This is a genomic window from Williamsia sp. DF01-3, assembly GCF_023051145.1.
GTDB lineage: Bacteria > Actinomycetota > Actinomycetes > Mycobacteriales > Mycobacteriaceae > Williamsia.
Genome location: NZ_JALKFS010000005.1, coordinates 912,286 through 1,835,031, shown reverse-complemented (window position 1 = coordinate 1,835,031; position 922,746 = coordinate 912,286). Strand labels below are relative to the sequence as shown.

Here is a 922,746-nt window from a genome sequence, read left to right as displayed (position 1 = left end):
CGCACGGCGTGGACTGCAGCACGCGAAAAGCTCAGGACGAGGATTTCACTCGACGCCGAGAGTCCGTCGCTGTCGATCAGATGTGCGATACGTGACGCGACTACCTCGGTTTTGCCCTGGCCGGCACCTGCGAGCACCACGAGACGCGCTTCGGCGTCTGCTTCGACGACGCGGCGCTGATCCTCGTCGAGCTCGATCGCCACCACATCCGTCATCAGCTTCACTCTCTCAAAGACCCTGACTGCGCGGCGGTTGTTTCTCAGACCGGGCGGCATCCCTGACTTCGATGATTCGGAGCCACTCGATGTATTACTACCCTCCCACACCGACAATGGGGCTCAGCGACACCTCAATTTCGCTCCAGCAGAGGCAATCTGGGCGCCACGACGTTCTTGTGGTCCGAACGATGGCTGTGCAAGTTGCTGGCGAACAGATAGCATCACTCGCCTCAAACTCAGGGCAGAATCTTGGATGAGCTGTCCAACAGGTCAGCCAGTGACCATCTGCTCGTCTTGAACGGATTGTTCCGCTTCGGCCGAGGTTTGTGCTCGAGGACGATGGGCTTGGGCTCAAGGACGAACACGCGCAGCTGTTCGTCTGCGACCAGGGTCCCGTTCAACCGATCCGCGAAGTAGCCCCTCATCCGTGCTCCGACAGCGGGATCCTCTTCGTCGATCCGAGCGATCTGTTCTTTCAGCTGGGCATCCGACACGTCATAGACCTTGAGGACGCGGTAGAGCTTCGGGATCGCGCCACCACCTCCCTGCCGCGGTGCCAGGAACAGGCAAATCGGCGCAGAGTAGTGCTGCGGAAACGCATGGACGAAGTGCTCCTCGATCGCCGTTGCAGTGCCGGCCGCCGGCACGCTGTAGACCTCTACCTCGAAGTGTTTCAGACTCATGCTCTCCCTCACATGCATTGCAAATTGATGTGCCAGCGTCGACTTCGATGCGCTGAGGATCTCTGTCAAGCGGGTCCAGGTGATCGATGCGATGCCCGCGGACACCGGCACCAGCTGCGCCTTGGTGAGCGTCAGCCCGACCTTTCGGTCGTCTTGCATGTCCAACTTGCCCTCGACGTCGACGTAACCAGCGAGTTGGTCCAGGACCGTGTCGTTCGCCTTGAGATCCGTGTGTTTGGCTTCAATGATGACCGTCAAGAGTCGGGCTCCGTCACGGAGGAAGCGAAGAACGAGATCCCGACGTGGACCAACGCCGGCGACCTGACGTTCTTCGGAGTCGACTGTCAGGTCCGTCGAAGTCCTCAACTCATCCAGATCGACGCCAACGCTGAGGGCGCCGTCCTTCAAAGGGGTCTTCTCGATCAGGTCGACAGCCAAGGACGGCGAGTCAGCCAAGACCGCAGCCAGGCCCTTCGTCATATCGAGCTCTCCCCGGCCAAGCGCCGTGAAGATCGACTGAGATCGTTGGTCCAGTCCGAGATGCCGGGACCTGTAGTAGTTGAGGCTACTTCTCACCTGTTCCCCTCGTTCCGCAAGCCCCTGAGAACTGCGACTATGGCGTCGGCGACGTCAGCCGGAGCTTGATGCTCCCAGAATCTGAGCACCGTCCACCCTCGATCGGCGAGAATCGCGTCCGTGCGCCGATCACGGGCAATGTTGCCGTCCAGCTTGACTGCCCACCACTCGGCGTTCGCGGCGGGCCGCGTCGCATGTTCGGGGCAGCCGTGCCAGAAGCATCCGTCGATGAAGATTGCGAGTTTCAGCCGACGCCAAGCAATGTCAGCCCTGGTTCGTAGATCTCGTTCGAGTTTGACATCGGTTCGGAACCGCACGCCCCTTGCGTGCAGCTCGCGGCGTACCTCAACCTCGGGTGCGGTGTTCTTTCTACGCTGACGACTCATCCGGCTACGAACGGATTCCGAAGATGCACGCGGCCGACCGGAGGCAAACCCGGGCGGTTGTTCGTCCTCCATCACCGGAGACTACGACAAACCTCTAGTCATCGATGAGCAAGAGGTGGCGGCGTCAAGACCCGGCGCATCCGAGCGGTTCTACAAGAGCACGCCCCACGTGCGCCAGGCGCGCGTGGAACCGGTCAGAGTCGCGCAATTTCAGGCGGTTTTCCTGGCCCCTGACCCCTTCGTTTCGAACTGAGGCGAACCTCCGTTGACACGACCTCAAATTCATTGCCCTCATTTGAACCGAGAGCGACACCACAACCGATCTGCGACGATGGGCTTCGTGACCAAGTCAGCCATGTCTGCAGAACAGCTCAGAAAGATCGTTGTTTCACTGTCCGAGCGTTGCCCCGTGACCGACGATTACGAGCGCCGTCACAATCTGGGCGCGTTTGGGGGGCACGTTTGGTATAAGAGTCAGAAAGAGCACGTCGAAGGCTGGCTAGGGCAATACAATTCTCCTGGTTTCTACAACCGCCAGAGCTTCGATCGCGACGCTCGGTTCTTCTACACCCACTTCAAGTGCGCTGCGGGACTCCTGTGGCTCGCCGAAGCGCTCGGCGAGGACCCGAAGACCGTCGGACGCGCCGTGTCAGCGGTCGAGGCCGCCGGCAAAAATCCCGCGTCGCAGTGTGGCGCGCTCAGACGAATCATTTCGTGGCAACGGATCGAGGAGTTGATAGAGGCCGGCTCGTATACCAAGACTTCCTCTGCACTTGGTCATTTCGCTCAGAAGTTGAGTCGCACGAAGAGCTGACCAACCGGCCGGCGAGTGATACGCAGACCAACTTCGTTGGTCGCACGCTCGACAGCGTTGTCGAACATGCCAGCGCCCGGGCAGCCAAGCTGGGGATACACGGCAACTTCGTTCAGGCGGAGAGAACGCCAGCTCGGACGCCAATGTCCTGGCGCAGTGGACCAACACTCAGTACTCAACAGAAGCGCGAGCGGCAGAAACCGCCCCCTCCTCCGCCACTGCCACCGCCCGTTCCCGGGACGTAGCCCGGAACGTTGTAGTTGTTGTTCGGATCGTCGTCGGTATCGGGAATCCCGTCAGGGCCGTAGATCCGCCGTTGTGACTCCTCCGCCTCACGCGCTATCTTTTCCCAACTCGCACGGCAGACGCCGGCCAAGCCAACGCGCTCGTCCCAAGCTTTGATGTCCGCGGCAGCAATCGGGTCGACATAAGGCTCCGACTGAACAGGAACGGAAGCGCGGACCGTCTCAATCTGTACTGACAGCGCCGGCGCATCCGGAGCTCGATCAAACCCGGGCATGAGCGATGCCGATCCCTGTGCGACAAGCTGTTCGTTTACGCTCGGCCCAAAAGCGGTGTCGGTAGCCATATTGCCCGGGGCCGCGAGATGAATGAAAGCTTCGTCGCCTAGCTCAGTGCTCGATGCTTTCTCTGCAGTTCTGACGACCGTGACATGTGAACCGACCGGCAACGCCTCGACCACCGCCTTACCCAGCGGTTCGGACATTGCGTAGCACTTGGCGGCCCCGATCAGCGCCAGCTCGAAATCCATCGACGTCTTCGCGGTGTCGTCTTCGTCTACCTCGAAGCCGACGGAAACCTCGCTAAACGAAATCGATTCGACAGTTCCGACCAAGATTTGCTTCGTATCCAATTCATCGAAGGTGTAGCCATCAGCCGCGCCAGGCGGTGGCGGCGACGTTGTAGAAGTATCAGACACTGTCGCCGCACCCGGCGTCTTGTTGTCGCTCGGTGAGTCGATGCAGCTTCCGATGATCGCAAATATCAGAACTCCGACGGCACCTACCGCGAACAGTCTCGGTTTTGTCCAGCGCTTTTGGGGCACCGGTGGTCGATTCCACTCGAACGATTGTCCCGACGGCTGGTACGGACCATGCGGGCCACTCATCTGGCAACCGACTGTGACACCTGCACGTTGATCAATTGTCTCGCGTCGGCAACGGAACTCAGACCCGTCGCTGCGGGCGGGATCTTCGCGGTCGATTCCCCGTGGCCTCGTGGGCACGCCATGTGTATCACGTGGAGATCGTCGCAGATTCAGCTCGCGCCGTTACCGATACGGTCAAGTCTTCAATCACACCCGGTACCGAGCCCGCTGTAAACTCGCCGGAGTCGTGGCGGGCCCAAAGTCAACCCGTGGGTACTTTCTTCGACCGACCCGCGACAGACGGTGATCATTCGACATCGATTGTGTAGCGCCACTCTCCGCCGTCGCGCATAACCGTCACCAGGAACACCGCAGCACTACCCGTGCCGGTCGAGGCCGTACAGCGTGCGACGTCGCCGTCTCCGTAATCTTTCGACACAGGGCATCGGATGGTGCTCACGACGACGGGAGATCCTGCAGCGGGGGCAAGATTACCTCGAAGCTCTGATTGCAGTGCGGATCCGGAAATGGTTGGGCGAGCGCCATCTTTGGTGTCTGCGATGCCGACGATCGCAACAAGCGCTGCCAAAACGATGGTGATCGTCAGCGTCGTTCTATACGTGGTACTCCTATTGCTCTGACCAAAATGTGTTGCATAGGTCGCAATCCTCAGCGCGGTCATTCTCGCAAGAAACCAAAGACCGAATAGTAGAGCCGGGGACAGCACGGCACCCACGTAATTTTCGGGTCTGCCCATACCGCCGAAGATCAAGGAGACGTTGTTGACAAATCCGGAGATCAGCAGACCAGAAGCAATCGCGACCAGCAGCGCGACAAGCAACCGCACCATCAATCGACCGCGATAGGAGTTCCGGTACGTGTTGAGGGTCGGCCACCTGCGTGCGGAAGGCGAGTTGAAGACCACGGCAGGCTGCGTCGGCATCTGAGGTGGCAGCATGTGGCCCTGGGGCGGGGAAACATGCTGAGTCCAGTTACACCCATCCCACCAACGTATTCCCGCGGACTGCGGGTCCGGATACCATCCCGGGGCAGCACTTGGCGGTTCGAACGTCATGGTGAAAGTAGCTCCCTTCTCAACACAATCCGCGACTTCTTGATTGAGGGCAGCCGTTCGTCCCGCCGTCAGGGCGACGGACTCCATTGCTGCACCGCGACCGTGATGTCCGTCAGGTTCGACGCGTCGCCGCTCTCGGCGAACTCGAATTGTGGTGTGAGGCAGCCATCCAAGTCCATTCGGCCCGCAGAGCCGGTTGCGTTGTTGACCACCGTTCCGTTGACGTCTGCGAGCGAGGCGACAACCGTCGCGTCGGGATTGAGGACCCGCCACCGCACCAGGAACCGCTGGTTGTCGCAGCCGTTCATCGTTGCCGGGAATTTCGTGAAGCCGGGACCTGGTACTGCTGTCTCCTGGCCCTTGAACGCGCGCGGGGTCGCGTCCCAGGTCTGCTGCAGCGCCCACTGCTCGAGACGTGTCGGAAACTCAGGTGGGTCACCAGTTTCGATCAAGTCGACCTGTTGGGATTCCGCCCAAGCCCTGCCTGGTAGCGGGTCGCGCGGTAATGGGTTGGCTGTTGCCGGGTTGTCGGCACCTGATGCGATTTCCCCGTCGTTGTCTGCGATCACAAAAGAGACCGCTATCAGCGCCCCGACGATCAAAACGATGACCGCCCCGATGATGGCCACGTACCGTCCCGCCCGACCACGCTGCGGACCCGTAGGCGGTCCGCGATAGCCAAGAGACGGGTTGGGCAAAGGTTGGGTATCGGACGTCCAGTGCTGACCATCCCACCAGCGCAATTCCGGTGAAGAGGGGCGGGATACCAGCCTGGCGATCGTTGATGTCGGGGCGGATGAGAGTCCAAACGGGATCACTCCTTCGTGTTGGTCTTTATTCGTGCCCGTCTCGCACGGCGTTACACATCGTGCCAACAGCTGCCTGAGTGCCTGAGGAATACACCGCCGAAAGGAGTTGGGCCGCACGGCCAGCAGCGGGCCACTACCCACTGTTGCCCATACGCCGGAGGCCTCTGTCGGCAGAAAGCACGCAATCTACGACAGCATCGCGGGGACGCTCACCGAGTCTGATTTTGCACGGCCAGAATGACACACAGACCCGTGAGAACCCGTTCACCGAGGCGCGTGACAGCACGAAAGGGCCCTCTCAGGTCGCCTGCTTGTCCTCAGCCTCAGTGACCACATCGCCGCTGGGCCCGCGTTGAAAGCGACCACCCAGGGACCGCATCCCCTTCTCTCCAAGCTTCACGCCAGTCCCCCACGTCCGTGAGATTTGGGTCCCGATCTCCGAGATGGTCTCCTGTACCGAGGGAACCTTGTGGTCCTCCCAGCCGAGAACCTGCATGCGCCGGGCAGCACCAAACGCGTCGAGGTCGTCCTGCAACGCCTTCACATCCTGCTTGAACTTGTCGATGCCGAAGAAGTGAACGCGGTCGAGCGGTGCGATCCGTCCATAGGTTTCCATCTCTTTCCCGATCGCGTTCCAGAGCTCGCCGTCACGCGCCACTTGCTCGCGGAGTACCTCGCGCACCGAGACCGCAACCGCTTCGCGATTGCGCGGATCGGTGTCAATCACCCTCCGCAGACGCAGCTGCTGCCACAGAAAAAGTGACTGCTCCGCGATAACCAGCAGTTGCAGAGCCTCACCAATCTTGTTGTCAGCGACCAACTTGTGAACCACGACGGCGCGGTCCTGTACAGAGTTGTCGGCATCGAGGGGGCGGACTTTCTGCGTGATGTATGCCCGCAAGCGTTCGATTCCGACTTCCAGGCCAGGGCCTAGGCCCGCTATCGATTCCCAGTCGGCCGTCGGCAATGAGTCGTTGCGTTTCACCTCGGAGTCGAGACGCTTCAGCACTCCGTGATTGCCGATGACGTCGCCGGCGACCTGTGCCTTCGCCAAGGCCAGTACCTCGTCGACCTTGTCTTCCACCCGCTCAACTGCCTCTTCGACCGAGGCGATCGCAGTCTTGAGCGCCATCTGCACCGCAAGCATTTGCACCGCCGCCACCTGCGACGGGCCGATGGGAACACGCTTCCAGGCCAGTTGTCCGCGAAACTGCTTCGCCGAATCAACGACCGTCATCCGGTTGTACCCGTTCCCCGCGGGAACGACGTTGTACTTCCTGAGATTCGCCATGCTGTTCGGGGAGAGCATCACGAACCGCCCTCGTTGCATGGCAATGTTGGCTACACCGGCAGCAGCCGCGCCAGCCGTTGCCACCCCAGCTGCGTCAAGACCGACATCCTTCGCTTCATCACCGGAGATGTCTCGAATCCTTCTGATGTACGAATCAACGACTTCGGGTGCGCCGACTACCAGGACCCCCTCCTCTTCGACGTTGACGGTCAGTTCGGTGGCCGCATCAATCGGCGTCAGCTCTTCGCTCATTCGCCTATCGTCTCAGAGGGTCCCGACACCGTCTCTGCAACAGACGAAATGCGCGGTCGGTTCAGGATGCGTAGCCAAAGTTTTTCGACTGACGAGTACATGCGGCGCAGGCTCACAACGCTGCTGACGAAGCGCGGCTCGAGTTGCGTTGCGAACCTTTCCCGCGAATGACCTGCGTGGAGCGGTCCACCTGGACTTAATGCTGACGCGTCCGCGTCGATCCGGGCGAGATGAAGCGTGAGGGTCGACGCGTCCCGAACGACCTGCCGCTGTCGGGCGCACCTGGTCGTTGGCGCCGTGCCCGCAACCCTCAGATGCATTCACGAGATTGCAGCGCAGGAGCACACCGGACGGGCACCGACCGATTCGGCGCAATCGAACTGCTGGTGTCACACCGTGCCGCGATAATCAGCGGTGTGACGGAGCAAGCAGCAACCAAGAAGATCCTGTACATCGACATGGACAACACCCTCGTCGACTTCAAGCACGGGATATCCCTCCTCAGCGAGGAGGATGCCGACACGTACAGAGATGCGTACGACGATGCACCCGGGATCTTCGGCACCATGATCCCGCTTGACGGCGCGATCGAGGCGTTCACGACGCTGTCGACGGTCTACGACACTTACATCCTGTCGACAGCACCCTGGAACAACCCCACTGCCTGGTCAGACAAGCTTGAGTGGGTTCAGAAGTACTTCGGCAAGGACGAGGGGACCCCGGCCTGGAAGCGGTTGATCTTGTCCCACCATAAGAACCTCAACCACGGGGACTACATTGTCGATGACCGAGACAAGAACGGCGTCAAGGACTTCAACGGGGAGCACGTCCACTTCGGCTCTGACAAGTTCCCTGACTGGCCGGCCGTGACCAGTTACCTCCTCGACAAAGCAGAAACGTCCGCGTAAGCGATCGGCACCCTCTTGTGACCCTCTTGCCGCCGTTAGTGTCGACATCGACTACCGCTGGCAGCATGTCGTGCCCTTCGAAGATGAGATTCGGAAAGCATTCGACAGACAGCCGCTAACGTTCCAGACGTCCCGTGTCCACAAAATCCGAGTGACTTTTTCCATGCCTGTTGAGAATGGATGAAGCCGGGGACGGAAGTCCAGTAACTGGCCGGGAGACTCGCAGAGGCCAGCTTTCCGGTCGTCGATGGATCATCTCGCGACTCGACCTTTGGCACGCCCAAGGAGCGCTTGACCAGTACGGTTAGACCGCGAAGCGAACGAAGGACGATTGCCCGGTCGAGCCCACCAATTGCTCGTAGAAGTTGTTGGTCAGCTGGATACAGTCACAGTGATCGAACTCCTCGACCTACCTGGCATACATTTAGAAGCTGACCGAGAAGCGTTGCAGCGGGGAGTATCTCACCACCACCCTGATGCCCTGGGACGGAGAAATGCGGGCGGTTCGACGAACACAGACATCGCAGAAACCCTGGGGACCGAATCCAGCCGCGCCCGTCCGTAGATCCGCAACGAGAAGGAGACCGCGATGGCAAACGCCGACTCGGAGTTGTCGGAACTCACGCGCGTGGTCTCCGACAAAGGCTTCAGGGGTGTCAGCTATTCACGTCGACTCGGCCGGCAGATTCGAAACCGTAGCTATTGGGCAAAAGTGGTGACAGGCTGGATATATGAGCTCACCCGTTACGCTTGGCAGGTTGGTACCGGTAAGTCCCGAAACCGTGTGGCCACACGAAGCACGTGACTTCACGCCTTGGCTGCTGCAGAATGCCGATGTCCTGGGCGACCTACTCGGGATGGACTTGATTCTGGAGATAGCCGAGCATCCGGTCGGTGGGTTCAGGCTGGACTTGAAGGGCCGCGACCAATCGAGCGGTGAAACTGTGATCGTGGAGAACCAGCTCCAGCCCTCCGATCACACTCACCTCGGTCAGCTGCTCACATACGCAGCGGGAACTGACCCCACGACAGTCGTTTGGATCGCCGCATCGATCCGTCCGGAACATCGGGCCGCGCTCGATTGGCTGAACACCCGAACAGACGAAGACACCCGGTTTTTCGGCGTTGAACTGGGAGTAGTCAGAATCGGCGACTCGCAGCCCGCACCTGCGTTTCGGCTGGTCGCCGAGCCAAACGACTGGGAGAAGACGGTCCGAGCTGCTACCAACCAAGCGGACGCCCTGTCAGGGAAACAACAATTATACCGCGAGTTCTGGACAAGGTGGCTGGGTCGCCTTCGTGCCGAACAACTCCACTGGTCAGGAGTCAATCGTCCCCCGAAAGACAATTGGTTAAGAGTTCCCACAGGCGTGTCGAATGCAACCTACTACACCACCTTCACAAAGCAAGGATTGTCGAGTGAGCTGGTGTTTGAGTCTGCAGACGCAGCAATCAACACCGCGCGACTGAATATCCTCCAAACACAGAAGGCATCGCTGGAAGCAGCTTACGGCAGCCCTCTCGAATGGCAAGCTATTCCGTCTCGCAAGTCAACGCGAATCGCGGATTACCTTCCCGGTGCAGATGTTGAGAATGCGGGCGAGTGGAATGACTACATCGATTGGCTTCTTGATCGTCAAATACGTCTTAGAAGAGCCATTTCATCGGTGGGCGGGGCGCCGGACGCGATCCCCTCCTAGGTTTCATCGGAACCCCTCAGCCAGGCAGGGGACAAAATGGCGGTTAACTACCTGAGATTTCAACTATCCGAGCGAGTGGCAAATCCCGATCGACCATCCCGTTCGAGACTCGCACCTTTGGACCGATCGGACTCTCGACCGTAGACTTGGCCAGCCGCCGGAAATACTACGACACCAATGAATAGAAAACACCGCATTCATCGCTGTGATTAGGCATACCTCGCAAAGCGCATATACATCTTCTTCGATGCATTAAACCCCACCGATCGCTCAATTCCCCAATTGATTATCTCCCGACGCGCGGTCGACGATAGGAGCCTCGTCAGCCCTTATGTGCGTCGTTCGCCGCCTGAACCGCGATCGTTCGGTCAGAAGACCACCGCGAGTGCGCCATTCGAAATCCGAGCTTATTTGTGAGGTCTGGGTACTCGCGAGTCAGCCAATCGTAAGCCGGTTTCATGTTTTTGGCCCACGCGAGCTTTTGTACGAGGAGGATCTCAAAGGCCGCGGCTTCAACCCAATCAACATCCCGAGTGAATCCCACGACAGCCCGAGCACTCGTCGTGCGACAGAATCGCTGAAGGACTTCGCCCTCAGCTTTCAACACACTGCACGATCCAAAATAGATGACCCTGCCTTCACAGCGGCCAGCGAGCATCTCTTCGAGCTCGGACAAAGCAAGTTCATCGTCGCCGATGTAGAGCGTTTCAGCACTACCATGAAAACCGAAATATCCAAATGTATAACCGCGCATCTGGGCCCCTAACCAACGCGCGAGGTAGTATTTCAATTCAGCTAGCGTCGCGACATCGCGATGAACCAAACGGATGGAGTCCTGCGCCTCCAACAGGCGGAGCGCTGGTTCGACGCTGATACGACTCTCCATCGATAGCTCCCAGTCTCCCTCTAAGCAAAATACCCCTGGAGCCTTGCTCATATAGTTGCCTACCCTTGCTGCCATTGAGATGCTGTCTTCCATAAAATCGACGCAACGGGCCGTTTCGTTACTGCTGCACCTAGCTCGCGCGAGGTGCACTCCGGTGAGGTGGTCGGAGCAGACCTGAGACCGTCCATATACTTTCAGAGTTGAGGATCGCCTCTGTCGAATCGCCATACTAATCACAGGGCCGAGTCAATCGATAAGAAAAAGCCTCTATCTCTACATGAACGACACCGTCGTCGACTTCGTGCATGGCATCTCCCTCCCTTCTGAGCCCAGAGGGCTTCGAGAGACATAGGTAGACGCGCGCAACTGCCGCCCAGGCATCTCCGGACCGATGAGCACGATCGAAGTGGCGGCCGAGGCCTAGGAGTCCTGTTCAAGGGTCGAAGGACATCCGCCCGACGGCGCCGTGGAACGGCGCCAGGGCCTGGCCGGACGAACATGAGCGTGGCTTCGGTCGAGACATGCGGCGCAGGACTCGCTTGACGACTCGGCGATGCTGATCTGCCAATCAACGGCGGCTTCGCACCGTGGTCGGACTACTACAAAGTGCAGGCCCGTTGAAACTTGTCGCGACCCGACAGAGGCAAGCTTTGTCAGCCGGCCCCTAGGCCGCAAGAACTGCCTGGACAAAACACCCCAGTTCCTCACCCTAGGACCGAAAGCAACGTAACGCCTCGGGCCTTTACCTCACATACGCTGTGCCAACCGTGTCGCGAGGTCCTCCCGACCCAACGCACGGTACGCCTTCGTGTACTTCGTGATCAGCTTGCGTTGCGTCGCCTCATCCAACAACCCCAATCGGGCTGGGTCGGTGTTGTCAGCGAGGTCTGCCAGCTTCACCTGCAGTGCCACAGGGTCTTTCGCAATAGCTTCGTAGTAGTCACCGTCCGGAACGTTACGACGTCGAGTGAGCAGCTCGACAGCTGCGATCACATTCGCAGGAATGCCGCGTTCCGCCAGGTCCTCCGGCGTCACATCCGAATCCTCGACGACATCATGCAGGAGCGCCGCAGCTACGGCGACGTCATCGCTCTGGTCCACCCGCCGTGCAACGGATCTCGGATGGTGAATGTACTCATTACCAAGCTTGTCAGTTTGGCCTGCGTGCGCCTCGACCGCTATGGCGTCCGCGATGGCGACGATGCCGGAACTCATGTCCTCATTCATGGTCAAACCCACCTCTGTTTTCCTTTTGTGACTGATTGACGATCCACCGGTCACGCGCCAGAACCGCGGTCTCCACGCGGTCACACAGATCTCGCAGTGGCACGTCCCGATTGTTTTTGATGAGCTCGCCCAGCGCGCGGTACTTCCTCACACTCGGACCGAACCGCCGGTTCAGATAGTCCCCCTCGTCGGCGTAGATCGAATAACCCAGCGGGACAACACCTGCCTCGCCGAACGTCAACAGACGCTCGGTCGCCCACCGACGTGGCCGCGTATACACCTGGTCGATGTATGCCCGAAGGATCGGGCGAAGCACCGACAACGTCTCCCCCAGCCCCTCGTCGCTGTGTTGGTACGTCGACGCACCACGGCCGAGAACCAGCAGGTACTGCACCGTCACCCAGTCCGCGTCCTCGGGACGAGCTGCCACCGAGCCCCGACCGAACAAGCAGGCACGAAGCGCCTGCAGCTGGTCGGCCGGCTCCATCATGCGAGCTCTAGCAGCCCGTGCAATCAGTCCGTCCTCCCGCTCTATCTGTGCGACCGCCTGCCAAGTCTTGGCTTCGCGATCGACTACTGCTTCCCGCGCGGACGTCCGGTAGCGCTCGATCAGCGCGATTTCCCGCGGACCGACATGTTCCTCCCGTGTCGAACCCGGTGGCGGCTCGGCGACGATCTCTCGACAAACCAGGTCGCTGCCACCAAGCTGAGTGACCGCCCGCAACAGGTCGATTCGACGAAGCTGGTCCACATCGAGTCGGGTTCGCAGCAACGTAATCCGACCTGAGGGCACATTCGGTCGCGACAGATACAGAGCCACTGACCCGGCCAAGTCTTCCGACCTCGCGTTCGCCGTCCACTTGCCCGGAATCTTCATCGCCGACTTGATCAACGCGTCGTCACGCCACAGGCAGTCCCACGCTTGCTGGTCAGTGAGTTCAGGCCGACGCACGAGGTCACACCATGGCTGAAGCAACGGGCTGGCCGTACCGACCATCCACTCGATCACCGGTTTGGGCAATGTGGTTGTCGCTCTGCACAGTGCGTGCATCAACTCTTCCACGGGCACTCCTCACAAACAGCAATCGAGCGGTGTGAAGCCCAGACACCGTCAACGACCCCAGACCGACACCACTACGGTGGCGGCAATCTCAGTCGGTCGGCGGGAGAAGCTCGTCCGGGTAGCGGTATTCCATACCGAGGTCATCGGTGGAGCGGGCACCGCCGTTGTCGCGGAACCAGGTGACGCAGACGTCGGCCAGGAGCTGCACGTCGCGACTGAAGATGTAGCCGTCGGTGCAGTCGTCGAAGTTGTCGTTGAACAGCCAGGTGTTCAACGGCAGCTTGTCGGAGGAAAAGTCCGCAATGAGCAAGTGCCCCAGCACCGATCGTGATCGCCGCAGCATCATCACTCCGTCTGCGAGCATCTGGATCTGGACGCACACAACATCGTCTTCGTCGTCGTCCGTGCCGTCATAGTCGACGTACCCACTCGGACCCATCTCGACGATGAAACCGACCGGTTTGTCGACGAGTGACTCAGCGAGCCATGACGCCATGTCGGACCAGTCATGAATGTCCGATGTTTGATCTGGCTCATCCATGCTGGGCCCCTCTCGATGTGCTGTCTGCTGACAACATAGCTCCAGGTACCGACAGAATCGGTGACAAACCAGCCGCTACCTGAGGCGTGCGGCACTCAATCGAATGTCGAGACGGCGCACTTACCGGTTCACGCACAGGTTCGAGTCGCAGAAGAATGTCCGACCCCGTTGACACACTCACTCCATGAGCACTCCCCCAGTCACGATCACCGTTCGCGGACATGCCAGGCGTCAGTTCGCCCCGAATCGCTGCACCGTTCGTGTGCGTGTGAGTGCCGACGGGTCGAGCCGCGCAGCAGCTGCCGACCGTGCAGATACGGCTGTCAGGGAGGTAACCGACATCGTCACAACCCTGCACGATCGGCCGGCCAGCCCTGTTTCTCGGTGGACATTTGACCAGGTCCAGCACAGCAGGCACCGACCGTATGATCGAGACGGCAAGAAGCGTGCTTGGCAGTACTACTCGTCCGCCACGATCACCGTGACCTTCGTCGAATTCGAGGCAATCGCGCCCTTTGTTGCGCAGGTTGCGGACGTCGAGTCAGTTACCGTCGGGCACCTGGACTGGTGGCTGATGCGGAAGGCGACGCTCAAGCGCACTGCCCGCGTCCGCGATCAAGCGGTACTCGACGCGCTGGCAAAGGCCAAGGGCTACACAGCAAGTTTGGGCTACAACACGTTTCATGCGGTGGCCATCGCTGATCCCGGAATGCTGGGTATCGTGGCGGCCGAGCCCCACCACGAGAGAATTATGGCAGCGCCACCCGCAGCAATGGGACTACCGGCCGACATGGGCGGTGAGGATCAACCTTCCCCGTCCCTACGGCCTGAGCGCATCAGTATTTCGGCGTCGGTCGAGGCTCGGTTCGAAGCCCTGATGCCTGACTAGCCGCTTGGACAGAAGCGGCATCTGCTATGACTCACGTTTCCGATGACGCCCCCACACTGCATACCGAACGATCGCGATGACCAGGCTGAACATCGGTACTGTGATGTAGCAGGTTCCGATGAAGATGACTGTGCCCCAAAGTATTCCCGCTCCCACCACGTTGACATAGTCGCCGAACCCATCCGGGTAGCTGACGCGGATCATTAGGATCACGAACGCAGCCACTGTGCCAAAAGCGCAGACAATGTACGTAGCTGGTATTGCCCACATCAACGACGATCCCCACAGGCGCCAGAAGGAGCGCCTCCTTGGCTGCAGCGTCATTTTCGATGCTCGACGAGTTTCAGCCGCGGTGGGTCAACATGGGACCGAAGCTCGATACTAGGCCGTGGCGACGTGCCCGGCTGCGATCCCGTAGGCAATCGACAATCTGTAGATCGTCCGATCCGGCTTTGGGTTTCGGGGTCAACAGAAAAATCCTTGAGTGGCCCCCACTCGAGAGTCGTCCAACCGCAGTTCGTCAGAGTGCTGGCCATCCCGTCTTGACTGTATGGCAGACGCCTGCCGACATGCTGCCTTCGTATGCCGACGTCGTCAGTAACCCGCTTCTCGATTGTCAACGTGCTCTCCACCAATCTGACGCACCCAACGTTGTCTCGGTTTCGTCCCTCATAGTCTTTCGCAGCGACCCATGGAGAAGGTCAACAGCTAGTCGGCGATCGACCAGGCAATCTTGGTCTTGTCCTTGACGCAGTCCGGGAAGGCAACCACACCGCGGTAATTTCCGCCGATGCGATCGGAAGCTTGGTAGCCGGGAGTCACTGCCGGGTTGCGTGTTGTATGTCTGTTCACATTCGATCAGAGTGTTCCCGCACGAGGTAGCGACGTTGAACGTCGGTTCCAGCGTCGCAACATCGACGTACTCGCCGACATACTCGCGCCATTCGGCCGTCGGCATCAAGAACTCCACACCTGAACATCCACCCTGCAGCGCAACAGCTGGATCGTCGGTGATGACGTCGGACGCGTTCGAAGGGATGTCGATGCCAAGTTGCTTCGTGATGTCCGCTGCCTGATCATCGCCCGGACGGAGGAGCCACCACATTGCTGCAACGAATGCCAGCAGAACGCAGGTGAGTAGAATCCCGAACTTGCCTGTGTACCAACGCCAAACCGCACGGATCGCACGCTGAATCTCACCGCTCATCGTGGATACCCGACGGCAAAGGTGTCCGATGATCCCGCGACGTCGAAGTTCCGAGCCCACCGCTCGTGGAGCGGATCGCCCCGGCCCGGGGACTGCTCGGGTGGTGAGCTATCCGTCGTATCCCCGATGTAGTAGTCGCAGACACTGCTCTGGTAGTGGGAATTCGATCTTCGGGCCCCAGTGCGGTCCGACATCCGACGATGCGACATACGTCGACCAAGCTGCAACACCAACTCTGGATCTACCCACACCATGCCCCCCGGCAGACGAAACGACTGTTCCCAACAGCCGATCCTAGTCGCAGTCGACTTACTGGCACACGCGGCCAACGTCAGTGAACAACCTGAGAATCTTCGGTGGCCCTGACGATGCCGTCCCTGAACCGGACCGCGGTGTACCCAATACACAGTCCGTGAAGACTAGTTCGCGGACGATTGCCGATCTTCCGACAGGAGGCACATGCGCGCAGACAAACGACCGAAGGCTCTATTAGACAACCACTCTCGGACGTCCGCGGAATGCCAGGCCGCACGTCCCTGCCGCGGACTACGCGCGAACCGCCGCAAGGAACCGGGACACGTCGACTGCTGGCACAGTGCCACCGCCACGCGCACTGCGGTTGTGGTGGCCCCTGTAAAGTTCACCCAATGGGGGAACTACTAGTACATTCGGCTGACTTACTTCACGCAGCGAAACAAGTTCGCACCTGGCACGACGACTGTGCGGCGGTGTTCGCGGACTCGCTGCAAGTAATCGGCGTGGCGACCGAACAGGGCTGGACTGGGAGCTCGAAAGAGTCGATGACCAGCCTGTCGGCTCGATGGCAAGGTAAACACCGCGCGTTGCTCAGCCAAGTTCTCGTGCACTCCCAGGGGTTTTCATCAGCGGCGCTTGAGTACACCGACACCGACGACGCTTCCAGCCATGCGATAGAGCTGGCGGCCACCAACACGTCGTCGCTGAATCTCTAAGACGTACTGTGGTCACCGTTGCAGACATAGACCGCTGGAACTCCGAGCAGGTAAGGGAAGTCTTTCACCGAACCCAGAAGCAGATCGCCGCGTGCGACACCATGGTCGCCCAGTTCACCAACTTGTCGGTCTTCGGACAATGGTCCGGCCAGACCGCCGAAGCGGCCAAAACATCAGTCAGCGGAACCATCCTGGATTTCACTGACCACAAGGAAGAGGCCGCGGTAATTGCAAACGCCGCGAAGGAAGCGGCCGACGATATCGACGCCGTCAAGCAGAAGCTTGCCGCCATCCGAACGGATGCCGCAGCGCAGTCGTTGACCGTTTCGCCAGATGGCCGGGTCGACGGGCCACTTCCGGCGAGTTTCGATTCGTGGGACAGTGCAGCCCAATCGAAGTATTACGCCATCAAGGCTCAGCTGCAGGAGCAGCTCGACGGCCTGTTGTTGTCCGCTGAGAACGTGGACAAGAATCTCGCGGCTGCGATCGACGGCGCCGACGGTGACTTACCCGTCAAGGATGTAGACCCACTAGACGGCACAAGTAGCATCGCGCGGAAGGCAAATCAGACGCAAGCATTCAATGATCAGTTCGGCCGCAACCCGGTGTCGGCCAACGATTGGCGAATGGCAGAGATGCTCGATACGAACACTTACCATCCAAAATATAAGGGGCTCGACTCTGCCGTTGTCGTGAAGACGATCGATAAAGTTCCAGGCGGCGGGCTGCAGCGAATCAACGCCTTCATTCCGCGCGATAATGTGCACAACATTCCCCATCTAAACCGTGGTGACGACCGCGGGTTCGATCCCGCAGCCGACGCCGAGGACAGCAGGGTCTCGATCTACGTTGATTACGACAACGGCGTCGTCGTGATGCGACAGAACCCCTCTATCGAAACCCACTCCGGTGCAGTTAAAGTCGACACACCAACCTTCGGCGTTGCTCAAGATGATGAGCGCGTTCAGGTTACGTTCGAGGCCTTGGACCCGTTTGCGCCATTTCATGATCAGAAGGTGGGCGACTACGTCGCCAGTACGTTAGGGGTGACTGTCCGTGGGACCTTGATCACCTCGCCTCTTGACGGCGCTCCCGAAGTCGAGGGTCAACTCTCGAATTATCCCGCGTGGGAGGTGTACAACGATAGCCCTTCAGGGGTGACCACTCCGATGTACCAATACATGCCCGCCAGAACCGACCCTTGGGGCCCACTGCGGCACTTGCCCGGCCACCACGAGGTGCCGTAAGTCATGAAAAGGTTGTTGCGGCCCTTTTCTTTTGGTCTGTTTGTTCTGTCGGTGCCGATCAGTTACGTCGCGTTTGTGTTCGGCCTTATCGTCCTGCTCATGCTCGTGGAGCGCACATTCTTTGACATATCCGATGGACTGTTCTACTTCAGCATCTTGTACGGACTGGGCTGCTACCTCTGGATACCAGGAACATGGTTGCTTCTGTCGATAGGAGGCCGGTTCCTCCTAAAGCGCAGGGCAAGAAGCCCGCAGCAGGAGTAGTTGAACGGCCACCCGGGGTGCGGACGCCACTGGCCGACGGTGCGACCAAGTGCGTATTCGACCCCGCGTGGTCCGTGCCAGTGGACCACTGGCATATTGGTAACTGATCGGTTACCATTATGTTGTGAGCGTGTTCGAGGCACTGGCCGATCCCGTGCGGCGCAGCATCCTGCTCACACTCGTCGGCGGCCCCACGCGGGTGGTCGATCTCTGTTCGAATCTGTCTGAGGCGCGGCCGATCTCACGTCCCGCGGTGAGCCGCCACCTACGGGTGCTCACAGAAGCCGGACTGGTGATTGCCGAAGACAGAGGACGTGAGCGGCACTACCGACTGGACGCACGGCCCATCGACGAAGTCCGTCGGTTCATCGACGAACTGACGTCCGCAGAGGAGATCCAGCCGGCGCCAAGTGCCAGCGAGGGTCGCCTGCCGATCCCCGAATCAGCCCTCGACGCTCTCGACACCGAGGTGCGCCGCACCGTCAAGCAACGTCGCAGCACACCGCGTCAAGCCCGATCCACCACCCACGACGAGGAGTCCGCATGACCATCACACCGACTGGATCGTTTACCCCGCGCGACGAGGGCGACGCAGTGGCGTTCGTCCGCACCTTCCGCGCCCCGATAGACGATGTGTGGGCAGCCGTCACCGAATCCGACCGGCTCGCACGGTGGATCGGCTTCTTCACCGGCGACCCTGAACAGGGCTACGTCGAGTTCACCATGAACGCCGAAGGCGACGACGTCACGCCCGCCCGCTACAACATCGAACGCTGCGAGCCACCACGAGTGCTGCGGGTGCGCACCACTGATGACTTCGGGACGTGGGACCTCATCGTCGAACTGTCAGAGGCCGACGGGGTCACAACCCTGACGCTGAGTCAAATCATCGACGACGCAACAACAATCGAGAACACCGGGCCAGGGTGGGAGTACTACCTCGACCGCTTGGTCGCCGCACTGACCGGTGCCGACCCGAGTGCCATCGACTTCGAAGACTACTACCCCGCCCAGCAGGAGTACTACCGAGGAATCCAGCGACAGGTGACCGGCGGGAACTAGTGCCCACGCCCATATCGCCCGGCGGGGCGGACGTCAGGATTCGAACCGCTCCCCCAGCCATCCACCGATCTCAGCAGCAGCCAGACTCGCCCCGGTCGGTGCCTCGTCGCGAATGGGCCCACCAAAGTGAGTCCCTTCCACCCGCACATGCGTCACGTCATCCGACCCCATGGCACCAACCATCTCAAGGGCATCCTCCGGGAAACATGCTTGATCCCCGGTCAATTCGACGAACAACGTCGGCACCTGCACCCCCGGCGCACAACGAACGAAGGCGGCATTGCTCGACAACCCCGACCACGTCGACAACCACGCATCCGCAGTAGACAGCCGGCCAAACCCGACCAACCCGTAGTTCGTCAGGTCCGGCCGTCGACCGAACAACGAACCATACGGCCGGTCATTCGGACTCAGTGACGGGTCCACAAACCGCAGATCCGCGTCCGTTCGATACACCGTCATCAGCCGCGGGGCCAACGCCGCACGTCGATCCACCGGATCACCCGAAACCTTGAATCGCGCACGCGCATCGGCACTCAGCGCAACACGCGCCCGAGCGACGTCATCAAGCCGCTCCACCCGCGCACGCTGAGCCACCCGATACCGGTCGATGAACTCCGGCGCGTACGACGACGCACCAGGAGCATCCACGAATCCGTTGGCCGGATCAAACGGATTCAGCGCCGGGTCCACACTCAACGGATCGTTCTCGTCAACCACCGACGGATCGATCAACCGCAGGAGCAACGCCCCCTGCCCAGGATGCGGCGCCATGAACAACGCACCGTCGGGCACCGGCATCTCCGCCGACGCAAGATCAATCGGCCTGCCAGCCGGGGTCCGCGTCAGCCGATCCCCGGGCGCCAACCCCGCCTGCTGATGGTAGAACGCAAACAACGTCCCACCCCCGGAATGCCCTAGCGACACCACCGACTCGAAGCCGCTGTCCCGCAGAAACACCTGGCCCGCCGCGACATCCAGCAGCGCCTGCTCGTGAATCAGATTCAGATCGTTGTTCACTGACCTCGTGCCCTGCGTCCACACCGCAAACCCGCGGGCCAGCAGTTCAGGAACCAGCACGTGATGGGTCAGATCCTGACGCGGATGCATCAACGCGACCACGGTCCGCGCCGACGGCACGGTCCGCAGCACCCCAGACACCTTGGCGCCGTCAGACGTGGTCAGCTCGTGCACCGACGTCACCGTGTTCGACGGTTGCTCCGCGGACTCGATGTACCGGCCTGCGCCTAACCGCTCGCCAACATCAGCAACACTCACAGCGGCTCCACCTTCAAGGCGTCTTTGTCCCATTGGGTGATTCGCGACGCTGCCAGACCAGAGACACAGCTGTACCAGACCGCATGGCGACAACCGGTGGCTCGCCGGTCGACCACGATGGCCGAATCAGCCGACACCCGGTAGTACGGCCCCACGTGATCCACGGTGACATCCGGATCCTCGCCCGCCACCGCAGCGACCGCCTTGTTCTCGGGCACATCCAAGATGAAGAACGTGGTCATCGTCCGGCCTCCACCACATCAAGCGCCGACTGCGCGTCCTGCTCCTCTTGCCACTGCGCTGCACGCTGAACGATCAGCTCAGCCTTGCGGGTCAGCAGACCGGCCATACTCGGATTCGGCGCAGACACAACGTCGATCAACGCGTCAATGGTCAAGTTTGCATCAAGATCCTCCTGGGGTGTCACCGGACGCATCGCTCGGGTGATCTCGATCATGTAGCCGTTGGGGTCATGGGTGTAGATCGACTCGATGGTCTCGTGCTGGATCTGCATCTCTACCGGCCAGTCACTGCCGTCGAGGCGCCGACGGTATTCGAGCAAGTCGTCCTCGTTGTCGACGTGGATGGCCAGGTGCCGCGACCGAATGAAGAAGATCGGAACGTCCTCGGCGAAGCGGGAATACGAGTCGCCCTGTGGTCCACCCTCGAACGGTTCGAGGCCGAAGTAATAGAAGAACGCCAGCCGGTCGTCGTTCCCGATGTCGAAAAAGAAGTGGATGAAGTCGGGATGCTTGTCCGGACCCCAGCCAGCGGCGCAAATCGAATGCACCACAGGGAAACCGAGCACGTCGCGGTAAAAGCGGACCGTGCCCGCCGGGTCGAATGTTGGGTACGCGACGTGGTCAACACCGCGCACCTTGTGGTCGAGTTCGCTCATGAGTACGTCCTTCTGTTGAGCTTGGGATGTCAGGCGGGAACGGATGCGACGTCTGCGCGTAGCAGACTTCCGGCGCCGTCGATGGCCACGGGCAGGCCGAGACCACGCAGCAGGCTGTACGCGCCGGCGGTCGCAGCCGACAGCACGGGAATACCGAACTCACGCTCGGCGTCGTCGATCAGTGCAAGTGACGGCATCTGCACGCAGCACGAGAGCACCACAGCGTCCACGTCGGTGAGGTCAAGTGACCGGGCGGCTTCCATGACGCGTTCGCCGGGGATGCAGCCGACCTCGGCGTTGTCAGCCACTTCAAGTGCGCGCCAGTCGACCACCGCGAAGTCCTCGGCCTCGAGGTATTCGACAACCTTCTCGGCCAGCGGTCGCAGGTACGGCGTCACGATGGCAATGCGCTTGGCATCGAGGGCACGCAAACCCTCAACCAACGCTCCGGCACTCGACCGGATGATCGCCTCCGAACCACCCGTCGCCAACTGCTCGGCAACGGCACCTTCCACCCGCTGGTGCTCCCCCGGTCCACCGACCATCAGCGCCACCAGGCAGGCGTAGAGGATCGCCTCCGGCGCGGCGTCGGCAATCTCCATCACGCACCGCTCACGCTGGGCATTCATAGCCGCGAGTTCCTCCGGCGACACCCGGTGCATCCGCATGCGGGTCGAGTGAAACGAGAACTCCGAGGTGGGATGTCGCCGCAACAGGGCCGGCATCTCGGTTTCGACGGTGACGTTGGAGCTTGGCACCACCAGGCCGATTCGGTGAACGCTCATCTGGCCGTCCTTTCGAGTTCAGGCGCCGAACACGGCGCCATCGAACGTCGCGTTGACGTCTACGACGATTATTCGACGCGTACGACAATTCGTCAAGCCGCAATCTCGACGGTCCTGAGCTGCACAAACCTCGAAGCACGCGGCACAATCGGTGAGGCGGCTCACATTTTCTGCTTGACAGTCGAGCATCGGCGTCGAATACTCAACGTCGACGTAAATGAACGAACTGCGCGGCAACTGAAGGAGAACCTGGCCATGGCATACGTGATCGGAGTGGACGTCGGAGGGACGTTCACCGATGCCGTCCTCGATGACGGGAACGGCCTGCTGATCGGCGGCAAGTCGCCGTCGACGCCCCCGGACTACTCACAGGGCGTCATGGACGTCCTCGGTGTGCTGGCGGAGCAATTGGGTCAGCCGCTCGACGAGATGCTGGCGAACACCCACCACATCGCGCACGGCACCACGTCGTCGCTGAACGCCCTGGTGATGGGCAACGTGCCCGACGTCGGGTTCCTGACCACCAAAGGCCACCGCGACTCGATCTACATCATGAACGTGGAGGGCCGGTATCTGGGCCGCTCCCCCGAGCAGCTGCAGAACGTGATGGCGCAGAGCAAGTCTCACGGTCTTGTGCACAAGCGACACGCGCTCGAGGTCACCGAGCGGGTCGACCGCGACGGCCGCGTGGTGGTGGCGCTCGACGAAAACGAGGTACGCGCCACTGTCAGAACCCTCCTCGACGACGGCATCACAGCCATCGCGGTGTCGCTCCTGTGGTCGTTCCGCAATCCCGCACACGAACAACGCATCCGCGACATCGTCCACGAAATCGACCCCACCGTCTTCGTGTCCCTCTCCAGCGAAGTCAGCCCGCGCATCCGCGAGTTCGCGCGCAACGCAACAACAATCATGAGCACCCAGATCGGGCCCGGCCTGCGCGACTACCTCGGTGAACTCGAAGGAAAGCTGCGCAACCACAAGCTCGCCGGTCCCCTGCTGGTGATGCAGAGCAACGGTGGCGCGGTCGCCGCGTCGGAAGCTCCCGGCAACGCGATCTCCACCGTGGGTTCGGTGCTGACGGGAGGTGTTGTCGGGTCGGTGTCCCTCGGACGCCAACTGGGACACAGCAACATCATTGCCACCGATGCCGGCGGCACCACGTTCCTCGTCGGCATGATCGTCGACGGTGAACCGGTCCGATCGTCCAGCACCATCATCAACCATCACCCCATCAACGTGCCGACGCTTGAAGTCCACGCGATCGGCGCGGGCGGCGGAGCAATCGCCTGGCTCGATGCCGGCGGCAACCTGCAGATCGGACCGCACAGTGCGCAGGCTGTTCCCGGTCCGGCGTGTTACGGCCAGGGCGGCACCGAGCCCACCAATACCGATGCCAACCTGGTCCTCGGCATCCTGCCCGAACGCGGCCTGCTCGGCGGCCGTAAAGCGCTGGACCTCAACCTCGCTCGCGAAGCCATCCGCACCCGCATCGCCGAGCCGCTCGGACTCTCGGTCGAAGAAGCCGCCGCAGCGATCTATGCGGTACAGAACGCTCAAACCGGAGATCTGCTGCGCAAGACGGTGGTGGAGGCGGGACACGATCCCCGCAACTTCATCGTCTACGCCTTCGGCGGTTCCGGCCCCGCGCACTGCGGGCTCTACGCCCAGGAGATCGGGGTGTCGCAGGTGGTGGTGCCCCTCGGCCAGGTGGCCTCCGCCTTCTCGGCCTACGGCCTGGCCTCCTCCGACATCGTTCTCGCCCGGGAACTCTCGGACCCAGCTGCGTTACCGCTCGATCCCGCGCGCGTGGAGCAGAACTTCAAGGTCTTGGAAGAGCAGGTCCGCGAACAGCTCGACCGGCAGGGCCTGACGTTCAAATCGGTGGAGATCGAACGCGAGATCGACATGCGGTACGCGATGCAGCTGGCCGAGGTGGCCACACCGATTCCGTCGGGCTCGTTGACCTCTGCTGAAGTCGCGACTGCAGCAGAGACATTCGAGAACCGGTACGCCGAGCTCTACGGCAAAGACAGCGGTTTCCGCGAGGCCGGGATACAGGCCATCACCTACCGGGTGCGCGGCACCGGCGTCCTCCCCTTCACCCCGGAGCTCCCTGAACTGGAGGTCGCCGACTCACCGGACGCGAGCGCGGCCCACCTCGGAGTTCGGAAGGTGTGCCTCGACGGCCGACAGGGATACGTCGACACCGACATCTACGACTACGCAGGCCTGCGTGCCGGCCACGTACTGCGCGGACCCGCGGTGATCGAGGTACCCACCACCACTGTTGTTGTGCCGCATAACACCACGGGCGAGATCGATCGCCTCGGCAACCTCATCATCACGGTCGACCAGACCTAAAGCCACAGGAGCCCATTCATGACCGCACCGATCCCCGGCTCAGAAGTCTTCTCCAGCCGGCCGATAGATGTCGACGCCCTCGCCAGGTCGTTGCCCCCGTCACTCCCCGTTCACACCGTCACCCAGGAACAGATCGACCAGCTCGATCCGCTCACCTACGAGGTGATCCGGCACCGTCTGTGGTCGGTCACCGACGAGATGGGCGACGCCCTCAAGCGCATGTCCGGGTCGCCGATCGTCACCGACGCCAACGACTTCGACTTCGCCGTCAGCGACGAACTCGGACAAGAAGTGCAGGTGGGCCTCTACAACACCATGCTCGTCGGCGCCGTCGACCTCGCCATCTACTGGACCCTGCAGCACCGTTCCACCAACCCTGGCATCACCGAGGGTGACATGTTCCTCTGCAACGACCCGTGGGTGGGCGGCGGACTGCACCAGAGTGACGTCATGGTGTACCAACCGGTCTTCTACGACGGCATGCTGTTCGGCTGGACGAGTGCCATCTGCCACGAGCCCGACCTCGGTGGCTCAGGACTCGGCTCGTTCGACCCCGCGGCCAAAGACGTCTTCTCCGAATCACTTCCGACGCCACCGATCAAGGTGGTCCGGGACTTCCAGCTACAACGCGACGTCGCCGACGTGTGGGTACGACGCTCCCGCGTACCGATGCTGGTGGGGCTGGACCTGCGCGCGAAGATCGGCGCGAACAGCGTCGGCCGTGAGCGGCTGCTCGCAGTCATCGAACAGTACGGCGCCGACACCGTCAAAGCGGTCATGAAGCGCATGATGGCCGACGCCGAAAGTCGGCTGCGCGCCAAGTTGACCGACCTGCCCGACGGCACCTGGCACGCCACCGGCTATCAGGACCAGTCGAGCGTCGGCGACCGGGAGGTCCACAAGATCACCCTCGCAATGACCAAGCAGGACAACCATCTCTCCTTCGACTTCACCGGCACCGACCCGCAAACCGGCGTCATCAACTGCACGTACGCCGGCATGCGCGGCGGGGTGATGCTCGCGCTTCTGCCGATCCTCGCGGGCGACATCCCCTGGTCTGCGGGCGGTTTGATGCGATGCTTCGATCTGATCGCCGAAGAGGGCACCATCAACAACGCGACGTTCCCAGCCGCGGTCAGTCGCGGTCCGATCGGGCCGGCGTGGCTAACAGGAAACCTCGTTGCCGAGTGCCTGGCGCAGATGCTCGACCGCCACATCGAACTCGGCAAGAACGTGATGGCGTCGTGCTGCGGTACCTGGGATACCGCGGTGGTCGCGGGCCTCGACGAACGCGGGGAACAACCGGTGCCCTTCCTGAACATCCTGATGGAGCCGATGAGCGGTGGCTACGGCGGGCGACCTGTCGCCGACGGCATGGACACCGGCGGCTTGTTCTGCATCCCCATGGGTCGCATCCCCGACACCGAGATGACCGAGTTCCTCTACCCGCTGCTCACGTTGTGGCGCAAAGAAGAACCCGATTCCGGCGGCCCCGGCCGTCATCGTGGCGGCGTGAGCGCATCGTTGGCCGTGACCCCGTACGGCACAAGTCTGCCGATGGGATTGATCTTCGCCTCCGCCGGCAAGGCGGTTGCGCAGAACTCCGGATTGGCCGGCGGTCTGCCCGGCAACACCGGACTGGAGATCCTCGCGCGTAACTCCGGAATCACCGAGTTGCTGGCGGGCGGCACCATCCCGGGCTCGCTCGATGATCTGGGTGACAACAAGGAGATCGGAGCCTGCTACGCCGAGAGCTACCTCGCGCCGGGTGAGGTGCTGTACATGCACTGGCAGGGCGGTGGTGGCTACGGCGACCCCCTGCGCCGCGACCCCGAGTCGGTGGCGCTGGATGTCCGCAATGGCAAGGTGACGGTGGACGGCGCTGCAGTGGGTTACGGCGTGGTGGTGCAAGACGGTGAGCTGGATACCGACGCCACTGAACAACACCGTGCTGCACTGAAAGACGAGCGCCGTGAGCGTTCCGATGTGCCCACCGGGCAGGAGTCCACGCTTGACCTGACCCGGGCCAGGCGGCTCGACGACAACCTCGTGGAAGTGACCATCGGCGACGCCCGAGTGGTTGGTTGCGCGCACTGCGGGCGCCTCCTCGGCGACACCAAGACGGGCAAGCTGTCGCTGGCGCTGTACGAGGGCCCCTCCCACACCGCCGGACCGCAGGTCACATCGGATCCTGCCGAATACGTCGACAGTCCAGTGGTTTTCCGTCAGCAGTGCTGCCCAGGATGCTGGACCGCGGTGTACTCGGGCATCGTGCCCGCCGACCATCCCGACCACGTGGCCGAGCTGACCCAGCTCCTCCCGGCGGTGGCAGGCGAATGACGGTTGCCACGCCGACCGGCCGCTCCCGCTGGGGAGCTCGGCTGGTCGACTATCCCGACGAGCGGGCCGAACGGTACCGGCGGTCAGGGTCGTGGACCGACCAGACCGTCGCCGATCGACTGCACGACACGGTGCAACGCCACCACGACCGGGTCGCCGTGGTCACCGAATCCGGGTCGCTCACCTACGGCGAACTGGACCGGCGCACGAACCAAATCGCCGCGGGTCTGGCCGACTTGGGTCTCGAACCCGGTGATCCGGTGCTGTTCCAGGCCACCAACCGCATCGAAACCGTTCTCGCCTGGTACGGCTGCCTCAAGGCCGGATTGGTGCCGGTGGCAACACTTGCCGCGCACCGTGGGCACGAGATCGGACACATCAGTCGAGCCGTGGGCGCGGTCGCCCATGTGGTGGAGGTGGGTCTCTCCTTCGATCTGGTGTCGTTCGCACAAGAGCAAGCCGACGGGCATCCGACGATGCGGACGGTTCTGACGGTCGGGGCGACTGACGTTGCAGCCGGAACGCATGCGGTGGAGACCTTGGGTGCGGATATTGCCGACGACATCGCACGTGAACGAGTCGAACGCATCCAGGCCACGATCGATCCACTCGACGTCTGTGCGTTCCAGTTGTCCGGCGGCACAACCGGCGTACCCAAGGTGATCCCCCGCCGGCACGTCGAATACTGGGACAACGCACGGCTCTACGCCGAGCGACTCGGCTGGACCGAGGAATCCCGAGTCGCGCATCTCATTCCGCTGATCCACAACGCAGGCATCACGTGCGCATTGCATGCCGCACATGCGGTGGGAGCGTGCCTCGTCCTGGCTACTCCCGATGCGCCGAGCGCATTCCGGTTGATGGCTCGCGAACGCGCGACCGATGTGCTCATCGGGCACGGGCATTACCAGGCAGTGACGAGCGCAGCATTCGACGAACCACGACCGCATCTGCGAACTGTTGTGCTGTCCGGCGCGAAGCCGAGTTCCGGATTGTTTGCGCGCGCCGACGGTGACGTGGACCAGCGGGCGGGCCAACTGTTCGGGATGTCCGAGGGCCTGTTCCTGGTGACCCCTCTGGACGCGCCGGCATCGGCCAGATCGACCACCGTTGGCACTCCGGTCGCCGAAGACGACGAAGTGCGGATTCTCGAGCCGGGGTCAGAGACTGTTCTCGCTGACGGCGAGGTGGGTGAATTGTGTTGTCGCGGGCCGTACACCATCCCGGGGTACTTCGACGCGCCCGACCACAACCGCACAGCGTTCACGTCCGACGGTTTCTACCGGACCGGCGATCTGGCCCGCGTCACGGTGATCGACGGGGTCCGTTACGTGTCGATCGAGGGGCGGATCAAAGACCTGATCAACCGTGGCGGCGAGAAGATCAACGCCGAGGAGATCGAGCTGCTGCTCGTCAAGCATCCTGGCATCGCCAATGCCGCGGTGGTGGCTATGCCCGACCCCCGGCTCGGAGAGAGAACATGTGCCTACCTCGTTGCCGCAGAGGGTGATCAGCTGTCGATGGCTGACGTGCAAAACCATCTGAATGCGCTGGGAGTGGCGAAGTTCAAGTGGCCCGAACGGCTCGAATGGCTGACAGCCCTGCCGCAAACCAACGTGGGAAAGATCGACAAGAAGCAGCTGCGCGCCGATGTGGCGACCAAGCTCGGCGCGTCGGTCCCCGTGACCCAGTGAGGACAGAACGATGAAATTGCAGCGCGTCGCCGTGCTCGGCGGTGGCCCCGGCGGGCTTTACGCCGCCCGGCTCTTCAAACGCAGTCACCCCGACGCCGAGGTGACCGTGTACGAACAGGGTTCTCCCGATACGACTTTCGGGTTCGGCGTGGGACTCGCGTCGAGGACTCAGCGCAATCTCCGAGAAGCCGACCCGGCTTCGCTCGATGCGATCGTCGACGTTTCTCACGCGCATGAGATGTCGATGCGAGTCGGTGATTCCGTGGCCCGGCTCTCGCACGGCGAACTGCTGGCCATCGCCCGCACATCCCTGCTGGATGTGCTGCAACGGCACGCGACCGAGGCAGGGGTGCGCCTGGAGTTCGGACAGCGACGCACTGTCGCGGACCTCGACGCCGACCTGATCATCGCTGCTGACGGTGTGGGTAGCGCGACGCGGGCTGAGATGTCAGATCTGTTTCGCCCCAACATCACCACCGGCAAGGGCTTGTACCTGTGGTGTGGAACAGACTTTGCACTGCCGAGCGCTATTTTCACCCCGGCGACCACCGAACACGGCACCTTTGTTGCTCACGCGTACCCGTACGCACCCGATCGGAGCACATTCCTCATCGAGACCGACGAGACCACCTGGCGCAATGCCGGTTTCGATGTGACCACCGAGAACGTCGGGCCCCTGGACAGCGACACCCAGTCGCTGAAGTATCTCCAGGATGCCTTTGCCGACACTCTCGGAGGCCATGCCCTCATCGGCAACCGCACACGGTGGCTGAGGTTCCGCACCGTGACGTGCGAACGCTGGCACGCGGGCAATGTCGTGTTGCTGGGCGATGCTGCGCATACAGCGCACTATTCGATCGGGTCTGGCACCAAGCTGGCCATGGAAGACGCAATCGCCCTGAATCGGTCTGTGCGAGAGGCAGAATCGCTGGACGAGGCGTTAACGGCCTACGAGGCGGCGCGCCGGCCTGGTGTCGAGTATCTGCAGACCATCGCGACCCGTAGCGAAGTGTGGTGGGAGTCGTTCCCCACCCGCACCGACATGCCCGTCGATCAATTGATGGTGGCGTACATGACCCGCGCGGGAAAGGTCAGCTTGGATCGATTCGCGGAATCGGCTCCAGACGTGGCGCGACGCGGGCTCGCCGACTACGCGGGCGTGCCGTCCGACGAAGTTCCGGACAGTGGTGTCAGTGAGTGGGCGCTGGTGCAGCCCTTCACACGGGATGGGTTCTTCGCCGACAGCCGGTTGGCCGACGCGTCGCTACGGTCGGATCCGGACACCGCTGTTGTCAGTGTTGACCTCGAATCAGCATGGGGTGCTCCGGCCGACGAACTACTCGCCGGCCTGCATGGGCGAGTTGTGTGGCTGACCGGTGCGCCGCACCGCGACGCCGTGCTCACGCGTCTCGACCTGGGCGAACGGGCGCGCAGCACGGGGCGCGTGGTCGTTGTGGAGGCCCCCGAGGCGTACCGCAGTGATCTGGCCGCGGGGTTGGCGAGTCAGCGGACGGACCTGGTGCACATCGTTGATGAGGCCGCGATCGATGGCGCAGTCGAGGACGTTCACGCGGCAACGGTGTGACGCGCACTATTGTTCGCTCATGACCAAGTCGACGCCGGACGGGACACCGTCGACCGCGACCGGGAAGCCGGGCGTCCGCAGTAACTCGCGCCGCGAGTTGGTTGAGCGCGAGATCATGGAGCAGGCCACCCGGCTTTTCGCCGAGAAGGGGCTGGCCAGCACCACGTTGCAGGACATCGCTGACGCCACCGGCCTGACCCGTCCGGCGATGTACCACTACGTCAAGAACAAGGACGAGTTGTTCGCCCGGCTGGTCAGTGAGATCGCCGAAGAGCCGGCGGTGTTGCTGCACGACATCAACCAGCGCACTGACCTCGACCCGGCTGCCAAGATCCGCGAGATGGCGATGTCGATTGCTTTGCACCAGATGCAGACTCAGGACCGCTTCCGGCTGCTCATCCGTTCTGAGGCCGAGCTACCGTCGGCGCTGGCCGAAACCTATCGCCAGAGCCGTCGTCGGGTGTTGCGGGAGATGACCACCGCGATGAACGAGGGAATTGCAGCCGGGGTGTTCCGTGCGGCAGATCCGCGTGTCGCGGCACTCGGCATCATCGGAATGCTGAATTGGATCGCCTGGTGGCATCATCCCGGAGACACCGACGGCGACCGTGACGTCGCCCAACAACTCGCGGACATGGCCGTCAGCTCCGTTCTCGAACCCGACGCGGATGAAACAGAACCCGGGCCTGACCGCATCATCGCGAGGATGCGGCAGAACCTGGACTATCTGGAACAGTCGTTGCGGGTTGAGGAGTGAGTCGGCCTATTGGGCCGCTTCCCCACGAGGGGTCTCGGTCAATCCAAGCGACGGATGTCCGTCCCCGAACAACATCTGTTACCCAAGGGCCGTCCGCAGCGGAACCACCGTCGCTGTCAGTGCGTCAAAGGTGACATCAGCACCTGGTGCTCGCACTACTGCAACAAAGCCGAGGGGGAATCGTGCCAAGTAGAGACCTCAGGGTCGACCCGGATCAGCTGAGAGTTAGCGGCGCCGTAATCACTGACTGCCGCGACACCTGCGGCCCCAAGTTCGCCGAAGCCACCGCGACAATTGCCAGCGTTCAGGGATCCTGGAACGGACGCACCGCGAACGCTCTGTTGCATTTGCACGATTTGTGGGGCCAGTCAGATACCACCATTTCACGGCGGCTGACTCAGTTGGCAGAAAGCTACCAGTCATCTTCAGACGAGTACACAAAGGTCGAGACCAACTCCAGACGGTCCTTTGAGGATGTTCGCGGCGGCGATCAGTCGCTAAATCTCTAATGATCACGACGTTCACTCAAATCGACCAGTGGGAACTCAACCAACTGGCATCTGCACTCGAATCGTGCGGCGTCCGCGGCAACCAGTGCACGCACGCAGTCACTGAACTTGACGCGCTAGCTTCCGTCGCCGACTGGGCCGGTGAAGGCGGACGTGCGGCGAAGTCAGCCATCGGTCAAGTCCGAAAGGACCTCGATGAACACGGGCAGCAAGCTGCGAGCGTCGCAGCAGGCCTGCAAAATGCCATCAGCGAGATGTCAGCGGTTCAGCTCCTAGTTGCAGACACCCGCACGTTCGCTTTCCTCCATGGGCTCGTTTTGGTCGACGATGAGGGAGCAACGACGGCAAAGCCTGTCGGGCCGTTCTTCAGTGCGCGAGATAAGGACCTTGCGGAGGCCAATGCAGACACCGCCAACGAAATCATCGCCGACATCCTCGTCAAGGCGAACGACGCGGATCGTGACCTGGCAACGGCCATCATGGCGGCCGCCGGACGGGTCCCTGTCAGCGAAGCTGACCGCCAGCAGAATCAAATAGCTGCGTTTGAAAAGACATACCGGCGAAAGCCGGTAACGGAGTCCGAGTGGGCACTCGCCGAGTTTCTCGATGAGAACACCAGTAAGGACCTATACGGCGGAATGGACTCGAATGTAGTCGTGGCAAAGATCAACCCAATTCCCGGACAAGGAATCGTCCGTGGCTCACTATTCATCAAAGAAAAGACCGTGCTCAACCCTGGCATGTCTGAGCCGTCACTAGATTCGATGTTTTCGACACGGGACTACGGCAACGACCGCACATTCGATCCCAACTTCGATCCGCAAGACGCTAAGGGCGCATTCGTCATCGACTACGAGAATGGGTTCGTGATCTACCGGCAAAATCCGACCGTCGACACTTCGGGCGCCAAGACCATAGGTAACCCCGACGTACGCGTTGACCAGGCATCCGACGGCACTGTGCGGCTCGACTACAATTCGCCCAATCCCGCGGCGAACGTTGCGGGAGTGAATGGAGCTGATCTCCTTGGCAAACAGGTGAAAGGAACCTTGTTGGTGGCGCCCGGCGATGACGGTCCGCAGGTGTCCGGGACAATAGGCGACTATCCGTCTACGGAAATTTACGTCGATCGTCCGGACGGATCAACAGCAACGTTGTTGCAAGATGACCAAGACAACCACACAGAGTTTGGCCCCGCCCTCGAACTCGGCTCGTACCATATTGTCGGACAACTCCCGCCCCAGGACGTCCAGAACGAACTCGACTACGACGCCATGGACAGGAAGTTTGGTCCCCGAATCGTCACCGACCCGATGGTGAACGAACCGTCCTTCGGCTCCGGCACAACCAAACTCACACCACCGTGAGGCGCCTAAAGGCTCGGCCCCGTCGTGGTTCGTCGCGCGCATTCACGCCCATAGTTGCCTTGGCAACCGGCCTGACGTTGAGCGTCCTAATTCGAATCGCGAACGAATGGGGTGACGAAGTCACATTCGCCGTTGCGGCGTCTTTAATGGGTCTCCTACTCTTAATTGCGGGCGGCTTAAAAATCAGTCGACTCGCAGCTCCAGAGTCGCTCGTCATCGCATTTTGTTCGCTTATGCTTCCGGCGTTCATGGCGTTCTGTTTTGCCGGATTATTCACGATCATAGGATCCTCATGACGTCGACCGAATCTCTTTCATCTCGCCACGATGACCCGCTCACCAAATCGACCGGCATAGTCGTCGGTGTACTGATCCTGTTGGCCGGCCTCGCGACCTATGGCCTTCTGCTAATTCTTTACGCTTTCACTTCCTTCCTCTTGTTCTCACAGCGGTGGGCATCTCTTGGGTGGGCCATACTCAGTGGAGCACTTGTCGGCGTCGGATTCGCCGCCGGCAACCTTGTGATGAACGCTGTGTGGTGAGTGGCTCAGCCGAGACCCGTTTTGCGAGGTCCTAGATAACACCAGCGGTGGGCATCCCGTGGGTCGGACAACGAACTCACGTCGATTACGCGCGTACACCGCGCGGCGGCTCCCGCTGCCGCCCCTTTCTGCGGCTCGTTACCCGAACGGCAACTTCAGTCACAGCTCGCTCACAAAACCCGAGGTTGCTCGGTCCGTAGAACGAGCAACCTCGAAAACAGTGAGCAAATGCGTCGCGTTAGCGGACTGTCAGGACACCACATGCCGGTCGGCAACGGTGAGCGCAGCATCGAGGATGGCCAGGCCCTCGCGCACCTCGTCGTCGCTCACCGTGCACGGCGGCACCGCGTGGATGCGGTTGAAGTTGGCAAACGGCAACAGCCCGTTCGACTTACACGCACCGATCACCTCGTTCATGGCAGTGCTGGTACCTCCATATGGCGCCATCGGCTCACGCGTGGCCGGGTTGGCCACCAACTCGATGGCCCAGAACACTCCGAGCCCTCGTACTTCGCCGACCGACGGGTGACGGGCAGCCAAGTGCCGCAGTCCCGGTCCGAGGATGTCGGTACCGATACGCGCTGCATTCTGGACGATCTGCTCGTCCTCCATCGCATTGATGGTGGCAACCGCTGCCGCAGTGGCGAGTGGATGACCGGAGTACGTCAGACCGCCAGGGTACGGTCGGTCGGCGAAGGTCGCGGCGATGGCGTCGCTGATGGCAACACCGCCGAGTGGGACATAGCCGGAATTCACACCTTTGGCGAAAGTGATGAGATCCGGGGTGACGTCGAAGTTGTCGATGGCGAACCACTGTCCGGTCCGTCCGAACCCGGCCATCACCTCATCGGCGATGTAGATGATCCCGTAGCGGTCGCAGATCTCACGGACTCCCGCCAGATATCCCGGTGGCGGCACCATGATTCCAGCGGTCCCGGGCACCGACTCGAGGATGATCGCCGCTATCGAAGCGGGACCTTCCATGGCGATCAATCTGTCGAGATGCTCGAGCGCCCGCTGACACTCCTGCTGCTCGTCAGCGGAATGAAATGAGGAGCGGTACAGGAAAGGACCATCGAAATGGACTGTGCCACTGGTGCCGTAGTCGTTGGGCCAACGCCGGGGATCGCCGGTCAGATTGATCGCGGTGTCGGTACCACCATGGTAGGAGCGATACCGCGAGAGCACCTTGTATCGCCCGGTGTGAAGTCGCGCCATGCGCACCGCATGCTCCACCGCATCGGCACCACCATTGGTGAAGAACACGCGGTTGAGGTCGCCGGGTGTTCGCTCGGCGATCAGCCGTGCGGCCTCCGATCGTGCCGAGTTGACGTGCTGTGGCGCGACGGTGCACAGCTTCGCCGCCTGTTCGGCAATCGCGGCAACAACCTTCGGATGCTGGTGTCCGATGTTGGTGTTGACCAGCTGCGAGGAAAAGTCGAGCAACCGGTTGCCTTCGCCGTCCCAGATGTACGAACCCTGCGCGGCAACGATTGTCATCGGGTCGATCTTGGCCTGTGCCGACCACGAATGGAACACGTGTGCACGATCGAGTTCGTAAGCACGGCGACCTTCGGCCAATGCGGAGTCGGTGTCTTGGCCACTGGGAAGAGTGGAAGCTACTGCAGTCATGGGAAACTCCGTGCGTCAGTTGTTCTGCGGGAAGCCGAGATTGATGCCGCCGTGGCTCGGGTCGAGCCAGCGTGTGGTGACCACCTTGGCGCGGGTGTAGAAGTGCACGCCTTCGGTGCCGTGGGCGTGCGTGTCGCCGAACAGCGAGTTCTTCCAGCCGCCGAAGCTGTAGTACGCGGTGGGCACCGGGATCGGAACGTTGATGCCCACCATGCCGACCTCGATCTCGTTCTGGAACCGACGTGCCGCGCCACCGTCGTTGGTGAAGATGGCCGTGCCGTTGCCGAACGGCCCGGAGTTCACCAGATCGATGGCCTCGTCGTAGGTGTCCACGCGAACAACGGACAGGACGGGACCGAAGATCTCGTCGGTGTACACACTCATGTCGGTGGTCACGTGGTCGATGAGCGTTGGGCCGAGCCAAAATCCGCCCTCGCCACCGTCGGCCTGCACCTGGCGTCCGTCCACCACGATGGTGGCGCCGTCGGCTTCACCGGCATCGACGTAGGAGGCAACCTTGTCGCGGTGGGCCTTGGTGACCAGCGGCCCCATGTCGGTGCCGCGTGTGCCGTCGCCGATCTTCAGGCCCACGGTGCGGTCTGCGATCTTCGCGACGAGTTCATCGGCGATACCGCCGACGGCGACGAGCGCGGAGATGGCCATACACCGCTCGCCCGCCGAGCCGAACCCGGCGTTCACCATGGCGTCGGCTGCCAGATCGAGATCTGCATCGGGAAGAACGATGGCGTGGTTCTTGGCGCCGCCGAGCGCCTGCACTCGCTTGCCGTGAGCTGTTGCCGTCGAATACACGTACTGCGCAATGGGAGTGGAGCCGACAAACGAGATGGCTTTGACCGCAGGATTGGTCAGCAATTCATCGACCGCGACCGTGTCGCCCTGCAACACGTTGAACACGCCCGCCGGCAGACCTGCCTCGGCCCACAATTCCGCGAGCCACAACGCCGCCGACGGGTCCTTCTCACTCGGCTTGAGCACCACGGTGTTTCCCGCGGCGATGGCGATCGGGAAGAACCACATCGGGACCATGGCCGGGAAATTGAACGGGGAGATGATGCCGACCGGTCCGAGCGGCTGACGAAGCGAGGCGACATCGACCTTGGTCGAGGCGTTCTCGGTCATCCCGCCCTTGAGCAGATGGGCTATGCCACAAGCGAACTCGACCACTTCCTGGCCACGGCTGATCTCGCCGAGCGCATCACTGACCACCTTGCCGTGCTCGGCGGTGATGATCTCGGCCAGCTCGCCCTTGCGCGAGTTCAGCAGCTCACGGAAGGCGAAGAGCACCGACGTGCGCTTGGCCAGTGATGTGTCCCGCCAGTCCGGAAATGCCGCTCGCGCCGAATAGATCACCGCACGGGCGTCGGCGACATCCGCCAATGCCACGTTCCCGGTGACCTCACCGGTCGCGGGATTGGTGACCGGGGCAGTGCGGTCGGCCGCGCCGGCGAAGGCTTGGCCCCCACTCCAATGGCCGATGGTCGACGCGGTGGTGGCGGGTTTGTCGGCAACGGTCTGCGTCACGGGGGTCCTATCGTCAAAGGGACTTCTCTGGTTCCAGCATCCACGCTGACCAGCCCCTACGAGTCCGACAGTATGTATCTTTTAACTGCGATTGCCTTACACTATGTCAATGCAGCCAACCGTCGCGGACATCCTCGCACTCCCGGTGGTGCAAGCCGGGCAGCCCGAACTGATCTCCGACGGCTCCCTTGATGTGCCGGTCCGCTGGGTGCACGTCAGCGACCTCGCCGACCTGTCCGATCTGCTCGAGGGCGGCGAGCTGGTACTCACCACCGGCCGCGCGCTGACCGACACGCCTACGCGGGACACCTACCTGCACGGGCTGGTTGCGGCGGGCGCCGTCGGACTGATCATCGAGCTGGGCGTCCACGTCGACGAGGTGCCGAGATCAGTCATCGAGGCGGGACATTCACTCGCCTTCCCTGTCATCGCCCTGCACCGGCAGATCCGGTTCGTGCAGCTCACCGAGCAGGTGCATCGCACCATCGTCGCCGATCAATACGGTGAACTGGAGTTCGCCCGCAGCGCTCACGAGACCTTCACCGATCTCAGCATGCGTCGTGCGACTGTCGACGAAATCGTTACGGCTGCGGCGCACATGCTCGGGTCACCAGTGGTGCTCGAAGATCTGAACCGGCAGGTTGTCGCCTTCTCCGGCACCGAGCCCGCAACACTGTTGGCCGACTGGGACCGTCGATCCCGCCTGACCCCTGAGGTCGGCGCCCAACGCGACGCCGACCCCGACGCTTGGCTGGCCCGGCCCGTGGGCGCGCATCCACAGACCTGGGGCCGGTTGATCGCGCCGCAGACGCACGACGCCGACAACCGGTCGGTTGTGATCGTCGAACGAGCCGCTCAGGCCATCGCCCTCAACCGGATGACCGAACAAGACCGCAGCTCGCTAGAACTTCGTGCGCAGGGCGGCCTGATAGACGACCTGCGGCACAACCGCATTCGCACCGAGGCAGAGGCAACGGCCAGGGCGTTCGCGCTGGGGCTTCGACGCGCCCCCGCGTACATCGCAATGACCATACGACTCCGTGATGCCGGTGGCGCCGATCAGGTGCTGGTGCAGCAACGCCGAGCCCGCATCCTCGACTCGGTCACGCATACGATCAAGATCGAACGGCACACCGCGCTCACCACGGCATCTGAGGGCGGGCGACGTATCGACGTGCTGCTGGCCCAGCGACACACCGCTTCAGCCGCCCAGGGTCTCGGAGAGTTGACCAACGTGTGCGTCGCGATCCGGCAGACCATCATGCGGGTCGAAGGCGTGACGAGATGCGCGATCGGAGTCGGCCCCGAGTCAACTCAGATCACCGATGCGTCACAGGGATTCGACGAATCCGGCCACGTTGCCGACGTTGCCCTCGCCCTCCCCGACGACCGCCCGTTCCATCGATCATCCGACACCCGCCTTCGTGGACTGGTCGCCTTGATCCGCGACGATCCGCGCGTGCAAGCTTTCGCTGAAACGGAATTGCGGGGACTGCTCGAACACCGCGCCAAACATGGTGACGAACTGTTCGCGCTACTGCGTCGCTACCTCGACCTCGGCGGCAACAAAGCCGAGCTCGCCAAATCGATGAGGCTTTCGCGGCCCACCCTCTATGCCCGCCTGGACACGCTGTCGCGACTACTCGGTGTCGACCTCAACGACGCCGAGTCGCGCACGTCGCTCCACGCAGCACTGATGATCATCGACCCATCGTGAGTGGCTCACCCGAGGAGATCCGGCAGTCCGTCGGACACTTTCATCGGGAACTCCGGCGCACGCTTCTCGAGAAATGAGTTCACGCCCTCGCGAACGTCGTCGGAGGTACCGCGAACAAAGATCGCCGTCGACTCGGCGCGATGAGCGACCTCTGGGCTGTCCGCACCTAGCATCGCCCACATCAACTGACGAGTCAGCGCCACCGAGACAGGAGCGGTACCCGTGACCAGATTTGTCGCGACCTCGATGGCCCGGTCCAAGACTTGATCCACTGGCACCACTTCACGGACCAGCCCGCGTTCCAGTGCCTCTGCGGCCGAGACCATCTTGCCGCCCATCGCCCACTCCAAAGCTGTTGAGATACCCACGATGCGGGGCAGGAACCAGTTCGAACAGGCTTCGGGCACCAAACCGCGACGGACGAACACAAAGCCGAATTTGGCTGTCTCCGAAGCGATTCGAATGTCCGCCGGCAAACTCATCGTCACTCCGACACCGGCCGCCGGGCCGTTGATGGCCGCGACCACAGGCTTGGTGGACCGATAGATACGCAAACTCACCCGTCCACCCTCATCCGGCGGGGCCTCGCCGGTACCCCCGTCATCGAGAACAAAGGTGTCACCACCGCCACCCAGGTCGGCGCCCGCACAGAACGCCCTCCCCCGCCCGGTGATCACCACTGCCCGAATCGAATCGTCGGCATCACATTGGTCGAACACGTCGATGATTTGACGATGCATCTCGCTGGTGAACGCGTTGAGCCGATCCGGGCGGTTCAGCCAGACGAGCGCGATCTCACCCCGGCGCTCCAGTTCGACAACGGGTTCCGACTTCGCCTCTGCCACCGCAGCTCCTCAGATTGCCTCAAGACACATCCAACTGCGAACAAGACAATCACCAGGCGGGGTGTGAGAGCGCACCGACCCGCCGATGGCAGTCAGTCGAGAACGGTCGCCAGGTCAGCGAGAGTCTCGGCTGCGGAGTACTTGGGCTCCCAGCCGAGTACGTCACGTGCCTTGGAGGTGTCCATCACCACCGACGTTTTCAAGATGTTCACCCACTCGGCGTCCGAGGGCTTCACCGGAAGGCGGTTGATCACCTCCGCGACCACATTGATAGACGACGACGGAACCTTGACCGGTTGGGCACCGAGGACCCTGCCGATGTCCGAGAGCGAGACGGTTCCCGAACCGGCGATGTTGTAGGCACCGGCAGGCGCATCGGTGGTCGCGCACAAGGCGATGGCCCGCGCGACGTCGTCGTGGTGGACCAGTTGCACGGGCACCCCGGTGTCCGGGAACGGCACCTTTGCAAAAGGGATCGAGCCGGCCACTTTACGTACGGGCTCGGGAATGTAGTTCCACGGCATCGCGTCTGCCAGGGCTGTCGCCTTCGGCCCGGCAACGATGCACGGGCGAAGCATGAAGAGCTCGATCGTCGAACCCTTGGTGATCTCCGCGATGACCTTCTCGACCTCAGCCTTCTGCTCGGAGTAGTAGTGCTCACTCGAGCCGCGCGTGGGTACGTCCTCGGTCAGCGGCACAGGGTTGTCGGAGTGATAGCCGTACGCCGCGACCGACGAGGTGTAGACGATCCGTTTGGGGCGCTCGGCCGCAATGGTCGCCTCGAACACGTTGCGGGTGCCGGCGAGGTTGATGCGCTGCCCTTCGCTGCGCGAACCCAGGACGAGGAACGCGAGGTGCACCACCACGTCGGCGTCACCGACCAGGGCGTCAACTGCGTCGCGGTCGAGGATGTCACCCTGGCGGTACTCGGTTTTGGTCCAGCCGTGCGATGACGGGTCGAACTCCCGCCGTGCCATCCCGAGGATCCGATCCACCCCCGGATCGGCCTCCAAGGCCGTAACTGCCGATATCCCGATTTCCCCTGTCGGCCCTGTGACCGCAACTGTGAGTCCCATGACCGGGGAGGTACCCCGGCGCCACCGGGAGTATGCGTATACACCCACGGAACGGGGCTCATTCCTGCAGTCGGGACACTTGCTGGGTCGCAACATCGCGGACAACGAGGGCAGTGCTGAACTCCGCCAGCGCCGCAGGGTCGCCGAGATCCGCCCCGGCCAGTTGTTCGATCCGGCGGACGCGCTGTTTCAGCGTGTTGGGGTGAACGTGCAGTTCGGTCGCAGCCAGTGTCCGATTCATCCTGCGTTGCAGCAACACTCGCAGGGTCGACATCAGCTCGGTGCCGTGGAGCTGGTCGTAGCGCACCAAGGCCCCGAGCGTGCGGTCGGCGAAAGCAAGTAGCTGGTCGGCGTCGTCCAGCTGCAGCAGCAGCCCGCTGATCCCCAGCGCGGGCAGCGTCACCACGCCGCCGGCGCGACCGGCATGCACCGCGATGTCCAACGCACCGCGGGCGGCGCGGTAGCCCTGCTGATGGGTCCGGTGCCCCGCGCCGGACACGGCTACCGTCGCCTCGGAGCCCCCCGCCACACGCGCCACCGCCCGGTGCACGGCCGCAGCCGACTCTGCGATCGAATCAGTCTGTCCAGCAGATTGATCCACACCTGTTCCGGCATCGGGCTCGGGTATCGGCCACAGCACCACGATCATTCCCCGATACATCGCCGCCAGCGGGCGCGGCTGGTTCGAGCGCGCCACATCGGCCACTGCGGTCAACGCTCGCCGGTAGACCCGCGTTCGCTGCGCATCGTCGTCCACGGCGATCGACGCGACGATTGCCACGTGTGTCCGGGTCAGATCATGGCCGAGTCTCGCGGCCCGGGCGGTGACCTGTGCCGGCACGCTCGCTCCTGCTGCCAGCACATCGGCGAGCAACTCGCCCCGCAGCCGGTGTTCCACCTCGATGCCGGTCTGGAACCGGAACATCTCGAGCGAGATGACCAGAGACGCGTGCTCGATCGCCCGCTCCCCCGTGGGGTCGAGCGGCCCCGGAGCGCCGGGAAACCAGATGCGGGCCACCACCTCACCTGCGAGCAGAACAGTCGATACCCAGCAGTGCCGCCCAGCCGCATCGCCAGTAGGGACCTGTATCGGTTTCGCTGACTGGGCGTCATCAACCGGAGTCGCGGCGCGGCTGTGCGCGTCCGGGAGACCAGAGACTTCGCCGGCGGTCGCCAGGACGTTGCCCTGCGCGTCTTCCACCAGCACGGGCCTGGCGATCAGACCCGTGAGAACCTGTGCAACACCGTCGATTCCACCAGAGCGCAGCGTCACCGCGAACAACTGCTCGTGAATCTGCTCCGAGCGGGTGAGCAGGTCGCGTTGTGCGCGCAGCGATTCGTTGAGGTTGCGCAGTTCGTCCAGTCGCCGGGCCGACGTCACGGCGATGGCCGCGTGGTTGGCGAGCAGCCCGAGTCGCTCCACTTCCGCAGTGGTGAACGTATGAATGGGTTGGTAGTAACCGTTGAGTGTCCCGATCACTTCGTCCTGAGCGATCAGAGGTACCGCGACTATCGCCCGGTAGCCCTGTTCGCGCGCCGGCCACCCCCAGGGAGTGAAGCCGGGCTCGGCCGTGATGTCACGGATGTGCACGGGCTCTCCGGTGTGAAAAGCCCGCGCCGACGGAGATGTGCTGTCGAGACCGATGGGATGGTCGGCATTGACCCGGTTGACGTATTCCTCGGACAGCCCCGACCACCCCGTGATCACCAGTTCGGTCGCGGCATCGTTGGGAGTGAGCACGCCGCAGAAGTCGAAGCCCAAGAGCGCCCGGGCGGTCGAGGCGACCAAACCCAGTACTTCTCGTAGGTCAGCGGCCGATGTGGCCGCCGAACTCAGTTCCCGCAGTCCGCGCAGCCACATCACCAACTCGGTGGACGGTTTGCCGGGTGCGGTGGTCACCACCCCAGATTGCCACCACCTGCAGTGTCCCGAGTGGACATACATCGATTGAAATGGTGTCCACCGCGACATTGATCCAGATCACACTGCACGGACAGACTCAGATCAGTTCACCGACGAACCCGCCACCAGTGGCAACTACCCGGTGACCGGACGATCAGTCGAGACAAAGGATCAGGCATGACGCAGACAGCCCCCACCTCACCCGCCGGCGCAGCCCCCACCGAGGCAGCGACACGCGAGATCATCAACCCGGCCACCGGCCAGGTGATCGAGATCCTGCCCGAGCAGGGTGCCGCGGAGGTCGACGCCGCCGTTCGCTCTGCACTGAAGGCGTTCGAGTCCGGACCGTGGGCCACGATGGTGCGCAGTGAACGCGCCCGGCTACTGCTGCGTTGCGCCGACGCGATCGAGGCAGCCTCCGAGAACCTCTTTCGGCTCGAGACGGTGAACAACGGTCGCCCGGTCACCGAGACCCGCGCCCAGCTGTCGCGGGTGCCGGAGTGGTTTCGTTACAACGCGGGCTTGCTCAGCGCGCAACGCAATGCAGTCTTGCCCAGCGACGGACCCTATCTGACCTACCAGGAGCGAACCCCGCTCGGTGTGTGCGGCATCATCACCCCGTTCAACCATCCGATGCTGATCCTGGCGCGCAGCCTGTCCGCAGCACTGGCCAACGGCAACACGGTGGTGGTCAAGCCATCTGAGCTCACACCATTGACGACGTTGGCCCTGGTCCGGATCCTCGCCGATGCCGGCGTACCGGACGGGGTGGTCACCGTGGTCACCGGCGGCCGCGAAGCGGGCATCCGGCTCACCAACCATCCCGACGTCGCCAAGATCACCCTCACCGGAGGCACCGAGGCCGGCCGAGCGGCCGCAATGGCAACCGCCTCCCGATTCGCCCGCGTAACAGCAGAATTGGGCGGCAAGACCCCTGTGTTGGTGTTCGACGACGTCGACCCGGTGGTCGCGGCCGAAGGCGCGGCCTTCTCCGCATTCGTCGCTGCCGGGCAATCCTGTGTCGCAGGGTCACGCTTCCTCGTCCAGCGCGGGATCTATGACGACTTCGTCGCCGCGTTGAGCGCTCGTGCAACCGCCATCCGCATCGGCGACCCCACCGACCCGGCCACCCAGATGGGCCCACTCATCAGCGAGATGCAACGCGGCAAGGTCACCGCACTGCTCGCCACCGGAATCGAAGAGGGCGCCCGCGTGGCGGCCGGCGGATCAGTCCCCGACCTCACCGCCGACCTTCAGCACGGCTACTTCCTGCAGCCCACCGTCCTGGCCGACGCCACGATGGAGATGACTGTGGCACAACAAGAGATCTTCGGACCCGTCGCCGTGGTGGTCCCCTTCGATGACGAAGCCGAAGCAATCTCGATGGCCAACAACAACCGTTACGGCCTCGGCGCAGGCGTCTGGACCCGAGACATCGCTCGTGGACACCGGGTGGCAAGCCGCATCGTCGCCGGAATGGTGTGGGTGAACGACCACCACCGGCTCGAACCGTCGCTCCCCTGGGGCGGCGTGAAGGAATCGGGCACCGGCAAGGACGCTGGCACCGAATCGTTTGACGACTTCTCTTGGATCAAAACGGTTGTCGTGCGCACCGCCGACGACCACGTCGACTGGTACGGCGACACCGAGCAACAGCGCCTCAACTAGTCGAACGGCCGGCCCGGGACTCAGCGATTTGTCTCGGTGCCAACACTTCTCCTGTTGCACGTGGGTGCTGCAGCGCTGAACGCTGCCCACCCGAACCCGAAAGGAGCGTCGATGATGACGCCACACACCACCCCCGACCCGGTCCGACCGAGCTGGCGCACCGAGATCAGCCGAATGCAATGGCTGGTCCTTGTCGGAACCACACTCGGATGGGGACTCGACGGCTTCGCCGGCAGTCTCTACGTCCTCGTCTTGGGCCCCGCGATGCGGGAACTGCTCCCGCACAGCGACATCGCCGCCGACTCGAGTGCCATCGGCTTCTACGGCGGTCTGACCGTTGCGCTGTTCCTGGTCGGATGGGCACTCGGCGCCATCCTCTTCGGCATACTCGCCGACTATTTCGGCCGCACCCGGGTACTTTCGCTGGGCATCCTCACCTATGCGGTGTTCACCGCCGCGGCCGCCTTCGCCGACACCTGGTGGCAACTGGGCATCCTGCGATTCATCGCGGGCCTCGGCTCCGGTGTCGAGGCACCGGTGGGCGCCGCTCTCATCGCCGAAACCTGGCGCAACCGACACCGGGCTCGCGCCGGCGGCGTGATGATGTCCGGGTACGCCGGTGGCTTCTTCATCGCATCCGCGGTCTACGCGCTCTGGGGCAGCCTGGGTTGGCGATTCATGATGGGACTGGCCGTCATTCCCGCACTACTGGTCTGGTTCATCCGCCGCTACGTTCCCGAACCCCCCGAGATCGAAGCCGGCATCCAGGCACGCAAAGAGCGGAAAGCGCGCGGGCAGGCCACCCACGAAGACAGCTTCGTGCTCCGCAGACTGTTCGCACCTCCGCTCCTCAAACCCACCCTGGTCTGCACCGCGCTGGCCACCGGATCGCTGATCGCCTTCTGGAGTGTGTCCACCTGGTACCCGCAGATCATCCGGAACATGACCGAGGACAGCTCACTCCCCGATTCTCTGGCTGACCACCGTGTCGCCGTCGCCTCGATGCTCTTCAACGCCGGCGGCATCATCGGGTACGCATCCTGGGGCTTTCTCGCCGATGCACTGGGCCGCCGCAAGACATTTGCGTTGAGCTTCATCGTCTCGGCTGCAGCCATCGCCTACGTGTTCCCCTTCGGCCACTCATACACCGAATACGTTGTCGCCATGCCCATCCTGGGCTTCGGGTTGTTCGGCGCCCTGTCCGGAACATTCATCTACGGTCCCGAACTGTTCCCACCCACCGTTCGCGCCACCGCCCTGGCGCTGAGCAACAGCGTCGGCCGGATAATCACGGCGTCGGGACCCCTCATCGCAGGAGTCATCGCCACTTCCTGGTTCAGCGGCAACCTCGGCCTGGCAACCGCGACGATCGCCGCCGTCGGGCTCATCGCGGCCATCGGCTTGCTCTTCGCTCCGGAAACCCGCGGCAAGGCGATGCCCACCGATACCTCGGCCACCACTGAACCTCCCCACACCGATCCACCCCGGCCGGCCCTGACCCGAGAGGACAGCCACTCATGAGTAGTTACCGCAACGCCACCGCAATCGTCATCGGAGGATCCATCGGTGGCCTCACCACCGCCCTGCTCCTGCGCGACCTCGGATTCACCGTCGACGTCTACGAGCGCACCGCATCCGCCCTCGACGGACGGGGCAGTGGAATCGTCTTGCAACCCGACACCATGCGCTGGTTCACCGAACGGAGCGATCAGCAACCCACCGCATTGAGCACCTCCACGTCCAAGGTCCAGTATCTCGGCGATGGCAACGACGTGGTCTACAGCGAAGACCGAACATGGACCTACACATCGTGGGGGACGTTCTACCGGGCATTGCTCGCCGACTTCGGCACCGACCACTACCACCTCGGCGAGTTGGCCTGTGGCTTCGACCAATCCGACAACAGTGTCACAGTTCGGTTCGTCAGTGGACGGGTCGGAACGGCTGATCTGGTGGTCTTCGCCGACGGCATCACCTCGTTGGCCCGCGAACGCTTCGATCCCGAGTCCTCGCTGCACTATTCGGGCTACGTCGGCTGGCGGGGCACCGTTCTGCTGGCGTCGCTGTCCGGACCCACTCAAGACCTGATGCACGACGCGATCAGCTACTGCGTGATCCCCAATTCACACATCACCCTCTACCCGATACCCGGTGAGGAGGGCGTCGAGCGACAGCACCGGTTGATGAACTACGTCTGGTACCGCAACGTCGCACCTGGACCCGAACTGAGCGAAATGCTGGTCGACAAGCGCGGTTTCAGCGGATCGGTGTCCATCCATCCGGGCCAGGTCCAAGACCGTTACGTCGACGAGATGCGCGATACCGCCGCCCGAATGTTGGCACCGGCCGCGGCCGAGGTGGTCACCTCCACCGAACAGCCGTACCTGCAGGTGGTGTCGGACGCCCGCTCGTCACGGATGGCGCAGGGCCGCGTGGCCCTGGTCGGCGACGCCGCATGCAGCGCCCGGCCGCACGCCGCGGCCGGCACGGCCAAAGCTGCTGCCGACGCCTGGGCACTGGCCGCTGCACTCGAGTCGGCCGACGGCGACATCGCCACGGCACTGCGCAAGTGGGAACCCGGTCAACTCGAGCTCAGTGAGTCACTGCTGCGGCGGGTCATCGACATGGGTGAGCGCTCCCAATTCCTCAACAGCTGGGTTCCCGGCGACCCCGACCTCCGGTTCGGCCTCTACGGCCCAGGCCGGTAACGCAGACAACCACCCGTCACCATCTTCGAAAGAGCAAACACCATGACCGAGAACAGCTTTCTGAACGACCTGCCGCTGGCCGGCGACCTCGTGGCCACAGACTTCCAGGGCTGGCCCGAATGGCTCAAGACCGAGTTCGCCGAGAACGCCCACGACGGCAACGTGGGCTCACGGCTTCTCAGCGAGAACGACCGCGTGCGGGTCTGGGAGATCCGACTCGCGCCGGGCGAACGCTGGCACGCGCACCGGCACGTACTCGATTACTTCTGGACGGCCATCAATGCCGGCCGAAGCCGTCAGCACACCCACGACGGTACGGTGCGCGAGGTCTCGTACTCCGCAGGCGAAACCCGGCACTTCCACTTCGCCGAGGGCGAGTTCCTGCTCCACGACATCGAGAACATCGGCGACACCGACCTGGTCTTCTCCACAGTCGAACACCTCGACAGTGCAAACGAGCCGTTGCCTCTGACTGCCGCTGACGGAAACATCTGAAGACATGATCACCGAACCCATCGCCTCCGGCGTGATCGACGTCCACGCCCATTGGCTACCTCGCGAACTGTTCGGGCTGCCGCCGGGCTCCCCGTTCGGAGCGATGCACGACCGCGAGGGACAGCTGTATCTGGGCGACACCCCCTATCGATCGACGCCTCGGCCATGAGCGATGTTCCAGCCATCCTGGGCGACATGGCGCGCAACAACATCGGGGTGCGGGTGCTGTCCGCACCTCCGTTCGCCTTCCCGATGCAGGCAGCCGATTCCGAGACCTACGTGGACAACTTCAACAATGCACTGGCCGACGTGGTCGCCGCATCCGATGGAGCACTGGTCGGCCTGGGCATGGTGCCGATCGGAGATCCCGACGCCGCCATCGCACAGATGAAGAAGCTGGCTTCGGTCCCCGGCATCGCCGGGGTCGCCATTCCACCGCTGCTGGGACACGACTCCCTGGACCGGGGCCCGCTGCGCCACGTCCTGGCCACCGCAGCGCAACTGCAACTCTCGGTACTCGTGCATCCGATGCAACTGCCCCGACCCGAGTGGTCGGACCACTACCTGGCCAATCTCATCGGCAACCCTGTCGAGACCGCGACGGCAGTGGCTTCCCTCATCCTCGGAGGCGTCAAGGATGAATTACCCGATCTGCGAATCTGTTTCGTGCACGGTGGTGGTTGCTCGGCAGATCTACTCGGCCGGTGGACGCACGGTTGGCGAAGCCGACCCGATGTCCGCCGGTGTTCGTCGCGTTCGCCCACCGAGGCATTCTCGGAACTGTACTTCGACACCGTCACCCATGATGCCGGTGCACTCCGCCTGCTGATGAAACACGCTGCCGACGACCACATCGTCTGCGGCAGTGACTATCCCTTCGACATGGCAGAGTCCGACCCCGTCGGATTCGCCGCCGCGCACGGACCCGGGTCGGCGTCGCTGACCTCGGCCGCGCGGGCATTCCTCGGCTTGTAGAAAGGGCACATTCGTGAGCCACCTCTTCGAACCCCTGACGCTGCGAGACGTCACCTTCGCCCATCGGGCGTGGATGTCGCCGATGATGCAGTTCGCGGCCGTCCCCGACGGGCCCGACACAGGCAGTATCACCGACTGGCATCTGCAGCACCTGGGCTCCCGGGCGGCGGCGGCGCGGCATTGGTGATGTCTGAAGCCACCGCCATCGCTCCCGACGGCCGTAGCAGCGACTACGACCTCGGGTTGTGGAACAACCGGCAACGGGACGCGTTCCGCCGCCTCACCGGTTTCCTCGCGGCGCAGGGCGCCGTGCCCGGCATCCAACTGGTGCACGCCGGCCGCAAAGGGTCCACCGGAAGGCCGTGGCCCGATCAGGATCGCGTCGAAAATCATTGGCCCACAGTAGGTGCGAGCAATGTTCCCTTCGGTCGGCTACCTGCGGCCCGTGAGCTGGGAGTGGAGGAGATCAGCGGAATCGTCGACGACTTCGCTTCGGCGGCACGCCGGGCGGCTGATGCGGGATTCCGTGTGCTCGAGCTACACGGTGCCCACGGATATCTGATCCATCAATTCCTGTCGCCGCACTCGAACACCCGTTCCGACCACTACGGGGGCTCATTCCACAACCGCATTCGTTTCGCACTCGAGGTGGTGACCGCCGTCCGCGCGCAGTGGCCGGCCGAGTTCCCCTTGTTCTTCCGCGTATCGGCCACCGATTGGCTCGCGGGCGACACCACCGACCACCGCGAGGGATGGACGGCCGACGAAACGGTCAAGCTGGCCATCGAGCTCAAGGAGCTGGGCGTCGACCTGTTCGATGTGTCGACAGGCGGAACCGTGCCCGACGCCCCCATCCCGGTGTCACCGGGTTATCAGGTGCCGTTCGCCGCCCGAGTCCGGAGCGAAGCCGACCTCGCCACAGCGGCAGTCGGAATGATCACCCGAGCTGAACAAGCCGAAGCGATCATCGCCGATGGGCAGGCGGATGCGGTGTTCCTGGCCAGAGAACTGCTGCGCAACCCTTCGTGGTTCAGGCAGGCCGCAGACCAGCTCGGGGCGACACTGGCCCACCCACCGCAGTACGCGAGGGCGTTCCGACGCTGATCAGCTGCCGAGCACCGCTTCCAACTTCTCGCCCATCTTGTCGGCGAACGCGTGCGTGGCCTTCATCGGACGCAGCATCACCGTGAACTCGTCTATCTCGCGGTCGGGGTTCTCGTGGATGAAGTCGCACCCGTGGACGTCGAGGCCGTCGACCTTCGCCTTGAACACCAGGCCGGTGTAGCCATCAAGCGGTGAGTCCAGCTCACGGATGTATTCGAAGTCCTCGAACGTCTCGAACGCGGTGCGCAAGATGGCGGCCACCGTCTCGCGCCCTTCGTAGGGATGAAACGCCACCGGACTGTGAAAGGTGACCGATTCGGACAGCAGTGACTCGATGTCGTCGATGTTCTTCGCCTCGACTGCAGCACGGAATGCGTGCACAGGGAACCTCCTCGTCGTCGCCGTGCAACCACGCTAACGGCAGGTGCTGCCAGACGGGCAGGATTCGGCAAACAGGACCGCGTTCACACGACAAGCGCTACGCAGCGATCACAACAGCAACTTCTTCTGCACCTTGCCCATCGCATTGCGTGGCAGCGACTCGAGCACCCGAATCTCTCTGGGTCGCTTGTGGTTCGACAGCTCTGTCGCAACCAGGTCGATGAGGTCTTGCTCCACGATGCCCTCACCCACCACGCAGGCGACGATCCGCTGACCGAGGTCATCGTCCGGAACGCCGATCACCGCGGCCTCACGCACGCTCGGATGCCCCAGCAACACGGTCTCGATCTCACCTGCCCCGACGCGGTAGCCGCCGGTTTTGATCAGATCTGTGGATGACCGACCAACGATTCGGTGCATGCCGTCCGCATCGATCACCGCGACGTCGCCGGTGGCAAACCACCCGTCTTCCAACCACGAGTCTGCGGTGGCGTCGGGCCGGTTGAGGTATCCGGCCGCCACCATCGGCCCGCGAAGCTGAAGCGCGCCAATGCTTTCCCCATCGTGCTGGACGTCTGCTCCGTCGTCGTCGCGCAGGCGCGTCTCGACGCCGGCCACCGGGGTACCCACCCAGCCGGGTCGCCGCTCGCCGTCGGCACGAGTGCTCACGGTGATCAGTGTTTCGGTCATGCCATACCGTTCGACGATCTCGTGGCCGGTGAGGTCTTTGATGGTGGTGAACACCGGGACCGGAAGCGGGGCACTCCCGGACACCAGGAGCCGGGCCGTTGCGAGCGCTCGCGCCGAGACCTCGTCCGCGGCGATCCGAGCCCACACCGTGGGGACCCCGAAATACATCGATCCGTGTGCCGCCGCGTAGGCCTCGGGGGTCGGCTTCACGGTGTGCACCAGCGAACCGCCGACGCGGAGCGGGCCAAGAACACCCAGTACCAGACCGTGCACGTGAAACAGCGGAAGACCATGGACAAGAACATCATCCGCAGTCCAGGCCCAGGCATCGATGAGGGCGTCGAGCCCAGCCGCTATCGCACGGCGGGTCACCGGCACACCTTTGGGCAAGCCTGTTGTTCCCGATGTGTAGATGATCAGGGCCGTGGAGTCCGGGTGCGGCTCCGGATGGCTGTGCCACGACCGCGCGTACATCCGAACCGGAACCACCGGCAGACCCGGTTCAGCGGGCGCGGCCCCCAGCCACGCCTGCGCACCGGAGTCGGCGAGGATGTGCTCACGCTCGGCCGTGCCTGAGTCGGGCGGCACCGGCACCACAGCAACACCCGCGATGAGGGCGCCAACGATGGCGACCACCGTCTGGGCGGTGGGTTCGGCGAGTACCGCGACGCGCCGGGCACCGCGGATACGTTCGGCGACCGACGTCGCGGCACCGACGAGGTCGCTGCGGGACAACACCACATCCCCTACGGTCACCACCGCAGGTTTGTCGGCGCCGTTGGCGAGAGCAGACTGATTCAGCGTCGGGAAGAGAACCACGGGTTTCACCTTGTCACATCGGTGTGCGGCCCCAGTGGTCAGCCGCCGCCCAGCATCGACTCCGGACGGAACAACTCGGGCACCGAACCGGCCGTCACCGACTGCGCCAGGGTCTCACCCAACACCGGCGCGTGTTTGAAGAGATTGTGACCGGCCAGGACAAAGATGTGATCGGCCTGCCAGATGGCAACGCCGTCATCACCCCAGGGCAAGGTGGTGATCCAGCAACTGATGGGCTGCAACGGCTTCGGGTCAAGGCCCGGGAGCGCCCTCGCCACATAGACCGCGGCGCGGTCGATGAGCTCTGCCAAGGCATCCGGATCAGCCACGCCACCGGGCCCACTCGTTTCCACCTCACGCGCAATGCCCAGTCCGAACGCCGACCGATCAGGGTGCGCCGCCGCGTAGATACCGGCCTCCTCGAACACACCACTGCCATCTTGCAGATTCGGCAGGGCCGCAAGGGTGTCGTCACGCACCCGGAACGACGCCCGGGCATGCGCCTTCACCGTCACCGGCAGCGAGAGTCCGATACCGGCTGCCAACTGGACGGTGCCGCGGCCGGCGCACACCACCACGTCACTGTGGACACTCGCGTTCGAGCCGGCGCGTACTTCGACCCCGGCTTCACCCAGCGGACGCACCGCCAGAACGTGGTCTGTGACAACGGGTGTGGCCAAGCTGTTCGCCAGTGCACCGATGGCGGCCTGGGTGCGGATCGCACCCGCACGTTCGTCGAACACGGCGGGGCCGTCATACGGCGCGAGAATGGGCATCAGCGAACGCAATTCGTCTCCGGACAGATGCCGTACCGGGATGCCCGGACGCGACCGCAGCGTGTCGACCCGGCCGGCTGCGACCTCTCCGAGTGCGATCGACCCGTCTGCCGAGATGAGCTCGGTGCCGAGATCAGCGGACCAGCGGTCCCAGAGCGTCCGCGCCTCGACCGCGAGATCCACCATGCGTGGATCGTCATGCGCGTGCCGGAAAAGTCGTGATGCGCCCACCGATTGGCCGCCACCCGGCGGGCCGCTGTCGTACACGGTGACGGACAGACCGCTGCGCTGGAGTGCGTACGCTGTGGACAGGCCCACAATGCCCGCTCCGATGACAGCTACGTCTGAGGTCGGTTGCACCTCGTCCACGATAGTGCCGAAGGTTCGGAGGAGTCAGCGTGCGGGCGACGCCGCCGCGAGTTCGACCAGGAAGTCGATACCCGCCAGATCGGTTCCACCGCCTCGCTCCGATGCCGTACCCAGCAGCGCCTGCAATCTGGTGTTCAGGGGAGCGTCCACGCCGTGCAATCGGGCGAGCAGTGCAATCTCGCCGTTGAGGTGGTCCACCTCGTGCGAGCCCGCACCGCGCGCGAAACTCTGCCAGGTGGACTGCTGCCCCGCGACCACGTCGATGTCGGGATCGAAGCTGGTCTGTTCGGCGTTGATGACCAGGTCGCGGGTGGCTCCGTACTGGATTCCCGCTGCGGTGAGCACCCTGCGCGCCTCTGCCTCGAGTGCTGCCCCGATCCGGACCCGATCGGACTCGTCACCCGCCAGCACCTCGAGGCCGTTCTTCACACTGTGGAGAATCTTGGTTGCCTTGATCTTGGTGATGTCGGCGGTCTCCGAGACGTCGATGTTCACCGCCCGCAGATCTGCGGCGAACCCCCGAGCGGCGTCGGCACCGATGTCGGTGGAGCGATAGGGCTCCCCCAGGTGAACGCCGCCCAGGCTGGGCCTGCCCCCGACCCTCACTTCGCCGACCTCGGTGTAGCGCGCCGCGATCAGGACCGTGGCACCGATGATGTGCGCGAACCATCGCGCCACGGCTCGCTCGGCGTCGAGACCGTTCTGCAAGGTCACCACCGGCAGCGTCTCCGCGGCCGATCCGACCACCTCACCGGCCGGTGAGTGAACGGGCTTCCACGCCAGAGTTTCCGCGACGTCGCCCACGTGCTGGGTCTTGACGGCCAGCAGCAGCACATCACCGCTGCGCAACTGCAGTTCGTCGATCGCGACGGTGTCGAGTCGAACACTTCGGGTGCCCGCAGAGGTGCGGAAGGTCAGCGGGTTGTCGCGCAGATGGTCGAGGTTCGTGCCTCGGGCCACCACCACGACATCGGCGCGGTCACTCAAGGCGGCAGCGAAGCTGGCTCCGACTGCCCCGGCTCCGACGATCACGTATCTCGACATGAGCTGAAGCTACCGCCGGCCCCGCAGAATCGACAGGTGACAAGCGCTTTCGGATCAATCCGGTTCCATATGGCCGACCGATCAGACATTGCGATCATCCGGAATTGGTGATCACACCACTGGGGTGGACATGATGAAGCGTGACCTCCTTTGCCCTGTGGGAACAATCGCTGACCGGTACCGTCCGCACTGGCGCGCAGATCCCTGACGAGTACCGCATCGACCGTTCGGGATTCAACCCGGTCGGAGCACCAGAAGTACTGGTGCAGGCGAAGACCGTCGACGATGTCCAGAACGCGGTGATCTACGCGGCGGACACCGACTTGTCGGTGGTGATCCGGGGCGCCGGAACAGGTTTGGCCGGGGGCGTCAGTGCCGGATCGGGCTCACTTGTCCTCGACGTCAGCGGCCTGAACCGCATCACCGATATCTCGCCCGCCGACGAACTCGCAGTGGTGGAACCGGGTGTCATCACGGCCGCATTGGACGCCGAAGCGGGTCGATACGGATTGCGTTACGCCCCCGACCCGGCCAGCGCCTCGATCTCCACCATCGGCGGCAACATCGCCACCAACGCAGGCGGTCTCCGATGCGTCAAATACGGCGTGACCGGTGATTCGGTCTTGGGTCTGAGCGTTGTGCTGGCCGATGGCCGGTTGATCCACACCGGCCGTCGCACTGCCAAAGGTGTTGCAGGCCTCGACCTCACCAGTCTGTTCACTGGTTCGGAAGGAACGCTCGGGGTGATCGTCTCGGCGACGGTCCGCCTGCAGCCGACCCCCATCGACACGGTCACCATCGCTGCATACTTCGACGATGTCGAGCAGGCAGCGGCGGCCACCACTGCAGTCCTGGCCGCGCGTGTTCGTCCCTCGATCATGGAGCTGCTCGACGAGGCGTCGCTGCGGCAGAGCCGCGACTTCCTCGGTCTTCCCTCGGATGCCGCGGGCCCTTTTGTGGTCGCGCAGACCGACGGGTTCGGAGCTCACACCGAGGCGCGCATCGTGCAAGAAGTGTTCGGGCAGTTCAGCTCTCGAGTCAGCGTAGGCGACGACCCGCAGGTCTCCGACGAGCTGCTGGCGATTCGCCGGGCGGCGTTACCTGCGCTGGAACGCCACGGCCGAGCGCTCATCGAAGACATTGCGGTACCTCGTACCCGCATTGCCGACGCGATTCGGGCGGTCGCCGAGATCGCCACGCGCCACCGCACCGCCATTTACACGTTCGGCCACGCCGGCGACGGTAACCTGCACCCCATCATCGTCGTGGACCGCGATGACCCGGATGCGTATGACCGTGCCGTCGCCGCTGCCGACGAGATCTTTGGTACCGCACTGGCTTTGGGCGGAACCATCACCGGCGAACACGGCGTCGGTGTACTCAAGCGGCGATGGCTCGAACGGGAGCTGGGGCCCGACGGTGTCGAACTACAACGGACCATCCGTCGGGCACTCGACCCGACGGGGCTGTTCAACCCCGGCAAAACGGTCTGATCGCCCGGCGGGCAGCCCAGGTCGGGCGCTCAGGCAGGCCCGGTGGCGACCGGGTTGGCGGGGTCAGCACTCCACTGCGACCACGAACCCGGGAACAGCGCCGCGTCCACGCCTGCGACCTTCAGCGCGACCAGGTCGACGGCCGCTGTGACTCCCGAGCCGCAGTAGACACCAACCGGCGCGGAACCATCAGCACCGGCGGAGGCGAACAGCTCACGCAATTCATCTGCGTCACGGAAGGTTCCGTCGTCACCCAGGGTCGCGGTGCTCGGCGCGTTCCCGGCGCCGGGGATGTGACCGGCGACCGGATCGACGGGTTCGACCTCTCCGCGGAACCGTTCGGGTGCGCGGGCGTCCACCAGAACACCCGAATCGGTGAACGTGGCGACTTCATCGGCGGTCAGGGTGGCCAGGGCCCCGCTGTGGAGATCGGTATGGGCCAGCGTGACGTCGCCGGCGGCCGGTGACTCAGCACCCTTCGACAGCTCCTCACCGGCGGCCACCCACGCACTCAATCCGCCGTCGAGGATGCGTACGCCTGTGATGCCGGCAGCTCTCAGTACCCACCACGCCCGGGCCGACCCGGCACGATTCCAGTCGTCGTAGACCACCACAGGAACGTCGTCACGCAATCCCCACCGGCGAGCGGCCGTCTGCAAGACGTCACCGCTGGGCAAGGGGTGGCGGCCGCGGCCGGTCACCGAATGATCGGACAGCTCCGTCTCGAGGTCGACGTACACCGCGCCGGGGATGTGCCCCGTCTCGTAGTCGTCGCGGCCGTCCGGACGGTCGAGTCGCCAACGGACGTCGAGCACTGTCACCGGGGCGTCGCCGGCAATCAGCGACGCCAATTCGGTTGTGGTGATCAGGATTTCGTCGCGCGAGGTCATCAGGCAACTCCTTGTAGGTGTGTTCCGGCGTCGCCGGCCTTGTCGGCAATCGTCCGGTAGTGCGCGGTGACCGCTTCGACGGCAGCCTGCTCCACATCGGTGTCGATGCCACGCCGGGCGACGAGCCGGACGTCGATGTCGCCCATGTCCGGCAACGCTTCAACCTCCACGAGGCCTTCGGGAACCGGGCCCGAAAACGGTAACAGGGCGATTCCGAGACCGGCACGCGCGGCGGCGAGAACCCCGTCGAGATTCCCGGACTCGGCACTGACCGTCACCGCGTAGCCGAGGTTGTCGAGCTGGGCGAGCGCGCGGCGCCGCAGTCCACATGGTTCTTCGAAGGCCACCAACGGGATCGAGCCGTCGACCTCAGTGATGTCCCAACCCGTCGCCGCCACCCACCGGAGCGCGAGCGCTCCGACTTCGGTGCCGATCGGCTCGGCGTTGCCGCCCAGCACCACGGCGAGATCGATCGCGCCCTTGCCGACCGAGTCGGCCAGCGAGGTGGACCGCTCGATGCGGAACTGCAACCAGACATCCGGGTATGCGCCACGTAGCGCTGTCAGCAGTTCAGGCAGCAGACCATCCGCGGCGTGTTCGGTGGAACCGATGGTGAGCTTGTCCGGTACAGCCATCGAGAACCGTTGCAGCACCTCGTCTTGCGCCGCAAGCAACTTCCGGGCCTCCAGGACCAGGCGCTCCCCCGGCTGCGGTGAACCGGGACCCGCGGCCGTCCTTGACCACCAGGGACTGCTTCAGTCGCTTCTCGAGCAGTCGGACGTGCTGGCTCACCGTCGGCTGACTCAGATGGAGAGAATCTGCCGCGCGTCGAAAGCCCCCTGTTTCGGCTATCGCGACAAGGGTGCGCAAATGCACCAAGTCCAACGGATCCGCCATCACACACTCACCTGTTCCCGCAAAGTCCTGGCCTGAGATATCTGGGTATGGACTACAGAATCCCCTATCGGCGACGACGATGCGCAGTTTGATTCGCAGCGCGTAAAACCCTGGCGCATCGGCCCGATGTAGGGCTATCTGATGGCATCGGCGAATGCTCTGACCTGCACAGATGAGATCAGTACAACCAATTGATTCCGATCGGCAATACGAATCGGAATCGGTGATCTCAACCCTGGTCCAGGGGTCCGAACGCCCCTAGCATCCATTTCCGAACCAGGCCCGGTCTTTCGGTCCTGCTCGCCACAGACACGTCAGGAAGGACCCCCCCACATGACCGCCGATCCGTCCCAGGAGTCGTTGCCGGTGCCGGCCAGTGCCGCATCGAAGGTCGAGTTCATCAGCCTCACGCACCTGAACCCGTCCACCGAGCTCAACCCGATCCCGTCTCGTGGCATCGACCTTCCGTTCTTCCGTCGCTACGTCCGGTCCCTCGAGGACGGTGGCTTCGACATGACGCTGCTGCCGTACGGGTCCAACACCGCCGACTCGTTCGTGATGGCGTCGGCCGTAGGCCAGCTCAGCGACACGATCAAACCGATCGTCGCCCTGCGCCCCAACACCGTGTTCCCGACGGTGGCTGCGCAGCAGCTGGCTACCCTCGACCAGCTGACCGAAGGTCGCGCGCTGGTCCACCTGATCTCCGGTGGCAACGACACCGAGCAGGCCCGCCAGGGTGACTACCTCACCAAGGAGCAGCGCTACACCCGCACCGACGAGTTCGTCGACATCCTGCGCGACTCGTGGACCAAGACAGAACCGTTCTCCCACAGTGGAACCCACTACAAGTTCGACAACTTCGGTCCCGGCTTCGCCCCCTACGGCGCCCAGATCCCGATCTCGATCGGCGGACAGTCCGACGCCGCTTTCGAGATCGGCGGACGCAAGGCCGACATCTTCAGCTTCTGGGGAGAACCGCTGGCGGACATCAAGAGTCAGATCGAGCGGGTGCACCGCATCGCCGCCGAGTCCGGCCGCACAGACCGGCCGCGCATCTGGGTCACGTTCCGTCCCATCATCGACCGCACCGACGATCTCGCCTGGGCCAAGGCCCACGACTACGTCGACCGCATCGAGGCCAACTTCTCGAAGAACCCTGTGTACAAGACCATCGCCGGCAACACCCCGCAGAACGTCGGATCGCAGCGCGCACTGGACTTCGCGAACCGTAAAGACATCTACGACCGAGCGCTGTGGACCCGGACCGCAGCCGCCGTCAACGGCGCGGGCGCGTCCACGGCTCTGGTCGGCAGCGCCGAGACGGTGGCGGCCGCCATCCTCGACTACATCGACCTGGGCGCCGATCTGGTCTCCATCCGTGGATACGACACCCTCAATGACGCGATCGACTACGGCCGTTATGTGGTGCCGCTGGTCCGTCAGGAACTCGCCCACCGCGAGGCGACCGGCAAGCGCGGCACCCTGCAGTCCGATCACCTCGGCGCCTTCGCGACGGCCGGACAGGCATGACCGTCACCTCGGTGCGGGGCGTGACGCTCCCAACACCCGACCTCTCACCGTCGGGCCTCAAGGCGCTGACCGCCGAAGTCGCCTCCACCGCTGAGCAATACGACCGAAGTGGAGATATCCCGGTGGCCGGCCTGGCTGCTGCCCATCGGGGCGGGTACCTCACGGCCACCGTGGCGGCACGATTCGGCGGTCCCGAGGCCGGACCGTTCGAGGTTGTGCAGATCCTCTCCGCGCTCGGTGAAGGCGACCCGTCTGTGGCACTCATCGCCGCCAACAACCTGGCGATCCACCAGATGCAGGCGGCCACGAACTCGTGGCCCGCCGACCTCTACGACAACCTGCTCCGGCAGTCGGTGCAGGGACCGGCCCCGGTCAACGTGATCCGCGCCGAGCCGGAACTGGGCGCACCGGCCCGCGGCGGTCTGCCCAAGACCATCGCGCGGCGGACGGCGAACGGTTGGACCCTCACCGGTCGCAAGACCTTTGCCACCGGAGGGACGGCACTGGCGTACCACCTGGTCTGGGCGATCACCGATGAAGAGGAGCCGAGGGTCGGGCACGTGATCGTTCCCGCCGACTCCGCCGGGATCACCTGGCACCAGACCTGGGATCACCTGGGGCTGCGCGCCTCCAACACCCATGACGTCAGCTACGCAGGTGTCGAGGTCGGCGAGGAGAACTTCCTCGAGATCCCGAAGACCGATGGCGTCTACCGCGACCCCGCAGTGGCCACCGGCCCAACGGGTTTCGGCCATCCCGCGCTGTACGTCGGAGTTGCGCGGGCGGCCCGTACGGCATTCGTGACATACGCCCGTGAACGCGTACCGACCGCGTTGGGCCGTCCCATTGCCGAGACCGAACGCATCCAGGCCATCGCCGGTGAGATCGACGCCCAGATAGTGCAGGCCGAAACCCTGCTCTACGGAACACTTCTGCGCGTCGCCGCCGACGATCCCGCCGCGGCGGCAGGCCTGTCACTGGTCAAGGTCCAGATCGCCCGGTCGGTGATCGCCGCGGTCCAGACCGCGGTCGCCGCACTCGGCAACGCCGCACTGACCCGGCACAATCCGCTCGAACGACACCTGCGCGATGTGCTCTGTGTTCGCGTGCATCCGCCCCAGGAAGACACCGCCCTGCTGGCCGCCGGTCGCGCGCTCCTGCGCGCCTGATCCTGCTCGACCGCTTCATCAACTCACCCGAAAGTAGAACCACGACAATGCGTCAACACACCCGCACGAGATCCGGCCGCTGGAAGGTCGCAGGCGCGCTCGCCCTGATGTCGACTCTGGTCGCGACCGCGTGCAGCGCCGGCGGAAACGCCGAATCCGGCCCCAGCGGCGACGCCGCCAATCCCGTCAAGGGCGGCACACTCGACATCGCCTACTTCCCGGACAACCCCACCTTCACGTGCGTCGACCCGTTCCAGACCTACTGGATCGAGCACCGTTCGGTGATCCGCAACATCGCGGACTCGTTGACCGACCAGAACCCGGACACAGGTGAGATCGTGCCCTGGCTGGCCAGCAAGTGGGAGATCAGCCCGGACGGCCTCGACTACACCTTCACCCTGCGCGACGGCGTGACCTTCTCCGATGGAGCACCCTTGGACGCCGCAGCGGTCAAGACCAACTTCGACGGGTTCATCGACCTGGCCAAGACCAGCGGCGGCACTGCCTTCGGCGCCAGCTACATCCTGGGACTCGAATCGACCACCGTCGTCGATCCGCAGACAGTGAAGTTCCACTTCACCCAGCCGAACTCATCCTTCTTGCAGGCGACGTCCACCACAAATCTCGCCCTCATCTCGCCGGCGTCGTTCCAGAAGACCCCGGAAGAGCGGTGCCTCGGCCAGTTCAGCGGTTCCGGTCTGTTCAAGCTCGACAACTACACCCCCGGCCAGGGCATCTCGCTCAGCCGGAGGGCCGGATACACCTGGGGATCGAGCCTCAACAAGAACACCGGCGAGGCGTACCTCGACGCGGTCAAGTACAGCTACGTCGCCGAAGACAGCGTCCGCACCGGCAACCTCGTCAGCGGCGCCGTCGACATCACCTGGCCCCGCAATCCGCTGACCGTCGAAGATCAGGAACAGATCAAGAACTCCGGCGGCTACATCGAGTCGCGGTCACTTCCCGGTGTCTCGAACACGTTGTTCCCCAACGTCAGTGCCGGCAAGCCACTGGCGGATCCGCAGGTCCGCCAAGCCCTCTACAAGGCGACCGACCTCAAGACCAATGCCGCCACCGTGTACGGACCCGACTACCCGGTGGTGGAAGGCGCCTTCGACACCACCACCCCGTTCTTCCAGTCACAAGCCGACATGCTGGGCTTCGACCCCGAAGGTGCCGGCAAGCTGCTCGACGCCGCCGGCTGGACCAAGCCCGCCGGCAGTGAGTACCGGTCCAAAAACGGTCAGCAGCTGACCCTCACCCTGACCATCGTCGGACAGTTCGCCGCCGGTAACGAGCTCCTGCAGGATCAGTGGCGTCAGGTCGGCATCGACCTTCAGTTGAAGGTGGTCACTCAGGCCGAGTCGATCGGTCTACTCAAGAGTGGCGGCTACGATCTGATCGGAACCTACTTCACCCGCGCCGATCCCGGTGCGCTGCAGTTCATCCTGGTCGAAGCGCTCGCCAACCAGAAGGCAATCGCCAAGAACGCGGCCACCCCCGAGGTGGCGGCGCAGATCCAGCAGTTGTTCACCAAGGCCGTGCAGACCACCGACGAGGCCCAGACCAAACAGGCCTACGACGATCTGCAGAACCTGCTGATCGATCAGGGTGTCAGCTTCCCGCTGTTCGAACGCCAGCAGTTGGCCGGCGTCAGCAACAAGGTCAACGGCTTCCGGTTCACATCCGAGAGCTTCTTGGCACTCAACGACACGTTCCTTCAGCCGTAATCGACCACGCATCAACCGAGCTCGACCGGTTGGCCCCGGGTGAAGACCACCGGGGCCAACCGCCACAGGAAGGAACCGCAGCCATGCGCAGGTACATAGCAGGCCGAATCGCCCAGGCGGTTGTGGTGTTGTGGGCAGCATTCACGTTGACGTTCGTGATCCTCTATCTCCTGCCCAGCGATGCCGTCGGCATCCAGCTGGGCGCGGCCGGACTCGACCCGGACACCATGTCGCCGGAAGAGTTGCTGGCGGTCAAGTCCAAGTACGGACTCGACAAATCCATGATCGACCAATACTTCTCACTGCTGAGCGGCGCCGTCCGCGGAGAATGGGGCCTGTCGATCTCCAAGCAGGCACCGGTATCCGACCTGATTGCCGAACGCCTCGGCGGCACGCTGACCCTCAGTGTGCTGGCCGGACTACTCGCAGTCATCGCCGGGACCGCCCTCGCGTACCTCGCCGCCTTCGTCCAGTTCAAGCCCGTCCGGATCCTGCTGGACCGCTTGCCCGCGTTCGGCGTTGCGGTTCCGTCCTTCCTGATCGCCCTGATCCTCATCCAGGTCTTCGCATTCAACCTCGGCTGGTTGCCCTCGCAGGGATCAGGTGGTGCCGAGTACCTCATCTTGCCGGTGATCACGATGGCCATCCCCACCACGGCGGCGTTGGCGCAGGTGCTGACCCGGAGTTTCAACGAAACGCTGAGCGAGCAGTACATCGTGACCGCCAGGGCCAAGGGCCTGTCCCGCGGTGCCGTCCAGCGCAAGCATGCGTTCCGCAACGCCGCCCTGCCGGCGCTGACCATCTTCGGTCTGCTCGTCGGGGTGACGGTGACGAGCGCGATCGTGACCGAGACCGTGTTCAACCGCAACGGGATCGGCAAGCTGGCACAGGAAGCGGTTCTCGCCCAGGACATCCCGGTGGTACTGGCCATCGTGACGCTGGCCGCCGCCGCGTTCGTCCTGGTCAACCTGATCGTCGATCTCCTCTACCCGCTGCTGGATCCGCGCATCGCCCACACGACGAAAGTCCGCACGAAGACAAAGGTGAGCTGACATGACCGAGACGCTGAAAGACCGCATCGAGAATGGTCGAGCTCCGCTTCGCTCCGTCTCCGACACATCCAGCTCGAGTGCCAGTGCACTGGGGATCGACCTGCCGGTGGAGCGGCCTGTCGCGAAACCCGACCATTCGCTGACTCCGCCGGGCGCAACCGAACCCGGAGGACGCTGGGGTCCGTTGCGGGCAACCACTGCGAAAGCTGTCAGGCGGCCTCTATTCGTCCTCACCGTGCTGTTCATCGCGTTTGTCGGGGTGTCGGCGTTCTTTCCGTCCTGGTTCACTTCCTACGACCCCTACCGCACCGCCCCCGCCGACCGACTGTTGGCGCCGAGCACAACGCACCTGTTCGGTACCGACGAGATGGGCCGCGACCTGTGGACGCGGACACTGTACGGATCGACCTTGACGATCGAAGCGGCTCTGATCGCCCTGGCCATCGCAGTCGTGGCCGGCCTCACGCTCGGCGTGATCTCGGGGTTCTTCAGCGGCGTCACCGATTCGGTGATCATGCGGTTCGTCGATGTGCTGCTGGCCATTCCCGGTCTGCTGCTGGCCTTGGCGATCGTCACCGCGCTCGGCTTCGGCACCGTCCCCGTCGCCATCGCCGTGGGTATCGGCATCGTCCCCGGTTTCGCCCGGACGACCCGCGCCGAGGTGCTGAGGGTCAAGACCCTCCCCTACGTGGAGGCGGCCCGTGCGGGTGGCGCCTCGTGGACGCGGGTCCTGTTGCGGCACATCTTGCCCAACTCGTGGGGTCCGGTCGCGGTTCTCGCCGTCCTCGACTTCGGTGTTGCGATCATCGCGATCGCCGCACTGAGCTTCCTCGGCTTCGGTGCCGCACCACCGCAGGCCGAGTGGGGCACCCTCGTCTCCACCGGACGCAACTTCCTTGTCACCGCCCCGTGGGTCTCGCTGATGCCTGGTCTGTTCATCGCGATCACAGTGCTTTCGCTCAACCACATCTCCAAGACCCTTCAGGAACTCGAACGATGACCACCAACCTCAGCAAGTCGGCATCTGATGCTCGCGTCCCGATCGTCGACATCCGTGGCCTGAACATCGGTTACCGACGGAACCGGCAGGTGACGCCCGCCGTCCACGGCCTGGATCTGCAGGTGAATCCCGGCGAGGTGGTTGCGGTCGTCGGCGAGTCGGGTTCCGGCAAGACCACCACCGCGAACGCGATCATCGGGTTGTTGCCCGCCAACGGGCGAGTGACGTCTGGATCGATCAAGGTCGGCGGTGTGGAGATCGCCGGCGCCAAGGAGAAAGTGGTTCGGCGACTGCGTGGTTCGGTGGTCGGACTCATCCCGCAGGACCCGATGGTGGGGCTGAACCCCACTCAGCGCATCGGGGTCCAGGTCGCCGAAGCCGTGAAACTGCGTGGTGTCCGCGGAGCCGAGATCGGTGACGAGGTGATCGACGCTCTCACCAAGGCGGGCCTCGACGACCCCGCCGAGCGCATCCGCCGCTACCCACACGAACTCTCCGGAGGTCAACGTCAGCGTGTTCTGATCGCGATCGCGCTCGCGGGCAAACCCGACCTGATCATCGCCGATGAACCGACCAGCGCGCTCGACGTCACCGTGCAGGCCCGCATCCTCGACCACCTCGAGTCACTCGTACGCGACACCGGCACCGCCCTGTTGATCATCACCCACGATCTGGCGGTCGCCGCGGACCGTGCCGACCGGGTGATCGTCATGCAGCACGGGCACATCGTCGAAGAGGGTTCGCCGGCAACCATTCTCGTCGAGCCCGACAACTCGTATACCCGCCGGCTGATCGCCGCGGCACCCGCCCTCGCCCAGGGCGGCGTCATCACACCCCGCTTTGTGGTCGCTCCTGACCAGGTCGAGGTCGACAACCCCGTCATCGAACTCGCCTCGGTGACCAAGCGATTCCCCGTCAGCGGGGGCGAGCCGTTCACTGCCCTCGACGACATCTCCGTTCGCGTAGCCGCCGGCCGAACCCACGCCCTCGTCGGAGAGTCCGGATCGGGCAAAACCACCACTCTGCGGGTGGCCATGGGCCTGGAGAAGCCGACATCAGGCCGGGTTCGCTTCGACGGCACCGACATCACCGATCTTTCCTGGCGTGAACTGCGACCGCTGCGCCGACGATTCCAGCTGGTTCACCAGGATCCGTTCGCCTCACTCGATCCACGCTTCACCGTGCGCGACAGCATCATCGAGCCGCTGGTGTCGTTCCGGATCGGTGATCGTCGCTCCCGCCATCACAAGGCCGCGGAACTGCTCGACCAGGTGGGACTGCCCCGCGACCACCTCGATCGGTTGCCGGTCGAGTTGTCGGGTGGCCAACGCCAACGTGTGGCCATCGCCCGTTCCCTGGTGCTCGAACCGGAAGTGGTACTCCTCGACGAACCCGTGTCGGCGCTCGACGTCTCGGTGCAGGAACAGATCCTCGAACTGCTCGCCGAACTGCAGGAGCGTCTCGGCCTGACCTATCTGTTCATCTCCCACGACCTCGCCGTCGTCGCTCAGGTGGCGCACACCGTGTCCTTGTTCGAGAAGGGCAATATCGTCGAATCAGGCTCCGTCGCAGACGTATTCCAGCATCCGTCGAACCCGTACACCCAGCGCCTGCTCGACGCCATCCCAGGCAAACGCGCAGCCGCACGCACCGCTTCGCTGACCCACTGATCAACAGAACGTCCACTCTCGCGATACCGACCCGAACCGAAAGGCATCACGGTGACCACTTCCGCCACCACAACAGATCACTGGCTCGACCAGTGGAATCTCTGGCGCGCCGACCGCGACGTCGCCGCGACCGCACCCCACGGTCTGGCTTCGGTCACCGGCACGTACTGGCTCGATGATCAACCGCAGACCATCAATCCGCTTCCCGGCTCGTGGACCGCCGTCGACGGCACGGCCGTTGTCAGCCGTCCCGGCGAGTCCGATGCCTCCCTCGAGCCCGGATCAAAGCAGGAATTCGATGACGTGACGGTGGCTGTGCTCGCCCGGGCAGGACACGTGGCAGTCCGGGTCTTCGACCCGCAGGCGCCCACCCGCCTGGCACTGTCAGGCATCGACGCTTTTGACCCGAATCCGTCGTGGGTTCTGGATGGGACCATCGAACTCGACAGTGACGAATTGCCGTTCGATCACGTCGACGGGTTTGTCGGATCCAAGGCCACCGCGACCATACGGGTCACAGTGGATGGGGCGGCGCTGACGTTGTCGGGCATCGCAAGGCCGGACGGGGGCGCTCAACTCGTGTTCGCCGACTCGACAAACGGCAGCGAAACACAGCGGTTCCGATTTCTCGACGTCGAACCGGCGGATGCGGACGGCCGCGTGGTGGTGGACTTCAACCGGGCTTACCTGCCGCCCTGCACGTTCACCGATCACTACCTGTGTCCGCTGCCGCCGCAGAACAACCGGTTCGACTTCCCGGTACGGGCCGGCGAACGCCGCCTGATCGCCAAGGGCTGACCAGGCGGCGGCCGGTGATTTCAGGTCAGACGCGCTCGAGAACCACCACGGGGATAGGACGCGACGTCTTGGTCTGGTAATCGTCGTAGTCTGGCCACACCTCGACCATGCGGGACCACATCGCCGGCTTCTCCTCGTCGGTGGCCACTCGCGCCCGAACGGGAATCCGCTCGTCTTTGACCTGGATCTCCGCTTCGGGGTTGTCCTGCAAATTGAGGAACCAGGCAGGCGGCGCGTCTGCCCCACCCTTTGATGCCACAACCAGATAGCCATTGTCTTCCCAGGTGCGGAAGATCAAGGCATGTCGTCGCTCGTCGCCGGACTTTCGACCCTTGGTGAACAGGATGAGGATCTCGGTCCCCTTCCAGTGGAAGCCTTCTTCCCCATTCGTCTCGAGATAACGCTGGACGTGCGCTTCGCCGTGTAGTTCATCAACATTTGCCATCACTACAGCGTGCCAGCGAAGTGGTGATCAGTCGAGCATGTGCCGGATGTCGTCTGCGCTGACGGTCGAGGAGAACGTGTTCCCGTCGTCGACGACGGCGCTGAACAGCTCCCGTTTTCGGTTCTGTAGCGCAACGACTTTCGCTTCGATGGTGTCTGCCGACACCAGCCGGTACACGGTGACCGGCCGGGTCTGGCCGATTCGATGGGTGCGGTCGACGGCCTGCGCCTCGGCTGCCGGATTCCACCAGGGGTCGCACACGAAGCAGTAGTCGGCTTCGGTCAGGTTGAGTCCGAAACCGCCCGCTTTGAGGCTGATCAGGAAGACCTGGGTGGTGCCCTCGGTGAACGCGCTGACCGCTTCGGTGCGTTCACGCGAGGACAGTGAGCCGTCAAGGTAGCTGTAGGTGATGCCGTCACCGTCGAGTCCGCGCCGCAGCACGTCCAGGAAGCCGGTGAACGAACTGAAGATCAGGGCACTGTGCCCCTCGGCGATGAGCTCGGGAAGCTGCTCTCGGATGAAGTCGACCTTCGCCGACGCAACCTCGGCGTCGGCCGGATCGACGAGCCCGGCGTGCAGACTCAGCTGCCGGAGCATGGTCAACGAGCGGAAGATCTGGAAGCGGTTCTTCTCGAGGTCGCCCAGCAGCCCGAGGACGATCTCGCGTTCGCGCACCAGACGGGTGTCGTAGATCTTGCGGTGCCTTGCCGACAGCTCGACGTGCAGTATCTGCTCCTGCTTGGCAGGAAGATCGCGGGCCACCTGATCTTTGGTACGTCGCAACATCACCGGTTTGATCCGCTTGCGCAGCACCGGGAGACGTTCGGGGTCTTCGCCCTTCTCGATGGGTTTGCGGAAATAGTCTGCGAATGCCTTGGGATCGGGGAACAGTCCCGGCACGGTGATCGACAGCAGTGACCACAGTTCCATCAGGCTGTTCTCCATCGGCGTACCGGTGATGGCCAGTTTGAACGGTGTGTTCAAGCGCCGCGCACACAGATGCGCTTTCGAGTTGCGATTCTTGACGAACTGGGCCTCATCGAGCACCAGTGCCGCCCACTGCTGTTCGTCGTAGGCGGGGAAATCGATACGCAGCAATGCGTAGGTGGTGATCACAACATCGGAGTCGGCAATGATCTCGGCCAGAGGTGTACGCCCACGCGCTTGCGTCGCTGTGACGGTGACCGCATGCAGATCCGTGAACCGGTGGCATTCGGACGCCCAGTTGTTCACCACACTCGTGGGTGCGACCACAAGGAACCGGCCGGTCTCACCGCTCTCCCGGGCCCGGCCGAACAGGGCGAGCGTCTGCAGTGTCTTGCCCAGCCCCATGTCGTCGGCCAGTACGCCTCCGAAGCCGTTGTCCCACAAAAAGGACAGCCAGTTGAGCCCGTCCAGCTGGTAGTCACGCAAAGTCGCGTGAAGCATCGCCGGTGGTTGGACCGGTTCCGGTGGCCGTGCCGCACTGAGCGTCGCGATGCGCTCCTGCCATACCTGCAGCTGTTCATCGACCACGCCGAGTTCGAGCAGTTCCTCCCACAGTGTGACGTTTGAGGGTACCGCGGGCACCCTCCCTGACTCGGCTTCACCGAGGACCTCCGCTTCGTCCATCAGCTGCCGCAGCTTCACGAGTTCGGGCGAGTCCAGCGGGAAGTAGACGCCCGATGGCAACAACATGTGCGTTGCGCCGGTGGACAATTCGGCCAGCACCTCCGAAATCGGCACCTGCTCACCGTCGACGTCCATGGTGATGTCGAGATCAAGCCAATCGGTGTCGGCAGATTGCGAGCCCGCGATGCGCAGCCGTGCCCGCTCGGTGACCTGCCGGTACCGCTGCGCCACCTCGGCGACCTCGACGATCAGGTCGTCGCGGCCCGCGAGTGCCGGTAATACCTCGGCGCACAGCCGCGCTGTTTCAAGGGGGTTCAGGTGTACGTCGTGTCGCAAGAAATGCGTGGTGACACCGTTGAGGGCCTCCTCGTAGTCGGTAGGTTCCACCTCGTCTGCCTGCCGGACCCGGCCAGAGCCCCGCTGTGCGTCGAAGGCCGCGATCAGTCGCCGGCCCGCCGCGCCCGATGTGAGGGCGACCGCAGCCAGCGCATCGCGAATCGACTCCCAGATCTGCTCCTCGATTACGCGGTCTCGCCACGACGGCTGTGTGCCGATGGCGTCGTCGAGGTCGCGGGGTGTGTTGTTGACCAGATAGCGCATCGCCCAATGGGTATGCGCGACATCGCCGGTGAAACGGACGGTCAGCACAGGCGTCGGGCCAGAGATGCTGGGCGCCACGAACACCGAGTCGTCGACTCGGATCGGTACCGACTCGCGGAGCCGAGGCAACACCACATCGGCGAATCTGGAAACGTCCGCGGCGGGGATGACAATCGGTTGATCACCTTGCAGCAACGCCGCGGCAGGCGCGTCGGCCGAGTCGAACGGGGCGAGGGTCAGGACGCCCTCGGCATCGAGATAACTGATCCCATGTGGATCGGCCTTTCCGAGAATGGTCACCTCAGACATCGGCACCACGTTGCCGTCGATGGTCACCTCGACCGAGACGTGGGCATCGGCACCGACCTCTCCGCTGACCGAGACGGTGAGCCCAGCCCGTTTGGCGACCTGCACGATACTGATCCCCGAGGCCGGATCGCCGAGCAGAGGGATACCCGCTGCTGCCGCCGCGTCGAGTTGTTGCCAGATGGTGGCAGGCGCGTCGGCGAGGATCAGCCCGTGCGGAAGTCCGTACGGGGTGGTGCGCATGGAGTCGCGCGCCATCGACTGCAACACCGAGAGCTGCTGTGCCGCAAATGTTCCAGGCTTGAGATCGACGATGGCCGGCCAGTCGACACCGGACTTGATCCAGGCGCTCCGGGTGCCCGGTCGCATCGGACGCAACGCGAGCTGGGCCCGGCGAGCGCGCGATGCGAACAGCGAAGGCGAGCTGAGGAACGCCTGCAGCGCAAGCTTTTCGGGAGGTTTCGGGTGATTTTCAGAATAGAGCACCTGCAGCGTGCGCTCCCATTGCGGCGAACGCTGGACCGGCGGAGTGGCTGCGGTGGCGGCCTCATCCGCGAAGGTCAGCAGTAGCGCGACGGCATGCTTACAGAAATAGCCGACCGGACACGTGCACCCGGCATCGGCGAGCTTCCAGCCGGGACCGAGGTGGCTGAAGGCGACGCGCACCGAATACGTGGCGACGCCCGTGCCCTGACAGCGCCCAGTGAGTCTGCGTTTGTCGTCGTCCCATTGCACGGCAGCGACACGGCGTTGTCGCGCATACGCCGACCCACGCTGAATCGCCCCGGCATCGAAGTCGTCCTTCAACGCTTCCGGGGTGATGGTGTGCGCCCACTCGGTGGTCATTGGTTGCAGGTTATCGCCGCACGCAGACACAACCAGGCCGGCCGGGGTCAAGCCTGCAAATCGGGTTGACGCGGCGGGGCGCTCCTGGGAAGTTGTGCGTGCACCGACGACAAAGGGACTCACCGTGGACCAACTCAATCGCCGCAAAGAACGTCAGGGCGATCGCGCACTGCTCGATCAGATTCTCGACGAAGCCAAGGTGGCCACCGTGACCACAGTGGTCGACGGCCTGCCGTGGTCTGTTCCCATGCTCTTCGCTCGGCACGGTGACGAGATCCTCCTGCACGGTTCCACGGGAGCGGGCGCTCTGCGACACATCGCGGCAGGTGCCCCGGTGGCGCTGTCAGCGTTCATCGCCGATGGACTCGTGGTGGCCGACACGCTCTTCGATCACTCCATGAACTACCGGTCGGCCGTTGTTCGCGGTGTCATCAAGAAGTCGTCGCTCGACCCGGCGCAGGCCCTGACCGCCCTCAGCGACAGCATTCTCCCGGGCCGCAGTGCCGAGGTCCCACCGCACACGAACAAACAACTCGCCGCCACACTGGTGCTGTCACTTCCCATCATCGATGGGCAATGGATCACGAAGGCGCGCAAGGGCGGCCCCGGTGACGACGATGCTGCCGGCTGGACCGGCGAGGTGCCGATGCGAGTGGTCTACGGCGAGCCCGTCACCCATACCGCCGGTGACGTTCCCGAGTCGGTGCGGCGGCTGGGGTGACGGGGCGGCCAATCGCTCCACTCGCCTGCGTTCGATCCGGTTGCACCGGGCTCGAACGCAAGTAGGTGGAGCGAATTCGGTCAGTGGGTCGAGCTCGGGTGATTGTCAGACCCCTCTTTTATAATCGAACACATGAGCGAAACGGCCGATCTGATCGCCGCCATCCAGCAACTGGATGCCGGTGCGTTGGTGGCTGTTCGCGAAGCCGTCTCGCGGCAAATGCTGACGGTGCCGTTGTCGTCGATGACCGACGACGAGGTGGTCGCGGCCACCGCCATGGTCGAGACGGGCGCGCGCCGAGATGATGCGGTGAAGATTCGGTGGGCTGTGGAACTGCGTGAGCGTGGTGTCGCGGCAAAGCGCGGACTCAAGCCGGCCAGGTTTCTGTCGACACTGCTGCGGCTCACCCCCTCCGAAGCCAGTGCGCGCAGCAAAGCCGCTGAGCGAGTGGGGTATTGGCACGAACTCAATGGAGAACTGCGGCCCGCCGCGTATCCGGCCGCCGCGGCGGCGATGGACGCCGGTCACATGGAGTTTGCGCACTACCGGGTGATTCATCGCGCACTGGCCAAGTTGCCCACTTCTCTACGGACGCCAGAACACTGGTCGACCATCGAATCGGATCTGGCGAACCAGGCCTGCGCGCTGTCGCCAGATCAGCTGGAAAGCGTTGCGCAGCGGTTACTCGCCTACCTCAACCCCGATGGCGAATACACGGACGACGCCGACCGGGCCCGCCGTCGCGACCTGATGCCGGGACGCCAAGACGTCGACCACATGAGTGGGATCTCCGGGACGCTGGATCCCGCGACCCGTGCACTCTGGGACGTTGTCGCGGCGAAATGGGCGCAGCCAGGCATGAACAACCCCGAGGATCCCGAATCGCCGATGGGCGACTCCGATCTCGCTGACAGTACGGTTCTCGCTGCCGCCGCTGAACGAGACAACCGCACACAGGGTCAGCGCAACCATGACGCGTTCAAGAAGATGCTGGAGACGGTCGTCGGGTCGGGCACCCTCGGAAAGCACCGCGGACAGCCGGCCATCGTCGTGGCAACCATGACACTCGACGAGCTGGAGACCGAAACCGGTATTGCCACCACCGCATCGGGAGGCACTCTCCCCGTCCGGGATGCACTCGCGCTGGCAGGTAGCAACCGGAAGTTCCTTGCACTGCTCGACAACGCACACCGGCCGCTGTTCCTCGGCCGCGAAAAACGTCTGGCATCGGCGATTCAGCGAATTGCCTTGATCGCGGCCGAACGCGGATGTTCGCGACCCGGCTGCGATCAGCCTGCCACCCGCACCGCAGTGCATCACATGCACGAATGGAAAGACGGTGGACGCACAGACATCACCGTCCTGACCCTCGTATGCGACGGCGACCACGCACAGGTCCACGACGGCGACGGTGGCTGGATCACCGAGATCATCACCTCCGGAAACGGACCCCCAGAATGGGTTGGACGCGTCGGGTGGAGGCAACGCGGCACCGACGACGCGCTGACTCCGAACGACACGCATTTCCCCGACCGGCGATACCAGCGAATGGTGGACGAACGGCGCGAAAAAGAAGAAGCTCACGCCGCATGGTTTCGCCAGCGAGCGAAAGATGAAATCGCCGAGCAACAATGGCGGATCGAGCACCCGATCTGGCATCGAGAAGAACGACGCTGGCTCGACGAGGTGGCACAGCTACCCGACCCCTGCCCACCTCCGGAGAGTTGGTACGAGGATGTCGCATAGACGGCTGGCCGAAACTGGGTCAACCAGTTCAGATCTCGACACCACCGATACGCCGGAGGCGTTCCGTCCGCCACCCGGCGCGGGCTTCAACCGTGCTGTCGTCCAACGCATCGATCTCGGCGGCGAGCCGGTCACCCAGCTCCGGCAGAAAGCCGCCCAACGCGGCCTCGGGGACCACCACATCCACGATGCCGGCGGCGTGCAGATCAGTCGCACGGATTCCCTGGCTCCGTGCCATGTCGGCTGCATGGTCGGTGTCCCGATAGACGATCAGGCTGGCGCCCTCCGGCGGCAGCGGAGACAACCACGAGTTCTCCATGGCCACCACCCGATCCGCAGGGAACAGTGCCAGCGCGGCTCCCCCAGCTCCCTGACCCAGCAGCACCGCCACAGTCGGCACCGTCAACGCAGTCAGCTCCGCGATGCAATGAGCGATCTCGTTGGCCAGGCCCGACTCTTCGGCGTCAGCGGACAGATCGGCGCCCGGAGTGTCGATCACCGTCACCAGGGGCAGATGCAAACTCTGCGCCAACCTCATACCCCGGCGGGCAAGCCGCAGGTCGGCAGGTCCCACCAGCGATCCGGGCACCTGACGGTTGCGGTCCTGCCCGACCACCACTACCGAATGCCCACCAAAGCGTGCCAAGGCGAGAATGATGCCGCTGCGCGAATCCAGTTCGCCGCCACCGGCCAGTTCCACCGCCTCGTCGGCCGACTCGCGCAGCAACTGACTCACGCCTGGTCGGCCGGGAACCCTCGACTGCTCCACCACATCCCAGGCCGACGACTCAACAACCGTCGCCCCGGACAGCCCCGGCGCAGAAGACGGCCCGGCCGGCTCACGTCGCGAGTGCTCGGCGTCCACCAGCGGGTCGACCAGAAGTCTGATGATGCGTGATGCGGTTGATCCCAATCCATCCACAGCCACAACAAGATCCACCAGACCGTGTGAACGCAGGTTCTCCGACACCTGGACGCCCTCGGGAAACGCCTCGCCGTACAAGCCCTCGTACACTCGCGGGCCGAGAAAACCGACAAGAGCGCCCGGCTCGGCCAACGTCACATGTCCCAGCGAGCCCCACGACGCGAACACCCCACCGGTGGTCGGATGACGCAAATACACCACGTATGGAAGATGCGCGGCCTTGTGATCCACGACTGCCGCCGTGATGTTCACCATCTGCAGAAAAGCCGCAGTCCCCTCCTGCATCCGCGTCCCGCCCGACGCCGGAAGGGCGAGCAACGGCAGACCTTCAGCAGTCGCTCGGCGGATCGCCGTGACCACGCGACGTCCTGCATCCCGGCCGATCGACCCGCCCAGAAAACCGAACTCACTGACAACAACGGCCACCCGCACGCCGTTGACGTCCGCTTCACCACAGATGATCGACTCGTCGAGTCCGGTCTTCTCGCGGGCCCGTCCAATGTCCTCGGCGTACCCGGCATCGTCGGGAAGCGCGGTGATCTGCGAGTCCCACGGGTGCCAACTGCCCTCGTCAGCGAGCTTGGCCAGCAATTGCGTCGCCGAGATGCGCTCGGGTCGATCCGTCCGATCAGTCACCCATCAACCGTAGAACCCCTGCCCACGATTGCTAGGGCAGATGGCAGATTCCTCGAACCACGGTCAGAAGTACTGGGCACCGCCATCGACCGAGATGTGTTCGGCAGTCATGAACGACGACTCGTCCGACGCCAAGAACGCGACCACGTTGGACACCTCATCCGGGTCGGCGGCGTACTGGTTGAGAAACGGTGTACCCATGGGCGCCAATCGCGGATTGGCGCATTGGTCTCCTCGATGCGGGCCACCATGTCGCCCGACCCCATCGGAGTGGCGACGGCACCCGGATGCACGCTGTTGACCCTGACATTGTGCGCACCCAATTCGGCAGCGAACGCCCGGGTCATGCCGGTGACGGCATGCTTGCTGGTGGTGTAGTGCACCATGAATGGCTGCACCTTTTTTCCGGCATACGAGCTGATCAGAATGATCGACCCGCGTCCGCGCTCGACGAGATGAGGCGCCGTCGCCATCACGGTGTTCCACACGCCGGTGACGTTGATGTCCATGTGATCGCGGAACATCTCCGGGGTCGCCTCGTCCCAGGTGGCCGGAATACAGATGCCCGCGTTGGCGACCACGATGTCGAGTCCACCCAACTGCGCCACTGCATCGGCGGCGAGGGACCGTAGCCCCTCGAGATCGCGAACGTCGCCCTGACGAAGAAGTGCTCTGCGACCCTCGGCCTCGACCAAGCCCGCGGTCTCGGCGAGATCGGCCGGCGTCGCCGAGTCGTACGGAACACCCGGCAACGGCCCGGCAAGATCAACACCCACGATGTCGGCGCCTTCACGTGCCAGCCGCACCGCATGCGCGCGACCCTGTCCGCGGGCCACTCCCGTGATGAATGCGACCCTGTTCGCCAGCTGTGTCACTACGCCCACCAATCGTTGATTCCCGCGGCACGTCGCGTCGCGAGTGCTCGAACCGACTGTAATTGGCCTGCATGAGCTGAGCCGCCGTGTTTGCTGAGATGCAGTGTTCGCTCAGATGCAGTGTTCGCTGAGAGGCACTTAACTTCGGCCTGAGTCGAATCCTTCCGCGGTATCGCGAATCGGCGAATGCTCACCGGCATGAGATTCGACGGCCTGACTATTTCCACCGAGGTCCCCTGGGGTGCCGGAACACGGCGATGTACCTGCGCGACTGCCGGACAGTCATGACGTCGCCGCATCGTAGTCATTCCGTATTCGATTCTCGAACAACATCATTCGCACAAACACAGGAGATCGTTGCATGAGCAACACCAACCGTTCCGTCGCCATCATCGGAGCAGGCCAAACAGGCGTCTCGGCGGCCGTCGGCTTCCTCAACGCAGGATTCGACGTGACCGTCTACAGCGAGCGTGATCAGCGAAGCCTGCTGCACGACGTATCCGCCACCGGTACCGCGGTGACGTTCGGCCTTTCGCAGCAATCCGAGACGGCCTTGGGTGTCGACAACTTCGCCGGCCGGGCGCCGCAGGTCACCGGGATCAGCGCTCGCACCATCACGGGCAGCGGGCACGACTACACAGAGCTCCTCGACTTCGACGCCGAGTTCCCCGGATTCGAGGCGATCGGTGTCGACACCAGGCTCAAGGTCGACGAGCGTCTCACCCTGTTCCTCGAAAAGGGTGGTCGCTTCGTGGTCGAGAACGTCGATCCGGGCCGCCTCGACTCCATCGCAGCCGAGAACGACCTGACCTTCGTCGCCACCGGCAAGGCCGGACTGTCCAGCCTGTTCACCGTCGACGAATCACGATCCCCCTACAAGAGCCCACAACGCAGCGTCCTCCTGCTCACCGTGGCCGGGCTTGGTCACGACCCAGATGTGTTCGCCCACCGCAGCCCCGCGGGCCCGAAGCACCAGGCGTTCAACTTCGCCGACCAGGGCGAGGGCTGGTGGGGCCCCTACCTGCACAAAGACGCCGGGCCGTCATGGTCGTTCCTCGGGTGGGCGCAACCCGGCAGTGAATGGGAACGCCGGTTCCAGTCGGTCACCGACGCGCATTCTGCCCACAAAGTAGTGATCGACTTGCATCGCGAATACTTCGATTGGGACCTGCCCGAGGTGCTCAGCACCCAGGTCATCGAAGAGGACCCGCACTCATGGCTCCAGGGAGCGGTCACGCCCACCGTGCGAAACGCGCTCGGGCACACCGCAAGCGGACACCGCGTGGTTGCGCTGGGCGATACGGCCGTGGCCTACGACCCCATCACGGGCCAGGGCGCGCAGAGCGGGTTCATCCAGGCCGCACAGTTCGTGGCCGCCGCCAAGGACCACGAGGGCGAGTTCGACGACGCCTGGATCACCGCTACCTACAACAACTTCCTGACCAGCCGCGTAGACGCCGCCAACCTTGCGACCCGGATCTTCCTGCGCGACCCGGTGTTCCAGGAATACGCCGCGGTGCTGTTCCCTGCCGCAGCAACCAATCCGAAGTTCGGCTCAGCGCTGTTCGGCCTGCTCTCGGATCCGTCGCCGGTGCTCTCCATCAACTCCGTGGACGACGCCAAGTCGCTGATCACCCAGGTGACCGGCGAGGACGCCGACTCCATCCTCGCGAAGTTCGAACCGGCAGGGAGGTTCTCACGGTCGACGTACCGTTCGCTGACCCCGGTCGGATGAACACCTGAACCAACGGGCGATGGCGGCGATCCGTGATGGATCGTCGCCATCGCCCGTTATTGTCAGCACCATGACTGTCGAAGAGCGGCGAGCGGATCTGGTCGACGCCGCGCACCGTCTCGCCGCACGGCGCCTGGTGATCAGCACGGGCGGCAACCTGTCGACGAGGGTCGGCGACCAGGTGGTCGTCACAGCCAGCGGCGCCGTTCTCGAATCACTCACCGCCGACCAGTTGGTGGTGACCGACCTCGACGGACATATGGTCGAGGACACCGATCACGTCCCGACGTCCGAGCTGCTCCTGCACCTGGAAATCTACCGCTCCACTGACGCGACCGCGGTGGCGCACGCCCATCCGGTGGCTTCCATCGCGGTGGCCAACCTCGTCGATGAACTGCCCGCGGTGCACTACACCGCTGCGTTGGTCGGTGGCGCGGTGCGCGTGGCGCCCCACGAGATCTTCGGCACCCAGGAGCTCACCGATGCGGTGGCCGAGGCTCTGACCGAGCGGACTGCCGCCCTGATGCGCAACCACGGTTCGGTCGCCTATGGCCCTACAGTCGAAGCAGCTTGTGAGCGCATCGAATTGGTGGAATGGCTGGCCGAGATCTACCTACGAACAGCCGCCGTCGGCAATGGCGCCGTGCTCAGCCGAGACCAGCTGATCGCGGTGGCCGTCGCCGCGGCGAACCGCGGCTACTCACCGCTACCCAGGAGATGATGCATGCAGGTCGTGACGTTCGGTGCCCATGTGCTCGATGTGGTTGTCCACCCGGTTGATTCGATACCTGACGGCCAGGGCGCAGCCCTTGTCCCCCACATCCGGTTGGTGCCCGCGGGCCCTGCCGGCGGCACCGCCATCACGCTGGCCAAACTCGGAGCGGCGGTGTCGACGGTCGGCGCCGTAGGTCGCGACGACTCCGCCGACCTGCTCACCACCATGCTGCAGCGTCACGGTGTGGTCACCGAACACCTTCTGCGAGTTGATGATCAGCCGACCTCGATGAGCGTGTTGCCCATCCGCAGCAACGGCGACCGGCCCGCATTGCACATGCCCGGAGCCAACCTTGCCTACCCGCTCGATCGTGTGCCGCTGGACCTTCTCACGTCCGCGGATCACGTGCACATCGGCGCGCCCGAGCTACTCAACCCATCGGAACTGGCGGGCGTGCTCGAACGGATCCGGGCTGCGGGCGTCCGCGTCTCGGCCGACATCCTGGCGCCAGGTGATCCCGGGGTGTTGTCGTGGATCGAACCCGTTCTGCCACACCTGGATTACCTGCTGCCGAACGACGAGCAGGTGCTGGGCTTCACGGGTGCCACCGACCTGGTCGACGGTTGTCGCGCCCTCATCGACCGGGGTGTTGCCTGCGTCGCCGCCACTGCCGGCGCGGACGGCGCCTGGGTTGTCACCGGCGACGGTGCCGAACACGCCGCAGCCACCGAGGTCCAGGTTGTGGACACCAGTGGCTGCGGGGATGCGTTCTCGGCCGGATTCATCGCGGGTCGTCTCCACGACTTCAGCCTGCTGCGGTCAGCGCAACTCGGTTGCGCGGTGGCCGGAGTGGTCGCCGCCGGGCTCGGCAGCGATCACGGCGACTTCGACTGGGAATCGGCAACCGCCGGCCTACCAGCCTGAAGTTGCCCCCGGCCTACCGGCCTGAGGTTCCCCCGGCAGGTCCGTCAGACGCCTTTCACGGCGTCGGCGATCGGCGTCTGACCACGGGTGAACTCCACCGTGGTTCCAACGCTGGACTGCGTCTCGAGGACCGCAGCCAGCACCTCTGCCACATCGTCGCGCGACACGCTGGTTCCGGCTTCGGCGCCGCGTTCCTTGGTGGCGATACGGCCCGTGCCGGGCTCATCGGTGAGGGCGCTTGGTCCCACGATCGTCCAGAGAAGTGTGGTCTTACGGAGATGCTCATCGGCTGCCGCCTTGGCCTCGGCGTAGGCGTGGAACGAATTGTCCTCGGGAACACCATGATCCGGTCCGGCACCGAAGTACGACACCTGGACGTAGCGGGTGATACCGGCCTGCTGCGCCGCGTCGATGCTGCGGATGGCGGCGTCACGGTCGACGGCGTATGTGCGCTCGGGGCTGCCACCCCCGGCACCGGCAGAGAACACCACGGCGTCGTGGCCCTTGATGGCTTCGGCGATCTCGTCGGTCGAGAGGTTTTCCACATCTGCGATGACCGGAGTGGCCCCGGTCTGCGTGATGTCGTCCGACTGGTCGGGATTACGGATCAGGGAGCTGACCTGATGTCCCTGACCGGTCAAGATCTTGGCCAGCTTGAGCGCGATCTTGCCGTGGCCTCCGATGATGGCGATTCGTGACATGCATCGTTCCCTTCGTCGTTGATGGGCCCTGCGTGTTGGAGCACTTAGGAGCACAACAAGAAGAGGAGCCGAGGCATTCCGATGGTTGCGACAGGAAGACCGACAGCTCCACCCGCCCTTGTCGCAGAACGGGTGGAGCTGACGGGTCAGAGCAGGCGCGCTACTTCTGGGCAGGCAACACGTGCTCACCGGTCTTGTCGCAGGACAGAGCCAGCGAGCTGATGTACTGCTTCTCCCCGTTCGGGCCGGGTTTGTTCGAGGCGAGCATGTCGGGGCGCTCGAACTCGATACCGGTCACCGAACACAGCAACTTGGCGTCGGAAGGGTTGCCGTATTCGTCGAACATCGGCAGGTCGATACCGTCGTCGGTGCGTCGCAGGTAGTACTTGCCCTTGGTGATGACCGCGATGATCGGCGGCAACACCAGCGCGAGGATGGTTGCGACGATCGGCGAGTACGGCTGGATGGCGTCACCGAAAGCGTGGAAGTACACCAGCACCGACAATCCGCCGGCGAGGATCACGCTGATGAACCCGACCGGGTTGAAGTTGTACAGCATGCCCCTGCGGAACTCGGGCACCTTGGGCGAGAGCTTCAGGACGTACTTGTTGAACACGATGTCCGATGCCACCACGACGATCCATGCGATGGCGATGTTCGCGTAGAAGTTGAGGATGTTGTTCAAGAAGCTGAACATGTTGGCTTCCATCAACACCAGAGCGATCGCGACGTTGAAGAAGACGAAGAACAGCCGACCCGGGTAGGTCTTGGTGATGCGGGTGAAGCTGTTGGTCCAGGCCAGCGATCCCGAATACGCATTGGTCACGTTGATCTTGATCTGCGAGATGACCACGAGGATGACGGCGAGGGTCATCGCCAGCCAGTGCGGCATGAACTCCTCGTAGACCGCGAGGAACTGCTCCACGGGTTCGTTGGCGACGCCGGCCTGGTCGGCGAAGTTCATGATCAGGTAGACGGCCAGGAACAGGCCCACGATCTGTTTGATCGCGCCGAAGAACACCCAGCCCGGGCCGGCGGTGATCACCGCGATCCACCAGCGGCGCGAGTTCTCCGGCGTCTTGGGAGGCATGAACCGCAAGTAGTCGATCTGCTCGGCGATCTGGGCGATCAGCGACAGACACACACCGGCCGCGAGCATGATGCCGGCGAAGTTCACGCCGTGTCCGCCCTGGGCGTCGGTGCCACCACTGAATGCCAGGAAGTCTCCGATCGCGTCAGGGTGCTTGATCACGAGGTAGACAAACGGCAGCACCATCATCACCAGCCACAACGGAGTGGTCCACACCTGCAGTTTTGCCAGTGTGTTCATGCCGTAGATGACCAACGGGATCACCATCACCGATGAGATGAGGTAGCCCAACCACAGCGGGATGTGGAGACCCAGTTTGAGGCCCTGCGCCATGATCGAGCCCTCGAGGGCAAAGAAGATGAACGTGAACGACGCGAAGATGACGTTGGTGACCACCGAGCCGTAGTAGCCGAAGCCGCTGCCACGGGTGATCAGGTCGAGGTCGATGTTGTACCGGGCGGCGTAGTACGCCAGCGGGTAGCCGGTGAGGACGATGACCACCGCGAAGATGAGAATGCCCCACAACGCGTTTCCCGTGCCGTTGGCGATGCCGATGTTGGCGCCGATGGCGAAGTCGGCCAGGTAGGCGATGCCACCCAGAGCCGAGGTGGCGACCACCGCGGGGCCCCACTTGCGATAGCTGCGGGGCGCGAAACGAAGGGTGTAGTCCTCCAGTGTCTCGCTCATCGCGTTGATGTTGGTCGGCAATTCCCCCGCGGCTATCGGGTCCACCGTTTTGTCTGCAGACATATCTCTCCCTCGCGTCATGCCCACGTTTCCTCTGAACCAGAGACTGCGAGGAACGTAAGGCCGCCGTGTATCTGGGAGGCTGCAGCCGTGTTACCACCACGAAAACCCACTTGAGCGCGGGTATCGTCGAGGGGTCGTGCCCAGCACCGGGTTGGGGTAGGCCGGGGAAGCCTTACTTCCCGATGAAGTTCGGCTGACGTCGCTCGGCCCGAGCGGCGCGCCCTTCGGCCACGTCCTGGCTCTGCCAGGCCCTGAGCATCGCTGCCACGTGGTCAGGCGCGGCCTCGTCGCGAGCGCCATCGTCGCCGAGAACCAGCTTGTAGTGCTGCAGGGTCAGCGGGGCCAGCGCGGCGATGCTCGCGGCCCACTGCTGCGCCTCGGCCAGGTCGCCGATCCGATTGGCAAAACCGACGGCAGCAGCCCGGTCGGCACTGAGTGAGTCACAACCGATCAGGATGCCCGCCGCATCACCCGCACCGACCAGCGAGACGAGACGCTTGATGGTCCATTCGTCAACTGTCACACCGATCTTTGCAGCGGGGATGCCACACCATGCCGATGGCGACATCACCCGCAGATCAGCGGCCATCGCCAGCTGGAGTCCGGCCCCCAACGCGGCGCCGTTCAGCGCGGCGATCACCGGCACCGGGATGCTCTCGACAACTCGGAGCATCGCCAGCAGTTCGTCGAGGAAAGACTGTTCGTAGACCGGTCCGGACAGATCCGCGCCCGCACAGAAAACGGTTCCCTGACCGGTGAGGACGATGGCCCGCACACCCGCGCCTGCCGCGTCGGTCATCGCCACCGACAGCGCTTCCACCAGTTCGTAATTGAGTGCGTTCCGCTGCCGCTCCCGCTGCAGTTCGATGGTCAGCACATCGCCATCCCGGCTGGTCCCAATCATGGGCGTCAGCGTACCGCTATTGTTCAACAGGTGAACTCCAACGCCTTCGGAGACCGGGCGCGTACCGATGTACTCGTCATCGGTGCGGGGCAGGCGGGCCTGTCGGCCGGGTATTACCTGGGCAAATACGGCCTCGGTGATCGAACCATGATGGTCGACCACTCCCCCGGACCCGGAGGTGCGTGGCAGTTCCGTTGGCCGACATTGACTTTGGCCGGAGCCAACAACGTGCACGACCTTCCCGGCTTCGGCCTGTCGGAAGCGCTCGGCGTCGAATGCGACCAGTGGCCGGCGTCCACGGCGGTGCCCGATTACTTCGATCAGTACGAACAGCGGTTCGGGCTCGACGTGCGTCGACCTGTCGACGTCCGGTCGGTGTCGCTCGACGGCGACGACTTCCTGGTCTCGGCCTCTGATGGCTCACAGCTGATGGCGCGCACCGCGATCAACGCAACCGGGACCTGGGATCGGCCGTTCATCCCGTATGTGCCGGGTATCGAAACGTTCACCGGGACACAACTGCACACCCACGACTACAACAGGCCGACCGATTTCGACGGCAAGCGCGTTCTCGTGGTGGGGGCCGGAATCTCGGCCATCCAGCTGCTGATCGAGATCGCGCGCAATGCCGAAGGCGCACAGACCTTCTGGTGCAGTCGCACCGAACCCCATTTCAGCAGTGCACCGTTCACCCCCGAACATGGCCGCGCCGCAGTGGCGCGCGTCGAGGAACGGGTGCGTGCCGGGCTACCGCCCGGGTCGGTGGTGTCGGTGACGGGGCTGCCCGAGAACGACGCGATACGCGCCGCACGCGCAGACGGCATCCTCGCGTGGCGACCGATGTTCACCCGCATCACACCGACGGGAGTGTGCTGGGACTGTGGGACACCCGAGGGCGTAGGTGGCGGTGGTGATCATCTGGATGTCGACGTCATCCTGTGGTGCACCGGTTTTCGGAGCGCCCTGGACCATCTGGCGCCACTGAAGTTGCGGGCTCCGGGCGGCGGAATCGTGATGACCGGCCGACTGGCGACCGTCGTGGCATCCACTCCTCGTCTGCAACTACTGGGCTATGGCCCGTCAGCGTCCACCATCGGCGCCAACCGCGCGGGCCGCGAGGCAGCCCGGGTGGTGCAGGACATTCTCGCCTGACCGCCCCGCCGGCTGGTGCCGCGGCCGCAACACAGTGGCCGTGCACTGCAACGTTCAGACCACATTCCGCCCGAAATCCGGCTACTCATCAGCTGAGATGGTCAAATCGATCTACAGCAGGTCGGGCCGAGGTGAGGTGTGCGATGCGATACACGGACAGCAGACGTGGCCCGGGTCGACGCCGGAGTTTGTGCGCGGCGGCAACGATTTCCGTGCTTCTCGCCTTCATCTCGATTTCCCCGGCGGCGGCCGACAGCAGCCAGGGATCAGACAACATCCAGGGATCAGGCAGCGTCCAAAGTTCAACGGCGTCACTGTGGGAAGTACCCGCCCTTCCCGGGCCGGCGCAGAACACTCATCATGAGGCCTCCCGTCATGCCGGCGATCACCCGGGTTCGGTGCCGCCGGGCGTCAACGACTTCGCCTGCACCCCATCACCGACACACCCGCGGCCGGTTCTTCTACTCCACGGCACGGATTCGAGCGCGTACTCCGACTGGGCGAAGATCGGGCCCCGGCTCGCTGCCGAGGGCTTCTGCGTGTTCGCCGTGAACTTCGGCGGACGTGCGGGTGGCGACAACTTCGGGACCGAAGACATCGTGGAGAGCGCTCGGCAGGTCGGCGGCTTCGCGGCCGAGGTACTGGACGAAACCGGAGCCACCAGGCTGGACATCGTCGGGTATTCGCAGGGCGCAACGGTCGGCCGGTACTTCGTCAACAGGCTGGGTGGGTCGACGATGGTCGGGCATTGGGTGGGTCTGGCATCCCCGTCGTACGGCAGCTCCCTGTACGGCTTGGTGCCGATTGCCACCCAGATCCCCGGCGCGCTCGACGTCGCGGCCACCGTGATCCCACCTGAGCTGGTCTCCACCGCACTGTGGCAGCAGGTTCAGGGCTCACCGCTGCTCGCCGAACTCAACAACGGTGGCAAGGACACGGTCCCCAGCGTCGAGTACACCACCATCGGCACGCAGGTGGACGAAGTGATCCAGCCGGCGGCGACCGTTGCACTCAAAGGTGCCGGCGCAACAAATCTGTTCATCCAGGATCGCTGCCCGGCCGATCTGAGCGGCCATTTCCGCCTGCCGTACGACGACTACGCCGTCGGGCTTGTACTCAATGCCCTCGATCCGGCCTCGGCGGCACCCACCTGCAGGCCGGTCGCGCTGGGCACGGACATCCTCGAGATGGTGATCGCAGAGAATTCGTGAGGCTGGCGATCACAAAGCGCCCTCCATGTATGGCAAACATTGACATTCTGTTGTGTTTTCCCAACACTTAACCCTGTGAGTCCGGTCAAGAAGGCAGGCCACCTGCCGATCTACAACCGCATCGGCGTACTACGCGCCGAGCGCCGGATGTCACGCGCGCAACTTGCCGAGCTGGTGGGCGTGAACGTCCAGTCCATCGGCTCGCTCGAACGGGGTGACAACTATCCCAGCCTCGACCTGGCCTTTCGCATCTGCGATGTGTTCGGGCTCCCGGTGGAGGCTGTCTTCAGTCGCCGCGAGTTCGGGGCGATGTCGACGCAGTTGTATCGCACGAATGGAGGGCCGTCGTGAACGATCCGAACAGCGTGATCCCCGAGTCCGCGAAACCGGCGTGGTGGCGTGGATACGAAGAATGGCAGGTACGTAGGCACGAGAAGTTCCTGCGTCGTTATGGCCACCGGTTCCCCCGTCTGCGGAATCGGCGCAGTGCCCGCAAGCTCGTGGTCGCGCTTGTCATTTCGGTGATCCTGGTGATCGCCAGTGCAATCGTCATGTTCTTCACCATGTGGGCGGCCCCGGCGTTCATCGTCCTCATCTCGTTTGTCATGCTCCCGCTCGTCTACGTGCTGCGGGCCGTGACACGCAATGTCAGCGATGCACCGGCCTCGGCCCTCGACGAGTTCGAACTCGCCAGCCGCAATGCCGCCCGATCGATCGCTTACACCGCCCTGTGGGTCTCGATGTTCGTCCCGTACCTCGTGCTCATCATCCTGTCGGGCGGAGGCGACAACAGCGTCGATGGCCAGGTGATCTACGGCAGCGCGGTGCTCCTCATCGTGCTGGTCACCGGGGCCACCTGCATTCCCACCTGTCTGATCGGATGGTGGTTGCCCGACCCCGATCCAGAGGATTTCGCCACCTATCCCCAGGTGGTGGCCAATGAAAACGTCAGCCAATCAGGAGGATTCGAACAGTGACCGCTCCCCTCATCGTCGACGGTCTGAGTAAGAGATACGGCTCCCTCAAGGCCCTCGACAACATGTCCTTCACCGTCGCCCCCGGCGAGATCTTCGGATTCGTCGGTTCGAACGGCGCCGGAAAATCCACCACGATGCGCATCATCCTCGGTGTGCTGTCGGCCGATTCGGGTCGAGTACTTCTCGGCGACTCCCCCATCGACCTCGACACGCGACGTCGCATCGGATACATGCCTGAAGAACGCGGCCTGTATCCCAAGATGAAAGTGGGCAAACAGCTCTCGTTCCTCGCCCAGCTGCACGGCCTGTCTCGCGCCGAAGCCGACGACCAAGTGGAGACCTGGGTACGACGGCTGGGTGTGTACGAGCGGATCAACGACGACGTGAACAGCCTGAGCCTGGGCAATCAGCAGCGTGTGCAGCTGGCGGCCGCCCTGGTTCACAGCCCCGATGTGCTGGTGCTCGACGAACCGTTCTCGGGCTTAGACCCCGTCGCCGTCGACGTGATGAGCGACGTGCTCAAAGAAAAAGCCGCCCAGGGTGTTCCGGTCATCTTCTCCAGCCACCAACTGGAACTCGTGCAGCGCCTGTGTGACCGGGTCGGCATCATCTCCTCCGGCACGATGCGGGCACTGGGAACTGTGGATGAACTACGGTCGGCCGGCGAGATCCGGCTCGACGTCGGCGCGCCACAGGCCCCGGCCGGATGGGCCGACCACCTGCCAGGGGTACTCGGCACCATCCAGAACGGGTCGATCACCACCGTCAGCATGACGCCTGGAACCGATGAGCAGGCAATTCTGACCGCTGCCCTCGCCACGGGGCCGGTCACACACTTCGCCCAATCCCGACCCGACCTGACCGAACTCTTCCGAGAGGTTGTATCCGCATGAGTGTGAACGCTTCCGATCCGAACAAGCACCCGAAGTCCGGCTCGGGCCGGATGAGCGCGTGGCGGGCCATCAACCTGGTGGCCAGGCGCGAGATCACCACCCGCGCGGCCACCAAGTCGTTTCTCATCACCAACGTGATCCTGCTGGTCGTCATCGTTGCGGGCATCATCGTTCTCTCGATTTTCACCGGCGACGACAAAGCGACGAAAGTCGGACTGGTAGGCGACAACTCGCAGCTGTCGGAAACAATCGTGGCGGTTGGCGACGCATCCGGGGAGAACATCGAGATCGTGCCCATCGGCAACGCCGACGAGGCGCGCGCCCAGGCGAAGGAAGGCGACGTGAAGGTGGCGTTGGTCCCCGGCGACGCCGGAACCAACAACTACGAAGCCGTCACCAAAGACGACCTCGACGGCAGCCTCGAAGGTGTGTTGCGAACGGCCGTCAGTCAGGACGGTCTGACCAAGGCCCTGGCCGCGGAGAACGTGGACCTTTCGGCCATCAGCGCCGACTCCACACTCACCGTCAGCGAGACAGACCCCGCCAAACCCAATGAGGGTCAACGTATTGCTGTGGCGCTCGTCGGCGTCTCACTGCTGATGTTCGCTGTACTGCAAGGCGGTTCGATGGTCGCGGCCGGAGTCGTCGAAGAGAAGACATCTCGGGTGGTCGAGCTGCTGCTGGCAACGATCAAACCGCTACATCTGTTGTGGGGCAAGATCGTCGGCATCGGATTGATGGCCTTTGCGCAGGTGGTCCTGTTGGGCGGTACCGCTCTCGTAGCCGCCCTTGCCACCGGCATTCTCGACGTGCCCACGGCGGCAGGCTCGATGTTCGCCGCGGTTGTCATCTGGTTCGTGCTGGGATTCGTCTTCTTCGCAACCCTGTACGCCGCAACGGGCGCAGTGGTGTCGCGACAGGAAGAGCTCGGCTCGAGTTCGGCCCCGCTCACCATCCTCGCGATGGCGGTTGTGTACTCGGCCTACTTCGGCATCGGCTCCCTCGACAGCACGTTGATGCAGACCCTGGCATGGATACCGCCGTTCTCGGCGTCGATCATGCCGGTGCGGATTGCAACCGGGGACGCAACGCTGGTCCAGGTGATCGTCACCATCGTTCTGATGATGATCGCTTGCGCGGTGGCAGCGTGGCTCGCCGCCCGCATCTACCAGCGGAACATCCTGCGCACAGGGGCCCGCGTGAAGTGGAAGGAAGCCATCAAGGGCTGACCGAGACCCCGGGCGAGGGGGACGTAGTTCGGCGGCACGACCATCCTGACGTCATGGCCGCGACGCTGCAGTTCGAGCCCGAAGGCCAGACCCGCCAATCTCATTCCCGCACGATAGACAACGAAAAGCGTTGTCGCTGCGCGGAATGAGGCCCACGGCGAGGTCCGGACGAGCGCGGTAACGCGGGTGTAACCGCGAAGAAACTCCAGACGCCTAGCGTCGCCCGATATGACCCACGCTGACTCTCCGTCGATGAGTGTTACGGACGAATCGCCCACCGCACCCAAGGCTGCCCGGCCGCTGGGCACCGGTATCAACATCTCCGGGCTGACCAAGGAGTTCAAGTCCGCGGGACTGCGGGGCGGGTCGTCGGTGACCGCACTCGACAACGTCGACCTGCAGACCTCGGAAGGCGCGTTCCTGTCGCTTCTCGGGCCATCGGGATGCGGGAAATCCACGGTCCTGCGCATCCTGGCGGGTCTCGAGGATGCCACCGCCGGCACGGCACTGATGAATGGGCGCTCACCGAAAGAACTCCAGTCGCAACACGGGCTGGGCATCGCCTTCCAGGACTCCGCGCTGCTGCCGTGGCGCAGTGTCGAATCGAACATCAAGCTGCCGTTGCAGGTCGCGGGAATCTCCGTCGACAAAGGTTTCATCGACGAGCTGATCGACCTGGTCGGCCTCAAGGGCTTCGAGAAGGCCAAGCCGGCCACCCTGTCCGGAGGTATGCGACAGCGCGTATCCATCGCCCGCGCTCTGGTCGTCAAACCCACAGCACTGTTGCTCGACGAACCGTTCGGCGCCCTCGATGACATGACCCGCCAGCGCCTGAACATCGAGCTGCTGCGCATCTGGACCGAGAAACCGGCCACCACACTCATGGTCACCCACGGCATCGCCGAGGCGGTCTTCCTCTCCGATGTCGTCGCCGTGATGAGCCCCCGGCCAGGACGGGTCCTGGAGACGGTCACCATCGACCTGCCCCGCCCGCGGGTACCCGACATGATGCGGACGCCGGAGTTCCACGCCCTGCACGACCACCTCAGCGGCCTGCTGTTCGGCAACAAGGGATCGGCGGGCGTCGCGTGACCACCCTGACCGCAGGCAAAGGGATAGGCGGTGCGCAGTTCACCGGGCGGGCGCAACTGGCCGGGAAGCGCTGGGGTGCAGGAGCAATCGGCATTGTCGCGGTCCTCATCATCTGGACGATGGCCGGGTACTTCGAGTGGTTCAAAGGCACCATCCCCACCCCGCTGGCCGTCATCGACGCCATTGGGGACGAGGGTTGGGACTACTACATCAACAACTTCACACCCACGATCGAGCTGTCCCTACGAGGGTTTCTGTGGGGCAACGTACTCGCCATCGTCCTGGCGCTGCTGGTGGTGATCATCCCGTTGATCGAGGGCGTCGCCACGCAGCTGGCCATCATCAGCTACTGCACGCCGATCATCGCGGTGGCACCCATCGTGCAGGTGGCGTTCGCCGAGGTACAGACCATGATCGTGTTCCTCGCGGCGATCTCGGTGTTCTTCACCACCATGATCGGAACGTTGTCGGGCCTGCGCTCGCCACACCAAGCCAGCCTCGACCTCGTCAAAGTCTATGGCGGAGGCACCTTTTCGCAGCTGGTACGGGTACGCATCATCTCAGCTCTGCCGAGCACCTTCGGCGCGTTGAAGATCGCCGCACCGGCAGCGGTTCTCGGTGCCGTGCTCGGCGAGTTCCTGGCGATGCCGGAAAAGGGTGCGGGGCCGGCGCTCATCATCGCCCAGCAGAGCGGCGACATACCGGCCGTGTGGGCGATCGCTCTCGTCGCGGGAGCAGTCGCCGGGATCGGCTACGGCATCGTGGCGTTCTTCTCGGTCTTCGTCACCCGCTACAGCACCGGAATGGCAGGCAGCAAATGACCGCCACCACCACGTCCCAAGCTCCACCGACCGCACCGGTTCCCGCGGCGGCAGCGGCCCGGGCGAACGCCGGCAACGGCAAGGCGATCGCCTGGGAGATCGCCAAGTTCATCGGCTCGCTCGTGATCTCGTTCTTCCTGATCCTGGCCATCTGGTGGTTGTTTTTGCTGGCGTACCCGGACATCGGTCCGATCATCGGGAAGACCCCGGTGGATGTGTTCCACTACCTGTTCACCGACCCGACGGCCTCGGCCGACCGCAGCGCGATCCTCGACAATTTGTGGATCACGCTGAAAGACGCCGGGATCGGGTTCGTGTGCGGCATGGGCGCAGCAGTGGTCGCCGCCGCACTGTTCGTGATGTTCCGCCCGGTTGCCCAGACGTTCATGCCGATCGCCATGTTGCTGCGGTCGGTACCGCTGGTGGCGATGACCCCGCTGATCACTCTTGTGGTGGGGCGCGGTGTGGCCGTCGTCGCGGTGATGGGCGGGATCGTCGTGTTCTTCCCCGCATTGGTGATGATCATGACCGGTCTGGCCAATGCGCCGCGGCAGATCAACGACGTGATCGTGGCCTACGGCGGAACCCGCCTGACGGCGATGAGGATGGCGGCGTTGCCCTCGGCTGTTCCAGCACTGTTCGCCGCGGCCAAGGTCTCGGTGCCCGGCGCCATGATCGGAGCCACCGTTGCCGAATGGCTCGGCACCAACAAGGGTTTGGGCGCCACCCTCCAGCAGGCGTTGCCCGCGGCGGCCTACAACGAGCTGTGGGCGTCGGTGCTGGTCATCACGGTCGCGTCCATCGTGCTCTATGCGTTTGTCGGTGTCGCCGAGAAGCTCGTGCTGGCGCAGATGGGCACCACACCGACGTAGATCAGCTGCCGGTGGGCAGATTCACAACTCGTTACAAACAAACGCACGTGCGCAATGTGGCCGAAACCGCGCCACCTTAAGTTCTGCCGAAGGCGGATCTCGATCTGAAGTACCGCCGACGTTCACTGAAAACAGGAGTCTGCACATGGCTTACACGTTCGACCGCCGATCTTTCCTTCGGTACTCCCTGATCGCCGGTGGCGCTGTCGGAAGCGCCAGTGTTCTCGCTGCCTGCAGCTCCGGCAGCAGCGACAGTGGCGGAGACAGCACCACCAATCCCAAGGTGCAGTTGTCGTGGCAGAAGAACATCGAGTTCGCCGGCGAGTACTTCGCCATCGAAAACGGTTACTACGAAGCCGCCGGACTCGGCACCCCTGAACTGATCACCGGCGGCGGACCGGGCACCGGCGTCGAGACGGGCCTGACGTCGAACAAGGTGTGGATCGGCATGACCGCCCCGCAGCTGACCGCTCCCGTCATCCTGCAGGGCGCCAAGCTCAAGACCGTCGCCGCGACGTTCCAGAAAAACCCCTTCTGCATCGTGTCGTCGGCGGGTAGCCCGATCCTGAGTCCCGAGGAGATGAAGGGCAAGAAGATCGGCGTCCAGGCGTCGAACGAGAACGTCTTCAAGGCCCTGCTCACCGCAAATGGCATGACCGACTCGGACATTCAGAAGATCACCGTGCAGTACGACCCGACCCCACTGACCAAGGGTGAGGTCGACGGCTGGGTCTCGTACGTCACCAACGAGCCGATCACGTTGGCGGAGGGCGGTTTCCCCAACGCGAACTTCCTGTTCGCCGACTTCAATCTGCCCCTCGTCGCCGAGACACTCGTGGTCCGGCAGGAGACCATCGACAACGAGCGCGACAAGCTCAAAGCCTTCATCAAGGCCGACATCCAGGGCTGGTACGACGCGGTGGCCGACCCCGCCAAGTCGGCCGAGCTGGCCGTCACCAAGTACGGCAAGGATCTCGGCCTCGAACTCGGCGAGCAGATCAAGGAAGCCGAAGCCCAGAACACCCTGGTGGTGTCGGACGAGACCAAAGCCAATGGCCTGCTGACGATGTCAGATGAGCTGATCGAGCTGAACATCGAAGCGCTTGCCAAGGCGGGCTACGACATCAAACCGGCCGACATCTTCGACATGTCGATCGTCAACGAGATCTACGCGGAAAACCCGGAGCTGAAGAAGCCGATCTGACACTCCTGCGGAGGGAGTGTCGGCCCGAATGATGGCAGCATTCAGTCGAGTTGGTTGTAGCGATCCAACGCGACCCGACGCTGTGCCGAGTGGTCCACGATCGGCTCGGGGTAGTCGTCGGGCCGCAGCGCGCCGGGTTCGTGGACAGCACTACCGGGAATGGAGCGGAGCTCGGGAACCCAGCGGCGTACGTAGTCCCCGGAGGGATCGAACTTCTTGCCCTGCGTGGTGGGGTTGAACACCCGGAAGTACGGCGCCGCATCGGTTCCCGACCCCGCGACCCATTGCCAACCGTGCTGGTTGCTCGCCATGTCGCCGTCGATGAGTTGATCGAGGAACCATGCGGCGCCGCGCTGCCATGGCAGATGGAGGTCCTTCACCAGGAATGAGGCGACGATCATGCGCAGCCGATTGTGCATGAACCCACTCCCCGAGAGCTGACGCATACCGGCATCGACGATCGGGTATCCGGTCTTTCCCTCGCGCCACGCATCGAAGTCCGCATCGGCGTCCGATCCCGAGTCGTGCTCCATCGCATCGAACTTCTTGTTCAGGTTCCACCACACCGAGTCCGGTCGCTGGTACAGCACATCGGCATAGAAGTCCCGGAACGCCAATTCCCTGACGTAGGCGGCCTGTCCGGCCCCCTCGGACTTGTCGAGTTCGACAAGCATCGCTCGCGGATGGATGTTGCCGTACTTCAGATACGCCGACATCCGGCTGGACGCCTCGAGATCGGGCCGGTTGCGGTCCTGCTCGTATCCGAGCACGCCATCGGCGACGAACTCGGCAAAACGCTCGTGCGCGGCGTGCTCGCCGGCAGGGATGTCGAGTGTGGCCGGCGGGTCGGGAATGTCGATGGACTCGACACCTGCGACGTCACCGGGGTCGATCCAGTCCGCGGACTCCACTCCGGTGTCGGCCGGCTCCCGCCATCCGTGTGCCTTCCACGTACGGAAGTAGGGGGTGAACACCCGGTACGGCTCGCCGTCGTCTTTGCGGACGCGACCGGGCGTCACCGCGTAGGGCGATCCTTCGGCGCGTAGCGGCACGTCGCCCAGCGCTTCGGCCACCTTGCGGTCTCGGCGGCGGCCGTACGGGGCGAAGTCGGCGGTGATGTGCACCGCCTCGGCGTCGATGGCTTTCGCGATGGCGGGAATCTGTTCCTCGGGCGCACCGCGGACGACGAGGAGTCTGCCGTCGAGCTGGTTGTGCAGATCACGGAGCGACTCGAACAAGAACGCCAGTCGTCGATCGCCCGACGATGCCTCGAGTTTGGGGTCGAGGACAAAGCAGGCCAGGACGCGCCTGCCCTCCGCGGCCAGCAGCGGTGGCAGATCACCCAGCCGCAGGTCTCGACGAAGCCAGAGCAGGATCGGTTGTTGGTCCATTCACCCATCCTGCCGAAAACAACAGCGAAGGGTGGTACATCAATGTCGCGAATGCTTCGGCGGATGCAGCAGCAGGTCGATGACCAGCGCAGTCCACCCCGTTTGGTGACTCGCACCGAGACCGGCCCCGTTGTCTCCGTGGAAGTACTCGTTGAACAACAGGTTGTCTTTCCACGCGGGATCGGTCTGGAAGATCTCCGTTCCCCCGTACACAGGACGGCGGCCGTCCGCGTCGGGCAACCAGATCGACACCAGTCGGTCCGCCAGGTCTTGGGCGATCTCGAAGAAGTCGGACTCGGCGTCCGCGCCGGTGGGGTAAGCCATCGTCGCCTCGGTGCCGAAGAAGCGCCCGTATTGCACCAGCGCCCGGATCGCCAGGTAGTTGATCGGGAACCACACCGGTCCCCGCCAGTTCGAGTTGCCGCCGTACATGGCGGTCCGCGACTCCGCGGGCTCGTAGTCGATGACCGCCCCGGTGGCACCGGGCAACGTGTACGGCTCGCGGTACTTCTTCGACAACGAGCGGAGACCGTAGTCGGAGAGCATTGCGTCCTCGTCGAACACCGTGCGCATCAACGACCGCAACTGGTCGGCAGACAGCACCGACAGCAGGATGCGCGGTGTGTCGTCGTCGGTGCGGATCCGCCACGATTGCGCACCCCCGATGCCCAGAGCCGTGAACCGCCGGGTGAATCGTTTCCGTAATCTGCTCATCCGCGTGGCATTGCGCGCCGGGATCTCCGCGGCGGCCAGCGCCGGGATCAGCCCGACAAGACTCTGCACCTTGATGGATTCGCAGGTGCCGTCAGGGTCGGTCAGCCGGTCGTAATAGAAGCCGTCGTCCACGTCGTACAGACCGGATTCCTTGAGCGACTGCGCAATCAGGGTGAAGTGCTCGAGGAACTTGATCACCATGTCCTCGTAGACCGGGTCGTGGTCGGCCAGTGCGAGCGCGATGCCCAGCATGGCCTCGGCATAGAACGCCATCCACCCCGTTCCGTCGGACTGCTCGAGCGTGGTGCCCGGCGGCAGGTGTGAACGGTCGACAGGGCTGATGTTGTCGAGTCCGAGGAACCCGCCACCGAAAACGTTGTTGCCGTGCGGATCCTGTCGATTCACCCACCAGGTGAAGTTGAGCAGCAGCTTCTGGAAGACCCGTTCGAGGAACTCGATGTCGTTGCCGCCGTCGATGTTGAACACCCGCAGCGCCGCGAGGGCATGCACCGGCGGGTTGACGTCGTCGAAATTCCACTCATAGGCGGGCAGAGCACCATTGGGGTGCAGGAACCACTCCCGCAGGAGCACGATCAACTGGTACTTCGCGAATGCCGGATCCAGATGCGCCCAAGAGATGGAGTGAAAAGCCAGGTCCCAGGCAGCAAACCACGGATATTCCCACGGGTCCGGCATCGCCAGGATGTCGAAGGCATCGAGGTGTCGCCAATCGGTGTTGCGACCGTGTTGATGTCCCGCTGGGGGCGGCGGCTCCGCGGGATCACCGTCGAGCCATCGCGCGACCTGATAGGAGTACATCTGCTTGCTCCAGATCAAACCCGCGGCGGCCTGGGTGAGGATCCGCATCTGCTCGGTGTCGAGATCGGGGCCGATGGCGGTATAGAACTCGTTCGCCTCGCTTTGCCGCAGCGCGGCGATTCTGCCGAAGTCGTCTCCCGCCCAGTCACTCCCACTGGAGCCGGCGGTGTCCGGTCCGGACAACCGCACCCGCGCCTGCACCGTATGTCCCGCGGGCACGTCCAGGTGGTACCACCAGGCTGCCTTGCTTCCGTGTTGCGCCGGATTGACCGTCGCGGCGCCCGCGACCACGTGGTCGTTGATCCCGTCTTTCGGGTACGGCGTGATCGGGTCGCCGCCGAAGATCTTGGGTATGTTGGTCTCGTTGTCGCAGAACAGAACCCGTGGCTCGGTCCCATCACTTGCCGGCGCCGCCCGCAGTCGGTAGCCGTTGAGCCGATCGTGTTCGAGGACCACCGCATCACCGTCGGCGGCCAAACCCGGGATGTTCTGCTCGCCCCCTGCGCGCCAGGTGTTCCGGAACCAGCCGGTGGGCAGCACGTCGATCGACGCGTCGACCGCGCCGTTGTTGGTGACGCTGATGGTCATCAGGATATCGGTCGGACCGGCTTTGGCATAGGTGACATCGACAACCCAGTAGCGGCCGTCGTCGAAGACCCCGGTGTCGAGCAGTTCGTACTCGAAGTCGTCGCGTCCACGCCGGGCGTTCTCCGCCACCAGTTGTTCGTAGGGGAACGCCGCCTGCGGGTAGTGGTAACGCCATTGCAGCAGAGCATGACTCGGCAAACCCTGCAGATACCACCAATATTCTTTGACGTCTTCACCGTGATTGCCCTGCGGGCCGGTGAGTCCGAACATGCGCTCTTTGAGGATCGGGTCGACGCCGTTCCACAGTGCCAACGACAGGCAGAACTCGTGCCCGATGTCGGAGATCCCGGCCATACCGTCTTCGTTCCAGCGGTAGGCACGGGAACGCGCATGCTCGTGAGGGAAATAGTCCCATGCGTTTCCGTCGTCGCTGTAATCCTCGCGCACCGTCCCCCATGCCCGCTCGGACAGGTACGGACCCCACAGGTACCACGGGTTCGCATCGTGCAACCCGTCTTCGAGACGACCGGTGGCTTCGGCGAGACGCTGATGCTCGGCCGTACCACCCGGCCGGCGGTGTTGCCGGTTCACTCAGATCGCCTCGCGTTCAGCATCATCGGAAGTGTCCTCAGCAGGGACCGGCTCCACACGGAACAGGTGCCACAGCCTGGGGCCCAGCTCGACGAACAGGCCGTCGGTCAGATCGGCGGTGCTCCGGCGATATCGCAGGTCGCGGGTGTCGTCGACGAGATCGACCTCATCGACCTGCGGGTCCAGTGCCCCAAGGCCGTCCCATCGCGCTCGCACCATGCCACTGGCGACCTGGTCGCCGAGGTTCACCACGACGAGCCAGCGGGCGTCACCGTGCCAGGTCCACGCCAGCAGATCCGCTGTTGTGGCGTTGTCGTCCCATCCGGTGATGTCGGCCGCGGCCCACGATCCGGTACGGAAAGTGTTGTCGCGCAAGATGTTCGTCAGCCGTCCGTAGAAGTCGAGCAACTCGTTGTCGACCTCCTCAGCCGGGCTGCGGCCCAGTTGCACAGGGAGATGCACGCGCCTGCCCTCGAACTGGCCGTCGTAGACCAACCTCGCGCCGGGCTGGGTGAACGACGTGACTGCCGCAATCTTGTGCCCCTCGAGCGAGAACACCGAAGCAGCCCTGGGCTCGTCGTGATTTTCGAGGAATCGGACGAGCCGGCTGAGATGATCCGGCTCGGCATCGAGTTGCCTTCTGACCGCGGCAGCGTCGCCGCCTTCGACGAAGCGGTCGTACAGACCCTTGTCGTAGCAATAGTCGAATCCCTGCTCCTGCAGGGCGGCCTCGAGGTCCCAGTACGCCTCCGCGATGAATGTGAAGTCGGGGTGTACCGACCTCACAGCTCCGATCACGAGTGGCCAATACTCTTGTGACGGAACATCTCCCGCGCGTTCACCCCAGGTTCTGGCGAACACGTCGTTCATCATCAGCATCGCCATGTCGCACCGCACGCCATCACACTGTTCGGCGATTCGCGTGAGGGTGGTGATGACGGCCGCACGCAATTCGGTGGAGAAGGCGTTGAGTTGCACGACGTCGGGCCACGCCGGGAAGTAGGGGTCGCGGCCGTTCGCGAGGACCTTGCCGCCGACCTCGATGAAGGAGGCCGGTTCCTCGCGCAGGTCATCGGCGGTGCCGCCGACGAAGAACTCCGGATGCGCGGTGGTCCACGAGTGGTCGGGCGCAACATGGTTGGGCACGAAGTCCAAGATCAAGCGAATCCCGCGGTCGGCAAGCGCCTGCCGTGCCGACGCCAGCCCGTTGGGGCCGCCGAGCATCGGGTCCACCTCGTATCCACGGATGCAGTACGGCGAACCGACGATGTCGTCGATGGTGAAGTCGGGCAGGATGTCCCGGCAATGCTGCACCAGGGACTCGTCCGCTCTGGCGATCGCGACACCGGCCGGGCTGCGCTGCCACACCCCCATCAGCCACACCACATCAGCACCGGACGCCGCGATCGCGTCCCACACCTCGCCGGGGACATCACCCAGTTCGACGCGCCGACCGCACCTCCTGCTGAGCTCGTCGAGCCACGGCCACGTGTTGATCTCGTAGATGAACGGGTGCGCGATCACCCCGTAAACCTATCGCGCACAAAGCCGTCAGTGGCTGTGAACGCCCAGGAGATCACCGCCCGTTCACCGAGGGAGACCAGGTAGGTGCTGGAGACAGCAAACAGCCCCGCACGGTGACCATGCGGGGCTGCTGCGAAAGATGCGTACCGGGACCTAGGAAACGCCGAGCAGATCGATCACAAAGATCAGCGTCTTACCCGACAGCCGGTGTCCGGCGCCCTCGGGCCCGTAAGCGAGCTCGGGCGGCACGGTGAGCTGGCGGCGACCGCCGACCTTCATGCCGGGGATACCCTCCTGCCAGCCGGGGATCAGCCGGTCGAGCGGGAAGTTGGCTGACTGGCCGCGATTCCACGAGGAGTCGAACTCCTCGCCTGTCTCGTACTCGACGCCGACGTAGTGGACGTCGACCACTCCGCCGGCGACAGCGACGTCGCCGTCACCGATCACCAGGTCGGTGCTCACCAGTTCGGTGGGTGCGGGGCCTTGCGGGAATTCGATCTCAGGTTTTGTCATGGTTCAGCGCTGATCCATATTCAGGTAGTCACGTTCGGTGTATCCGGTGTAGATCTGCCGGGGACGGCCGATCTTCCCGGTCGGGTCGGCGTTCATTTCACGCCAGTGCGCAATCCAGCCGGGCAGCCGGCCGAGTGCGAACAGCACGGTGAACATCCGGGTGGGGAACCCCATCGCGCGGTAGATCAAACCGGTGTAGAAATCCACGTTCGGGTACAGCTTGCGCGAGATGAAGTAGTCGTCGCTCAGGGCCACTTCTTCGAGCCCCTTGGCGATGTCGAGGAGGTCGTCGTTGACGCCGAGGAGCTCCAAGATCTGGTCGGCGGTCTCCTTGACGATCGCGGCCCGCGGGTCGTAGTTCTTGTAGACCCGGTGCCCGAAGCCCATGAGCTTGACGCCGTCTTCTTTGTTCTTGACCTTGTTCATGAACTCCTTGGTGTCGCCACCGGAGGCCTTGATGTCGTCGAGCATCTCGAGCACGGCCTGGTTGGCACCGCCGTGCAGCGGACCCCAGAGTGCGTTGATGCCACCGGAGATCGAGGTGAACAAGTTGGCCTGCGACGACCCCACCAGGCGGACCGTGGAGGTGGAGCAGTTCTGCTCGTGGTCGGCGTGCAGGATGAACAGCATGTCGAGGGCCTTGACCACGTCCGGGTTGACCTCGTAGGGCTCCGCGGGGAAACCGAAGGTCATCCGCAGGAAGTTCTCGACCAGGTTCAGCGAGTTGTCCGGGTACAGGAACGGCTGTCCGGTGGACTTCTTGTAGGCGTACGCCGCGATGGTGGGCAGCTTCGCCAGCAGGCGGATGGTCGAAAGCTCGACCTGCTCGGGATCTTTCGGGTCCAGGGAATCCTGGTAGTACGCGCTCAGGGCGTTCACTGCGCTGGACAGCACCGGCATGGGGTGCGCGTTGCGCGGGAAACCGTCGAAGAATCGTTTGAGGTCTTCGTGCAGCAGCGTGTGGCGGCTGATCTTGTTGGTGAACTCGTCCAGTTCGGACGGGGTCGGGAGCTCGCCGTTGATCAGGAGGTAGCTGACCTCGAGGAAGCTCGATCCCTTCGCCAACTGCTCGATGGGGTATCCGCGGTAGCGCAGGATTCCGGCATCGCCGTCGATGTAGGTGATCGCGGACTTGGTGGACGCCGTGTTGACGAAACCGCCGTCGAACGTGGTGAGTCCGGTCTCGGCGAGGAACTTCCCGAGTCCGACGCCGTTGGCGCCTTCTGTCGCTTCGACGATGGGAAGCTTGATCTCGCCGCCGGGATAGCTGAACGTGGCCTTGGCCTCCGCTGCCGATCCGTTGGCAGACACTGTTTCGGCGGACACTTGGTCCTCCCCTTTTCGACGGGCTGCACCGATCTCGTGAACCGGTGCAGGTGTTTTACCTCCGGGGTCGTCGTAACGATCGTGCGACCCGGTTAATAACCTAGTCGGTTTCAAGCTCGCCCGCCCACGGAGGGTCCGCGCCGGGCCGCGACACGGTGATCGCGGCTGCCCGGGCGGCGAACTGCAGGGCCTCTGACCAGTCGTTTTCGGTCATCGTGCGGAGCAGCGCGGGGTCGAGGAAGCGGTGCGTCCCCAGCCAGTGCAGCAGGGCGCCACAAATCGTGTCACCTGCCCCTATGGTGTCGATCACATCGACTCTCCGGCCGGGTACATGCGCGGTGAGGTCGGGCGTGCGAACACTGAGTCCATCGCCGCCGTGCGTGATGACAACCGCGCCCACGCCGGCTTCGATCCAGCGGTCCGGATCTGTTCCGGCGGCGCCGTCGGCCAGCCATTCGGCGTCGTCGTCGGACACCTTGACGATGTCGAGCGACGGCAACCACGAGGCAAAGCGCTTGCGGTAGGCGTCGGGGTCATCGATCACACCGGCGCGGATGTTGGGGTCGAGCAGTGTGAGGCGGCCCTCGCCATGACTGCGGTGCAGGAGCTTCTCGTAGGCGCTTGCGCCGGGCTCGAGGACCATCGACAAGGTTCCGAAAGCGAGAGCGGCGACCGTGCGTGGCAGCTCACCCGGATCGGTGACCAACCGGTCGGCGGTGCCCTGCAGATAGAAGTTGTACTGCGCCGATCCGTCGTCGCCGATGCTGGTGAGAGCAAGCGTGGTCGGTTCCGGACCACGTTGCAGCAGAGAGAGTTCACGCCAGCGGAACGAAGTGCATCAGCGAGCGCATCGCCGAACGCGTCGGTGGACACCCGCGAGCACAACGACACCGCGGACCCGAGCCGGCCCAAGGTGATCGCGGCGTTGAACGGGCCGCCGCCCAAGGCAGGTGTGAGTGGACTGAGCGCACCGGGTGCAGACGGCACCAGGTCCACCAGCGCTTCTCCACACACGACGATTTCTCTCACGGCGCCACCCTCATTCCCGGAATCGCAGGCCCCAGCGGCCGGTCCAGATCTGGCCCGGTTCGAGCACGATCAGATCGGTTCCGGTGGCAAGCGCGTTGGGCGGCGCGGTCATCGGTTCGATGGCCACGGCTCTGCCGCGACCGGGGTACGGCTGGTCGTGGCCCGGGTCGGCGGTGAACGCCTGGACCCACGAGAAGTTGAGGTCGGTCCACAGTTCGGTGGTCCCGTCCGAGCCGATCAGGCGATGGGTGATGATGCCGTCGTCATCCGCCATCGCGGTGAACGGGGTGTCGAGCCACACTCCCTCGACCCGTCGTGGTGTCCGGAAGTCGAACTCGGTGCGGCGACGTCGACGGGGTCGCCGTCGGGGAGCTGGCGTTCGGGGTCGAGCGGCTGATACTTCTCAGCTGCCAGCTGCAGTGAGCAGTCGTCGGCAGGGACGTCGCCCACGCGGACGAAGGTGTGCTGGCCCAATGCGTACGGCGCGCGGATGGTTCCGGTGTTGGTGGTGGTGTGCGTGACGGTGAGGCCATCGGGCCCCACCGCGTAGGTCGCGGTCAGCTGCAGATCGAACGGCCAACCGGGATGCTGCCCCACGGCGACGCCGAGGGTGACCGACGTCGCGGTCTGGTCGAGGACATTCCAGTCCACCATCCGCACGAAGCCATGGTTGGCGTTGTTCCGCCCGGCTTCGGTGATCGGGAGCTCGTACGACGTGCCGTCGAAGGTGTATCGGCCGTCGCCTGTGCGGTTCGGCCACGGCGAGAGCACCAATCCGCACGAGAGCGGCGGCTTGACCCCTGGTTCGATCTCCCAGGTCTCGGTGAGGAGCCGGCCGCGCCATCTGACGGCCCGCAGCCCGGCGCCGGTCGCGGCGATCTGTGCGCTGTATCCATCCGCTTCGATGCTGTGCCCGGCCACATCGGTCAGCTTAGCCGCCACCTGTGGTCGCGATGCGAAGTTGTCGCCCCGGCAAAAGGTTTCATCCATTCGGCCGAGACGGTTGACACTGCCGGTGAGACGGATCTACAGTTTCGTCTCATTGGTGTCCCACGGCACCGGCCGTCGACGAAGGATGTCTCCCGTGACCGACCTGCGCGATACCCGACCGATCACCACGCCCGCCCCGCCCGCATCAGAGCCCGTGCCACAACTGCTCGGCCCGGATTCGGTGACCTGGAAGTTCTTCGGCGGCTGGCACGGGATGCTCATCGGCCTGTGGTCGGGCTCGATGCAGAACATGCACCCCAAGCTCGGTGCGGCAGTGTGGGAGCACTCCGACTTCTTCGGCGAACGCTGGGAGCGGTTGATGCGGTCGCTCTATCCGATCATCGGGGTGGTGTTCGACGGTACCGAGGACACCGGCCGCGAGGTTCGTGACTACCACCGCGAGATCAAGGGTGCGATGCCTGACGGCAGCCGCTATCACGCGCTCGATCCAGACGTCTTCTACTGGGCGCACGCCACCTTCTGGTACGGCAACATCCGGTGCGCGGAGGTCTTCGGACCACCGATCACCGAAGCGGAGAAACGTCAGCTGTTCGAGGAGTCACGCACCTGGTACGCGATGTACGGGGTGAGCACCCGGCCCTGCCCGGATACCTACGAGGAGTTCCTCGAGTACTGGGATGACATGTGCCGCAACGTCCTTCAAGATCATCCCGCCGTCCGCACGGTACTGGACATCTCCGAACTGCCGCCGCCCCCGTGGATGTCGTGGATGCCCCGGCCGATCTGGAAACAACTGGTCCGCCCCACCGAACGGTTCTTCACCTGGCTGACGGTGGGCCTGTACGACCAGCCGGTTCGCGATCTCATGGGCTTCACGTGGTCAGAACGTGACGAACGCCGTTTCCGCCGGTTCGGCAAGGCCGTCAACACCTTCATGCACTTGTTGCCCGAGCGCTACCGCAAACATCCACGTTGCCGCGACGCCTGGGATCGGCTGGCCGGAGCCGTGCCCGCCGACGCACCACTGCTGGACACCCCGGTGCGCAATCTGCCTCCCGAAGCCGTCCGTGGCGAGCCGATGCACTACTGCCCGGTGACGGCGGCGCGAAGGGCAAACCTGCCCTGGCAGTCCAACGAGACCGCACCCTGAGAGCTCGACCGGGCTTCGGGCCCAGCGTCATGAAGATCACCGGTGTCATGAAGACCACACCGGTCGACCGTAACGCGGCCACCTGGGGATTCGACTAGTCCTGCAGCACCGAGACAAGCCGACTGGCGCTCACGGCCAGATGCCCTACCATGTCCGGCGGAGCATCGACCATCGGCCGTCCCCAAAACCGGGACGGCCTGCCCCGGCGACAAGTCGCATGCGGAGGACCATGACCATCACGACAGCCGAGCCACGACCGACACTGCAGAAGGTGCCGCTGACCACCGAGGCAGCGCGCATCGGCGCCACTGCCTGGCACGCCGTCTGCGGAGGCGCGCGCTTCGCCACCCGGGTACGCCACAAGCAGGACGCGGCCGCAATCGGAGCCGGCGAGACGCGCAACACGTTCGCCGCCCTCGGCCCGACCTACGTCAAGCTCGGGCAGCTCATCGCCTCGAGTCCAGGCGTGTTCCCCAAGGTGCTCTCCGATGAGTTCCGGTCGCTGCTCGACAGGGTGCCCCCTGCCGACCCCGAGCAGGTTCGTGCGCTGCTGACCAGTCAGCTCGGCCGCGACCCCGACGAGGTGTTCGACGACTTCGACGCCGAGCCGATCGCCTCCGCGTCCATCTCACAGGTCCACACCGCGACGCTGAAGACCGGCGAGTCGGTGGTCGTCAAGATCCAGCGCCCCGGCATCAAGGCCCGGCTGGCCGCCGACCTGCAGATCCTGCAGCGCACCGCCGCGCTCGTGGAACTGTCGTCGTACGGACGCATGCTCAGCGCCAGAGCGGTGATCGAGGACTTCACCGCCAACCTCCATTCCGAGCTGGACTTCCGCACCGAAGCGGCCGCCATGGAGGAGTGGACCGCGGCGATCTCGGGGTCGAAGTACGCCGACAAAGTGCGTGTTCCCAAGGTGTACTGGGACCACACCACCGAGCGGGTACTCACCCTCGAGCGGGTGGACGCCATTCGCATCGACGACGTCAAGGCCATCCGCCGCGCGGGTCACGACGGCACCGAGATCGTCAAGACGCTGCTGATGTCGTTGCTCGAGTCGGCCTTCACCGACGGGATCTTCCACGGCGATCTGCATGCCGGGAACGTTCTCGTCGACGCCGACGGGCGCATCGTGTTCCTCGACTGGGGCATCGTCGGCCGCTTCGACGACAGCACCCGCATGATCGTCCGCGAACTGCTCGGCAACCTGATGCGCAGCAACTACGAGGCCGCCGGTCAGGCCCTGGCTGCCCTCGGCACATTCGGGAAACCGGGTTCGGTCCGCGAGACCGCCAAGGACCTGCGACGCGTCGCTGCTCCCATCGGCGGAACCGAACTGGGGAACATGGCGTACGCCGACCTGGGCCGCCAACTCGCGAACCTCGCCAAGAACTACGACGCCCGACTCCCCCGTGAACTGGTACTCGTCGGCAAGCAGCTGCTCTACGTCGAGCGCTACATGAAACTGCTCGCGCCGCGGTGGAAGGCGATGGCCGACCCCCAGGTTGTCGGGTACACCGCAGGCCTGCTCAAGGATTCGGCCCCCAGCCGCACCCGCGCCGCGGCCCGGTGATCGTCAGCGGGTGATCGTCAGCGCGTGATGCGGTAGCGGACGAAGGCGGGGACGGCGAGGGCAGCGAGAACTGTTCCGATCACAACGAGGATGCCGCCGCCGGCGGTGGCGACGGCGGTGCCGACCGATGCGGCCGCGGCGCCGTGTGCGACGTCGGCAATACGCGGCCCGCCCGCGACGACAACGATGAAGACGCCCTGAAGGCGGCCTCGCACATCGTCATTCGCGGCCGCCTGCAGCATCGACATCCGGAACGCTGCCGACGCCATGTCGGCCGCGCCGCCGACCATGAGCAACGCCACCGCGATCGGGAGCATCGGCAACGCCGACCCTGAGGCGAACCCGACACAGATCCCCACCCCGGTGATCGCCACACCCCAGATGAGGATGCAGATGATCACCGCGTAACCCTGACGCTGCACCCGCGAGACCCAGCCGGAGAACACTCCCCCGATCACCGCACCCGCGGCGATGGCCGAGAACAAGAGAGCGAAGGCCACACCGCCGCCGTCTGGTCCGCCGAAACTCTCGTGCGCCATCTGCGGGAACAGCGCCCTGGGCATACCGAAGATCATCGCGATCAGGTCCACCAGGAACGACATCATCAAGACCTTGTGACCGCCGAGATAGCGGAACCCCTCGATCACCGACTTCAAGCCCGGCGTGCCCCGTTTGTCCGGTCCCTCCGGACGCAGCGACGGCAACCGGATCACCGCCCAGATCGTGGCGAACAGGAACAACGTGTCCACCAGGTACAGCACGGAATAACCCAGGACCGGGATGAGCGCCCCACCCACCAGCGGGCCGGCGATCCCGCCGGCCTGCATCACCGTCATGTTCAGCGAATTGGCAGCGGGCAGTTCGGTTTTCGACATCAACTTGGGCAGGATCGCCGACCGCGTCGGCTGATTGACCGCAAAAAGGCCTGCTGTACCGCGAACACGACGAGGATGAACCACACGTTGCCGAAGCCAAGCGCCGACTGCACAAAAAACAGAGCGCTGGTCGCGATCAACCCGAATGTCGTGATGATCAACAGGATTCGCCGGTCCATCACATCGGCGACCGCCCCGCCCCAGAGGCCGAAGATCACCAGTGGGACAAGGCCGAACAATCCGGTCAGCCCGACGTAGGCCGAACTGCCGGTGAGTTGATAGATCTGTGCGGGAACCGCCACCACCGTCAGTTGCGCACCGATGACCGTGACGATGTTCGCCCACCACAGGCGTCGGAAATCAGGGTGTTGCAGCGGGGTGGTGTCGGCGAGGAACCGGCGTGTCACCTCGTCCGTGCCCCGGAACCCGAACCCGGCAGGACCTGCCAGGTGAGCGTGGTCGGTGTCACGGCTGCAATCTCACACTGCGCCAACGTCCGTCGACGAGCGTGCACCGAACCCGGTTGTGCAACCTGTTGGCCCGGCCCTGCCAGAACTCCACCTCGGTGGGCGTCAGGCGATAGCCACCCCAGCGCGGCGGCACCGGAACCGGTTGATCTCCGTCCGCGCCGCCGAATTGATCGGCGATCGCCGCCGCACGCTCCTCGAGCGCCGTGCGTGACTCGATGGGTGCCGACTGTTCGGACGCGTAGGCACTGAGCTGAGAACCACGTGGCCGCCTGACCCAGTAGTTCTCGGTGGCCTCGGCGGGCACCTTGCTGACGGGCCCGCGGAAGTGCACCTGCCGCTCCATCCCGATCCACGGGAAGGTGACCGAGGCATACGGAGTGGACGCCAGATGGTTCGCCTTGTCGGAGTCGTAGCCGGTGAAGAACACCACGCCGTCGGCATCGGCAGCCTTGCACAGCACCGTGCGGGTGGACGGATGGCCGTCGGCATCAACCGTGCCGAGGACCATCGCATTGGGTTCGGCGATCGCGGCATCGATGGCTTCGCGCAGCCATTGACCGAACAGGGCCAGCCACGGCGGATCCCCTGCGAGCCAGCTCGGGTCGAGGTTGCCGCGAACCCCGTCCGCACCCGCCGCGTCGTCACCGCCCGATGCCGAATAGGCCACCCGCATGCTCGACAGATCCACCGGTTCGTTCGTCACGACGAATAACGCTACTCCCGGGTAACCGCGGCTGGAACGGGCTACTACAGTCCATATGCAAGTACGGCAGTCGGTGCCCCGAGACCGCGGGTGACAGCGCGGCCGCAGTGTGCAGCTCGAACCGCGAGGAGTGCGATCGATGGCAGTCAATGTGCAGGTACCGGACGGATTCGTCGAAGGTCTCGAGGGCGTCACCGCCTTCACCACCGAGATCGCCGAGCCGGACAAGAACGGCGGAAACCTCCGTTACCGCGGTGTCGACATCGAAGACCTGGTCGAGAACAACGTGACCTTCTCCGATGTCTGGGCGCTGCTGGTGGACGGGAAGTTCGGTGACGGCCTTCCCCCGGCCGAACCCTTCCCGCTGCCCATCCACACCGGAGACGTCCGCGTCGACGTACAGGCCGGGCTGGCCATGCTGGCTCCGATCTGGGGCTACAAGCCGCTGCTCGACATCGACGAGTCCACCGCACGCAACAACCTCGCCCGCGCCTCGGTGATGGCGCTGTCGTACGTCGCCCAGTCGGCACGCGGCATCCATCGTCCCGCCGTGCCGCAGGACGTGATCGACGAATGCGACACCGTCACAGCACGTTTCATGACCCGATGGAAGGGTGAGCCGGACCCCGCGCACATCCGCGCCATCGATGCCTACTGGGTCAGCGCCGCCGAGCACGGCATGAACGCCTCCACGTTCACCGCCCGCGTCATCGCCTCCACGGGCGCCGATGTCGCGGCCTCGCTGTCGGGTGCCATCGGCGCGATGTCCGGCCCGCTGCACGGCGGCGCACCGGCCCGCGTGCTGCCGATGATCGAAGAGGTCGAGCGCACCGACGATGCCCGCGGCCTGGTCAAGGGCATCCTCGACCGCAAAGAAAAGCTGATGGGTTTCGGGCATCGCGTCTACCGCGCCGAAGATCCCCGGGCCCGGGTCCTGCGCCGCACGGCCCAGGAACTCAATGCCCCTCGCTATGAGGTTGCTGCCGCTCTGGAGCAGGCCGCACTGACCGAACTACGCGAGCGCCGCCCCGACCGCGCCATCGAGACCAACGTGGAGTTCTGGGCCGCGGTCATCCTCGATTTCGCCGAGGTGCCGCCGCACATGATGCCCGCCATGTTCACCTGCGGGCGCACCGCCGGTTGGTGCGCACACATCCTCGAACAGAAGCGTCTGGGCAAACTCGTCCGTCCTGCCGCGCTGTACGTGGGCGCCGCACCTCGTCGCCCAGAAGACGTCGAAGGCTGGGCCACCATCGCCGGCTGACCCGGAAGTGGTGGGTTCGGGCGGACAAAACCCCAGGTCGCGTTCGCCAAAACCCACCATCATCGGGGTCGGGGGCGGTCTCTAGACTGGTCGCATGAGCGAAACGATCACCATTCCGGCCGACCTCCTGCCCGCTGACGGCCGATTCGGTTGCGGCCCTTCCAAAGTCCGCCCCGAACAGCTGCAGTCGCTCGTCGACACCGGTGCATCGGTGTTCGGCACCAGCCACCGGCAGGCTCCGGTCAAGAACGTTGTCGGCTCCATCCGCAGCGGTCTCGCCGACCTGTTCAACCTGCCCGACGGTTACGAGGTGGTGCTGTCCAACGGTGGTACCACCGCCTTCTGGGACGCCGCGGCGTTCGGTCTCATCTCCAAGCGGTCGCTGAACCTCACCTACGGCGAGTTCTCCAGCAAGTTCGCCACCGTCGCGAAGAAGGCCCCGTTCCTCGACGACCCGATTGTCGTCTCCACCGAGCCGGGCACCGCGCCGAGCATCGCGACCATCGGCGCCGAGCAGTACGAGGGCGTCGACCTGGTCGGTTGGGCCCACAACGAGACCTCCACCGGTGTCGCGGTCCCGGTGACGCGCCCCGATCTCGCCGGTGACGCCCTGATCGCCATCGACGCCACCTCCGGCGCCGGCGGTCTGCCGGTGAATGTCGCCGACGCAGACGTCTACTACTTCGCCCCGCAGAAATCGTTCGCGTCCGACGGCGGCCTCTGGATCGCGTTGATGAGCCCCGCCGCCCTCGATCGGATCGCCACCATCGGTGCCTCCGATCGCTGGTGTCCCGAATTCCTGTCGCTGCCGACCGCGGTGGACAACAGCAGCAAGAACCAGACGTACAACACCCCTGCTGTCGGATCCCTGCTCCTGCTGGCCAACCAGATCGAGTGGATGAACAACCAGGGCGGCCTCGACTGGTGCACCGCCCGGACCGCAGACAGCTCCAGCCGGCTCTACGACTGGGCCGAGGCCAGCGAGTTCGCCAGCCCGTTCGTCGCCGACAAGGCCTACCGGAGTCAGGTGGTCGGCACCATCGACTTCAACGACGACGTCGACGCCGCCGCAGTCGCGAAGATCCTGCGCGCCAACGGCGTGGTGGACACCGAGCCATACCGCAAGCTCGGCCGAAATCAACTGCGCGTCGGCATGTTCCCGGCCGTCGAGCCCGATGACGTCAGCAAGCTCACGGCGTGCATCGACTACGTGGTAGGCGCTCTGTAAAGGCCAAACCATCGCTCAACACACCCCCGCTGAGCTGGGATTTTTCGGGCGTGTCACAGCATGCGATCTGCTGAATCTGCATTACGCTGTCGCTAATGCAGACCGACGCAAGTGTAAGGCTGGCTCCCTGACGTGAAGGAGGAGCAGATGCGTGAGCTTCGAGTCATCGGCCTGGAGCCGGACGGCAAAAAGGTGATCCTGCAGGACACCGAGTCGAGCGAAAAGTTCCGCATCCCCGCCGACGACACCTTGCGCGCCGCCGCTCGCGGCGATCTGACCCGGATGGGTCAGATCGAGATCGAGATGGAGAGCACGCTGCGTCCGCGAGAGATCCAGTCGCGCATCCGCTCCGGGGCGTCGGTCGCCCAGGTCGCCGCCGCTGCCGGCGTGCCCATCGATCGCGTCGAGCGTTTTGCGCATCCGGTTCTCCTCGAACGCGCACGTGCCACCGAACTCGCCGCTCAAGCGCACCCGCTCCGCTACGACGGTCCGGCACTGTCCACGTTGGCAGAGGTGGTCGCCGCCGCACTCGGAGCCCGCGGGCACAACCCGGACGACACCGAGTGGGACGCCTGGAAGGGCGACGACAACCGCTGGGTGGTGCAGGTGAGCTGGCGGGTCGGCCGGTCGGTGAACCGCGCGCATTGGCGTTACGTTCCGGGGTCCAACTCGGGCACCGTCGAGGCCATCGACGAAGTGGCCGACGAGCTGACTGATCCGGACATGAGCCGGCCGCTGCGGAGCGTGATCGCCGTCGCGCCGGTTTCCGAGGACAACACCTACGACTACGACCACCCCGAGCTCGCCTTCGACTACACACCTCCCCCTGCGGCACAGGTGACACCCGTCTCGCGGCCCGCACGTCTGACCGTGAAATCCGACGGAACCGAAGCCGTGACCGTGGACGCCGACTCCCTGACCGGTGCCCAGACGGCCCGACGCATACCGGCGAGGCGGGCCGAACCCGTGCCCGCGCCGCAGGTCGACAGCGAGCCGACGATCACCGAGCCCGCGCCGACCACCACCGACGATCATGACGACCACCACGACCACGACGACGCCCCGGAGGCCCCTGCGGCCGAGCAGCAGCCACCCGCGCCGCGTAAGCGTGCTCGCAACAGCCGCAAACCCGCCGTGCCGACCTGGGAAGATGTGCTGCTCGGTGTCCGGAGCAGTGGCAACACCTGACGCAGGCTAAGTTGTTTGATGCACCTCATGTCGGACAGCAATCACGGAAAGGCTTGAATTGGCAGCGAAGGCGTCCATGCTCTGGTTCGTCAATTCGAGCGATCCGGCGGCCGAGATCCGCGAGGGCGTGACCAACGACGAGAATGCGGCGCAGGCTCTGGCCACGGATTTGCTCCCCGACATGACCCTGCTGCCGATCGGACAGTGCGATCTGGTGGAGGCCGCAACCCCGGCAGCCGACCAGCTCTTCGTCGGCGTCTACCGCTCCTTGGCCGTGGTGACCGGACCGATCCTGCGGACAAGTAGTCCGTCCACTCTCCCCGAGCAATGGACCGCCGCACTGCCCGCGCAGGCAACCGTGTTCCTCAACACCGACCCCGAGTACTCGGTCGGTGCATTCGCGCGCTGGGAGGACGGGATACTGCGGCGGTCGTTCGCGGCCAACCCTGTCGACATCTACGAGAACATCGGCCTCCCGTTCATCTTCGAGGGTCCGTTCTGGGCCGGTGAACGCCCGCTCGTCTACGCCGAGGGCGCCATCCCGGACCCCCAGGCGCTCCCCTTCCACCCGCAGGAGTTCGCCGAGGAGGCCATGCGGAGCTGGCTGGGCTTCCGCATCACCACCCCACGCGACCCGTCGGACTCCGATCCGCACTCGATCCAGTTGTCGGGCTTTGCGATTCGGCCGAAGGGTTACCAACCCGACCAGCGTTCGGATGAGCGGAACCTCGCCGAACAGCACCCGTCTGACGATCAGTACCCGACCGAGCATCCGCAGCGACCCGTCGAGGAGTCGACGCCCGCACCTGCGGTCAAGCGCGTGGCCCGGTGGTTCGGATTCGGACCCAAGGCTTGATGCGGGCCTGACGCGCGAACTGGTTCAACGGGCCCGCTCAGCGAGCCCGCTCGTAGAACGCGAGGGCGGCGGCGGTCGCGACGTTCAGCGAATCCGTTCCGCGCGCCATCGGGATGCGGGCGCGCACATCGCCCGCACGCATCGCGGTCTCTGTCAGTCCCGGCCCTTCGGCCCCCACCATGAACGCCACGCGCGGGGCATCCACCACCTGGGACAGGGTTGCCACCTCAGGGTCGGGGGTGAGTGAGATGATGCGAAAGTCGTTGCTACGCACTATGTCCAGGTCTGCCGGCCAACTCGTGGCGTGGGCGAACGGAACCAGCAGTACGTGGCCCATCGACACCCGGACCGATCGGCGGTAGAGCGGATCGGCGCATGCCCCACCGAAGATCACCGCGTCCACGCCCAGGCCTGCCGCGTTACGGAAGATGCTGCCGATGTTCTCGTGGTCGTTCACACCTTCGAGCACCGCGACGGTGCGCGCGTCGGACAGGATGTCAGGCAGCGCAAGGGGTTCGGGGCGGCGCGCCACGGCGAGCACACCACGATTGAGGTGGAAACCCACCACCTGGGCCATCACGTCTGCGTCAGCGCGAAAGAACGGCACCCCGCTGACCGCAGGATCGGTGAGTGTCTCACCGAGTTCACGCAACCGCTTGTCCACGCCGAAGAATGCGTGCGGCGCGAACCGGGAAGCGACCATCCGCTGTGCCACGAGCACACCCTCCGCGATGACCAGCCCCCTTCCGGGGCGTCCTCCGGCGAGGACCGGGAGATCCGGACGCCGGTCGACCGAGTTGAGGTCGCGGAAGTCGTCAACGCGTGGGTCGTCGGGGTCGTCGATGTCGATGACCGTCACTGCGAGGTCAGAGATTGGTTCTGCCTGGTGAGCGCGCGATCCGACCATCCGACTAGTTTGCCCGACGGCCGATATGGCAGGTTGAACGGGTGAGCAAAGGTAATCTGACGCTTCGTCGCGCAAATGAATCCGACTGGCCGGCCATCGCGACCGCAGATGCCCGGGCCTTCGCGTTCGTCAACCCCCTCGACGAAGAGGCGCTGGCCGACATCCGCTCGAAGGTGCGTGATGACGACGTCATCGTGGTGCACGACATGTCCGATCCCGAGCGGCCGACGTTGGTCGGTGTGTCGATGTTCTTCCGGATGACGATGTCGGTTCCCGGCGGACATCGGGTATCGCTGCCCGGGTTGTCCTGGGTGTCGGTGGCCTCGACGCACCGCCGCCGCGGCATCCTGCGGATGATGATCACCGAGCTGTTCGAGCAATGGGAGCGCGAGCAGTCCGTGTTCTCGATCCTCACCGCATCAGAGGGCACCATTTACGAGCGATTCGGTTACGGCCCTGCCGCTTTCGAGCAGCAGGTGCGTATCGACCTGCGCCGCGCACAACTGCGCGCACCGGCCCCCGAGGATTCGCGGGTTCGCTACGCCGACCCGGACCAGATCCGCGACCGGGTTCCCGAACTCCACGACCGCTGGGTCTCCACCAGGCCTGGCGCGATCGTCCGGGCGCCTGTGTGGTGGAACATGATCTTCGCCGACCGTCCGATCCTGCGTGACGGACGCAGCGGTCTGCACTACCTGCTGCATCCCGACGGGTACGCCAGCTACCGGATCCACCACGAATCGGAAAGTACTTCGGTGGCGGAGGTCTCGGAGTTGTTCGCCGTCACCGACGAAGCGCATTCCGATCTCTGGCGGGTGCTGGTCGGCCTGGATCTGCTGCCCGCCATCACCGCGACAACGCCGGTCGACGACCCGCTGCCGCTGAAGCTGACCGATCTGCGCGCTCCGTCCGTGACCGGGATCCGCGACAGCATGTGGCTGCGGATCCTCGACGTGCCGGCGGCCCTGACCATGCGCGAGTACGGTCTCGACGCCGAGTTCGTGATCGAGGTGTCCGACAAGTTCCGTCAGTCGGGGGGTCGCTTCAAGCTCGCCATCACCAACGGACGGGCCGAGGTCACCGAGACGGACGCCGAACCGACGGTCACCATGGACATCTCCGTGCTGGGCAGCCTCTACCTCGGGGCGTACCGCGCAGTGGACTTCGCGTCGGCAGAACGGCTCTGGGCCGTAGACGGCCCCACACTGCATGCGCTGGATCAGGCGCTGAGCACCGATCGCAAGCCGGTGGCAGGCACGTTCTTCTAGTCCCGTTCAGGTGCGCGGCGTTCAGTCGCTCTCTGCGACGATCGATTCGATGATGCCGACGGCGTCCCGCAACGTCGCCATCTGGTCGTCGTCGAGGCGTTTGAGCTGGGCACGCAACCATTCCTCACGGGCATTCGCCTCGTCGACCACCACGTCGGTTCCCGACGGGGACAGCGTCACGATGACTTGACGCCCGTCGGTGGGGTGTGGTTCGCGCTTGACCAGGCCGAGGTCGGCGAGCGATGCGATGACCCTGGTCATCGACGGGGGTTGCACACGCTCCCTCGCCGCGATGGCGCCAGGGGTCATCGGGCCTTCCCTGTTGAGGGTTGCCAACGCCGAAAGCTGTGTCAGCGACACCGGCGACGCCGACCGGCGACCGCGGAGATGCCTGGTCAGCCGGACAACGGCGATCGCCAGATCGCTCGCGAGCTTTTCGTCATTGTGATCCACGCGATCAAGGATAGGTGAGCCCGCGCTGAATGCACCATGAACCGGCGATGTTCATGTGTTCGGTTCACGAGTGAATGCTCGTTAACTTTTTAAAAGACAGTTCGTATTGTAGCGCTGCACAAGCCCGCCTCAGCTCGGACAACGCGACTTAGACGAGCGCCTGAATGAGTGAACTTTCGACTGCGTACGAGTTGGTTGGTCGACTTTTCGCCACTAGCCTGTGGGTATGTCCGAACCCGTACCCGCTCTACCGCGTGCACTGACGGCTCCAGAGCCCGTGATCGTGGTGGGCATGGTCGGTTTCCTCATCGCGACCGTGCTGGTCGCCGTGTGGGACCTGGGAACCGACAACACGCTCACGATCTGTCTGGTGGGCCTGGGCGTGGGTTTGTTCGGCTGCTTTGTGGTGTCTCTACAGCGCTGGGCGATCCGTCGAGGGAGCCGCGCCGCTCAGGACGGTCTGTCCTGAACGCGAGATAGGTCGCCGACGCCACGAAGACCACGCCCAGTAGCCAGCCTGTAACGACATCGGTCATCCAGTGGACCCCGAGGTACACGCGACTCCAGCCGATCGACACGGCCAGCGCAGGAGCCACCAGGAGCACCAGGCGGTGCGCTCTCAACCACGAACTGCTGTGATATACGGCGACAGCGATCAGGCCGTAGACGATCGTCGCCATCATCGCGTGTCCGGACGGCATCGAAAACGTGTCGATGTCCAGCAAGCGGGCTTCCGCGGGCGGCCGTTCCCGTCCGATCAGATGCTTGAGTCCGACCATCAGTCCGTACCCGATCAGCGACCCGGCTCCGACCAGCACGGCCGACCGCGCTTGTCGCAGCATGAGCAGGGCGATGGTCACCAGTACCGCCACCACGGTCAAGGTGACGGTGTCGCCGAGGGTGGTGACGATCTTCATCGTCCGGGTCCACGCGTCGGTCCGGTTGGCCACCGACCATTCCCAGACAGAACGGTCCGGCCCAAAGGCAAGGGACTCGGTTCGGAGAACACCCGTCGGGTCAGTCAGCGATGACGTGGAACTCGGCATCGATGTGGAGCGCCCCCTTCTGATCGCGCCAGAACGGAACCCGGCGTCGACTCGTGGTGCCGTCGTGGTGCACCTCGACAACCAATTCATCATGTACCCGGATGGGACCGGTGGGCAGCGGCCTGCTCTGCATCAACGCCGATCGCAACGCGCCGGGCTCGGACTCCCACGTGGACGGCCTGCCCTCCTGCACCGGTTCGGCAGTGAACTCCTCGGTTGCCAGCGGCATGTCGAGCAGGTCGGCGAGCGACGACGCCAGCCCGATCTGCGACGGCACCACGGTGATGAGTCGACCGGGGTCGATGGCGGCGGCCAGCCAGGGGGCGTCGAGAACAACCGCGTCCTGCGCCACGTCTCCGGCGAGAGTTTTTGCCGCTGTTGGCGGTTCGACGTCGTCCAGCTCGATGCGGCCGGCCCGCAGCGCCTCGGCGAGGGCAGTGTGTGCCGTGGCCGCCACCAGTGGTGAGACCGCGCGGTCTGCCTCGGACAGCCGGCGCAGGATGAGCCGAGCCGCGTCGATGTCCTCGACATCGGCATTGCCCAGCGCGCCGGCGAGCTCATCACCGTGCGGGTGATCGACGGGGTCGAGCAGGCCTGCGACGGTCAGGTCGCTCGGCGCGCGCCAGCCACCGAGCGGTACACCGTCGACCACCGCATAATGCCGCAGCCACCAGCAGGTGTATCCCGAGCGATCGGCCAACAACGTTGCCGCGTCGGCAGATTCGACCAGCAAACTCAGCGCCGCCGCCAGCGGTCGGGGTCGACCAGGTCGAGATCGCGGACGGCCGACAGCGTCTGCGGCGGATCGTCCAGGGTGCTCCACCACTGCTCTTCGTCGGGCAGGTCGTGGTCGGGGCCGGTCGGATACTCCTCGCGCAGCACCGTGAAGTCCCAACCCACGCCAAGAGCGCGGAACGCCGCCTGGCCGAACTCCTCCACCAGATCGGCCGAGACGATCCCGAACGGCGAATCATCGATCAGCACAGCCGAAAGTGGACTGCCCGGCAACAGCAGCTCGTCTGCCGGCCGCACGTCGTCGTCATCGGCGGGGAGCTGCAACTGGCCCAGCCACGTCGGGACCACCACGTCCGGAGCTGCACGGAGCAGACCGAGCACACTGCGCACCAGACGTTCATCGGCCGGATCCTCGTCGATCTCAGCGCGTAGGGCAGGGTCGGACAGCATCTCCCCCACCGTGATCCGCTGAGCACCGAGCCGTTCGAGCAGATCGTGGTTTGCCGCAGGATGGACGGTCGGGAGCCAGCTGGGGGCGACAACGTCGGCATCCTCGTCGCCGCGGTACGGCGGCAGCACGGTTCCGCGGGCACCGGGAAGGGTCCGTCCGTCGGCCAAGGGCACCGGGAGCGCCCCGAGTTCGTCAACCTGGCCCTGCGCTACCACCGACAATTCGGCGTAGAGGTCACCCCACCACCGTGGTTCGCGTTCCAGACCGGTGAGCCGTTCGGCCACCTCGGCCAGACCGATCTCGGTCACACCCACCGACCTCAGCGTGCTGAGCGAGCCCCGGCCGGACAGGTCGGGGTGCACCAGTGTCGTGATGACCTCGCCCAAGAGGTCGGCGAGCCCGGCGGTGAGGTCGGGCAGTACCTCGGCCCGGGAGGCGATCAGGTCGTCGCCCTCGGCACCCGGAACCCAGGCGTGCCCGGCCAACTCGGCGATCAGCGCTTCACGCAGTCGTTCGTCGTCGCGTCCGGCCGCGAATCCCGGCGCCGGGACGAGCCCCATTCGCTGATCGATGGGCAGCTCGGCCACGATCTGTGCGTAACCCTCTGCCAACACGGCGATGTCGGCGTCGGGGTGCAGTCCACGACGATCAGCCGTCAGCTGCACATCGCCGACACAGATGGCCGGCACGGTGAGCTCGACGTCGGTGCGGGTCGGTGCACGCAGCACATCGCGACGCACACGAACCGGCCTGCCCTCGCGCAGCGGCAGCAACCAGCGGGCACGCGGCGCCACGAGCTCACGCCAGCTCGCACCGCCGACGGAGATGATGTCGCCCTCGCGAACGCGTCGAAAGGTGTTGTCGGGCAGGGTTATCGTGTCGATCGATTCGAGCTCGAGCAGCAATTGCACACTTTCGGCGGCAAAACCGTCGAACATCGCGGCCATGTCGATCGACTTGTCGATCTCCATCACCACCTCGGTGTCGAAGCCGTCGATCGGCGGGGTGTCGATCGGCCAGGCCAGGCGCAGCGTCGGCACCTGCTCCACAACCACCCCGTTCGCGGCGAGTTCGGCACGCGTGCGTTCGGCTGAGAACTCGAATGATCCGGTTCTCGAACGGATCTCGACATGACGCGTCACCGCGGCAACAGCGGTGAACCCCACCCCGAACCGCCCGATCAAGCCGCCGCCGTGTTTGCTCGAGGAACGCAGCGCCGTCAGGGCAGCGGCACCGTCGGAGTCGACAGGTGCGCCGGTGTTCGCGATGTGCAGCCACCGACCGTCGTGCCACACACGAACCGAACCGATGATCCCGGCAGCCGTCGCGGCATCGGCGGCGTTGGCGACCAGCTCGGTCAACAGGCGATCGCGATACCCGACGCCGACGAGATCTGTTTCGGCAGCAGTGTCTTCACGCAGGCGGGTGGGCGAGGTGAGCCACGACCCGAGAATCGAGTCGCGCAGACGGCCCAGGCCGAACGGGTCGGACGGCTGCACGACAGGGTCAGGAGTTGGCGTGGATCTCAACCGCGCCGTCGTCGTAGGCATCGTAGGCAGGGCTTCCGCCGCCGGTGGGCGCCTCGACATCCGAGTGGGCGCCGCACCCGTACTCGGCGTGCACCACACGGCCGTCCGCGGCGTATTCGTTGGCGCACACACCGAACGCGGCGCGCAGCGAACCGACAACGGGGAGGTAGAAACCGCAGGTGCCGCAGTTGTGCCGGGCGCTCCTGGCCATCTCGGAAGCGGGACCGTGCTCACCATCGACCCACCGCGAAGCCGCCTCGAGCCGCCCCTCGCGACTCAGCAGTCGTTTGCGGCCGAGACCCAGTTCGGTCGCCACAGCGGACTCTTCGCTCAAGGGGTCGTTGTCGTCGTTGTCGACGTAACCCGGGACCAGGCGTGGGTCGTCGGTGGGCGTCGCCAGCAGGTCTCCGGGGTTCAGGTCTCCCGGGCGAACCCGCTCGGCCCACGGAACCCATTCCGGCGCGGTCAGCGCAGTGGAACCCGGCAGCAAGGCCACCTCGTTGACCGTGACGTCGTCGCAGCCAGGACATCCGGCCAGGACGACACACCACTGCCATCCGCGATAGCCAGGCACGTGGGCGGCGAAGTAGTGGGTGACCGTGAAAGCGGCCTCGGTGACCGCTTCGAGGTGGTCACCGACCTCTTTGTCGTCGGCGTCGATCGCGGCCCTCGCCTGCGGGACGGCTGCGGTCAGCAGCGCTTCCACGCGTTTCTGCTCGGCGTCATCCCTCTCCTGGTCGACATGATCGCCGGGCCCGTCGTGATCAGTCAGTGCATCTGTCTGCTCGGTAACCGCGTTCACGCCCTCCAGTGTGCCGTATCGGGGCGCGCCGCAAGTGCCCGAGGGTTGGTAGGCCTGCGTCGGATAGGGAACAATCGGGAAAGTGAACCGAGGAAATCAACCACACGATCCTCGTACGACCTCCTCGGGCAGGGGCAGAGGCACTCGGGGCCCCGCCGACCCCGCCGGGCAAGACCCCCGCCAGCCGCCACGACCGGGCCCAGCAGCGCATCCAGGTTCGGCCAATTATCCGGTGGACGGCTCGACGCCGGGAACCCGCCAGCCACGCCCCGGGGGTCAGCCCTCCTATCCGCGCGGCGGCCAGCCCCCCATGCCACCGCGTGGACCGCGACCTCCCAGTGGCCCGCCCAACGGTGGTCCTGCTCAAGGCGGTCCGCCGCCCGCGTCCACCGCTGCGTTCCCCCCTCACGACGACAGCCGCCGGAACGACACCCGCCAGCAGACATCGCGCAACCCGCATCTGCCGCCACTGGACGAGACCGACTACCACCGCGAGGAATCCGGCGGCCGGGCAATGCCCCGCAAGCTCACCGTCACCCGCGTTGCCGCGCTTCGAGGCCGGGAGCTGACATCGAAGGGCCTGGGCAAGATTCATCAGGCCGCCACCGCCGACGGTGCCGACCGTTCTGGTCTGACCGCGTTGACCTATCCGACGGTGGTCAACTTCGCGGTCGACGCCGCGATGACGATCGCGTTGGCCAACACCTTGTTCTTCGCCGCCGCAAGCGCGGAATCCAAAGGCAAGGTCGGCCTCTACCTGTTGCTGACCATCGCGCCGTTCGCGGTCATCGCCCCACTGATCGGGCCGATGCTCGACAAACTCCAGCGGGGCCGTCGGATCGCGATGGCCGGCACCTTCGCCGGGCGGACCGTGTTGGCCCTGCTGGTGATGGCGAACTGCGGCTGGGACGACGCCGCAAACCAGCTGACCTACGACCCCTGGGTGCTCTACCCATGCGCACTCGGAATGTTGGTGCTGTCCAAGTCATTCGGCGTGCTCAAGTCGGCCGTCACACCGCGTGTCCTGCCACCGACCATCGACCTGGTCAGGGTCAACTCCCGACTGACCACATTCGGGTTGGTGGGCGGAACGATCCTCGGCGGTGGTGTGGCAGCACTGTGTGAAGTGTTGCTGGCCAAGGTCCTTCCCCTGCACCTGCCCGGGGCCATGGTGTGGCTGGCCATCATCACCGTCGCCGGCGCCGTGCTGTGCATGCGCATCCCGTCGTGGGTGGAGGTCACCGCGGGCGAGGTCCCCACCACGCTGACCTACCACGGCGAACCGGCACGCGATCCGTTGCGGCGCCCTGATCCTGCCCAGTTCCCCCGCCGGGTGGCGTGCAGACACCGGGCGCAAAACAATCCGGCGAGAAGGCCTCTCCGGTCAAGGCCCTGGCAGCCACGATGCGTCAGCCCCTGGGCCGCAACGTCCTCGTCGGTCTCTGGGGCAACGGCACCATCCGCATCCTGACCGGCTTCCTGACACTGTTCATCGCCTTTTACGCGAAGTCGCAGCAGGGCGGCGGCAGCGGTTGGGCCCAGGTCGCCATGCTCGGCGCGGTCGGCGCGGCAGCCGGCATCGGGAACTTCATCGGGAACGCCACCGGTACACGACTGGAGCTGAAGAACCCCGAGCGCATCATCGTGATGGTGACCGGTGCCTGCGTCGCGGTCGCGGCGTTGGCCGCAGCGTTCGGCAGCCTGCTGTTCGTGGCCATCGCGGCGCTCGTGGCCTCGGGAACCAGCGCCATCGGCAAGGTCTGCCTCGACTCGTCCATCCAGAACGATCTCCCGGACGAATCCCGGGCATCGGCTTTTGGTCGCTCCGAGACCGTCCTGCAGATGAGCTGGGTGTTCGGCGCATCCCTCGGTGTGCTGCTCCCGCCGAACCTCACCATCGGCTTCGGAGTCGTAGCAGGACTGCTGGCCCTGGGCCTGGTGCAGACCTTCGTCACCAACCGGGGCTCTACGCTGGTCCCCGGATTCGGCGGCAAACGGCCAGACATGACCATGCCCACCGGCGCAATCCATGTCGATCCGCACATCCGCGAGGCCTGGAACAAGGGCGGCGGAGACCGATGAGTTGGGATACATGAGCGCACGCTTGACCACAGGCGAGAAGAAGTTCTTCGCGATCGCCGTCATCACCGTTCTGTTGCTCGTCGCCGTCATCGGCGGCTCGGTGGCCGCGTTGGCCTCCGGACACGAAGACAACGACGTTCCGTATCTGCATGTCGCGAACGGCACAACACTGATCACCGTTGAGCCGCTGATCTATTGCTCCATCGAGGTGACGAACTGCGAAGGATCGCCGACCAACAAGCCGGCGCGGATCCCCGTGCAGGTCGGCGACGCGGTGATGGTGTCGCTGTCGAGCGACCTGTCCGTCGGGCCCTGGACGCTTGTGGTGCAGTACCTCACCAAAGACGGGTTCGACAACACCGCCGAGGTCTTCTACCGCAGCGACAGCAAACGCACATTCACCCTCGCCTCGACGCGCGACCGGATCCTGGCGACCATCGAGATCAAGCAGCCGTCACAGAAGGAAGACGCGGGCGGCTTCATCCCACGCGGGATCTGGGGCATCGACACCCTTCCCGACGGTGTCGATGTCCCAGCGTCCGACTAATTCGAAATCCGGCTAATTCAAGATCCGGCCGGTCGGAGAACCGGCGGCGGTGCCACACGAGAACTGCTAGGTCTCGAGCTCCCGGGCAACGGCCCGCACCACCTCGGAGATCCGGGCGGCGGTCTTGCGGTCGGGGTACCGACCCTTGCGCAGATCTGGCTGAATCTTGCCTTCCAGCAACGTGATCAGGTCGGCAACCATGCCGTGCAGCTCATCAGGACTGTGCCGCTTGGGCTGTTCCTTGCGCGCTTCCCGCGTGTTCTTGGCAACGCTGGGAGCCGGATCGAGAACCTTGACCGTCAACGCCTGTGGGCCGCGGCGACCCGCTGCCATGCCGAACTCGACCCGCTGGCCGGGTTTGAGCGCCTCGGTCCCATCGGGGAGCGCGGACGAGCGCACATAGACGTCTTCGCCCTCATCTTGCGAGAGAAAGCCGAAGCCCTTCTCCGCGTCGTACCATTTCACCTTGCCGGTAGGCACTGTGCTCACCCTCATCTACTCGCATTGCCCAAAACGAAAGCGCCCGCTGCGGGCAACTGGCCCAGCCGGACGCGTTCGGTCAGTCTAGCGCCTCGGCCAACCCCCGAGCACACGGGTTTTCGGCCGCCTCGAACCTGCACTACCGTTGTCTACATGCGCAAAGCCGAAGGCAGCCTGTTGCTGCGGGCCGCTGTGGGACTGTTCGGCGTCGGAGTCATCGCACTGCTCTGGCTGTTTCTGAGTACGCCGATCACCGGTGAGACCGCTCCCCTGTTCGTCTATCTGCTCACCATGTGTGCCCCGCTCGGCTTTTTGCTCGGGCTGATTTTTGCGTTGCGATCAGGGCGACGCTATCGAGACGCCGCTGCGCACCAGGGCGGCGGCTCGAGGTCGCCACTACAGTGACTGACGACATGACGCTCTCAATCGACGGAGCCTTGACTCCCACCAGTGACGGCACGGCACTCCGCGCTGCGTACAGCTGCTTTCCGACCGGTGTGGTCGCCGTATGCCACCAGGGCGACGGCGAGCCCATCGGCATGGCCGCCAGCTCGTTCGCCACGGTGTCGCTCAACCCGCCACTGGTCTCGCTCTGTGTCCAGAACGAATCGACGACGTGGCCCAAGTTGCGCAGCGCTCCCGTCATCGGGCTGTCGGTGTTCGCCCATGATCAGGACGCCGAGTGCAAGCAGCTCGCGGGCCGGGCCGATGCGCGATTCACCGGGCTGCGGGTGGAGACGACCGACGACGGCGCTCTCTTCATCGGCGGAGCGGTGGCCCAGCTGTCCTGCACCATCTACAACGAGATACCGGCCGGCGATCACAGCCTGGTCCTGCTCAAGGTCGAGGCGTTACGCGCCGACCCGTCGCAGGAGCCGCTCGTCTTCCACGCCAGCGCCTTCCGTGCCCTGGAACGACGACCGTAGCGATCACGACGTCGGAGCCCATCAGAGAACGTCTGTAGTCAGTTTTCCCCGGGGATCCGACCTCGATCGGGCGACCACCGTAGGCTTGTACAGGTGACCGCCATCGCTCTGGGTATGCCAGCCGGCTTATCCGTCCGCCCGCCTGTCGGGACAGACGCCATCATGCCCACCAGCGGTCCCATGGTGGACACCTTCGGGCGCGCTGTTCGCGACCTCCGCGTCTCGGTGACCGACCGCTGCAATCTGCGCTGTACGTACTGCATGCCCGCCGAAGGCCTCGACTGGCTCGACCGCGACGACGTACTGACAGCTGCCGAGATCGTGCGGGCGGTCTCGGTGGGCGTGCGCGAACTCGGAGTACGAGCCGTCCGGTTCACCGGAGGCGAGCCACTGCTGCGCAAAGACCTCCCTGAGATCATCGAAGCGGTTGCCGCCCTCGACCCCCGACCCGAGATCGCGCTGACCACCAACGGCCTGGGCCTGGCCCGGCAGGCGAAACGATTGGCAGCTGCCGGCCTGGACAGGGTGAATGTCTCCCTGGACACCGTCGACCCCGCCAAGTTCGCTGCCATCACCCGTCGCGACCGCCTTCCCGACGTGCTGGCGGGCCTCGAGGCCGCGGCCGACGCCGGGTTGACCCCGGTGAAGGTCAATGCCGTGCTCGACACCGCCGGCGGCCTCGACGACGCCGCCGCCCTTCTGAAGATGTGCCTGGACAAGGGCTACCAACTGCGGATCATCGAACAGATGCCGCTTGACGCCGAACACCACTGGTCACGCACCTCGATGATCACCGCCGACCAGATCCTGGCCCACCTGCAGCAGGACTTCGATCTGCGGCCCGACGACGTGGCGCGCGGGTCGGCCCCGGCGGAACGCTGGATCGTAGAGGGTCATACCGGGCTCGATGGGAGGCCTGCCCGAGTCGGGGTCATCGCCTCCGTGACCCGCCCGTTCTGTGGCGATTGCGACCGGACCCGGCTCACCGCGGACGGACAGCTTCGCAATTGCCTGTTCGCCACCTCGGAGACAGACCTGCGCAGTTTGCTGAAATCAACTGGCACTACAGATCAGGAAATCGCGCTGCGGTGGCGACAGTCCACGTGGGGCAAGCTCCCGGGCCATGGGGTCAACGAGCCAGGCTTCCTCCAACCCGCACGGTCGATGTCGGCGATCGGGGGCTGACAATGCGTATCTGCGTCCGATTTTTTGCCGCCGCCCAAGCAGCAGCGGGTGTCGAACAAAGTGTGGTCGAACTCACTGACAAAGCCACTCTTGCGGATCTGGAAATCCAATTGGGTCAAAGCAATCCACAGTTGGCCGAAGTGTTGGAGAGATGCTCGTATCTGCATGAGTCCGTCGCCGTTCGCGACCGCTCACGGGTGCTCTCGAGCGGAGACACCGTCGACGTCCTACCGCCGTTCGCGGGCGGTTGAGCGGGTTTCACGCCGCACGAGAGCGGGTCGATCGCCCCACATCGGCTCCTCATTCCTTCGGATGATGCTGTGACGTTCCTCACATAACGGTTGGGTTACGGTACGGACACAGGACGACAGTCATACCGATGAGCAGCAGGAATGCCGAAACCGTCGAAAACGGGCCCGCCGACACGTCGAAAAGGCCGTCGAAGAAGTTATGTGTAACCACGGATTAACCCGTACCGTCTGACTCGGTCGACCTGATCGGCCAGACCGCAAGTGAATATTCCCGGCTCGCCGCGCCCAACCTCGTCCCGCGAACCGAGAAACTCCAAACGCATTTCAGGGACGAGGACGGGGGACCCAACATCTCCTGGAGATCACCGGGTTCCGAGAAATCGGAGCCCTTGGGGTGAAGCCCGCGCAAGCGGACCGAGCAACCTCTCGCTCGAACCCGACAGCTGACTTCGTAGGCGCGTGGAGAGAGGAAGTACAACCATGTCCGGACGTCATCGTCAGCCGACCACCACCGGTCGCACCATTGCCAAGTTCGCCCTCACCTCTGCCGTCATCGGCGGCGGCGCCACCCTCGCCTTCGCAGGCGGCGGCAACGCCGGTGCAGCCACCGACGCCGAGTGGGACCAGGTCGCCTCGTGCGAGTCGGGTAACAACTGGGCCATCAACACCGGCAACGGCTACCAGGGTGGGCTGCAGTTCAGCCCCAGCACCTGGACCGGCCACGGCGGCGGCGAGTTCGCCCCCTCCGCCGACCAGGCAACCCGTGAGCAGCAGATCGCTGTCGCCGAGCGTGTTCTCGCCAGCCAGGGACCCGGCGCATGGCCGACCTGCGGCACCGGCCTGAGTGGAGCCACCCCGCGCAACGCCCCTGCTGCAGCTCCGAGCCTCGAGATCCCCGCAGCACCGGCTGCGCCCCAGGCTCCTGACCTCGCGGCTCAGACCGACGAGATCGCGAACGACCTGAAGTCCGTGTTCAACGATCCCACCGTCCATGCGCTGATCGATCAGGCCAATGCGGCCGGTGACCTCGACGCCGGAACGATTGCGTTCTACAACCAGTACCGGGACATCCTGCCCCTCCCCTGATCCTCGGGGAGCCCAGACGAAGGGCCTCGCACGCGACCATGAGTCCGTGCGGGGCCCTTTTCCAGATTCCGATGATGGTGGGTTCGGGCGAGCATTCGCCCAGGTCATCCCCGCCCGAACCCACCAATTCCGGGCGGGTGGGGCGTCGGGATCAGGCGGAGCCGACCCATTCGTCGGTGCCGTCGGCGAAGATCTGGTGCTTCCACACCGGCAGTTGGGCCTTGACCTCATCCACCAGCAGGGCGCAGGTGGCGAAAGCTGCTTGACGATGATCGGCCGCCACCGCGACCACCAGCGCGGCGTCGCCGATCGCCAGCGGACCCACCCGGTGCGACACGGCGACCGCGCGCACGCCGTCGGCCCCGGCCGCGATCTGTGCCACGACCTTCTCGACAACCTCACCGGCCGTGGGATGCGCGCTGTAGTTCAGCGCGGTGACGTCGCGGCCGCCGTCGTGGTTGCGTACCGCGCCGACAAAACTCACGATGGCCCCAGCTGTTCCGCCTGACGCCTCGGCCGCGACGGCCTCATGGTCGGAGGTGGACAGGGGGTCGTCGGTGACCACGGCACGGGCGACGATGGCAGCCATCAGTGGTCGCCCCCGTTGATCTGGTCCAGGGCGTGGGTGAGCACAGGTGCGAGCACCTCGAGGCCGTCACGGACCCCACCCGTGGAACCGGGCAGATTGACGATCAGGGTGCGGCCCGCGACACCGGCCGTGCCCCGCGACAGTACGGCTGTGGGGACCTTGGGCAACCCGCTGTTGCGGATGGCGTCGGCCAGACCGGGTATTTCGCGTTCGATCACCGCGGCGGTCTGTTCGGGAGTCTGATCGGTCGGGTTCAGACCGGTGCCGCCGGTGGTGAGGATCAGAGCTGTCTCATCCCCGACTGCTGTTCGCAGCGCTGCGCCGACCTGGTCACCGTCGGGAACCACCACCGGGTCGTTCACCACGAACCCGCGGTCACGCAACCATTCGACGATGATCGGCCCCGAGCGGTCGGCGTACACACCGCCGGCGGCGCGCGTCGACGCCACGACAACCACTGCGGTGCGGGGGTCGGCGGCATGGGGATCGGCGGCCATTCAGACCCCTCCGTTCGCGGAGCCGGTCTCGTCAACCGGCCGGTCGTCCCGGGTCCAGTGACCCTTCTTGCCGCCGGTCTTTTCCTGGAGACAGATGTCGGTCATCTGCGCGCGCGGATCGACCGCCTTGACCATGTCGTGCAGGGTGAGTCCGGTCACCGCCACAGCAGTGAGGGCTTCCATCTCGACGCCGGTGCGGTCGGTGGTGACCGCGGTCGCGCGCACCTCGATGGAGTCCGTGCCGAGCACGAAATCGACGCTCACGGTGCTGAGCGCGACCTGATGGCACAGCGGGATCAGCTCGGGCGTCTTCTTGGCGGCCATGATGCCGGCGATGCGAGCCGTTGCCAGCGCATCCCCTTTGGGCAACCCGCCCGTCGACAACAGCGAGATCACGTCGGCGGTGGTGCGAAAAACTCCGGTGGCCAGCGCCTTACGCGTGGTGGCGGCCTTGCCGCCGACATCGACCATCTGCGCCGCCCCCGCCTCGTCGAGATGGCTGAGACGTCCCGGGCCGGGCCGGTCGGTCGGCGCGCTCACCGATCAGCGATTGACGGTGGTTCGCGGGTGAAGGTAAGGCAGGTCGTCGACCGGGAGCGGGAAGGTGACCTCACCGAACGGTGACAGTGCGCCGGAGACGTGCGCGGCGAACTCACTGACGGCATGCTCGCCCTCGGGAACCTCGGGCCAACCATTATCGACGTACTTCTTCTTTTCAGCCACGGGCGTCATTCTGCCATGAGTGGCCCGCATATCATCTACTGGATGAGCCCCGACCAGCCAATCAGTCTGGCCGACGACCTCGCCCGCCGCGACGACGACCAACTGCTCGATCTCCTGCAGTCCCGGCCGGATCTGGCCAGCCCTCCCCCACCCGGGGTCGAGGTGCTTGCGCAGCGCGCGATGTCGGCGGCCTCGATCAACCGATGTGGCGAAGACCTGGACCTGCTGGCGGTGGCGGTGCTCGAGACGATCGCGGCACTGGGTTCGCGATCCGACCAGAGCCGTGGGCTGTCACCCGTGTCCACCGACGCCATCGTCGAGGCGCTGTCGGAGCGGGCCGCACCCGACGCGATCCGGGCGCGCATCGACAACCTCGTCGACCTCGCGCTGCTGTGGGGGCCACCCGATGCGCTGGTCACCGGACCGCACATGGCTGCGGCGTGGCCGTGGCGTTCACGTCTGGCGACCGCCCCTGTCAACGCGTTGTCGCTCGCCGAGATCCGCGCGAAGATCGACGCCCTCGGCGACCGGGAGCGTGACCTGTTGTCCACCCTGGCGTCGGGACCCGGCCTGGGGCGAACCCGTGACGCCGGGCTCGGACCCGAGTCGGATCGGCCGGTCCCGAGGCTGGTCCATCAGGGACTGCTGCTGGTGGTGGATGAGCAGACCGTCGAATTGCCGGTGGTGATCGGCCAGCTCATCCGCGGCGAGGATCCAGCGGAGCCATTCGAGTTGCGGCCGCCGGAGCTCTCCGGTGGCGGTGGTCGCAAGGTCGGGCTGGCCGAGGTCGATGCCGCGGCCGGGGGCGAAGCGCTCGAGTTTCTCCGGCACAGCGGTGACGCCATCGAGACCCTCGGTGCCCACCCGGCAGCGGTTCTTCGCGCCGGCGGCATGGGCGTCCGGGAGATCCGTCGACTCGCCAAGGCCCTGTCCGTGGACGAGAAACGGGTCGGCCTGGTCATCGAGGTACTCGCCGGGCTCCGCCTCATCGATTCCGGATTCCCCGTGCCCGACCCGTCGGACGGTCTCGAACCGTCGTGGGCCCCGACCACGTCCGTCGACAGTTGGTCGCATCAGGCACCCGAGCGCCGGTGGTTCTCCATCGCCTCGGGGTGGCTGGATCTGCACCGCAGGCCGTGGCAGATCGGCGGACGCACCCCCGACGGCACATTGATCGGCGCGCTGGTCGGTGCGATGCCCGAAGGTGCAGCCCGCGCCGAACGGCTTCTTGTGCTCCAGGCGCTGGCCGAGGCCAAACCCGGCGCAGACGTCACGCCGGTGGCCCTGGGCAGGCACATCGCGTGGCGGCATCCCCGGTGGCTTCGCCGCATGCCGCAGTCGACGATCATCGAAACACTCGCCGAGGCCCAGTCGCTGGGCCTGGTGGCTCACGGCGCCCTGACGTCGGCGGGCCGCGAACTCATCGCAACCGGTACGCCCGACGAGGTCGAGGCCGCCACAGTCGCGGCGATGGCCAAGTCCATCCCCGCTCCCATCGACTTCTTCTTGGCTCAGGCGGATCTGACCGTGACCGCCCCGGGACCGCTGACCCCGGAACTCGCCGCCGATCTGGCTCTGGTCGCGGACCTGGAGTCCGGTGGGGCGGCCTCGGTGTACCGGGTGTCGGAGTCGTCTGTTCGCCGCGCACTTGATGCGGGCCGTACCGGCACCGAGCTGATGACACTGTTCACGTCCCACTCGAAGACCCCTGTGCCGCAGTCGCTCTCGTATCTCATCGACGATGTCGCCCGTAAGCACGGACAGCTGCGCGTCGGCGTGGCCAGTACGTTCATCCGTTGCGAGGACCCGACGACACTCGCGGCGGTGCTCAATTCACCGGTGGCCGAACAGTTGTCGCTGCGTGCATTGGCCCCGACCGTCGCAGTGTGCGACGACCCCATCATCGATGTTCTGGACATCCTGCGGGCGGGCGGATTCGCCCCGGCGGGCGAGGATTCGGCCGGTGAACTGGTGGACCTGCGCACGCGCGGGGCTCGGCTGCCGACCCCACGGGAACGACGCGCATCGGCACGCAAGCCGTCACTCAGCTCACCCGCTCGCGATCGGCTGGCTGCGGTGGTCGGCCACATGCGATCGCAGGACGCGGCGAACGCGGCCACACTCACCGCGGCCGGAGCCGGAGGGTCGTCGGTGACCGGCGGCGGCCTGCCTGCGACCGCATTGCTGCAGACCGCGTTGGCGAACAAGCAGTCGGTACGCTTGGGGTACGTCAACGCCGAGGGCTTCGCGTCCAAGCACGTGGTCGTGCCCCGGATGATCGGCGCCGGCCAGGTGATCGCCCTGGATCCGGGCAGCAACGACGAGCACCGGTTCTCACTTCACCGGATCACCAGTGTGGAGATCGTCGACTGATTCCGAGCACGGCCATCACGTCGCTGACCTTCGCCTACGTCCACGACGTCTCGGGCCGATGCCGCCGGGAAGTTCGGCGGCCTGTTGACTGTTGATCACGAAGCGAGTTGCCACATGTAGCAGCTCTCGATCCCCCGGCCACCGCTCGTGGCACAAACTGCTGCTTCTGAGGAGAATGGTTCCTTGTGACTGACGGACCGTTGATCGTGCAATCGGACAAGACCCTTCTACTGGAGGTCGACCACCCCCAGGCTGCCGAGGCGAGGGCTGCGATTGCGCCGTTCGCCGAGCTCGAAAGGGCTCCCGAGCACGTGCACACCTACCGGGTGACCCCGCTCGCGTTGTGGAACGCGCGCGCTGCCGGGCACGACGCCGAGCAGGTGGTCGATGCGCTGGTGACGTTCTCCCGCTATGCGGTGCCGCAGCCTCTCCTGATGGACGTCGTCGACACCATGGGCCGCTTCGGGCGGCTGCAGCTGGTGAAGAGTCCGGTGCACGGATTGACCCTGGTCAGCTTCGATCGCGCGGTGCTGGTCGAGATCATGCGCAACAAAAAGGTGGCGCCGATGCTGGGCGCCCGGGTGGACGACGACACGGTCATAGTTCATCCCTCCGAGCGCGGCCGGCTCAAGCAGATCCTGCTGAAGGTGGGCTGGCCTGCCGAGGACCTCGCCGGGTACGTCGACGGCGAAGCCCACGAGATCAAGCTGGACGAGAACGGCTGGGAGCTGCGTGACTACCAGCAGCTGGCCGCCGAGTCGTTCTGGGCGGGCGGATCCGGTGTGGTGGTGCTGCCCTGTGGTGCAGGCAAGACCATGGTCGGTGCGGCCGCGATGGCAACGGCACAGGCCACCACGCTCATCCTCGTCACCAACACGGTCGCCGGCAGGCAGTGGAAGCGCGAGCTCATCGCACGTACGTCGCTGACCGAAGAAGAGATCGGTGAGTACTCGGGTGAACGCAAGGAGATCCGCCCCGTCACCATCGCCACCTATCAGGTGATGACCCGCAAATCCAAGGGCGAGTACCGCAATCTTGATCTGTTCGACTCCCGCGACTGGGGCCTGATCATCTATGACGAGGTCCACCTGTTGCCCGCGCCGGTGTTCCGGATGACGGCCGATCTGCAGTCGCGGCGCCGCCTCGGTCTCACCGCCACCCTGGTCCGTGAGGACGGCCGGGAAGGCGACGTCTTCAGCCTGATCGGACCCAAGCGCTACGACGCGCCGTGGAAGGACATCGAGGCGCAGGGCTGGATCGCCCCCGCCGAGTGCATCGAGGTGCGGGTGACACTCACCGACAACGAGCGCCTCGAATACGCGGTCGCCGAGCCGGAGGAGAAGTACAAACTCTGTTCGACAGCGCATACCAAGATCAATGTGGTGAAGTCGATCCTCGAGCAGCACAAGGACTCTCAGACACTGATCATCGGCGCCTATCTGGATCAGCTCGACGAACTCGGCGCTGCCCTCGACGCGCCCGTGATCAAGGGGTCGACGAAGAACAAGGAGCGCGAGGAGTTGTTCGCAAAGTTCCGCACCGGGGAGATCCAGACGCTGGTGGTCTCGAAGGTCGCGAACTTCTCGATCGATCTCCCCGAGGCGTCGGTCGCGGTCCAGGTGTCGGGCACATTCGGTTCTCGCCAGGAAGAAGCTCAGCGCCTGGGGCGTTTGCTGCGTCCGAAGGCCGACGGTGGTCAGGCGCACTTCTATTCGGTGGTCTCCCGCGACACGGTGGACGCCGATTACGCGGCACACCGCCAGCGGTTCCTCGCTGAGCAGGGGTACGCATACCGGATCACCGATGCCGACGATCTTCTCGGACCCGCCGTCGGCTGACGAACTGAGAAGGCGAGGTCGACGACGCGGAGGTGGAACCACCGGCAATGGGCATCTGACCATCGGCAAACTGTAAGCTGTCGAGGTGTCCACTGCGACGTTCGAGCGGAGTGACCCGCAGCTGTTGTCGGTCGGCTATCGGCTCACCGGCAGTGTTGTCGCTGCCCTCGGGATTGCGGCCGACGGCGGTTCCACCTCAGACCCGGCAGACCGCTTGGTCCGCACAGTGCGGGCCGCTCTCGCGGCACTGCAGGCGGCTGCAGTACGCAAACAGACCTATACCGGGCCATGGCTTCCCGAACCCATTGTCCTCGAACCCGATTCGTTCGAGGATCCGCTGGCGTCGGCCGTCGCAGGCGACGGCGCACGCCTGGCCACCATGGTGGCCCTCGAATCACTGTCCCCCACGACCCGCATCTCGTACGTGCTGCGGGATTGTTTCGGAACAGACGCCGGGCAGATCGCCGGCGCCTTGGCGATCTCGGCCGACAAGGTCAACCGGCTCGCCGACAAGGGTGCCGAGCTGATGGCCGACACGCTGCAGCCCGACAGCATCGAAGACCATAACGAGGTGGTCGCGCAAGGCGTGCTCGCGTTGACATTGGGCGACATGGAATCGCTTGCCGCACTTGCTCACCCGGATCTGACGTACTTTGCCGACAGCAACGGGGTCACGAGGTCGGCAACCGGCCCGATCGTCGGCTCGGCCACCGTCCTGCGACTGCTCTCCACCGTGATGACGCGGTACGGCAGCGAGATGACCCGCCACACGCGTCCCGTGCTGATCAACGGCGAGATGGGCCTGCTCACCGACGCCGGGATCCGTGAACAGAGCCCGCTGCATCGGCGGGTGACGGCGCTGGCCGTCAGCGGCGGCAAGATCGTCGCGGTGTACGACCTGTCGAATCCGGACAAGCTCACCGGGACACCACTCTTCCGATGACCAGCGAAAAGAAGCCGGCAGCCCGCATGCGGACGGTCAAGCGCCTACAGCCGTTCTCGTCCACCATCTTCGCCGAGATGTCGCAGCTGGCGGCCGAGCACGATGCCATCAATCTCGGTCAGGGATTCCCGGACACCGACGGCCCGGCGGCGATGCTCGCCGCGGCGCAAGAGGCCATCGCGACCGGCCAGAACCAGTACCCGCCCGGTCCAGGCATCCCGGCCCTGCGGGAGGCGGTGGCCCAGCACCAACTCGATCACTATGGCCTGCAGTACGATCCGGCCACCGAGGTACTGATCACGGTCGGCGCCACCGAGGCGATCGCCGGAGCAATCATCGGGCTGGTCGAGCCCGGCGAACGGGTGGTGCTGATCGAACCGTATTACGACGCCTACGCCGCCGCGACAGCGATGGCCGGTGCCGAGCGGGTGACCATCCCTCTGATCGCCGATGGCGACGGTTTTGCACTCGACCACGACGCCCTTCGCACGGCCGTCACCCCCGAGACGGCCATGGTGGTGATCAACAGTCCGCACAACCCCACCGGCACAGTGCTTTCCGATGAAGATCTGAGGGCCATCGCCAAGGTCTGCATCGACAACGACGTGCTGGTACTGACCGACGAGGTCTACGAGCACCTGGTGTTCGACGGGCGGGTACACACGCCTCTGGCGACGCTGCCCGGGATGCGCGAGCGCACGTTGCGGGTGTCATCGGCAGGCAAGACCTTCAACGTCACCGGATGGAAGGTCGGGTGGATCAGTGGTCCGGCCGAGTTGATCGCAGCGGCCCGAGCCGCCAAGCAGTTCATGAGCTTTGTCGGCAGCGGCCCGTTCCAGCCGGCAATCGCCGTCGCTCTGGGCACGGAGATGGAATGGGTCCGGCGATCGTCGGCCGGGTTGCAGCGCAAGCGTGACCTCATCTCCGCCGCGCTGACGGACGTGGGCTTCGGCGTCCACCGCAGCGAGGGCACCTACTTTGTCTGCGCCGACCCCCGGCCACTCGGCTACCACGACGGCGCCCAGTTCTGCCGCGATCTGCCTGCTCGCATCGGGGTCGCCGCGGTCCCGGTCAGCGCGTTCGTGGACCACCCCGAGCAGTGGACCCATCTGGTGCGGTTCGCGTTCGCCAAGGAGGACGCCGTGATCGAACAGGCAGCCGAGCGCCTCCGCGCCCTGTCCTGACGGTCGAATACCCTGGTCAGCGCCGACTCACGATCAGGCGTCGGCACCCACCGGCAGCAACCGCAGCAGCACATCGTTCACCGTGAGGATTCCCGGCTCACGGTTGCTGTCGTCGACGACCACCATCACGTGGTTGCTCTCGGCCTTGGCCCGCTGCAGCGCCTCGTAGACCGGGGTTGTCCCGGGCAGGGTCAGCACCGGGCGCATCAGCTCCAGAGCAGGACCGCTCTGCGGCACCCCGATGGTGTCGCGCACGTGGACCATTCCCTCCACCGTGTGGCGACCCCTGACCAGGATCCGCAGATGTCCACTGCCGGTGGCGGCTTCACGAACCTGCGCCACGGTCGCATCGGCTCGGACACTCACCGGCTCGATGCCCGGCGTCAGCAGTTCCCCGATCGTCACACTCTCCAACTCCAGGGCGGCCATCAACTGGCCGTGGTAGCGCTCGTCGAGTGTGCCGACCGTCGCCGAGTGCTCGACGAGATGCCGTAGCGTTGCCGAGTCCTGCCCGGACTCGAGCTCGTCGACCGGTTCGACTCCCACCTTGGCCAAGAACCAGTTCGCCATGTGGTTGAGCGCCAACAAGATCGGCCGGGTGAGCACCATGAAACCCCTCATCGGCAGGGCGAGCAGCGTGGCCGATCGTTCGGGATGTGCAATGGCCCACGACTTCGGTGCCATCTCACCGACAACCAGGTGCAGGAAGGTGACGATGATGAGGGCCAGAACGAATCCGGCGACGTCCGCGAGCCATGAGGGTGCGCCCCAGTCATCGAACAGTGGGGTGAGCCAGTGGTGCACAGCGGGTTTGGTGACCGCACCGAGCGCCAGGGTGCAGACGGTGATGCCCAACTGTGAACCCGCCAGCAACACCGACAGTTCGGAAGCACTGCGCAGGGCGGCGCGGGCCGCACGGCTGTCGGGTGCGGCATCCTCGAGTCGGTGACGGCGTGCGGCTATCAGCGCGAACTCGACGGCGACGAAGAAGGCACTGGCAGCGATCAACGCCACCGTGATGGCCAGGACAATCCATGGATTACTCATGAGTGGATCTCCGTACCGCTGATCGTCACCAGGAGCGATGACGGGACCCGGTTGTCGATGGCCAGCACCTGTGCCTTCAGAAGTCGCGGGGCCGGGGTCGACTCGTCGACCAGGTCGGCCGGGTCGGGCGAAAGAGGGATGGCGACAACGTCGTTCACGGCGGGAAAGTCGGCGAACCTGGAAACCACCAGACCCGAGAGCGTTTCGACATCGCCTTCCGGTATCCGGTGTCCCACCAGTCGCTCCACCTCGTCGAGGTGCACATCCCCGGCGATCGTCCAGCCGTCCTCGCGCGACCCGCTGATCGCGACGTGACCGTCGTCGTGTTCATCGGCGATGTCACCCACCAGCTCTTCAGCGATGTCCTCGATGGTGATGACTCCGGCAAATCCGCCGTACTCGTCCACCACGAGTGCCATCTCCGCCGATGCGCCCACCAATCGCGAGACCACCTGCGGCAGAGGAAGACTGGTGGGTACGATCACCGCTTCACGCATGCAGGACGCAGCGTCGGCACCGTCCGGCTGCACCGACAGCAGGTCATGCAGATCGATCACACCCAGCAGATCATCGGAAGTCGTACCGACCACGGGGTAACGCGTGTGGCCACTCCCCATGGTTGTCAGCACCTGCGTCACCGGGGCGTCGGCACTCACGGTGTCCACCCGGGCGCGCGGCACCATCGCGTGTTCGGCGGTGCGATCGGGGAAGTCGAGGATCCGGTCGAGCAGCGCGGAGAGTTCCGCGGGCAACTCGCCGACTTCGCGAGACCTGGCGACGATGTGCTCGAGATCGCGAGCGGTCGCCGAGTGCTCCACGTCGTGCACCGGTTCGATGCGCAGGGCTCGCAGCAACAGGTTCGATGACTGGTCGAACAACCAGATCAGCCAGCCGAAGAGCGAGAGGTAGATGGTGGTCGACAGGGCGAGCCGGCGCGCGACGGGTTCGGGGCGCGCGATCGCGAGGTTCTTCGGGAACAGCTCGCCGAAGAGCATCTGGACGAAGGTCGAGAACACCACCGCGATGACAGCGCCGACGGCGATACCTACGCCGGTGGGGATGCCGACTCCGCCGAGCAATTCCCCCAATCCCCGGCCGATGAGCGGTTCGGCGACATAGCCGACCAGCAGGCCGGTCACGGTGATCCCCAGCTGCGCCCCGGACAACATGAACGATGTGCGCCGGGTGACCTTGAGCGCGCGGGCGGCTCCCGCATCACCTGCCTCGGCCCGCGCCTTGAGACGGGATCGGTCAACCGACATGAAAGCGAACTCTTGGGCGACAAAATAGCCGGTCATCGCGGTGATGAGCAGGACGACGCCGACACCGAGGGCGATGGTCAGGACAATCAACGTCGGGTCAGCCCCGCTCGCGGTTGTTCACTGGTGATGCTGGACAAGAATGGGCGCGATGCGCTCGACATGACTCTTTCTGGCAGATGGCGCGTTCGTCGGCGACGAACCGTCGTTGGTAAAGAGTTACTTTACCTAAGGTCTGACAGTCTCGTCAATCATTCTATTCGCACGCGTGTTCGATAGCGGCTATCCTGGAACCATGAATGCCGGTCGCCAGGCCTCACTGTTCGAGGAAGCATCCACGGACCCGGCGCTGTCGGAGCTGGGAAGCGCAGTCGTCAGGCGCCCGCTCACGCACGGCGCCTGGGTGGACCTGCGGCCCGGCTGGATAGTCGGCGCGGACGAACTGTTCAGCCGCCTGTCCGCCGACGTGCCCTGGCGCGACGAGCGACGCACGATGTACGACCGAGTACTCGATGTGCCCCGTCTGCTGTGCCACTACGGGGAACATGCGCAACTGCCGCATCCCCTCTTGGACAGATGTCGCGAGGCCCTCGGCCATCACTACCGCCGCGAGCTACCCGAAGGGTTCGCCACTGCCGGACTCTGTCTGTATCGCAATGGAAACGACAGTGTCGCGTGGCATGGAGACAAGATCGGCCGGGGCAAGACCGAGGACACGATGGTCGCCATCGTGTCCCTCGGCTCACCCCGGCCACTCCTGTTACGTCCGGTCGGCGGCGGCGCGTCGTTGAAGTTCACCGTCGGCCACGGCGACCTGCTCGTCATGGGCGGCAGCTGCCAGCGCACGTGGGAGCACGCGGTGCCCAAGACCACCGGTGTGGGGCCTCGCGTCAGCGTGCAGTTCCGGCCGCGCGGCGTGCTGTGAGCTCGATTATCGCGATACCTGCTCGAACGAGTACTCGACCCCGGTGAGTGATTCGGACAGGTCCCACAGCCCGGCTGCCATCAGCTCATCGTGTGATCGCTTGTTCGACTTGGCGGGTCCGGGTGCCCCGCGCATCCCACCCAACTGGGTCGGACCATAGAAGGCACCCGAACGCGCCTGCGGGGACGTCGCCGCATACAGCTGCGGAAGTGCGCCGTCGGCAGCGGACTGGGCGAAGTAGGAGCCACCCAGCGCCATCACGCGATCCCAGATCGACTCGGTGTGCGACTGAAGCTCCGTCGATGCGTAACCGGGGTGCGCCACAATTGATTTCACGTGCGAACCCACCGCGGTGAGGCGCTTGGCCAATTCATACCCGAACAGCAGGTTGGCCAGTTTGGACTGACCGTAGGCGGGCCACCGCGAGTACCGACGCTGGCGGTAGTTGGGGTCCTCGAGGTTCATCTTGCCGATCTGGTGCATGGACGACGACAACGTCACGACCCGGTCGGACACCTTGGGCAGGAGCAGACCGGTGAGCGCGAAGTGCCCGAGATGATTTGTGCCGAACTGCATTTCGAACCCATCTGCGGTGCGCCCCTGCGGGACCGCCATCACGCCGGCGTTGTTGATCAGCACGTCGATCGGCCCCGTTCGTTCGGCGCATGCACGAACCGAGTCCAGGCTCGCCAGGTCGAGTTCGGTGATCGTGGCGTTGTCGCCGATTCGCGCGGCGACCGGCTCCGCCTTGGCGACGTTGCGGCAGGCGAGGATCACCCGCGCGCCGGCGGCGCCCAACGCGAGTGCGCTCTGCTCACCGAGCCCGCTGTTCGCTCCGGTGATGAAAAAGTCCGTCCGGTTTGGTCAGGAATATCCGATGTGTTCCAGCTCATGCTCACAACCTACCTTCGTTCGGATCCCGCTCGGTTCGTTCGAAACATCTCATTGCCGAGGACGCAGCCCCAACACCGTCGCCGGTATCTTCAGTGCACCCTCGACCAGCGTCCTGAGGTTCCACTCTTCCGAATCATTCGCCACGGCAACGGTGTACAGCTTGGTGGGTTCGGCGCGACCACGTAGCACCAGGGACCCGATCGAGTTCCACTCTCCGGCCTCGACCTCGGACGACGCGAGCGCCGAACCACTGGCCAGTACATGAGACCGCACTGACTTGGCGGCCTCCGACAGTCGTGCCGATTCGTTGACGGCGTCCCCCACCACGGTGTACTCGTACCGCGTGGTCGCGCCGATGTTGCCGGCAAACACCACACCTGCCGAGACGCCGATCGAAAATCGCAGTGGCCGCAGAACTTGGAGTTCGGAATGCAGATCGCGCGCCGCGGCGAGCGCAGCTCCCGCCGGGTCGTCCACCGGGCTGGGCGCCCCGAAGATCGCCAGCGCCGCATCACCCTCGAACTTGTTGATGAAGCCGCTGTGCCGATCGACGACGTCGGCGACGATCGCGAAGAAGCTGTTCAAGATGGCCGCCACGGTGTCCGGGGCTTCGCGTTCGGCGAGTCGGGTGGATCCCTGGATGTCGACGAAAAGGACTCCGACAAAGGTGTTCTCGCCGTGGAAGCCATCGCCGCGTTCCATCGCGAGCTTGGCGACACCGTCGCCCACATGTCGTTCGAAGAGTTCGCGGATCTGTTCGCGCTCGGCGAGTCCGCTGACCATGTCGTTGAATCCCTGCTGCAGGATGCCGAGTTCGGACGAATCGTAGACGTCGAGTACGGGATACGTGTGCGCCACCTGCACCTCCTCCATACCCACGCGGATCTCACGCAGCGGGTCGGTGATGGACCGCGACACCAGGAAGGTGGCACGGATACCACCGAGGAGGCAGAACGTCGCCAGCACGACGGTGGGGGCGTCCAGTACATAGCGATTTTCGGGCAGCCAACCCGTCGCGCGGCCCACGTTGATGGCGATGATGCCCAGCAACGGCACCGCGGAGAACACGATCCACACGGCGAGAAGCCGTTCACGGACGCCGAGCAGCGACCCAGCGAGAACCCCATCACGCATCGCGATGGCGACGATCGGCCGCGAAACACGTTCGACGAGAAGGTACGTGAGACAACCGGCAGATGTTCCCGCCATCAGGAACGCAGAGCCGAACACCACGAACTCGACTGCGGTACCGCCCAGCCCGAAGGGTATGTAGATCGCGGCCCCGGTTGTCCAGGTGACCATTGCCGCACTTGCCTGCTGCAACGGCATCATCTGGATCGATCGTCGCCGGGCGGGTGAGGCCGCGACGGCCTTGGTGAACCACATCAACTGCGGATACACCAGGTAGGCGCTCAGGCTCCCACCGATGAGAAGAGCGCCGACCACGGAGGCGATGATGACCGGAACATTCGACGTGTCGACCATCCCCCACACACTCAACTCGCCACCGGTCATCACCAGCCGCACCATGACGACCATCTCGATGGCCGCGAAGGTGTTACTGGCCACCAGGCCGAGACCGGCGAGGATGAGGAAGCGATTGGCCACGTGCCGCCGGGCTGGCCGGGCCGTCTTGACTGGGATCGGGGACGCCGATCAGGAACTCGTCGATTCGCCGAACCGCCCGTGACGCGCCGACAAGCGGTGAGGAGGCGGCGTGAGCCCGGGCGATGCGGCGGCGACGCGACAACCTGGCCACCGCGGCACGCTTGCCGGAGACACCACTGAGCAGCGATCGCCAGCCGATCGGGTGCGCCATCGTCGGATTCCGCCTTCTCTCGCCGCTGATCATGCCCCCGGACGTGGCCAGATCGCGATCGAAGTCACGGCTGAGTATACATAGCGCAACTCGAGTTGCGTTAGAGTCGATCAGTGACCCAGTCCAGTTCGCCGAAGCGGCCGGCGCGCTCCCATCGTCGCGGTGCGGCGGTGCGCGACGGGGTCATGTCGGCGGCGGTCCACGAGCTGCTCAATGTGGGATTCGACGGACTCACCATCGCGCAGGTGGCCGACCGCGCAGGCGTGCACGTCACCTCGGTCTACCGACGATGGAAGACCAAGGAGCAACTGGTCACCGACGCGCTGATCAACCACCTCGACCCATCGATACCCGCGCCCGACACCGGTTCGCTGCGGGGCGACCTGATCGCCATGTGTGTCGATCTCAACGTGTCGCTCACCAGCCCACAGATGAAGGCACTGCTGAGGTTGTCTGCGATGCCGGTGGAGATCGACCCACTCGGCGACGCCCGGCGGCGCATCATCGACGCCAGGACCGAGGCACTCAAGACGGTCTTCGCGCGGGCCGTCGACCGCGGTGAGCTCAGTGCGGACAATCAGCCCGACTATTCCATCGCAGTCGAGGTGATCCATGCGCCGATCTACGCGCGGGTGTTGCTCAATCGCGAGCCTGTGACCGGCGACTTCGTGGCCTCACTGGTCGACATGCTGCTGACCGGACTCGGCGGGACCCGCTCCCCCACATGAAATTCGCGCCGCCTACCGACGGACGCTCCGGTTGTAACGGGCGCGTACGTCGACAGGCGGCGCGAATCTCAGGAGGGCCGGGGGCCCAGATCAGGCTTCGGCTTTGCCGGCCTCGATCTCGAGTGTGATGGTCACCTTGTCGCCGACGACGGTGCCGCCGGTTTCCAGGGGCATGTCGATGTCGATGCCGAAGTCCTTGCGGTTGAGCACAACCGAGGCCTCGAAGCCTGCGACCGGACCGTTGCCCATGCCGGGGTTCACGCCGTTGAACTCGAGCTTGAGGGTGACGGGCCGGGTGACACCGTGAAGGGTGAAATCACCTTCGAGGAGGTAGTCGCCGCCGTCGGGCTTGACCGAGGTGGAGGTGAAGGTGGCGGTCGGGTACTTCTCGACCTCGAAGAAGTCAGCAGACTTGATGTGTCCGTCGCGCTGTTCGTTGCCGGTGTTGATCGAGTTGACGTCGATCTCGGCGGTGACGGCGGGGTTGCCGTTCTCGTCGACCGTGATGGCGCCGGAGAAGTTCTCGAACTTGCCGCGAACCTTGCTCACCATGAGGTGACGTACGGAGAAGTTGACGGCCGAGTGAACCGGGTCGATGGTCCAGGTGCCGGTCTCGAGTGCGTTGTTTACTGCAGTGCTCATTGTGGTGGTCTCCCTTGTCGAGCTGTGGTTTCGCCTACGTGAAGTGTAAACGGACCTCGGTCCGAATAATTCCCGAGTCATCAAACCAGTGCGCCTGGGGTTCACTGATCTGCACTTATGTCCGGCAAATGTGACCGGAACCACAGTCTCCGAGTCGGAGTTGCCGCATAATTCGGTGCATTCAGACGGCTCGAGAACAGGTGGTAAGCATGGCCGACACGGACGTCCTCATCGCGGGCGCAGGACCGATCGGCCTCACCGCCGCAATCGAACTACGACGGCACGGCGTGCGATGCCGCATCGTCGACCCGTTGCTCCAACCCCCGCAGTACGCAAAAGCTGTGGGTGTCCAGCCGCGCACCCTGGAGATCTTCGAGGGGATGGGTGTTCTGCGCCAGGTCCTGGACGCGGCCATCCAGATGCGTGGCCAGATCGTGTACGTCAACGGCGAGCGCGTCAGCCAACTCGAATTGACACTGCCCGACGACATCCCCTTCGGGTTCACAGCCATCCCCCAGTACGACACCGAACGCATCCTGCGCGACCGGCTGGCCACCCTCGACCTTCCCGTCGAGCGAGGTCTGCGGCTGACCGGCTTCGAGCAGGACGCCGACGGTGTGCGGGCGACTCTGGCCGGCGACGACGGCGAGCAGACGGTTCGAGCGCGCTACCTCATCGGCTGCGACGGCGCGCACAGCATCACCCGCAAGACACTGGGCCTGACGTTCGAGGGCGCGGCGTTTGAGGAGCAGTACATGCTCGGTGATGTCGAGGTCGATTGGGATCAGCCGGCCGGATTCGGAATCCGCTCCATGCACCAGACCGACGGAGCCACCGACGACGTCCTGGTCTGCATCCCGCTACCTGGCCGCGGCCGCTACCGCATGTCGATGCTGGTGCCCGACGAACTGACGGCGAAGAGCACGACCACCGACTCCGGTGCGGTCGCGCACGGATTCGAAGCGGGCCGGCAGCCCGAACTCCACCACATCCAGGACGTGCTGGACCGGCTTGCGCCCGAGCCCACCCGTGCGACGAACCTGCGGTGGTCGTCGGTGTTCCGCATCAGTCATCGCATCGTCGATTCCTATGGCGCACAGCGGGTGTTCGTCGCGGGCGACGCCGCGCACATCCATCCCCCGACCGGCGCGCAGGGCATGAACACCGGTATCCAGGACGCGCACAATCTGGCCTGGAAGATCGCCTTGGCCGTCGACGGGCATGCGTCGCCCGACCTGCTCGCCAGCTACGACGCGGAGCGTCGTCCGGTCGGGGAAGAGGTGGTGGGCAGAACTGTTCGCAGTGCCCGCGAGGGCATCGGTGCCGACTCCGACGACCTGACCCACATCATGAAGCGTGAGGCCCAGCTCCTCATCGACTACGCAGGCAGTCCGATTCTCGGGAACGCCCCGACTGGCCGGGCGCTCGTCGCGGCAGGGCTGCGGGCTCCCGACGCCACCGGCCTCACCCGACCGGCCGTCAGTGGGACCTTTCGACTGTTCTCGCTGCTCGATCGTCTTCGGCACACCGCAATCCTCTACGTGGACAACATCTCCGGCATCGACGACCTCACACAGCTGGAAGATGTCGCGACAACCGCGGCCGACGCAGCCCACGACCTTCTCGACACCTACCTGGTGGTTGCCCCGGGCGTCGATCCTGGGCAGAGCCTGCTGCCCGTCATCACAGATTCCGATGGACTGTTCGCTGCGGCATACGGTCCGGGTGACAGGTCGCTGTACGTCATCCGCCCCGACGGGTACCTCGGATACGCCCAGCACGGCATCGACGCCGGCGCGGTGGTGGACCACCTGAAGAAGACCTTCAGCTGACTCGTTCGCGTTGTCCCGCCCAAACGGCCTGTGTGGGCGATGATGAGGCGGTGATCGCGCGATCCCTTGCTGACGGTTCAGGACCCCGGTGGTGGGTCAGAGATGTGGTCGTGGCCGGGATCGTCGCGGTCTTCGTCAGTGTCGCCACGATGATCGGCCAGAAGATCATCGACGACGTGCGCGCCGACCGAGACCACGAGATCTCGGACCGCCAGAGTCAACGTGCCGAGCGCCTCGAGAATCTCCGCTTCATCCGCGGTCGCTCCAATGCCGATCCCTCTGTGGAGCGGCCGTTCTACGGACTGGACCTCGCCGGACTGAGCCTCTCCGGCCTGGACCTGCCGGGAGCGAACTTCAGTGAGGCCGACCTGCACGGGTGCGATCTGCTCTCGACCAACCTGCAGGGGGCCAATCTCTCCTACGCGAAGCTCGGGGACACCATTCTGCTGGGCGTCGATCTGCGTGATGCCAACCTCGTGGGCGCCGAGTTCACCGACGTCACCATCGACAACGAGGTGGCCGCCAATCCTGCGCCCGGGCAGGCAGGCCGGCTGACCAGTTTCGACGGCGCCGCGCTACAGGCGGTCGACTTCAGCGGGGCGGTGCTGTGGGATGTCAGCTTCGCGGGCCACGACCTGAGTCACGCGAAGTTCACCGGCGCAGAGCTTTTCGGAGTGGACTTCACCGGCGCCAACCTCACCGACGTCGACTTCGACGAGGTCAAGTACGACGGTGCCACCATGTGGCCCGAAGGTTTCACCCCGCCACCGAGCACCGACTGACTCACTCGTGGTGGATACGGCCGTCGGTCTGCGACAGTGGCCGGCCGGCTCCGCCCCAGCGGCGGGCGATGATCTCGGCGGCGATCGAGACCGCCGTCTCTTCCGGGGTGCGGGCTCCCAGATCGAGCCCGATGGGACTGGCGAGCCGACTCAGTTCGTCGTCGGTGAGGCCTGCTGCCCGCAAACGCTCGACCCGGTCGTCGTGGGTGCGGCGTGACCCCATGGCACCGATGTACCCGACATCCGGTATGCGCAAAGCGACTTCGAGTAGCGGCACATCGAACTTCGGGTCATGGGTGAGAACGCAGATGACACTGCGCGCATCGAGTGCATCGGCCTCCACCTGCCCGGCGAGATACCGGTGCGGCCAGTCGACGATCACCTCGTCCGCGGTCGGAAACCGTGCGGACGTGGCGAACACCGAACGCGCGTCGCAGACGGTGACGCGATATCCGAGGAACGAACCCTGCTCGGCGACGGCCGCCGCGAAGTCGATCGCGCCGAACACCAGCATCCTCGGCCGCGGCGCGAAGCTGGAGACGAACACCGACATACCTTCGCCGCGGCGCTGGCCATCGGGGCCATAGGTGAGGACCTCACTGCGTCCGGCAACAAGCAGCCCGCGTGCGTCGTCGACGACAGCGCTGTCCATCCGGTCCGACCCCAGTGTGCCGCTGACCTTCTCCGGCGTGATGATCAGCCGGCGTCCCACCTCGTCGGTGTCGGTGTGGTCGATCACGGTCGCGACTGCCACGGGCCGATGGTGCTCGATATGGTCGGCGACGTCGCCGAGTTCGGGAAACGTTTGCTGTGAAACGGCCTCGGCGAACACGTCGATCACACCGCCGCACGTCAGGCCCACGGCAAATGCGTCGTCGTCGGTGATCCCGTAACGCTGCAGCACAGGAATGCCGGTGCGCGTCGAGTCGGTTGCGAGTTCGTAGACGGCGCCTTCCACACATCCACCCGACACCGAACCGCTCACCGTTCCGTCCGAAGCGACCACCATCGATGCGCCTGGCGGTCGCGGGGCCGAACGAAAGGTCCGCACAACGGTTCCCACACCGGCCGTCCCGCCCGAACGCCAGATCGTCATCAGATCCGTCAGCACATCCTGCATGTTCACCTTCACGCCGAGGTCGTGGAAAATTCCACAGATCAGGTCGATGTGTTCTCTCGTGCCACGCCCAGCGCCATGACCGCGGTGTCGTCTTCCAGACCGGTTCCGAAGCTTGCCAACAGTTCACGCAGGTCATCGACGATCGCTTCGGCGGTGGTCGGTGCGTGCGCTGCCGCGAACTCGATCAGCGCACCGTCGTCATCGTATCGCTCTGTACCAGGCCCGATTCGGGCCTCGGTCAACCCGTCCGTGTAGAGCACAAGAGTATCGCCGGCCGACAGGTGCACCCGTTTCGAGACGAACTTGGGGTCGCGAAGGATGCCGACGAACTGGCCCCCGCGGTGCTGATGTACTCCGCCTCCCCGTCCGCGGTGAGCAACAGCGCCGGAGGATGCCCACCGCTGGCGAGGTGGACGTCGAACCCGTCGTCGCGACGGGTCAGAACACCGAAAACAACTGTGCAGAAACGTGGTTCGTCACCGTGATAGTTCGAGTGCAGTACCGCGTCGAGGTTGTGCAGCACGGCAACGGGGTCGTCGTCGAACACCGCAGCGGACCGCAACGTGTACCGGGTCAACGATGTGACCGCCGCCGCCGTTGCCCCCTTGCCGCACACATCTCCGAGGAAGAATCCCCACTTGTGGTCGGACAGGGCGAACAGGTCGTAGAAGTCGCCGCCGACGTCGTCGGTGGACGCGGGGTGGTAGTAGGCCGCCGCATCCATACCGGCGGGCGGGGTGAGCGACGGTGGCAGAAGCGATCGTCGCAAGGTCGAGGCGAGTACCTGTACACGGGCCCGTTCGTGCTCTGCCATTCGCCGCTCTTCGAGCAGTTGTTTCTCGTACGCTCTGCGGTCGCGGGCATCCTGAAGGGTGATGCGTACCAGCACCACCGACCCCGAGGCGTCGGTCTTGACGTTGGCGGTGACGAAGACGGGAAGTCGTTCACCCTGCGCCGCAACAAGGTCGACGGTGATCCCGCTGAGCTCGCCTTCGAGCTGCAGCAAGGGCGCGAAGTGGGTTTCGTAGTGGATTCGACCGCCTGCGGTGAGCAGATCGGTGAACGGCTCATCCAGCAACGCGTCCCGCTCGAATCCGAGCCACGAAGCGAGCGTGGCGTTGATCCGAGCGATGCGGCCGTCGGGCCATGTCGACAGGTACCCGCAGGGCGCGTTCTCGTAGAGATCTTCGAGGTTCTCCTCGAGGATGTCCGCGTGCTCGATGGAACGGTCGCCTGGTTGCCGGAGTTCGCGTGGATCCCGCTGCATCAGCGGTGGCCGGCAAACGCGGTGATTGCCTCCGTGGTGGCCTCAGGCGCACTGAGCTGAGGACAGTGGCCGCTCGCGTCGAGTGTCACCAGTTCACTCCCGTCGATGCGTTCGTGAACATAGGCGCCGACGTGGCGCGGGGCCAGCGAGTCCCTGGCGCACTCGATGACGAGGGTCGGAATGCTCACCCGCGCGAGGTCCTCACGGTTGTCGGACAGGAAGGTGGTGCGCGCGAACACAAGCGCCTTGGCCGGATCGGTGCGGCAGAAACTCTCGGTCAGTTCGCCGCCGAGCTGGGGCCGATCGGGATTGCCCATGATGTTCGGGGCCATGGTCTGCGACCACCCCAGGTAGTTGGCTTCCAGCGACTCGAGCAGTTCATCGATGTCGGCCCGAGTGAATCCGCCCCGGTAGCCGTCGGACTCGTCGTCCACATACCGCGGCGAAGGAGTGAGGAGCACGAGTTTGGCGAACCTGCTCGGATCGGCCGCGACGGCGAGGACACCGATCATCGAAGCGACGGAGTGGCCGACGAACACGACGTCGCGCAGGTCGAGACCTTCGACCAAGGCGAGAACGTCCTCGGCGTAGGCATCGAGTGTGGAATAGCGCTCGGCGTCCCACGCCGAGGGGTCCGAGGCGCCGGCTCCGACATGGTCGAAGAGCACAACGCGGTAGTCCGCGACCAGTCGTTCGGTGACCAACCGCCACAGATTCTGATCGCATCCGAAACCGTGTGCCAACACGATCGTCGGGCCACCGTCCCGCCCGACGATCTTCACATTGTTCTTGGCACGCACATCCACGTCCCACATCTTCTCATCCGACACGTGGGTCGTGGTGACGCAAGTGCCGAAAACGTGCCGCGTACCGCCGTGCGCGGGGCCGGGTCGTCGACGTCGAGACCCGGCGCCGACGACACCGAGACGACCCGGAGACGAGCTGGACGCGACTAAGCGGTCTCGGTGGAGTCCGCTGCAGCAGACGCCTGCGCGACGGCCTTCTGACGCCGGGCCACCACATATCCTGCTCCGGCACCCGCAGCCGCCAAGGCGCCGATGGCCACTCGGCTGGTGTTGAGGCGATGCCCGAGAGCCGCGTCGACGGAGTACTTGCCCGGTCCGGTGAGAGCCAGCGCTGCGGCGGCAAGGCCCAGCGTGGCCGGGTATTCGTAGCCACCTGCGGTCGCGAAGAAGCCGGCCGGCTTGTGCACCGCGGCCGCGCCGATCATCGCACCGACAGCACCGGCGGCGGCCACAGGAGTGGCAGCTCCGATTGCGATGAGCGCTCCCCCGGCTTCGCTGATACCCGCGACGGCAGCAGAGGGCTTGGCCGGCTTGAACCCCATCCCGTCGAACGCGCCGGCGGTGGCGTCGAGGCCGTGTCCGCCGAACCAGCCGAAGAGTTTCTGGGTGCCGTGGGCGAACAGGGTGCCGCCCACGCCGACTCGCAGTGCCAACAGACCGATGTCCAAGGTGGACCGTTTTTGTGCAGATGCCATTGTTTTGTCTCCTAACGACACCGAAACGATACTCCGGTCCGTTTAGGTGGAGACGCGACCACCCCCGCCTCCCGGGGGCGACGTCGTTCAGGCGCTTTTGTCGTCCAGCGTCACCTTCACCGAGACCTGGCCGCGATCGTTCCGCCGACTGATCGCGTGCCCGGTTCGTTCCGCGCCGTGAAGCGTCACCGTCACAGGGCCGCCCTCGCCGGAGAAGTTCCGCCACCAGTTCTTCTTGTCGGGGAGCGCAACGCCGATGAGCAACTCGTCACCCCGCTGCTTGTAGCTCACCGGCAGACTGAAAGTCTTTCCCGACTTACGGCCCGTGTAGGTGAGCATCAGCATCGATCCGCCGGCGACCTTGTCGACCCCGGGCGCCTTCATCGCCGCGACGACAACTTTGTTGACCGCGCCGGCGACCTTCTGGAATGTGTTCACGTCCGTACCTCTTCTCGATCGGTCCATGTTGTCCGATCTCACCGTAATCACCCCGACCCGCGACGGCCCTGATTCACCATTGCCTCGATTGGGATCGCGAAGCGCAGGTGATGCACAGACGGGCGGCGGGGAGGGCTTCGAGCCGGGCTTCGCCGATCTCGTTCCCGCACTGTTCGCAGATGCCATAGGTTCCCAGTCCGAGCCGCGCCATCGCGGCATCGATCTCCGTCAGCCGTGCCTTCGAGCGGGCCACCTGCGCAACCAGTTGTCCGCGTTCGAATGCGAGGGTGGAACCTTCCGGATCATGTTCGTCGTCGGAACTCGCATCGGCGCCGGCCTCCACCACCGACCGCAGCCGCGCCGACATGGTCTCGATCAGCGCCAGCGTCGCCGCGCGTTCGTCGACCAGGGCCTTGCGATCGAGGTCGTGATTCATGCTGCGATGGTACGGATCTCCACTGACATCGGGTGCATATTGCCCGTTCGCGACGAGCACCCACACAAACGTCCGGCCCCGCACCGTCGGTACAGGGCCGGACGTTTCGCCGAGCGAACTCTACTTCTTGAGCAACGACGCCAGGTGGGTCGCCGACTTGAGACCCAGACGTGGCTCCGCCCTGCGGATTTCAGCGATCGCCTCGACCTGCTTGTCCGCCGGGATCCCAGCGGCGTTCAGCACACCCTGCGCCCATGTGGTGGCGCGGGCGATCGCTTGTGGGTCCTCGGTGCTTTGATGTTCGCCGAAGATCGCGACAATCTCTTCTCGGGGGTTGCGATGGTCACCGACGATCAAGTCCTTGAACGACATCGTGTTTCTCCTTTCGGTTCCCCGACATGCGATTTGCACGCCAGAACTACAACGGGTGCTCGGAGTTCAGTAGCCCCGCGCGGCACGACGCTGCGCGAGGGCTTCCAGGCGAGCACCTGACTGGCGGCGGGTCATCACCCGCAACGCCCGCGGCGCCAGGACAAGCCCCAGCACCGCCCACGCCACGGGTACCCCGATCGCCAGCACCACCTGTCCGACACCGTCGAACGTGGTGCCGGGGACCAGCGTCACCCGTGACAACAATCCCAGCCAGTAGACCGGGAAGAACTTGATGGGAACCGTCAGCCAATCCGGGAGGTCCCCGATGGAGAAGAAGATGCCCGACACCGACATCAGGGCATACGCCACCAACGAGATCGGGAAGATCGCCAGCGGCGACTTCACCAGGCTTCCGGCGACGGCACCGATGGGCACGGTCGCGAACAACGTCAACGCCGCGACACCGGCCAACGCGACCCATCCCGCGACCGTCCCGGGCAGGATCGGGGCGACGAAAATGTGGGCTGGGATGAGGATCAGCAACGCGGTCACCACACCGGTCACCAACAGACTCAACGTCTTTCCGATCAGATGCCCTGCGAGCCCGTAGGGCAGCGTCCGGACCCTGAGCATGGTTCCGTCGTCCTGTTCGGAGACGAGCTCCCCGCAGATCCCGACGAATCCACCGACGAACAGCGACGCGGCCGCGATCCCGGCGAGCATCCCGACGGCGCCTTGCCCACCCAGGACATCGCTGACGTCCACGTTCGTGAAGATCAGGACCAAGGCGATCGGAACGATCAGGTGACCCAGTGCGCTCGGCCGGGTGAAGCGGATGACCAGTTCCACCTTGGCCTGCAACGCCCCGAACTTCACCACACCGAGACTGCCGGCGCCCGCTCGCGAAGCGATTGTTGTCATGGTCAGACCTCCTCGGCTGTGTTGTTCTCGCGCACGATCGACAGGTACACCTGCTCGAGGGTGCCGCGCTGAACCTCTAGATTCCAGGCCCGCTCGGGGCCCGTGACCAGTTCGCGCACCAGCGAATCGGAGTCCGCGACCACACGACGCCGTGGACCCTGCTCTGACATCCACGACACGGTGCTGGTCGAGGCCAGCGTGGCGCGTAGTTCGGTCGGACTCCCGTCGGCCACCACCCGACCGTGATTCAGGATGATGATGCGCTCGCACATCTCTTCGGCTTCGTACAGATTGTGTGTGGCCCAGATGATCGTCGTGGAGTGCGCCAGGCTTCGGACCAGTTCGTAGAACGACTGCCGGATCTCCGGATCGAAACCTGTTGTCGGCTCGTCGAGAAAGAGCAGTTCCGGTCGGCTGATCAGTGCGGCGGCGACGTCGACCCGACGGCGTTGACCTCCCGAGAGGGATCGGATCTGCTGATTCGCGCGGTCGCCCAGTTCGACTGCTTCGAGCAACTCGTCCACCGGCCAGAGATTCGCCACACCCGCTGCCCGATGGGCCGCACTGATGTACCGCAGGAAGTCACCGATCTTCCACGTCCCGTGATCCCGCCACGCCTGCAGCACCACGCCGAGGCGCGACCGCCACTGCTCGGGCGCATCGTCGGGGCGGTGGCCCAGCACGGATACGTTGCCCCCGGACGGCTTTCGCAGACCCTCGAGGATCTCGATCAGAGTGCTCTTCCCAGCACCGTTGGGGCCCAGTACGGCGACTTTTTGGCCGGAAGGGATCTCGAACCCCACGTCTTTCAGCACATCGGTTGTGCCATAACGCATGGTGAGTCCGTCTACGCGAACGCTCGTCGATCCGGTTCGACTCGAATCGAGGACGTTCATGGACGTCTGACTTCTCATGATCGTGTCCCATCGTCGGGTTCGGTGTTGTCGTGCATGTGTTGTCGTCGGGTCAACCACGTCACAAACGGGGCAAGGCCCGCAAGGTGGTCCGTGCGGCCGGTGGTCCGCACGAAGTCGAACATGTGGAGTGCGATGCGAGCAGCCACCACATCGTCGAGGCGTCGTCGATCGACCTCTCGACCGGATTCAGCCGAGTAGCCGTCGAGCAGGGCCTGCGATGCTCGTCCGAACGGCGCCGAGTGCGCGGCACCGAGAGACCTACCCGAGTTCGCGGCGGTGTATTCGAACTCCGTCAGTTCACCGATCATCCAACCCAGATCGAGTTCAGAAGGCCCACTGCACATCTCCGGCCCGATCGCGACCTGTACGGTCTTGTGATCGTCGTCGGTGAACACCGACCCCAGGCTGAAACCGCCGTGGCAGGTCAGGTGCGGCCCGTCGGTGATCGTCCGGGCGATCGACCGGAGCGCGCCCAGCGTCTGCTCTGGTAGCGCTGTGTGCACTGCCGACACGTCCGCCTGCGCATCGGTGGCCAACAGGTAGGAACGCAGTCGTCGCACGTGGGGACTCACGAGATCTCCGGGCGGATGCGGACCGGCGCCGTGCAGGCGAGCTATGAGTCGCCCGAGGTCGGCCATGCTCTGCAATCCGTTGTCGGTCAGGAACGCCGGGCTCACCACAGGCCACAGCTGGTTGGCGAGTTGGTCGCCGACAGTCAGGTCGAACCGGAACTCGCTGTCATCCACCCATACCCCGCAAACGAACGCGGCGCGTCCGACAGACGGGGGCACGGCTTGGTCCCATTGTTGTTCGGTCCCACACTGTTGCCGAAAGCGGCGGGTCAGTGTAAACGACGAGCCGGTGTGCAAGAGCCGCTGGTACCAGGCCGCGGTGTCGAACTCCCAGACCGTGGTGGCAGTGTTCAATTCAGCAGTGTTCAAGTCAGCAGTGTTCAATTCGGCACTGTCCATCCCTGTGCCGTTCATTCCGAGCCCTCCAGCTGGGACTGATCGGCCAGTGCGGACGACAACGCCTGCGCTGCAATTGGAAACAGCACCGGCGGCAAGCCCTCCAGATCCGGATCGCTCACGCTGAAGCCCTTCATCGGCGCCAGCAACTCGACGTTGGGACGATCCTCCAGGGCTCGGCGATGCCGATGCCATATCGGTGTCTGGGTGAAACCCGGTGGCGCCGAGGCGGCCACCACCACCGGGGAGGTACTGCCCTGAATGGCCAGCATCGCCGGCGAATCACAGAGTCCGGCAGAGAGTCTGGACACGAAGTTCATGGTGGCCGGGTGAACGAGATACCCCTGCGCCCACTGTGTGAGATCCACGTGAATCGGCCGGTGCTCGTTGTCCTGCCAGCTGTCGATCACCGGTTCGTACCCAAACCCTCGGATGGTGCCCAGCCCGACGAACTGCAGGGCGGCGGGGGTGAGAACCACCCGGACCTGCGTGGACGGGGATGTCGAGCGCAACCATCCCAACCACGAGTGCAGGAAGGCCGAGCCGAGCGCTCCCGTAGCCATCACCACGATCCGGCGTTCGGCGAGACCGTCGATCCGGTACGACTGTGGGTCCGCGCCGTCCATCAGGCAACCACCCCGGTGGATCGGGCAGACATCCGCGGGATCGCGTACTCGGGGATCGTCAGGCGCGCAGATGATTTGGCGTGGAGCGCAGCCAGGATCTCCTCGAGATCCTCGACCGCCTGGCCGGCGCCATGGAGTTTGGCGACACCGAAGACGTTCAGGACAACCTCGTGCACGCCACTCCGGTGCAGGTCGGCGACCGACTCGACGAGTTCGTCAGCAGACCCGTACAAGTAGGTCCCGGACGAGACCAGTTCACCGGCGCCCGCCCACGGATCGGATTGATCGACGGCCACACCACCCTGTCGGAGCATGTCGGTGTAGTGCGGCGCGCTCAGGTGAGCTCCGACCGCGGCATGTGCGAGCTTCTGCGGATCTCGCCCCGGACGGCGGATGGCCATGTGGACAACAGCGGCGACTCGAGGCGCGGGTCGGTCGTGTTGTGCTGCGCTCTGCCGCATCTCGGGGATCAGGACATTCTCCAGGTACCCGGCTGGAGTGAGCCAGGTGATCGCCCATTCCGCGGCCCGCCCGGCACACCGGGCCATACTCGGACGAAGAACTCCTAACCCGGTTTCGACCGAGCCGAACATCTTGTCGACCCGCTCCGGGCCGTCAGCCGGACCCGTCTGCAGAGGTCCGGGAATGATCTCTTTCACCTGATCCAAGAACTTTTGCGCCGAACTGACCGGCGCCTTCATCGGCGCGCCATAGAGGCTCTGCTGCAACTGCGCACTTCCCGGACCGATCCCGGCCACGTAGGTCTGGCCGGTCAGCCGCCCCACCGATTGGGATTGGACAGCAAATCCGTGAGGCTGAAAAAGGGGATAAAGCGCCACAGCACTGCCGAATTGGAGCGGATATCCCCGGCCGGCCAGCGCAGCCATCGTGAGATGGGAATCGACGGTCGATGAGTGCCCGAACCACAGACGATGACCGCCTCTGCGGGCCGCCTCCGCGTACGGCACCACCGGACCGATGGCAACAGGCATCTCCGGATACATGATTCCGATGTTCGAGTTCACAATTCAACCCACTTTCCATTGGAGCGGTCAGGTGAGAGCACCACAGCACCGAACCCATCTGGCGCGTAGAGAGTTTCGACCGTACGCGTGAGTGTGTCGGCGTCGGCGCGAGCGACCAGATCCTCTGGCGACCCGGTGGTGTCCAGCGCCGAATCCAGAGAACCTTCGTATAACGCCGCCCGTTCGTCCACCGCCGACTGCAAGGAATCACGGTCGACGATCGTGCGACCGATCAGATAGCGCGCCGAGTCCACCATGCTGTGCCGCGTGAGCTTTCGATGCGCGAACTGGTCGAGAGCGGTCCGGATGGCGTCGTCGCAGGCATTTTCATCGCCCGGCGTGGTCTGTACATCGACGACCAGCAGATGCCGTCCGTCGCGCTGCAACAACGTGGACTGAGGGCTGTAGCTCAAACCGCGCTGTCGCCGAACACAATCGACGAGGTGTGAGCCGTACACGCCCCCGAATGCCACATTCACCAGGCTCCGCGCGAGTCTCTCGCCGGGGTCTGTCGGTGGGTCGATGAACCGATACCACCGCACCCACGATGACCTGACCGGGACCTGGGCCCAACGCCGTGTGGGCACGTCCGGCCGCCGAGGTGTTCGGCGCCCGGATTCCCGCTTCGGCTTCACGCCGTTCGCCACCGCGGTGTTGGCCGCGTCGCAGATTCGGTCACGGGCCGAGCGGAGCGCGGATTCGCAGTCGCCGCCCCCGACAACCACTTCGAAGGACAGCGTGGTCAGGATGGACGTCAATTCACCTTCGGTGGGGTCGGTCTCGTCGTGGGCGTCGAAGGTCAGGGCGGTGATCAGTTCGGCCGGCGAGGTCGGCGGAGACGCTGGTGCGATCATGTTGTCGTCAAACGTATTTCGCCACGTTTGGAGTCTGGACACCAGCTCATCGACAGCGCGGGGATCCGTTCGCCACGTCGCGGTGACAAAGATTCCTTCGGAGCCGGCGTGGGCGCGACCCGAAACGATACCGGCCCGGTGAAGTCCCTCGGTGAGGGTGCGGGCCAGACGCGACCGCGCACCCCATCCCACCGCCGGTGTTGTCACGAGCGAGATGTACATCAGGTCGGTGTTGCCCCGCACCAGTACGTCCTCGGTCAGCAGGCCCGTCACGATCGACCCACCCCTATCGGCGCCGCCGAACTCACCGTCCCGGCCGCACACTCGCGCGCATGCCCGAGGTACTGATCGATCTCTTCAGGTGTTGTGTGTGCGACGGCGCAGCGGCGTGCCCACGTCTGTATGCCGAATGCGCTGTCTCGAGCCAGCATCGCGGCGTGGGTTGCCGTACTCGACAGTTCCTTGTCGATGTTGTCCAGCGCGCGCTGCTGTGCGTGCACAAAAAGCTCGGAGCGTAGATCCGAGGGCGTATCGGTCCACTGCGGAACCGCGAGGTCGGCGCCGTGAGGCCGACTTCCGATGAGAACACGGTGGTCCGGTCCCATCGTTGCGCCGAACAGCCCTGCTTGCCAGTGTGTTCCGGGCGAAACCGCGTTGGCCCATTCGACCGCGATCATGGAGTGCGCTTGTGCCGATTCCGGGGCGGCCCCGTGTGCGTCGGGTACGTATCGAATCGACGAGTACATGGGAATCTGGGTCGCAACAGAACTCTGCCGATGGTGCGGACCATCGATCAGGTCACCGAAAGCCGCGGTGTAGGCGTCCGACGCGGCTGTTTCCGGTTCACCCTCTTCACAACCGAGGAGATCCAGCATGAGGTCGGGACTCCACGGCCCGGCAACACCCACGGCCACCGGTGCTGGCGAGTACGTGCGACCCAGGAAGTTCTCGATTACCTCCGGCGTGGCCGCTTCGATGTCGGCGAGATCCGAGAATCCGTTGTGGCGCAGTCCGAAGTCCGTCGACAACACGCCCAGTGCGTCGATCCAGGGAAATCCCGCCGTCGGCGAGGTCGACATACGGCGTGCCACCTCCTGCCGGATGATCCGGCCCTCGCATTCGATGTCGACTGACGTGATGCGCGGTGGTGCAACCCGTGCGATCGCCCGGTCGATCCAGTTCGGGATCTCGGCTTCGGCGGGCGCCGGGATGACAAAGCTGTATTCGGTATGAAACGGGTAGGTCTGCGCGTTCGAGATGCCGCCGACACGGACTATCTGGTCTTCGACTGTCTCGCCCAGGTGATCTCGAGCGTGCTGATGCATCAGATGCTCACTCAGATGGGCGAAGCCGGCCTCTCCGGGTCGCTCGTGGGCGGTCCCCACCGGGATCACCACACTCAGTCCCATCGTGTGCGCGGACTGCACCCGGCTCGCAGTGATGTGACACCGACCCCGACGCCGGCAGGTCATCGTGAACACGCCATGCCTCGGCATGGTCTGAACTCCACTGCTGTTCAACGCTTCTGCCCGTCCCTTCGTGATGTTCGACTGGACTGTGTTCGTCGCCGCCCGATCACCCGGCGCCGCCACGGAGACGGCACAGCGCGTCTCCGTGGCAGGCCTGGAGTGCTACGTCAGCAACCTGCGCCGACGGTGATGCTGGTGCTGGTGACAACACCGGCGCTGGCACCGACCGAGAACGCCGCGCATTCGGGGCTGGAGGCCGACACGAACGCCGAGACCGGGCTGATGCCGGGTGCCGATTCCGCGTTGACGTGAGCGAGCTCTTCGCTGCGGACGTAGTTGGCGTATCCGGAGATGAGTGACTGGGAGTTGGTCATGATGCTCCTTCGAGAGTGGATGGTCTGGTCTTTGATTCTCGGATCGAGAGGGTCAGGCGTGTCGAGCGTGGTGGAGCGGTCAGCAACCCCAGGTGATGGTTGCTCCGACACCGCCGGAGCTGATGACGCTCACTGCGGTTCCACACGCGGTCGACGACGTGCCGATGAAGCTCAGAATGCCGGGCGTCGCGGACGGAGCTGCTTCACTCATCTCGGTCAATTCCGGTGCTGCCGCGTAGCTGCGGTATCCAGCCACCAGGGACTTCGTAACTGCCTCTGACATGATGTCCTTCCTTTCGTTCGTTCGGTCATTTCCTGATGTCGAGGAGCAGATGCCCCTCGCCTGGCCGTGTGGCCAAGTCTTCGGGTTGCCGACTCTTCTAGTGCGCCGGCGAGTCGAGGTTGCGGTACACCGCGGCAGGGTCGATGTTGGCCGTGATGAGCTGCCGTCGAACGGCTTTGGCGAGATCGGGTGCGGCCGTCAGCCCCTCGGTCACGATCGCTTTGGCAATGGTGTTGCTGCGGTGTTCTCCGAAGCTCGTCCCACCGCGTGGGGTCGAGATGTCGGCAGGCTCCCACGCCATCGATACGCCGTTGGTCACCTGATGGCAGAACAGTGAGCCCGGGGCGTGTGGCCGGTCGCTGCGGAGATGGTCCGCGATCTCGTCGACCGCGTGCCAGCTCTCGGACGGCAGGTACACCACCATCCCGTCGTTGCGCGGGAACCCCGAGCGCCGCGACACGATCTTGACACGCAACGGCAGGCGTCGATCTTCGATCCATCTGGTGAACGATCCCCACACCTCGACGGCTTCTTCGGCGTCCCCGAGGTGGCGGTACAGGCGGAGCAGACGGGACGTGTGCCCGGCACCCGCCGTGGACGTGTAGAACATGAACCCCAACGACAGTCGACTCTCCACCGAGGGCACCGCGGCCACAACGGTGTGCTCGCCCTCTGAGAGAATGGTGTTCGATTCGAAGAAGACCCGAACACCGTTGATCGACAACACAACTCCGGAGTCGCCGGGAGCGCGTTCGACGAGGGTCATCGTGGAAGCTCGATGTTTGACCGGCGTCGCCTCGTACAACCGCGACTCGAGTTCGGGATCCTCGAGAAGCGCAGGGATGAACTCGCTGTCACCTGCGCCTGCGGACATGCCCGCATGCAGGTTGCGGTAGAGGTGCCCGCCGAGATCGCGCTGCAGCTCGGCCGGGGACTCGGCACTGAGTTCGGTTCCGTCGAAAGTCACTTCGCAAGAACCGGATTCAGCAACCCTCAATGCACTTGTCCGCGCGATCAACCACCGAACCGCCTGATCGAGTTCGACGTGTGAGGTGCCGCCGGCCGGTTCTTCATGTCGTAGTTGTTCATGTCGTTGCACTGTGGTCACGCCGCGACCCTCCCCTCGGTCATGCCGAGCGCCTCGGCGTAGTCGCCGCCGCCGAGAATGGCCTCGCGGCCGATGCCTGCCAGCGCGCGATCGAGTGCAGACAACCGACCGAAGTACGTTCCGGCCGCAAGCGCCCGATCGAACAGTTGCCAGCCGAAGTACTGAACACTTCGCGCAACGAACTCGGGGTCGGCCGCGTCGGCCCGGACCGCGCGGTATGCGTCCCATACCGCACGGGCACCCGGCGTCGCCTCGGCCAGTGCAGTCGTACCCCGCTCGATGATCTCGGTGTCGGTGACCGATTCTTCGTCGCCGCCTGCAAACGAGGCCAGGCTCTTTCGCATCCGATGGTAGAACACCTCGCCCATCAGAGCGCCGACGTCGCGGGCGCCGTCCTGGAGCCGGAAATCCTCCCAGTCGAGGATCCAGTTGGTCTCGCCGGCCAGCAGGATCTGGTCCCCGCGCAGATCTCCGTGGATGGGCACCTTCGGCGTCGATGTGGTCGCGAGCTGGTCGAGCGCTGCCCGTAAACCTGAATCGGACTGGATTATTCGCCACATGTCGAGCTGGCCCATGGTGGACCCGTAGTACATCTGGGTGGAGATGGCGTTCGGTCCGTGTGGCGGGAAGAACGGTGTGGTGTGGTCGGTCACCGAGGCATCGCGCACCGGCAGGCAATGCAGTCCCGCGACGCATCGGCCGACACGTTCGAGGGTTGCGAAGTCGATGTCGTCGTCTCGAAGCAGTTGACCCGCACTGACCGCGTCGTCGATGAACTCGTACACCACCGTGTGACTATCGTTGTCGCGAGCGAGAAGTGCGGGCGTCGCAGTGTGAGCGGGCGCGTCGGACACATCGATCGCATCGTGGAAGGACACACTTCGGGTGTACCGGTCCACCGCGCCCAGTCCGGTCATGCGTTTGATGAACACGGTGCGCGAGCCCTCGAAGGTGATCTGGCCGCTGATGTTGCGGCCGAGCAGGGGTTTGACCTCAGTGATCTCATCGACATCTCGGCCCAACTGCGGGATCACGTGCGCGATCGAGGAGAGGAGTTGCTTCTCTTGCCGCCGGAACACGGGTTTTGTCATGACGGCACGTCTTTGCGGTACAGCGACAGGCAGCGTGGGCTGTCGGGGCCGAAAGGTGTACTGCCCCAATCAGCCCAGCGCTCGGCCAATGTCAGACCCGCGTTGCGGGCAACGGCGTCCATCTCGTAGGGGAACAGGTATCTGAGGACGTGCGTGTAATTGAACTGTTCGCCATCTCGGAAGACGAGGTTCTGGGCGATGAGCAACTGCCGGCTCGGCTCGGCCACGTACTGCTCCAGCTGGGTGGTGGAGGCGTCGAGCTGGCGCATCTGCACGTCCGGTTGGCGAAGACCATGGTAGTGGTTGGGATTGAAGGTCTCCACCAAGAAGAACCCGTCGTCAGTGAGATTGGCTGCGGCATTGGCGAATACCGCGACCTGCTCGTCCAGGGTCTTCGCGACGAACAGGGTGTTTATCATGAGCAGGACGGCATCGAATGTTCCTTCGACCCTCTCGGTGATGAAGTCTTGCTCCACCACCTCGACCCTCCCATCAACGTCTTTCTCCTTCAACTTCGCCAGCATTTCGCTGGAGACATCGAGGCCGGTCACCTCAAACCCGTTTTCTACCAATGGCATTGCGATCCGGCCCGTCCCCACTCCGAACTCGAGAACTCGATTGCCCTTGGCCCGCGACCTGACGAACTCACAGAATGTTGCGGTGTCATTGAAAAAGTCCGGATAGAGCAGATCGTAGATCTGTGCGATCCGGGCGGGGTAGAGATCTTCTCCAGACATGCGAAAAACCCTCTCTCACACCGATTGTTGGCGGCTGCACTCTGCGGTGACTCGTGACGGAAGTGCCGGTTCAACCTAGGCCTTGCTTCGTTCTCGCCGCGATCCACGTTATTGATGAACTACCCGGGCTTCAACGTCGATAACGCCCACACGGGCCTATTAAGGAGTTGTTCACATTGCATCCACGAGGGCTTTACCGCGAGCGGCGGCAACCGGACCGGCGTCTCACATATTCCTTATGACTTCGGGTAAGTGCGAAGTATTCTTTACAATTGAGAGAGGCTGGTTCATCCCGAATTGACTTACCGAATCACTTTCTTGCTAATTCAAATTGCTGGGCTGATCGGCGTCCGAATCCCAGCTCCACAGGCGCCTGCTGCGCGCGTGGCCGCGGCTCGACGACATCAAAAACCGCGGGCCCGACACGGGCCGCAGCCGGACCGACGACTCGTCGCTCGGGCCGAACGTCGGCCGTGGCCACGTAGACTGGTTGCAAATGATTAATGTCGAGCGTCACTCCATTAATCCAGTCACCGACTGGAGCGATGCCCGACGCGTGGCTCGCCTTCGATCGACCCGGCTCGGCAGCAATTGGCGACGGTTCGGCCGTCTGCGGCGCGGGGCTCTGCGTGTAGGGCTCTTGCTCGTTGCGCTGTCGATTCTGTGCGCCCACTACTACGCGCTGGATGTGCAGCCCGAGCGCGAACGTCTGGCGTTGACCCATCCCCGCCTCCATCACGTCCACGATGCTCGGGATCCACTCGACAGCGGTACAGCAGTGGTCGACCTGGTCGGACTGGGCAATGTCGACGCCAGTGACACGGCGCGGTCCCTCCCGGCATTCACGGCCATCGGCCAGGTGTGGGCGGTGCAGTACGACAATGCAGGTCTGGACACGGCCGTCATCAGCCGGCTGGTCACTCAGCATTCCCGTCGGGCGGGCGTCAGCAAGATCGTTGTCGCCGGCCACAGCATGGGCGGCATCATCGCCTTGGAAGTCGCCAAGCACCTCTACGAGGACGGGGACCTCGAAGTCCGGGCCGTGATACTCGACTGCACGCCGATCGACCTGCACGCCGTGCGCGCTGAGAGCCGAGACGCAGGCGAGGACATGCTGCGCTGGATGGGGTGGGTTCCGGGTGCCCGGGAGAGCCGCGCTCTGCGCCTGGTGGTGGAGACCGTCGCGCGTAGAGATCGATACCTCTTCCGCCCGTCCGACGGGCATCCGCTGATGGATACCGGAGAGCTCACCGGCGTGGTGAAAGAAGTGCTTCGCAAGAAATTGCTGTCCGACGACACGGCCAGCAACGGGTTGATCGAATCCCAATTCAAGGCAATAGTTGCCTCGGGTGCACAGAATGACCTGCAGACCCTCACCACCGAGTCGGGCGACCGCACTCCCCCGGCGATCATCTTCATGCGTCCGGCATTCGGCGCAGACGACCCGGTGGTCGACGTCGACTACAGCCAGCAGGTGTTGCTCGACGACATCGCCGGCACCGACGCCCGGCTTCTCGTGGTGCGGATGGCCGGGACCGGACACGCGAATCCCAAGCAGCAGCCGGGGATCTACAACGCTGCCATCGACACCAAGGTGGCACCGTTCCTCGACCGGATGGACAAGCGTACGGACACATCGGTGATGATCACGCCGGACATAGACGTCGCGGGGGCAGTCAGCTCGCCGTGAGGCAGCGCCCCTCTGACACAAGAAGACCATCGACGCAGAAGAACCTCCGACTCCTGCTTCATCCTCCGGTTGCAACCGGAGGATGAGACAGATGTCGGAGGTTCTTTGCGGGTGGTGCCAGAGGATCTACTCGGCGACAGCATGCTCCGGTTCGACGTCGGCTTCGGATGCCGCCGGTCGTTTCGCCGATCGCACCATCGTCGCCGCGAGGACCAGGACCACCGACATGATCCCACCGACGAGGAACGCGAGGTGGATACCGTCGGCGTTCGCGACGACCGCATTGCTGCCGTCGTCGAACGACGACTCCGTTCCCCGCGTCATCAATGTGATGAACAAGGCGGTACCCGCGGCTCCGGCGACCTGTTGCACTGTGCTCACGGTTGCGCTGCCGTGCGAGTACAGCTCCGGCGGAAGCGATCCCAGCGCCGATGTCATCAACGGGGTGAGCCCGAAAGCGATTCCCGCGCTCAGGATCACATGCGCGATGATGACGGTGTACAGCTCGGATTCGGAGTCGAGGGTGGCCAGCAGCCACGTGCCCGCACTCATCGCGATCGCGCCGGGGAGCACCAGTGGCCGGGCACCCCATTTGTCGTAGAGACCACCCACCAGAGGTCCGAGCAGACCCATCACCAGACCACCGGGCAGCAACACCAAACCGGTTGTCAGTACGTCTTTGTCGAGCACGTTCTGCAGGTACAGCGGCAACAGGATGAGGGCGCCGAACAACGTCAACATGAATCCGCCCATCAGGCCCACGGCCAGACGGAACGACCCGACCGCAAAGGTGCGCAGATCGAGAAGCGCGCGGCCCTTCTGGACGAGCTTGAGCTGGCGGGCGACGAACAGTGCCAGCGACACCACGCCGATGGTCAGCGGCAGCCACGGTGGCACCGGTGCGTGCCCGGACGCAGACTCGCCGATGCTGCTCAGCCCGTAGACGATTCCACCGAATCCGAGGGCGGACAACGGAACAGAGATCACGTCGAGGTGCGCGGCCCGCGGCTCGGTGACATTGCGGACGAAGATCCCGCCCATGATGGTGACCACCACGGCGATCGGCAGGACGATCCAGAACATCGCTCGCCAACTCAGCGACTGGAGGATCAAACCGGACACGGTGGGTCCGATCGCCGGTGCCACCGAGATCACGATGGTCACCAAGCCCATCACCCGCCCACGGGAGTGCTCGGGTACGACGGTCAGGATGGTGGTCATCAGTAGCGGGATCATGAGCGCGGTGCCCGAGGCCTGGATGACGCGAGCGACCATCAACAGCTCGAAACCGGGCGCCAACGCAGCGACCAGCGTTCCCACGGTGAACGCGGCCATCGCCGCTATGTAGACGGACCTGAGCGCGAAGCGCTGCAGGATGAACCCGGTGGTCGGGATCAGGATCGCCATGGTCAGCAAGAAGCCGCTGGTCAACCACTGCGCCGTGGGCGCACTGATGTCCAGATCCACCATCAGGGTCGGTAGTGCAACGCTGAGGATCGTCTCGTTCAGGATCACCACGAAAGTCGCCACGAGCAGGAGGCTGATCAAAAGCACGCTGCCCGCGGGACTTCCGCCATTCTTCCGTGGCGCCTCAGCGCCCACGGTCACGTTTTCGGTCACAGGTTTCATCCCCCACTAGTCCTTCACAACTCGTGCAGCATATACCAACTGTCAGTGACTGCCACATTGGCAGAGGGTGACGAAAAACCATTTGACAGCTAAGCTCCGCACCATGACAGCCCAGCCGCTCGCCGCGCCCGATCTGCGCACGCGACGTCGCACCGAGACTCGCTTGCAGATTCAGCAGGCCGCGCTGGACCTGTTCGAGCAGCAGGGCTTCGAGGTGACCACCGTCGACGAGATCGCGGCCTCTGCGGGCGTGTCCTCGCGGACCTTCTTCCGCTATTTCGCCACCAAAGAGGACTCGGTCCTGTTCGACATGTACGGCTTCGACGAGGCCTTGCGAGCCTGCGTCGCAGGCGCCGAACCCGGACGATTTGAACTCGCGGACGTCGAGCGGGCCCTCGAGGGCGTCATCGCGAGCATTCGCGAAGAGCAGGGTGAACTGGCAACCACGATCCTGCGAATTCAGAAACTGGTGTCGGCCAATCCGTCGTTGAGCAAAGCGGCCATGGGCCGGTGCGCGGACTCATCGCATCACCTACTCACACTGATCGACGACGACGGTACGCCCGGGCGGCGCTCCCACATCCGGATGATCCTCGAGATCGCACAGTTGGCCCTGCAATGTGCCTTCGACGAGTGGGTCAACTCGTGCGCCCCGAGCCTGCCGGACGCCGACTTGCTGACCATCTATCGCCAGGTGTGCGCACGGGTTCGCCAGCTCTGAGGGTCCTCGGATCGCACCCCCGGTTGCACTCCGGACACGGCCTCGCCTGACCTACCCCTTCGCGATATGCCACGGTGATCACATGCTCTACGAATACCGCTTCGACGTGGTGTCGTTTCTCGTCTCCCCCGCCCACGCGTACTTCGGTCGAGCGAAAGACGGACCTGCGGCGCACGTTGCCACCCAGACACCCGATTCCGTCGAGATCGTGGCAGACAAGGGTATTCGCGGTGACCGCTTCTTCGGCGTCCGTGCCCATACCGAAGCAGCGGTGACCTTTCTGGCGCTCGAAGCGTGGGAGGCCGCGGCTGGTGGTGTCGACCCCGCCGTGGCCCGGCGCAACGTGATGGTGCGCGGACTCGAGCTCGATCCGCTGCGCGCTGAGGAGTTCGAGATCGACTCCGGTGACGGCCCGGTTCGGTTCCGTGGCGGCCGGCCCGCACATCCGTGCAGCTGGATGGATTCGATGGCCGGCGACGGCACCAGAAAAGCGCTCATCGGCCGGGGTGGGTTGCGTGCGCAGCCACTGACCTCCGGGATCCTCACAACTGGCCCCGCGATCATTCGATGCAACACGGAACTGGATCCTTCCCGGGCCGCAGATCAGGTGCGCCGGGCGCAACCGACCTGAGTGCGCGGCCATCCGGACGGTGCCGCCCGAACACCGCCGGAGACGTGCCAGACTTCGCGCATGACCGAGAGCAAACCCGACCTGGTCCTACTCCACGGCGTGACGATGTCCGGATCGGCGTGGTCCGACGTGATCCCACTGTTGTCGCAGGCTCACCGAGTACATGCGCCCACCGCACTCGGTCATCGAGGCGGCGCGCCGGCACCGGACCGCCGACCTGTCACCCTCGGCGACATGGTCGACGATGCCGAGCGCATCCTCGACGATCTCGGTCTCGACCGACCACATCTGGCAGGCAACTCGATGGGTGGCTGGATGTCCATCGAATTGGCACGCCGCGGTCGCGCTGCAAGCGTTTGTGCGTTGTCTCCGGCAGGTATGTGGTCGATCGGGAGCGCAAGCCAGGATCACGCGGTTGCGCGTCTACGTCGCGAGGTCGCTCTGACAAGGGTCAGCAGGCCGATCGCCCCACTGGCACTGAAACTCGCAGCCGTGCGGCGAATTGCCATGCGCGACATCGCCTGGCGCGCGGATCGACTGACACCTGCCGCGGCTCTCACTGCGGCAGATGACCTTCTGGGGTGCGCGGTGACCGTCGATCTCCTCGGTACCCGCGAGCACCTCGAACCGCTCGACCCCCTGCCGTGCCCGATCACTGTCGCATGGGGGCAGCACGACCGGATCTTCCCTGTCGACGTCAACGGCGCCATCGCGCGAGATCGCATTCCGCAGGCCGCGTTCACGGTGCTGACCGGCGTCGGTCATGTTCCGATGATCGACGACCCGGCTCTCGTGGCCGACACCATCATCGGCACCATCGGTGCGGCCCGTTCGAACTGAAGGATCCGGCCCCGCATCAGCGCGCTACAGCGTTGTCGCCATCCCGCCGTCCACCGGAATCACTGTGCCGGTGAGATAGGAGCCCGCACGGCTCGCCAGGTAGATGACAGCGCCGACCATGTCGTCCGGACGGCCGATCCGACCCAACGGCGACGCAGCCTCGATCTCGGCGCGAAGGTCTTTGAGGATGGGCGCCATCATCCGCGACTCGAATGGTCCTGGCGCTATGGCGTTGACGGTCACGTGACGCTCGCTGAGATCGCGGGCCAGGTGGCGCGTGAGCTGGTGTACGGCGGCCTTGCTCGCCGAGTAGGAGTAGGAAGCTGTGCGCGGCACGCGGATTCCGTCGATGCTGCCGATCATGACCACCCGCGAAGGATCGTCTGCGGTGGCCGTTCGCTCCAGCATCGGGAGCAGGGCCTGCGTCAGGACAAACGGCGCCCGAACATTCAGATCCAGGACGCGGGACCACGCCGAGTCCGGGAATTCATCCAGCGGAGCACCCCACGTGGCGCCGGCGTTGTTGACCAGGATGTCCAGACCGTCCACCCGGTCGGCAACCTTCTCGGCCAGTTCGCGACAGCCTTCTGTTGTCGAGAGATCGGCCTGGATCGCCATCAAGCCGTCGGCCTCGGCCGCTTCGAGCGCCGGCTGCTTTCGTCCTGCGATGACAACGCGTGCGCCGTGATCGTGCAGTCCGTGGGCGATCATCGCCCCTATACCGCTGGTACCGCCGGTGACCAGCGCAGTCTTGCCTGCGACGTCAAATAGGTTGCGGCTCATGCCCTGAGTCACTTCAGTCATATCTTCAGGTTCTATCATCCGGGCGGGGCTTCACGTGCCGCTTCGAGCGCCCCGGTGTCAGCAACGGCTAAGGGTAGGACTACCAGTCCCTGACTAGGTCCCACGATCGCGGATACCGTGGCGACCATGGAACTCGGATTGCATATCGCGGACTTCACCTACCCTGCCGGACCGTCCGGACTGGCCGACGATCTGGTCACCATCGCGCAGACAGCTGAGGCGCAGGGATTCGCCAAGCTCAGCGTGATGGACCACCTCTGGCAGATCGGCCCCGTCGGCCCTGTCGACACCGACATGCTCGAGGCCTACACGGCGCTCGGCTACCTGGCCGCCGTGACCGAGAAGGTCGACCTCCTCGCCTGGGTGACGGCCACCGTCTATCGCGAGCCCGGACTGCTCGCCAAAGCAGTCACGACTCTTGATGTGCTGTCCAAGGGTCGGGCCTATCTGGGCATCGGCGCGGCCTGGAACGAAGAAGAATGCGTGGGCCTGGGTCTGCCGTTCCCGAGCACGGCCGAGCGGTTCGAGCGCCTCGAAGAGACCTTGCAGATCTGCCTCCAGATGTGGAGCGATGACAACGGGGCCTACGACGGCAAGCACTACCGTCTTGGAAGCACACTCAATGTGCCACAAGCGTTGCGCCGGCCCCACCCGCCGATCCTGATCGGCGGCAGCGGAGAGAAGAAGACCCTGCGGATGGTCGCTCAGTATGCGCAGGCGTGCAACCTGTTCGGCGGACCCGATGTGGAACACAAGCTGAATGTCCTTCGCTCGCACTGTGAGTCACTCGGCACCGACTATGACGCGATCGAGAAAACCGTCATGTTCCCTCTCGACCCGGGGACAGGTGGCGCGAACGTCGACGAGCTGCTCGGGCAACTCAAACCGCTGGCAGATCTGGGTGTCACCCACGTTCACGGCTGGGTTCCGGGGGTTGCCGAAATCACGCCGCTGGAGATCCTCGGTGACCGCGTCATTCCCGTGATCGCGGACTGGTAGAGGTAGGGCGACGGCCCGATCCGGGTCGTGGGCGGACGAAAGCTCAACGCAGACAGAGGCTTTTCTCGACCACCCGAGGTGACCCCACCCGCCGATTTGCGGACTTCCCCGCCTGCACGTTGTTCGAATGTATGTTCGACAACACCCAGTTCTGTTGGTAGACTTGAGGCAAGGGGTTCGAGGGCTGGGGGGGCTTGTCGATGACTGATTCGGTGACGGTGGATCCACCGTCAATGCCTGTGTTGGTGGGGTTGTATCGCGATCTCGATGCGCTGTTGCAGCGGATTGCTGGCGCGTCATCGGCTGATGTTGATGATGTGCAGGTTGCTGAGTTGGTGCGGGTGAACGAGAGAGTGGTTCGGGCACTGACCTTCCAGGCCTTCGGCGGTTGCAGGAGGTGAACGACCGCGGCTTGTTCCGTAAGGCTGGTCATTCGACGTTGCACCGGTTTGTGATGAATGAACTGCGGGTCTCTCGTGGCGATGCCTCCTCGCGGTTGAAAGCACTTGATGCTGCCGGTGAGTTGTTGTCGATGCAGGGCGAGGCACTGCCCGCGAAATGCCCGGCCGCGGCCGAAGCGTTGGCCGACGGTGCGATTGGGTTGGCGCACATGGATGTGATGCTCAAAGTGCGTGACAAAATCCCGCACAAGTCAGCGCCGGAAGTGTATGACGTGGTCGATGCCTGGATGACCGACAACGCCCGCACCCTGGGGCCCACCGAACTCGAAGTATGCGGGCGGGAAGTATTGGCCCGGGTCGACCCGGACGGATCGCTCACTGACGACACCGACCGCCAACGCAACCGCGGCCTATCGGACGGTGCGCAGGGGTTGGACATGACAGCCAAGCTGTCCGGAAACCTTGACCCGGCGACGTTGGCGCTGTTTCGGACGGTGATGGATGTTTGGGCAGCACCGGGAATGAACAACCCTGACGACCCGAACTCACCGACCGGTGCCGTCGACGACCCAAGCATGGATCCAGCGATCATCGAAGCCGCGGCCGGGCGTGACACCCGTTCGCGTGCCCAACGTCAACATGATGCGTTCAAAGCGATCCTGAAGACCATCCTCGAGTACAAGCTGTTGGGTACTTCCCATCGTGGCCTGCCGGTGCAGGTGATCGTCACGATGACCAAGCAGCAGCTTGATGAGGCTGCGGGTATCGCGCATACCGCGTCGGGGGTGGATGTACCGGTGAAGGATGCGCTGGAGTTGGCGGTGCGGTCGGAGTGGTCGTTGGCGGTGTTCGCCGACCATTCCGCGGACGTTCTCTACTTCGCTCGGGCTAAACGCACTGCCCAGCAAGGTCAGCGGATGGCGTTGTTCGCCAAAGACCGAGGGTGCACCAGCCCAGGCTGCCGTAACCCCATCTCCTGGACCGAAATCCACCACACCACCGCCTGGGCCGACGGCGGACACACCGACATCGACGAGCTCGCACCCGCGTGTCCGCCTCACCACAAGATGATCGGACCCGGCGACGACCAATGGCAAACGGAGATGGTCACCGACGGCCCCGACGCCGGCCGCGTCGCGTGGATCCCACCGAAATACATCGATCCCGACCAACAACCCCGGATCAACCGGGCCCACCACACCGACCACACCATCGAGGCGGCATGGCAGCGAATCATCACCGAACGCCAAGCGGCACTCAACGAACGCGAAGAACGCATGCAGCTCCAGCAACACAACACGGCCGAGTTGATTGCGGACGCAAACGACACCGCCGACGACCCGGTAGAACAGGTCGAAGAATAGCGGCCACCAGAACCCCCACTTTCCTGTGATCTCGGGCGCTTTGCGCTGGATCTGAACATGGCTGTCGCGCAGCGACTTAGACGTCAGACGCCACTGCCACTGCCACTGCCACTGCGACCGCGATCAACAAACGCTCTTCGACTATGCGAGCAGACCGTTCTCGTCGAGGTCGCTCGGCGGTCGGCGGCGAGTCAGGAAAGCAACGGCCATTCCGCACGCGGCAACGGTGACTACGGCCAGGATCACTTCAGTGGTGGTGGGCTGATAACCGTCGAAGCCCGATGAGCCCGACGAGCTCGAGAAACTGTAGGCGACCGTAATGCCGGCGACAGGGAACAGAGTGGCCGGCCCGGCGACCGCGATCGTGCTGACAGGTGCGGTCGTGGGTAAGCAAGCTGCGACCGCGTGCGCTCCAGCTACGGGAACGATGAATGCGACGACAATCCCCGCGGTGTTCCAGGGCGATTCATCTATCGCGGTCATGAGTGTGCAGGCCAGGAGCACGCCCATGGCGATCATGGGGTGTGTCCAGCGGCGTCCGGAGACCAGACCACCAGCGATCAAAGGACGAAGACAAGGAGCATCGGCCATGATCCTTGCCATTTGGGTAGGCCAGCTGCGACGGTTAACGTCGCGAGCATCGCCAGTAACACCAGACCGTTGCGGTGCGGCAACCACCACACGCCGACGATGACCACCGGCAGCAAGACCATGCCATATGCCCACGTACCGCCCTCGATGCCGTCGCCGGAAGCCAGGGTGGCGATGAACCACCACCATGACAACAACGCGACGACCGGCACACCGATGCCGAGCATAAAACTGGGCCCCAGAGCAGATCGCTGCGTAGCTGATCGGCCGTTCTCGTCGGGGAATCGGGAGTGTGGAGGTGCCGTGAACCAGGCGGCAGCGAACAGCACGAGTGCGGCAACTACACCGACAACCAGCGGCCAGTCCGGGGGCGTGCCAGTTGAGGTGTAGGCGCCGGAGTACGTGACCGATGAACGGTACTGCTCGAGAGGCCGGGCCAACCAAGCGCCGACCAAGGCACCAGCAAAGAGCCAACTCTGCAACAACTCTCGGCTGTCTCCTTGTACTGCCAACGATCCCGTCGCAGCGATCAACAGTCCCGCGGCCACGGCGCTGGCGTAGCTTGCCCAATTCGTTGAGGTGCCAACGGCAGCCACGGCACCAAGGGCCACCAAGCCGGCGCCGCCGACGAAGAACCCAAGAGAACGATCCATCAACACACTGACAACAACCGCGACCACTGCACACAACGCAACACACGCGACGTCACCCTGGTACAGCACTCGCCACGGATCTGACTCGAACACCGACTCTCCGCCACCGAGACGGGTCAGGAGCACCACAACGGAGATGAACGCACCCACTGCGACCGCGGCCGAGACCAGCACCCTATTCACCATGCTGAATCCTCGATGTGCGCGCAGCAGTATTGGTCTCGCGCCTGCAGCTCATACGCCGCAGTGTGTCAGAAAGCCTCAGCTCTGAGGCGCGAGGGCCGTACCCGCACCCACCACGCTGGTCGATCTCGGCACGCCACGCGGTCTATACCGGATCGCCGACAACTTTTTGGTGCGTGTTCGCCCAAACGTGTCGAACGTCGTACGCGCGGAGGGCATTATGAGACGGTTCTGACGCGCTCACACGACTCAAGGGCAACATGAAAACACACAAGCGACTTGGTTCAGCCATCACCGTGATGGCATTGGTCTCATTGGTACTCAGCGGCTGCTCGTCCTCATCAGAGGAGTCGACAGCATCGTCGACGACAACGCCCACAACGACTGTGGCCCCCTCCGAAGCCGCCGCATTTCAAAAGGTTCTCGACGACACCCGCAGCCAGGCAGGTTTTCCCGGCGTCATCGCGCAAGTCGCCTCGCCTGACGGAACCTGGACCGGCACATCGGGAACCATCGGTCAGGGAAAGACCCAGGCACCCGCGGTCACCGACAAGACCCGGATCGGATCCTTGACCAAGACGATGACCGCGACGGTCCTGCTGCAGTTGGTACAAGAAGGCAAGCTTTCCCTCGATGAGACCATCGACAAGTACGTGCCGGGTTTGCCCAACGGCGACGTCGCAACTCTGCTGCAACTGTCCGACATGACCAGCGGTATCCCGAGCTACACGAAGTCCGACGCGATCGTGAACAAGTTCTTCGCGAATCCCGAATATGCCTGGCCTCCACAGGAACTGGTGGACGGCGTCAAGGGACTCCCGGCCGACTTCGCTCCGGGCCAAGGGTGGGAGTACTCGAACACCAATTACGTGCTCTTGGGCATGGTGATCGAGAAGGTGCTGGGTCAGCCGATTGCCGACGTGTTCGAACAGCGACTGTTCGGCCCTCTGGGGATGGCCGACACCTCGTTCCCCGGCGGCTCCACCGAGATCGGCAATCCACACATGGACGGTTTGACCGACCAGAACCAGCCGCCCGGGCAGAACGTCGACTCCACCCGTTGGAACCCATCGTTCGCCTTCACCGCGGGCGCGGTCATCTCGACTCTCGACGACCTGAAGAAATGGGGGCACGCGCTGTTCACCGGCGAAGGTGTCCTGGACGCATCGAGCCAACAGTTCCGGAGGGATTCGATCATCCGCGACATCCCACCGAACACCGCGACGGCGGGGTACGGCATCGGGATCGGCGATCGGGGCGGCTGGTGGGGCCACGACGGCGACATCCCCGGATACAACAGCGTGTTGTTCCACAGCTACGAGTCCGACACCACGATCATCGTGCTGACCAACAGCGACAACACGTTCACGGTCGACGGCAAGGAAGCGTTTCCGGCCCCGGCCGTATCGGCGGGACTACAGCAGGCAGTGGGCTGAAGCCCTCCGCAACCGGCCCGTTTGTGAACCGTTGCGGGTGGGTAAAGGCTCTTCGCCTCTGACAGCACCGGAAAGGACGCCATGAGCAACCCCAATTACGATGCAGCCCCACCCGCGACGACCACCACCACTGCCCCCGCGTCCGGCAGCGGCCGAAAGATCTCCACGATTCTGGGGCTCATCCTCGCTGCGCTTCTGGTGATCGCGCTGATCGTCTTCGTAGTCCAGAACACCGAGCAAGTACATATCGAGTTCTTCGGACTCAACCTCGACATGGCGCAAGGTGTCGCCCTGCTCCTCGCCGCCGTGGTCGGATTCCTGATCGCGCTGCTCGGTAGCGGCATCCTGCGGCTGCGGCGCAAGGTGCGGGACCGTCACCGCTGATGGTCCCGGTCGAGTCTGCGTACGCGTAGCCGTTGTTGGACGTGGGTGACCAGACACCGACAGCACCCACCACTAAGCTCGGCAAGATGACAGTGCGGGCAGGAATCGTGGTGACCGGTACCGAAGTCCTCACCGGCCGGGTCACCGACCAGAACGGCCCGTGGGTCGCTCAGCATCTCCTCGACCTCGGTGTCGACGTCGCGCACATCACCGTGTGCGGCGACCGCCCGGATGACCTCACCGCACAGCTCCAGTTTCTGGCCGACCAGCGCGTGGACCTCATCGTCACCACGGGTGGTCTCGGCCCGACCGCCGACGACCTGACCGTTGCAACGGTTGCCGCGTTCTGCGGTCGCGAACTGCACCTCGACACCGAACTCGAGCAGCACATCGATTCCATCGTGCAACGGTGGCGTGGACGGATGACTTCTGCGCCCGACGCTGCGCCACTGCGTGAGGGTATCCGCAAGCAGGCGATGGTTCCCGAAGGCGCAGAATCCATTCCGCCTACCGGCACCGCCCCCGGAGTGGCCATCGCCGCCGAGGTGGTCGATTCCGTTCCGGTTCGGCCCGCCATCCTGGTGTTGCCGGGGCCGCCCCGAGAACTCCAGACGATGTGGCCGACGGCGCTCGATACCGCCCCGGTGGTCGAAGCTCTGGCGGGTCGGTCGGAGTTCAATCAGTCGACGATCTTCGCGTACGGCTTGTCCGAAGCAGATCTGGCAGCAACGCTTCGGACCATCGAGCACGAGGTCAGCGGCTTCGATGATCTGGAGATCACCACCTGCCTGCGGCTCGGCGAGCTCGAGATGGTGACTCGCTACCCAGAGTCTGCTGCGGGGGCGTACTCCCGATTGGCAGAGCAGGTCACCGCCCGTCATGGCGACCGGATCTTCTCGACCGATGGGTCGACCATCGACGATCTGGTGGCGACAGCGCTCGCCGGCCGTCGTATCGCGACCGCAGAATCATGCACTGGCGGCCTCGTCGCGGCCCGACTCACCGAACGGCCCGGATCATCGGCATACGTAATGGGCGGCGTCGTCTCGTACGCGAATGAGGTGAAGTCCGGCCTTCTCGACGTCCCCGCGGAGATGATCGCCGAGCACGGCGCCGTGAGTGAACAGGTCGCCGCACGGATGGCCGAGGGTGCGCTGAGCCGGGTCGGCGCTGACGTGGCGGTGTCCACAACCGGGATCGCCGGGCCCGGCGGTGGATCCGACCTCAAACCGGTGGGCACGGTGTGCTTCGGCGTCGCGGTGACGGGTCAGCCGACCGTCACGAGGACTCGACGCCTGCCCGGCGACCGGACGAGCGTCCGGGCACTGTCCACGACAGTTGCCATGCACATGCTTGCGGAAGTGCTGCGCACACCCTGACCTCAATCAGAACAAGGTTGACGTGGGGCAGATCGACGCACACGTCATTCGGTCGGCCGCATATCGGTCTGCGATCACGCGTCGAGAGCAAAATTGATTGCCCGGCCCTCCCCGCCGCGCAACACTGGGCGCGGCAGATCGAGCATCGAAGAGACGGCGAGGAGAGCGGGCCATGAAGACGTTGGGGCTGATCGGTGGAATGAGCTGGGTCAGCACTGCCGAGTACTACCGCATGATCAACGAACTCGTCGCGGATCGGCTCGGCGGGCTTCATTCGGCGCAGATAATCCTGGAGTCCGTCGACTTCGGTGAGATCGAGAAGCTGAAACTCGCCGGGCGATGGGCCGACGTCGGAGCCCACCTCGCCGCGGCGGCCACCCGGCTCGAGTCGCATGGAGCAGACGCGATCGTGCTGTGCACCAACACGATGCACTACGTGGCCGAGACCATCGAGGATGCGGTGTCCATCCCGTTCATCCACATCGCCGATACAACAGCCAGGGCAATCACCGCGGCGGGTTCATCGCGCGTGGGGTTACTGGCCACCGCATTCACGATGGAGTCGTCGTTTTACCGTGACCGCGTCGCCTCTCACGGTCTCGACGTGTTGACGCCAGACGCCGCAGACCGCGACCAGGTCAGTTCGATCATCTACAACGAGCTCTGCCACAACGTCATACGTCCTGAGTCGCGCGCGCTCTACCTTGAGGTGGTCGGCCGATTGCTGGCCGAGGGCGTCGAAGGGATCATTCTCGGGTGCACCGAGGTCGAATTGCTGATCGGCCCGGAGGACGTCACCGTCCCTGTGTTCCCGACAACCCTCTTGCACGCGCAGGCCGCCGTCGACTTCGCGCTGTCCGACCGGTAGGCCAGTAAAACACCGAGAACCACACGTCCCCGCGACAAATCGCATTTTGCTGCCTGCACACAACCACTTCGTTTACGGTCGCGACAGACGATGGCCGCGATTTGTCAAGAAGGTGATTGTGCAATGGGATTCACCACGCCAACTCTGCCCAGTCTCGAGATGGACGAGTGGAGCCGCGGGACCCGCGCGGAGAAGATCCGCCCGTTGGCCCGGCATTGGGCGGAGATCGGCTTCGGCACTCCTGTTGTGCTGCACCTCTTCTACGTGGTGAAGATCCTCCTGTACATCGTGGTGGGTGGGCTGATCGCCGGGTCGACGTCCGGCCTCGGCGGCGTCACGCAGATCAGCAGTTGGTGGGACGAGCCCATCGTCTTCCAGAAGATCGTGATCTACACCCTGCTCTTCGAAGTGCTCGGCCTCGGCTGCGGATTCGGCCCACTCAACAACCGGTACTCGCCCCCGATGGGATCGGCCCTCTATTGGCTGCGACCGAACACCATTCGACTGCCGCCGTGGCCTCGGGTGATCCCATTCACCGCGGGCAGCAACCGAACTCCCGTCGATGTACTGCTCTACGCTGCGCTCCTCGTGACGTGCGTGCTCGCTTTGTTCTCGGGCGGTGACGGACCGGCGCCCGATCTCGGCAGCGATGTCGGCCCGCTTCCCATCTGGATCCCGATTGCTGTGCTTCTCGCGCTCGCGCTGATCGGGCTGAGAGACAAGACGGTCTTCCTCGCAGCTCGCGGTGAGGTCTACGGCGCACTCGTGGTGACTTTCTTGCTCGCAGGCGCCGACATGATCCTTGCCGCGAAGATCGTCTTTGTCATCATCTGGATGGGCGCGGCGACCTCCAAACTGAACAAGCACTTCCCGTTTGTGGTGTCCACGATGATGTCGAACAACCCGATCGTGCGACCACAGAGGATCAAGCGAAAGTTCTTCGAGCACTTCCCCGATGACCTGCGCCCAGGCCGCCTCTCACGTGTGGTGGCGCACGGTGCCACAGTGATCGAGATGGGTGTGCCCCTGATCCTCTTCTTCTCGCACGGCGGCTGGCCCACTGCCATCGCGGCCACCGTGATGGTGGTCTTCCATCTGGGCATTCTCAGTGCCATCCCGATGGGCGTGCCGCTGGAGTGGAACGTCTTCATGATCTTCGGGCTGCTGTTCCTGTTTGTCGGCCACGCGGACGTCGCACCCTCCGATGCCGACCATCTCTGGCTTGTTCTTGCACTCACCGGTGTGAGCGCGGCGGTAGTGGTGGCGGGCAACCTCTTTCCCGGCAAGATCTCGTTCCTGCCGGCAATGCGTTACTACGCAGGCAATTGGGACACCACCCTGTGGTGCATCACGCCCTCCGGCTCGGCCAAGATCGAAGCAGGCATCGTCTCGATCGCCAGCATGCCCGCCGCCCAGCTCGAGCGTGTCTACGGCAAGGAACGCCTGGAGATCCCGTTGTATCTCGGCTACGCCTTCCGCGCGATGAACACACACGGCCGCGCCCTGTTCACCCTGGCGCATCGAGCGATGACCGGACGCAACGAGTCGGACTACCTGCTCACGGACGGAGAACGCATCTGCAGCACGGCGCTCGGATGGAACTTCGGTGACGGCCACCTCCACAGCGAACAGCTCATCGCAGCGCTACAGGAGAGGTGTCATTTCGACCCCGGCGAGGTACGGATCGTGCTGCTCGAAGCCCAGCCGATCCACCGCGGAACCCAGCAGTACCGGCTCGTCGACGCAGCCACAGGAGAGTTCGAGCGCGGCGAGGTTCGGGTGGCCGACATGGTGACCCGTCAGCCGTGGGACGACGACGTACCGGTGCACGTACACTCGGCAGTCGCGCCCTGAATTCCGCTCGCGCTCAGCGGTATCCGTTGCCCAGATCGGCACTGAACTCCTGCGCCACCGATACCAGGAACCCGGCGGTGTCGGCGGCAAACGACTCCGCCGTGGCACGCGCCGACGATGTCGAGCACGCCAATGCGCCGACCACCGATCCGCCGGCGTCGCGAACCGGCGCGGCCAGTGAGATCAGGCCCACCTCCAGTTCCTGCTCGGTCAGTGCGTAACCCTGCTCTCGCACCCTGGCCAGCTCGCGTTGGAGCTCTTCACCTGACGTCACCGTCGCAGGCGTCAGAGCATGCGCAAAATCCGAGTTCTCGATCACCGACCGGACCACACCGGCCGGAGCCCAGGCAAGCAAAACCCGGCCCATCGATGTGGCGTATGCAGGGATCCGGGTTCCCACCGACACGTTGATGCTCATGATCCGGCGCACCGGAACGCGCGCTGCGTACACCACTTCGGCTCCGTCGAGCACGCCGAGCGATGCTGACTCGTGAACGGTCTCGACGATCTTGAGCAGATGCGGCATCGCGGTATCGGCAAGCGAATGCGACGCGGTGTAGTGCTGGCCGATGCTCAGGACGCGCGGGGTGAGCGACCAGCGGCCGTCGCCACCGGACACGTAACCGAGCCGCTGCAGTGTCAGCAGTATGCGACGTACCGCGGGCCGAGAAAGCGAAGTGGCTGCGGCCAATTCCGCCAACGTCGGGTTGGGACGATCAGCGTTGAAGGCCAGAAGGACCGCAAAGCCGCGCTCGATGCTCTGGATGTGGTCCCGATCCCGCTCGGCCCCGACTTCGGTCACCATTGCCCCCTCGGTAGTCGCGGTTCAACCGTACGCAATGCGGGCAGTTGGTGGCCGCTCAGGTTGTGCGTTCGAAGACCGCGGCCAGACCTTGTCCGCCACCGATACACATGGTCTCCAGGGCGTACCGGCCTTCTCGACGGTCCAGTTCGCGCAGCAGGGTCGCCAGGATCCGCGCACCCGTGGCCCCGACCGGATGACCCAGCGAGATGCCTGACCCGTGCGGATTGAGTCGCTCATCGCCGGCGTCGATCCCCCATGCCTGCACAACGGCCAGCACCTGCGCCGCAAAGGCCTCGTTCAGCTCGATCACGTCCATGTCCCCAAGCGTGAGATCGAGTCGACCCAGCACCTTCTCGACCGCGCCCACCGGTCCCAAACCCATCCGCCCCGGCTCCACCCCGGTTGTCGCCCACCCGGCCAACCGGGCCAGCGGACGCAGTCCGAGCGCCGCCGCCTTCGCCGGGGTCGTCACCACACACGCTGCGGCACCGTCGTTCTGACCACTGGCGTTACCCGCAGTCACCGTCGAGTCGGCATCAACTGCACTCCGGATCGGCCGCAACGCCGCCAACGACTCGATCGTGGTGTCCGCACGTGGATGCTCATCTCGACCGACCAACACCGCCGCGCCCCGCCGCTGCGGCACCTCGACACCGACAATCTCTTCTGCGAACACACCGTTGTCCTGCGCCGCAACGGACCGACGGTGCGATTGGACAGCCAACGCATCCTGGTCGGCGCGACTGATGCCGAACTCGGCCCGCAGGTTCTCCGCGGTCTCGATCATCCCGCCCGGGACAGGGAAGTTGACGCCACCGGCAGTGACGCGAGCCCGCGCGAGGCGATCGGCCAGTTCCACCCCGGCGCCCTTGACACCCCACCGAATCGAATCGGTATAGAACTCCGCCTGACTCATCGATTCGGTACCACCGCCAATCACCACCTCACCAGCCCCAGTCATCACCTGCATACACGCCACAAGAACTGCCTGCAGACCCGATCCGCACCGTCGATCCACCTGCATACCCGGCACCGAGATCCCCAGGCCGGCGTCGAGAGCCGCGACCCGGCCGATCGCCGGAGCCTCACCACCCGGCGTCGCCTGACCCAAGATCACGTCGTCGATCTGATTGCCCGATATCCCGGTACGCTGCAGCAACTCCCGGATGAGAGTCGCCGCCAACGTCTGCGGTGGAACATCTTTCAACAAACCACCAAAACGCCCGACGGGTGTACGCAACGGTTCACAGATGACGGCGTCTGGCATGGGTGGCTCCTGAATCGGTCTGCGGGGAATCGTTTTGCGGGAATTCGTTCAGTGCGAGTTCGGGGTTCGGGCGAGGTCGGCCGTGATCTCCGCGGCCGTCGTCTGTAAGTGCGGGAGCAGATCAGCGTGGACGGCGTCGACGCTGTATCGAGCCGACTGGGTCGATATGTTGATCGCTGCGATCACCGCTCCGTCACGTCCGTGCACCGGCGCGGCGAGCGAGCGCAATCCCAGTTCGAGTTCCTCGTCGACGATGCAATAGCCGTCGTGGCGGACCCGGTCGATCTCCTCTCGGAGCTCGCGCACAGTGGTTTTGGTGTGTTCGGTCAGTGCCACGGGCGAAACCCTGGCGAGGTGATCGTCCAGCTCGTGGTCGTTCAGACCCGCCAGCAGCACGCGCCCCATCGATGTGGCGTATGCCGGAAACCGGGTGCCGATGGTGATGGAGACCGCCATGATGCGACTCACCGGAACACGTGCGACGTAGACGATGTCGTCGCCGTCGAGAATCGACACCGACGCCGACTCATGCACTTTCGCGGTGAGCGCCTCCAGGTGCGGGCCCGCCAGTTCCGGGAGGGACAGACTTGACAGATAGCTGTACCCCAGGTCGAGAACGCGTGGTGTGAGCCAGAAGGCGTTACCGTCCGAGCGCACATAGCCGAGGTCGACGAGCGTGAGGAGAAACCTCCGCGCCGCCGGCCGGGACAGTCCGGTTGCTGCCGCGACCTCGCTGACCGTCTGCCTCGGGTGGTCTGCATCGAATGCCCGGATCACCGCCAGCCCTCGGGCCAGTGACTGGACATGATCGCCAGGAGTGGGTGTCATGCGTCCACGATATGAGCCCGGAGCAGAGCCGAGACCTCTGTTGCCCGTTCCAGGTTCACCAGGTGGGCGCCGGGGTCGAGCACTTCGAACCGGGCCCCGGTGATGCCATCGGCCAGGATTTGCACCGTGTCGGGTGGGGTGGAAGGGTCTTGCGCTCCCGCGATGGCCAGGGTGCGGGCCGAGATCGCCGTCAGATCGGCACGCGAATCCCACTCCGCGAGAGCTTCGCAGCATGCCGCGTACCCCTCGTCGTCGGTACCTCGCACCATGGCGACCGCCTCGTCGACAACGCCTGGATGCGACTCGGCAAAATCGGCCGTGAACCACCGACCGACAACAGCATCGGTGATCGCACCTGTCCCCTGTGCCCGCACGGTTGCCGCCCGTTCTATCCACCCCGCCGGCTCCCCGAACTTTGCAGCGGTACACAGCAGCGACAAGGTGGCGACCCGGTCTGCGGCCGATATCGAGATGTGCTGCGCCACAGCGCCGCCGAGCGACAACCCCACCAGGTGAAACCGCTCGACACCGAGGGCACCGAGGGTCGACAGCACGTCGGTGGCAAGGTCGTCCACCGAATACGGCCCCGGTGGAGTCGGTGAATCCCCGTGTCCGCGATGCTCAAAGGCGATCACGTGCAGCCCGCCATCGGCAAGCGCTTCGATCTGCGGGTTCCACATGGAGCGGTTCGAGCCCAGCGACCCGAGGAGCACCACCGTGTCCCGGCCGTCCTGTGCCCCGGCCACCGTGCGCGCGAGATCAATCGACATGCACAACCCTCCTCGTTGAAGTGTTCGTTTGTCTGTACGTACTGCGTACGACTGTACTTGTAGCGTACACCACGCTATTCTTGCGCCATGCTCGACAAAGTGATCAGCACAGCAGCGGCCGCAGTCGCCGACATACCCGACGGCGCATCCATCGCCGTCGGTGGATTCGGCCTGGTCGGCGTACCCGAGGTACTCATCCGCGCCGTCCTCGATCAAGGTGCGACCAACCTGGAAACGGTCAGCAACAATTGCGGCACAAACGGATTCGGCTTGGGAATGCTGCTCGCCGAACACCGGATCCGCAGGACCATCTCCTCCTACGTCGGGTCGAACGAGGAATTCGCCCGGCAGTATCTGTCCGGTGAACTGGAGGTCGAATTGACCCCACAGGGCACACTGGCCGAGCGGATGCGCGCCGGCGGCGCAGGAATACCCGCATTCTTCACCCCCGCGGGAGTCGGAACGCCCGTCGCCGAGGGTGGTCTTCCCCTGCGATACGACGGAACCGGCGGCGTCCTCACAGCCAGCCCGCCGAAAGAAACCCGCGAGTTCGACGGCACCACATACGTTCTCGAACACGGCATCGTCACCGACTTCGCCCTGGTGCACGCATGGAAGGGCGACCGCCACGGCAACCTGGTCTACCGCCGCAGCGCCCGCAACTTCAATCCCCCCGCCGCGACCGCAGGACGGATCACCATCGCCCAGGTCGAAGAACTCGTCGAACCCGGCGAGATCGACCCCGACGCGGTACACACCCCCGGCATCCACGTGCAACGCGTTGTGCACGTCGGCAAGGTCGAGGTAGGCATCGAGAAAAGGACGGTACGCCCATGAGCTGGACACGCGAAGAGATGGCTGCACGCGTCGCCGACGAACTCGAGAACGGGCAATACGTCAACCTCGGCATCGGCATGCCCACGTTGGTCCCCAACTACATCTCACCCGGCATCTCGGTCGAATTGCACTCGGAGAACGGAGTTCTCGGAGTCGGCCCCTATCCCACCGAGCACGAACTCGACCCCGAACTCATCAACGCCGGCAAAGAGACCATCACCGTCAACCCCGGCGCCTCGTACTTCGACTCCGCCGCCTCGTTCGGCATGATCCGCGGAGGCCACGTCGATGTCGCGGTACTCGGCGCAATGCAGGTCAGCGCCACCGGCGATCTCGCCAACTGGATGGTCCCGGGCCAGATGGTCAAGGGGATGGGAGGCGCCATGGACCTGGTCCACGGTGCCCGCAAGGTCATCGTCATGATGGAGCACGTCACCCGCAAAGGCGCCCCCAAGATCCTCGAGCACTGCACGTTGCCCCTCACGGGCAAGGCGTGTGTTCAGCGCATCATCACCGACCTCGCCGTCCTCGACATCACCGGCAAGGGACTGCGTTTGGTGCAACTGGCACCCGGAGTGGGTATCGACGAAGTCCACGGCAAGACCGGGGCAACGATCCTCGTCGACAGCGTTGTGTGAGAAGTGCGTAAGGGTGTGGTCCCGCGGCCAGCACCTCGCACAACGCATTCCAGCCACATCAGCCGGCGTTGAACCGGCCGATGTGGCTGGATGTCTTTGGGCTGTCTACTTGATCGAAGATCCGTGCTTGGCCAACGGGGTGACCACGATGTCCATGTACGGGAACAAGGGCAATCCCCAGAGCAGGTCGTTGAGCTCGTCGGGATCGGCGACATCGAAGATGCTGATGTTGCTGTACTGACCCGCGATGCGCCACAGGTGAACCCACTTGCCCTGCCGCTGCAGGTCCTGCGAGTAGGCCTTTTCTCGCGCGATGGTCTCGCCCCGCTGGTCGGGGTCGAGGTCACGCGGGATGTTCACATCCATACTAACATGGAAGAGTGCCAACGGTTTGTCCTTTCGGTTCGAGTGTTGTCACTCGCGGGTCAGCGAGTTGACGACGTCCATGTCGAGCTCGATGCCCAGCCCGGGACCTTCGGGGAGCGCGACCGCACCGTTCGAATACCGAAGTGGCTCTTGTAGCAACTCGACCGAGAACAGTAGCGGACCGAACAGTTCGCTTCCATAGTTGATCGCGGGCTCCGAACACGCGAAATGGATCGACGCGGCGGTCCCGATCGGGCCTTCGATGGACGTGGCACCATGACACGCAACACCGGCCGCCTTGGCGATCGCGGCGATCTCCTTGCTGCGTTGCAGACCACCACATTTGGTGGTCTTGACAGCGATTACGTCGGCCGCGCTTTGGCGCACCACATCGAGTGCATCGTGTGGGGTCTGCACACTCTCGTCGGCCATCACCGGGATCGGCAGCAGGTGATTCAACTCGGCCAGCACCTCGATCTGCTCGCCGGGCGTGGGTTGTTCGATCAACTCGACGCCACCATCAGCCAGAGCCGGTAGATACCGCAGCGCGGTGAACCGATCCCACCGGGCATTGATGTCCACCCGTACCCCGGCCCTGCCTTTGAGGCCTTCTGCGATGGCAAGGACTCGCGCCGTGTCGTCGGCCGGCTCGATGGCGCCCATCTTCAGTTTGAAGCTGAAGTGCTCTCTGCGGTCGAGCTTCTCGGCAGCCTCGGCGAGGATCTCCTCGACCGGCGCGGCCCCCAGCGCCCACGTGACATCGATGCTGCTTCGAAATGCACCACCGAGCAACGTGTGTACCGGCACATCCAGACACCGCGCCCACGCATCGTGCAGCGCTATCTCGACAGCGGCCTTCGCGAAGCGAGCACCTGCGACCACTCGCTCGATGTCGAGCATGATCCCGGTGATGTCGTCTACGGTGCGGCCCACCAGCACCGGGGCGATGTAGCGGTCGACGAGGACTTTCATCGTCTCGACCGACTCACCGCCCCACCACGGCCCACCGGGGACAACACCCTCGCCCACGCCGGTGACCCCACCGTCGACACGAACCGACACCAGCAGGATCGGCTGGGCGTCCATCGATGTGGTGGCGAACTTGTGCGGGCGAACAAGCGGGACGTCGATGATGCGGGTGTCGACGCCGACGATCTTCAGATCCGGCACAGCCCGCTTACCCGGCTGCCGGGTCGAGTACGAAGTCGTAGGTCACCCGGTTGACCCCGTCGTCACCCGAGGTCGGTCGCAAGACGAGTTCGGGCTTGGTGGCAGAGGCGACATCGCTGTCGAGCCACTCCCCACCGTCGAAGTACAGCTGCGTGGTCACCGATTCGTGCTTCGGTGCCGACACGATCAGGTGCAGATGCGCCGGCCGCCAGGGATGACCATTCTGGGCCGCGATGAACGCACCGGTCGGGCCGTCGGTCGGGATCTGGTACGGCGCAGGCTGAATGGTCGTCACCTGGTAACGGCCTTCACCGTCGGTGATGATCTTTCCGCGCAGGTTCCACTCCGGCAGATGATCGGCGAACTGCGAGTAGTAGCCATCGGCATCGGCGTGCCACAACTCGACGATCGCCCCGCCGATACCTTTGCCGTCCAGATCGGTGACCTGACCGGAGAAGACGAGAGGGGTCTCCTTCGTGTCGACCTCACGCATCGGCAGCGTGCACACCGACGGCAACTCGGGAGCGTCGGCCACGTAGTACGGCCCCTCGATGCTGCCCTTGGTGCCTTTGCGGCTGCGCGCAAGGACTTCTTCCACAGCGTGCTCGATGAACACGTCGAGGAACAGCGGCCACTCGCCGCCCTCGCCCACATCGATGAGCCACTGCTTGAGCACACGATATTCCGGATACGTGACGTTGTGATCGAGGATCACCTTGTGCAGCGCGCTCAACGCGTCTCTCGCGATGGCAGCAACTCGTTCCGGGGAGGTGTCGGCACTGACCCGCTCGTTCTTGAACTTGTCGGTGGCGGCGGTGCCAGATCCCACCGCGGTGGGGCTCTCGTGTTCGGTGGTCGTCATGTCGTGTCTCCTGCTCAGCAGATAGTTAAGAGGTGTGACCGCTATGCGTACAGGACTGCCGCAGTGCGTACGTACACTGTGCGTCCAGTCACACGTGATGTCAAGCACCCGCGCGCTCGCCCATCACGGTGGAGTCAACGAACGGGGACATCGTTCGCCTATTAAGCCGTTGATGAGTGGTGCTGCAACACAATGGTATTCGACCTTGATCGGCATCGCCCTGCCCTCATGGCCATTGGCAGACCCGATACTCCCTGCGTCTCGCTAAGGGAATTCCCAATTGCCTCGCATCTGTGACAGCAGTCACGATCACGTACGCAGAAGGTCAGCCATGTACGCATCGCGTACCCCACCTTGGAGTTTCGATGAACTATCTCAAAGGGCATGCCAGCCCCTGGATCACCGGAGTCGCGGCCTGTCCGCGGCCGACGGCAGAGGTACCCCATGACCGTGCATGAACACCCCCGCGCCGATCGCGCGGACTACTACGCGTTGAGCAAAGAGCGCACTCGACTCACACTCACCCTGAGCGCAGCAGTGTTGGCTTTCTTCCTGCCGCTGCCCATCCTCGGTGGATTCACCTCTGTACTCGACGGGGTGCTCTTCCAGGGACTCACCGTCGCCTGGGTCTATGCGTTTGCCCAGTTCGTCGTCGCAATCGTCGTCGCCCGCTGGTATTCGCATTGGTCGGCTCGGTTCGACCAGCGACTCGCGGCCCTGACCACCGGAGAGACCAGCTCATGACACTTTCCTCAGCACTGCTCTTCGGCGCCCTTGTGGTGGTCACCCTGATCATCACGTGGTGGGCGTCCAAGCGGAACAAGACAGCCGCCGACCACTATGTCGCCGGCGGTCGACTCTCCGGCAGACAGAACGGCGTCGCGATCGCTGGTGACTTCATCTCGGCCGCATCATTTCTCGGTGTGACCGGAGCCATCGCGCTCACCGGATTCAACGGGTTCTATCTGGCTGTCTTCGTCCCGATCGCTTTCCTGCTCGCGATGTTGATCGTCGCCGAACCCTTGCGCAACCTCGGGCGCTTCACCCTCGCCGACGTTCTCGCGACGCGCTTTCAGGGGTCGGCCGTGCGCTCCGCCATGGCCACCAGCACCGTTGTGATCAGCGTGGTCTACCTGGTTGCGCAACTCGTCGGAGCCGCGCTCATCGTGTCGCTGCTGTTCGACATCAAGTACTACGTGGCCGTACTCATCATCGGCGTGCTGACCACGGCGTACACCATGATCGGTGGCATGCTGGCGACCAGCTGGATCCAGATCATCAAGACGGGACTTCTGATCTGCTGCGCGGTCGCGATGTTCCTGCTGGTGCTCTTTCGGTTCGACTTCAACCCCCTGGGCCCGTTCTCGTCGGCGCTCAGCGAGTTCGGCAAGTCGTTTGTCGGCCCGGCCCGGTCGTCGGACATGGCCTCGTTCGATCAGCTGTCGCAGATCGTCGGACTGGTTTTGGGTGTTCTCGGTCTGCCGCACGTGATGATCCGCTTCCTCACCGTCCCGGATTCGAAGCAGGCCAGATCATCTGCCTACACGGCGATCTGGGTGTTCTTCGCGTTCTATCTCATGATTCCGATCCTGGGTTACGGAGCCGCCAACATCGTCGGACGTGAGGACATCGCCAAGGAGAACAAGGGCGGAAACCTGGCCGTGGCTCAGCTGGCCGAATCACTGGGTGGCTCACTGCTTCTCGCCTTCGTGGCCGCAGTCGCCTTCGTCACCATCCTCGCCGCACTCTCCGGTCTGGTCATCGCCACGTCGGGCGCGATCGCCCACGATCTCTATGCGCAGGTGTTCCGGCGCGGCAAGGTGTCCGAGGTGGGTCAGCATCGCGCCGCCCGCATCGCCACTGTGGCCACATGCGCCATCGGCGTCCTCATCGCACTCGCGGCGGAGAAGCAGAACGTGGCGTTCCTGGCCTCCCTCGGAATGTCGATCGCGGCATGCGCCAACCTGCCGGCATTGTTGTTGACGATGTACTGGCGCCGGATGACGGCATCTGCGGTGATCAGCGGAATCGTTGTGGGACTGACGTTGTCGATCGCGATCATCCTCGCGAGCCCGGCCATCCACGGCCCCGATGCGCCTCTCGGCTTCTCCAACCCGGCTCTTGTTGTCGCGCCGATCGCGCTCATCGTCTCCATCGTGGTCGCGTTGATGACGGCACCGCGCGGAGACCGTGCGAAAGACGCCACCGAGACGTTCGACGACATGCGGATCACCGCGCTCACCGGCAAACCGCCCGTGGTGCGGACACCGGATTCGGCCCAGGTCAGCTGATCCGGGCGGCAGCCGCCGACCTTTCGACACCAGGCACCTCCCGGCCGGGCACCCAGCCCGCGGGAGGTGTCTTGTGTTGTGCCCAGCCCAAACCCTCCGACTTCAAGCAGATCCTCCGGTTGCAACCGGAGGAAATGGCCACAGTCGGAGGGTTTGGCCGGCGGGCACAGGTCCTCCGACCCCATGCAGTCCCTCCGACTTCAAGCAGATCCTCCGGTTGCAACCGGAGGAAATGGCCACAGTCGGAGGGTTTGGCCGGCGGGCACAGGTCCTCCGACTCCATGCAGACCCTCCCGTTGCAACCGGAGGAAGTCGCCGGAGTCGGAGGGAATGGCCACCGCACTCAGTCCCGCAACAAGAACGGGCACCACATCGTCACTACGATGTGGTGCCCGTATCGGGTGCCTGTTCGCTCAGTAGAGCTCGATCACCAGTTTCTCCGACAACGCTCGTGACACGCAGAGCGCCATCTGATTCCCCGCGGCCTTGTCTGCCGCAGACAGGCAGTTGTCGCGGTGGTCCGGCGTCCCTTCGAGCACACCGGATACACACGAACCGCAGATGCCTTCCTCACAGGACTTGAACACCTCGATGCCGTTGTCCTCGAGGACTTCGAGGATGGACCGGTCGGCCGGGATCTCGAACTCTTCACCGGTGTCCAGCTCCACAGCAAAGGCTTTGTCGTCACTCGAGTCGATCACCGTCGCGACGAAGTGCTCGGTGTGAACGTGATCCTCTCCGACCACCGGTGCAAACACGGCTGCGACCTGCTCCATGAATCCGTCCGGACCACAGGTGTAGACGTGGGTCGCGCTTGTCACGGTTGACGCCACGTCGGCGAGCACACCGGGCTGCTCCGACCGCGGTGTCCCGAAATGCAGGTGCACGCGCTCGGAGAAGTCGACCCGGTTCTCCAGCAGGTCCACGAATGCCGCCTGATCACGCGATCGGGCGAAGTAGTGAAGCTCGAATTCCTCTCCCCACGAATAGATCTCGTAGGCCATACTAAGCAACGGCGTCACACCGATGCCTCCGGCAATCAAGATGTGCCGGTCGGCGCCCTTCGCGATCGTGAGCAGATTTCGCGGCTCGCTGATCTTGATGTGGTCGCCGGTGCTCACCTCGTGCAACGCCACCGATCCACCACGGGACTTCGCTTCCCGCTTCACGGCGATCAGCAACGACGACGGGTCGCTCGGCGGGCTGCACAGCGAGTACTGCCGCAGCACACCGGTGGGGCCGACCACGTCGATGTGGGCGCCCGCCTCATACCGGACGAACGGGGTGCCGTCCTCGCGAGTCAACCGGAGAGTGCGGATGTCCGGCGTCTCCTCGACGACCTCCGCCACCCGTACGAGCACGCTCATAGCAGGAATCCGGCCGCCGGGACCTCGTCCCTGCCGTCGATGAGGCGAATCACCTTACGGACGATCTTGTCCTCCTGCGCAGTCGCCGCCACCCGAATCGTGTAGTCGACGTTGGCTGCCCAGATGTCATGCCTGCCACGCTTGTACGCGATCAGGACCTGCGCGGCGCGAACCTCGACGGTGGAGCCGTCCTCGGTGTCGACAACGCCGGCCGGGACGAAGCGCGAGACGGTGCGCGCTGTCGTCGCCGAGTCGACCGCCGCGATCGCGTAACCCTCGGTCATCCGCGTCACGCGCAACTGACGCATTCGGGCGTCGTCGTAGACCATGTTCAGGCTGTTGGCGAAGTCTTCTTCGTCCGGGTCGATCGGGATGACGTAGAGGGCATCATCGGAGTAGAGCTGCTGCCAGGGCTCGTACGATTTCTGGTCCAGTAGTTCGGCCTCGCGCGCGATGAGGTCGGTGGCCCGCACGATGCGGGGATCCGTTGTCGGCACGAAGGAGACAGGAAGATCGCGGCCCTCGGTGGCGGCTGCCCACGCCCCCGGCTGGGTTTCGCCTTGGGCTTCGAGGTGGTGACCGTGTCAGTCATCGCTCATCATCTCCTTCCATTTGCCGTATGCAGCGCGCATACCGGTTTCGTCTGTGACGTGTGAGGTGGGCCAGCCCTCGGGTGAGAGTTGTTCCCGGCCGAGACCACGATTGACCATGATCGGCAGTTCGGGTCCGCCGATCGCGCCCCGCTGCACACGGTCCCAGCCCTCCGCATCGTCAGGGGTTCCGAAACCGAAGGGGCCCTGGAAGTGCTCGTGCACCCTGAGCCGCTCACGGTTGACCGGGCCGACGATGTCGGCCGGGCCGTCCGATCCGAGCGCGACGTGTTCGATCCATGTCTCGTCCACCGAGATCGGCCGGATGACCCGGAAGAACGAGATCGACATCGACACATTCGGGAACAGGTTGAGGTTGAACCCTGTTCCGTGCATGGCCCGCACCAGCTTTCGAACCGCGGAGTCGTCGAGACCGGCCGACTTCAGTTCGGAGACCAGGCCGTCGAAACGCGCCTGCAGGGGCTCGCTGCCGTCGTCGATGTCGAGATCGGAGTGCTCGGGCACCATCTGCATGACCGAGTGACCGTTGCCGAGGTCGTGGGTGATGGCCGCCGGGTCGGTCATGAAGCTCATCATGTCCGAGGTCTCGGAGTCGACCGAGGCCATCCACGAACGGTGGACGATCGGGAAATGATAACCGTCGGTGGTGTTCTCGAGCTGGATCTTCCAGTTGCCCCGGAACTTGAACCGGTGTGTGCCGAGGACCTTGACGGGGTAACCGCCACCCTGCTTGAAGAATCTGTCCATCCAGAGTTTGGCATCGCCCAGGAAATCCTCGAGAGGCGCAGCATCGTGGTCGAGCGTGGCGAACACCATGCCCGCGTACGACTCGGTCCGCAGCTTCTTCAGGCCCATGCCTTCCTTGCCCATGACGTCTTCGTAACCGTCGGGGTAAGGAATGCCGCGTAGCGTTCCGTCCAGTCCGTACGACCACGCGTGGTAGGGACAGGTGAAGCCATTGGTGGTGCCCGAACGCTTCTCGCACACGCTGGCCCCGCGGTGGCGGCACCTGTTGAGCAGCGTGTGGATGTTGCCCTTGCGGTCACAGCTGACGATGACGGGCTGGCGTCCGACGTGCGTCGACTTGAAGCTGCCGGCCTTGGGGAGCTCACTCTCGTGTGCAACCCACACCCATGTCTTCTCGAAGATCTTTGTCATCTCGAGCTCGAAGATCTCGGGGTCGGTGTACATACGGCCCGCTACGCGATCTTCGCGCACCAGGTCGGCGGGAGGGAGGTCAAAGACCTTCTCCGCGGAGAAGTCGATGGTCATCGGTGATCGCTCCAGTGGATAGACTATGTGCGTCGCAAGACGAAACGGGTTGTGGCACTGCGTTACCGGATGCGCACACCTACCGCGATCTTGCGACTTCTCGCACCTTCCCCGCCCACGGTACGGGGGCGCGGCCGGGTGCGAAATCAGAAAAGACACAACCGCGGGTAGGTGATTTCCTTACCCCCGCAGTGGGCCCGGACGAGCCTCTTCCGCCGTAGACTCGGGCAGTGGCCGGCCGCACGCTCAGGCAGCGACAGAGCCGAACTCGTAGATGCCACAACCCATGCGAGGAAAGATCCACGGAATCGAAATGACCTCAACAGCCCGCACTGCCGTCGCCGGCGAGCACCGGATGACCCTCACCTGTTACAACGACACCTTTGGGTACGGATGGCGGCACGTCGATCTCTTCACCCGTGATGCTTCCGGTCGGGAGCTGAACTGGGTCCACTGGACGGTGCCGGCCGACGGGCCCGACGCCGCCGACGCGGTGACCGCCCGTGTCGAGCCGACCCTTCGGCGCACGTCTGACTGGCGCCACAAGGTCAGCGCCGGCGGAATGGACTACTGGGAAGCCGATGCAGTCTGGGCGGACGACGACGTATAGGCGCTCCCGCACGAACAACGCCCCCGGATCCGGTCGAGACTCGGGGGCGTTTGTTTCTTCGGGAACGTTTGTTTCTTCGGGCAGAAAGCCCTGCGTGAGAACGACTCAGGGCTTCATGACCACGGAGGTGGATGGGTAGCTCTCGGCGAACTCCTCGGGCAGCGGCGCGATGAAAACGTTCTCGGTGCGGGTCCTTGATATCTTCCAGGTCCCGGACTCTTTCCGGAACGCGTTGTTCAACCGACTCGACCGCAGCAGACTCCTGCCGTCGGAGAACAACCACGGCTGCATGTGAATCCAGTGACCCTCTGCCGTGTCACCGTCGACGTGGACTTGTTCCGAGGTGAGGTAGTGCGCGTTCAACAGCAGGGCGGGATCTTGCTTCTCACCCCAGAAGTTCTGGAAGTGGGCCCGTATTGCATCGCGGCCCACCGCGCGACCGAACTGACCGTTGTAGTACTCGCCAACGCCTTCCCACACGGCGTCGGCGGTGTAGAGATCGACGATCGCCTCGATGCGCTGGGCGTCATCGACTATGCCGGGGTCAGGGCAGGGCGTGTCGCACAAGAGCATGTAACGTGCCTGCAGTCTTCGTATCTCGGCCTCTGCTTCGAGTACCTCGACGCGTGCGGCGAGGGCCGCCAACGCTTCGTCTCCACCGGCGTCGGTCGTGTTCATCGTCATCGTCAGTTCCTCCTCATCCGGCTTCCAGCACGCGGACGACTGCCCGCGCCTCGTCCAGCCAGGTGTTGATCGTGGACCCCGCGCTCTGGGGCGGCAGCTGGCCCAGGCGCAGCGTCAATGAGTACTCACCCGCAGGGTCTCGCACCGGCAACACGATCGAGCCGACGTCGTAGACCTGCTGCTCGTCGACCTCGCGGACCCGATAGTCGACCGATGCCCGGCCGATCGATTCGCGTATGTTGCGCTCCTGCGATGGGGTCAACCGGCCCTTCTCGTAACGTTTTGTCGCGTCCCGCATCTCGTCGTACGCCGCGCTCCCCTCCACGGGCAGGAACGACAGCAGGTAGCCATGCTCACGCACGAACTCGAGCCGCATCCGATGCATGTCCTTGATCTCTGCACTTGCCTCGCGCAGTTTGTCGACCCAGCGCTCCTGCTCCTCGATGGGCCGGGAGAAGACGTAGCTGTCCCCGATCGGCGGGACCATCGGCACCCGGTGGGCAAGCCCTTCTTCTCGGTCGACTCCTACCCCGGTGGCAGACAGCACGGTGGCCATCTCGTCGCAGCTGACCGCGGTGAACACCGACACCTCGCATCCGATCGAGTTGGCCAGCGCCTCGACCTCGGCACGAGCACCGTGAGCGGCGTGGATGGCAGGCAGGATCTCGTGATCCATGCGTGCCATCAACGACGTGGATACGAAACTGCCGTAGCCGCCCTGGAAGAAGATCAGGGGGGACACCGGATTCGCCACCGCCATGTCGTTGACCCGACACAGGACGATCCAATGATCGCCTGCCTCAACGGTGTTCCAGATGGTCGTGTCGATCCATGCGATCGATTCCGACAGCACGGGGTCGCCCGACGGCGAGGGGAACCAATCGATGCCATCGAGCTTGTTCTCCCAACGCTGCGCGATGGTCAGCACGATGTCTTCCTGTTCCCCTCCCAGGATGTTGATGCACAGCGACGAGCACTCACGCATCTTCGCAAAAGTGCGCGAGGTCATCATCGGCATGAACGACACCAGAGGCGGATCAAGAGACACCGAGTTGAACGTGCCGACGACCATGGCGAGGATGTCGCCTTCACTGTCGCGGCCGGTCACCACCACGACGCCGGTCGGGTAGTGTCCCATCACTTCTCGGAACACGTGCGGGTCCACCGGAGCCGTAGCGGGATGGGACATGATTGCCTTCCTGTGGTCAGGATGCGAGCTGGACACTGTGCTGGCAGCAACGTATTGCTCACCTCCCCTACACCGGTAGGAGAGAAATCTTTACTGTTCCCCGTCGCCGCGGGCGGGCACACTGGCGGCACCGGAGATGGAGGAGACAATGGTGATCGCTGAGCACCTGACACGGTCGATCGAGGATCAGGCGGCCGCCGTCGGCAACGGTGACGTGACCGCCGAGGAACTCGCCTCAGCAGTCCGCCAGGAGATCGAAGCCGCCGAAACGCGTATCGCGGCTTGGGTTCACCTGTCGACCGAGACGGTGGACGAAGCACGCGAACGAGACCGGGACCGGGATCGGGACAACGGCTCACTGCCACTGCGCGGAGTCTCCGTGGGGGTCAAGGACCTCATCGACGTCGCCGGAATCCCTACGCGCGCCGGATCGTCGACCACGTCGGCCGACCCTGTCCTCGCCGACGCACCCTGCGTCGCCCGGCTGCGCGAGCTCGGCGCCGTGGTCCAGGGCAAAACCGTCACAACCGAATTCGGGTACTTCGCACCAGGTCCGACGCGAAACCCCTTCGCGATCGATCACACGCCTGGCGGTTCTTCGAGCGGCTCCGCGGCTGCCGTGGGAGCCGGCGCGGTGCCGCTTGCCTTGGGTACCCAAACCGCAGGGTCACTCACCCGTCCGGCGTCGTTCTGCGGCGCGGCAGGAATGGTATTCGCGCACGGCACAACCGACCTGGCGGGTGTGTGCGGATTGAGCGAATCGCTCGATTCGCTGGGGATGCTCACCCGTACGGTGTCCGACCTGGCGTACGTGTACTCGTCGTTCACCGGCCGGGAACTGCAGCCGAGCAGCACAGACACCAACACCGTATTCGTCTGGGACGGAACGGCACTCGGGGACATCGAACCGCCGATGGCGCGATTGATCGAGCAGGCGCCCACGCTCTTCCGTGAAGCAGGCCGTGCGACTGCACGTTTGGAGTGGGATGATCAGGTGCGTGAGCTCGCCCGAGATCACCTCACCGTGATGGCCCATGAAGCGGCCATCACGCTCGACGCCGTGTACAACCAGCACTCCCAGACTCTGAGCGATCCTCTTCGACAGCTGATCGACGACGGCCGGAACACATCAGAAGGTGACCGTGATGCCGCCCTCGACCGACGTGAGCGTTTGCGAGAGCAACTCGTGGACCGCATCGGGCGATCGATCATCGTCGGCCCGGCCGCACTCGGGCCGGCACCCGCCGGCCTCGCTGCCACCGGATCGCCTGTCTTGAGTCGGCCGTGGCAGTTACTCGGGGCCCCGGTGGTGACCGTGCCCGGTGCACGTACTGTCGCCGGGCTTCCACTCGGACTGCAACTCATCGGCCATCCTGGCCACGAGGGCGAGCTCTTCGACGTTGCGATTGCCCTCGAAGCCGTCCTACGGTCTCTGCCGCCGGTTCAGGGCTGACGCGCAGCAGAGAGGGTAGAGTCGACTCGTCTCCATTGCCAGGTTCGAGATGCGGAGATCCGAGGAGAAATGTCCGATCAGCCAACCGATGACCCACGACCGGCAACGGTCTACGTTGTCGATGACGACCCCGAACTCTGCGAGTCGGTGGCTTGGTTACTCGACAGCATCGGCATCACTCCGCGGATCTTCCACAGCGCCGACGAGTTCCTGTCGGCGTACAACGGCGACCACGCGGCGTGCATCGTGCTCGATGTCCGGATGCCCCAGATCAGCGGAACCCGCTTGCAGGAGAAGCTGACTGCGTTTGCGCCCCACGTGGCGATCATCTTCGTCTCCGCCCACGGCGACATCCGGATGTCGGTGAGTACCCTGCAGGCCGGGGCACTCGACTTCCTCGAGAAACCATACGAACCGCAGCGCTTGCTCGACGCGGTGCAGGCGGGCGTCGAGAAGGCCGACAGCAGGTTCCGGCAGTTCCGTCTGCAGCAGGCGGTGCAGCTCAAGGTGGCGTCGCTGACACCTCGAGAACGCCAGATCCTCGCGCTGGTGGTCGAGGGGCTACCCAGCCAGAACATCGCCCGTCGTCTCGGGATGAGTGTCAAGACGGTCGACGTGCACCGCGCGCGGATCAAGAGCAAGACCGACGCGGACAGCATCAGCACGCTGGTGCGTGACGTCCTGCGCTTCGACGTCGACATCGCCGTCGACCACGACTAGAGCCCCCACGCCGCCGTCCTTCCCACGGCAGGTCAGCGAAGGTAGAGACCGCCGTTGACGTCCCAGCATGCGCCCGTGACAAAACTCGCGCCGACGGAGGTCAGCAAACTGACCACGTCACCGATGAACGCCGGGTCGCCGAGCCTGCCGACCGGGATACCCGCGATCACCGCATCCAGCTTCTCGGGCGGTACGGTGGCGCGGACCACCGGAAGATCATGTGGGCCAGGCGCTATGGCGTTCACCGTCACCCCCTGCGCTGCGAGCTCTCGGGCAAAGATCTTGGTGGCCGTGAGGATCGCGCCTTTCGACGACGCATAGTGACCACCCGTCGCGGTCCCACCGTTCTGACCGGCCAGCGAGGCCATGTTGACGATTCGGCCGTACCCCTCCGCGGCCATTGCCGCACCGAATATCTGGCAACCGAAGAAGATGCTGTTGACGTTTGTCGTCAGCACCCGCGTGAAGTCCTCTTCGCCGAGGGTCATCAGGTCGGCAGCCTGGGTGACTGCGGCGTTGTTCACCAGAATGGTTGGTACACCCCAGAGTTCGCGGCACTCGTCGAGCACGCGGGCGAACTCTGCTCGGTGGGCCACATCCAGTGCCACCGCACGTGCGGTGGTGCCATCGGGTGACAGTTCGGCCGCGAACGACTCGGCCGCATCAACCGCGATGTCGGTGAGGAGAACTTGATGGCCGTCCGCGTGCAGTCGGCTGGCGATGTGACGGCCCATCCCCCCTGCCGCCCCGGTCACCACCGCGATCCCGGTCTGTGTGGCGTGCTCGTCTCGCATCATCGATTCACCTCGTGGTCGGCGCTCGTGTGGTCAGTCAAGTGCGACGTCGTCGCGAATAGTCAACTCGCGGCCCATCCGGGCCTCGATCTTGAAGTACTTCCACAGGGCGTACTCGCCGATCATGGTGGTGCGAAGCAGGTTGCAGGCTTCCTTGACCGTCGGCTGATCACGCACATCGGCCAGCACGTAACACGTCCAGGGCCAACCGTCCGACGGTCCCACCATGTGCGAATCGTCGTCGAACGTGCCGATGATGTCGACGCCGTCCATGTTCTTGAGGTTCGACAGCATCGTCGAGATGGCGACCCAGACGGGGCCGATCTCGGACTTCGGCAGGTCGAAGAAATTCTGGTTGTTGCCGATGCAGAAGAGTGTGCGTAGCGGCTCGGTGGCCATGATGTCCTACTCCTTGGTCGAGGTGAATGTTGCTGCTGCACAATGCCTGGGGAAGGCAGGGTTCAGGGGAAGCTGGGAATCCCGGCGTCCAGCCCGAGGATCAGCGCGCCGGCTGCCTCGTACGTATGGGTCTGCAGCATGGCGTGCTGTGCGGGAACAAGTGCGTCCTGCACATATCTCTGCAGTGGGTGGGTCTCGTAGATCGCGCCGGTGCCCGCAAGGTCGAACGCCTGCAGCACCACAGCACGCCCGACATGCGCGGCGTGTGTTGCACACAGCCTCAACATCGCGCGGTCCGTGTCCGAGATGGGCTCATCGGCAACAGCTTTGCGCCATACCTGCTCGGAGGTCTCGTAGAAGAACGCGCGCGCCGACCGCAACTCCGCCTCGGCCTTGGCAACTCCCGACTTGTAGGCGGGCCGATTGCCCTTCGCCTCTCCGCCGGTGATGGACGACTTGGCCGCCCCCACCTCGATGACGTGATCGAGAGCTCCCCTGGCCGCGCCCAGCGCCACCACCGCAAGCACCTGCGCGGCGTAGGCCAGCGACGGATACCGGGTGAGGGGTTCGTCGACCTGCGGGGCCCCGCCCCGGACGAAGGTCATCTCGTCGGGGACGAACAGCCTCTCAGCGCGGATCGAGTGGCTTCCGGTGGCCTTCATCCCGGCCACCGACCAGTTGTCGACGATCTCCACATCGTCGGGGTGGACGAGGGCGGTCAGTGGCTTGCCTCCGGTGTCCGGCCCACCGACGAGTCCGATGCCCAGGATGTCCGCGCCGCGGCATCCGCTGGCGAACTGCCATACGCCCGAGCAGAGGAAGCCACCGTCGACCCTCTCGGCCTTCTGCATCGGGAAAAGACCACCGGCATAGGCGACATCGGGCCCTTCGGCATAGATCTTCTCCTGGGTCTCGACGGGCAGAGCCGCGAAGTAGACCAGCGCCGAACCGAAGCTCGAGACCCATCCCGTGGCCGGATCGACAGCGGAGATGCGCTCGATCAGTCGCATGAAGTCGGCGGGCGGCACGGGCTCACCGCCGAACGCGGCAGGCGTGGAGGCCCGATAGATCCCGGCGCGCTTGAGGAGTTCGATGTAGTCCTTCGGCACAAACCGCTGCTCGTTGAACTCGTCGCGACGTGCTCGGAGCACCTCGAGTGCGTGATCAAAAGCCGCGTCTCGTGCCGGACCCGCCGGTTCCGCGGACACCTTCTGCGTCACGCTCTCGGTCGTCATCGCTGTCTCCCATTCGTTCGAAATCGCTCTGCCGCAAACGCTATGGACGCGGCCGATTCCGCGGTATCGGGACTTCCCGCGTGGCGACTAAGCAATTCCTTACTTGCACCCCGGCCCCGGGCACCCGATGCTGAAGGCCTGCAAAGGAGGCGGATGTGCCCGAATTGACGGCAAGCGACTACGAGCGCCTGGTCAGGTCATTGCGGTACTGCGTCCTCGTACACGACGCGGTGACGAAAGACATCCTGTGGGCCAACCCGGCGGCCGCCGAACTCCTGGAGTTCAGCGTGGAAGAACTGCGTCCCCTCAAGGCACCGGACATGAGTGCCCGCGAACGCCGGTACCGGCGGTCGGTCGGCCGCCAATGGCTGCAGGACGCCGCGGACAACGGTGTGGCGGTCACCGAATGGGCGTACCGGGCCAAGAGCGGCCGGGTCATCCTCACCGAGGCGATCGCCATTCGCGTCGAGCTGTCCGCCCGCCCGGTGGTGATGGTCCAGTTCCGCGACATCGAGCACGAAGCGCTGATGCGTAGCAACCTGGTACGCACCGAGGCCGACCTGACCAGAACCGAGGCACGTCTGGCGGCCTTTCTACGGAGCATGAGCGAAGGCATTCTTGTCCTCGACGACGACGGCCTGATCACGTACGCCAGTGAGGCAGCGGCCGCGTTGCTCGACTCGTCGGTCGACGACCTGGTCGGCGCACAGTTCATCAACTTCTGCCGCCCGGGAGAATCCAGACTGAGCGTGCAGGCCGCGCTGGGGCGCACAGCGCGCCACGGTGAACCAGAGAGCATCCGCTATGAGCTGGCTCTGCCGAGTGGACGTGTGCGATGGCATTCGGGTAGTTGTCAGCACATCGAGATCGAGAACGACCTCAGCGGTTCTCTTCTGCTGTGTCATGACGTGACCGAGCACGTCCTCACCGAGCAAGCGCATCGCCGTGACGCCCAGTACCTCAATCATCTGGCCCGGTACAACGCGATGGGCGACATGGCCATGGCCATCGCTCATGAACTCGCCCAGCCGCTCGCTGCCGCCACCAACTACCTGGCGGGTACACAGAGCCGCCTCGGCGACAGCCAGTCGGGGCAGGAAGACATCCACCGCGGACTCGAACATGCACGCAGACAACTCGATCGGGCCAACAACATCGTGCGGAGCCTTCGGGAGTACGTCACCACTCTCGAGGAGTCACAGCAGCACACCGACCTCAACGACATCGTCGCGGAGTGTGCCTATTTCATCGACCTGCGCGCCCGGGAGCGCGGCGTCATCGTGCAGTACGCCCCAGCCGAAGACCCGGTCGAAGTGGTGTGCGAGCGGGTGCTGACCGGGCAGGTGGTGCTCAACCTGTGTTTCAACGCCATCGAGGAGATGGCGGAGTGGCCGGCGGAGCAACGAGTGGTGTCGGTGGCGGTGCGGCGGGAGCGCGACTTCGGCGTCTTCACCGTCACCGATCAAGGGAAAGGCTTGTCACACATGCCTTCCGGCCGCATTTTCGACGGCGCGTTCACCGACAAGTCGACCGGCCACGGCATCGGGCTGGCCCTGAGCCACCGGATCATCACCCGCCAGGGTGGCACCCTGTCGGCGCGCGAGAACTTCCCTCGAGGCGCCGTGTTCGAGTTCCATCTCCCCCTCGGCGACGATCCGGATCCGACTGGTCAGAACGCGTAGCGGACAGTCAGCCACGGGGCGTGCGTCGCGATCAGCTCGACCATCGTGTGCACGGCGTCGGCTTTGACGGTGTTGCGATACCGCACGTTGATACCGCCCGTCTGCGACCGCTTGGTCTGCTGGATGCCCGGAGTCCACAACACCTCTTCGGCCTTGGGGTGCCAGCCGAGGTTCACCTCGTGCAGGTCGCGGTTGTGGGTGAGCGTGATGATCTCGACAGCCGCCTGCTGTTTGAAGCGTTCATCCGTCGCATCGTCCAGACGGCGGAGCAGCTCCGTCCAGCGCTCCCGCCATCCGGCCGAGAGGACCACCGGCGAGAAGTTCAGGTGCACCTGGTACCCGGCGTCGACGAAGTCGTTCAACACCGCAAGGCGGTCGTCGATGGTCGACGTACGGATGTCGAGCAACCTCGAGTCCGCCTCCGGCATCAGCGAGAACCGGATGCGGGTGCCCCGCCTCGGGTCGAGGTCGAGCAGGTCCCGGTTCACGTACTTGGTGGCAAAGCTGGCCTTGGCGCCGGCCTGTCTGGCGAAGAACGCGATGAGGTCGGCGACGTTGTCGCTGATGGTCGCATCCACGCTGCAGTCGCTGTTCTCGCCGATGTCGTAGACCCAATCAATCGGGTCGCACTGATTGGGCGCGGGCTTGGCGCCCTGCCGCCGGATGTGCCTGCCGAGATAGCCGATGATGGCGTCGATGTTGGTGAACACGGTGACCGGGTTGGCGTAACCCTTCCGCCGCGGTACGTAGCAGTAGGCGCAGGCCATGGCGCACCCGTTGGCCGTCGACGGCGCGATCCAGTCAGCCGACCTCCCGTTGGGTCGCGCCGTCAGCGACTTCTTCACACCGAGGACAAGATCTTCGGTCTTGACCCTCACCCATCGATCGACATTGCCCTCGTTGCCGTGCAACGACGGGATCTGCCAGTGCGACTCGACGTCGATGATCTCGGCGTCGGGGAATCGCGCGAGCACCTGCTGGCCGCGCAGATCGGCTTGGGCCTCCGGCTCGGCCCAGATCCGGCGCACCTGCAGCAGCGGTGAGTGGGGGTGCGCAGACGACGGAGAGGTCACGGCCGACATCTATCACGGGCCTCTGACACACGGCCTCTGACAACCGGCCGCCGGACAACAGTCCCGGTCGAGCGGACGCCACGGTCACTCGCCGAGTCCGTCACCCCAATCCATGTCGCCGGAGATGGCCGACATGGTGCTCTGACCGTCGAGCGCCTCGCGGATGATGTCGGCATGGCCGCAGTGGTGCGCGGTCTCACGGAGCAGATGCAGCGCCATCTTGCGGACCGACCACCACTCCCGCTCGGGCTGCCAGGGTGCGGTCGGCTGGGGGATCAGATCGTCGAGACTCTCCACCTCCGCGATCACACGGTCGTAGTCCGCGGCGGCCCGGTCGTATTCGTCCAGCCAATCCGCGAGCGTCTCGCCCTCATTGAGGGCGTACGCGTCCACAGCCGCGTTCATGTCGAACTCGGCGTTCTCGTCGCGCTCGCGGATGGTCGCGGCATGTTCGCGTTCGCCACGGGCGAGGTGCTTGATCAAGCCGCCGATGGTGAGTCCACTGACCGTCGACCGCGTGCGGGACTGAGCGTCGGTGAGGCCGCGTGCGGTGACCTTCAGCAGCGCTCGCTGATCGGCGAGCAGCGTCAGGATGTCGGCTTTCTCGCCGGTGACGGGGACGCTGAGGGTGACGGGGGTGTATGTGCCGCCATGGTGTGGTCCTTTCGGGGAGGGAACTGAACGCCCATGACGTTATGGCCGATTGCGGACAGGAACGGTCCGCGATCGCCCGCCGTTCACACACCGGTTTGCGGGCGGTCAGCACCCACCCACCCCTTTGCTCGCATGATGTCCCATTCGCCGTGATACTGGTAACTAGGGGCAAAACCCCTCTTGAAAACGCTACGGAAACCGGAGACGAAGCAAATTATGAACGCTAAGCAGCCCACCATCATCTACACACTGACGGACGAGGCGCCGATGCTTGCGACCCACGCATTCCTGCCGGTGGTCCGTGCTTTCGCCGGTGCGGCTGACATCAACGTCGAATCAACCGACATCTCCGTGGCGAGCCGCATCCTCGCCGAGTTCCCCGATTACCTGCCAGAAGATCAGCGCATTCCGGACAACCTGGGCGAGCTGGGCCGGCTCACCCAACTGCCCGACACCAACATCATCAAGCTGCCCAACATCAGTGCCTCTGTGCCGCAGTTGCTCGCCGCGATCAAGGAGCTCAAGTCCAAGGGGTACAAACTCCCCGACTACCCGGGCAACCCGAAGACGGACGAAGAAAAAGAGATCCACGATCGCTACGTCAAGTGCCTCGGCAGTGCGGTCAATCCCGTTCTGCGCGAAGGCAATTCGGACCGGCGCGCACCCAAGGCAGTAAAAGAGTACGCGCGCAAACACCCTCACAGCATGGGCGAGTGGTCGATGGCGTCACGCACCCACGTGGCACACATGCGCGAGGGCGATTTCTACCACGGCGAGAAGTCGATGACCGTCGACAGTGACCGCGAGGTCAAGATGGAACTGCTGACCGAGAGCGGCCAGACACTTGTGCTCAAGCCCAAGGTGACGCTCAACGCCGGCGACGTGATCGACAGCATGTTCATGAGCAAGAAGGCCCTGATCCAGTTCTACGAAGAACAGATGGAAGACGCCTACAAGACGGGCGTCATGTTCTCGCTCCACGTCAAGGCGACCATGATGCGGGTGTCGCATCCCATCGTCTTCGGGCACGCGGTGCGGGTCTTCTACAAGGACGCGTTCGCCAAGCACGGCGAGCTGTTCGATGAGCTGGGTGTCAATGTCAACAACGGCTTGTCCGATCTGTACGACAAGATCGAGTCACTCCCGGCGTCGAAAAAAGAAGAGATCATCGACGACCTGCACAAGTGCCACGAGCACCGTCCCGAGCTGGCCATGGTGGATTCGGCCCGTGGCATCTCGAACTTCCATTCGCCGAGCGACGTGATCGTCGATGCCTCCATGCCGGCGATGATCCGGGCCGGCGGCAAGATGTACGGCGCCGATGGCCGCCCCAAGGACACCAAGGCCGTGAACCCTGAATCCACTTTCTCCCGCATCTACCAGGAGATGGTGAACTTCTGTAAGACCAACGGCGCGTTCGACCCGGCGACGATGGGCACCGTCCCCAATGTCGGCCTGATGGCACAGAAGGCCGAGGAATACGGTTCACACGACAAGACCTTCGAGGTTCCCGAAGGCGGCGTCGCGAACATCACCGACCTCGCCACGGGCGAGGTGCTCTTGACCCAGAACGTGGAAGAAGGCGACATCTGGCGCCTCTGCATCGTCAAGGACGCGCCGATCCGCGACTGGGTGGCGCTGGCCGTTCGGCGTTCACGTGAGTCGGGGATGCCCGTGGTGTTCTGGCTCGATCCCTACCGTCCGCACGAGAACGAACTGATCACGAAGGTGAAGACGTACCTCGCCGATCACGACACCGAGGGACTCGACATCCAGATCATGTCGCAGGTGCGGGCCATCCGGTACACGATGGAACGGCTTGTCCGCGGTCTCGACACCATCTCCGCGACCGGCAACATCCTGCGCGACTACCTCACCGACCTGTTCCCGATCCTCGAGCTGGGCACGAGCGCCAAGATGCTCTCGATCGTGCCGCTGATGGCCGGCGGCGGACTGTATGAGACGGGCGCCGGCGGTTCGGCACCCAAGCACGTCAAGCAGCTGCTCGAAGAGAACCACCTGCGGTGGGATTCGCTCGGCGAGTACCTGGCGCTCGCCGTCAGCCTGGAGGACCTCGGCACCAAGACCGGCGACAAGCGGTCGACCATTCTGGCGAAGACACTCGATGCCGCAACCGGAAAGCTGCTGGAGAACAGCAAGGGGCCCTCGCGCAACACCGGCGAACTCGACAACCGGGGCAGCCAGTTCTATCTCGCGATGTACTGGGCTCAGGAGCTGGCCGACCAAACCGAGGACGAGGAACTGCGCAAGCACTTCGCACCGCTGGCCAAGACGCTGGCCGAGAACGAGGACACCATCGTCAAGGAGTTCAACGAGGCCCAGGGACAACCAGCGGACATCGGCGGGTACTACGCGCCCGACCCCGAGCTCGCGACCGCCGTCATGCGGCCGAGCAAGACCTTCAACGAGGCCCTGGAGTCTGTCCAGAAGTGACGTGCCCGCAGCGCTGACGGACAAAATCGTCTGAACAGCAACCCTTTTGACATGGACGGATCGTGGGAGACCTGAGGTTTCCCGTGATCCGTCCTTGTCGTTTCCGGGTGCCACCGATCCGCACCGCGGTCTCGAACCAACACCCGGCATCGGACGCGCGCAATCCATGAATGGAAAATCGGTGCGTTCTATGGCAAAGTGACTGCCGTCACACCGGCTCCAAGAACGCGGGTCGCCGCCAGACACCGGAATCTGTCTGCGCCGATGTTCGTGCCCCGCGCTGGTGAATCGAAACCAAACCAAACCCGTGTGGGCGGCATCCGCCGCAGGCATGGAAGGAATGCCTTCGATGACCGAATTGACGCCGTTCTACGATGACGTGCAGTCCCACTACGACTTGTCAGACGAGTTCTTCGCGTTGTTCCTCGACCCCACCCGCACATACAGTTGCGCGTATTTCGAGCGCGACGACATGACACTCGAGGAAGCAGAGATCGCCAAAATCGATCTGGCACTGGGCAAATGCGACCTGGAGCCGGGGATGACACTGCTCGACGTCGGCTGCGGGTGGGGATCGACCCTGCTCCACGCAGTAGAGAAGTACGACGTGAACGTCATCGGACTCACCCTCAGCCGCAATCAGCATCGTTACGCCAGCGAATTGCTGGAGAACCGGACCGCCACAAATCGCACTGCAGAGGTGCGATTGCAAGGCTGGGAGGATTTTGACCAACCGGTTGACCGGATCGTGTCGATCGGCGCATTCGAGCACTTCCGGCGCGAACGCTACGACGCATTCTTCGACCGCTGCACTACGCTTCTGCCCGACGACGGCCGGATGTTGCTGCACACCATCGTCGGCTTCAACCGTCACCAGATCCGGGACAAGGGCCTGCCGATCAACCGGGAGATCATGGAGTTCGGGAAGTTCATCCAGTTCGAGATCTTCCCCGGTGGCCAACTGCCCGAACCACAGTGGGTGGTGGACGGCGCGAATCGAGCCGGCTTCAACGTCGAGCGCGTCCATCCGCTGCAGTTGCATTACGCGCGCACGCTCGATTGCTGGGCGGAGACGTTGCAGAAGCGGCGCGACGAGGCGATCGAGGTCGCCTCGGTGGACACCTACAACACCTACGTAAAGTACTTGACCGGTTGCGCCGATTACTTCCGTAAGGGATACATCGACATCATGCAGTTCAGTCTCGCCAAGCCGACCGCGCGGCCGCTTCCAGCGAAGTTCTCGCAGGGCTGAGAACCAGTGCCCTACTTGGACAAAGACGGCGAGGTGTCGGTTCTCCATTTCGGCGGACACGACTCCCCCGATCCCCAGAACCGTTTCAATCCGGACTGGCTCAAGACGGTTCATGCTCTGCTCGACGAGGTGGAAGCCGAGGCCGGGCCGCGCGCGCTGGTCACAACCGGCCACGGCAAGTACTACTCCACCGGAGCAGACCTGAGCTGGGGCGCGCAGAATCCGGACCAAATCGACCGGTGCCTGAGTGAGATCCAGGCTCTGCTCGCGCGTTTCCTGGCGTTTCCGATGCCGACGGTGGCGGCGATGCAAGGTCACGCTTTCGGCGCAGGTGCCTTTCTCGCCATCGCCCACGACCACTCGGTGATGCGGGCCGACCGCGGTTATCTCTGCTTCCCCGGCATCACCCTGGGTGCAGCCTACGCACCCGGGGTGCTGGCGCTGACCGCTGCGCGTCTGCCTGCACGTGCCGGACATGAAGCATTGATGACAGGCCGGCGATACGGCGGAGAAGAGGCACTTCGGTCAGGGCTGGTCGACGAGGTCGCGGAAGAGGCCGACGTGCTGACCGCGGCGGTCGAGTGGGCTCGCTCCAACGCCAGCACCCGGTCTGAGGTACTCGGTGACATCAAACGTGGTCTGCATCCAGGGGTGTTCGAAGCACTGAAGCAGCCGGTCAGCGGATACAACCAGTAGCGCGACAAGCGGCGGCCGCTGCCGATTACGTTCTTGTGCAGGACAACCCGGGTTCACCGTGACGTTGTAGGGTGCCCCCGTCTGGGTAGCCGAGTACAGGGGCGGGCGGTGGCGAGAGCCGATGACAGCGACTGATCGGGATGGCCGCCCGACAACGGTGCAGCAGTACATCGACGAGGTGCCGGCCTGGCGCGACGGCACACCGGCCACCGCCGGGGCGATGACCTCGATGCAGAAGCGCATCTGGCTGTTGGCGTCGGCAGGCAAGTTCTTCGAGGGAATGATCGTCTTCATGGTCGGGGTGGCGCTGCCGCTGATCACCGCCGAGTTCGACCTGACCTCCGCCCAGGCCGGATTGACAACGGCCGCACCACTGCTCGGCATCATGATCGGCGCGAGCGCCCTCGGCGGTCTGTCCGACCGATGGGGACGCCGCCAGATGTTCCTAGCCGAGATGGCGCTGTTCACGGTTTTCCTGGTGGGCGTCACCGTCAGCCCGGGGTACGGCAGCCTCGTCGTGTGCCTGATCGGTATGGGTCTGGCGCTGGGTTGTGACTACCCCACCGCCCACACCATGATCTCGGAGACGATGCCGACCAGCGTGCGCGGCCGAGGGGTGTTGGCGGCCTTCGGCTTCCAAGCCGTCGGAGCGCTGGCGGGCACTCTGGTCGGCGTGCTCATCCTCGGCAATCGAGACGAGCTGTCCGACTGGCGCTGGATGTTCGCCGTGGTGGTCATCCCATCGCTGCTGGTGATGATCGGGCGCGTGTTCATCGTGCAGAGCCCCCACTGGCTGCTCCACATCGGACGAGTCGACGAGGCCGAAGCCGAGCTCCAGCGCCTGCTTGCCCGGGAGCCGGTGTATCCCGCCACGGTGACGTTGGACCGCAGCGATCCGGCCACTGGAGCACCCTCCCGTTCCGGCGTCGGAATGTTGCTGCGCGCACCATGGCGACGGTCGACCATTCTCGCGAGTGTTCCCTGGTTTCTCCAAGACCTCGGCACCTACGGCATCGGTATCTTCACACCTACCGTCATCGCCGCGACTGTGGGCACGGCCACCGCGAACGAGTCGACCGTCACCGCCGTCGTCGACGCCGACCTCCAGGGCACCGAAGGTGCCGTGATGATCGACGCCTTCTTGTTGATCGGCATCGTCCTCGCTGTCATCCTGGTGGACAGGTTCGGCCGCATCCGACTGCAGGTCTTTGGATTCCTCGGCTGCGCAGTCGGTCTCCTCATCGCAGCCCTGTCGACGGTCATGACGGGAACCCTGCAGATCGTCCTGGTGTTTGCCGGGTTCATGTTGTTCAACCTGATGACCAATCTCGGCCCGAACTCGATGACATACCTGTTGGCAGGCGAGGTGTTCCCCACCCACCTGCGAGGCACCGGCGCAGGCATGGCGGCCTCGGTGGCAAAGGTGGGCGCTGTCCTCACCGCCTTCCTGTTCCCGATCCTTCTCGAAGAATGGGGCACGGCCGTCATCGTCCTGATCCTGGCGGGCACCTCAATGCTCGGCGCCCTGATCACCTGGAGATTCCGGGTCGAGACGACGGGGATCAGTCTGGAGCAGGTCGACCGGATGCACGACCTCTCGCCGCCTGCCGGGTCTCCCAGCCTTCCGCTGACCAGCAATCGCAGCTAGCGCCGCCTGGGTTCGAAGGCATTCGGGAAGCGATCTCGCAGGGCTTTGATCTGGCGCTGGACGTCGTACAACTCGCGGCGCTTGGCGTGCTGCACGGCAACCGGCACCGCCGCTCGGCCCGACAGCTCGGCCTCGAGTTGGTCCGCCCACCGCTCGAGCTGGTCTGCGAAGTACCGCGCTTGCTCTTCGCTGGGACTGACGCTATCGGACACTGACGGCATGGTCGTAGATCCTATGCGCTACGCAGCCGCTGATTACAAATCCTTTGAAGAGCCTCGTGCACCTCGGGGGACAAACCACCGGCACCGACGTCGAGCGCATCGGACAACCGTTCGAAGAAAGCGTCCACGGTGAGCCCGAATTCGACAAAGATGTCCTCGGCCGAGCCTCCCCCGAACGGGTACCACCGCTCTGCGAACTCAACCAAACGCGCATGATCCGCTGGCGGGATACGTGGGGTCATACCTCAAGTCTCTACCGCGACCGGGGAATTCGCGGCATGGAGCGGGGATTCGGGTGCGCCGGAGAACGTCAGACGAACAAGGCGTGAATGTTCAGCGAACTCTGCACCATCATCTGACCATTCCGCGATACATCACCCGGTCGCCGATGACACCGCTGTGATCGGCACGATGCATCACAACCCGGTTGTCCCACATCACGACGTCTCCCCCGGACCAGGTGTGTGTCAGCACATTGCCCGGCGCAGTCGAATGCGCGACGAGAAGGTGCACGATGCGCGCCGTCTCCGTCGCGGACTTGCCACTGATGGCCCGGCACCTGGCCGGAGCCGTCAGGTACAGCGCAACGCGCCGCGAGAGTGGGTGCGTGAGGAAAATCGGGTGCTCGGCACAGGTCTCCGCACCCGCACCCGGGTCGACACCGGTGACCACATGCGTCATCAACCGCCCCTCGAGATCGTTCCGAAGGTCTGACGGCAATGAATCGTAAGCCGCGTACTGGTTGCTGAACAACGTGTGCCCGCCGACGGCGGGTACACGAACCGCACGCAGAGCCGTATACGCCGGAGGATGCGAGACGTAGGTGGTGTCGACGTGGAATGTGGACCTCGGAGCAGTTGTACGTCCGACATTGCTGATGACGTTGAGATCTGGGAAGTCCGGAACGGGGGTCTCGCCCGCGGTGAACATCAACTCGCCGAACGATTGCAGAAAGGCGAGGAAAGTTGGGGTGTCGATGTTCTGGCCATCGAACACGACCACCCCGTGTTCGGCGAGGAGTCCCCGGATGTCCTCAGCGAGTGCCGGATCGCACTTGTCGAGCGGTGCCCCCGTGACGCGGACTCCGATCGGATCGAGTACCTGCTGGTGCATCAACGCCCCTCACGTTCCAGTTCTCGAAGGCTGCCGGCGAACAGTTCCTCGACGGAAATCCCAGCCGCGGAGGCCATCACAGCGATCACACTGCTCGGTGAGTACGAGCAGTACAACCCCGCCTCGAGAAACCAGGGTGTCCCCGCCGGGTCGATACGGAAGTCGAACAGACTGTAATGACGACATCCGAGCGCGGCATGGCATCGCCGGGCGGCATCCCACACCACCTCGGTGACCGGGTCGTCGACGTCGACAATCCACGCTTTGGCGGTGTCCTTGGCCACCAGATACAACTGCCCGTCCGCGTTGCGCTCCAATTTGTCGGCCCGAGAGCGGATGGGATGATCGTACTCGTCGACCGAGTACTCCTCGAGAGGCAAGCAAACAAGTTCCCCGTCCCGAACAATGATGCCGCAGCGGACTTCTCGTCCCAGTGGGACATACGTCTCGACGAGCGCAGACGTGGAGTACACCAGCGCATCGCCGATCGCAGCCTTCAGCGCGGACCCCTCCCGCACCAGCGACACCCCCATCGAGTTGTCCGAATCAACAGGTTTCACCACTGCGGGCAGGTGGCCGCTGTAGTTCTCTCCTTCCCGGAGCACCTCACCCGCCGGAACCGCGACGCCTGCTGCGGCAACCACTGCGCGGGTCAGCCGTTTGTCAGCACTCAGAGCCATCAGGTCGGAACGATTGCCGAGGTGGGCCACACCCAACAGATCGAACAACGAGCGATAGGACGTCATCCCTGGAAGACAGAACATCTCGGGAACCATGACGTCGTAACCCCGGTCGAAGACATACGTCATCGCGTCGGGAATCGACACAGGTTGCGATGCAGCGATATCCGCGTCAGTCAGGCCGGACGGAAACCTCCAGTCCCCGTCCGGTAACACATAAGCGATCTCGATCCGGTAGTCGACATGCCCGGAGAACGTGGCAAGAAACCCGTGCGCATAGACACGACTGAGGTCGGCGCGGAATTCATCGACCGGTGACCCCACGAGCACGAGGACATTCAGCGGTCCCATCAGTCGCCGCCCATCTCGACAAGCTTTCCGATGTTGAAGTCGATCCGCGACCATTCGGTTCCCTGGTACAGACTCCTGAAGAGCAGGATGGGTATCTGCAGGTGATGAACCATCAGATACGGCAACGGATCCCACGATTCGTAGATGGCGTCGCGACCCCGGCGGAGGACACCGAAGCATCGCTTCTTGCCGGGTTCGGTGAGCAGCCGCCACAATTCGTGATAGATCCAGTACGTGGGCCGCGAACCCGGAACCGGGGTGATCATGGGGTGGTCGTCGTCCAGGTATGCCGCTGCGAGGTCAGGGTGGCCGGCGAACATCGTGATGGCGGAGTGGGTGCGCGGGTTGCATTCGATTGCGTACACCCGGCCGTCCACGTCTTCGATGAAGTCAAACGAGTACTGGCCCGTGGCGCCGAGTTGCCCGACGAATGCCTCGACCCACGAATAGATCTCGGGTCTGCTGACCATCTGGTAGTTGACCTGGAAGGCCGATGACTCGCAGCACGCGTAGGCCTGCAGGCGTCCGGAGCGCGACGTTCCATGTGTGCAGTACTCCTGCCCCTCCACATACTGCTGCAGAATCCACGGGTCGTCCTCGGTGATGTCCAGAGACCGCGCGAACTCCACATTCCACTCAGGCGTCTCGCGCGAGAGCTTGCGCAGGTCCATCCGACCGACAGGGTTGTAGGCGATCCTCTTGAGGATGTACTCACGGCCTGCGGGGAAGTCGAACTCGGCGATCTGCTGTGGGTCGGTGATCCGCCGCGAATCGGGCACTCGGACCCCATAGGAACGCGAGATCTCAGAGAACCGGGCCTTGTCGTCGACGGTGCGCACAGTTCGGGAGTTGCCGTGGACCACTTCGCAGAACCCGGCCAGCAACTCGCCGGCGTCGGCATCGTGAACGCTGGACGCGGGACTGGAGACCGGAACGAACACGTCGACTTCTTCACGCTTGACCACATCGAGCAGGGCGTCGGCGTAGTGCGGCGAGGTGGATTCGGGAATGCAGTGGAACCGGTCGACCGCTTTCGAGAACCGGTGACCGGAGAACCGGTATTTCGGCGACTCAACCAGCACCACACGATGTCCGGCAAGGTGAAAGGCACGGGCGAGCGTGAGTGCCTTTGTCATCTTCCCGCCGGTGATCAGAACCGTCCGGCGCCTCGGCGCCCGTGAGGCGTGCGGACGCGCGGGCCGGCGAATCAGTGCACAGGCGACGATCGCAACATCCACCGGCAGCGTGCCGAGCAATGCGGCCAGTGCACCGAGGGTGCGTGTCGCCGAGTTGAGGCTCATCGCATTTACTCCGTGCCGCTTCGCCGGATAAGCGTCACTCCATCACGCAGCGGGAGCATCACCTGCTCCACCCGCGGGTCGTCGGCGACGATCCAGTTGAAGTCGGCGATCGCCTGTCCGTTGACCGACCTGGTCATGCTCGGCGCGTAGGGCTCTCCCTGGAGCAACGTGTTGTCGACGACGATCACGGCGTTCGGCGCGAGCAGATCGCTGTCGACGATCTGATGAAAGTACTCGAGATAGCCCGCCTTGTCGGCATCGATGAAGACGAGGTCGAATCGACCGGTGAGGCGCTGCAGGGTGTCGAGTGCGGGGCCGATCTCAACGATGATGCGCGCACCCGCGACCGACTCGGCAAAGCCCTGCCGGGCGATGTCGGCCGCGAACGGGTCCACTTCGCACGCCACCACCTCCCCGTCAGCGGGTACCGCTTCAGCCATGGCGAGCGCCGAGTACCCCGTGAACATACCGATGTCGAGAACCCGCCGAGCTCGCGTGATGTGTACGAGAAACTTCAACAGCTGGCCTTCCACGTGCCCGGACAGCATCTCTTGCTCCAGGGACCGCGACCCGGACACCGGTTCATGCTCGTCCCATGCCACCTCTCGCGTCCGTTCGGCAAGCGCTGCCAGCTCAGGAGACTGCGGGGTCGTGCACTCGTCGAGGTAGGGGTCCAGTCCGGCAGCGAGATCTCTGGCCTTGCGCAACCGTGCCTTGAGTCCCGGGTCCAGATCTGGTGCGCTGTTGAGCAATCGGGACAATTCCGTCAACTCGGCCGCGAGGATCGTCGACGGCGTGACGGGCCGTGGAACGGTGGCCACGGCCTCAGCCATCGATGTCGGCCAGTTGCGCACCGGTGAACATCTCGATCCCTGCACCCTCGCGGTCGAACTCCGAGCAGATCTTCCGGTGAGCGGTGAGAACGTCGGCCAGTTCATCGGTGGTGACATCGTTGAGGAACTCGCACCGACCGATCGGCTTCGGAACTGCAGCTCGAAGGAGACCGTCGCGAGTCCTGAGAATGGAATCGGTTGCCGACACCAGCAACTCAGTTGTGAGATAAGGACTGTCCAAAGCCAGGCCGAGGCGGCTCATGACACCGAGCACGCGGTCGCGGTCGTTCACCGAAATGAGGCCGCGCCGTTCGGCGAGTGTTGTGGACAACGCCATGTCGATATTTATGGCATGGCCGTGAAAGAACGGCGCCGGCGGAGTCAGTTCCAGAGTCGGACTCCAGGTGTGACCGAACGCGATGACACGGTCGAGCATGAGCTCATGCAGATTCGGTGCCTCGAGCTCAAGCATGGTCTCGATGGCCAGATAGGTCAGACGGTCTGCCACGGCGCGCAATTCGGCGCTGCCGTCCAGATGGCCGAACCGTGTGCGCAGCAGTTCGGGTCCGTGCTCATCGAGCATGTCGAAGATCTCGGCGTTGCCGACCGTGGCGATCTTGATCAGCTCGGCCATGCCGTTGCGTACCTGATCCTCGGGCAGGCTGTGTAGGAAAGCGAAGTCCAACAACACCTTCTGCGATGCGTGGTAGGCGCCCAGACGGTTCTTGTGCTTGCCGTGGTTGACCGCCACCTTGATCGACACACTCGCGTCGATCAACCCGATGAGCGTGGTCGGGATACGAATATAGGGCGTGTTGCGGCGGTAGCTGGCGCACGCGAAACCGGCAACGTCCGTGGTGAGCCCACCGCCCACCACCAACACGGGCTCGGTTCGGACGAGCCCGAACTCGTCGAACTTCTGCACGATGGTCTCAAAGGTGCTGAGCGACTTCGCAGTTTCGGCGATTCCGACCGGAACGATCACCAGGTCCAACCCGTGATGGTCGAAGTACCGGTGGATGTCCTGCCCATAGATCGAATAGACCGTCTCGTCTATCACCATCAGGCAGCGCCCGTACCGACGATAGCTGTCTGCCAGTTCCGGCTGGTCCACGGAGAAGACCCCGTCGACATACAGCAGGTCGTACTCGATCTTTTCGTAACCCTCGACATGGAAGGCGCGGTCGGTGGCAGTGACGTGTGCTTCGATGGCGCTCACGGAGATACCTTTCTTTCGCAGATCAGGGGCACTATCGGCGGCTGGTCAGCGCGCGCAGGTGGTCGGCGTCGAGGGTGTCGACGACTTCGCTTGCCTGTGCAAAGTCGCCGCCCGCGGTGTTCTCGTTCGGGAAGGCCACACACGTGACCGAAGCCGCATTGGCCGACTTCACCCCACCGACGTTGTCCTCGATCGCAATACACGACCCCGCGTCCTCCCCGAGTTGATCGAGTGCGTACAGGTAGGACGCAGGGTCCGGCTTGCCCGCGTCCACGCTGGCCGAATCGACCACCACGTCGAATGCCTCGCGGGAGACGTCCGGGAGTGCGCCGAGGAGCGCAGCGACATTGTCGGGCGATGTCGTGGTGACCAGGCCCAGCTTGACGTTGTTGGCCTGTGCGGCTGTGATCACGTCCGTGACGCCCGGTCGCGGCGAGACCGGCGTGTTCTTCAGAAGTTCCTGAAATATCTCCGACTTCGTGGCATGGATCCCATCGGCGTCGACCTGCTCGCCACGGAGCTGGGCATAATCGGCGATCCGCTGCGCACCGCCGTTACCGGACAGCATCGATCGGTATTCTTCGCGGTCCCACGTCCAGTCCAGACCGTGTGCGGCGAAGGCTTCGTTGAATGCACGACGCTGAAACTCTGAGGTGTCGACGAGAGTGCTGATTGATCCGAACAGAATGGCAGCCATCGTGTCCCTTTCGAAAAACGTTCGGTAGCAATGCCTTTGCTAGACCAACTCGAGTGTGGACAGCCGATGTGTCGACATGATGGGACCGCAAGTAACGGAAAGGTAACGAAAAGTCACAGAACTATAAAGCAAGCGTCGTTCGGAAAAGGAGGTTCGCCTTGCGCACTCAGCGCCGTGCGGCGGCGTTCACAGTCGTGAGAACCGAATGCAGCCGCTCGAGCGTGTCCAGGTCGACGCCGAGAGCCTCGACGACCGCATCGGGAATGAGAAGTGCTTTCTCGCGGACTCGGAGACCCTGTGCGGTGAGATCGATGACGGCCAATCGCTCGTCTGCCGGATCGCGGCGGCGGGTCAGGTACCCGGTTGTCTCCAGTCTTTTCAGGAGCGGCGAGAGCGTGGCCGAGTCGAGTTGCAGGGCGTGGCCGATCTCTTTGACCGAGCGCGGCGACTGCTCCCACAGCGCGAGCATCACAAGGTATTGCGGGTGGGTCAGATTGAGCGGTTCGAGCAACGGCCGGTAGACAGCCAGCACCGAGCGGTTGGCGACGGCCAACGCGAAACAGACCTGCCGTTCGAGAGCCAGGGGATCAACATGGTCTGCTTCTTGCTTCGAACTTGTGCTCACGAAACTCTTCCTCGATCGAACGGTCAGCACCGCTTGCAGCGCATGATGACCCGAATTGACACCCAATCTACTGCATCGCACGCGATTCAATCGCGCCTTATTCACTCGTTGACTCGACGTTGTGACCTCTATCATCATCACTGGCTCCCGCCCTGCCATCGGCGTAGCGTGCTATTAAATAGCGCACTATATATTGCCGGTGCGCACCAGTGGCGAGTCCGGTTCAGCCCGATCGAACTCAGACCGACGCCGTCCCACCTGGCGACGCCGGAGACTTAGAAGTGGAGTGAGCGTGACATCCGAGGCAGATCGACCGGCCTTTTTCCAGTACGTGAAGTACTGCTACGGAGCCAAATTGCCCGACAGCATGAGTGAGTGGGTGGCCAACGACCAGGCCGGCCCCGGCGCCACCCGGCGGATGATCACTCGCTGGGCGATACCCTGCATCCTCCTACTCGCGCCGATGTTCTTCGTGGACGCGTCGATCTACGTCCGCCTGAACATGACGGTTCCCATCTTCTTGCCGTACGTCATGTTCTCGATCGCTCTGAACCGCGTGTACCGCCGTCACCGGCTGGCCCAACACGGGTTGGATCCCGACCTTGTCAACGCGATCGCCCGAAAGCGCGATGCCCATCTCTACGAAGCGTACGAACAGAAATACCGGGGTAAGTAGAGCAGTCAAGTCCGGACCGCTGCCACCACTGGTTCACAATCGTCGATTCGGGTACTCGTCACCCATGCCTGCTGACGCTCCTGAGAACTCCAAGTACGAACCACAGAACCCCGAACCCAACAACACCACGGGGCTCGAAGCCGGGGGCAGCGTCACTCCCGGTGACACCCCGCCCGCCGAAACAGGTGTCGGTGGCCCGAATCATGAGCCGCCTCAACGTGGCCGCACCGGGCCGATCATCGCCATCGGCGTGATCTCGTTCATCGTGCTCCTCATTGCGATCGGTCTCATCGCTCGCGTCGTAGGCCTGTTCTGATGTCGGCGTCCGACAAGAAGCAAACGGCGTCCCGCCACTGTCGATCGCTACCCTCGGCTGATGGCTGAAACACCGCATCCCCCAGTGGACACAAAGGCCGCGATAGCCGACCTCGAGAGCACATTCGCCGACGAGCTGACCGCACTCACCGTTCCATGGCAGGGCGCTCCCGCACCCGACCCCACCCTGCTGGTGCTGAACGAGCAACTCGCCGAGTCGCTGCATCTCGATGTAGACACGTTGCGCACCGCCGACGGAGTCGCCGTCCTATCCGGGACGTCAGCGCCACCCGGGGCAAAGCCCGTCGCGATGGCGTACGCAGGCCACCAGTTCGGGGGATACACGCCGCTCCTCGGCGACGGTCGGGCACTGCTCCTCGGCGAACTGATGACCGACGACGGTCGCCGCCTCGACCTGCACCTCAAGGGTTCAGGACGTACACCGTTCTCCCGCGGCGGCGATGGCTTCGCCGTGGTCGGGCCGATGCTGCGCGAATACCTCGTCAGCGAGGCCATGCACGCCCTCGCAATCCCCACGACCCGCTCATTGTCGGTGGTTGCCACCGGACAAGCCGTTCGCCGAAACGGGCTCGAGCCAGGAGCCGTCCTCGCGCGGGTTGCGTCAAGCCACCTGCGCGTGGGCACCTTCGAGTTCGCGGTTCGACAGGGCGAGATCCTGCAGCCACTCGCCGACTACGCGATCGCCCGCCATTACCCGGCAGTGGCCGATCTGCCCGCGCAAGGTGCAGACAGTCGATACCTGGCCTTCTTCGATGCGGTGGTGGATGCGCAGGCCTCGCTGGTTGCGCAGTGGATGCTCGCAGGCTTTGTGCACGGCGTGATGAATACGGACAACACGACGATCTCGGGCGAGACCATCGACTACGGCCCCTGCGCCTTTCTCGACGCATTCGACCCGAACGCAGTCTTCAGCTCCATCGACCGCGGTGGCCGGTATGCGTTCGGCAACCAACCTGCCGTTGTGAAGTGGAACCTGGCTCGCCTCGCAGAAACCCTACTGACACTGATCGACTCTGAACCAGACGCCGCCATTGCCGCGGTGACCGAAGTGCTGAACACTTTTGATGCGCGCTACGCGAGTCACTACTCGGCGGGCATGGCGGCAAAACTCGGCTTGGCCGGCGCAGCCGTCGACCAAGAATTGATCGACGACTTCCTCGCTCTGTTGGCCGACCACGGCGTCGATTGGACGAGCACCTTCCGCGCCCTCTCCGATGAACTCCGCGGGGACTCCGCACCCCTGGACAATCTGTTGTCTCGTGAGCGCACCGCTTTGTGGTTACAACGATGGCGCGGCGCTCTGGCGGACGCGGGGGTGGAGCTGCCGGAAGCCGCGGATGCGATGGACCGCGTGAACCCGATCTACATTCCGCGCAATCACCACCTCGACGCCGCGTTGCGCGCCGCCACGGACGGCGATCTCGGTCCCTTCGCGAGGTTGCTGGAAGTGGTCACGCATCCGTTCGAGCGGCGCGACGAGTGGTCCGAATACAGCGGGCCCGCCCCGCTGGTGTTCAGCGAGAACTTTCAGACGTTCTGCGGCACGTGAGGACAGGTGTCATTCACCCTTCCCTGCCCTGACGCACCACGGCTTTGAGGATCTCCTCGGTACGGCCGCGCGATGTATCGGCCGGACTGACGGTGTCGGGCCATGAATCGGTCTCCGACAATGCCCACTCCGCCCACTCGATGATGTGGGCGTAGTGCCCGACCATGTAGCGGTTGGCCAAGGTCAGCAGATGGCGGCGTTCAGGATGTGAACCCCGATCCGGTTCCAACATCCGTTCGGCGTTGGAGATGAACAGGTTCCGGGCCGCCTCGGCCTGATCACGCATGTTGCGCAGGTTCGCCCGCAGATCCTCGATCGACCCTTGTTCCGCGAAGCACACCCGGATCATTCCCTCGAAAACCAAAGCAGGCGGCTGCGACTGGGTGGCCAGCCATTCGGTGAGCGCGGCACGCCCCTGTGGCGTGATCGAGTAGATCGTCCGATTGCGGCGCTTACCCGCCGGTTCGGTTCGCGCAGTGACGAGGCCACGTTCGAGGAGTCGCTTCGGTGCGTTGTAGCGCTGCCTGTCGGCACGCGGCCACAGCGCGGAGACCCCGCGTCCGACCTGCTCGGCGATTTCGTAGGCCGATCTGTCCTTGGCCGTCAGGAGACCCAAGATCACATACGACGTCGTGTTGAGGTCGCCCTGGGCCACTGATCTCCTTCCCGCGGAGCGTCGTGTTTCGATACGGCCGCGAGAGCCAATCCTACCGAGACGCTGCCGCGAGCCGCCGCGACCGCCGGCTGCTAGCCGCCGCTTGTGTCCTCTGCCGCATCATCGATGTCCTCACCGGTGTCGGTGGCCGGGCCGGCGTAAATCAAGGGAACCAAGGACTTGGCAACCATCGCGGCCGGCGGGAACCCTTCTGCGGTCGGAGCAAGATTGCCCCACACCACGATGGTGACGTCGTTCACCGGGTCATAGCCCATGAAGGAGTTGTAGCCGGGCATCTCGCCGATGTGTCCGTACATCGGTCCCATCTGGGCGATCCCGTAGCCGTAGCTACTCCCCGATGGGTCCTCGGGATCAGACGGTTGCACGCTGTCCATCCGCAGCTTCTGGGTCTTCTCGTCGAGCAGATCGCCCTTACCGATCGCCTTGACCCAGGTGGCCAGGTCGTTGGCGGTCGAAATGCCTTGTCCTGCAGCCCATGTCCACGACGGGTTGTCGTTGGTTGTCGTCCGCGGTGTGACCGTACCCGCCTCGATCGCCGCCAGCCTCTCCGGCGACAGCGACTCCTTGCCTTCACCCAACGTCTCGACGTTGCCGCTGTACGAGTAACCGTTGACGTAGGTCGCCGGAATGGAGGTGTCCGTGTTGGCCGGGAAGGACGTGCCGGTCATTCCGAGTTTGGAGAAGAAGCGGTCCTGAAAGATCTGGGCAAGGGGCTTGCCGTCGAGCTCCTCGGCGATGAGGCCCAGCAACACCGTGTTGGTGTTGGAGTAGTTGTACTCGGTACCGGGCGGCGCCAAGGGCGGGTTCGCGAACGCCAGAGCCAGCAATTGCTCAGGCGTCCAAACCTTTTGGGGCTCGGTGTCGAGTGCTGTGTTGAGCTCCAGCGTGGCGGTGTAGTTGTAGAGTCCGCTGCGCATGTCCAGCAGCTGGCCGATTGTGATGTTCTGCCCATTGGGGACATCGGGCCGGTATTTGCTGACCGGGTCGTCCACGGAGATCTTGCCCTCTTGGACCATCTGCATGATGGCCGTGCCGGTCCAGGTCTTGGTGTTCGAACCGATTCGTACCTTCGTATCGGCCGTCGGCGCTTCGGTGGAACCGATTCCGAGGGTGCCCCATGACTTCGTGTAGTCGCCCTCGGGCGTCCGGACCAAAACCATCATGCCGATCTCGCGGAACTCGGTCGCCATCTCGTCGACCAGCTTGTCCATCGCGGCAGGGTCGAGAGGCACCAGCGCACCACCTGGCGCGGCACTGCTCGGCGACGACGACGTCGACGAACTACTCGAGTCGGACGAGCATGCGGTGGCGACAAGAGCCGCTGTGAGCATCACGGCGACGGCCGCGGCCTTTCGGTTCCGGCGCCGCCGCCTACGCGGATCAAAGTAGAAGGTGATGACATGTGCTCTCTCCTGGTGTGGCGGTCGACTTCGGTAGGGCTGCAGAGATCTTCGGTGGCGTGTTCGTGGTTCATGCCGGAACCTTCGTGAAGGTACCGAGGCCCTGCGCGTCGAGATACTCGACGGTGAATGACGCGGCAGTGCCGTCAGCGGCGGCGAACTGGATACTCGTGGGCCCGACTGCGTTCTCCCCCGACGTCTGGAACCAGTAGGTATCACCGTCGTAGTGGATGAGCGGATAGCTCAGCTGTTGATCTCGGCCCAGCCTCAACACGAGATCACCACCCTCGTTCACCACTTCGGCGGCGCCATAGAACGGGCTCACGAACTTGCCCACGTACACCGAGGCGTCTTGTGGCGGCATGGCACCGGCCGGCGGGCTGGTGTAATCGGTCTCGGAGCGACCATGTTCGACGAGCTGTTTGAACTGGCCTGACACGTGTGGCACCCAGTCGACGGTCAGCTCGCCGTTTTTTGCGTAGTCCATGAATTGAGCGGAAATCGCTTCCGAGACCCCGATGGGTGCGGTGTTGGCGAGCACCACGATCCCGAGATCTTCACTCGACAACAACTCGACATCGGTGCTGGCGCCCAGCGCGAACGCGCCGGCGTGAGCAACCTGCACGCGGCCTCGATCATCGGTGTTGATCGAGAAGCCGGTGCCGTAGAAGCTTTCTCGTGCACCGGGTTCGGTCGCCGGACGGGAGAACGAGTGGGCCTGGTGTGTGTACTGAAGCGCTTCGGGATCCACTATCTGACGACCGTCGAACATCCCATCGGCGAGCTCCATGCGAATCCAGGCGGCCATGTCGTCGACCGACGAACTCGCGCCGCCCGCCGGTGATTGCGCTTCCGGATTGCTGACGTACTTCGCCTCCCACGTGTTGGTTGTGGGATCGGTGAGCACGTGGTTGTACGCGTGGTTCGGAGCGTTTCGCCACTCGTCGGTACTCGATGTCGTGTTCGACATCCCCAGCGGTTCGTAGATCGTCTGCTCCGACAACTCGGCCCACGTCGTGTTCTCGGATTTGGCAGCAGCAACTCCGGCGACGGTGAAGCCATAGTTCGAGTAGGCGTAGTTGTCCCGGAAACGATCGAGTGGAAGCTGATCGAGCCGCGACACTATCTCCTCGTAGCCGTAGCCGAGGTCTTCGAGCAGGTCGCCGCCGTGGTCGGGAAGACCCGATCGATGCGACAGCAGATCGGTGAAGGTGGCGTTCTCCGTGACATACGGGTCTGCGACGACAAATCCTGGCTCGTACATCTTCACCGGCTCATCCCAAGAAATCTTGCCATCGCCGACGAGTGTGGCGATCACGCTGGAAGCCAAAGGCTTTGACACCGATGCGAGCTGAAACATCGTGCTGGTGTCCACCGGTTCGGGTTCACCCACTTTGCGGACACCGAAACCCTTGGCGTAGACCACCTCGTTCTTGTAGACGACCGCCACGGCGATACCCGGGGCCCCCGTACGGGACATCATGTCGCCCACGAACCCGTCGATCTGATCGGTCGCCGCATCCACCGCTGCCCGATCGATCTGTGGTGCGGAAACATTGGTCGGCGACTCTGCGAGTGACCTCGACGACCCCTCAGACGACGAACTGCACCCGGAGAGAACAAGTGTGATCGAGACTCCCAGCACCAGCGAATAGGTGAGCGGAGGCCGTCTTCGTTGCCCAGGTCGGGTGAGAAGGGCCGGCCGAGTGGTCATTTCTTCGCTCCGTCACACAAGGCGGCCCGCCGTGGCGACCCGTCGAAACCCGATACGGCACGCGCCGATCCACCCCGCCGTGGACGCTTCGAGCCAATGTGCTGACCATAATCGCATCAAATGCAACTTGCACGGTGTAATTTACAGTAATTACCGCCCACGTCGGGAGTGGGTGTCGAGTCGGACCCAGGAAGTGGTGCGCCACCATGCCATCAGTCGAACCCCAAACAAAGACGTATCGCGCAAGGACGACGCTGGCTGCATTCGCCGTCGGTGGTCTGCTCTTCGCCGCCGCGTGCTCAGGCGACTCGTCGGAATCCGACAAGAAGTCGCCTAGTGGGCAAGGTCAGGCGCTGCCTGCCGCCGCGACGGCGATCATGGAGACCGAACAGTACAAGGCTGCGCGGTGGTCATATCTGGTGGTGGACCCGGAGACCGACGAGGTCGTCTACAGCAATTTGGCCGACGAGTTCATGTTCATGGCCTCACAGACAAAGCATTTCACCGTCGGGACGGTCTACCAGAATCTAGGCGTAGACCGGCGACTGACCAGTCCTGTCTACGCAACAGAAGCTCCTGTGGGAGGAACGCTCAGTGGAGACCTCGTCCTGGTGGGTTCCGGCGATCTGGCGCTCGGCGGGCGCAATGCACCCGACGGCAGGTTCGACTTCGCCACCGACGGCATCGACCACGTGTACGCCGATGCCATCCCGGGTGCCGTACTGGCACCCGGCGATCCACTCGCCGGACTCGATGACCTCGCCGCCCAGGTTGTCGCATCCGGGGTCACCCGCGTCGACGGTGACGTACTCGTCGACCCGCGGTTGTGGGAGCGCTACACAACGGTCGAAGGGGTGGTCCCGTCGATTTACGTCAACGACAACCTGGTCGACATCCAAGCCACACCAGGGCAGCCCGGACAGCCGGCGACCATCCAGATGCTGCCTGGCAACGGGCTTTTCAGACTCGACTCGCAAGTCACCACGGGCGCGGCCGACAGCGACTCCACCATGACGGTCAGCGCGGACGAGCTCGATCCCACCCTCATCCGGGTGACCGGATCGGTACCCGCGGGCAAGTCGACTCTGACGGTCTTCCGCATCACCGACGCTCCGACCTGGGCGCGGCAGCTGTTCATCGAAGCCCTGCAGCGCAAGGGCGTAACGGTCTCATCGACTGCCAAGGTGAACGAGCAGGCCGCACTCCCGGCCGAGAACAGCTATCGAGACGATCTGCGCCTCGCGAAACTCGAATCCGTACCGCTCCAAGAGATGGGTTCGATGATCCTGGCCACCAGCTACAACACGGGCGCAAACGATTTCCTCTGCCTGCTGGCGGTCGAGGCAGGGTCGAAGGACTGTTCCGACGGCCTGCCCGCGATCCGGGACCTCGCTACCGAAGCCGGCATCTCGCCGTCCGACTTCGTCATCGTCGACGGGCAGGGCAGCGACCCGTCGTCGGCCACGCCCACCGCGATCACACAGTGGTTCAAGTGGGTGGACGGACGACCGTGGGCCGACACCTTCTGGGCGGGACAACCCATCCTGGGCGAGCGCGGCTCCCTCAGTGGGGTGGGGGTCGACAGTCCCGCCAAGGGAAAGGTCGTCGGTAAGACGGGAACCTCCGCCGACGCCGAGCCCGTCACGGGACGGTTGGTGATGACGATCCAGGGGCTGTCGGGCTATCTCGAAGTCGCTGACGGCCGTCGACTGCTCTTCGTCGTCGGGGTCAGCAACGCGGTGTTCCCTGATCTCCCCCGCGGGATCTTCCAGGTAGGTGACGACGTGGGTATGGTCGCGGCTGCGTTCCAGCAGGCCCAGAGCAAGTGATGCGCAGGGACTCACCTCTCCACGTCCTGACACACGCATGCCCCACTCCCCACGAGATCGTCGGCTAGGCTTTCGACGACAGCTCGGCAGGCCTGCTGACAGCGGAGATACGCGCCCATGACGGACCGAAGTGAAGATCCACCGTCGGGGATCCTCACTGTTCCCGTCGTATGCGTCTACCAGCCGATCGTCGACTTGCGCGACGGGGAGACAGCCGGGTACGAGGCACTCGCACGGTGGCCCAGCCGACCAGACCTGAACCCAGGCAACGTGTTTGGTTCTGCTCGGGACGACGGCACACTGGCAACCCTTGATCGCGCGGCGCAGCGAGCTGCGTTGCGCGGAGCGTGCGATGCGGGGCTACCCGGCTCGTACACCCTCTTCATCAACGTCGAAGCCGACACATCGTCGAGCCTGTCGCCGACCGCAGGCGTGGCGTCGAACGGTGACGCGTGGCCTGGCCGCGTGGTCATCGAGATCACTGAGCGCGCGCTGCTTGTCGACCCCGGTCGTGTTCTGGAAATCGCCGACGAAGCCAGGGCGCTCGGATGGGGGGTGGCCCTCGACGACGTCGGCTCCAATCCGGACTGCCTCACCATGCTGGACTTCGTTGCACCGGAGATCATCAAGATCGACGGCCCACTGACCCGGACTCGCCGCCCGACCCCGATACACACTGCGACCCTCGCTGCCATCGCCGCCTACATCGAAGCCACCCCTGCCACCGAGCTGATCGCGGAGGGTATCGAAACCGAGGCCGACCTCGAACAGGCTCTGGCGCTCGGCGCGACACACGGCCAAGGTTGGCTGTTCGGACATCCCGCACCCCTGCCCCACGTCTTCCCAGCGGTGTCGAACAGGATGCTCCCACTCACTGACGTGCGCAACGCGCCGCCGAGCCCACCGTCGGAGGCCCTGAAGACGATCAGACCGCGCATCGGCCGCAAGAGCCTGCTCATCACGCTGTCCCGCCACCTCGAGGACATGGCCGCGACACTTCGGGCCCCGGTCACGGTCCTGGCCACCTTTCAAGACGCCACAAGCTTCGGACCCGTTGTCGCAGCGCGATTCTCAGCCCTGGCCGCAACCCACTCCCATGCCTTTGTTGCAGCCTTCGGCGTCGGCATGCCGACTCGTCCGGCGCGCGGCGTCATCGGGGTCCCACTAGGCATCGACGACGACCTGGTCAACGAGTGGACGATCACGGTCACCGGCCCGCACTTCTTCGGAGCGCTCATCGCCCGCGACCTCGGCGACCCTCCTGACGACCCGGACCGCCGGTATGCGTACACGCTCACACACGACCGGACCACTGTGACCACCGCTGCCCGAGCCCTCATGCGACGGATACACCATCGGAATGACTCTGCGTCACAACATCATCACTGAAATCGATCGTGCTGCGGCGAGGCTCCGTCAGTCGACGTAAGCCTTCGGAACCCGCCACGTTCGACCGAACTCTCGATCGAACGACTCCGGGTGGAAGGGACTCTCCCCACCGGCGGGGTAGTTCGTCATCTCGCCGAACACCACTCGCCCGTCGACGACGTACAGGTCGACCCGGACGAAATCGGTGGAGGCGGCCAGTTTCTCGGCCACGATGATCATCTCGTCCAAGCACGCCGGTGCCGCCTGGGGATGCTCAGCGGGCGGAGGACCACCACTCAGCGGCAAAAGGGTCCAGGGCCTTCGGTAGAAGTTCTGGGTTCTCTTGCCAAAACGCCCTGTGTCGACCTGAATGAACTCACATCTGCCGTGGAAGACGAAGAACTTGTAGTCGTCGGGTACGTTACCGAGGTCATTCATCAGCAGTTCTTCGACGATGACCCGCCGAGGAACATGGCCATATGCCCACTCCCGGTTCGGGCCCTGCCCGTACAACTGCTGTACCCAGTAGCGCGCGATCGCCGTCAACTGGCCACGGTCTGCGTGCTCGGGGCGGACATGGATGTAGGACCAGCACGCCTCCACACCGGGTAGACGTGCGCCGAGATCGGCAGCGTCGGAGACCACCACGACAGCCCCGCTCCCGTGGGACGGCTTCACGACATATTGTCGCGGCAAAGCTTCGGCGAGAAGCTGCTCCGGATCGTCCACGATCGCATACACCGTCGGAAGGTACCCCGTGCCAACGGTGGTCGCGACGTGGTCTCGTACAGCGACCTTGTCAGCGAACGTCACCACGAGTTCGCGATGGTCTCGCAGCATTTTGTAACGGACTTTCTCGGTGAACGTTCCCGGCTTCCGTGTCTGCGTGAGCCGCCACCATCGAACAAGCATGCTGCGTTCGCGCCACCGCGCGTGTCTCATACCCGGTCCTCAACCGGCCACGGAGCACAGCCGTGCCGGTGGGCGCATATACATACTCATCGGGGTAGAAGCTACACACGTCGTCCGGCCGCCTCAGCGGCGGCGGAACACATCGCGAAGCCCGCGGTGGTGTTCGCGGCGGCGCAGGGCCTCGGCTTCGTCTTCGAGATCGGCATGGCTGATCACACGCGCAACAACAACTGCGACGCCGATCGACAAGACCACCCAGACGACGGCTCCGACGCCGATCCACCACCACACCAGAGAAAGTATGTCGTACCGAAAAATCTGCCGAACAGACAATGGTCATAGTGATCTTTACGGTCAGCGCGTGACGGTCAAATCATCGTGGTTCGCCTTCTACGCAGCCAGAAGCGCACAATGGAGTTTCACGCAGGCATCCTTCGGTGTCGCATCGAACAAGGGAACCCCGCATGGGCACCAGTAGTGGGCTCGACGGCGTATTGATCGAGCGGCACGTCATCGCAATCGCCGTCGGGATGCTGATGCAACGATGCAAGCTCAGACGCACTGATGCAGCGCGGCGACTGACGCAGGTCGCGACTGTGTCGAAGGTGTCGTTGTTCGATGCCGCGTCGGTCTTGATCGACACGCACCCGAGACCACTGCGGCCCGAATACAACTAAGGGGTTATCGGCCGTCGAAATAGCGGCGGCCTCGCACCGCGGATGCGAGACAAGTTGTCCGATAGATGGATCCGGGCAGGTTGCCCGCGCGGGAATTCGGTGGGGGTGGTTGAGTTGTCATCCAACCCGAGGAGTGTGGTCATGGCCGAAGACGACCGACGCGCGCAGTCGGCGTCGCACTACACGCGGATCACACCTTCTCGCGGACTCACTTCTGTGCTCGCACTCGCTGCGCAGGTGACCGGGTGCCCGATCGCGTTGATCAACGTGATCGACGGGACGCACCAATACACTGTGGCCGCTCACGGATTCGACACCGGGATCGTCGTTCCGCTGGACATGTCCGCGTGTGCCGGCGTGATCGCACGGGGCACACCGGTCGTCATTCCCGACGCAGCCAGCCCTGATGCTGACGAGATCGTCGCCGATTCATTGCGCCGCTTGGGGTTTCGAGCATACGCCGGCATTCCCCTGCTGAGCCGTGAGAATCTGCCCGTCGCCACACTGTGCGTCCTCGACACCACGCCGCACGCGGCACAGGACTTCGATCTGGTGGCACTGCAACATTGCGCAGTCTTGGCGGGTGAGGCCCTCGACGCGGCACGGTCACTGAGCAGTCGGATAGCCACCGACGCCCGGACACCCCGTGACCACGGCGATGCCGCGCTCGGCATCGGTGAGGTTGCCGCGGCGATCGACAACGGCCAGATCGTGCCGTGGTACATGCCGATCGTCGACCTGCAGACCGGCGAGCTGACGGCCGTCGAAGCGTTGGCCCGGTGGCTGCACCCTGAGCGCAGGGTACTGGCCGCCGACGCCTTCATCCCTCTGGTCGAGAACACCGATCTCATCATCGAGTTCGACCTGACCATGCTGGCCCGAGCAGTCGCCGATCTGCAGCGGTGGCGCAGCGAACGTACCGATGCCGACCACGTCGGCGTCGCCGTCAACTTCTCCGCCCACCACTTCTACCGTCCCGACTGCGCCGACCGGATCGACAAGGTGACCACAGCGGCCGGCGTGGCCCCCGGATCGGTCACCCTCGAGATCACCGAATCCGTCGCCGTACCCACCACGGCGCTCATCGATGCCCACGTGATCGATGATCTCCGGGAGCGCGGCTACCTCGTCGTCTTCGACGACATCGGTGGGCCGTGGCTACCTGCCGAACACCTGCTTGCGATCGGCGTCAACGGCCTCAAAGCCGACCGCACCGTCGGGTCGTCGCTACACACGCCGACCGGACGTGCGATCGCCCGCGCCTTGACCGCACTCACCGCCGAGCTCGGCCAGTTCCTGGTCATCGAGGGCATCGAGACCGCTGAACAGGCACACCAGGCGCGCGTCGTCGGGGCCCGCTATGGGCAGGGCTATCACTGGTCTCCCGCGCAGCCCGCAGACGCTTTCCCGATGCTCTCGAGTGCGCGGCCATAGCGGCTGGCCAGTCAAGGTCAGGGAGTCAGCTCGACTCAGAATGGCGGGGCGACGCGCAGTTCTACAGAAGGCGTGGGGCACGCTTCGATCACGGTGACAGCCAACATCTACGCTGACCTATACGACGAACTCGACGTCGTTGCAATCGCGCTTGATTCGTTTAGTTAGGCGAGCGCACATGCGATTAGTGCTCTCGCAACGGTTGCGGCGGGCTTCGAGCCGCGATCAAAAAGTTGCAGAAAGCTGGACCGTAGATTATCAGCACGAGCCCCCATCGATTGCCGATGGCCTACAGGTCTCATGCGAACGCAAGAACGACTGCTGCCTCGCCTCGGCGTCCCAGTTTGCCGGCATCGACGTACACCGGTTCTACTCAGCGATGAACCACGGAGCTGACGTGGTACGCGGTAGAATCGGTCATGCGCAAGTTCATGCTTCGAATGCGGGACAAAGTGGTCCGTCAGGTGACGGCGACCCCCAACGACCAGCAAGGAGCGATCGGCAACGGAAAAAACGGTGACGCGCAGGCTAACGACTCGGAGCCTGATTACCGGGAAAGCCTCAAGGACAGCCAGATCCAAAAGTTTGGCAAACGCGGAGATGAATAGCGTGGTCGACGTTCATGGCGCCGACGCTGCCAACTACAAAATACTATCCGACTTCATCGATAAGGAAGTATCGGACGCTTGGGCTAGAAAAAGCTCTTTTGAAACTCGATCCTTTTCGATCGTCATGGCCACAATTTCTTTAATATCCCTCTATTTCGTTCTTCAAACTCAACTCAAACTCTCACCGAGCGACTATCAAGGGTGGGTGGCGGGCCTGTTCGTCACTTCGTTGATTGCATCGTTCGTGGCTTTAGTTTGTGCAGTGGCCGCCGCTCTCCCAATGAAGTATCCACTTTCCCCTGTCGCTACGCTCGAGAAAATGCTGTCCGAGACCCAGATATCAAACATCGACCACAGTTTCGAGATTTTGGAGGCACGAATTGATCAGCTCGCGCATATTACCGCGCGCAATTCAGTGAAAGCTTTCTTTGCTGTGTCAGCGTTCGCGTCATTCTTCCTAGCAGGCGCTATGCTGGTCGCGACGCTGGCAGTCGCTCTTTTAACTCAATGAAGTCACTTCAGAACGAGCCGAGCGATTTCGCTCGACCAGCAAAGCGGTCAGACGACATAACTTCGACCCGAGTGTGGCTGTATCGTCCCGTCGGGTATGGAGCGATCGAGGTCTTGAACCAACTGTCGTCTAACTCAAGACTCCATCCAATAACCGGAGGTATCACCGATGCTTGACCCGGTAGCTGCGCGAGGAGCGGCTTGACGCTAACACCTTTGCGATAGCCTACCGTCACGTCACTAGCGTCCATAACTATAGTGGCCACAACTGGTGGCTTGTCATTTGCTCTAAGTTTACGATCTATGGCCTCTGCAACCCAAACATACTTCGGAAGTTGAAGCAAGTTCAATCGTCGGATTAGGTTTTTATCGTCAACCCGGGCGGCCATATTATCTTTAAGGTCCCTTCCGAGCATGGCGTATGTTCGAATTGTGACGGAATTTGATTCGGCCGAGGCAGTTCCTTCGGCGAGCGATGTCATCGCCGAAAAATACGTTTGATGCTCACTCTCGCCGATTCCAATTTCCGACCAGTCTGACTGCTCAGTTATCCTCTCGTTAACCAAGTCAGTAATCATACGGATTGCGGCTCGCTCTGCAGTGGCGCCATCTAATATCAGCCCATGCGAAAGCGGTACTATTATTGACGTCAAGTCCCGTCGTTCGTGGGTCTGCAAGACTAATTCGTTCACACTCTCGAATCCGTACGGTTGTTTTTGATCGTCGCTCACGATGAACTCAGCAACATCAGAGTGCAGAGACCTAGCTCCACTCCCTTCTTTGAGATCCTCCTTTCGAAGGTACCCGAGGATTACCTTGGTATGCTCTACTGCATCCCGCGAAATGATGACAGGGATGCCAGAGTTCAAGTATCGACACACCGAGCTCCCGATATTCGCCCGAGTCCAGAACTCCTCCGCGCGTTTCTTCGCTTCGGGCCCCTCTAGGATAGTGTGCAACTCCTTCTTGAACTCCTCGCTGTCAGCCCAAGTGGTAGGTCTCGAACTGATTAACAGAGCTCTATCAATGACTTCGGGAGGCAAATCAAACCGTCGAAGCGCCGTGCACATGACGTTTGTCGACAATCCATTAGAAGGATACGAACGGCCATACGACTCGAATTGCTGGGCGGCCCGATGAAAGCTTGCCGTAGATCGACGCTGAACTAGACCACGTAAGACAGCGGAGTAGTGACACTGCCACGCACTAACGTGAGCGCATCGCAGAAGGTGTCCATCCTGCTCCATGAAAGGCACCCCGACCGCTACAATCGAGACACCAAACACCTGCACGTGCTCAGTCACCGCTGTTCGGATGTGAGGCGAGAGCGTTTGCCGGCCTTCAGCGAGATCCTTAACCCAAACATTTGTCGTAATCATCGAGCGACCGACGATTCCCGGGGATTGCGGCCTAATTATAACGTACCCGAGGTACTCTCCCTGGTTGGCCAACGGAATCGGGCCGTCCGGATATCGATACTGTTGTCCGAACGAACTCAAACTCTGGTACTTGAGCGAGAGTCGCCCTGGTCGTCTACGCGAGAAAAAATGCAAACGGACGGCAGATGGTTCCCTTACGCGGAAGATCATCTCGTGCGTCGCGCTGTACTCGCTTCTGTAATCGAGGTCGAAATAGTCATCCTCTACCATCATGTACGCCGCCTCTGCGGCCTTGAAAGTATCGAAGACGGCCGTCGCAACGATGCTAGCGCCGTTCACAAGCCGGTCTGGGCCCCCATTTTCGGGTACTAGGCTCGGCTTGTCTATATCTAAGTAATCGAGTGTGCAGTCAGTACTGTTACTACACAGCTTCCGCAACGCACCGTAGGATTCCTCATCCGGGGGCAGCGCAATTGACTCACACATTGCGTGCTCTCTCTCGAACTGCTCGTCTAAACGCTCTGCTTGTGCTTCCGGCCTGCTTGAGCCGACGAAGCGGCTATGTCGTCAGCTGAGGCAGGACGTGGGATCCGGGACTCGCTTGACGTAGCGACAGTTACCCGAACTCGGCGACCGTCGGAACGGGTTATGTAGCGTTTTGAAGAACCCGGCAACAACGGACTGGGCTGCTTGCGGCGTTTGGTCATCAGCAGTTCCGAAGGGCACAAGAGTAGATGCCGAAGCGGCGTAAGACTGCCACGAGAGACCTGGGGGAGTTGGCGCTCAAAGCCAACGTGCTCCGCATTGAACCAGGCTAGCAGCTCTCACTGACCCATATTGCATCAGCGTCCAGCGTGTTTACATGGGGACCCAGCGACAGGTGCTTGCTTCGGGGCGCGTTCATGAGCCGTTGACAGGTGTCCCTCAATAGGTGGGCATCCGTCGACCGACAATGCTGACCCGGTTCGACGACTGCCACTTCGTACCAGATGACTTTCTTCCCGGCAGCGGACGCTCACGAGTGTTTGCCTCATGGAGCGCCAAAATCCGGGACCTCATGGAGAGACCGAACTCGAAGGCTTTGAGCCTGTGACCTGGAATAACTTACGGTGGCCAGAGTCGGGATCGAACCGACGACCTTCCGCTTTTCAGATGGAAGTAACCCCAGGTGAAACCGGTTGTCCCAGGTCAGACCGGTCTAGACCCGCCCGTTCAGACCCCTCGGACCACTTCATCCAAGATTTTCGCCCCATATTTGCCCCATGACGGGTGCCCCATATGCCCCATGGACAGCCGTCCGCCGACTGACCAGGGGGTCCGTCCGTAACGTCGAATAGTTTTCGGGTTGCTCCGACCGGCCATCGAACGGCCGGCCCTCCGCTAATAATAACTACATATCTGGGCAAGTATGGGAAAAGCTAGATACTCCACCAGACATCCCCAGATATCCGCAGTTGACGATCAGCGCCTGCTCGGTCCGCGCAGGGCACCGGCGTCGAATGAGAGTCTCCCGTATTGGGCGCCCCGAGTTCGCCGGTGACATCGTCTCAGTCAAGGCCAGAGCCTTGAGCCGACGTAATATATATTATCGGCGTAAAACTCTCGGGAGTAGTGGTAGGTGCGGTTACTGCCGTCTACCTGGGATGATGGGGTTTGCGCTGGTGGGCGGCGGGGTTGGCTGGCGTGGTGTCGGCGCCGCGGATGTGATGCTTGTGCGTCGGTCCAGCGCCCTGTAGGTTTCTTGCATTAGATGCAGGTTTCCACGGGTCGGAGGTCGGCGTGGACGGTGTCCCGGGATTCGTTCCGCGGTTGTTGCGCGACGGTGAGGTCGGCCTGTTCCGTGCCGAGGACCGCGTGTTTGAAGCAATGGTCGAGGGTTGGCGGGCGCAGATGCTGGCGCGTGGGCTGACGAGAGCAACGATCGACGGGCGCTGCGGGGTGCTGCGCCGGTTCCAGGAGTTCGCCGGGACGTTCCCGTGGTCGTGGAGGCCGGTCGATCTGGATGACTACATGGCTGGGCGGCGCTCGGGTGAGAAGCCGGTGAGCTGGACGACGCTGCGTTCGGACAGCAATGCCATCGCGATGTTCTGTGCCTACGTCTCGAGCTCGAGTTACGGGTGGGGTGCGCTGTGCCAACGGGTCTTCGACGATGTTCCGGCGCAGATCGCGTTCGAGTGGAACACCCCGCGGCACACCTGCGAGGATGCTGTTCCGGCTGGCCGCCGGGCCTTCACGGCCACGGAGCTGCAGAGACTCTTTGATGACGTGGACGACCGGGTCGATCGTGAGTTCGCTGCTGGGAGTAAGCGCTGGCTTCCCCTGTTGCGGGACTCGATCGCGTTCAAGGTCTGCTACGCCTTTGGGCTTCGGCGTCGCGAGGTGGCGATGCTGGACGTGCAGGATTTCGGCCCCAACCCGCATGTGCCTGCGTACGGCGACTTCGGCGCGGTGACCGTCCGATGGGCCAAAGGCACCACCGGGTCGGGGCCGCGACGACGCACCGTGTTGACGGTCCCGGAGTTCGACTGGGTGGTTGACCTGCTCCGATTCTGGATCACCGAGCGTGGCCGGCGGCACTTCGCCACCGCTGACCGATCGGCGGCGCTATGGCCGAGCGAGCGCGCCGAGCGGATAAGAGTGGGTAGCTTGAGTGATGCCTTCGCTGCCGCCCGCGAGGGCGCCGGCTTGCCGAAAGAGCTCGGACTGCACTGCCTGCGACACTCCTACGTCACGCACTTGATCGAGGCCGGCTACGACCCGGCGTTCGTGCAGACTCAAGTCGGTCATGCCTATGCGTCGGTCACCGGGCTGTACACCTCGGTCGGCAACGATTTCAAACAGAAAACCATCCAGCACATGATCGCTTCGCGGCTGGACGGCCACGGCAGGAAGCAGGACGGAGACGCTGATGGCTGAGCAACGACGCATCGGGTATCGCTGGAATCTGCGGACGCAGATGGCGCAGCGCAACCTGTGGAAGAGCACCGAACTGGTGCCGTTGTTGAGGGCTCGGGGCATCAACCTGTCCGAGAGTCAAGTCTACCGGCTGGTGACCGGCACACCAGAGCGGATCCCGGCACGCACGTTCGCCGCGCTCTGCGACATCCTCGACTGCGAACCCGGCGAGTTGTTCGAGCCGTTCGTGGAGATGCGGGCAGCGGCCACCGCCCAGGCGCCGAAGCGGCCGGAAGACCTGGGGGTGGCACCCGGCCAGCCGATCGCCCCCCGGGTGAGACTCGTCCGGGACGACAACGAGGACTGACCGATACCGATGGCCAGGCCCCGCAAACCCGACGACCCGGACCTACGTCGCGTGTGTCCGTGTGATCGCTGCGGCTTGGGCTACCCGCTGGTGGTCACCTGGGGCCCGGAGGATCAGATCTGCGGCTACTGCTACCAGCAGGCCAAACGCACCCGCGGCACCTGCGACTGCGGCCACATCGGCGTCTTACCGGGCCGAGTAGATGGGCGCCCGGCCTGCCGGGCGTGCGCCCAGATCACCCTCAACATCGATTGCGTGCGCTGCGGCGCCGAGGACGAGATCTACCGCGCCGGCCTGTGCTGGCCATGCGCACTGAGCGAGACCGTCGACGGACTGCTGACCAACCCGGACACCGGCACCATCGCCGAGAGGCTTATCCCCCTGGCTGAGGCGTTGAAATCGATGAAACGCGCCAACAGTGGACTGACCTGGATCCGCCAGCGGCACGTGACCGACTTCCTGAAACAGTTGGCCACCCTCCCGGAGCTCACGCACGAGGCGATCGATGCACTTCCACGCTCGCGCACCCGCGACTACGTGCGCGGGCTCCTAGTCGAGCACGGTGGCCTGCCCCGACGTGATGAGCTGCTTGTCCGCTACCAAGCCTGGGCGGACACAGCACTGGAGAGGCTGACCGAGGACACCAACCGGGCCGTCATTGACCGCTATATCCGCTGGCACCATCTACGGCGCATGAACAAGATGGACCCCGTCCCCCACGGCACCTTCCTGCGCAGCAAGCAGACCGTCACCGTCGCGATCAACTTCCTCAACTGGCTCGGCGAGCGCGACATCGCGCTCGCCGACGTCGGCCAGGGCGAGGTTGACGCCTGGATCGCCGGCGGGCCGACCACGCGACTGCTCGTCGATCGGTTCCTCGGCTGGGCCATGGACACCAAGAACGCCCCACAAGGGCTCACCGTGCCCCGCCATCGCCGCGGTAACAGCACCACACTCAGCGCCACCGACCAGGCCGCCGCCCTGGACCGAATAGTGGACGGCGACACCCTGACCGCACGAGACAAGGCCGCGGCGATTCTAGTCCTTGTCTTCGGCCAACAGATCCAAGATATTGCCGCGCTGAACTGGGACGACATCACCGTGACCGAGGACCTGGCGACCATTACGCTCGGCAGCGGCCCGATCGTGTTGCCCGCCCCGCTCGACGGGCCGTGGCGTGAACTCCTGGCTAACCCTGGCCACGATCAGACCGCCGCTCACCCGAGAAGCAACTGGGTCTTCAGAGGGCATTCCCCCGGCATGCACATCGATCCGATGCACCTACGCCTCCGGCTACGAGACCACCTCGTCAGCGCCCGCGCCGCCCGACTCGGCACACTGCATGAACTCAGCAAGACCGCCCCGGCCGCCATCATCGCCGATGTCCTGGGCTATCACCCATCGACCATTGAGCGCCACGCTGTTGACGCGGCAGGTACGTACGCCGAATACATCGCCGCCGTACGCGAGTACGGCCAGAGGTGATTCTGCGGCGAATTACCGAGCCATCGGTAACAGGGGAAATAGGTAACAGGGAACAAGTACTGTTACCGGCGTGGAGAGGGCCACAGAGTAATTCGCCGCTCGAGACACCGCGATCAGATCGCCTACTCCCGACTTACGAACACCCGCTCCTGCCAGCAGAAATTGCGACACAATGTATTTCGTCACCAGTGACGAAATACATCCATGCTCGCATACGATGGGCCTTGGTCAGACGAACAGAACGTAGAGCTGCCAGGCTGTTTCGGGTGGGTCTGTGCGTGCTGGCTGAGACAGCATGGCTGCACCACCAAGGCCTAGCAACGCTCTCGGAGCGATCAGTTGTCACAGTGCATTACGTCACAAAGACAAATGAAGTCAGCTCCATCCGGGCGTCACAGCTGCAGAGATCCTTTCTCGCCAGCTTCGATGGCCAACAGCCTCGTAATGGCAAGCGGTTTGGCGAGTTTGCCATCGAGTGCTGCACCGATTCGCGTCAAGCTCGGAGCGCTCATATGCGTTTCTAACGCGTCCTCCGACGCCCATTCTTCCACGAAGACGAAGTCAGTCGAGTCGACGGCCTCGTGCATGACGTACCGGATGCATCCTGGTTCGGAGTGAACGATGGCGTACTGGCGGCCGGTGCTGCAGACGCCGCGGCAGCCGACGAACCGGTGCTGGTGCGTGAGGAGCACCGTCAGGTACGCCGACACGTAGCCGCGCTCAGCGCCCTGCAACGGCAGAGCATCACGCTGGTGTACTTCGCTGGCCTCACCCACACACAGGGCGCACAGCGACTCAACGTTCCGGTGCCGACGTTCAAAAGCCGCCTTCGAGACGGGCTCGTCCGGCTACGTGGGCTGCACGCCGACAGCGACCGCGAGGACCTCTGCGCCTAGCGGTCGCCGGCCTGCTCGTAGTAGGCGGCCACAATGTGTTTCGCGATGCGTCCGCGGTCGCCGATGCCGCCATATCCGTGGTCGCGGGCCCATGCACGAATGACCGGACGGTCGCCGGCATCGTCGACGGAACCGTTACTGCCAGCGGCTCGGCGAGGGGCCGACCCGGACCGCCGCCGGCCGCCCACCCGGGTCGACTTACTCAGCAGCGTCGTGACAGCCATCTTGCCGTTCTCGATCTTCTCGAGATTGGTTGTGCTGGTGTCAAAGACGTAGTCGACGCCTCGCCATGACCACTCGATCGTGTTCAGATCATCAATCTCGATGGGCTTGCCATCGAGATCATCAACGAACTCCACGACCGTCTTCTTCGCCATAAACTAAAGATAGCCAATGTCAGCCGACCGCGCCCAACCAAAAAGACATTCCGTCTAAACTGTCGGGTCGTGTCCCAACCGGTAATGACAGCGGTTTGTTGCCTATTCGGGGCTACCGCCACTCATCACGCTTCCCGAACATTCGCCCCGTACGATGACGGTCGCTGTAGAACGCAAACAGAAGGAGAGCTCGTGCATGTAGACAAAGCTGCCGGACTTTCCACCACCGACAGCGCCATCGCTACGGGCAATGATGCGTTGTCGATCCTCACCGTCGAGCGCGACAACATCGCAATCCTCACTGTGCACGGCAGCCTTGACTTACTCACCGCCACGCACCTCACCACGGCGGTAGGCGACGCGCTTAAAAGTCAACCGCACGGTGTGATCATCGACCTCACCGCCACCGAGTTTCTGGCCTCGGCCGGAATGACTGCACTGTTCACCGCCTACGAGGCAACCACCCCAGTACCCTTTGGTGTCGTCGCCGCCGGACCCTCCACCGCCCGCCCCCTCAAGCTGGTCGGACTTGACCACACGTTCGCCCTCTATCCGACCCTGGACGAAGCACTCACCGCCACAGCGGCCGCCTCACCGAAGCCATAACCAGACTTATCCGCCCTATCCGCGCCCACATCCGCCACATGACATTCCTCGCGCGCACGGTCCGGCCCGTCGCGTGCCTGGAGATCGCCGGGCGAGTCATCTGTCGCCCGACAAGAGGATTGAGCTAAGGACAGTAACCGGGTTCGACTTATTGCAGTTCGGTCAGCATCGCGAGGCCGACCATGGTGCCCATGAGTGCCGGGAGGGTCAGCAACATCGCCAGATCACCGCCGACGGGAGTGAACGGCGACGAGGCCGTCGTCGGCCGCACACGTCGCCTGGGTGTTCCCGTGTGCAGGCGCCTCGGCGATTCTAAAAACATCACGCTGTTCATTATGCCGGTGTTTGTGTACCCGTCAGCGCCAATCGTCCAGAATTCATCTAGACGATGTAGTCCTTGCATCTTAATGCCGTCTGCACACGGGTGGCCCGTGGTGGATATGGCGATCAACGAGCATGGTGTGCTGACCGAGGGCAGGGCCATGGAGAGGCGGTGGGTGCCGTGATCGCGCGCATGGGGTCGCTGTGCGGCCGCGCAATATCGTTTTCGCGGCGCGACCCGCGCAGGGCACGGCGCCGTCAGGTGTCGCTATGGCTGTTTCCGACACGACTATCGGAGTGAGACGCACCGCTGTTTAGTAGGGTCGGTGCAAGTGGTCAGCATTTTCCGGCCGCGTAGTCGCGGACCGCGCGAACATAGGTGTCGAGGCGGTCGGCGGGCGCCGGTCTCGTTCCGCGAGGACGGCGACTGGTAGCAGAAACCTGCTGCACGCGGCGGGCAGCATTTAACGCCTTCCCGTGCACCGCCCGGTGATCTTGGATGCCTGTCGGCAGTTGAATGCAGCGGACGCGGTCGCCGCCGGCCTGCCCGCGCCGCCGGACGCCACGCCCGGTAACACCGAATAGACGGCTTCCAGTCGGACCCGGCGAACCACATGAAGTATCAACACCTTCCGCAGCGGGGCAAGTTCCGACGAGCTGCGGCAACGACACCTTGTTCGGGTGTCGTTGCCGTAGCCCCGGGTGGTTAGCGTTGCTGGTCGGCGACGGTGGTGGTCGCGTCCTGGGCGTGGGTTTGCACGTCCTGGGCCGCTGAGGTTCCTTCGTCCTTGACCGTTGCGGCGGCGTCGGTCGCGGTGTCCTTGATCGCGGCCGCCGCCTCCTGCGCCGGTTGCTGCAGCTTCTGGGCGGTTTGCTTGGCGATGTCGGTCACTTCGTCGGTCAACGGCTGCGCTTTGTCCTGCAAAGCGGCAGCGGCCTGCTGTTCGCGGTCACTGGCCGGGATCAGCGCCGACACGAGCAGCCCGGCGCCGAACGCGATCAGCCCGGCGGCGAGCGGGTTGCCCTGGGTCTGGGCTTTGACTGCGCCCGGCGCCGATTGCACCGCGTCGCTGGCGGACTGGGCCGTTTCGGAGACCGAGGCCATCGCCGAACTCGTTGCGCCGGAGGTGCTCTGGGCGGTGTCGGTGGCTGAGCCCATCACTTTGTCGCGGACGCTACCGAGGGTGCTGGCGGCGCGGCCGACTTTGCGTTTGGCCATCGTCGTCGGGTTGGCTTCATAGGCCAGGGTGTTGACGTCCGAGCTCAAGGTGGCGCGGGTGCGTTCGATGTCGGCGCGGATCTGGTCGGGATCGGAACTACTGGTGGTCATGGCTTCTCCTGAGGATGCGGCGCCAGAGCGCCGGGAATTTTGGTGACGGTGTCGGTGGTCTGGGGCAGACCCTTAGCTGTGCGTAGCGCCGAGCGGCCCAGGACAGCGAGGACGGCGCCGATGATCGCCCACACGAGTACGACGATCAGTGCGGACCAGCCGTGCCCGATCGCGCTGCCCAGAGCGGCCCACAGCGCGACCGAGAGGAACAGCAGCACGAAATAGCCGGCGACGGCGGCGCCGACGAGCATGCCGGATCCGGTGCCGACGCGGCGGGCGGTCTGGGTGGCTTCGGCTTTGGCCAAGGCGAGTTCCTGGCGGACCAGAACGGACAGGTCTTCGCTGACATTGGACAGTAACTCGCCCAGCGATGGGGGGTCGTTTTCGCTGTGGGTGTGCGGCTGGGGTGGGGGCGGGATGGTCATCGCGCCGCGCCCGGGGCCGGATGGGTCGGGTATCCCGGTTGCGGGGTCGAGGCGGGCGGCACCGTGTACGGCGAGTCCACCGGTCCGCCGGTTCCTCCGGCCCCGGTCGCGTGTTGTCCGGTGGCGTATCCCGCCGGTGGTGCCGCATACCCGGCGGCCGGGGTCTGCAGCGGCGGCAGGGGTGCAGTCGGGGTGTCCTCAGCGTGCGGCGGCGCAGCGACAGCACGCGGACCCGAACCGGTGGTGTCGCCATCGCTGTTGGCGGCGGTGAGGCCGCGGCCCAGGCGTCCGGCGAGCAGGCCGGCGCCGGCAGCCAAAGCTAAGAAGGTGCCGGGTTTGCGGCGGGCGAAGCGGGTGACCTCGTCGAGGACCTGGCCGGGTTCGCGGTCCTCGAGCCAGGAGGCGACGGTGTGGGCGTGCTGGGAGGCCTGGCGGGTGAGATCGGTGGCGATACCGGGGTTCTCGGAGCCATCGGCCATGGAGCTGAACTCATCGGACAAGGCCCGCAGGCCGCCGGCGACGCGTTGTTGCTGCGCCGCGGCCTGGGTGGTCAGTTCCTCACGGGTCTGGCCGATCAGATCCTGGGCCTGGGTTTTCACTTCGCCGGCCACCTGCTGGGCCTGATCGCCGGCCACGTTCGCCACATGCTTGCCGGCATCGGTGGCGGTACCAGCAACCGCACCCGCCTGCTCCTTGGCGACACCGGTGGTCGACGAATCGGCGCCCGTGCTGGACGGCGCAGTGGGTGGGGGCGTGCTGTGATCGGGGAACGGAACTCCACTAGAAGTGGTCATGAGAACAACTCGCATTCGGATTCGGCGATCGCGCGGACAGCAGGCCGGTGGCTTCGACCTGACAGGCGAGTACCCCGCTTCGTAGAACCCATGCATGAGGGGGCCTGGCCACTAGGCGGCGCCGTGGGCTGTGGTCGTCAGTTACGTTGTTGCCGAACAGATGTCAGTGGTAGCGCAATCCGCTGAGGCACCTGCCGGGGACCGGTCAGTTTATCGATGGCGTGCGGCGGTCGCTCTGTGATGCAGTGGTGGGGTCCGCTCGGTGCAAGCACCGCTGCGACCGGCACGCAGTTGTCGTTCATTGTTGGGGCGGGATGCAGCCGGTAGTCGTGATTAGTTTTTCGATGCAAGGAACGGGTGTGTGAAATCCCTGCGGCTCGAGTGTTCATCGCGTTGTTGGGCCTGGCGTGGTGTGCGATTGACCCCGGTACGCGGCGAGCCGCCGCCCCGGCGTGGAGCGCGGGAGCGGCGGCTGGCTGTAGCGAACGGTGGTCGGACTATTTTGTGGTGTCGTCGTCGAGTTCGACGCGTTCTTTGCGGACTTCGTCGGTGACGGTGGCTTCCTCAGAGATTGTTTCGGTGTTGAGTCGGACCCGTTCGACGGCTTCGACGTCTTTGGCGACGACGGGCACTTCGCTGTGTAGGACGACTTCGTGTTCTTCTTCGCTGATGGCGGGTCCGTCATGGGCGGCGCCGCGGTTGGCATCGGTGATGGGTTCGCGTTCGATACGAACCTCTTCGTGGCTGACCGGGACTGTGGTGGTGACGTTTTCGGTGACGACGTACTTGCGCAGCCGGGCTCGGCCGGTTTCTTGTTGGGTGGTTCCGACCCGGAGCTTTTCCTCCGAGACGGTCATAGCGTCGTCGGTGGTGGGCCCGGAGGTGTCATGTCCGACGACCCCTGCATCTTGCGAGGTGTCGGTGTGGTCGGCGGTGGGTGCGCTCAGGCCGTAGTGCTCGTACAGACGGTTCTCTTCCTGCGGTGAAAGGTTGCCGTCAGGTTCTACCCGGGGGCGTCTTTGATGGTGTCCTTGTCGTAGTCCACGGAGATGTCATCGCCCTCGACGGTGGCTGCGGCCAAGGGGACGAATGATTCTGAGGTGCCGAACAGCCCGGTTTTGACGGTGACCCAGGACGGTTGATCGGTGGCGTAGTCGAGGTAGATCTGGCCGATGTTGCCGATTTTGGTGCCTCCGGTGGACACGACGTTGCCACCGGCGGAGGTCAGGGCGTTCGCTTGCTGGGTGGTGATGCTCATGAGGGGCTCCTTGCCATGAAGACTGTGAAGATGAGCGCCGTGGGTTACAGCAATTCGCATCATGTGCAGGGTGCCCGCGGTCTGACGCGGGCAAACATGCTTTCCTGAGATGCGGACATAGAACTGCCCAGCACCCCTGACGACGCCGCACGACCACTCAAAGCTGTTGTTGCTCAGACTTTTAGGCCTGCGTACGTGAGCGGGAGGCAGCGTCCGGAACCGCGCACGCCCCGTGCAGACCCTGCCTCATGCGTGTGCTCTTCTTCGCCTCGTTGTGCGGCCCCTTCAGAACGTGGGTGGGCCGGAATGGCGCGTTTACTACGGGTGAACGAACGGAAAATGCTGCACCAGCGCTTATTTCGTCTGCCTGGCTGAGTTGTGTGGTGTCTCGGGGGTCAGGGGTCTCCGACGGCGACGTCGGTGATGATGATGTCGATGTGGGCGCGTGCGGTGGCGCCGTGGTGGGCGTAGAGGTCGGTGATGATGTCGGCGGTGGTGGCGCGGATGCGCTCGGCCAGGGTGCGTAGGTGTGCGCCGTAGCTGCCAGTGACGTGGATGGTCAGTGCGCGTAGTTCGGTGCCGTGGAAGTCGATGTCGATGGCGGTGGGCTGGCACAGGTAGGTGCGGCGCAGTTCGCGGGCCACCGTCGAGCGCAGGACGTGGTCGGTGATGTAGACCGAGCCTTCGCCGGGCGGGCCTGGTGGGGTGGCGCTGCGCAGGGGCCAGCCGTGGCGGGGGGCGGCGCGCACGGCAGCGATGATCTTCTCGCTGGCCGCATCCCACCCGGGGTCGGGTGTGGATCGCAAGATGGCGGCGGCGCGGTCGAGGATCGGGTCGGGTTTTGTCATTGCCACCTCCGCAGTCGCACTTTCAAGTTGCTGGTTGCTCGATGGTGCTGCCCGCGCGCGGCGTCCGGACTGAGCCGTAGCGCCGCGCCGATCTCGGGAAACGTCATTGCCTCGACCTCATGCATTATCCATGCCGCGCGTTGACGCACGGGCAGTTCGGTCAGGGCCGCGTCCAGGGCGCGCAAGAACTCCCCGCCCGCGGCCGCGAGGAAGGGGTCACGAGCGGCGTCGGTGTCGGGGACCGCGGCCAGCAGCTCGTCGTTGATCGGTGCGGCATGTTTGAGCCGATAGGTGTCGACAATTTTGCGGGAGCAGATCGAAAACAGCCACGTCTTGAGCGAAGACTCGCCGCGGAACGTGTCGAGCTGTCGCCAGGCGGCGATGAACGTCTCCTGCACAGCGTCCGCGACGTCGGCGTCGTTGGCCAGCATCTGCACCCCGTACCGGTACAGGGCCGGACCGTAGCGGTGAACCAGCACCTCGAACGCTTCGCGGTCACCGAGCCGGGCCGCCTGCCGCAACACGTCATCACCGGCATCGGTGAGTGCAAGGTCGGTCCGGTCGTACACGTGCACACCACTCCCGTCCCGCCGCGAACGATCCCCGTCGAGCAGGCATGCCCCAAATCGAAACCGGGCACACCACCGCCCAGTTATGTGACGTAGATCACCCATCTGAGACGTTCGGTTTCTGGCAGCTGGCGCGACTGCAGTTCGTAGACATTCGCACCAGAAAGAGGCAGTCCATGACCAGCACGCAGCAAGCCAGCTCGACCAGTCCAGTCAAGACCCCCGATAGTGAGTCGGCGCTCCTGACCTCCGAGGGCAAGACATCGATCGCGGACACGGTGGTCTCGAAGATCGCCGGCATCTCCGCCCGCGAGGTCAACGGGGTGTACAGCCTGGGCGGCGGTGCGACGCGGGCGGTTGGCGCGCTGCGCGAACGGATTCCCGGCGCGAGCGTCAATCACGCCCAGGGAGTGTCGGTGGAAGTCGGTGAGAAGCAGGCCGCCATCGACATCGACATCGTCGCCGACTACGGCGTCTCCATCGCCGATCTCGCCGCAGGTATCCGCCGCAACACCATCGCCGCCATCGAACGGATGACCGGCCTTGAGGTCACCGAGGTCAACATCACCGTCCACGATGTGCACCTCGACGACGACAGCGACAGCGCTGATACCCCCGCGCGCGTGGAATGAGCCCCACCCACCCGTTCGGTGGCTCGCCTGAGATCGCCGAACAGCGTGACCCGGCACAAGGACCCAGGCACATGACGAGCACCGAGGCACAGGTCGATCAGATCGCCGCCGTGGTCACCGCAGTGCCTGGTGTTGCCGGGCTGCACGCCGGAATGTTCGGTGAGGTCGCGACCTACCTGCCCGGCCGCCGGGTGCCCGGAGTGCGGATTGCCGACGCGGGCGCCATCGATGTCCATGTCAGTGTGCGGATCGGCGCGCCGATCCGTGACACTGCCGCGGCGATACGGCGGGCCGTGAGCGCTGTGCACGACGGTGCGGTGAATGTGACCGTCGAAGATGTCGTCCCAGTCGGTGAGGGTGAAGGCGCGAAGAGATGACCGAGCGCGAGTGGGCCACCTACAGCAGTCGGGCTGCCGCCCGGCGGGCGGCCGCTCGCCGTTCGCATCCCGATCGGGGTGGTGACCCGGCCGAGCTGATAGCCGCCTTCGCCGACATCGACACCCTCCTCGGGCCCTCCCGGGCCGCTCGACCCGCATCGACGGTCACCGTTTTTCACCGCCGTCGCAGGCCGCTGCGCCGGTGGATCCACCGCACCCGCCTTCGATCCCGCCGGCGGCGCCGCTACGTCGACATCTGACCGACCACACGGTTCACCCCAACCCCTTCGCCGCACCCACCGGTGCCGCATACCGATCCCTTTTACGGAGGTTTTTATGACCACCTCGTCACTCGGCCTGATTGCTGGGCTGCTGCTCGGTGTCGCCGCCGCAGCCGGCGGCTTCACCGGTTTTCTGATCGCCCTGGTCCTGGGCGTTGCCGGGTACCTCCTCGGCGGCCAGCGCGACGGCGAACTCGACCTGTCCGCTCTGCTGCGGGGGCGCGGCCGTGGATAGCCGCGGCGCCACCCTTACCGACCCCGAACCCGAGTCCGCACCTGCGAGCACCGCCCCCGCCGGCGCGGCGCCGCAGGCCACCGAACCAGGCCAGCGGGGCCGGCTGGTGGTGCGCGATAAAGTCGCTCAACGGGTAGCCGAACGCGCCGCCCTGGACAGTCCCGACATCGAAGCCCACGCCGGCGGACTCGACAAGCTCACCGGCCGGGACCTGCCGCGGGTACGGGTGGTCATCGCCGGAGACCGGGTCCGCGCCCACCTCGAGGTCGCCGCGGCCTGGCCGTGCGCCCTGCCCGAGGTCGCACGCCGGCTGCAAGACAACGTCGCCGACGCCCTCGAACAGTTCGCCGGTCTGCACGTCGACGCCGTCGATGTGGCCATCACCCGCGTCCTCTCGGTCGACGACACAGCACCGATTAGGCGGGTGCAATGAGTACCGACACCACCGACTCGCAGACCATGCCGGCTGCGGGGCGAGCGCCCGCGGCGCCGCCGGCCGCCGGATACATCGGGGCGCTGCTCGCGGTGCTGCTCATCGCCGCCGGATGCATAGCGATGCGCGATGCGTGCATCGCCGCCGGCTGGCTGGGCGGCCCGTTGTGGATCGACGCCGCCATCGACTGGATCGATGGGCTCGAGTTCACCGGCTGGATGATCGCCGCCGGTATCGCGCTGGTGCTCCTGGGCGCTTGGATGCTGTACAGCGCGGTGCGGCCGCGTCGCACCACAGCGCTACAACTCGATGCCCGGTCGGCGGTCTGGATCAGACCCGCCGATCTCGCCCGGGCCGCCTCGGCGACCGCCCACCGGGTTCCCGGCGTGCTCGAGGCAACCTCGCGGGCCACCCGCCGCACCCTGGTCATCACCGCCCACACCACCGATCCCGCCAACCCCGACATCGCCGCACAGACCCAACACGCCGTGCGCACCTCGGTCGCTCAGGTTCTGGCGAATGAACCGAACGTTGTTGTCCGCGTACGAAAGGCCGAACGGTGACCCGCACAGCAAGCACCCTGGACCGCATTGCCGCCGCCCTGATCGGGCTGCTGGTGATCGCGGTCGGCGCCGGCGCCCTGATCTGGAACACCACCCTGTCCTCCGGCTTCCCTGACCGCATCACCGCCGCGCCGCTGATGAGCGCCACCTCGCAACCGTGGTGGCCCTGGGCCGTGGCCGGCGCCGGAGTCCTGCTCGTGATCATCGGCGTGCGATGGCTGCTCACCCACACCCCGGCAGCCAAAACCAAACCCCTGCCGCTGCACGACGCGGACGATCGCGGCACCATCACCGTGGACCTCACAGCTGTGGTCGACGCCGCCGCCTACGCCCTCGCCCAGCGACCAGATGTCCGCTCCGCGAAAGGCAAAGCCGTCATCGACCGGGGCACCCGCACCCTGGACCTGACCGTGTCAGTCGCCGCAGAGGAGAACCTGTCCGAGCTGACCGACGCCATCGACGCGGTCTGCGCCGACCTCGCCCGCGCCACCGGCGACCCGACCCTAGCCACGCGCACCACCGTGCGCATCGACACCTCCGCCGGCGCCGCCCGCCGCGTCGCATGAAGAACACCCCGCCGCACACCCCACCCGCCCGCGACCCCGCGCAGACACAGGCGACCACAAACAACCCCGCCGATCTCGAACTACCGGTGCCCGTCCACCTCGCCCGCGCACGCCAGCGCCGCGAGAAACATGAACATGAACCAGACACCTACCCCACCGAGGACCCGGCGGCATAAACCCCGCCCGACCACGCAAGCCTCTCCGGGCCCCTCGCTCCGGGGCGTACCCCACAATGTGCTGTGCTGCAACCGCTTCCGGGTCAACCGCGACCCGCGCCCTGGGGGGATCACTAGTACACACGAGGCTAGCAGACATCCATACTTGGGCTACTCAGCTACGCCGATGAGCGACGAAAACGACAAGGACACCGTCATGACATCAGCCTCCACGAGTGAGGGTGTTGTGCCCACCGCCGGCGGCGACCACGGCACCGAGGCGGCGCACGTTGCGCTTGCTGACCTGGCCCGCGCCCTGCACGCCAAAACCCGGACCGGGCCGCTCGCAGTGCTCAACGACGCCGTCGCCGCGGCGCTGACGCTGATCCCCGGCGCCACCTCGGCCGCAGTCACCACAGTCAAGGGCCGCACCATCATCGAGACCCTGGCAGCCACCGACGAACACGCTACCCAGTTCGATCACCTGCAGCAGCGCAGCGGGCAAGGACCCTGCCTTGATGCCGCCGCCGGCCAGTACACCATCGAGGTCAGCGACCTGGGCACCGACGATCGGTGGCCCACCCTCGCCGCCGACGCCGCCGCGCACTCACCCATCAGAGCAATGGTGTCCTACCCGCTGTTCACCCACACCGAAAATTTGGGTGTGCTCACGGTGTATTGCACTGCCCCGCACGCCATCACCGACGACGCGCTATCGGTCGGGTACGCCCTCGCCGCCCACGCGGCACTGGCGTATGACGCCGCACGCAGATACGAACAGTTCCACCGCGCGCTCACCTCACGCGACTCCATCGGTCAAGCAAAAGGCATCACCATGGAACGCTTCAACATCGACGCCGAGGCCGCGTTTGCTCTGCTGGCCACCCTGTCCCAAGACACCAACGTCTCCGTTGCACAGATCGCCCAACAACTGGCCCAGAGCAAACCCGACTCCACCACCTGAACACCATGTAGGCACGGCCGGTACCTCATCACCGCTTCCACGTCGACTCCCGTGTACGTGACCGTGATCGCTGCGTCGCAACGTGTTTCAGGAGTGACCCCGCACTGTCTTGGTGTTGGTCAGAGGAGATGGGGCGGCAGACCTTGTCGGCACTGCCGCCGCGCGGCATACGTCGGTGGCGGGCGGCGCCTGGCTCACGGGCTAAACCAGACGCCTGAGGCCTGTAAGACACTGTTACGACTAAGACAGGCCCTACAGTGGGCATACCGCAGACATCGGGGCGGAAAACCTGATGCAGCAGCGGCCAGCGTCCCCGACGATCAAACCCGCGCCTTCCTCATCGCACAAGAACACACCAGCTGGTGGCCCACCGCCACCCCCGACCACCTCGACACCTACGAACGAGCCGTCCGCGACTTCACCGCCGGCAAATGCTGAAGCCCATATTAACCAGCGAGGTATCTCCAGCGTAACAAAGCCTTGCTGACGGAACGTGTCACGATGTCAGCTGTGGGTGCTATACCTAGGTGATACTCGACACGTCCACCAAACATCCTGGGAGATATGCAATCTCGCTAGTTTCCCAAATGGGTATTGTGGTGTTGGACCGTGATGATGTGCCAGCTTCTCCCCCGGCCTTGTCGACCCCGGCCGGACGGTTCAAATCCCGCCGACTGGCCTTCTTGGTGCCAACGACGAGTTGATCTATATTATCGGCGTAACCCATTGTGACTCAATCATTTTCGTCACCAGTGACGAAACACAACGCGAACGAGTGAGCCCATGCGGGCTGGGTTCGCGTGGGACGATCGCGAAAGTCGACTTCGCCCCTATGAAACTGCCCCTAATCAGACAAGGTTGATGGGCAGGGTTTGGTGTGCCAGAGCGCATCCTGCCAGTGATGCACGCTCTGTCCGACCTGGATCTCGTGCTGGCAATGAGGGCAGATTGCCGTACCTCGATCCCAGCCCTCGATGATTGGCGCGGGATAGTCGAAACAGCACCCTGCAGACGGCCGTCGAGAGCATCCGTCCGAAGGGGACGGCGTTCAATGTGGCGATTTGGGAGAAGCCGGCCACGTTCGACGTGAACTCGCTGGTACTGGGAGGAAAGAAGCTTGCGTCGACTCTAGGATTCGCGGGCGTGCATCCCAGTGTTCTATCGGCTCTCGATGACGGTCGCATCAAGCCAGCCGGCATGGTCACCGCGAGGATTTCGCTCGAGGATGTCGTTGAGGGCGGGTTCGAAGAGCTGATCCGCAACAAGGATGAGCACATCAAGATCATCGTAGGTGTTGCCGCGATCGGTGTGTTGGCTGCCGGCATGGTCTCCTGCAGCTCGCCGGCGAACGAGACGCCCGCATGGGTCGCTGATACCTATTGCAGCACAATGTGTTTCGTAACCAGTGACGAAATGAACCTTGCCGTCGGGCGCGATGGCACCGACGATCATGCAGTGGATGCTGGCCTACGGGTTGGTTCGGCGTCGTCGTCGAACGATCGTGACGGTCCACCACAGCGCTCCGAGAACCACGACACTCGCCAGGCCCATCAGGGGCACCGGCACCGCGGCCGTGGCCCGTGTCCACCACGTGATGTCTGTGGTCGGGGCTGAGGTCAGGCGGATGGGGTGGCCCCAGCACTTGTTCGAGTTGCCCTCGTATGTCGGACACCCAATGGGGGCTTGGTTTGTGGCACAGACCGGTTTCGAAGGCCCGACCGATTCCTTGTCCATCGGTCACGAACAGCAGGTATTCCTGCCCCACCTCGAAAGTCACGCCGCACGAAGCACTCTCACCAGCTCGGTGTCTGCTTCGGCCCATTCGGCTATGTAGCCGATGCTGTAGGTGCTGGTGTCGAGTCCGAGAAGGCCGGCCAGGACGTAGGCGACTGATTCGGCTTCGACTTCGCGGATGCCTCGGTGTAGCTGGTGGCGGTCGGTGCGGGTGAGTTCGGCGTGGAGCAGGGCGTGGGCTGCTTCGTGGATCATCGTTTTCGCGGTTTGGGCAGGTTCTAGGGCGGTTTCGATGACGATCTGGCGGGTGCCGTCGCAGGTAGTGTAGCCGTTGGTGTGGCCGTCGAGCTCGCGGTGGGTGATGGTCCAGCCTCGGGCGGCCATCACGTTGTGGATCTGGGTGTAGATGCCGCCGGGGTCGGCGCCAGTAAGGCGTTGGGATGGGTGCTGTTCGATGTCTGCCCAGAGCTTTGCTTTGGGGTTGGCTTCGCCGGCCCAAACTGACCACCCGTTGACGGCCTGTCACGATCGCCGGGTCTCGTGCGGAATGACCGCATCGGACCAGCTTGGCCTCGCAGAAGACCTGGTGTCCCGCAGCAGGCCCCATTGCACGGGCTATCGAGGCGGCAACGAACCGGCCACCTGCACGGGCGGAGTAATTGATTAGTATATTCAACTTCTATGAAGCGATTGTTAGTCGGTGTGTGCTGTACAGCATCGCTAGTGGCATGTGGCAGCGATACGCACGCGGCCGATCCGGCAGTTGTGGGTTCAGATGAGGTCCCGATGGCTGCCGTAGTGGATACGGGCATAGCTGGCGTTGTCATGCCGCCTGAGGCGATCGCTATCGGTGAGCCAACGGCGTCTACGGCGGCGTACGACCTGCCTGGCTGGCAGTTCGAGGACGCGACGAAGTGGATTGGAGATCGGCTTCCGCCAAAGCAGATCGAAGAGCTGCAGCTTCGCACTGCGCAGGCACAGCCCAATTCCAGCTTTGAGTGGTGCTGGCAGTCGCCCGACCGCCCGTTTGAGGTGTTGCTTGTCTCTGTCTTTCCGAGCGATCCCGTTAACGTGGTTGTCGCCGATACAGACGACAACCCGGCGGGGTGCTGACCTCTCAACTGATCGCTTACCCAGCCGTCTACGGCCGGGATTCGGTGAAGCCGCTCGCGGCGTCTGATTACGACCAGCCTTCATCAGGCCCTGAATGACCTGATCAGCGGCCGAAGTGGATGCGGGCCGACTAGCGGCGCTTCCCATTGGCACACGGTCGTGCGGAGTTCACACACCACCACAGGCACATGGGGTCGGGACGAAGATAGGCGTGCAGCGATGGAGCGTTGTTACGATCTTTCGTGTCGGCACAGCCGATTCATTAGTCTTCCAACTCGAAGTTCTGAGGCAGCAGTAGCTATGGCGAAGAAGCAGACCGTGCAGTTCATCGATGATCTCGACGGTGCGGTGCTCGAGGAGTTCGTCACCATTCGGTGGGCGCTCGACGGGAAGCACTACGAGTTCGACACCTCACCGGAGCACGCTGCGCAATTTCGCAAGGCCATCGATAAATACCTGACCGCCTCACGCCGGGTGAACAATACCGCTAAGACAAACGGGTGGCCTGCCGCTACATCGGCCACAGGCGCAGCCGCCATCAGCGCCTGGGCCACAGCAAACGGGTACGACGTCAACGTTCGCGGACGATTACCGGAATCGGTGATTGCGGCCTACAACCAACGCCGCTGACCCAGTGGCCGCCCGCCTAGCGATCGCCGAACTTTATCCAGTCTGATCTAATCGTGTGATGCCCACCTACGACCGCCCCATGGGAACGGCACCTGTCGCCGTCGGAGCGCGTGTCCGCGTGTCCTCCAGCGCCGGCGGCGGTTTCGGCTTTATCGCAGAAGATTTCGGTGAACTCCCCGACGGCACGGTCAAACTCGACCGCACCACGCTCATTCGACCTCGCCGCTACGCGGTGGCACTCGACAACGGTGCCCTCATCTTCCTCGACCGAGCCGACTTCACCACTGACACTGACGAATAACAACGCAGCAGCAGAAACCTAGGGGTAAAGCCGCGTAGCAGCACAGCCCGGCTGCGTCCGATTTGTTCGCCACCTGGTACACCTTGCCTCCTAGAGTTCAGGTCTGTTGCCGCTACACCACCGCGATGCGGCGTCAGCGTTTCGTGGACAACGGCCAGTCGGCGTCGTACTGCAAGATTGCGTACGCAGTGACCTCATCGACTCCGAATCGTCGGGCGAACGCGGTGATCATGCGAGCTGAGCCGCGGGCTCGTGCATGCGCCAACCGGTCGGCAGTGTCGACCCCCGAGACAGCGTTGTCGCTGTAATCGACCACGTGACAGATAATGAGGTCCGGCGACGCGGACCGTTGGACCGTCATCACCACCGGCTGGCGAGCGAGCCCATCGGCCTTGCTAAGCACGACACGGGTTGGGTATTTCGCGCTCAACACCGTAGTCACCTCAGGCCGTAATTCGACCTGGCCCGAGGCCGGGTGATGTACGTACCTATCGACGGCCTGCACGAACCGCTCACCCAACATCATGTCCGCAACCGGACACGCTGTAACCGCCGACTGCGCGAGGTCGACGACCACCCTGCCGACCGACGGCAACTCGCCGCCACCCGTTCTGGTGATGTCGTCAGCGACAGCCACGCACTCTCCTTCGTTAAGCACCCCTGGCTCCAAAATGGATGATCGGGCGACGTCGCTTCATAAACAGTATCGGTCATTCAGAGGCCGCACGCCCCGAGACATTCCTCAACAGCTGATCGCAGGGCACTCGTGGCGCCACCCACATCGATATCGCCACCACAGCGGGCGGATCGTCATCGCCCGACACCGCCTCGCCGCCGAAGGGTCGGGGGCGATGGTCCGCGACCACGGCCACGTCCACGCGCTCAATACCGAGGCGATGGCCACGGCCAATACCGGTGGCCCACCGCACCGCCGCAAACAACGCATCCCACCGGGTAAGAGTGCACTTGCAGCTGCAGATCTATTGCTGAACAACAACTCCCGTACGGCAGCCGCGGCCGAAGAGTCCGCCACCGTGATCGACATGAGCGCCTACGAGCGCGCCACACAGAACAGGACCACCCTTCGATGACCCGCACCAAAACGACTACCACCAACGCGGCCTCTGAGCCGGCGCCGCAGGCCGAGATCTCGGTCTATCAGCAACTGCGCCGCCACCTCGCCGTGCTCAAGCTCCACGCGGCCGCCGAGGCTCTGCCAGGGATGCTTGAGCGGGCCCACGGCGAGGGGTGGTCGATGACCAGCACCCTTGAACAACTCCTAGCCGTGGAAGTCGAGGAGAATCAGGCCCGGCGCCTGGCCGGCCGGTTGCGGTTCGCGAGCCTGCCCACCCCAGCCACGCTCGATGGGTTCGACTACGACGCTGCCCCCGGTGTGGATCGCCAGCTGATCGCCGAACTCGGGACCTGCGGCTACCTCGAATCAGCGACAAATGTGCTGCTCATGGGTCCGCCCGGACCAGCAAGACGCATCTGGCGGTCGGCTTGGCCCGGGCTGCGGTGCACGCCGGGTACCGCACGTACGTCACCACCGCGGCGGATCTAGCGGCCCGCTGCCACAAAGCTGCGATCGAGGGCCGGTGGGCCACCTGCATGCGATTTTATGCCGGACCGACACTTCTGGTGATCGACGAGCTGGGGTACCTGCCGTTGCCGGCTGAGGCTGCTTCCGCGTTGTTTCAGGTTGTGGCGCAACGGTATTTGAAGACATCAATCGTGATCACCACCAACCGCAGCGTCTCCGAATGGGGAGAAGTCCTCGGCGACACCACCGTCGCCGCGGCCATGCTCGATAGGCTCCTGCATCGCTCGGTGGTCCTCAAACTCGACGGCGATTCCTACCGCCTGCGTGACCACCACGCCCGATCAGAAAGCCACCGGACCGCTGCCGGAGCCATCCGCCGGCCGCTACAGTAGAACCGCCTCACGAGTGGGGAATTTCGGTGAGCACCACTGGGGATATTTCTTGAGCCTCGTCAACATCGAGCGCGACTACCGTGACCTCGCCCAACGCGATGATCTAGCCGTCGACACTCTCGGCGCACCCACGACACCCGCCGAAGCCATCGCGAGCATCACCGAAGCCCTCGCATCCCTTCGCGACACACTCCGCGCCGCCGAAGAGCACCAAGCCGCCGCCAAACGGCACGCAGCACGCCTCTACATCGACCGCTAGCCCCTTGAGACCCGATATAGCGGGGGCCGGGTTCAGAGTGCCCCGGCCCCTGCTTTCTTTGTCTCTAGCCGCGGGCCACGATCACTGAATTGAAGGGATCGCTGATCACACCTCGATAAGTCACAACGTGAGCACTTCGAGGGCCGAAGAGACCGGGAGCCAATGCTCCAATCGGGACCTGCGGACGATCTGAACTACACACCCGGGCACAGATGCTTCCGGGCGGCCGCGATCGGGAGTGTTTCTTAATCGGTGTTTCGGCCCGACACGCTGGGTGAAAGCTCGGCGAGAAGGGTGCCGTGATGACGACACTGGATGATGTGACGAAGAAGAAATCGACACCACCGTCGGCCGAGGAGGCGGCGGCAGCGGAGCTCGTGCGCTTGGCGAAAGAGCAGGGCCTGTCGCTGACAGGCCCGGACGGGCTGCTCAAGCAGTTCACCAAAACAGTCCTGGAAACGGCGTTGAACGAAGAGATGACTGAGCATCTCGGGCACGACAAAAACCAAGCCAACCCGGATCGGGCATCAACGAATATCCGCAACGGCACTCGACCGAAAACAGTGCTGACCGAGTCCACCGGGCAGGTCCCGATCGAAGTCCCCCGAGACCGCGAAGGGACGTTCGAACCGCAGATCGTCAAGAAGCGGCAGCGTCGGCTCAACGGCGTTGATGAGATCGTTTTATCGTTGTACGCCAAAGGGTTAACGACTGGGGAGATCAGCGCGCACTTCGCTGAAATCTACGGTGCATCGGTCTCGAAGGAGACGATTTCTCGGATCACCGACAAGGTGATCGAGGAGATGCAGGATTGGTCTGCACGTCCGCTCGATGAGGTGTACGCCGCGATCTTCATCGATGCCATCGTGGTCAAGATCCGCGACGGCCAGGTCGCGAACAGGCCGATCTACGCGGCCATCGGGGTGAGCCTGGACGGGCGCCGCGACGTGCTTGGTTTGTGGGCCGGCACGGGCGGCGAGGGCGCCAAGTTCTGGATGAGCGTGCTCACTGACATCCGTAACCGTGGCACCAAAGACGTTTTCTTTCTCGTCTGCGACGGTCTCAAGGGCCTGCCGGAGGTTGTCGAGCATGTGTGGCCGGCCACCACGGTCCAGACCTGTGTGGTGCACCTGATCCGCAACACCTTTCGGCTCTCGGCACGTCAGCACTGGGACGCACTCAAGCGGGAACTGAAGCCGATCTACACCGCGCCGAGTGAGGCAGCGGCGCGGGCTGCTTTCGACGACCTTGCCGAGAACTGGGGCAAGCGGTATCCGGCGATCATCCGGCTATGGGACAACGCGTGGGAGGAGTTCATCCCGTTCCTTGACTATGACACGGAGATACGTCGAGTCATATGCTCTACCAATGCTATTGAGTCGCTGAATGCGCGCTACCGGAGGGCGGTCAAAGCTCGCGGCCATTTCCCGAGCGAGCAAGCCGCGCTCAAGTGTTTGTACCTGGTGACCCGTTCGCTGGACCCGACCGGCAAAGGTCAGGCACGATGGATCACACGGTGGAAGCCCGCACTCAACGCCTTCGCGATCACCTTCGCGGACCGTTGGCCTGGATCAGAAACCTACTGATGAAAAACGGCCGAAACACCGTTAACGAGATAGTCCCCCGCGATCTGCCGTTGATGTCGTTCTAGCACCGACTCCGGCACCTTTCCGTACTTGCTACTGTACTTTTCCCCCAGATCCCTGGCCACATCTTGTTCCGAGTGCCCGACACGCAGTAGATCGCATGCGGCGTAACCCTGCTCAACGTATGGCTTCTCTGGGAGCCATACAACCATCCTCCTCGACTCGAAAAGGAGGCGGCGGGAAACCTGGGGCGGTTCAGTTCACACTGTGAGTCTTGGGGTAGCTGGTCGGGGGCGGTTGCGGTGGTGGCGATTGTTGGGCGGCGTGAGGCGTAGCCTGATGATGGCCTCCATTCACTTGACGCGGCGTCGTCCCAGTGTGAGTGTGAGGAAGTCAGAGGTTCACCAAGCACAACCATTGGAGACTCGCATGAAGGCTGTCGTCTATCAGGGGCCCAGAGATGTCGCGGTCACAGATGTTCCGGACGCGAAGATCGAACGTCCCACCGATGTGCTAGTCAAGATGACAACGACCAATATCTGCGGCTCGGACCTGCACATGTATGAGGGCCGGACCTCCTTCGAGCAGGGCCGCACGTTCGGCCACGAGAACATGGGGGAGGTGGTGGAGGTCGGTCAGGGCGTGGAGAAGGTCAAGGTGGGCGACCGGGTCGTGCTGCCCTTCAACATCTCGTGCGGGTTCTGCAAGAACTGCGAGCGCGGTCTCACGAATTACTGCCTGACCACGCAGCCTGACCCGTCGGCCGCCGGTGCGGCATACGGATTTGCAGACATGGGCTCGTACGGCGGAGGCCAAGCGGAGCTGCTCCGGGTCCCCTTCGGCGACCACAACGCGCTGCGCCTGGGTGAGGATGCGCAGGAGAAGGAGAACGACTACGTCATGCTCTCCGACATCTTCCCCACCGGTTACCACGCCACCGAGATGGCCGGCGTGATCCCGGGCGACAGCGTCGTGATCGCCGGGGCCGGACCGGTGGGCCTGATGGCTGCCCTGTCCGCGACGATCAAGGGGGCCGCGAAGGTCATGGTGGTCGACCGCCACCCCGACCGGCTCGCGCTGGCCGAGCAGATCGGAGCAATCGCCATCGACGACTCCAAGACCGACCCGGTGCAGGCGGTGCTGGACGAGACGATGGGGCTCGGAGCCGACCGTGGCTGCGAGTGCGTGGGCTATCAGGCCCATGATCCTCAGGGCAACGAAGACACGGCTGCCACCTTGAACATGCTCATCAACGCGGTGCGCTTCACCGGCGGGATCGGCACCGTCGGCGTGTTCGTCCCCCAGGATCCAGGCGCCAAGGACGACTTGGCCAAGCAGGGCAAGGCGGCCATCGACTTCGGCACCCACTGGTTCAAGGGGCAGACCATGGGCAACGGTCAGTGCCCGGTCAAGAAGTACAACCGCCGGCTCCGGGACCTCATCGCGGCTGACAAGGCGAAGCCGTCCTGGATCGTCTCCCACGAGATCTCGCTGGAAGAGGCCGCCGACGCCTACAGGAACTTCGACGCCAGGTCCGAGGGCTGGACCAAGGTCGTCATCAAGCCAGGTATGTCCAGCGGAAAGAAGGCGAACTGACGTGGCAGCAGATCTGCACGGCAGGAGAGTCGCGATCCTCGCCGCGGACGGGGTCGAACGCGTCGAGCTCGAGCAACCCCGCGAGGCACTGGACCGGGCCGGCGCCCGGACAGAGGTCCTCTCGGTCGGCGAAGGCGAGATCCAGGCCCGCGATAACGATCTGGATCCGGCGGGGACGTTCAGCGTCGACGGGCTGGTGGCCGAGGCCTCGGTGGCCGATTACGACGCCTTGGTGCTTCCGGGCGGGACGGTGAACCCCGACAAGCTCCGGGTCGAACAAGACGCTGTCGCGTTCGTCCGCGACTTCGTCGAGAGCGGTAAGCCAGTGGCGGCGATCTGTCACGGGCCTTGGACGTTGATCGAGGCCGGTGTGGTCACTGGTCGCACCCTGACGTCCTTCCCGAGCATCCGCACGGACCTGCGCAACGCCGGCGCCGACGTCGTCGACCAGGACGTGGTGGTCGACAAGAATCTCATCACCAGCCGCTCGCCCGACGATCTGTCGGCGTTCTGCGACGCGATCGTGTCCCAAATCGCGGGCACTTCGGTACAGGAAGAGGTGTCGTCATGAGTGTGACAAAGGGACTGCTGGTCAGGTTCGACGCGTTGCCCGGGAAGGAGGACGAGGTGAGGGACTTCCTTGACAGCGGCCGTGGGCTTGTCGAGGGATAGCAGGCCACCACCGCGTGGTTCGCGATCCGCCTCGGGCCGACCTCGTTCGGTATCTTCGACGTCTTTCCGGACGACGCCGGACGTGATGCCCACCTGTCCGGAACCGTGGCGGTAGCGCTCGGCGAAAACACCGGCATGACGTCGAACTTAAGCGAGACAGCCCTAGCCCATCGGTCGACGCGATTGGCATTTGGCACACAACCAGGAGGTACTCATGACCGTCAGGCTCGAATCCGTATCGCTCGAGGACGCTCAGCGCGTGATCGCCGCCGCTCAGGCTAAGGCGGAAGAGATCGGGTCGCCGAGCAACATTGCGGTGGTCGACGCGGGTGCTAACTTAGTTTCCCACATTCGCATGGACAACGCGTGGGTGGGCAGCGTCGACATCTCGATCAACAAGGCCTTTACGGCGCGCGCCTTCGACATCGCCACCAAGGACCTGGCCGAAAATGCTCAGCCCGGCGAGCAGTTCTACGGCATCCAGGGCTCGAACCATGGCAGGGTCATGGTCTTCGCTGGCGGCATCCCACTGCGCCGCGACGGCCTGGTCGTCGGCGCGGTAGGAGTGAGCGGGGGTAGCGGCGAGCAGGATCAGACGGTCGCCGAGGCAGCTGTAGCGGCGTTCTAATCCATCCCAGAGAACGCAAAACCGAGCAAAGGATAGATTCAAGATGGCAACAACAAAGGTCAGCAAAGCGCTTCTGGTGCGCCTCGAAGCACTGCCCGGCAGGGAGGACGAAGTCCGCGACTTCTTGAACCAGGGGCTGTCAATCGTAGAGGGTGAGCCCAAGACCGTCCGGTGGTTCGCGATACAATTCGGACCCTCGTCGTTCGGGATCTTTGACGCATTTCCCGACGACGACGGGCGCCAGGCGCACCTGTCGGGTGAGGTCGCGAAAGCGCTCGGTGAGAAAACGGGTGAGCTCTTCGAGGAGCCCGTGATCGAGCAGCTCGATGTCGTCGCGGAGAAGCAGCCCGCATAGAGCAAGCGGCCGCCCGCGGCGGCCACAGGACTTGGCGCTCGCCATGCGTGCGCAGACGCCAGGCTAGAAGCCTACCGCCTCGCTGTAGCAGCACCATGACCCTGAGTTCCCGTATTCGTCTTCGGGGCTGCGGCTTCCGTGACTCTTGCCCCGGGTCGTCACCCGTCTAAATGCAGGTAGCACATGACATGAGTTGTGAACACAGTGGTCCTGGCTGGCTTGGGCGTTTGCAGGGTCGTCCTCGTCCGCCGCATTCTCCAGTCGTCGGGGGAACCTCTGGCGTCCGTGATCCGGATGGTCAGCGATGCTCTCATGCGCTACGGCATCGAGACCGACCACCGCGCCGTGGTCGCCCGCTGCGACCAGCCCGCCCCCTACCGCGACCTGATCACAGGCGAAACCGGCGGCCTCAGCAGCGACTACCGCGACAGTTTCGCCGCAGCGAACCGAGTCCTGGACGGGCAACCCATCCAGCAGACCCGTGACGATCTGCGAGCAAGCCTCGACACCACCGACGAGATCGACACCGAAGGCATCGAGCTGCAACCCGAACTTGCCGCCAAGGCCATCGTCTCGGCAATGGTGCACTGGCCCACCGACGTCCCCCGCGAGCTCTCCGCCCAGGTCGCCGCGATGACGGTCGCCACGTCGTATACCGAGACGCCCTGTTGCGCACCGCCGCCTACGACACTCGCGCCGCCGCCGCCGTGTTCACCGAACTTGCCCGCCCCCTGCGCGGTGCCAACCGCGCAAACGTGCTCCCCCTCGCAGCAGCCTGCCACTACCTCGGCGGAAACGGCGTAATGGTCGGAGTGACTCTCGACCACATCGCCGAGGACACCGAACTGCCACGCCTCGCCCAGCTACTCGACCAGGCAATCCGCGCCGGCATCCGTCCCGAGCAGCTTGCCGACCTCATCCCCACCGCAGAGGCGGTCAATGAACTGTTCGGCGGCCACTTCCCCACCTATCGAACGTGATCCGACTTTCGACCCGGATCAGTCAAACGGTTAGCCTCTCAATTTTCCGCCTGTCCACCGGATGAGAGATTTAGCGGTGATTCAAGCCTGGCCGGGGACCGCCAGATACTCTGCGTGCAACAACTTTTCGTCACTCGTGACGAAACTACAAGAGATGGCTCTGAACACCTCCGCCGACTGCACCCCGCACCAGTTTCAACTATCTGCCAGCACTTGCCGATTGGGACAGGTACTGCTCGATTTCTTTGCGCATCGTCACGACGATCGCGGTGGGCATTCCGATCTGGGAGCTGATGTGTTCGTCGTCGAGGCCGTCGACGAATGCTCCGATGAGTACCGGCCGCAGTTGCGGGGACATCTGCTCGAGGTAGCTGGTCAGTGTGGGCCAGTCTGGTAGCTCGGCCGCTCGCTCTGCAGGGCCAGCGAGGATCGATTCTGCGACAGCTCCGATGCGCCCTGAGTAGGGCAGCCCTTGATAGCGAAATACTCTGGGCTTGGCGAGCATTTCGACGACTACCTGGATAGACACAGCCTCGGCACGCTCCCAGTCCCCATGTAGGCGGTGCCCGACGGTGAATCGGACAGCGTCATGAGTGTCGCGGACGCGATCGAGCCAGTGTTGGAACTCTTTTTGTGTGAAATCGCACCCTTGATGTGGCACCGGAACTTCCTTCTATCGATCGCGCAGTCGTACAGACGAGTGTTGTTCCCCTGTACGACCTGAGAAACATGGTTGATACAACCGGGATGGAGGGCAATCCCCTCGATCAAGGTGTCCACCATTTAGGGAGGTACCCCGCCGTTGCAAGCAAGTCCGGGCCGGGACGAACTCCACAAGCCTGGTGGGGGCGCCTATCGCTCGACTAGACCTCCCCCACCAGGGATAATGCGTGAGCTGGTCAGCTGACCAACGCCGACTCCGGGGTGCTGATGTTGGCGCGTCGTGCGATTCGTGTGAGTGCGAGTGTGAACACGATTCCCAGGACCGTCCAGAGGACCACTTGGTTGATGACGGAGTAGAACCGGAAATCAGCCAGGGTGGCGGCGGGGAATCCATCAAAGAGAATTTCGTTGCCGTCAGTGAGTGCTGTGGGTACGTCGTTGTAGGACGGGAGCACTACGATAGAGATTGCTACCGCGACCACATAGAACGCGCCGGCGCTGATGGCGGCCAGGAGCCCACCGAGTTTGCCCACCAGCCACAATCCGAGTACCGCTGCAGCGATCGCGAACCCGACCGAGAGCAGGGTGATCGTCAGATACGCCCCGGTGCGCTCCCCGATCGTCTCGTCGTTTCCCACACCGGGCGGGTTCGCTGGATAGGCAGCAAAGGGCACGAGGTACACCGCGACAAATCCGGCCGCTGCCAGCAATGCAGCCACCAGCCGCGGGTCGGCTCCTCGGTGGCGGCGACCGACGTAGCCCCACACGACGGTGAACGCGACGGCGAACAAGGCGCCCATGACCAGCCCGAAGACAATCGAACCGACCCCCGCACCGATGTTCTCCTGGACCGACCGGCTGAACACCTCATGTTCGTGGGCGTGCTCACCGGTAATAGCCGACTCGGCGTGCGAGCGCGCCTCCTCATAATCGATCCCCTTCGTCACCAAGGGTTCGAGGACAATGCGGGCGAACACATATGCGGCGATCCCGGCCAGCAGGCCTGCGAGCAGGCCGCTGCGGATGAACTTGTATTCCATGATGCTGGGTCCTGTTCAGTGGCAGGGGAAGCCGAGGAAGTGACGGGAATCGTGGACGAACTCGTGCACGTGAGTGTCGCTCCCGAACACCGATACCGCCCCCTGGTCATAGCCCAGGAAGTAGTAGGCCAATAGCGCCAGGACAGTGGTCATGGTCAGCATCAGTGCCACGTTGATGGCCGACACTGTCGGGGTGTCCAGGGTCAGCCCCTTGGTCAAGGTCTGTGGCAATGCGCCATGTTCAGCAGCCGTGCTCATCGTGATATCTCCTAGGTTGGTGTCTTCACCAAGGATCTGGGTCGATCGTTGGTGGTGAAGCGGATGCAACGGCGGACCGAGTTGCCATCGCCGTCGGGCGTTGGCAACTCTGGTCGGCCGCAAGGCCGGGTCAGGGTGTGGGAACCACTGTCTTGACAACCTCGGTCATGACTTCGGTGGTGTAGTCGACCGCTGTCGCGGGCAGGTCAGCGTCGGCGTTGCCGAACTCTTCGATAGTGAGGTGGGTGTTCCACCCTGGCGATCCGGGCAACGCTTGTCCCATGATCCCTTCGAACTGGTCGGAGGGCTCTGAGAGAACAATGCCCAGTTCCAGCAGCCAGGACGACAGTTCGATGCGTTCGGCTGTCGGTACGGCGTCGTAGAGTTTCTTTGCCTCGGCGAACGCGGTGAGGTCGGCTTTGGCAACACCCGGGATGATGATGTTGGTGTACAGCGTCAGCTCGTCGAAGAACTCGTGGTCGGAGGTCCGCAAGAATCCGTCTTCGCCGGGAAGAAGGTATCGGCTCAGGGTTTCCTCGAGTGTGCGCTGGAGCGTGGGATTCCACTTGGTCCGTGCCGAATAGGTATGCGCTTCCAGGTATTCGGTTTTGAATCCCTCCCGCAGGCCCATCCACTTGGGCATATAGCCGATCCAATCGCTGATCGCGGCCCTCCACTTGCTCATCGGCTCGCCCGGCAACACCTCCACGCCAGGGTGCATCAACTTGGCGACGTTGAAGATGGTGAAGTTTCGGGGACCGAAGCTGATGCGTTCGTGCGGCGCCCCGGTAAAGCCCCCCGCGCGAAGGACACGGAAGATCTCCCTGCCGTAGTCATGGACCACATACCGGGCGAATGAGTCATCGACGAACTTGTTCGTGACATGCAGAGCCTGCTGGTGGCGAACCTCGGGCAAGACACCCTTTTTGATCGTCGTGTACCGGAACAACCGCTCCCACGACTGCTCCTGGGGCAGGGCCAGGAATCCACCGTTGAAGGGGTTCTTGTACATATCACCCCAGATCGCGGTGATCTTGTCGTTCTTGCGTTCGTCGAGCATGCAATCGATTTCATTGAGCGTGGTGTACACCGATGCACCGCGTTGGTATTGCGGATCGCCTGAGCACGGCAGGAAACCCGCGCCGATCACCGGGACCCGGCGGCCCAAGGCGCCGTTGGTCAAGTGCCGGGCCAGGTCCACGACCATGCCGCTGCCGGTGCCACCGCCGATGCCGAACGCGACCAAGACCATCGACGGCAGGCCCGTCTTGTCGATGCTGTCCGCGAAATCGCGGATCTCGGTGTACAGCGGGCGGTCCCCGTCGTAGTACGCCCGGCCGTAGATGGCCTTGGCCAGTGAACGCGGAATGTGCTCATCGGCAGAGGGAACTTCGAGCTGGGCGACGTAGTTCTTCTCACCTGTGGGCAGGTTCGCGGTGGACGGCAGCCACGAGAAGGTGTCGGGCGCGGGCTCGTTCCAGTCAAAGCGCGGGAACTCGCGGCCCAGGAACTGAGGGAACCGGTTGACGGTCTCAGCTAGCTCGTCGGCGGAGGGAACATCGAGGCTGACCGTGCGTATTTGCGCACGTTCGGAGGGAATGCCTCGTTCCTCCAGGCGTGAATGGAAGGAGTCTGCGTACTGCCGCAGCTGGCGCATGTCGCCTTCACCGATGTCCACTGCCAAGGCGGTGAATCGAGCACGGGGATCTTCGAGTAGGTCTTCGATCTCGCCGGTGCGCAAGAACGCGTCGATGAGTTGCGCTCCTGCCTTTCCGATGCCGACGATGTTGATGCAGTGTGGGGATTGTTTACCGGTGGCGCTGTGGTACATAGAAAATGCCATGGTGTGGTCTCGCTTTCTCTCTAGTCCAGGTAGCCGAGGTCTTTGAGGACAGTGGCGGTCACCGTCGGACGCTCGTCGGCAATGGTGGTGCGGTATTGGTCGATGAACTCGTTGGCGACGCGGGTCATGGTGCCTGCGTTGACCATGTCGATCGCCCGCTCCAGGTTCGAGCGGGTGAGGGAGGCTTTCCACAGTCGATGTGTGACATGGATGTGCTCGTCGTCGACGCCGCTGACCGAGATCTTCGCCCCTCCCGGCAACGAGTCGACTTCGGCTCCGTCCCCGTATTTGGCGACGATCATGTCCCAGTCGAGCTTGTCGCCGTCCAGTCTGGCCATCTGTCAGCCGGCCACGAGATCGAGTTCGCCGCGAATCGCCGCGTGCGGGACAACGACCCAGCACGCGCATCCGAGCAGGCATTCACCGCCGACACCTTCGAACCGTGTCGAGGGCTCACAGAGCAGCACACCCAGATCCAACAGCCAGGAGTGGCGCATGAGCTTCTCTTCCCATTCCAGGCTGTCGTAGGCCACGCGGCTCGGGACGAAGGACTTCAGGTCCAGCTTGCTCAGTCGCGGGATGTACAGACTCACCGCCTCGGGTCCGGAGGTGGCGAATCCGAGTCCGGTCGGACCGACAAGAGTCGAGACGACAGCGGTGACACCCTGCGCGGCATCCGATGCCGCAGAATCGTCGGCTTGCGCCCCGAAGAGACGGACCTCCGCGAACTCGGGCACCGCCGTGTCGGTCAGCTCCTGGGTGCTGAGCAGGGTGCCCGCGGAGGCGCCGACGCTGAGCAGGCTGATCCACTTGTCGGTCTGGTCACCGCGGGTCGCCGGGTGCCAGGCGTTGGCCGGGACGTTGAGCCAGTTGAGCGCTTTGATGGACTCATACAGATGCACGCCGCCGTCGCGGAGCACAAAATCGCTCAGACCTTGATCGATCCGGGCGTGAGTTTGCTCGACGCTGCCGGTCTCCTCGTACACCGCGTTTTGTGGCACGGCGAAAAAGCCTGCTGTGAAGGGGTTCTTGTACAGGTCGCCCCACACCGTCATGACGCCCTTGTTCTTGTCGGCGTCGACCATGCAGTCGAGTTCGTTGATGGTGATGAAGGTACGCCCGTCGCTGAGTTCGACCGGATCGCCGTCGGACGGCAGGACCCCGATGCCCAACACCAGAGCCCGTCGACCGAGGCGGATGTTGGACAGGTGACGAGCCAGCTCCACGACGATGCCGCTGCCGGTGCCGCCGGCGAGCGAGAACACCACGCACACGATCGGGGTGTCTTTGCTGTCGAGGACCTTGTCCGCGAACCCATCAAGAGCTACCGAAACGTCCCCGCCGGTGTAATAGTCGACGCCGTACAACGCTTTGGACACCGCTCGCGGGAAGTGTGAACCGGCGGCGGGGATGTCGAGGTCGTTCGGCAACCAGGGCTCGTAGTTGGGGTTCCAGTAATAGCGGGGGTACTCGGTCTTGAGGAACTCGCGATACCGGCGCAACCCGTTGAACAAGGTGGCGTTGTCCAGGGCGGGAATGTTCACGATCTGTCCGCTGACGCGGTCCGGGGCAGCGGCCAGCGCCTCGGTGACCGAGGTCAGTTCGGCGTCTCCGATGTCGATGGCCAGGGCATCGAAGGCGACATCCGTGCCGGCCGCTACACCGCCACCCGAATGTGATGCGATCATGCTCTCGATCACGTTGGCGCCGGTCTTCCCGATTCCCAACACGTGCAGGGAGAACGGGCCCTCGTGGTCGCCGATGCGGTGAACTCCCTGACCCACCAGCGCTTCAATCCGGGACAGGTCGGTGGTCAGTCCCAAAGACTCACTGTCGCAGGCATCGTGGGAATGGCCGTGGTCGTGGCCGTGGTCGTGTCCAGAGGTAGACATTATTTTCCTTCCATTGGTGAAACCAAAAATCCTTCGGCGGCCTGCTCCGGCCCCACCGTCGTCGGGGAGCAAGAGTGTGATGGACGGCATGCGATCATCTGGCCGCTGTCGACCACCACATGTAGAGCGGCGGGGTCGCGTCGTGTCGCGGCAATCGCGTCCACAGCATCGGCGATCGCCGGCAGTAGATGGCGACGTATCGATCTGCGCAATGCGCGTGCGCCATACCGCGGATCGAAGCCCTGCTCGACGAGGTAACCGACGAGGCTGTCGTCGAAGTCGATGTGCACGTACCGTCTAGCGAGCACCTGGGTGATGCGGCCAAGCTCGAGGTCAACGATCTGACGCGCGGCTCCGCGGTCGATCGCCGCAAACCTGACGACCTCGTCAATCCGATTGAAAAACTCCGGGTCGAAGAAGCTCTCGATCGCCTTCCCGATGGCATCGTCGGGCGAACGAAAGCTCCACCACGGTCGGCGCGCCACCGATCGGCGGCTTCCCAGGTTGGTGGTCAAGATGACGTGACAGTTCCGGAATCCGATGGTCCCGGCCCCCGAACTGAGCCGCAGCACACCGTTGTCGAGCACATGGAGCAAGGCCCTGATCACGACCGGATGCGCTTTCTCGACCTCATCGAAGAGCACTAACCCCGGCGTGTACGGATCGCCCTCAATCCTGCTCTTGTCGAAAAGAGTCGTCGACTCCTTGCTTCCGGAATATCCCGGGGGCGCACCGGAAAACGACGCAGCATAGTGCTCCTGAGCCAACGCGCTCATGTCGATCCGGCAGTAGTCTTCGGGTCCTGCTCGTAGTGCGCCCGCCAGCGCCCGCACCATCGAGGTCTTGCCCACACCGGTGGGGCCGGCGAACAACAGCACCGACAAGGGCCGGTCGTGGTGGCCCAGGCCAGCGCGTGCGATGCGCACCGCTCGGCTCACCGCATCGACCGCACCGTGTTGCCCGATCACCGTTGCTGCCAGATGGGCAGCAAGGGGGTCCTCGGGCTGGTGAATCTCGGTTCCTGGTGTGGTGGACACGGCAGTCTCAGACTTCCTGAACCTTCTCCACCGGCAGGTCGCCCACCGGGCAATCGGCGACGCCGATGGTGTCCCGGGTGAACGCCTCGACGTTCTCCTGCGCCTTCTGCGCATCAGTCACCCAGGTCTTGTAAAAGTCGAAGGGACAGTCAGCGATCCCTTTGTCGCCGTCGCCGGCGGCGTGAACGCCGGTGTATCCGCGGTGCAGCAGTTTGAACAGATGGTTCTGCGACTGATCGTTCTTACGAGCGTCGCGGATCTCGTTAATTGACAGCTGGGCGTACTGGATTCCGTACTCTTCAGCACCGGTCTCTCCGAGAGTCCGGCCATCGAAACCGATGACCGCCGAGTGCCCAAAATAGGTGTAGACCCCGTCGAAGCCGGCAGCGTTGGCGACCGCCACGTAGACGTTGTTGGCCCAGGCCATCGCCTTGGCCATCATCACGGTCTGGTCGGCGGCGGGGTACATGTACCCCTGCCCCCGAACGATGAGTTCTGCTCCCTTCATGGCGCAGTCACGCCAGATCTCGGGATAGTTGCCGTCATCGCAGACGATCAGCGAGACCTTCATCCCCTTCGGCCCATCGCACACGTAGGTGCCCGACCCCGGGTACCACGGTTCGATAGGAGTCCATGGCAGCACCTTTCGGTACTTTTGTACGATCTCACCCTGATCATTCATGAGAATGAGAGTGTTGTAGGGCGGCTTATGGGGATGATCTTCGTGCTGCTCACCGGTCAGCGAAAAGACACCCCAGGTCTTGGCATCGCGGCAAGCCTGGGCGAAGACCTGGGTCTCGGGGCCCGGAATCGAGGCCGCGGTGTCGTACATCTCGTCTGTGTCGTACATGATTCCCTGAGTGGAGTACTCCGGGAACACAATGAGATCCATGCCGGGGATGCCCTGTTTGATGCCGCGAACCATCTCGGCGATCTTCTCGGCGTTCGCCAACACCTCGGCCCTGGTGTGCAGCCGAGGCATCTTGTAGTTGACTACCGCCACACCCACAGTGTCTGGGCTCGACGAAATATCTCCATGGCGCATACCTGAGCTCACTTTCGACCAGGCGCATCACCCGAAACCCGCAGGCTCCGAACAACACACACTCCGACGCGGCGATACGACTATCGACCACCCAACTACTTCCAGGTGAAGTAGTACCAGATGGAATCATTTCATAGGCTGGATTGCCGAAAGGTACGAACGAGGTAAATACTGTGTTTCGCGTCAGGCGCACAGAGGTCGACAGCAGCTACCGCACTGCGGAATGCCAAGGTTGCCTGCCACTCATGCGCAGGAATCGGGGCCGCGAATTGCTACCTGATGGAGGCGGGCACCGTTGACGCGAGTAACTCGGCCAGAGCCCTCACCGCCCGGGTGTCTGCCTGCGGGAGCTGCGTGAGAACGCGGGCTTCAGCCGAGTGCAGACGGGCAGCGAGCTCAGCGCCAGGTTTGGTCAACAGTGCCACGACCTTGCGCCGATCGAAGGGATCGATCTGGCGAATAACGACCCCCGAGGACACCAACCGGTCCAGATTTCTCGTCAACGACGCCGCCGGCAGGGCAGCGATCTGCGCCAGCTCGGTCATAGGCAGAACCTCATGCTCGCGCAACGCACCCACGATGCGCCACTGCTCGGGCGAGACACCCTCAACGTCGCTGGTGGACCGCAGCGCCCCAAAAAGCGCGCGCTCACACTGTGCAAGCACCAGCAACAAACTAGGATCAGAGGTGATCTTGACCGCCGAACTCACGCCTGCCCTCCCCCGATACTGGTCCGAACCAACAACTGCCGAGGCTGATCGCACATGAACCACCCTCCTGTTGAACGTACCCGAGGATCGGCACATTCGAGACCCAACCACCCAGGCCAGTCGTATCGCATCGGCTACATCTACCCCCAATCAGGACCGGCCGGCATCTACGGCCCCTCCTGCCACTCCTGCGGCCAACTCGCCGTCGACAGACTCAACGCAACCGACGGAATACGCTCACGACCAGTCGAACTGGTACCCATCGACGGAGGCCTCACCCCGCCCCAGGTCGCCCACCACGTCGACACCCTCATCACACAAGGCGCCATCGACGCCATCACCGGGTGGCACATCTCCACCGTACGAGCCGAGGTAGCACGCACCACCGCAAGCCGCATCCCCTACGTCTACGCCGCGCTCCACGAAGGAGGGACACTAAGCCCACACGTGGTCTACGCCGGCGAAAGTCCCGCCATGCAAATCGGACCCGCCCTCCACTGGCTACACACAGAAATGGGACTTCAACGCTGGGCCATCGTCGGAAACGACTACATCTGGCCCCACAACACCGCCCAGTACGTCCGCCACTACACCCGAACCAACAACCTCACCATCACCGGCGAAAAGTACGTACCCCTCGGAACAGACAACTACGACACCGTCGTCCACGACCTCACCACCAACCCACCCGACGGAGTCATCATGCTCCTCGTCGGCCAAGACTCAGTGTCCTTCAGCCGAGCATTCACCAACGCCGGACTCACCAGCGACATAGCCAGATTCAGCCCCATCATCGAAGAAAACGTCCTCCTGGCCACCGACTCAAACAGCAACCACAACCTCTACGCCAGCGCCGGCTACTTCGACACCCTCCTCACCAGCCAAGCCCTCGACTTCGCCACCACCTACCAAAACACCTACGGCGACCGCTCCCCCGACTCAACAGCATCGGCGAATCCTGCTACGAAGCAATCATGCTCCTCGCCGCCCTACAAACCCCACCCAACAACCCCCCACACGACCGAGTATTCGAATCCCCCCGCGGACGAACCACCCTCACCGGCAACCAAATAAACCAAGACATCTACATCGCACAAGCCGACGGACTCGAATTCGACGTACTCGACAGAATCAACCACCCCAACTTAACGTAATATAGATTATCGGCGCGCTAAATATATTGCATGCCAACAGTTTTCGCGGACTGGCGACGTAATCGCACTGAGCACTCACTTTGCTGTCGAGATCCCTGGGTCAGCCCGGGGATCTGCATAGGCGCTCGTCCCATATCCCAACGTGGCTCTGTTTCGCTTCGTTTTCGTCGCTGCCGTAGTTCAGTTCCTGTTCGTGTTAGTCGCCGCGATGAATCGTTTCGGCATACCCCGCTCGCAACTGTTCCGCCCCCGCCTGCGTGCCCGTGGCCAGGAGCCGCACGTGTGCAAACCGCCTGCCTTTGTCGTCCGTCCGCGCTTGACTTGGGTCGAAGAAGAGGCGAACTCCGCCGCCTGCCTCCTTGTCCCGAAGATGCGCAGTCGACAGTCTCCCGAGACACTGCTCGACCGCATCGACCGCGTCGACGCGGGGCGCCTTTATACCGATGATCGCAACCTCAACGTCATCACCGTCGACAGTCACACGCAACGCATCCCCTGAAAGCACTTTCGAGACCGTCAGCGCGTCTGGGTCTATGCGAGCCCACTCACCCGACGCCGCCGGTGATTGCGGCTGCTGCCGCAGTTCCCCCTGACTCGACGATGCGCACCCGCTTACCAGAAAGCCAACTGCCAGAAACACTAAAATGCGCTTTACGCCCACGTCTTCCCTACAATCCAGGAATCCCAACCACAAATGTGCAATAGCTAAAACCGCCCACACCTCAACGTTGGAGTCAACCTTAGCAGCGTTAACCCGGCAACCGTCCGTCCTTTGTTGTCCGTACGCGATCGACTTTGGGTCAAAGAGAATGTGCGGGGTGGCAAATTCCGAGATTCCTCGGCCGCGGTCGTGTTTGTCCGATATTGGCAGCGCAAACCTCGCCCCTAAAGCGGGTGACCCCATTTCTGGGGACACCCCCTTTCACATACATCTAGACACACCGATTCGCAGATAACGTTAAGGTAACAATCACCTTGCAACGGGGGCCTATTACCCACCAGTTTGATCAGCTAAGAGCTCCGACATCATCTGATATTGAGGGGTTCAAGTGATGGATATACAAATTCAGACGACCACGGAAGTCGTCGTATCACTTCACGCACGCACAAGGCACTTGTCGTCGCAAGAGCTGACATTTGGGGGATTTTGATGAGCGTTCGTCTCAAGAAATACGTCAGCCGATCGATAGCAGCCACGGTGACCGCACTCGTCGCGTCAGCCGCATTGACAGCACCCGCCTCTGGCGATCCGCGCTGCCAAAACAACGATCCTTTTTATGGGTACTGCGTCGGCGGCAAAATCCTCGAGGAGTTCAACCAGGCAGGAGGCCTCGGATTCTTCGGGAACGCGACGAACACCGAGCTACCAGCCCTCAACGGTGGACGGTGGCAGCCCTTTGCAAAGGGCAGCTCTATCTACTGGCACCGTGATGTGTCAGGTGGCCACGCGAACCAGATTGGGGGACTGATCCGCGATAAGTGGGGTGAGCTTGGCTACGAAGGCGGATCGCTCGGATACCCGACCACTCGTGAGCGCCCGACACGAGTGCCCGGACGGTTCAATCACTTCCAAGGCGGGTCGGTGTACTGGTCCACTGCCACCGGCGCCCATTCCGTATGGGGCGAGATCCGAGACTCCTGGGCGATCTCAGACTGGGAAGCCGGCCCATTGGGATTCCCTACGTCCGACGAATACGACTACAACGGAGGCAAACGGCAGGACTTTCAAGGCGGCCACATCAGCTGGAACGCAATGGACGTCGAGGACGGACTCACCGACGACACAACAGGCGTGACCCAAAGTCTCAGTTTCGAGCCAAGCGACGTGGATGCACGCACGGCCCCTCCACCCGCCGAAACAACAACCCCCGGCCAGAGCGACACGTCTCAACCAACCCCGCAAACGCCGGCATCTGCTGAGTCTTCCGAACCCCAGGAGCCGACGTCGGGCGTCATGCAGCCACGGTCACCTGCAGCAACAACAACGACGCTCAACCCGCCGACATCTGACACCACAGTTGCTCCATCATCGCCACAGCCGCCGGCAGAATCCCTCGAACCAGGAGCGCCCGATGCTCAGCGTGCAACCAGAACCGTGGCATGCAATCTGACAGCGCACGACCCTCATGACTCCAGCCACCGCAGAGGCACCGCGAATGCAGAGATGACCATCACCTGCGCTCCTAAAGAGAACAGCATCGGATTTACCTACACCGTTTCTTTCCAGCTTTTCCGAGATGGGACCCGCGTGGTCTCACCAAGCCCTCAAACAAAAACGGTCCAAGGAAACACCTCTGGCACCACCAAGTTCAATGTGGGAACAAAATGCGTCCCTGGGCAATACCAAGCATTTGTTGCCTACACCATTCGCACCACTCCCGGATGGAAGCCGAGCACAGCGACCGGACTGCTGACGTCAAACAAAAGGGAGGTCAAATGCGACAAAATGCCGTGACGGCCGCCCGCAGCATCACGTAGAGTCAAGGCCGTGCAATCAGCGCCCCGCAGCAACCTGGTGACCCAATCTGGTGCTGCGAGGTGCTGATGCCCTACTCAACGAGCCTAAACGCAACCGCACCGGGCCAATATTTTTGCCACCAGCTCTATGCCGATTACGTCGCCTCACAACAACTGCACACCCAGAGTCAGCAGCAGTACCTCAAACGCACCACCCGACGAACCACTGTCGAAATCGCCCAACACGCAGTCCTACAATATCTCCACGGGCCCGCGCCATCGTCTATCGAAGATAGCCCCGCTTTCCAGGACTTCTGCTCACACCTCGCCGCGCGCCTGGCCGAAGTTGACCAGCATCAGCTGAGTTCTCCACAGATTCACCACGGTTACGTAGACCAGCTGCGTCCGCCTGTAATTCACCCGCCGTCACTCGAACACCCGACATCACTTCCCAGGGGAGCGTTCTGGACTGCAGACGTAATCGACCACGACACCGACACCTGGAGCCTCTACGAAGGTGATCTCCTCCTAGGCGACCGCCATGTGTTCCACTTCTCTGCAGCCGATGTCAATGTCGCAGTGATCGATTCGCCCAGGAGCTGGGGAGCACTTGTGCACGAGTTCCCGGCCATGCTGTCAGGCACCATCGTCCCCGACTGGCCCGCCGCCGCCAGAAAGTATGACGCTGTCTACCTGACCATCACCGGCCTGCTGACCGCGCACCCGCCCAACCTGCCACCAAACGTTGCCGGGGTTGCCGAGTGGTCAACCGTCTCTACAGCCTGGCTCAAACTGCCTGAATCAGCAGAACTAGCTACGTAGCAACTCGAACAACCGCTACCAACGATCAACCAGGACGCAGCCTGACATGACGATGAATCGGCGCATTGATAGCAGCACAATACATTTCGTCACCAATGATGAAATTCAGAGAGCCTGTCAACACGGGGCGTTCCATCGCCCACGCTGGACGGCCATGACTACCAGGGCGCCGACTGAGTCGCCGGTGGTGAACAGTTCAAACGAGGCGATCGAACGGATGGGAGTCTGGGCCAGCGCCTCGACACGAAAGTCCGGCCACCGCGCCTCGGTCACCAGGTTGCTGACGAAATAACTGTCGTGCCCGATCGCCGCATCAAAGCAAGGGCCCTGCCGGAGCTTTGCCTGGATGGAATCGAGCGTGCGCGCATGCTCATGGGTGGCGACCGGGGTGGCAACCTCATCGCGGCGCGCCACCACGGTGATTCCGGCGTATTGAGCTCCGGCGATATGCACGACTGCGTTGGAGACCAGTTCGTCGAAAGCGGTCACCGAACTCTCCGGCAGATGTTCATTCATCTCCCGTGCCAGCGCAGCGATCTGCTTATACACGTCACTGTGATCACTGCCCACGCTTCGAGCCTTCCGCTGACCGAATCCAACGATGAGACTAACTGTATTCGATCGTCGACGCCGCGACCGGCTTAGTTAGCGAAATCAAACTATCTCCGGGACCCCCTCAGACACTTCGTTCGCCCCGTTGGCGCAGCCCTCAAGTCTGTTGTATGCCGCGTTTGACTCATAGCCGCTACCGATCCGCGCTGCGGAGGTTGGCAGACCTCCACGCCGTCACTACCGACGGGCTACACACGCGATCGGAAAACGAGGGCTGACCAAGTTTGAGACAACGTGTAACGGATAGCTCTCTGGGTGCTATATCTGTGTGACGCCGGTTCCGGTCTGGTTGTGGTGCAGTTGCACACCGGCCTGCACCAGCGGCCCGGTCGCCGCCCAATCCTGGGCGCCTTGGCCGCGGTCGAGGACACCGCGGAGCCGGGTCAATTCTGGTGCCAGCCGGATCATGGTGTCGTCGATACCTGAGGACTGGGAGAAGGTGAACATCGCGAAGTCGACACTGGTCGCCGCTTTGAGCATCTGTTTCATGATTTCCATTTCCGGCCCGTGCCGGGGGCAAACAACGGTTTGACCCGCACGGTGCCGAGCGTAAACTCCTGCGGCCGCGGCTCGACTCGTTCCCGCAACGCCCCGAACGTGCCCGCACGCATCCGTTCGAACTCCACCCCATACTGCGCGGCGGCTCGTTTGCCCCGCAAGATCAGCACATGGTTGAGGTTGTTGCCGCGCACCGACCCCGAGCTCTCAGTGTTCATGCCGGTGTCGGTGAGGGTGAAGTTCGTCGACCCGGTCAGGACCGCAGCACTGGCCTCCCCGGCGTCGCGGACCACGAACTTTTGGTGGAAGATCTCCGGGTTCAGATCGGTGATGACGTCGATACCGGCACGCAGCAACGCTGCATAGATCACCCGGTTGTCCTCGTTGCCGCCGCCGGCGGTCCATGGATCGGTCTGTGGGGGTTTCTCGACCAGGTAGTCACCTTCGAGGATGACCCGGACCCGCACACCAGCGGCTTTCGCGGCGACTATTGCCTCGGCGATCGAGCGAGAATCCAACTCCTGCACCGCGATCGCCAGCGAGTGCTTCGCCCCGGCAATGAACTCCCGGATGACCGCATCCACATCGTCGGGCCCACCCAGTACCGGTGGACCCATGAACAGCTCAATTCCCCTACCGCAATCCCCACGACCCAGTCCCCCTCCGTGTGTCGGTATCGCACCGTACGAGTCAGCCTCCACCCCCAATTGTCATCGCGCAACCAGACCCGTAACTATTGCCGCGCGGGCGTACGCGGCAGCAACCCCCGCTGAAATGATGGCGATATCCAGCGACGGCCGTCATCCACCGGGTGCCGAAAATGATTGTCAGGTCGGCTGGCTGTCGACGTGTCGCGCGGATGGGAGAAGATGGGGAGGTGAGTGAGGCGGGTCTGACACCGGATGGGTACGGCGATCTTCTTGCCCAGCTCAAAGCGCACGTGCGTGGTGCTCGCCTCAAGGCCACTCGGGCGGTCAACACCGAATTGTTGGTGTTGTACTGGAACATTGGCCGTGCGATCCTCGACCGCCAGGACGCCCAGGGGTGGGGCACCAAAGTGGTCGAACGCCTCGCCGCCGACCTGCGGGCCGAGTTCCCGGATATGCGGGGGTTTTCCCGCAGCAACCTGCACTACATGCGCACCGCCGCCGGCAGTTGGTCGCGGGAGGCATTTGTCCAACAGCCTGTTGGACAACTTCCGTGGGGCCACATCACCACCCTCATCGACAAACTCGACGACCCGGCCCTGCGGGATTGGTATGCCGCTGCTGCGGTCGATCATGGCTGGTCCCGGGCAGTGTTGACCCATCAGATCCGCACCCAACTCGACCGCCGGGTCGGTGCGGCACCAACGAACTTTAACGAGCATCTACCACCAGGCGATTCGGACCTGGCCCATCAACTGGTCCGCGACCCGTACGTGTTCGACTTCCTCGACATCAATGAACGCGTCGCGGAACGCGAACTCGAAGCCGCACTGATGAGCCGGCTCCAACGTTTCCTCCTCGAACTCGGCCACGGATTCGCCTTCGCCGGCCGCCAATACCACTTCACCGCAGGCGGCGACGACTTCTATATCGACCTGCTGTTCTTCAACTGGATCCAGTCACGATTCGTCGTCGTCGAACTCAAAGTCGGCAAGTTCGAACCCGAATACCTCGGGAAACTCGGCTTCTACGTGTCCTGGGTGGATGACAATCTGCGCGACCACACCCAGCACGCCCCCACCATCGGGATCCTGCTCTGCGCCGGCCGCAACGACCAGGTCGTGCGGTACTCCCTGGCCGGAACCACCGCCCCACTGGCAGTGGCCGACTACACCTACGACACCCTGCCCGCCCCGGTCCGCGAGCTCGTCCCCACCGACGACGACCTCGCCACCGCCGTCGCCGAAACCATCACTAACCTCGACTCGCACACCTAACCAGCCGCCCGACGCGCCCCGGCCAAGCACATTAGACGTTCGCGACGACGTGTGAAGAACATCGCGTCGTCGACATCGTCAGCGCCACAACCCGTTTGCTGAACCCATACCGACAACACCTGGCCCCAGCCGGCTTGCGCCCGGCTGCTTAGCTAGCGTCGTTGTAGGCGTCGACGATCGCGTTCGGGATGCGGCCGCGGTCTGACACTTCATACCCGTTGGCGCGTGCCCACTCCCGAATTGCTGCCAGTTGCGCCTTGTCGGTACGCGGCGCCGAGACAGCAGCGGCCTGCCTGCTGGTGGAACGTTTCTGTCGGCCACCGATCTTGGTGGCCTTGTCGATCCATTTACCCATGTCTTTGTTGAACTTCTCGGCCGAGTTAGCGCCCAGGTCGAGGGAGTAGTCCACACCATTGACAGTGAACATTGCCACCGTCACCTCGGCGGGGTCGAGATCCGAACCGTCAAAATCGTCGGTGATCTGTTCGATGGTCGTGCGTGCCACAATGCCTACCTCAAGTCTTGATAATCGCGCTCCACTCCCGAGTGGGCGGAACGTCTCTTCCTTTCCCGAACATACCGGCCGCGGCGCCACAGCCGCGCACTCGTTCAAAAAATGCCGCCGATGGTGCTACGCGGCTTTACTCTCCCGCCATGCTAGTGGCGCCCCTTTGTGGCGGGACTCGGGTGCCATCACGAGATAGCTAGAGCGCCAATTGCCCTGTGGCGATATCGAACTCGACACCGGTGAGCGGCGCGTCACCATCGTTATATCCCCGCAACAGCCCACGCCACTGAAAGCTCACCGACGACGACAACGCCAATCCCTCTCCGTGGACGCCACGTCTGAGACGCCCGAACCTCACACGGCTCTAGCCCGACTTGCGCGCATTCACCTTTGAACACGTAGACAGGGAAAGCCATGCCCTGCAGGCGAAAAATCTAAGCGCGACATCACACACCCAGGCGTCACTACCACCTCACTCGTAGCAGCGCCCACCGCGTCCACGCAATGGTGTTGTCTTTCAGACAATCTGGGAGAGGAGGTGTTCGGTGCGCGCCAGGAGCTCAGCGGTTTGCTGGTCGAGGGCGGTGAAGATGTCGTCGAGGTCGCCCAGGTCAGCTGTAGCGCGGTGGCGCGCGGAAACCCCGTCGTCGTAGGTGTCGGGCAGATCAACGACAGGCATTGCGGGGCTATCGTTTTCGGTGGGCGTGGCGTGGCGATCGGCCAGTGTTTGTGCCCACAGTCCGCGGTCGGTGACGGGTCTGCCGCTCGCGCGTAGGTGGGTGTGCAGGATCGCCGAGACCGCCCGCGGTGACAGGCCGGTGGTGGTGTCGCCGATGGGTGCAGTCGGGTTGCCCCACCGATCGAACGCTGGCAACAACACAGCGTCGGAATCGGCAGGTTCATAGGCGACGAGGCTGGGTGCGGGTGGTCGGGCGGGGGCCTGATGGAGAACCGGTGCCCAGGACAAGGGTGAGGGTCGGCGGAGGGTGAGGTCTCGGAGCAGGGCCCAGCGTGTCCAGACCGCGTACAGCCCATATCGATCATCGAGATTGGGTGCGGCGGTGATGTGGTGGTGTCGGCCAATGTGCACAGTGCCGTCGACGGGGTCGACGGCGATGTCTCCGCACCGCAACTCCCCCACCTCCCCGACTGGGACACCCAACTGGCAGACCAGGGTGAGGATGAGGGCGTCGCGGCGGCCGAACAACCCGGCCGGCCACCCATGCGTCGGCAACCGCGTTATCGCCTGTACTGCGTTGTGTTGGTGGCGTTCTCGGGTGGACAGCAGAGCCCGCACCGCGGTGATCGTGCCCGGCGGCGTCCGTCCGGTGAGGCGGTGGGCGGTGTTGATGGCCGAGACCCGGCGGCGCAGCGTGGCCCGCGACAGCCCGGGCTCAAAAGCTAAGTATCGGGCTGTCGTGATCGGCGACGACCCGATTGGGTCAAGGTCAAAGGCGGTGCACCAGTCGATGTAGAGCTGCCAATCCCCGCGGTAGGACCGCGGCAACCGATAAGCCAGCTCGCTGTCAGGCCCAGCGAGCGATGGTTGGTGGCTGGTCATCGGAGTTACATGCCGATGGTGGTGGCGGCGTTCTGGACGTGAATGTTGTTGTCCCGGGCATAGTTCAGCAGCGACTCGACGGATTTGTGGCCGGTCTGCTTCATGATCGTGGTCGGTTCGTGGCCGGTGCGGAACGCTTCGGTCACGAACCCCGCACGCAGACTGTGGGCGCCGTAGCGGGTGATGTCCAGATCCGGGCGGGCCGCCGCCAGGCGTCGGCGGACCAGGGTGTGGATGAGTTGCCCGACCGGTGCGGTGTCGGCGAGGTCACTGGCCGCGGTCACCGACCGAAACAGGTCCGACCCTGCCGGCACCTCCGGAAGCGGGCCGGCGCAGACATGGTGGTCGTGTGGGCGGTCGGCAGCCAGCAGTCGGATCAGCCCGGCCCGCCCTAACCGGTCAAACGCATTGTGGCAGTGCAGCCACCGCACATACGCGCACGGTCCGCACGTCTCCAAATGTTCCCCGGTCGGGAGGGCTTTGCGTTGACCGGTGCCGTCTTGGTCGGTTTTCGATTTGCGGACGGTGATGATCCAGCCGTCGCGGGTCCGCCGGACATCCCCGACTGCGAGTCCGACGATTTCTGAGCGGCGCATCGCACCGGCCCACCCCAGCACCAACGCGGCGGTGTCGCGGCGCTCCCGCAGCTTGGTGCGCCACGTCGTCGCCGAGGCGCGGGCGGTGTGCACCATCGCCCGCAAATCCACCAAATCCAGCGGGTCTTCGGGTTGGCGGGGCCGGCGCCCACTCGCCGCGCCGCGGCGGCGGATTGCTGACAAGGTGCCCGCGACCACTGGACTGAGCCACAACGGTGTCTCATCAGGCGTCGATTGTTGTTGGGGCGCATGGGCTTTGTGGACGAACTTGATCGCCGCTGCCGCGCCCTCGATCGCCGACATCGAATACGCCGCATTCCCGCGGGCGTCCACGGTGTTCTCCAGCGCGAGAAGGTAATCGGCCACCACATGCGGATGTGCCGGCAACGCCCGATGCCCGTGCTGGTCGCAGTACTTTTCGAACACCGCCCACGCCCGCGTGTAGTTCCGGCGCGTGGACGGTGCCCGGGTATCGAGCAGCGAGGTGTCCACCCGCCGCCGCACCTCCGCCGACACCACCAAATCAGGCGCCGGACCAGGAGCAGCGGATGACAGTAACTCCGTCACGCCACAACACCTTTCGGCTCCAGCGCGTCACATGCTCGAGGCCCTCGACGCCGCCGTGCACACGGGGCAACTTCCACAGCGAGTGATGGTGCTCTCGCGCGCTGAGGGACAGCGCTTTTCGCGGCTCGAGTTCGGGCCGACCAAACGGATCCTCGACGACAACTCACTCGACCTCGACGAACTGACGCTGTGGGTGGCCCGGCAACACTCAAGCGCTCACGCGGTGGCCCTGCACTGCGTGACGGTCGTGCAACTCGTCGTCGCCCTCACCGCCCTACGAACTGCAGGTGTACGTACGGGCGATCGGATCGAGCACGCGGCGATGGTGCCGGGCGACATGCTCGACGATCTGGCCGGTCTCGGAATCACCGTGGTGACACAACCCAATTTCGTCGCCGAACGGGGCGAGGAGTACGTCGTCGACGTACCCGCCGCCGAGCAGCACGAGTTGTGGAGGGTCGCAAGCCTGTATCGGGCGGGTGTGCCGGTCGCGGGAAGTACCGATGCGCCCTTCGGCGACCTGGATCCGTGGGCGTCCATGCGCGCGGCCAGAGACCGGCTCACCACATCGGGAACTCTCCTCTCGCCCGACGAACGTGTTTCCGCGGCAACAGCATTGGCGGTGTTCCTCGGCGATCCGCACACTCCGGCACGACCGCGCGACCTGGTCGCGGGAGAACGCGCCGATCTGTGCCTCATGTCCGCCGGGCCCGACGCCGTCCTCGCCGAACTCTCCGCCGAACTGGTTGCGGCCACGGTCATCGACGGACGCGTCCGTCACAGCGTCGACCTATGACGGAGGTACCGTCCGAGAACTCTCACTCACCTCATCGACCAAGCCCCATCGCAGCGCGGTGGCCGTGTCGATCCGGCGCCCGGTCAGGACGAGGTAAGCGGTACGCCAGCGGCCGATCCGCCGAGGAATGCTCACCGTGCCACCGGCACCCGGAACCAACCCCAGGTTCAACTCCGGTAGGCCGAACACCGTATCCGGATGCGCGGCAACAACACCGCAGTAGGCCGCCATCTCCATCCCACTGCCCAGAACAGCGCCATGAACATTAGCCCGACAACGTGCGCCCAATCGATGAGTCAGGGCGTCGAGGAGCAATGCCGGGCTGTGCCGCGTACGGGCGAGGTGGGCGTCGGCGGGATCGGAGAACATCCCGAACTCCGAGAGGTCACCACCGCTGCAGAAGGAGCGGCCCCGACCACTCAACCTCACCGACTCGACCGAAGGGTCCGCCAGTGCCACCGTCAAGCCATCGATTAACCCGGCGCGCAGGGCATTGCTGAAGGCGTTATGACGATCCGAGCGATTGAAGGTGATGTCCATGTCTGAACCATTGCGAGACAACACCACCGCATCATTCTGCTCGTGACGACGCCGCGGACCCTGGGCTGCGAGCCACCCACCGAACTCGGCGCCGGCCTGCAAGGTCGAGTAGGCCAGCGACTCGGCGATCAACCCACCGGAGGTGCTACCGGTAGGCGACCCGGCCCGCAAGACGTCATCGCAGATGGCCGCCGCGACCGGCCGCGCCGCGACCCTGTCGGACAACAAGGTAATGGTCTCGTCGAGGTCCGAGACCGGCACCACCCGTCGATCATCAGACGCCGTGTCGGTCACAGTGAAGGTACTCACATCGAGCCACCGGTCTGCGCTGTCGGAGCGCGGGACGCCACCTCGGCACACACCCACCACCACACCGGGCAGCGACCACTCCCCCACCGCGGGAACAGCCGGATCGATGAGATCGACGACCGTCAAATCACCTGTCACACTGGGCCTCCCCTGATCGAGTGCCGAACAGCCGGACAGTCAGACTACCGGGGCGCTGCTACCGCACCACGGTGCTCATTTTCTATCTGCCCATGACTGGACTCATTTGGAAGGGCGGTAGAACAGGGCCAACTGCGCGGCGGCGGCGGCGATTCCCACACCAGCCGCCAGGGCCGCTGAGGAGTTGCCGCTGAACTTCGGTTCGAGTCCAAGAGCCTTGTCAACACTCCAGGGGCCTGGACCAATGCCCGCAAGAGCCACCGCTCCGACGGCCATGTTCGCGACATACTCCCATCCCTCTGCCGTGATGAAGAACCCGTTCGACAGGTGCACCGAACGAGCGGCCACCGCCATAGTGCCGACAACAGCGGCTGCGGCCACAGGTGTGGCGGCACCTGCGAGGATCGCCGCGCCCGCGCCCACTTCGACGACCGCGCTGGCGCGGGCCTGCGACGTGGGGTGCCGAAAGCCGATCGATTGGAACCAACCGGCAGTACCGTCAAGGGACCTGCCGTGCTTCAGCCCGTGCGCCAATATGGTTCCGCCCACTGCGACGCGGAGCAGCAAGGCGGCACCCGCGGTATCTGAACTGCCTCGAGCCATCGAGCGCACAACCTTCATAAATGGTCCAATCTGCGGAACCTCGCCCGCCTCACTCGTGACCAGCTACTCACAGTCACGTCGGTACGTCTGCGTACACCATACTGACGTAGGAAACTAGGTGTCAGACGTGCCCGGTATTTATGTCGAGTGCCAACCCCGCGGCGAATCCGCGACTTGTCGGCCTACTTGAGACTGAACCCCGCATCCACCTTGATCTCGGTGCCGGTGATCCACTTGGCCTGATTACCCTCTGGACCAGCGAATGCTCAACGAGCGCAGCGCCGGCGTCCGGCGCTCAACCATCACTTAAGACCTGAACATATCGACACTGGCCGCGATGGGAGCCTTTGGCGTTGATGGGGTACCGATGTCGCAGCGATGGCGTCGTACCGCCGTGTCTCACGGACATTCCGATAGGTGCTGAGCAGCTTGCGCTGGTGCCGAATTTCCTGCAAGCCCATGAACGGTCAGCGGGACTACCGCCCAGCCTCATACGCCCTGGTCGGTGTCGACGAGCACGACCGAATCGAGCTGCCCAAGAACCTCCATCAGGTCCTCAAGCGCGTGGTCGAGGCGATGTCGCATGGCCGAGCCGTCACCGCTGGGCTAGAACAACTGAGATGCGCTAGACGTACAGCATCGCGCGCGCACACCGCTCGTCCCATCGCCTATCTGCACAGACCTCGCTGCATAGTCCACGTAAGTAGGGTAATCGCGTGATCAGCTCGGTACCGCATTCTCTGCAAAACAGCGATCTCGCCGTCACCCGCAGCCGCCACTGGTCGGCCAGCCGCCGCAGGCGTTCATTCACGAGAAATGTCCGACGAAAGTAAGTACCGCCCGACATGACGCACCCTGCGGCTCGGCCATCTGGAACACATCGCGAACGCTTACCGTGGACCGGGGGTCGCATCTGCGAGATCGTCCGGGTCGTCGCGGTGCTCGTCGTCGCGTGCGTCAGGGGTGGTCTCTGTCGGACGCTGGTTCGCTGGGATCACTGTATTCTCGAGACTTACCTGGTCGGTCACGTTCTGACTGTTGTCCAAGCCTGACAACGTTCTACCTTTCGTCGTGAGTCGCTGATTCGGGATTCCGAGTTATACCGGTGCCGGAAAGTTCAACATGGTCCGCGCGTTCGTCTCGCAGATCTTTTCGCACTCGTCATCCGGCACATGAACGAGGACTTCTGCTGCACGCTTCCGGCTGTTGGGCCAGTTTGAATCCGAATGCGGGTAGTCGATCTCGAGCATGATGCGATCAATTCCGACTTTGTGGCGGTTCTCGACCCCAAAGTCGTCATCTATGAAACATCCCCAGAAGTGCTCTCGAAACAGGTCCGAGGGGCGGGTATCGAAATCAATCTCCTGATAATGGCGGTGTCGCTCCCAGACGAAGTCCGTCCGCTCTAGGATGTAGGGAATCCACCCGATGCCACCCTCTGCCAGTGAGAACTGAAGCTTCGGATGCTTCTGAAGTACGCCGGAGAACAGAAGATCGATGGTGCTCCACATCAGGTTCGTGGAAAAGGTCGCGATGGCAACTGCGAATGGCGCGTCAGGAAGCGCCATCTCCCCTGCTATCGCTTTGGTCCCCGAAAACGAGAACCCGGGAACGAAACCACCAGAACCGAAGTGGAGTGAGATGACAGTGCCGGTTTCTTCACACGCATGCCAAAAAGGGTCCCAGTGGGAGTTGTGGAAGGACGGCAGTCCCAGCGGTACCGGACTGTCCGGGAACGAGATCGTCCTGGAACCCATCGCAGCAGTGCGCCGTACTTCGGCGGCCGCGAGTTGAGGATCCCAGGTAGGGACGATCGACAGCGGGACGAACCGCGACCGATCTGTAGCGCACCATTCGTCGATATAGAAGTCGTTCCACGCTCGTACACAAAGGAGGGCCAGATCTTTGTCCTGGGCGCGCTGAAAGACTCCTCCACCGAAGCCGGGGAAGGATGGGAAGCACAAGGCGGCCTCGACACCGTCGACGTCCATGTCCTTTAGCCGTGCAGATGGATCGTAACAACCCGGAATCATGTCTTCGTACCGGACTGGATCCATACCCCACTCCTCTGGGGGCTTGCCGGCAACTGCGTTCAATCCCACGGTCGGAAAGGCGGTGCCGTCGTAGTTCCAGACATGGTTGCCGTTCGCCTCGACGATCCGCGGCCCGCGGTCGCGGAACGTTTCCGGCAATCGATCCTGCCAGACGCGGGGGTGTTCGATCAGATGGTCGTCCACGGAGACGATCTTGTGGTGATCCTGAAGCGGCACAACTAATTCCGATCTACTCGGTGTTCCCGACGATGTTCGTCTACGTCGGCGATCTTCGATATAAAGGACAGATCCCGTTTGACTCTTGTCAGACGGTCTTCAGATGAGGAGCACATGCGATGGCAGACCATAGTTCCGATCCCGCGCCTCGCCGCGAGGAGTCCGACGACCACGATCTCCTGACTTACAGCGAGGCGGGGGTGCGTGTTTTTACAGAAGTGACGAATCAGCGGAAGTTGCTTCACGACCTGGACTCGACAGGTGCGCCTGAGGACCAGGTCGTTCTTCGGCTATAAAGGCACACCGCGCCGCAACACCTGAACCGCAGGCCAGGACCGCCCATCAGGCGTCGGCACCTGTCAATACCGGGGGGCCGCCGCCGATGGGTCTGGGTTGGCGATCGGCAGCTTGAGGAATCGACGGGCGTTGTCGCCCATGAAGTCGTACGTTCGACGCTTGTCCATTCCTTCGGCGTACTTCGCAAATCCCCTGGGCTCGGTGAGTCCCTCTGGGTGCGGGTAGTCCGAGCCGAACATGACCTTGTCCCAGCCGACGGTGTTGACCACATCGGAGACCGAGCCTTCCCAGAAGGGGCTGACCCAGATGTTGCGACGGAACACGTCAAGGGGATGTTCGGGAAAGTTCTGCGGCATCTTCTTGTGGACGTCCTCGAGGTCATGGAAGAGCGGATGGATCCACGCAGAACCGTTCTCGACACTCGCGATCTGCAGCTTCGGGAATCGAGTCAATGTTCCGTGACAGATCAAGCTGCCGATCATGTCGGCGATTTCGCGGTGGCCGAGCGCGAGCCAGCGGAAGGAGCTCATCGCCATGAAGTTATTGGTGTTCGGCGGCTCCCACTTGTTGATGTACTCATCGAGTGGCGGCTGGCTGGCGTGCAGCACCACCGGCATGTTGGCGTCCTGCACATCACTCCAGAACGGGTCGAACTCGGGTAGCGCGGGCGAACGCCACCCACGCAGCCCCTTGACCGGGGCCGGCTTGATCAGCACCACCTTCGCACCGTTCTCGACGAGGTACTCGAGTTCACGTCGAGCGTCGTCGACGAGGGCACAGCTGATGACCGGAGTCATGAACAGCCGGTCCTCGTAGGTGAACTGCCAATGCTCGAGCATCCACCGATTCAGCGCGTGGATCATTGCGACCACGAGCTCTGGGTCCTCGGCGGCGGAATGCTCCACCAGATTCGCCAGCGTCGGGTAGACGAGCGCCTCCTGCACGCCCTGACGATCAATCTCCTTGATCCGGTCCACCGGATTGCGCGACGCGGGCGGTGCGTCGATAGCCTCGCCGGTCATCTCGCGCAGCGTCTGTCCTTCGTGATTCTCACCGGCATAGAACTTCTCGTGTGACCCCGGAGCGGCGACACGGTCGAAGGTCGGGTTCGGAATGTACTCGGTGATCTTGTTCATGATGGAGATGCGCGTGCGCTTCCCGACCTGCACGAACTGCACAGCCTCCTTGTACTTCTCTGGCAAATACTTCGTCAGCGCTTCCGGCGTCTCGTACATGTGCGTGTCGGCGTCGAAGATCGGTGCCTCGTTCAGGTGACTCTCGGTCATGGCGTCCTCTCCATCCAGGGTGTGACTCAGGTCTCTGTCACCAGTGTCGCATGAATCTAACAAACTAGTCAACAACTCCTGGTGTTCCGACCCTGTCCCGAAGATGAACGCGGGATCCGAACTCGGTCATAGGCTTCGAGCACCAATTCGAGATCGCGGGATCAGCATCGGGAGCAATCATCCCGCCTGCCTACAATGGGGTCATCGCCGATGTCTGGGTACGGTCGGCAGTCGGGCGGCCGCCGTGAGCCCACATCCGCCGACTGGATAAATGTTAGAATGCCACCCTGCTCAAGATCTCGGCCACGAGCGCGGGCTTCGGGGCATCCTTTATCTCTACGATTTGCTCGACGGTCAGTTGCAGCGACCCGTCCTTGATATCAGCGACATCGGTGAGCGTCGAGAGCAGGCGGATTTGCGCTCCAACGGGAACGGGCGCCGGGAATCTCACTCTGTTGGACCCATAGTTGATGCCCATCTTGGCACCCTCGATGCTGTAGACCTGCGCGCCGAACATCGGCAAAAGCGAGAGGGTCAAATATCCGTGGACGATAGGACCACCGAATGGACTCTCGGCCTGAGCTCTTTCGACGTCCACATGGATCCATTGGTTGTCACCCGTTGCTGCGCCGAACTGGTTCACACGTTCCTGCGTAACCGCCAACCAATCACTGGCACCCAAGGTTTCGCCCACCGCAGCCTTGAGATCGTCGGCCGAACTAAACACCCGCAAGAGCACCGCCTTCGAACAGCCCGATGGCTTTTGCAATCCGCTCCCGGTGAAACGCCGGAGAACCAAATAGCACATCGGAACTCTTCGCACGCTTGAAGTAGAGGTGTGCCTGGTGTTCCCAGGTGAACCCAATACCTCCGTGCATCTGAATACTCTCTGCTGCAACGTGATAGAAAGTGCGCGAGCAATATGTCTTGGCGATCGAAGCCGCAACCGCTACGTCATCGGCACCCGAACTGATCGCGGCAATCGCGTACGCGGCCGCCGATCTGGCCGACTCGAGTTCAACGAGCAAATCGGCGCACCGGTGTTTTATCGCTTGAAACGAGCCGATCGGGCGGCCGAACTGGTGTCGTAACCGGAGATAGTCGATTGTCGAGTCCAATACGGCAGCAGCACCGCCGACCTGCTCTGCGGCAAGAGCCACCAGAGCCCGGTCGTACAGCTCTTTCAGTACGGGCCATCCGTTGCCATCTTTGCCCAGGAGGTCTGCCTGTGTGTCTTCCAGGGTGACTGCCGAATGCCGCCGAGTCATGTCCATCGAGGTGTGTCGATCTACGCCGACACCTGCGGCGTCCGCGTTCACGCCGAACAGCGAGACGCCGGCGTCGGTACGGGCGGCGACTATCAGCAGGCGGGCCTCGAAGCCGTCGAGGACATACGGCTTTGCGCCTGTCAGCCTCCAGCTGGCGCCCGAACGTCGCGCCACAGTCTGGATATCATCCTCTTGCCATTGCGCCTTCTTCTCTGCCACAGCGACAGTCGATATCAACTCGCCTGATGCGATCTGGGGCAGAAAGGTCGCGCAAGCTTGTTCATCGCCGGAAAGCAAGAGCGCACTGGAAGACAGCACGACTGTGGACAGCAACGGAGCCGGAAACAATGTCCGTCCGGCTTCTTCCATCACTACCGCGAGATCGTCGAACCCGAAGCCACCGCCGCCGTACTGCTCGGGAATCGCCAAAGCTTGCACACCAATTTGCTCCGCGAGCGCGGTCCACGCCCTGGGGTCGTAGCCCAAGTCGCCATCCATAACTTTTCGAACGTCGTCCTCACTCGAGAATTTGGCAAGATACGCACGCATTACGTCGCGCAGTGCCTCTTGCTCGGCGGTCGTTGTGAGTGCCATCTCTCTCCTGACCCGCGACGTAGGCGCGAGATCTATATAGTGTAATTCAAGTACCATATCAGAGTGCTTAGCACAGACGTGGCTGGTCAGAGCTCGAGCTCAACCTTTCGCAACTTCCCGTTGGGGTCCAGTCGTGCCTGACGAGTAGAGGAGAAAGCCCTTCCGATTGGTCCGCCATCGAGGCCGGGGGCAGGACGAGTACTCGAAGATCGCCCACCCGGGTGTAGCTGACTCGTCCAGCATTATTCGATAATCGACAACGCCGTCCTCAGGAAACAGAGCTATGCACGATTCTGAGGTCACCAGAACACTCGCGCCCGAATCTGCCGAAATGTATTGTGCCTTCGCAGGCGCCAGATGCGTGTTCACCACCACGTAGTACTGCCCGCTGCGTTGAGCGGCAAAGGTGAGTGCCGTGTGTCTTCAAGGTTCTGGACCGTTCTCCGTTGTGGATCACCGAGTCAGAATCGTGACCGCTCCAGTGCCCGGCGAACCGTAGAGATGTGTGTAACCGACCCTTGGATCCCCCGGCACCTGCCGGGCACCGCCTCTGCCACGAAGTTGCACAACAATCTCGTGGATCTGCCGCAGCCCCGATGCACCAATCGGCTCGCCGTTGGCCATCAGCCCACCGTCTGTGTTCACCGGCAAAGTGCCGTCGATTTCCGTGTAGCCTTCGCCGATCAATCTCTCCTGTTCCCCGTCCCCGCAGAAACCATTCTCTGCCATATGGATCACCTCAGAACCTGCATCTGTGTCCTGTAGTTGCGCGACATCGACGTCGGAAGGTCCAATCCCGGCAATTTCGAAAGCTGCGCGCGAGGCGTCCACGGAAGGACTTGCCACAGCTTCAGTCGGCAGGGAAGGACTTTGCATCTCGAAGGCCCCGTCACGTCGGGTGCGTAGGACGCTGGCCTCGAGATGTACCGGTGCGTTCGAGAACTGGGCGGCCAGATCGCGACGGCACAGCACCACCGCCGCAGCACCTTCGTCTGGCGCGCAGTACATGTACTGCGTCAAGGGGTAGTTCAGATATGGAGCATCCAGTATCTGCTGCTCTGACATCTCTCGCCGACGCCAGGCCTTATCGTTCCGGGCACCGTTGCGAAAGTTCTTTGCAGCCACGCGCGCAAGAGTCTCGCGCGAGATGCCGAACTCTTGCATGTAGCGATTGATCTTCATGCCGAAGTAGTGCGTAGTGAGGAACAATCCTGTCTGGGCGTACCACTCGGGTAGTCCCAGCACCGCCGGATCGGCGGAGAACGCGCCCTTGGGGTGCTTGTCGAAACCCATCGCGATCGCCACATCCGCTTCGCCGTGCTCGATGGCTTTCGCCGCCATGCTGATCGAGGTGTTGCCCGTGGCGCACCCGTTGAAGACGCCATAGACAGGAATCCCCGTCAAACCAAGTTTCGCCACCACCGCATCCGGATTCGAGACCTCAAGGCTGCCCGCGAAGCCGATCTGAACGCGGGGCCATTCCACGCCGGCATCTGCGAGTGCGAGTTTGGCTGCCTCGGCACCCATATCGAGCGCCTGCTTCCCGGCGAACCGGCCGAAAGGATGCAACCCGACCCCGATGATTGATACGCCACTCATCGAGTACTCCTCGCCTGGTTCGAGTCCTCGACCGGTTCGAACGCGAACGTGACAGCTTCACCAAACGGGATCACCACTGTGCGCATCCGTTGCCCGATGGCGAGCTCGGCCGGGTCGCAAGTGGTCAACCGACCTTCTACCCGGACCCCCTCGGGAAAGTCGACGTACCCGACTCCGAATCGGGTGAACTGTTCGGGGCCTATGTACGGCGGCGCGGGCGGCCGAAACTCCTGACTGGTCCAGGTATAGAGCCGTCCTTCGGTATTCAGCGAAATCACGTCTCGCCCCGGCTCGGCAGGAAAGACCAGATGAGGCGACGTCGACGACGTGGACACCAAGAGCCGAACCTCGTCCCCATCTTCGACAAACAGATTCTCCGCAATCGGTTGCCGAGTCATGATGTGATCCGTCGCATGGCTGAAACTCCTTTTGAGGTTGGTCATGAAGCTCTATCGAGGTCCGAAACGTTGCGCACCGTCAAGACGTATGACTTCTCCGTTCGCGTAGCCGTTCTGAAGCAGGAACATTGCCGTGTCGGCAAACTCATCTGGTTCACCGAGCCTCTTCGGAAATGGAACGTTGGCGGCGAACTTAGCAATAGCCTCTTCGCCCACCGACTCCATGGTTGGCGTGCGCATGGTTCCGGGTGCGATCGTGTTGAACCGCACACCAACAGAACTCAGATCACGGGCTGCAGCGATGGTGAGTCCGATGACACCGGCTTTGGCGGCTGCATAAGCAGTTTGGCCAATTTGTCCCTCATAACCCGCGATCGACGCGGTGGCCACAACCGCTCCCCGCTCGCCGGTGCCGTCTGGGTCCAACGTTGCCATCTGAGCTGCGACCAAACGCAACACGTTGTACGTTCCGGTAAGATACAGATCTAAGGTCTTGGTGAACCCCGACAGACTTGCAGGGCTCCCGTCCCGGCCCACTACTTTCTCGACAACACCCCAACCGCCGTGCGCTATAACGGCCGCGCGCAGGTGACCCAGCCCGTTCGCGAGCGCAATCGTCGCGGCGACACTGTCCTCATCGGTGACATCGGTGGCGGAGTACACCACTCGCTCACCCAGCTCTTCGGCCAGCGAATGTGCCTTCTCCTCTGCGAGATCCGCGACGACAACGTGAGCGCCGGCCGCATGCAGCCGACGCACGACGGCTTCGCCGAGACCTCCGGCACCACCGGTGACGATGGCAACTGATTCTGAGATGTTCATCCTGGTCCTTTCTTAAGTTTCTGTTGCACAACTGGTTCGACTAGATCAACGCGGCAGTCCGAGCACTCGTTCGGCGATGATGTTTCGTTGTATCTCGGAGGTCCCCCCGTAGATGGTCTCCGCACGGGAGTTGAGGAACAGCTTGCGCGCTGCGGCAGCACCCCTGCGTCCGGACTCGAACAACGCCTCGGCTCCATATAGTTCCACCGCGAGTTCACCGATCTTCTGATGCTGCACCGAAGCGAACAACTTGCTGCACGTGGCGGCAGCTGCGGTGGCAACGCCCGGATTCGTCGATTGGGTGTCGAGGAGATCGCCGACAACACGTAGATTGGTCGACCGCATCAGGTTGACACCGATGTAGGCGTCGACCAAAGAGTGGCGAATCTGAGGGTCATCAACAGCTCCAGACATTTTCGCTGAGTCGATCAGTTCCGAGACCTCACGCTGCATCGACAGCTGAAGTGGCATGAGAGCACTGCCACGTTCCATTCCCAGCGTCGCCATCACCACTTCCCACCCTCCGTCGACGGACCCCACGACGTGATCGGCTGGGGTGAGCGCACCGTTGAAAAAGCACTCACTGAATTCGGTGGAGCCTGCCAGATTTTCGATAGGATGGATTTGCAATCCGGGCTGATCTACGGCGACCAAAAGAAGCGTCAACCCCTTGTGGCGGCGCGAGATGTCGGGATCGGTTCGGCACAACACATATAGCCAATCGGCGTGACTTCCGAAGGTGGTCCACACCTTTTGTCCGTCAACGCACCATTCGTTGTCTCGGAGCACGGCCTTCGTCCGAACCGAGGCCAGATCCGATCCGGCACCTGGCTCGCTGAATCCCTGACCCCACATTTCCTCGACCGCCAGAATCGGCGGTAGGAACCGGTCTTTCTGTTCATCGGTCCCGTACGCCAGCAGTGTTGGACCCAACAACTCGAGCGCCTGGGTGTTGACCCGCGCAGGGGCCGCCGCCCGCGCATATTCATACTCGAAGACGATCTCGTGGGCCAGCGAGGCGTTCCTGCCACCGTACTGTTCCGGCCAGCTGATGCCGAGCCACTGCCCTGCCGAGAGCTCTTTCTCCCAGGCGACCCGCACATCCCAGGCGGTATCGTCGGTAGGGCTACCGACTCCACGGTGTTCGGCAAAGTCGCCGACAAGGTGCTCCGAGAGCCAGGTGCGGATCTCGTCGCGGAATTCGACGAGGTCGGGAGCAATGTCAAAATCCATGGGTTCGTCTCTTCTAGAAGTGAAGCGGTGTGTAGGGATCGAACTGCGGTTGGCGACGTTCGACCAGACTCCGAACACCCTCGTCGAAATCTGTCTGCTTCTTAGCGACGGTCAGCAGATACTGTGCCCGCACACGCGCCGCTTCCAGCGTGCTCTCGCTGTCCCGCCACACCTGCGACTTGATCATTGCCATCGCTACAGGCGAGACGTTCTCTGCCAAGGTGTGAGCGAACAACAACGCGTCGGCGACGACAACTTCGGGGTCCGAAAGCTGCTGCACCACACCGAGGTCGAAAGCTTCTTCTGCCAGGAATACGCGCCCGGTGGCAAGTAGGTCGAATGCGTGTGCCGGACCGACCAGCCGGGTGAGAACCCAGGCACTTGCATCCTCGGCAGGCAGACCGCGTTTGGAAAACGCAGTACTGAACTTCGCACCGCGAGCGGCGAATCGATAGTCGAAGTTCAAGGCCTGTGCCAAACCGATGCCGGCACAAGTGCCGTTGATCGCCCCGATGATCGGTTTCGGGATCGTCGTGGCATAGGTCTGCGGACGACGGTTGGCCGTGTAGGTTGAGCCCGCTCGCAGCTCGTCGAGCACTGTCGGATCCAAACCCGGCACGAATGACGTGCCTTCTCCGGTGACCACGATCGCACGTACACTTTCGTCGGCCGCCGCGGTGTCCAGCGCGTCGTAGAACTCGAGTTCCATCTGAGCTGTCCACATGTTGCGCCGCTCTGGACGACTCAGGGTCAGCAGCACCGCACCTGAATCGTCAGCGTTGTAACGAACTGTCGCAGCCATCACCATTCCTCCAGCCCGCCGGGAACTCCGGCACCTCGACGTTCTTCGGTTGTGCAAATTCCGGGGGCGCTTCTCCACGAAAGAGGCAACGCCCTCCGCCGAGTCGGGGTGAGACCCCATCCACCGAAATGTTTCCCATTCCCGTGCGAAGGCAGCTTCGCGATCGGTCTCACCGAGCAGCTCGTACGCCAGTTGTTTGGTGATCCCCACCGCCGCGGGAGCGGTGGTCGCCGCCAGATCGGCAGCGATCTCCAGGGCTCTGAGGAGTACGGAGCCGGCAGGAACGGCCTCATTGGCAAGGCCGAAACGCACCGCGTCGGTCCCAGAGAAGAGCCTGCCGGTCAACAGCAGCTCCAACGCTGTGCCGAGGCCGACCAGGCGTGGGAGCATCCACAGCGAGTTCTGCTCCGGAATGAGGCCCCGGCGAGTGAAAACAAATCCGTATTTGGCATCCTCTGCCACCACCCGGATGTCCCACTGCATCGGGAATGTGAGTCCGAGGCCAACCGCCGACCCGTTGAGAGCACCGATGATGGGCGTCCGCATCTTCCACGGACGGCCACGCGCGGTCATCTCCTCCCTCGCCCGGTTATGCTGCTCCTCGTCGAACGCGAAGTTGGAACCGCCCGGCTCCAGATCGGCGCCGGTCGAGAAGAACCGGCCGCGGCCGGTCACCACGATCGCGCGGACGGCATCGTCTGCGTCGAGGCGACCCAGTTGACGGTGAAGCTCTGTCTGCATTGCCGCGATGAACCCGTTGCCACGCTCGGGCCGATCCAGCCAAACGACGGCAACATCACCGTGGTGCTCCACCGAGATCCCATCCACCGGCTCAGGTGTCACATCGCTACACACGGGGTTTACCTGAGCCGTCGGAGTTCGACCGAGCCCGCGCCACCAGCCCAGGAATCACCTCGCCGAGTTCGCCGGCCTGCCATGGTGATTCCCGATCGACACCCGGCCCGGCCACCCAGGTCTCCGCGACCGAGATGGACCCGCCTTTGACGTTGAAGACCCGGCCGGTGATCCCGGACGCTTCCGCCGAAGCAAGCCATACCACCGGCGGCGAGATGTTCGCCGGCGACCCTGCATCGAATCCGGTCCGCTTCTTGATCTCTGCCATCTTGGCGACGTACGCGTCCAGTCCTTCGGTCATCTGCGTCAGCGCACTGGGGGCAATAGCGTTCACCGTGATGCCGAGTCTGCCGAGTTCATCGGCCAAAATCACCGTGAACGACGCGATAGCAGCTTTCGCAGCACCGTAATTTGCCTGTCCGACGTTGCCGTACAACCCTGAAGGCGACGAGGTGTTGACCACACGGGGGTGCGACACCGGGTCACCCGCTTTGAACTTTCGCCGCCAGTAGTCGACAGCGTGCCGGGTCGGTGCGAATGTTCCTCGCAGGTGCACTTTCATCACCGCGTCCCACATGTCGATGTCCATGTTGACAAACATTTTGTCGCGCAAGATACCGGCGTTGTTGACCAGAACATGCAGATCGCCGTAGGTGTCCAACGCGGTATCGATGAGTCGGCCTGCGCCCTCCCAATCGGAGATGTCGTCGGAGTTCGCCACGGCTTCCCCACCCATCTCCCGTATCTCGTCCACAACGCCCTGGGCGGGGCCCACGTCGTTGACGACAACCTTGCCGCCTTGGCGCGCGAACTCGAGAGCATGCTCCCGTCCGATTCCGCCTGCTGCACCGGTGACGACAACTACTCGTCCGTCATGAAGTCCCATCTGGGCTTCCTCCCTTTCTTCTGGTCGTCAGACCGGTTCACCGAACACCGACAATGCGTTCTCACCGAGATAGCCCGAGCGTGCCTGACCGCTGAGTCCCAGTTCCGATCCCTCGTTGAAGGTGCGGTCAATTGGCAGGATCGGATAGTCCGATGCCCACATGAGCTTCTTCGTGTTTCGCCGCTCGGCAAATCGAACAATGTCGGCTGGAACATATTTCGGAGCCCAGCCCGCCGTCATCGCATACACATTGGGATGTTTCAACAGCATGGCAATGGTCTCCGAGATCCATGGATCACCGAGGTGACTCATCACGATCTTCAACTCCGGAAACGCCAACGCCACCTCGTCCACCAGAATCGTGCGCTGGAGCTTGGCAGGCTTCATCGGTCCGGGCACCCCGACATTGATGGACACGACAGCACCTTCATCGCAGGCCGCTGTGTACAGGGGGAATGCCAGTTTGTCGTCGATCGCTATGCCGGTGAACATGGGGATGATGCGAATACACTTGATGCCGTACTCGCGGACTGCGATTCTCACGTGCTTCGCTGCCTCATAACCGAGGCACGGGTCGATGCCGACGGACGTGACGAACCGTCCAGGAAAGTTCTTCTGGTATCCCGCAAGACGCTCACAGGTCTGTCGCAGAACATCCTCACCCGACTTGGTTCCGTGAATGAAGGGCGGAGTAATGTCACGTGGCGCTTTCGACAGGACGCCACCGAAGATGTCGAGACGATCCATCTCGGCAACCACGTCTTCCATGGTCTCGCCCCCTTCGTATGCGCTGTTCCCACGCTTGAATCGCGCAACCACAGATGGGTCAGGGGTCACCTCCCCCGCCGCGTACGGAAGATTGATCCACGCGTCGAAGACGCGCGTACACGTCGATTCAGACATTCAGTACTCCTAACGGCCGGTGTAGTGTGGCGCGCGTTTCTCGGTCATCGCAGCCAGCGCCTCGGCAGAGTCTTGCGTCGCTGCGACAACGGCGAAGTGAGATGAGATCAGGTCGAGTGCGGTTCGGAGATCCGTCTCCGAAGACTGATATGTCGCGCGTTTGATCATCCGTACCGTGACCGGCGGATGTTGCGCAATCGATTTCGCCAGTCTGGCGGTCTCGGCGCGGAAGTCGATTGGGGCGGCGATCCGATTCACGAGGCCGATGCGCAGCGCTTCGCTAGCGTCGATGAACTCGCCGGTCAGAAGCAGTTCAAGGGCTTTGGATGTGCCAACGATACGTGGCAGGTAGTATGCCCCACCATCCCCCGGCGTCAGGCCTACCCGTACATACCCCTCAGATAGGCGGGCCTGCGCCGACATGATCCGCAGGTCGCACATCAGCGCCATATCAAGTCCGGCACCGACTGCCACACCGTTAATGGCCGCGATCACTGGTTTGTCCAGGTCACTCATTGCCAGCGCCACCCGGTGCACCTCGTCATGCAACTGGAGCTTGCGTTCGAGCGGCGTCAGATCGGGATTCGCATTCGAGATCGACCCGAGGTCTATTCCCGAGCAAAACGCGCGGTCACCTGCGCCGGTCAGCACCACCACCCGAACATCGCCGTCTCGCCTGGCCTCCAGTAGCAGACGCTCCCATTCTCGAATCATCGGGAATGTAAATGCGTTTCGCTGTTCTGGCCGATTGAGAGTGATGGTGCCCACCCCATCTTCGACGGACCAATTCAGCTCATCCACGCTGTCTCCTCGTCAACCCCGAGGGGCTCGTTCGCATCGATCGAACCCCACAGGCGGCTTTTTAATTCGTCCACTAGTTGTACTATACGCACATGGCAGTTTCGCTGGACGGTATCGCCGCACTACCCCTCTCATCGGCAGATCAAGAGTTTCGCGAGGAGTTGCAAACCTGGCTCGCTGAACACCTTGTCGGTGATTTCGCTGGGCAGGCCGACCGAGGCGGCCCTGATGATGACGACAACTGGGAGCTCCGACGGGAGTGGGAGAGAGAACTCGGTGCCGGCAACTGGCTGGGCCTGTCCTGGCCCCTCGAGTACGGCGGCCGTAGCGCGTCCATGACCCAGGAGATCGTCTTCGCCATGGAATACGCCCGAGCGGGTGCACCGCCACGTGCCGCATTCCACGGGGAATCGCTGATGGCCCCGACCGCTCTCGCACATGGCACGGACGAGCAGAAAACTCGCTTGCTCCTTCCAATGTCCCGATCGGAAGTGGTGTGGTGTCAAGGATATTCGGAGCCCGATGCCGGCTCGGATCTCGCCAACATCTCCACCAAAGCAGTCCGAGAGGGCGACGTGTGGGTAATCAATGGCCAGAAGATCTGGACCACGTTCGCCCATCATGCCGATTGGATCTTTGCAATCGTTCGCACTGAGGCCGGTTCTGCACGTCATGACGGCCTTTCGTACATGCTCATCCCGCTCGATCAGCCCGGCGTCCGCGTCGTGCCCATCCGGACCATGCTCGGCGACAGTGGATTCAACGAGGTTTTCTTCGACCACGCCCGCACCTCGGCCACGAACGTTCTCGGACAGGAAGGCGACGGGTGGAGTGCGGCTATGACCACACTTGGTCACGAACGCGCCACCTCTGTCCTCAACTACCAGTTCTCGTTCGCACGCGAAATGGGATACCTGCAAACACTGGCGCGTAGCCGAGGCGCTCTCGCTGATCCCGTCCTTCGTGACCGGATCGTCGATTCGTACATCGGTCTGGAAATCATGGCCTACAACAACTTGCGGTCGCTGACTACCGCGCTCCAACAAGGCAAGTTCGGCCCCGAGGCCTCCATCGGCAAGTACTACTGGTCTCGTTGGCATCAAGAGTTCACGGAAGTCGCCATGGATGTGCTCGGGCCTGATGCGCTCCTCGGCACCAACTGGGGGACGGGACCGGACAGCACAGCCGAAACGATGCGCCGGTCGTTCATCCGAGCCCGCGCGGAGACGATCTACGCCGGCTCCAGCGAGATCCAGAAGAACATCATCAGCGAAAGGGTCCTGAAAATGCCCCGCGAGCCCAAGGGAACCGGCCGATGAGCGGACCACTGAACGGGATCAGGGTGCTTGATCTGAGCCGGATTCTGGCAGCCCCGTTCGCCACGCAACTCCTCGGCGACCTCGGCGCCGAGGTGATCAAAGTCGAGCGACCCCTGGTCGGCGACGACGCCCGACAGTACGGGCCACCGTTTCTCGACGATCACCCCGCAGAGTCCGGATTCTATCTGAGCTGCAATCGCAACAAGCGATCGATCACCATCGATCATTCACTGCCAGAAGGGGCTGAACTGATTCATGAGCTCGCCGACACGTCCGATGTGATCATCGAGAACTATCGTGCGGGAGTACTCGAGAAATACGGGCTCGACTACGCCAGCTTGCACGCCACCAATCCGCACCTCATCTACTGCTCGGTGACCGGGTTCGGCCAAGACGGGCCCTATGCGATGCGCGCGGGCTACGACGGCGTGTTCCAAGCCATGAGCGGCATGATGAGCGTCTCCGGGATACCCGACGGTGAACCCGGCGCGGGACCGATGAAAGTCGGCGTCTCGATGGTCGACATCCTCACCGGTCTTTATGCATCGAACGCGGTCCTCGCCGCCCTCCACCACCGCGATTCTGAAGGCGTCATCGGCCAATACATCGATCTCGCACTCCTCGACTGCGGTGTCGCCGCGCTTTCTCACTATGCCCAGAACTACCTCGTTTCAGGTGTAGCCGCGCCACGACGCGGCAATGGCGGCTTCGGCGGTATCCCTTCCCAAGCGTTCACGTGCGCCGATGGCGCCGAGATCTTTGTCGTCGCCAGCACACCAAAACAGTTTTCGGCGCTGGCCACTGCACTGGGCAGGCCTGAACTCGCCGACAGGGAGGAGTTTGCAGGGGTGTCGGCTCGAATTGCGAACCGCGACCTTGTTCTCGACACCTTGGAAGACATCTTCTTGCAGCGCGACGCTTCTGACTGGGTCGCCGCCCTCGAGGATGCGGACGTACCGGTCAGTCCCGTGAACACCATGGATGGGGTCTTCTCGAACCCCCAAGTAATCCACCATGAGTTGCGCACACCCATCAAGCACCCGGCCGGATCGGTCGATGTCATTCGCAACCCTATCCGTTACTCGGAATCCGTGATCGACAACTACTCACCGCCGCCAACTCTCGGGCAACACACCGACGAGTTGCTCAGCGAAATCCTCGAGAGGAGACCCGATCAGATCGAACAACTTCGTCACAGCGGAGTTATTTGATGCGGGACGGCCATCCTCTGGGGAAACTAAGTCAGGTAGGACAATCAACATGACTTCCACCATCATGTACGAGACGTTCGACTCCGGTCGAATTGCGCGCGTGACAATGAACCGGCCCCAAGCGCGTAACGCACAGAACCGAGCTCTCCTCGTAGAACTCGACGAAGCCCTGCTGCGTGCCGAAGCCGATGATGCGGTGCGGGTGATCATTCTTGCCGGCAACGGACCAAGCTTCTCAGCCGGTCACGACATGGGGTCCCGAGAGGCCATCGAAGAGGCCGAGCCAGGACCAGGGCAACATCCCACCTTCGGGGTCAACGGCGGCACCAGAGATAGTCCCGTCGAGAATCGGACGCTTCAGGAGTGGCGCCACTATTTCGACAACACCCGGCGGTGGCGTGACCTGCGGAAGATCACAATCGCGCAGGTCCACGGGAATGTGGTGTCAGCAGGACTCATGCTCATGTGGTGCTGCGACCTGATCGTCGCTGCCGATGACACCGTTTTCTCCGACGTAGTCGGCGCGAGACTGGGATGCCCGGCGTGGAGTACCTCGCACATCCTTGGGAGTTCGGACCGCGCAAGGCCAAAGAGTTATTGCTTACCGGGGATTCGATTGATGCCGAAGAAGGCTACCGACTAGGCATGGTATCCAAACTTTTCACGCGAGATACTCTGTCGGACAATACGCTCGAGTTTGCGCGCAGGATCGCAGCACGGCCGACCTTCGCGAGCTTGCTCGTCAAGGACTCCGTGAACGACACGGTCGACGCAATGGGATTTTCCGAATCCCTCAAGCACAGCTTTTATCTGCATCAACTCGGCCACGCACACTGGATGGCGATCAACGACGACAAGTTCCCTGCGGGCAAGCCTGGTCCCGACATCACCGACTGGCGAACGGCGGGACCGGCTTCGCCTGCACGCAAAAATGTTCCATGAGACCACAGAACTCGTTCGTCTGTTACTCCGAGATTCTCCAAGGCGCGGGAGAGCGGTGGCCGGACCAGATTGCCTTGCGTTTTCACGACGAGATCTGGACTTACTCCGAACTCGCCTCGGCTGCGGCCATCGCCACATCGCGGATGATCGAGGCGGGAATCGGTGAGAACACACGGGTTCTCCTACTCATGGAGAACCGGCCCGAGTATCTGATCGCGCAGTTTGCGCTTTCTCATATCGGCGCGGTGTTCGTGACGCCCAACCCATACTGGACCCCGAGTGAGATTGAAAATGCGATTGCGGCGACCGCAGCGACCGCAGCTGTCTACGAACCCCGGTTCGCCGCGCTGACGAAGCGGTTCATCCACTCCATACCAGTTGATGAGTTGCTCAAATTTTCTCCCCACCAACCACCATCACCACCGTCTACCCAGCACTCGAACAGCGCACGGTACATCCCGTTCTCATCTGGATCCACCGGCCTCCCCAAAGGCGTTGTCCACACCGACGCAAGTCTGTGTGGAGGTGTTGACCAGCTTCGCCGCCACCTCGCGTTGACGAGTAGGGACGTTCTCCAGATCTCACTTCCCCTGTGCCATGTTTTCGGCGCGACCATGTGCGCAGCCGCAATCAGTGTCGGCGCGCAGATGACCTTGTTCCAGCGCTTCAATCTTGACACGTCACTGGCCCATGTCCGGTCGGCCGGGGTCACGATCTGGCCTCTGGCAGGGGCGGTGGCCCACAAATTGGCCCAACGATCAGATCTCAAACCATCGGCGTTCGCGACACTTCGATACTTCATGTGGGGCGGGTCGTCGGTCCCGCCCGAGTTGGCACGCGACATCACCGCCCGGACCGGCGTGCAATTCCTGTGTTCGTACGGAATGACCGAGGCAATGATGGTCGCGTTCAACCCGGTCGACCGGCCCAGCGATTGGAAACTGGAATCGCCTGGGTATCCGACCCACGGCACTGAGGTGCGCTTGGGATCGGGAGGCGAACTGGAGGTCCGGGGGGTCAGCGTCGCAACCGGTTACGCGGCTACCGCATCCGATTCGTTTCTCGACGACGGCTGGTTCCGAACCGGTGATCTGGTCACCTTCGATCCCGACGGACGGATGAACATCGTCGGAAGGCGCAAGGAGATGCTGAAGGTCTCGGGCTTCCAAGTGTCACCGACAGAGGTGGAAGACGCGATCCTCGCGCACCCAGATGTGATCGATGTCGGGGTGGTCGGACACCCTGATGGAAAGACCGGGGAAGCACCGGTGGCGTTTGTCGTTCGCGCCTCGGCAGACCTATCCGCCGACGCGCTCACAACTTGGGCGGCGACCCGACTCGCGTCCTACAAGCTCCCGCGCGTATACCATTTCGTATCCGCATTACCGCGGACGCCCGGTGGCAAGCTCCAGCGCCATAAGCTCCAACCAACGGACACATGATCAGACCGGATCGAACTTCTCGATAAGCCACTTGCCGTCAACCTTTTTCAACTCGACCCGCACACTGCTCGCAGACAAGGTCGGACTGACATTGTCGATAGTTGTCGTCGATTGGTTGACGAATACCAGTGCGACCGCGTGATCGGCTTCGGCACTCTCCACTGCCGTTCCGGCGATCGTCGCCTGGGTATCAACTTTCTTCTCTTTGGCAGCCGGAGAAACGACCTCAGCCGTGAAGTCTTTGTAATAGTCAGCGAACTCCCCGGTCAGAAGTGACTGCGCGCGTTGCAGGTCTTGATCGATGGAGTCGTGCTTGTATGACAGGATGGCGACCGCGCCGTCGGCAGCGACACGTCCGACATCACTTTGTGTCTGATCCACCTGCTGGTTGTTGTTGTAGACGCTCCAATACTGGTAGCCGGCGAGACCCAGCAGCACCGCGAGCACCACGACTGCCGCTGCGACGACGAACTTGATCTGGCGCAAGGTGATTTCCATGGCCAACCGAGCTTTACGGCTGCGTATTCGGGAGAGTGTGCGCTTGCTGGCCCCCGCGCTCTCTCGCGTGTCATCAGCCGCACCCGATTTGTTGGCGGTCGCGTCCTCTTCCGCCGCGTCGTCCACTTCCGCCGCCTGTGTGAGTTCGTGGGGCACGACATCGTCCTCGATCCCTGCATCATCTCCACTCCCCGACTCGGGAGATTTATCTGAGGTATCGCCGATACTGCTGCTTTTCACGCTGGCCTTCATGGCACGAACTCCACTTTCGACATTTTCAGCTGACCTTCTGAGGGCATGACGGTGACCCGCAATCGCCACGCTCGTTGTTCGTTCTGCGCGCCGGCCTCGTTGTTCACCTTGGAGGTCGACGCGATCAGCACGACAGCGGATCCGTCGCTGTTCACCTTCTCGATCCCTGCGTTCTGGATCTCACCTTCGGTCGAGACCTTCGACTTCGTGACTACGTCGACGAAGGATGCGGATCGTCCCTCGAAGTCCTTGCGGAACTCGCCCGTTGAGCCGTCGATGACACGCTGGACATCGCGTCGTGCATTGTTGAAATCAATTGACGTCATGTTGACCACGCCTTGCTTCGCTGCCTGCACAAAGGCGATACGGTCGTCCTGCTCGGCGGAGTGGTCACGATCTGCGGTGAAGAGTAGTACGTTGATCACGGCGACGCCGACCACGAGAATTAGCAGCAGCGCCGACAGCACGACAAGCTTCTTCCGTACGGGTGTCGACCCATCCGGTGGTTTCGGACCAAGAGTGTCTCTTGCTATCGACCGCCTCGACGTGCGGCCTCGTCGTCGTAGCGCAGGACGGCTCTTGGTGGGTGAAACACCTCCAACCTCCTGCACCTCGTCTGGAGGGCTTCCACCGTCCACGAGCGCGTCTCCAGGGGAGGCTTCGTCCGCGTCGTCCTCGGCCTCTCCCGCAAGCGCGCGCTCGGCTGCCTTCGCCGCAGTTTCGGCCGCGGCCGCGGCGACAGCCGCGGCATCAGCGGCCTTACGTGCCGCATCAGCGCGGTCTTGCGCTGTCATCTTCGACACCTTGAACCTCCCGACTACTTCGCCGGATCCATCATCTGTTGCCATGTTGCACCACCCTCTGTTTGCTGCTTGTCCGCGAGGTCGGATTGCGTATAGACCGATCCATCCGGTGCGATGTACTGGCCGCTGTCCGGATCATATTTCGCGGTTGCGACCGGACCTGCGGACTCACTGTCCCGAAATCCGGACGGCGCGCCCTGCTGGGCCAGCGCGGGATTGTCCACCGTGGGTGTCGGGTCGCCGATCCAGGGGTTGTCACCGAGCGGAACGTACGATTCGTCGCTCTTGCACATGGTCACGGTCGGCGCACGTTTTCCAGGCTTGTCCATGCACGGAAGGTTCCGCGCACCACGGACCGAGTTCGTCGAATCCTGCGGAATTGAACAGTAGAGGTCTTCATCGGTGCGGGGTGGCGAATCCACTGCGGAACCGTCACGTCTCTCCGACGCCGGAAGAAAGCCAGTTGTGCAGGGCGGCAACGAGTTCAGGGTCGGCGTGTTGAACGACAGAAAGCCACGATCGGTCCCGTCCAAGTTCGGGACCGCAATCGCCGCCAACGCGCTCATCCCCTGCGGGATGATAACCAAAACCTGCTCGAGACTGGCGTTGTAGGTCACCCCGACCTGGCCCAGGCTGACCAGATTCGAGAGCAATATGGGTAAGGTCGGCTGCAGCTGTTGAAACAGCGCATTGACCTGTCCTGCAGCGTCGGGCGTGTTCTTCAAGATTCCCCGCAGCGCGTCGTCATTGTCGGCGGCCTGGGCGCTTAGTGAGCTCAGGGAGCTCGCCCAAGTACGGATCGAGTCGCTCGTGACGACCTGCGAGTTAAGCACCGGACCGAGGTCTTTGATCAGGGTATTGACGGCGGCGACATTGCCGTTTGCGTCGCTGATCAGCTTGTTCGCCGAATCGAGCAGCCGTCGCAGATCCTCTTCGGATCCATTGACGGCATCGTAGGATTCGTCGATCAGCACGTCCAGTTTGTCCTGCGGAATCTGCTGGAGGCTCTTGTTCACCGTATCGATCAGAGGTGCGATGTCCTGCGGGACAGTTGTCTGCTCGACGGGAATCACATTGTCATCAGAGAAGTAGGGCCCAGCTGTCGATTGAGGAACGAGGTCGATGTATTGCTCACCGATCGCCGACCGACTGTGTACTTCCGCGATGCTGCTCTTCGGCACCTTGGTTCCGCTGTCCATGCTGAGGACGGCCTCGACGCCGCCGTTGGCCAGCTGCACACTTGTGACCTGCCCGACAGTTTGCCCACGGTAGGTCACGTTAGAACTCGTATACAACCCACCGGTGTCAGCCAATTCGACCTTCAACGTGTATCGACCGATACCCACCGAGGCCGGGACCCTCATGAACCACACGGCCATGATCACCAGCGACACGACGGTGAGAAACGCGAAAATCCGCAACTGCCATCGGACGAACCGAGTCATCCTCATGACGTTCCTCGCAAGATCGGCGCGGTCAACGGATTCTTGGTCTGTGGTGTCGGTTGTCGACCGGCCGTGCGTCCCAGCATCGTTTCCAACTGAGTGAGCTTCCCGTCGGCCGGAGTCATCTGCAGCAACGAATTGTCGAGCCTACCCAGCGTCAAATCGATTGTGGCACTCAGGTTTGCCGCATCGCCACGGATGAACTGTTTGATTCCGGCCTGCGGCCAGGGAAACGTTGCGAGAAGTCCCAGCGATTTGGTCAGGTTGGGCCCGGCGTCGGCGAGCTGTTGCAGTACAGGCCCGATGCTCGCAAGATTCTCGGTGACGCTGGTGCTGCTTGCCGCTATTACCTCATCGGCTCTGGTAGCGAAATTGCCGATGGCAAGTATCGCATCCCGCAGGGTGTCGCGATCCTTGGCCAGTACATCCAGTGCCGGCGGAATGCTGTTAAGCGCGTTGTCCAGTACATCCGCGCGGGCATTGAGCTGCCCCGCCAGCCGGTCCAGGCCCTCAGAGGCCGCAATGATGTCCTGCTTCTGTTCGTCCATGGATGAAGTGAAGGTATCCAGTTGCGTGATCAAACCGCGGGCATCTGACTCATGGCCGGAAAGCGCAGCATTGAGTTGTTGGTTTATCTGCTGCAGTTGCGCCAGTCCGCTCCCGTTGAGGACAACCGACACTGACGAAAGCGTCTGTTCCGTCGACGGATATTCGCCGGCGCGATCCAGTTGAATCACTCCACCAGCGTCGAGGTGGCCTTGCGCGGGTTCACCCAGGGGCTCGGCCAACTCGACGTGCACGGTACCCAACAGGCTCGTCTGACCGAGTTTGGCAGTCGCATTCGCCGGCAACGACACCTCCTCACCGAGTCTGACGGTCACCAGGGCGTGCCACCCTTGACGTTCGACCCCCGTGACGGTTCCGACGTTGACATCGTTGACCTTCACCTGAGAGTTCTCCTCCAAAGTGCTCACATCGGGCATCTGGATCTGTACCTCATAGGACCCGTCGCCTCCCCCCTCTGTACCGGGGAGGGGCAGTGAATTGGCGCCGCGCCAGTCCGAACAGGCCGACAAAAATATCAACGCGGAAACGACGGTGACAACCGCGGATACTCTGCGCCGGCGCATAATAAGACCTTTAGTTACCGTCATCGTGGCCCGCCCACAACGGCAGGTTGCATCAACCCTCTGAGTCCGGATCCACCCTGGACTTGCGACCGCGGTGTGTCCGCCGGCTCGAAGACGCCGGGCACCGATGTGTTTGTCTGACCCGCGGGCGGCTTCAAACCCGCCTCGCTGTAGTCGATCTGCTCCGGTCGGAGCTGGACGCCTTTGATCGGATTGATGCCGACCGGGGGATAGTTGAACTGGAGATTCTTCAACACCGGCCCGAGGTGCTGCGCGCAGCGCTGCGCAGATACTTCAGCTCCTTCGCCAGACGCGGCCTGTATTGCACCGCAAATGAACTGAATAGGATTCTGAAACTGGGTGACCGCAAGCGCACCGGTCAACGTGCCCTGCGCCGGTTGATAGATGTTGTAGAAGTTCGAGAAGGCGGTGGGGCCCACATGCAGTAGCTGTTCGATATCAGGCTGACTCTGCTGTAGCGACGTGGTCACCCTCGAGAGACGCTCAACTGATGTCGACAGTTGGTCGCGATTGTCTGCCACGAACTTCTCGAGCTCCCCGAGCACTTCGTTGACACTGTTCATCGCGTTACCGAGTTCGTTATCGCTGTTGGACAGCACTGACGTGACCGAAGCCAGATCTTGGTTGAACTGAGCCATCTGCTGGTCACTGGTCGCCAGTGCGCTGACGAAGACCTGGAGGTTTCGAACAGTCGCGAAGAGGTCGTCACGTCCGTCTGACAGGGTTGTGGTCGCCTTGGAGAGACTGCCGAGTGTGTCGTTGATCTGGTTCCCTCTGTCGTCGAGCGCCGATGCGGCCGAATCGACGAACTCTCCCAGCGGCCCATCTGGGTTGTTTGTCGTATCACTGAGCGCCGAGGTCAGTTGTTCGAGCTGAGCTCGAAAGTCGTCCCACTCCACAGGAACGGCTGTCCGCTCGATCGGAATGTTGTCGCCAGACTTCATCTTCGGGCCACCGGTGTACGCCGGAGCAAGTTGAATTGACCTGGCGGACACCAAAGTCGGTGACAATATGACTGCTTTCGCATCGCCAGGCACCGGATGCGAGCTGTCGACACGCAACTCCACCTTCATTTTGTCGCCGGCTGCGGTGATCGATCCGACCTTGCCGACCTCCACACCCATAATCTTCACCGTGTCACCCGCGTACAGCCCGTTGGTGTTGGCAAAATATGCCGTGACCGTGGTGGTGGTTGCCTTCGAATACACATGCCAGCCCAGGAGTGCGGCGGCGCACAGTATAACGATGGTCGACGCAGCGAGTAGCGCGCGCCTGTTCGAGCTCGCGAAACCGCGCGCCTTCAAAGCTAATCGATCAGCCGATAGTCGACTCACTGGCTATCCTCCACCTGTACGGGGTATGCCCTGGGGACAACCGTCGCCTGTTGCCGGTGCGTCTCCGCCGGCAGGAATAGTTCCGGGAGGGGTGTTGTCACCGCAGGGGACCGGGTAGGTCGTCTGTCCGAGCTTGCTGGGGTCGATACCCTCACCTTCGAAGGCGGCGTCGATGAACGGCTGCAGGAATTGTCCCGGAAGCAGATTCATCACATACGCATTGAAGAAAGGTCCGGACGCGACCGACTCGCCGAGCGACGTCGCGTACTGCTGCAACGGCTTCAAAGAAGCCTGAATATCGCCCCGATGACGGTCGAGCAGTTCAACGACCCGGTTGAGTTGGTCCAGACTGGGGCGCAGTTGCGCTTGATTCTCGTCGATGAGCCCCTGCACCTGCTGCGTCACGGCGACAATGTTGCCCAAGAGTGCGTCAATAGCCTGGCGCCGCTGGTCAAGCGCCGAAAACAACACTCCGCCATCAAGAATCATGCGGTTGACCTGTTCCGAACGTCTTGACAGAACGCCTGTGACCGACTCCGCGTTCGAAAGCAGGCTCTGTATCAAATCATCGCGAGACCCGATCGTATTGGAAAACCGATTGACGCCGTCGAGGGCGGATTCGAGATTCGGAGCAGTTTTCTGGAGTGTGTCACCCAGCGTCTCCATCGCGGTGGTCACCTGTTCGGTGTCGAGATCGGAAATCGTATTTGTCAGATCTGCCAGAGAGTCGGTCAACAGGTAGGGGGTGGTCGTTCGCGACAGCGGGACCACCTGGCCCGGATCGAGTTTGCCCATACCGCGTGAGTTGATCTGCAGAAACTTGGTACCCAGGACGGTTTCGGTTTTGATCGCGAGTTCGGTCTGAGACCCGAGTTCCATCCCGTCGGCCGAGAACTCCACCTTGACCTTGTCGCCAGAGATGCTGACGTCTGCAACTGTCCCGACCTTGATGCCGGCGACCTGCACTCCATCCCCGGATTTCAGACCTCCGGTGTCGCCGAAGTAGCCGCTGTAAACCAGATGCGATGAAACCAGGGGCACTTTGTCATAGTTCTGCGCGGCGAGCACAACTAACAAAGTCAGCAGGATACCCAACGTACCCATCCGGGCGTTGACCACTTGGAGATTTTTCACTTACGCCGTACACCTCCCCGCTCGTTGGCCAATAATATCGATGTACACCGGATCACCCTGGGGGCCATTGACTTTCAACGTGGCATCGCAAAGGAAGAATGTGAAGAAGTTTCCGTACAGGCCGAGGCGACTGAGCGTTCTGTAGCTCTGCGGGAGTTCAGTCAACAGGTTGTCGACGTAGTCATAATCATTGTTGACCGTCGTTGCCACGCGGTTGATCTGACTGACGTCATTTGCGATGTCGGGCCGCGTTTTGTCGAGTAGCGACGCGATCGTCTCCGAGGCGTTTGATATCCCGGCTACAGCCGATGTCAGCTGGTCCGAACGCTCGGACAGCCCACTGATGAGTTGCTGCAGTTTGTCGATTCCGTTGTCGAACTGTTCGTTGTGCCGTGACACCGTGCCGAGCAGATCGTTGAGGTTCTTGATCACCGACCCGATCAGGGCGTCCCTGTCCGCCAGAGCGTTCGTCACCTCTGCGGTATGCCGAAGAATGCTTGCGATCGAGCCACCCTGCCCCTGAAACACCTGGACCAGTGACATCGAGACTGTGTTGACCTGGTCCGGATCAAGCGCTTTCAGAAGGGGACGAAACCCACCGATGAGGGCATCCAGATCGAGAGCTGGAGCAGTCTGTTCAATCGGTATCTGGCCTCCGGGAGCCAACCGCAGCGGATCGCCGGCGCCCTCCATTATTTCCAGGTACCGGTCGCCGATGAGGTTCTGATAACGGACCGCCGCCCGGGATGCGCGAGTCAGATCTACGGACGAATCGAGAGTGAAATCGACCTGCGCCGCTGTTCCGTCGACAACCCTCACCTCTTTCACTCGCCCGACGTCCACTCCGGCGATGCGAACGAATTGGCCGCTCTTGAGACCCGACACCGACGTGAAGCGCGCGCTGTAACTGTTCGATGAACCGAATCGAAACTGCCCGAAGACAACGACCAATATCGCCAGCACGAGCACCATCACCGTCGCGAACGCCATGAACTTCGCTATCGTTCCACCGATTTTCATCGCGATCCACCTCCGACCGCATCCCCGAACAAGTACTGGATGAACAGTGGACTACCCGGCTCTAGTGTGGTCGCATCGGCGATGCTGGCCCCGGTGTCCATCACCAGGTACGGAGCCGGATAATTGGTGGCGCTGATCTGCGAGTAACACCCAGGGGCACCGCGCGGACCGCCTTGAGCTCCGACCTTCGGGAGATTGCCGGGGTAGGTATATCCATTGTCACCCGCCAGCAACGCGACGTCGAGGTCAATCGAGTACCCGTTGTTCTTTCCACCGAATCGGCCCATACCGTACTCGAGATTCCAGGCTGCCTGGTCGGCAACGCACTTGTACTCGGGCGAATACTCTTCGAGCAATGCGGTCGTCGGCACGAGTAGCCGGGAGGCGTCCACGAATGAGGTCCCGGAGGCGCGCAACAGATTGGACCCAGAATTCCCCAGACCTATCGCCGAGACCAGCATCGCATCGAGATTTGTCTGCTCGTCCACAATCGTATTCGATGTGACAGTCGCGTTGTCGAGCAACGAGATCAGGTCCGATGCCGCATCGCCGTACGTGTTTGTCACGGCGGCGGACAACTTGAAGTCGTTTTGCAGCGCATCCATTGACGGATTCGTCTGGGACAAGAACCGGTTGGCGTCGGTGATGGTCTCCCCTAGTTGGGCGCCGCGGTCGCGCAGAGCACCCGACACAGCACCGAGAATCAAATTGAGTTTCGCGGGATCGATGCTGTTCATCACCCCGTTCAGATTTTCGAACAACGTATTGACCTCTGTCGTCACGTTGTTCGACACGATTCGCTGGCCGGACCGAACGCTCTGGGTGTGCGGATTCTTCGGCGGTATCAACGAGACATATTTTGCGCCGAACGCCGTCGATGCCTTGATCTCGGCGGTGACGTTCGCAGGAATGTCACCGAAGCTGGTCGGATCGATATTCAGTTGCAGCGCAGCGGTGCCGTTGACTATCTCCACACTGTCGACCGACCCGACGGTGACGCCGCGCAACTTGACCTTGGCGCCCTTGTTCATCACCAAGCCCGCCCGGTCCGACTCGATGGTCAGATGTTCTTCCTTCTTGAAGTCACCGCGGAAAGATGCGATTGCCACCACCACCAGCGCCACGATGAGGACCAACAGCACCGCGCCGGCAGCGAGGTAGTTGGGCTCACTACGATGCGAGCGCACTCTTCTCGCAACAGACGGTTTCACGCGCGTCACCCGGCCAGATTGAAATTGCCGGAGGTGCCGTAGATGGCCAACGACACCAATAGGCACACCATCACAACAGCGATCAACGATGACCGCACCGCACGACCCACCGCCTCCCCCACACCCGCCGGGCCACCTGAGGCGTTGAACCCGTGATAACTGTGGATCCCCATCACCACGATGCCCATCACAACGGCCTGCAAGAATGACCATGCGAGGTCAGCGGGACGCAAAAACGTCGCGAAGTAGTGGTCATAGACGCCGCAGATTGCCCGTTGACAAAAATGGTGTAAGTGCGAGATGCCAGGAACGACATGAGCACCGCGATCGAATACAGCGGAATGATTGCGATGACACCACTGATCATCCGGGTGGCAACGAGATAGGACATCGAGTTGATCGCCATCACCTCGAGCGCGTCGATCTCCTCGGAGATTCGCATGGCGCCGAGCTGCGCCGTTGCTCCGGCGCCGATGGTCGCCGCCAGCGCAATGCCGGCCGTGACCGGTGCAGCGATCCGGACGTTTATGTACGCGGCGAAGAATCCGGTCAAGGCCTCGACGCCGATGTCGCCGAGAGAGGCGAATCCCTGTATGGCGAGCAGGGTTCCCGCGGAGAAGGTCATGAAACCGACGATCACCACTGTGCCGCCCACCACCGCAAGAGCGCCGGTCCCCATTCCGATTTCGGCGATGAGGCGAACTGTCTCCATGGTGTACCTGGACAGCGCATGCGGAATCTGCCGGACCGCGTCGCGATAGAAGACCGCTTGCTTGCCCAAGCCCCGCAACGCGTTTGTCGGAGCCGAAATTCTGCGCCACGTTCGCGGATATCTGGTCTGGATGATGTCCGTCATCGGTTCTATCCCACCCGTCTCAACCTGCAGTGACCTTGACGCCCACAGCCGTGAGAACCACGTTCACTGCGAATAAGGCCACGAATGCGTACACGACTGTCTCGTTGACCGCGGTCCCAACCCCCTTGGGACCTCCACTGACCGTCAGTCCTCGGTAACACGCGACAAGAGCCGCGATCAACCCGAACGATGCCGCCTTCAGTTCCGACAAGACCACCTCCGGAAGCCCGGTCACCAGTGTCAAACTCGAAACATACGCGCCCGGAGTCACGTTCTGGACGTATACCGAGAAGAAGTACCCACCGACAAGGCCAATGGCGACGACGAGCCCGTTGAGCAAGAGCGCCACGACACATGAGGCAACCACTCTGGGAACCACCAATCGATGGATCGGGTCGATGCCGAGTACCCGCATCGCATCGATCTCTTCCCTGATCGTGCGGGCGCCCAGATCCGCGCAGATGGCTGTGGCGCCTGCGCCCGCGACTATCAAAACTGTTACCAGCGGACCGATCTGGGTCACGGCCCCGAGTGCTGCACCAGCACCCGAGAGATCCGCGGCCCCGAACTCGACGAGCAGAATATTGAGCGTGAAGATCACCAGCACGGTGAAGGGGAGTGCCACCAACAGGGTGGGCACCAGTGCGACGGTGACAAGGAACCAGCCCTGGATGAACGCTTCGCGCCATTGAAACGGCAGCCGGCCCAGAGCCTTGAACGTTTCGAACGTCATTGCGAACAGACCCCCGACAGCTGCCAGTACCGGCTGGAAACGGACGCTCATGAGGTCGGGCCACCGCGCATCACGCCAGCCTCCCGCGCATCGATCTCGGAGTAAGAGTTCACGTTAATTAGGAAAACCATTGGACTTCTTAGCTGTGTTAACTTCTCTTAAAGTCGCTCATAGATGGTCGCGTTGGCCGTGCCACCGCCCTCACACATGGTCTGCAGGCCGTACCGTCCGCCTGTGCGCGCGAGATGATGGATGAGAGTCGTGGCCAGCCGCGCTCCGGAGCATCCCAGGGGGTGCCCCAATGCAATCGCCCCGCCGAGTGGATTGAGACGATCGATCTTTGCACCCGTGGCCATCTGCCAGGCGAGCGGAACCGACGCAAATGCCTCGTTCACCTCGAACGCGTCGATCTCGTCGATGGTCAGTCCCGAACGTGCCAGCGCCAGCGCCGTCGCCGGGATCGGCCCCGTCAGCATTCGCACCGGATCGTCGCCCGTGACCACTGCCGTGTGTACCCGCGCCATCGGGGTGAGCCCGAGCTGATCAGCCTTTTCGCTGGTCGTGACAAGCACGGCTGCGGCGCCGTCGGAGATCTGCGACGCATTGCCGGCGGTGATTACGCCGTCCTCGACAAAGGGAGCCTTCAGGGTGGCCAGCTTTTCCAACGTCGATCCGCGACGGATACCCTCATCGGCGCTGATCCGTTGCCCACCAACTGGGACGCTCACGATCTCGTCGTCGAACGCTCCACTGTCCACCGCGGCCGCCGCCAGGGCGTGCGACTTGAGCGAGTACTCATCGAGCTGGGTACGAGAGAGGTGGTTTTCGCGCGCGATCAGCTCGGCGCCGGCCCCCTGGTTGAATCGACCGTTGAACCCCGCCTGCCGCAACTGCACCGCGTACCGTTCAACTGCCTCACCACCGAGCTCACCGGTACCTTCGACCGAAGACGCGCCCATGGGAACCGCTGACATCATTTCGACGCCACCGGCCACGACGACGTCCGCCTGACCGGAGACGACCGCGGCTGCCGCGGTCGAGATCGCCTGCTGGGACGAACCGCACTGCCTGTCGATCGTGAATCCCGGGACCGATTCTGGCCAGCCCGCAGCCAGAACCGCCATCCGCCCGATGTTCCCCGACTGCTGGCCGACGCTGAGAACATTTCCCCAGTGGACGTCGTCGACTACCGCCGGATCAATGCCCGACCGCCGGGCCAGTTCCTGCAAGACTAGGGCTGACAGGTCGGCGGCATGAACACCGGCCAGGCCACCATTCCGCTTCCCGACCGGGGTGCGTACTGCACAAACGATAACTGCATCACGCATGTTGATTCTCCATCAAGGGGCTCGTCCGGCGACCGAATGTGTGGACACCAGGTTTGCAATCAATTAGGTCACTAGATAGACCATATGGGCCAAGTCACACAAACGCAAGGAGGCGCGCGTCCCCCGAGGGGGACGTAGCTGATAACCAGAGTTACGTTCCGCGTTCACTCCGAAAATTGCTTCTGCAACAAGTGCTTCCGCGCCTTCCCGGTGCTCGTAACCGGGAGTTCGTCGACGATGTGCCATTCGACCGGAACCTTGTGCTTGCTGAGGCGCTCGGAAGTGAAGCTATGCAAGCCATCCGGCGTGATGGAGCCGCTCACGGTGGGCACAACCGCGGCCGCCACCCGCTCCCCGAGTCGCGCATCAGGCAATCCGAAGACGGCAACCGCGGCCACGGACGAGTGCTCCGAGATCACAGTTTCGACCTCGGCGGGGTAGATGTTCGATCCGCCGCGGACGATGACCTCTCGAAGTCTGCCCGCAAAGGTCAAGACACCCCGACGATCCAGCGAACAGAGGTCTCCGCTGTGGATCCAACCGTTCTCGTCGCAAACGTTCGTGACCTCGCCATCGTCCTGCAGGTAGCCGGACATGATCAGTGGACCCCGCATGCACAACTCGCCGACCTCTCCGGGTTCGGCGATCGAGTTGTCACTTCTTGCGATGCAATAGTCCCGCCCAGGAAGTGGGTGTCCTAGGGTTCTGGTCCTGATCAACGTCGGATCTGACGCCATACTCATCGTGAGACAAGGTGCTTCACTCTGCCCGTAGCCGACGAGGAACACAATGCTCAGGCGACGCTCGATCTCCTCGATCAGGTCCGGATCAACGGAGGTCGCTCCTCCCACGACAGTCTTGACACTTGCGAAGTCGGCTTCGGAGACTTCGTGCATCGCCAACAGGTCGATCAGCATTGTCGGGACCATCCCCAGGATCTCGGGCCGGATTTCTTTGACGATCCGGATCGCGTCCTGCGATCTGAAACGTTCCATGACCACGTAGGTTCCGGCGGTCCACAGTGCCGACAGCACTCCGGCCACAGTTCCGCCGACGTGATGGAGTGGCAACGGATTGAACCAGCCATCACCGACCTCGGCCAACGCGCCCTCTGCGTAGAACCGCGCGGAATTGACCGCTGCGGTGTGCGACAGGACCGCCGCCTTCGGATGTCCGGTTGTCCCGGACGTGTACTGGATCAAGAACTCGTCGGTGCCGATCCGCTCGTGGGCAAGCACCTCGCTGCCCTCACCGGTGTCGAGAAGATTCATCAGATCGAGCACAAGCGGTTTCAGTGGAAGCTCCTCGGCTATTTTCACCAGGACATCACGCACTGGAGCGCCCGCGAACACAGAAACCGCCAGCACAACACCGACTTCGGATTGTCGGAGGACATGTGCGGCCTCGGCCGGGCTGGACCCGGCATTGAGCGGGACAATCGCCATGCCGGACAAAGCGCAGCCGAACATAGCGGTCACCCATTGCACGCTGTTCGGCGCCGCGATCGCCACCCTCATTCCAGAAGGATTCAGTTGCAACAGTCTTCGTGCCACGGCCTGTGACTCGGCCAGCACCTGAGACCAGGTCATACCGGACACCCCGGTATTCGCGAGCCAAGCCAGTGCGCGATTGTCTCCGTGTTCACTCCCGACCTGTCGTAGCAGTGATGCCACCGATCCTTCCCACAGTGCCTCTCGAGTGATCGCTGTCAGATATGCGCGATCATCCCGCTCGGGCGCACCATACGGCGGTAGCCCAAATGACGTGGCGCTCATCAGCTCCTCTTCCTCCGCCCGGATCCGTCTGCGGCATCCCAATCCATTGGTATATGGTCTAAAGAGTAGAACACTTCGACTTACTGAGTGACCATCCACGAGCCGAGAGGCAACGCGGTGAACATCGGGATCGTTCCCCCTACAACGCACTTCCCCCCACACGCGAGAACTGCGCGCAGAGGTACGGGAGTTCATCCGCCAGGATCAGGCAGAGTTTGGATGGCAGGCGCATGTCGACTCGTGGATAGCGTCCTGGGATCCGGCATTCAGCCGGCGACTCGGCGACCAGGGATGGCTCGGCTTGACGATCCCGAAGAAGTTCGGCGGTCACGGTCGCAGCCACCTCGACCGATACGTCGTAACCGAAGAGCTACTCGCCGCGGGCGCACCGGTGGCCGCCCACTGGGTCGCCGATCGCCAGGTCGGGCCGGCATTGACGAAGTACGGCAATCGTTACCAGTGCGAGCGCTACCTTCCCGCCATCTCACGTGGTGAATGCTATTTCGCCATCGGTATGAGTGAACCGGAATCCGGATCTGATCTCGCCAACGTACAAACCCGCGGAGTCCAAGTCGACGGAGGATGGGAGGTCTCGGGTACCAAGGTGTGGACGTCCGGCGCCCACCACGCGCATGCATTCTTCGTCCTGGCCCGCACGGAGCCACTCGACACGACCAAGCGGCACCGCGGCCTGAGCCAGTTCGTTATCGAACTCGACGCACCCGGTATCGAGATTCGGCCGATCCGGCTTCTCACCGGCCAACATCACTTCAACGAAGTGGTACTGGACCGCGTGTTCGTCGGCGACGACATGGTCTTGGGGCACCCTGGGCAGGGGTGGGCCCAAGTCACCTCGGAATTGGGCTTTGAGCGCAGCGGCCCCGAAAGACTACTGTCGACGACACCACTCATCGATGAGCTTGCCAACGAGATGCGGCGCAGGCCGAACGCTCACGACTCGACAGCCGAACTCGGCGCTCTGATATCCAGACTATCGACGCTGCGTCAGCTTTCTGCATCGATTGCCGGGTGCCTGTCCGTCGGGGAGCCCGCAGACCTGGCAGCCGCTGTTGTCAAAGACCTCGGCACACAGTACGAAGCCTCCGTGGTCGAGGTTGCGGCTACAACTTTTGACGACGCGTTACCCGATATCTCCTCAGACAAGGATTTCCCCAGATTGTTGGCGGAAGGGATTCTGCACACCCCCGGCTTCACCTTGCGCGGGGGTACCAGTGAGATCCTGCGCGGTGTGGTCGCACGTGGAATGGGTCTGCGATGAACAATCCACGCGAAGAGCCGTCCGACCTGGCAGCACTCCGGGAAGTCGCCGACGACATATTCGGCACGGCGACCGAAGACGTCCTCGATGTCCAACAGGTCTCAATCGATTTCGATCCGACTCTGTGGAGAACCCTCGAGGGCTCAGGGCTCACATTGCTGACCACTCCGGATACAGAGGGCGGCAGCGCCGCGTCGTTGTATGCGCTGGCGGTCGTTCTTGAGAGTTGCGGCTACCACGGCGCACCTGCCCCGATCGCAGAAACCGACCTGCTCGCGTCATGGATGCTGCGGTCGGTCGGCCTTCCGGTGCCGTCGGGGCCGCTGAGCTGCGCTTCCGCCGACGTCGTTGTCAATGGGTCCAGAGTGACAGGAGAGATCACCCACGTTCCGTGGATCAGCTCGGCCGCGGGGCTAGTGATCGCCGGCAGCGGCGTGGTCGCGTACATTCCGGCCTTGGATCTCTCTGTCACGACACAACACGACATCGGCGGACACCCTTCGGGCAGGGTAGTGCTGAATCACACACTGCCCAAGGAACAGATTCGCGAGCAGACCTCAGAGCTCAAGACAGAGTTCTGGTTGCGCGGCGCACTCGCGCGATCCCTCCAAACGTGCGGTGCGCTTCAACGGGCGCTCGACCTGTCGGTGACCCATGCGGGCGAGAGAGTTCAATTCGGTCGCCCGTTGGGGCGGTTCCAGGCAGTGCAGGGGCTGATCGCCGAGGCGGCGGGATCCGTCGCGATGGCAAAGGCCGCGAGCGAGTACGCCGTGGACACTGCCGCACGTAACGGCTTCGAGGCCGCCGAGACAAAGTGTGCAATCGCAGCAGCCAAGATCGAGGCGGCTCGCGCGGCGACCACCGTCAGTCGCAATTCGCACCAGGTCCACGGCGCCATCGGCTTCACCCTCGATCATCGACTCAGACATTTCACCACTCATGCCCTGGCCTGGCGGTCAGAGTTCGGGGGACAGCGAGCGTGGGAGCGGATCCTCGGCAACATGGTGCTCGACAGTGGAACTAACGGCATCTGGGAATTCATCACGTCGGGGCGCATATCCGCAGACGACAAGGAAGGAGTCGACTATGAGAGTGTCAGTCGATCGTGAGAAATGTGTAGGTCATGCACAGTGCTTCGCCGTGGCGGCCGACATTTACGACATAGACGACGACGGGTATTGCACTGTCGACCGCGCCCCGGTGCCGCCCGGACTCGAACCGCTGGCCCGCGACGGTGCCGCGGCATGTCCAGAACAGGCCATCATCCTCGAAACTAGCAGGGGCCGATCGTGAGCCTCAACCTGAGCCATCATATTTAATGACTCAGTTGAGTACCTCGACCAAGGTCGTGTCGCCGTCGCCGACCATGAACTTCTCAACCGCCTCGAGGTGGCGGCGCCAATGGCGCTGCGCACCTTCGACGTCTTCTTCTCGGAGTAGCTTGACCAGCTTGACGTAAGCGCGCTGGGCCGATCTGTTGGCTGTGACCTCGTATCCCCTGGGGTGTTGTTCGATGAATATCGAATTGTGAGCCTCGATGATGTGGAAAAGGATCTTCGCCAGCACTGTTGACGTCGAACTTCCAGCGCTCTCCACCACCGAGAGGTGGAATCGGAGGCTGTACTTGGCGAACTCGCTTTCGTTGGCGACCAAGGCTGCACCCTCTCGCACGAGGTCCTCCAACCCATTCAGACTGGAGTTACCCCGCCGACCAGCAATGATGCCGACCGCGGACACCTCGAGTTCAGTTCGAGAGCCGTACACGTCGCTGAGCGGCGTCCCCTCGTACTGCAGAAGCAACCCCGTGTAGCGCGCCGCCACCGAGGCATCTGGCTTTAAAACCCGCGCTCCCCGCGAGCGCCACGAAGGACCGTGATGATCGATTCTGATTCCAGAATTCGGAACGCTTCGCGCATGGTGGCCCGGGATACGCCGAACTCTTCCATCAGCACCGGCTCGGTCGGCAGTGGTGCACCGGCTTCCACCTCACCGGTGATGATTCTCCGCCGCAGCTCGGTGGCGACGAGCTCACCCGCCTTTGGAATCTTGACGATCGCGGACTTCTGCGCAGAAGGCACTGTGTTCCTTTCCGGACCGGATATGCATGTTCGTCAATACTATGACACTCGATTGTTTCACCAGTCGAATCAGTAGTACTGTTGGACTAATTGAAAGTGATGTCCGCCTCGGTTGCCGGAGCGCTGTCCAACCCCAGGAGGTCCCTCATGAGAAGAAACATATTCGAGCCCGAGCATGACGAGTTTCGTTCCACCGCAAAGTCGTTTTTCGAAACGGTGTGTGCGCCGAACAGCCAGGAGTGGGAGGACCGCGGCTATGTCGACCGAAGTGCGTGGCTTGAAGCCGGCAAGCTGGGCCTGATCGGATGGGAGATGCCCGAGAAGTTCGGCGGAGCCGACATTCAGGACTTCCGGTTCAACGCAATCCTGAACGAGGAGTATCACGCGACGGGTTCGGTCGGCATCGGCCTGGGAGTTCAAAATGACATTCTATCCGGGTATTTTCGCGACCTCACCACAGACGAACAGAAGGACCGATGGCTACCGAAGTACGTTTCGGGCGAATACATCACAGCCATCGCCATGTCCGAACCCGGCGCCGGATCTGACCTGGCCAACATCAAGACGACCGCCAAACGCGATGGTGATCATTACATCGTCAATGGGTCGAAGACCTTCATCTCCAACGGCCTTCTGGCCGACCTCGTGGTGGTCGTGTGTCGCACAGACCCCGACGCAGCCAAGCCCCATAAGGGGATCAGTCTCATCGTCGTCGAGACCGGCATGGAGGGCTTCACCCGAGGCCGCAAGCTCGACAAGATCGGACAGCGGGCCGCGGATACCGCAGAACTGTTCTTCGAGAACGTCCGGGTGCCGGTCGAGAACTTGATCGGCGAGGAGAACCGCGGCTTCTACCACCTGATGCGCAATCTGCCGGCCGAGCGTCTGGGTATCGCCATTCACGCCGTGGCGCAGGCCAAGCGGGCGGTCGAGTTGTCCACCGAATACGCCCACGAACGCAAAGCATTCGGCCAGCCAATCGGAGAATTTCAGGTCAACAGACATGCCCTGGCACAGATGCACACCGAAGTGAACGTGATGCAGACTTATATCGATCAGTGCATCGTGGCCGTCAATGCCAATTCACTGACCGGCGACGAAGCCGCGGGTGCCAAGTGGTGGGCGACAGACACCCAATGGCGGATAATAGATCGCTGCCTACAATTGCATGGTGGCTACGGCTACATCAACGAATACGAGATCGCACGGTTGTGGCGGGACGCACGCGTCCAGCGCATCTACGGCGGCACCAACGAGATCATGCTTGACATCGTCGGTAAAGGTCTCGGTTTCTAACCCTTCGCCCGCTTCCTCGAGCCGTCGACGAGGGCTGCAACCCTCGCGACGTGCTCGGGCGAGGTGACACTCTGTCGCTCAGCGGCGATTGCGTAGTCCAGGGACGTCGAAACCATCTGTGCAGCAGATTGATTCATCAGACGTTTGGTGTCTTGCATCGCACGTCGGGGCACCTGAGCGAGCCGGTGTGCAAGCTCGACGGCCACCGGTAGAGTCTCGTCTCGCGGTACAACGCGGTTGATCAGTCCGAACTCCAGCGCGCTGGCGGCACTGATCCGCTCACCGAGGAAGACAAACTCCTTCGCCCGGGAGAGTCCTGCCATCAGCGGCCACAAAAACGCCGCACCGTCCGCAGGAACCAGGCCCACCTCCAGATGCGGATCGCAGAGAAACGCGTCATCGGCAGCGACCGCCAGGTCACTGAGGGCCACGAGGCTCGCCCCCAGTCCCACCGCGGGACCGTTCACGGCGGCGACCAGAGGCTGCGGCAGGTTCAGCATACCCAGAACCGTTCTCCGCGCCTCGCCGAAGACTTCATCCTGAATGCTCGGGTCATTCTGCGTTGCAATCATCCTGGGGAAGTCACCGCCTGCGCTGAACGCACGCCCCGCGCCTGTGAGCACCACCGCACCCACCGACGCATCCAGTGCAACCTCGTCCCAGACACTCGCCAGTTCACGGTGCATCTGCGCGTCTGCTGCGTTGAAGTCGCGGGGGCGGTTCATTGTGATGATCCGAACCGGCCCGTCATTCTCGATCTTGAGCACTGTTTGAACGCTCATCATCACACCCTTCTCGTTCTACCGTTTACACTGAAAAACCCATTGCTGCGCCTGCCCCGCACGTCATCCCACCCGCCGTACCAGGCCTTCCTGCATGACGGTGGCCACGTGAAGTCCACCCTCGGTGAAGAATCGCCCGTGGCAGATGCTTCGGCCCGCGTGCGCCGAGGGTGAAGTCTGGTCATAGAGGAGCCACTCGTCCATCCGGAACTCCCGATGAAACCAGAGGCAATGATCCAATGACGCGACCAGGAATCCAGGATGTGCATGAGACACCCCGTGCGGAACAAGCGAAACCGACAGCAACGTGAGATCTGACGCACAGGCGAGAATGCTGCTGTGTAACGCCTGACCACCGTGAACCGGGCCGTTGGTTCGAAGCCACACCTGGGAATGCGACGCCACGCCGGTGTCGGTGGCCTCTCCGGCAATGTGTTTCTTTGGGACATAGCGAATCTCCATGGACTCCCAATCCCGGTAAAGGCTCGGCCACTCATCGGGACTCAGCGCCGCCAACGTGGCGATCCGTGGTGTATCCAACGGCGCAATCGATCTCGGCGCATCGTACTGATGACTCAGGCCTGCCTCCGGATGGTGATATGACGCCTGCATCTCGAAGATGAGCCTGCCTGCCTGGCAGGCGCTGACCCTCCGATTCGAGAAGGCGCGACTGTCGCGGGATCGTTCGATCTCATACCGAATCGATTCACCCGGCCTACCCGGTCGTAAGAACTCAGAGCGAATCGAGATGGGAATCTTCCCTGCCGACACCGTTTTCGAGGCGGCATTGAGCGCTTGTCCGGCTACCAGACCACCGAACACGCGCGGTAGCGACCCGTCAAGCGTCATTCCCTCGTACACGTTCTCATCGAGTTGCTTGACGTCGAGCAACTCGATCAAAAGATCTAAAGTGGCCGACATCGAACTCCAAGCTTGCTAGTAGGATTGATCTAATATAGTCGAATCCGTAGTCTAATTCAAAGGTGGTACCTCCGTGGCCGAAGCCGTAATCGTCGCAGCTGCACGCACACCCATCGGACGAGCGTTCAAAGGCTCCCTGACGGCAGCGCGTGGTGACGACTTGTCCGCCGCGGCAATACGGAGCGCGATGGAGCAGGTACCGCAACTCGACCCCACTGAGATCAACGACTTGATCGTGGGATGCGGAGCGCCCGGCGGAGAACAAGGATTCAATCTGGCCCGTGTGGTCGCAGTGCTACTCGGCTGGGACTCGGTCCCCGGGACGACTGTGACGAGATACTGCGCGTCAAGTCTGCAGGCCGCTCGGATGGCCATGCACGCGATCCGCGCCGGCGAGGGCGACGTGTTCGTCATCGCCGGAGTGGAGACTGTCAGTCGATCGCGACGTGGCACGAGCGACAGTCCACCGGTGCCCGAGGACCGTGATCCACGCGACCGCGCTGCGAACCCGTGGGTCAACGCCGCGTTCGCGGCGGCTCAGTCCCGAAGTCGGGCACGCGCGGCCGGAGCCATCGAAAGCTGGTCAGATCCAAGAGAGTCCGGAGAGTTGCCGGATGTCTACATAGCCATGGGCCAGACCGCAGAGAACGTCGCACAGATCGATGCCGTCTCCCGCAAAGATCAGGACGAGTTCGCCGCGTTATCCCAGCAGCGGACCGGGCGTGCCATCGCCTCAGGCTTCTGGCACCGCGAGATCACGCCCTACACCTTGCCGAACGGATCGACGGTCGACGCTGACGACTGCCCACGTCCCGACAGCACGGTCGAGAAGCTGAGCGAACTCAAACCCGTTTTCCGAAGCGAGGGAACCGTCACTGCAGGGAACGCCTGTCCACTGAATGATGGGGCGGCGGCACTGGTGATCATGAGCGATCAGCGAGCCAGAGAACTCCGAATCGACCCACTTGCCAGAATCGTGTCCACCGGCCTGACCGCGCTCTCGCCCGAAATCATGGGCCTCGGACCGGTCGATGCCACCCGGCAGGCTCTTTCCCGCGCAGGTATGACGATCGCAGACGTCGACCTCTTCGAGATCAACGAGGCCTTTGCCTCCCAAGTGGTCGCGAGTTGCCGTCGACTGGACCTCGACATGGGCAAGGTCAACATCAATGGCGGAGCGATCGCGGTCGGGCACCCGTTCGGCATGACCGGCGCCAGAATCGCGACAACGCTGATCAATTCACTGCGTTGGCACAACGCATCCGTGGGCGTCGAGACGATGTGTGTGGGTGGCGGCCAGGGTATGGCAATGGTGTTGGAGCGAATGGCGGACTGACCGCGCCGCATCACATCCTCGAGAGGCATTCAGTCACTCGATGGTAGTGGTGTTGTCGCCTTCAACTGCAGTGGTATACCGCCGATTGCGAGAGTGCCTGCGCCGGCTTTGGTCACCAGTATCTCCGCAGACCCCGAACCATCCGTGTAGCGCTTCCCGATCGCGGCACCCGAGGCGAATCCGCCGTCGAGCACCAGACCCGTGTCGGGATCGTCCCCCAACGCGATCATCAGGTGACCGCCACATGTCAGGGTGAGGTCGACAGATCCAGCCCGCACCACGATGACCTCGGTGCTACACACCTGGCTGCGTAGTCGGGCACCACTTTTCAACATTCAGACTCCTGGGTGATCAATTCGTTTTGTGTCACATCGGCGAGAATGAGCCCTCGCTGAAACTTGCCGGTTGCGGTCGCGGGTAGTCCCGCCCGGACGAATACGTGCTGCGGAGTGCGAGAACCTCGTAACCGCGATCGGACGAACCGTTTAAGGCTCTCGGCGTCCGGGATGGCGCCGGTCTGGGGCACGACGACCGCTACGATCTGCTCTCCCCAGCGGTCGTCCGGGACCCCGATTACGATCGCGGTGCGAACGTCGGGATGCTCGACGAGTACGTCCTCGATCTCGGCAGGCGCAATGTTCTCGCCGCCTCTGATGATGGTGTCGTCACTGCGGCCATGAACGTAGAGGTAGCCGTGTAGGTCCACGCTGGCCCTGTCTTTTGTCGGAAACCACCCGTCGGGATCAAGCACGGAGCCGATCCCGAGATAGTGACCAGACACCTGTGGACCGCGAACCCAGAGCTCACCGACTTCACCGTCGGGCACGATGCTTCCGTCCTCGTGGGTGACCTTGATCTCGATGCCAGGTACCGGTTGTCCGACCGACGACAGCCTCGCGGCAATCTCGGGGTCGTCGGACTCCAGCGCCCGGCGGTGGTCATCGGGGCCGAGGACCGCGATCGTCGAACTCGTCTCGGTCAATCCGTACGCGTTGACGAAGCCAACATCAGGAAACGCCGACAGGGCCGATTCCAGTATTGGTCTGGGCATTCGCGCGCCGCCGTAGGCCAGCGAGCGCAGGGACGGGACCGACGCCTGTCGATCACCCAGTTCCTTCACGATCGAGTCGAGCATGGTCGGGACGACCATTGCCGACGTCACCTGTTCCCGCTCGGCGATATCCAACCATCCTGCCGGATCGAATGCTGCCAGGTAGACCATCCGCCGCCCTGCGTAGACGTTGGTCAGAATCGTCCCGATGCCGCCACGTGGTAGGGCGGAACACAGATCAAGGCGCCTTCATCATCGGCGGCGTGGCCGAATTCGACCGTCTGCATCACGTAGCTCGTCAGATTTTCATGGCTGAGCGAAACGGCTTTGGGTGCCGAGGTGGTTCCGCTCGTGTACAGAACTACCGCGGTCGGCGAAGCCGTCTGCTGCGCGACCTGCGAATGACCCGCATCGACGCCGTCCCTCAACGCGGTGACCTCAACCACATCGGTCCCAACCTGTCGCGCGACATCGAGGTAGTCGTGGTCTGCCAGAATCACCGGGTCATCAAGTCGTGCGATCAAGGCACACACCTGCTGGTTTGACAACCGGTAATTGATCGGTGCGAACGGTAGCCCGGCTGCTGCGGCAGCAAACAACCCGATGACGAAGTCGGCGCCACCCACACCGAGGTAGGCGACACTTCGTCGGCCGGTCTCGGCCAGCAGATCCGCCCCCGCGGAGGCCTGCGCAGCAAGCTGCGCATAGGTTATCGTTCGCTCACCCTCGACGAGCGCGATGCGGTCGGGGTGACCGGAAACTGCCATCTCGAGCAACAACGAGACAGTCATCGACCCTCACCCCGCCCCGTCGCATCCGTCTCAACCGCAATGGCGTGTAACAGGATTGGCAACGGATGGTCGGAGACAACGTCTGTCACACCCGTTGACAGTGCCGCCTCTACCGCCACGGCAGACGTCAACGAGGTTCCGTCGACGGCGTCTGCCGGGGCCTCGTCCGGAGTCCAGACCCGAAGCGATGTGCGCTCGCGAGCCCACGTCAACAGTTTCGCGAGATCGGGATCGGTGGACTCCGATCGCGCGGACAATTTTAACTCGCCGGCGTAGATCGTCCCCGCGCTGCCGTCGACGGTGATCTTCGAACCCGTCAACCCACGAAGCGTTCCGCTCCCACACCCGACCACACACGGCAACCCCAGATCCCGGCTGACCACCGCTGCATGAGACGTCCGGCCACCCAGTTCGGTTACAAGCGCTTTGGCGGCGATCATCCCGTGAACGTCGTCAGGACTGGTCGTCTCCCGGCACAGAATCACCGAAACACCCTCCTCGGCAGCATCTTCGGCCAGATCCGGATCATCGAACACAACCCCCGAGGCGAATCCCGGACACGCCGCAAGACCTGAGGCCAATATCTCGGCACTCTTCACATCGACAGGGTCGAGTTGCGGCAGCAGTACCTGACGGACCTGCTCGGGTGTCACCAGACGCAGCGCGCCATCCTTGTCGATCCTCCCCGATTCCTGCATCCCGACCGCTATTCGCACCGCCGCGAACGGTGACCTCTTCGCCGATCGGGTCTGGAGCAGCCACAGCCGTCCGTCTTCGACCGTAAATTCGACATCTTGCACGTCACCGGTGGCTGCCTCGAGCCGTGCGGCGTGTTCAAGCAACTGTTGATACGCAGCCGGCATAGAGACCTCCAGAGAATCGATGGGTTCCGGCGTGTGCGTACCGGATACGACATCCTCACCCTGGCCTCGTGACAGCCACTCCCCGTACGGCTCGCCGGAACCGGTTGCGGGGTTGCGGGTGAACAAAACGCCCGTACCGGATTTCTCATTCAAGTTCCCGAAGACCATCGCCTGCACGGTAACGGCGGTCCCGCCGATATCTTCGATTCCGCGGCTGCGGCGATAGGCGAATGCGCGTTCACTACGCCACGAACGAAACACTGCGACGATCGCGGTGCGAAGCTGATCCCACGGGTCGGCTGACGGCGCCTCGCCGACGATACGGTTGAACTGCTGATCGAAAGCCTCCCGAGTACGAGACGCGTATTCCTCGCCACCGAATGCGACGAGCCCCCGCTCGACGTCGGCATTGATACCCAGGTTGAGAATCGTATCCATCATCCCTGGCATGCTCACGGGTGCTCCACTCCGGACCGACACCAACAGTGGCTTGTCTGCCCCGCCGAACACCCTGCCCGTCGACGTCTCCAGTCGACCGATCGCGGCCTCGACCTCGGACCACAGCTCATCAACGATCTTGGGTCCATACTCCTGAAATCGTGCGCAGACGGGCGTGGTAAGCGCGAAGGCCGGCGGCACCGGCAGACCCATTTCGTGCATTGCGACGATGCCGGCGGCCTTGCCCCCGAGTATCTTTCGCCCCAGCTGGACAGTCCTGTCCAGATCCACCAATCGCGGCGGGGCCGAAACACGATCGGTCAGGCTGTACGTGGCGTCGTCGGTTTGTGCGGGAGATACCTGGTTCACTCGAGGCAACCTCAATTCTGGAAAATCGTCTGTCGGTGGGCTGGCATGGGTGATTGTCAGTCGGTGTCCGCTCGAAGCTCGGCCGCCATTTCCGACATCGCGTCGATGCGGCGCTGGACAAGCGTCAATGCACTCTGCTGCGCATGCGCCGCCTCGAGGCCCGCAAGACGTTCACGGTCATCGGCAATTTCGGCGTCAAGTCTTTCGGCCGCGTCAGATCTGGTGAGCAGGTCCTGATCGACCCAGTCCGGTGCATCAATTGGTTCCATGTGGACGTCCTCGCCTACTGAACTCGTGGGAAATTGAACAGCTTTCGCGCGTTGAGTTCCACCATCTTGTGAACCTCCTCGTCGGGGACCTCGAGCATCATTTCCTCGACCACCTTGCGACTGTTGGGCCAGTTCGAATCCGAATGCGGGTAGTCGCATTCCCAGGTGATGTTGTCAATGCCGACCTCATGCCGATTCTTGATGCCACCATGGTCCGAGATGAAGCACCCATAGATGTGCTTACGGAAAAGATCCGACGGTCGCGCGTCATGACTGATGTTCTGATACCAGCGGTGACGTTCCCAGGTTTCGTCAAGTCTTTCGAGCATGTAGGGAATCCATCCGATACCACCCTCGGACATCGCGATCTTTAGGTTCGGGTGTCGATGGAATACCGGCGAGAAGACCAGGTCAGCGGTCGCGTACATCGAGTTGCAGCCGAACAGTGCGATCATCACCGCCATCGGCGCTTCCTTGGAGGTGAAAGGTGGGTTTCCCGAGCTACCGAAATGCATGCACAACGGCATCGACGTCTCTTCGGCCGCACTGAACACCTTGTCCCAATGGTCAGTATAGAAGGACGGCAACCCTAGCGGCACAGGGTTTTCCGGGAAGCTGATCGCTCGAGCTCCCTTCGCCGCGGTGCGATGGATCTCGGCGACGCATGCGTCAGTATCCCAAAGAGGCAGGATGTTCATGGGGATGATCCGCTCCGGACCGGCTGCCGCCCATTCGTCGGTCTGAAAATCGTTCCACGCCTGGACACAAAGCAACGCCAGGTCCTTGTCCTTGGCCCCGGCGAACCGCGTGCCGGCAAATCTCGGAAAGGACGGGAAACACAGTGCCGCCTCGACACCGTCGACATCCATATCCCGAATTCGTGGCGCAGCCTGGTAGCAGCCCGGCAACATGTCATCGAATCTTATCGGTTCGGCCCCGTATTCCTGAGGTCGCTTACCTGCGACGGCGTTCAAGCCGATGTTCGGGTGTTCAGTCCCGTCGTAACGCCAGACCTGCGCCGGCGGGTTTCCCTCGTGCAGAACTTTTTCCACGATGTGCGGACCGAGTTCCGCGTATTTTGCCGGCAATCGGTCCACCCACAGATTCGGCGGCTCCACCAGATGATCATCGGTGGAAATCAGCTGCATGTGGTCGCGTAGCGGCATCGGTGCTCCTCGAGATCGTCGACGTGAGTTTTCGCGGGCGCCAGGCCTTGGCGTCTCGCATGGCCGGGCTTGACGACCCCACCAATTTCTAACATCATAGTCGACAAGTGCCGCATGTCACAATCTTGGAGGAGAACAGTGCACCCCACTTCCGACGATGCTTGCAAACTGCAGGTGTTACAGACAGTCAGGCTCAAAGGACGCACGAACCTCGAAGCCCTGGTCGAGAGACTGGCGCTACCTGCCGACGTGTTGACCGATACCGTCTCCGAACTGCAAGTAGCCGAATTGATCACAACAAATCCGGCCGGCAAGGTCCGGCTCGGGTCCGAGGGCCGAGGCCACCTCGAAGAGATGCTGAACATCGAAAGAGATGCACTCGACCCCGCCGCCGTCGACGCGGCGTACGGCGACTTCAGCGTCCTGAACACCGAGTTCAAGGCGCTCATCACCTCGTGGCAGATGCGTGATGAAGACACGCCCAACGACCACCGGGACGACGAGTACGACGCTGTGATCATCTCCCGGCTCGTCCAATTCCACGGGCGGGCAGCACGTACATTCGATCAGATCGCCGAGCGGATACCCCGACTCGCTCACTACCGATTGCTATTCGAGGCCGCCATCACGAATATCGTTGCCGGTGACAAGAACTGGATCTCGGGTCCCCTTCTGGACTCGTATCACACCCTATGGTTCGAGCTCCATGAGGAACTGATCTCTGTCAGCGGCAAGACCCGGGCGGTTGAAGCGGCGGCCGGTCATGCCGGCTGACTCACACCCGGCCCTGGCCCCGTCCAGCAGCCCCGAGATCAACAAGCTCGCTGCGGCACAAGGCGAACATCGGCTCCTCATCAACGGCGAACTGACGGAGAGCTCGACAGGTGAGTCATTTGACAACGTGAGCCCCGCCACCGGAGAGGTGCTCGGAACGACGTCGGCCGCCACCGCCTCTGACATGCAGCGGGCGATCGCGGGCGCCCGCCGCGCATTCGATGAGTCTTCCTGGTCGACCGATCGCGATCTGAGGACACGCTGCCTTCAGCAACTACAGCAGGCTCTAGACGCCGAGGTCGAAGACCTTCGAAACGAGTTGATCGCCGAGGCCGGAGCGCCCCACATGATGACCCGGACCGCGCAGCTCGACTGGCCGCTCGACGACGGCCTGCGCTTTCCGATGCAGATGATCAAGGACTTCGAGTGGGAACGCACCCTGCCAACGTCCGAGCTGCGCGGAGTGCGGAGCTCACGTGCAGTCCGGAAGGAGCCAGTAGGCGTCGTCGCGGCGATTACGCCCTGGAACTTCCCGTTCGAGATCGTGATCAACAAGCTGGGGCCCGCGCTTGCTGCGGGCAATTCGGTGATCCTCAAGCCGGCGTCGCTGACCCCTTGGAATGCGACACGGTTGGGTCGAATCGTCGCGGAGAAGACTGATATACCCCCGGGCGTGCTGCAAGTTCTGCCGACGCCCGATGCCTCGGTGACCGAGATTCTGTCGGTCGACGATCGGGTAGACATGGTGTCGTTTACCGGGTCCACCGGGGTCGGACGCCGGATCGTCGAAAAATCTGCCGGCAACCTGAAGCGGACGTTCCTCGAACTCGGCGGCAAGTCCGCGATGATCGTGCTCGACGACGCGGAGTTCGCGACGGCGCTGCCGCATGCCGCGCAGGCCTGCACCCACGCGGGACAGGGCTGCGCGCTGTCGACGCGGCTCCTCGTTCCACGTGCCCGGTATTCCGAGGCTGTCGACTTCGTCACCCATGTCTTCCAATCACTATCGATAGGTGACCCCGCAGACCCCCGCGTCTACGTCGGACCGGTGATCAGCGCCCGTCAGCGCGATTCGATTCTCGGATACATTGCCCAGGGCGTCAGCGAGGGTGGGCAAGTGACCACCGGTGGAACGTCCGCACCCGAACTGCCCGATCACCTGTCCGGTGGGTTCTTCGTCTCTCCGACCGTCATTGCCGGCTTGGACAATTCGTCTACACCGGCGCGTGAGGAGATCTTCGGACCGGTGATGACGGTCATCGCGTACGACTCGGAGGAAGACGCTATCGCGATCGCCAACGACAGTCCCTACGGATTGGCAGGCAGCATCTTCTCTGCCTCGACCGAACGTGCGCTCGCGGTGGCGCACCGGATCAGAACAGGTTCAATCTCCATCAACGGCGGGCTGTATTACGGCGCTGATTCCCCCTACGGCGGCTACAAGACAAGCGGCGTGGGCCGGCAGAACGGCATCGAAGGCTTTGAGCAGTACCTCGAGACGAAGTCGATTGCGTGGATTGCGCACCAGGAAGGTCAACTGCATGACTGACAGCAAAGGACGGGTGGCCGGAAAGGTCGCCTTCATAACGGGGGCTGCCCGCGGCCAAGGGCGAAGTCACGCAGTGACGCTCGCGGCCGAGGGTGCCGATATCATCGCCATCGACCTCTGCGAGGACATCGAGTCCAACAAGTACCCACTGGCGAGCACGGAGGACCTCGAAGAAACTCGCCTTCTGGTAGAAAAGGAGGGGCGCAAGGTCATCTCGGCGGTCATCGATGTGCGCGACCGCGCGGCAATTGAGTCATTTCTGAGCAAGGCGGTCTCCGACCTGGGCGGGCTGCACATCGTCGTGGCAAACGCCGGTATCGCACCATTGACCAAAGGGCTCCCCCCATGGCGTTCACCGACGCGGTCGATGTCGACCTCGTCGGGGTGCTCAACACGGTGCACGCCGCTTTGCCGCACCTGCAATCGGGCGCGTCGATCGTCGCCACCGGTTCGCTTGCCGGATTCCTCGGCGGAACTTCCAATCAAGGCGCGGGCGGCGCCGGTTACAGCTTTGCCAAACGCGTGGTTGCTCACTACGTCAACGATCTCGCCCTACAGTTGGCTCCCGCCGCATGCGGGTCAACGCCATACATCCGGGAAATTGCAACACAGATATGCTGCAGAGCGAACCGATGTACCGGAGCTTCCGCCCTGACCTGGAAAATCCCACACGCGAGGATGCGGAAATTGCGTTCCCCGTGCTCCAGGCGATGTCGGTGCCCTACGTTGAGCCCACCGACATCTCGCAGGCCGTCCTATACCTGTCGTCTGACGAATCACGGTATGTCACAGGTGCACAACTGCATGTCGATGCCGGTGCGTATGTCAAGGCCGTGCCGTGGAAGCAGTGACAGCAGAAAGAACGCCGGTCAACGATTCCGAGCGGAGACGATCAAGGTGAGTCAGATTCTCAATGGCATCCGAGTGGTAGAACTCGCCACTTGGGGTTTCATGCCGTCGGCAGGTGTGGTGCTCAGCGATTGGGGCGCGGAAGTCATCAAGGTTGAACACCCCGCGCACGGTGATCCCATGCGGGGTCTCGTCACCGGCGGGTTGTTGTCTCTGGGCGGCACGAGCGAAGCGAACTTCATGTGGGAGGCGACGTCTCGCGGAAAGCGGAGCATCGGCCTCGACCTCAAGCAACCGGCAGCCCGTGAAGCCTTCCTCAAGTTAATCGAAACCGCGGACGTGTTCCTGACGAACTATCTACCTGACGTCCGGGAGAAGCTCGGAATCGACGTGGACGATCTCCGTTCTCGCAATCCGCGCCTTGTCTATGCTCGCGCGAGCGGGCTGGGACCCGATGGTGACGAAAAAAACAGCGGCGGATTCGATCTCGCCGCCTACTGGGCTCGCAGTGGGGTCGCACATGCGACTACGCCAGCGTCGCTCGACTACCCACTTCCGATGCCCGGTCCGGCTTTCGGCGATCTCCAGGGGGGACAATACGCTGCCGGCGGAGTTGTCGGCGCGCTGTTTCAGCGGGAACGGACGGGCGAGGCGCCAGTTGTCGACGTGAGTCTGCTCGCCGCTGGTATTTGGTCGATGGGACCCCACATCTCCGCCAGTAGCGTGTACGGCATGGACATGGTTCCCGCTTCTGATCGCACCAAGCCCTCCAACCCGCTGTCGAGCACCTACCGAACCTCGGACGGGCGATTCGTTTCCCTGGTGATGTTGGAGAGTGACCGATTCTGGCCCGGGTTGGTGGCAGCACTCGGACGCCCCGAACTAGCCGACGACCCCCGGTTCGTCGACGCCGGCGCGCGGAAGGACAACAACGTCGAGTGCGTGAGGGTACTGGACAACATGTTCAATGAACTAACTCTCGACGCCGCCGCCCGGGCCCTGGGTTCGCAAAGGGGCGTGTGGGCGGTCGTCGCGACACCCAAGGAAGCTGCCTCCGACCCGCAGGCTCAGGCCAACGGATATGTCCAATACGTTGAGCTGCACGGCGGGCAGACAGTTGCCGTGGCGACGTCGCCGGTTCAATTCGACCAGTACACCCCTGCGGTGACACCCGGACCCGAGTTGGGCGAGAGCACCGAGATCCTGCTGCTCGAACTCGGTGTCGATTGGGATGACATCTCCGCGATGAAGGATAAAGGCGCTGTCAGCTGAGTATTCGGATACGACCGGACAGTGGGTAGCGTCAACCGGTATGACAGATCGCGAATCGCCCACGAGGCGCTCCCCTTACGGCAACAATTCGACATTGGGCGCCCTGGGGAACCGCACTCGGATGGAGATCGTCGAGGCCGCCCGCCACCTGTTCTCGGAACGCGGCTATCACGCGGTAACCGTGGAGATGATCGGTGAGCGGGCGGGCCGGTCCGGACCATCGGTGTACCAGTACTTCAAGAATAAGGGCGAGATCTTCCGCATATTCGTCGATGAGCTCGGCGGTGAACTCCTCGCGCACGCCCGAACGCTGGGCGACCTGACCGGAGCCGACGGACAGATCGTGATGTACGAGTTCATCTCAGGGCTGTCCCGGATTTTCGCACAGCACCGTGTCACGGCCATCGAATGGCCGGTGGCGGAAGAGGCCGAGCATCGCTTGCGCAGCCCGGCGGAGAACTTTCTGGAGGCTTTCTCGCGAGAGGTGCGGCCGCAGCTAGAACCCCTGGTGCCGGCATATGCCGGCGGGTATCGGCCTTTCGCCTTCGCCGTCTTGTCTATCGTCCAGTGGTCTGAATACACCCGCAGATCGCGAATGCCCCAATTGCCGCAGAGCGCACTCGATCGATATCTCGCGACGATTCTCCACCGGATCCTCTCGCCGCACCACCTTATCGAGGACGCGCAGCCCTCACACAGGCAGTCAGCTCAACCGAACAACTTCTTGACACCCGACGCGGACTTACCCCGACCGCCCGGCCTCCGCAAGCCGATCACCACGCGAAGTCGCGCCACCGTCGAGCGGATACTCACCGCCGCCACTGCGGTTTTCGCCCAAAATAGCTACGCGGGTACGACCATTCAACAGATCGCCGATCGGGCGCGGGTCGCGAAGCCGTCCGTGTACACCTACTGGGTCGACCAACGAGCGCTGTTCTCAACGCTTGCCTACAATGCGTCGACCGCCATCGAGAAGCTCTTGGCCGACGGCCTTCAGGGCGAAATATTCGAAAACGAGTCCGGCGGGCAGGCGTGGATCGACGAATGGCTGGACTTGATCGTCGAGCACGGCGCGGTGTTGCACATCTGGACACACGAGGTGGTCGAAGATGCCGAGTTGGGCCCCACTGCCGAGCAGATGTATGCCTTGGTCGCCGCCCGATTGAACAGCCTCATCGACAGCTCGCCCTTTGGCCGTGGCGACCCGGATCCGGCGGTGCCGCATCCCGGCACCATTCTCCTGTGGGCCTTGCTGGTCGAGTTTCCGTACACCCTCGCCGTCCAGCTCCCCGAGCTGGACCGGACACAGGTGCGCGATGTCATCTTTATGATGCTCAAGCGCGGATATCTGAGCGGCGGTTGACCTTTCATTCACGAGTATGGAGAACCGATGACGAACAACGATCTGGCCCGGCGCTTTCTACACACAAACCTCAATTGCACGGACACAGCAGCGGCGGCAGAATTCTACGCCGACGCCCTGGGCCTGAGCTGCAGGATGCGGACCGAGGCCCAACCGGGTCCCGGGACACTCTTCGGAATGGATCAAACAATCCATAACGACGCCTGGTTTCTGTACGACGACCGTGGGCCACGGCGGATCTGCGCCATCGAACTCCTCGACTGGTACGACCCCGTAGTGTACGGAGAGGTCTACCCTGACCTCGATCACGTCGGCCTGCACCGTTTGGGTTTTGTCGTAACTTCGACCACAGATGCCGAGCGCGCACTCGTCGCCGCCGGCGCGACGATTCGCTCCCACCGGGTTGGACCAGCCGTGCTGCAACCGGATTCGACGAGAGTCCTGATAGCCGAAGACCCTAACGGAATCGGGATCGAAGTGATTGAAGTACCCACCCATGACACCGACCCGCGCAGTTCGCGCATCACGGCGACGTGCTCGGATCTGGAACGGTCCGTGCAGTTCTACCGGGCCATCGGGTTCAACGAGGTCGAACGAGTCGACACCACCGCCGCCGACATCGACGCGGCCGCAGTCGCGCCGGAGCAGCCCGTGATCGCGGTGAAAATGCAGCTGCCCGATCACGATTACGCGCTTGTACTTCTCGGTTGGCCCCAGGGCGACGCACATGGTCAGGCATACCAGGAAGCGAATCACCGTGGACTCTTTCGCATGGCGCTGTCCGTCGACACGATCACTGCTGCGCGCGCCGAGATGGATCCGAGCATCATCGGTGCCGCCGACGAACCTATCTGGTGCGAGATGCCCGGAACCCCGCTCGGCGGGTTATTTGTGCAGTTCTTGAAGGACCCCGACGGTGTCACCGTCGAACTCGTCGAGCGCGCCCGGTCCGAGTTCAAGGCTGCTGGCGAATGATTGCGGACCAATCACATCCGGCGGGTGGCGAACCGCCATCGTCGAACCGAGCTCTGCCCGACCCATCCCCGTGGGCCGAGCAGTACTGGCGGTCGGGTGAACAGGGCATTCTCCAAGTGCAGCGCTGCCGGGCATGCGATCAGTGGTCGTTCCCACCGTCGCCGCGGTGCCGGTCTTGTTGGTCTGCCGACCTGGGATACGACGAGGTCGCCGGAACCGGGAAACTGCTCACCTGGACACGTAACGACCAACCCTGGCAGGAAGACCCGAAGCCGCCCTACTGGGTCGCTCTGATCGTGCTGGACGAAGGGATCCGGATTCTGATGAACATCATCAATGCCGACGAAGCGGCACTGACGAGAGGCACACGACTAGCAGTAGTTTTCCAGAACATCGGAGAGGGCGTCTGGCTTCCCCAGGCACGACTGGTTGGTGCATTCTCGTGACCGGGTTCGGCGAACGTGATGTCGTCATCAGCGGAGTCGGCCAGTCACAGGTGGGTCGGCGACTCAACGTTGCGCCGCTCGAGCTGACACTTCAAGCGGTACTGGCTGCCGCGGCCGAAGCGGGCCTGTCCAGGACGGATATAGACGGCATCTGCACGTGGCCGGGCGCCATGGAGTCGGCACCAGGTTTCTCAGGCGTCGGCACCACTGAGCTCCAGGATGCGCTCGGATTGGAGCTATCGTGGTACTTCGCCGGACCAGACGGTCCCGGCCAGTTGTCGCAGGTGGTCACCGCGGCGGCCGCAGTCAGTGCCGGCCTTGCCAATCACGTGGTGTGCTTTCGCACCGTATGGGAGGCATCTGCGCGATCCCGGCCTATAGGGTCCACCACGCGCGGGACGTCGCCGCGACGACGTGCCGCTGGATGGCGACAGTGGCAACAGCCCTACGGTGCCGGAGTCCCTTCGGTCTGGACCGCGTTGTACGCACGCCACTACATGGAAGAGTTCGGTCTCACTCGTGAACAGTTGGCTCAGGTCGCGCTGACCGCACGGGCCAATGCCGGATTCAACGACTCCGCTGTCTATACCGATCCGTTGAGCATGTCCGATTACTTGGAGAGCCGGACCATCTCCGACCCGTTGTGCCTCTTCGACTGCGACGTGCCCGTCGACGGCGCGACCGCGCTCATCGTGAGCCATCGGGACACAGTTGCCGATCTCGCTTGTACACCGATCGAAATAGCTGCGGTCGGTAGTGCGCAGCGCGACAGCCCCCTGTGGGAACAACGAACTGACCTGTCCACCATGGCCGCTCACGACGCCGCCGATATGATGTGGTCTCGCACCGACCTCCGGGCCACCGACGTAGATGTTGCCGAGTTGTACGACGGATTCAGTTTTCTGACAATAATGTGGCTCGAGGCGCTGGGCTTCTGCGGTCGTGGCGAGGCCGGTGGGTTCGTCGATGGTGGGCTCCGGATCGCCCGCGATGGTACGTTGCCGCTGAACACCCAGGGCGGTCAGTTATCCGGCGGGCGCCTCCATGGACTCGGATTCGCGGTCGAGGCAGTCCGACAGCTTCGTGGAGTTGCCGGCCGCCACCAGCTCCAACGCCGGCCTGAGGTCGCGGTCGCGTCGGCCGGTGGCGGCCCCCTCGCTGGGTGCCTACTCTTGACGCGCTGACATGCGTCAGGTCGGCTGACCGGTCTCGAACTCGATCGGCAGCGAATTGATCTTACGCACACCGGCCGGCCACTCGATTCGCAGATCCGTATCGGGTGCCAAGCGATAATTGGGGATTCGCTTGTGAAACTCCTCGATCACGAGCTTCAGCTCGAGCCGTGCCAGGTGGCTTCCCAGGCACCGATGCGGTCCTCCCCCGAAGGTGTAGTGGGGCTGGCGTCCGCGATCAAAACGAATCTCATCGGCATCTTCGTAGGTCTCTGGATCGCGGTTTGCCGCCCCGAGGACAACACGGACTCGCGAGCCTGCCGGCAACGCCGTTCCCATGATGTCGACGTGATCGGACGTGACCCGCGGGACCTCCCAGATCGGCGCCTCGACACGGAGAAGCTCTTCGACCGCGGTAGGCACGATGGAGAAGTCATCAAGGATCTGCTGCCGCAGATCCTCCCGTTGCGCGAAATGCGCGAACGACATCGACAAGGCCGCGGTCACCGTGTCGAGTCCGGCGATCACAAGCAGGAACCCCATTCCGATGATCTCCTGATCGGTCATCCCGTTCTCCGAATCCTGCTCGGCGAGAAGTTTTGTCAGAAGGTCATCTCCGTCGGAATTTCCGCGCCGCTGCTCGATGTATCCCGCCAGGTACTTGTACAGCTCTCCAGCGGCGGTACGCCGGGCCTTGTCGAGATCCGCACCCTCGTTGTCAACGGCACCGAGGATCGCATCCTTCCAGCCCAAGAACATGTCGCGATCTTCGAGCGGCAAACCGAAGAGCGTGAGAAAGACCTGCGTCGGATACGGGATCGCAAGTTGCGCGACGATATCGGCGTGACCGTCCGCGACAAACGAGTCGATGATGTCTCCGACCTGTGCGCGGAGTTCGGGTTCGATGCCGGCGAGCTTTTTCGGGTTGAAGAACGGGTCGAGCATCTTGCGAAACCGCGCATGATCTGGCGGATCGATCGAGATCGGGATCAGCGGGATAGGACTCGCCAGCCCGCTGAAAGCCAAAGCCGACGAGAATGGATACGGCTCCCGTAGAGCACGTTTGATCTCGTCAGCATCGGTAATCGCGACATCGCCATTACCGAGATCAACGACCGGACCGGCGTTGCGGAGTGTGGAATACGCCGCTGCGGGGTCATCCCGCATCGGCAGGTCCCCGAGTGCGATCAATGGGGGTGATGGCTGCGCGTTGGACACTGGAAACCGGGCTCCCTCGGTAGTTCGGGCGATCAATTGAGAATTTGGAGTTTCGGATACTCCCAGACCGCTAGTTGACTATGTTGTTAGAACATAGTGATGATGTGGGTCACAGTGCAACCCCATGACCGCCTGACACGTCTAGGAGGCTGAAATGCGACGAGCCGCGCTCCCCCGTCCGATCTCGTAGGCGGGCGGAGGCCTTCGACTCCTTCTGCGATAGCGTTCGACTACGGTGGGGTTCTGAGCCTGCCACCGTTCGACGCGTTGATCGCGTTGGAAGCGGAACTCGGGCTTGATACAGGCGTTCTGGTCGAGCCGTTTAGAACCGGCGATGCCTTCGCGGAGGCGGAGCTCGGCCAGACCACGGTTGCGGAGTGCTTCGCCACGTGGCGAGCCGCCTTCGAGGAGCAGTGGGGCATTCGACTTCGGTCGCGTCAGTTGTTCGGTGCACTCGGATCCGCAGGAGAGCCGAATGCCACTGTGATAGATCTTGTTTCGGGGCTCGCTGGCCGGTACCGGCTTGCGGTGCTGACCAACAACATCGCTGAGATGCGCGACCGATGGCAGTCACTGGTTCCGATCGAATTGTTCGAAACGGTGATCGATTCATCGGAAGTTGGGGTCCGCAAGCCCGATCCAGCTGTCTATCAACTCTTACTCGACCGCCTCGAACTCGAACCCCACGAAGTCGCGTTCGTCGATGACACGATGCCGAACGTGGAGGCCGCGCGGAAGATCGGCATGCTCGGAATACATTTCACTTCATCGCAACAGTTGACAGAAGACCTGCGGCGGCTAGGAATCGAGTAAACAAGCCCTCGGATCGTCATTTAGTCTTACGATTAGATGAATTCTACTAAAACAGACGTCTGGTGGAACGACGTGACGCCGCCACACCCCCACCTTAGGCTGGAGTGAACGTGAAAGTTGTTGTAACGAATGATACTTCGCTGACCTACGGTTCGCCCGTACTCACCGGAGTCGTACGTGAGCTCGCGGGCGCTGGAACTGACGTCAGGATCGTCGGACTCGACTCCTATCGTACGGGCCAAGACCTTGAGCGGTTGACCGAGGCTCTCGCCGACACCGACACGGTGATTGCGCTCGGCGATCCGGCCCGAACCCGCGAGATTGTGGACGCTGCCGCTTCGGCGGGCGTCAGACGATTTGTCCTGAGGTCGTCAGCGACCGTCTACGGATCGGCGAGCAGTCCACGCGCAGAGCAACACGACCTGGCGCCAGCTACCGCCGAAGCGCGCGCTTTCGTGACGGCAGAGGTAGCCGTGCAGTCGCGAGCCCACGAGTTCTCCGCAGGATCACTCGTCGTCCGGGCAGCACCAACCGCTGGCCGGCTCGGCACAGATTCGTTCACACGCAGGTTGTACAAACGAAAGCTCTCCGGAATCGGCACAGGAGATTATCGGTGGCAATTCGTGCACCACGAGGACCTCTCCCGCTTTCTCAGCACGGCGGCCGTCGCGTCCACGGTCGGAGTCGTCAACCTTGCGGCCCCCGGAAGCGTCACCGTGCGCGATATTGCCGACGCACTGCACCGGGGCTTCACGGACCGCGACGCACACGAGGCGCCACCGACGATTGATACGACACGGCTACAAGAAGCATTTGATTTCCAATTCGGCTGGGACACAGCGGGCGTGCTCACCGACCTTGCGCGCTCGGCGACACGCGAGTACATCTCGGGTGGAAGTCGGAAGTACTACCGGCGTCGGTTGGCATTCTCGCCAACCGACGTACCGTCCGACCTGCCGTCCTATGACGGTAACGAGTTGGTCGCCACGACATCGAGTGGAGTTGGCGGGGAGTTCGACGTACCGATCGATCCTGCATTCCCGGTTTTTACATCGTCGAACCTGTCCGAGGCGTTCCCCGGCCCGATGACAGCATTTTCGCTCGACGTCATGACGACCGCACTTCGCGCTACCCAGCACTGGACCTCGTACCTGACCAACCTCGACGAACGCCAACAGGCCGAGATGAACAGCCGAGCCGTCATCCCGGTCGCGCACCGCCTGTATCTCGGAGTGTCGAACATTCGCGAGATGGCCAAGCAACTGCCCGGTTGGTCACCCGAGGACATCGATGCACAGTACCTGGGTGTCGAACCCGCCGGTGAAAAGACCGCATCGCGGCCATCGCTCTCGGAGATCCGCAATGGGCTCACTGTTGCCTCACGATTCCTTCCCCGCGTCATCGGGATCAGGAAAGAAGCGGACCTTCTGCGGCACGAAGCCGACTTTCTCCTGGATGAGGCAGCACGCGCAGATGAACTCACCGATCCGGAGCTCGAAGCCCGATTGCGGCTTGCGTGCGACATGACCGCGCAGGGTTGGAACCTCGCAGCGTTCTCGTTCAGCGTGGTGGGAAGCGCCATGGCAGCTGCACGGAAGGCCGTCGGAGAAGACGACTTGGACTCGCTCAAAGTCGGTTCCGACAGTCTGACCAGCGCCGGTGCTCTTCGCGGTGTCTATCGGATCGCTGAGGCGATCACGGCAGATCCGCAGCTCTCCGACCGGATCCTCGGGCCCGAGAAGCCGCTGCTGGCCGATCTCCGCGCCTGCTCTCCGGCGTTCGCCCAGGTATTTGACGCAGTACTCAAGGACGTCGGCCACCGCGGACCGGGCGAAGGCGAGTTCGCCAACAAGACCTTCGGTGACGCACCTCAACAGCTCCTCGACACCGCCCTGTCCGTGGTCACCCGGGTGCACACCGAGGAAATCACGCATAAACCGAAACTGAAGGCTCGCGCCGCCGTGCGCTTCGCACGGCAATCGGTCCGCAATCGTGAGTACGCTCGGGATGTCTCCGTCAGGGTTCTGCATGCCGTTCGCCTTCTCGCACGGGAACGGGGCCGCCGACTCGTAGCTGCCGGTCGACTCGACGACGTTCAGGATGTCTTTCACCTGACCCTGGATGAAGCGTTGCTTCCGCCGACCAATTTAGCGGCACTGGTCGATCGCCGCCGCGCCGAACGTGCACGTCTCCGGAACGTTCGTGTTCCCGGAGTGTTCGAGCTGTCCTGGGAACCGCTTGCCGACGATGCCCTACCAACCTTGAGAGTCGGAGAATCGATCTCCGGGCAGTCGGCAGCGGTCGGCGTCGTCCGCGGCCGCATTCAGGTGATCGAAGACGCTTTCGACGGTGACCTCGACACCGGCGACATCTTGGTCGCACACGTCACCGACACCGGGTGGACACCCTTGTTCGGAGTCGCCTCAGCAGTGATCACCGACATCGGAGCGATGGCTTCGCACGCAGCCATCGTCGCTCGCGAATTTGGGATCCCGTGCGTTGTCGGGACACAGGACGCGACGAAACGCTTACTTAGCGGTATGTGGGTTGAAGTAGACGGGGGCGCTGGGACCATCACCTGTATACAAGCTGGGGCCAGCGAATCCAATCCGATAGAACGAGTCCAGCAATGACGACGGCCGAAGCGACGTCGCCACAACTCGAACCCAACGCCAGATCGCTCTGGGCCTACGCGTGGCCGACTGTGGGAGCTGCGGCCATCCTGTTGCAGATGTACATATTCGCGAGCTGGATCGCGGCTGGGCCCACCGCCCCCAATGCGGGTCCCGATCCTATTTCCGACTTCCCGCGGTATGGATTGATAGTTTTCCAGACAGCGATGATCGCGGTGGGGATCGGCGGTGTCATCTACATCGCGCGAACGTTGTGGAATAGAGAGTGCCTCAGCCTGTTTCAGTTGGTGATGATCGGCTGGTTGTGCACATGGTGGCAGGATCCGCTGGTGTCTATGGCCGAGCGCGGTTTCACCTACAACTCCAAGCTCGTGAACGCGGGGTGCTGGTGCGACCAGGTTCCCGGCTGGTCCAGCGAGAACGGATCACAGTTCGTCGAGCCACTGCTGATCACCCCGCCCGCATACCTCGTCGTCTTGCCTCTGGGGGCCCTGTTCAGTGCATACGTGATCAGATGGGTAGCCAAGCGCTGGTCGAACCTGAACGATGTTGTCCTCTTCGTCATCGGGTGGGCCGGTGTCTCGCTCCTGTTCCAATTCCCGCTCGAATTGATCGCAACCCGACTGATTCATGTCGATGTCTGGCTGAGCTCTCCCGGCAACGTTTCACTGTGGGGCGACCATTTCTACAAGATGCCTGTCTATGAATTCCCGCTGTTCGGTCTCGCCTTGGTGACCACTGGATGGGTTCTCTACCTCAACATGCGGGACGGAAAGAGTTTCTTAGACGTGCGGCTCGAGAGCGCGGGGATTTCTGGTAGACGAGCAAGCACCATGCGAGTGCTCGCGGTGATCGGGTACTCGAACTTCTCCAACGCGCTCTACATAGCGCTTTTCGTGATCGTATCGGTCGTCTTCAAAGACAGCATCCCAGCAGACACACCAAGCTGGCTGTTGTACGGCCGACACTGACGTTCAACGCACGACTTGCATCCGATGACCACTCGCGACGATTGGAGATACATGGCTGACGAATCCGAGGTTCTGCTGGACCAACGCGACCGGATCTTGGTGATCACCATCAACCGGCCAAGAGCGCGCAACGCGATCAACGGCGCCGTGAGCCAAGGGCTCGCGGCCGCTATGGACCGACTGGACACAGACCCCGGCCTATCGGTTGCAGTGCTCACCGGGTCCGGCGGAACATTCAGTTCCGGAATGGATCTCAAAGCATTCGCACAAGGCGAAAATGTCGTGGTGGAAGGCCGTGGTATGGGTTTCACCGAGCGCACCCCCAACAAGCCGGTGATAGCGGCGGTGGAGGGGTTCGCATTGGCGGCGGCACCGAGCTGGCGTTGGCGACCGATCTCATCGTCGCGTCGCGAGATGCGGTGTTCGGCATACCCGAGGTCAAGCGAGGGCTCGTCGCCGGTGGCGGCGGTCTCCTCAGACTCCCCGCCCGAATTCCGTACCAGATTGCCATGGAACTCGCGCTTACTGGCGACAACCTCTCCGCTCCCCGAGCATACGAACTTGGATTGGTCAACGTTTTGACTGACCCGGGCGAAGCGCTGAGGAGCGCGCTCATATTGGCCGAGAAAATAACCGCCAACGGCCCCCTTGCCGTCGCGGCCACCAAACAGGTGATCGCAGCAGCCAAGGGCTGGACGCCCGAGACGATGTTCGCTGAGCAGATGAAGATCATCATGCCGGTCTTCGCTTCTGAAGACGCCAAAGAAGGCGCGGTCGCATTCGCCGAAAAGCGACCACCGCAGTGGAAAGGACGTTGACCAAACCGATGACGGCAGATTGCGGTTTGACCGCAAGAAGCCAGCGACTGTGACATCCACTAGGAGTAAAATGCCTAAAGGGCAGAGGTGATTCGGCCTGGCCCTACATCGAGCGCGACATGGCGTCAGGATCAGGGTCTCGAGCTTCGCAGGAGGTGCCCCATGCGAGATCGGCGTGACCTCTCGGGCTTCCTCGACAAGCCCTGGTCCAAAAGTCGCAACAGCGCTCGACTCATTGGGCGACAAGCTGTAGGGCCCGACTCGGACGGCTCGTCGAATCAACTGAAAACACCGGACTTATAGGGTTTCGGCCCAATAGCTAGAAGATCAACGTAAGGAAGCAACAAATGGTCTTTGACCTGGTCGAACCAATCGAATATCTGGGTCTGGTGCACGGATAGGTGACAGGGTTAGTCACGCGGCCTGAGGGGCCTCGTGGTTGATGATGGTCTCGAATTCAATGGGGGTCAATCTGCCGAGGCGGTCCTGTCGTCTGCGGCGGTGGTAGGTCCGTTCGATCCAGTGCACGATGGCGGCCCGGAGCTCGTCTCTGGTGGCCCAGGATCGACGGTCGAGGACGTTGTTCTGTAGCAGCGAGAAGAAGCTCTCCATCGCCGCGTTGTCACCACACGCACCGACCCTGCCCATCGACCCGAGCATGCCGTGCCGGGTGATGGCCTTCTGCATCTTCTTCGAACGAAATTGAGACCCTCTATCGCTGTGCAGAACGCAGCCGGCCACGTCCCCTCGCCTGGCGACAGCGCTGTTCAGGGCGGCCACGGCCAGGCGGGACTTCATTCTCGAGTCGATCGAGTACCCGACGATCCGGCCCGAGTAGACGTCCTTGATCGCGCACAGGTACAGCTTGCCCTCGGCCGTCCAGTGCTCGGTGATGTCGGTCAGCCACAGCTCGTTGGGGCCGGGCGCGGTGAAGTCTCTCTTGACGAGATCGTCGTGTACAGGCGGGCCGGCCTTGCGGTGCTTGCCGCGGCCTCTCTTGCTGATGGTGCTGGTCCAGCCGCCGGCGGAGCAGATCCGCCACGCCGTCCGCCGGCACATCTTCTCGCCTGCGGCTTCGGCCTCGTCGGCGAGGTAGCGGTAGCCGAACTCCGGGTCTTCGCGGTGGGCGTCGAACAGGGCGTTGGCCCGGTACGCCTCGGCGAGCTCGGCGTCGGTGATCGGGTTCTTGCGCCACCGGTAGTAGGGCTGGCGAGCGATCTTGAGTACCCGACACGCCACCGTGACGGGGATGCCGTCAGCGGCCAGCTCACTCACGAGCGGGTACCACCTTTTCCCGGCAGATTCGCTTGGGACAGGTACGCCGCCGCCCGGCGTAAGACCTCGTTCTCCTGTTCAAGCAGGCGCACACGCCGCTTGGCCTCGCGCAGCTCACGCGATTCGGCCGACGTGGTGCCGGGCTTGATCCCGGCCTCCACGTCGGCCTTGCGGATCCAGTTGTTCAGGGTCATCGGGTGGATACCGAAGTCGGCAGCGATCTGTTCGAGAGTCACACCGTCTTCACGGTTCTGGGCGACGCGGACAACGTCGTCGGGGACTGCTGCACGGATAGGTGACATCTGATCTGGCTTGCCTTCGGGCGGTCGGGAAGGATGTAGCTGTGCCTAAGCCGTACCCCCAGGAGTTCCGTGACGATGTGGTCCGGGTGGCTCGTGATCGTGGCGAAGGTGTCACGATCGAGCAGGTCGCCAAGGACTTCGGTGTGCATCCGATGACGTTGCACAAGTGGATGCGACGCGCGGATATCGATGAGGGCCGCAGCCCTGGTGTGAGCGCGACCGAGTCCGCTGAACTGCGTGAGGCCCGTAAGCGGATCCGGCACCACTTCAGCGGGTCCCGGTTTTGTCCACGGTGTCTCGCCGAGCCGGACTGCATCTGGCAGAGGCAATGGGCGCACCCGTTGCTTCCGATCTGCCTGCGGCACCGACTGCGGTTGCAGACCCGGTGTCCCGGTTGCGGGCAGGTGCCATTCTCCGACACCACCTGGCTCGGCAGGCACGGCCCGCCATGGCACTGCCCCCAACGGTGTCCGCGCGAGAGCGCCGATCGGAAGGTGCGTCCGTTCTGCCGGCACGACTTGCGCGACGCCACCGTAATCGAGGCCAACGACGACCTGTGCACGGCCCAGCGGTATCTGACCGCGCTGGCCGAGGCAACCGACATCGACGATCCCACCTCCCGATACGACAGGACGGCCGCGACGACCCGATTCGAGGCCTTCTGCGACCTCGCCGCCGACAAAGTCGGCATCGAGGCCCTCGTCACCCTCGGCGCCCATCAGGAGCGTCAGCAAATCCGATGAGCACAGGACAGTCCACCCAGTTCGTGGCTGACCCGAAGTTGAAGTTGGTATTCCCAATTTTGTGTCCCAAGGACACGCGGACGGTAATGCTGCTCAACGCCTGCGATACCCGCAACGCTGCGGGCCGGACCGCCCGCAACACAGATCCCGCCCGCCCCGTTTTGGTCGTTCTTGGAATAGTCGTTCAGCTGGCGGGGCGGTCTGTCACTGTGACCGAGATCTGCTGGGTCTCGCCACCGCGGAGCACGGTCAAATCGACTCGATCGCCCGGGTCGAGGGCACGGAGCGCCGCGATGAAGTCCTCCGCCGACTCGATGTCGTGGCCGTTGACCGCGGTGATGACATCGCCCGGCCGGATACCCGCCGTCGCAGCCGGACCGAGCGGGACGACCTCGAGGACGACGGCACCGCTGGTGCGGTCGACTGCCAGTTGTTCGGCGATCTGCGGGCTCAGCGTGCCGGGCTGAATGCCGACGTACGCATGCTGTGCAGTTCCCGAGGCCAGCAGTTGGTCTGCGACGTCGACGACATTCGCCGCGGGGATGGCGAAGCCCAGAGCCACCGCACCCGCCGACGGGGGAATGTAGGCCTGGCTCATCCCCACGACCCGCCCTTGTCCGTCGATCAGGGCACCCCCGGAGTTACCCGGCGAGATCGCGGCGTCGGTCTGGATCAGGTCAACCAGCGGCGCCCCGGTGGAAGCCGACCCGGGGATCTGACGGTGCAATCCTGAGATGATGCCCGAGGTGACCGTGGCCTCGAACCCCAGCGGACTGCCCACGACTACGGCGAGCGCGCCGACCTCTGGCAACGCTGTCTCGAACGTCGCCGCAGTCAGATCCGTGCGGTCCGCTTGAAGGACCGCGACGTCGGTCACACGATCGACGGCCCGCACGTTCGCGGACACCTGTTGCCCGTCCGCGAAGGCCACACTCACCTGCCGGGCACCCTCGACCACGTGGGCGTTGGTGACGACGGTGCCGTCGGTCTTGTAGACGATGCCGCTGCCCACGCCGGACCCGGTAAGCACGGTGACGACCGAGGCCTCCACCTGCCGGACCAGTGCCGGCAGGTCTACGGCAGGTCCCGCTGAGGGCGTCGAGGTGGTGGGAGCCGAGGCGCCGCATCCCGCGAGGAGGAGGACCACGATCGCGACCAGCGGCACCCAGATCGAGGAACGTACGGTCGACGGTACGCGCATCAGCCACCGCCTCCGTGAGGAATCGGTCTCCTACTTGCACCTGCCGCGAGCGGGCCCACCCGATCAACATACCCCCGGCGGCGCCCGAGACCGGTCACCGAACCGCTTCGATGCACCCAGGCAACCGGCATCGACGAACGGCAGCGCGCATGCTCCACCACTGAGAGCCAAGATGCTTCCTATCTTGTTGCGCTACCAACTTTTTCATACAATTCTAATCTGGAGCGTCTCCGATTCGGTTGCCGCCCAGTGGAATCCGGTGGGCATGGCTCCAGTGGATGGATAAACCGACCGTTTGGAAAATGGATTTCTCCCGCCGGTTCTCTCGGCGCCAGGAACTTGTCGTTCCGCCATCGAGCACCTGCTCCTGTACGTGAGCATGAAGGAACGGTTATTGCCAGCGTGTCAGCGACTGTACTGTCATTGCGGAATTCGCTTCCCGCTTTCGACTTGTGCGGGCCTTGCCACTCACCGCGTCGGCTGCGAAGATGACTGGATCGGGAGTTCTACTCGTGGACGCACCGGAGTAGTGGCCGGTACCCGGAGTTGCGTGTACCGGTCGCCTCGAGCGGGTTCCGGCGGACATCTATGCCCAGGGCAGGTATGGACGCCATTGCGCCTCTATTGTCGACGCCCGATAGGCGAATTTGCGTCGGCCCCCGACAAGGGTTAGCGTCATTTCAGTGATTGCAAGCCAGGACTGTCGATAGGCGAATTGTGTTGACCGCCCGAAGGCGGATGAAGAACTCGCATTGCGGTTGGGCCGTTCGTGAGCCCAACCGGTTGTCCGAAGGCCGGGCCGTACCGGTACGCACAGGCTCGGCGAAACCCCACAACATCGACGCCGAGGGGGCGTGATGTCAGAGTCCAGTGGCGGAACCTCCGCCGTAAGTCCACACCCACCTGCTCGCCAGGTGATTGCGACATTCGACACCTATGCCGACGCCGAGAGCGCCGTCGACTACCTCTCCGACCAGCATTTCACGGTAGACAAACTGGCCATCGTCGGTCGCGACATCGAGCTGGTCGAGCAGATCGTCGGCCGATTGAACTACGGCTGGGCCGCTCTGCGCGGCGCCGCCGCGGGCGCGCTGACGGGTGCGCTGTTCGGCTGGATCTTCGGGTTACTCGATTGGGTCCAGCCGCGCTGCTCACGGGCCTCGCGCTCGCCTTCTACGGGTTGGTATTCGGCGCCGTTGTCGGCGCTCTGCTCGGCCTGCTCATGTATGCGCTGCAGGGCGGCCGGCGCGACTTCACCTCAATCCAGTCATTACAACCACGTCACTACGAAGTCCTCGCCGATGTCGAGGTCGCGGACGAAGCCGTCCGCTTGCTCACCGGCCGGACCGATCGAAAGGAATGAGTCATGGCGACTGCTGTGGGTATAGACCTGGGCACCACCAACTCGGTCATCGCAAGCTGGCAAGGCGGCGAGCCGGTGGTGATCTCCAATGTCGAGGGTGCGCGGACGACGCCGTCGGTGGTGGCGTTCACCGATAGCGGCGAGCGCCTGGTGGGTCAGCTGGCCCGACGGCAGGCGATCTTGAATCCGAAGGGCACGATCTACTCGGCGAAACGCTTCATCGGACGTCATTACGACGAGATCTCCGAGGAGGCCAAAGCGGTCAGCTTCGACGTCGTGCCGGGTGACAACGGTGAGGCACGATTCGACGTGCGGGGAAAGAAGTACGCGCCGGAGGAGATCAGTGCCCTCGTGCTGCGCAAGCTCGTAGATGACGCGAGCAAGTTCCTCGGTGAGAAGGTGAAGGAAGCGGTCATCACCGTTCCGGCCTATTTCAATGACGCGCAGCGCAACGCCACCAAAGACGCCGGCCGGATCGCGGGCCTCGAGGTCCTGCGGATCATCAACGAGCCGACCGCGGCGGCACTGGCGTACGGCATGGACAAGCAGACCCACGAGACCGTACTGGTCTTCGACCTCGGCGGCGGCACCTTCGATGTGAGTCTGCTCGATGTCGGCGAGGGAGTAGTCGAGGTTCGCTCGACGGCCGGCGACTCCCACCTCGGCGGAGACGACTTCGACCGACGCCTGGTGGACTACCTTGCCGACGAATTCCAGAGCGCGGAGAACATCGATCTGCGCAAGGATGCGCAGGCATTGCAACGCCTCTTCGAGGCCGCGGAGAAAGCCAAGGTCGAGTTGTCCTCGGTAACTCAAGCCCAGGTCAACTTGCCCTTCGTCACCGCAGACGCGAACGGTCCCAAACACCTCACCACCACGATCATGCGATCGAAGTTCGAGGACCTGACGGCAGATCTGGTGGAACGCTGCCTCGGTCCGGTAAAGCAGGCAATGAGTGACGCCAAGATCACCGCCAACGACATCGACGAGGTGATCCTGGTCGGTGGTTCGACACGCATTCCGGCGGTACAGGCACTCGTTCGCCGGCTCACCGGCGGTAAGGACCCCCACATGGGCGTCAACCCGGACGAGGTCGTGGCGCTCGGTGCCGCAGTCCAGGCGGGCGTGCTCAAAGGTGAGGTCTCCGACGTACTGTTGCTCGACGTCACCCCGCTGTCCCTCGGCGTCGAGACGCAGGGCGGGGTGATGACCAAGATCATCGAGCGCAATACGACGATCCCGGCCCGGCGCAGCGAAGTGTTCTCCACGGCGGAAGACAATCAGTCCGCCGTGGACGTCGTGGTGCTGCAGGGCGAACGCGAACGGGCCGCCGACAACCGGGTCCTCGGCCGGTTCCGGCTGGAAGACATCCGCCCCGCGCCACGTGGCGAGGCCCAGGTCGAAGTCACTTTCGATATCGACGCTAACGGCATCCTCAACGTCACCGCCCGCGACAAGGACACCGGCAAGGAGCAGAGCATCACGATCAGTGAGCAGGGCAACCTGGACCAGAGTGAGGTCGAGCGCATGCTTGCGGAGGCCGAACGGAACCGGGGTGAGGACGAGGAGCTGCGCAAGGCGGTCGACGCACGCAACGCGCTCGATTCGGTTGCCTACCAGGTGGAACGGCGACTCGCCGAACTCGGTGACAGTGCGCCCCCGCACGACAAGGCGCGTGCCGAGATGCTGATCGCCGACGCCAGGAAGGCTGTGAAAGACGGTGCTTCACCCTCGGAGATAGAGCCCCTGACCTCGGAGCTGCAGCAGCTGCTCTACGGGCTCGCGCCGGTCCAAGCCGGCGGCGGCGACGGACACCAGGCGGCGGCGCAGAGGCTGCGTCGTCGGATGATGACGACGTGATCGACGCCGAGTTCGATCGGAGCTGAGGCACCTGATGGAGAGGTCTGCTGATCATTCGACGACCGAGCCGGCTACCGACGGTACCGACGGGGATCAGACCGAGACGGCGCCTGATCGCACCGACACGGGGGCCGAGTTGGCTCAACTCGAGGACCGCTGGCGCAGGGCCCTCGCAGATCTGGACAACCTGCGCAAGCGGTATGCCAAGGATCTGGATCGTGAACGCGCCGCGGAGGTGGCGAAGGTTTCCGCGGCGTGGCTGCCTGTCCTGGACAATTTGGAGCTTGCGCTGGCCCATGCGGGCAGCGATCCTCAGGCCGTCGTCGAGGGTGTGAAGGCGATCCGGGATCAGGCGGTGCAGGTGCTGTCACGGTTCGGCTTCGAGCGCCACGACGAGGTCGGTGTGCCGTTCTCTCCGGAGCTCCATGAAGTGGTCAGTGTGGTGGCCCAACCCGACCTTCCCTCCGGGACCGTGGTCGAGGTCTTGCGCCCGGGCTATGGAGAGGACGGGCGGCAGTTGCGTCCCGCCGCGGTGGTCGTCAGCCGCCCCGAGGGGTGAGCACCGATGGCGCGTGACTACTACGAAGTGCTCGGGGTTTCTCGGGGCGCCGGCACCGACGAAATCCAGCAGGCCTACCGCAAGTTGGCCCGCAAGTATCACCCCGACGTGAACAAGGACCCCACTGCGGAGGACAGGTTCAAGGAGGCCAACGAGGCCTACCAGGTGTTGTCCGACCCGGACACCCGGAAACGCTACGACCGATTCGGTGACGACTTCCGGCGTGTGCCCGAGGACTACGACGAACGGGTCCGGGCAAGCGCCGGTGGGTACGGCGGCGGGTTCGGCGGCGGCGGGTACGGCGGTGGGGGCGGGGGCAGAAGGGTGCACTTCGGTCGCGGTGTCGGTGGCGAGGGCGGCGTCGACTTCGAGGACCTCTTCGGGCAGATGTTCGGCGGCGGTGGCGGGTACGGGCCGATTCCCGGCGCCGATCAGGAAGCGGAACTGGAACTGACCCTGGAAGAGGCGTATCGGGGCGGCAAACGCACTCTCCGTCTGGACGGACGGCAGTACGACGTCGACATTCCGGTCGGTGTCCTGGACGGCCAGCGAATCCGGCTGGCCGGGCAAGGCGGCCGGGGCAACGGCGACGCGCCGCCCGGGGATCTGTACCTCGTGGTGCGGATCAAGCCGCATCCCCGGTTCCGCGTCCAGGGCCGGGACATCTACGTCGACCTGCCCGTATCGCCATGGGAGGCGGTCCTCGGGTCGACCGTCGTCGTTCCCACCCCGGGTGGCGAGGCGAAAGTCAAAGTGGTGCCGGGCTCGTCGACGGGACGGAAGCTTCGCCTGCGCGGAGAAGGAATGCCCAATCCGCGGGGCGCCAACGGCAACCTCTACGCCGAAATCAAGGTGATGGTGCCGCCGAAACCGACAGCACGTGAACGCGAGCTGTTCGAACAGTTGGCCGCCGAATCGAACTTCGATCCGAGGAAACAGCCATGAGCACCCCGACCCCGGGCACCCAGTACATATTGGTTCGCCGTACCGGAATGTCGCTGGATGTCTTCGCCGAACGTACCGGGCTGCACCCCGACCTGGCACGAAAGCTTGTGGCTCTCGGCCTGATCGACGCACGCCGCGACCCCGGCGGCGAAATATTGTTCGAACCGTCAGCAGTGGCCCACGCTGCCCGCATCCAACGGTTACGGACGGGTCTAGGCCTGAACTACTCGGCAATCGGGCTCGTGCTCGATCTGCTGGATCGAATCGAGAAACTCGAAGCAGCGTCCCACGGAAGGAAGACACCCCCATGGACACCGGCAGTCTGACTGAAAGGTCACGAGAAGCCCTGCAGGAGGCCCAGAACATCGCGACCAGAATGGGCCACACCGAGGTCGACGGAGAGCACCTGCTGCTCGCGTTGGTCGATCAGCAGGAAGGGCTCGTACCGCGACTGCTCGAGCAGGCCGGTGCGAACGTCGACGCCCTACGCTCCGATCTGGAACAGGCACTCATGCGTAGGCCGAAGGTCAGAGGCCCCGGTGCGACGCCCGGTCAGGTGATGATCACCCAGCGCCTGGCCAAACTGCTCGACGCCGCCGAACGAGAGGCAAAGCGACTCAAGGATTCCTACGTGTCGGTGGAGCATCTCGTGATGGCCCTCTCCGAGGAGGGGTCGACCAGTGCGGCCGGACGGGTTCTCACCAGCCATGGGGTCACACGAGAGACCTTCCTCGCCGCCTTGACCACAGTGCGCGGCAACCAGCGCGTCACCTCGGCCAGCCCGGAGGGGGCGTACGAGGCGCTCGGAGAAGTACGGACGCGACCTCGTCTCCGAGGGCCGAGCAGGCAAACTCGATCCGGTCATCGGGCGAGACGCCGAAATCCGCAGGGTAACGCAGATCCTGAGCCGGAAAACGAAGAACAATCCGGTGCTGATCGGCGACCCCGGCGTCGGCAAGACCGCGATCGTCGAGGGACTCGCCCAGCGGATCGTCCGCGGCGACGTGCCCGAGGGCCTACGCGACAAAACGATCTTCTCGCTCGACATGGGTTCCCTGGTGGCCGGCGCGAAGTACCGCGGCGAGTTCGAGGAACGGCTGCAGGCGGTGCTGTCCGAGGTGAAAGCGGCCGAGGGGCGCATCCTGTTGTTCGTCGACGAGTTACACACCGTCGTCGGCGCAGGATCGGTCGGCGGCGAGGGATCTCTCGACGCCGGCAACATGCTCAAACCGATGCTCGCCCGCGGCGAACTGCACATGATCGGTGCCACCACTCTCGACGAGTATCGCAAGCACATCGAATCCGATGCAGCATTGGAGCGTCGATTCCAGACCGTTCTCGTCGACGAGCCCAGTGCCGAGGATGCAATCTCGATTCTGCGCGGACTTCGAGAACGCCTCGAGGTGTTTCACGGCGTGAAGATCCAGGACGGCGCACTGGTGGCCGCCGTGACCCTCTCGCACCGGTACATCACCGACCGTTTCCTTCCGGACAAGGCGATCGACCTGGTAGATGAAGCGTGCGCCCGGCTACGAACCGAAATCGACTCGATGCCCGCCGAACTCGACGAACTCACCCGGAAAGTGACCCGGCTGGAAATCGAAGAGGCCGCCCTGTCCAAGGAAACGGACGCGGCCAGCAAGACGCGCCTCGAGGAGTTGCGTAAGGAGCTGGCCGATCTGCGGGCCGAGGCCGACGCCCGGCACGCTCAGTGGGAGGCGGAGCGCCAAGCGATCCGTCGGGTGCAGGAGCTGCGGGGAGAGCTGGAACGCTTACGCCACGAGGCCGAGGAGGCCGAACGCAATTACGACCTCAATCGGGCCGCCGAGTTGCGGTACGGCGAGATCACCGCGCTGGAACGCAGGCTCGAGGCGGCGGAGGAGCAATTGGCTACCAGGCAGGGCCGGAATCCGTTGCTGCGCGAGGTGGTCACCGAAGACGAGATCGCAGAGATCGTGGCCGCATGGACGGGTATCCCGGTCGCTCGACTGCAGGAAGGCGAGCGGGAGAAGCTGTTGAAGCTCGACGAGATCCTGCACGAGAGGGTCATCGGTCAGGACGAGGCGGTACAACTGGTCGCAGACGCGGTAATCAGAGCAAGGTCGGGTATCCGTGATCCGCGCCGGCCGATCGGTTCGTTCATCTTCCTGGGACCGACAGGTGTGGGGAAGACCGAGCTCGCAAAGACGCTGGCCAGTGCCCTCTTCGACAGCGAAGACAACATGGTGCGCCTGGATATGAGCGAGTACCAGGAGCGGCACACGGTGAGTAGGCTCATCGGTGCGCCCCCGGGTATGTCGGGTATGACGAGGGGGGTCAGCTCACTGAGGCGGTGCGTCGCAAGCCGTACTCCGTGGTGCTCTTCGACGAGATCGAGAAGGCCCATGCCGACGTCTTCAATACCCTGCTGCAGGTGCTCGATGACGGCCGGATCACCGATTCTCAAGGCAGGCAGGTCGATTTCCGGAACACGGTGATCATCATGACCTCGAACATCGGATCCCAGCATCTCCTCGAGGGAGTCACAGCGGACGGCGAGATCAAGCCGGACGCCCGGGCGCGGGTGCTGGCGGAACTGCGCGGGCACTTCCGTCCCGAGTTCCTCAACCGGGTCGACGACATCGTGTTGTTCACACCGCTCACGCTGCCCCAGATCGAGTACATCGTCGAGCTGCAGCTCGCCGATCTTCGGAACAGGTTGTCGGAGAGACAGATACACTTGAATATCACGCCGGAAGCACGCCGGCTCATCGCCGAACACGGTTTCGACCCGGTCTACGGTGCACGACCCCTGCGCAGGTATATCGCCCATGAGGTCGAGACCAAGATCGGTCGTGCGCTGTTGCGCGGCGAAATCGAACCGGGCGGCACCATCGATGTCACGGTCGATGACGGCGAACTGTCCGTCGCATATACGGAACAATCGCACGGGGGCTGGTGCACGAGTAGGTGACATCTGATCTGGCTTGCCCTGCCGGGCGGCCTGGAAGGATGCCAGCTGTGCCCAAGCCCTATCCCCAGGAGTTCCGCGACGACGTTGTCCGCGTCGCCCAGAACCGTGAAGACGGTGTGACTCTCGAACAGATCGCTGCCGACTTCGGTATCCACCCGATGACCCTGAACAACTGGATCCGCAAGGCCGACGTGGAGGCCGGGATCAAGCCCGGCACCACGTCGGCCGAATCGCGTGAGCTGCGCGAGGCCAAGCGGCGTGTGCGCCTGCTTGAACAGGAGAACGAGGTCTTACGCCGGGCGGCGGCGTACCTGTCCCAAGCGAATCTGCCGGGAAAAGGTGGTACCCGCTCGTGAGTGAGCTGGCCGCTGACGGCATCCCCGTCACGGTGGCGTGTCGGGTACTCAAGATCGCTCGCCAGCCCTACTACCGGTGGCGCAAGAACCCGATCACCGACGCCGAGCTCGCCGAGGCGTACCGGGCCAACGCCCTGTTCGACGCCCACCGCGAAGACCCGGAGTTCGGCTACCGCTACCTCGCCGACGAGGCCGAAGCCGCAGGCGAGAAGATGTGCCGGCGGACGGCGTGGCGGATCTGCTCCGCCGGCGGCTGGACCAGCACCATCAGCAAGAGAGGCCGCGGCAAGCACCGCAAGGCCGGCCCGCCTGTACACGACGATCTCGTCAAGAGAGACTTCACCGCGCCCGGCCCCAACGAGCTGTGGCTGACCGACATCACCGAGCACTGGACGGCCGAGGGCAAGCTGTACCTGTGCGCGATCAAGGACGTCTACTCGGGCCGGATCGTCGGGTACTCGATCGACTCGAGAATGAAGTCCCGCCTGGCCGTGGCCGCCCTGAACAGCGCTGTCGCCAGGCGAGGGGACGTGGCCGGCTGCGTTCTGCACAGCGATAGAGGGTCTCAATTTCGTTCGAAGAAGATGCAGAAGGCCATCACCCGGCACGGCATGCTCGGGTCGATGGGCAGGGTCGGTGCGTGTGGTGACAACGCGGCGATGGAGAGCTTCTTCTCGCTGCTACAGAACAACGTCCTCGACCGTCGATCCTGGGCCACCAGAGACGAGCTCCGGGCCGCCATCGTGCACTGGATCGAACGGACCTACCACCGCCGCAGACGACAGGACCGCCTCGGCAGATTGACCCCCATTGAATTCGAGACCATCATCAACCACGAGGCCCCTCAGGCCGCGTGACTAACCCTGTCACCTATCCGTGCACCAGACCCGACCCATTCGATGGTCCAGTCGCTATGCGGCTTGGGGTTGGTGGGTCGTGGTCCACTGTAGGGCGAACTCGGCGGGGGTGAGTCCGTGGTGGGCCGAATGGGGTCGGTTGGCGTTGTAGTCGATCCTCCAGTCTTCGATGATGACCCGGGCTTCGCGCAGGGAGTCAAAGCGCCAGGAGTTGAGCAGCTCGTCGCGCAGGCGGCCGTTGAACGATTCGATCCAGGCGTTCTGCCACGGGGAGCCGGGGTCGATGAATAGTGATCCGGTGCCGTTGAATCGGCACCAGTCGTTGACGGCGTGAGCGACGAATTCCGGTCCGTTGTCGAACCGCACGTAGCACGGTGGACCATGTATCAGGGCCAGGCGGTCGAGAACGTCAACCACGCCATCGGCGTTGATGACGCGGTCGACGTGGATCGCCAGGGCTTCGCGGGTGAACTCGTCGATCACGTTGAGCATTTTGATGGTTCGGCCGTCGGCGGTGGTGTCGAATTGGAAGTCCATCGCCCAGATCACGTTCGGCCGGATTGGGCACATCGCCCCAACCGCGGTCCCGATTCCGGTGAGCCGTTTCTTCCTGCGGCGCTGGGGAACTCGCAGCCCCTCCTCGCGCCACAGGCGGCGGATGCGTTTGTTGTTGACCGTGAAGCCCGCTTTGCGCGCGGCGATCGCGGCGCGTCGCCAGCCCCAGCGGGGCCGGTCGGTGGAAAACCCACGTAGCCAGGACCGCAGCTCGGCTTCCTCCGCGGTGATCGGCGCTGGGTGCAGTCGCATCGTGGAGCGGTGGATGCCCACCACAGCACATGCTCGCCGCTCAGATACCCCGAACCGCTCACGCAGCATCGTCACGGCGCTGCGCTTGCGGTTCGGGGTCAGAAGTTTCCCGACGAAATCTCCTTGAGCATGTCGATATCGAGGGCCTGGTTGGCGACCAACTTCTTGAGCCGAGCGTTCTCAGCTTCGAGTTCTTTGAGGCGTTTGACGTCATTGGCCTTCATGCCCCCGTACTGGGCCACCCAGCGATGCCAGGTCGACTCTGTGACCTCCAGATGCCGGCACACCTCAGCCAACTCCTGCCCGGTCCCGAGGAGCTTGTTGCCCTCGGCCAGCTTGCGGATGATCTGATCCGGCGTATGCCGCCGGCGCTTGCTACCTGCCATGTCGTCGTCGATTCTTCCTGCCCAAACACTCGGGCAACAGAGTCGCACAACAACTGGACCACTACGAAGGGCCCACCTCAGCGAGATATGAGCGCGACGTCATCGTCAACAATTCTGTATTCTGGGTGGCTCCCGCCGACATGGCTGTCTTCGCATTCCTACAGAGCAGAGTATTCACGAACTGGATTAGCGTCGTATCAAGCAGGATGAAGTCAGATTTCCAGATTTCCACTGGCTCGGTTTACAACACATTCCCCTTCCTTTCGTTAGACACGGCGCAGCGTGCGTTGATCACCGAGATGGCAACAGCGGTTGTGGACGCGCGAGCTCAATTCCCCGGAATGTCTCTCGCGCAGATGTATGACCGCGACGGGATGCCCCCAAAACTGCGTGAGCGTCACCTTCAGCTAGACGCCGAACTGCTGCGAATGTATAACTTGGACCCCTCTATCAACGATTACGACCTGTCCACCGCCCTTTTCGAGCGATATGCCGCGGCAGTGATGGCCAATTCTGAGACGACTTCGTCCTGATGGGCACTCAATCATGATGCTAAAATCCCCGAGCGTCTTCCCCTGGAACCCATGAACGTCGAGCTGCGTTGTACTGCTTGACGCAAAATCCGGACAGAAGTCCATCTGTAACGGTGGTTCACACAGTCGTCGCGCACGCAACTGTCCGTCTGCTCCGCAGTCGCCGCCCCCGTCGATAGTCCCAAGTTCCGAACCCCACTGAGAAAATCTACGTGTCCCGAAAACAAACGTTTATGGAACGTCGGGCCCAAACGGGCCCGACCAGCGACAAACGAAGTGTCGAAACCCATGTCAGAAACCTCTGGTTCAATATTCAACACCAGGATGGGTTGTGAAACACTCGTCTCTCGTGGGCGAACTATTGGGCTATGCGAGGGTGTCGACGGCCGAGCAGACAGTCGACGCGCAGAGCGACGCACTCAGAGCCGCGGGTTGCTCGCGGATCTGGATAGACACCGCGAGCGGTGCAACGACGTCGCGCCCCGAGTTGGACGACCTGCTCACGCATCTGCGTCCTGGCGACACTCTTGTCGTCTGGCGACTCGACCGCCTCGGCCGATCGCTCCCGCACCTTCTTCAAACGGTCGAATCGTTCCGGGAAAAAGATGTCGCGTTCAAGTCCCTCACTGAGGCCATCGACACGACGACGTCGGGCGGCCGGCTAATCTTCTCGATCTTTGGAGCGATCGCTGAGTTCGAACGCAACCTCATCCGTGAACGGACTCAAGTCGGACTCACCGCGGCCCGTGAGCGTGGCCGTGTCGGCGGGCGTCCACCCAAGATGACGCCGGCGAGAATCAAACAAGCGAAACGCATGCGCGACAGCGGCATGCATCTCACGGAGATCGCTGAAGTGATCGGCGTCGGTCGGACCACCCTCTATCGCCATCTCAAGTAGGTGCACCACAAAGCGAGATCCCGGGGCTCCAACAACGAATCGCTACCCGCGCTTAGGTATGTCAGTGCTCCCTAGAGGAACCCGGCTCGGCGTCCTCGCACACGGTCACAGGCTCGATTTCTGTATCCCATCGGACCAGATCCAACCCGGCCGAAATGGCTGCGAGCGCGATGTCCGGAAGATCGCTGGCGTCCGATGACGCATCGTCGGCGTCGCAACACTCACACATCGGACTCCCGGCGGATGCGTACGCAAACTATCCGGCCGCTTTGTCCTGCTGACACCATGGTGGCCCCTCTCGAGATGGGAGGCACACAATGTTACGACCAGCAGAGATCCTCTGTCACAAACAGTCCACTGAGGATCGTCTTGAGCGGCCACTAGGGGATCGATGACAGATACGAAGTCGACCTCACGCGGGCCACGTTCCGACATCCGTGCCCCAGACAGAAGTGGAGTGCGCGACTCCCGTCTCGCCAACCTGAATCACCGCATCGAGTAGCTGCCCCAGTTCAACTTGACCTGCCGCATCTTGACCTGCGTAGGCGAGCAGGAGCGGAGTGTCGTGGACGCTGATGGTTACGGACGGTGACGACCGCGGGTGTTCCTCGGCGATCACCATGAGCGCAGCAAACGCGGCAGCGCCGGCAGACCGACGAGCATGTGTGAACATGTCGCTTGCACCAGCATCGAGGATCCCCTCGTCGGGATGCGAGGCGGCATGGGCAGTGATACTCCAGCAGATCATGACGGTTTCCTTGCCGGGTCGCGAGTGGTTCGGTAGCGACAAGCATGCCGCGCGGCCCCCAGGCCGCGCGGCATCCAGCGCCTCCCCAGGCTCGGAGCTGTGGACAACTTCCGAGCCTGGGGATAATCCGATTAGTCGCGATTGTTCTCTGCGGTGGTCCGGTCTTCAGCCATCCCGTCCCGGTGATTCGGTAGCTGTGCTGCGCACGTGGCCGCCACCTCGGTGCGGCCGAGTTCCGCGAGAACTCCTCCCCGTCGTCGAACGTCGCCGCAGCCAACTTGTGGGCCTTCTTCATCGCAGCGACCATCGTTTCGATGGCGGTCGTGTCCATCAAAGCGAACGTCAGCGGGGCGATTGTGAGACGCACGTACGGCGACACCTTGCCGGTGACAGGGTGCGTGAACTGATCACGAGCCGCTGCTCCCATCGGCATCTGTGTCCACATCATGGTTGTCTGCACCTCGACGTTGGTCTCCGTCATGACACCGGGCAGCCCATACAACTTGCTCATGCCCATACGCGCCTGACGAGCGATCGCAAACAGTCCGAGCGCGAGTTGTACCTGCTCGCAGTTGGTGAACTGCATCGTGACGCCGGGAAACTCGACCTGCAACATGGCGCCGCCGGTGCCAGCTGCGAACACCTTGATCCGGCTGCGCTGCTCACCGCAAGCAGTGATGTTTCACGTTCGTGACAACACCGTTGGTGCGCAACGGCAACGGCGTGGGGGTGTGCTCGCGACGGCTCCCTACGATCCGTCGTTCGTCGTTGGACAGCTCTCGCGCTCTGCCCTTGCTCATGGTGACCCTCCCGGCCTAGTTCGGCAGACCCGCTGTCCGCCAATTTTTTTGCTTTCTGGCGAGGGAGATTTGGGCCAGCATAGGAGGACAGAGCGCAAGACTCGAGCGGAAACTTTTCTGGGAGGCGAAGCCGAGTGCAAGTTTAAGAATTTGCGAGCCCGGAGGGCCGAAGCGCAGCGGAGTCGGGACTTGCGCGGCGGTCGACGCCGGTCAGAATCGGAAGGCCAGAAGGGCAAAATATCTAGCCGGCCGGAGGCCGGTCACAGTGCGCCGGAGGCGCTCCGACCGGTTGCGGAGCAACCAAGCAGTCTAGAGCAAAGCACGGACGTTAAACAACGTCTGAGTCACCCCTCGCATCGATGTTCACACCAGTTCAGAAAGCAACGCCGCAGCGCAAATAGGCAGGTACACCATCTCGCGAGCTTCAACCGAAGCCGACAGTCCCTCGATTACACGCAGAACATCGAATCAAAGTGACGTCTCGAAGGATGGTTGCCCAACATCGCTGCCAGCTTCGGCTCATCGATAAAGTGCCATGTCTGAGGAGGTGAGTACTTAGAGTTCGCGCGCAGATGACTCAGCGCGACTGGAACTGCGAGCGCTTGCACATCACAAATGTGTATGGCGGTACCAGAGTCACAACCATCGAAGTATCTCGTAAACTCCTGACTCGACACGCAGGAGCTACCCAAAGCATTCCTTCTAAGGCGAGGCAACGAAGAGCGTTCGACGCGCTCCACCCGGCAGGTGGCAACCACCGCACCCGTAGGGGCTGTTGAATAGATCGCAACAGGCTGGCCTGGCAGTACACCTGGGCGGGTTCTTCTAAGTTCAGTCGTCTTGCTGCCCGCCAGAATCTTCTCCACGTGAGTTGGATGTATCGAGAGCAACATGAGACCTCGATGACCTAGATCTTGTCTGTCAAACCCCGCCAAGACGCCCCTCCCGCAACAGTTCGCCAGCCAAACCGGCAATCATCCGTGTCGACGAGACTAGCTGAACGTTCTGACCGTGCTGGTGGCCAAGACGCTTCAGTCTGGACAGTGTCACCGGGTAGGGGAAGATCTCCGTGTCCGTGACGTGCAGCGCACGGACTCGTTGTCGCGATCCGGCAGTCGCACGAACCTGGCTGCGGGTGTACACCCCGAGCCGCTGAAATCTCCTATAGAGAACATCTGGTTCTCCATCAACAACATCGACCAATCCGCTACACGCGATGATCTGCTGATGCCCGTAGCCACTTACGTACCAGAGGGTACGTCCCGGGGCCGACTCCCCAGCACTCCTCGCCTTGTAGTAGACGTGCTCCCGGCTCATTCCGAGAGACGAAGGACGGTTGAAGAGCTGCTCCGGCCATCCGAAGAGGTCAGCCGCGAATTGCGGCTTGATCGGGATGAGCCACGTCGGGAGTGGTGCGTCAGTCAGACGGAAAGGGCGAAGGACATGCTCTGCTCGCATTGCTCCGCTGGGAGTGTGGAACGACTCCTCCTGCACAAGCGAACGAAGAACTAACCGTTCAGCCTCGCCGGCGGCGGCGAGAACCTCTGAGATCGCGTCTACGGCCTCGGTGCGAGGCGCAACCGTTGGAAGCACCAGTCCAAGAAGTTCGGACGAGTTGCCAACGGCATACCCATCAGCAATAAACGCATCTCGCAGAGTTGAATGCAGGTGCGAATCGGTGACCTTGACGAGGCTACAGTTCAGCGACGCTGCGACTTGTCTAACATACTCCGTCATCTGGGCCGCCAAAGAGATCGCAATAGGCGTGCGGCACATTCGAGCGAGTCTAACATTAATGGTCGAACCCGAATAGTCCAGTCCAACCAGTGCAATCGGCTCCCCTGTCGGCGATAGGCAAACAACCCGCCGCGACCTGGGTTTTGCTGCAGCCAAGAACTCTGTTTCACGCTCAAAGGCCGCCAGCTTTTCACCTGTCCCCGTGCTCAAGAACCCCCGAAGCATTTGAACACTCCCGGAGTCTATCTCATTCAACTGGTAGTCAGTACGCATGAAAACTACTGGTGCATAAGCTGACTCATTTTCAAGCTCATCCACAAGGGCCACCACGTTTGACGGAGTTGTAAGGAGAACACCGCACTTGTCACCCACGATTTCCGCCAGTTTGTTGAGGGCCGGCCGATCCCTAGTCACGACTACGCGCACTCCCACGGCGGCCGCATGAGCGATGTGCAAGATATCGCTTCGGTCCTGAATCCTCCCCGGCTTCTTGGACAGGGCCGAAACTATTTCACCCTCAAGGCGGCGAATCTCATCCGGCGGGGCAACCAGACGCGAGTACGCTTGTGCCGCCCCGCGCAGGCTTCGTCGCTTCTCAGCGTCGTCTATCCTTTCTATCTCGTTCAATAGTTCCGGGCTCACCAGCACCTCTATACGATCACCGAGAGAATCGAGAACTTCGCGCGTTCGGTCGGAAATTTCGCCATCTGCCCCCGCGTGAATGTCGATAAACACGTTTGTGTCAATTACGATCGATAGCAAGGAGTCGGACGGCCCATTCCACGTCAGCAAATCCGGATGCCCATTATCAAGCCACCACCGAGTCAAAGGAAGCCCTCCTTGACCACGGCCTGGCCTTTCACCAGTTGAAACAAACCCAAGGACTGGCCACATCTTGCTCGCGGGGAAGTCACGACGGCAATTGAGAGCGAGTCCTCTACGTTCGGGGTATCGGTGGCGGAGTTCCTCCACCAACAACCTTGCGATGCCTCGACCACGAAAATCAGGGTGGATCACTAGGTGAGCCACCGCGACTTCCTGCCGCGGCAAGCGAAAAGCGACGTACCCGGCGAGCTTGCCCTGCCCATTGGGTCCCCGAGGGTTAGGATCAACCGCAACAAGAATCTGACCGCGTTGCGCGTAGTCGGCCCACGCAGCGTGCGGCAGCAGTCCCAAGAACCTCGCTTCCGAGTCCCCAAGTGCCTTCGCCTCTTCAAACAATGGCATTCCCGGACCCGGGCAATCGAAGGCAATCAACTCCGCCACCTCCTTAGGGTTGAGCAACCGCGATTACGAAGCCTCGACTGCGATTTAGATCCTAGTTCACTGGGAGAATGCCAGCGAACTCAAGGACCCACCGGATGGAAGAATGAGCCAATGCCCAAATACGAGATATCCCCCGATCACCTTCGCGAGGCGCAAAAGCATCTCGACGGAATAATCGTGACACTTCCATCGGGCCGCGTACCTGCCGGCCATGCGTTCGACTACGCCCAACACCGAGTGCTCATCGACGTAGCTGGTATCGACGGATGGCTTCGCGCGGAGCGAGGTGACTACGGCAGCGCTGCAATTTTTATCAGCAACGCAGTGAGTCAGGTTGACGAGCTCACTACCAACTCCTTAAGACGACCTCCTCAGACCTTCGCGACAGGAGTGCCCGATCTGCTCTTACCGCTGAGGACTGCACAAGCCTCTCCGACGCTGTTGAGTACGTGACGGACTGGATAGTCGCCGCAGGCGAACCGAAGGCTGGCGACGACGACTACACCCGCGGTCGCCGAGAAGCCTTTGCAGACATCGCCGCGTTGATCGCAGCGCGATTGACGCAGAGGACGACTCCTAAAACCTGGACATCTGGTCGCATCGTCGACTGACCTTTCCCTTACCCCTTCGACCCTTCGCTCGGACTAGGTACCCCAATCGCCGAAATCGGATAAGCAGGGAGACCATCCTGTGCTCTGAAGACTAGGCTTTTGCGACAGTTCAATGAGCAGATGCAAAGACAACGAACTCCCTAGCCGCCCGACTGACCACGACTATCGACTATCCTATGCCGGTACAGCGGCTACCAGACCAGACTTGTTGTACAAAGGCACCTTTCATCCGACGCTGGTTATATTGAAGCTTCCCCTGTCTGTCCCCGTTCTACCGGATCCGGAAGGTAGGCTGGCAAAGTGATCAGAGCAGTTGTATTCGACGTCGGCGAGTGCTTGGTCGACGAGACCCGTGAGTACGGGACATGGGCCGACTGGCTCGGTGTACCCCGCCATACCTTCGTCTCCGTCTTCGGCGCCACCATTGCCTCCGGCAAGGACTATCGCGAGACGTTCCAGGTGTTCAGGCCCGGATTCGACTTAGAGACAGCCCGCCAGGAGCGCGCCGACGCCGGTAAACCTGAATGGTTTGGCGAGGATGATCTATACGCAGATGTACGCCCCGCACTCAGCAAGCTGCGTGAGAGCGGCACCTGGGTCGGCATCGCCGGCAACCAAACTGTCCGCGCGGGCGGCCTGCTGCGCGGCCTTGAGCTGCCGACGGACTTCATCGCCACGTCCGACGATTGGGGCGTCCAGAAGCCGGACGTCGCGTTCTTCGAGCGAGTCATCGACGCCGCGCAGGTCCCAGCCGACCAGATCCTTTACGTCGGCGATCGAATCGACAACGACATCACCCCGGCCAAGAAGGCCGGCCTCAAGACCGCCTACATCCAACGAGGTCCGTGGGGATGGATCCTTCGGGACAACCCAGAGGTCGCTGAGCTCTCCGACTGGCGCATCCACAGCCTCAATGAGCTGCCTGGCATCGTCGCGGCAGAAAACAGCAAATCGAACTAGCCCACAAGCGAGTTGACGGTGGTGTGCCAGTCATAGAGGCGCTCGTCGAGTCTGCGGACTTCAGGTAACGACTCCCACTCCCGCAATGACTGGCGAACAGCTTTGACTCGTTCCATCGCCGTCGCGTACCAGTTTTGACCAAGCTGATCCAGTGCTTGCGCGAGGTACTCGCACGCCCGCTCGGGCGTCTTCTCTATAACCGCCGCGGCCGCGAGGTCGGCCAAGATGATCGACCGTTGCTTCACCGCTTCATCCGGCAGGTCCCCGAGCACGCCTTCGAGCGTCTTACGAGCGTCCCTGCCCTGACCTGCGACCATCTGGGTGTTCCCCTTGAATCCGGCGAGCCGAGTCTCCGAGAACCAGTCGAACCACACCGGTGAAGTCCGGCCGTCTGCGTCTGCGAACTGTTGCTCAGCATGGTGAATGAGGCCCAGCGCCCGACGGGTATCTCCAAACCGAGTCTCGACCTCGGCTTCCACCGCATCAAGCCATGCAACGATCGCCGAATTGGCGTCGCCGCGCCGCGCGAACGCTCGAGCTGCACGAATCCGATCACGAGCCTCCTCAGCTCGACCGCTGTCGCCCGAAAACGCCGGCGCGAACGACATATGTGCGAGCGCGGCCGCTCCGAGGAGTGCGTCGTTCGCTTCGTGCGCGGCCTGGAGTGCGAGTATGAAGCTGCGTTGAGCTACCTCAGGTTTCTGCAGATCGAAGAACTCGAGACGTCCTGCAAGCAGGCTAGATTCGGATACTGCTGACGCAAGAAGCGTTTTGGGGTCACCTACGAGCTGGTCGATCAAGTCGGCACCCAGGTGTGCGTGCTCGGCGACGGCGCGGTGGAGGCGCACCGCCGGCAGAGACCAATACAGGCGCCGATGGGCGACTGTCACCGACATGTAGTCGGCGGCCGCCGATGCTGGCAGCATCGACCCGGAGTGTCCGATCCGCGGATGCGACGATCGCGCCGTCGGATCGAGGGTGCGCTGCGGCGCGTAGCCGGCATCGGCTTCGCCTGACCATGGCGGCGAAAAGCCCAAATCGGTGATGGGCCGTTGGAACACGGCTTCTAGGGCCGCCGCGTGCTCGGGATGCGGCCAGGGCGGGGTTGCCGACTCCCAGCGACGAACCGTCCGCGCTGTCACCGCTATGCGAAGTCCAACGTCGCGCGCTGCAGTCGTCACCGCCTCAGCCAACGCGGCCTGTGACCGCAGACCAAGACTCTGGCGGGCGGCGCGAAGGCGCGCATTACCTGGAGTTGTCATAGCTCGATGGTAGGCGCTTTGCGGACGCGTGTCACCGTCAGCTTCTTCGCTATGTCCTATGCATGTCCTCTTTTACGTCCTTTTCTATGCAGCTACCTGGACAGATGATTCAACCGACGCCGACGAACGGTCCAGATAGCCCAACCCGGCCCGATCGACGACAGCCCGCCAGTCGACGTCACCGCCAGACGACTGCGAGCACTCGACTCGAGTGCAGGACGGGGACAACCGTGAGGAACCAGAGACTTACCGACTATGCGACACCGAGCGTGTGGAGCAAGCGCCGCGGCGATGCGGGCCGAGGACCGGACGATCTCGATAGGCATTTCGAGGAAACCGCACGTGATGGCACCGCGACTGCCGGCCCTTGGGCGACCGCGGGCAATCCCCTCCCCTTCTAGACGCACTGTCGCAAGAGGCACGGCTTCATTCGAAGCTGCACAAGCGCATCGCGGAGTGGGCCTCCCAGTTGACTGCAGACCCCACTCTGCGCGATACCAACTACCGCGACGTCGAGGACGCTCTCAACCATGCGTGCGCTGTCGAACGCGCGGACGCGGCCGCGACGGCGCTGAGCGTAGCCGCCCATCACGCCGAGTCATTGGCGAACTCGCTTCAGTCGGCGCAGGACTATGTCGCCAACCTCTACCATGACGGCGCAGACCACCGGCAAAGTCGCCAGACCCGAAGCGCGTGATCGCCAGTGCTGCATCACGACCGCTGCGCGTGGCGACCTACAGTGCCATCGGCACCACCATCGCTATCGCAGCCGGCGCATTCGTACTCTCGTTCGCGGCGCTCAGCGACCTCGCGGTGCAAGCTGGCCAGCCAGAAGAACTCGCCTGGATCTGGCCGGTGATCGTCGACGGCGCCATCCTCCAGGCGACGATTAGCGTCGTGGCGCTCGCGCCACGCAGTGGCGCACAGCCCGCGCGCCGGTTCTTCTGGGCGGTACTCACAGTCGCCGCCTCGGTGTCCGTAGCGGGAAATGCCCTGCATGCTGCGGTATCCACCGGTCGAACACTGGCGCCACTGATCGGCGCTGCGGTCGCCACCGTTGCACCCGTCAGTTTGCTAGCAGCTACCCACGGCCTTGCGCTCCTCGTCGGCGTACCCAACGCCCCGCCGGACGGCGATGCACTGGAGACCTCAGGAGCAGCCGATACGGCGCCTGTCGCCACCAAACCGGAGACCGTCCCACTGGAAGTCGGCGACACCGCGGACTCCGCGCCACCCGCAAACACCGAAGAAGAGCACGCGCCACCCGATAGCGGCGCCCCGAGCCTCGCGGTGACCTTGAAGAGCGCCGGGTGGTCCAACCGGCGCATCGGTCTCCACCTAGGCGTGCACCACAAGACCGTCGGCCGAATGCTCGCGAAAGCAGCAGAAGCGACCGACACAGATCTCGGGACGCCACAGCTTCCCGACCTACTGCCGGCGGACTCGCCGACCGGCGACACCACCACGGAAGGAAAGCCCCATGCGCATTACCGGTAGCGATCGAGACATGCTCACCGCCAACGAGGTCCGAGACCTCACTGGAGTTCCCGTGTCGACGCTTCACGATTGGGCGGCCAAACGGGAGCGAGGGATTGATGCACCCGGCCCCCATCACCTTCGCCTCAGCGACCGGCACCGGCGGTGGACAAGAGTAGATGTAGTCGAGTGGCTCGAATCCACTCGAGTGTGACCACAGGGAATGAGCTGGAAGGCCGTCGACTGGGCCACCGACGCCCACCTAGGTTCCCCAGTCCTGAAACTGATTCTGATCCTCCTCGCCAACAAGGCTGACGAACAGTTCTCCTGCTTCCCGTCGGTTCGGACCTTGATGGCCGAATCGGGGGCGGGGAGAAGCACCGTCCTCCGTGCGCTGCAAAGGCTTGAAGCAGAGGGCTATGTGACCCGCCGCGCCCAGTTTCACCAGTCCGGTGCCCAGCGCTCGAGCCGCTACTTCTTGAACCATCCCGACGCTCCGCATGTCGATTCTGACCCCAGTCCCGAATTGACACTCCCCCGTCCCGAATCGGGACGGCCCCCATCCCGAAGACATACCGGGCGGGTGTCAGAGCGACACCCCCCGGGAGACCCAAAGCGAGACCCCTTGAACCCATCAACTGAAACCCCATCCGAACCGAGCACGCTGGACGACGCCGAACGAGTCTTCGACGCCTTACCTGCGCCTTGGACGGTCGGTCGGGCCGATCGTCGACATCTTTCGCCCGCAGTCTTTTCCGCTCTTGCTGCGGGTTGGACGGTCGACGAACTCGCGAAGCACCTCGCCCGCAATCCAAACGGCGTGCGCTATCCAGTCCGCGTGCTCGTCACGCGGCTCGCCGATCTCCCCGCGCCGCCGGGAGGACTTGCACCAAACGGGACGGCGCTTCTCCCGTGGTGCGGTGAATGCGAAGACGAGCGGTCGCGCACGATCACAGTCACGCGGACCGACGGATCGGACGCTGCAGCGTTCTGCCCGAGGTGCAGCCATCAAGCAGCCCGAAATCCAACGGGTTCGTCCGACCAATTCACAAGCCCCGCGGCACGAGAGGCAGGCGCGTAGTGCCAATCAATCGCCGCGACACGAAGAACGGCGCTCGCTTCGACGTGCAGTGGCGACTGCCCGACGGATCGAAGCGTAAGAAGACATTTCCCACTGAACGCGAGGCTCGCCGGTTCGAAGCCACGGTCGCCGTCAACAGCGCAGCGGGTGACATCACCGACCCACGTTCGGGAAAAACTCTGCTGTCGTTCGTCTACAAGTCGTGGCTCGCCTCACGGCCCGATCTCAGCGCAAAGGTCCGTCGTGGATACACCGACAATTGGCGTCTGAGAATTGAGCCGCAGTTCGGCGAATGGCCCATCTCCCGAATAGACCACGAATCAATCCAAGCCTGGACCAACGCGATGACCGAATCCGGTCTGGGCCCGCGCTCGGTCCGCTGGACGCACAGCGTCCTGAAGATGACCCTCGATCACGCCATCGATTCCGGGAAGCTCATCGGCAAGAATCCCGCCAACAGAACGAAGTTCCCTCCAATGAAGCACACCACCCACACGTACCTGACCACGTCCGAAGTTAGCCAACTCGCAGCAGAGTGCGGTGTCCAAGGCGACATCGTAATCATCCTGGCGTACACAGGTTTACGGTTCGGCGAACTCACAGGACTCAACGTCGAGGACGTCGATCTCATCGCCCGCCGCATTCGCGTGCGCCGCTCGATCACACAAGTAGGTGGCAGGCTCGTCGAGGGCAACACCAAGTCCAGGGCCGGAAGGCGATCGGTACCGATCCCAGATCGGATCATGCCGCTGCTCAATGCGCGCGTCCACGGCCGTCCACCAGGACAACCGGCCATCCTGTCGCCGAAAGGCTCCCGCCTCTACATCGAGAATTGGAAGCGAGCCGTCGAATGGAAGAAGTCAATCGCTGCCATCTCGCGTCCAACCATGCGCGTTCATGACTTACGTCACACCTACGCTTCACTCGCGCGGATGGCCGGCGGGGATCTGAGGCTGCTGCAGAAGACCATGGGCCATGCGTCCATCACCGTCACCGCGAACACGTACGCGGACCTCTACGACGATGAGCTCGATAGTATTGCTACAGCGCTTGATTCACTCGACCCAGGGTAAGGACGCAGCAGCACTTCGCAGCCGTTAGCCTCAAGATTTCGTCGGAACTTTGCCGAGTCGGTCAACCAAAGCCAGGGAAATCCAGACCTCCGCCTTTGACGATTTCTCCGGCCCCGAGCGCGACTGGCAGGTCCCGATAGTCGGGCCACGTGGTTGTAGAGCCACGGGTAATTAGTCAATCTCGCATTCCACGGGATGATGCCGGTGGGTGCATTGGGCAGCATACTCGGCCGGTGTTCGGTAGCCGAGCGATGAGTGCCGGTGTCGGTGGTTATGGTCGTCTTTGAAGTCTTCGATGACCACGCGTGCCTCGAGCAGGTTGGTCCAGTGGTTGCGGTTCAGGCATTCCTTCCGTAGGCGATTGTTGAACGATTCGATGTGCCCGTTGTTCCACGGCGTGCCCGGAGGGATGTAAGAGATACCTACCTTCTTGTCGCAGAACTGTTGCAGCGCATGGGAAATGAACTCCGGTCCGTTGTCCATTCGCAGCACTTGCGGCGGCCCACCCCACAGCGCGAACGCTTTGCCCAGCTCGACGACCAACCGGTCGCTCGTGATCGATCGCTCGACGATGTTCAGGACCGACAGTCGGGTGTGTTCGTCGATCATCGACGCGATCTTGACCGCTTTGCCGTCGATGGTGGAATCGAACTGAAAGTCCAGTGCCCACACCACCTTCGGTGCATCTGCGTCCACGAATGGAACCGAGGATTGGCCGGCCCGTTTGCGGGGATGGTGGATGCGGACCTGCAGGCCTTCTTCCTTCCAGAGGCGGTGGACTTTCTTCTTGTTCACCTCACGGTGCTCGTCGAAGCGCAACGCCGCCCAGGCCCGCCGGAACCCGTGCAGCGGGTGTTTGGTGGCGTATGTGCGCAACCAGCCACGCAGTTCGGCGTCCGGGTCGGCTGTGGTTTGCGCGATCGGGGTACGACTGTAGGTAGAGCGGGCAAGCCCAACAGCTTTGCACGCCAACCGCTTCGACACGCCCAGTGTTTCCACGAGCATGTCGACGGCGCGGCGTTTGGCAGCTGGGCTCAGAATTTTCCCTTGGCCACCTCACGCAGCGCGTCCTTCTCGAGCTCGGCGTCGGCGAGCAGACGTTTGAGTCGGCTGTTCTGCTCGCGGAGCTCTTTGAGCTCCTTGGCCGCGTCGGTGTCCATACCGCCGTACTGGCGGCGCCAGTTGAACAGCGTTGCCACCGACACCTCGAGTTCGGCAGCGATCTCCTCAGAGGTCTTTCCGGCCGCCTCCAGCTCGTCGCCCTGGCGCAACTTGCGCACGATCTGCTCCGCGGAGTGCCGTTTCCGTCCAGCCATGATGTTCATCGTCCTTCCAACCCCAGGTCGGGGCAACAAAGACTCTAAAACCTCGTGGACTCATCTACCGGGGACACGCCACGACGGCAAGTCCGCTCTCGAGGAAGACCGAACCGAGTCGCGAGTCGCCTCTTAACCGTGGCAGCGTCTTGAGATCGAGGTGTGCCGGTGGGTTAGGCCAGACTCTCCTCACCGTGCCGTCCGACTCGAACGGGTGGACAAGATCGTGCAAGGGGTGGAACACGAGTTGGAAGTTCACAAGGCCGCCGGGGAAGCTCAGCCCTAGCATCCTGGAGTCGCCTCGGCCTCCAGCTCCATCACGTCTATGCGTAGTCCGCAGGTAAACCGGATCGAAGGGCGGGTCGGCACGACCACCTGCCTCCGCAGTGACGGCGACCCAAAGCGAGAGTCCCGGATGAATCTGGCCTTCAGAGAGGCCTCGACAATTTCAAATGGGTAGGGATCCCAAGGTTGGCTTCGGAACCGTTTGGACTCATCGCGAACACTCGCGAGCATCTGATGCTGACTCCCCGGATGGGCCATCAGCGCAACAGTTTTGACCGCCCATTTTGCAACTAAACCCACGTCCCTAGATGACCCGAGGGGTAGACCCTCATCAAGCAGCCGTCTTACAACTGGTTTCGCACCTACTTCGAAGTGACGGTTGAGCGCCGAGTTGCAACTGACGCACACTGGAAGTAGGACAGGCCACGGCGTGGGGCTTGTGAACGGGGTTCCGGCGCGTGTAGTAAATTGGCGCAGACTTTCGCCATGCCACGAACGGCTTGGGCTCCGAGGCCCACCTCTTCAGAAGCCAACGCGGCAAGACATGTTCCACAGTTTGCGCGGGCCATTCACACAAACCGCATTGCTCGACCGCCACAGTTAAGACACTAGACGTCGTGAGCCCGACCCAACTGCCGAGCGCGCTGTCCCTTGCACGAGTCTCGAGAGCATCGGCACACCGCAGAAACTAAGTCGAGGGCGACCGTAGGCAGCACTCGGCGGTCAAGATGCTCGAGAAGCGCAAGCCCACCGTTATCGCGCCAGCGGGCGCCGCGCATTGCCTGACCATAGACTTCGTATAGATCGGCTAACCGACCCCCTGGTTCTGCACGGGAGGAGTACCTGCAATGCACGAGTGTCACGAAGATGTCTCCACGCTCTACCCGGATGCCAACTAGATCTGCAGCTTCACCTGATCGATCGTCATCTATCAGAATGTCAAATGTTTGCGACCGCACGAGATTTCTGACCATGAAGGCCTGGATCGAGTCTTGACGGCGCTCAGGGCCTTGGCGGATGTTCGTACCGCTTGCGGCCCAACCCAATGGCCGCAGCGCGGCGCGGGGGTACGGATCGACGCCCCTCGGCTGAAGCAGCCGGTCGTCTCCTGTAGTCATCCGATCGCCGCTGAAAAAGAGCGTCGGCTTCACGGACGAGCAGTTGACGCACCGCATTTCGCCCAACGTGGAGTTCTTTCGCCCACATTGGCCGTCGATCGCATCGCAGGGACTCCCTCAGCAAGTCAGACTTTCATGTTTTGGTCGGTCGTTCGCGACATACGTTGGCGTCTCTCTGGAGATCGCTCCGCAGAGGGTCCGCTTGGCCTGCTCCGGCAAACATCGTGGATCTGTTGTGCCTGCATCGCCGCGTGCCCTACGAGCTCCCCCGCCGACCGCCCCTGCAATCGCGGAGTAGCCGCACGGCCTGCCGAGAATCGCCCGGCGTCGCGGCAAACGAAGCGAAACGAACCATCCTAGAGTGAGGATCGACCAGCACGGTCACCTTCCCTGTCACAGCGCCTTGGCCGATTCGACGAGAGGCCTTCGACCTTCCGCCCGACGGCGGATACTCATGAGTTTTTGCCCCATAATTGCCCCATGGAACGCGAAAATCCGGCCCCCCACAGAGGACCGGATTGAGTCAGAAAACTCTCTGACCTGGTCAAACTGATGGTGGCCAGAGTCGGGATCGAACCGACGACCTTCCGCTTTTCAGGCGGACGCTCGTACCAACTGAGCTACCTGGCCGGACGGCACCCGAACCGAATGCCAATCGAACTTGGTGTTGCGATCTCCGGCGAACCGGAGATGTAAAGCGACCCTGACGGGACTCGAACCCGCGACCTCCGCCGTGACAGGGCGGCGCGCTAACCAACTGCGCCACAGGGCCTTGCATGCTTGCCAGTGTCATCTGGCTCGCGTACCCCCTACGGGATTCGAACCCGCGCTACCGCCTTGAAAGGGCGGCGTCCTAGGCCGCTAGACGAAGGGGGCCGGTGTTCTCCGTAAGGGAGCTGAATCAGCTTAGGACACGGGCCCAGAGAATCCCAAATCAGCAGGTCAGCCCGCATTATTTGAACAGTTTGCCACCCCGGGTCGACGACGCACCGCATCGATCACCACGCCCGTGTTCAAACACGTGCGTCGTGATCGAACGCGTGCGGCAGCACACCGACCGACCGCGTGCCCCGACTACACGACCCCGCGCCGCCGTCTTGTAAACTTCGTTGCGCCCTCAAATGGGCACGCCCCTTTAGCTCAGTTGGTAGAGCTACGGACTTTTAATCCGCAGGTCCTCGGTTCGAGCCCGAGAGGGGGCACCACCCTTGTGAACCCGACATTTGCTGCACGAAAGACAGTTTGTTTCGCAGACAAAACGGCGCCCCGGATGCGATTGTCATCCCGGTCGCCGAGCAGTGTGCGCATCGGCGATCAGCCCATGTCGAACATCGCCGAAAGGATCTTCATGTCGTCTTCTGAACTCGCCCTCACCGCACTGCTGGCATTCATCGGCCCCATCTTGGCGCTCTACGCCAACGGCAGCTGACACCGACGCGCGTGCCCGGGTGTCCACGCACCACCCGGGCGCGCATCGTCGTCGGGACCCGCTCATCTGCGCTTGCGATGCGCGCACTCACCCGGGCACAGTTCTGCGACGCGTTCGTGCAGCCCCGAGATCGCCCAAGCGCGCTGGGCCTGCCCCTGATGGATCAACAGTCGTCCGCCCATGCCGTCGGTGAGAGCGACCAGTCCGTAAGAAGCTTCATCGACATCGACCCCGGGCCGGACCTCGCCGCACTCTTTACCGTTTGTCAGCCCGGTCGCGACGCGCTCGTGTAATTGTTCGTGCGCCGAACGCAGCGCTCCCCGTAGAGACTCATCCTCGAGCGCCAGACCGGCGAATGCATGTGCGACGTACACCTCGTCACGGCGCCGAGTCCCGATCGGCAAGAGCTGGCTCAAACCGTCCATCAACATCTCCTCGATGCGCGCCCCTCGCTTTTCCGCCCGCGCTATCTCGGCGTCGATCCGTGCCAGCACATCGGCGCGCACCTGGGCGAACGCGTCGATCAGGAGTTCTTCCTTCGACCCGTAGTAGTGCTGCACAAGACCCACCGACACACCCGCCGCCTCTGCAGTCCGAGCCATGGTCACCCGCCCGATGCCCGCGGTGGTCGTAACGGTGCGCACCCCACCCAGGATCTGTGCGCGCCGCTCATCGTGATTCGCCGTTCGTGCCATACCTCGACCCTAAGCCCCCTTGCGTTCGAAAACAATATGGATATATTGACCTTGCAATATGCTTGTATTGGAATCGGAAAGGCAGACGCATGCACAGATCCATCAACGCGATCCTTCGGTGTGTATCCATTGCGGCGATGGTGTCGCTCGCGCCGGGTACCGCCCCCGCAGCTGCAACGCCTGCGCCCGTAACGGCGGCCACGGCCGCCTACCTAAACAATGTTGTTGCAGAACAACACATCCCAGGCATGGCGGTCGCCGTGGTGACGCCCCAGGACACCGAGTTCGAGTGGCTCGAGGGCGAGGACGGGAACGGCCGACCCATCGGCCGCGACTCCCCGTTCCTGATCGGGTCTCTGGCCAAGTCGATGACCGCAACACTCGTCCTTCAATGCGCCGACGACAACGAGCTGCAGCTGGCGGATTCGATCGGCGACCATCTCCCCTGGTTGGCAGGAACCGCACCGACCATCGAGCAGCTGCTGACCCACAGCAGCGGATACTCAACCGCCGACGGACTCGCCGTCGCCGAGCGCTTCGACAACACCGATGGCGCGATTCGACGAGCAGCGGAGGATCTCGAATACTCGGGCACCCGAGGGCAGTACGAATACAGCGACGCGAACTACCTGATTCTCGGAGCCCTCGTCGAAGTGCTCGAGCACAAACCGTTCGCTGAAATACTGCGCACCGAGCTACTCGAACCGCTCAACATGAGAGACACCGCGACCACGTCCGAAGCTGCGGCCGATCTGCCTGCCGGGCACCGTTACTGGTGGGGCCAGCCGCGGAAGTACTCACCTGGGTTCGATGAATCCGGAACACCTTTCGGCTACGTCACCTCGACGCTCGCCGACCTCGCCCGCTACGCACGAGCTCAAGCCGGCCATGACCCGGATGTACTGAGCCCGGCGATGCTGAACCGGTTGCACACACCACGTGTGGGTTCCGGCAACGACCGCTACGGGTACGGCTGGCGGATCACAGCGTCCGAGCGGGAGACACTCACCCACCACACCGGCGCCACGCCTGGCTATTTCGCACACGTCATGCTCGGCAGCGACGATCGTGCGGTCGTCGTTCTCGCCAATGCCTACAGCGAGGCTCGCGCGCCTGCGCTGGCCGCAGTTGCCGAGAACGTGCTGCTGACACTCGACGGCAAGGCGCCTGAGTCTGCCCCTGGCGACCCTCTGCTCACCACCCTCCCCTGGGCGGTCGCGTTGATCGCCGTCGTCGGCCTCGTGATGGCAGTGATGGGCCGCTGGCGCCCGATTCGCCGCGGCCTACGCTGGACCCTCGCCGGCGCGGCGGTGGCCCTCTGCGGGGCGTTGTGGCTCCTGCCCGACTACTTGGGGAGCAATTGGCGAGTGATGCGCATCTGGCTGCCCGACAGTGCGTACGGGCTGTCGGTCGCGATCGCGCTGTGGGTACTCGCCGCTGCCTCACTGGCCGCACCACGGACGGCCGTCAGACCGCGTCGTCAGACAAAGCTCGCTTCGATGGCCTCGCGATCGCGGACCTCATCAGTCCCCAACTGATACGTCGGGAGCGTGTGTGCCGACGTGGTGCCGCCCGCAACCCTCGCCTTGGCTTCCTCGAACTCGGGTGCGGTTCCCATCGCCAGATGTAGACCATTGAGCGAACTCCAGACCGCGGTTCGGCGCGCAGCGCGCTCGAGGGAATTGGGCGGGTGGTACATCACCAGCTGAGCCGCCCAGGTCGGCATCGTGTCGCGGATGGCCCAGTCGACCGCCGCGGGGACAGGGTCGACGAGGTTGACGCCGGTGGCCACCGCGTTCCCGTGTGTCATCGCCAATCGGGGCAGGTACGACTTCAGGCAGTCGAGCGTCTCGGCCTTGGTGGTCGGCAGATCCGTACCGCCCAGGGCGTGCCCCACCCGGACGAACTCGCGGTAGTACTCGTCGAGGTCTGCCCCGCGCAGCGGCTCGGATGGTAGATCTCGTGTGCGGTGGCAATCCCCCACACCACCGTCGCATAGTTCCACCGCAACCACTCCGGGTCGTCGGCATCGTACGAGAGACCATCCGGCCGAACACCTTTGATGGTGTGGTGCATCGACCGCACCGTCTTGGCCAGACGCTCGGCGGTCACCGTGGACCCGTAGGCGGTGCCGATGAAGAATGCAACCGAATGCCCGAGCCGTACCGCGAGTCCGGCAGGATCCAGCTGTCCGGTGGGTTCACCGCGAGCATCCTTCTGGACCAGCCGTGAATGGTGCATACCCATCCAGAAGATGCTGGGATCGAGCCGTTCGAGGTACGAGGCGCACTGCAGGCCGAAGATCAACACCGGCGTGTGCGAGTGCACGTGCCAGGTGGCACTGTCCGGGCCGAACCAGCCCGGGTCACCTTCTGGACCGGCGAACTCCATGCCGCGGAAGTACTTGCTGCGGATGTCCTTGTCGAAGCGCTGGTTGAGCCATTGGCCGGCTACTTGGTGCGGCAGTAGAGCAAGCATGGGGTCGTTTCACTCTCGGTTTGGCGACGTGTGTCTCCACAATAGAGTTTGGTTACGGTCGTGACCAGACTTCTCTTTGATTCGACAGGGGCTCGAAGTACGCTTTGCCCATGTCGACCCCCACCCGATGGGCCGGCGTTCCGCTGACCGATCGTCGTGCCGAACGCCGCACACTGCTCGTCGACGCCGGGTTCGCACTGTTCGGGTCGGGCGGCGAGGCCGCACTCTCGGTCCGTTCGGTCTGCCGCGAGTGCGAGTTGAACACCCGCTACTTCTACGAGAGCTTCGCCGACACCGACGAACTGCTCGGCGCTGTGTACGACCGGGTCGCCACCGCACTGGCGACGACCGTCGAACAGGCGATGGCCGACGCCGGCAATTCGGTCCCGGACCGCACGCGCGCCGGCATCCGGGCGGTCCTGGGCTTCAGCTCCGACGACCCACGCCGCGGCCGCGTGCTGTTCACCGACGCCCGAGCGAATCCCGTCCTGGCGGCGAGACGCGCTGTGGCACAAGACGTTCTGCGCGAACTGGTGCTGACCGAAAGTGGGCAGGTGTTCCCTGATTCAGATCCCGTGGCCACCAGGGTCGGCGCGGCGATGTACACAGGCGCGATGGCCGAACTCGCCCAGGACTGGCTCGCAGGACATCTCGGAGACGACCTCGACGCGGTGGTGAAACACGCGTTTCGTCTGGTGATGCGTTCGGCGCCGGCAGAAAAGTAGATCCTCCGTCAGTCACACCGATGAATTCGGGAAGATCTCAGGGTCATTCCTGATGGATCCGTCCCGGCCCCTGGGCAAGGATGGGATTCGTCCCGCTCGCCATCTCGCCCCGGAGGCCGACCGCCATGGACCGTTACACGTCATTCATCATCCGTCGCCGATGGCTTGTGATCGGCACCTGGATTGCGGTGCTGATCGCCGCGATCGCCGCAGCGGCCATGTGGGCCGGCCCCACCACCACAGCGTTCACCAACGACACCCGGACGGAATCGGGTAAGGCCGGTGAACTCCTCGAACGCGCCGGCCAAGGTGACCAGGCGACCGCCGGTCAGATCGTCATTGCCGCGTCGAACGACATACCGGGCGGTGTCCGCAACGCAGAGGTGACCCAGGCCGTGGAAGGCCTTGTCGGTGAGATCCGTTCGAGCTCCTCGGACGTGACGGTCGGCGACCCCTATGGGCAGGGTGCACAGATCTCACCGGACGGACGCATCTCGATCACCTCCCTGGACCTGGGGACCGGAACCGACTCGGTGGTGCAAGACCGCGTCGACACCATCAAGGAGATCGCCGACAGCGCCGACATCCCCGGCGTGGCAGTGGAATTCAGTGATCCGCGCTTCGACGAGGTCCCGCCGAGTGGAACGTCCGAAGGCATCGGCGTACTGCTGGCTCTCGTCATCCTGCTGATCGCATTCGGCTCGGTGATCGCCGCGGGCCTGCCGATCCTCTCGGCATTGTTCGGCGTGGGGGTGGGCGCGTCCGTGCTGTTCCTCTTCCAGAACGTCATGAATGTTCCCAACTTCGCGATCTCGGTGACGATGATCTTGGGCATCGGCGTCGGCATCGACTATGCACTGCTCATCGTCACCCGCTTCCGCTCGGGGCTTCACGAAGGTCTCGACACCGACGCGGCGGTCCGGACGGCGATGCTGCGAGCCGGACGGTCGGTTGTGTTCGCAGGCTGCACGGTGATCATCGCCATGTGCGGCATCCTGATCTCCGGCGGCGACCTCGGACCGTCACTGACGTTCGCGGCCATCGCAGGCATCCTCGGCACCCTGATCGCGTCGGTGTCGCTACTGCCAGCGCTGCTGTCGGTGATCGGTACCCGGGTCAACAGCCTGTCTCTGCACTGGTTGCGCAAGCGTCGCGGCAAGGACCCCGACCAGGCGCTGGAAGGCGTGTGGGCGAGCAAGTGGAGCCGGCGCATCCAACAGCGACCGTGGGTCGGCGTGGCCACCGCGGTGCTCATCCTGGTGATCCTGTCGATCCCGGCGTTCTCGCTGCGCCTCGGTTTCTCCGACGCGGGGAACCGGTCGACCGACGCGACCACCCGCGTTGCCTACGACTACGTCACCGAAGGCTTTGGTGTCGGTGCCAACGGCCCGCTCGTGCTGGTCGCCGAATACCCCGAAGGAACCGACCCGCAGGCTGCCCTCGGAACGTTGCAGCAGCGGATCCAGGCGGATCCCGATGTCGCACAAGGTGGGGTCACTCCCCCCATCCCTGTGGGCCAGGTCGACGGCAACCAGATCGCCGTGATGTCGGTGAACCCGGCCACCGGGCCGCAGGACGAGGCGACCACCGAACTCATCGAACGCCTGCGCAGCGAGGTGATCCCCGACAGCCTGGGACCCGACTCCGACATCTCGGTCAGTGTCACCGGCATCACCGCCGGCGCGATCGACTATGCCGACATCACACTCGAGTTGCTCCCGTGGACGATCGCAGCTGTGCTGGCGGCCGCATTTGTCCTGCTGGTGCTGGCCTTCCGGTCGATCGTGGTCCCGGTCAAGGCCGTGATCGTCAACGTGCTCTCGCTCGGGGCCGCCTACGGAGTGATCGTCGCCATCTTCCAATGGGGTTGGGCCGGGTCACTGTTCGGGGTCGGTCGGGCAGGCCCCATCGATGCCTGGGTACCGATCATGTTGTTTGTCACGGCAATCGGTCTCTCGATGGACTACGAGGTGTTCCTCGTCTCGCGCATCAAAGAGCGCTTCGAGCGGACCGGGGACGCCACCACGTCGGTGGCCGAAGGGCTGGCCAGCACGGCCCGCGTGATCACCTGCGCCGCTCTCATCATGGTCTGCGTGTTCCTGTCGCTGGCCTTCATGCCCGACCGGAGTTTGAAGATCCTCGGGGTCGGACTGGCTGTCGCGGTCTTCATCGATGCCAGCATCGTCCGGCTGCTGCTGGTGCCGTCCACCATGGAGATCCTCGGCAAGGCCAATTGGTGGTTCCCGTCCTGGTTGAGCTGGCTGCCCCGCGTCGACGGTTCGCATACCGATGACATCCCCGATGTCCGGTCGGGCGACGACGGCTCTCGCGACACCACCCCGAGCGCCCCCGCGGACGCGGAGGGCAAACTGGTGAAGTGAGATCCATAGATCCGTTGACCGCACCGATGGCGCCTGCGGAGGCTCTGCGCCGAATCGCCCTGCTCCTCGAACGGGCCCGCGAACGCACCTACCGCGTGGAAGCATTCCGCAAAGCGCTCAAGGTGGTGGCAGGACTCAGCGACGACGAGTTGGCCGAAAGGGTCAGGCGGCGCACACTCACCGACCTGCCCGGCATCGGCAAGACCACCGCCGCCGTCATCGCGCAGGCCGCCTCCGGCGAGGTACCGGATTATCTGAAAGCGTTGCAGGACGAGCAATCCGCACCTCTCGCCACCGGCGGCTCCGACCTCTACGCGATGACCAAGGGCGACCTGCACAGCCATTCGGACTGGAGCGACGGCGGATCCCCGATCGACGAGATGGTGCTCACCGCGATCGACCTGGGTCAGGACTGGATGGCCCTGACCGATCATTCGCCACGGCTCACCGTCGCCAACGGTCTGTCGGTGGAGCGCTTATGCAAGCAACTGCACGTTGTCGACGGCATCAACGACACGCTCGGAGAACGGTTTCGCCTGTTCCGCGGCATCGAGGTCGACATCCTTGACGACGGGTCGCTCGATCAGACCGAAGAGATGCTGGGTGAACTCGACATCGTCACCGCGTCGGTGCATTCCAAGTTGAAGATGGATGCCGGACCGATGACCCGGCGCATGGTCGCCGCAGTGCGCAACCCCTACGTGAACGTGCTCGGCCACTGCACCGGGCAGCTTGTCACCGGGGGGCGGGGCAAACGCGCCAGGTCGGCGTTCGACGCTCGGGCGGTGTTCGAGGCATGCGCCGAATCCAACACCGCGGTGGAGATCAACTCGCGTCCTGAACGAGTCGATCCCCCAGACGAACTCATCGAATTGGCGATGGAGGCCGGCTGTCTGTTCGCGATCGACTCCGACGCGCACGCACCAGGCCAACTCGACTTCAAGGCCCTCGGCTGCGAACGGGCAGAGCAACACGGCATCCCGCCCGAACGCATCGTCACGACCTGGCCGGCCGACGAGGTGCTGGAGTGGGCCGCCGAATCGCGCAGCTGAGCCCGAGTCGCGTCACGCGATGATGTCGTCGAGCCAATCGAACATGCGTTGATCGGTCAACGCACGGGCGAGCGGCTGACAATGAAAGTTGGCTCCCTCGTCCGCGGTGAAGTGGGACAACACAGCCTTGCCGTTCAGCTTGTCGGCCAAAGCCTTTGACTGTCCTGGCCAGAACTGTTCGTCGTCGGGGTCTGTGATGAACAGCGGCGTGGTGATGGCTGCCGCCTCGTCATCGGAGATCCGGTACTTGAGCACCTCCGACAGCGTGTCGAAGTAGGTGTCCTTCTGGTAGGGACGCGCACGGAAGTTCCACATCCGAGAGTTCTTCTTGGAGAACTTCATCCCGGTGGCCATGTTGCGGTCGAACTTCTCGCGGTCGCCCTGCTCGATGAGCTTGATCATGCTCTTGGGCATGTGCGCCAACCACGACGCCGACACGTCCACCACTCCAGGGTCGGCGATCGCCGCGGCCAGCCGGTGCTCGAATGCGAGCGCACGCGGAACCAGTATCCAGCCTGACTGATTCCGTAGAGGGCGATCTTCGATTCGTCGACGTCGGCACGAGCACCCAGGAAGTCGACGATCGGCGTGATGACCGCCTCCCAGTCATGACGAAAAGGCACCGACCGTTCGAACAACATCGACTGCTGGCCCGGCCCATCGAAGAACAGCACGTTGTATCCACGCTCGAGCGCTCCTGCCCCGCCGCAGGTCCACAAACTGCTGATCGGGCCATCGCTGCCGTTGTTCAGGATCAGAGTCGGCCGGGGGCCGTCGCCGGAATGCCGCGGCTGGAAAAAGTATCCGGGCAGAGTGGTGTCTTCGTACGGTATGTCCACCCGTTCGGTCTTGTGCGGGGTGGTGTCGACAAAAGCGTCCCAGGAGTCGCGGTGCTTGCGGAAGGTGGGCAGCAGCGCATCCTCGGAGTCGAGTTCATCAACCGAGTTGACCGCCGTGGCGTAGTACGTCGCGGCACGCAGATAGGCACGGGCGGCACTCAGATCGTGGCCGGCAGCACGCCCGGCTTCGGCCAGGGCAGTGATCCGGTCGCCGAGCCCGACCCACGCATCAAACCACTCCTGATGTGCACTCTCCCCCACCGTCGCGATCGCCGAGAGCACCTCACCGATGTCGGCTGCACCGTACACGGACTGACCGAGCACGATCCTGACCTCGAAGTCGCGGTCAGGATTTCGGTAGAAACCTGCGTTGAAAGCCTCGTGCGGGTGAGCGGAGAACGGCAGGGACGGCATCGCTGACAAGCCTTTCGACGACAACTGGCAGTACGACGGTAACCCGTCGGCCGCCGAAAAGGAGTACAGCGGAAAAAGATTGGGTGTCTGTTCCTACCCGATGTCAGAGGGTCCGGTTGCGAACCAGCGTCCAGTGATTCCGGTGGTCTGCCCGCCGATACGACAGCTCGTCGAGGACGGTGAGAGCGATGGCCAGTCCCCGGCCGCGCTCGGAGAGCTCATCGGGTAGCTCGACCGTTTTGAGGTCGACACGGACTTGCTCCCCGTCATCGGAGAACCTCGCGTGAATGCTGTCCGGTCGGACCTCCAGTTCGAGGCGAACAGATACCTGCCCCCCATCGGTCTTCTGGGCGTGCTCGATGATGTTGGCCGCGATCTCTGCCAGCGCCAACTCGAACTGCATTGCGTCCATGTCGTCCACCGGCTCGGCGGTCAGCAGATCGGACAACAGCTGATGCACCCGTTCCACCGTGTCCGGTTGAGCGAACTCCTCGAGCACCCGCACGCCGGGCGAATTGTCAGTCGGCATCGAATGCACTGTCCGCCGACGGGTGCGAGCGCAGCACGCGGTTGAGGTTGGTCAGCGACAAGACCGACTCGACCTGGGAAGATGGGGCTGCGATCCGGAGATCACCGCCGGCCTGCCGAGCCACCTTCAAACCGGAGATGAGCGCACCGAGACCGGACGAGTCGATGAAATCGGTTGCCGACAAGTCGATGACGATCTTGGTCGATCCAGACTCCACGAGCTTGTGCAACTGCTCGCGCATCGCAGGGGCAGCGACCATGTTGAGCCGACCCTCCGGCCGGAGTACCACGGCACCCTCAGTGGTGGTGCGCGTTTCGTAGCTGGTCATCATTCTCCTTCTGTGGTCGACCCGCGATAGCGGACCGCTTGGATCACAACACTGAGTACCACGAGGTCGAACAGCACCCAGAAGAGATTCACACTGACGCCGAGTACCGAGATCGAACCACGGTAGAGCTGCACGATCCCGATCAGGGACGCCACCACCAACACGGTCATGGCGACGAGCTGGGGCCTGATGAGGTGCCACGGCACCGCCTCCTGGTCCTGCCGGGTCTTCGGCGTCACCGCGAAGCCGAGTGGGCGTTTGAAGTACACATTACGAAAAGCCGTAGTGCAGGACTTGATCCACACCGGGAACAACGCCAGGCTGTACTGCTGGCCGCGCCAGGTGGACTTACCACGCCCGATGATGAAGAACAACAACTGATTCAACACCAGGAACGGGATCAGCCGGACGAAGAAGTCGAAGCTCAACGCCTGCACCGGGAGTATGCCGAGGATCAGATAAACCGCCGGTGCGGCAATGTATGCGACGGCCGCGAACCCCGCGAGGTAGCTCCACATCGTGGCCCAGTACATGAGCCTCTGTGGGATGCTCAAACCTTTTTGTATCAGCGGATTCTCCCGCAGCATCACCTGAATCGTGCCCTGCGCCCATCGAAGTCGCTGAGTGATCATCGTCTTGGCGTCCTCGGGTGCGAGTCCGAGCGCGAGCACCTCGTCGTGATATGCCGACCGCCACCCCATCCCGTGGAGTCGCATGCACGTGGCCATGTCTTCGGTGACCGAGATCGTCGCCAGCGGCAGCATCGGTTGCGCTTCGTCGTCGCGCCCGACATCCACCGCGCGGATCATCGCCCGAATGGACTCCAGGGCGCCGAGTGGTGACCAATCACGGCCGGCCAAGGCTGCGAAGGCGTCTTCATCGAGAGGCGCAGCACCCGACTCCTGCTCGGCCAGTTCGTTGAGTGCGGCGATCGCTTCGAGGTCGGCCCGCATCATCTCCATGTCGGACTCGACCAGCCCCCTCGCTGCCGCGTCCACCCGCTGTTGGAAGTCGTAGGTGACGTCGGCGAGGGGCTTCTTCGCCTTCAGGTCGGCCCGGGCGATCCGAACGGCCTCGTCCACCGCGTCCAGCGCGACGATCGCCTCGGGGTTGTCGTTCCGCACCTGTTTGCGGGTCTTCTTCAGGACCGCCTTGGCTGCGCGCAGCGATTCTTCGATGCCCTCTTCGATGGCGCGCACATATCCGGTGATGCCCAGTTGCATCAGGGCCTCGCGACGCAACACCGCGTTGGAGCCGCAGAAGAATGCGGCATTCCAACCGTCTTTGCCCTGCTGAATCGGCCCGTAGAACAGGGGCGCCTGGCTGCCGAGCGGATCGTTCGGCGGCACGTTGACGAAGTACTGCGGCGTCTGCACCAACGCCATCTTCTCGTCCTTGAAGTAGCCGAGGGTTCGGTCGAGGATCTGCGGCTCGGGGATCTGGTCCGCGTCGAGGATGAGGATGAACTCGCCGTCGGTCTGCAACAGCGCGTTGTTGAGGTTGCCGGCCTTGGCATGTCGTGGTTTGTCGACCCAGCTCTCGGTGCGGGTCAGATAACCGATTCCGTGCTCCTTGGCTTCGTGCGCCAGCTCGGGTCGGTCGCCGTCATCCAGAATCCACGTGGTGTGGGGATAGGTGATGCGCAGAGCGGCTTTTGCCGTGTCCATCACCAGTTCGATCGGCTCGTTGTAGGTGGTGATGAAGACGTCGACCGTTGCCCCCTCGGGCGGGTCGCCCGGATCGCCGCGCCTGCGCAGGCGCCACATCGTCAGACCGAACAGCAACGAGTCGATCAGGCTGTACGTTTCGGCGACCACCAGCGGGACGGCGATCCACCACGCCTCCCAGTTGATCGAGGCCAGCCACCGCCACACCACATAGTTGATGCCGAGGATGGCGGTCACAACGATCAGCAGGCGCAACCAGGGTGATGGAGTGGTACCGAGGTCGGGTTCGGTCGCGACGCGGCGATGCGTCATCCGGCATCGTCCCGTCGCACCGCCACCACCGTGACGTCGTCGAGCGGCGCGCTCGCGTTGGCCAGGGCCGTCACCGCGGCACACAGCGAACGGGAGTCGGGGTGTTGCCGAACGAATTCCTGCACCGTCTCGGTCTCACTGTCTTCGGACAGGAGGTCGAGAAGCCCGTCAGAGACGATCACAAGGGTGTCCCCCGGTAGCAGAGTCGTGGTGTCGGATTTCCACGAATCCCGGGGCAGCACACCGAGGGGCAGACCACATCCGGGCAACGACTCCACGCTGCCATCGGCCCGGGCGACCAGTGCAAGGCCGTGCCCGGCGTCGATGTACTCGACCTGACCGGTCGATGCGGTCAACCGGCCGTGGAACAGCGTCACGAAGCTCTCGGTCTCGGCGAGGTCGCGGTCGAGGTGACCGGCAACCATTGTCACTGCCTCGTCGGGACCGATCCCAGGGTTCACGTCGTCGAGAGCCTGGGACGCTCCCCGCAGGGCCGCCCGCACACTTGCCGTGAGGATCGCCGCACCCAAACCCTTACCCATCACATCGGCGACCGTGAACATGGCACCGCCGTCGAGCAGGTAGTGATCGTAGAAGTCGCCACCGACCGCATAGGCCGGTTTGCACATCGAGACGACCGAGTAGCCGTCGACGCCTTCGAGTGGCGGTGGCAGCAACTGACGTTGCACCTCGGCGGCCCGATCGAGGTCGTCGGCGCGCTCGAGCTCCCGCTGGGCCCACGCAGCGAGTTCACGGAATGTCGCCAACTGAGACTCGTCGAAACTTCGCGGCTTCGTGTCATAGACGCAGAACGTCCCGACCGGTTGGTGGCCCGGACCGTACAGCGGATATCCCGCATAAAACCGCACGCCACCGTCGCCACCGACGCCGGGAAGGGCGGCGAACTCCGGTACCCGTTCGAGGTCATCGACGATGAGCGCCGGGTCGGCCGGCTGGGTATACGTACGTGCCACCGTTGTCTGACACACAGTCTCGGCCCTCGGCACCTGAGTCAGCGGCAATCCTTCAACCATCTTGAACCACAACCGGTCCCGATCGAGAAGCGCAACCGACGCCATCGGCACGTCGAAGATGAGCCGGGCCATCCGGGTGACCCTTTCGAAGCGATCCTCCGGTGGCGAATCGAGTATCTGGAGTTGATCGAGTGAACGCAGCCGCTTGGCTTCGTCCTCTGGGGGAAGTTTCAGCTGGATCTCGGCGATCTCGGTGTCGATACTCATCGATTCAACGCTTTCTGCAGAGCCTCGGCCATCGCCGCTGCTGATCCGGGAGAACTTTCGATCCTCCAGTCGGCCTCTTTGTTGTAGTCGAACCACACAAATCCTGAAACGTCCGCTGCGCCTTCCAGATAGGCGACGAGGTCTTTGATCCAGTCGGGCTTGGAACCACCTTGCTCCGCGCTGCCCACCTCGGTGACCAGAATGGGTTTGTCGGCGACGTCTCGGATCTGGTCCAAAGATTCGCCGAACAGGTCCTCTGGCGAGGTCCACTTTCCATCGGGGATCGAGGTGCCCCAGTTGTATCCATCCACCCCGATGACGTCGACCACATCGTCACCTGGATACCAGTCCGCCAACTGTTCGCCGGCGAGAACAACATTGGGCGCCCATATCCATCGGACGTTCTGCACGTTCTTCGTCGCGAAGATGTTTCGCACATGGCGCCACGCCTGTACATAGGTTTGTGGAGAGGTGCCACCGGCCGGGCTCCACGGATACCAGGTGCCATTCGGTTCGTGGGCGAAGCGCAGGTATACCGGCTGCCCCCAGGCCGCCAGTTCGTCGGCCCATCGATACAGGTAGTCGTCGTGGGCTCCCGAGATGATGGAATCCATCGTGAAAGCAGACCGGTCGTAGCTGTCGCCGCCGAGATACTTCCAGGGTTCCCAGGTCACGATCGGGTCGGCGCCTGCGCCGCGCACCACGTCGAGACCACCGATCGGAGGAGCCGCTGTGAAGTCGGAGAAGGCCACTACGATGCTGGGCTGTTCACCGACCAGGCGGGCCACCGCGGCCACCTCTTCACCGGCCGACAAACCGCCGGGAGTACCGACGCCGAACCGCAGACATGTGTCCGCAGAATTGTCGAAAGACGTGGTGTCGACCGTGCATTGCGAATCGCTCGAACATGCGAACAGGCCGGTGGATGCCACCAGCACACTGCAGATCATCGCAGTCAATTGAATCGTCGGCGACGAGCGCATTCACCACCCCTGTCGATGAGTACCACCCACCGCGCACGGCTACACGTTTCGCGGGCGGCGTCCCCTTCCCCGACGAGACGCACCTGCCATTGTTCCTGATTTATCCCGATTAGGTATAGGCAACCCTGGTCTACGGCGTGGCCGGCACGACTGCGATTTCCGCACCGAGCGCGTAACCGGGGGCCAAAGGCAGCGAGTCGCCGCTCCAGAACCGGCCGGGGTCGAACCAATTCGGTTCTTTCTCGGTGGCAAGCAAACCCATCTCCTCGTAGGTCATTGCGACCACTTCGGCGCAGTATGCCGACTCCAGCCCGACCTTCGATTGTTTTGTCCCACGTCTCGCGGCACGTCGGCGGTCCGCCGAACTCCGCACCTTGTCGTCGAGCACCGGTACACCCCGGGTGACGTCACTCATCGTCGGAACGCGCCCCTTGAACCATCGGCCCGCGAGCCGGGCAGTCGTCGGGAACGCAGTGCCGTCCATTCGAGCGATCACCTTGAGCAGCAGATCTTCTTGTTCCCGGGCCGCATACGGCGTCAGCTGCCGGATCCAGCATCGCTGACCGTACTTCTGCATCCACTGCTCGGCGGCCTCACGGGCGTCGTTGAGTTGCACGCCTCGATGGTTGGTGCCGGTCCACATGTCGGTGAGTTTGTTGCCCAACTCGGCGTGCCACATCAACGGCGGCAGGTCGTCGAGTGCGACCGCCATCGCCACATGGTTCACCGGACTGTTGGTGAGGGTCTGGATGGCGCGGTCGGGACCCGACCGCCCGCGAAACAGCCACACATCTCCGGTCCGGGTGGAGTCGAGCGCCTCATCGAGCGAGATGGCCGCAGGCCGCTGGGAATGCACACGCAGAGCCTAAACGCGCCACGTCGACCCCCGCAGCACCACGGCGCCGGTACGCTCTACCGGTGCGCAGTGCCTGGAAGTGGATCGGTTTGGCCGGTGTCGTGGGTGTCGCAGCAAGCGGAGTCCTGGTGCGGCGGGACGTCCGCCAGCGCAACGCCTATACGGCCGACGACATCCGGGCCCGCCTGCACCAGCGATACGAGGAAGCCGAGGGCACCGCCCCGAACCGGTGACGTCAGTTGCTGGGACGGTCAGGCGAAACGGGCAGCGAGGGCTTCGAGTGTGCCGGTGATTCCGGAGCCGTTCTTCTTCTCGAACCCGAAGACCTCCAGCATCTTGGGCGACTTCGCACTGCTGTAGTCGAACGTCTCGGTGACCTGCGTGGTGTCAGGGCCGAGCGAGGTGAACTCCCACCGCCACTTGTGACCCAGCGGATGTTGCCACTCCACCAGCTTGTCGTCCTCGAAGCCGGTCACGGTCGAGGTGATCTTGTACGGAAGTCCGTACTGCTTCATGCCGACGCTGAACTTCGCGCCCCGGCTCAGCCGATCGGGTCCTTTGACCGCCGTGTCGCGGACTGTGCCCGATCCGTCGAGTTCGGGGTGCCGGTGAGGGTTGGCGACCAGCGCGAAGACCTCGGATACGGGTGCCTTCACCACCACCTGCCGGGCGATCTTGCGGGGGCCGGAATCAATTGTTGTCACAGTTGCATCTGCCATGGCGCCAACGTACGCCGCGACCGCTGGTCGATGCGCGTCGAACGCATTCTCAGAGCGGGTATTTCGTCCCGGTCTCACGTTCTGCGGCACGCCACAGTTCGCCGGCGAGGTCGTAGTCGCAGGCGGTGGACGATCGCCCGGACAGCACCGGCGACCCTTTCAGCGCCCAGAGCCCGTCCATCCCCACGTAGCTCCCTGGTGGAATCGGTTCGGTCAGGCAGTAGAGCGTGGACGCTGCGCCGGCATCGATGTCGTTGGCGACGAAGGTCGCTGCGGCCTTGACCACCTTGTGTACCGGACCCAGCCGAGGCTTGTTCGAGATGTTGGACGCCACCCAACCAGGCTGACTGAGCATCGCCGTGGTGGGAGAACCACTCTGTCGCAACCTCTTGTCGAGTTCGAGGCCCCACAACATCACGGCCAGCTTGGACCGGGCGTAAGCGCGGGGCGGCGACCACCGTGCGCTGCGCAGATGCAGGTCGTCGGGGTCGATGGTCGCCGAGCGGTGAGCATCGGACGCCACCAGGACGATCCGTTCACGAACTTGCGGCAGCAGCAGGTTGGTCAGGGCAAACGGTCCGAGGAAGTTGGTGCCGATGGCGGTCTCGAATCCGTCGCCGGTGTCAGCGCGTCTCGTCGGCACCATTCCGGCGTTGTTGATCAGGACGTCGATCGGCCCGTCGAGGTTCGCCGCGGCGTCGCGCACCGATGAGAGGTCGGCGAGGTCGAGTCGCACCACCTCGGTGTCGCCGCCGATCTCCACCGCGCGCCGGGCACCGAGTTCGGGATCACGGACCGCCAGGACCACACGCGCCCCGGCACCTGCGAGTGCTCGGGCGGTGGCGAATCCGACCCCATTCGTCGCCCCGGTGACCACCACCCGTTTGCCCTTCACGACACCGAGCCGGTCGGGTAGCCACTGTGTTGCCATGGCGTCGACCGTATCTCGCGACACCACCGGCGGGCTCGGTTTGGTCCCTGCGCCGACACACCGGGCCGACCGATACGGCACAGTGAGTCCATGAGCGTGAACAACACGAGGGGCGCCGGCGACCTCGGAAGAAGCCCGGACGCGGTCCGCCAGACCATCGTCGACCGTCTCGATGGTTTCGCCCACACCACCGCCGACCTCACCGAGGGCGTCCGCGCCGCCGCTGTTGCGATCGCGGTGACCAGTCGCGACGGCGAGTACGGCATCTGGCTGACCAAACGTCCTTCGCGGATGCGTGAACACCCCAGCCAATTCGCGCTCCCCGGCGGACGTCTCGAGGCCGGCGAAACCCACGCCGATGCAGCGTTACGCGAGATGCACGAAGAGCTCGGCGTCCACGTTGATCAGACGCAGGTACTGGGCCGCCTGGACGACTACGCCACCCGATCCGGGTACGTGATGACCCCCATCGTGTGCTGGGCTGGGCCCGACCGCGAGACCGATCCGAACCCCGGCGAAGTGGCCCAGCTGTTCTTCATCCCGATGTCCGACCTGATGGTGACGCCGCGGTTCATCAGCATCCCGGAGTCGGACAAGCCGGTCATCCAGCTCCCCCTGGTGGGATCGCTGGTGCACGCACCCACGGCCGCAGTGATCTACCAGTTCGCCGAAGTCGTGTTGGCAGGACGCCACACCCGGGTCGACGGGTTCGAGCAGCCGGTGTTCGCATGGCGTTGATCCGCTTACCCAGAACCGGCTGTACCCCTCGTCACCATGAGGTTTCCATACAGCAGCGAAAGGGTAGGCGAACACCGTGACCGCACCGCTGAAGACTTCATCGTCCAGTTCGATCATCCGGGACCTGCCGAAGCCTGCCGGTCCGCTCTCGGCCGCAGTCGTCTCGGAGCTGTCTCGCGATCCTGAAACATCCACGTCGCTGCTCTCACTCGACGAGTCCGCCTACGACACCGAACCGTACGGTCGTGATCTCCAGCTGGCGTTGTACGTCTGCTACGAACTGCACTACCGCGGGTTCATCGGCGTCGACGACGCCTGGGAATGGAACCCCGAACTCCTCCGGCTGCGCGGCCGCCTGGAGAAGAAGTTCATGAACGCATTGCGCGCCGACGTGGAGCCGGGCGACAACGCCATCGCAGAGATCGAGGCGCTCTCCGTCGAGAGCCCGGACGGCAGCGGACCTTCGTACTACCTGTGCGACGTCGGGACGTGGCATCAGCTGCAGGAGTACTTCGTGCACCGCTCGGTCTACCACCTCAAAGAAGCCGATCCCCATGCGTGGGCGATCCCCCGCCTCACGGGCCAGGCCAAAGCGTCGTTTGTTGCCGTCGAATTCGACGAGTTCGGTGGCGGTCGCGGTGAGAACGTGCACCAGCAGCTGTACGCCGACCTACTCGATGCCGCCGGCCTCGACTCCGACTACCTCGCTTACCTGGAGATCGTCCCCGGCGAGTCCCTGGCGCTGGTCAACCTGATGTCGTTGCTCGGACTGCACCGATCGCTGCGGGGCGCGGTGGTCGGGCATTTCGCGGCCACCGAGATCACGTCCTCGCCCGGTTCACGCCGACTGGCGCAGGCCCTCGAGCGTCTCGACGCCCCAGACGAGTGCATCCGGTTCTACCGCGAACACGTGGAGGCCGACGCCGTGCACGAGCAGGTGCTGCGCCACGAGGTGGTGGGTGACCTGCTGGCACGGGAGCCCGAACTCGAATCCGACGTGGTCTTCGGGATCCGCGCGTTCGACTTCCTCGAGGAGAAACTCGCAGCGTTGCTGATGAGGAGCTGGACCGAAGGAAAGTGCTCGCTGCTCGAACCGATCAGCTGATCAGATCCGGTCCTCGCGGCGCATGATCTTCTTACGGCCACGATGACTGGTGTCGCACAGCGGGTATGTCTTGCTGCGCTTGCACGCGCACAGAGCCACCATGAACCGATCGGAGTTGACGGTGCTGCCGTCGGGCATCTCGATGCTCACCGGTCCTTGAACCATGATGGGGCCGCCCTGCACCACCCGGATCACCCGGCGATCGCCGCCTCTTCCCTTGTCAGGGACGGTTCCCTTGTCAGGAACGGTCATCGCCCACCGGCGGCCTTGTGTGCACGGACGACCACGAGTTCTTCTTCGCGGCAACCGGGTTCGAGCATTCCCAGGGACTCGAGCCAGCGCGCATTCTGCATCAGTACCGGTCCGAACGGAATGCGTTCGCGGGCAACGACGTCAGCGTTCAGGCCACCTGCACGCAACTCGACGAGCGAGCTCTCGGTGTCGGCGAACTCTGACTGGACGATCATGATCGTGCCGTCGTCAGCAAGCAATTCCGGGGCCGCGACACACAGCGGGTCGAGCAATGTGCGACCATCGCGGCCACCGTGCCATGAATGTGTCAGGCCCACGCTGGCTGTCGAGAGACGATCGGCTGGTACGTAGGGCGGGTTGGAGACCACGAGGTCGAATGGACCTGCTTCGAGCGCCTCCTCCAGCGAACCGAGCCGTGCGTCGACAACAAGACCCTGTGCCTCCGCGTTGTCGAGGGTGCACTGCACCGCCTTCGGCGAGATGTCGTAGGCAATCACTTCCGCGGCACCGAGCCGTGCGGCCGCGACGGCGAGCACACCACTTCCCGTGCACAGATCGAGCACCCGGCGCCCCTGCACCATTCCGAGACCGGCCATGGCCGCGAGCAGCAGTCGCGAATCCTCTTGCGGTTTGTACACGCCGTTCGGCACCTCGATGGCCTCCAAGGCCGCCAGGGCCTCATCGACAGGGTCCGACACGTAGTTGTCGAGCATCGGGACACCCCGAACCGGCAGCATTGTCATGTTGTGGGCCTTTGCGGTCTCGAGGCCGCCGACGCTGATCGCCGTGGCCGCCATTGGGTTCCTTATGCCCCCTATTTCTGGGCGGTAAACACACCGTGCGCTTTGACGTCCGAGCATATTGCTCCGAACGTTTCGACAGTCCCGTTCCGGGGTGACCCGCAGCCACCGGGTCACGCGGGAGTTTGCCTGCATCCACCGTCGGGTATCTGCCCTGCGACAGCTCCACCTCCCGATGAGTGACGAAGGAGCGCGATGAGAGTCGCCGACATAGCCGGCCTGCCCATTCAGGCAGGTGCCGCTCTTCGGGGCGCTCGCCTCTTCCATCCCGACGGCGTACTGGCCAAAGGCACCCTGACCAGGGTGGCCGCCGACGGCGTCGGGTTGCCGATGGCGGACTGCGACGTGGTGGCCCGGGTGTCCAAAGGTGTCGGTATGCCCGGAACGGTTCCCGATGTGCTGGGCCTCGCCATGCGGATGCCGCCGCACCCAGGCGACCACGCGCCGTGGGACGTGCTGCTCGCCAGCGCCGCGGGCACGAACCTCGTGGCCAGGACCATCCCCTTCCCCGCTCGCGAGATCGGCAGCGCAGTCCTCTCCTCTCTACAGCCGCTGCACCACGACAGCGGCAGCTGGTGGCTTCGGGCACGAGTTGCGCCGCAGACACCGCAGGCCAGCGTCTCGGTGGAGAACTTCCGCACACAGATCAACGGTGCCGGTTTGGTCTTCGACATCGAGCAGGCCCACGGCACCGGACCTTTCGAGCTGCTCGCCCGATTGACGCTCTCCGAACCTGCCGACGACGCCGACTACCCCAATATCGGTTTCGACCCCACGCTGAACACCACCAGAGACGTTGATCCCGAACCGAACTGGTTATCAGGTACCCGTAAGCTCGCCTATCGTTACAGCCGCAAAGGGCGTGCCGCCGAAGGGTGAGGTGAGCACGGCAGTCCGGTCGAGTCGCGAAGGGGCCGAAGATCATGTCGTTGGACCAGGAGAAGACCGGCACCTCGGAACACCGCCTCCCTGCACTCGATCGCTTCTTCAAGATCACCGAGCGCAACTCGACACTCTCGCGGGAGATCCGCGGCGGCCTGGTCACCTTCTTCACGATGGCCTACATCGTGGTGCTCAACCCGATCATCATCGGCGGGGTACCGGGCAACTCCAAGAACACCGATGTCCTCGGTGACGTCCTCCCCCCTCGCACAGGTTGCGGCCGTCACCGCGTTGGTCGCCGGAATCATGTCCATCATCTTCGGCCTGGTGGCGAACTATCCGTTCGCGATCGCAGCCGGCCTGGGCATCAACAGCCTGCTCGCGGTGTCGATCGCGCCGCAGGTCACCTGGGCCGAGGCGATGGGGCTCGTCGTCATCGACGGCATCATCATCGTGGCGCTCGCGGTCACCGGTTTCCGGACTGCGGTGTTCCGGGCCGTCCCTTCCGAACTGAAGGCCGCGATCGCTGCAGGCATCGGGTGTTTCATCGCGTTCATCGGCCTGGTGGATGCCGGGTTCGTCAAACGCATCCCCGATGCGGCGGGCACAACCGTGCCGGTGAGCCTGGGTATCGACAACTCCGTGGCCACCTGGCCCACTCTGATCTTCGTCTTCGGTGTGCTGCTCATGGGTGTCCTGGTGGTGCGCAAGGTGCGGGGCGGTCTGCTCATCGGCATCGTGATCACCACTGCGGTCGCGATGATCGTGCAGACCTTCGCCGACCTGGGGCCCTCGGTCACCGACACCAAGGGCTGGAATCTCAACGTGCCCGACTGGCCGTCATCCGTCGGAGGAATGCCCGACCTCGACCTCGTGGGCGACGTCGACCTCTTCGGCGCGTTCACCCGCATCGGCGTGCTCTCGGCGTCGGTTCTCGTGTTCGCACTGGTCCTCTCGAACTTCTTCGACGCCATGGGCACGATGACCGGTCTCGGCAAAGAAGCCGAGCTCGCGGACAAGGACGGCAATCTGCCCGGCATCGGCAAGGCCCTTGTGGTCGAAGGTGCCGGGGCCATCGCCGGCGGCGCCGGGTCGGCATCGTCGAACACCGTGTTCGTCGAATCGGCGTCGGGCATCGCCGAGGGCGCCAGAACCGGTTTGGCGAACGTCGTGACCGGGGTCCTGTTCCTGGTTGCCATGTTCTTCACGCCGCTGTATTCGGTGGTGCCGCTCGAGGCCGCTGCACCCGCCCTGGTGGTGGTGGGCGCGTTGATGATCGCGCAGATCCGCACCGTCGACCTCACGCGGTTCGACTACGCGCTGCCCTGCTTCCTCACCATCGTGGTGATGCCCTTCACCTACTCGATCGCCAACGGCATCGGCGTCGGTTTCATCACCTGGGTGGTGCTCGCGTCCGCACGGGGCAAGATCCGGTCGATTCACCCCTTGCTCTGGCTGGTGGCCGCGCTGTTCGCCCTGTACTTCGCCAAGGAACCCATCGAAGCGCTCATCGGGTAGCTCGCTGCCGGTCCGCGTGGCCAATTAGTTGGCAGCGGTAAACTATTTCCGATGCAACTCCCGGTGATGTTCTCGTCTCTCGGGGTACGCAACTACCGTCTCTGGGCCGGTGGGCAGGTGGTCTCGCTCGTCGGGACCTGGATGCAGCGCATCGCCCAGGACTGGCTGGTACTGGAACTGTCCGGAGGCAGCGGCGTTGCGGTCGGCATCGTCATGGCCTTGCAATTCGGCCCCACGGCCATCGTGTCGCTACCCGCCGGAGCGCTGGCCGACCGGTTCGACAAACGCAAACTCCTCATCGCCACCCAGACCACCATCGCCTTGTGTGCCCTGATTCTCGGGGTGCTCGATGTGGCGGGGATGGCAACTCTGGCCTGGGTGTACATCCTCTCGTTCGCCTTGGGGTGCGTCTCGGCGATCGATGCGCCGATCCGGCAGTCGTTCACCATCGAGATGGTGGGCGCGGAGCAGTTGCCCAACGCCGTGGCACTGAACTCGCTGACGTTCAATCTCGCCCGGATCATCGGACCTGCCGTGGCCGGGCTCCTGATCACCTTGGTGGACACCGGCCCGGTCTTCCTCATCAATGCGGTCACCTCACTGGCGGTGTTGGCCGGATTGTTCGCGATGCGCACCTCGGAGCTGATCCGCTCCGCCCGTGCCACCACGGACCGCTCGATCCGAAGTGGGGTGCGCTACGTGCGCCGCAACCGCCACCTCGTCGTGGTCCTCGCGACGGTGTTCGTCGTCTCCACCTTCGGCCTGAACTTCCCACTCTCGCTTGCGCTCCTGACCGCGAACACCTTCGAGGGAACTGCAGGCGGATACGGTCTGCTGTCCACGATGCTGGCCGTGGGCACACTCAGCGGAGCACTGGTGGCAGCCCGCCGGACAAAACCGGCACGGCTACGGCACTTTCTGGCCGGCGCACTCGCGTTCGGGGTCTTCGAGGTGGTCGTCGGTGTGATGCCGACCTTCTGGCTGGTGGCAGTGGTCCTCATCCCGGTCGGTGTCGCCAACATCATGTTCACCACCTCGGCGATGAACATCATGCAACTGTCGGTCGATTCGCAGATGCGCGGCCGGGTGATGGGCATCTACATGCTCTGTTTCCTCGGCGGCACGCCGATCGGCAGCCCCTTGCTGGGCTGGCTCGCCCAGGTGACCGATCCGCGTGCACCACTGATCGTCGGTGGTGCGATCAGCGCGATCGCCGTGGCGGGGTGCGGACTTCTGCTGATGCGCGCCGGTCACATGCGGCCTTCGCTCGACCACGGCCGGGTGGTGTTGTCCTCCCACGAGTGAGGCAGGCGTTCCACCAGCAAATTGCACACGCGGCCGGCGTTCGGTGCCATTCTGGATGGATGATCGACATCGAACGACCCAAGATCGAAGGCTCCGTGGCGGTCGGTGAGGGACGCCGGATCGGGTTCGCCGAGTTCGGTTCCGCGACCGGCCGAGCTGTGTTCTGGCTCCACGGCACGCCTGGCGCCAGGCGGCAGATCCCGATCGAGGTCCGCGATCTCGGCGAAGCGGAGAACATCCGGATCATCGGTCTCGACCGGCCCGGCGTCGGGTCTTCGACCCCGTACAGCTACCCCAACGTGCTCGCCTTCGCCGACGATCTCGCCACCGTCGCCGACACCCTCGGCGTGGACGAGTTCGCGGTCATCGGCCTCTCCGGCGGAGGCCCTTACGCGCTGGGCGTGGCCCATGCGATGCCCGACCGAGTGGTCGTCGCCGGCGTACTCGGCGGCGTGGCACCCGCGGTCGGGCCCGACGCGATCGGTGGGGGCGCCATGGAACTGGGCAAGTTCCTCGCACCCCTGCTGCAGACGGCCGGGGCTCCGATCGGGCGGGTTGTCAGTTCGGTCGTGCGAGTGGCACGACCGGTTGCCGGGCCGGCCATCGGTCTCTACGGACGGCTGTCCCCCGCTGCCGACCGCGAACTGCTCCAGCGCCCCGAGTTCAAAGCGATGTTCCTCGACGATCTCCTCAACGGCGGACGCCGTCAGATGGAGGCCCCGTTCGCCGATGTTGTTGTCTTCGCCCGCGATTGGGGATTCTCGGTCGGCGACGTGACCGTCCCGGTGCGCTGGTGGCACGGCGACCACGACCACATCATTCCGCACAAGCACGGCGAACACGTGGTGCATCTACTGCCCGACGCCAAGATGTTCACCATGCCCGGTGAGAGCCATCTGGGCGGACTGGGCTTGGCGGTCGACATCCTCGGTGAGCTGATGGCGGTCTGGGATTCGGAGACCGCGCTCGGCAAACGGTGAACGACGTAGGGTGGTCTCTGGCGCCGACCGGGCGTCCGCGAGCGGAACAGGAGTGCCGAATGTCCGACTGGGTGCACAAGATCAAACAAGAAGCCAAGGAGTTCGTGGCGTCCGCGGAGCAGGAGTTCACCGTCCTCGAGGGCGTCGACGGAGTCGACCCGATGGATCGTCGCGCCGGTGACCCCGAAGCCCACGCAGCGGAGAACACGACAACCTCGGGCGAGTCCGAAGGCGCACCCAAACCGGAGTGATCGGGCACCCGCCGAGCTCACACCGGGTACGGCAGGGTGTCCCCACCTCGTTGGTCGAGCATCACCGTCATCACTGATATCTCGTCCGACTGCGACTTCACCATCCCGACTGCCGCACGCCGAATGGCGGGTTCTCCAGCGCTCCGGGCCGCTTCTGCGGCCATGTCGATCGCCCCTTGGTGGTGCCGGATCATCAACTGCAGGAACAAGATCTCGCTCTGCACATCGTCGGCCGACGACAACCGGGTCAGTTCGTCGCCACTGGCCATCCCCGGCATCGTCGACACACCCGCGGCGTGCTGATGGCCACCCGCTTCCATCCAGCTCATCGGACGCGTCGCCTGCAGCGGTGCGTCGAGCATCTGTAGCCAGCCCTGCATCTGCCCGATCTCGCGCCACTGCGCCTGCTCGATCTGGGCCGCGAGCGCCCGGACATCCGGCTGCGCTGTCGGCGCCAGTAGGTCGCACATCATGAGGGCCTGCTGGTGATGTGCGGACATGTCTTGTGCAAAGCCCACGTCCACGGCGGTCGCCGACTCTCCGGCCACCTTCGACTCCGGACCTCCGCGGTCGACCATCAACCCGACACCCAGCCCGACGACCAAGGCCACGACAACCGCAGTGATCAACCATAACCGTTGGCCGACAATGGCTTTCATCGGATCGGGTATACCGCCGGATCGAGCGCCAGGGCCATGAACCCGTTGTCCATGCAGGTCACCCAGAGCTGATCGCCGTGGAACTCCGGTGGTGACAGACACCAGTCGGCCGAGAGGTCGCCTCCCACGAGACGACTCTGATCATTGATTATCCCGTCGACGGGGCTGTCGCCCTGCAGCACTGCCCGGGCGACCGCCAGCGTGCCGATGATCGGCGGAGCCGCGATGGAGCCGAGCAGAGCGTGCAGAGAGTTGCTCAACTGCCAGTTCTTGCCCGTCTGCGCGGGTGGGTTGAAGTACGCGACCTCCTCGAAGTGGTCGGGGTCGCTGATGTCGAACACTCGGACGCCCGACTGGATCCACCCGCATGCCATCGCGGTCGGATCGACCGGACGATCCACCGAGCAGTAGTGGGCGTCGTAACCGAACGCGCCGTTGGCAGTGGTGCTCTGGGCCCACCTGTTGGCGTTGTCCGGCAGATTGATCGCCAACTTGATCGCGTTGCGCTGCTGGAGATTCGACGAGCGCGCCGCATCGAACAACTTGACGCCACCCGAACCGCCCTCGTCGACGCTGAAAACGTGCGGCTGCCCGTCGTAGGTGACGTAGATGCTGTGTTGAGTGATCTGACCATCGGCCCAGAGCTTTTCACCGACGTGCGGCATGAGTTCGGGCACAATCGTTCTCGGTGTGCGGTTCTGCACCGCCGAGACGTCGATCATCGTCAGTCCCAGAAGATTCGACAGATACATGGTGTTGCCGTCCGGCGAGAACCCGAGACCATGGGCCTCGACACCCGTGACCCCGGACCACACCACCATCGGATCACGCGGATCGGTGATGTCGATGGCGCTGACGTAGCCGGGCGCAATGCCGGTGGCCCAGTACGTGTTCCCGTCAGGCGAGAAGTCGCCCTCGTGGGTGGTGACCGGAATCGGCATCGACAGCTGGGACCCGGCGCCGGTGTTGAGCAGCCGCGGGTGCGCGCAGTCGGTGGCGATGTCGTACACCGAGATGTAACCGGCGCCCTCGAGGATGCCCACCCCCGTGCCCACCAGGAGTCCACGTTCCTTGTTGACCTTCAACGACTCCCAGGTGCCGCCCACCATCGCAGGTTCGCTCAGCACATCCGTCATCCGTGGATTGGCCGGATCGCTGACGTCGATCACCTGCACCCCGGGATCGGGTCCCAAGAAGTTGGTGGGGAAAGAAGAACCCGTGTACGAACAGTGACCGTAGGTGGCACTGACGATGCCGGCGCCCTGCCCCTGATACTGACCGATCAGATCGATGTTGCAGTTGTAACCCTTGGTGCTGCGCCCGGACTTTCGGTCCGCCAAGGGCACCTCGCCCTGGATACCGGTCTCGACCTGATCACCCGGACGACAGTCCGCCACGTCCACCGCGGTCGGCCAGACGTCGATCAGGTCGTTGTACCCGGGCGGCGCGGCCGCCGAAGCCGGACCGACCGTCGCCGTTGCCATCGCCAGGACCGCACCGAAGATCACCGCGATCCGGACCGCGCCCTTGTTTCCCGCCCATGCGCCCACAACAAGCCCCCTCCGGCTTCATTGCCGTGCTTCGCGGGAGCGTAACGCCGCTCGGCTGCGACGAGGTGCGCTTTCAGGATTTTTCCGCGGTGGTGGTCAGCCCACGGGCAGGCTGTTCACCGCATCGACGAGCTGATCGGACGTGGTGGCCTTGTCCACGGCGGAGAGTTCGATGTACACGTCGGGCATACCATCGACCGTCAGCGCCATCCATCGTGGCTCGTCCCCGCCGCCACCGCTGACCGCCCGCCCGTTCTGCCACGTTGTGCTGGTCACCCCGTCGAAACCGCGGATGTCGTCCATCCGGCTCTCGAGCGCCTCGGGTGTGACATAGAAGTCGGTCCACAGGTCGTACTGCTCACCACCGGAGTCCAGGACACAGCGGAATCCCGCCTTGATGAACTGCTCGCCCGATCCGTCTGGCCCGTCACCTTCCTCCGGCGGCACGGCATCCATCCGTGTCTCGCATCGCATGCCGTTGTAGCCCTGCTCGTCGGGTCCCGCCGGTAACAGCTCGGGCAACCGTTGGGCCGACTCCGCATACAGCCCCCACCCGGAGCCCACCTCGACCGACGCCGAAGCGCTCGGTTCGGACACGCGGCCCTTGTCGTCCACCGCCCGCACCCGGTACTCCACCCGGTCGCCGCCTGAAGGAGCCACCGCCGAGATGTCGGTGAACTCGGTGGCCGGGCCCGAGTACACCACCGCCTCACCCCGACTGAGCAGATAGGAATCGGCTCCTGACGCCGACTTCCAGCTGACATTCACCACAGGGCCCTCGGCACTGGCCGTGACCGTCCCCGGACTCGACACCGAATTGCCGGCACCCCGCACGAAGTAGGTGATGGTGAACGCGAGAATCAGCGCCACCACCCCGGCGACCACCAGCAGGGGCCATCCCCAGCGCTTCACAGCGGAAGCCTGTCCAACAGGGCCACGGCGTCGGCGTCTTTGCCGCTCTCCATGGTGACGCTCAAGTCGTACACCTCACGATCGGTGTCATCGAAGGCCAGGATCGCGGTACCCGCCCAGTCACTGGTCGGGCCGTTGCCCTGATAGAGGGTGCCGTCGGCGCCCTGATCGGTGGTCACCGACGACGTCTTCAAGTTGAGACTGTCCAGATACTCGTCGCGGACCTGGCGAGACGGGAACTGCCGCAGCTGCACTGTGTAGGTGGCAGCGGCGTCGCGGCAGAAGATGACGCCCGTCTTCGGGATCTCCTGGTCGACACTGCCCGTGCCGCCCCAGCACGCTTCTTGCCCGAAGGTGTCGGTGGACAACGGGCTCGGGCCGACGATCTCCCCGAAGGTGGACGCCATCTGTTCCAGACCGTGCCACCGTTGCGCCACCGCGACCTCGTCACTCGCCGGGCTATAGGACGATTCATCCCGGTCGCCCGATCGCGCCGACACCGTGTACGAGTACGTACCCGGCAACGGCATGGGTTGTGCATACTCGGTTTTGTCCCCGACATAGATGACCGAATCACCTTGCCGCAGAACGTACTCGGACGCGCCGTCCACCGCGGACCAACTGATGTCCACGGACTCTGCGGCCAGTTCGACGGCGGGCTTCTGCGGCGCAGCCAGCGCACTGCCGCCGCCGGTGATCAGCGTGGCGGCAATCACACCGAGCACCACCGCGAGCACCACCACCGGCCCGGCGAGCACCGCAGGGCGGGTGAACCACGGACCGTTCGGCGTCGGGGGCGCCGCGGGTCCGGTGCCCGCGTAGGCCGGACGTTGTCCACTCGACGCCATCCCCGGGTATCCCTGGCCCGCCCCCTGATACGGGTTCGACTGACCCGGCGAAGAATGCTGGGGAGTGAAGTGCTGCGGTGACGAGTGCGGGGCCGCGGGCTGTCCGGGAGTGGACTGTCCGGGGGCGGAGGGATACGGTCCCGGTTGGTACGGGTTGGACGGCACGGGCCCGGGCGTCGCGGCCGGAGGGAAGGTCACCGCAGCGGCCGACCGCGGGGCATTCGTCGGCGGCACAACGGGTTTGACCGGTATGGGCACAAAAGCGCTCTGTGCGCGCGTGCTCTGCGGCGCCCCACCGCCTTGCAGCGCTTCCAGTGCGGCATCGGCCAGCTCGCGGGCGCTGTCGAAACGGTCAGCGGGTTTCTTGGCCATAGCCCTGGCGATCACCGAAGCCATCGCCGCCGGCACCGCGGGATTGACGGCCGCCGGGTTGGGCGGGGCGTTGAACATGTGCGCCGCCATCAGGCCTTGACTGGTGGGGGCGTCGAAAGGTGCTGTCGCGGTGAGCAACTCGTAGAGCGTGCAACCAAGCGCGTACACGTCGGCACGGTGGTCGATCTCCTCGCCGCCGATCTGTTCAGGTGCGCTGTACCGCAGCGTGCCCACCGTCATCCCCACCGACGTGAGACTGCTGTCGGTCTCTTGCGCCATCCGCGCGATGCCGAAGTCGGTGAGTTTCACCGCATCCGGGTTCATCGGATCGGCACCTGGCGTGATCAGGATGTTCCCGGGCTTGACGTCGCGGTGCAACAGCCCCTTGCGGTGCGCGTAGTCCAGTCCGTCGGCGACCTCGGAGATGATCTGCACCGCAAGTCGCGGATGCAACGGTCCGTCGATCAACATGTGTGCCGCGTCGGTACCCGACACGAACTCCATCGCAATCCACAGCTGACCCTCGTGAGTACCTCGGTCCAGCACGTTCACCAGGTTCGGGTGACTGAGTGGGGCGACCAGATCCGCTTCCCGCTCGAACCGAGCCCGGGTGTCGGGGTCGCTGCCGTAGGTGTTGTTCAGCAACTTGATGGCATCGGCTCTCGGCAACCGGGGGTGCTGGGCCTTGTACACCTCCCCCATCCCGCCGCGGCCGAGCAGCTCCAGAATTTGATAGCCACCGATGTAGGAACCGATCGCCACGCTCATCTCATGCCCTTCCACCTCTCACCCATGGTCGGTGAGCTGAGCAGATAGTAGCCACCACAGACTGGGGCAGACCAGATCTCGGAGCCCGATTACACCGTCTGACCGATCACGCCAAAACAGCCCGCGTGACACGGTTCGGCAAATACGCTCAGCGCCATGAAATCTGACGTTGTCCGGGTACTGGTCTGTGTCGCGGCGGTGGGCGCCACGGTGTCCGCAGGCGCGGGCGCCGCTTCCGCCTCCCCCGCCGGTACATGCACTGCGGCCGATCGCGTGGCCGGCGCCCAGACCTACCTCGATGCGCTCGTCGACCCCTCGTACGCCTACGACGTCCCCCTTGCCGACAACGTGGTCCGATTCGAGAACGGGCTGCAGACCGGGTTCTCCGGCGACGTGATGAAGGCCGAACTCGCTCTACATCTGCAATACAGCGGCATCACCTCGCTGGACAACGAACAGTGGTCGGGCAGCGGCGACTCGGTCCGGGTGATCTACGACCTCGAATATGGAGTCGGCGACCTCAATGTGGCCGATGCCGCCGTGGACGAGACCTTCCGGTTCAACGGCGATTGCCTGATCCAACGCATCGACGCGACCATCACCATCGCCCCCGGTGACGGATTCTGATGGGGCGCTTCAGTCGCGCCGAACTCGAGAGCGAGTTCGCCCGGTTCGAGAAGATGGTCGAGCAGGTTGCCGAAACCCACGACTGGAACCCCTGGGCCGAGCAGTTCACCGACGATGCCGACTACGTCGAACACGCCATGGGCACCTTCAAGGGGCGCGAAGAGATCCGCACCTGGGTGATCAAGACCATGGGCCGGTTCCCGGGCAGTCACATGGTCGCCTTCCCGGCACTGTGGCATGTGATCGACCAAGAGACCGACCGGGTGATCTGCGAGATCGACAACCCCCTGCGCGACCCCGGCGACGGTTCGTTGTTCACGGCCACCAACATCACGATCCTGACGTACGCCGGCGACGGGCTCTGGTCCAAGGAAGAGGACGTCTACAACCCGATGGAGTTTGCTCAGGCAGCCAAAGCCTGGTGTCATAGGGCACAGGAGCTGGGGAACCTGACCGACGAGGCCGGTAGATGGCTCGACACGGTGGGCAAGTACTTCTGAAGGATCGCTCGCTGCCAACAATAGATTGGTAGTTCAGTTTTTCTGGGCGGATTCGCATCACGTCAGTAAGATGCACCACACACGGGGACCATCGGGGCACTCAGTTCGAGCAGTAACCAAGCCACGACTGACCAGCAGCGATCCAGTGGCGCGAGGGGTTCGACACACCCTCGCGCCGGCGCGAAGAACTTGGGTGGCGGTAGTGCGTTCCCGTAGCCTGGACCCTTATCACGCCTAGCCGTTCTTGGAGGAATAACTAATGGCCCGCGAGTTGACTCAACTGGAGCTCTTGAAAGAACTGGAGCCGGTGGCCGAGGAAAACGTCAATCGCCATCTGCGCCTTGCCAAGGACTGGAACCCGCATGACTACGTCCCCTGGGACGAAGGGCAGAACTTCGCGGCTCTCGGTGGTGTCGACTGGGATCCGGAGCAGTCGAGGCTCGACGACGTGGCCAAGGCCGCGATGGTCACCAACCTCCTGACCGAGGACAACCTGCCGTCCTATCACCGCGAGATCGCGGAGAACTTCTCGATGGACGACGCGTGGGGCCACTGGGTCGGACGCTGGACCGCCGAAGAGAACCGCCACGGCATCGCGATGCGCGACTACCTGGTGGTCACCCGCGGCGTCGATCCCGTCGCCCTCGAAGAAGCTCGCATGATCCATATGACAAACGGCTTCTCCTCACTCGCGACCGCGGGTAAGCGAGCTGAAGAACTCGGCGAGACCAGCGCCGGACTGCTGCGTTCGGTGGCGTATGTGACCTTCCAGGAACTCGCGACGCGGGTCTCGCACCGCAACACCGGCAAGGCCTGCAACGACCCGATCGCCGACCGCATGCTCCAGCGCATCGCCGCCGACGAGAACCTGCACATGGTGTTCTACCGCAACATCTGCGGTGCCGGCCTCGACATCTCCCCCGACCAGACCATCCGAGCGATCTACGAAGTGGTCTCCAACTTCCAGATGCCCGGCCTCGGCATGCCGAACTTCCGTCGCAACGGCGTCCTCATGGCCAAGCACGGCATCTACGACCTGCGTCAGCACCTCGAAGAGGTCATCCAGCCCGTCCTGCGCAAGTGGAACATCTTCGAGCGCGAGGACTTCAGCGCGGAGGGCGAGAAGACCCGCGAAGAGCTGGCCGCGTTCCTCGACAAGCTGGCCTCAGACACCATCAAGTTCGAAGAGATGCGTGACCGCGCACTCGCTCGCGAAGCGGCCAAGCGCGAAAAGGCCCGCGCCGCTTCCTAGCGGCGACTTCTCGGAAAGGCCACATCCTGACCGCCCTGCTGCCAGACACGCGCACCACCCCGGCACTGTCCATCGGGTCCATCGAGCTCTCCAGCCCGGTGGTCCTGGCTCCGATGGCCGGGGTGACCAACGTTGCCTTCCGTACGTTGTGCCGTGAACTCGAGCTCGCCCGGACCGGGACCGTTGCCGGTCTCTACGTCTGTGAGATGGTCACGGCCCGCGCTCTTGTGGAGCGCCACCCGGTCACGATGCACATGACCACGTTCGCCCCGGAAGAGAACCCGCGGTCGATGCAGCTCTACACGGTTGATCCCGAGTACACCTATGCCGCGGCCAAGATGATCGTCGACGAGAACCTCGCCGACCACATCGACATGAACTTCGGCTGCCCGGTGCCAAAGGTGACACGCAAGGGCGGCGGCTCGGCCATCCCCTACAAGCGCCGCCTGTTCGCCAACATCGTCGCCGCTGCCGTCCACGCCACCGAGGGCACCGACATCCCCGTAACCGTCAAGTTCCGCATCGGAATCGACGACGAGCACCACACTCACCTCGACGCCGGTCGGATCGCTGCCGCCGAGGGCGCGAAAGCTGTTGCGCTGCATGCTCGTACGGCCTCGCAACGCTATTCCGGGAGCGCCGACTGGGACGAGATCGCACGACTCAAGGAGCACGTGACCGACGTGCCCGTCCTCGGCAACGGCGACATCTTCGAGCCCGCCGACGCCACCCGGATGATGAATCAGACCGGCTGCGACGGCGTGGTCATCGGTCGTGGATGTCTCGGCCGGCCATGGCTGTTCTCCGAACTGAGCGCCGAACTGAACGGATTGCCCACCCCGGCGGCCCCCACGCTCGGCGAAGTGGCGCAGATCATCGTCCGGCACGGACAGCTGCTCGCCGATCACCACGGCGAGTTCAAGGGCATGCGGGAAATCCGCAAACACGTTGCCTGGTATCTGCGCGGTTTCCCCGTCGGCTCGGAGTTGCGTCGCGACATGGCCTTGGTCGAGACCGTCGATCAACTTGCCGACATGGTGGGCCAATTACCCGCTGACGTGCCCTTTCCCCGCGACGGCCATGGTCCGCGCGGACGGCAGGGGTCGCCGTCGGCCGTGGCCCTCCCCCACGGCTGGCTCGATGACCCGGACGACGACTGCGTTCCCGACGGCGCCGAGGTCATGCATTCCGGCGGATAGCACCACCAATGGAAATACCGGTTCCGGAAACCTCGGTTTCACGCTGCCGAACTCGTACACAAGAACAACGGCCGACGAACGCTCGGCAACAAGGCACATACAGGTTCGGCCAGTATCATCGTGAACGCGCCTGCCCGGCCGACATGTTTTTCGACGGGCCTGAGATACAGCCCGGTGCCCAGAAGTCCGAAGGAACATGAGTGAGCAGCGACGACGAGCTCCGGGGACGCACACCCGAGGAACGCCGCGATCTGATTCGCCGCCAGCTCGGCGCGCCATCGGATGAGGTACTCCGTGAACCCCCGCTCGGGAACTGCCTCGTGACGCCGCGGGCCGATTGACGGTTCAGGAACTACTCAATCGGATGAATGCCGCCGGCTCGTCCGGACGCGCCGCACCATCCCCTTCGTCTCGAGCCGCCTCCGACGGGCCGTCGCAGCCCCCGGCCGGCGAACCCCGATCCTCGACAGACCGTTCCTCGACACCTCCGTCCGACGGACCTTCGGTTCCGCCGCCGCGCCCACGCCGCGTCCGCCCCGCCGATGCCCCTACCGAGACCATCAGCCGTGCGGTGGATCCGGGTCCCCCGTCCGATCCCAACCCACGCGGCGGCCGCGGTCCGGCCGGTGGGCCGCCCTCCCCGTCTGGCACGCCGAGCCATCCCTTCGCGCGCACCGACCCTCCGCAACGGGACGACGACTCCCAGACAGAGGTCATCCCGGCCGCCAAGGACGACCCACCCGTCTACCTCTCCGCCGATCCCGAGCCGGATCCGGACCCGTCGCACGACAGCGTGGCCGACCGTGTTCAGCCGGCGGTGGTTCCCGAATCCGGCGCGGGTACGGCCCGCGGCCGCAGACATGCCGCGACGCCCAAGGGCCGCGATCGAGCCGCGCTGACCAGGAATGCCCGGATGGGTGGCCGAGTCCTCCTCGCTCTCGCCTGCGTCATGACACTCCTGGGCACGGGCGCGGTATGGGGCTACCAGAAGGTCAAAGACGGCAACTGGAACATCGTCGATGCCGTCAACCCGGACAACAGCGAGATCCGCGGCAAAGAACTGCAGACCGGCGACGAAACCTACCTGATCGTCGGCACCGACACCCGGTCGGGAAAGAACGGGCAGATCGGCGCCGGTACCACCGAGGACGCCGGCGGTGCCAGGTCGGACACGGTGATCCTCGTGAACATCCCGGCCGACCGCAGCCGCGTGGTCGCGGTGAGTTTCCCGCGGGACCTGCAGATCAACCGTCCCGAGTGCACAACGTGGGACAACGACAAGGGCGAATACACCGGCCAGATCGTGCCCGCCGAGACGGGCGCCAAGCTCAACACCGCCTATGGCGACGGCGGCCCCAAGTGCATCGTCGACACACTCACCGCCATCAGCGGCCTGAACATCAACCACTTCATCGCGATGGACTTCTCGGGATTCGAGAAGGTCGTGAACAAGATCGGTGGTGTCGAGGTCTGCTCGCCGGTCCCGCTCAACGATTTCGAGCTGGGCCCCATCCTCACCAAGCCCGGTAAGCAGAAGATCCGCGGTAAAGCTGCCCTCAATTACGTACGCGCCCGCACCATCGACACCGAGGGCAACGGTGACTACGGGCGCATCAAACGCCAGCAGCTGTTCCTCTCGTCGCTGCTGCGCGGAGCGCTCTCCAGCAAGGTCTTGTCCAATCCCGCGACGCTGAACGGCATCGTCGACACCTTCATCCAGAACAGCTTCGTCGATCAGGTGAACACCGACGACCTTCTCCAATTGGCCCAGTCGATGCAAGGGCTCGACGCCGGCCGCGTCACCTTCCTCACCGTCCCCACCTCGGGCACGGCCGAAGACGGCTCGGGCAACGAGATCCCCCGTGATGCCGACATCCGTGCGATCTTCGACGCGATCATCAACGACGAACCGCTGCCCGGAGAGAAGGAAGAGAAACCGGCCGGAACAACAACCAGCACAACAACTTCTTCGACGCCCTCGCGTCCGGCAGACGTCACCGTCAGCGCGCTGGATCCGTATTCGGTCAGCATGCGGGTGCTCAACGGCACCGGTTCCGCCGGAGTTGCCACCGGCATCGCCGAGAGTCTGGCCAATCAGGGTTTCGGCGTCCAGGGTGTTGCCGACGCCTCCGAGAACCGCACCGACACCGTCGTGAGGTACGGCGAAGGGCAACAGGCTGCGGCGGCCACCGTTGCACAGTTGTTCCCCGGGGCGAGCATCCAGGCGGACAACACCGTGCAGTCGGGTATCGAGGTCATCGTCGGCAGCGACTACAGCGGGAACCCGGGGTCGCCGGCTCTCGCCGGAAGCCAGATCACCGTTGCCGAACTGCCACGCGAGTCGGGAACAGACGAGTTGCCCAACGACCTCACGGTCACGAACGCCGGGGATACAACCTGCGCATGAGTCGGGCCGGCTACGCCGACATCGAGCCTGTGCCACTCGTTCATTCGCAGTTCACCACCTGACCACCATTCCCACCGATCGTGGCAGTACCGTTGGCTCATGCGTAGTGCCTACATTGAGCAGATGGCCGAACTCAACGGAGTTCTGGGACAAATGTGTGCGTTGGCCGGGATTGCGATGGAGCGATCCACCCAAGCCCTGCTCCAAGCCGACCTCGCGGTCGCCGAGTCGGTGATCAGCGACCACGAGCAATTGACCCAGCTGTCGACGCAAGCCGAGGAACGGGCGTTCGCCCTCCTCGCGTTGCAGGCGCCGGTCGCCGGCGATCTGCGTTCGATCGTGAGTGGATTCCAGATCGTCGCCGACATCGACCGCATGGGTGCGCTAGCGCTGCACGTCGCCAAGGTCGCCCGCCGTCGCCACCCCGCCAAGGCGCTGCCCGAAGAGGTCAACGGCTACTTCGCCGAAATGGGCCGGCTCGCCATCACCATGGCGACCAACGCGCGTGAAGTCCTCAACAGCCAGAACCCCGAGGACGCGCTGAAGCTGCAGGACGATGACGACGCGATGGACGACCTCCACCGCCACCTGTTCACGGTGTTGATGGACCGCGAGTGGCGTCACGGCGTCGCTGCCGCAGTGGACGTCACGTTGCTCGGCCGGTATTACGAGCGCTTTTCCGACCACGCTGTGCTGATCGGACGTCGCGTGGTGTTCCAGGCGACGGGGCAGACCCCGGAGCAGTTCACCGAGGTCTAGCGGCTCCTACCGGGGTGCAGTGCGTCGCACCTCGGAGATCCGGTCGGCCAGTTCTGCAGCCGTCCTGAATCGATCGCTGTGCGGGGCAAGGCATTCCGACACCAGGTCGCGTTCAGCCGGTGAAAGTGTCGTACTGATCCTGGGTTTGGTGGACTGCACCGTGCGGATCGCCACCAGCGGCTGCATGTCGGGCAGTTCACCGTAGAGGCCTTCACCGGTCAGAGTGCGGTGGATCGTCGCTCCCAGAGCCCAGATATCCGTTGCACGCGAGGGTGTTTGACCGACAAGGGTGTCGGGGTCGGCATATTCGAGTGACGCGGACGACCCGATGCCGCTGACCGCGGTCGCCGCGGTGATCACCCGGGCCAGACCGAGATCGGACAGTACTCCGGCTGGTGATGCCGTGGTACCCGCGCGATCACCTCCAGCAATCAACACGTTTGCCGGTTTGATGTCGGAGTGGACCAACCCGGCCTCGTGCATGTCGTGTGCCCCTCTGGCCGCGCACTCGAGCACGGCGAGTGCCTGGTCACGCTGCAGCGGCATCGATGGGGCAGCCATCGACCCACCCGGGAAGTAGTCCATCGCGTACATGAAGAGGTCACCCAGTGCCGCTTCGTACAGATGCACCAGATGTGGGGACCGTACGGCGGCGAAACTGCGGAGTTCGAGCACACCGCGATGGAAGGCGTCTTCACCGCAGGGGTTCGAAAAGACCTTCAGCGCAACGTGTTCGACATTCAGCTGCAGCCGGGCCGGGGGCACCGCCAGATAACACGTACCGTGGCTGCCCGCACCGAGCGCCCGGACTGTCCGGTAGTCGGCGATCGCCGGGGGCAGCCGGCGAGCGTCGGTACCCGATGTCGGGTCAACGAACATCGCTGATCCTCCCGTGCGGCGCCTCGAACAGCAATGAGCGACTTCCCACCCGCAGTTCGGATCCCGGATACAACACCGCTTCCTGGCCGCGGCGCAACGTGATCCAGCCAGGCGCGCGTGGCAGCCGGACATACGTCCCGTTCACTGAGCCGGCATCCACCACCCGGACATCCCAATCCACCAGTCGCAGTTCACAATGCGCGCGCGACATCGACCCCGAGGTGTCGTTGATGCGAATGGGGTCCAGTGGTCCGATACCCGCACTTGCGACACCACCCCTGGCTGCGACCATCGGCTCGGGATCACGTCCGATCATCAGATCGCCGGCCACCACGTAGGTGGTGCCGTCGTCGATGACGAGTAGCCCCAGCGGCGGTCGCGGACCCTGCACCATCGCCCCCGTCATCCGGTTGATCCGAATACCGCATCGAGTACAGACCGGTGACCGCGGATCGTTGATGTGACCGTTCTGGCACAGCAGACCCTGGATCTGCACCTGTTGTTCGCGCGCCGAGACCTTCGGATCAGATGGACGCACAGGACGATTCGCGACATCGGTCGGCGCCGATGCCAGTGCGGCATCGGCCGGTCCGACCACGTCACGCGGCGGGACCAGTGTCGGCTCGGCGATTCCCCGCCGAGCCGAGGCAGCTCTGCGCCGGCCACCGACGATCGGCAACGGTGCCCGCCCAGCTGCGGTGTGGTTGTCGAAGTCGTCCAGCCTCACCGAGAGTGCCGGTGGTAGCAAAGGCGTTTCGGTTACCGCCATCGCGGTGTCGACGAGTTCGGGACTCACCACCACCGGGACACCTGTGGGCTCGTCGGCAGCCGACGGCATCGGCGTCACTGCCGGTACGGCATATACCGCACTGTCGGTGGAAGGCGAGGCCGATGGCCACAGCACCACGCCGGCGCCGGGTGCCGCACCTTTTTCGAGCGAGAAGATCTCGGACGGGGCCAGACCGCCCGATCCGATCGGTCCACCGCCCAGCGGGTCGTCCTCATCGATGGTCAGGGCCACCGCGAACACACTGCTCGGATAGCTGCGCTGTACCAGGAAACCGGCGTCTGCTCCCCTGATGACCTCCGGCGTGGCGAACTCGGTGACGTAGATCCTCGCACTCGCGGCACCGTAGACGAAGACCTCCAGACCCCCGTGCCGGTCGGTGGAGACCACCGCGAAATCCGGGCTGCTGTCCTCGTTGGCCAGCAACCACTTGGTCAGCGACCGTAGCCGCGACCCGTCGACGCGGCCGGCCTGTTCGAGCGGCTCGGTGGCGAGATGCGCCAGATCTGTGAGCGTTGCGCTGCTCCGGATCGGATCGGCGTCGATGAGCAGGAGCGACGGTCCACGGCGGAGCACGATGCCGCGGCCAGGCAGCACGCTCACCGGATGTTTTGCCGTCACGGGGACCATTCTGGCAAGGAAACGGCCCCATGCGGAAACATGGGGCCGTTTTCTTCGGGTACCTGCGAGGATCAGCCGAAACGGCCGGAGATGTAGTCTTCCGTCGCCTTCTGCGTCGGGTTGGAGAACATCGTCTCGGTGTCACTGAGCTCGACCAGCTGTCCGGGCTGACCGACGGCCGCCAGGTTGAAGAACGCGGTCTGGTCGCTGACGCGGGCAGCCTGCTGCATGTTGTGCGTCACGATCACCACCGTGTAGTCCTTCTTGAGTTCGGTGATCAGGTCCTCGATGGCGAGCGTCGAGATGGGGTCGAGTGCCGAACACGGCTCGTCCATCAGGAGCACGTCAGGCGACACCGCGATCGCACGCGCGATACACAGACGCTGCTGCTGACCACCGGAGAGGCCACCGCCGGGCTTGTTCAGCCGGTCCTTGACCTCTTCCCACAGGTTCGCTCCGCGCAGGCTGCGCTCGGCGGTCTCGTCGAGCACCTTCTTGTCGCGCACACCCTGCAGGCGCAGACCGGCCACCACGTTGTCCTTGATGGACATCGTCGGGAACGGGTTGGGGCGCTGGAACACCATGCCGATCGTGGAGCGGACCGACACCGGGTCGATGCCCTTGCCGTAGATGTCGTCGCCGTCGAGCAGGACCTTGCCCTCGACACGAGCACCGGGGGTCACCTCGTGCATGCGGTTGAGCGTGCGCAGCACGGTGGACTTACCACAGCCGGAAGGGCCGATGAACGCCGTGACGCAGCGGGGCGGCACTTCCAGGCTCACGTCCTTGACGGCGTGAAAGGCGCTGTAGTAGATGTTCAGATCTTTGAGGTCGAGTCTCTTTGCCATTGCCTTATCTCATTTCGTCTTCGGCGCGAGCAGTTTAGAAGCCAGCGCCGCGAGTGCATTCGCCAGCGCGATCACGATGACCAGGGTCAGCGCTGCACCCCAGACGCGGTATTCCCCGGCGGGATTGGGGTTTGCCAACTGGTTGTAGATGAACAACGGCAGCGATGTCATGTTGTTCTGGAAAGGGTCGTAGTTCACCGAGGCGGTATAACCCACCAGGATCAGCACCGGGGCGGTCTCACCCATGATTCGCGCGGTGGCGAGGAACACTCCGGAGATGATTCCCGACATCGCCGTCGGGACAACAATTTTCACGATGGTCTTGGACTTGCTGATGCCCAGCGCGTACGAGGCCTCACGCAACTCGTCGGGGACGAGCTTGAGCATCTCCTCGGTGGAGCGGACAACCACCGGGAGCATCAGCAGCACAAGTGCCAGGCTGACCGCGAAGCCGCTCTGAGGCAGACCGAACGTGGTCACCCACACGGTGAAGATGAACAGCGCCGCGACGATCGACGGGACGCCGGCGAGGATGTCCACCATGAACGAGGTGGGCTTGACCAGCTTGCTGTTCGGGTACTCCACCAACATGATCGCGGCCATGATGCCGATCGGCACGGCGATCACGGCGGCGATCAATGCCGTGAGGATCGTGCCCAGGATCGCGTGTCCGACACCGCCGGAGAAGCTAGTCGGCCCGATCAGGAACTGGTCGCCCGACCACCACTCCGGCTTGATGATGGCTTCGAAACCCTTGCTGATGACGGTGAAGAGCACCATCACCAGGGGAATCATCGCGATCACGAAGCACAGGGTGAAAACGATCGTGGCCGACTGGTTCTTGAGGCGCCGGCCGGGCGAGACCGGCTTGTACAGACTGCCGGCCTTGACCGGGCTGCTGCCATCGATGGTTGAGGTGCTCATCCGTTTACCTTTCCGCCGGAGAGGACCCGGGCGATGGCATTGACCACGAAGGTCAGCAAGAACAGCACCAAACCTGCGGCGATGTACGCGCCGGTCGGCAGGGGCTGGTTGAACTCACCTGCGCCAGAGGCGATCTTGGAGGCGAATGTGTATCCACCATCGAAGAGGCTGAACCCGGACGTCGATGTCGCGGCCCGCAGGATGATGAGGACGGCAACCGTCTCACCGAGTGCGCGACCGAGCGCGAGCATCGACGCCGCGATCATTCCACTACGTGCGTAGGGGAATGAGGTCATCCGCAGCATCTCCCACTTCGTCGCGCCCAGTGCCAGAGCCGCTTCCTTGTGCAGCACAGGGGTCTGCTGCAGCACCTCACGGGAGATCGACGTGATGATCGGAAGGATCATGATCGCCAGCACGATTCCGGCGGTGAAGATCGTTCCGCTCGAGACGTTGCCGTCGGCGAAGAGGAAGAACCATCCGAGGTTGCTGTTGAGGAAGTCGGCGACCGGCTGGAGCTTGGGTCCGAGAACCGCCATGCCCCACAGGCCGAAGATGATCGACGGCACTGCGGCAAGCAGGTCGACGACGGCGCCGAGCGGTCGGGACAACCGCGCCGGTGCATACGACACAAGGAATGTCGCGATACCGATCGCGATGGGCACCGCCAACGCCAGTGCGAACACCGAGCTCAGAACCGTGACCTTGAGCAGGTCGAGGATTCCGAACCGGAGGTTCAGAGCGTTGGTGGTGTCCCACACCGAACTCGTCAAGAAGTTGACGTTGTCCACTCTCAATGAGGGGATGGCCTCGAAGAGTAGGTTCAGTGCGATCAACAGGATCACCAGGCAGACAAAGCCACCGGCCGTCAAAGCCAGCACCTTGAACGCCTGATCGTAGAACCGACTCCGATTTTGTCGGGAGTTCGACTTCAGATCCGATTGACTGTCCGAAGGCTCGGGAGCTGATGCGCTTGGGCTCACCGCGCCTACTTTGTCAGATTGCCCGACCGCGTCATGCACCGTCATCGCTTTCCTGCCCTAACTTATGAGAGAGATCAGTCACTGAATGGAATCGATGGCTGTGTTCAGTTGGGTGCTGAAGCCCTCGGGGATCGGGATGTATCCCTCGGCCTCGAGTGAGCTCTGCACGTCGGTGCTCGCAGCGACCTTGAGGAACGACTTCACGGCCTGGCCGGTGGCATCGTCCGAGTAGTTGCTGCAGACGATCTCGTAGGTGGCCAGCACGATCGGGTAGGCACCTGCGACGGACGGCTTGTAGAAGCTCGAGGTGTCGAGGACCAGGTTGTTCGAGCCCGGGTTCTTCAGTGTCGCGCCGTCGATGGTCTTGCCCACGGTCTCGACCGAGAGCGGCACGGCCTCAGGACCGGCCGAGGTGATGATGTTGGCGATGCTCAGGCCCTGGTTGGTGGCGTAGGACCACTCGTTGTAGGTGATCGATCCGGGCGAGTTCTTGATGGCGGCCGAGGTGCCCTCGTTGCCCTTCGCGCCCTCACCGACACCGCCGGCGAACGACTTGCCCGCGCCCTGGGTCCAGGTGCCATCCGATGCGGCTTCCAGGTACTTCTGGAAGTTGTCGGTGGTGCCGGACTCATCCGAGCGGAAGATCACGATGATGTCCTGGTCGGGCAGGGACACGCCGGAGTTCTCGGCGGCGATGGCCGGATCGTTCCACTTCTTGATGGTGCCGTTGAAGATCTTGCCGAGGGTGGGGCCCGACAGGTTGACGGCGTCGACGCCGTCGAGGTTGTAGGTGACGGCGATGGGGCCGAAGACGAGGGGGAGGTTCCAGGCCTCGGACCCGCAGGTGGTGGCCGCGGCGGTGGCTTCGTCTTCCTTCAGCGGTGAGTCGCTGCCACCGAAGTTGGTGAGGCCGCCGGTGAACTCCTTGACGCCGGCGCCGGAGCCGTTGGAGTTGTAGTCGATGGTCTTGCCCTCGCACGTGGTGGCGTAGGAGTTGGCGAACAGGGTCATGGCGTTGGCCTGCGCACTTGATCCACTGGCCTTCAGATTCGCCTGGCCTTCACATGTGACGCCTTCGACCTTCTTGGCCGTGTCGGAGTCTGACGCGGAGTTTCCACACGCCGAGATCAGCAGCGTTGAGGCAGCAAACACGCCCAGGATTGCTCCACTGTTTTTCAAGTTCACCTGAAGAAGTCCTTCGATTCGTGCATCGGCAGTCTGCTCGACACAGGTCGCAATGATTCACAGGCAGCCACGACGCCGTAGCGCATCGCGTCCTGCTGCGGTTTGGAAGCTACAGAGCGAGAGTGAAGCGATACCCCTGGAGAGGTGAACGAGAGGTGAACAGCCATGGTGACGAATCGGACATTGCCCGGGCCGACGCTCGGGACGGCACTCAGCCGTACGCGACGTCGATCGCGTACTGGGTGAACCCGAGCTTGGCGTAGGTGTTGAGCGCAGCCTTGTTGTCGCCCTCGACGTAGAGTTCGACCTCCGCGAGGCCACGCTGCTGGAGGTGGTGCAGGCCGGCCAGGGTGAGCAACCGTCCCAGACCTCGTCCCTGGGCGGTGGCGTCCACGCCGACGATGTACACCTCTCCCAGTGCGGGGGTGTCACCCTCGGCAGGGTGCACCTTTGTCCAGTGGAAGCCCAGCAAGGTGTGAGGATCAGACGCATCGAACACGAGGAACAACCCCGCAGGGTCAAACCACTCGGCGCCCGTACGCGTGGCGATCTCGTCGTCGCTCCAACCGCCCTGCTCCGGATGCCACTCGAAGGCCACGTTGTTGACCCGCAAGATCTCCGCGTCGTCCGACGGCCCCGCGTACGTTCGCAGAACAAGATCGTCGGGCACGGTGAGCGACGGGAGTTCGGCCCCGGCCAGAGGCCGTCGCAATTGCAGCAGCTCGCGCCGGGCAGTGAGGCCCACTGACGCCGCCAGCGCCTGCGCGGCGGGCAGATTCCCATGCGCCCACACACGACGATTGTCGGGCACCTGCTCCAGAGTTGTTGTCAGCAGCCGCTTCCCGTGACCGCGTCGGCGGTGTTCGGGGTGCACCGCAAGCTCGATCATCGCCGGTTCGCCCTCTCGGGCAGGGGTGACGTTGGCATACCCGACAACAGTGTCGCCGGATGAGACGGTGAACTCCCTGACGCCCTCACGGCCGATGACGGCCACCGCCTGCTCGCCCAATGGCGCGACACCGTCTGCGCGGGCGGCGGCAGTCAAGAGGTCGCGGACAGGGCCGACGTCAGCCACCATTGGCGCTCGAACTCAGTTCCTGGTCCGGGAACTCGACCTCGTCCGATCCACCCAGATCGTCGAGATCTCCGTTGTCGGTGGAGGTCTCGCCGCCACCGCGACCGCCCCGGCTCGGACGCACCGCCTTGTAGCCGACGTTCCGGACGGTACCGATCAACGACTCGTACTCGCTGCCGAGTTTGGCGCGAAGACGCCGGACGTGCACGTCGACCGTGCGGGTGCCGCCGAAGAAGTCGTATCCCCACACCTCTTGAAGCAGTTGAGCCCGGGTGAAGACGCGACCGGCGTTCTGCGCGAGGTACTTCAGGAGTTCGAACTCCTTGTAGGTCAGGTCGAGCGGGCGTCCACGCAGCCGTGCCGTGTAGGTGCCCTCGTCGATCACCAGGTCACCGAGGGTGACCTTTCCACTGGCCTCCTCGGCGGTGACGCCTCGGGTGCGCACGACCAGAAGGCGCAGGCGCGCATCGAGTTCGGCCGGACCGGTGTCGGGCAGCAGGAAGTCGTCGAGGCCCCATTCGGAGTTGACGGCCACCAGACCGCCCTCGGTCAGCACCGCGACCACGGGGACCGATGAACCCGTACTCCCCAGCAGTCGGCACAGGCCGCGCGCGGCGGCAAGGTCAGAACGCGCATCAACGATGGCTACATCTGCGTTTCCGGCTTCCATCAATGAGGACACCTCGGTGGGCGCCACTCGAACGGTATGAGCCAGCAGTGACAACGACGGCAATACAGACTCAGGGGTGGGATCGGCTGTCAGTAACAAGAGATCCACAAACCACTCCGATCTCGATTATTCGTATATGTACGCTGCCTTACCAACGTGTGCGAGATAGATGACAGAATAGCGTCATATCGGTCGTTACCCGTTAACAAGTCCCCAGCGGGAGTCTCCACCGGCGGTCGCCGGCCGCGTCGCCGGATGGACTGAGTCCATTACAGAGGGGAATCGTTGCGCAAGCTGGCAGTCGGTGTGCTCATCACCCTCTTGGTCGCCACGATCGCCGATTTCGCATCCGCGGCCTACGCAGAGTACCGCTATTCCACCGCGTTGCGGGAGGCTTCCGACCTGGAGTTCGACCCCGAGATCACCATCTCCGGCTTTCCCTTCGTCGACCAGGCCGCCGGCGACACCTACGACCAGATCGGCATCACTGCGCGGGGCGCTGACCTGGGTGATGGGCGCCGGGGCGACCTGCGGTCGAAGCTGTCCGACGTGCGCCGAGCAGAGGGCAAATGGGTCATCGGACAGAACACCGAACTGACTGCGGCCAAGGCCACCGCGTCCCTGAAGATCGACTCGGTCAATCTCGGCCGATTCCTCGGCATCGTCGACCTCACCGTCACCACGCCGGCGCCCGAAGACAAGGCCGGCGGTGGTGGTCCGGGCGACGGGATCCTCTCGACCAGCACCGGCGTCATCCTGACCGGGACGGTCAATGTGAGCGATCCACGTAATTCCGGTCACAGTTCCGGGCAACGCCGCGAAAAGGTGAGCGTCGCGGTTGATCTGTCCGTACGTGAAGGTGCTCTTCACATCGATGCCCGCAACCTCTACTCCGGTCCCGCCGAGCACGTGGAGTCCGACGTTCCGCCCGGGGCCGAGTCGATGGTGCTCGCCCAGTTCACCAAGACGCTTCCGGTACTGCCACTTCCGTGGTCGTTGCCGGCGGTGGAGGCGGCCTCACAGGGCAGCGATGTGGTGCTCGAGGCCGAGCCCGCGCCGTTGGTCGCAACCGCTCGGGACTTCTGGGAAGGGCCATCTCGGAGTGGTCGCACGCTGCGGTAAGCTGTCGGCCATGCAACTGGGCTGTGAGTTGATGCTCACCCGCCGTCGGGCGATCGACTTCTGTCGTATCGCCAATTGTTGCTGTCTGAGCCGGTAACCGGCGGGCCGTTCCGAGATCTTCCGCGTCCCGCACGTCCGGCGTGCCCCTGGTTCGCGTTCTTCGCTCCAGCGATTCATCACGCCCCAGCACCACCCCCCAAGCTCCAACCTCCGAGCACCACCACAGTTGTATCTACTGCGGATCGCTTCTCGATGCCGCATCCACCACGAAAGGAAAACCATGGCTCGCTCCGACGTCCTGGTCAGCGCCGACTGGGCTGAGCAGAACCTGAAAGCAGACAAGACCGTCTTCATCGAGGTCGACGAGGACACCACCGCCTACGAGGGCGGACACATCGAAGGCGCCATCCGCCTCGACTGGCGCAAAGACCTGCAGGACGGCGTTCGCCGCGACTTCCTGAACCAGGAGCAGTTCTCGGAGTTGTTGTCGGCCAAGGGCGTCTCCAACGACGACACCGTTGTTCTCTACGGCGGCAACAACAACTGGTTCGCTGCCTACGCCTACTGGTACTTCAAGCTCTACGGCCACAAGGACGTCAAGCTCATCGACGGCGGCCGCAAGAAATGGGAGCTCGACGGCCGTCCGCTGTCGACCGACGAGGTCACCCGCCCAGCCACCACGTACACCGCATCTGCCCCGGACACGAGCATCCGCGCATTCCGCGACGAGGTCATCAACGCCATCGGCAGCAAGAACCTGGTCGACGTGCGCAGCCCCGACGAGTTCTCGGGCAAGATCCTCGCTCCCGCACACCTGCCGCAGGAGCAGGCCCAGCAGCGTGGCCATGTCCCGGGCGCGATCAACATCCCGTGGAGCACCACCGCCAACGAGGACGGCACCTTCAAGGCGGACGATGACCTCGAAAAGCTGTACGCCGAAAAGGGTTTCGACGACAGCAAAGAGACCATCGCCTACTGCCGCATCGGTGAGCGCTCGAGCCACACCTGGTTCGTGCTCGATCAGCTGCTCGGCAAGAAGAACGTCAAGAACTACGACGGCAGCTGGGTCGAATACGGCTCACTCGTCGGCGCCCCGATCGAACTGGGAGAGAGCAAGTAATCATGTGTGCTGCGCCTAAACAGGGACAGAAGATGCCCGCCGGTGTCGATACCGAAAAAGAAACAGTGTTGACAGGTCAGGTCGTCGACACCGACGGCAACCCCGTTGCCGGCGCGTTCGTCCGCCTTCTCGACAACACCGGCGAGTTCACCGCAGAGGTGGTCGCCAGCGGTACCGGTGACTTCCGGTTCTTCGCCGCGCCCGGCACGTGGTCGTTGCGTGCGCTGTCGTCCATCGGCAACGGTGATGCCACCGTGAGCCCGGAGGGCCCCGGCGTGCACGAACAGAACGTGACCGTCAGCAAGTAGAAGGTCGGATCCGACGAGCCCGGCCCGCCTCTCGAGGCGGGCCGGGCTTCTTTCTCGACTGCCGTGTGCCTCCGTGCACACAACTCGCGTGACCGTGGCCAGATGTGACCGTGCTGACCGATCTGTGTGCACTCGCGCACGCGGCCACACTGAGGGAATCCCCACACGCACCCGCCCATCATCGGGAGCTAGAATGCTCTGGTGGTCATATTCTTCGAAGCGTTGCTGGTGCTGGCAACCATCCTGATTTCCTGGTTTGGCCTGTACGTCCTCTACCGGCTGGTCACTGACGAATCGTGACCCGTTCGGGCGACGAAGCGATCAATCAGGCGGCGATCCGCGCGCAGGAAACCGCGGCGCGTAACGTCCCGTCGCTGCCCGATCTTCCGCTGCCGGACGACACGGCCAACCTGCGTCAGGGCCCTGACCTGCATCCCGGGCTGCTGGCGCTCCTACCCATGGTCGGTGTGTGGCGCGGCGAAGGGGAAGGTTACGACCCCGAGAACGGTGACCACCACTTCGGTCAACAGGTCATCATCAGCCACGACGGCGGCAACTACCTCGTCTGGCAATCCCGCACCTGGATCATCGACGCGGACGCCAACTACGTCGGCCCCGGTGAGCGCGAGGCCGGGTTCTGGCGAATCGGCGATGACGACGTCATCGAACTCCTCCTCACCCATGCCGAGGGCTGGGTGGAACTGTTCTATGGCAAGCCGCTCAATCAGACGTCGTGGGAATTGGCCACCGACGTCGTGATCAAAGCTGCGTCGGGCCCTCGTGCCGGAGGCGCCAAACGTCTGTACGGCCTCGTCGAGGACGGCGATCTCGCCTACGTCGAGGAACGGGTCGATGCGGACGGCGACCTCGTTCCCCGCGCATCGGCCAAACTGCGCCGCTACGCCGGGTAAATGCCGACGTTCGCTGCCCGATAGCCGTTCGCCAGTTCCTCGGGACAGCGACACACGCTGTTCGATCGCCAGGGCATCGGCGGACTTCCCCACCGAGCCGGCCACGATTGCGGCGGATCCGACACCGATCGCCCGGCAGCGGGAAAGCCGGAAATGGATAGACCCCCGCACCACCCACTTCTCAGCGGGCTCTCTCGGCCTGGACAAGGCCGAGGTGCGGGGGTCCGGTGACCATTGTGGATTCAGCTGACGACCGCTGGGACGCAACCGATGTGCGATCCCGATCGGGCCAATCCACCAAAACGGCCGTTAGCTGATGGTCACCTCACGTGTCCAAGAATTCAACTTCAGACCACCTCCTTCCTCGTGTACGGACGAAGTTACCCCCGGTTCGATAGGTCGGCAACCGCTTTTTCTCGTAGCGAATTCGGTCCCAGATCGATCACCCTGTCGGCACGATGAGAAGCCGGTAGTCGGTGCGAGACAACAACGACCGCGCGTCCACGGTCGACGAGTCCGCCACCGACATCGAGGAGTCCGGCCTGCACTCTGTCCGCATCGGCACGGTCGAGATTTTCGCCGGGTTCGTCGATGATCAGCACCGGCGAGGGGTTGATCAGGGCGCGCGCCACGAGCAGCCGTCTCCGCTGTCCCCCGCTGATCGCGTCCGCACCCCCTTCGAGGATCGTGTCGAGCCCATCCGGCAATCCCCCGACCCAGGTGTCGAGGCCGACGGATGCCAACGCCGACATCAGCACCTCGTCGGTCGCGTCACCGCGCGATACCAGCAGGTTCTCGCGGACACTGGTGGTGAACACGTGACCGTTCTCCGCGAAATATATTGGGTCCGAATCACTCTGACTCGAGACGGTGACGGTCCCCGACACCGGTTCCAGCAACCCGGCCAACGTCAGCAAGAGGGTAGATTTCCCACAGCCACTCGGACCCACGAGGGCGATCCTGGACCCCGGTCTCACGTCCAGGTCCAGGCCGGCAGACCCGCCGAACACCGTGCCGCCGGGCCACCCCCATCGCAAGCCACGGACCGTCAGGTGTCCGGCGGGCAGCGCAGTCGACCGGTTCGGGCGCGCGTTTCGGTAGTCGTGCGCGCGGTCGACGAGGGTCATGATCCGCCGCGCCGCAAGGCGGCTGCGCGACAGTGTCATCGCAGCGTCGGTCATGGTGCTGGTGGAGTCGAAAGCACTCAAGGGCAAGAGGATCAGAACGCCCAGCGTCATCGGGGACACCGAATCAGCCATGCCGATACCGATCAGCCCCGCCACCATCACCGAGACCCCGACGGCAAGTGGTGTGGCGGCCGCCGCCCATGCGCTCTGCCGGGCTCCACGATCGGTGGCGCTGCGGGCATCGGCCTCGGCAGATGCCAAGTCGCTCAACACCTCTGCGCGACGACGTGTCACAGCCAGCTCGGGTCCGTGATCGAGCAGATTCATCATCGCCTCGGCGCTGCGCGCCTGCGCCACGGCAGCATCCACTGCGGCACGGCGAGAACCGCGTGCGGCACCCCACGGCGCAACTGCGCCGCTGATCAGCAAACAACCGGCCAACGCGGCAGCCGCCCACAACGAGACACACGCCATGATCACCACCGCGGCGCCGGACACCACCATCGACACCCCGATGGGTATGAGGACCCGAATCAAGGCATTGCCCACCTCGTCGACATCGGCACCCGTGCGCGACAACAACTCTCCGCGGCGCAATCCCACCGAGTACCCGGACGGTCCACCCGCGAGGGCGACGTACAGTCGGCGGCGCGCAGTCGACATCGCATCGAGCGCCACATCGTGTGTGGCCAGGCGCTCGAGGTAGCGGAACAATCCGCGCGAGATGCCGAGCGCTCTCACAGCTGTCACGGCAAGCGACAGATAGAGAACCGGCGGCATCTGCCAGGCGCGGGTGATCAACCATGCCGACAGCGCGGCGAGCGCGAGTGCGCTACCGGCACCGAACATTCCCAGCAGCAGCGACTTCGCCACCAACTGTCTCCGCAGGCCGAGCAGACCCATCGCACGCCAAAGTGGATCCTCACGCACCTCCGACCAGTTCTCAACGATGGACATGGACATGCGCTCCGATCTCGACCACGTCGTCGGCTGCCGCGAGCAACGCCGGACGGTGAGCGACGACAACAACGGTGTCACCGGCGCGGGCGCGGGCCTGCAACACCCGGCACACCTCGGCCTCGGCCACCGCATCGAGGTGAGTGGTCGGTTCATCGAGCAACAGCAGCGGCGCGGGCGACGCCAGCACACGGGCAAGCGCCAGGCGTTGCCGCTGCCCCGCCGACAACCCCACTCCCCCGTGCCCGAGCTGGGTGTCCCACCCCTGCGGCAAGCCGGCGACCACCTCGTCGAAACCGCTTGCCCGGCATGCCGACTCGCGATCCGCGTCGGCGATCGGCCCGCCGAGGAGAAAGTTGTCCCCCACGGTGCCCGGTACCAGCACCGGGTGCTGGGGTAGCCAGGAGACCTGCTCCCACAACCCTTCCCGGTCGAAATCGGCCACCGGCACGTCGCCGATCAGGATCGAGCCGGCGTCCAGATCTTGCAGACCCAGGATCGCTGCCAGCACAGTCGACTTCCCTGTCCCGTTGGGCCCGACGACCACGGTCAGGCGTCCCGGCCGGATGGTCGCCGTCACATCGTCCGGGGCCCAGCCATCGCGGCCCTCGACGCCGACGCCGGACAAGGTGATGGCGGCTCCGACGACCGGTACCGACCGACCGTCTGCTGTCGGCGCGGCCGATTCCGCCTCGATGATGTCGAATATCTCATCAGCGCTTGCCGTCCCGGCCTCCGAGTTGTGGAACTGAGCCCCCGCGGCCCGTAGCGGCAGATAGATCTCCGGTGCGAGCACCAGGGCCAAGACACCCGCGTACAGCCCCATGTCACCGAAGACCAGGCGCAGTCCGATGCTCACGGCGACCAGTGCCACGCACAGGGTGGCGAGGAACTCCAGCACCGCACCCGACAGAAAGGCGATCCGAAGCGCCTTCATGGTGCTGCGCCGATGAGCCTGTCCCAACTCACCGATACGACCCGCCGGCTCCAACTCGCGCCCCAGTGCGCGCAGAGTGGGTATCCCGGCGATGAGGTCGAGCAATTGGGACGAGAGTCGACTCATCGCCGCCAGCCGGTCAGCCGTGCGATCGCGGGTCATCACCCCGATGAGGATCATGAAGATCGGTATCAGCGGCAGTGTGATGACCACGATGATCGCCGACGTCATATCGGCGATTGCCATCACCACGATCAGCACCGGGATCACCACCACCGAAAGCACAAGGGCGGGGACGTATCCGGTCAGGTAAGGACCCAGCGCCTCGATCCCGCGGGTGAGGATGGTGGCAAGACGCCCGCGACGGGTGAGCAGCTCACGCGGTGCGGTACGAGCTGGGTCTGACACCACGGCAAGGGCCGCCTCGCGCAGCTCGGCGATCACCTGGGCGCCCGCGCGGTGGGCGTAGCGGTCGTGGAGATAGGTCGCGGCCACCCGCACCACAACAGACGCCGCCAGCCAGACCAGATGGGACGCTTGTGCATCGAGGCTGCGCAGCCCCGGAGAGACGATCAGTTCCGACAATATCGAGGCCACCATCGCCGCGGTGACGATGACGGTCGCGACCGACACCACGGCCATGAACACCGTGATCACCAGGTAGCGGCGCGAGGTCCGTGAGTATCTCCACAGGCGCGGATCGATCGGCGGTCTGGCCCGTCGTCGCCGCCCCTGCTCGGTCATCTCCGTGCCTCGGCAGCTTTTCGATCGCGTAGTGCCAGCCCGATGGACGGGGGAATCTGGGATGTCGAGATGCGCTGGCGGAACACCCAATACGTCCAACCCTGGTAGGCGAGCACGACGGGGGTGATGAACGCTGCCGCCCAGGTGATCACCACCAATGTGTGATGACTCGACGCACTCCCCTCGATGGTCATGTGGAAGGCCGGGTCGGTTGTGGACGGGATGACGTTGGGGAACATCGACCCGAGGATCAGGACCACCACACCGAAGATGGCGAAACAGGTGGCAACGAATGCCCATCCCTCCCTTCGCATCCAGGCCAGCGCCGTGGCGGCGACGACGGCCACCGCGGCAACCGCCAGCGCCACCCATGTCCATCCCTTGCCGTAGGCCAGCTGGGTCCACACACCCCACACCGCGGTGACGATGGTGGTCGGAACGGCGAGCCAGGCTGCGGTCCTCATGGATTCACGCTGCATGTCGCCACCGGTCTTGAGTGCCAGGAACACCGCGCCGTGGGTGATGAACAACAAGGCGGTGGCGGCGCCGCCGAGCAGCGCGTACGGAGACAGCAGGTCGAGGATGTTGCCGGTGAACTGCTCCTCACCGTCGATGGGAAGTCCGCGCACCAGATTGGCGAACGCGACGCCCCACAGAACGGCCGGCAGCCACGAGCCGAGCCCGATACCGACGTCAGCCCACCGACGCCACCGAGGGTCGTCGATCTTCCCACGCCACTCGATGGAGACGACCCGGGTGATCAGCCCGACGAGGATGAGCAGCAACGGGAGATAGAAGGTGCTGAACATCGTTGCGTACCAGGCAGGAAAGGCCGCGAACAGAGCGCCACCGCCGGTGATCAACCACACCTCGTTGCCGTCCCACACCGGGCCGATGGTGTTGAGCATGACCCGTCGCCTGGTGTCCCCGGACACCCCGTCCTTCGCCCGGCCCAGAAATGGCATGAGCATCCCGACCCCGAAGTCGAAACCCTCGAGTACGAAGTAGCCGAGGAACAGCACTCCGACGAGTGCGAACCAGAACTCAGCAAGGCTCATCACGTCACCTCGGCCTTTCAGTAAGCGAACGAGAGTTGTTTGACGTCATCGGCGTCGTCGTCATCGCGACCACTGCCGTCGCCGTCGTTGCCCGACCCACCGACCGGGGGCCCGGAGTCGGACGGTTGTGGACCCTCGCGGGTGTACTTGCGCAACAACGTGAACCAGATAAGGCCGAGAACTCCGTAGAGGAGGGTGAAGATGATCAACGACGTGAGGACGAGGTAGCCCGAGTGCCGGCTGACGCCCTCTTGCACGGTCAGGTGCACCTGCGACAGACCCGTCGGATTGGGTGCCACCATCCAGGGCTGACGCCCCATCTCGGTGAAGATCCAGCCAGAACTGTTGGCCAAGAACGGGGTCGGGATCATCCAGATGGCAAATGTCCCGAAGCGCTTCGAGTCGGGGATACGGCCACCGCGCGTGAACCAGAGCGCGAGAAGAGCCAGCGCCGCCGAGCCGAGGGCCCATCCGATCATGGCACGGAACGCCCAGTACGTGACAAAGAGATTCGGCTTGTAGTTGCCGGGACCGAAGTTCGCCTCGTGCTGCGCCTGCAGGTCTTCGACACCCTGCAGGGTGGAGTTGAAGTCGTAGTCGGCCAGGAAGGACAACGCCTTGGGCACCTCGATCAGATGCGTGACGGACTCGCAGTTGTTCTGGGTGCCGATGGCAAGGATGGAAAAGCTTGCACCGCTTTCGGTCTCGCACAGCGACTCGGCCGACGCCATCTTCATCGGTTGCTGTTCGAACATGAGCTTGGCCTGCGCGTCACCGGTGATGGCGAGGGCCACGCCGCTGACGATCATCACCCACAGGGCCAAGCGGGTCACCGGGCGGTACAGCGTCCGCGCATCGGCCTCCAGTCGGCCCGCCTCGGCGCCTTCGGACCGCTTGGCCTGCCGCATGTTTCGCACCATCCACCAGCAGCCGATCCCCGCGACGAAGGTGCCGGCGGTGAGGAACGCGCCGGCGATGGTGTGCGGGAAAGCCGCCAACGTGGTGCTGTTGGTCATCACGTCCCACAGGCTCTTGAGCTCTGGACGCTGCTTTTCCTCGTTCCACTGCGCCCCTACCGGGTGCTGCATCCACGAGTTCGCAGCGACGATGAACCACGCGGACGCGTTGACGCCGATGGCAACCATCCAGATCGTCAGCAGATGGATCTTCTTGGGCAGGCGATCCCAGCCGAAGATCCAGAGACCCAGGAAGGTCGACTCCATGAAGAAGGCGACGAGGCCTTCGAGCGCCAGCGGGCCGCCGAACACGTCCCCGACAAATCTGCTGTACTCGCTCCAGTTCATCCCGAATTGGAACTCCTGGACGATGCCGGTGGCGACGCCGAGGGCGAAGTTGATCAGCAGCAACTTCCCGAAGAACTTGGTGGCGCGATACCACTGCTCGCGGCCGGTGACGACCCACACGGTCTGCATCACCGCAACCATCGGAGCGAGTCCGATCGTCAGCGGTACCAGGATGAAGTGATAGACGGTGGTGATCCCGAACTGCCACCGCGAGACGTCAAGAGCGTCCATTTTTGCCTCATTCGCCGAGTCGCTACTACGAGAGGTAGTAGATGCAGCGTACGCCCGGGCGCGGACGGCGAACAAGCAAAACAGGTGTGGCGCCGGGCACCTTCACCGATGCCGAACGGCGGGTCAGATCAGTCGATTGCTCGGTCTACCAAAGCTGAAAAGTCCTGTGGGCGAACAGGAGTCGCCATCGAGTAACCGTTGAGCTCGATGACGCGGGTGGCCAACGTGATGCTGGACACCAACCACACCGAGTCGGCACAGATGAGGTCTGCCGGACGCAGGGCGTGAACCTCAGTCTCCCAACCGTCCTTCTCGCCTTGGGCGAACAGGGCCTGCTGGGTGGTGCCGCCGAGGATGCCGATCTCGGGTGGCGGTGTGATCAACCGTTTGCCCTCGACCACGATGACCGTCGACCGCGGGCTCTCGAGCACATAGCCCTCGCTGCTGGTGTAGATGACGTCGTCGGCGCCTTGCTCGGCGGCGTACCGCAGCGCAGCCATGTTCGTGGCATAGCTGAGGGTTTTGGCGCCGAGCAATTGCCACGGGGCCACCGCGGCGAGATCGACCGAGTATCCACGGGGAGCGGTGATGACCTTCACCCCGTTCTCACGGACCTTCGCAGCCCGTTCGGCGACCGGCCCGACTGTCAGATATTCGGTGGCCGCGTTCGCCTCACGGGTGAGCCCGGTCTCGTCGCGGGCCCGCGGAGGCGCGGCGTCGACGGGCGCCGACTCCCGTCCGCGTGAGTAGACCAGCCGCATGAGCCCCTCGGCGTTGCCGTTGGCCTCCGCCCAGACCCTGGCACCAGTCGCGATCGCCTCGGCCCATTTCTCTTCGTCGGGAGCAGGCAGATCGAGCGCCTTGGCGCTGCGCGAGAGCCGCTGCAGATGCAGATCGACCACGCGAGCCCGCCCATCACGAACGAGGAGGGTTTCGAAGATCCCGTCGCCTCGGACCGCAGCAAGGTCGTCCGCATGCAGGATCGGCACGTCGGGGTCGAGTACCGCGCCGTCGACAGTCACCAAGATCGGTTGAGCCATGACGGCAAGAGTAGCGAGCACGCTCGTACGATGATGACGTGACTGTTTTGTTGGATTCATTACGCGCCTCAGGCGCAGTCGGTGGCCCGGAAAATTCCCCAGACGAAGCAGTGGCGTGGCACTTCGGTGACCCTTTCGGTGAGCAACGTGCTGCGACCACCTCGGCGGTGGTGATCGACCGTTCGCATCGCAGCGTCATCGCCCTCACCGGCGACGAGCGGCTCAGCTGGCTCAACACCATCTCCAGTCAGTTCGTCACCGACCTCGCGGACGGACGCAGCGCGGAGAACCTCAGCCTCGACGGGAACGGCCGGATCGAAGATCACTTCATCCAGACCGACCTCGACGGCACCACGTGGATCGACACCGAGGCGCATCGCGGCGAGCCGTTGGCCGCGTTCCTGACGAAGATGATCTTCTGGGCAAAGGTCGAGGTCGCCACGCGCCCGGACATGGCGGTACTGAGCCTGCTGGGGCCGCAAACCCGTGCAGGTGCCGTCGCACAGTTGCTCGGCGTACCCCCGACGGCATCGGTCTACGACGCCGGGCCGTTGGCCGACGGCGGGTTCTGGCGGGTGATGCCGGCTCTCGGTGAGCATGCCTCCGTCGAGGCCATCGACCTGGTCATCCCGGCCGACCAGCTGATCACGTGGTGGTCGAGCCTGACCGCGGTCGGCGTGCGCCCTGCAGGTTCGTGGGCTCACGAAGCTCTTCGGGTCGCCGCTCTGCGACCCCGACTGGGCATCGACACCGATGACCGCGCGATCCCTCATGAAGTGAACTGGATCGGGTCGCCGGATGAGATGGGTGCGGTGCACCTGAACAAGGGGTGTTACCGGGGGCAGGAGACCGTTGCCCGCGTGCACAATCTCGGCAAGCCTCCCCGGCAACTGCTCCTGCTCCACCTCGACGGCAGTGCCGACAGCCGCCCAGTCACCGGTGATCCCGTCACCGCGGGTGGACGCGCGGTCGGTCGGATCGGCACCGTTGTCGAACACTTCGAGTACGGGCCGATCGCGCTCGCTTTGGTCAAGCGGGGTGTGCCTGCCGACACAGCCCTCGAGACCGGCGGGACGACCGCGGCCATCGATCCCTCTTCGGTCCCGGCTGATGACCGGGTGCAGGCCGGACGGGCTGCAATCGAGAAGTTGAGGGGCAGATGACGATGGTGAGCACCTACTTGGCCGGCCGACACACCGAGAAGTTGAGGGGCAGGTGAGCTTGGCCGAGGGCACGGTGCTGGCCGTGTGCGCCGTGCACGAGGAGCATCGCCTGGCGGGTGGTGTCGGGATCAGCGCCATCGACAAGCGGGCGATCGACGGTCCGGTGGACGTGAACGAGAACGGCCTCGACATCGACCATGTCCGCGACATCAAACACCACGGCGGACTCGATCAGGCTGTTTACGCCTACAGCGAAGACGAGGCCCAGCGATGGGCAACGGAACTGGATCGAGAGCTGCCGTACGGATGGTTCGGCGAGAACCTCCGGATCGCAGGCGTAGCCACGACCGATGCGGTGATCGGAGAGCGCTGGAAGGTCGGTGACACTCTCGAACTGGAGGTCACGATTGCGCGTACCCCCTGCCGCACCTTCGCCGACTGGGCGCAGGAGGAGAACTGGATCAAGCGCTTCAACGCCCAGGCCGACGTGGGCTGTTATCTCCGCGTGGTCCAGCCGGGTGCCGTGACAGCGGGTGATGTGGTCAGGGTCATTTCCCGGCCGGATCACGGGGTTCTGGTCCGGCATCTGATCACCGGCCCTGACCGTGATGCTTTGGTAGAACTGCTGGCCGCCGACAGTCTTCCGCCGAAGGTCGTGCGGGACGCAGAGCGGTGGCTTCGCAAGAAGAGCAGGTAAATTCAGCGGGCCCCCGCCGAGCCGGTCCGCATCACGCTTGCGAGCACGCTAGACTGTGTTTCACGACCATATTTGTAAACACAGAATGGGGCCGCCACGTGTTTGGCCGCCCCTTCATTGCGCGAGGGGGTCCCCTATGGGCCGCGGCCGGGCGAAGGCGAAGCAAACTAAAGTTGCTCGTGAACTTAAGTACAGCTCACCGAACACCGACTTCGACAGCTTGCAGCGAGAGCTGTCGGGTGGCGATTCCGCTGAACCGAACGATGGGTTCACGGACGATCGGTGGTCCGATGAGGAGAGTTGGCGGCGAGCCTGACAAGGCGAGCCGGGGGTTCGGGCCATCTGGTTCGAACCACCACTCTTGACAACCCCCTGAGGCGACTCCCGGTCAGGGCGGGCCACTCGGCATATCCGTGATCGGGTCGCAATCCTGATCGGGCACACCCCGACCAGGCCGCCGCTTCCTTTCGGTCTAGAACCGCGGGTGTTCGCCCATCAGCTCGGCAACCCCGGTCTTCTTCTTGTGATCCCCCGGGCTTGTCGTGTGGGACTTCTTGATCGATCCCAGCACCCAGCAATCAAGGTGGCGAGCAGTCAGGACGGCCAATGCGCGGTCGGTGTCTTCGGGCGCCACCACGGCGACCATCCCGACGCCCATGTTGAAGGTCCGTTCCATCTCGGTACGTTCCACGCGTCCGCGCTGGGCGATCATCTGGAAGATCGGTGCCGGCGACCAGGTGCCGCGGTCGAGTTCTGCGACCAGGCCACTGGGGATGACCCGGGCCAGGTTGTCGGCCAATCCGCCCCCGGTGACGTGTGAGAACGTCCGGACGTCGGTCTCCGCAGCCAGGGCAAGGCAGTCCTTGGCGTAGATACGAGTGGGCTCCAGCAACTCTTCGCCGAGGGTGCGCTCGAACTCTTCGACGTGCCCGCCGAGGTCCATGTGGCCCCACTCGAGCAACACCTTGCGCGCCAGCGAGTATCCGTTCGAGTGCAGGCCGCTGCTGCCCATTGCGATCACGACGTCACCGGGCCGCACGCGGTCCGGCGAGAGCACTGCGTCGGCCTCGACGATGCCCACGCCGGTGGCTGACAGGTCGTAGTCGCCCTCTGCCATCAAACCCGGGTGTTCGGCCGTCTCGCCGCCGAGCAGCGCGCACCCGGCCTCGACGCAACCATCGGCGATTCCCTTGACCAACTCTGCGACGACCTCGGGGACAACCTTGCCGACGGCGATGTAGTCCTGGAGGAACAGCGGTTCGGCACCGCAGACGACGAGGTCGTCGACCACCATCGCCACGAGGTCGCGGCCGAGCGTGTCGTGCTTGCCCATGGCCTGTGCCACGGCGATCTTTGTTCCCACACCGTCGGTGGACGACGCGAGAACCGGCTCGCGGTAGCCGCCCTTGAGCTTGAACAGGCCGGCAAAGCCTCCGAGTCCACCCATGACCTCGGGACGCAGCGTGCGCTTTGCATGCGGGGCGAACAGCTCCACTGCTCGCTCACCGGCATCGATGTCCACTCCCGCCGCAGCATATGAGGCGTTGCTGGGCTCGTTGTCGGTCATCGGCGTGTGGTTCCCGTTCTCGAAGTCCGGCAGCCGGGGCTGCCGTGGTGGCGAATAATCCGGTCTCACGCTACCCGAGGTGCACCCGATGAGTTCTGGCGACGTGCATTGCCTACATCGGCGAACAACCGGAAACTGCGCAAGGCGGACACTCGACGGGGTACCGAGTCATCCCCACGCCAGGGTGACTCGGAACCGCAAACGGTGACTGTGGCCTAGGGCCGGCGGATCGCACTCACGTTGTCGTTGTCGGCGAGCACCTCGGTGCCCGTCGCGGCATTCTTGAGCATCGTCTCGAGAACCGCCTTGCCCATGGATGTCTCCTTGGGCAGCTCGATCGGGTACTCCCCGGTGAAGCATGCGGCGCAGAGGTTGTCGGCGGACTGCTCGGTGGCGGCGATCATCTCGTCGGTACTGATGTAGCCGAGGGAGTCTGCCCCGATGGCGTGCCGGACGCCTTCCACGAGATGTTCTTCGGAGTCCGTGCCGTTGGCGATGAGTTCGGCGGGCGATGCGAAGTCGATGCCGTAGAAGCATGGCCAGCGCACGGGGCTCGATGCGATGCGCACGTGCACCTCGGCCGCGCCTGCCTCGCGGAGCATTCGGATCAACGCGCGCTGCGTGTTACCGCGGACGATCGAATCGTCCACGACCACAAGCCGCTTCCCGCGGATGACCTCTTTGAGAGGGTTGAGTTTGAGCCGGATGCCCAGCTGACGGATGGTCTGTGACGGCTGGATGAAGGTACGACCCACGTAGGCGTTTTTCATCAGCCCCTGGCCGTAGGGGATCCCCGACTCCTGGGCGTATCCGACCGCGGCAGGTGTGCCCGATTCGGGTACGGGGATGACGAGGTCGCCCTCGGCCGGGAACTCGCGCGCCAGCCGGCGACCGATCTCCACCCGGGTGGTGTGCACCGAGCGTCCGTTGATGACACTGTCGGGCCGGGCGAGGTAGACGTATTCGAACACGCAACCCTTGGGCGTGGCCTCGGCGAAGCGCGAGCTGCGGACGCCGTCGGCGTCGATGGCGAGCAGTTCGCCCGGCTCGATCTCACGGACGTAGGACGCGCCGACGATGTCGAGGGCTGCGGTCTCGGACGCCACCACCCATCCGCGGTCGAGACGACCGAGGCACAGTGGCCGGACGCCGTGAGGATCGCGCGCCGCGTACAGCGTGTGCTCGTCCATGAAGGTCAGGCAGAACGCACCCCGAAGGGTCGGGAGCAACTCCATCGCGGCCTGCTCGATGGTCGAGTCCGCCGCGCCATGGGCCAGCAGCGCCCCGACGACGTCCGAATCCGAGGTGGCGCCGCCGGCGCGCCGCGAATCCATCAACCCGAAATCACGGGCCTTGCTTGCCAGGTCGGAGGTGTTGACGAGGTTTCCGTTGTGACCGAGCGCCACGCCTGTGCCTGCGGCGGTGGTACGGAAGATGGGCTGGGAGTTTTCCCAGGTGGTGGATCCGGTGGTGCTGTAGCGGCAGTGGCCGATGGCCACGTGGCCCTGCATGGCGCCGAGGGTCTGCTCGTCGAACACCTGCGAGACGAGCCCCAGGTCTTTGAACACCAAGACCTGCGAGCCGTCGGCCACGGCGATGCCCGCAGCCTCCTGGCCTCTGTGTTGCAAGGCATACAAGCCGTAATAGGTGAGCTTTGCAACATCTTCACCGGGTGCCCAGACACCGAACACGCCACATTCTTCGCGTGGCTCGTTCTCAGGCTCGTCGGCGTCTAACAGGTTCTTGCTGTTGATCGACAGCTCGGTCACTGGCACTCCCATGAGGTGGGCTGGTGGAGGGCGTGGGCTCAAGTCTACGGGCAGCCGAAACGCGTTAGCGAATCGCCGGAGTGTGTGTGTCTGTCACAACTGTCTCACCAGCACCGGGATCTAGACGAGCGGTAGCCAGTGATCGATCTCCCTGGCGCGACTCCCCGATGCGGTGACCATCCCCGAGTCGATTGCGTCGACGAGTCCGAGCTGTCCCGTCACCAACAACAGCCACGTGCGCGAATTTGTTTCCACCACGTTCGGCGGCGTGCCCCGGGTGTGCCGAGGTCCCTCGATGCACTGCACCGCGACGAACGGGGGAACCCGCACCTCGACCGACGAACCAGGTGCGACCTGAGCGAGGGTGCGGGCAGAGGTTCGCACGGCATCGGCCAGTTCGGCCCGTGTCGGCTCGGCGGCGGCGGGATCGGTCAGCCACGGTTCGATCAGCGCCACCGCGGCACGCATGGCTGCCGGGTCGACCGGCTTACGAGAAGGCACACCCAATCGTGTCACGCCAACCGATGCACCGATGGGCGCGTGGTCGTCGGGTCGTGTGCTGCGTGAAGGTTCTGGGGCGAGATGAGAGGGCACGTGTCCTTGCCCCTTCTAATTTATAGCGCACCCCGGGGCTTGCGGCAAGACCCGGTTGAGGGCGCAAACTCACTGTCCACGGCCAACATTCGGCCCTTCCGTGCGGTGGCAGCAAGCCGTCGCGATGCGGAGCCGTCAGAGGAGATGAGCGCTTGAAACCGTTGTCCACCAGTGTTTTCGACCTGCCCCACCACCTGGCACGCAAAGCCGCCCCGGTACTGATCGCGCACGATGAGCACCATTTCACCGAGGTCGCGAGGAGTTTGGAAGAGTCGATATCGAACCTGCGGGATCGCATCGACGCTGAACGGAAGGCGCCGGGAGGCGAGGGCCGGGCGGCCATGGATCGGGACATGGAGGTGCACCGGCTCACTGCACGTCTGCGCACCCTGCGGCGGTTCGGCGTGGACCTGTGTCTCGGGCACATGGTGGGCGCGGACGGTTCGGAACCGGTGTATGTCGGGCGATTGGGACTGACGGACAGCTCTGGGCGGCAACTGATGGTCGACTGGCGCTCCCCTGTCGCCGAGCCGTTTTTCGGTGCCACCCATGCCGATTCGATGGGCCTGACCCGACGCCGTCGCTACCGATGGTCCAGCGAGAAGATCACCGACTACTGGGATGAGGTCTTCACCATGGAAGGTCAGGTGGTCGCAGACTCCGAACGCAGCGCAGCGCTCGATGACCAGTCGGCGTTCATCGCAAGTCTGGGACAGAACCGGTCTGCCAAGATGCGCGACGTCCTGGGCACGATCGCGGCGGATCAAGACGCCATCATCCGCGGCGGATCGCGCGGCGCACTCGTCGTCGACGGCGGGCCGGGCACCGGCAAAACCGTTGTCGCACTGCACCGAACCGCCTACCTCCTCTACTCTGACCCGCGCCTGGGCCATCAACGGGGCGGCGTGCTCTTCGTCGGCCCACACGAGCCCTACCTGGCTTACGTCGCCGATGTCCTTCCCAGTCTCGGAGAAGAAGGAGTGCGGACATGCACCTTGAGAGACCTTGTGCCGGAGGGTGCGAAGGCGAAGGTCGAAGCCGACCCCGCGGTGGCGCGACTCAAGGCATCGGCGGACCTGGTGAACGCCGTCGAGGTGGCCGTCCGATTCTATGAGAAACCGCCGGCAAAGGGCATGACCGTCGAGACCGACTGGAGCGAGATCTGGCTGAGCGCCGAGGACTGGGCGGCGGCCTTCCGGTCACCGGACCGCGGCACACCCCACAACGAGGCACGCGAGGCGATCATGGAGGAACTGATCGAGATCCTGATCGACAGGTACCGGGGTGACGTCGGAACCGATCAGGTTCGAAAGTCGCTGCGGCAGAATGACGATCTGCGCGCCGCGCTGAATCGGGCCTGGCCGATGGTGGACGCCGCCGACCTCGTCGGGGATCTGTGGTCTGTTCCCGCCTACCTCCGCATGTGCGCGCCCTGGCTCGATGCCGAGGAGGTCGCCGCACTGCACCGTCCTGACCCCCGGGCGTGGACTGTCTCCGACCTGCCTCTTCTCGACGCCGCCCGACACCGACTGGGCGACCCGAAGGCCGCCTCACGCATCCGCCGCCGACGTGCAGCCCTGCGGGCCGAACACGAACGCAGATCCGGGGTGGTCGACGACCTCATCGCATCCGACGACTCCGAACTGCGCGTGATGTCGATGTTGCGCGGCCACGACCTGAGCCGGGCTCTGGTCGACGACACCGACCGGCTGGACGACTCGAGCGATCCCCACGCGGGCCCGTTTGCCCACATCGTCGTCGACGAAGCACAGGAGTTGACCGACGCCGAATGGCAGATGTTGTTGCTACGTTGCCCTTCTCGTAGTTTCACCATCGTCGGCGACCGCGCGCAGGCACGGCACGGCTTCACGGTGACCGACCCTGGATCGTCCGAGATTCGGATGGAGTCCTGGCGGGAAAGACTCGAACGCGTCGGACTCGACCGCATCGATGTCGCGACGCTCGGTATCAACTACCGCACCCCCGAAGAGGTGATGACCGAGGCCGAACCCGTCATCCGGGCCGTCGTGCCCGATGCCAACGTGCCGAAGTCGGTCCGGAGCAGCGGCTTCCCGGTGGAACACCGATCCGTCACCGACCTCGACCGCATCATCGAGCTCGGCCCAATCGTTGACCTCTGGCTGGCCGAGAACCCGGACGGCACGGTCTGTGTCATCGACGACGACGAGGTGGACACAAGCAGATTCGGGGAGCCTGCACGCGTCCGATGGTTGACGCCACAGCTGTCGAAGGGGCTCGAGTTCGATCTGGTCGTCCTGATCGACCCGGAGTCGTTCGGTGTCGGTGTCGAGGGCGCAGTGGATCGCTACGTCGCGATGACCCGCGCGACGCAGCGACTGGTGGTGCTCACCGGTTCGTGACGGCACGACCGGCAGAATCGGGCCGCCGCGTCGAGGCGATATCCTGCGGTCAGCCCAGAACCCCAGAAGGAGCGTCACCACCATCAGCGCCACCCTGCACGCCGCCGGACTGTCCGCAGGTCACGGTGAGCGGACGTTGTTCTCCGATCTGGACCTGACCGTTGCGGAGGGCGACGTGTTCGGGCTGGTCGGCGCCAACGGTGCCGGCAAGTCGACGCTCCTCACGCTGCTCGCCGGCCAGGGCACGGCCGACTTCGACGGCACGATCACGCTCAGTCCCCCGGATGCCGAGGTCGGCTACCTGGCCCAGGAGGCCGAGTTCGTCTCCGGGGAGTCGGTCCGGCAGTTTCTGTGCCGCAGGGTGGGGGTGGCGCAGGCGCAATCGGCGATGGACGAGGCCGCCGCCGCACTGGCGGACGGCGGCGACGACCTGTATTCGCCGGCACTCGAACGCTGGCTGCACCTGGGTGGGGCGGACTTCGACGAGCGCGCCGAACAGGTCACCTCGGAGCTGGGCCTGACGATCGACCTGGACGCACCGATGACCACCCTGTCGGGTGGACAGGTGGCCAGGGTCGGACTGGCCGCGTTGTTGTTGTCCCGCTACGACATCCTCCTTCTCGACGAACCGACCAACGACCTCGACCTCGACGGGCTCGATCAACTCGAGAACTTCGTCCGCGGTGCTCGCACACCGCTGGTGATCGTCAGCCACGATAGGGAGTTCCTGGCCCGGACCGTCACGGGCATCATCGAACTGGACCTCGCCCAGCAGCAGGTATCGGTCTATTCCGGCGGCTACGAAGCGTTCCTCGTCGAACGCGAGGTAGCCCGTCAGCATGCGCGCGACGCGTACGACCAATACGCCGACACCAAGAACGCGTTGACCGAACGTGCACAGATGCAGCGCGGCTGGATGGAGCACGGTGTGCGCAACGCGCGCCGTAAGTCCAAGGACAACGACAAGATGGGTCGCGCAGTCCGGTTGGAGTCGACCGAGAAGCAGGCGGCCAAGGCCAGGCAGACGCAGCGCCGCATCGAGCGCCTCGACGAGGTGGCCGAACCCAGGAAAGAGTGGGAGCTGCGGATGGAGATCGCCACCGCTCCACGGTCGGGCACCGTGGTGGCCACCCTCAACGACGCGGCCGTCGTCCGCGACGGCTTCACCCTCGGGCCCATCAGCACACAGGTCAACGTCGGCGACCGCATCGTGATCACCGGAGCCAACGGTTCTGGCAAATCAACCCTTCTCGGGCTACTCCTGGGCACCGTCACCCCGGACCAGGGCACGGCTGCATTGGGCGCGGGAGTCCTCGTGGGCGAGGTGGATCAGGCGCGTGCATTGTTCATCGGCGAGACCCCACTGGCCGACGCTTTCGCCGTGCAGGTCCCCGATCTCACCGAGGCCGACGTGCGCACCCTGCTCGCCAAGTTCGGTCTGCGCGGTCACCACGTGACGCGGCCGGCCGATTCGCTGTCGCCCGGTGAACGCACCCGCGCTGCCCTGGCGCTGTTGCAGGCCCGCGGGGTGAACCTGCTGGTACTCGACGAACCGACCAACCACCTGGACCTGCCGGCCATAGAGCAGCTGGAGCAGGCAGTCGAGTCGTTCTCCGGGACAGTCCTGTTGGTCACGCACGACAGACGGATGCTGGCCAGGGTGCGCTCGACACGCAAATGGCGCCTGGACGCAGGCCGGTTGTCGGAGACTCTGGCCTGACGGCAGGTCACGGTAGGTCTGCACAGGCCCCGTCGGCGAGAACATCACGGGAAGTCCGTGACACCATGAATCAATGGGCACGGATGTGAACACCCAAGAGTTCAGCCGCGAGGACCGCCGACTGTTCCGCGAACAGGTCGGGCGATGCACCGAGGCTGTCGCCCGAATGCTGGCGAACGGGCTCTTCACCGATCAGGGCAATCCACCCCAGCCGTTGCTCGGCATGGAGGTCGAACTCAACCTCGTCGATCGGGCGATGAACCCGGCGATGTCGAATGCCACTGTGCTCGAGGCGATCGCCGACCCCGACTACCAAACCGAGTTGGGCCAGTTCAACATCGAGATCAACGTGTCGCCCCGCCCATTCGTCGGCGGCGACACCGTGTCGTTGGAGCAGGCTCTGCGTGATTCACTCAACCGCGCCGAGGAACGCGCGGCCGGCACCGACAACCACCTGGTGATGATCGGTATGCTGCCGACGTTGCGCCAGGAACACTTTGCGCATCAATGGATTTCAGCCAATCCCCGGTACGATCTGCTGAACCAGCAGATCTTCGCGGCCCGCGGCGAGGACATCGAACTCGACATCACCGGAGTCCCACTGACCCCCGGCGCCGAATCCGAACGGCTGCACACCTCGATCGACTCGATCTTGCCCGAGGCGGCATGTACGTCACTGCAGCTGCATCTGCGGGTGGCACCTGAGGATTTCGCAGATCACTGGAACGCGGCACAGGCGATCGCAGGTGTACAGGTGGCACTGGCAGGCAATTCGCCTTTCCTGGCAGGCCGGGCACTCTGGCATGAAAGCCGCATCCCGGTGTTCCAGCAGGCCACCGACACCCGGCCACAAGAACTCATCAATCAGGGCGTCCGTCCGCGCGTGTGGTTCGGAGAGCGTTGGATCACAACGATTTTCGACCTCTTCGAGGAGAACACCCGATACTTCCCGTCGCTGCTGCCGGTGGTCTCCGACGACGACCCCCTCGAACAGCTCGAGGCGGGGACCATCCCCGAACTGACAGAGTTGCGCATGCACAACGGCACCGTCTACCGCTGGAACCGTCCGGTGTACGACGTGGTCGACGGTCACGCGCATCTGCGCATCGAGAACCGGGTATTGCCTGCAGGACCGACCGTTGTCGACATCATGGCCAATGCCTCGTTCTATTACGGCGTGCTGCGTGGCCTGGTCGACGCCGAACGGCCACTGTGGTCGCAGATGTCGTTTGATGCCGCGGCCGAGAACCTGCAGGCTGCATCACGTGACGGGATCGACGCGCAACTGTATTGGCCGACGCTCGGCTGGGTACGACCCGACGAGCTCGTTCTGCGAAAGTTGTTGCCGCTGGCCGACGAAGGGCTACAGGCGTTCGGCGTGAGCTCCGACGCCCGCGACCGCTACCTCTCGGTCATCGAGGGACGTGCCCTCAATCGGCAGACCGGCTCGGTGTGGCAACGTGCCTCGGTGCAGGCACGCGAGCAGGCCGGCGACAGCCGCGAGGAGGCGCTGGCTGGAATGCTGCGCGAGTACATAGAACGCATGCATGACGGCGCTCCCGTGCACACCTGGGATCTGTAACGGTCGCGGCCGGCTCGCGAGTCTCGGCCGCGTTGTCTACCGTGCCGCGTTCTTGATGAATTCCTCGACGCCGGCAGCAGGTTTCACGCCGCCGAAGTAACCGCCACGCACGTGCCTGCGCAGTGCGGCATCGTCGGTGGCCCGGGCTGCGGAATGCCAGAGGTAGGCGTCGTGCAAGATGATGTCGCCACGTTCGGCGTAGACGCCCACCTCACCGCGGATCTTCTCGAATCCGAGCGGCATCTCGAACGGTGGTGTGCGGTCGGTGCGGCCGCCCGAGGGTCGCGCCGTCGACGGCACCGACACCCCGTTGGCATTGCGATACGGCGCAGGGGTCGCCCACAGGTGACTTCCCGGCACCACGCGCAGGAATCCATTCGCCGGGCTGGTGCCGTCGATGTGCACGGTGAAGGCAGTGCTCGGCCAGACATCGAGGCTGGGGCTCGCCTGCCAGTCGGAGTGCCAACCGATACGCGTGTAGCCAGATTCCCTTCCGGGCCGGGCATCTTGGTACACCACGCCGTTCTGTTCGTGGGCCCGGATCCAACACGATTCGCCGACGAGCTGTTTCATGATGTCGATCAGCACGGGGTGGGTGATCGCGGCGTCGACCGCGGGCGACAGCTCGCTGATGTACTCGACGTAGTTGGCGAACTTGTCGGCCTTGGCCGCCTCATCGAGGAACACAGTCGAGCCGTAGCGGTCGTCGAGTTCCCCGGACACCACCTTGCGCTGGGCGTCGACACACTCCGCTTCGATCGCAGCCGTCGCGGCTTCGTCGAGCAATCCCCGCAACACGACGTAGCCGTGCATGTCGTAGAACCAGAGGAGCCCCTCGACGTCGTCGGGTCCGTATACGCCGGGGCCTGCGGTCACAATTGTCATTCACAAGACGTTAGCCCTGGTCAGGAGTTCTCTCAGGGTGAGCGCGTGCTGTCGTCGAAGTTGTCACGTGGTCTTAATACGAGCCCGTGACCAGTCCCCCTTCCCCATGCGACGTAACTGGACGGTTCATCAAAACTAGAACATGTTCTAGTGTGGTGCCGAACCGCCGGGGAGTGGCCTGAAGCCGAGCCCGGCCACAACGGAAGTGATCGTCATGAAAGCAGCAGTCACCGGAGCCGCAGGATTTGTGGGCCGCAATCTCGTCGACCGTCTCGTCGCCGACGGTCATTCCGTCGTCGCCATCGACAGACACCACCCCGTCGATGTCGCCGACCACGGTGCGGTCAGCTGGGTGAGCGCCGACATCCTCGATCCCGAATCGATCACCGAGGCACTGACCGGAGTGGACGTGGTGTTCCACCTGGTCGCGGTGATCACGCTGCGCCACACCGACGACAACGCCTGGCGGATCAACACCGAAGGTGTCCGCAACGTCGCAGAAGCAGCCCTGGCCGTAGGTGCCCGGCGCATGGTGCACTGCAGTTCGATCCACTCGTACGACCAGTACACCTGCGGTGGTGTCATCGACGAGACATCAAGCCGATCGGATAACACCGAACTGCCGGTCTACGACAGGTCGAAATGGGCAGGTGAACAAGAGCTGCGCAAGGTCATCGACCGCGGACTGGACGGCGTGATCTGCAACCCGACCGCCGTGATCGGCCCGGTGGACCACACCCCGTTCTCACGCATCAACGGGATGCTGCTGGATTCGGCGCGTGGCCGCGTGCCCGCACTGGTCACCGGAGGATTCGATCTCATCGACGTGCGCGATGTCGCGGCCGGCCTGATCGCCGCGGCCGAGCACGGCCGGACCGGCGAGAACTATCTGCTCACCGGGCAGATGGTCACCATGCTCGAGGCGTTCCAGATGGTCGCCCGAGAAGCAGGGCGTCGCGGACCGGCATTCGCGTTCCCGATGAGCATGGTGAAGGCCATCCTGCCGGTCGCCGAGCCCATTTGCCGACTCTTCAAATCCGATCTGATGTCGAAGGCGGCGCTCGGGTCCCTCGAGGCCTCCCCGGTGGTCGATGGCACCAAGGCCCGCACCGAGCTCGGTCACTCGCCGAGGCCGGTCGACGAGACGATGCGCGACTTCGTGACCTTCATGGTGGCGGAGGGGCAGCTCAAAGTCGCCGGGAGCAAGGCTTCGGCCGACACCGGCGCCACACCGGCGGCCATCTGATGGTCGCCGGCGGTCACCTCAGTCCTTGGTGACCAATCCTCGACCGGTGATCTGCGGGAGGTCCAACGCGGTCAGCAGACCGGGCTGGGCCTCCACCACGGCCTGGACGGCGTTCACCAAACGCATTGCGGTGACCAGCATTCCGGAATCGTTGTGATCGCCGTTCTCGCCGTGGTGCACGAAGTCGACCGTCATCACCGGATCGCCGGTGATCTCGATGCGGTAGCAGCCGTCGCCGTGACTGGGGATCGGCCACTCGGGTTGGGCATCGGCCCTGGTCCGGGTGACGTGTTCGAGAATGATGCGCTCGGATCCGTTGACGGTGCCGATGACCTCGAACCGCACCGCAGCCATCGTCCCCTTGGCGATGTGGCACGACGCGATGTCGTAGTCCTCTTCGGCAGGTCGGCGGTCGATCCGCTCCACGAGGGGCTCATCGAGGGTGAGGTCGAGACCGGCAGCCAGTTGCCGCACGACGGGACCCCACGCCAACGACAGCACCCCCGGCATCCAGAGCATCGACTGGTGGTCCATGGGTTTGCCGAAACCGAACAGCTCGGTCATCGTCATGGGCTGGTAGTACGTGGAGTAGTCGGCGATCTCGGCCACTCGCAGTTCGTCTATCCGCTTGGACAACGACGTCATCGCCAGCGGCAGGACGTCGTTGGCGAAACCCGGATCGATGCCGTTGACGTGGAGGCTGGCGTTGCCCGCTCGTGCTGCGGCGCGTATGCGCTCGTTGAAGTCGTCGGGGAACACGCCGTCCGGATAGACCAGCGCGACCGGTCCGGACGAGACCACGTTGACCCCTGCTTCGAGGAAGCTGATCAGGTCGTCGACCGATTCCATGATGCGGTCGTCGGTCATGGCGCCGTGCACGATGCAGTCGGGGCGCAGCGCCAGCAGTTCTTCTTTGTCTCCGCTGGCAGCGATTCCCAGTTCACGACCCAGGCCGGCGAGCTCGCCGACGTCCTTGCCGACCTTGTCGGGGTTCGACACCCAGACCCCGACGAGTTCGAGTTCGGGGCGGGCGAGCACACCCGCTATCGCCAGCTTCCCGATCGTGCCGGTTGACCAGACCACTACACGTAACGCCACTTCATGACCTCCAGGACAGAAACTAGAACACGTTTCACCCTAGACCTCGGCCACCCCGAAAGTGGTGGGTTTCGGTGAGCAAACCTGCTGGTCGTCGTCGCCGAAACCCACCACTTTCGGAGGGTGGAAGACGACTACATCTCTTCGGCGCCCACCAGCGCGGCTTCCTCGAGTCGGCGTTCGGTGGCGGCAGCGGTCTCGGGCTCCGACTGCGTCCCCACCACTGCGATGGCGGCGACCGCGATCACGCTGTAGCCCACGGCAAACCAGTACGGGGCCGCGTTGGTGCCGAACCACTCCGCGAGATGGGCCACCAACAGCGCCGACACCGCCGCACCCATCCAGCGCAAGAAGTTGTATCCGGCACTCGACACCGACCGCGGACCGGTTCCGGCCGCCATCGCCATGCCGGTCAGCGCAGTGTTCAGCACACCGGACGGAATCCCCGAGACGATGATGGCGGCCATCACCAACGGCTTCAGGTCACCGGCCGTTCCGATGGCCGCAACAGCCATCACGATGCCGAAGACACCGACAGCAGTGATCACGCCGAGCCGTTCGCCGAGGGCCTCGACCACCCGGGGTGCGAGCGTCACGCCGCTGAGCGCGACGCAGAGGCCCCATCCGACAAACACCAGCCCCAGGAAGATCGGTCGCATGTCCAAAACGATCGGCGCCCAGGCGATCACGGTGAAGAATCCGGCCGTATAAAACGCCGAGCCGATACCTGTCACCAGGAGCCTACGATTTCGCAACGCACGCAACGGGTCTGCGATACCCACCTTGGGGCGCGCAGTGGCCGGACCATCCTTCGACAGCTTCATCGCGCAGAGCAAGGCGCCGATCGCCATGAGCACCGCCGTACCGGCAAAGGGGGCGCGCCACGTCCATTCGCCGAGAATCGCGCCGAGCAGCGGCCCGACCGCAAGCCCGACCCCGAGGGCGGCCTCGTAGAGCAGGATCGCACCGTGTTGTCCGCCGCGGGCCGATCCCACGATGAAGGCGAGTGCTGTCGCCATGAACAGGGCGTTGCCCAACCCCCACGCCACCCGCAGGGCAATCAGCTCGCCGATTCCGTTTGCGGTTGCCGAAACACCCGCTGCGACAACGATGAAAGCGAGCCCGGCGATGAGTGTGCGTTTGGGTCCGAAGCGGTACGAGCTGTATCCGGTGATCAGCATCGCGAACACCTGCACACCCATGTACACCGCGAACAGCAGAGTGACCTGATCGGCGCCTGCATCGAGTTGCTTGGCGATCTCCGGCAGGATCGGGTCTACGAGACCGATACCCATGAATGCGATGACGGCGGCGAATGCCGTGGCCCACACCGCAACCGGCTGCCCGCGAACTGCGTCCAGAAATCCGTGGTGTTCAGCAACCTGTGACGAATCAGCTTGCCCTGTTGTCATGTTCACTCCTCTTCTTCAAATCGTGAGGGCACTCGACTCATCGAGACTCTCCAGTTGTGCGCGCAGCGACCTCAAGGCGGGGACAGCGGCCCGGAGGGCTCGCAACTCGTCGTCGGTCATGCCCGCCATCGCTCGGGCGAGCACCTCATTGCGCGCCGACTGCAGCTGCGCCATCTCGCGACGCCCGTCGTCGGTGATGCTCACCTGCACCGCCCGACGGTCATCGGGATCGGGGTCGCGACGAAGCAGGCCGTGACCGACCAGCACATCCACGGCCGCTGTCACGGTCGGCATCCGCACTCCCTCGCGGCGGGCCAGTTCTCCCATCCGCATCGGGCCGTGCTCTGCCAGGGTCGCCAGGGTGGAGCCCTGCGCCGCGGTGTATTCGCCGAACGGTGACCGCCGGCGGATCGTCAGATACACCCGAGCCATCGTCGGGCGGATGGCGTCGGCCAGGTTGGTCAGCTCAGTGTCGAACACTTAGCAAGGGTAATACTTAGGACCTCGAACTATCAAGGAGAACCGCACCCCCACTACCCCATTTTGGTGGGTTAAGGCGACCGAAACCGCAGGTCGCGGCCGCCAGAACCCACCAAAACCGGGCTAGCCGAAGAGGGCTGGGAGCGTCGCTTCGAAGGTCTCGCGCAATTCGGTCAGCGGGATCGAGAACTGATCCTGGATCTCGACCGAATCGCTTCCCTGATCCACCACGCCGATGCGAGTCCACGGCATCTGCCGCGCGTCGAGCATGCCGGTGAACCGGGTTTCCTCGGTACGCGGCACCGCGACCAGAACTCGGCCCGACGACTCGGAGAACAGCCACACGAACGGGTCAGCGCCTTCGGGGAGCAAGATCCGGCAACCGGTCTCGCCCGCGAGTGCGCCCTCGACGACGGCCTGCGCGAGGCCACCCTCGGACAGGTCGTGCGCAGCGGACACCAGGCCATCGCGCGACGCTGCGGTGAGGATGTCGGCCAGGAGACGCTCACGCTCGAGGTCGACAGCAGGCGGCGTGCCACCGAGGTGGTCGTGCATCACCTGCGACCAGATCGACCCGTCGAACTCGTCGTGGGTCTCGCCGAGCAGGATCAAGGTCTCCCCCGGCTCGGTACCGAAACCGGTCGGGATGCGACGGCGCACGTCGTCGATCACACCCAGTACCCCGACGACCGGCGTCGGCAGGATGGGTGTCGCACCGGTCTGATTGTAGAAACTCACGTTCCCGCCGGTGACCGGGATGCCCAATTGCGCACAGCCATCAGCCAATCCGCGCACGGCCTGCTGGAACTGCCACATGACGGCCGGATCCTCGGGTGACCCGAAGTTCAGGCAGTTGGTGACGGCCTTCGGGGTCGCGCCGCTGACCGCGACGTTGCGGTATGCCTCGGCCAACGCGAGCTGCGCGCCGCGATAGGGATCGAGGTAGGTGTAGCGACCCGACGCATCGGTGGACAGCGCGATACCGCGGCCCGACGACTCGTCGATCCGGATCATCCCCGAGTCCGCATGTTCGGCCAGCACGGTGTTGCCCCGCACGTAGCGGTCGTACTGCTCGGTGATGAAGCGGCGGCTGCACAACGCGGGCGAGGAGATCATCTGCAGCAAGGTCGAGCGCAGTTCGTCGGCGGTTGCCGGGCGCGTCAAGTCCTTTGTGGTGGAAGCGATCACGTCATCCTGCCAGTCCGGCCGGGCGAGCGGGCGGTTGTACACCGGACCCTCGTGCGCCACAGTGCGGGGCGGTACGTCGACAACGGTCGCGCCGTGCCAGGTGATCTCGAGGTGCTCACCGTCGGTGACCTCGCCGATGACCGTCGCCAGCACATCCCACTTGGCGCAGACCTCCATGAACGCGTCGACGTTCTCCGGCGCCACCACGGCACACATGCGTTCCTGCGACTCGCTCGAGAGCACCTCGGCCGGGGTCATCCCGGTGGCCCTCATCGGGACCTTCTCCAGCTCGATGCGCATGCCGCCGTCACCGGCAGCAGCCAATTCGGATGTCGCACACGATAATCCGGCACCACCGAGGTCCTGGATGCCGATGACGATGCCTGCCTTGTACAGATCAAGACAACACTCGATCAGAACCTTCTCGGTGAACGGATCGCCGACCTGGACCGCCGGCAGCTTCTTCGGACGCCCACCAGCGCTGTCGTCGAAGGTCTCCGACGCGAGCACCGACACACCGCCGATCCCGTCGAGACCGGTGCGCGCACCGAACAGGATGATCTTGTTGCCCGCACCGGAGGCGAAAGCCAGGTGCAGATCCTCGACTCGCATGACACCCGCGCAGAGCGCATTCACCAACGGGTTCCCGGCGTACGACGCGTCGAACACCGTCTCACCGCCGATGTTCGGCAGACCCAGGGAGTTGCCGTAACCGCCGACACCACGCACCACGCCGTCGACCACCCGGCGGGTGTCCGGAGCGTCGGCGGCTCCGAACCGCAGCTGGTCCATGACTGCGATCGGGCGTGCACCCATGGCCATGATGTCGCGGACGATGCCGCCGACTCCGGTGGCCGCGCCCTGGTAGGGCTCGACATACGACGGATGGTTGTGCGATTCCACCTTGAAGGTGACAGCCCAGCCGTCGCCGATGTCGACCACACCGGCGTTCTCACCGATGCCCGCGAGCATCGAGGAGCGCATCTCGTCGGTGGTGGTCTCGCCGAAATACCTCAGATGCACCTTGGATGACTTGTACGAGCAATGCTCGGACCACATCACCGAATACATGGCCAGTTCGGCGGCGGTCGGCCGGCGGCCCAAGATCTCACGGATCCGCTGATACTCGTCGTCCTTGAGGCCCAGCTCACGAAACGGCTGGGGCTGGTCGGGGGTATCGGCGGCGACGGAAACGGTATCTACGTCTGCACTCACGGTGACAGTCTAGGCGGAGCCCAACAGTCGAGGTGATCTCGTCCTCCTCGCGGTAATGTCTCGGGCAGCGCAGCGGGAGTGGGAACTGTGCGCGGGGGGCCAGACCAGCTGATTCGTCGTTCGGCTGGTCGGTATACAGGGGGAAACGACCATGATCGACACAGGGCAGTCGCGCTCGTCTGTCGCCAAGGCACGCCAGTTGTTCGACTTCGCGGTCCGGTCGTCGGGGATACCGATCGACGGCGAGCAGTATCCGGCCGATCCGGCCAAGGCCGCGCTCGCCTTCACCCGGGCCACCGAGTGGGCGCCCATGATGGCCGACGCGTGGCTGGGGCGGGTGGCGTCCGGCGACAACTCTGCCTCCGTGGTGCTCCAGCTGTACCGCAGCCGGGCGACGATCGGCGCCGAACAGCGTCGGCTGGGGCTTCCACCGCGAACGTTGTCCGGCCGCTTCTCCACCGGCCTGTACATCGACTATCCGTTGGCCGACCGGACCGAGGCCATCGTGGCGTACGCGGCCACGCTGATCGCCGGCGCCGACTACCAAGGAGCCGAGGACGCCCTCGACGAGGCGGCCGACGAATGTGCCGGCCGGGGCCGGCCGCCGATCGTCGACTACCTACGGGCCAGCCTGCACTTCCGCACCCAACGTTGGACCGACGTGCTCACCGCTCTGGCCCCGTCGAATACGTGGACGGACGAGTACATGAACGCCGGCGCCGACCTGATGGCCGGATCGGCATGCGTGCAGATGGGTCTGTTCACCGAAGGTGTGCGGCGACTCGAAGCCGCGGCGAATGGGCCCATCCCCGCGGCAGCGACGGCGGCGATGTTCACCCACGGCCTGGCCTTACGCGAACAGGGCATGGAGGCGCAGGCTCGTGAACAGTTCGAGGCCGTGTATTCCCGCGACCCTTCGTTCGCGGCCAATTCCAAGGCCCTCTCGGATCAACGTTTCCGGTTGGTGATCACCACCGCCGAGACGATCAACTCTCGTAGCGACCGCTGGGACCCGGCCACTGCAGCAGAGACGGTCGCGGCCTCGGCGTCTGCTCCGGACGACTCCGAGGGAAGTCTGCTAGCGGCGGCACAGGCCGAACTCGCCGAGCAGATCGGCCTCGCATCGGTCAAGAGCCAGGTGACCAAGCTGCAGTCGGCAGCCACCCTGGCGAAGATCCGATCGGACAAGGGTCTCGCGACCGGCCCACGCAGTCTGCACCTGGCGTTCACCGGTCCACCCGGCACCGGCAAAACCACCATCTCGCGCATCGTCGCCAAGATCTATTGCGGGCTCGGTCTCATCAAAACCGATGCGGTGGTACAGGTCTCACGTCGTGATCTGGTGGGCGAACACCTCGGTAGCACGGCCATCAAGACATCGGAGGTGATCGACCGCGCGATGGACGGCGTGCTGTTCATCGATGAGGCCTACACGCTGGTGCAAAGTGGCCTCTCCGGCGGCGACGCGTTCGGCCGCGAAGCCGTCGACACCTTGCTCGCGCGGATGGAAGACGACCGCGACCGGCTGGTGGTGATCATTGCGGGCTATGACGCAGAGATCGACCGTCTGCTCGCCGCGAACGAGGGAATGTCGTCACGATTCTCCAAGCGCATCAGATTCGACTCCTACAGTCCCACCGAACTCACCCAGATCGCTGATCTTCTTGCCCGCAAACGTGATTCGTTACTGTCGGCGGAAGCGCTTCGTGAGCTCGAGATGGCGTGCGCTCCCCTGTGTCATCAGGTCGAGCTCGACGAGTTCGGCCGTGAGCGTCGCATGATCGACCTGGCGGGCAACGGCCGCTTCGTCCGGAACGTGGTCGAGAGCGCCGAGGAAGAACGCGAACACCGCCTGACAACCGGCACCATCGAACTCGCCGACCTCGACGACGACGCACTCATGCGCATCGAGGCCTCGGACATGCAGGCCGCATTGGCCGGTGTGCTCGGCGGATTGCGGAGCGGACAAGGTGGGGTCCGGTAGGCGGCCCGCGAACGCTCAGCCGGCAGCTCGGGTCACGTCCAGGATCTGTTCGGCGAGTTCCGGCCTGCAGATGACAAGATCGGGCAGGTAGACGTCGCGCTGGTTGTACTCCAGCGACAGTCCGTCAATCCGACTGCACCACAGCCCTTGTGACTTCGCCACAGCCACCGGCGCGGCCGAGTCCCACTCGTACTGTCCACCGGCGTGCACATACGCGTCGGCCTCACCCCGAACCACTGCCATCGCCTTGGCGCCTGCCGATCCCATCGGGAGCAGCTCACCACCGATGGCCGTGGCGACCGACTCGGCGAAAGCCGGAGGCCGCGAGCCGCTGATGACCACTCGCGGGTTGTCGCCCCGCGGTGTTCTCGCCAGACCTGTGGTGGGTGGCACCGGCGCCCCATCGTTGACGTAGGTTACGCCGAGCCCCGGCAGCGACACCGCGCCGACCGTCAGCCCCAACCCCTTTTCCCACAGTGCAACGTGCACAGCCCAATCGGTGTGGTCGTCAAGACCGTATTCCTTTGTGCCGTCCACAGGGTCGACGATCCACACGCGGTCGGCGTCGAGCCGGGACAGATCGTCGGCCGATTCCTCGGACAGCACCGAATCGCCCGGCCGCTCACGCGCGAGCGCGTCGAGCAGGAACTCGTTGGAGCGCAGATCCCCGGCCTTGCCGAGTTCTTTGCCGTTCAGCGATGGGTCTGATCGGAGTTCGACCAGCAGATTCCCGGCCTCGGTGGCAAGACGACCGGCAAGCTCTGCATCGGATGAGGTCACAGTCACACGCCCAGGTTACGGCGAATGGCCTCCGCGACGTCGGCAGGCGCACCGTCACCGGGGGTGATGACGACGTCCGCCGCTTCCGGTCGTTCGTACGGCGAACTGACGCCGGTGAAATGTGCGACCTCACCGCGGCGTGCCTTCGCGTACAGCCCCTTTGGATCGCGTTCTTCGCAGACCTCGAGCGGCGTGTCGACGAACACCTCGAAGAAGGGCAGACCGCGCTCGGCATGGACCTCGCGCGCCCGCTCGCGTTCGGCGGCGAAGGGGCTGATCAGCGAAACGATCGCAACCGCACCCGAGTCCGCGAAGAGTGCCGCGACCTCGGCGGTGCGCCGGATGTTCTCCCGGCGGTCGTCGTCTCCGAACCCCAGATCGGAATTCAGCCCATGGCGGAGGTTGTCACCGTCCATCAGGTAGGCCGGACGGCCTTCGGCCACCATCGATCGTTCCAGTTCCGATGCGATCGACGACTTCCCGGAACCGGACAGTCCGGTCAACCAGATGGTCGCCCCACGATGGGACCGCTGCTCCCTGGTCACCGACGAGCTGTGCCAGACCACGTGGGAGTCGTTGCTGACCGGCCCGTTGATCATCCCGGCGCCGACGGTCTTGTTCGTCGCCTCGTCGATCAAGATGAAGCTACCCGTGAAGCGATGCTGGCGGTACGAGTCGAACATCATGGGTTGCTGGGTGCGCAGACGGACGCGCCCGATCTCGTTGAGCCGCAACTCCTGTGGCCCCTCCTCACGATGGAGGGAGTTGACGTCGAGCCGATAGGTGAGGTCGCCGATCACGGCCTTCGACTCGCGGGTCGAGCTCTGGATGGTGTAGCGGTTACCCGACTTCAACTCGGTGTCCTCGGAGAACCAGCACACCATCGCATCGATGTCGCGGCCGACGTACGGCCGGTTGTTGGGACGCGCGAGCATCTCTCCACGGGTGATGTCGATCTCGTCGGCGAGCGAGACGGACACGGCCATCGGCGCGAATGCCTCGTCGAGCTTGCTGCCGCCGGGGCCCCAGATCTCGGCCACGGTGGTGCTGAATCCGCTGGGTAGCACCACCACTTCGTCGCCGGGCTTGAACGTTCCGCTGGCGATGGTTCCGGCGTAGCTGCGATGGTCCGATCCGTCACTGACCTGAGGACGGATCACATACTGCACCGGCAACCGGGCGTCGATGAAGTTGCGATCCGAGGCGATGTGTACGTCCTCGAGGTGCCCCAGCAGCGAGGTTCCCCGGTACCAGGGCATGTGCACCGACGGGTCGACCACGTTGTCCCCGAGCAGCGCCGACACCGGGATGAAGCTGAGGTCGGTCACGTTGAGTTTGCTGGCGAATGCGCTGAACTCGTCCTTGATCTCGGTGAATCGTTCCTCCGACCAGTCCACCAGGTCCATCTTGTTCACACACAAGACGATGTGCGCGATGCCGAGCAACGACGACAGGAAGGCGTGCCTGCGGGTCTGCTCGAGCACACCTTTGCGGGCGTCGATGAGAACGAGTGCCACGTCGGCGGTGGATGCCCCGGTCACCATGTTGCGGGTGTACTGCACATGCCCGGGGGTGTCGGCGATGATGAACTTGCGCTTGGGTGTTGCGAAGTACCGGTACGCCACGTCGATGGTGATGCCCTGTTCGCGCTCTGCACGAAGGCCATCGGTCAGCAGTGCGAGGTTGGCGTATTCGTCGCCGCGTTCGGAGCTGGTGCGCTCGATCGACTCCATCTGGTCGGTGAAGATGCTCTTCGAGTCGTACAACAGCCGACCGATCAGTGTGGACTTACCGTCGTCGACACTGCCCGCAGTTGCCAACCGCAGCAACTCTTTCCGCCCACGCCGCACGGGCTCGCCGATGATCAGTTCTTGGTCGACGGTCATCAGAAGTATCCTTCTTTCTTGCGATCTTCCATGCCGGACTCCGAGATTCGGTCGTCGGCTCGGGTTGCACCGCGTTCGGTGAGTCTGGTGGCGGCCACTTCATCGATGACCTGCTCGACCGTGACGGCGTCACTGAGCACACATCCGGTGCACGTCGCGTCGCCGACCGTCCGGAACCGCACCTGCTCGGTGTGCACCGTCTCGCCCGGTGCGAGTTCCACGTACGGCGTCTTGGCCAGCAGCATCCCGTCCCGGGGCACCACTTCGCGCTGATGGGCGTAGTAGATGCTCGGCAGTTCTATCTCTTCGGCGGCGATGTATTGCCAGATGTCGAGTTCGGTCCAGTTGCTCAGGGGGAACACCCGGATGTGCTCCCCTTTGTTGTGGCGGCCGTTGTAGAGGTTCCACAATTCGGGCCGTTGCGCTCGTGGATCCCAGGCGCCGAACTCGTCTCGGAAGCTGAAGACCCGCTCCTTGGCGCGCGCCTTCTCCTCATCGCGTCGCGCACCACCGAAGACGGCGTCGAAATTGTTCTCCCGGATCCCGCGCAGCAGCGATGTGGTCTGCAGCCGGTTACGACTGGCACCGGGACCGGTCTGCTCCACCACCCGACCGGCGTCGATGTCGTCCTGCACACTCGAAACCACCAGTCGGACACCGGTTTTGTCGACAACCCGATCCCGGTAGTCGATGACCTCGTCGAAATTGTGTCCGGTGTCCACATGCATGAGCGGGAAGGGAACGGGCGCAGGCCAGAACGCCTTGCGCGCCACGTGGAACATCACCACCGAGTCCTTGCCGCCGGAGAACAGCAGCACCGGCCGCTGCGCCGTCGCGGCGACCTCTCGGAAGATGTAGACCGATTCCGCCTCGAGCGCGGCCAGATGGGTGAGCTCGTACCCCGTTGTCAGCACCGTGAGAGTCCTCTCGCGTCGTTCGCCTCGCCAGGACTTGACCTGTCGAGTATCCGACACTAGTGTTTGAAAATATGACAGTGACGGTAAGCGACAGCATGCCTGTGGGTCAACCCTCGCCACCCACGCAGCGTGTGGTCCGGGTGATCGAACTGCTGGCCGAACAGACCGGCGGCCGCCTGACACTGGCGGAAATAGTCCGCCGCACAGGGTTTTCCAGAGCCACCGCCCACGCGGTGCTGACCCAACTCACCATCGACGGCTGGGTATCGCGAGAAGACGGCCAGTTCGCGATCGGTGCCGGCTTTGTCGCCCTGGCGCGGCAGGCCGAACGTGGCTATCCATTGCGGCGCTTGGCAGCTCCGATGATCCACGAACTCGCTGCGGACCTCGACATGCCGGCGTTCCTCGCCGAACGCGTGAGTGAACAGATCACTGTCACCGAACTCGTCGGGGTGCCGGACATGCAGTGGATCAGGCCCGGCCGGCGCATCGCACTACGCCCACCCGTGTGCCGAGAGTTCGTCGCGTGGGCGCCTGAAGCCGAACGGCAGCGGTGGATCGACTCGGCACCGCCGGGTGCCCGCGACCGACTGCACGACGTGCTGGAAGTGATCTGCGACCGCGGGTACGCGGTGGAGCGCCTCACCGGTGACCATGCCGAGATGATCGACGCGCTTGCGTCACTGCGTGATTCACCGGTCTCCGACACGGTGCGCTCACGGGTGGCGGGGTTGCTGGCCGAACTGACCACCATCGACTATCTGCCGGAGGAATCCGTCGGAGTTGTCGCGGTGGTCACGATCGGCGCCCCGATCATCGATTCCGAGGGCACTGTCATCGCGTCGATCGTCGTGTGCCCCAACCGCGAGATGAGTGCGGACGAGATGGCGCATCTGGGCACATCTGTGGCGGCTGCCGCGGATCGCGTCGCCCACGCGCTCGCACGCTGAATACATCTGTCGCGGCCCTCGGCCCTCATGACGGGCCCGTTCAGCCGGCGAGTATCCGCTTCTTCGCCAACGCCACCTCACGCTCGCCGACCGGAGCCTCCGACAGCTCCTCGCACCCTGGCCGCAGTCCGGCGATCACCATCGCCAGATGTCGCCGCCATGCCGTGTCACTGACGCCGCGCGTGCTCTCGACGACACCCCTGACCGCCCAGAACACGAGGTCGAGGTCGGTGACGGTGACGTCGGCACGAATCCGTCCGGCATCTTGAGCAACGGCCAGCAGCTCGGTCAGGATCGTGCGGAACTCGTCCCTGAGCAACGCCGTGTGCTCGTCGTTCCACATCCGCGACACACAGCCGCGGTGCGATGCCTGAATGGCACCGGTGTCGAACAGCAATCGTTCCAGACCAGAACCGTCGGTCACGTCACGCGCGGCCCTGGCCATCGCCACCAGATCGATGAGCAACTGCCGTACGAGTTCGCTGATCAAGGCGTCCTTGGTGGGGAATCGCCGGTACAGCGTGCCCATCCCGACGCCGGCCACCCGGGCGATCTCCTCGACCCCGGCATCGAGCCCGCGTTCACTGAACACCGTTGCAGCGGCGTCCAGTAGTCGTCGCCGATTCTCCGCAGCGTCACGCCGCAGCACTTTCCCACCGTCTGCGGTGGCCTGCACACCCATGGCCGACCTCATTCCGACTTGTCACCGGCGAGGGTACCGCCGGCAACCATCGCGAGTTCGGCGTGTGCGAGGTCTGCGGTCTCGTCCAATGCCGCCCCTCCCCGTTTGACCGACGGGATGAAAAGTGTCGCAACAGCTCCCAGGCACACGGCAACCCCCAGCATGATGAAGCCGTGGGTGTATCCCGATTCTTTGGGCAGTCCCGAGGGTGCGGCGCCCGCGGTGACCACAGTCCCCATGAATGCTGCGCCCAGCGAACCGCCGATGGTTCTGATGTTGGCGTTCATGCCGCTGGCGACTCCGGTCTGATGGGGTGGCACCGCCGCGACGACAACGTTTGCCATGGCGGAGAACGCAAGTCCCATACCGATACCCGACAGGCACATCGCGGCGAAGATGTCCGCTTCGCTGGAGTGACGGAACGCGACGAGGAAGTATCCGGCAGCGCTGACCAGTGTCCCCACCGTCAACAGGTTCTTCGAGCCGAAACGAGCAGACAGTCGCCCGGCACCGAGTCCGAGGATGAACATGAAGACCGAGCTGGGCAACATCATCAAGCCCGACTCACTGACCGATGCCCCGAATCCGTATCCCGCCGATGTCGGGGTCTGCACGAACTGCGGGAGGAATCCGAACCCGGCATACATCCCGATACCCATCATCAGAGCCACCAGGTTCGCGGCCCAGACAGTGCGCATCCGCATCATCTTCATGTCGATGAGCGGATTGGCCGATCGCGCTTCGGCAACGACCCACACCACCAGGAAGATCGCAGCGGTCACGAGCAATCCGACGACCTCGGGTGACGTCCAGCCCCACTTGGGTGCCTGGCTGACACCGAGCAGCAGAGCCACCAGCCACGCTGACAGCAACAACGCGGTGACCCAGTTGACCTTGCCCGGGGCCCGGCCCTTCGACTCCGGGATGAAGACGTAGGCCGCCACACCCGCGATGGTGGTCATGATCAGCGGAATCCAGAACAGCCAGTGATAGGTGAGTACATCCACGATCGGCCCGGCCAGCACAACACCCAGGCCGGCGCCCAGCGATGTCAGGGCCGCGACCATCCCGACGGCGCCGGGCACCTTTTTCTCGGGGAATTCGTCACGGATGATCCCGAAGGCCAAGGGCAGGACGCCGCCACCGACACCCTGGATCACACGCGCGACCACCATCACCGACAGTGACGCCGCCAATGCAGCCAGCAACGAGCCGATTCCCAGCGCGGCCAGCGCAACCACGAAGAGCAGCTTCTTGCCGTACATGTCCCCGAGGCGACCCATGATGGGCGTGAACACCGACGCGGAGAGGAGATAGGCGGTGAGCACCCAGGTCACGTCGGTCTGCGTCGTGCCGAGGGACACCTGGATCGTCGGCAGTACCGGAATCACCAGGGACTGCAGCAACGCGAACGCGGCCACGCCCACGGTGATCACGGTGAACGTGACCCGATAGTGCGTCCGCTTGGGTGCGATGTCCATACAGCTCCTGAGCTCGAACCGGAGAGACCACTCCGCATGCTGCTCTGAAGTTAGCACCACAAGCGGAGTCAAGACTCCGGATATCCACTCAGCGAGACACCGTCACCCGTCCACGACAGGCGGCTGCCCGGTCAGTCGAAAGCCGCGTTCACCTCGGCCTCGGTGAGGCCGTAGTCCTCCAGGGAGTACTTGTGGACGGGTTTGCGGTCGCCCGACTTGCTCTCCTCGTCGAGTGCTCGCATCGCCGACGCCGCATCATCGGTGAGGTCGAGTCCGAACGTGCGATAGATCGTTTCGACCGTGCCCATGGGATCGGTGCGGAAGTCGCGGAAGTCGATGTCGATGAACTGATCCGGGTTGTACTTGGACCGTGCCGCATTGAATGCGTGCAGCCCTCGCGACCACAACTCGAGTTGCGTCTTGCCGATCAGCTCGCCCGTGAAGACGGTTGACCATCCCTCGCCCGCATGCTCGGCAAGACTGCACATCGACGGGATGATCGTGGCGGGTGGCCGGTGGGTCTGGATGATCAACGCGTCCGGATAGACGGCCATCAATTCATCCAGCGCGAAGAGATGACTGGGGTTCTTCAGCACCCAGCGACGCTCTGGCTGATTCAGCCCGATCAACTGGAGGTTCTTCTTGTGCCGCGTGTAGGCGTTGGTCCAGTCCTGCTTCTGCAGCCACTGTGAGTAGGTCGGCAGGTACGACAAGGATTCGTAGGAAATCGACTTCATGGTCTGGCGCAGCAGCTGCCAGCATTCTTCGACGTCGGATGCACTCATGTAGTGCAGCCCCATGAATTCCGGGTTCTCCACGTGGTGCTGTTCGAGTCCGGCCTGGATCTGCTGGAAGACCGGGTTCGACTCCCAGGTGTCGCGCGGAGGCCGCGGCTGGGGGAACTCGGCAAGCCACATCTCCAGACCCTGATGGCCCGGATCTGCGGTGAGCAGCCGGTGTAGGGCGGTGGTGCCGGTACGGGGCAGCCCGGTGACGAAGATGGGGCGTTCCACCGGCGCGGAGACGTATTCGGGATTGGTTTTCCACGATGCCTCGCTGAGCAATCGGGCGACCAGCGCACCCCGAAGGAAGAAGCGGTTCATCTTGCTGCCGAGCTCGGTGAGTCCCGCATCGCGCTCGTACGACTCCAGCAGGACACCGAGCGCCTCGGTGTAGTCGTCCTGACCGAACTCGTCGAGCCCACACGCCTTCGTCGCCGACGCATGCAGATCCTCGACTGTGCCCACATTCGTTCTCGGAATGGTCATCTCGCTCCTCAGGTGTGGTACTCGCCGCAGTTGACGTCCAGCGTCTGGCCGGTGATGGCGCTGGCCCAATCCGAGGCGAGGAACACCACCGCCCGAGCGATCTCATCGGGTTCGGGCAGACGTTTGAGGTCGGACTTGGACGCGGTCTGTTCGTAGACGGCCTCCGGCGTGATGTCGTACTTCTTGGCGACCTCACCGAAGTACCACTTCAGCTGGTCGTCCCAGATGTAACCGGGTAGCACGCTGTTGACACGAACGCCCTTGTCGCCCAACTCTGTGGCGAGTGTCTGCGACATGGCGAGCAGGGCCGCCTTGGCGAGTTTGTAGCTGCCGTAACGCGGCTCCGAGTGCCGCAGGACCATGGAATTGATCATCACCACAGAACCGGACACCTTGGCCAATTCGTCGGTGAAGGCTTTGGTCATACGCAGACCACCGAGGACAGTCAGGTCCAGACTCGACCGGATGTGGTCGAAGTCGGTGCGTGCCAACGACTTCATCGAGGGCAGAGAGAACGCGTTGTTCACCAGGACGTCCACCCTGCCGTACTCGGCAACCGTTGCCGCGACGAGGGATTCGACGGCCGAATCATCGGTGATATCGGTGGGTACCTGCAATGCGACGCCGCCGGCGGCGTCGATCTCCTTGGCCACCTCGGCGAGCCGGCTCTCGGTCCGGGCAGCGAGCACCACCTTGGCTCCCGCAGCAGCGGCCTGCAAGCTGATCGAACGGCCGAGACCCGGCCCTACTCCCCCGACCACAACGACCTTGCCCTCGAGCAGACCTGTGGACACGGTGGCGGTCATCCCAGCATCCTCTGCGCGAATCCGCGCTGGCGTGCGGCTATTCGCTCACGCCAGCCTGCGTCGTCGATGGTGTTGGACTCGAAGTGCGGCAGGTGGTCGGGCACGTCGGCCACGTTGACGAACGCGACGGTGGGCCCATCGGACTCGGTCAGCTCGCGATCGACCCGCTGCCACCGGAACTGCGCTATACCCCGCTGTTTACCGGTTGTCTCGATCCAGTTGGCGATGCCCGGATTCTGCCTGCTGACCACCAGGCGGATCATCCCATCCGGATCCACCTGCGCCTGAGCAGAATTGAGGCTGGTCTGGTGATTGACGTAGTCGAGCGAGATGTACCACATACTGCCCAGCTGGAAACCCTGATACGGCGCATCGGATTTCGGCACCGTGATCACCATCGCCTCGTCGTCGGCGAGGTCGTAGTGACCCACCGATGAGTACTGGGTGCTCAGCCCACCCGGCGTCAGACGGGGCGCGGTCAAGGTGTTCACCGGCAGGTCCAGGTAGAACCACTTCGGAAAGTTGAACCAGGTGTTGATCCGCGACAGCAACATCTTGCCGGCCACCTGATAGCGGCGGGTGATCTGAGCGAGGTCGGGCTCCACCGGCGCACTGCCCACTGTGTCGACCCGCTCGATCCGGATCTGTCCCTTTTCCTGCATCCAGTCGCTGTACACCTCGCGCACCGCGAGTATCGACGACCCCTCGCCGAGAACGAAGTAATTGGGTCCCGGGTCGGCCTTGGGCGGTCCGAATCGGAGCGTGTAGGTCCCGTCCGCTTCGATCGTCAGTCGACGGTCGTCGAAGGCGTCGTCGCCACCGGGAACGTCGGTGGCGGTGTAGTCACCCTTGAGAACCTGAAAGCTGAGATCTGCTGTGTTGCCGCGCTTTCCGGTGATCAGATACTCTGCGTCGGCCTGCACGTTGGCGTGGTAGTACAGCGTATCGGGATTGTCCAGCCCCATCTTCGTGTAGGGGCCCGTGGACGTGACGAAGAACGGGTGGGTCTTGCCATACGCCCAAGCCATCTGCAGGCTCGCGCGGATGCTGCCGCCGAGGTAGTCGTATCCCTCGGCCAGATCCTGCTCGTTGCGGATGAAATCGGCTGAGGTGATCAGCTTCTCGGCGTCGGCGATGGCCGCGGCGAAAGGGGCGGTCACATCGTTCGTGACGGTTGTTGTCATCTCACTCCCTTGTGATGGCCGGAACTACAGCCAGGTGTCCCCGCCGGTCCAGGTGAGGAAGTTCTCGAGCTCCGCCTGGGCCGGAGTGACCCGCGGATGTTCGGTGGACAGATAGCCACCACGGTAGAACAGCAAAGGCTTGTCTTGCAGCACTTCTCCCAAAGTCTGCACCCGGCCTATCGCGATGAAATGGTCGCCGCCGTCGTCGACGCGCTCCAGCGTGCAATCCACCCATGACAACGAGTGCCGGATGACGGGCAGGCCGAGAGGCGAGGGATCCCAGTCGATCCCGGCGAACTTGTCATCACCCGGTGCGCCGAATGCAGCACTGACGTCCTGTTGGTTGGTCGACAACACGTTCACACAGAACTTTCCGCTCTGCTCGATGACCTTCCAGCTGCGGGAGGTCTTCATCGGGCAGAACAGCACCAGTGGTGGATCGAGCGACAGGGCTGCAAACGACTGGCAGGCGAACCCCACTGGGACGTCATCGGTGGCCATCGTGGTGATCACGGTGACCCCGGTACAGAACTGACCCATGGCCGTCCGGAACTGCCGCGGGTCGAAATCAGCTGAACCGCGTGGATGAGGAGACATGTCAGGCGTTCTTGAATCCGATGGAGAAGTCGTGCCCCCAGAGACTGACCGCCGTGCTCTCGCGAGCCACCCAGTCGGTGTCGTCGACTTGCCTTCCCTCGCAGCCGAATTCGACGTCGAATCCGCCGGGTGTCTTCATGTAGAACGAGTACATCAGGTCGTTGACGTGACGGCCCAGCGTGGCCGACATCGGGACCTTCTTGCGCAACGCCCGGTCGTGGGCGAGGCCCACGTCATCGGTGTTCTCCACCTCGATCATCAGGTGGACGATGCCGGTGTCGTTCGGGATCGGCAGGAACGCCAGGCTGTGGTGACGAGGGTTGCAGCCGAAGAACCGAAGCCATGGCGGCTCGTCGCCCTGTTCCCGCCCGACCAGTTCCGGCGGCAGCCGCATCGAGTCACGCAGACGGAAGCCGAGCACATCGCGGTAGAAGTGCAGCGAGGCCGCGTCGTCGTCGGTGGTGAGCACCACGTGTCCCAGACCCTGCTCGCCAGTGACGAACTTGTGGCCATAGGGGCTGACCACCCGGCGATGTTGCAGTGCCACACCATGGAACGCTTCGAGGACATTGCCGCTCGGGTCCTCGAAGACCACCATCTCCACGACCTGACGGTCGGCCAGTTCTTCGTCCTTGCCTTCGCGGAAGACCACGCCGGCTGCCGACAATCGATCCCGGACTTCCTGCAGTGCAGCAGCGTTGGCACATTCCCAGCCGGACGACACCAGACGGTCGTGCTCTCCTGGGGTAATCACGAGGCGTGCGGGAAAGTCGTCCATGCGCAGGTACAGGGCGCCCTCCGTGGGGCCACTGCCCTCGGGCATACCCAGCACCTTGAGACCGTAGTCACGCCAGGCCGGCATGTCGGTGGCCTCGATACGCATGTAGCCGAGTGAACGGATCGGGCCAAGCGTTTCGGTCATCGTCGATCTGCTCCTTTGCGAGATGTCGGTGGTGAACTCAGACCATCGTGTCGCCGATAGGGATCCCGAATTCGCCGTTGCCGTAGGCGACGTAGGCCCGTTCGGCATCGTTGGCCGCGTGGACGCGGCCGGCATGGGCGTCGCGCCAGAACCGCTGGATGGGGGTGTCGTTGTCGAGGGCGTGGGCTCCCGAGTTCTCGAAAAGCCGGTCGATCGACGCGATGGCCCGGCCAGTTGCGCGGACCTGATCGCGACGGGCCTTCAACCGGAGTTCCATCGGGACTTCCTGTCCCGCGAGCAGCAGATCGTATTCGGCCTGCAGGTTGCCCGAGAGCTGGGTCCATGCCGCGTCGATGTCACTGGCGGCCTCGGCGATGCGAACCTTGGCGAATGGGTCGTCCTTCGCCTTCTCACCGGCGTAGGCGGCGCGCACGCGCTTGCCCTGATGCTCGACGTGTGCGGCGTAGGCGCCGTATGCCATTCCCACGATCGGCGCCGAGATGGTGCTCGGATGGATTGTGCCCCAGGGCATCTTGTAGACCGGCGCGGTGTTCTTCTCCAGGCCCGGAGCCTCGCCGGTGCTCATCGCCCGGAAGCTCAGCATCCGGTGGCTCGGTACGAACACGTCCTTGACGTCGATGGTGTTGGACCCGGTCCCCTTGAGCCCGACCACGTTCCACACGTCGCGAATGGCGTAGTCCTCGCGCGGGATCAGGAAGCTCACGAAGTCGACGGGTTTTCCGTTCTTGATCACCGGTCCGCCGAGGACAACCCAGCTCGCGTGGCCCGAACCCGAGGACCATGCCCACGAACCGTTGACCTTGTAACCGCCTTCGACCACTTCACCCATACCCATCGGGGCGTAGGACGAGGAGATACGGACTGAGGTGTCCTTGCCCCATACGTCCTCCTGCGCCTGCTGCGGGAAGAGAGCCAGGTGCCAGTTGTGGATGCCGATGATGCCCGAGACCCATCCGGTGGAGCCACACGCCGAGCCGAGCCGACGCACTGCCTCGTAGAACGTCACCGGATCGACCTGGTAACCGCCCCACTGCTCGGGCTGCATGAGCTTGAAGAACCCGATGTCCTCGAGCGACGCGATCGTCTCGTCGGGAATCTGACGCAGATCCTCTGCTTCCTGTGCCCGCTGTTCGATCTCGGGCAGCAATGCGCTGATCTTGTCCAGTACCTGCGCGCCCTCTTGGCTGCGGTCGCTCATCGCGCGATTCCTAACTCTCGTTCCACAAAGTCTTCTCCGGCAAGATTAGAACACGTTCTCATTTATGTCGAGTACTGCAGGTTTACCCCGATTCATGCCGTTTTGATCACTTCCCTGGCGAGTACCTGGCAAGTTTTGTAACATGTTCTAGTAAGCGGGAACGCTTAAACCACGCGGCCCGGCACATGCCGACCCACAGCCGGCATCGATGAACTAGGGAGCAGACATGACGAGTACGGAGTCGGAGTTGGAGCAGGGGGCCCGCCTGACAGCGGTTGACACCAGCGCAGACGGTGGCGCGGTACGCGAGATCGACACCGGCACGCCACCGACCCGATTCGCACGCGGTTGGCATTGCCTCGGCCTTCTTGCCGATTTCGACGACGGCAAACCCCATCCGGTCACCGTGTTCGGCACGAAACTGGTCGTCTGGGTCGCCGACGGCGAGCTCAAGATCCTCGACGCGTACTGCCGGCACATGGGCGGCGATCTGTCGCAGGGCTCGATCAAGGACGGCAACGTCGCCTGCCCGTTCCACGACTGGCGATGGAAGGCCAACGGGCGTTGCGCCGGCGTCCCGTATGCAAAGCGGGCACCCAAACTGGCCAAGACCCGTTCGTGGCCGGGCATGATCCGCAACGCGCAGATTTTCGTCTACAACGACCCCGAGGGCAACCCGCCCCCCGATGACGTGATCATCCCCGAGCTCGACGAATTGAACAGCGACCAGTGGACCGGCTGGACGTGGAACAAGATCGTCATCGAGGGTTCGAACTGCCGCGAGATCATCGACAACGTCGTCGACATGGCGCACTTCTTCTACGTTCACTACTCGTTGCCGGACTACTTCAAGAACGTTTTCGAAGGCGAGACCGCTGCGCAGTACATGAACTCGCATGGGCGTCCGGACGTCGACATCATGACGGCTTACGGTGACACCAAACTCGAGTCCATCGCCGCCTACTACGGTCCTGCCTACATGCTCAACCCGATGGTGCAGTACTACGGCGGCTATGCGATCGAGACGATCCTGACCAACTGCCACTACCCGATCGACAACAATTCGTTTGTCCTCATGTACGGCGTCATCGCGAAGATCCCCGAGGGACTCACCGCCGACCAGGCCGACAAGATGGCGACGAAGATCACCGCCGGTATCGAGGTGGGCTTCCTGCAGGACGTCGAGATCTGGAAGCACAAGAGCCGCATCGACAATCCGCTGCTGGTGGAAGAGGACGGTCCGGTCTACCAGCTGCGCCGCTGGTACGAACAGTTCTACGTCGACGTCGCCGACGTGACCGAGGAGATGACACAGCGCTACGAATACGAGATCGACACCACCAAGGCCGTCGAGAACTGGAACATCGAGGTCCAGGAGAACATTCGCCTCAAGGCCGAGCGCGAAGCCGCGAATGCCTCGACGCCCGAGACGGCTTCGGCCACGTGATCGCCGCCCCGTCATGAGCATCAGTTGGTCGAAGGCTCCGGATCTCAGCAAGGATCCGGAGCGCGGCCCAGCGGTTCGGGAAGCGACGTCGAGAGACAAAGAGCACTACCTACGGGGTGGGCTGCGGGAGATCGAATGCCGCACCTGCCACGCCTGCGTGATGGTCAAGAAGTACAGCCCCCACCACACGAGTGTCCAGTGGACGGCGCAGGCGCGAGAGCAATGTCCTGAACTCACCCGAATCCGGGCGGAAGGGGGAAACCCCGCAATGTTGCCGACATGCCCCCGGCTCTCGGCCAGCATCGATCACGGTGTGAGCGAAGGGATCATCCCCAAGGAATCACCCGATGTCGACCCGGACGGCTACTACTGACCCGGGCAACTCGTAAAGACAAGAACACCACTCGCGATCGATCGCGAGTGGTGTTCTTTGTCGTAACCCTCACTGTCCGTACGGACCGGGCCTCTGATTGCCCGAACCGGGCGGGCCGAAGTACGGCCCGGGCGCTTGTCCGTAGCCTCCGCCCTGTCCTCCGGGAGTACCGAACTGTTGCGGTGGACCGTAACCTTGCGGCTGACCGTAGCCCTGTGGCTGACCATAGCCTTGCGGCTGACCGTATCCCTGTGGCGACTGCGGACCGGACATTCCGGGTCCGGGCCGACTCCCCTTACCCGCCGCCAAGGCCAGATAGGTGGCGACGCCGGCAGCGATCAAGGTGATGAACGCGCCGAGGACCACAAGCCACAGTGCCCATCCCGCGTCCACCTCAGAGGTGTCGCCGGCATCGCCGTCGATGACAACACTGCCCGGGTCGGCGATGAACACAAGGGACACGATCACCGCGACCAGTCCCAGAACCGTCCCGGCGATGGCCGCGATCGCGGGATACCGGTTGATGATCAACGGAACAGCGGCACCGGCCAGCAAGAGCCCGATGATGATGGTGGCGATGCCCGGCGCACTGGTTTCGGCCTCTGCCTCGCTCTCGGCGTCGGCCACCTCACTCGAGTCGGCCGTGTCGTCGCCTGCGTCGATGGTCACCGAACCGAGGCCGCTGATCGACACGCTTCCCACACCGAAGTCCTGTGACGCCCAGGTGAAAAAGCTGAACAGCACGATCAGTAAGCCGCCGACGGCGAGGCGATGCCCGGGAACCTCACCGCGGAATTGGACGACCGGGGAGCGAGCAGTCGACCCTTGGCGGACGTCTGGCTCGGACCGGCGGCACCGACGGCCGACTGATAACCGGATTGCTGCGGCGGATAGCCGGGTCCCGGTTGATGGCCAGGTTGATAACCCCCCGGCTGATATCCCCCCGGCTGATAGCCACCGGGCGGCTGACCACCAGGACCCCCCGGCGGCGGGAACCCACCGCTGTTTCCGGATGGCGGACCGTAGGTCATGTTCTCCCCCTGATCAGTGCATCACCGACGCGCGGACGCACGCTCGGACCCCGATCGTAGCGTCCGGTGTTCCCGGAGACCGGGGTCCGCGAGTCAGCGGCAACGTCGGCGGCGAACTCTCACACGCCGGCGTTCGCGTCCTGCTTCTTCTTGAGCTCCAGGGCGATGTCGATCAGTTGGTCTTCTTGGCCGCCGACGAGCTTTCGACTGCCCGCCTCGATCAAGATCGCTGCGGCGGACACACCGTACTTCTCGGCGTGGCCCTCGGCGTGCTTGAGGAACGAGCTGTAACACCCGGCGTAGCCCATCATCATCGCGGGCCGGTCGACCAGGCATTCGGTGGGCATGACAGGCCGCACCACGTCCTGCGCGGCATCGGCGATCTTCATGAAGTCGATGCCGGTGCTGATGCCCAGCTTGTCGCAGACACCGACAAACGCCTCCACGGGCGTGTTGCCGGCGCCGGCACCGAAGCGGCGGACCGACCCATCGATCTGTTGAGCGCCTGCCCGAACGGCCGCAATGGAATTGGCGACCGCGATGTCGAGGTTCTCGTGTCCGTGGAAGCCGATCTGAGCGTCGTCCCCCAGCTCGGCACGCAATGCCGACACCCGATCCGACACCTGCTCGAGTACCAGTGCACCGGCTGAATCCACCACGTACACACACTGACAACCCGCATCGGTCATGATCCGCGCCTGCTTCGCGAGCACCTCGGGAGGCTGACTGTGCGACATCATCAAGAACCCCACGGTCTCGAGCCCCAACTCACGCGCCAACCCGAAATGCTGAATCGACACATCGGCCTCGGTGCAATGCGTCGCGATACGACAGATCTGCGCACCGTTGTCCTGGGCCGCCCGGATATCGTCCTTGATCCCCAGACCAGGCAACATCAAGAACGCGATCTTCGCCGTCGTCGCCGTCTCGACCGCCGCCCGGATCAACTGCTGCTCAGGAGTCTTCGAGAACCCATAGTTGAACGACGACCCACCCAGACCATCACCATGGGTCACCTCGATCACCGGAACACCCGCACCGTCGAGGGCGGCGACGATGTCCCGCACCTCTTGCTCGGTGAACTGGTGACGTTTGTGATGGCTGCCGTCACGCAACGACGAATCCGTGATGCGAATGTCCAGGGCATCGCTGTACTTGCGAGCACCTGCCATGAGATCTGCCGAATCAGCGAACATGTCAGACACCAACCTTTTCTGCCTTCTCGGCAAGCTTCTTCTTTGCGATCTCTTCGCCCACCTTCGTGGCGGCGGCGGTCATGATGTCGAGGTTGCCCGCGTACGGCGGCAGGAAGTCACCCGCGCCTTCGACCTCCACGAAGATCGACACCCGGGCCATCCCACCGTTGACCACGCTGGGCGGGTCGAACTGCGGCTCCTGCAGCAGTCGGTAACCCGGCACATATTGCTGGATTTCCTTCTCACGATCCAAGATCGCCTGAGCGATGGCGTCGGTGTCGGCATCCTCCGGAATCGCGCAGAAGATCGTGTCGCGCATGATCATCGGCGGATCGGCCGGGTTGAGGATGATGATCGCCTTACCCCGGTCGGCGCCGCCGATCGTCTCGATTCCCCGCGATGTGGCACGCGTGAACTCATCGATGTTCGCGCGCGTTCCCGGGCCGGCGGACTCGGACGACACAGACGCCACGATCTCGGCGTACACCACCGGCACCACGGACGAGACGGCGTGGACCATCGGGATGGTCGCCTGGCCACCGCAGGTGATCATGTTGGTGTTCGGCGCGTCGAGATGCTCCCGCAGGTTCGCCGGGGGACCACGGCGGGGCCGATGGCAGCCGGGGTGAGGTCCACCGCGGTGATGCCGGCCGCCTCGTACTTCGGGGCGTACTCACGATGTACGTAGGCCGAGGTGGCCTCGAAGATGATGTCGGGCTTCTCTTCTGACGCCAGGAGTTCGTCAGCCCCGCCCGCCATCGTGATGAGCCCGTGGTCGGCCGCACGCTTCATGCCCTCGGAGTCTGCGTCGATGCCCACCATCCAGCGTGGTTCGATCACCTCCGAACGCGCCAACTTGTACATCAGGTCGGTCCCGATGTTGCCCGAACCGATGATTGCTGCAGTGACCTTCTGTGCCACGGGTGGTGCTCCTAACCTCAGGTCTTGCCAAAGTTTGTGGTGATGTCTGCGGTGCTACGTGAAATCCAAGGTGACGCTGCCGAGTCCGGCGAACTGTGCAACGAAGTGGTCGCCCGACCGGATGTCGATCGCCCGGGTGGCGGTGCCCGGAAGGATGACGTCACCCTTTCGCAGGCGAACACCGAAGCTCTCGACCTTGCGCGCCAGCCAGGACACCGCATTGAGCGGATGACCGAGCACCGCGCTCGAGTTGCCCTCGGCGATCAACTCGTCGTTGCGGTGCAGGGTGGCGTCGATGTTGCCGGTGTCGATGTCGGAGATGCGGACGCGCTGTTCGCCCAGCACCCAACCGCACGACGACGCGTTGTCGGCAATGGTGTCGGGCAGAGAGATCTTCCAGTCGCGGATGCGGCTGTCGATCAGTTCGATCGAGGGAACCACCCACTCCACCGCTGCGATCACGTCCTCGTTGGTGCAGCCCGCGCCGGGCAGATCAGCGCCGAGGATGAAACCGACCTCGACCTCGACGCGGGGATAGCAGAACTTTGTGGCATCGATCGGGGTGTGCTCGTGATACTGCATCACGTCGAGCAGGTGACCGTAGTCCGGCTCGTCGACACCCATCATCTTCTGCATCGCCTCAGACGCCAGGCCCACCTTGTGGCCGGCGACCGACGCACCCGCGTCGAGCCGCCTGCGGATGTTGATCAGCTGGATCTCGTAGGCGTCGGTGACGTCGAGATCCGGCTGGCTCACCACCGGTGGATCGATGGCGACCGCGGTCGCCTCGGCCCGGGCCAGATCGTCGGCGATACGCTGACGTTCCTGGTCGGAAACGGTCACTGGTGGCTCCTCCTGCAGTACGAGCTGGGCACTGGAACGTGTTTCTGTTTTGGGGCTGTCAGGCACTCGCCAATGCCTTCCAGGCTGGTATAGCCTGCCATGGACGTGAGTTTATAACGTGTTCTACCTAGAGGGTAGAGCTCGGCAATGCGCGAAGGGGCAATGATGAGCCGTTCGGAAGAGATTCCTGGAGACGAGATCTTCGATGTGATCGTCGTCGGCGCCGGTGGCGCCGGTATGAGTTCGGCCATCACGGCCGCCGCTCATGGCCTCGACACAGTGATCATCGAGAAGTCGCCGTACTGGGGTGGATCCACCTCCCGGTCGGGTGGAGGTGTCTGGATCCCGAACAACCAGGTGCTCAAGCGTGACGGCGTCAAGGACGATCCCGAGGCCGCACGGACCTATGTCCGCGCCATCGTGGGCGACGGTGTGGCACCCGAGCGCATCGACGCCTACATCGACCGCGGCCCCGAGGCGCTCGACTTCCTGAGCGAGCACGCGCCCCTCGAACTGGAGTGGGTCAAGAACTACTCCGACTACTACCCGGAGGCACCGGGCGGCCGAGTGGGCGGACGCTCCTGTGAGCCCAAGCCGTTCGACTCCCGCAAACTGGGTGACGACATCAAGACCCTGCACCCCCCGTACAGCAAATCCCCCTTGAACGTGGTGGTGATGCAGTCGGACTACCGCTGGCTGAGCACAGGACTGCGTCACTGGCGCGGACCCCTGCGCGCGATCAAGGTCGCCACGCGGTTCGCCGTTGCCAAGCTGACCGGCAAACGACTGATCGCGATGGGCGCCGCCCTCACCGCGGAACTGCTTCTCGGAGTCCGGCAGGCCGGTATCCCGTTGCGCCTGAACACCGGACTCGTCGATCTGGTCACCGAGAACGGTCGCGTCGTCGGTGTGGTGGTGGAGACCGACGGCAAGCAGAGAACCATCCGTGCCCGGCACGGCGTGGTGCTCGCGTGTGGCGGCTTCGAGCACAACGAGGAGATGCGCCATAAATACCAGCGCGAACCCATCGGATCGCAGTGGACCACCGGCGCAGAGTCCAACACCGGCGACGGCATCAACGCCGGCCTGAAAATCGGTGCGGGCGTGAGCTTCATGGAAGACGCCTGGTGGGGTCCGACGATCCCGCTCCCCCGCGGGCCGTGGTTCGCGCTCTCCGAGCGAGCACTCCCGGGCAGCTTCATGGTCAACGACCGCGGCGAACGTTTCATGAACGAGTCACTGCCCTACGTGGAAGCAGTGCACCGCATGTACGGCGGCGAGTTCGGCCAGGGCGAGGGGCCAGGAGAGAACCTGCCGTGCTGGTTGGTGTTCGACCAGACCTACCGCAACCGGTACATGTTCGCATCGGTGTCGGGCCGTCAGCCGTTGCCCGGCAAGTGGTTCAAGTCCGGCGTGATCACCAAGGCCGGGAGTCTGGCCGAACTCGCGGAGAAGATCGGCGTGCCCGCCGACCGTCTGTCCCGAACCACCGAGCGGTTCAACGAGTTCGCGAAGAAGGGCGAGGACGAGGACTTCGGGCGCGGGGTGAGCCAGTACGACCACTACTACGGCGACATCACCAACAAGCCCAACCCCAGCCTGGGCCCCCTGAAGAAGGCGCCGTTCTACGCAGTGAAGATGGTGCCGGGCGACCTCGGGACCAAGGGCGGGATCAACACCGACGCTGCAGGCCGCGCTCTGCGCGCCGACGGGTCGATCATCGAGGGGCTCTACGCCGCGGGCAACACGAGTTCGCCGGTCATGGGCCACACCTATGCCGGACCAGGCGCCACCATCGGGCCCGCAATGGTCTTCGGATACCTTGCCGCACTGGACATCGCCGACAATGCTCAGCGGTCGCGTGCCGCCGGAGAGAAGGCCAGCTGATGCCCATCGATCCGTCGGTCGCACTCGGCGCCGAGGTCGGTCAGACCACATTCAGCTGGAACGCCTCCGACATCGCGCTCTATCACCTGGGCGTCGGCGCAGGAGCAGACCCGCTGGACGCGAACAGCCTTCGGTATCTGCACGACGCCGAACCGAAAGTGCTGCCCACATTCGCCACCGTCGCCGCGAGCTTCCACGAGACCGAGCCACCGAAGGTCTCGATGCCCGGCATCGAGATCGACCTTGCCGCAGTGGTTCACGGTTCGCAGGAGGTGACCGTGCACCGCCCCATCCCGCCTTCGGGTTCGGCCACCACACGTACCACCATCGCCGAACTCCAGGACAAGGGCTCGGCCGCGGTCATCGTTCAGGAGTCGACGACGATCGACGACGCCGGTGAGCCGCTGTGGACTGCGCGTTCGGCCATCTTCGCCAAGGGCGAAGGCGGATTCGGCGGCGAGCGTGGGGTCTCGGACAAGGTGGCCTATCCCGACCGCGAACCGGACCGGACGATCGAAGAGAAGACGCTCCCGCAACAGGCGCTTCTCTACCGACTCTGCGGCGACCGCAACCCGTTGCACTCGAGTCCGGAGTTCGCCGAGATGGCGGGCTTCCCCCGGCCGATACTCCACGGGCTCTGCACGTACGGAACAGTGTGCCGGGCTGTCACGGACACGATGCTCGGCGGAGACGTGGACCAGATCGAGCGATATGCGGCGAAGTTCGCCGGTATCGTCTTTCCGGGTGAGACTTTACGAATCAAGGTGTGGGAAGACGGATCTCGCCTTCTCATCTCCGCATCCGTGGCCGAACGCGACGAGGCACCGGCTCTGGGGAACGTGGTGCTGACGAGGCGCTGACGGCCCATCTGCTGATCGCGGGCGGGACTGCCGGACAGGTCCGCATCGCGATCGGTGGCCAGCACCGACAGCTCGGTTATACCGGCAACAAGAGTTGTAAAGCGTTGTCAGGCAGCGCTCATGAAGATGGCAACGAGCCCGACGATGACGGCGACGAGCGACGCCAGCATCGTGAGCACACGCCATGCGCGCAGCTTGACCGCCGAGACGTCGTTGACCTGAGTTGAGGCCATCGGATTCCCTCTCATGTGGGTGTGGCCGGACCCGGCTGGGTCGGTCGGTACCAGCAAGCTCACTGTCGAGTTACCAGTGTTGTTAATGTGACATAAGAGACAGTCGATGCGTGTGTGCCACACCGTGGGATCGTGATAACGATTACACAACACGAAGGTGTGTTTAGAACACGTTCCACTCGACTACTTTGAGTGGATGAAGACATCTGTGGGGGCGTCGCCGAGCGATTCGGGAGCAGACGAGAAGTTCGGACTCCGAACCGTCTGGCTGATCTTTGTGGTGTGCACCGCCGTCTCGATGGTCGTGGCTGCGATGGCCGCGTTGAACACCGCGATTCCCGAGATCGCTCCGGACATCGAGGCGACTTCGAACCAGCTGACCTGGCTCATCGACGGATACACGCTGACCCTGGCCGCCCTGCTGTTGCCGGCGGGCGCTCTGGGCGACCGATATGGCCGCCGCCTGGCTCTGGTCGGTGGTCTCATCATCTTCGCCATCGGCTCCCTCCTGCCGGTGTGGATCAATGATCCGAACCTGTTCATCGCCTCGCGCTGTTTCACCGGTGTGGGTGCCGCCTTTGCGATGCCGGCGACCCTGTCGCTGATCACCTCCGGGGTGCCGGAGTCCAAACGACCACTGGCTGTGAGCATCTGGGCCGGCGTGGCCGGAATCGGGGCAATCGGCGGATTCTTCGTCACCGGGATATTGCTTGAGTTCTTCGACTGGCATTCGATCTTCATCGCGTTCGCCGTCGCAGCAGGAACCACCGCTGTGCTCTCGTGCACCATCCCGACATCTCGCGACTCCACCTCGAAACGCTTCGATCTGATCGGCTCGATCAGCTCTGCGGCAGCCATCGCGCTTGTCGTGTTCGGTCTCATCGAGGCTCCGCACCGCGGATGGGTCAACCCGCTTGTCATCGCCGCACTGGTCGGCGGTGTCGCCCTGATCGGGGTCTTCTGGATGCTTCAGACGAGGCGGGCCCAGCCCCTCCTCGACGTCACGCTGTTCCGCAACCGGGCCTTCTCAGCCGGCGCCTTCAGCATCATGCTCCAGTTCCTGGTCGCCTTCGGTGTGTTCTTTGTCCTGCTGCAGCGGTTGCAGTTGGTGTTCGGCTACTCCCCGTTGAAGTCGGCCGTCGCGATGTTCCCCCTTGTGGTGGTCGTGATGATCTTCTCGTTGCTGGGCAACTGGGTTGCGGTGAAGATCAATCTGCGTGCGATCCTGGCGGTCGGCACCTTCTTCATGGGCGTGGGCGTCATCATGTTGGGCGTCATCGACCACACCGAGTACCGGACGATCGCGGTGTCGCTGGTTGTCATGGCGGCGGGTCTGGGTATCGCGACCGCGCCGTCCACCACCGGGATCATGGTGAACACCCCTGCCGACAATCAGGGAGTCGGCTCGGCGGTCAACGACACCGCTCGAGAACTGGGCTCGGCGCTCGGAATCGCCATCGCCGGCAGCCTGTTGGCCGCCGGCTACACGAGAGATGTTCAGCCGACCGCTGATTCGGCCCAGAACCAGCTGACCCAGGCCGCGAGTCAATTGCAGGCGGCCGGCCAGGCGGAACAGGCGCAACAGGCCACCTCTGCTGCCGGTTCCATCGGCGAACACATCACGCGCACACTCGCCGAAGCGCTGCAGGTTGCTCAGGGCATCGCGCCGCGCCAACCCGAACTCGCGGCGCAGATCTCCGAGGGTGCAAAAGAGGCCTTTGTCGGACCGATGAACACCGCCTGCATCGTTCTCGGCGCGATCGGAATCGCCGGTGCGGTGTTGTTGGCCATCTTCACCCCGAAGGCGATGGGCGGGCAGGACGCCACGGTGGGCGAATTGCCCACCGAGCACCCCGCCACCGCGGCTGCGGCCAAGACCTCGACCGACTGACCGGGCCCGGGTTAACGGGCCACTCGTCGCCGCTGAGGACTAGACCGGCGTGCCCGTCGCATCCAGCGCAGCCTGCTTGGCCCATCGGTAGTCCGCCTTGCCGGCCGGCGTGCGCTTGATCTCGTCCACCACCACCAGCAGCCGCGGGATCTTGTACCCGGCGAGCATCGTTCGGCAGTGGGCCTGGATCTCGTCGAGATCGGGCTCTAGAGCGTCGGGACGAATCGCGACGACCGCAGACACCTTCTGACCCATCCGCTCATCGGGTGCGGGAACAACAAGCGCGTCCGCAACAGAGGGGTGTGCGTGGAGGCACGCCTCCACCTCCTCGGCGAAGACCTTCTCGCCTCCGGTGTTGATGCACTGCGACCCGCGGCCCAGGAACACGATCGTCCCGTCGGCCTCCACCTGTCCCATGTCGCCGAGCACAGCCAGACGCGTCCCGTCGGGCAGTGTCGGGAACGTACGTGCCGACTTCTCCTCGTCCCGGTAATAGCCGAGCGGGACCCTGCCGATGCGGGCGATCATGCCCACGTCTCCGGTACCGGGTTCGATCACGTTCAGCTTCTCGTCGACCACGGTCATCTTCGAGGTGGGTGGCATCGCAAGCGTGCCGTCCTCGCGGACTTCGAAGGCACCGTCGTTGCCGGTTTCCGACGCTCCGAAGTTGTCGCGCAGCAACAGGTCCGGCTTGGCGGCCAGCATCTTCTCCCGCACACCCACCGACCAGATCGCACCGCCGGAGGTGATGGAGAACAGCGTCGACATGTCGACCTCGTCCTTGAGTTTCTGCATCGCGTCGGCCAAGGGGGAACCCATGCCGTCCCCGACGATCAGCACCACATTGACCTTGTCGGCCTCGATCGACCGCACGACCTTCTCCGGATCGAAAGCACGCATCAGCACCAGTCTGGCGCCCAAGGTGAGGAAGGTGAACAGTGAATACAGGGCTGCGCCGTGCATGAGTGGCGCCGCTATCAAGAAGGACAGACCGGGGAATTCCTTGGCTGCAGCGCCGATCTCGGCAAGGTCCTTGCGGGGTTTGTCCTCGTAGGGATTGCCGCCGGACAGGGGCTTGTGAAAGAAATCGTCGTGTCGCCACATGACGCCTTTGGGATATCCCGTTGTTCCGCCCGTGTAGAGGACCCACAGCTCATCGCCGGTCCTGGGCTCGAAGTCACGCGCCTCCGACTGACCCGACGGATCGAACAACCGAACGTCGACGCCCGCGTCCGCGGCGGCCACCGACAGCTGTTCGGTGATCACGCCGATCACGAAGATCGTTCGCAACGTCGGGATCTGGCCGACGATCGTGGCGAGATTGTCCTGGTGCTCGGCTTCCTCGACCACGATCGCAACCGAATCGGAGTTCTCGAAGATGTAGAGCAGCTCTGCCGGTGTGTATCGGTAGTTGATGTTGATCGGTACGGCGCGGATCTTGATGACGCCGAGGATGGTGGTCACGTGTTCCACGCTGTTCTTGAGGAACAACGAGACATGCTCGGCCGCACCGACACCGGCTGCGGTCAGCATGTGGGCCACCTTGTTCGATTCGACCTCGAGCTGTCGGTAGCTGTGGTCGACGCCCTCGTAGGTGAGCGCCACCGTGTCCGGAACCGCGTCCGCCACGGTCTCGAAGACATCCGCCAGATTGAACCCCATCGCGCAACTCCTAAGCTGTGAGTACCAAACCACTTGTGGGAACGCCAGTTCCGGCGGTGACGACGACCTTACTGGCACCGGGAACCTGATTGACCGACTTTTCGCGAAGCTGCCGTACGGCCTCGGCGATGCCGTTCATCCCGTGGATGTACGCCTCGCCGAGCTGGCCGCCGTGGGTGTTGAGTGGCAACCGTCCGCCGACCTCGAGCGCGCCGGGTTCGCGGACGAAGTCCTTTGCCTCTCCCCTGCCGCAGAAGCCCAGTTCTTCGAGCTGCATCAACGTGTACGGCGTGAAGTGGTCGTACAGGATCGCCAGATCCATGTCGTCCGGACCGAGTCCGGACTGCTCCCACAGCTGCCTGCCGACCAGACCCATCTCTGGAAGACCGGCGAGCTCGTCACGGTAATAGCTGGTCATGATGTATTGGTCGTTGCCACTCCCCGATGCCGCACCGGCGATGACGGCCGGCGGATGGGGCAGATCCTTGGCCCGCTCGGCCGAGACCACGACAAACGCCACGCCACCGTCGGATTCCTGACAGCAGTCGAGCAGATGCAGCGGCTCGGCGATGTACCGCGAGTTCTGGTGGTCCTCAAGGGTGATCGGCTTGCCATAGAAGAACGCGTTCGGATTGACCGCTGCATGCTTGCGGTCCACCACCGAGATCCGGCCGAAATCCTCACTCGTGGCGCCGTACTCGTGCATGTATCGCTGAGCGACCATGGCGACGAACGCGGCAGGGGTGCTCAACCCGTGCGGGTAGCTGAACGCGTTGTCGGTGCCCGAGGAGTTGTCCTGGGCCACCAGCGAGGTGTTCACCTGACCGAACCGCATTCCCGACCGTTCGTTGAACGCCCGGTACGCGACAACGACATCGGCGACACCGGTGGCCACGGCCATGGCTGCCTGCTGCACCGTGGAGCAAGCCGCACCACCGCCGTAGTGGATACGCGAGAAATACTTCAGCTCGCCGATCCCGGCAGAGCGCGCGACCGCAATCTCGGTGTTGGTGTCCATGGTGAACGAGACCAGGCCATCGACGTCGGAGGGTGTCAGACCTGCGTCGGCGATTGCCGCGGTGACCGCCTCGGCTGCGAGCCGCAACTCGCTGCGACCGGAGTTCTTCGAGAAGTCGGTGGCGCCGATTCCGGCGATCGCTGCGGCGCCGGACAATTGACCGCTCATCCGGCAACCCCCGCTCGACTCGTTTCAGGCAGTGCGCCGGCGACGGTGCGATCCATCACCAGTGACACCTGCGAGGTGATGTGCTTTCCAAGGCTGTCTGTCCCGACCACCTCGACGTTCACCAGACCGTCGGCGACCGAGGTGACGGTCCCGGTCAGCGTGAGGGTGTCGTAGGCGTACCAGGGCACGCCGAGACGCAGTTTGATCGACCGGATCTGCGCTCGCTGACCGGCCCAATCGGTGATGTATCGCTGCACCAGACCGGTGTCGGTGAGGATGTTGACGAAGATGTCTTTCGACCCCTTCTGATGCGCGAGGTCGCGATCGTGGTGCACGTCCTGAAAGTCCCTGGTGGCCAATGCGGTCGAGACCACGAAGGTCGGAGTGGCCTCGATCGTCAGTTCGGGGAGCATGTCCCCCTCCTTGACGTCGGGAGGCGTGGCGGGCGGTACCACTTGTGTACTCACGACTGTTCTCCTGCTTTCGCGGGCTGCCAGGCATAGAGCGTCCATGCCTGGGTGTCTCCGTCCTCACCTGCCGGGAAGTCGATGAACTCCACCTGTACCGGGTAGCCCACCTCGACCTGCGCCGGGTCGACCCCACGGAGCTCTCCGAGCATCCGCACCCCCTCGTCGAGTTCGACGAGAGCGATCACAAACGGCACACGTCGTCCGGGCACCTGCGGTGCATGGTGGACCACGTAGCTGTAGACGGTGCCCCGGCCCGACGACACCACGTAGTCGGTGGTCTCGCCCGTCGGCTTCCACAATGCGGGCACCGGTGGGTGCTGCAGCGATCCGTCGGCACGCTGCTGGATTCGGAGTTCGTGCGCACGCACGCCGTCCCAGAAGAACAGCGTGTCAAGGGATGGCGTGGGTCGCATCATCTTCGCCGGCTCGAAGTCGTCTGTGTTCGACCCGAGAGACGAGATGACCTCGCCCGCAGCCTGTTCGGGCGCCGGCGATTCTGCTGGCAGCGACTTTTCGGCGGGGCGGAACTTGAGGATCCGGAAATCCATCTCGGCCACCACCTCGTCGCCGACCTTCCAGATGTTCTTGGTGGTGAAGAACCAGCCTTCGCCCAGCGCGGTCTGCTTGGGGCCGACGACGTCGGTCAGCGCAGCCTCGATGGTGACGTGCTCACCCGGACTGGTGTAGCGATGGTAGGTCGAGTCACAGTTGGTCGCGACCACCGACGAGTAGCCCGCCTGATCGAGTATCTCGGTGACCTGGCCGAGTGGATCGTCCTCGGCGCGCACGCCTCCGAGGCCCCGCATCGTCCACACCTGGGCCATTGCCGGAGGCGCGACAACGCCGTCGTGGCCTGCCGCACGGGCTGCTGCGTCGTCGGAGTAGATGGGGTTGGTGTCGCCGAGCGCCTCGGTCCAGTTGTTGATCATCGGGGTGTTGATCGGATCGCGACCTGAGATGGGCGCACTGGTACCGGCAGCGCGGACCGCGTCGGTGGCCGCGATGATCGCGGCTGCATCAGATGCCATCGTGTTCAACGCTTTCCACGCGGCAGTCCGAGACCCGCGGTCGCGATCATCTCCCGCATCACCTCGTTCACGCCGCCACCGAAGGTGATGACGACGTTGCGCTTGGACTGAACGTCGAACCACTGGGCGAGCTCGGCGGTCGCGGGATCCGAGAAGTCGCCGTGCCGGCCGAGCACTTCGTCGATCAAGCGGTGGACCCGCTGGAGTCGTTCGGTGGCAAAGACTTTGGTGGCTGCGGCGTCGGCCATGGAGATCGAGTCGCCGCCCGAGGCGACCTGCCAGTTGAGCAGTTCGTTGATCCGGTAGTAGGCGTGGAGCTCGGCCAGCGCCCGCTTGACGTCGGTGTGTTTGCCGGGAACCGTGCCATCGGGCCCTGGCCGGCCGGCCCAGTCGGTGATGCGGGCCAGCAGACCGTCGAGCCGTCCGGCCGGCCCCAACATGACCCGTTCGTGGTTCAGCTGGGTGGTGATCAATCGCCAGCCGCCGTTGACCTCACCGACCACCATGCTCGCGGGCGCGCGCACATCGGAGTAGTACGTGGCGTTCACGTGGTGGGCGTGGTCGGCGGTGATGATCGGGGTCCAGCTGTAGCCGGGGTCCTTGGTGTCGACGATGATCATCGAGATGCCCTTGTGCTTGGGAGCATCCTTGTCGGTGCGGCATGCCAGCCACACATAGTCGGCGTCGTGCCCGCCCGTGGTGAAGATCTTCTGGCCGTTGATGACGTACTCGTCACCCTGGAGCACCGCTGTGGTCTTGAGCGACGCCAGGTCGGTGCCGGCGTCGGGTTCGGTGTAGCCGATGGCGAAGTGCACCTCACCGGCCAGGATGTCGGGGAGAAACCGTTGCTTCTGCTCGTCGGTCCCGTACACCTGGAGTGTCGGACCGACGGTCTGCAAGGTGACCGCAGGCAACGGCACGTCTGCCCGAGCGGCCTCGTTGACGAAGATCTGCTGTTCTATCTGGCCGAAGCCCCTGCCGCCGTACTCTTTTGGCCACCCGACGCCGAGCCACCCGTCTTTGCCCATCTGACGGATCACCTTGCGGTACGTGGGCCCGTGCCGTTCGGTGAGCATGGTGACCGCATCCTCGGGCGAGATGAGGTTCGAGAAATACTCGCGCAATTCCATCTTCAGCGCGCGCTGCTCGGGGGTGAGATCGATGAACATTGTCACGCTCCTGCCTCGACCTGCTCGGCGAGTGCGTCGAGTCGGTCAGTGGGCCCACCGACCAGGCGGGCAAGGTCTTTGGCCAGAGAAAAGTAGCGGTGCAACGGGTAGGTCAGGTCGACACCGACACCGCCGTGCAGATGGATCATGGTGCGCATGGCTGCCGGGATCTCCTGTGCCAGCCAATAACCGGACAAAGCCAGGTCCGTTCCGGCGTCGAGACCTTCACTCAGGCGCCATCCCGCCGACGTGGTGGCCAGGGTCATCGATCGGGCCACCACGTAGATGTCCGCGAGTTGCTGCTGAACGGCCTGGAACGTGCCGATCGGCTTGTCGAACTGGATGCGCTCGGACACATGGGTGGCGGTCAGCTTCATCGCGCCGGCGATCAGCCCGTCCGCATAGGCCGCGATTCCCAGGGCGTGGTGCTGCGTGAGCCACACCGGGTCGCCACCGATCACGATGTCGGCCGGCACATCCGAGAACTCGACCGTGTACTCACCCCAGCCCGATGACGACGTGGTGCGGGTGATCCTCACGCCGTCGTCCCCGGGTGACACGACCACAACACCCGCGTCTGCGGCGACGAGGAGCGCGGTGGCGCCTTCGGCGTGGAGCACACCGGTCTTGACGCCCGAGAGCTTGCCACCAGAAACGGCGGTGTGCGGGGTGGAGGTCATCGGGGCGCCGGGTTCGTTGATCGCGGCCGCGAGCCAGCCGCCCGCCTGCACCTTGGCACCCAGGTCGGCCGCGACGTCGGGCGCACGCTGCACCAGTGGTGCAAGTCCGGACAGCAACGTTCCGATCGCGGGAGTTATCGCGGCAGCACGGCCGAGCGCGGTCGGCACCGGGGTCAGTCCCCCGACTGCGACGTCGTCACCGCCCTGCGCCTCGGGTAGCGGCAGGGCCAGCAGTCCGGAGTCGGCGAGGGCCGACCACAACGAACCCTCGAAGCCGCCGGCGTCGGACAGTGAGGCGTCCCACACCGACTCGTGCCTTTCCAGCACGGAGGCGATGACATCGCTCACAGTCTGGGCTGTCGAATCGAGCGTGAAGTCCACCGTTTTGCACCTCTTCAGTGAATTAGAACCTGTTCTAGTTGTATCAGAGTCGGGCGCGCGTCAGCTACGTGTTGTCGACACCCGGTCCAGCACTCAGCGCGGCAGTCCAAGCAGGCGTTCGGCGGCCGCGGTCGCAAGGATCTGTGTGGTGCCGCCGGCGATCGACAGGCACCGGTTGAGCAGGAACTCGTCAGCCCTCTCCGAGTACTCCAGACCGTCCAGCCCACGCAGTCGCTGGCCGAACTCCGGCACCGCCTGCCGGTGCCGGACACCGATCAGTTTGCGCACGCTCGAGGCGGCTCCGGGGTCGGTGCCGTTGATCGACCCGAGCACCGCGCGCAGATCGAGAACCTGACCCAGCTGGGCCTGCACGATCAGCTCGCCCAGTTCGGCACACTCGACCGCGTCGAGCCGGCGCCCCTCGATCTGTGCGAGCAGTGCCTCCATCTCCTTGCCGAGGGCCGAACCGCCCATCGCAACCCGTTCGTTGGCGAGGGTGGTGCGGGCCAGCCGCCAGCCGTTGTTCAGTTCCCCCACCACGCAGTCGTCGGGCACGAACACATCGTCGAGGAACACCTCGTTGAACAGCGCGCGCCCGGTGATCTCGCGGAGCGGTCGGGTTTCGATGCCCTCGGACTTCATGTCGACGAGGAAATAGGTGATGCCCTTGTGCTTCGGTGCATCCGGGTCGGTACGCGCCAAACAGATCGCCCAGTCGGCCGTGTGTGCGTGAGAGGTCCAGACCTTCTGCCCTTGGAGTTTCCAACCGCCGTCGACCTTGGTGGCCTTCGTGCGCAGGGCCGCGAGGTCCGAACCCGCGCCGGGCTCGGAGAACAGCTGGCACCAGATGATCTCGCCGTCGAGGGTGGCGCGGACGAATCGCTCACGCTGCTCGTCGGTGCCGTACTGGAGGATGGTCGGGATCGCCCATCCCGCGATCACCAGATCTGGGCGGCGAACGCCGGCGCGGTCGAGTTCTTGGTCGATCAGCACCTGCTGTGCCGGTTCTGCCGCCAGTCCATAGGGCTCCGGCCAATGCGGCGTGAGGTACCCGGATTCGGCGAGCGCATGCCGCTGGTCGTCGGCGGCAGCGATGGAGTCGACGTCGGCGCGGACCTGCGCCCGGCGCTTCTCGGCATCACCGAGGTCCAGCCGATGCACCCGGCGGACACCTTGCCGGTTCAACTCGGCCACCCGTGCGCGCCAGGTGGCCGCGCTGCCCAGCTGCGCCTGCCACGCCAGAGCCCTGCGCAGGTACAGATGCGCGTCGTGCTCGAAGGTGAATCCGATGCCACCGAGGATCTGGATGCAGTCCTTGGCGTTGTCGACGGTGAGATCAGAGATCGTCGCCGCGGCCACGGCCGCACTGATCTCCACCTGCTGTACGGCGTTCGTCCGCTCGTCACCCTCGGCTTCGGTGAGGTCGTCGATCGCTCCGGCCAGATCCCAGGCGGCGGCACTGACCTGTTCGCTGCGGCAGAGCATCTCGGCGCAGATGTGCTTGACCGCCTGAAAGCTGCCGATCGGCGCACCGAACTGTTCGCGCACCTTGGCGTACTCGACCGCGGTGTCGAGAGTCCAGCGTGCGACGCCTGAGGCCTGGGCGGCGATGGCTGCGATGAGGGTGGCGCGCACGTAGGTGTCCGACAGGTGCAGCACGTCGCGCGTGGGGATCACCACCTCGTCCAATCGCACCTTCGCCAGCTCCATCGAGAAGTCCAGAGCGTCAACCGAATCGGCGATGATGCCGTCGGTTCCCGGTTCGAGCAGCACCCAGCGGTGGCTTCCGGCGATGTCGATCGGGGCGAGCAACGCCGCCCCGGGGACGTATCCGGCGACCAACCCGAGCTCACCGCTCGCCGACAGGACACCCCGGCGGGGTTCGTGGGCAGTGGGCGCCTGACCGCCGGACAGCACCGACGTGGCCACCGCGGCGCCCACCTCACCGGCGATCAGCTGGGCGAGTAACGCGTTCTCGTTCGGGGCCCCGGACACGGCCGACAACAGGGCGCTGACTGCGGTCGCCGCAACAGGTCCGGGCACCAGGTCGTAGCCCGTCTGCTCGAGCATCACGGCGAGGTCGGCGAACTGGGCATCCATGCCGCCGCAGTGCTCCGGGACAGCAGCGCCGAACACACCGAGCTCGGCCAAGTCCGGGAACAGCGCAGGCCAGGCTTCGCCGGTGCCGTTCGCCTCGGCGTCGCCACTCCTGACCGAGGTGATGACCGACACCTTTTTGGACCATTGACCAATTGCGTCGGCGACGGCGGTATGTTCTGGGGTGGAAGCAATGGTCACGGAGATCGGATCCTGCCTGCTCGGGATTGTCGGTGCGTAGTAGAACCTGTTCTAATATTGCACGTCCCAGGGGGCAGAATGAAGGGGCCCGTGTCGCAAAGTCGGAGAAGTCGCTTTTCCGGCATGAGCGATTACCGTGTACTTGGTCGGTTTCGACATCTCAAAGGTGTCGTTGCCAGAAGACCTACGTGACAAGACCGACGCGAGAAGTCGACCTGAACGAAAGTGGGACCTCGATGGCAAGCCCGATCCCGACCGGAACCCCGGCGAGCAATGCCGCCGTCGGCTCGGAGGTCGACCTCGGGTCGAATGCACAACGCGAACGACGTCGGCGCATCCTCGATGCCACGCTGGCCCTGGCCTCCAAGGGCGGCTACGACGCCGTACAGATGCGAGCTGTCGCCGACCGTGCCGACGTGGCCGTGGGAACTCTCTACCGCTATTTCCCTTCCAAGGTGCACCTGCTGGTGACCGCACTCGCCCGCGAGTTCGAGGCAGTCGAGAGTCGCGCCGACAAGTCGCGCCTTCGTGGCACCACGTCACTCGAACGCCTGCGGCACGTGCTCGACATGATCACCATGGCGATGCAGCGCGACCCGCTGCTGACCGAGGCGATGACCCGCGCGTTCATGTTCGCCGACGCCTCAGCGGCCGCCGAAGTCGACAAGGTGGCGACCATCATCGACCGCCTCCTGGCCAATGCGATGGTCGAAGGTGAGCCCACCGATCTCGATCTCAAGATCGCCCGTGTGGTCTCCGACGTGTGGATGTCGAACCTGGTGCAGTGGCTGACCCGCCGCGCGTCCGCGACCGACGTCACCAACCGTCTGGAACTCACCATCACGCTCCTGCTCGCCGGCCGCGATCAGGACCCCGAGATCAGGGACTGACCCGCACCCTCTGCATAAGCACACAAAGGGGCGCAACCACTTTCGTGGTTGCGCCCCTTTTGGCTGTCGTGACTAGCTGTCGGTGGACTCACCGGTCTTGGCCAGCTCGACCGGGGTGTCCGGCAGAGCGATCGGCTTCTTCGATCCGACGAAGGTGAACTTGGCGTCTTCGCCCTCGCCTTCGCCGTCCCAGTTCTCCACGTCGACCAGGACGATCTCGCCGGCACCGATCTCGTTGAAGAGGATCTTCTCCGAGAGCTGGTCCTCGATCTCGCGCTGGATCGTGCGACGCAGCGGACGGGCACCGAGCACGGGATCGAATCCACGCTTGGCGAGCAGGCTCTTGGCCTTCTCGGTCAGCTCCAGTGCCATGTCCTTGTTCCGCAGCTGGGTCTCCACGCGGGCGATCATCAGGTCGACCATCTTGATGATCTCGTCGCGGGTGAGCTGGTGGAACACGATGACGTCGTCGATACGGTTGAGGAACTCAGGCCGGAAGTGCTTCTTGAGCTCGTCGTTGACCTTCTGCTTCATCCGCTCGTAGTTCGAGCCCTCGGCATTCGACTGCGAGAAGCCCAGACCCACGGCCTTGGAGATGTCGCCGGTACCGAGGTTCGAGGTGAAGATCAGCACGGTGTTCTTGAAGTCGACCGTACGACCCTGGCCGTCGGTGAGACGGCCGTCCTCGAGGACCTGCAGGAGCGTGTTGTAGATCTCCTGGTGAGCCTTCTCGATCTCGTCGAACAGCACCACCGAGAACGGCTTGCGGCGCACCTTCTCGGTGAGCTGGCCGCCCTCTTCGTAGCCGACATAACCGGGAGGGGCACCGAAGAGCCGCGACGCGGTGAAGCGGTCGTGGAACTCGCCCATGTCGATCTGGATGAGCGCGTCGTCCTCGCCGAACAGGAAGTTCGCCAGCGCCTTCGAGAGCTCGGTCTTACCGACACCGGACGGGCCGGCGAAGATGAACGAACCGGACGGGCGCTTGGGGTCCTTCAGACCGGCGCGGGTACGGCGGATCGCCTTGGACACCGCCTTGACCGCCTCGGTCTGGCCGATGATCCGCTTGTGCAGCTCGTCTTCCATCCGCAGCAGACGGGTGGTCTCTTCCTCGGTCAGCTTGAACACGGGGATGCCGGTCCAGTTGCCGAGAACCTCGGCGATCTCGTTGTCATCGACCTCGGCAACGATGTCCATGTCGCCACTGCGCCACTGCTTTTCACGTTCGGCGCGCTCGGTGACGAGCTGCTTCTCCTTGTCGCGCAGACTTGCCGCCTTCTCGAAGTCCTGCGCATCGATCGCAGATTCCTTCTCCTTGCGGGCGTCGGCGATCCGGTCGTCGAAGTCACGCAGGTCTGGCGGTGCGGTCATCCGGCGGATGCGCATCCGGGCGCCGGCCTCGTCGATCAGGTCGATCGCCTTGTCCGGCAGGAAGCGGTCGTTGATGTACCGGTCGGCCAGGGTGGCGGCGGCGACCAACGCACCGTCGGTGATCGAGACGCGGTGGTGCGACTCGTAGCGGTCACGCAGACCCTTGAGGATCTGGATGGTGTGCTCCACGCTGGGCTCGCCGACCTGGACCGGTTGGAAGCGGCGTTCGAGGGCAGCATCCTTCTCGATGTACTTGCGGTACTCATCGAGGGTGGTGGCACCGATCGTCTGCAGCTCACCGCGAGCCAGCTTCGGCTTGAGGATGCTGGCCGCGTCGATGGCACCTTCGGCGGCGCCCGCGCCGACGAGGGTGTGCAGCTCATCGATGAACAGGATGATGTCGCCGCGGGTGTTGATCTCCTTGAGGACCTTTTTCAGGCGCTCTTCGAAGTCACCGCGGTACCGGCTACCGGCAACCAGCGACCCGAGGTCGAGAGTGTAGAGCTGCTTGTCCTTGAGGGTCTCGGGGACGTTGCCGTTGACGATGGCCTGTGCCAGGCCCTCGACGACGGCGGTCTTACCGACACCGGGCTCGCCGATGAGCACCGGGTTGTTCTTGGTGCGGCGGCTGAGCACCTGCATCACGCGCTCGATTTCCTTCTCGCGCCCGATCACCGGGTCGAGTTTGGCCTCGGCGGCAGCGGCGGTCAGGTTGCGGCCGAACTGGTCGAGCACCAGGGAGGTGGACGGTGTGCCCGCCTCGGTGCTGCGGCCACCGGTGCCCGCTTCCTGCGGCTCCTTGCCCTGGTAGCCCGACAGCAGCTGGATGACCTGCTGACGGACCCTGTTGAGGTCGGCGCCGAGCTTGACCAGAACCTGGGCAGCAACGCCTTCACCCTCGCGGATGAGGCCGAGCAGGATGTGCTCGGTGCCGATGTAGTTGTGGCCCAGCTGCAGTGCTTCGCGCAGCGACAGCTCGAGGACCTTCTTGGCGCGCGGGGTGAAGGGGATGTGGCCCGAGGGAGCCTGCTGGCCCTGGCCGATGATCTCCTCGACCTGGCTGCGGACGCCTTCGAGGGAGATACCCAGCGACTCGAGCGACTTGGCGGCGACGCCTTCACCCTCGTGGATCAGACCCAGCAGGATGTGCTCGGTGCCGATGTAGTTGTGATTGAGCATCCGCGCTTCTTCTTGGGCCAGGACGACAACCCGGCGAGCGCGGTCGGTGAACCGTTCGAACATTGTTCTCCCTTACGTTTCTATGGGTCGAGCTCGGCCTTCGGCTTCGTCTCCCAGTGTGTCTGGTCGACAGGCTCCGGTCTTCCCAGGGTTGGCAGTGTCGACGATGAACCGATAGCTCACCTGCAACAGCCTTGCTCCCACTGTAATGGCCGCAGGTCACCGGCACCGCAGATGTGTCGCCGAGGCCTCGGATGGCACCCCTTGATCGGGGGTCACAATTGGTCAACGTCGCAGCTTGCAAGGGTGTTTGCGCTGGGGATACGCCGTCAGCGAACGCGTTCGCTCATTCGATCGTGATGGCGCGAATCAGTCTACGGGCGACATCGAGCATCTCGACTCGGGCTTTTTCGGGCTCGGCAGACCTCGCTACATACATCGCCGCCTCGTCCATTGCGCCGATCATCGCATGCGCGAGAGGCCGTACCGGTTGCGCCGGCGCAGTGCCATCGGCGATCGCCTGTTCGATCAGCGACTCGATCAGTCCCATCGCGTAGCGGGCGCCCGCCTCACGCCACGCTTCCCAGCCGAGCACCACCGGGGCCTCGAGCAGGATAATCCGGTGCACCTCGGGGTCGGCGCACAATTCCAACCATTCCCGGACGCCCACCTCCATCGCCTCGAGTGGGCCATCGACCCCAGCCGCGACGACGGCCTCGGTGACCTTGCCCATCACCTCTTCCTCCACCTGCTCGAAGACCGCGACGAACAATTCGTCCTTGTCTGCGAACTGGTGATAGAGCGCACCTCGGGTTACGCCGGCCTGGGCGACGATCGCCTGCGTGCCGACCCCACTGAATCCGTGCTCGGCAAACAGGGTGCGCCCGGCCGAGGTCAGCGCAGCCCGCGTCGTGGCGGTGCGCTCGGCTTGAGTACGACGATTGACTTCCATGCAGCTTGTATGTAACTTCCATGCTAGGTGTACGTAAATAGCCACAGAAGGGTACCGCCATGGAGACCATCGAGCTGAATCACGGCACACTCGAATACCGGGACGTCGGTCCAGTGGATTCATCCCACCCGCCGGTGCTGTTCGTTCATGGGGCGCTGGTCGACGGGCGCCTCTGGGATTCGGTCGCCGATTCGCTCGCGGCGCGGGGATACCGCTGCATCTTGCCGACACTGCCGCTGGGCTCTCAACGGATACCTGCAGGCCCCACAGCCGACCTGTCCCCGCGCGGACTCGCAACGATGATCCGGGACTTCGCTGCCGCCCTCCATCTCGACGACGTCACTCTCGTCGGCAACGACACCGGTGGAGCGCTGTGCCAGTTCGCGATCGACGCACATCCCGAGTTCGTCGGCAGGCTCGTACTGACCAATTGCGATGCCTTCGACACGTTCCCGCCGTTCCCATTCAATGCCCTCTTTGCACTCGGTAGGTTCAAACCGATCCTCAAACCTTTCGCCGTTGCACTCTCAGCGACTGCGATACGGCACTCCGCCATCGGATTCGGACTCCTCGCGACCCGCCCCGACCCGGAACTGACCAGGTCGTGGCTGACACCAGCGCGTGAATCCGACGCGGTGCGAACCGATCTGGCCGCTTTGGCGCGCTCGATCAAGCCTGCCGAACTCGACCAGGTGACGCGCCGCCTCGGCGCATTCGACAAGCCCGTGTCCGTCGTGTGGGGCATGAAGGACAAGTGCTTCAAACCAGCGCTCGGGCGGCGGCTCGCCGCGCAGTTCCCCAACGCGACGTTCACCGAGGTGCGGGGCGCCAGAACGTTCGTATCCCTTGATCAACCCGACGCAGTGGTGCGTGCGGTGGAGAAGATCTCGGCATCGGCACCATCGTCCAGCTGACTCCGTGCCGACGAACTCAGTCGGCACGGATGTGCATGGCGAGGCCGTCCGACTCCCACGCATGCTCAGGCGCCAGCGTCCTGTCAGGGCAATAGTCGCCAGACTCCAACGCCCGGTAGCGAATCGGCTCCTCGTCGAAGACGGTGTCGAGTCGGTCGAGCAACCGCCGGCACTCGTCGTCGGCGCCACTCCAGCCGGGTACGTCCGTTCCGGCGATGAGGTGGGGCCTCAACGCGGATATGCCTGAGTACCACAGGGTTCCGTGAAGCAACGGAAACAACAGTAGTTCGATGTCGCCGTTGATCCCCCGAGGGTCGAACGACGATTGCCGATCACCGGCGGTGACGATCGTGAGCGCTCTGCGTCCGGCCAGTCCTCCGTCGCCGTACTTCAACGTTCGACCGGTCTCGGGGTGTTTGATCCCGTACGCGAACCCGTGGGAGAAAACGCGGTCGAACCAGCCCTTGACGATGGCGGGCATCCCATGCCACCAGAGCGGGAACTGGACGATGAGCAGATCGCACTCGCGCAGGAGGTGCTGCTGCGCAACCACTTCGGGCGCTGGGCCACCGGTCCCGGAGTGCTCTCCCGAATCCAGGACCGGATTCCAGCCGAGTTCGTACAGGTCGACCACGGTGACCTCCGCACGGCAGCGCAGGTTCCGGGACGCGGTTTCCATCAGCTGATGATTCAGCGAGTCGGACTCGGGATGTCCGTGGACCCACAGGACTTTGGTTGCGTTGTTGTCTGCCACGGACTTAGTGTGCAGCCAAAGGTGCGCAGCGAACAGTACGCACAATCTTGTCCATAGTGACTGAATGGATAGCGTCATGCGTGAAGCGATCAAGAAGGCTGCGGACGTCTGCCCCGTCGAAGTGGCCGTTGCCGTTCTGGGAGGGTCGTGGAAGATGACCATCGTCAAGCACCTGACCGAGGGCACCCTGCGGTTCGGCGAATTGGGAAGGGCCGTCGGCGCCGTCACCCCTCGCGTGCTCGCCCGTCAACTTCGCGAGTTGGAGGCCGACGGCATCGTGCTGCGCACCGTGTACTCCCAGGTGCCCCCCAAAGTCGAATACTCGCTGACTCCTCTCGGCAAGACCCTGGCACCGATGGTCCGCGCACTCAACGAGTGGGGGCGAGCTACCTGAACCAGGTCAGTGCAACCTCCGAGTCCGAGGCCCCCACCTGATCCACGGCCTGGAGGCGTGGATCCGGGACGGCGCGACGACAAGCGGGCCAAACCTCACCTGGTGACCAGTCCGACGAGGAGGACGGCGAACGCCACCGTGTGCACCACCGCGCGAATGAGATTCCAACGCACCCAAGCACTTTCGAAGGCCGCTCTGGCTGCTGCGGGATCGGTGATGCTCGAAGATGCACCGATGGCGGCCAAGTCGTTGTTCAGGGGAATGTTGAACACCATCGTGATCAACAACCCGACCACGTAGGTCACCGCCCCGGCGACGATCCACCAGAAGATCGGCTCACCGCGGTGGAATACTGCCGCCGCCGCGGTGAACGCCAGACCGCCGAAGAAGAGGAGCAGGAACAGTGGATTGACGATCACCACGTTGATGCGTTGCATCGAGGAGACGAAGACCCGATCGTCTGTCTGAGCGAGGCCTGGCATCACCGCATAAGCGAAGGCGCAGAACAGTCCTGCGATCAGACCGACGGCCAGGACCGCTGCGATGAGGAGCGACTCGCGTATCGCAGTCATGCCTGAGCTCCGTCTAACCAGGCGCCCTCGGCAACCGACTTCTCGATGAAGTCGGCAAAATCCGTGGGCGCACGGCCCAGCAGTTCACGCACCCCGTCAGTGGTGTGTGCATTCCTCCCATCAAAGAGGGTCCCGAACAACGAGATGACCATGTCGGCGTAGTCGTCTGGCACACCAGCTTCTGCCATTCCCGCCCGGTAGTCTTCCAGAGACACTGTCACATAATCGATCTCACGATTCGCAGCTGCCGCGATCTGGGCAGTGGCCTCGGCGAATGTCAGGAGCCTGGGGCCGGTCAACTCGTACACCCTCCCGTTGTGACCTGACCTCGTCAGCACCGTCACCGCAGCGTCGGCAATGTCGTCGGCATCGATGAACGGCTCCCCCACGGCATCCACAGGCAGCACCACCGCTCCTTCACGCACCCCGTCAGCCAGAAACGACTCGGAGAAGTTCTGTGCGAACCAGCTGCAGCGCAACACCGTTGACGCCGTGCCCGAGTGCAGCACGATCTCTTCGCATGCGCGGGCCTCGGGCTCTCCACGGCCCGACAGCAGGACCAGCTTGTCGACGTTCGCATCTCGTGCGACCTCGACAAACACCCTGAGATCATCGGCAGAACGTTCGACGATGAGGTCCGGCTGGTAGGTGATGTACACGGCACCGGCGCCATCGAGTGCCGGCCCCCAGGTCGTGCGGTCGGCCCAGTCGAATCTGGTCGCACCGGAGCGGCTCGCCAGTCGGGTCGTTACTCCGAGGCCGGCGAGGCGGCCGGCCACCCGACGGCCGGTCTTGCCGGTGGCGCCGATGATGAGAACTGGACGACGGGTGTGCGTTGTGGTTGTCATACATCCGAGTACAGCCCTCGACGTTGAGCCTTTCCATGGCCTGAACGCTCACTTTCATGTGTAATCGTCCAATGGATGCGCTCGGAAGTGTGCTCAACGGGCCTCGCGCCGCCAATGCCTTTCTGTTGCGGGTGGTGATGACACCGCCGTGGTCGGTGCGAATCGAAGACGAGGCGCCTTTGACCGTGGTGGTGGCGGTCAGCGGCACCGCCGCGGTGCGCTTCGACGATGGCGAGACCACGTCGATGTACCCGGGCGATGTCGCGGTCCTCCGCGGCCCCGACCCGTACGTCTACGGCGACGCGGAGGCGCCGCCGGCCGCGTTCATCCAACCGGGCCAGCGATGCGTCCGCGCCGACGGTACCGATCTGGTCGACGAGATGAATCTCGGTGTTCGCACATGGGGCAATGACGCGGCCGGCGATTCGGTGTCACTCGTCGGGACTTACGGCGCGACGGGCGAGGTCTCGGCTCGACTACTTGCCGCACTCCCCCGGCTGATCACGGTGCAGGGCAACGCCGCGCTGACGGCGCTTCTCGCCGACGAGATGACGCGGCGAGCGCCGGGCCAAGAAGTGATGCTGGACCGCCTCCTCGACCTCCTGCTCATCGACACCCTGCGAGCATGGTTCTCGAGGCCTGAATCGGCGGGGCCGACCTGGATCGCGGCGGAATCGGATCCGGTGGTGGGCCAAGCGCTCTCCTTGATCCACCACAATCCGGAGCATCCCTGGACGGTGTCCGACCTGGCCCGCCGATGCGCTGTATCCCGCGCGGCGCTCGCACGGCGGTTCAACGACCTCGTCGGGGAACCACCGATGACCTACCTGACGACGTGGCGACTGTCCATGGCGGCCGATCTGCTGGCATCGGGCGATCACACTCTCGAGGCGGTTGCCCGAGAGGTGGGATACGGCAGTGCTTTTGCGCTGAGTGCCGCGTTCAAACGCGTCCGCGGAATGAGCCCGCGCGACTACCGCAGATCGCTTGCCGGGTGATCACTCCGGCGTCTGTCAGGATCCGAAGAAGGGTGGCACGAACATACACGGAACGTCTCGCGCGTCCTTTTGATCGTCGAGCGAGTTGAGGACGTACAGCGCCGCCCGCTGCGAACCGCAGATCGCAAGGTGATCGCTGTAGTCATGTGAACAATTCTCTTGCACAACGATGTTCGTGACCGACCTATCGTCACCGCCAGGGAGCTGGCCGCTGATGTACGGCACCACGAACTCGTCGTACTTCGTGGAGATGTTGATGTAGTCGATACCGGGTAGATATGGTCCGCCGTCAGCGTTGATCTTCGAGATGAAGTCAGATCCCGCCATCATCTGCGGCGCCGAATAGCAGGGCAGGACCTTTGTCGGATCCAGGCCGAGCGGCAAATTGATTCGTTGCAGCACACCTTGGAAGGCGGACGTGCCCTGCCACAGCGGGGCAATGGACACGTACTTGCGAATCTTGTGGTGTCCGCCGAGGTACTTCGCCCAGTAGCTGGGCATCAGCGTCCCCTGTAAATGTCCGACGATGTCGACCTTGTCGGCGCCGGTGGCATCAAGGATCTTGTCCACGAACTCTCCGAACTCGGCCGCGCTGTCCTCCATCCTCGCCATTCCGCCGATTGCCGACAGCGGCCACGGCACACCTTTGATCGCGCCGTAGGTCAGCGAAAAGACCGAGAAACCCTCGTTGAGCAACAGCGGCACATAGGTGCCCCAATTGGTCTGCGCCCCACCGCCGGTGCCGTGGACCAGGACCACCGGATTCGGATGGTCGCGGCTCACCGGCTTGTCCCAGTCGTTCGCACCGGGAAGGTGACCGCCCGGATTTCGGAGTTCGTACGGGATACCGGAGAAGAAGTTGTAGGCGACCTTGCGTTCGTGCGCAGTGTCGGCCGCGGCGGGATTCGGCACGCCTGCGAGCCCGTTCAGAGCGCCGGCCTTGGGTTGCACACGGCCCCGGAGCATCCCACCCACGCGAAGCGGCACCGTCATCGCGTCGCCCAGGAGGCGACCGATCGCATTGTTGGGCATGTGTCCAGGTTAAGGGGTGTGTCGTGAGCCGATGTTCACCCTGGTCGGTATGGGTGTCGTGATTGGATGGACGACATGCCCAAACGCCGATCCATGCCCGGAATCGGATCCGTTGTGTTCCTGCTGTCCGTCGCGATGGTTGTGTCCGTCGGTCTGGTGTTCTCGGTCAACCCGACCGCTGACGCCACGGCGTACGGCAACGGTCAGCTCCGTCCGTACCCGAACTCACCAGAAGAGCGGTGGAGCCTGGACCTCACCAGTATGCAGACCTACGGTGAGGGTGACACCCCGGAAGTGGTGGGCACATTTGGCGACGTCTGGTTGGTGGCCTATCCGTCGGGGCTCGGCAACACCTATTCGGCAATCGACCACCGCACCGGTGAACAGTTGTGGGATACGCCGATCGACGCCGGGCTGGGTTCTTGCGCGATCAACGGCAGCGGAGAGGTGGGATGCGCCCTGAATCTGGCGGACCAGCCAGACGGGTTCTATCTCGCAGACCTGACAAGCGGCGAACTGCGGAATGTCTCGCCCGACAACGACACTCAGTCGGTGGCGGGTGTGGGGCCGGACTTCCTCCGGGTCAACGGGTCCGGCTATCAGGTCACCCGTAACAAGCCCGACGGCACACAGCTCTGGGCCCGTTCTTTTGCGGCGGCGGCGAAGACAGAGGTCGACGGCGAACTCGTGGTGATCAGCGCGTCGGATGGCTCCAAGCACGTCATCGATCCGGCGACAGGGGCCGACAAGTTCGGTTGCGCGTCGTGCGATCTGCGCATCTATCCCACCGGTGTGGCCCTGCAGTTCACCGATGCCGGATCCCCTCGTGTCGAGTTCTATACGCGCGGCGGAACCCGGACCTCCGTGAACGAGGGACAACAGCTGGTGTCTGGACCGGCAGTCCTCGCTGTGACCACCGGGTCCGGCCCGGGGCAGGTCATGCAGACCCAGGGCGCCTACTCGGTCTTCGACCCCGCTCAGAAGGACAAACTGTGGCAGGTCACCGATCCCGAGCTGTCGAAGGTGGCCTCGCGGCCGTGCGGCTCCGTGGTCGCTTTCGCCCGCAAGGACGGAAGTCGGTCGATCCTCGACCTGCGGACCGGGGAGAAGGTGGGCGAGGTCCCGCGCCCCGAGCCGGGGCAGCCCGGTACCAACATCGACTACCTCACGTGCGTCGGCCAGGGCGAGGACACCGCCGTGTTCGGCAACGCGGGCGAGCTCACAGCGTTCAACATCGGTGACGGATCAGTTGCCTGGCAGCGGTCGATAGTCGGTGGGCAAGCCGCCATCGTCGACGGGTATCTCGTGCTCGAGGAGGGCACCACCCTCTCGCTCCTGGCGCCGTCGTAAAAAGTTTCGCCAGAGGCCGTCGGATAACGCCCCGCCGGGACGACTATGAGGATGTGAGCGGCACAGCGGGCAGCACGTCGAATCGGGCGGACGGTGGACCACCGTCGGCCGGGCGGACTCTGCTCGACCTGTACGACGAGGCGCTGCCGGCCGTGTACGGGTACCTGCTGCGGCGAACACGTGACACCAGCGTGGCCGAAGATCTCACCTCGGAGACGTTTCTGGCCGCGATGGACAGCGCACGTGGTGTGGACGCTCCCGAACCTTCCATCCCATGGCTCATCGGCATCGCCAGACACAAACTGGCAGACCACTGGCGTCGCATGCAACGCACCCCGACACCCGTCGACGAGGTGCGCGACGACCCCGCCGACGACGAATGGGACGTCCACCTGGACCGGTTGGTGGCCGAGTACACCCTTGCCCAGCTGTCGACCACGCACCGGGCGGTGCTGACCCTGCGGTACGTCGACGACTGCACGGTCGGTCAATGCGCGGAGCTGTTGGGCCGCACCGTCGCGGCCACCGAGGCGCTGCTCACCCGGGCCAAGCGGGCCTTCCGCACGGCCTATCCCGACACCAACGATCCCAGTCCCACGTCGCTGCGACCGAGAGGAGGCCGGTCATGAACCCAGACCTCGACCCGTTCACCGCACTGGCCGCAGACGATGTTCCGGTCGCGCCCGACCCCGCCTTCGCCCGCCGGCTGCGAACGCGGCTCGAGCGGGGACTGGACCTACCCGAAGGAGTGACCATGTCCACAGATGTCGTGCCCGAACCCCTCGATGCCGCCGAGTCAGTCGGCGTCGCTGAATCTCGCAGTCCCACAGAGCCCTCGGTTGTCGAGCGTCCCGGCGCGTTGCCCTATCTCACCGTCGTCGACCCCGGCGCCGCCATCGAGTGGTACACCGAGCATCTCGGTGCGCAATTGCGTGGTGAGCCGATCGTGATGGACGACGGGAAGATCGGCCACGCCGAACTCCTGATCGGCGGCGGGGTCATCTACCTTGCCGGCGAGTTCGCCGAGGTCGGCCTCAAGGCCCCTGCGCCACAATCTGTCTCGGTGTCGCTGATGTTGCCGGTGCCCGACACCGATGTCGCGGTACGCAGGGCAGCCGACGGCGGTGCAACCGTGCAGCGCGAACCGTACGAAGGCTACGGATCACGGACCGGTTCGATCATCGACCCGTTCGGTCACCGCTGGATGCTGACGGGTCCTTCCACGTTCCCTGTCCCGGAACGGAACCCGGTGGAGGGGATCCGACGCGGCGATCTCGGCTACTGCTCGCTGTGGACCGCCGACGTCGATCGGGCCGCTCGCTTCTACAATTCGGTCCTTGGCTGGGAGTTCGACTCGGAGACGGGTCAGGTCACCAACCTCGCGCAACGGTTGGGCATCTTCTCTGTTCCCGGGAATCCGACGATGCTGTGCGCGTACGCCGTTGACAACCTGGACAGGGCCCGGGCAGACATCGTCGCCGCCGGCGGTTCCACCGGCGAGGTGCAACAGCTCCCCTTCGGCGAACTGCTCGACGCCGTCGACAACCAGGGAGTCACCTTTGCCGTATACCGGCCGTACGGCGACGATCCGCGTCCTCCGGTGAACGGCACAGGTCATGGCGAACTGACGTACATGACCCACTACACCCCGGACAGTTCTCGGTGGCGCGACTTCTACGGTCGGGTGCTGGGCTGGAGTTTCACCGGTGGCACGATCGACGACGGCTGGGAAGTGGTGGACGGCCACCCGATGACGGGCATCGCCGGCGGACAGGACCATTCGCTGTCGGTGCCGATGTGGGTGGTCGATGACATCGACACCGCCGTCGAACGAGTTCGCACGGCCGGGGGCATGGTCATCGAAGGCCCCGCACGACAGTCCTACGCCATCTCCGCCGAATGCCTCGACGACCAGGGCAGCCCGTTCTGGTTGGCGCAATACTGACCTCGCCGGTCACACACCCTCCGACTTCGACCTCATCCTCCGACTGCAACCGGAGGATCTGGCCGGAGTCGGAGGTTCTGGCCGGTCGGGGCGTCAGGGGTTCAGGAACGCAGCCAGCACAGCCGAGTACATTCCCACGTCGGCCGTTCCCATCAGCTCGCGGGCGCTGTGCATCGCGAGCTGCGGGGCACCGACATCAACGGTGGTCAAACCGGTTCGGGTGGCGGTGATCGGGCCGATAGTGGACCCGCATGGCAGGTCCGCGCGGTGCACGTAGCGCTGCAGTGGCACCCCGGCCTGCTCCGCCGCGACCGCGAACAGCGCTTCGCCTTCGGCATCGCTCGCGTAGCGCAGATTTTGATTGACCTTCAGCACCGGTCCTCCGTTGATGGAGATCTGATGTGCCGGTTCGTGGCGCTCGGGGTAATTGGGATGGGTGGCATGGGCCATATCACCGGAGGCGCACGCACTCATCGACATCGACCGCAGATAGTCCTCACGAGAACCACCGCCCGCCAACACGATTCGCTCGAGCACCGTGGGCAGCAATTCCGACGCGGCGCCCCGATCCGAACCACTACCGACCTCTTCGTGGTCGAACAAGGCGAGCACCGGAATGTACTGTCCGACGCCACCTTCGACAACATCGACGAGCGCGCGGGTACCGGCGTAGCAGGTTCCCTGGTTGTCCAGGCGGGGTGCGCTCAGCAGGTCGTCATTGACCCCGACCACTCGGCTCGGCGCCAGGTCGTGGGTCATCAACTCCCAACCGAGGAGCTGATCCACGCTCACCTCTGCTTGTGCGGCAATCCATTCCATGAAGCCGGGACCGCTCTCACCCACCGACCAGATGCCGTTGACGTGCCGCTGCGGATCGAGCGTCACACCGGCCCGGTCCTCGGAGAGATGTATCGCGAGCTGCGGGACGCGAAGAACAGGTTCGTCGATCTTGATCAGTCGGCGCCGGAGCCCTTTCGAGTCCCGGATCGCCAGCCGGCCGGATATGCCCAGATCGCGGTCGAGCCATGAATTGAGCAGTGCGCCACCGTACTTCTCCAAGCCCACCATCGACAGGCCGGCCGAGTGGAGACCGGGGTTCTGCTTCACCCGGAGGTTGGGACTGTCGGTATGACCCCCGACAATCCGGAAACTGCGTCCTGGTCCGCTGCTGTCCCAGGCGACGATCGAGCCACCGCGCATCACGTAGTGCCGCCCGGGTTTGCTCGGCCACTGATGCTCTTCGCTCAGCTCGCGAAAACCTGCCGCCTCGAGCGCCTTGGCCACCGATTCACACACATGGAACGGCGATGGCGATGCGTCGACGAACCTACCCAGTCCGGCCGCGTCGGCCGAGGTGGTCACCATGGTTCTGCTCAGGCCGTGGTGAGCACTGCGTCAAGAGCGGAGTAGAACAACCCGAGGCCGTCGTCACTCGGTCCTGTCAACGCTTCGGTGGCGTGTTCGGGATGCGGCATCAGGCCCACCACGCGCCCGTTGGCGCTGGCGATCCCGGCGATGTCGCGCATCGAGCCGTTCGGGTTGTCGCCGGCGTAACGGAACACCACGCGGCCTTGACCTTCGAGTTCGTCGAGCACTGCCTCGGACGCGACGAAACGGCCTTCACCCGATTTGAGCGGGATGAGGATCTCTGCGCCCGGCTCGAAACGGCTGCTCCACGACGAAGCGGTCGATTCGACCTTCAGCCATTGGTCGCGACACAGGAAGTGCAGTCCGTTGTTGCGGGTGAGTGCCCCCGGCAACAGCCCGGCTTCGCACAGCACCTGAAAGCCGTTGCAGATTCCGAGAATCGGCATTCCCTTGCCTGCAGCCTCGACCAGAGCACCCATCACGGGGGCAAACCTGGCGATCGCGCCGGCGCGCAGGTAGTCGCCGTATGAGAAGCCACCGGGAACCACAACGGCGTCCACGCCTTGCAGGTCGCCATCGCCGTGCCACAGTTCCACCGGCTCACCACCGGCCAGGCGCACCGCGCGCGCGGCATCGATGTCGTCGAGCGATCCCGGGAACGTGATGACCCCGACGCGTGCCGTCACGATGCGGCCTCTTGCACCCGGGTCACCGAGTAGTCCTCGATGACGGTGTTGGCCAGCAACTCTGCCGCGATGCGGTCGAGCGCTTCGTCATCCACGGTGTCGTCCACTTCCAGTTCGAAACGCTTGCCCTGGCGCACGTCGGCGATGCCGTCGAACCCCAATCGGCCCAGCGCGCCGCTGATCGCCTGACCCTGCGGATCCAGGATCTCGGCTTTGGGCATCACGTCAACTACCACTCGAGCCACTTGGGCGCTCCTCTTCAGCTGCTGTTTTCAGCCGTCACTCTACCGGCAATCGCTTGATGGACCGGCCCCGGAGGTTCCCGGCTCGAACCAGACCGAAACTCTCGGCCCAACTTCGTACCTCAGGCAGCGCGTCGCAGCGCGGTCGACGTCAGGTTGCGGTACGTCACCGGCTGCGCGCCGTGGAGTAGGGCGAGGTCGATGCAGTCGAAAACGGCCTTGCCCGTCACCGGCTCGCCGAGGTGTTTGGCCGCCACCGAGAGCCGGACCACCCCGCCGCGGCGCGCCACCCGGACGGTGTTGCGGACAAGGAGCCGGCACCACCATGACTCGGCCGAGAAGCCGTCGCCGATACCGAGGACTCGCGCTTTGGTCGACGTCCCGGTCATCACGTCTTCGATGCTGGTGAAGCCCAGGTTGGTACGGAATCCGCGACCGGCGAGGGCAGAGCGGGCGCCTGGCGACGCATTCCATCGGGGCGCGGCGAAGATCCGGGTACGTAGCCCGATCTGCTCGAGCATCCGGTCGGCGGCGAGCAGTCGCAGACCGGCCTCGTGCGCTCCGAGTTCGGCGAACTCGGCTCGCCGGCGGCGGCTGGGTACCTGGTTGTACCCGTGCAAGACGACCGCGTCGTCGCCGCTGCGCCGTTCGCGTAGCCATGCGCAGGTATCGGCATCCTCGGCCAGGCGGTAGCCGCCCTTGAGACGAGGCGCGGCGAGGAACGACAGCGGCACGTCTCGCGTGGCCACCTCATCGGCGAAGGCCTGGACCTGCGCAAGGGTGGTGTCACGGATACCGGAAACCGAGACGATCAGTTGTCCTGCCACGGCGCCCAGTATTGCGGGCGCAGGTGGTCAGCCGGTTGCCCTCAGGTGGACAACACGCAAAATCAGCGCCCGCGACCGTCCCGGCCCACGCCCGATACCGCTATCCGAGCGTGCGCTCGATCGCCTCGACCACTTCGGTCGCCTCCGGCTCGGTCCGCGGACGGAACCGTCCGACAACCTCTCCGTCCGCGCTGAGCAGGAACTTCTCGAAGTTCCACTGGATGTCACCGGCTTCGCCATCAGCATCTGACGCCTTGGTGAGTTCGGAGTACAGCGGGTGGCGGTCGTCGCCGTTCACATCGGTCTTCTCCAGGAGCGGGAACGTCACCCCATAGGTCGCCGAGCAGAACGTGGCGATCTCCTCGGGGGTACCGGGCTCCTGCCCCATGAACTGGTTGCAGGGCACACCCACCACCGTCAGGCCACGATCGCGGTAGTTCTCGGCCAACTTCTCGAGGCCGGCGTACTGCGGCGTCAGACCACACTTGCTCGCGACGTTCACCACGAGGACGGGGCCGCCGAACTCTCCGAGAGTGGTCGAGTCGCCGGACAGTGTGCGCAGGGGAATGTTCTTGATGTCGGTGGTCATTGACACAGGTTACGACGATGACGGCTTCCGGTGGCGGCAGTCGGGCGCAGACCATGTAACCGAAAACACAGTTGGTTGCGCTGGTGTCAATAGTTGCGTCGGCGTTACCGTTAGCCAGTGTCACAATCAGGCGGGGTCGAAGAGACCTTTCGAACCGTGCACGAGTTCCTGACCCGGTTGTCCTGCGCGCTCGACGCCGACGCGATGGATGACCTCATCGAGACGGACTTGGGTTTCACGCACTACAAGGCTCTGCTGATCCTCAACCGGCACGGTAATGCGCTGTCGGTCAACGAGTTGGCGGACGAGCTCCACCTATCTCTCGCTGCCGCCGGACGTGCCGTCGACAAGCTGGTCGGCCTTTCGATGGTGTCGAGACGCGAGGACGAGCACGACCGCCGGATCAAGAGGGTCTCGCTGGCCGAAGGTGGCGAAAAAGCAGTTGCGTTGAGCATCCGGCGCCGAGAAGACTCGGTGCGTGATGTGATCGCGAAACTCCCGAGCGACATGCGCGCTGATCTCAACAGTGCCCTGCTCCCCATCCTTGCCGGCGACTATCTGAGCACGCCGATGTGCTCCGACAACGTCCGCACTGGTTCTGCCACACAAGGTTTGGCAGCCGCGACCTCGGCCGCCACCCGATAGACATTCGAACACGATCGAGAAAGTGACCCCATGACCTCACCGTCAACTACGTCGAGTGCGAGCGACAAGCTCGATCCGGCAGTGATCAAGATCGCGGCCGTGGTCGTGCTCGGCGCGATCATGTCGATTCTCGACACCACGGTTGTGTCCGTGGCGCAGAACACATTCCAGGATGAGTTCAGCACCGACCAGGCCGGTTCGGCGTGGACGATGACCGGTTACACGCTGGCCCTGGCCGCGGTCATCCCGCTGTCGAGCTGGGCCGCCGCACGTTTCGGCACCAAAAAGGTCTATCTGACGTCGCTGGTTCTGTTCGTCCTGGGCTCGGTGCTGTGTGCACTGGCCTGGAGCATCGGCACCCTGGTCATCTTCCGGGTGCTGCAAGGTTTCGGCGGCGGCATGTTGATGCCGGTCGGCATGATGATCCTGACCAAGGCGGCAGGCCCGGCTCGGGTCGGGTCGGTGATGGCAGTGCTCGGCATCCCGATGCTCCTCGGCCCCATCCTCGGGCCGATCATCGGCGGCGCCCTGATCGAGTACGCCAGCTGGCACTGGATCTTCCTGATCAACGTCCCGATCGGTGCACTCGCCTTCGCGTACTCCTACTGGATCCTGCCCAAGGACAACGAGACGTCGCGCCCGACATTCGACTTCGTCGGACTGCTCCTGCTGTCTCCCGGTCTGGCGCTGTTCCTCTACGGCATCTCCTCGAGTACCGAAGAGGGCACCTTCATGACCGCAAAGGTGCTGATACCGGCCGTGATCGGAGCAATCCTGGTTGCCGGGTTCATCGTGCATGCGCTACGGGCCCGTAACCCACTACTCGACCTGCGGCTGTTCACCAACAGCAAGTTGTCGTGGTCGGTGGTGACCATGTCGCTGTTCATGATCGCGTTCTTCGGTGCGATGTTGCTGTTCCCGCAGTACTACATCGGCGTCCGCGGCGAGACCACGCTCTTGACCGGACTGCTCATCGCACCTCAGGGCATCGGGGCGATGCTCACCATGCCGATGGCCGGTCGGCTGACCGACAAACACGGCCCCGGGAAGATGGTGATCCCCGGCATCGTCCTGATCGCGATCGGACTCGGCGTCTTCATCTTCATCGGCGCCGACACCTCGTACTGGCTCCTCGGCGCGGCTCTGTTCGTCCAGGGACTCGGCATGGGTATGACGATGATGCCCATCATGTCCGCCGCGCTGGCAACACTCAATCCGGCTCAGGTTCCCGACGGTTCGACTCTCATGAACGTTGTGCAGCAGGCGGCGGGGTCGGTGGGTACCGCGGTCATCTCGGTGATCTTGGCCAACAACGTCAAGGGCGCGGTCGAGAGCGGCGGCGACATTGCCGGAGCCTTCGGCGACACGTTCATCGTGTCGGTCGGGCTGATCGTGCTGACGCTGATCCCAGCGTTCTTCTTGCCGCGCAAGCGGATAGTGCACGACGCGGTCGATGCCGACATCGAGGCGAAGACCCCGGTGATCATGCACTGATCACCTGGACGCAGGTTCAGGTGAGGCAAGCAGTTCAGATCAAACAAGCGGCGCGACCCGGCACCAGCCGGGTCGCGCCGCTTTGTTGCAGTCCAGTTCTCAGACGGCGCCGGTCTGACGCAGTACCCACGCGTACTCGAAGGCGACTTCTTCCCACTGCTTGTAGCGGCCACTGACACCACCGTGTCCGGCCTTCATCTCGGTCTTCAACAGAATCGGCGCATCTCCGGTTGTGCTGTCCTGCAGCCGGGCAACCCATTTCGCCGCCTCGGTGTAGAGGACGCGGGTGTCGTTGAGTGAGGTGACCGCCAGGATCTGCGGGTACGGCTTGGCATCGACGTTCTCATACGGAGAGTACGACTTCATGTACTCGTAGACCGTCTTGTCTGCCAACGGGTTTCCCCACTCGTCCCACTCGATGACGGTGAGTGGCAACGACGGATCGAGGATGGACGTCAGCGGATCCACGAACGGGACCACCGCGAGTATGCCGTTGAACAGCTCGGGCGCCAGGTTCGCGACCGCGCCGATCAGCAGGCCGCCGGCGCTACCGCCCTCACCGACCAGCTGCTTGGGGGTGGTGACACCGGTGTCGATCAGATGTTGTGCAGCGGCTACAAAATCGGTGAAGGTGTTCTTCTTGGTGAGGGTCTTACCTGTCTCGTACCAATGCCGGCCCATCTCACCGCCACCGCGGATGTGGGCGATGACAAACACGACGCCGCGGTCGAGCAGCGACAACCGTGAGATCGAGAATCCTGGGTCGTTGCTCGATTCGTAGGAGCCGTATCCGTACAACAACGTGGGCGCAGGCCCGTCGGCGTGTTCACGGCGCCGGATCACCGAGAGTGGGATCTTGGTGCCGTCGCTCGCCGTGGCCCAGTCACGGTACTGCTCATAGTCGGCCGGGTCGAAGTCACCGAGCACCTGCTGGCGCTTGAGCAGTGTCCGTTCGCCGGTCGCGACGTCGAGATCGAACACCTCTGTGGGATTGATGAAGCTCGTGTACCCGATGCGCAGCCGCGGCGCCGCCCATTCGGGGTTGCCGCCGAGTCCGGCAGAGTAGAGCTCCTCGTCGAACGAGACCTCGACGAACTCCGGCGTGCCGCTTCCGTTGAGCTGGGCGATGGACAACCGCGGCAACGCTTCTCGCCGATAGCTCAGGACCAGCTGGCCGGCGAATGCGTCGACATCCTCGATCCTGACCTCCGGGTCATGCGGGACCATCACCCGGGTATCGGTGGGATCGGCCACGGGCGCATCGAGCAGCTCGAAGTTCTCGGCGTTCTTGTTGTGCAGGATCAGGAAGCGGTCCCGTCCGTCGATCACGGCGTGCTCCACGCCGTACTCGACTCCCTCTTCACGGGGCCACACCACGGTGAACTCGCCGGTCGGGTCGGTGGCGTCGAGAATCCGGACTTCGGTGGTGATCTTCGAACCGAGCGTGATCATCAGGTACTTGTCGCTGCGGGTTCCACCGATCCCCACCCAGTACTGCTCGTCGGGCTCGTAAAACACCTTGACGTCGGGCGTACCTGCACCGAGGTCGTGACGCCAGACGGTGTCGGGCCGCCATGCCTCGTCGACGGTCTGATAGAAGACATGGTTGCCATCGAGCGACCACAGTGCGCCCGGCGCGGTGTCACGGATCTCGTCGGCGAGCAGTTCGCCGGTGCGAAGATCCTTGAACCGCATGGTGTATCGCTCGTCACCAGCTGTGTCGACGCTGTACGCCAGCAGATTGCCGTCTTCGCTCACCGAGAGCGCACCGAGACTGAAGAAGTCGGTGCCCTCGGCCTCGACGTTGGAGTCGAGGAGGATGTCCTCCCCCTGCACACTCTGACCGGGCTCAACCGTCGGCGGCGTCCAGTCGTCGGGGCCGGCGATCGGGCACCGCGCCCTGAGTGCGTACTGCCTGCCCTCTTCGGTACGTGCGTAATACCAATACTGACCGCGTCGCGTCGGCACCGACATGTCGGTTTCCTGGGTGCGGCCCTTGATCTCGCTGTAGATGTCCGCGCGGAGATCTGCGAGGTCGGCGGTGTGCGCGGTGGTGTACTCGTTCTGTTGTTCGAGGAATGCGATGACCTCGGGATCCTCTTTGTCGCGCAACCACTCGTAGTGGTCGATCACGGTGTCTCCGTGGTGTTTGCGTTCGAACGGGATCTTCTTCGCGACGGGCGGCGCGCCTGCTGCTGCGTCCTGCGAGGTGTCGGTCACTGCTCTCCCTTCGGCCAGTCATCAAATGACAGACCTGAAATACGTTCGTAAGCTTCGATGTAGCGGTCACGGGTACGCTGCGCGACGTCGTCCGGCAACGGAGGCGGCGGATTGTCTGCATCGCGGTCCCACCCGGAGTCGGGGCCGGTGAGCCAGTTGCGGACGATCTGTTTGTCGAAACTGGGCTGCACCATGCCTGCCCGGTAGTTCGCCGCGTCCCAGTAGCGCGAACTGTCCGGTGTCAAGACCTCATCGGCGAGGACAACGGTGCCTTCTTCGTCGAGTCCGAACTCGAACTTGGTGTCGGCGAGGATGATTCCACGCTCTGCCGCCAGCTCAGATCCCCGCGAGTAGATGTCGAGGGTGAGGTCTCTGAGCTTTTGCGCGAGCGTTTCGCCGACGGTGGCGACCACTGCGTCGAAGCTGACGTTCTCGTCGTGCTGGCCGATGTCTGCCTTGGTCGCGGGGGTGAAGATCGGCTCGGGGAGTCTGCTCGACTCCTCGAGCCCCTCCGGGAGGGCGATACCGCAGACCGAGCCGGTGGCGATGTAGTCGAGGAGGCCGGATCCGGTCAGGTACCCGCGCGCGACACACTCGACGGGGAGCATGTCGAGTTTCTTCACGACGAGCGCTCGACCCACCAGTTCGGCGGGGATGCGACTGTCGGTCGGATCGCCCGCCAGGTGGTTGGGAACGCCCAGCGCACCGAAGTAGTAGACGCTCATCGCAGTGAGAACCCGGCCCTTGTCAGGGATGGGCGTGGGCAGGATGTGGTCGAAGGCAGAGATGCGGTCGGATGCCACCATCAGCATCGTCTGCTCGTCGATCGAATAGAGGTCACGTACCTTTCCGGCCGCGAGATGTTCGTAGGACTCCAGGCTCGGACGCATGGTTTTCAGGCTAGTCGGGCCGGCACGCCTTTCGACGTCCAGGGCGGGTGGCGCTAGAACACCAGGCCGGCGACAAGAGCCGCGACGCCGATTGCCGGCGGCGTCAGCTGGATCAGCGCCGAACGCCCCTTTTCGGGCGACGAGATCAGCAGAACGAGACCTGCGGCAACCATCGACCCAGCGCTGGCGAACACCAGCGCAGCTCCGGCATCGGCGTGATCGACAAGGGTCAACACGATCCCGACAGCGGTGACGATCGCCAGGAACAGGTTGTAGAACCCTTGATTGAAGGCCATCTCCTTGGTCGCTTCGGCTTCCTCGGCTGTGGTTCCGAAGGTCGTGCGGGTTGCCGGTGCCGTCCACCGCAGCGATTCGAGCACAAAGATGTACACGTGGATGAGTGCCGCAATCGCGGTGAATACGAGGCCTACTACCGTCACGTCGCCGTCCCGTCCGCAGTCATGTGGTCTTCGCTACCGCTGTCGGCACGAATATCCGCCGACTGCGAAGACTGCCACAATGAACCGGTGAGCACATCGGCTGCATCGGTCACCATCACTTATTGCACTCAGTGCAACTGGGTACTTCGGGCGTCGTGGATGGCAACGGGTTGCTGAACACCTTCGGTACCGAACTGGGGTCGGTGACCCTGGTGCCAGGTACCGGCGGCGTGTTCACCATCGAGGTCGACGGACAACTGGTATGGGAGCGCAAGCGCGACAACGGGTTTCCCGACGTCGTCACTCTGAAGAAACTCGTGCGCGACATCGCGGTGCCGGACTGGAACCTCGGGCACGCCGACAAGGCAGACTCCGATTAGTGCCAGCGAGGCGGACAGGAACTCCGACTGCGACCGGAGGAAGTCCACGAAACCGGAGGGTCTGCGTGACCCGCCGCTCACGCCCCACAGCAGGACCTCCGACTCCAGCCAGAAACTCCGGTTGCAACCGGAGGAACTCCACGAAGTCGGAGGGTCTGCCTAACCGGCAACCCGGGCCCGCCAAAGCCTCCGACTCCAGCCAGAAACTCCGGTTGCAACCGGAGGAAGTCGACAAAGTCGGAGGGTTTGCACAACCGGCAGGCGAAACGGTCAGAGAATAGGTGCCGGCGCATAACCGGCGGCGTCGGGATATTGATCGACGAGTTTGCCCACCTGAGCGACGACGTCGGCCACCTGGTGCTCTGCTGCGCCGATGAATGCCGATTTGTCGGCCAGCGCGTCGTCGAGCCCGGCGCGGTCGAGTGGGATCCTGTCGTCGGCGGCCAGTCGGTCCAGCAGGTCGGGATCGCGACCGTCTTCGCGCATGGCGAGGGCCACGGCGACGGCATTCTCCTTGATCGCCTCGTGCGCGACCTCGCGACCGACGCCTGCACGAACCGAAGCGATCAGGACCTTGGTGGTCGCCAAGAACGGCAGGTACCGGTCGAGTTCTTTTGCGATCACCGCTGGGTAGGCACCGAACTCGGCGAGCACCGTCAGGAACGTCTCGAGCAGTCCGTCGATGGCGAAGAAGGCGTCGGGCAATGCCACGCGGCGCACGACCGAGCAGAACACGTCGCCCTCGTTCCACTGCGCGCCGGCAAGTTCCGCAGCCATCGATCCGTAGCCGCGGAGCACCACTGCGAGCCCGTTCACCCGCTCGCAGCTGCGGGTGTTCATCTTGTGCGGCATCGCCGAACTGCCGACCTGCCCTGCCTGGAAACCTTCGGTGACCAGCTCATGGCCTGCCATCAGGCGGATGGTGTGCGCCAACGACGAGGGTCCGGCAGCCACCTGGACCAGCGCCGAGACCACGTCGTGGTCGAGCGATCGCGGGTACACCTGACCCACCGACGTCAACGACTTCGAGAACCCGAGGTGGTCGGCCACCTTCGACTCCAGCTGGGACAGTTTGTCGACGTCTCCGTCGAGCAGGTCGAGCATGTCCTGGCTGGTGCCCATCGGGCCCTTGATACCGCGCAGCGGATAGCGGTCGATCAGCTCGCGAAGGCGGGTGAGCGCGATGAGCAGTTCGTCGGCCGCCGATGCGAATCGCTTGCCGAGGGTGGTGGCTTGCGCCGCGACGTTGTGGCTGCGACCGGCCATCACCAGCGTGGAGTACTGGGCGGCCCGGTCGGCCAAGCGTGCCGCGGTGGCGACACCGTGTGCGTGTACGTGCTCGAGGGACCGCAGGATCTGCAATTGCTCGACGTTCTCGGTGAGGTCGCGGCTGGTCATCCCCTTGTGGATGTGCTCGTGGCCGGCGAGGGCGTTGAACTCCTCGATGCGCGCCTTCACGTCGTGGCGGGTGACCCGTTCACGGTCGGCGATGGAGGCCAGGTCGATCTGATCGAGCATACGTTCGTAGTCGGCGATGGCCTCGTCGGGTACGTCGACGCCGAGTTCCTGCTGCGCTTTGAGGACTGCGACCCACAGTTGCCGCTCCAGGACGATCTTGTGATCGGCGGACCACAACCGCACCAGATCTGCCGACGCATAGCGACCGGCCAGGACGTTCGAGACCCGCGGTTTCTCGGTCGGCGATTTTGTTTCAGACACGCCTCATTATGCGACATGTCCGCCATGGCCCCCGCACATGGCGGTCACGACCGGCGCATCACACCGCGGCGACGGGTGCGAGTTGGTCGATGACCTCGCTCAGGGCGGTGCGGGTCACCTTGACCACGTCCTCCACCGAGTCGGCGAGGGCCCCGATCACCACACCGTCCTCGACAGCCATCAACTGCTCGATCCCACTGGGATCGGTGCTGCGGCCCGACTTCTCGAGAACCTCGAAATGAGTGTTACGCAACGTGTTTCGGTGGTCGATGAGAACCTGTTGCAGTCGCGGCACCCGCGCACTGAGAACAACTGACTCGAACCGGCAGGTCAGACGCTCTCGCGACGTGTCCTCCCCGATGAAGACATCGGCAAGTACTTCGGCCGTCGCCTCGGCCCCGCGGCGACGCCGGGTCAGCCCCCGGCCCCTCTCGATGATCGCATCGCAATCATTCGCACAGGCGGACGCCACTGCCTCGGCAACCAAATCCTCAAGTGAGGCAAAGTAATACGTCGTGGAGGCAAGCGGAAGCTGCGCTCGGTCGGCCACCGCCCGATGTCGGACGGCGTCAAAACCGCCTTCCAGAAACAATTCCCCGGCGGCGGCGATCAATCGCGCCCTTCGGCGCGTCCCCTTGGGGGTCGCTGCTGCTCTCACCCCGTCATGGTGGCAAAGGGCACGCGGCGGCGGGATCGTTTCGGCAAAAAACTGACCCCCGGCAAGGATTTCAGTGATGCTCGATCAGCTGAGAACCGGACGGAGGAGTTGCAGCGCCCGCTCGATCTCGTCGGTCGCGCCGGCGAAACTCATCCGCACGGTTCGGTGTCCCTTGCGGGTGTCGAAGTCCAGACCCGGCGCCATGGCGACCCCGGTCTGCTCGAGCACGCCTTCACACCAGCCCAGCGAATCGTCGGTGATCGCACCGACATCGGCGTACACATAGAACGCACCGTCGGGGGTGCCACGTCGGTGATGCCGAGCGCGGCGAGGCCGCCCACCAACAACTCACGATTTCGCGCGTAGCGCCGCACGTGCCCGTCCAGTTCGGAGCGTGACTCGGGGGTGAACGCTGCGACCGCGGCGTGCTGGCTGAAGGTCGGTGGACAGATGGTCATGTTCGCCGTGAGTCGCTCGACGGGCCGACGCAGAGGTTCGGGCACCAACATCCAGCCCAGTCGCCAACCGGTCATACAGAAGTATTTCGACACCGAACCCATCACCACCGACTGGCGCGACGTCTCCCATGCGCATGAGGTGGGCCGCCCGTAACTGATGCCGTGATAGATCTCGTCCGAGATGAGCAACGTGCCGTGGGCGTCGCACCAGGCGGCGAGATCGGCGAGTTCCTCGGGCGCGAGAATTGTCCCGGTGGGGTTCGCCGGGCTGGCGACGATCAATCCGGCCGGCGGCCGGTCGAGTTGTTCGAGCATGTCGACCGTTGGCTGAAACCGCGTTTCGGGACCACAATCGAGTTCGAGTACCTGGCAACCCAGCGCCGAAAGCGTGTTCCGGTATGCCGGATAGCCCGGCCGGGCCATGGCCACCGTGTCGCCTGCATCAAAAGCAGCGAGGAAGATGAGGGTGAATGCACCGGATGAGCCCGTGGTGATCACGACGTCGTCCGCACTCACCTCCACTCCATAGGTGTCGCGGTGATGCGCCGCGATCGCCTCGCGCAGCGGCGCGATACCGAGCGACTCGGTGTAGCCCAGCGGAGAGGCATGCAAGGCGGCCGCGGTGGCCTCGAGAACCGGCGCCGGAGCCGGGGTCGAAGGCTGACCGGCGGCCAACGACACGACGTCGAGGCCGCGGGCACGTCGTTTGGCGATCGCTGCCAGCACGTCCATCACATGGAACATCTCGACCTGGGATCTGTCCGATTGCGACCGCATCTGTCGAAGTTAGCGCCTGCCGTAAACGACATCGCGTCAGAGGGTCGAACGGTCGCTCGGCGCCGCGCCGCAGGTACCGTGTATCTCGCAATGACTACCACAGGCAACCGCTTCCAGCGACCCGGAAGCAACGACGACGGCACTTCCGGACTCGCCGATCTGGCGGTACCCCGTCGTTCCCTTCTCACGGCCGGTGCCGGACTGGGTGCCATGGGGCTGCTGGCAGCGTGCGGGTCGGGTGACGGGTCGAAGCGCGTGGCACCTCAGCCGGCCCGCGCGGACGAGCCGAAGACCACCTCCACTGTGCCGACTGTTCCGCAGAGTGGGACTGCCGAGATGTTCAGTGGCAGCTTCATCTCCGCGAAAATGCTTGGACGTCAAACTAATTGGATCGTCGCGCGGCCGGCCGGCGTGACCGGCGAGTTGCCGGTGGTGGTGGTGCTGCACGCCTTGAACACTGACCAGAGGGCGGCTTTCGGCGGGGGTCTGGAGATGCAGAACCTGATGCAGGACTGGGTGAACCAGGGCAATGCGCCGTTTGCCCTCGCCGCCGTGGATGCGGCGCGCAGTTACTATCACCCCCGCGCCGATGGCACCGACGGCGGCGCGATGGTGCTCGACGAGTTCCTGCCACTGCTCGACGGCACCCCCGAACTCCAGCTGCGCACCGATCGCATCGGATTCTTCGGCTGGTCCATGGGCGGCTACGGCGCACTGCGCCTGGGTGCACTGCTGGGCGCACCACGGGTATCGGCCATCGCAGTCAGCTCCCCCGCGCTGTGGGGCGACCCCGCGACCTTCCCCCGCGAGCGTTCGACAGTCTCGCCGACTACCAGGCCAATTCGCTTTTCGGGCAGCAGGATTCGTTCATGAAGATCCCACTGCTGATCGAGTGTGGATCCAGCGACCAGTTCTTCACCTACACCCGGCAATGGATGGCGGGCCTGCGGCCACCACCGGCCTTCGGCACCTCACCCGGCGGACACACCAACCGATACTGGCGCGGCGTCCTGCCCGGACAGATCGCGTTTCTAGGCCGAAACCTCGCTGCCTGACCTGTTTGCCGCCGGCAATCAGATCGAGATACGGCCTTCTTCGGCGGCCAGGCCGATGTCGCGGCGGTAGTGCGCACCCGCGAGCTTGACTCCCGACAGTCGCTCGTAAGCCTGTGCCCGTGCGGCTGCCAGGTCTTCTCCGACACCGACGACGCTGAGCACACGCCCGCCACTGGAAACCACCGATCCATCAACCGATGCGGTACCGGCGTGCAACACGCCCTCCGCGTCGGCACCGGTGATCGGATCGCCCGTACGGGGTCGACCCGGGTAGTTCTCGGCTGCCAGCACCACGGTGACGGCGGCCCCGGGCTCCCACTCCAGAGGCGGCAGCTGGTCCAGGTGCCCTGTCGCGGTCGCGTTGAGGGCGACGCCCAGCGGCGACCTGAGGAGAGCCAGAACGGCTTGGGTCTCGGGATCGCCGAAGCGACAATTGAATTCGACCACTGCCGGTCCGTCTGCACCGATCGCCAGACCGGCATAGAGCAGTCCCGAGAACGGGATCCCGCGCCGGGCCAACTCGGCCGCAACCGGCGCGACAACCTCGTCGACGATGCGCGTGGTCATCTCCTCGGGCAGCCACGGCAACGGCGTATAGGCGCCCATGCCACCGGTGTTCGGCCCCGCGTCGCCATCGCCGACCCGCTTGTGGTCCTGAGCAGGCAACAGTGGAACCACCGTCTCACCGTCGACCAGGCAGAAGAGCGACACCTCGGGGCCGTCGAGGAACGACTCCAGCAGCACCGGGTGGCCGCTCTCGAGAAGGTCGGCCGCGTGGGCGCGGGCGGCAACGCGGTCGGGGGTGACCACCACGCCCTTACCTGCGGCAAGGCCGTCGTCCTTGACAACCCAGGTGGGACCGAAGCGGTCGAGGGCAGCATCGAGCCGGGCCGGACTGTCGACGATCTCGCTGTGCGCCGTACGCACCCCGGCAGCGGCCATCACATCTTTGGCAAAGGCCTTGGAGCCCTCGATCTTTGCTGCCTGCTCACCCGGTCCGAAGGTTGCGAATCCGGCTGCCCGCAGAGCATCCGCAACGCCGACCACCAAGGGGACCTCGGGGCCGATGACCACCAGGTCTGCCTCGATCTCCTGGGCGAGCGCCACCACGGCGTCCGACGAGACGATGTCGACCGCATGATTGGTGGCCACAGCTGCGGTCCCGGGATTGCCGGGGGCAACATGCAGATCGGTGACCGAGGGGTCGCGGTCCAGGCCCAATACGAGGGCGTGTTCGCGGCCGCCCGATCCGATGACGAGTACTCGCACGTGCCAGACCTTACCGTCCGCCGCGATCAGCGCGAACCGGCCACCAAAGCCTCGAGTGCCTTCTTTCGTCCTTCACTGCCAAGTCGCTCGTCGACCACGATGCAGAGTGCCGGCGCCAGGGCGATCACCACAAGACACGTCACCACCGACACCCCGTTTGCTGCCAGCACCACCGCGACCGCCAGGATGGCGCCCGACCCGACGGCCAACCCCACATTGGTGCGATCGAAACCCAGCAGGAATCCGTACAGCAGGAAGACCGACCCGATGAAGACCCCGACGGGCAGCACCACGGACACCACCGCAGCCATTTCGCTGATCGTCGCCTTGTGTTCGATGAACAGTGCCGCAACGTGAAGTCCCGCCCCCATCATCGCGATCGACATGAAGACGATGATGTGAAAGTACCCGAAGACAAACGCTTTGCCGCGCTGCAGGTGCAAGGCGTGGCCGGCCGGAACGATGAAGTAGACCCACCACATGCCGAACGTGATGCCGACTCCCGCGAGGCCGAGGATCGCCGTCTCCAGAGTCCATCCGGCCGAGTGCACCACCGCCTGCAGCGCCACGGTGGTGCCGACGATGCCTTCGCCCAAGGTGATGATCGCGAGCAGACCGTACCGCTCGGCGATGTGATGGGCGTGCCACGGCGTCGTGCCCTCATCGCCGATGTTCTCGGCGATCGCCGGCACCGCCATCTCGCAGACGACCAGCACCCCGATCACCAGCAGGGTCTGCAGAAGGGTGGTGTCGAGGAAGATGGCCGCAATCCAGGCAATCTGCACAACACTGATTCCGGCTGCGTACGTGAGGCAGGTCCGGCGGTAGTCCGGGCTGCTCAGGGCGGCGCGGACCCATTGGAGCACCATGGCCAGGCGCATCACCACATACCCGAGGACGAGCACGCGGTTGTCCACAACACCGCCCTCGTCCACCGACGCGAACAGCGGCTCGATGCCCAGGGCCAGGATCAGGACACCGACCATCTGCAGCATCGTCGTCAGGCGATACACCCAGTCGTCGGTGTCGAATGCCGAAGCGAACCAGGTGAAGTTGATCCAGGCCCACACCGCCGCGAACGTGCAGAACACGAACCCGATCACGGCGGTCTTGTAGTGCCCTTCGGCGACGAAGTGCGCAACTTCGCTTCCGGCGAACGCGAAGGCGACCACAAATGTGAGATCGAAGAACAACTCGAGGCTGGTAGCCGCGCGACCGTCCTCATGCGGGTCGCGGCCGCGCATCCGGGTCACCCGGTGCCTGAGTTGGACGACCCCCGCGGTGGCCGGACGGACGTTGCTCTCGGGCTCGCTCATGTCGGAGACACCTTCTCTGTCAGGCTGTCCTTTTTCGCCGAACAGCACTGAGAGCTTAGAAGAAGGTGCCTCCGATCGTTGATCAGGCGGGCGCGGTGAGGTCGTAGAGCGTCACGCCATCCACTGTTGTACTGGTGAAGTTGGCCTCCACCCACTCGGTGATGTCCGATCCGGTGCCGCCGCCGCCCATCATGCCGCCGCCCGTGGCGATGAAGTAGTGGATCTCGCCGTCCTGCACGTACTTCTTGAACTCCGCGAGCGTCGGAGACGGGTCGCTGCCGTTGAAGCCACCGATCGGCATCACCGAACGCTCGGTCGCGAGCTGGTAGCCCGAGGCACTGTTCGATCCGATGGCGGCCGCGACCCACGTGTAGTCGTCGGCATCGGTGTTCAGCAACGCCACCAGCTCATCGCTCGGTTGCGAACCCTGCAGTAGACCGCCGCCGGTACCACCCATACCTCCCGGCCCGCCGAACAGCTCGAACGTACCGTCCTGCGGCACTTGGGCGCCCGCTTGTCCGGGGGGCATGGTGCGGCCCTGACCGTTGGGCATCCCCGGCACGGTGCCCTGATTGCTCGACATGCCGGGAGGCATGCCGCCGCCTGCCGCACCCCGGCCCATTCGCATACCGCCACCTGGACCGAACCCTCCTTGCGAGGAGGGGCCGGCGCTCGGGATCGATCCCGAGCGTGCGCTGCTCACCGTGTCGACGGCGTATGCGGCCGGCCCCGCGAGCCCCAGGACGACCGCGACCAGAGCCGCGACCAGTGCGCCGCGCCGCGCGCCGGTGTTCCGCAGATTGGACAGAAGCAGACCCACAGCAGCGACGATCGAGCCGGCGAGGACGACATATCTCAGCCACGGAAGGAAGCCGGCGGATCGATCGAGCAACACGAAAGACATGATGCCGGTCGTCAATGCTGCCGCAGCGAGCACTACTGGTACCCAACGCTTCTCGCGTCGACGCCAGCACTCCACCGCGCCGGCGCCCACCAGAGCGGCAACGGCCGGCGCAAGCGCCACCGTGTAGTACGCGTGGAAGATCCCCGCCATGAAACTGAAGACCGCCATCGTCGTGATCAGCCACAGGCCCCAGACGACCAGCAGGGCGCGGCGACTGTCGGTTCGGGACCCCATGCCGCGCAACCCGATCGCCGCGATTCCCAGGATGAGTGCGGCCGGGATCAGCCACGCGATCTGACCACCCTGGCCCGATTCGAACATCCGGGTGATGCCGGTTTCACCCCACATCCCGCCACCTCCGCCAGGGCCGGTGAACGTCGCACCACCGGGCGCGGCGAGTTCATTGACGCCTCCCGCGGCCGGGGCACCGAACCGTTCGGCCATGCCGCCTCCGCCCGGGCTCACGCTACCGGTCTCGTTTCCGTTGAGACGTCCGAAACCGTTGTAGCCCAACGTGAGTTCGAGAATGGAGTTGTTCTGCGATCCACCGATGTAGGATCGCGAGTCCTTCGGCCACAATTCCACGGCCAACACCCACCATCCGGCCGACACGATCATGGCGCCGAGTGCTGCGAAGAGATGGCCGAGTCTCTTGAGCCAGGTCTTCTGCCCGAACGCGATGTAGGTCAGCGCGAGCGGCGGTATCACCAAGAACACCTGCATCTGTTTGGTGAGGAATCCGAAGCCGACAAACACACCCGTCAGGATCATCCAGCGGATCCGTCCGTCGTCGATGGCCTTGAGTGTCGCCCACACCGCGGCGATCATCAGCAACACCAGCAACGCGTCGGGATTGTTGAATCGAAACATCAACGCCGCCACAGGGGTCAGCGCAAGCGTCGCACCGGCGATCAGCCCACCCGCCGGGCCGAATCGCTTCCGCACGATCCAGTACAGCAGCGCCACCGACGCGACGCCCATGAGTGCCTGTGGAGCGATGATCGACCACGAGTTCAACCCGAAGACGCGGACGGAGATCCCCGGGATCCACAACGACATCGGCGGCTTGTCCACCGTGATCGAGTTGGCGGCATCCGAGGACCCGAAGAACCAGGCTTTCCATGATTGGGACCCCGCTTGGATGGCCGCCGAATAGAACGAGTTGGCCCAGCCATTGATGCTCAGGTTCCACAGGTAGAGCACGCCGGTGGCGACAACAAGGATCGCGAAGGCGGGCCATTCCCACCGTGGGCGGGTCGACACCCCGGACGTCGAATCGGGGGCATCGGGAGCCGGATCGGCCGGCGGTCGATCGATGAGCACAGTCATGCCGAGACCTCTTTCACAGTGCGATGCGACGCGCCGAACACCCAGCGGAAACCGAGAAAACGCAGGATCGTGGCAGCGAGGTTGGCCACCACGAGCACGAACAACTCGACGTTCTTGGACGTTTCCGGAGCCCAGATGTGCAGCACGAGAAGCGATCCGGCCGTCAGACCCCAACCGAACACGAAGATTGCGATTCCCTGGAGATGATGCTTGGCGGCATTGTCCCGTCCGCGCACCCGAAAGGTGAAGGCGCGGTTGGCGGCAGTGTTGAACACGGCCGTGATCAGCAACGACAAGAAGTTGGCCGTCTGTGCCCCGACGATCGAATGCAGAGCCAGGTAGAGCACCGCGTAGGCGATGGTGGAGGCCACCCCGACCACACAGAACCTGGCCAGTTGACCCACCATCCCACGCGGCACCCCGGTCACCTGCGGTCCGGGTTCGTTGCGGCCGAAGCTGTCCCGCAGATCCGACACCGGCAGCCGTCCACTCGCGAGAGCCCGTCCGACACGCCAACAACCCTTCACGTCCTCGGTGGCCGTCTTCACGATGTCGACCTTGCTGGCCGGGTCGTCCACCCAGTCCACCGGCACCTCGGCGATCCGAAGCCCGGCCCGCTGTGCGATGACAAGCATCTCGGTGTCGAAGAACCAGCCGGTGTCATCGACCATCGGCAGCAGACGCCGAGCCACGTCGGAGCGAATCGCCTTGAATCCGCACTGTGCGTCCGAGAAACTCGCCCCCATCGTGGTGCGGAGCAGCAGGTTGTAGCCACGAGAGATGAACTCTCGCTTCGGTCCTCGAACCACCCGCGACGAGCGGGTCAGTCGAGAGCCGATCGCCAGATCCGAATGTCCCGACACCAGCGGCGCAACCAACGGCAGCAGCGCATTGAGGTCGGTCGACAGGTCGACGTCCATATACGCGACCACACGTGCGTCGCTGTCCTGCCACATCGCTTTGAGCGCCCGGCCCCGACCCTTCGCGTCGAGATGCGCCACGCGCACCCGCCGCCCGTCATCGATCGCCGCAGCCAGGCGGCAGGCAATCTGCAACGTGGCGTCGGTGCTGGCGTTGTCCGCGATGGTGATCCTGGCCGAGTAGGGCATCTGGGTGTTCAGGTACTCGGCGAGCTGTTGCACGCACCTGCCCAGGTCGAGTTCCTCATTGAAAACCGGGACAACTATGTCGAGAACCGGTCCTGGCGGCGTGTGGTCGAACACGATTGCGGCGGTCTCGATCGGCGCATCGTCGAGGGTGTCTGCTGTCATGGCACACACTCTGGAATCCGGACCTGCCGCAAACCTCGGGCGTAGCTGTCAAGAAGCTGTGTTCATCTGGCTCGCTGCGCTCGTTCGTCGGCAGTCCAGATCAACCGCGGCCACACCTTCGGCTCCGCTTCGGCTCCGTAGCGAGTCGCGATATCGCACGTACCAATATGCTCATCCCATGGCATCTGTTTTCAGCATGATCATCAACGGCGACATCCCCGGACGGTTCGTGTGGAAGGACGACGACGTGGTGTCGTTCTTGACCATCAACCCAGTCACCGACGGTCACCTGCTGGTGGTGCCGCGCCAAGAGGTCGACCATTGGGAAAGCGTTGATCCTGAGCTGTTCGGAAAGATCAACACGGTGGCACAGACCGTCGGCCAGGCCGTGAAGGAAGCGTTCGACGCGCCGCGGATGGGTTTGCTCATCGCCGGCCTGGAGGTTCCGCACCTGCACGTCCACGTGTTCCCGGCCTGGCAGCTCGAGACCTTCGACCTCGCCACCGCCGACAAGGACCCCGACCCCGCGGCCCTGGATGCGGTTGCCGACAAGATCCGGGCAAAGCTACGCGAACTCGGTCATACCGATCACGTAGCCGACTGAACCTCCGGGTCAGTCAGCGCTCGCGAGGCAACCGGACCCAGAACGTGGCACCGCCGCCCGGTGTGTCGTCGACCCCGACAGTTCCGCCATGCGCGGCAACGAGGGCTGCGACGATCGACAGCCCGAGACCGCTGCCCGAGGAGTGCTCGGTGCGGTGGCGCGAGGCATCGGCCCGGTAGAAGCGCTCGAACACCTGGGCTTTGTCCTCGTCACGCAGGCCTCGTCCGGTGTCGGCAACCTCCAGAACCGCGTCATCACCACGGGTGCCGACCCGCACGGTGATGGTGGCCTGCGGCGGGGTGTGCCGGATTGCGTTGCCGATGAGATTGCTCAGCACCTGACCCAGGCGGTCGGCGTCGCCCTGCACTTCCGGAAGGCCGGGGCCATCGAGCACCTGCACCGAGATGTCCCGATCGGGTGCTGTGGCCCGCGCGCTGTGCACCACGTCGGAGGCGAGCGCGAGCAGGTCCACGGACGCATGCTCGATCGGGCGATGCGCGTCGAGACGCGCGAGCATCAACAGGTCCTCGACAAGCAGTCCCATGCGTCCGGCTTCGGTTTCGATCCGCGACATCAACTGCGCCGTGTCGGTCATCGCGCCCTGCCGGTAGAGCTCGGAGAACCCTTTGATCGACGTCAGAGGTGTGCGGAGTTCGTGGCTGGCGTCGGCGACGAATCGGCGCATCTTGTCCTCGGAGCGACGAGCCTGCTCCTCTGACGCGGCGGTGGCGGCAAAGGCATTCTGGATCTGGTGCAGCATGGTGTTCAGCGATGCACCGAGTCTGCCGACCTCGGTGTTGGGTGCAGCCGGCGGTACTCGCTGGTCGAGATCGCCGGCAGCGATCGCCATCGCCGTGTTCTCGACCCGCTGCAACGGCCGTAAGCTGCTGCGCACCAACAGATATCCCAGTGCTCCGACCAGGAGTACCACCCCGACGCCGATCCCGAACTGCAGCCAGATGAGCCGCGTGACCGTATCGTCGACGTCGGTCAGTTTGATGGCGACGATGGCGGTTCCGGTCGGTGAGGATGTCATGATCACCCGCCAATGGGGGTCGCCGCCGCCGGCCGACGTGACGGTCACGGGATCTGGCCCCAACTTCCCCAGATCGGTGATGTCGGGTTGACCGCCGAAGTCGTTGATCTTCAGCACTGTTCCGTCAGCGCGCTGCACGAACACGAAGTACGGCGTCGGAGGCCGGCCGATCTGGACGTCCTCGGGCTTCGGGAGATCCGGGGGCAACTCCTTCGGCCTCGCCCAGGTCTGCGAGGCCTCCCGCAGCGACTTGTCCGTGCGGTCCATCAGGTTGTTCTTCATCGCGGACGTCACGGCGATACCCGACACCAACAGTCCGAGCATGACCAGCACCAGTGTCAGCGCCACCAGCGACACCCGCAGGGGTACCCCGCGGCGTGGGACTGTGGCCGTCACGGCGGTTCCGGTCACCGAGGCTCGCGCATCACGTAACCCACGCCGCGCAGTGTGTGGATGAGCCGCCGGTCGCCGGTGTCGACTTTGCGGCGGAGGTAGGAGACATACGATTCGACGACGTTGACCTCGCCTCCGAAGTCGTAATTCCAGACATGGTCGAGGATTCGCGGCTTCGACAGGACGGTTCCGGCATTGATCATGAAGTAGCGCAACAGAGTGAACTCGGTCGGCGACAAGGAGACCAGCTCCCCGTTCTTCCACACCTCGTGGGTGTCGTCGTCGAGCTCTATGTCGGCAAAAGAGATTCGCGGATTCTGCGCCGGCTTCTCACCGAAACCTCCGCGCCGCAACAACACTCGCAGACGCGCCACCACCTCTTCGAGACTGAACGGCTTGGTGACGTAGTCGTCTCCCCCGATGGTCAGCCCGGTGACCTTGTCTTCCAGGGAATCGCGGGCCGTCAGAAACAACGCGGGCGCCTCCACACCGTCGGCCCGGAGGCGACGCAGCAGGCCGAACCCGTCCATCCCCGGCATCATGACGTCCAGGATGAGGGCATCGGGCCGAAAGGTCCGGGCACGGTCGATGGCACGAGGGCCGTCCGGCGCTGTCCGGACGTCGAACCCCTGGAACTTCAGAGACACCGACAACAGTTCGAGAATGTTCGGTTCGTCGTCAACCACCAGCACTCGTGCACCCTGATCACTCATGGCACCTACTCTGCCGACCCATACTTTTGAGAAACTGCCAGCTAGCTGGGAGGTTCCTGTGAACCTGCAACCACGGCACCGGCAACCTCGTCATCCACTGAGTGTTTTGTGAAAAGGCGCTGGATACCCAGGCTTCGGGCGGGCCTCCCCAGGAACAGCTCGAGGTCGCGTGCCCTCGCCCTTGCCGCGTCGACAGCGGCCCGACCGACCTTCTCGAGCAGATGCAAGCCGATCGACCCGTCGGGGCGCTGATGCCAACCGCCGATGATGCGGCCATTCCACCACACCGTCTGCCCGCCGTTGCCGTTGCTGTCGAACAGGTGCCCCGCATGCGGACCGAGATACCAGTCGCGCTGCTTCCAGCCCATCAGGGTGGGGTCGAGTTCGGGTAGCAGCACCGCAGTCGGTGGCGCAGGTTCCACCTCGTCGAGGTCGTCGGCCAACACGAACCCGGTCGAGCCGTCATCAAGCTCCACCTCCACCACGTCGAGCTCCGACAGCGCCTTGCGGACAGCAGTCTTCGTCGATCCCAGCCACCACACGATGTCGGTTTCGGTACCAGGGCCGAATTGCCGCAACCATCGCAGGATCAGGTTGCGGTGCCCGGTCGCCGCGTCTTCGATCGGCAGGCGTTCACCGAGCCAGTCCTGCATCGAGATCCATCGAGGCTTGGAGCGTAACCAGTTGCCGTCATTGGGACCGCGCACGATGTCGCCTGCCGCACTCAGATGACTGAGAACGCGGGGCCCCATCTGGGATACCCCGCCCCACGATTTGCCTTCACCGTGCCGGATGGCGCCGGCGAGTGCGGGCAACTCGTTGCGCAGTTCAGTCGAGGAGGCCGACCGTCCGTCGGTGAGGGCACCCAGTACCGCCGCGCGGGCCTCGGCTATCCACCCCTCGGGGTCGGGGGAGTTGTCGTCGCGGCGCAGGTCTCTGAGCATGTTGGTGCGTTCGCTTGCCGCGACCCTCGTGCCCACCGCGCTCACTGCGTCGGCCAGTGTCGGCCGCGGGAACACAAAAAGGGTCCGGCGCATCGCCAGTTGCTTGACCAGCGTGCGGTCGTCGTAGAGCGCACGTTCCATGTCGGTGATGTCGAAGTGCGCCATCCGCGCCCAGGTCGAGATGTAGACGGTCGACGGTGTGGTCGCGTGCAGACCCACCACCGCTTCGGCGACCTCCTCGGGCGAGCGGGCGTGCACAGCCGGGAGCAGCCGATGTCGCCGCATCAACCGCGCGCGACGCTGCTCGGTGCCGATCGCGAACCGGGTCATGATCCCGGGCGAACCGCCACGGCTTCGATCTCGACGAGCTGGTCGTCGTAGGCCAGAACAGTCACCCCGAGGAGGGTGCCCGCCGGCTTGTGGTCGCTGAACTCCTCGGTGACCGCGTCCCACGCAACCACCAGATCGGCCTGCAGCTTCTCCGCGACGTACACCGTGACCTTCACGACGTCGGTCAGATCGGCGCCCGCATCGGCAAGGGCGTCGCGCAGATTCGCCATGCACTGGTGAGCCTGCCGGGTGACGTCACCCGGCGCGACCGTTGCCCCATCGGCATCGATGGGTGCGGCACCGGCGGTGAAGATCAACGCCCCCGGCGAGACGGTTGCACTGCTGGTGTGTCCACCCGAGGACCCATTGATCTGCACTGATGACATGGCGTCATCGTAACTGTCCGCTCCTACGCGCAGATCCGCTCCACGTGCTCGCAGACGAGCCGGTTGCACGCGGAGCGTGTGGCCGCATGTGGAGCGAACGGCGCCGTGACCACTCACCCTCGCGCCTGCGGGCGCAGCGGCCGCAGCACTGACACAATGCGTCCATGGGAGATGAGGTGACACCACAGAGCGCCTACTTTGTCCTGGGGATGCCCGACCATGCTCGAGTCGGAGCCGGCCGCGACATCAGTCAGGCCCAGGTGTTCTTCGACGAAGACCATGCGGTTGCCTCGGTCGACGAACACTACGAGCTGGCTCGGTCGAACACCTCCGAGCATGTCCTGGCCGCCACCGAGTGGTTTGTGCTCACCGCCCTGATCGGCGACGGGCTCGGCCCCGCCTACGGCGAACACTTCCTCACCTACCGCACCGATGACGTGCTGTGGGCCATCGCCGGCGGGTTCACCCGCCCCGAGGAGGTGACCGACTGGCTGCCGTTCATCTTTGCTGCCGAGGATCTGCACGACCACTGGTCACCCGGCGGGGTGGAGCACGGCCTGGTGCCCAGCAGCGCCAAGCGGACCGGCACCATGGATCTGTCCCGATTGTGGTTCGCACCCGTCATGTCACAGCGTGTCTTTCCCGTGCGGGCTCGCTGACACTTCCCGGCGACGTACCGGCGTTCAGCGACGAGGGTGCCTATGCGAAAAATATGCACCTTGCCGGTGAAGTATCCCCATGTGCGCGAAACACACCAGAACTCTGCCGGCGACGGCACCGAAGTCATGAGCGGTACCTCGTGGCGGTTGCCACCCCGGACCGGTGTGACGGGCGCGCTGGTGACAACTGCAGCATTGCTGCTGGTGCTCGGCGGATGCAATGACGACGATTCGTCTTCGTCGGACAGCCGCGACAGGCTGGCGCCGATTCCGACACGGACCACGCCACCGACGGCGTCCGTGGTGCCGGCAACAGATCCGGGCGGCGCACTGCAGGTGAACGACTTCACCGTCCTCCCCACGTTCACGTGCCTGAAGGACACTCCCCCGCGGTCCGTGGTGACCGTCGGGTGGCGCGCACCATCGGCCACCGGGGTGGAACTGCGCCTCGACGGCCAACTGCTCCCCGTGGGCATCAAGGACCAGATGCCTTTCCAGGTGCCTGCCGGAGGACCGACCGGAATCGGGGCATCGGTGGTCTTCGCGTGCGACGGACCGGCGCAACACACGATCGACGTCACCTGGACCGCGAACGGGATCGGCTCCACCTCACGCACCGTCACCATCTCCAAGGAGCCCACCGATGGCTGAGCCGAAATTGCCTGTCCCAGCGGTCAACCGCCGACGTTTTCTCACCGGAGCCGCAGCGCTCGTCGGCCTTCCCCTGCTCGGCGGGTCAATCCTCACCGCATGCGCCTCGGGCAAAGACAACGCCGGCGGGGTCACCTGGTTCGAGCCGAGTGTCCGGGCGAGCGAGAACGGTTCGCTTAAAACACAATTGAAGGTCGCTCGCAGCGATGTGGCCATGGGCGGCGGGAAGGTCTCGGCGGTCACCTACGAGAGCAGCTACCCCGGGCCGACGCTGGACGTGCGACCGGGTGACCGCATCGAGGTGTCGTTGATCAACGACATCGACGAGCCCACCAACCTGCACACACACGGATGGCACGTCTCGCCGAAACAGCCGAGCGACGACGTCCTCATGGCCATTGAGCCCGGCGAGACCTTCGACTACTCGTACGACCTTCCCGCTGACCATTCCGCGGGCACGTTCTGGTACCACTCGCATCAGCACACCATCAGTGACACACAGGTTTTCGGCGGTCTGTTCGGAGCCCTCATCGTGCGCGGCGAGCTCGATGAACTACCCGGCGTGAAGGGGCGCCCCGAACGCCTCCTGGTCCTGAGTCAGACCGAGATGCAAGACGGCAAGATGGTTCCGGGCGACAAGAGCTCGAACAGCCTGCAGCAGACACTGGTCAACGGCACCTTCCAACCCACCACCGAGATCGCACCGGGTGAAGTGCAACGGTGGCGCATCATCAACGCGAGTTCCTTGTTCCTGCGTCTGCAGCTCGATGAACATCCGATGCATGTGATCGGGATCGACGGCGCTGCCCGCACCTCGGTGTCGACCGTCGACGTTCTCGAGGTGGTGCCGGGTGGACGCGCCGATGTACTCATCGAAGGCGCCAACATCGGCACCTATCAGATGCGGTCACTGAGCTGGGATGAGTTCGGCCCCTTCTACTCGTCGATGGTGCCCGCACCGATGCCGCTGCTGAACCTGGTGTCGCAGGGGGACACTCAGACACCGGAGCCCATACCGGGCGCACTGCTCCCCTTCGACGACCTGCGTGACGCTGCCATCGACCGCCGACGGGAGTTCGTCTTCGAGGAGATGGAACCGCGCGGAACCGGCGACACCGAACACTTCATGTACTACATCAACGGCGCAATGTTCGACCACCATGTGGTCAACGAAACGATGACTCTCGGCGACACCGAGGAGTGGCATTTCATCAACCGCACCTACGAGCCTCACCCAGTTCACATCCACGTCAACGACTTTCAGGTGGTGGCGATCAACGACCAACCGGTCGATCAGCAGCACTACCGGGACACGGCCATGCTCCCGCCGTTCGGAACACTCACCATCCGCCACCGATTCGAGGACTTCACGGGCCAGTTCGTCATGCACTGCCACATCCTCTTCCACGAGGACCACGGCATGATGCAGTTGCTGGAAGTGGTTGACAAACAAGCATGACCGACACCGGCGCTGGTCGTCCTCGACTACTGAGGCCGGTCCCGGCTCGACCGTTGATCTGGTCGGGAACGAGACCGCAGGGCCGACGCCACGGACCGCTCAGCTGCTACCGAATGCGCCGCTGACGCCCTCCAGGAAGTCATCGAGGAGACCCTCGAAGTAGCCGCCACCGACCGGGGTGTTGATCACGAGGTCGCCATGAAGATAGAAGTCGACCCACCGGTCACCGGTGGTCTGGCCGTTGTCGGTGGTTCTCACATCTAGGTACAGCTTCTGGCCGGTGCGGGCCAAGACGCCGAACGCCGGGGAGCTGAAACTCGAGATCGTGAAGTCGGCGGAACCGCGGGACGGAATGTTGCCCTCGATCACTTCGCCGGCCTTGGTATAGAACTTGAGGTACGTGCCGCCGTGGCCGTCGCTGTCGTAGACAACCCCACCATCGACGTTCACGAATCCCGCAGCTTGACTGTTGTCGTAATAGCCGTGTGCATCACATCGACTGCCCTCGCGTCCAAAGGGTTGGTTCTTGACGCAGTGCACGCCACCTGCGCCTCCGTCGGGTGAGCGCATATGGATATTGAAGTATTTGAACTGCGCTCCCGGCGCAACAGGGTGCGCCGACGCTGAGCCGGATGGCACGAGCACCCCGGTCGACAGTGCTGCGCCCACCACAAGGATGGCGGCGAATCGTCGGAAGCGAGAGAGCATGGAGCACGTCCTTACGTTGCGACAAGAGGTATTTTTTTCGGCCCAAGACGGACACGCTCACTCTTCACCTGCGCCGCATAATTTTTGCAATCGTCCCCGAGCGGCCGACCACCGACAGAAGCAACCGATTCAGTAGGGTCGACTGTGCCGGCCTGTGTCGTCTCGAAGGAGGGCTCGATGCCTGAGCAACCAGTGGTCCTGTACGACGGGGTCTGCGGATTCTGCAACCACGCAGTGCAATTCCTCCTCCGCGTCGACCGTCGAGGGGAACTACGCTTCGCCGCCCTGGAAGGTGACTTCGCGCGCGGTGTCATCGAACGGCATCCGGAACTGACAGGGGTCGACTCGGTTGTCTACGTGGACAACCCGGGCACGAGTGACGAGCGCGTGGCGGTGCGGTCCGACGCTGCTCTGCGCGTGATCACCCATGCCGACCGGCCATGGCGGTGGCTGAAGGTCGCCCGGGCGATCCCCCGCCCCGTGCGAGACCGGCTCTATGACGGCTTCGCGGCCATCCGATACCGCGTATTCGGAAAGCTCGACACCTGCCCGCTCCCCTCTCCAGAAGTCCGCGCGAGATTCCTGGACTAGGACGGGTCGGTTCGTCACCGGCCGGCCGCAGGTCGAAGGAATTCACCGGCGACCGCCACGGCCGGGGCAGAGCTGTTGCCACCGACGACCAGGGACGCAAAGGCGATGTCGCCGACGATCCCGGCGAACCACCCGTGAGAACGGGTGTTGTCGCCGTACTCCGCGGTACCGGTCTTGCCCCCCAACCCGTCGATGTCGCTGAGCTGGGAGGCGGTACCCGTCGACACGGTCTGGCGCATCATCGCGCGTAAGGCTTCGACAACCTCGGGATCCAATGGCTCCGGCTTCACGCTGGCCGTGGTCGGTCTACCGGAGATGAGGGTTGGGAGAACCATCGACCCATGTCCGAGACTCGCTTCGGCGACAGCCATGCCGAACGGCGAGGCGGTGACCTTGCCCTGACCGATACCGTTCTCCACCCGCAGAGCCGCGCTGTCGGCACGTGGCACCGTGCCGGTGACCGTGGTGATCCCCGGGACCACGAAGTCCACGCCGATGCCGAACCGGGTGGCGGTCGCCGGGAGCGCATCGGCCCCGAGGCGGTTCGAGAGCCCCGCCATGGTGGTGTTGCACGACCGGGCGAATGCAGTGGTCAGTGGCACCGTCCCGAGATCGAAGTCGTCTTCGTTCGGAATGGTCCGGCCTTCGATGGTGGCGCGTCCCGGGCACGGCAGCGGTGTCTGCGGTGTCGCGATCCCCTCGGACAACGCTGCCGCGGTGGTCACCGTCTTGAATGTCGAACCCGGTGGATACAGTCCGCTGAGCGCAATCGCACCTTCCCGATCAGCCGCGGCGTTCTGTGCGACCGCGAGGATTCCTCCGGCGTTTGTCGACATGGCCACCAACGCAGTCGGTTCGGATCGGGTGGCCACAGCCCGTTGCGCGAGCAGCTGCAGACGCCGATCGATGGACAGCTGCAGCGGCTCGGTTGCTCGGGGTGGCACCGCCGTGAGCTGATCGATGGCGTTGCCCTCGGCATCCACCAACGACACCGACCATCCGGCGCGTTCGGTGATCACGTCGTTCCAGGTACGTTCGATGTCGCCCAGAACCGGCGACCGCAAGGCGCGGTCGGTGGTCAACAGCTTCCCCTGATCCACGATCGTGACGCCCTCGATCGGTTCGAGCTGCGCACGAACGGCCTCGACGTCGTCTTCCCGGAGCGTGATGACGGTGACGGCATCGCCCTGCTGCTGCTCCGCAGCCGTCCGGATGGACATCTCCGTGATGGATGCATCGAACCGGCGCAGCGCCCTGGCCAATGCGGTGGATGCTGCATCAACGGCGTCGCGCCGCACGGTGACCACTCCGACCGTCTGCCACTCGAGGAGCGCCGCTCCACCGCGGTCCACCACCGGCGTCATCAGATCTTTGTCGTCCGAATACCGGAATGTCGAACCGGGAAGCATGTTGTCGTGCAGCAGCGTCGGATCCCAGACCAGCTTCCGATCGCCATCGGATTCGACTGTCCTGCCGCGAGTCTCGTACCGGAGATCCTTCCCCGGCCCGAAGTTCCATGCCATGGTCAGGCGCCCGTCGCTCCCATCGGACTCCACATCGTCCGCGGTGACCACCACCTTCGCCCCGTCGCCGAGCCCCTCGAACATGTCATTGATCGCAGTGGTTGCCGCAGCAGGATCGGTGGTCAGTTCGGCGGCGTCGCCGACGTGCCGCCCACTGAGGGCTGAGGCGAAATCGCCAAAAGTGTCTTCGGGGTCGTCACTCAGCCATGTACAGCTCGAACCGACAAGAGCAAACAGGATCAACGGAATGATTCGACGCAAGAGGGGCGACCGGTGTTTTTCGTCCACGCTCCGACTCAAGCAGGCGGGCCGCGGCCCGGCAATGTCGCATCGCCTCCGCAGCCGATAGCGAATCGCTATCGGGCGTGGCAGAACCCGTGACGATCACCGTGTCAGAGCGGGCTCCGCACTGCCGTCACCGCGATTCGCGCAGCTCGCCCGACGGCTGCCTCCACCGTCGGCAGTGACAGTTCCGCTCTGGCTGCCAGCGTGAAGACGGCAACCGCGATCGGATGTTCGCCGGGATATTCGACAACGGCGATCTCGTTGCGGATGGCGCCGAGTGTGCCGGTCTTACCCGCGATGGTTGCCACGCCCAACGGGAACCCCGACGAAAGACGTTGTTGCCAGGCCTGTTTACGCATCGTTGACCGAACGAACTCGCTCATCTGTGCCGATACCGCCTGATCGGTCCAGATGAGTTGCAACAGACGTGTGGCGTCGCGGGGCGTCGTCGCGCTGGCAAGCGCCGGGTCGTAGGCCGTGACGGTCATCGTCCGGTCTGCGTCGGCGAGCACCGAGAACGCCTCCACCACAGTGTTGGTGCCCGTTTCCCGGACCAGTTGTTGTTGCAGTTCCGCCATGCCACCGACCACCCTGGTCTCGGTCAGGCCGAGCGCATCGAGTTTCTCCTGCACCCGCGGTAGTCCCACCCGGTCGAGGATCACGTCGGCTGCCGCGTTGTCGGAGATCACCATCATCTGTACGGCCAAGTCACGCCAGCTCAATGTCACCGGGTCGTGCAAGGTCGCGATACCCGTGGGCCCCACCGCCCAATCCGCCGGGTCGACCACCACCGTGGCAGTCAGGTCGATCTGCCCGATCTCGGCCAGGTCACACAGAGCAAGCAGGAGCGGCAGCTTGTATACCGATGCCATCACGACGGGATCGTCTGCCGCCCAGCCGAATTCCCGCTCGACCGCCCGGCCGATCGTCCTGGCATGTACCCATCCGGCGCATCCGGCATCAGCGAAGACCTCGCTCAGATGCCTCGACGCGTCCGCATCCGGAGCCGGGCCGCTCACCGCGCGAGCTTCCAGAGAGCCGATTCGATTGCGTCGACCGCGGGCTGGGCCGTGCCCGGGCGGCGAACTGTGCGCAGGCGCAACGCCACGTCGTCCGGGATCATCGCCACGCGCTTGACCCCGCGGACCTGTGAGGTGCCCGTTGCCAGAGCGAAGGCTTCCCCACAGGCGACTGCTGCCACCAGTTCACCTGCCGAATGCGTGGGCAGCACAACCGGATCGAGACCGCGCACGTGCAGCGTGTCGATCAGCAAGTCGAAGGCCGGCGGGTTGGTGGCCCGCGGAGCATGGGCACAGGCCAGCCCATCGAGCATCCGCACCGTCGGCTTCTTCGCCTTGGCCACCGGGTGATCCGCAGGCACGAGAAAGGAACGCGGTATCCGGGTGGCCGGTCCCGCATCGAGACCTTCGACCACGGAAGGGTGTTCGACCACCGCGCAATCGAGGAGACCGGCGCGGACATCCTTGACGAGGTCGATGATGGACGCGGTGGTCATCCGGAAATGATGGTCGGGGCGCAGGCGGCCAAGGGAGACAGCGCACGCGGCCGCGATCGCAGGGTCGAGGTCGCTCGGCAACCCGCATCTCAGGACATCGTGGTGCCCCCGAAGTCGACGGGCCTCGCCGACAAACCGTTCGGCGTCATCAACCAGGACACGCGCCCGCGGCAGCAGATCCCGGCCCGCACTGGTCAGTTCGGCGCCCTGAGTGCTCCGACGGATGAGTTCCACCCCGAGTTCCTTCTCCAGGCGACGCAAGCCCTGCGACACGGGAGGCTGGGTCATCTGCAGGCGAGCGGCAGCGTGCCCGAAATGACCCTCCTCGGCGACGGCGACAAAGAACCTCAGATGCCTGACAAGATCCACGTCACCACTGTGACACGTTGATCAGTCCGAGCGGCGCGGTGAATCGTCGGTGAGTTCCCGGAGCAAGGCGAACCCGTGCTTGTCCACCGACACCGCGGTTGCGGACACGATCACCACGCCTGTCCCGGCGGCACGGTCCACCCCGATCCAGCTTGCGAAACCGCCCGTTGCTCCGTTGTGCCAGGTGATCTTTCGGCCCTTCACGTCGAGGGTCATCCAGCCGGCACCGATGCGCGCCGGACCCATCAGCGTGGCAACCGGATCGAGCGCTGCCATGCCCGGGGAAGATTCGTCGAGCAGAGCGCACACGAGGCGACCCATGTCCGCGATGGACGCCCGGACGCCGCCGGCGGGTGCGATGGCCTCCCCCGTCCAGGGTTGCTGAACCCGGCCGAACCGGCTTCGGCCGACCACGGCGTCCGAGGTCAATTCGGCCGGTGTGTATGGGGCGTAGGTGTTCTCGAGTCCGAGCGGCCGGGCAAGACGATCACCCAACAACGTCTGGAAACTCTGGCCGGCGGCCTGTGCCAGCGAATGCCCGAGTAGCTGAAACCCAAGATTGGAGTATCTCACCTTCGGCGACCTCAGTGTGGTGTCGCGTACCTGCGCGAGGAGCTCCTCGAGGGTCTCACCGTACGGCGAGGCACCTTGCGTCCACATCTTCACGGTGCGACCGAGCGGGTTCATGCCCGCAGGCAGCCGAGGCAGTCCAGATCGATGTGTACTGAGCGATCCGAGCGTGATCGCGCCGATCTCCTTGTCCGTCAACGGAAGCAGTGTTCCCAGTGTTGTCTCGGGTGTCACCTCCCCGCGCGAGCATGCCTCCGCGTACAACAATCCGGTGAGCGCTTTGGAAATCGAGCCGATCTCCAGGTCGGCTGTGGTGGTGGTCCCTGTGGAGGCCAGTGACAGCCCGTGGGGCCCGACCGAAGCCACTACCACGGTCGGATGACGCCCACCCAGACGCCGGCGGATCGCTGAAGTCAGCGCAGCGTCACCATCCATTGCGGTCATGTGCGCCTTCCCAGGGAACTTCGAGCACTGTACTTCTTGTACCGCCTGTTTGAACACAGCGCACACACGGGCTGTTCACGCCCGGTCGGGTTCCTGGCGTCTGGGCGCAGCACGCACGTGCGCGCGCTCCCCTGTTTGCCGACGAGGCTGAGGAACTCCACCGGGCCGGAGCTCGTCGCACCGAACCAATGCGGGGTGCGGGTGTCGAACTCGGCAGCCTCTCCGGGCTCGAGGATGAGGTCGTGCTCGCCGAGTATGAGTCGGAGTCGTCCGTTGAGAACAAATGCCCAGTCGTAACCCTCATGGCTTCGCAGATCCGGTTCGACGTCGTCACGTCCGGCGGGCAGGACGAACTTGTACGCCTGGATGCCTCCTGGCCGGCGGGTCAGCGGAACCACGGTGGAACCGTCGTTCGTAGGGATCGGACGCATGTTGACTCGCGGGTCTCCGGTCGGTGGTGCGTCGACGAGCTCGTCCAACGTGACCCCATAGGACCGGGCCAGCGGTAACAGCTGCTCCAGTGTCGGCCGCCGCAAGCCGGCCTCGAGTCTGGACAAGGTGCTCGTCGAAATCCCCGTCTCCTCGGCGAGATCGATCAGGGTGAGGTCGCGGTGCTGCCGAAGTTGCTTGAGCCGCGACCCCACGGCGTCGAGAGTGCGATCGGTTGAAGGGTCCATGTTCATGCACTTTGCCATTCGGCAACGAACCTTGCGATTACAACGTCGCCATCGCACCATCAAGCAATCCGGTGCCACCGCGCAACCGGCACCGGCAACCCGAGAAAAGAGCACAATGACGCACTCGTTCGACAAGAAGTACTGGGATGAGATCTGGCAAGGCGACCGAGCCACGGCGATGGCGGCCGGCACGCCCAACCCACACCTGACACACGAGGTTGCGGGCCTGACGCCCGGGACCGCTCTCGACGCGGGCTGTGGCGGCGGCACCGAAGCAGTGTGGCTGGCAACGCGTGGCTGGCAGGTGACGGGCGCCGACATCGCCGTCGAGGCCCTGGCCCGCGCTGCCGAGAAGGCGACGCGGGCGGGAGTTGCCGATCGGATGCGATGGGTCGAGGCCGACCTGTCCACCTGGGAACCCGAAGCCCGCTACGACCTGGTCACCACGCACTACGCACACCCCGCGATACCGCAGCTGGACTTCTATCGCCGCATCGCCGACTGGGTCGCCCCCGGCGGCATGCTGTTCATCGTCGGGCACCTCCACCACAACCACCACGGCGGGGCCGCCTCGCACGATGCCGGCCACGGCCATCACGACGCAGATGGCCAGCCGCCGGAGTCGGCCTCCGTGCGCGCTGCCGACATCACTGCCCAGCTGAACCCGACCGAGTGGGAGATCTCGACCGCCCGCGAAACCCACCGATCGATCACCGGGCCCGACGGGCGAGATGTTCAGCTCCACGACGTGGTGGTCGCAGCGGTTCGTCGGAGATGAGGCCAGAACCGCGACGCCTCGACATCTGACGCAGGCCAGCCGAACAGCCGGACCACATTTCCGTGGGAAACGTCTTCAGGCGGGCCATATTTCGGGTGACCCAGACCACTTCCATCCACATCGTCAGACCGGGAGATCTGGCGACTTTGGTGGTCCTCAGGTGGTCGCCCTACCCTGTCTCCGGGAGGTCGATGCGCCCCCGTCGGGGCACCCGCATCGTTGGAGCCCCCTGTCAGGATTGAACTGACGACCGCTCGCTTACAAGGCGAGTGCTCTACCACTGAGCTAAGGAGGCAAACTGCGTGCGCGAGTATATCGCGACTCTTGCGGGCCGCCTCGTCGGGAACCACCGAGCGACGATCGACACCATCGAACCGTTCGAACCGGCGGTGTCCCCACGTCGGCCGATCGACCTCACCGACGACGGCGCCGTCACCGAAGTCCTGGATCTGGCGATCAAGGTCGGTGCGGTGCTGCTCGACTCCGGAACCGGCGCGATCGACACCCAGACCCAGGTGCGGTTCGTCGCGAGCATGTACGGCGTCGAGAACTGCGAAGTGGACGTCACGTACAACACCATCTGGGTCAGTGCCCGTCGCGGCGCATCGATGCCGCCCGTGACCGCGATGAGGACGGTGCACTACCGCTCACTCGACTTCACCCGGCTGGCCGCGGTCGACCGCCTGGTCCGCAAGATCCGCAGTCGCGCCATCGATCCGGGCGAAGCGCACGAGGTCATCGACTCGATCATCGCCGCGCCGCACCCGTACCGTCGCTGGATAGCAACGCTGGCCTGGTCATCGATGGCAGCGTCGCTGTCGGTGCTCCTGGGAGGTGGCTGGCTCGTGGCCGTGGTCGCCTTCATCACCACCGCGGTCATCGACCGGACCAATCGGCTGCTCAACAAGATCGGCACGCCGCTGTTCTTCCAGCAGGTCACCGGCGGATTCATCGCGGTGATCCCGGCTGCGCTGGTGTTCCAGTATCAGGACACCCTCGGCGTCGACATCGCTCCGTCCCAGGTCATCGCGGCCGGCGTCATCGTGCTCCTGTCCGGTTTGTCGTTGGTGGGTTCGGTGCAGGACGCCATCACCGGCGCGCCCATCACCGGCGCCGCCCGGTTCTTCGAACTGATGATCATGACCGGCGGCATCATCAGCGGTGTCGGTATCGCGATCCGCGCCCTCGAAGGCACGGGCATCTACCTGCCGACCATCACCACCTCCACGTCATTCGACCTGGCCACCACTCCGACGCGCGTCGTCGCAGGCGGTCTGGCCGCGGCCGCTTTCGCGCTCGCCAGTTACGCCGAGCGCCGCGCACTCTCCACCGCCTTCTTCGGCGGTGCCCTCGGTGCCGCGGTGGTCGCGGCAGCCGAACACTTCAGCATCGGCTCGGTCATCTCGGCCGGATTCGCCGCAGCCCTGGTCGGGCTGGTCGGTGGTCTGCTGGCCCGCCGAGCGGTGACCCCGCCGCTTGTGGTCGCGGTCGCAGGCATCACACCGCTGCTCCCAGGTCTGGCGATCTATCGCGGCCTCTACGGAATCCTGGGCGACCAGACCGTGGACGGCTTCACGGCCTTGGCGGCCGCGGTGGGTACGGGCGTGAGTCTGGCGGCCGGCGTGACCCTCGGCGAGTTCATCGCACGCACCCTGCGACGGCCTCGTATCCCCACCAAACCGACACGGGTTCTGTTGACCGCCCGCTCGGCCATTCGGCCCGGTCGTCTGACCGAAGAACCAGAGCCCGATCCCGACGCCGCCACCGAGCCGATGCATCAGATCCAAGCGCGCCCCGGCATGACCGAACGTCAAAACTGAGCAGGTATTATGGTCGCCATGCCTGCCAAGACCAGCGATAAGACTGACCTCGCAGACGAGGATCTGGAGCCCGTCGCCGACGAGACCGCCAACTCCGCACGACGCGTTGTCGCGGCATACGCCACCGACGCCGACGAATGCCGGATGTTGCTGGCAATGCTCGGAATCGCGCCGGGCGAAGCCTGATTCGTGACTCCGCAGCGATCGAATGAGTCCGATACCCGCGCCGATTTCGTTGTAGTCGCGAATCGCCTGCCGGTAGACAAAGAGACGCTCGCGGATGGCACCGTGCGCTGGAAGCGCAGTCCGGGTGGTCTGGTCACCGCCCTGGAACCGATCCTGCGGTCGCAGACGGGCGCGTGGGTCGGGTGGTCGGGTGTGGCCGACGCCGCAGAACACCCCGAGGTCGAAGGACTTCAGCTCTACGCCGTATCACTGACCGCGCAGGAGATCGCCGACTACTACGAGGGTTTCTCCAACGCCACCCTCTGGCCGCTGTACCACGACGTCATCGTCAAACCCGAGTACAACCGCACCTGGTGGAACAGCTACGTCGCCATCAACCGCAGGTTCGCCGAGGCAGCGTCCGAGGCGGCCGCCGAGGGCGCGTTGGTCTGGATCCAGGACTACCAGTTGCAACTGGTGCCGAAGATGCTGCGCATGCTGCGTCCCGATCTCCGGATCGGCTTCTTCCTGCACATCCCGTTCCCGCCGGTCGAACTGTTCATGCAGATGCCGTGGCGCACCGAGATCATCGAGGGTCTGCTCGGCGCCGACCTGATCGGGTTCCACCTTCCCGGCGGCGCGCAGAACTTCTTGTACCTCGCGCGGCGGCTGGCCGGACAGGCGACTTCCAAGGGCCAGGTCGGCGTCCGCTCCAAGTTCGGCGTGGTCCAGGTCGGTTTCCGCACGGTCCGGGTGGGTGCATTCCCCATCTCGATCGACTCCGGCGAACTCGACACCCAGGCCAAGACCAAAGAGATCCGCAAACGCGCCGTCGAGATCCGGGAGGAGCTGGGCAGCCCGAAGAAGGTACTGCTCGGAGTCGACCGCCTCGACTACACCAAGGGCATCGACGTCCGGCTGCAGGCGCTGTCCGAACTCTTCGAAGAAGGCCGGGTCGACCCCAACGAGGTCACCATGTTGCAGCTGGCGACGCCCAGCCGCGAGCGGGTCGACAGCTACATCAAGATGCGCGGCGAGATCGAACAGTTGGTGGGCAACATCAACGGCACCTACGGACGTGTGGGGCACCCGGTCATCCAGTACTTGCACCAGCCGGTTCCCCGCGAAGACCTGATCGCCTTCTTCGTGGCCGCCGACGTCATGCTGATCACGCCGCTGCGCGACGGCATGAACCTGGTCGCCAAGGAGTACGTCGCCTGCCGCAGCGACCTCGGTGGGGCGCTGGTGCTCAGTGAGTTCACCGGCGCGGCAGCCGAATTGCGTCAGGCGTTCCAAGCCAATCCGTACGACACCGAAGGTGTCAAGAACGCGATCGTCGCCGCCCTCGAGCAAGACCCGGACGAGGGTCGGCGTCGGATGCGGGCGCTGCGCAGGCAGGTGCTCGCACATGACGTCCAGCGGTGGGCCGAGAGTTTCCTCGGAGCACTCGGTGCCGACCCCGAGACCATGTCGAGCGGCGACCGTCGCATCGATCTGGTCGAAGAAGTGTGACGAACGCAGCATTTATCGGTCCATGGCAGGACGGATTGGACGCCACAGGGGTCGACGGTCTTAAACTCGCTGAGTGAGTGCACAAGACCTCGACCCGGAATTGCGTCGCGCCCTCAAAACCATCGCACGTATGCCCCGGCTGCTGGTCGCCTCGGACTACGACGGCTGCATGGCCCCGATCGTCTCCAGGCCTGAGGACGCCCGCCCCAACACCGACTCGGTGCGCGCCATGCGTGCGCTGGCCGAGCTCGACAGCACCACCGCAGCCGTGATCTCCGGCCGCGCCCTCCGCGATCTCGCGACCCTGTCGCGGCTGCCTGCCGAGGTGCACCTGGTCGGTAGTCACGGCAGTGAGTTCGACATCGGCTTCGTGCACGAGATCACCCCGGCTGCCCACGAACTCCTCGACACCCTCGTCGTCGAGTTCCGTGCGATCGCGGCCGACTACGAGGGCGTCACGGTAGAGGCCAAGCCGGCGAGCACCGCGCTGCATGTGCGCAACGCCTCCAAGACCGACGCCGACGCCGCGCTGCATCGTGCCCGCACCGGACCGGCCACCTGGGACGGGGTACAGGTCACCGAGGGCAAGTCGGTCATCGAACTGGCCGTGATCATCACCGACAAAGGTCAGGCGCTCGACATCCTGCGTCACGAGGCCGGGGCCAGCGCCGCGGTCTTCTTCGGCGACGATGTCACCGACGAGAAGGCGTTCCTGCGACTGCACGGACCCGATCTGGGTGTCAAGGTCGGTGAGGGCGACTCGCTGGCCGCGTACCGCGTGGACGACACCGAGCAAGTCGCCACCGCGTTGGCCTTCCTGGTCGAGGAACGACGCACCTGGCTCCGCGGCGGCAATGCGGTCCCCATCGAGCGACTCACGATGCTCGCGTCACCGCGCACCGTCGCCCTCGTCACGCCCGACGCCAAGATCTGCTGGATGTGCCACCCCGAACCAGACTCCGCCGCACTGTTCGGCAGCCTCCTGGGCACCGATGAGGCCGGCGAGTTCGCGGTCGGGCCGCCCATCGAGCCGGGCAAGGCGGCACCCTTGCCGCTCAGCCAGCGCTACATCGACAGCACCATGACGGTCCGCACCCGGTGGGCGGGACTCGAGGTCACCGACTATCTGCCCCACGATGTCCCTGTCGGCCGCACCGACCTCACCCGGGTCATCCGCGGCGATGTCCCAGTGCATGTTCGTTTCGCGCCCCGGCCCGAGTTCGGGCAGGCGGCCGTGCGCATCGAGACGTCCGACGAGGGGCTTCGCGTGCTCGGCTCCAACGAACCACTGGTCCTCCGGTCGCCGGGAGTCACCTGGGAGATCGAGAGCGAGCGGAACCACCAGACAGCCACCGCGGTGATCGATCCATCGGGTGGCGAGATCGTCCTCGAATTACGTTGCGGCACCGAAGATCTCGACGCCCATCCGCAGCCCGAAGCCGAACGTCGCGCCGCGGCCGAGAGTTACTGGAGCGACTGGGCCAAGACCCTGGACCTGCCCAACGTCAAACGCGACCTGATGAAGCGTTCGGCGCTCACCCTGCGTGGGCTGGTGCACGCCGACACCGGCTCGATCATGGCGGCGGCCACCACGTCATTGCCCGAAGAGATCGGTGGAGTCCGCAACTGGGACTACCGCTACTGCTGGCTGCGTGATGCCGCATTGACCGCGTCCGCGCTGGTCTCGGTCGGTTCGTACACCGAGGCCGAGGACTACCTCGGCTGGCTGCACCAGGTGCTCGGAACGGTCACCGGCCCCGAGTGGCTTCACCCGCTCTACACATTGGCGGCACCGGCCTCCCCCTGAAGCCGTGATCGACTCCTTGCCCGGGTACGCCGGATCGCGTCCCGTCCGTGTGGGCAACGCCGCCAACCAGCAGGTGCAGCTCGATGTGTTCGGCCCGATCGTCGATTTGATCTCCACCCTCTCGCACGCACGCAAGGCAGCCGGTGATCCGAAACCCCTGAGGGACGAGGACTGGGATCTGGTGCGCGACATGGTTTATGCCGTCGAACGCCGGTGGACCGAACCAGACCACGGCATCTGGGAGATCCGCGGCAATCCACGACACCACGTCTATTCCAAGGTGATGTGCTGGATGACCGTGGACCGGGCTCTCAAGCTCGGCGAAGAGTTCGGCCGTCAGGTGCAACTCGGATGGCCCGTCCTGCGTGACACCATTGCCCGCCAGGTACTGCGCGAAGGCTGGAACGCCACCGCGCGCTCGTACACCGCGGCGTACGACGGCATCGATCTCGACGCCGCCACACTGCACATCGGGCTGTCGGGTCTGATCGATCCGTCCGATCCGCGATTCACCGCGACGGTGAACGCGACGGAGGCCGAACTTCGCAGCGGCTCAACGGTGTACCGGTACCACCACGACGACGGCCTGCCCGGCGGCGAGGGCGGCTTCCACCTGTGTGCCGCCTGGCTGATCGAGTCCTACCTGCTGATCGATCGTCGCAACGATGCCGAGGCACTGTTCGATCAGATGGTCAAGGCCGCCGGTCCGACGGGATTGCTGTCCGAAGAGTACGACCCGGTCGCGGAACGGTCCCTCGGTAATCATCCGCAGGCCTACAGCCATATCGGGTTACTTCGTTGCGCGAGGCTGCTCGGGGTCTGACAAGCGCCGGTGTCCGGCGTCGGCGGCGCCAAGTCGGTTCCAAGTGATCACCAAGCACCGCCGCGCACTGTTGTCGCATGAGCTACGCACCGCGGCACACCAGACGATTCGCACCGGCTTGTCCGGCATCGTTGCCGGCACCGGAAAACCCGGGGTCGGCGACGCCGCCCGTCGGCCACCTCACCCGATGCACCTCACCGTCGTGGCGGTCGTACGTCAGACCACGCTCCCGGTGATCGACGGCTGGGCAGCGATCAGCGCAATTGAACCTCCTCGGCATGGTCGTCGAGGGGCAGATCGCCCGAGACGACCGCGCTGACCTGGTAGCTGTTCAGCACGACGTCTCCCCCGTGGTTGTCGAGGAACGCGGTGTCGGCCGCGTCGCGACCGGTCGCGATGCGCACCAGCGATTGCCGCGGCGCCAGTCCGGTGGCGTCCACCACCACCCAGCGATCATCGATGAGCGCCTCGGCCACCGCGTGAAAGTCCATCGGCGACAGGCCCGGTGCGTACACCGCGACCAGCCGGGCCGGAATTCCCAAGGCGCGCAACAATGCGACAACGAGATGCGCGAAGTCGCGACACACACCCGCCCCCGACATCAGGGTGTCGGCAGCGCCGTCGATCGGGTCGCTGGCGCCGAAGATGTACGAAATGCGTTGTCGCACGAAGTCGGTCACCGCGACCAGCTGATCAGACGGAGAGGCGGTGGTGTCGAACTGCCCCGCCGCGAACCCGAAGAACTTGTCCGCCTCCGCATAGCGACTGGGCCGCAGGTACAGCGACGGATCGAAGCGGCCGACCCCAGCAGGATCAGCCTGCCCGAGCACGCGGGCGCGGTACTGGACGTAGAGATTGCCCGGCTCGGAATGGATCCAGTGAATCCTGTTCCCGCTGTCGCTGATGATCTCGTCGGGAACAATGGTGTTGCCGTTCAGCGTGATCGACAACTCGTCGGACAAATCGAGCCCGGGCATCCGGGCGACCGCGACTTGTAGCTCTATCTCGGTGGCGGCGTTCACGGCGACGTCGAGGTACATCGATACATCGCGCTGGGCTTGGGGATCAAGGTCGGCCATGTGCGGTGGAGGGTCCTTCCGAGAGTCGCGTCATACCCTCGCGTCCTGCAAGGCTCCGATGGGATCAGCGTAAATCGCACCGAGCGACACCACCATCGCGGCACCCTCCTGCACACGCGCACCGAACCGCGGCGGCGACAACTCCATCGGCGGCAACGTGCTCGCGGCGTCGAAAGCGGCCTGCACCGGCGCCAGCCCGTGCGGGTGTTCGGCGAACACCTGGCCCGCGAGAACCACCCGGTCGGGATTGATCAGGTCTCGCACCAGGGCGACCGCTTCGCCCAACACCCGTGCGCGCTCGTCGAGGACGTCGTTCACGTTCGCCCCCGCGGCGACAGCCTGGTCGAAGACCTTGCGACCCACCACATCCTGCAGTTTCGCGTCCGCAGAACCAGACAGCAGCGGGGCCGCGACCGGAAGGTGGCCGATGTTGCCAGGCCGCCGCTGCACCCGGCCGTCGATCGTGGTGGCCAGCCCCACCGTCTCACGCACGTAGAACAGCAGGTCCACGCCCGAACTGTCTCCTGACCCGGCCAGGAGCAACTCGGCCGCGGCCATGGCCTGCACGTGAGGGCTGACCGACACCGGGAGACCCAGCTCGTCGGAGAGCACCTGCCCCACCGGGGCCCGTCTCCATCCGAGCTGCGCATGGTCGACGCTGCCGTCGTCATAGACCTCACCGCCGACGGCAGCACCGGCCCAGAGCGGAACCCGGTGGGTGAACGACGCCGCTTCCAGCGCAGCCCGGCGGGCGATCAACGTGAGGGCCGGCCCGACGGGTCCGGTGGGTGTCGACATCGCGGCGGTCTGCAGCAATCGGCCACCGAGGTCGGCGACCACCAAGAGCGTGGACCGGGCACCGATGTGAATGGCGATCACGCAGAACCGATCTCGGTCTATCGTCAGCGGGATCTTCGGACGGCCGATGGCCCCGGCCGCGATCAGATCCGGTCGTTCGCGTACCAGTCCGAGCCGCTCGAGCGCCTGCAGCTGCCGGTTGACGGTGGCTGCCGAAAGCCCGGTCGCCGAGGGCAGACGGTCACGCGTCACCGGGCCTTGGGTGCGCACCGCACGCAGGACCACCGCCGCCGCGCCGTCGCCGCGCTCGAACGACACGGTCCGCGTGGTTCGGGATCGGGTGTTCACAGTCGACTACCGCGTCCTGGTCCCATACTGGAGAAATCTACCGGGCACCACAGCCTTAGACTGTCGGCCATGACAATTGCAGGCAGCCCAGACTCCAACCCTGGCGAACGCAAGGTCGCCGTAGTAACCGGTGCCAGTTCAGGCATCGGGGAGGCAACGGCCAGAGTTCTTGCCGCTCAGGGCTATCACGTGGTCGTCGGCGCCCGCAGGGTGGACCGCATCGATGCCCTCGCCGCCGACATCGGCGGAACCGCCATCGCGCTCGACGTCACCGACGACACATCCGTCCAGCAGTTCTGTGACCAGGTGCCTGCGGTGGAGGTTCTGGTGAACAACGCCGGTGGGGCCAAGGGGCTTGCCACCGTCGCCGACGCGGACCTCGACGACTGGCGCTGGATGTGGGAGACCAACGTGCTGGGCACCCTGCGGATCACGAAGGCTCTGCTGCCCAAGCTGATCGAATCTGGCGACGGACTCATCGTCACCATCACGTCCATCGCAGCGATCGAGGCCTACGACAACGGCGCTGGATACACCTCGGCCAAGCACGCCCAGGCCCTCCTGCATCGAACGCTTCGCCCGGAGCTGCTGGGTAAACCGGTTCGGCTGACCGAGATCCAGCCCGGCATGGTCGAGACCGAGTTCTCACTCGTCCGATTCGGCGGAGACCAGGCCAAGGCCGATTCCATCTATGAGGGGCTGACACCGCTGACCGCCGACGACGTCGCCGAGGTGGTCGGTTTCGTGGCGAGCCGGCCCCCGCACGTCAATCTCGACACGATCCTGCTCAAACCGCGGGATCAGGCATCCGCACGCCGGAACATCAAGACCGGCTAGATCTTTCCCCGGTCAGCCCGCGGGGGTGTGCCGGTGTTCTGCGGGGTCGGTGGGATGCCGGAGACGTCGGGGGCGTCGGTGGGTGTGGCCGGGGCGTTCTTGACCTCGGGATCCCCGCCGAGAGCGGACATCGACTTCCAGGTCTGCCAGTCGTAGATCCAGTCGTAGATGTCACCGTCGGCCTCGGACAACGGGATGCGGGTGTTGGTGACCTCCACCGGGTCTCCGTACATCGCGGTGTTGAAGTACTGCTCCGCGTTCGCCAGCGACAGGTTGATGCACCCGTTGGTGACGTTGGACGAACCCTGCACTCCGACGGTGTCGGGGTTGGCGTGGATGAACTCACCGTTGTTGGAGATGCGTACGGCGAAGCGCTCGCGGACGTTGAAGTACCCGGCCGCCGGGTTGCTCATGTAGAAGTCTTCGTGCTTCTCGCTCACCACGTGGATGCCCGATCGCGTCACGTTGCGGTCGAGGTCGCCCTCGCCGTAGCTGCAGGGCAGCGTCATCAACGTGTTGCCGTCGTTCTGGACGACGATCTGATGCGAGTCGGCGTCCGCGAGCACCACCTGGTTGCGCCCGATCACGAAGTCGCTGGTGACGTCGGCCTCACCGTAGTAACCGTCGCCGTGGTCGAGGCCGTAGAGCTTTCCGACCATCGAGACCTTGGTGCCGGGCTGGTAGTAGTCCTTGGTACGCCAGTGCACCCGCGACCCACCGTCTTCGCCGAGCCAGCCCCAGCTGCCCTCGGTCTCTGGTGTGGTGGTGACCTTCAGCGCCTGCTCGACCGCTTTCTTGTCGGTCACGACCTCATCGAACTTGATGATGAGAGGCGCAGCGACACCCACTTCCTGGCCGTCGGCGATGTTGATGACCACGCCGATCTGGTTCTGCGGGGTAACGGTGGTGAAGGTGCGGCCACGGGAACCGTCTGGCGGTCGTCGCCGGTAGCCGAGCCCGCCCACGTGTACTGGCCGCCGTAGCCCAGGGGCTCGGAAATGGAGAAAGTCGTGCGATCCTCGGACATGGTGCCCGCCACCACACGCCCGTTGGCGTTCGTGAGCTGGACGTCCGGGTTCAGCACGCCGTCTTTCACGGTCACCGAGATCTCGCCGACCGGGGAAGCGTCTGTGGAATCGAGGGCAGGGCTGTACGACACCTCGGCAACAGGCTCTGCGGGACCCTTCTCGCCGGAGGCCGAGGTACCCGATTTGTCGTCGGTCGAGCAGGCTGCGGCAGTCACGCCGGCGACGCCGACGGCAAGTGCGGTGAGAGCCGAGCGCCTGGTGAGCAGCATGCGGTCACGGGGTTCGGTCATGCGTCAGACAATACCTGCAGGCAACGATCCCAAACGTCGACCAGGCCTGGTCAGCGTCCCAGCCCAGGACAGATGTCATTCAGAGGCTGCAACCAACCAGGACAGGCTCGGGTTCGAGCCAGAGGCCGAACCTGTCGTGAACTCCGTCACGTACCTGCCGTGCGAGGTCGATGATGTCCGACGTCCGCGCGTTCCCCCGGTTCGTCACCGCGAGCGAGTGCTTTGTCGACAGTCGGGCCGGCGCGTCCGTCCCGGGGAAACCCCTGCCGAAACCGGCCCGTTCGATGAGCCATCCGGCCGACATCTTGACGCCGCCCTCAGCCGGGAACTGAGGCACCCTCGCATCGTCGCCGAGTTCGTCGACGATCCTCGTCAGAACCGTCGGAAGGTGCTCCTGGGGAACGATGGGATTGGTGAAGAACGACCCCACGCTCCAGGTGTCGTGGTCGTCCGGATCGAGAACCATTCCTTTGCTCGCCCGTAGCGCGAGCACGGCCGCCCGCACATCGGCGGCGGGTGCCCGCTCGTCTTCCTCGACTCCCAGCGTCCGGGCCAGTTCGCCATACCGGATCGGCTGGCTGAGTCCATCTGCGTTCAGTCGGAATGACACTCGGATCACCACCTCGTCGCTTCGGCGCTTGAGGCGGCTGCTGCGGTACGCCAGTTCGAGGTCGCCGGGGTCCACCCAGTTCACCGCACCCGTCTGGCGGTCGAGAAGCTGCACCGAACGCATCAACGCCCCCACCTCGACCCCATAGGCGCCGACATTCTGCACCGGGGTCGCACCGACGGACCCTGGAATACCCGACAGACACTCGAGCCCACCGAATCCCCGCTCGACGCTCTGTGCCACCAGCTCGTCCCAGTTCACCCCGGCATCGGCGGTCACCTGATCGTCGCCCCAGTCCAAATCGGTACCGGCGATGCGCACCACCGTGCCGTCGAACCCGTCGTCGCCGACCACCAGGTTGGATCCGCCGCCCACCAACAGCACCGGGATGCCGGCCTCGTCGAGGTCGCGGACGGTCTCGATCAGGGAGTCGGCATCGGGGCAGGTGATCACCTCACCGGCCGGACCGCCCACACGCAGAGTGGTCATCTTTGCCAGAGGGACACGGTTGTCGGTTTGTGTGGCCACCCAGCAACGGTAGCCTGCACTCATGGCGACCAAGTTGCACCATTCCATCGACTTCCCCTGTCCCCCGGCTCAGTTCGCCGCGGCAGTGGCCGACGAGCAGTATTGGAAAGATCTGGTGGCCAATGTCGCCGCCGACCTCTCCGACCTGGATTCGTTCACCGACGAGGGCGACAAGGTCACCGTGGTGCTGCGACAGCGGGTTCCCGAGAAGAACCTCCCGTCGATGGTGACCAAGATCCGGCCTGGCGACCTGGAGATCACCCGCACCGTGGTGTGGTCCAAAGGTGAGGCCGCCGAAGGGGCTTTCACCGCAGTCGTCTCGGGCGCGCCGGCCAAGGTCAAAGGGTCGCAGAGGCTGATCGCGACGTCCACCGGTTGCGAGATCTCGTTCGATGGTTCGGTCGAGGTGTCCATTCCGTTTGTCGGCGGAAAGGTCGAGAAGGCGATCGCCGAGAACGTGGTGCAGCTCATCGAGGCCGAGCACGAATACACCACCGAATGGATCAACACCCACTGACCGGCGTTACGCTCTCCCTCATGGCACGACGTCTCTCCTACTCCGCCCGGTACCACCACCCTGCAAAAACGGTGTACGAGGCGCTCTCCTCCCGGGAGTTCTGGGACGCGCAGATGGAAGAGTTCCGCAAGCTGACGCCACAATCCGACATCGAGTCGCTCACGGTGGACGACAACGGTGTGGATCTGGTCCTCAAGCAGGTCCTTCCCCGCAGCGAGCTCCCGGCGATCGCCCAGACGGTGATGAAAAAGACATGATCATCACCCGCAAGGAGTTCCTCGGTCCGTTCGACCCGGAGAACACCAAGGGCACCTACGACGCCTCGATCCCCGCCGGGCCCGGCAGCCTGACGGGCTGGCAGGAGCTGTTCCCCACCGAGACCGGCAGCACCATCCGCAAGACCACCGAGGTCAAGGTCTACATCCCGTTCATCAACGGCAAACTCGAGCAGCTCATGCTGGTGAACCTGGTGGACCTCTTCCGCGGCGAAGCGGAGTTCACGTCGGGATGGATCGACGCCAACCTCTAGCCCCAAACCCGACGGCGCCATCACCAGGGGCACCACCGGGATCAACCGGCTGCGGCGGGTGGACCGCTGGATCGTCCATCACGACCTGATCGTCGAGGCCCTGGCATCGGCCGACAGTCCCCTGGCAGTCGATCTCGGCTACGGTGCACGTCCCGACACCGCTCTCGAACTCGCAGCCCGACTGCGCACCGTCGTCGCGGGCACCCAACTCGTCGGTCTCGAGATCGACCCCGGACGGGTGGTCCCGGCCCAGGACGGCGTTCGATTCGCGGTCGGCGGATTCGAACTCGCCGGCCTGCGACCCCATCTCGTGCGGGTCTTCAACGTGTTGCGGCAGTACGACGAAACAGAGGTCGTTGCGGCGTGGTCGAGGATGCAGCGGGGGCTCGCACCCGGCGGATACATCGTCGAGGGAACGTGCGACGAACTCGGCAGGCGGTGTTGCTGGATTCTGCTGGACAACACGAGGCCGTTGACATTCACCCTGTCCTGGGACCCGGCGCACAGCGGCCGGCCGTCGGATCTCGCCGAGCGCCTGCCCAAGGCTCTGATCCATCGCAACGTCCCCGGCGAGCGGATCCATCATCTGCTCACCGTCCTCGACCGATGCTGGGATGTTGCCGCTCCGATGGCTCCGTTCGGTCCTCGCCAGCGCTGGCGTCGCACCCTGGAGTTGCTGTCCGACAACGGGATCGACCCCCTGCTCGACCGCCGTCGCCATCGCGACAATGTCGTCACGGTCCCCTGGGATGTCGTCGCCCCCGCCACCTAGCCCGCCCGCCGACCGCGCCCTCACCCCGTCGTCCGCGGGCGGCATCGGGCGGTCGTAGGGTAGGTCGCATGCGTATCGCCCTGGCCCAGATCACCAGCGGCACCGACCCGTCCGCGAATCTGGCCCTGGTGGCCGAGCAGAGCGCCGCGGCCACGGACGCCGGCGCGGAACTGGTGATCTTCCCCGAGGCCACGATGTGCCGTTTCGGAGTTCCGCTGGGTCCGGTGGCCGAACCACTGGACGGCCCGTGGGGGCGCGGGGTCGGCGATATTGCCCGGGACCACGGGATCACCGTGGTGGCCGGCATGTTCACGCCCGGTGACGAGGGCAGGGTGCGGAACACGCTGGTGATCGCCGACCCGGACGGCGACCTCATCGGCTACGAGAAGGTCCACCTCTACGACGCGTTCGGTTTCAAGGAATCGCGGACGGTACAGGCAGGTGACGATGTGGTCACCTTCGACATCGACGAGACAGCGGTCGGTGTCGCGACCTGTTACGACATCCGCTTCCCCGCGTTGTTCACCGCGCTCGCCGATCGTGGTGCCCAACTGATCGTGGTGCCTGCGTCCTGGGGTGCGGGTGACGGCAAGCTGGAACAGTGGCGCACCCTGGCCGCTGCCCGCGCCCTCGACAGCGGTTGTTTTGTGGTAGCGCTGGGGCAGGCCGTACCCGACGACCCCGATGTCGCGGGGTCGTCGGCGCCGACCGGAATCGGACACTCGCTTGTGGTGGGCCCCTTCGGGAACGTGCACACAGAACTGGGCGACGACCCCGAATTCGCCGTCATCGACCTCGACTTCACCGAAGTGGACCGTGCGCGTGCCTCGATCGCAGTGCTGGCGAACCGCCGTCCCATCGAATGATCACCCTGCCATTTCCATGCCATGACCTGCGGCATTGCGATACTTAGCGAACTCTTACCCCGTTTGGCCCTCTGACCATGCATTATCGACGTGATGAATCAACGCGACGACGCCGAATCGACCCAGGCCGGGCAGCCCTCTCCCAATGCCGCCGACCGAGCCGAGGGAAACGATCTCGCCGACACAACCCAGACGCCCCGACCCGATTCCGGCCAGACCCCGCAGACCGATCCAGGTCACGGAACCGGTACTGATGCTGCAGGCACGCACGGCGTGCCCGACAATGCACAGGATGACCCGAACCCGCCCACCGACAAGTTCGCGCCGGTCGGGGCCGGCCAGCAGTCCGACACGGCGTGGTCGCAAGGTCGCCACGACACCACCCAGCTCGAGGTGCCGCCGGACGGTTTCGCGCCCTACGACGGACCCGGAGAGCCCCCGATCCCCCCGGCCGGACCTCCCTACGGTCCAGGCGGGCCCGACGACGGTGGGGTCACGCCCCAGCGACCAAAGCGCAGGCGTGGCTTGATCGTCGGAATGGTGTCGCTCAGCCTCGTGCTGCTGCTGGTGATCCTCGGGGTCGGCAGTGAGCTGTACCTCCGGAGCAAGTCCAAGGACTGCCTCGAACAGTCCTTCGGCGAACTCACCGGAGCACCGACCTCGGTGTCGCTGAGCAAAAAGCCCATGTTGATGCAGTGGATGTCGGGAGAGATCCCGTACGTCCAGGTCGACACCAGCGACGAGGGCGACTCGGCCATGAAGCTGCATGCTCGCGCAGACGACATCAGCAGCGGCGACAAAGACGCCACCGTCGGCGAACTACAGGGCAACGGCTACGTCCCCTTCAGCCGGATCATGGAGCTCAGCCAGCAGACCCAGGACCCGGCGACCACCACGGACCCGAACACGTCCGACCCGGGCTCCGGTGGTCTCGGTGGTCTCCTGTCGGCCATGGGTGGCGGGCTGAAGGTGGACAAGGTCACCGGCAACGAAGCTGCGGGCACCATCACGATCGGCGGCAACTTCCAGCTGCTGATGTTCTCGCTGCCTGCCGAGGCGGAGCTCAAACCGATCACCAAGGACGGCAAGCTGACGTTCGAGGTCGTCGACGCCAGCGCGGCATCGTTCGGCATCCCGACCTCGTGGGCGCAGCTTCTCGTCGACCAGGTCAGTGCCGGCCTGTTCCCGCCGATGTTCGATCAGGTGAGTTTCGACCAGCTCAAGGTCACCGATCGTGGAGTCGAGTTCGCGTTCTCCGGAACCGACATCGCCCTCCCGCAGAGCAGCGAGTCGAGCAGCAACAGCGAGAGCGACACCTGCAGCGTCGTCTGAGTGCCGGTCGACTGAACCGGGCCGGCTGAACCCGGAAGACGTCAGCTGAACACCACGGTCTTTCGTCCGTGCACCAGCACGCGGTCCTCGAGATGCCAGCGGAGCCCGCGTGCGAGCACCAGCTTCTCGATGTCGCGGCCCTGGCGCACCATGTCGGCCACCGAGTCGGAGTGGTCGATGCGGATCACGTCCTGTTCGATGATGGGGCCCGCGTCCAGCTCGCTGGTGACGTAGTGGCAGGTGGCCCCGATCAGCTTCACCCCTCGGGTGAACGCCTGGTGGTAGGGCCGCGCCCCGACAAAGGACGGGAGGAAGCTGTGGTGGATGTTGAGCGCCTTGCGCGCCCAGTGATCACACAACTCCTCGGGCAGGATCTGCATGAACCGCGCCAGCACCACCGCGTCGGGGTTGTGGACGTCGACGAGTTCGCGTAGTTCCTCGAAGGCCGCGGCCTTGTCCTCGCCGAACGGAACGTGGTGGAACGGCACGCCCATGCGCGCGGTGAAGTCCTCGAGTGCCCGGTGGTTGCCGATGACCGCGTTGATCTCGGCGGGCAGCTCGCCTCGGTAGGAGCGGCCCAGGAGGTCGCCGAGGCAGTGGCCTTCTTTGCTCACCAGCAGCACGGTCTTCTTCGGCACGGCCGAATCGCTCACGCGCCATTCGGTTTCCGGGCCCAGCCCGGCGACCACCTCGGACTCGAACCGGGCCCGCAGCTCGTCGACATCCATCTGCACCGAGTCCGCGCGCACAGCCTGGCGGGTGAAGAACCAGCCGTTGTCGGGATCGGAGTGGTAGGCCGCCTCCACGATCCAACCGCCGATCTCGGCCAAGAATCCCGAGATCCGGGCAACGATGCCCGTGGTGTCGGGGCAGCCGAGAGTCAGCACATAGCGGTGGCCGGCGGAATCGACCGGCGAGAGTGTGGTCACAACCAACCAGTGTGCCAAGCTCGGTTCATGTCCGATACCTTGCCTGCCCCGACCGGTTCGAGCCTCACCCGGCGTGTGGTCGCCGCGATGGTGGATCACACACTTCTCAAACCCGAGGCGACCCGTGCCGATGCCGAGGCAACGGTCGCCGAAGCCGCCGATCTGGGTGTGCTCGCCGTCTGCCTCTCCCCGTCGATGCTGCCCATCGACACCGGCGCCCAGCGGAGCTGTGTGGTCGCCGGATTCCCCTCCGGCAAGCATCATTCGCTGGTCAAGGCGGCCGAAGCGCGGCTCGCGGTTGATTCCGGCGCACAGGAGATCGACATGGTGATCGACGTCGGCGCTGCCGTGGACGGCAGGTTCGACGAGATCTTCGCCGACGTCCTCACCGTCCGCGAGGGAATCGGCTCGTCGATCACGCTGAAGGTCATCATCGAGTCCGCAGCGCTGTTGTCGCTCGCCGGCCCCGACACCGTCACGGCGGTGTGCCAGGCCGCGGTCCGAGGTGGGGCATCGATGGTGAAGACCTCCACCGGTTTTCATCCTGCTGGAGGTGCGACTGTCGAGGCGGTGCGACTCATGGCCGCGGCCGTGGGCCCCGGGGTGGGGGTCAAGGCCAGCGGAGGCATCCGTACCGCCGACCTCGCGGCCGAGCTGATCGCGGCCGGTGCCACCCGGCTCGGTCTGTCCGGGTCCCGGGCAGTGCTCGACGGGTTCCCCGATTAACGTGGTCGTGGCGTGGCGGAGAAGAGCTCCTCGATCGTCCGGTTGAATCGCTCCGGCTGCTCCCAATTGAGCAGATGCGTTGCGCCGCGCCAGGTTTCGAATCGTTCGAGCGAGCCCGCGTAGCGCAGGGCATTGGCCACCGGATCGGCCAGCCTGGGCGGTGTCAGCCTGTCCCGGTCCCCCACCACCACTGCGACGGGCACCGGCATGTTCGCCAACCCGCGCTCGACGTGCAGATCTTCCAGCGCTCTGCCGACCTTTGCCCTTGTGCGCCAGTCGGTCTCACGTAAGAGTGAGTCGAGGAACTTGAGCTGCGGGCGACTGATCCCGGGGAACAGCGCTCCGGCGACCGTCATACCGGATCGCATCATCAGGTCACCTCCGGGCCAGTGGATCGCCCGAAATGCGAGCCACGCGAACTCGTACTCGGCTCGGCGGGCGAGAGTGGCCGGATCTGCAAAGCGCATGGCGGCTTTGGTGACCGGCGCCGTGGCCGCGGTCCCGGCGAGCATGATCGCTCGCGCGTACGTTCGGACGCTCGCCGGGAACTGTGCAGCCCAGCTCATGACCGACATGCCACCCATGCTGTGCCCGACGATCACCGCTCTCTCACCGTCGGATACCACCGCACGCAGGACAGCGTCCAGGTCTTGGCCGAGGTGGTCGTTCACCGTGGGGTCGGACCCGAGGGCCGAACGCCCGTGGCCACGCTGGTCGTAGATGACCACCCGGTAGCGGTCTGCGAGTCCGTTCACCTGCGGATACCAGTATTTGGAGTTGACGGCGAAGCCGTGGACGAGCACCACCACCGGAGCGCCGGCGGGACCATAACTGCTGACCACGATCGAGGCGCCCGCCGGCCTGTCGACGGTCCGATGTTCCACCGGTTGTCGGGGCTCGTGCAGGACCGCCTGATCGCGGGTGGCCATCAGGCGGTGCGTTGCAGCAGATCGGTGATCAGTTTGTTGTACCCGTCGGAGTTCTCGATACTGCTCATGTGCCCGATGCCCGGCCACATCACCAGCTCTTCGAGGTGGCCGTGGCTCTGTAGCACCTTGGCCATCTGCTCCGAATGCACCGGCGGAGTGAGCTTGTCGTCGCAGCCGACCACAACGACCGTGGGCACCACCAGGGCGTCGAGTCCGGCAGACACGTTCAGGTCCACCATCGCGTTCCCCCATTTCCCGCGGGAGCGACCTGGGCACGAGGCCACCATGTCGTCACAGAAGTCGACGTGGGATTTGCGCGACGTGGTGTTCAGCGCGATGTACTGGGTCACCTTGCGCGACATCTGCGTCCGCGGCAGGTGGATCGTGGCGCCGGCGACGAGCCGACCCGTCAGGTACTCCATCGGCGAGAGTGCCTTCGGGAGATCGAGCGGGATCAGGCCGAGGTTGGGCAGCAGATGGTTGGAACACGTCGAGGTGAGTACCACCGCACGCGCCACGTCCGACACGGTGTCGGGGAACTGCTGCGCCCAGGACAGGATGGTCATCCCACCCATGCTGTGTCCGGCGATCAACGCCTTGCGCCCTGCGGGCACCACGGAGGTGAGGACGGACTGGAGATCCTGACCGAGCAGGTCGGTACTGAGCTTCGTCTTGCCACGAGGCGACTCACCGTGCCCACGCTGGTCGTACGCGATCACGCGGAAGCGGTCGGAGAAGGTGTTGATCTGGGGATACCAGTACTTGGTGTTGCAGGTCCAGCCATGGACCAGCACCATCAGCTCGCCGTCGGGTGGACCGTACGCAACGACGTTGATCGGGGTGCCGTCAGCAGCGATCACCTCGATGTGCTCGGGGTCCTGCGCCGGTGTGGCGAGCAGCGGGTCGGGCTCGTCTTCGATCGGGTCAGGTGCTTTCAGGGCCTCTCGCACGATCGATCCGAGGAAGGTGCCGGTGATCGCCGCTCCGGCCGCGATCACTCCTGCGCCTACCGCGGCACCGCCGACAGCCACTGATCGTGTGTTCATCTGTCCGATCTACCCATCTCTATGTGGAGCCGGACTCCGCCTGGACTCCGGCCTTCTCGTCATCTGTTGCCATCATCAGTTCGGCACCGCGATCGAGCGCCTTGGAGATCTCGGTGTCCATCGCCTTGCTGAACGCGACCTCGACGATCTCGTGCGCCATGGGCCGCACGGTGTGCACGAGTTCGGCCAGCCGGATCACTTCGCTCTCCTCGAGCTCGAGCGGCGACCCGTCCTCGAAGTACTTGTCGGTGACGATCGAAACAAAGCTTGCCGCGATGTCCTGCAGATCTTGCTGGACCCGCTCCCATCGCGTGAGCAGAACATCCAGATCGATGCCCGCCTTCACCAGGACCTCGGCGCCGGCCAGCACCTCAGGGTTGGTCACGGCATAGCCCGCACCCTCTTTGACCAGCAGTCCGAGACGCTGGCCGAGCGCAATGTTGCTGTCGGTGGCCCCGAGCCCTTTGCGGAGTTCGGTGATCGTGATGGTGGCCATCCGACGGAAGTTCTTCCACCGGCTACCGCGCTTGGGCTCTCCCTCGAGGACGTGTTCCACCTTCAGCCCATAGCGGGCGGCCATCAACAATTCGCTGATCGTGGCGAAGGTGTACCCGCGCTCGAGCATCTGCGAGATCACCTTGAGCCGGCTCAGATGTTCAGCCGAGTACCAGCCCGTGCGCCCCTTTATCTTTGGCGGCGGCAACAACCCACGGTCCTGATAGACCCTGATGTTGCGAACGCTGACGCCGGAGACATCCGCGAGTTCGTTGATCCGGTATTCAGCCATCCGCTCATTCTAGGTCGGGTCGTGATGCTTGACGGCGGAGGCGGGCCGGTATCGCCGGTCGTCGTCAGATGATTGCGGCCCGCTTGAGCAGCAGTTTGCCGGGGCCACCGATCAGACCGCACTCGTCGAGGAAGCGGATGGTCTTGGCAAAGCCGTCCGTGGTGCGGTCGCGGTAGTGCACATTGTTCCGCGCAGCCCGCTTGGCCTCGCGCTTGTCGAGGCCCGCGGCCTCGTACACCTTCGGGTTCACGAGGCTGTACATCACCAGGTACACGGTGACGGCCAGCGAGAGCTGGGTCATGCGACGACGCATGGGGGTCATCTCGGCCGCGATGCGCACCGTTTCTTCGCGGGCGAAGCGGATGTGACGGGCTTCCTCGAGCACGTGGATCTTGCTCACCGTGCGTGTGACTGGTTGTACGCGATCGTCTTTCATGAAATCGCGTTGCATCATGTCGAGGATCTCCTCGGCGGCAAGGGTGCCACCGAAGGCCAGGGATCCCGACGCCAGCGCCTTGAAGGGCCGCGAGAGAAAGTTGACCCACCGGGGCCGCTCGTAGTTGGGAATACCGAAGACCTCTGCCGCCTTGGCGAACATGGTCGAGTGGCGGCACTCATCGGCGATCTCGGTGAGCGCGAACTGGAAGTGCGGGCTCGCCGGGTCCTGGCGGTAGGCGTCGCGGATGAGCATCTGCATGAGGATGAGCTCGAACCAGATACCCGTGGCGCTGATGCTCGCGGCCTCGTGGTTGGTGAGGGTGATGCGCTGCTCTTCGGTCATCCGGTCCCACAGGTCCGTGCCGTAGAGGCTGCACCACTCCGGGGTCATGCCGTAGAGACCGGGGACCACCTCGGCATCCCAATCGACCTCGATGAGCGGGTCATAGGACTTGCGTGCGGCCGACTTCAACAACCTCTTGGCGATGTCCTGCCGGTCGTGCACGCGGTCGAGTCTGGACGCGGGTTCGACAGTCATTGTCATCGCGGACTCCCTTCCAAAGGACGATGTGTGCTTAGGACCACAGTCCTATACGACACCGCCCATTGTCAAGGTTATTCGTCAATCAATGTTGTCATCGTTTGCGAAACCAGGACTGATTCTGAATGGAATCGACCCGGGGCCGCACGTCGACGATGTAGACGATCGCAGCGACCACAGCGATGATCCCGAGGAAGCTGATCGCGCCGAACAGCCAGATGATCAATGTTGCAGCCGCGAGGATGCTCACCCAGATCACCTTCGTCTGGCGGTCGACCGCCGGAAAGGCATCCTGCCGCTGAAGCGCGGCATGCACCAACGACACCGCCGCCGCGACTCCGGCTGCGACCGTCAACAGCAACAGGACAATGCTCTGCGCGTAACCCATGAAAGAGATGACATCCACGGTGGCAGCCTACTGTCCGGTTCGCCGAAGTTGGCGGTCGCGCCGAAGAAACACGGCGGCGGTGAGCCTGACGGCTCGTCAGTCGAGAACTATCCGGTGGTCTTCTTGGCCGGAGCCTTCTTGGCCGGAGCAACCTTCTTGGCGGGCGCCTTCGCTGCGGAGGCAGGTGTGGCAGCCTTCGCTGGGGCCTTCTTGGCGGGGGCCTTGGCCTGGGCCGGCTCCTTGGCGGCCGGCGTCTTCTGAGCCGCTTCCTTGGCCTCGGCGATCTTCTTGGCCGGCGAGTTCTTGGCAGCACGCGCCTTGATCTCGACCTTGCCTGCGGTGCCGTTGAGCTTGTCGGTGGCCTCGTCGGTGGCGTCCTCGATGGCCTCTTCGATGTTGGCCGAGGCGCGGCCGGCGAGCTTCGCCGCACGCTGGCCCACAGCCCGCGTCTGCGAGGAGATGGTGCCGAGGGTGTCCTCGGTCAGGTCAACCGCGTCGTTGTAGACCTTCTCGGCGCGCGAGAGCTGTTCTCCGACAGCAGGAGCGGTGCGCAGGCGCTCGACGGTCTCTTCGCCACGTTCGGCGAGGGAGTTGTAGATGCCGGTCGCGACCTCGATGTAGGCCTCGGCGACCTTGCGCAGCTCTTCAGGGGTGAACTTGGTGCGCAGCTCTTCCACGGTCGAGGGAACCTCTTCCGGCAGCGCCGTGATGCGCTCGCGGGTTTCCTCGATGCGACTCTGAGCGGTGGTTCGGGTCTCTTCGAAACGCGCCTGAGCCTGCTCGGTGGCGGTTTCGGTGCGCTCGCGCAACTGGGCGATCACTTCGTTGACCTGCTTGAGGGCGAGGTCCCCGGCGCCGACAGCGGCGTAGATCGGATTGGCGAGATTGCGGTCTGACTTGGTCATGTTTTGTCTCCAGTATCTGAGGTTGGTGCTGATTCTGTTGTGTCCGTGTCGCTTTCGCCCGCAGCCCGGTTCTCTTTACAGAAGGACTCGTAGATCTCGAGCAACACTTGTTTCTGGCGTTCACTGATGGCGGTGTCTGCCATCAGTGCGTCGCGCATCGGACTCGCGGGCCGTTCTTCCAGAATTCCGGCCCGCACGTACAGCACTTCGGCAGACACACGCAGCCCCTTGGCGATCTGGGCCAGTACGTCTGCAGAAGGTTTGCGCAACCCTCGTTCGATCTGACTGAGGTACGGATTACTCACCCCCGCGCGCTCAGCTAGCTGGCGCAATGACACCTCGGCGGCGATCCGTTGAGACCTGATGAAACTACCTATGTCCTGGGCAGCGGTGGCAACGTTGGCACCGATGTCCTGTGCCGCGTTCGCGACAACCGCCGTCACCGGATCGTCTTCGGATTCAGCTGGTGTGGGAACCATTCGGCTACTCCTTCAGGCTTCGGTTCCCCATACTGCCATGTCTGCTAGCAATTGCAAGCAATCTGCTAATTCGTGATGAAAGCCACAGCAGTTGGCTGGTCAGAGGCGCACTCGCCTGCAGTCCCGTCTCGCCCGCCTAATGGAAGAGCAGCACGGACACGGTGTAGATGGTGAGGCCGGCCAGCGATCCCACCACGGTGCCGTTGATCCTGATGAACTGTAGGTCGCGACCCACCTGCAGCTCGATCTTCTTGCTCGTGTCGTCGGCGTCCCAACCACGGACCGTCTCGGTGATCACCGAGATGATCTCCTGCGAGTAGTTCTGCGAGACGTGCCGTGCCACGCGCACCATCCACTGGTTCATCTTGTTCTGCAACACCTCGTCGTCACGGATGCGGACGGCCACCTGGATGATCGAATCGGTCAGCGTGGCCCGCAGCGTCCCGTTGGGGTCGGCCAACAACTGCTCGATGAGTGCCTTGCCCGCATTCCAGGCGGTCGACGCCGCTCCGGTGACCTCGTCACGTTCGAGCATCTCGGTCTTGATCGCCTCGAGTCTCGCGATGGTCGCCGGATCGTTCTGCAGGTCGGTCGCCAGTTGGACGAGCATGGCGGTCATCGCCTGGCGCACCTGATGATCCGGATCCGACCTCACCTTGAAGGTGAACTCCACCAGCTCACGGTAGAGACGGTCGCCGACCAGGGAGTTCACGAACTTCGGAGCCCACGCGGGCCCGTCCTTGTCGATCACCCGGTCGATCAGATCCTGGCTGCCCAAAGCGAAGTCGTGGGCGCGGTCGCAAACCATCTGGATCACCGGCTCCAGCCGGTTCTCCGCGATCAACTGTTCGAGCACCCGCCCGGCGGGCGGTCCCCATTCAGGTTCGGCGGCCCAGCGCATTCCCGCCATGATCAGCTGCTCGATGTCCTCGTCGTCGAGCATCTCGGCAGCGAAGGCGATACCCCGCGCCGCTTCGGCACCCACCCGGGGTGCGTTCTTCGGATCGGCGAGCCACGACGAGACCCGGGTGGGCAATGCCAGTTGCGACACCTTGTCTTCGATGACCTCGGGGGTCATGAAGTTGTCCTCGATGAAGTCGCCGAGCTGTTCGCCGATCTGGTCCTTCTTCTTCCGGATCAACGCAGTGTGCGGAATCGGAATCCCCAGTGGGTGTTTGAACAGCGCCGTCACCGCGAACCAGTCGGCGAGCGCGCCCACCATTCCGGCCTCGGACGCCGCGCGTACGTAACCCACCCAGGCAGCGACGTTGTCGCCGTCCCGATCCTCGATCCAGCGACAGAAGAAGTAGACGGCAGCGGCGAACAGCAGGAACCCGGTGGCCACCATCTTCATCCGCCGAAGCGCGGCCTTGCGTTCGGCGTCGGCTCCGCTGAGCCCGGCGATGGTCCGTTTCGGGGCCTCACCCGACGGCAAGGACGAGGGCCGGCCGGACGGCAACTCACCGGGCAGCCGGTGGCGTCCACCCGAGTCGATGGCCGGCGTCGTCGCTTGAGTCGGATTCATTCATCCAGTGTTACCCAAACTCGGGGTACAGAATCGCGCCGGCGAAGGTGACTCGGCTCTCTTTGGGTGTTGCGCAGTGCCAGGGAACATAAGCTGGACGCGACCACCCACGATCAGAATCGACTCCGCACCGATGTCACCACGTCCCAACCCGGCCGCCGCCGCCCGCGCGGCTGTTGCTGCCGCCGCTGTCGCGGCCAGCAAAGGTGTTGCGTTGCCTCAGGCGATCCGCCACCAGGTGGGCGCCGACGACGTCAAACCCGACGGCCGCAAACGCCGGTGGGAAAGTCACAAGGAAGCCCGGCGCAGCGAACTGGTCGACGGCACCCTGGCTGCGGTGCGCACCCTCGGCGCCGATGCCGGGATGGATGAGATCGCCCAGGAGATAGGCGTTTCCAAGACCGTCCTCTACCGGTACTTCACCGACAAGAGCGACCTCACCACTGCCGCGATGATGCGTTTCATCGAGACCGTCCTGGTGCCGCGCCTTGGCAGTGCGATCAACGAGGACGTCGGCGAGTTCGAACTGACGCGGATGGTCATCTCGGTCTACGTGCAGACCGTTGCCGACGAACCGCAGATCTACTCGTTTGTGATGTCGGGCGGATCGGGCTCGGAGGTGGTGGCGGACTCCCAGAAGCTGATCGCCCAGATGCTCACGTTTGTCATGATCAACCGGCTCGTGGAGCAGGGCTCGCAAACCGGTGGTGTCGAGACCTGGGCCTACAGCCTTGTCGGGGCCATCCAGCTCGCAGTGCATTGGTGGATGGTCGAGCACCGGCTGGGGAAAGAGCAGCTGATCGACTACCTCACGATGATGGTGTGGTCCTCGATTGCCGGCATCACCGCAGCCGGGGGCTCGGCCGAGTACTTCAACTCCCTGGACCATCCCCTCCCGAAGGCGCCCGGCGCTCCGGGTGACCGCTGTCGGCGATCGTTGTCGGGCGCAGGTGGCCGCGGGATAGGTTTGTCGGCATGGCTGAGCACGAGGACGACGGGGCCGGGTCCTACTCAGGTCCGGCGACGGTGACGATCGACGGGCACGAGCCCGCGCAGGTTCAGGTGGAGCTGTCGGGGCATTTCGATCCGCTGGCAGGTCGTTACGTCTGGGCCGGACGCATCCGCGGGCTCGCGCCGGCATTGCCCGCCGACGTGGTGATAGCCGCCGGAACCCGGGCCATCGTCGAGACTCCGGAAGGGGCGGGCGAGGGTGAGCTGTCCGCGGTGGACCTGTTCGGCGGGTTCACCATCGCGGGCGTCACCGCTCCCCCGTTCGCGCAGCTACCCGACGACGTCGATCGCGACGACATCCACATCCCGGGGACGTCGACCGGAGAGGACACCCGGTGACCGAACGTGTGGCGCTGGTGACCGGCGCCAGCCGTGGCGTCGGCAAGGGTGTGGCGACGGCGCTGGGGGCCTGCGGCTGGACCGTCTACGTGACCGCACGCGGCGGTGTGACGCCGGATGAGCCACTGGGACAGACGGTGTCGGAGATCAACGCGTCCGGCGGCGCCGCGGTCGGCGTGAGCTGCGACCACTCCGACGACGCCTCGGTCTCCGCCTTGTTCGACCAGATCTCGGCCGACCATGGCCGACTCGACCTGCTGGTCAACAATGTCTGGGCGGCCCCGAAAGGGTTCGGCGGATTCAGCGACAAGTTCTGGGAGCGGCCGGTCGGTGATTGGGACACCCTGATCACGGTCGGTCTGCGGGCACACTACGTCGCCTGCGTGGAGGCCGCGAAGATCATGGTCCCGCAGGGCAGCGGCCTGATGGTCAACATCTCGTCGTTCGGGACGCGCGGCCACCTGCATTCGGTGCTGTACGGCATGAGCAAAGCCGCCCTCGACAAGATGGCATTCGACATGGGCCACGAACTCTTCGGCACCGGCGTGTCCGCGATCTCGTTGTGGCTGGGCCTGATTCAGACCGAGCTGCTGATGTCGCTGGGCATCGAGGAGTTCGCCGGTTTCCGGCTCGACGAGGCGGAACATCCACAGTTCGTCGGCCGCGTCATCGACCGTCTGTGGCAGGACCCCTCGTTGCCCGAGCGCAACGGCCACACCCTGGTGACCGCGGAACTCGGCGCGCAGTACGGGCTGGTGAACAACGACGGGACGCCACCGAAATCCCACCGCGAACCGTTCGGTGGCGGACCACTGTTCCCACCCGCCTGACCGACGCATACATCCGGTGCGGGCCGGGCGGTGCCGGTTCCCAGGTCGGCCCGTCAGTTCTTGACGCCGGCCTTCGTGGACTCGTACTGGTAGAACCCGTGGCCGGACTTCTTGCCGAGCCGGCCCGCCTCCACCATGCGCAGCAGCACAGGGGGCGGGGCGTACAGCGGTTCCTTGAACTCTTCGTACATCTTGTCGGCAATCGCCTTGACCGTGTCGAGACCGACGAGGTCACTCAGTTTGAGCGGGCCCATCGGATGGGCACAGCCGAGCACCATGGCCTTGTCGATGTCTTCCACCGTGGCAAATCCGCTCTCCACCATGCGAATCGCGGAGAGAAGGTAGGGAACCAGGAGTGCGTTCACAACAAACCCTGAGCGATCTGCCGATCGGACCACTTCTTTGCCCAGGATGTCGCGGGCGAATTGTTCTGCGCGCGTGGTCACCTCGGGCGAGGTCATCAACGTGGTCACCAGTTCCACGAGTGGGAGTACCGGAACCGGGTTGAAGAAGTGCATGCCGATCACACGGTCGGCATTGGCTGTGGCCATGCCCAGCTTCATGATCGGGATCGAGGAGGTGTTGGAAGCGAGCACGGCATTCGGGTCGGTGACCACTTTGTCGAGCTGTTTGAAGATCTCGGTCTTGATCGATTCGTCTTCGATCACTGCCTCACACACCATCTGCCGGTCAGCGAAGTCGCCCAGATCGGTGGTGAACCGCAGCCGCGCGGAGGCCTGCTCCCGTTCGCGTTCGGTGAGCTTTCCGCTGCTCACACCGCGATCAAGGGATCGCAGGATGCGGGATCTTCCGGCGGCTGCGAGCTCGCGGGTCGTCTCGTACACCAACACGTCGGCGTGCGCCCGGGCACAGACCTCGGCAATGCCTGCGCCCATCTGACCGGCACCGATCACGCCGACCCGCGAAATCTTCTCGCTCACAACAAGCTCCTAAAAAACAACGAGCACAACATCTTTGAACCGAAAAAAACGGAACCGAGATCTTCGAACCAAAACAGCCGACACCAAATGGCGAGAAGAGGGTAACCCTTGTGGGGTACGCCCAAAGCTTGCCCGGAAACCAGCAGGCGGCCCGCAACGTGAAGCTGCGGGCCGCCTGACTAGTTCGCTAGAGTCCCGGGGTGGCGGCTTAGTGGAATTGGCCTTCTTCGGTGCTTCCTGCCAGCGCGGTGGTGCTGCTGGTGGGATCGACGGTGGTGGCGATGTTGTCGAAGTAACCGGCGCCGACCTCACGCTGGTGCTTGACGGCGGTGAAGCCACGCTCGTCGGCGGCCTTGAACTCGCGGTTCTGCAGGTCGACGAACGCCGTCATCTGCTCGCGGGCGTAACCGTAGGCGAGATCGAACATGCCGTAGTTGAGCGAGTGGAAGCCGGCCAGGGTGATGAACTGGAACGTGAATCCCATGGCGCCGAGCTCGTTCTGGAACTTCGCGATCGTTGAGTCGTCGAGGTGCTTGCTCCAGTTGAACGACGGGCTGCAGTTGTAGGACAGCAGCTGGTCCGGGAACTCGCTCTTGACGGACTCGGCGAACTTGCGGGCGAGCTCGAGATCGGGGGTGCCGGTCTCCATCCAGATCATGTCCGCGTACGGCGCGTAGGACTTGGCGCGCTCGATGCACGGCTCGATGCCGTTCTTGACGTGGTAGTAGCCCTCGGCGGTGCGCTCACCGGTGACGAACTTCTTGTCCCGATCGTCGACGTCGGAGGTGATCAGCGTGGCGGCCTCGGCGTCGGTGCGGGCGATGACCACGGTCGGAACGTTGGCGACGTCTGCAGCCAAGCGCGCCGCGCTCAGGGTGCGGATGTGCTGCTGGGTCGGGATGAGCACCTTGCCACCGAGGTGGCCGCACTTCTTCTCCGAAGCCAGCTGGTCTTCCCAGTGGGTGCCGGCGGCGCCTGCGGCGATCATGGCCTTCTGCAGCTCGTAGACGTTCAGCGCGCCACCGAAGCCGGCTTCACCGTCGGCGACGATGGGGACAACCCAGTTGTCGACCGAGTTGTCACCCTCGACGCGGGCGATCTCGTCGGCGCGCAGCAGAGCGTTGTTGATGCGACGGACGACCGAGGGAACCGAGTTCGCGGGGTACAGCGACTGGTCCGGGTACGTGTGGCCCGAGAGGTTGGCGTCGCCGGCGACCTGCCAGCCGGAGAGGTACACGGCCTTGAGGCCGGCGCGAACCTGCTGCACAGCCTGGTTACCGGTCAGGGCACCGAGTGCGTTGATGTAGCTGCCGTCACCCTGGGTGACACCCTCCCAGAGGATCTCGGCGCCACGGCGCGCGAGGGTCTGCTCTTCGACCACAGAACCCTGGAGGTTCGCGACCGACTCCGCGCTGTAGTCGCGGGTGATGCCCTTCCAACGAGGATTGGTGTCCCAGTCCTGCTGGATCTCTTCGGCAGTCCTTGGTTTTCCGACGGTGCTCATATCTCGCACTCCATTTTCGTTAGCTTGCTGGTGTAGTGGCCCGCTCCGGTGGGTCCGGAGCCCAGCCGAACCTGATCGGGGCAAATTAACAACTTCTTCACCCTGGCGAGGCGGTGCCTTAACCGAGAGTGCCACACACAAATCCGCAGGTCCACAGGTTGTCTCGTGTGAATTCGGGCCAGCTTTTCCCACCGTTTTGCAAACTTTGCGAAGATCAGGCTGTGAACCGGCCTGAATTAACTACTCTCCAGTACGCAAAAAGTACGCGCGTACTGGGATTTTGCAGCGGGGCCTCCCACTCGATTCCTGTGACCGTGAGCAACACTCAACCCGCGTAGGCCACCGGCAGCAACGGCGATACGGTGATCACAATCACACACAGAATCGGACACGAGCTGTGTCCGGCCGATGCCGAAGGGTCAGGCCGCTGCGCGAAGGACCGCGCGCTTGAACAAGTCCGAGAAGCCGAGGTCGCTCATCCCACCCTCGGACGAGATGGCCACCACTTGCACCGTGATCCCGTCGACGACCGCGTAGCCGGCCAAGGTCTGCTGGACGTCGGTTCGGCCACCGGGATACGTCGTCGTCGCGGTCGACTTCACCAGCAACGACACTGACGTGGGCAACGGCGGCGGGCTCAGCCGCTGGTTGTCGGTCACCACCGTGGTGCCCGCAGTGCTCCCCTGCGTGATCGTGACGGTGACCCTGGCGCACGCGCCGGTGCTCGTCCGGACATCGGCGTCGATGTCTCGGACCGCAGTGGTCACGAGCTCGGTGATCGTGTTCCCGACCGGGGACTGGCGTGCCGATACGGCCGCGTTGCCCGCATCGAGTTGTTCGTTGAGATCGGCGTCGGCGGTGGGCCGGCACTGCGCCGGTTCGAACACGGCGGTCTGCGCCGCAGCCAGGGCGGCCGCATTCTGGTCGCGGAGATCGACGATCCCCAACTCCGTCGGTTGGTATCCGTCCGGGAACTCACGGGCGGGCAGCAACTTCTCCGAAAGACTCGTCGGCTCCTCCGACGACGACGATGCGGGCCCATCGTCTGTCGAATCGTCGCCGCATCCGGCACTGATCAGGCCCAGCACCGTCAGCACGATGACCCCCGCACCCACTCGTCTGCGCAACACCCACACAGGTTAGACAGTCCCGCCGGCGACCACGTCAGCACAGCCGCCGCAGCGCATCCGTCCGGACAACTCGCTGGTCGACCTCGTTCCGACACATCTGGCGTCGGTCGCGAGCCGCCTACGCTAGGAGGATGCCCAAGACCTACGTCGGCGCCCGACTGCGACAGCTGCGCTCCGAGCGCGGCATCTCCCAGGTTGCCCTGGCGCAGTCACTGGACATCTCCCCGTCGTATCTCAATCAGATCGAGCACGACGCACGACCTCTGACCGCTCCCGTATTGCTCAAGATCAGCGAGGTGTTCGGCGTCGACACCTCATTCTTCGATTCTCAGGACAATGCGCGACTGATCGCCGAGGTGCGTGAGGTGGTGATGGACGAGGACGTGGGCGCCAGCGCCGACGCTCAGGAGATCACCGATCTGGTCGCCAGCCATCCCGAACTCGCCAAGGCCATGGTGAACCTGCACCGCAGATATCGGATCGCCACCGATCAACTCGCAGCCGCAACCGACGACCGGGGCGACGGCAGCATGCGCGGTTCGATCAGCGCACCGCACGAAGAGGTGCGCGACTACTTCTATCAGCGTCACAACTACCTCCACGAGCTCGACACCGCCGCCGAAGAGCTCACCACTCGCATGCGGATGCACTCCGGCGACGTTCGGCACGAGATCACCGACAGACTGCAGACGGTGCACGGGGTACAGATCGTGCGACGGGTCGACCTGGGTGACACCGTGCTGCACCGATTCGACCCCGACACGCGACGTCTGGAGATCTCGGGGCACCTCTCCCAGGGACAGCGGGTGTTCAAGCTGGCAGCCGAACTCGGGCACCTCGAGTGCGGCGACCTCATGCGTCAGATGGTCGACGAGGGCAACTTCACCTCGGACGAGGCCCGGCGGCTGGCCCTACTCGGGATGGCGAACTACTACGCCGCCGCCGCGGTGCTGCCCTATTCTCAGTTCCACGGTGCCGCAGAGGATTATCGCTACGACATCGAACGACTCTCGGCGTTCTTCTCGGTGTCGTACGAGACGATCTGCCATCGGCTGTCCACTCTGCAGCGCCCCAACCTGCGCGGTGTGCCGTTCACGTTCGTGCGCGTCGACCGCGCCGGCAACATGTCGAAACGACAGTCCGCCACCGGTTTCCACTTCTCGAACAGCGGCGGCACGTGCCCGCTGTGGAACGTGTACGAGACGTTCGGCTCGCCAGGCAAGATCCAGATCCAGATCGCCCAGATGCCCGACGGCCGCAACTACCTCTGGGTGGCGCGCACCGTCGAGCGGCGGGCGGCGCGGTTCGGCCAGCCCGGCAAGACCTTTGCCATCGGGTTGGGTTGCGAGCAACGTCATGCGGCGCGGCTCGTGTACTCCGACGGTCTCGAGATCGGTCCACAGGCCAACGTGACCCCGATCGGTGCCGGGTGCCGGGTCTGTGAACGGGTCAATTGCCCGCAGCGAGCCTTCCCCGCGCTCGGCGTCAAGCTCGACATCGACGAGCACCGCAGCACCGTCTCGCCGTACCTGGTGCGCTGAACCCGAGCCGCCAAAACCTAGACCGGATCGAGGATACGCCGCAGGAACTGCTTGGTCCGTTGGTGTTTGGGTGCACCGATGACCTCAGCAGGTGGCCCCTTCTCCAACACCACCCCGCCGTCGGCGAACAGCACCTGGTCGGCGACCTTCTGCGCGAAGTGGATCTCGTGGGTCACCACGATCATCGTCCAACCCTGTGCGGCAAGGTCTTTCATCACCCCCAGCACCTCCCCCACCAGCTCGGGGTCCAGAGCTGACGTGGGCTCGTCGAACAGCATCAGTTTGGGCTTGAGTGCGAGCGCTCGGGCGATCCCCACACGCTGCTGCTGGCCTCCGGACAGTTGATGCGGGTACTGGTCGCGCTTGTCGGTAAGGCCGACTTGCTCCAGCAATGCCTTGGCGTCGGTGATGACCTCGTCGCGCGGGCGCTTCTGCACGATCGTCGGGCCTTCGATGATGTTCTCCAGCACCGTCTTGTGCGGAAACAGATTGTGTCCCTGGAACACCATGCCCGACTGCGCCCGGTACCGGGCCAGCAGCGGCTTCGCGACCGGTGCGTCGAAATCGACGGCGACGTCGGCGATGGAGACCTGGCCGCCGTCGGGGATGTCGAGTGCGTTGAGCGAGCGCAGGATGGTTGTCTTGCCTGATCCGGAAGGACCGATCAGCGTGGTGACCGATCCGGTTGCAACGGTGAAGTCGATGCCCCGGAGCACGTGGTTGTCGCCGAATGATTTGGAGAGACCGTTGACGGTCACCAGGTCGCCGGTGGGCTGGGATTTACGGAGATCGGTCATTTGGCCACAAACCTGTCCAGTCGGAGCTCGAGGCGTCCCTGCACAAAGGACAGTGCAAGGCACACAATCCAGTAATACAGGGCGGCGGTGCCGTAGAGGGCGAAGTACTCGAAGGCGGGGGCTGCCGCGATCTGCGCGGTCCGTAGAAGCTCGGTCACCAGGATCGTCGAGGCCAGCGATGTGTCTTTCACCAATGAGATCAGGGTGTTCGACAGCGGCGGAACAGCCGTGCGCAGAGCCTGAGGCAGGATGATGCGCCGGAGGGCGGTGGTGTAGCCCATCCCGATCGTCTCCGCGGCCTCCCACTGGCCCTTGGGAATACTGCCGATGGCCGCCCTGATGATCTCGGCAGCGTAGCCACCGACGTTGAGGCTGAACGCGATTGCTGCGGCCGGGAACGGATTGATGAGGATGTTCAATTCGGGCAGTGCGTAGAAGATGATGAAGAGCTGCACCAGCAACGGGGTGCCTCGGATCAGGGATATGTAGATCCGGGCCACCGAGGAGATGGCCCGGTTCCTCGACATCCTGGCCAGTGCCACGCCGAGCGCGATGACCAGTCCGAAGAAGAAGCTGATCGCCGTCAGCGGGATGGTGACGGTGATGGTGGCCTTGGCCATCGGCCAGAGGTTGTCGGCGATGAGCTCCCACGTGCTCGGTGCTGTCTTTCCCTCGGACGTGCCGGCTGCGTTGGCGTCTAGATAGGTCTGCGAGATCTCCTCGAGGGTTCCGTCCGCCCGGAGCTCGTCCAGCGCGCCATTGATGTTGTCGAGCAGTCCACTGTCCTTGCGGGCGGCAAACGCCTGCTCGGAGCGCTCCCCGATGTTCGCGGCGATCTTGATGCTGGTGTCGCCGGTGGTGGCCTGATAGGCGAGCACCGAGAGACTGTCGTTGACCGTGGCCTGCACCCGGCCCTGGTTGAGCAGTTTGATCGCGGGGGTGAAACCGTCCACCGACTCGACGGTTGCCCCGGCGTCTCGTGCCACCCCGGCCCAGTTGCTGGTCTCCGTCTGCGCGGTGGTCTTGCCCCGGAGGTCGGCCAGCGACGTGATGGACGTGTCGTCGGCCTGGGTGACGATCACACCCTCTCCGATCGCGTAGGGCTCCGACAGGTCGTATTTCGCCTTGCGCTCGTCGGTGATGGTGACCTGATTGGCCACCACATCGAAGCGGTCGGCCTCGAGGGCGGCGAAGATCGAGTCGAAGGGCACCTCGACGAACTCCACCCGCAGACCGAGCTTGTCGCCCACGGCCTTTGCGACGTCGACGTCGTAGCCGACCAGTTCGCCGGTCTGGGAGTCGTGGTAGCTGAAGGGCGCATACGTGCCCTCCGTCCCGACCCGCAGCACACCTGATTTCTCGAGTTCGGCAAAGCCACCGACATCGTCACCGCCGCACCCGGCAAGAACGGCCATGGCCGCAAGCGCGGCTCCGACCATGATCAGTATCCGACGCACAAGTCGCTCCACTCCTCGATCATCAGCCGCCTCGCTCAACTCTGCCCGAAAGGCCCGCTTGGCGACCATCCAGGTCCGGGAAAACGCCGACAGTGCTTCGGCAGATCCGAAATGACTCTGAGCGGCTCGGGGGCGGCGGCACTCGGATAGGTTTGCGTCGTGAGTTCACAACGGATCGACCCCGGAAACCTTCGTCAGCTCGGACCGTTCAACTGGGTGATCAGCAAGGGTGCCGCGCGCACCCTCGGCCTGTCGGACATGCACCTGTTCTCCACGCTGGGCCGCGGCAAGGGCCTTTTTCGTGGATGGCTGCACTATTCGGCGAAGATGATGCCTTTTGGCTCACTCGCTCGGCACGACACCGAACTGGTGATCATCAGAACCGCTCATCTACGCACCTGCGAGTACGAACTCGACCATCACAAGCGTCTCGGGAAGCGCGCGGGCATCGACGAGGCGGAGTTCTCGCGGATCCTCCAGGGACCGGACGCGGGATGGTCGGGCAAAGAACTGGCGTTGCTGCGCGCGGTCGACGAGCTGGTGGGTACCAAGGACCTGAGCGACGTGACGTGGAAAGAGCTGTCGGCGCATCTCGACGACCGCCGACTCATCGAGTTCGTCCTGCTCGTCGGTCAATACGATTCGCTGGCCACCACGATCGGAACGTTGCGCATCGAGCGTGACCATTGAGCGCCGCCACCGACAAGGTTCGCGACATGCTCGACCCGGGGCGGGTGCCCGTGCCCATCGACGACAGCCGGGGTTACCTCGACCTCCTCGGACCACCCGAGCCCGCTGCGAGCACCAGCTTGTCGATCATGCAGAACCCGGTGTTCGCCACCATCTATGAGCGGGCATGGCGGCCGGTGTTCACCCGACTGTTCAGCCTGGGCGGCACGTCCACAAAGGAGTTCGACCGGCAACTGGTTGCGCGTCTGGGCCGCGCCGGCGACCGCACCATCCTCGATGTGGCATGCGGCCCTGGCAATTACACCCGCACACTGTCCGATCAGCTGACCGGGGAGGGGGTGTGCGTGGGTCTGGACTTCTCGGTTCCGATGATCGAACGGGCGGTGCGCACCAACAGCGGACCGCGAGTGGCCTACATACGCGCCGACGCACACGAAATACCTTTTCCCGACGGCACTTTCGACACCGTCTGCTGCCTGGCCGCTCTTTACCTCGTTCCCGACCCCGGTGTGGTGCTCGATGAGCTCGCCAGGGTGACGGCGCCGCAGGGCGAGGTCGCGGTCTTCACCTCACTGCGGACCCCACTCACATCGCTTCCGGGTGTGTCGTTGGTCGCCGGCCGGAGCGGCTACCACCTCTTTGAGCGGAACGAGGTGATCGACCGACTGCGGGCAGCCGGTCTTGTCGACATCGAACAGACCGTCACCGGCCAGGCCCAGTACGTCACTGCGCGCAAACCCGGCTGAACACCTCGGGCGCCGGGACAACGGGGTCAACTCAGGGCGTGAAGGTTTTTCGCCGTCGGTGATTTCTCGACCGACTCGGGATCAGGGTCCGTCCCCAGCAGCCGATCGGCCGTACCGGAGGTGGTCACGGTGAACCAATAGTGCTCGTTCTTGTAGTGATGAAACCGGTGGTTGCGCCACGTCGCCTTGTACAGACGGCTTTTCGGCTTGTAGTCGGTATGGATCAGATAGTGCGTCCACTCGTAGACGAGCCCCAGCGCACCCAGCGTGGTCAGGAATGTCAGTCCCAGCCCGAGCCGTCCGAACCCGAAGACGCCGATCAGGACTGAAACCGGGATCACGACGCAGAGCACGCGCCACGGGATGAAGATCAGCGGTATGTTCCGCGGATCCCGGTGGTGTTCACGGTGTTTGCGCGAGAGCAGTGAATCGACCTTCAGCGAACCGACAGATCTCGGGCGCCAGTGGAGAACACCGACGTGAATGATCCACTCCGCCAGCGGGAACGACGCGATCATCACCGCCGGTACCACCGCGTCGGTCCAGTGCCAATCGGCCACCACGACGCGAGCTGCACCGGACCCGGCCAGCAGCACCGCGATCATCCACGGTGTGGGATGTCGTACGAACTCGCCGAACGCGGCACCGAGGGTCAGTCCGCGACGAGTACTCGATCGCCCCTGCTCGTCTTTACGAATCCGGTCATGGGCTCGACGGTCAGATGTCATCGGTGTCCTCCGAATCGGATGTCCCCTCGCGCAGCAAGGTCTCCATGTCTCCGAACGCCGACATCAAGATAGATGTGGCGGGTGCGAGCAGGGTGGCGGCCGCCTGGGTGGCCGCCGCAGGATCGCGATCTGCGATCGCCTCGACGATCGCGCGGTAACCGTCGGCGTTGCCGACTTCGTCGGCCAGCGCCACCGCGAACGCTGACAACGCCGGTTCGTAAGCGGCCCGCATGGTGTTGTACAAGAGCCGGAAGGTGATCGAATCGGCACCGTCGACCACCGCGTCCCAGAAATCGAGCGCCGCAACCTGTTGGGCCACTGGCTCTGCGGTGTCGGCGAGCTTCTGCGCCGCCGACCGCGCCGCGGCTATCTGGGTATCGTTTGCACGCTGCGCAGCCAGTTCGGCCACTTTGGGTCCGATGTGCGCCCTGGCCTCCACCACCGAGCGGGCCACGGACACATCGAGTTCGCCTCCTCGAAAGAGCAGTCGCGGAAGGAGATCGAGCCCGCCGAACCTTCTGACGTCCTGGACCGTGGTGCCCCCACCCTGCTTGATGCTGACCAGGCCTGCCGCGGCCACACGTTTCATCGCCTCACGAATCGCCGGTCTCGACACTCCCAGCACTCTGGCCAACTCCCGCTCGCTGGGCAGGTTCTGGCCCGCAGGCAGGTCCCCGCTGAGCACTCCGTCGACGATCTGCTCGAACACGTCTTCGGGCACGCTGCGATGTTTGATCGGTTCGAACGGCATGCCCCGACGATAGGAGCGACCTGGCTATAGGTCAAGTGGTCTTACCAATTTCGGTGAGCTAGCGTGAGTCCATGACCGACCGAACCCACGTCCACGCGTTCACCGACGACGCACTCGGCGAACACGACGCAACGTCACTGGCCGCAGCGATCGCCGCAGGTGAGATCAGCGCACGCGAGGCAGCCGACGCCGCCATCGCCCGCGCGGAGAAAGTGAATCCCGAACTCAACGCAATTGTGGTGACGGACTACGACCGCGCCCGCACTGCTTCTGAACGGCCGGCCGGCGGGGTGTTCGCTGGGGTACCGACCTTCATCAAGGACAACACCGACATCGCCGGCCTGCCGACGGGCCACGGCTCCGAAGCCGTTCGCCCGAAGGTCAAGGCCACCACGGAGCCGTACGCCGAGCAGTACCTCGCCTCAGGCATGACGATGCTGGGCAAGACCACCCTGCCGGAGTTCGGCTTCAACGCGACCACCGAGTTCCAGCACCTGCCGCCCACCCGGAATCCGTGGAACACCGCCTATTCCGCCGGTGCCTCATCCGGCGGGTCGGCCGCCCTGGTCGCTGCAGGCGTGGTGCCGATCGCTCACGCCAACGACGGCGGCGGGTCGATCCGTATCCCGGCTGCCGCTTGCGGATTGGTCGGCCTCAAGTTGACGCGCGGCCGCGAGGTGCAGTCGCTGCAGGGCAAGCAGATGCCGGTCGACATCGTGTCGAACAACGCGGTGACCCGTACCGTGCGCGACACCGCTGCGTTCGTCGCAGCAATCGAACGGTTCCGGCCCGCCGCGAGGTTGCCCCGCGTGGGCAAGGTGGAAGGCCCATCCGAGCGACGTCTGCGGATCGGATTGATCACCGATTCCATCGCAGGCGAGCCCACCGACGCAGAGACCAAATCGGCCGTCGACGAGACAGCAGCGTTGTTGGCGTCTCTGGGGCACGACATCCGTGACATCACAATTCCCACCGATCAGACCTTTGTCCGCGACTTCATCCACTACTGGGCTCTGATGGCCTTCTCCACCCAGCATTTCGGCGGTCGGGTGACGGGCTCTCCGTTCGACAAGTCGAAGACGGACTCGCTGACCAAAGGCCTGTCGCGGCAATTCGTTCGCCGGCCATGGCTGACGCCGTTGTCGATCCGTGGCCTCAAGAGAAGCGAGCGCCAGTACCGCGAGGCATTCACCGACCTCGACATCGTGCTGTCGCCGGTTCTCGGGCACACCACCCCGGAGCTCGGATACCTGTCCCCCGCAGCCGGATTCGACGTGATGTTCCCGCGCTTGGTCAACTACGTGAGTTTCACCCCGTTGAACAACGCCGCCGGTGGACCGGCGATGTCGCTACCGCTGGGTCGCACCACCGGCGGCCTGCCCATCGGCGTGCACTTCTCGGCGGCACATGGTGACGAACGAACCCTGCTGGAGTTGGCGTTCGAGCTCGAGGCAGCACGTCCCTTTGCCCGTATCCAGGACCAGGTGCAGGCAACCGGCTGAGCCACCTCAGCAACCCGAAGGGCGACTAGCTCACACTTGCCAGCGCGAACGGCAGCACCTCGCTCGCACCGGCCCGGCGTAGCTGGCGTGCGGCCATCGTCAAGGTCCATCCGGTGTCGGCGATGTCGTCGACCAGCAGCACCGGCCCCACCACTTCGGAGAGCACTGCCGGGTCTGGATCGACCCACGACTCGGCAAGTGCGGCAACGCGATATGCGGAGTTGGCGGCAGTCACCGGCCGACGGTCGGGCGCGTACCGCAGCGTGCCGAGATTGGTCAGTCGGCCCAGTTCCGACAAGCGGTCGGTGACCGAACCGATCAGGATCGGGTGGGTGTCAGAGTCGAGCCCCATGATGGCTGTGGGCCGGTTCTGCCACGGCCAGGCCGCCAGAACTGCGACAGCTGCCTTGATCACCTCGTCCGGGGCCGGAGCGTCCGGCTCGTCGAGCAGCCGGCGCAGGCGCGCGCCCCAGCCCAGGTCGGTGAGACGGCCGATGACCCGGCCCATCTCGGGGCCGTCTTTGATCTTGCCGGAGAGCTCCACACCGAGCTTCTTCATTCCCGAAGGCCATTGCTTGCGTGGGGCCAGTTCGACGCCCGGCCGTTGCAATTGTTCGCGGGCCGCATCCAGTGCCGCCCGGTCGACGTCGGCCGAATAGCGTTGTCCGGCACAGTTGTCGCACCGTCCGCACCTGCTGCCTGACTCCAGTTCGGGGTCGTCCAATTGTTCGCGCAGAAACGCCATCCTGCACCCGTCGGTGCCCTGGTAATCGAGCATTGCCTGCTGTTCGCGGCGACGTGCCTGCTCGAGCTTCTCGTACCGCGCCTCGTCGTACGTCCAGGGCTGGCCGGTACCCAGCCATCCGCCCTTGACCCGTCGAACGGCCCCGTCGACGTCGAGTACCTTGAGCACCATCTCCAGCCGCGACCGCCCGAGGTCGACCAGCGGCTCCAACGCCGGTGTCGATTGTGGTCGCTCGGTGTCGAGCGCCTCGATGACCCTGCGCACCAACGCTTCCGGGGGAAAGGCCACCGACGCGAAGTAGCGCCAGATCTCCTGATCTTCGCTGCCCGGCAGCAGGATCACCTCGGCGCTCGCCGTGGAGCGCCCCGCGCGGCCGACCTGCTGGTAGTAGGCGATCGGCGACGACGGTGCGCCGAGGTGGATGACAAAGCCGAGGTCCGGCTTGTCGAAGCCCATGCCGAGGGCCGAGGTGGCCACCAAAGCCTTCACCCGATTGGCGAGGAGGTCGGCCTCGAGCTGTTCCCGCTCGGCCGCATCGGTGGATCCCGTGTAGGCCGCGACCTGATGCCCCATGTCGGTGAGCAGCGTCGCCACATCGCGGGCCGCCGAGACGGTGAGTGTGTAGATGATGCCCGATCCTTCGATCGAACCGATGTGTGCGGCAAGCCAAGCCACCCGCTCGGCCGATGTCGCGACTTTCACGACCGACAGGTGCAGCGACTCGCGATCGAGGCCACCACGCAGCACCAGCGTGTCACCGCCGCCCACGCCGAGCTGAGCGGCCACATCGTCGACCACCCGGTCGTTGGCGGTCGCGGTGGTGGCGAGCACCGGCACGTCCGTACCCAGTTCGGCAACCAGGGTGCGGATCCGCCGATAGTCAGGCCGGAAGTCGTGGCCCCAGTCCGACACACAATGCGCCTCGTCCACCACCACGAGCCCTGCGTCGGCGGCGAGAGACGGGAGCACGTTGTCGCGGAAGTCCGGGTTGTTCAAGCGCTCCGGACTGACGAGGAGGACGTCGAGGTCGCCTTCGGCCACCCGCTGGTGGATGTCGTCCCATTCGGTCACATTGCCCGAGTTGATGGTCGCGGCCTTGACGCCGCCCGCTCTGCGGACGCAACCTGGTTGCGCATCAGGGCGAGCAGCGGCGAGACGATGACCGTGGCGCCGCGGCCCTCGGCGCGCAGGAGTTTGGCCGCGATGAAGTAGACGGCGGATTTCCCCCAGCCCGTACGCTGCACCACCAGTGCGCGTCGCCGCTGCACGACGAGCGCCTCGATCGCGGTCCACTGGTCGTCGCGCAACGTGGCGGCCGGACCTGCCAGTTGCTCGAGGATCTCCTGGGCCTGCGCGCGCGTGGCTGTGGTTCCGGTTCCCGTGGTCATTGCCCCATCGTGCCCTGCTTCTACGACATCGTCTTCATCGGCGGAACGCCCCGCGCGAATCCGCGGTGCCATGCCGCACGAGAGGTCCGCGGCCGCTCACCCAACTCGCCCGCGCTCGTCCTACAGACCGAGCAAACACCAGCACCCCGAGCACCGGCACCTCACATGTTGCGGTAGTCCCGCGTGTACATCCTCGGACCGCGACGGGCGGGCATCGGCATGTACAACTCGATGAGCCGGATCACCCGATAGCGATGTCCCGCATAAGGTTCGAGTAGTTCCAGCATGCGGTCGTCGTCGATCGCCTCACCGATCAGCGTATGGCCCACCTGGGAAGGGATGTGATAGTCCCCGACCGGTACCGCGTCTGCGTCACCGACCGCGCGAACCCTCGTTTCGGCGGCCGTCCACGGCCCGACCCCGCGGAGCAGGTGGAGTTTGTCGGCCTTGCGTTCGACGTCGTAGCCCGCGGCCCGGACGATGGTCTTGCGCCGGGCCGGTTCGGCACCGCTGGCGTGCCACTCCCACTGCGGGATCTCGCGCCACACCTGCTGCGGCGGCGGCACCTTCATGCTCGGCGAGCCGGGTGCGGGTTCGCCGTACTTGCGCACGATGTACCGCCAGGCCCGCCAGGCTTCGCGGCCGGTCACCTTCTGCTCCAGGACGGCCGCCGCAAGCGCCTCCCACACCCGGTCGGTACGGCCGATGCGCAGCCCCTGACCCTGATGTGCCAGCCCGGCGATCACATCGTGATGCGCGACGAACTCGTCGGCGTTGTCCTCGCTGCCCAGCATCCGGGGCATCTGGTCGAGCAACCACCCTGCGCCGGGCCCCCACGCCCTGCCGACCACCGACTCGCCCCGCCGCGACACGGCCAGTGTGCCGGGCCCGTCGGGGGTGTGAATGGCCCGCCAGATCGACCCGTTCGGTGCGTATTTGAACGACGGATCACCGCTACCGCGACGATGCAGACTCAACGTCGCACGAATGTTCAACGGCCCCTGCGGAATCCACTCGCGGGACAAATGCGTGGGGCCCGGCGAGATCTCGCCGGGCCCTACGATCGACATGAGATGTCTAGAGGTTGATCATGTGCCCGATGGCACCGTGGAAGGTTTCCTGCATCGCCTCGGACATCGTCGGGTGGGTGTGCACGTTCCGCGCCAGCTCGGTTGCCGTCAGATCCCACTTCTGGGCCAGCGTGAGCTCCGGCAGCATCTCCGAGACGTTGTCGCCCACGAGGTGCCCGCCGATCAGCTCACCGTGGGTGTTGTCGGTGATGAGCTTGACGAAACCGGTCGGCTCGCCGAGCCCCTGCGCCTTGCCGTTCGCGGTGAACGGGAAGGTGGACACCTTGACGTCGTAACCTTCTTCTTTCGCCTGGTCCTCGGTCAGTCCGAACGAGGCGACCTGCGGCTGGCAGAAGGTGGCGCGCGGCATCATCCGGTAGTCGTCGATGATCATGGTCTCGGCACCGCCGATGGTCTCTGCGGCCACCACACCCTGCGCCTCGGCAACGTGCGCCAGCATCAGCTTCCCGGTCACGTCACCGATGGCGAAGATGCCGTCGACGTTGGTGCGCATGTGGTCGTCGATCGCGATCGCTCCGCGGTCGGTCACCTCGACACCGGTCTTGTCCAGGCCGTAGCCGTCGACGCGCGGCGCGAAGCCCACCGACATCAGCACCTTGTCGACGGTGAGCTCTCCGTCTTTGTCCTTGGAGTCGGTGTACTTGACGACCACCTGCGATCCCTGGTCGTCGATCGACTGCACCCGGGTGGAGGTGAGGATCTTGACACCGAGTTTCTTGTACGCCTTCGCGAGTTCTTTCGACGAGTCCTTGTCCTCGTTCGGCAGGACGCGGTCGAGGAACTCGACGATGGTGACGTCGACCCCGTAGTTCGCCAGAACGTAGCCGAACTCCATACCGATGGCGCCGGCGCCGACGATGACGATCGAGTCGGGCAGCTCACGCGTGAGGATCTGGTCTTCGTAGGTGACCACGTTCTCCGACAGCTCAACGCCGGGAAGGAGTTTCACGGTGGCGCCCACCGAGATGATCACATTGTCGAACGTGATCTCACGGTCGCCGACCTTTATGGTCTTCGCGTCGGTGAACTCACCGAAACCGTCGATCTCGGTGATCTTGTTCTTCTTCATCAAGAAGTGAACGCCCTTGACCATCTTGTCCGCGACCTGGCGGCTGCGGTCGAACGCAGCACCGAAATCGAAGGTGACGTCGCCGGAGATCCCGAAGGTCTTGGCCTGATGATTGAAGACGTGCGCGAGTTCTGCGTTACGCAGCAACGCCTTGGATGGGATGCATCCGACGTTGAGGCACACCCCGCCCCAATATTTCTCTTCGATTACTGCGGTTTTCTGTCCGAGTTGCGCCAGCCGGATCGCGGCGACGTAACCTCCCGGACCTCCGCCGAGGACAACTGTGTCAAAGTGTTCAGCCACGACGTCCACCCTACGTCGCCGCACCTGCGGGCGCTGACGGATACCCCTCGTGGGAGCAGTCTTCGTTCAGAGCGAACAAGCCCGGGCACAGCGGGCGTTCAGCACGTAGGGATCCACAGCCAACGGTCAGGACGTTTGGGCATGTCAGAGTCATCGGTGTCCGCGACCGCGTCGTCGACGCCGGGGTCGAACGGGAGATCGGTCACCGACCGGCGTTGCTCGTCGTCCCGACCGTCCTGCCCGCGCTGTCCTCGATCTCGCTGTGAACTCATCTGCATGCTCCTGCTGGGTGCGCGTGCGGCACATCGCCCGCGTCCACGGCCATTCGCCGACACCACGAAATCGTCTCATCAAGGATTCGGCGCCCGGCCACACACGGATGGATTCATCCGGCAAACCAACTAGAACGTGTTCTTGTTTGCGATCCCAAACCGCGCTACCGTCCCAGGGGTGCAGCCCACACCGTTCGAACCAGCCTCGCTAGGTCCTCTGCGATTGAAGAATCGCCTGATCAAATGTGCCACCTTCGAGGGCGCCACGCCCGAGGCGCTGGTCACGCCCGAATTGATCGAGTTCCATCGGGAAGTGGCAGCCGGCGGGGTGGCGATGACAACGGTCGCCTACTGCGCCGTGTCGCCCGAGGGCCGAACCGACCGCCACCAGATCTGGATGCGACCGGAGGCAATACCCGGGCTACAGAAACTGACCGACGCGATCCACGCCGAAGGTGCCCTCGCCGCAGCTCAATTGGGTCACGCGGGACCCGTGGCCAACCCGATCTCCAATCAGGCCAAGGCCCTGGCGCCGTCGCGGATTCCCGCGCCGATGGGCATGACCCTGTGCCGCAAGGTCACCACCGACGACATCGCATCGATGCTCGTGAAGTTCCGCCGTGCGGCCCGTATCGCCGTGGACAGCGGTTTCGACGGCCTCGAGATCCACTTCGGCCACAACTACCTGGCCAGCAGTTTCCTCAGCCCACTTCTCAACCGCCGCCACGACGAGTACGGCGGATCCCTGGTGAACCGCGCCAGGTTCTGCCGCGAGATCGCCGAGGCGGTACGCGATGAGGTCGGCGATGAGGCCGCGGTGTGGGCGAAGCTCAGCATGTACGACGGCTTCCCCGGGAGTCTGCAGGTCGATGAGGCCTGCCAGGTGGGCCGACTCCTCGAATCCGACGGGCACCTCGACGCCCTCGAACCGACCGCGGGCAGTTCACTTCTCAATCCGATGTATCTGTTCCACGGCGATGCTCCCCGCAAGGAGTTCGCTGCCTCGTTCAAAGGCGTGATGCGGTGGGGGCTCAAGGCCGTCGGCCCCTTCTTCCTCAAGGAGTACGACTACCACCCCGGTTATCTCCTGCCGCTCTCCCGACAACTGCGTGAGGCCGTCTCCATGCCGCTGATCCTGCTCGGCGGAATCACCGACCGCGCTTCGATGGACACGGCCATGGCGGAAGGCTTCGAGTTCGTGGCGATGGGGCGCGCGCTGCTCCGCGAACCCGATCTGCCACTGCGCATCGAAGCCGATCCGTCGACGGTGTCGCAGTGCATCCACTGCAATCTGTGTATGCCGACCATCTACTCCCACACCCGGTGCCCCATCCGCACCGGTGAACGGGTTGCGCACGGCGACGTCGTGGCACCGGCCTGATCGTCATTTGAGCCGGGCGATGACGATCGAGATGGGGCTGAATCGACAGATCAGTTGCGGGGCACGGACCGCATGTGCGGCAGACTGGGTCCGGTGAGCGACACCGATCCCTATCTATGGCTCGAAGACGTAACCGGCGAGAAAGCTCTGACGTGGGTGCGAGAGCACAATCAGCCCACGATCGAGGCCCTCACCACCAGCAGTCGGTTCGCCGACCTGGAGGCCGCCGCGCTGGAGGTGCTCGACACCGACGACCGCATCGCCTACGTACGCCGCCGTGGCGAGCACCTCTACAACTTCTGGCGCGATGCGACGAATCCGAGGGGGCTGTGGCGCCGGACGACCCTCGAGGAATACCGCACCGACTCACCCGAGTGGGACGTGCTCATCGACCTCGACACGGTCGCCGCCGACGAGGGCGAGAACTGGGTGTGGAAGGGCGCTCTCGTCCTACGGCCGGACCATCGCCGGGCGCTGATCCTGCTGTCCAGAGGGGGCGCCGACGCGTCGATCGTCCGCGAGTTCGATCTGCGGACGCGCACTTGGATCACCGCCGAGCACGGCGGTTTCGAGCTCCCAGAGAACAAATCCGACATCAGCTGGATCGACGAGGACACCGTCTATGTCGGCACGGACTTCGGCGACCAGCCCGACGGCGAGTCGTCCCTGACCAACTCGGGATATCCGCGGGTGGTGAAGCGCTGGTCACGTGGCACCTCACTCGAGGAAGCCGAGACGGTGTACACGGGCGCGACGAGTGATGTTGCCGTACAAGCGATGTACGACGACACGATCGGGTTCGACCGACACTTCCTGATCAGGTCCACAGACTTCTTCAATCAGGAGTTCTACGAGCTCACCGACGGAGAGCCCACCCTGATCGACGTCCCGACCGATGCGCACACCAGTGTGCACCGCAACTGGTTGCTCGTGTTCACCCGATCGCCGTGGAACCTCGCCGATTCCGGGATCGACAATCACGACCAGAGTGAATCGACCTACGCCACCGGCACCTTGGTCGTCTTCGACTACCCGTCGTACCTTGCGGGCGACCGCACAGGGACAGTGCTCTTTGCACCCGACGACCACACCAGCCTGCAGAACTTCTCGTTCACCTCCGCGCATCTGGTCCTGGTGACCCTGCGCGATGTGCAAACCGAACTCCGTTTGCTGAGCGTGACCGACTGGTCGGTGTCCGAGCTGTCCGGCCTACCTGAACTGGCCACCATCTCCGTACTCGACACCGACCCCGACCACAGCGACGAATTGTTCTTGTCGGCAAGCAGTTTCACCACCCCACCGAGCCTGCTGCACGGGTCGAGCACCGACGGAGTGGCCCCCATCAAGCAATCGCCCGAGTTGTTCGACGCGTCCACGGTGTCCGCATCGCAACACTTCGCGACGTCGGACGACGGCACGCAGATCCCCTACTTCGTGATCAAACGGGACGATGTGTCGCAGGCCCCCACCCTGCTGTACGGATACGGCGGTTTCGAGAACTCGATGACACCCGCGTACGGGGCGATATCGGGTCGGAACTGGATCGCCCGAGGCGGCATCTACGTGATCGCGAACATTCGCGGCGGCGGCGAATACGGTCCCACCTGGCACACTCAGGCCCAGCTCGCAGGCAGGCATCTGGTGTACGAGGACTTCGCGTCTGTGGCAAGGGATCTCGTCGACCGGGGACTCACCACCGCGGACAAGCTCGCGGCACAGGGCGGTTCCAACGGCGGGCTGCTGATGGGAGTGATGCTCACCAGTTACCCAGAACTGTTCGGCGCCTTGGTCTGCCAGGTTCCGCTGCTCGACATGCGGCGCTACCACCTGCTGCTGGCAGGAGCGTCGTGGGTGGCCGAGTACGGCGACCCCGACGACCCCGAGCAGTGGGAGTTCATCTCCAAGTACTCGCCCTACCAGTTGTTGCGGGCCGATGCGACGTACCCGGCGCTTCTGATGACCACCTCCACCCGTGACGACCGAGTGCATCCAGGCCACGCACGTAAGTTCGTCGCACGCATGGAAGAGCTCGGCCATTCGGTGAGCTACTACGAGAACATCGAAGGCGGGCACGGCGGCGCCGCCGACAACAAGCAGGCCGCGTTCAAGTCAGCCCTCGCCTACGAGTTCCTGTGGGAGAAATTGGGCGGGTGAGTCAGGCCGGTCGGTCAGCGGAGTCTGAGCAACACCACACCGTCGTCCGCCGCCACGCGCACGTACTGCCCGCTGTCCTCGATCTTCTCGAGCGCGTTGTTGGTGTCGGCCTTGTTCGCCGGGAAAAGGCCGGAGATGTTGGTATCCACCATGATCCACTGCGCGGTGGAACGATCACGCTTCTGCTTCGGGAACAGGGTCACCTCGTGATCGGCGACGAGATGCGGTGCCAGGTTGTTGGTGGTGGCCACGGATTGGCCGTCGGGGATCATCGCGCCGAACTCATCCACGGCCTGCGCCTGGTCGCCGCGTGAATAGAAGTCGCGTTCGGTCAGCCGGTCCAAAGGCCCGGCCCAGGCGAGGACGACCGCGATCGCCGCAGCCGCTGCAGCGAAGCCGACAACGGTGCGTTGCGACATCGACCGCCCCCGCAATCTGATCAAGGCGTCGAGCATCGCGACGATCATGATGGGCATCAACGTCGCGTTGTAGTGGAAGCCGAAGCCCCAGTACAGATGGTTCACGCTCAGGAAACGCCAGGCGAGGGTCGGCACTGCCACCAGGATGATCGGTGAGCGAACGGCCAGGAACAACGTGATCACCAGCAGGAGAAATGCGGTGGAGGCACGCGCGTCACCCTGCGACACCCCGATGATGAATCCGCGCACACCCTCGGCGGGCGAGTCGGCGAACTTCGATTCGTAGGTGTAGTCGCCGCTCCCCATCGCCGGGATGATCACCTTGGCCGCGATCAGCGTCCAGGCGGCGCCCCAGATCGCGGTGCCGACGGCCCATCGATACGACACGCGGCCGAATCGCAACGCGACGACGGCAGCGATCACCACAACCGTGACGCCGAGATCCTCTTTGCAGAAGACGAGTGGCAGGGCGTACAGCAGGGCAGCCCGCCAGCGCTCTTCCACCACGGCGACGAGGCTGAACGCCAGCAGGGGCACCGCGAGCGCGATCTCGTGGAAGTCGAACGCCAGTGCCTGGGCGATCCCCCATGCCAGCCCGTAGGCGATCGCGATGAAGACCCCGACCGCCATGCCGAGTCGTGTGGCGGCCAGCCGCACGATCGGTATCGCCGCGAGCGCGAACAGCAGCCCCTGCACGACCAGCAAGGTGACCGGCGTCGGGAACAGCCGATACAGCGGTCCGATCACAGCGATCCACGGCTGGAAATGATCACCGAGGAGGTTGACGTCGGTGCCTTCGAGCGGCACGGCGGGGGCGCGGAAGTGCCCGTAGGCCTTCACTGCCTGCGTGAAGATTCCCAGGTCCCACCCGGTGGAGCCGAAACGCTCGTGGCGCTGGATCGAATACAGGCAGTAGATCGTCGCCAACACGGCGAACGTGGCGAGGGCCAAGATCCACGGCGGCGTGCGGACCGCGATCAGAATATCGGTGAGTCGCGTCCGCGCCGAACCACTCCCCACGGCGGAGGTCGACGAATCGGGAGCCGGTCTGTCCGGCTGCCGCGACGACACGTCTGTCGCAGTGCCGGTTCCGCGGAGCTCGGTCACCTCATCCATGGGTTGCCTGCCAAGACATTCAGCAACCGTAACCCGAGATTCTGTGTTCGCGCTGACGCTCCCGACCCGATTCGTCGAGCTCTCCCGCCTTGCTGGTGTCAGTCGGGGAGCATCGGCGCGGCCATGCCCTGATCGCGTCCGATGAGAACTGCCCGGGTCACCGCGCCCGCCCCGAAACGGTCCCTGAGCCCGTCGATGGTGATGTCCAATTTCTCCTGGTGATGCTCGTCGAACGGCAGCGCGAGCTGGATGGAGTCGTTGCTGTCGAGGTTCGTCAACGACAACCCGATCAGCGTGCAGCCCTTGTCCCGGATCATCGGCATGGCTTCGTCGAGGAGGGCACGCGCGGCCGTCATGAGTACCTGGGTGCCGTCGGTGGGTTCGTACAGAGTTCGTGAACGCGTCACCCGGGTGAAGTCGTCGAACCGCAACCGAAGGATCACGGTGCGGCACACGCGTTCTGCTTTACGCAGGCGTTTACCGAGCCGATCGACGATGCCCACCATGGACGCCTCGAGGTCCTCCTGGGTTTTGGGTCGCCGCCCCATCGCCCGTTGTGACCCGATCGACCGGCGGCGACGCCCGACCTCCACCCGGCGTGGATCGCGCGCCATCGCCAGCGCATACAGGTGCGAACCGGCGCCGCGCCCGAGCAGCGACGCAAGAGTCGGCTGACCAACGGCCGCGAGGTCGCCCACGGTGGACAGACCCGCGTCGCGCAGCTTGCGCGACGTCACCGCCCCGACACCCCAGAGCCGTTCCACCGGCAACGGGTGCAGGAACTCGAGTTCACCACCGGGCGGCACCTCGAGCAGCCCGTCCGGCTTTCCCACCGCACTCGCGACCTTCGCAAGGAACTTGGTGCGCGCGATGCCGACAGTGATCGGCAGCCCGACCTCGATCCTCACCCGCTCGCGTAATCGGGCGCCGATCTCGGCCGGTGACCCACTCACCCGGTAGAGACCGCCGACATCGAGGAACGCCTCGTCGATCGAGATGCCCTCCACCAGTGGCGTGGTGTCCCGGAAGATGTCGAATACTGCCTGGCTCGCCTCGACGTAGCTGTCGAAACGGGGCCGCATCACCACGGCGTCCGGGCACAGGGCGACTGCCTCACGGCCGTTCATCGGAGTGCGCACCCCGCGGGCCTTGGCCTCGTAGCTCGCCGCGAGGACCACGCCTCCACCGCCCACGATGACCGGACGGCCGCGCAGCTCGGGGTGGTCGCGCTGCTCGACCGAGGCATAGAAGGAGTCGAGGTCGGCGTGCAGGATGCTGGCCAGCTCCCGCGGCTCTTCGGACACGAACACATGTTCGCATGCCGGTCCGACACCACTCGTGGAGTGCCTGCCCCGACGCGCGAGTCAGTAGCGGCGACGCTCCAGCGCAACCGAGATCAGCAGGCCCACCGCACCGAGGGCGACGCCGGCGCCGACTGCGATCAGGCCCACCTCCTGCATGTCACCGACGACCTTGTCGACGATGATGTCGGCGACCTCCCGGGCCGAGTCATCGGCACCGGAGACCTCGTCGAGGGCCCGTCGTTGCACGCCTTCCCCGAGGAGCCACGTCGCGATCCCGCCGAGGATCACCCCGAAGCCCACGGCCAAGAGCACAAAGCCCCGCCGTCGTGCGACCACGAGGGCGAGCACCGTGGCGACCACCGCGATGACCAACGAGCTGATCGCGAGCAGACCGATCTGGTTGCCCAGATTGTGGTACCGACCCGCCTCGAGTCCCGACTGGGCAGAATCGCTCAGCGGCACCAGGATCGGCCCCTTGATCTCGATGCCACCGAAACCCACGTCCGCGATGACACGGTTGACCATCGCCGTCAGGTCGAGGGACATCACCTCGCCCTCGTTCTCGGGCGTGGCCTCCTTGAACAACCAATCGTGCTGCTGGATCATCGCGTCGGCGAAGTCCTGCTCGAAGTTGTCGCTCTTGGTATAGGCGTCGGCGAGCGGAGCGATCAGGCCATCGGGAACCAGGGGCGCCTGCGACGACACCTGGGCGGTGATCTCGTCGGCGATGTACCGCTGCACGGTCGTGTTGTCGGCCAGCGGCGCCACGGTCTCCCGGAATCCGTCACGATCGACAACCCGCTCGTTCACGAAGAACGCGGGCACGGCGACGGCGGCCGCGACGATGGCGACCAGGCACAGCACTGCGGCAAGAAAGGAACGCACCGGCTCAGGTTACAGATCGGGCGGCATGAACCGCGGTAGGCAGGCCAACGTCGTAACACGACCACTCGGGAGTGCCACCGACGCTCTCACTCTCCCAGCAGATCGCGTGCCCGGCCGACGATGAGCGGATCCGGCTCCCCGACGATGTTGGCGTCCTTGTCGTCGTAGTCGAACAGGTTGAGCACGTACCGCATCGCGTTGATGCGGGCCCGCTTCTTGTCATTGCTCTTGACGACGATCCACGGCGCTTCTTCGGTGTCGGTCTCCGCGAACATCTCTTCTTTGGCCGCGGTGTACTTGTCCCACTTGTCCAGCGACGCGATGTCCATCGGCGACAACTTCCACTGACGCACCGGGTCAACCTGACGAATCGCGAAGCGGGTGCGCTGTTCGAGCGGGGACACCGAGAACCAGAACTTCACCAGATCCATACCGTCGTCGATCAGCATGGCCTCGAAGAGTGGTGCCTGCCGCAGGAACTGGGCGTGTTGTTCGTCGGTGCAGAACCCCATCACCCGCTCGACACCGGTGCGGTTGTACCAGGAGCGGTCGAACATGACGATCTCCCCGGCGGCGGGCAGATGCTGCACGTATCGCTGGAAGTACCACTGGGTCGATTCGCGCTCGGATGGCTTCTCCAGCGCGACGACCCGGGCACCGCGCGGGTTCAGATGCTCCATGAATCGTTTGATGGTGCCGCCCTTGCCCGCCGCGTCGCGCCCTTCGAAGAGGAATACGTGCCGGCTGCTCGTGCGCTTGCTCCACTTCTGGAACTTCAGCAGCTCGATCTGCAGCAGCCGCTTCTCCAGCTCGTACTCGTCGCGACTCATGCGCTCGTCGTACGGATAGTCCTCACGCCAGGTGTCGATGACGTTGCGCCCGGGAAGGGTCAGGAGGCGGGGATCGTCATCATCGCGGTCGTCGACGAGGAACTGGGTGGTGTCGGCGAGGTCGACGATCTTTTGGAGGGCCTCGCGGCCGGCGACGACGCTGAAGTCGGGACCGACGTCGGGGTGGTCGGGCCCGAAATCCGAGAGGCGCAGAATTTCATTCACCTCTCCAAGTTAAACCGGACGCACCGCTGTTACATGGCCGAAGGGTGAACTGGCGGTGATGCAGACGCTCGAGGTCGTCACCGGTCAGACGCCGACACCAAGACAGGGCAAAGGGCGACACCGTGATCGGCGCCGCCCTTCGCATGGAGGTGCGGGGGTAGATGTGCGCCCCCGCAGTGTGGGTTCTAAGAGGCCGGCCGCGGGGTGGAGAGCCAGATGCCGCCGGATCCGATGCAGGCCTGTCCGGTCGAGGTGTCGACCGCCGCGGCGAAACTGCCCGAACACGTGGTGCCGTAGGGACCCGAGTAGGCCGAACCACCCCAGCCGGCAACCGCTATCGACGTGCCACCCGCACGAGCCTGGCTGACGGCCATCCCGCCGGGCCCGGTGGTGATCGAGTATCCCGTGCCACCCGTCACCGCACCGGACAGAGCCGACGTATTCGGTTGCAGGTTGTACGCATTGGCGTTTCCGCCGGTGTTCGACGATGCGACGGCGGTGCCGTTGCGACTGTGGTCTTCGGCATGCGCAAAGCTGCCGGGGCCGGCCTTCGCTCCACACGCGCCGTACCCGTCTGTCCGAATCACGTTGTGCCCGTTGGCCGCAGTGCAGGTCAACGGGTCGGCCGATGCTCCACCCGCCCCTGTGAGACCGGCCAGCGCGAGCGCCGCGGTACCGATCAGCCCGGCCACCCCCGCCCGCACCAAGCCACGAGAACGAACACGAAAGACATTACTACTGAACAACATTGATCCCATCACGAACGAAAACACGTATCCAGTGCCCCCCGTCAAGGCAATGGCCGGCCGGTGCAGTGGTACCACGTCGGCCTTACCGAACAGACCATACTCCGGCCGGACCGGACACAGGCCCCGTTCTTGTGCATCGGTCTGATCACGAAAGCTCCGTTGCCGACAATGCCCACGTCGCCGCGACTCCCCCGCGCGAAAGCGAGGGGACGGCACGCCGGCAGGTGTACTTTTTGGTCCATGCCTGTCAACGCGAAGACCGAATTCGACATCGACGCCCCTCCCGCCGTCGTCATGGAGATCTTGATGGACGTGGAGTCGCTGCCGCAGTGGTCCGGCCCCCACAAAAAGGTCGAGATCCTGGAAGAACACGAGGACGGCGCACCCAAGAAGGTGAAACTCGAACTGCAGGCGGTCGGCCTGACCGACCACCAGCTCCTCGACTACAGCTGGACCGAGAACACCTGCACCTGGGACCTGATCGAAGCCGATCAGCTGAGCTATCAGCACGGCCAGTACACGATCACCCCCAAAGGTGACAAAACCCATGTCGAGTTCGTGCTCGACGTGGAACTGAAGGTGAAGCTGCCAGGGCTGATCGTGAAACAGGCTCAGAAGACGGCGCTCAACACCGCGCAGAAGGGACTCAAAGAGGAGGCCAAGCGCCGCCAGCGCTGACAGCCCGGGCCGTCAGCCGATACGGCCGTACAGGTGCTCGGCGTAGAGCCGGATGACCAATCGCTTGTCCTCCACCATGGCGCGGGCGAAGTCGTCCCAGTCGGGATGTTCGCCGAGTACGTCGCGGTAGAGGTCGATCAACTCCGACACGGTGTCGTCCTCGGTGGTCGCGGCTGCCACCGGGCTCAGTTCCACGCGCCCCTCGGCCACCGCGTAGTTCCAGCCGTCAGCGCTGCTCACGTGGATACTGGCGCGCGGGTCACGACGCAGGTTGGCGACCTTTGCCCGATCCGCGGTGACCGAGATGCGTACGCACTGCTCTCGTGGATCGAAGGAGTAGCTGACGGTGGACAGTTGCGGGACCCCGCTGCGCCGGATGGTCGCCAGGGTCCCACGGGTGTGTTCGGTGATGAACTCGGACAGGGCAGCTCGGTCGGTGGGCATACCTCGACTATCGCCCCACGCGTTCGGTGCCGCAAGTACGCCGATCTCGGTACCCGGGTCATCCCGCTCAGTGTTGCGTCACACCATCATTCAGGAGCACCGACGTTGAACTCGTTGGGGTCTGCACCCACGCGTACCCCATCGTTCAGCGTGGCGATGTCGCCGAGATCGGCGTCGGTGAGTTCGAAGTCGAACACGTCGATGTTCTGGGCGATCCGGTCGGGATTGACCGACTTGGGGATGACAACGAGACCGTTCTGCAGATGCCAGCGGATCAGTACCTGGGCTGGGGACTTGCCGTGCTGCTCACCGATCCGGGAGATCAGCGGATCGGTCAACAGGGTGTTCGGTTTGGAGTCCTTGCCCCAGCCCGAATTGCTGGTGCCTCCCAGTGGGCTCCACGATTCGACGGCGATGTCATGCCGGTCCGCGACGTCGCGGATCTGCTGCTGCGGCAGATGCGGATGCAATTCCACCTGATCGACGGCCGGCAACGTTCCGCCCCGATTCACCAACAGTTCGAGGTGGCGGGGTTCGAAATTGCACACGCCGATCGCCCTTGCTCGACCGCTCTGCGCGATCTCCTCGAGCGCGTCCCACGTCCTGAGCAATCGGTCGTCGTCCAGCAGAGGCCAATGGATCAGGTAGAGATCCACGTAGTCCAGCCCGAGCCGCGACAAGCTCTGATCGAACGCCTTCTTCGCCGGCTCGAATCCCTGGTCGGCGTTCCACAGTTTTGTGGTGACGAACAGTTCGGAACGATCCACGGACGCGGCCGCGAGAGCACGGCCGACACCTTCTTCGTTCCCGTACGCGGCCGCGGTGTCGATGTGGCGGTACCCGGCGTCGTCGATCGCAGACCGCACGGCCTGCTCGGTCTCCTCGTTGGACGCCTGCCACACCCCCAGGCCCAGCTGCGGAATGGACGTCCCCGAGTTGAGGTCGATGGTCGGAACATTTGTGGTCATGGAACCAGCGTAACGAGAAGCAGCGGTACGGCCGTTCCACATCGCGGCCGGCTCACGCCGAACGGGCGTCACGAGCGACGGCCGCGATCTCGTCGACCGTCATCCCTCCCCAGATGCCGTGCTTCTCGTCGAACTCCACGGCATGGTCGCGGCACTGCCGCACCACGGGGCAGCCGTTGCACAGCGCTTTGGCCTCGGCCTCGCGGCGCCGTCGGACTGCAGCAGGCTCTCGTCCTGACGGTGCGAAGAAGATCTCCCAGTCGATCCCCTGGTCACGGCAGCGCCCGCGCACCCGCCAATCCCAGCCGCCCACACCCGATTCGGCGCCGAACGCCAACACTCCCACCATCCACTCCCCTTGGTTGATCGCTCTCCGCCGCCAAGCATTCATGACGACGAGCGCCGAGCGGAGTGTTGTGGCCGACCGAGTCCGAACCATTGACATCGGTAGGGCGGACAGTCATGCAGACCTACCGTGAGCGCTCAGGTTGCGACGGAGTCGAGACCTTCACGCAGACGGGCGAACCATCCGCATGATGTTCCCCCGTAACGCCTGCTGTACTCGATAGCCCGCGCGGCCAGGAGCGAGCGCGCCTGCCTGTCGTCGGCTTGCGTTGCCGCACTTACCCATCGACCCGGATTCGCTGACACAGAAGTCATGAAGCGCCCCTGTGCCCAACCGAACCGACGCGCGACAACAGTTTCGACACACAAGACATGACAAGGCTCCAATGAACGGCTACCCGACCATTGAGCCCGCGACCGCGTCCCGTCGCGAGGTTTAGGATCACGTTGATCAAATGTCCGCGCCGATCAGGCCGACAAGCGGTCTGCCCCGCCCTGGATCGAAAAACCCGCGCTGGTCAGTGCTCGCGTTCTTCGAGCCGCAACGGCCAGGCCTCGTCCGGGATGTCACGCAGGTTGCAGGACTCGTCGCGGGCGGTGAACCACCCGCGGTAGTGGATGAGCTCACCGAGGACCGGGTTGCGCACCGAGGCATCCACCCGGAACCGGTTGTGCCGTTCGTCCCAGCCCTCGATGTACCTCATCCGCGCAGCGAGAAGACCGCGCATGCCGACCTTCGGGCCGGCAAGCAGCCGCATCGGGCCACTCTCGAAGACCAGAGAACCGCGGGCGTCGGCGTGTGCCTCGAGCGGCCACAGCAGTTCCGGGCCGTCGCCGAAGTAGTCGACCAGTCCCTCGCGGCCGTCGACAAGCAGTGAGTTCAGCCCATGTGAGCCGGTTGTGTAGTCGAACGACCGAAGGACCGCGAGGCATTCGCGCCCGAGCTCGTCCTGATAGCAGTAGTTGTGCATCGTGAACGGGACGAGCCTGCTGGTCTTGGTGGGCATCGCGTTGCGTTTACGCATGTGGAACAACATCGCGGGCAGCATCGCCGAGCAGTAGACCGACTCGAGCATCCCACCGGCCACCTGCGACAGTTGCGAGGTGGAATCGATCCCATACCGCCATTGCATGTTGGGATGCAGGTTCTCGAATTCCCGACCGAGAACATTCTGGATGACCGAACTCACCGATACCGACCGTTCCCCGTACCAGACATGAGGTCTGAATGTACTACGAGCGGCCTGCCTAAAATGTTTGGTCGGACCCCGCGACCGAATACTGCCAGCAACACCCTGTAACAACAGACCCTGCGACAACCGAAGGAGCATCACGTGAGCGCTCAAGTCGAAGAGATGGAGTTCGCCACCGAGACGCGGCAACTCCTGGATCTGATGATCCACTCGATCTACTCGAACAAGGATTCATTTCTCCGCGAGCTGGTGTCCAACGCCAGCGATGCCCTCGACAAGCTGCGCCTGGAGTCGTACCGGAACAAGGATCTCGAGGTCGACACCTCCGACCTCCACATCGAGATCTCACTGGATCCCGACGCCCGGACATTCACCATCACCGACAACGGGATCGGCATGTCTCGCGACGAGGTCGTCGACCTCATCGGCACGCTCGCGAAGTCGGGTACGGCCGATGTCCGTCGCAAGCTGAAAGAGGCAAAAGAGGCCGAGGCTGCGGGCTCGGGCGCCGCCGAGGAGCTCATCGGCCAGTTCGGCATCGGTTTCTACTCGACGTTCATGGTCGCCGACAAGGTCACCCTGCTGACCCGCAAGGCCGGCGAGACCTCCGCGACGCGGTGGGAATCGGCAGGCGCGGGCACGTACACGATCGAGGACGTCGCCGAGGCACCGCAGGGCACCTCGGTGACGCTGCACCTCAAGCCCGAGGACGCCGAGGACGATCTGCACGATTACACCTCGGTGCCCAAGATCCGTCAGCTGGTCAAGAAGTACTCCGACTTCATCTCGTGGCCCATCCGCATGGACGTGACCACTCCCGTGCCGCCGAAGGCCCCCGGCGACGACACGGATGACGCGGCCGCCGACGCCGACGAGCCGACCGAGACCACCACCACGGAGGTGCTCAACTCGCAGAAGGCGCTGTGGACCCGACCCCGGTCGGAGGTGACCGACGAGGAGTACGCGGACTTCTACCGGCACATCAGCCACGCATGGGACGAGCCTCTCGAGATCATCCCGATGAAGGCCGAGGGCACCTTCGAGTACCAGGCCCTGCTCTTCATCCCGTCCACGGCGCCGTTCGACCTGTTCATGCGCGAACGCCGCACCGGCGTCCAGCTCTACGTCAAGCGCGTGTTCATCATGGACGACTGCGAAGAGCTGATGCCCGAGTATCTGCGTTTCGTCAAGGGGCTCGTCGACGCGCAAGACCTGTCTCTCAACGTCTCTCGCGAGATCCTGCAGCAGGACCGGCAGATCAAGGCCATCCGCCGGAGGTTGACCAAGAAGGTTCTCTCGACGATCAAGGACATGCGGGCCAACGACCGCGAGAAGTACGACACCGTGTGGTCGCAGTTCGGCCGGGTCCTCAAAGAGGGCTTGCTGCAGGACGCAGACAACCGGGACGCGCTCCTGGCGATCTGTTCGTTCAGCTCCACCCATTCGGTCGACACCGCCACAACGCTGGCCGAGTACGTCGAACGGATGAAGGACGACCAGAGCCAGATCTTCTACGCCACAGGCGAATCACGCGAGCAGCTGGAGAACTCGCCGCATCTCGAGGCGTTCAAGAAGAAGGGTATCGAGGTGCTGCTGCTCACCGACCCGATCGACGAGATGTGGGTCGGCCAGATCTTCGATTTCGAGGGTAAGCCCCTGCAGTCCGTGGCCAAGGGCGAAGTCGATCTGTCCGATACAGCGGACAAGGAAGATGACGACAAAGACAACAAGCAATTCGACGAGTTGCTCACCTGGTTGACCGGCGTCCTCATCGACGACGTCAGTCAGGTGCGGTTGTCGAGCCGGCTCACCGATTCGGCGGCCTGCATCGTCGGTGAGGCCCAGAGTCTTTCGCCCGCCCTCGAACGGATGTACCGGGAATCGGGCTACCCGATGCCTGACAGCAAGCGCATCCTCGAACTCAACCCCGACCACGCCCTCACCAAGGGACTCCAGGAGGCCTTCGCGGCTCGCGGCGACGACGAGTCGCTTCGGCAGACGGCCGAATTGCTCTATGGCGCAGCGTTGCTGGCCGAAGGTGGCACCCCGAAGCAGCCGGCTGCCTTCAGCAAGACGTTGGCCAACCTGCTCACCAAGACCGTGACGCCCCAATAGCGGTTCGGATCAGACGAGCGGGCCCTTGCTCCCTCGAGCGCGAGTTCACGTCGCCTCGGTCGGAGCAGGGGCCCGCTTGTCGGCAGTTCACTGAGTGTCGCGGCCGTCCTGGGTCGGCGCCTGCGCGGCGGACTCGTCCGGCACCGGGAGTGTGCACACACCGTCGACGCAGGCCCCGGCATCAACGTCGCCTACGAGTTCGAGAGTCCGAGGCGGCTTTTCAGACATCGGCGGTGACGTCCTTCACTTCGTCTCGTGCACGCTCGAGCACCGAGGTGAAGGTTTCGGGAGCCTGGGCGCCGGACACCCCGTAGCGGCCGTCGATCACGAAGAACGGGACCCCGTTGATGCCGTATTCACGTGCCTGCGCGATGTCGGCGTCAACCGCTGAGACGTAATCGCCTGCCGCCAGGACATTCTCGATGGCGCCGCGGTCGAGACCCACATCGGCGCCCAGCTCGGCGAGTTCCTCGTCGCGCCCTAGGTGCCGCCCCTCGCTGAAGTAGGCGGCGAACAGTCGCTCTGCCATCTCCAGCTGCTTGCCATGCTGCTTGGCGTAGTGCAGCAGCTCGTGTGCCTTGCGGGTGTTGGTGTGCAGCAGTGCATCGAAGTTGTACCGCAGTCCGACCTCATCCGCGATGGCGCTGACCTGGTCGAGCATCTGGCGCACCTGCCCGGCCGGCATCTCCTTGTGCTGCACGAGGAAGTCGATCTCCGAGCCGTCGAAGTCCACCGGGGTATCTGGCGCCAGCTCGAAGCTGTGGTAGGTCACCTCGACGTCGTCGCGGCCGGCGAAGTCGGCGAGCCCGGCCTCGAACTTGCGTTTGCCGATGTAACACCACGGGCACGCGATGTCGGACCAGATATCCACGGTGATCGAAGCCATGTGACGTGCAACAGCCTGGTGCCGATCGGCATTCCCAGCGTCACGTAGACCGGCGTGTCAGGACGGCACGACGCTGCCGGCCAATCCGGCTCCGAGCGCGAAGGTGAAGATCTGCAGGATCAGGCCTACCACCGGAACCCAGAACGCCACCCGGCGCCGCACCATCAAGATTGACGCGGCGATGATCGACACCACCACAACCGCCACACCTCCACCATCTGCGACGACGTACGCCCACAGCAGATTGTCCGTGTCACACCGATCGGCGTAGCAGCTGTCGGTGGCCATGACGAAGAAGAGACTCATGTACACGCTGCCCACGAGGACGAGGACTTGCAGAGCCAGCAAGAAAAGCGTCGCGATGAGGTCGACGACCAGGCCCGGACTGCGGGGTGGAATCGCCGGAACCGGGGTGGGGCGCGGGTACGTCATGGCGGGAGGACCGTAGGTCATGACGATGAGAGTAGGACCGCGCACCAAGGCCACGGCAGCGTGAAACTACTCAATTCGCGTTTGCTTGTCCATCTCCGGCGCCGTGAGCAGTGATCACACAGATTGAGTTCTGTTTATCGAGGCGCGACGGGCACGGGGAACAGCGCCCGCGGATTCTGCAACAGTGCGGGCGGTATGACGTCGCTGCGGGCGAGTACCCCCTCCCACTGCACGCGTCTGCGGTGCGGAACGAGAGTCGTTGCACTGCGCGAGAATTGATACTCTCCCGTCAGCCTTCCTACGTGAAGATCCAACGTGTCCGGAATCGGCACCGCGATCTCGTCGCCCACGGACAGGTCACCGACAAACGATGCCAGGACTCGCAGGTCCTTGCCCGGCCGACGTCCCGGAGCTCGTTCCTTCAGCAGCGCGCGGAGATCGCCACCTGCCGCCGCGATGACATCGATACCGGACTCGGTCCCGAAACCGACGATGCTGTGGCGCCTGAACTCTTCGTACTGCTCTGCAGATGACGGCCGCACCACCCAGACCGTGCGGTCACCGGTGCGCAGCTGCGTCGGGACTTCTGGAGGGTCGGGCCAGAAGTACGGCATGTCGCCATCCATCTCCCCGAACACGGGGACGTAGAACTCCGGATCCTTCCGGACCAATGCGGCGCGGTGACTGAGGTAGAGGCGTTCGTCGTCCCACCACGGGGGCATCAGGCCATCGGCCACCAGCTCCGATTGGGGGCGCCCGACCACTTCCGGTGCGAACTCCGCGATCTGCCCCGCGGTGGTGTCGGCCCGCCCGCCCGCGGTCCACACCTCGACGAAGGTCAGTCCGTAGCAAACCAAGGCAGGGGTGTGTCCACGCCACATCTGCACCGCCGGATGACTCCCCCACCCGTAGTCGAACAATTCGAGCGCCCGCAGGATCTGCAGTGTTTCGACCCGCTGCTTCCCCAACCGCGGCACGTCCAGCACGGCGGCCGAGCGCGCGAAGTCCGGATACGGCAAGAAGGTCTGCATGGAGTTCGCATACCCCCTCGCGGCGATTTGATGCGGTGGGGTGGTGGGGGTGGCGGGTCTGGCTGCACACGAGTCGCTGTCCGACGGCCGGATGTGACGACGTGGACCATCCTGTGTGCACTCAGGCCCATCGCATGTCCCCTAGGAGGGCTGGATGTGACGTCGGCGGGTTACTTGTGTGCACTCAGCCCCGCCTGCTTCGGCGACGTTTACGCACGACGCGGATGATGTCGTCGACGACTTCGTCGAGGCTGGCGATCGCCGTCGCGGCCGAGTAGCGAAGGATGCGCCAGTCATCGTCGACGAGTTCGTTCTGGCGCTTTCTGTCGTTATTGAAAGTTGCAGGGTCGGTGTGGAATTCGCGTCCGTCGATTTCGACGATGACCCTTGCACGACGGCACACCAGGTCGCCGTAGTAGCGGCCGACTCTCGCGTTGATCTCGAGCGGGAAGTTTCGCGCACTCAATGCACGCGCAACCAATCTCTCCGGTTCTGAGCGGGTGAGAGGGCAGCACGTGCGTAGTTGCTCGCGAACGGCGACGATTCCGTGGCGTCCTGGTGAACGCTCGCAGAGGCGAGCGACTGCCCGCCAGTTCACCCGCGTTCCGATTGCGGCGTCGAACAGAGCCTCGAGAGCCAGCTGGTCAAGCGTGGTGGCGACGTCGATGAGGCAGTGCTCGATTGGCACCACCGGCAGCCCTTTGCGGCGCACCGCGTGTACATCGGTTCGCCGATGCAAGCGCACCCAGCTCGGCCCGCGGACCGAGACGCTCGGCGAAACGGTGGCCTCGACAATCTCGGGCTCGTCCTCCAGCAATCCCCACAACCAAGCAGCGGTGGTGTGACTGAGTACGGCAGCCGGCTTCCACAGGATGACTGCCGCACAGAGTTCGACGTATCCCGGGTCGGACGTCGAGTAGACCTCAGGCAATAGTCGATTCAGACGCGAGACTTCGCGGTTGGTCATCCCGCCCGCTAAGAGCTGCGCACGTGTTCGTACTTCCCCCATCCGATCATGGTTGACGCAAAACACAATTCGCGCATCCGGCTATCCACAGCCTGTGGATAGCCGGTGACGTGTCTTCGCCATCAGTGGTATAGGCGGGGCTGAGTGCACACAGATCGGTCCCTGACGTCACATCCGGCCTTCAGGTCCCGCCTTGTGTGCAACCAGGCACGCGCGATGGGGCTGAGTGCGCACAAGTACCCCGCTGACGTCACATCCAGCCCCCGGACACCAACTTGCGTGCACCCAAACACACACAAACGAAACCGGCCCACTCCCGAGGGAGTGGGCCGGTTCGCGTGAACGGTAGAGCGAGAAGCGTGGACTAGAAGCCCATGCCGCCCATCTCGTCGCCGCCCGGCATGGCCGGTGCAGCGTTCTTCTCGGGCTTGTCGGCAACGACGGCCTCGGTGGTGAGGAACAGAGCCGCGATCGAGGCTGCGTTCTGCAGCGCCGAGCGGGTGACCTTCACCGGGTCGTTGATGCCACGGGCCAGCAGGTCCTCGTACACACCGGTTGCGGCGTTGAGGCCGGTTCCCAGCGGGCTGTTGCGGACCTTGTCGGCGACAACACCGGGCTCGAGGCCTGCGTTGATCGCGATCTGCTTGGCCGGAGCCTCCAGAGCGACGCGGACGATGTTGGCGCCAGTGGCCTCGTCGCCTTCCAGGGAGAGTCCGTCGATGGCGGGCTCGGACTGCAGCAGAGCCACGCCACCACCGGCGACGATGCCCTCTTCGACAGCAGCCTTGGCGTTGCGCACGGCATCTTCGATGCGGTGCTTGCGCTCCTTGAGCTCGACCTCGGTGGCAGCACCGGCCTTGATCACAGCAACGCCACCGGCCAGCTTGGCCAGACGTTCCTGCAGCTTCTCACGGTCGTAATCGGAGTCGCTGTTCTCGATCTCGGCGCGGATCTGCGACACACGACCGGCGATGGCGTCGGAGTCGCCCGAGCCCTCGACGATGGTGGTCTCGTCCTTGGTGACAACGACCTTGCGGGCGGTGCCGAGGAGTTCGACGCCGGCGCTCTCGAGCGACAGGCCGACCTCTTCGCTGATGACCTCGCCACCGGTGAGGATGGCGATGTCGGCCAGCATGGCCTTGCGACGGTCACCGAAGCCCGGAGCCTTGACGGCAACAGACTTGAAGGTGCCACGGATCTTGTTGACCACCAGGGTCGAGAGGGCTTCGCCCTCGACGTCCTCGGCGATGATCAGCAGCGGCTTGCCGGCCTGGATGACCTTCTCCAGCAGCGGCAGCAGGTCCTTGACGGTCGACACCTTGCCGGAGACCAGCAGGATGTACGGATCCTCGAGAACGGCTTCCTGGCGATCTGCGTCGGTCACGAAGTAGCCGGAGATGTAGCCCTTGTCGAAGCGCATGCCCTCGGTGAGCTCGAGGCTCAGGCCGAAAGTCTGTGCCTCTTCGACGGTGATGACGCCTTCTTTGCCGACCTTGTCCATGGCCTCGGCGATGAGCTCGCCGATGGCCGGGTCACCGGCGGAGATACCAGCGGTAGCAGCGATCTGCTCCTTGGTGTCGATCTCCTTGGCGGACTTCAGCAGCGACTCGGTGACAGCCTCGACGGCCTTCTCGATGCCGCGCTTGAGGCCCAGCGGGTTCGCGCCGGCAGCGACGTTGCGCAGACCTTCACGAACGAGTGCCTGTGCCAGGACGGTGGCGGTGGTGGTGCCGTCGCCCGCGACGTCGTCGGTCTTCTTGGCGACCTCTTTGACCAGCTCTGCGCCGATCTTCTCGTAGGGATCCTCGAGCTCGATCTCCTTGGCGATGGAGACGCCGTCGTTCGTGATGGTGGGGGCGCCCCACTTCTTTTCGAGCACGACGTTGCGACCCTTGGGTCCCAACGTCACCTTTACGGTGTCGGCGAGGGCATTGAGGCCCCGCTCGAGGCCGCGACGGGCCTCTTCGTCAAACGCGATGATCTTGGCCATTACGAAGTGATCCTCCGATAGGGGGTGACACTGAAGTTCGGTGGTTGGTTCCGGTGCCCGCGACGGACGATCGGTCGTGTCATTAGGACCGATCTCACCGTTCCAACCTGGCACTCACGGTTGTCGAGTGCCAGCCACCGTTTTAGCACTCTCAGGTGCCGAGTGCAAGGTGGGAGACGGAGCCGGAGGCGGAGCTCGACCGCTGGAACAGGCGGAACTCGACCCTTTGCAGAGACTGGTTCTACGCCGCGTACAGGGCTAAACGAAGACTCCACTGAGGAAGCCGAGAACAGCGGTCGTCGCTGCCCGTTGCCCCTGCCCCTGACCGGCTGCGGTGCCTCCGAAGGCGATGCCCGCGCTCCACTGCGCGGTGCCGGGGAACATCCCGAGTCGAATCAGATGGCCCGCATTCTCGAGCCGCACGTGCTGGTCCAGCGGATGGTTGCGGGCGGCGAGCAATTCATCGGCCATTCGCTCGGAGGGCCATAGATGGTCATCGGTCCCGGAGATGCAGAGCAGGGGCACGTCGATGACCTCACTCCGTAGTCGGGCGGGTGAGCTGGTGGTGGGTCCGAGCTCGTCGAGACCTGCGGTGTAAGCGTCGTGCAGCTTCAGCAGACTCGGGCGGCCGTGTGCGATGTCGCGATGGACGCGCCACGCATTGCGGATCAACTGAGGCATCAGGGAACCGGTCGGAAGCGGTGCCCATGGGACGGTTTGCCCGCCTGATGTCCAGGTGGGGGTGTCAGGAATCTCGCCATCGGGTCCGATGGCCTGCCACGACACCGAACTCGGGCTGATCAACACCAGGCCACTCACCGGCAGCTGCGTGACCGTGGCCGCGGCGAGCAGTCCTTCGGCACCCCTCGAGATGCCCATCGCGGTGATCCGCGCACTGTCGATCCCGGGCAGCGACGTCAACGTGACGACCGCGTCGGCGAACCGCTCGAGAGGGATCTGGGCCAGCGGTGCCTCGGCGTGTGCCGTCGACTCGTCGACCCAGGAGTAGGCCAGCGCTGCGAAGCCGTTGGAGGCCAGCGTCGCAATGGTCGCGCGCTGCGAGTCGACCCCGCCTTCCGACCCCCCGAAGCAGGCGACCGCGGGCCAGCCCGCGTCGGGCACGGTTCCACCCGGCGTCGCCAAGAGCGCCGTTCGCCCGCCGATCTGTAGCTCGCGCACGTCGACGCCGACCTCGGACGGGAATCTCGACACCGTTCGCCGGGCCGACCTTCCAGCGGAGGTCGCCTCGATGGTCACATGCCAGGGACCGACCGGAGGGACGAACAGGTCCGGCGCCGTGGAGTCGGAGATGTCGGGCCGCATCGCCCACAGCGGTGCATCCGGATCGGCGACCGACCAGTCCCCCTCGACCGGGACAACCCGGGCGACGTCGACCGTTCCGTCGGCCGATGACGTGAAGGCTGCCTGTGCGCGCCAGCGACGACCGAACAGGTCGGTCCCACTGACCTCGATCTCCACGCGGGAGCCGGGTTCGGCACCGGTGAGCTGCACGCCAAAACTCTCGTCGTGCCGGGACGAACTCGGCGCGGTGATCACCAGACCGTCCGTGGTGTCGGGCGCTGGCGACGGCTGATCGACAATCGCCTCTGCACCCGCGTCCCGGGCGGACACCTCCACCGAACGCGTCTCGAACCAGTTCGGGAACACCGACGACACCACCCCGGCGATGCCGAGCAACGTGAAGGGCGCCACCCAGTAACAGATGATCGACAGTGCATCGCCGTCATCCTTGATGGTCGCGTCGCCGTCGACGAGCGGCGGGATGATCGAGAGCAGGGTCATCGCACCGAAGGCGGCCACCCACATCCACGTCATGGCGTTGGTGATGTAGCGAAACCCGTCGGTGGTGGCGGTTTTCGCATCCACCGAGTCCTCGGCGTACTCACGGACAAACGGCCGGCCGAGCAGGACACCTCCGAGTGCGATGAGGAACAGGCCGAGATTCGACAGCGGCTGCAGCCAGCGCTCCAGGACGTCGTCGTCGAGGGTGAGGGCGGCGATCACCAGGAGCACGAAGACCACGATCGTGCCGACCTCCAGAGAGCGGAAGGGCTCGCCACGCCACCGCTGGAAGACCTGACCTGCGATGGTCAGCGCGAAGGCGATCAGTACCGCCGTCAGGAAACCGGCGTTACCCACCAGAACCCAGAACAGAATCCAGGGCGCGAACCCGATCACAAATCCCACGTTGCTTCCCTACCTGTTCGGTTGCCGCTCTCACCCCAGCGATCGGGCGGGTCGGACTCGCCGCAGCCTCGCGGTCACCGAGAGAACCCGCCGCCACAGTGCCTCGGAAAACAAACACTAAGCCAATGAGGCGCCCTGAGCACGGTTTTCAGCGCGCAGGCGGCACGCTCGCCTCAGGCCTCGCCCATCGCGAGCACGTCCTCGACCAATCGATCGGCGTAGGCGCGGTCAGCCGGGAGACCGAAGACCACGTGGTGGTAGAGCGGAGCGACGATGTGGTCGAGAGCCCGCCGTGCCGACGGCACGTTTTCCCCGCGGCTTCGTGCGCGTTCGATCATCGACTGCAGTTGGGCGTCACGAGTGTCCCAGCAGGGGCATGTACCGATCTCCTTGCGGGCACCGACCATCGCTCGTAGGTAGGTGGTCCGCTCGGGGCGGGTGATGTCGTCGACGATCACCGTCGCCCAGGCGCGCAGGTCTCCGGCGATGCTGCCGGTGTCGGGGAGCGGTTCGTTCTTCGTCAGCGCCGCAACCGCGACCTCTTCGAGCAACGCGTCCATCACACCCCACCGCCGGTAGATGCTCGTGGGATTCACCCCGGCGCGTTCGGCGACCTGGGGAATCGTCATTGTCTCGCGGTATCCCTCGCTCACGAGTTCGCCGACGGCGGTGTAGACAGCGGACTGCACGCGAGCACTCCGACCGCCGGGGCGGCGTGGAGCTGTTGATCGTGCGGGTGCGCTCATGCGACCATTATTGCAAATCGAATGGCTTTAATCCGCAGGATGGTGCTACCGTCTCCAAAAGCAAACATCGTTGCTTTAACCGTTGGGAGATGTCATGCACCGACCCACCCTGGGTTCGAAGGCAGCGTTTCGGCTGATCATCGTCACCACCGTCGCCGTGATGTTCGGTGCCGCCGCTCCCTCGCCGCTGTATCCGGTTTACCAAGAGCTGTGGGGCTTTTCGTCGTTCACACTCACCGTGATCTTCGCCGTCTACGTCATTGCGCTGCTCGCGGGCCTGCTGACAGTCGGATCACTGTCCGATCACGTGGGCCGACGACCGGTGATCCTCGGCGCGCTTGCGGTCCTGACCGGTTCGATGCTGATGTTCGCCTTTGCTGACGGCGTTCCGATGTTGATCGCCGCCAGAGTTCTGCAGGGTCTTGCTGCCGGGGCCATCACCGGCACACTGAGCGCTGCCCTGGTTGATCTCCAGCCCACCCCACGGGCGGGTTCGATCGCCAGCTCCGCTTCTCCTCCAGGCGGATTGGCCCTCGGCGCCGTCGGGGCGGGGATTCTCGTGCAATACGCGCCGATGCCTCGCGAGCTGGTGTTCCTCTTGTTGGTCGCCACGTTTGTGCTCGTGGCAGCGGTCGTCGTGTTCGTCCCGGAGACGTCACCTCGCACCGACTTCGCCTCCCGTCGCCACCTGTGGAGGGTTCTGCGCCCCAACGCGAGCCTGCCGCCTGCCGTGCGCGGAGCGTTTCTCGCAGCGACCCCGGCCATGTTCGCCACATGGTCCCTTGGGGGCCTGTATCTTTCGCTGGGTTCATCGATCGTCGCGCGCATCCTTGGTCTGGAGAACCACATGGTTGCCGGCCTGATGATCGGGGCGTTCTTCGGATCAGGAGCACTCGGCTCGGCCGTCGCATCGGGGTGGGGCGCCCACCGCAAACTGGCCGTCGGTCTGAGCACGCTCGGTACCGGACTGATCGTCAGCCTCGTCGCGACGTTGACGGCCAACGTTCCGGCCTATGCCATCGGTTCGGTAGTCGCCGGGTTCGGTTTCGGCGCAACGTTTGTCGGCGTGATGGCGACACTGATCGCGGTCACCGATCCTGCCGCCCGCGGTCAGGTGTTCTCCACCCTGTTCATCGTGAGTTACACAGGGTTCAGCATTCCGGCCGTCGTCGCCGGGTTCGCCGTGATCCATATCGGTCTGCGACCCACTGCCGTCGCCTATGGCCTCTTCGTCCTGGCGATGGTGATTCTGGCTGCGGGCGCGGCGATCTGGCGTGCACGGGCCGAGCGACGGACGTCCCCACCTGTTACGCCTGCAATCGACGCCGAACTGGTCACGGCGGCGGCTGACACGTCGGACACCAGTAGATGACGCGGTCGAGGTCGGTGCTCCCACCGAGATCTCCCCGTTCGATCGTGGTGCCGCAGCGACGGCAGGATCGGCCGGCGCGCCCGTAGACCCAGAATCGCTCGCCGTTCCGATCGACGTTGGTGACCCGGTTGGCCCGCGTGCGGTTGTATTCGAGTAGCTGTTTGGCCAGGTCGACCCACTCGGCCAAGTCACCTGCTTCGCCCGTGGGAACCGCCGGATGTACCCGCCTGAGAAAGCACATCTCCACGCGAAAGACGTTGCCGATGCCGGCCAGGTTGCGCTGATCGAGCAGCGCCAGCCCAATCGGCCGCTTGAGGTCGGCGGCCAGGTTGTCGACGGCCGTTTGCGCATTCCAATCGGGCCCCAGCAGGTCGGGGCCCAGGTGGCCAACCGCCTCGTCCTCGTGATCGCGCCGCAAGATCTCCAGTTTGCCCAGTTCGAAACCGACGGCCTGCACCTTCTCGGTCTCGAGGATGATCCGCGCCTTGAACCCGGGCCGGCGCCAGCGCGCACCTTTGGCGTAGATGTCCCAGCGACCCTCCATCTTCAGATGTGAATGTACGGTGCGGTCACCGACACGGATGAGCAGATGTTTGCCGCGGGCGATCACTTCATCCACCGTTCTGCCACTGAGATCCACGGTTGCGTACCGCGGCACCCGAACATCGCAGCGCGTCAACACTTTTCCGGCAAGTGCGCGATGCAGCCGGCCGGCTGCCTGATGGACGGTGTCACCTTCGGGCATGAATCCATTGATACCCCATCCCACGGTCGGGCCAGGGTGAACGGCCGCGCAAGGCTGCGCATCCTACGATGGGCCTACCCAGTCCCCACCGGATCGAGAGGCACGCGTGTCCTACGGACAACCGATGATCGCCGGTGTCGTCACCGCACTTGTCGGTTTCACCAGCTCGTTTGCCGTGGTGCTCACCGGATTGCGCGCGGTCGGTGCGTCTTCCGAGCAAGCCGCCTCTGGGTTGTTCGCACTGTGCCTGGTGATGTCGATCGGGATCGCGTTCTTGTCCCTGCGATATCGGATGCCGATCACGCTCGCATGGTCGACGCCCGGAGCTGCACTGCTCGCCGGCACGGCAGCCCCGGATGGAGGCTTCGCTGCGGCGATCGGGGCCTTCGTCCTCGTCGGGGTGATGGTGGTGGCGACCGGCCTGTGGCCGCGGCTCGGCTCGTTTGTACAGGCGATTCCGGTGTCCATTGCCCAAGCGATGCTCGCGGGCATCGTGCTGCCCCTGTGCCTGGAGCCCGTGCGCGCGTTCGCCGACGAACCCCTGGCGATCGCGCCCGTGGTGGTGGTGTGGCTGGTGCTCACGCGGTACGCCAAGCGTTGGGCCGTGCCGGCCGCGTTTGCGACGGCCGCGGCGGTGATCGCAGTTGTCTTGATGACCTCCGACAAGTCGGTGTCGGCCGACTCCCTCATCCCACGATTGCAGTTCGTGCAGCCCGAATGGACGTGGCAGGCAGCCGTCGGCATCGCGATACCGCTCTACATCGTCACCATGGCCTCCCAGAATCTCCCGGGCACGGCGGTGATGGCCAGCTTCGGCTACAAGATTCCCTGGCGCGCGGCAATGCTCACGACAGGCATCGGTACCGCTGTCGCCGCACCAGCAGGCGCGCACGCAGCCAATCTTGCGGCGATCAGCGCCGCTTTGTCCGCCGCACCGAGCGCAGATCCCGATCCCCGCCGGCGCTGGATCGCCGCCGCCACCGGCAGCCCGATGTACCTGATTCTCGGCGTCGGCTCCGCGGCCATCACGGCGCTGGTCGCCGTGGCACCTGCCGGATTGGTGGAAACCGTTGCCGGACTGGCGCTCCTGGACACCCTGGCCGTCGCATTGGCGACCAGTCTCCGGGACGAGAACTCGCGAACAGCGGCAGTACTGACGTTTGTGGTTGCGGCCGCGGGCTTTTCGGTCCTGGGTATCGGCTCGGCATTCTGGGCACTTGTCGCAGGACTAGTGGTCTACGGCACGTTGCGACCCCCGACCGAGGTGACGTCGCCCGAGGCCACTACATCGTGAGCTGCCCCGTGGGTCTGCGCAGCGCCCGTTCGTAGTTGACAGTCAAAGCGCACGACGAAATGCGGTAAGTCAATCGACCTACCTCAGCCTCGACATACCCCATCCCCAACCAGCACCGTAGAGCTGACGCAATTACGCATAGCAAAAAGACCCGTTGTGGTACAGATACTTTCGCTCATCGGCAAACGTTCCGGCGTTCGATCAAGGGCTGTCGGTGGGGATAGCTTCTTCCGAATCGGGTGGACCGCCAGGGTTCCAGGTTAAGTTGCCGTCAAAGTTGGTTGGCCACCACCCGGCCGAGCCGGGAAACTCGATCAACGCCGAGTCGCCGGCGATGCTGACGCGTACCGCTCGAATCATGTCCGCGATCGAGGGCCAACTGAGCCCGGCGGGGTCGGCTTCATACTTGCCCCACCAACGAATGCACCCGTTGTTCGGTCCTGGCCGGGTATCGCAGAAGAACAGCCATCCGTCTGCCCCGCCGACGGGGATGTATGCCGACAGGAACACACCAGCCTCGGTTCCGGCCAGGTCTGCGGCACCGTTCGGCGAATAGGACTCCGGATCATGCTCGATCCACTGTTGGCTGATCTCGACCATCATTCGGTGCTCTTCAAGCATTCGCTCGAGTCCGAACAACTCGGACATCGGCAGCAGCACGCCGAAGTCATCCGCGCTCTGTCCGCCGTGACACGTGTGAAACTCGCGCAATTGGTCGGGCCACACCGCAGCGGTCAACGATTCGGCCCGCTCCACTTCGCTTTTCGCCGGCGCAGGACGAAAGGACAGCGACATTGACGGTGCGTGCTCAAGCACTTCTAGGAGGGCGGACCATTCTTCGGTAACCGACATTCATGCACCGTAGCAACATCAAAACCCACCCAGTGATCATGCTTGCGGTGTCGAAACTCCGGGAGCAACAGGAATGGGGTGTTGATGTTCGAGGTGGCAGGTCCCCGATAGTCGGGCCACGTGGTTGTAGAGCCACGGGTAATTAGTCGATCTCGCATTCCACGGGATGATGCCGGTGGGTGCATTGGGCAGCATACTCGGCCGGTGTTCGGTAGCCGAGCGATGAGTGCCGGTGTCGGTGGTTATGGTCGTCTTTGAAGTCTTCGATGACCACGCGTGCCTCGAGCAGGTTGGTCCAGTGGTTGCGGTTCAGGCATTCCTTCCGTAGGCGATTGTTGAACGATTCGATGTGCCCGTTGTTCCACGGCGTGCCCGGAGGGATGTAAGAGATACCTACCTTCTTGTCGCAGAACTGTTGCAGCGCATGGGAAATGAACTCCGGTCCGTTGTCCATTCGCAGCACTTGCGGCGGCCCACCCCACAGCGCGAACGCTTTGCCCAGCTCGACGACCAACCGGTCGCTCGTGATCGATCGCTCGACGATGTTCAGGACCGACAGTCGGGTGTGTTCGTCGATCATCGACGCGATCTTGACCGCTTTGCCGTCGATGGTGGAATCGAACTGAAAGTCCAGTGCCCACACCACCTTCGGTGCATCTGCGTCCACGAATGGAACCGAGGATTGGCCGGCCCGTTTGCGGGGATGGTGGATGCGGACCTGCAGGCCTTCTTCCTTCCAGAGGCGGTGCACTTTCTTCTTGTTCACCTCACGGTGCTCGTCGAAGCGCAACGCCGCCCAGGCCCGCCGGAACCCGTGCAGCGGGTGTTTGGTGGCGTATGTGCGCAACCAGCCACGCAGTTCGGCGTCCGGGTCGGCTGTGGTTTGCGCGATCGGGGTACGACTGTAGGTAGAGCGGGCAAGCCCAACAGCTTTGCACGCCAACCGCTTCGACACGCCCAGTGTTTCCACGAGCATGTCGACGGCGCGGCGTTTGGCAGCTGGGCTCAGAATTTTCCCTTGGCCACCTCACGCAGCGCGTCCTTCTCGAGCTCGGCGTCGGCGAGCAGACGTTTGAGTCGGCTGTTCTGCTCGCGGAGCTCTTTGAGCTCCTTGGCCGCGTCGGTGTCCATACCGCCGTACTGGCGGCGCCAGTTGAACAGCGTTGCCACCGACACCTCGAGTTCGGCAGCGATCTCCTCAGAGGTCTTTCCGGCCGCCTCCAGCTCGTCGCCCTGGCGCAACTTGCGCACGATCTGCTCCGCGGAGTGCCGTTTCCGTCCAGCCATGATGTTCATCGTCCTTCCAACCCCAGGTCGGGGCAACAAAGACTCTAAAACCTCGTGGACTCATCTACCGGGGACACGCCAGAGGCACCGACAAAGGTTGACGGTCGGACGCCGATGCACTGATCAGTCACGGCCCCACGGCTAGGTGATCAGAGGACGAGTTTTCGTGCGCCTCGATCGGCGCGGCGGAACGTCTGCAGTGGTTTGCGTAGGCTTTCGTCGATGTCATGCCAGACCCAATGGTTCTTCATTGCTTCGATCGCGGCATCGTCGTCGCCTGTTTGGTAGATCTGTTCGCATAGCTGACAGAGCATCCAGTAGCTGGCGAGTGTGCGGGGTTTGCCGTGAGCGCGGTAGTGGGTCTTTGAACGGTCAAACGGGTGTACCCAGGTGACGTTCGCACTGCCGCAGAAGACACAGGTTTCGTCTCGGCCTGTGGTGGGAGCTCCATCAACCCAATCGGAAGGGTCAGGTTGTGCAGGTCCTGACACAACCCGATGGACGAGCCGGGACGGGCCATCGTGTGATCCCGCTGGTGGTAGCGGGGTCGGATCGTAGTGATCAGCGAACCAGCCGCCGGCGGGTGGGACTACGCGCACGCGGGTCGGTGGCCTGCGTTGGGTTGACGTTGTCGGCAGACTTACTGGTTCCCAAAGTGTCTCGACGGACAAGGCGGCAGTCGCAATGTCGGCTGCATCGAATGTCACCGTGTGTTCGGGAAGGTCGAGGTGGGGCCAGGCGGTCACGATCGTGAACGGCCCGCCCGGCGGGTGGTGATCGAGCGCGTAGGTCGCCCGGACACTTGCGGGGGTCCCACCTGCTCGAAGTTGGTTCAGTCCGCCGGCGTTGTTGTGCGCTTCGGGCAGGTTTGTCGATGTGGTGTTGTCAGACCAGTGGAAGCCAACGAACAATGGGCCGCCGTGCTCATCTGTGGAAGGGCGGTCGAAGCCTGTGACATTGAGCAATCCGGTGGCGACGCGTTTGCGGATTTCGAGTGCGAATACGACGCCTGAGGTATATACCAGGGTTTCATTGAGCCAGATCGCAACGTCGGCTGATCGGTTGATGAACCCGCTAATCGAGGTCACGCGCACGGGTACTTCGTTGACTGGAGGACGCCACGACATCATGAGTGCCATTGTGCTGCACTGATGGCGGCGATCGGTGCGGACTGACTGAAGCCACATAATCGTGCCGATCTAGGGTCAAAGTCGAGTCCGAAGGTTCTCTACTGAGGCGACTGTCTGTGACCGAGCTGACGTAGTATAGATTTTCGGCGGCGACCTGTTGGAGCGCAATGTGTTTCGTCACCAGTGACAAAACACAGTCGGGATTCACACCGAGTTGCGCAACACCCACGGCCGCGGTGGGCCGTCTCAATTTACTCGGGGTTAATCTTCGAAGATGAGCGCTCAGATACAGGCTGGATTCCACCCAGCTCAGCTGGCCGCCGTTCTAACGGTAGGCCTAGCAGCCTGTGCCGCGCTTGGTGGCTGTACCGATGATGGCCACACCCCGGCGAGGACTCCGTCGACGACTGCGTCAGCGGAGATCGTCAACGGCGTCAACTCGGCCTTCGACCGGCTCATTGCCATCTCACAGACTCGAGACGCTAACGCCTACGCCGACATCCTCTGTTCGAGCGCAAACCACATCGACGAGCCGCAACCGAGCAGAGCGACGTTCTCTCCAATCTCGGTCGTCAGTCGAGGCGACCCTGAGGTCACAGGCGCAAGCTCAGGCACCCTGACCGCAGTTGTGCGCACCGGGATGTCAGAACCAGCCCGCGCGCTGTTTGATTTCGTCCTCGAGAACGGCCAATGGCGATACTGCCCAACAGCCGAACTAGTCCGCATCAATTAGACAGCAGCAAGCCACGCACCGAAGCGCCGGAACGAGTCCGACGTGGCTGTCGTTGTCGTCTTAACATGCTGTGCCACAAAAACATACGCGTATTACACCCATCTAAGCACGCTACATTCAATAGATGACAGGCCACATGGAACCGCTTCTAGTCGAATGGACGCCCGACGATCGCGCACCAACGGCTGACGGAGACGTCGTCACCGGAGTGTGGGCCGAGGCCTTGCGCGCAATCTGCCATGATCTCGACCTCCGTCAATTCAGCAATAAAGCACGACGCGTGGCCTGGGAGATCGCCCGGGAGCCCGACTCGGACGGATACACCACGGTCTACGTCTGGATCTACCTCGACAAGACGACCGGCGGCCTAGGCGGCGGCACGACATGGCGAATCGAACAATCACCCACTGAGGTCACCCAGTGGCTCACCCAGCTGACACAGGATGCAGCGGGCCACACCAACGTAGCGTGGCCACATGATGACGACGGCGGCTTACTACGCCTTGAAAACGCCGAAGGAACCCTGGTTTGGACCCGCCCCCGCACTCGCGAGGTCGTGGCAACACTCGGACAACTGACTTAAGATATCTTACCGGCGCTATCGATTGCGCTGCAATATATTTCGTTGCCAGTGACGCCTAGCCTGGCGTCACCTGCGCCTCTAAGCGGGCGGTTTGCCGTCGCGGCGCTTAATCGGAAGCCACGTTGCCAGCGTTTGGCCCAAGCTTCCAACCAGCCTTGGTCCGAATACACACAGCGTCTGCTCCCAGGGATGTCCGAACGTACCTTCACTGAGATCCGGCCGTGTGAAAATGTAGTAGTCCCCGTCCGGATGAACAGGCACCCTCCACTCAGTGTCAGGCGTGAGCGCGTGGACGCCGACATCGAGTGCATATCCTGGGTGTCGCCAGTTCAGAACGATCCAGTCCGTGTCGTCCGTGAACTTGGTGACGAAGCACCGGAGAGCTTCGGCGTTCACCGCGTCCATTTGCGTTGCCCAAGTCGCTGGCTCACTAACATCGAGATCGAAAGTCACCGATGGGACCGACTCGACTACCGCCGGCCAGCTTTCCGGGTTTACTCCTGGCCTCAACTCGCCGAACTTGTCAGTGAAGGTCGCCCAGTATGCGGTGTCTTCGCTACTGGTAAGTTCCCTCCAGCCGTCTGGCAGTGGAGTGCCGAAGTCAAGTGTCCGACGCATCATGGTCTCCATCGTGGCCTACTCTTCGGCCAATCAATCGCACAGCGCCCCGAAGGCACACGAAACAGCAACGGCTGAACAAGATCACGCCGCATCACATTGCGTCAGGCCAGGCTTGACAAGACTCACAACCAGCGTCAGGCTATACCTGACGAAAGGGGTTGATGTGTCTCTGATCGAGGAGGCTTGCCGATGCGACATCGACAGAGGCGTTCGTGCGGTGATCGACGGCGCAGCGATCGAATCGGGCCGGTTCGCCGATGCCGTAATCGGCACGGGGCCACTTCCGGGAACCCCCGAATGGGAGGCCGAGCAGACAACGGAGAGGCTGGGCGAACGGGCGATCGCCTGGCAGCTGGTCTCATTACGAGTGCAGCTGGCAGCGGGACTCGACGGTCTCGAGACGGTGACTGTTCTGCGTGTTCAGGGTGCAACATGGGCGGTGATCGGCCGCGCAGCAGGGATGTCCCGCCAGTCGGCACATGAACGCTGGGGCGCCCGCACGACATCGGTTCTCGACCCATACGGAACGGGCTTGCCCACAAACGTCGCCGACGACACTCCCAGTTAGCGCCAGGCACTCTGGGCTGGGGCGACATAAGGTACATTATCGCGTAACTGATTGTGCTGCAACGCCATTCGTCACCAGTGACGAAATGCATCATTGATCGCATCCGATTTGCCATGGTCAGACAAACGGAACGCTAAGTCCCGGGGAAGGTGGGAACCGTGACAACGCGCGCTCCCTGCCGCAGTGGCGACGGTACCGATGGCGGCCGAGAGCTACCGCGACAACATACGCGCCGAGGCCAATGCTGATCATTTTCGTCACCAGCGACGAAACACAACGCGAACGAATGTGTTTCCTTCGACCACTAATCAGCGCGTACAGCAGCCCCGCATCCACTACACGCGTGATGAGTGAGTTGGATGAGGTCGCACGTCCGATGGACCTTGCCCTCAGATGTCGTGTGTGATTGTCACGCTGATCGCCATCGCAGTTGCGACGTCCTGGGCGCGGCCAGGCTGATGACGCGTCTGGTCTTGGCCGTCAACGCGACAAACCGTGGGTCGATCTCCTGCTCGGACGTCCCACTGTGTGCCAAAATGCCTTCGTGTTCAGCACATATCCGATGGATCGCGTGACCAGGCGTGTCATGACATGGGCAACTGTCGCGCTACTTGTGTTGACGCTCGGCTGTACCGGAGCGGCAGCCGCGGGCCCGTACCCCGTGGTGGTGTCGACGACGCCTGCCAACGGCGCCACGATCGACGTCGCCCCCTCAGAGGTGGCGGTTACTTTTTCCAAGGACATTGGCCCAGATGTCTTCTTTCTGACGGTCGATGGGCCCGGCATCCTGCAGCACCCCAGTGGCTCGGTCACCCGATCCGGCCGGACAATGAGCCGCCCGTTCGTGACATCACCCGTGTCGTCACCGCAAGCACCGGCAGACCGCTACGAAGTGCGCTACAAAGCCGTTCTGACCGGTGGGGACCCCATTTCCGGCAGCTTCTCCTTTCTCTCACGACGGCCTGGGCCGGCGTCATGGGATCCATCAACGTCCGCGGGCCCGGGATTGAGACTCTCGCAGGCGTCATCTGATGAGGCCGACACATCCTCAGAACGATTGCCGTGGGTGGTTGCGTCCGTGGCGACTTCAGTCCTCGCTGTTGCCGTTGCCGCATACCTACTTGTCGCCCGCCGTCGCAACCGTTGAGACCATGGGGGCTGGATTCGCGTGGGACGATCGAGGGATGCGACGTCGGTGGTACGACAGTGACAGAATCGCCCAACTCGAACGATGGCGCTATCTACTTGGCTCGATTGTTCTCGTCGGGTTCGGTCCGTCAGTTCTCGAATCGGTGACCTCGGATGCGTCGGCATGGAACTGGTTCACTGCTGCCCTGTGGGTGGTCGCGGTCATCTGGTACGCCTATTCCGCAGTGACAACATGGAGAACTCGGCACACACCACCCAAAGTCCACCTGTCGCCCACCGACGTTCCCACCCAGGACGTGCAGCGGATCGTTCAGAGCGTCCCCGACAGGGTCCGCGCCGTCAAGGAATTGCGCGAGTCCCATTCCGGCCTAACACTCACAGACGCGGTCGATCTCATCGATGCCGCCCGCGGCACCACGCGCCCCGGAGCAGGACCCAGCGTTGGTGACTAACCGACTCTTTAGTCCCTGCCGACGTAATCTATATTATCGGCGTAACCGATTGCGCAGCAATATGTTTCGTCACCAGTGACGTAACGGTACCCTGATACCGGGCGTGACAGGCGACAGGATCCCGGGCGCGGTCACTACTTACGGCTTCGCTGAAATTGCCACACAGCGTGGTCCAGATCGGTAGGCGACATGCCCATCTCCTTCGCTGCGGCCGTCAGGATCTTCAGCGCGAACGGCGGCGTGACGCCGCGGCGAGTGAGTCCCAATGAGTCGGCGATGAATCGGCAGATCATCCGATCTGGCTTCACGCCCGGGATCCCGGCCAGCATCTGCATGTAGTGCCAGGTGATCCCGCTTTTTTGACCGGCCATCGCGCGCCAAGCCGCCTCGATAATTGCGAGCTGCGCCTCGTCCTCGGCCGCCGCCCGAAGGTCGGCGGTGGTACGGATCCCCGCTTCGTCGAGCACGCTGGCTGCATCACCGATCACCTGGGACTTGAGAACCCCACTGCGGCTTGAGGTGCGATTGTTGTTGCCGATCTTGCATGCCCACCCCTCCGGGCCATCTAGCTCATCGAAGGTGGCCAGCAACTCAAGGACACCGTCGAGGTTCGGGTCACCACCCTGCTCGCGGCGGTACGCACGATAGCGGGTGACGACCTTCTCGACACTGGAATACCTAACCCCTGTCGATTGGATCGAGTCGATCACACAGAGGGCCAAGCCTTCGCGGTAGCCCGACGGCGCCCGGGAGCCGCGGAACTGTTCGCAGGCGTCGACGAGGCCACGCAACTGCTCGGCGGTGTAGGCCATACAGCGACGGTACCGGCAACACTGCGGACCTCACCACGAGCCACACCAAAACGAACGGGCCCGACCGCTCAATCAGTGGCACCCGAACATGCGCCCGGCAATTCGTCCCACTGAACACGTCTCGTTGCAAGTTCTCATTGCACTGCAATGCCTTTCGCTTCCAGTAACGAATACCCAAACATGTCCGGGGTTTGACCAACCGTTCCGCAGAGCAGTTCGACGGGTGGTCGTCTCGTTCGAGGTCGTTGCCGCCGGTGGGAGATCCCGCGCGGATCGACTATGGAGTAGATGTGGACCGGGTCGCGGTTGCTGGCGGATAGTTGCAGCGGGGTCCTCTATTCGCCGAGCGGGGTAAAGCGGTCCTCATGGTCGTAGGCCGCGATCAGGCCGGCCAGATGGAGGCATGGTTGCATCGGCGCGGGGTGCCACCCAGTTGCTTCGCTTACGAACCCCCTGGGTCATGGTGGGTTTCGTTCCACTGCAGGCGACGGACCGGGAGAGTGTTGAAGTCGAGGCGCTCGTCTGTGTGCACGTTCCTTGGCCATTCAAAGAAGGTTAGGAAGTTTTCCCGGTCGGGCCTATCCGGGTAGTGGCTGCGTTGGAACGGCGCCAACTCGGGCCCTGCCTGGTCACCCTGTACAGACCACGTTATGTGGACGTAACCGGCCGGCAGCTGGATCTCACGGTCGCTGGGTGAGTAGGTCCGGAGGTACTCGCGCAGCAATTCGTCAGCGGTCTCGTCGGACCAGTCCGCTCCCATGTTGTAAGTTCCGGCCACTTCGTATTCAAGCCAAAGCGTCGTGTCGCGTGGCTCGGCAACTCGATCGCGATTGCGGAGACTCCACCGTTGCTCGGGGGTTGTCATTGTGCTGTTGTTTCCCGTCTATGGTTACGTGCAATCGGTTCAGGGACTCGGGTTTCAGCGGGCAGCAGCAAGAAGGGCGCCCACTCCCATAAGTGGACGCCCTCTTGCTGTTCACGGATTCAGGCCCCGGCGATGTCGACACAGACACGACCGGCAACCTGCGCTTCGGATTCCGCTTGCTCTGTCCTCAGCTACCGCTCCCACGCCGCACAGGCGAGACGAAGTCAAGTAAACCGGGCCACTGTCCGCTCCGATGGCTTCGGAGTGACCTTCCCGATCGACCGTTCTTCCCTGGCGACTACAAGAATCGTAGCAGTGCGTTCCAACACATGCAACCCTTCTCTCTTGACATCGATACTATCTGTTTCTATAATGTCGCGCCATACGTTTGTGGTAATTAAACAGATATGCTGTTGGGTGAGGAAGCGGTACGCTCGTGGTGCAGGCACGGGGTCGCTGTTGGAGCGAAGTAAGAGAGGGCGATATGAGTACCGCTGAGAGCGTAGAGGGAAAATCGTCCGCCCTGCTCCTACCCGGCTCGGGGGAAGGGAGCGACGAGCGATTCCTCAAGATTGTCTTTCCTGTCCGCCGCGCTCCTGCCCTCCCCCGACCGGCTCGCTCTGCAGTCCGCGAAATGGCTGGATCAGCCGGCCGACGAGTCGACCCTCCGGTCAGGAAGTCATTTGTTCGCCCTATGGCCGCAGACGCCGATCCGGTTGCGCCGATGGCGGGCGTGTACAGCGGGGGTCGGAGCGGAGTAGTAGCGCTCAAGCTCTACTTGGCTCTCATCTGGCGGTGTTCAGCTCCCCCGTTCTCGACAGACAAGCCAGCCCGAGCGTGGGCGACCCTGCTGAACCTCGACGACCCCGAGGGCAAGGGCACTCGACGGATCAAAAGTGCGATGAAGACTCTCGAGGCGGCGAACCTCATCGCGATCGAAGAAAATCCCGGGTACCCCAACATTGTCTGGCTCCTGGACGAAGCCGGCACCGGCCGTGACTATCGCCTGCCCTCAACTGCTTACACGTTGGCGAAGCAGAATGGAGAACCGAAAAGCGTTCTTGCTGAAGACATGTACTTCAAAGTACCCAAACGCCTGTGGACACGCGGTTACATTCAGAACCTCAAAGGACCGGGACTCGTCATGCTGCTGATCCTGTTGGCCGAACAGGCAGGCGAGGGCGAAAAGGTCTGGTTCAGCACCGCCGAGTTTCCCAAGCGATACAACATCTCACACAAAACGAGGGCCGCAGGCACCCAGGAGTTGATCGATCTCGGTCTACTCCGAGTCGAGTCGCAAAGCCTCGCGAAAAGCGGCTACTCGAACACCTTCGACACCCGCCGCCGCCGCAAGGTCTACGAACTCACCCCACGGGCGCGAACCGCAGGACCAGAGCCAATAGTCGAATCGGGAAGCCGAAAGAAGTTGCGCCGCAAACCGACTAAGAACAATCCCAAAGCAAAAAGGCTGACCACTCCGTGATGTGAAGCTGTCGTCTATTCGGAAGGACAGTGGTCCCGCGCCGCGCCCGCCTTCGGCGCGCTACTTCTTCGGGCAAGGTGACGGTTGAACCACCTCATCGGCTGGTCCTCGCCCATAGCGCTGTGGGTTGCCCTCAACCCGTGATCTGGGGCAAGAACTGATCGGCCATAGCCGGCCCGCACACTGCTGCTACCTCATCAGAGAAAGCGACTGCCGCCTTCTTCAGCCAGCTCAACCCGTACTTGCTGGCCTTCCGGATCATTCCGTCGACCTCGGCGACTACTTCATCTCTGCCTGCGGGGTCTACACCGGGGGCAGCAAGGATTGCCGAGCGCAGCTGCTCAAGTACAGCCACGGCTTCGGTCAGCGAAATGCCCTGGTTCTGAGTGACCTCCGCCGACATCACGGCGCCCGCTCCCCCGATGTTCTGGTTCCCGATGGTTTGGTTCCCGTAATTGTTGGCAGCGACGCTGGTCGTCGTCACACTCATCGGTCCAGGTGGGCGCCCCGAGATGGGAGAAGGCCCTCGCAGCGCTCTCTTCCCGGCCGGTGTTGTCTCGACGAAAAAGAAGGTCCCGTCCGCCAGTTTCCGGCCTTTCACTAGGCGTAGATCTTCGAGTTCTTCCGCGGCCTCGTTGATTTCCTCTTCAGTCAGCCTGCCCGAGTAGTCAGCGGCCAAATCCGAGCCCAGCAGGCCATCGAGATCCGAGCTGGTCCGCAACCACTCAAGAACTCGACGTTGCGCGAGTTCGACCCTGTAGAACGCGGCAACGTTCCGAGCTTCAACCTGCCCGCGCTCAGACAGGACGAAGTTGAAGTTGATGCCACCCTCGGTGAGGGTGTCTTGCACGAGGCCGGCGTGAGCCAGCTCGTCATAAACAGCCCGCTGATTTGGTTCTGGGCACAGCTCTTCCGGTGGTCGGGGCGAATCTGGCCCAACGGCCAGCCACCACAAAACACGGAACGCTTCAAACGAGACCACAACAGCTCCCCTCGTTGGGCCGACACTCGGATGCGTCACCACGACACTGTCGAAAGTACCGGGCGTCTCAGACACAGCTTCCACAAAAATAGGTGTGCGATTCTGCCGCCAGGGACTATCTCGTTAACGGTGTTTCGGCCGTTTTTCATCAGTAGGTTTCTGATCCAGGCCAACGGTCCGCGAAGGTGATCGCGAAGGCGTTGAGTGCGGGCTTCCACCGTGTGATCCATCGTGCCTGACCTTTGCCGGTCGGGTCCAGCGAACGGGTCACCAGGTACAAACACTTGAGCGCGGCTTGCTCGCTCGGGAAATGGCCGCGAGCTTTGACCGCCCTCCGGTAGCGCGCATTCAGCGACTCAATAGCATTGGTAGAGCATATGACTCGACGTATCTCCGTGTCATAGTCAAGGAACGGGATGAACTCCTCCCACGCGTTGTCCCATAGCCGGATGATCGCCGGATACCGCTTGCCCCAGTTCTCGGCAAGGTCGTCGAAAGCAGCCCGCGCCGCTGCCTCACTCGGCGCGGTGTAGATCGGCTTCAGTTCCCGCTTGAGTGCGTCCCAGTGCTGACGTGCCGAGAGCCGAAAGGTGTTGCGGATCAGGTGCACCACACAGGTCTGGACCGTGGTGGCCGGCCACACATGCTCGACAACCTCCGGCAGGCCCTTGAGACCGTCGCAGACGAGAAAGAAAACGTCTTTGGTGCCACGGTTACGGATGCCAGTGAGCACGCTCATCCAGAACTTGGCGCCCTCGCCGCCCGTGCCGGCCCACAAACCAAGCACGTCGCGGCGCCCGTCCAGGCTCACCCCGATGGCCGCGTAGATCGGCCTGTTCGCGACCTGGCCGTCGCGGATCTTGACCACGATGGCATCGATGAAGATCGCGGCGTACACCTCATCGAGCGGACGTGCAGACCAATCCTGCATCTCCTCGATCACCTTGTCGGTGATCCGAGAAATCGTCTCCTTCGAGACCGATGCACCGTAGATTTCAGCGAAGTGCGCGCTGATCTCCCCAGTCGTTAACCCTTTGGCGTACAACGATAAAACGATCTCATCAACGCCGTTGAGCCGACGCTGCCGCTTCTTGACGATCTGCGGTTCGAACGTCCCTTCGCGGTCTCGGGGGACTTCGATCGGGACCTGCCCGGTGGACTCGGTCAGCACTGTTTTCGGTCGAGTGCCGTTGCGGATATTCGTTGATGCCCGATCCGGGTTGGCTTGGTTTTTGTCGTGCCCGAGATGCTCAGTCATCTCTTCGTTCAACGCCGTTTCCAGGACTGTTTTGGTGAACTGCTTGAGCAGCCCGTCCGGGCCTGTCAGCGACAGGCCCTGCTCTTTCGCCAAGCGCACGAGCTCCGCTGCCGCCGCCTCCTCGGCCGACGGTGGTGTCGATTTCTTCTTCGTCACATCATCCAGTGTCGTCATCACGGCACCCTTCTCGCCGAGCTTTCACCCAGCGTGTCGGGCCGAAACACCGATTAAGAAACACTCCCTGCCGCCATGACGACCCCTACTGCTGGCCACCATCTCGCCGCTCTCGTCCACAGATAAGAAGGGTCCACAGCCGAATTTGTCTTGGGACCGTTGCGGGATGGTGGCGATGATGACGACTGTGGCGTCCAGCATTGAGTCAGTAAGATCCGCGCCGCGTCTGAATTTCCTGCGTTTCGTAGGCGAGTCAGGTTCGATGTAGTGGTGATGATGGTCGAAGACGAGTTTTCGGAGAAGGGCTGGCACTGGTGGCTGAGTCGGGTCGTAATCCCGGTTGTAATCCCGCTAGTGGTTGCGCTTGTGGGCGCCTACATGCTGTGGTTGGTGAACCAAGACTCTGAAAATGGATCGGCGGTCTCGACCTCATCTGACCGACCTGCATGCGCTGAGCAAGTAGATAGCCTGAAATCAGGCTGGGGCCCAGATAGACCGACAGTTGGGCCGTCCCAGTTCTCTCCTCAGCCCAGCTTCAATGTGGAGCGCGACAACCCTAATTACGGTGACGAACGCAACTTCCTGATCGTGAAAGAAGCGAGTTTCGCCGGCGCGGGCGGGTGGACCGATGCCCTCGACGTAGTACCTGACAATGAGTATCTGCTACGCGCCTACATCCATAACGGAGCGGCCGACACAGAAGAGAATGTCGCCCGCGACACCAATGTTCGGTTCGAGCTCCCCACGTGCGCAGGTACGGCCATCGCTCTGCAGGGTGTGATCACTTCCCCGGCCGCGTACCCGCAGATGATCTGGGACACAGCGATACTCACAGCACGCGAAACACTCAGAGTGGAACTTGTCCCCGGATCTGCTCAGCAGTTCAACAATCGCTTCCCGGACGGAGTCTCCCTACCCGATCGGGTCGCGACAAGTGGCGCGACTGTGGGGAGCGCGACGGCTGACGGGGACGTCAGGGGAGACTATCGCAATTCTGTAATCGTCAGCGCTCGGGTGCGGACAGTCAGCGAGTAACCGCGAGTGCTTGCCGCTGAAACAGGCTCGGCGATCCGGCCCAACGGGGGCACCACGACGTCTACGGTCTCGGTATCAGACTTCGCCACCTACGGCGAGCAGATGGAATCTAAAATAGCCCCATCCGTCAGAACTCCCCGGAACCTCACCCGCCGCTGACACCCCCGGGGACTGGCGGGATGAGCGCCGCTCCGGTGAGCACGAAATCACTCACCCCAGATGTTGTGTTCTCCTGCCCTGTCGTCATCGTCCCCGACCCCGGAACGAGCACTAAGCGCAAGGGAGTTTTCGAGTTCACTCCGCAGCCATCCCACACGCGTTTGCTCTGTACCGCGACTCTGGCGCGTACCGGTAAACGCCACCTGCACACCAGGGTCATCGGTAGCGGTCGCGTCGACAACGAACTCCAAGCGAGTGTTGACGACACCAGCCGTCGGACGCGCAGATGCATTGTCTAAGTACATGATTTCCTCAACGGCGTCGCCATCTGAAGCCGACACCGCGTTGACGTACTTGCTGCCTGGATCTTCTGCCAACCGACATAGAGTGAAGTTGCGCTCATCGCCCCACTTGGGGTTGTTGCGAATGCTGTTTAACGACTCAACTGGGGCACCTTGGGTGCGGTCATACAAAGGTCGCTCAGGTCCCGAGCCACGACCAACTTGCGAATCCTCGTAAATACGCCCTGACGAGATCGTTTGGCATCAGCCGGATACTGGCTCGTTTCCGCAGAGGAGCAAGACCGGACACCCGCCGTTATGGCGAAGATCGCCGCGATCACGCCTACAAGTACAAAGATCGGCCCCAACCACCGTGCATGCACGCGCTCCAGCGTTGAGCGCGAGTCCTGCCCGTTGTGCTCGGTCGACACAGGACTCCTCCCCTTCCCGCCGAGTACTCGTTTGGGATGAACCTATCGGTTCCGCAGCACGCCCACGCGGGTTCGCCGCGGGCGCGTGTTGGTCAACCTGTGGACTACCGACTGACGGGCTGCCTCGACTAAACGCGCAGCTGGTGCCCAGTTGCCTGACCGCCGTCCAAAACAAGCAGACCCGGGTACAGCAGCAAACTCGACCGCGACAGTGACGGCGTTGCCTGCGGAACCTGACCCCGACTCGATTCGGCCTTACCATTCCGGTCTCTGACACGCGGAAAACCGCGACCCTGTTGCAGGGCCGCGGCTTTCGACGTCGTGGACTAGCTAGTCGGCGAGTTTGGCGACTGCCTGGGCCCAGAGGAAGTACTTGTTGGTGCCCAGATCGCGCACGGTCTTGATGTTGAAGGCGTCCTTGAGGTGCTGGGCGTCGCCCGGGCTCACGCCCTGAAGTGCCTCGACGGGGGCGTCAGCGAGCTCACTGACGGCTTTTCTTCGTATGCCTTGTCGAACTTGTCGGCTATTCCGCCCATGAAAATGACCTCCTGTGTTCGGCTCGGTGCACCGGGTTCGGGACACCGTCACCATCGTAGGAGCGTTCGACGACCGGATCGGCATCATCAACCCCTGATCCACACCCCTATGGCGTCGTGCCCAGCACTGATTCGAGGGCAAGGCACCCGGCGTGTTTGCGGGTGTCGCGCCAGCACCTGTACGTGTCGTTGCCCTTCCCCGCCGGCGGGATCGTGGCCGGGCCGCTGTACGTGTGCCGTCCCTGCCTGCGGGGCATCCTGAACGGGTGCCGCCTGTTCCGGATCCAATGCTCGCCACCCTGGGCGAAGCCCCATCTGGGGAGGGATGGGCGTTTGAATTCAAGTGGGACGGGGCTCGGGCGCTCGTCGAAACCGATTCTGCGAGAACGTATGTGTGGAGTAGGCACCGCAACAACTTTTCCTCCCACTTCCCCGAGATCGTTGCTGGTGTGCCAGCGGCATTGGGCGGCCGGCAGGCAATTCTCGATGGCGAGATCGTCGTACTCGATGTGGCCGGGCGTCCCTCGTTCAGCCGGTTGCAGCGACGGCTGCGGATTCCCACGCACACCGCGTGGGAGAGTTCCGCGACCGGCTGTCTGAGTGTGCGAACGCCGGAACGTGCGGAACTTCGATAGCGTCGATGATTGTCGTCACGAGCGAGTGTATGGCGGCCTAAGCGGTGTCTCCTGCGATGCTGAGGACATGAACACTCCGGTCCCGCACGTTCTCAATCCGCAGCCTCGGCCCCGCCTCCTTCTCCTGCTTGACGGCGACCCCAACGTCGGCTCCCGTGCAGAAGACGCCCCACTGATGCATCGCTGGTACCCGATAGTGGCCCACCTGCCTGGCAGCTACCAGTTCATCACGTCGCTGGCCCAAGTCGACTCCACGGAGTGGGATGCGATCATCACAACCGAGCCCATCGCGGGGCCGCCGCCCCCGCAAACTTCGGCCGCGCCTTCGATACGCCGTCTCAAAGCACCACGAGGACAGGTCCTGCCCCCACATCTGTTCGTGCTGCATATCTTCAGCGAAGCAGATGGGGTGCGGGAGATGCCTGTCGATGTGCTTATCGACACTGCCGGAAACCAGCGCGTGCTGGCGAGTGCGTACGAACCGGGCCGAATAATTCGTGCGGGCACCATGCCGCTAGATGACCGCCTCGAAGAACTTCGCGACCAACTCGTCGACACCGCCCAGACACGCCAGTACCCGTTCGGTGTTCGGTTCCGTGACAGCGACGGCGCTGAAGTGCCGACGTATCAGACGCTCGCCGAGGGACCCGAACACTTGGCGTTGGCGGGGCGCTACGTCCGCGACAACGTCGGCGTGTGGTTCCTGCCCGACGACGTGAGTGATATCGCGGGCTGGTGGCAAGCGGTGTTGCGAGACTGGCACAGCATCGATCCCGTAAAATTCCCGGATCTACCCGGGTGGATCGAGAACTACAAATGGCTCAGCTACGACGAACAACAGGTGGCGGACGACATCGAGACTGAACGTCGGCGCTTCGCCGGCGAGACGCTTGCTCACCATGAGCGGATCCGGGAACTACGAGACCGTGCTGCGGCTGCCGTCGATACGCCGGTTAAGCAGTTGCTCAGCGGTACAGGACTTCCGTTGCAGGACGCAGTGCGCGACGTCCTGCGCGAGATCGGTTACACCGTCGAGGATATGGACGCCTCCGGCAAGTTCAACGAGCGCGAACCGCGAGAGGATTTCCGGATCACTGAACCCGGCACGGATCAGTGGCTCGTCATCGGTGACGCGACTGGCGTAGCCAAAGGCGCCAAGGGTGCAAAAATCACGACGCTGGGTACCTACACCGGCGCCTATGAGCGCGAGGAACAACCAGGTTTTCGGCCGCGTCAATGGCTGTTCATCAACCGGATGATCGCGCGGGAACCGACCGACCGCGGCGAGACAATTTTTCGGCAGGACGACCGCGAGGCACTGGTTGCCGCGCTCGGGTTGGCGATCGATACCGCCGCGTTGTTCGTGGCCCATCGGGCAATGAAGCGCGGCAGCATCACCGCGCAACAGATTCGTGATGAGCTACGCGAACGCACGGGCGAACTGACGCTGCGAGACGTTACAGCCTGGCTCGGCACCAACGATTGAGATGGCGTCGGACCGCAAGCAGTTGAAGACAGGCGTCCGACAGGGTTGTCAAGTTTACTTGACATAATCTATATTAGCGGTTGCTTCATTGCGGCGCAGTCGATTTGGGTTCGCCGATGATCAGTCGGTAGCCGCCGTCGTAGTCAGTGCGGGTGTTCAGGTGTCCATAGCGCCGGTCCCATGTTCCGTCAGCGATGTCAGTTCTCAGTCGTCGGATCCCGGCGTCGACCGCGTGCTGGTCGATTTGGGCCAGGCCTGAGCAGCAGGCGCGGACAGCGGGGTCGAGGTAGGCCTGTGGCCGCCGCCAGTTCGCGATCAGGACACCGTCGCGCATGTCGGCGGGGACCCGCAGCGTGCGGATGTCTTCGGACTCGACGAGCGGATGCAAAATGGCGATCCGCCGCGGCGAAGATTGTTTCGCGATTCTGTTGCGCGTCGGCGCGTTCTTTGCGTCACGGCCGTCTCGACGCCGACAACGGTGAGTGACCGGACCTCTATCTCGGCCTGCGTACACGGGTCCTCTGGGTTGCCTCGGCCGACGAACGTGCCGACGACGCCCAGGACAAAGGCCAGGGGGATCGACACGAGACCGGGACTCGACAGCGGGAGCCACGCGAAATCCGCACCCGGAGAACATCGACGACGACGAACCCGAGACCGCCGGAGAAAGCACGATCAAGTTCAGACTTGGCGCTTCTCTGCGCAAACGTCCAGGAATGCCGTCCCCTGCTGGCGGCGCCGCTGAGCCGCAGCCTTGGCCTTACGCCTGTTGAGTTTTGCGCGCCGCCGCCAGCGATTGCCGCAGCGCTTCAGCGAGACGGTCGAGGTCGTTATCCGCTGTCGTCCAATTGGAGAAGGACACGCGTATCGCCGCTCGACCGTGCCATTCGGTTCCCGCGACCCACGCCTCTCCGCTGCGGCGCACGAGTTCTGCCACACGCCAAGTGCGCTCGTCGCTGTCGTCAGCGCGGATCAGGACCTGGTTGAGCACCACGTCGTTGCATACGGAGAAGCCGTCGGTGGCTTGCATCGTCTCGGCCAGGCGGCGGGCATGCTCGCAGCAGCGTTCGATCAGTTGTCGCAACCCCAGCCTGCCTAGCGAGGCGAGCGCTGCGTAGACAGGTACCGCGCGTGCACGCCGGGACATCTCGGGCACCAGGACGCCGGGCTCGCGCTCGCTACTCGTGGGCAGATAGCTGGTGTTGGCACCTAGTGCGGAGCGAGCAGCTTGGGGGTCGGCGACAATGGCCAGGCCGCAGTCGTAGGGGACGTTGAGCCACTTGTGTGCGTCGGTCGACCACGAATCGGCCAACTCGACACCTCGAACGAGTGCCGACAGTCGCGGCGATGCGCTAGCCCAAAGTCCGAATGCGCCGTCGACGTGAACCCAGCCGCCGTGCTTGTGGGTCGCCGCGACGATCTCTGACATTGGGTCGCACGCTCCGGAGTTCACGTTGCCGACCTGCGCGCACACGATGGCGGGGTCGGAGTCGGCGGCGAGCGCGTCGGCGAGCGCGTCGGCTCTCATCGCTCCTTGTGCGTCGACCGCCACGCGCTCGACGCGGCGCGATCCAAGACCGATCATCTGCAACGCCTGCAGTACGGAGGGATGGACCTCGTCGCCCACGAGTACGCGAACACGGGGCGCCTGGGCGAGCCCATCGGCCTCAACGTCCCAACCTTGCCGCGCCAAGAGAACGTGCCGTGCGGAAAGCAACCCAACGACGTTTCCCGCCGTGGCTCCGGTGACGAACCCGACCGCCGCGCGCGTGGGCAACCCAAGAGCGTCGAGAACCCAGCGCTCGGTGACGGCATCGATCGCAGCGCCGGCCGGCGACGACATCCGGCTGTACGCGGTCTGGTCCCAGGTCGATACCAGCCAGTCGGCAGCCAGGGCCGCGGGTAGCGTTCCTCCGACGACGAGGCCGAAGTAGCGAGGGCCGGCGCACGCAATGGTTGCCGGACCGAGAGTGGCGGCCAATCGCTCGACTACCGCGACCGCATTCGTACCTTGGTCGGGCAACGGCCCGCTCAGTGCGTCGACGACCTCGTCATAGCTCGTACTCGCATCGACCGGCCGGTGTGGCAGTCCCTGCAGGTATTCGGTCGCCAGTTCCAACGCCCTTGGCAGAGCCGCGTACACGTCGTCGGTTCCAACCGGGGCGGAATGCTGATCCATTGAAACCATCCTCGCTCTCGAGTTCGTGTCGTGCGAGCGTCGACCTCACCGATGCCGACCTGGCAGCGGATTCACTAATCGAAGCGACTCCAGTGGCCGTCAAGCCAACCCAGAATTGGCAATGGGTCAAGCCTGCCAGACGCCGCCGCAGTCCGCGATCTGTCCCTACCTGCGGCATGTCAAGTTTACTTGACATGAGGTATCTTATCGGCGCAACAGATTGTGCCACAATACATTTCGTCACCAGTGACGAAACTTACCGTGCTCTTCGTCTAAACGCGGCGGTCCCGGCACGTCACACCGTCCAGGCTGACAGTGACTTCGGGGCTTCTGTCGAACGGTGTCGCCGGTCGACTACGGCTCGAGGACCGCGTGTTCGAGGCGATGTTCGACTGCTCGCGCGCAAATGCTGCCTCGTGGGCTTGGCGTGGCCTTCATCAGGTCATCGTGCAGTGTGTATGCCTATGGTCACCACCACGCGTGCGGACAAGGTCCAGGTCGTCACCGCCGCTATCGTCGGCTTCGTAGTCGGGATACTCGTCGTCATCCCGCTCGCCCATCTGACACGGGGTTGGCTGGGGTTGCCGGAACCCACCGCAGTACCTCTGGATGGACGGGTCGACAGGCCGTTCATCGCCACGTACTGGGTTCCTTGGTTGCTGGCGTGGGCGGTGCTACTCGTTCCCGGGATCGCGTTCATGGTCCCGGTACCCACCCGCTGGGCTGGCACGGCGTACTCGCTCGCGGTGGGAGCGACGGCCGGCTTGATCGCACTACTCGGGGCGTGGACCGATTACGGGCTGGGATAAACCACGACGTCACAAACACCACCCTGAGGTAGTACCTATTATCGGCGTAATCAATTGCGCTGCAACGTGTTTCGTCACCAGTGACTAAAGGCAACCGGAATCACGCTCGGTTCGCTGGCCACAAGGCCGTCAGGAAGACCCCGGAGTCGGTCTCACCAGTGCAGTCAGGAACGTCGAGTCGTGGAGCAACGAGTGCGTCACCTGTACACCCGAAACGCGCTCCATCAGCGCCATGACGGCAGCTTCGGTGTGTACGGTCGCCGGAAATTCTGCTTTCTCTGAGAGGGGCCCAAATCCGCCGATCTCTTCTAGCCAGGGCAGTACGGCGTCCGGGTCCGTCCCTCGACGGCCGCTCGGAATATGGTGGTCAAAAGCGCACTTGACCTGGCCTTCGTGGTACCAAAGGAAAGTGCCACGCCCGTGCCCGCCCACGTAGTAGCTCACGATGTTTCGGCCCCTCGACAGAGGGAGCATGAACTCATAGGTCTCACCCAGGTACCCGTACGGCTCAAGCATGAGCACAGCACCCTCTACCTGAACCAGGCCCACCGCCGACCCTCGCTCACCGCGAACAGACGTCGCACCATGGCTTAGTTTCTCGAGCCGGTCAAAATCACATCGCTCGGTGTCGACCACGTCCGCCATTTCGAACACGAGCGAATCGACCTCAGCCGGCACCACAACCGAAATGCAGCTCGCACCGACCAGCCAGTCATTCTTCGTCCACTCGTATGCGCGCCAATCCGGCTGGGTCATGCCCGAAGTTTAACGCGGCGACCCACTACAACGCCTAGACCACAGATTCGGACGTAACGTTGATTATCGGCGTATACCTGAGACAGGTAATTCGTTGTAAGACAGTTGTATTCACCACCAACCGCGCTGCCGATATGCTCACTCGGTGGGATCTAACTGGTTCCCGCCAGCGATTGGAGCTCCGAGCACAGTGCTCCGTGGTTGCTACCGTCTTCATACTGGACCACTCCGTCCAGGGTTGCCTTACACCACGTCTCGGCTGCTCGTCCATCGAGGAATGGCAACACCTGGAGGAAGATGCTCTCCGGGATCTCGTCTCCGGTCAAGATGACCTTGGTCTGCCCTTGCTCGAAATCGTGGATTCCGGAGGAATCGCTGTAGGTGGCGAACTCGTAGTCGCCGCCGATCTCCAGTACGAGCGTCGGATCGCCGGGGTCGTTGGAACATCCGACACACAGGAACAGAGCCCCGCCGACCACGAGCCCGACCCCCAATCTCCGCATAAGCGGACAATACCGAACGAAGTGGCGCTCGCACTCTCCGCACACCAGAACCCAGTCCGCATCAATTAGACGCGTCACTACATGGGGTTCGAGTCGACCGCGAGCGGTGATGCCGCACGGTCGCGCAGCAGGGTCAATGCGATGGCCGCGAGGCCAAGTGCGGCGACCACGGCATTGGCAGTGGTGAGGGTGACCGCTTCCAGCGTCGATGCGTTGTGCATGTGACCGAGATGAAAGACAAAGTGTGGCAATGAAAAGAGGCTGTAGGCGGCCGCCGCAGGGATGACAAAAGCCGCCCTGGGGCGGATGACGGCGAGGCCCAACAGCAAGGCGATGCCAAGCGTCGCGCCACCGAAATCCCGGGCGTAGTGCTCGCTGAAGGCCGGCGTGAGATCGACGGTCGGGAAGTCGTTGTAGAACGACTCGGGGAACAGCTGATTCCATACTCCGACCGTCAGTTCGACAACGAAGAGGATCAGCAAACACAGGCGAATGAGAATGGTCATGCATGCCAGACCGGCGAGAGCCGCGAAATGTGACAGGCGATGCAAGAATGGCACGGGGCTTCCTCGGCGGTGGCGAAAGCCAACCCCACCAGCAGATTGTCAAGTTTACCTGACATAGTCATTGTTAGCGTTTGCTTCATTGCGGCAGTCGATTTGGGTTCGCCGATGATCAGTCGGTAGCCGCCGTCGTAGTCAGTGTGAACGTTCAGGTGTCCATAGCGCCGGTCCCATGTTCCGTCACCGATATCGTTGTTTAAGTGACTGCAGCCCGACTTCATAGTCACAACAACCACGCCCAGCGGTGGATCGTTCGGTACGGTGCCCAGGGTGGACATGGTTACAGTGGCGCTACTCGTCGTTTGCGTTGTCTTCGTGCCCGTTTCAGCGTGGGTCGCGGCGGCAATGGTGTCCACTGCCAGCATCCTCAATGGACCGCCGGTCGTCACACGTTCGTGGCTTTGGCTATTGCTCGTGTGGATGATTCCGTTGGGTGGGGCCGGCGCGTGGTGGCTCTACCTGCGCCGCGTCAAGTTTACTTGACAGAATCTCCACGGCCGGCGCGATCGACTGTGCTACAGAAAGATTCGGACGACTGACTGCGTCAAAATACGGATGACCGGCCTGGCCGACCATCTGGGCGTGAAGGACCCTGACCTTCTCCCGGACTAACAGCCCGCCGATGTCATAGTTTCGGGGCGAATCGACGAGCCCATACCTCTCGCGCCGCGACAGCGATCAACACCACGCTCACGGTGAGCGTGGTGTTGAACTCGACGGTGTCGAGGACGCCGGGAGTGGCGAGCAGCAGGAGGCCGAACGCTGCGCACGGAACTGCGACAGTCACGACGCCCGGTAGCACTTGGCGAGCCGAAATCGCCTCGACGACGGCGGCTAGGAGCACCACTACGAACGCCGCCATTGACCAGAGTTCTAGTTCGGTCCAGCGGTCAAGCGACGTTGATGCGAGGTCACCGTAGTAGTCACTGAATACGTCCTCATCCGAGTAGGCGGAGTAGAGGGTGAGATCCCCGGTATTGGTCGTCCCTGATCGTGCGCTGAACTCGGTATCGAAGAAACTTCGGTCGATCCCCGTCCAGGTGATGCCGCCGGCAAACAGTGTCGCCACCATGAAGATCCACCACGCGGCGTGGCCGGTGGTTCGGGCGAGTGAGAACACGCGGTGCCGGGTCATGGCCACAAGTGTTGCAGGGCTTGACGTCGACGAATGAGGTCGGTCGAACCGCCTACCCTGCTCTCGATCCCGGCGGGCGAGTGGCGGCATGGGTAGCGCTACAACGTATAAGGACCATCTCTGCACCAGAGCCAGGCGGCACTTCCCACCAGCCGGTAGGTCCCGCCCGGGTGATGGTCGCGGGACGTAGTGTCCTTCTCAGCACTTGGGCACACCTGAGAAAGGTCGTCGATGACTAATCCTCACGAGGAGACGAACACCTCATGGCATCCTCAGCCGTTGACGGACCCGTTTGTTCACCGCGGCCAGGTGCAGCCATGGGCCCCAGCTCCGCCAGGACCGGGTTAGTACCCCAACCACGCGGTCGGAGCGACGCAGTGGTGGGACGGACACCAGTGGGTGCCACCGCAGATGGGCCACCCCGCCGCAGGACCGGCGATGAACTTCAACATGGCGCAAGCGCCGGTCGTGGTGGTCACCGCCCCCAAAGTGTCGGGTTGGCGTTCTTGCTGGCATTTTTGTTCGGCCCGTATGCGTCCCGCCAGGTCGAGGTCAAAGCCTTCTAAAGGCTGTGGGTGACCCAAGCCGAAAAGGACGCGATCACAGCGGTTCTCGCGTCTTGCGGGGCCTACTCACCCACTAACGGCCGCGGTGGCGGCCCGGCCATTGCCCCTCGGCCACCCACCTCAGCACCACATCGCTCCCTTAGCCCCCAGCCTGTCGCACCGGCAGAGGCAACTCCCGATGATCCGGCGGGTTCCGCGATTCGGGCACGGCAGGGGAATCTCGGTGACTCCCTCACCTACGTGTTGAAAATGCCTGTGCCAGGGTGCAGTCTGCCGGCATGGCCCGATCTTTTGGTTCCGACGCCGCCGACGCCCTCGTCCATCAACTGGGGAACGACATCGTGGGTGATCAGTTCTACCGATCCGAACCGTGGGATCAGCTTGCGCTTGTAATCAACCTCGATCGCCGCAAGCAGATGTTCGGCTACGTGTACTCGGCCGGGGACTGGGAGGCCGCGAGCCCCGACGGCATAGAACCGTTGGAGACCGCACACAAGCTGCAACAGGCCATGCGCCTGCCGGACGCATTGCCCTGGAAGAAGTGTCTGGTGACAATCGATCGCGAAACCGCCACGATCGACATCGTCTTTGACTACGAAGGAACCGAGTGGGTTCCCGACTTGGCCGATCCTGAACGTCTCGCTGTGAGTCTCAAACCGGCGCCGCGGACCTGACCTCGGGCGTACCGGCAGTAGCTCGCCTGATCCACACCCCTTTGGCGTCGTGCCCAGGACCGGTCACACCCCGACCTCGATGACGTCGCCCGAACGCAACGACAACGACCGGGTGACCCCGAGCCGGGACAGGAAATCCTCATCGTGACTGACCACGAGCAATCCCCCGCGAAAGCCCGACAGCGCCTCGACGAGCTGGTCGACGCTGTCCATGTCGAGATTGTTGGTCGGCTCGTCCATCACCAGCAATTGAATGGGTGGTGACGCAAGGAACAACCGCGCCAGGGCAACCCGGAAGCGCTCGCCCCCGGACAGGTCGCCGATCAGCCGTTCCACCGCGTCCCCGCGGAGGAGGAATTGGGCGAGGCGCCCGCGGATCGTTTCCGGATCGGCGCCCGGGACGGCGGCGCTGACCGTGTCGAGGACGCTCTCGGACGGGTCGAGGTCGTCCAGACGCTGTGCCAGGTAGCCGATCCGATCCGTGTGAGCCACCATGTGCGCATCGCCGACGGCCGGTTCGACTCCCCACAACGTCCGCAGCAGCGTTGTCTTGCCCGCGCCGTTGGGCCCGGTGATGGCTACACGTTCAGGACCTTGGATGACAGTAGTCTCTGTAGCCGAACGGATCTCGGCCAGGCGCCGGCCGGCGGGCACATCCGGATCAGGCAGTTCGATGCGGATATGGCGATCATCGCGGATGGACTCATTCGCCGCGTCAATGGCTTCGCGGGCTTCGCGCACCTTGTCGGCGGCCTGTGTCCGAACCCGGCCGGCGGTGTTCTCGGCAGCGCGTTTGCGTTTGCCCAACAATATCTTCGGCAGGTTCCCATCTGTGGCGTCTTTCCGGCCGGACCGCGCCCGGCGGGCGAGTTTGATTTCGGCTTCGACCCGTTGTCGCTGTTCGGTTCTCAGCTTCTGTTCGGCCACCCGCAGATCCCGGTGGGCCGCCTCCTGTCGATGTCGGACGTATTCGCGGTACTCACTGAGCGGGCCGCCGAAAAGGGTGATCCGGTTCTCCCGCAGCTCAGCGGTGGTGTCCATCAGCTCGAGCAACGCCGGGTCGTGCGAGACCACCAACAACGTGCCGGGCCAGGCGCGCGCCATGTCGTATAAACGCCGGCGGGCATCACGGTCGAGGTTGTTGGTCGGCTCGTCCAACAAAGTGATGGGTGCAGCCGCCAACCACAAACCGGCGATGGCAACGAGCATCGACTCACCGCCCGACAACGTGCCCACCTCGCGGCCCAGTTCGATGCCTTGCAGGCCCGCTTGGCGCAGCGCATGTTCGGCACGGGTGTCGATGTCCCAGGCATCGCCCACGACGTCGAAGAGTTCAGGGGAGGTGTCTCCGGCCTCGATCGCCCTGAGTGCATCGACCCGGGCACCGATGCCCAGCAGATCGGCGACCGTACTGCGCACCTGCAGTGTCAGAGTCTGTGGCAGATAGGAGGTTTCGCCGACCACGTCGATTGATCCCGACGTGGGTGTCATCTGCCCGGCGATGAGCCCGAGCAACGTCGACTTGCCGCTGCCGTTGGCACCGATGAGTCCGGTGCGGCCATGCCCGAAGGTCGCCGTGACGTCGGAGAGGGCGGGCGTGCCGTCGGGCCAGTCGAAAGAGATCTCACGTAGGACAATGGCTGATTCGGTGTTCGGGCGCATGTGGCTCCCAAGGGTGAGTGGTGGAGACGCACCAACTCGATGACCGCTTGATAGCAGCGGTCGAGACAGGTCGGCGCGCTAGGACGCGGGGCCGTCGACTGTCTTCACTGCATTCCTCACTGCCGGGAACAGAACGTGATCGAGTGTGCGGGATGTAGGCGAGCGACGCAACTGCTTTTCCGGCCCTTCCGGTGTTGGCACACTGTTCTCATGACGATGATCCGTCCGGCCCGGCCCGACGATACCGACGTGTTGACGCAATTGATCGCGGTGTCCTTCGAGCCCTACATCGAGCGGATCGGCGCACGACCCGGGCCCATGTCGACCGACTGCACGTCGTTGATCGCATCTGGGTCGGTGTGGGTGGCCGACCGTGATGGTGATGCCGTCGGCACCATCGCGTTGACAGATGAGGGCGACCATCTGCTGCTCGACAACCTGGCCGTCTCGCCGTCGGCCCGCGGACTGGGTGTCGGTTCACAGCTGCTGGAGTTCGCCGCCGACCACGCGCACTCGTGTGGACTCGGTGAATTGCGGCTCCACACGAACGTGGCAATGACCGAGAACCTGCAGTACTACCCGCGGCGGGGTTTCCGGGAGACCCACCGCGCCACCGTGGACGGGTTCGAGAGGGTCTACTTTTCCCGGACACTGTGACCGCCGGTGGTTACCCTCGATGGGGTAACTGCCAGCCACGGAAAGTGCCCGATGTATCTACAGGACTTCGAATCAGCCGGGACGCTGACATTCGACGCTGCTGAGAAGATCTCCTGGAAGACCTCGGAGTTCGACACCAAGATCATGCTGGTGGTCGATCGCCGCCGGGTGAATGCGAATTGTCTGGCCCTGTGCTGGGACGAGCTCGACATCCATCGCGGCACGCCGGTCGCGATCACTGTCGGCGAAGGGCCTACCCACAACGACGCCGAGGAACGCCGGGCACTGGTCGCGATGGTCGACTACTTCCAATCCATGACCGTTCCCGACTCACCGAGGAGTCGCCGACGACGTCGGTTCTCCTTCGGCGGGCGCTGACCCGGGCCGGCACCGATCCCCGCAGAACGGCCCCGCGTGGTCGACGGTCAGCCGACGTGTTGCCGATAGAACTCGAGGTGTTGTCTGGCCGCATGCGCCCAGGTCAAGCCGTCCGCAAGGGTGCGGCCACGGGCCACGCGGCTCCGGTCGGGTGTGAGCGCGGCGCCCAGCTCCGATGCCAGGTCGGCAGGGGTAGCGGCGTAGCGAACCGTGTCGCCGAACACTTCGTGAAGCACGGGTAGGTCGCGTGTGACCACCGGGGTCCCGGCCGCGAGCGCTTCCATCGCCGCCAGCCCGAACCCTTCCTTGGTGGATGGGAAGGCGAAGACCGACGCCTCGGCCACCAGTGCGGGCAACTCGTTGTCGTCGACAGGGCCGAGCACGATCGGCGAGGTGCCCAGGTCCGCCATCCGCTGGTCGAACTCCGCCCGGTAACCCCGGTAGTCGAACAGGGTCTCTCCGCCGGCGAACACGAGTTTCAGATCGGGGTGCTCGCGAACCATCAGCGCATGGGCGTCAAGGAGATCGATGCTGCCCTTGCGCGGCTCGATGCCCCCGACCGCGAGCACGTACCGGCCCAGCCGCGATCGCCAGCGGGCGCGCCCGGCCACGGCTTCGGACGAGTCACTCGCGGCCGCCGCGAACCGGGCGGACTGAACCCCGTTCGGGATGACAACCGGCTGGTATCCCCAACCTTCGTGAACCTCCTGTGCAACCGCTGCCGACACACAGATCCGCGCATAGGGTTCGACGATCGCCTTTTCGTGGCATGCCGCGAGAACCGGGGTGGTGAACTGGTCGAGATGGTGAATGGTGCGGATACAGCGACCGACCGCGTTCGCGCTGATGCAGTCCTGCGCGTGCACGATATCGGCTGCGTCACGGTCGAATTCGGCCCGCAGCACCTCGATCGACCGCACGATCCGGTCGGTCACGGTATCGCCGTCGCGATCGGTGAAGCGGGCCAGGCGAACCGTGACAGCCGGATCCACCGGTCGGAAGAACCCTGGATCGCCTCCCCTGGCCAATGACCAGACCGTGACCTCCGCGCCCGCATGCGCCAGTGCCTCCGCGAGATTGAGGGTGTGCACAACACCACCGCGAGGCTTGGTCGAGTAGGTCACGAGGGAGATTCTCGGCGGTCGCTCGTCGGCCCGTGCCGCCGTCACGACTCGTCCCGCCAGTAGGTGTCGACCCGACGTTCCCGGAGATGATGAAGCACGCGGCGCGCCCGGTCGACCTCCGCATCGATGTCGATGTCGCACACCGCCATTCCGCCTTTCGCCCACGTCTTGGCGAGCACTTCCCCGCCGGGGCCGACAACCTTGGCCTGGCCGAGGAACCTCAACTTACCCATCACTCCCGTTTGATTCGACGAGACCAGCACCACCTGGTTCTCGGCGGCGCGCGCTGCGTCGTACAGATCGAACAGACGAGATTGCCGGTCGTTGGGAAGCCGTGAGGCACGGTCGGTCACGCTGGCGGGCCAGGCCGACAGCGCGGCGATGATCCGGGCGCCGTCGAGCACCAAGGTGCGCGCGGCCTCGGGAAACGTCTTGTCGTAGTCGATCAGCATCCCGATTCGGCCGACGGGGGTGTCGAACGCGCCGAAGTGATCGCCTGCGGAGTAGGCCAGCGATTCACCCGCAGGCTGATGAACTTTGCGGTGCACACCGAGTACGCCGGCGCCGGACAAGCACGCGGCCGCGTTGTAGCGTTGGCCGTCAACGTCTTCGGTGTATCCGACGCACACCGTCATCGGTCCTGCGGCCTCAGCGATTCGAGCCATCTCCGGTCCATCGATGGCCACCGCAGGAGGGAGGTGATCCACATCCGGCGCCCGGAGGTCACCGATGTAGCCGCCGAGTGACGCGTCGGGCAGCACAAGCAGATCGACGTTGTCTCGAGAGGCCGCTTCGATGATGCCGACGATCTTGCTCACCGCACGTTCGACGTCCCGACCGAAGTGGGCTGCCAGTGCGGCAACACGAATGGGTGGCATGGGAGAAGACTAGTGAACCGCGGCAGATGTGGGCGCAATGCTCGGCGAAGTCATCGGCCGGCGCTCTTGGGCTCGATGAGATCAGCACCGGTCATCGCGAGCACCTCGACGGCACCTTCGGGCATCCGGCGCGACACCGCTCGGATCTCCGACATCTGCGCGGCAGCCGACGTGCATGCGAACCCGAACTTCGCACGTACCCGGTCACTCGCCTCGGTGAGGGCACGTGTGGTGAGGCTGACGAACTCCGGTATGGGGTAACGCCCACCCACCTCGAGGTGGTCGTGCATCACCAAGGACGGCGAATAGCACTGCTGTTCGGTTCCGTTCGGCCAGCGCACGGTGAAGGTCATCTCAGGCATGGGTCAGGACCTCGGCTCGATGTGTCGGTGGTTCGTACTCTGACTCATGCTGCTCCCAACCCGGTCACAGTGCTGTGTACGGCGCTCGTCACGGCACCGTCCGGCCAGCGCAACCCGACACCTGGGGTGTCGGTCAATCGACCACACGTCGCCGAGATCGCCGGTCCGGCATCGGGTATCGACCGACCCGGATCATCGGCGGTGATCATCGCGAAGCCGGGGAACGCGGTGACCCATTCCCCCACCGTGACACCTGCCGGCCGCGGTATGGCGGCGACGTCGAGTATCGCTCCCGTGCCGCTGGCCTCGGCGAGCATTCCCGTGGTGCCGACCAGACCCGCCATACTGACGTCCTTGGCCGCGGCCGGCGCGGCTCGCCGGACGAAGGTGCCCATCCGCTCGAGTTCGTCCGGCCGACGGACTGACGTCGAATCCCATTGCTGCCCTGCGTAACCACGGCGCCATCCGCCACCCACATCGGTGGTGAGACGTAGGGCGTGTCCCACCCTCCCGCCGCCGGGCCGGCACCGGCGAGCCGGTCCGACCCAGAGCGGTCACCGACAATGACGCCGGCACCCCTGACTGCGTGTGACCACCGAGTACCGGGACATTCCACGCCTCGGCGGCTTTCGCCATTCCCCGGATGATGCGCGTCAGCTGCGAGCGGGTCGGCGCCCCCACCGCATCGAGCAATCCGACGGGCGTGGCACCCATCGCCGACAGATCATTGAGATTGACGAGAACTGCGCACCAGCCGGCCCATTCGGGGTCTCGCTCCACCATCGACGGGATGATGGCGTCGCATGCGGCAATCATGTCGGTGCCGGGCACAGGGCTGCCGTCATCTCCTCGGAAGCCTGCGGGGCCCAGCCCGGAAGCATGACCCGACAACGGCGCCAGCACGTCGGCGAGCATCGCCTTCGTCCCGGCCACCAGGCGCTCGATCTTGTTGATCGGCCAGCGCATTGCCGCATGCGCGGTACCCGCGACGTCCACCTCCCCGGTGTGCTCCCACCCGAGAGAGACGAACATCGAGCGGTAGCGCACCTGCACCGACGCATCGAACCGCAGTACGCCTGCATTCTCCGCGTAGGCGCACGCCGCGCGTACCAGCGCAGGCCCGACCCCGCGTGCCTGATCGGTGGGAAGTACCACCAGCCTGCTTCCCGTCCACCAGCCGATGTCCTCGCCGGTGGCCGGGGCCAAACGCACGCCGCCGAGCACTGTGCCGTCGTCGGCCACCGCACACAACACCACCGTGCGCGGATCGTCGTCGAGGTCATCGCGATCGGTATGGGTGAAGAGTTCTTGCGTACGCACGAACGCGTCGTGACGCAAAGCCCGGTACGACGCCAATTGTGCTGCCGTGTCGGCATGTTGGATGATGAACCCACCGGGGGCGGTGACGCGCCGCGGACCGGTCAGAATAGACAGATCCCTCGCTTCGGTACGCATCGTCAACCACCCACATTCTGTAGAACACTGCAGGCGCCACAGGCCGCACAGCCCGCCTTCTGGTCCGAACCTGCCATGCCGGCAGCCGCCAGTTCCTTCGCAACCCGCCGGGTGACGGCCTCGACCACATCCGCCCGCGGAGCGCGCGCGAAGTCCACATCGACCGCAAGTGAACCCGGGTGTGGACGGAACGGCACCACAAAGGGATACACGCCCATCTCGACCAATTCGCGTGCACCGTCGACCAGCTCGTCGGGATCTTCACCCAGTCCGATGAGGAGGTACGTGGACACCTGATTTCGGCCGAACACCCGCACCGCCTCGGCCCATGCGGCCCGGTACTCGCCGATGGACACCGTGGCCTTGCCCGGCATCCATCGGGCGCGGACGTCGTCGTCGAGGGACTCGATGTGGATGCCGATCGACTCCGCGCCTGCCTCACGCAGTTCCGTGAGCGTCGCCAGGTCGCCCGGAGGTTCGCACTGCACCTGGATGGGTAGTTGTGGGACAACCGCTTTGACCGCTCGCACACACCGTGCCAGGTGCTTGGCACCACGGTCTCCGGCCGCAGACGTACCGGTGGTCATCACCATCTGCTTCACCCCGTCCAGGCGCACCGCCGCTTCGGCGACCTCGGCGAGTTCAGCCGGCTTCTTCACGGCCACGGTTGCTCCCGCACGCAGTGATTCCTCGATGGTGCAGAAGCGACACCGCTGCGCCGGGTCGTAGCGGATGCATGTCTGCATGACCGTGCTCGCGAGGACGTCCCGGCCATGCAGTTTGGCGATCTTCTCGTACTCCGTGCCCGAGTCGGTGCGGAGGTCGTAGAACGCCGGACGATCGATGGCCGACACATCCAGTCCCAGGTTTTCGGACGAACCATCCAGAAGGATTTGGTCACCCTCGAGGACGTACGGGCTCAACGGGTTCCGCGGAATCGCTGCGTTGATCCCGTTGATGACGAGATGACCGTCGTCGCTGGGACCCGCACCAGCCGAACGCCTGACCGGCAATGAACCCCGGACTCCGAGCAACGCAAGATCCACGCGTGCCGACAACGCTGATCCCGGTCGAGCTCCGCTGCGCTCCGTCTGAGATTCCGGTCGAGCTCCGCTGCGCTCCGTCTGAGATTCCGGTCGAGCTCCGCTGCGCTCCGTCTCCGAATCCGGCATATGGAGTGCCCTCAGACCATGTAGGTGGAGTTGATGATGGCACCCTTACGGGCGTAATGAATCAACGCATCCTGCACATCCAACGGATGAGCCGGAATCACACCCTCGATCAAATCCTCCTCACGACCACCATGCAACGCCAACCCGAACCGACAGCAATACACCGTCCCACCCTCACCGATGAACGTCCCCAACGAATCATTGATGTTCTGCTCCCCCGGAAAACCCGAATCACCCGTCGTCGGAAAACCACGCGTGGCCAGGCAATTGATCGCACCCGGACCATAAAAATACAACGCCGACTCAAACCCCTTACGCAACGCCCGCGTCGCCTGCAACACCGCCACAAAACTCACCGACGACTCATGAGCAATCCCATGAACCAACGTGAAATACGACTCCCCACCCTCAGCCTGATAATCCGGGAACAACTTCGTCCCCCCATAAATGTTGCTGCCCTTCGGCAACGACGGATGCGGGATCTCAGCCACAGACTTCTTGATATTCTCGGCAATCAACTGATCGATATCGGACACGGGTCCTCCTGGAGGGCGAAGATAGATGCCGCCTCGGCCGCATTGCCGATGAGCGAGAGCCGAAGTGGGCTACGTGTTCCAGTACAGAAGTCGCCTGTTTCCCGGTGGTTATCCAGGGAATAACACTGTGCTGCAGGAGTCTCACCGCTGTAACGAGCCGGTAATCACCGCTGCCGCACGCATCCCCACGTCCGTGATGCCGCCAACCCGTTCACATCGGTGCGTGCGATGTCACTGCGCGTGGAGACCACTCGCGGTGCGGTCGATGTTCTCCATGTGAACAGGCGCGAGGTGTTTGAGGCCCGCGTGTGCAAGCGCAGTGGCAAAGAGTCCGACTTCGTGGGGCGGGAGCTCGAGGGCGAGGGCCTGCCGGCCGCCGTGGATGGCGATGCCGGCCAGCATCGAGGCGAGGAGTTCGGCGCTCTGCTCGGGCGCGGGCAGAGCCCGCAATGTGTAGTAGGCACGGATGCGCATGGCGATCTGCCCCGAGATGCTCAGCACCAGTTCGTCGCGGATCTCGGCATTGGGCCCGGAGGTGACATCACCGAAGAGCAGCCCGAAACCGGCTGGATGCTCTGACGCGTAGCGGAAGAAGGCCACCATGTCAGCCTTGACCTGCTCCTCCATCGACAATCCAGAGGCGGACTCGTACGCCGCGAACAACCACTCGCGAAGTTTGTCTGCCTCCCGGACCAGGCACGCCCGGTAGAGCTGATCCTTGCTGCCGAAGTGGGAGTAGAGCGTCGGCTTGGTGGCATCGGCCTGCTGCGCGATGGCCTCCATGGAGGTTGCGTGATAGCCGTTGGCGTGGAACACATCTCGCGCTGCGTCGAGGAGTAGGTCATCGCTCGGCCGGTTTCCGTTGCTGCGACGGGACGGCGCAGCACCCGATCGTTGCCGAACTTTGGCCATGGTCGCGATTTTACGTCACCGCCCCGCCCGCCCATCCTCGCGCTTCGCCCTTGGCACGACACCGTTCATCAGCTAGAATCGGCTTTGTTTGACCGACGAGTAAAACTCTGTGGCGCCGCGAGAAAAAATTGCGTTGGACCATGCCGGAGTTCCTTACGCACGCACACGATCGGGAGTATCAAGGAACAATGCACCTCAAACTGAGCGACGACGAAGTTGCCTTCCGCGAGGAAATGCGGACCTTCTTCACCACCGAGATCCCCAAGGAGATCCGCGAGCGGACCGCCGCGGGCACGTTGAACTTCCCTGACGACATGATCACGGTTCAGCGGATCCTGAACGAGCACGGTCTGGCGGTGCCGAAGTGGCCTTCCGAGTGGGGCGGCCGCGACTGGACTCCCGTGCAGAAACACATCTGGCAGAACGAGATGAACCTCGCCTCGGTGCCCGAGCCCCTCGCGTTCAACACCGACATGGTGGGCCCGGTGATCGCCAATTTCGGCTCGCAGGAGATCAAAGAGCGCTTCCTCCCCGCCACGGCCAACCTCGACATCTGGTGGTGCCAAGGGTTCTCCGAGCCCGAGGCGGGATCCGACCTGGCATCGCTCAAGACCCGTGCGGTTCGCGACGGCGACCACTACGTGGTCAACGGTCAGAAGACCTGGACCACCATGGCCCAGTACGCCGACTGGATCTTCGCACTGGTGCGCACCAACCCCGATGCACCGAAACGCCAGGCGGGGATCAGCTTCCTGCTCATCGACATGAAGACCGAGGGCATCACCGTCAGGCCGATTCAGCTGGTCGACGGCGGCTTCGAGGTGAACGAGGTCTTCTTCGAGAACGTCCGGGTGCCGGTGGAGAACCTGGTCGGCGAAGAGAACGCGGGCTGGGGATACGCGAAGTTCCTGCTCGGCAACGAGCGAACGGGTGTCACCCGGGTGGGCATCACCAAGAACCGCCTCGCCCTGGCCAAGGAGCTGGCTGCGAAGACACCCGTCGGCGACGGCACCCTGCTGGAAGATCCCCTGTTCGCCGCGCGCCTGGCCGAACTCGAAAACGAGTTGCTCGCACTGGAATTGACACAGTTGCGGGTGGTGGCATCGTCGGCAGACGGCAAGCCCGATCCGGTCTCCTCGGTCTTGAAGCTCCGCGGTAGCGAGCTACAGCAGGCGTCCACCGAGATCCTGGCCGACCTCGCGGGAGTCGACTCACTGGCTGTGGACGCGGCAGACATCGGGTCCCCGCACTGGGCGCAAGAGACCGTTCCTACGTACCTCAATCACCGCAAGGTCTCGATCTACAGCGGCTCGTCCGAGGTCCAGCGAACCATCATCGCGTCCTCCATCCTCGGCCTCTGACCACGACCTCCCCATCTACGGACTTCATCCCTGATGCCGACGTCGAGCGCTCGCGGCACCAACTAACGAAGGACTGCCTTCACCATGGATTTTGAACTCAACGAGGAACAGACGATGCTGCGCGACACCGCGCATGACGTCCTGACCAAGTTCTACGACATCGAGAAGCTTCGCGAAGTCACAGCCACCGACCTCGGCTGGAGCCGAGACGTGTGGAAGTCGTTGGCGGAGATCGGCATTCTCGGTCTGCCGTTCAGCGAGGACGACGGTGGCATGGGCGCCGGACCCGAAGAGGTCGCGGCCGTACTCGGCGAGATCGGCCGCAGTCTTGCTCCAGAGCCCGTGCTCGACGCGGTGTACGTGCCCGGCGGACTCATCGCCGAGACCGGCAGCGCGGAACAACGTGCCCAGTACCTGCCACAACTCGCCTCCGGTGAACTCCTCGCGGCATTCGCGCACACAGAACCGGGCGACCGGTGGCCGAGCGCGGCTGTCAGTACCACCGCCACGGCGTCGGGAGACGGCTACGTCCTCACCGGCCGTAAAAACCCTGTGTTGCACGGCGATTGCGCCGACGTCCTGGTTGTGACCGCCCGCATCGACGCCCAGGGCCAAGGGCAAGGTGAGATCGGCCTGTTCCTGGTGGACGCCACCGCGACCGGCGTATCCCGCACCGCGTTCCGTACGCACGACATGCGGCGTGGTGCCCAGGTGGAACTGCAGGACGCTCCCGCCACCCGACTGCCCGAGGGCGATGTGGCCGCGGCGCTGGTGCGCTCGGAAGTGGTCACGCAGGTCGCGCTGTGCGCCGAGGCAGTCGGCGCCATGGAAGAATCGCTGCGGTTCACCACCGAATACCTCAAGCAGCGCAAGCAGTTCGGCGTACCACTGGCGAAGTTCCAGACCCTGACCCAGCGTGCCGCCGACATGTACGTTCTTCTCGAGCAGGCCCGCAGCATGAGTCTCTACGCAACGGTCACCCTCGCCGACGGCGACGTGAACCCGATCGTCGCGTCGCGGGCCAAACTGCAGATCTGCCGCTCCGCCCGCAAGATCGGGCAGGAGGCCATCCAGATGCACGGCGGTATCGGCATCACCGCCGAGTACCCGGTCGGGCACTACGTGAGCCGGCTGCTCGCCATCGAACACACCCTCGGCGGTGCGTCCGAACATCTCCGAACACTGTCGAATCAGATCGCGGACTATGACAAGATCCTGATCGGATAGTGACAACGTTCATTGACAGGAGTTCCATGGCTGCCCCACTGCTCGAAGCGTCCACTCACATCAAGGCCACACCTGAGCAGGTGTGGAAAGTGGTGTCCGACCTGAAGCGGATGGGCGAGTGGAGCCCACAATGCCGCAAGGTCGTGGTCCGCGGGGGCGGTCCCGTCACCCTCGGCACCAAGACTGTCAACGTGAACAAACGCGGTCTGCTGGTCTGGCCGACCACCGCAAAGGTGGTCCGGTTCGAACCGAACAAAGAGATCGCGTACAAGATCAACGAGAACAACAGCGTGTGGAGCTTCACCATCACCCCCACCGAGGACGGCGTGGAGCTCACCGAACGTCGTGAGGCACCCAACGGCACCACCAAGGTGTCGTCTACGCTGATCAACCTGGCATTCGGCGGCGAGAAGTCGTTCGACGCCGAGCTCACCGACGGGATGCAGCAGACGCTGGGCAAGATCAAGGCGTCGGTGCGCTAGCGCATCACAGCTTCTTCAGCAGTGCGGGCAGGTCCGCGATCGAGTCGATGACGTGATCGGGGACCTGCCCGAACTCGTCCTTGACGAGGGCGTCGAGTTGTTCGGGCAGGAACTTGCCGGTCCGCACCAACACGCCGGTGATCGCGGTCTTCTGGGCGCCCAGCACATCGCTGTACATGTCGTCACCCACCATCACCACCCCGCCCGGATCACCCACGCCGAGCATCTCCACGGCCGAACGAAAGCCCAGCGGCGATGGCTTGCCGATCGCGCGGATCTTCTTTCCGGTGGCCTTCTGGAGGCCTTCGAGGTACACCCCGGTGTCGATCTTCGGTCCGCTGCTGGTCGACCACGTGAGCGACCGGTGCATGGCGACGGTCGGTACGCCTTCGATCATCCAGCCCAGGGCTCTCGACATCAGCTCGTGGGTGAACGACGGGCCCGCGCCCCCGAAAACCACCACTTCGGGGTCGTCGTCGACGAGATTCACCCCTGCCATGTCCTCGTTGACCGCGCCCTCGTTGAACACCACAACCCGCTTGCCGGGGTGTTTGGTGCGCAGGTACTCGGCCGTCAACACGGCGGCAGTCACGATCTCGTCGTCGCGCACCTTGAATCCCACGTCGGTGAGCGCCTCGGCGATCTGCGCTCGCGACTTGGATGTGGTGTTGGTCAAGAACATTCGCGGCAGACCGGTATCGGCGATCTCCTCGAGGGCTTCGACGGCACCGGGCAGGGCTTTCCACGAGGTGACGAGCACCCCGTCGATGTCGAGCAGCAACCCTTCGGCCATACCTGAGAAACCTAGTCCTGCCAACGGTCGATCGCACGCGGGAGCCGGCAGGTCCGACAATTCTCACAGCGCCGCCCGATCATGCCGAACTCGACTTTTCTGGCGGTCGTGGTGGTCCTTCCGGCATGCTTGGCACCATGGCCGACCAGCTCTCGACGCAGTACTCGACCCTGTCCAAACGTGTGACCGGCCTGATGTCGCGCGCTCACGCCGACCTCGCCGACCTCGTGTCGCTGCCGTCTGTACACATCGACCCCGACAAACGGGATGACTGCCGGGCCAGCGCTGCCTGGGTTCGTGGCGCGTTCGCCGACGCCGGGATCGAGACGCAGGTGTACGACACCGTCGACGGCAGTCAGGCCGTGATCGGTCATCGCCCCGGCCCGCCGGGATCCCCGACCGTCTTGCTGTACTCACACCACGACGTGCAGCCGGCCGGCCCCGAAGACCTCTGGAACTCGCCGCCGTTTGCACTCACCACTCACGACGGTCGCTGGTTCGGGCGAGGTGCGGCGGACTGCAAGGGCAACGTCGTCGCCATCCTCACCGCGCTCCGCTCATTTGCGGCGCTGCCGGCGTTGGGAATTCGAGTGGTGATCGAGGGCTCGGAAGAAGCCGGCGGCGAGGGTCTGGATCAACTCGCCCGCAGTCAGTCAGACCTCTTCGATGCGGACATGATCCTGATCTGCGACACCGGAAACGTGGCCCCGGGTGTACCCACGCTCACCACCAGCCTGCGTGGGGTCGCGGGCGTGAAGGTCTCGGTCGAGACCCTCGCATCGGAAGTGCATGCGGGACAGTTCGGCGGCGCGGCCCCCGACGCGCTTGCCGCACTCATCGCCGGGTTGGCGACCCTGCGAGATGCCGACGGCAACACCACGATCGACGGGCTGCCCGCCAGTCAATCCTGGCCTGGCGCAACCTACGATCCCCTGCAGTTCCGCTCCGACTCCACAACGCTCGACGGCGTGGACATCCTCGGCTCGGGCACCCCGGCAGAGATGGTGTGGGCGCGGCCGGCGGTGACGGTGATCGGTTTGGACGCACCGAACACCGACGACTGCGTGGCCGCCATCAATCCACGCGCCTCGGCGATGCTCAACCTGCGTGTGCCACCCGGCGTGAATCCCGGAGTGGCAGCGTTGGCACTGGAAGGTCATCTGCACAAACACATTCCGTGGCACGCCAAGGTGCAGGTCGACACCGTGATGACCGGGGCGCCGTTCGCTGCCGACACCTCGGGCCCTGGGTACAAGGCGCTCACCGAGGCGATGGGCAAGGCATACCGGGCCGAGGTGGTCCATTCCGGTCAGGGTGGATCGATACCCCTGTGCACGGTGCTCTCGGAAATCTGCCCCAGAGCCGAGATCGCACTACTCGGCGTCGAGGAACCGAATTGCCGGATCCATGCACCGAACGAGAGCGTGGATCCGGACGAGATCTCGAAAACTGCACTGTCCCTTGCCCTGTTCCTCGCCACGTACACGGTGGACGCCTGATGCGCACGGTCGAGGAACACCAGGCCATCGTCGCAGCCTTGTTCGCCGAGCCCCGGCCTGTCACCGTGCCTGCCGCAGCCGCCCTCGGCAGGGTGCTCGCCGACGATGTCGTCGCCGGGGTCACGCTGCCCGGCTTCGACAACTCGGCGATGGACGGCTACGCCGTCATCGCCTCGGACATCGCGCACGCGACGGAGACCGATCCCGTCATCCTGCCTGTCGCAGAAGACATCCCGGCAGGGCGAACCGATCAGCTCACCCTGACACCCGGCACGGCCCACCGCATCATGACCGGAGCCCCCGTGCCTGCCGGAGCGGACGCGGTGATCCAGGTGGAGCTCACCGACGGCGGCGTCTCCGAGGTGAGGATCAACGCACCGGTCCCGGCCGGAGCCGCCATCCGCGCCGCCGGTTCCGATATCGGCGCAGGGACCCGTGCCCTCTCGTCCGGGCGCGTTCTGCACGCACCGCAGTTGGGTTTGCTGGCCGCCCTCGGTATCGCCGAGGTCGCTGTGTTCGCGCCGCTGCGGGTGCTGGTCCTGTCGACCGGAAGTGAGCTGGTGCCCGCTGGGACGCCGCTACAGTACGGACAGATCTACGAGTCCAACGGCGCGATGCTGACGGCCGCGGCCATCGAGGCGGGGGCGATCTCCGAACAGGTGCACTTCGTGCCCGATGACGTCGGCCAGTTCCGGGCACGACTCGACGAGTACGTCGACGGCGCGGACGGTACCGCCGTCGATCTCATCATCACCTCGGGCGGCGTCAGTGCCGGCGCGTACGAGGTCGTCAAGGATGCGCTGGTAGGTCACGGGGTGGAGTTCGCCAAGGTGGCCATGCAGCCAGGCATGCCGCAGGGTTGCGGCACCTATACGAGTTCGGGGGGCACGGCTGTCCCGATCATCACCCTGCCGGGCAATCCGGTGAGCGCTCAGGTGTCCTTCGAGGTGTTCGTCCGGCCGGCCCTGCGCGCAGCCATGGGCCTGCCCGCCTCGCGGCGCACCACCACCGCGTCGGTCACCGAACCGATCACCTCCCCCAGAGGCAAACGCCAGTTCCGCAGGGGTGAACTCACGATCGCCGACGGTGTCGCCTCGGTGCGACCCATCGGGCCACCGGGTTCACATCACCTGGCGTTCATGGCATCGGCAAACGCGTTGCTCGACATTGCTGCGGACACCGACAGGGTCGAGACCGGCGCCGACGTCGAAGTGCTGATCCTGGAGGACAGCTGACCGATGAGCACCTGCGACAATTGCGGCCATGGCCAGACGACCCAGACCCACTGAACCCGAGAGTGTGACCCGCCTGGCACATTTTGCCGACCTCGTGCGGGAAACCGTGCCACCGATCCACCGAGCCGGTGTGCCGTTCGTGGCGGCGGGCGCCGCCGTGGCCCTCGCCGGCCGACGTCACGGCTGGATCCGGACACCGGCAACCGCAGCCACGCTTGCCACCGCCGCGTTCTTCCGTCACCCGAGCCGGGTGCCTCCGAACGCTGCCGGAGTTGTGGTCGCGCCGGCCGACGGACAGGTCGCGTTGGTGGACCATGCCGCGCCACCGCACGAGCTCGGGCTGGGCGACACCCCCGACCACGCGTGTCGATCTTCCTCTCGATCTTCGACGTACACGTGCAACGGATCCCGATCGCCGGCACGGTCGAGTCGGTCGAGTACCGGCCGGGCAAGTTCGTCAGCGCCGACCTCCCCGATGCAAGCGCCGAGAACGAGCGCAACTCCATGCTGATCCGCACCGCCGACGGCACCGAGTTGGTGGTGGTGCAGATCGCCGGGCTCATCGCCAGGCGCATCGTGTGTGAGGCCCGACCCGGAGATCTGGTGACGCTCGGCGACACCTATGGCTTGATCCGGTTCGGTTCACGCGTGGACGTCTACCTGCCCGAGGGCACCCGCCCGCTCGTCGCCGTGGGCCAACGCGCCGTCGGCGCGGAGACCGTGTTGGCGCAGCTGGGATGAAAGAGTCCGTTCGCAAGGATCCTGGCCGAAAGGAACCCGTCCGGAAGGACCCGGTCCGCCGGTCCGGCAGCCGGGTGGTGCCGGCAGGGAGTTCCCGGCGCCGGCGCCGTCCGAGCCGCGCCGGAACGCTGAACACCGGCAAGCTCCTCGTTCCGTCGGCGCTCACCGTCCTTGCCATCTGCGCCGGCCTGTCGGCCACCAAGTTCGCTCTCGATGGCCGAATCCACCTGTGCGTTGCGATGATCGCAGCTGCGGCACTGCTCGACGGCCTCGACGGCCGGGTGGCCCGCCTGCTGGGGGCGACCACGCGTATCGGGGCCGAACTGGATTCTCTCGCCGACGCCATCAACTTCGGGGTGGCCCCCGCGCTGACCCTCTACGTCCTCCTGCTCGAGGGCAACGACGTGGGATGGCTGCTGTCGCTGATCTATTGCTGCGCAATCGTTTTGAGGTTGGCGCGGTTCAACACACTGATCGACGAAGACGACACGCCGCAGTACACCAAGGACTTCTTCGTGGGTGTGCCCGCTCCCGCCGCCGCTCTCATCGCGATGTTGCCCATCGCCCTCGAAGAGCAATTCGGAATGGGTTGGTGGACCTCGGATGCAACCGTCGGCACATGGATGACCATCACTGCGCTGCTGGCCGTCAGTCGTCTGCCGACCGCGTCCCTCAAGTCGTACGCGGTGCCGCCGAACGCGTTGGTGCTGGTGCTCATCGGTGTGGCCCTGTTCGCCGCCGCGCTGCTGACCTACCCGTATCTGCTCATGGTGGTGGCGATCGGTCTCTACCTGCTGCACATCCCGTTCGCCTGGAGAACCAAGCGATGGGTGGCCAGCCGACCGGAGACCTGGGACTTCCACCCCCGGGAACGCCGGGCCGAACGACGCGCCATCCGGCAAGTGCGGCGCGGCAGGCCGACCAAATCGTCGGCCCGTCTCGGCCTGCGCCGCCCCGGCGACCAGTAACGGGTAGCGAGCACCAGCCCGCGCCGATCGCCGCAGACGGTAGTTTTGCCCTGTGACTCCCGCATCTGCCGCGTCTCCGCAATTGACGCTGACCGCCCGGCTCAACCTCTCGGCGGCCGAGGCGCGCCGCGGCATCGTCAGGGTGCACCCGGAGGTCCTCGCCGCGTTGGCGCTGCGCGAGTGGGACGGGGTGGCCGTGATCGGCTCGCGTACCACCGGCGCGGTGATCGCCGCCACCGATGCGTCCGCGCCCACCGGCATCGCGCTGCTCGACGAGCTGACGCTGTCCAACGCGGGCCTGAAGTCCGACGCCCCGGTGGTGTTGTACCCCGTCGTGGTGCACGGCGCTACCCGCGTGATGGTGCGCGGTTCGCGGCTGACCGCCGATTCGGTGGACGAGACCACCCTGCGGCGCGCACTCCTCGGAAAGGTGGTGTCGGCCGGAGATGTGGTGTCGCTCTTGCCGCGCGACCTCGGTCCCGATTTCGCGACGTCCGACGCCACTCGTTCGCTGGCGACGTCGGTGGGCATCACCTGGACCAACGAACTGCTCACCGTGGTGGACGCCGACCCATCCGGCCCGGTGAGCGTGCAACCGAACACCGCGGTGCTGTGGGCTGACAAGAGCGCCGGACTGCCGACGACCGCCGAGGCGGCCACCAGTGCATCCACCCGGCACACACCGGCCAAGGCGACCGTCAGTATTGCTCCCCCGGCTCGGACCGTCGACGAACTCGTCGGCGTCGACGCACAGGTGGACAAGCTGACCGAATGGCTCGGCCTCGCCCTCGACAACCCGGAGTTGCTCACCGCCCTCGGCGCGCAAGCGCGACTCGGTGTGGTGCTCACCGGCCCACCCGGGGTCGGTAAGGCAACTGTCGCCCGGGCCGTGTGCGCCGGGCGAGCTCTGGTCTACCTCGACGGCCCGGTCACCGGCGCGCTCGAGGCATCCGGGCGGCTCGCTGCTGTCAAAGATGCAGTCAGTCAACTGGTGTCGGCAGCGTCCGAGACGGGCGCGGTGTTGCTCATCAGCGATGTCGAGGCACTGCTGCCCGCCGAGGCAGACCCGGTCTCGGCGCTCATCCTCGACGCACTTCGTACGGCGATCACGGCTGACCGGGTGGCTCTGATCTGCACCAGTTCGGCGCCCGAAAACCTCGACCAACGTCTCCGCGATCCCGATCTCTGCGACCGCGAGTTGTCGATCGGATTGCCCGACAACAAGATCCGGCGAGGTCTCCTCGGCGCGCTCCTGGAGTCCGTGCCCACCGGAACCATCGACCTCGGCGCGATCAGCGCTCGCACACCCGGTTTCGTCGCCGCCGACCTCGCCGCCCTCACCCGCGAGGCCGCGCTGCGGGCAGCTGCCCGCAGCGCCCGCGACGGCGAGCCACCTACGCTCATCGAGGCCGATCTGCTCGGCGCGCTGGAAGTGATTCGGCCGGTATCCCGGTCGGCATCGCCCGAGGTCGCGGTCGGCAGCCTGACGCTCGACGAGGTCGGCGACATGGTGGAGACCAAACAGGCACTCACCGAGGCCGTGCTCTGGCCGCTACAGCACCCGGACACCTTCACCCGGCTCGGCGTCGACCCACCCCGCGGCGTGCTGCTCTACGGTCCTCCCGGATGCGGCAAGACCTTTGTGGTGCGCGCGCTCGCCGCGTCCGGACAACTCAGCGTGCACAGCGTCAAAGGTGCTGAGCTGATGGACAAATGGGTCGGGTCATCAGAGAAGGCGGTCCGCGACCTGTTCGACCGGGCACGCGAGTCGGCACCATCGCTCATCTTCCTGGACGAGATCGACGCCCTGGCCCCACGCCGCGGTCAGTCGTCGAACTCAGGTGTCGGCGATCGGGTGGTCGCGGCACTGCTCACCGAACTCGACGGGGTCGAACCGCTACGGGATGTGGTGGTACTCGGCGCGACCAACCGTCCCGATCTCATCGATCCAGCGCTGCTGCGTCCCGGCCGTCTGGAGCGGCTCGTGTTCGTGCCGCCACCTGATGCCGATGCCCGCGCTGCGATCCTGCGGACGTCGAGCAAGTCGGTACCACTGGCAGAAGACATCGACCTGGACCAGCTGGCCGCAGGCCTGGACGGATACTCGGCCGCCGACTGCGCCGCACTGCTCCGAGAGGCTGCTCTGGCCGCGATGCGACGGAACATCGACGCGGCCATCGTCACCGCCGAGGACGTCGGGGTGGCGCAGGACAAGGTTCGGCCGTCCCTCGATCCGGCCCAGGTGGAGAACCTGCGTCAGTACGCCGAAAAGCGTGGAGCCTGAAGCTCTTTTGCGCCTCTCAATGCGCCATCGACGGCGTCTTGGACAGCGACGTCGTAGATGCGGTGCGATGCCGGCGCGCGGCCAGGGCGGTACCGACGAGCAGTCCGAGCACCGGCAGCGCGACGAAGACCACGCCCCGCGAGAGGGTGGTGCCATGGCCCGCGGTGTCCTGGAACACCAACTGCTGGGGAATGAGCCAGACCGCACCCGCGGCCCCAGCGCCTCCGGCCGTGCACCCCGCGATGAGCAGACCATCGCGTACTCGCGGGGTCACCAGCGTGTTCGCCCGCTCGAGAAGACTCTGTACCGCCAATCCCGCCAGCCCGAAGGTGGCCCCGAAGATGTAGGGCAGCCACCAGATCACGTCGGGTGTGTCCACCGACTGGTACTGGCCTGGGGCCTGCACCGGAGCACGCTGGTGCCCGTTGTCGGTGACAAACCATGCGCCGGCCGCCACCACACCGGCGCACAAGCCGATCAAGCCGGCCCAGTCCCACAACCGATACACCTCGACCTCAGGCTGATTTGACGCTTTCACCACCTCAGTATTGTCGAGGCATTCTTAATTCGCTGGCGAACACGGCGGCGGAACAAGGGGTGCACCGGCGCCGCGTGTCTCTTCTCGCGTGATTCCTCTGCAATTCGTGTCGATTTCCGGTTCTCTCGTTCGACGTAGGGATGAGAACAGCTTCGGCACGGGCCGAGGCACCCATCACGGAGGTTTGTCATGCGCACATTGATCGTCACCGCATTCGTCTCGCTGGACGGTGTCATGGAAGGACCGGGCGGCGAGCCCGGGTATCGCAATTCGGGGTGGACCTTCAAAGATGTCGAGTTCGACGAAGCTGCCTACGAGATCAAGGGGCGCGAGCAGGAGGCGACCACAGCACTACTGCTGGGCCGCACGTCGTACGAGGCGTTCGCTCCGATCTGGCCGACCATGGACGAGTTCGCCGAGTACAACGCGATGCCCCGATACGTCGTCTCGACAACACTCGAGAAGGACGACCCACGTTGGCCGGCCACGATCCTGCGGTCGGTGGATGATGTGGCAGCACTTAAGGACACCGAAGGTGGCCCGATCGCCGTGCACGGCAGTGCAACCCTCGGGCGCGGCCTCGCCGACGCGGGTCTTGTCGATCGCTACCACCTCTTGGTGTTCCCCCTCCTACTCGGAGCCGGGAAGCGGTTGTTCAGCGAGGCCGACAAAGACACCACCAAGCTCAACCTGGTCGAGCACGAGGTGTACGGCAACGGCATCCAGAAGCAGATCTTCGATGTCGTGCGGTAGTTCGAGACGACAACCGTTGTAGAGCAACACCTTTCGCAGCTGTGAAGGTCCGCCGCGGTGTAGCGCAATCAAACGCAGGACTTTTGTTCGCCCGCAGGTGTTGCAGCACCTGCAGACGAACACAAAGCCTGCATGGATTTAGAACCCGTCAGACCCGAACACATGTTCGACAATGCCCGATTCTGTTGGTAGACTTGGTGAAAGGGGTTCGAGGGCTGGGGGGCTTGTCGATGACTGATTCGGTGACGGTGGATCCACCGTCAATGCCGGTGTTGGTGGGGTTGTATCGCGATCTTGATGCGCTGCTGCAGCGGATTGCTGGGGCGTCGTCGGCTGATGTTGATGATGTGCAGGTTGCTGAGTTGGTGCGGGTGAACGAGAGAGTGGTTCGGGCACTGACCTTTCAAGGCCTTCGGCGGTTGCAGGAGGTGAACGACCGCGGCTTGTTTCGTAAGGCTGGTCATTCCACGTTGCACCGGTTCGTGATGAGTGAACTGCGGGTCTCTCGTGGTGATGCCTCCTCGCGGTTGAAAGCACTCGATGCGGCCGGTGAGTTGTTGTCGATGCAAGGTGAGGCGCTGCCCCCGAAATGTCCGGCCGCGGCCGAAGCATTGGCCGAGGGGGCGATTGGGTTGGCGCACATGGATGTGATGCTCAAAGTGCGCGACAAAATCCCGCACAAATCAGCGTCGGAAGTGTATGACGTGGTCGATGCCTGGATGACCGACAACGCCCGCACCCTGGGGCCCACTGAACTCGAAGTCTGCGGCCGGGAAGTCCTTGCGCGGGTCGATCCGGACGGGACACTCACCGATGACGCCGACCGCAAACGCAACCGGGGTCTGTCCGACGGTGCGCAGGGGTTGGACATGATGGCCAAAATCAGTGGCAACCTCGACCCAGCTACGTTGGCGCTGTTTCGCACGGTGATGGACGTGTGGGCAGCACCGGGAATGAACAACCCCGACGACCCCAACTCACCTGTGGGGGCGGTGCACGACCCGACCATGGATCCAGCGGTCATCGAGGCCGCGGCCGGGCGCGATACCCGTTCGCGTGCCCAACGTCAACACGATGCATTCAAGGCGATCCTGAAGACGATTCTCGAGTACAAGCTGTTGGGTACTTCCCATCGTGGCCTGCCGGTGCAGGTCATCATCACGATGAGCAAACAACAGCTTGATGAGGCTGCGGGCATCGCCCATACCGCCTCCGGAGTTGATGTACCCGTGAAAGATGCGTTGGAGTTGGCCGCCCGCTCGGAGTGGTCGTTGGCGGTGTTCGCCAACCACTCCGCGGACGTTCTCTACTTCGCCCGGGCCAAACGCACCGCCCAGCAAGGCCAGCGGATGGCGTTGTTCGCCAAAGACCGAGGCTGCACCAGCCCAGGTTGCCGCAACCCCATCTCCTGGACCGAAATCCATCACACCACCGCCTGGGCCGATGGCGGACACACCGACATCGACGAGCTGGCCCCGGCGTGCATCCCGCATCACGCGATGATCGGACCCGGCGAGGACCAGTGGCAAACCATCATGCTCCGCGACGGCCCCGACGCCGGCCGAGTGGCGTGGATCCCACCCACATACATCGACCCTGATCAACAACCACGGATCAACCGGGCCCACCACACCGACCACACCATCGAGGCGGCATGGCAAGAAATCATCACCGAACGCCAAGCGGCACTCAACGAACGCGAAGAACGCATGCAACAGCAACGAAATGCTCCACCAAATGTGGGTTCCGAATCAGACGACGAAGCAACGCATCTCGAATAGCAACCTCGACACGGTCGATCCGACCGCACACCTATCTCAGCAAATATGTTGCACTGCAACCCGCATTGCCGTCACGATGCTAGGAATCATTGCGGGATCGCCGGCATCGGCGATGACCCGTGCAGCGGTCGGACCGCTTGCCGCGACTACCGACAGTTGGCAGAACTGCGGTGAGGTGTTCGCCGACCTCACTCCGGCAAGGTCGGTCAGGAGGCGTGACGAGATGCTGTCGAGCTTGGTCCGTAGATCCGACAGCGGCGGGTTCGGGATGGACAACTGCGCTTGGTCCGAGAGGGTCCATGTGGAGTGATACGCATATTGAACACCGGTCGCCGCCTGAACCTGATCGGTGAAGAACGCAGCCACCCGCGCTCGATCCAGCCCGTGAGCGTCCGCCGAGTCCGACGCGGCCTGGATGACCGTAGCCGCACGAACAGGGTCGTTGATCGGGCTGCCGGAGTGCCACTTAGACTGGGCGACCTCATGGGCCACGATCAGACGGTCACCAATAGTGTTGACCAGCTGGACGACTCGATCATGGCCTACCGGCGTCGCATGAGCTGTTGGGCCCGCCAACACCGCACCGACCGCGGCCAACGACATCACCAGGAACGACGCAACGATTCGTACTGCCCGCATTCTTCCTCCGACCCGTCCAGCCCAATTCCATGCGACCGTACTCGCCGAGACCGGGCCGAGCGTTGCGAATTGCCACACGCCGATCCTTCAGCCGTCGGCCCATTTACTGCGATCGCCGGACCGGGGCGCGCGACGACCGATGAGCAGTGTCAGCGTTGCGACACGAGATAGGTGATCGATGTCGGGCCGCTCGGTGAGCCGGCCGTGGTCCCGATCACCACCGTGTAGCGCTTGCCGTCTTTGTCGGCGCCATAGCCGGCGACGGTCTGGCCACCCTCCTGCCGCCGGAACTCCTCGGAATACCCCGCGTCGGTCAGGACCTTGCCTGCGTTGTCGAAAGGATTCCCAGCGTCGGGCTTGCCGGCGACGGTGAGGTTCCAGCCCTCCTGCGCGGTCCCGCCCGCGGCGAGTATCGAACCTTCGATCAGCGGTACCTGATCCGGGAAATCTTGCGGCAGATTCACCGACCCGACCGTGGTCGATTCAGCGTCCTCGCTCTCTCCGCCGCACGCTCCCAACACCAGCGCAAGACCCGTGATCATCAGCACCAGAACCACTCGCACCCGACTCATGCGAACAGAGTAGGGGGTGGGGTCCCGTTGTGCCCGATCGGCTGCGATCTTGTCGGGAACACCAACTTGTCCGCTTTGCGGTGACCAGCGGCGAGAGGCGACCTCGGTGGCCGCCTCATCCCCGAATACGGCACCTAGCAGCAGCAACGGTAGACTGGGTGACAACAAACCGGAGCTAATCCGTCTTCGGTGAACGGTCGCAGGCATTGTTCGGTGTGCCTGTCCCCGTTGTCACGACCCACCCGACACCCCGCCCATTCGATCGACGGAGTGCCTCTTGATCGCAGTCTTGGCCGCCTTGGCCATCACGGCTGTGCTGGCCCCTGCGATCATCACCGCCCTGGGCAGGCGTGGCTTCTACCTCCTCGCGCTCGCACCGCTGGGCGGCCTGGTGTGGGTGGTGCTCAACTGGCCCGACGACGAACACGGCGTCCGGACGGAATCCTTCAGCTGGGTCCCCGCCCTGCAGATGAACATCGACTTCCGCTTCGACACGCTCGCGGCCGTCATGTCTGTTCTGGTGCTCGGGGTCGGAGCCCTGGTGCTCTGTTACTGCGCCGAGTACTTCAGCGAGGTGCGTCGTCGGGTTGCCGGCTTCGCGGCCGAGATGGTGGCGTTCGCCGGCGCGATGTTCGGGCTGGTCATCAGCGACAACATGCTGGTGCTCTACATCTTCTGGGAACTGACCACGGTGCTGTCATTCCTGCTGGTCGGTTTCTACGCCGTCCGCGCGACGAGCCGCCGAGCCGCCACCCAGGCCCTGCTCGTGACCACGGCCGGTGGACTCGCGATGCTGGTCGGCATCGTGATGCTGGGCGAGAAAGCCGGCTCCTACCTGTTGTCGGACATCGTGGCCGACCCCCCGGTCGGGTGGACGGTCACCGTGGCCATCGTCCTGATCCTGATCGGTGCGCTCAGCAAGTCGGCGATCTTCCCGTTCCACTTCTGGCTTCCCGGTGCCATGGCGGCCCCCACCCCGGTCAGCGCCTATCTGCATGCCGCGGCCATGGTCAAGGCCGGAATCTTCCTGGTGGCCAGGCTCGCCCCGGGCTTCTCGGACCTCGTGTCATGGGACGTCCTGGTGGTCGGGCTCGGCTGCGCCACCATGGTCCTCGGCGGATTCCGATCGCTGCGCGAATACGACCTCAAGTTGGTGCTCGCCTTCGGAACGGTCTCGCAGTTGGGGTTCCTGATGGTGCTCGTCGGCATCGGTGACGAGGACGTCGCGATGGCGGCGATGGCGATGCTGGTGGCCCATGCGCTGTTCAAAGCGTCGCTGTTCATGGTGGTCGGCATCATCGACCACTCCACCGGCACCCGCGACCTGCGCAAACTCGCCAGACTCGGTCACAGCACCCCTGTGTTGGCGGGCATCGCCGCACTCGCGGCCGCCAGCATGGCGGGCCTCCCCCTCACCCTGGGATTCGTCGGCAAGGAGACCGCCTTCGCCGAGATCTGGGACACGGGCGCCCTGAACGAATGGCAGGGGCCGGTGGTGGTCCTGGTGCTGGTACTCGGATCCACTCTGACCGTCGCCTACTCGCTGCGATTCCTGTGGGGCGCCTTCGGCCGCAAACGCAAGGCCGAGCCCAGCCCAGCAGTGGCGCGCATGCACCGTCCGAGCGCTGCGTTCCAGGCGCCGGCGGCGATACTCGCGGTCGCCGGGGTGGTCTCCGGTCCACTCGCCGGACTCATCGGCAAGCGCGTGGAGCCCTACGCAGAAACGGTTCCCAGCTACGACGAAGGCATAGCCCACCTTTCGCTGTGGCATGGCTTCAACCTCGCCCTAGGTTTCACGGCCATCGCAGTGGTCGCAGGCACTGCACTGTTCCTCCTGGTGCGCGAACTCGGCCGGCTGGGTTTTGTGCGTCCCGCGCTCGGTAACGCCGACAGGATCTACGACGCGGTGCTGCGCGGCGCGGACACCATCTCGATCAACCTCACCCGCAACACCCAGCGGGGGTCGTTGCCACTCACCCAGGGTGTCATCGTGATCACGCTGGTGCTCCTACCCACGATTGTCCTCTTCCTCGGGCAACGGAACAGGCTGGAGATCAACGGCTTCGAGTCTCCCGTCCAGTTCGTGATCGGCGGGATCATGGTGGCCGCAGCGATCGCCGCCACCGTCCTGCGCAACCGGCTCGCCGCCGTCCTCGTCGTCGGGGTCACCGGCTACAGCTGCGGCGTGCTGTTCGCCTTGCACGGCGCACCCGATCTCGCGCTCACCCAGTTCCTGGTGGAGACACTGACGCTGGTCATCTTCGTACTGGTCCTGCGAAAACTCCCCGCCGAGGCGGAGAACCGCCATGCCACCGGGTTCAAGCCGTTGCGGGCCTTGCTCGGCCTGGCGTTTGGCGCGCTACTCGTGGTCGTCGGTCTGTTCGCCGCCGCCGCCCGCAACACCATTCCGATGTCCACCGAGATCCCCTACGCCGCATACAAATATGGCAACGGCTCCAACGCGGTCAACGTACTGCTCGTGGACATCCGCGCATGGGACACCCTCGGTGAGGTGTCGGTCCTGATGGTTGCCGCAACCGGTGTCGCGTCGATGGTGTTCCGCCACCGCCGGTTCGGTGCCGCACCACGTGTGGCCGATGCGACCAGGGCACGCACTCCCCGACCTGAAACCGACGGCGAGCAGCTGTTCGGTGAACGCACCACGTGGTTGCGTGGCAGCGACTTCCGCGATCCACGCCATCGGTCGATGGTGCTCGAGGCCACCACACGGCTGCTCTTCCCGACGATGATCGTGTTGTCGCTCTACTTCTTCTACGCGGGTCACAACGCTCCGGGCGGCGGATTCGCAGGTGGTCTGACGATGGGCCTGGCGCTGGTTCTGCGTTACCTGGCCGGCGGCCGATACGAACTCGGCGAGGCGCTACCGATCGACGCGGGGCGCATTCTCGGCGTCGGGCTCGGCCTGTCTGCCGGTACCGCTGCCGCGTCGATTCTGCTCGGCGCACCTGCCCTCTCGTCGGCGACGTTCGAGTTCACGCTGCCGATCTTCGGCGACGTCAAACTGGTGACCGCCCTGTTCTTCGACCTGGGTGTCTACCTCATCGTGGTGGGCCTGGTGCTCGACGTACTGCGCAGTCTCGGCGCCCGGCTCGACGAAGACAATCCACGGGTGCGCCGCGACGCCGACCAGTCCGAGCCCGAGGAGGTGGCGGCACGATGACCATCAACCTCGGCCTGATGATCGTGGTCGCTCTGATGGCCGCCTGCGGCGTCTACCTGTTGCTCGAACGCAGTCTCATCCGCATGCTGCTCGGACTCCTGTTGGTGGGCAACGCGATCAACCTGATGATCGTCACCGTCTCAGGAGCCATGGGCAATCCGCCGATCATCGGTCGCACGTCGGAGGGCCGCACCGGAGACGCCGATCCGCTGGCGCAGGGCATGGTGCTCACGGCCATCGTCATCACGATGGGCATCGCTGCCTTCGTCCTGTCGTTGGCCTACCGCTCCTTCATGATCAACACCGATGACGAGGTGGACGACGATCCCGAAGACCTCAAGGTGAAGTCGCAGTCGAGCGCCACCGCACCCGACCGCGACCGCAGCGACGACCCGATCACCGGTCTCGACACGTTCCGGGGCGACCTGTTCGACGATGACGGCAACCCACTCACCGACGAACAACTGCGCGCCCGTGCCGAGTTGCATCAGACCGACCTGCTGCCCAGCGCCGACGACAGTGATGACTTCGAGCCGACCGACCGTGACGGTGATGGCCGATGACCTTGTCGCACGAGTGGTTCTCGACGCTCATCGTCGCGCCCGTCCTCGCCCCGATGATGGGCGCGGTGCTGACCCTGATCATGGGGCGGTACCCCCGATTCCAGCGTGTGGTCACAGTCGCGGCGATCGCGGTCGCGTTTGTCGCCTCGTGCCTCCTGCTCTATCTGACGAACCGCGACGGTACGTATGCCTTGCACGTCGGCGGTTGGGATTCCAAGGGCGGTGACCTCGGCCCCCTGGGTATCACGCTTGTGGCTGACCAGCTCTCGGCGTTGATGCTGGTGGTGTCCACCGCGGTGCTGCTCTGCGTCATGCTCTACGCCGTCGGGCAGGGTATCCGCGACGGCACCACCGAACAGCCGGTGTCAATTTTCTTGCCGACCTATCTGCTGTTGTGCACCGGCGTCTGCAACGCCTTTCTCGCCGGCGACCTGTTCAACCTGTACGTCTCGTTCGAGGTGCTGCTCGCCGCGAGCTTTGTGCTGCTCACTCTTGGTGCCAGCGCAGACCGGGTGCGCGCCGGCGTCTCGTACGTGATGGTCTCGATGGTGTCGTCACTGATCTTCCTGGCAGGCATCGCGTTTGCGTATGCAGCCACCGGCACGCTGAATCTCGCGGAGATGGCGGTCCGGCTCGAAGATGTTCCCGACGGGACCAAAGGTGCGCTCTACGCGGTGCTGCTGGTGGCGTTCGGCATCAAGGCCGCGGTCTTCCCGTTGTCGACGTGGCTGCCAGACTCCTACCCCACAGCCCCCGCCCCCGTCACTGCGGTCTTCGCCGGCCTGCTCACCAAAGTCGGTGTGTACGCGATCATCCGCGCGCACACCCTGCTGTTCCCCGGCGGCGCAATGGACCGGGTGCTGTTGGTGGCCGGACTTCTCACGATGTTGGTGGGGATCTTCGGCGCCATCGCGCAGTCCGACATCAAACGTCTGTTGTCGTTCACCCTGGTCAGCCACATCGGGTACATGATCTTCGGCATCGCTCTGTCCACCGAGTTCGGGCTGTCGGGCGCGATCTATTATGTGGCGCACCACATTTTGGTCCAGACGACTCTGTTCCTCGTGGTGGGGCTGATCGAGCGACAGGCAGGCTCGGCGTCACTACGACGTCTTGGCGGTCTGGCGGCCAGTCCTCTGCTCGCTGCCTTGTTCCTGATCCCAGCGCTCAATCTGGGCGGCATCCCGCCGTTCTCGGGCTTCATCGGCAAGGTCGCACTGATCGAGGCGGGTGTACAAGAGGGCAGCGTGCTGGCCTGGATCCTGGTGGCCGGCTCGGTGGTGACCAGCCTGCTGACCCTCTACGTCGTCGCCCGCGTCTGGACCAAGGCGTTCTGGCGGCCGCGCGCTGATGCTCCCGACGGTGACATGGCCGATGCGGGACCGGCAGCGCTTCTCGAGGGCTCGGCCGACGTGTCGTTCGACGACCGCGCCGACGTGGGCCGGATGCCGATCGGCATGGTGGTCCCGACCATTGCCATGGTGGCTGCCGGACTCGTGTTGACGTTGTGGGCCGGGCCGTTCTTCGAGTTCACCGAATCGGCCGCTGCCGACCTGATCGACTCCAGCATCTACCTCGACGCCGTCCTGGGCGCAGGAGGTCCCCGATGACCGACAAACCCGACCCCGGACAGCGGCCCCAACCCCCGGCTCCCCGGGGCCCCATCCGGGCGCACCTGGTGAACGCCTGGCGTTATTCGGTCATCTTCCTGGCGTGGTATTCGGTGAAGACTTTCCTCTTCCTCAAGTCCCACATCCACATCAAGCGCTGGTTCGGCGGAAATGCGCGCGAAGTGGCCGTCCGGCTGTGGACGATGGCGTGGTTGACGTTCGTGTGGGTGCTGCTGTGGGGTACCTACGACATCGCGACGGTGGTCAGTGGTCTCGGTATCGCACTCCTCGTGCTGATCGCATTGCCCTTGCCGCGCGTACCGGTCGAGGGCCGGATCCATCCGCTGACGATCCTCGAACTGGTGATCCGGCTGGTGATCGACCTGTTCCGGTCGAGCCTGCAGGTGGCGTGGCTGTCGGTGCGCCCGGGCAAGCCACCCTTGAGCGCGGTGGTCCGGGCACGCCTGGCCATCAAATCCGACATGGTGCTGACCCTTGCGGTCGACTACCTCAATCTGGTGCCCGGCACCATGGTCGTGGAGATCGACCACAGTCGCCGTCTGCTGTACGTGCACCTCATCGACGCGAGCTCACCGGAGAAGGTGAAGGCGTTCTACGGGCAGGTCGCCACCATCGAAAGGCTGTTCATCAAAGCCTTCGAGCGTGAGAGCGAATGGCATGCCAGTCCCTACCATGGGATCGACGATGAAGTCGGTGGCCAAGACAGCCAAGATCTTCGGAGCGGAGCGCAGTCATGAACGTGGTCTGGATGATCGCCGCCGGTCTGCTGTTGGCAGCATCGGTACTCACAACCGCACGGATCCTCATCGGCCCCAACACGCTCGACCGCCTGGTCGCCCTGGACACCGGTGTCGCGATGGCGATGTGCTCGCTGGCCGTGTGGGCCGCATATTCGATGGATTCGACAGTGGTGTCCGGCCTCGTCGCCTTGTCGCTGCTGAGTTTTGTGGGCACGGTTGCAGTCGCCCGATTCCGCGTCCGGGACAACGAGGTTTAACGATGGTCTCCGACATCCTCGTCGCCGTGCTGGTGCTGTCCGGTTCGACTCTCGCGTTCACGGCATCGGTGGGCATCTTGCGATTCCCCGACACGCTCACCCGCATGCACGCGGCCACCAAACCGCAAACCCTCGGCTTGTTGCTGGTACTGATCGCGGCGATGATCCGTCTGTGGGACACCGTCGACTTCGGGATGCTGGTGCTGACCGGGATTTTCGCGCTGATCACCGCACCGGTGATCGCGCACCGCGTCGGTAAACTGGCGTATCAGGAGCAACGGGTGCGAGACGACCTGATCGACAGCAGCGAGCTCGAATCCCCCCGCAGCGACTGATGACGGGCGACGATCAGCTTCCCCCCACCTCTCGTGTACGCCGCGGGAGTGAACTGGGAAAGGTTGCCGCCCATTCGGTTGCCCGCCGCGTCCGCTCGCGTGCCGCCGGGGTGGGTGCCACACCCGATGAACGGCGTTCGCGCGCCGAACTCGATGCCCTCGCCGCCGCAGACGAACTCATCACCGTGCTCGGGTCGATGAAGGGCGCAGCGATGAAGGTCGGGCAGTTCCTGTCGATGATGGACCTGGGTATGGTACCTGCCCACGCGCGTGACGGCTTCCACCGCAAGCTGGCGATCTTGCGCGACAACGCCCCTCAGGTCTCCTCGGAGACGATGCTCGAGGTTGTCCGTAATGAGCTCGGCTCGAACATGTCCCGCATCGAGTTCATCGATCCGGCTCCGATTGCAGCCGCTTCCATCGGCCAGGTCTACCAGGCCAGATTGATGGACGGGCGCGACGTGGCGATCAAGGTGCAGTACCCGGGTATCGACCGGGTGGTCCGGGCAGACCTGAAGAATCTCGCGATGGCCCTGCGCCTCTACAAGGGCCTGCTGCCGACGGTGGACCCCCAGTCGTTTGTCCGGGAGATCTCCGGGGACATGTTGTCAGAGCTGGACTATCGGGCCGAGGCGGCCAATCACCGTCGTCTCGCGGACCGCTACGCCGGGCACCCGTTCATCCAGATCCCCGATGTCGTCGAAAGTCTGTGCACATCGAAGGTCCTCACCTCCGAGCTGATCACCGGGATACCGTTCGACGAGATCACCACCCTCGACGCCGACACACGAGACCAGGTCGGCGAGGTGATCTACCGCTTCTACTGCGGCAGTATCCATACCGACGCCACCTTCTGCGGCGATCCACACCCGGGAAACGTGATGCTCGCCGACGACGGCCGGGTGGCGTTCCTCGACTTCGGATCCTGCAAGACCATGTCGGCCAATGCCCGGGACCTGGAACGTCGTGCGGTCATCGCCGCTCGCGCCGGGGACGCTGCCGAGGTGGCTCAAGTCCTCCGCCAGGGACATGTGTTGATCAGCGAGGAGTCCATCGATGACGCCGACGTGCTGTCCTACGTTCGAGACGCCACCTGGTGGCACACGGACGACGCCGAACTGACCATCACCCCGGATATCGCCAACGGCGTCATGATCTCCGCGGTGCACCCGGCCACCGAGTACGGCAGCGCGGCGCGAGAACAACATTTCCCCGAAGACAATCTGATCGCGCGCCGCGTCGAGTTCTACACCTGCGCGATGCTCGGGCAACTCCGGGCAACGGCGAACTGGTGTCGGATCGAAGCCGAATGGCTGACGGGGGCCGAACCCGAAACCGAACTGGGTCAGATCGATCTGTGGTGGCGACGGCGGACGTTCAGCGATTGAGTTCGGAGACAACCTGATCGACCACGGCCACCATGTCTCCTGTGTCGGCGAATGTGCGCCGCTGACGCTGGTACGAGCCACCGCGGCCGGGGATGTCGGCGACCGACGCCAACTCGTCGGCGCACCCGAGGTCGACGGCGACCGGAGTGAGACGGTCGAGCATGTCGTAGAGGTCGTCCGTCACCAACCTCTCGTTGCAGTCCGAGTCGGTGATGATGATCGCGTCGAGTCCGTAACGGGCTGCACGCCATTTGTTTTCCTGCACCAGCCAAGGGGCCATGTCGGGCAGTGTCTCCCCGGCATCGAGGCGCCGATCGAGATCCACCACCAGGCAGTGGATCAGTGCCACGAGCCCGGCCAATTCGGCAATGGTCGAGACGCCGTCACACACCCGGATCTCGACGGTACCGAGGTTCGGAGAAGGCCTGATGTCCCAACGGATCTCGTTGAGGTTCTCGATGATGCCCGTGGTCATCTGGTCACCGACGAACTTCTCGAACTCACTCCACCGCTGGAACTGGAACGGCAGGCCGGCCGTGGGCAACTGCTGGAACATCATCGCCCGGTTGCTGGCGTACCCGGTGTCCTGCCCCGACCACATCGGCGACGACGCCGACAGCGCCAGCAGATGGGGATACTGGTTCAGCAGCGACGACACGATCGGCAAAACCTTGTCGCGGTGGTTGATCCCGACGTGAACGTGAACACCCCAGATCAGCATCTGCCGGCCCCACCACTGGGTCCGCTCGATCAGCTCGGCGTACCGCGGCGACGGGGTCAACTGCTGGGTGGACCACAGTGCAAACGGGTGGGTACCTGCGCCGAACAGATCCACACCGAGATCGTCGGCGATCAAGCGCACCACCGACAGCGACTCTTCGAGGTCGGCGATTGCCTCACCCGTGGTACGGCAGATACCCGTCACCAATTCAACGGTGTTGCGTAGCAGTTCCTTGTGGATCCGATCCCCGGAACTGGGATTGTCCAGTTCGCTCACACGCTCGAACAGCTGCGCCGCTGAGTTCGACAGATCTCGCGTCTGTTTGTCGACAAGCGCGAACTCCCACTCCACGCCCAGCGTGGGCCGTGGGGAAGCGTTGAAATCGATGGAGCGAACGTTGTTTATTCTCAGCTCTTTTCGATGACACCGCAGGCGATGCGCTTGCCCGCGTCTCCGGTGGCGAGGGTTTCCTCATCAGGGGCGGGGGCGTACTTGGTGGGGATGTTGCCGAAGTTGTCCGGCTTCTCGTGGATCATGATCGAGGTGTCGATGATGTCCTCGATGCTGAAAGCGTCACTGGCAGTGGTGGTCTCGCCATTGCCGGCCTCGTCGATGAAGATTGAGACCAAGTCGCCGCTGGCCGGATGACCGGAGTGGCCCTCGACCTGCAGGTGGCCACCCGCGGAAAGGAAGTCACCGGCTGCGCCCCCGGTGGGAGGCGTCGAGTTGGCTTCACACTTGCCGACCGCGTGCAGGTGCATGCCGTGGAACCCCGGGGCGAGGTTCTCGGCCTTCACACTCACGATCACCGAACCCTCCGCTGTGGTGAACGTCGCCTCGCCTGCCGGTTCGCCACTGGGGGTCTGGAGTTCGGCAGTGGCCTCGCCACCTTCGCTGGGCGCACCGATCGCGCCCACATCCTCGGGTGCCGGGTTCCCGGTGAGCACACTGGGAGTGGTTCCCTTGGCGTCGGTCGGCTCTTCGTCCGGACTGCAACCCGCAACCAGCAGCGCGACGGCTGCGGCGGGTGCCACCAGCGCGGCGATTCGCCGGGTGCCGGTCAAGTTCCTGAGCGAACGCTGCGCCATGGTTGAGCTCCCTTGCAGTTGGCGGTCGAGTGCAGTTCTACCGTTGGTAGTAGTCAGCGAAATCATATCGGTTCCCCGCACACGGTTCGCCGCCGGTTGAGTGGCTAACGCGTCACGACGATCAGGACGAGGCCACCCTGACATTGACTGAAGGCGGCCGGACGGGGATCCACCGAGATGTCGCCGCCGAGTTCTTCGGCCAGCTGATCGGCGTACTCCTGCTGCGTCGCGGTGTAGAAGATGGTGTTCTCGGTGATGCTGGCCGACTGAAGATTGGACGGCGTCGCCGTGGTCCAGCCCGCATCGTCGACGAGCTTGCGATACGTCTGCCCGAGCCCGCCGACGGTGCCTGCGTTGAAGATGCACACGCGCGGCCGGTCGGGGTCCACCGACGTCGATGTGCTGCTGCTCGCAGACGTCTCGGCGCCGCTTGAAGTGGTGGTCGCCGGTGACGACGATGTGGGCTGGCGGCTCTGAGCTGCCTCGAGGCCCGCCTCGGGATCGGAGTCACCGGTGGCTGCCGAGTGCCATCCGAGTCCGATGAACACCACTGCGATCGCCAGCAACAGCATCGCTCCGGCACGTAACGGCAGGTGGGCCGCCTCGGAGCGGGCCGGCGCTGGGGGCCGCGCTCGACGCGAGCCCGATGTGCCCGAGTCCGGACTGTTCGTGCCGGTCCCGCTCGGGTCATCCCCGGGCTGGTCTGGACGGTCGGACGTGGTCATTGGACCAACCTTACGAAACTTGCCAACCTTACGAAAATTTGCGGCCCGACCCCGCGCGGCGGGTCGGCACACCCATCAGGTGACGTCGAACCCGAGCCGGCGAGCCGCCCGGGCCTTCTGCCGGCTCGCACGCAGACGACGGAGTCGCTTCACGAGCATCGGATCTGCGGCCAGCGCCTCCGGCCGGTCCACCAGGGCATTGAGCACCTGGTAATAACGGGTCGCAGACAGACCGAATAGTTCTTTGATGGCCTCTTCCTTGGCACCGGCGTACTTCCACCACTGCCGTTCGAAGGCCAAGATGTCATGCTCACGCCGAGTCAATCCGTCGGCCCCGACCTCGCCCGGACCGAGCTCTGCGTGGCCTTGGTGTGAGTTGTCCGCCTGCCCGGATTGCTGGTCTCGCGCGGTTGCGCCGTCCATCTCGCTCCCTTGAGAATCGGTCCTGCTCCACCCCGTCGCCACACCGGAGTTCGTCGCTATCAACGGTGTGAATTACAACAGTGTGGTTCGCAGTACATCTAACCACGCCGCCAAAGGAATTCGCGCGATGGCGTGCCGAGTAATCTGACCCCCATGGCAATTCTTCCCATCTGCATCGTCGGTGATCCGGTGCTGCACAACCCGACTGAAATCGTCGCATTGGACGCCGAGGGCAAGGCCCCCGCCGACGTGGCCGCGCTGCTCGACGACATGTACGAGACGATGGATGCCGCCAACGGTGTCGGACTCGCGGCCAATCAGGTCGGTGTCGCCAAGCGCATGTTCGTGTACGACTGCCCCGAGGGCGACGGCCGCACGGGTCCTCGTCGTCGCGGCGAGGTGATCAACCCCGTCCTCGAGACGTCGGAGATTCCCGAGACGATGCCCGACCCCGACGACAACGACGAGGGGTGCCTGTCGGTACCAGGCGAACAGTTCCCGACCGGCCGGGCCGACTGGGCCAAGGTCACCGGGGTGGACCGCAACGGCGACCCGGTGGAGATCGAGGGCAAAGGATTCTTCGCCCGGATGCTGCAGCACGAGACCGGCCACCTCGACGGCTTCCTGTACGTCGACGTGCTGATGGGGCGCAACGCACGCGCGGCCAAGAAAACGATCAAGCGCAACGGCTGGGGGGTGCCAGGGCTCTCCTGGCTACCCGGCGAAGACGCCGATCCCTTCGGACACGATGACGAGGACTGACCGCATCGGCCGGGTCGGCGTGTGACCGGCCGCCGCGCGTGAGCACCCCGTCACCCGGGGACCGGGTGGTGGTCCGCTTCCACAAGGGTCCCGGCGCCCCGGCCGACTGGCGCTCCGACGAGTCGGCCATGTTGAGCGATGTCACCGGGGTGCTGGAGTCGAGCGATTCGTCCGTGCTGGTGGTCCGGCGCGGTGACGAGTCGGTCCGGGTGCCCACCTCGTTGGTGCAGGCCATCAAGGTCCTGTCGATCAAACCGGTCCGGAACTCCGAGATCCGGTCGCTCGAGGTGGCCGCGGCCCGAGGCTGGCCCGGCCTCGAGTGGGAGATGATCAGCGGCTGGCGCGCGCGGGCGGGCGGCGGGTTCAGCCGCCGTGCCAATTCGGCGGTGCCGCTGGAGATGGGCGCGAAGGTCGATGGCGAAACGGTCGAGCTTCTACGGCAGTGGTACGCCGAGCGCGATCTGCCACTGAAGCTGGCTGTGGTGACCCGGCTGATCCCGGGTTCACATGTACCGGTTGACGACTACGTCATCACGGTCGAAGCACTCACCGCTCCGATCGGCGTATTGGCATCGTCCCCCGATCATCCGGTCGACATCACTGACAGCCCCACCGAACGATGGGCTGCGAAATACTGCGCCGCGCATCGTGACTCGGACGCCCCACTGGCCGCTGCCGTGGTGTCCGCGGTCGACGGCGGCACCCTCGCGTTCGCGGGCATTCACGACTCCGACGGCGCACTCGTGGCGATCGGCCGAGGGGCGGTGACCGACGGACTCCGCGACGATCGGTGGCTGGGCCTCTCGGCACTGTGGACCGCGCCCGAGAGTCGGGGCCGCGGGCTCGGGCGGTCGATCCTCACCGCACTGGAGCAGTGGGGTGAGTCGCAGGGCGCCACGTCGATCTATCTGCAGGTCGAGACCGGAAACAACACTGCACGGGAGTGGTACCGCCGCTTGGGTTTTGGCCTGCACCACAGTTACGGGTACATCGACTACTGACGCCCCCGCCGAGCGGGTCCTTTCCCCGCCGACCGTGAGATCAGGACTTGAAGCGCGTCACAAACCGGCGCTGCCACGGGACCTCGACCGCTCGCGGCGAGTATGTGGCCCGCACGTACGCCACTGCGTCGGCTGCGGGCACCCCGTCGATGATCGCCAGGCACGCCATCGCAGTACCGGTGCGTCCGTATCCGCCGCCGCAGGCGATCTCGACCCGCTCCGACATGGCGCGATCCAACAGCTCGTGCAACGCCGACCGGAAGTCCACCGGGTCAGCCGGCAGCCAGAAGTCACGCCACCGCACCCATCGACTCTCCCAGGTCATTGCGGGAGGCCTGGCCCCCAGCAGGTACAGCCCGAAGTCAGGGACTGATTCAGAGGTCGTGTTGTGTCGCAGACCGCGACCGCGAATCACTCGGCCCGACGGCAGGCGCATGAGGCCTGACTCAGAGTTCTCCCAGGTGAGGGGCATACCGCGAGCCTAGCGCTCTGCCGACAGCGAACGACCTCGACGGCGGTCTGTAACGATGTAATCATGTAATCACCTACCGAGGAGACATCATGAAAAACGAACACCGAGGCTCGCGCGGACCGGGAGCCGGACGCCGCGGCGGCTGGCAACAGGCCGAACTACCCGACGCCGGCGACGCTGCCGCCTGGTTCGCCGGACGACTTCCCGACAGCTGGTTCTCAGGGCCTGTCGAGGTCACCGTCGACCGAGACGAGATCACCGTGATCGGCACACTCACACCGCCGGACACCGGCGAGGAGGGCAACGCGGCTGCAGCAGCAGAGGGTCGGGCGTCGCGTTTCCGAGAGGACACCCGCGGTGAACGGATGGCCATCGCAGACGAGGCACAGGCCCGTTATGCGCGCAAGGTGTCTTGGGGCGTCAAGGTCGGTGACCAGCGAATCCTCTTCACCCACATCGCCGTTCCGGTGATGACCCGGCTCCGCCAGCCCGAACGTCAGGTGCTCGACACTCTCGTTGATGCCGGAGTAGCCCGCTCCCGCGCCGACGCGCTGGCGTGGTCGGTCAAACTGGTCGGCGCGCATACCGACGAGTGGTTGGGCAAACTCCGAACGGCGATGGACGAGGTCGACAACCTGCGCGCCGAGGGCCCCGGGCTCTGACCCACCCGCCGAATTCGCTCCACCTGCTTGCGTTCGAGCCCGGTGCAACCGGATCGAACGCAGGCAAGTGGAGCGATTTTAGGTGAGGGGTGAGGGGTGAGGGCGAGGGGCAGGTCAGGTGAGGGCCCGGCTGTTGTCCTTGAGGTCCACACCGCTGCGCCCCAGCTTGCGGGCACCGTCGACCAGCGCCGCGCAGACGCGTGCGGCGTCGGTGTACCCCAGGCCCCCGGGCGGATGGATGTTCGAAATGCAATTGCGCATCGAATCCGCCCGACCGGGCTTCGGGAGGTGGGTGAGGTAGATGCCCACACTGTCGGCCACCGACAGCCCCGGCCGCTCGCCGATGATGACGATCAGTGTCCCGACCCTTTGAGCCGCACCGATGTGGTCGCCGAGGGCCACCCGCGCCTGGGTTGCGATGACCGGCGGGGCGAGCGAGTAACGCGGTGCGAGAACGTCTTTGAGTGCCGAGAGCAATCCGACTCCGTGTTCGGACAGGGCAATCGGCGACAGCCCGTCCGCCAGGACGAAGCCGATGTCCGCGCCGACGTCCGAGACTGACGTCAGGTCGTCAGGTGTGCGGCCCAGATCCGGACGCCTCAGGTATTCGCTGCGGTCGGATGCCTTGCTGGTGACCACGATGGGCTCGCCGAGACCCACCTCGGCCACTGCGGCCGCGAGGCCCCCGACATCCAGTGGCTGATGCACCGCGTCGCGAGCGGCGGCATGGGCGGCGGCGAACTCCAGCACTCTGCTGGTGGGCAGCGAATCGCCGGTGCGCCCCAGCCCTATTCGAGCAGCGGTCCGTAAACGCAGACCGTCCCACAAGTCGCTCATCAGGCCACCGGCCCCGTCAGGCTGCGCAGCGGCGACGACTCGGGGGCCAGGTCGAGCACCCGGCCGTCGGCTCCCAGCATTCCCACCTTGTCGAGCCACGCCTCGAACTCTGGAGCCGGCTTGAGTCCGAGCGTCCGCCGCGCGTACAGCGCGTCGTGGAACGACAGGCTCTGGTAGCCGAGCATCACGTCGTCGGCTCCGGGGACGGTGATGACAAACGGCACGCCGGCAACCCCGAGCAGGGTGAGCAGATCGTCCATGTCGTCCTGATCGGCCTCGGCGTGGTTGGTGTAGCAGACGTCCACACCCATCGGCAGCCCCAGCAACTTCCCGCAGAAGTGATCTTCGAGTCCGGCCCGCACGATCTGCTTGCCGTCGTAGAGGTACTCGGGGCCGATGAAGCCGACGACCGTGTTGATCAACAGCGGATCCAGTTCTCGCGCAACGGCGTACGCCCGCGTCTCCAAAGTCTGCTGATCCACCGGCCTACCACCGGTTCCGAGGTGTGCCCCTGCGGAGAGGGCCGACCCCTGGCCGGTTTCGAGGTACATCACGTTGTCGCCGACAGTCCCGCGTGACAACGACCGGCCTGCTTCGTTGCCCTCGCGCAACAGCGCCAGATCCACGCCGAACCCCTTGTTAGCCCCCTCGGTTCCCGCGATCGACTGGAACACCAGATCCACCGGCGCACCGGCTTCCACCAAACCGATGGTGGTGGTGACATGCGACAGCACGCACGACTGCACGGGGATCTCGAACCGCTGACGGATGTCATCGAGCAACAACAGCAGTTCAGATGTGGCGTGTGGTGAATCGGTGGCCGGATTGATCCCGATCACCGCGTCGCCGCATCCGAGCAGCAGACCATCCAGGGTGGCCGCGGCGATCCCGGTTGGATCGTCGGTCGGATGATTGGGCTGCAACCGTGTGGCCAGCCGGCCTGGAAGCCCGATGGTGGTACGAAACGCCGTCACCACCGAAATCGCCTTGGCGACCGCGATGAGGTCCTGGTTGCGCATCAACTTGCTCACCGCCGCAACCATTTCCGGCGTCAGACCCGGCGCGACGTTCCGGAATGTCCTCGCCGCGACGTCGGAGGGCCTGGCCGCGACCTCGAGCAGCCAGTCACGAAGACCACCGACGGTCATCGACGAGACCGGCGAAAAGGCTTCGCTGTCATGCGAATCCATGATCAGTCGGGTGACCTCGTCGGTTTCGTACGGCACCACCGCCTCGGACAGGAACACGGTCAGCGGGACGTCGGCCAGTGCCCACTGCGCTGCCGCCCGCTCGGTGTCCGACTCGGCAGCACACCCGGCCAACTCGTCGCCGCTTCGGCGTGGAGTGGCCTTTGCCAGCAGCTCGACCAAGCCGTCGAAGGCGTAGGTGGTGCCGGTAAGCGTGTGTCGATAGACGGTCACACCCTCATTCCATTTCTTTGTCGACCTCGGCAAGCAGGGCGAACTCCTCGTCGGGCGAGGACGCCACCAGGTGCTTGCGGCTGTACAGGCCAAAGTAGGCCATGAACGCGACGAACGCTGCCAGACACCATAAAGCCGCAGTGGTGTCGACCAGGAAGGTGGCGATCACCGAGGCCACCGCGATGACCAGCGCGAATCCGGTCGTGACGATGCCTCCGGGCGTCTTGTACGGCCGTTCCATCTCGGGCTCGCGAACGCGTAGCACGATGTGGCTCACCATCATCAACACGTAGCTCAGCGCCGCCCCGAAGACCGCCATGTTGAGCAGGATCGCACCCTCACCGGTGAAGGTCAGGGCGAACCCGATGACACCCGGGATGATCAGCGCCCAGGTGGGCGCCTTGCGGCTGTTGGTCACCGACAGCACGGTCGGCAGGTAGCCCGCACGCGACAGCGCGAAGAGTTGGCGCGAGTATGCGTACATGATCGAGAAGAAGCTGGCGACCAGGCCGGCCAGCCCGATGTAGTTGACGACGGTCGCGGTGGTGCCGTCGAGCGCGTCGACCAGCGGGTTGGCGGACTCCCCCACACCCTGGGCCCCGAGGGCCCCGGTGGCGAGGAACAACACCAGCGCGCAGGTCAGGAGCAACACGCCCATTGCGGCGATGATGCCCCGCGGCACGTTCTTTTCCGGGTTCTCGGCTTCCTCCGCGGCGAGCGGAACACCCTCGATCGCGAGGAAGAACCAGATGGCGAAGGGAAGCGCAGACCAGATGCCCAGGTATCCGAACGGCATGAAATCCGACGATCCCGCGGCGTCGGGGTCCGGGGCGATGTCGGTGAGCAGACCCGCGTCGAACTTGCCGAGCGCAGCGATCCCGAAGATCACCAGGCCGACCAGTGCGACGGCGGTGATCACGAACATCGCTTTGAGTGCTTCGCCGGCCCCGACCAGGTGGATGCCGATGAAGACCACGTAGACGGCCAGGTAGACCCACCAGCCATCGGAGATGCCGAACAGGTCGAGCGATTCGACATAACCCCCGATGAAGGTGGCGATCGCCGCAGGCGCGATGGCGTACTCGATGAGGATGGCCGTGCCCGTGGCGAAACCACCCCACGGGCCCATCGCCCGACGGGCGAAGGTGTAGCCACCTCCGGCCGCGGGCAACGCAGAGGACATCTCGGCCATGCCGAGAACCATGGCCAGGTACATCGCCGCGATGATGACCGAGGCGATGAGCAGACCACCGAAGCCACCCTCGAGCAGCCCTGCATTCCACCCGGCGTAGTCGCCGGAGATCACATAACTCACGCCGAGCCCGGCCAGCAGCACCCAGCCGGCCGTGCCCTTGCGTAGTTGACGCTTTTCGAGATAGTCGGAGCTTTCCGACTGTGCAACGGTTTCAGTCATGCCGCAAGGTATCCGGCGACTGAAACCGCACCGTTAGCGTGAGTTTTCGTACGTGTTTCGTCTTTCGGCCCCTTCCACCCCATGCGGGAATTCGGCAGACCGGTGGGTGGCACGGAGTTCTTTGACATTCATTGACGGGGCTATTTGTTGGCCATGTGGCGATCCCTTGACCCGAGAACCTGATAGGTCCTGGTATCGCCGGCCTACCCCTCCGGTATGAAAAGCTCGGAGGCATGCGTATCGCCACCTGGAACGTCAACTCCATCCGGGCCCGGAGTGAGCGGGTCGTCGATTGGCTCGAACGGGCCGACATCGATGTGCTGGCCATGCAGGAGACCAAGTGCAACGACGACCAGTTCCCCGCCATGGGGTTCGCGGCGGCGGGATATGACCTCGCGACGATCGGATACAACCAGTGGAACGGCGTGGCCATCGCGTCGCGGGTCGGGCTGACCGACGTCCGCACCGCATTCGACAACCAGCCGGGGTTCAGCAAAGACGCCGACGTGGATCCCGCGGTCGAGGCCCGGGCCATCGGTGCCACCTGTGGCGGGGTGCAGGTGTGGAGTCTCTACGTGCCCAATGGCCGCAGCCTCGACGACCCCCACTACACCTACAAGCTGGAATGGCTTGCTGCGCTGCGTGATACCGCGGCGGGATGGCTCACCGACGACCCGACGGCGCAGATCGCGCTCACCGGAGACTGGAACATCGCCCCCACCGACGACGACGTCTGGGACCCCGCACTCTTCGCCGACAAGACACACACATCCGAGCCCGAGCGCAAGGCGTTCCGTGCGGTGGTCGATGCCGGGTTCTCCGATGTGGTGCGCCCCCACACACCTGGCCCGGGGGTGTACACGTACTGGGACTACACACGGTTGCGGTTCCCACGCAAAGAGGGGATGCGCATCGACTTCGCACTCTGTTCACCGGCGCTGTCCGCGCGGGTGACCGGTGCAGAGATCGACCGCCAGGAACGAAAGGGCAAGGGCGCCAGCGATCACGCGCCCGTGATCGTCGAACTCGGCTAGGACCGGCGGGTCACTGCTCGCGGTCTTCCACCAACTCGTCGGCGACCACGCGCAGGGTGCGGCCCAGCACTTCGCGCTCGGCGGAATCGAGTCCGTCGAGTGCCTTCTCCAAAGCCTGGATACGACGCGATCTGCTGCCGTTCACCAGTTCGTTGCCGGCGTCACTGAGGGCGAGCAGACTCGCCCGGCCGTCGGCGGGGTCAGCGGTCCTGGCCACCAGACCATCCCGTTCGAGAGCGGTCACGATCCGCGACATCGTTGGCACCGTGACGTTTTCACGTTCGGCCAGCTCGGAGAGCCGGATCGGCGCCTCGGCCGCCATCAGGACCCACATCGCCGACAAGGCACTGAGCGGCTGCGAATGCTGGCCGGTCCGCTGACGCAGTGCCCGGGTGATCCTGGTCAAATCGCGGTACAGCGACGATGCGGTGGTGGTCTGGCCAGTCATGACTTCGATCCTGTCAGTTCGGTGCTCGGCGCCTTCGAGAGATCATCGTTCACTGAGCTCTTGGCGCCATCGGAGGACGCCATTGGCGCAGTGACCATCATGACGGTCGTCGACGGCATCCGACCACCCCTCACACGAACTCGTCACCAGGGCGACACAGCCTGTGCAACTGACGGCGGTTCACCGGGTGTGGAGGATGAGGATCAAGACGAGCCCGCTGGTCACGATCAGTGCGGCGACCACGGCCGAGACACCGACAGCCACGAGAACGGTCGCCGTGTTGACGCCTGATTCCGGTTCGACGGCCCGGATCTCCTGCGTCGGATCGTCGTCTTGCGGCTGCATTTGCCCATTACAACACGGCAACCTGATTGATAGGGAGCTTAGGCTAAGCTCACCCCATGACCAGAGGACTGTCCGGTTTGGCCCTCAAGGCGTTCGGGGCGAACGACTACCGACTCACGGTGACGGGCAAACAGCAGATCACCGACCGCTACATCCGTCTCGGATTCGCAGCCGGGGGTTGCTGGAACACCACCCGAGTCACCCGACCCAGTGGATCCGACTGTGGATCCCGAACGGTGACAAGGTGCAGCAACGGGGATACACCCTGGTCGATCCCGACCCGGCGGCCGACCGCTTCGACATCGAGTTCGCGCTCCACCCCGGCCCGGCATCGGACTGGGCGACTTCCGCGGTGGCCGGCGACGAGATCGACGCGTCGGTGATGGGTTCGAAGTTCGAGATCCCGACACCGCCCCCAGCCGAGTACCTCCTGTTCGGCGACCCCGCGTCCCTGCCTGCGATCAACTCGCTGCTCGACGTCGTCGGCGACGTGCCTGTGCGCGTCTGGCTCGAGTGCCAGCACGACTCGGACCGCGATCTACCGCTGCGCTCCACTCCCCGCACAACTGTGCAGTGGCTCGACCGGGGAGACAAGGGGCAGGCTCTGCGGAGGGCCGCGAGCGAGTTGAGTTGCGGCCCAGAAGCATACGCATGGGTTGCCTGCGAGTTCCACACCACGCGCGACATCGTCAAGTCGCTCAAGGCGATACACAAGATCCCCAAGTCCGCGATCAAGTCTCAGGCCTACTGGAAATGACCGTCAGCGAAAGAGTGCAGATGTCCACCCGCTTCACCCGTCTCGGGGCCCCGGCCCTCACCGCAGTGTTCGCCGTCTTGATCCTGCTGATCTCCGCCTGCAGTTCCCCCGACGAGAAAGACGATTCCGCAGGCGGTCCCATCCAGGTGAACACCTCGATGGGTCAGGTCACCATCGACGGCACGCCGGAACGGATCGTCACCCTCGGTACCCAGTGGACCGATGTTGCCCTCGCGTTCGGTGTGACGCCGGTGGCCTACCTCGACAACGTCGAATTGCTCACCAAGGAACCCACGCCGTGGGTGGGCGAACGCCTTGCCTCGTCGCAGTCGGTGGACCCTGCTCGCGACGTCGCCAGTCAGGTCGCGTCCGTCGATCCACAGCTCATCCTGTCGACGAACTTCGGCGAACAGCAGGAGACCTACGAGAAGCTGAACAAGCTCGCCCCCACCATCCCGTCGATCACCGGCCAGCAGGTCGATCCGTGGGAGGACATGGTGACCTTCATGGGCACCGTGCTGCGCCAGCCCGACAAGGCCAAGGAGATCATCGATGGCGTCCACGCCAAGGTCGACCAGATCAAGCAGGACCATCCCGGGCTGAACGGCAAGACGTTCTCGTTGGCGTACATGTTCACCAATGACCAGATCCAGGTCTTCGGTGACCCCAATGACGGTGCGGCAACCCTGTTCTCGTCCCTCGGTATGGCGATGGCCCCCAGCCTGCTCGACACGTTCAAGAAGAACGGTGAACCACGTTTCCCGATCTCCACCGAGAACGTGCCGATGATGAACTCCGATCTGCTGGTGGTGACGGCCAATTCACCGCAGATGCGGGGCGCCCTCGAAAGCCTGCCGGGATACAAGAACCTGACCTCGGTCAAGGACAAAGCCGTGTCGTGGCTCAGTGTCGCCGAGATCAGCGGCATCAATCAACCGTCGCCGCTGTCACTTCCGTACGTCCTCGACAAGATCACGCCCGCATTCGACGCCGCTGCCAAGTGACCGGGGCGAGCCCGTCGTCGGTGGGTGACCTGCAGTTCGTCTACGCCTTCCGGCCGGGGGCGTCCTGCATGACCGCACCCGGCGGCGTGGCGGTGTTGTTGCCCGACAAACAGCGCCTCACCGGGCTGTCACCCGAACAGATCCGACTGCTCAAAGCGCTGGGCCGAGAACCCACCCAACTCGACCCGGCCGACACCCGTGTCAGCCCTCTGCTCGATCGACTCGTCGCGGCCGGACTGCTGAGGGTCACCGTCCGGTCGGGCGGAGTGGACCTGTACTCGCTGCTGCCTTTTGCGCCGCCGCCGCCGCGAACGATTCCCGAGGCCGGCCGGTTACCGATCACCCTCTCGAAGTTCGCCGTGATCCATCGGAACGACGATCGTTGTGTGGCAGAACATCCGATGTCGTGGTGTGACATCGAGATACACGACGGGCGGGTGCTCGCGGCCATCGCAGGGATGTCCGCCACCGGGGAGATCTCTCCCGATGCCCTGTCCAGGTTGGCCGACGACCTGGGCTGGGCGGGCTTTGTCACCGACCCGCAGTCCGAGCACGACGACTTCGCCACCCGCAGTTGGGGTCCACACGAATTGTGGTTCCATCGCCGGAGCACGTTCGGTGTGCGCACCCGCGACTGGGGACGCTTCGGACCGACCAAATGGGCTGCCGGCACGTTCCCGCCACTGCCCGCGCGCAAGACCGCCTATGCAACAGACCCGATCGCCCTGCCTTCCCCCGACCTGGACAGCCTGCGCGTCGCCGGGGACTCACTCACCGCCGCGATCGAGGACCGCACCTCGTGCCGAGACTTCGCGGCCCAGTCCCCGCCCACCATCGACCAACTCGGAGAGTTCCTCTTTCGCACGGCACGGAACCGGACGCTGCGGGCAATCGGGGACGAGGAGTTCCCGTCAAAGCCATTCCCGTCGGGCGGGGGTCTGTACGAGATGGAGGTGTATCCCGTTGTGCGACAGGCGCAGGGACTCGCTCCAGGGATGTACCACTACGACGCATTCGATCACGCGTTGCGTCCGGTGACGGCCATCGACCATCCGGCGATCAGCCGGCTGCTCACCCCGTCGTCGCTGACTCTCGCCGACGGACAGCTGCCGCAGATCCTGTTCGTCTTCGCTGCACGCGTAGGACGGGTGATGTGGACCTACGAGCAGATTCCTTACGCAGTCATGCTCAAGCATGTCGGGGTGCTGACCCAGACGATGTCGCTGGTGGCCACCGACATGGGCCTGGGGTCGGTGGCGCAGGGCTATTGCGACACCGCCGCATTCGCCGAACTGGCCGGGGTCGATGAGATGACCGAATGTGCCATGGGAAGTTTGGTACTCGGCTCCCCGCGTCGGTGACTCGAACAGCCCAGTCGCGGACTAGAACCGACGTCAGAGGGCGCGGGCGAGCGCGGCCACGGACTCCTGCCAGATACCGGCGAGATCGTCGGCTTGCCTGGCGTTCATCAGCGACTCACTCCAGCGAAGGCTGGTGACCAACTGCGGGCCCTCGGCCGTGCCCCGGACCACTGCGACCACGTCCAGTGCGTACCGGAGCGGCAGCTCGGGTTCTGGAGCGGTGGGCAGATGGCCGTTGAGTTCGAGGTCGGTGATGGCCGACCACGGTCGGGGGTTGTCGGTCGCTCCGGCCGAACTCAGATCGAACCGGCCGAGGTAGTTGAACTCGATCTGCGGGTCGGCTAGATCCACGAGTCCCGAAACCCGCTCGACATGGCGCAGCAAGCCGTAGTCGATCCCGCGCCGCGGGATGGCGCCGACATGCGAGGTGACCGAATCCAACAGGGCAACTGCGACTTCCGGTGCGCGTGTGACCGCGTCGAGGTCGACCGGCTTGCCCGCACCGAGCCGGACCGGGAAGACACTGGTGAACCACCCGACGGTCTCTGAGGTGTCCACTTCGCCTGCCACCACAACGTCTTCGCGGCCGTGTCCCTCGAGGGCGATCAGAGCGCCGCCGGTGTTGTCCTGCCCGTTGACGGTTCGCCATGTCGTCACGGCAATCGTGAGGGCAGTCAGCAGGAATTCGCGCATCCCGGAGTCCTGGCCCGCCAGTTTCGCCAGCACGCGGCCGGTGATCTCGGTGGTGGTGTGTGCGTCGGTGGTCTGCAGCGACGACCAGTCGTCGACGGTCGGATCGGGCGGCCGCTCCCCGATCTCGGGGTCGGGCCCGGCGAGTTGACCGATCCAATAATCCTGCTGCGCAAGGACGTCTTCGGATCCGCTCCGCTCGGTGAGCACGTGCGTCCAGCGTCGATAGGAGGTGGACACACGTCCCAGAACGGGCACCGATCCTTCGCTCAGCATGCGTCCGCACTCGACGAGATCGCCGAAGAGTATCTGCCAGGACACCGCATCTGTCGCCAGATGGTGGATGGCGAGGAGCAACACGTCGCCACCGGCCGGGTTCTGTAGGCGAACAGCGGCCATCATGGCGCCTGCTTCGGGGTCGATCCGTCCCGCTGCGATCCGGGCGGCGCCCTCGACTGCACGGCCCAGGTCGTCGGTGACCACAACCGTTTCGATGACGTCCGCCCCGCTCACCGACCCGATCTCTTGCGTCACGAGCCGGTAGCCGGACGGATCGGAGTACAGCTTCGACCGCAGCATGTCGTGGCGGTCGAGCAGCGCTTGCAGCACCGACTGCACGTCGCCGTCCGTCACACCCTCGGGCAACGCGATCAAAGTCGTCTGGGTGAACCGGCGGAAACGGCCGTACTCGTACATCCATCGGACGATCGGCAGTGCGACCACCTCGCCGGGACCGTCGTGCTCACCGTCGTCGTCGACCACGGCCACCTCACCGGCATCGATGGCCGCGGCAAGAGAGCGCACCGAGGGGTTCTCGAGAACCGCTCGTGGACTGACGTGCACGCCGAACCGTCTGAGCGCGTTCACCAGCGACATGGCGACGATGCTGTCCAACCCGAGATCGAAGAAGTCCTCGTCGACGCCTGGTGGGGGCCCGCCGATCAATTCGGCGAACGCCGTGCACAGGGCTCGCTCGGTGTCCGTCGACGGCAGCGCATCGGCTCCCGTCCTGGCCGACAGTGCGTCTCGCGCCAGATCCGTCAGGATGTCGTTGTCCAGCTTGCCGTTTGATGTCATCGGCAAGGACTCGAGCGTCAGCACTCGGGCGGGAAGCATATGGGTGGGCAGGCGTTCGGCGAGAAACGCGCGAATCTGTTGATCCGAAACGGACGTCCCGACAACAAAGCCGACCAGCGTGGCCCCGGCCGCACGTCGAAGCACCACCACCGCAGCCGTTGTCACACCCGGCACGCCGCGCAAGGCACTCTCGATCTCGCCGATCTCGATGCGATATCCCCGGATCTTCACCTGACTGTCAGCCCGGCCGAGAAAGGTGAGCTTGCCGTCGGGCAGATGCCGGACGAGGTCCCCGGTTCGGTACATCCTGTCGCCGGCACCGGTGGGGTCTGCGACAAACCGGCCGGCGGTCATCCCGGGCTGTGCTGCGTAACCGCGGGTGACCTGCTCGCCGGCGAGATACAGCTCCCCCGCTACCCCACGCGGAACGGGCCGCAGAGCGGAATCCAGAACGTGCGCCGTCATGCGGTCCACGGCCTGACCGACCGTGGGTGTGGGTGAATCCTTGACCGTTGCGACCACGGCTTCGACAGTGGTCTCGGTGGGCCCGTAGCAGTTGTAGACGTCCAGATCGTCGAACTCTTGCAACTGTTTCCACAGTGCCGCGCTGATGGCCTCGCCGCCGAGCGCCAGCACCGACAGCGGTGTGCGTGTGCTGTTCGCCGGGATCAGGCCGGCACCCGAGAGTTGCCCGAACATCGACGGGGACGTGTCGATCATGTCGACTCCGTGCGCGATGATCCCCTCGACCAGGGCGTCGGCATCACGCATGTCCTCGGAGTCGAACAGATGGACGCTGTGCCCGTCGAGCAGACCGACCAGTGGTTGCCACGAGGCGTCGAAACTGAGCGACCACGCGTGAGCGATGCGCAACGGGCGGCCGAGGCGATTCTTCGCGGGCACGTACACCCGGTCCCGGTGGTCGGCGAAGTAGCTCAGCACGGCGCCATTGGTACCGATGACACCTTTGGGTTCACCGGTCGAACCGGAGGTGAAGATGAGATAGGCGCTGAGGCGGGACTCCTCCGGCACCGATGGCGGCACGGGTTCTCGGCGTGCGATCGAATCGATCACCGCCGGGTCGTCGAGCCGCAGAACGGTGGTGGCACCGCCCCGGAGCTCCGCGGGCAGCACATCTGACTTGGTGATCATGAAGGCGGAGTTCGACTGTCGCAGAATCGATCCGATCCGCGCCGGCGGCAGCGCGACATCCACGGGGACGTATGCCGCACCGGCGGCCAGCACACCGAGGATCGAGATCACCGAATCGGCCGACCGCTCCAGCGCGATCGCCACCACGTCTTCCGGACCGGCTCCGCGGTGGCGGAGTTCCTGGGCCACACGCAGTGTGCGGTCGCGCAATTCGGCATAGGTGAACTGGGTGGTCGTGGTGGTGAGTGCGGGCGCGTCCGGGGTCACCGCGGCCTGGCGGAGGAACGCGGCAGCGATGGTGCCGGTGGGCACGTCATCGACGGCGACACCGCGTTCCACGGCAGTGTGCTCGGCGGGCAGCAGCACGTCGAGAGTGTCGGGACCGGCGGATCCAGAATCGGGTATCTGCCTGAGCACGTGCAGGATCCGCTCGGCGATGTCTGCGGCGGGCAGGTGCGGAAGGGCCTCGTCGATGACCTCGGCCATCACCACCAAGGAACCGTTCTGCAGGTATGCCGCGATGGTGAGTGGGTAGTGCGCGAGGCTCTCCATCGCCACGGGCAGAAACCGCGTCCCATCGCTGGTGCTGAGAGGGTCGGTCACCGCACCGATCGGGGCATTCTCAAAGACGAACAGGGTGTCGAAGAGACTGCCGTGCCCTGCGGCACGCTGCACCGCAGACAGACCGAGGTAGCCGAGATCTCGCATCCGTGCAGAGTCTCGCTGCAGTGCCGCAAGACTTTCCGCCACCGATGTGCCGGGTTCGAAGACGACCACAGCGGGAACAGTGTTGATGAACAGACCGATCATGCCCTCGACGCCTGGCAGGGAGTCCGGCCGACCCGAGATGGTGGTGCCGAACACCACGTCACGCCGATCGGTCAGCCGTCCCAACACCACTGCCCAGGCGTATTGGACAACGGTGTTCACCGTCAGACCCTGGGTCCGGGCCCAGGATGTCAGCCTGGTGGTGTCGGACCGGTTCAGCTGAACTCTGGTGCGCCGGGGGACCGAATCCGGCTGGGCCCTTCGACCTTCGGCGAGCATCACCGGACCACGCAACGGCGCGAGGTGGTCGACCCAACTCGCCAGCGCGGAGTCATCATCCTGCGCTGCCAGCCAGCCGATGTAGTCGCGGTATGGCCGCGGCAGAGGCAATGACCTGCCATCGCCGCCCGCCTCGTACACAGCCAACATCTCCTGGAAGAAGATCGCGACGGCCCATCCGTCCATCAAGATGTGGTGCGCGGTGATCAGCAGTCGCCGGCGGTCGTCGGGCAAGTTCACCAGCACCACACGCAGCGCGGGGCCCTGGGACAGATCGAACTTGCGTCGCCGCTCGGATCCGGCGATGAAATCGAACTCTTCCGGAGTCGCGGAACGCTCGGCCCACGGCAGTTCGACCCACGTGGGAACGATCTGTACGGGCTTGGGGGTGTCGCGGTCCCAGAAGGAAACCCGCAGGTTCGGGTGGCGCTCGAGGATCACCTCGACGCTTCGGCGCAACAACTCGGTGTTCACATCGCCGCTGATCTCGACGATGAATTGCATCGTGTACAGATCGAGGTTGTCGCCCGCGATCTCGGCGAGTGAGAAGAGGCCCTCCTGCAGTGGACTCAGTGCCAGAACATCCTCGATGGCGGGTGCGGAGCGGTTGACCACGTCCTCGGTCATGAACCCGGTTTCCACGAGGCAGTCAGGGCTGCAAGAGCGTCGCCACTCAACCCGGAGACAGACATCGGCGCATGGGTCGATGCGGGGGCATCGGGCCGGCCGACTTCGGGGTCTTCATCCGATCCGTGAGCTGCGGCACGGGCCTCGTCGACTGCGGCGGCCACCTCGGCGATCGTGTGGTGATCGAAGATCATCTGTGGCGTGAGCGGAATGTTCTTGGCTGCAAGCTTTCCCGCGAGCTGGATGGAGATGACGCTGTCGCCACCGAGTGCAAAGAAGTTGTCATCGCGACCCACGCCGTCGATGTCCAGCAACTCCGCGAGAACATCGCAGATCGCGCGCTCGGTGTCGGTCTGGGGTTTTTCGCCACCGCCGGCGACGCCCACGACCCCACCGGCCACCGTGGCCTCGGACTGCATCTGGAAGACAAGCGAACCGGTGCGGTCCCACCTCGCCCTGTCACCGGTGCGCACGGGTCCCGACCCCGCCACCTGGACGTGGACGTCGCCCACCACCCCCGGCGGAACCGGGTCGAGTTGTGCGTCCAGCACCAGTACTTTCGATCCTGGGACCGGACGTCCGGAGTGGGAACCGAACAGCTCGCCCGTCGCCAAGATTACGTCGAGATCCTCAGCCGTGTAACGGTACTCAGCAACCGAACCCGCAGACAGGGACCCGAGCGTCTCGCCCAGAGATGGTTGGGTGCTGACCGAGGCAGCCACCCAGGTCCGCACCGACGGCATCATCGACACCCCCGAGTGCGGGAGCATGCCGAGCATGTCCGGTGAGGCGACCACTCTCTGCGCCGACTGCCCCGCGATCACAGCGGCCAGGGCGGCCGGATCGGTTCGTTCGGAGTCGGTGGCCAGCACCACGGTCGCCCCGTCCGACAATCCGGCGAGGAGTTCCGAGACCATCACCGGGTCGCCGGAACGGGCAGCGATCAACCGAATCGCATCGGTGCTCGGAGCCGGAAGGTGACACGGATGTCCGTGCAGCGCACCGCGCACAACCGTGACGACATCGGACAGCGGGCCACTCGCGTTGTCGTTGCGTGCCAGACAGTCGGCGAGGGAACGGTAGTCGAGGACATCGTCGCCCCGCCGGATCGCAATTGTGTCGCTGCCGGCAGGAAGGGCATTCATCCTGGCTCGGAAGGCCTCGACATCAAGCGGTCCTCCATCGCACCACTGGTCGAGAAGGCGGTGGCGTTCGTCGGCAAGAAGCACGTCCGCCTTCTCCACCGGGGTCTCCACGTGGTCGGCAAAGTGCTCGAGCATGATGATCATTCGGCGGGCCATCTCTTCGGCGGTGTCGCGATCGTAGAGATCCGTCGACGCAACCAGGCGTGCGGCCAGACCGCCATCGGCTTGCGAGGCGAAGATGATGTTCAGGTCGAGGAACGATGTCTCGAAGTCCACCGGCAGCAGCGAGATCGTGGTTCCGTCGGTCAGTGCCGATGCGCCGGAGCCACCGCTCTCATCACGGCCGCTCTCATCACGGCCGTACTCATCCCGGCCGTGCTCATCCCGAAAGTGCATCATCACTTGGAACAGCGGATTACGCGACCGGGTGCGGCGCGGGTTGAGCGCTTCGACGAGTCGCTCGATGGGCACGTCCTGGTTGGCGTACGCTCCCAGCGCTGCATCTCTCCCGCGGATGAGGACGTCGTGCACTGTCGGGCTACCGCTGAAGTCGTTGCGTAACACCACCATGTTCGCGAACAGTCCCACGATGCCGACCGTGGCATCGTCGGTCCGGCCCGCGACCGGCGTACCGATGGTGATGTCGTCGCCACCGCCCAGTTTGTGCAGCAGGGTCGCCACCGCAGAGTGCAGCAACATGAACTCGCTGACGCCGGCGCGATCGGCCACCGCACGCAACTTGGTGCGCAGATCTGCCGGCACCGCGAAAGTCACGATTTCGCCGGTCTTTCCGAGCACCGCGGGCCGAGGACGGTCCGCTGCGACGGTGATGTGGTCGGGAATGCCCGCCAACGTCAACCGCCAGTACTCCAGCTGCGCATCACCCACGGCGTGCGCCACCGCGCCTGGTTCGAAGAGGTCGCGTTGCCACAAGGCGTAATCGCTGTACTGGATCGGCAGAGGCAGCCAGGGCGGCGCCGACCGATGACCGAGGCGGTGGCGGTAGGCGGTGACCACGTCGGCCAGCAGCACGTTGAACGACCAGTGGTCGATCACCATGTGATGCACCAAGATCGACAGCACATGCGAATTCTCACCGAGTGAGAACAGCTCTGTACGGATCAGCCGTTCGGATTCGATCGCGAAAGTATGGCCGGCCACCCGGTCGAGTTCTGCACTCAGCTGCGCTTCCTTCTCGGCGATCGACGTGCCGTTCACCACCGTGAGTGGCAACACCGCGGGCTCGACGGGTCCGACAACCTGATACGGCACACCTTCTCGCTCGACAAACGTTGTCCGCAGAGCCGGGTGGCGGGCGATCACGTCGCCCAGTGCGTCGGTCAGGGCAGGCACATCAAGCGGACCATCGATCCGCACCGCCATCGGGATGTTCCCGACCGCACTGGGCCCTTCGAAGCTACGGGCGAACCACATCGCGAGCTGTGAGTACGACAGGGGCACGTGTTCTGGCGCCTCGGTGCGAGCAGAGATCGCGGGCCGACGCGGTGCGCCGGTCAGAGACGATGACGCCGCAGCCTCCGGGATCGAACTGCTGCTGAGATCCCAGTCTCCGCCTTCGTCATCGTCATGCGCGTCGAGGTCGATGCCGAACTCACTGCGCACCTGGGCCACCAGCCATGTCGCCAAGCCGGCAACGGTGGGTGTGTCGAACGGTGCCCGGACGTCGATGTCCACTCCGAACTCGGTCCGGATCTGCGTGACCAAGCGCGCCGCCAGCAACGAGTGCCCGCCGAGTTCGAAGAAGGAGTCATCTGCGCCGATGTCATCGCGGCCGAACAGGGACGCGAACAGTGCGGCAACACGGATCTCGGTCGGGGTGGTGGGTGCACGTGACTCCGCGGGCCGGCTGCTCACCGGTTCCGGAAGCGCTCTGCGATCGAGTTTCCCGTGTGCGGTGAGGGGTATCTCGTCGATCACGGCAAAGCCGCTCGGCACCATGTATTCCGGCAACACCGACGCAGCGTGGTCCCGGACAGCTCCGATCTCGATGGTTTGATCACGCTCGGCGACAAGGTAAGCCGCCAGCGATGCGCCCACACGTGAATCGTCGGTGACGATGACCAGGGCACGCGCGACCGCAGGGTGGCCGGCGAGCGCGGACTCGACCTCGCCGAGTTCGATCCGGAAGCCGCGTATCTTCACCTGCTCATCGATCCGGCCGACGAACTCGATGTCACCGTCGACGTTCCAGCGCGCGAGGTCGCCCGTCCGGTACAGCCGGCCACCCGGCGACATCGGATCGGCGACGAACCTCTCGGCGGTCAGCGCTGGACGGCCGAGGTATCCACGTGCGAGTTGCTCTCCGCCGATGTAGATCTCGCCGACCACTCCGGTCGGCACGAGTTGCAGTGCGGCGTCGAGGATGTACACCGTCACATTGCGGTTCGGCACACCGATCGGCACGATCCGGACACCCTGTGGTCCGTCGACCGGGTAGTGGGTGGCCGCGACAACCGCTTCGGTGGGGCCGTAGTTGTTGCGCAACTGGGCGTCGAACACCGTGCCGAACTTGTCTGCGATCTCACCGGGCAGCGCTTCTCCACCCACGGGTATCTGGCGCAGGGTGGTCCACTCGTTGACCCCCGGCAGCAACAGGAACATCCCCAGCATGGAGGGAACCATGTGCATGACGGTGACGCCCTGGCGCACCAACAGGTCTGCCATGTACGGGATATCCTGCAAGCCGTCGGCTTTGGGGATCACCAGCGTGGCCCCGAGAGTGAGCGTGCAGAACACCTCGAACAGCGAGGCATCGAAGCTGACCGACGAGGTCTGAACCAGCCGGTCCTCGGCGGTCATCCCGAATTGGGCATGGAAGCCGGCGAGATGGTCCGCGATCGCCGCGTGGGGTACCGGGACACCTTTGGGCCGGCCGGTGGAGCCGGAGGTGTAGATGACGTACGCCAGACCAGCCGGGAGCAGAGGGCGGATCCGGTCCGCGTCCACCGGATCGACGACGGGCAGGGCCTCGGCTGCCTGCTCAGCAGCGGCCAAATCGGCCTGGGACAGCATGATTCGCGGCCTGGCGTCCTCGACGAGGAAGTCGATCCGGTCCTGTGGGTAGGACGGATCGATCGGCAGGTACGCGCCGCCCGCCTTGAGCACGGCGACCGCCGCCACGACGAACTCGACCGACGCAGCAAGACTCAGTGCCACAAGGTCTTCGGGTCCGATGTCGCGTGAGATGAACCAACGGGCCAGACGGTTGGACCGGGCGTTGAGCTCGGCGTAGGTGAGGGTGTGGCTGTCGTCGATGATCGCGGGCTGGTCCGGATGTGCCCTGACCCGACTCTCGAACATCTCCGGCAGCGTGGCTGGTGTCGCGGAGACCTGATCACCGTGCGAACGCTCGATGATCTCCGCTCGCCCCTCCCCCAGGATGTCGAGATCGACGATTCGTGTGCTGGGCGACGCGACAGCCTCGTGGAGCAACCGAACGTAAGCGGCCAGCATGTCGTCCACGACCGCGTGGTCGAGCACATCCGCGAAGTACTCGGCTTCCACCGATGCGTCATCGCCATCGCGCACCACCGTCAGCCCGAGAGGCATCTGGGTCACCGAGGCGGCCAGGTCGAGCTGTTCGGCCGTCACACCGTCGAGCGCGAACCCGACCGCGCTCTTGCGTGTCGAAAAGCTCAGTCGGACAATTTGTTCGAGACCATCGCCACCAGACCGATCCGGGTTCAGCTCGCGCACCACCCGGTCGATACCGAGATGCTGGTGACCGAACGCACCGAGAGCGGTGTCGCGAGTGGCCGCGATGAGGTCTGCGAAGGCGGCCCGGGGGTCGATGGTCGTCCGCACCAGCACCGTGTTGCCGAAGTACCCGATCGCCCTGTCGGCCCCAGGCTTGCGCCGGTCGGTGATGGGCACGGCCACCAAGAAGTCCGTCGCACCGGTGTACCGGTGGATCAACGCTCCGAAGGCTGCCAGCAGCACTGTGAACGGCGTTGTCGAGGCCGCACGAGCGAGCTCGTTCACCGCCTCGATCACATCGGAGGACATCGCCCTGGAACCGCGGCCTGCATCCTTGGACGCGACACCGGGTGTCTCCGCCGGCAGTTCGAGCCATTCCGGAGCCGGGCTCAGCAAGTCTCGCCAGTATGCGATCGCTGGGTCGTCGACTTCGGGGGCCACCGGATCGGTTGCCACGTCGAGGAACTGGATCGGCTCCCGGTGTGCGGATCGCCCGTGATAGGCCGCATTCAGGTCGTCGAAGAAGACCGCCCACGAGTCGTCGTCCCAGCAGATGTGGTGGACGACAAAGATGAACACCCACTCGTCGCGGGCGGTTCGAACCAGTGTCGCCCGCATCAGCACGTCCCGGGCGAGGTCGAACGGCCGCCCGAACTCACGTCGTGCGAGCACTTCGAGACGGCGAGAGCGACTCTGCTCCACGAGATCGGTCAGGTCGTGTTCACTCCAGGGCACCTCGACGTGCTCGGCAGCAGACTCGTACGGGACCCCATCGTCGCCCACGCCGTAGGAGGTGCGCAGGATCTCGTGGCGTCCGACCACGTCGGATAGCGCTGCCCGCAACCGATCGACATCCAAGCGGCCCGACAACCGGTATGCCACACAGACGTTGAGGGTGGTGTCATCAGGGTCACGGGTCTGCAGGAACCACAGCCGCTGCTGCCCCGCCGGCAGCGGTGAGCGCTCACCGGCCGATCGAGTGCGAACCGGAGCGGAGACGTCGGATGCGAGGCCGCTCTCGACGAGCTTTCGGCGAAGCAGTTCTTTGCGGCGGGCTATCAGGTTTTCTGGCATGGAACGCCCCTAGCGATCACGGTCCGACGGCAGATGCAGGCGGCGCTACAGCGCGCACGGAACCTGCGCGTACCCGGCGACCTCACAGGCGCTGGTGTTGGACAGCTTCCACTTGTTGTCTTTCCACACCCAGGTCAGGCCCATCGTCGCGTCGTTGAAACCCGGCGACGAGAGGATGAGGTTGGCGGACAGGGTGTTTCCGTTGACGGTCACCGGGCCCGCGATCCGCCACTTCACACCGGCGGGCTCGAACGTCCGCAGGGTGTTGCCGATCCCCTCGCCCACCGGCACGCCTCGGGTGCCCGCCTCGAGTTCATCGGCTTTCTGCGCACTCGAGCCGTTCAGCACCAATTTCAGTTTGTTCTGCAGTTCTCCTGCGGACAACGCCGCGGGCGCAGCGGTTTCGGCTGCGGGCGCCTCGGTTGTCGCCGGTGCCGCGGGGGCCTGCGGTGCGTAGCCGCCACCTGAGGTGGTGCCGCCTCCGACCGCGGGTGCGGGTGCAGCGGCCGCGGTGGTCGGCGCAGGAGCGGCAGGCGCAGCAGTGGTCGGCTGAGCCGTGGCTCCGGCCTGCACGGTTCCCTGCGGGTTCGCCGCGGCCCCGAGATTCACCACGGTGGGTTCGGCGGAATTCGACGCCGAATTGTCGGTGTCGACGGCAAACAAAACCCCCACCACACCGATGGACACTATGAGCGCAGAGATGACCGCCGACACACCGGCAGCCACGAACACTGTCGGCACGTTGACACTCGAGTTCGATTTCTCGGTCACCACATCTGCTTTCTGTTCACTTCATGATCTCCCCGCATGTACGCGCTATTGAACCACGACACGGGCTTAAATGGTAAGCCTGTCCTTACCTCTATTCGGGCGTGCGATGACCGTTACCCGCCGACGGCGGTCTCAGACCCCACATCCATCAACCTGACCACCTCGTCGAACGATGCGCCGCCCAGGATCGCCTCCACCGGGAGGTCCCGATCGAGTTCGGATTTCACCCGGCGACGGAAATCGAGCGCCTGCAGCGAATCGAGCCCGAGCGCGACCAACGGCACCGTCCGGTCGATGTCACCCCCGTCGATGCCCATCACCCGGTTGAGTTCGGTGACGACCAATTCGGCAAAAACCGCGCTGTCCGCCGACGCAGCGGGCCTCTCGGGTGTGGCCGGTTCCGACGCCGTGGGCGACCCGGCCGCCACCGGCGAAGGCGTCGTCGGCAACACGGAGGAAGCCAACTGAGCCGGCGGGCGTTCGGGGACCAGCCCGGCGATCAGGGGTCCGTGCCCGAACAAGGACACGATGTCGTATAGCTCGGCCCAGTCGGCCGCGGCGACGATCGTGTCCGTCGTCGCGCCGGTGAAGGCCACAGACAACGCGTCCGCGGGCCGCATGGGGATGACACCTGCCCCTTCGACCCGATCGACGCCGGCCGTGTCGAGCGGACCCTGCACGTTCCACAACCCCCACTGCACCGATGCCGCCCGCATGCCCTGTTCGCGCAGGGTGCGCGCCAGCACATCGAGCATCCGGTTGCCGGCTGCGTACAGGATCTGTCCGCGACCTCCGAGGGTTGCCGCGATCGATGAACACAGCACGACACGACATCGCGGCGCCAGCGGTGTCGCCGCCAGCACATGCATGAGACCGACGACCTTCGACCGTGTTGCTGCCGCGACGAGATCGGGTGTGATGCTGCCGGATTCGGCGTCCACATAGTTCACCGCAGCGTGTACCACCACGTCCACCGGATCGGTCACGTGATCGTAGACGAACTGCAAAACCGATGCCTCGTCACCGACGTCACACGCCACGACATCGACCCTTGCGCCACCCAGACTCCGGATGTGCCGCAATCGGCCTGCGATGGAAGCGGTTTCACCTGATCGGCTGAGAAGTGTGATCCTGTTCGCGCCCCGCGTGGCGAAGTACTCACAGAACTCCAGGCCCAGCTTGCCGGTTCCACCGATGATCACCACGTGATCGTCGGGACCCGAACCGATGGCCGGATCGTCGAACCCGAGTGGTGCGGCGTCCTCGAGCACGGGTGCGGGGCGTCCGTCTACAGCGTCGACGTAGGCAAGGCGTTTTGCGTAGACCTTGGCGCCGCGCAGGGCCAGCTCCGGCTCGGCAGCGATGTGCAGAGCGCCGATGACGGCGGAAGCCGACGGTGTACCGGCGGCGGGAAGATCGAGGTGCCGGAACGTCGTGCGCGGGTACTCGGCTGCCAGACAACGGAATCCGGCGTTGGCAGCGGCATGGAACAGATGCGGGACCGGATCGTCTGGCACCACGTGTTCGCCGGCTGCAGTCACGAGCCAGCATTCGGCGGCGTCGGTGACCGCTGCCGGCAGCCAGCCCCGGTTCCCGAAAAATCGGAGAGGTCCGCGATCGCGTCGGACACGGTGTCGCCGGAACCAGTCGGCAACAGGATCACCACCGAATCGAACTCCGCCGACCCCAACGGTCCCTGTTGTCGGTACATGCTCGCGGTGGCGCCGTGGGCCGGCGCTGCGGCGCACAGGTCGGCGGCCCATTGCTCACACCGCCCGGTGTGGTCGACCAGCAGAATGGAACGCGGTGGCACCAGTGTCCGGCGCGTCAGTCGCGTCCACGTCTCGATGATGCGACGGGGAACCAGCGCCGGATCTGATTTGGGCACTCTGGATTCCAGTTCCTGCCCAGGTGCCAGGTGCGAGGCCCACAGCGATCGCCGGGCCATCTGCACGTGCGGGAAATCGGGCAGTGGGGGTACGGGTTCCACGTCGGCGACAGCGAGGGACTCCCACCGATAGCCGGAGTCGTTGACGGCGACGGTGGCGAGATTGTGTGTGAACTCGCGCAGGTCTTCTGCGCTGCGCCGCGACGTCCCGATCACGGGCATCGACGAGTCAGGCGCTGCGGTCGCGATGTTCTCCTGGATGGCAAGTGCCAGGGTGGGATGCTCGGCGATCTCGATGAAGGTGTCCGCCCCGCTGCGCACGGCGCCGCCGACCGCGAGATCGAACCGGACACGGTTACGAAGGTTCCAGAACCAGTAGTCCGACAGCGGTTGTGACGGCGACATCGCCTTGCCCAGGGTGCCACCGAAGCATGGGGTCGACGTCTCCGTGAATCTCGAGTTCTCGAGCTTGTCGGCCAGCGCCTCGCCGAGTTCGTCTCGGAATCTGCTGACGATGGAGGTGTGCGCCGGGTAGTCGACCCGGATTTCTTTCGCGAACTTCCCTGCTGCGGTCAGTGTTCCGACCATGTCGTGCACCGTCGAACGGTCACCCGAGATGCACAGGATGTGCGGGGAATTGACCACCGACAGCTCGGCCCACCCGGAATGTTCGGCCAGCAACGCCTCGCACTCGTCACGGTTGATGGCGACCACCGCCATCGAATAGCCGGTCGGCGAGAACTCGACGACCAGATTTGCCCGGGTAGCCACCACGTGGATGACGTCCGTCAACGACATCGCTCCCGAGATGTACGCCGCGGCGATCTCACCCTGGCTGTGCCCCACCGTCAGCACCGGTTCCACGCCGAACGAACGCCACATCTGCGCCAGGGCGATCATCTGCATCAGAAGTGCGGGCTGTACCACGCGGATGTCCTCGTGCACACGCCCGTCCGCGTCGACCGAACGCTCCTGCTGATCGAGCAGATAGTCCCTGGGGGAGATGCCGTACAGCTCGATGAAGATGTCGTTCATTCTGTCGAGCTCGTCCCGGAATACCGGTGACGCGTCGTAGAACATCTTCCCCATACCGGGGTACTGACTGCCCTGCCCCGGAAAGACGAAAGCCGTTGTCCGCCTGGTCACCGGGCCGCGGCCACGCACCACGTCCGGATGGTCGCCACCGTCCGCGAGCGCCTGCAGGCCGGCAGCGAAGCGATCCCGGTCGGAGGCCATCACGAGTGCCCGATGCCTGCGGACCACGCGGGTGCGCATCAGCGTCGCCGCGACAGCACTCGGGGTCACCGTCGGGTTGTCACGCACATACGCCGACAACGCGCCTGCCTCGGCCACCAGAAGCTCTGGCGAATCAGCAGACAGGAGAACCGCGGTCCGGCCATCCGGCAGGCGATGATCAGGCATGGCGGGCTCCCGCGGTCCCGACGGCCGCGGCACTGTCCGGCATCGCGACGATCGCGTGCGCATTGGTGCCCGAGACCCCGAACGACGACACGGCGCCGTAGCGCACACCATCTTTCGGCTCCCAGTATTCGAGGCCCTCGGCCAATCGGAGCGCCGAACTTTCCCAGTCGACCTTCGTGGTGGGCCGATCGGCGTGCAGTGTCGGCGCTATGTGCCCGTTGCCCCCGCAGAGCAGCATCTTGATCAGGCCGAGCATCCCCGAAGCGGCCTGGGCGTGGCCGGCGTTCGACTTCACCGATCCCAGCTTCACCGTCCCGGCGCTGCCCTGCCCGTAGGTGTTCTGCAACGCGGTCAGCTCCATCGGGTCGCCGAGCGGTGTCCCGGTGCCATGCCCCTCGATCAGGCCGATGTCGCCGGCCTCCACCTCCGCTGCCGCCAATGTCTTCTCGATCAGGCGAACCTGCGCCGCCGCACTCGGCACCACGATCGGCATTCCCTTGCCGTTGTGGTTGATACGTGTTGCCAGCACGCGCCCGTGGATCCGGTGTCCGAGAGCCCGCGCTCTGGATTCGCGTTCGACGACAACCACACCGGCCCCTTCACCCCACAGAGTTCCGGTGGCATCGGCCGCATACGACCGGCAGTGTCCGTCCGATGCCAGCCCGTTGTTCTTGGAGAACTCGTAAAACGCAGCAGGAGAACCCATCACGCAAACGCCTCCGGCAAGCGCCCAATCACATTCGTCGTCGCGGACCGCTCCGGCAGCGAGGTGCAGTGCCGTCAGCGACGAAGCACAGGCGGTGTCCACACTGATCGATGGACCGACGAGTCCGAGGCTGTGTGAGATCCTGCCGGCAACCGCGCCGAGCGCGGTTCCGGTGATGCGGTGACCGCTGAACTCGTTGACAGCGGCCGCGCGTGGGCCGTACTCACTGATCGACACGCCCATGTAGCAACCGACCTCGGCATCCTCCAAAGAACCGGGGTTGATACCGGCGTCCTCGAGTGCGCGCCAGGCAACTCGCATGGCGACTCGCTGCTGAGGGTCCATCGCGATCGCTTCGCGTGGACTGATCCCGAAGAAGCCCGGGTCGAAATGCGATGCGCCGTCGAGGAATCCTCCGGCATCGGCGACGGCACTCCAGCCGTCGAGCCGGTGCAGAGCGAACAGCTCCTCGATCGGCCAGTCGCGGTCTCTGGGAAAAGGACAGATCAGCTCACGCCCGGCAACGAGTGCCTCCCAGAAGGCTCCGGTGTCCTCGATTCCTCCCGGCGCTTCCACGGCCATCCCGGAGATGACGATCGGATCGTTCGTGTTGGCTGACATTCGCCGGCTCCGCTACCGCTGGATCGATTGTTGTGCTGCCGCGGGTTCGGCGACGAGCAACTCGGCGACATCGTCACGGTTCTCATCGAGATAGAAGTGCCCGCCGTCGAAGACGGTCACATCCACCGAACCGGTGGTGTGTGTGCCCCAGCCGTGCAGTTGGCCCGGGGTGATGAAGGGGTCCTCCGCGCCCCCCATGGCGCGGATCGGCGCCGCGACCGTCACCTCGGTGCCGCAGGAGTAGGCATCGAAGGCGCGGTAGTCGATCTTCATGACAGGCAACGCCATCCGCATCACATCCGCACTCGCCAGCACGTCACCACCGGTGCCGTTCAGCGCCGAGAGGTGCTCGAGCAATTCCTCGTCCCCCGTCGGGTGGGGAGGCAGGTCCGCAACCTGTGATGGCGCCACCGCCGCCGACACCCCGAGCAACCGCACCTCGATGCCGCGGGCTTCGGCCAGACGGACGAACTCGAACGCGGTGACAGCACCCATGCTGTGGCCGAACACGGTGATCGCTGCCTGCCGGTTCCATCTCGATCCGACGAACTCCGCAAAGGCACCCGCAGCAAGATCGGGCAATGTCTCGGCCGGCGCCTCCCGTGCACGGTCTTGCCGTCCCGGATATTGGAAGACGATCACGTCGAACGAGGCACTGAGCTCTTTGGAGAACGCCCGGTAGGTCGATGCCCCGCTGCCCGCGTGAGGAAAGATCAACAAAGGCGGATTCGCCGGAGACGTGGGCTGATGGAACTGCCGGATCCATCCGAGGTCGCGTGACATCTAGGTACTGCTCCTTCATTCTGGGCGGCCATGGGCCGACACCCCGGGCGGCCAGAAACGCTCCTTTTCCGGCGGCCAGAGGCCGGTTCCCGGTACCCGAAGGCCGGAACTCCTTGGTTAGGCTACCCTACTTGCGTCCGGCTGAACTGAACGGAGCACGACCGACGTGACCTCGCATGTCCTCAAACGTGAACTCACCGACGTCGGTGACGATGTCCGGGCAGCCCCACCGCCGGTGGTGCCCGACTTCGACCCGCCGTTCGCGCTGCGCCTCGTCGACCCCGACGGCTCCGACCCGGAGATGCTCGCCGCGTGGATGTCGCTGCCGCACCTGGTGGAGACCTGGGAACAGCCATGGTCGGCTGCACGGTGGCGAGACGACGCCGCAGCACGCCTTGCCGGCGACTACTCGCGGCCGTGCATCGTGAGTGCCGATCTCGCCGCATTCGGAGTCTCCGGTGAAGCGATGACCGAGGTGGCGTACGTGGAGCTGTACCGCCCGGCCCGCGACGAGAACGCCAAGGTGTATCCAGCTGCGCCCCGCGACATGGGATTTCACATCGCGACCGCACGGACCGACCTCCTCGGCCGAGGTGTGATGTCGACCTGGATGGAACGACTCGCGGAGGCGATCTGGACCGCAGACCCGTTGTGTCACAGAATTTTTGTCGACCCTGATCACCGAAACGCCCACATGCGCAGGGCCCTGGCGAGGAAAGGCTACCGGGATCTCGGCGAGTTCGACGTGCGCCCCGGCCGCCGGATAGCGCTGCATTCGCTCAGCCGACCCTGACCCCGATCCCCGAAAGTCGACCGGTCGGTCACCTACGCCCGTAGCCCGCCTGGGCTCGCCGGCCCGGTGACACCTTCTCGGGAGCGCGCAACAGACGATTGGACAGCTCCCCCAGGCAACTGAGATTCGGAAAACCGGGGCCCTGCGCGAATCCGGCCAGATTCGGCAGATACAGCTTGGGGAGCAGACCGGTGACCGAGAGGTCGTAGCCGATGGACAGTTCCAGACGTTCCTGATCGATGGGCCAGCCGATCGCGAGTTCGATGAGGTCTGTGGTGGCCGGGTCGAACAGCTCCATGAACCACAGGGGCTGTCCACCGGTGGCATCCACCACGAGGTCGAAGGTGTGCGCCTGGTCCGAACGCAGTTCGTTGTGCAGCGTCACCGCCACCGACGGCCCCTGCTCCACCACCCGCACCACTCTCCCCTGCAGGTGATGGACTCGGGCGTCGCTGATCAGGTTTTCCTGCACGCGAACCGAGAACACACCGCGGTCGGTGCGGCGGATTACGTCGCGTCTCTCGGCAGTGCTGAGCGCCGCCCACTTCGACGGGTCGCTGAACAACGCGTTCTCGAAGAAGCTCTCTCCGCGGGTGTAGATCGTGGCCATCGGCGAGATGACGGAGATCGTCATCGCGTCGTGCCGAACCAGTTCGTCCAGTGCAGACCCGGCGGTCTCTCCACCGCCGATCACGGCGGCCCGAGACGATGCGGGGATTTCCCTGCGGCCGGCCAGGTTCCAGAACTCGGCGATGCTCAGCACCCGCGGGTGCCGGGCCAGGGCTCGATCACTGCGGCCCGGGCCGGAGATCATCAGCGCCTCGGCCGAGATCTCCTGTATCGAGCCATCAACTCCCGACACCTCGACATTCCAGCCGGGGCCATCGGCCGAGATCTTGCGCGCCGTTCCGAGCACCACCTCCAGGTCGACCTTGCTCGCCACCCACTGCAGGTACTTTGCCCATGTGCTGTGCGGAGGTGCCGGTCTGCCCCGATCGATCCATTCCGAGTAGGTGCCGCGATCGATGAGATACGACGTCCAGCTGTAGGCCATCATCCGCGTGTTGATCTCGTGGTTGTGCCCGCGAGCGATGTTGGAACGGTACGGGAAACCGATGTCCTTTTCCGGGCTCGTGCCCAGTCGATGCCGACCGTCGGTCCATCCACCCCCGGCTTGCCAGTTGGCGCCGACGGCATGCGATTCCACCGCCAGAACACGCGGCGCCGGCAGGCCGAGCTCCCGCATCACCGTCGCCTTGGCCGCGACAGCAAGCGCTTTCGGTCCGGCCCCGATGACCAGGAGCGTCTGCACCGACGCCGGCGGCCGGTTCGCACCGCTCATTCGGTCACCAGGTCCGCGAGTTCGTCGTCACCCATGGCGGTGACCTCGAGGTACATGTCCGCAACCTGCTCGAGGCGGCCGACGACAGGGTCGGAGGCCAACAGCCTCTCGGCGATCGACGCAACCGTCCGTCCTGAGAACACGTCGGCGACAACCGCATTCGGAGCGTCCAGCCACTCACGGATACGGGCGACCAATGTGGTCGCGAGCACCGAGTCCCCACCGAGAGCGAAGAAGTCATCGTCTCGCCCGACCCGGTCGGCCCCGATGAGCTCGCCGACGATGTGGGCGAGCGCGCGCTCGAGTGCGGACCGAGCAGGCTCGAACTCCGAGTTGGTGTCCTCGATGTCGAACATCATGTGCACCGCACGGCGATCGAGTTTCCCGACGCCGGTGATCGGCATCGTTTCCAGGATGAGCAACTGTACGGGGATCATGTACCCGGGCAGCAACTCCCGAAGACCGTCCAGCACGGCTTCGCGATCGAGCGAGGCACCGAACTCCGGCGAGACGGCGGCCACCAACGTGGGAGCTGCACCCGTGAGCACCGACGCCACCGCACGGTGCACCCCTGGCAGCAAGCGGAGCGCGCCCTCGACCTCACCCAGTTCCACCCGGTAGCCGCGGATCTTCACCTGATGGTCGGCACGTCCGAGAAACTCCAGGCAGCCGTCGGGCCAGTAGCGCGCCAGATCGCCGGTGCGATACCAGTTCTGGCCGTGGTGGCGCACAAACCGGTCGGCGGTGCGTTCGGGGTCGCCGCGATATCCGTGCGCGACCCCGGCTCCACCGATCCACAGTTCGCCTGCCACCCAGTCCGGGCAGTCGTTGCCCGTGGCGTCGACAACCCGGCACTGCACATTGTTCAGCGGTGTTCCGTACGGCACTGCGGCCCAATGATCAGGCGGGTCCACCGTCTCGCAGATCGTGGCGTGGATGGCCGTCTCGGTGGTACCACCGAGACCGGCAACCCGAACGCCCGGTGCCAGCGCCGTCATGCGGCGGGGCAGGTCGACGCCGACCCAATCGCCACCGAGGAACACCGCGCGCACCGACGCGAGCGCGGTGCTGCCGGCGGGTGTGGCGTTGAGCAGCATGTCGAGCAGGCTGGGTACGCATGCGAGCAGCGTGATCGAATGACGCTCGATCAGTGCCTTCCAGACGTCGGGATCGGTGCGCTCGGCGTCCGTCATCGTGACAACTGTGCCGCCGACACCCCACAGTCCGAAGATGTCGTAGATCGACAGATCGAACTCGAGGTTGGAGACCAGCAGGGCGCTGTCGGCGGCAGTCACACCGAAGCGGTGATGCAGGTCGTCGATGGTGTTCATCACCGCCCGGTGTGGCACCTCGACCCCTTTGGGGATCCCGGTGGATCCGGAGGTGAACAACACGTACGCGACGGACTCGCGGTCCGGGATCACTGCCTCTGCAAGAGGGGCCGGACACTGTGCCGCGTCGGTGTAGGTGAGCGCTGTGAGGCCGGTCGGCAGGTGGGGATCGGGAGTGGCACCCACCCAGGCGACAACCTGTCCGGCAGTAAGGATGTGCGCTCGCCGCGCCGCGGGTTGGTCGTGACCCACCGGTACGTACGAGGCACCGGCCGCGAGGATGCCCAGGGTGGCGATGATCTGTTCGGGGCCTTTCGGAAGCTGTACCGCGACAGCCTGACCCGGCTTGACACCCGCCTGGTGCAGCGCCCCCGCGACAGCGAGAGCTGCTGCGCCGACCTCACGATAGGTCAACAGGCCCTCGGTGCCGAACCGGATGGCTGCAGCCTCCGGAGTCGTCGCCGCCCATGAGAAGAAGCCCTCGTGCAGCACCTGTCCGCTGGTCGGGTGGTCGGTCGCGTTGACCCGGTCGCGCACCGCACGCTGATCGAGGGGAAGCTGCGGGGTGGTGTCGGCCTCCCATGCCGCCTTCGAGAGGGTGAGCCTGTCGACCGCCACACGGTACTGGTTGAACATCGCGTCGATGACCCCCGGCGAGAAGGCCGATTCACGCACGTCCCAGTTCAGCAGCAGCCCGCCCCGCACCTCGGTGACCTGCGCATCGAGCAGGACCTGCGGGCCCTGCGAGACGATCCACTCGGGATCGCCGAAGGTGTGCACCACATCGTCGTCGAACAGCTCACCGAGATTGAGTGCGCTGGTGTACACCACCGGCGCGAGCACTTGTTCTCCGCGATGGCGACCGAGGTCACGCAGTACCTCGAGCCCGCTGTACGAGGCATGAGACCCGTTCGCGTGCATCACTTTCTGCAACGCGCGGGCGCGGTCGAGAATGGATGAGTGGGCAGAGGCGTCGACGTCGAGCAGGACCGAGGTGGTGAAGTCGCCGATCAGCCGATCGGTGTCGGGATGTACGGCCTCACGCTGGAACAGGGGAAGATTCAGCAGGAATCGGGGCGCACTCGACCATCGCGCGATCGACTCGGCGAACACCGACGCCAGAGCCATGGCCACCGTCACGCCACGCTCGTGCGCTGCCGCGATGAGGGACTCCTTGGCCGCCGAATCGATCCAGTGGTGGTGGCGCACCACCCGGTGTTCGTCGGTTCGCTGCGACCTCGGTACCAGCGGAAGCGCTGGGGCCGAGGGTAATTCATCGAGCCGATTCGCCCACCACTGCTGATCGCGATCACGATTGACGTCCGGGTGATCGTCGCGCCAGGCGAGGTAGTCCCGGTAGGTGAACTCGGCGGCAGGTAGTGAACGGCCGTGATAGGCCGCGGCCAGGTCGGCCAGCATCGTCCGGTAACTCATCGCGTCACCGGCGATCATGTCGACATCGACGTGAAGTCGCGTCCTGCCGTCTGGCAACAAGGTCAGGGTGATGTCGAGGACCTGACCTTCTTCGATTGGCAACATCTGGTGAGACTTGTTCTGCCGCAGATCGTTCAGAGTCTGCTCGACCTGCGCATCGCCGACCGATCTGAGATCCACGACGCCGAACACCTCGCGGCCGGGTTCGGCCAACACGCGCTGCGTACCGTCGGACAGGATCTGTACCCGAAGCATCGGATGCGCCGCGACCAGATGTGCAACGGCATCTCGGAGCCGTGACGGGTCCACATCGGTTCCGTCGAACTCGACGTAGAGATGGGCAGCGACCCCGCCCAGGTCCTGACCTTCGGAGCGGCCGATCCAGTAGGCATGCTGCATCGGCGCCAGCGGGAAGGGCCCCGACTCGGCGAGCGCCTCGTGCGGGGCGTCCGGCGATGCCGAATGTTCTTGCGTCGACTGAGGAATCGGCACCCCGCCTGCCTGTGACCGCGCCGATTCCGGGTGCCCCCCGATGAGGTTCGCCCAGGCGGCCACCGATGGGGCCTCGGCCAGCTGCGCGAAGTTCACGTTGTGGCCCCGTTTGCGCCAGCCACCCGCGATCTTCATCATCCGGATCGAGTCGAGACCCAGTCCGATCAGGTCGGCGTCGTCGTCGATGGTGTCCGGAGAGCACCCGAGTTGCTCGGCGATCTGCCGGCGGATCTCATCGAGGCCGACCTTGTCCGCGGTCTCGGTACCGTCGTTCATCACACGGCTCAGCGGTCGTCGGATGTGCGTTCGACGAGATAGGGCGCGATACTCCCCAACTTCTCACACGTCTCGATGAATTCCCGCTCGGGAGACGACTGACCGACGATGCCGGCGCCGGCGCGCACCCAGGACCGGCCACCTTCCCGGAAGACGGTGCGCAACGCCAGTGCGGCCTCGAGCTCGCCTTCGGACGAGGCGGTCAGAACCGCTCCCGAGTACAGTCCGCGCCTGGTGTCCTCCAGGCGGTAGATCGCATCCACCGCAGCAGGTTTCGGGATACCAGAGGCGGTGACGGACGGAAAGAGCACCTCGAGCGCGTCCCAGGGTCCGAACTCCGGCGCCAGCGTTCCCTGCACGGTCGAAGCGAGGTGCTGAACACTGCCCCGTTCGCGGACCACCATGAACTCGGTCACCGCGGTGGTGCCGGGCAGCGCCACCGACTGCACCTCGGTGAACGAGGTACGGACCGAAACCGCGTGTTCCACAATCTCTTTCGAATCCGACTCCAGCTCGGCACGAGCGGCTGCGTCGAGTTCGGGCGACCGGCCGAATGCGCGTGTGCCCGCCAGTGGTTCGGTGACGATCCGGCGGTTGGCATCAACCGATCCGACGAGCTCCGGACTGAAACCCGCAGCTTCGAGACCACCGAGCCGAAGCAGGAACGAACGAGCGGGGTTGTTCTTCTTCCGGCCTTCGCTGTAGGTGGCGGCGATGTCGACGTCGAAGGGGACATCGACCCCTCGCGAGATGATCACCTTCTCGTAGTCACCGCGATGGATCTCCGCGACCGCCTCCGCCACGCGACCCCGGTAGTCTGACGGGTCGTCATCGACCGGCAAGGGACTGGGTGAGACCGGGTGAGAATGCGGCGCACGGGCCGCCATATCGCGCAGTCTCTCGGCCAGTTCGTCGCCACCACCCTCCACCCGAATGCCGTCGGGTTCCACCCATGCCTCGAACTCGGGCACGACGAGGTGGGCGAGCACGGTGCCTGCGGTGAGGTGATCGCCGGCACCGAGACCCGGCGCGCAGAAGTCGAACGCGATCCATCCGTAGACACGCCAGTGCGGGAAGGGCAGCCCGGCGAGCGCTGCGGAGATCGCGCCGGCAGGTAGGCCCGACCAGGCTCGTGACGTCGACTCGGTCCCGATCGTCGTGACCACCTCGTCGGTGGTGAGCACCACGCTGGCCCGCCGTCCCCCGGCAAAGACCCAGCGATTCTCGCGTTCGTACACGACGTAGTCGTCGGCGACGTCCGCCTGCGCCCAGGCCGCACAGATCTGTGCGGCACCGAGGTCCCCGAGGAGCGCCCCGGACTCGTCGCCGCCCGTGTTGTCGCCGCCCTTGTTGTCACTGTTGGTGTCGATGGTCGCGGTCACGCGATCGCCCCGGCAAATGCTCTGCTGCTCATGGCATCCTCTACTCACCCGCACCACGTGTGGACCCCGGTGGCCCACGGACCTGTCAGGCGTCTTCTCGATCGAAAGTTCGTCCGTGCCCCCATGATCCCAGCAACCGCGGACTTAGGATGGGCTAACTCTCGCGCTTGAGGCTAGCCTAACCAACCGATCTGGGCCAAGTCTACGATCACCACCATGTCTGTGATGCACGACGACAGCGACCTCACGAGCGGTTTCACACCCCACCCCCGACGGCCGCGGCGCGGTACCGGGAACTGGGTCTGTGGCGAGAGACACCCCTCTGGCGGATGTTGTGGGACCAGGCCGATGCCACACCGGATGCGCCCGCCGTCTCCGACATCACCCGCACGCTGAGCTATCGCGACCTCGCCGAGTCGTCGGCCCGGCGTGCGGCCGGGTTCGTCGAGGCCGGGTTGCGCCCCGGCGAACGCGTGGTGCTGCAGAACCAGAACTCGGTTGACTTTGCGGTCAACTTCTTCGGCCTGCTGCGGGCGGGTGTCGTCCCCGTGATGACTCTCCCCGCCCACCGCATCAACGAGATCGCCCATCTGACTCAGACCGCCGGGGCGGTTGCCTATGTCTGCCACGGCCACGCCGGCGGGTACGACTACCGCGACCTGGCCCACCAGCTGCGCGGGCGCGTCGACACCATCCGCGCGGTCTTCGTCGACGGTGACAAGGGTTCCGAGGCCGCGCCGCCACAGGGCGACCCGAGCCGCCTCGACGTTGTTCCCACCCCCGATCCCGACAGCCCCGCACTTTTCCTGGTGTCCGGTGGCACCACAGGTCTGCCCAAACTGATCCCACGTACCCACAACGACTACCGGTACAACGCCGAACTCAGCGCCGAGATGGCCGGGTGGACCTCCTCCGACACCTACCTCGTGGCGCTTCCCGCCGCGCACAACTTCCCGCTGGCCTGCCCAGGGTTGCTCGGCATCATCTCCGTCGGCGGCCACGCGGTGTTCACCGACAACCCCTCTCCTGACCACACCTTCGATCTGATCGAGAAGTACCGGGTCACCGCGGTGGCTCTCGTACCCGCGTTGGCCCAGGTCTGGACCGCCGCGACCGAATGGGAACCCGCCGACGTCTCGTCACTGCGGCTGCTGCAGGTGGGCGGGGCCAAGCTCGCCGAATCCGACGCGATTGCGGCGAACGCGGCGTTCGACGGCGCGGTGCAGCAGGTGTTCGGGATGGCAGAGGGCCTGATCTGTTACACCCGGTCCACCGATGACCAACAGACGGTCACCCGCACCCAGGGTCGCCCGATGAGCGACCACGACGAATTGCGGGTGGTGGACGAGAACGGCGATGAAGTCCCCGACGGCACGGAAGGTGAATTGCTGGTGCGCGGTCCGTACACCATCCGCGGCTACTACCGCGCCGGCGAGCAGGGGCGGCGGTCGTTCACCGACGACGGCTTCTACTGCAGCGGTGATCGTGTGCGGAGACTGGCCTCGGGTCATCTCATCGTCACCGGCCGCATCAAGGACACCATCGTCCGCGGCGGCGAGAACGTCGCGGCCGACGATGTGGAAGAGAACCTTGTCGCCCACAACAACATTCGACAGGCAGCGGTTGTCGGGGTTCCCGACGACTCTCTCGGCGAACGCATCTGCGCCGTCATCGTCGCCGACGGCCCGGCGCCTGATCTCCCGACCATCCGGCAGTTCCTCGCCGACCGCGGGCTGGCGACGTTCAAGCAGCCCGACCAGCTCGAGGTGGTCGCCGGTCTGCCGGTGACCGCGGTCGGGAAGATCGACAAACGCGCATTGCTGCTGCAGCTGACTTGACGAGCGGCGTAAGCTGCCCTTGGACAATAGAAAAGCACGGGGGCTCTCGCGATCCGAGGGCTGAGATGACGGCAGGCGGCCGTCGACCGGATGAACCTGACCGGGTAATGCCGGCGTAGGGAGAAAAAATGGTTGACGCCGTAAATTCTGTGACCACGGGCCCGATCCGCGGAAGCTCCAAGACCTACCAGCAGATCGATCATCTGCGGGTACCCGGGCGGCGGGTGCACCTGTCGAACGGTGAACACCTCGACCTGTACGACACCTCCGGCCCGTACACCGAGCACAATCCCGAGTTCGACCTCGAAGTCGGTCTGCCCAAGATCCGCGACAGCTGGAACCGGCCCGGGCCGGTGGACGGCGCCAGCACCCAACTCGCCTGGGCGAGAGCAGGTTTGATCACAGACGAGATGCGCTTCATCGCCGCACGTGAGCAGATGGATCCGGAGTTCGTGCGGTCCGAGGTCGCGATCGGCCGAGCAGTCATCCCGGCCAACCATCGCCACCCGGAGTGCGAGCCGATGATCATCGGCAAGGCGTTCACCGTCAAGGTCAACGCGAACATCGGCAACTCGGCGGTCAGCTCGTCGATCGCCGAAGAGGTGGAGAAGATGGTCTGGGCCACCCGGTGGGGTGCTGACACCATCATGGACCTCTCCACCGGCAAGGACATCCACGCCACCCGCGAGTGGATCATGCGCAACTCGCCGGTTCCGGTGGGCACGGTGCCGATCTACCAAGCCCTCGAGAAGGTGAACGGCGACCCGGTCAAGCTGACGTGGGAAGCCTACCGCGACACCGTGATCGAGCAGGCCGAACAGGGTGTGGACTACATGACGGTCCACGCCGGCGTGTTGCTGCGCTACGTGCCGCTCGCCGCGAACCGGGTCACCGGCATCGTGTCGCGAGGGGGGTCCATCATGGCTGCCTGGTGTCTGGCCCACCACGAGGAGTCCTTCCTCTACACCCATTTCGAAGAGCTGTGCGAGATCTTCGCCCGCTACGACATCACGTTCTCCCTCGGAGACGGTCTGCGACCGGGCTCGATCGCCGACGCCAACGACGCCGCCCAGTTCGCCGAACTGCGCACGCTGGGCGAACTCACCAAGATCGCGAAATCGCATGGCGTACAGGTGATGATCGAGGGGCCCGGGCACATCCCCATGCACAAGATCGTCGAGAACGTCCGCCTCGAGGAAGAGTTGTGCGAGGAGGCGCCGTTCTACACGCTGGGCCCACTCGCCACCGACATAGCCCCCGCATACGACCACATCACGTCGGCGATCGGCGCGGCGATGATCGCACAGGCCGGTACTGCGATGCTCTGCTACGTGACCCCGAAAGAGCATCTGGGACTTCCCAATCGCGACGATGTGAAGGTCGGTGTGATCACCTACAAGATCGCCGCGCACGCAGCCGATCTGGCCAAGGCTCATCCGCGCGCGCAGGAACGCGACGACGCCCTCTCGCGGGCACGTTTCGAGTTCCGCTGGAACGACCAGTTCAACCTGGCCCTCGACCCCGACACCGCCGTCGAATACCACGACGAGACGATGCCCGCCGAGCCTGCGAAGACGGCACATTTCTGTTCGATGTGCGGCCCGAAGTTCTGCTCGATGCGGATCTCCGCGGATGTCCGGGCATACGCCGAAGAGCACAACCTGGTGACCCAGGACGACATCGACCGCAAGCTGGCCGCGGACATGGCGGCCAAATCGGCCGAGTTCGTGGAGAAAGGTGCGGCCGTGTACCTGCCGCTCACCGAGGCCGGTTCAGCGCCCGCGGCCGGTGTGGGTCCCGTACTTTCGACACCATGAGCGACGCCGTGCAGCTTCTACCCCGGGTACCTCTTGGGCAGACACCCATTCGAGTGATGACCATCGCCGGCACCGACTCCGGCGGCGGCGCAGGCATCAACGCCGACCTGCGGACGATGGCCCTGTGCGGAGTGCATGCCACGGTTGCCGTCGCCGCGGTGACGGTTCAGAATTCGCTGGGCGTCAGCGGTTTCCATCCGATTCCGCCGACCGTGGTGGCCGACCAGATGCGGTCGGTGATCACCGACATCGGGATAGGGGCGGCCAAGACCGGCATGCTCGCTTCGGGCGAGATCATCGATGCGGTGGTGGGCGCGGCCGGTGAGCTGGATCTGGGCCACGGACGGGCCATCCCCCTGGTGGTCGACCCGGTCTGCGCGTCCATGCACGGTGACCAGCTCCTGGCCGACGAGGCGCTGGATTCGCTTCGCGGCAAACTGATCCCGATCGCCACACTGATCACGCCCAATCTGGACGAGGTGCGGCTCATCACCGGAATCGACGTCGCCGACCGGGTCTCCCAGGAGAAGGCCGCACGCGCGCTACACGCTCTGGGCGCTCAGTGGGCCCTGGTCAAAGGCGGTCATCTGCGGTCGGACCCGAACAGTCCGGACCTGCTCTTCGACGGTACGGACTTCATCGAGCTCACCGCTCCGAGAATCGACACCGGCCACGACCACGGCGCCGGAGACACGTTGGCCGCGGCCATCACCTGCGCACTGGCACACGGCTATTCGGTACCCGATGCCGTCCGATTCGCGAAGTCGTGGGTCACCAGGTCTCTGTCCGTGGCCTACCCCTTGGGGGCAGGCCACGGACCGGTCAACCCGCTCTGGCGGCTCGAGGTCTAGCGAGACCTCGGCGTCCTCTGGTCAGGCGTCGCGGCGGTCGGTCACGAAGATCGCCGCACCGAAGACCAATGCGGTGATCACGATGAAGTAGAACAGCGACCCGTATTCGTTCCAGTACCAATCGAATCCGAGTTCACGGCCGTCGATGAAGTGGTTGGCGTTCAGGAACGGCATGAGGGGTCCGGCAACGTCCTGGACCTTCGGGATCGCCGACAGCACGTTCTCGAGCACCAGGCTCCAGACCAGCAGGACGACGATCGCACCGGCCGTCTGGCGGATCAGTGCTCCGATACCCAACCCGATGAGCACGGCCAGGAATGCGTAGAGCGGAACGCCCCAGTACAGCCGGATGGCGTGGGAACCGAGCAGATCGACGTCGGAACCCGACATCACCTTGCCGATCGGAACCGAGATGAGGGTGAGCACAAACGTGACTGCCGCAGCCAGCCCGCCGTATACGGCGGCCTTCGCCAGCAGGACGTTGTACCGCTGAGGAACCGCCTGGAACGACGTCCGGATGGTGCCGAAACGGAACTCACTGGTGACCGCCAGCACGGCCATGATCATGAGGACCGTGACACCGAATCCGGTGGTACCGACCACGAAGTCGGAGACGTTGACCTCGCTGTCCGAGGTGTTGTCGGCATTGGTGGCCCACCCCAGGAGGAATGCCAGTCCCAGTCCGAGAACGATGACGATGCCGACACACCAGTACGGCGACTTGGTGGTGACGAGTTTGATGCGCTCTGCCGCTACGGCGTTGGTGAGCATCAGGCTTTACCCCCAGATTGATTCTGACCCGATTCGTCCCAACCTGATTGCGGATGACCCGGTTGCGCGTAACCCGGTTGGCCCGCAGGCGGTTGCACACCTGGTTGCGGACCCCACCCCGGCGGCGGTGGTGCGAATTGACCTTGCTGAGCAGGATAGGAGGCTGCCGACTGTTGTTGTCCGGGAAAGGCCATCGCGTCGTTGCCGTGATATTCGACAGCGCCCGCGGTCATCGACATGAAGACCTCCTCTAGCGAAGCAGTCTTGCCCGAGAGCTCGTGGAGACCGATGCCGTTGGCCGCAGCGATGTCGCCCACCTGGTCGGTGGTGACGTTTTCCAGGCGCAACGACGGGCCTGCCCCGTCGTCGGCCATCGGCACCGAACGCAGCCCGGCCGCGGCGAGCGCAGCCTGCAGTTCGCCGAGTTTGGGACTACGCACGCGGACGGTGACCTGCGCGCTGCTGGTGAAGTCCTTGACAGAGGCATCCGCGATCAGCTGACCGCGGCCGATCACCACCAGATGTTCTGCAGTGAGCGACATCTCGGTGAGCAGATGGCTCGACACCAACACGGTGCGACCCTGGTCGGCCAGAGCCCGCATGAACTTTCGGATCCAGACGATGCCTTCGGGATCGAGGCCGTTGACCGGCTCGTCGAACAGCAGGACGCCTGGGTCGCCGAGCAGTGCACCCGCCAATCCGAGGCGCTGGGACATGCCGAGTGAGAAGCCACCGGCCTTCTTGCCCGCCACCTCGGTGAGACCGACATCGGCCAGCACCTGGTCGACGCGGTGGTTCGGGATCCCGTTGGACGCCGCCATCCAGCGCAGGTGGCTACGGGCGGTGCGGTTCGGATGCACCCACTTGGCGTCGAGCAGCGCGCCCACCTGGGTCAGCGGCCTCTTGAGCTCGCGGTACGGCAACCCATTGATGGTCGCGGTACCCGACGTGGGACGGTCGAGCCCCAGGATCATCCGCATGGTGGTGGACTTGCCTGCACCGTTGGGACCCAGAAAACCGGTCACCACACCTGGTTTCACGTCAAACGTGAGGTTGCTGACCACCTGGTTCTTGCCATAGACCTTCGTCAGGCCCTGAACTCTGATCATGGCCCTCAGTGTGCCAGAGCAGTACCGCCGCCCACCTCATCCTTGTGACTGATCTTCACCGGTGGTCTCAGCAGTCGAGCCGCGGCGACGACGCCTGGGCCCAGAACCGCTTGGGGATCCGACCGGCACCGCGGGCGAGCCTGCCCGCTGTCACCGCCGAACGCATCGCGGCAGCCATCCGGGCCGGATCGGCAGCCCTGGTCACCGCAGAAGCGAGCAAGACCGCGTCACAACCGAGCTCCATGGCCAGGGCCGCGTCACTCGCGGTGCCGATGCCCGCATCCAGGATCACCGGCACGCCCGCAGTCGCGATGATCATCTCGATGTTGTGTGGGTTGCTGATGCCCAGCCCTGTTCCGATCGGTGAACCGAGAGGCATCACGGCGGCGGCTCCGGCGTCTTCGAGTCGTCGCGCGAGGATCGGGTCGTCGTTGGTGTACGGCAAGACCACGAACCCGTCCTGGACCAGACGATCGACCGCTTCGATCAACTCGGGTCCGTCCGGGAGAAGGGTCCGTTCGTCGCCGACCACCTCGACCTTGACCCAGTTGGTGTCGAGTGCCTCCCGGGCCAGTTGGGCCGTGAGCACGGCCTCGGCGGCGGTCCGGCAGCCGGCGGTGTTGGGCAACACCTCGATCTGCAAGCGGCGCAACAGATCCAGAACTCCGGTGCGTCCGCCGGCATCGACCCTGCGCATGGCCACCGTCGTCATCTCGGTGCCGGAGGCGACCAGCGCGTCTTCGAGAACCGCCAAGTTGGCGGCGCCACCGGTGCCCGTGATGAGCCGGGACGTGAACTCGCGGCCCGCGATCACCAAGGATTCGTCGGCAGCTGTACCCACCTGAGTCAGTTCGTCAGGTGCCGTGAGCGGTTCAGCCACCCTGCACCGCCGTGAGGATCTCGATCCGCTCACACGGCCCCAGCTCTTGCGCCCAGCGGGACTGTGGATGCACCACGCCGTCGACGGCAACGGCGACCCCGGTACGGGGGAGGTCGAGTTGGTCGAGCAACGTCAGCACGGTCGCCCCATCGGGTAGCCGAACGTCGTCGCCGTTGACGTTTACATCGGTTGCCATGCGAATCTCCCTGGTTCTGTTGCCGGTTGGTCGATCTCCTTGCCGGAGAGGATGTCTGTCACCAGATCTGCGGTGAGCGGGCACATCAGGATCCCGTTGCGGCCGTGACCCGTCGCCGCGATCGTCCGCTCGTCGAGCCGGCCGATGAGTGGCATCCCGTCGGGTGTTGCAGGGCGCAGTCCCGCCTCGGCGCTGAGGAGGTGGTACTCGCGCAACGACGGCATGAGCTCGATGGCGTCGGTGAGCAGGTCCGCCACCCCACCGGCCACGGGACGCCGGTCGAACCCGCTGTCGTACTGGGTGGCCCCGACGACAACGCCGTCGGGCCGAGGCACCACGTACACCGCCCGTCCGTTGACCCGGCCGCGCACAACGTGTTTCGGCGGAGGCAGTGCGCCGGGCGTGGATCCGAGCCGCAGAACTTCGCCTTTGGAGGGGTAGACCGGGAGCCCGGTCCAGAGCGCGGCCGACCCGACACCTGCGGCGAGCAGCACCTGGTCGGCGGAGACCTCCGCGAGGTCGTGCACTGTTGTGGTCTCGATCCGTACTCCCGAGGTTGCCGCGCGGTCGGCAAGCACGGCCAGCAGGCGGCGATTGTTCACCGCCATCTCTCGCGCGGCCAGGTAGCCGCTGCGAACCCGCCCCGACACCGCGGGCTCGAGTGCACGGATCTCCCTGCCGGTCAACGGTTCTATCGGATGCCCGCGTCGGGTCAGCCATTCTGCGACCATGGCCAACTCACCGACGTCCGCGCTGTCGACGCCCACCATCAGGCTCGAGGAGGCAGCGACCACCTGGTCGTCGCCCAGCCGGTCGACGAACTCGGGCCAGCGCGACATCGCCTGCTCGGCAAAGGCGAGGTAGACGTCGTCACCGGTGCGGCTCTCCCCCGCGATGCCCAACATCCCGGCGGCCACCCGCGATGCCGCGGTGGACACCAGTTGCCCCCCGCCGCGCTGCGGCTCGAGATGACCCGGGTCGTAAACGGTTACCTGCCAGCCTGATTCGGCGGCGCGGACCGCACATGCCAGACCGATGACGGCGCCACCGACGATTGCGAGAGACTTCATCCCACCTTCTTCCTTCGCCGGCATTACCCGGATCAGGTGTAACGGTCATGGGCAGGTTCGCGACCCAGATCTCAGCCCGACGCATCCCTCGGGCACCCGTGTGTGTACTGACCGACAGCCTACTCCGTCGGTTCGACCCGAAGGCCAGTCCGTCGGGTCGGCCAGGAGGCCGGCCCATGGTTCGGCAGAAGGTAGATTCGGCGATCGTGAATGCCCGCGATCGCCTGACCACCGCCCAGCTCTACCTCTGCACCGACGCCCGGCGCGAACGCGGCGATCTCGTCGAGTTCGCGGACGCCGCACTGGCCGGCGGCGTGGACGTCATCCAGTTGCGAGACAAGGGGTCGGCTGGTGAACGCGAGTTCGGACCACTCGAAGCCGCGCAAGAACTCGATCTCCTCGGTGCGCTCGCCGAGGTGACCGCACGCCACGGCGCGCTGCTGGCCGTGAACGATCGAGCGGACATCGCAGCGTTGAGCGGCGCCGATGTGCTGCACCTGGGGCAGGACGACCTGCCGGTGGATCTGGCTCGCCGCATCGTGGGCGACGAGGTGGTGATCGGCCGGTCGACACATGATGTCGGGCAGGCGACGTCCGCTGCCGAGCAGCCCGGGGTCGACTACTTCTGCACCGGACCCTGCTGGCCCACCCCGACCAAACCGGGCCGATTCGCACCGGGTCTCGACCTCGTGCGTGCCACCGCCGAACTGGCAGCGCCGCGGCCGTGGTTCGCCATCGGCGGCATCGACGAACAGCGACTCGCGGAGGTACTCGACGCCGGGGCCGACCGCATCGTGGTGGTACGCGCGATCACTGCATCGGATGATCCCTGTAACGCTGCCCGCCGTTTGAAGGACAAACTGGTTGCAAGAACAAAATCCTGAGGACTATGGTTGGCGAATCATGAAGCGCATTCTCGTAGTTCACCGCAGCGGGGTCTGATCCGACCGGCCCCCCGTTGCGGGCCGTGAGCGCTACCTGCTGGTCATCCTTTTCTCCGGAAGACCATGTCGATGAACACTCTCACCACACCAGATACACCGATCTCCCCACATTCGCAGGCCACCGCGCCCGATCCTTTTGCCTCCCGCTATGGCAGATCACTGCCATCGCCGCTGCGGGCCGAGGCCGCCGGCATGACGTGGACAGCTTTCGCCGACACCTACGCGCCCACGACCGGACCGATTCGGCTCGGCAACTGGACCGCGTCGGCCGCCCCACAAGACCTCCTGCACTGTAGGGCGACCATCGCCACCGGCGACGTCATCCGATCGCTCTCGGCGACCGCGACCGGACCGATCAGCGCGCTCACCGACATGTTGTACCGCTTGGGCGCCGGCGTCGAGATCGTCAGCCTCCACCAATACGACTTCACCGGCGGCGTGGCCACTTTCCTGCTGTGCGAGCGCGACGACCGGCGCACCTGGGCGATGGGGAACGGCCGCACCGGTCAGGAGTCGGCACTGAGTGGCCTGATCGCGGCGGCCAACCGGCTCTACTGAGTCGGTCACCGGTAGATCGGCGACGGCCCGTGCCAGATCAGTACTGCGCTGCCACGTCGATGATCCATGTGACGCCGAAACGATCGGTGAGCATGCCGAAGGCCGGCGCCCATGGGGCGGGGCCGAACTCTTCGACGATGTCGGCGCCGTCGGCGAGCCCGTCCCACAGGGCACGGACCTCATCGACGCTCTCACCCCGCACCGACACGAAGAACGGCGAGTTCGTGAGGGTCATCCCGTTCTCGCGCCTGGTGACCGGCGTGGGCGCGGCCGCGCGCGACGGCTCGGCCGGTGCGGGCGCGTCGTAGGCCATCACGCCGAATCCGGACTGCCCCACGATCTGGCCGAAGACAACCCGATCGGCTCCAGGGGCATCTATTGGCATACCGAAGTCGCCATAGGTCGCGACGGTCATCTCGCCGCCGAAGATCGATCGGTAGAACTCGAGGGCCGCCCGGGCCTCACCGTCGAAGTTGAGGTGGGTGACTGCGTTGTAGGTCATATCTGCTCCTTGTAAGGCTCGGACACCGGTTTTTCCGGTCCGGTGCCCACTGTGCGCACCTCATAGGTCAGAGTTCGTCCGCTTATCCCGGCAGAATCGAAGGCATGCCGCTGACACCCGCCACGAGTACCTCGCGCCGACTGCTGTCGCTGCTGTCACTGCTCCAGGCACCACGCGACTGGCCGGGGTGGCTCCTGGCCGACCGCCTCGACATCAGCGAGCGCACCCTGCGTCGCGATGTGGACCGGCTGCGTGAGCTCGGCTACGAGATCCGCGCCACCAAGGGACGCGACGGCGGCTATCGGCTTGACGCCGGCGCGATTGTTCCCCCGATGCTGTTCGACGACGAACAGGTCGTCGCGATTGCGATCGCGTTGCAGGCCGCACCCAACACCGGCGCAGACATCGGGGAATCTGCGGCTCGGGCACTGACCACCGTCAGGCAGGTACTGCCGAGCCGTCTGCGGCCGAGAGTCGACGCGGTCGAACTCACGCCCCTCGCGGGAAACAACCCACCGACAGCCGGAACCGACGTGCTGCTCGCCATCGGCGACGCGATCCGACGCGGCGAAGAACTCCGTTTCGACCACCGCCGTGCCGACGACACGGACACCGATGGTGAGGACGCCGGGCCGGCGCGTCCGACCCGCAGGGTGCAGCCACACCACCTCGTGTCACGGCTGGGCCGGTGGTACGTGATGGGGTGGGATCCCGATTCTGATGATTGGCGGGTCTTTCGAGCGGACCGAATGACTCCGAGGACACCGACGGGACCACGGTTCGTCCGTCGCGAAATCCCCGGGGGTGACGTGGGCACGTTCCTCGAAAGCCGGTTCAAGGGTTCGGCCGACAACACCGACCGCTGGCCGTGCATCGGTGACGTGATCCTTCACACCGACGCCAAGGACGTGCATCCATTCGCCCACGATGGGGTTGTCGAGTCACTCGGACCCTCGCGGTGCCGACTGCGGTCGGGGTCGTGGTCATGGGCGGCGCTGGCGGCCGCACTGTGCAGATTCGACGTCGACATCGAGGTGGTGGGGCCGCCCGAACTCGGTGCCGCCTTCGCCGACTTGGCGCGACGGGCATCGCTCGCAGCGCGGTGACCCGCCGCGGTCAGGTGTCGGACTGGGAGAACGCGCTGAGCTTGCTGCGCAGCTCGGGCCAGCTCACGGCGAACGCGGGATGGAGTGCCAGATCGCCGACCTCATCGGCGCTGACCCACCGCAGCTCCACCGACTCGAGGTTGGCCGTGGTGGCCAGTGGGGCGGCCACCTCGGCGATCACCGTGGTGTAAGTCCAGCCGCTCGGCGCCCGGTGCGTCACCAGCTCGTCACGCACCGTGAGCTCGGCATCGGCGATTCCCGCTTCTTCATCGGCCTCACGGACGGCCGTGTCCACCGCACTCTCGTGTGAATCGCGGGCTCCACCGGGCAGTGCCCACGTGCCACCCTGGTGGCTCCACACAGCGCGATGTTGCAGCAGAACGAGGACCGAACTGGTCTCGCTCGGGGTGTACAGCAACAGGCCCGCGGCGCCGTGCCGTCCCCAGTATCGCGATCCGTCCGCGTCGAAAACCCAACCGTCGCCGTCGCCCCGCACGCGACACCTCCTCGCCCAGCCGACCTACCTCGGTGCAACGCTACTTGCCCCGCCGGGGTGACACAGGGCCGCACTGTCGCAACCGGCTCGGCAATTCGCAGTAATGTCGGTTTCACATCCACTCATCTGCGATCAGGACCTGGCCCTGCGCGGCGGGCCTGGAGGAAGAAGGGATCGCGTGACCGGCGGCAACGCAAGTTCTTTGCGTACCCGGCTCATGCATGCGGAGAAGCCGTACAGCGGCCGCTTCCGACGGCCGCTGTTCGATCGGCCCGCTCCCCTGACCCGGCGCGAAGTACTGAGTCTGACCCGTGAGCGCACCCAGAACCCGCTCACCAACATGCGCGAGCTGGCCTGGACCAGCCCCGGCAAACTGATGATCATCTCGCTGGTGCTGCTGATCTCGTCGGTGGTCGTCGGCTGGTATTCGTCCGACACGCTGGACGACCGCACCACCACGCTCGAGAACATGATCGTGCAGACCGAGCCGCTAGCCGAGGCCTCGCAGGTTCTCTACAGCTCGCTGTCCATCGCGGACGCCGCCGCCAATTCGGCGTTCATCTCCGGCGGCCTCGAACCGCCCGAACTCCGCGAGCGTTACAACGATGCGGTCGCCACCGCAGCGCACGCCCTCATCCAGTCGGTCAGCGGCGCCGCGATGGACAACACCGAGATCCGGCAGGACCTCACCACCCTCTCGGCCCAGATCCCCGTCTACACCGGTCTGATCGAGTCGGCCCGGATCAACAACCGACTCGGCAATCCGGTGGGCTCGGCGTATCTCGGCGAGGCATCGAACATGATGCAGGAGATGATCCTGCCCGCAGCCGAACGGCTGTACGCCGAGCGCGCCGACGCCATCGGCGATTCGAGGACCAACTTCACCAACGCGCCCTGGGGCGTCTACACGGCTCTGATGTTGCTGCTGGCAGCGATGATTGCCGCGCACCTGTACGTCGCCAGGCGCAGTCGCCGGCGCTTCAACCTCGGATTGCTGGTGGGCATCGGGTGCGTCCTGATCGGCTTGCTGTGGTTGCTCGTCGGCGGCTTGCTGTCGGTCAACTCCACCGCCAACGCCGAGAACCGCGGCGCAGTTCCGCTCCGCGAGCTGACCCAGGCCCGCATCCTCACCCAGCAGGCGCGCTCCGATGAAACCCTCTCTCTCGTTCGGCGAGGCGATCAGCAGGAGCTCGAGTCGGGGTACGCCAAAGCGGTCGCCCAGATCGACACCGTGCTGACCGACTACCGCGAGGACGATCGCAAGGACGTCGCCGAGGACTCGGTGGCCGACGCGGTCGACGCTCTCGCCCTGTGGCGTGATGCCCATGCCGCCATCCTCGAACGCACCAACGCCGGCGACTTCAACGGCGCCACCGCCATCGCGGTGGGCGACAACCCCGACGGGTCGGCCGCGGCATACAGCCGCCTCGACACCGCCCTTGTCGATGGCATCACCGACACCCGCAACACGTTCCGCGACGACATCAACACCGCACGGGTGGTCATCGGGTACGCCGGACTCGGGATCTTGCTCTTGGGCATCGCGGCCGGCATCGCCGCCTTCGTCGGGATCTTCCCCAGGATCCGGGAGTACCGATGACCAGGCGAGCGGGAGTCCGCGGCCTGGTGGCGGCCGGCACACTGGTGATCGCCACAACCATGGTGGCCGGCTGCGTCAATGCCGAAGCGCCCGAGAGTCTTCCGCCGTCGGCGTCGGCGGCCTGGCCACAACCGGCAGGGGTGAGCCTCGACGTGCCGATCGAGCCGGCCCCGGCCACCGAGTCGTGTGACGCGACGGCGAGTCTGACGCCGGGACCACTACCCGAACCCGGCAAGATGCCACCGGGCACCACCATGGAGGCAATCTACAAACGGGGCTGGCTGAAGGTGGGACTGGACATCGGGTCGAATTTGCTGTCGTTCCGCGACCCGATCAGCGGCACCATCGAGGGCTTCGACGTAGACGTCGCCAAAGAGTTGGCCCGGGCGATCTTCGGTGACCCCGAGCGGATCGAGTTCCGCATCCTCAACTCCGACGACCGGATGAACGCATTGAAAGACAGTACGGTCGATGTTGTGGTCAAGACGATGAGCATCACCTGCGAGAGACTGCGCGACATCGCATTCTCGACCGTCTATTACGAAGCGTCGCAACGTATCCTGACCATGCGCAGCTCCGACATCAACAGTGTTGCCGACTTGGCAGGCAAACGCGTGTGCGCGGCCCGCGGCACCACGTCCATCGCACGGATTCAGCAGCGGGTGCCCGACGCCATCGTCGACACCGTCTCCACATGGGCCGATTGTCTGGTGATGGTGCAGCAGGGCCAGGTGGATGCGGTCTCCACCGACGATGCGATCCTGGCGGGCATGGCGGCGCAGGATCCGTATGTACATGTCGTCGGGCAGGGCCTCGGCGAGGAGCCGTACGGCATCGGTATCAACAAGAACGACGAAGACCTCGTCCGTTTCACCAATGGCGTGCTGCAGAAGATGCGTGAAGACGGCACCTGGTTCGACATCTACGACCGCTGGCTGTCGATCCTTGGTCCGAAATACTATCCACCACAACCGTCGTACCGGGACTAGGGGTGATTCGTGAACAACGATGACCCCGCCGCGGGCGACACCGAGGTCGGGACGCAGGCGGTGTCGATGGAGGACCTGGACATCGGAACGCAAGCCGTTCCGATGGAGATGGCCTTCACCGAACAGACCGAACGGACCCAGCACGACGATCGGCCCGGCCGGCCCGCCAACCCGGTGCTGTCCGCGCAGACGCCCATGGTCCCCACCAGCCGCAGCTCGCGCAGTCGCCGCCGGATGGGCGGCGGCCTGGTCGATGTCCCTCGCGTCTACGACATCGAACCCGCTGACGCGGTCATGGACCACGCGGTGGTGGCCGAGGGCAAGCGCAACTGCTGGAAGTGCGGACGGCCCGTCGGCCGTCAGTCAGGGCCGGGAGCCGGACCACTCACCGGGATCTGCAACCACTGCGGGGCACGCTATTCGTTTGTGCCTGGCCTGGCCAAGGGCACGATGGTCGCCGACCAGTACGAGATCTCAGGCGCCATCGCCTATGGCGGCCTGGGCTGGATCTACCTCGCCATCGACCGCAATGTGTCCGACCGTCCCGTTGTGCTCAAGGGCCTGCTGAACTCGAAAGATGCACAGGCACAAGCAGTTGCACTGGCCGAGCGACAGTTCCTCGCGTCGGTGTCACACCCCGGCATCGTCAAGATCTACAACTTCGTCGAGCACGTCGATCCCGTGGGCAACACCTTCGGGTACATCGTGATGGAGTACGTGGGCGGCAGCACGCTCAAGGACATCACGGCCGTTGACGGCGAATGTGGGCCCGGCCGTAAGCTTCTCACTCCCGAACAGGCGATCGCGTATCTCCTCGAGGTGCTGCCCGCGGTGACCTATCTCCACTCGGTAGGGCTGGTGTACAACGACATCAAGCCCGAGAACATCATGGTCGGCAGCGAGGATGTGAAGCTGATCGACCTCGGGGCCGTCTCCCCCATCAACGGTTACGGCCATCTCTACGGAACACCTGGCTTCCAGGCCCCGGAGATCGTCAAGACCGGCCCCCAGATCGCCACCGACATCTACAGCCTGGGCCGCACCCTTGCCGTCCTGACAGTCGACATGCCGATGGAGAAGGGCCGCTACCTCGACGGTCTGCCGGATCCATCCGAGGCGAAGGTGTTCGCCGACAACCCCTCGTTCCATCGGTTGCTGCAGCGCGCAACCCATCCCGATCCAGCCAAACGTTTCGCCAGTGCCGACGAGATGGCAGGTCAGCTGCTCAACGTGCTCCGGGAGTTGGTCGCGGCGCATTCCGGTGTGCCACGACCCGGACTGTCCACGGTCTTCAGTCCACAGCGCACCACGTTCGGCACCGAGATGATGCTCGCGCCCGTGGACGGAATCCTCGAACCCGTCCGTGCACAGATCAAGCTCGACACCACCGATGTCGTCGCCGCCCTTCCAGTGCCGCTGGTCGATCAGTCGGATCCGGCTGCCGGACTGCTCAATTCGACTGCGCTGTCCGAACCCACCCAGACGCTCGATTCGATCCGCAGTGCCCGAGAGGGTGGACTGTCATCGGTGATCGGCACCGACCCCTCCGATGACCACCCGTCCCGAGAGATCGACCTGATCGAAGCACGTGCCTATCTCGAACTCGGGGACGCACAGACCGCTCTCGACCTGCTCAACCAGGCCACGGAGCATCACGGGAAGTCCTGGCGCACAGAGTGGTTCCTGGGGTTGTGCGCGTTGCTGATGAACGATGTGGAGGTGGCGCACGCACGGTTCAACGACGTGCTGGCCGCCATGCCCGGCGAAGTGGCGCCCAAGCTCGCGGTGGCGGCGACCGCGGAGCTGATGAACAACCATGACGTTGCGCTGCAGCACTATCGGACGCTGTGGCAGACCGACCGCGCGATCGTCACCGCAGCTTTCGGGCTCGCTCGCATGCGGTTTGCCGGCGGTGACATCGAAGGCGCGGTCAAGGCACTCGACGACGTCCCGCCGACAAGCCGCCACTACAACGCCGCGAGTTGCACGGCAATCCTCACCCTCGTCCACGGCCGAGATCCCGCCGAGGTCACCGAAGAACAGCTGCGCGAAGCGGCCCGCCGACTGGACGCCATGTCCGACACCGAACCTCGCAAACAACGTCTGGTGATCCTGGTCCTCGGCATTGCGATCGGCTGGATCCATCGCCGGCCCGACCAGTCACCCACGGATGCATCTGAACGCGGCGACATCCTGGGCTACCCGTTCAACGACCACGGCCTGCGTGTGGGCTGCGAGCAATCACTGCGACGACTGGCGCGGGGCACGATGAACCGAACCCAACGCTTCTTGCTGGTCGATCTCGCCAACTTCATCCGGCCGCATACGTTGTTCTGACTGCCCCCTCAACCCTGCAGCGCCGCCACCGACTGCCTCGCGATCGCGAGTTCTTCGTTGGTCGGCACCACCAGTACGGTGACAGCGGAGTCGTCGGTCGAGATGATCCGTGGTTCACGGCTTCGGGCCGCGTTGCGTTCTGGGTCGATCTGGATGCCGAAGCTCTCCAGACCCGCGAGACTGTCGGCCCTCAACTTCGGCGCGTTCTCGCCGACCCCCGCCGTGAAGACGATCGCGTCGGTACGGCCCAGAGTCACCATGTAGGCGCCGATGTACTTGCGTAGCCGGTGAACATACACCTTGTAGGCCAGCGTGGCGTCGGCGTCGCCTTCCTCGACCTTCTCCGTGAGAGCACGGAAGTCGTTCTCCCCACCGAGACCTTTCAGCCCGGCCTTACGGTTCAACATCGTGTCGATCTGGTCGACGTCCATGTCCGCCGAGCGTCGCAGATACATCACCACGCCTGGGTCCACATCACCGCTACGTGTGCCCATCACCAAGCCCTCGAGCGGGGTCAGACCCATCGACGTCTCCACCGGGCGACCACCCTCGATCGCCGACGCCGACGCGCCGTTACCGAGGTGCAGCACAATCTGATTCAGACTTTCGCGATCGGCACCGAGGAACTCGGCGGTCACGCCCGACACGTACTCGTGCGAGGTGCCGTGAAAACCATATCTCCGGATGTCGTGCTTCTTCGCCAACTCGCGGTCGATCGCATATGTGGCGACATGGTCGGGTAAGCCGTGGAAGAAGGCGGTGTCGAACACCGCCACGGACGGGACATCCGGGAGCAGCTCCCGGATCGCCTCGATGCCGAGCACATTGACCGGGTTGTGCAGTGGCGCCAAGTCTTCGAGTTCGTTGATGGCCTCGATCACGTCGTCGTCGATGACGGTCGGTTTGTAGAACTTCGGTCCGCCGTGGACGACCCGGTGGCCGACGGCGGTGATGCCTTCGGACGTCAGATCACGATCTTGCACCCTCGACAGCTCCAGCGCTTTCGCCAGCCCGGCCCTGTGATCGGCGATCTCTCCGATGAACTCTTTGGTGTCATCACCCCGGACGAGTACGACCTTCGCCTCGGATTCACCGATGCGTTCCACCACACCGTGCGCGACCACAGTTCCTGATTCCGGTTGCACCAGCTGGTATTTCAGCGATGACGATCCGGCGTTCAGTACGAAAACGGTGTCGACAGATCCTGCATCACTCATCTGATTGCCCCTGGGCTTGGATCGCGGTGATCGCGACGGTGTTGACGATGTCGGACACGAGAGCCCCGCGCGACAGGTCGTTGATGGGTTTGCGCAGGCCTTGCAACACGGGACCGACGGCCACCGCATCGGCACTGCGCTGCACGGCTTTATAGGTGTTGTTGCCGGTGTTCAGATCAGGGAAGATCAGCACCGTCGCCTGGCCGGCGACCGGTGAATCGGGCATCTTCGACTTGGCCACCGAGGGATCGACTGCGGCGTCGTATTGGATAGGTCCCTCCACCAGCAACTCCGGCGCTCGTTCCCGGACGAGTCCGGCAGCTGTGCGCACCTTGTCCACGTCTGCGCCGCTGCCCGATTCGCCGGTGGAGTACGACAACATGGCCACCCGCGGCTCGATGCCGAACTGAGCAGATGTGGCGGCAGAGGAGATGGCGATGTCGGCCAGCTGCTCGGCGGTGGGGTCGGGGACGATGGCGCAATCGCCGTACGCCAGAACGTGGTCGGCGAGGCACATGAAGAACACGCTCGACACCGTCGACACACCGGGCGCCGTCTTGATGATCTCGAACGCAGGCCGGATCGTGTGCGCGGTGGTGTGCACGGCGCCCGACACCATGCCGTCGGCGTAGCCCAGTTGCACCATCAGGGTTCCGAAATACGAGACGTCCTGCACCGTGCTGCGGGCGCGCTGCAGGTCCATCCCCTTGTGCTTGCGCAGCTCGGTGTAGACCTCGGCGAACTCGTCGAGTAGTTCCGACGACGTCGGGTCGATCACGTCCACACCGGTCAGGTCGACATCGAGTTCGGCGGCCCTATCCCGCACTGCCCGTTCGTCTCCGAGGATGGTGAGATCGGCCACCTGGCGTCGGAGCAGTCGTCCGGCGGCGCGCAGGATGCGGTCGTCGCCGCCCTCCGGGAGCACGATGCGCTTGCGGATCTTGCGCGCCCGTTCGATCAGTTGATACTCGAACATCTGAGGGGTCACGACCTCGGGGATACGCAACTTCAGCTTCTCGAGCATCGCCACGGAGTCGACGTGCTCCTCCATCAGGTTCAGCGCCACGTCGATCTTGCGGACCGAGTTGATGTTCATCCTCGCGCGGGCATGGGCTGCGGCCCTTGCTGTTTCGTAGGTTCCCTGTTCACAGCAGATGAGCGGCAGAGGCGACTGCAATCCCTCCATCAACGCAGCGATCTTCGGGTGGGGCTTGATGCCACCGTTGAGGATGATGCCGGAGAGCTTGGGGAACCCCTCCGCAGCGTTGGCCGCCACCAGCGAGACCAGCACATCGGAGCGGTCGGCCGGCGCGATCACGGCAACGCCTTCGGTGAGTCGTTCCAGGATGTGCTCGATGGTCATCCCGCCGACCATCACATGCATGGCCTCCCGGCTGAGCAGCTCGGGATCGCCGCTGTACAACTCGCCGCCGAGTTCTTCCATCAGTTCCCCGACCGTCGGCGCGATCAGCACCGGGTCTTCCGGCAACGTCCACGTCGGCAGTCCGGTGGCCTCCTGCAGGGCGTCCTTCACCGAGTCCAGGCGATCCGGGTCACAGCGGTTGGCGATCAGCGCGACCGCCTGAGCGTGGTTCTGCTCCAGCTCGTGCAGACACAACTCGGCAAGACCGACCACCTCGGCGTCGGTGCGATCCGCTGCCTTGAGCGCCAACAGCATCGGCGTCTGCAGGTTCGCGGCGATCCGGGCATTGAAGCTGAGTTCGGATGGACTGGCGATGTCGGTGTAATCCGACCCGATCACCAGTACGGAATCGCATCGCTCCTCCACCGCATGGAATCGGGTGACGATCTCCCCGAGCGCTGCTTCCGGGTCGGCATGTACCTGCTCGTAGGTGACGCCGATGCAATCCTCGTAACTCAGGTCGGTCGAATCGTGTTCGATCAGCAACTCCAGGATGTAGTCACGCCGGTCGGACTTGGTTCTGGAGATCGGCCGGAACACCCCGACCCGGCCGCCCGAGGCGGCCAGCAGGTGCAACACCCCCAACGCCACTGTCGACTTGCCGGTGTCGCCTTCAGGTGAGGCCAGATAGATGCTGCTCGATGACGAAGCGCCCATACCGCCCACCCTAATCTGGGCGCTATGGGCCGGCCGTACAACGGGCCACGTCAGCCGGATCAGCGGACTGATCGGCTGATCGACAGCGTCCAGCAGAGTTGTCCTGGTCGTCGCTGTTCGGGTCATCGTTGGCCGGCCTGCGCACGGCCCGCGAAGTTGCCGGACACCGAGCTCACCGGATCGTCGAACGCACCACCATGTCCGCGATGTCATCGTCGGACAGCGCACTGCGTGGAATGAGCATGTAAGAGTATATGATTCGGATCATCATCTCAGTGGCTCGGCCGGCATCCGGCACCAGAGCAGCCTCGAGTTCCGGCTCGTTCGCGAAGTTGCCGACACTGTTCGCCACGATGAGGTCAACGATGGTGACGTCGGAGGTGCGGTCGGGACCACGGGCGACGATCGTGGTGATGATCTCTTCCGGCTCGTTCTTCAGGATGTACTGCAGCGCTTCGTGATTGCGGATGTAGTCGAGCACGTTGAGCACGAGGACACGAACCTTGTCTGCCGGCTCGGGTTCGGACGCGGTCCACTCGGCGATCAGGGTACCGAGCCTCTTCACCTCGCGTTCGACGATCGCCTGCACCAACTGGTCGCGGCCACCGAACATCCGGTAAGCGGTCGCCCGGCCCACTCCCGCGTGCCTCGCCACCGACGTCAGGCTCAGTGCGCGAGCACCGAACCGTTCGACGACGGCGATGGCGGCGTCGACCATCCGCTCTCGATCCATGCAAGAAGATTAAGAGGTGGCAACCGGTTCTGGTACATCGGCCGTCGCCCGGGGGCGCCGCCGACTGATCGCGACACCCGTCAGGGCCATCGCGCCACCGACCAGGCCGAGTGGGGTGGGCACCTCACCGAGGAAGAGCCAGGACAGGCCGATGGCAATCGCCGGTACGGCCAGAGTTGTGGCCGCCATCTTGCCCGCGTCGGTTCGGGTCAGCGCATACGCCCATGTCAGGAACGCGATCGCGGTGGGTCCCACACCCAGGAAGATGACCCCTGTGATGGCCCCTGCGGAGGCATCGGCGAGTTCGTCGATCGCCTGCGGCGCGAACGGCACCGTGGCCAGCAGACCGGCGAGGCAGCCAACCCACGTTGCCGTGACGGCGTCGACGGTGCGCAGCGCCACCTTCTGCATCAAGACGCCGGCCGCGTACAGCACGGCGGTGATCAGTCCCAGGATGATGCCGAGTTTGTCGTTGTGGCTGCCGCCCGAACCGCCAAGGGCAATGAGCAACACCCCCGCGAAGGCGATGAGGATTCCGATCACCAGTGGTTTCGGGAAGCCTTCTCCCATGAAGAGACCCGCGAACACCGCCACCAGGATCGGCGCGAAATTGACCAGCAGCGCGGCCGTCCCGGCATCGAGGTGTTGCTCGGCCCAGTTCAGCAGCACGGTGTACGCGGCAAACCAGAGCAGGCCGTAACCGATCACCAGTCCCAGCGCTCGGCCGCGAGGAATCGGACGGCGATAACGCAGCGCAATGACAACAAGCACCACGGCGCCCGCAGCGAGGCGGGTGAACGCCATCGCACCAGGCGACAGCGTCTCACCGACAAATCGGATGACCACAAACGACGACGACCACAGCAGCACCGTCACGATCGCGGCCACCACCGCGAGATTGTTCGACAAGACCTTCACAGCGACCACTCTGATTCATCCGACACATAAGCACAAGCGATTTCTCCTTGAGAACACTTCAGTGCAGCTGTACAGTTCGACCATGCTCGACGCCCACCGCCTCCGCTTGTTCCGCGCAGTGGTCGCCGCCGGATCCATCAACGGCGCAGCTGCCGCGCTGGGCTACACACCGTCTGCCGTCAGCCAGCATCTGGCCGCCCTCCAGAAGGAGACCGGGCTGGTCCTGGTCGAAAAACGCGGTCGCGGGATCGAGCCGACCATGGTGGGCCGCACGATCGCCGCGGAGGCCGGCCACGTACTCGAACGCCTGGCCGACCTGGAATCGCTTGTCGCAGACCTGCGGTCGGGGCGGGTCGGAAGTCTGTCGGTGAGCTATTTCGCCTCCGCCGGGGCTGCCTGGATACCCCCGGTCATCGCCGCGATCACCAACGAGTTTCCCCGCCTCCGCATCGACTTACGTCTCATCGAACTGGTCCACGACAGCTCCGGCGAACCCGATGTGGAGATCTTCGTGGAGGGCGCCGCATCTACGTCGCTGCGCGGATACGACATCGAGCGGCTGCTCACCGAGCCCTACGTGGTGGTGCTCCCGGAAAACCACCCATTGGCGGCACGTGACGAGGTCGAGTTGTCGGCGTTGCGCAACGAGCGCTGGGTGGACAACGACGTGTCACGCGGCCCGTGCCGACAGGCGATTCTGGATGCCTGCTCGGTGGCGGGTTTCAGCCCGGGGTTTCACATCGAGACGCACGACTACCCGACGGCGATCAGCTTCGTCGCGGCAGGCGTGGGCGTCACGGTGCTGCCCGAATTGGGCACCGGGAACCTGCCGCCCACGGTGGTGGCACGACCGCTGCGGAATCCGACGCCGACGCGAACGATCTCGGTGCGTACCCGCGACGCCGTCCGCGACAACCCCGCCGTGCACCGGATCATGGAACTGCTGCGCGAACGCGTGGGGTTTCCTCAGGCGGCCTGAGTCCCGGCGTCCGCGTCGCGCACGATGATGCTGGCCATGCCGTAGATGGCCCACGCCGAGGTGACGATGGATTGTGTGATGACGATCAGGGGAAAGAACTGCACGGTGGAACTCCTCAAGTAAGCGGGTGACGGGCCGGCACATCTGAGTCGGCGGTGACTCACTTCTTGGATGCCTTCGTTCGGGCGGGCTGTGACATCCGGCAACCGAACAAGTTCACCAACGTAGACAACCACCGCGGAGCTGTCGACCGAATCGGCCGCTTTGTGATCGACGCAACCATTCGCACTAGGGTTGAGTGGATCTCAGGTCGAGCATCGTGCCTGCGTGTTCTGCAGCTGAAGGGTTCACCATGACCGACAAATCAGTATCCGGCGCCGTCGACCGGGCCACGGACAGCTCCGCCTTCGAACGCCTGGCGCGAGCCGGGCACGTCGTGAGCGGACTGCTGCATCTGCTGATCGCCTACATCATCTTCCGGCTGGCATTCGGTTCCGGTGGCAGCGCCGATCAGTCCGGCGCACTCGGAACCCTCGCAAAGAACCCGGGCGGCAAGTTCGTGTTATGGCTTGCAGCAGTGGCCTTCGTGGCCATGGCGTTGTGGCGTCTGGCCGAGACCATCGTCGGACCACACGCCACCGAGCCGGGTGATGGGAGCGATTCCCAAGGAAAGAAGGACGCGTCCGCGCTCTTCGACCGACTGAAGGCCCTGAGCCTGGCGGTCGTCTACTTTGCTTTCGCATTTTCGGCGGTTCAATTCGCCCGTGGCACAGGCCAATCGAGCGGTAAGCAGAACGCGGGCTTGTCAGCGCGCCTGATGGAGAACGGGGCGGGCAAGACGCTGCTCGTTGTCATCGGGCTGATCATCATCGCCGTCGGCGCGTACCACGTCTACAAAGGCGTGACGAAGAACTTCCTCGACGACCTGAAGGTCTCCGACGGCAAGGTTGTGACACCCCTCGGTGTGGTCGGGTACACCGCCAAGGGCCTGGTGCTGGCTGGCGCAGGGATCCTGGTGATCGTGGCATCGGTTAAGTCGGATCCGTCCAAGGCAACCGGCATCGACGGTGCGGTCAAGACGCTCGGAGACGCGCCCTTCGGTCAGTTCCTACTGGTGCTCGCCGCCATCGGCATCGCGGCCTACGGCGTCTACAGCTTCGCGATGGCCCGCTTCTCACGCATGTAACTCCCGCAGCAGACCCGATGATGGTGGGTTCTGGCGGGCCCCACCTGGGGAAATGCTCGCCAAAACCCACCAATTCCGGGGTGCTCGGGTCAGCCAAGCTTGCGCAGGCGGGGTTCGAGGTCTTTCTGGAAGTTCTCGAGGAACCGCTGCTGGTCATGCCCGGGGGCGTGGAAGACAAGGTGGTTGAGGCCGGCGTCGGTGTACTGCTTGACCTTCTCCACGGCCTCATCGGGGTCGGAGGCGACGATCCAGCGCTTGGCGACCTGCTCGATCGGCAGTTCGTCGGCCAGGCGTTCCATCTCGGTGGAGGAGTTCACGCTGTGCTTCTGCTCGGCGGTCAACGACAACGGTGCCCAGAAGCGGCAGTTCTCCAACGCCAGTTCAGGGTCGGGATCGTAGGAGATCTTGATCTCGATCATCCGGTCGATGTCCTCGAAGTTGCGTTCGGCCTTGTCCGCGCCTTCCTTGACCGACGGGATCAACTTCTCGGTGTAGAGGTCCATACCCTTGCCCGAGGTACAGATGAAACCATCACCAGCGCGACCTGCGTAGCGGGCGACCACCGGGCCACCGGCAGCGATGTACACCGGCACCGGCTGCTCGGGAATGTCATACATGTAGGCGCCCTGGGTGTGGTAGTACTCGCCCTCGAACGACACCTCCTCACCGGTCCACAGCTCCCGCATCAACCGGACCGCTTCCCGCAGCCGCGCGAAGCGTTCCTTGAACTCGGGCCACTCCCCTGAAAACCGGTCGCGTACTCGTTGAGTGCCTCACCGGTACCGACGCCGAGCATGATCCGCCCCGGATACATACACGCCATCGAGGCGAAGGCCTGCGCGATGACCGCCGGGTTGTAGCGGAACGTCGGCGTCATCACCGAGGTACCGATCTGCACCCGCTCGGTACGCTCACCCACCGCCGCCATCCACGCCAGCGAAAACGGGGCATGCCCACCGTTGTGACGCCACGGCTGAAAATGATCGGACACCGCAACCGAATCCATACCGTGGGCCTCAGCCGCCACCGCGATCTCGACAAGCTCACGCGGATTGAACTGCTCTGCCGAAGCCTTGTATCCGAGTCGCAATGCCACAGTGATCTCCTCATCGTCCAGCTCTGTCCAGCACAGGTCTTTCCAGTTCACCACAAAACCGCTTCGCCCCGGAGGCCGGGCGGATTCAGCTGTGCGCATATTCGATTGACTTCAAGTTAACTTGAACTCCTACAGTGGCTGTATGAGTATGGAGTCGGTTGCCAGGAACACGCTGTACCGGTCGATGAACGCACCCGACCTGAGCAAGGAACGCAGACGCGAGAACCGCCGGGAATCGATGCGCCGGATCGTCGAGTTCGCGCGGCCGCACCGCGGCAAGTTGGCGGTGTTCATGGTGCTCAGCGTGGTGGTGGCCGTGCTCACCGTCCTCACTCCCGTCTTGGCCGGCCGCGTGGTCAACAACATCGTCGACGGCGGCGCAGCATCCACCGTGGTCTGGCTGTCGATTCTCATCGCCATCATCGCGGTCGCAGAAGCCGGCACCGGCCTGGTGGTCAGCTGGCTCTCGTCGACCATCGGCGAGGGTCTGATCTACGACCTACGCCGCTCGGTGTTCGACCACGTGCAGAAGATGCCCGTCGCCTTCTTCACCCGCACCCGCACCGGCGCTCTGGTCAGCAGGCTCAACAACGACGTCATCGGCGCACAGCGCGCCTTCTCCGACACGCTCTCGGGAGTGGTGTCGAACATCGTCACCTTGTCCCTGACCCTGGCCGTGATGATCTCGATCAGCTGGCAGGTCACCCTTCTCGCACTTGTCCTGCTACCACTGTTCGTGATCCCGGCCAGGCGGATGGGCAAACGCATGGCCGCACTGTCGCGGGAAGCGGCCGAATACAACTCTCTGATGTCGACCCAGATGACCGAACGCTTCTCCGCCCCGGGCGCCACCCTGATCAAGCTGTTCGGACGACCGCACCAGGAGTCGAACGAGTTCGCTTGGCGCGCAGACAAAGTGCGTGACATAGGAGTTCGACGGTCGGTGGCGCAGAGCATCTTCGTCACCTCCCTCACCCTCGTCTCCGCGCTGGCACTGGCCCTCGTCTACGGTCTGGGCGGCTACCTCGCGGTGAACGGGCATCTCAACGCCGGTGCCGTGGTATCACTGGCCTTGCTCCTCACCCGCATGTACGCACCGCTGACGGCGCTGGCCAACGCACGTGTCGAGATCATGAGCGCCCTGGTGAGTTTCGAGCGCGTCTTCGAGGTGCTCGATCTCAAGCCACTGATCGCCGACAAACCCGACCCCACGCCCGTACCCGAAGGCCCGCTGTCGCTGAGCTTCGATCACGTCAGCTTCAGCTACCCGTCCGCGGACAAGGTGTCGCTCGCGTCGCTCGAAGAGGTTGCGGTGCTGGACAAGCGGGGCGGCGAAGAGGTCATCCACGACGTGTCGTTCACCGTGCCACCCGGCCAGATGGTTGCGCTGGTGGGTAGTTCCGGAGCCGGTAAGTCGACCATCGCCCAACTGGCCACCAGGCTCTACGACGTGGACTCGGGCGCGGTTCGCCTCGGCGGTAACGACGTTCGGGATCTCGAGAGTGGAGAACTGCATCGAGCCATCGGATTGGTCACCCAGGACGGCCACCTGTTCCATGACACCGTGCGATCGAACCTGTTGCTGGCCAATCCCGCTGCCGACGAACAGGACATCTGGGACGCGCTGCGGCGGGCACGCCTCGACGGTCTGGTCGCGAGTCTGGCCGACGGCCTCGACACCGTGGTCGGCGAACGCGGCTACCGCCTGTCCGGTGGTGAGCGCCAGCGGCTGACCATCGCCCGCCTGCTGCTCGCCCATCCTGCCGTCGTGATCCTCGACGAGGCCACCGCCCACCTCGACTCCACGTCGGAAGCAGCAGTGCAAGAGGCGCTGGCCGAAGCGCTCGCCGGCCGCACATCGGTGGTGATCGCCCACCGCCTGTCGACCATCCGAGCGGCCGACCAGATCCTGGTGCTCGAAGACGGTCACGTCATCGAACGCGGCACCCACCTCGACCTGCTGTCGCGTGGCGGCCGCTACTCAGAGCTGTATCGAACACAGTTCGCCGACCAGACCGATCAACCTGCCGATTCGTCGGCTCAGGCCACGCCGTCTCTGCCACCGCTGGGCTCGGACCGGGCCTGACGGACCAGCTTCGCAGCCTTCTCCAGGCTCAGTCCGCGGTCGGCCCGGCGGAGTTTGCGGATGGCGTTGACCTCGTTGTCGATGCCGTCGGTGACCTCGCGAACCTCGGACAAGGTCCACGGCAGCGGCTTGGGCTTGGGCCGCAACTCGGTGACGATCAGGCCGATGTTGACGGCAATGATCACCATCCCGAGTGCGAACCAGCCCCATCTGCCGTCATTTGCCCAGCTCACGGACAGCAGCGCGACACAGACCATCAGGACCAGCGAACCGATCACCGTCAGACTGGTGCCGAATTTCTTCAGAGCATGCATGGTTCAAGTGAACACGGCCACCCCTCAGGGCCGCACCCCGGCCTTTGCAAACCCTTTGAGGGCGTACTTGTTGTAGCGGGTCGTGGCGGGTAACCGTCGGTAGATCGGATCGAGTGCGCGGACCGCGGCACAGAACCGCTCGTAGTTGCGCTGTTTGCGGTCACTCCAGGGCAGGCCGAGTTGCTCGCGGGAGCGAGCCGGCAGGCCACCGGTGGTGATGAATGCCGCCACCGGGTTGACGATCGGGGAGATCAGTTTCCAGACGATCGGCTTCATCCCCGGAGGCAACGGATAGCCCTTGGTCACGTATCCGACGCCGTACCGCGCGGTCTTGTGCGGGACAAGCACCTCGTCGACCATGTGATCCCAGTACTTCACGAACTCGGCGTAGGTGGCCGGCATCGGCCGATCGCTCACGCCGTAGCGCCGATACCAAGTGACCGACTCCGCGTAGATCTGCTCTTTCTCCGCGTCCGTCAGCTTCTTGATGAAGCGGTCGGTGGCGGTGAGCACGATGTCGAGGAAAGTGGCGTGGGCCCAGTAGTAGGTCTCGGGGTTCAGCGCGTGGTACCGGTCGCCGCCGGGCATCGTGCCCTTGATGTCGGTGTGGAAGTCGCGAACCGTGGGGCCCGTGCTGTCGCCTTCAGGGGCGTAAACCGTTCCATATATGCCCGGCAGCGAGCGCTTGACGCGCGCGAACGGGTCATCGAAGAACACCGAGTGTTCCAGGACGGCTTGTCCGAGCTCGGGGAGCATGTTCTCGAGCACTCCGGGCCGCGGACCCAGGAGCGAAACGCGGTTGTCGCCGAAGTACTTCCAGGTCAGCGAGTCCGGGCCGAGCGGCGCGCCGACGATTTCCGGACGTGCGTAGTGCTCATCGGGTGCGGATTCGCCCTCGGTTGCGTCAGAGGTCGATGTTTCGATTGCCTCGGTCATGTGGGTGACGGTAGCACCAATGGAACACATTTCACAGACCGTTCCATTGATTGCGTTCGCGGCAGCACACCCCGTCCGGGGAATCGTCCCAGACGTTCAGACCGCCAGTGCACGGTCCGATTCGCGGGGATCGGCGATGTCGGAATAGTGCGACGCGTCGCCGGCCACCACCCTGCTGCATTCGCCGCCCACGCTCACCGGCACGTCGCCCGCGAGGGTGATGCGGTTCAGCCGGCGGTACTGGTCGTCGTAGTCGGCCACGGCGTAGTGCTGGGTGGCCCGGTTGTCCCAGATGGCCAGATCGCCGGGCTGCCAGTTCCAACGGACGGTGTTCTCGAGTTTGGTGATCCGTGCCTGCAGCACGCTGTACAGCTCGGCCGACTCCGCGCTGCCCAGATCGACGAATCGCTTGACGAAGTGACCGAGCAGCAGCGCCCGCTCACCCGTTTCCGGATGTACCCGCACCACCGGGTGTTCGGTCTCGTAGTAGGTGGACTGGAACTCGGCCCGGTACTCCTCGGTGTGCCGGGACACCACCGACTGAGCCGAGCTCGCCGCGTAGTCGTACACGTTGCTGTGCACCGCCCACAGATTCTCGGTGAGTGCCCGGAGCGATGCCGGGAGCTGTTCGTAGGCGGCAACCGTGTTCGCCCACACCGTCGAACCGCCGTAGCTCGGTAGGTTCACCGCACGCAGGATGGACGCCTTGGGAATGCGGTCGACGAAGGTGACGTCGGTGTGCCAGCTGTTGGCCCGGCCGTAGTCGGAGTCGATCGGCAAGATCGTGTCACCCCGCGACGTCACCGTCGGATGGGCGGTGGTCGGGATACCGAGGGCTCGGGCGAACGCCAGTTGACCGTCGTCGTCGAGGTGGTCCTGCCCCCGGAAGAAGATCACCTTGTGCTCGAGCAGGGCGGCGTTGATCGCCGAGACCGATTCGGGTGCAAGGTCTCCCGACAGTTTCACCCCATCGATACGCGCGCCGACATTCGATCCGAGCTTGACCACGTCGAGCTGTGCAGACATTGGGTAGCCGCCTTCCGGGAACTTCGCTGTGAGTGTCTTCGCAGTGAAGTTATTCGCGGCGAGGCGATTCGGTAACCGTTCAGCGCGCCCTGAACGAAAGGCCGACCCCGAACGAAACAATCTTGATCACAACGGATTACCGGAAGGCGTCGTGGCCGGTGAGCGCCTTGCCGATCACGAGTTGATGCATCTCGGACGTGCCCTCATAGGTGAGTACGGACTCGAGGTTGTTGGCGTGCCGGATGATCGGATACTCCAGCGTGATCCCGTTGGCCCCCAATATCGTCCGGCAGGTTCGGGCGATCTCGATGGATTCGCGGACATTGTTCAGTTTTCCGAGACTGATCTGCTCCGGTCGCAACGTTCCCGCATCCTTGAGCCGGCCGAGATGCAGGGCCAGCAGCATGCCTTTGCCCCATTCGAGCGACATGTCGGCGATCTTCGCCTGCGTCAACTGATATCCCGACAGCGCCTTGTCGAACACCTCGCGGTCCCCGGCGTAGGCGATTGCGGTCTCCAGGCAGTCCCGGGCCGCTCCGAGCGCACCGAACACGATGCCGAATCGCGCCTCGTTCAGACAACTGAGTGGCCCCTTGAGACCTTCGACGCCCGGCAACATCGCCGACTCGGGCAGCCGCACGTCTTCCAGGACGAGTTCGGAGGTGACCGACGCCCGCAGCGACATCTTGTGTTTGATCTCCGGGGCGCTGAACCCGGGTGTGTCGGTGGGAACAACGAACCCACGGATCCCCTTCGAACCCGTCGCGAGATCGGTGCGGGCCCAGACCACCGCGACATCGGCGACGGACCCGTTGGTGATCCACATCTTGGTGCCGTTGAGCACCCAGTCGTCGCCGTCGCGCTTGGCGTTGGTGCGCATGCCCGCCGGATTGGACCCGAAGTCGGGCTCGGTCAGGCCGAAACACCCCAGCGCACGTCCGGCCGACATCTCCGGTAGCCACCGTTGCTTCTGTTCCTCCGAACCGAAGGCGTGGATTGCGAACATCGACAGCGAACCCTGCACCGATACGAAGCTGCGCAGACCGCTGTCGACGGCCTCGAGTTCGGTGCAAACCAGGCCGTACGTGGTGGCCGACATGCCGGCACAGCCGTAGCCGTCCAAATGCATGCCGAGCACACCGAGCTCGCCCAGTTCGGTGGCGAGCTCTCGTACCGGCAAGTGACCTGCCTCGAACCATTCGGCCATGTGTGGACGCAATCGGGACGATCCGAACGCCCGGACGGTGTCCCGGATCTCGCGCTCGTCGTCGCTGATCAGTGAGTCGGTTGCGAAGAGTTCCGATAGTTGCTGTGGATTGTTCACCGGGCTATCCCACTCCTTGTAGTGATCGTCCGCGGCCGTTTCGGCCGGATCCGGTCGCGGCTGCTGTGGCAAATGCGGCGGTCCGCGCGATTGCTCTCAGGGCATCGGGCAGACGACCGGCGAGAACCGGGAAGGCGTGTACCTGCCATGAATGGCTGTGCAGGTCGGCCTGCACGCCGTCGGCCATCAACTTCTCCACCAGTGCCACCGCATCGGGTTCGAGCATCTCATCCTCGGCGGTCACCACGATCGTCGGCGGGAAGGCCTCGCTGTCGATGTCCACCACCGAACGAGCACCGGTGAGCGCAATCGGGCCTTTGTCGAACTTCGGGGCGAGCTTGGCGAATTTGTTCATCGGCAGGTAAGCATCCGATCTGTCGGTGCGATCAGGATTGCTCGCCATGTCGAGGTCGAGGAGCGGCGAGTAGGCGACGTACGCCACCGGGCGCGGCAAGCCGTCGCGGTGGGCGAACTCGATCACCTTGGCGGCGAGGAACCCGCCTGCCGAATCCCCCGCCACGATCACGCGGTTGAAACCACGCTCGAGCACCAGTTCGCGATAGGCCTGATAGGCGTCGGTGACCGAGGTGCCCACCCCTGCTTCCGGGAGCTGCCGGTAGGCCACCGAGTAGAGCGGCAGGTCGATGTCGAGGCACAAGCGGGCCGCGACCGCGCGATGCGTGGCAAGCCCACACACCACCAGGGCCCCGCCGTGCAGGTACAGCACGGCGGTGGCGTCATCACGTTTGCTGGGGCCGGCCGGCACCATCAGTTCGACGGGCCGACCGGCGAGGGTCATCTGCTCGCGGACGACGCCGCGGGGGCCCGGGGCCAGTGCGAACAGTTCATCGATCATGAACAGCGGCCGGAGCCCGAACACGCTGATCGGCCACAGGGCGAGGGCCGGTTTGACGAACAGCCGAGAGCCCAGCCAGATCGGGTACGAGCGCAGACTCGGGTGTCTGTGTGTGGTGACGGTCATGAGGAACCTCCAGGCGTCCAGTCGTGCGGCGCGGCGGTTTCGGCGACCACGGCGGCTACCCCGGATGGGTGAACCCAAGGCGAACCGTTGGTGAAGTTCACCCCATCATGCGCCCTCGCGACCTGGGCGCGCACGAATAGACACGGTGATTTGTGATCTGGTTGGCTTCGCGGGCCCGGTACCTGCTGCGACAATGAGCATTCTTTGACTTGAGAAAGGACCTCGGTGACAGCTCCGACCCTCGCGCAGTTCAGCAGATCAGCGCAGGCGCCGACCGCACGCACCCTGATCGACATCCTGACCGAGACCGCGTCAGCTCATCCGGATGCACCCGCCATCGACGACGGGGAGTTGGTTCTCACCTACTCCGAGGTCATCGACCTGATCGACGAGGGCGCGGCGTGGCTCGGCAGCCGCGGCATCGGCCGGGGTGACCGCATCGGGATCCGTATGCCGTCGGGCTCACGTGAGCTGTACCTGGCCATCCTCTCGACGCTGGCGGCCGGCGCCGCGTACGTCCCGGTGGACGCCGACGATCCCCCCGAGCGGGCGACACTCGTCTTCGGCGAGGCCAAGGTGGCCGCGGTACTCGGAGCCGACGGTCTGCGGTGGCCATCCGACCTGGGTCTCTCTCGTTCGGGTGACATCGACAGCGACGTCGACCGGCCGGCCGATGCCCAGCGACCGACCGTCGAGGACGACGCCTGGATCATCTTCACCTCCGGTTCCACCGGAACGCCGAAAGGTGTGGCGGTGACCCACCGCAATGCCGCCGCGTTCGTCGATGCCGAGGCTGAGATGTTCCTGCAGGACGAGCCGCTGGGTCCGGGCGATCGGGTCCTGGCCGGCCTGTCGGTCGCGTTCGACGCGTCCTGCGAAGAGATGTGGCTCGCCTGGCGCTACGGCGCATGCCTGGTGCCTGCGCCACGCGCCCTCGTGAGGTCGGGTATGGACCTCGGGCCGTGGCTGGTGCAACGGGACATCACTGTTGTCTCGACGGTGCCCACCCTGGCGTCGCTGTGGCCACCGGAGGCCCTCGAAGCGGTGCGACTGCTGATCTTCGGCGGCGAGGCCTGCCCGCCCGAGCTGGGTGCCCGTCTTGCCGTCGACGGCCGCGAGGTGTGGAACACCTACGGCCCCACCGAGGCGACTGTGGTGGCGTGCGCCGCGCAGCTCGACGGCACCATGCCGGTCCGCATCGGCTTGCCGCTGGCCGGCTGGGATCTCGCGGTGGTCGATGGTGACGGGCAGCCCGTCGCGCCCGGTGAGATCGGCGAGCTGGTGATCGGCGGGGTGGGTCTGGCCCGCTATCTCGACCCGGCCAAGGACGCCGAGAAGTACTCGCCGATGGCCACACTCGGCTGGGACCGCGCCTATCGCAGTGGCGACCTGGTGCGTTTTGAACCCGAAGGTCTGGTCTTCATGGGTCGCGCCGACGACCAGGTGAAGGTCGGTGGCCGACGGATCGAGCTCGGCGAGGTGGACAACGCGCTGCAGCATCTGCCGGGTGTCGGTGGCGCCGCCGCGGCGGTGCGCAAGTCCGCCGCGGGCAACTCGGTCCTCGTGGGTTATCTCGTGTCCACCGATCCCGACTTCGACATCACACTCGCCCGCGACCGGCTCTCCGACCAGTTGCCCTCCGCGCTGATCCCCCGGCTCGTCCTGGTGGACGAACTGCCGACTCGCACGTCGGGCAAGGTCGACCGGAACGCGCTGCCCTGGCCCCTGCCGTCGTCCGGCGACGACCAGACGCCGGGCGACCTGAACTCCACCGAGGCGTGGGTGGCCGATCGCTGGACCGCGGTACTCGGGGTGTCGATCACCGACGCCGAGACCGATTTCTTCTCCGAGGGAGGCGGTTCGCTGGCGGCGGCACAGTTGGTCACCGCGCTGCGTGAGCGCTTCCCGACGGTGACGGTCGCCGACCTCTACGACCATCCGCGGCTCGGCTCGCTGGCGCAGATGCTCGATGACATCAACCCCGGAGCGGTGACCGAGAAACGCATCGTTCGGCCCACCCCCCGCCGGACCGGTCTTGCGCAGGTGGCGTTGTCGGTGCCGCTGACAACTCTCACGGGACTGCAGTGGGTCACCTGGCTCGCGGTGATCAACAACGTGCTCGCATGGTTCACCGACGCACCGTGGATCCAACCGGTGAACTGGTGGGTGGTGTTGGCGGCGTTCATCGTCTTCATCACCCCGCTGGGCCGGATGGCCATTGCCGCGGGCGGTATCCGCCTGCTGCTCGCCGGGGTGGAGCCGGGTGATTATCCGCGCGGCGGGTCGGTGCACCTGCGATTGTGGATCGCCGAGCGGCTCACCGAGGCCAGCGGCGCAGCCAACCTCGCCGGCGCCCCGTGGATGATCTACTTCGCCCGATCGCTGGGCGCTCAGATCGGCCACGGCGTGGACATGCACACGCTCCCACCGGTCACCGGCCTGATCACCCTCGGCGACGGTTGCTCCGTCGAGCCGGAGGTGGACCTGGCCGGCTGGTGGATCGACGGCGACGTGGTCCGCATCGGCGACATCGAGGTGGGCGCCGGCGCGAGCGTGGGATCGCGCTCGACCTTGTTGCCCGGCACCACCATCGGAGCCAACGCCGAGATCGCCCCCGGTTCGGCGGTGATGGGCCGGGTCAAGGGCGGCCAGCACTGGGCCGGGTCACCCGCTGTGAAAACCGGTAAGGCCCAGCGCCCATGGCCCCACCACCGCCCGCCACGGCGCAGCTACTGGGTACCGATCTTCGGTCTGTCGTCCATCGCGCTGGCCGGCGTTCCGCTCATCTCCCTGTGTGCCGGGCTCGCCGTGATCGGCGCGTGGGCCGGCAGTGCGGACCGGCTGCGGTCGGTGGCATTGCGCGCGCTCGCGCTCCTGCCGGTGGCGACCATGGTGAGCCTGCTGGTGTTCGCGTTCATCACGGTGGTGCTGGTGCGCCTGCTCTCCCTCGGGATGCGCGAGGGCTATCACCCGGTGCGGTCGCGGACCGGCTGGCAGGTGTGGGCCACCGAACGCCTGATGGACTCTGCCCGCACCTTCTTGTTCCCGCTGTACGCATCACTGCTGACACCGTGGTGGTTCCGGTTGCTCGGCGCCGACATCGGCAAGGGCACCGAGATCTCGACCGCGCTGGTGATCCCGAAGTTCACCACGGTCGGTGACGGGGCGTTCCTCGCCGACGACACCATGGTCGCCTCGTACGAACTGGGTGGCGGATGGATGCACATCGACGAGGCGAAAGTGGGCAAACGCGCTTTCCTCGGCAACTCCGGGATGACCGGGCCAGGGCGGAAGGTTCCGAAGAACTCTCTGGTGGCGGTGCTATCCGCCACCCCGAGCAAGGCCAAGTCCGGGTCGAGCTGGCTCGGCAGCCCACCGGTACGACTGCGCCGGGCGGCCGCGCAATCGGACACCTCCCGAACCTTCGATCCGCCGATGAAGTTGAAGGTGGCCCGCGCTTCGGTGGAGACGTTGCGTCTCATCCCGGTGATGATCACCTTCGGCCTGGGGCTGTTCGTGCTGATCGGCCTGCAGTACATCTCGCAGGAATCGAACATCTACGTTGCGGCAGCCGTCAGCGGGCTGGTGCTGTTGGTGGCCGGAGCCGCAGCCTGCTGCATCGCGGCCGCCGCCAAATGGGCTGTGGTGGGACGTATCCGGGCCACCGAGTACCCGCTGTGGAGCTCGTTCGTCTGGCGCAACGAGTTGTCGGATGCGTTCGTCGAGACGGTCGCGGCCCCGTGGTTCGCCAACGCCGCCACCGGAACACCCATCCTCAACCTGTGGCTGAGAATGCTCGGGGCCCACATCGGTGAGGGCGTCTGGTGCGAGACGTACTGGCTGCCGGAGGCCGACCTGGTCCGCCTCGGTGACGGCGCCACCGTATCCCGGGGCTGCGTGGTGCAGACCCATCTGTTCCATGATCGGGTGATGGCCATGGACGAAGTCGTCCTGGGCGCCGGGGCCACCCTGGGACCGCACTGCGTCGCGCTGCCTGCCTCAGGTCTCGGCGACGGGGCGACCGTCGGCCCGGCATCGCTGGTGATGCGCGGCGACGTGGTGCCCGATTCGACCCGCTGGCAAGGCAATCCGATCGCGCCTTGGAATTGAGGGCCCAGGACCGGTTCGGGCGGGTGACGAGCCGGTTGTCAGTACGCGACGTCGCGGTCGCGATTGAGGTCGCGGCGGCGGCGCCGGCGATTCATCAGGTAGCCGTCGCCGCCGATCCGGCCGGTGTCTGCGAAGCCGACGGCGACGAGGCCTGCGATCAGCGCCAACGGCAGTTCGTAGCCCTGATCGGCGTTCCAGAATCCGTTGTCGATGTGCGCGTAGAAGATCGCCCCGATCATGTCGGCGATCAGCAACAAGGACACCAGCGGCGTGAGAACTCCGAGGATGAGCAGGATTCCACCACCGAACTCGACCAGCGCGGAGTACCACGCAGCGGCCGCAGGCAGGGGGATGTCCAACGACTTGAAGTACGCCTCGGTGGCGTCGATCCCGTCTTTGTTCAGCTTCTGCCAGCCGTGGAAGATGAAGATGATGCCGAGAATCACTCGGGCGACAAACGATGCGAGATTCCTCGTGATACCCATGACTTCCATCCTTCAGGTCGTTTGGCACATAGGTGTGATTCCGGGCGAGCGGCCCCACGGGTCTCAGAGCGCCATCGCCCTAGGAGCCATGTAACGTCATGAAAGACCAAACGTGGGGCCGAATAGGAGGATTAGTGCCAGGTAAAGCGGGCCGACGTTCCCCCGGGACAGGTCAACCGCTTCTCGGCGATCCTTCGGACGGCATCGATCCGTATCTGCCCGCCAACGGCAACCTCGGTTATCGGGTGTCCCGCTACGACCTCGACCTCGAATACCGGGTGGCGACCAACAGGCTTGCCGGGACCGCAACCATCACGGCCACCACGATCATCACCCTGAGCCGATTCGCGCTGGATCTCTCCAGCGCCCTCAAGGTCGACCGTGTGACGGTCAACGGTGTGCGGGCAAGTCGTTTCGGCCACCGCAGCCACAAGCTGACGGTGACAATGGAAGACGAACTGCCACCGGGCGGCGTGATGACCGTGGTGGTGAAGTACTCGGGCAATCCGCGGCCGATACGGGGGCGGTGGGGCGAGGTCGGTTGGGAGGAACTCACCGAGGGCGCTCTCGTGGCCAGCCAGCCGAACGGCGCGGCGTCGTGGTTTCCGTGCGACGACCATCCGATCTCCAAAGCGGCATACGGTATCTCGATCACCACCGACAGCCCTTTCATGGCCGTGGCCAACGGGTCGCTGCAGCGCAAACGGACCAAGGCCGCCCAGACGACCTGGGTGTACGAGCAGGTGGAGCCGATGGCGTCGTACCTGGCGACCATTCAGATCGGCCATTACATCCGAAAAACCCTGACGACTAAACCAGTTCCGATCCACGCCGTGATCCCGCCGGGCCTGCGCAGGAACTTCGAGATCGAGTTCGTCAATCAGGCGCGGATCATGGAGGCGTTCATCGAGTGGTTCGGGCCCTACCCGTTCCCCGAATACTCTGTCGTGGTCACCGACGACGAGCTGGAGATCCCGATCGAGGCACAAGGCCTGTCGATCTTCGGAGCCAACCACTGCAGCGGTTCCGGACGATCCGAGCGCCTCATCGCCCATGAGCTGGCGCATCAGTGGTTCGGCAATTCGCTGACTTTGTCGCGATGGAAAGACATCTGGCTGCACGAGGGGTTTGCCTGTTACAGCGAGTGGCTCTGGTCCGAACGCACGGGCGGACTCAGCACCGAAGCACAGGCGCGCAAGTACTACGATCGTCTCCTCTCATCGTCGCAAGATCTGATGATCGGCGATCCCGGCCCGGAGCGCATGTTCGACGACGTGGTGTACAAACGGGGCGCTCTTACGCTGCATGCATTGCGGAAGTCCCTGGGCGACAACAACTTCTTCGCCCTGTTGCGCGAATGGACTCGCGAGTACCGCTACAGCTCGGTCAGCACCGAGGACTTCACCGGACTCGCCGCGCGGTACAGCCCACAGCCGCTGAACGACCTGTGGCACCAGTGGCTCGAGCAGAAGGCGCTGCCGCCCTACCCGGGTCCCTGATGAGCGAAGGCCCGGTGAGCAATGCGGCCCCGAGTACTCGTGACTCCCTGGGCCGGGTGGCAGTGGCCACCGTTGTGGCTGCGGCGTCGGGTTACCTCGTGCTGTTGCTGGCTGCACGTGCCCTGGGCGCCGACGGGTATGCGGCATTCGCCGTCTTCTGGGCCGCGTACGGGTTGGTGACCGGCACCCAGAACGGACAGCTGCAGGAGACCACCCGCGCGGTCCGGCGCGCGCGTGAACGAGGGCGCGGCACCGGTGCCCGGCCGATGCCGATGAACGCGATTCTCGGCCTCGCCCTGGCCGGCCTCGTCGCCGTCACCTCCCTTGCCTGGGCCGGGGTGGTGTTCGAGTCGAACCGTGTCGAATCGGTGCTGCTGTTGACGGCAGGTGTCGCGGCGTTCGGTCTCTACGCGGGGCTGGGCGGCGTGCTGTCCGGGCTGGGTCGGTGGGGCGTTTTCTCGGCCCTTCTCGTCGTCGATGCGTTGATCCGTCTGCTGCTGACCGTGGTCGCGGTGGCTGCCGGATGGGGCCTACAGGCCTTTTTGGTCATCACGGTCGCGGGCACGGTCTCCACCGCGGTCGTCCTGGCCATCTTCGCCGGCGCGCGGGGGTGCTCGGCGCACGCGGTGATATCCCATCTGGTGAGCTGGCGCGCAACATGCTCACGGCGATGACAGCGGCGATGGCGAGCGCTGTTCTCGTGATGGGGTTCCCCGTGCTCATCTCGATCTCCAGCGACGGCCTCGACGCGTCGGCCGGCGCGGTTATCCTTGCGGTCACGCTCACCCGCGCGCCACTCCTGGTCCCGCTGAACAGCTTTCAGGGTGTACTGATCAGCCGCTTCGTCGACAGCCGTGATCACCTCCTGCGGTCGGTGGCGTCACCGGCCGCTGCGGTTCTTGCGGTCGGCATCGTCGGGATCCTGGCTGCGTGGCTGACCGGACCGTGGCTGCTCGAGACCGTCTTCGGCGCCGACTACCAGCTGTCGGGCGCCGCCGTCGCCGCACTGACCGCCGGGGCCGTGGCGATGGCGATGCTGACCCTGACCGGGGCGATGGCCCTGGCTGGCGGCCGACACCGGCTCTATGCCGCCGGATGGTGGCTGGCGACGGCAATGAGCGGGGGATTGCTGTTCATCCCCGCCGACCTGACGGTCCGCGTCCCGATCGCCCTGATGATCGGACCGCTGGTGGGCATCGCCGTACACCTGCTGGCAGCCCGCGGCGGATCAGCGCACGACGTGCCGGCCCAAGGCCCGGGCGACGCTCCATTGTCGACCGACTAACGCACCCGGCAAGAGCGTCGCCGCGTTGAGCCTCGAGGTGACGTGCCGTCGAGCGGCCCGTTCGGCTTTGGACCATCCCCGCTCGCGGCAGCGCGATGCTTCGTTCTCGAAGAAGGCGCGTTCCTCCTCGAACCGGCGGCCGTCGACCGCGCGTACCGAGCTGACGGACTGCTGATGGCGCCGGTAGCAAAAGGTGACGTGGGGGTCGAACACCATCGATCCGCCCGCACGGGCGATGTCGGTGAGCAACCCCAGGTCGAGGGCCACCTCGAGACCGGACCGGAAACCGATCGGAGCCGCGATCTCGGTGCGCCAGACCAGTGACGGGAAGTACGTCCAGTTCCCGCGGTAGAGGCTCTGCGCCATCGACTCGCCGCTCAGCGTGGTGGGCGAGGTGGGGGCCATCGATGCCTTGACCCGATCACCCAGCGGGCGGACGACCTCACCTGCGGAATCGATGACGTCGACCCCGGGCTGCACCACCGCTGCCTCGTGGTGACTCCCCAGTGCGGCGACCGCTCGCGCCAGGTGGTCGGGGGCCATCACGTCATCGCATCCCATGATGGTGAACGCGGGCGCCTGCACCAGGTCCACACATCGACGGAAGTTGCCGTTGACCCCGAGATTCTCCTTGTTGCGCAGGTAGTGCACCCGGGGGTCCGTCAATTCCTGCAGCCAGCGCGCGGGTTCGGGGTCCGGGTATTGGTCGTCGACCATCACCAGGCGGAAGTCGCCGTGGGTTTGGGCGAGGACGCTGCGCACGGCGGTCTTGAAGAGGGCGACGTCCCCGTAGAAAGGCAACATGACATCGACCAGCACGGTGGAAGAATACGCTGCGGCGAACCGATAGACTCCCAGGCGGCCGGTTTGCAGTCGAGGTGGGCGTGGAGGTGGAACGATCACTGAGCCAGGTACTGCCGTGGGCAATTCAGATGTGTGGCTGATCGTTCCCGTCTTCAATGAAGCTCCGGTCATCCGTTCGGTGGCCGGCGCGGCAAAACGGACCTTCCCGAACATCGTCTGTGTCGATGACGGCAGCAAAGACGGCTCTGCCGACGAAATACTCGCTGCCGGAGTCCATCTGGTGCGACATCCGGTCAATCTCGGTCAGGGCGCGGCCATTCAGACCGGCGTGGAGTACGCGCGTTCTCAGCCGGGCGCCAGGTATTTTGTGACCTTCGATGCCGATGGCCAACATCAGGTGGACGACGTGGTGGCCATGCTGGACCGCCTGCGATCCGAGCCCTTGGACATGGTCATCGGCACCCGATTCGCCGACGACCGGAGCAAGAGCGTCCCGGTGGTCAAACGGATGGCCCTGCGCACCATAGTGTTTCTCAGCCCGCGTACCCGCCGACTGGGTCTGACCGACGCTCACAACGGTCTTCGGGTCTTCAACGCCACGGTGGCCGCACAACTCGACCTGATCATGAACGGGATGAGCCACGCGTCGGAGTTCGTCGCACTCATCGACCATCATCAGTGGCGGGTTGCCGAACAACCGGTCACCATCCTCTACACCGAATACTCCATGGCCAAAGGTCAGTCGCTGCTCAACGGCGTGAACATCTTGACCGATGGCCTGCTCCACGGCCGGATGAGGCGGTAATCATGCTGGCCATTCAGATCATCCTGATCCTGTTTGTCATCGCGCTGGTCGGATACTTCATCACCCAGCGCGGCAACGCCAAGGCCTCGGCCTGGGTGAAGATCGCGTTTGTCGGCTTCCTGGCTTTTGGTGTGTACGCCTTGCTGCGGCCCGACGACCTCACCGTCATCGCCGGATGGGTGGGTGTCGGCCGTGGCACCGACCTGGTGCTCTATTGCCTGGTGGTGGCTTTCGCGTTCACCACCATCGGAACCTATCTGCGGTTTCGCGAACTGGAAGTGAAGTACGCGCGCCTCGCCCGGGCCATCGCTTTGCAGAATGCCGCGCTGGAGAACCGGAAAGCCGAACCCGGCGACGACCCGTTCTAGTGGTGGTGCGCGCCCATCACGTCGTGCAGGATCCGGTGGACGATGGCATCGGCGACCACACGGTAATGCACCGTCCGACCTGCTTTGGTGGTGGTCACCCAGCCCTGTGCACGTAGGGCGCGCAACGACTGCGAGGCCGCGTTCTCGGTGATCCGGGCTGCCGCGGCGAGTTCACTGACCGTTGCGTCCGGGTGTTCGTGCATGTGCGTGATCAGTCGTAGTCGCGTGGAATCGGACAGCAGCGCAAAGCGTTTGGCCCAACCGTCGATATCGGTGTGCTCGTGGTCGCCCATGTCCGCCCCCACGCTCTCGTGCTGCTGCCCGGTCTCGTCGGTGTTAGGCTACGGCACGTAAATGTGTCTGTGCAGACACATGTCGTGGGCGAGGGAGTCGATCGGTGCCACGCATTCGTCGAATGCCTTTGTTCCTGGCTCTCGCCTGCGTGGCATCGGTCGCGGCCGGATGTGGGTCGCCGAGCGAAGATCGCTCAGACCGCATCGTGCTGGCCGAAAGCCAGGAACTCGGTGGATACAACCCCGTCGCAGGCTACGGCGAACTCGGTGTGTCCCCGCTGTACGACGGCCTGCTGCGCCCAGCGTCCGACACCGACACCACGCTGCCCGATCTGGTTCCGGCACTGGCGGTCGCGGCGCCGGCGCCCCTCGGCGAGCGGCAATGGCGAGTGCAGCTGCGGCCAGGCGTCACATTCTCCGACGGATCGTTGCTGGACTCCGCCGATGTCGTCGCTACGTACAAAGCGGTGGCCAACCCACTGGTCGCCTCTGAAATCGCCACCCACTTCCGTCCGATCACCGACATCCGCGCCGACGGTGCCGACGCCGTGGTCGTCACGGTGGCCAACGACGCCGATCCATCACCTCAGCTGCTGCTGGGAATCGCGCCGTCGGAACGGATCGAGCAGGCACCCGTTGCCGACTGGGCGCTGAACACCGAACCCGTCGGTACCGGCCCCTACGAACTGACGAGCCTGCGCCCGGACCAAGCCGTCTTCACCGCCCGCGACGACTACTGGGGCCCTCGGCCACACGTGCGTTCGCTGGTGTTCACCCATACTCCCGACGACAACACCCGCGCCCAGCGCATCGTCGCCGGCGAGGTCGACGGTGCAAGCCTGCCGCCCGGGTTGCTCAGTGCGGTCGCCGGTCGCGAAGGAATCACGACCATCGGGGTCGCATCGGCGGACTGGCGCGGAGTGTCGCTGCCGCGCAACAATTCTTTCACCGCCGACCCGGTTGCGCGGACTGCGATGAATGTCGGCGTCGACCGGCAGACCATGATCGACGACGTACTGGCAGGACACGGTCGGCCTGCGAGCACACCCGTCGCCGAGGTGTACGGCGACGCCTACGACCCCAGAGCTCAGTTCCCCCACGATGTCGACGGCGCCGCAGCCATGCTCGACCGCGCGGGCTGGCGGATGGGCTCCGACGGCGTGCGGCAGAAAGACGGCAGCACAGCCCGTTTCGATCTCCTCTACAACGCGCAGGACAGCCTGCGCCGTGATCTCTCGACAGCTTTCGCCGCGGCAATGGCACCGCTCGGCGTCGAGGTGCGAACACGAGGCACGAGCTGGGACGAGATCGACACCAGATTGGACACCGCGGCGGTACTCCTGGGCGGAGGCGAAACCCCCTACAGCATCGACTCTCAGGTGTACGACACGCTGCACACGCGGGTTCCGGACTCGTCACCGTACGCGAACCCGGGCAACCTCACTCCCCCGGGTGTGGATCGATTGCTCGACGAGGCGCGGTCGGCCGGGCGGTCGCCCGACACCGACGCGAAATATCGAGAAGTGCAGCAGCGGTACATCTCTGAGCCGTCGTATGTGTTCCTGGCCTTCCTCGACCACACCTACGCCTACCGCGATCTCGGCTGGAACCAGACCGCACCGATTCTCGAGCCACATTCACACGGGGTCTCCTGGGGCCCCTGGTGGCATGTCGCCGGGTGGACCCGATGAATGCTGTCACCCGATCGAGACTCGTACCCGCAGTTCGGCTTCTGGGCGTACGGACGGTGGTTGCTCTGCCCGTCACCCTGGCCGTGTCGGCGACGATCTTCTTCATCGCGTCGCTCTCGCCCCTGGACCCTCTGACCGTCTACCTCGGTGATGGATATCAATCCGCCACCCTGTCGCAGCGGACCGCAGTGCGTGAGGCATACAACACCGACGGCTCCTGGTACGCCGCCTGGTGGCGATGGTTCACCGAGCTGTGCCAGGGCAACCTCGGATGGTCGTCCACCCAATCATTGCCGGTGGCAACCGTTCTCACCGAGCGACTGCCGTTCACCGTCGGCTTGTCACTCGCCGCGATGGTTGCTTCCGCGCTGATAGGGATCGTGGTGGGCACTCTTGCCGGGATGCGCCGCGGCGGACCACTCGACCAGACGTGCTCAGCGTTGTCTGCGGCGTTGGCTGCGGTACCCCCTTTGTGGTGTCGCTGGTACTGGTGTCGGTGGTCGCGGTGTCGTTGGGATGGTTCCCCACGTCGGGGGCGGCCGCTCCCGGCGATCCGTACACCGCCCGGGGAATCCTCACCCACGGCTTCCTTCCCTTTGTGGCGCTCACCATCTCGCAGATCCCATGGCTGCTGCTGACCACTCGAACGGCCGTGGTCGCGGCATCGTCATCGGACGCGGTGCGCGCGGCGAGGGCTCGGGGTCTGCACGGCTGGGCACTGCTGCGCGGCCACATCCTGCCGACATCCGTGGCACCTACCCTGGCCCTACTCGGCACCCGGCTACCGGAGGTGATCGCCGGAGCCGCCATCGTGGAAACCGTCTTCGGCTGGCCGGGGCTGGCGTCGGTGCTCGTGGACTCCGCGGTGGCGCTGGACTTTCCGCTGCTGGCGGCGTTGACGGTCGGCGCGGCGTTTGCTGTGTTGCTGGGTTCGGCAGCGTCAGATGCCGCGGCGGCGGCCATCGACCCACGGATCGGTGCGACGTCGTGAGCATGGCCTCCTACGCGACACCGCTACGCCGACAGTGGCCGTGGTTGTTGCTGATCCTCATCGCGACGTCGGCCGTGGTGATTCCCCTGCTCTCCAGTTCAACGGTCGCGGACTTCGGTGAGGCGTTGCGGGCGCCGGGCATCGGCCATCTGGGCGGTACCGACCATTCGGGATACGACCTGCTCACCCGCACAGCCGAGGGCCTGCGCATCTCGCTGACGATGGCAGCGGTGTGTGCGGTGGTGGCCACCGGGCTCGGCGTGCTGATCGGGGTGGGCTCGGTGGCGGCCGGCGGCTGGATCGATGCCGTCGTGATGCGCGTGGTCGACGGGGTGAATGCTTTGCCGCATCTGGTGATCGGCATCGTGATCGCCGCGATGTGGCGCGGCGAACCACTGGCGATCATCGCCTCGATCGGCTTGACCCACTGGCCCGCGGTCGCGCGGGTGGTCCGGGCGGAATTACGGTCGGGGGCCAACGCAGGGTGGGTACGGTCGGCTCGACTCGCCGGGGCGTCTCGCTGGTTCGTGGGACGACACCACCTCCTGCCCGCCGTTGGCGGGCAAGCACTGTGGCAATGGTGATGTTGCTACCCCATGCGGTGTGGCACGAGTCCACGCTTTCCTTTCTCGGCGTTGGACTCTCGCCCGATCGCGCCAGCCTGGGCACGCTGCTCGGCCAGTCCCGCGGTGACGTGATGCTGGGCGCGTGGTGGACGTTGGTGGTTCCCGCATCGGCACTTCTTGTCACCGCCCTCGCGGTCGCCGCCGGAGGTTCCGGATTGCGTCGACGCCTCCAGCCACCGGGAGGCCAGGTGTGGTGACCGACATGGCTGCCCGCCTCGATGGATTCGGCGTTCGTATCGCAACCCGTGAGCGGGAGACTGCGACGGTCACCGGCCTCGACGGTGTCGACCTGGACGTCGCGGCCGGCGCGGTGACCGCCCTGGTCGGCGAGTCGGGATGCGGCAAATCGCTGGTGGTACTTGCACTGTGCGGGCTGCTGCCACCGGGGTCCACAACTCGGGGACGGTTGCACGTGGCGGGCCACGAGGTGACCGACGCGGACGAGAAGACGTGGCGGGAACTCCGAGGACACGCCGTCGGCCTGGTCCCGCAGTCTCCGGCGACGTCGTTCACCCCCGTCCGTACCATCGGATCGCAGATTGCCGAAGTGGTCCAGGCACTCGACAGTGACCGCAGTGCACTCGAATTGGCTGCGCTGGCAGGGCTGCCCGACGACGCCCTCGAACTGTTCCCACATCAATTGTCGGGCGGGATGGTGCAGCGCGCCGCGATTGCAGCTGCGCTCGCCGGCCGACCGGCCGTGCTGCTCGCCGACGAGCCGACATCCGCACTCGACACCGAGCTCGCCGAGATGGTGTGGACATTGCTGCGCAGCATCGCCGATGACGGAGCCGCCGTCCTGGTCATCACCCACGACATCGCATCGATGATCGCGTCGGGCGTCTGCGACTCCCTCGCCGTGATGCGGCGAGGACGGATCGTCGCGCAGAACTCGCCACACCGTGTCCGGCAAGCAGCCGATGAACGCACGCAGAAACTGTTCACGGGGGTACCCCGATGATCACCGCCCGTGCCATCGGGGTGCGGTTCGGCGGCACCACGGTGTTGAGCGACATCGACTTCGACGTTGCGCCCGGCCGTGTCAGCGGGATCATCGGTCGCTCGGGCAGCGGGAAGACCACGCTGCTGCAGGTTCTCGCCGGCATCCGACCGCCCGATGCAGGCGTGGTGCGGTTCGGCGGGTCAGCCCGCGCGCCTCGCGGATCGGTCGCGATGATCGATCAGCACCCGCGGTTGGTCTGCAATCCCCGATGGACGTTGTCGCAGATCATTCGCGAACCCGCCGACATCATGCGGCGTCCGGTCGACCCGGAAAGCTACGCCGCACGCACCGGGCTGGACTCCGAGCTGTTGGGCCGCTTCCCATCACAGGTCAGCGACGGCCAGCTTCAACGCGCCTGCCTTGCCAGGGTGCTTGTCCAGGAGCCGACGTATCTCCTCTGCGACGAGCCCACCGCCATGCTCGACCCCATCGCCGCCGCCGACGTGGCGTCGCTGTTGAGATCGATTGCCGCAGAAGGCGTTGGCATGGCTTTGGTCAGTCACGACCGCACGCTGGTCGACCAGATGTGCTCGACGATCACCACGTTGCCCGGTCCCGGCTTCTCCTGAACCACTCAGGTGGTGAGACTGCGGATGTAGCCGATGACGTCGGTGTACTCGGGAAGCAGGCCACTCGCCTCGGCTTCGGCGAGCGTCGGCGCGGCAGTGTCCTTGTCCGACAGGGTGAAAGTGAGATCCGAGCCGTCGCGGGCCGTGGTGGGGAACTCGATTCCGATGGCCGGGTCCAACGGGTTGATGCCGTGTTCACCGGCGGGGTTGTATCCGGTCGAGCACAGATAGGTGACAACGGAGTTGTCCTCTAGCGCCACAAACGCGTGCCCGAGTCCCTCGCCGATGTAGAGCGCTCTGCGGTCGACGTCGTCGAGCAGTGCGCCGTCCCAGGCACCGAATGTCGGTGACCCGACGCGGATGTCCACCACCACGTCGAAGATCGCACCTCTGGGGCAGCTGACGTACTTCGCCTGTCCCGGTGGCACATCGGCGAAGTGCACCCCGCGCAGCACGCCGGCGGCCGACACGGAGAGATTGGCCTGCTGGAGGTCGAAGGGATGCCCGATCACCTCCGCGAGCAGGTCACCGCGGAATGCCTCCATGAAAAGGCCACGCGGGTCGCCGAACTTCTTCGGGGTGATCTCCCAGGCGCCGTCGATGGACAGGGGTTCGATCAGCATGTTCTCTACAGTTCCTTGCCGCGTTCGAGGAGGTCGATCAGGTAGGTCCCGTATCCCGACTTGAGCAAGGTCTGGGCGCGGGCCCGCAACTGCTCGTCGTCGATGAAGCCGCGTCGCCAGGCAACCTCTTCCGGCACAGCGATTTTCAGGCCTTGACGTTCTTCGACGGTGCGGACGAAGTTGCCCGCATCCAGCAGTGAGTCGAAGGTTCCGGTGTCGAGCCACGCTGTGCCCCGGGGCAGCACCTCGACGTGCAGCAGGCCCTTGTCGAGGTACGCCCGGTTGACGTCGGTGATCTCGTACTCGCCACGGGCACTCGGCTGCAGCCCCGATGCGATCTCCACGACGTTGTTGTCATAGAAGTACAGGCCCGGGATCGCGAAGTTGGACCGAGGATGTTCGGGCTTTTCCTGCAGGTCGATGGCCTTGCCATCGCTGTTGAAATCCACCACCCCGTAGGCCTCGGGATTGCGGACCCAGTAGGCGAACACCGCGCCACCCTCGATGTCGTGGAACCGGTTGAGCTGCGAGCCCAGCCCGGGTCCGTAGAAGATGTTGTCGCCCAGGACCAGCGCCACCGACTCCGACCCGATGTGATCAGCACCCAGAACAAACGCCTGTGCCAATCCGTCCGGACTCTCCTGCACCTTGTACGTGATCGAGATCCCGAATTGACTGCCGTCCCCCAGGAGGTTCTGAAACGCAGACGAGTCGTGCGGCGTGGTGATCACCAGGATCTCGCGGATACCCGCCAGCATCAACGTGGTCAGCGGGTAGTAGATCATCGGCTTGTCGTAAACGGGGACGAGTTGTTTGCTCACACCTTGCGTGATGGGATGCAGCCGACTTCCGGTGCCCCCGCCAGGATGATTCCGCGCATACGTGACACCTTAGGCCCCAGGCACTGTGCCCAACCGATGAGCTGTCGATCGGTAGGGTTGCAGCAGTGAACGGAGGATTGACATGCGGGTACTGATCACCGGTGGCGCCGGTTTCATCGGCGCCAACTTCGTGCACCGGACCCTCGCGACCAGGCCGGATGCACAGGTAAAGGTTCTGGACGCGATGACGTACGCCGCGAACAGGCAATCGTTGGCATCGGTGTCCGATCAGATCGAATTGGTCGAAGGAGACGTCGCCGACTCCGCTTTGGTGAACCAACTGGTCGGCGAAAGTGACCTCGTCGTCCATTTCGCCGCCGAATCGCACAATGACAACTCATTGGCCGACCCTTCGAGTTTTGTGCACACCAATCTCGTCGGCACATTTTCGATACTCGAAGCGGTGCGTGCGCACGGCGTGCGTTACCACCACATCAGCACCGACGAGGTGTACGGCGATCTCGAACTCGACGACCCCGCACGCTTCACCGAGCAGACCCCCTACAACCCGTCGAGCCCGTACTCGTCGACCAAGGCAGGCAGCGACCTTCTGGTCCGGGCCTGGGTGCGCTCGTTCGGAGTGCAGGCCACCATCTCCAACTGCTCCAACAACTATGGCCCGTACCAGCACATCGAGAAGTTCATCCCTCGCCAGATCACCAACGTGCTCAGCGGGATTCGCCCCAAGCTCTACGGGCAGGGCACCAACGTGCGGGACTGGATCCACGTCAACGACCACAACGACGCGGTGTGGACCATCATCGACAAGGGGCAGATCGGCGAGACCTACCTCATCGGCGCCGACGGTGAAGCCGACAACCGCACCGTCGTCGAGACGATCCTCGAACTGCTCGACCAGCCCAAGGACGCATTCGATTTCGTGACCGACCGGCCCGGCCACGACATGCGTTACGCCATCGACTCCACCCGTCTGCGCACCGAATTGGGCTGGCAGCCCCGGTTCACCGACTTCCGGTCCGGGCTCGCCGACACGGTGGCGTGGTACCGCGACAACACCGACTGGTGGCAGCCCCTCAAAGGGGCCACCGAGAGCAAGTACGCCACCACCGAACGCGTGGTGGGTTGACCTCGCCCACCGGTGACCGAGGGGCCCGCCCCGAGAGCTAGACGGCGCGGAAGTACTCGACGGTGCGCCGAACTCCCTCGGCCAGCGACACCTTCGGGTACCAGCCGAGTACGGCGCCGGCGAGTGAACCGTCGATGGATGAGTCCCGGACGTCACCGAGGCGGGCCGGTTCGTACACCGGTTCGTCGGGAGCGTGCGCGGCCTCGGCGACCAGGGTGTGCAGCGCCCGGTCTGATGTTGCCGCCCCGGTGCCGACGTTGAAGCGCTGTCCGCCACCGAGTTCGCCGCCGGCCAGCACAAAGGCCTGCACGACGTCGTCGACATAGACGTAGTCGCGGGTGTTGCCACCGTCACCGAACAGCTTGGTAATGCTGCCCGACAACAGGTTCCGCGCGAAGATGGCCACCACGCCGGCTTCACCGTGTGGATCCTGCCGCGGCCCGTACACATTTGCGGGGGCGATGTGGGTGCAGTCCATTCCGTACAGCGAGCGGTACATGTTCAGGTACACCTCACCGCTGACCTTGGCAGCCGCGTAGGGACTCATCGGCGCAACCGGTGCTGATTCCGACACCGGTAGGTGCTCCGGCGAGCCGTAGATGGATCCTCCGGACGATGTGAACACGATCTTGCGCACTCCCGCTCGTCGGGCCGCCTCGGCAAGCCGCACGGTCCCGACGACATTGACCTGGGCATCGGCAACCGGATCGCTCACCGAGGCGCGCACGTCGATCTGGGCAGCGAGATGGAAGATCACCTCGGGTTGCGCTTGCGCCACAACTGTTTCCAGGTCAGCAACGGTGAGATCACCCTCGACGATCCGACATCCGCGGTCGACGGCGCCGGCCAGGTTGGCCCGGCTACCCCGCGAGAAATCATCCAGAGCGACAACCTCGTGGCCATCGGCCAGCAGCCGATCGACGAGTGTCGAACCGATGAACCCGGCACCGCCGGTGACCAAGGTGCGCATCACTTCTCGCCCTTCCGTATTGCGTCCGCGACCTCATAGATCGTCACGTTGCCCTGCCGATAGACCTCGCGCAGACCGGGTGCACCGTTCTCTCGCAGCGGAAGGAAGGGGTCACCGAACCGGCCCTCCGCGAGATTGGGTGCGCCGTTCTGGAACCACCAGTAGCTCGGCGGCGCGTCGATCACGTACCTGATGTTCAGGTCCCGGACTATCTGGTCGATACGCGGATCCGCGCCGATCCGGGCAGCGTTCCAGTACAGATCAGACTGGCGCTGGCTGAAGTCATTTGCCCGGTAGAACGGGAACAGCGGGGTCAGATCCGCCACCGGGTACATCCATCCACTGCCCTGATCGAGGTTGTTGAGGATGACGGTGCTGCGCGCCTCCGGCTGCTGCGCCAGCCACCGGTAGGCCTCGACGTCCTCGACACCCACATACGCACCGCTTCGGTACTGGACGGCGATCTTCCCGTTGTCGGCGTACCGTATGGCTCCCGCGCCGGCGACGATGAGCAGGCCGACCACTGTCAGTGCAGGCAGCGCGAGCCGATTTCGCTGCCAGACGGGTTTCCGGGCCAGCAGCCGCGCGACACCGAGAACCAGCACCCCGAGCCCGATCCCCGCGGCGACCGCGGTGAACATCGACACCACGAAGGTCAGTCGATGAGGCGAGTTGTAGAAGTATCCACCCAAGGCGCCGAACAACTTCGACGGCAACCCGCCGAGATCGTAGACCGCGTTGGCCGTGGTGACGATGAACGCCAGCCAGGCGGCGACCACAGCCCAGTTGCGCGACCACACGAGCCAGCCCAGCCCGATCGCGGCCGGGATCAGCAGGTACAGCAACGGGTACTGATGGCCGAGCAGATCGGTCCCGTTGAACGCGGCGCGCACAAACGCCTGTGCGGCGCTGGCATTCTCATCGCGGAAGTCGAAGCCGGAGAGCTCGTTGTTCTCCGAGATCTTCAGGGTGCCGATGATCACCGGGCTGATCAGCACCAGTGCGCCCGCACCGATCGCTGCGAGCGTCGCGACATCACCACCCCGACCACGTACCGGCGTCCACACTGCCTGCAGTAGCCACCAGGATCCGACGATCACCGCCATCACCACCAGCCCCGACGGGTGGGTGGCTGCGGTACCGGCGATCGCGAGCACAGCCGCGAGCACGCGGCGACGATCACCGACCGCACTGATCACGAGCACCGCGGTGACCGGCGCCAAGGAGACGCCGACCGCATTGGGGACTGCCGTGAACGCGAGTTCCACGTAGGGCAACGACGGGAAAACGGCCGTGACCGCGGCGGCAAGAGCTGCGAAGACCGCGCTCCGGTCCGGATCGAATCGCTTGCGGCCCAGCCAATACGCGAGCGACCCGAAACTGATCGGCAAGGTCAACGCCAGCGATGCCGGGGAGTAGATGTTGTACAACTCCACGGTGTTGGCACCGGTCAACGGGTAGAGCAGAGCGCCCAGGTCGTGCCACGTGTTCGGGTAGTAGTTGAATCCGTGCGTGTCGTAGTTCATCAGCTCGCCCATGTGAAGCGACGACCCGTCGCCGGTCTCATGGATCCACTGCAGTGCATCGGCATGCCACAGGGCATCCCACACCTGCGAGATGTTGTTCAGTCCGAAGAATGTGGTGCCGATCAGTCGCCGGATCGACGTCAGGACGATGATCAGCGCGCCCAACAGCACACCGGCGGCAATGGTCAACAGGGCCGGGCGGCTGATCGGGCGTACCTCGGCGGCGACCGCCGGGGACAGGGACCCGCATCGGCGGGTTCCGAGGTCCCATCCCCACGCCACCAGCCAGGACACCCCCACCATCACCGCGGCCGTCCCGACGTTCCACGGGATGGAGAGCGCCCCGTAGAGCACGGTGAAGATGCCGATCATGCCGAACGTGAGCGGCGCACCCGCGGCGACCGCCACCGGCCACGGCAATGACATCCGCCGTCCGACCAGGGCCCCGGGCACGATCAGGATCACCGCGGTGACGACCGTGATCCACGCGGCCAAAAGCATGCATTCCCTTTTCGTTGGCTGGGGCGGCCGGCAAGACGGCCGGGGACGTTGCTTCTGCACCTTAGTGGAGGTGCGTGAGGCGCCGCGCCCCCGCCACTCACCACTACCGTGGAACACATGGACTGGCCTCGGCACATCCCCACGCTGACCGATCAGGTGATCACTCTCCGGCCCTTCGTGCACGACGACATCGGCGCCGTACTGGCGGCCAGCCAAGACCATGCGACGGCCGAGTTCACCGTGGTTCCGAGCCCGTACACGGAGGCCGACGCCCGTGATTTCGTCGAAGATCGGTCGGTCAAGGTGTGGCCGGGGTTCGACGTCGCGATCGTTGATCCCGACGACGCGTTCCTCGGTGTGTGCGGTTTGCGGGCGAAGGACGACGACGCGGTGACCGAGATCGGGTACGCGGTGGCTCCCTGGGCACGCGGCGCCGGTGTGGCCACCAGGGCGACCCGGCTGCTCATCGAGTTCTCCTGGCAGATCGGGGCAGTCCGGGTGGAACTGGACGCCTATGTGGAGAACAAGGCGTCACGCGCCGTAGCCCGTAAGTGCGGTTTCACCCAGGAAGGTGTTCTCCGATCGGCAGCGCCCGGAAAGAACGGTCGCAGGCACGACCTCGTCGTCTTCGGTCTCCTGAAGACCGACGAGGTGCCCTGAACCCCAAACCCTGAGCTCGCCCGCAGGCGGGGGTCAGACGCTGGCGTGTTCGCGATCGGCGAGGATCTCCAGGATCTGCCGCACCAGTTCGTCGGCGTCGGCGCCCGTCGTATCGATCACCAGGTCCGGGTTCTCCGGCGCCTCGTACGGCGTGTCGATCCCGGTGAGCCCCTTGAGTTCGCCCGCCCGTGCCTTCGCGTAGAGCCCCTTCGGGTCGCGACGCTCGCACTCGGCCAGCGGCGTGGCCACATGGACTTCGATGAACGGAAGGTCAGCGGCAGCCGCCAGTGCCCGGGGGATCTCCCGGTCACTGCGCAGCGGCGACACCAGCGATGCGATCGCGACCACCCCGGCATCGGCGAAGAGCCTGGTCAGATGCCCGACACGGCGGATGTTCTCGGCCCTGTCCCCGGCCGAGAACCCGAGGTCGTCCGACAGCCCGTGGCGCACATTGTCGCCGTCGAGCAGATAGGCCACCCGACCCGACTCCACCAGTGCACGCTCGAGTGCGACCGCGACGGTCGACTTGCCCGACGCCGGCAGGCCGGTGAGCCAGATGACCGCTCCCCGCTGACCGACCGCACTCCACCGATGGGTGCGTTCAAGGGAGGACGGATGCCACTTGATGTCGTTGCGTGTCCGGGCGCCCGGCTTGACCTCCCGGGGCTCGGTGATGGTGCCGGCGCCCACCGTGTCGTTGGAGTTCTCGTCGATCAGGATGAACGCGCCGACATCGCGATTGTCCGCGTACGGATCGGCCACCACGATGGAACTGGTGCGCAACGTCACCGTGCCGACGTCGTTCAGCGCGAGTTCCACGGGATGCGGATCCTCGCCCAGCGTTTCGGGATCCAGTCGGCTGTGCAGCTCCTGGACCGTGGCGCGCACCGTGCGCGTCGCCTGCTTCAGCGCGATCCGGTCCCCCGCACGAAGCGGCGTCTCCGAGAACCAGCAGACCGTGACGTCGAGCTCACGGGCGGCGACCGGTAGGTGCGCATCCGGTGACCCACTGACGATCATGTCGCCGCGGCCAACGTCGATCTCGTCGGCCAGTTCCACCGACACCGACAACGGCGCGACGGCCACGCTGCGGTCGTCGTCGAGGGTGTCGAGTGCGGTGACGCTGCTCTTCGAACCCGACGGCAGCACCACGACCGGATCACCGACCTGCAGGGTGCCCGCAGACAACCGGCCCGTGTAGCGACGACGCTCGCCGGCGGCCGGCCGCGACACCCACTGCACCGCAAGACGCACCTCGGTCGGTTCGGCGGCCGGCGCCTTCAACTCGACGGCCTCGAGGAACTCCAGCAACGTCGGACCGGTGTACCAGGGTGTGTTGGTCGAACGGGTCACGACGTTGTCGCCGAGCTTGGCGGCCAGAGGAACAACGGTGAGGTTCTGGACACCCAAACGTTGTGCGAGCACGTGCAATTCGGCTTCGACATCGGCGAAACGCTCTTCGCTGTAGTCGACCAGGTCGATCTTGTTGACCGCCGCGACCAGGTGGGGCACCCGGAGTAACGTGGCGATCCGGGCGTGGCGACGGGTCTGACGTACCACGCCCGCACGGGCGTCCACCAGCAGCACCGCCACGTGCGCATTGGACGCACCGGTGAACATGTTGCGGGTGTACGCCTCGTGACCGGGGGTGTCGGCGAGGATGAAATTGCGTGTGGCCGTGGAGAAGAAGCGGTAGGCCACGTCGATGGTGATGCCCTGCTCGCGTTCGGCCCGCAGACCGTCGGACAGGGCGGCGAGGTCGGCAACACCTTCGGTGTCGGTGACCGATTCGAGGTGATCGAGCGGCAGACTGTCGGTGTCGTGGAGCAACCGACCGATCAATGTGCTCTTACCGTCGTCCACCGAACCGGCGGTGGCGAGCCGGAGCAGTTGGCGTGTCATCTAAAAGTACCCCTCCCGTTTGCGGTCTTCCATGGCCGCGGCGGACGTGCGGTCGTCTGCGCGGGTCTCGCCGCGCTCGGACACGGTGGATGCGGAGATCTCGGTGACCACGTCGGCGATCGTGGTGGCCCGTGACGGGACCGCTCCGGTGATGGTCAGGTCGCCGACCGTTCGATAGCGCACCCATTCCACGGAGGCCGACTCCCCTTCGGCCGGCCTGGTGAATTCCGAAGTGGCGAGCAGGATTCCGTCACGCTCGAACACTTCGCGCTCATGGGCGAAGTAGATCGGCGGCAACTCGAGGCCTTCCAGCTCGATGTACCGCCAGATGTCGAGTTCGGTCCAGTTGCTCAGCGGGAAGACCCGGACCTGTTCACCCCTGCGGATGCGCCCGTTGTAGAGCGACCATGGTTCGGGTCGTTGTGCACGCGGGTCCCATTGACCGAACTCGTCGCGGAAGCTGAGCACACGCTCCTTCGCCCGAGCGCGTTCCTCGTCGCGCCGAGCGCCGCCGAACGCTGCATCGAACTTGCCGGCCTCCAGTGCGTCGAGCAGAGTCCTCGTTTGCAGGCGATTGCGCGAGCCGGCCGGTCCGCCGACCTCCTGCACCCGTCCGGAGTCGATCGACTCCTGCACCGAACCGACGATCAGCTTGTGCCCGCCCTCGGCGAGGCGCCGATCGCGGAAGTCGATGACCTCGGGGAAATTGTGCCCGGTGTCGACGTGCAGCACCGGAAACGGCAGTGGCGACGGCCGAAAGGCCTTCTCTGCCAACCGGAGCAGCACGATCGAGTCCTTACCCGCCGAGAAGAGCAAGACCGGTCGCTCGAGTTCGGCCACCACCTCACGGATGATGTGCACCGCCTCGGCTTCGAGAACCCGCAGCTCATCGACGTGGGTCACGTCGGCGGTGATCTGCGTTGTCATACTGGCAACCCCCTTTGTCGGGCCTCGGCGCGGTATCGCTCTACCCATTCACCGGACCGGTTGTTCGCTTGACGTTCCAGCACCGGCGGCGGCGCTGCGGCAGGGTCCAGATCGAGGGCGGCGAGGATCCGCGCCGTGACACCGGTGGAGTCCGTCGCCAGCTCGCTGTAGTCGACCTCGATCGGCGTGATCGACTCCTGCTCGAACCAGGTCCGCCAGCCGCGCTCCTGCTCGCGGAGGATCGTGACCAGGTGCGCGATCCCGTCCGCGTTGTACTGCGCCGCCGCATCGACCTCCGGTTCTGCGTGTCCTCGCCAGACCTGCGTCTGCACCGCACGCCAGAACGACACCGCCTGCGACACGACGTCCGGCCGATTCACCTTGATGTACAGCGGTTCCTCGCCGATGACGTCGGCGATGGCGGATCGGAGGTCACCACCGGATCGGGCCGTGAAGCCCTCGGCCCGGTCGATCACCAGCGGAACCTGATTCCACATCAGCTTGCCGCCCCAGACTCCGTTGGGGGTGCGCGCCTCCCGCGCGATGCGCTCACGCCATCGGTCGCTGGTCTCGATGCTCGGCGTGCCCGCCCGCAGCGGGGCCAGCAGGGCGAGCACGGCGGGATCGGTGACGTCGGCGAACCACTGACGCGGTTGCGGCGGCAGAGAGGTCGACGGCAGGTACTGGAAGAACTCCTCGGGTTCACCGGCAATCTTGCTGGCCCGCAACGATTCGACGAGGAGGGTGCTACCGCTGCGTTGCGAAGCGCATACGAGGTAGGAGCTCGGAGCGGAAGCCATGGATTCGAATATAGAGATCACACCGTGTGGGTTCCCCAGCCGCGACGGCTGATATTCACCACGATTCCAACCGTTGACAGCCTTCGGCGATTGTGTGGGTCAGAATCGGTCCCGGTGGCGCTCCTGTTCGAGGACGGCGTCGAGATCGGCCAGTCGCTCCATCGACGCCACGGCCCGCCGCGTTCGCATGTTCTTCGCCAGCCGATCACGGTGTCGATGGGTGAAGGCCCAGTAGCCGGCAGTGAACGGGCATGCGTCCGCGCCTAACCGCTTGCGGGGATCGAACTCGCAGCCCTTGCAGAAGTCGGACATCTTGTTGATGTAGGCGCCGCCCGAGCTGTACGGCTTGGTCGCCATCTTGCCGCCGTCGGCGTGCTGACTCATGCCCACCACGTTGACCGGCATCACCCATTCGTAACCGTCCACGAAGTTGGCCGTGTACCAGCGGGTGAGCTCGTCCGGGTCGTAACCCTGTTGCAGTGCATGGTTTCCCAGCACCATCAACCGCGGGATGTGGTGGACCCATCCTCTGTCGTGGACGCCACCCAAAGCGTCGGAGAGGCACTTGGCCGTCACCGCACCGGCATCGAGATCGCGGAACCAGTCGGGCAGCGGCCGATGCGCGTTCAATTCGTTGTTTCCGGTGCGATAGTCGCGACCGAAATGCCAGTACAGATGCCAGACGAACTCACGCCACCCCAGGATCTGCCGGATGAACCCCTCGGCGGAGGCCAACGGGACCGACCCTTCACGGGCGGCGGCCTCGGCGGCATGAACTGCATCAAGCGGGTGCAGCAGCGACAGATTCAGCGGCACCGACAACAGCGAGTGGGACATCGACCAGTCCCCACCCATCATCGCGTCCTCGTATGGTCCGAAATCTGCCAGCCGATGGTCGATGAACGTCTCGAGAGCAGACTGCGCCTCCGCCGCCGTCACCGCGAACAGCCGCGGCCCGTCGACACCCGACCACGGTGCGTCGAGTGCGTCGAGGTCGGCGCGCACCTGCTCGTCGATCCCGTCCTCCTCTGGCCACCAGGGGTCGGGCACGCCCAGGGTCGGCGTCTTGGGCGGTGACTTCCGGTTGTCGTGGTCGTAGTTCCACGCACCACCCATGGGTTGATCGCCGTCCATGAGGATGTCGAAACGCGTGCGTTGATCGCGGTAGAACATCTCGAGGCGAAAGCGCGAACTGTTCCCCGCCCACTGTTCGAAGTCACTTCTGGGCAGAGCGAACGACGGGTTCGGCAGCACCTCCTCGACGAGTCCCTCCGCCTGGAGGCGATGCACGAAGTCGTGAGCGGCCCACGAGGTCGGCTCGTGCACCACCACCGGTCGGCCGAACTCCACGAGGGCGTCGCGGTAGCCGTCCGCTTTCAGATGGTGCGCGCGATCGCCGAGGTCGTCGGCCAGGTGCCGCATCCCCGACAGCAACAGATGCGCCTTCTGCCGGTGACCCGCTCGCCTCCGCAAGGCCGCGGTGGACTCGATGAGGACCACCTCACGTCCGAGATGGCCCTCGGCGGAGTGGATATGGGGACCGAGTTGGTCGGCAAACAACCACAGCGGCGCCAAAGAATCGCTCACCTCGTCCAGCGTACGGTTTGCTCAGCGGCGGACCACGGATTCGACGATCTCGTCGATGAAACCGGGCGTCACGTCGAGACGCTGCATCGCGGTCCGATAGATGATCGGCCCCAGGGTTTTTGCCACCACGTCCGTCTCATCGAGTTTTTGATCGAGTTCGCGACGATCGACGGCTTGGTCGATCATCCCTTCCATCACCCGGTATGTCCGCTCGATGAGTTCGGCACCGAGGTCGGCGATCACCGTGTGATTGTCGGCCTCGGCAATCATCAACGCGATGAACTGTCGGCTGGTGGGCAGAGCCAATTCGACAGCGGCATGCGCGAGCTGGTTCCGCAACCACTCGTCAAACGGTTCGTCGCCGGGCTGCATCATCGACTGATCGATGTCGCGCAGGGTGTCGACGAGCAGGTCGAGCGTGGTCGGCCAGTGCCGGTAGATCGTCGCGCGGCCCACCCCCGCCTTGAGCGCGACACGCTGATGCGTCAGCCCCGAGGCGCCTTCCTCCTCGAAAATGCGGTGCATCGCTTCGATGACCACTTGTCGTGTGCGAGTGATCCGCGCATCGACGGCCGGGTGTTCAGTCACGTATCGAGCATATGTGAGTGGCTGTGTCCGGTCGTTACGCCAACGAATGTTCGCGGCGTCGCCAACTGTATTTCACTTTCTTTTGCCGGCCCCATCGAGAAATGTTTGCGGACTGCCCGTACTCTCATCTGAACGCGTTCGACCAGCGACAAACAAAGAACGCCCTGCCGAAAAGAAGAGAATTGTGCGAGACGATCCACACGAACGGAATGTGATTGCAACCGTTCTCACATATGCATTTGTTCTCTTGATACTCGGTGGCGGAACCGCCGTTACTCTTGCCCTCATTCAGGCGACACCGGAGAACCGTTCACCCACGGTCGCCGACAGCAGGTCGGTTGCATCGCTCATCGCGGGGGCACCACAGACCCACCAACTGGGTGACGCCGTGGTGGTCGACACCGGCGGCGCCGAACTCCGGATCACACTGGACAACGTGCGCACGGGCGCAGAGGGAGCAGACTGTTCGGGCGGCTCGCTCCACGTCGTGGACGCCACGGTCCAATTGGTGCGCGGCACCGCACTGCTCGAGCCCGCAGAGCTCACTGCGCGCACGTCCGGCGGGAGCCAATTGACAACCGTCGCAACAGCACTCGAGCACCCACTGGAAGCGACAACCCTCACCCAGAACGACGTGGCCACGGGGTCGGTCGCGTTTCTGCTACCCCCTGGCGAGACGATCGTCGCCCTGTCGTTCGCAGGCGGTTCCGAAGTGGCGACCTGGGCGGTATCCGATGACACCTCCGGCCAGCTCGAGCCCTGAAGTCAACCCGAAAACCACTCTGCTCTGCCGACTACAACGGCAGAGATAGCTCCTTCGCCCCGCCCGGTTCTGAGCCAACCCGTCGGAACCACTCGGTTCCGAACGCAGCTTTCAATTCCTCGTCCGCCATTTTCAGCACAGGGCCGAAGTCGCCGATCTGGGTTTCGTGCACCTGCATGGCCGCACGCTTGGCCGCAATGGCCGCGGCCACGTCGACCCTTGTGGTGATCTCCGCTTCCGGGGTGCCGAACGATTCGAAATCGATCGGCGAGTCGTCGTTGTTCCATTCTGGATTCGACATCATCATCTCGCGCATCTGATCCCGATTGATCACGCTCTCGTACACGTTCTTCACGCCGGCTATTTCCGCGGCGCGCATTCCTACGCGGTGCACCTGAATGTGGTCGGGGTGCCCGTAACCGCCGTTGCTGTCGTACAGCGTGATGACATCCGCCTTCTCCTCGCCGAGCACAGCGGCCAGACGTTCGGCCGCCTGCTCGACGGGGACGTTGGCGAAGGCGTCCGGGCTGTTGTTCTCAGGCGTGCCGGCCATCCCGGAGTCGGCGTAGCCGAGCATGACCAGGCGGTGCGCGCCCAGGATGCGGGCAGACTTCTCCAGTTCGGTTCGCCGGCGCTCGGCAAGCGATTCGCCCGGGACCAGCAGTCCGTCGGGGACCTCACCCGCAGCACCGTCGGTGGCCGTGACGAGTACCACCCTGTGGCCGGCATCGGCGGAGAGCCGGATGATCCCGCCGGTCCCGAACACCTCGTCGTCGGGATGAGCGTGGAAGCAGACGAGGACACCCATGAATCAACCGCCACCTAGTGTTTGCCGGATGCACCAACCGGCACCGATCGGTGCCGGTTCTCACGTGGAGCCGCCTGCGAGAATCGAACTCGCGACCTTTTCATTACGAGGGACACTCGGGCGGTATCGCACGGTCCAGACAGTACCTCAGGTGCAGGTCACAGGCGGTTCCAGGTCCATCGAGTGCGCACCGTCCAGGACGGACCACGCGGTGCGAGACCACAATAAGACCACTCGGTACTGTCGCACGCGTGACCTACAGCGAAGCCGAATTGCTCCGGCTCATCCGCATCGCCCTCCAAGACATGACCACCAAATATCGCTTCACCAAGACGGAGGCGGCACACTTCCTCGCCATCAGCACACGCACCCTGGACCGGCACGTCAACGACGGCGCCATCCCGGCCTACCTCGAAGGGAAGCTAGTCATGTTCAAACGCACAGACCTTGAGGCGTATGCAGACAATGCGCCGGCCTGGGAACCGAAATCTGTGCGATGGACCAACCTTTGATGGACACGGACCGCATTTACACCGAAGCTGAAGCAGCAGAACGCCTCAACGTTCCACCCACCTGGATCGCCACCGAACGACGCAAGGGCAACATCCCCCACCAGAAGTTCGGGCGCCACATTCGCTACACCGAGGACCACATCGCAGCCATCCTCAAGCGTCACGAGGTACAGGCAGACTGGCGACCCTGGGGGGCTAACTGCGGGATCTCGGCGGTACCACGACCGACGAGCCCGCTGAGTCTGCTGAGTCTGCCTACTCTTCGGACACCCGAACCTTTTGGAAGGCGGCCGCTCGGGCATTGTCGTCATCGTCACGGACCGCTGTGGCCTCGAACTGGTAGAGACCAACAGGGAGGGGCAAGCCGGGGCCTATTTGAATACTGAAAGGCACCCGGATCTGCTCACCCGCCTTCTCCTCATCCAGCGCGTGGGCGGTCGCCGCTGCATTGATCCTGACCGGCTCGCCACCAGCCAAGACAACAACCTCGCCGGCCTCAGTCTGCAACTCGATCCGAAGGGACACCGAGGCTGGAACCTCGTCGGCCTCGAAGTCGATTAGGACGATCACCGCCATCGGAGGCGTGGGAGTCGGCACATTGGTCCACGCCAACCCCAGTGCGTGGACCTTCCCATGCTGGTCGGCCTGAGCCGCGTCCGCGAGAAGGAGAGTCAGCTCCACATCACTACCGGATCGCCACCGACGACGGCAGCAGGTCAGAAAGACGGAGCGCAACGCGCTCACCTGAACCCCGCGACATCGGTGTGCTGGGGGTCGTGACGACAAACTGTGAGCAACTGCCAGTCATACCGAGGACAAACAGCTCAGCCTGGGGAGCCACATCATCCCGGAGAGAGTCCCAGTCGATATCTAGAACGACGCGGCACCGCTCGATATCAACCTCTGCAACCGCGGCGTCCAGAGCGACGCCATCCTCAGGCTCGAATGCAACGACGCGCTCACCCACCCTCGGCGTGGGGCCGAAGTAGGGTGCAGGCGTCTGACCAGCGCGATTCCTACGGTTGAGGTCGATCTGTATTCGTCGAATACTCATCAATCTACCTCCTATCCATTGGCCGGGTTGTCACGTTTGTGCTCCATCCAGATTACCGCCAGTGAGTCTACGTCGGGGATCTGAGAGAAATCTCCCTGACCCAGCAAGTAGTGCAACCGCGGAGGCATCTCGGGTGATACCACCCAACCAGCATTCTGAAGGTCCTGCGCCCAAACCGCAGCAACTTTCTTACCGCGACACGGTGCCTCAACGCATATGCGCTTCAACACGTCCTCAACAGACTCGCCCTCGCCGACAACATCACCGAAAACCGAGATTCCGTACCGACCTCGCCTTCCCGCCGCCACATCGTCGGCAAACTGCTCAAGGGCGGTCTCTTGGCACCTAGTGGCCGACCAAGGGCCGAACCGCACGATGAGTAGCCCAGAATGTGGCACTTCGCCAGTGTAAGAGGCGGTGCGGACGGCGTTTGTCCTTAGCCACCGATGAGCCGATAGGCGGTGGCCCGGCTGATGCTGAACGTCTCAGCGATGGTGGGTACGGGCTCCCCCTGATCCCGCATCCGCTTTGCCAACGCCACCTGCTCCGCCGACAACTTCGGCGGCCGCCCATTAGACGCACCCCGCGCCGTCCTGGCCTCGCGGGACGCGGCTCGACGCTCACGGCCCAGCTCAAGCTCCAGCTCAGCCAGCGAAGCCAGCACCCCGGCCAGCATGCGGCCAGCCGCAGTGGAGGTGTCCACCCCCTCACGCAGCGACCGCAGCGTAATCCCTCGCTCCATCAGATCCCGGATCGTCAGCATGACCTCGGCAGCGTTACGCCCGAGACGGTCGATACCCACCACCACGATCTCGTCACCGGGCCGGGCGTAGTCCAGCAGAGCGGCCAGGCCAGGACGGTCTGAGCGCGTCCCTGACAGCTTGTCGGAGTAGATCCGATCCACCTGCACCCCCGCGGCAGTGAGAGCGTCCTGCTGCTGATCAAGCGTCTGATGTGCGGTCGATACACGTGCGTAGCCGAGGACGGTAGCGGTGGCTTCTGCTGTGGTCATGCAACCATCGTCTCATAAGTACTTGTGCGACACAATACGAGACAGACCTTTTGTTACAACTTCTGAGACAGTTCGACCTGGGCATTCGAGGTCGAGCTGCTCCGCTTCTTGTTCCGTCTCAGATCTTTAGTAATGAGACACCAACGTTTGTACCAAGCACAGCCTGAAGTGCGCGCATCATTTTGCCCAGCACGCTCACACGCCCAGGCCGACAGGCTGCCGCCTTCGATCCGTGGGTCGGTCATGGTTTGAGTATGCCTACCTGTCTTGGTGTTGGGCGTTGGTCCGCAGGTGTGCTGCAACGCACTCGATCGCTGGTCGTCGGTCGTTCGCAGTGAGTGCGTGTAGTGCGTTGTATATACGCACTAACGCACTAACGCACTGGACTGCGGGTGTTCGTCAACGCACTGGCAACGCACTGCAACGCACTAACGCACTGGGTGTGTCGACTGGAGCTGCATCCGGCTCTGCGGGAGATACTTTCGGGATGAGTGGCGACTGGTCGTTGGAGTGGCGGAGCGGGTCGTTGTACGACCTGGTGAACCGAACTGGTGAGGATGTCACGAGTGTCCGGTTTTCAGCTCACGGACCCATGGTGTCGGGCATGTTCGGTCAACGCGACTGGACGCAAACCGTCGACGCTGTGCCCAATGGCGGAGGCATACAGAAGGTTTTCAAGGCTGCATACGGGGCGAAGGCCAACCCTCCGTACATCCTGGTGGAGTGGACTGATCCCGCCGGCCAGGAGTGGACTCAACACCTAGAGGTGCCTCACAACTAGGCTGCTGGCTGTCCAGCAAGCTTGGTTTCGGCGAGATAGTGGAGTCTGGCCCGCTTCGCGCCGGGAATGACCTGAACCTCCCCGCTTGAGATGACAGCTTTGAGGCCGTCACGAATGGCCTTCTGCGTCAGTCCTGGATTTGCAGTCAGCGCTATCTCAATCTCGCGCCCACTGGAGCCTGGGCTCTCGGTGAGGTGCCGCTTGATATGGCCCTCGGCCTCGGAGGACGCGGCATCTTTTCGGCTGCCTGCGGCGTATGTCAGGTTGCGGGTTCGGATGTCGTAGGCGACCTGTCCTTCGGGCACCTCGACGTCTCGGCCGTAGGCGGAGAAGTAGCGCGGCGAGGAGGGATCGTCGGGGTCGGTGCGAACAAGGCGCCAGATCGCGTCAGGCCAGTCTTGAAGTCTTGAGTCACCGCGGCTGCGTTCGCCGGTGTGTCCCATGTGGTGAATGATCGCCCCTTCGGGGATGCCCGCTTCAGCAAGTAGCGCATCGAAGGCTACGAGGAAACGTCCGGCGTCTCGGTTCTCGTCGAGACCAAGGGCGTCGAGGACTGGTCGGAGAACGTCAAGTATTAGGAAGTCTGTGCCGTGCAGTACTTCCGCCCAACGCGCACGTATCTCAGGGTCAATAATGTTGAAGGTTCCAACTTTGCCGCGCATTGCCTCAACCGCTGCTGCCGTGGTGTTCTGGACACCCTGATCACGTAGCCAGCTGCGGAGGGTTCGTGCGTCAAGTTCGTTGTCCAGCAGTGTGACTTTGCGGACTGGCGTCGTGGCAAACTTCCCGAGGAACGGGTCTCCATCTGCGAGCGAGCGGATCAGGTTGCCGACTGCGGTGGTCTTGCCCGCTTTGTATTGTGCGGAGAGCATGATGCGGCCCCCAATCGGGAACAGGCCGTCGATTCGGTATTTGGTGGGCTCATCTGGCACCGCAAGGAAGTCATCGAGCCGCTGGGGTGGAGTTATCGCCTCTAGTAGGTGTGCGTTGCTTGCCGCGGCCACCCGTCGCCGCGCTTCCTCGCGGATCTCAAGACTGCGGACTTCGTCGCGGATGCGTCGTTCTTGGTAGTCGATCTCTGCGACTACGTCCGCCGGGTGTGGCAAATCTGCGTACGGGTCCACGGCTGCGATAGAATCAACGTCAGACTGCGCGGCGTGGTGGCTGTTGGTCTCGGATTGGCCCTCGTTGGGAGCGGGGGCCTTTCCCATTTCTTGGGCTCTCATGCGGCATCACCGGTGTCCGGTGTGACTGCGGTGAGGAGGGTGTCGACTTCGTTGCGGTCGACGTAGACCCGGCCGCCCAGACGGTACTTGGTCAGCAGTCCGCGCTTGATGTAGTTGTGAACGGTCCGCGGTGTGCGTTGGATGCGTTGTGCAGCTTCGCTGATCGCGAGAGGCTCGACAGATAGTCCTGTCCGGGGATTGAGGGGCACGGGAGATCCTTCGGGCTGGTGCGGAAGTGGTGAACGCTGGTCCCGTGCGGGTCTCAGGTCTCGTGCCGTGCGGCTCTCAACGGATCAATCATTTCATGGTTTTCGCTGCCATTCAACGACTTTCCGCCTGGCGAGTCGGGCCATAGCTCAGCCGAATCATGGAGCAACCCATAGCCGGCAGCCTTGAGAAGGCGTGTCATCTCCGAGAGCGGCATGACCGCCAGCCACTCCCCTGGATCACCGAGACCGCGGCGTTTGAGCACCAGCACTGCGTGGTCGGCCTTGGCTTCTGCGCGCTGCTCTCGAAGCTGGCGGAACCACTCGGGCCAGGCGTACGCTGCTCGATCCTTCACCTGGACTGTGAGGCCTTGGCAGGGGTGGAGGTCGCCGGCATCGCGGGTGTACCCGGCTCGGGTACGCTCAGTGCGGGGAAATCCATTGCTACGCAGATAGTCTCGTACCGCACGTTCGGCGCGGTCGCCTTTGGTTTTGTTCGGATGGGCCATGGTTAGACTCGTTTCAGGCTGCCTTGCAGGAGTCTTTCCTGCGGGTGGGTTGCGGGATGCGTACGAATCTGGGTGCCGTTGTTGGTGGTGAGGGTGTCTCCGGTGCCGTAGTGGCCATCGTGGCTGGGCCAGCAGCCGTCCCACGTGTTGATGCTGGAGCAAGCTTGTAGAAGTGCCATGGCGAGGTCGTCGTGGCCGACGTTGTCAGGGACGGAGATTTTGAATTGGCCGCTCTCAGTCTGCTCGAATGTGAGCGCGTGAAGTTGGCGCAACAGGTCCGGGTGCCTCGGAAGTACCAGCCGGCCTTGCTGAAGCAGGCCCTTGATGCGCCCGAAGCCCCCGGATTTGCGGCTGGTGTCCGTGTGAACTCCGTTGACCCACGTCAATTGCTGGAGAGATCCCCCACCCCCGTACCACTCCTTGTGGAGTTTGTCCTGGAGTGCCTGGGTGGGGAATTGGCCCACCCCGTTTGTCTCAGAGACATAGCGATGCACACCGAAGTACCGGGCGTTGTCGACCAGCCGATCGATGAAGTCGGCGTACGGCATTCGATGGTGCGCTTCGAGCCAGGGCACGAAGAACATTGGTGTGTCACCGAACTTGTCGCGGTTCAGTTCGGTGTCGCCGCTGGCAGCCAGATAGACAACTGCGTTGGCGTCACGTGACATTCCCCAGTCGATACCGCCGACCACCGTGTACCGGCCGCGTGACTCCTGAGGCCTAATGAGTTGATAGTCGGCCACTGAGTTTTCGATTTCTTCGGTGGTGAAATAGGCGCCTGATTCGTCGGTCCACTCCGCCATGTACTCCCGGTTAAAGTAGTGGGGCGCTTCGCGTTGGCGGATCTCTTCGAGGTCAGTTTCGGAGATCAGGGGCGAGATGCTGCTGGGCCAATGGAAGGATGCGTACTTCTCATCCTGCGTATCCATGCCGAGGTTCCAGAGCTGGCGGAAAAAGTGATCGATACTGCCCCACGGCGAAGACGACAGGATGATCCGCGAACCCGGCCTGGCGATGATGGCCGGCTCGGCCGCTCGCCAGATCTCTGGACTGACAAACCCTGCCTCGTCGATGATGAGCAGATCGACCGACCAGCCGCGGATCTGTTGCTGCGATGCGGGGACGGACTTGATACGTGAGCCGTTCGAGAAGGTGATCTCGGTCTTGGTGTCGTCCACGACCGATGAAGCCAACAACGTCGAGTTTGAGGCCAGGACAGCGATGCGTTCGAGCAGTCGCAGCGCCGCTGTCTCACCCGCGGAGATGATGAGGGTGAACGATCCGGGTTTGGTGGCCGACTGCCACAGTGCCTCGATTGCCTGTTCCTCAGACTTGCCAACCTGACGGCCGGCACACACGGCCCGGCGCCTGGCCGGGCACATCGCCATTTCGAGTTGGTGGGGCCACAGCGGGTGCCCGACGATGTTCTCGGCGAATGTCCCGATGTCGGAGAAGCCATGCCGTGCTACCGCTCTGAGCTGTTCGTCACGCGCTGTCGTCATTATCGTCCTTCTGTTCGGCGAGCATCTGCGCGTAGACGGCGACGAGATCGGCCTGGGCACTGGCTGTGTCCTTGCCCAGGCGAGCGTTCGCAAGCGGCGTCAACCCGAGACGATCAGCGATGTTCGATGCCTGCTTGCGCGCCTTAAGCAGGTACTCGGCGGCCGGCCGCACCTGGCCCGCCTTCTCCCCTGTCTCGAAGATCTCGCCCACCTTGTCCAGGTACACCTCGAACCGGTTCACCTGGGCCATGAGCTTCGAGTACTCGAGTAGTTGTTCGCGGTAGAGCGGGTCGCGTAGCCGTTCGTGGCGCTGCATGAGGTCGTTGGCGATCTCGGCGGCCATCGGCACGATGATTCGTGGGCTGTGGGCGCCGTGCTTGAGGGCTTTGAAGTGCCCTGGCTGGAACGGTTCCCACGTGTAGCCGCGGGCCGGTCCGCCGTGGCCTGGTCCCTTGCTCTCGAACGGGAGCACGTTGTCGCTCACGACGTGCGGAGGAGGGTTGCCGCCGAACGCAACGCTTCAGCGAGATCGAGCGCGGTCGTGTCCTCTGCGGCGGTGTGCAGCAACAGGATGCCGGCGTATGTGGCGAGCGCGCCAATCACAGCGCCGGTCTCCTGCTGGGATTCGAGTTTGATGTGCTGATCGGGTTTGTCGAGGGTGCTGGCGATGATGTCCATCGCGAGGGCTGTTGCGTCGCTCCGCTGTTCGCGGGTTGGTGTGGGCATGGTGTCCCCTTCCGGGGGTTGGGGTGAGGGTGGCCAGCTCCGCCTCTCAGGACCGGCCACCCCCACGAATTGGGGTCAGGCGTTGTGCGCCATGGCGGCGCCCACGTCTGCGGCCATGGGGTCAGCAGTGGGGCGTGTGTTGACTTCACCATTCGCATAGGCAACCTTCACCGCTGCGTCTAAATGCATTGCAGATGAATCGGATTCGGCTGATGCGACGACGTCGTTGAACACGGCGCGCTCACTGGCGGCGTTGTGTGCGTCCCTGATTGCAGCGGCCGCCGTGTCGTCGGGGGCAAGCTCGGCGAACCTGTTGGTCACTGTGTCGCTGATGAAAGCGTGGTCGGTGACCTTCGGTCGGTTCGCCCGAAACCAGGCCGGTGCGTACTGCTCGGCGGCCAACACGGTGTGAATGTCACCCTCAGCCAGAATCGACCGGAGAGACTTGTCAGCTTGCAGAAGCGGCAACACCCGGTTGTCCCACTCCATCCGAACGTTCGCAACCTGTGCCGTGTCCGAACGGTCGAGGGTCGGCCGATGCTTCGCGCCCGCGGTGGCAGCGGACGTGGCAACCTCGCGAGCCTCGGCCTTCAACGCGTCGAGGCGCGGGTCATACTCGGCGCGCACCTTGGTCTCGGCTTCAAGCTTCTTTTCGTGGTTGTACTGGTCGGACATGTTCCTGTTCCAGGTGTATGCACCGCGCACGGCTTCACGCTTTTCGCGGGCGAGCTGGTTGATTTCTGCGGTGAGCTGGGTCAGCTTCGACATGGTGTTTTTCTCCTGATCAGTCGTTGTTGTTGGCGTTGAGTTCGGCGAGGTAGCTGGCGTCGACCACTGAGCCGGCGCCGGGGTCGTCTTTCGGCACGATCGGTGCGTGCATTTCGGGGTGTTCCTTGCGGTTCTTGGCGACGTGGGCCTCCCACAGCGAAGAGTCGACTTCAATCGCTCGAACGTCTGGGCCGTGGGGGTCGGCCTTGCCTGCGTTCACTGGTGCCAGAAAGTCCTCAGGCTGCGGATCGACTGCGGCATCACGGATTCTGGCGCCGATCTGGATCTCGCCGTCTGCGAGGATGTCGGCGGGGTCGCCGTTGTAGGGCACGCCCGCCTTGTGCGTTTCGTAGCCGGCGGACTCTTCGAGCGGAGTGATCCGCGGTTCGGGATAAGTCATGTGATTCTCCTTCTTTGAGTTGCGGATTCGTTGTCCGCTGGGTTGGTTGTTCTTGCTGGTCTAGCGCTTAGCGGTCACGCGGTGGTCACAGGCCCGCCGCCGAGAGGATCATGCCGGCACCACTGTTCGGATCGACAGGGTGGACCTTCTTACCGTCGCGTGTTGCCTGGATCAGTTCTTCCAGTTGCTTGAGCACAGCATCGGCGAACTTCCCAACTTCGGCCGATACGCCATCAACCGAGTTCGCGGAGGTGTCCATGGTCGGCAGAACCGAGCCGAGATTGACTTGCCCACTCATGGCCATGTTCACGTACGGGGTGACCACCGACGCCGCAGCAAAACCGACTCCCGCGGTCAAAGCCGCCCAGTCGTACCAGTTCTTTGGCTTCATGGCGTCCGTGGTGTCGTCGGAGTAGCCGCCGAAACCGACCGTCCCCCCTGAGGCGAACCGGCGGATCTTGCCCGCGTTGATCGCCTTTAAGAAGGGGCGCCACTCCTCGGCTGGACCCTTCGAGATGATCTCCTCGCCTGGCATTCCCAAGAGCAGTTCGGAATCCTCGTTGCCGACACCGGGGATGGTCCCGCCATTCTCATAGGCAACCAGGGGCAACGGCCCGCGACCGACAATCTCCGGGGCTGCCGGAGTTGACGGCGGCGCAGGGGCGCTCGGCGTGGTAGCTGCGGGTGAAGCCCCGTCGAGCCGGCCACCCACCACATACACCTGCTGCACACCCGCAGGCGCTCCCGCTCCATCCGCCGGTGGCACAGTGCCGACCGAAGGAGCCACCTGATCAAACAACGCACCCGCATCATCAGACTGCGACTGGATCTCAGTGAGGTATCCCTGCCGCCCATTCGCGACAGCCGACGCCCCCGACGTGTCCCCCGGTCGCTGTTGCAACCAGAAGATGTCCTCCCAGATATCGCCGCCAGCTTGGCCCTTGTGCTTCTCGTCCAGGCGGTTGTAAAACTCGTCGATGTTCTGGTTGGGATCGTCACGGCCGGCATAGGATTCGTCTTGCTGGAAGACGCCGTGCCATGCCCCGTTACCGCCATTCGCTGATGGGCTCAGGCCTGATTCCTGCATGCCGGTTGCGAGAATCGCCTTGATCTCGTCGTCGGTGTAGCCGCGTTTGCGTCCCTGCGCGATGATCGCCCGCGCCACATCCTCTTTGGAGGAGTCTGTTGACAGCACGGGTACTTCGATTTCGGCTGGCTCCATCGCCATCCCGGCGGGTGGGGTGAGCGGTTGCTCTGCGGCGACGTGTACGTGGTCGTGGTGGTCGCCTGCGCCGGCGTAGTAGGAGTCGTCGACGAATGCGCCGTCGCCGACTTGGCGGCCGGAGAAGCGGGAGTCGTGGTAGATCAGCTCAGCCAACTGTCCGCGGTAGTTGTCCGCCATGTAGTTGGCGAACGCCAGCATGTCGTCGGTATCCCGGCCACCACCAGGAGGGCCGAAATCGCCAGCCTGGCCGGTGTTGTGGTAGCTACCCGGCTCGTTTCGGACACCGGACGTGAGAGTCAGGGTCGGCGCGGCCTGTTGCTGTACAGCCTGGATCGATCCCAACACGCCGCCGTCTGCCATCTGCACGATCCCGAGACGCTGGCCTGCCTCGAGCCAGATCGCCTTGTTGCGTTCCAACTCTGAGGGTTTCCCAGAGATGTAGGCTTCCCAGCCCGTCTCCTTCTCACCCCAGAGGATGTTGGCGCCACCACTGGCGATCATCGGCTCACGGGCTACATGCTGTCCGGCCGCATTCACCCCACCGTCTGCATACTCACGGATGGCGCCGTTGGCGTGGAACTCGCGGGCTGCCGTCGACCCACCGATGTTGGGGTTGTAGACGAGGCCGGTTGGATCACGTACCTCGATGTTGATGACCTTGGACCGGGGCTCGGTGATCAGCCGTAGCTTCTCCTGCGCCTCAGCATCATCGGCGATGACCTTGACCGTGCCATCCGGCAGGGTCTCGACCTTGAAGCCGAGATCAGTAAGACGCTTCTCTGTCTCGGGACTGTTGTCCGAGATGATGATCGACTTGCTGTCCGGGATGTTGAGAACTCCCTGACGTACGAACTCAAGCTCTCCGCCGAGGTTGTTCGAGATGGTGGTGGCGAGCGCCATCCGCGACCCGAACTCTTCGAGAGTGATCTTGCCGTCACGCAACTGCCCCGCAAGGTCATTCATCACGCCTGCGGCGTCGCGCATGCTGTTGCCGTAGTCGTTCATCCCCCGAACGCCTTCGATGGCGCCACGAGCCTGATCCCGGATCGCCTCACCGGCCTTCCCAGCATCGCCAGGAAGATGCGACATCGCCGCGCCGATCTGCTCCACGACGTACAGGAAGGGAATGAAGCCCTGCGCCGCGCCCGCAAGCCCCTCCATCATGTACGAGCCCAAATACATACCGGCCGCGCCCACGTTGAGCAGCGCGGCCGACACGTCGAGCGCCGCCGTGCCGACACTGGCAAAGAATCCCAGGATTTCGTTTTGGTGCTCGCCGACCCAGGTGGCGGCGTCGACCGCCATCGGCGCGAACGCCTCGGCAAGCTTGACCTTCATCTCGTCTGCAGCAACGGAGATCTTGTTCTTTGCCGCTTCGATCGACGCCCCTGCTCCACCGCCCGCAATTGCCATGGCATCGAGAGTCGAGTTGGTGGCGGCCATCTCGTTCTTGGCGTCGGATAGGTCGAGGTTGTTGATCGCTCCGCCGAGATCTTCCCATTGGGTGCCGAAGAGCGCCAGACCGAGCCGGTTGCGTTCGACCGGATCTTCGATCGCATTCAGTCGGTCGATGACTGTGTCGGCCATCTCGTTGGCAGCTTCTCCACCCTTACCGAACGCAGCCGACGTTTCTTCGGCGTTCAGGTTGAGCGACTGGAATGCCTCGGCCGTCGACTCGGACCCGTCGATGACACGCAGCGAGAACTCCTTGAACACGTCCGCGGCGATGTCCGTATCGCGGGCGCCGCCCTGCATCAATTGCGAGATGGTGCCCATGGCCTGCGCGCCATCCATGCCAAGCTTTTGCCACTGCACGCCATACTCGTTCATGCTGTCGAGCAAGTCTTGTGACAGGTTCAATCCACCCTGCTGTGCAGCAGTGAGGAGGTCGAACGCCTGCTGCGGGGTTTCGACGAGGTTTGTTTTGATCATCTGCCCGGCCGCACGTGCAACCGCAGGGATTTCTTCACCCATCATCGAGGACACGAACGAAAGCTGCTCGATGACCGGTTGGATCTCCGCTGCCGTCGCATCCCCGTCTAAGAGTCCCGACTGCATCGCAATACCTGCGGTATTGATGTTGGCGTTGACAGACTCGCCCCAGGCGTTACCGAAGGATGCGCCGGCCGCGGTCCCGACGCGCTCCATCTGCTCGTCTGTAAACCCGAACGACGCTTGCGAAAAGTCACGCTCAGCCTGAATGTGGAAGCCGTCGAACACTGTGTCGGCGAGCTTGGCGCCGGCGAGTGCCCCAACCCCCACGGTCGCACCCAGCGCCAAGCCAATCGGGCCGCCACGAGAGCCGAGAGCTGCTATGCGGGAACCGAATGCAGCGACGAACGAACCGCCGCTGGTCTCGCCCGCGCCCTGTGCGGATGCCTGTGCGCGTTCCATCGCGTTGCGGTAGGCGTCACCAATACCCGAGGCCGACTGCTCGCCTTCTTCGCCGGCGCTGCGCCACGCACTGCCTACGCCGCTCGCTGCCGACTCGGCTCGTGCCGCTTCCTGCCGGTAGGCGCTGCCGATGCCTGACGCTGACCCCTCAGCTCGGGAGCCGGCCTGCTGGAATGCCCCGCCGATCCCCGATGCCGATTGCTCGGCCCGTGTCGCCTCTTGGCGGTACGCTGCCCCGATTCCATCTGCTGAGCGTTCCGCGCCCTGTCCAGCGGACCGCCATGCAGTATCAACCTGCTGTGCCATTCGATCGGCGGTCTGTCCGAGTTGACGGAATTGGTTCCCGGCCTGATCGAGATCACGCCGGAAAGTCGCTGCGTCCAGCTCCAGCTCTGCGCGAAGTACGCCTACATCCACGGTCGTTCTCCTTTGTTGGGAAAGTTGTCGGCAGTGCCGAACAAGGGGCAAGTCGAGAGGCAGCGGCGACCGTGCACGAACGCTGCAGTGAGCGGAAGTCGATCCCAGCGCAACTCTTCGACGTCGTGTTCAGTGAGACGCCGCCGTTTAATCCACTGGCGCTCACCGCAGTACTCACATGTCAACGCATCGCTGCGTACCCGCGACTCGATAGCGTCGAGGGCTTCAATGAGGTGTTCGTACGGCGTCGGGATAGTGGAGGCGCGCCAGGAATCGCTCATGCCGCTTCACCCCGCAGGCGTTCAATCCGCTCGTAGATCTTGCGAGTCTCGCCGCCCTCACGGATCATCAACGCCCAAGCGTCCGCTTCGGAGAAGTCGACGGCGGCCTGGGCGATAGCGGCACCTGCAGCGGCCAGTCTGTTGCGAAAGACCAGGCTGAGCAATTGAGCGGCCGTCTCGAACAATCTCTCCGCGTATGCTCTCACCGAGACAACCGCGAGCATACGATCCCGTACGAGTTCACCCTTGCGGCCGGCGAACTCGCCGTCCTGCAACAGCTTTGCCCATACCTGCGTGTGATCGGGAGTGACCCCCCGCCGGGCCAACCCGACCGCCACCCGGTAGATGGTGGCGGTCGGGTCATCCAGCAGGGCAATGTCATCCGGCCGGACGGTCGCACATACCGCGGAGACGTCAAGCGCGTTCGAGGACAACAGTGCGGCCAGAAAGTAGGCACACTGTTGCCGCTCGAAATCCACTGTCTCGTCCACGGTGTCAGTCACAGGCCGACCTCCGCAGCCATGGTGCCGACGTTCTGCGAGAGCCGAGCGGACAAACGGGCCGACGGGCCGGCGCGGCGCCACAACTCCTCTCGAACGGGCATGACTGCCAACGGAAGTCCGCCATCCGCCTCGACGCCATCCATCATCTGCAAAAGCAGGTCGGGGTTGTCGGGCACGCGGTAGTACAGAACGGTGGGTGTCATGACGGTTCGTCCTTCTGCTGCCGGGCAGCGTCGGCCTCGTGGGCGGCGATGGCCTGAAGCAGGCCCTCTGCGAACTGCCGCGCCTGATTCACGTCGAGCAGCGAGTCGTGCTCAACGCCGTCGACGCGCACCGCGATCTCAACTTCCCGGTGCTGGGTGCCATCACTTTCCAAGCAGCGGTGGGCGTTGACGATGGCCGCCGTTCCGTACTCGCCTGCAATGTCACGGATTCTGAGAACGTATTCGGCGTCCGGTTCCTGCTGGGCGGGGAACTGCTCTCCGGCATGGCCCGACTTATGCAGAGCGATAGTGCTATTCAACGAAAGATCGATCACCCGGTTGGAAGCAAGGAGATGTGACTCCAAGTAGAGGTCCGTGTCCACCGGCTTGCCGGGTTCGACTGTCTCGATTACTGAAGCGGACAGCTTGACGCCGTCGCGGAGCTCCACGTCCGGGCCGTCGAAGCTGCGGGCGGCGTAGCCATTGCCGGCCAAATTGGTGTCTTCGGTGTCCGGTTCGTACTCGGTATCAATCCAGACATTGGACAGGTCGGTGACGATGTCTTTGGCTGGTGCTAGATTGGACATGTTGGTTCGATCTCCTTCATGGGGATTGGATTCGAGGCCCTCGACAGATCCGCCAAGATCGCTGTCGGGGGCTTCTTTGTTGCTCGTTGTTTGGCGCATCACGCGGCCGCCGGGCCATCGCCACTGAGAAGGCGAATTAAGTCGGCGGTCACCACTCGATAAGAAGCACCGAGTTTGATTACCTTCGCGGGGAAAGTGCCAGCGCGACCCATCTGATACGTGTGCGACTTTGATGCACCAACAGCCTTGCCCGCAGTGGGCCACAGCGAGACAGTTGGCCCCGCTTTCTCAAGTTCTTCTAACCAGGTCGGGCGCCTGGTTGTCGGCACCGTCTGCGCGGGCGCTGGGCTTGGCATGATGACTCCCTGTTCGTAGATTTACGATTGCAAGCTGTTTCTCTCGCTGTCTTACAGATTACGACCGTGCGTCGATTTACGCAATAGGTCGTCCCGATGCGTATCTGTGCGAGCGATACGCGACAGTCCTGCTAGTCTTCGCAGAATGACGAGCGAAAAGACCTGGGGGCGCGACCAGACGCAGCAGGCAGCAGATGCAATAAGGCACTTACGCGGTGACAACACAGTCCAGTGGCTCGCCGACCGAACGTCTGAACTCGGGTTCCCTATCAGCCGCTCCCGCATTTCCGACATCGAGCGCGGCAATCGGGGAGCGCTTCTCAGCGTCGCCGAACTAGTCATCCTCGCGAAGGCGCTTGCTGTGCCGCCGCTACTTCTGCTCTACCCCGGGGTGCCCGGCGAGGTAGTCGAGGTGATCCCCGAGGTAAGGACGCTGGCTATTGCTGCTGCACAATGGTTTTCCGGTGAGCAGCCGTTCCAACACTACGGTCCAGATCCAGACGGGAAAATGAACCTGACTTACTGGGGTGACGACCTGAGGGCCCAGTACGAGGGCGGGGTCAACCTTCGGCTTGCCCGCGAGGAACAGACAATCCGCTCCAATATCCAGCGTCTAGAACAAGCACGCCGCGAGTGGGCGATGAAGAAAGCCGCCGACGTAGAAGAGCTGCGACGCAGCCCTGGCATAGAGCAACGAGCTTGGACTTACGAAGAATCTCAGCTCGCCGCCGAGACTGCACTGGCCAACCGAGAAATCATGACACTAGACCGCGAGCTGGACGGGCAGATGGAACGGCTATACGAGAACCTCGTGCGCCAGAAGGAGCTGGGGATGAAACCTTCCGCCGACGACATCGACGACCCCGTAACGCGCCAGAGATTTCTAACCGCCATCGAGCGTGGGCGGGCCAAGATCCAGGAGTTGGTCGACGGCCTGGAACGCCACCGAGACCCCGGCGAGTCGAATCAATGAGCGGGCGCGTCTACCGGCGTTGCGCGTGTCGGAATCCTGGAACCGGCAAGCAGTATGGCAAAGCGTGTCCAAAGCTGGGTGTCGATGACAAACACGGCGTATGGGGCTTCGCCGTCTATGTACCGTCGGCCCAGGGTGAGAGGAAGCTGTTGCGGCGCAGCGGATTTCAGACCAAACGTGCGGCCGCGGCGGAACTAAAGAAGGTTAACGAGCGCGCCACCAATAGCGTGAAGAACGACGATCGGGAGACTGTCGAGCAGTACCTGACATCATGGCTCGCCCAGAAGAAGCGGACCCTCAAGCCACTCACCCACTACAGCTACAGCGAGTACGTCAACAAACGCATCATTCCCTCTCTGGGCAATCACCGGCTCCAGCAACTTCGGCACGAAGACCTGGTCCAGTTCGTCACCGACCTCGAAGAGGAAGGCCGCGGCGTACCGACAATCAAACGCATCCTGGCGGTTCTACGATCCGCCCTCGGCGATGCCGAACGCACCAAACGCTTGTCCCATAACCCCGCCGAACATGTCCACCCCGGCCGGGTCGAGCGCACGGAGATTCAGCCATGGACAGCTCAACAGGCCGTCGCTTTTCTTGACCACGTCACCGGGGCGCCGCCATGGCAGGTTGACCCGCTCGCGAACCTCTTCGAGACAATCATTGGAACCGGCCTCCGGCGCGGAGAGGCACTCGCACTCCAGTGGTCGGACATCAACGTGGAGACCCGCACGATGTACGTCCACCGCGCCGTCTCCGATGTCGGCGGGAAACTCATCGTTGGCACCACAAAAACGAGTGGCAGCACAGCCGGCGTTGGCCTGTCGTTACGAGTTGTGAGGGCACTAGAACGCCAACGCCAGCAGCAACAGCAAGACCGAGCGAAGTGGGGAGAGGGGTACGACGACCAAGACCTCGTGTTTGCTCGCGAGGATGGCGCCATGCTCCGGCCTGAACGCGTCCTGAAACGTTTCCGCACGCTCTCCACCGAGGCGGGCCTACCAACCTGCCGCCTGCACGACCTCAGACACCTTGCAGCGACTCTCATGCTCACCAACGGCGTACCCCTAGCCCTGGTCTCCAAGACACTTCGGCACTCGCAGGTATCAATTACCGCCGATCTCTACGGGCACCTCACACCGGAGGCCGCACACGCCGCAGCAGACGCCCTCGGGGCCGCCCTCGACGTGGCCGCCGCAGAGGCACAATCCGAGCGTTCGGCGCGGAATAAGACCACTTCGAGACCACATCAACCGGTCTGACGTTGAACCAAAAATCCCCCTCACCTGTCGTTCCAGGTGAAGGGGACTTTCCTTCGGAGCCGCCTGCGAGAATCGAACTCGCGACCTTTTCATTACGAGTGAAGCGCTCTACCGACTGAGCTAAGGCGGCGTGCTGCCAAGGCAGCGCAGACGAGTCTATCGACCGGAGCCGACAGCAACCAAACCGGCTCGGTCAGTGAGCTGGTCGATGCGGCAAAAGGCCCAGCTCCACGGCTTTGTCTATGAGATACCGCGTAGTCGCGATCCGGTCCGCCACATCGTCTCCGGGCGTGACGACGTCGAACCCGTTGCGGATCAACGCCGACCCGACGAACCCGGCCCACACATCTGCGGCCGCCGTCGGAAGGCCCCCGTTGGCCAGCCCCCGAACGAACTGGCCCACGGCGTCATCGATGAAGTCTTCGCCCATGGCAATCGCCGGACTGCCCCGACCGAACAGCAGTTGCCCGAGGTCATAGCCGACCGCATGCCGAGGAAATTGCGCGGTGTCGATCAGGACGATCATGCCGGCATCGCAGGGATCTTGGCGCAGGTTCTCGGGCGCCGCGTCACCGTGCACGGGCGTCTGGGGCAGAGCGTGAACAACGCCGAGCACGTCCTCGAGATGTTCGCCCACCCAGAGCAGGTCGCTGACGAGTTCCGGTGAGACGAGGTCGCCTGCGGCATCCCCCATCGGCCCAGAGAGAAGCGGTAGCAGACCGGACATCACGCGACCCCTCGCGATCATCGTCAGAGCGAAGCCGTCCTCGAACGCCTCGGACATCGCCGATCCGGCCAGAGTTCGGCGGCCGGCCAGTTCACCGAGCAAGCGCGACGTGCTTGCTATCTGCTCGGCGGTGAACGGCGCAGATGCCTCTCCGAGGTCCTCCATCCACATCGTCCGGAGCTGATCGCCGTGCCACTGCGATCCCAGGAGTCCGACCGCACGCATGCCCACCGGGCACGCCGCGGTGAGCTCGTTCAGCACCTCGGGCTCACCCGACCACGGGAACGTCGCGAGAAACATCGCCCGATCGGCGTCGGAGAGCTGGGCGAGCATCGGCCAACCGCTCGGGTGCCGCAATGCCTTGACCACGGAGGTGGCGGAACCGTTGGCCCCAGCGATGCGCACACGCCAGAGGCCACCTGTGCCCGGAGCAGCAATCTCGAAGTCGAGAGGCCGGGCCGAGTAGGTGACGGACCCCGTCACACCGAGTGCGCGAGCCACCGTGGACAACGTGCTTTCAGCAGGAACCGGCATCTCATCATGGTGAACACCGCCAGAGTAGTAAACTAGCTTGATCAACTGACTTTATACTAAAGGAACTTTACTAAATGGCGCAACGGTCTTTCCCGACTCACCTGGCGGCCCTGATGGACGATGCATTCACGCAATTCCGACGGGATCTGCTCACCCAGGTCGGCGACGTGGGACCGCTGCGACCGTCTCATCTGCGCATCCTCGATTCCGTCGATGAGCAAGGAACCCGACCCAGCACCCTTGCCGAGCGCACCGCGATCACGAGGCAGGGCATCTCCCAATTGATCGGACACCTCGAAGAGCACGGATACGTCGAGTCCGTCCGCGACCCGACTGACCGCCGAGCCACGATGATCACACCGACACCCCGTGGATTGGCCGCGGTGGAGCGCACGCGCGAAGCGATCGGCGAGGTCGAACGGGTCTGGGCCGACCGACTCGGCGCGGACCGCTACGAGGTGTTCCGCACCTGCCTCGAGGAACTCGGTGCCGCCTCGGAAGCACCCGCAAGGTGAGCGTTCGCCGCACTCAGTGGCGCAGGGCCAAGCCGATCTTGGCGACCATCGAATCGACTGCGAACTTCGGTTTGACGTTGAAACCTAACGACTCCCGGCATTCCAGAACCGCCTCGACACAGGCCAGCAGTTCCTCGCGGCGGGCGTAGCCGGCCATCGCCACGGTCTGCTCGGACATGTCGGGGTGCATCGCGGTCACCGACGACCCATACGACGCGGCCAGAGCGTCCCGGAACAGGGCCGCCAGATCCACGAGCGCACGATCGAGGAGGTCGCGCCCGGTGCGCGTCTCCCGGGATTTCTGCCGACGTTCGAGGTCCTTGAGGATTCCCGCCGAACCCCGCATGGCCCCGACCGCACCTTTTCCCGTGCCGCCGGCGCCGAGCGCCGTACGCATCTCTTCGGTTTCGGCCTCGTCGAGTCTGGCGCTGATGGCCTTGGCAGCGGCGTCGGCCGACTTCACAAGCGCCTCGGCTGCCGAGTACGCGGTCGCGTCCCTGGTGGCTGCCCGTGCGACCGCCAGCGCCTGCTTGCGCTGCTCACGGGCCTCGTCATCGGTGGCGAGCCGTCGCGCCCGGCCGACATGACCGCCACACACCGACGCCGCCCACTTGGCCATCTCCGGATCGATGCCGTCGGACTCGATGAGCACCTCGGCGATCGAGGCCACCGACGGCATGGTCAGCGCCACGTGCCGGCACCGCGACCGGAGCGTCACCGAGATGTCCTCTGGATCGATGCTGGGGGCGCACAGCAAGAACACCGTGCGAGGTGGCGGCTCCTCGACCGCCTTCAGCAGCGCGTTGGCGGCGCCTTCGGTGAGCCGGTCGGCATCCTCGATCACCACAACCTGCCAACGACCCACGCTGGGACGGCGCGCGGCGGTCTGGACGATGGCTCGCATGTCCTTCACCGGAATCGACAATCCCTCCGGGACTATCCTCCGAACATCCGAATGTGTGCCCGCCATCACAGTCGTGCACGCGTGACATCGCCCACATCCGGGCGAGTCGGTCACCTCACATTGCAGCGAGGCGGCAAAACACTGAGCCGCCACAGACCGCCCAGAACCAGGCGGACCGGTGAACAGCCACGCGTGTGTCATCGCCGAAGAGCCGGAGTCCGGGTCCCCGGCAAGCAGTGGTAACGGGTCATTTCCGTGTGCTTGAAGGTCGCGCGAGGCAGCAAGCCGAACTGCGGCAACCGCCGCCGATGTGAGTTCACCCACCACCGCGTGCTGGCCGACAAGTCGATCGAACACAGTTGTCACAGGTCAAGCCTATCGGGCGCCTCCGACTGTCGTGTTTAACTCTTGCAAGCAGCCAGCTACCGTGGTCACGTGGTGGAAAGACAGTCACGCTTACAACGGGGATGGCACCTGTTGCGCTGGCTGGTGCGCACACCGTGGCCGGTGCTGGCTCTGGACATGCTCCGGGCCAATGTCGTCGGTGCCCTGTTCACTTTCGCATTCCTCCGGTTCGGCCTCCCCCAGCAGACGTCGGTCCAGTTGTCCGAGATCAGCGGCCTGAGCCAGCTGGTGTTCGTGGTCTACCTCTTCATCGCCGGCCTGGTGAGTGCGTACGCCACCATCGCCCTGTCGCTCCCGGTTCTCGTATGGACCCGCCGACGATCCCGACTCGACAACGAGAGCGCACGCCGACGCGCCCTCCGCCTCCCGGTGCTGCTGGTGCAGGTGCATGGCGCCCTGTGGTTGCTCGGCGGCGCGATCTTCGCGCTCCTCAGCCTCTCGCAATCGGCAAAAACAGCCATCGTCGTGGCACTCGGTTCGTTCGTCGGCGCCCTCATCACCTGCGTGCTGGGCTACATGCAGTCGGAGAAGGTACTCCGACCCATCACCGTTGCCGCGATGGCCAACAACCCCGAGAGCGCCACGGCCCCAAGCGTCACCCAGCGCATCATCCTGTTCTGGATCATCAGCGTGGCTGCTCCCCTCTGCGTCATCATCGCGCTGGTGATCGGTCAGCAGATCGGCGTGATCGACACCGACGCCGCCGGTCTGCAACGCCCGGTCCTGTGGATGGCGATCGCCGCCCTCGCCTTCGGTTCGATCGGTCTCGTGCGCGTGGTGTCCGCCATCGCCGACCCCATCAAACAGCTCCGGTTCGCGCAGGCCGAGGTGCGTGAGGGAAACCTCGACACCTCCGTGCGCATCTACGACGGCAGCGACCTCGGTCTCCTGCAGGCGGGATTCAACGAGATGGTGGCCGATGTGCGTGAGCGCCAACAGCTCCGCAACCTGTTCGGCCGCTACGTCGGCGAAGACGTGGCGCGCCGTGCCATCGAGATCGGCACCGAACTCGGTGGCGAAGAACGCTACGTCGGGGTGCTGTTCGTCGACATCGTCGGATCAACCCGACTGGCCGTCAACCGACCACCCCGCGACGTCGTCAACCTGCTCAACGAGTTCTTCCGGGTGATCGTCGACGTCGTCGGCCGCCACGGGGGCTTCGTCAACAAGTTCCAGGGCGACGCCGCCCTCGCGATCTTCGGCGCCCCCTTGGATCAAGAGGACTTCGCAGGTCAGGCCCTCGCCGCGGCACGGACGTTGCGTCAGGAACTCGATGCCGCGCTCGGCGACACCGACGTCGGCATCGGGGTATCGGCGGGCAAAGCCATTGCCGGACACATCGGTTCGCAACAGCGCCTCGAGTACACCGTCATCGGCGACCCGGTCAACGAGGCTGCCCGGCTGACCGACCTGGCGAAGTTCGAGCCGAGTCGCGTACTCGGTTCCGCCCGCGCCGTGTACCTGGCGTCATCAGAGGAAGCCGAGCACTGGGACATCGGCGAAGGTGTCGAACTACGTGGACGGGGCATCGAGACACGTTTGGCGAGGCCGAAATACGAGGTCGAGGTCTAGCTCCACCAGTATCGTCCCCGTCGGCTGGGGCGGAGGGACTTATGTCCTCGGCCACCGATGACGGGGACGATCGTGGTGCTAGTCAGCCTTCTTCTTGGCAGCAGCCTTTTTCGCGGGAGCTTTCTTCGCAGCTGTCTTCTTGGCGGTGGTCTTCTTCGCCGCTGTCTTCTTGGCAGCGGTCTTCTTTGCCGGAGCCTTCTTGGACGCCTTCTTGGCCGACTTCTTCGCCGGGCCACGAGCTCGCCTGTCCGCCAGCAACTCCGACGCACGCTCGTCGGTGATCGACGCGACGTCATCGTCTTTTCGCAGGCTCGCGTTGGTCTCGCCATCGGTCACGTACGGACCGAAACGGCCGTCCTTGATCACCATCGGCTGCTCGGAGACCGGGTCCTTGCCCAGCTCACGCAGCGGAGGAGCAGCTGCTGCCCGACCGCGGCGCTTGGGCTCGGAATAGATCTTCAACGCCTCGTCCAAGGTGATGTCGAAGATCTGGTCCTCGGACGTCAACGAGCGAGAATCGGTGCCGCGCTTCAGATATGGCCCATAGCGACCGTTCTGTGCGGTGATCTCCTGGCCTTCGGCATCCTGCCCCACAACCCGTGGCAACGACAGCAACTTCAACGCGTCGTCGAGAGTGACCGAGCCGATCTCCATCGACTTGAACAGTGATCCGGTGCGCGGTTTCGGTCCGGCCTTCTTGGCCGCCTTCTTCGCGGCTTTCTTGGCAGTCGCCTTCTTGGTGGCGGTTGCGGTGCCGCCGCCGCCCGTCGGTGCGTCCAGTGGGGTCGCGCCGTCGTCGAGCGGGGTGGGCGCAGGCGGAGGAGTCAGCGCCGGGACCGAGTTCCCGTCGTCGCCTTCGTCTTCCGGATCCGGGAGGATCTCGGTCACGTACGGACCGAAACGCCCTTCCTTGGCGACGATCTCGTGACCGGTGAGCGGATCGACACCCAGGGTGCGGCCCTCTTGCGGTGTGCTGAAAAGCTTTTCGGCCAATTCGAGCGTGAGCTCGTCAGGCGTGATGTCGTCGGGCAGGTTGGCGCGCTGCGACTCCGGCTCGCCACCACCTTCAGGGGTGACCGTGCGTTCGAGATACGGACCGAATCGGCCGACCCGCACGTACACCGGGCGACCCTGGTCGTCGTCGAACAACCGGATCGAGTTGACCTCACGGGCATCGATCTCTTCGAGGTTCACGCCGACGAGCTTCTTGAGCCCGGTGCCGGCCTGTCCTTCTGCACCCTCTTGCCCGTAGTAGAAACGGGTCAGCCAGGCGGTGCGATTCTCGGCGCCTTGCGCGATCTGGTCGAGATCGTCTTCGAGGGTGGCCGTGAAGTCGTAGTCGACAAGGCGTTTGAAGTACGCCTCGAGCAGTCCCACCACCGCGAACGCGATCCAGGACGGCACGAGGGCCGACCCCTTCTTGTGTACGTACCCGCGGTCTTGGATGGTGCCGATGATCGACGCGTACGTCGACGGACGTCCGATCCCCAACTCCTCCAACGTCTTCACCAATGAAGCCTCGGTGTATCGGGCGGGCGGGTTGGTGGTGTGCCCGTCAGGACGCAGCTCGGTTGCAGTGAGTGATTGGCCTTCGACGAGATTCGGGAGGCGACTCTCGGCGTCGTCGGCGGTGCCGCCGGCCTGCTCGTCCACCGTCTCCACATAAGCCGACAAGAAGCCCGGGAAGGTGATGGTGCGACCGGACGCGGCGAAGGTACAGGTCTCACCTGTTTGCGCCTTGCCGCTGATCCGCAGACTCATCGTGGTGCCGCGCGCGTCGGCCATCTGCGACGCGACCGTGCGCTGCCAGATCAGCTCGTACAACCGGAACTCGTCGGTCTGCAGCGCCGAGGCGACCTGACCCGGCGTCCGGAAGGACTCGCCCGCCGGCCGGATGGCCTCGTGCGCCTCCTGCGCGTTCTTCACCTTGCGGGTGTACTGCCGCGGCGTCGGATGGACGAAGTTGGCCCCATAGAGATCACGGGCCTGGTTACGGGCGGCTGTGATGGCCGACTCGGACAGCGTGGTCGAGTCGGTACGCATGTAGGTGATGTAGCCGTTCTCGTACAGCCGTTGCGCCACCCGCATGGTGCGGTCGGAGGTGAACCTGAGTTTGCGGCCGGCCTCCTGCTGCAGGGTCGACGTCATGAACGGCGCGTACGGGCGGCGCGTGTAGGGCTTCTCCTCGACCGACGAGACCGTCATCGCGGCGCCTTGGAGCCCTGACGCGAGTGACACGGCGCGCGACTCGTCGAGCACTGTCACCCCGTCGGCCTTCTTCAGCGCACCGGCGGAGTCGAAGTCGCGGCCACTGGCCACGCGGTCGCCGTCGACACTGACGAGCCTCGCGCCGAAACTGCGGGGTGTCGCTTCCGCGCCGGCGTCGAGCGTGGCGGCGATGTCCCAATACGTTGCCGACCGGAACGCCATCCGCTCGCGTTCGCGCTCGACGATGATGCGGGTGGCCACCGACTGCACACGGCCCGCCGAGAGTTTCGGCATGACCTTCTTCCACAGCACCGGCGACACCTCGTAGCCGTACAGGCGGTCGAGGATGCGTCGGGTCTCCTGGGCGTCGACCAGGTCTTCGTCGAGGTCACGGGGGTTCTCTGCGGCAGCCCTGATGGCCGATTCGGTGATCTCGTGGAAGACCATCCGCTTGACCGGAACCTTGGGCTTGAGGGTCTCCAGCAGGTGCCAGGCGATGGCCTCGCCCTCCCGGTCACCGTCTGTTGCGAGATAGAGCTCATCGACGTCCTTGAGCAGCGACTTGAGCTCGGTGACGGTGGACTTCTTGTCCGGCGAGACCACGTAGAGGGGCTCGAAGTCGTGCTCGACGTCGACACCGAGTCGCGCCCAGGGCTGACCCTTGTACTTGGCGGGCACGTCCGCCGCGCCGCGTGGGAGGTCCCGGATGTGTCCGCGGGACGACTCCACCACGTAGTTGTTGCCGAGATATGAGGAGATCTTGCGGGCCTTGGTCGGAGACTCGACGATCACGAGCCGGCGCACGACACCGCCAGTCCCGCGGGCTGTTGTACCTGAATCCGCCACCGTCTTTGCCTGCACCTTTCCCTGGGCCTTCTGGCCCGTTTGTACCTTATGTATAGCGCTACTGACACACCTCTACCTGATCTGCCACCCGCGAAACCGGTCGGGGCCCGGTGTTGGGACCCCCCTCGGACAGGGTGTCGTCGCAGTTCAGCGATCGATCGACGCGCCCGTCAAATGAATGGCCAGCATGCGGCCGCCCCGGGGATGTCCGGAGCCTCACCCACTGATTCGATCAGACGCGTCAAGCGACGTTTGCCTGCGATCCGCAGGGCGGGGGCCGCGCCCCGCGTGCCCACCAGCGTCGGTGCCACCCCTGCGCGCATCACAGCGGTGGCCAAAGCCCCATGGGACTCAGGGGTGTGCGGGTCGAGTCCCAACAGGTAGCGGTCGACGTCGCGCTGCCCGGCAGCGATCACCCACAGACGCAGCGCCCGGGGGCTCGGCACCCACGTCGCAGGCATCGTCTTGATCGCGCCTTTTGTCCAAGCGCGATGGAGCGGCTCGAGTGCCCATGTGGTGGCGGTACCCACAAGCGGCGAACCCTCCGACGACACCGAGACCTCAGGAGTGAGTCCGCACCGTTCCATCTCGTCTGCCAGCGCTTGGGCCCGCCAGTCGTCGGCCACGACCACCGAGACGCGTGCGCCGCGAGATCCGATCGTGGTTTGTCCGGCCGACGCCAACAGACCGGCGAGATCGTCCACAGACGGTTCGTCGGTCTCCGCGGAGAACATGGACAGCTGACCCACGATGAAACCGTACGGTATGTGGGCCGGAAAACGGCTCACCCCCGGACACCGGAATTCAGCGACCGGGGGTGAGATCGTCGAGCACCTTAAGAATGCCCAAATCAAACGGAGGTTCCTCGCGTGGTGCGAAGGTCCTCGGGGAGCGACCTACAGCGCGCGAACGCCGGTGGCCTGTGGGCCCTTGGTGCCCTGACCGACCTCGAACTCGACCCGCTGGTTCTCCTCGAGGGTGCGGAATCCGTTCCCCTGGATCTCCGAGTAGTGGACAAACACGTCGTCCGGTCCATCGTCAGGCGCGATGAAGCCGAAGCCCTTCTCCGCGTTGAACCACTTCACAGTCCCCTGTGCCATCTTGCATTCCTTTTCTTTCACCCGGGTGCGGCGGGGAGTTACCCCGCCGGGCCGGTTCCGACCGCCATACCTACTGGCGCCGCTCGCGGGACGAACCCGCGCACCCAGCCTTCAGTACCACGCTCGCAACACGATCCCGAGAGATCGGCCAAATGCTTGAACCGCCCCCCAGAAGCTGCGACCGCGATCAGTCAATCATGTTCCGGGCGTGCACAACAGTCGAGAGTTCAATCTGATTCCAAACGTGGCCACAACCGTGATTGTCGGCAGCAATCGGTACGATTACGGCGTGGTGAACTGGCATTATGAGTAGTGATGATTTCGGCTCCGCGCTACTGGCGCGGACATTGGCCGGAATCTCCCCTGATGAATCGCCACTCACTCACAAGTCGGTAATTCCCAGCCGGACAGCATCTTTCGCCGAGTGGCCGAACTGGGTCGCCGGTCCGGTTAAGGAAGCGCTTGTGGAGGCGGGTGTTCGCAGACCGTGGTCGCACCAGGTGGCGGCCGCCGAACACGCCTGGGCCGGTCGACATGTGGTGCTTTCCACAGGCACCGCGTCCGGTAAATCGCTCGCCTATCAAGTGCCCATCTTGAGCAGGATGCTCGCCGACCCGCGGGCCACCGCCCTCTACCTCGCGCCCACCAAAGCGCTCGGTGCAGACCAGCTCCGCTCCGTCAGCTCGCTCTTGGCCGGGCGAAAGGAGTTCCTGCACCTACAGCCTTGCGCGTACGACGGAGACACCGAACCTGCGGTCCGGCAATGGGCACGCGAACATTCGAGGTGGATCTTCACCAACCCCGACATGCTGCACATCGGAATACTCGGCTCCCACGGTCGATGGCGGCATTTCCTGCGCGGTCTGCAATTCATCGTCGTCGACGAATGTCACCACTACCGCGGCGTATTCGGGTCACACACCGCCCTGGTGTTGCGGCGTCTGCTGCGATTGGCACGCGCGGTCGGTGCCGATCCGGTGGTGATCGGGGCCAGCGCCACCTCGGGAACGCCGGGTGCGGCTCTGAGCAGACTCGTCGGCGCCCCCTGCGAGGAGATCACCGACGACGGGTCGCCCCACGGTGCTCGCACCGTCGCTTTGTGGGAACCAGGCTTCGTACCCGAGATGACCGGGGAGAACGGAGCGCCGGTGCGCAAACAGGCCGGCGCCGAAGCCGCCCGCATCCTCGCCGACCTGGTACTCGAAGGCGCCCGGACACTCTGTTTTGTACGCAGCCGCCGAGGAGTGGAGCTGGCCGCACTCTCGGCCAAACGCATTCTCGACGAGGTCGACCCCGAGTTGTCGTCACGGGTGGCCGCGTACCGCGCCGGTTACCTCGCCGACGACCGCAGAGTGCTCGAGCGCGACCTCGCCGACGGTCGACTACTGGGGGTCGCGACCACCAACGCGCTGGAGCTCGGCGTCGACATCAGTGGTCTCGATGCCATTGTGGTGGCGGGTTTTCCGGGCACTGTCGCGTCGTTCTGGCAGCAGGCCGGCCGCGCCGGCCGCCGCGGTGAGGGTTCACTGGTGGTGCTCGTCGCCCGCGACGACCCCCTCGACACCTATCTGGTGAACCATCCGGAAGCGTTGCTGGACAAGCCCGTCGAGGCAACGGTCACCGACCCCACCAACCCGTATGTACTCGGTCCTCAATTGCTCTGCGCGGCAGCGGAGATGCCTCTGAAAGAGGCCGAGGTGGACGCATTCGGCGCACGGGAGCTGCTCGAGGACCTCGCCCGGCAAGGGCTCATCCGTCACCGGAAGGCCGGCTGGTACGTCGCGGCGGGCGTAGATCCTCATGGCGCCGTGGACATCCGGGGCGGCATCGGCGGGCAGGTGATGATCGTTGACGAGACCAGCGCCCAACTGCTGGGCACCGTGGACACCGGCCGGGCCATGTCCACCGTCCACCCCGGAGCCGTCCACATCCATCAGGGTGAGAGCTACGTCGTCGATGAACTCGACCTCGAGGACGGGCTGGCGCTGGTCCACCCAGAAGAACCGGACTGGACCACCAGCGCCCGCGAGACGACAGTCGTGGAGATCACCGAGGTGATGCAGGAACAGCGGCACGGACCGTTGAAGGTCTCCCTTGTCCGCGTCGACGTCACCCATCAGGTGATCGGTTACCTGCGTAAGTTGCTCACCGGTGAGGTCCTGGACTCGGTGGAGTTGGACATGCCGCCCCAGACGCTGTCGACGCGGGCGGTGATGTACACGATCGAGCCCGAGGCACTCGATGCGATCGGGATCGCCGAGGTGGACTTCCCCGGCGCGTTACACGCCGCCGAGCACGCAGCAATCGGTCTTCTCCCACTGGTGGCCACCTGCGATCGATGGGACATCGGAGGGCTCTCGACCAACCTGCACCCCGACACGGGGTTGCCCACCGTGTTCGTCTACGACGGATATCCCGGCGGCGCCGGGTTCGCCGACCGCGGACATGAGGCGTTCGAAATGTGGATCAAAGCGACCCGGGATGCGGTGTCGGACTGCGGTTGCGAGGCGGGCTGCCCCTCGTGTGTCCAATCACCGAAGTGCGGAAACGGCAATGACCCGCTCGACAAGGCGGCTGCCATTCGCGTTCTCGACCTGATCCTGCGTGAATTGCCGGACAGCTGAGGTCACGTTTCGGGGTCCCGCGTTGCCTGCGTCGCGCAGTCGCGCGGCTCCTGCGCCAGATTGTGTCGACCATCTGACTGAAATAGCTTTCGTTTGCCGGGGTGGGACAAGGATTCGGTTTCTCACGGGCTTGTTTGGGCTTACCGTTGGATATCCAAACTCGTTGAAGGTTTCAGCAGAAGGATTGACGATGTCTCAGAGCCCCGGGCAGCCCGACCCGTACGAACAGACGCGGTTCAGTCCGACGTCCACACCACCGCCCAGTGGTCCGCCGCAGGGGTATTCGCAGCCGGGCGGTCAGCAGAGTGGTCAGCCGGGCGGCCAATCCCAGGGCCAGTACGGGCAGCAGCCGCAGTATGGACAACCGCAATACGGGCAGCCGCAAGGCCAGCATCCGCAGTACGGCCAGCAGTACGGGCAACAACCCCCGAATGCTCAACCCCAGAACGCGCAGCAGTACGGGCAGCAACCGCAATACTCGCAGGCTGGGCAGAGTCCGTACCAGGCCGGCCAGAATCCCTATGGCGGTAGCCCTTACGGCGCAGGACCCTACGACGCGGCGGCCACCGGACCGACCACGCTGTCGAAAGCGGTCAAGATCATCGGTGGGGTGATCGCGGCGCTCGGCCTGCTGACCGTGATCGCGGCGTTCTTGCCCTGGGTCACCGGCATCGTGGAGGTCAATGGCCTCGGCGACTCCGACTACGGCGTCAAAGACGGCATGATCACACTGGTCCTGGGACTGGTCGCGGCCATCTTCGGCGTGGTCTCCGCGCTGATCGCCAAGCGATCACCACTGCACCTGGTCGCAGGCATCATCGCGCTGATCGCCGGTCTGCTGATCGTGCTCACCTCGGCGATCGACATCGCCGACATCAGCGACTACAGCCCCCTCCTCGAAGTCGGTTTCGGTTTGTGGCTCACCCTCATCGCGGGAATCGGTCTGGTGATCGCCGGGATCGCGGGCATCGTCAAACGCAAGTAGCCACCCCTACTCGGCCGGGCCCGCGCGGGCAACCGCGCGGGCCTGCCGCTGTCCGAAGGCACCCACCTCCACCCCCACGGTCACCGTCAGCACCACATCACTGCCGTCGACCGTGCACGACACCACACCCGCCGACATCCGGCGAGCGATCACCTCAGCCCGGCCGCACGGGTCGGCACCACCAAGCACCAACGCCTGCGCCGCGGCGAGCGCGCCGAGATCAGCAGCCGATTGCGCCTGATGTCGGGCTGAAACAGCCGCCCCCACATAGACAACCAACACCACTAATCCCGCCAGCGCCGCCACCACACACGCCCCCACCACCGTCGCCGACCCGCGCTCGTCGGCAGCAAGCCTCACGGGTCCGCACCCTCCGGCTCCACCGCCGCGACCGCATCAGCACCCACATCGAGCATCGGGAACAACGGCACAGACGCACTCACCCGCGCCACCACCACATCACCCTCAGTCCGAATCTGCACCTGCGCACCCCGTGGACCGACCTGCGCGGCAACCTCTTCAGCCCGACCCGAATCACCCTGCGCCGCAATCCGCGCCGCCTCACGAGCGGCATCGATACACCGCACGTGAGCCGCCACCGCAACGACCCCCACCACCCCCATCACCACCGCAGCAACAATCGAGGCGATCGCAATCGCCGCCTCCACCGTCACCATCCCCCGCTCGTCAGACACCAGACGAGCCCGGCCACGACGAATCATCCGACCGACGTCTGCAACGCCTTGTCGATGATCCCCGTCAACGCCGACACGATGTTGTCGCCGGTGACAACGGTGTACAAAATGGCCCCGAAAGCCGCGGCAGCAATCGTCCCGATCGCATACTCGGCGGTCGACATCCCGTCCTCGTCTGTCATCAGCAGCGCCGCGCGTGCCTGCGCTTCTCGAAAGACTCTGTTCATCATGGTTTCTCCCCTTTTTCGTGCCGCGGTCATTCCGCGGCAAGTCTTCACAGCAATCCCCCGCCGAACACCGGCCCGGCCAATCCGATGACCACCGGCACGATGCCCAGACAGACAAAGGCCGGCAGAAAACACAGACCCAGCGGACCGCTGATGGCGACACCGGCGCGCTCCGCTGCCGCGGCCGCGCGGTCTTGCGCTTCGGCCCGCTGACCGTCGGCCAACTCCCCGAGGCCACGCACCGGTGACGATCCGGCACGCGCCGAACGCCTCGCCATGGCAGCCAGAGCATGGGCGGCCGGATCGGCGTCGTCGGGAACAGCCCACGCACGCAACGGGTCCGCGCCCAGCGAGAGGAGGTCGGCGGCCTCGGCAAGGGTTCTGCCCAGGGCTGGTGGCGCCGAGTCCGCCACCACGCGGGCCGCCGTACCAACCGGGAGTCCCGACCGCAGGCACACCGCGAACAGTTCATAGCTCGCCGCCGCGGCGAAGGGTTCATCGCCGCCCTTCTTCTTTCCCAGCCAACGCGGCTCCCGATCACGGGGTGTGCGAGCAGGCGGACCGACGACGCGATAGGTGCGCCACACCGGACCTGGTATCAGCCACAATCCACCCGCCCCGGCCACGGCGGCGATCACCCACGGGGTCACAGGGCGGTCACCTTGCCCACGATCCTGCGCGACCACAGCAGGCCACAGCACACCAGCGCCACTCCGACCACCAGCAGCACGCCACCGAGGCCACCACCGAGCAGCACCGACAGCGGAGCCGCCCCTATGGCCTGCCCCAACACGATTCCGAGGACGGGCAACAATGCGAGTACCAGTGCGGTGGCCTTCGCACCGGCCAGTGCAGCCCTGGTTCGCTCACGAAACCGGTTGCGAGCCATCAGGTCCGATCGCACGGACGTCAGCAGCTCGGCCATCGGCAGGCCGTATTGCTCCGCCGTGCGCCACGCCACCGCGACCCTGCGCCATGACGCGCGCTGATTGCTCTCGATCTGCTCGATGCCATCGGCGACATCACCCCCGAGAGCGGCCCGACCGGCCATCATCTGCAACATCGCGAAGGTCGCCGCACGATCGACACAGTCCTGCGCGGCCTGCCGGCACGCATGAGCCGGGTGAGCACCCACGCGGAGCTCGGCGATCATGACCTCGAGCGCTGCCAGCAGCCGGGCCATCTCGGCTGCCGCGTCGCTCTCCCGTCGTCGCGCCACCACCGCGAGGTAGGTCATCGCCGAAGCCATGCCGGCCGCGAGTGCGGCTGCCGGGCCGAATACCGCGAACGCGACCACCGGTACCGCACCGGTGAGACACGCTGCAGGATCACCGATTCTTCGGCGAGGAGAGCGGGCTGTCTCGGCCAGCCCGGTTGCGCGCAGATGGTGCGGGGTCCGGGGCCACATCAGCAGAGCGACCGCAACAGCGGCGACGACGGCGCTCACCGGCGCAGCCTCGAGCTCAGGAGATCGGCAAGATCCGTTGCCGCATCCGAGAATCCGTCATCTCGATCCCAGACCCGCTCGATCTTGACAAGGCCATCGTCGCTGCGGCGGACCATGCCGATCTCGGCGACGCCCCGGGCGCCCGAGGCGTCGCGGAAGACGCCGATCACGACGGAGATGGCTGCTGCCAGCTGACTGTGCAAAGCCGGGCGGTCCATGCCACCGAGCGCGGCAAGCGCCTCCATCCGCGCGGGTACCTCCGCCGTGGAGTTCGCGTGCAGTGTTCCCGCGCCACCGTCGTGTCCTGTGTTCATCGCTGTGAGGAGGTCGACCACCTCGGCGCCGCGGACCTCACCGACAACAATCCGATCGGGGCGCATGCGCAGCGCTTGGCGAACCAGTGCGCGGACCGGAACCTCGCCCGCACCTTCGACATTGGGCGTCCGGGCCACCAGCCGCACGACATGAGGATGGCGTGGGGCGAGTTCAACCGCGTCCTCGACGCACAGAATGCGCTCGGCCGGATCAACTCGGCCGAGCAGGGCCGACAACAGAGTTGTCTTTCCCGCACCGGTCCCCCCGACAACCAGGAAGGCCAGCCGGGCGTCGATGATCGCCTCCAGCAGAGTCGCCGCCTCCGCGACGATCGCACCCGACGCGACCAACGCATCGAGGTTCTGCGTGGCCGGCCGGAGAACTCGCAGCGACAGACACGTGCCGTCGACGGCGATGGGCGGGATGACCGCGTGCAGGCGCACGTTGTAACCCCGCCTGCCGACATCGGTGAGTTGACCGTCCACCCAAGGCTGCGCGTCGTCGAGGCGTTTGCCCGCGGCGAGCGCCAGCCGCATGGCCAGTCGCCGGACGGCATCGTCGTCCTCGAACTCGATCGTCGCCGGCTGCAGTCCGTGGCCTTGGTCGACCCACACCTGTTTCGGGCCGACCACCAGGATGTCGTTGACCGTCGGTCCTGCCAGCAAGGTCTCGAGCCTTCCGGCGCCCACCAATTCGGTGTGCAGGAACCGCAGCGCGTCGAGGAGATCGGTGTCGCCGAGGACCCCACCGGCTTCCTCCCGCACCACCGCGGCCATCACCTCGGGGGTCGGGTCTTGTGCGGTGGCGGCCAGCCGTTCCCGGACACGGGTCAGCAGAGCCGCTCGAGTGGTGCCGGCCACATCGGTCCGAGTGGTCATCTCCGCCCCCGACGTGAGTCGACGCCACGCTGGAGCACGGCTTCCGCGGTCCGACGCAGCGGTGATCGCCGACCGAGAACAAGGCCGCCGGACTCGAGCTGCCAGGGAACCTTCGGATCCGACCGCGTCGCACCGAGCAACGGGAGACCGATCACCTCGGCGACCTGCCGGGCCCGCAGACCCCCGGGGCAGGGCCACGGACCACCACTTCCAGTCGCCCGCTGCGTGAGCCCATCCGTCGCGCCACCTCCCGGGTGGCCGCGCACGACCGAATGGTCGCCGAGCAGACGACCACCACGATGTCAGCCGCCTCAACCACGGCCGCCGCCAGCTCGTCATCTCGCCGCGGCAGGTCGGCGACCACCACATCACCGTGTGCACGGCAGGCGTCGATCGCGGCGAGCGCCGTCTCGGGACGCACAGGCTGCGCGGATCCTCGGCGGCTGGTCAGGACGGCCAGGCCACCGCGCGCGTGGGGCAGGGCGGCGTGGAGTGAGTCGGCTGCCACCTGGCCGCTCTCCAGAGTCAGTTCCTGCCATCGAAGGCCGGGTTGGTCCTCGATGCCGAGCATCAGGTCCTGGCCTCCACCCAGATCGTCCAGATCCAGGAGTAGAGCGCCGGCGCCCTGTTCGGTCGCCAGCAACCCGACAGCAGCGGCCAAGGTCGACGCTCCGGCGCCGCCGTGCCCAGCCAGCAGAGCGACCGCAACACCGGATGGGCCGGTGGGTGTGCGGATGCGCGACAGCGCAGAGACGACGGCGTGCTCGTCCTCGGGAAGGACGAATCCGTCCTCGGCTCCGAGAGCCAGCGCGGTGCGCCACATGTCCGGTCCACTGCCCGTCAGCCCGACCACCATGACGCCGGGTCGGCGGGGCAGGCCGGCCGACAAAGTGGCGTCAACGGTGGTCGCGTCGACGAGCACCGCAGTGGCCTCGGACCACTCCCGACGACAACGGTCAGGTGCCGCACGCCACACCTGATAACCGGAGGCGGCTGCGACACGCGCAACGTCATCGGCGACCTCGGACGAGACCATGACGAGCACGCTGGGTGATTCGGGCATGGACTCAGCATCGGGTACGCCACCGACCGGGGAACCTGGCCGAACCCTCCATCTGTGGATGGCCGACGGTCTGTGGACAACCCGATCCGTCGGACGGTCGAGCAGACACCACCCATAACTCAAAACAGCAGGTCAGAAGGGTAGATGCGAGGGATGATCGTACGGGTCAGATGACCGAAACACCCCGGAAATGGGGACGACCCCGGCCAGGGGGGAGGAGGCCAGGGTCGTCGCGTTCAGCCCCGGGGGTCGGGCTGAAAGCCCCGGATCAGGTCCGGGTAATAACGACTATACACAAAAACTCCGGATTGATTGCAAGTTCAACCATTTGTTTTTCGTCATGCCGATCCGACATCGTTAACGGCCTCCCCTGTAGTCCGAACCGATGAATCTGCGCCCGGGATGGACGCCCGACGTACCCTCGACACGTGACTTATTCCCGGCCCGCGGACGGTGGTCCGGAATCCATCTCCGGCTCGCGGATCGCCGCCTTCTTCGACCTCGACAAGACCATCATCGCGAAGTCGAGTTCGCTGGCGTTCTCTCGCCCGTTCTTCGACCAGGGGCTGATCAACCGTCGCTCGGTACTCAAGTCGTCGTACGCCCAATTCATGTTCTTGCTATCAGCCGCCGACCACGATCAGGTGGAGCGGATGCGTAAACATGTCACCGAGATGTGCACGGGGTGGGACGTGGACCAGGTGTCGTCGATCGTCCGCGAGACGCTGCACGACATCGTCAACCCCCTGGTGTTCGCCGAAGCCGCGGACCTCATCGCCGGCCACAAGGCCCGGGGTCATGACGTCGTGATCGTGTCCGCCTCGGGGGCCGAGATCGTCGAACCGATCGGCGAGATGCTGGGCGCCGACTATTCGATGGCCAGCCGGATGAAGGTGATCGACGGCAAGTATGCGGGCGAGGTCGAGTTCTACTGTTACGGCGAGGAGAAGGCCGCGGCGATGAACGAGATCGCCGAATCCGTCGGCTACGACCTCTCCCAGTGTTTCGCCTACTCGGACTCGATCACCGACCTGCCGATGCTGCAGGCGGTCGGCCATCCCACCGTCATCAATCCCGACCGCGCGCTGCGCAAGCAGGCCACCGCTCTCGGCTGGCCGATGTTGTCGTTCACCAAGCCCATCTCGATTCGCGATCGCCTGCCCAACACGCCGTCTCCCACCGTGACCGCCTCGGCGGCAGTCGGTTTGGGCGCCGTGGTCGCCGGCGCCCTCACCTATTCGATCCTGGCACGCAAGCGCCACTGACGCGCGACGCGCCGAGCCCACCGCGAACACGAAAAACGTTTCCGCCCAACGGGAAAAGTCAATCTCGAATTGATGCGCCCGAGGTCTTGATGTGACCGCGGTCACGGTGTAGAAAGTAGTTACGGAAAGCGCGGAAAGCCAAGTTCGGGCCGGAAGAGAAGGATCGGACTCCTGACCGCGCACTCCCAGCACGGATACCGAGCACCCACGCGCAGCACGCCGCGGGAGGCACCAGGTTGCGGGCCTGCGAGATCCGGCGTCGAGTTCGAGTGAGTTCCTTTGGGTGGGAACGGCTTCGAAGCGGCGGCGGAACACTACGCCTAGGCCATCCCACACAACCACCAAAGCACGCTTGGTAACTCGGATCCGTGCTAGCGGGCGGCGATCGGAACGCAGAGGCGAACCGGTACGCCGCCCGCAGCGCGTTCAGAGCAGGTCGGCGCGTTCAGAGCAGGTCAGCGCGTTCAGAGCAGGTCAGCGCGTTCAGAGCAGGTCGACGCTCATCGCGCGGCTTCGGCAATCGAGTTCGCCTCTGCGGCACCGGCTTCGAGGGCATCACAGCACAGCAGCACCCATTCCCGGATACGGTCGGGGTCTCCGGAACCGAAGGCGGTCGAACTGTCGCGGTACTCGCGCACGCGCTGGAACCATGTCACCTCGGGCACGCCCAGGTTGTGTGGATCGAGTCCGCTGCTGGTGCAGACGAGCCGCGACGCCGCGCGAGCGACGATCCCGTTCGCGTACGTGAAGGGTTCGAGGGAGAGCAGTTCTGCATGCACCACCGCCGCCACGATGGGGGCGGGTGCTTTTGTCGCGCCGGTGATGAGCTGGGCGAGCAAAGCCAGACGCTGGCCGAGGTCGCGATCGGCGCGGGGACGGCCCAGTAGTTGCGGATCGTCGGTGAGGTCATTCGCGGCGAGAACGTGCAGTCGCGCCAGCGTCTGCAACGGAGCACGCGTCCAGGTCGACACGAACTGCGGGAGCGATTCACCGTCGAGCGCCTGGGCCACCCGCATGGCACCCGAGAGCACGGGATCATCGAAGTCGCCGTCGCGCACCAGATCGACACTTCCACCGTCGATGGCAGCGGACGACCGTCCGGCCCGCCACGACGCCTCCGTTGCCGTCTTCTCCCACCCGCGCAGGTTCACCGGATGCCGGTGAGCAGCGGCCAGGGCATCACGCGCTCGGTCGGCTGCCTCGATCACGCCGGGCAGTTCGAGTATCGGAGCCAAGGGGTCGGTCACGAGAGGCCAGCGTACTGGGCCGAGATGGCGGCCTCGGCCGGGATGCGCGGCGAGAGCGGACGGCCGGGGAGTCAGATCAATTCCAGGACGTGCCCGGCGGCGCGCGCTTTCACCACGGCTTCGTGACGGGTGCGGGCACCCAGACGAACCATGGCGGCCCGGAGGTAGGTCTTGACGGTGTCCACGGTGAGGCCGAGACGATCGGCGACCACCCGGTTGCCAAAACCCATCGCGACCAGCGACAGCACCTGTAGCTGGCGTGGCGTGAGTGCGATCGTCGGCTCGACCCCGGACCGATCGACACTGGTGATCTGATCGACGAGTCGGCCGATCCGGCGTCGGGTCTGCTCATCCTCGGCACCTGTCGCGATGTCGCGGAGCTCGTGGATCCAGTCGGGGATCGGCCGCTGAGCCTGCTCGCGTGCTGCGATCGCGGCGACCCGGCGGTCCACCTCGTCGCGGATCCGCAGTTCGGTGCCGATCCGGCCGGCCTCGAGCGAGAGTGCATCCATCGCGTGCTCGCCGAGAAGTCCTCCGCCACCGCGCCAGCCGCCGTACAACAGCCCTCTGACCGCGCCGTCGACGACAATGGGGGCCGCAGCCAGGTCGGTGATGCCCTCACCGAGGATCTGGTCGTCGAAGTCATGGGTGATCTCGCTGGCCGACCCGTAATCCCTGACCATCTTGGCCCGCTTGTTCAGCCACGTCAGCCCACCGAGCCCACGTTCGGGGGTGACCGTGATGGTTCGAAGGGCAGCAGTCTGGTGACCCACCGACTCGGTGACCTGGATGACGTCCCGATCGCGCAGACCTGCGAAGACCACCGGGATCCCGGCGGTTTTGCGCAGACGCGCACTCGTGGCGCGCACCAGTTCACGATCACTGGGACGGAGCACGCTGTTGTCTGGACTCATCTGCAGTATCCACTTTCGGGGCTATTGCCTCCGATGATGCCGCAACCATCATGTGGTGTACAACACAGCGACCGCGCGTCTGTGACGGGACCGAACACAGCGGCACGTGAATCGGTGTCCGGATCGGGCTCGCCCCATGCAGGTCGGGCAGCCAGTACGAAAGGGCAGAAAATGAGTGAAGGAACCGCGCAAGCGGCGTACCCCCCACCCCCGGCGTTTGTCGAGCAGGCCAACGCCGGACCTGAATTGGCCGAAGCGGCCGAGGCCGACAGGCTCGCGTTCTGGGCCGAGCAGGCCCGCCGACTGCACTGGGACACCGACTTCACCGATGTCCTCGACTGGTCCGGCGCACCGTTCGCCAAATGGTTTGTCGGAGGCAAACTCAACGTCGCATACAACTGCGTCGACCGTCATGTCCTCGAGGGCAACGGCGACAGGGTGGCGATCCACTGGGTCGGCGAGCCGGGCGACTCCCGCGACCTCACCTACAGCCAGTTGCTCGCCGAGGTGAGCCAGGCCGCGAACTACTTCGTCGAGATCGGCCTGGTCGCCGGCGATCGCGTGGCCATCTACATGCCGATGGTTCCCGAGGCCATCGTCACGATGCTCGCCTGCGCACGTCTGGGACTCACGCATTCTGTTGTCTTCGCCGGATTCTCGGCCGGCGCGCTGCGATCGCGGGTCGATGACGCCGAGGCGAAGTTGGTCGTCACCACCGACGGCCAGTACCGCCGCGGCAAGCCTGCGCCGCTCAAGGCCGCGGTCGACGAGGCGCTCGGCAGCGGGGACGACGCAGCGAAATCCGTCGAGCACGTCCTGGTGGTCAATCGCACCGATTCAGACATCGACTGGACCCCGGGCCGGGACGTCTGGTGGCACGAGACCGTCGCCAAGGCCGAGAACGTGCACACCGCAATGGCGCACGACGCCGAGCACCCCTTGTTCCTGCTGTACACGTCCGGCACCACGGGAAAGCCCAAGGGCATCGTCCACTCGTCAGGCGGCTACCTCACGCAGGTGAGTTACACATTCCACAACGTCTTCGACCACAAGCCGGGCAAGGACGTGTTCTGGTGCGGCGCCGACATCGGCTGGGTCACCGGCCACAGCTACCTCGTGTACGGGCCGCTCTCGAACGGCGCCACCGAGGTGGTCTACGAGGGAACGCCCAACTCCCCCACCGAACATCGCCACTTCGAGATCATCGAGCAGTACAAGGTCACCACCTACTACATCGCCCCCACCCTGATCCGCACCTTCATGAAGTGGGGCAGGGAGATTCCCGACGCCCACGACCTGAGTTCGCTGCGTTTGCTCGGCAGCGTCGGCGAGCCGATCAACCCCGAGGCGTGGCGCTGGTACCACGAGGTCATCGGCGGCGAGCGCTGCCCGATCGTCGACACCTGGTGGCAGACCGAGACCGGCGCGATCATGATCTCTCCGCTGCCCGGGATCACCTCCACCAAGCCGGGTTCGGCGATGGCCCCGCTCCCCGGCATCAGCGCGAACATCGTCGACGACAACGGCGAACCGGTCGGCGCGGGCGAACAGGGCTTCCTCGTGCTCGACAAGCCGTGGCCGTCGATGCTGCGCGGCATCTGGGGTGACCAGGAACGTTTCCGCGACACCTACTGGTCGCGATTCGCCGAGCAGGGTTGGTACTTCGCAGGCGACGGCGCGCGTTACGACGACGACCACGCCCTGTGGGTCCTGGGCCGCATCGACGATGTCATGAACATCTCCGGACACCGGATCTCCACCGCCGAAGTCGAATCCGCGCTCGTCGGACACCACAGCATCGCCGAGGCCGCCGTCATCGGCGCCGCCGATGCCACCACCGGCCAGGGCATCGTCGCGTTCGTGATCTTGCGGCAGGGCCAGGAGGACACCGGCGACCAACTGGTCAAGGAACTCAAAGACCAGGTCTCCAAGGACATCTCGCCGATCGCCAAGCCACGTGAGATCTACGTGGTGCCAGAACTGCCCAAGACCCGCTCCGGCAAGATCATGCGACGGCTGCTCAAGGACGTCGCCGAGGGACGCGAACTCGGTGACACCTCGACACTGGTCGACCCGTCGGTGTTCGACAACATCCGCCGCCGCAAGGCCGACTGAACCCGAGGGGTACCGGGTGGTGGCTGCTGTCAGCTCAGCTTCGAGAAGTGCTTGACGGTATCGGTTTCCAGGGTTGCGAACGTCTTCTGCGTGATGGGCAACGCGAACCTGGAGGTCTTCGCCATCACCCCACCCATCTCGATCGCGAACGACCATGTGAAGCGGCAGCCACCTCCCGACGGCTCCACTTCACTCAACTCACCGAAGCGACGAAGACTGGGCACATTGGACTGCTCCACGTAGAACGCGTTGCGGTAGGTGCCCGCCTCACGGTCTTCGTCCCAGCAGAAGAACCTCTCCGACAGTTGCGCGTACCCGGGCGCCAACTGCGCCCTACGGGTGGTCCCCACGCCGTAGGGCGCCGGAGAGGTGAACGTGATCGACTTGATCACCCGACACCAGTCCAGGGTGTTCTGTCTGGTCAGTTCGGCCCACGCCTGCTCAGGAGACACCGGGAGGTTGACACTGAATCGGTGGGTGATCGGGGCGGTCTGAAAAAGTCCAGCTCGAACGGTTCCATGGGGTAAGTCGGCATGCCAGTCCTTCGTGATCGTGGGTCGGTGGTGCCACCCGATCGACCGGACGGCCCCGGGTGCACCACCCGACAGTTAACGCATCTACGGCGCCTCGCGCCCGTAGAAAGGTCCGATGAACCTGCAATCGGGTCGGGCATGGCAACATAAGGCCTACTAACCCCGGCGATGCAGAGATGAACGTCCGGGATGGACTCGGGCGTGGTGTCCGAGGATGGAGGAGTTGCAGTGACGCTGGACGACCGCCCTTCGGGAGATGTTCCGCCGAACGTCTCGTCGATTCCGTTGTCCGACCCCAATGTGCGCCCCGGCGGCGACCCGAGTGTCGGTGGTCTGGTCAAGGACGCCACCACGCACTTGTCGACGCTGTTCCGCGCCGAGGTCGCACTGGCCAAGGCGGAACTGACCGCCGAGGCCAAGAAGGCCGCAGTGGGTTCGGGCCTCATCCTGGTCGCCCTCACCGTGCTGCTCTACGCGAGCCTGTTCTTCTTCTGGTTCCTCGGGGAACTGCTGGACGAGTGGCTGCCGCGCTGGGCCGCGTTCGGCATCGTGTTCCTCATCCTGCTGGTCCTGGCGATCATCACCGGATTCATCGGTTATCGGGTGTTCAAACGGATCACCGGTCCGAGTAAAACGATCGCATCGGTTCAGCGGGTGCCCGAAGTGCTGCCCACCTCCGGGCACGACGGAGTCCACCCCGGTGCAGACCTGAGCAAGCCGTCCGGCTCGCACAAGGTCCTCAAAGGCTGACATTTGGCGCCCCCGGACCCGTCGACCGTTCGATTCGCGGGACCGTGGCATCACCATGATGTCCGCGCGAACGGCGTGCGCCTGCACGTCGTCGAATGTGCGGACACACCCACCAACCGGCCCCTGGTGCTCCTCATGCACGGCTTCGGGGAATTCTGGTGGAGCTGGCGTCACCAGATCACCGCGCTCACCAACGCCGGGTTCCGGGCCGTTGCCGTTGATCTGCGCGGATACGGCGACAGTGACAAGCCGCCACGTGGCTACGACGGATGGACACTGGCCGGCGACACCGACGGCCTGATCCGCGCGCTCGGTCATTCCGACGCCACCATCGTCGGACATGCCGACGGCGGTCTCGTCGGATGGGCGACCGCGACCCTGCATCCCCGGTCGGTCCGCTCGATGGCGGTGGTCTCCTCACCGCATCCGCAGGCGCTGAAGAACGCCAACATGCGGGAGTCGACCCAACGCAAGGCATTTCTGGGTGGGTTGCTCCGAGCCCAGATCCCACGGACCGCCGAGCGCGACCTCACCCGCGACGACGGCGCGATGGCCGAAGAACTGATGCGACGTCGATCCGGGCCGGGGTGGCCACGCACCGACGACTTCGCCGACGCCGCCAAGCGCAACCGATCGGCGGTGCAGATCCCCGGTGTGGCGCACTGCAGCCTGGAATACCGGCGCTGGGCCTTTCGGTCCCAATTCCGCCCGGACGGTTACAAGTTCCTCCAGCTGATGGACCGGCGCCTCCAGATCCCGGTGCTGGCCATGCACGGCGAACTCGATCGCTACATCCTCCGGTCCACGATGGCGGGCAGCGCCAAATGGGTCGACCGGCTCGACTTCACCGAGGTCACCGGCAGCGGCCACTACGCACATCAGGAAAACCCCGACGAGGTCAACGAACTGCTGATCGAGTTCGCCGGGCGCTGACGGCGGCTACCCCGAATGCACGCAGGACTGCGTGTCGACCGCGGTGCTCAACCTTTCCGATTCGGCGAGGCCAGGCTTGACCTGGTCGGCCGTGAGCACGAATCCGGTTTCGCTGGCCGGATCCTCGGCGGCCCCGAAGACCACGCCGAGGACGTCGCCGTCCGAGTTGATCAGCGGTCCACCGGAATTGCCCTGCCGGATCGAGCCGCGCACCGTGTACACCTCCCGGGTCACAGCGGATCCGGGATAGATTCCCGGGCCGCGGAGCTGGATGACCTCCCGGACACGTTCGGCGCTGGCGTTGAACGGCCCTGCCTCGGGGAAGCCGAGGGCGATCGCGTCTTCGCCGGTCTTCGCGAGTTCGTCGGCGAAACGCAGCGCCGGCGCCTGCAGTCCCGGCACGTCGAGCACCGCGATGTCGGTGTTCGGGTCGAAGTAGACGACGGTGGCGTCGAACTGGTCGCCCGAGGCCACCACGTGCAGGGTGGTCGTCCCCGCGACGACATGCGCGTTGGTCATCACCCGCTCCGGAGAGACCACGAATCCACTGCCTTCCAGCGCCTGATTGCAGCTGGGGGCGACGCCCTCGATCTTGACCACACTGGGACGGACCCGACCGATCACGGGCTGCTCGAGCAGCCCCTGGTCGGGGGCTTCGACACTTGTGATGGGCGTGCGACCGAACGGGCCGATGGCCTCCTTGAGCCCGGAACCTTCGAACATGTCCCAGAACTCGCGCGGCAGTCGCTGCATCCACTGCGGCGCAAGCGAATTGACCTCATCGATGACTTTCGATTCGCTCACCGCGCCGGCGATCTGGGGCTGGGCCGACGTGCTGATCGGGGTGGCGAGCACCCATGCGGCGAGCAGGACCGCGACCGCCTGGAGCAACGACCCGATCACCGAGTCGACGCGTCGCACCGAGAGGGTGCGGATGCTGCTCCGCGCGGCCCGTCCCAGCACCATGCCGGAGATCTCCCCGACGATGACCAGCGCGACGAGCAGGAGCACGCCGGCGACGAGCCGCCATCGCTGATCCTCGATGTTCCGGATGAGGTGTGGCGCCAGGAGAACCCCCGCGGCAGCACCCAGGAGCACCCCGACAAACGCCATCGCCGACGAGACCGCGCCTTGGCGGTACCCGGAGGCCGCGGCGAGCAGCGCGATGCAGATCACCAGGACGTCAACCCACGCGGCTCCGCTCACTCCTGCCCCACCTTGGCCAGCTCATCCGCCAGATCGCGGACATCCGTCTTGTCCCAGGCAATCTCCCAGCCGGCCGCCTCCACGATGGCCGCGAGCAATCCCCCGGTGAATCCCCACACCAGCATCTTCTCGACGCCGAAGGCAGGCCCCCGGTAAGGACGTCCCGGGATACCGGTGGGGCGCTGCACCTGAAAGCGGTTGCGGGGGTTGACCACATCGCGCAGAGGCACCCGGACGACCCGGGCGGTCTCTGCGAGGTCCACGACCCCCACCTCCGACGGGTCGTGCCAGTAACCGATCACCGGCGACACCTCGAATCCGGAGGGCGGCACGGGAAACGTGTCGAGGGTGGCGAGCAGGTCGACACCGGCAGGGTTCAGCCCGGTCTCCTCGACGGCCTCGCGCATGGCGGTGCCCACCGGGAACTCGTCACCGTCGTCGCGGACGCCACCGGGAAAGGCGATCTGCCCACTGTGATTTCGCAACGTCGCAGCGCGTTGGGTCAGCAGGACATCGGCGTCGGCAGGGATGCCGCCGTGGTGGGTGGGGTCGCCACTCCAGTCGCCGCTGAACAGGACCAGTACCGCTGCCGACCGCGGGTTCCGCATCATCGATCGCAGCAGCCGCTCGGTCACGCCGCCGCGGTCCTCGACCGACCGGGTGACCCCGTCGAGGTTCGCGGTGAGCCCACGAAGCCATGGCGGCACCTTCTCGTCCGGCACCAGAAGTCGGGTCATGCCTCGACGCCCAGATGTTCGCGCACAACATCGGCCACCTCGTCGGGCGACTCGAACACCCGCGGCAGCACCGCTGCCACCGTGCCGTCTGCGCGCACGAGCACGGTCGACGGGTAGGCGCGCGGCACGCCCAGCGCCGCAGCGATCTTGGCGTCTGTGTCCACCACCGTCGGCAGGTGGACGCCGATCTCGGCGAGCAAGGTCAGCGACAGAAACGGATTCTCGGCGCCCTCCTTGCCCTGCACGGTGAGCACCCGCACGCGATCCCCCGCCCTCTTGGCGTATTCGTCGATCACCGGCAGCTCGGCCCGGCACGGTCCGCACCAGTGGGCCCACACGTTGACGAGCATCGGGGTACCGGCCGTTGCGCTGCCCAGGTCGACCGTCGATCCGTCGGCCAGGCAGGGCACGGTCACACCTGCCAGCTTCGACCCGGAGGGTGTCGGGCCCGTGGCGACCGGGCAGGGCAGCAACGCCGCCTTCTCGCGCCCCTTCGCCATGTCGTCCTCGGTGACCGCGGCCTCCAGCCCGGGAAGCGCGGTGCTTCCCGTTGTCGGCATCCCATTCGTGGACGGACCCGGATCGGACGAGTCACGTGGCCAGATCGCGACGATCAACGCCAGGACCACGACCAGCACGGCGATCGTCCAGCGGGCGGACGTCGAGAGATGAAACCGCGCGCGTGGGCGCTCGGGTTGGGTGTCCACGGGCATCGACTACAGACCTGCCAGCTTCAGGAGATGGTCGGTCTCGGGTCCCTTCACGAGCTTGGCCGCTTCCGCCTTCTCGGTTGGCCCCAGGCCGTAGGACGGACAGTCCGCGGCCAGCACGCATACCCCGCAGGCCGGCTTGCGCGAGTGACACACGCGCCGACCGTGGAAGATCACCCGGTGCGAGAGGTCGGTCCAGTTCTTGCGCTCGATGAGCTCACCCACGGCCTGCTCGATCTTCACCGGATCGGTTTCGGCCGTCCATTTCCAGCGCTGCACCAACCTGCCGAAGTGCGTGTCCACGGTGATTCCCGGCACACCGAAGGCGTTACCGAGAACCACGTTCGCAGTCTTGCGACCGAAGCCGGGCAGCGACACCAACTCGGGCAATGTCTGTGGGACCTCACCGTCGAATCGCTCGACGAGCGCCTGCCCGAGACCGATGAGCGAGTTGGCCTTGTTCCGGTAGAAACCGGTGGGCCGGACCATCTCCTCCAGTTCGGCGCGGTCGGCGGCGGCGTAGTCGGCGGCCGTCCGGTAGCGCCGGAACAACGCAGGCGTTGTCAGGTTCACCCGCACGTCAGTGCACTGCGCCGACAGGATCGTCGCCACCGACAACTCCAGCGGATTGGTGAAATCGAGTTCGCAGTAGACGTGCGGGAACGCCGTCTGCAGCGTTCGGTCCATCCGCCGCGCCCGCCGGACCAGACCGGTGCGGGTCTCGGTACCGCGCTGTGCTGCGGTCTTGCCACGCCTGGCCGGGGCCGCCCCGTTCTCGCGCACACTCACCAAATCAGGGTACGGCGGACTTCTGTGAACGGCTCTATCCGGTGGTCGACCGACGGACCTCGCGTGGCGACGCGTGGTCCGCGTCGCGTCAACGACGTGCATTCAGATACAGATCGTGTCTCTTCTGAGACCTGCGTTGTGTTAACTACTCCCCATGCACGGACTCGCCGTACTTCTGTTCCCCGCAGTTCTCATGCTCTTCGCGTTGGCGATGGAGCGTCTGGAGAACCAGCTCGAACGACTCAACGTGCGACCGAACGATGTCGAAGAGTTCCTCGAGTCGGCTCAGCCCGAGCAGATGGACACGCTGGCCCGGTCGGGCTTTCCCGCGGCGCTCGACGAGTTCCGTGATCGGAGAGTCCCCACCACTGTCGAGACCGAGCATTCGATCCGCGCCAGCTGACCACCGAAACCCGCGAGCGACAGGCGTGATCGCTCGATGAGGGGTAATTAACCTGTTTCGCACCCGATACCCGTAGACTGGATGACGGGTGACGAACACAACACATCGACCGTGTGACCGGCCCCAAGTTTTGATCGTGGTCTGGCTGGACCCTAGAAAGGGGCGTAAGTGGAGGAAGTACTGGCGCGGGCGGGCATCTTCCAGGGAGTGGAACCGACGGCCGTCGCGGCATTGACCAATCAGCTTCAGCCGGTTGATTTTCCACGGGGCCACGTGATTTTCAACGAAGGTGAGCCGGGTGACCGGCTCTACATCATCTTGTCCGGCAAGGTGAAGGTCGGTCGCCGTTCCATCGACGGCCGCGAGAACCTGCTGACGATCATGGGTCCGTCCGACATGTTCGGCGAGCTCTCCATCTTCGACCCCGGACCACGCACATCGTCGGCGACCACGGTCACCGAGGTACGCGCCGTGTCGATGGACCGCGAGGCTCTGCGTTCGTGGATCGCGGATCGGCCCGAGATCGCCGAACAGTTGCTGCGCGTCCTGGCCCGCCGATTGCGTCGCACCAACAACAATCTCGCCGACCTCATCTTCACCGACGTGCCCGGCCGGGTCGCCAAGCAGCTGCTGCAGCTGGCACAGCGTTTCGGTACCCAAGAAGCCGGTGCTCTGCGAGTCACCCACGACCTCACGCAGGAAGAGATCGCCCAGCTCGTGGGCGCCTCCCGCGAAACCGTCAACAAGGCGCTTGCCGACTTCGCCCAGCGCGGATGGCTGCGACTCGAAGGCAAGAGCGTCCTGATCGCAGACTCCGAGCGGCTGGCTCGCCGCGCGCGGTAGAACAACTTGCAAAAACCGCCCCGATCGCTGATGCGGTCGGGGCGGTTTTTTGTCGCCTCGGCTGGTGCCTCGCCTGCTACTGCTCGGCCAGGTAGGCCAGCTGAGTCTTGACCGACATCGTCGCCGCAGGCCACAGCTTTTTGTCGATGTCGGCGTACACCTTCTTGACCACTTTCTTCGGCTTGGCTTCTGCGGCACTCACCCCGAGTTCGGCCAGCGCGGCACGTACCTGATCGATCCGCTCTTCGCGGTGTGCCTTGTAGTGGCGGGCCAGCGGGATCACCTCGGCGTGATCGGGCCCATGCCCGGGCAGCAACACGCAGTCGTCACCCTCGACGATGATGCGGTTGAGCGAGTTCATGTAGTCGCGCAAGGTGCCATCTTTGGGATCGAGCACGGTTGTCCCACCGCCGAGGATGGTGTCTCCGGTCAGCATCGCCTTGCGTCCGTTGTGCTCGACGAGAAAACTCACCGAGTCGCCGGTGTGCCCGGGTGTGTGCAGCACAGTGATCTTGAGTCCGGCGGCCTCGATCACCTCCCGGTCTTGGAGTGGGCTGCCGTCGCGGGTGTACTTGTCGACCCGTGCCCGAACGGGTGCGCCGGTGAGTTCACGGAAGAACTTGATCGCGCCGGTGTGGTCGGGGTGGCGGTGAGTGACCAGACCGAGAACCACATTGCCCTGCGCGACAACGTTTTTGACGTGCTTTTTCTTACCCTTGGGACCGGGGTCCACCACCACACAGTCGTTGTGACCGGGCGCCCGCAAGATCCACGTGTTCGTGCCGTCGAGTGTCATCATCCCCGGGTTGCGGCACAGCACAACCGACGCGAAATCGGTCACCGGACGAACGACACCGTACGCAGGATGCTGCGGTTCACTCATGACGATCAGGCTATATCCTGCACTTGGCGAAGGCAGGGTCGACTCTGTCGGCTCGCTGCGGGTACACGAACCGGCTGACGGTGCACGAACCGGCTACACAGAGGCGAGGCGCAGACGATGGGTAGATTCCACCGCCACGACGAGACACACACCCACGCCGACGGGACAACGCACAGCCACGAACACACCAACCCAGGCCATTCCGACCACGGCGACCACAGTGGCTACGACACCGGCGCCGAACGCATCGATGTGCTCGAGGCGATCTTCACCGAGAACGACATGCGTGCCGACCTCAACCGGGCCGCATTCGACGGCGCCGGGGTACCCGCGATCAATCTGATGAGCTCACCGGGCTCGGGCAAGACCGCCATCTTGTCGGCCACCCTCGACGCGATGCGGGCGGACGTGCGCGTCGGTGTCGTCGAAGGCGACATCGCCACCGACCTCGATGCCGCACGGCTCGCCGACAAGGGCGCGCAGGTCTCACTGATCAACACTGCCAACGGGTTCGGCGGCGAATGCCATCTCGATGCCCCGATGGTGAACCGCGCGTTGCAAGATCTCGACCTGCAGACGCTTGATCTGGTGATCATCGAGAACGTCGGGAATCTGGTGTGTCCCGCCGAGTTCGATGTCGGCGAGCACGCCCGCGCAATGGTCTATTCGGTGACCGAGGGTGAGGACAAACCTCTCAAATATCCTCTGATGTTCAGCCGGGTGCACGTGATCCTGCTGAACAAGATCGACCTCCTGCCCCACCTCGACGTCGAGTTGCAGGCGTTCCTCGACACCATCGCGCAGACCAACCCTCGCGCACAGGTCATCCCGGTCAGTGCACGCACCGGAGAGGGACTACCGGAGTGGTTCAGTTGGGTCCGTGCACTGGTCGAGCGTCGCGCAGGCTGAGGACGAGGGTCAGACCTCGACGATCAACTCGATCTCCACCGGTGCCCCGAGTGGCAGCTCGGCCACTCCGACCGCAGACCTGGCGTGGGCGCCGGCCTCTCCGAAGATTTCACCCAGCACGTTGGATGCACCGTTGATGACCTGGGGTTGACCGGTGAAGCCCGGGGCCGAGGCCACGAAGCCGACAACCTTGACGATCCGCTTCACCGAGTCGATTCCGACCAGACTGTCCACTGCCGCAAGCGCGTTCAGAGCGCAGACACGTGCGGCCTCGGTTGCCTCATCCGGCCGGACAACACCTTCGGCGCCCTCGGACACCTTGCCCTGCACGGTCAATTCGCCACCGAGCAACGGCAACTGGCCCGCGGTGTAGACGAGGTTGCCGGTCTGGACTGCCGGCACGTACGCGGCCAGTGGCGCCACCACCTTGGGCAGCACGATGTTCAGTTCGGTCAATCGCTGCGACCACGTCATGACGGATCAGCCCTTGGCGCGCTTCAGGTAGGCGACGTGCTGTTCGCCCGTGGGTCCCGGCAGGACGCTGACCAGCTCCCAGCCGTCAGCACCCCACTGGTCGAGGATTTGTTTGGTGGCGTGGGTCAGAAGGGGGACGGTGACGTACTCCCAGGCAGTTGGCTCGCTCATGTGAACACCCTATCTCTCTGGTAAGTGTTCGGGCCGCGTACGTTCACCGACCCGGACATCCCCTGATGACAGGGGTGAAATACGCGTACTGCACGGTATGGTCTTCGGCCATGACCAACGTGGATATGGTGAACCCGTGACAACAGAACAGCCCACGGGCTATCGCTGGTCAGAGGCCGCTGCGAAGGCGCGCCTGCACTTCGTCTCCGGTAAGGGCGGGACCGGAAAAACCACTGTCGCGGCCGCTCTCGCGCTGACACTGGCCGCCGAAGGCAAGAAGGTCCTCCTCGTCGAGTGCGAGGGACGTCAGGGCATCGCGCAGATCTTCGATGTTCCGCCCCTGGCCCCCACCGAGACCAAGGTCGCCACCGCAGAAGGCGGCGGACAGGTGTGGGCACTGGCGATCGACATCGAACACGCACTGCTCGAGTACCTCGACATGTTCTACAACCTCGGATTCGCCGGCCGCGCCATGCGCCGCATCGGTGCCATCGACTTCGTCACCACCGTCGCGCCGGGGCTTCGCGACGTCTTGGTGACGGGGAAGATCAAGGAGACCGTGGTCCGAACCGACAAGCGCGGCAACCGGATCTACGACGCGGTGGTGGTCGACGCACCTCCGACGGGCCGGATCGGCAACTTCCTCGACGTCACCAAGGCCATGGCCGATCTGACCAAGACCGGCCCCTTGCGCAACCAGAGCGACGGCGTCGTCAAGCTGCTGCACTCGGACCAGACCGTGGTGCATCTGGTGACGTTGCTCGAGGCGATGCCCATCCAGGAGACCATCGAGGCGGTCCGCGAGCTGGAGGGCAAGAACCTCACCATCGGGTCGGTGATCGTCAATCGGGTGTCGCCGCATCATCTGCCACCCGAGTCGATCGGCGACATCGCCGACGGCGTCATCGATGCCGCCGAACTGCGCGCCCAGCTCGACAAGTCCGGCCTGAAGTTCACCGAGGCCGACTTCGAGGGCCTGCTCACCGAGACCATCGAGCACGCCAGTCGGGTGCAAGCGCAGCTCGAGGCCGGCGCCGAACTCGATGCCATGGAACTCGACAAGCTGCAGCTGCCCGCGTTCGACGACGGCGTCGACCTCGGCGGCCTGTACGAACTCTCCGAAATCCTCCAGAAGGCTGGTGCCTGATGCCGATCGACCTGAAAATGGGCGCAATTCTGACCGACCTCGGAACCAAGGTCGTGATCTGTTGCGGCGCAGGTGGAGTCGGCAAGACGACCACCGCTGCGGCAATGGCGGTGTACGCCGCCGAACGGGGACGCAAGGTGGTTGTCCTCACGATCGACCCCGCCAAACGGCTCGCGCAGTCGCTGGGTATGGACGAACTGACCAACAGCCCGCAGCCGGTCAAGATCGACGGCGAGGGCACCCTCGACGCGATGATGCTCGACATGCGTCGCACCTTCGACGAGATGGTGACGCAGTACTCGACGCCTGAACGCGCCGAGGCGATCATGAACAACAACTTCTATCAGACGGTTGCCAGCTCGTTCTCCGGCACGCAGGAGTACATGGCGATGGAGAAGCTGGGACAGCTTCTGGCACAGGATGATTGGGATCTCGTGGTGGTGGACACCCCACCCTCGCGCAATGCCCTCGACTTTCTCGACGCGCCCCAGCGTCTCGGGTCGTTCCTCGAAGGCCGGCTGATGAAGATGCTCGTGGGCGGCGGTCGCGGCGTGGGCCGGGTCGTCACCGGTGTTGTCGGACTGGCCATGAAGGGCATCTCGACCATCATCGGCGGCGAGACGTTGCGCGACGTCTCGGTGTTCGTGCAGTCGCTCGACTCGATGTTCGGAAGCTTCCGGGACCGGGCGAACCGGACCTACAACCTGCTCAAACAGCCCGGCACCCAATTCGCCGTGGTTGCGGCGGCCGAACCGGACGCCCTGCGTGAGGCCGCGTTCTTCGTCGACCGACTCTCCGAGGAGAAGATGCCGCTCGCCGGCCTGATCCTCAACCGCACCCACCCCAACCTCACCGCGATCAGCGGGAGCACCGCGGAGGCTGCGGCCAACAATGTCGACGACCCGCTGACCAAGGCCGTCCTCACGATTCACTCCGAACGGGCGACCACCGGCAAACGCGAACTGCATCTGCTGCACAGCTTCACCACGTCGCATCCGGCGGTCCCCATCGTGGGGGTGCCGTCACTACCGTTCGAGGTCGCCGACATGACCGCACTTCGCGCGGTGGCCGAGGAGATCACCAGCAAAGGCTGACGCCGCCGCCCGGCAGGGCGACGGCGTCAGGATGTTCGCGAAGACTCAGCCCACGCTGGTGACCTGCCTGCGACGCTGCGTCTCGAAGAACGTGCTCCACGAGGTGACCTCGGGATGCTGGCGCAACAAAGCTCGGCGCTGACGTTCGGTCATGCCTCCCCAAACCCCGAACTCAACGCGATTGTCGAGTGCATCTGCACCACACTCGAGCTGGACTGGGCAATGACGGCAGATGGTTGCAGCCTTGCGCTGGGCGGCTCCACGGACGAACAGCTGGTCAGGATCGACCTCGCGGCACCGTGCCCTGGCCACCCAGGCCAATCTTGCTTCGTTCTCTACCGTCGCAGCTGCCGCTTTTGCCATTACGATCCCCTGTCTGAAGCACAATATTGACGTCTGCCGCCACATTTAAGACTGAATGTTACGTGTGTCACATTCAATTACGACCAATGTATGGACCACACTTACGCACCGTCAAGACCTGGAATGAAAAAAGTGGCACTCGCGTGCAAACCGAGTGCGACGATCTGGCCTTTGCGCCGCTCGGTGCCACCTGAGAAGGCAGACGCCACGTATCCTTGCTGGCGTGCCAAAGTCGAAGTCCCTGTCACTGCTCGCGGGATGCTGCGTCCTAGCCGGTGTTCTGGTCGCCGGACTGCTGTTTCCGGTGGCCGGTGGAATCGGGCTGGTGTCGAGCCGGGCCGCGGACACGGTCCAGAACGTGTCGTCGGAACTGCTCGAAGGCACGGTCCCCGAGGTCACCACGATGACGGACGTCACCGGCAAGCCGATCGCGTTCCTCTACGACCAGCGACGAACACAGGTCGGCTACAACGACATCTCGCCGGAGATGATCCGCTCCATCATCTCAATCGAAGACCGGCGTTTTCTCGACCACGACGGGGTGGACTGGAAAGGCACGATCCGCGCGTTCCTCAAGAACTCGTCGTCGGGCGAGGTGCAGCAGGGTGCTTCGACCATCGACCAGCAGTATGTGAAGAACTACCAGCTGCTGGTTCTCGCTCGCACCGACGCCGACCGTCGCGCCGCCACCGAGACAACGCCCGCGCGCAAGCTCAAAGAAGTCCGCATGGCACTCACGCTGGAGGAGAACCTCACCCAGCAGGCCAAACGGGACAAGAACCTGAGCGACGAGCAGGCCAAGCAGGAGGCCAAAAAAGAAATCGTCACCCGCTACCTGAACGTGGTGCCGTTCGGTAACGGCGCCTACGGCATCGAGGCCGCAGCTCGCACCTACTTCAACAAGGCCGCGAAGGATCTGACGATCCCCGAGTCGGCGATGCTCGCCGGCATGGTGCAGTCGAGTTCGGCACTCGACCCCTACAACAACCCCGATGGTGTGCTCGAACGCCGCAACTTGGTTCTCGACACGCTGATCTCCAACTTCCCGAATCGCGCGGCCGAGTACCAGGCCGCCAAGGAGACCCCGCTCGGCGTGGTCCCCTCCCCGATCACCTTGCCCAACGGCTGCATCTCGGCCGCCGATGCCGGTTTCTTCTGCGACTATGCGTTGAAGTTCCTGGCCGAGAACGGCCTGAGCCGCGAGACGGTCGCCCGCGGCGGATACACCATCCGCACCACGCTCGATCCCGCCGTCCAGCGGTCGACGCTGACCGGGGTGCAGAACATCACCGACCCTGACCTCAACGGTGTCGCGACTGTCATGAGCGTGATCCGGCCGGGCACAGAGAGCCACGACATCATGTCGATGGCGTCGAGTCGCCAGTACGGACTCGACCAGAATGCGAACCAAACCGTGCAGCCTCAGCCGTTCTCGATGGTCGGCGACGGTGCGGGGTCGGTGTTCAAGATCTTCACGGTCGCCGCGGCGATGGAAAAGGGCCTGGGTGCCGGGTCCTCCCTTCAGGTTCCTGCCACCTTCCAGGCGCAGGGCATGGGTAGCAGCGGCGGTGTCAACGGTTGCCCGGCGAACACCTACTGTGTGCGCAACGACGGCCGGTATCCCGCACAGTTGTCGGTGACGCAGGCACTGGCCCAGTCCCCCAACACCGCATTCGTCAAGCTCCTCCAAGACGTCGGGGTGGGACCTGCGGTGGACATCGCTGTTCGTCTCGGCCTGCGCTCGTACACCAATCCGGGTACTTCCGGCCAGGGCGAGCAGAGCTTGGCCGACTACTTCAAGCAGAACAATCTGGGTTCGTTCACATTGGGGCCCACCGCGATCAACGCACTCGAGCTCTCCAACGTTGCCGCCACGCTGTCGTCGCACGGTGTGTGGTGCCCGCCGAACCCGATTGCATCCATCACGCAGCCGAAGCGCGATCGCAACGGGAACCAGGTTCTGGGTACCGACGGACGGCCTGCGGTGCAGGAGGTCGCCTTCGAGCGCCCGAAGTGCGAGAAGGTTGTCGAACCCGGCCTGGCCGACACCCTCGCCAACGCGATGAGCCAGGACGATCGCGGATCGGGAACTGCTGCGGGCGCTGCCGGGTCCACCGGATGGAACCTGCCGATGGCCGGCAAGACGGGCACCACAGAGGCCCACCGCTCGTCGGCCTTCCTCGGGTTCACCAACAACCTGGCGGCCGCGACCTACACGTACAACGATTCACCGACCCCCTCGGAGCTGTGCTCGAATCCGCTGCGGCAATGCGGATACGGCACCCTCTACGGCGGTAGTGAACCGGCACGAACATGGTTCACCGCGATGTTGCCGATCGCCAACAACTTCGGGCCCACAGCACTGCCACCGAACGACCCGACCTACGTGGCCGGTGTGGGCGGCAAGGCTGTTCCGTCGGTTGCGGGAATGACCGCCGACGAGGCGACGAAGCGGATCGAGCAGGCGGGCTTCAGGGTCGCGCGCCTCGACACCGACAGTGCGCAAGCAGCGGGCACCGTGGTGTTCACCGCTCCCGAGGACACTGCAATCCCCGGAAGCACCGTGACCATCTACGTGAGCACCGGGCAGTCCCAGCTCCCCACCCGACGGGCGTCACCACCCACCACCATCACCGTCCCCGGGGTCGGCCCGATCGTCATCCCGGTGCCGGGCGGCTGATCCGCCGGGCAGCCGGACTACTGCAGGCGCGCGCGAATCGCCGATGAGAGGCGCTTGCCGTCGGCGCGACCGGCGGCGAGCTTGGTGGCGTGCCCCATCACCTGGCCCATCTGCCTCATGCCCGGTGCCTCACCGGTCTCTTCGGCGACGGCCGCAACGGCTTGATCGACAATGCCTGTCAGTTCCTCGTCGGACAGTGGCGTGGGTAGGTACCCGGCGATGATCTCGCCCTCGGCGCGTTCCTTCTCTGCCAGTTCCTCGCGATTGTTCTCCGCGAACACGGAGGCCGCCTCTGCACGCTTCTTGCTTTCACGCGCAAGCACTTTCATCACGTCCTCATCGGTCAACTCGCGGGCAGCCTTGCCCGACACCTCTTCGGACTGAATGGCAGCCAGGACCATCCGCAGGGTCCCGGTGACCGTGGTGTTCTTGGCTTTCATGGCAGCGGTCAGATCGGTGCGGATCTGCTCTTTGATCGTGGACATGTGGTCAAACCTACGCCGCCGAGGTCGACGGTCCGCATCCGTTTTTCGCCTGCGGGCGTATTCTGGCCAGATGCCTCAGGGACGACAAAGCATCACTCGTCGCACAGATCAGCTCGCCGGACTGACCCCGGTCCACGCGATCGCGGGGGTCGCGGCCGCGGGCGCCGCCGGCCTCGCCTATGCGACCTTGATCGAGCGAAACGCATTCGCGCTGCGACACGAGACGTTGTCGGTTCTCGAGCCCGGCTCCACGTCGCTGCGGGTGCTGCACATCAGCGACCTCCACATGATGCCGGGACAGCGGCTCAAACAAGCGTGGGTTCAGGAGCTGGCCGCGCTGCAGCCCGACCTCGTCATCAACACCGGCGACAATTTGGCCCACCCGCAGTCGGTACCGGCCGTGGTCCAGGCGCTGGGCGATCTGTTGTCGCTTCCCGGGCTTTTCGTGTTCGGGTCCAATGACTACTTCGCGCCCATTCCGAAGAACCCGCTGAAGTACTTCAAGAAAGACCACAAACGCACCCACGGGGAGCCACTTCCTTGGCAGGACCTGCGCGCGGCTTTCACCGAGCGTGGCTGGCTCGACGCCACCCACTCGGTGCGTGAACTCGAGGTCGCCGGGGTTCGGGTGGCTGCTGCGGGTGTCGACGATCCGCACATCGGCCGCGACCGCTACGAGACCATCGAGGGCCGTCCCAACCCTCTGGCACATCTGCGCCTGGGTCTGACCCACTCGCCTGAGCCGCGTGTGCTCGACCGGTTCGCCGACGACGGGTATGACCTCGTGATGGCCGGACACACTCACGGAGGCCAGCTGTGCCTGCCCGGTGTCGGCGCGATCGTGACCAACTGCGACCTCGACCGGTCACGGGTCAAAGGCGTGTCGGCATGGGGTGCGGCGATGAAGCTTCACGTCAGTGCCGGGCTGGGCACCTCGCCGTATGTTCCGGCCCGCTTCTGCTGCCGGCCCGAGGCCACGCTGCTCACCCTCACTCCCGTATCGGCCGGCGACGCCGACTACGAGCAGGAGGGGTCACTGCCTCCGGTGAATGCCGAAGCCAATTGACCGTCGTGACCAGGCGATTTAATCCGCTACCGCGGCTGAGGTAAGCTATCGCAGGCTGATTGATCACGGGGTGTGGCGCAGCTTGGTAGCGTGCTTCGTTCGGGACGAAGAGGTCGTGGGTTCGAATCCCGCCACCCCGACTGTGTTGGTTGAGACACATGAGAGACCCTGATCAGGGGAAACCTTGATCAGGGTCTCCTCGTTTTCAGCCGCCCACTCCCCGATGATGTGTGGTTGTTGCGACAGAAAGCCCAGGTCGGCGCCGCAACAACACCACACTTTCGGGCTATGAGCCGCTGTCGTCCAGAACTCCGACCGAGACTCCGTAGGGCAGGAACCGGACCCGCCGTTGCGGGTCCACATTGTCTTTGTGCGCGCGCAGGGCATCGAGTTCCGAGGCGTACACCTGGTCGATGCGAGCCGAACCATCTTCGGCGACGGTGTAGATGGCCCAGACACCGTCTCCGGTGTCGCCCGTGGTCTCACGCGTCGGCGGCGCGGGCTTGGCGCGCTGCGACGCCGTGCTGAACATCGAATCGCGAAGTAAAGACGCCAGGGGATTCTCGCCTCCGGATTGAGACATTCCCTTGGCGACCTGGCCCAGCATGTCGCGGAATCCCTCGCCGGCCTCTCTGGCGAAGCGGTCGAAATCCTCGGGCTCGAAGCCGAACGGTCCGTTGGTACTCATTGATCACTCCCGTTGTGCGGTGAGGACTCCAGTGTGCCTGCCCGTCCGAGCAAACGCGGAATAACATGACATGTCATGTGTTCTATGGAGCGGGCAGACAGCCCCCATCATGAAGTTAGGAACGCATCATGGCTCAGCTCACGGGTAAGACAGCCCTCGTCACCGGCGGCACCTCGGGAATCGGACTCGCAACCGCGCAGCGCCTCGCGACAGAAGGGGCCCACGTCTTCGTCACCGGACGCAGTCAATCGGGTGTCGACCACGCGGTCTCGACGATCGGCACGCAGGCGACCGGGGTTCGCAGCGACGTCACCGACGCCGCCGACCTACAGGCCCTCGCGCAAGCCATCGCCGACCGCGGCCGAGGACTCGATGTCGTCTTCGCCAATGCGGGCGGCGGCGAGTTCGCCACCCTCGCCGACGAGACACCCGAGCACCTCGCGGACACCCTCAATCGCAACGTAGGGGGAACGGTCTTCACCGTGCAGTCGGTGCTGCCACTGCTGAACGAGGGTGCTTCGATCGTGCTCGCCGGATCGACTTCTGCGTCAGCAGGAGTCCCCGCCTTCGGCGCGTACGCGGCATCGAAGGCAGCCGTCCGATCCCTCGGACGAACATGGGCGGCCGAACTGGTGGACCGCAAGATTCGCGTCAACACGATCATCCCGGGGCCGGTAGAGACCCCCGGACTCAAGGGACTCGCATCCGATGGCCAGGAACAGGCCTTGCTCGACGGGATGGCAGCAACAGTGCCGATGCAGCGCGTCGGTCAGCCCGAAGAGATCGCCGCAGCGGTGTTGTTTCTCGCATCCGACCAGAGCAGCTTCATGACCGGGTCCGAGGTGTTCGTCGACGGAGGCGCTGAGCAGATCTAGTCCGGGCGCGGCAACGTGCCCTCGCGCAGAATGTTCTCGTAGACCAATGCGAGGATGTCGGCGAGCTCGGATTCCTTGGCGGTATCGAGGTCGGCGAAGAAGAGTTGCCGGATCCGGGCCACGTGCCGTGGGGCCGCATGCTTCAACTGTTCCCAGCCGGCCTCCGTCAACACAACGTCGGTGACGCGTCGATCGACAACGGACTGGGTCCGCTCGACGATCCCGCGGCGACTCATCCTCTGCAGGTGGTGCGACAGGCGGCTGCGCTCCCACCCGATCGTGGTTGCCAGCTTCGTCAACGGCATGCGGTGATCGTCCGCGGCCGACAACGCGTTCATCACGGTGTAGTCACCGAGCGACATACCCAGTTCGGCCTGAAGATGGCTGTTCATCTCGTACTCGAGCCGGTGGTAGACCCTCATGTAGTTCAGCCACGTCCGTTGCTGAGATGGGGTCAACCACTCGCTCGAGGGCACCTCACTCCTTCTCAGGACCGGTGATGACGGTGTACAGCGCAGAGATCCGACCGTCGGTCACGAGTGCCGCATCGAAGCCTGTGGCCACCGGGTCTTGTCCGGGAGGGCCCAGCTTCCACGCCAGGTGGCCGAAATTCTGAGCCTTCTGCACATGGCCGACCTTGCTGAACACCAGGCCTTGCATACCATCGAGCAGCGTTTGCGCCTTAGCGGCCAGCGCATCTCGGCCCACCGTGACACCTTCTTCGTCCGTCCAGACGACGTCGTCGGTGTAGGTCTCCGCAATGGCTTTCGCGCGCCGCGCTGGATCGGATTCACCGAACACCGCAAGCAGGTTCGCTTCCATCAGCGCAGTCACTTCGTCAGACATGTAGCTCCCTGTGTTCGGTGTGTTTTCCGATGACATGTCACAAAGTACGGCCTGCGCACGAAGCCGGCACGACGCAGGATCCCCATTCGTCAAATGACGCGCGACGCCCTACCGTGAAAGTCATCGTTCTTGTGTGTGCCTGAACCCACAGGCTTCGCGCAGGCACCGCATCGGGGTGGCCACTTCCGGACTCCTCGGTGGACTCGGAGTTGTAGGAGGCGGACATGCCGGACCCGGACGCGGACAAACAGCAGAACGAGCGGGATCTCGCACAGCTCGAGATCGAGAAGCCGAAGTCGCATGCGGCGGGCGCCACTGCCGTAGCCGTCTCGATGAAACGCGCCCTCGGCCACATGGGGGCGGTTCGGACCGCCAAGACGCTGCTCAAATTGAACCAGGCCGAGGGCTTCGATTGCATGAGCTGCGCGTGGCCGGACCCCGACCCGGGCCATCGCCACGCCGCCGAGTTCTGCGAGAACGGCGCGAAGGCCGTGGCCGAGGAAGGAACCACGAACCGGGCAACTCCGGAGTTCTTCGCCGCACACAGCATCGAGGATCTGTCCGGACGCACCGAGCACTGGCTGGGGCAGCAGGGGCGCATCACTCATCCGATGATCAAGCGTCCCGGCGGAACCCACTACGAACCCATCGACTGGAACGACGCCTTCACGCTCATCGGCGACGAACTCAACGGTCTCGCCTCACCCGACGAAGCCGTCTTCTACACATCGGGCCGGGCCTCGAACGAGTCCGCCTTCGTCTACCAGCTGTTCGCGCGCGCTTTCGGCACCAACAACATGCCCGATTGCTCGAACATGTGCCACGAGTCCACGTCCATCGCACTGCAGGAATCGATCGGGATCGGCAAGGCAAGTGTCACCCTGGACGACGTCTACAACGCCGAGCTGATCATCATCGCCGGCCAGAATCCGGGCACCAACCACCCACGGATGCTCTCCGCCCTGGAGAAGGCGAAGCAGAACGGCGCGAAGATCCTCTCGATCAATCCGCTGCGTGAAGCCGGACTCGTCAACTTCAAGAATCCTCAGACGCCCCGCGGCATGGTCGGGCCGGGCACCGACCTGACCGACATGTTCCTGCCGATCGCCTTGAACGGCGACCTCGCGCTCTTCCAGGCGTTCGGATCCCTACTCGTGGAGTGGGACGCGCTGGACCACGACTTCATCGCCGCGCACACCACCGGTTTCGAGGCGTGGCGCGAGCATGTCAGTGCAGTCGACTGGGACGTCGTCACCTCCACCACCGGACTCTCCCGCGCACAGATCACCGAAGCTGCCGAACTCCTGCGGGATTCGAAGGCCACGGTGTTCTGCTGGGCGATGGGACTGACGCAGCATCGTAATGCGGTCGCCACCATCAAAGAGGTCACCAACCTCGCTTTCGCACAGGGCAACATCGGCAAGCCGGGCGCGGGATTGTTCCCCGTGCGGGGGCATTCGAACGTGCAGGGCGACCGCACGATGGGCATCTGGGAACGGCCCCCGCAGCACTTCCTCGACGCCATCCAGAAGGAGTTCGGGTTCGATCCCCCGCGCGAGCACGGGCTCGACACCGTCGACTCGATCCGGGCGATGCGCGACGGCAAGGCGCACTTCTTCCTGGGTCTGGGCGGCAACTTCGCCCAGGCAACCCCGGACAGCGACGTCACGTTCGACGCTCTTCGCAAGGTTCGGATGACCGTGCAGATCTCCACGAAGATCAACCGCGGCCACCTGGTGTGCGGCCAGACCGCACTGATCCTGCCGACCCTCGGCCGCACGGAAAAAGATGTGCAGGCCAGTGGGCAGCAGTACATCTCGGTAGAGGACTCGACCTGCTCGGTGCACGCCTCGCGTGGACCACTCCCTCCGGCGAGCCCGCACCTCAAGTCCGAGGTCGCGATCATCACCTCGATCGCCGAAGCCACCATCGGCGACCGGCATGGCATCAATTGGGAAGCCATGCGCGACGACTACCGCAACATCCGAGCGCACATCGCGCAGGTGGTGCCCGGATGCGAAGGCTACGAGGTGAATGTCCGCAGGCCCGGCGGGTTCATCCTGCCCCACCCACCGCGCGATTCCCGGACCTTCGACACCGAGTCGGGTCTCGGCGAGTTCGCCGTCTCCCCCATCGATGTTCTCCAGGTCCCGCCGAATCACCTGATCCTGCAGACACTTCGAAGCCACGACCAGTTCAACACCACCATCTACGGCTTCAGCGACCGCTACCGCGGCATCGAGGGTGGTCGCCGTGTTGTGTTCGTGCACCGCGAAGACATCTCCGCGCTGGGATTCCGGGACGGCGACATCGTCGACATCGTCACCAAATGGGATGACGACGACAACGTGCGGTGTGCGCCCTCGTTCCGGATCGTGGAGTACGCGACGCCGCGGGGTTCGGCTGCGGCGTACTACCCCGAGACCAATCCCCTTGTCCCGCTGGACTCGACCGCGCTGCAGAGCAACTGCCCCACCTCGAAGTCGATCATCGTCTCGCTCGTTCCCGCAGGCGAGGGCAGATCGGCCGAGAATGCCGCGGATCAGGACTCGACCGGATCGGACTGGAGTCACAAGACCCAACCGCAGCCCGAGCATCTGAGCTGACGCGGGAACCTGGGGTTGTAAACCGTCGCGCGACGGGGTACACAACTAGAACACGTTCTATTTCGGAGCATGTTCATGTTGAAAACCCGGCATTGCGAGGCACACCATGCACACCCCAATCTGTGACGATCTCGGCATCGAGTTCCCCATCTTCGCGTTCACCCACTGCCGCGACGTCGTGGTCGCCGTGAGCAAGGCGGGCGGATTCGGGGTGCTGGGTGCGGTCGGATTCACCCCGGAACAGTTGGAGATCGAACTCAACTGGATCGATGAGCACATCGGTGACCATCCCTATGGCGTCGACATCGTGATCCCCAACAAGTACGAGGGCATGGACTCCAACCTGTCCGCCGAGGAACTCACGTCCATGTTGCAGTCGATGGTCCCGGCCGAAACCCTCGACTTCGGCCGCAAGATCCTCCTCGACCACGGTGTTCCGCTACCCGAGGACGAAGAGAACTCGCTCCAGCTCCTGGGGTGGACCGAGGCCACCGCGACCCCTCAGGTCGGGATCGCGCTCCAGCATCCCAAGGTCAGCCTCATCGCAAATGCCCTCGGCACACCGCCCGCGGACATGATCGCCCACATCCACGAGGCCGGCCGGAAGGTCGCCGCGCTGTGCGGGTCACCCAAGCAGGCCCGCAAGCATGCCGACGCCGGCGTGGACATCATCATCGCCCAAGGCGGTGAGGGCGGCGGCCATTGCGGCGAGGTCGGATCCATCGTCTTGTGGCCGCAGGTGGTCAAAGAAGTTGCGCCGATTCCGGTTCTGGCCGCAGGCGGCATCGGCAGCGGCCAGCAGATCGCGGCCGCTCTCGCTCTCGGCACCCAGGGAGCCTGGACGGGTTCGCAGTGGCTGATGGTCGAGGAGTCGGAGAACACCGCCGTTCAGCAGGCCGCCTACGTGTCGGCCAGCAGCCGTGACACCGTTCGCAGTCGATCCTTCACGGGCAAGCCCTGCCGGATGTTGCGCAACGACTGGACCGAGGCCTGGGAAAAGCCGGAGAACCCCGAACCGCTCGGAATGCCGTTGCAGTACATGGTGTCCGGGATGGCTGTCGCCGCAACGCACCGCTACCCGGACCAAACCGTGGACGTCGCCTTCAATCCGGTCGGCCAGGTGGTCGGGCAGTTCACCAAAGTGGAGAAGTCCGCCGCGGTCATCGAACGGTGGGTTCAGGAATACCTCGACGCCACAACAACTCTGGACCAACTCAACGCACTGACCTGAGGCTCGGTGGACGTCGCCTACGGCTGCACGCCCGCCGTGGGCACGTCCGCGAAGTGGGCCTCGATGATCGCGCGTACGGTGCGTCGGCATCTGCCGCAGTCACGACCGGCGCCGCAGGCGTTGGCGACCTCTTTGGAGGTACGCGCACCGTCGGCCACGGCCTGCTCGACGACGTGACTCGTAACCCCTTGGCACAGACACACATACATGACGACGTCCGATACCTAGGCTTGTAACTGCAGTTCCAGTACCCGCTGCAACTTGCCCACGAACAGAGGCGGATACACCCCGACGCCCGCACCCGACATCCATTCGGCAGCAGCGTCGGGCTGTTCCACCCAGGCGGTCGCGTGCTCTTCGGTGTCGAGCTCCTGCAAGATCATGACCTCGTTCCGGTCATCGAACGCCCGGTAGATCCAGACACGCCGGACTCCTGCAGCGATGAACCTCCGCAGGCTGCCCCGAACCTTCGCCAGCAGGACATCCACGTTGTCGATCGGAGCGATTGCAGCGACGATGATGCCCGTGTGGTCGGCCGGCTCGTCGACCAGATCGATCTTCTCCACAACCTCGCCCGCGAACAGAGGAGGGATTTCCTCCACGCCGGCCGCATCGAACCAATCCATGACCGCAGGATTGCGGAGCAGCTTGTCGATGGAGCCCCGGTCGTGCAACCCCAGCGTGGCGAATACGCGCCGCGGGTCATCCAGCCCGCTGTAGACCACCATGTGATGGGCACCCAGCTTCGCGAGCGAGTCGTTGTTCGAAGACAGAACATCAACGATTCCCTCGTCACTCGGGAGCGAGAAGTCCGAGGCCAGGATTCGAGAGTGCTGGGTCATTGATCCATCCTGCCGCCGAGGTCCGGTCGTTGTCACCAAAACAGCATCGTACCGAGATAAATTGATTCCGGACGCGTGTGTTGCACAGCCCCTCCGGGACCAGCCCTCCCGTTGGCGACACGACGTGCTCTTCGATGTGAGGAGATTTCATGCAAGGAGATCCAGAAGTTCTCAAACTGCTCAACGAGCAGCTGACGAGCGAGCTGACGGCGATCAACCAGTACTTTCTGCACTCGAAGATGCAGGACAGCTGGGGATACACCGAGATCGCCGCTCAGACTCGTGCCGAGTCGTTCGAGGAGATGAACCACGCCGAGGCACTCACGGACCGGATCCTGTTGCTGGACGGACTACCCAATTACCAGCGGCTGTTCTCACTCAAGGTCGGCCAGACGTTGCGTGAGCAGTTCGAAAGCGATCTTCAGATCGAACTGGACGTGGTCGCACGCCTCAAGCCTGGGATCGTGATGTGCCGTGAGAAGCAGGACTCGACGAGCGCGATCCTGCTCGAGAAGATCCTGGCCGACGAGGAAGGCCACGTCGACTACCTGCAGACGCAGCTCGAATTGATGAACACGTTGGGTGACCAGTTGTACCTGGCCCAGTGCGTGGCCCGTCCGCCCAAGTGATCTCCGGCGGGTGTGGGGACATCGACTCCCGAGACCCCGGGGGTTCTCACACCCGCTGATCGCGCGCTGGCGATGTCAGGCACAGCCGGATCCGACTGCGCTCCCGCCCGTTTCGCCACTCTGGGCGCCTTGACCGTCGCTCACGACGGAACGTTCGGTAGGGACCCGAGTCCGTGCGACGGTGCCGGTGATGCGTGACACGGCTGGTAGGTTCCTCATTGTCCCGGCAGATTTACCGTGAGGAATTGATGTTCAAGAAGGCCACCACGCTCATTGCAACTCTGTGCGCGCTCGTCGCACTGACAGCACTGGGGGTGTCCACCGCTTCAGCTGCGCCCGCAAAGGCCAACGTCGGCGGTGGGACCGGAATCTTGGTGGACAAGGACAGGGGCACGGCGAGCGCCTGCACACTGACCGCCATCGGCCGCGACCAGAACAACATCCTGGTGGGTCTCACCGCAGGTCACTGTGGCCCCGCAGGCAAGGCAGTGTTCGTCGAAGCTGCCCAAGGACTCGGACCGGTCGGCCAGGTCACCTTCACCCACCGGGATCTCGATTACGCGATCGTCCGGTTCGATTCAGCGAAGGTGAACCCCGTTCAGCGCGTCGGCGGCGTCACCATCCGGGGCATCCGCACGCAGGCCCCTACTTTCCCGGAGATCGGCTGCAAACAGGGACGCACCACCGCCAACACCTGTGGCATCACGTGGTTCTCGGACGGCTCAGCGCACACCAGCCAGATCTGCGTGGTCGAGGGGGACTCGGGTAGCCCGGTGGTGGTCGGCGACCGACTCGTCGGCATGGTCAACGCCTACTACTTCATCGGATGCATCGGGCCGGAGACCGGCACGAACATCAAACCGATCCTCGACGACCTGCCGGCGCGCGGCATCACCGCGTTCCACGTCGTCTGATTCTCTCGGCTTTCTCGGCAAGCGACCTCCGACGCGCTCTAGCGGCGCGTCAAGGTTTCCAACTCGTCGCGCACCCGTGCGGAATCGGGGCCGTACTCGGCGTCGAATCCGAACGGGGCGCGCGGCAGGTGAGCTGTCTTCTTGGCGTTCTCGTAGAACGCGACGAAGGCGATGATGAGGACTGGGATCAAGATGATTGCGATTTCCATGTCTGAAACTATGCGCGCGAACAGATAGTGCCACCACTGGCTGTTTTGCCAGTCTTCGCATAATTTCTGCCATACTGGTTGTCATGCTCCGCTCCGTTGCCGTGATCCTGCAAGAGCCCGTGGCCGCCTTCGAGTACGGCGTGGTCAGCGAGGTATTCGGCGTGGACCGCACCGACGAGGGTGTACCGAAGTTCGACTACCGCGTGTGCGGAATCGAACCGGGGAAACCGCTGAACTTCACGACGGGCGCCCAGGTCATTCCGCAGTACGGGCTCGAGGCGTGCGCCGATGTGGACCTGGTGGCGATACCGGCCGGGCAGATCCGCAGCGATTACCCCGAAGCGGTCCTCGATGTACTCCGGGCAGCCGACGCTCGAGGCGCATACATCTTGTCGGTTTGCACGGGCTCGTTCATCGTCGCCGCCGCCGGCCTGCTCCAGGGCCGCTCCGCGAGCACCCACTGGAAGTACGGCAAGGAAATGTCCGAGCTGTTCCCGGACGTCGACGTGAACACCGATGTGCTGTACGTCCAGGAGGGCAACATCATCACCAGTGCCGGTACAGCAGCCGGCATCGACGCCAGTCTGCACCTGGTCCGCACCGAGCACGGGCCGACGATTGCGAACAAGATCGCCCGCCGCATGGTGGTTCCTCCGCAACGCGAAGGCGGGCAGAGGCAGTTCGTGAAAGCGCCTGTGCCGGAATGTGATGAGGACGGATTCGGTCGTGTGCTCAACTGGATGCTGCGCAATCTGAAGCAGGACATCTCGATCGCGGACATGGCCGCCAAAGCACACATGTCCCCACGCACCTTTGCCCGCAGGTTCGCCGACGAAGTGGGCACCAGCCCGTTGCGCTGGCTCACCGAGCAGCGGGTTCTCGCCGCGCAGAGCCTGCTGGAAACCACCGATCGCGGCATCGAGGAAGTGGCCCGTCAGGTCGGTTTCAGTTCGGCGACCTTGCTGCGACACCACTTCTCGGCCATCGTCGGTATCACGCCCACTGCGTTTCGCGTCCGCTTCGGTTGCGCCAGCTGAACCACGCGCTGTCCGTGTCTACGATGTGTGCACCGGCAACACGGACATCGACAGCGGGGGTTTGCAGACATCATGACCAACGATCCGGGCGACGCTTCCGGCTCACGTCCCGACCTGACCAAGGCTGACCGCCGGCCCGGCGAAGGCGCGCAACCCACGCAGCACTTCGCCGCACCCGTCGACTCTCACCATCCCGGTCACGTCGACCAGAGTGGTTTCAATCCGTACCCGCCTGCCCAGGCCTCCGATCAGTTCGTGCCGTACCCACCGCCGTATCAGCCGAGCGCACAGCAGTTTTCGCAACCCACCCAGTACGGGAACACTCAGTACGAGACCCCCCAATACGGGACCCCACAGTTCGGCAATCCGCAGGTCGGGGTACCGCAGTACTGGGGGTCGATGCCGGGCCTTGATCCTAAGCCGGTTGCGGTCGGGCTCACGCGCGCGTTCGGTGCCGCAGCGCTCGTCGGGGCTCTACTCATGGTTGCCTACGGATGGCTGACCTGGGCGTCCTTCGAGCCGAAGATGAGCAGCGGCCCGCGAGCCTCGGTCAACGGATGGGGGCAGGTGTTCGAAGCAGGCGAATCGGTTGATCTGGGATCGGGGGCGAGCGGAGCGCCCTATGCCGGGGTGTTCCTTCCGCTTTTTGTACTACCGGTCGCCGTTCTGGGCCTGCTGATTCTCTGCAACATAGGACGTTTCGGCAATTCGATCGCCGTCTTCGTTCTGTCGGTTCTGCACCTGCTGCTGGCGATCATCTTTCTGGCAGCGCCGAGCATATGCATCTTGTTCGAGTCGGACATCGAGTCCGAGGTCTTCGAGGCGACCAACAATTTCTCGACAGGTCCGGGCGCCGTGCTCGCCACCCTGACCCTGCTGCTGGTCACCGGGACAAGCCTCGCCGGCATCATGTTGGGCCGCAGAAAGGAACCTGTGCAAGCGCCGACGTACGGCTACCAGCCCTACTGACGTCTGTCGAACACCGATCAGACCTCGCCGACAATGGGTTCGCCTCAGTCGGTGGAGCTTTCGGGCTCGTCGCCGTACGAGTCCGCGAACGAAATCCGCGGCATGCTGGTTGCCGCGTACAGCGTCAGCCCCAGAAACACCAAGAAGGTCAGAGCGAAACCGGCTGCCACAGCGGCCAATCCGTAATGCACGACGTCCGTGATGACTCCACCTCCGTCGCGGACCCACAGTGCACCGAACGCCGCGAGCACGGCACCCAGCAGGGCCCACGCCGCGCCCCGCGCTCGTGGCCCGACCGTGGATGCGTAGAACAACCGCTCGTAGATCGCCACCTCGAACTCGTCGATCGCCGCCGCCCGAACGGGGTCCTGGCCTGCGGTCGTTCGCAGTTTCACCGCAAGATCGACGTCGCGGTCCAGCCGAGCCGCCTCGTTCTGCCTGTACCGGACATACAGGCCGATACCCAACACCACCGCGATGAGAAAAATCCCGACACCTACCGCACCCCACGACGCATCATTCACGCCGGTCACGTTACGGCAGCCGACCAGCGCTCACGTCCGTCTGGTCGAACCCATCGGGCATTCCGGCTGCGCTCGGCGCGCAGCGCCACGAAGCATGTGTGCGGACGTCAGTCGAACCGAGGATTCGGGCTGTTCACCTGGGTTGCTGATGCCTACGATATGTCAGTCATCGCTCAGCACGCTTGAACTCAGAGGACGCACAACATGGCCGAGTTATTCGGATTGACCAAACGCGTGGTCGAGGCACGGCTCAACAACACATCGATCAGAGCCGTCAGCGGGTCGATGGTCTCGTACCAGGGACAGGTTGAGTTCAAGGCAGCCGGATTCGGCGGCGGAGCGGGTGTGCTCGCCGGCCTCAAGCAGAAAGCCACCGGTGAATCGCTCAAGCTGATGGAGTGCACGGGCAATGGCCTGGTCCACCTCGCGATCGGCGCTCAGTACACAACGGTGTTGCAATTGAACAACGAGACGATCCAGGTGGAGTCTCGGCAGTTGCTGGCTATGGCCGGTAATCTTCAAACAAATGTCCAGTTCTCGGGACTCGGCGGGATGTCCAGCGGGCAAGGTCTTTTCACCACGACGGTGTCGGGCACGGGTCAGGTGGCCCTGCTGTCGGCCGGCGGTCCTTTGATTCATCTCGAGGTGAGCCCGAACATGCCTCTGGTGGTCGACCCGGATGCGTTTGTGTCTGCCAAAGGTCAACTGCAGCAATCGTTTGTCACCGACGTCAGCTGGCGGTCGATGATTGGCCAGGACGGCGGCGAGGCGTTCTCGCTGCGGTGGCAGGGTCAGGGTGTTGTGTCCATCCAGCCGGCGGAACGGTGAGTGCAATGGTCTTCGAAAAAGTGAACTCGAAAGTGGTCAAGGTCAACGTCGGTCACGCCGGTGGCGTGGTCGCCCGTAAGGGCGCGATGCTCTTCTACACCGGTCAGGTGCAGTTCTCGCCGCATCAGATCCCCGGCGCAGGAGGGGGTGGCATGCCGGGAATGGGCGGCATGGGTGCCGTCGCGGGCATGGCGGGTCGGATGATGCGCGGCGAGCACGAGGCCACGATGCTTGCGCAGGGAAATGGCGACGTGCACTACGGGTTTGCCGGTCTCGCCGTCCACGTCATCGACATGCCCCAGGGAGGAACGGTCACCGCTGACGCATCGCGCACGCTCGGCTACACGTCGGGTCTGCAGGCGTCGATTGTCTCGATGACCTCGCAGGGCGGCGGGGGCGGCGGCGGTCGAGGCGGCGGAATCATGGGTGCTCTACGCGGAGCTGCCACCGGCGCATTGACCGGTGACGGCATGTTCACCACCCAACTCCAGGGCATGGGCTCGGTCGTGTTGTTGGCTCACGGTGAGGTGTTGGAGATCCAGGTCGGCGGCCAGTATCCGGTGATCGTGGATCCACAGGCCTTTGTCGGCACGTTCGGCAACGTCCAAACGCAGCTCAAATCGACGATGGGCTGGCGCGACGCGGTCGGCCGCGGCGCCGGCGAGGCCATGCAGTTGCAGTGCCAGGGCCAAGGAACCGTTTTCGTCCAAGCATCCGAACAGAAGCTGTGAGGGAAAAGCCATGAGCGACATCTTGAATCCGTCGATGCTGCAAGGTGACGACAACATTCCGGGCAACACGTACGCGTACTACATGCAGCTGACCAAGCCCTGGATCATGTCCAAGGGCGCCATGATCGCCTACTACGGACAGATGCAGTTCCAGGCTCTGGTCCAGGGCATGCAGACAGCGATGATGCAGTCGCTGGCCGGCACCATTAGCGCGCCGTTGTACATGGGCGACTACGTGATCGCCCAGGGCCAGGGAACGCTGATCATCGGCGACCGCGGCTTCGACATCAATTCGTACGACCTCGAAGACGGCAACCTCACGGTTCGGGCGGCGAATCTACTGGCTTTCGAACCAGGGTTGCAGCTGAACCAGTCGATCGTGCCGGGGTACCTGACACTCATCGGCACCGGAAAGTTCCTGGCATCCTCGAACGGGCCGGTCATGTTCGCCGAACCGCCGCTGCGTGTCGACCCCGAGGCGCTGGTCGGCTGGGCCGACTGCCCCTCCCCCAGCCACCACTATGACCAGGGATGGATCACGGGCTTCATGGCAGCCGGCGCAGCGATGATGGGCGCCGCCAGTGGCGAGGAACAGCAGTTCGACTTCACCGGCGCCGGAACGGTTCTCATCCAGTCGAGCGAGAAGGTGATCAACGACCACAACCTCGTTCGCCAGCTGGAGAGCCAGATCCCCGGGTTGTCGACCATGGGACTGCAACGCCTGCAGCAACGCATCCAGACCCAGATGGCGGGCCAGCAGCAGTACTGACGGCAGGCAATCGCACCTCATACACGCCTGGGAGTCGCGAAACACCCGCGCGGAGCTCACACTATGGAGTTGTCAAAGGGCTTGCGCGGTCTCGACCACATCGAGGGCGCGGGTGCGCAACTGCTCGTCGACTTATGCTGCGAGGGTGAGGGTTCGGCGGTTGTAGGCCGGTCGTGGTTGTCGGGTGGGGTCGATGTCGGCGGGTGGGATCAGCCAGGGGTGCCCGTCGGTGCCCATGGTGATGTCCCAGTCGGTGTGGTGCACGGCCCGGTGGCAGGTGCGGCACAGCAGGCATCCGTTGCCCAGGGTGGTGGGTCCGCCGTCGGCCCAGTGCACGATGTGGTGACAGTCCGACCAGGTCGCCGACGCCCCGCACTTGATGCAGCAGGTATCGCGAAGCAATATCGCTTTACGCACAGGTCCGGTGAACAAACGCTTGGGCGGACTCAAATCAATCGGCACCTGCTGCCCGTCCAGGGTGATCGAGGTAATGCTGGCATCACACGCCAACGCCGCTGCGGTTGCTTCGGTGACCGGACCCATCCACCGCAGTGACGCAAGGTCGGGATGATCAGCCGGAACGGTCACGGCCACCTCCGTCCTCGGCGCCGATATCAGCGACTGCCCACCGCCACCGCAGTCGAGGAGCTGATGTAATGCATCGGCCCGTCGTTGCGTCGGTGTGCGGGTATCGGCGCTCCCGTCCGGTTCGGGACGCGGTCGGGACCACGCGTCCAGTGCGGACATAAATTTTTCTCCGGTCACCGCATCAACATCAAAGCGGCCTGCCAGTCGACCGTCTGGGGTAGCCGCATAGTCCAGCGTGTTCAACGAGGCGTCTTCGGCGGCCGGCACCCCACCCTGTTCTCCGGCGACCTCATTACCCACCGTCCGGGCGATCCGGCCGATCTCTGCGGGTGGTGCACCAGAGATCGCATGAGCCAGGAGTTTTCCCTCGACCTCACACCGGAAGTCGTCACTCACCTCACCGGGGATGCGGCTGCGAACATGGCCGACACCCCGGACTATTGCATCGATATGCTCGGCGGAGAGAAATCCGTCCCTAAAGTATCCGGCCGTACGATCCAACCCCGCCAGGCCGGTGCCGATGCGTAGCCACCGTGCCGCCGCGCCCGGCGCGGCACCGTTGGCCTGCAACACCTTCGACGTGGTCGACCCCAGACGTTTGGCCACACCCAGGCGGTCGATGACCGCTGCGCCGGCCGCCAACCGAGACTCCACCGCATTACGCACAGTGATCAGATCTTTCACCACAGCCACCACCCCGGCCGGATCATCCGGAAACTCCACCCCGATGACCTCATCAACCAGATCAACAACAGCCATCACCACACCCCCTCCAAGACAACAACACTGAGACAACAACATTGGGGCAGCCGATCACAATGGTGGCGTAGTCACGTATCTCAGAATCAGGTCATGCGGACGATCAGCTGCCACCAACCTATCGAATCGAACACACATTCGATAGTCATCTGTTCAGATGAACAGCGGCCGTCATCTTGGTGGCATGTCGGCTCGAATCGAGAACCGGGCGCCGCTCCCCCGGCTAGTCGTCGGTATCGAAGGAAGCCTGGTAAGAGTTGTCGGTTTCCTGCCAATCATCCGGTCCGCTCGACGCGTCCAGACTGCCGGCCGAATGAGCAATCGCGCCCACCATGCTCATTCCGAATGCACCTTGACAGTCCCACATGGTGGCCGCGCCCGCGGCAATGCCATCGGCAGACAGATGGTTGTCGGCTTCGATCCCCACGACGTTCCCGATCGGCATACGGGCCAGCAGGATGGTCGCATCGTGGTTGATGAATCCGACACCCCGGTCGCCCCAGCTCGTAAGAGTATTCGCCAGCTCGCCGAGCATGGCTGCGCGAACCAGCGGCGTGTTCTCCACGTCGTCAAACAATGAGGGCTGGTCGAACCAGAGCCGTTTCCGACTGGCATTCTGATGCTCCGGCATCGGCACACTCCACCCATCAGGGTGTTCGTCACTGCCCCACAGGATGCCAGGTTGCGGCAACGCTTCTGCGACCCGCTCGTCCAAGGACATCGACGGGCTATCCGGACGCCATCGGGCACCCACCGGTTCCCGGGTCGGCGTGACCGACACCATCGAAGCCCGCGCCACTGTTCGATCCCCTTGGTAAACGTGGACATCGGCGATTCGAATGCTGCGCCCTTCGCGTTTCACCGCGCCCCGGGTTTGAATCGGAGCGAACTCCGGTTGCCGGAAGATGTCCATGGTGAACCTCGCAGCTCGATAACTGCCTGAACCGCAGTCTTTCTCGAGCGCATGCGCGATCAGCCCGGCCAACGCCGAGCCGTTGATCGAGTTCGGTGCCCACTGACTCTGGGCGAATGGCAAGGGATGAAAACCCTCGTCGCCATGCTCGAAATACCCCACTGTCCATCCCCCTCAGGATTGACTCGACCCGTTCCCGGCCCCTAGGAACGACACTAGAACGTGTTCTAGTTTTGTCAAGGGAGCAACCTATGCGCGGCACACAAGGCCGGTCCGACGAGTGGCGCACCGAACTCACACCAGATAAACGAGCCAGAGCCCCAATGCGCACGCGCCAACCGAGAGAGCAAGCGGGATAACAGCATTGGAAAGGGCCATCCCGTGACGCCCCTGTTGAGCGAGGCGCACCGTCTCGACACTGGCCGTACTGAATGTTGTGTACCCGCCACAGAATCCGGTCCCGACAATGGTCTGCCAGGCACTTGGTTGGCCGTGGAACAACACCACTCCGGCCACCAGCCCGATCAGCAAAGAGCCCGACACGTTGATCAACACCGTCCCCCACGGAAACACTGAGGGGCGGCGGCGTTTGACCTCCGAGTCGACCAGAAAACGGGTCACCGCTCCGGCTGCGCCGGCCAACATCACCAGAACTATCATCGGCGAGGCGCCGATCGACTCACGCGTGCCTTTGTGGCAACAGCGATGCCCGCCCAGGCCATCACCACACCGAGGATCACAGAAGTCGCCATATAGGCCACGGCGACAACAACATCGCCATCTCTGCCGAGCAGAGAAGCCTCGAGAGCAAAGGCACTGTAGGTGGTGAAAGACCCGCAGAATCCGGTACCGAAGAACAGGCGAAACCGCTGTCGGCGCCCGGTGTCATCCCCCATCCTGGTGAGCGCTTCCAAGGCAACGCCCAGCGCAAAGGCGCCGGCGAGATTGATCAGGAAGGTGGCCCACGGCCACTGCGGGGGTGAAACGGGTAGGCCTGCTCGATCAGGTAGCGGGCACCGGTGCCCAGCAGGCCTCCCGCAAAGACCATCGCGAGCGAGGCCGGACGCAGGTGCAACGGTCGTGCAGCCATCACGTCGGGATCCCCGGGGAGTTCGGGGTGGGAATCGGGCCGCGTCACCAGGTGAATGTACTTCGATACGGTGCCGACCGCATACGGCATGCGAAAGCCCCCACGGCCGAGGGGCTGTGCCGTGGGGGCTCTCTTCTACAAGCGCGTCTGAGACGCGCTGGACTTGCTGACCGATCCGGTCAGGCGACCTGCGCCTGCCACATCCAGTGCAGCTGCTCGAGCCGCGCCGCAAAGCTGATCAGGAGGTCTTGGGTGACCGGATCAGCTTCTTCGGTGGCCTTGATTCGCGTGCGCAGACCGTCGACAACGGTCTTGATGTTCGCGACAATCGCATCGACGACGTCGGAGTCCTTGGTCCAGCCTTCGCCGAATCCCTTGGTACCCGCGGTCTTTGCAACGGTCTCGGACCGGCCGTCCGGGCTTACGCCGATGGCCGTCGCCCGCTCGGCGGCGGCGTCGGTGAACTCGCGAGCAGCGGTGACGAGCTCGTCGAGCTCGAGATGCACCGACCGGAACTGCTTGCCGACAACGTTCCAATGAGCTTGCTTGGCGATCAGCGACAGGTCGATCAGGTCAACCAAGGTCTCCTGCAGCGCCTTTCCGGCGATCGACTGCTGGTCGTCGTTCAGAGTGCTTGTGATGGGGTTGCTCATTGCACTTTCCTCTCTGTTGAAGTAATTGGTGCGGCCGGTATCCGGCACCACCATCTTGACCGATGCCGTCGTAATCCGTCACGGCCGGTCAGGCATGTGAGCGCTGAGGTCAGCCTTGCCTGGGCGCATGTCCGACTTCAGATTCCGCCTCGAACACCTTCCTCGACCTTCTTGCCGAGTTCGGGATCAACGTTCTTCCAGTAGTCGAAAACGCGTGACAGTACAGGCTCACGCACTCCGTCCGAGACGTGCCCGACGATGTTGCTCACCAAACGATCGCGCTCGTCGTCGTTCAAGACCTCCCGGTAAAGAATGCCCGCTTGGGTGAAGTCGCCGTCTTCCTCGTGCTCGATGTACCCGGCCCGCACCGCCTGGCCATCGAAGGCCCACAGGCCTTCGTCGCCGGCCGCTGCAGGATCGGCGTGTGGACCGTCGAACGAATTCGGTGCGTACACAGGAACCTGCGGTCCGCTGAAGTTGTACGCCATCGCACCCTCTTTCGAGTACGTGTTGACCACTGCGGCCTTGGCCGAGTTCACCGGCAACTGAGCGTAATTGGCGCCGATTCGGTAGCGGTGCGCGTCGGCGTAGCTGAAGACCCGGCCGAGCAGCATCTTGTCGGGCGAGAAGCCGATGCCCGGAACGACATTCGACGGCTCGAACGATGACAACTCGATCTCGGAGAAGAAGTTCTCCGGATTGCGGTTGAGTGTCCACTTGCCGACCTCGATCAGCGGATAGTCCTTCTGCGACCACACCTTTGTCAGATCGAAGGGGTTGAACCGATATCCCTCCGCTTCGGCCACTGGCATCACCTGGACCTTCAGGGTCCAACTGGGAAAGTTTCCCTTCTCGATGGACTCGTACAGATCCTTACGGTGGTGGTCGGGGTCAGTACCTGCAAGGGTGTCGGCCTCTGCCTGCGTGAGGAACTCGATGCCCTGATCGGTCTTGAAGTGGTACTTCACCCAGAAGCGCTCGCCCGCAGCATTGACCCACTGGTAGGTATGCGAGCCGAATCCGTCCATGTGGCGCCAGGTCTTCGGGATACCACGATCACCCATCAGCCACGTCACCTGGTGCGCCGACTCCGGCCTCAGTGTCCAGAAGTCCCACTGCATGTTGTGGTCACGCAGGCCCGAGCCGGGCAGTCGCTTCTGACTACGGATGAAGTCGGGGAACTTGATCGGATCCTTGATGAAGAAGACCGGGGTGTTGTTGCCGACGAGGTCGTAGTTCCCGTCCTCGGTATAGAACTTCACGGCAAATCCGCGTGGGTCGCGCCAGGTGTCTGGGCTGCCCTGTTCGCCTGCGACAGTGGAGAATCGGACAAGCGACTCGGTTGTCTTACCCGGCTGAAGGAACTTCGCCTTCGTGTAGCGGGAGACGTCGCCGGTGATTCGTAGCTCACCGAATGCTCCGCCACCTTTTGCGTGCACCACTCGCTCGGGAACACGCTCGCGGTTGAACTGAGCGAGTTTTTCGATCAGATAGTGGTCGTGTAGCAGGATGGGTCCCTGCGTGCCGGCGGTGAGCGACTCGTTGTCACTCGATACCGGTATGCCCTGGTTGGTGGTTGTACGTGGGGTCATCTGTTGCCTCCTGATACCCGCATCGGGTACTGCCGATGCGGCCTGAAACGCTGTATTGCAGTCTTTTCGTGACGTCGAACCCGTCGGCCGGCCGTCAGGTCACGGCCCGCGGAAGTCCGGTGATCGCAGAGCCATCAGTGGACTCGGCCCGGCAGCCGGGGCACAAGCCCCAGTAGGTCACCTCGGCCTCGTCGATCACGAACCCGTGCTTTTCGCTCGGTTCGAGACACGGAGCCTCCCCCACCGCGCAGTCGACATCATGGATCGCTCCACACCGGCGGCAGACGAGATGGTGGTGGTTGTCACCGATCCGGCTCTCGTACCGGACGGACGAGCCTGCTGGTTCGATGTGCCGCAGTAGACCGCGTTCGGAGCAGACGCGAAGTACGTCGTACACCGTCTGGGTCGACACGCCGCCGAGTTGTTCGCGAACGCGAGCGGCGACAAAGTCCGCAGTGGAGTGGGGATGCCGCTCCAGCACCTCGAGGACCGCCACCCGCGGCGCGGTCACCCTAAGGCCCACTGCACGCAACTGCTCTCGCGTGTCTGGGTTTGGTTGCCGCGAACTCATGTCTCCGACCGTACCCTCTTTTCTGGAATGAGTCCAGATCTAATCTGGAATCTATCCAATCTGTTGGCCTACGTGAAGAGTGGGCTATCAGATGGTCGAGACCCGCACGGATCAGTACGGCAGTACCGCCCGGTGCCGACGTGATTGAAGCGACGGAAATCGGGAATCCCCTGCACGTGACCACATCACCGAACGACCCCAGCGCGACAACTCCGGCACAGACGGACGCCGGACCAGACCCGGACACCGTCACGTCGCTGACGGACGTGGTCCGGCCGGACGGCCCCCGCCCGGTGGCCCACGCCCTCGCCTCCGTCGAGGAACTCTCCGCGGTCGATGCGCCGGCGGGTCAACTTGCCGACCTGGTGAACGGCGCGATCCCGCCCGCGGTCCTCGATGTACTGCGTGGTCGATGGCTCGGACATCCCCTCCATCCCGTACTGGTCACAGTGCCCATCGGCGCGTGGATGGCAGTGCCGGTTCTGGACCTCACCGGCCAGCGCATCGCTGCCCAGCGGCTGGTCGCGTTCGGCATCGCCGCGGCACTCCCGGCTTCGATCACAGGGCTTGCCGAGTACACAACGCTCGACACGGCCCAGCGCCGGGTCGCAGTTGTGCACATGGCCGCGAACACCGTCAGCCTCGGCTGCCTGGCGCGATCCTGGTGGCACCGCCACAACGGGTTCGCTTTGCGCGGCGGCGGTTGGTCGCTCGCGGGGCTGGCGATCAGTGGCGTCGCCGGCGCACTCGGTGGCCATCTGTCCTACTCACAAAGCGCCGGCGTGCTCCGCGAACGCTGACCTCAGGGGCGGTTCAGCCCGAGGGCACCCAGGCACATCTGGTCGAGCGTGTCGAGGAGGGCCTTTTCGTCGGCGTCCTCCCCCTGCACAAGCCACAGATAGAGCGTGTGGTCCACCATCGCGGCCAGCGAGCGGGCCGCCAGTTCCGGATCGAGCGTGGCTGACACCTCACCGTCGTCTTGCCACCGGGCGATCGCGCGAGCGCTGCGTTCGATGAGTTGGCGGCGATGCTCATGGCGCAGGAGTCGGAAGTCGATGTTGAAGGTCGCGACCTGTTCGACGATCGCCATCAGCTTCGCGTTTCGGCGGTAGGCCTGGTAATACGCACGATTGGAGTTGATGAGCCGCTGCGCCGGTGAGGCGTTGTCGTCCATGCCGTCTCGGCGGTGGATGCCCTCGAACAGTCGGGTGCTCAGTTCCCAGAACACGACGTCTTTCGACTCGAAGTACCGATAGAAGGTGCCGTAGGAGACGTTCGCGGCCTGGGCGATGTGCTCAACCCTGGTGTCCAGGAACCCGACCTCCTCGAACACCACGCGCGCGGCGTCGAGCAACGCATCCCGCGTCTTCCGGCCTCGAGGGGTCAAACTCTCGACCGTCGGCAGCGCAGTGTTGACAGGTTGCGTGATCACGATCACACTCTGTCCAAACATGACATGACAGTCAAGTCATGTTTGAGGGGAGCGGACATGGGCGCAGTGAACACCAAATACGAACTCGGCGGCATCAACCACTTGGCCTTGGTGTGCTCGGACATGAAGCGGACGATCGACTTCTACTCGGGCACCCTGGGCATGCCTCTGATCAAGACCATCGAGCTACCGGCCGATCTGGGTCAGCACTTCTTCTTCGATTGCGGCAACGGAAACACCATCGCGTTCTTCTGGCTGGCGGACTCGCCTGACGCCGCACCGGGAATCGCCGCGCCGAAGGGCCTCCCCGACGAGGGCGAGCTCGCCAGCGCGGTCGGCTCGATGAACCACGTGGCCTTTGCAGTGCCGCCAGAGAAGTTCGACGAATACTACGACCGGTTCACGTCCGAGGGCATCAAGGTGAGCCAGGTGCTGAACCACGATGACAGCGCTTTCGGGGTGTCTCGCCACGTGTATCCCGGCACATTCGTGCGGTCGTTCTACTTCCAGGACCCGGACGGGGTATTGCTCGAGTTCGCCTGCTGGACACGTGAATTCACCGATGCCGACGTAGCTCACGAGCCGAAGACCGCTGCCGACCGACGCGTGGCGACCTCTCCGTAGCCAGAGATCGCGAGACCATCGACGAGAGGAACTGTAGTGCCACGTCTTCGCCAAGTACCCCGCGCGGAGGTCACCGACGAGAAGATCCTGTACTTCTACGACAGGCTCTTCGGCCCCGACAAAGACCCGGCGGTCGACGGGGGAACCGTTCACGGCACTCCGGGCGACTGGTGGACTGTCTTCGCTCAGTCGCCCAACGTATTCGACCATGCGGTAAGGGGATTCGCGCTCTACCGCAACGCGACGCTCGACCCGATGCTGCGTGAGCTCGGCCAGTGCCGGGCCGGATATGCGCGGGGCAGCCAATTCGTCTTCTCCCAGCACTCCAAACAGATGCGTTCGCTGGGGATGCCCGAAGAGAAGATCGCCGCCATAGCGCACTGGCAGATCGCCGACTGCTACACCGAACTGGAACGGGCCGTGCTCGCGTATACCGATGGCCTGGTGTTCGACGGTGGTCGGGTGCCCGGCGCGGTCGTCGACATCCTCAAGGCCGATCTCAGCGATCCCGAGATCCTCGAACTGACCTACATCACATGCCTTTACGACATGCACGCCACCATCTGTCGCGCCTTGCGCCTCGAGTTCGACGACCGCGAGGAGCCGGTGGTCGAGGTCGAGGTGCCGGCCGGCATCGGTGCTCGTGATCTGTCTGCGGACTTGTCCGGGGAGTGACGCCTGGGTCACCAACCGCGGCGCCGACCTGAGCCCCTTGCACACAGGCCAGCCCCACGCCGAAACCGCCCACCCGCAGAGTCACCTTCCAAGGTGAATCGCGGGTGAGCGGTTTCTGTGATGGGTTGCCTCAGATCACCAGGCCCAGAAGCAGTACAACGATCAGGCCGGACACCGACAACACGGTCTCCATGATCGACCACGTCTTGATCGTCTGGCCGACGCTCATGCCGAAGTACTCCTTCACCAGCCAGAAGCCGGCGTCGTTGACGTGAGAGAAGAAGACCGAGCCGGCACCGATGGCCAGGACCACCAGCGACAGTTCGCCGCTGCTCAGCCCGTCGACCAGGCCCAGGATGAGCGAGGACGCAGTGATCGTGGCAATGGTGGCCGACCCCGTCGCCAGCCGGATCAGGGCGGCGAGCACCCAGGCGAGCAGCAGCACGGAGATGTTCGCTTCTTTGGCCCAATCGGCGAGCAACGTGCCGATCCCGCTGTCGACGAGAACCTGTTTGAAGCCGCCACCCGCAGCGACGATGAGCAATATGCCGGCGATCGCGGGCAGGGCAGCGCCGGTCGTCTTGGAGATGGTGTCGCGATCCATCCCCGACCCACGGCCGAGGGTGAACATCGCGACCACCACTGCGATCAGCAAGGCGATGATCGGGGTTCCGAGCACGTCGAGTACCTGCCGCACGATCTGATCGTCATTGCTGATGAAGATCTCGGCAATGGCCTTGCCCAGCATCAACACCACCGGCAGCAGGACACTGAACATCGTGATGGCGAACGACGGGCGCTTGGTCTTGACAAGCGTGTCTTCGGGATCGGCTTCGAAGGTGGTGGGAACCGGCAGCACCACCCAGCGGCCCGCGAGCTTTCCGAACAGAGGTCCGGCCACGATGATCGTCGGCACCGCAACCGCGACACCGAGCGCCAGCGTGGTCCCGAGGTCCGCACCGAGCACGTCGATGGCGACCAACGGTCCCGGATGGGGCGGCACGAAGCCGTGCATCGCCGAAAGGCCTGCGAGAGCAGGGATTCCGACAGTGATCAACGACAGGCCCGACCGGCGCGCCACCAGATAGATGACCGGCATCAACAGCACCAGGCCGATCTCGAAGAACATCGGCAGACCGATGATGGCACCGACGAGGGCCATCGCCCACGGCAACATCCGGGGCGAAGCATGTCCGACGATGGTGTCGACGATCTCATCGGCGCCACCGGAGTCCGCGAGGAGCTTTGCGAACATCGAACCGAGCGCGATCAGGATCCCGACTCCGGCCGCGGTGCTGCCGAACCCGTCGGTGAACGACTCCAGCACGTCCGGAACCGCCTCACCGGCAACGATTCCCACTGTGAGCCCGCCGCCCACGAGCGCCAGGAACGGGTGCACCTTGGCGATGGTGATCAACACGACGATGACAGCGATGCCGACGAGTGCAGCGAGGATCAACTGCCACCCGGCGGCGACCGGCTCCGGTAGTTCGGTGTCTGCCGCCAGCAGCACCGCCGATAGTGAGCTCATCAGTTCTCCTTGTGTTCTGTCCGGGTGATGTAGGACTCGACGATGTCGTCGATCGACTGATCGATGTCGATGACCATTCCTCGCTCATCGTCAGCGAGTGGTTCGAGAGTGTGGAACTGCGACGACAAGAGCGACGACGGCATGAAGTGCCCCGGCCGGCTTGCCTGACGTTTCGAGATCACCTCAGGCGTGCCGTCGAGGTGGACAAAACACACCTCGGGACAATGCCTCCGGAGCTGGTCGCGGTATTTGTGCTTGAGCGCCGAACAACTCATCACACCCCCATCGGCATGATCGGCCAGCCACTGGCCGATCACCTCCAGCCACGGGTGACGATCGTTGTCGTCGAGCGGCTGTCCACTGGACATCTTGGCGATGTTGGCCGGCGGGTGGAAATCGTCTGCATCAGCGAAAGGCACCCGGAGGCGCTGTGCCAGCGCGGCTCCGACGGTGGACTTGCCGGACCCCGACACTCCCATGACGACCAGCGGTGCTCGCATTGTTGACTCCTCGCTCTTGTGCTGCCGGTCACAGATATTGCCCCAATGATCATACTTTTGCAAGAGCCTGATCACTTAAAGCATTCTTTTGAAGAGGCTTGGCGACAATGAGAAGATAAATCGGTGGCAACAGACGCGAGTGTGGGTGAACTTCATGGCAGCGTTCTCACCGGCGTGGGCACGCAGATCGTCTCCGGGCATCACCGTGAGGGCGAGGTTCTCACTCTCGACAGCATCGGCGTCCAGTACGGGGTGTCGCGTACCGTCGCCCGCGAAGCCATCCGAGTCTTGGAATCGATGGGCCTCGTGGCCTCACGCCGACGCGTCGGGATCACCATTCAGCCCCGTAGCCATTGGCATGTCTTCGACCCACGGCTGATCCGGTGGCGACTCGACGCCGGGGAGCGAACCGACTTCCTTCTGACCCTGTCAGAGCTGCGGCGAGGGTTCGAACCGGTCGCTGCGGCCCTGGCTGCAGAGCGCGCGGACGAGCACCAGTGCCGCATTCTCGCTGCCGCGGTCTCGGACATGGTCATGCACGGCCGGTCGGGCGACCTCGACCAGTATCTGTTGGCGGACAAGGTCTTCCATCGCACGCTGCTCGAGGCGAGCGGGAACGAGATGTTCCGCGCGCTGAGCGATGTGGTCGGTGAGGTGCTCGCCGGTCGTACACATCACGGCATGATGCCGACCAACCCCAACCCTGCGGCCATCGACCTCCACGACGCGGTCGCCCGAGCCATCCGCTTGCGCAACCCCGTGGATGCCGAGCGGGCCATGCGCGAGATCATCATCGAAGCCGCGGACGCTGTACGCGAACCCGACCAGGACTAGCGGTTACCCGGCCGGATGATCTGGGTCGGCTTCATCCTCATCGAGGGCGGCAGCCATCGGTTGACGCCACGACGCAGAGTGAACAGCGCCGACAACAGCAGCAACGCGAACTGCAGCCACCCCATGAACTTGATGACGCCGGAGATCGACGGATAGTCGAAGAGGAGATCGATACCCATCGGGATGCACAACAGCATCACCAGCACAGCGGTCACGTAGACGTTCCTGGCACCCCGACTGCGGTGCCGAGACGTCGCCACCAAGAGCGGATACTGCACGGCGAGCAAAACGAGCGTTGCCACGAGCATTGCCGGGGGAAGAAGTTCGCCAACGAGTCGATGCGGTCCGCGGGCGCCGCCGCATCGGGATCACGGGCGACATCGGCCTGGAGGCGCTCATTGAGCAGATCGCTGATGGACCCCGAGTTCACGAACCCGTAAACCACACTGACCAGCGCAGCAGCGGCACCACCCAGCCACAACAACCAGGCGTGGTACAGCGCGGCCGGAGGAGGTGTCGGCTCATCGAGCACCGCGTGGTCTTTGTCCTTGGACTGTCGCCCCGCCTCGATCGCCGCCAGATCCATCGCGTCGAGTTCGGCCAATGACGGCATGCCGGAGAGGTCGGACGGCACTTCTACCGGGCCGTCGGGGCCGCTACTCGATTTCTCGAGGTCGGGGCCATCGCGGTCCGGGTCCATCGGCTGCTTGTCTGGGTCCTGCGTCACACCGTCGATTGTCCCACTAGCCCACCTGCGCCCGGACCAGAGTGCGCACCTTTCGTCTTTCCACCAGGTTGCCGTCCGACACCGTCCCCGACAACTATGGTCGGATGAACACACGTGTCGAGGTCACCAGCGTCGAAGAATTGCGCGCCCTGGTCGGCGAACCGATCGATCGCGTGGCGAAGAAGGTCCGCCCCGAACTGCTGCCGGTACATCTCGAATGGTTGGCGCGGTCGCCGTTTGCTTTCGTTGCCACCACCGACGCCGACGGTCGCGTGGATGTCTCGCCGAAAGGCGATCCCCCTGGCTTTGTGCACGTCATCGATTCGCGAACGATCGCCATACCCGAGCGGCCGGGAAACCGGCGCGTCGACGGTTACCTGAACGTGCTGTCCAACCCACACGTCGGCACCAACTTCCTGGTCCCCGGCAGGGGTGACACCCTGAGGATCAACGGGACCGCGACTGTTCTGAGGGACGCGGACTACTTCGACGCTCTGGCGATTCGCGGCCGACGGCCTATCCTCGCCCTCGAGGTCGCCGTCGAGGAGGTGTTCTTCCATTGCGCAAAGGCGTTCATGCGCGCCGACCTCTGGCGTCCGGAAACGTGGAAACCAGACGTGTTGCCCAGCCCCGCCGAGATCACGCACGTGTTGAACAAAGGGTCGAATCTCGAAGAGCTGCAGAAGTATTACGGCGAGAGCTACGGGAAGAAGCTGTACTGATCCAGCGCTTCACGAGCTGATCTTCAACATCCGGCCCACCGTCGCCTGCCACATCGACCCGTCGGCACCGATGGTCCCGGTCAATTGCAAAGGTTCGTCGACGGGGGCTGCTCCGACCTCGGTGAAGGCTCGCCGCGTGCCCGTCGCGAAATCGACGGCCACGAAGTAGACCGGTCCGATCTGCTGAATCCCGTTGCCCGCCAACGCTTCGGTCGAGGGTGCATACGCCAGCGCATAGATGAGGCCGTCGGATCGCGACAATTTCGGCAGAGTCGCCATGCGATCGAGGGTTTCCCAGACGCGATGGCATCCGGTGTCGGTGACGTCGATGCGGGTCATTCCTCCGGCGAACGTCGCGGCCGGCGGGTCACTGGGCCCGGACGTCGCGAACGGCGGATAGCCGAACCCGTACGTGCTGGGGATGACAAGCGAATTGCCCCACGCCATCGGCGAATTCTCGGTGCCTTGCCCGGAGGTGCCGAAGGCGGGCGTTGCGCACACCACCGACCCGTTGTCGCTGCGGTGGACGATCAGATTGGGCCGCTCGGCGTCGTCGACGATTGCCACGAACTCGTCGTCTACCCCGAAATATGTTGGTGTGGTGCCGGATCCAGGAGCCAGCTGTCCGGGCTTTCGGACACTCCCCGCGGTGTACGTCTGCCGCCAGACGGTGGTGGGCGTTCCGGTGTCGTCGGCGTGCATCTCGTAGAGGGCACGATCGGTGAGGACGGAAGCACCCTCCCGCCGAATACTCAAACCGTTGGTGAGCCTCTCGCCCGGTGGCAGGTGCATCGAAGCGATGTGACCGTCAGCGGAGATCGTGCCGACCACTCCACCGGTGGTCGCGAACCAGATGCGCTGCTGATAGTCGGGTGCCAATCCGGTGATGGCATCTCCTGCAGGAATGTGAGCGCTCACGTCGATCCGCTCGGCGACGTACAGGTTCCATTGCCCGGCAGCGGTTTTGCGATGCGCGACCTTGAGCACCGAGCCGGATCCGTCGGCCATCACCACGCGGTCGCTGCCGTCGAGATATCCGTAGACGCCGCCCAGGAGACCCCCTTTGGTGAGCTGGATGGACGCGATCGGCTCGGCGGTGACCGGATCGAAGAGTTGCACTGTGGGCACCGCGACGCCGGGCGGGTCGACACCCACGTATCCGGTGCACAGCGCGACGGGCATGCCATCGCCACCGATGAAGGTCGCCGCGCATGCCCCACCGGGCAACGACGAGGCGACCACGCGACCGGCCACGCCAGGCCCGGGATGCGGCGTGGTGTCCGTCGACGCCAGGTCCCCATGGATCAGCGACGTCCCCGGCGGCCCGACATCGGGAATGCCCGGTGTGGCCTGAGCCGGAACCGACTGGGCTGCGATCACCAGCGTCACGAGCATCGAAATGATCACCGGGGCGCGCAACATCCACACATGAAAGCACGACCACCCCGAAAACTGCCGAATATGAATCACAGAAGGGAAATATGCCCTCGAATGCCTTCGTACGAGCAGACTTCAGTGCGAGCGGGTCGACAACCGGGGTTCTGAGGCTGGACGACGCCTCGATCCGTCTGAAACTTATGGACTCTGGTGTCTACTCGACGAAGGAACTGCATCAGCTCGGGCTGACCTCGTGGCAGATCCGCCATCGCGTGAACACCGGACTGTTGATCGGATTGAGGCATGGCTGGTACGCAACACCCACGGCCGACGACACCGTGGTCGCTGCGGTCCGTGCCGGCGGCGTGCTCGGTTGCGTATCTGCGCTGCGAGCGCATGATCTCTGGGTTCCGCCTGGCTATGGAAAGGTACACATCCGATCGACGCGACATGGCGCGGGAAGGGGCGTTCGGGAGTGTAGGGGGTTCGGGAATCACCTGCCCGCGCTGACCGCAGTGGATCCAATCCCGGTCGCCTTGTTGAGCGCAGGCAGATGCATGACCCCGGAGCACTGGATCGCCGCATGCGATTCAGCGTTGAACACTGCCGGCCTCACCGTGCGGGAGATGGCCTCTGAGCTGAGTACGTCGAGCCGCAAGGTGGCGTCACTTCTGGACAAGTGCGATCCCAGGTCGCAATCCGGCACCGAGTCGATCACCCGAGTCAGGCTGCGATCCGCTGGATTCGCGGTTGTCGTACAACCGCAGATCCCCGGCATAGGGCGGGCCGATCTACGTATTGGACGACTGATCCTGGAGTGCGACAGCATCACTCACCACACCGGTCTGGACAATTATCACAACGATCGCCGACGCGACCGCCGCGCACTCGTCGACGGCTGGCTGACGATGCGCATCACATACGACGACGTGCTCTACGGCTGGGACGGGGTGCTCGCCGACATCAGGGCGATCACCCGTTCTGACCGCCACCGACGCACACCCTGAAAACTGTCGTAGAGCCATGCACCGAGGGCCATGTGCCCTCGGTGCATGCGTTTTCGACAGTTCTCAGGGTTCAGCCGTTGACTACCGACTAGACCAGCAGTTCGGCGATCTGAATCGTGTTGAGGGCAGCGCCCTTACGGAGGTTGTCGCCGGAGACGAACAGCGCCAGGCCGCGTCCCTCGGGTGCGCCCGGATCCTGCCGGATACGGCCGACCAACGAGTTGTCCTTGCCGGCAGCAGCCAGCGGGGTGGGCACATCGGTCAACGTGACGCCCGCGGCGTCAGCCAAGATCTTGGTGGCCTCTTCGACCGACAACGGGTTCGCGAACTCGGCGTTGATCGACAACGAGTGACCGGTGAACACGGGAACCCGCACACACGTACCGCTCACCAGCAGATCGGGCAGGCCGAGGATCTTGCGGGACTCGTTGCGCAGCTTCTGGTCTTCGTCCGTCTCACCCGAACCGTCGTCGACGAGCGAACCGGCCAGCGGGAGCACGTTGAAGGCAATGGGCGCAACATATTTGACAGGATCAGGCAGCGGCACCGCCGATCCGTCATGCACCAGCTTCTCGGCATCATCGATGCCCGCCCGCAACTGGGTGGCGAGCTCTTCGACGCCCGCGAGACCACTACCGGAGACCGCCTGGTACGACGAGATGATCAGACGCTGCAGCCCGGCCGCGTCATGCAACGGCTTGAGCACCGGCATCGCAGCCATCGTGGTGCAGTTCGGATTGGCGATGATGCCCTTGGTCAGGTTCTTCGCCTGCTCACCGTTGACCTCTGAGACAACCAGCGGCACATCGGGATCCTTGCGCCAGGCCGACGAGTTGTCGATCACGGTGACGCCGGCGGCGGCGAAACGCGGCGCCTGCTCACGAGACATGGTCGCGCCGGCCGAGAACAGCGCGATGTCGAGGCCGGTGGGATCTGCGGTCGATGCATCCTCGACCTCGATCTCGCCACCACGCCACGGCAGCTTCTTGCCCGCCGATCGTGACGACGCGAAGAACCGGATCTCGTCAGCCGGAAAGTTACGTTCTTCCAGCAGCTTCCGCATGACGGCGCCGACCTGGCCGGTCGCGCCGACAACTCCTACCCGTACACCCATTGCTATCGCCCCGTTCCGGCGTAGACGGTGGCCTCTTCCTCGCCACCGAGATCAAACGCGTCATGCAGTACGCGCACAGCCCTGTCCAGCTCGGTGTCGCGGCACAGCACCGAGATCCGGATCTCCGACGTGGAGATCAGCTCGATGTTGACGCCCGCCTCCGAGAGGGCCTCACAGAATGTGGCCGTGACGCCGGGATGCGACTTCATGCCCGCACCGACCAGCGACACCTTGCCGATGTGATCGTCGTAGAGGATCGAGCTGAAGCCGATTTCTTCCTTCAGCGTCGACAACTTCTCCACGGCGATCGGACCGAGTTCCTTGGGACACGTGAAGGTGATGTCGGTCTTGCCCGTCTCGACCTTCGAGACGTTCTGCAGCACCATGTCGATGTTGATCTCGGCATCGGCAACGGCACGGAAGACCTTGGCGGCGTAGCCCGGCCTGTCGTCCAGGCCGACAACCGTCACCTTGGCTTCGCTGCGGTCGTGGGCAACGCCGGTGAGGATGGCTTCTTCCACGGGAATGTCCTCCATCGATCCGGACACCATGGTGCCGGGTTTTGTTGAGTACGACGAGCGCACGTGAACGGGAACGTTGTAACGGCGGGCATATTCCACGCAGCGCAGCATCAGCACCTTCGCGCCACATGCGGCCATCTCGAGCATCTCTTCGAACGAAACCGTCGCCAGATGGCGGGCGTTCGGGACGATGCGCGGATCAGCGGTGTAAATGCCGTCGACGTCGGTGTAGATCTCGCAGACATCGGCGTCGAGGGCCGCGGCGAGTGCCACAGCGGTGGTGTCGGACCCACCACGACCCAGCGTGGTGACGTCCTTGGTGTCCTGCGAGACACCCTGGAAGCCCGCGACGAGAACGATCTTGCCCTCGTCGAGCGCCGACCGGACTCGGCCGGGCGTGACGTCGATGATCTTGGCCTTGCCATGGCTGCTGGTGGTGATCACACCCGCCTGCGAACCGGTGAACGACTGCGCTTCCGCGCCGAGGGAGCTGATGGCCATCGCGACCAGCGCATTCGAGATGCGCTCACCCGAGGTGAGGAGCATGTCCATCTCGCGGGGCGGCGGCGCCGGGCAGACCTGCTCGGCGAGGTCGAGCAGCTCGTCGGTGGTGTCGCCCATCGCCGACACCACGACCACCACGTCGTTGCCCGCCTTACGGGTCGCGACGATGCGCTCGGCCACTCTGCGGATCCGTTCGGCGTCGCCAACTGAGGAGCCGCCGTACTTCTGCACGACCAGAGCCACCGAGTTTCCCTTCTCTAGCTGCTGCGAACCTTCAAAATCAGTGAGCGGGCAACAGTGCAAGACTGCCTCCCGCCTCGTGCAAGGATAGCCACCCGCAACTCCCCCACGTGCAAGCGTGTCGCTGCACCGTCGAGCCGGGAGACCGCCGCCCACCGGGGCTCGGGCGGGCACGCGGCAATTGCTTTAGCGTGCTTCGGAACTGGCGGATCGGCCGTGCGACCGACAGCGCCCGCCCCGAGCGAGCGATCGGCACTAGGATCGCTCAGGTGCTGACCCGAGCAAGAATCGAATCCGTCAGCGACCTCCTGTATCGACGGCGTGACTGGGTCGAGCCGATCGCCGCCTTCCTCCTCATCCGTCTGGTCGGCATGCTCGTGCTGGAGCGGTTCACGCAGCTGCGCGACAGCAGCCTCGGCGCGGCGCTCTCGGCGTGGGACGGCAAATGGATGCTCGCCATCGCTGAGCACGGGTACGGGGGCGTGCCGCTGACCCAGACCGACGCGCAGGGCATGCGTGACTCCGACACGCCCTACGCGTTCTTCCCCGGCTATCCACTGCTCGCCGGGGCGCTGGACAAGGTGCCCGGCTTCAGTCCGCTGGGTGCCGCCCTCACCGTGAACGTGGTGCTCGGGTGCCTGGCCGCGGTGGGTGTCGCCCGGATCGGAACGCTGTGCGCCGCACAGATGCAGAACCGGGAACACAAGTCCCGGCTCGTGCCCGCACGCTTCACCGCTTGGTTTGCCGAGGACATCCACCGGGACGACGACGGCCAGGTGGTGCGCGTCAAGGCCGATCCGCGTCGGGCTGGGCTGCTGCTCGCCGTTCTGTTCGCCGCAGCGCCGATGGGCATCGTCTTGTCGATGGCCTACACCGAGGCGCTGTTCTGCGCACTTGCGGCGTGGGCGCTGATCGGCGTGCTGGAGCGACGATGGTTGCTGGCCGGGATCTGCACGATGCTGGCCGGGCTGAGCCGTCCGACCGCGGTGGTCCTGATCGTCGTCGTGGTGGTGGCTGCGGCGCTGCGATTCCGCGACGGACCGAGGGCGTGGGCGGCCATCGTCCTCAGTCCGCTCGGCTACCTGGGGTACCTGGCGGTGGTCTGGCACAAGACGGGCGAACCGCTCGGCTGGTTCAAGATCCAGACCGAGGGCTGGGACACGCGGGTCGACTACGGCCAGGCGGCCTACGAGTTCATCAACTACGCGCTTGTGAACTCCGGCGAAATCGCGCCGGTGGCCACGGCCTGGATCATGCTGATCACCATCGCCCTGGCGTTGCTGAGTTTCGCCGAGCGTGTGCCGTGGCCGGTGGCGGTGTACGGAGCGCTGGTGGTCGTATCCATCGGCGCCTCGAGCGGTCTCATGATGAGCCGCCCCCGACTGCTGCTCCCGGCGTTTGTCTTGCTGATCCCGATCGCGATCGGCCTGGCCAAACGTCGCGGGTCCACACAGATCCTGGTCTCGCTCGCGGTTGTCGCCTTGAGCTCATGGTTCGGCGCACACATGTTGACGGTCTATCCGCACGCCATGTGACCTGCGCGTCAGTGATTGTCACGCAATCTGGCCGCCCTCGATTCGAAACCGTCGCAGAGCGCGGCCACGCCCTGGATGAGTAGATGCCGGGGGTCGGTGAGTTCTGAATGATGCGTGCCGACCAGTGCTGCGAGATGGGGCGGGGGCTCGCTCTCGGGGTTGCCTGCCAGAAGATGGGCCAGTCCACTCTGGCCTTCGTCTTCATCGGCGGCCCGGTCGAGCAGTAGTCGTTCGGCGACGGTGCTGAGCACCGTGCCGGCGATGAGATTCCACAGGGTCAGCGCCATCTCGGTGGCGACCGCTGGGCTGACCTCGAGATCAAGGAAGGCGTCCACGAGCCAGTCGAGACAGTTCAGGCTCTGCGGGCCCATGCTGGTGCGCGGAGATGCGAAGGCCAGCAGTACCCAGGGGTGGCGCTGGTACAGGGTCCAGTCGACCTCGGCCGCGATCAACGCCCGCTCGCGCCACGTCGCATCGTCGGCGGGCGGGTACGGGAAACGGATGCCGATCTCATTCGACATCTCCCGCAGCAGCGCGTCCTTGTCGGCGATGTGTCGGTACAGCGACATCGTGCCGACGCCGAGACGATCGGCGATCTTTCGCATGGTGAGGGCGCTGAACCCGTCGGCATCCGCGAGTTCGATCGCGGCGTTGACCACCGCGCCGCGGGTCAGTTTCGCAGACTCGGGTGCCGGGTCGAGGCCGCCGCTCACCGCACCCTCCTGTGCTGTCATCACATCTCTCCTTCGCCGCGTTCATTGTCCGTGTTCACGGCCGGGACGATGAACAAAGCCCGAACGATGGAATAAACGCTTTGCGTACAACGTACTCTTATGCGTACGTTGTACCCAGGTTGATCGAGCGCCACGAGCGGGCGATCGCCGTCCGAACACACGTAGCGCCCTCAACGCGGCCAACGCCGGCGTCCGCTCGTGTGTTCGCAGCGTGATTGGAGCACCCCCGTGAGCATCATCGACAAGCAGACCGATCCTCGATCCGACGCGAGCACCAGCCGCCCGGACCGCCGGACCTGGCTGGGACTGGCAGTACTGACGCTGCCGGTCTTTCTGGTGTCCATGGACTTCTCCGTCTTGTACCTGGCGATCCCCACACTGAGCGCCGAACTCGCCCCCTCTGCCACACAGCAGTTGTGGATCGTCGACATCTACGGCTTCCTCATCGCCGGCCTGTTGATCACGATGGGCAATCTCGGCGACCGGTTCGGTCGACGCAAGCTGTTGCTCGTCGGAGCCAGCCTCTTCGGCGTCGCCTCGGCGATCGCAGCATTCGCCCCCGACGCGAGCGCGCTCATCGCTGCCCGCGCCATCATGGGCATCGGTGGCGCAACCCTCCTGCCCTCGAGCCTGTCACTGATCAGCAACATGTTCCCCGACCCCATGGCCCGGGCGAAGGCCATCGGCATGTGGACGGCGGCGTTCGCCGGCGGATCGGCCATCGGCCCGGTGATCGGTGGCGCCCTCCTCCACCAGTTCTGGTGGGGCTCCGTCTTCTTGATCAACGTGCCCGTACTGCTGATCCTCTTGGTCTTCGGCCCCCGTCTGGTCCCGGAATACCGGTCGCCCAGCTCGGCCCCCTTCGACGTCCTCGGCGTGCTGCTGTCGTTGATCGGCATCCTCCCGCTCGTCTACGCCATCAAGCACGGCGCAGCCGAAGGGTTCGACACCACCACAGCCGTCTTCGCCGCCATCGGCATTGTCGGAATGGCGTTGTTCGCCGCCCACGAGCGCCGAACAGAACATCCGCTGATCGACCTCAAGCTGTTCAAGAGCCCTGGGTTCTCGGTTGCGATCGGCAGCGCACTGACGGGCATGATGACCCTTGCCGCGTTGAGCTACCTCAGCGGCATCTACCTGCAGTCGGTCCTCGGACGCGATGTGCTGGAGGCCGCAGTACTCGGTATCCCGATGGCGATCGCCGTGGCGATCTTCTCGATGAGCGCTTCCCGCATCGCCGCGGTCATGTCGGTGCGCTGGGCGTTTGTCTTCTCGCTGCTGGCCGCTGCGGTCGGCAACGCAGGCATGCTCGGTCTCGGCGTCGACCAGGGCGTACTGGTCTACCTGATCAGCTCCACGCTGGCCGGTGTCGGATACGGCGTCATCTTCTCGCTGGTCTCCGATGTCGCCGTGTCGTCGGTGCCTGCCCAGCGCAGTGGGTCGGCGGCCGGTCTCTCCGAGACCAGCTTCGAGTTGGGAACAGCGTTCGGACTGGCCGTTCTCGGTTCGGTGGCCACCATGGTCTTCCGCCGGTCCGGTGAGGGCAGCGGAGTCGAAGACACCCTCTCGCAGACACTCACCCAGGCACAGACCCTGGACCCAGGCGCCGGAAGTGCCCTCGCCGACGCCGCACGCAGCGCGTTTGTCGACGGCTTGCACATCACGTCGCTGGTGAGCGTGGCACTCTTGGCGGTGGTGGCCGCAGTGGTGGCAATCGTTCTCCGCGAACGCCGGCCGGTCACCGACTAGTCCCCGCCCGGCCCAAGGAGCTGCTGCCCGTGCACCCGCTACTCGCAGACCGATGGAGTGCACGCGGCTACGACGCCGACGCAACCATGTCCGACGAGCATCTGCAGTCGATCCTCGAGGCGGGCCGGTGGGCGCCCACGGGTGGCGGTCGCCAACCGGTCCGCTTTGTCGTCGGCCGCCGCGGTGACGCGACATTCGCCGGGGTCATCGAGGCACTCAAACGTGGGAACCAATCGTGGGCACCGGCCGCCGCAGCGTTGATCGTCCTGTGTACCGACGATCTCCCCGACGAGCCGAAAATGCACGACTACGCCACGCTCGACGTGGGGCTCGCCGCCGGTCAGATGATCGTCCAAGCCCAGGCCGACGGATGGAACGCCCATCCCATGGGCGGGTTCCGCGCGCCAGACCTGGTGCAGCAGTTCGACATTCCGCACTCCATTCGACCACTACTGGTCCTGGCCATCGGCCGACTCGCTGATGCCGCGACTCTGCCCGCCGACATCCGAGAGCGTGATGGCCGCGAACGCACCCGCCTGCCGTTGTCGGAGATCGCCTTCGCCGAGACCTGGGGACGACCGTTGGTTCCGGAGAACCGGTGAACCACCTTTGGACTTACGCGCCTTCGGGAGTACAGTCACAAAAATGCAGCGCGTGCTCCTTCTCGGTTGCCGCGGCGGGGTCTGATCCAGACCGGCTTCCCGTCGCGGGATCTTTGACGCGCCGGTCTCATTCCCCCAACCCCGGAGATTGACCCTCATGCCTGCCGCCGATGCATTCACTTCCAGTTCCAGCCGGATCACCGAACCCGCTGGACCAATTCCTTCCGGACAACCGTCGTGGAACCCCCAGCGCAATTCCGCGATGCCTGCCCACCGGTACCGCCCGTTTGCCGATGAGGTCGAGAACGTCGCAGTCCCCGACCGCACCTGGCCCGACAAGGTGATCGACCGCGCCCCCATGTGGTGCGCCGTCGACCTTCGTGACGGGAACCAGGCTCTGATCGACCCGATGAGCCCGGCACGCAAACGCCGCATGTTCGACCTGCTGGTACGCATGGGTTACAAGGAGATCGAGGTCGGGTTCCCCTCGGCCAGCCAGACCGACTACGACTTCGTCCGCGAGATCATCGAAGACGACGCAATCCCGTCGGACGTGACCATCCAGGTCCTGACGCAATGCCGTAACGAGCTGATCGAACGCACCTTCGACGCATGTCGCGGCGCCGCGAATGTCATTGTGCACTTCTACAATTCGACGTCGGTGCTCCAGCGCCGGGTGGTCTTCCGCGCCAACAAGGCAGCCATCAAGAGGATCGCCACCGACGCTGCACACAAGGTCCGCGCCGAAGAGGTCAAGTACCCCGACACCAATTGGCGTTACGAATACTCCCCGGAGTCGTACACGGGCACCGAGCTGTCCTACGCCAAAGAGGTGTGTGACGCGGTCACCGAGATCATCGACCCCACACCGGAAAAGCCGATCATCCTGAACCTCCCGGCAACCGTGGAGATGGCCACCCCCAACGTGTACGCCGACTCGATCGAGTGGATGCACCGAAACCTCGCCCGCCGCGACTCGGTGATCCTGAGCCTGCATCCGCACAACGATCGCGGAACTGCTGTCGCCGCTGCCGAACTCGGCTACCAGGCGGGCGCCGACCGCATCGAGGGTTGTCTGTTCGGCAACGGCGAGCGCACCGGCAACGTCTGCCTGGTGACGCTCGGCATGAACCTGTTCAGTCGCGGGGTCGATCCGCAGATCAACTTCTCCGACATCGACGAGATCCGCCGCACGGTCGAGTACTGCAACCAACTCGGTGTGCACGAGCGCCATCCGTACGGCGGCGATCTGGTGTACACCGCGTTCTCCGGTAGCCATCAGGACGCCATCAACAAGGGCCTCGACCAGATGAAGATCTCTGCGGACGAGGCCGACTCGGACATCGACGACATCCTGTGGCAGGTTCCGTACCTGCCGATCGACCCCAAGGACGTCGGCCGCAACTACGAGGCCGTGATCCGGGTCAACAGCCAGTCGGGCAAGGGCGGCGTCGCCTACATCATGAAGGCCGACCATGGACTGTCACTGCCGCGCCGTCTGCAGATCGAGTTCAGCCGCGAGATCCAGAAGATCACCGACGGTGAAGGCGGCGAAGTGTCTCCCAAGGAGATGTGGGACGTCTTCGCTCAGGAGTACCTGCAGCCCCTCAAACCGCTCGAACGGATCCGCCAGCGCGTTGACGCCGCGGAGGAAGACGGCGGCGAAGACCGCATCACGGCGACCGTGAAGGTCGACGGCAAAGAGAAAGAGATCACCGGCTCTGGCAACGGACCGCTGGCCGCCTTTGTCGACGCGCTGTCGACCGTCGGGTACGACGTGCAGGTGCTCGACTACGCCGAGCACGCGCTGACCGCCGGCGACGACGCGAATGCCGCTGCCTACGTTGAGGTTCAGGTTCGGGGCGAAACCGTGTGGGGCTGCGGAATAGCACCGTCGATCACCACGGCATCGCTGCGCGCAGTGGTCTCGGCGGTGAACCGGGCAGTGCGTGTGGCCGACGGCAGCGGGGACGCCGATTCCGGCGAGCAGGCCCCACGCACGTGGGCCCCGTAGTCGGTTCCGAGGGAACTCGTCCCACCTGGTCGGCCCCGGTGCGTTACGCCGAGGCCGACCAGCAGGGCGTGGTTCTCAACGCGCACTATCTGCTGTACTGCGACGAGGCCAGCACGGAGTTCTGCCGGCAACGGGGAATCCTCGATTTCGGCGAGATGCTGCGCGTCAAGAAGTCGACGCTCATCTGGACGCGCCGGCGGTCTGGGGTGAGGTGGTCGACGTCTATGTGACCTGCCCACGCGTCGGACGCACCAGTTTCACGATGTGCTTCGACGTCAAGGTCGCAGATCGGGAATGCTGCACCGTCGAGACCGTGTATGTCCACGCCGGCGAATCCGGTGCGCCACAAGCCATTCCAGATGACGTCGCGCAGATCCTGACCTCCGGCGCACCAATAGCGTAGTCGGCCGGCGGTTTCTGCCGAATGATCACGCTCCGGCCGATTCACCCTCGGCGACAAGTGCTCCAAGAAGTTGCCTCACCGCACCTCGCTGATCACCCATCGGGCGGCTCAAGGCCTCGTATACCCGCGCGGCGCGCACGCCGGTGAGAACAAGGCGGCTGCAGTCCGGATCCCGGATGGAGAACCGGGGCATGAGTGCGACTCCGTGATCACGTGCCACCATCGACTCGATGACACGGAAGTCGTTGATGCGGTGGGTGACTCGCGGCGCCACCCCGGTCGCCGCCGCGAGGGAGAGCAGCACGTCATCAACCGGGAACCCGCCGCGGACGCTGATCCAGTCCTCGTCTTCGAGTTCGGCCAGTGTCACCTCGCTGCGGCCGGCCAGACGATGACCACCCCCTACCACCAGGTCGATGGGCTCACGCATCACGGTTGTCACCGACACCCTCGCCTCGACAACCTGCGGCGCTCGCTCGTCCCGATGGGTCAGGACAACGTCGAAGTCGGCCAACAAGGCAGGCGCGTCAACGTATTTGACGTCTTCGTCGCCGGCGATCACCCGGATCCGACGATCGCTCATCCGGTTGAGGACACCCGGTAGCAGAAGTGCCGCTCCAGAGGGGAACATCGCCAAGCGCACTTCGCCGACTGCGTCATCGCGGTACGAGGCCATCTCCGCCTCGGCCCGCTGCACAGCCGCGATGACCTCGTCGGCACGTAGTACCAACGCGCGACCGGCGTCCGTGAGACGAACCCGCCGGCCATCCTGTTCGAGCAACGCAATCCCGGCTTCGCGGCCCAGTACCTTCAGTTGTTGCGACACCGCTGACGGTGTCATGTTCATCGCCTGAGCCACGGCTCCCACGGTGCCGCGGTCTGCGAACTGCCTCAGGATTCGTAGTCGCTGCAGGTCCATGTGGTCACGCTACACAGTTGGCGGCCCTTCCTTCAGGTCTGCCACATCATTTCAACTGCGGCGACGAACAGCAATCTGCCCTTTGCGGCGGGGAGCATAAGCAACGCCGCGACTGTGCCACCGCTCAGCCGGTTTCGTCGTCGGGAGCAGTTCGAACTTCTCCAGCACGGTCCGCAGGGTGACATCCATTTCCATGTTCGCGAAGGCCGCACCGATGCACCGGCGGGTTCCACCGCCGAACGGGAGCCATGCCGCGGACGGCTTGTGATCGAGGAATCGACTGGGGTCGAATCGTTCTGGATCCGCGAACTGCTCACTGTCGTCGTGCAGCAGAGAGATGCTGACAAGCACCGTGTGCCCCTGCGGGATGCGCCACTCGCCCAACTCCAGCACCGGAGCCACCACTGTTCGCCCGGCGAGATCGATCACGGGCCGGCTGCGCTGCACTTCCAGGATCGTCGCCTGGCGGAACACGGTGTCCCCCTCGTCGACCTCAGCGGTCAAGCGGGCCAACACATCCGGGTTGCGGCGCAATCGCTCGAACGCCCACGCCAGCGTGGTGGCGGTGGTCTCGTGGCCCGCGGCGAGCAGCGTCGCCAGTTCGTCGGCGATCTCCGTGGTCGACATCGGCGACCCGTCGTCGTAGGTACTTCGCAGCATCAGCGAGACGATGTCGGTACGTTCGGCGAAGTCGGGGTCGCTGCGCACCGTGGAGATCAGGTCCTCGATGATCGAGTCGTACTCGCGACGGCGAGCCAGGAAGCGTTCCCAGGGGTCGAACCTGCCGAGGTTGATCGTCGTGGTCGGCAACGTCGCGAGGCGCGAACCCAATTCGACCATTGGCGGAATGATCCGTCGCAGTGAATCGAGCTGCTCGCCGTCGGCACCGAACACCGCACGCAGAATCGCATTGAGCGTGATCCGCATCATCGGAGCCAGACTCTCGAACTCGCGATCTTCCGGCCAGGTCGCGGTCTCGCGCAGGACCTCTTCTTCGATGATCCGTTCGTAGCCCTTCACGCTCTTGCCGTGTAGCGGAGGCGTGAGCAGCTTTCGTCTGCGGCGATGGTCATCACCTTCGAGCGAGAACATCGAGTGGTCGCCGAGGATTCGGCCGAGGTTGGGTTGCACGTTGCTCAGCACCCCGGCCGGCGTGGTGAACAGCTGCTTGGCCAAGTGCGGGTCCGATACCACCACAGTGGTCCCGAAAACCGGGATGTTCAGAGTGAACGCCGGCCCGTAGCGCCGGGCAAGCACCTCCATCGTCTGCCGACGAGCGGCGACGAACGCGAGTCCTTGCACGTGCCGATGCAGTCGTGGGCCAGGCGGCAGGTGCACCGCCGCCTCTGCCTGCCGACCGTCTTTCGTTTCTGTATGAGCTGGCCCCATGTTCGAACGCTCCCGTCTCGGCGCCGCCTGGTACTACGCCGTACCACTGCGACGGTACGCTCCGGTACCACGGTCGAACAAGGGGTCGTATCGTTGCATCGATGGCAATCAACCCGCAGTCAGTCGACCGAGTGCAGCCTGCCGATGCCGGCGGGTCAGCGTTTCGGGTTCGGTTGCTCGACGCGCTGGCCACCTCGATCGAGGTCCGTGGCTACCGGGCGAGCACCATCGCCGACATCGTCAGCATCGCCCGGACGTCGCGGCGAACCTTCTACCAAGAATTCTCCGGAAAAGAAGACTGCTTCATCGAGCTGCTGCGGCGCGCGAACACCTCGATGATCGATGAGATCGTGGCCGCAGTGGATCCGGACGCCGGGTGGACCATGCAGATCAGGCAGGCCATCGGCGCATACGTGAAGTCGATCGAGATGGATCCGGCCATCACACTGAGCTGGATTCGCGAACTCCCCGCCCTGGGAACCAGCGCCCGACCGGTTCAGCGGCACGCGATGGAAGAACTGATCCGCACCCTCGTCATGTTGACGAGCACACCTCAGATGCGGGCAACAGGCGTCGAGACGGTGTCGCGGTCGATGGCCACCTTGTTGCTGGGAGGTCTACGCGAACTGACAGCGGTCGCGGTCGAGGACGGCAGACCGATCAAGTCGATGACCGAGACCATGGTCGAGGCCTGTATAGCCCTTCTGGGCCCGCGACCGGACGTTCCCCGGACGCAGTTGCCGAAACAGCAAGAATAGTTGTCGAAAACAGTGGTCCGAGGCCATTGTGGAGACATGAGCCAAGAATTCTGGGACGAGCACTACAGCAGCGCCGAACAACTCTTCAGCAACAACCCCAATCCCGTCCTCGTCGATGAGGTGGCAGACCTGCCACCCGGACGAGCGCTCGACCTCGGATGCGGCGAGGGCGCCGATGCCCGCTGGCTCGCTGAACGCGGATGGCAGGTGACGGCCGTCGACATCTCGCAGGTCGCCATCGACCGCGCCGTGAAACTGGGCGACTCGGACGCCATCACGTGGGTGCGTGGTGATCCGCTCGCCGACCCGCCGTCGCCGACCTCCTACGACCTCGTGTCGATGCAATACCTCCACAGCGTTCCCCGGTCCGACGGCGGCCAGACCGCCCGCGCGATCGCAAACGCCGTCGCGCCAGGCGGAACGCTGCTCATCGTGGGCCACGAGATCCGAGAAGGCCACAACTGGAAGGGAATCGACCCGCGGGACTTCTACGACCCACACGACTTCGCCGAGCTACTCGGCAACGAGTGGACGGTGCTGATCGACCGCACCCAGCCCCGGACGACCGCCCCTCCCGGAAACTCACACCACACACATGACACGGTCCTGAAAGCTGTCCGCTCACAGTAGGACTACGACGTCTGGTTTACCGTCTCCCGGTCAGCCCAATCCATCCGTGCGCACGGGGTAGGCCTCCAGCATCATGCCGGCGACTGCTCCGAGTGCCTCGGACCACGCATCCGTCATGGCGTCCGTCCACTCGGCACCTCCGCGTTCGGCCATGGTGGCGATCATCGTGGACGCGACCCAGTTGTACATCTCAGGCGTGACGCCCCACGATGCGTGCCTCTGGCCCAGCGCCCCCAGCGAGGCACGGAGCCACGTCGGGTCCTCGAGGTGGTCGAGCACGGCGACGATCGCATCCTGTAGCATTCGCGCTTGCGGGCGGATGTCGCTGCTGAAAAGCGCTCTTGCCGAGGGATGTTCGGCGAACAAGCGGTCATAGAAGTCGGTCGTGAGCCCCACGTCGTCGTCGGCGACCAACATGAGGCTCCGCTCGAGCAACACCTTGTCCACGTTCACCTTCTCCAAGACTCCGGCGGTTTATGCGCGCCGTGGCATCACTTGTAGTTCGGATTGTTGATCACCGGTATCTCGATGTTGATCGGCATGCGAAGCTCCGACGTGTAGAACAACACGAACTGGCGCAAGAACTCGTCGAACAACCAGTACGCCTCTTCCGGGACGCCCACATCGAGAAGCCCTTCGCGCACAGCCACGTACGGCCCCCATGCGGTTTCGAGCAACGGCGTCCAGACGGGCTCCCGCGGGATCCGTAGCCACTCGGCCACCTGATCGCCGAGCATGAATCGGGTCAACGCACCGAGAATGGGCCGGCTGAGCAACGTCAGATCCAGATTCATACCCAGACCCAAGAGGATGTCGGCGAGTTTGATGCCTTCGGGTGTGGGCGCGAGGATCGGGTCGAGAACCTGCTTGGCCTGCGAGTCGGCCTGATCCCAGGACGCCGGGATGTACTCGTCTTTCACACCGAGCAGATGTGCGGCCAGTTGCCAGGAATGCAGGAAGCCCTCCGACTCGGCGGCCGGGATCTGCACGTTCCACTTCTTCAGGTTCCGCATCACGGTGGTGGGCAAGCTGTGCCAGGTGACCATGATGTCGGCCTGGCTGATCGGGATGTCTTCTGGCGCAGACCCCGTCCAGTGCGGCGACTGCGGAAGCAGGTGCCGAACCGCCGCGTGCGCGAGCCGGGTCTTGACGCAGGTGATCACCATTTCACCGTCAGGTTGGTAGGCATTGAGCGAACCGATGTCGTACCCGAGTTTCGCGGTCTTGGTGATGCGGTCCTTCATGTCCGCGCCGCCCTTGGAGTAGTACACCGCCCGCGCCTCTTTGGGGATGACGGTGCTCATCATGCCGCTGGCGAAGCCGTACAGCACACCCAGATAGGTCCCGCGCTTCTGGTTGAACTCGACCGCTGTGGCCAACTTGCCCTGATCCGCCCACGACGGCATCTGCCGCGCGTACTCGATGAAGTCCCGCAGGTCATTCGGCAGGCCGGCCGGCAGCGCTTGGCCGTTCTTGGTCCAGTGCTTCAACAACTCGTTCACGCGCGGCACCTCGCCGCGGTCGATCAACGACGCAACCACCGGATCGGCCTCGTTGTCCCACACGCCCCGGGGGTCGGCCCCGCTACCGGTTCCCGGTACCGAACCTGCCGGCGACCATGTCCACGGGGTCGCCGGAACGATGACCGCCGCAGCGCCGGCCGCACCCAACACCCCGCCCGCCTTCAACGCGTTGCGCCTACTGAAGTTGTCCACGCTATTCACTCCCCGTCCGACCATGAATTCATTCGCTGATGCAATGAAACAGTCAGCGTTTCTTAGTAACATGGTTAGCACAAAAGTGTTGCCGGTCACAAGCGCTGCAGTTTCCTCGTGCGACTCACACCTGTTCGAACGAACTGAGCCCCGGGAACCGGTACCGTCTTCGTCTATGGCGACGTCGAGCACCCGAGCGATGCTCGAACGCGCGTACAAAGACGCGATCAGACGGACCGACGCCGGCGACGACACCACCCGCACCCGGTTGCTCGACGCCGCCTACGAGCAGTTCAGCCGCACCGGTGTCCAGCGCACGTCCATGGAGGACGTCGCAAGGCGGGCCAACATGTCCCGCATCACGGTCTATCGCCGGTTCGCCACCAAGGACGCCCTGATCGAGCAGGTCATCTTTCGAGAGTTCCGGCGGTACTTCGAGCGGTTCCTCACCGACATCCAATCCGCTGAAACCGCGGCCGAGCGAGTTGTTCTCGGATTCGTGAGCTCCCTGCGCGCCATCCGCGGCAATCCGATGATCGGCGGGCTGATCGACGCCGAACCCGGCCTGGTCGCCGGATCGATGATCGGCGACGACGGCCGCATGGTCGCGGCGGTCCGTGAATTCGTGGCGGGTCAGCTCCGTCGCGAGCAACAGGCGGGCAACGTCGACAGACAGTTGAACATCGACCTGATCGCGGAAATGATGGTGCGCATCTCCGCGTCGTTCCTGACGATCCGCAGCGATGTCGTCGACCTCGATGACGACGAACAACTCGCCGCGATCGCATGGCAATTCCTGGTACCCATGCTCGATGTCGGCCGATTGCCGAAATAATCTGTCCGGCAGCTCTTTTGTAGCTCGCGTACTACGTCGCGCCTCCTCGGCGCCGCCTAGTATTGCTGCCCATGGACAAACATGTGGCCGGCAGGCTCGCAGACACCCACTTGGCCGAATGGGGCCGGCGCGTGGACTACACCGAACTCGCATGGGCGGACGACAACGAATCGACGACCAGCCGGGAAGTGGTCGAGGACGGCGTTCACTACACTGTCCAATCAACCGTGTGGCGTGAACAGGGAGCAAATGTCTACACCCTCGGGGTTCGTGTCACCGAGACCGGTCGGCGCTCGCTGTTCGGAAAGGCCGTGTCGCGGTTCGGTCGCAAATATCCCGACGGGAGGTTTGTGGAGGGGGCCTAGCTCTGACGCCGCCCGGCAGGTACCTTCCCTCCATGACTTCCACTAAGGGTGCCCTCACAACACTCATGGGCGCGCTCGCGGTTGCTTCGGTGGCCACACTCATCGGCTCCGCCACCGCATCGGCCGGGTCGGCGCCGGGTCAGCCTCAACGCATCGTGCTGCTGGTACCAGGCCAGCAACCGGCCCCGGGAACCTTGAGCATGGACATCTTCGGAGACATGGCGGACGAGTTGGCTGCCGAGGGGTACACCGTCGACACGGTCGACGTGAAGGGCCTCGACCTCTACGCGGACTCGCGGGCCATCCAGGAATCGATCGAAAGTGCCACGGCCGGAGTCGAAGTGGAGAGCCTGTCGCTGGTGGCGCACAGCTACGGGGGTTTGTCGTCGCGCCATTACCTGAAAGCGCTGGGCGGCTCCGAGCGCATCGACGACTACATCGCGATCGGCACCCCCAATACGGCTCGCCCGGCGGCTGCGTCCAATTGCCCGGATTCGGCTTCGATGGGTGCCCGGTGACCCCGTTCGTCGCCGAACTCAACAACGGCGACGACACACCCGGAGACGTCGAGTACTACTCGATCAGAAGCAACGAGGAGCTCGCCGATGGGCGGCTCGATGGCGGCCAGTGCAGGCTCGCCCCGATTCCGCACCTCGAGCACGCGGTCGAGCCCGCAGACGACCGCGTGATCGCTGCCGTCTCGAGCGCGTTGAGCGGTGGGTGTCCCGGGGAGTTCGTGAACGAACTCGACGGGGAAATCACCCTGGCTTCAACACTATTCCCCGCACCTCGGTGAGTCTCACAGCTCACCCGTAGTGCCGACACCGGACAGACCCGGTGTTCGTTGCTCCAAGCGATCTATTGACATTCGATAGATTTGCCGTGATAGTCGATGCATGTTCAATGAACGCTGGGTCGTCACCGCACTGCGAGTCTTCCTCGTATCGCTCTTCGCAATACTGGTCTTGTTCCAAACCATGTCCCTGCCAGGGCAATTCGCGCACATGGCCGAGGAGGCACCCGACCAGGCCTACCTGCGTTGGCCGGCGACAGCCGTCACCGTGTTCTGGGTGCTCTGCGCCCAGGTGGTCATCATCTGCACCTGGAAGTTGCTCACTCTGGTGCGCAGCGACCGAATCTTCACCCACGCCTCACTCGTCTGGGTCACGGCAATCGTCTGGGCGATCGGCGCCGGTTGGCTCACACTTCTCGGCGTGTTCCTCTTCGTCGGATTCAATGCGAACGATCCAGGCTTGCCGCTTCTCCTCTTCCTGATGCTGATGGGCGGGGCCGTCTTGGGCCTGTTGATGGTCGTGATGCGCGCACTGCTGCGCCAGGCCACCACGCTGCGGTCGGACATGGACGCGGTGATCTGATGTCGATCGTCGTGCGTATCGACGTGGAGTTGGCAAAGCGGAAGATGAGCGTCGGCGAGTTCGCCGAGCGTGTGGGTCTCACTACCGCGAATGTCGCGGTGCTGAAGAACGGCCGTGCCAAGGCAGTTCGATTCAGCACCCTGGAAGCGATGTGCCGAGTACTCGAATGCCAGCCCGGGGATCTACTGGAATGGATCGACGACTGAGGGTGTCGCCCGCCGGGGTGAGCCGGTCGCTCAATTTCCCGGGAACTTCATCATTGGTGAACTATGTTGGGTGATGGCCAGATTCGACTTCGGCGGGGAGGTGGTCATGCGGGTCTTCGTAACCGGGGGCACGGGTGCCGTGGGCACTCGCGCGGTGCCCTCGATGGTCGCAGCCGGGCACGACGTCACTGCGATGGCACGCAGCTCGGAGAAGGCCCGGGCTCTCGCCGACCAGGGTGCCCGGCCGATGATGGTGTCACTGTTCGACAGACCGGGACTGACCGCTGCCATCGCCGGGCACGACGCCGTGGTCAATCTCGCCACCGCGTTACCGTCGACCGCTTCCTTCGTCCGCCAGTCGGCCTGGCGTGAGTGTGAACGGGTGCGCACCGAGGGATCGGCAACAGTGGTCCGGGCTTGCCTCGACGCCGATGTGCCGCAGTTGATCCAGGAATCGGTGGCCATGCTCTATCGGGACGGCGGCAGCGAATGGATCGACGAGGACCATCCTGTTGATCACTACCCGATCACCAGGGGGAACCACGCCGCCGAGGCGAACGCCGCCCGATTCGCTGCTGACGGAGGCCGGTCGGTTGTTCTGCGCTTCGGCCTGTTCTACGGCATCGGCGCAGCTCACAGTGAGCAGATCGTGACCCTCGCCCGAAACCACATCGGCTTTGTACCGGGCCCCCGGGGCAGTTTCATGTCGTCGATACACGTCGCTGACGCGGGCGATGCCGTTGCTGCCGCACTGGCATGTCCGGGCGGCACCTACAACGTTGTCGACGACGAGCCTCTCACCAAGGACCAACACGCGCAGGCGTGTGCCGACGCAACGGGCGCCGCTGCCTGGATCAAGGGTCCCGGTCGCCTCGGCCTACTCCTGGGGGATCGACTGACATCGATGACCCGGTCGATCCGGGCGTCCAACGCGCGCTTCCGGGATGCGGCGAACTGGCAACCCCGTTACCCGAGCGTTCGCGAGGGATACCAGCAGATGGCGCGCGACCTATTGGCCGATCCCCACTGATCCCCGCGATCAGCAGGTCGCGTCATCGAGATCGGAATCAACCGAAACACCATTACCACCAAGCTTTTTCGCCTGATACATGGCAACGTCCGCAGACCTCATCAGCGCCCTCAGGGTTGCGGTGCTCGGCTGCCGCTTGTTCGCCCGCAGCTGCTGGTGGGTGGCGACCGCAACCCCGACGCTCACCGTGATCGGATGTCGATCGTCCGTGTTGTGCAGCGTCGAACGCACCCGATGCGCCAATGCGATCGCCTGCTCGGGGGTGCCGACGAGCGTGATCGCGAACTCCTCGCCGCCCACTCGGGCGATCAGCGCGTGAGTACCGGCGACATCCACCAGCCGGGCCGCGACGAGTTCGAGTACCGCGTCTCCACCGCTGTGTCCGTGCTGGTCGTTGATCTGTTTGAAGCCGTCGATGTCGAGCATCAGCACGGCCAGCCCCACCGGGATCCCGCTGTACTGGAGCTGATGGAATCCCGCCTCGAGTCCACGACGATTGCGTAGCTGGGTCAGGTGGTCCCGGAATGCGCCATTGGCGTCCTCGCGCAGATCCAGCAGGCCCGACTGCATGATGATCGGCGCTGCCAGCAGGACCGGCAGGAGCACCATCAACAGCGCCGTGGCGATGCCCTTGTCCGCATCCGAGCCCAACACCACGCACGCGTAGAGGGCCAGCGTCACCGCCGTCGCGAAACTCAGGTGCCCGAGCAGCCACCGCGGACTGTGGAAAGCGGTCACGTGCGCACCGGTCACCGAGAACAGCGAGCACCCCATCATCGCGATGAACAGGTCCGCGAAGGTGAACAGCACCACCGCGACGCCGACATCGGTGTAGACGACGAACAGCCGGGTCATCCACTGGCGGGGCCAACGCCCGGCAAGCCAGACGACCCCGATGACTGCACAGGCGACAGCGAGTACGCCGACGAGGATGTCGATCGCAACGCCACCCCGGGGACCGGCAGGCGACGTCAGCGCACAGAAGGCTCCGACGCTGAAGCAGCAGCACCACAGCCCGACGGATATGCGATTGACTGCCAGCGTTCCACGCACTCGGTGGTAGTTGACCGTCCACTGGTAGTCGAACGGCTGCCGCCACCACGAACGAAGAAACTCCACGGTGATGGACTCCCCCATGTCACTACTGCATCGACGTACTGGCCGCCCCCCGACAGCCGTGATGTGTAGCGGCGCTCTGCGCCCGCACCACCGAAAAATCACCTGACTGTACCAACGACTCAGCGGCCGGATCGGCTATCGAAAGACTCTTCGCAGCTGCTCCGTGAACTCTTGGACAGTGACGAAGGCCACAAAAGTCCGGGTACTCGCAGCAGTTACGAATACTTCGACTGCGGATGGGTAGGCGAATGAGATGTCCCTCCAACCGGTAGCAGACTTGTACGACGGCCCCGCGTTCAGCCGCACCGACGTGCCGGCGACGGCGGCAGGAGCCGGTCACCTGCGTCACGAGTTCGGCGAGTGGCTCAGCGACAACTTCGCGATCTCGGACGAGCACATGTACGCGATCATTCTCGCGTCGTACGAGGCACTGGCCAACGCTGCAGAACACGCCTACGCAGGCGAGGCCGAACCCGGAACCATGACGATCGAGGCCAGTCACGCGCCGTCGAGCGACCATCTGGCGGTAACCATCTCCGACCGTGGGCAGTGGCGCCCGCCGGCTGGCAATCGATTCCGTGGTCGAGGTCTTCCCCTCATCCGGGCCCTGTGTGACCGTCCGACATTTTTGAAGGAAGCATCGGGCACAACTTTGACCTTGGAATGGGTCCGCGTGCGCGCACATTCGATATCGTCAGCAGAGTGACGAGTCATCTCAAAAGGTTCTTCGGCCGGCTCGGCTACTTCGTCAGGACGTTCTGGGCGCCCATCGGCGCGGGGCTCATTGCCTTGATCATCGGAGTCGGCAACATGTACGTGACGTCCGACTCGGAAGCCGACGGCAAGGCAACAGACTGCGCCGCAGCGGTTGCAGAATCCGTGTCACCGTCCACAGGGGTCTGGTACGGCGCCAGTTTCGACTGGGAGAAGACAACGATCGCGGACTACTCGGAGAGCCTCGGTAGCCATCCTGCGGTGACGGTGTTCTTCACCGAGATCCCCTACGACGATGCCGCGCGAGCCGACCTGAGACAGACCGTCGACACCGTCCGCGAAAACGGGAAAGTCTTGTTGCTGACAGTGCAACCGTCGGGTGGTCTGCGCACGGTCACCCCCGAGGTCGCCGAGGCCTTTGCCGCCGATCTTGCAGAGTTCAATGAATCCGGAGTCCCGGTTGTCGTCCGCTTCGCCCACGAGATGAACGGTTCCTGGTATCCGTGGGGTCAGCAACCGGCGCTCTACAGAGAGACTTTCGCTCGCGTCGCTGCAGCCGTGCACGCCGCCGCTCCCGGCTCGGCGATGATGTGGGCTCCCAGCTATGCCGGTGGATATCCCTTCGCTGACGGTGAATACTCGCCGGCGCCCGGCACAGCCGAGTTCACAGACCTGGACAGTGATCGCAACGGACAGCTGACGCGAGAAGACGACCCCTACGCCGCCTTCTACCCGGGCGATGAATCGGTTGATTGGGTCGGGATGTCGCTCTATCACTGGGGCAACCGTTTTCCCTGGAGCGAGAACGAACTCGCCGAACCGAACAAGTTCGCACAGCAACTGACGGGGAGCTATGTCGGGGCAAATGGCGACGACGCCGTGTTGCCCGACTTCTACGACGAATACGGCACCCAGCGGAACAAGCCGGTGGCGATCCCGGAGACCGCAGCTCTGTTCAATCCCGGCGAGCCCGAAGGTCCCGGCGCCCTCGCGATCAAGAAGTCGTGGTGGACCCAGATCTTCGCGCCCACGGTGCCCAACGAGTTCCCCCTGCTGAAGATGGTCAACTGGGTCGAATGGGACAGGTACGAACCCGAGGCGGACACGCAGGTCGACTGGCGGACGATGGCCGATCCGGCCATCCGTGCGGAGTTCACCGCGGCGCTGCCCGATTGGCTGGCGTTCGGGCCGAATGAACCGTGTGGGGCGATCGCCACCAAAGATTAAGTTCAACTACACGAGCGATGCATTTTAATTCGATTGAACTGAACCTTTGGTTGCCCCGAGAATTGTCCCCATGACACTCCGCGATCGCCTGCTGGCACTGACCGTCGTGGTGTTCTGGGGCCTGAACTTCCTCGCGATCCACGCCGGGCTCGAACACTTCCCGCCACTGTTCTTCGCGGCGTTGCGTTTTGCCGTGATGGCCATTCCGGTGATCCTGTTCGTACCGCGACCCGACGTTCCCCTGCGCTGGTTCCTGCTCTACGGATTCGGTTTCGGCACGCTGCAATTCGCTTTCCTGTTCCTCGCGATGGACCAGGGCATGCCCACCGGGTTGGCGTCCCTGGTGCTGCAGTCGTCGGCTCCGTTCACGGTCATCTTGTGTGTCCTCCTGCTCGGCGAGAAGATGTCGCTGCGGCAGACGGTCGGGATCACCGTGGCCGTCGGCGGCATGGTGGTGATCGGCGTGGACCGCGCCGCACACGGGGCCTCTGCGGGATTGATCCCGGTCCTGCTCACACTTCTCGCCGGGCTCGGCTGGGCCTTCGGCAACATCGGGTCACGGCTTGCCCACCCCCGCAACGCCCTCTACATGGCGTTGTGGATGTCCGTGATCCCACCGATCCCGCTCTATGCCCTCAGCTTGGCTGTCGAGGGACCGTCCGCCGGGTTCGAGTCGATCGCCACAGTGGGAACGCACACAGGCCTCGTGGCCCTCGGTGGCCTGGCCTACATCGTGGTTCTCGGCACCATCGGCGGCGCAGGGCTCTGGGCATACCTGATGACACGGCATCCGGCATCCAAGGTCGCACCGTTCTCGTTGCTCGTCCCGATAGTCGGCATCAGCGCGGCCTGGGCGATTCTCGGGGAGACACCGACGGTCTGGGAGTTGGTCGGCGGAGCAGTGGTGATCATCGGCTGCTTCGCGGGAGTGACCGGAGCCAAGTCGAAACCCGCCAAAGATAAGGACGTCGAACCCTCGTCCACGGACGAACCGATGGCGGTCCCCTGACTTGCACATACGGCGGACGCCGGGCGGCATATGACAAACTCGCAGCCATGCGTGACGAGGACCGAAAGAGTTCCACAGGCTTGCCGATGCGGGCACGACTCGCCCTGCGAGCCGCTGCCACGGCGCGATGGGCGTCGCAGAAAACCGGTCGCGGGAAGGGCTCGATGATCGGCGGCCTGGTGGCCCTCAAGATCGACCCCACCCTGATGGCTGCGCTCGCGCGCGGGAAGCGATCGGTGGTCGTCACCGGAACGAACGGAAAATCGACCACCACCCGTATGACGGCGGCAGCGCTGGCCGATCTCGGTGAGGTGGCTTCGCAGGCCGACGGCGCCAACATGGACGCGGGCATCGTCGCCGCCCTGTCGTTGAACCGGCCCGCCGAGTGGGCTGCGTTGGAAGTAGACGAACTGCACGTCCCCCACGTGAGCGACGCCGTGAACCCCGAAGCGCTTATCTTGCTGAACCTCTCACGAGACCAGCTCGATCGGGTCGGCGAGATCAACATGATCGAGCGCCGGTTGCGTGACGGGATCGCACGGCACCCGGAGACCACCGTGATCGCCAACTGCGATGACGTGCTGGTGACCTCCGCCGCCTACGACGCACCGAAGGTGGTGTGGGTCGCTGCGGGCGCAGGATGGGCCGGCGATTCGGTGAGCTGTCCCCGTTCGGGTGAGCCGATTCTGCGTGACGGTTCCCACTGGTATTCCACCGGAACCGATTTCGAGCGGCCGGCCCCCGACTGGTGGTTCGACGACAAGAACCTCTACGGACCAGACGGTTTCGAGCACCCGATGACGCTCGCAGTGCCCGGCAACGCCAACCGCGGTAACGCGGCGCAGGCCGTTGCCGCGGCAGTGGCAATGGGCGCCGACCCCGCGAAAGCCATTGCCGCGGTGGGCACCGTCGGCGAGGTCGCGGGCCGATACTCGGTACAGCAGATCGGCCGACATCGCGTCCGCATGCTGCTGGCGAAAAACCCTGCGGGATGGCAGGAAGCGATGGCGATGATCGACCAGGACGCCGACGGCCTGGTCATCGCCGTCAACGGCCAGGTGCCGGACGGCGAGGACCTCTCGTGGCTGTGGGACGTCCGTTTCGAAGCGTTCGAGAACATGCAGGTGGTCGCTTCCGGCGAACGCGCCACCGACCTCGGTGTCCGGTTGATCTATGCGGGCGCCGAGCACACCACCATCGGTGATCCGATGGCCGCCATCGAGTCCTGCCCGCCCGGCCGGGTGGAGGTACTCGCCAACTACACCGCTTTTCGCGACCTCAACAACGCATTGGCGCGCGCGCAGAAGGGAATTCGCTGATGTCCGACTCCACATTGCGCATCGGACTAGTACTCCCCGATGTGATGGGCACCTACGGCGACGGCGGTAACGCCCTGGTGTTGCGCCAGCGCGCACGCATGCGAGGCATCGAGGCGGAGATCATCCAGATCAACCTCACCGATCCCGTGCCCGAATCGCTAGACGTCTATACCCTCGGCGGCGCCGAGGACTACGCACAACGGCTGGCCACGCGACACCTGACCAAATATCCGGGCCTGCAGCGCGCGGCAGAAGCAGGTCGGCCCGTTCTCGCCATCTGTGCCGCCATCCAGGTACTCGGGCACTGGTACGAGACATCTTCCGGTGAGCGCGTCGAGGGGATCTCGATGCTCGACGTGACCACCACACCGCAGGACAAACGCAGCATCGGTGAGCTGATCACCGAACCGTCACCGGCCTCCGGGCTCACCACCCCACTGACGGGATTCGAAAACCACCGCGGTGGAACCACTCTCGGGCCGGACGCCCATGCGCTGGGCAAGGTGAAGCACGGGGTCGGCAACGGCGCGGGCGAGAAGGTGGAAGGCGTGGTGCAGGGTTCGGTGATCGGAACCTACATGCACGGCCCTGCCCTGGCCCGCAATCCCGAGCTGGCCGACATGCTGCTCGCCCGCGCACTGGGCGTCGAACAACTCGATCCACTGCCGTTGGCAGAGGTCGATCTGCTGCGCCGTGAGCGCCTTGCCGCGGGCCGTCGAGGGTGAACAACTCCAGACCCCGACACCGATGACATCTCCCCGGTCGACGCCCACATCACCACATCCGGGCGGCCAACGCCGCGCCGCCCCCGCGTTGTTCGCCGCCGCCCTGGTGGTGGTCGCGGTGGTGGTCACCGCAACGTGGATGATCACGTGGTCGGTTGTGGGCGAAGACGATTCGCCTGCCAGCGCTCCCTCCGCGTCTACCGCCGTGTCGAACGAAGACACCATCCTCGACACGGTGCGCGCCACTACGGAATCGATCTACAACTTCACTCCTGACACCATCAGATCGACGATGAAGTCCGCGCAGGCCCTGCTCTGTGGAACGGCCCTTCAGGAGTGGAACGACACCGCCGATTCGCTGCTGCAGACTGTCACCACCACGGGCCGCAGCCTGGTGACCAGCAACGCGCACTACGGCATCGCCCGGCAAGACGCGGAGTCGGTGACCGTGCTGGCGGTCTTCGAGGTGTCCGCGAGTCAAGACGACGCCGAACCGGCCCCCATCGAACCCGCTGCCATCGAGTTCACCGTGAGCCGTTCCGCAATCCCCCTGTGCGTCAACATGATGAAGGTGCTGTGATGACAGACCTACATGTGCGCCCGACCCGTCCGCCCGGGTCACACCGCCGCCTCCGACTGCTACTGGTCCTCGGCGGCGTGCTGATCGTGCTCGTGGCCCTCACCGCCGTCGTCGCGACACTCACCGCTCCCGACAACGGTGACGGCGAGACACGGTCACCGACGACGCCGGCAGGCCCGGCGATCACCGATCAGCAGGCCCGCGACGTCGCGACCGCGGTGACGCGCAGCATGTACGACGTCGGCCCGGCGACCGCGGACGAGCAGGTTGCGGTGTTCAAGGCGAACAGCTGTGGCGAGTTCGCCAAGAAGACGTTGCCCGACCTGATCACGTCCACCGACCAGCTCAAGACGCGTAACTCGTCGAGCACCTTGACCATCGATTCGATGGCGGTGGTGCCGCGCCCTGCGCCCTCTGCCCAAGCCGAGGTGATCGTGGCATTCTCGTGGGAGCAAGGTGACATCTCGGAGAAGACGCGGGCGGTGTATCAGGTGGCCGACGAAGCCGGCCGGCCGTGCATCACCACCGCCCAGTTCTTCTAGCAACGCCGCGCCGGCGGAGATGTCGGCCGAAACCGAGCGTGAACGGGAGCAGGTGGACAGGCAGATGCGACTGCGACGAAGCCGCGAAGAGACCCGGGAGTTCCCGGACCGACGTGCGGCAGGCCGAGCTCTCGGTGACCAGCTCAAGTACGGCGAGTTGGAACTCGCCGACCGCCAGGACGTTCTCGTCCTGGGACTCGCTCGCGGGGGTGTGCCGGTCGCCTGGGAGATCGCCTACGCACTCAATGCCCCACTCGATGCGATGGTGGTCCGGAAACTGGGGGTACCCGGACGCGAGGAGCTCGCGATGGGTGCGGTGGCCTCGGGCGGCGAACCGGTGCTCAATCACCGGATGATCCGGGAATTCGGTATCAACCGCGACGACGTACAGCGCGTTCTGGAGGCCGAGACCCGGGAGCTGATGCGCCGCGAGAAGGTCTATCGGGAGGGGCGCCCACCCGCCGAGGTGACCGGCAAGGTTGTCATCCTCGTCGACGACGGACTGGCGACGGGAGCGAGCATGCGTGTGGCGGTCGATGCGGTGCGCAGCCGCCGGCCCGCACAGGTGATCGTCGCCGCCGGTACCGCACCGGAGTCGACCTGTTCGCTGCTCACCGGGGCCGCGGACGAAATCGTCTGCGGCGCACTACCTGACGACTTCACGGCGGTCGGGCGGTCATACCGCGACTTCACTCAGGTGTCCGACTCCGAGGTGCAGGAGCTGCTGCGCACCCCGACAACCGAAGCAGACTGACAGGTCAGACCGATTCCGGCGCGAACTCGGGCACCACTTCACAGTGCTCGCGGGTGCGGTCGACAGCGAACCAGCCGCGCTCGAAGTTCTGCCACCGGACCAGGTGCCCGCGCTCATCCTCACCGTCGCGGGCGACCGCTCGTTCCAGACGTTCCGATTCGTCGCCGCCATCGAGCCACAGCGCCCTGGTGAGCTGCCTGCGAACCGGCGCACGAGCACTGGACACACCCTCGATCACCAACAACGGCTCCCATCTCACCCAGACGCGAGGACCGTGTTCGGGACGGCCGTCCCGCCACACACGCGGGTGGTAGCGGAAGTCATGTCCACGCCAGTACGACCGGATCACCTCTTCGTCGAGTTCGGGCCACCAACCGACCGGGTCGTCCCATGTCGCGAAGTCGTCGGTACGCACCAGCACAGCTGGGGTACCGACATCGTGGAGCACGGCCATCAATCGGTCCGCGAACGTCGACTTGCCCGCGCCGGACGGGCCGTCGATGGCAACGATGCCCGACTTGAGTTGCCGGGCGAAATGTTCGATCCACGCGTCGTCGACCATGAGAGCTACGTCAGGATCCGGCGACCGGACAGCGCCCGGCCGAGCGTCAATTCGTCGGCGAACTCGAGGTCGCCGCCCATCGGCAGACCCGACGCGAGCCGGGTCACCGACAGACCGGGGAAGTCCCGCAGCATCCGTTGCAGGTAGGTCGCCGTCGCCTCGCCCTCCGTGTTGGGGTCGGTGGCAACGATCACCTCGCTGACGTCCACGCCGTCTTCCTGGTTACCCAAGCGGCGCAACAACTCTCGGATCCGCAGTTGGTCCGGGCCGACCCCGCCGAGCGGGTCCAGGGCCCCACCGAGAACGTGGTAGCGGCCGGTGAATTCCTTGGTTCGCTCGATGGCCTGCACGTCCTTGGGCTCTTCGACCACACATATCTTGCTGGCATCACGCCGGGCATCACGGCAGATCCTGCAACGCACCTGCGCCGAGACGTTGCCGCAGACCTCGCAGAAGACCACGTCGTCGCGGACGTGCACCAATGCGGCGGTCAGCCGGTCGATGTCGCCTGCCGGAACGGCCAGCAGATGGAACGCGATCCTCTGGGCACCCTTGGGACCGAGCCCTGGCAGCTTCGCCAGCTCGTCGATCAGATCCTGGATCGGTCCTTCATACACGGGTCAGCTATCCACCCAGACCGGGGAACCCGCCGCCCAGGCCGCCGAGTCCGCCGGCGAGCGGACCCATCTTCTGCTGGGTGAGCTCGTCGCGTTTGCTGTTCAGATCGGCAAGAGCACCGACGATGAGGTCTTGCAGGGTCTCGACGTCGTCGGCGTCCACGACCTTGGGGTCGATGGTCACCGCGGTGACCTCGCCGGTGCCGTTGCCGGTGACCGTGACGAGCCCTCCACCGGCGGTTCCGGTGACCTCGGCGGCGGCGATCTGTTCCTGCGCGGCCAGCAACTGCTGCTGCATCTGCTGAGCCTGCTGCAGGAGTCCGGCCATCGGGTTATCTGGTTCCACTGCTGTCCTCTGTCTCATCGGGCCCGATCGGGCCGTCGGGCGGGTTGTTTTGCGGGCGCATCATGCGTTCGAGATGAGCAGCAATGCTGTCGATGGTATCGCCGCCCGCCGACTCGGCCTCGAACCGCAGTCGCGCGTTGCCACCGAACATCATCGACGCCTTGGGTGTCAGCGCGAACTGGAACTCGTCGCCGACCCGTTGCCACGCGGCGATACCCCCTCGCACCGGCGGCCCGACCCCGGCACTGATCTCGTAGCCGTTGTCGCCGGCGGGGAGGTCGCGCTGGACCTGGAAACAATCCCCACTCTCGTCGTCGAGGAAGAGCACCACCTCGCAACGCAGGTCCGGGTAGCGGTCGTAGGAGACGATGATGGCCACTCGGTTCTCCTCTCAGAGCAGTTCGCGGGTACTGACGAAGCGTCGCAGCTCGCCGCTGAACGGGTCGGTGAACTCGACAGAGTAGGCAAGAAGGCGAAGCGGATCGGAGAAATCACCGCGGTCCGGGGCTGCGGCCACTTCGGGCCGAACCTCCGGGTACAGCGGGTCTCCCTCGATCGGGACACCCAAACCCGCCATGTGCAGTCTGAGCTGATGTGTGCGACCGGTCTGCGGCCTCAGCCGGTAGACCCCCCGATCGTGCGAGGCGCTCAGGAGATCGATGGTCGAGACAGCGTTGACCTCCCCGGGTTCCACCCGAGCTCGCAGGTCGCCGGCGTCTTTGAGGATGCGATTGCGAACGGTCACCGGCAGTTGCAGGCCGGGGTGGATCGGTGCGCGGGCGCGGTATTCCTTGTTCACCGCACGGTCGGCGAAGAGCTGTTGGTAGGGGGCGCGCGCTTTCGGGCGCACGGTGAACATGAGCACTCCGGCCGTGAGCCGGTCCAGCCGGTGCACCGGGCTGATCGAAGGGTTGTCGAGTTCTCGGCGCAACCGGACCAGCGCGGTCTGCACCACGTGCGTTCCCCGAGGCATCGTCGCCAGGTAGTGCGGTTTGTCCACGACCACCAGATCGTTGTCCTGATGGATGATCGGCAGGTCGAACGGTATCTCCGTCTCCACGGGCAGGTCGCGGTAGAAGTAGACCGGCCGTCCGATCTGGGCCGGTGCAGTCAGATCGACGGCTTCACCACCGATGCCGAGCACCTCCCCGCGCTCGGCCCGCATCAGCAGATCGTCGAGCGTCAGGCCCTCACACGCCGGTGCGGCCAGCATCGCCTCGCCGATCGTGCGATCAGCGGAACGCAGAACGACCCGAGTGGGGTCCACACCGTCGCGCAATGGGAGCGGCGCAGGTTTGCGGTGTCGCACTCGGGTCGTCTTCTGGACGTTGTTCTCGGCGCGATCCGGCTCAGACGCGTTCGACGTGCGACTTGAGGTTGCCGAGCAGTTCGGCCTGGATCTTCGCCAGTCCCTTGGGTGCAAACGTCTTCTCGAAGAATCCGCCGATACCACCGGCTCCCTGCCACGTGGTGGTGGTGGTGACCTTCGAGCTGGCCCCGGAGGCATCGACCTGATACGTGGTCACCATCGACGAATTGACGTCGGTCTCGGTGACGGTGGAGCCGACCACGCCCACGCGGGCCTGGACGTTGCGCGAGCGCTTCTTTGTTGCCTGGAGGGTCCAGGACGCGACGGTGCCTGCGCCGACGCCACCCTCGACGATCTTGTAGTCGCGGTACTGGCCGGGGAGGATGCTGGGACGCACCGTCTGGTAGTCGGACAGTGCCGCGAGCACCTTCTCCGGCGCGGCATTGATGACGATCGACTGGGATGCGGTTACCTGTGCCACGAGATATCACCTTTCGGTTGTTGGTAGGTGTCACGTCGAGCCTGCCAGAACGCCATCGGATGACTTCGCGCGGCGCAGCCGGCCCGTGCGGGACCGAACTACGGCAAATCGGTCATGTGGTGGGTGAGCTGGCAACTACTGGACGAGGGTCCTAGGCTCTTAGGCGTGTCGCGGGTAATGGGTTCCGAAACAGGGCGAGAGGTTTTCGACGAAGGCGTCGAGAGGTTGCTGGCCAGCTACCGGGCCATCCCGACCTCTGGCCGTGTCCGGCTGGCCAAGAAGACGTCGAACCTGTTCCGCAAGCGGGCGAAGAATCCTTATCCCGGATTGGACGTTTCCGGGCTGGACCGGGTGATCTCGGTTGACCCGCAGGCCCGTACGGCCGACGTGGCCGGAATGTGTACGTACGAAGAACTTGTGGCGACGACGCTCAAATATGGTCTGGCGCCCAAGGTCGTTCCCCAGCTCAAGACGATCACCTTGGGCGGCGCGGTCACCGGCCTCGGGATCGAGTCGACATCTTTCCGGAACGGTCTCCCCCACGAATCGGTACTCGAGATCGACATCTTGACCGGAGCCGGCGAGATCGTCACCACCTCGGCCACCAGCGAGAACTCAGACCTGTTCTTCGGGTTCGCCAATTCCTATGGAACGCTTGGCTATTCGACGCGGCTACGCATCGAGCTCGAGGAGGTCGCGCCCTACGTCGAGTTGCGCCACGTACGGTTCACCGACGTCGACACCCTGCAGTCCACGATGAACGACATCGTCGAGCAGGGCACCTACGCAGGCGAACGCGTCGACTATCTCGACGGTGTCGTGTTCTCCGCCACCGAGAGCTACCTCGTTCTGGGCGCGCAGACGAGCGTTCCTGGCCCGGTCAGCGACTACACCGGCGATCAGATCTACTACCGGTCGATCCAGCACAGCGCCGATTCCACTCCCATCCGCGACCGGCTCACCATCGCCGACTACCTGTGGCGCTGGGACACCGACTGGTTCTGGTGCTCGCGGGCGTTCGGCGCGCAGAACCCCCGCATCCGCCGTCTGTGGCCAAAGCCACTGCTGCGCAGCAGCTTCTATTGGAAATTGATCGCGCTCGACCACCGGTTCGACATCGGTGACAAGCTCAATGCCCGCAAAGGTCAACCGCCCGGTGAACGGGTGGTCCAGGACATCGAGGTTCCGATCGAGCGCACCTCCGAGTTCGTGCACTGGTTCTTGGAGAACATTCCGATCGAGCCGATCTGGTTGTGCCCGCTGCGACTTCGCGACCCCTCCCCCGCCGGCGCCGACACACACCGTCCGTGGCCGCTGTATCCGCTCGAGCCCCACCGCACCTACGTCAACGTGGGGTTCTGGTCTGCGGTGCCCAAACGCGAGGACAAGCCGGAGGGTTACGCCAACCGGCAGATCGAGATCAAGGTCTCCGAACTCGACGGACACAAATCGCTGTATTCCGAGTCGTTCTATGGCGAAGAGGAATTCGATCAGCTCTATGGCGGTGAGCCCTACCGCCTGCTCAAGAAACGTTACGATCCCGGGTCGCGGTTACTCGACCTGTACTCAAAGGCGGTGAAGCGGCAATGACAACTGTGAAGAACAACGAGGTGCCCGGGTCGGTGGTCGGGCCGAAACTCAGCCTGGCCGAGGTGGTGGAGGCCGTCGCGGGTGGCGATCTCCAGATCAGCGTCACCGCCTACGACGGCAGTTCAGCCGGCCCGGCCGATGCCGAGTACGGGCTCGAACTGCTCACCCCTCGGGGTACCCGCTATCTGGCCACCGCACCCAGCGACCTCGGGTTGGCCCGCGCCTACATCGCGGGGGACCTTTCGCTGAAGGGGTGCCACGAGGGCGACCCCTACCCCGCATTGCGAGCGATCTCCGAGGACGTGCAGTTCTCCAGGCCGTCGGCCCGCACGCTGGCACAGATCACCCGGTCACTCGGACTCGAACATTTCAAGCCCATCACACCCCCGCCCCAGGAGCAGCTCCCCCGGTGGCGCCGCATCGCAGAGGGTTTGCGGCACAGCAAGACTCGTGATGCCGAAGCGATCCACTATCACTACGACGTCTCGAACACCTTCTACGAATGGGTGCTCGGGCCGTCGATGACATACACGTGTGCCTGCTATCCGAATCATGAGGCGAGCCTGGAAGAGGCGCAGGACAACAAGTATCGCCTCGTGTTCGAGAAGCTGAAGCTCAAGGCCGGCGATCGACTGCTCGACATCGGCTGCGGCTGGGGCTCGATGGTGCGGTACGCGGCTCGCCGCGGTGTACACGTCATCGGCGTGACCTTGTCGGCCGAGCAGGCCCAGTGGGCACAGCAGGCAATCATCGACGAGGGTCTGAGCGAGTTCGCCGAAGTGCGGCACAGCGATTACCGCGACGTCACCGAAGACGAGTTCGATGCGGTCTCGTCCATCGGATTGACCGAGCACATCGGGATCCAGAACTACCCGTCGTACTTCAAGTTCATCCGCAGCAAACTGCGTGATGGCGGAATCCTGCTGAACCACTGCATCACCCGGTCGAACAACGTGAGCCGAGGCAAGGCCGGACCGTTCATCGACCGCTATGTGTTCCCGGACGGGGAGTTGACCGGCTCGGGCACCATCATCTCGGCCATCCAGAACATCGGTGCGATGGAGGTGGTGCACGAGGAGAACTTGCGCGAGCACTACGCGATGACCCTTCGCGACTGGAACAAGAACCTGGTCGACCACTGGGACGAGGCAGTCGAAGAAGTGGGCATCGGCACCGCGCGGCTCTGGGGTCTGTACATGGCCGGATGCCGGATCGGATTCGAGCGCAACATCATTCAGCTACATCAGGTTCTCGCGGTGAAATTGGACAACAAGGGCGGCAACGGCGATCTGCCGCTGCGCCCGTGGTGGAACGCCTGATCTGACCTGAACCTGCGGTTCCCCGCCGCCTCCAGAAAATTCGCGCCAGCTGCCGACGCACGCGCCAGTTGCAACCGGCGCGTCCGCCGGTACATGGCGCGAATCTGTGGACCCGGTCGGTGTCGCGCGTCCCGCGGCAGCGAAGGTCAGGTGATCGGGCGGGCGCCCAGCTCGGTGGCAAGGAGTTCGATTGCCACCTGTTCGGGATCCTGCCGCGGATCCGGTGTGGAATCTCGTGCCGTGGCGATCATCTCGTCGCGTTCGGCATCGGTGAGGTCTTCGTCGTCAACGGGCTCTGGTGGTGCTTGTACCGGCTCAGGTTCCGGTTCGGGCTCCGGTTCAGGCGCGTCACCCGAGGCGCTCGCGGCTCCCGCGCCGCGGCTCGGGCGGACGTACGGCGCCTTCGCCTCGGGCTTGCGGGTGCTCCCAGGCGCGGAGGCCTGAGGTTTGGCGGTGTCCGCGGGCAGCGACGACGCCGCGTGCACCGAGATCTCCCAGCTACCACCGAAGACTTTCTTCATCGCTCCGGTGAGCACTTCGACCGCATGCGGAGAGCTGAGCCGCTGCACGAGTGGCGCGGAGTCGTGACTGAGCACAAGCGTGGTGCCGTTGACGCCGCGAACCGTGGCGCCGGACAGCATCACCTCGGTGACCTTGTTGGCGGTACGGACCTCGGTGCGCACTTCCTGCCACTTCGCCTGCACCGCAGCGAGATCCGGACCTCCGGCGGCGGGAGCTGCGGCAGGCGCGGCGGGCGCCGCTGCCGGCTCGACAGCGGGTTCCGGCTCGGGCTCGTAGTCGGGTTCCGGCGGTAGTGGGACGTCCGCATCATCGGGGACGGACACCGCTGTGTCGACGGGCGAGTCGGCCGCGGGGCCGGCAGACGGCTCGGGCGTGCGGACGACCGGCTCGGGGGCTGGAGCAGGGGCCGGTTTCGCGGATGCGGTCGGCTGGGGCGCCGGGGCCGGTTCCGGAGTCGGGGTGGGCTCTGGTGCCGGGGCCGGTTCCGGAGTCGGGGTGGGTTCGGGTGCCGGCGTGGGTTCTGGACTCGGCGCCGGTTCCGGCGTGGGAGTGGGTTCAGGCGCAGGGGCCGGGATCGGCGCGGACGCGGGAACCGTCGCCGAAGCGGTTGCGGGAGAGGTCGATTCGGCCGCACCCTCGGATTGCTTGCGCTGTGACGCGCGGACGAACTTGCTCGGAGGCGGTTCCGCGGGCGCCCCAGCCGGTGACGAGCCGAGGGGTGCAGCAGCCGGAATCGCCGCGCCTCCCGCCAGCTGTGCCTCGATGCGCTCGATCCGTTGCAGCACCGCAGACTCGGCGTCGGACGCCGCCGGAAGCAGCATCCGGGCACACATCACCTCGAGCAGGAGCCGCGGCGACGTGGTTCCCCGCATCTCACCGAGCGCGTCGTGCACGGTCTCGGCGAAACGCGCCAACGTTCCCGGCGCCAGCTTGGCCGCCTGCTCGGTCATCCGCTCGACCTGGTCGTCGGGCGCTTCCACCAGCCCGCGCTCGGCGGCGTCGGGTACCGCGTCCATCAGGATCAGGTCGCGGAGACGTTCGAGGAGGTCGACCGCGAATCGGCGCGGGTCGTGGCCGGCATCCACAACCGATTCGATGGTTCCGAACAGCTTCGCCCCGTCATGGTCTGCGAGGGCGTTGACGGCGTCGTCGATCAGCGCGACATCGGTGACACCGAGGAGGGTCAGTGCGCGTTGGTACGTGACGCCTTCCGCCGATGCCCCGGCCAGCAGTTGATCCAGCACGCTGAGCGAATCACGGGGTGAGCCGCCCCCGGCACGGATCACCAGGGGGAACACCGGCGGCTCCACCGTGACTTTCTCGCTGGCACAGATGCGTTCGAGCAGGGTGCGCATCACGGCCGGAGCCAACAGACGGAACGGGTAGTGATGGGTGCGCGAGCGGATGGTGGGCAGCACCTTCTCCGGCTCGGTGGTGGCGAAGACGAAGATGAGGTGCTCGGGTGGTTCCTCGACGATCTTGAGCAGGGCGTTGAATCCCGCGTTGCTCACCATGTGCGCCTCGTCGATGATGAACACCCGATAGCGGGACTCCGCCGGCGCATAGAAGGCCTGATCGCGTAGCTCGCGGGTGTCTTCGACACCGCCATGGCTGGCGGCGTCGAGTTCGATCACGTCGAGATTGCCGGGGCCACCCGGGGCCAGGGCCACACATGACGAACACACCCCGCATGGGGTGGACGTCGGCCCCTGTTCACAGTTGAGCGACCGGGCCAAGATGCGCGCCGACGAGGTCTTACCGCAACCACGCGGACCGGAGAACAGATACGCGTGGTTGATGCGGCCGGAGTCGAGCGCGCGACCGAGCGGCTCGGTGACATGTTCCTGCCCGACGACCTCGGCAAAGGTCGCGGGTCGATACGTCCGGTAGAGAGCCACGGTGGCAGCCTACCGGCGCGGTCCGACGTTCGTGGCCCCCGGTGGACGTCGGTCGCGCGCCGCACGGCCCGCGCGGCCAGGATCGGACTTCCAACAGCAGGCTGCCCGCCGCGCTCGATTTCACGGCAATCGGACCTCGGCGGATGGAAGTGACTTCTCGACTGCATTTGTGAGCCGTCCATTCGGGCGTCGAGCCCGAATATGGCTACGTCACAACACTTGTCCGCAGCATGCCGACCGCTCCGATGCACCCGATCTCGAGAGGAGACGAAACAATCCAGGCGTGTTCAGGCCGCCCGCGAACCTGCCGTACCGTTCGAGCGACGTGCAAAATCCCTGGCCCGCACTTCGCCAGGGCCCCAGACGGCGATGCACAACACCGCGGTCACGCCGAACACCCACAGGTAGGGCTCGGCAGAGAACCATCGGAGCCAATCCGGGAACGGCGTCATGAACATGCCGGTGCCGTAGAAGGGCTTGAAGCCCAGGGCGCCGCCGGGGAGGTAGTTGCGCCAGATGAACACGGCGGTGAAGAGCGCGGGCGGCGCGAGGCACAACAATCCGGCGAGTGGTCGTGAGCCGGCGCGCCACGCCGCGATGGGCAGGTGCACCGCGAACACGAGCAGGGGTACAAACCACACCCAGTGATGGCCCCAGCTGAACGGTGACACCGCGGCAGTGGTCATCCCGGTCAGACACAGGGCAAGGAGCTCTTGGCCTGAGCGGTGCGCCAGCCAGGCCGCTCCGATCCCCAGGACCACCGCAAATGCAGAACAGACAAGCCACAGCAGATTGCTGGGCGTGGTCGTGTCGAACACCGTGGCCAGGGCGCCCTTGATCGACTGATTGCTGGGAGCGTCTGTGGGGCCGACGCGGTCGGAGTTCACCACCCGGTCGGTCCAGTAGTTCCACGACTGCCGGGGCGTCGCGGGAAAGCCGATCAGGATCGTGGCGCCGAAGGTCGCGACCACCACGAGCACCGCGCGCCACCGTCTCGTGATGGCGAGGTAGACGACAAAGAATGCGGGGGTCAGTTTGATGCCCGCCGCGACACCGACACCGATGCCCTTGAGCCGACTGCCATCTGGCCGAAGCAGGTCCCACAAGACGATCGCCATCAAGAAGACGTTGATCTGCCCGTACCAGATCGTGGTGCGGACCGGCTCCATCAAGGTGACGGCACAGACCATCGCCGCGGCCACGATGGCCAGCGACCAGCTCATCTCGTAGCCCAGACTCCGGAACGAGGCCAGGATCACCCAGTACAGGGTGACGAAGATGAGGCCACTCCAGACGTCCACGGCCATCTCGGCGCTCATCCAGCCGAAAGGTTGGAAGACGATGGTCGAGAACGGGGTGTAGGTGTACAGCAGGCCGTTCCGGAGCATCGGCAAGTCATACAGCTGCCGGCCGTGCAACAGGTGCTGAGCCCCGGCGCGGTACACGTCGAGGTCGACCTGGTTCTTGAACAACCCGAAGATGGGGGCGTCCAGAGGAATGAACCGGACTTGCACGAGGAGCGCAATGGCCGCGCCCACCACGAACGCGATCAGCAGAAGAGGGTGACTCGGAAACCGTTGCTGTGTACTCGTGTCGTCCGTTGTCTCAGCGCGCGCTTGATCCGCTGTCACCCATTACTCCTCACCCCGTGTCCAGGGATGCTAACCCGCCGCGACCGGCTCCGGAACGTCGACGCGGCGCCTGCAGGTGAGACACACGATCGCAGCCACCGCTGTCACCACGAACACCCAGTTGTAAGGGTCGTAGGTGAACCAGCGCAGCTCAGGGATGCCGACCTTGTGATACAGCCCGGTGAAGTAACCGTCCGGGAGGACCCGTTCGATCTGCAATACCGGATACGAACGGTAGGTGCGCCAGATGAACGTCGTCGCGAGCAACGCGACCACCGCCGTCGCCGCCAGCGCTTTGGACACCGCACCCCGTGCCTGCAGCGTCAGGTGGATTCCGATCACGAGGGCCGGGACGAACCACACCCAGTGGTGTCCCCACGACATCGGCGACACCGCGGTCCCCGTCATACCGACGAGGGTGACGGCGAGCAGCTCATGCCCGGCTCGATGAGCCAGTGAGGCCGCCGTCATCCCGAGCGCAAGCGCCGCAACGGCCAAGGTGATCCACACCAACGGGTTGGGAGCATCGGTCTGCCACAGGTTCGCCAACGCTCCCCTGATCGATTGATTGCCGACGGTGTTGGGAGCACCGACCCGCTTGGAGTCGATGAACGTCCCGCTCCAGTACTTCCAGGAATCACGGGGCATCACCGCGAACCCGAGCGCGATTGTGCCCGCGAACCCCGCACCCGCCAGCCACACCGCGCGCCAGTTGCGATTGATCAGGAGATAGAACACGAAGATCAGGGGCGTCAGCTTGATCCCGGCAGCGATCCCCACCCCGAGACCGCGGATCCGACTGTGCCTGCCCTGCAGCAGATCCCAGAGGATGAGCAGCATGAGGAACACGTTGATCTGGCCGTACCACATGGTGGTGCGGACCGGCTCCATCAGCGCACTCACCAGGACGAGTGCACCGGCAGAGATCCGAACCGACCAATTAATCTGGTACCGCAGGCTTTTGAAGCTCAGAGTGATACAGAGATAGAGGGCGACGAAGATGCCGACCATCCAGACGATCCGCGCGAATTCAAGCGACATCGCCGCGAAGGGCATGAACAGGATCACCGATACCGGCGCATAGGTGTAATCCATGACGCCCACGAGTTTGGCCTCGTACAGGCGGTCACCGTCGAGTACCGCTTGCGCGCCTTCTCGATACACCGCCAGGTCGAGTTGATTACCGAAGACCCCCCAGTACGGGGTGTCGATCGGGACGGCCAGATGGTGCAGATACACCGCGAGCAGCCCGAGCGCGAGGGACACCGCGACAACAACGGCAGGCCTCGGCAACACCGGGCCGTTTGTCACTGCCGCGCGCTCCTGCGGACGGACGTGTGGAGCGGACTCGATGCCCAACCGGGATGCGCCTTTCTCGAGCATCGGCCCTTCTCGATCACCGAGCGAGGGTTCCTGCGTGATGTCAGCTGTGGTCTTCGAGCAACTTCTCGGCTGCGGCGAGCAGCACGCAGGTGGCCACCCCGTCCATCGCCAACCGCAGCTCTTCCAGCCCCGGAAAGGTCGGGGCCAGACGAATGTTGCGGTCGTCGGGGTCGCGCTTGTACGGGAAGGTCGACCCGGCCGCGGTCAGCGAGATGCCGGCCTTCTTGGCCAGGTCGATGACCTTGGTCGCGGTGCCGTCGACAACGTCGAGGCTGATGAAGTAGCCGCCTTCGGGTTCGGTCCACGATGCGACCTTCGCCGCGCCGAGTCGATCCTCGAGGATCTGCAGCACCAGCGCGAACTTGGGCAGCAACAGGTCGCGGTGCCTGGCCATCTGTCGGCGCACGCCGTCGGCATCACCGAAGTAGCGCAGGTGCCTGAGCTGGTTGAGCTTGTCCGGGCCGATCGTCTTGATGCTCGCGTGCCGCTGGTACCAGGCCAGGTTGTCGGCCGAACTACCGAAGAAGGCCACGCCCGCACCGGCAAAGGTGATCTTGGAGGTCGAGGCGAATACGTAGGGGCGGTTTGGATTGCCCGCGGCCGCCGCCAGTCCCAGCACGTCCACCGGCTCGGGCGGCGTCTCCTGCAGGGTGTGTACCACGTACGCGTTGTCCCAGAAGATGCGGAAGTCGGGTGCCGCGGCCGGCATCGACATCAGCGCCTTGCTCACCTCGGCGCTGTAGGTGGCCCCGGTGGGGTTGGAGTACGTCGGTACGCACCACATGCCCTTGATCTGTGGATCTGCTGCCACGAGTTCTGCACACACCTCGACGTCGGGGCCGTCCGGGTTCATCGGCACGGTGATCATCTCGATGCCGTAGGACTGGGTGATCGCAAAATGCCGGTCATAGCCCGGGGACGGGCACAAGAACTTGATCGGGCCCTGCCCCCAGGTTGCCTCCGAGTCCGGCGTGCCGTGCAGCAGACCGAAGATGACCAGGTCGTGCATGTATTCGAGGCTGGCGTTGCCGCCCGCGAGCAGATTGTCGGTAGGGATCCCCAGCAGTTCACCGAAAATGGCACGAAGCTCGGGCAATCCGGTGAGACCGCCGTAGTTGCGGCAGTCGGTGCCCTTGCCGTCGCGGTAGACATCGGCTCCCGGCAACGACAACAGATCCGCGGAGAGGTCGAGTTGTTCCGGTGACGGTTTGCCGCGGGTGAGGTCGAGGTTCAGGCCCGCTTCGGCGAGGCGCTCATATTGATCGCGCAGCTCGGACCTGGTGGCGGTCAGCTGGTCGGCACTCATCGAGTGGTAGTTCACGTCGGCCTTTCGCCCGGAACCACACCTGCCCCGGAACTGTCATCGCGCGCTTCGCTGGGGAACAAAGTAGGGGACCCCGCGCACCCGAGAGAGCCCGCTGACCCTTGCTGCCTTCCGGCCCTGGGGGAGTTCACAGGATGCACGCCGCGCGGGATCCGGGATCGAGTGTAGCCGCCCGGTGCGCGGTGCCTGAAACTGGTCACCTCACCAGCCCGTTTTTGGCAGGTCACCTCGCGACCGGTAAGCTCCCCCACGGAGGATTCGCCTAGTGGCCTATGGCGCTCGCCTGGAACGCGGGTTGGGTTAACAGCCCTCAGGGGTTCGAATCCCCTATCCTCCGCCAACTTCCGAAAGTGGTGGCTTCGGGTGAGCATTCGCCCAGGTGAGCCTCACCCGAACCCACCATTTCGGGAAGTCAGAGGCGACTTTCGAGCCTCGCCGACAGGCCGGCTTCCTGCAGATCGAGACGTTCGAGCATCGCGCGGACGGCCTCGTCGTCCACCTCACCGGCGTCGCGACTGGCGATCAAGGCATGACGCTGCGCCGCCAGCACCTCCCGATAGAGCTTGGCGAACGTCTCCGCACGCTCGGTGTGCGCTTCGGGGTCGGGCATCTCCTCGGCGTCACGCACCTGCCGCGCGACGGTCGACCGGATGAACTCGACCGTCTTCGCATCCAGGGTGGCGGGTGGTTCGGCCACGAAGTCCTCGATCACCCCGTCGCCGGCGAAGTGCACGATGCTCTCCGCTTTCGACGTCTCGCGAGCTGCGTACTGTTCTTCCTCCTCGGAGTGCAGGTGCAAGCGTGCGATGAGCCAGGGCAGGCTGGTGCCCTGGATCAAGATGGTGCCCACCGCGACCACAAAGGCAATTGCCTGGATCGCAGCCCGCTCCGGGAACGGCTCCCCCGATTCCAGGGTCGCCGGGATACCGGACGCGGCGGCCAACGTCACCACACCACGCATACCTGTCCACGACACCACCAGACTCTCCTGGAAGGTCAGCGTCCGCTTGTCCATCGAGGCGGTCAGGCGTTTGACGGCAGCCGGCCTCTTCTTCTCGCGCTTGGCGGTTGGATCTCTGCCCGACTCACTGATCCGTCGCGGAACACGAGGGCCCGCGGCGATCTGCGACGAGCTGACCGTCTTCTCGACGTGCCGTTGCAGCAAGCCCCGGCCGAACATGAGGAACACGGCGAACGGGCGGATGACAAGCACCACGAGCAGGACAACAACCGAGGCCACCGCCACACCGACGAGCGACTCACGCGCCTCGCGCAGCTCGTCGATGATGAATCTGAGCTGTAAACCTATGTAGGCGAACACAAATGCTTCCAGGAGCACATCCACCGAGTTCCACACATAGCGCTCCTGCAGACGAGTCTGGTAGCCGGCATGAACCGAACCCGACCCGACCACGAATCCGGCGATCACCACCGCGAGCACCCCGGACGCATGGATGTGTTCGGCGGCAACAAAAGCCGCGAACGGGACGGTGAAGCCGAGAACCGTTTCCAGCGCGGGGTTCTGCAGGTGACGCCGGATCCACAGGGTGCCGAACCCGATGACGATTCCGACGACGGGCCCGAGCACCGCGCTGTAGCTGAAGAGCAGCAACGGATTCCCGATGAACGCGTGGGTGTGCGCGATCTGGGATACCGCAATGGCGAACAGCGACAGCGCCGCTGCGTCGTTCACGAGGGATTCGCCGGTCAGGATTGCCATCACCCGTTTTGGCAGGCCCAACTTGCGACCGATCGCGACGGCCGTCACGGCATCGGGTGGCGCGACGATGGCCCCGAGCAACAGCGCGAGCAGGAATGTGAACTCCGGGATGGCGACCGTGGCAACGGCTCCCACCGCAAACGCCGTGACCACCACCATCGCCACGCCGAGACCCAGGATCGGTTTGATGTTGCGCAGAAAGCTCGGGAACGAGAAGTTCAGCGCCGCCGAATAGAGCAATGGCGGCAACACCACCGTCAGCAGGATGTCGGACTCCAGCTCCACCCGGGGCAGACCGGGGATGAACGACACCAGGAGTCCGACCACCAGAATGATGAGCGCGGGCTGCATTCCGCGACGATCCGCGAAGGCCGTGACGACAACCGCGCCGAGAAGTACCAGAAGCAGCAGTTCCATGGCCGGATTCTGTCAGGTGATGTCCGAGTCTGCTCGATGTGAATCTGCTGGACTCACCGGCCCGGGGTTCCCGCACAGCTCGTCCCCGTGACGGGCCGCCGAGGGCAACACACCCTCGGCCGGGTCTCACGGGGACAAAACGAACGGCTCAGGACTCCGACTCGTCGTCGTGACGCGCCCGCGACGGCTGAACACGCTTGGGTTCACCCGGCATCTTCGGGTAGCTCGGCGGATACGGCATGTCGCCCAGCCCGTCCTTCTCGTCGCGTGCCACCCATTCGAGCAGCGGCTCGAGACTCCCAGGATGATCGCCGATGTCCGCCATGGGATCTACCCGGCGTTCCAGCAGCGCCGGGACTGTGGCGATGGTGCAGTCCAGGGGATCGACGTCGACCAGCTCGTCCCAGGTCACCGGCGTCGACACCGTCGCCGTCGGGGTGCGCCGCGCCGAATATCCGGCGGCCATCGTGCGGTCGCGGGCGTTCTGATTGAAGTCGATGAAGAGCCGCTCTCCGCGCTCTTCTTTCCACCACGAGGTGGTGACCGACGCACTGTCGCGGCGTTCGAGCTCACGCGCCAGGGCGATCACCGCACGCCGGGTCTCGATGAAATCCCAGCGCGGCTCGATGGGCACGAACACGTGCAGACCGCGTCCGCCCGAGGTCTTGGGGAAACCGACGAGACCCAATTCGTCGAGCAGTGGCCGCAACACGTCGATGGCAACACGGCGCGCGTCGGCGAAGTCCGTGCCCGGCTGCGGATCGAGGTCGATCCGCAGCTGGTCGGGATGGTCGTTGTCCGGGGCGATCGTGGGCCACGGATGAAATGTGACAGTCCCCAGATTGGCCGCCCACACGATGACCGGCGCGCTAGTGGTCCGGATGGCGTCGGCCTTGCGACCGGAGGGAAAGGTGATCGACGTCGACTCCACGAAGTCGGGGCGTTTGGCCGCCACGCGCTTCTGGTAGATCTCTTCACCTTCGATGCCGTCGGGGAAACGCTGCAAGAAGGTCGGTCGGTCGCGCAGGGCCGTCAACATCGCACCCTGCAGCGCCACGGTGCGGTAGTACTCCACCAAATCCCTTTTCCGGCCGCCCTTCTCGCCGAGCTGGGTGAAGTAGATCTTGTCGGGGTTGGACAACCGCACCGCGGTCCCGTCGACATCGAGTTCTTCGGCCGGAGCTTTCGCCATCAGTCTTGTCCCTCCAGAACGTCGAAAAGGTCGTAGGTGAGCGGGACCTCGAGTTGTTCATAGCCACAACTCTCGGGTTCACGGTCGGGACGCCACCGCACGAATTGCACGGTGTGCCGGAACCTGTCGCCCTCCATCTGGTCGTAGGCGACCTCGACGACGAGTTCCGGGCGGATGGGGATCCACTGCGACGACCCCTTCTCTTTCCAGCGGCTCGGTTCACCCTCCGCGACGTTGTCGGGGTCGAGCCGCATTGGTTCGAGCATCTCCTGCAACTCGATTCGCTTCGCGTCCGAGAACGCGCCGGCTCCGCCGACCATGCGGAGATCACCGTCTCTGTAGAGCCCCAGCAACATCGAACCCAGACCGGTACCACTCTTGTGGACGCGGTACCCGATCACGACGCAGTCGGCGCTGCGCTTGTGCTTGACCTTGATCATCTCCCGCTTGCCCGGCAGGTAGATCCCGTCGAGGCGCTTGCTGACGACGCCGTCGAGACCTGCGCCCTCGAACTCGGAGAACCAGTTCTGCGCAAGGTCGGCATCGGTGGTCACCCGACTCACCCGGCAACGCCCGGCTCCGGGGATCGATTCGAGGAGGACCTCGCGGCGGGTGGAGAACGGCTCCCGGGTGAGATCCCTGTCGCCGGTGGCCAGTGCGTCGAACCCGATGAACATCGCCGGGGTCTGTTCGGCGAGCATCGTGACCCGGGATTTCGCTGGATGGATCCGGATGGACAGGGCGTCCCAGCTGAGCCGGCGAACCCCACCGAGATCGGCTTGTACGCCGATCTCACCGTCGACAACCACCCTGTCCGGCAATTCTTCTCGGGCCGCCTCGATCAGTTCGGGGAAGTACCGTCCGAGGTCCTTGCCACCGCGCGACCCAATGACCACCTCATCGCCATCGCGAAAGATGATGGCCCGAAACCCGTCCCATTTGGGCTCATGCGACCACACCGCGGCGCCGGCCTCATCGGGGATCTTGGCAGCTGATTTGGCCAGCATCGGTACCACCGGCGGCATCACAGGAAGGTCCATGATGTCCCATCCTTGCACTTGTACCCTCGTTCGGGTGAACGATTGCCGCCGAGACGAACCGGGCCGCCCGAGCGGTGCGGGACGGTACGCGCCGTCGCCGTCGGGCGATCTGCACATCGGCAATCTCCGTACCGCGTTGCTCGCCTGGTTGTTTGCCCGTTCGACCGGCCGGCGCTTCGTCATGCGAATGGAAGACCTCGATCGGGTGGCACCGGGGGCAGCAGACCGGCAGCTCGCCGATCTGGCGGCATTGGGGATCACCTGGGACCCTCCGATGATGTGGCAGTCGCAACGTCGACTCTCCTACGACGTCGCCATCAACGATCTGCAACGACGGGCACTGACGTACGAGTGCTTCTGCACTCGACGCGAAATCCTCGAGGCCCCGTCCGCACCGCATGCGCCGGCGGGCGCCTACCCGGGGACCTGCCGCGACCTCACCGAAAAGCAACGACAAGCCAAACGCGATACCGGCCGGCCGCCTGCCATCCGGCTTCGCGCGGAGGTTGCCGAGTTCACCGTCGTCGACACACTTCTCGGCAGTCATACCGGCATGGTCGACGACTTCGTCCTCCGCCGCGGCGATGGCATACCGGCATACAACCTGGCCGTGGTCATCGACGACGACGCCCAGGGAGTGGATCAGGTGGTTCGTGCCGACGACCTCCTCAGCTCAGCTCCTCGACAGAGTTATCTGGCCACACTGCTTCACATTTCGCCACCTGTCTACGCACATGTGCCACTGGTCCTCAACACGCTGGGCGCAAGGCTCGCCAAACGCGACGGCGCTGTCACGTTGTCGGACCTGGCCCTGGGCGGCATTGACACACAGCGTGTTCTGTCACTCATCGCCGCGTCGTTGAAAATGGCAGCCCCCAACGAGCCGGTGACCATCGATCAGCTACTCGCCCGATTCGATCCCGACGATCTGCCGCGCGATCCCTGGGTCCTCGAACCGAGCGCAATGCTGAGTTGCTGATCGGCACCAGAACGCCGCGCCATGACAAGTCCACGGGCAGACGGCACGCCGAGCGATCATTCGAATGGAATAGCGATCCGGCCTTGGATTCACGCTGCCGGTAACCGGTGAGCGCCGCAGATGCGGGCAACCGGTCGACGCCGAAAATCGACTGACCTGCTCAAACACCAAGCGGCGGTCGATGATCGCTTACTCGAATCAACGCTGGCTAGACACCCCTCAGGGGTCCAAACAACCGGCAACCCACCTTTGTCCGGTTTAGACTCGTCACGACCATCAGGTAGGTGCGAAGCGTGCCTTCGCCGCGAGAGGAAACGAACGTCATGAGCGGACCGCAGTACCCAGGCCCCGACCCCAACTACCCGGGCAACAATCCCCCGCCGAACCCGGACCTGGGTAAAGGCGGCCCGGCAGGTCCGCCTCCCGGTTCCTACCAGCAGCCAGGTACCCCGCCGTCGGCAGGTTCGTACCCGCCGCCGCAGGGCAGCTACCCTCCGCCCTCGCAGGGCAGCTATCCCCCGCCGCCCCAGTTCGGCGACCAGTCCAGCTACGGACAGCCGCAGGCGGGCGCCGGATTCGGGCAGACCGCAGGCGCCGGAATTCGCTTGGGCGCCAGGATCATCGACGCCATCATCGTCGGCGTGGTATTGGCCATCGTTTCGACGATCGTCGTGCTGGTCGTCGACATCTTCATCGTGTCGCTGATCGTCTCCCTAATCCTGAGCCTCGCCGGGTTGGCTTACTTCGTGTTCTTCGAAACCCGTTCGGGCGCAACGTTGGGCAAGCAGCTCCTGAAGCTGAAGGTTCAGGGCGTGTCGGGCGGACTGCCCACCCAGGAAGAGTCCCTCAAGCGGAACTCCTGGATGCTGATCGGCTTCCTGTCGTCGCTGCTGTCGTTCGTGCCGATCTTGCCGTTCCTGTTGAGCCTCGCCTCGCTCGGAATCCTGATCGCCATCGGTGTCACCATCAACAGTGACCCGAACAACCAGGGCATCCACGACAAGTTCGCCGGTGGCACCAAGGTCGTCAAGACCGGCTAGTTCACGAGGTTTTCGCCTGCGCGTAGTACCGGCCGAGGAACTCGTCCCGGAACTCGAAGTAGGTCCCGTCTTCGATGGCCTGGCGCGCCCGCTCCACCAACGTCACGATGAAGTGCTCATTGTGGATGGTGCAGAGTGTGGCCGCCAGGCCTTCTTTGGCTTTGAACAAGTGGTGGATGTACGCCCGGGTGTATTGCGTTGTGTAGTTCTCGATCGCGGGATCCAGTGGTCCGAAGTCGTTGCGGAACCGGCTGTTCGTCACGTTGTAGCGACCATCGAGTGAATAGATGGCCCCGTTGCGCGCCACCCGCGACGGCGACACGCAGTCGAACGTGTCGACCCCGTTCTCGATCGCGGTGAAGATGTCGTCCGGTTCGCTGATCCCCAGGAGATGTCGCGCTTTGTCCTGTGGCAGTTCCTCGTTCACCCACCGGACGATGGTGCCCAGGTTCTGTTTCTCCAGTGCACCCCCGATTCCGTAGCCACCGAAACCGCGGCCGCCGTTGTCGACGTCGCGTTCGCTCATCGCAACCAGATCACGCGCCGCCTTGCGCCGCAGGTCTTCGTACTGCGCGCCCTGCAACACTCCCCAGAGCGACTGGGTCGGTCGATGGCTGCGTTCGGCGGTCAGCCGGTTGTGTTCGGCCAGGCACCTGATCGCCCAGAGCCGTGTCCGCTCGAGCGACGTCTCCTGGTACTCACGGGTGTTCATCAACGTGGTGAGTTCATCGAACGCAAAGATGATGTCGGCGCCCAACTGGTGTTGAATCTGCATCGACACCTCAGGGGTGAACCGATGGGGCGAACCATCCAGATGCGATTTGAACGTGACCCCGTCGTCGTCGACGCGGGCCAATCGTTCCTTGCCCTCGGCGATCACCTCGTCGTTCTGCATCCCGGTCACGTCCATCGCGATGACCTTCTTGAAGCCGGCCCCGAGTGACATCACCTGGAAGCCGCCACTGTCGGTGTAGGTGGGGCCGGGCCAATTCATGAACTTCCCGAGACCACCCGCCTCGTCGATGATGTGCGGACCGGGCTGCAGATACAGGTGATAGGCGTTGGCCAGGACCGCCTGGGCGCCGAGGTCGCGCACCGCCTCGGGAACCACGGTCTTCACCGTCGCCTTGGTCCCGACCGGAACGAATGCCGGCGTCTGGATCTGCCCGTGCGGCGTATTGATCGTCCCGGTTCGTCCGAGCGTGCCGGCCAGGCTGGTCCCGAGGGTGAAGCTGCGGTCGGGGCCTTGTTGGGGATCGTTCACCGATGCATCTTCCCAGTGCGCCGCACCACCGGGCAAAACGCCGGGGTGTGGCGGCGAGACTTCTCGACCAGAGGCCCCGGCGTTCAGCCGTCCGTCACGTCCACTGCACGCGCCGACAACTCCGGCGCCGACGGCGCGGCCAGCGATGCGAGCAGAGCGAGCTTGTCTGCGCTGTCGGTTCCGGGCGCCGCGTGATAGATGACCAAGACAAGGCCTTCGGATGCATCGACGGCAAGCCGGTCTTTGTAGAGCATCAGCTCGCCGACCTGCGGGTGGTACATCGGGGTCTGAGTGCCCACCCGGACCTGCACGTCGTGCCGAGCCCACAGTCGACGGAACTGCTCGCTCGCCAGGGACAGCTCCCCCACTATCTGCACGACACGCGGATCATCGACGTCGGGGCCGACCGACTGTCGGAAGCCCGCGACGAGGTGGCTCATGGCCAATTCATGATTCGGGCAGAGTGCTTGTTCGCCGGGGTCGAGGAACAAGGCTTTCAAGCGATTCTGACCGACACGCAGATTAGGTGACACGGCGCGGGCAAGGTCGTTGGCGGCGAGCACGTCGAAGTGTCGACTCTCCACGAAGGCAGGCATTCCGATGGTGGCAAGTAGTTGGCGGATGCCCTCGGGCACCGTCTCGCGGCGGTGACGTCGCGTGCGTTTGCGTGTCTGGGGCGCAGCGAGTCCGATGAGATAGGACGTAGCCGTCTCGTCGAGTTGCAGTACGCGGCCAAGTGATTCGAGCACCTGCACCGACGGGTTGTGGTCGCGCCCTTGCTCCAGCCGGAGGTAGTAGTCGGAGCTGATGCCGGCGAGCATCGCCACCTCCTCGCGGCGTAACCCCGACACGCGGCGCTGCCCCACCACCGGCAGCCCGACGTCCTCCGGCCGAACGAGCTCCCGTCGGGCACGAAGGTAGTCGCCGAGTTGTCCGTTGCCGCCCATACGTCGACCGTACTCAGACTTGCGCTCGGCGTGACTGTCCCTGTCACTCCCAGGAAGACCGGGGCACTGGCACGGTCTCGTCGCGTCTCGCACGGTGGGGACATGACAAACGCAACACAACTTCCCGGCGGGGTCTTTCCGCTCACCGATCAGCTCGAGCTCACCCGTTTCGGCTACGGCGCAATGCAACTGGCAGGCCCCGGCGTGATGGGACCTCCGGCCGACCGCAGCGCTGCAGTCAGCGTCCTGCGCGAGGTGGTGGAGCTGGGCATCACCCACATCGACACCAGCGACGCGTACGGGCCCTACATCACCAATCAGCTCATCAGACAGGCACTTCACCCGTACCCAGACTCGCTCCGCGTCATCACGAAGGTCGGCGCATCGTGACGCCCAGGGCGGCTGGCCGCCGGCTCGATCGCCTCAGCAGCTGCGCGACAGCGTCCATTCCAATCTCGAGAATCTCGGACTCGACGTGGTCGACGTGGTCAATCTGCGGGTGGGAAGTCCCGCGGGCCCGGAGTCGGGATCCATCGAAGAGGCCTTTACGACCCTGGCGGAGTTGCAGCAGAACGGGCTGATCCGGCACCTCGGGCTCAGCAATGTGACACCTGACCAGGTCGCCGAGGCGCGCGCGCTCGCGCCGATCGTCTGCGTCCAGAACTTCTACAACGTGGCCAATCGACATGACGACGAGCTGATCGACTCGTTGAACACCGATGGCATCGCCTACGTACCGTTCTTTCCCCTCGGCGGCTTCAGCCCGTTGCAGTCGGCGGTGCTGAGCTCGGTGTCGACTCGGCTCGACGCGACACCGATGTCGGTTGCTCTGGCGTGGCTCCTCCGGCGTTCACCGAACATCCTGCTGATCCCTGGCACCTCATCGGTCACCCACCTGCGCGACAACGCTGCCGGCGCCGGCGTGCAGCTGTCCGACGCTGACTATGCCGAGTTGAGCACCATAGCTGGGCCCTAGCCGAGAGATACTCTCCAACAAACGAACTCACCCCACCAGCTCAGCGAGCTGGTGGGGTGAGTGTTGTGCGCGACGACGATCAGACGGACACTTGTTCACGCCTGTCGATTTCCGCTTGCTCGGCGGCAAGCGTCTTGTTGAGCTTCTCGCCCTCGATGTCGACGTTGGGCAGGATCTTGTCCAGCCACTTGGGCAGCGACCACGCCTTGTCGCCCAGGAGGGCGAGCACGGCCGGGATCAGCGTCATGCGGACGATGAAGGCGTCGAAGAACACCGCGATCGCCAGCGCAAATCCCATCGCCTTGATGAACACCATCTCTTGCAACATGAACGCCGCGAACACCGAGATCATGATGGCGGCTGCGGCTGCCACCACGCGGGCACTGTGACTGAAGCCCGACACGATCGCATCCTTGGCCGACGAACCGTGGACGTACGCCTCACGCATCCGGGTCACCAGGAACACCTGGTAATCCATCGCGAGTCCGAACACCACGCCGATCAGCATGATCGGCAAGAAGCTGACCAGAGGCTGCGGATTACCGATCAGCCCGAGGTCACCATTGGTGAAGATCGCCACCGTGGCACCGAAGGTGGCGCCCACGCTGAGCAGGAAGCCCAGTGCGGCGGTCAGCGGAACCAGGATCGAGCGGAACACGATCATCAACAAGATGAACGCCAGTCCGACCACCACGATCAGGTACGGGATCAGAGCCGAGCTGAGCTGATCGGACACATCGATCTCGATCGCCGTCTGCCCGGTGACACCGTAGGTGAGTCCGGTCGACTCGGTGACACTCGATTCCAGGCCTCGCAGATCCTTCACGAGCTGCTGTGTGGCCTCTTCTCCCGACGAACTCGCAGGGAGCACCGAGATGATCGCGGTGTCGCCGGACGCGTTCACGTCGCCGGGGCTGATCAGCGCCGTGGCGACATCGTCGACGCCCTTGATCTGGTTGACCAGACCGTTGAACGCGTCGATCCGCTGCGTCTCGTCCGCGATGGCGCTGCCGTCGACAACAACCACAAACGGGTTGTTCTGGCCCGGACCATAGCCCTCGGCCACCAGCTCGTACGCCTTGCGCTGTGTGGTGCTGGGGTCTCCGCTGCCGTCGTTGGGCAGAGCCAACTTCAGACCGGCCATCGGAAGTGCGATCAGCGCGAGCAGGATGATCGGTGCGATCGCGAAGAGCGCGGGGCGCTTGACCACCTGGTTGATCCAACGCTGTCCGTTGTGGCGGCGCGCCGGATCGGAGGGCGTCACATCAGGTGCGTTGAGGGCCTTGATCCGGCCGGCGAACACCTTGCCGCCGAAGAGACCGAGGATCGCAGGCAGCAACGTGAGCGCGACGAGGACGGCTACCAGCACCGTGCCGGCCGCGGCCAGGCCCATCGCCGTGAGGAACGGGATGTTGACGATGAAAAGGGCTGCGAGCGCGATGAACACGGTCGCACCGGCAAAGACAACGGCCGAACCCGCTGTGCCGACGGCCTTTCCGGCTGCTTCGGCACGAGACTTGGAGGTGTGCACCTCATGCCGGTAGCGGGAGAGGATGAACAGCGCGTAGTCGATGCCGACCGCGAGACCGATCATCGTCGCGAGGATCGGGGTCTCCGAGCTGAGATCGAAGAAGAACGTGGCTGCCGTGACTCCCATCATGCCGATCACAACACCGACGATTGCGGTGATGAGCGGCATGCCCCAGGCGACCAGCGACGCGAAGGTGAGGATCATGACGATCGCACCGACGCCCATACCGATGAGCTCAGAGGTGAGACCGATTGCGGGTTGAGGCAGGGCCGTACCCGACATCTCGACCGTGAGGCCTCCCTGGCGCGCTTGATCGGCAACGTCTTCCATCTGTTCGTGAGCCTTTGCGCTCACATCCGCGCTGGCCTCGACGTCGAAGGACGCAGCGAGCTGGGCCATGGTCTGGTCTTTGTTGATCGGTGACCCGGCCTGCGCGTCGGCCGCCGCTTCGACGGGCGACTTCCCGAACTGCTGGGACTGGAACTCGGTGACCGCGTTCCAGCCGGGCCCGGGACGATCTGGTGTGCCGTAGGTCTCGAATGGGTTGACGATCGACTCAGGCTGCTTGACCTTGTCGAACTGCTTCATCTGCTCGACCATGGCGTTGATGGTGGCCTGATTCTGCGGAGTGTTCAGATTCGAACCCTCCGGGGCCTTCACCACGTACTTGACCGACGTGTCCTCGGAGAACTTCGGCTTTTCCGGGAAGGCCTCGACCATCTGATTCTGAGCTTTTTCCGACGGAATGCCAGGAATCGAGAAGCTCTCGGAATTGGGCTTCGACAGCGTTGCGGCCGCCACACCCATCGCGACCAGCACGAGTAGCCAGATCGCGATCATCTTGAACTTGTTCAAATAGGCCCATTTGCCTATTCGATAGAGATAAGTGGCCATGTGCTGGTCCTTCCAGTGGGTCTTCGGGAGGTTTGGGTGCGCCGGTAGGCGTCAGGTCAGGGATTTGGTGTCGACATCGGGCGGGACAAGCCGCACTTGGTGAGACGGAATGCTTCGCCGAGGAATTCACGGAGGTCGGTGTGCGGGGCGAGCCCTTCGCTCCACATCTCCAACCCCACACGCAGGGTCACCAACGCGTTCCCGAAGACCACGCGCTCGTACCGGCCCAAGTCGGTGGATTCACCGCGGCATCCGACCACCGACTCGAACCGGGCCTTCTGTTCCGCGGCCAGTCCGTCACTGTGTTTGTGGTCGGCCAGTGTCGGCTCGGTCTCGAGCAGACGGATCAGGGTCAGGAACTGCCCCGGATCGGCTTCGGTGTCGCAGGCGATCTCGGTCAGGGCGTACTCGACCGAGTCCCACAGCACCTCTCCCCCGGGTCGCGACTCGATCAGATCGGCCAGGCGGTCGAGCATGACGCCGACGAAATAGATCAGCGCATCTTCTTTGCTCGGAAAGTAGTTGTGGAAAGTTCTTGCGGATACTCCGACCTCGGCAGCGACGGTCTCCACGGACACCGACTCGAGGCCGCCGTCCGACGCATGACGGAGCACCGCAGTCGCCAGAGCCAGCCGCGTGGCTGCCTTCTTGGATTCGCGTAAGCCCATTTCTTGCATGACTTCCACCGTACGGAACTTGCAGAGTTCTGCAACTTTTCTGTCGGGTGCAAAAAGATAGAACGCGTCACACCGGGCGGCTGGAGTGGCGGGCATCACCTGACGCGGTGGATGCGTCGCCGTCATGTGGGCCGGGATGCGGTTCGCTACGGTTGCCCCATGCGTACCGCTCTTCTCCGTCTTGCCGGACCATTGGTGATCGTCACGGGCGCGGTCGTCACGCTTTCCGCCTGCGGCGGGGACGACTCGGCCGCGCCTGGCAATTCGTCGGCCGCGAAGAGTTCGGGCAGCGCCGCGATCGGTTCGAGTTCTCCGGCCGAGCCCGGCACCACCTCATCGCGCACGCCGTCGACCGAGAACTCGAACGCACCCGCCGTACCCGGCCCGTCATTGCCGCCGGCCACCTCGATTCCCGACTCGAAGCGACTTCCCGCCATCGAAGGCGTCCGGTGCGAGACGGTCAATGGTCCCGACGGCGCGCTACAGGTCGTCATCTTCGCCGGCAGCGGCGTGGACTGCGCCGCAGTGATGCCGGTCGCCAGAGAGTACGGCCCGAAGATCGCGACAGGAACTCAGCAGCAGGTCAGCGGATGGGATTGCGGCCCGTCACAAACCCGCGGGGTGCTCTCGCGATGCACCCGTGGATCTGACGCATTCGGTTTTGCCATCGAGTGATCTGGCTGTCCTGTCGCAGATGGGGTCGCGTGACTGACGGCTGCGCGTCGGCGAACATTCGGGCCGCTCCGCCAACCGGCAAACGCTCGGTCTGCAGACCGAGCATCGGCGAGATTCGCGAGCAGGCCGTCAGCGCCGCAGCTAACCGTCAAACGCTCGCCCTACAGACCGCGCAACGACGAGAATCCCGAGCCCCGAACCACCTTTTTCGACTTTTCTCACACCCAAGCAATCCAGCTTTGTTTCGGCTCCGAACACGTGTGGTAGTCGTCACAAAATGCCGCATCGAAAAAGGAGCTCGAGAATGATTCGTTTCACTCGCAAGTCCGTCGTCGCCGCCGCAGCAGCAGGCGCGGGTGCCGCCGCCCTCACCTTCGCCGCCGCACCTACCGCCACCGCCGCTCCCGAGATCTGCCCGAGCCTGCCCGGCCAGACCAGCGCAGGTGCGAACTGCTACTCGTCCTCGGGTCCGACCGGCCTGACACTCGCCATCACCGCAGATGGCGGCGTCGCCGTGTCCACCGGCAACAACTTCTCAGGTCCGGCTGCCATCGCGCTGGGACCAGGGGCGGTTGTTGAGATGCAGGGTGTGAATCCGGGGTTGTCCATCGGTATCGCGGGGCCGGGAGCGACTGTGGTGGTCGACGGCCAGAACCGGGTCCAGTGCACTGACGGGATCAGCTTCGCCGGGGACTTCCAGACCTGGAGCGGCTGCTTCAACAACGGCACCACCCAGATCCCACTCGGCTGACCGGTTGGGGCCCGAGACTCATCCATGTGAGTTTCGGGCCCCGATTCCGGCGATAGCACTCACCCTCCATCACCTGGTGTTCTAGTTTGCTAAGTGAACCTTGCGTCGCGGACCGACCGCGATCGGTGCACTTGAAGATGGAGGAGCAATGCTCCGCACGGTGTTCGACGAAGAACATGAAGCTTTCCGAAAGGTGGTGCGCGACTTCATCGCACGCGAAGTCGCACCGGTGCACCACGAATGGGAGGAGCAGGGCCATCCGCCCCGCGACTTCTATCGCCGTCTCGGCGAGATGGGCATCCTCGGAATCGAGGCGCCCGAAGAGTTCGGCGGAGGTGGAGCGAACACCTTCAAGTTCAGTGCCGTGGTCACCGAAGAGGCGGCACGCGCAGGTGTCACGTTCGGCACCTACTCGGTTCACTCGAACCTCATCCTGCCGTACCTGGTGAAGTACGCAACCGACGAACAGAAGAAGCGCTGGCTTCCCGGATTCATCTCTGGCGACATCATGACGTCGATCGCGATGACCGAACCCGGCACCGGCTCGGACCTGGCCAACATCGCAACGACTGCCAAGCTGTCCGATGACGGCAGCCACTATCTCCTCAACGGTGCCAAGACCTTCATCACCGGCGGCGCGCTTGCCGATCTTGTCCTGGTGGTCTGCCGAACGGCGGCGAGCACCCCCGAGAACCGACGCGGCGGTCTGAGCATCCTGTGTGTCGACACCACATCGCAGGGATACTCGGTGGGACGCAAGCTGCAGAAGATCGGGCTCAAGGCCTCTGATACTGCCGAACTCTCGTTCGACAACGTTCGCGTCCCGGTAGAAGACCGCCTCGGTGAGGAGGGCGAGGGCTTCAACTACCTCACCCACAACCTCGCGCAGGAACGCCTGACGATCGCATTGCAGTCGTCGGCCGCCGCCCAGGCCGCGTTGCGCCATGCGCTGGACTACGTCAAGGACCGCAACATCTTCGGTAAGCCGCTGGCGGCTTTCCAGAACACCAAGTTCGTACTCGCCGAGTGCGCCACCGACGTCGAAGCCATCGTGCTGATGGCCGACCGCGCGCTCGAGCTCCACGATTCGGGTGACCTCACCGTGGCCGATGCGGCCAAGGTCAAGCTGTTCTGCACCGAGGGTGCGGGGCGGGTGATCGACAAGTGCCTGCAACTGCACGGCGGATACGGGTACGTCACCGAATACCCCATCGCCCGTCTTTATGCGGACACGCGTGTGTCGCGGATCTACGGTGGCACAAGCGAAGTCATGAAGACCATCATCGCCAAATCCCTGGGCATCTGAAAGCCCGTCCCATCTCAGTGATCCGAAACAGCAGGAGAACAAACAATGCGTGATGCAGTGATCGTCGATGCCGTTCGAAGTCCAGTCGGCAAACGTAACGGCGGCCTGTCCGGTATTCACCCGGTCGATTTGTCCGCCCAGGTGTTGCAGGCGCTCGCCGCCCGTAACGGCCTCGATCCCGAACGGGTGGACGACGTGATCTGGGGATGCGTTTCCCAGGTCGGTGAACAGGCCGGCTGCATCGGCCGGTATTCGGTACTGGCTGCCGGCTGGCCCGAGTCGGTGCCTGGGCTCACCGTGGACCGCCAGTGCGGATCTTCGCAGCAGGCAGTACATCTGGCTGCGGCCGGAGTTGTCGCGGGCCACTATGACGTGGCCGTTGCCGGCGGTGTGGAGTCGATGTCGCGTGTGGTGATGGGTGCGGCCCGTGCCAGTGGCGAACACGGCGAACCCTTTGGGCCGATGGTGCGCAAGCGTTACGACAACTTCGTGTTCAATCAGGGTATCGGCGCGGAGATGATCGCCGAGGAATTCGGCTGAGCAGAACAGATCTGGACCAGCACGCCCTCGACTCCCACGAAAGGGCGGGCAATGCCATCGACGAAGGACGTTTCGTCGATCAGATCGCACCCATCACCGTCACGGCCGAAGACGGCACCACAACCGTGGTCACCACCGACGAGGGGGTTCGCCGAGGCGGCACACTCGAGAAGCTGGCGGGACTCAAGACACCGTTCAAGGAAGACGGGGTGATCTCCGCCGGCAACGCCTCTCAGATCTCCGACGGCGCCGCCGCGCTGCTGGTCACCACCAGCGAACTTGCATCGGTGTACGGATGGACCCCCATCGCCCGCGTGCATTCGGTGGCGGTGGTGGGCGCCGACCCGATCACGATGCTGAAAGGCCCGATCCCGGCCACCGCGAAGGTGTTGCAGCGCGCCGGAATGTCCATCGACCAGATCGGCACCTTCGAGATCAACGAGGCGTTCGCGTCGGTGTCCCTCGGCTGGCAGAAGAGCACGGGCGCCGACTACAAGCTGCTCAATCCGGACGGCGGAGCCATGGCGCTCGGCCACCCGCTGGGCGGGTCTGGTGCACGACTGATGACCACGATGATCCACCGGATGCGGGCGCAGGGCATCCAGTACGGACTGCAGTCGATGTGCGAGGGCGGCGGCATGGCCAACGCGACCATCCTCGAATTGCTCTGACCCGATCGATCCGCTCAGGCGGCTGCCACCGCACTGGGGGCAGCCGCTCTGTGCGTGAACGGGTTTGAGGTGGCCCGTCAGTCTCCCGTGAACTGCCCGGGCCTACGTTCGACAAAGGCGGACAGCGCTTCGCGATGATCAGCCGTGCCGTGCGAGATCGCCTGCATGGCGGCCGACAACTCCAGGATGCCGCCGAGGTGTTGCGTATCCGCTTCGCGTAACAGCTTCTTCGTGAGACGCAATGCATTCGGTGGGTTCGAGGCCACGCGAGCGGCCAGCTGTCGGGCGGTGTCCATGAGGGCGTCGGCGGCCACCACCCGCGACACGAGTCCCCACTCCAGCGCGGTCGCCGCATCCACGCGGTCTCCGGTGAAGGCCATCTCCGCGGCGCGCGCCGCACCCACCGCACGCGGCAGCAGCCATGCTCCACCATCGCCTGGAATCAGGCCCAGCTTCACAAAGCTCTCCGCGAAAAAGGCGTTCTCCGAGGCGATTCGCATGTCTGCCATCAACGCCAGATCACATCCGGCGCCCACTGCAGGTCCGTTCACCGCTGCGATGATCGGCGCCTCGCAACCGTAGATCGCCCGCGTCAGCCGCTGTATCCCGCTGGTGTACCCGTGCTGGATGTCGGCCTGACTGCCGCCGAACATGCCGACCCGGTCCACCATGTCCTTGACATTGCCACCGGCCGAGAACGCCGACCCCGCTCCGGTGAGGATCACCACTCGTACGTTCCGGTCTGCGTTGGCGGCCGCGGCCAGGTCCACCATCCGGGACACGACCTCGTCGCCTGAGATGGGGTTGCGCGCTTCGGGCATGTTGAGCGTCCAGGTGGTGATGCTGTCCTCGGTATGGGCGACGACGACTTCATGTGACCCGGTCACATCGTTGGGGTTGGTCATGCAAAGGATTCTCCCCCTTCGCCCGCCGCCAGGCGATATGCTTTTCCCGCTTCGACCCGGGCGACATCTTGCGACCGCACTCGCGCAAGATTGCGAGACGCGGAGCGAGCATGTACGTGCCCTGACTCTCAGACGGAAGTACCCATGTTCGCTGTCATCGCCCGCACAGTTGTCGCTCATCCGTGGCGGTTCATCGCCGGTTGGGTGGTCATCGCAGTGTTGATCATCCTGTTCTCGCCCAACCTCGAGGACCGCACGAGCAACAATCAGCAAGACTTCCTGCCATCGTCGTTCGAATCGGTCCACGCTCAGGAGTTGGGTGACGAGTACTTTCCGGCCACGGCCGGGGCCACCGGCAGCCTGGTGGTATCTCGTCCGGACGGTGCCCCGCTGACACCGGATGATCAACAGACCGCCCTGGGTTTGGCAACAACGTTGCAGGACGCCAAGATTCCCGGCGTCACGAGTGTCGTCGGCAGTCCTCAATCGTTCTCGCCGGACGGCAAGGTGGCCGCACTCCAGGTGACCTTCGCCGGGCAGCCCGGTGACGAGACGGTGAACGATGCGGTGGCCGATGTGCGCGACGACGCCACCAAGGACCTCGAAGGCACCGGGCTCACAGCGGGTCTCACCGGCAACGCCGCGATATCTGTCGACAGCAACGCTGCCTACGCTGATGCCGAGCAGGTCATCACCATTGCGACGGTGGTGATCATCCTGCTCACACTCGGGCTGGTGTTCCGCAGTCCCATCATCGCGATCCTGCCCATCGTCGTGATCGGTGTGGTCTTCATCGCTGTTCGTGGTGTGACAGCCATGGCGGCAAGCCTTTTCGACTTCGAGGTGAGCACCACCCTCGACGCGATCCTGGTGGTCGTGCTCTTCGGTGTCGGCACCGACTACATCGTCTTCCTGCTCTTCCGTTACCGGGAGGAGTTGCGGCAGGGCGACTCTCACAATCCGGCGATCATTCTCTCGACTCGAGTTGTCGGCCGGGTGGTCGCGTCCTCGGCACTGACGGTGATCGGGGCCTTCTCCGCGCTGTTCCTCGCCAAGCTGGGCTCACTCAGTTCGCTGGCACCAGGTCTGATCATCGCCGTGGCAGTCATGTTGATGACCGCGCTGACGCTCATCCCCGCCATTTTCACCATCCTGCATCGCCACCTCTTCTGGCCCCTCGGACCGGGCCACGACCCCAGACGCTCGCCATTCGCCGGGATCGGCCGATTCGTGGGCGGCCGACCGATCATCGTGGTCGGCACGGTGGCGGCGGGCCTGATCGTGCTGGCGGTTTTCAGCACCGGATACAAGGCCACCTACGACACCCTGGCCGAGATGCCCTCGGACACACCGTCTCAGCAGGCGTTCGACACGCTTGCCGACTCATTGCCCCCAGGGGCCCTGAGCCCCACCCAGGTGTACGTCAAGACACCTGGCCCGGTCCCACAGGACCAGTTGGCCACGCTCGAGGCAGACCTTGCGAAGGTCCCCGGCGTGGCGTCGGTGCAGCCACCCAGGATCAGTCAGGACGGCACGGCCGCCCTGATCAACGTCATCTTGACCCAGAGTCCGTACACAACCGACGCTCTCGACACGGTGGAAGGCCCTGTGCGGCAGACAGCACACGATTCGATCCCCGGGGCCGAGGTCTACGTCGGCGGACAGACATCGACCTTGGTCGACGTGCGCAAACAGCTCGGTTCCGACACCGGTCTGGTGTTCCCGGTGGCCGTGGTGATCGTCGGTGTGATCCTCGGACTGCTCCTGATGTCGGTTCTCGCACCGATCAACCTGCTCATCTGTGTCGGGCTCACTTTCGCCGCCACACTCGGCGCTCTTGTCATCGTCTTCCTGCACGCCGCCGGCCTCGCAGGTATCGACTTCTCGACGCCGATCGTCCTCTATCTGTTCGTGGTCGCAATCGGCACCGACTACAACATCCTGCTCGCCGAGCGGTTGCGAGAGGAGTTCCGCGACGGCCATTCACCTCCGGACGCGGCGCGGATAGCGATCGCCAACGACGGTCCGACGGTCGCGGCGGCGGGCACCATCTTGGCGCTGACCTTCGCCTCGCTCACACTCACCGGACTCGACAACCTGAAGGAGCTCGGCGCGGGAGTCGCGATCGGTGTCCTGCTCGCATCGCTTGTGATGGCACCCACGCTGGTGCCTGCTCTCTCGGTGTTGCAGCGCAAGGCGTTCTGGTGGCCGGCGAACGACGTGCCCGCCGGGCCGAAGGAGTCACCACCTCGGGGCCCGATGGCGACGTGACTGCCAGCGGCTCCGCAGATTCATCAACTGCCCGCTCCTGACAGTGCCCGGCGCGTAGCATCGGCCTGGTGACAGAGGCACCGTCGCGTTCCAATCGCCTTGATGTGCTGCGGGTTCTGGTCTACAGCAGCGACGCTGCCACCCGCCGGCAGGTCATCGAGGCCCTGGGCGACCACCCCCTTCCGGACTCGCCCCGTTCACCTATGTCGAGTTGGCAACTCAGCCCGCCGTGCAAGCCAGGATGGACGAGGGCGGCATCGATCTGGTCATCCTCGATGGTGAGGCGTCTCCCGCGGGCGGCATGGGTATCGCCAAACAACTCAAAGACGAGGTGGACCGCTGCCCTCCCGTGGTCGTTCTGACCGGCCGTGCCGAGGACAGTTGGCTTGCCAACTGGTCGCAGGCCGAGGCGGTTGTCCCTCGGCCTCTTGATCCGTTCACCCTCACCCAGGCCGTTGTGGAAGTCCTGCGTCCCTCCCTCTGACTCCGCTGTCTCCGTGCACATTTATGCACGATCGAGATAACTGGGATGACAAATCGACAACCCGTGTCACCGCGAGAACCCTGCCGGGCACCGAGGTCTCACGAGTAGCGTGTGTCTCAGATCACACACAGCCCATGTGCGGTCGCACCCTCGGACAGCGCGCCCGTCCGCCCGGTCGATGACCGCCGCTCCACCGCCACTCGCGGGAAAGGAGGAATCGGTGCCATGAATCTCTACGTGCCGATCCTCGTTCTCGGTGCCATCGCCGCCGCCTTCGCGGTCTTCTCGGCAATGCTCGCCTCGGCGGTGGGGCCCCGTCGCTACAACCGTGCCAAACTCGAAGCGTATGAATGCGGGATAGAACCCATTCCGAACCCCCTGCGAGGCAAAGACTCTGGGAGCGCCGGGCTATCTGCCGGTCAGCGCATACCCGTCAAGTACTACCTCACAGCCATGCTCTTCATCATCTTCGACATCGAGATCGTCTTCCTGTACCCGTGGGCGATCTACTTCGACTCGCTCGGCTTGTTCGGCTTGATTGCCATGGCGCTGTTCATCTTCAACGTTTCGGTTGCCTACGCGTACGAATGGAGGCGGGGCGGCCTGAGCTGGGATTGATTGTCTGCTGGACACATTCGAAAAGAGAGTAACCACCATGGGACTCGAAGAGAAGCTGCCGAGCGGGTTCCTGCTGAGCACCGTCGAAGGTCTCGCCGGATACATGCGCAAGGGCTCCCTGTGGCCCGCCACTTTCGGATTGGCCTGCTGCGCAATCGAGATGATGGCCACCAGCGGTGGGCGCTTCGACATCGCCAGGTTCGGCATGGAAGCCTTCCGGGCGTCGCCGAGGCAGGCTGACCTGATGATCGTCGCCGGCCGGGTCAGCCAGAAGATGGCACCGGTGCTACGGCAGATCTACGACCAGATGGCTGAACCCAAATGGGTTCTGGCCATGGGTGTCTGCGCTTCATCGGGCGGCATGTTCAACAATTACGCGATCGTGCAGGGCGTCGACCACGTCGTGCCGGTCGACATCTACCTGCCCGGCTGTCCGCCGCGGCCCGAGATGCTGTTGCACGCCATCCTCAAGCTGCACGAGAAGATCCAGGACATGCCGCTCGGGGTCGACCGGGTGGAGGCCGTCAAAGCCGCTGAGGCCGCAGCACTCACCGCCACCCCCACCATCGAGATGAAGGGGTTGCTGCGATGACGCCGCCAGATGACCGGCCCACCCGCGACGACGCTCCCGGCGAGGTCATCGGTGTCCGTCGGGGGCTGTTCGGCGTACGCGGCAGCGGCGACACGTCTGGTTACGGTCGCCTCATCCGGCCGATCACCCTGCCGGGCAGCACTCCTCGTCCGTACGGTGGCTACTTCGACGAGGTGGTGGACACCCTCGGGCAGGCGCTGGAAGAGGTCGACACACCTGTCGGGATCAACGACGCCCTCGAGAAGATCGTGGTCTACCGCGAGGAACTCACCCTGCATGTTTTTCCCGCGCATCTGCCGGTGATCGCACAGACACTGCGAGACGACCGGAAGTTGCGTTTCGAGCTGTGCCTGGGTGTCAATGGAGTTCACTACCCCGACGAGACCGGCCGCGAACTCCACGCGGTCTATCCGCTCATGTCGATCACCCATAACCGGCGAGTCCGGCTCGAGGTCGCCGTTCCCGACGCCGATCCGCACATCCCTTCACTGCACGCGATCTACCCCACCACCGACTGGCATGAACGCGAGACCTACGACTTCTTCGGCATCGTCTTCGACGGCCATCCGTCACTGACGCGGATCGAGATGCCGGACGACTGGGCGGGACATCCACAGCGCAAGGACTACCCCCTCGGTGGAATTCCTGTGGAGTTCAAGGGCGCGCGCATACCGCCGCCTGATCAGCGGAGGTCCTACAACTGATGAGCGACAACATCGACACGGGCAGCAACCTGTTCACTGCCACAGGCCAGGACTGGGACCACATCGTGAGTTCGGCCGCTGAGTCCGGCGAGGAACGCATCGTGGTGAACATGGGGCCGCAGCATCCCTCGACTCACGGTGTGCTGCGGTTGATCCTGGTACTCGAAGGGGAAACGGTCACGGAGGCCCGCTGCGGCATCGGCTACCTTCACACCGGCATCGAGAAGAATCTCGAGTTCCGCAACTGGACGCAAGGTGTCACGTTCGTGACCCGGATGGACTACCTGTCGCCGTTCTTCAACGAAACCGCCTACTGCCTGGGCGTGGAGAAGCTCCTCGACATCACCGATCAGATACCGGAACGGGTGAACGTGATCCGGGTGTTGCTGATGGAGTTGAATCGCATCTCCTCGCATCTGGTCGCGCTGGCGACCGGCGGCATGGAACTCGGCGCGGTGACCGCCATGCTGTTCGGCTTTCGTGAGCGCGAACTGATCCTCGACATCTTCGAGATGATCACCGGATTGCGGATGAATCACGCCTTCATCCGGCCGGGTGGTCTGGCTCAAGATCTGCCCGACGGGGCGGTGGAAAAGATCGGCGAAGTTCTCGAGGTGCTCCCCGGGCGACTACGGGACATGGAAGACCTGTTGAGCGAGAACTACATCTGGAAGGCACGCACTCAGGGGATCGGCTACCTGGACCTCACCGGCTGTATGGCGTTGGGGGTCACCGGCCCCATTCTCCGCGCGACCGGTCTGGCGCACGACCTCCGACGGTCTGCGCCGTACTGCGGTTACGAGAACTATGAGTTCGACGTGATCACCGATGCGGCGTGCGATTCCTACGGTCGTTACCTGATTCGTGTCAAGGAGATGAAAGAGTCCCTGAAGATCGTCGAGCAATGCCTCGACCGATTGCGTCCCGGCCCGATCATGGTGGAGGACAAGAAGATCGCATGGCCTGCCGATCTTGTTGTGGGCAGCGACGGGTTGGGCAATTCACGCGAACACATCGCCGAGATCATGGGCTCGTCGATGGAGGGGCTCATCCACCATTTCAAACTGGTCACGGAGGGCATGCGGGTGCCGCCGGGCCAGGTGTACGTGTCGGTCGAATCGCCCCGGGGGAGCTGGGTGTGCACATGGTCAGTGACGGCGGGACCCGACCGTACCGGGTGCACTTCCGCGACCCCTCCTTCACCAATCTGCAAGCGGTGGCTGCCATGTGCGAGGGCGGGATGATCTCGGACGTGATCGCTGCGGTCGCGAGCATCGACCCCGTGATGGGCGGAGTGGACCGATGACTGCTGAGCCCGTCTTCCTCACCTTCGGTGATCCGGTGCCGCCGGAGCAGCGCTATCCCGCCGATGTGGTGGCCCGGCTCGAGCCGGATGCCCGCGAGATCATCGCCCGATATCCCGATGCGCGGTCCGCACTGCTGCCGCTGCTGCACCTGGTCCAGAGCGAGGACGGATACATCACGCCGGCCGGGATCGCCTTCTGCGGAGGGCTTCTCGAGCTGACGCCGGCGGAGGTGACCGCGGTGTCCACGTTCTACTCGATGTACCGCCGGCAACCTACCGGGGATTTCCTGGTCGGGGTCTGCACCAACACCTTGTGCGCGGTCATGGGCGGTGATGCGATCCTTGCCGACCTCATCGACCATCTCGGGGTGTCGCCGGGAGGCACCACTGCGGACGGCTCGATCACGCTCGAACATCTCGAGTGCAATGCGGCGTGCGACTTCGCACCCGTGGTGATGGTGAACTGGGAGTTCTTCGACAATCAGACGCCGGAGTCGGGCCGCGAGCTTGTGGACGCATTGCGTTCAGGCGAACAGGTCACCCCTACACGGGGTGCGCCGCTGTGCACCTTTCGCGAAACAGCCCGCATTCTGGCAGGTTTCCCAGATGCCCGGCCTGGTAGCTCGGATGCTGCCGGGAGTGCCGGTGATCCCAGCCTGGCCGGCCTCCTCATCGCCAGGGACCGGGGTATGCAGGCCCCCGCCACCGGTCGCCCAGACCTTCCGAACAATGCATCCCCCGACGCGGGCCGTACCGCTGCGGCAGATGAAGCCGAAGCATCCCGGACGGCCGCAGACAAGCCGGCACCGGCGCCGGATGCGCAACCGCGCGATCACACTGCGACCACGGACAGCAAGGAGGTGTGAGATGCCGCTGGCACCGGTTCTGAGCCGCTACTGGGACGAGCCCGAATCCTGGACGCTCGACACCTACCGCGAACACGAGGGCTACCAAGCGCTTTCGAAGGCACTGGCGATGGAACCCGACACGGTCATCGCGACGATCAAGGAGTCGGGGTTGCGAGGACGAGGAGGGGCCGGATTCCCCACCGGGATGAAGTGGTCGTTCATTCCCCAGGGCGACGGCAAACCCCACTACCTCGTGGTCAACGCCGACGAATCCGAACCGGGCACGTGCAAGGACATGCCGCTCCTCCTCGCCACCCCACACGTGCTGATCGAGGGGATCATCATCGCCGCGTATGCCATTCGTGCGGCACACGCTTTCATCTACGTGCGCGGCGAGGTGGTCCCGGTATTACGCCGATTGCACAACGCCGTCGCCGAGGCATACGCCGCCGGATACCTCGGCGACAACATCCTCGGCAGTGGTTTCCATCTCGACGTGGTGGTGCACGCCGGCGCCGGCGCCTACATCTGTGGTGAGGAGACCGCGCTGCTCGATTCGCTGGAAGGGCGCCGCGGACAACCGCGTCTGCGTCCACCTTTCCCCGCCGTCGCGGGCCTCTACGCCAGCCCCACCGTGGTCAACAATGTCGAGTCCATCGCCAGCGTGCCGCCGATCATCCAGTACGGCAACGAGTGGTTCCGATCGATGGGGAGTGAGAAGTCGCCGGGGTTCACCCTGTACTCGTTGTCCGGCCATGTGACACAACCGGGACAGTACGAGGCACCGTTGGGCATCACGCTGCGCGAGCTGCTCGACTACGCAGGCGGTGTTCGCGCCGGACACCAACTCAAGTTCTGGACCCCCGGTGGCTCGTCCACCCCGATCTTCACCGACGAGCACCTCGACGTCGCCCTGGACTACGAAGGCGTCAGCGCAGCCGGATCGATGCTGGGCACCAAGGCCTTACAGATCTTCGACGAGACCACCTGCATCGTCCGCGCGGTCTTGCGGTGGACCGAGTTCTATGCCCACGAGTCGTGTGGAAAGTGCACTCCCTGCCGCGAGGGCACCTATTGGCTGGTGCAGATACTCCGAGATCTGGAGAGCGGCAGCGGTTCCGAAGCCGATCTCGACAAACTCCTCGACATCTCCGACAGCATTCTCGGCAAGTCGTTCTGCGCTCTCGGTGACGGTGCAGCCAGCCCGATCATGTCGTCTCTCAAATACTTCCGTGACGAGTACGTGGCCCATGCCGAACACGGCGGCTGCCCGTTCGATCCGGAGCGAGCAACACTGTTCGCGTCTGCAGGTGCTCCCATGAACGCAGGTGCGCGATGACGGCCGTCGACAACAGCCCGGCGTCGGGGGGCTCGGCGGCCCTCGATCTCGTGACGATCACCATCGATGGCGTCGAGCTCAGTGTGCCCAAGGGCACCTTGGTGATTCGCGCCGCTGAACTGATCGGCGTACAGATCCCGAGGTTCTGCGACCATCCCCTGCTCGAACCGGTCGGGGCATGCAGGCAATGCCTGGTGGAGGTGGAGGGTCAACGCAAACCCCTCGCCTCCTGCACCACCACGGCAACCGAGGGCATGGTGGTGCGCACTCAGATCACCTCGCCGATTGCGGAGAAGGCCCAGCGTGGGGTGATGGAACTGCTCCTGATCAACCACCCGCTGGACTGCCCGGTGTGCGACAAGGGCGGTGAGTGCCCGCTACAGAACCAGGCGATGTCCACCGGGCGGGCGGAGTCTCGCTTCGAGGGAGTCAAACGTACCTTCCCCAAACCGATTCCACTGTCGAGCGAGGTGCTGCTCGACCGCGAGCGGTGCGTACTGTGCGCACGGTGCACCCGGTTTTCCGAACAGGTCGCCGGCGACCCGTTCATCGATCTCCTCGAACGAGGAGCCCAGCAGCAGGTGGGGATCGCGGCAGACGAACCATTCGAGTCCTATTTCTCGGGTAACACCGTGCAGATCTGTCCGGTGGGGGCATTGACGGGTGCGGCGTATCGCTTCCGCGCCCGGCCGTTCGACCTCGTTTCCAGCCCCAGCGTCTGTGAGCACTGCGCAAGCGGTTGCGCACAGCGCACCGATCATCGGCGGGGCAAAGTGATGCGCCGACTGGCCGGGGACGACCCAGAGGTGAACGAAGAGTGGAACTGCGACAAAGGCCGATGGGCATTCACCTATGCCACTGCTCGCGATCGCATCACCACACCCCTCATCCGCGACGCGGACGGAGAGTTGGTGCCGGCATCCTGGTCGCATGCGCTGGACATCGCCGCACGCGGACTGCGGGCGGCCCGCGGTCGGGCCGGGGTTCTCGTCGGTGGACGCGCAACGGTCGAGGACGCGTATGCCTACGCCAAGTTCGCTCGAACAGGGCTGCACACCAACAACATCGATTTCCGTAGCCGCGACCATTCGGTCGAGGAAGCACAGTTCCTGGCGGCCCACGTGGCCGGACGTCTCCTGGACGTCACCTACACCGACCTCGAGAACGCGCCCTCGGTACTACTCGCCGGCTTCGAACCCGAAGAGGAATCGCCGATCGTGTTTCTCCGACTGCGCAAAGCGGTGCGCACGAGGGGAATGGCGGTGCAGGCCATCGCGCCCTACCGCAGCCGCGGCCTGGAGAAGCTGTCGGCCCGGGTCATCCCGGTGGTACCGGGCGACGAACCCGGCGCACTCACGGCGCTGACCGACTCGGCTCCCCTCGCCCGGCCCGGCTCCATCATCGTGGTCGGCGAACGCCTCGCGTCGGTGCGCGGCGCACTGTCGGCGGCGGCCGCTCTTTCCCGTGCGACCGGCGCCAGACTCGCCTGGATCCCCCGCAGAGCCGGTGACCGTGGCGCACTGGAAGTCGGTGCTCTGCCCGGTCTTCTGCCGGGCGGGCGGCCCGTGGCCGACCCCGAGGCACGCGCAGAGCTCGCATCCGTGTGGGGGCCCGATCTGCCGCAGGAACCCGGCTTGGACACCGGTCAGATCCTGGCGGCGGCGGGTGCCGGGTCACTGGGGGCGCTGCTCGTGGGCGGTGTCGAACTCGACGACCTTCCCGACCCTGACGCCGCACGCTCCGCACTGGACACCGCGCCCTTTGTCGTGAGTCTGGAAGTGCGGACCAGCGACGTCACCGATCGCGCCGACGTGGTGTTTCCGGTGGCACCGGTGGTCGAGAAGAGCGGCACTTTCGTGGACTGGGAGGGACGCCCCAGATCGTTCGCAACCGCACTTCCCGCCACCGACTCGATGCCCGATCTCCGTGTCCTCGATGCAATCGCGCGGCAGATGGGTATGGATCTCGGGCTCCCCGACCCCGGTAGAGCCCGAGCTGAGCTGGCCGGTCTCGGAGCCTGGTCGGGTGCCGGCGCCCCAGCTCCCGACACCTCTGCGGCAGAACTGCCCACAGCTCGGCGTGGCGAGGCCATCCTGACCGGCTGGCGCTTGTTGCTCGACTCCGGTCGTCTGCAAGACGGTGAGCCCCACCTCGCGGGTACCGCTCGGCGACCGGTGGCACGCATGTCGGCGGTCACCGCTGTCGAGAATGGCCTCGCGGCAGACGATCTCGTCACGGTCAGCACGGGCCGTGGGGCCATCACTCTCCCGGTGGACACGGTCGACATGCCCGACCGGGTGGTCTGGCTGCCGCTCAATTCGCCGGGCAGCCAGGTCTATGCCGAACTCGGGCCGGCGATCGGCAGCATCGTGAAGGTGTACCGAGCGGACGCAGGGGTACGGCCATGAACGACCTGTCCGAGTTCGGCCACGACCCCTGGTGGCTCATCGTCGCCAAGGCGTTGATCGTCTTCGTCTTCCTGCTGCTGACCACGCTGGTCGCCATTCTCGCTGAACGAAAGGTGATGGCGTGGATGCAAACCCGCGTCGGACCCAACCGTGTGGGGCCCATGGGATTGCTCCAGAGCCTGGCTGACGGTGTGAAGCTCGCCCTCAAAGAGGGCATCATTCCCCGCGGGATCGACAAGCCGATCTATCTGCTCGCTCCGATCATCGCCGTCATCCCGGCCATCATGGCGTTTGCCGTGGTCCCGTTCGGACCGGTGGTCTCGGTGTTCGGTCACCGAACCCCACTTCAATTGACCGATCTTCCGGTGGCCGTGCTGTACATCCTCGCCGTCACCTCGGTGGGTGTGTACGGCATCGTTCTCGCCGGATGGGCTTCCGGCTCAACGTATCCACTCCTCGGTGGGTTGCGTTCGACGGCGCAGGTCATCTCGTACGAGATCGCGATGGGTTTGACGTTCGCGGCGGTCTTCCTCCATGCCGGCACCATGTCCACGTCGGGGATAGTCGACGGTCAACTCGACACCTGGTACGTCTTTCTCCTCCTGCCCTCGTTTGTCGTCTATGTGTTCTCGATGGTCGGCGAGACCAACCGGGCGCCCTTCGATCTCCCCGAGGCAGAAGGCGAACTGGTCGGCGGCTTCCATACCGAGTACTCATCGCTGCGGTTCGCCATGTTCATGCTGGCGGAGTACATCAACATGGCCACGGTATCGGCCCTCGCCGCAACGATGTTCCTCGGCGGATGGCATGCGCCGTGGCCGCTTTCGATCTGGGACGGCGCCAACTCCGGCTGGGTCCCGCTGATCTGGTTTGTCGCCAAGGTCTGGGGTTTCCTCTTCTTCTTCATCTGGTTGCGGGCCACGCTGCCGCGGCTGCGCTACGACCAGTTCATGACGCTGGGGTGGAAGATCCTCATCCCGGTGTCACTGGGATGGGTCATGGTCGTCGCAACCATCCGTGCTCTGCGGGTAGAGGGCCATGACATCGGTTCGGTGGTCGACATCATCGCCGGTGTGGTCTTTGCTATCGCCTTGCTGGCTGTGTTCTGGGCGATGAGTCGTTCCAAGCGACGCCGAGCCGGTGAGGCGAACGCAGGCCCCGACCTTTCCGCACCGTTCGACCCCATGGCCGGAGGATTCCCGGTGCCGCCACTGACCGGGCAGAGCCGGCCCGGCCAGACATCGCGGGGACAGACCGGATCCGCATTACCGGCCACAAGACGTTCGGAGCCGACACAGGCCTCGCAACCCGTTCCGATGAAGGAGAGCAGCGATGCGTAATCCGCTTGAACCACTTGCCGGCTTCGGGGTCACGTTCTCGTCGATGTTCAAGAAGAACAACACCGAGTTGTATCCGGAGGAGAAGGCTCCGACGGCGGCGCGTTATCACGGGCGACACCAGCTCAACCGCTACGCCGATGGACTCGAGAAGTGCATCGGCTGCGAGCTGTGCGCCTGGGCGTGCCCTGCCGACGCGATCTACGTCGAGGGTGCGGACAACACCGAAGAGCAACGCTTCTCACCCGGTGAGCGGTACGGGAGCGTCTACCAGATCAACTACCTACGCTGCATCGGATGCGGGCTGTGCATCGAAGCGTGCCCCACCCGGGCCCTCACCATGACAAACGAGTACGAGATGGCCGACGACAACCGGGCCGACCTCATCTACGGCAAGGACAAACTCCTCGCCCCGCTCGAACCGGGCATGGAGTCACCGCCCCACCCGATGCAACCGGGCAGCACCGACGAGGACTACTACCGCGGCTCGGTGATCGCCACAAACGAAGTGCCGCAATGAACCCGGCATTAGCAGCTGAGTCGCTCACCCGTACGTCCACAGGTGAGGCGGTCCAGTTCTGGGTACTCGGCACTGTCGCCGTCCTGGGCGCGCTGGGTGTGGTGTGCGCAACCAAGGCTGTGTACTCGGCAGTGTTCCTGGCCATGACGATGATCATCGTTGCGGTCTTCTACATCGCGCAGGGCGCACTGTTCCTTGGGGTGGCCCAGATCGTCGTCTACACCGGCGCAGTGATGATGCTGTTCCTGTTCGTTCTCATGCTGGTCGGGGTGGACTCGTCCGATTCACTGGTCGAGACACTACGTGGACAACGACTCGGCGCCATCTGCGCCGGGCTCGGATTCGGGATCTTGCTGATCGCGGGGATCGGAAGTGCCACGGTCACAGCCTTTGCCGGAGTCGACGACTCGACGACGGTGGTGTCGGACCGTTCACCGGGGGCCGCGACCGGAGGCAACGTCGAAGGACTCGCCGAGCTGATCTTCGTCCGGTACCTGTGGGCGTTCGAGCTCACCGGCGCGTTGCTCATCACCGCGACCATCGGAGCGATGGTGCTGGCCCACCGCGAACGCCTCGGCGATCGGGACAGTCAGCGCGAGCTCTCCATCCGACGCTTCCGCGAAGCCGGGCGCCGCACCCCTCTGCCGAATCCCGGTGTCTACGCCCGGCACAACGCCGTCGACATGCCGGCCCTGCTACCCGACGGCTCGTTCTCCGATTTGTCGGTGAGTGATGTTCTCGAGCCCCGGGATCCGGCGGGCCCCAACCTCGGGTCGGCCAAGTCGGATCGCGCCGGTGGGCGGCGGTCATGAATCCCGAGAACTACCTGTACGTCTCGGCTCTGCTGTTCACGATCGGGGCATCCGGCGTACTGATCCGCCGCAATGCCGTGGTCGTGTTCATGTGCGTGGAACTGATGCTCAACGCCTGCAACCTGACCTTCGTCACCTTCGCCCGGATGCACGGCAATCTCGACGGTCAGGTCATCGCCTTCTTCACCATGGTCGTCGCGGCCACCGAAGTTGTTGTGGGACTGGCGATCATCATGACCATCTTCCGGACCCGCCACTCGGCCTCGGTCGACGATGCCGACCTGCTGAAGCTATGAGACACGGATGAACACAACCGTCTGGATCCTGCCGGCGCTCCCGCTCGTCGGATCGATCGTGTTGCTGCTCGCAGGCAGGCGCACCGACCCGTGGGGTCATCTGCTCGGCTCCCTCATGGCGCTCGCCTCTTTCGTCTACGGGTTGATGCTCTTCACCGACATGCTCGGACGCCCCGGCGACGAACGCGCCGTACACGAGAACCTCTTCACCTGGGTGCCCGTCGGTGAGCTACGTGTGGACTTCGGTCTGCAACTTGACCAGTTGTCGATGTGTTTTGTCCTGCTGATCACCGGTGTGGGCTCGCTCATCCACATCTATTCGATCAGCTACATGGCCGATGACCCTGATCGTCGGCGATTCTTCGCCTACCTCAACCTCTTTCTGGCAGCCATGCTTCTGCTGGTCCTTGCCGACAACTATCTCGGCCTCTACCTCGGCTGGGAGGGCGTCGGACTTGCCTCCTACCTGCTGATCGGCTTCTGGCATCAGCGTCCGTCTGCGGCCGCAGCCGCGAAGAAGGCCTTTGTGGTCAACCGCGTCGGCGACATGGGTCTTGCCATCGGGATGATGATCATGTTCGCGACATTCGGGTCGGTGGGCTTCGCCGAGGTGTTCGCCGGAGCCGGCGAGGCCGGTGAGACAGTACTGACCTTCCTCGGCCTGATGTTGCTGCTCGCCGCGTGCGGCAAATCTGCGCAGGTGCCGCTGCAATCCTGGCTCGGGGATGCCATGGAGGGCCCCACGCCGGTGTCCGCGCTCATCCACGCCGCGACCATGGTGACCGCCGGCGTCTACCTCATCACCCGGTCGGGCCCGATCTTCGACCTGGCGCCCGGAGCGCAACTCGCGGTGGTGGTCGTCGGCGCGGTCACGCTCTTGTTCGGCGCGATCATCGGCTGCGCCAAGGACGACATCAAAAGGCCCTCGCCGCCTCCACCATGAGCCAGATCGGTTACATGGTGCTCGCCGCCGGACTGGGACCGGCCGGATATGCCTTCGCCATCATGCATCTCATCACACACGGCTTCTTCAAGGCCGGTCTGTTCCTCGGCGCCGGGTCGGTGATGCATGCGATGAACGACGAGACCGACATGCGCCGTTTCGGCGGCTTGCGTGCGCTGATGCCGATCACCTTCATCACCTTTGGGTTCGGCTATCTGGCCATCATCGGAATCCCGCCGTTCGCAGGCTTCTTCTCCAAGGACAAGATCATCGAAACAGCCTGGGCAGCAGGTGGTGTGAAAGGCGTGATCCTGGGCGTCGTCACTGTGCTCGGCGCCGGTATCACCGCGTTCTACATGACACGCGTGATGCTGATGACCTTCTTCGGCACGAAGCGCTGGCCGGCTGACACCCACGGGGCGACCGCGCACCCACACGAGTCGCCTGCCTTGATGACCGGACCGATGATCCTGCTGGCCCTCGGATCCGTTTTTGCCGGTGGGTTCTTGGCATTCGGAGGTTCACTGCAGCACTGGCTCGAACCGGTGGTCGGTGAGCACCACGACGAGCTGCCCGTTCCCATCTGGGTGATCACCGCCGGCACACTCGCGGTGGTACTGGCCGGCTTCGCCGTGGCCTGGCGGCAGTACGCCCGACGCGACATCCCCGTTGTCGCACCGAAGGGACGCGCGCTCACCGTCGCAGCCCGCCGCGACCTCTACGGCGACGCATTCAACGAGGCGGCGTTCATGCGACCCGGCCAGAAGCTGACCGGAGCACTGGGGTCGGCGGACTTGAAAGGCGTTGACGGCCTGGTGAACGGACTCGCCGGCGCCGTCGGCGCCACATCCACGCTGTTCCGCAAAGTGCAGACCGGATACGTCCGCTCGTACGCGTTGTCGATGTTCGCCGGAGGCGCCCTGTTGGTCGCGATGATGATGTTGGTGAGGGTGTGGTGAACGCAATCCCCTGGCTGACACTGTTGTGGGTGGTACCGGCGATCGGTGCGGTTGTCATCTTGATGCTGCCTCCTCGACTACGAGTGGTCGCCAAATGGGTAGCGCTGGCAACGTCGGTAGGGGTGCTCGCCCTCGCGCTTGTGTTGGCGGTCCGCTTCGATCCCGGTGGCGACCAATACCAGTTCGTGGAATCACGCTCGTGGATACCCGCTTTCGGGACCCGCTACGAGCTCGGTATCGACGGCATCGCGCTGGCGCTCGTGGTGTTGACCGCCGTGCTGCTCCCCCTTCTGCTCCTGGCCGGGTGGAATGACGCCGACGCCGACCGACGGCGTGCGACCCATCGCTACATGGCACTGATGTTGCTGGTCGAGGCCATGGTGATGGTGTCGTTCACCGCGCTCGACATCTTCCTCTTCTACATCTTCTTCGAAGCCATGCTGATCCCGATGTACTTCCTCATCGCGGGTTTCGGTGCGGCAGAACAAGCCCCGGGCCAGCGGTCGCGGGCGGCGGTGAAGTTCTTGCTGTACAACCTCGCCGGGGGCCTTGTCATGCTGGCCGCGGTGATCGGCCTGTACGTGGTGACCGCCGACCAGGGCGGCGGTACGTTCGACTTCCGCGAGATCGTCTCGGCCGTCTCCTCCGGCTCGCTGGACATCGACCCTACTGTCGGCAAAGCCCTGTTCCTGGGCTTCATGTTCGCCTTTGCGGTGAAGGCGCCGCTGTGGCCGCTGCACACATGGCTCCCGGACGCGGCAGTACAGGCCACCCCTGCCGGCGCCGTGCTGATGATGGCCGTGGTGGACAAGGTGGGCACCTTCGCGATGCTCCGGTACTGCGTGCAGTTGTTCCCCGATGCCACAAGATATTTCACCCCGTTGGTCGTCACACTGGCGGTCATCGGGATCATCTATGGCTCCATCCTCGCGATCGGCCAGACCGACCTGATGCGTCTGATCGCCTACACGTCGATCTCCCACTTCGGCTTCATCATCCTGGGTATCTTTGCACTCACCAGTCAGGGACAGTCCGGTTCCACGCTCTACATGGTGAATCACGGCATCGCCACCGCGGCACTGATGTTGATTGCCGGGTTCCTGGTGTCGCGGCGCGGATCACGGGCCATCGCCGACTTCGGTGGGGTTCAGAAAGTTGCACCACTGCTGGCCGGCACTTTCCTGGTGGCGGGACTGGCGACTCTGTCGCTTCCCGGGCTGGGTCCGTTTGTCAGCGAGTTCCTGGTCCTGATCGGCACTTTCACCCGCTACCCGGTGGCGGCCGTCTGCGCCTCGGTGGCTCTGGTGCTTGCCGCGATATACGTGCTGTGGATGTACCAGCGGGTGATGACCGGTCCCGTGAACAAGAGCACCGAGCGCCTCACCGATCTGCACGGCCGCGAAATGCTGGTGGTGGCACCCCTTCTGGCGCTGCTGCTGGCGCTGGGCATCTATCCCGCACCGGTGCTCGACGTCATCGATCCAGCCGTGGGCCACACCCTCACCGTCATCGACGAGCGTGACCCCGCACCGGCTGTTGCCGAGCCCGATGGAGGTGACCGATGAACGGTTGGGCGCTGGATACGGCCCAGGACGTGCTGCCTGCGCCGTCGATCGAATACGCACAACTCTCACCGATGTTGATCGTGTTCGCGGTTGCGGTGGCCGCGGTACTGGTCGAGGCGTTTGCACCCGATCGATTCCGGTACGCGTTGCAACTCATCCTGAGCGTCGGTGGCCTGGTGGCAGCATTCACAGCTGTTGTCGCACTGGCCGGTACCCGCGAATCGGTGGCGGTCGGTGCCGTGACTGTCGACGGCCCGGCACTGTTCATGCAAGGCACGATCTTGGTGGTGTCGGCGTTGTCCATCCCCCTCATCGCCCAGCGCACCATGGCGGGCGTGACCGTCGGCGCCGGGGTGGGCGCGGCAGCCGGTGGCCGGGTGAAGTCGCTGGACGCGTTCACATCTGCTGCGTCCACCGTGCCGGGCAGCGAGCCGGAACGACGAGCGACCACTGCCGGACTCGCGCAGACGGAAGTGTTCCCCCTCATGCTGTTCGCGGTCGGCGGCATGCTGTTGTTCCCCGCGGCCGACGACCTGCTGACAATGTTCGTGGCGCTCGAAGTACTGTCGCTGCCGTTGTATCTGATGTGCGGTCTTGCGCGTCGTCGCCGGCTGCTCTCGCAGGAAGCGGCCTTGAAGTACTTTCTGCTGGGCGCCTTTTCATCGGCGTTCTTCCTCTTCGGGGCGGCGTTCCTCTACGGCTACGCCGGGTCGGTCGACTTCCCGGAGATCGCCGCAGCCATCGACGCCGAGGCCGGTGACAAGACGCTGGCTTTGATCGGGGCGGGCCTGGTCTCGATCGGCTTGCTGTTCAAGATCGGTGCGGTGCCGTTTCACTACTGGGTCCCGGACGTCTACCAGGGCGCGCCCACGCCCATCACCGCCTTCATGGCCGCAGCCACCAAGATCGCCGCGTTCGGTGCGATGTTGAGATTGTTCTACGTGGCTTTGCCCGGTTTGAAAGACGAGTGGCGTCCGGTGTTGTGGGCGGTTGCGATCCTGACGATGGTCGTCGCCTCCGTCGTTGCGATCACCCAGACCGACATGAAGCGCATGCTCGCGTATTCCTCTGTGGCGCACGCCGGTTTCATCCTGACCGGTGTTGTCGCCATCAACCGTGCAGGACTGTCGTCCACGATGTTCTACCTCGTCGCCTACGGCTTCAGTACCGTCGGCGCTTTTGCCGTGGTGACCCTGGTGCGGGACCGGGCAGGCGAGGTCGGCGAGATGTCGCGGTGGGCGGGTCTGGGACGGCGATCGCCGTTGGTGGCCGGGACTTTCGCGTTGTTCCTACTCGCGTTCGCCGGCATCCCACTGACGAGTGGCTTCGTGAGCAAGTTCGCGGTGTTTTCGGCGGCTGCGTCCGGCGGCGCCGTTCCGCTGGTGATCGTCGGGGTGCTGAGCAGCGCAATCGCCGTGGTGTTCTACGTCCGGGTTATCGTGCTGATGTTCTTCTCCGAACCACCTGCCGACAACGCCCCCACCGTCGTCGTGCCGAACAGCGCGACCACCTTTGTCATCGGTCTCGGCGCTGTCGCGACCATCGCCCTCGGCATCGTTCCTCAACCGCTCCTCGACCTCGTGGATCAGGCAGCGGTCTTTCTGAGTTGAGCCCGCGGCCGACTCACACCTTCCCTTCTCGACTCGCGGACTCCACCCGCAGGAGCCCGTGCCCGTTCGACCCTGCGGTCGCGGCAGTGAGGGTGATGCGTGCGCCGTGCCATGGCCCGTCCGAAAACCGCACTCTGACCACGTATTCGGCCCGGGGTACACGTTCGGTCGCCACCGCGATCTGGGCGTCCATCACTGTGGACATGTCGTCGGGATGGAACTCCGCGTTCTGCGTGGCCCATTGATCCAGCGGGGCAGGCGGCTCGGTCAGCCACTCGGTGACGATGCCCGTCGCGAAGTCGACGTGCCCGATGCCCCACTCCCCCTCCACCAGCCGCGCGACCACCCGGGCCGTCCGGCGGTTGTAGGCTGCGGCCGAGCTGGGTTCGCGCACGTCGGTGATGTCGTGGACGATTCCCCGCAACCCCCAGGTGTCGTCGCGGTTCTTGACGGCACGCATGGTCATGTACACCTGGGTCAGATCACCATCGTCCCGGCGGATGGTGATGTCGCTGTCGAATGCTTCGCCGTCCGTGATGCTCCCCGACATGATGTCAGCCACATACGTGCCGAGTTCGCCCTCCCGGGGGAACGCCTCGAAGTACTTGAACACCTCGGGGCTCACCCGCGTCGTCTGCGGATCGGTGATCCCGAGGATCTCGGTCTCGATGGTCGGCCCATGATGGGTCAGCTGTGTTGCCGGATCCCAGAGGAACGCTCCGACCAGCCGACGGGGTGGCGGCAGCTCGTGCTCGAGGCCCACCCACACCTGGACGCCGTACACACTGTCTGCGGGTCCTTCGACGGGGTGCGCGACCATCATCAGCGATTCGTTCTTGTCGGCGGAGAGCACTCGGCGAACGGTGCTCCGCGACTCGGCCACGTCGCCGACCATCGTGAACAGTGCCGCGGTCACCTGGGGACTCCGCAGATTGTCGCGCCGGCGGATCGACGAATAGCGCCGCGGCCTCACCCTGTCGAACACGAGAGTGGGCTCTCCATTGCCCATGCACTCGATGAGAATCCAGCCGTGACCCATGAACACCCCCACACAAGAATCGCTGTCATGCCGCACCACCGCTGCGACGAATACCCCGGTTACCGATTACACCCCACCGTCCAGGTGCGACCTCATGCGGAACCATCGGACTCGATACAACACAGAAACAGCCCCTCACCTGGATCAGGTGAGGGGCTGTTCGCTGGCGGTGGCGGAGGGATTTGAACCCTCGGTACGGGGTTACCGTACACAGCATTTCGAGTGCTGCACCTTCGGCCGCTCGGACACGCCACCGCCGAAAACTGTACCGCAGGGCCGGGCTGAGCCAACAATCCGCTGGTCAGTCCGGCTGTACAGACAGCCTTCGGCGGTGTGAGCGGCTCTTAGTGGCCGGTCAGCTTGTCTTTGAGGTTGTCAACGCCACCCTTGACGGCGTCGGCAGCGTCAGACACCTTCTGCTTCGCGCCGGCACTGGCTTGATCGCCCTTGCCTTCGTTCTTGAGGTCGTGGTCGTTGGTCAGGCTTCCTGCGGCTTCTTTCCCGCGGCCCTTGAGATCTTCGGCCTTGTTCTTGGCATCGTCGGATACAGCCATGGATCCTCCTAGTTGACTCGATCTGTGACCAAGGTGCTTCACACGCGACTGTCGCGTGATGCCTGGGTACCCACTGCTGCTCGATCTCAATCGGATACCCAGGAGTTCCGAGATCACCGCGTCGGACCTGTCCTCAGGAGGGTCGTTGACCAGCGAAGAACTCGCGCAGGACCGCCGCGCACTGGTCGGCGAGTACGCCGCCGCGCACCTGAGGACGGTGGACATTGCGTCGGTCGCGCACCACGTCCCACAACGAACCCACGGCCCCTGTCTTCGGCTCCCACGCACCGAACACCAGCCGATCGAGTCTGGCCAGGGTGATGGCGCCCGCGCACATGGTGCACGGCTCGAGGGTCACGGCGATGGTGCAGCCCGTGAGCCGCCATCCGTCGCCGACCACGTCGACCGCTTGTCGAATGGCGAGGATCTCGGCGTGTGCGGTGGGATCAGAGGTCGCCTCGCGTGCGTTTGCGGCCTGCGCGATGGCAGTGCCGCCGGAATCGAAGACCACCGCGCCCACGGGCACGTCTCTGGGGTCGGCTCCGGCGGCGGCCGCCAGTGCCGCCTCGATCATCTGCTCATCGGTACCCATGCCACCCGACTCACGAAAAGTGCTCAGTGACCGAGCTTCTCGAGCGTCTTCGACAGCTCGTCCGCGAAACCGAGTCGGGCGGCGATCATCCCGATCTGTTCGTCGGCATACAAATCGGTGTCACCGACGATGATGCTCATCACCGAATCCGGCAGACCGAGGTCGGCGAGAATGGCCAGATCGCCTTCTTCCCACGGTTCGACATCATCGATTTCGTCGGGATCGATGTCGGGGATCTCGACATTGAGCACGTCGAGTACATCGGCGGCGATGTCGTAGTCGATTGCCGCTGTGGCGTCCGAGATCAAGAGTTTTGTTCCCGACGGCGACGGCCGGACGACTATGAAGAACTCGTCGTCCACGTCGAGCAGTCCGAACACCGCTCCGGCGCTGCGCAGGCCCCGCAGCCGATTCTCGGCTTCACCGAGTTCGGCCAGTGCACTGCGATCCATTGCGGTGAGGGTCCACTTGCCGTCCTCCCGGACGACCGCAATGGCGAAACCATCTACATCATCCGCACCTGCAGCTGCCATGCGGTCACGGTAGCGGTCGGCGCGGGTAAACCCAACTCTCTACGAGCAGCCGCGTGACCTGCGCACCGCCCGCATGTGCCAATCTGATCGGGTGACCGCGACCTCGCCACAGCCCCGGCCCCCTGTCTGTGTTCTGGGCCTGGGTTTGATCGGCGGTTCGTTGCTGCGGGCACTGGCCGCCACCGGTCGACCGGCGTTCGGTTACAACCGCTCCGAGGCCACCGTCGCCGCTGCCGCCGAGAGCGGGTTCGACGTGTCGACCGACCTCGTCGCGACCCTCGCCCACGCAGCGGAGCAGTCGGCGTTGATCGTGATCGCGACGCCGGCCCCCACAGTTGCCACGATCGTCGGGGCCGTCGCCGAGCACGCCCCCCGGTGTCCGCTGACCGATGTGGTGAGCGTGAAGCAGCCGGTCGCCGACGCGGTTCACGCGCAAGGGCTCAGTAGCAACTTCGTGGGCGGCCACCCGATGGCGGGTTCGGCCGACTCGGGCTGGGCGGCCACCGACCCCACTCTTTTCGATGGCGCGGTCTGGGTGGTGGCCACCGACGACGGCGCCGATCCCCACGTGTGGCGGACCGTTGCGCAACTCGCCCTCGATGTCGGGTCCCGCGTGATCCCCGCCGCGTCCGATGAACACGATCGCGCTGTCGCGGGCATTTCCCATCTACCTCACCTCACGGCCGCCGTGACCGCTGTGGTGGGCGCCGGCGAAGGTGAACTCGCTTTGCGGCTCGCGGCGGGCTCGTTCCGCGATGGGACACGCGTGGCCGGCACCAAACCCTCTGCGCAGCGAGCCATGCTCGAGGCGAACGACATCGCCTTGCTCAATGCACTCAGCGAGACCATCGACCGCCTCACCCGTGCCCGCGACCAACTGCGCGACGTGGGCTCGGTGGAGATCCTCGTCGAAGACGGTCACCGCGCACGCAAGCACTACGAGCAGATCAACGCTTCCGCCGACGTGCCCGTCACCGACGTGGTGATTGGTTCCGACGGCTGGGAGGCGGCCCTGCGTGACGCCGCCCGCCGCGGCGGGGTGTGGACGGGTCAGACCCGTTCGGCCAACCCCGGGTAGTTGATGACAAAACCGTTGTCGTCGACGGTGAGGGTGGTGTCGGCCACCGGTGAGACCACTCCGATGCCACCGTCACCGGGTGTGTACTGCAGCGTCGCCGGCTTCACCTCGCCCGTGGGCAGGTAGAGGTAGGCAACGGGGACTGCGACCGGCGTGGCTGCGGGTTTGCCCAGCCCCAGCCTGCGGATCGGCAGCGCGTTGAAGAAGGGGCTCAGCGCCAGGTCGACGTCTTGTGCGCCGCCGAAGTCGCTGCGTTCCATGCCGCGGGCAGTCTGCACGAGCCACGTGTCTTCGTTGTCACGGGTGATCGAGATCTGGGCGTCCCCACCCGCGCGCACGAGGTGCAGCGACAACCGCTTGGTGACACCGGCATCGTTGGTGACCAGGTCGTACGAGGCGCTGAAGGCCTCTCGGTCGGCGGTTGCCGCGGCAACGATCCGCCCATACGCCTTCACCCGATTCCCGGAGACCGCGACACGCACCTGCTCGAGTCGATCCTCGCCTATCCCACGCCAGGTCATCACTGTCTTGAAGTCGCTGTTGTCAGAGACACCGGCCGACCCTGGCTGGAGCACGGTTGCCTCTTGGGACACGTCTGGGGAATTCACACCTTCAAGGTAGGCGACCAGACCCCATGTTTCCGAACCAATGGCACACATTGGCCGGTCCACCCCTTTGATCAGGCGGTGGACAGGTCCGGAGTGCGCCGCAACCGCCCGGTACCGGGTACCGACGCCCAGGTCAGACCCGCGAGGATCCCGTCGAGAATCAGAGCCAGAAGCGTGACCAGCAAAGATCCTGCAATCATCGGCGGGTAGTCGTAGGTGGCGAGCCCGTCGAAGATCGGGCGTCCGAGGCCACCCAAGCCGGCGTAGGCCGCAATGGCTGCGGTTGCCACCACCTGCAGAGTGGCGTTACGTAGGCCACCCAAGATGAGTGGAAGTGCGTTTGGTAACTCCACTCTGAGCAGCACCTGTAGATGGCTCAAGCCCATGGCCCGGGATGCGTCGACCACTGCCTTGTCGACGTTGGCGACCCCCGCATAGGTGCCGGCCAGCAGCGGCGGGATCGCGAGGAGGATCAGCGCGATGATCGTGGGGGTGAGTCCGAGACCCATCCACAAGATGAAGAGCAGCAGCAGACCCAGGGTCGGCAACGACCTCAGGACGTTCACCAGTCCCACCACGGCCACCTCGCCCTTGCCGGTGTGACCGATGAGCAGACCGATCGGGACCGCGATCAACGCCGCGACCGCCACCGCGTAGAAGGTGTAGCCGATGTGTTGGCCGATCTCGACCAGCAATCCCTCGGAGTCCTCGGTACCGGTCCAGTTCGTTCCGGTGGTCAGGTAGCTGACGGTGTCGCTGAAGATGTTGCTCATGCCGGTGCCGCCTCCTTGGCCAGGTTCATCCGGCTACGTGCCAACCTGCCCGGCGCCCGGCCGACGCGTGCCCACGGGGTCAGCACCCGGCCGATCACCACGAGGACCAGGTCGATCACCAGCGCGAGAACCACCACGGCGATGATGCCGGCCACGATCTCGTCGGTGTAGTTGCGGCTATAGCCTTCGGTGAACAACCGGCCCAGGCCGCCGAAACCGATGACCGCACCTACCGACACCATCGAGATGTTGGTCACCGACACCACGCGAATGGTGGCGATGAGCACCGGGATCGACAGCGGGAGTTCGATCTTCAGTACGCGCTGCCACGGCTTGTATCCAATGGCCGTGGCGGCGTCGACTGCAGCGGGGGGCACGGCGTCGAGCGCCTCGGGAACCGAACGCACAAGCAGCGCAGTCGAATACAAGGCCAGCGCAACCATCACGTTGACGTCGGAGAGGATGCGCGTGTTGATCAGCGAGGGCAGCACGATGAACAGAGCGATGGACGGGATGGTGAAGATGATCGAGCCGACCACGATGGTCGCCCGCCGCGCCGGCCGTGAACGGTACACCAGCAGGCCCAGCGGAATAGCGATGACCAGCGCCACCGCCAGCGGAATCATCGATAGTTTGATGTGCTCGAGAGTCAGTTCCCAGACCTTCGAGAAATGGTCGAACAGGTAATTCATGACGCCGACTTACGCTGCTGCTCCAGAGCAGCGAGGACGTCGGCGGCGCGGACCCCTCCGCTCACGGTCCCTTGGCCGTCCACCACCACACCGATTCCCGAGGGCGATGACAATGCGGCATCGAGTGCCTGGCGCAGCGACCCGGACTCACTGAACAGCGACCCACCGGCTGAGCAACTGTCGTACAGCGACGCACCACCGGAATGCGCCCGCACCCCATCGGCGTCGACCCAACCGAACGGGGTTCCGTCCACCGTCACCAGCCGCCACTCGTCGGCGCCGAGGACCAGCCCGTCGATCTGCCCTTCGGTGATCGGTTCGAGCGGCTCGATCTTCACGTCCTGACCCGAATTGAACTGCAGCAGACGGTAACCGCGGTCGCGACCGACAAACGAGGACACGAACTCGTCGGCGGGCGCGGCGAGCAGTCGAGCCGGGGTGTCGAATTGGCGTAGGACACCGCCCTTGCCGAAGATCGCGATCCGGTCGGCGAGCTTGACGGCCTCATCGATGTCGTGGGTGACGAAGACGATGGTCTTGCGCAGCTCGGCCTGCAGTCGAAGCATCTCGTTCTGCAGGTCCTCGCGCACAACGGGATCGACAGCACTGAACGGCTCGTCCATCAGCAGGATGGCCGGATCTGCAGCCAAAGCCCTTGCCACACCGACACGTTGTTGCTGTCCGCCCGACAGCTGGCCCGGGTACCGGGTGGCCACGGTCGAGTCCAGACCGACCCGCTCGAGGAGTTCGAGCGCCGCGCGCCTGGCCGCCTTGCGCGACTCGCCCTCCAGCACCGGGACGGTGGCCACGTTGTCGACCACTCGCTGGTGGGGCATCAGACCGGCGCTCTGGATGACGTAACCGATACCGCGTCGCAGCGTCACCGGGTTGGTGGTACTCACGTCTTGTCCGTCCACCTTCACGGTGCCGGACGTCGGATCGATCATCCGGTTGATCATGCGCATCGAGGTGGTCTTGCCACATCCCGACGGACCGACAAAGGCCGTGAAACTGCCTTCTTCGATCTCCAGGGTCAGGTTGTCGACCGCGGTGGTGCCGTCAGGGTAGGTCTTGGTCACCGCATCGAAGGTGATCATCGGCTTCCTTCCATCGGTCATCTCATGACCCCAGCTGCTTGTTGAGTCCGTGCTCTTTCACCCAGCGCTCTGCCGCATCTTCGACTTCGAGTTTCTGTGTGCCCGAGACCATCTCGTTCAGGCTTCGGAGTTCCTCGACGGTCAGTTGTGCCGACACCGCGTCAAGCACCTTGCGTAGTTCCGGCGAGTCCTTCGACTTCGCCAGCACCGGCACGATGTTGTTGGCGGGGAAGTTGTGTTTCGGATCTTCGAGCACCACAAGGTTTTCCGTGGCTATCGCGGGCGTTGTGGTGTAGATGTCGGCGGCGGTGACCCGTCCGCTGGTCAGCTCGTTGATGGTGGCCTGGCCACCGCTGTCGTTGTTGGGTTTGAAGTCCACGTCCAGCCCATAGTTTCGGCGTAGGCCCGGTACCCCCACCTCACGGGTGGCGAACTCGCTGTTGGCCATGAAGCTGACGGTCTCCGACTGCGCCACCCGCGCGAGGTCTGCGATGGACACCAGGTTCCATTTCTCTGCGCTCTGTCGGGTGACGGTCACCGAGTCCGAGTTGGAGCCGGGAGCCGGTGTGTAAGTCAGCAGATCGTCACCGAGTACTGCGGGCAACGCATTCTCGATGTCGGGCAACGACGTCAGCGACGAGTACTTCGTCACCTCTTCCTCAGACAGGCCGGGAGCGGCCGCTGCCAGATACTGGAGCAGGTTCCCGATGTAGTCGGGAGCGATGTCGATGTCGCCGGCACGCAGGGCGGGAAGGTAACGCTCACGGGTACCCGAATTGAGCTGGTTCTCGGCCGTGAACCCGTTGGCCTCGAGAACGTCGATGTAGATCTGACCGATGATCTGGCTTTCCAGCACGCCCCCTGATCCGACGACGATGTGCCGGGGATCGGGATCACGAGATCCCGCACGGTTGAGCGGATCGAAGCATCCTGCGACGACGGTCGCCAGCAGCATCACGATCAACGGCACCAGGGTGACCCTGATCCAGGTCCGCCGGCGAGGGAGCGTTCGCATCTGTTCCATAGAACACCACTGCAGCGATGGCGTCAGCATGGCCGGGCGATTTTGTTCATGGTGAGCCGAACTCGACTCGCCGACCGCTCAGAGTCGGTGGGCGCGGTACACGTGCGTCCGGTAGGGCAACACGATGACACCGTCGCTGTCGGCCACATCATCCGCCAGCTCCTGCACCCCCGCCAGGATCCGGGTGCGTTCGGCATCGGCTGCGGTGATGACGTGACTGCGCGACGCTGCCATCGCAACGAGCTGTTCCGATGTCAACCGACGCTCCCAGTCGAAGGCCTTGTGTTCCAAAGGACCGAAGTGCGTTCGTAACCGGGGCCCGCCCCTGGCCACGAACAATTCGGCAGCGCTGGCGGACATGATGCCGGTGAGCGCGGCCACCCACGGAACCGACTCGTCCCGGATGTTCCACACCAGGCCGATCCGTCCACCGGGCTGCAGTACCCGGGCGGCTTCGGCGGTCGCCGGCTCGGGCTGCACCCAGTGCCAGGCCTGCCCGTAAGTCAGGACATCGGCCACCGAGTCGTCGAGGGTCGTCTGCTCGGCAGTGCCCGATACCGAGTGCACCGTCGGCAAGGCCGAGGACAATGCGTCGAGCATCACCCGATCGGGCTCCACCGCGATCACCGTCCGTCCCGGCGAGAGGAGCGACGCGGTGAGTTTGCCTGTGCCGGCACCGATGTCGACGACCACTCGGGCTTCGGACGGAACGAGATGGGCGATTGCAGCTTCCGGATAGTCCGGCCGGCCCTTGCTGTACGACGCTGCTTCGCGACCGAACGACGTTGCCATCCGCGCTTGCCTGTGAGGGTCGGTCATTGCCACTACGTCCTGTCCCTGGTTGCGCTCACCACCACGTACGGGGCCGCGAACGTCACCGACCCGTCGGCGTGCGCCAGTTCACCGAACACATCCCGAAAACCGTTGACAACCCGCTGACCTCGTTCGTCGTCGATCATGGACAACAGGTTGACGTGCACCGGGGACTCACTGGTCACCAGATGCATCGCCTCGTCCACGGAACCGAACTGCCACAGATGGTCGCGCTCGTCCACCACAACATCGATGAAGCCATCGGCGAGCCTCTGCTCGATGACGGCCGGGTCGGCCCACGATTCGGGCGACACGTCACCGAACTGAGGCGCCGGCGACGGGCCGAGTACGTCGGCGATCGGAGCGAACAGCGGTTGCTCGGACCCCGACGCCCACGCGGTGTACGCGAATGTCCCGCCGGGCTCCAACAGTCTGCGGACCTCGGTGATCTGAGGTTCGGGCTGCACGAAGATGATGCCCACGCTGGAGAGCACCACGTCGGCCGGTGGCAGTCCGGTCGCGCTCGCGTCCGCACACACCCAGCGGATGTCGAGGCCGGAACGCGCCGCCTCCATCTCCGCTTCTTCGAGCAGCTCGGTGGTCAGGTCCACCCCGGTGACCTGAGCCCCTTCACGGGCGCAGAGCAGTGCCGCGCTGCCGGTTCCACAGGCGAGGTCGTAGACGACCGCACCGGACAGCGGAGTCCGACGGCCGGCCACGGCCACCAGATCTTCGGCGAGAGGGACGAGGTGATCCGCCACCGTTCGGTACCGACCCCGAGCCCATGGCGTGCTCATGAGCCGAGATGGACGCAGACCGCCAACACACCCTTCTCGTCGGCGACGACCTTCCCGTCGACCTTGATAGAGCACGTCACGTCATTGCCATCGATCGAGAAAGCACTGAGCTGCAACGTGTCCGGCGCGCGGTCGATGGTTTTGGTCCACGGCGTGCGGGGATCGGATTCGGTCTTCTCGCCGTCACGATCGCTGTACAGGATCAGCATCGCCGAGCCGGTCACCTCGTACTCGACCGTTCCCGCGGTCGAACCCGTCGTGGTGGTTTCCGTGGTGGTGGTGGTGTCGTCGGTTTCCCGGGTGGTTGTCGTGTCGGTGGTCGACGTTGCCGAGGTGGACGTCGCCGACGGGGAGTCGTCGTCGGAGCCTCCCATCAGGGCGAGGGCCGCAAATGCTCCGCCGGCGACCACGATCAGTGCGACCACCGCGCCCAGGATAATCAGCAGGGTTTTCTTGCTGCCCCCATCGTCGGGTCCGTTCGGGGGACCGCCGTAGCCGCCTCCGTACGGAGGCTCTCCGTATGGAGGTCCGCCACCGTAAGGGTTGTTGCCGTACGGATTGTTCGGGTCGAACGGCTCCCCATAAGCAGGCTGACCTTGCGGCCCATAGGCGGGCGGGCCATACGCCGGTTCGCCGTATTGGTTACCGCCGTATTGGGGGTCGCCGTACTGGGGACCGCCGTATTGGGGCGTCGAGCCCGATCCGTACGCCGGCATCTGACTGGTGCCGCTGGGGCCCTGGCCCTGCTGGTCCGAAGGCTGACCCCAGTACGGCTGTTGCGGTTGCCGAGGATCCTGGCCGCCCCAGTACGGTTCATCCGGCTTGTTGGGATCGTTCCCGTATCCAGGCCCCATACGTTTTGCTCCTCAGCTCGGCCGTCAGGAGTCAAACACTACCGGCGCGGCGTACGCAGGCCTAGAAACAGTTTCTCCGTACGCGGGCACGGCAAACGGTACGATCAAAACGCTTCGCGGGCGTCGAAAAGCACCGCGTCTCATCCAACGCGATGGAGTTCAAATGTCGAACGAACGTGGATTGATCGCTCCCGCATATACCGGCCGGCTCGCTGTCGAGGGTGTCCCGGCCCTGAGAATTCCGGACGATTCGATGGAACCGGAAATCGCGTACCGCTTCATCCACGATGAATTGATGCTCGACGGCAATTCGCGCCTCAATCTGGCTACATTTGTGACCACTTGGATGGATCCGCAGGCCGAGCGATTGATGGCCGAGACCTTCGACAAGAACATGATCGACAAAGACGAATATCCGTTGACTGCCGCCATCGAATCCCGGTGCGTGAGCATGGTCGCCGATCTGTTCCACGCTCCCGGACTCGACCCCGAGGACGCATCGACAGCTACTGGCGCATCCACCATCGGCTCATCGGAGGCCGTGATGCTCGGCGGACTCGCCCTCAAATGGCGCTGGCGCGAGAAGAAGACGGGCGGCACACCGAACCTCGTCCTCGGCAGCAACGTTCAAGTGGTCTGGGAGAAGTTCTGCCGCTATTTCGAGGTCGAACCGCGCTATCTGCCGATGGAGGCGGGTCGCTACGTCATCACCCCCGAGCAGGTGACCGAGGCGGTGGACGAGAACACGATCGGCGTCGTGGTGATCGCCGGGACCACGTACACAGGCGAACTCGAACCTGTCAAAGAGGTCGCCACCGCTCTGGACAAGCTCGCGGCCGATGGCGGCCCGGACATCCCGATCCACGTCGACGCGGCCAGTGGCGGTTTTGTGCTTCCGTTCCTGCACCCCGATGTCGAGTGGGATTTCCGGGTGCCGCGGGTGGTTTCGATCAACGTCAGCGGACACAAGTACGGACTCACCTATCCCGGAGTCGGTTTCGTGGTCTGGCGCGGCAAGGAGCACCTCGCCGAGGACTTGGTGTTCCGCGTCAATTACCTCGGCGGCGACATGCCCACCTTCACTCTCAACTTCTCGCGTCCCGGCAATCAGGTCATCGGCCAGTACTACAACTTCCTGCGACTCGGGCGCGCCGGCTACACCGACATCATGAAGGCGCTGTCGAGCACAGCCCAATGGTTTGCCGGGCAGATCGCCGAGGAAGAAGAGATCGACGTCCTGACAGACGGTTCGGCGATACCGGTCGTGACGTTCAAGCTGAACGACCCTTGCCCGTTCACGGTGTTCGACATCTCCCATGGCCTGCGGGTGTACGGCTGGCAGGTACCCGCCTACACGATGCCCGACGACGCCACGGACGTCGCCGTTCTCCGAGTCGTGGTGCGGGAGGGGTTCTCGCGCGACATGGCTCGCGTCCTGCACCAGCACCTCGTCGAGGTGATGGACGGACTACGCAAGATACAGGCCGGCGGCCATTTGGAGAGCCAGCATTTCGCCCACTGATTTTTGGGCGCAAATAGCTGTGTCCTGAGTCACAGTTTCTTCGGGGGATTTCACCTCTCGCGACGATCGAGTCATTGTCGACGGGGACCGACACCATCCCCTCCCGGTGATTGGCCCGAGTTCTTTGCGACCTTCGGTCGTTAATTTCGCATGTTGTTTTATTAACTCACCAGCAATTACTCATTGACCTGCGACAAGTAGGCGTCTCTCGTGCGACGGTCAGGGCAGTTGGCCAAGTGGCCAGCTGTCCAACCCATCCAGGGAGAACAAAATGCATTTGTCGACATGTCCGCCGATCACCACCCAAACGCAGAGCGGTATCGCAGCACGGGGGTTCGGAGCATGAAGGATCCGAAGCTGATGCTGAGTGTCGCCAATGCCATCGAGGAGCGCGCCGACTGGACCCGCACCATCCAAGGTGTCTCCATCGGCATGTGGTTTGCCGTCGCGGTCCGTCCGGGCGCGTGCGGGTCACTCCTCAGCGGCATGGCCGCCATGTACTTTCCGGAGACCGAAGTGTTCGGCGACCCGGGTAAGGCGTTCTACGCCGCAGTGCAGGAGGCCCTGGTGATGAGTTGACCCGCAGCCGGCCGTGCGATCGCCTCGGTGAGGAATGTGTTGCCTGATCGCCGTTCATTGCGCCGCTGACCCTCGCAGCATGGCATGGACCACGACGAGGTGGTCCGATGTCATCCTCGAACTCCGTTCCCGCAGCATCACCTGGGACCGGAGACGGTGACGCATGGCCGAAATCGACTGAACACCCAGGCGCAGGTGCCAGATCATCGAATATCTCTTAGGCTGACTCATCACCACACGTTGAGGAGAATGCCGATGGTCGACAAGGGCCGGGAGTCGACTGCATCCGACATCCCTCTGTCGGACGCCGACGAGTCCGCAGGCGAAGCAGTCGCGGAGGCCGTCACTGCAGTCCACCTCGACGACCACCGCTTCGAGATCCCGAGTCAGTTGGCCACAGAGATCTTCGACCAACTCGACGCGTCCATCGACACCACCCGCGCCGTGATGCTCACGCTGACCGACGATGCGTGCATCATGATCGCGCCCGACGACCCGATGGTCATCTTCGTTCAACGCGATGCGGTCGACACCGGTGCGTGATTCGCCGACGGGTGGTCACCGAAGGTTCTGGGTACAGGGCCGATATGACCCCAGCAGCGAGCACAGCGGACCAGTACTTCGACGTCCTGGTCATCGGCGGCGGTAACGCCGGGATCAGTGCCGCGGCCCGGCTAATCAAGAAGGGCATCACCGACGTCGCCGTCATCGAGCCGCAGAGGGTCCACACCTATCGGCCACTGCTGTCGTACGTGGGCGGCGGGCAGGCGACGTTGAACGACGCCGAACGAACCCAGCGATCGGTGACCCCCGAGAAGTGCACATGGGTTCAGGACACCGCGATCTCGGTTGATGCGCCGTCGCAGTCGGTGTTGTGCGCGTCCGGCCGTACCTTCCGATACCGAGACCTGGTTCTCGGGCCCGGCCTCGTCCCGGATGCTGACGCACTACCCGGTGTCGACGCGGCCCTCGAATCCTCGGCTGTTGCCAGCAATTACGTGGACCGGGCCGAGGAGACATGGGAGTTGGTCAAGACCATGCCCGCGCGGGGACGGGCCTTGTTCACCGTGCCTCGCGCGCCGGTGAGCTGTACCGGCACCACGCTCAAACCACTCTTCCTGGCTGCAGCCCACTGGCAGAAGACCGGCCGACTGCCCGGGGTCGACATCACCCTGGTGGTCGACCGTCCCGAGTTGCTGGGTGTGCCCGACCTCGACGGCCGGCTGTACAGCCTGCTAGCCGACCTCGACGTGAGGGTGTTGCGCAATACAGCGGTCACCGAGCTCGATCCCGAGGGTCGGCAGATAGCGGTGACGGAGGGCACCGGGTCGGTCGAACGACTGCCCTACGACATGCTTCACCTGGTCCCGCCGTTCCGTGGGCCCCTGTGGGTCGAGTTGTCGGGACTTTCCGGCTCCGATCCCCGCGGTCTTGTCGACATCGACCCCCACACGTTCCGCCATCACACGTACCCCGACATCTGGGCTGCAGGAGACGGGGCCGCGGTGGCCACTGACCCGTCCGGCGGTGCGCTGCGCCGGCAGATCGCAATCCTCGTCGACAACCTGATCGCTGCCCGCGAGGGAAAAGCGTTGGCGGAGTACGACGGATACACGGTCGCGCCCGTCGCCATCGACGGGCACAGGCTGATCGCCGGTGAGTTCGACCGGGCAGGCACCGTCCAGTCATCGTTACCGTCGTTTGTCGACCCGCTCAAACCACGACGATCGGCATGGGCCTTCGACCGCTACGGACTGCCGCAGATGTACTGGAACCTGATTCTCAAGGGTCGGCTCTGAGGTCGGGCAACGTCCACCAGCTGCCGAGTTCTTCATCAAAGGAATCCGGCGAGTACCTGCCGAGCCCACTCATCGGATAGGCGGTGGTTTCGCCGAACCACACGTGTCCGTCGACGTCGTACAGATCGACGCGGAGGAAGTCGAATCCGTGCGCGATGCGTTCGGCGATCGCGATCATCTCCGAGAGGTGGGGCGGCGCAGGCACCAGTGGGAGGTCCTCTGCCCCGGGATGTGTCGCAACCCGATTCCACGAGGTGTCGTAGTACGAAGCCCGCGGATCGGCAACTCGATCGGAGACCACCAGCACATAGCGGGCGACGCCGGCGAAGACGAAGAACTTGTAGTCCGAGGGTAGGGCATCGGATGTACCGATCCGCTCTTCGACCAGGATCCGCGGTGTGGCCCGGCTGTAACCCCACTCGCCCATGAGCTGCCAGTTCTCGTTGTCGAGCCATCCGTCGGTCCGGTCGAGCAGGTCGTCGATGTCGGGTTGCCCATGGCCCACGATGATCTTGCCGAACCGGTGCGCCGGCTTCAGGATCCATCGATCGGGCAGATCGACCGAGCCCAGGTCCCGCAGATCGGTTCCTGCCCAGAGGGTCTGCGGAACCCTCACAGAATCTCCGGCGGTGGCAGACGCCAGTTCTTTCATGGCCAACTTGTCGCACGTCGGGGCCAGCAACTCGCGGCGGTCGTGGCGCACTCGCCAGTTGACCTTGTCGGTGAAACGTTGTGGATTCCGCAGACGCGGCAGGCGTCGGTGAAGGGCACCATAGAACAGAATTCGTCTCGGTGTCAGCGGAATTCGCATGATCGCGGCGAGCGCGACCCGCGCTACGGTGGTGTCAGACATCGGCATCAGACTAGCCCCCCATGGCGGAAGAGGATTACTTTGCAGGACATCACGATCCGGGATTGGTTCGAGGGCTGGCGTCAGCTGATCGTCGACGTCGACTACGACAAGGCCCGCACGATGTTCGCTCCCGACGTCGTCGGCTTCGGGACCTACATGCGACTGGTCCGCGGCATCGACGAGTTGGAGAACGAACAATGGCGTTCGATATGGGGCCGTATCACCGAGTTCCATTTCGACCTGGATTCGATGGTGACCGGGACGTCTGATGACAAGCTCACCGGCTGGGGGCTGTGCCTGTGGACCTCTACCGGCTACGCCGAGAACGGGACGCCGTTCGAACGGCCGGGCCGCTCGACGGTCTTGCTGACCCGATCAGACGTCGACCAACCGTGGCAGGCGATACACACTCATCTCTCACTGGTTCCCGGCACACCGCCACGAACCTTCGGGCCACCGCCCGCCGGCTGAGCAGCCCACTCGAAACCGTTGTGGCCGCACGTTCCTCGGTACCCACTCAACCCCGCAGCGGCTGCCGCTCACCGTGGGTGGGCTCTTCGCAGCGGCCGTCCAGCTGATTGCCAGGTTGTCGATCAAGACTGATGTCACCCGGTTGACGATCGAACCGGATCAGCAGAGGAGGCAACATGACACGGCGCAGGCAACGTGATTCGACACCGACCTACGAGGGTCGCCGACTGCCCCGGCCCGCCGACGAGGTGGTCGACCAGGGGTTGGCTTTCGACGTGGATACGTTGTTCAGTCGACGCAGGATGCTCGCAGCATTCGGATTGGGTGCAGCCACCGTCGGATTGGCGGCGTGCGGAGGGTCGAGCAACTCGAACTCGGCCACCAGCTCTGCGACGACGCCTGCATCGTCCACAACAAGCACTGCATCATCGACGGCGCTGACCGAAATTCCTGACGAGACCGCAGGCCCATATCCCGGGGACGGGTCCAACGGACCCGACGTCCTCGAACAGAGCGGCATCGTCCGCACCGACATCCGGTCCAGTTTCGGAGAGTTCAGCGGTACCGCTGACGGCGTACCGATGACCTTGCAACTGACGGTCTCCGACCTCGCCAACGGAGGTGTTCCACTGGAGGGCGCGGCTGTGTACGTGTGGCACTGCACGCGCGACGGTGGATATTCGCTGTACTCGGACGGGGTCACCGACCAGAACTTCCTGCGCGGCGTCCAGATTGCCGATGCCGACGGAAAGGTCGAGTACACCAGCATCTTTCCCGCTTGTTACAGCGGACGCTGGCCTCACATCCATTTCGAGGTCTACCCCGACCAGAACAGCATCACCGATTCCACCAATGCCATCTCCACCTCGCAGGTCGCGCTTCCACAGGATGCGTGCGACGCCGTC

862 protein-coding genes, 9 tRNA genes, 1 other RNA gene, 51 pseudogenes and 3 riboswitches (2 of these 926 cut by a window edge) are annotated in these 922,746 nt (G+C 64.3%); of the genes and pseudogenes, 414 read left to right on the top strand and 509 right to left on the bottom strand.

Annotated elements, in window-relative coordinates:
* The 3 genes from MVA47_RS10820 to MVA47_RS10810 form a co-directional block, all read right to left on the bottom strand.
* Positions 1-215, bottom strand: partial view of a UvrD-helicase domain-containing protein gene (locus MVA47_RS10820; protein WP_247207891.1) — the 5' portion only. 1,594 nt of this gene lie to the left of the window's left edge; the window shows 215 of its 1,809 coding nt (coding positions 1-215); it begins with the start codon at positions 213-215; its stop codon lies beyond the left edge, outside the window.
* Positions 216-454: 239 nt separating this feature from the next.
* Positions 455-1,381 (bottom strand): hypothetical protein, encoded by a 927-nt coding sequence (locus tag MVA47_RS10815; RefSeq protein ID WP_247207890.1) that lies wholly within the window; start codon positions 1,379-1,381, stop codon positions 455-457.
* Between the two features lie 92 nt (positions 1,382-1,473).
* Positions 1,474-1,935: a very short patch repair endonuclease gene (locus tag MVA47_RS10810; RefSeq protein WP_281504711.1), complete on the bottom strand. Its 462-nt coding sequence runs from the start codon at positions 1,933-1,935 to the stop codon at positions 1,474-1,476.
* Between the two features lie 268 nt (positions 1,936-2,203).
* Between MVA47_RS10810 and MVA47_RS10805 the strand changes: the two genes are divergently transcribed.
* Positions 2,204-2,677, top strand: a complete 474-nt coding sequence (locus tag MVA47_RS10805; protein WP_247207889.1) for a hypothetical protein — start codon at positions 2,204-2,206, stop codon at positions 2,675-2,677.
* A 175-nt stretch (positions 2,678-2,852) separates the two neighbouring features.
* Here MVA47_RS10805 and MVA47_RS10800 read toward each other — a convergent pair whose 3' ends face one another.
* The 6 genes and pseudogenes from MVA47_RS10800 to MVA47_RS10785 form a co-directional block, all read right to left on the bottom strand.
* Positions 2,853-3,806 carry a hypothetical protein gene (locus tag MVA47_RS10800; protein ID WP_247207888.1) on the bottom strand — a complete coding sequence of 318 codons (954 nt, stop codon included), beginning with the start codon at positions 3,804-3,806 and terminating at the stop codon, positions 2,853-2,855.
* Positions 3,807-4,092: 286 nt separating this feature from the next.
* Positions 4,093-4,635, bottom strand: a complete 543-nt coding sequence (locus tag MVA47_RS10795) for a hypothetical protein (RefSeq protein ID WP_247207887.1) — start codon at positions 4,633-4,635, stop codon at positions 4,093-4,095.
* A 126-nt stretch (positions 4,636-4,761) separates the two neighbouring features.
* Positions 4,762-4,860, bottom strand: a pseudogene (locus tag MVA47_RS27255) (DUF2510 domain-containing protein); the annotation flags it as partial.
* Positions 4,861-4,928: 68 nt separating this feature from the next.
* Entirely contained in the window at positions 4,929-5,489 is a 561-nt protein-coding gene (locus tag MVA47_RS10790; RefSeq protein WP_247207886.1) for a hypothetical protein, read from the bottom strand.
* Positions 5,490-5,555: 66 nt separating this feature from the next.
* A pseudogene (locus MVA47_RS27250) lies at positions 5,556-5,678 on the bottom strand (DUF2510 domain-containing protein); the annotation flags it as partial.
* A 289-nt stretch (positions 5,679-5,967) separates the two neighbouring features.
* On the bottom strand, positions 5,968-7,212 hold the full coding sequence (locus tag MVA47_RS10785) for a hypothetical protein (RefSeq protein WP_247207885.1): 1,245 nt from the start codon (positions 7,210-7,212) through the stop codon (positions 5,968-5,970).
* Positions 7,213-7,670: 458 nt separating this feature from the next.
* Between MVA47_RS10785 and MVA47_RS10780 the strand changes: the two genes are divergently transcribed.
* Complete coding sequence (locus MVA47_RS10780) at positions 7,671-8,120, top strand: hypothetical protein (protein ID WP_247210722.1); 450 nt, start codon at positions 7,671-7,673, stop codon at positions 8,118-8,120.
* Between the two features lie 462 nt (positions 8,121-8,582).
* On the opposite strand, the gene MVA47_RS10775 is transcribed toward MVA47_RS10780, so the two are convergent.
* Positions 8,583-8,744: a hypothetical protein gene (locus tag MVA47_RS10775; protein ID WP_247207884.1), complete on the bottom strand. Its 162-nt coding sequence runs from the start codon at positions 8,742-8,744 to the stop codon at positions 8,583-8,585.
* A 107-nt stretch (positions 8,745-8,851) separates the two neighbouring features.
* Between MVA47_RS10775 and MVA47_RS10770 the strand changes: the two genes are divergently transcribed.
* Complete coding sequence (locus MVA47_RS10770; protein ID WP_247207883.1) at positions 8,852-9,820, top strand: DUF4268 domain-containing protein; 969 nt, start codon at positions 8,852-8,854, stop codon at positions 9,818-9,820.
* 322 nt (positions 9,821-10,142) lie between these two features.
* On the opposite strand, the gene MVA47_RS10765 is transcribed toward MVA47_RS10770, so the two are convergent.
* The 4 genes from MVA47_RS10765 to MVA47_RS10750 all read right to left on the bottom strand — a co-directional run bounded on the left by MVA47_RS10765 (position 10,143) and on the right by MVA47_RS10750 (position 13,537).
* Positions 10,143-10,799, bottom strand: a complete 657-nt coding sequence (locus MVA47_RS10765; RefSeq protein WP_247207881.1) for a DUF6642 family protein — start codon at positions 10,797-10,799, stop codon at positions 10,143-10,145.
* Positions 10,800-11,453: 654 nt separating this feature from the next.
* On the bottom strand, positions 11,454-11,933 hold the full coding sequence (locus MVA47_RS10760) for an HD domain-containing protein (protein WP_247207879.1): 480 nt from the start codon (positions 11,931-11,933) through the stop codon (positions 11,454-11,456).
* Positions 11,926-12,996 carry a hypothetical protein gene (locus tag MVA47_RS10755; RefSeq protein ID WP_247207877.1) on the bottom strand — a complete coding sequence of 357 codons (1,071 nt, stop codon included), beginning with the start codon at positions 12,994-12,996 and terminating at the stop codon, positions 11,926-11,928. Before MVA47_RS10755 ends, MVA47_RS10760 begins: the two co-directional genes overlap by 8 nt.
* Before the next feature lie 88 nt (positions 12,997-13,084).
* Positions 13,085-13,537, bottom strand: a complete 453-nt coding sequence (locus MVA47_RS10750; RefSeq protein ID WP_247207876.1) for a hypothetical protein — start codon at positions 13,535-13,537, stop codon at positions 13,085-13,087.
* 184 nt (positions 13,538-13,721) lie between these two features.
* Here MVA47_RS10750 and MVA47_RS10745 point away from each other — a divergent pair, with 184 nt between their 5' ends.
* Positions 13,722-14,426 (top strand): SIMPL domain-containing protein, encoded by a 705-nt coding sequence (locus MVA47_RS10745; RefSeq protein ID WP_247207874.1) that lies wholly within the window; start codon positions 13,722-13,724, stop codon positions 14,424-14,426.
* Between the two features lie 708 nt (positions 14,427-15,134).
* Here the strand turns inward: MVA47_RS10745 and MVA47_RS10740 are convergent.
* A complete protein-coding gene (locus MVA47_RS10740) occupies positions 15,135-15,278 on the bottom strand; it encodes a hypothetical protein (RefSeq protein WP_247207873.1) in 144 nt (47 codons plus the stop codon).
* 1,002 nt (positions 15,279-16,280) lie between these two features.
* Here MVA47_RS10740 and MVA47_RS10735 point away from each other — a divergent pair.
* The 4 genes from MVA47_RS10735 (at position 16,281) to MVA47_RS10720 (ending at position 19,177) form a co-directional block, all read left to right on the top strand.
* Positions 16,281-16,604, top strand: a complete 324-nt coding sequence (locus MVA47_RS10735; RefSeq protein ID WP_247207871.1) for a hypothetical protein — start codon at positions 16,281-16,283, stop codon at positions 16,602-16,604.
* A gap of 8 nt (positions 16,605-16,612) precedes the next feature.
* Positions 16,613-17,851: a hypothetical protein gene (locus tag MVA47_RS10730; protein WP_247207870.1), complete on the top strand. Its 1,239-nt coding sequence runs from the start codon at positions 16,613-16,615 to the stop codon at positions 17,849-17,851.
* Positions 17,852-18,239: 388 nt separating this feature from the next.
* Complete coding sequence (locus MVA47_RS10725) at positions 18,240-18,662, top strand: helix-turn-helix transcriptional regulator (protein ID WP_247207869.1); 423 nt, start codon at positions 18,240-18,242, stop codon at positions 18,660-18,662.
* The gene (locus tag MVA47_RS10720) at positions 18,659-19,177 is read left to right on the top strand and encodes an SRPBCC family protein (RefSeq protein WP_247207867.1); all 519 of its coding nucleotides are present in this window, start codon (positions 18,659-18,661) and stop codon (positions 19,175-19,177) included. The genes MVA47_RS10725 and MVA47_RS10720 overlap by 4 nt, the downstream gene beginning before the upstream one ends.
* Before the next feature lie 33 nt (positions 19,178-19,210).
* Here the strand turns inward: MVA47_RS10720 and MVA47_RS10715 are convergent, their stop codons facing one another.
* The 4 genes from MVA47_RS10715 to MVA47_RS10700 are packed head-to-tail and all read right to left on the bottom strand — an operon-like array spanning position 19,211 to position 22,138.
* Complete coding sequence (locus MVA47_RS10715; protein ID WP_374474170.1) at positions 19,211-20,488, bottom strand: alpha/beta hydrolase; 1,278 nt, start codon at positions 20,486-20,488, stop codon at positions 19,211-19,213.
* Positions 20,452-20,697, bottom strand: coding sequence for a hypothetical protein (locus MVA47_RS10710; RefSeq protein ID WP_247207864.1), 246 nt, complete (start codon positions 20,695-20,697; stop codon positions 20,452-20,454). Before MVA47_RS10710 ends, MVA47_RS10715 begins: the two co-directional genes overlap by 37 nt.
* The gene (locus tag MVA47_RS10705) at positions 20,694-21,353 is read right to left on the bottom strand and encodes a VOC family protein (protein WP_116917418.1); all 660 of its coding nucleotides are present in this window, start codon (positions 21,351-21,353) and stop codon (positions 20,694-20,696) included. Before MVA47_RS10705 ends, MVA47_RS10710 begins: the two co-directional genes overlap by 4 nt.
* Before the next feature lie 29 nt (positions 21,354-21,382).
* Positions 21,383-22,138 carry a maleate cis-trans isomerase gene (locus MVA47_RS10700; protein WP_247207862.1) on the bottom strand — a complete coding sequence of 252 codons (756 nt, stop codon included), beginning with the start codon at positions 22,136-22,138 and terminating at the stop codon, positions 21,383-21,385.
* Positions 22,139-22,393: 255 nt separating this feature from the next.
* Between MVA47_RS10700 and MVA47_RS10695 the strand changes: the two genes are divergently transcribed.
* The 8 genes from MVA47_RS10695 to MVA47_RS10665 all read left to right on the top strand — a co-directional run bounded on the left by MVA47_RS10695 (position 22,394) and on the right by MVA47_RS10665 (position 33,295).
* The gene (locus MVA47_RS10695; protein ID WP_247207861.1) at positions 22,394-24,502 is read left to right on the top strand and encodes a hydantoinase/oxoprolinase family protein; all 2,109 of its coding nucleotides are present in this window, start codon (positions 22,394-22,396) and stop codon (positions 24,500-24,502) included.
* A gap of 18 nt (positions 24,503-24,520) precedes the next feature.
* Complete coding sequence (locus tag MVA47_RS10690; protein WP_247207860.1) at positions 24,521-26,842, top strand: hydantoinase B/oxoprolinase family protein; 2,322 nt, start codon at positions 24,521-24,523, stop codon at positions 26,840-26,842.
* Positions 26,839-28,536 carry a (2,3-dihydroxybenzoyl)adenylate synthase gene (locus tag MVA47_RS10685; RefSeq protein WP_247207859.1) on the top strand — a complete coding sequence of 566 codons (1,698 nt, stop codon included), beginning with the start codon at positions 26,839-26,841 and terminating at the stop codon, positions 28,534-28,536. The genes MVA47_RS10690 and MVA47_RS10685 overlap by 4 nt, the downstream gene beginning before the upstream one ends.
* A 10-nt stretch (positions 28,537-28,546) precedes the next feature.
* A complete protein-coding gene (locus MVA47_RS10680) occupies positions 28,547-30,121 on the top strand; it encodes an FAD-dependent monooxygenase (protein WP_247207857.1) in 1,575 nt (524 codons plus the stop codon).
* A 19-nt stretch (positions 30,122-30,140) separates the two neighbouring features.
* On the top strand, positions 30,141-30,878 hold the full coding sequence (locus tag MVA47_RS10675; RefSeq protein WP_247207856.1) for a TetR/AcrR family transcriptional regulator: 738 nt from the start codon (positions 30,141-30,143) through the stop codon (positions 30,876-30,878).
* A gap of 146 nt (positions 30,879-31,024) precedes the next feature.
* Positions 31,025-31,387, top strand: coding sequence for a WXG100 family type VII secretion target (locus MVA47_RS27245; protein WP_374474168.1), 363 nt, complete (start codon positions 31,025-31,027; stop codon positions 31,385-31,387).
* Positions 31,387-32,754, top strand: coding sequence for a hypothetical protein (locus MVA47_RS10670; protein WP_247207855.1), 1,368 nt, complete (start codon positions 31,387-31,389; stop codon positions 32,752-32,754). The genes MVA47_RS27245 and MVA47_RS10670 overlap by 1 nt, the downstream gene beginning before the upstream one ends.
* Before the next feature lie 292 nt (positions 32,755-33,046).
* Complete coding sequence (locus MVA47_RS10665; RefSeq protein ID WP_247207854.1) at positions 33,047-33,295, top strand: hypothetical protein; 249 nt, start codon at positions 33,047-33,049, stop codon at positions 33,293-33,295.
* 249 nt (positions 33,296-33,544) lie between these two features.
* On the opposite strand, the gene MVA47_RS10660 is transcribed toward MVA47_RS10665, so the two are convergent.
* Together MVA47_RS10660 and MVA47_RS10655 are read right to left on the bottom strand one after the other, a co-directional pair.
* A complete protein-coding gene (locus MVA47_RS10660) occupies positions 33,545-34,927 on the bottom strand; it encodes an aspartate aminotransferase family protein (protein ID WP_247207853.1) in 1,383 nt (460 codons plus the stop codon).
* Between the two features lie 15 nt (positions 34,928-34,942).
* Positions 34,943-36,469, bottom strand: coding sequence for a CoA-acylating methylmalonate-semialdehyde dehydrogenase (locus MVA47_RS10655; protein WP_374474166.1), 1,527 nt, complete (start codon positions 36,467-36,469; stop codon positions 34,943-34,945).
* A gap of 109 nt (positions 36,470-36,578) precedes the next feature.
* On the opposite strand from MVA47_RS10655, the gene MVA47_RS10650 reads away from it, so the two are divergent.
* Positions 36,579-38,186: a PucR family transcriptional regulator gene (locus tag MVA47_RS10650; protein ID WP_247207852.1), complete on the top strand. Its 1,608-nt coding sequence runs from the start codon at positions 36,579-36,581 to the stop codon at positions 38,184-38,186.
* 5 nt (positions 38,187-38,191) lie between these two features.
* Here the strand turns inward: MVA47_RS10650 and MVA47_RS10645 are convergent, their stop codons facing one another.
* The 3 genes from MVA47_RS10645 to MVA47_RS10635 form a co-directional block, all read right to left on the bottom strand.
* A complete protein-coding gene (locus MVA47_RS10645; RefSeq protein WP_247207850.1) occupies positions 38,192-39,031 on the bottom strand; it encodes an enoyl-CoA hydratase-related protein in 840 nt (279 codons plus the stop codon).
* Between the two features lie 92 nt (positions 39,032-39,123).
* Positions 39,124-40,107, bottom strand: a complete 984-nt coding sequence (locus tag MVA47_RS10640) for an SDR family oxidoreductase (RefSeq protein ID WP_247207848.1) — start codon at positions 40,105-40,107, stop codon at positions 39,124-39,126.
* 58 nt (positions 40,108-40,165) lie between these two features.
* On the bottom strand, positions 40,166-42,007 hold the full coding sequence (locus tag MVA47_RS10635) for a GAF domain-containing protein (protein WP_308280528.1): 1,842 nt from the start codon (positions 42,005-42,007) through the stop codon (positions 40,166-40,168).
* Positions 42,008-42,187: 180 nt separating this feature from the next.
* On the opposite strand from MVA47_RS10635, the gene MVA47_RS10630 reads away from it, so the two are divergent.
* The 7 genes and pseudogenes from MVA47_RS10630 to MVA47_RS10600 all read left to right on the top strand — a co-directional run bounded on the left by MVA47_RS10630 (position 42,188) and on the right by MVA47_RS10600 (position 48,960).
* Positions 42,188-43,678 (top strand): aldehyde dehydrogenase, encoded by a 1,491-nt coding sequence (locus MVA47_RS10630; protein ID WP_247207847.1) that lies wholly within the window; start codon positions 42,188-42,190, stop codon positions 43,676-43,678.
* A 111-nt stretch (positions 43,679-43,789) separates the two neighbouring features.
* On the top strand, positions 43,790-45,199 hold the full coding sequence (locus MVA47_RS10625) for an MFS transporter (protein ID WP_374474164.1): 1,410 nt from the start codon (positions 43,790-43,792) through the stop codon (positions 45,197-45,199).
* A complete protein-coding gene (locus tag MVA47_RS10620) occupies positions 45,196-46,386 on the top strand; it encodes an FAD-dependent monooxygenase (protein WP_247207846.1) in 1,191 nt (396 codons plus the stop codon). Before MVA47_RS10625 ends, MVA47_RS10620 begins: the two co-directional genes overlap by 4 nt.
* Positions 46,387-46,428: 42 nt before the next feature.
* A complete protein-coding gene (locus MVA47_RS10615; RefSeq protein ID WP_247207845.1) occupies positions 46,429-46,881 on the top strand; it encodes a hypothetical protein in 453 nt (150 codons plus the stop codon).
* Positions 46,882-46,885: 4 nt separating this feature from the next.
* Positions 46,886-47,050 carry a hypothetical protein gene (locus MVA47_RS10610; RefSeq protein WP_247207844.1) on the top strand — a complete coding sequence of 55 codons (165 nt, stop codon included), beginning with the start codon at positions 46,886-46,888 and terminating at the stop codon, positions 47,048-47,050.
* On the top strand, positions 47,047-47,856 hold the full coding sequence (locus MVA47_RS10605; protein ID WP_247207843.1) for an amidohydrolase family protein: 810 nt from the start codon (positions 47,047-47,049) through the stop codon (positions 47,854-47,856). Before MVA47_RS10610 ends, MVA47_RS10605 begins: the two co-directional genes overlap by 4 nt.
* Before the next feature lie 13 nt (positions 47,857-47,869).
* Positions 47,870-48,960 (top strand): annotated as a pseudogene (locus MVA47_RS10600) (NADH:flavin oxidoreductase/NADH oxidase).
* Here the strand turns inward: MVA47_RS10600 and MVA47_RS10595 are convergent.
* The 4 genes from MVA47_RS10595 to MVA47_RS10580 all read right to left on the bottom strand — a co-directional run bounded on the left by MVA47_RS10595 (position 48,961) and on the right by MVA47_RS10580 (position 53,039).
* Positions 48,961-49,341 (bottom strand): nuclear transport factor 2 family protein, encoded by a 381-nt coding sequence (locus tag MVA47_RS10595; protein ID WP_247207842.1) that lies wholly within the window; start codon positions 49,339-49,341, stop codon positions 48,961-48,963.
* A gap of 108 nt (positions 49,342-49,449) precedes the next feature.
* On the bottom strand, positions 49,450-50,850 hold the full coding sequence (locus MVA47_RS10590; RefSeq protein WP_374474162.1) for an acyl-CoA synthetase: 1,401 nt from the start codon (positions 50,848-50,850) through the stop codon (positions 49,450-49,452).
* 38 nt (positions 50,851-50,888) lie between these two features.
* Positions 50,889-51,986: an FAD-binding oxidoreductase gene (locus tag MVA47_RS10585; RefSeq protein WP_247207841.1), complete on the bottom strand. Its 1,098-nt coding sequence runs from the start codon at positions 51,984-51,986 to the stop codon at positions 50,889-50,891.
* A 33-nt stretch (positions 51,987-52,019) separates the two neighbouring features.
* Entirely contained in the window at positions 52,020-53,039 is a 1,020-nt protein-coding gene (locus tag MVA47_RS10580; protein ID WP_247207839.1) for a ketopantoate reductase family protein, read from the bottom strand.
* A gap of 140 nt (positions 53,040-53,179) precedes the next feature.
* Here MVA47_RS10580 and MVA47_RS10575 point away from each other — a divergent pair, with 140 nt between their 5' ends.
* A complete protein-coding gene (locus tag MVA47_RS10575; protein WP_247207838.1) occupies positions 53,180-54,532 on the top strand; it encodes an FAD-binding oxidoreductase in 1,353 nt (450 codons plus the stop codon).
* 29 nt (positions 54,533-54,561) lie between these two features.
* On the opposite strand, the gene MVA47_RS10570 is transcribed toward MVA47_RS10575, so the two are convergent.
* From MVA47_RS10570 to MVA47_RS10560, 3 genes are read right to left on the bottom strand one after another with little or no spacing between them, the layout of a single operon-like run.
* Entirely contained in the window at positions 54,562-55,422 is an 861-nt protein-coding gene (locus MVA47_RS10570) for a sulfurtransferase (protein ID WP_247207837.1), read from the bottom strand.
* Positions 55,422-56,057 carry a LysR substrate-binding domain-containing protein gene (locus MVA47_RS10565; protein ID WP_247207836.1) on the bottom strand — a complete coding sequence of 212 codons (636 nt, stop codon included), beginning with the start codon at positions 56,055-56,057 and terminating at the stop codon, positions 55,422-55,424. The genes MVA47_RS10570 and MVA47_RS10565 overlap by 1 nt, the downstream gene beginning before the upstream one ends.
* On the bottom strand, positions 55,993-56,319 hold the full coding sequence (locus MVA47_RS10560) for a LysR family transcriptional regulator (RefSeq protein ID WP_247207834.1): 327 nt from the start codon (positions 56,317-56,319) through the stop codon (positions 55,993-55,995). The genes MVA47_RS10565 and MVA47_RS10560 overlap by 65 nt, the downstream gene beginning before the upstream one ends.
* 333 nt (positions 56,320-56,652) lie before the next feature.
* Here MVA47_RS10560 and MVA47_RS10555 point away from each other — a divergent pair, with 333 nt between their 5' ends.
* The 7 genes from MVA47_RS10555 (at position 56,653) to MVA47_RS27025 (ending at position 65,268) form a co-directional block, all read left to right on the top strand.
* Positions 56,653-57,849 (top strand): LLM class flavin-dependent oxidoreductase, encoded by a 1,197-nt coding sequence (locus MVA47_RS10555; protein WP_247207833.1) that lies wholly within the window; start codon positions 56,653-56,655, stop codon positions 57,847-57,849.
* Positions 57,850-57,869: 20 nt separating this feature from the next.
* Positions 57,870-59,018 carry an acyl-CoA dehydrogenase family protein gene (locus MVA47_RS10550; RefSeq protein ID WP_247207832.1) on the top strand — a complete coding sequence of 383 codons (1,149 nt, stop codon included), beginning with the start codon at positions 57,870-57,872 and terminating at the stop codon, positions 59,016-59,018.
* 47 nt (positions 59,019-59,065) lie between these two features.
* Positions 59,066-60,748 carry an ABC transporter substrate-binding protein gene (locus MVA47_RS10545; RefSeq protein WP_247207830.1) on the top strand — a complete coding sequence of 561 codons (1,683 nt, stop codon included), beginning with the start codon at positions 59,066-59,068 and terminating at the stop codon, positions 60,746-60,748.
* A gap of 83 nt (positions 60,749-60,831) precedes the next feature.
* The gene (locus MVA47_RS10540; RefSeq protein WP_247207828.1) at positions 60,832-61,800 is read left to right on the top strand and encodes an ABC transporter permease; all 969 of its coding nucleotides are present in this window, start codon (positions 60,832-60,834) and stop codon (positions 61,798-61,800) included.
* A 1-nt stretch (position 61,801) separates the two neighbouring features.
* A complete protein-coding gene (locus MVA47_RS10535; protein ID WP_247207827.1) occupies positions 61,802-62,800 on the top strand; it encodes an ABC transporter permease in 999 nt (332 codons plus the stop codon).
* Positions 62,797-64,470, top strand: coding sequence for an ABC transporter ATP-binding protein (locus MVA47_RS10530; RefSeq protein WP_247207826.1), 1,674 nt, complete (start codon positions 62,797-62,799; stop codon positions 64,468-64,470). The genes MVA47_RS10535 and MVA47_RS10530 overlap by 4 nt, the downstream gene beginning before the upstream one ends.
* A gap of 51 nt (positions 64,471-64,521) precedes the next feature.
* Positions 64,522-65,268 carry a DUF1684 domain-containing protein gene (locus MVA47_RS27025; RefSeq protein ID WP_247207824.1) on the top strand — a complete coding sequence of 249 codons (747 nt, stop codon included), beginning with the start codon at positions 64,522-64,524 and terminating at the stop codon, positions 65,266-65,268.
* Positions 65,269-65,293: 25 nt separating this feature from the next.
* Here MVA47_RS27025 and MVA47_RS10520 read toward each other — a convergent pair whose 3' ends face one another.
* The gene (locus MVA47_RS10520; RefSeq protein ID WP_247207823.1) at positions 65,294-65,713 is read right to left on the bottom strand and encodes a nitroreductase family deazaflavin-dependent oxidoreductase; all 420 of its coding nucleotides are present in this window, start codon (positions 65,711-65,713) and stop codon (positions 65,294-65,296) included.
* A gap of 27 nt (positions 65,714-65,740) precedes the next feature.
* Positions 65,741-69,076 (bottom strand): DEAD/DEAH box helicase, encoded by a 3,336-nt coding sequence (locus tag MVA47_RS10515; RefSeq protein ID WP_247207822.1) that lies wholly within the window; start codon positions 69,074-69,076, stop codon positions 65,741-65,743.
* Between the two features lie 124 nt (positions 69,077-69,200).
* Here MVA47_RS10515 and MVA47_RS10510 point away from each other — a divergent pair, with 124 nt between their 5' ends.
* Together MVA47_RS10510 and MVA47_RS10505 are read left to right on the top strand one after the other, a co-directional pair.
* Positions 69,201-69,797, top strand: coding sequence for a pyridoxamine 5'-phosphate oxidase family protein (locus MVA47_RS10510; RefSeq protein ID WP_247207820.1), 597 nt, complete (start codon positions 69,201-69,203; stop codon positions 69,795-69,797).
* Between the two features lie 132 nt (positions 69,798-69,929).
* Positions 69,930-71,543, top strand: a complete 1,614-nt coding sequence (locus MVA47_RS10505) for an HNH endonuclease signature motif containing protein (protein WP_247207819.1) — start codon at positions 69,930-69,932, stop codon at positions 71,541-71,543.
* A 28-nt stretch (positions 71,544-71,571) separates the two neighbouring features.
* Here the strand turns inward: MVA47_RS10505 and MVA47_RS10500 are convergent, their stop codons facing one another.
* Together MVA47_RS10500 and MVA47_RS10495 are read right to left on the bottom strand one after the other, a co-directional pair.
* Positions 71,572-73,104 (bottom strand): acetyl-CoA carboxylase carboxyltransferase subunit alpha/beta, encoded by a 1,533-nt coding sequence (locus MVA47_RS10500; RefSeq protein WP_247207818.1) that lies wholly within the window; start codon positions 73,102-73,104, stop codon positions 71,572-71,574.
* Positions 73,105-73,167: 63 nt separating this feature from the next.
* A pseudogene (locus MVA47_RS10495) lies at positions 73,168-73,988 on the bottom strand (mycofactocin-coupled SDR family oxidoreductase).
* A gap of 352 nt (positions 73,989-74,340) precedes the next feature.
* Between MVA47_RS10495 and MVA47_RS10490 the strand changes: the two are divergent.
* The 3 genes from MVA47_RS10490 (at position 74,341) to MVA47_RS10480 (ending at position 77,353) form a co-directional block, all read left to right on the top strand.
* The gene (locus tag MVA47_RS10490; protein ID WP_062795486.1) at positions 74,341-75,714 is read left to right on the top strand and encodes a styrene monooxygenase/indole monooxygenase family protein; all 1,374 of its coding nucleotides are present in this window, start codon (positions 74,341-74,343) and stop codon (positions 75,712-75,714) included.
* 70 nt (positions 75,715-75,784) lie between these two features.
* A complete protein-coding gene (locus MVA47_RS10485; protein WP_247207816.1) occupies positions 75,785-76,435 on the top strand; it encodes a class II aldolase/adducin family protein in 651 nt (216 codons plus the stop codon).
* Between the two features lie 3 nt (positions 76,436-76,438).
* Positions 76,439-77,353: a carbohydrate kinase family protein gene (locus MVA47_RS10480; protein WP_247207815.1), complete on the top strand. Its 915-nt coding sequence runs from the start codon at positions 76,439-76,441 to the stop codon at positions 77,351-77,353.
* A 44-nt stretch (positions 77,354-77,397) separates the two neighbouring features.
* Here the strand turns inward: MVA47_RS10480 and MVA47_RS10475 are convergent, their stop codons facing one another.
* The 3 genes from MVA47_RS10475 to MVA47_RS10465 form a co-directional block, all read right to left on the bottom strand.
* The gene (locus tag MVA47_RS10475) at positions 77,398-78,054 is read right to left on the bottom strand and encodes an SDR family oxidoreductase (protein WP_247207814.1); all 657 of its coding nucleotides are present in this window, start codon (positions 78,052-78,054) and stop codon (positions 77,398-77,400) included.
* A gap of 160 nt (positions 78,055-78,214) precedes the next feature.
* Positions 78,215-79,894: a cytosine permease gene (locus MVA47_RS10470; RefSeq protein WP_023959812.1), complete on the bottom strand. Its 1,680-nt coding sequence runs from the start codon at positions 79,892-79,894 to the stop codon at positions 78,215-78,217.
* Between the two features lie 172 nt (positions 79,895-80,066).
* Positions 80,067-80,798, bottom strand: coding sequence for an enoyl-CoA hydratase (locus MVA47_RS10465; RefSeq protein ID WP_247207813.1), 732 nt, complete (start codon positions 80,796-80,798; stop codon positions 80,067-80,069).
* Between the two features lie 30 nt (positions 80,799-80,828).
* Here MVA47_RS10465 and MVA47_RS10460 point away from each other — a divergent pair, with 30 nt between their 5' ends.
* The 10 genes from MVA47_RS10460 (at position 80,829) to MVA47_RS10415 (ending at position 90,249) form a co-directional block, all read left to right on the top strand.
* Positions 80,829-81,950 (top strand): NAD(P)-binding domain-containing protein, encoded by a 1,122-nt coding sequence (locus MVA47_RS10460; RefSeq protein WP_247207811.1) that lies wholly within the window; start codon positions 80,829-80,831, stop codon positions 81,948-81,950.
* A 143-nt stretch (positions 81,951-82,093) separates the two neighbouring features.
* Positions 82,094-83,161 (top strand): triacylglycerol lipase, encoded by a 1,068-nt coding sequence (locus tag MVA47_RS10455; protein ID WP_247207809.1) that lies wholly within the window; start codon positions 82,094-82,096, stop codon positions 83,159-83,161.
* A 75-nt stretch (positions 83,162-83,236) separates the two neighbouring features.
* Complete coding sequence (locus MVA47_RS10450; RefSeq protein WP_023959804.1) at positions 83,237-83,512, top strand: helix-turn-helix transcriptional regulator; 276 nt, start codon at positions 83,237-83,239, stop codon at positions 83,510-83,512.
* A complete protein-coding gene (locus MVA47_RS10445; RefSeq protein WP_247207808.1) occupies positions 83,509-84,138 on the top strand; it encodes a hypothetical protein in 630 nt (209 codons plus the stop codon). The genes MVA47_RS10450 and MVA47_RS10445 overlap by 4 nt, the downstream gene beginning before the upstream one ends.
* A complete protein-coding gene (locus MVA47_RS10440; RefSeq protein WP_247207807.1) occupies positions 84,135-85,031 on the top strand; it encodes an ABC transporter ATP-binding protein in 897 nt (298 codons plus the stop codon). The genes MVA47_RS10445 and MVA47_RS10440 overlap by 4 nt, the downstream gene beginning before the upstream one ends.
* Positions 85,028-86,260: an ABC transporter permease gene (locus tag MVA47_RS10435; protein WP_247207805.1), complete on the top strand. Its 1,233-nt coding sequence runs from the start codon at positions 85,028-85,030 to the stop codon at positions 86,258-86,260. The genes MVA47_RS10440 and MVA47_RS10435 overlap by 4 nt, the downstream gene beginning before the upstream one ends.
* A gap of 252 nt (positions 86,261-86,512) precedes the next feature.
* Positions 86,513-87,352: an ABC transporter ATP-binding protein gene (locus tag MVA47_RS10430; protein ID WP_062795931.1), complete on the top strand. Its 840-nt coding sequence runs from the start codon at positions 86,513-86,515 to the stop codon at positions 87,350-87,352.
* Between the two features lie 119 nt (positions 87,353-87,471).
* On the top strand, positions 87,472-88,173 hold the full coding sequence (locus MVA47_RS10425; RefSeq protein ID WP_247210715.1) for an ABC transporter permease: 702 nt from the start codon (positions 87,472-87,474) through the stop codon (positions 88,171-88,173).
* Positions 88,170-89,045: an ABC transporter permease gene (locus tag MVA47_RS10420; protein WP_245969110.1), complete on the top strand. Its 876-nt coding sequence runs from the start codon at positions 88,170-88,172 to the stop codon at positions 89,043-89,045. The genes MVA47_RS10425 and MVA47_RS10420 overlap by 4 nt, the downstream gene beginning before the upstream one ends.
* A gap of 145 nt (positions 89,046-89,190) precedes the next feature.
* Positions 89,191-90,249: an ABC transporter substrate-binding protein gene (locus MVA47_RS10415; RefSeq protein ID WP_247207803.1), complete on the top strand. Its 1,059-nt coding sequence runs from the start codon at positions 89,191-89,193 to the stop codon at positions 90,247-90,249.
* Positions 90,250-90,290: 41 nt separating this feature from the next.
* Here MVA47_RS10415 and MVA47_RS10410 read toward each other — a convergent pair whose 3' ends face one another.
* From MVA47_RS10410 to MVA47_RS10380, 7 genes and pseudogenes are all read right to left on the bottom strand, one after another.
* On the bottom strand, positions 90,291-91,640 hold the full coding sequence (locus tag MVA47_RS10410) for a deoxyribodipyrimidine photo-lyase (protein WP_247207802.1): 1,350 nt from the start codon (positions 91,638-91,640) through the stop codon (positions 90,291-90,293).
* Between the two features lie 39 nt (positions 91,641-91,679).
* Positions 91,680-94,352, bottom strand: a complete 2,673-nt coding sequence (locus tag MVA47_RS10405) for a glucosidase (RefSeq protein WP_247207801.1) — start codon at positions 94,350-94,352, stop codon at positions 91,680-91,682.
* Complete coding sequence (locus tag MVA47_RS10400; protein WP_247207799.1) at positions 94,353-95,876, bottom strand: alpha-amylase family glycosyl hydrolase; 1,524 nt, start codon at positions 95,874-95,876, stop codon at positions 94,353-94,355.
* A gap of 153 nt (positions 95,877-96,029) precedes the next feature.
* The gene (locus MVA47_RS10395; RefSeq protein ID WP_023960055.1) at positions 96,030-96,389 is read right to left on the bottom strand and encodes an FKBP-type peptidyl-prolyl cis-trans isomerase; all 360 of its coding nucleotides are present in this window, start codon (positions 96,387-96,389) and stop codon (positions 96,030-96,032) included.
* A gap of 3 nt (positions 96,390-96,392) precedes the next feature.
* On the bottom strand, positions 96,393-97,715 hold the full coding sequence (locus MVA47_RS10390) for a citrate synthase (protein ID WP_023960053.1): 1,323 nt from the start codon (positions 97,713-97,715) through the stop codon (positions 96,393-96,395).
* A 100-nt stretch (positions 97,716-97,815) separates the two neighbouring features.
* A pseudogene (locus MVA47_RS10385) lies at positions 97,816-98,744 on the bottom strand (carbohydrate kinase).
* A 10-nt stretch (positions 98,745-98,754) separates the two neighbouring features.
* Positions 98,755-99,665 (bottom strand): annotated as a pseudogene (locus tag MVA47_RS10380) (aldose 1-epimerase family protein).
* A gap of 154 nt (positions 99,666-99,819) precedes the next feature.
* Between MVA47_RS10380 and MVA47_RS10375 the strand changes: the two are divergent.
* Together MVA47_RS10375 and MVA47_RS10370 are read left to right on the top strand one after the other, a co-directional pair.
* On the top strand, positions 99,820-100,845 hold the full coding sequence (locus tag MVA47_RS10375; protein WP_374474157.1) for an oxygenase MpaB family protein: 1,026 nt from the start codon (positions 99,820-99,822) through the stop codon (positions 100,843-100,845).
* A gap of 229 nt (positions 100,846-101,074) precedes the next feature.
* Positions 101,075-102,418, top strand: a complete 1,344-nt coding sequence (locus tag MVA47_RS10370) for an AarF/ABC1/UbiB kinase family protein (RefSeq protein ID WP_247207797.1) — start codon at positions 101,075-101,077, stop codon at positions 102,416-102,418.
* A 17-nt stretch (positions 102,419-102,435) separates the two neighbouring features.
* Here the strand turns inward: MVA47_RS10370 and MVA47_RS10365 are convergent.
* A pseudogene (locus tag MVA47_RS10365) lies at positions 102,436-103,700 on the bottom strand (MFS transporter).
* 58 nt (positions 103,701-103,758) lie between these two features.
* On the bottom strand, positions 103,759-104,436 hold the full coding sequence (gene pdxH, locus MVA47_RS10360) for a pyridoxamine 5'-phosphate oxidase (RefSeq protein ID WP_247210713.1): 678 nt from the start codon (positions 104,434-104,436) through the stop codon (positions 103,759-103,761).
* Between the two features lie 169 nt (positions 104,437-104,605).
* On the opposite strand from pdxH, the gene MVA47_RS10355 reads away from it, so the two are divergent.
* From MVA47_RS10355 to MVA47_RS10340, 4 genes are all read left to right on the top strand, one after another.
* Entirely contained in the window at positions 104,606-105,730 is a 1,125-nt protein-coding gene (locus tag MVA47_RS10355; protein ID WP_247207796.1) for a citrate synthase 2, read from the top strand.
* 94 nt (positions 105,731-105,824) lie between these two features.
* Positions 105,825-106,958, top strand: a complete 1,134-nt coding sequence (gene serC / locus MVA47_RS10350) for a phosphoserine transaminase (RefSeq protein WP_247207795.1) — start codon at positions 105,825-105,827, stop codon at positions 106,956-106,958.
* Between the two features lie 147 nt (positions 106,959-107,105).
* Positions 107,106-108,146 (top strand): septation protein SepH, encoded by a 1,041-nt coding sequence (sepH, locus tag MVA47_RS10345; RefSeq protein WP_247207793.1) that lies wholly within the window; start codon positions 107,106-107,108, stop codon positions 108,144-108,146.
* 76 nt (positions 108,147-108,222) lie between these two features.
* Positions 108,223-109,002, top strand: coding sequence for a hypothetical protein (locus tag MVA47_RS10340; protein ID WP_247207792.1), 780 nt, complete (start codon positions 108,223-108,225; stop codon positions 109,000-109,002).
* Between the two features lie 37 nt (positions 109,003-109,039).
* Here MVA47_RS10340 and MVA47_RS10335 read toward each other — a convergent pair whose 3' ends face one another.
* The gene (locus MVA47_RS10335; RefSeq protein WP_247210712.1) at positions 109,040-109,876 is read right to left on the bottom strand and encodes an RNA methyltransferase; all 837 of its coding nucleotides are present in this window, start codon (positions 109,874-109,876) and stop codon (positions 109,040-109,042) included.
* Between the two features lie 74 nt (positions 109,877-109,950).
* Between MVA47_RS10335 and MVA47_RS10330 the strand changes: the two genes are divergently transcribed.
* Positions 109,951-111,177 (top strand): GNAT family N-acetyltransferase, encoded by a 1,227-nt coding sequence (locus MVA47_RS10330; protein WP_247207790.1) that lies wholly within the window; start codon positions 109,951-109,953, stop codon positions 111,175-111,177.
* A gap of 21 nt (positions 111,178-111,198) precedes the next feature.
* Here the strand turns inward: MVA47_RS10330 and MVA47_RS10325 are convergent, their stop codons facing one another.
* Positions 111,199-111,630 (bottom strand): MarR family winged helix-turn-helix transcriptional regulator, encoded by a 432-nt coding sequence (locus tag MVA47_RS10325; protein ID WP_030169615.1) that lies wholly within the window; start codon positions 111,628-111,630, stop codon positions 111,199-111,201.
* Positions 111,631-111,856: 226 nt separating this feature from the next.
* Between MVA47_RS10325 and MVA47_RS10320 the strand changes: the two genes are divergently transcribed.
* Positions 111,857-112,099 carry a DUF2530 domain-containing protein gene (locus tag MVA47_RS10320; protein WP_247207789.1) on the top strand — a complete coding sequence of 81 codons (243 nt, stop codon included), beginning with the start codon at positions 111,857-111,859 and terminating at the stop codon, positions 112,097-112,099.
* Here MVA47_RS10320 and MVA47_RS10315 read toward each other — a convergent pair.
* From MVA47_RS10315 to MVA47_RS10300, 4 genes are all read right to left on the bottom strand, one after another.
* Entirely contained in the window at positions 111,987-112,580 is a 594-nt protein-coding gene (locus tag MVA47_RS10315) for a phosphatase PAP2 family protein (RefSeq protein WP_247207788.1), read from the bottom strand. The two genes, MVA47_RS10320 and MVA47_RS10315, sit on opposite strands and share 113 nt — an antisense overlap.
* Before the next feature lie 67 nt (positions 112,581-112,647).
* Positions 112,648-113,409, bottom strand: a complete 762-nt coding sequence (locus MVA47_RS10310; RefSeq protein ID WP_247207787.1) for a hypothetical protein — start codon at positions 113,407-113,409, stop codon at positions 112,648-112,650.
* A 2-nt stretch (positions 113,410-113,411) separates the two neighbouring features.
* Positions 113,412-115,361, bottom strand: coding sequence for a sacsin N-terminal ATP-binding-like domain-containing protein (locus MVA47_RS10305; protein WP_247207785.1), 1,950 nt, complete (start codon positions 115,359-115,361; stop codon positions 113,412-113,414).
* 7 nt (positions 115,362-115,368) lie between these two features.
* A complete protein-coding gene (locus MVA47_RS10300) occupies positions 115,369-116,097 on the bottom strand; it encodes a DUF3027 domain-containing protein (protein ID WP_247210711.1) in 729 nt (242 codons plus the stop codon).
* 406 nt (positions 116,098-116,503) lie between these two features.
* Here MVA47_RS10300 and MVA47_RS10295 point away from each other — a divergent pair.
* Positions 116,504-118,275: pseudogene (locus MVA47_RS10295) on the top strand (MFS transporter).
* 10 nt (positions 118,276-118,285) lie between these two features.
* Entirely contained in the window at positions 118,286-118,822 is a 537-nt protein-coding gene (locus MVA47_RS10290; RefSeq protein WP_247207784.1) for a DUF2771 family protein, read from the top strand.
* A gap of 66 nt (positions 118,823-118,888) precedes the next feature.
* Here MVA47_RS10290 and MVA47_RS26720 read toward each other — a convergent pair whose 3' ends face one another.
* Positions 118,889-119,302, bottom strand: a complete 414-nt coding sequence (locus MVA47_RS26720) for a cold-shock protein (RefSeq protein ID WP_023955337.1) — start codon at positions 119,300-119,302, stop codon at positions 118,889-118,891.
* Positions 119,303-119,455: 153 nt separating this feature from the next.
* Here MVA47_RS26720 and MVA47_RS10280 point away from each other — a divergent pair, with 153 nt between their 5' ends.
* From MVA47_RS10280 to MVA47_RS10260, 5 genes are all read left to right on the top strand, one after another.
* Positions 119,456-119,707, top strand: coding sequence for a hypothetical protein (locus tag MVA47_RS10280; protein WP_247207782.1), 252 nt, complete (start codon positions 119,456-119,458; stop codon positions 119,705-119,707).
* An 8-nt stretch (positions 119,708-119,715) separates the two neighbouring features.
* Positions 119,716-120,228, top strand: coding sequence for a flavin reductase family protein (locus MVA47_RS10275; protein WP_247207781.1), 513 nt, complete (start codon positions 119,716-119,718; stop codon positions 120,226-120,228).
* A 93-nt stretch (positions 120,229-120,321) separates the two neighbouring features.
* Positions 120,322-121,413: a GTP 3',8-cyclase MoaA gene (moaA, locus tag MVA47_RS10270; RefSeq protein ID WP_374474156.1), complete on the top strand. Its 1,092-nt coding sequence runs from the start codon at positions 120,322-120,324 to the stop codon at positions 121,411-121,413.
* A gap of 2 nt (positions 121,414-121,415) precedes the next feature.
* Positions 121,416-121,664 carry a MoaD/ThiS family protein gene (locus tag MVA47_RS10265; RefSeq protein ID WP_023955345.1) on the top strand — a complete coding sequence of 83 codons (249 nt, stop codon included), beginning with the start codon at positions 121,416-121,418 and terminating at the stop codon, positions 121,662-121,664.
* 301 nt (positions 121,665-121,965) lie between these two features.
* Positions 121,966-122,138, top strand: a riboswitch (cyclic di-AMP (ydaO/yuaA leader).
* 6 nt (positions 122,139-122,144) lie between these two features.
* Entirely contained in the window at positions 122,145-122,750 is a 606-nt protein-coding gene (locus MVA47_RS10260) for a transglycosylase family protein (protein ID WP_247207780.1), read from the top strand.
* A 151-nt stretch (positions 122,751-122,901) separates the two neighbouring features.
* Here the strand turns inward: MVA47_RS10260 and MVA47_RS10255 are convergent, their stop codons facing one another.
* The 4 genes from MVA47_RS10255 to MVA47_RS10240 are packed head-to-tail and all read right to left on the bottom strand — an operon-like array spanning position 122,902 to position 124,568.
* Entirely contained in the window at positions 122,902-123,339 is a 438-nt protein-coding gene (locus MVA47_RS10255; RefSeq protein WP_247207779.1) for a molybdenum cofactor biosynthesis protein MoaE, read from the bottom strand.
* Complete coding sequence (locus MVA47_RS10250; protein WP_247207777.1) at positions 123,339-123,836, bottom strand: molybdenum cofactor biosynthesis protein B; 498 nt, start codon at positions 123,834-123,836, stop codon at positions 123,339-123,341. The genes MVA47_RS10255 and MVA47_RS10250 overlap by 1 nt, the downstream gene beginning before the upstream one ends.
* Positions 123,837-124,376: a cyclic pyranopterin monophosphate synthase MoaC gene (gene moaC, locus MVA47_RS10245; RefSeq protein ID WP_308280525.1), complete on the bottom strand. Its 540-nt coding sequence runs from the start codon at positions 124,374-124,376 to the stop codon at positions 123,837-123,839. It abuts the gene before it with no gap.
* Between the two features lie 3 nt (positions 124,377-124,379).
* The gene (locus tag MVA47_RS10240) at positions 124,380-124,568 is read right to left on the bottom strand and encodes a hypothetical protein (RefSeq protein ID WP_023955355.1); all 189 of its coding nucleotides are present in this window, start codon (positions 124,566-124,568) and stop codon (positions 124,380-124,382) included.
* 33 nt (positions 124,569-124,601) lie between these two features.
* On the opposite strand from MVA47_RS10240, the gene MVA47_RS10235 reads away from it, so the two are divergent.
* From MVA47_RS10235 to MVA47_RS10220, 4 genes are all read left to right on the top strand, one after another.
* Entirely contained in the window at positions 124,602-126,932 is a 2,331-nt protein-coding gene (locus tag MVA47_RS10235; RefSeq protein ID WP_247207775.1) for a helicase-associated domain-containing protein, read from the top strand.
* Between the two features lie 185 nt (positions 126,933-127,117).
* The gene (locus MVA47_RS10230; protein ID WP_030169580.1) at positions 127,118-128,770 is read left to right on the top strand and encodes a DNA repair helicase XPB; all 1,653 of its coding nucleotides are present in this window, start codon (positions 127,118-127,120) and stop codon (positions 128,768-128,770) included.
* Positions 128,771-128,855: 85 nt separating this feature from the next.
* Complete coding sequence (locus MVA47_RS10225; RefSeq protein WP_247207774.1) at positions 128,856-129,713, top strand: RNA polymerase sigma factor SigJ; 858 nt, start codon at positions 128,856-128,858, stop codon at positions 129,711-129,713.
* A gap of 26 nt (positions 129,714-129,739) precedes the next feature.
* Positions 129,740-130,897, top strand: coding sequence for a pyridoxal phosphate-dependent aminotransferase (locus MVA47_RS10220; RefSeq protein WP_247210706.1), 1,158 nt, complete (start codon positions 129,740-129,742; stop codon positions 130,895-130,897).
* 33 nt (positions 130,898-130,930) lie between these two features.
* Here MVA47_RS10220 and MVA47_RS10215 read toward each other — a convergent pair whose 3' ends face one another.
* Complete coding sequence (locus MVA47_RS10215; protein WP_247207772.1) at positions 130,931-131,944, bottom strand: hemolysin family protein; 1,014 nt, start codon at positions 131,942-131,944, stop codon at positions 130,931-130,933.
* Positions 131,941-133,296, bottom strand: coding sequence for a hemolysin family protein (locus MVA47_RS10210; protein WP_281504704.1), 1,356 nt, complete (start codon positions 133,294-133,296; stop codon positions 131,941-131,943). Before MVA47_RS10210 ends, MVA47_RS10215 begins: the two co-directional genes overlap by 4 nt.
* A gap of 202 nt (positions 133,297-133,498) precedes the next feature.
* Between MVA47_RS10210 and MVA47_RS10205 the strand changes: the two genes are divergently transcribed.
* Positions 133,499-134,128, top strand: coding sequence for an alpha-ketoglutarate-dependent dioxygenase AlkB (locus tag MVA47_RS10205; protein ID WP_247207770.1), 630 nt, complete (start codon positions 133,499-133,501; stop codon positions 134,126-134,128).
* A gap of 6 nt (positions 134,129-134,134) precedes the next feature.
* Here MVA47_RS10205 and MVA47_RS10200 read toward each other — a convergent pair.
* The 3 genes and pseudogenes from MVA47_RS10200 to MVA47_RS10190 all read right to left on the bottom strand — a co-directional run bounded on the left by MVA47_RS10200 (position 134,135) and on the right by MVA47_RS10190 (position 136,841).
* Positions 134,135-135,021, bottom strand: a pseudogene (locus tag MVA47_RS10200) (oxidoreductase).
* A 49-nt stretch (positions 135,022-135,070) separates the two neighbouring features.
* Positions 135,071-136,630: an adenylate/guanylate cyclase domain-containing protein gene (locus MVA47_RS27015; protein ID WP_247207768.1), complete on the bottom strand. Its 1,560-nt coding sequence runs from the start codon at positions 136,628-136,630 to the stop codon at positions 135,071-135,073.
* Positions 136,581-136,841, bottom strand: a complete 261-nt coding sequence (locus tag MVA47_RS10190) for a hypothetical protein (protein ID WP_247207766.1) — start codon at positions 136,839-136,841, stop codon at positions 136,581-136,583. Before MVA47_RS10190 ends, MVA47_RS27015 begins: the two co-directional genes overlap by 50 nt.
* Before the next feature lie 113 nt (positions 136,842-136,954).
* Here MVA47_RS10190 and MVA47_RS10185 point away from each other — a divergent pair, with 113 nt between their 5' ends.
* Positions 136,955-137,569 carry a TetR/AcrR family transcriptional regulator gene (locus MVA47_RS10185; RefSeq protein WP_247207765.1) on the top strand — a complete coding sequence of 205 codons (615 nt, stop codon included), beginning with the start codon at positions 136,955-136,957 and terminating at the stop codon, positions 137,567-137,569.
* Between the two features lie 90 nt (positions 137,570-137,659).
* Here MVA47_RS10185 and MVA47_RS10180 read toward each other — a convergent pair whose 3' ends face one another.
* Positions 137,660-138,211 carry a YceI family protein gene (locus tag MVA47_RS10180; protein WP_247207764.1) on the bottom strand — a complete coding sequence of 184 codons (552 nt, stop codon included), beginning with the start codon at positions 138,209-138,211 and terminating at the stop codon, positions 137,660-137,662.
* 209 nt (positions 138,212-138,420) lie between these two features.
* Here MVA47_RS10180 and MVA47_RS10175 point away from each other — a divergent pair, with 209 nt between their 5' ends.
* Both MVA47_RS10175 and MVA47_RS10170 read left to right on the top strand, forming a co-directional pair.
* Complete coding sequence (locus MVA47_RS10175; protein ID WP_247207763.1) at positions 138,421-140,043, top strand: FAD-dependent monooxygenase; 1,623 nt, start codon at positions 138,421-138,423, stop codon at positions 140,041-140,043.
* Between the two features lie 32 nt (positions 140,044-140,075).
* Positions 140,076-140,825 (top strand): pentapeptide repeat-containing protein, encoded by a 750-nt coding sequence (locus MVA47_RS10170; RefSeq protein WP_247207762.1) that lies wholly within the window; start codon positions 140,076-140,078, stop codon positions 140,823-140,825.
* A gap of 1 nt (position 140,826) precedes the next feature.
* Here the strand turns inward: MVA47_RS10170 and MVA47_RS10165 are convergent, their stop codons facing one another.
* The 19 genes and pseudogenes from MVA47_RS10165 to MVA47_RS10075 all read right to left on the bottom strand — a co-directional run bounded on the left by MVA47_RS10165 (position 140,827) and on the right by MVA47_RS10075 (position 156,332).
* Positions 140,827-141,945, bottom strand: a complete 1,119-nt coding sequence (locus MVA47_RS10165; RefSeq protein WP_247207761.1) for an XdhC/CoxI family protein — start codon at positions 141,943-141,945, stop codon at positions 140,827-140,829.
* Positions 141,946-141,983: 38 nt separating this feature from the next.
* A pseudogene (locus MVA47_RS10160) lies at positions 141,984-143,212 on the bottom strand (PP2C family protein-serine/threonine phosphatase).
* Positions 143,212-144,027: an alpha/beta fold hydrolase gene (locus tag MVA47_RS10155; protein ID WP_281505156.1), complete on the bottom strand. Its 816-nt coding sequence runs from the start codon at positions 144,025-144,027 to the stop codon at positions 143,212-143,214. The pseudogene MVA47_RS10160 and the gene MVA47_RS10155 overlap by 1 nt, the downstream one beginning before the upstream one ends.
* A 137-nt stretch (positions 144,028-144,164) precedes the next feature.
* Complete coding sequence (locus MVA47_RS10150; protein ID WP_247207760.1) at positions 144,165-144,713, bottom strand: DoxX family protein; 549 nt, start codon at positions 144,711-144,713, stop codon at positions 144,165-144,167.
* Between the two features lie 87 nt (positions 144,714-144,800).
* Positions 144,801-145,151: a nitroreductase/quinone reductase family protein gene (locus tag MVA47_RS10145; RefSeq protein WP_247207759.1), complete on the bottom strand. Its 351-nt coding sequence runs from the start codon at positions 145,149-145,151 to the stop codon at positions 144,801-144,803.
* A gap of 73 nt (positions 145,152-145,224) precedes the next feature.
* The gene (locus tag MVA47_RS10140) at positions 145,225-145,587 is read right to left on the bottom strand and encodes a TraR/DksA C4-type zinc finger protein (protein WP_023955389.1); all 363 of its coding nucleotides are present in this window, start codon (positions 145,585-145,587) and stop codon (positions 145,225-145,227) included.
* 120 nt (positions 145,588-145,707) lie between these two features.
* Positions 145,708-145,959, bottom strand: a complete 252-nt coding sequence (locus MVA47_RS10135) for a hypothetical protein (RefSeq protein WP_247207758.1) — start codon at positions 145,957-145,959, stop codon at positions 145,708-145,710.
* Positions 145,960-146,025: 66 nt separating this feature from the next.
* Positions 146,026-146,880: an ABC transporter permease gene (locus MVA47_RS10130; protein ID WP_247207757.1), complete on the bottom strand. Its 855-nt coding sequence runs from the start codon at positions 146,878-146,880 to the stop codon at positions 146,026-146,028.
* A gap of 2 nt (positions 146,881-146,882) precedes the next feature.
* Positions 146,883-147,794 carry an ABC transporter ATP-binding protein gene (locus MVA47_RS10125; protein ID WP_247207755.1) on the bottom strand — a complete coding sequence of 304 codons (912 nt, stop codon included), beginning with the start codon at positions 147,792-147,794 and terminating at the stop codon, positions 146,883-146,885.
* Complete coding sequence (locus MVA47_RS10120) at positions 147,791-148,738, bottom strand: hypothetical protein (RefSeq protein WP_247207754.1); 948 nt, start codon at positions 148,736-148,738, stop codon at positions 147,791-147,793. Before MVA47_RS10120 ends, MVA47_RS10125 begins: the two co-directional genes overlap by 4 nt.
* Positions 148,739-148,779: 41 nt before the next feature.
* The gene (locus MVA47_RS10115; protein ID WP_247207753.1) at positions 148,780-149,391 is read right to left on the bottom strand and encodes a flavoprotein; all 612 of its coding nucleotides are present in this window, start codon (positions 149,389-149,391) and stop codon (positions 148,780-148,782) included.
* Entirely contained in the window at positions 149,391-150,416 is a 1,026-nt protein-coding gene (locus MVA47_RS10110) for an LLM class flavin-dependent oxidoreductase (RefSeq protein WP_247207751.1), read from the bottom strand. Before MVA47_RS10110 ends, MVA47_RS10115 begins: the two co-directional genes overlap by 1 nt.
* Entirely contained in the window at positions 150,413-151,543 is a 1,131-nt protein-coding gene (locus tag MVA47_RS10105) for an insulinase family protein (RefSeq protein WP_247207749.1), read from the bottom strand. The genes MVA47_RS10110 and MVA47_RS10105 overlap by 4 nt, the downstream gene beginning before the upstream one ends.
* A complete protein-coding gene (locus tag MVA47_RS10100) occupies positions 151,540-152,697 on the bottom strand; it encodes an insulinase family protein (protein ID WP_247207748.1) in 1,158 nt (385 codons plus the stop codon). Before MVA47_RS10100 ends, MVA47_RS10105 begins: the two co-directional genes overlap by 4 nt.
* A 209-nt stretch (positions 152,698-152,906) precedes the next feature.
* Complete coding sequence (locus MVA47_RS10095; protein WP_023955406.1) at positions 152,907-153,113, bottom strand: hypothetical protein; 207 nt, start codon at positions 153,111-153,113, stop codon at positions 152,907-152,909.
* Positions 153,114-153,192: 79 nt separating this feature from the next.
* Positions 153,193-153,396: a hypothetical protein gene (locus tag MVA47_RS10090; protein WP_133248684.1), complete on the bottom strand. Its 204-nt coding sequence runs from the start codon at positions 153,394-153,396 to the stop codon at positions 153,193-153,195.
* Between the two features lie 97 nt (positions 153,397-153,493).
* Positions 153,494-154,504 (bottom strand): T3SS effector HopA1 family protein, encoded by a 1,011-nt coding sequence (locus MVA47_RS10085; RefSeq protein WP_247207747.1) that lies wholly within the window; start codon positions 154,502-154,504, stop codon positions 153,494-153,496.
* On the bottom strand, positions 154,501-155,595 hold the full coding sequence (locus MVA47_RS10080; protein ID WP_247207746.1) for a phosphotransferase: 1,095 nt from the start codon (positions 155,593-155,595) through the stop codon (positions 154,501-154,503). The genes MVA47_RS10085 and MVA47_RS10080 overlap by 4 nt, the downstream gene beginning before the upstream one ends.
* On the bottom strand, positions 155,592-156,332 hold the full coding sequence (locus tag MVA47_RS10075; RefSeq protein WP_247207744.1) for a class I SAM-dependent methyltransferase: 741 nt from the start codon (positions 156,330-156,332) through the stop codon (positions 155,592-155,594). The genes MVA47_RS10080 and MVA47_RS10075 overlap by 4 nt, the downstream gene beginning before the upstream one ends.
* Before the next feature lie 496 nt (positions 156,333-156,828).
* Here MVA47_RS10075 and MVA47_RS10070 point away from each other — a divergent pair, with 496 nt between their 5' ends.
* Positions 156,829-158,022, top strand: a complete 1,194-nt coding sequence (locus MVA47_RS10070; protein ID WP_247207743.1) for an alpha/beta fold hydrolase — start codon at positions 156,829-156,831, stop codon at positions 158,020-158,022.
* 126 nt (positions 158,023-158,148) lie between these two features.
* Here the strand turns inward: MVA47_RS10070 and MVA47_RS10065 are convergent, their stop codons facing one another.
* Positions 158,149-159,651, bottom strand: coding sequence for an MDR family MFS transporter (locus MVA47_RS10065; protein WP_247207742.1), 1,503 nt, complete (start codon positions 159,649-159,651; stop codon positions 158,149-158,151).
* Between the two features lie 103 nt (positions 159,652-159,754).
* Here MVA47_RS10065 and MVA47_RS10060 point away from each other — a divergent pair, with 103 nt between their 5' ends.
* The 3 genes from MVA47_RS10060 (at position 159,755) to MVA47_RS10050 (ending at position 161,843) form a co-directional block, all read left to right on the top strand.
* Entirely contained in the window at positions 159,755-160,372 is a 618-nt protein-coding gene (locus tag MVA47_RS10060) for a TetR family transcriptional regulator (protein ID WP_247207741.1), read from the top strand.
* 82 nt (positions 160,373-160,454) lie between these two features.
* Entirely contained in the window at positions 160,455-161,003 is a 549-nt protein-coding gene (locus tag MVA47_RS10055; protein WP_247207739.1) for a molybdenum cofactor biosysynthesis protein, read from the top strand.
* Positions 161,004-161,063: 60 nt separating this feature from the next.
* Positions 161,064-161,843, top strand: coding sequence for an alpha/beta fold hydrolase (locus MVA47_RS10050; protein WP_247207737.1), 780 nt, complete (start codon positions 161,064-161,066; stop codon positions 161,841-161,843).
* Between the two features lie 24 nt (positions 161,844-161,867).
* Here the strand turns inward: MVA47_RS10050 and MVA47_RS10045 are convergent, their stop codons facing one another.
* Complete coding sequence (locus MVA47_RS10045) at positions 161,868-162,647, bottom strand: SDR family oxidoreductase (protein WP_247207735.1); 780 nt, start codon at positions 162,645-162,647, stop codon at positions 161,868-161,870.
* Between the two features lie 126 nt (positions 162,648-162,773).
* Here MVA47_RS10045 and MVA47_RS10040 point away from each other — a divergent pair, with 126 nt between their 5' ends.
* From MVA47_RS10040 to MVA47_RS10030, 3 genes are all read left to right on the top strand, one after another.
* Positions 162,774-163,646 (top strand): LLM class F420-dependent oxidoreductase, encoded by an 873-nt coding sequence (locus tag MVA47_RS10040; RefSeq protein ID WP_247207733.1) that lies wholly within the window; start codon positions 162,774-162,776, stop codon positions 163,644-163,646.
* A gap of 200 nt (positions 163,647-163,846) precedes the next feature.
* Positions 163,847-164,047, top strand: a complete 201-nt coding sequence (locus MVA47_RS10035) for a hypothetical protein (RefSeq protein ID WP_247207731.1) — start codon at positions 163,847-163,849, stop codon at positions 164,045-164,047.
* A 53-nt stretch (positions 164,048-164,100) separates the two neighbouring features.
* A complete protein-coding gene (locus tag MVA47_RS10030) occupies positions 164,101-165,411 on the top strand; it encodes an HNH endonuclease signature motif containing protein (RefSeq protein ID WP_247207729.1) in 1,311 nt (436 codons plus the stop codon).
* Positions 165,412-165,552: 141 nt separating this feature from the next.
* Here the strand turns inward: MVA47_RS10030 and MVA47_RS10025 are convergent, their stop codons facing one another.
* Together MVA47_RS10025 and MVA47_RS10020 are read right to left on the bottom strand one after the other, a co-directional pair.
* Complete coding sequence (locus MVA47_RS10025) at positions 165,553-165,930, bottom strand: hypothetical protein (RefSeq protein ID WP_247207727.1); 378 nt, start codon at positions 165,928-165,930, stop codon at positions 165,553-165,555.
* A gap of 41 nt (positions 165,931-165,971) precedes the next feature.
* The gene (locus MVA47_RS10020; RefSeq protein ID WP_247207725.1) at positions 165,972-166,841 is read right to left on the bottom strand and encodes a hypothetical protein; all 870 of its coding nucleotides are present in this window, start codon (positions 166,839-166,841) and stop codon (positions 165,972-165,974) included.
* 257 nt (positions 166,842-167,098) lie between these two features.
* Between MVA47_RS10020 and MVA47_RS10015 the strand changes: the two genes are divergently transcribed.
* The 5 genes from MVA47_RS10015 (at position 167,099) to MVA47_RS09995 (ending at position 172,759) form a co-directional block, all read left to right on the top strand.
* Positions 167,099-168,274 carry a serine hydrolase gene (locus MVA47_RS10015; protein WP_247207724.1) on the top strand — a complete coding sequence of 392 codons (1,176 nt, stop codon included), beginning with the start codon at positions 167,099-167,101 and terminating at the stop codon, positions 168,272-168,274.
* 81 nt (positions 168,275-168,355) lie between these two features.
* Positions 168,356-168,658 (top strand): lipopolysaccharide assembly protein LapA domain-containing protein, encoded by a 303-nt coding sequence (locus MVA47_RS10010; RefSeq protein ID WP_084248004.1) that lies wholly within the window; start codon positions 168,356-168,358, stop codon positions 168,656-168,658.
* Positions 168,659-168,744: 86 nt separating this feature from the next.
* On the top strand, positions 168,745-170,037 hold the full coding sequence (locus MVA47_RS10005; RefSeq protein ID WP_247207723.1) for a competence/damage-inducible protein A: 1,293 nt from the start codon (positions 168,745-168,747) through the stop codon (positions 170,035-170,037).
* Positions 170,038-170,209: 172 nt separating this feature from the next.
* The gene (locus MVA47_RS10000; protein ID WP_247207722.1) at positions 170,210-170,905 is read left to right on the top strand and encodes an aspartate/glutamate racemase family protein; all 696 of its coding nucleotides are present in this window, start codon (positions 170,210-170,212) and stop codon (positions 170,903-170,905) included.
* Positions 170,906-171,028: 123 nt separating this feature from the next.
* Complete coding sequence (locus MVA47_RS09995) at positions 171,029-172,759, top strand: DUF3556 domain-containing protein (RefSeq protein ID WP_247207721.1); 1,731 nt, start codon at positions 171,029-171,031, stop codon at positions 172,757-172,759.
* Between the two features lie 13 nt (positions 172,760-172,772).
* Here MVA47_RS09995 and MVA47_RS09990 read toward each other — a convergent pair whose 3' ends face one another.
* Genes MVA47_RS09990 through pcaD form a run of 4 tightly spaced genes read right to left on the bottom strand, consistent with a single transcriptional unit; the run spans position 172,773 to position 176,429 of the window.
* Complete coding sequence (locus tag MVA47_RS09990) at positions 172,773-173,564, bottom strand: IclR family transcriptional regulator C-terminal domain-containing protein (RefSeq protein ID WP_247207719.1); 792 nt, start codon at positions 173,562-173,564, stop codon at positions 172,773-172,775.
* A 55-nt stretch (positions 173,565-173,619) separates the two neighbouring features.
* A complete protein-coding gene (locus MVA47_RS09985) occupies positions 173,620-174,831 on the bottom strand; it encodes an acetyl-CoA C-acetyltransferase (protein ID WP_247207716.1) in 1,212 nt (403 codons plus the stop codon).
* A gap of 48 nt (positions 174,832-174,879) precedes the next feature.
* Positions 174,880-175,659: an IclR family transcriptional regulator gene (locus MVA47_RS09980; RefSeq protein WP_247207714.1), complete on the bottom strand. Its 780-nt coding sequence runs from the start codon at positions 175,657-175,659 to the stop codon at positions 174,880-174,882.
* A complete protein-coding gene (gene pcaD, locus MVA47_RS09975; RefSeq protein WP_247207713.1) occupies positions 175,656-176,429 on the bottom strand; it encodes a 3-oxoadipate enol-lactonase in 774 nt (257 codons plus the stop codon). Before pcaD ends, MVA47_RS09980 begins: the two co-directional genes overlap by 4 nt.
* Before the next feature lie 87 nt (positions 176,430-176,516).
* On the opposite strand from pcaD, the gene MVA47_RS09970 reads away from it, so the two are divergent.
* A complete protein-coding gene (locus tag MVA47_RS09970) occupies positions 176,517-177,266 on the top strand; it encodes a CoA transferase subunit A (RefSeq protein WP_247207711.1) in 750 nt (249 codons plus the stop codon).
* Entirely contained in the window at positions 177,263-177,904 is a 642-nt protein-coding gene (locus tag MVA47_RS09965) for a CoA transferase subunit B (RefSeq protein WP_247207710.1), read from the top strand. The genes MVA47_RS09970 and MVA47_RS09965 overlap by 4 nt, the downstream gene beginning before the upstream one ends.
* Before the next feature lie 105 nt (positions 177,905-178,009).
* Here MVA47_RS09965 and catC read toward each other — a convergent pair whose 3' ends face one another.
* Genes catC through catA form a run of 3 tightly spaced genes read right to left on the bottom strand, consistent with a single transcriptional unit; the run spans position 178,010 to position 180,302 of the window.
* Positions 178,010-178,291, bottom strand: a complete 282-nt coding sequence (catC, locus tag MVA47_RS09960; RefSeq protein ID WP_247207709.1) for a muconolactone Delta-isomerase — start codon at positions 178,289-178,291, stop codon at positions 178,010-178,012.
* A 27-nt stretch (positions 178,292-178,318) separates the two neighbouring features.
* Positions 178,319-179,440, bottom strand: coding sequence for a muconate/chloromuconate family cycloisomerase (locus MVA47_RS09955; protein ID WP_247207708.1), 1,122 nt, complete (start codon positions 179,438-179,440; stop codon positions 178,319-178,321).
* A gap of 7 nt (positions 179,441-179,447) precedes the next feature.
* Positions 179,448-180,302 carry a catechol 1,2-dioxygenase gene (gene catA / locus MVA47_RS09950; RefSeq protein WP_247207707.1) on the bottom strand — a complete coding sequence of 285 codons (855 nt, stop codon included), beginning with the start codon at positions 180,300-180,302 and terminating at the stop codon, positions 179,448-179,450.
* A 444-nt stretch (positions 180,303-180,746) separates the two neighbouring features.
* On the opposite strand from catA, the gene MVA47_RS09945 reads away from it, so the two are divergent.
* The gene (locus MVA47_RS09945; protein ID WP_116917330.1) at positions 180,747-181,046 is read left to right on the top strand and encodes a DUF485 domain-containing protein; all 300 of its coding nucleotides are present in this window, start codon (positions 180,747-180,749) and stop codon (positions 181,044-181,046) included.
* The gene (locus tag MVA47_RS09940) at positions 181,043-182,593 is read left to right on the top strand and encodes a cation acetate symporter (protein ID WP_247207706.1); all 1,551 of its coding nucleotides are present in this window, start codon (positions 181,043-181,045) and stop codon (positions 182,591-182,593) included. The genes MVA47_RS09945 and MVA47_RS09940 overlap by 4 nt, the downstream gene beginning before the upstream one ends.
* A 413-nt stretch (positions 182,594-183,006) precedes the next feature.
* Here MVA47_RS09940 and MVA47_RS09935 read toward each other — a convergent pair whose 3' ends face one another.
* The 3 genes from MVA47_RS09935 to MVA47_RS09925 form a co-directional block, all read right to left on the bottom strand.
* On the bottom strand, positions 183,007-183,960 hold the full coding sequence (locus tag MVA47_RS09935; RefSeq protein ID WP_247207705.1) for a PDR/VanB family oxidoreductase: 954 nt from the start codon (positions 183,958-183,960) through the stop codon (positions 183,007-183,009).
* Positions 183,957-184,457 carry an aromatic-ring-hydroxylating dioxygenase subunit beta gene (locus MVA47_RS09930; RefSeq protein ID WP_062795901.1) on the bottom strand — a complete coding sequence of 167 codons (501 nt, stop codon included), beginning with the start codon at positions 184,455-184,457 and terminating at the stop codon, positions 183,957-183,959. The genes MVA47_RS09935 and MVA47_RS09930 overlap by 4 nt, the downstream gene beginning before the upstream one ends.
* Positions 184,458-184,544: 87 nt before the next feature.
* A complete protein-coding gene (locus MVA47_RS09925; protein ID WP_247207704.1) occupies positions 184,545-185,843 on the bottom strand; it encodes a Rieske 2Fe-2S domain-containing protein in 1,299 nt (432 codons plus the stop codon).
* Positions 185,844-186,156: 313 nt separating this feature from the next.
* Here MVA47_RS09925 and MVA47_RS09920 point away from each other — a divergent pair, with 313 nt between their 5' ends.
* Positions 186,157-186,453, top strand: coding sequence for a hypothetical protein (locus MVA47_RS09920; protein ID WP_247207703.1), 297 nt, complete (start codon positions 186,157-186,159; stop codon positions 186,451-186,453).
* A 105-nt stretch (positions 186,454-186,558) separates the two neighbouring features.
* On the opposite strand, the gene MVA47_RS09915 is transcribed toward MVA47_RS09920, so the two are convergent.
* Positions 186,559-187,137: a nuclear transport factor 2 family protein gene (locus tag MVA47_RS09915; RefSeq protein WP_247207701.1), complete on the bottom strand. Its 579-nt coding sequence runs from the start codon at positions 187,135-187,137 to the stop codon at positions 186,559-186,561.
* Positions 187,138-187,150: 13 nt separating this feature from the next.
* Positions 187,151-188,326, bottom strand: a complete 1,176-nt coding sequence (locus tag MVA47_RS09910) for a flavin reductase family protein (RefSeq protein ID WP_247207700.1) — start codon at positions 188,324-188,326, stop codon at positions 187,151-187,153.
* Between the two features lie 148 nt (positions 188,327-188,474).
* On the opposite strand from MVA47_RS09910, the gene MVA47_RS09905 reads away from it, so the two are divergent.
* Complete coding sequence (locus MVA47_RS09905) at positions 188,475-189,779, top strand: amidase (RefSeq protein WP_247207699.1); 1,305 nt, start codon at positions 188,475-188,477, stop codon at positions 189,777-189,779.
* Between the two features lie 69 nt (positions 189,780-189,848).
* Positions 189,849-190,499 (top strand): response regulator transcription factor, encoded by a 651-nt coding sequence (locus MVA47_RS09900; protein WP_247207698.1) that lies wholly within the window; start codon positions 189,849-189,851, stop codon positions 190,497-190,499.
* Positions 190,500-190,531: 32 nt separating this feature from the next.
* Here MVA47_RS09900 and MVA47_RS09895 read toward each other — a convergent pair whose 3' ends face one another.
* The 3 genes from MVA47_RS09895 to MVA47_RS09885 all read right to left on the bottom strand — a co-directional run bounded on the left by MVA47_RS09895 (position 190,532) and on the right by MVA47_RS09885 (position 192,927).
* Positions 190,532-191,296, bottom strand: coding sequence for an SDR family NAD(P)-dependent oxidoreductase (locus MVA47_RS09895; RefSeq protein WP_247207697.1), 765 nt, complete (start codon positions 191,294-191,296; stop codon positions 190,532-190,534).
* A gap of 30 nt (positions 191,297-191,326) precedes the next feature.
* Complete coding sequence (locus MVA47_RS09890) at positions 191,327-191,692, bottom strand: hypothetical protein (protein WP_023957167.1); 366 nt, start codon at positions 191,690-191,692, stop codon at positions 191,327-191,329.
* A gap of 62 nt (positions 191,693-191,754) precedes the next feature.
* Positions 191,755-192,927 (bottom strand): acyl-CoA dehydrogenase family protein, encoded by a 1,173-nt coding sequence (locus MVA47_RS09885; protein ID WP_247207696.1) that lies wholly within the window; start codon positions 192,925-192,927, stop codon positions 191,755-191,757.
* Between the two features lie 155 nt (positions 192,928-193,082).
* On the opposite strand from MVA47_RS09885, the gene MVA47_RS09880 reads away from it, so the two are divergent.
* A complete protein-coding gene (locus MVA47_RS09880; RefSeq protein WP_247207694.1) occupies positions 193,083-194,609 on the top strand; it encodes a PAS domain-containing sensor histidine kinase in 1,527 nt (508 codons plus the stop codon).
* Here MVA47_RS09880 and MVA47_RS09875 read toward each other — a convergent pair.
* Positions 194,597-195,682, bottom strand: coding sequence for a spore photoproduct lyase family protein (locus MVA47_RS09875; protein ID WP_247207693.1), 1,086 nt, complete (start codon positions 195,680-195,682; stop codon positions 194,597-194,599). The genes MVA47_RS09880 and MVA47_RS09875 overlap by 13 nt on opposite strands.
* 84 nt (positions 195,683-195,766) lie before the next feature.
* Positions 195,767-196,276: a DinB family protein gene (locus MVA47_RS09870; RefSeq protein WP_247210701.1), complete on the bottom strand. Its 510-nt coding sequence runs from the start codon at positions 196,274-196,276 to the stop codon at positions 195,767-195,769.
* Between the two features lie 276 nt (positions 196,277-196,552).
* Between MVA47_RS09870 and MVA47_RS09865 the strand changes: the two genes are divergently transcribed.
* From MVA47_RS09865 to MVA47_RS09850, 4 genes are all read left to right on the top strand, one after another.
* A complete protein-coding gene (locus MVA47_RS09865) occupies positions 196,553-198,790 on the top strand; it encodes an NADP-dependent isocitrate dehydrogenase (RefSeq protein ID WP_247207691.1) in 2,238 nt (745 codons plus the stop codon).
* Positions 198,791-199,139: 349 nt separating this feature from the next.
* Entirely contained in the window at positions 199,140-200,042 is a 903-nt protein-coding gene (locus MVA47_RS09860) for a cyclopropane mycolic acid synthase family methyltransferase (RefSeq protein ID WP_247207690.1), read from the top strand.
* 6 nt (positions 200,043-200,048) lie between these two features.
* Positions 200,049-200,738, top strand: coding sequence for an enoyl-CoA hydratase/isomerase family protein (locus tag MVA47_RS09855; RefSeq protein ID WP_247207689.1), 690 nt, complete (start codon positions 200,049-200,051; stop codon positions 200,736-200,738).
* Between the two features lie 121 nt (positions 200,739-200,859).
* The gene (locus tag MVA47_RS09850) at positions 200,860-202,386 is read left to right on the top strand and encodes an MFS transporter (protein ID WP_247207688.1); all 1,527 of its coding nucleotides are present in this window, start codon (positions 200,860-200,862) and stop codon (positions 202,384-202,386) included.
* Here MVA47_RS09850 and MVA47_RS09845 read toward each other — a convergent pair.
* The 9 genes from MVA47_RS09845 to MVA47_RS09805 form a co-directional block, all read right to left on the bottom strand.
* Positions 202,383-202,598: a hypothetical protein gene (locus tag MVA47_RS09845; RefSeq protein WP_023957184.1), complete on the bottom strand. Its 216-nt coding sequence runs from the start codon at positions 202,596-202,598 to the stop codon at positions 202,383-202,385. The genes MVA47_RS09850 and MVA47_RS09845 overlap by 4 nt on opposite strands.
* A gap of 20 nt (positions 202,599-202,618) precedes the next feature.
* Positions 202,619-202,813 carry a hypothetical protein gene (locus MVA47_RS09840; protein ID WP_247207687.1) on the bottom strand — a complete coding sequence of 65 codons (195 nt, stop codon included), beginning with the start codon at positions 202,811-202,813 and terminating at the stop codon, positions 202,619-202,621.
* 145 nt (positions 202,814-202,958) lie between these two features.
* Positions 202,959-203,720, bottom strand: coding sequence for a TauD/TfdA family dioxygenase (locus MVA47_RS09835; protein ID WP_247207686.1), 762 nt, complete (start codon positions 203,718-203,720; stop codon positions 202,959-202,961).
* Positions 203,720-204,751 (bottom strand): D-alanine--D-alanine ligase, encoded by a 1,032-nt coding sequence (locus MVA47_RS09830; protein ID WP_247207685.1) that lies wholly within the window; start codon positions 204,749-204,751, stop codon positions 203,720-203,722. The genes MVA47_RS09835 and MVA47_RS09830 overlap by 1 nt, the downstream gene beginning before the upstream one ends.
* Entirely contained in the window at positions 204,751-206,052 is a 1,302-nt protein-coding gene (locus MVA47_RS09825; RefSeq protein ID WP_247207684.1) for an ATP-grasp enzyme, read from the bottom strand. Before MVA47_RS09825 ends, MVA47_RS09830 begins: the two co-directional genes overlap by 1 nt.
* Positions 206,053-206,057: 5 nt before the next feature.
* A complete protein-coding gene (locus MVA47_RS09820; protein WP_247207682.1) occupies positions 206,058-206,885 on the bottom strand; it encodes an O-methyltransferase in 828 nt (275 codons plus the stop codon).
* A complete protein-coding gene (locus MVA47_RS09815; protein ID WP_247207680.1) occupies positions 206,878-208,104 on the bottom strand; it encodes a sedoheptulose 7-phosphate cyclase in 1,227 nt (408 codons plus the stop codon). The genes MVA47_RS09820 and MVA47_RS09815 overlap by 8 nt, the downstream gene beginning before the upstream one ends.
* 31 nt (positions 208,105-208,135) lie before the next feature.
* Entirely contained in the window at positions 208,136-208,801 is a 666-nt protein-coding gene (locus tag MVA47_RS09810) for an HAD family phosphatase (protein WP_247207679.1), read from the bottom strand.
* A gap of 166 nt (positions 208,802-208,967) precedes the next feature.
* Positions 208,968-209,426, bottom strand: a complete 459-nt coding sequence (locus MVA47_RS09805; protein WP_247207677.1) for a MarR family winged helix-turn-helix transcriptional regulator — start codon at positions 209,424-209,426, stop codon at positions 208,968-208,970.
* A gap of 286 nt (positions 209,427-209,712) precedes the next feature.
* Between MVA47_RS09805 and MVA47_RS09800 the strand changes: the two genes are divergently transcribed.
* The 3 genes from MVA47_RS09800 to MVA47_RS09790 all read left to right on the top strand — a co-directional run bounded on the left by MVA47_RS09800 (position 209,713) and on the right by MVA47_RS09790 (position 211,987).
* A complete protein-coding gene (locus tag MVA47_RS09800; RefSeq protein WP_374474153.1) occupies positions 209,713-210,102 on the top strand; it encodes a DUF5313 domain-containing protein in 390 nt (129 codons plus the stop codon).
* Positions 210,103-210,166: 64 nt separating this feature from the next.
* Positions 210,167-210,418, top strand: a complete 252-nt coding sequence (locus MVA47_RS09795) for a DUF6480 family protein (RefSeq protein ID WP_247207675.1) — start codon at positions 210,167-210,169, stop codon at positions 210,416-210,418.
* 60 nt (positions 210,419-210,478) lie between these two features.
* A complete protein-coding gene (locus MVA47_RS09790; RefSeq protein ID WP_247207674.1) occupies positions 210,479-211,987 on the top strand; it encodes a YdiU family protein in 1,509 nt (502 codons plus the stop codon).
* Positions 211,988-212,000: 13 nt separating this feature from the next.
* Here MVA47_RS09790 and MVA47_RS09785 read toward each other — a convergent pair whose 3' ends face one another.
* The 3 genes from MVA47_RS09785 to MVA47_RS09775 form a co-directional block, all read right to left on the bottom strand.
* Positions 212,001-212,642, bottom strand: a complete 642-nt coding sequence (locus MVA47_RS09785) for a PadR family transcriptional regulator (protein WP_247207673.1) — start codon at positions 212,640-212,642, stop codon at positions 212,001-212,003.
* 92 nt (positions 212,643-212,734) lie between these two features.
* On the bottom strand, positions 212,735-213,994 hold the full coding sequence (locus MVA47_RS09780; RefSeq protein WP_247210699.1) for a serine hydrolase: 1,260 nt from the start codon (positions 213,992-213,994) through the stop codon (positions 212,735-212,737).
* Positions 213,995-214,133: 139 nt separating this feature from the next.
* Positions 214,134-215,777, bottom strand: coding sequence for a serine hydrolase (locus MVA47_RS09775; RefSeq protein ID WP_247207672.1), 1,644 nt, complete (start codon positions 215,775-215,777; stop codon positions 214,134-214,136).
* 206 nt (positions 215,778-215,983) lie between these two features.
* On the opposite strand from MVA47_RS09775, the gene MVA47_RS09770 reads away from it, so the two are divergent.
* Both MVA47_RS09770 and MVA47_RS09765 read left to right on the top strand, forming a co-directional pair.
* Positions 215,984-217,606: a D-alanyl-D-alanine carboxypeptidase/D-alanyl-D-alanine-endopeptidase gene (locus MVA47_RS09770; RefSeq protein ID WP_247207671.1), complete on the top strand. Its 1,623-nt coding sequence runs from the start codon at positions 215,984-215,986 to the stop codon at positions 217,604-217,606.
* Positions 217,607-217,723: 117 nt separating this feature from the next.
* The gene (locus MVA47_RS09765; RefSeq protein ID WP_247207670.1) at positions 217,724-218,995 is read left to right on the top strand and encodes an EAL domain-containing protein; all 1,272 of its coding nucleotides are present in this window, start codon (positions 217,724-217,726) and stop codon (positions 218,993-218,995) included.
* 27 nt (positions 218,996-219,022) lie between these two features.
* On the opposite strand, the gene MVA47_RS09760 is transcribed toward MVA47_RS09765, so the two are convergent.
* Complete coding sequence (locus MVA47_RS09760; RefSeq protein WP_247207669.1) at positions 219,023-219,916, bottom strand: ATP-grasp fold amidoligase family protein; 894 nt, start codon at positions 219,914-219,916, stop codon at positions 219,023-219,025.
* Between the two features lie 93 nt (positions 219,917-220,009).
* Positions 220,010-220,177, bottom strand: coding sequence for a hypothetical protein (locus MVA47_RS09755; protein ID WP_247207668.1), 168 nt, complete (start codon positions 220,175-220,177; stop codon positions 220,010-220,012).
* Between the two features lie 173 nt (positions 220,178-220,350).
* Between MVA47_RS09755 and MVA47_RS09750 the strand changes: the two genes are divergently transcribed.
* The 4 genes from MVA47_RS09750 to MVA47_RS09735 all read left to right on the top strand — a co-directional run bounded on the left by MVA47_RS09750 (position 220,351) and on the right by MVA47_RS09735 (position 223,116).
* Positions 220,351-220,563 (top strand): ANTAR domain-containing protein, encoded by a 213-nt coding sequence (locus MVA47_RS09750; protein ID WP_247207667.1) that lies wholly within the window; start codon positions 220,351-220,353, stop codon positions 220,561-220,563.
* Positions 220,564-220,704: 141 nt separating this feature from the next.
* The gene (locus MVA47_RS09745; RefSeq protein WP_247207666.1) at positions 220,705-221,997 is read left to right on the top strand and encodes an EAL domain-containing protein; all 1,293 of its coding nucleotides are present in this window, start codon (positions 220,705-220,707) and stop codon (positions 221,995-221,997) included.
* A 419-nt stretch (positions 221,998-222,416) separates the two neighbouring features.
* Positions 222,417-222,605, top strand: a complete 189-nt coding sequence (locus MVA47_RS09740; protein WP_247207665.1) for a hypothetical protein — start codon at positions 222,417-222,419, stop codon at positions 222,603-222,605.
* A 1-nt stretch (position 222,606) separates the two neighbouring features.
* The gene (locus MVA47_RS09735; protein ID WP_247207664.1) at positions 222,607-223,116 is read left to right on the top strand and encodes a hypothetical protein; all 510 of its coding nucleotides are present in this window, start codon (positions 222,607-222,609) and stop codon (positions 223,114-223,116) included.
* A gap of 7 nt (positions 223,117-223,123) precedes the next feature.
* Here the strand turns inward: MVA47_RS09735 and MVA47_RS09730 are convergent, their stop codons facing one another.
* Complete coding sequence (locus tag MVA47_RS09730; RefSeq protein ID WP_247207663.1) at positions 223,124-223,846, bottom strand: hypothetical protein; 723 nt, start codon at positions 223,844-223,846, stop codon at positions 223,124-223,126.
* Between the two features lie 2,427 nt (positions 223,847-226,273).
* On the opposite strand from MVA47_RS09730, the gene MVA47_RS09725 reads away from it, so the two are divergent.
* From MVA47_RS09725 to MVA47_RS09715, 3 genes are read left to right on the top strand one after another with little or no spacing between them, the layout of a single operon-like run.
* Positions 226,274-227,410, top strand: a complete 1,137-nt coding sequence (locus MVA47_RS09725) for a site-specific integrase (protein ID WP_247207662.1) — start codon at positions 226,274-226,276, stop codon at positions 227,408-227,410.
* Positions 227,403-227,756, top strand: a complete 354-nt coding sequence (locus MVA47_RS09720; protein WP_247206921.1) for a helix-turn-helix transcriptional regulator — start codon at positions 227,403-227,405, stop codon at positions 227,754-227,756. The genes MVA47_RS09725 and MVA47_RS09720 overlap by 8 nt, the downstream gene beginning before the upstream one ends.
* A 9-nt stretch (positions 227,757-227,765) precedes the next feature.
* The gene (locus tag MVA47_RS09715; RefSeq protein WP_247206922.1) at positions 227,766-229,241 is read left to right on the top strand and encodes a Fis family transcriptional regulator; all 1,476 of its coding nucleotides are present in this window, start codon (positions 227,766-227,768) and stop codon (positions 229,239-229,241) included.
* A 392-nt stretch (positions 229,242-229,633) separates the two neighbouring features.
* On the opposite strand, the gene MVA47_RS09710 is transcribed toward MVA47_RS09715, so the two are convergent.
* A complete protein-coding gene (locus tag MVA47_RS09710) occupies positions 229,634-229,828 on the bottom strand; it encodes a putative quinol monooxygenase (protein ID WP_247207661.1) in 195 nt (64 codons plus the stop codon).
* Between the two features lie 27 nt (positions 229,829-229,855).
* On the opposite strand from MVA47_RS09710, the gene MVA47_RS09705 reads away from it, so the two are divergent.
* Positions 229,856-230,137 (top strand): sigma factor-like helix-turn-helix DNA-binding protein, encoded by a 282-nt coding sequence (locus tag MVA47_RS09705; RefSeq protein ID WP_247207660.1) that lies wholly within the window; start codon positions 229,856-229,858, stop codon positions 230,135-230,137.
* On the opposite strand, the gene MVA47_RS09700 is transcribed toward MVA47_RS09705, so the two are convergent.
* Positions 230,134-230,514 carry an Lsr2 family protein gene (locus tag MVA47_RS09700; protein ID WP_247207659.1) on the bottom strand — a complete coding sequence of 127 codons (381 nt, stop codon included), beginning with the start codon at positions 230,512-230,514 and terminating at the stop codon, positions 230,134-230,136. The genes MVA47_RS09705 and MVA47_RS09700 overlap by 4 nt on opposite strands.
* Positions 230,515-230,706: 192 nt before the next feature.
* Here MVA47_RS09700 and MVA47_RS09695 point away from each other — a divergent pair, with 192 nt between their 5' ends.
* Positions 230,707-231,120, top strand: a complete 414-nt coding sequence (locus MVA47_RS09695; protein WP_247207658.1) for an STAS domain-containing protein — start codon at positions 230,707-230,709, stop codon at positions 231,118-231,120.
* Positions 231,121-231,268: 148 nt separating this feature from the next.
* Here the strand turns inward: MVA47_RS09695 and MVA47_RS26710 are convergent, their stop codons facing one another.
* The 8 genes from MVA47_RS26710 to MVA47_RS09660 all read right to left on the bottom strand — a co-directional run bounded on the left by MVA47_RS26710 (position 231,269) and on the right by MVA47_RS09660 (position 236,665).
* The gene (locus MVA47_RS26710) at positions 231,269-231,391 is read right to left on the bottom strand and encodes a hypothetical protein (protein ID WP_281504702.1); all 123 of its coding nucleotides are present in this window, start codon (positions 231,389-231,391) and stop codon (positions 231,269-231,271) included.
* 756 nt (positions 231,392-232,147) lie between these two features.
* The gene (locus MVA47_RS09690; protein WP_247207657.1) at positions 232,148-232,771 is read right to left on the bottom strand and encodes a DUF3618 domain-containing protein; all 624 of its coding nucleotides are present in this window, start codon (positions 232,769-232,771) and stop codon (positions 232,148-232,150) included.
* Positions 232,768-233,196: a phage holin family protein gene (locus MVA47_RS09685; protein WP_247207656.1), complete on the bottom strand. Its 429-nt coding sequence runs from the start codon at positions 233,194-233,196 to the stop codon at positions 232,768-232,770. The genes MVA47_RS09690 and MVA47_RS09685 overlap by 4 nt, the downstream gene beginning before the upstream one ends.
* On the bottom strand, positions 233,193-233,990 hold the full coding sequence (locus MVA47_RS09680) for a hypothetical protein (protein ID WP_247207655.1): 798 nt from the start codon (positions 233,988-233,990) through the stop codon (positions 233,193-233,195). Before MVA47_RS09680 ends, MVA47_RS09685 begins: the two co-directional genes overlap by 4 nt.
* A gap of 497 nt (positions 233,991-234,487) precedes the next feature.
* Entirely contained in the window at positions 234,488-234,847 is a 360-nt protein-coding gene (locus MVA47_RS09675) for a YsnF/AvaK domain-containing protein (protein ID WP_247207654.1), read from the bottom strand.
* Between the two features lie 146 nt (positions 234,848-234,993).
* Positions 234,994-235,248: a PRC-barrel domain-containing protein gene (locus tag MVA47_RS09670; RefSeq protein ID WP_247207653.1), complete on the bottom strand. Its 255-nt coding sequence runs from the start codon at positions 235,246-235,248 to the stop codon at positions 234,994-234,996.
* 395 nt (positions 235,249-235,643) lie between these two features.
* Positions 235,644-236,096, bottom strand: coding sequence for a hypothetical protein (locus tag MVA47_RS09665; protein WP_247207652.1), 453 nt, complete (start codon positions 236,094-236,096; stop codon positions 235,644-235,646).
* Entirely contained in the window at positions 236,093-236,665 is a 573-nt protein-coding gene (locus MVA47_RS09660) for an RNA polymerase sigma factor (RefSeq protein WP_247207651.1), read from the bottom strand. The genes MVA47_RS09665 and MVA47_RS09660 overlap by 4 nt, the downstream gene beginning before the upstream one ends.
* A gap of 176 nt (positions 236,666-236,841) precedes the next feature.
* Here MVA47_RS09660 and MVA47_RS09655 point away from each other — a divergent pair, with 176 nt between their 5' ends.
* The 9 genes from MVA47_RS09655 to MVA47_RS09610 all read left to right on the top strand — a co-directional run bounded on the left by MVA47_RS09655 (position 236,842) and on the right by MVA47_RS09610 (position 240,871).
* Positions 236,842-237,297 (top strand): Asp23/Gls24 family envelope stress response protein, encoded by a 456-nt coding sequence (locus MVA47_RS09655; RefSeq protein WP_247207650.1) that lies wholly within the window; start codon positions 236,842-236,844, stop codon positions 237,295-237,297.
* Positions 237,298-237,368: 71 nt separating this feature from the next.
* On the top strand, positions 237,369-237,674 hold the full coding sequence (locus MVA47_RS09650; protein WP_247207649.1) for an Asp23/Gls24 family envelope stress response protein: 306 nt from the start codon (positions 237,369-237,371) through the stop codon (positions 237,672-237,674).
* The gene (locus tag MVA47_RS09645; RefSeq protein ID WP_247207648.1) at positions 237,671-237,934 is read left to right on the top strand and encodes a hypothetical protein; all 264 of its coding nucleotides are present in this window, start codon (positions 237,671-237,673) and stop codon (positions 237,932-237,934) included. Before MVA47_RS09650 ends, MVA47_RS09645 begins: the two co-directional genes overlap by 4 nt.
* Positions 237,935-238,010: 76 nt before the next feature.
* Positions 238,011-238,190: a hypothetical protein gene (locus tag MVA47_RS09640; protein ID WP_247207647.1), complete on the top strand. Its 180-nt coding sequence runs from the start codon at positions 238,011-238,013 to the stop codon at positions 238,188-238,190.
* On the top strand, positions 238,183-238,623 hold the full coding sequence (locus MVA47_RS09630) for an Asp23/Gls24 family envelope stress response protein (protein ID WP_308280522.1): 441 nt from the start codon (positions 238,183-238,185) through the stop codon (positions 238,621-238,623). The genes MVA47_RS09640 and MVA47_RS09630 overlap by 8 nt, the downstream gene beginning before the upstream one ends.
* Complete coding sequence (locus MVA47_RS09625) at positions 238,620-239,186, top strand: DUF6286 domain-containing protein (protein WP_247207646.1); 567 nt, start codon at positions 238,620-238,622, stop codon at positions 239,184-239,186. The genes MVA47_RS09630 and MVA47_RS09625 overlap by 4 nt, the downstream gene beginning before the upstream one ends.
* Complete coding sequence (gene amaP / locus MVA47_RS09620; RefSeq protein ID WP_247207645.1) at positions 239,183-239,752, top strand: alkaline shock response membrane anchor protein AmaP; 570 nt, start codon at positions 239,183-239,185, stop codon at positions 239,750-239,752. The genes MVA47_RS09625 and amaP overlap by 4 nt, the downstream gene beginning before the upstream one ends.
* A complete protein-coding gene (locus tag MVA47_RS09615; protein WP_247207644.1) occupies positions 239,749-239,928 on the top strand; it encodes a hypothetical protein in 180 nt (59 codons plus the stop codon). The genes amaP and MVA47_RS09615 overlap by 4 nt, the downstream gene beginning before the upstream one ends.
* A gap of 196 nt (positions 239,929-240,124) precedes the next feature.
* On the top strand, positions 240,125-240,871 hold the full coding sequence (locus tag MVA47_RS09610; RefSeq protein WP_247207643.1) for a GAF and ANTAR domain-containing protein: 747 nt from the start codon (positions 240,125-240,127) through the stop codon (positions 240,869-240,871).
* A gap of 1,158 nt (positions 240,872-242,029) precedes the next feature.
* Here the strand turns inward: MVA47_RS09610 and MVA47_RS09605 are convergent.
* Both MVA47_RS09605 and MVA47_RS09600 read right to left on the bottom strand, forming a co-directional pair.
* Positions 242,030-242,323, bottom strand: a complete 294-nt coding sequence (locus tag MVA47_RS09605; protein ID WP_247207642.1) for a hypothetical protein — start codon at positions 242,321-242,323, stop codon at positions 242,030-242,032.
* Between the two features lie 321 nt (positions 242,324-242,644).
* A complete protein-coding gene (locus tag MVA47_RS09600; RefSeq protein ID WP_247210695.1) occupies positions 242,645-242,989 on the bottom strand; it encodes an ImmA/IrrE family metallo-endopeptidase in 345 nt (114 codons plus the stop codon).
* 402 nt (positions 242,990-243,391) lie between these two features.
* Here MVA47_RS09600 and MVA47_RS09595 point away from each other — a divergent pair, with 402 nt between their 5' ends.
* The 3 genes from MVA47_RS09595 (at position 243,392) to MVA47_RS09585 (ending at position 244,649) form a co-directional block, all read left to right on the top strand.
* Positions 243,392-243,718, top strand: a complete 327-nt coding sequence (locus MVA47_RS09595; RefSeq protein ID WP_247207641.1) for a hypothetical protein — start codon at positions 243,392-243,394, stop codon at positions 243,716-243,718.
* A gap of 300 nt (positions 243,719-244,018) precedes the next feature.
* Positions 244,019-244,348, top strand: a complete 330-nt coding sequence (locus MVA47_RS09590) for an Lsr2 family protein (protein WP_247207640.1) — start codon at positions 244,019-244,021, stop codon at positions 244,346-244,348.
* Between the two features lie 58 nt (positions 244,349-244,406).
* Positions 244,407-244,649, top strand: coding sequence for a hypothetical protein (locus MVA47_RS09585; RefSeq protein ID WP_247207639.1), 243 nt, complete (start codon positions 244,407-244,409; stop codon positions 244,647-244,649).
* 133 nt (positions 244,650-244,782) lie between these two features.
* On the opposite strand, the gene MVA47_RS09580 is transcribed toward MVA47_RS09585, so the two are convergent.
* Positions 244,783-245,286, bottom strand: a complete 504-nt coding sequence (locus MVA47_RS09580) for a hypothetical protein (protein WP_247207638.1) — start codon at positions 245,284-245,286, stop codon at positions 244,783-244,785.
* Between the two features lie 214 nt (positions 245,287-245,500).
* Between MVA47_RS09580 and MVA47_RS09575 the strand changes: the two genes are divergently transcribed.
* From MVA47_RS09575 to MVA47_RS27240, 10 genes and pseudogenes are all read left to right on the top strand, one after another.
* On the top strand, positions 245,501-245,740 hold the full coding sequence (locus tag MVA47_RS09575; protein ID WP_374474151.1) for a hypothetical protein: 240 nt from the start codon (positions 245,501-245,503) through the stop codon (positions 245,738-245,740).
* A pseudogene (istB, locus tag MVA47_RS09570) lies at positions 245,737-246,584 on the top strand (IS21-like element helper ATPase IstB). Before MVA47_RS09575 ends, istB begins: the two are co-directional and overlap by 4 nt.
* A gap of 13 nt (positions 246,585-246,597) precedes the next feature.
* Positions 246,598-246,843, top strand: a complete 246-nt coding sequence (locus tag MVA47_RS09565) for a hypothetical protein (protein ID WP_247207637.1) — start codon at positions 246,598-246,600, stop codon at positions 246,841-246,843.
* Positions 246,844-247,145: 302 nt separating this feature from the next.
* Entirely contained in the window at positions 247,146-248,429 is a 1,284-nt protein-coding gene (locus MVA47_RS09560; RefSeq protein WP_247207636.1) for an IS256 family transposase, read from the top strand.
* A 429-nt stretch (positions 248,430-248,858) separates the two neighbouring features.
* Positions 248,859-250,025 (top strand): glutathione-independent formaldehyde dehydrogenase, encoded by a 1,167-nt coding sequence (locus tag MVA47_RS09555; protein ID WP_247207635.1) that lies wholly within the window; start codon positions 248,859-248,861, stop codon positions 250,023-250,025.
* A gap of 1 nt (position 250,026) precedes the next feature.
* Positions 250,027-250,596, top strand: coding sequence for a type 1 glutamine amidotransferase domain-containing protein (locus MVA47_RS09550; RefSeq protein WP_247207634.1), 570 nt, complete (start codon positions 250,027-250,029; stop codon positions 250,594-250,596).
* Positions 250,593-250,832, top strand: a pseudogene (locus MVA47_RS09545) (putative quinol monooxygenase); the annotation flags it as partial. The gene MVA47_RS09550 and the pseudogene MVA47_RS09545, both read left to right, overlap by 4 nt.
* Before the next feature lie 79 nt (positions 250,833-250,911).
* Positions 250,912-251,325 carry a heme-binding protein gene (locus tag MVA47_RS09540; RefSeq protein ID WP_247207633.1) on the top strand — a complete coding sequence of 138 codons (414 nt, stop codon included), beginning with the start codon at positions 250,912-250,914 and terminating at the stop codon, positions 251,323-251,325.
* 43 nt (positions 251,326-251,368) lie between these two features.
* The gene (locus tag MVA47_RS09535) at positions 251,369-251,680 is read left to right on the top strand and encodes a putative quinol monooxygenase (protein ID WP_064864493.1); all 312 of its coding nucleotides are present in this window, start codon (positions 251,369-251,371) and stop codon (positions 251,678-251,680) included.
* Positions 251,681-251,974: 294 nt separating this feature from the next.
* Positions 251,975-252,660: pseudogene (locus MVA47_RS27240) on the top strand (DUF4192 family protein).
* A gap of 199 nt (positions 252,661-252,859) precedes the next feature.
* On the opposite strand, the gene MVA47_RS09525 reads toward MVA47_RS27240, so the two are convergent.
* The 9 genes from MVA47_RS09525 to MVA47_RS09485 all read right to left on the bottom strand — a co-directional run bounded on the left by MVA47_RS09525 (position 252,860) and on the right by MVA47_RS09485 (position 261,148).
* Positions 252,860-253,189: a hypothetical protein gene (locus MVA47_RS09525; protein ID WP_247207632.1), complete on the bottom strand. Its 330-nt coding sequence runs from the start codon at positions 253,187-253,189 to the stop codon at positions 252,860-252,862.
* A gap of 370 nt (positions 253,190-253,559) precedes the next feature.
* Complete coding sequence (locus tag MVA47_RS09520; RefSeq protein WP_247207631.1) at positions 253,560-254,363, bottom strand: CbtA family protein; 804 nt, start codon at positions 254,361-254,363, stop codon at positions 253,560-253,562.
* 15 nt (positions 254,364-254,378) lie between these two features.
* Complete coding sequence (locus MVA47_RS09515; protein WP_374474367.1) at positions 254,379-254,627, bottom strand: CbtB-domain containing protein; 249 nt, start codon at positions 254,625-254,627, stop codon at positions 254,379-254,381.
* Between the two features lie 124 nt (positions 254,628-254,751).
* On the bottom strand, positions 254,752-256,464 hold the full coding sequence (locus MVA47_RS09510) for a hypothetical protein (RefSeq protein ID WP_247207629.1): 1,713 nt from the start codon (positions 256,462-256,464) through the stop codon (positions 254,752-254,754).
* Positions 256,465-256,484: 20 nt separating this feature from the next.
* Entirely contained in the window at positions 256,485-256,802 is a 318-nt protein-coding gene (locus MVA47_RS09505; protein WP_247207628.1) for a hypothetical protein, read from the bottom strand.
* 3 nt (positions 256,803-256,805) lie between these two features.
* Positions 256,806-258,356: a tubulin-like doman-containing protein gene (locus tag MVA47_RS09500; protein ID WP_247207627.1), complete on the bottom strand. Its 1,551-nt coding sequence runs from the start codon at positions 258,354-258,356 to the stop codon at positions 256,806-256,808.
* Positions 258,356-259,393: an AAA family ATPase gene (locus tag MVA47_RS09495; protein WP_247207626.1), complete on the bottom strand. Its 1,038-nt coding sequence runs from the start codon at positions 259,391-259,393 to the stop codon at positions 258,356-258,358. Before MVA47_RS09495 ends, MVA47_RS09500 begins: the two co-directional genes overlap by 1 nt.
* A 7-nt stretch (positions 259,394-259,400) precedes the next feature.
* The gene (locus MVA47_RS09490; RefSeq protein WP_247207625.1) at positions 259,401-260,438 is read right to left on the bottom strand and encodes an aliphatic amidase; all 1,038 of its coding nucleotides are present in this window, start codon (positions 260,436-260,438) and stop codon (positions 259,401-259,403) included.
* A gap of 272 nt (positions 260,439-260,710) precedes the next feature.
* Positions 260,711-261,148 (bottom strand): MarR family winged helix-turn-helix transcriptional regulator, encoded by a 438-nt coding sequence (locus MVA47_RS09485; RefSeq protein ID WP_247207624.1) that lies wholly within the window; start codon positions 261,146-261,148, stop codon positions 260,711-260,713.
* A gap of 54 nt (positions 261,149-261,202) precedes the next feature.
* Here MVA47_RS09485 and MVA47_RS09480 point away from each other — a divergent pair, with 54 nt between their 5' ends.
* The 4 genes from MVA47_RS09480 (at position 261,203) to MVA47_RS09465 (ending at position 265,581) form a co-directional block, all read left to right on the top strand.
* Positions 261,203-262,222 (top strand): substrate-binding domain-containing protein, encoded by a 1,020-nt coding sequence (locus MVA47_RS09480; RefSeq protein WP_247207623.1) that lies wholly within the window; start codon positions 261,203-261,205, stop codon positions 262,220-262,222.
* 222 nt (positions 262,223-262,444) lie between these two features.
* Positions 262,445-262,801, top strand: a complete 357-nt coding sequence (locus MVA47_RS09475) for a hypothetical protein (protein ID WP_247207622.1) — start codon at positions 262,445-262,447, stop codon at positions 262,799-262,801.
* 651 nt (positions 262,802-263,452) lie between these two features.
* A complete protein-coding gene (locus MVA47_RS09470) occupies positions 263,453-264,757 on the top strand; it encodes a hypothetical protein (protein WP_247207621.1) in 1,305 nt (434 codons plus the stop codon).
* An 89-nt stretch (positions 264,758-264,846) separates the two neighbouring features.
* Positions 264,847-265,581 carry a hypothetical protein gene (locus MVA47_RS09465; RefSeq protein ID WP_247207620.1) on the top strand — a complete coding sequence of 245 codons (735 nt, stop codon included), beginning with the start codon at positions 264,847-264,849 and terminating at the stop codon, positions 265,579-265,581.
* 117 nt (positions 265,582-265,698) lie between these two features.
* Here the strand turns inward: MVA47_RS09465 and MVA47_RS09460 are convergent, their stop codons facing one another.
* The 3 genes from MVA47_RS09460 to MVA47_RS09450 form a co-directional block, all read right to left on the bottom strand.
* Positions 265,699-266,130 carry a hypothetical protein gene (locus MVA47_RS09460; protein ID WP_247207619.1) on the bottom strand — a complete coding sequence of 144 codons (432 nt, stop codon included), beginning with the start codon at positions 266,128-266,130 and terminating at the stop codon, positions 265,699-265,701.
* Between the two features lie 321 nt (positions 266,131-266,451).
* On the bottom strand, positions 266,452-266,682 hold the full coding sequence (locus MVA47_RS09455) for a hypothetical protein (RefSeq protein WP_247207618.1): 231 nt from the start codon (positions 266,680-266,682) through the stop codon (positions 266,452-266,454).
* Positions 266,679-267,308 (bottom strand): phospholipase D-like domain-containing protein, encoded by a 630-nt coding sequence (locus MVA47_RS09450; RefSeq protein ID WP_247207617.1) that lies wholly within the window; start codon positions 267,306-267,308, stop codon positions 266,679-266,681. Before MVA47_RS09450 ends, MVA47_RS09455 begins: the two co-directional genes overlap by 4 nt.
* Positions 267,309-267,550: 242 nt before the next feature.
* On the opposite strand from MVA47_RS09450, the gene MVA47_RS09445 reads away from it, so the two are divergent.
* Positions 267,551-268,615: a PDDEXK nuclease domain-containing protein gene (locus MVA47_RS09445; protein WP_281504699.1), complete on the top strand. Its 1,065-nt coding sequence runs from the start codon at positions 267,551-267,553 to the stop codon at positions 268,613-268,615.
* 148 nt (positions 268,616-268,763) lie between these two features.
* On the opposite strand, the gene MVA47_RS09440 is transcribed toward MVA47_RS09445, so the two are convergent.
* The 3 genes from MVA47_RS09440 to MVA47_RS09430 form a co-directional block, all read right to left on the bottom strand.
* Positions 268,764-269,120, bottom strand: a complete 357-nt coding sequence (locus tag MVA47_RS09440; protein WP_247207615.1) for an Lsr2 family protein — start codon at positions 269,118-269,120, stop codon at positions 268,764-268,766.
* Positions 269,121-269,640: 520 nt separating this feature from the next.
* A complete protein-coding gene (locus MVA47_RS09435) occupies positions 269,641-270,684 on the bottom strand; it encodes a hypothetical protein (protein ID WP_247207614.1) in 1,044 nt (347 codons plus the stop codon).
* Between the two features lie 5 nt (positions 270,685-270,689).
* Entirely contained in the window at positions 270,690-271,847 is a 1,158-nt protein-coding gene (locus MVA47_RS09430; RefSeq protein ID WP_247207613.1) for an integrase, read from the bottom strand.
* Between the two features lie 31 nt (positions 271,848-271,878).
* Between MVA47_RS09430 and MVA47_RS09425 the strand changes: the two genes are divergently transcribed.
* Positions 271,879-272,643, top strand: coding sequence for an amidohydrolase family protein (locus MVA47_RS09425; RefSeq protein WP_247207612.1), 765 nt, complete (start codon positions 271,879-271,881; stop codon positions 272,641-272,643).
* Here the strand turns inward: MVA47_RS09425 and MVA47_RS09420 are convergent.
* From MVA47_RS09420 to MVA47_RS09355, 15 genes and pseudogenes are all read right to left on the bottom strand, one after another.
* Positions 272,638-273,630, bottom strand: coding sequence for an enoyl-CoA hydratase/isomerase family protein (locus MVA47_RS09420; RefSeq protein WP_374474149.1), 993 nt, complete (start codon positions 273,628-273,630; stop codon positions 272,638-272,640). The genes MVA47_RS09425 and MVA47_RS09420 overlap by 6 nt on opposite strands.
* A gap of 102 nt (positions 273,631-273,732) precedes the next feature.
* On the bottom strand, positions 273,733-274,251 hold the full coding sequence (locus MVA47_RS09415; protein ID WP_247207611.1) for a DoxX family protein: 519 nt from the start codon (positions 274,249-274,251) through the stop codon (positions 273,733-273,735).
* A gap of 1,079 nt (positions 274,252-275,330) precedes the next feature.
* The gene (locus MVA47_RS09410; protein ID WP_247207610.1) at positions 275,331-276,503 is read right to left on the bottom strand and encodes an amidohydrolase family protein; all 1,173 of its coding nucleotides are present in this window, start codon (positions 276,501-276,503) and stop codon (positions 275,331-275,333) included.
* A 359-nt stretch (positions 276,504-276,862) separates the two neighbouring features.
* Positions 276,863-278,086 (bottom strand): amidohydrolase family protein, encoded by a 1,224-nt coding sequence (locus tag MVA47_RS09405; protein WP_247207609.1) that lies wholly within the window; start codon positions 278,084-278,086, stop codon positions 276,863-276,865.
* A 274-nt stretch (positions 278,087-278,360) separates the two neighbouring features.
* Positions 278,361-278,819, bottom strand: coding sequence for a MaoC family dehydratase (locus MVA47_RS09400; protein WP_247207608.1), 459 nt, complete (start codon positions 278,817-278,819; stop codon positions 278,361-278,363).
* The gene (locus MVA47_RS09395) at positions 278,806-279,948 is read right to left on the bottom strand and encodes an acyl-CoA dehydrogenase family protein (RefSeq protein WP_247207607.1); all 1,143 of its coding nucleotides are present in this window, start codon (positions 279,946-279,948) and stop codon (positions 278,806-278,808) included. The genes MVA47_RS09400 and MVA47_RS09395 overlap by 14 nt, the downstream gene beginning before the upstream one ends.
* Positions 279,949-280,047: 99 nt before the next feature.
* Positions 280,048-280,353 (bottom strand): annotated as a pseudogene (locus tag MVA47_RS27235) (AMP-binding protein); the annotation flags it as partial.
* A gap of 48 nt (positions 280,354-280,401) precedes the next feature.
* A complete protein-coding gene (locus MVA47_RS09390; RefSeq protein WP_247207606.1) occupies positions 280,402-281,547 on the bottom strand; it encodes a thiolase family protein in 1,146 nt (381 codons plus the stop codon).
* On the bottom strand, positions 281,544-281,945 hold the full coding sequence (locus tag MVA47_RS09385; protein ID WP_247207605.1) for a Zn-ribbon domain-containing OB-fold protein: 402 nt from the start codon (positions 281,943-281,945) through the stop codon (positions 281,544-281,546). The genes MVA47_RS09390 and MVA47_RS09385 overlap by 4 nt, the downstream gene beginning before the upstream one ends.
* Before the next feature lie 51 nt (positions 281,946-281,996).
* The gene (locus MVA47_RS09380) at positions 281,997-282,767 is read right to left on the bottom strand and encodes an SDR family oxidoreductase (RefSeq protein ID WP_247207604.1); all 771 of its coding nucleotides are present in this window, start codon (positions 282,765-282,767) and stop codon (positions 281,997-281,999) included.
* Between the two features lie 45 nt (positions 282,768-282,812).
* Positions 282,813-284,000, bottom strand: coding sequence for an acyl-CoA dehydrogenase family protein (locus tag MVA47_RS09375; RefSeq protein ID WP_247207603.1), 1,188 nt, complete (start codon positions 283,998-284,000; stop codon positions 282,813-282,815).
* Positions 284,001-284,013: 13 nt separating this feature from the next.
* On the bottom strand, positions 284,014-285,657 hold the full coding sequence (locus MVA47_RS09370; protein ID WP_247207602.1) for an enoyl-CoA hydratase-related protein: 1,644 nt from the start codon (positions 285,655-285,657) through the stop codon (positions 284,014-284,016).
* On the bottom strand, positions 285,650-286,543 hold the full coding sequence (locus MVA47_RS09365; protein WP_247207601.1) for an SDR family oxidoreductase: 894 nt from the start codon (positions 286,541-286,543) through the stop codon (positions 285,650-285,652). The genes MVA47_RS09370 and MVA47_RS09365 overlap by 8 nt, the downstream gene beginning before the upstream one ends.
* Positions 286,544-286,570: 27 nt before the next feature.
* Positions 286,571-287,446: an amidohydrolase family protein gene (locus MVA47_RS09360; RefSeq protein ID WP_247207600.1), complete on the bottom strand. Its 876-nt coding sequence runs from the start codon at positions 287,444-287,446 to the stop codon at positions 286,571-286,573.
* 9 nt (positions 287,447-287,455) lie between these two features.
* Complete coding sequence (locus tag MVA47_RS09355; protein ID WP_247207599.1) at positions 287,456-288,247, bottom strand: enoyl-CoA hydratase/isomerase family protein; 792 nt, start codon at positions 288,245-288,247, stop codon at positions 287,456-287,458.
* A 92-nt stretch (positions 288,248-288,339) separates the two neighbouring features.
* On the opposite strand from MVA47_RS09355, the gene MVA47_RS09350 reads away from it, so the two are divergent.
* The 4 genes and pseudogenes from MVA47_RS09350 (at position 288,340) to MVA47_RS09335 (ending at position 293,161) form a co-directional block, all read left to right on the top strand.
* Positions 288,340-289,566, top strand: a complete 1,227-nt coding sequence (locus tag MVA47_RS09350) for an acyl-CoA dehydrogenase family protein (protein WP_247207598.1) — start codon at positions 288,340-288,342, stop codon at positions 289,564-289,566.
* Positions 289,563-290,777 (top strand): CaiB/BaiF CoA-transferase family protein, encoded by a 1,215-nt coding sequence (locus MVA47_RS09345; RefSeq protein WP_247207597.1) that lies wholly within the window; start codon positions 289,563-289,565, stop codon positions 290,775-290,777. Before MVA47_RS09350 ends, MVA47_RS09345 begins: the two co-directional genes overlap by 4 nt.
* 49 nt (positions 290,778-290,826) lie before the next feature.
* A pseudogene (locus tag MVA47_RS09340) lies at positions 290,827-291,719 on the top strand (enoyl-CoA hydratase).
* Entirely contained in the window at positions 291,716-293,161 is a 1,446-nt protein-coding gene (locus MVA47_RS09335) for a class I adenylate-forming enzyme family protein (RefSeq protein ID WP_247207596.1), read from the top strand. The pseudogene MVA47_RS09340 and the gene MVA47_RS09335 overlap by 4 nt, the downstream one beginning before the upstream one ends.
* Here MVA47_RS09335 and MVA47_RS09330 read toward each other — a convergent pair whose 3' ends face one another.
* From MVA47_RS09330 to MVA47_RS09275, 12 genes and pseudogenes are all read right to left on the bottom strand, one after another.
* The gene (locus MVA47_RS09330) at positions 293,162-293,911 is read right to left on the bottom strand and encodes a hypothetical protein (protein ID WP_247207595.1); all 750 of its coding nucleotides are present in this window, start codon (positions 293,909-293,911) and stop codon (positions 293,162-293,164) included.
* Entirely contained in the window at positions 293,908-294,759 is an 852-nt protein-coding gene (locus tag MVA47_RS09325) for a hypothetical protein (protein ID WP_247207594.1), read from the bottom strand. Before MVA47_RS09325 ends, MVA47_RS09330 begins: the two co-directional genes overlap by 4 nt.
* Positions 294,729-296,159, bottom strand: coding sequence for an MlaD family protein (locus MVA47_RS09320; protein ID WP_281504697.1), 1,431 nt, complete (start codon positions 296,157-296,159; stop codon positions 294,729-294,731). The genes MVA47_RS09325 and MVA47_RS09320 overlap by 31 nt, the downstream gene beginning before the upstream one ends.
* 2 nt (positions 296,160-296,161) lie before the next feature.
* Positions 296,162-297,289, bottom strand: a complete 1,128-nt coding sequence (locus MVA47_RS09315; protein WP_247210691.1) for an MCE family protein — start codon at positions 297,287-297,289, stop codon at positions 296,162-296,164.
* A gap of 20 nt (positions 297,290-297,309) precedes the next feature.
* Positions 297,310-298,644 carry an MCE family protein gene (locus tag MVA47_RS09310; RefSeq protein WP_247207592.1) on the bottom strand — a complete coding sequence of 445 codons (1,335 nt, stop codon included), beginning with the start codon at positions 298,642-298,644 and terminating at the stop codon, positions 297,310-297,312.
* A gap of 3 nt (positions 298,645-298,647) precedes the next feature.
* Positions 298,648-299,778: an MCE family protein gene (locus MVA47_RS09305; protein ID WP_247207591.1), complete on the bottom strand. Its 1,131-nt coding sequence runs from the start codon at positions 299,776-299,778 to the stop codon at positions 298,648-298,650.
* A complete protein-coding gene (locus MVA47_RS09300; protein WP_247207590.1) occupies positions 299,779-300,798 on the bottom strand; it encodes an MCE family protein in 1,020 nt (339 codons plus the stop codon).
* Entirely contained in the window at positions 300,795-302,009 is a 1,215-nt protein-coding gene (locus tag MVA47_RS09295) for an MCE family protein (protein ID WP_247207589.1), read from the bottom strand. Before MVA47_RS09295 ends, MVA47_RS09300 begins: the two co-directional genes overlap by 4 nt.
* A gap of 5 nt (positions 302,010-302,014) precedes the next feature.
* A pseudogene (locus tag MVA47_RS09290) lies at positions 302,015-302,865 on the bottom strand (ABC transporter permease).
* A 19-nt stretch (positions 302,866-302,884) separates the two neighbouring features.
* Positions 302,885-303,649, bottom strand: a complete 765-nt coding sequence (locus MVA47_RS09285) for an ABC transporter permease (RefSeq protein WP_247207588.1) — start codon at positions 303,647-303,649, stop codon at positions 302,885-302,887.
* Between the two features lie 107 nt (positions 303,650-303,756).
* On the bottom strand, positions 303,757-304,926 hold the full coding sequence (locus MVA47_RS09280; protein ID WP_247207587.1) for a thiolase family protein: 1,170 nt from the start codon (positions 304,924-304,926) through the stop codon (positions 303,757-303,759).
* A gap of 164 nt (positions 304,927-305,090) precedes the next feature.
* Positions 305,091-306,599, bottom strand: coding sequence for a class I adenylate-forming enzyme family protein (locus tag MVA47_RS09275; protein ID WP_247210689.1), 1,509 nt, complete (start codon positions 306,597-306,599; stop codon positions 305,091-305,093).
* Between the two features lie 271 nt (positions 306,600-306,870).
* On the opposite strand from MVA47_RS09275, the gene MVA47_RS09270 reads away from it, so the two are divergent.
* Genes MVA47_RS09270 through MVA47_RS09260 form a run of 3 tightly spaced genes read left to right on the top strand, consistent with a single transcriptional unit; the run spans position 306,871 to position 309,273 of the window.
* Positions 306,871-307,980, top strand: a complete 1,110-nt coding sequence (locus tag MVA47_RS09270; RefSeq protein WP_247210688.1) for an acyl-CoA dehydrogenase family protein — start codon at positions 306,871-306,873, stop codon at positions 307,978-307,980.
* Positions 307,977-309,089, top strand: coding sequence for an acyl-CoA dehydrogenase (locus tag MVA47_RS09265; protein ID WP_247207586.1), 1,113 nt, complete (start codon positions 307,977-307,979; stop codon positions 309,087-309,089). Before MVA47_RS09270 ends, MVA47_RS09265 begins: the two co-directional genes overlap by 4 nt.
* A 31-nt stretch (positions 309,090-309,120) precedes the next feature.
* Positions 309,121-309,273, top strand: coding sequence for a ferredoxin (locus MVA47_RS09260; protein ID WP_374474147.1), 153 nt, complete (start codon positions 309,121-309,123; stop codon positions 309,271-309,273).
* Positions 309,274-309,303: 30 nt separating this feature from the next.
* Here the strand turns inward: MVA47_RS09260 and MVA47_RS09255 are convergent.
* Positions 309,304-310,058, bottom strand: a pseudogene (locus MVA47_RS09255) (FadR/GntR family transcriptional regulator).
* 147 nt (positions 310,059-310,205) lie between these two features.
* Between MVA47_RS09255 and MVA47_RS09250 the strand changes: the two are divergent.
* On the top strand, positions 310,206-311,354 hold the full coding sequence (locus MVA47_RS09250) for an acyl-CoA dehydrogenase family protein (RefSeq protein WP_247207584.1): 1,149 nt from the start codon (positions 310,206-310,208) through the stop codon (positions 311,352-311,354).
* Here the strand turns inward: MVA47_RS09250 and MVA47_RS09245 are convergent.
* Positions 311,351-312,136 (bottom strand): enoyl-CoA hydratase/isomerase family protein, encoded by a 786-nt coding sequence (locus tag MVA47_RS09245; protein ID WP_247207583.1) that lies wholly within the window; start codon positions 312,134-312,136, stop codon positions 311,351-311,353. The genes MVA47_RS09250 and MVA47_RS09245 overlap by 4 nt on opposite strands.
* Before the next feature lie 63 nt (positions 312,137-312,199).
* Positions 312,200-313,057: an acyl-CoA thioesterase II gene (locus MVA47_RS09240; RefSeq protein ID WP_247207582.1), complete on the bottom strand. Its 858-nt coding sequence runs from the start codon at positions 313,055-313,057 to the stop codon at positions 312,200-312,202.
* 73 nt (positions 313,058-313,130) lie between these two features.
* On the opposite strand from MVA47_RS09240, the gene MVA47_RS09235 reads away from it, so the two are divergent.
* Positions 313,131-314,393, top strand: a complete 1,263-nt coding sequence (locus tag MVA47_RS09235) for an acetyl-CoA C-acetyltransferase (protein WP_247207581.1) — start codon at positions 313,131-313,133, stop codon at positions 314,391-314,393.
* Positions 314,394-314,422: 29 nt separating this feature from the next.
* Here the strand turns inward: MVA47_RS09235 and MVA47_RS09230 are convergent, their stop codons facing one another.
* The 5 genes and pseudogenes from MVA47_RS09230 to MVA47_RS09210 form a co-directional block, all read right to left on the bottom strand.
* Positions 314,423-314,728, bottom strand: coding sequence for a hypothetical protein (locus tag MVA47_RS09230; protein ID WP_247207580.1), 306 nt, complete (start codon positions 314,726-314,728; stop codon positions 314,423-314,425).
* A pseudogene (locus tag MVA47_RS09225) lies at positions 314,722-316,235 on the bottom strand (class I adenylate-forming enzyme family protein). The gene MVA47_RS09230 and the pseudogene MVA47_RS09225 overlap by 7 nt, the downstream one beginning before the upstream one ends.
* Entirely contained in the window at positions 316,232-317,830 is a 1,599-nt protein-coding gene (locus MVA47_RS09220; RefSeq protein ID WP_281505126.1) for a pyruvate, phosphate dikinase, read from the bottom strand. The pseudogene MVA47_RS09225 and the gene MVA47_RS09220 overlap by 4 nt, the downstream one beginning before the upstream one ends.
* A gap of 131 nt (positions 317,831-317,961) precedes the next feature.
* Positions 317,962-318,174 (bottom strand): hypothetical protein, encoded by a 213-nt coding sequence (locus MVA47_RS09215; protein ID WP_247207579.1) that lies wholly within the window; start codon positions 318,172-318,174, stop codon positions 317,962-317,964.
* A 14-nt stretch (positions 318,175-318,188) separates the two neighbouring features.
* On the bottom strand, positions 318,189-319,340 hold the full coding sequence (locus MVA47_RS09210; RefSeq protein ID WP_247207578.1) for an amidohydrolase family protein: 1,152 nt from the start codon (positions 319,338-319,340) through the stop codon (positions 318,189-318,191).
* A gap of 138 nt (positions 319,341-319,478) precedes the next feature.
* On the opposite strand from MVA47_RS09210, the gene MVA47_RS09205 reads away from it, so the two are divergent.
* From MVA47_RS09205 to MVA47_RS09170, 8 genes and pseudogenes are all read left to right on the top strand, one after another.
* On the top strand, positions 319,479-320,114 hold the full coding sequence (locus MVA47_RS09205) for a MarR family transcriptional regulator (protein ID WP_247207577.1): 636 nt from the start codon (positions 319,479-319,481) through the stop codon (positions 320,112-320,114).
* On the top strand, positions 320,104-321,663 hold the full coding sequence (locus MVA47_RS09200; protein ID WP_247207576.1) for an aldehyde dehydrogenase family protein: 1,560 nt from the start codon (positions 320,104-320,106) through the stop codon (positions 321,661-321,663). Before MVA47_RS09205 ends, MVA47_RS09200 begins: the two co-directional genes overlap by 11 nt.
* A pseudogene (locus MVA47_RS09195) lies at positions 321,656-322,514 on the top strand (mycofactocin-coupled SDR family oxidoreductase). Before MVA47_RS09200 ends, MVA47_RS09195 begins: the two are co-directional and overlap by 8 nt.
* Before the next feature lie 46 nt (positions 322,515-322,560).
* The gene (locus MVA47_RS09190) at positions 322,561-323,784 is read left to right on the top strand and encodes a CaiB/BaiF CoA-transferase family protein (protein ID WP_247207575.1); all 1,224 of its coding nucleotides are present in this window, start codon (positions 322,561-322,563) and stop codon (positions 323,782-323,784) included.
* 40 nt (positions 323,785-323,824) lie between these two features.
* Positions 323,825-325,147 (top strand): TetR/AcrR family transcriptional regulator, encoded by a 1,323-nt coding sequence (locus MVA47_RS09185; RefSeq protein ID WP_247207574.1) that lies wholly within the window; start codon positions 323,825-323,827, stop codon positions 325,145-325,147.
* A gap of 27 nt (positions 325,148-325,174) precedes the next feature.
* A complete protein-coding gene (locus MVA47_RS09180; protein ID WP_247207573.1) occupies positions 325,175-326,122 on the top strand; it encodes a VOC family protein in 948 nt (315 codons plus the stop codon).
* Positions 326,119-326,568 carry a Zn-ribbon domain-containing OB-fold protein gene (locus MVA47_RS09175; protein ID WP_247207572.1) on the top strand — a complete coding sequence of 150 codons (450 nt, stop codon included), beginning with the start codon at positions 326,119-326,121 and terminating at the stop codon, positions 326,566-326,568. The genes MVA47_RS09180 and MVA47_RS09175 overlap by 4 nt, the downstream gene beginning before the upstream one ends.
* Positions 326,565-327,752: a thiolase family protein gene (locus tag MVA47_RS09170; protein ID WP_247207571.1), complete on the top strand. Its 1,188-nt coding sequence runs from the start codon at positions 326,565-326,567 to the stop codon at positions 327,750-327,752. Before MVA47_RS09175 ends, MVA47_RS09170 begins: the two co-directional genes overlap by 4 nt.
* 6 nt (positions 327,753-327,758) lie before the next feature.
* Here the strand turns inward: MVA47_RS09170 and MVA47_RS09165 are convergent, their stop codons facing one another.
* Positions 327,759-328,907 carry a cytochrome P450 gene (locus MVA47_RS09165; protein ID WP_247207570.1) on the bottom strand — a complete coding sequence of 383 codons (1,149 nt, stop codon included), beginning with the start codon at positions 328,905-328,907 and terminating at the stop codon, positions 327,759-327,761.
* Positions 328,908-329,225: 318 nt separating this feature from the next.
* Between MVA47_RS09165 and MVA47_RS09160 the strand changes: the two genes are divergently transcribed.
* The 4 genes and pseudogenes from MVA47_RS09160 (at position 329,226) to MVA47_RS09145 (ending at position 334,193) form a co-directional block, all read left to right on the top strand.
* A complete protein-coding gene (locus MVA47_RS09160) occupies positions 329,226-329,771 on the top strand; it encodes an HAD-IA family hydrolase (RefSeq protein WP_247207569.1) in 546 nt (181 codons plus the stop codon).
* A gap of 110 nt (positions 329,772-329,881) precedes the next feature.
* Positions 329,882-332,404 carry a PEP-utilizing enzyme gene (locus MVA47_RS09155; protein WP_247207568.1) on the top strand — a complete coding sequence of 841 codons (2,523 nt, stop codon included), beginning with the start codon at positions 329,882-329,884 and terminating at the stop codon, positions 332,402-332,404.
* Positions 332,401-333,375, top strand: coding sequence for a spirocyclase AveC family protein (locus MVA47_RS09150; protein ID WP_247207567.1), 975 nt, complete (start codon positions 332,401-332,403; stop codon positions 333,373-333,375). The genes MVA47_RS09155 and MVA47_RS09150 overlap by 4 nt, the downstream gene beginning before the upstream one ends.
* Before the next feature lie 51 nt (positions 333,376-333,426).
* Positions 333,427-334,193: pseudogene (locus tag MVA47_RS09145) on the top strand (crotonase/enoyl-CoA hydratase family protein).
* Between the two features lie 414 nt (positions 334,194-334,607).
* Here MVA47_RS09145 and MVA47_RS09140 read toward each other — a convergent pair.
* A protein-coding gene (locus MVA47_RS09140; protein WP_247207566.1) for an IS3 family transposase occupies positions 334,608-335,770 on the bottom strand; the annotation gives its coding sequence in 2 pieces (ribosomal slippage) (positions 334,608-335,486 and positions 335,489-335,770; 1,161 coding nt in all).
* Positions 335,771-335,811: 41 nt separating this feature from the next.
* Here MVA47_RS09140 and MVA47_RS09135 point away from each other — a divergent pair.
* The gene (locus MVA47_RS09135) at positions 335,812-336,513 is read left to right on the top strand and encodes a TniQ family protein (RefSeq protein WP_247207565.1); all 702 of its coding nucleotides are present in this window, start codon (positions 335,812-335,814) and stop codon (positions 336,511-336,513) included.
* A gap of 184 nt (positions 336,514-336,697) precedes the next feature.
* On the opposite strand, the gene MVA47_RS09130 is transcribed toward MVA47_RS09135, so the two are convergent.
* Positions 336,698-337,714 carry a S1C family serine protease gene (locus tag MVA47_RS09130; RefSeq protein ID WP_019288211.1) on the bottom strand — a complete coding sequence of 339 codons (1,017 nt, stop codon included), beginning with the start codon at positions 337,712-337,714 and terminating at the stop codon, positions 336,698-336,700.
* Positions 337,715-338,571: 857 nt separating this feature from the next.
* On the opposite strand from MVA47_RS09130, the pseudogene MVA47_RS09125 reads away from it, so the two are divergent.
* The 9 genes and pseudogenes from MVA47_RS09125 to MVA47_RS09095 all read left to right on the top strand — a co-directional run bounded on the left by MVA47_RS09125 (position 338,572) and on the right by MVA47_RS09095 (position 346,607).
* Positions 338,572-339,077: pseudogene (locus tag MVA47_RS09125) on the top strand (general stress protein).
* Between the two features lie 3 nt (positions 339,078-339,080).
* A pseudogene (gene dnaK, locus MVA47_RS09120) lies at positions 339,081-340,963 on the top strand (molecular chaperone DnaK).
* Between the two features lie 8 nt (positions 340,964-340,971).
* Entirely contained in the window at positions 340,972-341,496 is a 525-nt protein-coding gene (locus tag MVA47_RS09115; RefSeq protein WP_247207564.1) for a nucleotide exchange factor GrpE, read from the top strand.
* Between the two features lie 6 nt (positions 341,497-341,502).
* Positions 341,503-342,441, top strand: coding sequence for a DnaJ C-terminal domain-containing protein (locus tag MVA47_RS09110; RefSeq protein ID WP_247207563.1), 939 nt, complete (start codon positions 341,503-341,505; stop codon positions 342,439-342,441).
* Positions 342,438-342,767, top strand: a complete 330-nt coding sequence (locus tag MVA47_RS09105) for a chaperone modulator CbpM (RefSeq protein WP_006930777.1) — start codon at positions 342,438-342,440, stop codon at positions 342,765-342,767. The genes MVA47_RS09110 and MVA47_RS09105 overlap by 4 nt, the downstream gene beginning before the upstream one ends.
* Positions 342,749-343,186 (top strand): annotated as a pseudogene (locus MVA47_RS27230) (Clp protease N-terminal domain-containing protein); the annotation flags it as partial. The gene MVA47_RS09105 and the pseudogene MVA47_RS27230, both read left to right, overlap by 19 nt.
* Before the next feature lie 184 nt (positions 343,187-343,370).
* Positions 343,371-345,004: pseudogene (locus MVA47_RS27225) on the top strand (ATP-dependent Clp protease ATP-binding subunit); the annotation flags it as partial.
* Entirely contained in the window at positions 345,005-345,394 is a 390-nt protein-coding gene (locus tag MVA47_RS27220; protein ID WP_374474366.1) for a hypothetical protein, read from the top strand.
* A 47-nt stretch (positions 345,395-345,441) separates the two neighbouring features.
* Positions 345,442-346,607, top strand: a protein-coding gene (locus MVA47_RS09095; protein WP_247207562.1) for an IS3 family transposase whose coding sequence is annotated in 2 segments (ribosomal slippage) — positions 345,442-345,726 and positions 345,729-346,607 — 1,164 coding nt in all. Because the reading frame shifts where the segments join, the coding sequence is not laid out codon by codon here.
* A 54-nt stretch (positions 346,608-346,661) separates the two neighbouring features.
* Here the strand turns inward: MVA47_RS09095 and MVA47_RS09090 are convergent.
* A protein-coding gene (locus tag MVA47_RS09090; protein WP_085948638.1) for an IS3 family transposase occupies positions 346,662-347,800 on the bottom strand; the annotation gives its coding sequence in 2 pieces (ribosomal slippage) (positions 346,662-347,530 and positions 347,530-347,800; 1,140 coding nt in all).
* On the opposite strand from MVA47_RS09090, the gene MVA47_RS27005 reads away from it, so the two are divergent.
* Together MVA47_RS27005 and MVA47_RS09080 are read left to right on the top strand one after the other, a co-directional pair.
* Positions 347,794-348,333 (top strand): type IIL restriction-modification enzyme MmeI, encoded by a 540-nt coding sequence (locus tag MVA47_RS27005; protein WP_308280626.1) that lies wholly within the window; start codon positions 347,794-347,796, stop codon positions 348,331-348,333. The two genes, MVA47_RS09090 and MVA47_RS27005, sit on opposite strands and share 7 nt — an antisense overlap.
* 349 nt (positions 348,334-348,682) lie before the next feature.
* Positions 348,683-349,231: a recombinase family protein gene (locus MVA47_RS09080; RefSeq protein WP_247207560.1), complete on the top strand. Its 549-nt coding sequence runs from the start codon at positions 348,683-348,685 to the stop codon at positions 349,229-349,231.
* A 412-nt stretch (positions 349,232-349,643) separates the two neighbouring features.
* Here MVA47_RS09080 and MVA47_RS09075 read toward each other — a convergent pair whose 3' ends face one another.
* Entirely contained in the window at positions 349,644-349,979 is a 336-nt protein-coding gene (locus MVA47_RS09075) for a hypothetical protein (protein ID WP_247207559.1), read from the bottom strand.
* Between the two features lie 394 nt (positions 349,980-350,373).
* Between MVA47_RS09075 and MVA47_RS09070 the strand changes: the two genes are divergently transcribed.
* Positions 350,374-350,673: a hypothetical protein gene (locus tag MVA47_RS09070; protein WP_247207558.1), complete on the top strand. Its 300-nt coding sequence runs from the start codon at positions 350,374-350,376 to the stop codon at positions 350,671-350,673.
* A gap of 1,027 nt (positions 350,674-351,700) precedes the next feature.
* Here the strand turns inward: MVA47_RS09070 and MVA47_RS09065 are convergent.
* A complete protein-coding gene (locus tag MVA47_RS09065; RefSeq protein WP_374474364.1) occupies positions 351,701-353,743 on the bottom strand; it encodes a GNAT family N-acetyltransferase in 2,043 nt (680 codons plus the stop codon).
* Between the two features lie 488 nt (positions 353,744-354,231).
* Here MVA47_RS09065 and MVA47_RS09060 point away from each other — a divergent pair, with 488 nt between their 5' ends.
* Positions 354,232-354,393 carry a hypothetical protein gene (locus MVA47_RS09060; RefSeq protein ID WP_247207556.1) on the top strand — a complete coding sequence of 54 codons (162 nt, stop codon included), beginning with the start codon at positions 354,232-354,234 and terminating at the stop codon, positions 354,391-354,393.
* 300 nt (positions 354,394-354,693) lie between these two features.
* Positions 354,694-355,353 carry an HAD family hydrolase gene (locus tag MVA47_RS09055; RefSeq protein ID WP_308280519.1) on the top strand — a complete coding sequence of 220 codons (660 nt, stop codon included), beginning with the start codon at positions 354,694-354,696 and terminating at the stop codon, positions 355,351-355,353.
* Here the strand turns inward: MVA47_RS09055 and MVA47_RS09050 are convergent.
* Positions 355,350-356,615, bottom strand: coding sequence for a helix-turn-helix transcriptional regulator (locus MVA47_RS09050; protein WP_247207554.1), 1,266 nt, complete (start codon positions 356,613-356,615; stop codon positions 355,350-355,352). The two genes, MVA47_RS09055 and MVA47_RS09050, sit on opposite strands and share 4 nt — an antisense overlap.
* A 469-nt stretch (positions 356,616-357,084) precedes the next feature.
* Between MVA47_RS09050 and MVA47_RS09045 the strand changes: the two genes are divergently transcribed.
* From MVA47_RS09045 to MVA47_RS09030, 4 genes are all read left to right on the top strand, one after another.
* The gene (locus tag MVA47_RS09045) at positions 357,085-357,312 is read left to right on the top strand and encodes a hypothetical protein (RefSeq protein WP_247207553.1); all 228 of its coding nucleotides are present in this window, start codon (positions 357,085-357,087) and stop codon (positions 357,310-357,312) included.
* Positions 357,313-357,341: 29 nt separating this feature from the next.
* The gene (locus MVA47_RS09040; RefSeq protein WP_247207552.1) at positions 357,342-358,112 is read left to right on the top strand and encodes a DUF2637 domain-containing protein; all 771 of its coding nucleotides are present in this window, start codon (positions 357,342-357,344) and stop codon (positions 358,110-358,112) included.
* A gap of 202 nt (positions 358,113-358,314) precedes the next feature.
* Positions 358,315-359,172: a helix-turn-helix domain-containing protein gene (locus MVA47_RS09035; RefSeq protein ID WP_247207551.1), complete on the top strand. Its 858-nt coding sequence runs from the start codon at positions 358,315-358,317 to the stop codon at positions 359,170-359,172.
* Complete coding sequence (locus tag MVA47_RS09030) at positions 359,172-360,245, top strand: site-specific integrase (protein ID WP_247207550.1); 1,074 nt, start codon at positions 359,172-359,174, stop codon at positions 360,243-360,245. The genes MVA47_RS09035 and MVA47_RS09030 overlap by 1 nt, the downstream gene beginning before the upstream one ends.
* A gap of 171 nt (positions 360,246-360,416) precedes the next feature.
* On the opposite strand, the gene MVA47_RS09025 is transcribed toward MVA47_RS09030, so the two are convergent.
* The 4 genes from MVA47_RS09025 to MVA47_RS09010 all read right to left on the bottom strand — a co-directional run bounded on the left by MVA47_RS09025 (position 360,417) and on the right by MVA47_RS09010 (position 363,840).
* Positions 360,417-361,561 (bottom strand): IS3 family transposase gene (locus MVA47_RS09025; protein ID WP_247207003.1). Its coding sequence is split into 2 segments (ribosomal slippage): positions 360,417-361,294 and positions 361,294-361,561, totalling 1,146 coding nucleotides; the frame shifts between segments, so codons are not numbered across the junction.
* Between the two features lie 1,956 nt (positions 361,562-363,517).
* Positions 363,518-363,594: transfer RNA gene (locus MVA47_RS09020), tRNA-Phe, on the bottom strand.
* A 68-nt stretch (positions 363,595-363,662) separates the two neighbouring features.
* A tRNA-Asp gene (locus tag MVA47_RS09015) sits at positions 363,663-363,736 on the bottom strand.
* 31 nt (positions 363,737-363,767) lie between these two features.
* A tRNA-Glu gene (locus MVA47_RS09010) sits at positions 363,768-363,840 on the bottom strand.
* A gap of 253 nt (positions 363,841-364,093) precedes the next feature.
* Between MVA47_RS09010 and MVA47_RS09005 the strand changes: the two genes are divergently transcribed.
* A tRNA-Lys gene (locus MVA47_RS09005) sits at positions 364,094-364,169 on the top strand.
* A 65-nt stretch (positions 364,170-364,234) separates the two neighbouring features.
* The gene (locus MVA47_RS09000; protein WP_247207549.1) at positions 364,235-364,393 is read left to right on the top strand and encodes a hypothetical protein; all 159 of its coding nucleotides are present in this window, start codon (positions 364,235-364,237) and stop codon (positions 364,391-364,393) included.
* Positions 364,394-364,455: 62 nt separating this feature from the next.
* Here the strand turns inward: MVA47_RS09000 and MVA47_RS08995 are convergent, their stop codons facing one another.
* Positions 364,456-365,088 carry a TetR/AcrR family transcriptional regulator gene (locus tag MVA47_RS08995; RefSeq protein ID WP_247207548.1) on the bottom strand — a complete coding sequence of 211 codons (633 nt, stop codon included), beginning with the start codon at positions 365,086-365,088 and terminating at the stop codon, positions 364,456-364,458.
* Positions 365,089-365,177: 89 nt separating this feature from the next.
* Between MVA47_RS08995 and MVA47_RS08990 the strand changes: the two genes are divergently transcribed.
* Positions 365,178-366,626, top strand: coding sequence for a serine hydrolase (locus MVA47_RS08990; protein WP_308280518.1), 1,449 nt, complete (start codon positions 365,178-365,180; stop codon positions 366,624-366,626).
* Here the strand turns inward: MVA47_RS08990 and MVA47_RS08985 are convergent.
* Positions 366,569-367,479, bottom strand: a pseudogene (locus MVA47_RS08985) (oxygenase MpaB family protein). The gene MVA47_RS08990 and the pseudogene MVA47_RS08985 sit on opposite strands and share 58 nt — an antisense overlap.
* A 197-nt stretch (positions 367,480-367,676) precedes the next feature.
* Between MVA47_RS08985 and MVA47_RS08980 the strand changes: the two are divergent.
* The 3 genes from MVA47_RS08980 (at position 367,677) to MVA47_RS08970 (ending at position 371,724) form a co-directional block, all read left to right on the top strand.
* Entirely contained in the window at positions 367,677-368,291 is a 615-nt protein-coding gene (locus MVA47_RS08980; protein WP_247207546.1) for a TetR/AcrR family transcriptional regulator, read from the top strand.
* Positions 368,292-368,416: 125 nt separating this feature from the next.
* Positions 368,417-370,672 carry an MMPL family transporter gene (locus MVA47_RS08975; RefSeq protein WP_247207545.1) on the top strand — a complete coding sequence of 752 codons (2,256 nt, stop codon included), beginning with the start codon at positions 368,417-368,419 and terminating at the stop codon, positions 370,670-370,672.
* Positions 370,669-371,724 (top strand): PHP domain-containing protein, encoded by a 1,056-nt coding sequence (locus tag MVA47_RS08970; protein WP_247207544.1) that lies wholly within the window; start codon positions 370,669-370,671, stop codon positions 371,722-371,724. The genes MVA47_RS08975 and MVA47_RS08970 overlap by 4 nt, the downstream gene beginning before the upstream one ends.
* A 12-nt stretch (positions 371,725-371,736) precedes the next feature.
* On the opposite strand, the pseudogene MVA47_RS08965 reads toward MVA47_RS08970, so the two are convergent.
* From MVA47_RS08965 to MVA47_RS08935, 7 genes and pseudogenes are all read right to left on the bottom strand, one after another.
* Positions 371,737-372,977, bottom strand: a pseudogene (locus MVA47_RS08965) (alpha/beta hydrolase family protein).
* 103 nt (positions 372,978-373,080) lie between these two features.
* Positions 373,081-373,506, bottom strand: a complete 426-nt coding sequence (locus MVA47_RS08960) for an ATP-binding protein (RefSeq protein ID WP_247207543.1) — start codon at positions 373,504-373,506, stop codon at positions 373,081-373,083.
* Positions 373,496-373,834 carry an STAS domain-containing protein gene (locus MVA47_RS08955; RefSeq protein WP_247207542.1) on the bottom strand — a complete coding sequence of 113 codons (339 nt, stop codon included), beginning with the start codon at positions 373,832-373,834 and terminating at the stop codon, positions 373,496-373,498. The genes MVA47_RS08960 and MVA47_RS08955 overlap by 11 nt, the downstream gene beginning before the upstream one ends.
* Positions 373,834-375,813: a glycosyltransferase family 2 protein gene (locus tag MVA47_RS08950; RefSeq protein ID WP_247207541.1), complete on the bottom strand. Its 1,980-nt coding sequence runs from the start codon at positions 375,811-375,813 to the stop codon at positions 373,834-373,836. Before MVA47_RS08950 ends, MVA47_RS08955 begins: the two co-directional genes overlap by 1 nt.
* On the bottom strand, positions 375,810-377,054 hold the full coding sequence (locus MVA47_RS08945; RefSeq protein ID WP_247207540.1) for a PP2C family protein-serine/threonine phosphatase: 1,245 nt from the start codon (positions 377,052-377,054) through the stop codon (positions 375,810-375,812). Before MVA47_RS08945 ends, MVA47_RS08950 begins: the two co-directional genes overlap by 4 nt.
* Positions 377,051-378,037 carry a glycoside hydrolase family 26 protein gene (locus MVA47_RS08940; RefSeq protein ID WP_247207539.1) on the bottom strand — a complete coding sequence of 329 codons (987 nt, stop codon included), beginning with the start codon at positions 378,035-378,037 and terminating at the stop codon, positions 377,051-377,053. The genes MVA47_RS08945 and MVA47_RS08940 overlap by 4 nt, the downstream gene beginning before the upstream one ends.
* Positions 378,038-378,167: 130 nt before the next feature.
* Positions 378,168-378,869 carry a hypothetical protein gene (locus MVA47_RS08935; RefSeq protein WP_062795891.1) on the bottom strand — a complete coding sequence of 234 codons (702 nt, stop codon included), beginning with the start codon at positions 378,867-378,869 and terminating at the stop codon, positions 378,168-378,170.
* 86 nt (positions 378,870-378,955) lie between these two features.
* On the opposite strand from MVA47_RS08935, the gene MVA47_RS08930 reads away from it, so the two are divergent.
* On the top strand, positions 378,956-379,126 hold the full coding sequence (locus MVA47_RS08930; RefSeq protein ID WP_247207538.1) for a hypothetical protein: 171 nt from the start codon (positions 378,956-378,958) through the stop codon (positions 379,124-379,126).
* An 18-nt stretch (positions 379,127-379,144) separates the two neighbouring features.
* On the opposite strand, the gene MVA47_RS08925 is transcribed toward MVA47_RS08930, so the two are convergent.
* On the bottom strand, positions 379,145-379,612 hold the full coding sequence (locus MVA47_RS08925) for an SRPBCC family protein (protein ID WP_247207537.1): 468 nt from the start codon (positions 379,610-379,612) through the stop codon (positions 379,145-379,147).
* Between the two features lie 49 nt (positions 379,613-379,661).
* On the bottom strand, positions 379,662-380,543 hold the full coding sequence (locus MVA47_RS08920; RefSeq protein WP_247207536.1) for an SDR family NAD(P)-dependent oxidoreductase: 882 nt from the start codon (positions 380,541-380,543) through the stop codon (positions 379,662-379,664).
* Between the two features lie 90 nt (positions 380,544-380,633).
* On the opposite strand from MVA47_RS08920, the gene MVA47_RS08915 reads away from it, so the two are divergent.
* Both MVA47_RS08915 and MVA47_RS08910 read left to right on the top strand, forming a co-directional pair.
* Positions 380,634-381,281, top strand: a complete 648-nt coding sequence (locus tag MVA47_RS08915; RefSeq protein WP_247207535.1) for a CoA pyrophosphatase — start codon at positions 380,634-380,636, stop codon at positions 381,279-381,281.
* A 76-nt stretch (positions 381,282-381,357) separates the two neighbouring features.
* The gene (locus tag MVA47_RS08910) at positions 381,358-382,386 is read left to right on the top strand and encodes an iron-containing redox enzyme family protein (RefSeq protein WP_374474145.1); all 1,029 of its coding nucleotides are present in this window, start codon (positions 381,358-381,360) and stop codon (positions 382,384-382,386) included.
* Here the strand turns inward: MVA47_RS08910 and MVA47_RS08905 are convergent, their stop codons facing one another.
* Entirely contained in the window at positions 382,387-382,638 is a 252-nt protein-coding gene (locus MVA47_RS08905) for a CDGSH iron-sulfur domain-containing protein (protein WP_247207534.1), read from the bottom strand.
* Positions 382,635-383,351, bottom strand: coding sequence for a HemK2/MTQ2 family protein methyltransferase (locus tag MVA47_RS08900; protein WP_374474362.1), 717 nt, complete (start codon positions 383,349-383,351; stop codon positions 382,635-382,637). The genes MVA47_RS08905 and MVA47_RS08900 overlap by 4 nt, the downstream gene beginning before the upstream one ends.
* Before the next feature lie 282 nt (positions 383,352-383,633).
* Here MVA47_RS08900 and MVA47_RS08895 point away from each other — a divergent pair, with 282 nt between their 5' ends.
* The 5 genes and pseudogenes from MVA47_RS08895 to MVA47_RS08875 all read left to right on the top strand — a co-directional run bounded on the left by MVA47_RS08895 (position 383,634) and on the right by MVA47_RS08875 (position 388,374).
* Positions 383,634-384,317, top strand: a complete 684-nt coding sequence (locus MVA47_RS08895; protein WP_247207532.1) for a phosphodiesterase — start codon at positions 383,634-383,636, stop codon at positions 384,315-384,317.
* A gap of 44 nt (positions 384,318-384,361) precedes the next feature.
* Positions 384,362-385,838: pseudogene (locus tag MVA47_RS08890) on the top strand (NCS2 family permease).
* A 66-nt stretch (positions 385,839-385,904) separates the two neighbouring features.
* Complete coding sequence (locus MVA47_RS08885; protein WP_051406473.1) at positions 385,905-387,143, top strand: MFS transporter; 1,239 nt, start codon at positions 385,905-385,907, stop codon at positions 387,141-387,143.
* A 59-nt stretch (positions 387,144-387,202) separates the two neighbouring features.
* Positions 387,203-388,123, top strand: coding sequence for an alpha/beta fold hydrolase (locus MVA47_RS08880; RefSeq protein WP_247207531.1), 921 nt, complete (start codon positions 387,203-387,205; stop codon positions 388,121-388,123).
* A gap of 59 nt (positions 388,124-388,182) precedes the next feature.
* Positions 388,183-388,374 carry a hypothetical protein gene (locus MVA47_RS08875; protein ID WP_247207530.1) on the top strand — a complete coding sequence of 64 codons (192 nt, stop codon included), beginning with the start codon at positions 388,183-388,185 and terminating at the stop codon, positions 388,372-388,374.
* 17 nt (positions 388,375-388,391) lie between these two features.
* Here MVA47_RS08875 and MVA47_RS08870 read toward each other — a convergent pair whose 3' ends face one another.
* The 4 genes from MVA47_RS08870 to MVA47_RS08855 all read right to left on the bottom strand — a co-directional run bounded on the left by MVA47_RS08870 (position 388,392) and on the right by MVA47_RS08855 (position 393,483).
* The gene (locus MVA47_RS08870) at positions 388,392-389,033 is read right to left on the bottom strand and encodes a DUF305 domain-containing protein (protein ID WP_247207529.1); all 642 of its coding nucleotides are present in this window, start codon (positions 389,031-389,033) and stop codon (positions 388,392-388,394) included.
* The gene (locus tag MVA47_RS08865) at positions 389,030-390,517 is read right to left on the bottom strand and encodes a hypothetical protein (protein ID WP_281505115.1); all 1,488 of its coding nucleotides are present in this window, start codon (positions 390,515-390,517) and stop codon (positions 389,030-389,032) included. The genes MVA47_RS08870 and MVA47_RS08865 overlap by 4 nt, the downstream gene beginning before the upstream one ends.
* A gap of 162 nt (positions 390,518-390,679) precedes the next feature.
* Entirely contained in the window at positions 390,680-391,495 is an 816-nt protein-coding gene (locus MVA47_RS08860; protein ID WP_247207527.1) for a hypothetical protein, read from the bottom strand.
* Positions 391,492-393,483: a serine/threonine-protein kinase gene (locus MVA47_RS08855; RefSeq protein ID WP_247207526.1), complete on the bottom strand. Its 1,992-nt coding sequence runs from the start codon at positions 393,481-393,483 to the stop codon at positions 391,492-391,494. The genes MVA47_RS08860 and MVA47_RS08855 overlap by 4 nt, the downstream gene beginning before the upstream one ends.
* Before the next feature lie 156 nt (positions 393,484-393,639).
* On the opposite strand from MVA47_RS08855, the gene MVA47_RS08850 reads away from it, so the two are divergent.
* The 7 genes from MVA47_RS08850 to phoU all read left to right on the top strand — a co-directional run bounded on the left by MVA47_RS08850 (position 393,640) and on the right by phoU (position 400,227).
* Positions 393,640-394,110, top strand: coding sequence for a hypothetical protein (locus tag MVA47_RS08850; RefSeq protein ID WP_247207525.1), 471 nt, complete (start codon positions 393,640-393,642; stop codon positions 394,108-394,110).
* Positions 394,110-394,610 (top strand): nuclear transport factor 2 family protein, encoded by a 501-nt coding sequence (locus MVA47_RS08845; protein WP_247207524.1) that lies wholly within the window; start codon positions 394,110-394,112, stop codon positions 394,608-394,610. The genes MVA47_RS08850 and MVA47_RS08845 overlap by 1 nt, the downstream gene beginning before the upstream one ends.
* 259 nt (positions 394,611-394,869) lie before the next feature.
* Positions 394,870-395,862 carry an acyl-ACP desaturase gene (locus tag MVA47_RS08840; protein ID WP_247207523.1) on the top strand — a complete coding sequence of 331 codons (993 nt, stop codon included), beginning with the start codon at positions 394,870-394,872 and terminating at the stop codon, positions 395,860-395,862.
* Between the two features lie 38 nt (positions 395,863-395,900).
* A complete protein-coding gene (gene dusB, locus MVA47_RS08835; RefSeq protein ID WP_281505114.1) occupies positions 395,901-397,061 on the top strand; it encodes a tRNA dihydrouridine synthase DusB in 1,161 nt (386 codons plus the stop codon).
* A 200-nt stretch (positions 397,062-397,261) separates the two neighbouring features.
* Positions 397,262-397,402 carry a hypothetical protein gene (locus tag MVA47_RS08830; RefSeq protein WP_247207522.1) on the top strand — a complete coding sequence of 47 codons (141 nt, stop codon included), beginning with the start codon at positions 397,262-397,264 and terminating at the stop codon, positions 397,400-397,402.
* A 230-nt stretch (positions 397,403-397,632) separates the two neighbouring features.
* Positions 397,633-399,468 carry an LCP family protein gene (locus MVA47_RS08825; protein WP_247207521.1) on the top strand — a complete coding sequence of 612 codons (1,836 nt, stop codon included), beginning with the start codon at positions 397,633-397,635 and terminating at the stop codon, positions 399,466-399,468.
* Between the two features lie 99 nt (positions 399,469-399,567).
* Entirely contained in the window at positions 399,568-400,227 is a 660-nt protein-coding gene (gene phoU / locus MVA47_RS08820) for a phosphate signaling complex protein PhoU (RefSeq protein ID WP_116917290.1), read from the top strand.
* A 6-nt stretch (positions 400,228-400,233) separates the two neighbouring features.
* On the opposite strand, the gene MVA47_RS08815 is transcribed toward phoU, so the two are convergent.
* The 8 genes from MVA47_RS08815 to MVA47_RS08780 all read right to left on the bottom strand — a co-directional run bounded on the left by MVA47_RS08815 (position 400,234) and on the right by MVA47_RS08780 (position 408,307).
* Positions 400,234-401,106: a protein kinase gene (locus tag MVA47_RS08815; RefSeq protein WP_247207520.1), complete on the bottom strand. Its 873-nt coding sequence runs from the start codon at positions 401,104-401,106 to the stop codon at positions 400,234-400,236.
* A complete protein-coding gene (locus tag MVA47_RS27000) occupies positions 401,096-402,514 on the bottom strand; it encodes an FHA domain-containing protein (RefSeq protein ID WP_247207519.1) in 1,419 nt (472 codons plus the stop codon). Before MVA47_RS27000 ends, MVA47_RS08815 begins: the two co-directional genes overlap by 11 nt.
* Before the next feature lie 71 nt (positions 402,515-402,585).
* The gene (pstB, locus tag MVA47_RS08805; protein ID WP_023957280.1) at positions 402,586-403,362 is read right to left on the bottom strand and encodes a phosphate ABC transporter ATP-binding protein PstB; all 777 of its coding nucleotides are present in this window, start codon (positions 403,360-403,362) and stop codon (positions 402,586-402,588) included.
* Between the two features lie 9 nt (positions 403,363-403,371).
* Positions 403,372-404,286: a phosphate ABC transporter permease PstA gene (pstA, locus tag MVA47_RS08800; RefSeq protein ID WP_247207518.1), complete on the bottom strand. Its 915-nt coding sequence runs from the start codon at positions 404,284-404,286 to the stop codon at positions 403,372-403,374.
* On the bottom strand, positions 404,283-405,314 hold the full coding sequence (gene pstC, locus MVA47_RS08795) for a phosphate ABC transporter permease subunit PstC (protein ID WP_023957283.1): 1,032 nt from the start codon (positions 405,312-405,314) through the stop codon (positions 404,283-404,285). The genes pstA and pstC overlap by 4 nt, the downstream gene beginning before the upstream one ends.
* A gap of 33 nt (positions 405,315-405,347) precedes the next feature.
* Entirely contained in the window at positions 405,348-406,454 is a 1,107-nt protein-coding gene (gene pstS, locus MVA47_RS08790; RefSeq protein WP_030173918.1) for a phosphate ABC transporter substrate-binding protein PstS, read from the bottom strand.
* A gap of 211 nt (positions 406,455-406,665) precedes the next feature.
* Positions 406,666-407,532 (bottom strand): mycothiol synthase, encoded by an 867-nt coding sequence (gene mshD, locus MVA47_RS08785; protein ID WP_247207517.1) that lies wholly within the window; start codon positions 407,530-407,532, stop codon positions 406,666-406,668.
* Positions 407,522-408,307 (bottom strand): response regulator transcription factor, encoded by a 786-nt coding sequence (locus tag MVA47_RS08780; protein ID WP_247207516.1) that lies wholly within the window; start codon positions 408,305-408,307, stop codon positions 407,522-407,524. Before MVA47_RS08780 ends, mshD begins: the two co-directional genes overlap by 11 nt.
* A 177-nt stretch (positions 408,308-408,484) precedes the next feature.
* Here MVA47_RS08780 and MVA47_RS08775 point away from each other — a divergent pair, with 177 nt between their 5' ends.
* From MVA47_RS08775 to MVA47_RS08760, 4 genes are all read left to right on the top strand, one after another.
* Complete coding sequence (locus MVA47_RS08775) at positions 408,485-409,321, top strand: LmeA family phospholipid-binding protein (RefSeq protein ID WP_247207515.1); 837 nt, start codon at positions 408,485-408,487, stop codon at positions 409,319-409,321.
* A gap of 280 nt (positions 409,322-409,601) precedes the next feature.
* Positions 409,602-410,441, top strand: a complete 840-nt coding sequence (locus MVA47_RS08770; protein WP_023957290.1) for a sulfurtransferase — start codon at positions 409,602-409,604, stop codon at positions 410,439-410,441.
* Between the two features lie 2 nt (positions 410,442-410,443).
* Positions 410,444-410,749 carry a DUF1416 domain-containing protein gene (locus MVA47_RS08765; protein ID WP_023957291.1) on the top strand — a complete coding sequence of 102 codons (306 nt, stop codon included), beginning with the start codon at positions 410,444-410,446 and terminating at the stop codon, positions 410,747-410,749.
* A 296-nt stretch (positions 410,750-411,045) separates the two neighbouring features.
* Positions 411,046-411,660 (top strand): FABP family protein, encoded by a 615-nt coding sequence (locus MVA47_RS08760; protein ID WP_247207514.1) that lies wholly within the window; start codon positions 411,046-411,048, stop codon positions 411,658-411,660.
* Positions 411,661-412,040: 380 nt separating this feature from the next.
* Here MVA47_RS08760 and cydC read toward each other — a convergent pair whose 3' ends face one another.
* The 5 genes from cydC to MVA47_RS08735 all read right to left on the bottom strand — a co-directional run bounded on the left by cydC (position 412,041) and on the right by MVA47_RS08735 (position 419,058).
* On the bottom strand, positions 412,041-413,744 hold the full coding sequence (gene cydC, locus MVA47_RS08755) for a thiol reductant ABC exporter subunit CydC (RefSeq protein ID WP_247207513.1): 1,704 nt from the start codon (positions 413,742-413,744) through the stop codon (positions 412,041-412,043).
* Positions 413,731-415,425, bottom strand: coding sequence for a thiol reductant ABC exporter subunit CydD (gene cydD, locus MVA47_RS08750; protein WP_247207512.1), 1,695 nt, complete (start codon positions 415,423-415,425; stop codon positions 413,731-413,733). Before cydD ends, cydC begins: the two co-directional genes overlap by 14 nt.
* The gene (gene cydB / locus MVA47_RS08745; RefSeq protein WP_247207511.1) at positions 415,422-416,483 is read right to left on the bottom strand and encodes a cytochrome d ubiquinol oxidase subunit II; all 1,062 of its coding nucleotides are present in this window, start codon (positions 416,481-416,483) and stop codon (positions 415,422-415,424) included. Before cydB ends, cydD begins: the two co-directional genes overlap by 4 nt.
* Before the next feature lie 17 nt (positions 416,484-416,500).
* Complete coding sequence (locus tag MVA47_RS08740) at positions 416,501-418,018, bottom strand: cytochrome ubiquinol oxidase subunit I (protein WP_247207510.1); 1,518 nt, start codon at positions 418,016-418,018, stop codon at positions 416,501-416,503.
* Between the two features lie 128 nt (positions 418,019-418,146).
* A complete protein-coding gene (locus MVA47_RS08735; protein WP_247207509.1) occupies positions 418,147-419,058 on the bottom strand; it encodes an aminodeoxychorismate lyase in 912 nt (303 codons plus the stop codon).
* Positions 419,059-419,096: 38 nt separating this feature from the next.
* Between MVA47_RS08735 and MVA47_RS08730 the strand changes: the two genes are divergently transcribed.
* From MVA47_RS08730 to MVA47_RS08720, 3 genes are all read left to right on the top strand, one after another.
* A complete protein-coding gene (locus tag MVA47_RS08730) occupies positions 419,097-420,221 on the top strand; it encodes a folate-binding protein YgfZ (protein WP_247207508.1) in 1,125 nt (374 codons plus the stop codon).
* Positions 420,222-420,279: 58 nt separating this feature from the next.
* Positions 420,280-420,918: an MOSC domain-containing protein gene (locus MVA47_RS08725; protein WP_247210677.1), complete on the top strand. Its 639-nt coding sequence runs from the start codon at positions 420,280-420,282 to the stop codon at positions 420,916-420,918.
* Between the two features lie 136 nt (positions 420,919-421,054).
* Positions 421,055-421,234, top strand: coding sequence for a DUF3073 domain-containing protein (locus MVA47_RS08720; protein WP_081729715.1), 180 nt, complete (start codon positions 421,055-421,057; stop codon positions 421,232-421,234).
* Positions 421,235-421,390: 156 nt separating this feature from the next.
* On the opposite strand, the gene purM is transcribed toward MVA47_RS08720, so the two are convergent.
* The 3 genes from purM to MVA47_RS08705 all read right to left on the bottom strand — a co-directional run bounded on the left by purM (position 421,391) and on the right by MVA47_RS08705 (position 424,755).
* Positions 421,391-422,485: a phosphoribosylformylglycinamidine cyclo-ligase gene (gene purM / locus MVA47_RS08715; protein ID WP_247207507.1), complete on the bottom strand. Its 1,095-nt coding sequence runs from the start codon at positions 422,483-422,485 to the stop codon at positions 421,391-421,393.
* A 215-nt stretch (positions 422,486-422,700) separates the two neighbouring features.
* A complete protein-coding gene (gene purF / locus MVA47_RS08710; protein ID WP_374474143.1) occupies positions 422,701-424,254 on the bottom strand; it encodes an amidophosphoribosyltransferase in 1,554 nt (517 codons plus the stop codon).
* A 120-nt stretch (positions 424,255-424,374) separates the two neighbouring features.
* Complete coding sequence (locus MVA47_RS08705; RefSeq protein ID WP_247207505.1) at positions 424,375-424,755, bottom strand: sterol carrier family protein; 381 nt, start codon at positions 424,753-424,755, stop codon at positions 424,375-424,377.
* 245 nt (positions 424,756-425,000) lie between these two features.
* On the opposite strand from MVA47_RS08705, the gene helR reads away from it, so the two are divergent.
* The 3 genes from helR (at position 425,001) to MVA47_RS08690 (ending at position 430,531) form a co-directional block, all read left to right on the top strand.
* Complete coding sequence (helR, locus tag MVA47_RS08700; RefSeq protein ID WP_247207504.1) at positions 425,001-427,229, top strand: RNA polymerase recycling motor ATPase HelR; 2,229 nt, start codon at positions 425,001-425,003, stop codon at positions 427,227-427,229.
* A gap of 82 nt (positions 427,230-427,311) precedes the next feature.
* On the top strand, positions 427,312-428,949 hold the full coding sequence (locus MVA47_RS08695) for an ABC-F family ATP-binding cassette domain-containing protein (protein ID WP_247210675.1): 1,638 nt from the start codon (positions 427,312-427,314) through the stop codon (positions 428,947-428,949).
* A 73-nt stretch (positions 428,950-429,022) separates the two neighbouring features.
* Positions 429,023-430,531, top strand: coding sequence for a glutamate-cysteine ligase family protein (locus MVA47_RS08690; protein ID WP_247207503.1), 1,509 nt, complete (start codon positions 429,023-429,025; stop codon positions 430,529-430,531).
* Positions 430,532-430,567: 36 nt separating this feature from the next.
* Here the strand turns inward: MVA47_RS08690 and MVA47_RS08685 are convergent, their stop codons facing one another.
* A complete protein-coding gene (locus MVA47_RS08685) occupies positions 430,568-431,416 on the bottom strand; it encodes a phytanoyl-CoA dioxygenase family protein (RefSeq protein WP_247207502.1) in 849 nt (282 codons plus the stop codon).
* 214 nt (positions 431,417-431,630) lie between these two features.
* Between MVA47_RS08685 and MVA47_RS08680 the strand changes: the two genes are divergently transcribed.
* Positions 431,631-432,662 (top strand): NAD-dependent epimerase/dehydratase family protein, encoded by a 1,032-nt coding sequence (locus MVA47_RS08680; protein WP_247207501.1) that lies wholly within the window; start codon positions 431,631-431,633, stop codon positions 432,660-432,662.
* A gap of 18 nt (positions 432,663-432,680) precedes the next feature.
* On the opposite strand, the gene MVA47_RS08675 is transcribed toward MVA47_RS08680, so the two are convergent.
* The 4 genes from MVA47_RS08675 to purL form a co-directional block, all read right to left on the bottom strand.
* A complete protein-coding gene (locus tag MVA47_RS08675) occupies positions 432,681-433,760 on the bottom strand; it encodes a diacylglycerol kinase (RefSeq protein ID WP_247207500.1) in 1,080 nt (359 codons plus the stop codon).
* Between the two features lie 134 nt (positions 433,761-433,894).
* Positions 433,895-435,172, bottom strand: a complete 1,278-nt coding sequence (locus MVA47_RS08670; protein ID WP_247207499.1) for an MFS transporter — start codon at positions 435,170-435,172, stop codon at positions 433,895-433,897.
* Between the two features lie 15 nt (positions 435,173-435,187).
* Positions 435,188-435,652 (bottom strand): MarR family transcriptional regulator, encoded by a 465-nt coding sequence (locus tag MVA47_RS08665; RefSeq protein WP_247207498.1) that lies wholly within the window; start codon positions 435,650-435,652, stop codon positions 435,188-435,190.
* 123 nt (positions 435,653-435,775) lie between these two features.
* Positions 435,776-438,055, bottom strand: a complete 2,280-nt coding sequence (purL, locus tag MVA47_RS08660; protein WP_247207497.1) for a phosphoribosylformylglycinamidine synthase subunit PurL — start codon at positions 438,053-438,055, stop codon at positions 435,776-435,778.
* A gap of 151 nt (positions 438,056-438,206) precedes the next feature.
* Between purL and eccA the strand changes: the two genes are divergently transcribed.
* Complete coding sequence (gene eccA, locus MVA47_RS08655; protein ID WP_247207496.1) at positions 438,207-440,039, top strand: type VII secretion AAA-ATPase EccA; 1,833 nt, start codon at positions 438,207-438,209, stop codon at positions 440,037-440,039.
* A gap of 15 nt (positions 440,040-440,054) precedes the next feature.
* On the opposite strand, the gene MVA47_RS08650 is transcribed toward eccA, so the two are convergent.
* From MVA47_RS08650 to cysD (MVA47_RS08640), 3 genes are read right to left on the bottom strand one after another with little or no spacing between them, the layout of a single operon-like run.
* The gene (locus tag MVA47_RS08650) at positions 440,055-440,825 is read right to left on the bottom strand and encodes a 3'(2'),5'-bisphosphate nucleotidase CysQ (protein ID WP_247207495.1); all 771 of its coding nucleotides are present in this window, start codon (positions 440,823-440,825) and stop codon (positions 440,055-440,057) included.
* The gene (cysC, locus tag MVA47_RS08645; RefSeq protein WP_247207494.1) at positions 440,822-442,705 is read right to left on the bottom strand and encodes an adenylyl-sulfate kinase; all 1,884 of its coding nucleotides are present in this window, start codon (positions 442,703-442,705) and stop codon (positions 440,822-440,824) included. Before cysC (MVA47_RS08645) ends, MVA47_RS08650 begins: the two co-directional genes overlap by 4 nt.
* Complete coding sequence (cysD, locus tag MVA47_RS08640; RefSeq protein ID WP_247207493.1) at positions 442,705-443,619, bottom strand: sulfate adenylyltransferase subunit CysD; 915 nt, start codon at positions 443,617-443,619, stop codon at positions 442,705-442,707. Before cysD (MVA47_RS08640) ends, cysC (MVA47_RS08645) begins: the two co-directional genes overlap by 1 nt.
* Positions 443,620-443,693: 74 nt before the next feature.
* On the opposite strand from cysD (MVA47_RS08640), the gene MVA47_RS08635 reads away from it, so the two are divergent.
* Entirely contained in the window at positions 443,694-444,572 is an 879-nt protein-coding gene (locus MVA47_RS08635) for an IclR family transcriptional regulator (protein WP_247207492.1), read from the top strand.
* A gap of 40 nt (positions 444,573-444,612) precedes the next feature.
* Here the strand turns inward: MVA47_RS08635 and MVA47_RS08630 are convergent, their stop codons facing one another.
* The 8 genes from MVA47_RS08630 to hsaA all read right to left on the bottom strand — a co-directional run bounded on the left by MVA47_RS08630 (position 444,613) and on the right by hsaA (position 452,731).
* Complete coding sequence (locus MVA47_RS08630; RefSeq protein ID WP_247207491.1) at positions 444,613-445,254, bottom strand: TetR/AcrR family transcriptional regulator; 642 nt, start codon at positions 445,252-445,254, stop codon at positions 444,613-444,615.
* An 8-nt stretch (positions 445,255-445,262) separates the two neighbouring features.
* Positions 445,263-446,735, bottom strand: a complete 1,473-nt coding sequence (locus MVA47_RS08625) for an MFS transporter (RefSeq protein WP_247207490.1) — start codon at positions 446,733-446,735, stop codon at positions 445,263-445,265.
* Positions 446,736-446,866: 131 nt separating this feature from the next.
* Positions 446,867-448,003 carry a sulfotransferase gene (locus MVA47_RS08620; protein WP_247207489.1) on the bottom strand — a complete coding sequence of 379 codons (1,137 nt, stop codon included), beginning with the start codon at positions 448,001-448,003 and terminating at the stop codon, positions 446,867-446,869.
* Positions 448,004-448,011: 8 nt separating this feature from the next.
* The gene (locus MVA47_RS08615) at positions 448,012-448,809 is read right to left on the bottom strand and encodes an SDR family oxidoreductase (RefSeq protein WP_247207488.1); all 798 of its coding nucleotides are present in this window, start codon (positions 448,807-448,809) and stop codon (positions 448,012-448,014) included.
* Positions 448,806-449,993 carry a hypothetical protein gene (locus MVA47_RS08610; RefSeq protein WP_247207487.1) on the bottom strand — a complete coding sequence of 396 codons (1,188 nt, stop codon included), beginning with the start codon at positions 449,991-449,993 and terminating at the stop codon, positions 448,806-448,808. Before MVA47_RS08610 ends, MVA47_RS08615 begins: the two co-directional genes overlap by 4 nt.
* Positions 449,994-450,017: 24 nt before the next feature.
* Positions 450,018-450,590 carry a 3-hydroxy-9,10-secoandrosta-1,3,5(10)-triene-9,17-dione monooxygenase reductase subunit gene (hsaB, locus tag MVA47_RS08605; protein ID WP_247207486.1) on the bottom strand — a complete coding sequence of 191 codons (573 nt, stop codon included), beginning with the start codon at positions 450,588-450,590 and terminating at the stop codon, positions 450,018-450,020.
* Between the two features lies 1 nt (position 450,591).
* A complete protein-coding gene (hsaC, locus tag MVA47_RS08600) occupies positions 450,592-451,512 on the bottom strand; it encodes an iron-dependent extradiol dioxygenase HsaC (protein WP_023957356.1) in 921 nt (306 codons plus the stop codon).
* 37 nt (positions 451,513-451,549) lie between these two features.
* On the bottom strand, positions 451,550-452,731 hold the full coding sequence (gene hsaA, locus MVA47_RS08595) for a 3-hydroxy-9,10-secoandrosta-1,3,5(10)-triene-9,17-dione monooxygenase oxygenase subunit (protein WP_062795325.1): 1,182 nt from the start codon (positions 452,729-452,731) through the stop codon (positions 451,550-451,552).
* Between the two features lie 226 nt (positions 452,732-452,957).
* On the opposite strand from hsaA, the gene MVA47_RS08590 reads away from it, so the two are divergent.
* Together MVA47_RS08590 and MVA47_RS08585 are read left to right on the top strand one after the other, a co-directional pair.
* The gene (locus tag MVA47_RS08590; protein WP_099381396.1) at positions 452,958-454,178 is read left to right on the top strand and encodes a Rieske 2Fe-2S domain-containing protein; all 1,221 of its coding nucleotides are present in this window, start codon (positions 452,958-452,960) and stop codon (positions 454,176-454,178) included.
* A 13-nt stretch (positions 454,179-454,191) separates the two neighbouring features.
* Complete coding sequence (locus MVA47_RS08585) at positions 454,192-454,551, top strand: hypothetical protein (RefSeq protein ID WP_099381395.1); 360 nt, start codon at positions 454,192-454,194, stop codon at positions 454,549-454,551.
* Positions 454,552-454,620: 69 nt separating this feature from the next.
* On the opposite strand, the gene MVA47_RS08580 is transcribed toward MVA47_RS08585, so the two are convergent.
* From MVA47_RS08580 to MVA47_RS08565, 4 genes and pseudogenes are all read right to left on the bottom strand, one after another.
* Positions 454,621-455,253 carry a hypothetical protein gene (locus tag MVA47_RS08580; protein WP_247207485.1) on the bottom strand — a complete coding sequence of 211 codons (633 nt, stop codon included), beginning with the start codon at positions 455,251-455,253 and terminating at the stop codon, positions 454,621-454,623.
* A gap of 448 nt (positions 455,254-455,701) precedes the next feature.
* On the bottom strand, positions 455,702-456,778 hold the full coding sequence (gene dmpG / locus MVA47_RS08575) for a 4-hydroxy-2-oxovalerate aldolase (protein WP_247210673.1): 1,077 nt from the start codon (positions 456,776-456,778) through the stop codon (positions 455,702-455,704).
* A 1-nt stretch (position 456,779) separates the two neighbouring features.
* Positions 456,780-457,699: pseudogene (locus MVA47_RS08570) on the bottom strand (acetaldehyde dehydrogenase (acetylating)).
* A gap of 54 nt (positions 457,700-457,753) precedes the next feature.
* On the bottom strand, positions 457,754-458,542 hold the full coding sequence (locus tag MVA47_RS08565) for a 2-keto-4-pentenoate hydratase (RefSeq protein WP_247207484.1): 789 nt from the start codon (positions 458,540-458,542) through the stop codon (positions 457,754-457,756).
* A gap of 165 nt (positions 458,543-458,707) precedes the next feature.
* Here MVA47_RS08565 and kstD point away from each other — a divergent pair, with 165 nt between their 5' ends.
* Together kstD and MVA47_RS08555 are read left to right on the top strand one after the other, a co-directional pair.
* A complete protein-coding gene (gene kstD / locus MVA47_RS08560; RefSeq protein WP_247207483.1) occupies positions 458,708-460,429 on the top strand; it encodes a 3-oxosteroid 1-dehydrogenase in 1,722 nt (573 codons plus the stop codon).
* A complete protein-coding gene (locus MVA47_RS08555; RefSeq protein ID WP_247207482.1) occupies positions 460,429-461,289 on the top strand; it encodes a MaoC/PaaZ C-terminal domain-containing protein in 861 nt (286 codons plus the stop codon). Before kstD ends, MVA47_RS08555 begins: the two co-directional genes overlap by 1 nt.
* Before the next feature lie 107 nt (positions 461,290-461,396).
* Here the strand turns inward: MVA47_RS08555 and MVA47_RS26690 are convergent, their stop codons facing one another.
* On the bottom strand, positions 461,397-461,522 hold the full coding sequence (locus MVA47_RS26690; RefSeq protein ID WP_255283862.1) for a hypothetical protein: 126 nt from the start codon (positions 461,520-461,522) through the stop codon (positions 461,397-461,399).
* A gap of 196 nt (positions 461,523-461,718) precedes the next feature.
* Here MVA47_RS26690 and MVA47_RS08550 point away from each other — a divergent pair, with 196 nt between their 5' ends.
* A complete protein-coding gene (locus tag MVA47_RS08550; RefSeq protein ID WP_247207481.1) occupies positions 461,719-463,413 on the top strand; it encodes an MFS transporter in 1,695 nt (564 codons plus the stop codon).
* Between the two features lie 39 nt (positions 463,414-463,452).
* Here the strand turns inward: MVA47_RS08550 and MVA47_RS08545 are convergent, their stop codons facing one another.
* The 7 genes from MVA47_RS08545 to MVA47_RS08515 all read right to left on the bottom strand — a co-directional run bounded on the left by MVA47_RS08545 (position 463,453) and on the right by MVA47_RS08515 (position 472,287).
* Entirely contained in the window at positions 463,453-465,075 is a 1,623-nt protein-coding gene (locus MVA47_RS08545; RefSeq protein ID WP_247207480.1) for an AMP-binding protein, read from the bottom strand.
* A 10-nt stretch (positions 465,076-465,085) separates the two neighbouring features.
* Positions 465,086-466,261, bottom strand: a complete 1,176-nt coding sequence (locus MVA47_RS08540) for a lipid-transfer protein (protein WP_247207479.1) — start codon at positions 466,259-466,261, stop codon at positions 465,086-465,088.
* The gene (locus tag MVA47_RS08535) at positions 466,258-466,674 is read right to left on the bottom strand and encodes a MaoC family dehydratase (protein WP_247210671.1); all 417 of its coding nucleotides are present in this window, start codon (positions 466,672-466,674) and stop codon (positions 466,258-466,260) included. The genes MVA47_RS08540 and MVA47_RS08535 overlap by 4 nt, the downstream gene beginning before the upstream one ends.
* 50 nt (positions 466,675-466,724) lie before the next feature.
* On the bottom strand, positions 466,725-467,759 hold the full coding sequence (locus MVA47_RS08530; RefSeq protein ID WP_247207478.1) for a bifunctional MaoC family dehydratase N-terminal/OB-fold nucleic acid binding domain-containing protein: 1,035 nt from the start codon (positions 467,757-467,759) through the stop codon (positions 466,725-466,727).
* A 5-nt stretch (positions 467,760-467,764) separates the two neighbouring features.
* A complete protein-coding gene (locus MVA47_RS08525; protein WP_247207477.1) occupies positions 467,765-468,928 on the bottom strand; it encodes an acyl-CoA dehydrogenase family protein in 1,164 nt (387 codons plus the stop codon).
* 2 nt (positions 468,929-468,930) lie between these two features.
* Positions 468,931-469,989, bottom strand: coding sequence for an acyl-CoA dehydrogenase family protein (locus MVA47_RS08520; RefSeq protein ID WP_247207476.1), 1,059 nt, complete (start codon positions 469,987-469,989; stop codon positions 468,931-468,933).
* A gap of 93 nt (positions 469,990-470,082) precedes the next feature.
* Positions 470,083-472,287 (bottom strand): acyl-CoA dehydrogenase, encoded by a 2,205-nt coding sequence (locus tag MVA47_RS08515; protein ID WP_247207475.1) that lies wholly within the window; start codon positions 472,285-472,287, stop codon positions 470,083-470,085.
* A gap of 236 nt (positions 472,288-472,523) precedes the next feature.
* On the opposite strand from MVA47_RS08515, the gene kstR reads away from it, so the two are divergent.
* The gene (kstR, locus tag MVA47_RS08510) at positions 472,524-473,177 is read left to right on the top strand and encodes a cholesterol catabolism transcriptional regulator KstR (protein WP_062795870.1); all 654 of its coding nucleotides are present in this window, start codon (positions 472,524-472,526) and stop codon (positions 473,175-473,177) included.
* A gap of 72 nt (positions 473,178-473,249) precedes the next feature.
* Here the strand turns inward: kstR and MVA47_RS08505 are convergent, their stop codons facing one another.
* Positions 473,250-475,790, bottom strand: coding sequence for an ATP-dependent Clp protease ATP-binding subunit (locus tag MVA47_RS08505; protein ID WP_023957391.1), 2,541 nt, complete (start codon positions 475,788-475,790; stop codon positions 473,250-473,252).
* Between the two features lie 283 nt (positions 475,791-476,073).
* Positions 476,074-476,679, bottom strand: a complete 606-nt coding sequence (locus MVA47_RS08500) for a TetR/AcrR family transcriptional regulator (RefSeq protein ID WP_247207474.1) — start codon at positions 476,677-476,679, stop codon at positions 476,074-476,076.
* A gap of 59 nt (positions 476,680-476,738) precedes the next feature.
* On the opposite strand from MVA47_RS08500, the gene MVA47_RS08495 reads away from it, so the two are divergent.
* Entirely contained in the window at positions 476,739-477,593 is an 855-nt protein-coding gene (locus tag MVA47_RS08495) for an alpha/beta fold hydrolase (RefSeq protein WP_247207473.1), read from the top strand.
* A gap of 16 nt (positions 477,594-477,609) precedes the next feature.
* Here the strand turns inward: MVA47_RS08495 and MVA47_RS08490 are convergent, their stop codons facing one another.
* Positions 477,610-478,347, bottom strand: coding sequence for an NAD(P)H-dependent oxidoreductase (locus MVA47_RS08490; RefSeq protein ID WP_247207472.1), 738 nt, complete (start codon positions 478,345-478,347; stop codon positions 477,610-477,612).
* Between the two features lie 76 nt (positions 478,348-478,423).
* Between MVA47_RS08490 and MVA47_RS08485 the strand changes: the two genes are divergently transcribed.
* A complete protein-coding gene (locus MVA47_RS08485) occupies positions 478,424-478,741 on the top strand; it encodes a helix-turn-helix domain-containing protein (RefSeq protein ID WP_247207471.1) in 318 nt (105 codons plus the stop codon).
* Between the two features lie 95 nt (positions 478,742-478,836).
* On the opposite strand, the gene MVA47_RS08480 is transcribed toward MVA47_RS08485, so the two are convergent.
* Together MVA47_RS08480 and MVA47_RS08475 are read right to left on the bottom strand one after the other, a co-directional pair.
* Positions 478,837-479,313, bottom strand: a complete 477-nt coding sequence (locus MVA47_RS08480) for a DUF1772 domain-containing protein (RefSeq protein WP_247207470.1) — start codon at positions 479,311-479,313, stop codon at positions 478,837-478,839.
* Entirely contained in the window at positions 479,310-480,161 is an 852-nt protein-coding gene (locus MVA47_RS08475; protein WP_247207469.1) for an NmrA family transcriptional regulator, read from the bottom strand. Before MVA47_RS08475 ends, MVA47_RS08480 begins: the two co-directional genes overlap by 4 nt.
* Positions 480,162-480,232: 71 nt before the next feature.
* Here MVA47_RS08475 and MVA47_RS08470 point away from each other — a divergent pair, with 71 nt between their 5' ends.
* Positions 480,233-481,159 (top strand): AraC family transcriptional regulator, encoded by a 927-nt coding sequence (locus MVA47_RS08470; protein WP_247210669.1) that lies wholly within the window; start codon positions 480,233-480,235, stop codon positions 481,157-481,159.
* A 15-nt stretch (positions 481,160-481,174) separates the two neighbouring features.
* On the opposite strand, the gene MVA47_RS08465 is transcribed toward MVA47_RS08470, so the two are convergent.
* Complete coding sequence (locus tag MVA47_RS08465) at positions 481,175-482,191, bottom strand: triacylglycerol lipase (protein WP_247207468.1); 1,017 nt, start codon at positions 482,189-482,191, stop codon at positions 481,175-481,177.
* Between the two features lie 75 nt (positions 482,192-482,266).
* Here MVA47_RS08465 and MVA47_RS08460 point away from each other — a divergent pair, with 75 nt between their 5' ends.
* The 3 genes from MVA47_RS08460 (at position 482,267) to MVA47_RS08450 (ending at position 485,486) form a co-directional block, all read left to right on the top strand.
* On the top strand, positions 482,267-483,541 hold the full coding sequence (locus MVA47_RS08460; protein WP_247207467.1) for a PQQ-binding-like beta-propeller repeat protein: 1,275 nt from the start codon (positions 482,267-482,269) through the stop codon (positions 483,539-483,541).
* Positions 483,542-483,660: 119 nt separating this feature from the next.
* Positions 483,661-484,170, top strand: coding sequence for an RNA polymerase sigma factor (locus tag MVA47_RS08455; protein WP_247210668.1), 510 nt, complete (start codon positions 483,661-483,663; stop codon positions 484,168-484,170).
* Positions 484,167-485,486, top strand: coding sequence for a VOC family protein (locus MVA47_RS08450; protein ID WP_247207466.1), 1,320 nt, complete (start codon positions 484,167-484,169; stop codon positions 485,484-485,486). The genes MVA47_RS08455 and MVA47_RS08450 overlap by 4 nt, the downstream gene beginning before the upstream one ends.
* Positions 485,487-485,579: 93 nt before the next feature.
* Here MVA47_RS08450 and MVA47_RS08445 read toward each other — a convergent pair whose 3' ends face one another.
* The 5 genes from MVA47_RS08445 to MVA47_RS08425 all read right to left on the bottom strand — a co-directional run bounded on the left by MVA47_RS08445 (position 485,580) and on the right by MVA47_RS08425 (position 489,198).
* Positions 485,580-486,851 carry a M18 family aminopeptidase gene (locus MVA47_RS08445; RefSeq protein ID WP_247207465.1) on the bottom strand — a complete coding sequence of 424 codons (1,272 nt, stop codon included), beginning with the start codon at positions 486,849-486,851 and terminating at the stop codon, positions 485,580-485,582.
* An 8-nt stretch (positions 486,852-486,859) separates the two neighbouring features.
* The gene (purQ, locus tag MVA47_RS08440; protein WP_247207464.1) at positions 486,860-487,540 is read right to left on the bottom strand and encodes a phosphoribosylformylglycinamidine synthase subunit PurQ; all 681 of its coding nucleotides are present in this window, start codon (positions 487,538-487,540) and stop codon (positions 486,860-486,862) included.
* Complete coding sequence (purS, locus tag MVA47_RS08435; protein WP_247207463.1) at positions 487,537-487,785, bottom strand: phosphoribosylformylglycinamidine synthase subunit PurS; 249 nt, start codon at positions 487,783-487,785, stop codon at positions 487,537-487,539. Before purS ends, purQ begins: the two co-directional genes overlap by 4 nt.
* 119 nt (positions 487,786-487,904) lie before the next feature.
* A complete protein-coding gene (locus tag MVA47_RS08430) occupies positions 487,905-488,609 on the bottom strand; it encodes a DUF2334 domain-containing protein (protein WP_247207462.1) in 705 nt (234 codons plus the stop codon).
* Positions 488,610-488,709: 100 nt separating this feature from the next.
* Positions 488,710-489,198, bottom strand: coding sequence for a glutathione peroxidase (locus MVA47_RS08425; RefSeq protein WP_247207461.1), 489 nt, complete (start codon positions 489,196-489,198; stop codon positions 488,710-488,712).
* 117 nt (positions 489,199-489,315) lie between these two features.
* On the opposite strand from MVA47_RS08425, the gene MVA47_RS08420 reads away from it, so the two are divergent.
* Positions 489,316-489,843, top strand: coding sequence for a MarR family winged helix-turn-helix transcriptional regulator (locus tag MVA47_RS08420; RefSeq protein WP_247207460.1), 528 nt, complete (start codon positions 489,316-489,318; stop codon positions 489,841-489,843).
* A gap of 30 nt (positions 489,844-489,873) precedes the next feature.
* Positions 489,874-491,337, top strand: coding sequence for a DHA2 family efflux MFS transporter permease subunit (locus tag MVA47_RS08415; protein WP_247207459.1), 1,464 nt, complete (start codon positions 489,874-489,876; stop codon positions 491,335-491,337).
* A gap of 99 nt (positions 491,338-491,436) precedes the next feature.
* On the opposite strand, the gene MVA47_RS08410 is transcribed toward MVA47_RS08415, so the two are convergent.
* Genes MVA47_RS08410 through MVA47_RS08400 form a run of 3 tightly spaced genes read right to left on the bottom strand, consistent with a single transcriptional unit; the run spans position 491,437 to position 494,887 of the window.
* Positions 491,437-493,557 carry a S9 family peptidase gene (locus tag MVA47_RS08410; protein ID WP_247207458.1) on the bottom strand — a complete coding sequence of 707 codons (2,121 nt, stop codon included), beginning with the start codon at positions 493,555-493,557 and terminating at the stop codon, positions 491,437-491,439.
* Entirely contained in the window at positions 493,554-494,447 is an 894-nt protein-coding gene (locus tag MVA47_RS08405; RefSeq protein WP_062795296.1) for a phosphoribosylaminoimidazolesuccinocarboxamide synthase, read from the bottom strand. The genes MVA47_RS08410 and MVA47_RS08405 overlap by 4 nt, the downstream gene beginning before the upstream one ends.
* 53 nt (positions 494,448-494,500) lie before the next feature.
* Positions 494,501-494,887, bottom strand: coding sequence for a DUF1304 domain-containing protein (locus MVA47_RS08400; protein ID WP_247207457.1), 387 nt, complete (start codon positions 494,885-494,887; stop codon positions 494,501-494,503).
* An 87-nt stretch (positions 494,888-494,974) separates the two neighbouring features.
* Between MVA47_RS08400 and MVA47_RS08395 the strand changes: the two are divergent.
* A pseudogene (locus tag MVA47_RS08395) lies at positions 494,975-495,267 on the top strand (SelT/SelW/SelH family protein).
* 270 nt (positions 495,268-495,537) lie between these two features.
* Here the strand turns inward: MVA47_RS08395 and purB are convergent.
* The 3 genes and pseudogenes from purB to MVA47_RS08380 form a co-directional block, all read right to left on the bottom strand.
* Positions 495,538-496,986 (bottom strand): adenylosuccinate lyase, encoded by a 1,449-nt coding sequence (purB, locus tag MVA47_RS08390; RefSeq protein WP_247207456.1) that lies wholly within the window; start codon positions 496,984-496,986, stop codon positions 495,538-495,540.
* Between the two features lie 58 nt (positions 496,987-497,044).
* On the bottom strand, positions 497,045-497,644 hold the full coding sequence (locus tag MVA47_RS08385; protein ID WP_084247990.1) for a TetR/AcrR family transcriptional regulator: 600 nt from the start codon (positions 497,642-497,644) through the stop codon (positions 497,045-497,047).
* An 84-nt stretch (positions 497,645-497,728) separates the two neighbouring features.
* Positions 497,729-498,879, bottom strand: a pseudogene (locus MVA47_RS08380) (pyridoxal phosphate-dependent aminotransferase).
* A gap of 90 nt (positions 498,880-498,969) precedes the next feature.
* Here MVA47_RS08380 and MVA47_RS08375 point away from each other — a divergent pair.
* Positions 498,970-499,934, top strand: a pseudogene (locus tag MVA47_RS08375) (alpha/beta hydrolase).
* Positions 499,935-499,952: 18 nt separating this feature from the next.
* Here the strand turns inward: MVA47_RS08375 and purD are convergent.
* From purD to MVA47_RS08355, 4 genes are all read right to left on the bottom strand, one after another.
* Positions 499,953-501,203, bottom strand: a complete 1,251-nt coding sequence (purD, locus tag MVA47_RS08370; RefSeq protein WP_247207455.1) for a phosphoribosylamine--glycine ligase — start codon at positions 501,201-501,203, stop codon at positions 499,953-499,955.
* Between the two features lie 26 nt (positions 501,204-501,229).
* Positions 501,230-502,519 (bottom strand): low temperature requirement protein A, encoded by a 1,290-nt coding sequence (locus MVA47_RS08365; protein ID WP_247207454.1) that lies wholly within the window; start codon positions 502,517-502,519, stop codon positions 501,230-501,232.
* 82 nt (positions 502,520-502,601) lie between these two features.
* Positions 502,602-504,752, bottom strand: a complete 2,151-nt coding sequence (locus tag MVA47_RS08360; RefSeq protein ID WP_247207453.1) for a glycosyltransferase family 39 protein — start codon at positions 504,750-504,752, stop codon at positions 502,602-502,604.
* On the bottom strand, positions 504,749-506,023 hold the full coding sequence (locus tag MVA47_RS08355; RefSeq protein ID WP_247207452.1) for a bifunctional glycosyltransferase family 2/GtrA family protein: 1,275 nt from the start codon (positions 506,021-506,023) through the stop codon (positions 504,749-504,751). The genes MVA47_RS08360 and MVA47_RS08355 overlap by 4 nt, the downstream gene beginning before the upstream one ends.
* Positions 506,024-506,201: 178 nt before the next feature.
* Here MVA47_RS08355 and MVA47_RS08350 point away from each other — a divergent pair, with 178 nt between their 5' ends.
* Complete coding sequence (locus MVA47_RS08350; protein WP_023957423.1) at positions 506,202-506,627, top strand: HIT family protein; 426 nt, start codon at positions 506,202-506,204, stop codon at positions 506,625-506,627.
* Between the two features lie 13 nt (positions 506,628-506,640).
* Here the strand turns inward: MVA47_RS08350 and MVA47_RS08345 are convergent, their stop codons facing one another.
* The 4 genes from MVA47_RS08345 to MVA47_RS08330 all read right to left on the bottom strand — a co-directional run bounded on the left by MVA47_RS08345 (position 506,641) and on the right by MVA47_RS08330 (position 510,429).
* Positions 506,641-507,987, bottom strand: coding sequence for a cell wall metabolism sensor histidine kinase WalK (locus tag MVA47_RS08345; RefSeq protein ID WP_247210667.1), 1,347 nt, complete (start codon positions 507,985-507,987; stop codon positions 506,641-506,643).
* Between the two features lie 83 nt (positions 507,988-508,070).
* Entirely contained in the window at positions 508,071-508,769 is a 699-nt protein-coding gene (locus MVA47_RS08340) for a response regulator transcription factor (RefSeq protein WP_031332061.1), read from the bottom strand.
* Between the two features lie 41 nt (positions 508,770-508,810).
* Positions 508,811-510,043, bottom strand: coding sequence for a winged helix DNA-binding domain-containing protein (locus MVA47_RS08335; protein WP_308280516.1), 1,233 nt, complete (start codon positions 510,041-510,043; stop codon positions 508,811-508,813).
* Positions 510,040-510,429, bottom strand: a complete 390-nt coding sequence (locus MVA47_RS08330; protein ID WP_247207451.1) for a RidA family protein — start codon at positions 510,427-510,429, stop codon at positions 510,040-510,042. Before MVA47_RS08330 ends, MVA47_RS08335 begins: the two co-directional genes overlap by 4 nt.
* Before the next feature lie 164 nt (positions 510,430-510,593).
* On the opposite strand from MVA47_RS08330, the gene MVA47_RS08325 reads away from it, so the two are divergent.
* The 3 genes from MVA47_RS08325 to MVA47_RS08315 all read left to right on the top strand — a co-directional run bounded on the left by MVA47_RS08325 (position 510,594) and on the right by MVA47_RS08315 (position 513,198).
* Entirely contained in the window at positions 510,594-511,088 is a 495-nt protein-coding gene (locus MVA47_RS08325) for a hypothetical protein (protein ID WP_247207450.1), read from the top strand.
* A gap of 81 nt (positions 511,089-511,169) precedes the next feature.
* Positions 511,170-511,739 carry a hypothetical protein gene (locus MVA47_RS08320; protein ID WP_247207449.1) on the top strand — a complete coding sequence of 190 codons (570 nt, stop codon included), beginning with the start codon at positions 511,170-511,172 and terminating at the stop codon, positions 511,737-511,739.
* The gene (locus tag MVA47_RS08315; protein ID WP_247207448.1) at positions 511,732-513,198 is read left to right on the top strand and encodes a multicopper oxidase family protein; all 1,467 of its coding nucleotides are present in this window, start codon (positions 511,732-511,734) and stop codon (positions 513,196-513,198) included. The genes MVA47_RS08320 and MVA47_RS08315 overlap by 8 nt, the downstream gene beginning before the upstream one ends.
* 99 nt (positions 513,199-513,297) lie before the next feature.
* Here the strand turns inward: MVA47_RS08315 and MVA47_RS08310 are convergent, their stop codons facing one another.
* Positions 513,298-513,906 carry a hypothetical protein gene (locus MVA47_RS08310; RefSeq protein ID WP_247207447.1) on the bottom strand — a complete coding sequence of 203 codons (609 nt, stop codon included), beginning with the start codon at positions 513,904-513,906 and terminating at the stop codon, positions 513,298-513,300.
* Between the two features lie 177 nt (positions 513,907-514,083).
* Here MVA47_RS08310 and MVA47_RS08305 point away from each other — a divergent pair, with 177 nt between their 5' ends.
* Positions 514,084-514,497, top strand: coding sequence for a thiol-disulfide oxidoreductase DCC family protein (locus tag MVA47_RS08305; RefSeq protein WP_247207446.1), 414 nt, complete (start codon positions 514,084-514,086; stop codon positions 514,495-514,497).
* A gap of 14 nt (positions 514,498-514,511) precedes the next feature.
* Here MVA47_RS08305 and MVA47_RS08300 read toward each other — a convergent pair whose 3' ends face one another.
* From MVA47_RS08300 to MVA47_RS08280, 5 genes and pseudogenes are all read right to left on the bottom strand, one after another.
* Positions 514,512-516,308, bottom strand: coding sequence for a penicillin-binding transpeptidase domain-containing protein (locus MVA47_RS08300; RefSeq protein ID WP_247207445.1), 1,797 nt, complete (start codon positions 516,306-516,308; stop codon positions 514,512-514,514).
* A 104-nt stretch (positions 516,309-516,412) separates the two neighbouring features.
* Entirely contained in the window at positions 516,413-517,324 is a 912-nt protein-coding gene (locus MVA47_RS08295) for a serine hydrolase (protein WP_247207444.1), read from the bottom strand.
* Entirely contained in the window at positions 517,321-518,190 is an 870-nt protein-coding gene (locus MVA47_RS08290; protein ID WP_247207443.1) for a LysR family transcriptional regulator, read from the bottom strand. The genes MVA47_RS08295 and MVA47_RS08290 overlap by 4 nt, the downstream gene beginning before the upstream one ends.
* Before the next feature lie 21 nt (positions 518,191-518,211).
* A complete protein-coding gene (locus MVA47_RS08285) occupies positions 518,212-519,204 on the bottom strand; it encodes a serine hydrolase (RefSeq protein ID WP_247207442.1) in 993 nt (330 codons plus the stop codon).
* Between the two features lie 75 nt (positions 519,205-519,279).
* A pseudogene (locus tag MVA47_RS08280) lies at positions 519,280-519,881 on the bottom strand (helix-turn-helix domain-containing protein).
* Positions 519,882-519,996: 115 nt separating this feature from the next.
* On the opposite strand from MVA47_RS08280, the gene MVA47_RS08275 reads away from it, so the two are divergent.
* Complete coding sequence (locus MVA47_RS08275; protein WP_247207440.1) at positions 519,997-520,659, top strand: bifunctional 2-polyprenyl-6-hydroxyphenol methylase/3-demethylubiquinol 3-O-methyltransferase UbiG; 663 nt, start codon at positions 519,997-519,999, stop codon at positions 520,657-520,659.
* A gap of 220 nt (positions 520,660-520,879) precedes the next feature.
* Here MVA47_RS08275 and MVA47_RS08270 read toward each other — a convergent pair.
* Positions 520,880-520,954: transfer RNA gene (locus MVA47_RS08270), tRNA-Thr, on the bottom strand.
* A gap of 7 nt (positions 520,955-520,961) precedes the next feature.
* Here MVA47_RS08270 and MVA47_RS08265 point away from each other — a divergent pair.
* The 4 genes and pseudogenes from MVA47_RS08265 to otsB all read left to right on the top strand — a co-directional run bounded on the left by MVA47_RS08265 (position 520,962) and on the right by otsB (position 526,786).
* A complete protein-coding gene (locus tag MVA47_RS08265; RefSeq protein WP_247207439.1) occupies positions 520,962-522,479 on the top strand; it encodes a threonine/serine exporter ThrE family protein in 1,518 nt (505 codons plus the stop codon).
* An 18-nt stretch (positions 522,480-522,497) separates the two neighbouring features.
* The gene (locus tag MVA47_RS08260) at positions 522,498-522,665 is read left to right on the top strand and encodes a hypothetical protein (protein WP_189339114.1); all 168 of its coding nucleotides are present in this window, start codon (positions 522,498-522,500) and stop codon (positions 522,663-522,665) included.
* Positions 522,666-522,668: 3 nt separating this feature from the next.
* Positions 522,669-524,156: a trehalose-6-phosphate synthase gene (locus MVA47_RS08255; protein ID WP_247207438.1), complete on the top strand. Its 1,488-nt coding sequence runs from the start codon at positions 522,669-522,671 to the stop codon at positions 524,154-524,156.
* Positions 524,157-524,229: 73 nt separating this feature from the next.
* Positions 524,230-526,786, top strand: a pseudogene (gene otsB / locus MVA47_RS08250) (trehalose-phosphatase).
* Positions 526,787-527,040: 254 nt separating this feature from the next.
* Here otsB and MVA47_RS08245 read toward each other — a convergent pair.
* Together MVA47_RS08245 and MVA47_RS08240 are read right to left on the bottom strand one after the other, a co-directional pair.
* Complete coding sequence (locus MVA47_RS08245) at positions 527,041-527,865, bottom strand: transglutaminase family protein (RefSeq protein ID WP_247207437.1); 825 nt, start codon at positions 527,863-527,865, stop codon at positions 527,041-527,043.
* A gap of 30 nt (positions 527,866-527,895) precedes the next feature.
* Positions 527,896-528,981, bottom strand: coding sequence for an ROK family transcriptional regulator (locus MVA47_RS08240; RefSeq protein WP_247207436.1), 1,086 nt, complete (start codon positions 528,979-528,981; stop codon positions 527,896-527,898).
* Positions 528,982-529,080: 99 nt separating this feature from the next.
* Between MVA47_RS08240 and MVA47_RS08235 the strand changes: the two genes are divergently transcribed.
* Entirely contained in the window at positions 529,081-529,848 is a 768-nt protein-coding gene (locus MVA47_RS08235; protein ID WP_247207435.1) for an SDR family NAD(P)-dependent oxidoreductase, read from the top strand.
* On the opposite strand, the pseudogene MVA47_RS08230 reads toward MVA47_RS08235, so the two are convergent.
* Positions 529,845-531,166 (bottom strand): annotated as a pseudogene (locus tag MVA47_RS08230) (Ig-like domain-containing protein). The gene MVA47_RS08235 and the pseudogene MVA47_RS08230 sit on opposite strands and share 4 nt — an antisense overlap.
* Before the next feature lie 79 nt (positions 531,167-531,245).
* Positions 531,246-532,328 (bottom strand): UDP-N-acetylmuramate dehydrogenase, encoded by a 1,083-nt coding sequence (locus MVA47_RS08225; RefSeq protein WP_247207434.1) that lies wholly within the window; start codon positions 532,326-532,328, stop codon positions 531,246-531,248.
* Between MVA47_RS08225 and MVA47_RS08220 the strand changes: the two genes are divergently transcribed.
* From MVA47_RS08220 to MVA47_RS08200, 5 genes and pseudogenes are all read left to right on the top strand, one after another.
* Entirely contained in the window at positions 532,327-532,821 is a 495-nt protein-coding gene (locus tag MVA47_RS08220) for a DUF2505 domain-containing protein (RefSeq protein ID WP_023957469.1), read from the top strand. The genes MVA47_RS08225 and MVA47_RS08220 overlap by 2 nt on opposite strands.
* Positions 532,822-532,841: 20 nt before the next feature.
* Positions 532,842-533,350: pseudogene (locus MVA47_RS08215) on the top strand (DUF2505 domain-containing protein).
* A gap of 49 nt (positions 533,351-533,399) precedes the next feature.
* On the top strand, positions 533,400-534,122 hold the full coding sequence (locus MVA47_RS08210; RefSeq protein ID WP_247210666.1) for a class I SAM-dependent methyltransferase: 723 nt from the start codon (positions 533,400-533,402) through the stop codon (positions 534,120-534,122).
* Between the two features lie 68 nt (positions 534,123-534,190).
* The gene (locus tag MVA47_RS08205; RefSeq protein ID WP_247207433.1) at positions 534,191-534,988 is read left to right on the top strand and encodes a carbon-nitrogen hydrolase family protein; all 798 of its coding nucleotides are present in this window, start codon (positions 534,191-534,193) and stop codon (positions 534,986-534,988) included.
* A 93-nt stretch (positions 534,989-535,081) separates the two neighbouring features.
* Complete coding sequence (locus tag MVA47_RS08200) at positions 535,082-536,320, top strand: LmeA family phospholipid-binding protein (protein WP_247207432.1); 1,239 nt, start codon at positions 535,082-535,084, stop codon at positions 536,318-536,320.
* A gap of 41 nt (positions 536,321-536,361) precedes the next feature.
* Here MVA47_RS08200 and purU read toward each other — a convergent pair whose 3' ends face one another.
* A complete protein-coding gene (gene purU, locus MVA47_RS08195) occupies positions 536,362-537,249 on the bottom strand; it encodes a formyltetrahydrofolate deformylase (RefSeq protein ID WP_247207431.1) in 888 nt (295 codons plus the stop codon).
* Positions 537,250-537,276: 27 nt separating this feature from the next.
* Between purU and deoC the strand changes: the two genes are divergently transcribed.
* Entirely contained in the window at positions 537,277-537,975 is a 699-nt protein-coding gene (gene deoC, locus MVA47_RS08190) for a deoxyribose-phosphate aldolase (RefSeq protein WP_247207430.1), read from the top strand.
* Here deoC and MVA47_RS08185 read toward each other — a convergent pair.
* From MVA47_RS08185 to MVA47_RS08150, 8 genes are all read right to left on the bottom strand, one after another.
* Positions 537,972-538,904, bottom strand: a complete 933-nt coding sequence (locus MVA47_RS08185; RefSeq protein ID WP_247207429.1) for an alpha/beta fold hydrolase — start codon at positions 538,902-538,904, stop codon at positions 537,972-537,974. The genes deoC and MVA47_RS08185 overlap by 4 nt on opposite strands.
* Complete coding sequence (locus tag MVA47_RS08180; RefSeq protein WP_247207428.1) at positions 538,904-539,950, bottom strand: alpha/beta fold hydrolase; 1,047 nt, start codon at positions 539,948-539,950, stop codon at positions 538,904-538,906. Before MVA47_RS08180 ends, MVA47_RS08185 begins: the two co-directional genes overlap by 1 nt.
* Before the next feature lie 19 nt (positions 539,951-539,969).
* Positions 539,970-540,737, bottom strand: a complete 768-nt coding sequence (locus tag MVA47_RS08175; RefSeq protein ID WP_247207427.1) for a MerR family transcriptional regulator — start codon at positions 540,735-540,737, stop codon at positions 539,970-539,972.
* 64 nt (positions 540,738-540,801) lie between these two features.
* On the bottom strand, positions 540,802-541,719 hold the full coding sequence (locus MVA47_RS08170; protein WP_247207426.1) for a diiron oxygenase: 918 nt from the start codon (positions 541,717-541,719) through the stop codon (positions 540,802-540,804).
* A 91-nt stretch (positions 541,720-541,810) separates the two neighbouring features.
* Positions 541,811-542,104: a DUF2516 family protein gene (locus tag MVA47_RS08165; protein WP_247210665.1), complete on the bottom strand. Its 294-nt coding sequence runs from the start codon at positions 542,102-542,104 to the stop codon at positions 541,811-541,813.
* A 107-nt stretch (positions 542,105-542,211) separates the two neighbouring features.
* Positions 542,212-543,009, bottom strand: coding sequence for a heparin-binding hemagglutinin (locus MVA47_RS08160; protein ID WP_247207425.1), 798 nt, complete (start codon positions 543,007-543,009; stop codon positions 542,212-542,214).
* Positions 543,006-543,488 (bottom strand): helix-turn-helix domain-containing protein, encoded by a 483-nt coding sequence (locus tag MVA47_RS08155; RefSeq protein WP_247207424.1) that lies wholly within the window; start codon positions 543,486-543,488, stop codon positions 543,006-543,008. The genes MVA47_RS08160 and MVA47_RS08155 overlap by 4 nt, the downstream gene beginning before the upstream one ends.
* A gap of 136 nt (positions 543,489-543,624) precedes the next feature.
* Entirely contained in the window at positions 543,625-545,013 is a 1,389-nt protein-coding gene (locus MVA47_RS08150; protein WP_374474140.1) for a DUF445 domain-containing protein, read from the bottom strand.
* Between the two features lie 133 nt (positions 545,014-545,146).
* On the opposite strand from MVA47_RS08150, the gene MVA47_RS08145 reads away from it, so the two are divergent.
* The 3 genes from MVA47_RS08145 to MVA47_RS08135 are packed head-to-tail and all read left to right on the top strand — an operon-like array spanning position 545,147 to position 547,193.
* Positions 545,147-546,043, top strand: coding sequence for a TetR/AcrR family transcriptional regulator (locus MVA47_RS08145; RefSeq protein ID WP_247207423.1), 897 nt, complete (start codon positions 545,147-545,149; stop codon positions 546,041-546,043).
* A complete protein-coding gene (locus MVA47_RS08140; RefSeq protein ID WP_247207422.1) occupies positions 545,989-546,363 on the top strand; it encodes a DUF4873 domain-containing protein in 375 nt (124 codons plus the stop codon). Before MVA47_RS08145 ends, MVA47_RS08140 begins: the two co-directional genes overlap by 55 nt.
* Positions 546,360-547,193, top strand: coding sequence for an SDR family NAD(P)-dependent oxidoreductase (locus tag MVA47_RS08135; RefSeq protein WP_247207421.1), 834 nt, complete (start codon positions 546,360-546,362; stop codon positions 547,191-547,193). The genes MVA47_RS08140 and MVA47_RS08135 overlap by 4 nt, the downstream gene beginning before the upstream one ends.
* Before the next feature lie 53 nt (positions 547,194-547,246).
* Here the strand turns inward: MVA47_RS08135 and MVA47_RS08130 are convergent, their stop codons facing one another.
* The 3 genes from MVA47_RS08130 to MVA47_RS08120 all read right to left on the bottom strand — a co-directional run bounded on the left by MVA47_RS08130 (position 547,247) and on the right by MVA47_RS08120 (position 550,768).
* Positions 547,247-548,134, bottom strand: a complete 888-nt coding sequence (locus MVA47_RS08130) for a 3-hydroxybutyryl-CoA dehydrogenase (protein WP_247207420.1) — start codon at positions 548,132-548,134, stop codon at positions 547,247-547,249.
* A gap of 208 nt (positions 548,135-548,342) precedes the next feature.
* Positions 548,343-549,638: an isocitrate lyase gene (gene aceA / locus MVA47_RS08125; protein ID WP_023957510.1), complete on the bottom strand. Its 1,296-nt coding sequence runs from the start codon at positions 549,636-549,638 to the stop codon at positions 548,343-548,345.
* 419 nt (positions 549,639-550,057) lie between these two features.
* On the bottom strand, positions 550,058-550,768 hold the full coding sequence (locus MVA47_RS08120) for a hypothetical protein (protein ID WP_247207419.1): 711 nt from the start codon (positions 550,766-550,768) through the stop codon (positions 550,058-550,060).
* Positions 550,769-550,899: 131 nt separating this feature from the next.
* Between MVA47_RS08120 and ramB the strand changes: the two genes are divergently transcribed.
* The gene (gene ramB / locus MVA47_RS08115) at positions 550,900-552,309 is read left to right on the top strand and encodes an acetate metabolism transcriptional regulator RamB (protein ID WP_247207418.1); all 1,410 of its coding nucleotides are present in this window, start codon (positions 550,900-550,902) and stop codon (positions 552,307-552,309) included.
* Between the two features lie 17 nt (positions 552,310-552,326).
* On the opposite strand, the gene MVA47_RS08110 is transcribed toward ramB, so the two are convergent.
* Together MVA47_RS08110 and MVA47_RS08105 are read right to left on the bottom strand one after the other, a co-directional pair.
* Positions 552,327-553,106, bottom strand: a complete 780-nt coding sequence (locus MVA47_RS08110; protein ID WP_281504690.1) for an amino acid ABC transporter ATP-binding protein — start codon at positions 553,104-553,106, stop codon at positions 552,327-552,329.
* Positions 553,103-554,521 (bottom strand): ABC transporter permease subunit, encoded by a 1,419-nt coding sequence (locus MVA47_RS08105; protein ID WP_247210659.1) that lies wholly within the window; start codon positions 554,519-554,521, stop codon positions 553,103-553,105. Before MVA47_RS08105 ends, MVA47_RS08110 begins: the two co-directional genes overlap by 4 nt.
* Before the next feature lie 201 nt (positions 554,522-554,722).
* On the opposite strand from MVA47_RS08105, the gene MVA47_RS08100 reads away from it, so the two are divergent.
* The gene (locus tag MVA47_RS08100; protein ID WP_023957520.1) at positions 554,723-555,253 is read left to right on the top strand and encodes a carboxymuconolactone decarboxylase family protein; all 531 of its coding nucleotides are present in this window, start codon (positions 554,723-554,725) and stop codon (positions 555,251-555,253) included.
* Positions 555,254-555,279: 26 nt separating this feature from the next.
* Complete coding sequence (locus tag MVA47_RS08095) at positions 555,280-555,999, top strand: class I SAM-dependent methyltransferase (RefSeq protein ID WP_374474360.1); 720 nt, start codon at positions 555,280-555,282, stop codon at positions 555,997-555,999.
* Between the two features lie 26 nt (positions 556,000-556,025).
* Here the strand turns inward: MVA47_RS08095 and MVA47_RS08090 are convergent, their stop codons facing one another.
* A complete protein-coding gene (locus MVA47_RS08090) occupies positions 556,026-556,727 on the bottom strand; it encodes a sterol desaturase family protein (protein ID WP_247207417.1) in 702 nt (233 codons plus the stop codon).
* The gene (locus MVA47_RS08085; RefSeq protein ID WP_247207416.1) at positions 556,717-557,478 is read right to left on the bottom strand and encodes a FadR/GntR family transcriptional regulator; all 762 of its coding nucleotides are present in this window, start codon (positions 557,476-557,478) and stop codon (positions 556,717-556,719) included. The genes MVA47_RS08090 and MVA47_RS08085 overlap by 11 nt, the downstream gene beginning before the upstream one ends.
* A gap of 71 nt (positions 557,479-557,549) precedes the next feature.
* Between MVA47_RS08085 and MVA47_RS08080 the strand changes: the two genes are divergently transcribed.
* Positions 557,550-558,980 carry an amidase gene (locus MVA47_RS08080; protein WP_247207415.1) on the top strand — a complete coding sequence of 477 codons (1,431 nt, stop codon included), beginning with the start codon at positions 557,550-557,552 and terminating at the stop codon, positions 558,978-558,980.
* A gap of 25 nt (positions 558,981-559,005) precedes the next feature.
* On the opposite strand, the pseudogene MVA47_RS26685 reads toward MVA47_RS08080, so the two are convergent.
* The 4 genes and pseudogenes from MVA47_RS26685 to MVA47_RS08055 form a co-directional block, all read right to left on the bottom strand.
* A pseudogene (locus MVA47_RS26685) lies at positions 559,006-561,113 on the bottom strand (RecQ family ATP-dependent DNA helicase).
* 161 nt (positions 561,114-561,274) lie between these two features.
* Complete coding sequence (locus MVA47_RS08065) at positions 561,275-562,183, bottom strand: DNA-3-methyladenine glycosylase (protein WP_247207414.1); 909 nt, start codon at positions 562,181-562,183, stop codon at positions 561,275-561,277.
* A gap of 7 nt (positions 562,184-562,190) precedes the next feature.
* On the bottom strand, positions 562,191-563,576 hold the full coding sequence (gene lpdA, locus MVA47_RS08060) for a dihydrolipoyl dehydrogenase (protein WP_247207413.1): 1,386 nt from the start codon (positions 563,574-563,576) through the stop codon (positions 562,191-562,193).
* A gap of 98 nt (positions 563,577-563,674) precedes the next feature.
* Positions 563,675-563,848: a hypothetical protein gene (locus tag MVA47_RS08055; RefSeq protein ID WP_247207412.1), complete on the bottom strand. Its 174-nt coding sequence runs from the start codon at positions 563,846-563,848 to the stop codon at positions 563,675-563,677.
* A 178-nt stretch (positions 563,849-564,026) separates the two neighbouring features.
* Between MVA47_RS08055 and MVA47_RS08050 the strand changes: the two genes are divergently transcribed.
* Positions 564,027-565,229 carry an NADH:flavin oxidoreductase gene (locus tag MVA47_RS08050; protein WP_247207411.1) on the top strand — a complete coding sequence of 401 codons (1,203 nt, stop codon included), beginning with the start codon at positions 564,027-564,029 and terminating at the stop codon, positions 565,227-565,229.
* Between the two features lie 72 nt (positions 565,230-565,301).
* Positions 565,302-567,383: a prolyl oligopeptidase family protein gene (locus MVA47_RS08045; protein ID WP_247207410.1), complete on the top strand. Its 2,082-nt coding sequence runs from the start codon at positions 565,302-565,304 to the stop codon at positions 567,381-567,383.
* Between the two features lie 14 nt (positions 567,384-567,397).
* On the opposite strand, the gene MVA47_RS08040 is transcribed toward MVA47_RS08045, so the two are convergent.
* The 5 genes from MVA47_RS08040 to MVA47_RS08020 all read right to left on the bottom strand — a co-directional run bounded on the left by MVA47_RS08040 (position 567,398) and on the right by MVA47_RS08020 (position 572,866).
* A complete protein-coding gene (locus MVA47_RS08040; protein ID WP_247207409.1) occupies positions 567,398-568,909 on the bottom strand; it encodes a DUF2079 domain-containing protein in 1,512 nt (503 codons plus the stop codon).
* Positions 568,910-569,016: 107 nt separating this feature from the next.
* Positions 569,017-570,228 (bottom strand): DNA polymerase IV, encoded by a 1,212-nt coding sequence (gene dinB, locus MVA47_RS08035; protein WP_023957550.1) that lies wholly within the window; start codon positions 570,226-570,228, stop codon positions 569,017-569,019.
* Positions 570,229-570,282: 54 nt separating this feature from the next.
* A complete protein-coding gene (locus MVA47_RS08030; protein ID WP_247207408.1) occupies positions 570,283-571,107 on the bottom strand; it encodes a hypothetical protein in 825 nt (274 codons plus the stop codon).
* A gap of 86 nt (positions 571,108-571,193) precedes the next feature.
* Positions 571,194-572,162, bottom strand: a complete 969-nt coding sequence (gene ppk2, locus MVA47_RS08025) for a polyphosphate kinase 2 (RefSeq protein WP_247207407.1) — start codon at positions 572,160-572,162, stop codon at positions 571,194-571,196.
* Between the two features lie 185 nt (positions 572,163-572,347).
* Positions 572,348-572,866, bottom strand: coding sequence for a DUF6764 family protein (locus tag MVA47_RS08020; RefSeq protein WP_247207406.1), 519 nt, complete (start codon positions 572,864-572,866; stop codon positions 572,348-572,350).
* Positions 572,867-573,151: 285 nt separating this feature from the next.
* Here MVA47_RS08020 and MVA47_RS08015 point away from each other — a divergent pair, with 285 nt between their 5' ends.
* The gene (locus MVA47_RS08015) at positions 573,152-573,589 is read left to right on the top strand and encodes an SRPBCC family protein (protein ID WP_030173568.1); all 438 of its coding nucleotides are present in this window, start codon (positions 573,152-573,154) and stop codon (positions 573,587-573,589) included.
* Between the two features lie 12 nt (positions 573,590-573,601).
* On the opposite strand, the gene MVA47_RS08010 is transcribed toward MVA47_RS08015, so the two are convergent.
* The 4 genes from MVA47_RS08010 to MVA47_RS07995 all read right to left on the bottom strand — a co-directional run bounded on the left by MVA47_RS08010 (position 573,602) and on the right by MVA47_RS07995 (position 576,536).
* Positions 573,602-574,033 (bottom strand): PPOX class F420-dependent oxidoreductase, encoded by a 432-nt coding sequence (locus MVA47_RS08010; RefSeq protein ID WP_030173571.1) that lies wholly within the window; start codon positions 574,031-574,033, stop codon positions 573,602-573,604.
* Positions 574,034-574,119: 86 nt separating this feature from the next.
* On the bottom strand, positions 574,120-575,001 hold the full coding sequence (locus MVA47_RS08005) for an aldo/keto reductase (RefSeq protein WP_247207405.1): 882 nt from the start codon (positions 574,999-575,001) through the stop codon (positions 574,120-574,122).
* A gap of 52 nt (positions 575,002-575,053) precedes the next feature.
* Positions 575,054-575,350 carry a WhiB family transcriptional regulator gene (locus MVA47_RS08000; protein WP_247207404.1) on the bottom strand — a complete coding sequence of 99 codons (297 nt, stop codon included), beginning with the start codon at positions 575,348-575,350 and terminating at the stop codon, positions 575,054-575,056.
* 514 nt (positions 575,351-575,864) lie between these two features.
* A complete protein-coding gene (locus MVA47_RS07995; RefSeq protein WP_247207403.1) occupies positions 575,865-576,536 on the bottom strand; it encodes a DUF4166 domain-containing protein in 672 nt (223 codons plus the stop codon).
* 144 nt (positions 576,537-576,680) lie between these two features.
* On the opposite strand from MVA47_RS07995, the gene htpG reads away from it, so the two are divergent.
* The gene (gene htpG, locus MVA47_RS07990) at positions 576,681-578,654 is read left to right on the top strand and encodes a molecular chaperone HtpG (RefSeq protein WP_247207402.1); all 1,974 of its coding nucleotides are present in this window, start codon (positions 576,681-576,683) and stop codon (positions 578,652-578,654) included.
* 87 nt (positions 578,655-578,741) lie between these two features.
* Here the strand turns inward: htpG and MVA47_RS07985 are convergent, their stop codons facing one another.
* From MVA47_RS07985 to MVA47_RS07950, 8 genes are all read right to left on the bottom strand, one after another.
* Positions 578,742-578,882: a hypothetical protein gene (locus tag MVA47_RS07985; RefSeq protein ID WP_247207401.1), complete on the bottom strand. Its 141-nt coding sequence runs from the start codon at positions 578,880-578,882 to the stop codon at positions 578,742-578,744.
* Positions 578,875-579,540, bottom strand: a complete 666-nt coding sequence (locus MVA47_RS07980; RefSeq protein ID WP_247207400.1) for a DsbA family protein — start codon at positions 579,538-579,540, stop codon at positions 578,875-578,877. The genes MVA47_RS07985 and MVA47_RS07980 overlap by 8 nt, the downstream gene beginning before the upstream one ends.
* A 57-nt stretch (positions 579,541-579,597) precedes the next feature.
* Positions 579,598-579,993, bottom strand: a complete 396-nt coding sequence (locus MVA47_RS07975) for a hypothetical protein (protein WP_247207399.1) — start codon at positions 579,991-579,993, stop codon at positions 579,598-579,600.
* A 113-nt stretch (positions 579,994-580,106) separates the two neighbouring features.
* Positions 580,107-581,003, bottom strand: a complete 897-nt coding sequence (locus MVA47_RS07970; RefSeq protein ID WP_247207398.1) for an MSMEG_6728 family protein — start codon at positions 581,001-581,003, stop codon at positions 580,107-580,109.
* 184 nt (positions 581,004-581,187) lie between these two features.
* Positions 581,188-582,012: a DUF559 domain-containing protein gene (locus MVA47_RS07965; protein ID WP_247207397.1), complete on the bottom strand. Its 825-nt coding sequence runs from the start codon at positions 582,010-582,012 to the stop codon at positions 581,188-581,190.
* Positions 582,013-582,334: 322 nt separating this feature from the next.
* Complete coding sequence (groL, locus tag MVA47_RS07960) at positions 582,335-583,960, bottom strand: chaperonin GroEL (RefSeq protein WP_030173610.1); 1,626 nt, start codon at positions 583,958-583,960, stop codon at positions 582,335-582,337.
* 258 nt (positions 583,961-584,218) lie between these two features.
* Positions 584,219-586,168 carry an acyl-CoA thioesterase/bile acid-CoA:amino acid N-acyltransferase family protein gene (locus tag MVA47_RS07955; RefSeq protein ID WP_247207396.1) on the bottom strand — a complete coding sequence of 650 codons (1,950 nt, stop codon included), beginning with the start codon at positions 586,166-586,168 and terminating at the stop codon, positions 584,219-584,221.
* Positions 586,169-586,341: 173 nt separating this feature from the next.
* Complete coding sequence (locus tag MVA47_RS07950) at positions 586,342-586,914, bottom strand: TetR/AcrR family transcriptional regulator (protein ID WP_247207395.1); 573 nt, start codon at positions 586,912-586,914, stop codon at positions 586,342-586,344.
* Between the two features lie 94 nt (positions 586,915-587,008).
* On the opposite strand from MVA47_RS07950, the gene MVA47_RS07945 reads away from it, so the two are divergent.
* Entirely contained in the window at positions 587,009-588,286 is a 1,278-nt protein-coding gene (locus MVA47_RS07945; protein ID WP_247207394.1) for an MFS transporter, read from the top strand.
* On the opposite strand, the gene MVA47_RS07940 is transcribed toward MVA47_RS07945, so the two are convergent.
* Positions 588,249-589,031, bottom strand: coding sequence for a DNA-formamidopyrimidine glycosylase family protein (locus MVA47_RS07940; RefSeq protein WP_247207393.1), 783 nt, complete (start codon positions 589,029-589,031; stop codon positions 588,249-588,251). The genes MVA47_RS07945 and MVA47_RS07940 overlap by 38 nt on opposite strands.
* A 124-nt stretch (positions 589,032-589,155) precedes the next feature.
* On the opposite strand from MVA47_RS07940, the gene MVA47_RS07935 reads away from it, so the two are divergent.
* Positions 589,156-590,325, top strand: coding sequence for a benzoate/H(+) symporter BenE family transporter (locus MVA47_RS07935; protein WP_247210655.1), 1,170 nt, complete (start codon positions 589,156-589,158; stop codon positions 590,323-590,325).
* 201 nt (positions 590,326-590,526) lie between these two features.
* On the opposite strand, the gene MVA47_RS07930 is transcribed toward MVA47_RS07935, so the two are convergent.
* The 3 genes from MVA47_RS07930 to MVA47_RS07920 all read right to left on the bottom strand — a co-directional run bounded on the left by MVA47_RS07930 (position 590,527) and on the right by MVA47_RS07920 (position 593,552).
* Complete coding sequence (locus MVA47_RS07930; protein WP_247207392.1) at positions 590,527-591,177, bottom strand: SMI1/KNR4 family protein; 651 nt, start codon at positions 591,175-591,177, stop codon at positions 590,527-590,529.
* Positions 591,178-591,319: 142 nt separating this feature from the next.
* A protein-coding gene (locus MVA47_RS07925; RefSeq protein WP_247207003.1) for an IS3 family transposase occupies positions 591,320-592,464 on the bottom strand; the annotation gives its coding sequence in 2 pieces (ribosomal slippage) (positions 591,320-592,197 and positions 592,197-592,464; 1,146 coding nt in all).
* A 149-nt stretch (positions 592,465-592,613) separates the two neighbouring features.
* Entirely contained in the window at positions 592,614-593,552 is a 939-nt protein-coding gene (locus MVA47_RS07920) for a hypothetical protein (protein WP_247207391.1), read from the bottom strand.
* A gap of 899 nt (positions 593,553-594,451) precedes the next feature.
* Here MVA47_RS07920 and MVA47_RS07915 point away from each other — a divergent pair.
* The gene (locus MVA47_RS07915; protein WP_247207390.1) at positions 594,452-594,910 is read left to right on the top strand and encodes a hypothetical protein; all 459 of its coding nucleotides are present in this window, start codon (positions 594,452-594,454) and stop codon (positions 594,908-594,910) included.
* Between the two features lie 78 nt (positions 594,911-594,988).
* Here the strand turns inward: MVA47_RS07915 and MVA47_RS07910 are convergent, their stop codons facing one another.
* Positions 594,989-595,540 (bottom strand): DUF2716 domain-containing protein, encoded by a 552-nt coding sequence (locus MVA47_RS07910; protein WP_308280515.1) that lies wholly within the window; start codon positions 595,538-595,540, stop codon positions 594,989-594,991.
* Between the two features lie 154 nt (positions 595,541-595,694).
* Here MVA47_RS07910 and MVA47_RS07905 point away from each other — a divergent pair, with 154 nt between their 5' ends.
* From MVA47_RS07905 to MVA47_RS07900, 3 genes are all read left to right on the top strand, one after another.
* The gene (locus tag MVA47_RS07905) at positions 595,695-596,099 is read left to right on the top strand and encodes a hypothetical protein (RefSeq protein WP_247207389.1); all 405 of its coding nucleotides are present in this window, start codon (positions 595,695-595,697) and stop codon (positions 596,097-596,099) included.
* A 562-nt stretch (positions 596,100-596,661) separates the two neighbouring features.
* Positions 596,662-597,246 (top strand): copper resistance protein CopC, encoded by a 585-nt coding sequence (locus MVA47_RS27215; RefSeq protein WP_374474358.1) that lies wholly within the window; start codon positions 596,662-596,664, stop codon positions 597,244-597,246.
* Between the two features lie 4 nt (positions 597,247-597,250).
* Positions 597,251-597,700 carry a hypothetical protein gene (locus tag MVA47_RS07900; protein WP_247207388.1) on the top strand — a complete coding sequence of 150 codons (450 nt, stop codon included), beginning with the start codon at positions 597,251-597,253 and terminating at the stop codon, positions 597,698-597,700.
* Positions 597,701-597,834: 134 nt separating this feature from the next.
* On the opposite strand, the gene MVA47_RS07895 is transcribed toward MVA47_RS07900, so the two are convergent.
* Complete coding sequence (locus tag MVA47_RS07895) at positions 597,835-598,512, bottom strand: hypothetical protein (protein ID WP_247207387.1); 678 nt, start codon at positions 598,510-598,512, stop codon at positions 597,835-597,837.
* 1,559 nt (positions 598,513-600,071) lie between these two features.
* Between MVA47_RS07895 and MVA47_RS07890 the strand changes: the two genes are divergently transcribed.
* Complete coding sequence (locus tag MVA47_RS07890) at positions 600,072-600,860, top strand: hypothetical protein (protein WP_247207386.1); 789 nt, start codon at positions 600,072-600,074, stop codon at positions 600,858-600,860.
* A gap of 133 nt (positions 600,861-600,993) precedes the next feature.
* On the opposite strand, the gene MVA47_RS07885 is transcribed toward MVA47_RS07890, so the two are convergent.
* Together MVA47_RS07885 and MVA47_RS07880 are read right to left on the bottom strand one after the other, a co-directional pair.
* The gene (locus MVA47_RS07885) at positions 600,994-601,710 is read right to left on the bottom strand and encodes a hypothetical protein (RefSeq protein ID WP_247207385.1); all 717 of its coding nucleotides are present in this window, start codon (positions 601,708-601,710) and stop codon (positions 600,994-600,996) included.
* A gap of 280 nt (positions 601,711-601,990) precedes the next feature.
* Positions 601,991-603,274 carry an IS256 family transposase gene (locus tag MVA47_RS07880; RefSeq protein WP_247207384.1) on the bottom strand — a complete coding sequence of 428 codons (1,284 nt, stop codon included), beginning with the start codon at positions 603,272-603,274 and terminating at the stop codon, positions 601,991-601,993.
* Positions 603,275-603,862: 588 nt separating this feature from the next.
* Here MVA47_RS07880 and MVA47_RS07875 point away from each other — a divergent pair.
* Positions 603,863-604,309, top strand: coding sequence for a hypothetical protein (locus tag MVA47_RS07875; RefSeq protein WP_247207383.1), 447 nt, complete (start codon positions 603,863-603,865; stop codon positions 604,307-604,309).
* Positions 604,310-604,515: 206 nt separating this feature from the next.
* Here MVA47_RS07875 and MVA47_RS07870 read toward each other — a convergent pair whose 3' ends face one another.
* Entirely contained in the window at positions 604,516-604,941 is a 426-nt protein-coding gene (locus MVA47_RS07870; RefSeq protein ID WP_247207382.1) for a hypothetical protein, read from the bottom strand.
* Between the two features lie 410 nt (positions 604,942-605,351).
* Here MVA47_RS07870 and MVA47_RS27210 point away from each other — a divergent pair.
* Positions 605,352-605,417, top strand: a pseudogene (locus MVA47_RS27210) (excalibur calcium-binding domain-containing protein); the annotation flags it as partial.
* Positions 605,418-605,510: 93 nt separating this feature from the next.
* On the opposite strand, the pseudogene MVA47_RS07865 reads toward MVA47_RS27210, so the two are convergent.
* Positions 605,511-605,716, bottom strand: a pseudogene (locus MVA47_RS07865) (hypothetical protein).
* 287 nt (positions 605,717-606,003) lie between these two features.
* Between MVA47_RS07865 and MVA47_RS27205 the strand changes: the two are divergent.
* Entirely contained in the window at positions 606,004-606,351 is a 348-nt protein-coding gene (locus tag MVA47_RS27205; protein WP_374474356.1) for a hypothetical protein, read from the top strand.
* Entirely contained in the window at positions 606,335-607,837 is a 1,503-nt protein-coding gene (locus MVA47_RS07860; protein WP_247207381.1) for a hypothetical protein, read from the top strand. The genes MVA47_RS27205 and MVA47_RS07860 overlap by 17 nt, the downstream gene beginning before the upstream one ends.
* An 85-nt stretch (positions 607,838-607,922) precedes the next feature.
* On the opposite strand, the gene MVA47_RS07855 is transcribed toward MVA47_RS07860, so the two are convergent.
* From MVA47_RS07855 to MVA47_RS07845, 3 genes and pseudogenes are all read right to left on the bottom strand, one after another.
* Positions 607,923-608,225, bottom strand: coding sequence for a hypothetical protein (locus tag MVA47_RS07855; RefSeq protein ID WP_247211086.1), 303 nt, complete (start codon positions 608,223-608,225; stop codon positions 607,923-607,925).
* Positions 608,226-608,287: 62 nt separating this feature from the next.
* A pseudogene (locus MVA47_RS07850) lies at positions 608,288-608,522 on the bottom strand (cation acetate symporter); the annotation flags it as partial.
* A 75-nt stretch (positions 608,523-608,597) separates the two neighbouring features.
* Positions 608,598-610,016, bottom strand: a complete 1,419-nt coding sequence (locus tag MVA47_RS07845; protein WP_247207380.1) for an aminotransferase class V-fold PLP-dependent enzyme — start codon at positions 610,014-610,016, stop codon at positions 608,598-608,600.
* A 464-nt stretch (positions 610,017-610,480) separates the two neighbouring features.
* Between MVA47_RS07845 and MVA47_RS07840 the strand changes: the two genes are divergently transcribed.
* Entirely contained in the window at positions 610,481-610,825 is a 345-nt protein-coding gene (locus MVA47_RS07840) for a hypothetical protein (RefSeq protein WP_247207379.1), read from the top strand.
* 129 nt (positions 610,826-610,954) lie between these two features.
* Here MVA47_RS07840 and MVA47_RS07835 read toward each other — a convergent pair whose 3' ends face one another.
* The 5 genes from MVA47_RS07835 to MVA47_RS07815 form a co-directional block, all read right to left on the bottom strand.
* Complete coding sequence (locus MVA47_RS07835) at positions 610,955-611,581, bottom strand: DUF6461 domain-containing protein (protein WP_247207378.1); 627 nt, start codon at positions 611,579-611,581, stop codon at positions 610,955-610,957.
* Positions 611,582-611,733: 152 nt separating this feature from the next.
* The gene (locus MVA47_RS07830; protein ID WP_247207377.1) at positions 611,734-612,084 is read right to left on the bottom strand and encodes a hypothetical protein; all 351 of its coding nucleotides are present in this window, start codon (positions 612,082-612,084) and stop codon (positions 611,734-611,736) included.
* Between the two features lie 77 nt (positions 612,085-612,161).
* Positions 612,162-612,590, bottom strand: coding sequence for a hypothetical protein (locus MVA47_RS07825; RefSeq protein ID WP_247207376.1), 429 nt, complete (start codon positions 612,588-612,590; stop codon positions 612,162-612,164).
* The gene (locus MVA47_RS07820) at positions 612,587-613,003 is read right to left on the bottom strand and encodes a hypothetical protein (protein WP_247207375.1); all 417 of its coding nucleotides are present in this window, start codon (positions 613,001-613,003) and stop codon (positions 612,587-612,589) included. Before MVA47_RS07820 ends, MVA47_RS07825 begins: the two co-directional genes overlap by 4 nt.
* 269 nt (positions 613,004-613,272) lie before the next feature.
* Entirely contained in the window at positions 613,273-613,782 is a 510-nt protein-coding gene (locus MVA47_RS07815; protein WP_247207374.1) for a hypothetical protein, read from the bottom strand.
* Between the two features lie 844 nt (positions 613,783-614,626).
* Here MVA47_RS07815 and MVA47_RS07810 point away from each other — a divergent pair.
* Positions 614,627-615,022 (top strand): hypothetical protein, encoded by a 396-nt coding sequence (locus MVA47_RS07810; protein ID WP_247207373.1) that lies wholly within the window; start codon positions 614,627-614,629, stop codon positions 615,020-615,022.
* A 63-nt stretch (positions 615,023-615,085) separates the two neighbouring features.
* On the opposite strand, the gene MVA47_RS07805 is transcribed toward MVA47_RS07810, so the two are convergent.
* On the bottom strand, positions 615,086-616,684 hold the full coding sequence (locus tag MVA47_RS07805) for an ABC-F family ATP-binding cassette domain-containing protein (protein ID WP_247207372.1): 1,599 nt from the start codon (positions 616,682-616,684) through the stop codon (positions 615,086-615,088).
* A gap of 210 nt (positions 616,685-616,894) precedes the next feature.
* Between MVA47_RS07805 and MVA47_RS07800 the strand changes: the two genes are divergently transcribed.
* Positions 616,895-617,341, top strand: coding sequence for a GNAT family N-acetyltransferase (locus tag MVA47_RS07800; RefSeq protein ID WP_247207371.1), 447 nt, complete (start codon positions 616,895-616,897; stop codon positions 617,339-617,341).
* Between the two features lie 51 nt (positions 617,342-617,392).
* Entirely contained in the window at positions 617,393-617,719 is a 327-nt protein-coding gene (locus MVA47_RS07795) for a hypothetical protein (RefSeq protein WP_247207370.1), read from the top strand.
* Positions 617,720-617,766: 47 nt separating this feature from the next.
* Here MVA47_RS07795 and MVA47_RS07790 read toward each other — a convergent pair whose 3' ends face one another.
* The 7 genes and pseudogenes from MVA47_RS07790 to MVA47_RS07760 all read right to left on the bottom strand — a co-directional run bounded on the left by MVA47_RS07790 (position 617,767) and on the right by MVA47_RS07760 (position 624,158).
* Positions 617,767-618,843 (bottom strand): MSMEG_0565 family glycosyltransferase, encoded by a 1,077-nt coding sequence (locus MVA47_RS07790; RefSeq protein WP_247207369.1) that lies wholly within the window; start codon positions 618,841-618,843, stop codon positions 617,767-617,769.
* 41 nt (positions 618,844-618,884) lie between these two features.
* On the bottom strand, positions 618,885-619,721 hold the full coding sequence (locus tag MVA47_RS07785) for a carbon-nitrogen hydrolase family protein (protein WP_247207368.1): 837 nt from the start codon (positions 619,719-619,721) through the stop codon (positions 618,885-618,887).
* Positions 619,722-619,771: 50 nt separating this feature from the next.
* On the bottom strand, positions 619,772-620,083 hold the full coding sequence (locus MVA47_RS07780) for an MSMEG_0570 family nitrogen starvation response protein (RefSeq protein WP_247207367.1): 312 nt from the start codon (positions 620,081-620,083) through the stop codon (positions 619,772-619,774).
* Between the two features lie 44 nt (positions 620,084-620,127).
* Positions 620,128-621,538, bottom strand: a pseudogene (locus MVA47_RS07775) (MSMEG_0567/sll0787 family protein).
* Between the two features lie 2 nt (positions 621,539-621,540).
* Positions 621,541-622,596, bottom strand: coding sequence for an MSMEG_0568 family radical SAM protein (locus tag MVA47_RS07770; protein ID WP_247207366.1), 1,056 nt, complete (start codon positions 622,594-622,596; stop codon positions 621,541-621,543).
* Positions 622,597-622,721: 125 nt separating this feature from the next.
* Complete coding sequence (locus MVA47_RS07765) at positions 622,722-623,246, bottom strand: MSMEG_0572/Sll0783 family nitrogen starvation response protein (RefSeq protein ID WP_099381270.1); 525 nt, start codon at positions 623,244-623,246, stop codon at positions 622,722-622,724.
* A 231-nt stretch (positions 623,247-623,477) separates the two neighbouring features.
* Positions 623,478-624,158, bottom strand: a complete 681-nt coding sequence (locus tag MVA47_RS07760) for a TetR/AcrR family transcriptional regulator (RefSeq protein ID WP_247207365.1) — start codon at positions 624,156-624,158, stop codon at positions 623,478-623,480.
* Between the two features lie 188 nt (positions 624,159-624,346).
* On the opposite strand from MVA47_RS07760, the gene MVA47_RS07755 reads away from it, so the two are divergent.
* The 3 genes from MVA47_RS07755 to MVA47_RS07745 all read left to right on the top strand — a co-directional run bounded on the left by MVA47_RS07755 (position 624,347) and on the right by MVA47_RS07745 (position 627,228).
* Positions 624,347-625,519 (top strand): acyl-CoA dehydrogenase family protein, encoded by a 1,173-nt coding sequence (locus tag MVA47_RS07755; protein ID WP_030169363.1) that lies wholly within the window; start codon positions 624,347-624,349, stop codon positions 625,517-625,519.
* 84 nt (positions 625,520-625,603) lie between these two features.
* On the top strand, positions 625,604-626,746 hold the full coding sequence (locus MVA47_RS07750; RefSeq protein ID WP_247207364.1) for an acyl-CoA dehydrogenase family protein: 1,143 nt from the start codon (positions 625,604-625,606) through the stop codon (positions 626,744-626,746).
* A gap of 26 nt (positions 626,747-626,772) precedes the next feature.
* A complete protein-coding gene (locus MVA47_RS07745) occupies positions 626,773-627,228 on the top strand; it encodes an SRPBCC family protein (protein ID WP_023957098.1) in 456 nt (151 codons plus the stop codon).
* A 4-nt stretch (positions 627,229-627,232) separates the two neighbouring features.
* Here the strand turns inward: MVA47_RS07745 and MVA47_RS07740 are convergent, their stop codons facing one another.
* Entirely contained in the window at positions 627,233-628,021 is a 789-nt protein-coding gene (locus MVA47_RS07740) for an HAD-IIA family hydrolase (RefSeq protein ID WP_247207363.1), read from the bottom strand.
* Positions 628,022-628,158: 137 nt separating this feature from the next.
* Between MVA47_RS07740 and MVA47_RS07735 the strand changes: the two genes are divergently transcribed.
* The 5 genes and pseudogenes from MVA47_RS07735 (at position 628,159) to MVA47_RS07715 (ending at position 634,748) form a co-directional block, all read left to right on the top strand.
* Complete coding sequence (locus MVA47_RS07735) at positions 628,159-629,520, top strand: dipeptidase (protein WP_247207362.1); 1,362 nt, start codon at positions 628,159-628,161, stop codon at positions 629,518-629,520.
* On the top strand, positions 629,520-630,755 hold the full coding sequence (gene glp / locus MVA47_RS07730) for a gephyrin-like molybdotransferase Glp (protein WP_247207361.1): 1,236 nt from the start codon (positions 629,520-629,522) through the stop codon (positions 630,753-630,755). The genes MVA47_RS07735 and glp overlap by 1 nt, the downstream gene beginning before the upstream one ends.
* A 28-nt stretch (positions 630,756-630,783) precedes the next feature.
* Positions 630,784-631,496: pseudogene (locus MVA47_RS07725) on the top strand (phosphatidylserine decarboxylase).
* The gene (locus MVA47_RS07720) at positions 631,493-632,464 is read left to right on the top strand and encodes a phosphatidylcholine/phosphatidylserine synthase (protein ID WP_247207360.1); all 972 of its coding nucleotides are present in this window, start codon (positions 631,493-631,495) and stop codon (positions 632,462-632,464) included. Before MVA47_RS07725 ends, MVA47_RS07720 begins: the two are co-directional and overlap by 4 nt.
* A 52-nt stretch (positions 632,465-632,516) precedes the next feature.
* Positions 632,517-634,748 (top strand): AAA family ATPase, encoded by a 2,232-nt coding sequence (locus MVA47_RS07715; RefSeq protein ID WP_247207359.1) that lies wholly within the window; start codon positions 632,517-632,519, stop codon positions 634,746-634,748.
* Positions 634,749-634,764: 16 nt separating this feature from the next.
* Here MVA47_RS07715 and MVA47_RS07710 read toward each other — a convergent pair whose 3' ends face one another.
* A complete protein-coding gene (locus tag MVA47_RS07710) occupies positions 634,765-635,289 on the bottom strand; it encodes a hypothetical protein (protein WP_247207358.1) in 525 nt (174 codons plus the stop codon).
* Between the two features lie 186 nt (positions 635,290-635,475).
* On the opposite strand from MVA47_RS07710, the gene MVA47_RS07705 reads away from it, so the two are divergent.
* Positions 635,476-636,039, top strand: a complete 564-nt coding sequence (locus MVA47_RS07705) for a dihydrofolate reductase family protein (RefSeq protein ID WP_247207357.1) — start codon at positions 635,476-635,478, stop codon at positions 636,037-636,039.
* Between the two features lie 230 nt (positions 636,040-636,269).
* The gene (locus MVA47_RS07700) at positions 636,270-637,820 is read left to right on the top strand and encodes an HNH endonuclease signature motif containing protein (RefSeq protein ID WP_247207356.1); all 1,551 of its coding nucleotides are present in this window, start codon (positions 636,270-636,272) and stop codon (positions 637,818-637,820) included.
* Positions 637,821-637,856: 36 nt separating this feature from the next.
* Here the strand turns inward: MVA47_RS07700 and aroQ are convergent, their stop codons facing one another.
* Positions 637,857-638,459 carry a gamma subclass chorismate mutase AroQ gene (gene aroQ / locus MVA47_RS07695; protein WP_247207355.1) on the bottom strand — a complete coding sequence of 201 codons (603 nt, stop codon included), beginning with the start codon at positions 638,457-638,459 and terminating at the stop codon, positions 637,857-637,859.
* 149 nt (positions 638,460-638,608) lie between these two features.
* A complete protein-coding gene (locus MVA47_RS07690) occupies positions 638,609-639,031 on the bottom strand; it encodes a hypothetical protein (protein WP_247207354.1) in 423 nt (140 codons plus the stop codon).
* Positions 639,032-639,308: 277 nt separating this feature from the next.
* On the opposite strand from MVA47_RS07690, the gene MVA47_RS07685 reads away from it, so the two are divergent.
* Genes MVA47_RS07685 through MVA47_RS07655 form a run of 7 tightly spaced genes read left to right on the top strand, consistent with a single transcriptional unit; the run spans position 639,309 to position 647,126 of the window.
* Positions 639,309-642,212 (top strand): Na+/H+ antiporter subunit A, encoded by a 2,904-nt coding sequence (locus tag MVA47_RS07685; protein ID WP_247207353.1) that lies wholly within the window; start codon positions 639,309-639,311, stop codon positions 642,210-642,212.
* Positions 642,209-642,775, top strand: coding sequence for a Na(+)/H(+) antiporter subunit C (locus MVA47_RS07680; RefSeq protein ID WP_023955459.1), 567 nt, complete (start codon positions 642,209-642,211; stop codon positions 642,773-642,775). Before MVA47_RS07685 ends, MVA47_RS07680 begins: the two co-directional genes overlap by 4 nt.
* Positions 642,772-644,385 (top strand): Na+/H+ antiporter subunit D, encoded by a 1,614-nt coding sequence (locus MVA47_RS07675; protein WP_247207352.1) that lies wholly within the window; start codon positions 642,772-642,774, stop codon positions 644,383-644,385. The genes MVA47_RS07680 and MVA47_RS07675 overlap by 4 nt, the downstream gene beginning before the upstream one ends.
* Positions 644,382-645,143, top strand: coding sequence for a Na+/H+ antiporter subunit E (locus MVA47_RS07670; RefSeq protein WP_247207351.1), 762 nt, complete (start codon positions 644,382-644,384; stop codon positions 645,141-645,143). Before MVA47_RS07675 ends, MVA47_RS07670 begins: the two co-directional genes overlap by 4 nt.
* On the top strand, positions 645,140-645,403 hold the full coding sequence (locus MVA47_RS07665) for a monovalent cation/H+ antiporter complex subunit F (protein WP_023955466.1): 264 nt from the start codon (positions 645,140-645,142) through the stop codon (positions 645,401-645,403). The genes MVA47_RS07670 and MVA47_RS07665 overlap by 4 nt, the downstream gene beginning before the upstream one ends.
* Before the next feature lie 2 nt (positions 645,404-645,405).
* On the top strand, positions 645,406-645,738 hold the full coding sequence (mnhG, locus tag MVA47_RS07660; RefSeq protein WP_247207350.1) for a monovalent cation/H(+) antiporter subunit G: 333 nt from the start codon (positions 645,406-645,408) through the stop codon (positions 645,736-645,738).
* Positions 645,738-647,126 (top strand): AarF/ABC1/UbiB kinase family protein, encoded by a 1,389-nt coding sequence (locus MVA47_RS07655; protein WP_247207349.1) that lies wholly within the window; start codon positions 645,738-645,740, stop codon positions 647,124-647,126. The genes mnhG and MVA47_RS07655 overlap by 1 nt, the downstream gene beginning before the upstream one ends.
* On the opposite strand, the gene MVA47_RS07650 is transcribed toward MVA47_RS07655, so the two are convergent.
* The 4 genes from MVA47_RS07650 to MVA47_RS07635 all read right to left on the bottom strand — a co-directional run bounded on the left by MVA47_RS07650 (position 647,116) and on the right by MVA47_RS07635 (position 650,083).
* Positions 647,116-648,252 (bottom strand): glutamate--cysteine ligase, encoded by a 1,137-nt coding sequence (locus MVA47_RS07650; protein WP_247210652.1) that lies wholly within the window; start codon positions 648,250-648,252, stop codon positions 647,116-647,118. The genes MVA47_RS07655 and MVA47_RS07650 overlap by 11 nt on opposite strands.
* Before the next feature lie 2 nt (positions 648,253-648,254).
* Positions 648,255-648,935: a superoxide dismutase family protein gene (locus tag MVA47_RS07645; RefSeq protein WP_247207348.1), complete on the bottom strand. Its 681-nt coding sequence runs from the start codon at positions 648,933-648,935 to the stop codon at positions 648,255-648,257.
* Positions 648,936-649,039: 104 nt separating this feature from the next.
* Positions 649,040-649,660 carry a LytR C-terminal domain-containing protein gene (locus MVA47_RS07640; RefSeq protein ID WP_308280514.1) on the bottom strand — a complete coding sequence of 207 codons (621 nt, stop codon included), beginning with the start codon at positions 649,658-649,660 and terminating at the stop codon, positions 649,040-649,042.
* A gap of 75 nt (positions 649,661-649,735) precedes the next feature.
* A complete protein-coding gene (locus MVA47_RS07635; protein WP_247207347.1) occupies positions 649,736-650,083 on the bottom strand; it encodes a DUF3263 domain-containing protein in 348 nt (115 codons plus the stop codon).
* Positions 650,084-650,236: 153 nt separating this feature from the next.
* Between MVA47_RS07635 and MVA47_RS07630 the strand changes: the two genes are divergently transcribed.
* Together MVA47_RS07630 and MVA47_RS26995 are read left to right on the top strand one after the other, a co-directional pair.
* Positions 650,237-650,845: a peptide deformylase gene (locus MVA47_RS07630; protein WP_062795192.1), complete on the top strand. Its 609-nt coding sequence runs from the start codon at positions 650,237-650,239 to the stop codon at positions 650,843-650,845.
* A 38-nt stretch (positions 650,846-650,883) separates the two neighbouring features.
* Positions 650,884-651,846: an N-acetyltransferase gene (locus MVA47_RS26995; RefSeq protein ID WP_247207346.1), complete on the top strand. Its 963-nt coding sequence runs from the start codon at positions 650,884-650,886 to the stop codon at positions 651,844-651,846.
* Between the two features lie 40 nt (positions 651,847-651,886).
* Here MVA47_RS26995 and MVA47_RS07620 read toward each other — a convergent pair whose 3' ends face one another.
* A complete protein-coding gene (locus MVA47_RS07620) occupies positions 651,887-652,318 on the bottom strand; it encodes a protein phosphatase (protein WP_247207345.1) in 432 nt (143 codons plus the stop codon).
* An 89-nt stretch (positions 652,319-652,407) separates the two neighbouring features.
* Between MVA47_RS07620 and MVA47_RS07615 the strand changes: the two genes are divergently transcribed.
* Positions 652,408-652,980: a hypothetical protein gene (locus MVA47_RS07615; RefSeq protein ID WP_247207344.1), complete on the top strand. Its 573-nt coding sequence runs from the start codon at positions 652,408-652,410 to the stop codon at positions 652,978-652,980.
* Between the two features lie 114 nt (positions 652,981-653,094).
* Here the strand turns inward: MVA47_RS07615 and eutC are convergent, their stop codons facing one another.
* Genes eutC through eat form a run of 3 tightly spaced genes read right to left on the bottom strand, consistent with a single transcriptional unit; the run spans position 653,095 to position 656,652 of the window.
* Positions 653,095-653,817: an ethanolamine ammonia-lyase subunit EutC gene (eutC, locus tag MVA47_RS07610; RefSeq protein WP_247207343.1), complete on the bottom strand. Its 723-nt coding sequence runs from the start codon at positions 653,815-653,817 to the stop codon at positions 653,095-653,097.
* Positions 653,817-655,238 carry an ethanolamine ammonia-lyase subunit EutB gene (locus MVA47_RS07605; RefSeq protein ID WP_247207342.1) on the bottom strand — a complete coding sequence of 474 codons (1,422 nt, stop codon included), beginning with the start codon at positions 655,236-655,238 and terminating at the stop codon, positions 653,817-653,819. Before MVA47_RS07605 ends, eutC begins: the two co-directional genes overlap by 1 nt.
* Positions 655,239-655,242: 4 nt before the next feature.
* Complete coding sequence (eat, locus tag MVA47_RS07600; RefSeq protein WP_247207341.1) at positions 655,243-656,652, bottom strand: ethanolamine permease; 1,410 nt, start codon at positions 656,650-656,652, stop codon at positions 655,243-655,245.
* A 233-nt stretch (positions 656,653-656,885) separates the two neighbouring features.
* Between eat and MVA47_RS07595 the strand changes: the two genes are divergently transcribed.
* Positions 656,886-657,686: an exodeoxyribonuclease III gene (locus MVA47_RS07595; RefSeq protein ID WP_247207340.1), complete on the top strand. Its 801-nt coding sequence runs from the start codon at positions 656,886-656,888 to the stop codon at positions 657,684-657,686.
* A gap of 10 nt (positions 657,687-657,696) precedes the next feature.
* On the opposite strand, the gene MVA47_RS07590 is transcribed toward MVA47_RS07595, so the two are convergent.
* Positions 657,697-658,134 (bottom strand): MarR family winged helix-turn-helix transcriptional regulator, encoded by a 438-nt coding sequence (locus MVA47_RS07590; protein WP_247207339.1) that lies wholly within the window; start codon positions 658,132-658,134, stop codon positions 657,697-657,699.
* A gap of 180 nt (positions 658,135-658,314) precedes the next feature.
* Positions 658,315-658,479: a hypothetical protein gene (locus MVA47_RS07585; RefSeq protein WP_156045404.1), complete on the bottom strand. Its 165-nt coding sequence runs from the start codon at positions 658,477-658,479 to the stop codon at positions 658,315-658,317.
* Positions 658,480-658,535: 56 nt separating this feature from the next.
* Between MVA47_RS07585 and MVA47_RS07580 the strand changes: the two are divergent.
* The 3 genes and pseudogenes from MVA47_RS07580 to MVA47_RS07570 all read left to right on the top strand — a co-directional run bounded on the left by MVA47_RS07580 (position 658,536) and on the right by MVA47_RS07570 (position 661,601).
* A pseudogene (locus MVA47_RS07580) lies at positions 658,536-659,236 on the top strand (siderophore-interacting protein).
* Positions 659,237-659,256: 20 nt separating this feature from the next.
* Positions 659,257-660,240 (top strand): ABC transporter substrate-binding protein, encoded by a 984-nt coding sequence (locus MVA47_RS07575; protein ID WP_247207338.1) that lies wholly within the window; start codon positions 659,257-659,259, stop codon positions 660,238-660,240.
* Between the two features lie 68 nt (positions 660,241-660,308).
* On the top strand, positions 660,309-661,601 hold the full coding sequence (locus MVA47_RS07570) for a SagB family peptide dehydrogenase (protein ID WP_247210650.1): 1,293 nt from the start codon (positions 660,309-660,311) through the stop codon (positions 661,599-661,601).
* A gap of 33 nt (positions 661,602-661,634) precedes the next feature.
* Here the strand turns inward: MVA47_RS07570 and MVA47_RS07565 are convergent, their stop codons facing one another.
* From MVA47_RS07565 to MVA47_RS07535, 7 genes are all read right to left on the bottom strand, one after another.
* The gene (locus MVA47_RS07565) at positions 661,635-666,194 is read right to left on the bottom strand and encodes a non-ribosomal peptide synthetase (protein ID WP_247207337.1); all 4,560 of its coding nucleotides are present in this window, start codon (positions 666,192-666,194) and stop codon (positions 661,635-661,637) included.
* Positions 666,191-672,130 (bottom strand): non-ribosomal peptide synthetase, encoded by a 5,940-nt coding sequence (locus tag MVA47_RS07560; protein WP_247207336.1) that lies wholly within the window; start codon positions 672,128-672,130, stop codon positions 666,191-666,193. Before MVA47_RS07560 ends, MVA47_RS07565 begins: the two co-directional genes overlap by 4 nt.
* 45 nt (positions 672,131-672,175) lie before the next feature.
* Positions 672,176-672,901 (bottom strand): hypothetical protein, encoded by a 726-nt coding sequence (locus MVA47_RS07555; RefSeq protein WP_247207335.1) that lies wholly within the window; start codon positions 672,899-672,901, stop codon positions 672,176-672,178.
* 113 nt (positions 672,902-673,014) lie between these two features.
* Positions 673,015-674,442 carry an SDR family NAD(P)-dependent oxidoreductase gene (locus tag MVA47_RS07550; protein WP_247207334.1) on the bottom strand — a complete coding sequence of 476 codons (1,428 nt, stop codon included), beginning with the start codon at positions 674,440-674,442 and terminating at the stop codon, positions 673,015-673,017.
* Positions 674,439-676,211, bottom strand: a complete 1,773-nt coding sequence (locus MVA47_RS07545; RefSeq protein ID WP_247207333.1) for an acyltransferase domain-containing protein — start codon at positions 676,209-676,211, stop codon at positions 674,439-674,441. The genes MVA47_RS07550 and MVA47_RS07545 overlap by 4 nt, the downstream gene beginning before the upstream one ends.
* Positions 676,204-677,538, bottom strand: coding sequence for a polyketide synthase (locus tag MVA47_RS07540; RefSeq protein WP_247207332.1), 1,335 nt, complete (start codon positions 677,536-677,538; stop codon positions 676,204-676,206). Before MVA47_RS07540 ends, MVA47_RS07545 begins: the two co-directional genes overlap by 8 nt.
* 12 nt (positions 677,539-677,550) lie before the next feature.
* On the bottom strand, positions 677,551-678,321 hold the full coding sequence (locus tag MVA47_RS07535) for a thioesterase II family protein (RefSeq protein ID WP_247207331.1): 771 nt from the start codon (positions 678,319-678,321) through the stop codon (positions 677,551-677,553).
* 166 nt (positions 678,322-678,487) lie between these two features.
* Here MVA47_RS07535 and MVA47_RS07530 point away from each other — a divergent pair, with 166 nt between their 5' ends.
* Complete coding sequence (locus tag MVA47_RS07530) at positions 678,488-679,114, top strand: GNAT family N-acetyltransferase (RefSeq protein WP_247207330.1); 627 nt, start codon at positions 678,488-678,490, stop codon at positions 679,112-679,114.
* Between the two features lie 28 nt (positions 679,115-679,142).
* Here MVA47_RS07530 and MVA47_RS07525 read toward each other — a convergent pair whose 3' ends face one another.
* Genes MVA47_RS07525 through MVA47_RS07515 form a run of 3 tightly spaced genes read right to left on the bottom strand, consistent with a single transcriptional unit; the run spans position 679,143 to position 685,371 of the window.
* Positions 679,143-680,456 (bottom strand): SidA/IucD/PvdA family monooxygenase, encoded by a 1,314-nt coding sequence (locus MVA47_RS07525; RefSeq protein WP_247207329.1) that lies wholly within the window; start codon positions 680,454-680,456, stop codon positions 679,143-679,145.
* Positions 680,453-683,989: an amino acid adenylation domain-containing protein gene (locus MVA47_RS07520; protein ID WP_247207328.1), complete on the bottom strand. Its 3,537-nt coding sequence runs from the start codon at positions 683,987-683,989 to the stop codon at positions 680,453-680,455. The genes MVA47_RS07525 and MVA47_RS07520 overlap by 4 nt, the downstream gene beginning before the upstream one ends.
* A gap of 8 nt (positions 683,990-683,997) precedes the next feature.
* Positions 683,998-685,371 carry a salicylate synthase gene (locus MVA47_RS07515; RefSeq protein WP_374474138.1) on the bottom strand — a complete coding sequence of 458 codons (1,374 nt, stop codon included), beginning with the start codon at positions 685,369-685,371 and terminating at the stop codon, positions 683,998-684,000.
* Between the two features lie 329 nt (positions 685,372-685,700).
* On the opposite strand from MVA47_RS07515, the gene MVA47_RS07510 reads away from it, so the two are divergent.
* From MVA47_RS07510 to thiD, 3 genes are all read left to right on the top strand, one after another.
* Positions 685,701-687,209: an AMP-binding protein gene (locus MVA47_RS07510; protein ID WP_308280512.1), complete on the top strand. Its 1,509-nt coding sequence runs from the start codon at positions 685,701-685,703 to the stop codon at positions 687,207-687,209.
* A 30-nt stretch (positions 687,210-687,239) separates the two neighbouring features.
* Positions 687,240-687,344: riboswitch (TPP riboswitch) on the top strand.
* Complete coding sequence (thiC, locus tag MVA47_RS07505) at positions 687,338-689,026, top strand: phosphomethylpyrimidine synthase ThiC (RefSeq protein WP_247207327.1); 1,689 nt, start codon at positions 687,338-687,340, stop codon at positions 689,024-689,026. (Overlaps the previous riboswitch by 7 nt.)
* Entirely contained in the window at positions 689,023-689,877 is an 855-nt protein-coding gene (thiD, locus tag MVA47_RS07500) for a bifunctional hydroxymethylpyrimidine kinase/phosphomethylpyrimidine kinase (RefSeq protein WP_247207326.1), read from the top strand. Before thiC ends, thiD begins: the two co-directional genes overlap by 4 nt.
* Positions 689,878-689,898: 21 nt before the next feature.
* On the opposite strand, the gene MVA47_RS07495 is transcribed toward thiD, so the two are convergent.
* From MVA47_RS07495 to thiO, 5 genes are all read right to left on the bottom strand, one after another.
* Complete coding sequence (locus MVA47_RS07495) at positions 689,899-690,648, bottom strand: ABC transporter permease (protein ID WP_247207325.1); 750 nt, start codon at positions 690,646-690,648, stop codon at positions 689,899-689,901.
* Positions 690,648-691,757 (bottom strand): ABC transporter ATP-binding protein, encoded by a 1,110-nt coding sequence (locus MVA47_RS07490; protein ID WP_247207324.1) that lies wholly within the window; start codon positions 691,755-691,757, stop codon positions 690,648-690,650. The genes MVA47_RS07495 and MVA47_RS07490 overlap by 1 nt, the downstream gene beginning before the upstream one ends.
* Positions 691,758-691,824: 67 nt before the next feature.
* A complete protein-coding gene (locus MVA47_RS07485) occupies positions 691,825-692,598 on the bottom strand; it encodes a thiazole synthase (RefSeq protein WP_247210647.1) in 774 nt (257 codons plus the stop codon).
* 31 nt (positions 692,599-692,629) lie between these two features.
* Positions 692,630-692,833, bottom strand: a complete 204-nt coding sequence (gene thiS, locus MVA47_RS07480) for a sulfur carrier protein ThiS (RefSeq protein WP_023956287.1) — start codon at positions 692,831-692,833, stop codon at positions 692,630-692,632.
* Positions 692,818-693,903: a glycine oxidase ThiO gene (thiO, locus tag MVA47_RS07475; RefSeq protein ID WP_247207323.1), complete on the bottom strand. Its 1,086-nt coding sequence runs from the start codon at positions 693,901-693,903 to the stop codon at positions 692,818-692,820. Before thiO ends, thiS begins: the two co-directional genes overlap by 16 nt.
* A riboswitch (TPP riboswitch) is annotated at positions 693,894-694,013 on the bottom strand. It overlaps the preceding gene by 10 nt.
* 66 nt (positions 694,014-694,079) lie before the next feature.
* Between thiO and thiE the strand changes: the two genes are divergently transcribed.
* Both thiE and MVA47_RS07465 read left to right on the top strand, forming a co-directional pair.
* Positions 694,080-694,787, top strand: a complete 708-nt coding sequence (gene thiE / locus MVA47_RS07470) for a thiamine phosphate synthase (protein WP_247207322.1) — start codon at positions 694,080-694,082, stop codon at positions 694,785-694,787.
* A 129-nt stretch (positions 694,788-694,916) separates the two neighbouring features.
* Complete coding sequence (locus MVA47_RS07465; protein WP_247207321.1) at positions 694,917-695,405, top strand: 2-isopropylmalate synthase; 489 nt, start codon at positions 694,917-694,919, stop codon at positions 695,403-695,405.
* 37 nt (positions 695,406-695,442) lie between these two features.
* Here the strand turns inward: MVA47_RS07465 and MVA47_RS07460 are convergent, their stop codons facing one another.
* Complete coding sequence (locus MVA47_RS07460) at positions 695,443-695,907, bottom strand: VOC family protein (protein ID WP_247207319.1); 465 nt, start codon at positions 695,905-695,907, stop codon at positions 695,443-695,445.
* A 104-nt stretch (positions 695,908-696,011) separates the two neighbouring features.
* Here MVA47_RS07460 and MVA47_RS07455 point away from each other — a divergent pair, with 104 nt between their 5' ends.
* Complete coding sequence (locus tag MVA47_RS07455; RefSeq protein ID WP_247207317.1) at positions 696,012-697,013, top strand: YafY family protein; 1,002 nt, start codon at positions 696,012-696,014, stop codon at positions 697,011-697,013.
* A gap of 10 nt (positions 697,014-697,023) precedes the next feature.
* Here MVA47_RS07455 and MVA47_RS07450 read toward each other — a convergent pair whose 3' ends face one another.
* Positions 697,024-697,509 carry an NUDIX hydrolase gene (locus MVA47_RS07450; protein WP_247207315.1) on the bottom strand — a complete coding sequence of 162 codons (486 nt, stop codon included), beginning with the start codon at positions 697,507-697,509 and terminating at the stop codon, positions 697,024-697,026.
* Positions 697,510-697,726: 217 nt separating this feature from the next.
* On the opposite strand from MVA47_RS07450, the gene MVA47_RS07445 reads away from it, so the two are divergent.
* From MVA47_RS07445 to MVA47_RS07435, 3 genes are all read left to right on the top strand, one after another.
* Positions 697,727-699,109, top strand: coding sequence for a hypothetical protein (locus MVA47_RS07445; RefSeq protein WP_281505072.1), 1,383 nt, complete (start codon positions 697,727-697,729; stop codon positions 699,107-699,109).
* On the top strand, positions 699,106-700,098 hold the full coding sequence (locus MVA47_RS07440) for a glutamate ABC transporter substrate-binding protein (RefSeq protein ID WP_247207311.1): 993 nt from the start codon (positions 699,106-699,108) through the stop codon (positions 700,096-700,098). Before MVA47_RS07445 ends, MVA47_RS07440 begins: the two co-directional genes overlap by 4 nt.
* 66 nt (positions 700,099-700,164) lie before the next feature.
* Positions 700,165-702,435 (top strand): serine/threonine-protein kinase, encoded by a 2,271-nt coding sequence (locus MVA47_RS07435; protein ID WP_247210645.1) that lies wholly within the window; start codon positions 700,165-700,167, stop codon positions 702,433-702,435.
* Positions 702,436-702,443: 8 nt separating this feature from the next.
* Here MVA47_RS07435 and MVA47_RS07430 read toward each other — a convergent pair whose 3' ends face one another.
* The 4 genes from MVA47_RS07430 to MVA47_RS07415 form a co-directional block, all read right to left on the bottom strand.
* On the bottom strand, positions 702,444-703,652 hold the full coding sequence (locus MVA47_RS07430) for an acetate kinase (RefSeq protein ID WP_247207310.1): 1,209 nt from the start codon (positions 703,650-703,652) through the stop codon (positions 702,444-702,446).
* Positions 703,645-705,732, bottom strand: a complete 2,088-nt coding sequence (gene pta, locus MVA47_RS07425) for a phosphate acetyltransferase (protein ID WP_247207309.1) — start codon at positions 705,730-705,732, stop codon at positions 703,645-703,647. Before pta ends, MVA47_RS07430 begins: the two co-directional genes overlap by 8 nt.
* Positions 705,733-705,904: 172 nt before the next feature.
* Positions 705,905-706,465, bottom strand: a complete 561-nt coding sequence (locus MVA47_RS07420) for a TetR/AcrR family transcriptional regulator (protein WP_023956313.1) — start codon at positions 706,463-706,465, stop codon at positions 705,905-705,907.
* Positions 706,466-706,474: 9 nt separating this feature from the next.
* Positions 706,475-707,383 carry a DMT family transporter gene (locus MVA47_RS07415; RefSeq protein WP_247207308.1) on the bottom strand — a complete coding sequence of 303 codons (909 nt, stop codon included), beginning with the start codon at positions 707,381-707,383 and terminating at the stop codon, positions 706,475-706,477.
* An 82-nt stretch (positions 707,384-707,465) separates the two neighbouring features.
* Here MVA47_RS07415 and MVA47_RS07410 point away from each other — a divergent pair, with 82 nt between their 5' ends.
* Together MVA47_RS07410 and MVA47_RS07405 are read left to right on the top strand one after the other, a co-directional pair.
* Positions 707,466-708,362, top strand: coding sequence for a LysR family transcriptional regulator (locus MVA47_RS07410; RefSeq protein WP_247207307.1), 897 nt, complete (start codon positions 707,466-707,468; stop codon positions 708,360-708,362).
* A 352-nt stretch (positions 708,363-708,714) separates the two neighbouring features.
* On the top strand, positions 708,715-709,548 hold the full coding sequence (locus tag MVA47_RS07405; protein ID WP_247207306.1) for a DUF1206 domain-containing protein: 834 nt from the start codon (positions 708,715-708,717) through the stop codon (positions 709,546-709,548).
* Between the two features lie 89 nt (positions 709,549-709,637).
* On the opposite strand, the pseudogene fgd reads toward MVA47_RS07405, so the two are convergent.
* Positions 709,638-710,650, bottom strand: a pseudogene (gene fgd / locus MVA47_RS07400) (glucose-6-phosphate dehydrogenase (coenzyme-F420)).
* Between the two features lie 136 nt (positions 710,651-710,786).
* Between fgd and MVA47_RS07395 the strand changes: the two are divergent.
* Entirely contained in the window at positions 710,787-712,730 is a 1,944-nt protein-coding gene (locus tag MVA47_RS07395; protein ID WP_247207305.1) for an ABC transporter ATP-binding protein, read from the top strand.
* On the opposite strand, the gene MVA47_RS07390 is transcribed toward MVA47_RS07395, so the two are convergent.
* The 5 genes from MVA47_RS07390 to MVA47_RS07370 form a co-directional block, all read right to left on the bottom strand.
* Positions 712,685-713,044: a hypothetical protein gene (locus MVA47_RS07390; protein WP_023956329.1), complete on the bottom strand. Its 360-nt coding sequence runs from the start codon at positions 713,042-713,044 to the stop codon at positions 712,685-712,687. The two genes, MVA47_RS07395 and MVA47_RS07390, sit on opposite strands and share 46 nt — an antisense overlap.
* A gap of 24 nt (positions 713,045-713,068) precedes the next feature.
* Positions 713,069-713,980: an oxygenase MpaB family protein gene (locus MVA47_RS07385; protein WP_247207304.1), complete on the bottom strand. Its 912-nt coding sequence runs from the start codon at positions 713,978-713,980 to the stop codon at positions 713,069-713,071.
* A 96-nt stretch (positions 713,981-714,076) separates the two neighbouring features.
* Entirely contained in the window at positions 714,077-715,006 is a 930-nt protein-coding gene (locus MVA47_RS07380) for a TauD/TfdA family dioxygenase (RefSeq protein ID WP_247207302.1), read from the bottom strand.
* Positions 715,007-715,142: 136 nt separating this feature from the next.
* Positions 715,143-716,330 (bottom strand): acyl-CoA dehydrogenase family protein, encoded by a 1,188-nt coding sequence (locus MVA47_RS07375; protein ID WP_247207301.1) that lies wholly within the window; start codon positions 716,328-716,330, stop codon positions 715,143-715,145.
* Between the two features lie 4 nt (positions 716,331-716,334).
* Positions 716,335-717,312 carry an alpha/beta hydrolase fold domain-containing protein gene (locus MVA47_RS07370; protein ID WP_247207300.1) on the bottom strand — a complete coding sequence of 326 codons (978 nt, stop codon included), beginning with the start codon at positions 717,310-717,312 and terminating at the stop codon, positions 716,335-716,337.
* A 225-nt stretch (positions 717,313-717,537) separates the two neighbouring features.
* Here MVA47_RS07370 and MVA47_RS07365 point away from each other — a divergent pair, with 225 nt between their 5' ends.
* Positions 717,538-721,422, top strand: a complete 3,885-nt coding sequence (locus MVA47_RS07365; RefSeq protein ID WP_247207298.1) for a Pls/PosA family non-ribosomal peptide synthetase — start codon at positions 717,538-717,540, stop codon at positions 721,420-721,422.
* A gap of 38 nt (positions 721,423-721,460) precedes the next feature.
* On the opposite strand, the gene MVA47_RS07360 is transcribed toward MVA47_RS07365, so the two are convergent.
* A complete protein-coding gene (locus MVA47_RS07360) occupies positions 721,461-721,907 on the bottom strand; it encodes a DoxX family protein (RefSeq protein WP_031331780.1) in 447 nt (148 codons plus the stop codon).
* Between the two features lie 134 nt (positions 721,908-722,041).
* On the opposite strand from MVA47_RS07360, the gene MVA47_RS07355 reads away from it, so the two are divergent.
* The 3 genes from MVA47_RS07355 to MVA47_RS26985 are packed head-to-tail and all read left to right on the top strand — an operon-like array spanning position 722,042 to position 724,691.
* The gene (locus tag MVA47_RS07355) at positions 722,042-723,406 is read left to right on the top strand and encodes a M1 family metallopeptidase (RefSeq protein WP_247207297.1); all 1,365 of its coding nucleotides are present in this window, start codon (positions 722,042-722,044) and stop codon (positions 723,404-723,406) included.
* Entirely contained in the window at positions 723,406-724,080 is a 675-nt protein-coding gene (locus MVA47_RS26990; protein ID WP_308280510.1) for a hypothetical protein, read from the top strand. Before MVA47_RS07355 ends, MVA47_RS26990 begins: the two co-directional genes overlap by 1 nt.
* Positions 724,077-724,691, top strand: coding sequence for a hypothetical protein (locus MVA47_RS26985; protein ID WP_308280509.1), 615 nt, complete (start codon positions 724,077-724,079; stop codon positions 724,689-724,691). Before MVA47_RS26990 ends, MVA47_RS26985 begins: the two co-directional genes overlap by 4 nt.
* On the opposite strand, the gene MVA47_RS07345 is transcribed toward MVA47_RS26985, so the two are convergent.
* Positions 724,635-725,510 (bottom strand): glycosyltransferase, encoded by an 876-nt coding sequence (locus MVA47_RS07345; RefSeq protein ID WP_247207296.1) that lies wholly within the window; start codon positions 725,508-725,510, stop codon positions 724,635-724,637. The two genes, MVA47_RS26985 and MVA47_RS07345, sit on opposite strands and share 57 nt — an antisense overlap.
* A 100-nt stretch (positions 725,511-725,610) precedes the next feature.
* Between MVA47_RS07345 and MVA47_RS07340 the strand changes: the two genes are divergently transcribed.
* Both MVA47_RS07340 and MVA47_RS07335 read left to right on the top strand, forming a co-directional pair.
* A complete protein-coding gene (locus MVA47_RS07340; protein ID WP_247207295.1) occupies positions 725,611-726,300 on the top strand; it encodes a glycosyltransferase family 2 protein in 690 nt (229 codons plus the stop codon).
* A 2-nt stretch (positions 726,301-726,302) separates the two neighbouring features.
* Positions 726,303-726,668 (top strand): DUF2304 domain-containing protein, encoded by a 366-nt coding sequence (locus MVA47_RS07335; RefSeq protein WP_023956351.1) that lies wholly within the window; start codon positions 726,303-726,305, stop codon positions 726,666-726,668.
* Here MVA47_RS07335 and MVA47_RS07330 read toward each other — a convergent pair.
* Positions 726,665-726,961, bottom strand: coding sequence for a helix-turn-helix transcriptional regulator (locus tag MVA47_RS07330; RefSeq protein WP_062795151.1), 297 nt, complete (start codon positions 726,959-726,961; stop codon positions 726,665-726,667). The genes MVA47_RS07335 and MVA47_RS07330 overlap by 4 nt on opposite strands.
* A 122-nt stretch (positions 726,962-727,083) precedes the next feature.
* On the opposite strand from MVA47_RS07330, the gene MVA47_RS07325 reads away from it, so the two are divergent.
* The 5 genes and pseudogenes from MVA47_RS07325 to MVA47_RS07305 all read left to right on the top strand — a co-directional run bounded on the left by MVA47_RS07325 (position 727,084) and on the right by MVA47_RS07305 (position 731,841).
* Positions 727,084-728,652, top strand: a complete 1,569-nt coding sequence (locus MVA47_RS07325) for an ABC transporter substrate-binding protein (protein ID WP_247210644.1) — start codon at positions 727,084-727,086, stop codon at positions 728,650-728,652.
* Positions 728,649-729,643, top strand: a pseudogene (locus tag MVA47_RS07320) (ABC transporter permease). Before MVA47_RS07325 ends, MVA47_RS07320 begins: the two are co-directional and overlap by 4 nt.
* Positions 729,644-729,645: 2 nt before the next feature.
* Positions 729,646-730,466: pseudogene (locus tag MVA47_RS07315) on the top strand (ABC transporter permease).
* Between the two features lie 5 nt (positions 730,467-730,471).
* Positions 730,472-731,230, top strand: coding sequence for an ATP-binding cassette domain-containing protein (locus MVA47_RS07310; protein ID WP_247207294.1), 759 nt, complete (start codon positions 730,472-730,474; stop codon positions 731,228-731,230).
* Positions 731,227-731,841, top strand: coding sequence for an ABC transporter ATP-binding protein (locus MVA47_RS07305; protein WP_247207293.1), 615 nt, complete (start codon positions 731,227-731,229; stop codon positions 731,839-731,841). Before MVA47_RS07310 ends, MVA47_RS07305 begins: the two co-directional genes overlap by 4 nt.
* A 5-nt stretch (positions 731,842-731,846) precedes the next feature.
* On the opposite strand, the gene MVA47_RS07300 is transcribed toward MVA47_RS07305, so the two are convergent.
* Both MVA47_RS07300 and rfbA read right to left on the bottom strand, forming a co-directional pair.
* Positions 731,847-732,464, bottom strand: a complete 618-nt coding sequence (locus tag MVA47_RS07300; RefSeq protein ID WP_247207292.1) for a dTDP-4-dehydrorhamnose 3,5-epimerase family protein — start codon at positions 732,462-732,464, stop codon at positions 731,847-731,849.
* 5 nt (positions 732,465-732,469) lie between these two features.
* A pseudogene (gene rfbA, locus MVA47_RS07295) lies at positions 732,470-733,344 on the bottom strand (glucose-1-phosphate thymidylyltransferase RfbA).
* Between the two features lie 83 nt (positions 733,345-733,427).
* On the opposite strand from rfbA, the gene rfbB reads away from it, so the two are divergent.
* The gene (gene rfbB / locus MVA47_RS07290; protein ID WP_247207291.1) at positions 733,428-734,432 is read left to right on the top strand and encodes a dTDP-glucose 4,6-dehydratase; all 1,005 of its coding nucleotides are present in this window, start codon (positions 733,428-733,430) and stop codon (positions 734,430-734,432) included.
* 37 nt (positions 734,433-734,469) lie between these two features.
* Here rfbB and MVA47_RS07285 read toward each other — a convergent pair whose 3' ends face one another.
* Both MVA47_RS07285 and MVA47_RS07280 read right to left on the bottom strand, forming a co-directional pair.
* A complete protein-coding gene (locus tag MVA47_RS07285) occupies positions 734,470-735,402 on the bottom strand; it encodes an NAD-dependent epimerase/dehydratase family protein (protein WP_247207289.1) in 933 nt (310 codons plus the stop codon).
* Positions 735,402-737,429: a DUF6541 family protein gene (locus MVA47_RS07280; RefSeq protein WP_247207288.1), complete on the bottom strand. Its 2,028-nt coding sequence runs from the start codon at positions 737,427-737,429 to the stop codon at positions 735,402-735,404. Before MVA47_RS07280 ends, MVA47_RS07285 begins: the two co-directional genes overlap by 1 nt.
* 117 nt (positions 737,430-737,546) lie before the next feature.
* Here MVA47_RS07280 and MVA47_RS07275 point away from each other — a divergent pair, with 117 nt between their 5' ends.
* Positions 737,547-738,089 carry a GNAT family N-acetyltransferase gene (locus MVA47_RS07275; RefSeq protein ID WP_247207287.1) on the top strand — a complete coding sequence of 181 codons (543 nt, stop codon included), beginning with the start codon at positions 737,547-737,549 and terminating at the stop codon, positions 738,087-738,089.
* A 33-nt stretch (positions 738,090-738,122) separates the two neighbouring features.
* On the opposite strand, the gene cysC (MVA47_RS07270) is transcribed toward MVA47_RS07275, so the two are convergent.
* The 5 genes from cysC (MVA47_RS07270) to MVA47_RS07250 all read right to left on the bottom strand — a co-directional run bounded on the left by cysC (MVA47_RS07270) (position 738,123) and on the right by MVA47_RS07250 (position 743,893).
* Positions 738,123-739,991: an adenylyl-sulfate kinase gene (gene cysC / locus MVA47_RS07270; RefSeq protein ID WP_247207286.1), complete on the bottom strand. Its 1,869-nt coding sequence runs from the start codon at positions 739,989-739,991 to the stop codon at positions 738,123-738,125.
* Positions 739,992-740,918, bottom strand: a complete 927-nt coding sequence (gene cysD, locus MVA47_RS07265) for a sulfate adenylyltransferase subunit CysD (protein WP_247207285.1) — start codon at positions 740,916-740,918, stop codon at positions 739,992-739,994.
* Positions 740,915-741,718, bottom strand: coding sequence for a Stf0 family sulfotransferase (locus MVA47_RS07260; protein WP_247207284.1), 804 nt, complete (start codon positions 741,716-741,718; stop codon positions 740,915-740,917). The genes cysD (MVA47_RS07265) and MVA47_RS07260 overlap by 4 nt, the downstream gene beginning before the upstream one ends.
* 99 nt (positions 741,719-741,817) lie before the next feature.
* The gene (locus MVA47_RS07255; protein WP_308280508.1) at positions 741,818-743,305 is read right to left on the bottom strand and encodes a cryptochrome/photolyase family protein; all 1,488 of its coding nucleotides are present in this window, start codon (positions 743,303-743,305) and stop codon (positions 741,818-741,820) included.
* A gap of 21 nt (positions 743,306-743,326) precedes the next feature.
* Entirely contained in the window at positions 743,327-743,893 is a 567-nt protein-coding gene (locus MVA47_RS07250; RefSeq protein ID WP_247207283.1) for a TetR/AcrR family transcriptional regulator, read from the bottom strand.
* Positions 743,894-744,104: 211 nt separating this feature from the next.
* Here MVA47_RS07250 and MVA47_RS07245 point away from each other — a divergent pair, with 211 nt between their 5' ends.
* The gene (locus MVA47_RS07245) at positions 744,105-744,656 is read left to right on the top strand and encodes a hypothetical protein (RefSeq protein ID WP_247207282.1); all 552 of its coding nucleotides are present in this window, start codon (positions 744,105-744,107) and stop codon (positions 744,654-744,656) included.
* A gap of 31 nt (positions 744,657-744,687) precedes the next feature.
* On the opposite strand, the gene MVA47_RS07240 is transcribed toward MVA47_RS07245, so the two are convergent.
* Positions 744,688-745,464, bottom strand: coding sequence for a PIG-L family deacetylase (locus tag MVA47_RS07240; protein WP_247207281.1), 777 nt, complete (start codon positions 745,462-745,464; stop codon positions 744,688-744,690).
* Between the two features lie 251 nt (positions 745,465-745,715).
* Between MVA47_RS07240 and MVA47_RS07235 the strand changes: the two genes are divergently transcribed.
* A complete protein-coding gene (locus tag MVA47_RS07235; RefSeq protein WP_247207279.1) occupies positions 745,716-745,976 on the top strand; it encodes a helix-turn-helix domain-containing protein in 261 nt (86 codons plus the stop codon).
* Positions 745,961-746,128 (top strand): annotated as a pseudogene (locus MVA47_RS27200) (helix-turn-helix domain-containing protein); the annotation flags it as partial. The gene MVA47_RS07235 and the pseudogene MVA47_RS27200, both read left to right, overlap by 16 nt.
* 103 nt (positions 746,129-746,231) lie before the next feature.
* On the opposite strand, the gene MVA47_RS07230 reads toward MVA47_RS27200, so the two are convergent.
* The 3 genes from MVA47_RS07230 to MVA47_RS07220 all read right to left on the bottom strand — a co-directional run bounded on the left by MVA47_RS07230 (position 746,232) and on the right by MVA47_RS07220 (position 748,042).
* Positions 746,232-746,657 (bottom strand): hypothetical protein, encoded by a 426-nt coding sequence (locus MVA47_RS07230; RefSeq protein WP_247207278.1) that lies wholly within the window; start codon positions 746,655-746,657, stop codon positions 746,232-746,234.
* Between the two features lie 4 nt (positions 746,658-746,661).
* Positions 746,662-747,030, bottom strand: a complete 369-nt coding sequence (locus MVA47_RS07225) for a hypothetical protein (protein WP_247207277.1) — start codon at positions 747,028-747,030, stop codon at positions 746,662-746,664.
* Positions 747,031-747,466: 436 nt separating this feature from the next.
* Positions 747,467-748,042 (bottom strand): recombinase family protein, encoded by a 576-nt coding sequence (locus tag MVA47_RS07220; protein ID WP_247207275.1) that lies wholly within the window; start codon positions 748,040-748,042, stop codon positions 747,467-747,469.
* A gap of 487 nt (positions 748,043-748,529) precedes the next feature.
* Here MVA47_RS07220 and MVA47_RS07215 point away from each other — a divergent pair, with 487 nt between their 5' ends.
* On the top strand, positions 748,530-748,823 hold the full coding sequence (locus MVA47_RS07215; RefSeq protein WP_247207274.1) for a hypothetical protein: 294 nt from the start codon (positions 748,530-748,532) through the stop codon (positions 748,821-748,823).
* Here the strand turns inward: MVA47_RS07215 and MVA47_RS07210 are convergent.
* The 12 genes from MVA47_RS07210 to MVA47_RS07155 form a co-directional block, all read right to left on the bottom strand.
* Positions 748,820-749,827 (bottom strand): AAA family ATPase, encoded by a 1,008-nt coding sequence (locus MVA47_RS07210; RefSeq protein ID WP_247207273.1) that lies wholly within the window; start codon positions 749,825-749,827, stop codon positions 748,820-748,822. The genes MVA47_RS07215 and MVA47_RS07210 overlap by 4 nt on opposite strands.
* A 218-nt stretch (positions 749,828-750,045) precedes the next feature.
* On the bottom strand, positions 750,046-750,258 hold the full coding sequence (locus tag MVA47_RS07205; protein WP_247207272.1) for a helix-turn-helix domain-containing protein: 213 nt from the start codon (positions 750,256-750,258) through the stop codon (positions 750,046-750,048).
* 53 nt (positions 750,259-750,311) lie between these two features.
* Complete coding sequence (locus MVA47_RS07200) at positions 750,312-750,764, bottom strand: hypothetical protein (RefSeq protein ID WP_247207271.1); 453 nt, start codon at positions 750,762-750,764, stop codon at positions 750,312-750,314.
* Between the two features lie 2 nt (positions 750,765-750,766).
* On the bottom strand, positions 750,767-752,266 hold the full coding sequence (locus MVA47_RS07195) for a terminase large subunit domain-containing protein (protein WP_247207270.1): 1,500 nt from the start codon (positions 752,264-752,266) through the stop codon (positions 750,767-750,769).
* Positions 752,250-752,750 carry a P27 family phage terminase small subunit gene (locus tag MVA47_RS07190; protein ID WP_247207268.1) on the bottom strand — a complete coding sequence of 167 codons (501 nt, stop codon included), beginning with the start codon at positions 752,748-752,750 and terminating at the stop codon, positions 752,250-752,252. Before MVA47_RS07190 ends, MVA47_RS07195 begins: the two co-directional genes overlap by 17 nt.
* Positions 752,747-752,992, bottom strand: a complete 246-nt coding sequence (locus MVA47_RS07185) for a hypothetical protein (RefSeq protein ID WP_247207267.1) — start codon at positions 752,990-752,992, stop codon at positions 752,747-752,749. Before MVA47_RS07185 ends, MVA47_RS07190 begins: the two co-directional genes overlap by 4 nt.
* Positions 752,993-753,067: 75 nt before the next feature.
* On the bottom strand, positions 753,068-753,760 hold the full coding sequence (locus tag MVA47_RS07180) for a hypothetical protein (RefSeq protein WP_247207265.1): 693 nt from the start codon (positions 753,758-753,760) through the stop codon (positions 753,068-753,070).
* Between the two features lie 16 nt (positions 753,761-753,776).
* Positions 753,777-754,160: a hypothetical protein gene (locus tag MVA47_RS07175; RefSeq protein ID WP_247207264.1), complete on the bottom strand. Its 384-nt coding sequence runs from the start codon at positions 754,158-754,160 to the stop codon at positions 753,777-753,779.
* An 85-nt stretch (positions 754,161-754,245) separates the two neighbouring features.
* On the bottom strand, positions 754,246-758,196 hold the full coding sequence (locus MVA47_RS07170; RefSeq protein WP_247207263.1) for a phage tail tape measure protein: 3,951 nt from the start codon (positions 758,194-758,196) through the stop codon (positions 754,246-754,248).
* Positions 758,197-758,473: 277 nt separating this feature from the next.
* The gene (locus MVA47_RS07165; protein ID WP_247207262.1) at positions 758,474-758,980 is read right to left on the bottom strand and encodes a hypothetical protein; all 507 of its coding nucleotides are present in this window, start codon (positions 758,978-758,980) and stop codon (positions 758,474-758,476) included.
* The gene (locus MVA47_RS07160) at positions 758,977-759,183 is read right to left on the bottom strand and encodes a hypothetical protein (protein WP_247207261.1); all 207 of its coding nucleotides are present in this window, start codon (positions 759,181-759,183) and stop codon (positions 758,977-758,979) included. Before MVA47_RS07160 ends, MVA47_RS07165 begins: the two co-directional genes overlap by 4 nt.
* Positions 759,180-759,770, bottom strand: a complete 591-nt coding sequence (locus MVA47_RS07155; protein WP_247207260.1) for a hypothetical protein — start codon at positions 759,768-759,770, stop codon at positions 759,180-759,182. The genes MVA47_RS07160 and MVA47_RS07155 overlap by 4 nt, the downstream gene beginning before the upstream one ends.
* A 501-nt stretch (positions 759,771-760,271) precedes the next feature.
* On the opposite strand from MVA47_RS07155, the gene MVA47_RS07150 reads away from it, so the two are divergent.
* Positions 760,272-761,099, top strand: coding sequence for a hypothetical protein (locus MVA47_RS07150; protein WP_247207259.1), 828 nt, complete (start codon positions 760,272-760,274; stop codon positions 761,097-761,099).
* A gap of 227 nt (positions 761,100-761,326) precedes the next feature.
* Positions 761,327-762,361: a tyrosine-type recombinase/integrase gene (locus MVA47_RS07145; protein WP_247207258.1), complete on the top strand. Its 1,035-nt coding sequence runs from the start codon at positions 761,327-761,329 to the stop codon at positions 762,359-762,361.
* 57 nt (positions 762,362-762,418) lie between these two features.
* Here the strand turns inward: MVA47_RS07145 and MVA47_RS07140 are convergent.
* Both MVA47_RS07140 and MVA47_RS07135 read right to left on the bottom strand, forming a co-directional pair.
* Positions 762,419-762,491: transfer RNA gene (locus MVA47_RS07140), tRNA-Thr, on the bottom strand.
* 63 nt (positions 762,492-762,554) lie between these two features.
* Entirely contained in the window at positions 762,555-763,622 is a 1,068-nt protein-coding gene (locus tag MVA47_RS07135) for a hypothetical protein (protein ID WP_247207257.1), read from the bottom strand.
* Positions 763,623-763,696: 74 nt separating this feature from the next.
* Between MVA47_RS07135 and MVA47_RS07130 the strand changes: the two genes are divergently transcribed.
* Positions 763,697-764,137, top strand: a complete 441-nt coding sequence (locus MVA47_RS07130; RefSeq protein WP_247207256.1) for a MarR family winged helix-turn-helix transcriptional regulator — start codon at positions 763,697-763,699, stop codon at positions 764,135-764,137.
* A gap of 13 nt (positions 764,138-764,150) precedes the next feature.
* Here the strand turns inward: MVA47_RS07130 and MVA47_RS07125 are convergent, their stop codons facing one another.
* The gene (locus tag MVA47_RS07125) at positions 764,151-765,407 is read right to left on the bottom strand and encodes a DNA polymerase III subunit delta' (protein ID WP_247207255.1); all 1,257 of its coding nucleotides are present in this window, start codon (positions 765,405-765,407) and stop codon (positions 764,151-764,153) included.
* A gap of 69 nt (positions 765,408-765,476) precedes the next feature.
* Between MVA47_RS07125 and MVA47_RS07120 the strand changes: the two genes are divergently transcribed.
* Positions 765,477-767,018 carry an adenylate/guanylate cyclase domain-containing protein gene (locus MVA47_RS07120; protein WP_374474136.1) on the top strand — a complete coding sequence of 514 codons (1,542 nt, stop codon included), beginning with the start codon at positions 765,477-765,479 and terminating at the stop codon, positions 767,016-767,018.
* Positions 767,019-767,096: 78 nt separating this feature from the next.
* On the opposite strand, the gene topA is transcribed toward MVA47_RS07120, so the two are convergent.
* From topA to MVA47_RS07105, 3 genes are all read right to left on the bottom strand, one after another.
* Positions 767,097-770,072, bottom strand: coding sequence for a type I DNA topoisomerase (topA, locus tag MVA47_RS07115; RefSeq protein WP_247207254.1), 2,976 nt, complete (start codon positions 770,070-770,072; stop codon positions 767,097-767,099).
* Positions 770,073-770,242: 170 nt separating this feature from the next.
* A complete protein-coding gene (locus tag MVA47_RS07110; RefSeq protein ID WP_030169088.1) occupies positions 770,243-770,821 on the bottom strand; it encodes a hypothetical protein in 579 nt (192 codons plus the stop codon).
* 147 nt (positions 770,822-770,968) lie between these two features.
* Positions 770,969-771,172 carry a cold-shock protein gene (locus tag MVA47_RS07105; RefSeq protein WP_023956397.1) on the bottom strand — a complete coding sequence of 68 codons (204 nt, stop codon included), beginning with the start codon at positions 771,170-771,172 and terminating at the stop codon, positions 770,969-770,971.
* Positions 771,173-771,477: 305 nt separating this feature from the next.
* Between MVA47_RS07105 and MVA47_RS07100 the strand changes: the two genes are divergently transcribed.
* Both MVA47_RS07100 and MVA47_RS07095 read left to right on the top strand, forming a co-directional pair.
* The gene (locus MVA47_RS07100) at positions 771,478-773,796 is read left to right on the top strand and encodes a DEAD/DEAH box helicase (protein WP_247207252.1); all 2,319 of its coding nucleotides are present in this window, start codon (positions 771,478-771,480) and stop codon (positions 773,794-773,796) included.
* Positions 773,797-773,986: 190 nt separating this feature from the next.
* Entirely contained in the window at positions 773,987-774,781 is a 795-nt protein-coding gene (locus MVA47_RS07095; RefSeq protein ID WP_247207251.1) for a hypothetical protein, read from the top strand.
* 6 nt (positions 774,782-774,787) lie between these two features.
* Here MVA47_RS07095 and MVA47_RS07090 read toward each other — a convergent pair whose 3' ends face one another.
* From MVA47_RS07090 to ssd, 7 genes are all read right to left on the bottom strand, one after another.
* Complete coding sequence (locus MVA47_RS07090) at positions 774,788-775,141, bottom strand: Rv3654c family TadE-like protein (protein ID WP_247207250.1); 354 nt, start codon at positions 775,139-775,141, stop codon at positions 774,788-774,790.
* Positions 775,138-775,458 carry a TadE family type IV pilus minor pilin gene (locus MVA47_RS07085; protein WP_247210639.1) on the bottom strand — a complete coding sequence of 107 codons (321 nt, stop codon included), beginning with the start codon at positions 775,456-775,458 and terminating at the stop codon, positions 775,138-775,140. Before MVA47_RS07085 ends, MVA47_RS07090 begins: the two co-directional genes overlap by 4 nt.
* 41 nt (positions 775,459-775,499) lie before the next feature.
* Positions 775,500-775,706: a DUF4244 domain-containing protein gene (locus MVA47_RS07080; protein WP_030169063.1), complete on the bottom strand. Its 207-nt coding sequence runs from the start codon at positions 775,704-775,706 to the stop codon at positions 775,500-775,502.
* Positions 775,707-775,750: 44 nt separating this feature from the next.
* On the bottom strand, positions 775,751-776,353 hold the full coding sequence (locus MVA47_RS07075) for a type II secretion system F family protein (RefSeq protein ID WP_247207249.1): 603 nt from the start codon (positions 776,351-776,353) through the stop codon (positions 775,751-775,753).
* The gene (locus MVA47_RS07070; protein WP_247207248.1) at positions 776,350-777,150 is read right to left on the bottom strand and encodes a type II secretion system F family protein; all 801 of its coding nucleotides are present in this window, start codon (positions 777,148-777,150) and stop codon (positions 776,350-776,352) included. Before MVA47_RS07070 ends, MVA47_RS07075 begins: the two co-directional genes overlap by 4 nt.
* On the bottom strand, positions 777,147-778,343 hold the full coding sequence (locus MVA47_RS07065; protein ID WP_247207247.1) for a TadA family conjugal transfer-associated ATPase: 1,197 nt from the start codon (positions 778,341-778,343) through the stop codon (positions 777,147-777,149). Before MVA47_RS07065 ends, MVA47_RS07070 begins: the two co-directional genes overlap by 4 nt.
* Before the next feature lie 151 nt (positions 778,344-778,494).
* Complete coding sequence (ssd, locus tag MVA47_RS07060) at positions 778,495-779,406, bottom strand: septum site-determining protein Ssd (protein ID WP_247207246.1); 912 nt, start codon at positions 779,404-779,406, stop codon at positions 778,495-778,497.
* 428 nt (positions 779,407-779,834) lie between these two features.
* Between ssd and MVA47_RS07055 the strand changes: the two genes are divergently transcribed.
* Entirely contained in the window at positions 779,835-780,671 is an 837-nt protein-coding gene (locus tag MVA47_RS07055; RefSeq protein WP_247207244.1) for an HAD-IB family hydrolase, read from the top strand.
* Positions 780,672-781,171: 500 nt separating this feature from the next.
* Here MVA47_RS07055 and MVA47_RS07050 read toward each other — a convergent pair whose 3' ends face one another.
* Together MVA47_RS07050 and MVA47_RS07045 are read right to left on the bottom strand one after the other, a co-directional pair.
* Positions 781,172-781,918: a hypothetical protein gene (locus tag MVA47_RS07050; protein ID WP_030169045.1), complete on the bottom strand. Its 747-nt coding sequence runs from the start codon at positions 781,916-781,918 to the stop codon at positions 781,172-781,174.
* Positions 781,919-781,989: 71 nt separating this feature from the next.
* The gene (locus MVA47_RS07045; protein WP_030169041.1) at positions 781,990-782,832 is read right to left on the bottom strand and encodes a helix-turn-helix transcriptional regulator; all 843 of its coding nucleotides are present in this window, start codon (positions 782,830-782,832) and stop codon (positions 781,990-781,992) included.
* A gap of 171 nt (positions 782,833-783,003) precedes the next feature.
* Between MVA47_RS07045 and acs the strand changes: the two genes are divergently transcribed.
* Positions 783,004-784,947, top strand: coding sequence for an acetate--CoA ligase (acs, locus tag MVA47_RS07040; protein WP_247207243.1), 1,944 nt, complete (start codon positions 783,004-783,006; stop codon positions 784,945-784,947).
* A 29-nt stretch (positions 784,948-784,976) separates the two neighbouring features.
* Here the strand turns inward: acs and MVA47_RS07035 are convergent, their stop codons facing one another.
* Complete coding sequence (locus MVA47_RS07035) at positions 784,977-785,399, bottom strand: SRPBCC family protein (RefSeq protein ID WP_308280506.1); 423 nt, start codon at positions 785,397-785,399, stop codon at positions 784,977-784,979.
* Between the two features lie 309 nt (positions 785,400-785,708).
* On the opposite strand from MVA47_RS07035, the gene MVA47_RS07030 reads away from it, so the two are divergent.
* Together MVA47_RS07030 and MVA47_RS07025 are read left to right on the top strand one after the other, a co-directional pair.
* On the top strand, positions 785,709-786,230 hold the full coding sequence (locus MVA47_RS07030) for a phage holin family protein (protein WP_030169033.1): 522 nt from the start codon (positions 785,709-785,711) through the stop codon (positions 786,228-786,230).
* 3 nt (positions 786,231-786,233) lie between these two features.
* The gene (locus MVA47_RS07025; RefSeq protein WP_247207242.1) at positions 786,234-787,163 is read left to right on the top strand and encodes an alpha/beta fold hydrolase; all 930 of its coding nucleotides are present in this window, start codon (positions 786,234-786,236) and stop codon (positions 787,161-787,163) included.
* Between the two features lie 6 nt (positions 787,164-787,169).
* On the opposite strand, the gene MVA47_RS07020 is transcribed toward MVA47_RS07025, so the two are convergent.
* Genes MVA47_RS07020 through nth form a run of 4 tightly spaced genes read right to left on the bottom strand, consistent with a single transcriptional unit; the run spans position 787,170 to position 790,503 of the window.
* Positions 787,170-788,369: a MarP family serine protease gene (locus tag MVA47_RS07020; RefSeq protein ID WP_247207241.1), complete on the bottom strand. Its 1,200-nt coding sequence runs from the start codon at positions 788,367-788,369 to the stop codon at positions 787,170-787,172.
* Entirely contained in the window at positions 788,366-789,106 is a 741-nt protein-coding gene (locus MVA47_RS07015) for a CoA pyrophosphatase (RefSeq protein ID WP_247207240.1), read from the bottom strand. Before MVA47_RS07015 ends, MVA47_RS07020 begins: the two co-directional genes overlap by 4 nt.
* Positions 789,103-789,819, bottom strand: a complete 717-nt coding sequence (locus MVA47_RS07010) for a TlpA disulfide reductase family protein (protein WP_247207239.1) — start codon at positions 789,817-789,819, stop codon at positions 789,103-789,105. Before MVA47_RS07010 ends, MVA47_RS07015 begins: the two co-directional genes overlap by 4 nt.
* A gap of 3 nt (positions 789,820-789,822) precedes the next feature.
* On the bottom strand, positions 789,823-790,503 hold the full coding sequence (gene nth, locus MVA47_RS07005) for an endonuclease III (RefSeq protein WP_247210636.1): 681 nt from the start codon (positions 790,501-790,503) through the stop codon (positions 789,823-789,825).
* A 256-nt stretch (positions 790,504-790,759) separates the two neighbouring features.
* Here nth and MVA47_RS07000 point away from each other — a divergent pair, with 256 nt between their 5' ends.
* A complete protein-coding gene (locus tag MVA47_RS07000) occupies positions 790,760-791,008 on the top strand; it encodes a hypothetical protein (protein WP_023956440.1) in 249 nt (82 codons plus the stop codon).
* Positions 791,009-791,176: 168 nt separating this feature from the next.
* Positions 791,177-791,851: a Crp/Fnr family transcriptional regulator gene (locus MVA47_RS06995; protein WP_023956441.1), complete on the top strand. Its 675-nt coding sequence runs from the start codon at positions 791,177-791,179 to the stop codon at positions 791,849-791,851.
* A 76-nt stretch (positions 791,852-791,927) separates the two neighbouring features.
* Here MVA47_RS06995 and MVA47_RS06990 read toward each other — a convergent pair whose 3' ends face one another.
* On the bottom strand, positions 791,928-792,734 hold the full coding sequence (locus MVA47_RS06990) for an MBL fold metallo-hydrolase (RefSeq protein WP_247207238.1): 807 nt from the start codon (positions 792,732-792,734) through the stop codon (positions 791,928-791,930).
* Between the two features lie 117 nt (positions 792,735-792,851).
* On the opposite strand from MVA47_RS06990, the gene hypB reads away from it, so the two are divergent.
* Complete coding sequence (gene hypB, locus MVA47_RS06985; protein ID WP_247207237.1) at positions 792,852-793,643, top strand: hydrogenase nickel incorporation protein HypB; 792 nt, start codon at positions 792,852-792,854, stop codon at positions 793,641-793,643.
* A gap of 9 nt (positions 793,644-793,652) precedes the next feature.
* Here hypB and MVA47_RS06980 read toward each other — a convergent pair whose 3' ends face one another.
* Both MVA47_RS06980 and MVA47_RS06975 read right to left on the bottom strand, forming a co-directional pair.
* Positions 793,653-794,117 (bottom strand): RidA family protein, encoded by a 465-nt coding sequence (locus MVA47_RS06980; protein WP_062795117.1) that lies wholly within the window; start codon positions 794,115-794,117, stop codon positions 793,653-793,655.
* A 6-nt stretch (positions 794,118-794,123) separates the two neighbouring features.
* A complete protein-coding gene (locus MVA47_RS06975) occupies positions 794,124-794,288 on the bottom strand; it encodes a DUF4177 domain-containing protein (RefSeq protein ID WP_023956445.1) in 165 nt (54 codons plus the stop codon).
* 136 nt (positions 794,289-794,424) lie between these two features.
* Between MVA47_RS06975 and MVA47_RS06970 the strand changes: the two genes are divergently transcribed.
* Entirely contained in the window at positions 794,425-795,435 is a 1,011-nt protein-coding gene (locus MVA47_RS06970) for an ArsA-related P-loop ATPase (RefSeq protein WP_247207236.1), read from the top strand.
* Entirely contained in the window at positions 795,435-796,529 is a 1,095-nt protein-coding gene (locus MVA47_RS06965; protein ID WP_247207235.1) for an ArsA family ATPase, read from the top strand. Before MVA47_RS06970 ends, MVA47_RS06965 begins: the two co-directional genes overlap by 1 nt.
* Before the next feature lie 45 nt (positions 796,530-796,574).
* Here the strand turns inward: MVA47_RS06965 and MVA47_RS06960 are convergent, their stop codons facing one another.
* On the bottom strand, positions 796,575-796,892 hold the full coding sequence (locus MVA47_RS06960) for a WhiB family transcriptional regulator (protein WP_247207234.1): 318 nt from the start codon (positions 796,890-796,892) through the stop codon (positions 796,575-796,577).
* 223 nt (positions 796,893-797,115) lie between these two features.
* Between MVA47_RS06960 and MVA47_RS06955 the strand changes: the two genes are divergently transcribed.
* The gene (locus tag MVA47_RS06955) at positions 797,116-799,572 is read left to right on the top strand and encodes a penicillin-binding protein (RefSeq protein ID WP_247207233.1); all 2,457 of its coding nucleotides are present in this window, start codon (positions 797,116-797,118) and stop codon (positions 799,570-799,572) included.
* Positions 799,573-799,589: 17 nt separating this feature from the next.
* On the opposite strand, the gene MVA47_RS06950 is transcribed toward MVA47_RS06955, so the two are convergent.
* Positions 799,590-800,057 carry a GatB/YqeY domain-containing protein gene (locus MVA47_RS06950; RefSeq protein ID WP_247207232.1) on the bottom strand — a complete coding sequence of 156 codons (468 nt, stop codon included), beginning with the start codon at positions 800,055-800,057 and terminating at the stop codon, positions 799,590-799,592.
* Positions 800,058-800,127: 70 nt separating this feature from the next.
* On the opposite strand from MVA47_RS06950, the gene MVA47_RS06945 reads away from it, so the two are divergent.
* Together MVA47_RS06945 and MVA47_RS06940 are read left to right on the top strand one after the other, a co-directional pair.
* On the top strand, positions 800,128-801,123 hold the full coding sequence (locus tag MVA47_RS06945) for a metallophosphoesterase (RefSeq protein WP_247207231.1): 996 nt from the start codon (positions 800,128-800,130) through the stop codon (positions 801,121-801,123).
* 66 nt (positions 801,124-801,189) lie between these two features.
* Positions 801,190-801,263: transfer RNA gene (locus tag MVA47_RS06940), tRNA-Pro, on the top strand.
* Between the two features lie 146 nt (positions 801,264-801,409).
* On the opposite strand, the gene MVA47_RS06935 is transcribed toward MVA47_RS06940, so the two are convergent.
* Complete coding sequence (locus MVA47_RS06935; RefSeq protein WP_247207230.1) at positions 801,410-801,811, bottom strand: hypothetical protein; 402 nt, start codon at positions 801,809-801,811, stop codon at positions 801,410-801,412.
* Positions 801,812-801,939: 128 nt separating this feature from the next.
* Between MVA47_RS06935 and MVA47_RS06930 the strand changes: the two genes are divergently transcribed.
* Positions 801,940-802,686 carry an SDR family oxidoreductase gene (locus MVA47_RS06930; RefSeq protein ID WP_247207229.1) on the top strand — a complete coding sequence of 249 codons (747 nt, stop codon included), beginning with the start codon at positions 801,940-801,942 and terminating at the stop codon, positions 802,684-802,686.
* Here MVA47_RS06930 and MVA47_RS06925 read toward each other — a convergent pair.
* Positions 802,683-803,162 carry a MarR family winged helix-turn-helix transcriptional regulator gene (locus MVA47_RS06925; protein WP_247207228.1) on the bottom strand — a complete coding sequence of 160 codons (480 nt, stop codon included), beginning with the start codon at positions 803,160-803,162 and terminating at the stop codon, positions 802,683-802,685. The genes MVA47_RS06930 and MVA47_RS06925 overlap by 4 nt on opposite strands.
* A gap of 1 nt (position 803,163) precedes the next feature.
* Positions 803,164-803,532, bottom strand: coding sequence for a nuclear transport factor 2 family protein (locus MVA47_RS06920; RefSeq protein WP_247207227.1), 369 nt, complete (start codon positions 803,530-803,532; stop codon positions 803,164-803,166).
* 224 nt (positions 803,533-803,756) lie between these two features.
* On the opposite strand from MVA47_RS06920, the gene MVA47_RS06915 reads away from it, so the two are divergent.
* Together MVA47_RS06915 and MVA47_RS06910 are read left to right on the top strand one after the other, a co-directional pair.
* The gene (locus tag MVA47_RS06915) at positions 803,757-806,138 is read left to right on the top strand and encodes an FdhF/YdeP family oxidoreductase (protein ID WP_247207226.1); all 2,382 of its coding nucleotides are present in this window, start codon (positions 803,757-803,759) and stop codon (positions 806,136-806,138) included.
* A gap of 106 nt (positions 806,139-806,244) precedes the next feature.
* Complete coding sequence (locus MVA47_RS06910; RefSeq protein ID WP_247207225.1) at positions 806,245-807,369, top strand: nitronate monooxygenase; 1,125 nt, start codon at positions 806,245-806,247, stop codon at positions 807,367-807,369.
* Positions 807,370-807,386: 17 nt separating this feature from the next.
* Here the strand turns inward: MVA47_RS06910 and MVA47_RS06905 are convergent, their stop codons facing one another.
* Both MVA47_RS06905 and MVA47_RS06900 read right to left on the bottom strand, forming a co-directional pair.
* Positions 807,387-807,578, bottom strand: coding sequence for a bacterioferritin-associated ferredoxin (locus MVA47_RS06905; RefSeq protein WP_030168973.1), 192 nt, complete (start codon positions 807,576-807,578; stop codon positions 807,387-807,389).
* Positions 807,579-807,593: 15 nt separating this feature from the next.
* Positions 807,594-808,211, bottom strand: coding sequence for a fatty-acid--CoA ligase (locus MVA47_RS06900; protein ID WP_247207224.1), 618 nt, complete (start codon positions 808,209-808,211; stop codon positions 807,594-807,596).
* Positions 808,212-808,360: 149 nt separating this feature from the next.
* On the opposite strand from MVA47_RS06900, the gene bfr reads away from it, so the two are divergent.
* Together bfr and MVA47_RS06890 are read left to right on the top strand one after the other, a co-directional pair.
* Positions 808,361-808,840, top strand: coding sequence for a bacterioferritin (gene bfr, locus MVA47_RS06895; protein WP_247207223.1), 480 nt, complete (start codon positions 808,361-808,363; stop codon positions 808,838-808,840).
* Positions 808,841-809,088: 248 nt separating this feature from the next.
* The gene (locus tag MVA47_RS06890) at positions 809,089-809,754 is read left to right on the top strand and encodes a serine protease (RefSeq protein ID WP_247210634.1); all 666 of its coding nucleotides are present in this window, start codon (positions 809,089-809,091) and stop codon (positions 809,752-809,754) included.
* 38 nt (positions 809,755-809,792) lie between these two features.
* Here the strand turns inward: MVA47_RS06890 and MVA47_RS06885 are convergent, their stop codons facing one another.
* Entirely contained in the window at positions 809,793-809,963 is a 171-nt protein-coding gene (locus tag MVA47_RS06885; protein ID WP_247207222.1) for a hypothetical protein, read from the bottom strand.
* 83 nt (positions 809,964-810,046) lie between these two features.
* On the opposite strand from MVA47_RS06885, the gene MVA47_RS06880 reads away from it, so the two are divergent.
* Both MVA47_RS06880 and MVA47_RS06875 read left to right on the top strand, forming a co-directional pair.
* On the top strand, positions 810,047-811,000 hold the full coding sequence (locus MVA47_RS06880) for a GlxA family transcriptional regulator (RefSeq protein ID WP_247207221.1): 954 nt from the start codon (positions 810,047-810,049) through the stop codon (positions 810,998-811,000).
* Positions 811,001-811,072: 72 nt separating this feature from the next.
* On the top strand, positions 811,073-811,969 hold the full coding sequence (locus tag MVA47_RS06875) for a hypothetical protein (protein WP_247207220.1): 897 nt from the start codon (positions 811,073-811,075) through the stop codon (positions 811,967-811,969).
* Between the two features lie 44 nt (positions 811,970-812,013).
* On the opposite strand, the gene MVA47_RS06870 is transcribed toward MVA47_RS06875, so the two are convergent.
* The gene (locus MVA47_RS06870) at positions 812,014-812,493 is read right to left on the bottom strand and encodes a hypothetical protein (protein ID WP_247207219.1); all 480 of its coding nucleotides are present in this window, start codon (positions 812,491-812,493) and stop codon (positions 812,014-812,016) included.
* Positions 812,494-812,697: 204 nt separating this feature from the next.
* Between MVA47_RS06870 and MVA47_RS06865 the strand changes: the two genes are divergently transcribed.
* From MVA47_RS06865 to MVA47_RS06855, 3 genes are read left to right on the top strand one after another with little or no spacing between them, the layout of a single operon-like run.
* Complete coding sequence (locus MVA47_RS06865; protein WP_247207218.1) at positions 812,698-813,321, top strand: AIM24 family protein; 624 nt, start codon at positions 812,698-812,700, stop codon at positions 813,319-813,321.
* Positions 813,322-813,326: 5 nt separating this feature from the next.
* Positions 813,327-814,052 carry an AIM24 family protein gene (locus MVA47_RS06860; RefSeq protein ID WP_023956488.1) on the top strand — a complete coding sequence of 242 codons (726 nt, stop codon included), beginning with the start codon at positions 813,327-813,329 and terminating at the stop codon, positions 814,050-814,052.
* A 10-nt stretch (positions 814,053-814,062) separates the two neighbouring features.
* Positions 814,063-814,821, top strand: coding sequence for an AIM24 family protein (locus MVA47_RS06855; RefSeq protein WP_023956490.1), 759 nt, complete (start codon positions 814,063-814,065; stop codon positions 814,819-814,821).
* Between the two features lie 132 nt (positions 814,822-814,953).
* On the opposite strand, the gene MVA47_RS06850 is transcribed toward MVA47_RS06855, so the two are convergent.
* From MVA47_RS06850 to MVA47_RS06820, 8 genes are all read right to left on the bottom strand, one after another.
* Positions 814,954-816,168, bottom strand: coding sequence for an HNH endonuclease signature motif containing protein (locus tag MVA47_RS06850; protein ID WP_247207217.1), 1,215 nt, complete (start codon positions 816,166-816,168; stop codon positions 814,954-814,956).
* A gap of 223 nt (positions 816,169-816,391) precedes the next feature.
* Positions 816,392-817,243, bottom strand: coding sequence for an acyl-CoA thioesterase domain-containing protein (locus MVA47_RS06845; RefSeq protein WP_308280504.1), 852 nt, complete (start codon positions 817,241-817,243; stop codon positions 816,392-816,394).
* 132 nt (positions 817,244-817,375) lie between these two features.
* A complete protein-coding gene (gene crcB, locus MVA47_RS06840) occupies positions 817,376-817,726 on the bottom strand; it encodes a fluoride efflux transporter CrcB (RefSeq protein WP_247207215.1) in 351 nt (116 codons plus the stop codon).
* 11 nt (positions 817,727-817,737) lie between these two features.
* The gene (locus tag MVA47_RS27195) at positions 817,738-818,007 is read right to left on the bottom strand and encodes a CrcB family protein (RefSeq protein WP_374474353.1); all 270 of its coding nucleotides are present in this window, start codon (positions 818,005-818,007) and stop codon (positions 817,738-817,740) included.
* Between the two features lie 23 nt (positions 818,008-818,030).
* A complete protein-coding gene (locus MVA47_RS27190) occupies positions 818,031-818,219 on the bottom strand; it encodes a hypothetical protein (RefSeq protein ID WP_374474472.1) in 189 nt (62 codons plus the stop codon).
* Between the two features lie 131 nt (positions 818,220-818,350).
* Positions 818,351-818,824, bottom strand: coding sequence for a Dps family protein (locus tag MVA47_RS06830; RefSeq protein ID WP_030168942.1), 474 nt, complete (start codon positions 818,822-818,824; stop codon positions 818,351-818,353).
* A 137-nt stretch (positions 818,825-818,961) separates the two neighbouring features.
* Positions 818,962-820,416, bottom strand: coding sequence for a catalase (locus MVA47_RS06825; protein WP_247207214.1), 1,455 nt, complete (start codon positions 820,414-820,416; stop codon positions 818,962-818,964).
* Positions 820,417-820,510: 94 nt separating this feature from the next.
* Entirely contained in the window at positions 820,511-820,987 is a 477-nt protein-coding gene (locus MVA47_RS06820; protein ID WP_247207213.1) for a Fur family transcriptional regulator, read from the bottom strand.
* 176 nt (positions 820,988-821,163) lie between these two features.
* On the opposite strand from MVA47_RS06820, the gene MVA47_RS06815 reads away from it, so the two are divergent.
* Positions 821,164-821,787 (top strand): DUF2231 domain-containing protein, encoded by a 624-nt coding sequence (locus MVA47_RS06815; protein ID WP_247207212.1) that lies wholly within the window; start codon positions 821,164-821,166, stop codon positions 821,785-821,787.
* Positions 821,788-821,789: 2 nt separating this feature from the next.
* Here the strand turns inward: MVA47_RS06815 and MVA47_RS06810 are convergent, their stop codons facing one another.
* Positions 821,790-822,419 carry a TetR/AcrR family transcriptional regulator gene (locus MVA47_RS06810; protein WP_247207211.1) on the bottom strand — a complete coding sequence of 210 codons (630 nt, stop codon included), beginning with the start codon at positions 822,417-822,419 and terminating at the stop codon, positions 821,790-821,792.
* Between the two features lie 57 nt (positions 822,420-822,476).
* Here MVA47_RS06810 and MVA47_RS06805 point away from each other — a divergent pair, with 57 nt between their 5' ends.
* The gene (locus MVA47_RS06805) at positions 822,477-823,043 is read left to right on the top strand and encodes a VOC family protein (RefSeq protein WP_247207210.1); all 567 of its coding nucleotides are present in this window, start codon (positions 822,477-822,479) and stop codon (positions 823,041-823,043) included.
* A 36-nt stretch (positions 823,044-823,079) separates the two neighbouring features.
* Entirely contained in the window at positions 823,080-823,718 is a 639-nt protein-coding gene (locus MVA47_RS06800; protein WP_030168925.1) for a carboxymuconolactone decarboxylase family protein, read from the top strand.
* A 130-nt stretch (positions 823,719-823,848) separates the two neighbouring features.
* On the opposite strand, the gene MVA47_RS06795 is transcribed toward MVA47_RS06800, so the two are convergent.
* Both MVA47_RS06795 and MVA47_RS06790 read right to left on the bottom strand, forming a co-directional pair.
* Positions 823,849-825,249 carry a gluconate:H+ symporter gene (locus MVA47_RS06795; RefSeq protein WP_247207209.1) on the bottom strand — a complete coding sequence of 467 codons (1,401 nt, stop codon included), beginning with the start codon at positions 825,247-825,249 and terminating at the stop codon, positions 823,849-823,851.
* Complete coding sequence (locus tag MVA47_RS06790; protein WP_247207208.1) at positions 825,249-825,749, bottom strand: gluconokinase; 501 nt, start codon at positions 825,747-825,749, stop codon at positions 825,249-825,251. The genes MVA47_RS06795 and MVA47_RS06790 overlap by 1 nt, the downstream gene beginning before the upstream one ends.
* A 123-nt stretch (positions 825,750-825,872) precedes the next feature.
* Between MVA47_RS06790 and MVA47_RS06785 the strand changes: the two genes are divergently transcribed.
* Positions 825,873-826,583 (top strand): FadR/GntR family transcriptional regulator, encoded by a 711-nt coding sequence (locus MVA47_RS06785; RefSeq protein WP_247207207.1) that lies wholly within the window; start codon positions 825,873-825,875, stop codon positions 826,581-826,583.
* Here the strand turns inward: MVA47_RS06785 and MVA47_RS26980 are convergent.
* Together MVA47_RS26980 and MVA47_RS26975 are read right to left on the bottom strand one after the other, a co-directional pair.
* Entirely contained in the window at positions 826,580-826,798 is a 219-nt protein-coding gene (locus MVA47_RS26980) for a hypothetical protein (RefSeq protein ID WP_308280503.1), read from the bottom strand. The two genes, MVA47_RS06785 and MVA47_RS26980, sit on opposite strands and share 4 nt — an antisense overlap.
* Positions 826,795-827,310, bottom strand: a complete 516-nt coding sequence (locus MVA47_RS26975) for a hypothetical protein (RefSeq protein WP_308280502.1) — start codon at positions 827,308-827,310, stop codon at positions 826,795-826,797. Before MVA47_RS26975 ends, MVA47_RS26980 begins: the two co-directional genes overlap by 4 nt.
* A gap of 104 nt (positions 827,311-827,414) precedes the next feature.
* On the opposite strand from MVA47_RS26975, the gene MVA47_RS06775 reads away from it, so the two are divergent.
* On the top strand, positions 827,415-828,032 hold the full coding sequence (locus tag MVA47_RS06775; protein ID WP_031331814.1) for a pyridoxamine 5'-phosphate oxidase family protein: 618 nt from the start codon (positions 827,415-827,417) through the stop codon (positions 828,030-828,032).
* 9 nt (positions 828,033-828,041) lie between these two features.
* Here MVA47_RS06775 and MVA47_RS06770 read toward each other — a convergent pair whose 3' ends face one another.
* Positions 828,042-829,454 (bottom strand): hypothetical protein, encoded by a 1,413-nt coding sequence (locus MVA47_RS06770; RefSeq protein ID WP_247207206.1) that lies wholly within the window; start codon positions 829,452-829,454, stop codon positions 828,042-828,044.
* Positions 829,455-829,609: 155 nt separating this feature from the next.
* Here MVA47_RS06770 and MVA47_RS06765 point away from each other — a divergent pair, with 155 nt between their 5' ends.
* The gene (locus tag MVA47_RS06765; RefSeq protein WP_247207205.1) at positions 829,610-830,416 is read left to right on the top strand and encodes an endonuclease domain-containing protein; all 807 of its coding nucleotides are present in this window, start codon (positions 829,610-829,612) and stop codon (positions 830,414-830,416) included.
* An 88-nt stretch (positions 830,417-830,504) separates the two neighbouring features.
* Here MVA47_RS06765 and MVA47_RS06760 read toward each other — a convergent pair whose 3' ends face one another.
* Positions 830,505-831,530, bottom strand: a complete 1,026-nt coding sequence (locus MVA47_RS06760; protein ID WP_247207204.1) for an aspartate-semialdehyde dehydrogenase — start codon at positions 831,528-831,530, stop codon at positions 830,505-830,507.
* A 2-nt stretch (positions 831,531-831,532) separates the two neighbouring features.
* Complete coding sequence (locus MVA47_RS06755; protein ID WP_247207203.1) at positions 831,533-832,798, bottom strand: aspartate kinase; 1,266 nt, start codon at positions 832,796-832,798, stop codon at positions 831,533-831,535.
* A 266-nt stretch (positions 832,799-833,064) separates the two neighbouring features.
* Between MVA47_RS06755 and MVA47_RS06750 the strand changes: the two genes are divergently transcribed.
* On the top strand, positions 833,065-834,330 hold the full coding sequence (locus MVA47_RS06750; RefSeq protein ID WP_247207202.1) for a hypothetical protein: 1,266 nt from the start codon (positions 833,065-833,067) through the stop codon (positions 834,328-834,330).
* An 8-nt stretch (positions 834,331-834,338) separates the two neighbouring features.
* Here MVA47_RS06750 and MVA47_RS06745 read toward each other — a convergent pair whose 3' ends face one another.
* The gene (locus MVA47_RS06745) at positions 834,339-835,064 is read right to left on the bottom strand and encodes a TetR/AcrR family transcriptional regulator (RefSeq protein WP_247207201.1); all 726 of its coding nucleotides are present in this window, start codon (positions 835,062-835,064) and stop codon (positions 834,339-834,341) included.
* A gap of 228 nt (positions 835,065-835,292) precedes the next feature.
* Here MVA47_RS06745 and MVA47_RS06740 point away from each other — a divergent pair, with 228 nt between their 5' ends.
* From MVA47_RS06740 to MVA47_RS06720, 5 genes are all read left to right on the top strand, one after another.
* Positions 835,293-836,813 (top strand): MFS transporter, encoded by a 1,521-nt coding sequence (locus MVA47_RS06740; RefSeq protein WP_308280501.1) that lies wholly within the window; start codon positions 835,293-835,295, stop codon positions 836,811-836,813.
* 29 nt (positions 836,814-836,842) lie between these two features.
* Positions 836,843-837,415 carry a nitroreductase family protein gene (locus MVA47_RS06735; RefSeq protein WP_247207200.1) on the top strand — a complete coding sequence of 191 codons (573 nt, stop codon included), beginning with the start codon at positions 836,843-836,845 and terminating at the stop codon, positions 837,413-837,415.
* Positions 837,416-837,572: 157 nt separating this feature from the next.
* On the top strand, positions 837,573-839,429 hold the full coding sequence (gene leuA, locus MVA47_RS06730; RefSeq protein ID WP_247207199.1) for a 2-isopropylmalate synthase: 1,857 nt from the start codon (positions 837,573-837,575) through the stop codon (positions 839,427-839,429).
* Complete coding sequence (locus MVA47_RS06725; RefSeq protein ID WP_247207198.1) at positions 839,417-839,659, top strand: hypothetical protein; 243 nt, start codon at positions 839,417-839,419, stop codon at positions 839,657-839,659. Before leuA ends, MVA47_RS06725 begins: the two co-directional genes overlap by 13 nt.
* Positions 839,656-839,832, top strand: a complete 177-nt coding sequence (locus MVA47_RS06720; protein WP_247207197.1) for a hypothetical protein — start codon at positions 839,656-839,658, stop codon at positions 839,830-839,832. The genes MVA47_RS06725 and MVA47_RS06720 overlap by 4 nt, the downstream gene beginning before the upstream one ends.
* A gap of 25 nt (positions 839,833-839,857) precedes the next feature.
* Here the strand turns inward: MVA47_RS06720 and MVA47_RS06715 are convergent, their stop codons facing one another.
* Together MVA47_RS06715 and MVA47_RS06710 are read right to left on the bottom strand one after the other, a co-directional pair.
* Positions 839,858-840,751 carry a LysR family transcriptional regulator gene (locus tag MVA47_RS06715; RefSeq protein ID WP_247207196.1) on the bottom strand — a complete coding sequence of 298 codons (894 nt, stop codon included), beginning with the start codon at positions 840,749-840,751 and terminating at the stop codon, positions 839,858-839,860.
* A 51-nt stretch (positions 840,752-840,802) separates the two neighbouring features.
* On the bottom strand, positions 840,803-842,140 hold the full coding sequence (locus MVA47_RS06710) for a cytochrome P450 (RefSeq protein ID WP_247207195.1): 1,338 nt from the start codon (positions 842,138-842,140) through the stop codon (positions 840,803-840,805).
* Between the two features lie 101 nt (positions 842,141-842,241).
* On the opposite strand from MVA47_RS06710, the gene MVA47_RS06705 reads away from it, so the two are divergent.
* A complete protein-coding gene (locus tag MVA47_RS06705) occupies positions 842,242-842,898 on the top strand; it encodes a TetR/AcrR family transcriptional regulator (RefSeq protein WP_247207194.1) in 657 nt (218 codons plus the stop codon).
* A 36-nt stretch (positions 842,899-842,934) separates the two neighbouring features.
* Positions 842,935-843,528, top strand: a complete 594-nt coding sequence (locus MVA47_RS06700) for a bifunctional 2-polyprenyl-6-hydroxyphenol methylase/3-demethylubiquinol 3-O-methyltransferase UbiG (protein WP_247207193.1) — start codon at positions 842,935-842,937, stop codon at positions 843,526-843,528.
* A 30-nt stretch (positions 843,529-843,558) separates the two neighbouring features.
* Here MVA47_RS06700 and MVA47_RS06695 read toward each other — a convergent pair whose 3' ends face one another.
* Together MVA47_RS06695 and MVA47_RS06690 are read right to left on the bottom strand one after the other, a co-directional pair.
* Positions 843,559-843,981 (bottom strand): globin domain-containing protein, encoded by a 423-nt coding sequence (locus MVA47_RS06695; protein WP_308280500.1) that lies wholly within the window; start codon positions 843,979-843,981, stop codon positions 843,559-843,561.
* Between the two features lie 38 nt (positions 843,982-844,019).
* The gene (locus MVA47_RS06690; RefSeq protein ID WP_247207192.1) at positions 844,020-845,243 is read right to left on the bottom strand and encodes an oxygenase MpaB family protein; all 1,224 of its coding nucleotides are present in this window, start codon (positions 845,241-845,243) and stop codon (positions 844,020-844,022) included.
* Between the two features lie 175 nt (positions 845,244-845,418).
* On the opposite strand from MVA47_RS06690, the gene MVA47_RS06685 reads away from it, so the two are divergent.
* From MVA47_RS06685 to MVA47_RS06655, 7 genes are all read left to right on the top strand, one after another.
* Positions 845,419-846,078 (top strand): TetR/AcrR family transcriptional regulator, encoded by a 660-nt coding sequence (locus MVA47_RS06685; RefSeq protein ID WP_247207191.1) that lies wholly within the window; start codon positions 845,419-845,421, stop codon positions 846,076-846,078.
* Between the two features lie 71 nt (positions 846,079-846,149).
* The gene (locus MVA47_RS06680) at positions 846,150-846,443 is read left to right on the top strand and encodes a hypothetical protein (protein ID WP_023956550.1); all 294 of its coding nucleotides are present in this window, start codon (positions 846,150-846,152) and stop codon (positions 846,441-846,443) included.
* Between the two features lie 32 nt (positions 846,444-846,475).
* Entirely contained in the window at positions 846,476-846,961 is a 486-nt protein-coding gene (locus MVA47_RS06675) for a triacylglycerol lipase (RefSeq protein WP_247207190.1), read from the top strand.
* Positions 846,958-847,239: a hypothetical protein gene (locus MVA47_RS06670; RefSeq protein WP_247207189.1), complete on the top strand. Its 282-nt coding sequence runs from the start codon at positions 846,958-846,960 to the stop codon at positions 847,237-847,239. The genes MVA47_RS06675 and MVA47_RS06670 overlap by 4 nt, the downstream gene beginning before the upstream one ends.
* Positions 847,240-847,339: 100 nt before the next feature.
* Positions 847,340-847,819: a DUF2975 domain-containing protein gene (locus MVA47_RS06665; RefSeq protein ID WP_247207188.1), complete on the top strand. Its 480-nt coding sequence runs from the start codon at positions 847,340-847,342 to the stop codon at positions 847,817-847,819.
* The gene (locus MVA47_RS06660; RefSeq protein WP_247207187.1) at positions 847,819-848,025 is read left to right on the top strand and encodes a helix-turn-helix transcriptional regulator; all 207 of its coding nucleotides are present in this window, start codon (positions 847,819-847,821) and stop codon (positions 848,023-848,025) included. The genes MVA47_RS06665 and MVA47_RS06660 overlap by 1 nt, the downstream gene beginning before the upstream one ends.
* 106 nt (positions 848,026-848,131) lie before the next feature.
* On the top strand, positions 848,132-849,055 hold the full coding sequence (locus MVA47_RS06655; protein ID WP_247210628.1) for an NAD(P)-dependent oxidoreductase: 924 nt from the start codon (positions 848,132-848,134) through the stop codon (positions 849,053-849,055).
* Positions 849,056-849,064: 9 nt separating this feature from the next.
* On the opposite strand, the gene MVA47_RS06650 is transcribed toward MVA47_RS06655, so the two are convergent.
* Positions 849,065-850,192 carry a GGDEF domain-containing protein gene (locus MVA47_RS06650; protein WP_247207186.1) on the bottom strand — a complete coding sequence of 376 codons (1,128 nt, stop codon included), beginning with the start codon at positions 850,190-850,192 and terminating at the stop codon, positions 849,065-849,067.
* Positions 850,193-850,427: 235 nt separating this feature from the next.
* Between MVA47_RS06650 and MVA47_RS06645 the strand changes: the two genes are divergently transcribed.
* The 8 genes from MVA47_RS06645 to MVA47_RS06610 all read left to right on the top strand — a co-directional run bounded on the left by MVA47_RS06645 (position 850,428) and on the right by MVA47_RS06610 (position 857,044).
* Positions 850,428-850,880: an ATP-binding protein gene (locus MVA47_RS06645; RefSeq protein ID WP_247207185.1), complete on the top strand. Its 453-nt coding sequence runs from the start codon at positions 850,428-850,430 to the stop codon at positions 850,878-850,880.
* A complete protein-coding gene (locus tag MVA47_RS06640) occupies positions 850,877-852,115 on the top strand; it encodes a glycosyl hydrolase (RefSeq protein WP_247207184.1) in 1,239 nt (412 codons plus the stop codon). The genes MVA47_RS06645 and MVA47_RS06640 overlap by 4 nt, the downstream gene beginning before the upstream one ends.
* Before the next feature lie 70 nt (positions 852,116-852,185).
* Positions 852,186-853,124, top strand: coding sequence for an EamA family transporter (locus MVA47_RS06635; protein WP_247207183.1), 939 nt, complete (start codon positions 852,186-852,188; stop codon positions 853,122-853,124).
* Positions 853,125-853,171: 47 nt separating this feature from the next.
* On the top strand, positions 853,172-854,443 hold the full coding sequence (locus MVA47_RS06630; protein WP_247207182.1) for a Mur ligase family protein: 1,272 nt from the start codon (positions 853,172-853,174) through the stop codon (positions 854,441-854,443).
* On the top strand, positions 854,443-855,168 hold the full coding sequence (locus tag MVA47_RS06625; RefSeq protein WP_116916602.1) for a type 1 glutamine amidotransferase: 726 nt from the start codon (positions 854,443-854,445) through the stop codon (positions 855,166-855,168). Before MVA47_RS06630 ends, MVA47_RS06625 begins: the two co-directional genes overlap by 1 nt.
* A gap of 22 nt (positions 855,169-855,190) precedes the next feature.
* Complete coding sequence (locus MVA47_RS06620; RefSeq protein ID WP_247207181.1) at positions 855,191-855,748, top strand: hypothetical protein; 558 nt, start codon at positions 855,191-855,193, stop codon at positions 855,746-855,748.
* Positions 855,748-856,290 (top strand): hypothetical protein, encoded by a 543-nt coding sequence (locus tag MVA47_RS06615; RefSeq protein ID WP_247207180.1) that lies wholly within the window; start codon positions 855,748-855,750, stop codon positions 856,288-856,290. The genes MVA47_RS06620 and MVA47_RS06615 overlap by 1 nt, the downstream gene beginning before the upstream one ends.
* Before the next feature lie 19 nt (positions 856,291-856,309).
* A complete protein-coding gene (locus MVA47_RS06610; protein ID WP_247207179.1) occupies positions 856,310-857,044 on the top strand; it encodes a phosphoribosyltransferase in 735 nt (244 codons plus the stop codon).
* A gap of 4 nt (positions 857,045-857,048) precedes the next feature.
* On the opposite strand, the gene MVA47_RS06605 is transcribed toward MVA47_RS06610, so the two are convergent.
* The 6 genes from MVA47_RS06605 to MVA47_RS06580 all read right to left on the bottom strand — a co-directional run bounded on the left by MVA47_RS06605 (position 857,049) and on the right by MVA47_RS06580 (position 860,359).
* The gene (locus MVA47_RS06605) at positions 857,049-857,606 is read right to left on the bottom strand and encodes a uridine kinase (protein ID WP_247207178.1); all 558 of its coding nucleotides are present in this window, start codon (positions 857,604-857,606) and stop codon (positions 857,049-857,051) included.
* A gap of 5 nt (positions 857,607-857,611) precedes the next feature.
* A complete protein-coding gene (gene recR, locus MVA47_RS06600) occupies positions 857,612-858,223 on the bottom strand; it encodes a recombination mediator RecR (protein WP_023956577.1) in 612 nt (203 codons plus the stop codon).
* Positions 858,224-858,230: 7 nt separating this feature from the next.
* Complete coding sequence (locus MVA47_RS06595; protein ID WP_023956579.1) at positions 858,231-858,551, bottom strand: YbaB/EbfC family nucleoid-associated protein; 321 nt, start codon at positions 858,549-858,551, stop codon at positions 858,231-858,233.
* Positions 858,552-858,555: 4 nt separating this feature from the next.
* On the bottom strand, positions 858,556-858,948 hold the full coding sequence (locus MVA47_RS06590; RefSeq protein ID WP_247207177.1) for a hypothetical protein: 393 nt from the start codon (positions 858,946-858,948) through the stop codon (positions 858,556-858,558).
* Positions 858,949-858,960: 12 nt separating this feature from the next.
* Complete coding sequence (locus tag MVA47_RS06585; protein ID WP_247207176.1) at positions 858,961-859,836, bottom strand: pseudouridine synthase; 876 nt, start codon at positions 859,834-859,836, stop codon at positions 858,961-858,963.
* Between the two features lie 82 nt (positions 859,837-859,918).
* Positions 859,919-860,359 carry an SRPBCC family protein gene (locus MVA47_RS06580; RefSeq protein WP_247207175.1) on the bottom strand — a complete coding sequence of 147 codons (441 nt, stop codon included), beginning with the start codon at positions 860,357-860,359 and terminating at the stop codon, positions 859,919-859,921.
* 177 nt (positions 860,360-860,536) lie between these two features.
* Here MVA47_RS06580 and MVA47_RS06575 point away from each other — a divergent pair, with 177 nt between their 5' ends.
* Together MVA47_RS06575 and MVA47_RS06570 are read left to right on the top strand one after the other, a co-directional pair.
* Positions 860,537-861,949: an FAD-binding oxidoreductase gene (locus tag MVA47_RS06575; RefSeq protein ID WP_247207174.1), complete on the top strand. Its 1,413-nt coding sequence runs from the start codon at positions 860,537-860,539 to the stop codon at positions 861,947-861,949.
* Positions 861,946-863,268 carry a class I SAM-dependent methyltransferase gene (locus tag MVA47_RS06570; RefSeq protein WP_247207173.1) on the top strand — a complete coding sequence of 441 codons (1,323 nt, stop codon included), beginning with the start codon at positions 861,946-861,948 and terminating at the stop codon, positions 863,266-863,268. The genes MVA47_RS06575 and MVA47_RS06570 overlap by 4 nt, the downstream gene beginning before the upstream one ends.
* A 146-nt stretch (positions 863,269-863,414) precedes the next feature.
* Here the strand turns inward: MVA47_RS06570 and MVA47_RS06565 are convergent, their stop codons facing one another.
* The 5 genes from MVA47_RS06565 to ffs form a co-directional block, all read right to left on the bottom strand.
* Positions 863,415-865,688, bottom strand: coding sequence for a DNA polymerase III subunit gamma and tau (locus MVA47_RS06565; RefSeq protein ID WP_247207172.1), 2,274 nt, complete (start codon positions 865,686-865,688; stop codon positions 863,415-863,417).
* A 287-nt stretch (positions 865,689-865,975) separates the two neighbouring features.
* The gene (locus MVA47_RS06560) at positions 865,976-867,319 is read right to left on the bottom strand and encodes a glycosyltransferase 87 family protein (protein WP_247207171.1); all 1,344 of its coding nucleotides are present in this window, start codon (positions 867,317-867,319) and stop codon (positions 865,976-865,978) included.
* Positions 867,320-867,349: 30 nt separating this feature from the next.
* Positions 867,350-868,702 carry a glycosyltransferase 87 family protein gene (locus MVA47_RS06555; RefSeq protein WP_247207170.1) on the bottom strand — a complete coding sequence of 451 codons (1,353 nt, stop codon included), beginning with the start codon at positions 868,700-868,702 and terminating at the stop codon, positions 867,350-867,352.
* Positions 868,703-868,742: 40 nt separating this feature from the next.
* Positions 868,743-870,023, bottom strand: a complete 1,281-nt coding sequence (locus MVA47_RS06550) for an aminotransferase class I/II-fold pyridoxal phosphate-dependent enzyme (protein ID WP_247207169.1) — start codon at positions 870,021-870,023, stop codon at positions 868,743-868,745.
* Between the two features lie 65 nt (positions 870,024-870,088).
* Positions 870,089-870,183, bottom strand: an RNA gene (ffs, locus tag MVA47_RS06545) — signal recognition particle sRNA small type.
* 94 nt (positions 870,184-870,277) lie between these two features.
* Between ffs and MVA47_RS06540 the strand changes: the two genes are divergently transcribed.
* Positions 870,278-870,366: transfer RNA gene (locus MVA47_RS06540), tRNA-Ser, on the top strand.
* A 72-nt stretch (positions 870,367-870,438) separates the two neighbouring features.
* Here the strand turns inward: MVA47_RS06540 and MVA47_RS06535 are convergent.
* The 3 genes from MVA47_RS06535 to MVA47_RS06525 form a co-directional block, all read right to left on the bottom strand.
* Positions 870,439-872,163, bottom strand: a complete 1,725-nt coding sequence (locus tag MVA47_RS06535) for a sodium:proton antiporter (protein ID WP_062795063.1) — start codon at positions 872,161-872,163, stop codon at positions 870,439-870,441.
* A gap of 148 nt (positions 872,164-872,311) precedes the next feature.
* Positions 872,312-873,355 (bottom strand): DNA polymerase domain-containing protein, encoded by a 1,044-nt coding sequence (locus tag MVA47_RS06530; protein ID WP_247207168.1) that lies wholly within the window; start codon positions 873,353-873,355, stop codon positions 872,312-872,314.
* On the bottom strand, positions 873,355-874,395 hold the full coding sequence (locus MVA47_RS06525; RefSeq protein ID WP_030168764.1) for an ATP-dependent DNA ligase: 1,041 nt from the start codon (positions 874,393-874,395) through the stop codon (positions 873,355-873,357). Before MVA47_RS06525 ends, MVA47_RS06530 begins: the two co-directional genes overlap by 1 nt.
* Before the next feature lies 1 nt (position 874,396).
* Between MVA47_RS06525 and gluQRS the strand changes: the two genes are divergently transcribed.
* A complete protein-coding gene (gene gluQRS / locus MVA47_RS06520) occupies positions 874,397-875,374 on the top strand; it encodes a tRNA glutamyl-Q(34) synthetase GluQRS (RefSeq protein ID WP_374474352.1) in 978 nt (325 codons plus the stop codon).
* A 323-nt stretch (positions 875,375-875,697) separates the two neighbouring features.
* The gene (locus MVA47_RS06515; protein ID WP_247207166.1) at positions 875,698-876,414 is read left to right on the top strand and encodes an RDD family protein; all 717 of its coding nucleotides are present in this window, start codon (positions 875,698-875,700) and stop codon (positions 876,412-876,414) included.
* Position 876,415: 1 nt separating this feature from the next.
* On the opposite strand, the gene tgt is transcribed toward MVA47_RS06515, so the two are convergent.
* Together tgt and MVA47_RS06505 are read right to left on the bottom strand one after the other, a co-directional pair.
* Positions 876,416-877,678, bottom strand: a complete 1,263-nt coding sequence (gene tgt, locus MVA47_RS06510) for a tRNA guanosine(34) transglycosylase Tgt (protein WP_247207165.1) — start codon at positions 877,676-877,678, stop codon at positions 876,416-876,418.
* A gap of 83 nt (positions 877,679-877,761) precedes the next feature.
* Positions 877,762-878,625 (bottom strand): helix-turn-helix transcriptional regulator, encoded by an 864-nt coding sequence (locus MVA47_RS06505; RefSeq protein WP_247207164.1) that lies wholly within the window; start codon positions 878,623-878,625, stop codon positions 877,762-877,764.
* A gap of 102 nt (positions 878,626-878,727) precedes the next feature.
* Here MVA47_RS06505 and MVA47_RS26675 point away from each other — a divergent pair, with 102 nt between their 5' ends.
* On the top strand, positions 878,728-879,015 hold the full coding sequence (locus tag MVA47_RS26675; protein WP_281504681.1) for an aldo/keto reductase: 288 nt from the start codon (positions 878,728-878,730) through the stop codon (positions 879,013-879,015).
* Positions 878,942-879,601, top strand: coding sequence for an oxidoreductase (locus MVA47_RS26670; RefSeq protein ID WP_308280624.1), 660 nt, complete (start codon positions 878,942-878,944; stop codon positions 879,599-879,601). Before MVA47_RS26675 ends, MVA47_RS26670 begins: the two co-directional genes overlap by 74 nt.
* 79 nt (positions 879,602-879,680) lie before the next feature.
* Here the strand turns inward: MVA47_RS26670 and MVA47_RS06495 are convergent, their stop codons facing one another.
* Together MVA47_RS06495 and MVA47_RS06490 are read right to left on the bottom strand one after the other, a co-directional pair.
* Positions 879,681-882,026, bottom strand: coding sequence for an MMPL family transporter (locus MVA47_RS06495; RefSeq protein ID WP_247207163.1), 2,346 nt, complete (start codon positions 882,024-882,026; stop codon positions 879,681-879,683).
* 56 nt (positions 882,027-882,082) lie between these two features.
* The gene (locus MVA47_RS06490) at positions 882,083-882,703 is read right to left on the bottom strand and encodes a TetR/AcrR family transcriptional regulator (RefSeq protein ID WP_247207162.1); all 621 of its coding nucleotides are present in this window, start codon (positions 882,701-882,703) and stop codon (positions 882,083-882,085) included.
* A gap of 159 nt (positions 882,704-882,862) precedes the next feature.
* Here MVA47_RS06490 and MVA47_RS06485 point away from each other — a divergent pair, with 159 nt between their 5' ends.
* The 4 genes and pseudogenes from MVA47_RS06485 (at position 882,863) to MVA47_RS06470 (ending at position 886,646) form a co-directional block, all read left to right on the top strand.
* A complete protein-coding gene (locus tag MVA47_RS06485) occupies positions 882,863-883,378 on the top strand; it encodes a hypothetical protein (RefSeq protein ID WP_247207161.1) in 516 nt (171 codons plus the stop codon).
* 304 nt (positions 883,379-883,682) lie between these two features.
* Positions 883,683-884,129, top strand: coding sequence for a DUF6764 family protein (locus tag MVA47_RS06480; protein WP_062795053.1), 447 nt, complete (start codon positions 883,683-883,685; stop codon positions 884,127-884,129).
* Between the two features lie 148 nt (positions 884,130-884,277).
* Entirely contained in the window at positions 884,278-885,435 is a 1,158-nt protein-coding gene (locus MVA47_RS06475; protein WP_247207160.1) for an acyl-CoA dehydrogenase family protein, read from the top strand.
* 45 nt (positions 885,436-885,480) lie between these two features.
* A pseudogene (locus tag MVA47_RS06470) lies at positions 885,481-886,646 on the top strand (acetyl-CoA C-acyltransferase).
* A gap of 77 nt (positions 886,647-886,723) precedes the next feature.
* Here the strand turns inward: MVA47_RS06470 and MVA47_RS06465 are convergent.
* Positions 886,724-887,551, bottom strand: a complete 828-nt coding sequence (locus tag MVA47_RS06465) for a crotonase/enoyl-CoA hydratase family protein (RefSeq protein ID WP_281504680.1) — start codon at positions 887,549-887,551, stop codon at positions 886,724-886,726.
* 144 nt (positions 887,552-887,695) lie between these two features.
* Between MVA47_RS06465 and MVA47_RS06460 the strand changes: the two genes are divergently transcribed.
* From MVA47_RS06460 to nuoN, 16 genes and pseudogenes are all read left to right on the top strand, one after another.
* Entirely contained in the window at positions 887,696-889,822 is a 2,127-nt protein-coding gene (locus MVA47_RS06460) for an MMPL family transporter (RefSeq protein WP_247207159.1), read from the top strand.
* Between the two features lie 68 nt (positions 889,823-889,890).
* Positions 889,891-890,306 (top strand): annotated as a pseudogene (locus tag MVA47_RS06455) (hypothetical protein).
* Positions 890,307-890,531: 225 nt separating this feature from the next.
* Positions 890,532-890,924 (top strand): NADH-quinone oxidoreductase subunit A, encoded by a 393-nt coding sequence (locus MVA47_RS06450; RefSeq protein ID WP_030168728.1) that lies wholly within the window; start codon positions 890,532-890,534, stop codon positions 890,922-890,924.
* A 37-nt stretch (positions 890,925-890,961) separates the two neighbouring features.
* On the top strand, positions 890,962-891,516 hold the full coding sequence (locus MVA47_RS06445) for an NADH-quinone oxidoreductase subunit B family protein (RefSeq protein ID WP_030168726.1): 555 nt from the start codon (positions 890,962-890,964) through the stop codon (positions 891,514-891,516).
* Positions 891,513-892,220, top strand: coding sequence for an NADH-quinone oxidoreductase subunit C (locus MVA47_RS06440; protein ID WP_247207158.1), 708 nt, complete (start codon positions 891,513-891,515; stop codon positions 892,218-892,220). Before MVA47_RS06445 ends, MVA47_RS06440 begins: the two co-directional genes overlap by 4 nt.
* A 110-nt stretch (positions 892,221-892,330) precedes the next feature.
* Positions 892,331-893,526: pseudogene (gene nuoD, locus MVA47_RS06435) on the top strand (NADH dehydrogenase (quinone) subunit D).
* On the top strand, positions 893,523-894,392 hold the full coding sequence (gene nuoE / locus MVA47_RS06430; RefSeq protein ID WP_247207157.1) for an NADH-quinone oxidoreductase subunit NuoE: 870 nt from the start codon (positions 893,523-893,525) through the stop codon (positions 894,390-894,392). The pseudogene nuoD and the gene nuoE overlap by 4 nt, the downstream one beginning before the upstream one ends.
* A 1-nt stretch (position 894,393) precedes the next feature.
* Positions 894,394-895,713, top strand: coding sequence for an NADH-quinone oxidoreductase subunit NuoF (gene nuoF, locus MVA47_RS06425; protein WP_247207156.1), 1,320 nt, complete (start codon positions 894,394-894,396; stop codon positions 895,711-895,713).
* Positions 895,710-898,121: an NADH-quinone oxidoreductase subunit G gene (locus MVA47_RS06420; protein WP_247207155.1), complete on the top strand. Its 2,412-nt coding sequence runs from the start codon at positions 895,710-895,712 to the stop codon at positions 898,119-898,121. Before nuoF ends, MVA47_RS06420 begins: the two co-directional genes overlap by 4 nt.
* A complete protein-coding gene (nuoH, locus tag MVA47_RS06415) occupies positions 898,118-899,461 on the top strand; it encodes an NADH-quinone oxidoreductase subunit NuoH (protein WP_247207154.1) in 1,344 nt (447 codons plus the stop codon). The genes MVA47_RS06420 and nuoH overlap by 4 nt, the downstream gene beginning before the upstream one ends.
* Positions 899,454-899,978 carry an NADH-quinone oxidoreductase subunit NuoI gene (gene nuoI / locus MVA47_RS06410; protein WP_247207153.1) on the top strand — a complete coding sequence of 175 codons (525 nt, stop codon included), beginning with the start codon at positions 899,454-899,456 and terminating at the stop codon, positions 899,976-899,978. The genes nuoH and nuoI overlap by 8 nt, the downstream gene beginning before the upstream one ends.
* The gene (locus tag MVA47_RS06405) at positions 899,975-900,790 is read left to right on the top strand and encodes an NADH-quinone oxidoreductase subunit J (RefSeq protein ID WP_247207152.1); all 816 of its coding nucleotides are present in this window, start codon (positions 899,975-899,977) and stop codon (positions 900,788-900,790) included. Before nuoI ends, MVA47_RS06405 begins: the two co-directional genes overlap by 4 nt.
* Complete coding sequence (gene nuoK, locus MVA47_RS06400) at positions 900,787-901,086, top strand: NADH-quinone oxidoreductase subunit NuoK (RefSeq protein ID WP_247207151.1); 300 nt, start codon at positions 900,787-900,789, stop codon at positions 901,084-901,086. Before MVA47_RS06405 ends, nuoK begins: the two co-directional genes overlap by 4 nt.
* Before the next feature lie 7 nt (positions 901,087-901,093).
* A pseudogene (nuoL, locus tag MVA47_RS06395) lies at positions 901,094-902,988 on the top strand (NADH-quinone oxidoreductase subunit L).
* Positions 902,985-904,553 carry an NADH-quinone oxidoreductase subunit M gene (locus MVA47_RS06390; protein WP_247207150.1) on the top strand — a complete coding sequence of 523 codons (1,569 nt, stop codon included), beginning with the start codon at positions 902,985-902,987 and terminating at the stop codon, positions 904,551-904,553. The pseudogene nuoL and the gene MVA47_RS06390 overlap by 4 nt, the downstream one beginning before the upstream one ends.
* A complete protein-coding gene (nuoN, locus tag MVA47_RS06385) occupies positions 904,550-906,163 on the top strand; it encodes an NADH-quinone oxidoreductase subunit NuoN (RefSeq protein ID WP_247207149.1) in 1,614 nt (537 codons plus the stop codon). Before MVA47_RS06390 ends, nuoN begins: the two co-directional genes overlap by 4 nt.
* 13 nt (positions 906,164-906,176) lie before the next feature.
* Here the strand turns inward: nuoN and MVA47_RS06380 are convergent, their stop codons facing one another.
* From MVA47_RS06380 to MVA47_RS06360, 5 genes are all read right to left on the bottom strand, one after another.
* Entirely contained in the window at positions 906,177-907,202 is a 1,026-nt protein-coding gene (locus tag MVA47_RS06380) for a GAF domain-containing protein (RefSeq protein ID WP_281504679.1), read from the bottom strand.
* Positions 907,203-907,366: 164 nt separating this feature from the next.
* Positions 907,367-907,457, bottom strand: a tRNA-Ser gene (locus MVA47_RS06375).
* 89 nt (positions 907,458-907,546) lie between these two features.
* Complete coding sequence (locus MVA47_RS06370) at positions 907,547-907,756, bottom strand: CsbD family protein (RefSeq protein WP_023956656.1); 210 nt, start codon at positions 907,754-907,756, stop codon at positions 907,547-907,549.
* 133 nt (positions 907,757-907,889) lie between these two features.
* Positions 907,890-908,348: a nucleoside deaminase gene (locus MVA47_RS06365; RefSeq protein WP_247207147.1), complete on the bottom strand. Its 459-nt coding sequence runs from the start codon at positions 908,346-908,348 to the stop codon at positions 907,890-907,892.
* Between the two features lie 23 nt (positions 908,349-908,371).
* Positions 908,372-908,881 carry a tRNA adenosine deaminase-associated protein gene (locus MVA47_RS06360; RefSeq protein WP_023956660.1) on the bottom strand — a complete coding sequence of 170 codons (510 nt, stop codon included), beginning with the start codon at positions 908,879-908,881 and terminating at the stop codon, positions 908,372-908,374.
* 91 nt (positions 908,882-908,972) lie between these two features.
* Here MVA47_RS06360 and MVA47_RS06355 point away from each other — a divergent pair, with 91 nt between their 5' ends.
* Complete coding sequence (locus MVA47_RS06355; RefSeq protein ID WP_374474132.1) at positions 908,973-909,959, top strand: prephenate dehydrogenase; 987 nt, start codon at positions 908,973-908,975, stop codon at positions 909,957-909,959.
* Here MVA47_RS06355 and MVA47_RS06350 read toward each other — a convergent pair.
* From MVA47_RS06350 to MVA47_RS06315, 8 genes are all read right to left on the bottom strand, one after another.
* Positions 909,932-910,483: a putative glycolipid-binding domain-containing protein gene (locus MVA47_RS06350; RefSeq protein WP_374474350.1), complete on the bottom strand. Its 552-nt coding sequence runs from the start codon at positions 910,481-910,483 to the stop codon at positions 909,932-909,934. The two genes, MVA47_RS06355 and MVA47_RS06350, sit on opposite strands and share 28 nt — an antisense overlap.
* Before the next feature lie 155 nt (positions 910,484-910,638).
* Positions 910,639-911,340, bottom strand: a complete 702-nt coding sequence (locus MVA47_RS06345) for an ABC transporter permease (RefSeq protein ID WP_247207145.1) — start codon at positions 911,338-911,340, stop codon at positions 910,639-910,641.
* On the bottom strand, positions 911,337-912,032 hold the full coding sequence (locus tag MVA47_RS06340; RefSeq protein ID WP_247207144.1) for an ABC transporter permease: 696 nt from the start codon (positions 912,030-912,032) through the stop codon (positions 911,337-911,339). Before MVA47_RS06340 ends, MVA47_RS06345 begins: the two co-directional genes overlap by 4 nt.
* Entirely contained in the window at positions 912,029-913,129 is a 1,101-nt protein-coding gene (locus MVA47_RS06335; protein WP_247210625.1) for an ABC transporter ATP-binding protein, read from the bottom strand. Before MVA47_RS06335 ends, MVA47_RS06340 begins: the two co-directional genes overlap by 4 nt.
* Before the next feature lie 22 nt (positions 913,130-913,151).
* The gene (locus MVA47_RS06330) at positions 913,152-914,144 is read right to left on the bottom strand and encodes an ABC transporter substrate-binding protein (protein ID WP_247207143.1); all 993 of its coding nucleotides are present in this window, start codon (positions 914,142-914,144) and stop codon (positions 913,152-913,154) included.
* An 87-nt stretch (positions 914,145-914,231) separates the two neighbouring features.
* Positions 914,232-914,972, bottom strand: a complete 741-nt coding sequence (locus MVA47_RS06325) for a class I SAM-dependent methyltransferase (RefSeq protein ID WP_247207142.1) — start codon at positions 914,970-914,972, stop codon at positions 914,232-914,234.
* A gap of 5 nt (positions 914,973-914,977) precedes the next feature.
* Positions 914,978-915,763, bottom strand: coding sequence for a class I SAM-dependent methyltransferase (locus MVA47_RS06320; protein WP_247207141.1), 786 nt, complete (start codon positions 915,761-915,763; stop codon positions 914,978-914,980).
* Complete coding sequence (locus MVA47_RS06315) at positions 915,760-916,617, bottom strand: hypothetical protein (RefSeq protein ID WP_247207140.1); 858 nt, start codon at positions 916,615-916,617, stop codon at positions 915,760-915,762. The genes MVA47_RS06320 and MVA47_RS06315 overlap by 4 nt, the downstream gene beginning before the upstream one ends.
* A gap of 163 nt (positions 916,618-916,780) precedes the next feature.
* Between MVA47_RS06315 and MVA47_RS06310 the strand changes: the two genes are divergently transcribed.
* The 4 genes from MVA47_RS06310 (at position 916,781) to MVA47_RS06295 (ending at position 920,517) form a co-directional block, all read left to right on the top strand.
* The gene (locus MVA47_RS06310) at positions 916,781-918,139 is read left to right on the top strand and encodes a glutamate decarboxylase (protein WP_247207139.1); all 1,359 of its coding nucleotides are present in this window, start codon (positions 916,781-916,783) and stop codon (positions 918,137-918,139) included.
* 342 nt (positions 918,140-918,481) lie between these two features.
* The gene (locus MVA47_RS06305) at positions 918,482-918,718 is read left to right on the top strand and encodes a hypothetical protein (protein WP_030168661.1); all 237 of its coding nucleotides are present in this window, start codon (positions 918,482-918,484) and stop codon (positions 918,716-918,718) included.
* Between the two features lie 255 nt (positions 918,719-918,973).
* Entirely contained in the window at positions 918,974-919,261 is a 288-nt protein-coding gene (locus tag MVA47_RS06300) for a hypothetical protein (RefSeq protein WP_247207138.1), read from the top strand.
* Between the two features lie 44 nt (positions 919,262-919,305).
* Entirely contained in the window at positions 919,306-920,517 is a 1,212-nt protein-coding gene (locus tag MVA47_RS06295; RefSeq protein WP_247207137.1) for an NAD(P)/FAD-dependent oxidoreductase, read from the top strand.
* Here the strand turns inward: MVA47_RS06295 and MVA47_RS06290 are convergent.
* Positions 920,501-921,370 (bottom strand): ATP-grasp fold amidoligase family protein, encoded by an 870-nt coding sequence (locus MVA47_RS06290; protein WP_247207136.1) that lies wholly within the window; start codon positions 921,368-921,370, stop codon positions 920,501-920,503. The genes MVA47_RS06295 and MVA47_RS06290 overlap by 17 nt on opposite strands.
* A gap of 39 nt (positions 921,371-921,409) precedes the next feature.
* On the opposite strand from MVA47_RS06290, the gene MVA47_RS06285 reads away from it, so the two are divergent.
* Positions 921,410-921,841 carry a nuclear transport factor 2 family protein gene (locus MVA47_RS06285; RefSeq protein WP_247207135.1) on the top strand — a complete coding sequence of 144 codons (432 nt, stop codon included), beginning with the start codon at positions 921,410-921,412 and terminating at the stop codon, positions 921,839-921,841.
* 176 nt (positions 921,842-922,017) lie between these two features.
* Positions 922,018-922,746, top strand: the 5' portion of a protein-coding gene (locus MVA47_RS06280) for an intradiol ring-cleavage dioxygenase (protein WP_247207134.1). It continues 243 nt past the right edge of the window; 729 of the gene's 972 nt are visible here — the first part of the coding sequence; the start codon lies at positions 922,018-922,020; its stop codon lies beyond the right edge, outside the window.

What these genes read in the sequence shown, in the direction of transcription:
- MVA47_RS10815 (WP_247207890.1), bottom strand. Translation starts at nt 1,381, where the DNA reads ATGACGAAGGGCCTGGCTGCGGTCTTGGCTGACTCGCCGTCCTTGGCT.
- MVA47_RS10810 (WP_281504711.1), bottom strand. Translation starts at nt 1,935, where the DNA reads ATGGAGGACGAACAACCGCCCGGGTTTGCCTCCGGTCGGCCGCGTGCA.
- MVA47_RS10800 (WP_247207888.1), bottom strand. Translation starts at nt 3,806, where the DNA reads ATGAGTGGCCCGCATGGTCCGTACCAGCCGTCGGGACAATCGTTCGAG.
- MVA47_RS10795 (WP_247207887.1), bottom strand. Translation starts at nt 4,635, where the DNA reads ATGGTGCGGTTGCTTGTCGCGCTGCTGGTCGCGATTGCTTCTGGTCTG.
- MVA47_RS10785 (WP_247207885.1), bottom strand. Translation starts at nt 7,212, where the DNA reads ATGAGCGAAGAGCTGACGCCGATTGATGCGGCCACCGAACTGACCGTC.
- MVA47_RS10780 (WP_247210722.1), top strand. Translation starts at nt 7,671, where the DNA reads ATGGACAACACCCTCGTCGACTTCAAGCACGGGATATCCCTCCTCAGC.
- MVA47_RS10770 (WP_247207883.1), top strand. Translation starts at nt 8,852, where the DNA reads ATGAGCTCACCCGTTACGCTTGGCAGGTTGGTACCGGTAAGTCCCGAA.
- MVA47_RS10765 (WP_247207881.1), bottom strand. Translation starts at nt 10,799, where the DNA reads ATGGAAGACAGCATCTCAATGGCAGCAAGGGTAGGCAACTATATGAGC.
- MVA47_RS10760 (WP_247207879.1), bottom strand. Translation starts at nt 11,933, where the DNA reads ATGAATGAGGACATGAGTTCCGGCATCGTCGCCATCGCGGACGCCATA.
- MVA47_RS10750 (WP_247207876.1), bottom strand. Translation starts at nt 13,537, where the DNA reads ATGGATGAGCCAGATCAAACATCGGACATTCATGACTGGTCCGACATG.
- MVA47_RS10745 (WP_247207874.1), top strand. Translation starts at nt 13,722, where the DNA reads ATGAGCACTCCCCCAGTCACGATCACCGTTCGCGGACATGCCAGGCGT.
- MVA47_RS10735 (WP_247207871.1), top strand. Translation starts at nt 16,281, where the DNA reads ATGGGGGAACTACTAGTACATTCGGCTGACTTACTTCACGCAGCGAAA.
- MVA47_RS10720 (WP_247207867.1), top strand. Translation starts at nt 18,659, where the DNA reads ATGACCATCACACCGACTGGATCGTTTACCCCGCGCGACGAGGGCGAC.
- MVA47_RS10715 (WP_374474170.1), bottom strand. Translation starts at nt 20,488, where the DNA reads ATGGGACAAAGACGCCTTGAAGGTGGAGCCGCTGTGAGTGTTGCTGAT.
- MVA47_RS10710 (WP_247207864.1), bottom strand. Translation starts at nt 20,697, where the DNA reads ATGACCACGTTCTTCATCTTGGATGTGCCCGAGAACAAGGCGGTCGCT.
- MVA47_RS10705 (WP_116917418.1), bottom strand. Translation starts at nt 21,353, where the DNA reads ATGAGCGAACTCGACCACAAGGTGCGCGGTGTTGACCACGTCGCGTAC.
- MVA47_RS10700 (WP_247207862.1), bottom strand. Translation starts at nt 22,138, where the DNA reads ATGAGCGTTCACCGAATCGGCCTGGTGGTGCCAAGCTCCAACGTCACC.
- MVA47_RS10695 (WP_247207861.1), top strand. Translation starts at nt 22,394, where the DNA reads ATGGCATACGTGATCGGAGTGGACGTCGGAGGGACGTTCACCGATGCC.
- MVA47_RS10690 (WP_247207860.1), top strand. Translation starts at nt 24,521, where the DNA reads ATGACCGCACCGATCCCCGGCTCAGAAGTCTTCTCCAGCCGGCCGATA.
- MVA47_RS10685 (WP_247207859.1), top strand. Translation starts at nt 26,839, where the DNA reads ATGACGGTTGCCACGCCGACCGGCCGCTCCCGCTGGGGAGCTCGGCTG.
- MVA47_RS10680 (WP_247207857.1), top strand. Translation starts at nt 28,547, where the DNA reads ATGAAATTGCAGCGCGTCGCCGTGCTCGGCGGTGGCCCCGGCGGGCTT.
- MVA47_RS10675 (WP_247207856.1), top strand. Translation starts at nt 30,141, where the DNA reads ATGACCAAGTCGACGCCGGACGGGACACCGTCGACCGCGACCGGGAAG.
- MVA47_RS10670 (WP_247207855.1), top strand. Translation starts at nt 31,387, where the DNA reads ATGATCACGACGTTCACTCAAATCGACCAGTGGGAACTCAACCAACTG.
- MVA47_RS10665 (WP_247207854.1), top strand. Translation starts at nt 33,047, where the DNA reads ATGACGTCGACCGAATCTCTTTCATCTCGCCACGATGACCCGCTCACC.
- MVA47_RS10660 (WP_247207853.1), bottom strand. Translation starts at nt 34,927, where the DNA reads ATGACTGCAGTAGCTTCCACTCTTCCCAGTGGCCAAGACACCGACTCC.
- MVA47_RS10650 (WP_247207852.1), top strand. Translation starts at nt 36,579, where the DNA reads ATGCAGCCAACCGTCGCGGACATCCTCGCACTCCCGGTGGTGCAAGCC.
- MVA47_RS10640 (WP_247207848.1), bottom strand. Translation starts at nt 40,107, where the DNA reads ATGGGACTCACAGTTGCGGTCACAGGGCCGACAGGGGAAATCGGGATA.
- MVA47_RS10630 (WP_247207847.1), top strand. Translation starts at nt 42,188, where the DNA reads ATGACGCAGACAGCCCCCACCTCACCCGCCGGCGCAGCCCCCACCGAG.
- MVA47_RS10625 (WP_374474164.1), top strand. Translation starts at nt 43,790, where the DNA reads ATGATGACGCCACACACCACCCCCGACCCGGTCCGACCGAGCTGGCGC.
- MVA47_RS10620 (WP_247207846.1), top strand. Translation starts at nt 45,196, where the DNA reads ATGAGTAGTTACCGCAACGCCACCGCAATCGTCATCGGAGGATCCATC.
- MVA47_RS10615 (WP_247207845.1), top strand. Translation starts at nt 46,429, where the DNA reads ATGACCGAGAACAGCTTTCTGAACGACCTGCCGCTGGCCGGCGACCTC.
- MVA47_RS10610 (WP_247207844.1), top strand. Translation starts at nt 46,886, where the DNA reads ATGATCACCGAACCCATCGCCTCCGGCGTGATCGACGTCCACGCCCAT.
- MVA47_RS10605 (WP_247207843.1), top strand. Translation starts at nt 47,047, where the DNA reads ATGAGCGATGTTCCAGCCATCCTGGGCGACATGGCGCGCAACAACATC.
- MVA47_RS10580 (WP_247207839.1), bottom strand. Translation starts at nt 53,039, where the DNA reads ATGTCGAGATACGTGATCGTCGGAGCCGGGGCAGTCGGAGCCAGCTTC.
- MVA47_RS10570 (WP_247207837.1), bottom strand. Translation starts at nt 55,422, where the DNA reads ATGACCTCGCGCGACGAAATCCTGATCACCACAACCGAATTGGCGTCG.
- MVA47_RS10565 (WP_247207836.1), bottom strand. Translation starts at nt 56,057, where the DNA reads ATGGCTGTACCGGACAAGCTCACCATCGGTTCCACCGAACACGCCGCG.
- MVA47_RS10560 (WP_247207834.1), bottom strand. Translation starts at nt 56,319, where the DNA reads ATGGCGGATCCGTTGGACTTGGTGCATTTGCGCACCCTTGTCGCGATA.
- MVA47_RS10555 (WP_247207833.1), top strand. Translation starts at nt 56,653, where the DNA reads ATGACCGCCGATCCGTCCCAGGAGTCGTTGCCGGTGCCGGCCAGTGCC.
- MVA47_RS10545 (WP_247207830.1), top strand. Translation starts at nt 59,066, where the DNA reads ATGCGTCAACACACCCGCACGAGATCCGGCCGCTGGAAGGTCGCAGGC.
- MVA47_RS10540 (WP_247207828.1), top strand. Translation starts at nt 60,832, where the DNA reads ATGCGCAGGTACATAGCAGGCCGAATCGCCCAGGCGGTTGTGGTGTTG.
- MVA47_RS10535 (WP_247207827.1), top strand. Translation starts at nt 61,802, where the DNA reads ATGACCGAGACGCTGAAAGACCGCATCGAGAATGGTCGAGCTCCGCTT.
- MVA47_RS10530 (WP_247207826.1), top strand. Translation starts at nt 62,797, where the DNA reads ATGACCACCAACCTCAGCAAGTCGGCATCTGATGCTCGCGTCCCGATC.
- MVA47_RS10520 (WP_247207823.1), bottom strand. Translation starts at nt 65,713, where the DNA reads ATGGCAAATGTTGATGAACTACACGGCGAAGCGCACGTCCAGCGTTAT.
- MVA47_RS10515 (WP_247207822.1), bottom strand. Translation starts at nt 69,076, where the DNA reads ATGACCACCGAGTGGGCGCACACCATCACCCCGGAAGCGTTGAAGGAC.
- MVA47_RS10505 (WP_247207819.1), top strand. Translation starts at nt 69,930, where the DNA reads ATGAGCGAAACGGCCGATCTGATCGCCGCCATCCAGCAACTGGATGCC.
- MVA47_RS10490 (WP_062795486.1), top strand. Translation starts at nt 74,341, where the DNA reads ATGAGCAACACCAACCGTTCCGTCGCCATCATCGGAGCAGGCCAAACA.
- MVA47_RS10485 (WP_247207816.1), top strand. Translation starts at nt 75,785, where the DNA reads ATGACTGTCGAAGAGCGGCGAGCGGATCTGGTCGACGCCGCGCACCGT.
- MVA47_RS10480 (WP_247207815.1), top strand. Translation starts at nt 76,439, where the DNA reads ATGCAGGTCGTGACGTTCGGTGCCCATGTGCTCGATGTGGTTGTCCAC.
- MVA47_RS10475 (WP_247207814.1), bottom strand. Translation starts at nt 78,054, where the DNA reads ATGTCACGAATCGCCATCATCGGAGGCCACGGCAAGATCGCGCTCAAG.
- MVA47_RS10470 (WP_023959812.1), bottom strand. Translation starts at nt 79,894, where the DNA reads ATGTCTGCAGACAAAACGGTGGACCCGATAGCCGCGGGGGAATTGCCG.
- MVA47_RS10465 (WP_247207813.1), bottom strand. Translation starts at nt 80,798, where the DNA reads ATGATTGGGACCAGCCGGGATGGCGATGTGCTGACCATCGAACTGCAG.
- MVA47_RS10455 (WP_247207809.1), top strand. Translation starts at nt 82,094, where the DNA reads ATGCGATACACGGACAGCAGACGTGGCCCGGGTCGACGCCGGAGTTTG.
- MVA47_RS10435 (WP_247207805.1), top strand. Translation starts at nt 85,028, where the DNA reads ATGAGTGTGAACGCTTCCGATCCGAACAAGCACCCGAAGTCCGGCTCG.
- MVA47_RS10430 (WP_062795931.1), top strand. Translation starts at nt 86,513, where the DNA reads ATGAGTGTTACGGACGAATCGCCCACCGCACCCAAGGCTGCCCGGCCG.
- MVA47_RS10425 (WP_247210715.1), top strand. Translation starts at nt 87,472, where the DNA reads ATGGCCGGGTACTTCGAGTGGTTCAAAGGCACCATCCCCACCCCGCTG.
- MVA47_RS10420 (WP_245969110.1), top strand. Translation starts at nt 88,170, where the DNA reads ATGACCGCCACCACCACGTCCCAAGCTCCACCGACCGCACCGGTTCCC.
- MVA47_RS10415 (WP_247207803.1), top strand. Translation starts at nt 89,191, where the DNA reads ATGGCTTACACGTTCGACCGCCGATCTTTCCTTCGGTACTCCCTGATC.
- MVA47_RS10410 (WP_247207802.1), bottom strand. Translation starts at nt 91,640, where the DNA reads ATGGACCAACAACCGATCCTGCTCTGGCTTCGTCGAGACCTGCGGCTG.
- MVA47_RS10395 (WP_023960055.1), bottom strand. Translation starts at nt 96,389, where the DNA reads ATGACAAAACCTGAGATCGAATTCCCGCAAGGCCCCGCACCCACCGAA.
- MVA47_RS10375 (WP_374474157.1), top strand. Translation starts at nt 99,820, where the DNA reads ATGTCTCCCGTGACCGACCTGCGCGATACCCGACCGATCACCACGCCC.
- MVA47_RS10370 (WP_247207797.1), top strand. Translation starts at nt 101,075, where the DNA reads ATGACCATCACGACAGCCGAGCCACGACCGACACTGCAGAAGGTGCCG.
- pdxH (WP_247210713.1), bottom strand. Translation starts at nt 104,436, where the DNA reads ATGCGGGTGGCCTATTCGGCATCGGGCGGTGACGACGCGGCGGGTGCG.
- MVA47_RS10355 (WP_247207796.1), top strand. Translation starts at nt 104,606, where the DNA reads ATGGCAGTCAATGTGCAGGTACCGGACGGATTCGTCGAAGGTCTCGAG.
- serC (WP_247207795.1), top strand. Translation starts at nt 105,825, where the DNA reads ATGAGCGAAACGATCACCATTCCGGCCGACCTCCTGCCCGCTGACGGC.
- sepH (WP_247207793.1), top strand. Translation starts at nt 107,106, where the DNA reads ATGCGTGAGCTTCGAGTCATCGGCCTGGAGCCGGACGGCAAAAAGGTG.
- MVA47_RS10340 (WP_247207792.1), top strand. Translation starts at nt 108,223, where the DNA reads ATGCTCTGGTTCGTCAATTCGAGCGATCCGGCGGCCGAGATCCGCGAG.
- MVA47_RS10320 (WP_247207789.1), top strand. Translation starts at nt 111,857, where the DNA reads ATGTCCGAACCCGTACCCGCTCTACCGCGTGCACTGACGGCTCCAGAG.
- MVA47_RS10290 (WP_247207784.1), top strand. Translation starts at nt 118,286, where the DNA reads ATGAGCGCACGCTTGACCACAGGCGAGAAGAAGTTCTTCGCGATCGCC.
- MVA47_RS10280 (WP_247207782.1), top strand. Translation starts at nt 119,456, where the DNA reads ATGCGCAAAGCCGAAGGCAGCCTGTTGCTGCGGGCCGCTGTGGGACTG.
- MVA47_RS10275 (WP_247207781.1), top strand. Translation starts at nt 119,716, where the DNA reads ATGACGCTCTCAATCGACGGAGCCTTGACTCCCACCAGTGACGGCACG.
- MVA47_RS10265 (WP_023955345.1), top strand. Translation starts at nt 121,416, where the DNA reads ATGCGTATCTGCGTCCGATTTTTTGCCGCCGCCCAAGCAGCAGCGGGT.
- MVA47_RS10260 (WP_247207780.1), top strand. Translation starts at nt 122,145, where the DNA reads ATGTCCGGACGTCATCGTCAGCCGACCACCACCGGTCGCACCATTGCC.
- MVA47_RS10255 (WP_247207779.1), bottom strand. Translation starts at nt 123,339, where the DNA reads ATGGCTGCCATCGTCGCCCGTGCCGTGGTCACCGACGACCCCCTGTCC.
- MVA47_RS10250 (WP_247207777.1), bottom strand. Translation starts at nt 123,836, where the DNA reads ATGGCCGCCGATCCCCATGCCGCCGACCCCCGCACCGCAGTGGTTGTC.
- MVA47_RS10240 (WP_023955355.1), bottom strand. Translation starts at nt 124,568, where the DNA reads ATGACGCCCGTGGCTGAAAAGAAGAAGTACGTCGATAATGGTTGGCCC.
- MVA47_RS10235 (WP_247207775.1), top strand. Translation starts at nt 124,602, where the DNA reads ATGAGCCCCGACCAGCCAATCAGTCTGGCCGACGACCTCGCCCGCCGC.
- MVA47_RS10220 (WP_247210706.1), top strand. Translation starts at nt 129,740, where the DNA reads ATGCGGACGGTCAAGCGCCTACAGCCGTTCTCGTCCACCATCTTCGCC.
- MVA47_RS10215 (WP_247207772.1), bottom strand. Translation starts at nt 131,944, where the DNA reads ATGAGTAATCCATGGATTGTCCTGGCCATCACGGTGGCGTTGATCGCT.
- MVA47_RS10205 (WP_247207770.1), top strand. Translation starts at nt 133,499, where the DNA reads ATGAATGCCGGTCGCCAGGCCTCACTGTTCGAGGAAGCATCCACGGAC.
- MVA47_RS10190 (WP_247207766.1), bottom strand. Translation starts at nt 136,841, where the DNA reads ATGGCGCACCCGATCGGCTGGCGATCGCTGCTCAGTGGTGTCTCCGGC.
- MVA47_RS10180 (WP_247207764.1), bottom strand. Translation starts at nt 138,211, where the DNA reads ATGAGCACTGCAGTAAACAACGCACTCGAGACCGGCACCTGGACCATC.
- MVA47_RS10175 (WP_247207763.1), top strand. Translation starts at nt 138,421, where the DNA reads ATGGCCGACACGGACGTCCTCATCGCGGGCGCAGGACCGATCGGCCTC.
- MVA47_RS10165 (WP_247207761.1), bottom strand. Translation starts at nt 141,945, where the DNA reads ATGCAGGATGTGCTGACGGATCTGATGACGATCTGGCGTTCGGGCGGG.
- MVA47_RS10155 (WP_281505156.1), bottom strand. Translation starts at nt 144,027, where the DNA reads ATGTGGGACGTGGATGTGCGTGCCAAGAACAATGTGAAGATCGTCGGG.
- MVA47_RS10150 (WP_247207760.1), bottom strand. Translation starts at nt 144,713, where the DNA reads ATGGCATCTGCACAAAAACGGTCCACCTTGGACATCGGTCTGTTGGCA.
- MVA47_RS10140 (WP_023955389.1), bottom strand. Translation starts at nt 145,587, where the DNA reads ATGAATCACGACCTCGATCGCAAGGCCCTGGTCGACGAACGCGCGGCG.
- MVA47_RS10135 (WP_247207758.1), bottom strand. Translation starts at nt 145,959, where the DNA reads ATGTCGTTCAAGGACTTGATCGTCGGTGACCATCGCAACCCCCGAGAA.
- MVA47_RS10130 (WP_247207757.1), bottom strand. Translation starts at nt 146,880, where the DNA reads ATGACAACAATCGCTTCGCGAGCGGGCGCCGGCAGTCTCGGTGTGGTG.
- MVA47_RS10125 (WP_247207755.1), bottom strand. Translation starts at nt 147,794, where the DNA reads ATGAGAAGTCAGACGTCCATGAACGTCCTCGATTCGAGTCGAACCGGA.
- MVA47_RS10115 (WP_247207753.1), bottom strand. Translation starts at nt 149,391, where the DNA reads ATGGACGGCGCGGACCCACAGTCGTACCGGATCGACGGTCTCGCCGAA.
- MVA47_RS10095 (WP_023955406.1), bottom strand. Translation starts at nt 153,113, where the DNA reads ATGACCAACTCCCAGTCACTCATCTCCGGATACGCCAACTACGTCCGC.
- MVA47_RS10090 (WP_133248684.1), bottom strand. Translation starts at nt 153,396, where the DNA reads ATGTCAGAGGCAGTTACGAAGTCCCTGGTGGCTGGATACCGCAGCTAC.
- MVA47_RS10080 (WP_247207746.1), bottom strand. Translation starts at nt 155,595, where the DNA reads ATGACAAAACCCGTGTTCCGGCGGCAAGAGAAGCAACTCCTCTCCTCG.
- MVA47_RS10075 (WP_247207744.1), bottom strand. Translation starts at nt 156,332, where the DNA reads ATGTCTGGAGAAGATCTCTACCCCGCCCGGATCGCACAGATCTACGAT.
- MVA47_RS10070 (WP_247207743.1), top strand. Translation starts at nt 156,829, where the DNA reads ATGATTAATGTCGAGCGTCACTCCATTAATCCAGTCACCGACTGGAGC.
- MVA47_RS10065 (WP_247207742.1), bottom strand. Translation starts at nt 159,651, where the DNA reads ATGAAACCTGTGACCGAAAACGTGACCGTGGGCGCTGAGGCGCCACGG.
- MVA47_RS10060 (WP_247207741.1), top strand. Translation starts at nt 159,755, where the DNA reads ATGACAGCCCAGCCGCTCGCCGCGCCCGATCTGCGCACGCGACGTCGC.
- MVA47_RS10055 (WP_247207739.1), top strand. Translation starts at nt 160,455, where the DNA reads ATGCTCTACGAATACCGCTTCGACGTGGTGTCGTTTCTCGTCTCCCCC.
- MVA47_RS10050 (WP_247207737.1), top strand. Translation starts at nt 161,064, where the DNA reads ATGACCGAGAGCAAACCCGACCTGGTCCTACTCCACGGCGTGACGATG.
- MVA47_RS10045 (WP_247207735.1), bottom strand. Translation starts at nt 162,647, where the DNA reads ATGACTGAAGTGACTCAGGGCATGAGCCGCAACCTATTTGACGTCGCA.
- MVA47_RS10040 (WP_247207733.1), top strand. Translation starts at nt 162,774, where the DNA reads ATGGAACTCGGATTGCATATCGCGGACTTCACCTACCCTGCCGGACCG.
- MVA47_RS10035 (WP_247207731.1), top strand. Translation starts at nt 163,847, where the DNA reads ATGACTGATTCGGTGACGGTGGATCCACCGTCAATGCCTGTGTTGGTG.
- MVA47_RS10030 (WP_247207729.1), top strand. Translation starts at nt 164,101, where the DNA reads ATGAATGAACTGCGGGTCTCTCGTGGCGATGCCTCCTCGCGGTTGAAA.
- MVA47_RS10025 (WP_247207727.1), bottom strand. Translation starts at nt 165,930, where the DNA reads ATGATCGCCATGGGCGTGCTCCTGGCCTGCACACTCATGACCGCGATA.
- MVA47_RS10020 (WP_247207725.1), bottom strand. Translation starts at nt 166,841, where the DNA reads ATGGTGAATAGGGTGCTGGTCTCGGCCGCGGTCGCAGTGGGTGCGTTC.
- MVA47_RS10015 (WP_247207724.1), top strand. Translation starts at nt 167,099, where the DNA reads ATGAAAACACACAAGCGACTTGGTTCAGCCATCACCGTGATGGCATTG.
- MVA47_RS10010 (WP_084248004.1), top strand. Translation starts at nt 168,356, where the DNA reads ATGAGCAACCCCAATTACGATGCAGCCCCACCCGCGACGACCACCACC.
- MVA47_RS10005 (WP_247207723.1), top strand. Translation starts at nt 168,745, where the DNA reads ATGACAGTGCGGGCAGGAATCGTGGTGACCGGTACCGAAGTCCTCACC.
- MVA47_RS10000 (WP_247207722.1), top strand. Translation starts at nt 170,210, where the DNA reads ATGAAGACGTTGGGGCTGATCGGTGGAATGAGCTGGGTCAGCACTGCC.
- MVA47_RS09995 (WP_247207721.1), top strand. Translation starts at nt 171,029, where the DNA reads ATGGGATTCACCACGCCAACTCTGCCCAGTCTCGAGATGGACGAGTGG.
- MVA47_RS09990 (WP_247207719.1), bottom strand. Translation starts at nt 173,564, where the DNA reads ATGGTGACCGAAGTCGGGGCCGAGCGGGATCGGGACCACATCCAGAGC.
- MVA47_RS09985 (WP_247207716.1), bottom strand. Translation starts at nt 174,831, where the DNA reads ATGCCAGACGCCGTCATCTGTGAACCGTTGCGTACACCCGTCGGGCGT.
- MVA47_RS09980 (WP_247207714.1), bottom strand. Translation starts at nt 175,659, where the DNA reads ATGACACCCACTCCTGGCGATCATGTCCAGTCACTGGCCCGAGGGCTG.
- pcaD (WP_247207713.1), bottom strand. Translation starts at nt 176,429, where the DNA reads ATGTCGATTGATCTCGCGCGCACGGTGGCCGGGGCACAGGACGGCCGG.
- MVA47_RS09970 (WP_247207711.1), top strand. Translation starts at nt 176,517, where the DNA reads ATGCTCGACAAAGTGATCAGCACAGCAGCGGCCGCAGTCGCCGACATA.
- MVA47_RS09965 (WP_247207710.1), top strand. Translation starts at nt 177,263, where the DNA reads ATGAGCTGGACACGCGAAGAGATGGCTGCACGCGTCGCCGACGAACTC.
- catA (WP_247207707.1), bottom strand. Translation starts at nt 180,302, where the DNA reads ATGACGACCACCGAACACGAGAGCCCCACCGCGGTGGGATCTGGCACC.
- MVA47_RS09945 (WP_116917330.1), top strand. Translation starts at nt 180,747, where the DNA reads ATGACCGTGCATGAACACCCCCGCGCCGATCGCGCGGACTACTACGCG.
- MVA47_RS09940 (WP_247207706.1), top strand. Translation starts at nt 181,043, where the DNA reads ATGACACTTTCCTCAGCACTGCTCTTCGGCGCCCTTGTGGTGGTCACC.
- MVA47_RS09935 (WP_247207705.1), bottom strand. Translation starts at nt 183,960, where the DNA reads ATGAGCGTGCTCGTACGGGTGGCGGAGGTCGTCGAGGAGACGCCGGAC.
- MVA47_RS09925 (WP_247207704.1), bottom strand. Translation starts at nt 185,843, where the DNA reads ATGACCATCGACTTCTCCGCGGAGAAGGTCTTTGACCTCCCTCCCGCC.
- MVA47_RS09920 (WP_247207703.1), top strand. Translation starts at nt 186,157, where the DNA reads ATGACCTCAACAGCCCGCACTGCCGTCGCCGGCGAGCACCGGATGACC.
- MVA47_RS09915 (WP_247207701.1), bottom strand. Translation starts at nt 187,137, where the DNA reads ATGACGATGAACACGACCGACGCCGGTGGAGACGAAGCGTTGGCGGCC.
- MVA47_RS09910 (WP_247207700.1), bottom strand. Translation starts at nt 188,326, where the DNA reads ATGTCCCATCCCGCTACGGCTCCGGTGGACCCGCACGTGTTCCGAGAA.
- MVA47_RS09905 (WP_247207699.1), top strand. Translation starts at nt 188,475, where the DNA reads ATGGTGATCGCTGAGCACCTGACACGGTCGATCGAGGATCAGGCGGCC.
- MVA47_RS09900 (WP_247207698.1), top strand. Translation starts at nt 189,849, where the DNA reads ATGTCCGATCAGCCAACCGATGACCCACGACCGGCAACGGTCTACGTT.
- MVA47_RS09895 (WP_247207697.1), bottom strand. Translation starts at nt 191,296, where the DNA reads ATGATGCGAGACGAGCACGCCACACAGACCGGGATCGCGGTGGTGACC.
- MVA47_RS09890 (WP_023957167.1), bottom strand. Translation starts at nt 191,692, where the DNA reads ATGGCCACCGAGCCGCTACGCACACTCTTCTGCATCGGCAACAACCAG.
- MVA47_RS09885 (WP_247207696.1), bottom strand. Translation starts at nt 192,927, where the DNA reads ATGACGACCGAGAGCGTGACGCAGAAGGTGTCCGCGGAACCGGCGGGT.
- MVA47_RS09865 (WP_247207691.1), top strand. Translation starts at nt 196,553, where the DNA reads ATGAACGCTAAGCAGCCCACCATCATCTACACACTGACGGACGAGGCG.
- MVA47_RS09860 (WP_247207690.1), top strand. Translation starts at nt 199,140, where the DNA reads ATGACCGAATTGACGCCGTTCTACGATGACGTGCAGTCCCACTACGAC.
- MVA47_RS09850 (WP_247207688.1), top strand. Translation starts at nt 200,860, where the DNA reads ATGACAGCGACTGATCGGGATGGCCGCCCGACAACGGTGCAGCAGTAC.
- MVA47_RS09835 (WP_247207686.1), bottom strand. Translation starts at nt 203,720, where the DNA reads ATGCACCAGCAGGTACTCGATCCGATCGGAGTCCGCGTCACGGGGGCA.
- MVA47_RS09830 (WP_247207685.1), bottom strand. Translation starts at nt 204,751, where the DNA reads ATGGGACCGCTGAATGTCCTCGTGCTCGTGGGGTCACCGGTCGATGAA.
- MVA47_RS09825 (WP_247207684.1), bottom strand. Translation starts at nt 206,052, where the DNA reads ATGAGCCTCAACTCGGCGACACGCACCCTCGGTGCACTGGCCGCATTG.
- MVA47_RS09820 (WP_247207682.1), bottom strand. Translation starts at nt 206,885, where the DNA reads ATGGCTGAGGCCGTGGCCACCGTTCCACGGCCCGTCACGCCGTCGACG.
- MVA47_RS09810 (WP_247207679.1), bottom strand. Translation starts at nt 208,801, where the DNA reads ATGGCTGCCATTCTGTTCGGATCAATCAGCACTCTCGTCGACACCTCA.
- MVA47_RS09795 (WP_247207675.1), top strand. Translation starts at nt 210,167, where the DNA reads ATGCCTGCTGACGCTCCTGAGAACTCCAAGTACGAACCACAGAACCCC.
- MVA47_RS09790 (WP_247207674.1), top strand. Translation starts at nt 210,479, where the DNA reads ATGGCTGAAACACCGCATCCCCCAGTGGACACAAAGGCCGCGATAGCC.
- MVA47_RS09780 (WP_247210699.1), bottom strand. Translation starts at nt 213,994, where the DNA reads ATGCTCACAGCGGCTCTTGTCGCCACCGCATGCTCGTCCGACTCGAGT.
- MVA47_RS09775 (WP_247207672.1), bottom strand. Translation starts at nt 215,777, where the DNA reads ATGACCACTCGGCCGGCCCTTCTCACCCGACCTGGGCAACGAAGACGG.
- MVA47_RS09770 (WP_247207671.1), top strand. Translation starts at nt 215,984, where the DNA reads ATGCCATCAGTCGAACCCCAAACAAAGACGTATCGCGCAAGGACGACG.
- MVA47_RS09765 (WP_247207670.1), top strand. Translation starts at nt 217,724, where the DNA reads ATGACGGACCGAAGTGAAGATCCACCGTCGGGGATCCTCACTGTTCCC.
- MVA47_RS09760 (WP_247207669.1), bottom strand. Translation starts at nt 219,916, where the DNA reads ATGAGACACGCGCGGTGGCGCGAACGCAGCATGCTTGTTCGATGGTGG.
- MVA47_RS09750 (WP_247207667.1), top strand. Translation starts at nt 220,351, where the DNA reads ATGGGCACCAGTAGTGGGCTCGACGGCGTATTGATCGAGCGGCACGTC.
- MVA47_RS09745 (WP_247207666.1), top strand. Translation starts at nt 220,705, where the DNA reads ATGGCCGAAGACGACCGACGCGCGCAGTCGGCGTCGCACTACACGCGG.
- MVA47_RS09740 (WP_247207665.1), top strand. Translation starts at nt 222,417, where the DNA reads ATGCGCAAGTTCATGCTTCGAATGCGGGACAAAGTGGTCCGTCAGGTG.
- MVA47_RS09720 (WP_247206921.1), top strand. Translation starts at nt 227,403, where the DNA reads ATGGCTGAGCAACGACGCATCGGGTATCGCTGGAATCTGCGGACGCAG.
- MVA47_RS09715 (WP_247206922.1), top strand. Translation starts at nt 227,766, where the DNA reads ATGGCCAGGCCCCGCAAACCCGACGACCCGGACCTACGTCGCGTGTGT.
- MVA47_RS09710 (WP_247207661.1), bottom strand. Translation starts at nt 229,828, where the DNA reads ATGCACGAGGCCGTCGACTCGACTGACTTCGTCTTCGTGGAAGAATGG.
- MVA47_RS09700 (WP_247207659.1), bottom strand. Translation starts at nt 230,514, where the DNA reads ATGGCGAAGAAGACGGTCGTGGAGTTCGTTGATGATCTCGATGGCAAG.
- MVA47_RS09690 (WP_247207657.1), bottom strand. Translation starts at nt 232,771, where the DNA reads ATGACCACCAGTAGTTCCGATCCCGACCAGATCCGCGCCGACATCGAA.
- MVA47_RS09685 (WP_247207656.1), bottom strand. Translation starts at nt 233,196, where the DNA reads ATGACCATCCCGCCCCCACCCCAGCCGCACACCCACAGCGAAAACGAC.
- MVA47_RS09680 (WP_247207655.1), bottom strand. Translation starts at nt 233,990, where the DNA reads ATGACCACTTCTAGTGGAGTTCCGTTCCCCGATCACAGCACGCCCCCA.
- MVA47_RS09675 (WP_247207654.1), bottom strand. Translation starts at nt 234,847, where the DNA reads ATGACCGTCTCGGAGGAAAAGCTCCGGGTCGGAACCACCCAACAAGAA.
- MVA47_RS09670 (WP_247207653.1), bottom strand. Translation starts at nt 235,248, where the DNA reads ATGAGCATCACCACCCAGCAAGCGAACGCCCTGACCTCCGCCGGTGGC.
- MVA47_RS09665 (WP_247207652.1), bottom strand. Translation starts at nt 236,096, where the DNA reads ATGACAAAACCCGACCCGATCCTCGACCGCGCCGCCGCCATCTTGCGA.
- MVA47_RS09655 (WP_247207650.1), top strand. Translation starts at nt 236,842, where the DNA reads ATGACCAGCACGCAGCAAGCCAGCTCGACCAGTCCAGTCAAGACCCCC.
- MVA47_RS09650 (WP_247207649.1), top strand. Translation starts at nt 237,369, where the DNA reads ATGACGAGCACCGAGGCACAGGTCGATCAGATCGCCGCCGTGGTCACC.
- MVA47_RS09645 (WP_247207648.1), top strand. Translation starts at nt 237,671, where the DNA reads ATGACCGAGCGCGAGTGGGCCACCTACAGCAGTCGGGCTGCCGCCCGG.
- MVA47_RS09640 (WP_247207647.1), top strand. Translation starts at nt 238,011, where the DNA reads ATGACCACCTCGTCACTCGGCCTGATTGCTGGGCTGCTGCTCGGTGTC.
- MVA47_RS09625 (WP_247207646.1), top strand. Translation starts at nt 238,620, where the DNA reads ATGAGTACCGACACCACCGACTCGCAGACCATGCCGGCTGCGGGGCGA.
- MVA47_RS09615 (WP_247207644.1), top strand. Translation starts at nt 239,749, where the DNA reads ATGAAGAACACCCCGCCGCACACCCCACCCGCCCGCGACCCCGCGCAG.
- MVA47_RS09610 (WP_247207643.1), top strand. Translation starts at nt 240,125, where the DNA reads ATGACATCAGCCTCCACGAGTGAGGGTGTTGTGCCCACCGCCGGCGGC.
- MVA47_RS09605 (WP_247207642.1), bottom strand. Translation starts at nt 242,323, where the DNA reads ATGATCGTCGGTGCCATCGCGCCCGACGGCAAGGTTCATTTCGTCACT.
- MVA47_RS09600 (WP_247210695.1), bottom strand. Translation starts at nt 242,989, where the DNA reads ATGGCCGCCCGAGGCTGGACCATCACCCACCGCGAGCTCGACGGCCAC.
- MVA47_RS09595 (WP_247207641.1), top strand. Translation starts at nt 243,392, where the DNA reads ATGGCTGCCGTAGTGGATACGGGCATAGCTGGCGTTGTCATGCCGCCT.
- MVA47_RS09590 (WP_247207640.1), top strand. Translation starts at nt 244,019, where the DNA reads ATGGCGAAGAAGCAGACCGTGCAGTTCATCGATGATCTCGACGGTGCG.
- MVA47_RS09585 (WP_247207639.1), top strand. Translation starts at nt 244,407, where the DNA reads ATGCCCACCTACGACCGCCCCATGGGAACGGCACCTGTCGCCGTCGGA.
- MVA47_RS09575 (WP_374474151.1), top strand. Translation starts at nt 245,501, where the DNA reads ATGGTCCGCGACCACGGCCACGTCCACGCGCTCAATACCGAGGCGATG.
- MVA47_RS09560 (WP_247207636.1), top strand. Translation starts at nt 247,146, where the DNA reads ATGACGACACTGGATGATGTGACGAAGAAGAAATCGACACCACCGTCG.
- MVA47_RS09555 (WP_247207635.1), top strand. Translation starts at nt 248,859, where the DNA reads ATGAAGGCTGTCGTCTATCAGGGGCCCAGAGATGTCGCGGTCACAGAT.
- MVA47_RS09540 (WP_247207633.1), top strand. Translation starts at nt 250,912, where the DNA reads ATGACCGTCAGGCTCGAATCCGTATCGCTCGAGGACGCTCAGCGCGTG.
- MVA47_RS09535 (WP_064864493.1), top strand. Translation starts at nt 251,369, where the DNA reads ATGGCAACAACAAAGGTCAGCAAAGCGCTTCTGGTGCGCCTCGAAGCA.
- MVA47_RS09520 (WP_247207631.1), bottom strand. Translation starts at nt 254,363, where the DNA reads ATGGAATACAAGTTCATCCGCAGCGGCCTGCTCGCAGGCCTGCTGGCC.
- MVA47_RS09510 (WP_247207629.1), bottom strand. Translation starts at nt 256,464, where the DNA reads ATGGCATTTTCTATGTACCACAGCGCCACCGGTAAACAATCCCCACAC.
- MVA47_RS09505 (WP_247207628.1), bottom strand. Translation starts at nt 256,802, where the DNA reads ATGGCCAGACTGGACGGCGACAAGCTCGACTGGGACATGATCGTCGCC.
- MVA47_RS09500 (WP_247207627.1), bottom strand. Translation starts at nt 258,356, where the DNA reads ATGTCTACCTCTGGACACGACCACGGCCACGACCACGGCCATTCCCAC.
- MVA47_RS09490 (WP_247207625.1), bottom strand. Translation starts at nt 260,438, where the DNA reads ATGCGCCATGGAGATATTTCGTCGAGCCCAGACACTGTGGGTGTGGCG.
- MVA47_RS09480 (WP_247207623.1), top strand. Translation starts at nt 261,203, where the DNA reads ATGAACCACCCTCCTGTTGAACGTACCCGAGGATCGGCACATTCGAGA.
- MVA47_RS09470 (WP_247207621.1), top strand. Translation starts at nt 263,453, where the DNA reads ATGAGCGTTCGTCTCAAGAAATACGTCAGCCGATCGATAGCAGCCACG.
- MVA47_RS09465 (WP_247207620.1), top strand. Translation starts at nt 264,847, where the DNA reads ATGCCCTACTCAACGAGCCTAAACGCAACCGCACCGGGCCAATATTTT.
- MVA47_RS09455 (WP_247207618.1), bottom strand. Translation starts at nt 266,682, where the DNA reads ATGAAACAGATGCTCAAAGCGGCGACCAGTGTCGACTTCGCGATGTTC.
- MVA47_RS09450 (WP_247207617.1), bottom strand. Translation starts at nt 267,308, where the DNA reads ATGGGTCCACCGGTACTGGGTGGGCCCGACGATGTGGATGCGGTCATC.
- MVA47_RS09445 (WP_281504699.1), top strand. Translation starts at nt 267,551, where the DNA reads ATGGGAGAAGATGGGGAGGTGAGTGAGGCGGGTCTGACACCGGATGGG.
- MVA47_RS09435 (WP_247207614.1), bottom strand. Translation starts at nt 270,684, where the DNA reads ATGACCAGCCACCAACCATCGCTCGCTGGGCCTGACAGCGAGCTGGCT.
- MVA47_RS09425 (WP_247207612.1), top strand. Translation starts at nt 271,879, where the DNA reads ATGCTCGAGGCCCTCGACGCCGCCGTGCACACGGGGCAACTTCCACAG.
- MVA47_RS09415 (WP_247207611.1), bottom strand. Translation starts at nt 274,251, where the DNA reads ATGAAGGTTGTGCGCTCGATGGCTCGAGGCAGTTCAGATACCGCGGGT.
- MVA47_RS09405 (WP_247207609.1), bottom strand. Translation starts at nt 278,086, where the DNA reads ATGACCGAGAGTCACCTGAACGAGGCACCGATCTTCGACGCCGACACG.
- MVA47_RS09395 (WP_247207607.1), bottom strand. Translation starts at nt 279,948, where the DNA reads ATGGCACTCACAACGACCGCCGAGCAAGAGGCACTGCGCGACGTAATG.
- MVA47_RS09390 (WP_247207606.1), bottom strand. Translation starts at nt 281,547, where the DNA reads ATGAGTGGCGTATCAATCATCGGGGTCGGGTTGCATCCTTTCGGCCGG.
- MVA47_RS09385 (WP_247207605.1), bottom strand. Translation starts at nt 281,945, where the DNA reads ATGACTCGGCAACCGATTGCGGAGAATCTGTTTGTCGAAGATGGGGAC.
- MVA47_RS09380 (WP_247207604.1), bottom strand. Translation starts at nt 282,767, where the DNA reads ATGAACATCTCAGAATCAGTTGCCATCGTCACCGGTGGTGCCGGAGGT.
- MVA47_RS09375 (WP_247207603.1), bottom strand. Translation starts at nt 284,000, where the DNA reads ATGGATTTTGACATTGCTCCCGACCTCGTCGAATTCCGCGACGAGATC.
- MVA47_RS09365 (WP_247207601.1), bottom strand. Translation starts at nt 286,543, where the DNA reads ATGGGACTTCATGACGGACGAGTAGTTGTCGTCACCGGTGCAGCAGGC.
- MVA47_RS09360 (WP_247207600.1), bottom strand. Translation starts at nt 287,446, where the DNA reads ATGTCTGAATCGACGTGTACGCGCGTCTTCGACGCGTGGATCAATCTT.
- MVA47_RS09350 (WP_247207598.1), top strand. Translation starts at nt 288,340, where the DNA reads ATGGCAGTTTCGCTGGACGGTATCGCCGCACTACCCCTCTCATCGGCA.
- MVA47_RS09345 (WP_247207597.1), top strand. Translation starts at nt 289,563, where the DNA reads ATGAGCGGACCACTGAACGGGATCAGGGTGCTTGATCTGAGCCGGATT.
- MVA47_RS09335 (WP_247207596.1), top strand. Translation starts at nt 291,716, where the DNA reads ATGAGACCACAGAACTCGTTCGTCTGTTACTCCGAGATTCTCCAAGGC.
- MVA47_RS09330 (WP_247207595.1), bottom strand. Translation starts at nt 293,911, where the DNA reads ATGAAGGCCAGCGTGAAAAGCAGCAGTATCGGCGATACCTCAGATAAA.
- MVA47_RS09325 (WP_247207594.1), bottom strand. Translation starts at nt 294,759, where the DNA reads ATGGCAACAGATGATGGATCCGGCGAAGTAGTCGGGAGGTTCAAGGTG.
- MVA47_RS09320 (WP_281504697.1), bottom strand. Translation starts at nt 296,159, where the DNA reads ATGACTCGGTTCGTCCGATGGCAGTTGCGGATTTTCGCGTTTCTCACC.
- MVA47_RS09315 (WP_247210691.1), bottom strand. Translation starts at nt 297,289, where the DNA reads ATGCGCCGGCGCAGAGTATCCGCGGTTGTCACCGTCGTTTCCGCGTTG.
- MVA47_RS09300 (WP_247207590.1), bottom strand. Translation starts at nt 300,798, where the DNA reads ATGAAAATCGGTGGAACGATAGCGAAGTTCATGGCGTTCGCGACGGTG.
- MVA47_RS09285 (WP_247207588.1), bottom strand. Translation starts at nt 303,649, where the DNA reads ATGAGCGTCCGTTTCCAGCCGGTACTGGCAGCTGTCGGGGGTCTGTTC.
- MVA47_RS09280 (WP_247207587.1), bottom strand. Translation starts at nt 304,926, where the DNA reads ATGCGTGATGCAGTTATCGTTTGTGCAGTACGCACCCCGGTCGGGAAG.
- MVA47_RS09265 (WP_247207586.1), top strand. Translation starts at nt 307,977, where the DNA reads ATGAACAATCCACGCGAAGAGCCGTCCGACCTGGCAGCACTCCGGGAA.
- MVA47_RS09250 (WP_247207584.1), top strand. Translation starts at nt 310,206, where the DNA reads ATGAGAAGAAACATATTCGAGCCCGAGCATGACGAGTTTCGTTCCACC.
- MVA47_RS09245 (WP_247207583.1), bottom strand. Translation starts at nt 312,136, where the DNA reads ATGAGCGTTCAAACAGTGCTCAAGATCGAGAATGACGGGCCGGTTCGG.
- MVA47_RS09240 (WP_247207582.1), bottom strand. Translation starts at nt 313,057, where the DNA reads ATGTCGGCCACTTTAGATCTTTTGATCGAGTTGCTCGACGTCAAGCAA.
- MVA47_RS09230 (WP_247207580.1), bottom strand. Translation starts at nt 314,728, where the DNA reads ATGTTGAAAAGTGGTGCCCGACTACGCAGCCAGGTGTGTAGCACCGAG.
- MVA47_RS09215 (WP_247207579.1), bottom strand. Translation starts at nt 318,174, where the DNA reads ATGGAACCAATTGATGCACCGGACTGGGTCGATCAGGACCTGCTCACC.
- MVA47_RS09210 (WP_247207578.1), bottom strand. Translation starts at nt 319,340, where the DNA reads ATGCCGCTACGCGACCACATGCAGCTGATTTCCACCGATGATCATCTG.
- MVA47_RS09200 (WP_247207576.1), top strand. Translation starts at nt 320,104, where the DNA reads ATGCCGGCTGACTCACACCCGGCCCTGGCCCCGTCCAGCAGCCCCGAG.
- MVA47_RS09185 (WP_247207574.1), top strand. Translation starts at nt 323,825, where the DNA reads ATGACAGATCGCGAATCGCCCACGAGGCGCTCCCCTTACGGCAACAAT.
- MVA47_RS09180 (WP_247207573.1), top strand. Translation starts at nt 325,175, where the DNA reads ATGACGAACAACGATCTGGCCCGGCGCTTTCTACACACAAACCTCAAT.
- MVA47_RS09175 (WP_247207572.1), top strand. Translation starts at nt 326,119, where the DNA reads ATGATTGCGGACCAATCACATCCGGCGGGTGGCGAACCGCCATCGTCG.
- MVA47_RS09165 (WP_247207570.1), bottom strand. Translation starts at nt 328,907, where the DNA reads ATGCGGGATGACCCCGCAGCGGCGTATTCCACACTCCGCAACGCCGGT.
- MVA47_RS09150 (WP_247207567.1), top strand. Translation starts at nt 332,401, where the DNA reads ATGACGACGGCCGAAGCGACGTCGCCACAACTCGAACCCAACGCCAGA.
- MVA47_RS09130 (WP_019288211.1), bottom strand. Translation starts at nt 337,714, where the DNA reads ATGCGCGTACCGTCGACCGTACGTTCCTCGATCTGGGTGCCGCTGGTC.
- MVA47_RS09115 (WP_247207564.1), top strand. Translation starts at nt 340,972, where the DNA reads ATGGAGAGGTCTGCTGATCATTCGACGACCGAGCCGGCTACCGACGGT.
- MVA47_RS09110 (WP_247207563.1), top strand. Translation starts at nt 341,503, where the DNA reads ATGGCGCGTGACTACTACGAAGTGCTCGGGGTTTCTCGGGGCGCCGGC.
- MVA47_RS09105 (WP_006930777.1), top strand. Translation starts at nt 342,438, where the DNA reads ATGAGCACCCCGACCCCGGGCACCCAGTACATATTGGTTCGCCGTACC.
- MVA47_RS09075 (WP_247207559.1), bottom strand. Translation starts at nt 349,979, where the DNA reads ATGATCTGCTGGAGTATCACTGCCCATGCCGCCTCGCATCCCGACGAG.
- MVA47_RS09065 (WP_374474364.1), bottom strand. Translation starts at nt 353,743, where the DNA reads ATGCCATTGTTTGAAGAGGCGAAGGCACTTGGGGACTCGGAAGCGAGG.
- MVA47_RS09050 (WP_247207554.1), bottom strand. Translation starts at nt 356,615, where the DNA reads ATGACAACTCCAGGTAATGCGCGCCTTCGCGCCGCCCGCCAGAGTCTT.
- MVA47_RS09035 (WP_247207551.1), top strand. Translation starts at nt 358,315, where the DNA reads ATGAGCTGGAAGGCCGTCGACTGGGCCACCGACGCCCACCTAGGTTCC.
- MVA47_RS09000 (WP_247207549.1), top strand. Translation starts at nt 364,235, where the DNA reads ATGCGATTGTCATCCCGGTCGCCGAGCAGTGTGCGCATCGGCGATCAG.
- MVA47_RS08995 (WP_247207548.1), bottom strand. Translation starts at nt 365,088, where the DNA reads ATGGCACGAACGGCGAATCACGATGAGCGGCGCGCACAGATCCTGGGT.
- MVA47_RS08990 (WP_308280518.1), top strand. Translation starts at nt 365,178, where the DNA reads ATGCACAGATCCATCAACGCGATCCTTCGGTGTGTATCCATTGCGGCG.
- MVA47_RS08980 (WP_247207546.1), top strand. Translation starts at nt 367,677, where the DNA reads ATGTCGACCCCCACCCGATGGGCCGGCGTTCCGCTGACCGATCGTCGT.
- MVA47_RS08975 (WP_247207545.1), top strand. Translation starts at nt 368,417, where the DNA reads ATGGACCGTTACACGTCATTCATCATCCGTCGCCGATGGCTTGTGATC.
- MVA47_RS08960 (WP_247207543.1), bottom strand. Translation starts at nt 373,506, where the DNA reads ATGCCGACTGACAATTCGCCCGGCGTGCGGGTGCTCGAGGAGTTCGCT.
- MVA47_RS08955 (WP_247207542.1), bottom strand. Translation starts at nt 373,834, where the DNA reads ATGACCAGCTACGAAACGCGCACCACCACTGAGGGTGCCGTGGTACTC.
- MVA47_RS08950 (WP_247207541.1), bottom strand. Translation starts at nt 375,813, where the DNA reads ATGACGCATCGCCGCGTCGCGACCGAACCCGACCTCGGTACCACTCCA.
- MVA47_RS08945 (WP_247207540.1), bottom strand. Translation starts at nt 377,054, where the DNA reads ATGAGTATCGACACCGAGATCGCCGAGATCCAGCTGAAACTTCCCCCA.
- MVA47_RS08940 (WP_247207539.1), bottom strand. Translation starts at nt 378,037, where the DNA reads ATGCGCTCGTCGCCGACGATTCAATTGACTGCGATGATCTGCAGTGTG.
- MVA47_RS08925 (WP_247207537.1), bottom strand. Translation starts at nt 379,612, where the DNA reads ATGGCAGATGCAACTGTGACAACAATTGATTCCGGCCCCCGCAAGATC.
- MVA47_RS08920 (WP_247207536.1), bottom strand. Translation starts at nt 380,543, where the DNA reads ATGGCAACACAGTGGCTACCCGACCGGCTCGGTGTCGTGAAGGGCAAA.
- MVA47_RS08915 (WP_247207535.1), top strand. Translation starts at nt 380,634, where the DNA reads ATGAGCGTGAACAACACGAGGGGCGCCGGCGACCTCGGAAGAAGCCCG.
- MVA47_RS08905 (WP_247207534.1), bottom strand. Translation starts at nt 382,638, where the DNA reads ATGACCGTTCCTGACAAGGGAACCGTCCCTGACAAGGGAAGAGGCGGC.
- MVA47_RS08900 (WP_374474362.1), bottom strand. Translation starts at nt 383,351, where the DNA reads ATGCTCGACAACTACGTGTCGGACCCTGTCGATGAGGCCCTGGCGGCC.
- MVA47_RS08895 (WP_247207532.1), top strand. Translation starts at nt 383,634, where the DNA reads ATGAGAGTCGCCGACATAGCCGGCCTGCCCATTCAGGCAGGTGCCGCT.
- MVA47_RS08885 (WP_051406473.1), top strand. Translation starts at nt 385,905, where the DNA reads ATGTTCTCGTCTCTCGGGGTACGCAACTACCGTCTCTGGGCCGGTGGG.
- MVA47_RS08880 (WP_247207531.1), top strand. Translation starts at nt 387,203, where the DNA reads ATGATCGACATCGAACGACCCAAGATCGAAGGCTCCGTGGCGGTCGGT.
- MVA47_RS08875 (WP_247207530.1), top strand. Translation starts at nt 388,183, where the DNA reads ATGTCCGACTGGGTGCACAAGATCAAACAAGAAGCCAAGGAGTTCGTG.
- MVA47_RS08870 (WP_247207529.1), bottom strand. Translation starts at nt 389,033, where the DNA reads ATGAAAGCCATTGTCGGCCAACGGTTATGGTTGATCACTGCGGTTGTC.
- MVA47_RS08865 (WP_281505115.1), bottom strand. Translation starts at nt 390,517, where the DNA reads ATGGCAACGGCGACGGTCGGTCCGGCTTCGGCGGCCGCGCCGCCCGGG.
- MVA47_RS08855 (WP_247207526.1), bottom strand. Translation starts at nt 393,483, where the DNA reads ATGAGCGTGGCGATCGGTTCCTACATCGGTGGCTATCAAATTCTGGAG.
- MVA47_RS08850 (WP_247207525.1), top strand. Translation starts at nt 393,640, where the DNA reads ATGAAATCTGACGTTGTCCGGGTACTGGTCTGTGTCGCGGCGGTGGGC.
- MVA47_RS08845 (WP_247207524.1), top strand. Translation starts at nt 394,110, where the DNA reads ATGGGGCGCTTCAGTCGCGCCGAACTCGAGAGCGAGTTCGCCCGGTTC.
- MVA47_RS08840 (WP_247207523.1), top strand. Translation starts at nt 394,870, where the DNA reads ATGGCCCGCGAGTTGACTCAACTGGAGCTCTTGAAAGAACTGGAGCCG.
- phoU (WP_116917290.1), top strand. Translation starts at nt 399,568, where the DNA reads ATGCGTAGTGCCTACATTGAGCAGATGGCCGAACTCAACGGAGTTCTG.
- MVA47_RS08815 (WP_247207520.1), bottom strand. Translation starts at nt 401,106, where the DNA reads ATGTTCGTTGACCCGACATCGGGTACCGACGCTCGCCGGCTGCCCCCG.
- pstB (WP_023957280.1), bottom strand. Translation starts at nt 403,362, where the DNA reads ATGGCAAAGAGACTCGACCTCAAAGATCTGAACATCTACTACAGCGCC.
- pstA (WP_247207518.1), bottom strand. Translation starts at nt 404,286, where the DNA reads ATGAGCACCTCAACCATCGATGGCAGCAGCCCGGTCAAGGCCGGCAGT.
- pstC (WP_023957283.1), bottom strand. Translation starts at nt 405,314, where the DNA reads ATGACGGTGCATGACGCGGTCGGGCAATCTGACAAAGTAGGCGCGGTG.
- mshD (WP_247207517.1), bottom strand. Translation starts at nt 407,532, where the DNA reads ATGGTGGCTGACGTCGGCCCTGTCCGCGACCTCTTGACTGCCGCCGCC.
- MVA47_RS08770 (WP_023957290.1), top strand. Translation starts at nt 409,602, where the DNA reads ATGGCTCGCTCCGACGTCCTGGTCAGCGCCGACTGGGCTGAGCAGAAC.
- MVA47_RS08765 (WP_023957291.1), top strand. Translation starts at nt 410,444, where the DNA reads ATGTGTGCTGCGCCTAAACAGGGACAGAAGATGCCCGCCGGTGTCGAT.
- cydC (WP_247207513.1), bottom strand. Translation starts at nt 413,744, where the DNA reads ATGTCCATCGTTGAGAACTGGTCGGAGGTGCGTGAGGATCCACTTTGG.
- cydD (WP_247207512.1), bottom strand. Translation starts at nt 415,425, where the DNA reads ATGACCGAGCAGGGGCGGCGACGACGGGCCAGACCGCCGATCGATCCG.
- cydB (WP_247207511.1), bottom strand. Translation starts at nt 416,483, where the DNA reads ATGAGCCTTGCTGAGTTCTGGTTCGCACTCGTCGGAGTGCTGTTCCTC.
- MVA47_RS08740 (WP_247207510.1), bottom strand. Translation starts at nt 418,018, where the DNA reads ATGGACGCTCTTGACGTCTCGCGGTGGCAGTTCGGGATCACCACCGTC.
- MVA47_RS08735 (WP_247207509.1), bottom strand. Translation starts at nt 419,058, where the DNA reads ATGGCTCAACCGATCTTGGTGACTGTCGACGGCGCGGTACTCGACCCC.
- MVA47_RS08720 (WP_081729715.1), top strand. Translation starts at nt 421,055, where the DNA reads ATGGGCCGCGGCCGGGCGAAGGCGAAGCAAACTAAAGTTGCTCGTGAA.
- purM (WP_247207507.1), bottom strand. Translation starts at nt 422,485, where the DNA reads ATGACCGACAACGAGCCCAGCAACGCCTCATATGCTGCGGCGGGAGTG.
- MVA47_RS08690 (WP_247207503.1), top strand. Translation starts at nt 429,023, where the DNA reads ATGGGCACGGATGTGAACACCCAAGAGTTCAGCCGCGAGGACCGCCGA.
- MVA47_RS08685 (WP_247207502.1), bottom strand. Translation starts at nt 431,416, where the DNA reads ATGACAATTGTGACCGCAGGCCCCGGCGTATACGGACCCGACGACGTC.
- MVA47_RS08680 (WP_247207501.1), top strand. Translation starts at nt 431,631, where the DNA reads ATGAAAGCAGCAGTCACCGGAGCCGCAGGATTTGTGGGCCGCAATCTC.
- MVA47_RS08670 (WP_247207499.1), bottom strand. Translation starts at nt 435,172, where the DNA reads ATGACAACAGGGCAAGCTGATTCGTCACAGGTTGCTGAACACCACGGA.
- eccA (WP_247207496.1), top strand. Translation starts at nt 438,207, where the DNA reads ATGATCGACACAGGGCAGTCGCGCTCGTCTGTCGCCAAGGCACGCCAG.
- cysC (WP_247207494.1), bottom strand. Translation starts at nt 442,705, where the DNA reads ATGACCGTCGACCAAGAACTGATCATCGGCGAGCCCGTGCGGCGTGGG.
- MVA47_RS08635 (WP_247207492.1), top strand. Translation starts at nt 443,694, where the DNA reads ATGACAGTGACGGTAAGCGACAGCATGCCTGTGGGTCAACCCTCGCCA.
- MVA47_RS08630 (WP_247207491.1), bottom strand. Translation starts at nt 445,254, where the DNA reads ATGGGTGTGCAGGCCACCGCAGACGGTGGGAAAGTGCTGCGGCGTGAC.
- MVA47_RS08625 (WP_247207490.1), bottom strand. Translation starts at nt 446,735, where the DNA reads ATGGACATCGCACCCAAGCGGACGCACTATCGGGTCACGTTCACCGTG.
- MVA47_RS08620 (WP_247207489.1), bottom strand. Translation starts at nt 448,003, where the DNA reads ATGACCATTCCGAGAACGAATGTGGGCACAGTCGAGGATCTGCATGCG.
- MVA47_RS08615 (WP_247207488.1), bottom strand. Translation starts at nt 448,809, where the DNA reads ATGACCGCCACCGTGTCCACAGGTCTGCTCGAGGGCAAGGTCGTTGTG.
- MVA47_RS08610 (WP_247207487.1), bottom strand. Translation starts at nt 449,993, where the DNA reads ATGACAACAACCGTCACGAACGATGTGACCGCCCCTTTCGCCGCGGCC.
- hsaB (WP_247207486.1), bottom strand. Translation starts at nt 450,590, where the DNA reads ATGTCTCCTCATCCACGCGGTTCAGCTGATTTCGACCCGCGGCAGTTC.
- hsaC (WP_023957356.1), bottom strand. Translation starts at nt 451,512, where the DNA reads ATGACCGAAACGCTTGGCCCGATCCGTTCACTCGGCTACATGCGTATC.
- hsaA (WP_062795325.1), bottom strand. Translation starts at nt 452,731, where the DNA reads ATGAGCGACCGCAGCCAAGAGGGCGCGCAGGTACTGGACAAGATCAGC.
- MVA47_RS08590 (WP_099381396.1), top strand. Translation starts at nt 452,958, where the DNA reads ATGACGAGTACGGAGTCGGAGTTGGAGCAGGGGGCCCGCCTGACAGCG.
- MVA47_RS08585 (WP_099381395.1), top strand. Translation starts at nt 454,192, where the DNA reads ATGAGCATCAGTTGGTCGAAGGCTCCGGATCTCAGCAAGGATCCGGAG.
- dmpG (WP_247210673.1), bottom strand. Translation starts at nt 456,778, where the DNA reads ATGTTCGCTGATTCGGCAGATCTCATGGCAGGTGCTCGCAAGTACAGC.
- kstD (WP_247207483.1), top strand. Translation starts at nt 458,708, where the DNA reads ATGAGCCGTTCGGAAGAGATTCCTGGAGACGAGATCTTCGATGTGATC.
- MVA47_RS08555 (WP_247207482.1), top strand. Translation starts at nt 460,429, where the DNA reads ATGCCCATCGATCCGTCGGTCGCACTCGGCGCCGAGGTCGGTCAGACC.
- MVA47_RS26690 (WP_255283862.1), bottom strand. Translation starts at nt 461,522, where the DNA reads ATGGCCTCAACTCAGGTCAACGACGTCTCGGCGGTCAAGCTGCGCGCA.
- MVA47_RS08550 (WP_247207481.1), top strand. Translation starts at nt 461,719, where the DNA reads ATGAAGACATCTGTGGGGGCGTCGCCGAGCGATTCGGGAGCAGACGAG.
- MVA47_RS08545 (WP_247207480.1), bottom strand. Translation starts at nt 465,075, where the DNA reads ATGGGGTTCAATCTGGCGGATGTCTTCGAGACCGTGGCGGACGCGGTT.
- MVA47_RS08540 (WP_247207479.1), bottom strand. Translation starts at nt 466,261, where the DNA reads ATGAGCGGTCAATTGTCCGGCGCCGCAGCGATCGCCGGAATCGGCGCC.
- MVA47_RS08535 (WP_247210671.1), bottom strand. Translation starts at nt 466,674, where the DNA reads ATGCTCCCCGAACTGACGATCGAGGCCACTCCGACCTTCGTGGTCTCG.
- MVA47_RS08530 (WP_247207478.1), bottom strand. Translation starts at nt 467,759, where the DNA reads ATGGCATCTGATGCAGCCGCGATCATCGCGGCCACCGACGCGGTCCGC.
- MVA47_RS08525 (WP_247207477.1), bottom strand. Translation starts at nt 468,928, where the DNA reads ATGTTCATCGATCTCACCCCCGAGCAGCGCGCGCTGAAGATGGAATTG.
- kstR (WP_062795870.1), top strand. Translation starts at nt 472,524, where the DNA reads ATGGCAAGCCCGATCCCGACCGGAACCCCGGCGAGCAATGCCGCCGTC.
- MVA47_RS08505 (WP_023957391.1), bottom strand. Translation starts at nt 475,790, where the DNA reads ATGTTCGAACGGTTCACCGACCGCGCTCGCCGGGTTGTCGTCCTGGCC.
- MVA47_RS08500 (WP_247207474.1), bottom strand. Translation starts at nt 476,679, where the DNA reads ATGGAAGTCAATCGTCGTACTCAAGCCGAGCGCACCGCCACGACGCGG.
- MVA47_RS08495 (WP_247207473.1), top strand. Translation starts at nt 476,739, where the DNA reads ATGGAGACCATCGAGCTGAATCACGGCACACTCGAATACCGGGACGTC.
- MVA47_RS08485 (WP_247207471.1), top strand. Translation starts at nt 478,424, where the DNA reads ATGCGTGAAGCGATCAAGAAGGCTGCGGACGTCTGCCCCGTCGAAGTG.
- MVA47_RS08480 (WP_247207470.1), bottom strand. Translation starts at nt 479,313, where the DNA reads ATGACTGCGATACGCGAGTCGCTCCTCATCGCAGCGGTCCTGGCCGTC.
- MVA47_RS08475 (WP_247207469.1), bottom strand. Translation starts at nt 480,161, where the DNA reads ATGACAACCACAACGCACACCCGTCGTCCAGTTCTCATCATCGGCGCC.
- MVA47_RS08470 (WP_247210669.1), top strand. Translation starts at nt 480,233, where the DNA reads ATGGATGCGCTCGGAAGTGTGCTCAACGGGCCTCGCGCCGCCAATGCC.
- MVA47_RS08465 (WP_247207468.1), bottom strand. Translation starts at nt 482,191, where the DNA reads ATGCCCAACAATGCGATCGGTCGCCTCCTGGGCGACGCGATGACGGTG.
- MVA47_RS08460 (WP_247207467.1), top strand. Translation starts at nt 482,267, where the DNA reads ATGCCCAAACGCCGATCCATGCCCGGAATCGGATCCGTTGTGTTCCTG.
- MVA47_RS08450 (WP_247207466.1), top strand. Translation starts at nt 484,167, where the DNA reads ATGAACCCAGACCTCGACCCGTTCACCGCACTGGCCGCAGACGATGTT.
- MVA47_RS08445 (WP_247207465.1), bottom strand. Translation starts at nt 486,851, where the DNA reads ATGGTGACCACCTCGGCCGACGCGGCCGGACTGGGTAGGTTCGTCGAC.
- MVA47_RS08425 (WP_247207461.1), bottom strand. Translation starts at nt 489,198, where the DNA reads ATGACCACCGACATCAAGAACATTCCCCTGCGCACACTGTCCGGCGAC.
- MVA47_RS08415 (WP_247207459.1), top strand. Translation starts at nt 489,874, where the DNA reads ATGACCTCACCGTCAACTACGTCGAGTGCGAGCGACAAGCTCGATCCG.
- MVA47_RS08405 (WP_062795296.1), bottom strand. Translation starts at nt 494,447, where the DNA reads ATGCGTCCGAGCCTGGAGTCCTACGAACATCTCGCGGCCGGAAAGGTA.
- MVA47_RS08365 (WP_247207454.1), bottom strand. Translation starts at nt 502,519, where the DNA reads ATGAGCGAGCCCGAGAGCAACGTCCGTCCGGCCACCGCGGGGGTCGTC.
- MVA47_RS08360 (WP_247207453.1), bottom strand. Translation starts at nt 504,752, where the DNA reads ATGACTGTGCTCATCGATCGACCGCCGGCCGATCCGGCTCCCGATGCC.
- MVA47_RS08355 (WP_247207452.1), bottom strand. Translation starts at nt 506,023, where the DNA reads ATGACAGCAGACACCCTCGACGATGCGCCGATCGAGACCGCCGCAATC.
- MVA47_RS08350 (WP_023957423.1), top strand. Translation starts at nt 506,202, where the DNA reads ATGGCATCTGTTTTCAGCATGATCATCAACGGCGACATCCCCGGACGG.
- MVA47_RS08345 (WP_247210667.1), bottom strand. Translation starts at nt 507,987, where the DNA reads ATGCTCGGACTGTTGGTGTCGGGTATCGCCGTGACGTCCGCGATGAAG.
- MVA47_RS08340 (WP_031332061.1), bottom strand. Translation starts at nt 508,769, where the DNA reads ATGAGTGATCAGGGTGCACGAGTGCTGGTGGTTGACGACGAACCGAAC.
- MVA47_RS08335 (WP_308280516.1), bottom strand. Translation starts at nt 510,043, where the DNA reads ATGACCCGGTTCGCGATCGGCACCGAGCAGCGTCGCGCGCGGTTGATG.
- MVA47_RS08330 (WP_247207451.1), bottom strand. Translation starts at nt 510,429, where the DNA reads ATGTCATCAGTGCAGATCAATGGGTCCTCGGGTGGACACACCAGCAGT.
- MVA47_RS08325 (WP_247207450.1), top strand. Translation starts at nt 510,594, where the DNA reads ATGGGAGATGAGGTGACACCACAGAGCGCCTACTTTGTCCTGGGGATG.
- MVA47_RS08315 (WP_247207448.1), top strand. Translation starts at nt 511,732, where the DNA reads ATGGCTGAGCCGAAATTGCCTGTCCCAGCGGTCAACCGCCGACGTTTT.
- MVA47_RS08310 (WP_247207447.1), bottom strand. Translation starts at nt 513,906, where the DNA reads ATGCTCTCTCGCTTCCGACGATTCGCCGCCATCCTTGTGGTGGGCGCA.
- MVA47_RS08305 (WP_247207446.1), top strand. Translation starts at nt 514,084, where the DNA reads ATGCCTGAGCAACCAGTGGTCCTGTACGACGGGGTCTGCGGATTCTGC.
- MVA47_RS08285 (WP_247207442.1), bottom strand. Translation starts at nt 519,204, where the DNA reads ATGACCGCAATGGATGGTGACGCTGCGCTGACTTCAGCGATCCGCCGG.
- MVA47_RS08275 (WP_247207440.1), top strand. Translation starts at nt 519,997, where the DNA reads ATGACGCACTCGTTCGACAAGAAGTACTGGGATGAGATCTGGCAAGGC.
- MVA47_RS08260 (WP_189339114.1), top strand. Translation starts at nt 522,498, where the DNA reads ATGCCTGCCAAGACCAGCGATAAGACTGACCTCGCAGACGAGGATCTG.
- MVA47_RS08245 (WP_247207437.1), bottom strand. Translation starts at nt 527,865, where the DNA reads ATGGCCGACCTTGATCCCCAAGCCCAGCGCGATGTATCGATGTACCTC.
- MVA47_RS08235 (WP_247207435.1), top strand. Translation starts at nt 529,081, where the DNA reads ATGACAATTGCAGGCAGCCCAGACTCCAACCCTGGCGAACGCAAGGTC.
- MVA47_RS08220 (WP_023957469.1), top strand. Translation starts at nt 532,327, where the DNA reads ATGGCGACCAAGTTGCACCATTCCATCGACTTCCCCTGTCCCCCGGCT.
- MVA47_RS08225 (WP_247207434.1), bottom strand. Translation starts at nt 532,328, where the DNA reads ATGAGTGCAGGCTACCGTTGCTGGGTGGCCACACAAACCGACAACCGT.
- MVA47_RS08205 (WP_247207433.1), top strand. Translation starts at nt 534,191, where the DNA reads ATGCGTATCGCCCTGGCCCAGATCACCAGCGGCACCGACCCGTCCGCG.
- MVA47_RS08200 (WP_247207432.1), top strand. Translation starts at nt 535,082, where the DNA reads ATGAATCAACGCGACGACGCCGAATCGACCCAGGCCGGGCAGCCCTCT.
- deoC (WP_247207430.1), top strand. Translation starts at nt 537,277, where the DNA reads ATGTCCGATACCTTGCCTGCCCCGACCGGTTCGAGCCTCACCCGGCGT.
- MVA47_RS08185 (WP_247207429.1), bottom strand. Translation starts at nt 538,904, where the DNA reads ATGGCCACCCGCGATCAGGCGGTCCTGCACGAGCCCCGACAACCGGTG.
- MVA47_RS08180 (WP_247207428.1), bottom strand. Translation starts at nt 539,950, where the DNA reads ATGAACACACGATCAGTGGCTGTCGGCGGTGCCGCGGTAGGCGCAGGA.
- MVA47_RS08175 (WP_247207427.1), bottom strand. Translation starts at nt 540,737, where the DNA reads ATGGCTGAATACCGGATCAACGAACTCGCGGATGTCTCCGGCGTCAGC.
- MVA47_RS08170 (WP_247207426.1), bottom strand. Translation starts at nt 541,719, where the DNA reads ATGACAATGACTGTCGAACCCGCGTCCAGACTCGACCGCGTGCACGAC.
- MVA47_RS08165 (WP_247210665.1), bottom strand. Translation starts at nt 542,104, where the DNA reads ATGGGTTACGCGCAGAGCATTGTCCTGTTGCTGTTGACGGTCGCAGCC.
- MVA47_RS08160 (WP_247207425.1), bottom strand. Translation starts at nt 543,009, where the DNA reads ATGACCAAGTCAGACCGCAATCTCGCCAATCCGATCTACGCCGCTGTC.
- MVA47_RS08155 (WP_247207424.1), bottom strand. Translation starts at nt 543,488, where the DNA reads ATGGTTCCCACACCAGCTGAATCCGAAGACGATCCGGTGACGGCGGTT.
- MVA47_RS08150 (WP_374474140.1), bottom strand. Translation starts at nt 545,013, where the DNA reads ATGAATCCGACTCAAGCGACGACGCCGGCCATCGACTCGGGTGGACGC.
- MVA47_RS08145 (WP_247207423.1), top strand. Translation starts at nt 545,147, where the DNA reads ATGTCACCACGTCCCAACCCGGCCGCCGCCGCCCGCGCGGCTGTTGCT.
- MVA47_RS08140 (WP_247207422.1), top strand. Translation starts at nt 545,989, where the DNA reads ATGGCTGAGCACGAGGACGACGGGGCCGGGTCCTACTCAGGTCCGGCG.
- aceA (WP_023957510.1), bottom strand. Translation starts at nt 549,638, where the DNA reads ATGAGCACCGTCGGAAAACCAAGGACTGCCGAAGAGATCCAGCAGGAC.
- ramB (WP_247207418.1), top strand. Translation starts at nt 550,900, where the DNA reads ATGCCCAAGACCTACGTCGGCGCCCGACTGCGACAGCTGCGCTCCGAG.
- MVA47_RS08110 (WP_281504690.1), bottom strand. Translation starts at nt 553,106, where the DNA reads ATGACCGATCTCCGTAAATCCCAGCCCACCGGCGACCTGGTGACCGTC.
- MVA47_RS08105 (WP_247210659.1), bottom strand. Translation starts at nt 554,521, where the DNA reads ATGGCCGTTCTTGCCGGGTGCGGCGGTGACGATGTCGGTGGCTTTGCC.
- MVA47_RS08095 (WP_374474360.1), top strand. Translation starts at nt 555,280, where the DNA reads ATGCTCGACCCGGGGCGGGTGCCCGTGCCCATCGACGACAGCCGGGGT.
- MVA47_RS08090 (WP_247207417.1), bottom strand. Translation starts at nt 556,727, where the DNA reads ATGACATCTGACCGTCGAGCCCATGACCGGATTCGTAAAGACGAGCAG.
- MVA47_RS08085 (WP_247207416.1), bottom strand. Translation starts at nt 557,478, where the DNA reads ATGCCGTTCGAACCGATCAAACATCGCAGCGTGCCCGAAGACGTGTTC.
- MVA47_RS08080 (WP_247207415.1), top strand. Translation starts at nt 557,550, where the DNA reads ATGACCGACCGAACCCACGTCCACGCGTTCACCGACGACGCACTCGGC.
- MVA47_RS08065 (WP_247207414.1), bottom strand. Translation starts at nt 562,183, where the DNA reads ATGTCGATCGTAGGGCCCGGCGAGATCTCGCCGGGCCCCACGCATTTG.
- MVA47_RS08055 (WP_247207412.1), bottom strand. Translation starts at nt 563,848, where the DNA reads ATGAGTTCACAGCGAGATCGAGGACAGCGCGGGCAGGACGGTCGGGAC.
- MVA47_RS08045 (WP_247207410.1), top strand. Translation starts at nt 565,302, where the DNA reads ATGTGCGGCAGACTGGGTCCGGTGAGCGACACCGATCCCTATCTATGG.
- MVA47_RS08015 (WP_030173568.1), top strand. Translation starts at nt 573,152, where the DNA reads ATGCCTGTCAACGCGAAGACCGAATTCGACATCGACGCCCCTCCCGCC.
- MVA47_RS08010 (WP_030173571.1), bottom strand. Translation starts at nt 574,033, where the DNA reads ATGCCCACCGACCGAGCTGCCCTGTCCGAGTTCATCACCGAACACACC.
- MVA47_RS08005 (WP_247207405.1), bottom strand. Translation starts at nt 575,001, where the DNA reads ATGACCACAAATGTTCCGACCATCGACCTCAACTCGGGGACGTCCATT.
- MVA47_RS08000 (WP_247207404.1), bottom strand. Translation starts at nt 575,350, where the DNA reads ATGGTGGGAGTGTTGGCGTTCGGCGCCGAATCGGGTGTGGGCGGCTGG.
- MVA47_RS07985 (WP_247207401.1), bottom strand. Translation starts at nt 578,882, where the DNA reads ATGTCTGAAAAGCCGCCTCGGACTCTCGAACTCGTAGGCGACGTTGAT.
- MVA47_RS07980 (WP_247207400.1), bottom strand. Translation starts at nt 579,540, where the DNA reads ATGGCTTCGATCACCGTGGATATCTGGTCCGACATCGCGTGCCCGTGG.
- MVA47_RS07975 (WP_247207399.1), bottom strand. Translation starts at nt 579,993, where the DNA reads ATGACCTACGGTCCTCCCGCCATGACGTACCCGCGCCCCACCCCGGTT.
- MVA47_RS07970 (WP_247207398.1), bottom strand. Translation starts at nt 581,003, where the DNA reads ATGCAGACCTTCTTGCCGTATCCGGACTTCGCGCGCTCGGCCGCCGTG.
- MVA47_RS07965 (WP_247207397.1), bottom strand. Translation starts at nt 582,012, where the DNA reads ATGGGGGAAGTACGAACACGTGCGCAGCTCTTAGCGGGCGGGATGACC.
- groL (WP_030173610.1), bottom strand. Translation starts at nt 583,960, where the DNA reads ATGGCCAAGATCATCGCGTTTGACGAAGAGGCCCGTCGCGGCCTCGAG.
- MVA47_RS07950 (WP_247207395.1), bottom strand. Translation starts at nt 586,914, where the DNA reads ATGAGCGCACCCGCACGATCAACAGCTCCACGCCGCCCCGGCGGTCGG.
- MVA47_RS07945 (WP_247207394.1), top strand. Translation starts at nt 587,009, where the DNA reads ATGCACCGACCCACCCTGGGTTCGAAGGCAGCGTTTCGGCTGATCATC.
- MVA47_RS07940 (WP_247207393.1), bottom strand. Translation starts at nt 589,031, where the DNA reads ATGCCCGAAGGTGACACCGTCCATCAGGCAGCCGGCCGGCTGCATCGC.
- MVA47_RS07935 (WP_247210655.1), top strand. Translation starts at nt 589,156, where the DNA reads ATGATCGCCGGTGTCGTCACCGCACTTGTCGGTTTCACCAGCTCGTTT.
- MVA47_RS07930 (WP_247207392.1), bottom strand. Translation starts at nt 591,177, where the DNA reads ATGTCGGTTACCGAAGAATGGTCCGCCCTCCTAGAAGTGCTTGAGCAC.
- MVA47_RS07915 (WP_247207390.1), top strand. Translation starts at nt 594,452, where the DNA reads ATGACAGGCCACATGGAACCGCTTCTAGTCGAATGGACGCCCGACGAT.
- MVA47_RS07910 (WP_308280515.1), bottom strand. Translation starts at nt 595,540, where the DNA reads ATGGAGACCATGATGCGTCGGACACTTGACTTCGGCACTCCACTGCCA.
- MVA47_RS27215 (WP_374474358.1), top strand. Translation starts at nt 596,662, where the DNA reads ATGGATCGCGTGACCAGGCGTGTCATGACATGGGCAACTGTCGCGCTA.
- MVA47_RS07900 (WP_247207388.1), top strand. Translation starts at nt 597,251, where the DNA reads ATGGGGGCTGGATTCGCGTGGGACGATCGAGGGATGCGACGTCGGTGG.
- MVA47_RS07895 (WP_247207387.1), bottom strand. Translation starts at nt 598,512, where the DNA reads ATGGCCTACACCGCCGAGCAGTTGCGTGGCCTCGTCGACGCCTGCGAA.
- MVA47_RS07890 (WP_247207386.1), top strand. Translation starts at nt 600,072, where the DNA reads ATGGCCGCAGACGCCGATCCGGTTGCGCCGATGGCGGGCGTGTACAGC.
- MVA47_RS07880 (WP_247207384.1), bottom strand. Translation starts at nt 603,274, where the DNA reads ATGACGACACTGGATGATGTGACGAAGAAGAAATCGACACCACCGTCG.
- MVA47_RS27205 (WP_374474356.1), top strand. Translation starts at nt 606,004, where the DNA reads ATGCTCGCCACCCTGGGCGAAGCCCCATCTGGGGAGGGATGGGCGTTT.
- MVA47_RS07845 (WP_247207380.1), bottom strand. Translation starts at nt 610,016, where the DNA reads ATGGATCAGCATTCCGCCCCGGTTGGAACCGACGACGTGTACGCGGCT.
- MVA47_RS07840 (WP_247207379.1), top strand. Translation starts at nt 610,481, where the DNA reads ATGGTCACCACCACGCGTGCGGACAAGGTCCAGGTCGTCACCGCCGCT.
- MVA47_RS07835 (WP_247207378.1), bottom strand. Translation starts at nt 611,581, where the DNA reads ATGACCCAGCCGGATTGGCGCGCATACGAGTGGACGAAGAATGACTGG.
- MVA47_RS07830 (WP_247207377.1), bottom strand. Translation starts at nt 612,084, where the DNA reads ATGCGGAGATTGGGGGTCGGGCTCGTGGTCGGCGGGGCTCTGTTCCTG.
- MVA47_RS07825 (WP_247207376.1), bottom strand. Translation starts at nt 612,590, where the DNA reads ATGACCATTCTCATTCGCCTGTGTTTGCTGATCCTCTTCGTTGTCGAA.
- MVA47_RS07815 (WP_247207374.1), bottom strand. Translation starts at nt 613,782, where the DNA reads ATGACCCGGCACCGCGTGTTCTCACTCGCCCGAACCACCGGCCACGCC.
- MVA47_RS07810 (WP_247207373.1), top strand. Translation starts at nt 614,627, where the DNA reads ATGGCCCGATCTTTTGGTTCCGACGCCGCCGACGCCCTCGTCCATCAA.
- MVA47_RS07805 (WP_247207372.1), bottom strand. Translation starts at nt 616,684, where the DNA reads ATGCGCCCGAACACCGAATCAGCCATTGTCCTACGTGAGATCTCTTTC.
- MVA47_RS07800 (WP_247207371.1), top strand. Translation starts at nt 616,895, where the DNA reads ATGACGATGATCCGTCCGGCCCGGCCCGACGATACCGACGTGTTGACG.
- MVA47_RS07795 (WP_247207370.1), top strand. Translation starts at nt 617,393, where the DNA reads ATGTATCTACAGGACTTCGAATCAGCCGGGACGCTGACATTCGACGCT.
- MVA47_RS07785 (WP_247207368.1), bottom strand. Translation starts at nt 619,721, where the DNA reads ATGCCACCCATTCGTGTTGCCGCACTGGCAGCCCACTTCGGTCGGGAC.
- MVA47_RS07780 (WP_247207367.1), bottom strand. Translation starts at nt 620,083, where the DNA reads ATGCCTGAGATGACCTTCACCGTGCGCTGGCCGAACGGAACCGAACAG.
- MVA47_RS07760 (WP_247207365.1), bottom strand. Translation starts at nt 624,158, where the DNA reads ATGGCCAAAGTTCGGCAACGATCGGGTGCTGCGCCGTCCCGTCGCAGC.
- MVA47_RS07755 (WP_030169363.1), top strand. Translation starts at nt 624,347, where the DNA reads ATGCACCTCAAACTGAGCGACGACGAAGTTGCCTTCCGCGAGGAAATG.
- MVA47_RS07750 (WP_247207364.1), top strand. Translation starts at nt 625,604, where the DNA reads ATGGATTTTGAACTCAACGAGGAACAGACGATGCTGCGCGACACCGCG.
- MVA47_RS07745 (WP_023957098.1), top strand. Translation starts at nt 626,773, where the DNA reads ATGGCTGCCCCACTGCTCGAAGCGTCCACTCACATCAAGGCCACACCT.
- MVA47_RS07740 (WP_247207363.1), bottom strand. Translation starts at nt 628,021, where the DNA reads ATGGCCGAAGGGTTGCTGCTCGACATCGACGGGGTGCTCGTCACCTCG.
- MVA47_RS07735 (WP_247207362.1), top strand. Translation starts at nt 628,159, where the DNA reads ATGGCCGACCAGCTCTCGACGCAGTACTCGACCCTGTCCAAACGTGTG.
- glp (WP_247207361.1), top strand. Translation starts at nt 629,520, where the DNA reads ATGCGCACGGTCGAGGAACACCAGGCCATCGTCGCAGCCTTGTTCGCC.
- MVA47_RS07720 (WP_247207360.1), top strand. Translation starts at nt 631,493, where the DNA reads ATGAAAGAGTCCGTTCGCAAGGATCCTGGCCGAAAGGAACCCGTCCGG.
- MVA47_RS07705 (WP_247207357.1), top strand. Translation starts at nt 635,476, where the DNA reads ATGCGCACATTGATCGTCACCGCATTCGTCTCGCTGGACGGTGTCATG.
- MVA47_RS07700 (WP_247207356.1), top strand. Translation starts at nt 636,270, where the DNA reads ATGACTGATTCGGTGACGGTGGATCCACCGTCAATGCCGGTGTTGGTG.
- aroQ (WP_247207355.1), bottom strand. Translation starts at nt 638,459, where the DNA reads ATGCGGGCAGTACGAATCGTTGCGTCGTTCCTGGTGATGTCGTTGGCC.
- MVA47_RS07690 (WP_247207354.1), bottom strand. Translation starts at nt 639,031, where the DNA reads ATGAGTCGGGTGCGAGTGGTTCTGGTGCTGATGATCACGGGTCTTGCG.
- MVA47_RS07680 (WP_023955459.1), top strand. Translation starts at nt 642,209, where the DNA reads ATGACCATCAACCTCGGCCTGATGATCGTGGTCGCTCTGATGGCCGCC.
- MVA47_RS07675 (WP_247207352.1), top strand. Translation starts at nt 642,772, where the DNA reads ATGACCTTGTCGCACGAGTGGTTCTCGACGCTCATCGTCGCGCCCGTC.
- MVA47_RS07670 (WP_247207351.1), top strand. Translation starts at nt 644,382, where the DNA reads ATGACCGACAAACCCGACCCCGGACAGCGGCCCCAACCCCCGGCTCCC.
- MVA47_RS07665 (WP_023955466.1), top strand. Translation starts at nt 645,140, where the DNA reads ATGAACGTGGTCTGGATGATCGCCGCCGGTCTGCTGTTGGCAGCATCG.
- mnhG (WP_247207350.1), top strand. Translation starts at nt 645,406, where the DNA reads ATGGTCTCCGACATCCTCGTCGCCGTGCTGGTGCTGTCCGGTTCGACT.
- MVA47_RS07655 (WP_247207349.1), top strand. Translation starts at nt 645,738, where the DNA reads ATGACGGGCGACGATCAGCTTCCCCCCACCTCTCGTGTACGCCGCGGG.
- MVA47_RS07645 (WP_247207348.1), bottom strand. Translation starts at nt 648,935, where the DNA reads ATGGCGCAGCGTTCGCTCAGGAACTTGACCGGCACCCGGCGAATCGCC.
- MVA47_RS07640 (WP_308280514.1), bottom strand. Translation starts at nt 649,660, where the DNA reads ATGACCACGTCCGACCGTCCAGACCAGCCCGGGGATGACCCGAGCGGG.
- MVA47_RS07635 (WP_247207347.1), bottom strand. Translation starts at nt 650,083, where the DNA reads ATGGACGGCGCAACCGCGCGAGACCAGCAATCCGGGCAGGCGGACAAC.
- MVA47_RS07630 (WP_062795192.1), top strand. Translation starts at nt 650,237, where the DNA reads ATGGCAATTCTTCCCATCTGCATCGTCGGTGATCCGGTGCTGCACAAC.
- MVA47_RS07620 (WP_247207345.1), bottom strand. Translation starts at nt 652,318, where the DNA reads ATGCCCCTCACCTGGGAGAACTCTGAGTCAGGCCTCATGCGCCTGCCG.
- MVA47_RS07615 (WP_247207344.1), top strand. Translation starts at nt 652,408, where the DNA reads ATGAAAAACGAACACCGAGGCTCGCGCGGACCGGGAGCCGGACGCCGC.
- eutC (WP_247207343.1), bottom strand. Translation starts at nt 653,817, where the DNA reads ATGAGCGACTTGTGGGACGGTCTGCGTTTACGGACCGCTGCTCGAATA.
- eat (WP_247207341.1), bottom strand. Translation starts at nt 656,652, where the DNA reads ATGACTGAAACCGTTGCACAGTCGGAAAGCTCCGACTATCTCGAAAAG.
- MVA47_RS07595 (WP_247207340.1), top strand. Translation starts at nt 656,886, where the DNA reads ATGCGTATCGCCACCTGGAACGTCAACTCCATCCGGGCCCGGAGTGAG.
- MVA47_RS07590 (WP_247207339.1), bottom strand. Translation starts at nt 658,134, where the DNA reads ATGACTGGCCAGACCACCACCGCATCGTCGCTGTACCGCGATTTGACC.
- MVA47_RS07585 (WP_156045404.1), bottom strand. Translation starts at nt 658,479, where the DNA reads ATGCAGCCGCAAGACGACGATCCGACGCAGGAGATCCGGGCCGTCGAA.
- MVA47_RS07575 (WP_247207338.1), top strand. Translation starts at nt 659,257, where the DNA reads ATGTCCACCCGCTTCACCCGTCTCGGGGCCCCGGCCCTCACCGCAGTG.
- MVA47_RS07570 (WP_247210650.1), top strand. Translation starts at nt 660,309, where the DNA reads ATGACCGCACCCGGCGGCGTGGCGGTGTTGTTGCCCGACAAACAGCGC.
- MVA47_RS07565 (WP_247207337.1), bottom strand. Translation starts at nt 666,194, where the DNA reads ATGACCGAGGACGTGGTCAACCGCTCCGCACCCGCCATCGAGGATGTT.
- MVA47_RS07560 (WP_247207336.1), bottom strand. Translation starts at nt 672,130, where the DNA reads ATGCCAGAAAACCTGATAGCCCGCCGCAAAGAACTGCTTCGCCGAAAG.
- MVA47_RS07545 (WP_247207333.1), bottom strand. Translation starts at nt 676,211, where the DNA reads ATGCCTGATCATCGCCTGCCGGATGGCCGGACCGCGGTTCTCCTGTCT.
- MVA47_RS07540 (WP_247207332.1), bottom strand. Translation starts at nt 677,538, where the DNA reads ATGTCAGCCAACACGAACGATCCGATCGTCATCTCCGGGATGGCCGTG.
- MVA47_RS07535 (WP_247207331.1), bottom strand. Translation starts at nt 678,321, where the DNA reads ATGTCACGCGACCTCGGATGGATCCGGCAGTTCCATCAGCCCACGTCT.
- MVA47_RS07525 (WP_247207329.1), bottom strand. Translation starts at nt 680,456, where the DNA reads ATGAGCGGTGCGAACCGGCCGCCGGCGTCGGTGCAGACGCTCCTGGTC.
- MVA47_RS07520 (WP_247207328.1), bottom strand. Translation starts at nt 683,989, where the DNA reads ATGAACGACGGTACCGAGACCGCGGACAAGGTCGGCCTCGATGAGATC.
- MVA47_RS07510 (WP_308280512.1), top strand. Translation starts at nt 685,701, where the DNA reads ATGTTGTGGGACCAGGCCGATGCCACACCGGATGCGCCCGCCGTCTCC.
- thiC (WP_247207327.1), top strand. Translation starts at nt 687,338, where the DNA reads ATGGTTGACGCCGTAAATTCTGTGACCACGGGCCCGATCCGCGGAAGC.
- thiD (WP_247207326.1), top strand. Translation starts at nt 689,023, where the DNA reads ATGAGCGACGCCGTGCAGCTTCTACCCCGGGTACCTCTTGGGCAGACA.
- MVA47_RS07495 (WP_247207325.1), bottom strand. Translation starts at nt 690,648, where the DNA reads ATGCTCACCAACGCCGTAGCGGCAGAGCGCATCAAACTCGTCACCACC.
- MVA47_RS07490 (WP_247207324.1), bottom strand. Translation starts at nt 691,757, where the DNA reads ATGATCAGAGTTCAGGGCCTGACGAAGGTCTATGGCAAGAACCAGGTG.
- thiS (WP_023956287.1), bottom strand. Translation starts at nt 692,833, where the DNA reads ATGGCAACCGATGTAAACGTCAACGGCGACGACGTTCGGCTACCCGAT.
- thiO (WP_247207323.1), bottom strand. Translation starts at nt 693,903, where the DNA reads ATGAAGTCTCTCGCAATCGTCGGTGGCGCCGTCATCGGTCTGGCATGT.
- thiE (WP_247207322.1), top strand. Translation starts at nt 694,080, where the DNA reads ATGGTTCGGCAGAAGGTAGATTCGGCGATCGTGAATGCCCGCGATCGC.
- MVA47_RS07465 (WP_247207321.1), top strand. Translation starts at nt 694,917, where the DNA reads ATGAACACTCTCACCACACCAGATACACCGATCTCCCCACATTCGCAG.
- MVA47_RS07460 (WP_247207319.1), bottom strand. Translation starts at nt 695,907, where the DNA reads ATGACCTACAACGCAGTCACCCACCTCAACTTCGACGGTGAGGCCCGG.
- MVA47_RS07455 (WP_247207317.1), top strand. Translation starts at nt 696,012, where the DNA reads ATGCCGCTGACACCCGCCACGAGTACCTCGCGCCGACTGCTGTCGCTG.
- MVA47_RS07445 (WP_281505072.1), top strand. Translation starts at nt 697,727, where the DNA reads ATGCATGCGGAGAAGCCGTACAGCGGCCGCTTCCGACGGCCGCTGTTC.
- MVA47_RS07440 (WP_247207311.1), top strand. Translation starts at nt 699,106, where the DNA reads ATGACCAGGCGAGCGGGAGTCCGCGGCCTGGTGGCGGCCGGCACACTG.
- MVA47_RS07435 (WP_247210645.1), top strand. Translation starts at nt 700,165, where the DNA reads ATGGAGGACCTGGACATCGGAACGCAAGCCGTTCCGATGGAGATGGCC.
- MVA47_RS07430 (WP_247207310.1), bottom strand. Translation starts at nt 703,652, where the DNA reads ATGAGTGATGCAGGATCTGTCGACACCGTTTTCGTACTGAACGCCGGA.
- pta (WP_247207309.1), bottom strand. Translation starts at nt 705,732, where the DNA reads ATGGGCGCTTCGTCATCGAGCAGCATCTATCTGGCCTCACCTGAAGGC.
- MVA47_RS07420 (WP_023956313.1), bottom strand. Translation starts at nt 706,465, where the DNA reads ATGGATCGAGAGCGGATGGTCGACGCCGCCATCGCCGTCGTCGAACGG.
- MVA47_RS07410 (WP_247207307.1), top strand. Translation starts at nt 707,466, where the DNA reads ATGCTCGACGCCCACCGCCTCCGCTTGTTCCGCGCAGTGGTCGCCGCC.
- MVA47_RS07405 (WP_247207306.1), top strand. Translation starts at nt 708,715, where the DNA reads ATGACCGACAAATCAGTATCCGGCGCCGTCGACCGGGCCACGGACAGC.
- MVA47_RS07395 (WP_247207305.1), top strand. Translation starts at nt 710,787, where the DNA reads ATGAGTATGGAGTCGGTTGCCAGGAACACGCTGTACCGGTCGATGAAC.
- MVA47_RS07390 (WP_023956329.1), bottom strand. Translation starts at nt 713,044, where the DNA reads ATGCATGCTCTGAAGAAATTCGGCACCAGTCTGACGGTGATCGGTTCG.
- MVA47_RS07385 (WP_247207304.1), bottom strand. Translation starts at nt 713,980, where the DNA reads ATGACCGAGGCAATCGAAACATCGACCTCTGACGCAACCGAGGGCGAA.
- MVA47_RS07380 (WP_247207302.1), bottom strand. Translation starts at nt 715,006, where the DNA reads ATGTCTGCACAGCTCGACGTGGTCAAGCTCGGATCGAATGTCGGCGCG.
- MVA47_RS07370 (WP_247207300.1), bottom strand. Translation starts at nt 717,312, where the DNA reads ATGACCGTCACCACACACAGACACCCGAGTCTGCGCTCGTACCCGATC.
- MVA47_RS07360 (WP_031331780.1), bottom strand. Translation starts at nt 721,907, where the DNA reads ATGGGTATCACGAGGAATCTCGCATCGTTTGTCGCCCGAGTGATTCTC.
- MVA47_RS26990 (WP_308280510.1), top strand. Translation starts at nt 723,406, where the DNA reads ATGAGCGAAGGCCCGGTGAGCAATGCGGCCCCGAGTACTCGTGACTCC.
- MVA47_RS26985 (WP_308280509.1), top strand. Translation starts at nt 724,077, where the DNA reads ATGACAGCGGCGATGGCGAGCGCTGTTCTCGTGATGGGGTTCCCCGTG.
- MVA47_RS07335 (WP_023956351.1), top strand. Translation starts at nt 726,303, where the DNA reads ATGCTGGCCATTCAGATCATCCTGATCCTGTTTGTCATCGCGCTGGTC.
- MVA47_RS07330 (WP_062795151.1), bottom strand. Translation starts at nt 726,961, where the DNA reads ATGGGCGACCACGAGCACACCGATATCGACGGTTGGGCCAAACGCTTT.
- MVA47_RS07325 (WP_247210644.1), top strand. Translation starts at nt 727,084, where the DNA reads ATGCCTTTGTTCCTGGCTCTCGCCTGCGTGGCATCGGTCGCGGCCGGA.
- MVA47_RS07310 (WP_247207294.1), top strand. Translation starts at nt 730,472, where the DNA reads ATGGCTGCCCGCCTCGATGGATTCGGCGTTCGTATCGCAACCCGTGAG.
- MVA47_RS07305 (WP_247207293.1), top strand. Translation starts at nt 731,227, where the DNA reads ATGATCACCGCCCGTGCCATCGGGGTGCGGTTCGGCGGCACCACGGTG.
- MVA47_RS07300 (WP_247207292.1), bottom strand. Translation starts at nt 732,464, where the DNA reads ATGCTGATCGAACCCCTGTCCATCGACGGCGCCTGGGAGATCACCCCG.
- rfbB (WP_247207291.1), top strand. Translation starts at nt 733,428, where the DNA reads ATGCGGGTACTGATCACCGGTGGCGCCGGTTTCATCGGCGCCAACTTC.
- MVA47_RS07285 (WP_247207289.1), bottom strand. Translation starts at nt 735,402, where the DNA reads ATGCGCACCTTGGTCACCGGCGGTGCCGGGTTCATCGGTTCGACACTC.
- MVA47_RS07280 (WP_247207288.1), bottom strand. Translation starts at nt 737,429, where the DNA reads ATGCTTTTGGCCGCGTGGATCACGGTCGTCACCGCGGTGATCCTGATC.
- MVA47_RS07275 (WP_247207287.1), top strand. Translation starts at nt 737,547, where the DNA reads ATGGACTGGCCTCGGCACATCCCCACGCTGACCGATCAGGTGATCACT.
- cysC (WP_247207286.1), bottom strand. Translation starts at nt 739,991, where the DNA reads ATGACACGCCAACTGCTCCGGCTCGCCACCGCCGGTTCGGTGGACGAC.
- cysD (WP_247207285.1), bottom strand. Translation starts at nt 740,918, where the DNA reads ATGACAACGCAGATCACCGCCGACGTGACCCACGTCGATGAGCTGCGG.
- MVA47_RS07260 (WP_247207284.1), bottom strand. Translation starts at nt 741,718, where the DNA reads ATGGCTTCCGCTCCGAGCTCCTACCTCGTATGCGCTTCGCAACGCAGC.
- MVA47_RS07240 (WP_247207281.1), bottom strand. Translation starts at nt 745,464, where the DNA reads ATGGGTGTCCTCGTCTGCTTCCACGCTCATCCCGACGACGAGGTGTTC.
- MVA47_RS07225 (WP_247207277.1), bottom strand. Translation starts at nt 747,030, where the DNA reads ATGAGTATTCGACGAATACAGATCGACCTCAACCGTAGGAATCGCGCT.
- MVA47_RS07220 (WP_247207275.1), bottom strand. Translation starts at nt 748,042, where the DNA reads ATGACCACAGCAGAAGCCACCGCTACCGTCCTCGGCTACGCACGTGTA.
- MVA47_RS07215 (WP_247207274.1), top strand. Translation starts at nt 748,530, where the DNA reads ATGAGTGGCGACTGGTCGTTGGAGTGGCGGAGCGGGTCGTTGTACGAC.
- MVA47_RS07200 (WP_247207271.1), bottom strand. Translation starts at nt 750,764, where the DNA reads ATGGCCCATCCGAACAAAACCAAAGGCGACCGCGCCGAACGTGCGGTA.
- MVA47_RS07195 (WP_247207270.1), bottom strand. Translation starts at nt 752,266, where the DNA reads ATGACGACAGCGCGTGACGAACAGCTCAGAGCGGTAGCACGGCATGGC.
- MVA47_RS07185 (WP_247207267.1), bottom strand. Translation starts at nt 752,992, where the DNA reads ATGCCCACACCAACCCGCGAACAGCGGAGCGACGCAACAGCCCTCGCG.
- MVA47_RS07180 (WP_247207265.1), bottom strand. Translation starts at nt 753,760, where the DNA reads ATGTCGAAGCTGACCCAGCTCACCGCAGAAATCAACCAGCTCGCCCGC.
- MVA47_RS07175 (WP_247207264.1), bottom strand. Translation starts at nt 754,160, where the DNA reads ATGACTTATCCCGAACCGCGGATCACTCCGCTCGAAGAGTCCGCCGGC.
- MVA47_RS07160 (WP_247207261.1), bottom strand. Translation starts at nt 759,183, where the DNA reads ATGACACCCACCGTTCTGTACTACCGCGTGCCCGACAACCCCGACCTG.
- MVA47_RS07155 (WP_247207260.1), bottom strand. Translation starts at nt 759,770, where the DNA reads ATGTCCAATCTAGCACCAGCCAAAGACATCGTCACCGACCTGTCCAAT.
- MVA47_RS07150 (WP_247207259.1), top strand. Translation starts at nt 760,272, where the DNA reads ATGACGAGCGAAAAGACCTGGGGGCGCGACCAGACGCAGCAGGCAGCA.
- MVA47_RS07135 (WP_247207257.1), bottom strand. Translation starts at nt 763,622, where the DNA reads ATGCCGGTTCCTGCTGAAAGCACGTTGTCCACGGTGGCTCGCGCACTC.
- MVA47_RS07130 (WP_247207256.1), top strand. Translation starts at nt 763,697, where the DNA reads ATGGCGCAACGGTCTTTCCCGACTCACCTGGCGGCCCTGATGGACGAT.
- MVA47_RS07105 (WP_023956397.1), bottom strand. Translation starts at nt 771,172, where the DNA reads ATGGCACAGGGGACTGTGAAGTGGTTCAACGCGGAGAAGGGCTTCGGC.
- MVA47_RS07100 (WP_247207252.1), top strand. Translation starts at nt 771,478, where the DNA reads ATGAGTAGTGATGATTTCGGCTCCGCGCTACTGGCGCGGACATTGGCC.
- MVA47_RS07095 (WP_247207251.1), top strand. Translation starts at nt 773,987, where the DNA reads ATGTCTCAGAGCCCCGGGCAGCCCGACCCGTACGAACAGACGCGGTTC.
- MVA47_RS07085 (WP_247210639.1), bottom strand. Translation starts at nt 775,458, where the DNA reads ATGGTGACGGTGGAGGCGGCGATTGCGATCGCCTCGATTGTTGCTGCG.
- MVA47_RS07080 (WP_030169063.1), bottom strand. Translation starts at nt 775,706, where the DNA reads ATGATGAACAGAGTCTTTCGAGAAGCGCAGGCACGCGCGGCGCTGCTG.
- MVA47_RS07065 (WP_247207247.1), bottom strand. Translation starts at nt 778,343, where the DNA reads ATGACCACTCGGACCGATGTGGCCGGCACCACTCGAGCGGCTCTGCTG.
- ssd (WP_247207246.1), bottom strand. Translation starts at nt 779,406, where the DNA reads ATGCCCGAATCACCCAGCGTGCTCGTCATGGTCTCGTCCGAGGTCGCC.
- MVA47_RS07045 (WP_030169041.1), bottom strand. Translation starts at nt 782,832, where the DNA reads ATGAGTCCAGACAACAGCGTGCTCCGTCCCAGTGATCGTGAACTGGTG.
- acs (WP_247207243.1), top strand. Translation starts at nt 783,004, where the DNA reads ATGAGTGAAGGAACCGCGCAAGCGGCGTACCCCCCACCCCCGGCGTTT.
- MVA47_RS07015 (WP_247207240.1), bottom strand. Translation starts at nt 789,106, where the DNA reads ATGACCCGACTTCTGGTGCCGGACGAGAAGGTGCCGCCATGGCTTCGT.
- MVA47_RS07010 (WP_247207239.1), bottom strand. Translation starts at nt 789,819, where the DNA reads ATGCCCGTGGACACCCAACCCGAGCGCCCACGCGCGCGGTTTCATCTC.
- nth (WP_247210636.1), bottom strand. Translation starts at nt 790,503, where the DNA reads ATGGACCGAACGCTGCAGACGGCGTTCCCGCACGTCTACTGCGAACTC.
- MVA47_RS07000 (WP_023956440.1), top strand. Translation starts at nt 790,760, where the DNA reads ATGCACGGACTCGCCGTACTTCTGTTCCCCGCAGTTCTCATGCTCTTC.
- MVA47_RS06990 (WP_247207238.1), bottom strand. Translation starts at nt 792,734, where the DNA reads ATGAGTGAACCGCAGCATCCTGCGTACGGTGTCGTTCGTCCGGTGACC.
- hypB (WP_247207237.1), top strand. Translation starts at nt 792,852, where the DNA reads ATGGGTAGATTCCACCGCCACGACGAGACACACACCCACGCCGACGGG.
- MVA47_RS06980 (WP_062795117.1), bottom strand. Translation starts at nt 794,117, where the DNA reads ATGACGTGGTCGCAGCGATTGACCGAACTGAACATCGTGCTGCCCAAG.
- MVA47_RS06975 (WP_023956445.1), bottom strand. Translation starts at nt 794,288, where the DNA reads ATGAGCGAGCCAACTGCCTGGGAGTACGTCACCGTCCCCCTTCTGACC.
- MVA47_RS06965 (WP_247207235.1), top strand. Translation starts at nt 795,435, where the DNA reads ATGCCGATCGACCTGAAAATGGGCGCAATTCTGACCGACCTCGGAACC.
- MVA47_RS06960 (WP_247207234.1), bottom strand. Translation starts at nt 796,892, where the DNA reads ATGGCAAAAGCGGCAGCTGCGACGGTAGAGAACGAAGCAAGATTGGCC.
- MVA47_RS06950 (WP_247207232.1), bottom strand. Translation starts at nt 800,057, where the DNA reads ATGTCCACGATCAAAGAGCAGATCCGCACCGATCTGACCGCTGCCATG.
- MVA47_RS06945 (WP_247207231.1), top strand. Translation starts at nt 800,128, where the DNA reads ATGCCTCAGGGACGACAAAGCATCACTCGTCGCACAGATCAGCTCGCC.
- MVA47_RS06935 (WP_247207230.1), bottom strand. Translation starts at nt 801,811, where the DNA reads ATGAGTACCAACGGACCGTTCGGCTTCGAGCCCGAGGATTTCGACCGC.
- MVA47_RS06930 (WP_247207229.1), top strand. Translation starts at nt 801,940, where the DNA reads ATGGCTCAGCTCACGGGTAAGACAGCCCTCGTCACCGGCGGCACCTCG.
- MVA47_RS06920 (WP_247207227.1), bottom strand. Translation starts at nt 803,532, where the DNA reads ATGTCTGACGAAGTGACTGCGCTGATGGAAGCGAACCTGCTTGCGGTG.
- MVA47_RS06915 (WP_247207226.1), top strand. Translation starts at nt 803,757, where the DNA reads ATGCCGGACCCGGACGCGGACAAACAGCAGAACGAGCGGGATCTCGCA.
- MVA47_RS06910 (WP_247207225.1), top strand. Translation starts at nt 806,245, where the DNA reads ATGCACACCCCAATCTGTGACGATCTCGGCATCGAGTTCCCCATCTTC.
- MVA47_RS06905 (WP_030168973.1), bottom strand. Translation starts at nt 807,578, where the DNA reads ATGTATGTGTGTCTGTGCCAAGGGGTTACGAGTCACGTCGTCGAGCAG.
- MVA47_RS06900 (WP_247207224.1), bottom strand. Translation starts at nt 808,211, where the DNA reads ATGACCCAGCACTCTCGAATCCTGGCCTCGGACTTCTCGCTCCCGAGT.
- bfr (WP_247207223.1), top strand. Translation starts at nt 808,361, where the DNA reads ATGCAAGGAGATCCAGAAGTTCTCAAACTGCTCAACGAGCAGCTGACG.
- MVA47_RS06890 (WP_247210634.1), top strand. Translation starts at nt 809,089, where the DNA reads ATGTTCAAGAAGGCCACCACGCTCATTGCAACTCTGTGCGCGCTCGTC.
- MVA47_RS06885 (WP_247207222.1), bottom strand. Translation starts at nt 809,963, where the DNA reads ATGGAAATCGCAATCATCTTGATCCCAGTCCTCATCATCGCCTTCGTC.
- MVA47_RS06880 (WP_247207221.1), top strand. Translation starts at nt 810,047, where the DNA reads ATGCTCCGCTCCGTTGCCGTGATCCTGCAAGAGCCCGTGGCCGCCTTC.
- MVA47_RS06875 (WP_247207220.1), top strand. Translation starts at nt 811,073, where the DNA reads ATGACCAACGATCCGGGCGACGCTTCCGGCTCACGTCCCGACCTGACC.
- MVA47_RS06865 (WP_247207218.1), top strand. Translation starts at nt 812,698, where the DNA reads ATGGCCGAGTTATTCGGATTGACCAAACGCGTGGTCGAGGCACGGCTC.
- MVA47_RS06860 (WP_023956488.1), top strand. Translation starts at nt 813,327, where the DNA reads ATGGTCTTCGAAAAAGTGAACTCGAAAGTGGTCAAGGTCAACGTCGGT.
- MVA47_RS06855 (WP_023956490.1), top strand. Translation starts at nt 814,063, where the DNA reads ATGAGCGACATCTTGAATCCGTCGATGCTGCAAGGTGACGACAACATT.
- MVA47_RS06850 (WP_247207217.1), bottom strand. Translation starts at nt 816,168, where the DNA reads ATGGCTGTTGTTGATCTGGTTGATGAGGTCATCGGGGTGGAGTTTCCG.
- crcB (WP_247207215.1), bottom strand. Translation starts at nt 817,726, where the DNA reads ATGTTGGCCGGCGCAGCCGGAGCGGTGACCCGTTTTCTGGTCGACTCG.
- MVA47_RS06830 (WP_030168942.1), bottom strand. Translation starts at nt 818,824, where the DNA reads ATGAGCAACCCCATCACAAGCACTCTGAACGACGACCAGCAGTCGATC.
- MVA47_RS06825 (WP_247207214.1), bottom strand. Translation starts at nt 820,416, where the DNA reads ATGACCCCACGTACAACCACCAACCAGGGCATACCGGTATCGAGTGAC.
- MVA47_RS06820 (WP_247207213.1), bottom strand. Translation starts at nt 820,987, where the DNA reads ATGAGTTCGCGGCAACCAAACCCAGACACGCGAGAGCAGTTGCGTGCA.
- MVA47_RS06805 (WP_247207210.1), top strand. Translation starts at nt 822,477, where the DNA reads ATGGGCGCAGTGAACACCAAATACGAACTCGGCGGCATCAACCACTTG.
- MVA47_RS06795 (WP_247207209.1), bottom strand. Translation starts at nt 825,249, where the DNA reads ATGAGCTCACTATCGGCGGTGCTGCTGGCGGCAGACACCGAACTACCG.
- MVA47_RS06790 (WP_247207208.1), bottom strand. Translation starts at nt 825,749, where the DNA reads ATGCGAGCACCGCTGGTCGTCATGGGAGTGTCGGGGTCCGGCAAGTCC.
- MVA47_RS06775 (WP_031331814.1), top strand. Translation starts at nt 827,415, where the DNA reads ATGAACACACGTGTCGAGGTCACCAGCGTCGAAGAATTGCGCGCCCTG.
- MVA47_RS06770 (WP_247207206.1), bottom strand. Translation starts at nt 829,454, where the DNA reads ATGTTGCGCGCCCCGGTGATCATTTCGATGCTCGTGACGCTGGTGATC.
- MVA47_RS06765 (WP_247207205.1), top strand. Translation starts at nt 829,610, where the DNA reads ATGGACTCTGGTGTCTACTCGACGAAGGAACTGCATCAGCTCGGGCTG.
- MVA47_RS06760 (WP_247207204.1), bottom strand. Translation starts at nt 831,530, where the DNA reads ATGGGTGTACGGGTAGGAGTTGTCGGCGCGACCGGCCAGGTCGGCGCC.
- MVA47_RS06745 (WP_247207201.1), bottom strand. Translation starts at nt 835,064, where the DNA reads ATGACAGCACAGGAGGGTGCGGTGAGCGGCGGCCTCGACCCGGCACCC.
- leuA (WP_247207199.1), top strand. Translation starts at nt 837,573, where the DNA reads ATGCCTGCCGCCGATGCATTCACTTCCAGTTCCAGCCGGATCACCGAA.
- MVA47_RS06715 (WP_247207196.1), bottom strand. Translation starts at nt 840,751, where the DNA reads ATGGACCTGCAGCGACTACGAATCCTGAGGCAGTTCGCAGACCGCGGC.
- MVA47_RS06710 (WP_247207195.1), bottom strand. Translation starts at nt 842,140, where the DNA reads ATGGGGCCAGCTCATACAGAAACGAAAGACGGTCGGCAGGCAGAGGCG.
- MVA47_RS06705 (WP_247207194.1), top strand. Translation starts at nt 842,242, where the DNA reads ATGGCAATCAACCCGCAGTCAGTCGACCGAGTGCAGCCTGCCGATGCC.
- MVA47_RS06700 (WP_247207193.1), top strand. Translation starts at nt 842,935, where the DNA reads ATGAGCCAAGAATTCTGGGACGAGCACTACAGCAGCGCCGAACAACTC.
- MVA47_RS06685 (WP_247207191.1), top strand. Translation starts at nt 845,419, where the DNA reads ATGGCGACGTCGAGCACCCGAGCGATGCTCGAACGCGCGTACAAAGAC.
- MVA47_RS06680 (WP_023956550.1), top strand. Translation starts at nt 846,150, where the DNA reads ATGGACAAACATGTGGCCGGCAGGCTCGCAGACACCCACTTGGCCGAA.
- MVA47_RS06675 (WP_247207190.1), top strand. Translation starts at nt 846,476, where the DNA reads ATGACTTCCACTAAGGGTGCCCTCACAACACTCATGGGCGCGCTCGCG.
- MVA47_RS06665 (WP_247207188.1), top strand. Translation starts at nt 847,340, where the DNA reads ATGTTCAATGAACGCTGGGTCGTCACCGCACTGCGAGTCTTCCTCGTA.
- MVA47_RS06660 (WP_247207187.1), top strand. Translation starts at nt 847,819, where the DNA reads ATGTCGATCGTCGTGCGTATCGACGTGGAGTTGGCAAAGCGGAAGATG.
- MVA47_RS06655 (WP_247210628.1), top strand. Translation starts at nt 848,132, where the DNA reads ATGCGGGTCTTCGTAACCGGGGGCACGGGTGCCGTGGGCACTCGCGCG.
- MVA47_RS06650 (WP_247207186.1), bottom strand. Translation starts at nt 850,192, where the DNA reads ATGGGGGAGTCCATCACCGTGGAGTTTCTTCGTTCGTGGTGGCGGCAG.
- MVA47_RS06645 (WP_247207185.1), top strand. Translation starts at nt 850,428, where the DNA reads ATGTCCCTCCAACCGGTAGCAGACTTGTACGACGGCCCCGCGTTCAGC.
- MVA47_RS06635 (WP_247207183.1), top strand. Translation starts at nt 852,186, where the DNA reads ATGACACTCCGCGATCGCCTGCTGGCACTGACCGTCGTGGTGTTCTGG.
- MVA47_RS06630 (WP_247207182.1), top strand. Translation starts at nt 853,172, where the DNA reads ATGCGTGACGAGGACCGAAAGAGTTCCACAGGCTTGCCGATGCGGGCA.
- MVA47_RS06625 (WP_116916602.1), top strand. Translation starts at nt 854,443, where the DNA reads ATGTCCGACTCCACATTGCGCATCGGACTAGTACTCCCCGATGTGATG.
- MVA47_RS06620 (WP_247207181.1), top strand. Translation starts at nt 855,191, where the DNA reads ATGACATCTCCCCGGTCGACGCCCACATCACCACATCCGGGCGGCCAA.
- MVA47_RS06615 (WP_247207180.1), top strand. Translation starts at nt 855,748, where the DNA reads ATGACAGACCTACATGTGCGCCCGACCCGTCCGCCCGGGTCACACCGC.
- MVA47_RS06610 (WP_247207179.1), top strand. Translation starts at nt 856,310, where the DNA reads ATGTCGGCCGAAACCGAGCGTGAACGGGAGCAGGTGGACAGGCAGATG.
- MVA47_RS06605 (WP_247207178.1), bottom strand. Translation starts at nt 857,606, where the DNA reads ATGGTCGACGACGCGTGGATCGAACATTTCGCCCGGCAACTCAAGTCG.
- MVA47_RS06595 (WP_023956579.1), bottom strand. Translation starts at nt 858,551, where the DNA reads ATGGCCGGACTCCTGCAGCAGGCTCAGCAGATGCAGCAGCAGTTGCTG.
- MVA47_RS06575 (WP_247207174.1), top strand. Translation starts at nt 860,537, where the DNA reads ATGGGTTCCGAAACAGGGCGAGAGGTTTTCGACGAAGGCGTCGAGAGG.
- MVA47_RS06570 (WP_247207173.1), top strand. Translation starts at nt 861,946, where the DNA reads ATGACAACTGTGAAGAACAACGAGGTGCCCGGGTCGGTGGTCGGGCCG.
- MVA47_RS06555 (WP_247207170.1), bottom strand. Translation starts at nt 868,702, where the DNA reads ATGCTCGAGAAAGGCGCATCCCGGTTGGGCATCGAGTCCGCTCCACAC.
- MVA47_RS06535 (WP_062795063.1), bottom strand. Translation starts at nt 872,163, where the DNA reads ATGGAACTGCTGCTTCTGGTACTTCTCGGCGCGGTTGTCGTCACGGCC.
- MVA47_RS06530 (WP_247207168.1), bottom strand. Translation starts at nt 873,355, where the DNA reads ATGGCGAAAGCTCCGGCCGAAGAACTCGATGTCGACGGGACCGCGGTG.
- MVA47_RS06525 (WP_030168764.1), bottom strand. Translation starts at nt 874,395, where the DNA reads ATGGACCTTCCTGTGATGCCGCCGGTGGTACCGATGCTGGCCAAATCA.
- gluQRS (WP_374474352.1), top strand. Translation starts at nt 874,397, where the DNA reads ATGTCCCATCCTTGCACTTGTACCCTCGTTCGGGTGAACGATTGCCGC.
- MVA47_RS06515 (WP_247207166.1), top strand. Translation starts at nt 875,698, where the DNA reads ATGAGCGGACCGCAGTACCCAGGCCCCGACCCCAACTACCCGGGCAAC.
- MVA47_RS06505 (WP_247207164.1), bottom strand. Translation starts at nt 878,625, where the DNA reads ATGGGCGGCAACGGACAACTCGGCGACTACCTTCGTGCCCGACGGGAG.
- MVA47_RS26675 (WP_281504681.1), top strand. Translation starts at nt 878,728, where the DNA reads ATGACAAACGCAACACAACTTCCCGGCGGGGTCTTTCCGCTCACCGAT.
- MVA47_RS06495 (WP_247207163.1), bottom strand. Translation starts at nt 882,026, where the DNA reads ATGGCCACTTATCTCTATCGAATAGGCAAATGGGCCTATTTGAACAAG.
- MVA47_RS06490 (WP_247207162.1), bottom strand. Translation starts at nt 882,703, where the DNA reads ATGCAAGAAATGGGCTTACGCGAATCCAAGAAGGCAGCCACGCGGCTG.
- MVA47_RS06485 (WP_247207161.1), top strand. Translation starts at nt 882,863, where the DNA reads ATGCGTACCGCTCTTCTCCGTCTTGCCGGACCATTGGTGATCGTCACG.
- MVA47_RS06480 (WP_062795053.1), top strand. Translation starts at nt 883,683, where the DNA reads ATGATTCGTTTCACTCGCAAGTCCGTCGTCGCCGCCGCAGCAGCAGGC.
- MVA47_RS06475 (WP_247207160.1), top strand. Translation starts at nt 884,278, where the DNA reads ATGCTCCGCACGGTGTTCGACGAAGAACATGAAGCTTTCCGAAAGGTG.
- MVA47_RS06465 (WP_281504680.1), bottom strand. Translation starts at nt 887,551, where the DNA reads ATGACCAACCCCAACGATGTGACCGGGTCACATGAAGTCGTCGTCGCC.
- MVA47_RS06460 (WP_247207159.1), top strand. Translation starts at nt 887,696, where the DNA reads ATGTTCGCTGTCATCGCCCGCACAGTTGTCGCTCATCCGTGGCGGTTC.
- MVA47_RS06450 (WP_030168728.1), top strand. Translation starts at nt 890,532, where the DNA reads ATGAATCTCTACGTGCCGATCCTCGTTCTCGGTGCCATCGCCGCCGCC.
- MVA47_RS06445 (WP_030168726.1), top strand. Translation starts at nt 890,962, where the DNA reads ATGGGACTCGAAGAGAAGCTGCCGAGCGGGTTCCTGCTGAGCACCGTC.
- MVA47_RS06440 (WP_247207158.1), top strand. Translation starts at nt 891,513, where the DNA reads ATGACGCCGCCAGATGACCGGCCCACCCGCGACGACGCTCCCGGCGAG.
- nuoE (WP_247207157.1), top strand. Translation starts at nt 893,523, where the DNA reads ATGACTGCTGAGCCCGTCTTCCTCACCTTCGGTGATCCGGTGCCGCCG.
- nuoF (WP_247207156.1), top strand. Translation starts at nt 894,394, where the DNA reads ATGCCGCTGGCACCGGTTCTGAGCCGCTACTGGGACGAGCCCGAATCC.
- MVA47_RS06420 (WP_247207155.1), top strand. Translation starts at nt 895,710, where the DNA reads ATGACGGCCGTCGACAACAGCCCGGCGTCGGGGGGCTCGGCGGCCCTC.
- nuoH (WP_247207154.1), top strand. Translation starts at nt 898,118, where the DNA reads ATGAACGACCTGTCCGAGTTCGGCCACGACCCCTGGTGGCTCATCGTC.
- nuoI (WP_247207153.1), top strand. Translation starts at nt 899,454, where the DNA reads ATGCGTAATCCGCTTGAACCACTTGCCGGCTTCGGGGTCACGTTCTCG.
- MVA47_RS06405 (WP_247207152.1), top strand. Translation starts at nt 899,975, where the DNA reads ATGAACCCGGCATTAGCAGCTGAGTCGCTCACCCGTACGTCCACAGGT.
- nuoK (WP_247207151.1), top strand. Translation starts at nt 900,787, where the DNA reads ATGAATCCCGAGAACTACCTGTACGTCTCGGCTCTGCTGTTCACGATC.
- nuoN (WP_247207149.1), top strand. Translation starts at nt 904,550, where the DNA reads ATGAACGGTTGGGCGCTGGATACGGCCCAGGACGTGCTGCCTGCGCCG.
- MVA47_RS06380 (WP_281504679.1), bottom strand. Translation starts at nt 907,202, where the DNA reads ATGGGTCACGGCTGGATTCTCATCGAGTGCATGGGCAATGGAGAGCCC.
- MVA47_RS06370 (WP_023956656.1), bottom strand. Translation starts at nt 907,756, where the DNA reads ATGGCTGTATCCGACGATGCCAAGAACAAGGCCGAAGATCTCAAGGGC.
- MVA47_RS06365 (WP_247207147.1), bottom strand. Translation starts at nt 908,348, where the DNA reads ATGGGTACCGATGAGCAGATGATCGAGGCGGCACTGGCGGCCGCCGCC.
- MVA47_RS06360 (WP_023956660.1), bottom strand. Translation starts at nt 908,881, where the DNA reads ATGGCAGCTGCAGGTGCGGATGATGTAGATGGTTTCGCCATTGCGGTC.
- MVA47_RS06345 (WP_247207145.1), bottom strand. Translation starts at nt 911,340, where the DNA reads ATGAGCAACATCTTCAGCGACACCGTCAGCTACCTGACCACCGGAACG.
- MVA47_RS06340 (WP_247207144.1), bottom strand. Translation starts at nt 912,032, where the DNA reads ATGAATTACCTGTTCGACCATTTCTCGAAGGTCTGGGAACTGACTCTC.
- MVA47_RS06335 (WP_247210625.1), bottom strand. Translation starts at nt 913,129, where the DNA reads ATGATCACCTTCGATGCGGTGACCAAGACCTACCCTGACGGCACCACC.
- MVA47_RS06330 (WP_247207143.1), bottom strand. Translation starts at nt 914,144, where the DNA reads ATGCGAACGCTCCCTCGCCGGCGGACCTGGATCAGGGTCACCCTGGTG.
- MVA47_RS06325 (WP_247207142.1), bottom strand. Translation starts at nt 914,972, where the DNA reads ATGACCGACCCTCACAGGCAAGCGCGGATGGCAACGTCGTTCGGTCGC.
- MVA47_RS06320 (WP_247207141.1), bottom strand. Translation starts at nt 915,763, where the DNA reads ATGAGCACGCCATGGGCTCGGGGTCGGTACCGAACGGTGGCGGATCAC.
- MVA47_RS06315 (WP_247207140.1), bottom strand. Translation starts at nt 916,617, where the DNA reads ATGGGGCCTGGATACGGGAACGATCCCAACAAGCCGGATGAACCGTAC.
- MVA47_RS06310 (WP_247207139.1), top strand. Translation starts at nt 916,781, where the DNA reads ATGTCGAACGAACGTGGATTGATCGCTCCCGCATATACCGGCCGGCTC.
- MVA47_RS06305 (WP_030168661.1), top strand. Translation starts at nt 918,482, where the DNA reads ATGAAGGATCCGAAGCTGATGCTGAGTGTCGCCAATGCCATCGAGGAG.
- MVA47_RS06300 (WP_247207138.1), top strand. Translation starts at nt 918,974, where the DNA reads ATGGTCGACAAGGGCCGGGAGTCGACTGCATCCGACATCCCTCTGTCG.
- MVA47_RS06295 (WP_247207137.1), top strand. Translation starts at nt 919,306, where the DNA reads ATGACCCCAGCAGCGAGCACAGCGGACCAGTACTTCGACGTCCTGGTC.
- MVA47_RS06290 (WP_247207136.1), bottom strand. Translation starts at nt 921,370, where the DNA reads ATGTCTGACACCACCGTAGCGCGGGTCGCGCTCGCCGCGATCATGCGA.